This window comes from Pedobacter sp. SL55 (genome assembly GCF_026625705.1).
GTDB lineage: Bacteria > Bacteroidota > Bacteroidia > Sphingobacteriales > Sphingobacteriaceae > Pedobacter.
The window spans coordinates 3,112,151-4,034,896 of sequence record NZ_CP113059.1 but is presented as its reverse complement, the minus strand read 5'-3'; the positions used below and the strand labels follow the sequence as shown (position 1 = coordinate 4,034,896).

798 protein-coding genes, 8 tRNA genes, 2 other RNA genes, 16 pseudogenes and 1 riboswitch (1 of these 825 running past the window's edge) are annotated in these 922,746 nt (G+C 37.0%); of the genes and pseudogenes, 439 read left to right on the top strand and 385 right to left on the bottom strand.

Annotated elements, in window-relative coordinates:
• On the bottom strand, positions 1 to 344 hold the 5' portion of the coding sequence (gene mnmD / locus OVA16_RS17980; protein ID WP_267762262.1) for a tRNA (5-methylaminomethyl-2-thiouridine)(34)-methyltransferase MnmD. 328 nt of this gene lie to the left of the window's left edge; the window shows 344 of its 672 coding nt (coding positions 1–344); the start codon lies at positions 342 to 344; its stop codon lies off the left edge, out of view.
• 351 nt (positions 345 to 695) lie between these two features.
• On the opposite strand from mnmD, the gene OVA16_RS17975 reads away from it, so the two are divergent.
• Complete coding sequence (locus OVA16_RS17975; protein WP_267762260.1) at positions 696 to 1,034, top strand: MmcQ/YjbR family DNA-binding protein; 339 nt, start codon at positions 696 to 698, stop codon at positions 1,032 to 1,034.
• Positions 1,035 to 1,141: 107 nt separating this feature from the next.
• Here OVA16_RS17975 and OVA16_RS17970 read toward each other — a convergent pair whose 3' ends face one another.
• Positions 1,142 to 3,178: a M13 family metallopeptidase gene (locus tag OVA16_RS17970; RefSeq protein WP_267762259.1), complete on the bottom strand. Its 2,037-nt coding sequence runs from the start codon at positions 3,176 to 3,178 to the stop codon at positions 1,142 to 1,144.
• A 279-nt stretch (positions 3,179 to 3,457) separates the two neighbouring features.
• Here OVA16_RS17970 and OVA16_RS17965 point away from each other — a divergent pair, with 279 nt between their 5' ends.
• The 3 genes and pseudogenes from OVA16_RS17965 to OVA16_RS17955 all read left to right on the top strand — a co-directional run bounded on the left by OVA16_RS17965 (position 3,458) and on the right by OVA16_RS17955 (position 7,803).
• Entirely contained in the window at positions 3,458 to 4,081 is a 624-nt protein-coding gene (locus tag OVA16_RS17965; RefSeq protein WP_267762255.1) for a Uma2 family endonuclease, read from the top strand.
• A 651-nt stretch (positions 4,082 to 4,732) separates the two neighbouring features.
• Positions 4,733 to 7,268, top strand: a pseudogene (locus tag OVA16_RS17960) (ATP-dependent Clp protease ATP-binding subunit).
• Between the two features lie 148 nt (positions 7,269 to 7,416).
• Positions 7,417 to 7,803 carry a septal ring lytic transglycosylase RlpA family protein gene (locus tag OVA16_RS17955; protein WP_267762254.1) on the top strand — a complete coding sequence of 129 codons (387 nt, stop codon included), beginning with the start codon at positions 7,417 to 7,419 and terminating at the stop codon, positions 7,801 to 7,803.
• Positions 7,804 to 8,267: 464 nt separating this feature from the next.
• Here the strand turns inward: OVA16_RS17955 and OVA16_RS17950 are convergent, their stop codons facing one another.
• The 3 genes from OVA16_RS17950 to recN form a co-directional block, all read right to left on the bottom strand.
• The gene (locus OVA16_RS17950) at positions 8,268 to 9,338 is read right to left on the bottom strand and encodes a PA0069 family radical SAM protein (protein WP_267762253.1); all 1,071 of its coding nucleotides are present in this window, start codon (positions 9,336 to 9,338) and stop codon (positions 8,268 to 8,270) included.
• A gap of 53 nt (positions 9,339 to 9,391) precedes the next feature.
• Positions 9,392 to 10,621 (bottom strand): carboxypeptidase-like regulatory domain-containing protein, encoded by a 1,230-nt coding sequence (locus tag OVA16_RS17945; protein WP_267762252.1) that lies wholly within the window; start codon positions 10,619 to 10,621, stop codon positions 9,392 to 9,394.
• Positions 10,622 to 10,689: 68 nt separating this feature from the next.
• Complete coding sequence (gene recN, locus OVA16_RS17940) at positions 10,690 to 12,342, bottom strand: DNA repair protein RecN (protein WP_267762251.1); 1,653 nt, start codon at positions 12,340 to 12,342, stop codon at positions 10,690 to 10,692.
• Positions 12,343 to 12,518: 176 nt separating this feature from the next.
• On the opposite strand from recN, the gene OVA16_RS17935 reads away from it, so the two are divergent.
• Both OVA16_RS17935 and OVA16_RS17930 read left to right on the top strand, forming a co-directional pair.
• A complete protein-coding gene (locus tag OVA16_RS17935; RefSeq protein WP_267762250.1) occupies positions 12,519 to 12,974 on the top strand; it encodes a carboxypeptidase-like regulatory domain-containing protein in 456 nt (151 codons plus the stop codon).
• Positions 12,953 to 14,941: an outer membrane beta-barrel protein gene (locus OVA16_RS17930; protein WP_267762249.1), complete on the top strand. Its 1,989-nt coding sequence runs from the start codon at positions 12,953 to 12,955 to the stop codon at positions 14,939 to 14,941. The genes OVA16_RS17935 and OVA16_RS17930 overlap by 22 nt, the downstream gene beginning before the upstream one ends.
• 769 nt (positions 14,942 to 15,710) lie before the next feature.
• Here OVA16_RS17930 and OVA16_RS17925 read toward each other — a convergent pair.
• The 12 genes from OVA16_RS17925 to OVA16_RS17870 form a co-directional block, all read right to left on the bottom strand.
• Positions 15,711 to 17,588, bottom strand: a complete 1,878-nt coding sequence (locus tag OVA16_RS17925; RefSeq protein WP_267762248.1) for a M56 family metallopeptidase — start codon at positions 17,586 to 17,588, stop codon at positions 15,711 to 15,713.
• Positions 17,589 to 17,590: 2 nt separating this feature from the next.
• Positions 17,591 to 17,968 (bottom strand): BlaI/MecI/CopY family transcriptional regulator, encoded by a 378-nt coding sequence (locus OVA16_RS17920; RefSeq protein WP_267762246.1) that lies wholly within the window; start codon positions 17,966 to 17,968, stop codon positions 17,591 to 17,593.
• Between the two features lie 112 nt (positions 17,969 to 18,080).
• Complete coding sequence (locus OVA16_RS17915) at positions 18,081 to 18,977, bottom strand: DUF4835 family protein (protein ID WP_267762245.1); 897 nt, start codon at positions 18,975 to 18,977, stop codon at positions 18,081 to 18,083.
• A gap of 14 nt (positions 18,978 to 18,991) precedes the next feature.
• Positions 18,992 to 20,194 carry a bifunctional phosphopantothenoylcysteine decarboxylase/phosphopantothenate--cysteine ligase CoaBC gene (gene coaBC / locus OVA16_RS17910; RefSeq protein WP_267762244.1) on the bottom strand — a complete coding sequence of 401 codons (1,203 nt, stop codon included), beginning with the start codon at positions 20,192 to 20,194 and terminating at the stop codon, positions 18,992 to 18,994.
• A 177-nt stretch (positions 20,195 to 20,371) separates the two neighbouring features.
• Positions 20,372 to 20,701 (bottom strand): DNA-directed RNA polymerase subunit omega, encoded by a 330-nt coding sequence (locus tag OVA16_RS17905; protein WP_138730860.1) that lies wholly within the window; start codon positions 20,699 to 20,701, stop codon positions 20,372 to 20,374.
• Between the two features lie 207 nt (positions 20,702 to 20,908).
• Positions 20,909 to 21,649 (bottom strand): outer membrane protein assembly factor BamD, encoded by a 741-nt coding sequence (locus OVA16_RS17900; RefSeq protein WP_324288447.1) that lies wholly within the window; start codon positions 21,647 to 21,649, stop codon positions 20,909 to 20,911.
• A 234-nt stretch (positions 21,650 to 21,883) separates the two neighbouring features.
• Positions 21,884 to 23,320, bottom strand: a complete 1,437-nt coding sequence (locus OVA16_RS17895) for a TolC family protein (RefSeq protein ID WP_267762241.1) — start codon at positions 23,318 to 23,320, stop codon at positions 21,884 to 21,886.
• On the bottom strand, positions 23,313 to 26,486 hold the full coding sequence (locus OVA16_RS17890) for an efflux RND transporter permease subunit (protein ID WP_267762240.1): 3,174 nt from the start codon (positions 26,484 to 26,486) through the stop codon (positions 23,313 to 23,315). Before OVA16_RS17890 ends, OVA16_RS17895 begins: the two co-directional genes overlap by 8 nt.
• 19 nt (positions 26,487 to 26,505) lie before the next feature.
• On the bottom strand, positions 26,506 to 27,582 hold the full coding sequence (locus OVA16_RS17885; protein ID WP_267762239.1) for an efflux RND transporter periplasmic adaptor subunit: 1,077 nt from the start codon (positions 27,580 to 27,582) through the stop codon (positions 26,506 to 26,508).
• Between the two features lie 230 nt (positions 27,583 to 27,812).
• Positions 27,813 to 28,166, bottom strand: a complete 354-nt coding sequence (locus OVA16_RS17880) for a hypothetical protein (protein ID WP_267762237.1) — start codon at positions 28,164 to 28,166, stop codon at positions 27,813 to 27,815.
• Between the two features lie 187 nt (positions 28,167 to 28,353).
• Positions 28,354 to 29,061 (bottom strand): TIGR00730 family Rossman fold protein, encoded by a 708-nt coding sequence (locus tag OVA16_RS17875; RefSeq protein ID WP_138730854.1) that lies wholly within the window; start codon positions 29,059 to 29,061, stop codon positions 28,354 to 28,356.
• A 15-nt stretch (positions 29,062 to 29,076) separates the two neighbouring features.
• Positions 29,077 to 30,585 (bottom strand): sodium:solute symporter, encoded by a 1,509-nt coding sequence (locus OVA16_RS17870; RefSeq protein ID WP_267762234.1) that lies wholly within the window; start codon positions 30,583 to 30,585, stop codon positions 29,077 to 29,079.
• A gap of 291 nt (positions 30,586 to 30,876) precedes the next feature.
• Between OVA16_RS17870 and recR the strand changes: the two genes are divergently transcribed.
• The 7 genes from recR to trpA all read left to right on the top strand — a co-directional run bounded on the left by recR (position 30,877) and on the right by trpA (position 38,413).
• Positions 30,877 to 31,494 carry a recombination mediator RecR gene (gene recR / locus OVA16_RS17865; RefSeq protein ID WP_267762232.1) on the top strand — a complete coding sequence of 206 codons (618 nt, stop codon included), beginning with the start codon at positions 30,877 to 30,879 and terminating at the stop codon, positions 31,492 to 31,494.
• A gap of 80 nt (positions 31,495 to 31,574) precedes the next feature.
• Entirely contained in the window at positions 31,575 to 32,390 is an 816-nt protein-coding gene (locus tag OVA16_RS17860) for an SDR family oxidoreductase (protein ID WP_267762231.1), read from the top strand.
• Positions 32,390 to 34,366 carry a tetratricopeptide repeat-containing sensor histidine kinase gene (locus OVA16_RS17855; RefSeq protein ID WP_267762229.1) on the top strand — a complete coding sequence of 659 codons (1,977 nt, stop codon included), beginning with the start codon at positions 32,390 to 32,392 and terminating at the stop codon, positions 34,364 to 34,366. Before OVA16_RS17860 ends, OVA16_RS17855 begins: the two co-directional genes overlap by 1 nt.
• A 284-nt stretch (positions 34,367 to 34,650) precedes the next feature.
• Entirely contained in the window at positions 34,651 to 35,640 is a 990-nt protein-coding gene (gene trpD, locus OVA16_RS17850) for an anthranilate phosphoribosyltransferase (protein ID WP_267762227.1), read from the top strand.
• An 81-nt stretch (positions 35,641 to 35,721) separates the two neighbouring features.
• A complete protein-coding gene (locus OVA16_RS17845) occupies positions 35,722 to 36,360 on the top strand; it encodes a phosphoribosylanthranilate isomerase (protein ID WP_267762225.1) in 639 nt (212 codons plus the stop codon).
• A gap of 28 nt (positions 36,361 to 36,388) precedes the next feature.
• Entirely contained in the window at positions 36,389 to 37,570 is a 1,182-nt protein-coding gene (gene trpB, locus OVA16_RS17840) for a tryptophan synthase subunit beta (protein ID WP_267762223.1), read from the top strand.
• 75 nt (positions 37,571 to 37,645) lie between these two features.
• Entirely contained in the window at positions 37,646 to 38,413 is a 768-nt protein-coding gene (gene trpA, locus OVA16_RS17835; RefSeq protein ID WP_267762221.1) for a tryptophan synthase subunit alpha, read from the top strand.
• A 100-nt stretch (positions 38,414 to 38,513) separates the two neighbouring features.
• On the opposite strand, the gene OVA16_RS17830 is transcribed toward trpA, so the two are convergent.
• The 3 genes from OVA16_RS17830 to OVA16_RS17820 all read right to left on the bottom strand — a co-directional run bounded on the left by OVA16_RS17830 (position 38,514) and on the right by OVA16_RS17820 (position 40,925).
• Positions 38,514 to 39,056, bottom strand: a complete 543-nt coding sequence (locus OVA16_RS17830; protein ID WP_267762220.1) for a GNAT family N-acetyltransferase — start codon at positions 39,054 to 39,056, stop codon at positions 38,514 to 38,516.
• The gene (gene nhaA, locus OVA16_RS17825) at positions 39,053 to 40,225 is read right to left on the bottom strand and encodes a Na+/H+ antiporter NhaA (RefSeq protein ID WP_267762219.1); all 1,173 of its coding nucleotides are present in this window, start codon (positions 40,223 to 40,225) and stop codon (positions 39,053 to 39,055) included. The genes OVA16_RS17830 and nhaA overlap by 4 nt, the downstream gene beginning before the upstream one ends.
• Before the next feature lie 79 nt (positions 40,226 to 40,304).
• Entirely contained in the window at positions 40,305 to 40,925 is a 621-nt protein-coding gene (locus OVA16_RS17820) for an L-threonylcarbamoyladenylate synthase (protein ID WP_267762218.1), read from the bottom strand.
• A gap of 153 nt (positions 40,926 to 41,078) precedes the next feature.
• On the opposite strand from OVA16_RS17820, the gene OVA16_RS20175 reads away from it, so the two are divergent.
• From OVA16_RS20175 to OVA16_RS17805, 4 genes are all read left to right on the top strand, one after another.
• Positions 41,079 to 41,942 (top strand): FMN-binding glutamate synthase family protein, encoded by an 864-nt coding sequence (locus OVA16_RS20175; RefSeq protein WP_324288445.1) that lies wholly within the window; start codon positions 41,079 to 41,081, stop codon positions 41,940 to 41,942.
• Positions 41,943 to 41,946: 4 nt separating this feature from the next.
• Positions 41,947 to 42,720: an FMN-binding glutamate synthase family protein gene (locus OVA16_RS20170; RefSeq protein ID WP_324288444.1), complete on the top strand. Its 774-nt coding sequence runs from the start codon at positions 41,947 to 41,949 to the stop codon at positions 42,718 to 42,720.
• A gap of 129 nt (positions 42,721 to 42,849) precedes the next feature.
• The gene (locus OVA16_RS17810; protein WP_267762217.1) at positions 42,850 to 43,152 is read left to right on the top strand and encodes an ArsR/SmtB family transcription factor; all 303 of its coding nucleotides are present in this window, start codon (positions 42,850 to 42,852) and stop codon (positions 43,150 to 43,152) included.
• A gap of 10 nt (positions 43,153 to 43,162) precedes the next feature.
• Positions 43,163 to 44,170, top strand: a complete 1,008-nt coding sequence (locus OVA16_RS17805; RefSeq protein ID WP_267762215.1) for an LLM class flavin-dependent oxidoreductase — start codon at positions 43,163 to 43,165, stop codon at positions 44,168 to 44,170.
• A gap of 175 nt (positions 44,171 to 44,345) precedes the next feature.
• On the opposite strand, the gene OVA16_RS17800 is transcribed toward OVA16_RS17805, so the two are convergent.
• The gene (locus OVA16_RS17800; RefSeq protein ID WP_267762214.1) at positions 44,346 to 45,173 is read right to left on the bottom strand and encodes a DUF3667 domain-containing protein; all 828 of its coding nucleotides are present in this window, start codon (positions 45,171 to 45,173) and stop codon (positions 44,346 to 44,348) included.
• Positions 45,170 to 45,421, bottom strand: a complete 252-nt coding sequence (locus tag OVA16_RS17795) for a hypothetical protein (RefSeq protein WP_267762212.1) — start codon at positions 45,419 to 45,421, stop codon at positions 45,170 to 45,172. Before OVA16_RS17795 ends, OVA16_RS17800 begins: the two co-directional genes overlap by 4 nt.
• Before the next feature lie 181 nt (positions 45,422 to 45,602).
• Between OVA16_RS17795 and OVA16_RS17790 the strand changes: the two genes are divergently transcribed.
• Together OVA16_RS17790 and OVA16_RS17785 are read left to right on the top strand one after the other, a co-directional pair.
• Entirely contained in the window at positions 45,603 to 46,238 is a 636-nt protein-coding gene (locus tag OVA16_RS17790; RefSeq protein ID WP_267762210.1) for an N-acetylmuramoyl-L-alanine amidase, read from the top strand.
• Positions 46,239 to 46,656: 418 nt separating this feature from the next.
• The gene (locus OVA16_RS17785; RefSeq protein WP_267762208.1) at positions 46,657 to 47,325 is read left to right on the top strand and encodes a YceI family protein; all 669 of its coding nucleotides are present in this window, start codon (positions 46,657 to 46,659) and stop codon (positions 47,323 to 47,325) included.
• Between the two features lie 559 nt (positions 47,326 to 47,884).
• Here OVA16_RS17785 and OVA16_RS17780 read toward each other — a convergent pair.
• The 15 genes from OVA16_RS17780 to OVA16_RS17710 all read right to left on the bottom strand — a co-directional run bounded on the left by OVA16_RS17780 (position 47,885) and on the right by OVA16_RS17710 (position 65,120).
• Entirely contained in the window at positions 47,885 to 49,495 is a 1,611-nt protein-coding gene (locus OVA16_RS17780; protein WP_267762206.1) for a serine hydrolase domain-containing protein, read from the bottom strand.
• Positions 49,496 to 49,506: 11 nt separating this feature from the next.
• Positions 49,507 to 50,949, bottom strand: a complete 1,443-nt coding sequence (locus OVA16_RS17775) for a RagB/SusD family nutrient uptake outer membrane protein (protein WP_267762204.1) — start codon at positions 50,947 to 50,949, stop codon at positions 49,507 to 49,509.
• A gap of 23 nt (positions 50,950 to 50,972) precedes the next feature.
• Positions 50,973 to 51,518, bottom strand: a complete 546-nt coding sequence (locus OVA16_RS17770; RefSeq protein ID WP_267762202.1) for a hypothetical protein — start codon at positions 51,516 to 51,518, stop codon at positions 50,973 to 50,975.
• 6 nt (positions 51,519 to 51,524) lie between these two features.
• Entirely contained in the window at positions 51,525 to 52,094 is a 570-nt protein-coding gene (locus OVA16_RS17765) for a hypothetical protein (protein ID WP_267762200.1), read from the bottom strand.
• Positions 52,095 to 52,097: 3 nt separating this feature from the next.
• Positions 52,098 to 52,244, bottom strand: a complete 147-nt coding sequence (locus OVA16_RS17760; RefSeq protein WP_267762199.1) for a hypothetical protein — start codon at positions 52,242 to 52,244, stop codon at positions 52,098 to 52,100.
• The gene (locus OVA16_RS17755) at positions 52,229 to 53,638 is read right to left on the bottom strand and encodes a hypothetical protein (RefSeq protein WP_267762198.1); all 1,410 of its coding nucleotides are present in this window, start codon (positions 53,636 to 53,638) and stop codon (positions 52,229 to 52,231) included. Before OVA16_RS17755 ends, OVA16_RS17760 begins: the two co-directional genes overlap by 16 nt.
• Positions 53,639 to 53,640: 2 nt before the next feature.
• A complete protein-coding gene (locus tag OVA16_RS17750; RefSeq protein WP_267762197.1) occupies positions 53,641 to 54,210 on the bottom strand; it encodes a hypothetical protein in 570 nt (189 codons plus the stop codon).
• 9 nt (positions 54,211 to 54,219) lie between these two features.
• Positions 54,220 to 57,234: a SusC/RagA family TonB-linked outer membrane protein gene (locus tag OVA16_RS17745; protein WP_267762195.1), complete on the bottom strand. Its 3,015-nt coding sequence runs from the start codon at positions 57,232 to 57,234 to the stop codon at positions 54,220 to 54,222.
• 359 nt (positions 57,235 to 57,593) lie between these two features.
• Complete coding sequence (locus OVA16_RS17740; protein ID WP_267762194.1) at positions 57,594 to 58,634, bottom strand: FecR family protein; 1,041 nt, start codon at positions 58,632 to 58,634, stop codon at positions 57,594 to 57,596.
• 226 nt (positions 58,635 to 58,860) lie between these two features.
• On the bottom strand, positions 58,861 to 59,877 hold the full coding sequence (locus OVA16_RS17735; protein ID WP_267762193.1) for a serine hydrolase domain-containing protein: 1,017 nt from the start codon (positions 59,875 to 59,877) through the stop codon (positions 58,861 to 58,863).
• A 5-nt stretch (positions 59,878 to 59,882) separates the two neighbouring features.
• Complete coding sequence (locus OVA16_RS17730) at positions 59,883 to 61,127, bottom strand: DUF819 domain-containing protein (RefSeq protein ID WP_267762191.1); 1,245 nt, start codon at positions 61,125 to 61,127, stop codon at positions 59,883 to 59,885.
• Between the two features lie 10 nt (positions 61,128 to 61,137).
• On the bottom strand, positions 61,138 to 62,151 hold the full coding sequence (locus tag OVA16_RS17725) for a dipeptide epimerase (protein ID WP_267762190.1): 1,014 nt from the start codon (positions 62,149 to 62,151) through the stop codon (positions 61,138 to 61,140).
• A 103-nt stretch (positions 62,152 to 62,254) separates the two neighbouring features.
• The gene (locus tag OVA16_RS17720) at positions 62,255 to 62,485 is read right to left on the bottom strand and encodes an RNA polymerase sigma factor (RefSeq protein ID WP_267762189.1); all 231 of its coding nucleotides are present in this window, start codon (positions 62,483 to 62,485) and stop codon (positions 62,255 to 62,257) included.
• Complete coding sequence (locus tag OVA16_RS17715) at positions 62,479 to 62,850, bottom strand: RNA polymerase sigma factor (protein WP_267762188.1); 372 nt, start codon at positions 62,848 to 62,850, stop codon at positions 62,479 to 62,481. The genes OVA16_RS17720 and OVA16_RS17715 overlap by 7 nt, the downstream gene beginning before the upstream one ends.
• 107 nt (positions 62,851 to 62,957) lie before the next feature.
• Positions 62,958 to 65,120, bottom strand: a complete 2,163-nt coding sequence (locus tag OVA16_RS17710) for a right-handed parallel beta-helix repeat-containing protein (RefSeq protein ID WP_267762187.1) — start codon at positions 65,118 to 65,120, stop codon at positions 62,958 to 62,960.
• A 580-nt stretch (positions 65,121 to 65,700) separates the two neighbouring features.
• Between OVA16_RS17710 and OVA16_RS17705 the strand changes: the two genes are divergently transcribed.
• Positions 65,701 to 65,774: transfer RNA gene (locus OVA16_RS17705), tRNA-His, on the top strand.
• 742 nt (positions 65,775 to 66,516) lie between these two features.
• On the opposite strand, the pseudogene OVA16_RS17700 reads toward OVA16_RS17705, so the two are convergent.
• Both OVA16_RS17700 and OVA16_RS17695 read right to left on the bottom strand, forming a co-directional pair.
• A pseudogene (locus OVA16_RS17700) lies at positions 66,517 to 67,296 on the bottom strand (recombinase family protein); the annotation flags it as partial.
• The gene (locus tag OVA16_RS17695) at positions 67,293 to 67,454 is read right to left on the bottom strand and encodes a hypothetical protein (RefSeq protein ID WP_267762185.1); all 162 of its coding nucleotides are present in this window, start codon (positions 67,452 to 67,454) and stop codon (positions 67,293 to 67,295) included. The pseudogene OVA16_RS17700 and the gene OVA16_RS17695, both read right to left, overlap by 4 nt.
• Before the next feature lie 277 nt (positions 67,455 to 67,731).
• On the opposite strand from OVA16_RS17695, the gene OVA16_RS17690 reads away from it, so the two are divergent.
• On the top strand, positions 67,732 to 68,523 hold the full coding sequence (locus tag OVA16_RS17690; protein WP_267762183.1) for a hypothetical protein: 792 nt from the start codon (positions 67,732 to 67,734) through the stop codon (positions 68,521 to 68,523).
• Between the two features lie 297 nt (positions 68,524 to 68,820).
• On the opposite strand, the gene OVA16_RS17685 is transcribed toward OVA16_RS17690, so the two are convergent.
• The 3 genes from OVA16_RS17685 to OVA16_RS17675 form a co-directional block, all read right to left on the bottom strand.
• On the bottom strand, positions 68,821 to 71,421 hold the full coding sequence (locus OVA16_RS17685; RefSeq protein WP_267762181.1) for an AAA-like domain-containing protein: 2,601 nt from the start codon (positions 71,419 to 71,421) through the stop codon (positions 68,821 to 68,823).
• 3 nt (positions 71,422 to 71,424) lie between these two features.
• Positions 71,425 to 71,670: a hypothetical protein gene (locus tag OVA16_RS17680; RefSeq protein ID WP_267762179.1), complete on the bottom strand. Its 246-nt coding sequence runs from the start codon at positions 71,668 to 71,670 to the stop codon at positions 71,425 to 71,427.
• A gap of 176 nt (positions 71,671 to 71,846) precedes the next feature.
• Positions 71,847 to 73,067: a hypothetical protein gene (locus OVA16_RS17675; protein ID WP_267762178.1), complete on the bottom strand. Its 1,221-nt coding sequence runs from the start codon at positions 73,065 to 73,067 to the stop codon at positions 71,847 to 71,849.
• A 497-nt stretch (positions 73,068 to 73,564) separates the two neighbouring features.
• Here OVA16_RS17675 and OVA16_RS17670 point away from each other — a divergent pair, with 497 nt between their 5' ends.
• The 3 genes and pseudogenes from OVA16_RS17670 to OVA16_RS17660 form a co-directional block, all read left to right on the top strand.
• A complete protein-coding gene (locus OVA16_RS17670) occupies positions 73,565 to 74,083 on the top strand; it encodes a BfmA/BtgA family mobilization protein (protein WP_267762176.1) in 519 nt (172 codons plus the stop codon).
• Between the two features lie 59 nt (positions 74,084 to 74,142).
• Positions 74,143 to 75,009, top strand: a complete 867-nt coding sequence (locus OVA16_RS17665; RefSeq protein ID WP_267765428.1) for a DUF5712 family protein — start codon at positions 74,143 to 74,145, stop codon at positions 75,007 to 75,009.
• 12 nt (positions 75,010 to 75,021) lie between these two features.
• A pseudogene (locus OVA16_RS17660) lies at positions 75,022 to 76,491 on the top strand (YWFCY domain-containing protein); the annotation flags it as partial.
• Between the two features lie 46 nt (positions 76,492 to 76,537).
• On the opposite strand, the gene OVA16_RS17655 reads toward OVA16_RS17660, so the two are convergent.
• A protein-coding gene (locus OVA16_RS17655; RefSeq protein ID WP_267759787.1) for an IS3 family transposase occupies positions 76,538 to 77,616 on the bottom strand; the annotation gives its coding sequence in 2 pieces (ribosomal slippage) (positions 76,538 to 77,355 and positions 77,355 to 77,616; 1,080 coding nt in all).
• Positions 77,561 to 78,172 carry a DUF5677 domain-containing protein gene (locus OVA16_RS17650; protein WP_267762174.1) on the bottom strand — a complete coding sequence of 204 codons (612 nt, stop codon included), beginning with the start codon at positions 78,170 to 78,172 and terminating at the stop codon, positions 77,561 to 77,563. The genes OVA16_RS17655 and OVA16_RS17650 overlap by 56 nt, the downstream gene beginning before the upstream one ends.
• Positions 78,173 to 78,254: 82 nt before the next feature.
• Between OVA16_RS17650 and OVA16_RS17645 the strand changes: the two genes are divergently transcribed.
• Together OVA16_RS17645 and OVA16_RS17640 are read left to right on the top strand one after the other, a co-directional pair.
• Positions 78,255 to 78,479 (top strand): hypothetical protein, encoded by a 225-nt coding sequence (locus tag OVA16_RS17645; protein ID WP_267762173.1) that lies wholly within the window; start codon positions 78,255 to 78,257, stop codon positions 78,477 to 78,479.
• Between the two features lie 2 nt (positions 78,480 to 78,481).
• Positions 78,482 to 79,441 (top strand): hypothetical protein, encoded by a 960-nt coding sequence (locus OVA16_RS17640; RefSeq protein WP_267762172.1) that lies wholly within the window; start codon positions 78,482 to 78,484, stop codon positions 79,439 to 79,441.
• 527 nt (positions 79,442 to 79,968) lie between these two features.
• On the opposite strand, the gene OVA16_RS17635 is transcribed toward OVA16_RS17640, so the two are convergent.
• Positions 79,969 to 80,151 carry a hypothetical protein gene (locus OVA16_RS17635; RefSeq protein ID WP_267762170.1) on the bottom strand — a complete coding sequence of 61 codons (183 nt, stop codon included), beginning with the start codon at positions 80,149 to 80,151 and terminating at the stop codon, positions 79,969 to 79,971.
• A gap of 360 nt (positions 80,152 to 80,511) precedes the next feature.
• Between OVA16_RS17635 and OVA16_RS17630 the strand changes: the two genes are divergently transcribed.
• From OVA16_RS17630 to OVA16_RS17615, 4 genes are all read left to right on the top strand, one after another.
• Positions 80,512 to 82,014: an ankyrin repeat domain-containing protein gene (locus OVA16_RS17630; protein WP_267762169.1), complete on the top strand. Its 1,503-nt coding sequence runs from the start codon at positions 80,512 to 80,514 to the stop codon at positions 82,012 to 82,014.
• A 1-nt stretch (position 82,015) separates the two neighbouring features.
• Complete coding sequence (locus tag OVA16_RS17625) at positions 82,016 to 82,498, top strand: DUF2271 domain-containing protein (RefSeq protein ID WP_267762168.1); 483 nt, start codon at positions 82,016 to 82,018, stop codon at positions 82,496 to 82,498.
• Between the two features lie 126 nt (positions 82,499 to 82,624).
• Positions 82,625 to 84,703 carry a PepSY domain-containing protein gene (locus OVA16_RS17620; RefSeq protein WP_267762167.1) on the top strand — a complete coding sequence of 693 codons (2,079 nt, stop codon included), beginning with the start codon at positions 82,625 to 82,627 and terminating at the stop codon, positions 84,701 to 84,703.
• Between the two features lie 56 nt (positions 84,704 to 84,759).
• A complete protein-coding gene (locus OVA16_RS17615) occupies positions 84,760 to 85,791 on the top strand; it encodes an FAD:protein FMN transferase (protein WP_267762166.1) in 1,032 nt (343 codons plus the stop codon).
• Between the two features lies 1 nt (position 85,792).
• Here OVA16_RS17615 and OVA16_RS17610 read toward each other — a convergent pair whose 3' ends face one another.
• Positions 85,793 to 86,671 (bottom strand): LysE family translocator, encoded by an 879-nt coding sequence (locus OVA16_RS17610; protein ID WP_267762164.1) that lies wholly within the window; start codon positions 86,669 to 86,671, stop codon positions 85,793 to 85,795.
• Positions 86,672 to 86,880: 209 nt separating this feature from the next.
• Here OVA16_RS17610 and OVA16_RS17605 point away from each other — a divergent pair, with 209 nt between their 5' ends.
• The 4 genes from OVA16_RS17605 (at position 86,881) to OVA16_RS17590 (ending at position 92,411) form a co-directional block, all read left to right on the top strand.
• On the top strand, positions 86,881 to 88,311 hold the full coding sequence (locus OVA16_RS17605; RefSeq protein ID WP_267762162.1) for a sugar MFS transporter: 1,431 nt from the start codon (positions 86,881 to 86,883) through the stop codon (positions 88,309 to 88,311).
• A 155-nt stretch (positions 88,312 to 88,466) separates the two neighbouring features.
• The gene (locus OVA16_RS17600) at positions 88,467 to 89,768 is read left to right on the top strand and encodes a sugar MFS transporter (RefSeq protein WP_267762161.1); all 1,302 of its coding nucleotides are present in this window, start codon (positions 88,467 to 88,469) and stop codon (positions 89,766 to 89,768) included.
• Positions 89,769 to 89,861: 93 nt separating this feature from the next.
• Positions 89,862 to 90,320 (top strand): deoxycytidylate deaminase, encoded by a 459-nt coding sequence (locus tag OVA16_RS17595; RefSeq protein WP_138728305.1) that lies wholly within the window; start codon positions 89,862 to 89,864, stop codon positions 90,318 to 90,320.
• Between the two features lie 69 nt (positions 90,321 to 90,389).
• Positions 90,390 to 92,411 carry a tetratricopeptide repeat-containing sensor histidine kinase gene (locus OVA16_RS17590; protein WP_267762157.1) on the top strand — a complete coding sequence of 674 codons (2,022 nt, stop codon included), beginning with the start codon at positions 90,390 to 90,392 and terminating at the stop codon, positions 92,409 to 92,411.
• Positions 92,412 to 92,442: 31 nt separating this feature from the next.
• Here OVA16_RS17590 and OVA16_RS17585 read toward each other — a convergent pair whose 3' ends face one another.
• Positions 92,443 to 92,712: a hypothetical protein gene (locus OVA16_RS17585; protein WP_267762156.1), complete on the bottom strand. Its 270-nt coding sequence runs from the start codon at positions 92,710 to 92,712 to the stop codon at positions 92,443 to 92,445.
• Here OVA16_RS17585 and guaA point away from each other — a divergent pair.
• The 3 genes from guaA to OVA16_RS17570 all read left to right on the top strand — a co-directional run bounded on the left by guaA (position 92,696) and on the right by OVA16_RS17570 (position 96,673).
• On the top strand, positions 92,696 to 94,222 hold the full coding sequence (gene guaA, locus OVA16_RS17580; RefSeq protein ID WP_267762155.1) for a glutamine-hydrolyzing GMP synthase: 1,527 nt from the start codon (positions 92,696 to 92,698) through the stop codon (positions 94,220 to 94,222). The two genes, OVA16_RS17585 and guaA, sit on opposite strands and share 17 nt — an antisense overlap.
• Positions 94,179 to 95,399 carry an ABC transporter substrate-binding protein gene (locus OVA16_RS17575; RefSeq protein ID WP_267762153.1) on the top strand — a complete coding sequence of 407 codons (1,221 nt, stop codon included), beginning with the start codon at positions 94,179 to 94,181 and terminating at the stop codon, positions 95,397 to 95,399. Before guaA ends, OVA16_RS17575 begins: the two co-directional genes overlap by 44 nt.
• Positions 95,400 to 95,509: 110 nt before the next feature.
• Complete coding sequence (locus OVA16_RS17570) at positions 95,510 to 96,673, top strand: RsmB/NOP family class I SAM-dependent RNA methyltransferase (protein WP_267762152.1); 1,164 nt, start codon at positions 95,510 to 95,512, stop codon at positions 96,671 to 96,673.
• 17 nt (positions 96,674 to 96,690) lie between these two features.
• Here OVA16_RS17570 and OVA16_RS17565 read toward each other — a convergent pair whose 3' ends face one another.
• Both OVA16_RS17565 and OVA16_RS17560 read right to left on the bottom strand, forming a co-directional pair.
• Positions 96,691 to 97,923, bottom strand: a complete 1,233-nt coding sequence (locus OVA16_RS17565) for a DUF3999 family protein (RefSeq protein WP_267762150.1) — start codon at positions 97,921 to 97,923, stop codon at positions 96,691 to 96,693.
• On the bottom strand, positions 97,901 to 100,255 hold the full coding sequence (locus OVA16_RS17560) for a DUF2339 domain-containing protein (RefSeq protein WP_267762149.1): 2,355 nt from the start codon (positions 100,253 to 100,255) through the stop codon (positions 97,901 to 97,903). The genes OVA16_RS17565 and OVA16_RS17560 overlap by 23 nt, the downstream gene beginning before the upstream one ends.
• Positions 100,256 to 100,504: 249 nt before the next feature.
• Here OVA16_RS17560 and OVA16_RS17555 point away from each other — a divergent pair, with 249 nt between their 5' ends.
• The 3 genes from OVA16_RS17555 to OVA16_RS17545 all read left to right on the top strand — a co-directional run bounded on the left by OVA16_RS17555 (position 100,505) and on the right by OVA16_RS17545 (position 101,884).
• Entirely contained in the window at positions 100,505 to 100,903 is a 399-nt protein-coding gene (locus OVA16_RS17555) for a hypothetical protein (protein ID WP_267762148.1), read from the top strand.
• Between the two features lie 49 nt (positions 100,904 to 100,952).
• Positions 100,953 to 101,522, top strand: coding sequence for a hypothetical protein (locus OVA16_RS17550; protein WP_267762147.1), 570 nt, complete (start codon positions 100,953 to 100,955; stop codon positions 101,520 to 101,522).
• Between the two features lie 128 nt (positions 101,523 to 101,650).
• Complete coding sequence (locus OVA16_RS17545) at positions 101,651 to 101,884, top strand: CPCC family cysteine-rich protein (protein ID WP_267762145.1); 234 nt, start codon at positions 101,651 to 101,653, stop codon at positions 101,882 to 101,884.
• Positions 101,885 to 102,026: 142 nt separating this feature from the next.
• On the opposite strand, the gene OVA16_RS17540 is transcribed toward OVA16_RS17545, so the two are convergent.
• The 5 genes from OVA16_RS17540 to OVA16_RS17520 are packed head-to-tail and all read right to left on the bottom strand — an operon-like array spanning position 102,027 to position 108,682.
• Positions 102,027 to 102,446 carry a response regulator gene (locus OVA16_RS17540; protein WP_267762144.1) on the bottom strand — a complete coding sequence of 140 codons (420 nt, stop codon included), beginning with the start codon at positions 102,444 to 102,446 and terminating at the stop codon, positions 102,027 to 102,029.
• A complete protein-coding gene (locus OVA16_RS17535; protein ID WP_267762143.1) occupies positions 102,436 to 103,515 on the bottom strand; it encodes a hybrid sensor histidine kinase/response regulator in 1,080 nt (359 codons plus the stop codon). Before OVA16_RS17535 ends, OVA16_RS17540 begins: the two co-directional genes overlap by 11 nt.
• Before the next feature lie 13 nt (positions 103,516 to 103,528).
• Positions 103,529 to 105,655: a 7TM diverse intracellular signaling domain-containing protein gene (locus OVA16_RS17530; RefSeq protein WP_267762142.1), complete on the bottom strand. Its 2,127-nt coding sequence runs from the start codon at positions 105,653 to 105,655 to the stop codon at positions 103,529 to 103,531.
• Positions 105,652 to 106,368, bottom strand: coding sequence for a hypothetical protein (locus OVA16_RS17525; protein ID WP_267762140.1), 717 nt, complete (start codon positions 106,366 to 106,368; stop codon positions 105,652 to 105,654). Before OVA16_RS17525 ends, OVA16_RS17530 begins: the two co-directional genes overlap by 4 nt.
• Complete coding sequence (locus OVA16_RS17520) at positions 106,355 to 108,682, bottom strand: Rv1355c family protein (RefSeq protein WP_267762139.1); 2,328 nt, start codon at positions 108,680 to 108,682, stop codon at positions 106,355 to 106,357. Before OVA16_RS17520 ends, OVA16_RS17525 begins: the two co-directional genes overlap by 14 nt.
• A gap of 118 nt (positions 108,683 to 108,800) precedes the next feature.
• Between OVA16_RS17520 and OVA16_RS17515 the strand changes: the two genes are divergently transcribed.
• From OVA16_RS17515 to OVA16_RS17490, 7 genes are all read left to right on the top strand, one after another.
• Positions 108,801 to 109,256, top strand: a complete 456-nt coding sequence (locus OVA16_RS17515; protein ID WP_267762138.1) for a response regulator — start codon at positions 108,801 to 108,803, stop codon at positions 109,254 to 109,256.
• Between the two features lie 132 nt (positions 109,257 to 109,388).
• Positions 109,389 to 111,062, top strand: coding sequence for an IgGFc-binding protein (locus OVA16_RS17510; RefSeq protein WP_267762136.1), 1,674 nt, complete (start codon positions 109,389 to 109,391; stop codon positions 111,060 to 111,062).
• Entirely contained in the window at positions 111,059 to 111,457 is a 399-nt protein-coding gene (locus tag OVA16_RS20300; RefSeq protein ID WP_420712352.1) for a PKD domain-containing protein, read from the top strand. Before OVA16_RS17510 ends, OVA16_RS20300 begins: the two co-directional genes overlap by 4 nt.
• Positions 111,429 to 112,913, top strand: coding sequence for a gliding motility-associated C-terminal domain-containing protein (locus tag OVA16_RS17505; protein WP_420712351.1), 1,485 nt, complete (start codon positions 111,429 to 111,431; stop codon positions 112,911 to 112,913). The genes OVA16_RS20300 and OVA16_RS17505 overlap by 29 nt, the downstream gene beginning before the upstream one ends.
• Positions 112,910 to 113,878 carry a type IX secretion system membrane protein PorP/SprF gene (locus OVA16_RS17500; protein WP_267762133.1) on the top strand — a complete coding sequence of 323 codons (969 nt, stop codon included), beginning with the start codon at positions 112,910 to 112,912 and terminating at the stop codon, positions 113,876 to 113,878. The genes OVA16_RS17505 and OVA16_RS17500 overlap by 4 nt, the downstream gene beginning before the upstream one ends.
• Positions 113,879 to 113,898: 20 nt before the next feature.
• Positions 113,899 to 117,489: a PKD domain-containing protein gene (locus tag OVA16_RS17495; protein ID WP_267762132.1), complete on the top strand. Its 3,591-nt coding sequence runs from the start codon at positions 113,899 to 113,901 to the stop codon at positions 117,487 to 117,489.
• Positions 117,489 to 118,505: a type IX secretion system membrane protein PorP/SprF gene (locus tag OVA16_RS17490; protein WP_267762131.1), complete on the top strand. Its 1,017-nt coding sequence runs from the start codon at positions 117,489 to 117,491 to the stop codon at positions 118,503 to 118,505. The genes OVA16_RS17495 and OVA16_RS17490 overlap by 1 nt, the downstream gene beginning before the upstream one ends.
• Here the strand turns inward: OVA16_RS17490 and rpoN are convergent, their stop codons facing one another.
• Complete coding sequence (rpoN, locus tag OVA16_RS17485) at positions 118,506 to 119,981, bottom strand: RNA polymerase factor sigma-54 (RefSeq protein ID WP_267762130.1); 1,476 nt, start codon at positions 119,979 to 119,981, stop codon at positions 118,506 to 118,508.
• A gap of 131 nt (positions 119,982 to 120,112) precedes the next feature.
• Here rpoN and mscL point away from each other — a divergent pair.
• Positions 120,113 to 120,507: pseudogene (mscL, locus tag OVA16_RS17480) on the top strand (large-conductance mechanosensitive channel protein MscL).
• Between the two features lie 64 nt (positions 120,508 to 120,571).
• Positions 120,572 to 121,000 carry a nuclear transport factor 2 family protein gene (locus OVA16_RS17475; RefSeq protein WP_267762128.1) on the top strand — a complete coding sequence of 143 codons (429 nt, stop codon included), beginning with the start codon at positions 120,572 to 120,574 and terminating at the stop codon, positions 120,998 to 121,000.
• On the opposite strand, the gene OVA16_RS17470 is transcribed toward OVA16_RS17475, so the two are convergent.
• Positions 121,001 to 122,011, bottom strand: coding sequence for a LacI family DNA-binding transcriptional regulator (locus tag OVA16_RS17470; RefSeq protein ID WP_267762127.1), 1,011 nt, complete (start codon positions 122,009 to 122,011; stop codon positions 121,001 to 121,003).
• 232 nt (positions 122,012 to 122,243) lie between these two features.
• Here OVA16_RS17470 and OVA16_RS17465 point away from each other — a divergent pair, with 232 nt between their 5' ends.
• The 9 genes from OVA16_RS17465 (at position 122,244) to OVA16_RS17425 (ending at position 135,435) form a co-directional block, all read left to right on the top strand.
• On the top strand, positions 122,244 to 125,480 hold the full coding sequence (locus OVA16_RS17465; protein ID WP_267762125.1) for a SusC/RagA family TonB-linked outer membrane protein: 3,237 nt from the start codon (positions 122,244 to 122,246) through the stop codon (positions 125,478 to 125,480).
• A gap of 31 nt (positions 125,481 to 125,511) precedes the next feature.
• A complete protein-coding gene (locus tag OVA16_RS17460) occupies positions 125,512 to 127,305 on the top strand; it encodes a RagB/SusD family nutrient uptake outer membrane protein (RefSeq protein ID WP_324288618.1) in 1,794 nt (597 codons plus the stop codon).
• A gap of 57 nt (positions 127,306 to 127,362) precedes the next feature.
• Positions 127,363 to 128,973, top strand: coding sequence for a DUF5123 domain-containing protein (locus tag OVA16_RS17455; protein ID WP_267762123.1), 1,611 nt, complete (start codon positions 127,363 to 127,365; stop codon positions 128,971 to 128,973).
• A gap of 234 nt (positions 128,974 to 129,207) precedes the next feature.
• The gene (locus OVA16_RS17450) at positions 129,208 to 129,900 is read left to right on the top strand and encodes a rhamnogalacturonan acetylesterase (RefSeq protein ID WP_267762121.1); all 693 of its coding nucleotides are present in this window, start codon (positions 129,208 to 129,210) and stop codon (positions 129,898 to 129,900) included.
• A 1-nt stretch (position 129,901) separates the two neighbouring features.
• Positions 129,902 to 130,276 carry a hypothetical protein gene (locus tag OVA16_RS17445; protein ID WP_267762120.1) on the top strand — a complete coding sequence of 125 codons (375 nt, stop codon included), beginning with the start codon at positions 129,902 to 129,904 and terminating at the stop codon, positions 130,274 to 130,276.
• Positions 130,201 to 130,677, top strand: a complete 477-nt coding sequence (locus OVA16_RS17440; protein WP_267762118.1) for an SGNH/GDSL hydrolase family protein — start codon at positions 130,201 to 130,203, stop codon at positions 130,675 to 130,677. The genes OVA16_RS17445 and OVA16_RS17440 overlap by 76 nt, the downstream gene beginning before the upstream one ends.
• 1 nt (position 130,678) lies before the next feature.
• On the top strand, positions 130,679 to 131,671 hold the full coding sequence (locus OVA16_RS17435) for a pectinesterase family protein (RefSeq protein ID WP_267762117.1): 993 nt from the start codon (positions 130,679 to 130,681) through the stop codon (positions 131,669 to 131,671).
• A 317-nt stretch (positions 131,672 to 131,988) separates the two neighbouring features.
• On the top strand, positions 131,989 to 133,500 hold the full coding sequence (locus OVA16_RS17430; protein WP_267762115.1) for a pectate lyase: 1,512 nt from the start codon (positions 131,989 to 131,991) through the stop codon (positions 133,498 to 133,500).
• Positions 133,501 to 133,812: 312 nt separating this feature from the next.
• Positions 133,813 to 135,435, top strand: a complete 1,623-nt coding sequence (locus tag OVA16_RS17425) for a glycoside hydrolase 43 family protein (protein WP_267762113.1) — start codon at positions 133,813 to 133,815, stop codon at positions 135,433 to 135,435.
• Between the two features lie 92 nt (positions 135,436 to 135,527).
• Here OVA16_RS17425 and OVA16_RS17420 read toward each other — a convergent pair whose 3' ends face one another.
• Together OVA16_RS17420 and OVA16_RS17415 are read right to left on the bottom strand one after the other, a co-directional pair.
• Complete coding sequence (locus OVA16_RS17420; RefSeq protein ID WP_267762111.1) at positions 135,528 to 136,709, bottom strand: AIR synthase related protein; 1,182 nt, start codon at positions 136,707 to 136,709, stop codon at positions 135,528 to 135,530.
• A 602-nt stretch (positions 136,710 to 137,311) separates the two neighbouring features.
• Positions 137,312 to 139,495 carry a glutamine synthetase III gene (locus OVA16_RS17415; RefSeq protein WP_267762108.1) on the bottom strand — a complete coding sequence of 728 codons (2,184 nt, stop codon included), beginning with the start codon at positions 139,493 to 139,495 and terminating at the stop codon, positions 137,312 to 137,314.
• A 204-nt stretch (positions 139,496 to 139,699) separates the two neighbouring features.
• On the opposite strand from OVA16_RS17415, the gene OVA16_RS17410 reads away from it, so the two are divergent.
• The 6 genes from OVA16_RS17410 (at position 139,700) to OVA16_RS17385 (ending at position 145,814) form a co-directional block, all read left to right on the top strand.
• The gene (locus OVA16_RS17410) at positions 139,700 to 140,755 is read left to right on the top strand and encodes an acyltransferase family protein (protein ID WP_267762105.1); all 1,056 of its coding nucleotides are present in this window, start codon (positions 139,700 to 139,702) and stop codon (positions 140,753 to 140,755) included.
• A 77-nt stretch (positions 140,756 to 140,832) separates the two neighbouring features.
• The gene (locus OVA16_RS17405; protein ID WP_267762103.1) at positions 140,833 to 141,702 is read left to right on the top strand and encodes an energy transducer TonB; all 870 of its coding nucleotides are present in this window, start codon (positions 140,833 to 140,835) and stop codon (positions 141,700 to 141,702) included.
• Positions 141,703 to 141,785: 83 nt separating this feature from the next.
• Positions 141,786 to 142,391: a hypothetical protein gene (locus OVA16_RS17400; RefSeq protein ID WP_267762100.1), complete on the top strand. Its 606-nt coding sequence runs from the start codon at positions 141,786 to 141,788 to the stop codon at positions 142,389 to 142,391.
• Between the two features lie 315 nt (positions 142,392 to 142,706).
• Positions 142,707 to 143,615 (top strand): hypothetical protein, encoded by a 909-nt coding sequence (locus tag OVA16_RS17395; protein WP_267762097.1) that lies wholly within the window; start codon positions 142,707 to 142,709, stop codon positions 143,613 to 143,615.
• 98 nt (positions 143,616 to 143,713) lie between these two features.
• Positions 143,714 to 144,649 (top strand): hypothetical protein, encoded by a 936-nt coding sequence (locus tag OVA16_RS17390; RefSeq protein WP_267762094.1) that lies wholly within the window; start codon positions 143,714 to 143,716, stop codon positions 144,647 to 144,649.
• 76 nt (positions 144,650 to 144,725) lie between these two features.
• Positions 144,726 to 145,814 (top strand): glycosyltransferase, encoded by a 1,089-nt coding sequence (locus OVA16_RS17385; protein ID WP_267762092.1) that lies wholly within the window; start codon positions 144,726 to 144,728, stop codon positions 145,812 to 145,814.
• A 66-nt stretch (positions 145,815 to 145,880) separates the two neighbouring features.
• Here OVA16_RS17385 and OVA16_RS17380 read toward each other — a convergent pair whose 3' ends face one another.
• From OVA16_RS17380 to purL, 5 genes are all read right to left on the bottom strand, one after another.
• Positions 145,881 to 150,782 carry a C25 family cysteine peptidase gene (locus OVA16_RS17380; protein ID WP_267762090.1) on the bottom strand — a complete coding sequence of 1,634 codons (4,902 nt, stop codon included), beginning with the start codon at positions 150,780 to 150,782 and terminating at the stop codon, positions 145,881 to 145,883.
• 196 nt (positions 150,783 to 150,978) lie between these two features.
• On the bottom strand, positions 150,979 to 151,884 hold the full coding sequence (locus OVA16_RS17375; protein WP_267762087.1) for a glycosyltransferase family 2 protein: 906 nt from the start codon (positions 151,882 to 151,884) through the stop codon (positions 150,979 to 150,981).
• Positions 151,885 to 151,986: 102 nt separating this feature from the next.
• Entirely contained in the window at positions 151,987 to 153,054 is a 1,068-nt protein-coding gene (locus OVA16_RS17370; protein WP_267762085.1) for a lipopolysaccharide biosynthesis protein, read from the bottom strand.
• 474 nt (positions 153,055 to 153,528) lie between these two features.
• Complete coding sequence (locus OVA16_RS17365) at positions 153,529 to 154,389, bottom strand: alpha-1,2-fucosyltransferase (protein ID WP_267762082.1); 861 nt, start codon at positions 154,387 to 154,389, stop codon at positions 153,529 to 153,531.
• Between the two features lie 74 nt (positions 154,390 to 154,463).
• On the bottom strand, positions 154,464 to 158,129 hold the full coding sequence (gene purL, locus OVA16_RS17360; protein WP_267762079.1) for a phosphoribosylformylglycinamidine synthase: 3,666 nt from the start codon (positions 158,127 to 158,129) through the stop codon (positions 154,464 to 154,466).
• Between the two features lie 152 nt (positions 158,130 to 158,281).
• Between purL and OVA16_RS17355 the strand changes: the two genes are divergently transcribed.
• The 6 genes from OVA16_RS17355 (at position 158,282) to OVA16_RS17330 (ending at position 162,004) form a co-directional block, all read left to right on the top strand.
• Positions 158,282 to 158,665, top strand: a complete 384-nt coding sequence (locus OVA16_RS17355; RefSeq protein ID WP_267762076.1) for a VOC family protein — start codon at positions 158,282 to 158,284, stop codon at positions 158,663 to 158,665.
• Between the two features lie 35 nt (positions 158,666 to 158,700).
• Entirely contained in the window at positions 158,701 to 159,147 is a 447-nt protein-coding gene (locus tag OVA16_RS17350) for a tRNA1(Val) (adenine(37)-N6)-methyltransferase (protein ID WP_267762073.1), read from the top strand.
• Positions 159,120 to 159,407, top strand: a complete 288-nt coding sequence (locus tag OVA16_RS17345; RefSeq protein ID WP_267762071.1) for a hypothetical protein — start codon at positions 159,120 to 159,122, stop codon at positions 159,405 to 159,407. Before OVA16_RS17350 ends, OVA16_RS17345 begins: the two co-directional genes overlap by 28 nt.
• Positions 159,408 to 159,775: 368 nt before the next feature.
• The gene (locus OVA16_RS17340) at positions 159,776 to 160,267 is read left to right on the top strand and encodes a metallophosphoesterase family protein (protein ID WP_267762069.1); all 492 of its coding nucleotides are present in this window, start codon (positions 159,776 to 159,778) and stop codon (positions 160,265 to 160,267) included.
• A 25-nt stretch (positions 160,268 to 160,292) separates the two neighbouring features.
• Positions 160,293 to 161,342: a class 1 fructose-bisphosphatase gene (gene fbp, locus OVA16_RS17335; protein WP_267762067.1), complete on the top strand. Its 1,050-nt coding sequence runs from the start codon at positions 160,293 to 160,295 to the stop codon at positions 161,340 to 161,342.
• A gap of 143 nt (positions 161,343 to 161,485) precedes the next feature.
• Positions 161,486 to 162,004, top strand: a complete 519-nt coding sequence (locus OVA16_RS17330) for a DUF2911 domain-containing protein (RefSeq protein WP_267762064.1) — start codon at positions 161,486 to 161,488, stop codon at positions 162,002 to 162,004.
• Between the two features lie 110 nt (positions 162,005 to 162,114).
• Here OVA16_RS17330 and rnhA read toward each other — a convergent pair whose 3' ends face one another.
• A complete protein-coding gene (rnhA, locus tag OVA16_RS17325; protein WP_267762061.1) occupies positions 162,115 to 162,594 on the bottom strand; it encodes a ribonuclease HI in 480 nt (159 codons plus the stop codon).
• Between the two features lie 176 nt (positions 162,595 to 162,770).
• Between rnhA and OVA16_RS17320 the strand changes: the two genes are divergently transcribed.
• The 5 genes and pseudogenes from OVA16_RS17320 (at position 162,771) to OVA16_RS17300 (ending at position 168,670) form a co-directional block, all read left to right on the top strand.
• Complete coding sequence (locus OVA16_RS17320) at positions 162,771 to 162,950, top strand: hypothetical protein (RefSeq protein WP_267762058.1); 180 nt, start codon at positions 162,771 to 162,773, stop codon at positions 162,948 to 162,950.
• 94 nt (positions 162,951 to 163,044) lie between these two features.
• A pseudogene (gene rpe / locus OVA16_RS17315) lies at positions 163,045 to 163,716 on the top strand (ribulose-phosphate 3-epimerase).
• Between the two features lie 5 nt (positions 163,717 to 163,721).
• Complete coding sequence (locus tag OVA16_RS17310; RefSeq protein WP_267762055.1) at positions 163,722 to 166,160, top strand: TonB-dependent receptor; 2,439 nt, start codon at positions 163,722 to 163,724, stop codon at positions 166,158 to 166,160.
• A 488-nt stretch (positions 166,161 to 166,648) separates the two neighbouring features.
• Entirely contained in the window at positions 166,649 to 167,716 is a 1,068-nt protein-coding gene (gene serC / locus OVA16_RS17305; protein WP_267762052.1) for a 3-phosphoserine/phosphohydroxythreonine transaminase, read from the top strand.
• A gap of 3 nt (positions 167,717 to 167,719) precedes the next feature.
• Positions 167,720 to 168,670, top strand: coding sequence for a D-2-hydroxyacid dehydrogenase (locus OVA16_RS17300; RefSeq protein ID WP_267762049.1), 951 nt, complete (start codon positions 167,720 to 167,722; stop codon positions 168,668 to 168,670).
• A 265-nt stretch (positions 168,671 to 168,935) separates the two neighbouring features.
• Here OVA16_RS17300 and OVA16_RS17295 read toward each other — a convergent pair whose 3' ends face one another.
• The 5 genes from OVA16_RS17295 to OVA16_RS17275 form a co-directional block, all read right to left on the bottom strand.
• The gene (locus OVA16_RS17295) at positions 168,936 to 170,477 is read right to left on the bottom strand and encodes a DUF4173 domain-containing protein (RefSeq protein WP_267762046.1); all 1,542 of its coding nucleotides are present in this window, start codon (positions 170,475 to 170,477) and stop codon (positions 168,936 to 168,938) included.
• Entirely contained in the window at positions 170,474 to 170,800 is a 327-nt protein-coding gene (locus tag OVA16_RS17290) for a hypothetical protein (RefSeq protein ID WP_267762043.1), read from the bottom strand. The genes OVA16_RS17295 and OVA16_RS17290 overlap by 4 nt, the downstream gene beginning before the upstream one ends.
• 56 nt (positions 170,801 to 170,856) lie before the next feature.
• Positions 170,857 to 171,168 (bottom strand): hypothetical protein, encoded by a 312-nt coding sequence (locus OVA16_RS17285; protein ID WP_267762041.1) that lies wholly within the window; start codon positions 171,166 to 171,168, stop codon positions 170,857 to 170,859.
• Positions 171,169 to 171,229: 61 nt separating this feature from the next.
• The gene (locus tag OVA16_RS17280; protein WP_267762039.1) at positions 171,230 to 171,526 is read right to left on the bottom strand and encodes a winged helix-turn-helix domain-containing protein; all 297 of its coding nucleotides are present in this window, start codon (positions 171,524 to 171,526) and stop codon (positions 171,230 to 171,232) included.
• 78 nt (positions 171,527 to 171,604) lie between these two features.
• Positions 171,605 to 172,231, bottom strand: coding sequence for a hypothetical protein (locus OVA16_RS17275; protein ID WP_267762037.1), 627 nt, complete (start codon positions 172,229 to 172,231; stop codon positions 171,605 to 171,607).
• Between the two features lie 207 nt (positions 172,232 to 172,438).
• Here OVA16_RS17275 and OVA16_RS17270 point away from each other — a divergent pair, with 207 nt between their 5' ends.
• The 5 genes from OVA16_RS17270 to OVA16_RS17250 all read left to right on the top strand — a co-directional run bounded on the left by OVA16_RS17270 (position 172,439) and on the right by OVA16_RS17250 (position 176,384).
• On the top strand, positions 172,439 to 173,089 hold the full coding sequence (locus tag OVA16_RS17270) for an ABC transporter ATP-binding protein (protein ID WP_267762035.1): 651 nt from the start codon (positions 172,439 to 172,441) through the stop codon (positions 173,087 to 173,089).
• A gap of 100 nt (positions 173,090 to 173,189) precedes the next feature.
• Positions 173,190 to 173,660 carry a hypothetical protein gene (locus tag OVA16_RS17265; RefSeq protein ID WP_267762033.1) on the top strand — a complete coding sequence of 157 codons (471 nt, stop codon included), beginning with the start codon at positions 173,190 to 173,192 and terminating at the stop codon, positions 173,658 to 173,660.
• Between the two features lie 54 nt (positions 173,661 to 173,714).
• On the top strand, positions 173,715 to 174,320 hold the full coding sequence (locus OVA16_RS17260; protein ID WP_267762030.1) for a haloacid dehalogenase: 606 nt from the start codon (positions 173,715 to 173,717) through the stop codon (positions 174,318 to 174,320).
• Between the two features lie 39 nt (positions 174,321 to 174,359).
• Positions 174,360 to 175,973: a S41 family peptidase gene (locus OVA16_RS17255; RefSeq protein WP_267762027.1), complete on the top strand. Its 1,614-nt coding sequence runs from the start codon at positions 174,360 to 174,362 to the stop codon at positions 175,971 to 175,973.
• A gap of 144 nt (positions 175,974 to 176,117) precedes the next feature.
• Positions 176,118 to 176,384, top strand: a complete 267-nt coding sequence (locus OVA16_RS17250) for a hypothetical protein (protein ID WP_138727603.1) — start codon at positions 176,118 to 176,120, stop codon at positions 176,382 to 176,384.
• Positions 176,385 to 176,422: 38 nt separating this feature from the next.
• Here OVA16_RS17250 and OVA16_RS17245 read toward each other — a convergent pair whose 3' ends face one another.
• Both OVA16_RS17245 and OVA16_RS17240 read right to left on the bottom strand, forming a co-directional pair.
• Positions 176,423 to 176,722 carry a M28 family peptidase gene (locus OVA16_RS17245; RefSeq protein WP_267762023.1) on the bottom strand — a complete coding sequence of 100 codons (300 nt, stop codon included), beginning with the start codon at positions 176,720 to 176,722 and terminating at the stop codon, positions 176,423 to 176,425.
• Positions 176,709 to 177,356, bottom strand: coding sequence for a M20/M25/M40 family metallo-hydrolase (locus OVA16_RS17240; protein ID WP_267762020.1), 648 nt, complete (start codon positions 177,354 to 177,356; stop codon positions 176,709 to 176,711). The genes OVA16_RS17245 and OVA16_RS17240 overlap by 14 nt, the downstream gene beginning before the upstream one ends.
• A gap of 124 nt (positions 177,357 to 177,480) precedes the next feature.
• Between OVA16_RS17240 and OVA16_RS17235 the strand changes: the two genes are divergently transcribed.
• Positions 177,481 to 178,464, top strand: coding sequence for a potassium channel beta subunit family protein (locus OVA16_RS17235; protein ID WP_267762016.1), 984 nt, complete (start codon positions 177,481 to 177,483; stop codon positions 178,462 to 178,464).
• 82 nt (positions 178,465 to 178,546) lie between these two features.
• Here the strand turns inward: OVA16_RS17235 and OVA16_RS17230 are convergent, their stop codons facing one another.
• Complete coding sequence (locus OVA16_RS17230) at positions 178,547 to 181,240, bottom strand: LamG-like jellyroll fold domain-containing protein (protein WP_267762013.1); 2,694 nt, start codon at positions 181,238 to 181,240, stop codon at positions 178,547 to 178,549.
• Between the two features lie 311 nt (positions 181,241 to 181,551).
• Between OVA16_RS17230 and OVA16_RS17225 the strand changes: the two genes are divergently transcribed.
• The 3 genes from OVA16_RS17225 to OVA16_RS17215 all read left to right on the top strand — a co-directional run bounded on the left by OVA16_RS17225 (position 181,552) and on the right by OVA16_RS17215 (position 186,053).
• Positions 181,552 to 184,383, top strand: a complete 2,832-nt coding sequence (locus OVA16_RS17225) for a sensor histidine kinase (protein WP_267762010.1) — start codon at positions 181,552 to 181,554, stop codon at positions 184,381 to 184,383.
• A gap of 3 nt (positions 184,384 to 184,386) precedes the next feature.
• Positions 184,387 to 185,133, top strand: coding sequence for a LytR/AlgR family response regulator transcription factor (locus tag OVA16_RS17220; RefSeq protein WP_267762007.1), 747 nt, complete (start codon positions 184,387 to 184,389; stop codon positions 185,131 to 185,133).
• A 158-nt stretch (positions 185,134 to 185,291) separates the two neighbouring features.
• Positions 185,292 to 186,053: a glucosamine-6-phosphate deaminase gene (locus tag OVA16_RS17215; protein ID WP_267762005.1), complete on the top strand. Its 762-nt coding sequence runs from the start codon at positions 185,292 to 185,294 to the stop codon at positions 186,051 to 186,053.
• 224 nt (positions 186,054 to 186,277) lie between these two features.
• On the opposite strand, the gene OVA16_RS17210 is transcribed toward OVA16_RS17215, so the two are convergent.
• The 5 genes from OVA16_RS17210 to OVA16_RS17190 form a co-directional block, all read right to left on the bottom strand.
• On the bottom strand, positions 186,278 to 186,754 hold the full coding sequence (locus OVA16_RS17210) for a DUF4625 domain-containing protein (RefSeq protein ID WP_267762003.1): 477 nt from the start codon (positions 186,752 to 186,754) through the stop codon (positions 186,278 to 186,280).
• A 127-nt stretch (positions 186,755 to 186,881) separates the two neighbouring features.
• Entirely contained in the window at positions 186,882 to 187,568 is a 687-nt protein-coding gene (locus OVA16_RS17205) for a hypothetical protein (protein ID WP_267762001.1), read from the bottom strand.
• A 45-nt stretch (positions 187,569 to 187,613) separates the two neighbouring features.
• Positions 187,614 to 190,007 (bottom strand): TonB-dependent receptor, encoded by a 2,394-nt coding sequence (locus OVA16_RS17200; protein WP_267761999.1) that lies wholly within the window; start codon positions 190,005 to 190,007, stop codon positions 187,614 to 187,616.
• Positions 190,008 to 190,185: 178 nt separating this feature from the next.
• Positions 190,186 to 190,536: a hypothetical protein gene (locus tag OVA16_RS17195; RefSeq protein ID WP_267761996.1), complete on the bottom strand. Its 351-nt coding sequence runs from the start codon at positions 190,534 to 190,536 to the stop codon at positions 190,186 to 190,188.
• A gap of 139 nt (positions 190,537 to 190,675) precedes the next feature.
• Positions 190,676 to 190,975: a hypothetical protein gene (locus tag OVA16_RS17190; RefSeq protein ID WP_267761994.1), complete on the bottom strand. Its 300-nt coding sequence runs from the start codon at positions 190,973 to 190,975 to the stop codon at positions 190,676 to 190,678.
• Between the two features lie 734 nt (positions 190,976 to 191,709).
• Here OVA16_RS17190 and OVA16_RS17185 point away from each other — a divergent pair.
• The 3 genes from OVA16_RS17185 (at position 191,710) to OVA16_RS17175 (ending at position 195,819) form a co-directional block, all read left to right on the top strand.
• Positions 191,710 to 193,473 (top strand): hypothetical protein, encoded by a 1,764-nt coding sequence (locus OVA16_RS17185; protein ID WP_267761992.1) that lies wholly within the window; start codon positions 191,710 to 191,712, stop codon positions 193,471 to 193,473.
• Positions 193,474 to 193,584: 111 nt separating this feature from the next.
• Complete coding sequence (locus tag OVA16_RS17180) at positions 193,585 to 194,778, top strand: PAS domain-containing sensor histidine kinase (RefSeq protein ID WP_267761989.1); 1,194 nt, start codon at positions 193,585 to 193,587, stop codon at positions 194,776 to 194,778.
• Between the two features lie 12 nt (positions 194,779 to 194,790).
• The gene (locus OVA16_RS17175; protein WP_267761986.1) at positions 194,791 to 195,819 is read left to right on the top strand and encodes a response regulator; all 1,029 of its coding nucleotides are present in this window, start codon (positions 194,791 to 194,793) and stop codon (positions 195,817 to 195,819) included.
• A 71-nt stretch (positions 195,820 to 195,890) separates the two neighbouring features.
• Here the strand turns inward: OVA16_RS17175 and OVA16_RS17170 are convergent, their stop codons facing one another.
• Positions 195,891 to 196,082: a hypothetical protein gene (locus OVA16_RS17170; protein WP_267761983.1), complete on the bottom strand. Its 192-nt coding sequence runs from the start codon at positions 196,080 to 196,082 to the stop codon at positions 195,891 to 195,893.
• Positions 196,083 to 196,505: 423 nt separating this feature from the next.
• On the opposite strand from OVA16_RS17170, the gene OVA16_RS17165 reads away from it, so the two are divergent.
• From OVA16_RS17165 to OVA16_RS17145, 5 genes are all read left to right on the top strand, one after another.
• Positions 196,506 to 197,072: an RNA polymerase sigma factor gene (locus OVA16_RS17165; RefSeq protein WP_267761980.1), complete on the top strand. Its 567-nt coding sequence runs from the start codon at positions 196,506 to 196,508 to the stop codon at positions 197,070 to 197,072.
• A 3-nt stretch (positions 197,073 to 197,075) separates the two neighbouring features.
• Positions 197,076 to 198,170, top strand: a complete 1,095-nt coding sequence (locus tag OVA16_RS17160; protein ID WP_267761978.1) for a S1 family peptidase — start codon at positions 197,076 to 197,078, stop codon at positions 198,168 to 198,170.
• 314 nt (positions 198,171 to 198,484) lie between these two features.
• Entirely contained in the window at positions 198,485 to 199,408 is a 924-nt protein-coding gene (locus tag OVA16_RS17155; RefSeq protein ID WP_267761975.1) for a DUF72 domain-containing protein, read from the top strand.
• An 86-nt stretch (positions 199,409 to 199,494) separates the two neighbouring features.
• Positions 199,495 to 200,130: a peroxiredoxin gene (locus OVA16_RS17150; protein WP_267761971.1), complete on the top strand. Its 636-nt coding sequence runs from the start codon at positions 199,495 to 199,497 to the stop codon at positions 200,128 to 200,130.
• A gap of 79 nt (positions 200,131 to 200,209) precedes the next feature.
• Positions 200,210 to 200,407: a cold-shock protein gene (locus OVA16_RS17145; RefSeq protein ID WP_267761969.1), complete on the top strand. Its 198-nt coding sequence runs from the start codon at positions 200,210 to 200,212 to the stop codon at positions 200,405 to 200,407.
• Positions 200,408 to 200,823: 416 nt separating this feature from the next.
• On the opposite strand, the gene OVA16_RS17140 is transcribed toward OVA16_RS17145, so the two are convergent.
• The 5 genes from OVA16_RS17140 to OVA16_RS17120 all read right to left on the bottom strand — a co-directional run bounded on the left by OVA16_RS17140 (position 200,824) and on the right by OVA16_RS17120 (position 206,934).
• Entirely contained in the window at positions 200,824 to 201,684 is an 861-nt protein-coding gene (locus tag OVA16_RS17140; RefSeq protein ID WP_267761966.1) for an HAD-IIA family hydrolase, read from the bottom strand.
• A 109-nt stretch (positions 201,685 to 201,793) separates the two neighbouring features.
• Positions 201,794 to 203,311 (bottom strand): MFS transporter, encoded by a 1,518-nt coding sequence (locus OVA16_RS17135; RefSeq protein WP_267761963.1) that lies wholly within the window; start codon positions 203,309 to 203,311, stop codon positions 201,794 to 201,796.
• Positions 203,311 to 204,648, bottom strand: coding sequence for a sn-glycerol-1-phosphate dehydrogenase (locus OVA16_RS17130; RefSeq protein ID WP_267761961.1), 1,338 nt, complete (start codon positions 204,646 to 204,648; stop codon positions 203,311 to 203,313). The genes OVA16_RS17135 and OVA16_RS17130 overlap by 1 nt, the downstream gene beginning before the upstream one ends.
• 182 nt (positions 204,649 to 204,830) lie before the next feature.
• Entirely contained in the window at positions 204,831 to 205,472 is a 642-nt protein-coding gene (locus OVA16_RS17125) for a uridine kinase family protein (protein ID WP_267761959.1), read from the bottom strand.
• Positions 205,462 to 206,934 carry a LysM peptidoglycan-binding domain-containing protein gene (locus OVA16_RS17120; protein WP_267761956.1) on the bottom strand — a complete coding sequence of 491 codons (1,473 nt, stop codon included), beginning with the start codon at positions 206,932 to 206,934 and terminating at the stop codon, positions 205,462 to 205,464. Before OVA16_RS17120 ends, OVA16_RS17125 begins: the two co-directional genes overlap by 11 nt.
• 165 nt (positions 206,935 to 207,099) lie before the next feature.
• Between OVA16_RS17120 and OVA16_RS17115 the strand changes: the two genes are divergently transcribed.
• Complete coding sequence (locus OVA16_RS17115) at positions 207,100 to 207,579, top strand: Dps family protein (RefSeq protein ID WP_267761953.1); 480 nt, start codon at positions 207,100 to 207,102, stop codon at positions 207,577 to 207,579.
• A gap of 135 nt (positions 207,580 to 207,714) precedes the next feature.
• A complete protein-coding gene (locus tag OVA16_RS17110) occupies positions 207,715 to 209,541 on the top strand; it encodes a UbiD family decarboxylase (protein ID WP_267761950.1) in 1,827 nt (608 codons plus the stop codon).
• 67 nt (positions 209,542 to 209,608) lie between these two features.
• Here OVA16_RS17110 and OVA16_RS17105 read toward each other — a convergent pair whose 3' ends face one another.
• Together OVA16_RS17105 and OVA16_RS17100 are read right to left on the bottom strand one after the other, a co-directional pair.
• Positions 209,609 to 211,135: an OmpP1/FadL family transporter gene (locus OVA16_RS17105; protein ID WP_267761947.1), complete on the bottom strand. Its 1,527-nt coding sequence runs from the start codon at positions 211,133 to 211,135 to the stop codon at positions 209,609 to 209,611.
• Positions 211,136 to 211,161: 26 nt separating this feature from the next.
• Positions 211,162 to 212,082 carry a hypothetical protein gene (locus OVA16_RS17100; protein WP_267761944.1) on the bottom strand — a complete coding sequence of 307 codons (921 nt, stop codon included), beginning with the start codon at positions 212,080 to 212,082 and terminating at the stop codon, positions 211,162 to 211,164.
• Positions 212,083 to 212,188: 106 nt separating this feature from the next.
• On the opposite strand from OVA16_RS17100, the gene proS reads away from it, so the two are divergent.
• From proS to OVA16_RS17065, 7 genes are all read left to right on the top strand, one after another.
• Positions 212,189 to 213,661, top strand: coding sequence for a proline--tRNA ligase (gene proS, locus OVA16_RS17095; protein ID WP_267761941.1), 1,473 nt, complete (start codon positions 212,189 to 212,191; stop codon positions 213,659 to 213,661).
• A 92-nt stretch (positions 213,662 to 213,753) separates the two neighbouring features.
• Positions 213,754 to 214,455: a hypothetical protein gene (locus OVA16_RS17090; protein ID WP_267761939.1), complete on the top strand. Its 702-nt coding sequence runs from the start codon at positions 213,754 to 213,756 to the stop codon at positions 214,453 to 214,455.
• Positions 214,456 to 214,550: 95 nt separating this feature from the next.
• Positions 214,551 to 215,693 (top strand): cystathionine gamma-synthase, encoded by a 1,143-nt coding sequence (locus OVA16_RS17085; protein ID WP_267761935.1) that lies wholly within the window; start codon positions 214,551 to 214,553, stop codon positions 215,691 to 215,693.
• A gap of 24 nt (positions 215,694 to 215,717) precedes the next feature.
• Positions 215,718 to 216,581, top strand: a complete 864-nt coding sequence (locus tag OVA16_RS17080; protein WP_420712329.1) for a TIGR02757 family protein — start codon at positions 215,718 to 215,720, stop codon at positions 216,579 to 216,581.
• 36 nt (positions 216,582 to 216,617) lie between these two features.
• Positions 216,618 to 217,634 (top strand): helix-turn-helix transcriptional regulator, encoded by a 1,017-nt coding sequence (locus tag OVA16_RS17075; RefSeq protein WP_267761933.1) that lies wholly within the window; start codon positions 216,618 to 216,620, stop codon positions 217,632 to 217,634.
• Positions 217,635 to 217,836: 202 nt separating this feature from the next.
• On the top strand, positions 217,837 to 221,673 hold the full coding sequence (locus OVA16_RS17070) for a T9SS type A sorting domain-containing protein (protein ID WP_267761931.1): 3,837 nt from the start codon (positions 217,837 to 217,839) through the stop codon (positions 221,671 to 221,673).
• A gap of 326 nt (positions 221,674 to 221,999) precedes the next feature.
• Entirely contained in the window at positions 222,000 to 222,509 is a 510-nt protein-coding gene (locus tag OVA16_RS17065) for a YdeI/OmpD-associated family protein (RefSeq protein ID WP_267761929.1), read from the top strand.
• A gap of 82 nt (positions 222,510 to 222,591) precedes the next feature.
• Here OVA16_RS17065 and OVA16_RS17060 read toward each other — a convergent pair whose 3' ends face one another.
• The 11 genes from OVA16_RS17060 to OVA16_RS17010 all read right to left on the bottom strand — a co-directional run bounded on the left by OVA16_RS17060 (position 222,592) and on the right by OVA16_RS17010 (position 236,745).
• The gene (locus tag OVA16_RS17060; protein WP_267761926.1) at positions 222,592 to 225,240 is read right to left on the bottom strand and encodes a zinc-dependent metalloprotease; all 2,649 of its coding nucleotides are present in this window, start codon (positions 225,238 to 225,240) and stop codon (positions 222,592 to 222,594) included.
• A gap of 245 nt (positions 225,241 to 225,485) precedes the next feature.
• Entirely contained in the window at positions 225,486 to 227,657 is a 2,172-nt protein-coding gene (locus tag OVA16_RS17055) for a S9 family peptidase (protein WP_267761924.1), read from the bottom strand.
• 118 nt (positions 227,658 to 227,775) lie between these two features.
• A complete protein-coding gene (locus tag OVA16_RS17050) occupies positions 227,776 to 229,560 on the bottom strand; it encodes an LTA synthase family protein (RefSeq protein WP_267761922.1) in 1,785 nt (594 codons plus the stop codon).
• A gap of 161 nt (positions 229,561 to 229,721) precedes the next feature.
• Complete coding sequence (locus OVA16_RS17045) at positions 229,722 to 230,402, bottom strand: DUF4412 domain-containing protein (protein ID WP_267761920.1); 681 nt, start codon at positions 230,400 to 230,402, stop codon at positions 229,722 to 229,724.
• A gap of 16 nt (positions 230,403 to 230,418) precedes the next feature.
• On the bottom strand, positions 230,419 to 231,159 hold the full coding sequence (locus tag OVA16_RS17040) for an enoyl-CoA hydratase/isomerase family protein (protein ID WP_267765424.1): 741 nt from the start codon (positions 231,157 to 231,159) through the stop codon (positions 230,419 to 230,421).
• 40 nt (positions 231,160 to 231,199) lie between these two features.
• On the bottom strand, positions 231,200 to 231,832 hold the full coding sequence (locus OVA16_RS17035; protein WP_267761917.1) for a hypothetical protein: 633 nt from the start codon (positions 231,830 to 231,832) through the stop codon (positions 231,200 to 231,202).
• The gene (locus OVA16_RS17030) at positions 231,802 to 232,236 is read right to left on the bottom strand and encodes a ComEC/Rec2 family competence protein (RefSeq protein ID WP_267765422.1); all 435 of its coding nucleotides are present in this window, start codon (positions 232,234 to 232,236) and stop codon (positions 231,802 to 231,804) included. The genes OVA16_RS17035 and OVA16_RS17030 overlap by 31 nt, the downstream gene beginning before the upstream one ends.
• 28 nt (positions 232,237 to 232,264) lie before the next feature.
• Positions 232,265 to 233,254 carry a ComEC/Rec2 family competence protein gene (locus OVA16_RS17025; RefSeq protein WP_267761915.1) on the bottom strand — a complete coding sequence of 330 codons (990 nt, stop codon included), beginning with the start codon at positions 233,252 to 233,254 and terminating at the stop codon, positions 232,265 to 232,267.
• Between the two features lie 147 nt (positions 233,255 to 233,401).
• Positions 233,402 to 235,465 (bottom strand): helix-hairpin-helix domain-containing protein, encoded by a 2,064-nt coding sequence (locus OVA16_RS17020; protein WP_267761912.1) that lies wholly within the window; start codon positions 235,463 to 235,465, stop codon positions 233,402 to 233,404.
• Entirely contained in the window at positions 235,455 to 236,258 is an 804-nt protein-coding gene (locus OVA16_RS17015; RefSeq protein ID WP_267761910.1) for a hypothetical protein, read from the bottom strand. Before OVA16_RS17015 ends, OVA16_RS17020 begins: the two co-directional genes overlap by 11 nt.
• 151 nt (positions 236,259 to 236,409) lie before the next feature.
• Positions 236,410 to 236,745 carry a MerR family transcriptional regulator gene (locus tag OVA16_RS17010; protein WP_267761908.1) on the bottom strand — a complete coding sequence of 112 codons (336 nt, stop codon included), beginning with the start codon at positions 236,743 to 236,745 and terminating at the stop codon, positions 236,410 to 236,412.
• A 209-nt stretch (positions 236,746 to 236,954) separates the two neighbouring features.
• Between OVA16_RS17010 and alaS the strand changes: the two genes are divergently transcribed.
• Both alaS and OVA16_RS17000 read left to right on the top strand, forming a co-directional pair.
• Positions 236,955 to 239,588: an alanine--tRNA ligase gene (gene alaS, locus OVA16_RS17005; protein WP_267761906.1), complete on the top strand. Its 2,634-nt coding sequence runs from the start codon at positions 236,955 to 236,957 to the stop codon at positions 239,586 to 239,588.
• A gap of 113 nt (positions 239,589 to 239,701) precedes the next feature.
• Complete coding sequence (locus OVA16_RS17000) at positions 239,702 to 240,277, top strand: hypothetical protein (protein WP_267761904.1); 576 nt, start codon at positions 239,702 to 239,704, stop codon at positions 240,275 to 240,277.
• Between the two features lie 36 nt (positions 240,278 to 240,313).
• Here the strand turns inward: OVA16_RS17000 and OVA16_RS16995 are convergent, their stop codons facing one another.
• Positions 240,314 to 240,664, bottom strand: coding sequence for a hypothetical protein (locus tag OVA16_RS16995; RefSeq protein WP_267761901.1), 351 nt, complete (start codon positions 240,662 to 240,664; stop codon positions 240,314 to 240,316).
• Between the two features lie 234 nt (positions 240,665 to 240,898).
• Here OVA16_RS16995 and gatB point away from each other — a divergent pair, with 234 nt between their 5' ends.
• From gatB to OVA16_RS16975, 4 genes are all read left to right on the top strand, one after another.
• Positions 240,899 to 242,368 (top strand): Asp-tRNA(Asn)/Glu-tRNA(Gln) amidotransferase subunit GatB, encoded by a 1,470-nt coding sequence (gene gatB / locus OVA16_RS16990; RefSeq protein WP_267761898.1) that lies wholly within the window; start codon positions 240,899 to 240,901, stop codon positions 242,366 to 242,368.
• Positions 242,369 to 242,433: 65 nt separating this feature from the next.
• On the top strand, positions 242,434 to 243,273 hold the full coding sequence (locus OVA16_RS16985; protein WP_267761896.1) for a DUF4369 domain-containing protein: 840 nt from the start codon (positions 242,434 to 242,436) through the stop codon (positions 243,271 to 243,273).
• Positions 243,267 to 243,548, top strand: a complete 282-nt coding sequence (locus OVA16_RS16980; RefSeq protein ID WP_267761894.1) for a peroxiredoxin family protein — start codon at positions 243,267 to 243,269, stop codon at positions 243,546 to 243,548. The genes OVA16_RS16985 and OVA16_RS16980 overlap by 7 nt, the downstream gene beginning before the upstream one ends.
• 99 nt (positions 243,549 to 243,647) lie before the next feature.
• Positions 243,648 to 244,337, top strand: coding sequence for a response regulator transcription factor (locus tag OVA16_RS16975; RefSeq protein WP_267761891.1), 690 nt, complete (start codon positions 243,648 to 243,650; stop codon positions 244,335 to 244,337).
• A 164-nt stretch (positions 244,338 to 244,501) separates the two neighbouring features.
• Here OVA16_RS16975 and OVA16_RS16970 read toward each other — a convergent pair whose 3' ends face one another.
• A complete protein-coding gene (locus tag OVA16_RS16970) occupies positions 244,502 to 246,286 on the bottom strand; it encodes an aminopeptidase P family protein (protein WP_267761888.1) in 1,785 nt (594 codons plus the stop codon).
• A 200-nt stretch (positions 246,287 to 246,486) separates the two neighbouring features.
• Between OVA16_RS16970 and OVA16_RS16965 the strand changes: the two genes are divergently transcribed.
• Both OVA16_RS16965 and OVA16_RS16960 read left to right on the top strand, forming a co-directional pair.
• Positions 246,487 to 247,974: an aldehyde dehydrogenase (NADP(+)) gene (locus OVA16_RS16965; protein ID WP_267761886.1), complete on the top strand. Its 1,488-nt coding sequence runs from the start codon at positions 246,487 to 246,489 to the stop codon at positions 247,972 to 247,974.
• Between the two features lie 141 nt (positions 247,975 to 248,115).
• Entirely contained in the window at positions 248,116 to 248,715 is a 600-nt protein-coding gene (locus OVA16_RS16960; protein WP_267761884.1) for an RNA polymerase sigma factor, read from the top strand.
• Between the two features lie 168 nt (positions 248,716 to 248,883).
• On the opposite strand, the gene OVA16_RS16955 is transcribed toward OVA16_RS16960, so the two are convergent.
• The 3 genes from OVA16_RS16955 to OVA16_RS16945 all read right to left on the bottom strand — a co-directional run bounded on the left by OVA16_RS16955 (position 248,884) and on the right by OVA16_RS16945 (position 252,005).
• Positions 248,884 to 250,110: an MFS transporter gene (locus OVA16_RS16955; protein WP_267761882.1), complete on the bottom strand. Its 1,227-nt coding sequence runs from the start codon at positions 250,108 to 250,110 to the stop codon at positions 248,884 to 248,886.
• 94 nt (positions 250,111 to 250,204) lie between these two features.
• Entirely contained in the window at positions 250,205 to 251,323 is a 1,119-nt protein-coding gene (gene corA, locus OVA16_RS16950; RefSeq protein WP_267761880.1) for a magnesium/cobalt transporter CorA, read from the bottom strand.
• Positions 251,324 to 251,402: 79 nt separating this feature from the next.
• Positions 251,403 to 252,005, bottom strand: coding sequence for a WbqC family protein (locus OVA16_RS16945; protein ID WP_267761877.1), 603 nt, complete (start codon positions 252,003 to 252,005; stop codon positions 251,403 to 251,405).
• Positions 252,006 to 252,041: 36 nt separating this feature from the next.
• Between OVA16_RS16945 and OVA16_RS16940 the strand changes: the two genes are divergently transcribed.
• Both OVA16_RS16940 and OVA16_RS16935 read left to right on the top strand, forming a co-directional pair.
• Entirely contained in the window at positions 252,042 to 252,911 is an 870-nt protein-coding gene (locus tag OVA16_RS16940; RefSeq protein ID WP_267761874.1) for a lysophospholipid acyltransferase family protein, read from the top strand.
• A gap of 37 nt (positions 252,912 to 252,948) precedes the next feature.
• Positions 252,949 to 253,959, top strand: coding sequence for a glycosyltransferase family 2 protein (locus OVA16_RS16935; protein ID WP_267761871.1), 1,011 nt, complete (start codon positions 252,949 to 252,951; stop codon positions 253,957 to 253,959).
• Here the strand turns inward: OVA16_RS16935 and OVA16_RS16930 are convergent.
• Positions 253,954 to 254,685, bottom strand: a complete 732-nt coding sequence (locus OVA16_RS16930) for a TlpA family protein disulfide reductase (protein ID WP_267761869.1) — start codon at positions 254,683 to 254,685, stop codon at positions 253,954 to 253,956. The genes OVA16_RS16935 and OVA16_RS16930 overlap by 6 nt on opposite strands.
• 8 nt (positions 254,686 to 254,693) lie before the next feature.
• Positions 254,694 to 255,110: a type II 3-dehydroquinate dehydratase gene (gene aroQ / locus OVA16_RS16925; protein WP_267761866.1), complete on the bottom strand. Its 417-nt coding sequence runs from the start codon at positions 255,108 to 255,110 to the stop codon at positions 254,694 to 254,696.
• Between the two features lie 156 nt (positions 255,111 to 255,266).
• Here aroQ and OVA16_RS20165 point away from each other — a divergent pair, with 156 nt between their 5' ends.
• Complete coding sequence (locus tag OVA16_RS20165) at positions 255,267 to 255,380, top strand: site-specific integrase (RefSeq protein ID WP_324288437.1); 114 nt, start codon at positions 255,267 to 255,269, stop codon at positions 255,378 to 255,380.
• A 65-nt stretch (positions 255,381 to 255,445) separates the two neighbouring features.
• A complete protein-coding gene (locus tag OVA16_RS16920; RefSeq protein ID WP_324288436.1) occupies positions 255,446 to 256,168 on the top strand; it encodes a site-specific tyrosine recombinase in 723 nt (240 codons plus the stop codon).
• 50 nt (positions 256,169 to 256,218) lie between these two features.
• On the opposite strand, the gene OVA16_RS16915 is transcribed toward OVA16_RS16920, so the two are convergent.
• Together OVA16_RS16915 and prmC are read right to left on the bottom strand one after the other, a co-directional pair.
• Positions 256,219 to 257,082 carry an OmpA family protein gene (locus OVA16_RS16915; RefSeq protein WP_267761863.1) on the bottom strand — a complete coding sequence of 288 codons (864 nt, stop codon included), beginning with the start codon at positions 257,080 to 257,082 and terminating at the stop codon, positions 256,219 to 256,221.
• An 86-nt stretch (positions 257,083 to 257,168) separates the two neighbouring features.
• Complete coding sequence (gene prmC, locus OVA16_RS16910) at positions 257,169 to 258,071, bottom strand: peptide chain release factor N(5)-glutamine methyltransferase (protein WP_267761861.1); 903 nt, start codon at positions 258,069 to 258,071, stop codon at positions 257,169 to 257,171.
• A gap of 104 nt (positions 258,072 to 258,175) precedes the next feature.
• On the opposite strand from prmC, the gene ribD reads away from it, so the two are divergent.
• The 4 genes from ribD (at position 258,176) to OVA16_RS16890 (ending at position 261,733) form a co-directional block, all read left to right on the top strand.
• Positions 258,176 to 259,219 (top strand): bifunctional diaminohydroxyphosphoribosylaminopyrimidine deaminase/5-amino-6-(5-phosphoribosylamino)uracil reductase RibD, encoded by a 1,044-nt coding sequence (gene ribD / locus OVA16_RS16905; RefSeq protein ID WP_267761858.1) that lies wholly within the window; start codon positions 258,176 to 258,178, stop codon positions 259,217 to 259,219.
• A gap of 28 nt (positions 259,220 to 259,247) precedes the next feature.
• Entirely contained in the window at positions 259,248 to 260,114 is an 867-nt protein-coding gene (locus tag OVA16_RS16900) for an EamA/RhaT family transporter (protein ID WP_267761856.1), read from the top strand.
• Positions 260,104 to 260,718: an IMPACT family protein gene (locus tag OVA16_RS16895; protein ID WP_267761855.1), complete on the top strand. Its 615-nt coding sequence runs from the start codon at positions 260,104 to 260,106 to the stop codon at positions 260,716 to 260,718. Before OVA16_RS16900 ends, OVA16_RS16895 begins: the two co-directional genes overlap by 11 nt.
• A 154-nt stretch (positions 260,719 to 260,872) precedes the next feature.
• Positions 260,873 to 261,733, top strand: coding sequence for a nucleoside phosphorylase (locus tag OVA16_RS16890; protein WP_267761851.1), 861 nt, complete (start codon positions 260,873 to 260,875; stop codon positions 261,731 to 261,733).
• Between the two features lie 27 nt (positions 261,734 to 261,760).
• Here the strand turns inward: OVA16_RS16890 and OVA16_RS16885 are convergent, their stop codons facing one another.
• Positions 261,761 to 262,807, bottom strand: a complete 1,047-nt coding sequence (locus tag OVA16_RS16885; RefSeq protein WP_267761848.1) for an aldose epimerase family protein — start codon at positions 262,805 to 262,807, stop codon at positions 261,761 to 261,763.
• Between the two features lie 65 nt (positions 262,808 to 262,872).
• On the opposite strand from OVA16_RS16885, the gene OVA16_RS16880 reads away from it, so the two are divergent.
• The 5 genes from OVA16_RS16880 (at position 262,873) to hemF (ending at position 267,077) form a co-directional block, all read left to right on the top strand.
• Positions 262,873 to 264,030: a galactokinase gene (locus OVA16_RS16880; protein ID WP_267761845.1), complete on the top strand. Its 1,158-nt coding sequence runs from the start codon at positions 262,873 to 262,875 to the stop codon at positions 264,028 to 264,030.
• Positions 264,031 to 264,113: 83 nt separating this feature from the next.
• On the top strand, positions 264,114 to 264,644 hold the full coding sequence (locus OVA16_RS16875) for an RNA methyltransferase (RefSeq protein WP_267761843.1): 531 nt from the start codon (positions 264,114 to 264,116) through the stop codon (positions 264,642 to 264,644).
• A gap of 67 nt (positions 264,645 to 264,711) precedes the next feature.
• Positions 264,712 to 265,374: a YdeI/OmpD-associated family protein gene (locus OVA16_RS16870; RefSeq protein ID WP_267761841.1), complete on the top strand. Its 663-nt coding sequence runs from the start codon at positions 264,712 to 264,714 to the stop codon at positions 265,372 to 265,374.
• A gap of 57 nt (positions 265,375 to 265,431) precedes the next feature.
• The gene (locus OVA16_RS16865) at positions 265,432 to 266,049 is read left to right on the top strand and encodes an autotransporter outer membrane beta-barrel domain-containing protein (RefSeq protein WP_267761839.1); all 618 of its coding nucleotides are present in this window, start codon (positions 265,432 to 265,434) and stop codon (positions 266,047 to 266,049) included.
• A gap of 131 nt (positions 266,050 to 266,180) precedes the next feature.
• Positions 266,181 to 267,077 carry an oxygen-dependent coproporphyrinogen oxidase gene (gene hemF, locus OVA16_RS16860; RefSeq protein ID WP_267765420.1) on the top strand — a complete coding sequence of 299 codons (897 nt, stop codon included), beginning with the start codon at positions 266,181 to 266,183 and terminating at the stop codon, positions 267,075 to 267,077.
• 47 nt (positions 267,078 to 267,124) lie between these two features.
• Here the strand turns inward: hemF and OVA16_RS16855 are convergent, their stop codons facing one another.
• A complete protein-coding gene (locus tag OVA16_RS16855; protein WP_267761837.1) occupies positions 267,125 to 268,519 on the bottom strand; it encodes a sigma-54-dependent transcriptional regulator in 1,395 nt (464 codons plus the stop codon).
• 188 nt (positions 268,520 to 268,707) lie between these two features.
• On the opposite strand from OVA16_RS16855, the gene OVA16_RS16850 reads away from it, so the two are divergent.
• On the top strand, positions 268,708 to 268,914 hold the full coding sequence (locus OVA16_RS16850; RefSeq protein ID WP_138727828.1) for a hypothetical protein: 207 nt from the start codon (positions 268,708 to 268,710) through the stop codon (positions 268,912 to 268,914).
• 2 nt (positions 268,915 to 268,916) lie between these two features.
• Complete coding sequence (locus tag OVA16_RS16845; protein ID WP_267761834.1) at positions 268,917 to 269,393, top strand: hypothetical protein; 477 nt, start codon at positions 268,917 to 268,919, stop codon at positions 269,391 to 269,393.
• 49 nt (positions 269,394 to 269,442) lie between these two features.
• Here OVA16_RS16845 and OVA16_RS16840 read toward each other — a convergent pair whose 3' ends face one another.
• Positions 269,443 to 269,919: a hypothetical protein gene (locus tag OVA16_RS16840; protein ID WP_267761831.1), complete on the bottom strand. Its 477-nt coding sequence runs from the start codon at positions 269,917 to 269,919 to the stop codon at positions 269,443 to 269,445.
• A gap of 465 nt (positions 269,920 to 270,384) precedes the next feature.
• On the opposite strand from OVA16_RS16840, the gene rpsO reads away from it, so the two are divergent.
• The gene (rpsO, locus tag OVA16_RS16835; RefSeq protein ID WP_138727826.1) at positions 270,385 to 270,669 is read left to right on the top strand and encodes a 30S ribosomal protein S15; all 285 of its coding nucleotides are present in this window, start codon (positions 270,385 to 270,387) and stop codon (positions 270,667 to 270,669) included.
• Between the two features lie 111 nt (positions 270,670 to 270,780).
• Complete coding sequence (gene pnp, locus OVA16_RS16830; RefSeq protein ID WP_267761824.1) at positions 270,781 to 272,916, top strand: polyribonucleotide nucleotidyltransferase; 2,136 nt, start codon at positions 270,781 to 270,783, stop codon at positions 272,914 to 272,916.
• A 96-nt stretch (positions 272,917 to 273,012) separates the two neighbouring features.
• On the opposite strand, the gene OVA16_RS16825 is transcribed toward pnp, so the two are convergent.
• The 3 genes from OVA16_RS16825 to OVA16_RS16815 all read right to left on the bottom strand — a co-directional run bounded on the left by OVA16_RS16825 (position 273,013) and on the right by OVA16_RS16815 (position 276,632).
• Positions 273,013 to 273,714 (bottom strand): tyrosine-protein phosphatase, encoded by a 702-nt coding sequence (locus tag OVA16_RS16825; protein ID WP_267765418.1) that lies wholly within the window; start codon positions 273,712 to 273,714, stop codon positions 273,013 to 273,015.
• A 103-nt stretch (positions 273,715 to 273,817) separates the two neighbouring features.
• Entirely contained in the window at positions 273,818 to 275,113 is a 1,296-nt protein-coding gene (locus tag OVA16_RS16820) for a nucleotide sugar dehydrogenase (RefSeq protein ID WP_267761821.1), read from the bottom strand.
• 19 nt (positions 275,114 to 275,132) lie between these two features.
• The gene (locus OVA16_RS16815; protein WP_267761817.1) at positions 275,133 to 276,632 is read right to left on the bottom strand and encodes a PAS domain-containing protein; all 1,500 of its coding nucleotides are present in this window, start codon (positions 276,630 to 276,632) and stop codon (positions 275,133 to 275,135) included.
• Positions 276,633 to 277,134: 502 nt separating this feature from the next.
• Here OVA16_RS16815 and OVA16_RS16810 point away from each other — a divergent pair.
• From OVA16_RS16810 to OVA16_RS16670, 29 genes are all read left to right on the top strand, one after another.
• Positions 277,135 to 277,977: a polysaccharide biosynthesis/export family protein gene (locus OVA16_RS16810; protein WP_267761814.1), complete on the top strand. Its 843-nt coding sequence runs from the start codon at positions 277,135 to 277,137 to the stop codon at positions 277,975 to 277,977.
• Between the two features lies 1 nt (position 277,978).
• Positions 277,979 to 280,384: a GumC family protein gene (locus OVA16_RS16805; protein ID WP_267761811.1), complete on the top strand. Its 2,406-nt coding sequence runs from the start codon at positions 277,979 to 277,981 to the stop codon at positions 280,382 to 280,384.
• A 5-nt stretch (positions 280,385 to 280,389) separates the two neighbouring features.
• On the top strand, positions 280,390 to 282,180 hold the full coding sequence (locus tag OVA16_RS16800; protein ID WP_267761808.1) for an ABC transporter ATP-binding protein: 1,791 nt from the start codon (positions 280,390 to 280,392) through the stop codon (positions 282,178 to 282,180).
• 12 nt (positions 282,181 to 282,192) lie between these two features.
• Entirely contained in the window at positions 282,193 to 282,588 is a 396-nt protein-coding gene (locus tag OVA16_RS16795) for a sugar 3,4-ketoisomerase (RefSeq protein WP_267761806.1), read from the top strand.
• Positions 282,585 to 283,001, top strand: coding sequence for a sugar 3,4-ketoisomerase (locus tag OVA16_RS16790; RefSeq protein ID WP_267761804.1), 417 nt, complete (start codon positions 282,585 to 282,587; stop codon positions 282,999 to 283,001). Before OVA16_RS16795 ends, OVA16_RS16790 begins: the two co-directional genes overlap by 4 nt.
• Positions 282,998 to 283,549, top strand: coding sequence for an acyltransferase (locus OVA16_RS16785; protein ID WP_267761802.1), 552 nt, complete (start codon positions 282,998 to 283,000; stop codon positions 283,547 to 283,549). Before OVA16_RS16790 ends, OVA16_RS16785 begins: the two co-directional genes overlap by 4 nt.
• Positions 283,513 to 284,655, top strand: a complete 1,143-nt coding sequence (locus OVA16_RS16780) for a DegT/DnrJ/EryC1/StrS family aminotransferase (protein WP_267761799.1) — start codon at positions 283,513 to 283,515, stop codon at positions 284,653 to 284,655. Before OVA16_RS16785 ends, OVA16_RS16780 begins: the two co-directional genes overlap by 37 nt.
• A complete protein-coding gene (locus OVA16_RS16775; RefSeq protein WP_267761796.1) occupies positions 284,645 to 286,129 on the top strand; it encodes an O-antigen translocase in 1,485 nt (494 codons plus the stop codon). Before OVA16_RS16780 ends, OVA16_RS16775 begins: the two co-directional genes overlap by 11 nt.
• A 19-nt stretch (positions 286,130 to 286,148) precedes the next feature.
• Positions 286,149 to 287,072 (top strand): glycosyltransferase family 2 protein, encoded by a 924-nt coding sequence (locus tag OVA16_RS16770; RefSeq protein WP_267761794.1) that lies wholly within the window; start codon positions 286,149 to 286,151, stop codon positions 287,070 to 287,072.
• A 6-nt stretch (positions 287,073 to 287,078) separates the two neighbouring features.
• Entirely contained in the window at positions 287,079 to 288,173 is a 1,095-nt protein-coding gene (gene wecB, locus OVA16_RS16765; protein WP_267761792.1) for a non-hydrolyzing UDP-N-acetylglucosamine 2-epimerase, read from the top strand.
• Complete coding sequence (locus tag OVA16_RS16760) at positions 288,173 to 289,285, top strand: glycosyltransferase (protein ID WP_267761790.1); 1,113 nt, start codon at positions 288,173 to 288,175, stop codon at positions 289,283 to 289,285. The genes wecB and OVA16_RS16760 overlap by 1 nt, the downstream gene beginning before the upstream one ends.
• A gap of 1 nt (position 289,286) precedes the next feature.
• The gene (locus tag OVA16_RS16755) at positions 289,287 to 290,534 is read left to right on the top strand and encodes an EpsG family protein (RefSeq protein ID WP_267761788.1); all 1,248 of its coding nucleotides are present in this window, start codon (positions 289,287 to 289,289) and stop codon (positions 290,532 to 290,534) included.
• A 3-nt stretch (positions 290,535 to 290,537) separates the two neighbouring features.
• Positions 290,538 to 291,677, top strand: a complete 1,140-nt coding sequence (locus OVA16_RS16750) for a hypothetical protein (protein ID WP_267761786.1) — start codon at positions 290,538 to 290,540, stop codon at positions 291,675 to 291,677.
• Positions 291,661 to 292,728: a glycosyltransferase gene (locus OVA16_RS16745; protein WP_267761783.1), complete on the top strand. Its 1,068-nt coding sequence runs from the start codon at positions 291,661 to 291,663 to the stop codon at positions 292,726 to 292,728. The genes OVA16_RS16750 and OVA16_RS16745 overlap by 17 nt, the downstream gene beginning before the upstream one ends.
• Complete coding sequence (locus tag OVA16_RS16740; protein WP_267761781.1) at positions 292,725 to 293,597, top strand: glycosyltransferase family 2 protein; 873 nt, start codon at positions 292,725 to 292,727, stop codon at positions 293,595 to 293,597. The genes OVA16_RS16745 and OVA16_RS16740 overlap by 4 nt, the downstream gene beginning before the upstream one ends.
• Positions 293,590 to 294,726 (top strand): glycosyltransferase family 4 protein, encoded by a 1,137-nt coding sequence (locus OVA16_RS16735; RefSeq protein WP_267761778.1) that lies wholly within the window; start codon positions 293,590 to 293,592, stop codon positions 294,724 to 294,726. Before OVA16_RS16740 ends, OVA16_RS16735 begins: the two co-directional genes overlap by 8 nt.
• The gene (locus OVA16_RS16730; RefSeq protein ID WP_267761776.1) at positions 294,726 to 295,835 is read left to right on the top strand and encodes a hypothetical protein; all 1,110 of its coding nucleotides are present in this window, start codon (positions 294,726 to 294,728) and stop codon (positions 295,833 to 295,835) included. The genes OVA16_RS16735 and OVA16_RS16730 overlap by 1 nt, the downstream gene beginning before the upstream one ends.
• Positions 295,832 to 296,143: a hypothetical protein gene (locus OVA16_RS16725; RefSeq protein ID WP_267761774.1), complete on the top strand. Its 312-nt coding sequence runs from the start codon at positions 295,832 to 295,834 to the stop codon at positions 296,141 to 296,143. Before OVA16_RS16730 ends, OVA16_RS16725 begins: the two co-directional genes overlap by 4 nt.
• Before the next feature lie 62 nt (positions 296,144 to 296,205).
• On the top strand, positions 296,206 to 297,084 hold the full coding sequence (locus OVA16_RS16720) for a hypothetical protein (RefSeq protein ID WP_267761771.1): 879 nt from the start codon (positions 296,206 to 296,208) through the stop codon (positions 297,082 to 297,084).
• Entirely contained in the window at positions 297,066 to 297,671 is a 606-nt protein-coding gene (locus OVA16_RS16715) for a sugar transferase (protein WP_267761769.1), read from the top strand. The genes OVA16_RS16720 and OVA16_RS16715 overlap by 19 nt, the downstream gene beginning before the upstream one ends.
• A gap of 94 nt (positions 297,672 to 297,765) precedes the next feature.
• Positions 297,766 to 298,401: a NeuD/PglB/VioB family sugar acetyltransferase gene (locus OVA16_RS16710; RefSeq protein ID WP_267761765.1), complete on the top strand. Its 636-nt coding sequence runs from the start codon at positions 297,766 to 297,768 to the stop codon at positions 298,399 to 298,401.
• A gap of 183 nt (positions 298,402 to 298,584) precedes the next feature.
• The gene (locus OVA16_RS16705; RefSeq protein WP_267761761.1) at positions 298,585 to 299,493 is read left to right on the top strand and encodes a hypothetical protein; all 909 of its coding nucleotides are present in this window, start codon (positions 298,585 to 298,587) and stop codon (positions 299,491 to 299,493) included.
• On the top strand, positions 299,448 to 299,678 hold the full coding sequence (locus OVA16_RS16700) for a hypothetical protein (protein WP_267761758.1): 231 nt from the start codon (positions 299,448 to 299,450) through the stop codon (positions 299,676 to 299,678). Before OVA16_RS16705 ends, OVA16_RS16700 begins: the two co-directional genes overlap by 46 nt.
• The gene (locus OVA16_RS16695; RefSeq protein ID WP_267761756.1) at positions 299,668 to 300,684 is read left to right on the top strand and encodes an LruC domain-containing protein; all 1,017 of its coding nucleotides are present in this window, start codon (positions 299,668 to 299,670) and stop codon (positions 300,682 to 300,684) included. Before OVA16_RS16700 ends, OVA16_RS16695 begins: the two co-directional genes overlap by 11 nt.
• A 75-nt stretch (positions 300,685 to 300,759) precedes the next feature.
• Positions 300,760 to 301,617, top strand: coding sequence for a hypothetical protein (locus OVA16_RS16690; protein ID WP_267761753.1), 858 nt, complete (start codon positions 300,760 to 300,762; stop codon positions 301,615 to 301,617).
• An 8-nt stretch (positions 301,618 to 301,625) separates the two neighbouring features.
• Positions 301,626 to 302,396 (top strand): hypothetical protein, encoded by a 771-nt coding sequence (locus OVA16_RS16685; protein ID WP_267761751.1) that lies wholly within the window; start codon positions 301,626 to 301,628, stop codon positions 302,394 to 302,396.
• 2 nt (positions 302,397 to 302,398) lie between these two features.
• The gene (locus OVA16_RS16680) at positions 302,399 to 304,324 is read left to right on the top strand and encodes an OmpA family protein (protein ID WP_267761748.1); all 1,926 of its coding nucleotides are present in this window, start codon (positions 302,399 to 302,401) and stop codon (positions 304,322 to 304,324) included.
• 25 nt (positions 304,325 to 304,349) lie between these two features.
• Entirely contained in the window at positions 304,350 to 305,564 is a 1,215-nt protein-coding gene (locus OVA16_RS16675) for an aminotransferase class I/II-fold pyridoxal phosphate-dependent enzyme (protein WP_267761745.1), read from the top strand.
• 97 nt (positions 305,565 to 305,661) lie between these two features.
• Positions 305,662 to 306,024, top strand: a complete 363-nt coding sequence (locus OVA16_RS16670) for a response regulator (protein ID WP_267761741.1) — start codon at positions 305,662 to 305,664, stop codon at positions 306,022 to 306,024.
• Positions 306,025 to 306,632: 608 nt separating this feature from the next.
• Here OVA16_RS16670 and OVA16_RS16665 read toward each other — a convergent pair.
• The 3 genes from OVA16_RS16665 to OVA16_RS16655 form a co-directional block, all read right to left on the bottom strand.
• Positions 306,633 to 307,673: a PAS domain-containing sensor histidine kinase gene (locus OVA16_RS16665; RefSeq protein ID WP_267765416.1), complete on the bottom strand. Its 1,041-nt coding sequence runs from the start codon at positions 307,671 to 307,673 to the stop codon at positions 306,633 to 306,635.
• Positions 307,674 to 307,701: 28 nt separating this feature from the next.
• Complete coding sequence (locus tag OVA16_RS16660; protein WP_267761738.1) at positions 307,702 to 308,397, bottom strand: LytR/AlgR family response regulator transcription factor; 696 nt, start codon at positions 308,395 to 308,397, stop codon at positions 307,702 to 307,704.
• 836 nt (positions 308,398 to 309,233) lie between these two features.
• Positions 309,234 to 309,494 carry a hypothetical protein gene (locus OVA16_RS16655; RefSeq protein ID WP_267761736.1) on the bottom strand — a complete coding sequence of 87 codons (261 nt, stop codon included), beginning with the start codon at positions 309,492 to 309,494 and terminating at the stop codon, positions 309,234 to 309,236.
• A gap of 76 nt (positions 309,495 to 309,570) precedes the next feature.
• On the opposite strand from OVA16_RS16655, the gene OVA16_RS16650 reads away from it, so the two are divergent.
• Both OVA16_RS16650 and OVA16_RS16645 read left to right on the top strand, forming a co-directional pair.
• Positions 309,571 to 310,977 (top strand): exonuclease domain-containing protein, encoded by a 1,407-nt coding sequence (locus OVA16_RS16650; RefSeq protein WP_267761733.1) that lies wholly within the window; start codon positions 309,571 to 309,573, stop codon positions 310,975 to 310,977.
• An 81-nt stretch (positions 310,978 to 311,058) separates the two neighbouring features.
• The gene (locus OVA16_RS16645) at positions 311,059 to 311,289 is read left to right on the top strand and encodes a hypothetical protein (protein WP_267761731.1); all 231 of its coding nucleotides are present in this window, start codon (positions 311,059 to 311,061) and stop codon (positions 311,287 to 311,289) included.
• 30 nt (positions 311,290 to 311,319) lie between these two features.
• Here OVA16_RS16645 and OVA16_RS16640 read toward each other — a convergent pair whose 3' ends face one another.
• The 4 genes and pseudogenes from OVA16_RS16640 to OVA16_RS16625 form a co-directional block, all read right to left on the bottom strand.
• A complete protein-coding gene (locus tag OVA16_RS16640) occupies positions 311,320 to 312,153 on the bottom strand; it encodes an ATP-binding protein (RefSeq protein ID WP_267761729.1) in 834 nt (277 codons plus the stop codon).
• Positions 312,154 to 312,296: 143 nt separating this feature from the next.
• Entirely contained in the window at positions 312,297 to 313,250 is a 954-nt protein-coding gene (locus tag OVA16_RS16635; RefSeq protein ID WP_267761726.1) for an MlaD family protein, read from the bottom strand.
• A gap of 68 nt (positions 313,251 to 313,318) precedes the next feature.
• A complete protein-coding gene (locus tag OVA16_RS16630; RefSeq protein ID WP_267761723.1) occupies positions 313,319 to 314,089 on the bottom strand; it encodes an N-acetylmuramoyl-L-alanine amidase family protein in 771 nt (256 codons plus the stop codon).
• A gap of 32 nt (positions 314,090 to 314,121) precedes the next feature.
• Positions 314,122 to 315,026, bottom strand: a pseudogene (locus tag OVA16_RS16625) (N-acetylmuramoyl-L-alanine amidase family protein).
• Positions 315,027 to 315,208: 182 nt separating this feature from the next.
• Between OVA16_RS16625 and OVA16_RS20295 the strand changes: the two are divergent.
• The 3 genes and pseudogenes from OVA16_RS20295 to OVA16_RS16605 all read left to right on the top strand — a co-directional run bounded on the left by OVA16_RS20295 (position 315,209) and on the right by OVA16_RS16605 (position 320,584).
• Positions 315,209 to 317,766 (top strand): annotated as a pseudogene (locus OVA16_RS20295) (putative LPS assembly protein LptD).
• 80 nt (positions 317,767 to 317,846) lie between these two features.
• A complete protein-coding gene (locus tag OVA16_RS16610; RefSeq protein ID WP_267761717.1) occupies positions 317,847 to 319,100 on the top strand; it encodes a competence/damage-inducible protein A in 1,254 nt (417 codons plus the stop codon).
• Positions 319,101 to 319,231: 131 nt separating this feature from the next.
• On the top strand, positions 319,232 to 320,584 hold the full coding sequence (locus OVA16_RS16605; protein WP_267761714.1) for a dihydrolipoamide acetyltransferase family protein: 1,353 nt from the start codon (positions 319,232 to 319,234) through the stop codon (positions 320,582 to 320,584).
• A gap of 588 nt (positions 320,585 to 321,172) precedes the next feature.
• On the opposite strand, the gene OVA16_RS16600 is transcribed toward OVA16_RS16605, so the two are convergent.
• The 3 genes and pseudogenes from OVA16_RS16600 to OVA16_RS16590 form a co-directional block, all read right to left on the bottom strand.
• Entirely contained in the window at positions 321,173 to 322,414 is a 1,242-nt protein-coding gene (locus tag OVA16_RS16600; RefSeq protein WP_267761712.1) for a homoserine dehydrogenase, read from the bottom strand.
• A gap of 80 nt (positions 322,415 to 322,494) precedes the next feature.
• Positions 322,495 to 323,553, bottom strand: coding sequence for a homoserine O-acetyltransferase family protein (locus OVA16_RS16595; RefSeq protein WP_267761710.1), 1,059 nt, complete (start codon positions 323,551 to 323,553; stop codon positions 322,495 to 322,497).
• A 56-nt stretch (positions 323,554 to 323,609) separates the two neighbouring features.
• Positions 323,610 to 324,907: pseudogene (locus OVA16_RS16590) on the bottom strand (O-acetylhomoserine aminocarboxypropyltransferase/cysteine synthase family protein).
• A gap of 257 nt (positions 324,908 to 325,164) precedes the next feature.
• A riboswitch (SAM riboswitch) is annotated at positions 325,165 to 325,275 on the bottom strand.
• A gap of 289 nt (positions 325,276 to 325,564) precedes the next feature.
• On the opposite strand from OVA16_RS16590, the gene OVA16_RS16585 reads away from it, so the two are divergent.
• Positions 325,565 to 326,371, top strand: coding sequence for a serine O-acetyltransferase (locus OVA16_RS16585; protein ID WP_267761707.1), 807 nt, complete (start codon positions 325,565 to 325,567; stop codon positions 326,369 to 326,371).
• Between the two features lie 65 nt (positions 326,372 to 326,436).
• Complete coding sequence (cysM, locus tag OVA16_RS16580; protein WP_267761704.1) at positions 326,437 to 327,309, top strand: cysteine synthase CysM; 873 nt, start codon at positions 326,437 to 326,439, stop codon at positions 327,307 to 327,309.
• A gap of 140 nt (positions 327,310 to 327,449) precedes the next feature.
• Here the strand turns inward: cysM and OVA16_RS16575 are convergent, their stop codons facing one another.
• Positions 327,450 to 328,568 (bottom strand): trans-sulfuration enzyme family protein, encoded by a 1,119-nt coding sequence (locus tag OVA16_RS16575; protein ID WP_267761702.1) that lies wholly within the window; start codon positions 328,566 to 328,568, stop codon positions 327,450 to 327,452.
• 143 nt (positions 328,569 to 328,711) lie between these two features.
• Here OVA16_RS16575 and OVA16_RS16570 point away from each other — a divergent pair, with 143 nt between their 5' ends.
• The 3 genes from OVA16_RS16570 to OVA16_RS16560 all read left to right on the top strand — a co-directional run bounded on the left by OVA16_RS16570 (position 328,712) and on the right by OVA16_RS16560 (position 331,141).
• Positions 328,712 to 329,203, top strand: coding sequence for a lipocalin family protein (locus tag OVA16_RS16570; RefSeq protein ID WP_267761700.1), 492 nt, complete (start codon positions 328,712 to 328,714; stop codon positions 329,201 to 329,203).
• Between the two features lie 161 nt (positions 329,204 to 329,364).
• The gene (locus OVA16_RS16565) at positions 329,365 to 330,249 is read left to right on the top strand and encodes an SDR family oxidoreductase (RefSeq protein ID WP_267761698.1); all 885 of its coding nucleotides are present in this window, start codon (positions 329,365 to 329,367) and stop codon (positions 330,247 to 330,249) included.
• A gap of 361 nt (positions 330,250 to 330,610) precedes the next feature.
• Positions 330,611 to 331,141 (top strand): DUF892 family protein, encoded by a 531-nt coding sequence (locus OVA16_RS16560; RefSeq protein ID WP_267761696.1) that lies wholly within the window; start codon positions 330,611 to 330,613, stop codon positions 331,139 to 331,141.
• 7 nt (positions 331,142 to 331,148) lie between these two features.
• On the opposite strand, the gene OVA16_RS16555 is transcribed toward OVA16_RS16560, so the two are convergent.
• On the bottom strand, positions 331,149 to 331,394 hold the full coding sequence (locus OVA16_RS16555) for a hypothetical protein (RefSeq protein ID WP_267761694.1): 246 nt from the start codon (positions 331,392 to 331,394) through the stop codon (positions 331,149 to 331,151).
• 162 nt (positions 331,395 to 331,556) lie between these two features.
• The gene (locus tag OVA16_RS16550; protein ID WP_267761692.1) at positions 331,557 to 332,069 is read right to left on the bottom strand and encodes a ferritin-like domain-containing protein; all 513 of its coding nucleotides are present in this window, start codon (positions 332,067 to 332,069) and stop codon (positions 331,557 to 331,559) included.
• 192 nt (positions 332,070 to 332,261) lie between these two features.
• On the opposite strand from OVA16_RS16550, the gene OVA16_RS16545 reads away from it, so the two are divergent.
• Positions 332,262 to 332,438 carry a DUF6496 domain-containing protein gene (locus OVA16_RS16545; RefSeq protein WP_267761689.1) on the top strand — a complete coding sequence of 59 codons (177 nt, stop codon included), beginning with the start codon at positions 332,262 to 332,264 and terminating at the stop codon, positions 332,436 to 332,438.
• 5 nt (positions 332,439 to 332,443) lie between these two features.
• Here the strand turns inward: OVA16_RS16545 and OVA16_RS16540 are convergent, their stop codons facing one another.
• Positions 332,444 to 332,611 carry a hypothetical protein gene (locus OVA16_RS16540; RefSeq protein ID WP_267761686.1) on the bottom strand — a complete coding sequence of 56 codons (168 nt, stop codon included), beginning with the start codon at positions 332,609 to 332,611 and terminating at the stop codon, positions 332,444 to 332,446.
• Between the two features lie 340 nt (positions 332,612 to 332,951).
• Positions 332,952 to 334,802 carry a PAS domain-containing protein gene (locus tag OVA16_RS16535; RefSeq protein ID WP_267761682.1) on the bottom strand — a complete coding sequence of 617 codons (1,851 nt, stop codon included), beginning with the start codon at positions 334,800 to 334,802 and terminating at the stop codon, positions 332,952 to 332,954.
• Between the two features lie 304 nt (positions 334,803 to 335,106).
• On the opposite strand from OVA16_RS16535, the gene OVA16_RS16530 reads away from it, so the two are divergent.
• The 16 genes from OVA16_RS16530 (at position 335,107) to OVA16_RS16455 (ending at position 350,022) form a co-directional block, all read left to right on the top strand.
• On the top strand, positions 335,107 to 335,754 hold the full coding sequence (locus OVA16_RS16530; RefSeq protein ID WP_267761679.1) for a response regulator transcription factor: 648 nt from the start codon (positions 335,107 to 335,109) through the stop codon (positions 335,752 to 335,754).
• Between the two features lie 152 nt (positions 335,755 to 335,906).
• Complete coding sequence (locus OVA16_RS16525) at positions 335,907 to 337,943, top strand: BatA domain-containing protein (RefSeq protein ID WP_267761676.1); 2,037 nt, start codon at positions 335,907 to 335,909, stop codon at positions 337,941 to 337,943.
• 92 nt (positions 337,944 to 338,035) lie between these two features.
• Positions 338,036 to 339,295 carry a dihydroorotase gene (locus tag OVA16_RS16520; RefSeq protein WP_267761674.1) on the top strand — a complete coding sequence of 420 codons (1,260 nt, stop codon included), beginning with the start codon at positions 338,036 to 338,038 and terminating at the stop codon, positions 339,293 to 339,295.
• Between the two features lie 16 nt (positions 339,296 to 339,311).
• Positions 339,312 to 340,151: a DNA damage-inducible protein D gene (gene dinD, locus OVA16_RS16515; protein WP_267761671.1), complete on the top strand. Its 840-nt coding sequence runs from the start codon at positions 339,312 to 339,314 to the stop codon at positions 340,149 to 340,151.
• 30 nt (positions 340,152 to 340,181) lie between these two features.
• Positions 340,182 to 340,856, top strand: coding sequence for a hypothetical protein (locus OVA16_RS16510; protein ID WP_267761669.1), 675 nt, complete (start codon positions 340,182 to 340,184; stop codon positions 340,854 to 340,856).
• A 3-nt stretch (positions 340,857 to 340,859) separates the two neighbouring features.
• On the top strand, positions 340,860 to 341,438 hold the full coding sequence (locus OVA16_RS16505) for a DUF4199 domain-containing protein (RefSeq protein ID WP_267761667.1): 579 nt from the start codon (positions 340,860 to 340,862) through the stop codon (positions 341,436 to 341,438).
• Between the two features lie 140 nt (positions 341,439 to 341,578).
• The gene (locus tag OVA16_RS16500) at positions 341,579 to 342,526 is read left to right on the top strand and encodes a glycosyltransferase family 2 protein (protein WP_267761664.1); all 948 of its coding nucleotides are present in this window, start codon (positions 341,579 to 341,581) and stop codon (positions 342,524 to 342,526) included.
• A gap of 67 nt (positions 342,527 to 342,593) precedes the next feature.
• Positions 342,594 to 343,559 (top strand): glycosyltransferase, encoded by a 966-nt coding sequence (locus OVA16_RS16495; protein WP_267761662.1) that lies wholly within the window; start codon positions 342,594 to 342,596, stop codon positions 343,557 to 343,559.
• A gap of 132 nt (positions 343,560 to 343,691) precedes the next feature.
• On the top strand, positions 343,692 to 344,273 hold the full coding sequence (locus OVA16_RS16490) for a hypothetical protein (protein ID WP_267761659.1): 582 nt from the start codon (positions 343,692 to 343,694) through the stop codon (positions 344,271 to 344,273).
• 2 nt (positions 344,274 to 344,275) lie between these two features.
• Positions 344,276 to 344,566: a hypothetical protein gene (locus tag OVA16_RS16485; RefSeq protein WP_267761656.1), complete on the top strand. Its 291-nt coding sequence runs from the start codon at positions 344,276 to 344,278 to the stop codon at positions 344,564 to 344,566.
• Positions 344,567 to 344,666: 100 nt separating this feature from the next.
• A complete protein-coding gene (locus OVA16_RS16480) occupies positions 344,667 to 346,169 on the top strand; it encodes a GH3 auxin-responsive promoter family protein (protein WP_267761654.1) in 1,503 nt (500 codons plus the stop codon).
• 110 nt (positions 346,170 to 346,279) lie between these two features.
• Positions 346,280 to 347,446 (top strand): 1-deoxy-D-xylulose-5-phosphate reductoisomerase, encoded by a 1,167-nt coding sequence (locus tag OVA16_RS16475; RefSeq protein WP_267761652.1) that lies wholly within the window; start codon positions 346,280 to 346,282, stop codon positions 347,444 to 347,446.
• A 19-nt stretch (positions 347,447 to 347,465) separates the two neighbouring features.
• The gene (gene rseP, locus OVA16_RS16470) at positions 347,466 to 348,866 is read left to right on the top strand and encodes an RIP metalloprotease RseP (RefSeq protein WP_267761650.1); all 1,401 of its coding nucleotides are present in this window, start codon (positions 347,466 to 347,468) and stop codon (positions 348,864 to 348,866) included.
• Positions 348,867 to 348,931: 65 nt separating this feature from the next.
• A complete protein-coding gene (locus OVA16_RS16465; protein WP_267761647.1) occupies positions 348,932 to 349,453 on the top strand; it encodes an iron-sulfur cluster co-chaperone HscB C-terminal domain-containing protein in 522 nt (173 codons plus the stop codon).
• Positions 349,454 to 349,529: 76 nt separating this feature from the next.
• Positions 349,530 to 349,826: a DUF3817 domain-containing protein gene (locus OVA16_RS16460; protein WP_267761644.1), complete on the top strand. Its 297-nt coding sequence runs from the start codon at positions 349,530 to 349,532 to the stop codon at positions 349,824 to 349,826.
• Between the two features lie 116 nt (positions 349,827 to 349,942).
• Positions 349,943 to 350,022: transfer RNA gene (locus tag OVA16_RS16455), tRNA-Leu, on the top strand.
• Positions 350,023 to 350,183: 161 nt separating this feature from the next.
• On the opposite strand, the gene OVA16_RS16450 is transcribed toward OVA16_RS16455, so the two are convergent.
• A complete protein-coding gene (locus tag OVA16_RS16450) occupies positions 350,184 to 351,137 on the bottom strand; it encodes a transposase (protein ID WP_267758925.1) in 954 nt (317 codons plus the stop codon).
• Positions 351,138 to 351,159: 22 nt separating this feature from the next.
• The gene (locus OVA16_RS16445; RefSeq protein ID WP_267761642.1) at positions 351,160 to 351,507 is read right to left on the bottom strand and encodes a transposase; all 348 of its coding nucleotides are present in this window, start codon (positions 351,505 to 351,507) and stop codon (positions 351,160 to 351,162) included.
• A gap of 466 nt (positions 351,508 to 351,973) precedes the next feature.
• Here OVA16_RS16445 and OVA16_RS16440 point away from each other — a divergent pair, with 466 nt between their 5' ends.
• The 6 genes from OVA16_RS16440 (at position 351,974) to OVA16_RS16415 (ending at position 357,925) form a co-directional block, all read left to right on the top strand.
• Positions 351,974 to 352,435 carry a hypothetical protein gene (locus tag OVA16_RS16440; protein ID WP_267761640.1) on the top strand — a complete coding sequence of 154 codons (462 nt, stop codon included), beginning with the start codon at positions 351,974 to 351,976 and terminating at the stop codon, positions 352,433 to 352,435.
• A 258-nt stretch (positions 352,436 to 352,693) separates the two neighbouring features.
• Complete coding sequence (locus OVA16_RS16435) at positions 352,694 to 353,083, top strand: S41 family peptidase (RefSeq protein ID WP_267761638.1); 390 nt, start codon at positions 352,694 to 352,696, stop codon at positions 353,081 to 353,083.
• Positions 353,084 to 354,137: 1,054 nt separating this feature from the next.
• Positions 354,138 to 356,819: a PAS domain-containing protein gene (locus OVA16_RS16430; protein ID WP_267761636.1), complete on the top strand. Its 2,682-nt coding sequence runs from the start codon at positions 354,138 to 354,140 to the stop codon at positions 356,817 to 356,819.
• Between the two features lie 2 nt (positions 356,820 to 356,821).
• The gene (locus tag OVA16_RS16425) at positions 356,822 to 357,217 is read left to right on the top strand and encodes a response regulator (RefSeq protein WP_267761634.1); all 396 of its coding nucleotides are present in this window, start codon (positions 356,822 to 356,824) and stop codon (positions 357,215 to 357,217) included.
• Between the two features lie 248 nt (positions 357,218 to 357,465).
• Entirely contained in the window at positions 357,466 to 357,588 is a 123-nt protein-coding gene (locus tag OVA16_RS16420) for a hypothetical protein (RefSeq protein WP_267761632.1), read from the top strand.
• A gap of 79 nt (positions 357,589 to 357,667) precedes the next feature.
• Positions 357,668 to 357,925 carry a JAB domain-containing protein gene (locus OVA16_RS16415; protein WP_267761630.1) on the top strand — a complete coding sequence of 86 codons (258 nt, stop codon included), beginning with the start codon at positions 357,668 to 357,670 and terminating at the stop codon, positions 357,923 to 357,925.
• Positions 357,926 to 359,000: 1,075 nt separating this feature from the next.
• On the opposite strand, the gene gap is transcribed toward OVA16_RS16415, so the two are convergent.
• The 3 genes from gap to pfkA all read right to left on the bottom strand — a co-directional run bounded on the left by gap (position 359,001) and on the right by pfkA (position 361,963).
• Positions 359,001 to 359,999 carry a type I glyceraldehyde-3-phosphate dehydrogenase gene (gene gap / locus OVA16_RS16410; RefSeq protein ID WP_267761628.1) on the bottom strand — a complete coding sequence of 333 codons (999 nt, stop codon included), beginning with the start codon at positions 359,997 to 359,999 and terminating at the stop codon, positions 359,001 to 359,003.
• Positions 360,000 to 360,118: 119 nt separating this feature from the next.
• A complete protein-coding gene (locus tag OVA16_RS16405; protein ID WP_267761625.1) occupies positions 360,119 to 360,961 on the bottom strand; it encodes a hypothetical protein in 843 nt (280 codons plus the stop codon).
• 12 nt (positions 360,962 to 360,973) lie between these two features.
• A complete protein-coding gene (gene pfkA / locus OVA16_RS16400) occupies positions 360,974 to 361,963 on the bottom strand; it encodes a 6-phosphofructokinase (protein WP_267761622.1) in 990 nt (329 codons plus the stop codon).
• A gap of 122 nt (positions 361,964 to 362,085) precedes the next feature.
• Here pfkA and OVA16_RS16395 point away from each other — a divergent pair, with 122 nt between their 5' ends.
• Complete coding sequence (locus OVA16_RS16395; protein WP_420712328.1) at positions 362,086 to 362,775, top strand: NUDIX hydrolase; 690 nt, start codon at positions 362,086 to 362,088, stop codon at positions 362,773 to 362,775.
• A 289-nt stretch (positions 362,776 to 363,064) separates the two neighbouring features.
• Here the strand turns inward: OVA16_RS16395 and OVA16_RS16390 are convergent, their stop codons facing one another.
• Complete coding sequence (locus tag OVA16_RS16390) at positions 363,065 to 366,001, bottom strand: M16 family metallopeptidase (protein ID WP_267761619.1); 2,937 nt, start codon at positions 365,999 to 366,001, stop codon at positions 363,065 to 363,067.
• 192 nt (positions 366,002 to 366,193) lie between these two features.
• Between OVA16_RS16390 and surE (OVA16_RS16385) the strand changes: the two genes are divergently transcribed.
• The 4 genes from surE (OVA16_RS16385) (at position 366,194) to OVA16_RS16370 (ending at position 368,795) form a co-directional block, all read left to right on the top strand.
• Positions 366,194 to 367,015, top strand: coding sequence for a 5'/3'-nucleotidase SurE (gene surE, locus OVA16_RS16385; protein WP_267761616.1), 822 nt, complete (start codon positions 366,194 to 366,196; stop codon positions 367,013 to 367,015).
• A 1-nt stretch (position 367,016) separates the two neighbouring features.
• Positions 367,017 to 367,298, top strand: a complete 282-nt coding sequence (locus OVA16_RS16380; protein WP_267761614.1) for a stationary phase survival protein SurE — start codon at positions 367,017 to 367,019, stop codon at positions 367,296 to 367,298.
• A gap of 118 nt (positions 367,299 to 367,416) precedes the next feature.
• Positions 367,417 to 368,523 (top strand): lipid-A-disaccharide synthase, encoded by a 1,107-nt coding sequence (gene lpxB / locus OVA16_RS16375; protein WP_267761612.1) that lies wholly within the window; start codon positions 367,417 to 367,419, stop codon positions 368,521 to 368,523.
• A gap of 198 nt (positions 368,524 to 368,721) precedes the next feature.
• Positions 368,722 to 368,795 (top strand) — tRNA-Ala (locus OVA16_RS16370).
• A gap of 309 nt (positions 368,796 to 369,104) precedes the next feature.
• Here the strand turns inward: OVA16_RS16370 and ssrA are convergent.
• From ssrA to OVA16_RS16355, 3 genes are all read right to left on the bottom strand, one after another.
• Positions 369,105 to 369,474: a transfer-messenger RNA gene (gene ssrA, locus OVA16_RS16365) on the bottom strand.
• A 273-nt stretch (positions 369,475 to 369,747) separates the two neighbouring features.
• Positions 369,748 to 370,944, bottom strand: a complete 1,197-nt coding sequence (locus tag OVA16_RS16360; RefSeq protein ID WP_267761609.1) for a pyridoxal phosphate-dependent aminotransferase — start codon at positions 370,942 to 370,944, stop codon at positions 369,748 to 369,750.
• Positions 370,945 to 371,070: 126 nt separating this feature from the next.
• Entirely contained in the window at positions 371,071 to 371,448 is a 378-nt protein-coding gene (locus tag OVA16_RS16355; protein WP_324288432.1) for a DUF1573 domain-containing protein, read from the bottom strand.
• Positions 371,449 to 371,589: 141 nt separating this feature from the next.
• On the opposite strand from OVA16_RS16355, the gene OVA16_RS16350 reads away from it, so the two are divergent.
• Positions 371,590 to 374,013: an alpha-ketoacid dehydrogenase subunit alpha/beta gene (locus OVA16_RS16350; RefSeq protein ID WP_267761606.1), complete on the top strand. Its 2,424-nt coding sequence runs from the start codon at positions 371,590 to 371,592 to the stop codon at positions 374,011 to 374,013.
• 973 nt (positions 374,014 to 374,986) lie between these two features.
• Here OVA16_RS16350 and OVA16_RS16345 read toward each other — a convergent pair.
• The 13 genes from OVA16_RS16345 to OVA16_RS16285 form a co-directional block, all read right to left on the bottom strand.
• The gene (locus tag OVA16_RS16345) at positions 374,987 to 375,544 is read right to left on the bottom strand and encodes a hypothetical protein (protein WP_267761604.1); all 558 of its coding nucleotides are present in this window, start codon (positions 375,542 to 375,544) and stop codon (positions 374,987 to 374,989) included.
• Between the two features lie 307 nt (positions 375,545 to 375,851).
• On the bottom strand, positions 375,852 to 376,463 hold the full coding sequence (locus OVA16_RS16340; protein ID WP_267761601.1) for a tetratricopeptide repeat protein: 612 nt from the start codon (positions 376,461 to 376,463) through the stop codon (positions 375,852 to 375,854).
• The gene (locus OVA16_RS16335; RefSeq protein ID WP_267761599.1) at positions 376,460 to 376,825 is read right to left on the bottom strand and encodes a hypothetical protein; all 366 of its coding nucleotides are present in this window, start codon (positions 376,823 to 376,825) and stop codon (positions 376,460 to 376,462) included. The genes OVA16_RS16340 and OVA16_RS16335 overlap by 4 nt, the downstream gene beginning before the upstream one ends.
• A 31-nt stretch (positions 376,826 to 376,856) precedes the next feature.
• The gene (locus tag OVA16_RS16330; RefSeq protein ID WP_267761597.1) at positions 376,857 to 378,959 is read right to left on the bottom strand and encodes a tetratricopeptide repeat protein; all 2,103 of its coding nucleotides are present in this window, start codon (positions 378,957 to 378,959) and stop codon (positions 376,857 to 376,859) included.
• 59 nt (positions 378,960 to 379,018) lie between these two features.
• Positions 379,019 to 380,062, bottom strand: a complete 1,044-nt coding sequence (locus OVA16_RS16325; protein ID WP_267761595.1) for a hypothetical protein — start codon at positions 380,060 to 380,062, stop codon at positions 379,019 to 379,021.
• A gap of 162 nt (positions 380,063 to 380,224) precedes the next feature.
• Positions 380,225 to 381,322, bottom strand: a complete 1,098-nt coding sequence (gene aroC, locus OVA16_RS16320; RefSeq protein WP_267761593.1) for a chorismate synthase — start codon at positions 381,320 to 381,322, stop codon at positions 380,225 to 380,227.
• 129 nt (positions 381,323 to 381,451) lie between these two features.
• On the bottom strand, positions 381,452 to 382,720 hold the full coding sequence (gene aroA / locus OVA16_RS16315) for a 3-phosphoshikimate 1-carboxyvinyltransferase (RefSeq protein ID WP_267761591.1): 1,269 nt from the start codon (positions 382,718 to 382,720) through the stop codon (positions 381,452 to 381,454).
• A 186-nt stretch (positions 382,721 to 382,906) separates the two neighbouring features.
• On the bottom strand, positions 382,907 to 384,049 hold the full coding sequence (locus OVA16_RS16310; protein WP_267761589.1) for a chorismate mutase: 1,143 nt from the start codon (positions 384,047 to 384,049) through the stop codon (positions 382,907 to 382,909).
• A 124-nt stretch (positions 384,050 to 384,173) separates the two neighbouring features.
• The gene (locus OVA16_RS16305; RefSeq protein WP_267761587.1) at positions 384,174 to 385,007 is read right to left on the bottom strand and encodes a prephenate dehydratase; all 834 of its coding nucleotides are present in this window, start codon (positions 385,005 to 385,007) and stop codon (positions 384,174 to 384,176) included.
• Positions 385,008 to 385,265: 258 nt separating this feature from the next.
• The gene (locus tag OVA16_RS16300; RefSeq protein ID WP_267761585.1) at positions 385,266 to 385,589 is read right to left on the bottom strand and encodes a type II toxin-antitoxin system RelE/ParE family toxin; all 324 of its coding nucleotides are present in this window, start codon (positions 385,587 to 385,589) and stop codon (positions 385,266 to 385,268) included.
• A complete protein-coding gene (locus OVA16_RS16295) occupies positions 385,589 to 385,780 on the bottom strand; it encodes a hypothetical protein (protein ID WP_267761583.1) in 192 nt (63 codons plus the stop codon). The genes OVA16_RS16300 and OVA16_RS16295 overlap by 1 nt, the downstream gene beginning before the upstream one ends.
• 79 nt (positions 385,781 to 385,859) lie before the next feature.
• Positions 385,860 to 386,786, bottom strand: a complete 927-nt coding sequence (aroB, locus tag OVA16_RS16290; protein ID WP_420712327.1) for a 3-dehydroquinate synthase — start codon at positions 386,784 to 386,786, stop codon at positions 385,860 to 385,862.
• Positions 386,787 to 386,916: 130 nt separating this feature from the next.
• Positions 386,917 to 387,123 (bottom strand): RNA-binding S4 domain-containing protein, encoded by a 207-nt coding sequence (locus tag OVA16_RS16285; protein ID WP_267761581.1) that lies wholly within the window; start codon positions 387,121 to 387,123, stop codon positions 386,917 to 386,919.
• A 95-nt stretch (positions 387,124 to 387,218) separates the two neighbouring features.
• On the opposite strand from OVA16_RS16285, the gene OVA16_RS16280 reads away from it, so the two are divergent.
• Positions 387,219 to 388,403: a proline dehydrogenase family protein gene (locus OVA16_RS16280; protein WP_267761579.1), complete on the top strand. Its 1,185-nt coding sequence runs from the start codon at positions 387,219 to 387,221 to the stop codon at positions 388,401 to 388,403.
• A gap of 61 nt (positions 388,404 to 388,464) precedes the next feature.
• On the opposite strand, the gene OVA16_RS16275 is transcribed toward OVA16_RS16280, so the two are convergent.
• The 3 genes and pseudogenes from OVA16_RS16275 to OVA16_RS16265 form a co-directional block, all read right to left on the bottom strand.
• A complete protein-coding gene (locus tag OVA16_RS16275; RefSeq protein ID WP_267761576.1) occupies positions 388,465 to 389,112 on the bottom strand; it encodes a response regulator in 648 nt (215 codons plus the stop codon).
• Positions 389,109 to 389,549, bottom strand: a complete 441-nt coding sequence (locus tag OVA16_RS20160; protein WP_420712350.1) for a sensor histidine kinase — start codon at positions 389,547 to 389,549, stop codon at positions 389,109 to 389,111. The genes OVA16_RS16275 and OVA16_RS20160 overlap by 4 nt, the downstream gene beginning before the upstream one ends.
• Positions 389,538 to 390,972: pseudogene (locus OVA16_RS16265) on the bottom strand (7TM-DISM domain-containing protein); the annotation flags it as partial. The gene OVA16_RS20160 and the pseudogene OVA16_RS16265, both read right to left, overlap by 12 nt.
• 395 nt (positions 390,973 to 391,367) lie before the next feature.
• On the opposite strand from OVA16_RS16265, the gene OVA16_RS16260 reads away from it, so the two are divergent.
• Entirely contained in the window at positions 391,368 to 391,574 is a 207-nt protein-coding gene (locus tag OVA16_RS16260) for a hypothetical protein (RefSeq protein ID WP_267761573.1), read from the top strand.
• Positions 391,575 to 392,289: 715 nt separating this feature from the next.
• On the opposite strand, the gene OVA16_RS16255 is transcribed toward OVA16_RS16260, so the two are convergent.
• The 4 genes from OVA16_RS16255 to OVA16_RS16240 all read right to left on the bottom strand — a co-directional run bounded on the left by OVA16_RS16255 (position 392,290) and on the right by OVA16_RS16240 (position 396,583).
• Positions 392,290 to 392,682: a GreA/GreB family elongation factor gene (locus OVA16_RS16255; RefSeq protein WP_267761570.1), complete on the bottom strand. Its 393-nt coding sequence runs from the start codon at positions 392,680 to 392,682 to the stop codon at positions 392,290 to 392,292.
• 476 nt (positions 392,683 to 393,158) lie between these two features.
• Positions 393,159 to 395,432, bottom strand: coding sequence for a catalase/peroxidase HPI (katG, locus tag OVA16_RS16250; RefSeq protein ID WP_267761567.1), 2,274 nt, complete (start codon positions 395,430 to 395,432; stop codon positions 393,159 to 393,161).
• Positions 395,433 to 395,602: 170 nt separating this feature from the next.
• The gene (locus OVA16_RS16245) at positions 395,603 to 395,920 is read right to left on the bottom strand and encodes a DUF962 domain-containing protein (RefSeq protein ID WP_267761558.1); all 318 of its coding nucleotides are present in this window, start codon (positions 395,918 to 395,920) and stop codon (positions 395,603 to 395,605) included.
• Positions 395,921 to 395,947: 27 nt separating this feature from the next.
• The gene (locus tag OVA16_RS16240) at positions 395,948 to 396,583 is read right to left on the bottom strand and encodes an HAD family hydrolase (RefSeq protein ID WP_267761555.1); all 636 of its coding nucleotides are present in this window, start codon (positions 396,581 to 396,583) and stop codon (positions 395,948 to 395,950) included.
• Positions 396,584 to 396,650: 67 nt separating this feature from the next.
• Between OVA16_RS16240 and OVA16_RS16235 the strand changes: the two genes are divergently transcribed.
• The 4 genes from OVA16_RS16235 to OVA16_RS16220 all read left to right on the top strand — a co-directional run bounded on the left by OVA16_RS16235 (position 396,651) and on the right by OVA16_RS16220 (position 400,497).
• Positions 396,651 to 396,724 (top strand) — tRNA-Ile (locus OVA16_RS16235).
• A 128-nt stretch (positions 396,725 to 396,852) separates the two neighbouring features.
• Positions 396,853 to 399,291: an RHS repeat domain-containing protein gene (locus tag OVA16_RS16230; protein WP_267761552.1), complete on the top strand. Its 2,439-nt coding sequence runs from the start codon at positions 396,853 to 396,855 to the stop codon at positions 399,289 to 399,291.
• Position 399,292: 1 nt separating this feature from the next.
• On the top strand, positions 399,293 to 399,775 hold the full coding sequence (locus OVA16_RS16225; RefSeq protein ID WP_267761550.1) for a hypothetical protein: 483 nt from the start codon (positions 399,293 to 399,295) through the stop codon (positions 399,773 to 399,775).
• A 167-nt stretch (positions 399,776 to 399,942) separates the two neighbouring features.
• Entirely contained in the window at positions 399,943 to 400,497 is a 555-nt protein-coding gene (locus tag OVA16_RS16220) for an REP-associated tyrosine transposase (RefSeq protein WP_267761547.1), read from the top strand.
• A gap of 201 nt (positions 400,498 to 400,698) precedes the next feature.
• Here the strand turns inward: OVA16_RS16220 and OVA16_RS16215 are convergent, their stop codons facing one another.
• A complete protein-coding gene (locus OVA16_RS16215; protein ID WP_267761544.1) occupies positions 400,699 to 402,288 on the bottom strand; it encodes a hypothetical protein in 1,590 nt (529 codons plus the stop codon).
• Positions 402,289 to 402,834: 546 nt separating this feature from the next.
• Between OVA16_RS16215 and OVA16_RS16210 the strand changes: the two genes are divergently transcribed.
• The 14 genes and pseudogenes from OVA16_RS16210 to OVA16_RS16140 all read left to right on the top strand — a co-directional run bounded on the left by OVA16_RS16210 (position 402,835) and on the right by OVA16_RS16140 (position 422,758).
• Complete coding sequence (locus OVA16_RS16210; protein WP_267761542.1) at positions 402,835 to 403,332, top strand: hypothetical protein; 498 nt, start codon at positions 402,835 to 402,837, stop codon at positions 403,330 to 403,332.
• 175 nt (positions 403,333 to 403,507) lie between these two features.
• A complete protein-coding gene (locus OVA16_RS16205; RefSeq protein WP_267761539.1) occupies positions 403,508 to 404,089 on the top strand; it encodes an RNA polymerase sigma factor in 582 nt (193 codons plus the stop codon).
• A gap of 52 nt (positions 404,090 to 404,141) precedes the next feature.
• Entirely contained in the window at positions 404,142 to 405,263 is a 1,122-nt protein-coding gene (locus OVA16_RS16200) for a FecR family protein (protein WP_267761537.1), read from the top strand.
• A gap of 54 nt (positions 405,264 to 405,317) precedes the next feature.
• A complete protein-coding gene (locus tag OVA16_RS16195; protein WP_267761535.1) occupies positions 405,318 to 408,587 on the top strand; it encodes a TonB-dependent receptor in 3,270 nt (1,089 codons plus the stop codon).
• Positions 408,588 to 408,599: 12 nt separating this feature from the next.
• A complete protein-coding gene (locus tag OVA16_RS16190; protein WP_267761532.1) occupies positions 408,600 to 410,183 on the top strand; it encodes a RagB/SusD family nutrient uptake outer membrane protein in 1,584 nt (527 codons plus the stop codon).
• Between the two features lie 16 nt (positions 410,184 to 410,199).
• A pseudogene (locus OVA16_RS16185) lies at positions 410,200 to 411,835 on the top strand (FAD-dependent oxidoreductase).
• Between the two features lie 2 nt (positions 411,836 to 411,837).
• Positions 411,838 to 413,190, top strand: coding sequence for a glycoside hydrolase family 2 TIM barrel-domain containing protein (locus OVA16_RS16175; protein WP_267761529.1), 1,353 nt, complete (start codon positions 411,838 to 411,840; stop codon positions 413,188 to 413,190).
• A gap of 8 nt (positions 413,191 to 413,198) precedes the next feature.
• Positions 413,199 to 414,413, top strand: a complete 1,215-nt coding sequence (locus OVA16_RS16170) for a hypothetical protein (RefSeq protein ID WP_267761527.1) — start codon at positions 413,199 to 413,201, stop codon at positions 414,411 to 414,413.
• 3 nt (positions 414,414 to 414,416) lie between these two features.
• Positions 414,417 to 415,118, top strand: coding sequence for a glycoside hydrolase family 3 N-terminal domain-containing protein (locus OVA16_RS16165; RefSeq protein ID WP_267761524.1), 702 nt, complete (start codon positions 414,417 to 414,419; stop codon positions 415,116 to 415,118).
• Complete coding sequence (locus OVA16_RS16160) at positions 415,006 to 416,106, top strand: glycoside hydrolase family 3 protein (RefSeq protein ID WP_267761522.1); 1,101 nt, start codon at positions 415,006 to 415,008, stop codon at positions 416,104 to 416,106. Before OVA16_RS16165 ends, OVA16_RS16160 begins: the two co-directional genes overlap by 113 nt.
• Complete coding sequence (locus OVA16_RS16155; protein WP_267761520.1) at positions 416,045 to 416,752, top strand: glycoside hydrolase family 3 C-terminal domain-containing protein; 708 nt, start codon at positions 416,045 to 416,047, stop codon at positions 416,750 to 416,752. Before OVA16_RS16160 ends, OVA16_RS16155 begins: the two co-directional genes overlap by 62 nt.
• Before the next feature lie 190 nt (positions 416,753 to 416,942).
• Positions 416,943 to 418,928, top strand: a complete 1,986-nt coding sequence (locus OVA16_RS16150) for an FAD-dependent oxidoreductase (RefSeq protein ID WP_267761517.1) — start codon at positions 416,943 to 416,945, stop codon at positions 418,926 to 418,928.
• 12 nt (positions 418,929 to 418,940) lie between these two features.
• Complete coding sequence (locus tag OVA16_RS16145) at positions 418,941 to 420,782, top strand: carbon starvation protein A (RefSeq protein ID WP_267761515.1); 1,842 nt, start codon at positions 418,941 to 418,943, stop codon at positions 420,780 to 420,782.
• A 110-nt stretch (positions 420,783 to 420,892) separates the two neighbouring features.
• Positions 420,893 to 422,758, top strand: a complete 1,866-nt coding sequence (locus OVA16_RS16140) for a T9SS type A sorting domain-containing protein (RefSeq protein WP_267761512.1) — start codon at positions 420,893 to 420,895, stop codon at positions 422,756 to 422,758.
• Between the two features lie 720 nt (positions 422,759 to 423,478).
• Here OVA16_RS16140 and OVA16_RS16135 read toward each other — a convergent pair.
• The 3 genes from OVA16_RS16135 to OVA16_RS16125 are packed head-to-tail and all read right to left on the bottom strand — an operon-like array spanning position 423,479 to position 424,576.
• On the bottom strand, positions 423,479 to 423,964 hold the full coding sequence (locus OVA16_RS16135) for a hypothetical protein (protein WP_267761510.1): 486 nt from the start codon (positions 423,962 to 423,964) through the stop codon (positions 423,479 to 423,481).
• On the bottom strand, positions 423,961 to 424,083 hold the full coding sequence (locus OVA16_RS16130) for a hypothetical protein (protein ID WP_267761508.1): 123 nt from the start codon (positions 424,081 to 424,083) through the stop codon (positions 423,961 to 423,963). Before OVA16_RS16130 ends, OVA16_RS16135 begins: the two co-directional genes overlap by 4 nt.
• Entirely contained in the window at positions 424,073 to 424,576 is a 504-nt protein-coding gene (locus OVA16_RS16125) for an RNA polymerase sigma factor (RefSeq protein ID WP_267761506.1), read from the bottom strand. Before OVA16_RS16125 ends, OVA16_RS16130 begins: the two co-directional genes overlap by 11 nt.
• A 135-nt stretch (positions 424,577 to 424,711) precedes the next feature.
• Between OVA16_RS16125 and OVA16_RS16120 the strand changes: the two genes are divergently transcribed.
• Positions 424,712 to 425,149, top strand: coding sequence for a hypothetical protein (locus tag OVA16_RS16120; RefSeq protein WP_267761503.1), 438 nt, complete (start codon positions 424,712 to 424,714; stop codon positions 425,147 to 425,149).
• Between the two features lies 1 nt (position 425,150).
• Here OVA16_RS16120 and coaD read toward each other — a convergent pair whose 3' ends face one another.
• The 3 genes from coaD to OVA16_RS16105 all read right to left on the bottom strand — a co-directional run bounded on the left by coaD (position 425,151) and on the right by OVA16_RS16105 (position 427,030).
• Positions 425,151 to 425,612 carry a pantetheine-phosphate adenylyltransferase gene (gene coaD, locus OVA16_RS16115; RefSeq protein ID WP_267761499.1) on the bottom strand — a complete coding sequence of 154 codons (462 nt, stop codon included), beginning with the start codon at positions 425,610 to 425,612 and terminating at the stop codon, positions 425,151 to 425,153.
• Positions 425,613 to 425,681: 69 nt separating this feature from the next.
• Positions 425,682 to 426,215: an RsmD family RNA methyltransferase gene (locus OVA16_RS16110; protein WP_267761495.1), complete on the bottom strand. Its 534-nt coding sequence runs from the start codon at positions 426,213 to 426,215 to the stop codon at positions 425,682 to 425,684.
• Positions 426,206 to 427,030, bottom strand: coding sequence for a DUF3822 family protein (locus tag OVA16_RS16105; protein WP_267761492.1), 825 nt, complete (start codon positions 427,028 to 427,030; stop codon positions 426,206 to 426,208). Before OVA16_RS16105 ends, OVA16_RS16110 begins: the two co-directional genes overlap by 10 nt.
• A 165-nt stretch (positions 427,031 to 427,195) precedes the next feature.
• On the opposite strand from OVA16_RS16105, the gene OVA16_RS20150 reads away from it, so the two are divergent.
• Together OVA16_RS20150 and OVA16_RS16100 are read left to right on the top strand one after the other, a co-directional pair.
• Positions 427,196 to 427,501 (top strand): AAA family ATPase, encoded by a 306-nt coding sequence (locus tag OVA16_RS20150; protein ID WP_324288430.1) that lies wholly within the window; start codon positions 427,196 to 427,198, stop codon positions 427,499 to 427,501.
• Positions 427,502 to 427,503: 2 nt separating this feature from the next.
• Positions 427,504 to 428,643: an ATP-dependent helicase gene (locus OVA16_RS16100; protein ID WP_324288429.1), complete on the top strand. Its 1,140-nt coding sequence runs from the start codon at positions 427,504 to 427,506 to the stop codon at positions 428,641 to 428,643.
• On the opposite strand, the gene OVA16_RS16095 is transcribed toward OVA16_RS16100, so the two are convergent.
• The 3 genes from OVA16_RS16095 to OVA16_RS16085 all read right to left on the bottom strand — a co-directional run bounded on the left by OVA16_RS16095 (position 428,640) and on the right by OVA16_RS16085 (position 431,849).
• Positions 428,640 to 429,623: a sensor histidine kinase gene (locus OVA16_RS16095; RefSeq protein WP_267761490.1), complete on the bottom strand. Its 984-nt coding sequence runs from the start codon at positions 429,621 to 429,623 to the stop codon at positions 428,640 to 428,642. The genes OVA16_RS16100 and OVA16_RS16095 overlap by 4 nt on opposite strands.
• A gap of 418 nt (positions 429,624 to 430,041) precedes the next feature.
• On the bottom strand, positions 430,042 to 430,785 hold the full coding sequence (locus tag OVA16_RS16090; protein ID WP_267761488.1) for a LytR/AlgR family response regulator transcription factor: 744 nt from the start codon (positions 430,783 to 430,785) through the stop codon (positions 430,042 to 430,044).
• The gene (locus OVA16_RS16085) at positions 430,782 to 431,849 is read right to left on the bottom strand and encodes a sensor histidine kinase (protein ID WP_267761486.1); all 1,068 of its coding nucleotides are present in this window, start codon (positions 431,847 to 431,849) and stop codon (positions 430,782 to 430,784) included. The genes OVA16_RS16090 and OVA16_RS16085 overlap by 4 nt, the downstream gene beginning before the upstream one ends.
• A 175-nt stretch (positions 431,850 to 432,024) precedes the next feature.
• Between OVA16_RS16085 and OVA16_RS16080 the strand changes: the two genes are divergently transcribed.
• From OVA16_RS16080 to OVA16_RS16040, 9 genes are all read left to right on the top strand, one after another.
• Positions 432,025 to 432,534 carry a very short patch repair endonuclease gene (locus OVA16_RS16080; protein WP_267761484.1) on the top strand — a complete coding sequence of 170 codons (510 nt, stop codon included), beginning with the start codon at positions 432,025 to 432,027 and terminating at the stop codon, positions 432,532 to 432,534.
• 576 nt (positions 432,535 to 433,110) lie between these two features.
• Positions 433,111 to 433,548, top strand: a complete 438-nt coding sequence (locus tag OVA16_RS16075; RefSeq protein ID WP_097130728.1) for an RrF2 family transcriptional regulator — start codon at positions 433,111 to 433,113, stop codon at positions 433,546 to 433,548.
• Between the two features lie 332 nt (positions 433,549 to 433,880).
• Positions 433,881 to 435,971 (top strand): HEPN domain-containing protein, encoded by a 2,091-nt coding sequence (locus tag OVA16_RS16070; protein ID WP_267761478.1) that lies wholly within the window; start codon positions 433,881 to 433,883, stop codon positions 435,969 to 435,971.
• Positions 435,972 to 436,065: 94 nt separating this feature from the next.
• Positions 436,066 to 436,833, top strand: a complete 768-nt coding sequence (gene cobA / locus OVA16_RS16065) for a uroporphyrinogen-III C-methyltransferase (protein ID WP_267761476.1) — start codon at positions 436,066 to 436,068, stop codon at positions 436,831 to 436,833.
• Positions 436,817 to 438,367: a TSUP family transporter gene (locus OVA16_RS16060; protein ID WP_267761474.1), complete on the top strand. Its 1,551-nt coding sequence runs from the start codon at positions 436,817 to 436,819 to the stop codon at positions 438,365 to 438,367. Before cobA ends, OVA16_RS16060 begins: the two co-directional genes overlap by 17 nt.
• A complete protein-coding gene (locus OVA16_RS16055) occupies positions 438,352 to 439,041 on the top strand; it encodes a phosphoadenylyl-sulfate reductase (protein ID WP_267761472.1) in 690 nt (229 codons plus the stop codon). Before OVA16_RS16060 ends, OVA16_RS16055 begins: the two co-directional genes overlap by 16 nt.
• A 449-nt stretch (positions 439,042 to 439,490) precedes the next feature.
• Positions 439,491 to 440,396, top strand: coding sequence for a sulfate adenylyltransferase subunit CysD (gene cysD / locus OVA16_RS16050; protein WP_420712326.1), 906 nt, complete (start codon positions 439,491 to 439,493; stop codon positions 440,394 to 440,396).
• An 84-nt stretch (positions 440,397 to 440,480) separates the two neighbouring features.
• A complete protein-coding gene (locus tag OVA16_RS16045) occupies positions 440,481 to 441,731 on the top strand; it encodes a sulfate adenylyltransferase subunit 1 (protein ID WP_267761465.1) in 1,251 nt (416 codons plus the stop codon).
• 296 nt (positions 441,732 to 442,027) lie between these two features.
• Positions 442,028 to 442,246 (top strand): hypothetical protein, encoded by a 219-nt coding sequence (locus OVA16_RS16040; RefSeq protein ID WP_267761462.1) that lies wholly within the window; start codon positions 442,028 to 442,030, stop codon positions 442,244 to 442,246.
• A 56-nt stretch (positions 442,247 to 442,302) separates the two neighbouring features.
• Here OVA16_RS16040 and OVA16_RS16035 read toward each other — a convergent pair whose 3' ends face one another.
• The 4 genes from OVA16_RS16035 to OVA16_RS16020 all read right to left on the bottom strand — a co-directional run bounded on the left by OVA16_RS16035 (position 442,303) and on the right by OVA16_RS16020 (position 444,923).
• Positions 442,303 to 442,725: a DUF983 domain-containing protein gene (locus tag OVA16_RS16035; RefSeq protein WP_267761460.1), complete on the bottom strand. Its 423-nt coding sequence runs from the start codon at positions 442,723 to 442,725 to the stop codon at positions 442,303 to 442,305.
• The gene (locus tag OVA16_RS16030; RefSeq protein ID WP_267761458.1) at positions 442,712 to 443,602 is read right to left on the bottom strand and encodes an AraC family transcriptional regulator; all 891 of its coding nucleotides are present in this window, start codon (positions 443,600 to 443,602) and stop codon (positions 442,712 to 442,714) included. Before OVA16_RS16030 ends, OVA16_RS16035 begins: the two co-directional genes overlap by 14 nt.
• Positions 443,603 to 444,127: 525 nt before the next feature.
• Complete coding sequence (locus OVA16_RS16025) at positions 444,128 to 444,781, bottom strand: sensor histidine kinase (protein WP_267761455.1); 654 nt, start codon at positions 444,779 to 444,781, stop codon at positions 444,128 to 444,130.
• Complete coding sequence (locus OVA16_RS16020) at positions 444,759 to 444,923, bottom strand: hypothetical protein (protein ID WP_267761452.1); 165 nt, start codon at positions 444,921 to 444,923, stop codon at positions 444,759 to 444,761. Before OVA16_RS16020 ends, OVA16_RS16025 begins: the two co-directional genes overlap by 23 nt.
• Positions 444,924 to 445,140: 217 nt before the next feature.
• Between OVA16_RS16020 and OVA16_RS16015 the strand changes: the two genes are divergently transcribed.
• From OVA16_RS16015 to OVA16_RS15950, 14 genes are all read left to right on the top strand, one after another.
• Positions 445,141 to 445,713, top strand: coding sequence for an RNA polymerase sigma-70 factor (locus OVA16_RS16015; protein WP_324288613.1), 573 nt, complete (start codon positions 445,141 to 445,143; stop codon positions 445,711 to 445,713).
• A gap of 122 nt (positions 445,714 to 445,835) precedes the next feature.
• Complete coding sequence (locus OVA16_RS16010; protein ID WP_267761450.1) at positions 445,836 to 446,639, top strand: FecR family protein; 804 nt, start codon at positions 445,836 to 445,838, stop codon at positions 446,637 to 446,639.
• Between the two features lie 85 nt (positions 446,640 to 446,724).
• Positions 446,725 to 447,039 carry a FecR domain-containing protein gene (locus OVA16_RS16005; protein ID WP_267761448.1) on the top strand — a complete coding sequence of 105 codons (315 nt, stop codon included), beginning with the start codon at positions 446,725 to 446,727 and terminating at the stop codon, positions 447,037 to 447,039.
• A 194-nt stretch (positions 447,040 to 447,233) separates the two neighbouring features.
• Positions 447,234 to 450,626, top strand: a complete 3,393-nt coding sequence (locus tag OVA16_RS16000) for a SusC/RagA family TonB-linked outer membrane protein (protein WP_267761446.1) — start codon at positions 447,234 to 447,236, stop codon at positions 450,624 to 450,626.
• A gap of 12 nt (positions 450,627 to 450,638) precedes the next feature.
• Positions 450,639 to 452,072, top strand: coding sequence for a SusD/RagB family nutrient-binding outer membrane lipoprotein (locus tag OVA16_RS15995; RefSeq protein WP_267761443.1), 1,434 nt, complete (start codon positions 450,639 to 450,641; stop codon positions 452,070 to 452,072).
• A gap of 12 nt (positions 452,073 to 452,084) precedes the next feature.
• Complete coding sequence (locus OVA16_RS15990; protein ID WP_267761441.1) at positions 452,085 to 453,266, top strand: DUF5689 domain-containing protein; 1,182 nt, start codon at positions 452,085 to 452,087, stop codon at positions 453,264 to 453,266.
• Between the two features lie 138 nt (positions 453,267 to 453,404).
• On the top strand, positions 453,405 to 454,373 hold the full coding sequence (locus tag OVA16_RS15985) for an IPT/TIG domain-containing protein (RefSeq protein ID WP_267761439.1): 969 nt from the start codon (positions 453,405 to 453,407) through the stop codon (positions 454,371 to 454,373).
• Positions 454,285 to 454,773, top strand: a complete 489-nt coding sequence (locus OVA16_RS15980) for a hypothetical protein (protein ID WP_267761437.1) — start codon at positions 454,285 to 454,287, stop codon at positions 454,771 to 454,773. The genes OVA16_RS15985 and OVA16_RS15980 overlap by 89 nt, the downstream gene beginning before the upstream one ends.
• 186 nt (positions 454,774 to 454,959) lie before the next feature.
• On the top strand, positions 454,960 to 456,741 hold the full coding sequence (locus OVA16_RS15975) for a phospholipase D-like domain-containing protein (RefSeq protein WP_267761434.1): 1,782 nt from the start codon (positions 454,960 to 454,962) through the stop codon (positions 456,739 to 456,741).
• Entirely contained in the window at positions 456,716 to 457,885 is a 1,170-nt protein-coding gene (locus OVA16_RS15970; protein ID WP_267761431.1) for a hypothetical protein, read from the top strand. Before OVA16_RS15975 ends, OVA16_RS15970 begins: the two co-directional genes overlap by 26 nt.
• Positions 457,886 to 458,806 (top strand): phosphodiester glycosidase family protein, encoded by a 921-nt coding sequence (locus OVA16_RS15965; RefSeq protein ID WP_267761429.1) that lies wholly within the window; start codon positions 457,886 to 457,888, stop codon positions 458,804 to 458,806.
• 67 nt (positions 458,807 to 458,873) lie between these two features.
• Positions 458,874 to 460,271, top strand: coding sequence for a Gfo/Idh/MocA family protein (locus OVA16_RS15960; protein ID WP_267761427.1), 1,398 nt, complete (start codon positions 458,874 to 458,876; stop codon positions 460,269 to 460,271).
• Positions 460,272 to 460,276: 5 nt separating this feature from the next.
• Positions 460,277 to 461,218 carry a phosphodiester glycosidase family protein gene (locus OVA16_RS15955; protein WP_267761423.1) on the top strand — a complete coding sequence of 314 codons (942 nt, stop codon included), beginning with the start codon at positions 460,277 to 460,279 and terminating at the stop codon, positions 461,216 to 461,218.
• Positions 461,219 to 461,241: 23 nt separating this feature from the next.
• Positions 461,242 to 462,159 carry a sugar phosphate isomerase/epimerase family protein gene (locus OVA16_RS15950; RefSeq protein WP_267761421.1) on the top strand — a complete coding sequence of 306 codons (918 nt, stop codon included), beginning with the start codon at positions 461,242 to 461,244 and terminating at the stop codon, positions 462,157 to 462,159.
• 176 nt (positions 462,160 to 462,335) lie between these two features.
• Here the strand turns inward: OVA16_RS15950 and OVA16_RS15945 are convergent, their stop codons facing one another.
• A complete protein-coding gene (locus tag OVA16_RS15945; protein WP_267761419.1) occupies positions 462,336 to 462,560 on the bottom strand; it encodes a CDGSH iron-sulfur domain-containing protein in 225 nt (74 codons plus the stop codon).
• Positions 462,561 to 463,223: 663 nt separating this feature from the next.
• On the opposite strand from OVA16_RS15945, the gene OVA16_RS15940 reads away from it, so the two are divergent.
• Positions 463,224 to 464,951, top strand: coding sequence for an FAD/NAD(P)-binding protein (locus OVA16_RS15940; RefSeq protein ID WP_267761416.1), 1,728 nt, complete (start codon positions 463,224 to 463,226; stop codon positions 464,949 to 464,951).
• Positions 464,952 to 464,975: 24 nt separating this feature from the next.
• Positions 464,976 to 465,557, top strand: coding sequence for a DUF1543 domain-containing protein (locus tag OVA16_RS15935; RefSeq protein WP_267761413.1), 582 nt, complete (start codon positions 464,976 to 464,978; stop codon positions 465,555 to 465,557).
• A 116-nt stretch (positions 465,558 to 465,673) separates the two neighbouring features.
• On the opposite strand, the gene sucC is transcribed toward OVA16_RS15935, so the two are convergent.
• Entirely contained in the window at positions 465,674 to 466,867 is a 1,194-nt protein-coding gene (gene sucC, locus OVA16_RS15930; RefSeq protein WP_267761410.1) for an ADP-forming succinate--CoA ligase subunit beta, read from the bottom strand.
• 494 nt (positions 466,868 to 467,361) lie between these two features.
• Here sucC and OVA16_RS15925 point away from each other — a divergent pair, with 494 nt between their 5' ends.
• Genes OVA16_RS15925 through OVA16_RS15905 form a run of 5 tightly spaced genes read left to right on the top strand, consistent with a single transcriptional unit; the run spans position 467,362 to position 476,418 of the window.
• On the top strand, positions 467,362 to 468,381 hold the full coding sequence (locus OVA16_RS15925) for a FecR family protein (RefSeq protein WP_267761408.1): 1,020 nt from the start codon (positions 467,362 to 467,364) through the stop codon (positions 468,379 to 468,381).
• A 43-nt stretch (positions 468,382 to 468,424) separates the two neighbouring features.
• Positions 468,425 to 472,006 carry a SusC/RagA family TonB-linked outer membrane protein gene (locus tag OVA16_RS15920; protein ID WP_267761405.1) on the top strand — a complete coding sequence of 1,194 codons (3,582 nt, stop codon included), beginning with the start codon at positions 468,425 to 468,427 and terminating at the stop codon, positions 472,004 to 472,006.
• A 5-nt stretch (positions 472,007 to 472,011) separates the two neighbouring features.
• Positions 472,012 to 473,406, top strand: coding sequence for a RagB/SusD family nutrient uptake outer membrane protein (locus OVA16_RS15915; RefSeq protein ID WP_267761402.1), 1,395 nt, complete (start codon positions 472,012 to 472,014; stop codon positions 473,404 to 473,406).
• A 14-nt stretch (positions 473,407 to 473,420) separates the two neighbouring features.
• A complete protein-coding gene (locus tag OVA16_RS15910) occupies positions 473,421 to 475,349 on the top strand; it encodes a TlpA family protein disulfide reductase (RefSeq protein ID WP_267761399.1) in 1,929 nt (642 codons plus the stop codon).
• Entirely contained in the window at positions 475,342 to 476,418 is a 1,077-nt protein-coding gene (locus tag OVA16_RS15905; RefSeq protein WP_267761396.1) for an alpha/beta hydrolase family protein, read from the top strand. The genes OVA16_RS15910 and OVA16_RS15905 overlap by 8 nt, the downstream gene beginning before the upstream one ends.
• Before the next feature lie 91 nt (positions 476,419 to 476,509).
• On the opposite strand, the gene OVA16_RS15900 is transcribed toward OVA16_RS15905, so the two are convergent.
• Positions 476,510 to 476,959 (bottom strand): universal stress protein, encoded by a 450-nt coding sequence (locus OVA16_RS15900; protein ID WP_267761393.1) that lies wholly within the window; start codon positions 476,957 to 476,959, stop codon positions 476,510 to 476,512.
• Between the two features lie 123 nt (positions 476,960 to 477,082).
• Between OVA16_RS15900 and OVA16_RS15895 the strand changes: the two genes are divergently transcribed.
• Positions 477,083 to 477,862, top strand: coding sequence for a C40 family peptidase (locus tag OVA16_RS15895; protein WP_267761390.1), 780 nt, complete (start codon positions 477,083 to 477,085; stop codon positions 477,860 to 477,862).
• Positions 477,863 to 478,056: 194 nt separating this feature from the next.
• Positions 478,057 to 478,461 carry a GxxExxY protein gene (locus OVA16_RS15890; protein ID WP_267761388.1) on the top strand — a complete coding sequence of 135 codons (405 nt, stop codon included), beginning with the start codon at positions 478,057 to 478,059 and terminating at the stop codon, positions 478,459 to 478,461.
• Positions 478,462 to 478,824: 363 nt separating this feature from the next.
• Here OVA16_RS15890 and OVA16_RS15885 read toward each other — a convergent pair whose 3' ends face one another.
• The gene (locus OVA16_RS15885) at positions 478,825 to 479,478 is read right to left on the bottom strand and encodes a YceH family protein (RefSeq protein WP_267761386.1); all 654 of its coding nucleotides are present in this window, start codon (positions 479,476 to 479,478) and stop codon (positions 478,825 to 478,827) included.
• 123 nt (positions 479,479 to 479,601) lie between these two features.
• On the opposite strand from OVA16_RS15885, the gene OVA16_RS15880 reads away from it, so the two are divergent.
• From OVA16_RS15880 to OVA16_RS15820, 13 genes are all read left to right on the top strand, one after another.
• On the top strand, positions 479,602 to 481,176 hold the full coding sequence (locus OVA16_RS15880; protein ID WP_267761384.1) for an MAP7 domain-containing protein: 1,575 nt from the start codon (positions 479,602 to 479,604) through the stop codon (positions 481,174 to 481,176).
• Position 481,177: 1 nt separating this feature from the next.
• A complete protein-coding gene (locus OVA16_RS15875; RefSeq protein WP_267761381.1) occupies positions 481,178 to 481,750 on the top strand; it encodes a hypothetical protein in 573 nt (190 codons plus the stop codon).
• Complete coding sequence (locus OVA16_RS15870; RefSeq protein ID WP_267761378.1) at positions 481,743 to 482,195, top strand: hypothetical protein; 453 nt, start codon at positions 481,743 to 481,745, stop codon at positions 482,193 to 482,195. The genes OVA16_RS15875 and OVA16_RS15870 overlap by 8 nt, the downstream gene beginning before the upstream one ends.
• 5 nt (positions 482,196 to 482,200) lie before the next feature.
• Positions 482,201 to 482,911, top strand: a complete 711-nt coding sequence (locus tag OVA16_RS15865) for a formylglycine-generating enzyme family protein (protein ID WP_267761375.1) — start codon at positions 482,201 to 482,203, stop codon at positions 482,909 to 482,911.
• A gap of 223 nt (positions 482,912 to 483,134) precedes the next feature.
• On the top strand, positions 483,135 to 484,649 hold the full coding sequence (locus tag OVA16_RS15860) for a tagaturonate reductase (RefSeq protein WP_267761372.1): 1,515 nt from the start codon (positions 483,135 to 483,137) through the stop codon (positions 484,647 to 484,649).
• A gap of 65 nt (positions 484,650 to 484,714) precedes the next feature.
• A complete protein-coding gene (locus OVA16_RS15855; RefSeq protein ID WP_267761370.1) occupies positions 484,715 to 486,361 on the top strand; it encodes a UxaA family hydrolase in 1,647 nt (548 codons plus the stop codon).
• 171 nt (positions 486,362 to 486,532) lie between these two features.
• A complete protein-coding gene (gene kduI, locus OVA16_RS15850) occupies positions 486,533 to 487,363 on the top strand; it encodes a 5-dehydro-4-deoxy-D-glucuronate isomerase (RefSeq protein ID WP_267761367.1) in 831 nt (276 codons plus the stop codon).
• 167 nt (positions 487,364 to 487,530) lie between these two features.
• The gene (locus OVA16_RS15845) at positions 487,531 to 488,346 is read left to right on the top strand and encodes an SDR family oxidoreductase (protein WP_267761365.1); all 816 of its coding nucleotides are present in this window, start codon (positions 487,531 to 487,533) and stop codon (positions 488,344 to 488,346) included.
• Between the two features lie 210 nt (positions 488,347 to 488,556).
• Complete coding sequence (gene uxaC, locus OVA16_RS15840) at positions 488,557 to 489,957, top strand: glucuronate isomerase (protein WP_267761363.1); 1,401 nt, start codon at positions 488,557 to 488,559, stop codon at positions 489,955 to 489,957.
• Positions 489,958 to 490,055: 98 nt separating this feature from the next.
• Positions 490,056 to 491,075 (top strand): sugar kinase, encoded by a 1,020-nt coding sequence (locus tag OVA16_RS15835; RefSeq protein ID WP_267761361.1) that lies wholly within the window; start codon positions 490,056 to 490,058, stop codon positions 491,073 to 491,075.
• Entirely contained in the window at positions 491,068 to 491,733 is a 666-nt protein-coding gene (locus OVA16_RS15830; RefSeq protein ID WP_267761358.1) for a bifunctional 4-hydroxy-2-oxoglutarate aldolase/2-dehydro-3-deoxy-phosphogluconate aldolase, read from the top strand. Before OVA16_RS15835 ends, OVA16_RS15830 begins: the two co-directional genes overlap by 8 nt.
• 94 nt (positions 491,734 to 491,827) lie before the next feature.
• On the top strand, positions 491,828 to 493,264 hold the full coding sequence (locus OVA16_RS15825) for an MFS transporter (RefSeq protein ID WP_267761356.1): 1,437 nt from the start codon (positions 491,828 to 491,830) through the stop codon (positions 493,262 to 493,264).
• Between the two features lie 93 nt (positions 493,265 to 493,357).
• Entirely contained in the window at positions 493,358 to 494,977 is a 1,620-nt protein-coding gene (locus OVA16_RS15820) for an NADP-dependent glyceraldehyde-3-phosphate dehydrogenase (RefSeq protein WP_267761354.1), read from the top strand.
• A gap of 569 nt (positions 494,978 to 495,546) precedes the next feature.
• Here OVA16_RS15820 and pgl read toward each other — a convergent pair.
• The 4 genes from pgl to OVA16_RS15800 all read right to left on the bottom strand — a co-directional run bounded on the left by pgl (position 495,547) and on the right by OVA16_RS15800 (position 500,200).
• A complete protein-coding gene (gene pgl / locus OVA16_RS15815; RefSeq protein WP_267761352.1) occupies positions 495,547 to 496,266 on the bottom strand; it encodes a 6-phosphogluconolactonase in 720 nt (239 codons plus the stop codon).
• An 84-nt stretch (positions 496,267 to 496,350) separates the two neighbouring features.
• The gene (gene zwf, locus OVA16_RS15810; protein WP_267761349.1) at positions 496,351 to 497,859 is read right to left on the bottom strand and encodes a glucose-6-phosphate dehydrogenase; all 1,509 of its coding nucleotides are present in this window, start codon (positions 497,857 to 497,859) and stop codon (positions 496,351 to 496,353) included.
• Between the two features lie 119 nt (positions 497,860 to 497,978).
• On the bottom strand, positions 497,979 to 499,403 hold the full coding sequence (gene gndA, locus OVA16_RS15805) for an NADP-dependent phosphogluconate dehydrogenase (protein ID WP_267761346.1): 1,425 nt from the start codon (positions 499,401 to 499,403) through the stop codon (positions 497,979 to 497,981).
• A gap of 44 nt (positions 499,404 to 499,447) precedes the next feature.
• Positions 499,448 to 500,200, bottom strand: coding sequence for an ROK family protein (locus OVA16_RS15800; protein ID WP_267761343.1), 753 nt, complete (start codon positions 500,198 to 500,200; stop codon positions 499,448 to 499,450).
• Positions 500,201 to 500,529: 329 nt separating this feature from the next.
• Between OVA16_RS15800 and OVA16_RS15795 the strand changes: the two genes are divergently transcribed.
• The 3 genes from OVA16_RS15795 to mgtE are packed head-to-tail and all read left to right on the top strand — an operon-like array spanning position 500,530 to position 503,213.
• Positions 500,530 to 501,141: a hypothetical protein gene (locus tag OVA16_RS15795; RefSeq protein ID WP_267761341.1), complete on the top strand. Its 612-nt coding sequence runs from the start codon at positions 500,530 to 500,532 to the stop codon at positions 501,139 to 501,141.
• A complete protein-coding gene (locus OVA16_RS15790) occupies positions 501,141 to 501,845 on the top strand; it encodes a DUF3307 domain-containing protein (protein ID WP_267761337.1) in 705 nt (234 codons plus the stop codon). The genes OVA16_RS15795 and OVA16_RS15790 overlap by 1 nt, the downstream gene beginning before the upstream one ends.
• A gap of 18 nt (positions 501,846 to 501,863) precedes the next feature.
• Positions 501,864 to 503,213 (top strand): magnesium transporter, encoded by a 1,350-nt coding sequence (gene mgtE, locus OVA16_RS15785; RefSeq protein WP_267761334.1) that lies wholly within the window; start codon positions 501,864 to 501,866, stop codon positions 503,211 to 503,213.
• Positions 503,214 to 503,323: 110 nt separating this feature from the next.
• Here mgtE and OVA16_RS15780 read toward each other — a convergent pair whose 3' ends face one another.
• Positions 503,324 to 506,575 carry an amidohydrolase family protein gene (locus tag OVA16_RS15780; protein WP_267761331.1) on the bottom strand — a complete coding sequence of 1,084 codons (3,252 nt, stop codon included), beginning with the start codon at positions 506,573 to 506,575 and terminating at the stop codon, positions 503,324 to 503,326.
• 170 nt (positions 506,576 to 506,745) lie between these two features.
• Here OVA16_RS15780 and OVA16_RS15775 point away from each other — a divergent pair, with 170 nt between their 5' ends.
• From OVA16_RS15775 to OVA16_RS15760, 4 genes are all read left to right on the top strand, one after another.
• A complete protein-coding gene (locus OVA16_RS15775; RefSeq protein ID WP_267761328.1) occupies positions 506,746 to 508,638 on the top strand; it encodes a RecQ family ATP-dependent DNA helicase in 1,893 nt (630 codons plus the stop codon).
• Between the two features lie 133 nt (positions 508,639 to 508,771).
• The gene (locus OVA16_RS15770; protein ID WP_267761324.1) at positions 508,772 to 510,106 is read left to right on the top strand and encodes an MFS transporter; all 1,335 of its coding nucleotides are present in this window, start codon (positions 508,772 to 508,774) and stop codon (positions 510,104 to 510,106) included.
• A gap of 33 nt (positions 510,107 to 510,139) precedes the next feature.
• Positions 510,140 to 510,877 carry a (Fe-S)-binding protein gene (locus OVA16_RS15765; protein WP_267761322.1) on the top strand — a complete coding sequence of 246 codons (738 nt, stop codon included), beginning with the start codon at positions 510,140 to 510,142 and terminating at the stop codon, positions 510,875 to 510,877.
• Between the two features lie 176 nt (positions 510,878 to 511,053).
• Positions 511,054 to 511,929 (top strand): hypothetical protein, encoded by an 876-nt coding sequence (locus OVA16_RS15760; RefSeq protein ID WP_267761318.1) that lies wholly within the window; start codon positions 511,054 to 511,056, stop codon positions 511,927 to 511,929.
• A gap of 193 nt (positions 511,930 to 512,122) precedes the next feature.
• Here OVA16_RS15760 and OVA16_RS15755 read toward each other — a convergent pair whose 3' ends face one another.
• Positions 512,123 to 512,500 (bottom strand): GxxExxY protein, encoded by a 378-nt coding sequence (locus tag OVA16_RS15755; protein ID WP_267761316.1) that lies wholly within the window; start codon positions 512,498 to 512,500, stop codon positions 512,123 to 512,125.
• Between the two features lie 276 nt (positions 512,501 to 512,776).
• Between OVA16_RS15755 and thrS the strand changes: the two genes are divergently transcribed.
• From thrS to rplT, 4 genes are all read left to right on the top strand, one after another.
• Entirely contained in the window at positions 512,777 to 514,702 is a 1,926-nt protein-coding gene (thrS, locus tag OVA16_RS15750) for a threonine--tRNA ligase (protein WP_267761314.1), read from the top strand.
• 13 nt (positions 514,703 to 514,715) lie between these two features.
• The gene (gene infC, locus OVA16_RS15745) at positions 514,716 to 515,285 is read left to right on the top strand and encodes a translation initiation factor IF-3 (RefSeq protein ID WP_138727512.1); all 570 of its coding nucleotides are present in this window, start codon (positions 514,716 to 514,718) and stop codon (positions 515,283 to 515,285) included.
• A 23-nt stretch (positions 515,286 to 515,308) separates the two neighbouring features.
• A complete protein-coding gene (rpmI, locus tag OVA16_RS15740) occupies positions 515,309 to 515,509 on the top strand; it encodes a 50S ribosomal protein L35 (RefSeq protein WP_097129443.1) in 201 nt (66 codons plus the stop codon).
• 74 nt (positions 515,510 to 515,583) lie between these two features.
• Positions 515,584 to 515,928: a 50S ribosomal protein L20 gene (rplT, locus tag OVA16_RS15735; RefSeq protein WP_138727511.1), complete on the top strand. Its 345-nt coding sequence runs from the start codon at positions 515,584 to 515,586 to the stop codon at positions 515,926 to 515,928.
• A gap of 132 nt (positions 515,929 to 516,060) precedes the next feature.
• Here rplT and OVA16_RS15730 read toward each other — a convergent pair whose 3' ends face one another.
• From OVA16_RS15730 to OVA16_RS15705, 6 genes are all read right to left on the bottom strand, one after another.
• On the bottom strand, positions 516,061 to 517,239 hold the full coding sequence (locus OVA16_RS15730) for a THUMP-like domain-containing protein (protein ID WP_267761303.1): 1,179 nt from the start codon (positions 517,237 to 517,239) through the stop codon (positions 516,061 to 516,063).
• A 141-nt stretch (positions 517,240 to 517,380) separates the two neighbouring features.
• Positions 517,381 to 518,643, bottom strand: a complete 1,263-nt coding sequence (locus OVA16_RS15725) for an aspartate kinase (RefSeq protein ID WP_267761301.1) — start codon at positions 518,641 to 518,643, stop codon at positions 517,381 to 517,383.
• Entirely contained in the window at positions 518,644 to 518,859 is a 216-nt protein-coding gene (locus tag OVA16_RS15720) for an RsiV family protein (RefSeq protein ID WP_324288612.1), read from the bottom strand.
• A 35-nt stretch (positions 518,860 to 518,894) separates the two neighbouring features.
• Positions 518,895 to 519,452 carry a PdaC/SigV domain-containing protein gene (locus tag OVA16_RS15715; protein ID WP_267761298.1) on the bottom strand — a complete coding sequence of 186 codons (558 nt, stop codon included), beginning with the start codon at positions 519,450 to 519,452 and terminating at the stop codon, positions 518,895 to 518,897.
• Between the two features lie 12 nt (positions 519,453 to 519,464).
• Positions 519,465 to 519,932 carry a GNAT family N-acetyltransferase gene (locus OVA16_RS15710; RefSeq protein WP_267761294.1) on the bottom strand — a complete coding sequence of 156 codons (468 nt, stop codon included), beginning with the start codon at positions 519,930 to 519,932 and terminating at the stop codon, positions 519,465 to 519,467.
• 47 nt (positions 519,933 to 519,979) lie between these two features.
• Entirely contained in the window at positions 519,980 to 520,672 is a 693-nt protein-coding gene (locus OVA16_RS15705) for a YggS family pyridoxal phosphate-dependent enzyme (protein WP_267761292.1), read from the bottom strand.
• Between the two features lie 112 nt (positions 520,673 to 520,784).
• Here OVA16_RS15705 and OVA16_RS15700 point away from each other — a divergent pair, with 112 nt between their 5' ends.
• From OVA16_RS15700 to OVA16_RS15685, 4 genes and pseudogenes are all read left to right on the top strand, one after another.
• Positions 520,785 to 521,321 carry a DUF4296 domain-containing protein gene (locus OVA16_RS15700; RefSeq protein ID WP_267761288.1) on the top strand — a complete coding sequence of 179 codons (537 nt, stop codon included), beginning with the start codon at positions 520,785 to 520,787 and terminating at the stop codon, positions 521,319 to 521,321.
• Position 521,322: 1 nt separating this feature from the next.
• A pseudogene (locus tag OVA16_RS15695) lies at positions 521,323 to 523,702 on the top strand (endonuclease MutS2).
• 289 nt (positions 523,703 to 523,991) lie between these two features.
• Positions 523,992 to 524,699, top strand: coding sequence for a CoA transferase subunit A (locus OVA16_RS15690; protein WP_267761285.1), 708 nt, complete (start codon positions 523,992 to 523,994; stop codon positions 524,697 to 524,699).
• A gap of 76 nt (positions 524,700 to 524,775) precedes the next feature.
• The gene (locus OVA16_RS15685; RefSeq protein WP_267761283.1) at positions 524,776 to 525,432 is read left to right on the top strand and encodes a CoA transferase subunit B; all 657 of its coding nucleotides are present in this window, start codon (positions 524,776 to 524,778) and stop codon (positions 525,430 to 525,432) included.
• A gap of 103 nt (positions 525,433 to 525,535) precedes the next feature.
• Here OVA16_RS15685 and OVA16_RS15680 read toward each other — a convergent pair whose 3' ends face one another.
• Positions 525,536 to 526,378 carry an NAD(P)-dependent oxidoreductase gene (locus tag OVA16_RS15680; protein WP_267761280.1) on the bottom strand — a complete coding sequence of 281 codons (843 nt, stop codon included), beginning with the start codon at positions 526,376 to 526,378 and terminating at the stop codon, positions 525,536 to 525,538.
• 120 nt (positions 526,379 to 526,498) lie between these two features.
• A complete protein-coding gene (locus OVA16_RS15675) occupies positions 526,499 to 528,232 on the bottom strand; it encodes a phospho-sugar mutase (RefSeq protein ID WP_267761277.1) in 1,734 nt (577 codons plus the stop codon).
• Positions 528,233 to 528,451: 219 nt separating this feature from the next.
• Here OVA16_RS15675 and OVA16_RS15670 point away from each other — a divergent pair, with 219 nt between their 5' ends.
• Positions 528,452 to 529,774 (top strand): aspartate kinase, encoded by a 1,323-nt coding sequence (locus tag OVA16_RS15670; protein WP_267761275.1) that lies wholly within the window; start codon positions 528,452 to 528,454, stop codon positions 529,772 to 529,774.
• A gap of 516 nt (positions 529,775 to 530,290) precedes the next feature.
• Positions 530,291 to 531,458: pseudogene (gene lysA, locus OVA16_RS15665) on the top strand (diaminopimelate decarboxylase).
• Positions 531,459 to 531,513: 55 nt separating this feature from the next.
• Here lysA and OVA16_RS15660 read toward each other — a convergent pair.
• From OVA16_RS15660 to OVA16_RS15645, 4 genes are all read right to left on the bottom strand, one after another.
• Complete coding sequence (locus tag OVA16_RS15660) at positions 531,514 to 531,726, bottom strand: hypothetical protein (protein ID WP_267761273.1); 213 nt, start codon at positions 531,724 to 531,726, stop codon at positions 531,514 to 531,516.
• A 34-nt stretch (positions 531,727 to 531,760) separates the two neighbouring features.
• A complete protein-coding gene (locus OVA16_RS15655) occupies positions 531,761 to 532,111 on the bottom strand; it encodes a DUF1801 domain-containing protein (protein ID WP_267761271.1) in 351 nt (116 codons plus the stop codon).
• An 8-nt stretch (positions 532,112 to 532,119) separates the two neighbouring features.
• Positions 532,120 to 532,509, bottom strand: coding sequence for an SRPBCC domain-containing protein (locus tag OVA16_RS15650; protein ID WP_267761268.1), 390 nt, complete (start codon positions 532,507 to 532,509; stop codon positions 532,120 to 532,122).
• 72 nt (positions 532,510 to 532,581) lie between these two features.
• A complete protein-coding gene (locus OVA16_RS15645; protein WP_267761266.1) occupies positions 532,582 to 533,772 on the bottom strand; it encodes an acyl-CoA dehydrogenase family protein in 1,191 nt (396 codons plus the stop codon).
• Between the two features lie 106 nt (positions 533,773 to 533,878).
• On the opposite strand from OVA16_RS15645, the gene folB reads away from it, so the two are divergent.
• Positions 533,879 to 534,241 carry a dihydroneopterin aldolase gene (gene folB / locus OVA16_RS15640; RefSeq protein WP_267761262.1) on the top strand — a complete coding sequence of 121 codons (363 nt, stop codon included), beginning with the start codon at positions 533,879 to 533,881 and terminating at the stop codon, positions 534,239 to 534,241.
• Here folB and OVA16_RS15635 read toward each other — a convergent pair.
• Positions 534,238 to 534,723 (bottom strand): acyl-CoA thioesterase, encoded by a 486-nt coding sequence (locus OVA16_RS15635; protein ID WP_267761260.1) that lies wholly within the window; start codon positions 534,721 to 534,723, stop codon positions 534,238 to 534,240. The genes folB and OVA16_RS15635 overlap by 4 nt on opposite strands.
• A gap of 77 nt (positions 534,724 to 534,800) precedes the next feature.
• On the opposite strand from OVA16_RS15635, the gene OVA16_RS15630 reads away from it, so the two are divergent.
• Positions 534,801 to 535,235: an Hsp20/alpha crystallin family protein gene (locus OVA16_RS15630; protein ID WP_267761258.1), complete on the top strand. Its 435-nt coding sequence runs from the start codon at positions 534,801 to 534,803 to the stop codon at positions 535,233 to 535,235.
• A 121-nt stretch (positions 535,236 to 535,356) separates the two neighbouring features.
• Here the strand turns inward: OVA16_RS15630 and OVA16_RS15625 are convergent, their stop codons facing one another.
• From OVA16_RS15625 to OVA16_RS15550, 16 genes are all read right to left on the bottom strand, one after another.
• A complete protein-coding gene (locus OVA16_RS15625) occupies positions 535,357 to 535,737 on the bottom strand; it encodes a c-type cytochrome (RefSeq protein ID WP_267761256.1) in 381 nt (126 codons plus the stop codon).
• Positions 535,738 to 535,822: 85 nt separating this feature from the next.
• Positions 535,823 to 536,467, bottom strand: a complete 645-nt coding sequence (locus OVA16_RS15620) for an SCO family protein (protein WP_267761254.1) — start codon at positions 536,465 to 536,467, stop codon at positions 535,823 to 535,825.
• A 2-nt stretch (positions 536,468 to 536,469) separates the two neighbouring features.
• The gene (locus tag OVA16_RS15615) at positions 536,470 to 536,715 is read right to left on the bottom strand and encodes a YHS domain-containing protein (RefSeq protein ID WP_267761252.1); all 246 of its coding nucleotides are present in this window, start codon (positions 536,713 to 536,715) and stop codon (positions 536,470 to 536,472) included.
• Positions 536,716 to 536,866: 151 nt separating this feature from the next.
• Positions 536,867 to 537,268 (bottom strand): hypothetical protein, encoded by a 402-nt coding sequence (locus tag OVA16_RS15610; protein ID WP_267761250.1) that lies wholly within the window; start codon positions 537,266 to 537,268, stop codon positions 536,867 to 536,869.
• Positions 537,269 to 537,278: 10 nt separating this feature from the next.
• Positions 537,279 to 538,202, bottom strand: a complete 924-nt coding sequence (locus tag OVA16_RS15605; RefSeq protein ID WP_267761247.1) for a transporter — start codon at positions 538,200 to 538,202, stop codon at positions 537,279 to 537,281.
• Positions 538,202 to 539,245, bottom strand: a complete 1,044-nt coding sequence (locus tag OVA16_RS15600; protein ID WP_267761245.1) for a cytochrome-c peroxidase — start codon at positions 539,243 to 539,245, stop codon at positions 538,202 to 538,204. The genes OVA16_RS15605 and OVA16_RS15600 overlap by 1 nt, the downstream gene beginning before the upstream one ends.
• Before the next feature lie 3 nt (positions 539,246 to 539,248).
• Positions 539,249 to 540,094, bottom strand: a complete 846-nt coding sequence (locus tag OVA16_RS15595; protein WP_267761243.1) for an MbnP family protein — start codon at positions 540,092 to 540,094, stop codon at positions 539,249 to 539,251.
• Positions 540,094 to 541,161: a cytochrome-c peroxidase gene (locus OVA16_RS15590; protein ID WP_267761240.1), complete on the bottom strand. Its 1,068-nt coding sequence runs from the start codon at positions 541,159 to 541,161 to the stop codon at positions 540,094 to 540,096. Before OVA16_RS15590 ends, OVA16_RS15595 begins: the two co-directional genes overlap by 1 nt.
• A gap of 1 nt (position 541,162) precedes the next feature.
• Positions 541,163 to 541,945 carry an MbnP family protein gene (locus OVA16_RS15585; RefSeq protein WP_267761237.1) on the bottom strand — a complete coding sequence of 261 codons (783 nt, stop codon included), beginning with the start codon at positions 541,943 to 541,945 and terminating at the stop codon, positions 541,163 to 541,165.
• A 269-nt stretch (positions 541,946 to 542,214) separates the two neighbouring features.
• Positions 542,215 to 542,592: a hypothetical protein gene (locus OVA16_RS15580; RefSeq protein WP_267761234.1), complete on the bottom strand. Its 378-nt coding sequence runs from the start codon at positions 542,590 to 542,592 to the stop codon at positions 542,215 to 542,217.
• A gap of 178 nt (positions 542,593 to 542,770) precedes the next feature.
• Entirely contained in the window at positions 542,771 to 543,307 is a 537-nt protein-coding gene (locus OVA16_RS15575; protein WP_267761232.1) for a hypothetical protein, read from the bottom strand.
• Positions 543,308 to 543,334: 27 nt separating this feature from the next.
• Positions 543,335 to 543,934 carry a hypothetical protein gene (locus tag OVA16_RS15570; protein WP_267761230.1) on the bottom strand — a complete coding sequence of 200 codons (600 nt, stop codon included), beginning with the start codon at positions 543,932 to 543,934 and terminating at the stop codon, positions 543,335 to 543,337.
• Positions 543,935 to 543,941: 7 nt separating this feature from the next.
• On the bottom strand, positions 543,942 to 544,556 hold the full coding sequence (locus OVA16_RS15565; protein ID WP_267761228.1) for a deoxynucleoside kinase: 615 nt from the start codon (positions 544,554 to 544,556) through the stop codon (positions 543,942 to 543,944).
• A 69-nt stretch (positions 544,557 to 544,625) separates the two neighbouring features.
• Positions 544,626 to 545,624, bottom strand: coding sequence for a tryptophan--tRNA ligase (trpS, locus tag OVA16_RS15560; protein ID WP_267761226.1), 999 nt, complete (start codon positions 545,622 to 545,624; stop codon positions 544,626 to 544,628).
• Between the two features lie 257 nt (positions 545,625 to 545,881).
• Entirely contained in the window at positions 545,882 to 546,364 is a 483-nt protein-coding gene (purE, locus tag OVA16_RS15555) for a 5-(carboxyamino)imidazole ribonucleotide mutase (protein WP_267761221.1), read from the bottom strand.
• A gap of 84 nt (positions 546,365 to 546,448) precedes the next feature.
• Positions 546,449 to 547,588, bottom strand: coding sequence for a 5-(carboxyamino)imidazole ribonucleotide synthase (locus tag OVA16_RS15550; RefSeq protein WP_267761216.1), 1,140 nt, complete (start codon positions 547,586 to 547,588; stop codon positions 546,449 to 546,451).
• Positions 547,589 to 547,942: 354 nt separating this feature from the next.
• On the opposite strand from OVA16_RS15550, the gene OVA16_RS15545 reads away from it, so the two are divergent.
• From OVA16_RS15545 to OVA16_RS15530, 4 genes are all read left to right on the top strand, one after another.
• Positions 547,943 to 549,133, top strand: a complete 1,191-nt coding sequence (locus tag OVA16_RS15545) for an NAD(P)/FAD-dependent oxidoreductase (RefSeq protein ID WP_267761214.1) — start codon at positions 547,943 to 547,945, stop codon at positions 549,131 to 549,133.
• Between the two features lie 129 nt (positions 549,134 to 549,262).
• Positions 549,263 to 551,461 (top strand): B12-binding domain-containing radical SAM protein, encoded by a 2,199-nt coding sequence (locus tag OVA16_RS15540; protein ID WP_267761212.1) that lies wholly within the window; start codon positions 549,263 to 549,265, stop codon positions 551,459 to 551,461.
• A 70-nt stretch (positions 551,462 to 551,531) separates the two neighbouring features.
• Positions 551,532 to 551,840 carry a type II toxin-antitoxin system HigB family toxin gene (locus OVA16_RS15535; protein ID WP_267761209.1) on the top strand — a complete coding sequence of 103 codons (309 nt, stop codon included), beginning with the start codon at positions 551,532 to 551,534 and terminating at the stop codon, positions 551,838 to 551,840.
• Between the two features lie 3 nt (positions 551,841 to 551,843).
• Positions 551,844 to 552,200 (top strand): helix-turn-helix domain-containing protein, encoded by a 357-nt coding sequence (locus tag OVA16_RS15530; RefSeq protein WP_267761206.1) that lies wholly within the window; start codon positions 551,844 to 551,846, stop codon positions 552,198 to 552,200.
• 86 nt (positions 552,201 to 552,286) lie between these two features.
• Here the strand turns inward: OVA16_RS15530 and OVA16_RS15525 are convergent, their stop codons facing one another.
• The 5 genes from OVA16_RS15525 to OVA16_RS15505 all read right to left on the bottom strand — a co-directional run bounded on the left by OVA16_RS15525 (position 552,287) and on the right by OVA16_RS15505 (position 559,264).
• Positions 552,287 to 552,697, bottom strand: a complete 411-nt coding sequence (locus tag OVA16_RS15525) for an Ohr family peroxiredoxin (protein ID WP_267761203.1) — start codon at positions 552,695 to 552,697, stop codon at positions 552,287 to 552,289.
• A 98-nt stretch (positions 552,698 to 552,795) separates the two neighbouring features.
• Complete coding sequence (locus OVA16_RS15520; protein ID WP_267761200.1) at positions 552,796 to 554,967, bottom strand: FUSC family protein; 2,172 nt, start codon at positions 554,965 to 554,967, stop codon at positions 552,796 to 552,798.
• Positions 554,968 to 555,032: 65 nt separating this feature from the next.
• Positions 555,033 to 556,247, bottom strand: coding sequence for a TCR/Tet family MFS transporter (locus OVA16_RS15515; RefSeq protein ID WP_267761197.1), 1,215 nt, complete (start codon positions 556,245 to 556,247; stop codon positions 555,033 to 555,035).
• A gap of 334 nt (positions 556,248 to 556,581) precedes the next feature.
• On the bottom strand, positions 556,582 to 556,776 hold the full coding sequence (locus OVA16_RS15510) for a hypothetical protein (RefSeq protein ID WP_324288424.1): 195 nt from the start codon (positions 556,774 to 556,776) through the stop codon (positions 556,582 to 556,584).
• Positions 556,777 to 557,086: 310 nt separating this feature from the next.
• Positions 557,087 to 559,264 carry a S46 family peptidase gene (locus OVA16_RS15505; RefSeq protein WP_267761192.1) on the bottom strand — a complete coding sequence of 726 codons (2,178 nt, stop codon included), beginning with the start codon at positions 559,262 to 559,264 and terminating at the stop codon, positions 557,087 to 557,089.
• 164 nt (positions 559,265 to 559,428) lie between these two features.
• Between OVA16_RS15505 and OVA16_RS15500 the strand changes: the two genes are divergently transcribed.
• Positions 559,429 to 559,905 (top strand): GAF domain-containing protein, encoded by a 477-nt coding sequence (locus tag OVA16_RS15500; RefSeq protein ID WP_267761190.1) that lies wholly within the window; start codon positions 559,429 to 559,431, stop codon positions 559,903 to 559,905.
• Positions 559,898 to 560,500 (top strand): DNA-3-methyladenine glycosylase, encoded by a 603-nt coding sequence (locus tag OVA16_RS15495; protein ID WP_267761189.1) that lies wholly within the window; start codon positions 559,898 to 559,900, stop codon positions 560,498 to 560,500. The genes OVA16_RS15500 and OVA16_RS15495 overlap by 8 nt, the downstream gene beginning before the upstream one ends.
• A 22-nt stretch (positions 560,501 to 560,522) precedes the next feature.
• Here OVA16_RS15495 and OVA16_RS15490 read toward each other — a convergent pair whose 3' ends face one another.
• Both OVA16_RS15490 and queG read right to left on the bottom strand, forming a co-directional pair.
• Entirely contained in the window at positions 560,523 to 561,356 is an 834-nt protein-coding gene (locus OVA16_RS15490; protein ID WP_267761187.1) for a hypothetical protein, read from the bottom strand.
• Positions 561,353 to 562,284 (bottom strand): annotated as a pseudogene (queG, locus tag OVA16_RS15485) (tRNA epoxyqueuosine(34) reductase QueG). Before queG ends, OVA16_RS15490 begins: the two are co-directional and overlap by 4 nt.
• A 107-nt stretch (positions 562,285 to 562,391) precedes the next feature.
• Between queG and OVA16_RS15480 the strand changes: the two are divergent.
• Positions 562,392 to 562,604, top strand: coding sequence for a hypothetical protein (locus OVA16_RS15480; RefSeq protein WP_267761185.1), 213 nt, complete (start codon positions 562,392 to 562,394; stop codon positions 562,602 to 562,604).
• A 61-nt stretch (positions 562,605 to 562,665) separates the two neighbouring features.
• Here the strand turns inward: OVA16_RS15480 and OVA16_RS15475 are convergent, their stop codons facing one another.
• From OVA16_RS15475 to gyrA, 6 genes are all read right to left on the bottom strand, one after another.
• Positions 562,666 to 564,171, bottom strand: coding sequence for a carbon-nitrogen hydrolase family protein (locus tag OVA16_RS15475; RefSeq protein WP_267761182.1), 1,506 nt, complete (start codon positions 564,169 to 564,171; stop codon positions 562,666 to 562,668).
• Between the two features lie 246 nt (positions 564,172 to 564,417).
• Positions 564,418 to 565,440 carry a Holliday junction branch migration DNA helicase RuvB gene (gene ruvB, locus OVA16_RS15470; RefSeq protein WP_267761179.1) on the bottom strand — a complete coding sequence of 341 codons (1,023 nt, stop codon included), beginning with the start codon at positions 565,438 to 565,440 and terminating at the stop codon, positions 564,418 to 564,420.
• A 102-nt stretch (positions 565,441 to 565,542) separates the two neighbouring features.
• The gene (locus OVA16_RS15465; protein ID WP_267761176.1) at positions 565,543 to 566,445 is read right to left on the bottom strand and encodes a 3-hydroxyacyl-CoA dehydrogenase family protein; all 903 of its coding nucleotides are present in this window, start codon (positions 566,443 to 566,445) and stop codon (positions 565,543 to 565,545) included.
• Positions 566,446 to 566,571: 126 nt separating this feature from the next.
• Complete coding sequence (locus OVA16_RS15460) at positions 566,572 to 567,708, bottom strand: tetratricopeptide repeat protein (RefSeq protein WP_267761174.1); 1,137 nt, start codon at positions 567,706 to 567,708, stop codon at positions 566,572 to 566,574.
• Positions 567,709 to 567,786: 78 nt separating this feature from the next.
• A complete protein-coding gene (locus OVA16_RS15455; protein ID WP_267761172.1) occupies positions 567,787 to 568,875 on the bottom strand; it encodes a tetratricopeptide repeat protein in 1,089 nt (362 codons plus the stop codon).
• A 102-nt stretch (positions 568,876 to 568,977) separates the two neighbouring features.
• Entirely contained in the window at positions 568,978 to 571,521 is a 2,544-nt protein-coding gene (gene gyrA / locus OVA16_RS15450) for a DNA gyrase subunit A (RefSeq protein WP_267761169.1), read from the bottom strand.
• 344 nt (positions 571,522 to 571,865) lie between these two features.
• Between gyrA and OVA16_RS15445 the strand changes: the two genes are divergently transcribed.
• The 5 genes from OVA16_RS15445 (at position 571,866) to OVA16_RS15430 (ending at position 575,771) form a co-directional block, all read left to right on the top strand.
• Positions 571,866 to 572,351: a PaaI family thioesterase gene (locus tag OVA16_RS15445; protein ID WP_267761165.1), complete on the top strand. Its 486-nt coding sequence runs from the start codon at positions 571,866 to 571,868 to the stop codon at positions 572,349 to 572,351.
• A gap of 56 nt (positions 572,352 to 572,407) precedes the next feature.
• Positions 572,408 to 573,034, top strand: coding sequence for a helix-turn-helix domain-containing protein (locus OVA16_RS15440; RefSeq protein WP_267761163.1), 627 nt, complete (start codon positions 572,408 to 572,410; stop codon positions 573,032 to 573,034).
• A gap of 184 nt (positions 573,035 to 573,218) precedes the next feature.
• Positions 573,219 to 573,659, top strand: coding sequence for an MATE family efflux transporter (locus OVA16_RS20145; protein WP_324288423.1), 441 nt, complete (start codon positions 573,219 to 573,221; stop codon positions 573,657 to 573,659).
• Positions 573,659 to 574,597, top strand: a complete 939-nt coding sequence (locus tag OVA16_RS15435) for an MATE family efflux transporter (RefSeq protein WP_324288422.1) — start codon at positions 573,659 to 573,661, stop codon at positions 574,595 to 574,597. The genes OVA16_RS20145 and OVA16_RS15435 overlap by 1 nt, the downstream gene beginning before the upstream one ends.
• 34 nt (positions 574,598 to 574,631) lie before the next feature.
• A complete protein-coding gene (locus OVA16_RS15430; protein WP_267761161.1) occupies positions 574,632 to 575,771 on the top strand; it encodes a cytochrome-c peroxidase in 1,140 nt (379 codons plus the stop codon).
• 1 nt (position 575,772) lies between these two features.
• Here the strand turns inward: OVA16_RS15430 and OVA16_RS15425 are convergent, their stop codons facing one another.
• The 4 genes from OVA16_RS15425 to OVA16_RS15410 form a co-directional block, all read right to left on the bottom strand.
• Positions 575,773 to 575,931, bottom strand: coding sequence for a hypothetical protein (locus tag OVA16_RS15425; protein ID WP_267761159.1), 159 nt, complete (start codon positions 575,929 to 575,931; stop codon positions 575,773 to 575,775).
• Between the two features lie 120 nt (positions 575,932 to 576,051).
• Positions 576,052 to 577,002: a TIGR01212 family radical SAM protein gene (locus OVA16_RS15420; RefSeq protein ID WP_267761157.1), complete on the bottom strand. Its 951-nt coding sequence runs from the start codon at positions 577,000 to 577,002 to the stop codon at positions 576,052 to 576,054.
• Positions 577,003 to 577,112: 110 nt separating this feature from the next.
• Positions 577,113 to 577,259 (bottom strand): hypothetical protein, encoded by a 147-nt coding sequence (locus OVA16_RS15415; RefSeq protein ID WP_267761154.1) that lies wholly within the window; start codon positions 577,257 to 577,259, stop codon positions 577,113 to 577,115.
• A gap of 14 nt (positions 577,260 to 577,273) precedes the next feature.
• Entirely contained in the window at positions 577,274 to 577,891 is a 618-nt protein-coding gene (locus OVA16_RS15410) for a hypothetical protein (RefSeq protein WP_267761152.1), read from the bottom strand.
• 115 nt (positions 577,892 to 578,006) lie between these two features.
• Here OVA16_RS15410 and lepA point away from each other — a divergent pair, with 115 nt between their 5' ends.
• The 4 genes from lepA to OVA16_RS15390 all read left to right on the top strand — a co-directional run bounded on the left by lepA (position 578,007) and on the right by OVA16_RS15390 (position 581,777).
• Positions 578,007 to 579,794, top strand: coding sequence for a translation elongation factor 4 (lepA, locus tag OVA16_RS15405; protein ID WP_267761149.1), 1,788 nt, complete (start codon positions 578,007 to 578,009; stop codon positions 579,792 to 579,794).
• Between the two features lie 83 nt (positions 579,795 to 579,877).
• Complete coding sequence (locus tag OVA16_RS15400; RefSeq protein ID WP_267761147.1) at positions 579,878 to 580,756, top strand: bifunctional 5,10-methylenetetrahydrofolate dehydrogenase/5,10-methenyltetrahydrofolate cyclohydrolase; 879 nt, start codon at positions 579,878 to 579,880, stop codon at positions 580,754 to 580,756.
• A gap of 334 nt (positions 580,757 to 581,090) precedes the next feature.
• On the top strand, positions 581,091 to 581,357 hold the full coding sequence (locus OVA16_RS15395; protein WP_267761145.1) for a DUF6364 family protein: 267 nt from the start codon (positions 581,091 to 581,093) through the stop codon (positions 581,355 to 581,357).
• Complete coding sequence (locus OVA16_RS15390) at positions 581,358 to 581,777, top strand: type II toxin-antitoxin system VapC family toxin (RefSeq protein WP_267761143.1); 420 nt, start codon at positions 581,358 to 581,360, stop codon at positions 581,775 to 581,777.
• Here OVA16_RS15390 and OVA16_RS15385 read toward each other — a convergent pair.
• Positions 581,770 to 582,099 carry a Rieske (2Fe-2S) protein gene (locus tag OVA16_RS15385; protein WP_267761141.1) on the bottom strand — a complete coding sequence of 110 codons (330 nt, stop codon included), beginning with the start codon at positions 582,097 to 582,099 and terminating at the stop codon, positions 581,770 to 581,772. The two genes, OVA16_RS15390 and OVA16_RS15385, sit on opposite strands and share 8 nt — an antisense overlap.
• A 78-nt stretch (positions 582,100 to 582,177) precedes the next feature.
• Between OVA16_RS15385 and OVA16_RS15380 the strand changes: the two genes are divergently transcribed.
• Positions 582,178 to 582,801, top strand: a complete 624-nt coding sequence (locus OVA16_RS15380) for a 7-carboxy-7-deazaguanine synthase QueE (protein ID WP_267761139.1) — start codon at positions 582,178 to 582,180, stop codon at positions 582,799 to 582,801.
• 121 nt (positions 582,802 to 582,922) lie between these two features.
• The gene (locus OVA16_RS15375) at positions 582,923 to 584,803 is read left to right on the top strand and encodes an OmpA family protein (protein ID WP_267761136.1); all 1,881 of its coding nucleotides are present in this window, start codon (positions 582,923 to 582,925) and stop codon (positions 584,801 to 584,803) included.
• Between the two features lie 12 nt (positions 584,804 to 584,815).
• On the opposite strand, the gene OVA16_RS15370 is transcribed toward OVA16_RS15375, so the two are convergent.
• Both OVA16_RS15370 and recQ read right to left on the bottom strand, forming a co-directional pair.
• Positions 584,816 to 585,538, bottom strand: coding sequence for a YqjF family protein (locus OVA16_RS15370; protein ID WP_267761134.1), 723 nt, complete (start codon positions 585,536 to 585,538; stop codon positions 584,816 to 584,818).
• Between the two features lie 20 nt (positions 585,539 to 585,558).
• A complete protein-coding gene (gene recQ, locus OVA16_RS15365) occupies positions 585,559 to 587,748 on the bottom strand; it encodes a DNA helicase RecQ (RefSeq protein WP_267765408.1) in 2,190 nt (729 codons plus the stop codon).
• 342 nt (positions 587,749 to 588,090) lie between these two features.
• On the opposite strand from recQ, the gene OVA16_RS15360 reads away from it, so the two are divergent.
• Positions 588,091 to 589,182: a mannose-1-phosphate guanylyltransferase gene (locus OVA16_RS15360; RefSeq protein WP_267761132.1), complete on the top strand. Its 1,092-nt coding sequence runs from the start codon at positions 588,091 to 588,093 to the stop codon at positions 589,180 to 589,182.
• 58 nt (positions 589,183 to 589,240) lie between these two features.
• On the opposite strand, the gene rlmB is transcribed toward OVA16_RS15360, so the two are convergent.
• Positions 589,241 to 590,017 carry a 23S rRNA (guanosine(2251)-2'-O)-methyltransferase RlmB gene (gene rlmB, locus OVA16_RS15355; RefSeq protein ID WP_267761129.1) on the bottom strand — a complete coding sequence of 259 codons (777 nt, stop codon included), beginning with the start codon at positions 590,015 to 590,017 and terminating at the stop codon, positions 589,241 to 589,243.
• A 287-nt stretch (positions 590,018 to 590,304) separates the two neighbouring features.
• Between rlmB and dnaB the strand changes: the two genes are divergently transcribed.
• Entirely contained in the window at positions 590,305 to 591,864 is a 1,560-nt protein-coding gene (gene dnaB / locus OVA16_RS15350) for a replicative DNA helicase (RefSeq protein WP_267761126.1), read from the top strand.
• 392 nt (positions 591,865 to 592,256) lie between these two features.
• On the opposite strand, the gene OVA16_RS15345 is transcribed toward dnaB, so the two are convergent.
• The 4 genes from OVA16_RS15345 to OVA16_RS15330 all read right to left on the bottom strand — a co-directional run bounded on the left by OVA16_RS15345 (position 592,257) and on the right by OVA16_RS15330 (position 594,809).
• Complete coding sequence (locus OVA16_RS15345; protein WP_267761124.1) at positions 592,257 to 592,574, bottom strand: LOG family protein; 318 nt, start codon at positions 592,572 to 592,574, stop codon at positions 592,257 to 592,259.
• Positions 592,546 to 593,007 carry an LOG family protein gene (locus OVA16_RS15340; RefSeq protein WP_267761121.1) on the bottom strand — a complete coding sequence of 154 codons (462 nt, stop codon included), beginning with the start codon at positions 593,005 to 593,007 and terminating at the stop codon, positions 592,546 to 592,548. Before OVA16_RS15340 ends, OVA16_RS15345 begins: the two co-directional genes overlap by 29 nt.
• A gap of 94 nt (positions 593,008 to 593,101) precedes the next feature.
• Positions 593,102 to 594,304, bottom strand: a complete 1,203-nt coding sequence (gene chrA / locus OVA16_RS15335) for a chromate efflux transporter (RefSeq protein WP_267761118.1) — start codon at positions 594,302 to 594,304, stop codon at positions 593,102 to 593,104.
• Positions 594,305 to 594,473: 169 nt separating this feature from the next.
• Positions 594,474 to 594,809 (bottom strand): tetratricopeptide repeat protein, encoded by a 336-nt coding sequence (locus tag OVA16_RS15330; RefSeq protein ID WP_267761115.1) that lies wholly within the window; start codon positions 594,807 to 594,809, stop codon positions 594,474 to 594,476.
• A gap of 275 nt (positions 594,810 to 595,084) precedes the next feature.
• Here OVA16_RS15330 and OVA16_RS15325 point away from each other — a divergent pair, with 275 nt between their 5' ends.
• From OVA16_RS15325 to OVA16_RS15285, 9 genes are all read left to right on the top strand, one after another.
• The gene (locus OVA16_RS15325; protein WP_267761112.1) at positions 595,085 to 595,822 is read left to right on the top strand and encodes an electron transfer flavoprotein subunit beta/FixA family protein; all 738 of its coding nucleotides are present in this window, start codon (positions 595,085 to 595,087) and stop codon (positions 595,820 to 595,822) included.
• 106 nt (positions 595,823 to 595,928) lie between these two features.
• Entirely contained in the window at positions 595,929 to 596,897 is a 969-nt protein-coding gene (locus tag OVA16_RS15320; protein WP_267761110.1) for an electron transfer flavoprotein subunit alpha/FixB family protein, read from the top strand.
• Between the two features lie 54 nt (positions 596,898 to 596,951).
• On the top strand, positions 596,952 to 597,572 hold the full coding sequence (locus OVA16_RS15315) for a bifunctional nuclease family protein (protein ID WP_267761108.1): 621 nt from the start codon (positions 596,952 to 596,954) through the stop codon (positions 597,570 to 597,572).
• A gap of 186 nt (positions 597,573 to 597,758) precedes the next feature.
• Positions 597,759 to 599,144, top strand: coding sequence for a nucleoside permease (locus OVA16_RS15310; RefSeq protein ID WP_267761106.1), 1,386 nt, complete (start codon positions 597,759 to 597,761; stop codon positions 599,142 to 599,144).
• 17 nt (positions 599,145 to 599,161) lie between these two features.
• Complete coding sequence (locus tag OVA16_RS15305) at positions 599,162 to 600,235, top strand: DUF3667 domain-containing protein (RefSeq protein ID WP_267761104.1); 1,074 nt, start codon at positions 599,162 to 599,164, stop codon at positions 600,233 to 600,235.
• A gap of 173 nt (positions 600,236 to 600,408) precedes the next feature.
• On the top strand, positions 600,409 to 603,288 hold the full coding sequence (gene gcvP, locus OVA16_RS15300) for an aminomethyl-transferring glycine dehydrogenase (RefSeq protein WP_267761103.1): 2,880 nt from the start codon (positions 600,409 to 600,411) through the stop codon (positions 603,286 to 603,288).
• A 619-nt stretch (positions 603,289 to 603,907) separates the two neighbouring features.
• Complete coding sequence (locus OVA16_RS15295; RefSeq protein ID WP_267761100.1) at positions 603,908 to 604,588, top strand: ATP-binding protein; 681 nt, start codon at positions 603,908 to 603,910, stop codon at positions 604,586 to 604,588.
• 50 nt (positions 604,589 to 604,638) lie between these two features.
• On the top strand, positions 604,639 to 605,364 hold the full coding sequence (locus OVA16_RS15290; protein WP_267761098.1) for an ATP-binding protein: 726 nt from the start codon (positions 604,639 to 604,641) through the stop codon (positions 605,362 to 605,364).
• A 26-nt stretch (positions 605,365 to 605,390) separates the two neighbouring features.
• A complete protein-coding gene (locus tag OVA16_RS15285; RefSeq protein WP_267761096.1) occupies positions 605,391 to 605,717 on the top strand; it encodes a hypothetical protein in 327 nt (108 codons plus the stop codon).
• Between the two features lie 336 nt (positions 605,718 to 606,053).
• Here OVA16_RS15285 and OVA16_RS15280 read toward each other — a convergent pair whose 3' ends face one another.
• The 4 genes from OVA16_RS15280 to OVA16_RS15265 all read right to left on the bottom strand — a co-directional run bounded on the left by OVA16_RS15280 (position 606,054) and on the right by OVA16_RS15265 (position 609,596).
• A complete protein-coding gene (locus OVA16_RS15280; protein WP_267761092.1) occupies positions 606,054 to 607,208 on the bottom strand; it encodes a DUF1343 domain-containing protein in 1,155 nt (384 codons plus the stop codon).
• 172 nt (positions 607,209 to 607,380) lie between these two features.
• The gene (locus OVA16_RS15275; protein ID WP_267761090.1) at positions 607,381 to 608,241 is read right to left on the bottom strand and encodes a M23 family metallopeptidase; all 861 of its coding nucleotides are present in this window, start codon (positions 608,239 to 608,241) and stop codon (positions 607,381 to 607,383) included.
• A complete protein-coding gene (locus OVA16_RS15270) occupies positions 608,213 to 608,686 on the bottom strand; it encodes a hypothetical protein (protein ID WP_267761089.1) in 474 nt (157 codons plus the stop codon). Before OVA16_RS15270 ends, OVA16_RS15275 begins: the two co-directional genes overlap by 29 nt.
• A 7-nt stretch (positions 608,687 to 608,693) precedes the next feature.
• A complete protein-coding gene (locus OVA16_RS15265) occupies positions 608,694 to 609,596 on the bottom strand; it encodes a diacylglycerol/lipid kinase family protein (RefSeq protein WP_267761086.1) in 903 nt (300 codons plus the stop codon).
• A 79-nt stretch (positions 609,597 to 609,675) separates the two neighbouring features.
• Between OVA16_RS15265 and surE (OVA16_RS15260) the strand changes: the two genes are divergently transcribed.
• From surE (OVA16_RS15260) to OVA16_RS15225, 8 genes are all read left to right on the top strand, one after another.
• On the top strand, positions 609,676 to 610,404 hold the full coding sequence (gene surE / locus OVA16_RS15260) for a 5'/3'-nucleotidase SurE (protein WP_267761082.1): 729 nt from the start codon (positions 609,676 to 609,678) through the stop codon (positions 610,402 to 610,404).
• 99 nt (positions 610,405 to 610,503) lie between these two features.
• Entirely contained in the window at positions 610,504 to 611,205 is a 702-nt protein-coding gene (locus OVA16_RS15255) for an SDR family oxidoreductase (protein ID WP_267761079.1), read from the top strand.
• A gap of 244 nt (positions 611,206 to 611,449) precedes the next feature.
• Entirely contained in the window at positions 611,450 to 613,066 is a 1,617-nt protein-coding gene (locus OVA16_RS15250; protein WP_267761075.1) for a CTP synthase, read from the top strand.
• A 20-nt stretch (positions 613,067 to 613,086) separates the two neighbouring features.
• Entirely contained in the window at positions 613,087 to 614,880 is a 1,794-nt protein-coding gene (gene yidC, locus OVA16_RS15245) for a membrane protein insertase YidC (protein ID WP_267761072.1), read from the top strand.
• 472 nt (positions 614,881 to 615,352) lie between these two features.
• Positions 615,353 to 615,898, top strand: a complete 546-nt coding sequence (locus tag OVA16_RS15240; protein ID WP_267761069.1) for a GNAT family N-acetyltransferase — start codon at positions 615,353 to 615,355, stop codon at positions 615,896 to 615,898.
• 88 nt (positions 615,899 to 615,986) lie between these two features.
• Positions 615,987 to 618,881, top strand: a complete 2,895-nt coding sequence (locus OVA16_RS15235; RefSeq protein WP_267761067.1) for a prolyl oligopeptidase family serine peptidase — start codon at positions 615,987 to 615,989, stop codon at positions 618,879 to 618,881.
• A gap of 216 nt (positions 618,882 to 619,097) precedes the next feature.
• On the top strand, positions 619,098 to 620,255 hold the full coding sequence (locus OVA16_RS15230; protein ID WP_267761064.1) for a M14 family zinc carboxypeptidase: 1,158 nt from the start codon (positions 619,098 to 619,100) through the stop codon (positions 620,253 to 620,255).
• Positions 620,256 to 620,405: 150 nt separating this feature from the next.
• The gene (locus OVA16_RS15225; protein WP_267761062.1) at positions 620,406 to 621,809 is read left to right on the top strand and encodes a nucleoside recognition domain-containing protein; all 1,404 of its coding nucleotides are present in this window, start codon (positions 620,406 to 620,408) and stop codon (positions 621,807 to 621,809) included.
• A 68-nt stretch (positions 621,810 to 621,877) separates the two neighbouring features.
• Here the strand turns inward: OVA16_RS15225 and OVA16_RS15220 are convergent, their stop codons facing one another.
• From OVA16_RS15220 to OVA16_RS15210, 3 genes are all read right to left on the bottom strand, one after another.
• Positions 621,878 to 623,368, bottom strand: a complete 1,491-nt coding sequence (locus tag OVA16_RS15220; protein WP_267761060.1) for a RagB/SusD family nutrient uptake outer membrane protein — start codon at positions 623,366 to 623,368, stop codon at positions 621,878 to 621,880.
• Between the two features lie 16 nt (positions 623,369 to 623,384).
• Entirely contained in the window at positions 623,385 to 626,567 is a 3,183-nt protein-coding gene (locus OVA16_RS15215) for a SusC/RagA family TonB-linked outer membrane protein (RefSeq protein ID WP_267761057.1), read from the bottom strand.
• Between the two features lie 85 nt (positions 626,568 to 626,652).
• Positions 626,653 to 627,096, bottom strand: a complete 444-nt coding sequence (locus OVA16_RS15210; protein WP_267761055.1) for a PaaI family thioesterase — start codon at positions 627,094 to 627,096, stop codon at positions 626,653 to 626,655.
• Between the two features lie 29 nt (positions 627,097 to 627,125).
• Here OVA16_RS15210 and OVA16_RS15205 point away from each other — a divergent pair, with 29 nt between their 5' ends.
• The 9 genes from OVA16_RS15205 to OVA16_RS15165 all read left to right on the top strand — a co-directional run bounded on the left by OVA16_RS15205 (position 627,126) and on the right by OVA16_RS15165 (position 636,455).
• Positions 627,126 to 627,527, top strand: coding sequence for an OsmC family protein (locus OVA16_RS15205; RefSeq protein WP_267761052.1), 402 nt, complete (start codon positions 627,126 to 627,128; stop codon positions 627,525 to 627,527).
• Positions 627,528 to 627,543: 16 nt separating this feature from the next.
• Complete coding sequence (locus tag OVA16_RS15200; RefSeq protein ID WP_267761049.1) at positions 627,544 to 627,972, top strand: DUF1801 domain-containing protein; 429 nt, start codon at positions 627,544 to 627,546, stop codon at positions 627,970 to 627,972.
• A gap of 242 nt (positions 627,973 to 628,214) precedes the next feature.
• Positions 628,215 to 629,543 carry a paraquat-inducible protein A gene (locus tag OVA16_RS15195; RefSeq protein ID WP_267761047.1) on the top strand — a complete coding sequence of 443 codons (1,329 nt, stop codon included), beginning with the start codon at positions 628,215 to 628,217 and terminating at the stop codon, positions 629,541 to 629,543.
• A 52-nt stretch (positions 629,544 to 629,595) separates the two neighbouring features.
• Positions 629,596 to 630,930, top strand: a complete 1,335-nt coding sequence (locus tag OVA16_RS15190; protein WP_267761044.1) for a paraquat-inducible protein A — start codon at positions 629,596 to 629,598, stop codon at positions 630,928 to 630,930.
• Positions 630,931 to 631,449: 519 nt separating this feature from the next.
• A complete protein-coding gene (locus OVA16_RS15185) occupies positions 631,450 to 631,641 on the top strand; it encodes a hypothetical protein (protein WP_267761041.1) in 192 nt (63 codons plus the stop codon).
• 128 nt (positions 631,642 to 631,769) lie between these two features.
• On the top strand, positions 631,770 to 633,116 hold the full coding sequence (gene purB / locus OVA16_RS15180) for an adenylosuccinate lyase (protein ID WP_267761036.1): 1,347 nt from the start codon (positions 631,770 to 631,772) through the stop codon (positions 633,114 to 633,116).
• 159 nt (positions 633,117 to 633,275) lie between these two features.
• Positions 633,276 to 633,824 carry a NifU family protein gene (locus OVA16_RS15175; RefSeq protein WP_138727402.1) on the top strand — a complete coding sequence of 183 codons (549 nt, stop codon included), beginning with the start codon at positions 633,276 to 633,278 and terminating at the stop codon, positions 633,822 to 633,824.
• A 155-nt stretch (positions 633,825 to 633,979) separates the two neighbouring features.
• Positions 633,980 to 635,659, top strand: a complete 1,680-nt coding sequence (gene ettA / locus OVA16_RS15170) for an energy-dependent translational throttle protein EttA (RefSeq protein ID WP_267761032.1) — start codon at positions 633,980 to 633,982, stop codon at positions 635,657 to 635,659.
• 220 nt (positions 635,660 to 635,879) lie between these two features.
• The gene (locus OVA16_RS15165; RefSeq protein WP_267761029.1) at positions 635,880 to 636,455 is read left to right on the top strand and encodes a MarC family protein; all 576 of its coding nucleotides are present in this window, start codon (positions 635,880 to 635,882) and stop codon (positions 636,453 to 636,455) included.
• 256 nt (positions 636,456 to 636,711) lie between these two features.
• Here OVA16_RS15165 and OVA16_RS15160 read toward each other — a convergent pair whose 3' ends face one another.
• The 13 genes from OVA16_RS15160 to OVA16_RS15100 form a co-directional block, all read right to left on the bottom strand.
• A complete protein-coding gene (locus OVA16_RS15160) occupies positions 636,712 to 637,410 on the bottom strand; it encodes a sulfite exporter TauE/SafE family protein (RefSeq protein ID WP_267761026.1) in 699 nt (232 codons plus the stop codon).
• The gene (locus OVA16_RS15155) at positions 637,407 to 637,835 is read right to left on the bottom strand and encodes a FixH family protein (RefSeq protein WP_267761023.1); all 429 of its coding nucleotides are present in this window, start codon (positions 637,833 to 637,835) and stop codon (positions 637,407 to 637,409) included. The genes OVA16_RS15160 and OVA16_RS15155 overlap by 4 nt, the downstream gene beginning before the upstream one ends.
• A 99-nt stretch (positions 637,836 to 637,934) precedes the next feature.
• Positions 637,935 to 639,269 carry a cytochrome c oxidase accessory protein CcoG gene (ccoG, locus tag OVA16_RS15150; RefSeq protein ID WP_267761020.1) on the bottom strand — a complete coding sequence of 445 codons (1,335 nt, stop codon included), beginning with the start codon at positions 639,267 to 639,269 and terminating at the stop codon, positions 637,935 to 637,937.
• A gap of 212 nt (positions 639,270 to 639,481) precedes the next feature.
• On the bottom strand, positions 639,482 to 640,219 hold the full coding sequence (locus OVA16_RS15145) for a cbb3-type cytochrome c oxidase N-terminal domain-containing protein (protein WP_267761017.1): 738 nt from the start codon (positions 640,217 to 640,219) through the stop codon (positions 639,482 to 639,484).
• Positions 640,212 to 640,412, bottom strand: a complete 201-nt coding sequence (locus OVA16_RS15140) for a hypothetical protein (RefSeq protein WP_267761014.1) — start codon at positions 640,410 to 640,412, stop codon at positions 640,212 to 640,214. Before OVA16_RS15140 ends, OVA16_RS15145 begins: the two co-directional genes overlap by 8 nt.
• On the bottom strand, positions 640,399 to 640,581 hold the full coding sequence (locus OVA16_RS15135) for a hypothetical protein (protein WP_267761010.1): 183 nt from the start codon (positions 640,579 to 640,581) through the stop codon (positions 640,399 to 640,401). Before OVA16_RS15135 ends, OVA16_RS15140 begins: the two co-directional genes overlap by 14 nt.
• A 4-nt stretch (positions 640,582 to 640,585) precedes the next feature.
• Complete coding sequence (gene ccoN / locus OVA16_RS15130; protein ID WP_267761008.1) at positions 640,586 to 642,727, bottom strand: cytochrome-c oxidase, cbb3-type subunit I; 2,142 nt, start codon at positions 642,725 to 642,727, stop codon at positions 640,586 to 640,588.
• A gap of 73 nt (positions 642,728 to 642,800) precedes the next feature.
• On the bottom strand, positions 642,801 to 642,989 hold the full coding sequence (ccoS, locus tag OVA16_RS15125; protein ID WP_267761006.1) for a cbb3-type cytochrome oxidase assembly protein CcoS: 189 nt from the start codon (positions 642,987 to 642,989) through the stop codon (positions 642,801 to 642,803).
• A gap of 117 nt (positions 642,990 to 643,106) precedes the next feature.
• Entirely contained in the window at positions 643,107 to 645,023 is a 1,917-nt protein-coding gene (locus OVA16_RS15120; protein ID WP_267761004.1) for a heavy metal translocating P-type ATPase, read from the bottom strand.
• A 14-nt stretch (positions 645,024 to 645,037) separates the two neighbouring features.
• Positions 645,038 to 645,508, bottom strand: a complete 471-nt coding sequence (locus OVA16_RS15115; protein WP_267761003.1) for a heavy metal translocating P-type ATPase metal-binding domain-containing protein — start codon at positions 645,506 to 645,508, stop codon at positions 645,038 to 645,040.
• Between the two features lie 256 nt (positions 645,509 to 645,764).
• Entirely contained in the window at positions 645,765 to 647,114 is a 1,350-nt protein-coding gene (gene hemN, locus OVA16_RS15110) for an oxygen-independent coproporphyrinogen III oxidase (protein ID WP_267761001.1), read from the bottom strand.
• Entirely contained in the window at positions 647,114 to 647,548 is a 435-nt protein-coding gene (locus OVA16_RS15105) for a lactate dehydrogenase (RefSeq protein ID WP_267760999.1), read from the bottom strand. Before OVA16_RS15105 ends, hemN begins: the two co-directional genes overlap by 1 nt.
• A gap of 367 nt (positions 647,549 to 647,915) precedes the next feature.
• Positions 647,916 to 648,275, bottom strand: coding sequence for a hypothetical protein (locus OVA16_RS15100; RefSeq protein ID WP_267760997.1), 360 nt, complete (start codon positions 648,273 to 648,275; stop codon positions 647,916 to 647,918).
• Positions 648,276 to 648,546: 271 nt separating this feature from the next.
• Between OVA16_RS15100 and OVA16_RS15095 the strand changes: the two genes are divergently transcribed.
• The 6 genes from OVA16_RS15095 (at position 648,547) to OVA16_RS15070 (ending at position 658,418) form a co-directional block, all read left to right on the top strand.
• Positions 648,547 to 649,140 (top strand): RNA polymerase sigma factor, encoded by a 594-nt coding sequence (locus OVA16_RS15095; protein WP_267760995.1) that lies wholly within the window; start codon positions 648,547 to 648,549, stop codon positions 649,138 to 649,140.
• A gap of 94 nt (positions 649,141 to 649,234) precedes the next feature.
• A complete protein-coding gene (locus OVA16_RS15090) occupies positions 649,235 to 650,362 on the top strand; it encodes a FecR family protein (RefSeq protein ID WP_267760992.1) in 1,128 nt (375 codons plus the stop codon).
• Positions 650,363 to 650,408: 46 nt separating this feature from the next.
• Entirely contained in the window at positions 650,409 to 654,026 is a 3,618-nt protein-coding gene (locus OVA16_RS15085) for a SusC/RagA family TonB-linked outer membrane protein (RefSeq protein WP_267760989.1), read from the top strand.
• Between the two features lie 4 nt (positions 654,027 to 654,030).
• Complete coding sequence (locus OVA16_RS15080) at positions 654,031 to 655,458, top strand: RagB/SusD family nutrient uptake outer membrane protein (protein WP_267760986.1); 1,428 nt, start codon at positions 654,031 to 654,033, stop codon at positions 655,456 to 655,458.
• 6 nt (positions 655,459 to 655,464) lie between these two features.
• Entirely contained in the window at positions 655,465 to 657,900 is a 2,436-nt protein-coding gene (locus OVA16_RS15075) for a zinc-dependent metalloprotease (RefSeq protein WP_267760983.1), read from the top strand.
• Entirely contained in the window at positions 657,897 to 658,418 is a 522-nt protein-coding gene (locus OVA16_RS15070) for a DUF3347 domain-containing protein (RefSeq protein ID WP_267760981.1), read from the top strand. The genes OVA16_RS15075 and OVA16_RS15070 overlap by 4 nt, the downstream gene beginning before the upstream one ends.
• Positions 658,419 to 658,478: 60 nt before the next feature.
• Here the strand turns inward: OVA16_RS15070 and OVA16_RS15065 are convergent, their stop codons facing one another.
• Complete coding sequence (locus OVA16_RS15065) at positions 658,479 to 658,862, bottom strand: DUF3037 domain-containing protein (RefSeq protein WP_267760978.1); 384 nt, start codon at positions 658,860 to 658,862, stop codon at positions 658,479 to 658,481.
• Positions 658,852 to 659,643 carry a HipA family kinase gene (locus OVA16_RS15060; protein ID WP_267760976.1) on the bottom strand — a complete coding sequence of 264 codons (792 nt, stop codon included), beginning with the start codon at positions 659,641 to 659,643 and terminating at the stop codon, positions 658,852 to 658,854. Before OVA16_RS15060 ends, OVA16_RS15065 begins: the two co-directional genes overlap by 11 nt.
• 115 nt (positions 659,644 to 659,758) lie before the next feature.
• Here OVA16_RS15060 and OVA16_RS15055 point away from each other — a divergent pair, with 115 nt between their 5' ends.
• The 4 genes from OVA16_RS15055 (at position 659,759) to OVA16_RS15040 (ending at position 661,749) form a co-directional block, all read left to right on the top strand.
• Positions 659,759 to 660,379, top strand: a complete 621-nt coding sequence (locus OVA16_RS15055; RefSeq protein WP_267760973.1) for a phosphatase PAP2 family protein — start codon at positions 659,759 to 659,761, stop codon at positions 660,377 to 660,379.
• A 160-nt stretch (positions 660,380 to 660,539) separates the two neighbouring features.
• Positions 660,540 to 660,624 (top strand) — tRNA-Ser (locus OVA16_RS15050).
• A gap of 253 nt (positions 660,625 to 660,877) precedes the next feature.
• Positions 660,878 to 661,306 carry a hypothetical protein gene (locus OVA16_RS15045; RefSeq protein WP_267760971.1) on the top strand — a complete coding sequence of 143 codons (429 nt, stop codon included), beginning with the start codon at positions 660,878 to 660,880 and terminating at the stop codon, positions 661,304 to 661,306.
• Complete coding sequence (locus OVA16_RS15040) at positions 661,303 to 661,749, top strand: hypothetical protein (RefSeq protein WP_267760968.1); 447 nt, start codon at positions 661,303 to 661,305, stop codon at positions 661,747 to 661,749. The genes OVA16_RS15045 and OVA16_RS15040 overlap by 4 nt, the downstream gene beginning before the upstream one ends.
• A gap of 308 nt (positions 661,750 to 662,057) precedes the next feature.
• Here OVA16_RS15040 and OVA16_RS15035 read toward each other — a convergent pair whose 3' ends face one another.
• From OVA16_RS15035 to OVA16_RS15010, 6 genes and pseudogenes are all read right to left on the bottom strand, one after another.
• A complete protein-coding gene (locus OVA16_RS15035) occupies positions 662,058 to 662,279 on the bottom strand; it encodes a DUF2795 domain-containing protein (protein WP_097129232.1) in 222 nt (73 codons plus the stop codon).
• A gap of 195 nt (positions 662,280 to 662,474) precedes the next feature.
• Positions 662,475 to 662,911, bottom strand: a pseudogene (locus OVA16_RS15030) (cob(I)yrinic acid a,c-diamide adenosyltransferase); the annotation flags it as partial.
• 79 nt (positions 662,912 to 662,990) lie between these two features.
• A complete protein-coding gene (locus OVA16_RS15025) occupies positions 662,991 to 663,749 on the bottom strand; it encodes an ABC transporter ATP-binding protein (RefSeq protein ID WP_267760956.1) in 759 nt (252 codons plus the stop codon).
• Between the two features lie 122 nt (positions 663,750 to 663,871).
• Complete coding sequence (gene gatC, locus OVA16_RS15020) at positions 663,872 to 664,162, bottom strand: Asp-tRNA(Asn)/Glu-tRNA(Gln) amidotransferase subunit GatC (RefSeq protein WP_267760954.1); 291 nt, start codon at positions 664,160 to 664,162, stop codon at positions 663,872 to 663,874.
• 87 nt (positions 664,163 to 664,249) lie between these two features.
• The gene (locus OVA16_RS15015) at positions 664,250 to 664,972 is read right to left on the bottom strand and encodes a lysophospholipid acyltransferase family protein (RefSeq protein WP_267760952.1); all 723 of its coding nucleotides are present in this window, start codon (positions 664,970 to 664,972) and stop codon (positions 664,250 to 664,252) included.
• 51 nt (positions 664,973 to 665,023) lie between these two features.
• Positions 665,024 to 665,587 carry a YqgE/AlgH family protein gene (locus OVA16_RS15010; RefSeq protein ID WP_267760950.1) on the bottom strand — a complete coding sequence of 188 codons (564 nt, stop codon included), beginning with the start codon at positions 665,585 to 665,587 and terminating at the stop codon, positions 665,024 to 665,026.
• Positions 665,588 to 665,700: 113 nt separating this feature from the next.
• Between OVA16_RS15010 and pdxH the strand changes: the two genes are divergently transcribed.
• From pdxH to OVA16_RS14995, 3 genes are all read left to right on the top strand, one after another.
• Positions 665,701 to 666,351 carry a pyridoxamine 5'-phosphate oxidase gene (pdxH, locus tag OVA16_RS15005; protein ID WP_267760948.1) on the top strand — a complete coding sequence of 217 codons (651 nt, stop codon included), beginning with the start codon at positions 665,701 to 665,703 and terminating at the stop codon, positions 666,349 to 666,351.
• 281 nt (positions 666,352 to 666,632) lie between these two features.
• Entirely contained in the window at positions 666,633 to 668,099 is a 1,467-nt protein-coding gene (locus tag OVA16_RS15000) for a peptide MFS transporter (RefSeq protein ID WP_267760946.1), read from the top strand.
• Positions 668,100 to 668,191: 92 nt separating this feature from the next.
• The gene (locus OVA16_RS14995; RefSeq protein WP_267760943.1) at positions 668,192 to 668,917 is read left to right on the top strand and encodes a polyprenol monophosphomannose synthase; all 726 of its coding nucleotides are present in this window, start codon (positions 668,192 to 668,194) and stop codon (positions 668,915 to 668,917) included.
• 40 nt (positions 668,918 to 668,957) lie between these two features.
• On the opposite strand, the gene OVA16_RS14990 is transcribed toward OVA16_RS14995, so the two are convergent.
• Both OVA16_RS14990 and OVA16_RS14985 read right to left on the bottom strand, forming a co-directional pair.
• The gene (locus OVA16_RS14990; RefSeq protein WP_267760940.1) at positions 668,958 to 669,728 is read right to left on the bottom strand and encodes a zinc-dependent peptidase; all 771 of its coding nucleotides are present in this window, start codon (positions 669,726 to 669,728) and stop codon (positions 668,958 to 668,960) included.
• 422 nt (positions 669,729 to 670,150) lie between these two features.
• Entirely contained in the window at positions 670,151 to 670,669 is a 519-nt protein-coding gene (locus tag OVA16_RS14985; RefSeq protein WP_267760938.1) for a glutathione peroxidase, read from the bottom strand.
• A gap of 218 nt (positions 670,670 to 670,887) precedes the next feature.
• Between OVA16_RS14985 and OVA16_RS14980 the strand changes: the two genes are divergently transcribed.
• The 3 genes from OVA16_RS14980 (at position 670,888) to OVA16_RS14970 (ending at position 674,814) form a co-directional block, all read left to right on the top strand.
• On the top strand, positions 670,888 to 671,472 hold the full coding sequence (locus OVA16_RS14980) for a hypothetical protein (protein WP_267760936.1): 585 nt from the start codon (positions 670,888 to 670,890) through the stop codon (positions 671,470 to 671,472).
• A gap of 277 nt (positions 671,473 to 671,749) precedes the next feature.
• Complete coding sequence (topA, locus tag OVA16_RS14975; protein WP_267760933.1) at positions 671,750 to 674,290, top strand: type I DNA topoisomerase; 2,541 nt, start codon at positions 671,750 to 671,752, stop codon at positions 674,288 to 674,290.
• Between the two features lie 119 nt (positions 674,291 to 674,409).
• Positions 674,410 to 674,814, top strand: a complete 405-nt coding sequence (locus OVA16_RS14970; RefSeq protein ID WP_267760931.1) for a hypothetical protein — start codon at positions 674,410 to 674,412, stop codon at positions 674,812 to 674,814.
• A gap of 81 nt (positions 674,815 to 674,895) precedes the next feature.
• Here the strand turns inward: OVA16_RS14970 and OVA16_RS14965 are convergent, their stop codons facing one another.
• The 4 genes from OVA16_RS14965 to OVA16_RS14950 all read right to left on the bottom strand — a co-directional run bounded on the left by OVA16_RS14965 (position 674,896) and on the right by OVA16_RS14950 (position 678,063).
• Positions 674,896 to 675,369 carry a hypothetical protein gene (locus OVA16_RS14965; RefSeq protein ID WP_267760929.1) on the bottom strand — a complete coding sequence of 158 codons (474 nt, stop codon included), beginning with the start codon at positions 675,367 to 675,369 and terminating at the stop codon, positions 674,896 to 674,898.
• Positions 675,370 to 675,371: 2 nt separating this feature from the next.
• Positions 675,372 to 675,977, bottom strand: a complete 606-nt coding sequence (locus OVA16_RS14960; protein ID WP_267760927.1) for a Panacea domain-containing protein — start codon at positions 675,975 to 675,977, stop codon at positions 675,372 to 675,374.
• Between the two features lie 107 nt (positions 675,978 to 676,084).
• Complete coding sequence (locus OVA16_RS14955; RefSeq protein WP_267760924.1) at positions 676,085 to 677,035, bottom strand: STING domain-containing protein; 951 nt, start codon at positions 677,033 to 677,035, stop codon at positions 676,085 to 676,087.
• Positions 677,035 to 678,063 (bottom strand): hypothetical protein, encoded by a 1,029-nt coding sequence (locus OVA16_RS14950; RefSeq protein WP_267760922.1) that lies wholly within the window; start codon positions 678,061 to 678,063, stop codon positions 677,035 to 677,037. Before OVA16_RS14950 ends, OVA16_RS14955 begins: the two co-directional genes overlap by 1 nt.
• Positions 678,064 to 678,155: 92 nt before the next feature.
• Between OVA16_RS14950 and OVA16_RS14945 the strand changes: the two genes are divergently transcribed.
• A complete protein-coding gene (locus OVA16_RS14945) occupies positions 678,156 to 679,169 on the top strand; it encodes a helix-turn-helix transcriptional regulator (protein ID WP_267760919.1) in 1,014 nt (337 codons plus the stop codon).
• A 25-nt stretch (positions 679,170 to 679,194) separates the two neighbouring features.
• Here the strand turns inward: OVA16_RS14945 and OVA16_RS14940 are convergent, their stop codons facing one another.
• From OVA16_RS14940 to hsdR, 5 genes are all read right to left on the bottom strand, one after another.
• The gene (locus OVA16_RS14940; protein ID WP_267760916.1) at positions 679,195 to 679,962 is read right to left on the bottom strand and encodes a hypothetical protein; all 768 of its coding nucleotides are present in this window, start codon (positions 679,960 to 679,962) and stop codon (positions 679,195 to 679,197) included.
• Positions 679,959 to 681,503, bottom strand: coding sequence for an AAA family ATPase (locus OVA16_RS14935; protein ID WP_267760912.1), 1,545 nt, complete (start codon positions 681,501 to 681,503; stop codon positions 679,959 to 679,961). The genes OVA16_RS14940 and OVA16_RS14935 overlap by 4 nt, the downstream gene beginning before the upstream one ends.
• A gap of 15 nt (positions 681,504 to 681,518) precedes the next feature.
• Positions 681,519 to 682,961 carry a restriction endonuclease subunit S gene (locus OVA16_RS14930; protein WP_267760909.1) on the bottom strand — a complete coding sequence of 481 codons (1,443 nt, stop codon included), beginning with the start codon at positions 682,959 to 682,961 and terminating at the stop codon, positions 681,519 to 681,521.
• Positions 682,961 to 684,424, bottom strand: coding sequence for an N-6 DNA methylase (locus OVA16_RS14925; protein ID WP_267760906.1), 1,464 nt, complete (start codon positions 684,422 to 684,424; stop codon positions 682,961 to 682,963). The genes OVA16_RS14930 and OVA16_RS14925 overlap by 1 nt, the downstream gene beginning before the upstream one ends.
• 150 nt (positions 684,425 to 684,574) lie before the next feature.
• Entirely contained in the window at positions 684,575 to 687,799 is a 3,225-nt protein-coding gene (gene hsdR / locus OVA16_RS14920; RefSeq protein WP_267760903.1) for a type I restriction-modification system endonuclease, read from the bottom strand.
• 299 nt (positions 687,800 to 688,098) lie between these two features.
• On the opposite strand from hsdR, the gene OVA16_RS14915 reads away from it, so the two are divergent.
• The 5 genes from OVA16_RS14915 (at position 688,099) to OVA16_RS14895 (ending at position 696,347) form a co-directional block, all read left to right on the top strand.
• A complete protein-coding gene (locus OVA16_RS14915) occupies positions 688,099 to 688,707 on the top strand; it encodes a hypothetical protein (protein WP_267760900.1) in 609 nt (202 codons plus the stop codon).
• A gap of 187 nt (positions 688,708 to 688,894) precedes the next feature.
• A complete protein-coding gene (locus OVA16_RS14910; RefSeq protein ID WP_267760898.1) occupies positions 688,895 to 693,532 on the top strand; it encodes an alpha-2-macroglobulin family protein in 4,638 nt (1,545 codons plus the stop codon).
• Positions 693,529 to 693,693, top strand: a complete 165-nt coding sequence (locus tag OVA16_RS14905; protein WP_267760895.1) for a hypothetical protein — start codon at positions 693,529 to 693,531, stop codon at positions 693,691 to 693,693. Before OVA16_RS14910 ends, OVA16_RS14905 begins: the two co-directional genes overlap by 4 nt.
• A gap of 283 nt (positions 693,694 to 693,976) precedes the next feature.
• Positions 693,977 to 695,014 (top strand): transglycosylase domain-containing protein, encoded by a 1,038-nt coding sequence (locus OVA16_RS14900; protein ID WP_267760893.1) that lies wholly within the window; start codon positions 693,977 to 693,979, stop codon positions 695,012 to 695,014.
• Positions 695,015 to 695,033: 19 nt separating this feature from the next.
• The gene (locus OVA16_RS14895; RefSeq protein WP_267760892.1) at positions 695,034 to 696,347 is read left to right on the top strand and encodes a penicillin-binding transpeptidase domain-containing protein; all 1,314 of its coding nucleotides are present in this window, start codon (positions 695,034 to 695,036) and stop codon (positions 696,345 to 696,347) included.
• A 64-nt stretch (positions 696,348 to 696,411) separates the two neighbouring features.
• On the opposite strand, the gene OVA16_RS14890 is transcribed toward OVA16_RS14895, so the two are convergent.
• The 4 genes from OVA16_RS14890 to OVA16_RS14875 all read right to left on the bottom strand — a co-directional run bounded on the left by OVA16_RS14890 (position 696,412) and on the right by OVA16_RS14875 (position 699,881).
• On the bottom strand, positions 696,412 to 697,014 hold the full coding sequence (locus tag OVA16_RS14890) for a lysoplasmalogenase (RefSeq protein WP_267760891.1): 603 nt from the start codon (positions 697,012 to 697,014) through the stop codon (positions 696,412 to 696,414).
• A 79-nt stretch (positions 697,015 to 697,093) separates the two neighbouring features.
• Positions 697,094 to 698,311 (bottom strand): sterol desaturase family protein, encoded by a 1,218-nt coding sequence (locus OVA16_RS14885; RefSeq protein ID WP_267760890.1) that lies wholly within the window; start codon positions 698,309 to 698,311, stop codon positions 697,094 to 697,096.
• A 59-nt stretch (positions 698,312 to 698,370) separates the two neighbouring features.
• Positions 698,371 to 699,060: a DUF421 domain-containing protein gene (locus tag OVA16_RS14880; protein WP_267760888.1), complete on the bottom strand. Its 690-nt coding sequence runs from the start codon at positions 699,058 to 699,060 to the stop codon at positions 698,371 to 698,373.
• 50 nt (positions 699,061 to 699,110) lie between these two features.
• Positions 699,111 to 699,881, bottom strand: coding sequence for a queuosine precursor transporter (locus OVA16_RS14875; RefSeq protein ID WP_267760887.1), 771 nt, complete (start codon positions 699,879 to 699,881; stop codon positions 699,111 to 699,113).
• Positions 699,882 to 700,008: 127 nt separating this feature from the next.
• On the opposite strand from OVA16_RS14875, the gene OVA16_RS14870 reads away from it, so the two are divergent.
• The 7 genes from OVA16_RS14870 (at position 700,009) to OVA16_RS14840 (ending at position 706,429) form a co-directional block, all read left to right on the top strand.
• Positions 700,009 to 701,211, top strand: a complete 1,203-nt coding sequence (locus tag OVA16_RS14870) for a multidrug effflux MFS transporter (RefSeq protein ID WP_267760885.1) — start codon at positions 700,009 to 700,011, stop codon at positions 701,209 to 701,211.
• A 64-nt stretch (positions 701,212 to 701,275) separates the two neighbouring features.
• Positions 701,276 to 702,421, top strand: a complete 1,146-nt coding sequence (locus OVA16_RS14865) for a methionine aminotransferase (RefSeq protein WP_267760882.1) — start codon at positions 701,276 to 701,278, stop codon at positions 702,419 to 702,421.
• 20 nt (positions 702,422 to 702,441) lie between these two features.
• On the top strand, positions 702,442 to 703,242 hold the full coding sequence (locus tag OVA16_RS14860; protein WP_267760880.1) for a nitrilase family protein: 801 nt from the start codon (positions 702,442 to 702,444) through the stop codon (positions 703,240 to 703,242).
• Positions 703,243 to 703,248: 6 nt separating this feature from the next.
• Positions 703,249 to 704,274 (top strand): N(4)-(beta-N-acetylglucosaminyl)-L-asparaginase, encoded by a 1,026-nt coding sequence (locus OVA16_RS14855; RefSeq protein WP_267760878.1) that lies wholly within the window; start codon positions 703,249 to 703,251, stop codon positions 704,272 to 704,274.
• Positions 704,275 to 704,324: 50 nt separating this feature from the next.
• The gene (locus OVA16_RS14850) at positions 704,325 to 705,197 is read left to right on the top strand and encodes a DUF2314 domain-containing protein (protein ID WP_267760875.1); all 873 of its coding nucleotides are present in this window, start codon (positions 704,325 to 704,327) and stop codon (positions 705,195 to 705,197) included.
• A gap of 26 nt (positions 705,198 to 705,223) precedes the next feature.
• A complete protein-coding gene (locus tag OVA16_RS14845; RefSeq protein WP_267760872.1) occupies positions 705,224 to 705,994 on the top strand; it encodes a copper homeostasis protein CutC in 771 nt (256 codons plus the stop codon).
• Positions 705,995 to 706,429: a hypothetical protein gene (locus OVA16_RS14840; RefSeq protein ID WP_267760869.1), complete on the top strand. Its 435-nt coding sequence runs from the start codon at positions 705,995 to 705,997 to the stop codon at positions 706,427 to 706,429. It abuts the gene before it with no gap.
• 345 nt (positions 706,430 to 706,774) lie between these two features.
• Here OVA16_RS14840 and OVA16_RS14835 read toward each other — a convergent pair whose 3' ends face one another.
• Positions 706,775 to 708,223 (bottom strand): APC family permease, encoded by a 1,449-nt coding sequence (locus OVA16_RS14835; protein WP_267760865.1) that lies wholly within the window; start codon positions 708,221 to 708,223, stop codon positions 706,775 to 706,777.
• A gap of 271 nt (positions 708,224 to 708,494) precedes the next feature.
• Here OVA16_RS14835 and OVA16_RS14830 point away from each other — a divergent pair, with 271 nt between their 5' ends.
• From OVA16_RS14830 to OVA16_RS14795, 8 genes are all read left to right on the top strand, one after another.
• Positions 708,495 to 710,750, top strand: a complete 2,256-nt coding sequence (locus OVA16_RS14830) for a sodium-translocating pyrophosphatase (RefSeq protein ID WP_267760862.1) — start codon at positions 708,495 to 708,497, stop codon at positions 710,748 to 710,750.
• A 232-nt stretch (positions 710,751 to 710,982) separates the two neighbouring features.
• Complete coding sequence (locus tag OVA16_RS14825; RefSeq protein WP_267760860.1) at positions 710,983 to 712,410, top strand: amino acid permease; 1,428 nt, start codon at positions 710,983 to 710,985, stop codon at positions 712,408 to 712,410.
• 270 nt (positions 712,411 to 712,680) lie between these two features.
• The gene (locus OVA16_RS14820) at positions 712,681 to 712,875 is read left to right on the top strand and encodes a hypothetical protein (RefSeq protein WP_267760857.1); all 195 of its coding nucleotides are present in this window, start codon (positions 712,681 to 712,683) and stop codon (positions 712,873 to 712,875) included.
• Positions 712,875 to 713,321, top strand: a complete 447-nt coding sequence (locus tag OVA16_RS14815; protein WP_267760854.1) for a hypothetical protein — start codon at positions 712,875 to 712,877, stop codon at positions 713,319 to 713,321. Before OVA16_RS14820 ends, OVA16_RS14815 begins: the two co-directional genes overlap by 1 nt.
• A gap of 216 nt (positions 713,322 to 713,537) precedes the next feature.
• Positions 713,538 to 714,440, top strand: a complete 903-nt coding sequence (locus OVA16_RS14810; protein WP_267760852.1) for a DNA adenine methylase — start codon at positions 713,538 to 713,540, stop codon at positions 714,438 to 714,440.
• Positions 714,440 to 715,171, top strand: a complete 732-nt coding sequence (locus tag OVA16_RS14805) for an HNH endonuclease (RefSeq protein WP_267760850.1) — start codon at positions 714,440 to 714,442, stop codon at positions 715,169 to 715,171. The genes OVA16_RS14810 and OVA16_RS14805 overlap by 1 nt, the downstream gene beginning before the upstream one ends.
• Before the next feature lie 161 nt (positions 715,172 to 715,332).
• Positions 715,333 to 715,947: a hypothetical protein gene (locus tag OVA16_RS14800; protein WP_267760846.1), complete on the top strand. Its 615-nt coding sequence runs from the start codon at positions 715,333 to 715,335 to the stop codon at positions 715,945 to 715,947.
• Positions 715,948 to 716,127: 180 nt separating this feature from the next.
• Entirely contained in the window at positions 716,128 to 717,411 is a 1,284-nt protein-coding gene (locus OVA16_RS14795; protein ID WP_267760843.1) for a 2OG-Fe(II) oxygenase, read from the top strand.
• Between the two features lie 103 nt (positions 717,412 to 717,514).
• Here the strand turns inward: OVA16_RS14795 and OVA16_RS14790 are convergent.
• Positions 717,515 to 718,593 (bottom strand): IS3 family transposase gene (locus OVA16_RS14790; protein WP_267759787.1). Its coding sequence is split into 2 segments (ribosomal slippage): positions 717,515 to 718,332 and positions 718,332 to 718,593, totalling 1,080 coding nucleotides; the frame shifts between segments, so codons are not numbered across the junction.
• Positions 718,594 to 718,595: 2 nt separating this feature from the next.
• Here OVA16_RS14790 and OVA16_RS14785 point away from each other — a divergent pair.
• Positions 718,596 to 718,859, top strand: a complete 264-nt coding sequence (locus OVA16_RS14785; protein ID WP_267760840.1) for a hypothetical protein — start codon at positions 718,596 to 718,598, stop codon at positions 718,857 to 718,859.
• A gap of 133 nt (positions 718,860 to 718,992) precedes the next feature.
• Here the strand turns inward: OVA16_RS14785 and OVA16_RS14780 are convergent, their stop codons facing one another.
• From OVA16_RS14780 to OVA16_RS14770, 3 genes are all read right to left on the bottom strand, one after another.
• On the bottom strand, positions 718,993 to 719,190 hold the full coding sequence (locus OVA16_RS14780) for a hypothetical protein (RefSeq protein WP_267760831.1): 198 nt from the start codon (positions 719,188 to 719,190) through the stop codon (positions 718,993 to 718,995).
• A gap of 371 nt (positions 719,191 to 719,561) precedes the next feature.
• A complete protein-coding gene (locus OVA16_RS14775; RefSeq protein WP_267760827.1) occupies positions 719,562 to 721,247 on the bottom strand; it encodes a S9 family peptidase in 1,686 nt (561 codons plus the stop codon).
• A gap of 94 nt (positions 721,248 to 721,341) precedes the next feature.
• Entirely contained in the window at positions 721,342 to 722,064 is a 723-nt protein-coding gene (locus OVA16_RS14770) for a hypothetical protein (protein ID WP_267760825.1), read from the bottom strand.
• Between the two features lie 250 nt (positions 722,065 to 722,314).
• On the opposite strand from OVA16_RS14770, the gene OVA16_RS14765 reads away from it, so the two are divergent.
• Entirely contained in the window at positions 722,315 to 723,202 is an 888-nt protein-coding gene (locus OVA16_RS14765; protein ID WP_267760823.1) for a polysaccharide deacetylase family protein, read from the top strand.
• A 14-nt stretch (positions 723,203 to 723,216) separates the two neighbouring features.
• Positions 723,217 to 724,077, top strand: coding sequence for a polysaccharide deacetylase family protein (locus tag OVA16_RS14760; protein WP_267760820.1), 861 nt, complete (start codon positions 723,217 to 723,219; stop codon positions 724,075 to 724,077).
• Here OVA16_RS14760 and OVA16_RS14755 read toward each other — a convergent pair.
• Together OVA16_RS14755 and OVA16_RS14750 are read right to left on the bottom strand one after the other, a co-directional pair.
• Complete coding sequence (locus OVA16_RS14755) at positions 724,070 to 724,513, bottom strand: 3-oxoacyl-ACP synthase (protein ID WP_267760817.1); 444 nt, start codon at positions 724,511 to 724,513, stop codon at positions 724,070 to 724,072. The genes OVA16_RS14760 and OVA16_RS14755 overlap by 8 nt on opposite strands.
• A gap of 245 nt (positions 724,514 to 724,758) precedes the next feature.
• The gene (locus OVA16_RS14750) at positions 724,759 to 725,337 is read right to left on the bottom strand and encodes a nitroreductase family protein (protein WP_267760814.1); all 579 of its coding nucleotides are present in this window, start codon (positions 725,335 to 725,337) and stop codon (positions 724,759 to 724,761) included.
• A 32-nt stretch (positions 725,338 to 725,369) separates the two neighbouring features.
• Here OVA16_RS14750 and OVA16_RS14745 point away from each other — a divergent pair, with 32 nt between their 5' ends.
• Entirely contained in the window at positions 725,370 to 726,020 is a 651-nt protein-coding gene (locus OVA16_RS14745; RefSeq protein WP_267760812.1) for a DUF2975 domain-containing protein, read from the top strand.
• A 2-nt stretch (positions 726,021 to 726,022) separates the two neighbouring features.
• On the top strand, positions 726,023 to 726,229 hold the full coding sequence (locus OVA16_RS14740) for a helix-turn-helix domain-containing protein (RefSeq protein WP_267760809.1): 207 nt from the start codon (positions 726,023 to 726,025) through the stop codon (positions 726,227 to 726,229).
• A gap of 159 nt (positions 726,230 to 726,388) precedes the next feature.
• On the opposite strand, the gene OVA16_RS14735 is transcribed toward OVA16_RS14740, so the two are convergent.
• Positions 726,389 to 726,943: a hypothetical protein gene (locus OVA16_RS14735; protein ID WP_267760807.1), complete on the bottom strand. Its 555-nt coding sequence runs from the start codon at positions 726,941 to 726,943 to the stop codon at positions 726,389 to 726,391.
• A 132-nt stretch (positions 726,944 to 727,075) separates the two neighbouring features.
• Here OVA16_RS14735 and OVA16_RS14730 point away from each other — a divergent pair, with 132 nt between their 5' ends.
• From OVA16_RS14730 to OVA16_RS14720, 3 genes are all read left to right on the top strand, one after another.
• Positions 727,076 to 727,918 (top strand): bifunctional helix-turn-helix domain-containing protein/methylated-DNA--[protein]-cysteine S-methyltransferase, encoded by an 843-nt coding sequence (locus OVA16_RS14730; RefSeq protein WP_267760803.1) that lies wholly within the window; start codon positions 727,076 to 727,078, stop codon positions 727,916 to 727,918.
• A gap of 74 nt (positions 727,919 to 727,992) precedes the next feature.
• Positions 727,993 to 728,349, top strand: coding sequence for a four helix bundle protein (locus tag OVA16_RS14725; RefSeq protein WP_267760801.1), 357 nt, complete (start codon positions 727,993 to 727,995; stop codon positions 728,347 to 728,349).
• Positions 728,350 to 728,364: 15 nt separating this feature from the next.
• The gene (locus OVA16_RS14720; RefSeq protein WP_267760798.1) at positions 728,365 to 728,973 is read left to right on the top strand and encodes an alpha-ketoglutarate-dependent dioxygenase AlkB family protein; all 609 of its coding nucleotides are present in this window, start codon (positions 728,365 to 728,367) and stop codon (positions 728,971 to 728,973) included.
• Positions 728,974 to 729,077: 104 nt separating this feature from the next.
• Here OVA16_RS14720 and OVA16_RS14715 read toward each other — a convergent pair whose 3' ends face one another.
• A complete protein-coding gene (locus OVA16_RS14715; protein ID WP_267760794.1) occupies positions 729,078 to 730,388 on the bottom strand; it encodes a DEAD/DEAH box helicase in 1,311 nt (436 codons plus the stop codon).
• 110 nt (positions 730,389 to 730,498) lie between these two features.
• Here OVA16_RS14715 and OVA16_RS14710 point away from each other — a divergent pair, with 110 nt between their 5' ends.
• From OVA16_RS14710 to OVA16_RS14675, 8 genes are all read left to right on the top strand, one after another.
• Positions 730,499 to 730,915 (top strand): hypothetical protein, encoded by a 417-nt coding sequence (locus OVA16_RS14710; protein ID WP_267760791.1) that lies wholly within the window; start codon positions 730,499 to 730,501, stop codon positions 730,913 to 730,915.
• Positions 730,916 to 730,918: 3 nt separating this feature from the next.
• Complete coding sequence (locus OVA16_RS14705; RefSeq protein ID WP_267760788.1) at positions 730,919 to 731,467, top strand: RNA polymerase sigma factor; 549 nt, start codon at positions 730,919 to 730,921, stop codon at positions 731,465 to 731,467.
• Between the two features lie 10 nt (positions 731,468 to 731,477).
• The gene (locus OVA16_RS14700) at positions 731,478 to 732,830 is read left to right on the top strand and encodes a hypothetical protein (protein ID WP_267760786.1); all 1,353 of its coding nucleotides are present in this window, start codon (positions 731,478 to 731,480) and stop codon (positions 732,828 to 732,830) included.
• A 5-nt stretch (positions 732,831 to 732,835) separates the two neighbouring features.
• A complete protein-coding gene (locus OVA16_RS14695) occupies positions 732,836 to 733,246 on the top strand; it encodes a hypothetical protein (protein WP_267760783.1) in 411 nt (136 codons plus the stop codon).
• A gap of 396 nt (positions 733,247 to 733,642) precedes the next feature.
• Entirely contained in the window at positions 733,643 to 736,066 is a 2,424-nt protein-coding gene (locus OVA16_RS14690; RefSeq protein WP_267760781.1) for a prolyl oligopeptidase family serine peptidase, read from the top strand.
• Positions 736,067 to 736,716: 650 nt separating this feature from the next.
• Positions 736,717 to 737,178, top strand: a complete 462-nt coding sequence (locus OVA16_RS14685; RefSeq protein ID WP_267760779.1) for a DinB family protein — start codon at positions 736,717 to 736,719, stop codon at positions 737,176 to 737,178.
• A 6-nt stretch (positions 737,179 to 737,184) separates the two neighbouring features.
• Positions 737,185 to 737,982, top strand: coding sequence for a tRNA pseudouridine(38-40) synthase TruA (gene truA / locus OVA16_RS14680; protein ID WP_267760775.1), 798 nt, complete (start codon positions 737,185 to 737,187; stop codon positions 737,980 to 737,982).
• Between the two features lie 158 nt (positions 737,983 to 738,140).
• Complete coding sequence (locus tag OVA16_RS14675) at positions 738,141 to 738,332, top strand: hypothetical protein (RefSeq protein WP_267760773.1); 192 nt, start codon at positions 738,141 to 738,143, stop codon at positions 738,330 to 738,332.
• Between the two features lie 95 nt (positions 738,333 to 738,427).
• On the opposite strand, the gene OVA16_RS14670 is transcribed toward OVA16_RS14675, so the two are convergent.
• The 3 genes from OVA16_RS14670 to OVA16_RS14660 form a co-directional block, all read right to left on the bottom strand.
• Complete coding sequence (locus OVA16_RS14670) at positions 738,428 to 740,059, bottom strand: protein-disulfide reductase DsbD family protein (protein ID WP_267760770.1); 1,632 nt, start codon at positions 740,057 to 740,059, stop codon at positions 738,428 to 738,430.
• The gene (locus OVA16_RS14665) at positions 740,056 to 740,421 is read right to left on the bottom strand and encodes a protein-disulfide reductase DsbD N-terminal domain-containing protein (RefSeq protein ID WP_324288417.1); all 366 of its coding nucleotides are present in this window, start codon (positions 740,419 to 740,421) and stop codon (positions 740,056 to 740,058) included. The genes OVA16_RS14670 and OVA16_RS14665 overlap by 4 nt, the downstream gene beginning before the upstream one ends.
• 112 nt (positions 740,422 to 740,533) lie before the next feature.
• Entirely contained in the window at positions 740,534 to 741,595 is a 1,062-nt protein-coding gene (locus OVA16_RS14660; protein WP_267760767.1) for a PLP-dependent cysteine synthase family protein, read from the bottom strand.
• Positions 741,596 to 741,724: 129 nt separating this feature from the next.
• Here OVA16_RS14660 and OVA16_RS14655 point away from each other — a divergent pair, with 129 nt between their 5' ends.
• Positions 741,725 to 742,222: an Lrp/AsnC family transcriptional regulator gene (locus OVA16_RS14655; RefSeq protein ID WP_267760764.1), complete on the top strand. Its 498-nt coding sequence runs from the start codon at positions 741,725 to 741,727 to the stop codon at positions 742,220 to 742,222.
• A 236-nt stretch (positions 742,223 to 742,458) separates the two neighbouring features.
• Here the strand turns inward: OVA16_RS14655 and OVA16_RS14650 are convergent, their stop codons facing one another.
• Complete coding sequence (locus OVA16_RS14650) at positions 742,459 to 743,370, bottom strand: dienelactone hydrolase family protein (RefSeq protein WP_420712325.1); 912 nt, start codon at positions 743,368 to 743,370, stop codon at positions 742,459 to 742,461.
• A 35-nt stretch (positions 743,371 to 743,405) separates the two neighbouring features.
• The gene (locus tag OVA16_RS14645) at positions 743,406 to 746,786 is read right to left on the bottom strand and encodes a TonB-dependent receptor (protein ID WP_267760760.1); all 3,381 of its coding nucleotides are present in this window, start codon (positions 746,784 to 746,786) and stop codon (positions 743,406 to 743,408) included.
• Positions 746,787 to 747,263: 477 nt separating this feature from the next.
• On the opposite strand from OVA16_RS14645, the gene lpdA reads away from it, so the two are divergent.
• From lpdA to OVA16_RS14630, 3 genes are all read left to right on the top strand, one after another.
• Positions 747,264 to 748,652: a dihydrolipoyl dehydrogenase gene (gene lpdA, locus OVA16_RS14640; protein WP_267760758.1), complete on the top strand. Its 1,389-nt coding sequence runs from the start codon at positions 747,264 to 747,266 to the stop codon at positions 748,650 to 748,652.
• Between the two features lie 166 nt (positions 748,653 to 748,818).
• Positions 748,819 to 749,667: an MBL fold metallo-hydrolase gene (locus tag OVA16_RS14635; RefSeq protein WP_267760755.1), complete on the top strand. Its 849-nt coding sequence runs from the start codon at positions 748,819 to 748,821 to the stop codon at positions 749,665 to 749,667.
• 2 nt (positions 749,668 to 749,669) lie between these two features.
• The gene (locus OVA16_RS14630) at positions 749,670 to 750,125 is read left to right on the top strand and encodes a GNAT family N-acetyltransferase (RefSeq protein ID WP_267760752.1); all 456 of its coding nucleotides are present in this window, start codon (positions 749,670 to 749,672) and stop codon (positions 750,123 to 750,125) included.
• Positions 750,126 to 750,418: 293 nt separating this feature from the next.
• Here OVA16_RS14630 and OVA16_RS14625 read toward each other — a convergent pair whose 3' ends face one another.
• From OVA16_RS14625 to galT (OVA16_RS14605), 5 genes are read right to left on the bottom strand one after another with little or no spacing between them, the layout of a single operon-like run.
• Positions 750,419 to 752,095: a sodium:solute symporter family transporter gene (locus tag OVA16_RS14625; protein WP_267760749.1), complete on the bottom strand. Its 1,677-nt coding sequence runs from the start codon at positions 752,093 to 752,095 to the stop codon at positions 750,419 to 750,421.
• 19 nt (positions 752,096 to 752,114) lie between these two features.
• Entirely contained in the window at positions 752,115 to 753,140 is a 1,026-nt protein-coding gene (gene galE / locus OVA16_RS14620; protein WP_267760747.1) for a UDP-glucose 4-epimerase GalE, read from the bottom strand.
• 5 nt (positions 753,141 to 753,145) lie between these two features.
• Positions 753,146 to 754,294, bottom strand: coding sequence for a galactokinase (locus tag OVA16_RS14615; RefSeq protein WP_267760745.1), 1,149 nt, complete (start codon positions 754,292 to 754,294; stop codon positions 753,146 to 753,148).
• Positions 754,294 to 754,644: a galactose-1-phosphate uridylyltransferase gene (gene galT, locus OVA16_RS14610; protein ID WP_267760743.1), complete on the bottom strand. Its 351-nt coding sequence runs from the start codon at positions 754,642 to 754,644 to the stop codon at positions 754,294 to 754,296. Before galT (OVA16_RS14610) ends, OVA16_RS14615 begins: the two co-directional genes overlap by 1 nt.
• A 4-nt stretch (positions 754,645 to 754,648) precedes the next feature.
• The gene (gene galT, locus OVA16_RS14605) at positions 754,649 to 755,284 is read right to left on the bottom strand and encodes a galactose-1-phosphate uridylyltransferase (RefSeq protein WP_267760740.1); all 636 of its coding nucleotides are present in this window, start codon (positions 755,282 to 755,284) and stop codon (positions 754,649 to 754,651) included.
• A 148-nt stretch (positions 755,285 to 755,432) separates the two neighbouring features.
• Here galT (OVA16_RS14605) and OVA16_RS14600 point away from each other — a divergent pair, with 148 nt between their 5' ends.
• On the top strand, positions 755,433 to 756,179 hold the full coding sequence (locus OVA16_RS14600; RefSeq protein WP_324288415.1) for an NUDIX hydrolase: 747 nt from the start codon (positions 755,433 to 755,435) through the stop codon (positions 756,177 to 756,179).
• A gap of 351 nt (positions 756,180 to 756,530) precedes the next feature.
• On the opposite strand, the gene OVA16_RS14595 is transcribed toward OVA16_RS14600, so the two are convergent.
• From OVA16_RS14595 to OVA16_RS14530, 14 genes are all read right to left on the bottom strand, one after another.
• Positions 756,531 to 758,135 carry a solute:sodium symporter family transporter gene (locus OVA16_RS14595; protein ID WP_267760738.1) on the bottom strand — a complete coding sequence of 535 codons (1,605 nt, stop codon included), beginning with the start codon at positions 758,133 to 758,135 and terminating at the stop codon, positions 756,531 to 756,533.
• 12 nt (positions 758,136 to 758,147) lie between these two features.
• The gene (locus OVA16_RS14590; protein ID WP_267760736.1) at positions 758,148 to 759,167 is read right to left on the bottom strand and encodes a GntR family transcriptional regulator; all 1,020 of its coding nucleotides are present in this window, start codon (positions 759,165 to 759,167) and stop codon (positions 758,148 to 758,150) included.
• Positions 759,168 to 759,191: 24 nt separating this feature from the next.
• A complete protein-coding gene (locus tag OVA16_RS14585; protein ID WP_267760733.1) occupies positions 759,192 to 761,228 on the bottom strand; it encodes an alpha-galactosidase in 2,037 nt (678 codons plus the stop codon).
• A gap of 2 nt (positions 761,229 to 761,230) precedes the next feature.
• A complete protein-coding gene (locus tag OVA16_RS14580; protein ID WP_267760731.1) occupies positions 761,231 to 763,429 on the bottom strand; it encodes an alpha-galactosidase in 2,199 nt (732 codons plus the stop codon).
• A 335-nt stretch (positions 763,430 to 763,764) separates the two neighbouring features.
• A complete protein-coding gene (locus tag OVA16_RS14575; protein ID WP_267760729.1) occupies positions 763,765 to 764,412 on the bottom strand; it encodes a hypothetical protein in 648 nt (215 codons plus the stop codon).
• Between the two features lie 30 nt (positions 764,413 to 764,442).
• Positions 764,443 to 768,102: a T9SS type A sorting domain-containing protein gene (locus OVA16_RS14570; RefSeq protein ID WP_267760726.1), complete on the bottom strand. Its 3,660-nt coding sequence runs from the start codon at positions 768,100 to 768,102 to the stop codon at positions 764,443 to 764,445.
• A gap of 31 nt (positions 768,103 to 768,133) precedes the next feature.
• Entirely contained in the window at positions 768,134 to 772,363 is a 4,230-nt protein-coding gene (locus tag OVA16_RS14565) for a glycosyl hydrolase family 95 catalytic domain-containing protein (RefSeq protein ID WP_267760723.1), read from the bottom strand.
• A gap of 34 nt (positions 772,364 to 772,397) precedes the next feature.
• A complete protein-coding gene (locus tag OVA16_RS14560) occupies positions 772,398 to 774,737 on the bottom strand; it encodes a glycoside hydrolase family 95 protein (protein WP_267760720.1) in 2,340 nt (779 codons plus the stop codon).
• A 172-nt stretch (positions 774,738 to 774,909) separates the two neighbouring features.
• Positions 774,910 to 776,094: a DUF4998 domain-containing protein gene (locus tag OVA16_RS14555; protein WP_267760717.1), complete on the bottom strand. Its 1,185-nt coding sequence runs from the start codon at positions 776,092 to 776,094 to the stop codon at positions 774,910 to 774,912.
• Between the two features lie 50 nt (positions 776,095 to 776,144).
• Positions 776,145 to 777,368 carry a DUF5000 domain-containing lipoprotein gene (locus OVA16_RS14550; protein WP_267760715.1) on the bottom strand — a complete coding sequence of 408 codons (1,224 nt, stop codon included), beginning with the start codon at positions 777,366 to 777,368 and terminating at the stop codon, positions 776,145 to 776,147.
• Between the two features lie 20 nt (positions 777,369 to 777,388).
• Positions 777,389 to 779,314 carry a RagB/SusD family nutrient uptake outer membrane protein gene (locus OVA16_RS14545; RefSeq protein WP_267760714.1) on the bottom strand — a complete coding sequence of 642 codons (1,926 nt, stop codon included), beginning with the start codon at positions 779,312 to 779,314 and terminating at the stop codon, positions 777,389 to 777,391.
• Between the two features lie 19 nt (positions 779,315 to 779,333).
• Positions 779,334 to 782,609, bottom strand: a complete 3,276-nt coding sequence (locus tag OVA16_RS14540) for a SusC/RagA family TonB-linked outer membrane protein (RefSeq protein ID WP_267760712.1) — start codon at positions 782,607 to 782,609, stop codon at positions 779,334 to 779,336.
• A 474-nt stretch (positions 782,610 to 783,083) separates the two neighbouring features.
• Complete coding sequence (locus OVA16_RS14535; RefSeq protein WP_267760710.1) at positions 783,084 to 784,541, bottom strand: T9SS type A sorting domain-containing protein; 1,458 nt, start codon at positions 784,539 to 784,541, stop codon at positions 783,084 to 783,086.
• A gap of 363 nt (positions 784,542 to 784,904) precedes the next feature.
• Positions 784,905 to 785,807, bottom strand: a complete 903-nt coding sequence (locus tag OVA16_RS14530; RefSeq protein ID WP_267760707.1) for an AraC family transcriptional regulator — start codon at positions 785,805 to 785,807, stop codon at positions 784,905 to 784,907.
• A 264-nt stretch (positions 785,808 to 786,071) separates the two neighbouring features.
• Between OVA16_RS14530 and OVA16_RS14525 the strand changes: the two genes are divergently transcribed.
• The 5 genes and pseudogenes from OVA16_RS14525 to OVA16_RS14500 all read left to right on the top strand — a co-directional run bounded on the left by OVA16_RS14525 (position 786,072) and on the right by OVA16_RS14500 (position 791,376).
• Entirely contained in the window at positions 786,072 to 786,845 is a 774-nt protein-coding gene (locus tag OVA16_RS14525; RefSeq protein ID WP_267760704.1) for an SDR family NAD(P)-dependent oxidoreductase, read from the top strand.
• Between the two features lie 11 nt (positions 786,846 to 786,856).
• Positions 786,857 to 788,079 (top strand): annotated as a pseudogene (locus tag OVA16_RS14520) (enolase C-terminal domain-like protein).
• Positions 788,080 to 788,107: 28 nt separating this feature from the next.
• On the top strand, positions 788,108 to 789,760 hold the full coding sequence (locus OVA16_RS14510) for a sodium:solute symporter (protein ID WP_267760695.1): 1,653 nt from the start codon (positions 788,108 to 788,110) through the stop codon (positions 789,758 to 789,760).
• Between the two features lie 117 nt (positions 789,761 to 789,877).
• A complete protein-coding gene (locus OVA16_RS14505) occupies positions 789,878 to 790,504 on the top strand; it encodes an alpha-L-fucosidase (protein WP_267760692.1) in 627 nt (208 codons plus the stop codon).
• 59 nt (positions 790,505 to 790,563) lie between these two features.
• Complete coding sequence (locus tag OVA16_RS14500) at positions 790,564 to 791,376, top strand: hypothetical protein (protein WP_267760690.1); 813 nt, start codon at positions 790,564 to 790,566, stop codon at positions 791,374 to 791,376.
• 10 nt (positions 791,377 to 791,386) lie between these two features.
• On the opposite strand, the gene OVA16_RS14495 is transcribed toward OVA16_RS14500, so the two are convergent.
• The 8 genes from OVA16_RS14495 to fucP are packed head-to-tail and all read right to left on the bottom strand — an operon-like array spanning position 791,387 to position 799,097.
• A complete protein-coding gene (locus tag OVA16_RS14495) occupies positions 791,387 to 792,532 on the bottom strand; it encodes an alpha-hydroxy acid oxidase (RefSeq protein WP_267760689.1) in 1,146 nt (381 codons plus the stop codon).
• Positions 792,533 to 792,542: 10 nt separating this feature from the next.
• The gene (locus OVA16_RS14490) at positions 792,543 to 793,331 is read right to left on the bottom strand and encodes an SDR family oxidoreductase (RefSeq protein ID WP_267760687.1); all 789 of its coding nucleotides are present in this window, start codon (positions 793,329 to 793,331) and stop codon (positions 792,543 to 792,545) included.
• A 9-nt stretch (positions 793,332 to 793,340) separates the two neighbouring features.
• Positions 793,341 to 794,165: an amidohydrolase family protein gene (locus tag OVA16_RS14485; protein ID WP_267760685.1), complete on the bottom strand. Its 825-nt coding sequence runs from the start codon at positions 794,163 to 794,165 to the stop codon at positions 793,341 to 793,343.
• Between the two features lies 1 nt (position 794,166).
• Positions 794,167 to 794,496, bottom strand: coding sequence for an L-rhamnose mutarotase (locus OVA16_RS14480; RefSeq protein WP_267760683.1), 330 nt, complete (start codon positions 794,494 to 794,496; stop codon positions 794,167 to 794,169).
• Position 794,497: 1 nt separating this feature from the next.
• On the bottom strand, positions 794,498 to 795,349 hold the full coding sequence (locus OVA16_RS14475; protein WP_267760682.1) for a fumarylacetoacetate hydrolase family protein: 852 nt from the start codon (positions 795,347 to 795,349) through the stop codon (positions 794,498 to 794,500).
• 9 nt (positions 795,350 to 795,358) lie between these two features.
• Positions 795,359 to 796,123: an SDR family NAD(P)-dependent oxidoreductase gene (locus OVA16_RS14470; RefSeq protein WP_267760681.1), complete on the bottom strand. Its 765-nt coding sequence runs from the start codon at positions 796,121 to 796,123 to the stop codon at positions 795,359 to 795,361.
• Positions 796,104 to 797,816, bottom strand: a complete 1,713-nt coding sequence (locus OVA16_RS14465; RefSeq protein WP_267760680.1) for a UxaA family hydrolase — start codon at positions 797,814 to 797,816, stop codon at positions 796,104 to 796,106. Before OVA16_RS14465 ends, OVA16_RS14470 begins: the two co-directional genes overlap by 20 nt.
• Complete coding sequence (fucP, locus tag OVA16_RS14460) at positions 797,817 to 799,097, bottom strand: L-fucose:H+ symporter permease (protein ID WP_267760678.1); 1,281 nt, start codon at positions 799,095 to 799,097, stop codon at positions 797,817 to 797,819.
• Positions 799,098 to 799,249: 152 nt separating this feature from the next.
• Between fucP and OVA16_RS14455 the strand changes: the two genes are divergently transcribed.
• Positions 799,250 to 800,119, top strand: a complete 870-nt coding sequence (locus OVA16_RS14455) for an AraC family transcriptional regulator (RefSeq protein ID WP_267760677.1) — start codon at positions 799,250 to 799,252, stop codon at positions 800,117 to 800,119.
• A gap of 336 nt (positions 800,120 to 800,455) precedes the next feature.
• On the opposite strand, the gene OVA16_RS14450 is transcribed toward OVA16_RS14455, so the two are convergent.
• The 5 genes from OVA16_RS14450 to OVA16_RS14430 form a co-directional block, all read right to left on the bottom strand.
• Positions 800,456 to 800,527 (bottom strand) — tRNA-Arg (locus tag OVA16_RS14450).
• Between the two features lie 104 nt (positions 800,528 to 800,631).
• Complete coding sequence (dinB, locus tag OVA16_RS14445; protein WP_267760675.1) at positions 800,632 to 801,726, bottom strand: DNA polymerase IV; 1,095 nt, start codon at positions 801,724 to 801,726, stop codon at positions 800,632 to 800,634.
• 63 nt (positions 801,727 to 801,789) lie between these two features.
• Positions 801,790 to 802,536, bottom strand: coding sequence for a hypothetical protein (locus tag OVA16_RS14440; protein WP_267760674.1), 747 nt, complete (start codon positions 802,534 to 802,536; stop codon positions 801,790 to 801,792).
• 37 nt (positions 802,537 to 802,573) lie between these two features.
• Positions 802,574 to 803,257 (bottom strand): pseudouridine synthase, encoded by a 684-nt coding sequence (locus tag OVA16_RS14435; protein WP_267760673.1) that lies wholly within the window; start codon positions 803,255 to 803,257, stop codon positions 802,574 to 802,576.
• A 56-nt stretch (positions 803,258 to 803,313) separates the two neighbouring features.
• A complete protein-coding gene (locus tag OVA16_RS14430; protein WP_267760672.1) occupies positions 803,314 to 804,195 on the bottom strand; it encodes a hypothetical protein in 882 nt (293 codons plus the stop codon).
• 133 nt (positions 804,196 to 804,328) lie between these two features.
• Here OVA16_RS14430 and OVA16_RS14425 point away from each other — a divergent pair, with 133 nt between their 5' ends.
• A complete protein-coding gene (locus OVA16_RS14425; RefSeq protein WP_267760670.1) occupies positions 804,329 to 805,939 on the top strand; it encodes a Na+/H+ antiporter in 1,611 nt (536 codons plus the stop codon).
• Positions 805,940 to 805,948: 9 nt separating this feature from the next.
• Positions 805,949 to 806,956 carry a bestrophin family protein gene (locus OVA16_RS14420; protein ID WP_267760669.1) on the top strand — a complete coding sequence of 336 codons (1,008 nt, stop codon included), beginning with the start codon at positions 805,949 to 805,951 and terminating at the stop codon, positions 806,954 to 806,956.
• Positions 806,957 to 807,064: 108 nt separating this feature from the next.
• On the opposite strand, the gene OVA16_RS14415 is transcribed toward OVA16_RS14420, so the two are convergent.
• The 4 genes from OVA16_RS14415 to OVA16_RS14400 all read right to left on the bottom strand — a co-directional run bounded on the left by OVA16_RS14415 (position 807,065) and on the right by OVA16_RS14400 (position 811,245).
• A complete protein-coding gene (locus OVA16_RS14415; protein WP_267760668.1) occupies positions 807,065 to 807,967 on the bottom strand; it encodes a histone deacetylase in 903 nt (300 codons plus the stop codon).
• Positions 807,968 to 808,062: 95 nt separating this feature from the next.
• Positions 808,063 to 808,923 (bottom strand): bestrophin family protein, encoded by an 861-nt coding sequence (locus OVA16_RS14410; RefSeq protein WP_267760666.1) that lies wholly within the window; start codon positions 808,921 to 808,923, stop codon positions 808,063 to 808,065.
• A gap of 3 nt (positions 808,924 to 808,926) precedes the next feature.
• On the bottom strand, positions 808,927 to 810,210 hold the full coding sequence (gene kynU, locus OVA16_RS14405) for a kynureninase (protein ID WP_267760664.1): 1,284 nt from the start codon (positions 810,208 to 810,210) through the stop codon (positions 808,927 to 808,929).
• Positions 810,211 to 810,324: 114 nt separating this feature from the next.
• Complete coding sequence (locus OVA16_RS14400) at positions 810,325 to 811,245, bottom strand: 3'-5' exonuclease (RefSeq protein WP_267760663.1); 921 nt, start codon at positions 811,243 to 811,245, stop codon at positions 810,325 to 810,327.
• Between the two features lie 129 nt (positions 811,246 to 811,374).
• On the opposite strand from OVA16_RS14400, the gene OVA16_RS14395 reads away from it, so the two are divergent.
• The 3 genes from OVA16_RS14395 (at position 811,375) to OVA16_RS14385 (ending at position 815,254) form a co-directional block, all read left to right on the top strand.
• Positions 811,375 to 813,351: a DUF3857 domain-containing protein gene (locus OVA16_RS14395; RefSeq protein ID WP_267760660.1), complete on the top strand. Its 1,977-nt coding sequence runs from the start codon at positions 811,375 to 811,377 to the stop codon at positions 813,349 to 813,351.
• Positions 813,351 to 813,743, top strand: coding sequence for a DUF3857 domain-containing protein (locus tag OVA16_RS14390; protein WP_267760657.1), 393 nt, complete (start codon positions 813,351 to 813,353; stop codon positions 813,741 to 813,743). Before OVA16_RS14395 ends, OVA16_RS14390 begins: the two co-directional genes overlap by 1 nt.
• Positions 813,744 to 814,123: 380 nt before the next feature.
• The gene (locus OVA16_RS14385; RefSeq protein WP_267760655.1) at positions 814,124 to 815,254 is read left to right on the top strand and encodes a transglutaminase domain-containing protein; all 1,131 of its coding nucleotides are present in this window, start codon (positions 814,124 to 814,126) and stop codon (positions 815,252 to 815,254) included.
• Positions 815,255 to 815,307: 53 nt separating this feature from the next.
• On the opposite strand, the gene OVA16_RS14380 is transcribed toward OVA16_RS14385, so the two are convergent.
• The 7 genes from OVA16_RS14380 to OVA16_RS14350 all read right to left on the bottom strand — a co-directional run bounded on the left by OVA16_RS14380 (position 815,308) and on the right by OVA16_RS14350 (position 821,396).
• Positions 815,308 to 815,922 (bottom strand): thioredoxin family protein, encoded by a 615-nt coding sequence (locus OVA16_RS14380; protein ID WP_267760651.1) that lies wholly within the window; start codon positions 815,920 to 815,922, stop codon positions 815,308 to 815,310.
• Positions 815,923 to 815,942: 20 nt separating this feature from the next.
• On the bottom strand, positions 815,943 to 816,425 hold the full coding sequence (locus OVA16_RS14375) for a TlpA family protein disulfide reductase (protein ID WP_267760649.1): 483 nt from the start codon (positions 816,423 to 816,425) through the stop codon (positions 815,943 to 815,945).
• A 20-nt stretch (positions 816,426 to 816,445) separates the two neighbouring features.
• Positions 816,446 to 817,006, bottom strand: a complete 561-nt coding sequence (locus tag OVA16_RS14370) for a redoxin domain-containing protein (protein WP_267760646.1) — start codon at positions 817,004 to 817,006, stop codon at positions 816,446 to 816,448.
• Complete coding sequence (locus tag OVA16_RS14365) at positions 817,006 to 817,503, bottom strand: C40 family peptidase (protein WP_267760644.1); 498 nt, start codon at positions 817,501 to 817,503, stop codon at positions 817,006 to 817,008. Before OVA16_RS14365 ends, OVA16_RS14370 begins: the two co-directional genes overlap by 1 nt.
• 2 nt (positions 817,504 to 817,505) lie before the next feature.
• Entirely contained in the window at positions 817,506 to 817,790 is a 285-nt protein-coding gene (locus OVA16_RS14360; protein WP_267760640.1) for an RNA polymerase alpha subunit C-terminal domain-containing protein, read from the bottom strand.
• A 113-nt stretch (positions 817,791 to 817,903) separates the two neighbouring features.
• Positions 817,904 to 820,513 carry a DNA mismatch repair protein MutS gene (gene mutS / locus OVA16_RS14355; protein ID WP_267760638.1) on the bottom strand — a complete coding sequence of 870 codons (2,610 nt, stop codon included), beginning with the start codon at positions 820,511 to 820,513 and terminating at the stop codon, positions 817,904 to 817,906.
• A 307-nt stretch (positions 820,514 to 820,820) separates the two neighbouring features.
• Positions 820,821 to 821,396: a 2'-5' RNA ligase family protein gene (locus OVA16_RS14350; RefSeq protein WP_267760636.1), complete on the bottom strand. Its 576-nt coding sequence runs from the start codon at positions 821,394 to 821,396 to the stop codon at positions 820,821 to 820,823.
• A gap of 115 nt (positions 821,397 to 821,511) precedes the next feature.
• Between OVA16_RS14350 and OVA16_RS14345 the strand changes: the two genes are divergently transcribed.
• Together OVA16_RS14345 and OVA16_RS14340 are read left to right on the top strand one after the other, a co-directional pair.
• Positions 821,512 to 822,024, top strand: coding sequence for a hypothetical protein (locus tag OVA16_RS14345; protein ID WP_267760633.1), 513 nt, complete (start codon positions 821,512 to 821,514; stop codon positions 822,022 to 822,024).
• 229 nt (positions 822,025 to 822,253) lie between these two features.
• Positions 822,254 to 822,634, top strand: coding sequence for a response regulator (locus tag OVA16_RS14340; RefSeq protein WP_267760630.1), 381 nt, complete (start codon positions 822,254 to 822,256; stop codon positions 822,632 to 822,634).
• A gap of 241 nt (positions 822,635 to 822,875) precedes the next feature.
• Here OVA16_RS14340 and OVA16_RS14335 read toward each other — a convergent pair whose 3' ends face one another.
• From OVA16_RS14335 to mqnE, 3 genes are all read right to left on the bottom strand, one after another.
• Positions 822,876 to 823,601: a menaquinone biosynthetic enzyme MqnA/MqnD family protein gene (locus OVA16_RS14335; RefSeq protein ID WP_267760628.1), complete on the bottom strand. Its 726-nt coding sequence runs from the start codon at positions 823,599 to 823,601 to the stop codon at positions 822,876 to 822,878.
• A gap of 6 nt (positions 823,602 to 823,607) precedes the next feature.
• The gene (locus tag OVA16_RS14330) at positions 823,608 to 824,222 is read right to left on the bottom strand and encodes a histidine phosphatase family protein (protein ID WP_267760624.1); all 615 of its coding nucleotides are present in this window, start codon (positions 824,220 to 824,222) and stop codon (positions 823,608 to 823,610) included.
• An 82-nt stretch (positions 824,223 to 824,304) separates the two neighbouring features.
• Positions 824,305 to 825,489: an aminofutalosine synthase MqnE gene (gene mqnE / locus OVA16_RS14325; protein ID WP_267760622.1), complete on the bottom strand. Its 1,185-nt coding sequence runs from the start codon at positions 825,487 to 825,489 to the stop codon at positions 824,305 to 824,307.
• A gap of 140 nt (positions 825,490 to 825,629) precedes the next feature.
• Between mqnE and OVA16_RS14320 the strand changes: the two genes are divergently transcribed.
• A complete protein-coding gene (locus tag OVA16_RS14320) occupies positions 825,630 to 826,049 on the top strand; it encodes an acyl-CoA thioesterase (RefSeq protein ID WP_267760620.1) in 420 nt (139 codons plus the stop codon).
• A gap of 45 nt (positions 826,050 to 826,094) precedes the next feature.
• Here OVA16_RS14320 and OVA16_RS14315 read toward each other — a convergent pair whose 3' ends face one another.
• The 3 genes from OVA16_RS14315 to OVA16_RS14305 form a co-directional block, all read right to left on the bottom strand.
• The gene (locus OVA16_RS14315) at positions 826,095 to 826,637 is read right to left on the bottom strand and encodes a hypothetical protein (RefSeq protein WP_267760617.1); all 543 of its coding nucleotides are present in this window, start codon (positions 826,635 to 826,637) and stop codon (positions 826,095 to 826,097) included.
• Positions 826,638 to 826,863: 226 nt separating this feature from the next.
• Positions 826,864 to 828,174, bottom strand: coding sequence for an IS4 family transposase (locus OVA16_RS14310; protein ID WP_267760614.1), 1,311 nt, complete (start codon positions 828,172 to 828,174; stop codon positions 826,864 to 826,866).
• Between the two features lie 122 nt (positions 828,175 to 828,296).
• On the bottom strand, positions 828,297 to 828,842 hold the full coding sequence (locus tag OVA16_RS14305; RefSeq protein WP_267760612.1) for an REP-associated tyrosine transposase: 546 nt from the start codon (positions 828,840 to 828,842) through the stop codon (positions 828,297 to 828,299).
• A 499-nt stretch (positions 828,843 to 829,341) separates the two neighbouring features.
• On the opposite strand from OVA16_RS14305, the gene OVA16_RS14300 reads away from it, so the two are divergent.
• On the top strand, positions 829,342 to 830,766 hold the full coding sequence (locus OVA16_RS14300) for an MATE family efflux transporter (protein WP_267760610.1): 1,425 nt from the start codon (positions 829,342 to 829,344) through the stop codon (positions 830,764 to 830,766).
• Positions 830,767 to 830,936: 170 nt separating this feature from the next.
• Here the strand turns inward: OVA16_RS14300 and OVA16_RS14295 are convergent, their stop codons facing one another.
• Positions 830,937 to 831,917, bottom strand: coding sequence for a D-alanine--D-alanine ligase (locus OVA16_RS14295; protein ID WP_267765405.1), 981 nt, complete (start codon positions 831,915 to 831,917; stop codon positions 830,937 to 830,939).
• A 130-nt stretch (positions 831,918 to 832,047) separates the two neighbouring features.
• Between OVA16_RS14295 and OVA16_RS14290 the strand changes: the two genes are divergently transcribed.
• The 5 genes and pseudogenes from OVA16_RS14290 (at position 832,048) to OVA16_RS14270 (ending at position 835,671) form a co-directional block, all read left to right on the top strand.
• The gene (locus OVA16_RS14290) at positions 832,048 to 832,815 is read left to right on the top strand and encodes a PASTA domain-containing protein (RefSeq protein WP_267760607.1); all 768 of its coding nucleotides are present in this window, start codon (positions 832,048 to 832,050) and stop codon (positions 832,813 to 832,815) included.
• Positions 832,816 to 832,823: 8 nt separating this feature from the next.
• The gene (gene mltG, locus OVA16_RS14285) at positions 832,824 to 833,873 is read left to right on the top strand and encodes an endolytic transglycosylase MltG (protein ID WP_267760604.1); all 1,050 of its coding nucleotides are present in this window, start codon (positions 832,824 to 832,826) and stop codon (positions 833,871 to 833,873) included.
• Positions 833,873 to 834,280, top strand: a complete 408-nt coding sequence (locus OVA16_RS14280) for an acyl-CoA thioesterase (RefSeq protein ID WP_267760602.1) — start codon at positions 833,873 to 833,875, stop codon at positions 834,278 to 834,280. Before mltG ends, OVA16_RS14280 begins: the two co-directional genes overlap by 1 nt.
• 117 nt (positions 834,281 to 834,397) lie before the next feature.
• A pseudogene (locus OVA16_RS14275) lies at positions 834,398 to 835,380 on the top strand (YihY/virulence factor BrkB family protein).
• Between the two features lie 203 nt (positions 835,381 to 835,583).
• A tRNA-Ser gene (locus OVA16_RS14270) sits at positions 835,584 to 835,671 on the top strand.
• A gap of 49 nt (positions 835,672 to 835,720) precedes the next feature.
• Here OVA16_RS14270 and OVA16_RS14265 read toward each other — a convergent pair.
• The 3 genes from OVA16_RS14265 to OVA16_RS14255 form a co-directional block, all read right to left on the bottom strand.
• The gene (locus tag OVA16_RS14265; RefSeq protein ID WP_267760600.1) at positions 835,721 to 836,938 is read right to left on the bottom strand and encodes a sensor histidine kinase; all 1,218 of its coding nucleotides are present in this window, start codon (positions 836,936 to 836,938) and stop codon (positions 835,721 to 835,723) included.
• A gap of 892 nt (positions 836,939 to 837,830) precedes the next feature.
• Positions 837,831 to 839,153: a tRNA (N(6)-L-threonylcarbamoyladenosine(37)-C(2))-methylthiotransferase MtaB gene (gene mtaB, locus OVA16_RS14260; protein ID WP_267760598.1), complete on the bottom strand. Its 1,323-nt coding sequence runs from the start codon at positions 839,151 to 839,153 to the stop codon at positions 837,831 to 837,833.
• A gap of 139 nt (positions 839,154 to 839,292) precedes the next feature.
• The gene (locus OVA16_RS14255; RefSeq protein WP_267760596.1) at positions 839,293 to 839,859 is read right to left on the bottom strand and encodes a UbiX family flavin prenyltransferase; all 567 of its coding nucleotides are present in this window, start codon (positions 839,857 to 839,859) and stop codon (positions 839,293 to 839,295) included.
• A gap of 223 nt (positions 839,860 to 840,082) precedes the next feature.
• Here OVA16_RS14255 and OVA16_RS14250 point away from each other — a divergent pair.
• Positions 840,083 to 840,155: transfer RNA gene (locus OVA16_RS14250), tRNA-Lys, on the top strand.
• 524 nt (positions 840,156 to 840,679) lie between these two features.
• Here OVA16_RS14250 and OVA16_RS14245 read toward each other — a convergent pair.
• The 3 genes from OVA16_RS14245 to OVA16_RS14235 form a co-directional block, all read right to left on the bottom strand.
• Positions 840,680 to 840,934: a hypothetical protein gene (locus tag OVA16_RS14245; protein WP_267760594.1), complete on the bottom strand. Its 255-nt coding sequence runs from the start codon at positions 840,932 to 840,934 to the stop codon at positions 840,680 to 840,682.
• Positions 840,935 to 840,961: 27 nt separating this feature from the next.
• Positions 840,962 to 841,522: a restriction endonuclease gene (locus OVA16_RS14240; protein ID WP_267760592.1), complete on the bottom strand. Its 561-nt coding sequence runs from the start codon at positions 841,520 to 841,522 to the stop codon at positions 840,962 to 840,964.
• A 396-nt stretch (positions 841,523 to 841,918) separates the two neighbouring features.
• The gene (locus OVA16_RS14235) at positions 841,919 to 842,530 is read right to left on the bottom strand and encodes an NUDIX hydrolase (protein WP_267760590.1); all 612 of its coding nucleotides are present in this window, start codon (positions 842,528 to 842,530) and stop codon (positions 841,919 to 841,921) included.
• On the opposite strand from OVA16_RS14235, the gene pyrE reads away from it, so the two are divergent.
• A complete protein-coding gene (pyrE, locus tag OVA16_RS14230; RefSeq protein WP_267760588.1) occupies positions 842,529 to 843,182 on the top strand; it encodes an orotate phosphoribosyltransferase in 654 nt (217 codons plus the stop codon). The two genes, OVA16_RS14235 and pyrE, sit on opposite strands and share 2 nt — an antisense overlap.
• Positions 843,183 to 843,212: 30 nt before the next feature.
• The gene (locus OVA16_RS14225; RefSeq protein ID WP_267760586.1) at positions 843,213 to 843,611 is read left to right on the top strand and encodes an SRPBCC family protein; all 399 of its coding nucleotides are present in this window, start codon (positions 843,213 to 843,215) and stop codon (positions 843,609 to 843,611) included.
• Between the two features lie 561 nt (positions 843,612 to 844,172).
• On the opposite strand, the gene OVA16_RS14220 is transcribed toward OVA16_RS14225, so the two are convergent.
• Positions 844,173 to 845,387: an MFS transporter gene (locus OVA16_RS14220; protein WP_267760584.1), complete on the bottom strand. Its 1,215-nt coding sequence runs from the start codon at positions 845,385 to 845,387 to the stop codon at positions 844,173 to 844,175.
• 484 nt (positions 845,388 to 845,871) lie between these two features.
• On the opposite strand from OVA16_RS14220, the gene clpB reads away from it, so the two are divergent.
• The 14 genes from clpB (at position 845,872) to OVA16_RS14150 (ending at position 860,320) form a co-directional block, all read left to right on the top strand.
• Entirely contained in the window at positions 845,872 to 848,469 is a 2,598-nt protein-coding gene (gene clpB, locus OVA16_RS14215) for an ATP-dependent chaperone ClpB (RefSeq protein ID WP_267760582.1), read from the top strand.
• Between the two features lie 395 nt (positions 848,470 to 848,864).
• Complete coding sequence (locus tag OVA16_RS14210) at positions 848,865 to 849,467, top strand: outer membrane beta-barrel protein (RefSeq protein WP_267760578.1); 603 nt, start codon at positions 848,865 to 848,867, stop codon at positions 849,465 to 849,467.
• 459 nt (positions 849,468 to 849,926) lie between these two features.
• On the top strand, positions 849,927 to 850,256 hold the full coding sequence (locus OVA16_RS14205; RefSeq protein WP_267760571.1) for an ArsR/SmtB family transcription factor: 330 nt from the start codon (positions 849,927 to 849,929) through the stop codon (positions 850,254 to 850,256).
• Positions 850,257 to 850,314: 58 nt separating this feature from the next.
• Positions 850,315 to 850,782 carry a DUF6428 family protein gene (locus OVA16_RS14200; RefSeq protein ID WP_267760567.1) on the top strand — a complete coding sequence of 156 codons (468 nt, stop codon included), beginning with the start codon at positions 850,315 to 850,317 and terminating at the stop codon, positions 850,780 to 850,782.
• An 18-nt stretch (positions 850,783 to 850,800) separates the two neighbouring features.
• Positions 850,801 to 851,406, top strand: coding sequence for a low molecular weight phosphatase family protein (locus OVA16_RS14195; RefSeq protein ID WP_267760565.1), 606 nt, complete (start codon positions 850,801 to 850,803; stop codon positions 851,404 to 851,406).
• Positions 851,407 to 851,409: 3 nt separating this feature from the next.
• Complete coding sequence (arsB, locus tag OVA16_RS14190) at positions 851,410 to 852,459, top strand: ACR3 family arsenite efflux transporter (protein WP_267760563.1); 1,050 nt, start codon at positions 851,410 to 851,412, stop codon at positions 852,457 to 852,459.
• An 816-nt stretch (positions 852,460 to 853,275) separates the two neighbouring features.
• Positions 853,276 to 854,031 carry an SDR family oxidoreductase gene (locus tag OVA16_RS14185; protein WP_267760560.1) on the top strand — a complete coding sequence of 252 codons (756 nt, stop codon included), beginning with the start codon at positions 853,276 to 853,278 and terminating at the stop codon, positions 854,029 to 854,031.
• Positions 854,032 to 854,190: 159 nt separating this feature from the next.
• Positions 854,191 to 854,802 carry a class I SAM-dependent methyltransferase gene (locus OVA16_RS14180; RefSeq protein WP_267760558.1) on the top strand — a complete coding sequence of 204 codons (612 nt, stop codon included), beginning with the start codon at positions 854,191 to 854,193 and terminating at the stop codon, positions 854,800 to 854,802.
• A gap of 263 nt (positions 854,803 to 855,065) precedes the next feature.
• Entirely contained in the window at positions 855,066 to 855,683 is a 618-nt protein-coding gene (locus tag OVA16_RS14175; protein ID WP_267760555.1) for a TMEM175 family protein, read from the top strand.
• Positions 855,684 to 855,738: 55 nt separating this feature from the next.
• Complete coding sequence (locus OVA16_RS14170) at positions 855,739 to 857,115, top strand: aldehyde dehydrogenase family protein (RefSeq protein ID WP_267760552.1); 1,377 nt, start codon at positions 855,739 to 855,741, stop codon at positions 857,113 to 857,115.
• A gap of 25 nt (positions 857,116 to 857,140) precedes the next feature.
• Positions 857,141 to 857,677, top strand: coding sequence for an antibiotic biosynthesis monooxygenase (locus tag OVA16_RS14165; RefSeq protein WP_267760549.1), 537 nt, complete (start codon positions 857,141 to 857,143; stop codon positions 857,675 to 857,677).
• 36 nt (positions 857,678 to 857,713) lie between these two features.
• Positions 857,714 to 858,391 carry a hypothetical protein gene (locus OVA16_RS14160; protein ID WP_267760546.1) on the top strand — a complete coding sequence of 226 codons (678 nt, stop codon included), beginning with the start codon at positions 857,714 to 857,716 and terminating at the stop codon, positions 858,389 to 858,391.
• 141 nt (positions 858,392 to 858,532) lie between these two features.
• Complete coding sequence (locus OVA16_RS14155; RefSeq protein WP_267760543.1) at positions 858,533 to 859,624, top strand: porin; 1,092 nt, start codon at positions 858,533 to 858,535, stop codon at positions 859,622 to 859,624.
• A gap of 27 nt (positions 859,625 to 859,651) precedes the next feature.
• On the top strand, positions 859,652 to 860,320 hold the full coding sequence (locus tag OVA16_RS14150) for a potassium channel family protein (protein ID WP_267760540.1): 669 nt from the start codon (positions 859,652 to 859,654) through the stop codon (positions 860,318 to 860,320).
• Positions 860,321 to 860,388: 68 nt separating this feature from the next.
• Here OVA16_RS14150 and OVA16_RS14145 read toward each other — a convergent pair whose 3' ends face one another.
• The 4 genes from OVA16_RS14145 to OVA16_RS14130 all read right to left on the bottom strand — a co-directional run bounded on the left by OVA16_RS14145 (position 860,389) and on the right by OVA16_RS14130 (position 862,915).
• Positions 860,389 to 861,366, bottom strand: a complete 978-nt coding sequence (locus OVA16_RS14145) for a hypothetical protein (protein WP_267760537.1) — start codon at positions 861,364 to 861,366, stop codon at positions 860,389 to 860,391.
• 220 nt (positions 861,367 to 861,586) lie between these two features.
• On the bottom strand, positions 861,587 to 861,985 hold the full coding sequence (locus OVA16_RS14140; RefSeq protein ID WP_267760535.1) for a hypothetical protein: 399 nt from the start codon (positions 861,983 to 861,985) through the stop codon (positions 861,587 to 861,589).
• An 11-nt stretch (positions 861,986 to 861,996) separates the two neighbouring features.
• Entirely contained in the window at positions 861,997 to 862,353 is a 357-nt protein-coding gene (locus OVA16_RS14135; protein WP_267760532.1) for a hypothetical protein, read from the bottom strand.
• Positions 862,354 to 862,411: 58 nt separating this feature from the next.
• Positions 862,412 to 862,915, bottom strand: coding sequence for a GbsR/MarR family transcriptional regulator (locus OVA16_RS14130; RefSeq protein ID WP_267760529.1), 504 nt, complete (start codon positions 862,913 to 862,915; stop codon positions 862,412 to 862,414).
• Positions 862,916 to 863,114: 199 nt separating this feature from the next.
• Here OVA16_RS14130 and OVA16_RS14125 point away from each other — a divergent pair, with 199 nt between their 5' ends.
• Complete coding sequence (locus OVA16_RS14125; protein WP_267760525.1) at positions 863,115 to 863,501, top strand: response regulator transcription factor; 387 nt, start codon at positions 863,115 to 863,117, stop codon at positions 863,499 to 863,501.
• Here OVA16_RS14125 and OVA16_RS14120 read toward each other — a convergent pair.
• Together OVA16_RS14120 and OVA16_RS14115 are read right to left on the bottom strand one after the other, a co-directional pair.
• Positions 863,498 to 863,728 (bottom strand): DUF1456 family protein, encoded by a 231-nt coding sequence (locus tag OVA16_RS14120; RefSeq protein ID WP_267760523.1) that lies wholly within the window; start codon positions 863,726 to 863,728, stop codon positions 863,498 to 863,500. The genes OVA16_RS14125 and OVA16_RS14120 overlap by 4 nt on opposite strands.
• Positions 863,729 to 863,866: 138 nt before the next feature.
• Positions 863,867 to 865,174, bottom strand: a complete 1,308-nt coding sequence (locus tag OVA16_RS14115) for a DEAD/DEAH box helicase (RefSeq protein WP_267760520.1) — start codon at positions 865,172 to 865,174, stop codon at positions 863,867 to 863,869.
• A 288-nt stretch (positions 865,175 to 865,462) separates the two neighbouring features.
• Between OVA16_RS14115 and OVA16_RS14110 the strand changes: the two genes are divergently transcribed.
• Entirely contained in the window at positions 865,463 to 865,936 is a 474-nt protein-coding gene (locus OVA16_RS14110) for a ribonuclease H-like YkuK family protein (RefSeq protein ID WP_138721200.1), read from the top strand.
• A gap of 118 nt (positions 865,937 to 866,054) precedes the next feature.
• Here OVA16_RS14110 and OVA16_RS14105 read toward each other — a convergent pair whose 3' ends face one another.
• The 8 genes from OVA16_RS14105 to OVA16_RS14070 form a co-directional block, all read right to left on the bottom strand.
• Positions 866,055 to 866,636, bottom strand: a complete 582-nt coding sequence (locus OVA16_RS14105; RefSeq protein ID WP_267760516.1) for a hypothetical protein — start codon at positions 866,634 to 866,636, stop codon at positions 866,055 to 866,057.
• A 75-nt stretch (positions 866,637 to 866,711) separates the two neighbouring features.
• The gene (locus OVA16_RS14100; protein ID WP_267760514.1) at positions 866,712 to 867,755 is read right to left on the bottom strand and encodes a porin; all 1,044 of its coding nucleotides are present in this window, start codon (positions 867,753 to 867,755) and stop codon (positions 866,712 to 866,714) included.
• Between the two features lie 284 nt (positions 867,756 to 868,039).
• Entirely contained in the window at positions 868,040 to 869,398 is a 1,359-nt protein-coding gene (locus OVA16_RS14095) for an ammonium transporter (RefSeq protein ID WP_267760512.1), read from the bottom strand.
• 436 nt (positions 869,399 to 869,834) lie between these two features.
• On the bottom strand, positions 869,835 to 870,143 hold the full coding sequence (locus OVA16_RS14090) for a hypothetical protein (protein ID WP_267760509.1): 309 nt from the start codon (positions 870,141 to 870,143) through the stop codon (positions 869,835 to 869,837).
• 13 nt (positions 870,144 to 870,156) lie between these two features.
• Positions 870,157 to 870,621: a ferritin-like domain-containing protein gene (locus OVA16_RS14085; RefSeq protein ID WP_267760506.1), complete on the bottom strand. Its 465-nt coding sequence runs from the start codon at positions 870,619 to 870,621 to the stop codon at positions 870,157 to 870,159.
• A 443-nt stretch (positions 870,622 to 871,064) separates the two neighbouring features.
• The gene (locus OVA16_RS14080) at positions 871,065 to 871,943 is read right to left on the bottom strand and encodes an exopolyphosphatase (RefSeq protein WP_267760503.1); all 879 of its coding nucleotides are present in this window, start codon (positions 871,941 to 871,943) and stop codon (positions 871,065 to 871,067) included.
• 1 nt (position 871,944) lies between these two features.
• A complete protein-coding gene (ppk1, locus tag OVA16_RS14075) occupies positions 871,945 to 873,999 on the bottom strand; it encodes a polyphosphate kinase 1 (RefSeq protein WP_267760500.1) in 2,055 nt (684 codons plus the stop codon).
• A 208-nt stretch (positions 874,000 to 874,207) separates the two neighbouring features.
• Positions 874,208 to 874,879 (bottom strand): hypothetical protein, encoded by a 672-nt coding sequence (locus OVA16_RS14070; RefSeq protein WP_267760497.1) that lies wholly within the window; start codon positions 874,877 to 874,879, stop codon positions 874,208 to 874,210.
• Between the two features lie 209 nt (positions 874,880 to 875,088).
• On the opposite strand from OVA16_RS14070, the gene OVA16_RS14065 reads away from it, so the two are divergent.
• Positions 875,089 to 875,580: a YajQ family cyclic di-GMP-binding protein gene (locus tag OVA16_RS14065; protein WP_267760494.1), complete on the top strand. Its 492-nt coding sequence runs from the start codon at positions 875,089 to 875,091 to the stop codon at positions 875,578 to 875,580.
• Between the two features lie 220 nt (positions 875,581 to 875,800).
• Positions 875,801 to 876,244, top strand: a complete 444-nt coding sequence (locus tag OVA16_RS14060; RefSeq protein ID WP_267760492.1) for a GNAT family N-acetyltransferase — start codon at positions 875,801 to 875,803, stop codon at positions 876,242 to 876,244.
• A 5-nt stretch (positions 876,245 to 876,249) separates the two neighbouring features.
• Here the strand turns inward: OVA16_RS14060 and rlmF are convergent, their stop codons facing one another.
• Complete coding sequence (rlmF, locus tag OVA16_RS14055) at positions 876,250 to 877,203, bottom strand: 23S rRNA (adenine(1618)-N(6))-methyltransferase RlmF (protein WP_267760490.1); 954 nt, start codon at positions 877,201 to 877,203, stop codon at positions 876,250 to 876,252.
• 15 nt (positions 877,204 to 877,218) lie between these two features.
• Positions 877,219 to 878,517: a nicotinamide mononucleotide adenylyltransferase gene (locus OVA16_RS14050; protein ID WP_267760488.1), complete on the bottom strand. Its 1,299-nt coding sequence runs from the start codon at positions 878,515 to 878,517 to the stop codon at positions 877,219 to 877,221.
• A 433-nt stretch (positions 878,518 to 878,950) separates the two neighbouring features.
• On the opposite strand from OVA16_RS14050, the gene rnpB reads away from it, so the two are divergent.
• Positions 878,951 to 879,318: RNase P RNA component class A (rnpB, locus tag OVA16_RS14045), an RNA gene on the top strand.
• Positions 879,319 to 879,421: 103 nt separating this feature from the next.
• On the opposite strand, the gene OVA16_RS14040 is transcribed toward rnpB, so the two are convergent.
• The 3 genes from OVA16_RS14040 to OVA16_RS14030 form a co-directional block, all read right to left on the bottom strand.
• Complete coding sequence (locus tag OVA16_RS14040; protein WP_267760485.1) at positions 879,422 to 880,216, bottom strand: inositol monophosphatase family protein; 795 nt, start codon at positions 880,214 to 880,216, stop codon at positions 879,422 to 879,424.
• Between the two features lie 3 nt (positions 880,217 to 880,219).
• Positions 880,220 to 881,374 (bottom strand): prolipoprotein diacylglyceryl transferase, encoded by a 1,155-nt coding sequence (locus OVA16_RS14035; protein WP_267760482.1) that lies wholly within the window; start codon positions 881,372 to 881,374, stop codon positions 880,220 to 880,222.
• 374 nt (positions 881,375 to 881,748) lie between these two features.
• A complete protein-coding gene (locus OVA16_RS14030) occupies positions 881,749 to 883,350 on the bottom strand; it encodes a L,D-transpeptidase family protein (RefSeq protein ID WP_267760480.1) in 1,602 nt (533 codons plus the stop codon).
• Between the two features lie 248 nt (positions 883,351 to 883,598).
• Between OVA16_RS14030 and hisG the strand changes: the two genes are divergently transcribed.
• The 9 genes from hisG (at position 883,599) to hisIE (ending at position 891,857) form a co-directional block, all read left to right on the top strand.
• Positions 883,599 to 884,450, top strand: coding sequence for an ATP phosphoribosyltransferase (gene hisG / locus OVA16_RS14025; protein WP_267760477.1), 852 nt, complete (start codon positions 883,599 to 883,601; stop codon positions 884,448 to 884,450).
• Between the two features lie 193 nt (positions 884,451 to 884,643).
• Entirely contained in the window at positions 884,644 to 885,924 is a 1,281-nt protein-coding gene (hisD, locus tag OVA16_RS14020) for a histidinol dehydrogenase (protein WP_267760474.1), read from the top strand.
• Between the two features lie 115 nt (positions 885,925 to 886,039).
• Entirely contained in the window at positions 886,040 to 887,080 is a 1,041-nt protein-coding gene (gene hisC / locus OVA16_RS14015) for a histidinol-phosphate transaminase (RefSeq protein WP_267760470.1), read from the top strand.
• Positions 887,080 to 888,213, top strand: a complete 1,134-nt coding sequence (gene hisB / locus OVA16_RS14010; protein ID WP_267760468.1) for a bifunctional histidinol-phosphatase/imidazoleglycerol-phosphate dehydratase HisB — start codon at positions 887,080 to 887,082, stop codon at positions 888,211 to 888,213. The genes hisC and hisB overlap by 1 nt, the downstream gene beginning before the upstream one ends.
• Positions 888,214 to 888,432: 219 nt before the next feature.
• Positions 888,433 to 889,041 carry an imidazole glycerol phosphate synthase subunit HisH gene (gene hisH / locus OVA16_RS14005; protein ID WP_267760465.1) on the top strand — a complete coding sequence of 203 codons (609 nt, stop codon included), beginning with the start codon at positions 888,433 to 888,435 and terminating at the stop codon, positions 889,039 to 889,041.
• A 101-nt stretch (positions 889,042 to 889,142) separates the two neighbouring features.
• Positions 889,143 to 889,892 carry a 1-(5-phosphoribosyl)-5-[(5-phosphoribosylamino)methylideneamino]imidazole-4-carboxamide isomerase gene (gene hisA, locus OVA16_RS14000; protein ID WP_267760462.1) on the top strand — a complete coding sequence of 250 codons (750 nt, stop codon included), beginning with the start codon at positions 889,143 to 889,145 and terminating at the stop codon, positions 889,890 to 889,892.
• An 86-nt stretch (positions 889,893 to 889,978) separates the two neighbouring features.
• A complete protein-coding gene (locus OVA16_RS13995) occupies positions 889,979 to 890,479 on the top strand; it encodes an endonuclease domain-containing protein (protein WP_267760459.1) in 501 nt (166 codons plus the stop codon).
• Positions 890,480 to 890,483: 4 nt separating this feature from the next.
• Positions 890,484 to 891,182 carry an imidazole glycerol phosphate synthase subunit HisF gene (gene hisF / locus OVA16_RS13990; protein ID WP_324288408.1) on the top strand — a complete coding sequence of 233 codons (699 nt, stop codon included), beginning with the start codon at positions 890,484 to 890,486 and terminating at the stop codon, positions 891,180 to 891,182.
• 51 nt (positions 891,183 to 891,233) lie between these two features.
• Complete coding sequence (gene hisIE, locus OVA16_RS13985; protein WP_267760456.1) at positions 891,234 to 891,857, top strand: bifunctional phosphoribosyl-AMP cyclohydrolase/phosphoribosyl-ATP diphosphatase HisIE; 624 nt, start codon at positions 891,234 to 891,236, stop codon at positions 891,855 to 891,857.
• A 23-nt stretch (positions 891,858 to 891,880) separates the two neighbouring features.
• Here the strand turns inward: hisIE and OVA16_RS13980 are convergent, their stop codons facing one another.
• The 13 genes from OVA16_RS13980 to OVA16_RS13925 all read right to left on the bottom strand — a co-directional run bounded on the left by OVA16_RS13980 (position 891,881) and on the right by OVA16_RS13925 (position 910,919).
• Complete coding sequence (locus OVA16_RS13980; protein ID WP_267760453.1) at positions 891,881 to 892,522, bottom strand: carbohydrate-binding family 9-like protein; 642 nt, start codon at positions 892,520 to 892,522, stop codon at positions 891,881 to 891,883.
• Positions 892,523 to 892,625: 103 nt separating this feature from the next.
• The gene (nagA, locus tag OVA16_RS13975; protein ID WP_267760451.1) at positions 892,626 to 893,825 is read right to left on the bottom strand and encodes an N-acetylglucosamine-6-phosphate deacetylase; all 1,200 of its coding nucleotides are present in this window, start codon (positions 893,823 to 893,825) and stop codon (positions 892,626 to 892,628) included.
• 5 nt (positions 893,826 to 893,830) lie between these two features.
• On the bottom strand, positions 893,831 to 895,156 hold the full coding sequence (locus OVA16_RS13970) for a sugar MFS transporter (RefSeq protein ID WP_267760449.1): 1,326 nt from the start codon (positions 895,154 to 895,156) through the stop codon (positions 893,831 to 893,833).
• A gap of 6 nt (positions 895,157 to 895,162) precedes the next feature.
• On the bottom strand, positions 895,163 to 897,709 hold the full coding sequence (locus tag OVA16_RS13965) for a family 20 glycosylhydrolase (RefSeq protein WP_267760444.1): 2,547 nt from the start codon (positions 897,707 to 897,709) through the stop codon (positions 895,163 to 895,165).
• Position 897,710: 1 nt separating this feature from the next.
• The gene (locus tag OVA16_RS13960) at positions 897,711 to 899,258 is read right to left on the bottom strand and encodes a family 20 glycosylhydrolase (protein ID WP_267760442.1); all 1,548 of its coding nucleotides are present in this window, start codon (positions 899,256 to 899,258) and stop codon (positions 897,711 to 897,713) included.
• 6 nt (positions 899,259 to 899,264) lie between these two features.
• Positions 899,265 to 899,426 carry a T9SS type A sorting domain-containing protein gene (locus OVA16_RS20290; protein ID WP_420712324.1) on the bottom strand — a complete coding sequence of 54 codons (162 nt, stop codon included), beginning with the start codon at positions 899,424 to 899,426 and terminating at the stop codon, positions 899,265 to 899,267.
• 16 nt (positions 899,427 to 899,442) lie between these two features.
• The gene (locus tag OVA16_RS13955) at positions 899,443 to 900,693 is read right to left on the bottom strand and encodes a hypothetical protein (RefSeq protein WP_267760439.1); all 1,251 of its coding nucleotides are present in this window, start codon (positions 900,691 to 900,693) and stop codon (positions 899,443 to 899,445) included.
• A gap of 10 nt (positions 900,694 to 900,703) precedes the next feature.
• Positions 900,704 to 901,621 carry a hypothetical protein gene (locus OVA16_RS13950; RefSeq protein WP_267760436.1) on the bottom strand — a complete coding sequence of 306 codons (918 nt, stop codon included), beginning with the start codon at positions 901,619 to 901,621 and terminating at the stop codon, positions 900,704 to 900,706.
• 24 nt (positions 901,622 to 901,645) lie between these two features.
• Positions 901,646 to 903,166: a right-handed parallel beta-helix repeat-containing protein gene (locus OVA16_RS13945; protein WP_267760433.1), complete on the bottom strand. Its 1,521-nt coding sequence runs from the start codon at positions 903,164 to 903,166 to the stop codon at positions 901,646 to 901,648.
• Between the two features lie 35 nt (positions 903,167 to 903,201).
• Positions 903,202 to 904,695, bottom strand: a complete 1,494-nt coding sequence (locus tag OVA16_RS13940; RefSeq protein ID WP_267760429.1) for a DUF7594 domain-containing protein — start codon at positions 904,693 to 904,695, stop codon at positions 903,202 to 903,204.
• A gap of 15 nt (positions 904,696 to 904,710) precedes the next feature.
• A complete protein-coding gene (locus OVA16_RS13935; RefSeq protein ID WP_267760426.1) occupies positions 904,711 to 906,135 on the bottom strand; it encodes a RagB/SusD family nutrient uptake outer membrane protein in 1,425 nt (474 codons plus the stop codon).
• A gap of 4 nt (positions 906,136 to 906,139) precedes the next feature.
• On the bottom strand, positions 906,140 to 909,241 hold the full coding sequence (locus OVA16_RS13930; protein WP_267760423.1) for a SusC/RagA family TonB-linked outer membrane protein: 3,102 nt from the start codon (positions 909,239 to 909,241) through the stop codon (positions 906,140 to 906,142).
• 538 nt (positions 909,242 to 909,779) lie between these two features.
• Entirely contained in the window at positions 909,780 to 910,919 is a 1,140-nt protein-coding gene (locus tag OVA16_RS13925) for a LacI family DNA-binding transcriptional regulator (RefSeq protein ID WP_267760421.1), read from the bottom strand.
• Between the two features lie 84 nt (positions 910,920 to 911,003).
• On the opposite strand from OVA16_RS13925, the gene OVA16_RS13920 reads away from it, so the two are divergent.
• From OVA16_RS13920 to OVA16_RS13910, 3 genes are all read left to right on the top strand, one after another.
• Positions 911,004 to 913,082 (top strand): HRDC domain-containing protein, encoded by a 2,079-nt coding sequence (locus tag OVA16_RS13920; RefSeq protein WP_267760419.1) that lies wholly within the window; start codon positions 911,004 to 911,006, stop codon positions 913,080 to 913,082.
• A gap of 223 nt (positions 913,083 to 913,305) precedes the next feature.
• On the top strand, positions 913,306 to 913,551 hold the full coding sequence (locus OVA16_RS13915; RefSeq protein WP_267765403.1) for a type II toxin-antitoxin system RelE/ParE family toxin: 246 nt from the start codon (positions 913,306 to 913,308) through the stop codon (positions 913,549 to 913,551).
• Complete coding sequence (locus OVA16_RS13910; protein ID WP_267760416.1) at positions 913,529 to 913,840, top strand: helix-turn-helix domain-containing protein; 312 nt, start codon at positions 913,529 to 913,531, stop codon at positions 913,838 to 913,840. The genes OVA16_RS13915 and OVA16_RS13910 overlap by 23 nt, the downstream gene beginning before the upstream one ends.
• Before the next feature lie 170 nt (positions 913,841 to 914,010).
• On the opposite strand, the gene OVA16_RS13905 is transcribed toward OVA16_RS13910, so the two are convergent.
• The 6 genes from OVA16_RS13905 to OVA16_RS13880 form a co-directional block, all read right to left on the bottom strand.
• The gene (locus tag OVA16_RS13905) at positions 914,011 to 915,297 is read right to left on the bottom strand and encodes a purple acid phosphatase family protein (RefSeq protein ID WP_267760414.1); all 1,287 of its coding nucleotides are present in this window, start codon (positions 915,295 to 915,297) and stop codon (positions 914,011 to 914,013) included.
• A 2-nt stretch (positions 915,298 to 915,299) separates the two neighbouring features.
• Positions 915,300 to 918,365 (bottom strand): TonB-dependent receptor, encoded by a 3,066-nt coding sequence (locus tag OVA16_RS13900; RefSeq protein WP_267760411.1) that lies wholly within the window; start codon positions 918,363 to 918,365, stop codon positions 915,300 to 915,302.
• Positions 918,366 to 918,480: 115 nt separating this feature from the next.
• Entirely contained in the window at positions 918,481 to 919,476 is a 996-nt protein-coding gene (locus OVA16_RS13895; RefSeq protein ID WP_267760408.1) for a FecR family protein, read from the bottom strand.
• A 58-nt stretch (positions 919,477 to 919,534) separates the two neighbouring features.
• Positions 919,535 to 920,098 (bottom strand): sigma-70 family RNA polymerase sigma factor, encoded by a 564-nt coding sequence (locus OVA16_RS13890; protein ID WP_267760406.1) that lies wholly within the window; start codon positions 920,096 to 920,098, stop codon positions 919,535 to 919,537.
• Between the two features lie 301 nt (positions 920,099 to 920,399).
• Complete coding sequence (locus tag OVA16_RS13885) at positions 920,400 to 921,452, bottom strand: endonuclease/exonuclease/phosphatase family protein (RefSeq protein WP_267760403.1); 1,053 nt, start codon at positions 921,450 to 921,452, stop codon at positions 920,400 to 920,402.
• A gap of 9 nt (positions 921,453 to 921,461) precedes the next feature.
• A complete protein-coding gene (locus OVA16_RS13880; RefSeq protein WP_267760400.1) occupies positions 921,462 to 922,331 on the bottom strand; it encodes a DUF808 domain-containing protein in 870 nt (289 codons plus the stop codon).
• Positions 922,332 to 922,746: the final 415 nt, after the last annotated feature.

The window sequence follows — 922,746 nt, the reverse complement described above, 5'->3', positions numbered from 1 at the left end:
TTGATAAAGCTATCCCAGTTTTTTTCTGGCACGTATTGATTGTAGCCAGTAGAAATAAGTGTTTCTACGGATAACGGAAAAGCTTCAATAGAATGATAGTTCAGTTTTTTATCTACTTCCGTGCAATGTTTATAACTCAACAGAAAATTCAATCCTGTACCAAAACCTACTTCTAAAACATCAATTTCGGATGTTTTCAATTTTTCCAAGCCATGTTTTAACCCAGCTTCTATAAAAACGTGTTTACTTTCTTGTAAAGCACCATGTGCCGAATGGTAATGTTCTCCAATTTCTTCGTTGAATAAGGTATTAGAGCCGTCGGCAGTGGGAGTGAGGATGTTCATGCAGCAAAATTAGATTAAATTGCTGTATAGTTAAATTGTTTTATTGTTGGTTGAGGTCAAATTAATGATTTAAATTGACTGTGATTAGGCTTGGAAATTGGCGGTTTTATTTTCGAGGCAATTGTAGTCCCGATTTTTTATTGCGAATTGCCGTTGCAATTGGTTTAGTGGACTTAATGCTGTGCAGAACACTTGCATTTTAAACCCGATTGAAGTGAAAATATCCCGATTTTCATCGGGAATTGCGACGTAAAGCGGGAGTAACAATGATAGAAACACTGAATTTGCTTTTCAAATAATTGATAACTTGAAGTCTTTGTTCTTTTATGCTTGTTCCTTTATCTTTACCGTATGGATATCGAAAGTTTCAGAGAATATTGTTTAAGCCTACCTGGCACTACCGAAGGCATGAAATGGGATCATCTTTGTTTTATGATTGAAGAGAAAATCTTCGTGATTTTAGCCATTGATGACGGAAACAGATTTTCTACCAAATGCACGCCAGAAGAATTTGATGAGTTGATTGCTAGAGATGGTATCAAACAAGCTTACCATTTGGCCAAAAGGCAATGGGTGCAGATAGAAAATCTAGATGTTTTAAATGATAAAGAGCTTAAACAGCGAGTAGAACGTTCTAGAGAGTTGGTCTTGGTAAAGTTGCCAAAAAAGATACAGGCGAAGTATGCTTAATGTGATAATTAGCTGATGTGATAATTAGCTGATGCCATTAAAATGAAAAGACAATTAGCCAATTCAAGAATTATCGAATTAGCTAATTGTCAAATCATCACATTAACTTACCAAAGTTTAATTCTATCCTCTGGTTTTTTGTAAAGTTTGTCGCCAGGTTTTACATCAAAAGCATTGTACCATGCATCCATGTTTACAGGTGCTCCAATAGTTCTGTACGGACCTGGAGAGTGGGTGTCGGTTTTAATTAACTGTGCTGCGGTTTCTGGTAAAACGTTACCTCTCCACACTTGTGCCCACGCTAAGAAAAAACGTTGATCTGGCGTGAACCCATCAATTTTCTCGTTGCTTTGACCTTGTTTAGTCATTTTAAAAGCCGTGTAAGCCGCATTTAAACCACCTAAGTCGCCAATGTTTTCGCCCATAGTGAATTTACCGTTCACATGCAAAGTATCTAACACAGTGTACTTGTCAAATTGTTCGCCTAACAGTTTTGTTCTAGCGTTAAATTTCGCTCTGTCTTCATCTGTCCACCAGTTTTTTAAGTTACCGTCTTTGTCGTACTGGCTACCAGTATCGTCAAAACCGTGGCTCATTTCGTGGCCAATTACTGCACCAATACCACCATAGTTAATGGCATCATCAGCATCTGGGTGGAAGAATGGGAACTGCAAAATACCAGCAGGGAAAACGATTTCGTTTAACGTAGGGCTGTAATAAGCATTTACCGTTGGAGGTGTCATGCCAAAACGTTCTCTATCTATAGGTTTGCCTAATTGGTTGATGTTTTCGTTATAAGCCCATTTACTAGCATTACGCAAGTTTTGGAAGTAAGTAGCTCTGTTGATTACCAAACCATCATAATTTCTCCATTTAGTGGTATAACCTACCTTTGGTCTAAAAGCATGTAATTTTGCTAAAGCTTTTTGTTTAGTTTCAGCACTCATCCACTCTAAACCGTTGATACGGATTTCGAACGCTTTACGCAAGTTGGCAATTAATTCGTCCATACGAGCTTTAGCTGCCGGTTTGAAATATTTAGCGACATATAATTGACCTAATAAATCACCTAAAACGCCATCAGTTAAAGAGGACATGCGTTGCCAACGTGGGGTTTGAACTTTTTGCCCGGTTTGCGCTTGTGTAAATGCAAAATTAGCTTTCACAAATGGCGAACTTAAACTACCAGCAGAACCTTTCAAGATGTTCCACTCTAAATAAGTTTTCCAATCTGCAACAGAGGTTGAAGTTAATAAGCCGTTCAAGCTTTTAAAGAAAGCTGTAGAGTTTACTAAAACCGTATCTTGCCCGTTAACTTTTAATTGAGTTAAAGTGTTTTTCCAGTTAATGTTAGGCGTAATTTTGTTAAAATCTGCAACTGTTAATTTGTTGTAGGTTTTGTACGGGTCACGCATTTCTAAACGGCTCATCTGTGCCTCGGCTAAAGCTTTTTCTATAGTGAAAACCGTTTTTGCTTTTTGTTGAGCAACAGTTTCGGTATAACCAATTAATTTGAAAAGTGTGGTCATGTAGGTATCGTACGCTTCTCTAATTTTCACGCTGCGGCTGTCGTCTTTCAAATAATAATCTCTATCGCCAAGGGTGGTACCACCTTGAGAGATGTTTACCATGTACTTATTTACATTTTTTCTATCCTGGCCAACACCAAAGCCGTATAAAGGGCCACCTAAGCCGTTTACACGCATGTAAGTAATGTGATCTAATACGGCTTGCAAGCTGTTTAGCTGTTTGATTTTTTCTAAATCTGCTTTAATTGGTGTATAGCCCAGTTTTTCAATGGTTACACTATCCATGGCAGCGGCATAAAAATCGCCAACACGCTTAGTTACCGAACCTGCGGGAGCAGTTTTGTTGGCAGCAGCAGCTTCTACCAAGCCACGTACAGCATTTACGTTAAAATCACGAAGCTCATTAAAAGATCCCCAACGTGTCTCTTTAGCTGGCACAGGATTGTTTTTTACCCAAACACCACTTGCATAAGCATAGAAATCATCTCCTGGCTTAACGGAAAGATCCATATTTGCAGGGTCGATAAACTTTTTAGGAGCTTGTTGGGCGCTCGCAACACTTACCGAAACTACGCCAAGTGCAGCAAAAAAGGTTTTAAACTGATTGATATTCATCTTTTATAATAAATTAGAAAGATGAAGTTATAGAAAAAGTAAGCTTTATTACTATTTCTAATAGAAATTTTACTTATTAAACCAATCGTAAAGTTTAATTAATCCTATTTTACGGAGAACTTCATTAGTGAAAGAAGACAATCTGAAAGCTTTCATGCTGATTTTGTTTTATAATGTATTTAACATTCTTTAACACTTTTTATTGTGCAATGTTGTAAATAATCTAATTTTTGAAGGAGTTAGTATATTTTAAATGTTTGTGTTTTTTTATATTTGGATATGCCTACAACAAAAACATATCCTTTGCCTGATGAAAAAGTTTATTCGTTTGACGAATTAGATGAGTCGCTAACGTACAGTTATGCCAATTATTTGAACTGGCTTTTCGATGAAAGGCTAGAGCTAATTAAAGGGAAAATCTATAAGATGAGCCCTGGGCCAGCAAGATTGCACCAACAAGTGTTAACCAATCTATTTAAGCCAATTGCTAATTTTCTGGATGGAATGCCTTGTAAGGTTTATGTTGCTCCGTTTGATGTCCGTTTTCCGAAAGGTAGCAAAGCTGATAAAGATATTTACACTGTTTTGCAGCCCGACCTTTGCGTAATTTGCGATAAAAGTAAGTTAGATGATAAAGGTTGTTTAGGGGCTCCAGATTTGGTGGTAGAAATTCTATCGCCCGGAAATAATAAGAAAGAACTCCTAAATAAGTATAATGTTTACGAGGAGTTTGGCGTAAAAGAATATTGGGTGGTTAGTCCAACTGAGCAGACCTTGATGATTTACACCTTAGATGATACGGGAAAATTCCAGCCTTCTAAATTATTTACGTTGAGCGAAGAAGTTGGCTCTACTGTATTGCCAGGTTTTGTATTAAAGATTGATGACGTATTTGCTGATTAGATGTTAATGAGATTTGTCTTTGCGCAACTTTGCGATTTTCTTCGTTTACTTTGCGGTTAATTAAACGCAAAGAACGCAAAGTGCCTTAAACTTTGTCAATCTTAATGCGTAATAGTATAGGAAGATTGACAAAGTTAGTTGCAAAGGCTTTTGTTAATCAAACCCGATTGTAGTGGTAATACTTTTTGCGGGTGTCATCCTGAGCTTGTCGAAGGATTGTGACGTAATAGATGCTTCGATAAACTTAGCATGACCATTATTTAAGGGCAGTGCCAGCAAAAAGATGATAACGAAAAGCGGGACTAATGGAACCGAAGAACCACTGGTTTAGCTTTTCAAAAAAAATAACTGCCAAAACTTCTACTTTGCAGCTAGACTTTACATTTTTTGTCAGTAAATGAAACGATGTAAAAGCTTACAAAAAACCGACAATAGGCGTTTTGCGTATATTTAATTGTAAAAATTTTATTCAAATAGGGTAACAAAAGCATCATTAAAAACATATTTACAATAAAAGGTTGTTATAAATATGTTGCGTTATGTAGCTTATTCCACCAATATGGCGTAATTGTTGATAAAATATAAAAATCGAGACGCCGTATTTATAAAACAAATTTATAGTTTAGTGTCGTCCCCGATAACATACAGATTATGGAAGCTAAATTTTACCACAAGTTAAAGATGTGATTTCTTTCAGCAGGGAAGAAGCCCTGAGGTTAGGACACGATTATATAGGAGCTGAGCACTTGTTGTTGGGCCTTATTCGCGAAGGAGATGGTATGGCAATTAAGATTTTAAAATCATTAAGTGTTGATACATTGAAACTTCGCCGCTCTATTGAGGAGGCTGTAAGAGGCACTTCGAGCGTTACGGTTAATTTGGGCAACATCCCTTTAACCAAACAAGCCGAAAAAGTTTTAAAGATTACTTATTTAGAGGCAAAAATATTTAAAAGCGATTTAATTGGCACAGAGCATTTATTATTGTCTATTTTAAGAGACGATGATAACATTGCATCACAAATTTTATTGCAATATGGTATTAACTACGAGATTTTTAAACAAGAAGTAGAAGTTAATAAGAACGGATTTAGAGACGAAGCACAAGGTGGCGGCACTGCAGGTGGCGATGACGATTATCAAGAAGAAGAAAGCTTCACTGCTCCTAAAAAAGTTTCGGATATTAAATCGAAAACTCCTGTTCTAGATAATTTCGGTAGAGATTTAACACGCGCTGCAGAGGAGGGAAGGTTAGACCCAATTGTTGGTCGTGAGAAAGAGATTGAGCGTGTGTCGCAAATTTTATCGCGTAGAAAGAAAAACAACCCAATTTTAATTGGCGAGCCTGGTGTGGGTAAAAGTGCCATTGCCGAAGGGTTAGCTTTACGAATTGTACAACGCAAGGTATCAAGGGTGTTGTTTGGCAAGCGTGTAGTTACGTTAGATTTAGCTTCGCTGGTGGCTGGTACCAAATACCGTGGCCAGTTCGAAGAACGTATGAAAGCGGTAATGAACGAGTTGGAGAAATCTACCGACGTGATTTTATTTATCGATGAAATTCATACCATTGTAGGTGCGGGTGGTGCTTCGGGCTCGTTAGATGCTTCGAATATGTTTAAGCCAGCGTTGGCTAGAGGCGAAATACAATGTATTGGTGCTACTACTTTAGACGAATATCGTCAGTACATTGAGAAAGATGGTGCTTTGGATCGTCGTTTCCAAAAAGTGATGATTGAGCCGGCAACTCCAGATGAAACTATCGAAATCTTAAATCGTATCAAAGAAAAATATGAAGACCACCACGGTGTAACCTACACCGAAGCTGCAATTAATGCTTGTGTGGCTTTAACATCGAGATACATTACCGATAGGTTTTTACCTGATAAGGCGATTGATGCTTTGGACGAAGCTGGTTCTAGAGTTCACTTAACCAACATTCACGTTCCTGATAACATTATCGCTATCGAAAGTAAAATCGAAGATATCAAGTTAGAGAAAAACCGTGTAGTGAAAAGCCAAAAGTATGAAGAGGCCGCTAAACTACGTGATACGGAGAAAAACTTGCTTGAAGAATTAGATAAAGCTAAAGCTGAGTGGGAAGCAGATACTAAAACTAAGCGTTACGAAGTTTCTGAAGACAGTGTAGCAGAAGTAGTATCTATGATGACTGGTATACCGTTGCAACGTGTTGGACAAACAGATAGTACCAAGCTGTTAAATATGTACGATACCGTGGCCGATAAAATTATTGGTCAGGATGATGCCATTAAGAAATTAACCAAAGCAATACAACGTACCAGAGCTGGATTAAAAGATCCTAAAAAGCCAATTGGTTCATTTATTTTCTTAGGTCCAACGGGTGTTGGTAAAACCGAGTTAGCTAAAGAATTGGCTCGTTTCATGTTCGATGCTGAAGACTCGTTGATCCAAATTGACATGAGCGAATACATGGAGAAGTTTGCTGTTTCTCGTTTAGTAGGAGCGCCTCCGGGATATGTTGGTTACGAAGAAGGTGGTCAGTTAACGGAGAAAGTTCGTCGCAAACCTTACTCGGTAGTATTGTTAGACGAGATTGAAAAAGCACATCCTGATGTATTTAATATCTTGTTACAAGTATTGGATGAAGGACAATTGACTGACAGTTTGGGTAGAAAAGTTGATTTTAGAAATACGATTATCATCATGACGTCTAACATTGGCGCCCGCCAATTGAAAGATTTTGGTGCTGGTGTTGGTTTCTCTACTACTGCAAAAACTAGTCAAACAGAAGCACACAGCAGAGGTGTAATTGAGAGTGCTTTGAAACGTGCTTTTGCACCAGAGTTCTTAAATAGAATTGATGATGTTGTGGTATTTAACTCTCTTGGTAAAGAAGAAATCTTCAAAATTATCGATATCGAATTAAGAGGTTTGTTTGGAAGAGTAAGCTTTCTCTAGGTTACGAAATTAAGTTGACTGACGAAGCGAAGAACTTCATTGCAGAGAAAGGTTACGATAGTGCTTTTGGTGCCCGTCCGTTAAAACGTGCTATTCAGAAATACTTGGAAGATCCTATTGCCGAGGAAATTTTAAAAGGAGAAATTGCCGAGGGCGATACGCTTGAAATAAATTACGATAAGGAAAAAGAGGAAATCGTAATTGCTCCGAAAGGAAGTAGCAAGAAGAAAAAGAAAGAAGAAGGAGCATAATCCTGATATAGTCCCGAATTAATTTCGGGACTTTTTATTTTACAAGGCTGCATCATTCGAAGAAGGCACGCCTGAGAAATCTAACATTAGACATGTTCAGTTTTGTAAAATCAATCGTAGATTTCTTCTCGGTTAAAACTTTTTAAAAATGGATATTCAAAAAACTTACAATTTATATTTAATGAGAAACACTTTATTACTTGTTGCCATAGCCTTGTTGTTTGCTTGCAGTCCTAAAACTAGCCAAACCGGAAAAGCATCTTATTATGCCGATAAATTTAATGGCAGAAAAACGGCCAGTGGTGTTACTTTTAGAAATTCTAAGAAAATTGCAGCGCATAAAACTTTGCCCTTTGGCACTAAAGTTAAGGTAACCAATTTATCTAACGGAAAAAGCACCAAAGTGGTAATTCAAGATAGGGGGCCTTTTGTGGCGGGTAGGATTATAGATTTGTCTAAAAAATCTGCTAAAAAAATCGGATTAGTAAATCAAGGGGTAGGGAATGTGAAAATTGAATATAAGAAAAATAGATAGATTAAAATAAGGTAAGTTAGGGTCTTAATTAGTCTAACTGACCCTGAGATAAATTCGCTTCGCAGCTACTGTGTGGTCAGGGTAACGGTATGGGCAGTTCGTCATGCTGAATTTATTTCAGCATCGGCTGGTAAGAGCCTTTTTTAAATTCTTATTTTTAACTTAGGCCTTGAAACAATCAAAAACATACAAAAATCATGTTAAAATAACGTGAGTTCGGGTTAAGTATTTTTACAATTCTTTAGAAATTCGCATTGAACGTATTTTTTTTAGCTCGCCGCCGCTGGGCTCTTACTTTTTGACCGCAAAAAGTAACAAAAACTCTCGGTTGCTTATTTTTCTTTCAAAGAATGTGCCTTGGCTTATTGGTGCGGCCCGAAAAATAAGAGACCGAAAATTAGCTGAACGAAGATTTGAAGCGCTATCGCTAGCAAATAGCATAATTTTCTTATCCCGAACTCGCATTAAAATAAGTTTAATTGAGCTTGCGGCACTTTAAAAGCAGAACTATTCAATTCAATTTTTTTAACGTTCAAGCCATTTAACTTGCAGTGTAGTTTAAAAGTGCTGCTCATTAGTTGGGCAAAATTTCCTTCGCCACGCATTCTAGCTCCAAATCTGCTGTCATTAACGTTTCCATTGTGGCAATCTTGTATCTGGTGCCACACCTTGTCAAATCTATCAGGAAAGTTTTTAGCCAGCCAGTCTTCAAATATTTTGCTGATGGCACCGTTAAGCCTAACCACGGTATAACCAGCTCCTATAGCTCCCGCTTCGGCACTTGCCTTTAAAATAGCTGGAATTTCGTGGTTATTTAACCCGGGTATCATTGGTGCAGCCATAACACCCATAGGTACATCAGCTTTGCTTAACTGCTCTATTACTTTTAAGCGTTGTTTGGCTGTGGTAGTTCTTGGCTCTAGTTTTTGTCTTAACTCTTCATTTAAAGAAGTAATAGAAACATAAACACTAATTAACTTATGCTTGGCCATCTCTTTTATGATATCCAAATCTCTAATAATGAGCGAGTTTTTTGTAATCATGGAGATGGGCTGCTTGTATGTTAACGCAATTTTTAAAATTTGTCGCGTAAGTTGAAACTTCCTTTCGCAAGGCTGATAACAATCGGTGTTGCCAGAAATAGAAATGGGCAGGGCGTTCCATCCTTTTTTCTCTATAAATTTCTTGAAAAGCTCTGGAGCATCTTTTTTTACGATGATTTTACGCTCGAAATCTAGCCCAGCACTGTAGCCCCAATACTCGTGAGAGTTGCGGGCGTAGCAATAAATGCAGCCATGTTCGCAACCTTGATACGGATTAAGCGAATAAACCATATTTACATCGGGACTTTCTACTTTGTTTACAATAGATTTTGCATTGCTGAATACGAAGGATGTCTTTTCGTTCGCAATTTCCCAATCGTCAATAGCTTCTACATGTTCTTTGCTGAAACTATTTTTTAAAAACCTGTTCTCTGTGTTTAACTGTGCGCCTCTGCCATTTAGGTATTCACTTTTCTTTTCATCCAAATCCATTGGATAAAATTACTAATTTTTTTAGTAAAAAGATAAAGATTTAATGTCTTTGTTTATTTAATACTAACAGGTTTAAACTCTATGGGAACAGCATCGGCCATTTTTTCGTAAGCCCAAAAACCTTTGTTTAGATAGCTTCTGGGGTTGGCAATACTTCCATTTTTGTAAAATAAGATTGGAGGTTCTAATAAGTTAATGAGCGAAACCTGAAAATTTCCCATATCTGGCGCTCTACTCACCTGAAATCCTAAATTGCTGTACTCTTCGGTTTCCCTCTCCTTAGTGTACATTACAAAAAGCTCGTCGGTAAAGTTGATAGATTTAACATCCTGGTTATATGTTTTCACCAAAGTATCTGTAAGTACCTGAGCTTTATTTAAAACTGCCATGGCTTTAGGTTTACTACGTTCTTTTAACCAAAAGTTAAGCGAATCATCTTTAGTGAATGTAAGCATGTTTATAGCCCTAGAACCACTAGAAAGCCTCTTGATATTTGCATTAATTACGCTATCTGGCTGTCTGTTTTTGTTGCCAATAGTAGCCAATTTATGTAACACAAAACCTTCTTGTTCTACTTTCCCTTCGTAAAGGGATTGAAAAAAATGTTGCGATGAGCCATAGTAAGCCGTGTTACGCTTTTTGTTCCATCTGTTAATTTTAGATTTAGAACCCTTCATCTCTTCAAAAAATGGAAAGCCTGCGAAATAGACAATACGACTTCGGTAGTCATATTCGAAGTTTTGCAGTAGATATTTAATTCTATAACCCAAGGCCTTGTTTTCTATAATTAAAAACTCTCTGCTGTTTACCGATAATACTCTAGCTTGTTTGTCGTAATCAATGTTTAGCACCTCACTATTTAAAATCTTGCATTCTTTGGCGTTTGGAGTTCTGCCAATAAAGTATTCTTTAAATAGATTTAAATACGCCAATCTGTTAGGGTCGGGTTTAATCACAACTTCTTGCAAGGTCACTGTGTTGGCTTTTATAGTCGCATCAATATAAATGTTTTTATCTGAAATGGTAACACTTTTAGAATAGGGTAGGTAGCCAACTACCTGTATCAAAACATCATAATTTCCTGCCGGAAGTTTGCCAATACTAAATTTGCCTTCGTTATTGGTAATGGTAGATATTTTAGTGCCACTTAAATAAATAGCCGCACCTGGAATGGTTTCTTTGTCGTCTCTAACTGTACCACTAATCACGAAATTACCTTGCGCAAAAACGGCAAGCTTAAAAAGTAGTAATAGGAAAACAAGGGCTACAGATTTTAATCTCATGCCCTAAGTTAACTAATATATTAGTTTGTAGAAGAATTTTTTACGAAAATTTCGTAGATTGTTATTGGTTAGCCCAACAACTCCTTCGCATTTTGCAATGCCGATGCCCCAGGATTTTTTCCGCTTAACATTTCTGCAATGGCGCTAACACGTTCATCTTTCGCTAATTTTTTAATTCCAGTGGTGGTTTTATCATCTTTTTCGTGCTTGTAAACAAAATAGTGCGAGTTGCCTTTAGCCGCAATTTGAGGCAAGTGCGTAATAGCCATAATTTGCATATTCTTAGCCAAATCATCAATCACTTCGCCTACACGTAATGCCGTTTCGCCAGAAATGCCCGTATCAATTTCATCGAAAATTAAGGTAGGTAAGGAGGTATGTTTTGCCAGCAATGCTTTTACTGCTAACATTAACCTGCTTAGCTCGCCACCAGAAGCTACTTTGCCAACTGGCGCCGCCTGCTGGCCAGCATTTGCAGTAAACAGTAATTGTACTTCGTTAAACCCGTTGCTATTTAATTGGGTTTGTTTAGCCAAGTTAAAACTAATGGCAGCATTTGGCATACTCATTTGTTTTAGCGCAGTACCTACTTCTTTTTCTACGGTAGCCATAGCTTTTCTTCTGTTAGCGTCTAATTCTGAAGCTTGTTTAAACAAGTTTGCCTTTAGTATATCAATCTCTTTTTGCAGTTTTTCTAATTGCTCATCGCTATTTAAAATGGCATTTAAGTTTTCCGAAAGCTGCTCTTGTATAGCCAATAATTCTGCATTACTGCTTACACGGTGTTTCTGTTGCAAGTTGTAAAACAAATCCAAACGTTCTTGAATAGTTTCTAAACGCTGTGCATTATGTTCCGTATTTTCTTCAATCGCAGTAATTTCGGCTGCAATATCTTTCAATTCAATTAAAGCCGATTTTAACCTTTCGTTCAACTCTGCAATGGCAGGATCAAATTTTTCAACCGTATTTAATTGCGAACTGGCTTCTTTTAACAAATTAATGGCTGCGGTTTCACTTTCGCTAATTAAACTTACACCCGCCAATAAAGATCGTTTGATGCTTTCGGCATGGGTTAATTTTTCCAATTCTTGCTCTAGTTCTTCCTGCTCGCCATCTTTTAATGCCGCTTGTTCTAGTTCATTAAACAAAAATTGCTCGTAATCTTGCTTATTCTTCGCTTCGTCAGTTTTTTGCTGCAAATCTTTAAGCTGCTGCTCAACTTGTTTTAGTTGCTTAAACTCTTGCTTGTAATTTTTTAGCAAAAGCTGATGATTTGCCAGGGCGTCTAAAATAAGTAATTGAAAATCGGTATTGCTAATTTCTTGGGTGGCGTGTTGCGAGTGGATAGCGATCAGGTTTTCGCCAATCAATTTTAAAGTGCCCAAATTTACAGGCGTGTCGTTTATAAATGCCCTCGATTTCCCGTCAATCGCAATTTCTCTACGTAGTAATGTTTCCGCTTGAAAATCTAAATCACTGCCATCAAATAATGGTTTCAACAGTTCATCCGCCAGTAGAAAACTGCCCTCTATTACGCACTTTTTTTCTTGGTTAAAAAAGTATTTGCTTTCTGCTCGCTGGCCTAAAATTAGCGATAGTGCACCCAAAATGATTGATTTACCAGCACCGGTTTCTCCGGTAATGATGTTCAGTCCTTTGTTGAAATCGATCTCTAAAGTATCAATTAAAGCGTAGTTGCGTATAGAAAGTTTTTGTAGCATATCTACCGCTAAATTAAGAAAACCGATAGCTTTAAAAAACTAAAGGCAAAAGATAAAATATACTGCTGGTTGCTAGGTACTTCCGAATTTATTTTTAACTCGGTGCAACGTTACTACATCTTCTGCGTCTGTTAGAGTGAAATGCAAAATTAATTTGCATACCAAACAAATTTATAATGAGCAGATACTTTTTAACTCTTTCAATTTTCGTTTTGTGTGTTTTTACGTCTTTAAGTTCTAGGGCACAAGATAAATCCTTCCAAATTAAAGGTGTAATTATCGATAGTCTAACACAAAAGCCCGGAGAATATTTTACCATAGCCTTAAAGAAGGATTCAACAGTAATAAAAACTGTAGTTTCTGATGAACAGGGTAAGTTTACACTTTCGGCGATTAAAGAAGGTCAATACAATTTAATTATAGGTTCTATTGGATATCAATCTAAACAAATTCCTGTTAAAATAACCAAGGATAATGATTTAGGTAAAATTGCAATGAAACCTCAAGGCAACGACTTAAATGAAGTAGCTATTGTAGCCAGTAAGCCCATTATTAAGCAAGAACCAGATAGAATAGTTTATGATACGCAGGCTGATCCTGAGAGTAAAGTATGCTATCGGTGCTTGATATGATGCGTAAAGTGCCTTTATTGTCTGTAGATGCAGATGATAACGTAAAGTTGAAAGGTACAGGTAATTATCGTATCCTCATCAACGGCAAACCATCTGGCGTTTTAACCAGAGATCCCAAAGAGTATTTAAGAAGTATGCCCGCAAATGGTGTACAAAAAATTGAGGTAATTACCACACCGCCATCAAAATATGAGAGCGAAGGTTTATCGGGTATCATCAATATCATTACCTCTAAAAAGGTAGCAAATGGTTACAATGGTAATGTAAATGCTCGTATGCAACAACCTTTCAGTCCGGGTTTAAATGCTAATTTAACCATTAAGCAAGGCGATTTTGGTGCAAATTTATACGGTGGTACTGGTGTGTGGAGGGTAGATGGAGTAAGAGTTACCGATATTAGAAATAGTAAACCTGGGTATCCGCTATCAAGCCTTTATAATATAGGTCATCAAAAAACAGATAATTTTTGGGCTTGGGGTGGTGGCGAGTTAAGTTACGAGATTGATTCGCTAAACTTAATAACCGCAGAAATCAATCCTTATGGCGGCTATAATCAGCAAGATTTGGGTCAGCGTTATGATATCACAAATGGTGCGGATGTAATTGCTTATAACATGAACAGTAGTACACGTTACGAATGGCGTGGAACAGATTACACGGTAAATTATCAAAAAGGCTTCAAGGATAAGAAGGAACATTTAGTGACTTTTTCTTACAAGTTTTTCGATAACGAAGAACCTCAGCTGAATAACGTCAATTTCTTTAATCGCTCGAGTAATTTTACCGATCCAAACTATAGACAAAATAACATTAGCAAATCTCAAGAGCAAACCGCACAGTTGGATTATATCAATCCTTTCAATAAAATTACGGTTGAGGCGGGTGTGAAAGCAATTTTTAGGAGCGGAGAGAGCAATTTTCAATCATTTTTATTTGACGATGCCGCTAATGCTTATGTGTTAGATCCGCAGCAAAGTAATGTGTACAGTAATAACCAAAATATTTATGGTGTTTACAATACTTATACGCTTAAAATGAAAGATTGGACTTTTAAAGCTGGCGCTCGGTTAGAAGGAACCTATGTTACTGGCGTATTTGAAAGTACAAATTCGAAAGTGAAGACCGATTATTTCAATTTAATTCCGTCTGTTTCTTTTAACAGAACTTTAAAGAATAGCCAAAGTGTAAGTTTGGGTTTTACGCAGCGTATCCAACGTCCAGGTATCTGGGATTTAAACCCTTTCGTAGATAGCTCTAGACCTGGTTTTGAATATGTGGGTAACCCAGATTTAGAAGCGGTTTTAAGCAACAACTTTGAGTTAACTTATAGCAATTTTAAGAAAGGTTCGCTGAACGTAAGCTTAACTTACAACTTTGCAAATAATACGCAGCAACGTGTTTTTCAGTTTATCGAAGCAGAAAATTTAACCAGAATTACCTCACTAAATATTGGTAAGGATAAATTGTTGGGTACTAATGTTAACTTCAATTATCCCATTACTCCAAAATGGAATTTGAGCTTAAGCGGCAATTTAAATTATATCTGGTTAGAAGGAATGATTAATGGTGTGCTAACTAAAAACAGTGGCGTAACTGGTTATGCAAGTTTTAACAGTAGCTACAAATTCGAAAAAACTTGGAAAGCTACCATCTCGGGAAATTATGGTGCGCCAGATGTGATGTTGCAAGGTCAATCGAATAATTATTACTATCTAGGTTTTGGTGGCAGTAAAGATATCATTAAAGATAAATTGACTTTCTCTGCTTCGGTAGCTAATCCGTTCCAAAAGTTTAGGGCGTTTAGAAGCTATACCGAAGGGCCAAACTTTACGCAAGAGCGTATTAGAGAGAACTATTTCAGACGTATTTTCTGCAGCTTAAACTGGAAATTCGGTAAGCTAGAAGGTTCTATCAAAAAGAGCGAGCGTAGTATCAACAACGACGATACCAAAAAATCGAGTAATTAATTGTTTTGTATATACTCAAAGCCGAACTGCTAATATTAGTAGTTCGGCTTTTTAGTTTAGAGCTATTAGCGTGTGGTTGATGTTATCACGAAGCCACCTTAACTTATAGATAAACTGGTCAGTGATAACACCAACCAGCGGCAAAAAGATTGTTACGCCTTATCTATTGTTCTACCCATTTTACAACTCCGAAAGATATCTTACTACGGAAATTTTATCCGAACTATTTTTCTATGTTGTAAAAATGGAAATAAAAATCACTCCATAGTTAGTTTGATATTGCAAATGTAAAACAGCTGTTCATGCCAAACAGCTATTGTTGCTAATATTTTATTGCCGTCTGCTTTAGCATACGAATCGTAGGTGTATTTAAAGAGGCTTTAGCCGCATCTGCCGCAGTAGTTGTGGCTAAAGCCAATATCATGTTTTTTAGTCCGTAGGCTAAAGCCTAACGGGAGTGAAAGCTAAACGCCTTAGGCCTTTGTTTGGTGTTATCTCCACAAATGTTCTGAAGATAACGTAGTTAATTAATCACAAAGACACAGAGCTTTAGGTTTTGTTTATTCATCAAGAGATGGTCGTTATTAATTAATACCCTAAATCAATAGATATAAATTGTTTCGAACACTTGTGGTGTTATTACCAATCCACCTTAGCTTATATGCAAAATAATATTAGCCAGAGGTAAATGTCTTTTAAACACCAACCATAGGCAAACAAAAAAGGGCAGGAATAAATTCCCGCCCTTACGCTTTATCTGTGTGGTTTATTAGTTTAATGCAAAATTTTCTTTTGTGTTTTTATCTACAGGCTCTGTATAACGCTCTACTTTAACTTTTGGTGCATTTACAAATACTTTGGCAATGGCATCAACAGCAGTAAGCGGTAAGTTGGCTATTTGCATTGGATTGGAACCATCAAAAATTAAGAAAGCCTTATCGCTAGAAATTCCTTTTTTCTTTTTTAATTCTTCTATATCTTTTTCATATTTCTCACGCAGTTCTTTGTATTCTGGCGATTTTTGCAACTCTTCGAACTCTTTCATTTTTTTCTTCCATTCTGGCGAGTTGAATTTTTTTGCTAACTCTTTTCCACTAAGCTCAATTTTGGCTATGTTATCTTTCCACTCTTTCGACTCAAACATCTTTGCCATTTTTTCGCCATTCAATTCTATCTTTGCTATTTTTTCTTTCCATTCTGGAGAATTAAATTTTTTCTCCAATTCTTTCGAATGGAGTTCTATTTTAGCCATTTGTTCTTTCCACTCTGGAGAGTTAAACTTTTTATCTAAATCTTTTGAATGAAATTCTATTTTAGCCATCTTGTCTTTCCATTCTGGAGAGTTAAATATCTTTGCCATTTTTTCGCCGTTAAATTCGATTTTAGCTAATTTATCTTGCCATTCTGGAGAATTAATCATGTTCTCTAAATCAGCTAATTTAACTTTTAAGCTATCTGGCATTTCATCAATCGAATTGTAAACAGTTTTCTTACCATCTTTATTTCTAATGATAATTTCTCTTTTAGTTTTTCGTTTAACGGTATCGCTATCTGCAGGTAGGTTAAACTTTTCTTTTCGCTGCGTAGCACTCTCAATAATAGATGCTATCGTAGTTGATTTCTTTTGTTTGGCTTTGGTAGCTTCTGTTTTTGTGGGATTAATCCATGCTAAAGAAACTACGGTGGCTAAGGTTAAGCAAAGCGCTAATATTTTTTGATTAGCGTTCATATAATTTGTTTTCATGTCTGTAATTCTTTTAATACGTTGATACAAATGTTGGTTTTTGCCCGTAGCGGCCAAACTAAAGGCTGGTTGTGTTTTGTCTTTAATGAGTTCTAACTTCAACAAAGCATGAGCATAAGTAATGGGCGAATTAGTAAATTTTACCACTAAATCATCACAAGCATGTTCTCTTTCGATATGAATAAACCTGGTAGTTAACCAAACAAAAGGATTAAAGAACAATAATGTTTCTATACCCGTTTTGATCAAGTTTAAGATGTAATCATTTCTGCGAATGTGAGATAGTTCGTGAATTAATATGGCCTCTACCTGTTTCATATCTAGCTGCGCAACTAGAGCTACAGGAAAAAGTACCACAGGTTTTAAAAAACCTACAGCTAAGGGAACGTTAACCTTTTCTGATAGAAAAAACTGTACTTTTTTAGTGATACCAAGTTTTTGCAAAGTTTTTTCTGCAACACCTAACCACTCATTAGGTAACGCAGAAATATGTAGTTGCTTTAACTTTTTAAGCTTAATATAACCAGAAATTAGTACCACCAACTGAAAGCCGATACCTAACACATAAAAGGCAACAATAAAAGGAAAATAGCTTTCTGTTTTAAAGCTCCAACTTTGGGTAAAACTATATAATTGCTGTAAAGCAGCGTCGTTTAATGCTACGCTTGCCGTACTAGCTGCAGCTTTGCTAGGCAAATTAAACAACGATGCAAAAGTTAGGCAGAAACTAACAAATATCAATACCAAAGCACTCATAGATAGGTTGTGCTTTAGTTTGGCACTCATTTTAGGTTTTACAGCTAAGGCAATAAACAATAGGGCAAAAATGATAGCTCCTTGCCATAAAGAATGTAAAATGCTCCACCCAATGGCTTTAATAAGATTGTTGATGATGGCTTCCATAATTATTTGTTTTCAAGTTTGTCTAGATAATCTTTAATTAAATCTATCTCCTCCTTGCTGGCACTTTTGTTGCCTAATGCTTGCATTACTAACCTTGCTGCCGATCCGTTAAATACATTGTCGATCATTTTTTTAACCAAATGTTGTTGAGTGGTTTCTTGGTTAATCAGTGCGCTGTAGATGTGAGTTTTCGAACTCGTATCTCTATCTACCAAGCCTTTTTCATGCATAATTTGCATGAGTTTAAGTGTAGTGGTATAGCCCGAATCTTTCTTGTCTAAAGCTTCGTGAACTTCTCTAACGGTACAATTGCCTTTGGCCCAAAGCACTTGTAATATCTCCATTTCTCCCTCAGTAGGTTTGATGTTGTTGTTGCTCATTTGTTAAATGTACGAATTTTTTCGTATTCAAATGTACGAACATATTCGTATAAACAAAATATTTTAACAAATTTTTAACGAATTTGGTGTTAAGTATAAAGAAGTGAGGTGATTATCTTTTCTTTAAGCCATCGTACTTGGCCGTGTTTGCAGCATCAATGTCTACCAATAGGTTGTAGGCTTTGGCTTTGTCTTGTGGCTCGGCTAGAGAGAGCACATTGGTAATTTCATCAGCTTTTGCTGCAAAATAAACATTTGGAAAAATAGAACCCAGTTTCTGCTTATCGAATTGTTTAAGGTCTGATAGGGAAGATAAGATGTTTTTTGTTCCGCTATTGGCGTTCTCCTGCAATTTGTCTAGGCCGTTTAAGTGGTACTCGTAAATGAAAGTACGCAATGCTTTAAAGGAGTTGTTTAATAGATTTTCGTTTAACCAATACCGGTTTCTTAATCCATCTACCGGTCGCCAACCTCTGCCGCCTCCAGTTTGTGCAAGATTAATAAGGTTTAAGGCTTTTTGGTAATAGGGTGTGCCACCTAATTTACCGAAACTATCCTTATCTAACCCGATAATGGTGTAAGCATAAAATCCTAATAGTGAATTGAGGTTGCCAATAAAATTTTGATCTGAGAAATCTAGCGCCTGTCCTTCGTTAAAAGAAAAGCTGAAATCTTTATCGCTCATGTTTAACAGGGTGGTAGAGTAGGAGCTGCCATACACTGGTCTGCTAGATTGTATCTGCGCTTCTGCGGTGTAACTTGCATTTCCATCCCAAGCAGTAATATTAATAACCAAGTTACAATCTATCCGTTCTTGTGGCAAATAGGTTTCGTTAGTCCATTTATTGTTATTCAGAAAATCTCTGATGGTATTTTGTAGAACCTCTAGGCTTCTTTTGTTGGCATTATTAATTGTAGGTGCTAAAATTTGAACACGAGTATTCAGTTCTTGAGCATTTGTAATTAAACTAACAAGGCATAAAAGCAGTAATCCAAAAGTTCTTTTCATCAGGTTTATAGGTATTAACTAACTTTCATTAGTTTTAGTATTTCAGTACAAATGTCTTTAGCTACTTCGGTTTTCGATTTCATTTCAAAAGCTGTTTTAGCCAGATCTTTGTTAAATATAGTGATTTTGTTGGTTTCGGTTTTAAAACCCGCACCTTTATCATTTAAAGAATTAAGAACGATGAGATCTAGATTCTTCTTTTTTAATTTTTCTTTAGCGTAATTTTCTTCATCGGCAGTTTCTAGTGCGAAACCTACTAAGATTTGTTCATCGGTTTTTTGCGCACCTAACGTAGCTAAAATATCAGTAGTTTTTTTTAGCTCAATGTTAAAGTGGTCTTCTTTTTTCTTGATTTTTTGGTCTGCTACTACTACCGGCGTATAATCGGCAACCGCTGCACTCATTACTGTAATGTCATTATTGTTAAAGTGAGTGAGACAGGCATCCAGCATTTGTTGGGCACTAACCACATCAATACGATTGATATTGGTGTCGCTTTTCAAAGCCGTTGGACCAGCAATCAATGTAACTTCGGCACCTAGCTTGTACATTTCTTCGGCAATGGCAAAACCCATTTTACCCGAAGAGTGGTTGCCAATAAAACGAACTGGGTCAATCGCTTCATACGTTGGGCCAGCAGTAACCATTACTTTTTTACCTAAAAAGGGAAGTCCACTACGGATTTGTGTTTCTAGGAAAGCTACAATTTCTTCTGGTTCGGCCATTCTGCCTTCGCCGTGTAGGCCACTTGCGAGTTCGCCACTACCGGGAGCAATCATTACGTTGCCAAAATTTTGCAGTTTAGCGATATTGTTTTGGGTGCTTTCGTGTTTCCACATATCCAAATCCATAGCGGGAGCAAAAAATACTGGACATTTAGCAGATAGGTAAACGGCACTCAATAAATTATCGCAAAGTCCGTTAGCCATTTTGCCTAATGTGTTAGCGCTAACTGGGGCTATAATCATATAATCGGCCCACAAACCAAGCTCTACGTGGTTGCTCCAAACGCCAGTTTCGGCTTCGAAATATTGGGTGTAAACAGGATTTTTAGAAAGTGTAGCTAGGGTAAGTGGTGTGATAAAGTTACTTGCATCAGCAGTAAGAATAACTTTAACATTTGCACCAGCTTTTACCAGTAACCTAACCACTAAAGCAGATTTATAGGCTGCAATACTACCGCAAACCCCCAGTATAATGTTTTTGTTATTTAGCATCTATAGACAAATATAACCAAGAACATCATCATTTTTATGAATTGCTATGGATAATTTAATGATAGATTCGCTGTAAAGAAAAGCTTATTGCTTAAAAAGCATTTAAGCCACAGGTGCAAAGATTAAATCAATGTACCTGTGGCTAATTATAAGTTAAATTGCTTAGTGTTAAAGCAATTATTGTTGCTCTTTACTAGGGTTTCTGCTGTAAACTTTATCGTTTAAAAACTCATCCATAGCAATTAAAGTTGGCTTAGGCAAACGCTCATAGTGTTTGCTAATTTCAATTTGCTCCCTGTTTTCAAAAACCTCTTCTAAGTTGTCGTTAGACGAAGCAAACTCTGCTAACTTGCCATGTAGTTCTTCTTTCATATTGTTAGAGATTTGATTAGCTCTCTTGGCAATAATTACTAAAGACTCATAAATGTTATCAGTAGATCTATCCAAATCATGAACATTTCTAGTAACCGTAGTATTTGGAATAGCTGGTTTTGGAGTAGTACTCATTTTATTTTTGTGTTTTATTATCTGAATTGTTGTTAGTCGTATCTTTTTGCTTTTTGCTGCCTGCTTTGTCACTTTCTTCAAGTGCTTTGTATTTAGCAATCATTGCTTGCTCTTCAGCAATTATTTTTTTAGCATTTGCAATTCCAGCTTCGCTGTCGTCTTTTAGCTGTTTAGCTTCTTTTGCAAATTTACTATTTGGATAAGCCTCTATAAATTCGTTATAGTATCGATAGCCTCGTTAAAACGGTCTTCCTGTCTATGAGGATAACTGTTTTTTGCATACATGAACTGAGATTTAACAATCAATAAGTTCATTTCTTCAGCATACTTAATATCTGGAAATTCTGTTTGTGCATTTTTTAATGCCACTACTGCCGATTTATAGTTGGTTACATCATATCCTCCCAAATTATAATAAAGCTTAGCATTATCAAAAGCCTTTGTTTCTAGCTTATCTCTCAAGTTAGCGATGTATTGAGCAGCTTGCGTAGCTCTATCACTTTTTGGGTAAAGGTTAATGAATAACTGCAAAGCATCAATTGCTTTATAAGTGTTCTCCTGATCTAAAGACGATTTTGGAGAATCTAAATAGTAGCAATAAGCCCCCATGTATCTACACTCTTCGGCATTTTTACTGGCCGGGTAAGTGTCGGCAAATTCTTTGAACTTATAACGTGCCGTAGTGTAATCTTTTAAGCGATATAAGGTGTATGCGTAGTAGTAGTTCAAATCTTCTGCTTCGGCAGTACCTCTATATTTCTGCACCAAACCTTCAAATAAGATCAAAGCTTTAGAGTAATCTTTTTTATTGTATAGTCTAATTCCTTCTTGATATTTTTTAGCTACATCATTACTTAAACGAAGTTTTTCGAAACGACTTTTACACGCACCGAAGCTTAAAAGTGCAATGGCGAAGCAAGAAATAATAAGGTGTTTAATTTTAAACATTTTACAAAGATAAGGTAATAATACGACAACGTCAATTAAATAATAAAGGCTAAACTAGCTAAACGCCGTTGCGCTTTAAAATACTTAACAAATTTTAACAAAAGAGGTAACAAGCATGAGCTTAACTAACATAAATAGTTGTTAAATGGTGTAAGCTAAAGTATTAAAAAAAGTCCCAGATTAACTGGGACTTTGCAACTAGTAAACATTAATTAGCCAAAACCTATAAACTAACTAATTCCATCCGCCACCTAATGCCTGATAAACTTTTACCATGGCATTCAGTTGCTGCTTCTTTGTTTCTATTAACTCTAATTTTGCTTCCAAAGCATCACGTTGTGTCATTAACACTTCCAAGTAATCTGCTCTGGTAGATTTAAACAAATCGTTAGAAATTTCGATAGATTGTGTTAGCGCCTGTACCTGTTTAGCCTTTAACTCGTAGCTTTTGCTTAGGTTATTGATACTCGCTAACTGATTGGCTACTTCTATATATCCATTTAAAATGCTTCTCTCGTACTGATAAACTGCCTGAATTTGTTTTGCATTTGCGGTAAAGTAAGTGGCTTTAATTGCATTTCTGTTGATTAAAGGTGCAGCTATGTCTCCAACAATAGAATATAACATAGACTCTGGCATTTTTACCAAATAAGAAGGATTAAAGGCCTGAAAACCTACACCTGCAGAAATACCTAGCGATGGATAAAACTGTGCTTTTGCCACTTTAACATCCAGCTTTGCTGTAATTAAATCTAGCTCGGCTTGTTTAACATCTGGTCTATTGGCCAATAACTGAGAAGGAATGCCTGTGCTCAGATGATTTGCCAAGCCAGTTTCGAAACTATTTTTATCTCTAGCAATGTGTTGTGGGTATCTACCTAATAAGAAATTGATTTTATTTTCGGTTTCGGTGATACTTTGTAGTATTTCGTACTCCAAACTTCTAGAGCTTAATACTTCTGCTTCGAATTTACGAACAGCCAGTTCGGTAACTCTAGTCGCTTCTTTTTGGATTTTTACCACAGCAAGGGCGTTAGTTTGTAATTCGATATTTTTTCGAACCATGTCCAACTGATTATCCAAAGCCAATAATTCGTAGTAAGAGTTCGCAACTTCTGCCACCAAACTGGTAACCACAAAGTTTTTGCCTTCTACAGATGACAGGTATTTAGTGTAAGCCGATTTTTTCGAATTACGCAATTTGTGCCAAACATCTACTTCCCAATTGGCGTACAAACCAACCATATAATCGGGTAGGGGTTCTGGCATTTCCTTGCCCGGTTTAATTTCTGTACTGGCATCGCCGGCGCCTTGACTGGTGTATCTACCAACTTTCTCTAAACCTGCGCCAGCTTTTAAACCAACGCTCGGTAGTAATTCGCCTTTTCTTGCTCTTACTTCGTTTCTGGCAATTTCAATTTCCTGTAAAGTGATGTTTAACTCCTGATTGTTGTACAAAGCAGTATCAATTAGGTTGGTTAAATATTGGTCTTTAAAGTAGTCTTTCCATTTGATGTTGGCTACATTGGTTGTATCTCCATTACCGTTGGCGTAGGTATCTGGAGTGCTTTTGTTTTCAGTTTTTTGAACAAGAGCAGGGATTTTACAGCTTGCATAAGCTAAGCTTAACAATGCTAATCCCCATATTTTGTGATGATTTTTATTAAACATTGCCTTCAATTTCTTCGGTTAATGGATGTTCGTCTTCAATTTTAATGAGTTTACGTTTGCTGGCAATGGTGCCAAAAACATAGTATAAGCCCGGGATAATTATCACGCCGAACACCGTTCCGAGTAACATGCCGCCGGCCGCCGCCGAACCAATAGTACGGTTACCAATAGCACCTGGGCCACTTGCAAATACTAAAGGAAGTAGGCCTGCAATAAAGGCAAATGAGGTCATTAAAATAGGGCGAAACCTTACTACGGCACCTTCCATAGCAGCGGCTAAAATGGTTTTGCCTTCGGCATGTTTTTGTGCAGCAAATTCTACAATTAACACGGCATTTTTACCCAGCAAGCCTATTAACATGACCATAGAAACTTGGGCATAAATGTTGTTTTCTAGGCCAAATAATTTCAAAAATAGAAAAGCACCAAGTATCCCGGCAGGTAAGGAAACGATAACTGCTAGCGGTAAAATGAAACTTTCGTATTGTGCGGCAAGCACCAAATACACAAAGCCTAAACAAATAAGGAAGATATAAATCGCTTCGTTACCTCTACTGCTTTCGTCTTTAGAAATACCAGCCCAATCTATTCCGTAACCTCTTGGTAATGTTTTTTTAGCTACTTCTTCTACCACTTTTAAGGCTACACCAGAACTGTAACCAGCAGCAGGCGAACCATTAATTTCGGCAGAGTTGTAGAGGTTATGGCGTGTAATTTCCGAAAGTCCGTACACTTTTTGCATGGTCATAAATGCGGAGAAAGGAACCATTTCTTCTCTGTTATTTTTCACATACAGCTTCATCACATCGGCGGGTAAAGCTCGGTATTGTGGTAATGATTGAACAATTACCTTATACTGGCGACCAAATTTGATGAAATTGGTTTCGTAATTACTACCAATCAAATCCGACAGCGTTTCCAAAGCTTTTTCTGGGGTAACACCCTTTTGCTGTGCTTTATCGTTATCGATATTGAGCATGTATTGAGGGAAACTGGCGCTGTAGAAAGTAAATACAGACTGCAATTCGGGACGTTTATTCAACTCTTTCACGAAATCTTTACTCACTTTTTCCATCTCTACATAATTGTTTCTACCAGCTTTATCTAACAAACGCAACTCGAAACCACCAGCAGCGCCGTAACCTGGTACCGCAGGCGGCTGGAAAAATTCTACCATCGCCCCTGGCATATCTTTAGATTTTTCTTCTAACTCTTTGATGATATCTTGAGCAGTGTTTTTACGATCTTTCCAATCTTTTAAGTTGATTAAACAAGTACCCGAGTTGGCGCCAGTACCTTCGGTTAAGACCTCGTATCCTGCTAATGCAGAAACCGAACTTACACCCTCAATTTCCTCACAAATTTTCTCTAGTTTTTCAGAAATCTGATTAGTTCTTTCTAAAGTGGAACCCGGAGGTGTTTGGATGATGGCGTAAATCATCCCTTGGTCTTCGTTAGGTATAAATCCCGATGGTACAGAATTGCTTAGGAAATAGGTAGCCACGCAAAATAGACCAAGAGTACCAAAAATGGCTAATTTGCGTGTAACCACCTTGTTCATTACTTTTTGATAACGACCAGTTAATTTGAAAAACCAGTTGTTAAAAGCATCTAATCCTTTATCAATAATTGATTTTTTCTTCTCGTGATTTGCGCTGTGTTTCTTTAACATGATAGCACATAGCGCAGGTGTTAAGGTTAACGCCACCACACCAGAAAGGATGATGGAAGTAGCCATTGTGATGGAGAACTGGCGATAAAATACACCTACCGGCCCAGACATAAATGCCACCGGAATAAACACCGAAGCCATTAAAAATGTGATGGCTATAATGGCACCGCCAATGTCGGTAAGGGCTAATTGCGTTGCTTTTAATACCGATAAACGTTTGTCTGCTTCCATTTTGGCATGTACGGCTTCTATTACAACAATGGCATCATCCACTACAATACCAATGGCCAATACCAAGGCAAAAAGCGTGATGAGATTTAAGGTAATGCCAAAAAACTGCATGAAAATAAAGGAGCCTATCAGCGAAACTGGTACTGCAATGGCGGGAATTAAAGTAGAACGCCAATCGCCCAAGAAAATGAATACAACTAAACCTACAAGAATGAAAGCTTCAATTAAAGTGTGAACTACTTTTTCAATCGAGGCATCTAAAAATTTAGAAACGTCATAACTAATTTCGTAATCCATCCCCTTGGGGAAGTTTTCTGCCTTAATTTCTTCTAGGCGTTTCTTTACATTTTCAATTACCTCTTGTGCGTTACTGCCGTAAGACTGCTTTAATACAATTGCTGCCGAAGGTTTGCCATTAATGTGCGAATATAAATCGTACATGGCGCTACCAAATTCAACATCGGCAACATCTTTTAGCCTTAACAATTCGCCATTGGCACTTGCTCGTAAAACGATGTTTTTATAGTCGGCCTCTTTGGTAAAACGTCCAGGATATTTCAATACATACTCAAACGACTCGGAGCGCTTACCTGATGCTTCCCCAGTTTTGCCGGGCGATGCTTCGAAACTTTGATTATTTAATGCTTCCAAAACTTCTTCTGACGAGATTTTGTAGGCCAACATTTTATCTGGCTTTAACCAAATACGCATGGCATATTCTCGGTTACCTAAAATATCGGCAAAACCTACACCATCTACACGTTTCAGCTCTGGAATTACATTGATATCTGCATAGTTGAACAAAAAGTTTTCGTTCATGTGCGGATCTTTACTGAACACGTTCACGTACATCAGCATATTTGGCTGTTGCCTGCTAATTTTGATACCTTCGCGAATAACCAAAGGAGGTAGCTTGTTGGTTACAGCAGCCACTCGGTTTTGTACGTTTAAGGTGGCTTGGTCTGCGTCGGTACCTAAATTAAACACCAGTTGTATCGAACATTCACCATCGTTACCCGCATACGAGGTCATGTATTTCATTCCTGGAATACCATTTAAAGCTCTTTCCAGCGGAATAACTACGGCTTTAATTAATAACTCGTTGTTTGCTCCTGGGTATTCTGCCACAATGTTTACCATAGGTGGCGATATATTTGGTAATTGTGTTACGGGTAGGCCAATCAAAGCCAGCACGCCCATAAATACAATAACTAGCGATATCACAATGGATAGCACTGGTCTTTTTATGAATTTACTAAACATAATTTTACGGGATAATAACCTATTCTGCTTTTAATTGTAATTGGCTCAACACTTGTTTGGGTTCCATGAAAGTGAACTTGATTTTTTCGTCATCTTTCACTTTTTGCACCCCATCTAGCACAATTTTATCGCCCTGTTGTAAACCGCTTGCTAGCACATAAATGTCTGGTAGTTCGCCTGCAATCTTAATTTCTTTAGATTTTACGGTGCCATTTTTCTCAATTACAAACACGTAATTTTTGTCTTGCAATTCGTAAGTAGCTTTTTGAGGGATGATCAAAGCATTTTTCAAAGGAATTACCATTTGTACTTTTCCAGTTTCGCCATTTCTTAATAACTGATTTGGATTTGGGAATTTTGCCCTAAAAGCGATGTTGCCCGTTTCTGAATCAAACTCGCCTTCTATGGTTTCTACTTTACCTTTGCCATTTAAAGTTTCGCCATTGGCTAACATTAAGCTTACCGATTTATTATGCTCAGATTTTGCCTGTTGGAAGTTTAAATATTCAGGTTCCGATACATTAAAATATGCAAACATCTCGCTGTTATCAGATAAGGTGGTCAATAATTCGCCTTCGTCAATTAAACTTCCTAGTTTTTTAGGTAGGCGGTCGATAGTGCCGCTAAACGGTGCTCTAATTTCGGTAAATGATAAATGTAGTTTTGCCAAGGATGAGCTTGCTTTAGCTTGTGCTAGTTTTGCTTTTGCCATAGCCAGTTCGTTTTGCGCAACTACGTTTTTATCAGCCAGTAATTTGGTGTTAGCTAACTCTATTTCAGCAGCTTTAACTTCTGCTTCGGCCTTTAAAACTTCTGCTTCGTACATTTTAGGCATAATTTTAAAAAGCAATTGTCCGGCTTTTACCGTTTGGCCTTCATCTACATAAATACGCTCTAAAAAGCCTTTTTCTTGCGCTCTAATTTCTATGTTACGCACCGATCGAATTTGCGATACATATTCTTTGGTAAAAGAAGTATCGATAGTTACTGGACTAGTTGCCGTGTAGTTGGTTTCTTCTTCTTTTTCTTCGTTTTTGGTTGCGCAGCTAGCAAATAGCACAGCACATACACTTGCGAGCATTATAATATTTCTCATCTGTATATAAAAAATGTGTTTTAAAGATGATGAAGCTATCCCGATATAACTAGGATGGTTTCATTGTTGGTTTTTAATTGTTTAGAATGAGAATGCGTAATGATCTATATAGAGATCGTAACAATTCTCTGTTTTGCTTACTAGAAATGAAATGAATACGCACAACAATGCCGTTTAATAAAGTGCCGACAAATTGTTTAAATGAGTATTCTATTAATTAAAGAAGGGTATCAAATTCTAAAAACTCTTAGCAGAAGATATCTGAAACTTGCAGTATAAGAAAGGTGCTCGCAATAAGGCAAGGCAAGTTTTCTAATGGTTTGCAGGTTTCCAACTAATAAAGCATAGCAGAAATAAGCTGCTTGTTTTAGCGCTATAATTCCTTTTCTAGTAATGCTTTCCTCATCATCTTGAGTTTCTTCAATGTAGTTTATTTCTCTAGCAGAAGAACTTTTTTGGATGTGAACGTTAGCGTTTTTATGAAAAGGTGTGTGTTGTTGTTTGGTATGAGGGTTCTCTGTAAAAAACTCATAACCTTGCGATATACGTGGAGCTACAGCATGCGCACCTTCATTTCCCTTCAATAGAAGAAAAAATAAGGATAAACAAAATATGATTGCGGCTCTCATTATGGCGTCAAAAGTAAAATAAGGTTTTAATTTTTTTTATAGTTGATGAAAATTCTTTGTCTACCTTTTGTCAGATTTTTTTGGCGCATAAAAAAGGAGTGCAAGAATAACTTACACTCCTTAATAAGTAAGACTAACATTGTTAGAAGTTCGGTTTCAATACATATTTGTCGTAGAACCTAAAGATATGTTCTGCGGCTTCTTCTGCCGTATCAACCAATCTAAATAAATTCAAATCTTCTGCGTGGATGTTGTGTTCTTTCTCCAGCATCGTGTTTTTGATCCAATCAACCAATCCGCCCCAGTAATCGGTACCTACCAACACAATGGGGAAACGAGCAATTTTACCAGTTTGAATTAAAGTTAGGGCTTCAAAAAGCTCATCCATAGTACCCATGCCGCCCGGTAATACAATAAAACCTTGCGAATACTTCATGAACATTACCTTGCGTACAAAGAAATAATCGAAAGTTAACAAGCGACTAGGTTCAATGTATTTGTTGTGGAACTGTTCGAAAGGTAGGTCGATATTTAAACCTACAGATTTACCACCATTCATGTGGGCACCTTTGTTACCAGCTTCCATGATACCTGGGCCGCCGCCAGTAATTACACCATAACCACGTTCGGTTAGTAATTGCCCGCATTGCACAGCTAATTGGTAGTACGGGTTGGTTTCTGCCGTTCTGGCCGAACCAAAAATACTTACGCAGGGTCCAATTTTAGATAGTTTTTCAAATCCATCCACAAACTCGGCCATGATTTTAAAAATCTGCCAGCTATCGGTTACTTTAATTTCTTGCCAATCTTTATTGGCAAATGCACTTCTTATCTTTTCTTCACTATTCATAGATTAATATTAGGATTAAAATCTAGTTTGCTGATCTGTTTTCTTTGAAATCAGCAATAATCCCATAAAAGTAATGAATCCGTTTATTAAAATCAGTTCTACACTAAAAACATATCCTCCTAAAAGCTTTTCCGCATTGCTGGCAACTAAATAACAAATAACAGGAGCCACAATACAAACAATTGGAACCAACTTATCGTGTAGGCCACGCGATTTTACAAATAAGCCAAACGAATACAGCCCCAACAATGGTCCGTAGGTATAAGAAGCAATTAAGAAAATTAAACTCACTACCGATGAGCTGTTTAGTGCATTGATCATTAAAATTACCAAAAACATTAATATGGAGAAAGCAATGTGCACGGTATGTCTTTTCTTAACGGCATCTGGTTTCTCTGCATTTTCTTTCTTATTCATGCCTAAAAAATCTACACAGAAAGAAGTTGTTAAGGCAGTTAAGGCACTGTCTGTTGTGGCAAATGTTGCCGCTGTTAGACCCAGCATAAATACAATTGCCGGTATGGTGGTTAAGTGGTTTAATGCAATTTCAGGGAACAAAAGGTCGGTTCTAGGATTGCCTGTAACATGATCTAAAGGAATTGCGATGCCGTTTTTAGTAGCAAAAATGTAAAGTAAAGCACCTACGCTTAAAAAGAAAATATTTAGCACCACAAATATACCAGTAAAGGTAAACATGTTCTTTTGTGCTTCGCCAATGGTTTTCATGCTCAGGTTTTTCTGCATCAAATCTTGATCTAGCCCGGTCATGGCAATGGTTACAAAAACACCTCCAATAAATTGTTTACTGAAATAGAACTTGCTCGACAAGAAATCTTCGAAGAAAAAGATTTTAGAATAACTGCTGTTTTTGATGGTTTCGAATGCTTGCCCGATACTCAAATTTAGGCTATCAGTTACAAAATATAGTGTTAAGAATACCGAAAGCACTAAGAAAAACGTTTGCAGCGTATCGGTAATGATGATGGTTTTTAATCCTCCTTTAAAAGTGTACGACCAAATTAAGCCCAAAGAGATCAATACTGTTGCCCAAAAGGGTACACCATAATTATCGAAAATAAAACGTTGCAATACAATAACTACCAGATATAATCTTGTGGCAGAGCCCAAGGTTCTGCTAACTAGAAATATAAATGCCGATGTTTTGTAGCTGTAATAGCCTAATCGCTGCTCTATGTAGCTATAAATGGATGTTAAATTCATTCTATAATACAGCGGTAACAGTACCGTTGCAATAATGATAAAACCAACAGCATTTCCTAAAACAAACTGAAAATACTGAAATTGGTTGCCTGCGGGGGCACCAACTTCGCCAGGAACGGAGATAAAAGTTACTCCAGACAAAGCTGTACCAATCATACCAAAAGCTACCAAATACCATTTAGAGTTTTTGTTAGCTAAAAAGAAAGTGGAATTATCTGATGACTTTCTTGAAGTTGCAAATGCAATGATGATGAGGACGGCAAAATAACCTATTAAAAAACACAATAGAATGGATGGACTCATAGTAGTTTGATTTGATTTGTTGCTAAAAGTAGCAAAAACTTGCTAAAACTTGCAAATTGCTTGCTAAAAAGAATAAAATTTAATGAAAATAAGTAAAAGTGTTTGAGTTGCAACTGTAATTGAGTGCAATTTTTTAAGGCTACACGTTCGGTTTTGTTCAAAGCTCACTTAATTAAGGTGGTTAGTTATAGTGTTTAATTAATTTGTTGTTGATTTTTAGATAGTTAAGTTCTATGGTAAGAGATTTAAATAATCCGTGCATCTGTGGCAAATAACTAATAAATTTGTACCATGAATTTTTCTTCCAAGCTGCTCGAAGATGCAGTTAACGAATTTGGTAAACTGCCGGGTATTGGCCAAAAAACTGCTTTACGACTGGTTCTGTATCTCTTAAACAAAGAGCAAAGCGAAGTAGCGCAATTTGGAAACACCTTGATAAAGCTAAAAAGCGAAATCAAAAACTGCGTAGTTTGCCATAACATATCAGATTTTGATACCTGTAGTATTTGCGCAGCCATAAAAAGGGAGAAAGAAGTGATTTGTGTGGTAGAAGATACCCGCGATGTAATGGCTATTGAAAACACCAATCAATATTTTGGGGTTTACCACGTTTTGGGTGGGCTAATTTCGCCAATGGATGGTATAGGCCCGTCAGATTTGCATATAGGAACTCTTGTAGAGCGAGTAAAAGAAGGCGAGGTTAAAGAAATAATCTTAGCTTTGAGCGCTAATATGGAAGGCGATACTACCTTATTCTATCTCCATAAAAAACTAAAAGATTTTAACATTCCTATTACCACTATTGCCAGAGGCATTGCCTTTGGTGGAGAACTGGAATATGCCGATGAGGTAACTTTAGGAAGATCTATTATTACTCGTGTACCCTATGAACCGTCTATGATTAAATGACCAAATTTAATTATATTAAGCTCCATTTGCCCACTAAAAACATAACAAACACAAATGAAAACACTTTAATAAAGTAAATTATGAGTTTGAAAGATAAAGTTGTTGTAATTACGGGTGCATCGTCTGGTATTGGTAAGGCGCTTGCCGAAGAAATGGCAAAAAGGGGAGCCAATGTGGTTTTGGGGGCAAGGCAATACGTAACCCTATGCGAAATTACAGCCGAACTGCAACAAAAATACAATATTAGTGCTTTAGCAGTACAAGCAGATGTTAGCAGCGAGGCAGATTGTAAAGCGCTGATTGACCAAGCTACTTTAACTTTTGGCAAAATAGACATATTAATAAACAACGCAGGTTTATCTATGCGGGCTTTATTTAAGGATGTAGAGCTTTCGGTGCTTAAAAACCTAATGGATGTGAATTTTTGGGGAACCGTGTACTGTACCAAGTACGCCTTGCCCGAAATTTTAAAAACTACTGGAAGCATCGTTTCTGTTTCTTCTATAGCGGGTTATCGAGGTTTGCCAGGTCGTACAGGTTATTCTTCTTCTAAATTTGCGATGAACGGTTTTATGGAATGCCTACGTACCGAATTGCTAAAAACAGGTGTTCATGTAATGGTGGCCTGCCCTGGGTTTACTACTTCCAACATCCGCGTTGCGGCCCTTTCTAAAGATGGGCAAGCGCATGGCGAAACCAGTATGGAGGAAGGAAAAATGATGAGCGCCGAAGAAGTGGCAGCAAGAATTTGCGACGGTATAACACAGCGAAAAAGAACATTAATTATGACCCGTCAAGGTAAGCTTGCCGTTTGGGTAAATAAATTATTTCCGGCATTTGCCGACAAAAAGGTTTTTGACTTGTTTACAAAAGAAAAGAACCCATTAATTAGGTAATGAGAAAATATAGGCACAACACGCTTTTCGTTTTGCTTACTATTTGGTCAATAAATCTGCTTTTCTCATTTAGCGTTTTTGGCCAAAGGCCATCAAAAGCATTAAATACTAGCGAAGATTACATCCGCGTTATAAAATACTATAGGTATCTTAATCCAGATTCTGCACTTTTTTATGTAAAGCAAGGTTTAAAAAAAGCCGATGCACAAAAAGACGAATTGGGAAAGGCAGCTTTGCTGAACCAATACGGAATGATAGATGATAATGCCACCCGATATCGAGAATCTAGAGAGAAATACCTGCAAGCAGAAGCAATTTACCGGGATAATAACGATGACATAGGGCTTGCCGCTACGTTGGTTAGGCTGGGTGTGGTAGAAAAACGCAAAGGCAATTACGACAAGGCACTGGCTTACTTTATGGACGCTCTTAACATCAGCGAAAAAAATAACCATAAACCGGGGATGTTAGAAGGTAGGGTGGTATTTGCCGAAACCTATTACAATTTAGGCGAATATGAGAATGCCCTGAGTAACCTCCGTATGGCAGAGGCTATAGATAAGCAAATTCCTTTATCTAATTTATCCTTAAATATGTATATCAATTATGGCCAAGTTTATACTAAAAAAGGAGATTACAATAAAGCCATAAATTATATCAACAAGGGGCTTTCTAAGAGTAACAGGGTAGAGTTTAATGGCTTAAAAATAAGTTTGTTGGTGCAATTGGCGGCAACCTATTTTAAAAGCGGTAGAACTAAAGATGCCATTAGCGTTTATCATAAGGCATTGGAGTTTACCAAACAAATTAAAAACGTACTTAGGGAGCAATTTACGTTAATAGAGCTTTCGGAGGTGTATGTTAAAACCAAACCAGATAGTGCAATAATTTTGCTGCAAAAAGCTTTGGCAATTGCCGAAAAACATAAAATGTATCGCCAGCAAATTACTGCTTTAGATAAACTCGGAGATTTATACAAAAGTAAAGGAAATTTATCACAAGCCCTTGCTTACAGAGAGCAGCGTAACGAACTTGCCGATAAGGTGTTTTATACCGATATGATGAAGCAGGTTGCTAGTTTAGAATTTGCTTTTGAGCTCGAAAAGTCTAAAGCCCAGTTAAATGAACTTACCATAAAAGATAAAGAACAACGTCTCCTTAGAAATATCCTAGTTTTAGTGGCTATCGTTATTTTTTTGGTACTCGTTGTTACGCTAGTTTTTTATTTACGTTCTAAGCATCTCAATAAGCTGTTAACCAAGGCAAATAGCGGGCTGGCAGAAAGCAACGAATTAAAAGATAAGTTTTTTTCTATCGTAGCACATGATATTCGTTCGCCATTGGTATCTACCATCAGTATTTTAAAGCTAATTGGAGACAATGAGTTAGATGATAAAACGCAATACCAAATGGTAAGCAGGTTGTTAGCGCATTGCGGAAGCAGTTTAGAAGTTTTAGACAAGCTTTTGAAGTGGGGACAGATGCAAATTAAAGGCGTTCGATTAAATATTTCAGAATTTCATCCCATCACCAACATTCATAAAAATATAGCGTTGCTAAAGGGGGCGGCAGAACAGAAACACATACAGGTAGCAGTTGAAGTACCACCAAATTTGATACTTAAAGCAGATTCTGATCATTTTGATTTTATCATTAGAAACTTGGTGGCCAATGCCATTAAATTTACCGAGAACGAAGGAACAGTAGTGCTAAAAGCTAAAATGCTTAATGATGGCATGGTTAAATTTAGTGTAAAAGATAATGGAGTTGGAATTAGCGAAGAGCGAATTAAAGAACTCTTTAAATTGTCTGCTACTGGTACCAAAGGTACTTCTTCGGAGGAAGGGACAAGCTTGGGGTTAATTATTTGTAGAGAATTTATTTTAGCTAATGGTGGCGAATTAACTATAGATAGTACAGTGGGCAATGGTACCACATTTTCTTTTACTATGAAGGGATTTATAGAAAAGATTTAATTTTTGCGCATTTTTTCTGCTCGAAAATTATTTTTTTGAGAAAAAGATTACATAAAAAATAAAATCAGTGTTGCATTTAAAAAAAAACAATTACATATTTGCTAACGGAATGAGAACATTAAACGTAAATACAATTTGGTGGTGGCATAACGCAATAGCGTGATGTAACCTTTTGTACGTTTATTTTTTTAAAAATATTTGAAGAGGTTGCTGATGAGGCAACCTTTTTTGTTATACATTATAGCCAACTTACCTAGAAAAAACCTTTAAGAATAATTAAATAAATGAAGAAGATACTTAACCATTTATTCGAAAATAAAACTTTTAGCAGAGCCGAAGCTCAAAAAATACTCACTTCTATAGCTTTGGGAGGATTTAACCCCACGCAAATTGCAGCCTTTATTACTGCTTATGGTATGCGAAATATTACTGTAGAAGAGTTGCAGGGTTTTCGCGATGCGATGTTGGAATTGGCCTTAAAAGTAGATTTTTCTGATTTTGAACTGATAGACCTCTGCGGTACAGGTGGCGATGGAAAGGATACTTTCAATATTTCTACGCTAGCCTCTTTTGTGGTGGCCGGGGCGGGTTATCAAGTGGCAAAACATGGTAACTATGGGGTGTCTTCGGGTTGTGGTTCTAGTAATGTGATGGAGTATTTGGGTTATACTTTTACCAATGATGAGACAGCATTGAAACGAAGCTTAGATAAAGCAGGCATTTGTTTCTTGCACGCCCCTCTGTTTAACCCAGCAATGAAAACCGTTGCGCCTATACGTAAAGCATTAGGAGTAAAAACGTTTTTTAATATGTTGGGGCCAATGTGTAATCCGGCGAAGCCGAAAAACCAAATGGTGGGTGTATTTAGTTTAGAACTGGCTCGTATTTATGCTTATTTGTATCAACAAACCGATAAAAATTATAGCATTGTGCATGCTGTGGATGGTTTTGACGAAGTTTCTTTAACCTGTGATTTTAAAACTTTTACTAAGAAAGGCGAAGCGTTGCTAAAAGTCGCTGATTTAGGTTTTGAGCAATTGCAAGAGAGCGAAATACAGGGTGGAGATACGATAGAGTCATCAGCAAAAATATTTATGGATGTACTGCAAGGCAAGGCAACCGATGCGCAAAACAATGTAGTGTTGTGTAATGCTGCTCTGGCCATACAAACTATTAAACAAGAAGCAAGTTTTGCAGACTGTTATTACGAAGCAGAAGAATCATTGACGAGCAAAAGAGCATTGGGAAGTTTTAAGAATTTGGTAAGTGTTTAACTCGTCATTGCGAGGTACGAAGCAATCTTAAAGCTAAAAGGAGATTGCTTCGTACCTCACAATGACGGCAAGAAAAATAAAATGAAATTAAAAATCAAAGTTTGTGGAATGAAACAGGCGGCTAACATTGCTGCGGTAGCCGATCTACATCCCAACTATTTGGGCTTCATCTTCTACGAAAATTCGCCGAGATACATTAGCGAAGTTTCTGCCGAACTGATTAAATACGTACCGCAACAAATTAAAACAGTTGGTGTTTTTGTAGATGAAGATTTGGAAACCGTGAAAGCTTTAGCGGCTAAACATCATTTAAAAGCAGTGCAGTTGCACGGAAACGAAACCGTTGATTTTTGTAAGCAAGTAAAACAAACAGGGGTTGAGGTTATTAAAGCCTTTGGAGTTCATACTGGCTTTGATTTTAGCATTTTACAAGCTTATGAACCTGTGGTAAATTATTTCTTGTTCGATACGCAAACGCCTGCACACGGTGGTTCGGGCAAAGTTTTCGATTGGACATTATTGAAAAATTACACATTAGTTAAGCCTTACTTTTTAAGTGGAGGGATAGATTTGCAACATGCCGAACAAATCAAAGATATTAATGATGAGCGTTTGTATGCTGTTGACATCAATAGTAAGTTTGAAATAGAACCAGGCTTGAAAGATGTAGATAAATTGAAAGCGTTTTTTAAAGAATTGAATTCATTATCGTTGGCTTAAGCCAAAGGCGATGAGAAATAAATAAAACATGAATTATTTTGTAGACGAAAGAGGTTATTACGGAGATTTTGGTGGTGCTTACATTCCCGAAATGCTATATCCAAATGTAGAAGAACTGCGCCAAAAATATCAGGCAGTAATTGATGATGATGCTTTTCAGCAAGAGTTTAAAGCACTGTTAAAAGATTATGTTGGTCGTCCATCGCCGCTGTATTTGGCTAAGCGGTTATCAGAAAAATATGGAGCTAATATTTTCCTAAAAAGGGAAGATCTTAATCATACCGGTGCGCATAAAATCAACAATACCATCGGACAAATTTTACTGGCAGAGAAATTAGGTAAAAAGCGCATCATTGCCGAAACTGGTGCTGGTCAGCATGGTGTGGCAACCGCTACAGTTTGTGCCTTACGTGGCTTAGAATGCGTAGTTTACATGGGCGAAGTAGATATTAAACGACAAGCGCCAAACGTTGCCCGTATGAAAATGCTAGGCGCAAAGGTGGTTCCTGCAACATCGGGTAGTAAAACCTTAAAAGATGCTACTAACGAGGCCATGAGAGATTGGATCGCTAATCCAGTAGATACGCATTATATCATTGGTTCGGTGGTTGGACCGCATCCTTATCCAGATATGGTGGCGCAATTTCAATCCATCATCTCGTTCGAAACTAAAAAACAACTGAAAGAACAAACGGGCAACGAACTGGCGGATTATATATTGGCTTGTGTGGGCGGAGGTAGCAATGCCATGGGCATGTTCTATCATTTTATAAACGATGAAAGCGTAAAGCTAATCGCTATCGAAGCTGCGGGTAAGGGAGTAAGCAGTGGGTTTTCGGCAGCAACCACTACTTTGGGCAAAGAAGGCGTGTTGCACGGTAGCCGTAGCATTTTAATGCAAACCTTAGACGGACAAGTGGTAGAACCTCATTCGGTTTCTGCTGGGCTAGATTACCCGGGTATTGGTCCGCAACATGCACATTTGTTTAAAACAGGTAGAGGTTTGTATGCTTCCATAACAGATGATGAAGCTTTGCAAGCAGGTTTGCTTTTAACGCAGTACGAAGGCATTATTCCGGCTATAGAAAGTGCCCACGCTTTGGCTTATCTAGAAAAAATGGAATTTAAAGGTGGCGAAAATGTGGTGGTTTGTCTTTCGGGTAGGGGTGATAAAGACATGGAAACTTATATGAAATATTTTAATTTATAGTGGAGAGAAAAGCGTACAGCGTTTGGCGACCAGAAAAAACGCTCAACGCAATACGCTTAACGCAATACGCACAAAATGAACAGACTTCAACAATTATTTGAAAAACAAAAGAAAGGTTTACTTTCAATATATTATACAGCCGGTTATCCTAATTTGGGAGATACCTTAAAAATAGCTGAAACTTTACAGCAATGCGGAGCTGATTTTTTGGAAATTGGTTTTCCATACTCAGATCCAGTAGCCGATGGGCCAGTAATACAAGCAAGCAGCAAGGAAGCATTAGATAATGGCATGACTTTGCCAGTTTTATTTGAACAATTAAAAGAACTGCGCCAAAAAGTAACTATTCCAATTTTGTTGATGGGCTACGTAAATGTGGTGCTGCAATATGGTGTAGAAGAGTTTTGTAAAAAGTGCCAAGAAGTAGGGATAGATGGTTGTATTATTCCAGATTTACCGATGTATGAATACGAAGAAATGTATCAGCCTACTTTCGAAAAATACGGATTGAGCAATATCTTTTTGGTAACACCGCAAACTTCGGAAGAACGCATTCGTAAAATTGATGGATTGAGCAATTCCTTCATTTACTTGGTATCTTCTGCGGCAACAACTGGCGGTAATTTGTCAGTTTCAGAGCGTTCGGCAGCTTATTTTAAACGCGTAGTGGATATGCAGTTAAAAAATCCTTTTGTAATAGGTTTTGGAATTTCTGATAAAAAAACTTTCGATGCGGCTACCCAGTACGCAAGTGGTGCCATTATAGGCAGTGCTTTTGTGAAAAACATGGATGCAGCTAACTTAGAAGAAAGTATTAAAAGTTTTATGAAGCAATTTAGGTAGGTTTTTATTTAGTTGCCCCCGTGTCATTCTGAGGCTAACGAAGAATCAATAAATATTATAATAGATTCCCCGTGTCTCGGAATGACAAGTTGATTTTGTCTTATTTCAGATTTTTCCAGTCCTCTAACTTAATTTTCATCCAATAGTGCGAAACTCCATCATAATCAAAAGTTTCAATCAATTGCAACCCACATTTTTGTAAAACATTTTTAGAACTAGTGTTCTCTACATCGCAAATGCCGTAAACTTCATTAAATTTTAATACCTCGAAACCATATCTTAAGCAAGCTTTGGCTGTTTCGGTAGCAATTCCTTTGTCCCAATAGCCTTCTATTAAGCGGTAGCCCAAATCGTAGTAATTTACATGATTGTTAATGGGTTCTATAATGTATTTAAAGCCAGTCCAACCTACAAAGTTGCCAGTGCTTTTTTCTATAATTGCCCATCGGCCAATGCCTAAATCTTTGTATTGCTGTGTAATTAGTCCAATTACATTTTCAGCTTCTGTTAAAGTTTTAATAGGTGTATTACCCAAATATTTGTGCACGTTCGGGTTGCTATCTAGCTCAAATATACCTGCTGCATCACTGGCATTTAAGGGTCTAATGTAGCAGCGTTCGGTTTCAATCATAAAACCCATCATTCGGCTTTCTTTTTACTTAACGATTTTAAAAAAATAAATCCAACTGTGCCAGAAAAAACTGAGGCACACAAGATTGAAAACTTTGCTTCGATGATATGTAAGGCATCACTAAAAGATAGCATGGAGATAAATATCGACATGGTAAAACCAATACCAGCCAGCATACCCATACCTACAATATGCTTCCAATTGGCCGCAGTAGGTAGTTTGGCCCATTTCATTTTTACAGCAATAAAAGAGAGTAGCGTAATGCCTATTGTTTTTCCTATAAATAAGCCAAATATGATACCTAGACCCAAAGGCGAAATTAAGCCTTCAACCATTCCCTCAACAAAAGTAATATTGGTATTGGCTAGTGCAAAAATTGGCATAATTAGCAAAGCTACCGGCTTGGTAAGAAAATGTTCTAACTTTTCTAATGGCGAAAGTTCATCGGTTTCATTGGTTGGGATAGTAAAGGCCAACAAAACCCCCGCTATAGTGGCATGTATACCCGAGTGGTGTACAAAATACCACAAAAAAATACCTGGAATTAAATAAAACCAAAGCGATTTAACCTTAAAGTAGTTAAGCGCTAATAAGAATGCGAATATCCCGCAGGCAATTAACATTTCTTGCCAATGAATTTGATCGGTGTAAAATATAGCGATGACCAAAATGGCACCTAGGTCGTCTACAATGGCTAAAGCAGCTAAGAATATTTTTAACGAGCTAGGTACATTTTTGCCCAGTAAAGCTAAAATTGCCAAGGCAAAGGCAATGTCAGTTGCCATAGGTATGCCCCAGCCACTAGCTGTAGGCTCGTTTTTGTTAAAGATAAAGTAGATAAATGCGGGTATCATCATACCGCCAATTGCCGCCATTACAGGCAGTGTTGCTTTTTTGGCAGAAGATAGTTCTCCTTCTATCAGTTCTCGTTTAATTTCTAAGCCAACTAAGAGGAAAAATATTGCCATTAAACCATCGTTAATCCAAACAGAAATGGTATAATTTAAATGAAAAGGCCCGACGTTAAAACCTTTGGTTGTAGCCAAAAAATTCGAAAAACTTTCTCCGTAACCAGAGTTGGCGATGAACAAAGATAAGACTACGCAAATCAACAATAAAATTCCGCCAAGCTTTTTTGAGTTAAAAAACTGCTTGAAAACACTTGTGTTTATTCTTTTCATTGTTGCGAAAATACCATTTTTAGGACGTTATGGGAAGCGAAAACGCCAAAATTTAGGTTTTTATGCTAAAATTAAAAGCCTACAAATAGGCTTCAATATCGCCTTTACCTTCCCGTATCACTTCAAAATCTCCATTGGTACAATCAATAACTGTAGAAGCTTCGTTGTCGCCATAACCGCCATCAATCACTAGATCTACTAAGTCCTCATACTTTTCGTGTATCAATTCTGGGTCGGTAGAGTATTCAATCACTTCGTCATCATCTTTAATAGAGGTAGAAATAATAGGATTACCTAGCGCCGCTACAATTTCTCTAGCAATATTATTATCTGGCACACGTATACCAACGGTTTTTTTATTAGAACTAAGTAATTTGGGTACGTTGTTGTTTGCGTTAAAAATGAAAGTAAATGGCCCTGGTAAAGCCTTTTTTAAAACTCTAAAAACAGTGGTGTCTATCGGTTTAATATAATCCGAAATGTGCCTCAAATCAGAGCAGATGAAGGAAAAATTAGCTTTTTCGGGTTTAATGCCGCGTATTTTGCAAATCTTTTCTATAGCTCTGTGGTTGGTAATGTCACAGCCTAATCCATAGACGGTGTCGGTGGGATAAATGATAATTCCACCTTTTTTAAGCACTTCTGCGGCCTGCTCAATGGCTTTTGGGTTTGGGTTTTCTGGGTATATTTTAATAAGCATTTGTAAAAATAACAAAATCATGCCGTACTTGTTTCAGTATCGACCTTTATATTGCTACATTAGCAGTAATTGAGTTTACAGTTTTTAGTTGGCAGTTTACAGCTAAAAGATTAATCGTCTTCATAGCTTACGCCTTAAACCTTAATTTAGAATATGAGAAAAGCATTTGTAGCAATTGCGCTTTTTTTGGTTGCATTTACGGTAATGTTGGGGTTTTATCATCCCTTTTTATGGTGGACTTTTATTTTTACAGGGCCAATAGTTTTGTTGGGTATTTACGATATGATCCAGCCGAAACATAGTATTGTTAGAAACTTTCCGGTTGTAGGGAGGTTGAGGTATTTTATGGAGGATATGCGTCCGAAAGTGTATCAATACTTTGTAGAAAGTGATACCAACGGTACGCCATATAATCGTTTAAATCGTTCGTTAATTTACCAAAGGGCTAAAAAAGAGTTAGATACGATACCTTTTGGTACGCAGTTAAATGTGTACGAAAACGGGTACGAATGGTTAAGTCATAGCATTATGGCTATTGGACATGATGATTTAAACTTGAAACCTAGAATTTTAGTAGGTGGCCCAGATTGTAAGCAGCCCTATTCTGCCAGTATTTATAATATATCTGCCATGAGTTTTGGCTCTTTAAGTCAAAACGCAGTATTAGCGCTTAACGGCGGCGCTAAATTAGGCGAGTTTGCACACAATACGGGAGAGGGTGGAATTAGCGATTACCACCGCGAAATGGGCGGCGATTTAATCTGGCAAATTGGTACAGGATATTTCGGCTGTAGAAATATGGACGGGACCTTTAACGGCGAAGCCTTTGGCGAAAGGGCAAGAACCGATCAAGTTAAGATGATTGAAATCAAACTTTCGCAAGGAGCAAAACCAGGTCACGGTGGTATGTTGCCAGGCAAAAAGGTAACTCCAGAAGTTGCTCGTATACGCTTGGTGCCCGAAGGTAAAGACGTATTATCGCCCCTAAGCACATTCTGCTTTTTCTACACCTGTTGAGTTAATGCATTTTGTAAAAAAATTAAGAGACCTCTCTGATGGAAAGCCGGTGGGTTTTAAGCTTTGTATTGGCAGAAAAAGTGAATTTTTTGCCATCTGCAAAGCGATGATAGCAACCAATATTTACCCAGATTTTATTACTATTGATGGAGGAGAGGGTGGTACAGGAGCTGCTCCGCAAGAATTTTCTAACTCGGTAGGTATGCCATTAAGAGATGGAGTAGCCTTTGTTTACGATGTTTTGCTAGGTTTTGATTTGAAAAAGCACATCAAAATTATCGCCTCTGGAAAAGTTTCTACCGGTTTTGATATTGTTAAAAACATTGCCTTAGGTGCTGATATGTGTAGTGCCGCCAGAGGAATGATGTTTGCCTTAGGTTGCATACAGGCTTTAGAATGTAACAGTAACACCTGTCCAACTGGCGTGGCTACGCAAGACCCAAGTTTAATGAAAGGCTTGGTGGTCGAAGACAAAAAAGTAAGAGTAAAAAACTTTCATAACCAAACTGTAGCAAGTGCGGTAGAACTGCTGGGGGCCGCCGGACTGAAAGAGTTTAGTCAGCTTACTAGAGCTTATATCAATAGAAGGGTAAGCGCAAATGTGATACAGAACTATCGAGAAACTTATCCTTATGTGCCCGCAGGAGCCTTATTGAAAACCCCTTATCCTTCTCGTTTCGAGCTGGGCATGGCGTTAAGCACACCAGATAGCTTTTTGCCTACAGATTACATGGTAACCGAAGTAGATTACCAAAATGCCAATCCTTATCACGAATAAATAATTCTTTCAAGGCTGTTTTCTTAAAGACAGCCTTTTTTATTGATTATTTCTAGTCAATTTTTCACATTCATGTCATCTCTACCTTAAATATTGATATATCGGAAAATTCCGATATATCTTTGCGCTATGGATCAAGTAGAGGTTTTTAAAGCCTTAGGGAATAAGAATAGGTTGCAGATATTAATCTGGCTTAAATCGCCAGAAGAGCACTTTGTAGATTATGTGCCAGCCTGTGGCGATGCCGATGTAGGCGTTTGTGTAGGCCATATTCAAAAAAAATCGGGCTTAACGCAATCTACCATTTCCGAGTATTTGGCGGTACTGCATCGGGTAGGCCTAGTATCTGCCACTCGCGTAGGGCAGTGGACTTACTACAAGCGCAAGGAAGAAACTATTGCCGCATTGGGAAACTTGATCTTTACTTTATAATTAGAAGACTATGAGTGAAAATAAATCATCAAGCGTACCTTATTCGGTACTAGATTTGGCGGGCGTTAGACACGGATACGATATTGCTGATGCTTTTAAAAACAGCGTTTCCTTAGCGCAACACGCAGAAAAATTAGGTTACAATCGTTATTGGTTGGCTGAGCACCATAATATGATTAGCGTGGCTAGTTCGGCTACTTCAGCACTAATTGGTCACATTGCGGGGCATACCAATGCTATTCGTGTAGGTTCTGGAGGTATTATGTTGCCAAACCATACCCCGTTAATTATTGCCGAGCAGTTTGGTACGTTAGCTACTTTATATCCTAATAGAATTGATTTAGGCTTGGGTAGAGCGCCTGGTACCGACCAACTGACTGCCTACGAAATTAGGGGAGAGCGTTTCCACTCGCCACAGCATTTTCCGCAAGATGTACGCAAACTACAACAATATCTTGGCGATGATAACTATGATAACAAAGTAAGAGCGATACCGGGCGAAGGAACCAATGTGCCCATTTGGATTTTGGGATCGAGTACCGAAAGTGCACATTTAGCAGCATCTTATGGCTTGCCTTATGCTTTTGCCAGTCATTTTGCACCTAATTATTTCTTTGAGGCTATTGAGATTTACAGAAAAAACTTCCGCCCGTCTAACGTGTTAAAAGAACCCTATGTGCTTTCTTGTGTAAATGTGGTAGCGGCAGATACAGATGCAGAAGCAGAGCGATTATCAACCTCGTTAAAAATCTTGTTTTCGGGTATTGTAACCAATCAGCGTAGATTGTTGCAGCCGCCAATAGATAGTATGGAAGGCGTATGGTCTGATATGGAAGAGGCCGCTGTAGAGCAAATGTTAGATTTTACTTTTATTGCTGGCCCAGATAAGCTAAAGGAACAACTTCAATCTTTCTTAAACCACACTAAAGTAGATGAGTTAATGGTAACCTCACATATCTACGATCATCAGGCTAGATTAAGGTCTTATGAATTGGTGGCGGAGGCTTTGAAAGGATAAAATATCCAATGCCATAGAAGTATGGTCTTTTTTTAGATAACATCGAATTGGCTACAGTTGACGGATTTTCTGGATATTTCATAGGGTTAGGCTCATTGAATCTTCAACCAACCCAACCCTAATGAAGCGAACTTTAAACTATTTGCCTCAGATCAAAGAGGCCATTCTAAATAAGTTAAATTTTATTTGGCGGCAAGAAATATTTTAATTGCTCAGGTCCTTTAATCATAGCATAAACCACACCAGCAATAGTAATTAAAATCATAAGAATAATGTAAATAGCGACAACTAGCGCTAAAGTACCTAGCACTCTTAATAACACAGATTTAAATGGTTTATTAGGGTAAAAATCTTTGAAAAACCAAATAAGTATAATTGAAGTAATAAGCGGAGAAAAGCTTAATGCAACTACAAAATCATCAGGATGATGCCTAAATGCGAAGAGTATTGGTGATACAACAATGATGGCAATAATATTTTGTAGCGATAGAACATAGGAGTTCATAACCACATGTTCATAATAGTTATTGCCCCATTTCTTGAAAGATAGCCAAGAGCAGAAAGCAAAAATAGGCACTAATAACAACATCAATAATGAATTATAGCTTGCAGTAAATGAACTTACATCGTTCATAAACTGAGAATTTACCTCTTGTTTGGTGTAAAACTCTTCAGCTATTTTATTTAAACCAACAATCTTGTATGAAACAAATGCAGAAATACCACTTAATACAAACATTAATAAAAGTGGCTTATAGTGATTTACCCTGTTGCCATCAATAAACTCTCTAGCGGTCTTTCCTGGGTTTTTAACCAATTTCTTAATGGTGTAAAGAAACCCTTTATTGGTATGGATAAGTAAGTATTGTATCTCGTCTATAACGTACTTCTTATCTATACGTTTAAATCTTTTCTGACCGCAATGACGGCAAAAATTCTCATCAATGGTATAATCGCAGTTTAGACACGGCTGCTCTATTTTACTGTTCGTCAATTCGCTCATTTCTGTTCGCGGTTTTTCAATTCTGTGTTTAAAGGCTTCAGTTGTAAAAACAAAGGCAATAACGTAATAGGGAATGCTGCCAAAGGCATGAATAATTTTGCTGTAGATTTAGTAACTAATAAGTAGGTAGCTAAGCATAGTAATAAAAGCCACATTATGCTAAAAGAAATCAATACGCTTTTAATTAAATCTCTTCTTTTGGTAAGTTTTTCTGTACTTAGTGCTGCTAAACTGTTATTGTTGGCCATTTAGGTTTAAAGTGCGAAAATTATAAATGAATGTTAGTTTGTACAAATATAAACTAATTAGAATTGCTACAAAAGATCAAAGCCAAGATGTTAAGAATTATAGTGCGGATCGAAATTTTTATGATATACAACATTACATCGATAAAATATCAGTTAAATTAGTCATTATTTATTTTGAGTTATGCTAAAATCTAAAATCCAATTTACTTTATTGTTGCTTTTTATAGGTCTCTTTATAGTGTTTATTCCTAAACAGAGTATAGCTCAATCTAACAATAGAAAAAATATTGATACCGTTAAGATTTTGCCCAAAAGCGAGTGGAAAGGTGTGCTGGGAAGGCCTTACAAACAACATGTACCTGTTAAAATTACGGTGCATCATGAGGGTGGTAAGTTGTTGACTAAAAATGATGATGCCCGCCAACGATTAAAGAATATCCAAACTTGGGGAATGGGGCCCGATCGTAAATGGGCCGATGTGCCTTATCATTTATTGATAGCGCCAGATGGAACAGTTTTAGAAGGTAGAAACCCGCTAACTGTTGGCGAAACCAATACCGAGTACGACCCTACAGGACACTTGCTAGTTTGTTTCTTAGGTAACTATAACCAACAAAAGCTAGATGATCATTTGTTAGAGGTGTTGGTGCGTTTATTCGCAGATCAATGCATTAAATACAATATATCTCCGAAAGAAATTTCTACCCACCGCGACCATAGCACCCAAACTACTTGTCCCGGTGATGATATTTACAGCTATTTTACAAACGGATATATTGTAAAAAAGGTAAGTAAACTGGTTAAAAAGAGAAGCTAGTTGTTAGATTTACAAAACCACATAAAAATGATGTCGTAATCAATTTGTAAGTTGTGGCTAGTAGGTTTGTTGAAATATGCAAAACCAGCAAATCGCATTTAAAAACGATGATGATGGATTTGCAAATAAGAAAAGATGCAATTTAACTGGTATAAAAAAGAAATGGAGATAGTCCCGAAGTCCTATCCCCATCATCTAAATTAACGCTCTCGAGACAAATGTATAAATTAAATTTGATTTTGAGTGTTGTCTAGTTATTTTTTTTTAGTATTAATTTTAACTCGTTGGTAGCCAGTTTAAATAAAATTTTATGTTTTTTAAAATTATTAACATAGATCAAGAGTGTATGGTTAAAATAGATTTAGCTTTGCGTCATTAATTAATAAATTGAATTAACTTAATCATTAAAAAAATAAACATGAGAAAACTACTTTTTGCGCTTCCGGCGCTTGTTTTACTGGCCTCTTGCGGTGGCTCTAGCAATACAGCAGCAACAACAACAGAACAAACTGCTGCCGAGCAAACAGGGCAAACTTATTTGATTGACACGTTGACGACTACAGTAGACTGGAAGGGCGCACATAAAGGCGGTTTGGCACCGCGTTGGGGTAAAATTGGTGTAAACTTAGGCTCTATATCAGTGCAAAACGATTCGATAAGCGGTGGCGAGTTTATTGTAAATATGGCTTCACTTAAGGTAGATCCAGCATCGGTAACAGAAGAAGGTAAAAAAGCAACCGATTTGGAAGGCCATTTAAAAAGTGCAGATTTCTTTGATGTAGCTAAAGCGCCAACCGCAAAATTTGTAATTACCAAAGTAGAACCTTATACCGCAACAGCGGAAGCTAGCTTAATTGCTGATCCAAATTACCTGATCAGTGGAAATTTAACACTTAAAGATAAAACCTTAAATGTAACTTTTCCTGCTAAAGTTCAGGTTACTTCAGACGTGGTTACTGCATCGGCAAAATTTGTAATAGACAGAAGCGCTTGGGGCATTAATTATAAAACAGAAGGTAGTGCCGAAAACTGGATGATTTCTAAAGATGTAGAGATTGGCCTAAACCTTAACGCAAAAAAGAATTAATCATAGTGATGATAACGAAACAGCCCGGTAAAACATTACCGGGCTGTTTGTATTTTGTGCTAATAAGCGGTTAAGTTGCAAGCCATTATTATGGCTAAAAATGGAGTTGCTACCTTTGTAGATGGATTAACATAGGCATATATGACAAGCAACATTATGCTATTGTATATTTGCAATCTGGAATTTGTATTTAAGGATTTGGAATTAGAGATATTCGGAATCTTATTTACTTTACGATCGAAATGAAATAATGTTAACGCTTTGCGATTTAATAATTATCTCCATCCATATTTCTATCATAGTACCAGTCTCCGATAATTGGAGTAGACTCTTCGGACTTTAACTTATTTTGATTTGTAATTTTATTGGCAATGGGCTGCTGACTTGGATTGGCATGAGTGATTGTTTTTTGATTAAATATTGTGCCAATTACATAGTGTTTAAACTATTAATAGTTGTATGCCAAAAGTTAGATCATTTACAATTATTAGCAACCAAGGGCTTTTTCCAGCTTCCGCAGAAGCTGGAAAAAAAATGACCATTTAAAACACGTAACTTCTTAAGGTTTGGTTTTATCAAAAATAACCTGTTGCGCCCGATCTACATTAGCACTAAAACCGCTGTTATTTGTTGGGGAATTGAAGTCGAGTAATATGCCCGCCATATTGAAAACGCCATTGTATACTGGCTGAAGTTTAATTGGAGGTTCCGCATTACGCAGGGCAAAAAGCTGTTGGCCTTTTAGAACCCCTTCTATTTTGGTGTCACATTCGCGGCTGTAGTAATTACCGATGTATTTGTTTAGTTCTGCAGCGTTAAGATCTTTCCGCTCTATCTTAACAAAGCTTAGTGTATCGGTACCAATGATAGAAAGAAACTTTCTGGCATCTCTTTCAGGATATATTTTCCTTGATCCGGTAGTAAGGGTATCGCCGTTTAGCGCAAGTACCTCTGCGCCAGTTTTCATAAAGATCCTGTTTTCTTTTTTTACTATTTCTAAGGTGCTGTAGCCCCTAACACTCTTGTAAAGACCGGGTAGTTGGTCTATTAAGTTTTGTGGTAGCGCTGAGCCTCTCTTTCCTGTTTTGCTAGCCTCTTTTCCCAAAAAAACATCTTTGATTTGGCTAGATGGTAGTGTGGCGCCATTGCTTAAGCAGGTAACGGTAATGCCTTTTTCCGGATACCAAGCCATCCATCCCCTGTAACCGGCAGTAAGGCCACTATGTGATATTTCTGTGAGGCCATTAAATTTTTTTACAAAAACACCACCTAGGGCATATTCAATCTGTTGTCCATTGTTAAGGATACCTTGGGTATTGCGCAGTTCAGTCAGTTTCTTGCCGAACTTGTTTTCGTTCCAGTAGTTTAACCACTTCTGCATATCTGTGGTTGTAGTGATTAATCCGCCATGGCCATGTGTATTTTCGAAGGGCATATCCTGTAGATAATCTTTGCCGCTGGCTTGGTAACCTATGGCTCTATTTTTAACGATTGCCCTAAAGTTATCACGCCACTGGGTATCATTCATCCCGATAGGAATAAAGATGTTTTGCTTGGTAAATTCGTTGAATGACATGCCACTCACTTTTTCTACCAACGTTGCCAATAAGGTAAAGTTAGAATTGCTGTAGGAATAGGCTTCCCCTGGCAAAAAATTCAAGGTCTTTTGTTTAAAGATCATTGCCCTTGCATCGTCTTGTGTATATGCTTTGGTGCCTCTTGGCCATCCTGTGATGGCGTAAATAGAGCCCCAATCTTTTAAACCGCTGGTGTGGAGCAAGAGGTGTTTAACCAAAAGTGGCTTACCGTAGTCTGGTAACTCTGGAATGTATTTTCTTACCTCATCTTCTAAACCTACCTTGTTAGATTCAATGAGCAATAATACCGCAGTAGATGTAAATTGCTTAGAAACAGATCCAGCCTCGAACCTGGTTTCGGGTGTATTAGCAATTTCGTGTTCTAAATCAGCAGATCCAGCAGCTTTGTTAAAAAAGACATTGCCATTTTTGCCAACGGTAATTACTCCACCAGGGGCACGCGAACCGCTATTGAAATTTTGAAAAATGTTATCCAGTTCTTTTAGCTCGGTAGCCGTTTGTGCCGAAGCTGCAATGGGTAAATAGACAATAAATAATGCAGCAATGAAATATGATTTTAAAGTGTTTGGCATGGTTTATTGATTTAGTATCCAGTATTTTGTCTGATGTTTGGGTTAAGACTGGTCTCGCGTCTTGGAATAGGGAAAATTGTTCTGTTAGAGCGGGCTGTATATGCTGTGGTGCCATCATTAGAACGGAATTTGGTCCAGTTGGTACGTGTTCTGTTCAGGTCAAAAAGCTGATGACCTTCGAAAGCTAATTCCTTTCTTCTTTCTTTCAAAATTTCGTTGATCAATAAGGTGCCTGACGAAGTAGACCTAATGGCATTTATATCGCCCCTAGAAGCAACCAAAAATAGATCGTCTTGCGCTAAGCTCTCTTTTCCAATTTGCCTAGCTCTTGCTTCGGCTCTAATGAGGTAAACTTCCGCTAACCTAATTACTTTGATATTTTCTTCGTAGGTGCTAATTTCGGTGTATTTACTAATCACGTAAGCTGGGTTCTCGCCACCTACGCGATCTCTTTTTGCTTTGGTTACAAAAGCTCTTCTTACATCAGTTGCGCTGTAGTTGTTATACAAATCTTCGGTACCAATCATATCGCCGTAACCAGCTTGCATACAGAAATAGGCTAAAGACCCTGTTCCGGCGTTATCTGCAGTATTGTTGGCTACTTCAAAAATCACTTCTGGGTTGGCTTTTACTTTAAAGTTGCTCAATAAGCTGGTGTTGCTCAGTAATTGATACTTTCCACTGCCAATCACTTCAGTAGCCAATCGCTCTGCATTAGGCCAGTCGCCTTGGTAAAGATATACTCTTGATAGTAAGGCCTTGGCGCCATTTAAACCCAAATATGACGGACTTTGCGGACTTTGAGACGCAAATAGCATAATTGCCTTTTCTAAATCATCGATGATACTTTTGTATACTTCGGCCACGGTGTTTCGGGCTGGTTTGGCAATGTCTTCTTTTGAAATGCCACTTTCTAATACTAACGGAACGCCTAAATGCGATGCATCTGCAGTTTGATCATAAGGTTGCGCAAAAGCCCTAACCAAATCAAAATAGGCCAAGGCCCTTAAAGCATAAGCCTCGCCCAAATACTGGCGGCTTGTTGTGAGGTTTGCCCCAGAGAAGCTAAGCTGCTCTCCATTCGAAATCAAAAGGTTTGCGTTAATGGCCGTACAGTAAAGTACGTTCCAAAGCCCGGTAATATGCGTATCGGTAGAAACCACAGTATTTAGGTTAATGTTGGTATAGCGTGCCGAGTTGATCACGCTAAGCATGCCATTATTGGAAAGCAATTCTGGAGCCACAATAAATGTTCTTCCGTAGTAATCTTCGCTTTGCAGTTGGCTGTAGATCCCGTTAAGGGCGGCCTTCATGGTAGGAAGATCTACTACAGCTATGTTGGCATTGGTGTCTTGTTTTGGGTCGATTTCTAAAAAGTTTTTAGAACAGGAAGCCAAAAAGATAGTGGCTACTAATGCGAATTTAAGTCTAGCTATGTTGAATGAAGTTTTCATGTACAATAGGTTAAATTTAGCTGTTAATTGATTTTACCATAGACATACGAAGTCGGATTTTCGGCATTAAACAAACCTGCTAAAGTTCCGTACGAGCCAGGTACAATCTTGGTAGCCCAATCAAGTTTAAATTTATATTTCTCAAAATAATCTACCGTTAGGCCGCTAACAGCTGCAGAGAGCAATTTGGCATTGGCATTTTTATTGGCCAAGCTTAAACTGATATTTCCTTTCTCGTCTTTGGTAAAGGTATAGGTAAAAGTGGCCGTTGCGTTTCCACCCGTTGGTGGCGAGTAAATGAAAATGAGATCCAATTCGTCTGGTTTGGTAAATTTTATAACCAGTCTGTTCAATTTTCGGCTGCCGGTTTTAAAAACTTCTTTTTCTGCGGCCACCCATTTGGGCGCAACGTCGGTAGAAAAACCATTAAGCTCGCTTCCCTCTAAAGTAATAGAAGAGTAACTCTTGTTCGGTCCAAATTGATCTACCATACTTGTTTTAACACTCGAACAAGAATTGAAGCCAATGATGAATGCTGATAAAATGATATAAAAATAGTTGATCTTCATGCTTGTTTAATTAATAGTACCATAGAAATAAGAATCCACATTGTCGGTGCGGTAAAATGCCGCAATGAGGGGCTTTGAATTGGGGAGTTTGTCTGTTATCCAATCTATCTTAAACTTGTATTTAGAAAGATAGTCTGTGGTTAACGTTGTGAGGTAAGGTGCCAAGGTATCGGCATTGGTATTGGTTGCCGATAAAGACATTGTGATGTTGCCATCGGCATCTCTCACATAATCATAAGTGAATAATGCCGTTGCTATACCTGTATCAAAACGGTAAGATAAAGTCATTGTAAGCTGGTTTTCGCTAATGAAACGAATTACAAAGCTATCTATTTGCCTACCTGCTGCATTGGTATAAGTGTTACTTCTTGCTGTATACCAACGATTGAGGAAATCTTGTGAAGCTGACTCGGTTGCACTTAGCGGCGTTACCGTTAAGCTTGTATACTTTTTGTTAAATCCCATTTGTTGTGCAACTGGGGAGTTGTCTTCTGGCTCAGTTTCTTGTTTTTTCTTACAAGCTGTAAATAACCAACAACAAGTAACTAGGAGAAGGATGTTTAATTTAATTTTCATCGTTTAATTACTTAAAGTGCCATAAAAATAAGAAGTTGGGTCATTTGCAACGGTATAAGCTGCCTGTGTAGAAGATCCCCTAAACCAATCTACACTAAACTGGTAATTGTTCAAGTAATCGGTGGTAATGCTGCCTATATGAGGAGCCAAAGCACCACCATTGGCGTTAGTATCACAAAGGTTAATTTAAGTAACCCCTGATTACTTATCGTATAGGTATAATTGAACACACCCGTAGTATTGGAACCCGTAGAAGTAAGATAGGTAAAGGTTAAGGTAAGTTGGCTTGCGCTGGTAAATCTCATGGCAAAGCTTCTTAATTGCCTACTTCCACCGTTGTTGTAAAGTGTATTTTTTGCCAAATTCCAACGGGTAAGAAAATCTGAAGAAAGGGCGGCATTATCGGTTTCAGGGAGTACGGTTAACGTAGTATACTTTTTGCCAAAACCTATTTCTGTATATAAAGGTATGGCAATTAGGTTTCCGTAGAAATAAGAAGTTGGATCGTTGTTATTGTAAAGTACCGCGATGTTGCCTTTAGAGCCTGGTATCACATTATCAAACCAATCTATCCTAAAAGGATGTGCATGGATATATTCATCTAAAACGCTTACTAAAGAAGGTTCGATAGCATTGGCATTGGCATTTTTGGAAAACAGGCTCAAGGTAAGGTAGCCTCTATCGGAGAACTGGTAATTGTAGGTAAACGTACCCGAAACGGTAGCCCCGGCGCTGGTAAGGTAAGTGACTACAATAGTAAGCTGGGTGCCCGAAATGATATTGATGGCATAGCTTTTAAGTTGTCTGCCGCCGTTAAGTAATAGTCTTTCTTTCGCTAATAGCCATCTCGCTTTAAAATCCGAAGATTGAAGATCTAAGGTAGTTTCTGGGGTGATCTCTATGCTCTGAAATTTCTTTGATACACCGATCTGGGTATATAGCGGAGCATCGTCACTGGTATCGTTTGCTTGGTCTAATACCCCCACTAAGCCGTAGAAATACGATGCAGTATCGTCTGTACGATAGAAAGCTCCTAATAGTTCGTAAGAGCCTTTGATTTTATCTTCTATCCAAGTAGGTTTAAATTCATACTTTTCTAGATAGTCGGTAGTTAAAGAGGACAACGAATTTTTAATGGTCTTGGCATTTTCATCGCTACCAATAAGCGCAAGTTTAAATGCCCTTTCTGCATTAAGGGTATAGTTGTATTTGAAGGTAGCTGCGGTAAGGTCGCCTCCGGTAGTGAGGTAATAAAAAGTGATGGATAGCGTAGTTTCGTCTACATATTTGATGAAAAAACGCTCCAAAGAGCGACCACCTATTTTGGATAGCTCGGATTTTGCAGTATTCCAGCGTTGTTGGAAATCGGCAGATGCCGCCTTTGTAGCCTTGGCGGGCGTTACATTAATCGACGTATATTTAAAGGGTAATGCACCCATTTGTGGTGCCAAGGGTACCATTTCTAATTCGGTCTTCACTTCCTTTTTACAACTAGTACCTAATAGTAGTAGCAATATAATGATGTTGGTTAAAATCTTTTTCATGTTTAATTTATTATTGAACCGTAGAAATAAGATGTTGCATCGCCGTCTTTATAATATGCAGCGGTTTTGCCTGTAGAACCAGGTATTTTATCTTCAATCCAATCTATTCGGAATTTGTACCTTTCTAGATAATCTTCTTGAATAGGGAAGATGCCGGGTGCAATTACCCTTCCGTTTGCATCTCTGCTGGCATAAGAAATTTGAAGATAACCTCTATTATCTACCACGTAATTATAATAAACCACGGCTCTTGCAAGTCCACCAGTAGTAAGGGTATAGCTGTAGGTAATGGTAAGTTGGTTGTCGCTAATAAAATTAAGGTCAAAACTTCTTAATCTTCTCCCACCTATCAATTCTAGATCAGCCACTGCTTTGTCCCATTTTGTTTTAAATTCTGTAGACATGGCTTGCTGTGTTTCTGGGGTAACGGCCATTTTGTTGTACATTTTAGGTACAGCACCCATTTGGTAATATAGTGGGATGTCTTCGCAACACGGCTTGTTTTCGTTCTTAGTGCAGCCAAATGAAAGCAATGTAACTAAGATCATGATATAATTAAAAGCTCTTTTCATCTCAAAAATTTAAGGTTGTATGGTAATGCCTAAAGTTAAGGTTCTGAATACCGGTGGCTTAAAATCCAACTGTCCCGAAGTAGAAACCTGTGGGTCAAACTGTAGGCGCTTATCTTCTTTCCAGGTAAGCAGATTGTTGGCTTTAATAAAGGTGCTAATTCTTGATACTTTCAGTTTTTTGCTAAGGTCGGTTGGAAAGAGATAACTGAACTGCACGTCCCTTAGCCTCACAAATCCACCATTGTATAGAAAACGTGTGGAGGTTTGGTTCGAGAGACCACTTTGGCTACCTAAGAACACTATTTTAGGTACATCGGTAACATCGCCGGGTTTTTGCCAGCGGTTGTTGTAGGTATAACGGGTCATTGCGCCTACATCGCCAAAACCTACAGAGCCATCTGTATTGATGGTTGGTCCGTAGGTTTCTAGTACTTTATTGCCAAAATTGTAATAAATTAAGAAACTAAAAGTAAAACGCTTAAGAGAAAATGTATTGGTAAGGCCACCATAAAATTTTGGAAGTGCTGTGCCTTGTACAGATCTACCTGCCCTAGACCAATCGTTAGTGGTAGCGGTTCTGCTCGAATTGGTGTACCATAAAGATTCTCCATTTAGTGGATCTACACCTGCATAGGTTGCCAATGTAAAAGAATTTAGAGCCAGTTCCTGATCTTCGAAAGAGGTTTCTAACCTTAAAATCCTATTTTTAAAGGTGGTAAAATTGACATTGGTACGCCAAGAAAGTCCATTAGCATTAGCTGGTTTGATGTTCAAGAAGTTCAAGTCCACTTCAAAACCCGAGTTTTTAATTTCGCCAAGGTTATCCGTAAACGTGGTGGTGCCATTGGTAGAAGAAATCGGAAGATTATACAAAAGACCATCAGTTCGCCTTACAAAATAATCTATGGTACCCGAGATTCTGCTTTTTAAGATCTTAAACTCCATTCCCACATCAAATTGTTTGGCCGATTCCCAAGTAAGCATTGGGTTTTCATATTGCGAAAATGCGTAGCCTGGCTGGCCGTTGTAATCATTGCCTGAGGTGTATAGGGGTAGGGCTACAAAATCGCCAATTTCTTGGTTCCCGCTAGTGCCGTAGCTGCTACGTATTTTTAACTGGTTAAATAGTCTAGAATTACGCAGAAATTTTTCTTGTAAAATGTTCCAGGCTAAACCTGCAGACCAGAAATTAGAGAATCTGTTTTGCCTGCCAAATCTAGAAGAACCATCCCTTCTTACCGATGCATCGATATAATATTTGTTATCGAAAGAATAGCTGGAGTTTAGAAAAACTGAGTTTAAAGCATTTTCAGCTTCGCCAGAAGTGATAGAAGTTAATACCGAAGCGTTGGCCAGTGTATTGGTGTTCGGTAAAAAATTAGTGGCAGTTGCGTCTCCAAATGTTCTCGATACTTTCTGCGCCTCGTAACCTACATAAGCATTAAGGTCATGTTTTTGATTAAACCTCTTTGTATACCTTAAAATATTAGTAGCCGACCAATTGATATGTTTGGTTGTGCCAAAAACGCCTCGTCCGTTTACATTTAATCCATCGCCGAAACCAGGAGCATAAAAAAGCTTCCGGTCCGAGTAGATAAATTCGGCAGATGCCTTGCTTTCGAAGGTAAGCTCGGGGATAATCTTATAAGTTGCGCCAACACTTCCTAGCGCAGAAAGTGTGTTGGCCCTGTAAATGTTGTTTTCGATAATGGCCACAGGATTGAAACCAGAGATATAATAGCTAAGATCGTAGGAGTCATCATCATTCCTTACTTTTAACCAAGGTTGCAACCTAAACGAAGAACGGGTAGGGTTGGCGGCCAAACCACTTCTCAATGTAGAGTTAGTTACTTGATAAGCGCCAGAAATACTGCCTGTAAAGGTTAATTTATCGGTTGCCTTGTTTTCAATATTTAAACGGCCGTTAAAACGATTATAGTCTACACCTTTCTGCGCACCTTCAGAATTGTATAGACCAAAGGAGGAAAAAAACTTGGTTCGGTCGTTACCGCCATTTACCGAAATGTTATAGCGTTGGAAATTTCCAATTTGCATGACCTGTTTTAACCAATCGGTGCTAACAGTGTAATCTATTCCAGCATCGGCTACTGCTTGGGCAAATCCGCCCGGATTACGTCCGCTATTGTTCCATCCTTCCCTTAATAGCTGCAACATTTCGGTGGTATTTAGCGGTCTAGAACTTTCAGGGATAGTATATTGGTTTACCCCACCCTGTGCTGTTGCTGTAAATGTAGTTTTGCCAGGTCTGCCTTGTTTAGTGGTAATAATGATAACACCGTTGGCACCCCTTGATCCATAGATAGAAGTAGCAGAGGCATCTTTTAATATGGTTATAGATTCGATATCTTCACTGTTTACCGCAGATAAAGTGCTGGTATTATAGCCAGACACATCAGCGTTGATAATAGGTACACCATCTATCACATACAAAGGGGCATTGCTTGCAGAATATGAGCCCAAACCTCTAATCGTTACGTCTGATGCGCTCCCCAAGACACCGTCGCCGCTCACGCTCATTACGCCAGGTACATTACCCTGAAAGCTTTCTGCGAAACTTGCCCTTGGCGAGTTAGACAGCACATTGGTATCTAAGGTTGTGGCCGCTCCAGTAAAAGCAGCTTTCTTTTTAGTGCCATAGCCTACCACCATCACTTCATCAAGCACTTTGCTATCGGCAAGCATTTTAATGTCAAGAAATTTGCCTTCTACAACCTTTATTCTTTGTGTTACATAGCCAATAAAAGTAAATACTAGCGTAGCGTTAGGTCTAGTTTTTATGCTAAACCCACCTTCGGCATTTGTGGCAACTGCATTGGAAAGGCCCTCTTCTTTTACCATTACACTTTGCATTGGACCTGCTCTGTCAGAAACTTTTCCATTTACCACTATCTGGTCTTGGGTGTTGGGTAACAAAGAAACCGTTTTGTTGCCTTTTTTAAAGATCACAATAGAGCTTTTGGTTTGCTGATGGATCAGATCGGTATTAGCTAACAATTGGTTCAAGATCTGATTAAGGGTTTGATTGGCGTACGTTTTTGCTACCGTATTGTATTTGTTCAAATCGGTAGAATTGTACGAAAACTTTACGCCGGCAGTTTGCGCTATACTAGCGAGTGCTTCTTTCAGCTAACTTTTCTTTATGGTAATATTTAATCTGGTTTCTAGCCCCTGAGCTTTGGCTAAATTGGCCAGTAACATATTACTAAGAACAAGTATGGCAAAAAAAAGGACAATAAATGAGCTGGTAAAGTAGTTTTCTTTACCTGTTTTACGAATAAACATGTTTAGGCTTGCTTGGTGGTTAATGTAAGTTGGAAATTGTTTCTGCTTATTTGTGCTAGTAATTTTTCATCGTTTATAATTTAAGGTAAAGGAGATGGTTGTTGTTTTGGTTTAAATACCGATAGGGTAATATGGTTTGGTTTATTGATTTTGTAATCGAGATTGTGGATGAGGCAGATGATGCCCAGCGCATTTTCAATCTTGTCGGTTTTTTTGAAGTGGATTGTTGTATGGTCTGCTGCATCCAAAATACTTTGCGGACAATCGATTTTTACGTTATATAAATTTTCCAAGGTAAAAATCATTTCAGAGAAAGGCACATCAAAGAGGTTAATTTCGTTGCTGCTCCAGTTGGCTACTTTTTGGGCATCTACCAGTCTTGTTAAATGTTTGTCTGTTTTCTTCTGATAGATATTCTCTTTATTAGGAGTAATCAGGTCAAATTTTCCATTCATATCGCCAACTTCCACCTTTCCACTAATTACTGTCACACGAGCTTCGCTCAAATCGTTATATGCTTTAATATTGAAAGAAGTACCCAAAACCTTTGCGTATAGCTTGCCATAATGTACTGTAAAAACCGAGTGGTCATCGTGTTTAACCTTAAAAAATGCTTCGCCGTTCAATTCTGTGTTTCTTTTGCTGCTCCACCAATTTCTTTGGTACGATAAACTAGTATTCGCATTCATTACCACGCTAGAACCATCTGGAAGTACAATTTCTTTAGTTTGGTTTTTTCCAGTTTTAAAGGTTGCCTGTTCAGAAAATACTGGAATACTTATCAAAAAACAAGCGGCTACAGCTGTACAAGCAGAAGCAACGATAGCTACTCTTCTTAAAATGGTTCGTTTTAAAGAAAAATTGCTCCGGTTAGTCTGCGCATTCACATTGGCCATTACCCTTTTTTTAAGCATGGCCTGTCTGTTCAGGTCCCAGGTAATAGGCTTGGTGTTCATTGCTAAGATAAGGCGCTTGGCTTGTTTCACTTCTGCGGCTTTATGTTCGTTTTCCTTTAAAAAGCTGTTCCAGAAATCATTATTCTGTTCATCTGGGGTTTTAACCCAGGTAATGAAATAATCATCTGTTGCAAAATCTAAAGTTTTATAATCTCTGTAATCCATGTTGATGGCGTTTTAAATATTAAAAGGCAGCCGGTTGTTAAATTACTACCCAATTTCTCATTTTATTTATCTGATCAGTCTCAGTGCTAAAAATTCTGTTCTTCGGTAAATGTCTTCGTCTGTATTGTTCATCAGCGTAATAATGGCAATTCCTTTGGCCTTGCTAATTACTAAGTAAGCTCCGTAGCCGCTGGTTGCACCATTGTGATAAAGACAGGGGATATTGTTATAGTTTTTTTAGGTTCCATGCCAGGCCTACACGTGTGTTGCCAGATATGAAAGTCTGTTGCTCGCATTGTGTAAATAATGGCGTAATGTTACTGTTGGTTGGTGCTATATATTCTTTAGCGTATCTAATTAAATCATAAGCAGTTGAGTAGATAGATCCGGCACCTTTAAATGCACCTTTATCATTTCCGTCCCAATAGGGAGTTTGGTAGCCCCTGTCGTCATAGCCGTAAGAGAGGTTACTGCTGTATTCTGTTATTTTAGATCTGGTTCTCGATAAAGCTAAGGGTTCGCTCAGGTCGGTAATCAATTTTTCTGCGAATGATATCTGCGTGTTTCTCTCCAAAATGGTACTGAGTATGCCAAATCCCAAATTAGAGTATAGATAGGTTCGTCCTGGTGTGCTTAATGGTATGGCTGTTTTTAAGTAACTGTAAAGCCTTAAGGTATCATAAATAGCGTATGGATCCACTGCGTTGGTGCCAACACCAATATCGTCAGGTAGGCGTGGTATCCCAGAAGTGTGGTTGAGCAAATGCTTAAACTTTATTTCTTCGCCATTTAATTGAAGCACTGGTATATCTTTTGGTAAAAACCTGCCAATGGGTGCTTCTATCGTCAATCCTTTTTCTTGAAGAAATTTAACAATCATGGCTGCCGTAAAAGTTTTAGAGATAGATCCAATTTCGAATGCGGTGTTTTCGTTTGGCAATTGTTTGCTGTTTTTTGCGATGGTGCCGTAGCCATAAAAAGAAGCTGTACCATTTTTTAAAATTCCGATACTTAAACCTACGCTGCTACTTTTGAGCATCAGCGGCCTAAAAATAGAATCAATTAGCCTATCTAAATCAGACGCTAAGGCATTGTTCGAAAACTGAGTGCTTGGCACAGGCTCAATCACTACTGTTTCTTTGATAGCAGTGTTTTTTTTGCTGCAAGACGTAAAAACTGCCATAGCCATCGTAATAGCGAATAGCAGTTTTAAGTTCAGAAATCTTCCAATGCTATACATCATATTTGTTAATGAGGAATCATTTGCATCAATAGCCCACATAGGTAGGCACCGTAAGTGCCAGTGGCATAGCCTAAAATCGCCATTAATACACCTACAGGAGCTAATGATGGGTAAAATGCGCTAGCAACAATAGGGGCAGAGGCAGCCCCGCCAATTACAGCCTGACTATTCACGGCTACAAAGAAAAATGGGGTTTTGGTTAACTTGGCGATAACCAATAAGCATATTCCATGAATAATGATCCAGATGAAGCATAAAAACAATAGCCCCGGACTGTCGAATATGGAGAAAACATCCATACGCATACCAATGCTGGCAATTAAAATGTAAAGGAAAACCGTTGCGATGCGAGATGCTCCAGCTCCCTCCAGGTTTCTTAATTTGGTAAACGATAATAAAATACCCATCATGGTGGCCAAGGCAACCATCCAAAAGAAATCTGAGGTTAAACTGAATTTTTCTAAATAAGGCGCATTTAGTTTTACCCACGGTACAATTAGCTCTGACAGAAAATGAGCAAAACCCGTTACACCTAGGCCTACGGCTAAAATAAGCACGATATCGGTTGTGCTTGGTATACGCATGTTATCTAGCTGGTACCGCTCTATCTTTAGTTTCAGTTCGTCTATTGCCGAGTTGTCGGACTTTAAAAACCGATCTATCTTTTTGGTTATTGTGGCTCCATATAATAATACTGCCATCCAAATGTTCGCAATGATCACGTCGATGGTAATCATCGAAGAATAAAGTTTGGCACTAGGTTTAAAGGTTTCGTACATGGCAGCCTGGTTAGCTCCGCCGCCAATCCAAGAGCCGGCAATGGTAGACAATCCTCGCCAAACCTCATCACTGCCTTCGCCTTTTAAGGTGTCTGGAGAGATCAACGAAAAAATCCACATAGAGATGGGGCCGCCAATAATAACGCTGATACATGCCGTGAGGAATATCACTCCAGCTTTGTTTCTCAGTTTCCAAATTTCCTTAAAATCAAGGCTAATGGTAAATAACACCAAACTGGCTGGCAGTAAATAACGCGACATTACGCTATATAGCTTAGATTGTTCGCCAGAAATCACACCGAAAGTGTTCAGTAATCCTGGTATAAAATAACAAAGTAAAACTGAAGGAATAACGGTGTAGAATTTTTTAAAAAAGCTGCTGTTTCCAGAAGAAGTGGTAAATACAAAGGCAATAATTACCACTAAAATTCCTAAAACTACTGCGTCATTGGTTATCATTGGTTCAGACATAAATAAAGGTTTATAGGAGTGTAAGGCCTAAGCCAGCTTGATTTTTAAGTTGTATTTTGCCGTCTACCAGCATTGGTTTTTCAAATGGATTATTGGTAATTAACCACGGGCCGTCTAGGTCTGCCCAGTCGCAAAGTGGCGCAATTGCCGCTCCAGCCATAATACCACAGGAAGTTTCTGACATACAGCCCACCATGATTTTGAGGTCTAGGGCTCTAGCGCTGCTGATGATTTTTGAGGCTTCCAATAAACCTGTACATTTCATTAGCTTAATGTTGATGCCATGGTACAGGCCTTTGAGATTTTCAAGATCGGATAAACGTTGCATTGCTTCATCGGCAATGATGGGGATGGGGCTATGAGCTGTAATCCAGGCATTGTCGTCACGATTATTCCTATCCATTGGCTGTTCTATAAATTCAGTGCCTTTCTCTGCCAACCAGTGGATCATTTCTAAAGCCTCATGTTTGTCTGTCCAGCCTTGGTTTGCATCTATGTACAAGGGTACCTCTGTTTCTTCTCTTACCGTATTGATGATTTCTTTATCCTGATGGCTGCCCAATTTGATTTTTAGCGCCTTGAAACCTGCTGCGCCCCTTACCTTTTTTCTAATCATATCTAGGTTATCAATACCAATGGTTAGCGAGGTAACAGGCATGTTTTTGGGGTCGGCTTGGACGAACTGGTAGCATGGTACACCCAGAAGTTTTCCTCTTAGGTCGTGAAGTGCAATATCTATTGCGGTTTTAGCCGCAGTATTATTGGGCGCAAGTTCTTCTACATAAGTCATTATCGATTCTATCGAGTTTTGAGCGCAGAAATTTGAAAGATCTACTTTTTTAAGGAAGTTGCCCACGCTTTCCTGCGTTTCGCCAAGGTACTTGGCCATTGATGCCTCTCCGTAGCCAACCATTCCGTTTTGTGTGATGCTTATGCTCACTATGGGGTGCGAAGTACGGGTGTAACTCGCTATTCCGAAAGGATATTCGAGCGACAGTTCTAAGTTCTTAAAACTAAGTTTCATTGAAGTGTGTATATTGTAAATTGTTTTAGCGTCTAGCAAAGTTGAATGAGCTGGTACGTTTTAATAGTTTGTGGGTTTGTTTAGCAGATTAAAATATCAACCGTTAATTTGTGTGGTTTAGTAATAGGGTAGCCAAAAGCGAGAGCAGTTTTGCAGAAGAAAGGTTCAGTTTTTTCTTTAGCACATCTAAAGCAATAAATACAATATTATAGGCTGTTTTCTTTGGAATTTCCATGATTTGTGAAATCTCATCGAAAGACATGTCTTGATAGTAGCGTAGGTACATTACTTCACGTTGCCTAAAAGAAAGACTATTTAGGGCCGTTATCAGCAAATATTGCAGATTCCGTCTTCCTCTTCGAGTATAAAAATACTTTCTGGAGATGACTGATGCTGAAAAGCGTCGTAAAATTCGATTTCGTTGAGTGCTCTCTTTTTGCTTTGAGATGTTTTTCTTACCAACATTCTACGCAGGCTGCCAAGCAAATAGAATTTGATAGAAGTAGTTGGGCCTAAACCCTTTCTCTTTTGCCATAAGCTGGTAAAAAGCTCTTGAATGCAGTCTTCTACCAGATCCTGATCGAACGAAAAACCACAACCGTATTTAAACAACTCTTTAGAATAACGATCGTAAATCCATTCAAAAGAACTGGTATGCCCCGATTTAAACTTTTCCCATATTTCTGATTCTTGTATCATGTGGCTCATTTCAAATTTTTTGGGAAGAATGTATTGTGAAAATAAGATAAAATATGCCTTAAAATATTATTTAAGGGCATATTTATCATGTCATTTTTTTGTTATGCTTATAGTTTTTGAAATTTTACCGTTTCTTTTTGGCTGTTTCCTAGCAACTGCAAGAAATAAATGTTTGGCGAAAGACCCGTAATATCCAGCGCCACGCTGCTGTTGTTTTGGGTATTGATGGTAAACTCTTTCACAACCTGCCCATATAGGTTTACAATTTTAGCATTTGTGAAAGATTTGTTGGCGGTAGCGAAGTTAAGTTGGTTGGCTGTAACCGGATTTGGATAAACATTCACTTTGTTACTTGTCAATATCGGTGTTTTCACACGTAGCACATCATAATTTTTCGTAGTGCCGTCTAAATCTACCTGTTTAAGTTGGTAATAGGTATAAGGGCTATAAGGTTTCGTGTCTTGTGCGGTGTATAGTTGTGTACTTGCGCCGTTGCCTTTTGCAGGTATTTTTTGTAGGGTCTCAAATGTTTTTCCATCGGCACTTTTTTCGATCAAAAAATAATCGTTATGTCGTTCAGAAAGGGTAGTCCAGGTAAGTTTCACTACGCCATCCAGTAGCTTTGCTTCGTATCTGTCTAGGGTAACTGGCAAAACCACAGGGTTGCTTTCGTAAGCGCCCATGTCTATAGTGCCTCCATAGATACGGTCGTAACCAGCTCTATCTTTACTGGTTAGCGCATCGGTAAAGTGTGCATTTAAACCAGTATTTACAGCTGGACTTGTTGTATAATCCAGCTGAAGAAAAAACGGATGATTTTCATCTAGGTTAAAAAAGTTGGGGTTTGCGCCAACTACATTGCCGTTAAGGGCATTTGTTCCGGCCACTTGTGTAAGCGAGTTTTTAAGGTCTATGTTGGTCAATGTGCCAGCTGCAATTGTATTGTAGATGTCAACTCCGGTATCATCAGCTACATTAGCGAACAGGATAGAATTATAAATTGCTACCGAGGCACCGCTGTATACGTTAATTGCTCCTCCTCTAAATTTGGCATAATTTTCATAAAAAGTACAATTCACTAAATTGGTGTTAGCACCGCTGATTGCTGCCGCACCGCCGCCGTTAGCAGTGTTCTGTGCTTTATTTCCGTAAAAAATGGTGTTCCGTATCAAAGGATTTGTTAAAGCAGCATCTGTGGCTCCTTTTAAAAGAAATAGGGCGCCAGCCGACAGTCTAGCTTCGTTCTTGATAAAACTGGCATCGTTGAATACATAGTTTGAGTTGGCACCCATATATATTGCTCCTCCAGATCCTGCTGTGGCAGTATTGCCTTTGAAAACCACTTTGCTAAAATCTACGTTATTGATGGCCGTTGCTAGACCTGTAATGTAGATTGCACCACCAAGTCCGGCTGTGGTGGTGTTGTTCTCAAAAATCACGTTGTTGAAGGTAATGTTACTGTAGGTGTTGATGTAGATTGCACCGCCGTTGTTCTTTGCAGTATTGTTACTTATGGTGACATCAGTTAAGGTCATTTTGTTGATCGAGCCTGAAGCTCCAGAAATCCAGATAGCGCCCGATGTGCCGTTGCCACCTGTGGCAACACTAGATTCATTCTGAAGGATTTTTGTGTTGGCTATCGTGAGATTTCCTGGTGAAGAATAGACGCCCCCACCATTGCCACCATAGCAGAAGTTTTTCTGGATAATCAGGTTTGCAAATTTTGCATCGCTTGATCTGGACATGATACCACCACCGGAGTTTCTTGGTACAACTGTACTAGAAACAGTTATATTACCCGTTGTACCATTGGCATGGCCTTTTTCAATAGTAAATCCATCTAAAATGGTGTCGCTGTTATTAGCCACAGAGATTACAACATGGTAGGCGTCATCTGTATTGTCTGTTGGCGTATTGTTGATATCGCCATTAAGGGTGGTTAAGTAAAGCGTAGGGTTTCTTGCTGCCCTAGTTGCTTCATTTCCAAAAAAACCACCGTAAATAGCCACGCCACTTTTCAAAACAAAAGAAACATCTCTGTCTTCAGTTCCGTTTCCAGCCTTTATTGTCGGTATATAAGTGCCTTGTGCTACCCATATCTCGTCGCCACTTTGAGCTGCATCGATTACGTTTTGAAGGTTTCCTGAGGCATTTGCCCAGCTGGTTTTCCCGTTACCCGAGCCACCTGGGCTAACATACCAGATTTCGGCTTTAATTTGGCCGGAAATTAATAAGAGACAAGTAATAAAAAAAGGTAAAATTTTTCTCATCGTGTTTGGTTGGTTTAGGTTTTAATGTTAATAATGCATTGCGGCACTTTAAAGTGATAAAGACAACCAAACATTTTATTACTACCTTTTGCTACTTTTTTTTCTGTATGCCAAAATTGCCGACAACAAGAAGCTCGAAGTCTAAATGAGAAATGGTAAGTTCTTTGATGCTGCGTTCAATATACGTGGTGCTCTTTTGGTTGAGAAAGGTTCATAGATTGTAGTTTATCATGCGGAGCTGTTTGTCATGTAATAAGGAGATAATTTGGTTATGGTTCTATCACGTCATAGGTATGGCAGTGTCAAAATCCTCTTTCAACTTCCCTAATTTTAAAATGCTATAGAAAATAGGAATAAAAAAGCCGTCTTGTTCTGAAATAACTTGTCATTAATGCAAGCTAAAAATGAAAGCAAAAACAGAAATGAAGTGTTTAACAATAATTGTCGATAAACTTCAGAGCATATTTTTTTAAAATTAAATATTTGAAAAATAACGAATTGCATATTTTTTATTAGAGCAATCTCAAAAATATTTGATTTGAATATATAAAGTTGTACTTTTGTGACACTAAAAAACACGGTGGCTGTAGCTCAGTTGGTTAGAGTATTGGTTTGTGGTGCCGAGGGTCGTGGGTTCGAGCCCCATCAGCCACCCGTAACGGGGCAAAAGATTTTTAACAGTCTTTTGCCCTTTTTTATTGCCTTCTAATTTCTTGTTTATCAAGTAGATACGTTGAAATGTTTCACTCACTAAAGCGGTTCGATGTTGTAGGCTTTCAAAATCGAATTTTTCGGGGAACATCGAACCAATCAGCCTTCTCTTATCATTAATGGCCGATTTGGTGAAAATTGGAAATAACCGAGTTAACGTGAAAATCGCGTCATTTAGGATTGGCTCTAACTGTGCTATTGTATATTTCATTTTCGTGATTTCTTCTAATTTTGCCTCCGTTCTTACGATATTCTCCTCACATTCCAGTTTTAAGGTTTTGTAATCGTTTCCATCAATATCACCTAATAACAATAGTTCTCTTGCCCTTGTAAGCTTATTGTTGTTTTCTGTAAGCTGTTTGGCCAGATAGGTTTTATATTCTTTGTTTTCCAAGGTATCACTTGCGTATTCATCCAAAATAACCATTTTGAATAACTCGGCAGTTTTTGCATTTAAGCTATAGTCATCCAAAAATTGAACAAACTGTTTATTGACTAATTCTGCTTTGTACCTGCATCCACATTTAGATGAGCAGTGGTAATAATAATAGTAATTGTTCCTTCCTTTGGAAGCACTTCCACAGAGTGTTCGATCACAACGGGAACATGCGAGAAAACCTTTTAATGGAAGATTATCATCAGAAAGAATCTTCGTCTTGATGGTTCTTTTTTTACCATCTAGTATATCTTGTACATCAAAGAATAACGAAGCCGAAATTATAGGTTGATGTAGCCCTCTTACCAATCGGACTTCTTCATCTTTATATTTGGGGACAAGAATCTCTCCGCAATAGATTGGGTTTCGAATACAACGAAGAAAATTATTCTTACTACAAATCAAGCCATTTTCAACTGCTTTATTGAATATCTGTTCGCTAGAATATTTTTCCTTGGCAATTTCCTTGAACGCCCACTCCATCAATTTTGCCTGTTCGCCATCTGGAGCGATATATTTTCTTCCGTTTTCCGATGTCAGGTTAACGTAGCCAACAGGAGCAAGACCAGGCCATCTGCCTTCTTTTCTTGCTCTTCTCATGCCATAAAAGGTATTTAGCCCTCTTCTATCATTCTCAATTTCTGGAGCCGTGAGATAGATTGCAAGCATCATTTTGTTCTCAGGAACCGACATATCTAGTGGCTGTTCTATTGCCTGTGGTTCGACACCGTATGATTTGAGTTTACTGATCATATTATACGCATCAGGAGCATTACGGCTGAACCGGTCCCATTTAGTGAATAGTACCAAGTCGGATTTGTTCTTTTGTTTACGCAATAAGGTTAATAACTTTTCCCAAGCTGGCCGATGGAAAGTTTTTGCAGAATGGTCTTCATAGATTACCTTTCTTACGGTAATGTGCCCAGTTTGGCAATACTTCCTTAGTCTTTCTTCTTGGTCACGTTGAGAATATCCCTTGTCGGCCTGTTCGTCAGTGCTTACTCTTATGTATAAATCGGCAATTTTCATTTCTTAAAGTTTTGATCGACAATCAATTTAGCAATAAAATACATCAGTTCGAGCATCTCTTCGGCATCTTTTTTATCTATACTTATACCATTCTTTAATAAGATTTCCATTGCTTTTTCTGGTGTGATATTTCTCTCTCGATTTAATGTGTTCCTCATCTGAATATGGAGTTAAAGGAACAATTATGAAAATTGAGGGTTGGTTATAATGAGTAATTTTGGTATATCCCTAATGACGGAAGATGCTCTTTAACTATTGACAATGAAAAATTTAATTTTTATTATTGCATAAGCTTTTGGCAAGCTAGCCCGTTCGTGCAAAGAAATATTCAGCCAATTAATTGTTTAATAATGCAAACCTGCCTGCTTATTATCCAACCAAGATTACGAACGCAAATACATAGGATAATAAAGTGGGTCTAAACAGGAATGTGTTATGACACCTATTGAGTACTTAAAACTCCAAGCAAAAAATCTTTACAAAGATTTCAAAACCCAAACTTCTTCATTTGATCCCAAACTGCAGCGTAAAGTTTACCAGTATGATCCAAAGTTTTTCAAGATTGAACTGCTCGTAGATGACTTCGAGATTAATGAAGAAAAGTTCAAGTTGGGAAATGCCCAGCATGTGATTGCGAAATTATGCGGACTGGAAAAATGGACTGACTTATTAAAGGCATCACCAGCCAAAGTTGAATTATCAGTGCTATTGTACACTAACATGGACAAGTGTGAAGTGCGTGACTGGGATCAATATATCACAAATATCGAAACAGAGAATGACGTAAGGCTTGATGATGATTTTAAAGTACAAATCTTTAATGAAGGATTTTTAAAATGGCAAGAAGACGTTCATTACGAAGATTATCGACTGACAAGAGACGATGAAGATGAAATTGAATGGGAAAATGATGAACCAATGTCGAGCGACCCTGACGAATGTACCGAACAAATCATTTCGCTCCCTATATGTGAAGAGTACAGGGAAGAATTTATCAAAGAAGCTCAGTGGTCATTCGAGCGTATTTTTAATCGTATTGAACCCGAACATCCTGAGCAAACACGCAAATTATGGGATGCTGGGAAATACATTGACGAACAACTTTTAAGACCGGATATGTTACCAATTAGCAAGGACTATGCCTTATCGTTAATTGATGCTTTTTTGGTTGGTTACGTTATCCAGTTGGCAGCTCAAGCTGATGATGAAGCGGAAAATGCCAATTGAATGGTTAACAATTAAGTCAAACACGGTTAGCAACTCGATGCTACCGTGTCTTTTAATAGCAAAAAGCTAGAAAGATTATTAGGAATTTTTTTAAGAATCTCTTTTATAATTTCTGGTAACTCTCCAAGTAGGTAAAATTACAGTAACTAGTCCCCCTTGCTTTCGATATCAGCTTAGTAAGCTCTTAGATTATCTTTCCAAAATTTTTAGTTATGTAAATAGAGAGCCTAGCACAAAGATTTCATTCAGAAATATCACTGGCAATGCTATCATTTTCATGATAAAATCTTATTGAATTTAATTGATTACAACACATTTTCCTGAATTAATATCTTTTTCCAATCGTTTAAACTTCTCAGTGACCATTCTTCCATTGGTATAACGAACTTTAACTAATCCGTTTTTCGAATAGGACGGAGTTTTTACTTTTGATAGTTCCGGAATTGACGGGAAAACAATTGTTGTTGCATCATGAATAATTTTATCTAGCATAAATTTCGGTAGAAAGTTGCTCTGCTGATTTATAACGCCACTGTCCTCGGAAAGTGCCAAGATTTCCTTGGCTCGTCTAAACACATTTGGCCTATCGTTTTTGTAAGCATAAATAATTAGCTCCAGATGATAAATTGGAAAATAGTTTATCCAAACTTCCTTAGCGACATAAGTTTTTAACGCGTTGACGAGTTGTGCATAATAGAGAGCCTCATCGTAACGATTCTGCTTATGAAGTCCTTGAATAGCATTGACAAATATTTCCATATCTAAAAAGTCCAGTTGATGGAATCTTTCCACTACAATTAAATTAAGGTATTCAATATGATTATTCAAATTAGATTCATCATCCTCAGAATAGGCTAGAGCTTTCAATATTGCAGATTGAGTAACGGATAGAGTTTTAAATATTGGGTCTCGTTTGGTCAATTTATAAAGTTTATCAAAGAAAGAATGTGCTAAGGGCAGGCTTTCTTTCGAATTTGTTAACGATAAACCAAAATCATATAACATCAATGAGGCATCTGTTGCTCCAACTAGTTTAATTTTAGGTAATAATTTTCTAAAAAGATTATCATGGTTTATAAAAGTAAACAAAGCTAAATCTCTGAAATCATTTATGCTAAAACGAGTTGGGTCTTCGGGGTCGAACTCAAATATTGGCTTGTCTTCTTCAAGGACGTATGAAATCACGTCATTTATTAATTCTAAAGCCAATACTTCCTTTTCAACTATTTTTGATAGTTTTAACTTTATTACAGGTTTTGCACTTTCACTTGAATTCTCAATGGCCCTTTCATAATTTTCAATTGCTAACGACAATTTGCCAGTTTTAAACTGTATTTGTGCAAGGTTAAAATATGCAATTGAAAAGATCTCGGCTTTAGATTTTTCACTTAGTTTGGATGAAGATATTTTGTTTCCGCTCAATATGTCCTCATAAATTTCGTATGCTTGCTGTTCTTTTAAACTATCTCCAGTGTCTAATGAAAAAGTACAGTAGTTTAATAAGGATCTAATATAAATTTCATCGGTACGACCACTATCAATGATTATTTTTAGATTGGTTAAGCAAGAATCTAAATCGCCTAGATAATGTTGAAGGATCGACTTAAGATGCAAAACCGTATAGAACATCTTTGCATTATCTACAATTTCAAAGTTAGTCTCAGATAAATACTTGAGCGCTTCACCAAACTCTGCCAGACGGTAAGCTGAATACCCCATTTGATAATAATAAACATTCTTTATCTCATCATCAAATTCATTTTCTTCAAGATATAGTTTAAAATAATTTAGTGTTTCTTGGAAATTCTGCTTATTATAAAACTCCTGAGCCTGTACAATAAGATCGTTCTCTTCATTTTGCAATGATTTAATCCAGTCTAAACTTACACTTTCCTGAATAATCTTATTCTTAATAACAATTTTTGACTCTTCATAGTTAATAATACCAGAGAGATATAATTTGCTTTTCGTTTTATCTGAAATAGTTTGCGCCTTATTAAAAAAAAGTTCAATAAGAGCATTCCTTATTTCCCGGTCGTTCTTGGCTAATTCTCGAATGTTGTCGATAGGTGGCTGTTCATATGTCGTTAAGTATAAGTTTCTAACTATTTTATCTACACCATCTATACTGGTACCAACACTATTTAATTGATCTTCAATTTCACTACAAAGGTCCCAAGTTATACGTGGGTTACCACTAGTCCAATAAAAAATTCTTTGTATTATTTCTTCATCTAAATTTAGTTTTGCTTGTTTTAAAAACAATCGAAATTCTTCAAACGAAAAATCATTAAGATAAATTTTTTGGCCAATATTAAACGGTGAAATTTTAGGATCTTTAATGATTTCCTTGGGTTCAACAACCCCAGAAAGTATATAAGATAAGCGAGCTAATTCAGGATAATTTACTCGAGAGAAATAAATACTTCTGATTTGCGCGAAAATCTGATCTGAATAATTGGTTTTCGTAAGTGCATCGATTTCATCCAAAATAATTATTAATTTTCCAGGGATTGAATCAAGTACCATTCTAAGTTCATTTAAATGGCGTTTATGAGCTGGAATATGTTTTGAATTGCCTCTTTGCTCCAATACCTTTTCATGGAGAGAACTAAATCTGGAGCTATTAATTTCTAAAGCAGTATCTATTATGTTTTCAAAACAATCAGAAAGGCTCTCGAAAGGATTAGATAAGTCTATATAAATAAAAACATCCGCATTAGTTTCTAAATTTCGTTTAGCATTTAATAAAAGATTAGTCTTGCCCATTTGCCTCGAGACGAGTACATAACCAGGCCTTCCCATATCTTCAATTATGCTTTCTACTTGTCTATCTGCATCCCTTTTTACATAAAGTTCAGAGGGGATTATAGTGAAGGGTTTTAATACCTTGCTCATATCTTAATTGAGAAATAATTCTGTTTTTGTATCTATAATTGTTGCCATGATTTTACTTTCGGAAAAGTTATTTTGGAAAATTAGATTTCTAAAAAACTTTTTAATGAATCTTGGAGAACCTTCAGACGTTCTTAGTAAATCAAGTTTTGCTTGTGGTGAAAGAGAAATTCCACAATGTGTCTCTATTAATTGAATGAGTTTAGAACAATCTTCATCTAACCAATTTTCCAGCTTTACAAATTTCATCAATGTGTATACTTTTTGATTAAATGGCTGGATACTCGATGTTGGATCATCGATCGATGATAAAACAAACCGGATACCTTCCAGGCCGGTGTGAGATGTATTCGCAATTAATAAAGAATATATAGCTTTGGCGAATTCCTTGTGTCCTTGATCATCAAGAGGGATCTCTTCAATAAATACTACATATTTCTTGTTGGAAAAGTTCTTTTTAAAACACTTGATATCCGCTTAAGTGTCAAAATTAAAGTCTCAAATTTTTCTACAGTTGAAGAGTTTTCCAGCTTTGTTACAAGTTCGACATAGATTTCGTAAAACATAGCCTCAACATCCTGCCCGAAACATAATGCTAAATTTATCTGAATATAATCAATGCCAATTGTCGACAAGTTTCGAGAAATCAATGTAGACTTTCCTGACCCTGAAATTCCATAAACCCAAGCTCCCAAATGAAGAATGTTATTTTGAAATTCTTTATCAATATAGCGTTCAATGTAATAATCCTCCTTTGAATTATCATAAACATCAAACAAAACTTCCTTAAATGATGATGTAGGAAGTAAATTTTTATTTTTAGCGTCTGAACCAATAGGCTTGACACCAAATTCCGAAAAAGCACTATCCGAATTAAATAATTGCGAGATAAGACCTATTGCTGCTTGGACAGCAATAGTTTGACGTGCTTCCTTGTCTTCACCCTTATTACCATCTGCGAAATCACAAATACCTTTAACTAAAATGCACGGTGACCTGCCATCACAGGCAGCATAAACCCCAGCTCCTTCCATTTCTCCACCTAATGCAGTATTATATTTAGAAACTAGCTCATCTCTATATTGCTTATTATCTATTAGTTCTTCTCCAGATAGCACAAGACAATAACTCACTTCGGAAATGGAATTATCGCTTACCGAAAATTTCCAATTTTTTATGTTTTTTAAACGATTTAGTAGTGTTTTGTTAGATGGCATAGCATAGGCTCTTTGCACTTCGGAATCACTACTAACTCGTTTGTTGTTATATGGCTGAATAGCTTCAGCTACTAAAACGTCACCAATCTTTTGTTTTTTATCATTAATGCCAAAAGCTATACCTGGCATTATTACAGCACCAGCTTTAATAATATGGAGTATTCCAGAAACAGTAATTATAGAACTCTCTCTAGAAATGGAACCCATTCCACATTGAATATGAGCAATTTTATATTTTCCGAAATTCCCTAAATAAAATGTTAAACTTTCATTGTAAACCTGTAGAATTTTGTCAAAACCATTTAGCGGTGTAATCTGCTTGTGTAGTTCCCTAGTTTCTAAATCGGTAGCAGTGACTAGTAAAATAATGTCAGAAGCGATTAGGTTTTCAATAGAGTTAAAATGTATTTCTTGATATTCTATATTGGACATTGGCTTATTCTCATTGGATTTGAAAGCATTATTAGTTTTTTGGTTAGCTTCAAATTTATCATAATAAATTTAAATACTGTCATAAGAGTTTCCCACAATAGTTTTGTTTTCAATCTGATAGTTCAACTTGCTATTATTTTAAATAATTCAAATTTTAGTTAATGTAGTTTCTTGCTAAAAGCGTTGGTATATTCCATTCCGACCCAACTGACCCCATTACTTTTTTCCAAATTTGCTGTTATTCAATTTCAAATATGAAAAGTACAGCACAACCACCCACAATTCCATTGTTTATCCGCACTGCTTCGGCCTTCTTGCAGTGTCCTTTTTCCTTAGAAAAAAAGGAGCAAGCGGAAGTTAGGCAGAGCCTTACTTTCTGTCCCCACGCTACTGCTACGTGGTTTCAAGAATTCTCCGGGAATTCTTTGGCCTTTAGCAAAGGCATCAAACCACAAAAACAGAATTCCCTTCTGAATTCCGAAAGCAAATAACCACACATGGAACAGGAAAATGTAAACACGGTAAAATACCCCGCACAGCTCGATCTCAAGTTCGCAAAAGTGGCCTTGTCCCTAGGACTGACCAAACGTGAGCTGTTCGTCAAGATGGTGGAATATTTCTACCGTACCAAAAAAGACCCTTCGGATATCAACGATGAACTGATGAAAAACACCTTGGCCAAAAACCATAAAGCCTACACCAGTTTCATTAAGGCACAGGAAAACCTATTGCTCATCCCCATGAAGGAAAGCATGGACAGGATGATCACAAACCAAAAGGAAATCGTCAAATACTTTAACGAGCAGGTCATCAACGCCAACAAAACTATCATCAAAAACCTGAACACTACCGAAAACCTAATAACCAAATCCTTACAGGACAAAGACAAACTTAAGGCCTTGTTCCTGCAGATCCTAAACTACTATATCAAAAGCCGTGAGGAACTGGGCACTTTCAAAACAAGGGAAAAAGAGGAATTGGTAGATACCGTTCGCAACCAGATCAAAAACCTGTAAGCCATGTACATCAACATCACAGATAGCGAAATGGGAAACAATAGGGGAAGCAGGGTACGCTGGTACATTACCTTGATAAGGAGAACAGGCTTTTCAAATCCGAAGAACCCACACTTTGGTTCAATGGGAACAGTAAAACTGTCCAGTCCTATGAGGTCAAGAACAAGATCGATCATAACATAGCCAAATTGTGCAGAGATGATGCCAAATTCTTTCTGGTCAACATCAGCCCCAGCCAAAAGGAGATTGCCCACTTAAAGGAACTTTATGGAGAAGATGGGGCTAGGGAAAAGTTAAGCGAATATGCCGTAAAGATCATGGATGAATATGCCAGGAATTTCAAAAAAGATGCTATCCAATCCAATGCTGATCTGTTGTGGTTCGGCAAACTGGAAAACCACCGCTATTACTCCCATAAGGACAAAGAAGTGAAAAGTGGGCAGGTCATGCGTGGAACGGTAAAACCTGGCGAGCAGATGCACGTTCAGGTGATCGTGAGCCGAAAGGACATCGCCAATAAAATCAGGCTAAGTCCAATGAACAAATCTAGGGGCAAGAATGCGGAACACTCCAAGAAACTGGGCCAGTTTGACAGGGTGGCTTTTAAGAATTCTGGTGAAAGGGTGTTCGATCAGCAATTTGATTTCCAGCGGCCGATCAGCGAAACCTTCAATCACGCCAATGCGAGCGCAAAGGGGCTAAGGGAAAGGCTGGACTTGCGGGCATCTGCCATTAAATCTACTCCAAAGCAAAAGCTTGAAGAACCAAAACAGGAAAGCCAGCACAGCTACCTTCCACCACCTGAACCCACCAATTACCTCGGATTGTTACTGGAAAAACAGGATGCCGAGCCATTGGGCACCGGACTGAAAAAAAGGAAAAAGCGCAGGAAAAACAGGGAGAACGAACAGGGATTAAGTATGTAAAAAAATATTAATATGAACACCGGAGAGGATATTCAGGGACTTAGAAAGATAACCGATTTTACGAGGCTGATCAGTATATTCTTACTGGCCATCCATTTTTACCTATGCTGCTACCAGGCTTTCAAGGCTTGGGGATGGACAGCGGAAATCACCGACAGGCTGATTGCCAATATTGCAAGAACGGGATTGTTCCGAGGGATAATGATACCCAAACTATCGGCCCTGCTCATGCTCATTATCTCCCTTGTTGCCGTAAAGGGCAGAAAGGATGAAAAAATACAAAAGAATGCCATTGTTGCCTACCTGCTGACGGGACTGCTATTGTATTTCATTAGTACATTGTGTTTTTATCTATACGCACCTGCACAGATTGTAGCTGTATTATATATGGCAATAACCTCTATTGGATACCTGCTCATCCTCACGGGTGGTGCGATGTTGTCTAGGTTGATCAATAACGGTCTGAGCAAGGATGTATTCAATTCGGAGAACGAAACCTTTCCGCAAGAGGAGCGGTTGTTGGAGAATGAATACTCCATCAACTTGCCTGCTAAATATCGATTGAGGAACAAGGTCAGGAACAGTTGGATAAATGTGATCAATCCCTTTAGGGGAATTCTGGTGGCAGGAACGCCGGGCGCAGGTAAGACCTATTTTGTGATCCGGCACATCATCGACCAGCATATCAAAAAAGGTTTTTCAATGTTCATCTATGATTTCAAGTTCGATGACCTGTCCAAGATCGCCTATAACAAGCTATTGAAATATCACAGGAACTATAAGGTAAGGCCAAAGTTCTATGCCATCGACCTTGAAAATCCAAAGCACCGTTGTAACCCCTTATCGCCAGAGGGCATGGAAGATATTACCGATGCGGCGGAAGCCTCGAGAACGATCATGCTCGGACTGAACAGGGACTGGATCAAAAAACAGGGCGATTTCTTTGTAGAGAGTGCGGTCAACTTTGTGACGGCCGTCATCTGGTACCTGAGAAAATATAAGGAAGGAAAATACTGTACGCTGCCACACCTGATCGAGCTGATCCAGTTTGATTATGACCCTTTGTTCGCCATACTGAAGGAAGAGGAAGAGATCATTCCGCTCATCAATCCCTTTATATCCGCCTTGCAGCGGAAGGCGATGCCACAATTGGAGGGACAGATTGCCTCGGCCAAGATCGGACTGGCAAGGTTGTCTTCGCCACAATTGTATTATGTACTCAGCGGTAATGATTTTACCCTTGACCTGAGCAATCCAAAGGAGCCCAAGATCATTTGCGTGGGCAATAACCCGCAGAAGTTGCAGGTCTATGGAGCGGTATTGTCGCTTTACATTTCTAGGGTGATCAAGCTAGTGAATAGGAAAGGCCAGTTAAAAAGTAGCCTGATCTTCGATGAATTTCCGACTATATTCTTTAACAATATGGACAGTCTGATCGCTACGGCAAGGAGTAATAAGGTTTCTACGACCATTGCGGTGCAGTCTACCTGTGTGCTTCCCTAAATTTCGTACCAATCAAAAATAGAATTTATTGGCATAATTTGTATTCTATTGGTGTTTTATTTTTGAGTGCTCTATGTGGCCTACTATAGTTATAGTCATTCATCCATTCTTCACTTATTGTTCTTACTTCCTGAATTGATTTAAATACGTAGGCATTTAATATATCCCTTCTGAAAGTTCCGTTTAACCTTTCGATATAAGCATTTTGCGTGGGCTCACCAGGCTGAATGAACACAAGTTGGATCTTATTTTCCTTGCTCCAAATATCCAGTTTTGCACTAATAAATTCTGGCCCGTTGTCAACCCTTATCATTTTGGGATAACCCCTTTGCTGGGCGATTTCTTCCAAACTCCTTATTACCCGTAATGTTGGCAGCGATGTGTCTGTTTCTATCGTTAAAACTTCCCTGTTAAAATCATCAATCACGTTCAATAACCTTATTTTTCTGCCATCCCATAAGCTGTCACTCATAAAATCTATGCTCCAGACCTCGTTGATTTTGCCGGGCTGGAACAAAGCCTGTTTTACCCTTGCTGGCAATCTTTTTTTAGCCCTTCTTCTTATGTTCAGTTTTAGTGCGGTGTAAATCCTGTAGAGTTTTTTATGGTTGATCATTTCCCCTGACTTTCTTATCCGATGGTAGCATTGCCAAAAACCTATGCTTACGTGCTTTTCTGTCAAACCATTTAATAGTTCAATGTACTTGTCATCCTGCTTTATGCGGGCCAAGTAACTGAAGCTGCTTCTTGAGATTTTAATGCTATCACAAGCCTTGCGCTTACTGATCTGATGTTCGACAAGCAGAAAAGTAACAGCTTCTTTTTTATCGCAAGGCGCTAAAGCTTTTTTTCAATCAGATCCTTTAGCGCATCGTTCAAAAGTGCCAGATCGGTATACATCCGTTTCAGCTTGGAGTTTTCTGCCTCAAGTTCCTTTAGGCGTTTGAGATCGTTAATTTCCATCCCGCCATATTTGCTTCGCCATCGATAGAAGGTCTTCTCTGATATGCCGTTTGCTCTGGCAATATCTGTTACCTTAACGCCTTTTTCATGCTGTCTCAATATTGAAACAATCTGTGCCTCTGTAAATTGTGTTGTTTTCATAATTGTTAATTAAAAATAGTGTCTTTTTTCTATTTTTAATCGGACCAATTTCGGGGAAGCATACAACACTATGCTCATAGAAAGTCCTCCAAAGTGTCAATGCTGCTGAAGTATATCCATGGGATAGCAGAATTCCAATTTCATCTGCCATCCTGCACAAGTTACCGTACAGGCAAAGGTGCAGGGTTGTCTTTTTGTCCATGACCTGGCCGTCAAGTGCCAGTCTGATGCGATCATAGATTTGAAAGCAGATATGAATGTAGGCAAAGAAATACAAAAATGGCTTTTTGTGCGCAGAAATGATTTTGGCCTGGGTGCTCCGTGTCATTTGTCTCCACTGCTGTAAATATTGGTTTTTAAAGTCTCGGTCAATCAGGTGTTCTGCTACAGCATCGTAAAGGGTGTCAAAAGCCTTCCCATCTTCGAGATCCAGAAACTCCTGAAATTTTTTTTTCGGAATTTTCATGTCTACCCTGACACTTTCCAGAGATTCATGTATGATCCGATCAAGCCCTTCTATGATTAAGTCACTTACTTTCATATTAATGTTTTCCATAAAGCTATGAAGAACAAAGGTAAATAGCTTGAATGTGGAAAATTTGAATACACTTCAGTTAATTTAGTTTATAAATTGCAACATGATAAACTTGCTAAATAGCTGGATGCCTATAAATTGCCCAGCTTGCAATTTCAGTTTCGAAGTAATGTTGCGAGATATCAGGTTGGAAGAAATCTGCTATTGTCACAACTGTAAAAAATCGATTAAACTGATTGACAACAACGCAAGTTTCCATACAGAAATCAATCAGGCCAACGAAGCCCTAAAAAGCTTGGAAATAGCCATTAAAAAAATGTTTAAATAACTATGTATTACAATCATAATCTGCGTGTTAATCTAAAAGAATGGAGAAATCGTCTCATTAAATCTAGTTTTGACCAATTTGGTAATTCCAATAAATATTTTTTTGATAAGATTAAAGATAATTTGGCGCTGAGTACATTACTGACTACAAGCCGCTTCGTACCTAATCAGGAAACCCTCAATGAGGTCGATGGAGATAATTTCGAAAGATGGTCTTTTGACTGTGAAGAAGAAGAAGCTGTATTCAAATACCATCTTATCATATTTCAAACTGCCAAACCTAAATATAACGCTAACGCACTTCTTTGGGAATTCAGTGACGGACCTAAAAATATGGAGCGCGTCCAACAGTTTGTGGAGGCAATTGTTGATCCAATAGTTAATTATCTTGGAGATAAATTAGATGAAACGAGTTCAGTTTTATATCTGCTGGAACGTTACAAATTACGTTCGGAATGGTTCTTTAAACAAAAGCTGAATGATATATTTCGTTCAAACTCATCGAATGGCGAAAACAAATTAGAGGAAGATCTGCGGTTATTTCTTTTTGACCAAGGAATCGAATATCCATTCTCAACTCCGCTATCGGCATCTGGAAGAGCTGACGTAGTCAGCATGTTGCATACAGAAGATCCTTTAGTATTGGAAATAAAGATCATCGATAAAGAAAAAAATTATGGAGCAGCAAGGATAAAAGGCGGTTTTGCACAAGTTGTTAAATATGCAGATGATTATCACAAAAATCTTGGTTATTTGGTAATCTTCAACTTTGACCATGCCAAAATCGAATTTACTGGAACTGAAAAGGATAATACTTGGCCACAGCGGATAAAGTTCAGGGACAAGATTTTTTATCTCATCACTATTGATCTAAATCTAGCTTTATCAGCGAGTAAAACTGGCACCATAAAAAAGCTGACTATAAGCAGTGAGGAACTCACTTCAACTGTCGCTGAGGTTTGATTTTTAACTTCATAGATTAGTATAATGTCGGGGCGCTGCCAAATGCAATCTTTCCATAGCAGAAAATAAGGGCTAAATAGTGGTGGAAAAATAAAACTTTAAAATTCTTCCCTAATAAAATGGATCAAAGGTTACTGTTAGTGGATTGTTAATCTAGGATTTTAGAAAATCCGCCTATTTCAATCAATTCGTCCACAAAATGGTTCGAATTACGCACCGCCACTGACCCGTAACGGGGGATAAGTCTTAAAATTAAGATTTCCCCCTTTTTTTATGCCATTGTAATTCTTTGTTTTTCAGATAGGTTATGGCTGCGATGCTGTTGAGTTCTATGTTTCGATACCCATCTTTGTCATAAATTATTTTTCCGAAAAAAAATGTCTCTACTAGGTATCTTTTGTCCTCAATTGTGGCTGTTTGATAAAGCTTCGGAAGACTACATAGTGTTTTAATCACATTAATAGCCATAGCTTGAATATTAATTTTAACACTAAATTTCTCTTTAATTGCCGTTAATCGAAGATTTATTACCTGTACCTTATTATCGGAATCTGTTTTAAGGTTTTATAATCGTTTCCGTCAATATCCCCTAACAATAGTTCTGTTGCCCGTGTAAGCTTATTGTTGTTTTCCGTAAGCTGTTTGGCCAGATAAGTTTTATATTCCTTGTTCTCCAAGGTATCGTTCACGTATTCGTCCAAAATAACCATTTTGAAAAGTTTTACTGTCTTTATATTCAATCTGTATTCCTTAAGAAAACATTAAACTCCGTGTTGTTGATTTAGGCCTATAACCGCATTTTGAAGAGCAATGATAATAGAAATAGTAGTAGCTATTTCTCCCCTTCGAAGCTTTTATATGATTAAAAGGCATTGGTAATAGTGAGAGCAGCAGATTAAAAAAGCAAAGAAAAACCCCAAACTTTCTAAGTTAAACAGAAAACTTAATTAGCGCTAGCATGATTTTTTAGGAAGAGAAAATGACGTAAAAAGAAAAAATAACTATTTCGCTATGTAGATTTAGTCTAAATAAGTAATTTTGCTGCATACTCATTAACGTATATTATTGAAATGAAGAAAGTAGTACTCGTTGCCTCTTTATTTTTTGCACTAGCTGCAAAGGCACAAAATAAAAACACATTATTACAAGCAGATTTTTGGAAGCGAAGTCCAAGCATAGAAGCGGTAAAAACAGAAATAGCAAATGGCAACAATGCTTCGCAGTTAGATACAAGAGCGTTTGATGCCACCACATTAGCAATTAACAATAATGCGCCAACAGAAACTATTAAGTTTTTAGTAGCGCAAGCTGGAAATGGAGTAGGTAAAATTACCCACGATAGTCGCATCTATTTACATTGGGCAGCATTAAGGGGTAATGCAGAATTGGTACAGTACCTGATCTCAAAAGGTGCAGATATGCAAGCTCAAGATAGTCACGGGAGTGAACCAATTGTTTTTGCGGTATCGGGCGGACAAAAAAATGTAGCTGTGTACGATGCTTTTGTAAAGGGCGGTATCGATCTTAAAAAGATGTATAAAAATGGCGCAAACTTGCTATTGTTGGGAATAGCAAATGATACCGACTTAACCATTGCCAATTACCTTGTTGCTAAGGGGCTTTCGTTAAAAGATGTAGATAATGATGGCAATACCGCATTTGATTATGCTGCAAAAGGAGGTAATGTGCAGGTACTTAAAAGTTTATTAGCAAAAGGTGTAAAACCAACTAATGGCGCCTTAATTTTTATGTCGCAGGGCGGAAGAGGAACTGCAGCATCTTTAGAAGCTTACCAATATTTGGTAGAAGAACTTAAACTCGATCCAAAATTTGCTAGCAAAAGCGGTAATGTATTGCATAGCATTGTGCGCAAGCCAAATCAGGAAGAAATCATCAAATATTTTTTGGAAAAAGGGGTAGATGTGAACCAAGCCGATGCGGATGGTGTTACTCCTTTAATGAACGCTGCTTCGGGTAAAAACTTAGCGGTAGTACAATGGTTGTGTGCCAAGGTAAAAAATATCAATACAGTAAACGAAGCTGGAGAAACCGCATTAATGCAAGCTGTAGCATCTGGCTCGCCAGAAATAGTTGCGTTTTTGATAGATAAAGGAGCAAATGTAAAAGTCGAAGACCAAGCTGGGCATAATTTAGCCTATCACTTAGTGCAAAATTACCGACCAATGGGTGGCCCCTACGGTGCGAGAGTTCAAGGAGACAAAGACGAATTTATCGAGAAATTGAATATCCTGAAGGCGAGTGGCTTAAATGTAGAGGCGCCTCAAAAAGATGGTAGCACTTTATACCATGCAGCCTTAACCAAAGGCGATTTAGCTTTGCTACAAAAACTGGGCGGACTTAAAATTGACGTCAACGCTAAAAACAAGGAAGGTTTGACGGCACTACATAAAGCGGCTTTAATTTCAAAAGATGATGAAATTTTGAAGTATTTACTTAGTTTAGGTGCCGATAAAACAATGAAAACAGAATTCGATGAAACTGCTTACGACTTGGCTGCCGAAAACGAATTTTTATCGAAAAAGAATATTTCCGTAAACTTCCTTAAAAACTAAAATGAAATCTTTCCTTAAAATATTTGCCTTAGGCTTACTAATTAGTGTTTCGTCGCAAGTTTTGGCACAAACATCAAAATACAAATGTATGTTGCAAATGAATGCCTATAATGGCGAAGAAGCCTATATTGTAGTTTCCTTGATTAATCCGAAAGGTAATTACGAAAAGACGTTGTACATGATGGGTAAAGACAAAAAATGGTACAATGGCTTTAAAGAGTGGTTTAAAATCTTTGGTAAAAATCAAAAATTAGACGCCAAAACAGGTGCATCTATTGGCGGTGGCGATAGAACAATGATTAACCTAGATATTGATGATGTTTTGGTAAACAAGGGCTACAAATTACGTTTCGAATCTTCGGTAGAAGATCAAAAATATTACTTAGATGATGTAGAAATTCCGTTAACCAGCAGCACGCTTGCAGGAAAAACCGATGGCAAAGGCTATATCAAATACATTAGATTTAGCAAAGTACAACCCTAACCTACAAAATGACTTTATCCATTTGGCGTTATGCCCATTTGGCATTGGCATTAATTTCATCGGTTTTTCTAGTAATGGCATCGGTTACTAGGTGCCATACTTGCTATAGATGCCGTGCAAGAGAAAATGCCCCCTTATCGTGTCGCTAATTTCGATCAGCTTACACTTGCCCAAACTGTTCCTGTTTTAAAAGAGAAATTTTCTGAAATTAGTGAGGTTGAGGTAGATCACAATGGTTTTGTTCGCCTAAACGGATTTGATAGTGAGGGCAACGAAGTTGATGCTTACATAGATCCGAATACGGCAAAAATTTTAGGTAAACCCGAAGAAAAAAGTGCTTTTGTACAGTGGAATATCGCTTTGCATCGGTCTTTATTTTTGAAAGAAACTGGGCGTGCAGTTATTGGGGTAATTTCGTTCCTATTGTTGTTAATCGCTATTTCTGGTTTGGCTTTGGTTATCCAACGCCAACGCGGAATGAGAGGGTTTTTTACCAAGTTAATTAAAGAATACTTCGCTCAATACTATCACGTAATTACAGGCAGGCTGATATTAATTCCGGTTCTAATTATTGCCCTAACCGGAACTTATCTTTCTATGGCAAGGTTTCAGCTCTTTGCAGAACATAAAGCCGAACATAAGGAAATTGTGGCCTCAAATGAAGACCTTGTTCAAAAGAAAATCGCTGATTTTACATTGTTTAAAAACACAAAGCTGGCCGATGTTAAAAAGATAGCGTTTCCTTTTGCCGAAGATCCCGAAGAATATTATAACCTTAAACTGAAAGACCGCGAGTTAATTGTTAATCAGTTTAACGGAGAAGTATTAAGTGAAGTAAAATATCCGAGCACTTTATTGTTAGAAAACCTGAGTTTAGATTTACATACCGGGCGAACCAACATTATTTGGGCAATTATTTTAGGTATTGCTTGTTTAAACATTCTATTCTTTATCTATTCTGGTTTTGCAATTACCCTTAAAAGAAGAGCAACTAAAATTAAGAATAAACACAAAACTACCGATGCCGAATATATTTTGTTGGTGGGTACAGAAAATGGAAGTACGCTACGTTTTGCCAATGCCATTCACGAGCAATTAAATGCTCAGGGAAAAGTTTCTTTCCTTACTCAGCTTAATCAATACCATGTTTTTCCAAAGGCTAAACAGTTTATTGTTTTTACATCTACCTACGGTTTGGGAGATCCGCCAGCTAATGGCAATAAATTTTTACAGCTTATTGATAGGTATCCCCAAAAACATCAAATCCACTTTTCTGTGGTTGGTTTTGGCTCGCATGCCTATCCAGATTTTTGCGAATTTGCCAAGCAGGTAAATCAAACGTTAATTGCACAAACTTGGGCTAAGCCATTAATAGATTTGCACACAGTGAATGATAAATCTGCTACAGAATTTGTTGCTTGGGTAAAAAATTGGAGCCAAAATGCAGGAGTTGAATTGGCTACTACACCTGCTTTGTATGCTAAAAAACCAAAAGGTTTACAAAAAATGATGGTGCTAGATAGGACCGAGGTTAACCAAGAAGAACAAACATTTCTGCTCACTATCCGTACGCCGGCCAGAACCAAATTCACTTCGGGAGATTTGTTGGCCATTTACCCGGCAAATGATAACCGCGAACGCCTGTACTCTGTGGCTAAATGCAATGGAAATGTACAATTGGTGGTTAAGCTACATGAGCAAGGCTTGGGTTCCGAGTATTTGAATAAACTACAAGTTGGCGATGTGTTTAAAGCCCGTATGGTAGCTAACACCTCTTTTCATCTGCCTAAAAATAAAGCGGTTGCAATGATTGGCAATGGAACCGGTATTGCACCTTTTTTAGGGATGATTTCGCAAAATGCTAAGCATGCAGATCATCATCTGTATATCGGTTTTCGTAAAGAAACCTCATTAATTAAGCAGCATAAAGCGTTTTTAGACCAACAGCTACAAAATCAAAAATTAAAGAGTTATCAAATTGCTTTTTCACGTGAGCAGAACCATTGTTACGTAATGGATTTGATTCGTAAAGATGGCGAGCAACTGGCCAAATTATTAAGTAATGGGGGAGTAGTTATGATTTGCGGCTCTTTGCTAATGCAGCAAGATGTAGAAAAAGTACTAGACGAAATTTGTTTGGAAATAAATGGCAACGCACTCTCGTTTTATAAAGAAAAAAATCAGTTGCTAACAGATTGTTATTGAAGAAGTTGAAGATTTCCGAAATATATAGCGTTGCAAGATTGCTTCGTAAACTCGCAATGACGTTCCTAAGTGCGTCATTGCGAGAAGGAACGACGAAGCAATCTCTTTCTTTTATTCTTTTTATTGCATTTTCCTTCCAATCATTCGCCCAAATCCAGCGCCAACGTCCAATTACTTTAATGGGCAGTCGTTTTGATATTACTGTTGTGGCAACAGATTCGTTGCAGGCCGAAATACATATTGATGAAGTAATAGCCGAAATGAACCGAATAGAAGAGCTAATTTCAGATTGGAAAGTAAATTCTCAAATTTCGGAAGTGAACCGTAACGCAGGTATTAAACCCGTAAAAGTTGATAGAGAGGTGTTTGAACTTACCCAACGCTCGCTTTATTTTTCAAAAATAACAAATGGTGCTTTCGATATCAGCTATGCTGCTATGGATAAAATCTGGAAATTCGACGGCTCGATGAAGCAAATGCCTACGCCAGAAGAAATTAAAAAATCTGTTGCTAAAGTAGGTTATCAAAATATCATACTAGACAGTTTGAATTCTACAATTTTCCTCAAATTATTAGGTATGAAAATAGGTTTCGGCGCAACGGGCAAAGGCTATGCGGCAGATAAAGGTAGAGAGTTAATGGAAGCCAAAGGCATTAAAGGGGGTATTGTAAATGCTTCTGGAGATTTAACCACTTGGGGCAAACCCGCAAAAGGGAAGGCCTGGAATGTGGGCATTACCAATCCTTTTGATCAAGAAAAATACCTGGCCGTAATTTCTTTAAATAGAGAGGCGGTTACAACATCTGGTAGTTACGAGAAATATGTAGAATTTGATGGAAAGCGGTATGCTCATATCATTAATCCTGTTACTGGTTATCCCGCTACGGGCTTAATTAGTGCTACCGTAATTGGTCCCAGCGCCGAAATAGCCAATGGTTTAAGTACGTCGATAATGGTACTTGGACAAGAAAAAGGATTGGAGTTGCTAGGTAAGTTTCCAGAATATAGCTGCGTAATGGTAACGGACGATGGAGAAGTTGTGAAATCGGCGAACTTTAAGGGTAAACTAAAGAGAAAACTGAAGTAAATTAAAGCTGATGTTCGTCTATCAATTCGCCTATTTGTTTAGCGTAATCTGTAGATAACTCTTCTGAAGTCCAGCTGGTTTGGCCATTTTCGGAAACAGCAGAGGTTGTGCCTACCTTTTCGCTGCCTTCAAAAACGTCATAAGCACCATCTAAACGTGGTTGTATTGTTAACACTTGTCCTGCTAAATTGATTTCAAAAGGTTCCATAAGTTTATCGTCTTGATAAAGAATAACAAAAGCATGGAGCACTTGTTTTATTGATAAGTACTGAAAGTAAGTTTTTATAATAAGCCAAACAGCGAAACCTATAATGACAAGTCCAGCAATCTTATTGAGTTTTTTTAAAGTGTTTTCTTTGATACGGTAGCGCAGCTTACTGGCATAATAGGTTTTTAAGGCATCTATAGCTAATTGAGTAGCCATGGCAATTAAAAAGCAAAGAATTTTTTCTGGTAAAGTAGCCAGTTTAACCGAAATAATGCCACTTACTACAACCCAAAACATTAAGGTAGAAGGGGTAAGAATACACATTAAAAAGCCTTTGAGCACGTAACCCCGTTTACTTATTTTAATGTGATCGCCTTCAGTATAATTAATTTTTACGTTAGAAAAAAGGTAATATAACCCCACGCCAACAATAAAAATTCCACCTATAATCCCCACATATTTATCGAAATCTCGCTTATATTCAAAAAAATGCGAACCAAATAGTACAATGGTAATTAAAATCAAATCGCTTACAATTACACCAGCAGCTAAAGAAAATCCAGCTTTAAAGCCCCTTTCTATACTGGTTTTAATCATGGCAAAAAAAACAGGGCCTGTCAAAAATGATGAAATCAATCCCGCTCCAATACCCAAAATGATAGCTTCAAACATGTGTTGCCTTTGTAATTTCTGCTAATATGCGATTTTCAGCTTTAAAACCTCAATTTTTGTTCAGTTTTTACAATTGGCTACTTGGCTAATGAAACGTAAAAAGCTGGCAATAGGTATTGTAACGTCAAAGTGTAAAAAGTACACTATAGGTTTCGTAAAAATTAACTATGTTTATTGCAAATTTTCAAACCTTAAATATTTAACCAAATATGGAACAAAATTCAAAGACCAACTGGGCACAGTTTATCCCTTTGGCAACTGTGTTTTTCTTTTGGGGCTTCGTAGCAGCAAGTAACGATATCCTTATTCCAGTTTTCAAAGAAGCATTTACGCTTTCGCAATTTGAAAGTCAACTAGTTTCTTTTGCCTTTTACATCGCTTATACAGTAGGCTCATTAATTTATATTGGAATTTCTGCGGCAATGAAAACAGATTTAATCAATAAAATTGGCTACAAAAATAGTTTAGCATTAGGTCTAGGTATTTCAGCCGTTGGTACGCTGTTATTTTATCCAGCAGCCAATCTAGGCTCGTTTCCATTAATGCTTTCTGGGCTTTTTATAGTCGCTTTAGGTTTCTCTCTACAGCAAACCGTTGCAAATCCTTTGGCAATTGCTTTAGGCCCAATAAAGACAGGTTCTCAGCGATTAACATTGGCTGGTGGTATTAATAACTTAGGTACTACAATTGGCCCGTTGATTGTAAATTTAGCTATTTTCGGATCAGCAGTCCACGCTACAAATACCTTAGATATACAGAGTGTGAAAGTACCCTATTTGGTTTTAGGAGCCGCCTTTCTTATTGTTGCTATATTCCTTAAATTTTCGCCATTGCCAGATAAGCCTGCAATAGCAGAAGAGGAGAAAGATAGTGTTGGAAGTAGATCTTCTGCACTCAAATATCCTCAGCTTGTACTAGGTATGATAGCCATCTTTGTCTATGTAGGCGTAGAGGTATCTACGGCAAGTAATTTGCCAGAGTATATGATTAAAAATTTAGGTTTTACTACTAGTCAAGTTGCTCCGTATATCTCTTTATATTGGGCGAGTATGATGATTGGCCGATGGACTGGCGCAGTTGAAGCTTTTACGGATAACGTAAAATCACAAAAAGTATTAAGGTTCGTAGCTCCGTATTTGGCATTTGGCATTTTCTTAGCTGTTAATGCATTTTTTGGTCATGATTTAGCTCCTTTTTACGTTTATGGTTTAATCATTTTAGTTTTAATTTTAGCAGATATGATGAGCAAAGGTAATCCGGCTAACATGCTACTCATATTTTCTTTAATTGGTATTTTGGCTATATTAATAGGTATGTTTACGTCTGGTATGGTAAGTGTTTATGCTCTTACCAGCGTAGGATTATTCTGTAGCACGTTATGGCCTTGTATCTTTACATTGGCAGTTAGCGGTTTAGGTAAAAATACCAGTCAAGGTAGTAGCTATTTGATTATGATGATTATGGGTGGTGCTATTATTAGTCCGTTGCAAGGTTTGCTAGCCGAAGCAATTGGAATACAGTATAGCTATATTATTGGTATTTTATGTTTTGGTTACCTAGTATTTTACGCATTAAAAGCAAGTTCTGTACTAAAAGCTCAAGGCATCAGTTTCGATAAAAAGTTATCAGGCGGACATTAATATTTATTATTATAGCAAAAAGCGCCCCGATTTTTAATCGGGGCGCTTTTTTTTGTGCCGTAAATCAGGTTTTACACCGTTTAAGTTTTTAAAATAATTTAAAATATGCTGCTTTTTACTTATGTTAGCCAGATATTTAAAAACCAAAAACAAACATGACCTCAACACAACCTCAAAACAGAACTGCCTTATTGCCTATGGTAATTTGCTGCGCTTTGTTTTTTATTTTCGGCTTTGTAACCTGGGCCAACGGTACTTTAATTCCATTTTTAAAACTGGCACTTAATCTAGAAACAGATTTACAGGCATTTTTCGTAACCTTTGCCTCTTATATTGCTTATTTTTTCTTAGCCTTACCCAGTTCGTGGATTTTAAACAAAATTGGCTTTAAAAATGGTTTGGTATTAGGCATGGTGGTGTTGGGTGTAGGTTCTTTGGTCTTTATTCCGGCGGCAGATAACAGAAGTTTCGAATTGTTTTTAACCGGTATTTTTATCCAAGGTTCGGCAATGGCTTTATTGCAAACGGCGGTAAACCCATATCTAAGTATTATTGGCCCTATAGATAGTGCGGCGGCACGTATTTCTATTGCTGGGTTGTGTAATAAAGGTGCTGGTGTGTTGGTGCCTATCATCTTCGGGATTTTATTCTTGAAAAACGCAGAAGAAACCACCGCTAAAATTAATGCCACTACCGATATCAATGCTAAAAATGCAATTTTAGACGAGCTTTTACAGCGAGTACATACACCGTACATTGCCTTAGCGGTAATTTTCGTGTTGTTTGCCATATTTATCAAATTCATCAATTTGCCCGAAGTTAAGGAAGAAGAAGATGCAGTTGAAGATACAGGTGCGTTAACAGAGGTTAAAACGGCGACAAAAACCAGCGTTTTTCAATATCCACACTTATTTTTGGGTGCCTTTGCCATTTTCTGCTGTGTTGCTGCCGAAGTAATGGCTGGAGATGGTATCGCCACCTATGGACGTGAACTAAATATCGCCCCTAATCTGGTTCGTTTTTCAACTTCGTTTACCCTCATTTGTATGCTGGTAGGCTATGTGGTTGGCATTGTAGCCATTCCTAAATTTGTATCGCAACAAATGGCATTACGTATTTGTGCCCTAAGTGGTGTAACGCTTACCATTGTTTCGGCGTTTACTTCTGGCTACGTTTCTTATTATTCGGTTGCTTTATTAGGTTTAGCGAACTCGCTGATGTGGCCTGCCATTTTCCCTTTGGGCATTAAAGGTTTAGGTAAGTTTACCAAAACAGGTTCGGCAATTATGATTATGGGTATTGCTGGTGGTGCTTTAGTTTTACCAATTTACGGTTTTTTAAAAGATAGCTTGCAAATCGATTTTCAGCACGCATTTTTATACACCATGCTACCAGCGTATTTGTACATTATTTTCTTCGCCATAAAAGGCCATAAGGCGGGTACTGGTGTAAACTAAATTTCCAAAAGAAATTTGATAGCTTACCGTAAAAAGTATTAGCTTTGAAAGCTCTTCGGTTGTTAATCGGAGAGCTTTTTTTATTTCATATCGATGGCAAAAAAGACGTTTAACGAGATTTATATGAACCTGGCATCAGATTTGGCTAGCCGTTCGCACTGTGTGAGGGCTCATGTAGGTGCTGTGCTAACTAAAGATACCCGTATCATTTCTATAGGTTATAACGGGCCGCCTCCAGGTACGCACAATTGCGACGAAGAATGGCCAGAAACAGGTTGCGCTAGAGATAGTAAAGGAAGTTGTTCGCTGGCTTTACATGCCGAAGAAAATGCCATTCTCTACGCTGTAAAAAATGGATCGAAAATAGAAGGCGCTACCTTATATACCACTTTATCTCCATGTATAGCCTGTGCTAGGTTAATCCTATCTTCGGGAATAAGAGAGGTTTTTTACCGCGATTCGTACGCTGCTTATAAAGGTTTAGCCAGCGATGAAGGGGTAGATTTCTTGAATAGGTTTGGGGTAAAAACTACACTTTTAAATGGTAATTAAAATTGCTATTTTAGGGGCTGTAAAATGCCGCTTAAAAAGAAGATAATTTACGTAAGTTTCTCATTTTTTATGTGTTGTACTGTTTTGTTGTCTTGCACTACAGACACACCTAAAAATTCTGTTAGTTTAATAGATTCGGTAATCGATAAAACCTCTTGGGTTTATAACGATACGGTAAATAAAGAACAGGCCGTACAAAAGCTACAATATTTGCTAAACCACGATAAGAGCTTGCCGCCCCAATCTAAATACAAAATTTACCACAGCTTATACTTTTATTATTTCTACAAGAACAATTACCAACAATCGTTGCTTTATGCCGATAGCATGATTTATACTGTAGAACGTACAAAAAGTGCAAAAAACTACATAGATGAACTAGCTAGTGCCTACTATTTTAAGGGCGATGCTTTATTTAGGCTAAAAGCTTACGAAGAGGCCTACCGAAATTATTTTCTAGGCAAGAAACTGATGCCAGTTATTGATGATAAGTGTAAGAGTAGTAATTACAATTATCGCATTGCCATGATTTTGTACAAGCAAGGTAAGTATAATGATGCCAACAGTTACTTTAAAATTACACTAGATGAAGTGAAACAATGCAGCACCAGTTTTTCTGAAGTTTTTAGACAACAGGAGCTGCTTAACAACATCGCGTTATGTTATTCGCGAACCAATAAAATTGATAGTGCCATCATTTATTATCAGAAGGCGTTAAAATATATTGTAGCTAACGATACATTGCCAGAGAGGAAAAAATACTATTTATCGGCCAGAGGAGTAGTGTATGGTAATATTGGAGGGGAGATGTTGCGTAAAAAGCAATTTGACAAGGCCGAAACTTTCCTTAAAAAAAGTATAGCCATTAACGATCTTCCCGGTTATGATAGTGTAGATGTGGTTACCGCAAAAATAAAACTAATTAAAGTTTATTTGGAAACAGAGCAGCTTGCCAAAGCCGGAAATTATTTGCAAATTTTAAAAAAAGATAGTGAAAAGCTTAATGTGTTAGATTTTAAACGCACTTACCATCTGCTCAGTTCGAAGCATTTAGACGCAGTTGGCGAGCCTAGATTAGCGCTACATCATTTAGAACGCTACGCCTCACTTTCTGATTCTTTACAAAAGGAAACCGATAAGCTAAAATCTACCAGTGTAGACGAGCGTTTTAGAAATTTAAGCAACGAGAGCGAAATTAACTCCTTAAAAAGAGAGGCCGAAATTCAGCAGCGCTACCTTTACATCACTATGGTTTTTATCGCAATGGCTATTTCTATCGTGGTGCTTATCTATATCTATTTGCGAAAATCAAAAAAGAATATTAGGGAGTTAACGAACCTTAATAATGAAATTTTGCTGCAAAAGAACAAACTGGAAGAAGCATTAAACAAGTTAAGTGTTAGCGATAAAGAAAAAGATACCATTTTGAGAGCTGTAGCCCACGATTTAAGAAACCCCATAGTTGGTATTTCTAGTTTAACAAAGTTGATGATCTTGGATGATGAACAAGGGTTGATTAAGGATAAACTTACGTTGATTGATGGCGCTTGCAACAATGCCTTAACCTTAATAGACGATATAATTGAAGCCGCAGAAAATAAGCAGGGTGTAGATTTTGAGGTTAAGGTAACTAAAGCTGATGTGATTGAAATTGTGAAAAATGCGATTGCTTTATTAAGCTACAGGGCTGAGGAAAAACAACAAAACATAAAATTTGAAACAGCTGTAGCCAAGTTAGAGGCTGATATTTATGCGCAAAAAATATCAAGAGTAATTAGTAATTTGATTAACAATGCCATTAAGTTTAGCCAAGCTGGGCAAGAAATAAAAGTTGTAATAGAGAAGCAACCTGAAAATGTGTTGTTTAAAATAATTGATAACGGTATTGGCATCCCTAAGGAATATGGGAACGATATTTTCCAGCTGTTTACCTCATCTAAACGTTTTGGTACCAAGGGCGAAAAATCTTATGGGCTTGGGCTGTCTATCTGTAAGCAAATTGTTGATGCTCATGGCGGTAAAATTTGGTACGAAGGCAATCTGGGCGGCGGTACCATTTTTTGTTTTACTTTGCCTTTATATAGCGTTTAATCTTATATGAACTTATACGTTTTTTGCTCTATTAAGGTAAAACTATCGCATTAAAATTGCTTCGTTTCTTGCAACGGCGATACGACTTGCACTTACTACGCTTAATATCGGTAATGTTTTCTGTTGAATAGACCTGATAGAAGCGAGCACGTAATGGCAAACCTGTGTGTTTGCCATGTAGTAAAGCGAAAAGCAGGGCTTTCGAGAGTGATAAGCACTGAATTTGCTCTTCAAAATAATCTAAAATCGTACTTCTAAAATCGTAAATTTCATTACCTTTGCGGATGCTAGAAAAAATCATTATCCTCGATTTTGGTTCGCAATTTACACAGCTTATTGCACGTCGTGTTCGCGAATTAAATGTGTACTGCGAAATTCATCCATTTAACAACATTCCAGCCCTAGATTCTACGGTGAAAGGGGTAATCCTTTCGGGAAGTCCGTCTTCTGTGCGTCAAGAAAATGCGCCATTTGTAGACTTGAATTTGTTTAAAGCTTATCCTTTATTGGCGGTTTGCTACGGAGCGCAGTTTATTGCACAGCAAAGTGGAGGAAATGTAGAAGCATCGGCAACGAGAGAATATGGTAGAGCTAATTTAAGCTTTGTGAACAACGAAAATCCTTTGTTTAAAGGCATCTTGGTTGATTCGCAAGTATGGATGAGCCACGGGGATTCGATTACGCAAGTGCCAGAAAATTTCGAAATTATTGCAAGTACTGCCGAAGTTAGGGTGGCTGGCTACCAAGTAAAAGGAGAGCAAACTTATGCTATTCAGTTCCATCCAGAAGTTACGCACAGTACAGATGGCAAAACTTTGTTGAGCAACTTTTTGGTTGGTATTTGCGGCTGTAGCCAAGATTGGACATCAGACGCTTTTGCAGAAACTACCATTGCCGATTTGAAAGCTCAACTAGGAGATGATAAAGTGGTTTTAGCACTTTCTGGAGGTGTAGATAGTAGCGTAGCGGCGGTTTTATTGCACAAAGCTATTGGCAAAAACTTACACTGTATTTTCGTAGATAACGGTTTGTTACGTAAGAACGAATATGAAAGCGTATTAGAACAATACAAAGATTTTGGTCTAAATATTAAAGGAGTTGATGCGAAGGATAGATTTTTAGGCGAGTTGGCTGGTGTTGAAGATCCGGAGAAGAAACGTAAAATTATTGGACGTGTATTTATCGAAGTATTTGATGATGAAGCACACCAAATTCAGGATGTGAAGTGGTTAGCGCAGGGAACAATTTATCCAGATGTAATCGAATCTGTTTCGGTTAACGGCCCGTCGGCAACTATAAAATCACACCATAACGTAGGTGGTTTGCCAGATTTCATGAAATTGAAAGTGGTAGAGCCATTAAAAACTTTATTTAAGGATGAAGTGCGTAGAGTTGGAAACACTTTAGGCTTAGAATCGTTTATTTTAGGTAGACATCCTTTCCCTGGTCCTGGTTTAGGGATTAGAATTATTGGAGAGGTAACTGCAGAAAAGATTGCGATATTACAGGAAGCAGATCATATTTACATCCAAAACTTGAAAGATGCTGGTTTATACGACCAAATTTGGCAAGCTGGAGCGATATTTTTACCAGTGCGTTCGGTAGGGGTAATGGGCGATGAGCGTACTTACGAAAACGTAATTGCGTTGAGGGCGGTAGAATCGTTAGATGGGATGACTGCAGATTGGTGCCATTTGCCTTATCCGGTGCTCGCAAAAATATCCAATGAAATTATTAATAAAGTAAGAGGGATTAACCGAGTTGTGTATGATATTAGTTCGAAACCGCCAGCAACTATTGAGTGGGAATAAGCTTTTAGCTGTACTTACTTTTATTGCGGTGTTGGCGAGTTGCTCGCCCAAAATAACAAAGCCGGTGGTGAAAACCCCGGCTAAACCTGTTGAACAGAAAACGGCTGCCAAGTTTACGCAAGGTAACATTAGCGTTTTCGTTCCTTTTCAGCTGAATAAATTTAACCTGAAAACAGTTACCAAAGCGCAAATTGGCAAAGCCGATATGGCTTTAGATTTTTATCAGGGTTTAATGTTGGGCATTGACTCTGCTGCCAATACAGGTTTAAATTTCAAGGTAAATGTTTTTGATACAAGAGATGATAATAGTCAGCTGGCTACACTAATTAAGAAAGAGGCTGTAAAAAGTAGCAATTTAATTATTGGGCCGGTTTTTCCTGATGGGGTAAAGTACATGACAGGCTTTTCGGAAGTGAATAAATTACCATTAATTTCTCCGCTGGCAGCCTCTAAACCAAGTGAATTTAACAACCCATACTTAATTTCTATTGTAAACGATATTGAAACGCATGGAAAGAGGGTGGCTGATTATATTGCCAAAGAAAACAAGGCCGAGCAAACGATTGTAGTGTTGATCAATACTAAAAAATCATCTGATGAAGCTTTTGCTCGTCCAGTTAAAAGTCAGTTTGCTAGTAAATATCCTAGTTTTGTAGTGCAAGAGTTTACTTCTACCTACGTGTTTGAAACTAAAATGGTAAAAGGTAAAAAGTATGCGGTGGTGGTTTGCTCAGATGATGCGCCTTTTGTAGCCCCAAGTTTAACCAAATTACATCGCTTAAAAAATGTGGCTGGGTATCCTATCCAAGTTTTTGGTCATCCAAACTGGGCAAAGCAAACTTACAATATCGATCAGTTGCAAAGTTTAGAAACTGTTTTAAGTTCTTCCTATCATATCGATTACAAAAGCAAAAATGCGGTTGATTTTGTAAAGGTTTATAGAGATAAATATGAATTTGAACCTACAGAATATGCTTTTAAAGGTTTTGATATTGGATTTTACTTCGGTAAACTAATGGCCAAGTATGGTATTAGTTACACCGATTATCTGATTAAAGAAAAATATAAAGGCTTAACTAACGATTTTGATTTTGGTTACGATGCAGAATATGGATATTATAACAAGCATTTAAAGATTTTGCAGTACAAAGATACGGCTTTAGTGCAGGTGGATTGATAGAATAAAGAGCAAGGAATATGGAGCAAGGAACAAAGATTAACGAGCGAAAACTAAACGAATAACCAATTCAGCAATTAACCTATTTTTCACTTTCTACTTTTAACTTCATGAAGGTACACCATCATATCAGGGCATTTGAGCAGGTTTTAGCAAGTTACGATGGTAAATTGCCGCTTCACAGATATTTGGTTGTATATTTTAAGCAGCACAAACAAATGGGTTCGTCAGATAGGAGATGGGCAAGCAGATACATTTACAGTTACTTTAGGCTAGGTAAAGCATTGGCTACTTTGCCGGCAACAGAGCGTTTGGCTGTGGCAGATTTTCTTTGCAATGTCGATTTAAGTTTGGTTACCGAACATGCTTTTCCTCAAGCGGCAGCACATATTACAAAGCCAATTAAAGAGAAAGTAGCTTTTGTAGAATCGCAATATCCAGCTTTTAAATTGGAAGATGTTTTTCCTTTTAAAGCCAGCCTCTCTGATGGCATTAATGAGCAAGACTTTTTATATTCTTTGTTTGTACAGCCAGATTTGTTTATCCGAGTTCGCGAAACACACTTGCCTACAGTTAAAGCTAAAATAGAGGCTGCTGGTGTTGTGGTAAACGAACTTTCGGATACTACGTTGGCTTTACCTAACGGAACAAAATTAGAGCAAATTATAGACGATGCACGTTTATATCAAGTGCAAGATTTTTCTTCGCAAAAAACGGGAGCTTATTTCAAACCGCAACCTTACGATTATTGGTGGGATTGCTGCGCCGCATCTGGCGGAAAATCTCTGTTAATACACAGCTTAGAGCCTAAAGTTAAATTGCTAGCCAGCGATGTAAGGGAAACTAGCTTAGGGAACTTGCAAGAGCGTTTTATAGCAGCTGGTATCAAAGATTTTCAGAAAAAAACCATCGATCTTTTGCAAAATAACGATCAAATATTACATCACTATGAGTTTGATGGGATTTTGCTAGATGCGCCTTGCTCGGGTGCTGGTACTTGGGGCCGAACTCCAGAAATGCTGTATTTCTTTGAAGAGTACAAAGTAGCTAATTATGTGAAGCTACAAAAGGCAATTGCCGAAAATGTGATTAAATACCTTAAACCGGGTAAGCCATTAATTTACATGACTTGTTCTGTTTTTAAGCAAGAAAACGAAGAAGTGGTAAACTATCTACTCGAAAAATTCCCTCTAAAATTAGAGACAATGGAATTGATTAAGGGGTACCATGATAAGGCAGACAGCATGTTTGTAGCGAGGTTAATCAAACAATAAGCTATTTGCTTTCTTCACTAATTCTTCAACATTTTAAACGAAAAGAACCCTAATAAAGCTATAATAATTGCCATGATACCCCAAAGCCAAATCTTATTTTCGAACAGTGGTTTTTCTGTTTTAACTGTGTAAGAAGGATTCTTTTGCTCTTGGCTTACTGTTACGCTGGTTAAGTTGGTAGGGATCTTACTTTCAAATTTTTCAATTTCGTAATTTGGCGACTGAACAGCTTCATTGCCGTAATACAGCGCATAACTGGCTTTTAAGTCATCAAATCGGGCAATCAAATCGTAACTATTTCCCTTAATTGCCAAACCACTTAAACGTAATGGTCTGTTATCGTGGTTACTGACGGTAATCTTTAGTTTGCTGGTAATGGTATTTGTGAAATTAAATTCTGGCGCCTCTAACGAACTGATGGTTCCCTCATAAAGTGTCGCAAAATGATATTCAATGCCTCTTTCTGTCTTGATACTATCCGTAGCGTATTCGATTTTAATTGGTCTATAGAAATCAAAATCGCTTTGCGCATCTAGTTTTAAATAAGATACCGGAACAGCATTTTTTAAACCTACTTCAATAACCGTTTTTTTATTCTCTGTATCGTTTTTTAACAAATAAGTTTGATACTTTACCTCTTCGTAAATGCCTTTAATAGTGTCTACTTTAGTGGTTTTTGTTGCTGTTAATGTAGGTTGCGTATTGCTTTTAATAGCAATTCTATAAAACTGATATTTAGAATTGGGAAAACTTAGCTTGGTAAATTGATAATCGGTTTCGTTATTTTTAATAGATAAAATGCGGTAATCTTTTAAAATACCGAACCAGTTTTGGTTGTCGTTACTTCCTTCTAAATTAACTTTCCAATCGAAATTTTCTTGCCTAAAATCTAAGCTAATTTGGTTGATGGCGTTGGCTTCGGTTAATTGGAAAGTATAATAATAGATATCTCCAATAGCACTTTGGTTAAGTTGTTTAAAAGGAATTTCTACCAAACTAGCCTGGTTTGCTCGTTGCTTTAATAGGTAAGGCACTTCTATGGTATCTTTTCCATTTATCCCAAATATCCTTAGGTCTTCAAACCCTAAATTAATTTTTTGGTACATATCATCGGGAAGCTTAACACTATGCCAAGTAGTGCTAACTTCTGTAATTTGTCTTTTAAATTGATAGGTATTGGTTTGCGCCTTTGCTAGCAAAACACAAGCTAACAAAGGTAACAACAGCTTAATTTTTAACTTCAGTTTCATCAATAATTAAATGTTTGTACTTATTATAAAGGAAAGAAATAATTAGCAATAATATCCCTAAGGATAAGAAAACAACAGTTTTAGAAATGGTACTGAGATAAGCAATATCATAAAAGAATAGTTTAATCAATGTAATGCCAAACAATGCCATTGCACCAATACGAAGGTGTTTTTTGTTTTTCGCTAAACCAAGTCCAATTAAGAACAATGAATAAGCTCCCCACAAAATACTTAGGCCCAATTTATAGCTTCCATCGGCTCTCATTAGCTCAAGTATGTTAATTAACTCGCTACTAATGATCCATAAAATGGAAATGTATAAGACGTAATCGAGGATGGTTTTTAAGTTTGTTTTTAGCAATGCAGAGCGTTGCAGTTGATAGATTGATGCAATTAAAATTGCAAAAAATACCAATGCTACATACCTTAAAACAATGTTAGATGAACCTATAACGAAATATTTTTCGGGATTAAGATAAGTTTCTCTAAGCTCGCTCAATAGGTATAACCCACTTACTAAAAAAGACAATACCATTAATAAGTTAATAATCAAATTTGCTACTGCGAAACTGCTGTTCCGTATTTTTTTTACATTTAAGTAAGTTAAAGCAGCGGCAAAGAACATGGTGTAAATAAATACCCAAACATTTTTTAGTGTATAATAATTGCTATCGTAAATGTATTGTGTATTAATTGGTTTCTTGCTTGGGTTAATACTTATTTTAGTGCTTTCAAAAAGGTAATTGAAATAGGTAGTAAGTTCTCTCTCAAAGCAAGTGTATACCACTATAATGAGCATAGCGGGCAGTGCATAATTAAGAATTTGTCGCATCCAAGGCCAATCTGTTACTGCTGTTGTGTGCTTTGCGTTAATGTTTGTCATCCAAGCAAAGCCAGCAATAAAGATAATACCGGTTAAGAAACCTACATTTAAAAAAGGTGTGATGGCCGAAGATCCTAGATATATACCATAAATGGTTGTCCAATCTTGTAAAAGGCTAAAGAAAGCAATAAAAATTAAGGGAAAAGATAGTTTTTCGTAAATCGCTATTTGTTTAACTCGTGCCAAATAGAATAATACCGCGGCTTCTACCGTCCAGAAAACAGTTACCCACCCTCCATTTAACTGTACTGGAGCAGCCATGGTTATAAAGGTAATTACTAAAGCCAAAACAAGATAGAAGAGATTTTTATCAGCCAGTTGTTTCTTATAAATAATTAAACCAACTACAAAATGTATGATTGCGTTTGCTAGTGTAAATAAGCCCAGCAGCTCAATACCATTTTTGTTTTCTGATAAAATGTAATAACCTATTCCATAATAAATAAAGCTATTTAAAAGTATTAAAGTGATATCGCTAATGCCAAAAACCTCTTTTTTACTTACTTTATAAGCTAAATTGGTAACATAAAAAATGAAGAAAAATATAGTAGAGAACGCTAGTGATAATGTAAAATGATTTCTATCTGAATAAGAGCCGAGTAGCCAACTTAAAAAGATGATCCATGTTAGGGCAAAAGAGGGATGAAACAAAGGTTTCCAGTGTTTTTTGAAACTAATTGCCAGTATACCGATGTTGATGATTGCCATATAGGTAAACAGAACGCCTACTTTTTCAGAACCATCACTTAATAAAAATGGCACGGCATAAGCACCAACTAAACCAATATGGGCAATGACCTGTTGGTTGTATTTTATTGCAGCAACAATGGTAAACGAGGTAAAGGCTACCATCAGTAAAAAAGCTAATGGCTGAGGTATCAGGGCATAAAAATCGTAAGCGGCATAAGTGATAAAGTACATTATGGTTATGGCACCACTTACTAAAACTGCCGAGAATTTTTCGTATTTGGCTTTAAGTTTAATAGCGAACGCAAGTAGGCCTGCGCCTACTAAGTAGCCCAGTATAATTCGGGTAAGCGGACTAATAAGTTGATTGTCTATTGCATATTTAGCACCAATTCCTACGCCAATAATTAAAATAAGGATACCAATTTTGCTAATTAAGTTTTCGCCAATAAATTTTTCAAAATCAGATTTAGCTATGTTTTTACTGCTAAATCTATCGCTAAAGCTTGGCTGTTGGTTAGTTGGTACTATAATTGGTTTTGGTGTTGCATTTTGCTGTGTTATAGCAACCGGTGGCGTGTTTTTGGGAGGCGGAAAAAATGGTTTACTTTGAATAGGCTGCTCTTCGGTTACTATTGCCGGCGACTGTAAAGCATTAACCTCTTGTCTGAGGGCGGCTATTTCACTTTCAAAGCTTTGCTGCCTTAAAGATAGATTTTCAATTTTTGCTAAAAGCAAGTTTATCTTTTGAGAATTGTCCATTAATTTGGGTTTTATGCTAGGTAAAGTAGCCTATATTAACACAAGGTTAACGAAATTATTTTAAAATTAATCTCGTGTTGTTACTCGTTACAGGAGTGTTGCTTTTAGTTCACTCATTTTTAATACTTGTAATAGGAAGGTTTAAATCATGAAATGGATATCTTTTAAACTACTATTTTTAAAAATACCTGTTTTCGAGTATTTTTTTTAGGTTAAATAATCTTCATATTTGTAATAGAATAAATCATTATGAATAAAAAAATTAACGTATTTCTCTCATTAGCTTTTCTGTTTATCCCTTTTCTTTTCTCATGTGATAAGGAGGAGAACCTTGGTGCCGAATTTGGACAATATGCAGTAGCTATAAACTACAACGGTGAAGATTTTTTAGAATTACATTTTTCGATTGATGAAGAAGACTGTGGTATGTTGGCTCCAGTTCCTAACCTAAACCCAACGTATCTGCAAAATTGCGATGAGCTTAAAAAAACCGAACAGCTAATTAATGTATTTGTGTTGCCAGAAGTAGCTATTGGTAAGCATACATTAAAAGTTAAAACGGCAAATGGCAGCGTTTTAAAGGAATTGGCATTTGAAATAGGAGCTAAGCAGTGCGTTTTTCAGCAGATTGATTTGTCTTTTAATTAGCACTATACTTAGTTAGCTGCCATTTTAGGGCGACCCTACACAAAAGAAAATGACGACAGAAAAACGATACGAAATATTAAACTCTTTGCCGACTTATGGGCCAATGTATGTTCCCGTAACAGACAAAGGAGAAGTATTTTATTCAGAAGGGTTTCCTGTTCGATTTTATAAAACTGACGGAACTGAATGGGTTGCTAATTTTCAACCTGGTTGGACAGACTTAAAACAAATTATAGAATTTGAAAACACTCCAAACTTGTTAGTAGTTGCTTGCGGAACGTGTTACTTAATGCACCCGAACGACACAAAACCTATTGAAGTTTTTGGAGTTGGCTATTCAGACATTTTTAAGGCAAGCAAAGGCAGAATTGTTTTGCAAGACCAAATCGACCTGACAATTATTGAGCCTGACGGAAAACATTGGAACACAGAAAGAATTTCTTGGGACGGATTGGCTGATATTAAAGTTGAAAATAATTTGGTGTCAGGACTTGCATATAACCCTACGCACAATGCAGACGAATGGGTTATGTTTAAATATGACCTTGACACAAAAACTTTGACAGGTGGAAGTTACTATTCATTTGAGGATAAAAAACCTTGGTGGAAAATATGGTAACAGAAAAGTTTGCTTGCCCTTGTTGTGGCTATAAGACATTTGTGTGCTTCCCTAATTTTCGTACCAATCAAAAATAGAATTTATTGGCATAATTTGTATTCTATAGGTGTTTTATTTTTTAGTGCTCTGTGTGTAGAGAACAACCTAATGGCTCATATGACATTTGCCAAGTTTGCTTTTGGGAAGACGACCCAGATCAACTTGACAACCCGAATTATGAAGGTGGTGCAAACCGAGTTTCACTAAGACAAGGACAAAGGAATTTTATTGAATTTGGTGCTTGCGAACTAGAGATGTTTAGAAATGTGAGACAACCAACAAAGGAAGAGCAACGAGACGAAAATTGGAACCCATTAAAATAAAAACTGTACATAACAGCAGTTTGGCAAAATGGCGGGTTCAGTTCTAAATTCAACAACAGTTCTTCGATCTAACTTTTGTACAAAACTGAACATTTGTGCTTCGATTTTCACCACTTCGCAAAGCCGCCAAACGTTATGCTTTTTAACTGCCCAATAAGGTAGAGTTTCTGTCTAATAGTTCTCTTAGCTCGCTAGGATATAATGGTTTTTTTAATAGTTTAATTACCAGTGGGTTTGCTTCGGCTTTTTTAATGTCGCCAAAATCTAAAGTAGAAGAGAGTATGGCTAGCTTGCAATGATCTAGAAAAGTTTGTGGAAAGTGTTTATAGATTTCTAAGAATTCGAAGCCGTCCATTTCTGGCATTTGTATATCTAGCAAAATAAAATCGGGCCATAGGCCTGGGTTTTCTAGGTTTGTGTTAATATACTTCAGGCCTTCATCTCCGGATTGGCACAAAATAATTTCATCAAAAAAATCTGATAGCTTAATTATCTTTGAATTGATTTTTAGGTCAATATCATTGTCATCAATCAACAATACTTTTCCGGTTTTATTTGGCATTTGGTATAGTTATTTTAAAGGTTGTACCATCTTCGGTATTTGAACTAACGTTAATAGTACCATTCATTTTGTTTAAGGCCTCTTTTACAATAAAAAGACCTAAGCCGGTACCGTGATGTGTTTTGCTTTTAAAGAATTGGGTAAATATCTTTTCTAGGTGCTCTTTCAGTATGCCTAGTCCATTATCGTTAATATTTACTTTCGCTTCAAATTCATCTACATTTATTTGGATATTTACCGTTTTGTGAGGCTCATCGGAATTTTGATACTTAATTGCATTAGATATGAGGTTACTTAAAATTACTTCTATTCTAAAAGCATCGCCTACAAACCTTGCGTTTTGTTTAATATCAACATTAAATTTGGTTTCTTTATCAGAATAAGTGTGTAATTCTATTAAGTCATTTACGAGTTTGTAAAAGTCCACCTCGCTATGGTCGGGAATATCTTTTGTATTTTTATAGTATTGCAGCGTTTTTTGGATATAATAATCCAGCTTGTTAGAGCAGGTTTCGATTAAGCTCCAATACTCGCCGCTAGAATTATACAGTCCCTCCATTTTAACCAAGTTGATGATACCCATTACCGATACTAATGGAGCCCTTAATTCGTGAGAAATGCTGTAAATAAATCGGTTAAGCTCATCGTTGGTTTTCTCAAGCTCTGTTATTTTATTATTTAGGTTGGCTCTTGCTACATAAGAGTCGTAAGCATTCTTTATTGAGTTGTGCAGCTCTAAGTCGTTCCAAGGTTTGGCAATGTACCTGTAAATATCGCCATGGTTAATGGCATCAGCTAGTGCTTCTATGTCTGTGTAGCCTGTAAGTAAAATACGAATAGGATCTGGATGTGTTTTTACAATACTCTTAAAAAACTCTACACCCGTAGTATTTGGCATTTTTTGATCGGCCAACACTACGTGGATGTCTATATGCTGCATAATTCTCAAACCTTCGGCAGCAGAGGGAGCGGTATAAATCTCGTACTGTCTCCTAAACGCGGCTCTAAATGCTTGAAGATTATTTTCTTCATCATCAATATATAAGACGCGTACGGTAGGGCTGGTCATTTTGAATTAATTTTTATAGTGTATTTACCTGCAATATAATAATAAATTCAGTTCCTTTTCCTAGCTCAGAAATAACTTCTACGTGTCCTTTATGTTTCTCGATGATGCTAAATACAATAGATAACCCTAAACCAGTACCTTCGCCAATATCTTTAGTGGTAAAGAAAGGTTCAAAAATACGATGTTTAACTTCTTCGGTCATTCCGGTGCCAGTATCTTTAACACTAATGTAAACCTGTTGGTTATGGTACCAGCTTTTAATGGTTAAAAATTCTTCTTCTGCCTGTGTTTCTTTACTTTTAATGGCTTGTACGGCATTGGCAACCAAGTTCATAAAAACCTGGTTGATTTTTCCTGGCATACATTCTACCTTAGGTAAATTACCTAGTTCTTTAATTACGGTTAGGTTGTCTGGTAGCGTATTTCTTATCAATACCAAAGTAGATAAAAGGCCTTCGTTTAAGTCAATGGCTTTCATATCGGTCTCATCAACGCGGCTAAAATTTCTTAAACTTCTAATAATTTCTGCCGTTCGTTTGGCGCCTTCGCTAATGCCCGATAGCAGCGAGACAATTTCATCATTGATAAAGCCTAAATCAATCTGTTTTTTAAAGGCTTCAATCTCATCGATTTGAGGTTTAATCTCTTTTTCTAGGTCAATTTGCTCGTATTTTCTAATCACTTCCTTCAAATCATCAATGTCTAATTTTAAAGGTTTTACATTAGAGGTTACAAAATTTATTGGATTGTTAATTTCGTGTGCAATACCAGCGGTTAACTGACCTAAAGCAGCCATTTTTTCGGCATCAACTAATTGAGATTGAGTAGCTTTTAAGTTGGTTAAAGTGGTGTTTAGCGTTTGGTTTGCATTTTCTAATTCTTCGGTACGTTCTTTAACCTTTTTCTCTAACAGCACATTTTGTTCTTTTATGAGTTTTTGGTTTTCTAAAGAAGCATTTAGTGCCTGTGCTTGTGCACTTTCGTTTTCTTTTTTAAAATAATTGATTTTATCTGCCAGCGCAAAAGACAATAGGGTTACTTCTATAGCTGATGAGATTTGTAGCAAATAGGTGGTAAAGGTATTATAGGGTAGTATATTATAATCTTTCATGATGAATAATACCGCTCCAACCAATAAAATAGACCAAGCAATTAGATAAAATCCGGCAGGTTTAAAATGCTTTTTAAAATAAACAAAGTAAGAAGCACTTAAAGCAATTACAACGCCAAATACGGTAATTATTTGCATAGCCACAAAACCTATATAAGCATTGGTTACAAATAGCAGAGCCGTGGTTACGAGTATAATGGTTATAAAAATTTTGATTAGTAAATGAATTTTTGGTGCAAATAACTTGGTGTTTAGAAAGGATGTGGTAAATAAACTAGCAAAAACTAAGCCTAATAGAGAATACAGTACAACAGAATAATTGTTAATGAAAGAATTTGCATCCCATAGGTATATTAATCCATATCCTTGTATAGAAATTTGTGTTAACCAAGTAAATAAGATATAAAAAACATAAAAAATATAGCTTTTATCTTTAACTATGATAAATAGGAAAAGGTTATACACGAACATAATTAACATTATGCCGGTGTATATGCCAAATATGATGTCTTTTAGGGCGTACTTGGCGTGTAGTTTACTTTCCGTAATTACAGAAATTCTGGTTATAAATGCCTCTTGAGATTTAAGTTTGAGTAAGAAGATTTCGCCTTTGCTAATCGTGTCGGGCAATGCAAAAGTAATTCCTTGTGCATTTTTTACGAGGTTGTTTTTAAATAGACTAAACAGATTAGCTGCTAAAGGTTTACCATTTGGTTTCTGGTGGTACATTTCGCTTATCGAAAATCTGGATTGTTCGATAAACAAAAAGTTATTGTTTAAAATGAGGTTTTTTTCTGCGGTAAGCTTTATCCAAAAAACGGCATCAGAAACCCCGAAATTGAATATTTCTGTATCAACAGTGGTAAAATTTTTATTAAGAATATCTTCTACCTTATCGTTGTTGCTTTTGTCTTTATAAACTGATGCGTGGAAAGGGAGTGATTGCAAATCGTTTACCTCTGCATAGCTTAATTGGCTAATTAACAGAAAAAACGAGCAAAAAAATAATCTCAATGCACCCTGTGTCATGTTCTGGATAAATCAAAAGTTAAATTTACCAAATCGCCAGATTTGGAAGGGATTTCGGTTTTATAGATTACTTCTCTCCTCATGTCAAAGGCAATGGTTCTTTGTGGTTCTAGTGTTAAGGGAAGATCGATAATATCATGGTTAAACATTACTGTGGCAGTTAATTGATCTTTTGGGTAATAGAATTTGCCGTTATAGCCCAAAGAAGTTACCACCTGAAAACCACCTCTTAATACGTTCCTGTAAGTTGCTGGCGCTGCTAAACCAAATAAGGTAGTTAAATTAATAAATTTTGAATAAGCTACACAAGCTGTACTTAAATGTAAGCTTCCTATGCCTAAGCCTGCAATTTCAAACGAGTTCCAAACTCCTGCTACTTCTCCAGTGCCGGCATCGGTGTGGTCTTCAACCATTTGGTATATTTTTTCGTCCATATAGCCTACAGCTTCTTCAATAGGGAGTGGGTTTATTCTGTTAGCTCTATGTACCCTGCCGCCTCCCAAGGCTTTTCCGGTATCGGCATCGGTTACCAACATTACATATACATCCGGATTTAAAATCCAATCTGCTTTTGCAGAAGTAATTTGGGTAATGCCAAATATTTCCAACACACGTCTATGCCCATCAATAAATTGCATACACGCATCTCTATCATCAATAGCTCTAAATGCAGTGAAATTAATGTTCTTTATTTCCGGGTTATGCTCTTCCAATGGAGAAAATTTTATTGTTGGACTTTCTGATGGTTCTTTCTGGAGATGCGCTGGCTTTGAAAACTCTGAACATAAACATTGCTGTTTGGTTTTCGGGTTTATTAAAAATGGTATTTAATTCTACTTCGGCTTTTGTTAAATAATGTTTTTGATTTTCTGTTAAAGTTAAACTTTTCTCTATAGAGTTTTTGTAGAAAAATAATAAAGGCACATTAACTGGGTGTATTTGCAGGCCTAGTGCTGTAGCGCCTAGCCACATTTTTTGAGCGGCTATTCCGCCTTGTATCCACGATGAAACTTGGTTGCCGGGCAAAGAAATTAAACCAATGGCAGAAGAGCTCATAAATTGTTGGGTAAGTAACCTGGCAAAAGCGCCGCCACCATTAATCTTTTCCAAAAAATCTATCATTCTTCTGTCTCTCAAGAGCTGTATGCCTAATTGGTCGTTATTGTTGAGGTCTAAAGTATGTATGCCTATGCCATCTTGGGTTTGGTTGGTTTGCTCAATGGTCCAACGCATTTCTTTGGTAATAAAATCTTCATGCGCCTCGGGTACAAATATTCTAAATAAATCTGTAGCTGTGGCTATTTGGGCAAGGTTTTTTAGTTGTGCTAAATCTCTAACGAAAGTTAAATTAGCGCCCTCAGTATCGGCTACCAATTTTTTTAGGTAGGTAATTTCATTGTCTTCAATTGCTGCTCTCTGTGGGCTTTTCCTGTTGGTATGCCTTAGCGAAATTTGCTGCGCTAAGAGAAGTTCTTCCTCGCTAGCTTCAACTCCATCGAAAAACTGAAAAACAGCTAGATGTTTAGGTGCCAGCTCTGGCGTAAGTAACCATTGTACCTTTAGTTTTTTAACAGCAGCTGCCAATAGTAAGTTTTCTATAGCGCAGCCTATAGACGTGTAAGAAGATACAAATTGAGGATCTAAATAAGCCTGAGCTGCGCTTTCATCTAAAAATAGGTGTAGTTTTTTATTTTGATAGTGAAGCCTCCAAGGTTGGTTATTGCCACCCGAAGGTGCTTTTTTTACAGCGTCTACTAAATCGTTTAATTCTGTTTCGGTAAGGTCTTTAGCTAGCTCGCTGCTTTCAGAGATATTGTTTTCTCTAATAAATACTTCAATGTCTTCGCTTGTTAACGCTTGCTTTGCAGGTGTTATTTCTTTTACAGCAGGTAGGGGAGCTTCGTCGCAAATTAACTCGTCTAGGTCTAAAAAGAACCTGCCAGATATTTTTAAGCTGTTAAGTAATATTTTTCGAGACAGGTCTGCGCTTACGCCACCACCAAAAGTTACGGCACTCGCCAATTGTGGCCAGGTAGAAATAGAGCTCATTAGTTCAACTGCCGAGGCTTTCATTCTTGGCGAGAGTGTTTCAAAACCAGTTACTGCTGTGATGTAAGGTACTTTTTCATCAAATGTTTTCAAGTCTTTAAACTTGTCCATATCTAGATGTTCAACCATTCCATGCAAAATAGGTCTTTGTGGTTCTAAATCGAACCTTTCAATATCTATCGTGCCTCTGTCGCTTCCCTCCATTAGTACCGGAATTTGAAGGCTTTTAGCAATTTTTCTGGCGTTTATCTTAATGTCAAAGCTATCGCATTCGTCTATTAATAGATCTAATTTTCCATTGTCGGTTAAAAAATTAACGATATTATCTTCGGTAATACCCTCGTCATAACAAACTACTTTTAAAAATGGATCTATTTCTGCTATTTCTCTGGCAACTATTACTGTTTTCTTTAAGCCAATGTTACAGGCTCCGGTTCTAATTCTGTTGATATTGCTTAAATCTAACTCATCAAAATCAGCAATGCGAAGCTCACCAAAACCACGCTCCATGGCTAAAGTTAATGATACGGATTGGCCTACCGATAAGCCCATTACCCCGATTTTTTTGGTAGCGAGTATTTGCTGTTCTTCGGCTGTAATTTTATGTTTGTTTCTGTTTGTTCTTACAATGGTAAATTCATCTTCGTCTAAAAGATGTACCAATTTATTACTCCAAGGATAATAAACCCAAACGCCATATTCTTCGCTTTTACCTAGCCGCTCTGTTACCAAATTTTCTAATTCGGCTTTGGGCATAAAAGCTATAAGTGGTTTTAAACATTTTAAGAGTTCAAATACTTGCTCTTTTATGGTGTCAAAAACTTGTAATGGTTTGGTTTCTAAAAGTAGCTGGTTTAGCTTGGCCTTATCATTATCATTAGATAGTCTGAATAGCAGAGGCTGATATAAATCTTTGCTTTTTTTTGTCTGTGCTGTAAGCGCATTTAATAGGGGGGTATCGGCTTCAATGTTATGCATTATATTTAGCTAAAAGATGAATTTTTACACAGAAAAAAGCGGTTTTTGTAGTTAAAAGACTAAATTAGTTTTTTAGAATTATAATAAAAAAGTATTTTTAACTTTTATTAGCAGAAAAATGACAGCGAATATCCTTTACGTTGATGATGAGCCACATAATTTAAGTGCTTTTGCAGCAACTTACCGTAGATTATACAAGATTTTTACAGCAGAGTCTGCAGACGAAGGCCGAAAAATACTAGACACAGAAGATATACAGGTAATTATTACCGATCAGCGTATGCCTAAAACTACAGGTGTTGAGTTTTTGGCTTCTATTTTAGAGGTTTATCCAGACCCTATACGAATGATTTTGACGGGATATACTGATATTGATGCTGTAATTGACGCCATTAATGAGGGACAAGTATATAGATATGTACAAAAGCCATGGATGGAGGAGGATTTGAGGATTAACATAGACAAAGCCATCGAAATTTATACCCTTAGAAAGGAAAATAGAGAACTTACCGAAAAGTTATTGGTAGCCAATAAGCAATTAGAGTTTATTGCTCGCCAAAACCTGCTGTCTTAATCTGCTGCTGTTAGTTATTTTACCGATACATCTTTTTGTTTTGCCGATACTTGAATACAGTTAATGAAATTTACAATTAGTTTTAGAGATTGGTTGTAGATTAAACCTGCCTAAATACTTTTACTATTGTAAATGAAAGTCAAATTTTTGCTCCTCTTGCTAAGCTCGCTGTTTTGTAGCGGTTTAGCTGCAAAAGCACAAGTTACTTCTAATAAAGGAACAGATTTTTGGTTGCCTTATGCAGGTCATATAGATGGGTTGTTTTCTAGAATGACTTTGTTTCTCTCGTCTGATGTAAATACTAGCTATAGGATAATTTCGGAAGGTAAAACCATTGCAAGTGGTAGTATTATTGCAAATGTAGTAACTCCTGTATTCATAGATCCCACCGAGCATGAGGTTTATATTGCAACTTCTAACGTTAAAGAAATAAATAAAGGAATTAATGTAAGTGCTACGGCACCAATTTCGGTTTACTGTGTAATCTCAAATAATGCCCGCACAGGTTCTACTTTAGTGTTGCCCACTGCCAGTTTAGAGCAAGAGTATTATGTGTTTTCGCAGCAAAATAAAGGAAACACGAATAATGCAGTTTACTCACAATTTACCGTGGTAGCATTAAAAGATGGCACTAATGTAGAAATTACGCCTACCCAAGTAGATAGGGATGGAGCCAGAGCTGCCAACACTGCCTTTCAAATTACCTTAAACAAAGGCGATGTATATCAGTATCAAGCTACAGATGATTTAACTGGTACTTTGGTAAGATCTACTACAGGCTGCGCACCAATTGCCGTGTTTTCTGGAAATACGTGGGCCGCTTATTGCGAACCCAATAATGCAAGGACGCCGAGCGGGGGAGATAATCTTTTTCAGCAATTATTTCCGCTTACAGCCTGGGGGCGTAATTTTGTTTCGGCACCGTTTTACAACACTTTAAATGGTAATACCGATATCATTAAAATCATAATTTCTACAGACAACACCACACTTACCGTAAATGGAAGCACAACAAATGCCAATGGTACGGCCTTGTCAAATCCATACAGAAAAGGTAGCGTAGTTACATTTTATAGTAGTTCTCCAAATTTAATTAAAGCAACTTCGCCAATTGCGGTGGCACAATATCAAACTTCTCAAACCTGCAATTTGGCAAATGCCGCCAATATAACACAAGGTGGGCCTTTTTTGGGAGATCCCGAAATGACCATCTTAAACCCCATTGAGCAAACGCTTAAAGATATTGCGGTTTATTCTAAGTTAAATAGCGTAACAGGCGTAAATACAAATATCTCTAAGTATTTTTTAAATATCATTATTAAAACAGCCGATATTTCTGGCTTTACCTTAGATGGAATTGCTATTGCAAACCAATTTAATCCTATTGCCGATGGCGAATATAGTTATGCCGTGGTAGATGTAACCAATTCTACAGACCAGCACCGGTTAATTGCTAGCGGCGGCTTTGTTGCAATTGCTTATGGTTATGGACAGGTAGAGTCTTATGCCTATTTGGCTGGCACCGACCTGAAAAATCTGAAAAGTAATATCCAGATTTTTCCTAGTGGTGGAACAATTGCTTCTACGAATTTTTGTTTGGGAACAAACTTTGATTTTGTTTTAAAACTGCCATATATTACCAATAAGCTAACATGGAACTTAAACAATGGTGCCAAAATACAGGTTGTCAATACGCCAGTTTATACTACTGTAGTAGAAGGTGGGCAAACCTATTATTTGTATAAGTATGTGTTGCCCCCTTCAAATTTTGTAACCCCGGTAATTATGCACTACGTGTCGTTATAGAAAAACCACTGGGTGCAACTTGTGCTACAGATGAAGAGATTTTAACCAATTTCGATATCTTTTCTCCAGATTTTACGCTACCTACCGAAGCCTGTATAAATACCGATGTTCAATTTACAGACTCTTCGCCAAGAAACGGAGGCAGTATAAAAACATGGAACTGGAATTTTGGAGATGGTTTTACTTCTACCCAACAAAACCCTAAGCATAAGTTTACTACGCCGGGTGTAAAAACGATCATTTTAAATGTAACTACTGCTATAGGCTGTAATCTTTCGGTAACTAAAACCATTAACGTTTTGGCCGCTCCAAAATCTCAATTTACCGCTATAGGGCCTTTTTGCATCAACTCAACCATCCAGTTCAATAACCAAAAATGCTTTTGTAAACAGTAACATTGCAAGCCAAAAATGGGATTTCGGAAACGGACAGCCCATTTCTGCTGCGACATCGCCAACTACAACTTATAGCGCTGCGGGTAATTACCAAGTAAAACTGATTTCTGTTTCTTCTAGTGGCTGCGCAGATACACTTATCAAAACCATTACCATTTACGAAACACCAGAAGTTACTTTTAAAGATCCTGGTTCTTGTGTAAATGATGTGGTACAATATGAAGCAACAGCGTTGAAAGGCAATATTGTAGCTTGGTTATGGGATTTTGGAGATGGCTCAAACGATGCGGCTCAGCAAACCCTCCAAAATCCAACGCATAGGTACGTTGCAACAGGTACTTATACAGTTAAGTTAATGGCTACATCGGAGCAAGGATGCACGGTTGCCTTTAGCCGACAGGTAACTATTAGCGGCAGTAACCCCAATGCGGTTTTTGAAGTAAAAAATGCGGCGAACCTATGTGCCAATGTAGCAGTGGCGTTTGAAAACAAGAGCACTATTGCTTTTGGAAATATGACCAAAATAGAATGGATATTTGATTACAAGGTAGGTGGAGCAAATGCTGTAACTGTGGATAACAATCCCGTACTGGGTAAAATTTATACACATCAATATCCAAATGTATCGGTTAAAACAGACTATGCTGTGGTAATGCGTGCCTATTCTGGGCAAGTATGTTTTACAGAAACAGCACCAGTTGTAGTTAGCATTTATCCTGCCGCCAATTTAACCGTTGCAGCTGTAGAGCCACTTTGCGAAACAGATAGCCCCATCCAGCTAATGGTCAAAGACGAAAACAATCTTTCGGGAACATATACCTATGCTGGAACGGGCGTATCCGCAACCGGACTTTTTAATCCCAAAATTAGTGGTCCGGGTAATTTCAATATCAAATACACGTATGTTACCAATAAAGGTTGTGTCGAAGAAAAAAATATCAATGTTGCTGTAGGTAAGTTGCCTTTGGTTACTATGCCGGCAAACATCGATATTTTAAAAGGCGGACAAAAGCAGATTGATGTAATTTCCACAGGAACCAATCTTACTTATAAGTGGGTTCCGGCAGAGGGTTTAAGTGCCGATAATGTGCCAAACCCCATAGCTAAACCAGAAAAAACTACTCGCTATACCTTAACGGTAACTTCTAGCAGTTGCAAATTGGTATTTGATTATACCGTTACTGTACATGAAGAACCCTTAATTCCTAATGTTTTTAGCCCCAATGGCGATGGTAAAAATGATACTTGGCACATTAAATACCTAGAAACACTTACCGAAGGCAAGATTGCTATATTTAATCGGTATGGGCAGCAAGTGTTTAACGCTTCGCCCTATAACACGCCTTGGGACGGTAAATTAAATGGAACAGATTTGCCTGTTGGGGTTTACTATTATATTATAGAGCCAAATAATGGCAAGAAAAAGTACAGCGGGTCTGTTACAATATTAAGATGAAAGGGTGGATTGCTTTTATATGGTTAATGTTGGCTTTTAGTGGTGCTTTTGCGCAACAGCGGCCGCATTATTCCCAATATTTGCAAAATATGTCGGTTTTAAACCCTGCGGTAACAGGTTTAAACAGCGGTGCCGATTTTAGGCTAGGCTTGCGAAGCCAATGGCAGGGCTTAAAAGATGCGCCTAAAACGGGTTATGTAACTTTTAGTATGCCAATTTCGTTTGGTGGCGATATGGCCAGTTATCGTTCTAGCGATTTGGGCGTTACCGAACCCGAAACCAAAGATGAGATGGTAGATTATACTGCTTCGAGGCCACATCATAGTTTGGGAGTTGTTTTTTTGAACGATAGAACCGGTCCTTTGAACAGAGTAACGGCTAATTTAACCTATGCTTATCATTTAGCCATAGGCGATGTAACTAATCTCTCTTTTGGCATTGGTGTGGGGGTAAATAGGTTGGGGATAAACGCACAATCTTTAGTGTTTGATGAAGCCGATGATCCTGTAGTGGGCACATCGGCAGAGATTAATAAATTTACACCAGATCTAAATGCTGGCATATATTTTTACGGATCTAGCTTTTATATCGGTGCTTCAATGCAGCAAATCATCAGCAATAAAATTTCTTTTGATGGAGAGTTTAGCATTGGAAAAGAAGTGGCTCATTATTTTGCAACAGCAGGTTATAAGTTTTGGATTAATAACGATTTCTCATTTACACCTTCGTTTATGTTAAAAATAGTTGCTCCTTTGCCAAAAACATTCGATCTTAATGTTAAGTTTGCTTATCAGGATACTTTTTGGGTTGGCGGTGGCTACCGTAAGAGCGATGCTTTTTTTGGTAATATTGGCTTTAATATAGCAAGAGTGGTGGGTATAGGTTACGCTTTCGATTATACAACTTCAGAACTTAGTACAGTTTCTTCGGGCTCGCACGAACTAACTTTGAGGGTTTTGTTTTAGTACATTTGTTAGTTATACTTATGAAAAACTACCTATTTTATTTCTTTTTAACACTTTTGTGTTTTGGTTCTGTGTGCCAAACTAAAGCGCAGGGTACATCAAACAAGGGTACCGATTTTTGGCTCTTGTATGCAAATCACGTATCCGGGTATAGGCCTAACCAGAACAACTGGCAGCAAATGGCCATGTACATTACTTCTGATGTAAGTACTACGGGTACCATAGAAATTCCGGGCATAAATTACACCCTCAATTTTTCTGTTATTGCAAATCAGGTTACTGTTGTGCAAATACCCCGCGATGCTTATATTGGCGGTACCGAAGGTAAATTTAATAAAGGCATTCATCTAAAGTCGGCAAGGCCAATAGTAGCCTATGCACATATTTACGATAATTCAGTTTCTGGGGCCACACTAGTTTTACCAACAAACACCCTGGGCAAAGAATATTATTCGTTAAATTTTACCCAAAAAGCCAATTCACTTGATTCTTATTCTTTTTGTGCCATTGTAGCGGTAGAAGATAATACGCATGTTATTGTTACGCCATCGGTGCCTACACAGGGCGGTTGGGCGGCTGGCGTTGCGCAAACTATTAATCTTAATAAAGGAGAGGTTTATCAGATATTAGGATTAGAAAACAGTCAGGTTGATCTTACACCAAATGCCCAAACAAGAAGTTATTATACCACAGGTGGCGATTTAACAGGAACAACCATCAAATCTGTAGCGGCGGCGGGCCAATCTTGTAAAAGAATTGCAGTTTTTTCGGGAAGTGGTAAAATGTCTATCGGTTGTTTATCTAGCGGCGGGGCACCAGGAGCAGCAGATAATCTTTTTCAGCAGGTATATCCCACTTCAACCTGGGGCAAATCATTTGTAACGGTACCTTCAAAAAATCGTAATTACGATATTTATCGGATATTTAAAAGTAGCCCAACGGCTGTGGTAAAACTTAATGGTGTAGTTATTCCAGATGCAAGCTTTGTTAATGATTTTTATTACGAATTTAACAGTCAGCAAACCAATTATATTGAGAGTGATAACGCGATACAGGTAGTGCAGTATCAAGTAACGCAAGGCAAAACCATCAATTGTACCTCATCTACTGGCGATGTGGGTGATCCAGAGATGATTTATCTTAATCCGTTAGAGCAAACTTTGGATAAGATTACTATGTACTCTACCTCATTGTATAACATTTTGGCCCACTATATTAACGTGGTAATTAGAACCGACGATGTGGCTAGTTTTACCTTAGATGGTGTAGCGCAGGCCAGTAATTTTTTGCCCGTTACCGCTAAACCGGGCTACTCTTATGCACAATTGGAAGTAAATGCAGGCACGCACACTTTACAGGCAGGTGGTGGGTTTAATGCCATAGCCTATGGTTTTGGTATTAACGAGTCTTATGGTTATGCTGCTGGCGCCAGCCTCATCTCTCCGGGTGTAGAAGTGTATGACAATGCTACCACTGTAACTAAACGAGAAGCGGGCTGTTTAAACGAAAAATATGATGTTTATGTATCCTTGCCTTACCAACCATTGTCTATCTCGGTAGATTTTGACAACGGACAAGCGCCTGCCAACGTACCATTGCAACTTGACGAAACCTACGTAAGCAATAACATCACTTATTATAAATACAAAATTGCTACGGCGCTGTTATTTGATGCGGTAAAAAAGTACCAGCTAAAAGTAACTGCCGAAAAGCCAATTTCTGATGGTTGTGGTGCGGTAGACGAGTTGCAATTGGAGTATGAAGTGGTAAACAAACCTATTTCTTCGTTTGAGGTACTTGCTGATGCTGTTTGCGAAGGCTCGGTAACTACCTTTACCGACAGAAGCCAAAAAAATGGTGCCGATGTAGTGAAGTGGCATTGGGATTTTGGCGATGGCCATACCGAGGTTAAAACCACAGCAGCACCATTTACGTATACTTACAGCCCCGGAAACTACGTGGCCAAATTATTTGTAGAGAACCAAGCTGGATGTATTTCCGAAGTTTTTTCGAAAAATATCAATGTTTATCGGCTTCCTACGCCTAGGTTTGCTGCCGTTTTGCCTTTGTGCGAAAATCAGGCTATTAGGTTCCAAGACCAGTCTGTTAGTACAGATGGTAGTATTAACGCTTGGTTATGGGATTTCGGAGATGGCAATACGTCTTCCGAACCCAACCCCGAACATATCTATGCTACTGCCGGAACGTACAATGTAAAGTTAAAGGTAACTACGCAACATGGCTGCGAAAACAGCATTACACAGGCCATTAATGTAAATACGTTGCCTAACGTAGATTTTGAACTTCCAGATTTTTGTTTGGCCGATGCTAATGCCGTATTCGTAAATAAAAGCCAAATATCAACCAATGAGCAGCTAACTTACTTGTGGGATTTTGGAGATCCTAACGCAAATGCACAAAGGCCTAATACCGCTACCACACGTAATGCTACACACACTTACACCAGTACAGGTATTTACGAAGTAACCTTAACCGTAAGGTCTGTTTCTGGTTGTGCAGTAGTGGTTAAAAAACAATTTACGGTAAACGGGAGTATTCCTGTGGCAGCTTTCGAGGTGCAAAATGAAAACAGTTTGTGTAGTAATGCCCCAGTGGTTTTTAAGGATAAATCTACCGTAGATTTTGGCGAAATTACCAAGGTGGTTTGGTATTTCGATTATGCCAACAAAACCACTCCAGACTGGACAGACGACCAACCCAACCTACGTGCCGATTTACCCAAAGAGTACGCGTTCAAGTATCCGACATTTAACAACTTAGCTAGTAAAAGTTACGTGGTAAAAATGAGCGTTTATTCTGGCGGTTCTTGCGTTAACGAACAAATTAAAACCATTACACTTTATCCAGAGCCAGTAATAGATTTTGCTGCAACCAGAGAGGTTTGTTTAGAAATACCTAGCGTACAATTGGTGGCTAACGAAGTAAATGAAAGATCTGGAGTTGGGAGTTTTAGCGGTGCTGGTATAAGCGCTGGCGGTGTTTTTTACCCACAACGAGCGGGTTTGGGTACTCATGCTATTAAATACACTTTTACTACTACTTACGGGTGTACAATAGAAAAAACTCAGCTCATTACCGTACACGAAACCCCAACGGTTGATGCTGGCGAAGATAAAGTGATTTTAGAAGGAGAAAAAGGTATTTTATCTGCCATCGCCTATGGCCAAAATTTAAGTTACAAGTGGTCGCCAGCTAATGGGTTAGATAGGGATGATGTGCTAAACCCTACCGTTACGCCAACGGAAGAGCTGGTGGTTTACACCCTTACCGTTACTAGCAACAAGGGTTGTACGCAAACCGACCAAGTTAGGGTTAAAATGCTTAGGCACTTAGAAATACCAAACACCATTACACCTAACGGAGATGGCGTTAACGACGATTGGAAAATTAAACACATTGAAGATTATGCCAATGCAACAGTAGAAATTTATGATAGGGCTGGGCAAAACGTGTTCAAGAGTAAAGGCTACGCCATACCATTTAATGGCACTTTTAATCAAAATCAGTTACCCGTTGCAACTTATTATTATATTATTAATTTAGCCATCGGTAAAAAGCCAATTACTGGTACCCTAACTATTATTAGATAATGTTGAAAAGATACGTCTTATACTTAATTTTGTGTTGTTGTACTACTTCGGTTTTAGCACAGCAGAGGCCTCAGTATACCCAATATATTTTCAATAATTATCTGTTAAATCCGGCATTAAGTGGGATAGAAAATTATACCGATATCAAGATTGGGCACAGGTCGCAGTGGTCTGGTTTCGAAAACGCCCCCAAAACATCATTTTTATCTGCACATTGGAATTTAAATGGCGATTACCTTTGGCGCAACCCTTTATCGTTGCCCGAAAAAGGCGACGATCCGATGAGCAGAAGCTATACGCAAAATTATACCTCTTCGCCTGCGCACCACGGCATAGGCATTATAGCTGTTACCGATAAAACTGGTCCTATTTCTAGATTTGATGGTGGTTTTACTTATGCTTACCACCTGCAATTAAGCGGTACCAAAAATTTATCGGTAGGGGTGTATGCAGGTCTTAGTCGCATTGCATTAGATTATAGTGCCATTAGTTTAGAAAACCAAGTAGATCCCGCTTTGGCAAATGCGGTGGTAAGCCAGTTTAAGCCCGATGTTGCCCTTGGCGTTTGGTACTACGGCGCTAGGTTTTTTGCGGGTGCTTCTGTACAGCAGGTTTTACCACAAAAATTAGCTTTTACCTCCAGTGCAAATTACAACACAGGCAAATCTGTTCCGCATTTCTTCCTTACTTCTGGCTATAAATTGTTTATTGATGACGAGATTTCTGCTATTCCATCAGTAATGTTACGGAAAGTGGAAGCACTGCCAATGTCTGTAGATGCCAACCTAAAGCTAGATTATAAGGATAAATTTTGGATAGGAGGGAGCTACCGAAGTGCAGACTCTTTTTCGGCAATGGCCGGATTTAACTTTAAAAATTTGCTGAACTTAACTTATGCTTACGACTTTACCACCTCTGGCTTAAATACAGTTTCTAACGGTAGTCACGAAATTGTATTGGGCTTTCAGTTAAATAATGCTTACCAAGTGTTTAGTGGTGGCCGTTCGTGGCGTTAATTAAAGCTCTTTTCTTAATCTAGCAACCGGAATATTCATTTGTTCGCGGTATTTGGCTACCGTTCTTCTGGCAATGTTATAGCCGTGTTCCTTTAAAATTTCGGTCAAACGTTCGTCGGCAAGAGGCTTGCGTTTGTCTTCTTTGCCAATACAGTCTTCCAAAATTTTCTTTACCTCTTTATTAGAAACTTCTTCGCCACTTTCGGTTTGTATCGCTTCAGAGAAGAAAGATTTTAGCAAGAAAGTTCCAAATTCTGTTTGTACATATTTAGAGTTGGCCACCCTCGAAACGGTAGAAATGTCCATTCCAATTTTATCCGCAATGTCTTTCAAAATCATTGGGCGCAATTTACGCTCATCTCCAGTTAAGAAATACTCATACTGGTATTGCATAATGGCATTCATGGTTTTTAACAACGTTTGTTGCCTTTGTTTAATGGCATCAATAAACCATTTGGCCGAGTCGAGCTTTTGTTTAACAAATTGCACCGCTTCCTTCATTTTTTTATCCTTCTGCGATGCTTTGTCGTAGTGGTCAAACATATCCATGTACGAGCGGCTAACGCGAAGTTCGGGTGCATTGCGGGCGTTTAGCGTAAGTACCAATACACTGTCATTATTACTGATGTGGAAATCAGGGATAATTTGCATTTGTTTAGTAGTTACCTGATTAGAATCGCCTGGTTTAGGGTTCAACCTAAGTATTTCGGCAACCACATCTTTTAATTCTTCGCTATTTAAACCAACTGCTCTTTCTAGTTTATCGTAGTGTTTACGTGTAAATTCGTCTAAGTGGTTTTCTACAATTTCAATTGCTTTTTTAATTAGTGGATTAGCAGCATCTTTTCTCTTCAATTGTAGTGATAAGCATTCTTGCAAATCTCTAGCGGCAATGCCCGGAGGGTCAAAACTTTGGATCAGTTTAAGCATTTCCAGCACATCTTCCTCTTCCACCATCACGTTTTGTGAAAAGGCCAAATCATCAATCATAGAGGTTATTGGTCTACGCAAATAACCATCATCATCTAGACTTCCAATAATTTGTCGGCCAACAATAAAATCTTCGTCAGATAAAGGCAGTAAGTCTAATTGTTGCTGTAGGCTTTCAAAAAAAGTAGTTTCAATGGCTATCGGAGTTTCTTTTTTCTCTTCATCATCATCGCCATTGCTGTATGAGGTGCTGTAATCGTTGCTGCTGTCGTCTTGTAGGTAATCATCTACATTAAACTCATCCATTCCGGTGTCTTCGCCACGTTCGCTATCAAAGTCATCTCTGTCGTCTTGCAAATCATCATATTCGCCTTTTGGCTCTTCTAGCGAGATTAAGCTCGAGTCTTCTAACGCAGGGTTATCTTCTAATTCTTCTTTTATGCGTGTATCTAAGGCCACGGTAGGTACCTGCAACAATTTAATAAACTGAATTTGTTGCGGAGATAGTTTTTGTAGTAGCTTTTGTTGTAGATGTTGTTTTAGCATAAATTGGAGTAAAGAGTTTTCAAAAATAAACAAATGCTTTATAATTTTGTTGGTTTAATTTGATTAATTAATCTTCTTTTAGCTAAGTTTGTTTAACTAAAAATTAATTACCTAATTTAAAACACATTTATATGGGATTTGTTAAAGAATTCAAAGATTTCGCTGTAAAAGGCAATGTAATAGATTTAGCAGTTGGTGTAATTATCGGAGCTGCATTCGGTAAAATTGTTTCGTCGTTAGTAGAGGATGTAATTACCCCAGCAGTTTTGGCACCTGCATTAAAAGCTGCAAAGCTAGATAACCTAAGTGCATTAACAATTCCGGGAACCGCTATTAAATATGGTAATTTTTTATCTCAAGTTATCTCATTTATAATCGTTGCTTTAGTATTGTTTATGATCATAAGATTTGTAAACAAGATGAAAAAAAGGAAGAAACTGCACCTGCGGCGCCGGCAGCGCCACCTGCTCCAACAAAAGAAGAAGTTTTGCTAACTGAAATTAGAGATCTATTAAAAAATAAATAATTTAATTTAATTTAAGAGGGATATAGATGGTTTAGATCTGTATCCCTTTTTTTATCTGTTCTTGATGAAAAAAATAATTTTAGCCTTATTGCTAATGTCATCTTCAATTGTGTATGCCCAAACAAAAGACGAGCAAAATTTAGTAGCAGCCGTAGATAAACTAAAAAATGCAATGATTAGTGGAGAGAGAACCGCCTTAGAAGAGGTAGCGGCTACTAATTTAAGCTATGGGCACTCTGGTGGTAAAGTTGAAGACAAAGCTGCTTTTGTAGAAAGTATTGCCAGCGGAAAATCAGATTTCGTAACTATCGATTTGAAAAACCAAACCATTAAGGTTACTGGGAAAACGGCAATTGTGCGCCACGAGTTGCACGCCACAACTAACGATGGTGGCAAAGCAGGAGAGGTGCACCTTGGCATTATGTTGGTTTGGCAAAAAGAAGGTAAGGATTGGAAACTGTTGGCTAGACAAGCCTATAAATTGCCTTACTAATTATCTGATAAATAAGCTGGTATCCAATACTTTTTTCTCAAATTCTTCTACAGGATATTTCGCCTCTATTAATTTTAATAACATTTCGGTTGCCTGTTGGCCAATTTCGTAAGCGGGCTGCCTAACCGAAGTTAACGATGGGTTAAATAAATCCAATACATCAGAATTGCTGAAACCTGCAATAGCCATATCTTTAGGTACAGATACGTTTAAGTTTTTAAATACGCTTAAACAACCTGTACTTAGCCTATCGCCAGCCACAAAAATAGCATCTGGTTTATCTGCCAAGGCAAGTAACTCTTTAATAGCTGTTTCTGTTTCTTCGTAAATCATGCCGCCATGTGGGCAATATTTAATGTATTCTTCTTTAAGCTCAATACCATGATCTGCCAATGCTTTTTTATAGCCCCACAAGCGCTCTATGCTAATAGAAAGATGGCTCGAACTTGTTAAGTGTGCTATTTTTTTGTAGCCGGAGGCGATGAGATGGCTGGTAGCATTGTAAGCGCCTTTTTCGTTATCGGCAATTACTTTATCCGTAACAATTTCATCTGCTACGCGATCAAAAAATACAATAGGCAGGCCTTTTTCGTGTAACGATTTTAAATGAGAAATATCTTCTGTTTGCGAAGATAATGAAACCAGTAATCCATCTACGCCTCTCGAAGCCAGGTGGCTAACGTTAATCACTTCTCGCTCATAAGATTCGTGCGTTTGTGAAATGATAACATGGTAGCCTTTATCGTAAGCAATAGATTCGATGCCATCTATAGCTTGCGAAAAATAGCTGTTTGCCACTTCGCTAACCACTACGCCAATAGACTTGCTTCTGCGTTCTTTTAAGCTCAGTGCAATAGGGTTGGGTTTATAGCCAATTTGTTTAGCATAATCAGTAACCAGTTTTTTGGTAGCCGAACTAATTTCGTAAGTATCTCTTAATGCTCTAGATACGGTAGAAGTAGAAAGGCCAAGGGCTTTGGCTATATCTTTTATGGTAACAGGCTCAAACATGCTTAGTTTATAAAATTACGTGGGTTACTAGCTAAAAAATGTACTTCAAAAATAACACTATTTATCTATTGTACTAAAGATATAATTTTAGATTGATTTTGGCAACGTTGTCGGGAACGATTGCACAAATTTATACTTGTTTAATGGCGCTATATCTTAAAAAAACATTGTAGAATTGTTAAAGGATGGCTCTAAAGCTGTTTTACATATAACCAAATTTTAACCATATTGTATGAAAAAAATCTTGCTGTTTTTTTGTGTGCTTGCTATTGGTATCCAACTAGCTAAGGCGCAAACAAGGTCAGTAACTGGAAAGGTAACCGAAAAAGCTACCGGATCTCCAGTTCCTGGTGTAGCCGTAACCATTAAAGGAACTAAAGTTGCCGTATCTACAGACGGAAACGGAACTTTTAAAATAGGTGTTCCATCTACTGGAAATACTGTTTTGGTTTTCAAATCTATTGGCTTTAACGAAATAGAAGTGGAAGTTGGGACCAAAAGCCAAGTAAATGCAGCATTGGAAGAGAGTTCTACCTCTCTTAATGAAGTGAAAATTGTAAACATTGGTTACGGTACGGTAAGGAAAGAAGCCTTAACAGGTTCTGTATCTTCAATTTCTGCTAAAGATTTACAAGATTTTCCGGTAGGTACGGTAGCAGAGGCCTTGGCCGGTAAGCTAGCTGGTGTTAATGTAACTACCACAGAAGGTGCTCCAGGTGCCGAAATCCAAATTAGGGTACGTGGCGGAAGCTCTCTTACTGGAGATAACTCGCCGTTGTATATTGTAGATGGGGTACAGGTAGAAAATGCACTATCGGTTTTGTCTCCTAACGAAATTCAAAGTATTGATGTACTGAAAGATGTGGCTTCTACCGCTATTTATGGTAGTAGAGGTGCCAACGGGGTAGTAGTAATTACTACCAAAAGCGGTAAAGATGGCCGTACCAACGTCTCTTTTGATACTTATGCGGGTGTTCGTCAAATTGTGAACAAGTTGGATGTAATGAACCCTTACGAGTATGTAATGTACCAATACGAGTTGTACAACAACAATACTGCACAAGATGTAAAAGATAGCTTTACCAAGCGCTACGGTACTTACGAAGATTTAGATATTTATAAAAATATTCCAAATATTGATTGGCAGGATAGGGTTTTTGGCCGCCAAGCGTTTTCTAACACACAGATTTTAAATCTTTCTGGAGGTAATAAAACTACCACTTATAATTTTACCTTAAATAACATTAACGAAGACGGAATTATGTTGGAGTCTGGTTTCAGACGTACCTTCGCTTCTTTCCGTTTCGATCATCGTATTTCTAACAAAGTTCGTACAGGTGTTAATGTACGTTATAGCCGCCAACGTGTAGATGGTGCGGGTACTACAAGCACTGGCTCACAAGGCAATAACCGTTTAAGAAACTCAGTACGTTACCAACCGTTTTCTGGCGGCGGCGAAACTGGAGATTTCTTTGACGCAGACTTTTTAACCACTGGTTTAACCAACCCTGTATCTCTTGCACATCAAGAATTAAAGTACGATTATAAAAACGATTTAATTAGCAGTGCCTACATCAGTTACGATATCCTTAAAAACCTTACAGTTAGAAGTCAGGTTAGTTTAAACTTTACTGATAGGGAGATTAATGCATTTAGTGGCGTGCTATCTAATGTGGCTAGGCAAAATTCAAATATGCCAGTAGTGGTTTTAAGTGGTTCTACCTTAAATACTTTTCTGAATACCAACACCTTAAATTATAAACCTAATTTAGGTAACGATCATAGTTTAGAACTTTTGCTTGGCCAAGAAACCAACATTAGAAACAGTACGGGTAACTCAAGTACCATTAAGTGGTTTCCAGCAGATATTTCTGCTTCTGAGGCATTTGCAAGTATCCAAAAGGCAGAGCCTCCAGTAGCGGGTTTGGTGCAAGATAAACCAACATCATCCGTAAACGGCGACAGACAAATGTCTTTCTTTGCTAGAGCTTCTTATGGCTATAAAGGCAGATATTTGGCTACATTAAACTATAGAAGAGATGGGTCTTCATTTTTTGCAGATGATAGACGTTGGGGAGATTTCCCGTCAGCGCAGGTTGCTTGGAGATTATCTGAAGAAAGTTTCATCAAAGACCTAAATTTAAAATGGTTAGGTAATGTGAAGGTAAGGGCAAGTTATGGTATTGCCGGAAACAATAGAATTGGAACAGATTTGTTCCGAACAATTTATCAAGCTAGTTCTACTGCTGGGGGCTATGCTGCTGCCGATGCCTCTGTACTTACGGGCCTAATTACTGGCGACTTTTTAGCTAACCCACTAGTAACTTGGGAAAAAAATATATCAGCTAACTTAGGTTTAGATATTGATTTGTTTAAAAACAGATTGTCTGCAAGTATCGATGTATATGATAATCGTACTAAAGATTTACTGTTAAGAGCTGACATTCCTGCTGTAAATGGTTACAGATACCAACAACAAAATGTGGGTGAAACCAGTAACAAGGGTTTAGAAGTGCAGTTAAACGGCTTAGTGGCAAAAACCAAAAACTTTAGCTATAATGCTGGGGTAAACTTTGCTTTCAATAAAAATACTATTGTGGCCTTACAGAATGGTTTACAATCTTATGTAACCGAATCAGGGTGGGTAAATAACTTAGCAGATTTCTTGGTTCAAGTTGGTCAACCTGTTGGTCAGTTTTATGGTTTTGTATCTGATGGTCGTTACACCGTAAATGATTTTAATTACACACAAAATACCACCACAGGAGTTTATACTTATACTTTAAAGCCAGATGTGCCTAATGCCAGTGCACTTTTAGGTAATAGAGCACCACAACCTGGCGATATGAAAGTTAAAAAATTATCAAGCGGCAGTAGCATGTTAATTGGTGCAGACGATAGAACGGTATTGGGCAACTCACAACCCAAAGTAATTGGTGGTTTTACCAATCAGTTTACCTACAAGAATTTTGACATGAATATTTTCATGAACTTTTCTATCGGTAATAAAGTTTACAACGCAAATAAATTAGAGTTCACTTCGCAGTTTAATGTGAAAGATAATAACCTTTTGTCCGTGATGAACGACAGATGGAAGAACTTTGATGCCAATGGTGTTAAAGTTACCGATCCAACGATGTTAACAGAAATGAATGCCAATACCACCATGTGGACACCTACTTTAGGAAACTACACCTTAACTTCTTACGCAATTGAAGATGGCTCTTTCTTACGTATTACTAACGTTACTTTAGGATACACTTTGCCAACTACTTTGGTAAAACGTACAGGCTTTATCTCTAAGTTAAGAGTATATGCAACAGTAAATAACTTGCATACCTTTACCAAGTACACAGGTTACGATCCAGAGGCCAATACCCGCCGTAGCAATCCGTTAACACCTGGTATAGATTATGCAGCTTACCCTCGTAGCAGATTTATGTTAGCTGGTATTAACATGGTATTTTAATCACTAAACTTTAAAAGACAATGAAAATTAAATCAATAAAAACTGCTTTTTTAGTTTTAGCTATGGGAGCAGCATTCTACCTTCTTGTAAGAAAGTATTAGATTACGATTCTGAATCGAATTCATCTACTACAGTTGTATTTAACAGTATAAACTCTACCAATACGGCCGTGGTAGCTATATATAATCGTTTAATTGGTGATAACGGCTACGGTAGTCGTATTTCTACACTTTTTGGTGTTTCGGCAGATGATTTTAGAACATCGGGAAGTTACGGTGCAGACGATAGAAGAGGCTTGAGTATGTATGGCGCAAGTCCAAACAATACCGATTTGTTCAATCCTTTTGCACAGTTGTACTCGGGTATAGAACGTGCCAATTTATGTATCAAATTTATTCCAGAGTCTCAGCTTTATACTAATGGTACAGCTGCAGAGCAGACCATCATGAGGCGCTATTTAGGCGAAGCACTTGCTTTGAGGGCCCAATTTTATTATGAGTTGATCCGTAACTGGGGCGATGTGCCACAACGTTTCAAATCGGCTGCTTACGAAGACAGTCTTTATCCACCTAACGCCAATAGAGATGAAACTTATGATGTGATTATTGAAGATTTGAAAACAGCCGCGGAATTAGTGCCTTGGAGAACCGAAATTCCAGAATACGGAAGTTATCGTTTTACCAAAGGAGCTATTAAAGCATTAAGAGCTAGAATTGCTTTGGCTAGAGGTGGTTATTCGTTACGTACTGAAACCAAATTAATGGAAAGAAGATCGGATTATTTGAAGTATTATCAAATTGCTTTCGATGAATGCCAGGAAATCATAGCTAATCCGACACAACATGATATTAACCCAGTATTCGAAAATGTTTTTAAAACCCTTCATGGTACACGTATGGATAGCCAACATGAATTGATGTTTGAGGTGGCTGCTTTTGGTGGTAACTCTAATACAGATAGCAAGTTGGGGTATTACAATGGTTTGCGTTTCAACTCTTCGTCAGATTATGGGCAAGGTGGGGGAGGTATGGTAGCTGTTCCTACTTATTTTTATGAGTTTGACAAAAGAGATTTGAGAAGAGACGTAACCATTGGAGTTTTTGAGATCAATGCAAATTCTAAAAAAATCATCAATACCTTAAATAACATGTCGGATGCCAAGTTTAGAAAATCTTGGACTGCCTTTAATAAAAATTCTACTTCACAAACTTTTGCCGTTAACTGGCCAATGATCAGATTTTCTGATGTACTGTTAATGTTTGCAGAGGCAGATAATGAAATCAATCCTCAACCATCTGCTGCTGCTATTGCTGCATTGAAAAAAGTTCAGGATAGAGCTTATGGCGGTACTACGCCAGCAGGTTTGTCTATACCTACTACCAAAGGACCATTTTTTGATGCCATTGTAAAGGAAAGACTATTAGAGTTTGGCGGCGAAGGTGTAAGAAAGTATGATTTAATTAGATGGAATTTAATTAATAGCAAGTTCCAGGAAACTAGAACCAAGTTAGCAGATTTAATTGCTGGTACAGGTGCTTATACCAATGTTCCAGAAGTTGTATACACTAAAGAGTCTAACTATAACCTTTCTCCTAGCAGTGATGAGGTAGCAAGTATGGATTTGTTTGGTGGAACTGCCAATGTTGTATTGTATCAACCGGCACCTTCTACACCCCCAGCTGGTTATACTTCGTCAAGTAATATAAAAAATTGGAGAAAATCGTTAACTACCGAAAACCAATTGACAAGTAAATTTCTACTGGTTTTGCTTTCTATTTCGAGCCGAACAAGAAAGAACTTTTCCCTTATCCAAATACGGTGTTAAACCAGAATACCAACATGAAACAAAACTTTGGTTACGTAGGCCTTTAATCTTAACGAAATGAAAAATATTAAAGAATATACAATAGTTAAAATCATGATGCTTGCTATGTTGGTGGGCTTAATGGTTACGGGATGTAAGAAAAACGAAAATGAGAACTTAGAAACTCCACGTATATTTAAACCAGGAGAAGTTTCTATCTCAGCAGGGCAAACTTCGGCTAAATTGAAGTGGGTAGAACCTATTTTCAGCGATGGAAAACCATTAACTTATACAGTTGATTTTTCTACAGACCAAACATTTGCAACCATTGCTTATACTAAGGTGGTAGATACTGCAGGTATTACCGTTACCGACGAAAACTTGCAGACGAGAACACCGTACTACGCTAGAATTAAGGCCAATGCTTATCAAGGTCAGCCAGAATCGAAGTACATGATTAGTGAACCGTTTCAAATTACAGGTTTGCAATTGTTTAAAGCCGTTCAAGAAAACGACCTCACACGTACAGGCGCTACTTTAAGATTTACAGCTACAACTGGTTTAACCAGTATTGTATTAAAACCAACTACAGGTGCAACTGTTACTGTGCCATTAACAGCTGGCGATGCCGCTGCTGGCTTTAAAGCTGTAACAGGTTTAACCGCACAAACCGCATACACCGCTACTTTAATGTTGGGCACAAGGACTGTGGGTGTTGTAGAGTTTACTACACTTGCTCCATTGCCAACAGGGGCAGACGTAGTTACACTAACGGCAACTGATGATTTAGCAGCAAAAATACAAGCTGCTACAGCAAGCACTAGATTTGTGTTGTTGCAGGGCACTCAATACAATTCGGATGCAACAGTAGTGTTACCTGCTGGAATAGATATCAGTATCATTGGCGAAGCAGGCCCAGTAAAACCTATCGTCTCATTATCGTTAATTACTTTGCCAACTACGGGAGGTAAACTACATTTTGAGAACGTTGATGTAACAGGTTATGCTAATGGTAATGCTGCAACTACCAAACGCCAGTATTTAATTAACCAAGGTACAGCTTCTGTAATGGAACAGATTTCTTTCGAAAACTGTAACCTTAGGAATTTCGTTAATACGCCATTCCGCTTGCAAGGTTCTAATAACATTACCATCAATAAATTAATTGTGAATAGATGTGTTGTTAGTGATATTGGTGTTAATGGTAGCACTGGTACATATGCGTTTATTACCGCTACTACAGCAACTTGTAAGTTTAATAATATTACACTTACCAATAGCACATTTAAAGAGATAGGTTACGGATTAATTGTACATAGTGCTGCTCCATCTGTTGCGGTTGCTATAGAAAATAATACTTTTTACAATGTTATAGGAAATGGCAGGTACCTTATCGACTACAGTACGCAGGTGGTGTCTTCATCTTATACCTTTAAAAGTAATATCATTGGTAAAACCTATGCGCCGGCTAATACAGGTAGAGGTATGAGAGGTGGTACAACGCCTGTTGCAGAAAGTAATTATCTTACTACTGATGCTGTTATTTCAGCAAACCCAATTCCGCAAATTACCAACTACAGTGGTACCAGCTTGGATTTATTTACCGATCCAGCTGCTGGCGATTTCAAAATCAAGGATAATACGTTTGCAGGAAGATCTTCGGTAGGCGATCCGAGAGGAAGATTATAGTTTTTTGAAAAATTTAAGAGGCTGTATCAAAAGTGAAATAATGCCGTCATTTCGACGATCGAAGAGCTTGCCCCGAAATTTTCGGGGAGGAGAAATCTTTTCCAGAAATAGCTTCTGGAGGGGATCTCTCTCTAGCGTTCGAGATGACTAGTGACTTTTGAGACAGCCTCTTCTTTAACAGTTTCGTCAAATATGTTCCGTCAAATACTGTTTGCATCTTGCCTCTTATTATTTATGCTTTCAGAGCCCGCCCAAAAGAAAATCACACTTTTTATTATAGGCGATTCTACAGCCGCTAACAAAGCCGAAAAAGCTTTTCCCGAAACTGGCTGGGGAATGAAAATTGGCGAATTGTTTAGTGATAAAATAACGATTGCTAATAAGGCTGCTAATGGAAGAAGTACCAAATCTTTCATTGCAGAAAAAAGATGGCAAGAAGTTTTTAATGAACTTAAGCCTGGCGATTTCGTCTTCATCCAATTCGGTCATAACGATGAGAAAATAGATAAACCAGCAGTGGGTACTTCGTTAGAAGAATACAAAGCGAACTTAGTGCTTTACGTAAATCAAACTAGAGAAAAGAAAGCAAATCCAGTTTTGCTAACGCCAATCATGAGGCGAAGTTTTACAAATGGCGTATTTGTTGATACCCACAAAGGATACCCAGACGTAGTGAGAAAAGTAGCCGATTCGTTAAATGTACCGTTGATAGATATGCACAAAAAAACGGAAAAGCTATTGATTGGTTTAGGAGAGCAAGGCGCTATCAAGTTATTTAATCATTTAGATAGCGGTCACGTAAATTACCCTAAAGGTGTAAAAGATAATACACATTTAAGTGTAGAAGGAGCAAAGCAAGTAGCTGCTTTGGTAGCTCAAGGTATCGAGGAGCAAAAATTAGGTTTGGCTAAATATCTCAAGAAGTAATATGAACGGAAAGATTAAAATTGCAGCATTGTTGCTTGTATTTGCGTTTTGCGCATTTAAACCATTTAAAAAAGTAACCACTATCTACCTAATTGGAGATTCCACAGTAGCGAACTATCAGTTAGAACCCGATTATATGGAAAAAAGACATCCACTATATGGGTGGGGACAAGCTTTTCAGCCATTTTTTAATAAGGCAAGTATCAACGATGTTAAAAATCTCATTAAAACAGATAGCGTAATTGTAGATGATAGAGCAAAAGGTGGTCGCAGTACCAGAACCTTTTTTCAGGAAGGAAGATGGCGGGAAGTATATACACGTTTGAAAAAGGGAGATCTGGTAATGATCAATTTGGCCATAACGATGCTGCGGTAGATAAAACCGAACGTTATGTAAATATTGAAGGTTACAAAGAATTTTTGCGTTTGTACGTTAATCAAACCAGAGAAAAAGGAGCAACGCCAATTTTGCTAACTCCGGTAAATAGAAATTATCCTTGGAAAGATGGCAAACTAAGCAATGTGCATGGCGAATATCCAAATGCGGTAAAGGAAATTGCAAAGGAATTGAACGTAAAACTGATTGATTTAACGCAACTTTCTATCGATGCTTTTACTGCTAAAGGGCAAGAATATGTGACCAACAATTACTTCATGAATTTTGATAAAGGTTTGTACCAAGCTTACCCAGACGGACAAAAAGACAATACTCATTTTCAGAAAGCGGGTGCACAAGCGGTAGCTCAACTGGTGTTTAATGCAATGAAAGGTTTATAGGATGAAGAGGATATTATCGACTGGTTTCATTGTTCTATTGTTGAATTGTTTTTTCGCTCAAGCTGCGATCTTCAATACTCAATACCCAATACTCAATACTCAATACGACTTCGTAGTTGCGCAAGATGGCTCGGGTAATTTCAAAACCGTTCAAGAAGCTTTAAACGCTGTCCCTGATTTTAGAAAAGTAACAACAACCATCTTTATTAAAAACGGTACTTACAAAGAAAAACTCAATCTTTCTGCATCTAAACAGATGGTTACATTGATTGGCGAGAGTGTAGAAAAAACTATTCTTACTTACGATGATTGGGCACAAAAGAAAAACATTTTCGGCGAAGAAAAAGGAACTTCGGGTTCTGCAAGCTGCTACATTTATGGTACCCAGTTTACTGCAAAAAACATTACGTTTCAAAACTCTGCCGGGCCGGTTGGGCAAGCAGTAGCGCTATTTGTGGCTGGCGATAAAGCTCGTTTTTTTAATTGCAGAATGCTCGGGTTTCAGGATACCTTGTATACTTATGGTCAGGGTAGCCGCCAATATTATTACCAATGTTATATCGAAGGCACAGTAGATTTCATTTTTGGTTCTTCTACCGCAGTGTTTGATGAATGTGAAATTTTTGGCAAAAAAGCTGGTTATTATACTGCGGCATCAACTCCAGATAGCACTAAATATGGTTATGTGTTTATCAACAGTACAATACATGGCGATGCGCCAGAAAACTCGTTCTATTTGGGAAGACCGTGGCGACCTTATGCTAAAACGGTATTTATTAGTTGCGATTTAGGTAAACAGATTAAACCAGAAGGCTGGCATAATTGGAATAAGCCAAATGCAGAAAAAACGACCATTTATGCCGAGTACATAAGCAAAGGCTTTGGAGCTAATGATAAAGGCCGTGTAAAATGGGCACACCAATTAACCGAAAAGCAAGTGAAAGAAAACTACACTTTAGATAAAATTTTTAACGGCTGGAAACCGATGGAGTAGTCTGTCGATCCGAGATCTAAGGAGACTATCCTAAGCTTTAAATAAGCTTGTTTATTTACTCGGTCATCAAGATAATAGTTTTAACGCTATAAAAGACATTTGCTATTGCTAGGTAAATAACGTGAGTTGCGGTTTTTGTGTTTGATTATCATATAGTTAGTTCAATAGTAATTAAATAGGGTAATCATTGCGAGGAACGAAGCAATCTTAAAGTGGTAGTTTAATAGTATAGGATTGCTTCGTGCCTCGCAATTACGGATTAGGACACATATTCACGTTAAATAATTTTAGCAGTAGCATTAACCAAATTAAATCCAATGAATAGAAAAGCTTTATATTTTTTAGCAGGTGCATTTATATTGCTAAGCTGCTCTAAAAAAACAGAAACACCAGCAACTAATAACGGCGGTAACGGTACCAATACAGGTACAGACAAGCCTACGCAGGTTCAAGAAACGGCTTACAGTTTTCCAGGTGCCGAAGGTTTTGGCAGAAACACCACCGGTGGTAGAGAGGGGAGAGTAATTAAGGTAACCAACTTAAATGATGCCGGCGCCGGAAGTTTAAGAGAAGCCATTGCCGCAAGCGGTAAACGTATCATTGTTTTTGAGGTATCTGGAAATATCGAATTAAAAAGTAGGTTGCAAATTACCAATGGCGATGTGACTATTGCTGGTCAAACTGCTCCTGGCGATGGTATTTGCATTCAAAATTACGAGCTAAATATTGCAGCTAACAACGTGGTGGTTCGTTATATGCGTTTTAGATTGGGCGATGTAAATGTAGCAACCATAGAAAGCGATACTTTTTGGGGAAGAAATTTGGAAAACATCATGATTGATCATTGCTCAATGAGTTGGTCTATTGATGAAACGGCATCATTCTATCATAATAAGAACTTTACCATGCAATGGTGTATGATTACCGAAAGCATGAATAACTCTGGGCATTCTAAAGGTGCGCATGGTTACGGCGGTATATGGGGAGGTTCGCCAGCTACTTTCCACCATAATTTGCTGGCACATCACACCAGTCGCAATCCAAGGTTTGATGGCGGATTAAGGTACAGTAATGGTAGTGGTACTGGTGTAGGCCCTTTTGGCCCCGATAAAGTAGATTATAGAAATAATGTAATTTACAATTGGAGCGGAAACAGTGCTTATGGAGGAGAAAATGGAGAATATAATATTGTAAACAACTATTATAAAGCTGGTCCATCAACTCCAGCAAGCCGCAATAAAAGGATTATGCAGGTTACCAAAGATGTGGCTACAAGTGCGCCTAATCCAGCAACGTATGGCCTTGGTTATGGTACATTTTATATTGATGGAAATTATGTAAATGGTAATACTACGGTAACAGCTAACAATTGGAGTGGCGGTGTAGATTATGATGCAGGCATTACAGAAACGATGGTGCGCAAAGCCACTCCTTTTACTTTCTCTGGTGTAGCTATTACGGCACATACTGCCCAACAAGCTTATGAAGCAGTTTTAAACTACGCAGGAGCAGCTTACAAAAGAGATGCTGTAGATATTAGAATAGCCAACGAGGTTAGAAATGGTACGGCAACTTACAAAGGCGCTATTTCTGGTCTGTGGGGTATTATTGATACGCAAAAAGACGTAGGAGGCTGGCCAAAATTAAATCAAACAGCTGTTTTAAAAGATACAGATGGAGATGGAATGCCAGATGATTGGGAGATAGCCAATAAACTAGACCCTAATAAAGCAAATGCAAATGGGCGTGATTTAAGCTCTGGCTACGATAACATAGAAGTTTATATCAACAGTTTGGTAAAAACAATAACCGAAGCACAGTACAAATAACTAAGGCTGCCTCAAATAATTTAAGTAGATGAATGAGCAAAAAATTCTATTTGCCATCTAATAGCTTTCGTGTCTTTTGTGGTTCAAAATCTACCTCAAAAGGCAGGAAAGAAACTAGACATTTGCAAAAGAAGTTTCGTTTTAATTGTACTTAAATAAAATTTCTGCTGTTTTACTTGTATTTAATTTTTGATACAAGTTATTTTTTGATAGTTTTATGCAACCGTTTGCATTGTGTTGATGCACAAAAAATTTTATATTTCGACATAGCGCAAATATAAGCCAGCCCCATAGGGGCCAATAAAATAAATAATGATGAAAAAAACACTAATTGCTTTATTGGCAGCAGTATCTTTTAGTGCTGTTGCGCAAAAAAATGATGTCTCTAAGGTTTGGGTAGCCGATTTAGGTAATGGAACGTATAAAAATCCAGTGCTAGATGCAGATTATTCTGACCCAGATGCCGTAAGGGTAGGCGATAAATTTTACATGATAGCTTCTAGTTTTGATGCCGTTCCTGGTTTACCAATCTTAGAATCTATAGATTTAGTGAATTGGAAACTCATTGGCCATGCCTTGAAAAGACAACCACCTTTTGAGCATTTCTCGAAGACACAACACGGCAATGGCGTTTGGGCACCAGCTATCCGTTACCATAATAACGAGTTTTACATTTATTATCCAGATCCAGATTTTGGTATTTACTTAACTAAAGCAAAAAACATTTTAGGTCCTTGGACAGCCCCAGTTTTGGTAGAAGGTGGAAAAGGTTTAATAGACCCGTGCCCACTTTGGGATGAGGATGGAAATGTGTACTTAACCCATGGTTATGCAGGTAGTAGAGCTGGTATAAAAAGTGTTTTGGTAGTAAAACGAATGAATGCTGCTGGAGACAAAACAGTAGAAGAAGGTAAAATTGTTTTTGATGGGCATGAGCAAGACCCCACCTTAGAAGGACCTAAATTTTACAAAAGAAATGGTTATTACTACATTTTTGCACCTGCAGGAGGAGTTGCTACTGGTTGGCAATTGGTATTGCGCTCTAAAAATGTGTACGGACCTTATGAACGCAAAGTAGTGATGGATCAGGGCAAATCGCCGATTAACGGCCCGCACCAAGGCGCTTGGGTAAATACGCCAAATGGCGAGGATTGGTTCTTGCATTTTCAAGATAAAGATGCTTATGGCAGGGTTGTGCATTTACAACCTATGAAATGGATAAATAACTGGCCAGTAATTGGTATAGATAAAGATGGCGATGGTATTGGAGAGCCAGTATTGACTTATAAAAAGCCTACGGTAGCTAAGCCAAGTACAATTTATACGCCTGCAGAAAGCGATGAATTTAATGGAACTGATTTAGGCTTGCAATGGCAATGGCAGGCCAACCCAGTAGCTACTTGGTCGTTTTTAAATCCAAGCAAAGGCAGTTTGAGGTTATATACCGCTAAAATTCCAGATAGTGCTAAAAACCTTTGGGATGTGCCAAATATCTTGATGCAGAAATTTCCTACAGAAGAGTTTACCGCAACTACGAAAGTAAGTTTCACGCCAAATCCAAAATTAGAGAACGAAAAAGTGGGTTTAACCGTTTATGGTTTAAGCTATGCTTATTTAGCGGTAAAATCTAAAAAAGACGGATTGTACTTAGTTCATTCAGTGTGCAAAAGTGCAGATAAAGGCAAAGCCGAACTAGAGAAACAAGTGCTTAAACTAGATGGCAAAGAAGTGTATTTACGAATGAAAGTGAGTAAGGGAGCAAAGTGCGAGTTTAGCTACAGCAAAGATGGTACTACTTTTACTACTATAGATGATGTTTTTGAAGCAACGCCCGGAAAATGGATTGGCGCTAAAATAGGTCTATTTGCAGTAAGAGATCAACAAACTAACGATAGTGGTTATGCAGATTTTGACTGGTTTAGAGTAGATAAGTAATTCTAGGGAACGCTATGCTTTTTGTTAAATTGAAAAGAAGTGATGCTGATATTTACAACGAATAATTGCGTAAATATCAGCATCGATATTAATTAGTTGTAAACAAATTCCCCGAATTCACTTTTAATAGTTACTTGTTTTTGTTCGCTCGCTTCTACTCTGCCAATAATTTGAGCATCAATGTTGAAGCTTTTCGAAATAGCAATAATATCTTCAGCAATTTCGGCAGGTACGTACAATTCCATTCTATGTCCCATATTAAAAACTTTGTACATTTCTTTCCAGTCGGTACCAGATTGCTCTTGTATCAATTTGAATAGGGGAGGAATTGGGAACAGATTGTCTTTAACAACATGTACATCATCATTAACAAAGTGTAATACTTTGGTTTGTGCACCGCCACTGCAATGTACAATGCCATCTATTTGACTGCGATATTTATCTAGAATTTGTTTGATTACTGGAGCATAGGTACGTGTTGGCGATAATACCAATTTACCAGCAGTTACACTTTCCGTATCATTAATCTGAACCAAATCGGTTAATTGTTTACCACCAGAAAATACCAAATCAAAAGGCACACCTGGATCAAAACTTTCTGGATATTTGTTGGCCACAGCTTTTTCAAAAACATCGTGACGGGCAGAAGTTAAGCCATTAGAGCCCATACCGCCGTTATATTCGGTTTCGTAGGTTGCTTTACCGTAAGATGCTAAACCAACCACTACATTACCAGCTTTAATATTATCATTACTAATCACTTCGTCGCGTTTCATGCGGCAGGTAACTGTCGAATCTACGATGATGGTACGCACCAAATCGCCAACATCGGCAGTTTCGCCACCGGTAGAGTAAATGGAAATACCTAGTTCTCTTAGTTCAGCTAAAATTTCTTCGGTACCGTTAATGATGGCTGCAATTACTTCGCCCGGAATTAGGTTTTTATTGCGACCAATGGTAGACGATAGCAAGATTTGATCGGTAGCACCAACGCAAATCAAATCATCAATGTTCATGATGATGGCATCTTGCGCAATGCCTTTCCAAACAGAAATATCCCCGGTTTCTTTCCAGTAAGTATAAGCTAAGGATGATTTGGTACCAGCGCCATCGGCATGCATGATATTGCAAAAATCAGGGTCGTTACCTAAAATGTCTGGAATGATTTTGCAGAATGCTTTTGGGAAAATTCCTTTGTCGATGTTTTTGATGGCTGCGTGTACATCTTCTTTAGATGCAGACACGCCACGCTGGTTGTACCTATTGTCGCTCATAATTGCTGCAAAGATAGTTGATTAAGGCAAAAGGTGGAAGGTAAAAGGTAAAAGGTTTTGAACACTTGAGTGATTGTTTTTGTTGTTGTAAAGTTGTAAGGTTGAAATGTTGTAAAGTTGGCGAGAGTTTAAATCAATTTATGATAAGCGAAGGTGGCTTGTAAGCTTTAACTTCGGACGGTTACAAAGAGTACGAATGAAAGTTTTGTGTACCCTATTTTAATAATGAAATATTTGGGCGTGTTAGAAACAACCCCGTAGGGGCGAGATCATTTTAGAAATTATACGTGCCATAATTAATCCCAAAGGGGTGAAATTATTTTATGCGGTTTGTTTTTTTGGTAAATAGCAGCAAAAACTTTTGTGTGATAAACCTTATTGTAGCGGTATACTTTTGTGAGCGCATAGCGAAACAAAAGATTTAGCGAAAAGAAGGACTAACTTTTATTGAAAGGATGATTTTGCTTTTCTAATTAATTTGCTTTCGTGTTTTACTTCATTGCCATCTGCTTTAGCTTCATTGCTGTCTGCTTTAGCTGATGGAAACAAAAAAGGTGCAACGTAAATGCTGCACCTTAATTATTATAAAGAAAATTTGCTGCTTATTTTAAGAATAACAATTCACGGAACTTAGGCAATGGCCATACGCTATCGTCAACAATTTGTTCTAATTTGTCGGCGTGGTAACGAATGGTATCAAAGTGAGCTTTCACTTTCTCGTCGTAAGCAATTGCTTTTTCACGGGTATCTTCGATTTTGTTTACCTCTTTACGGTCTTCTAGCATTTTATCTACGCTGTTTTTAACAATGGCCAAGTGGTTCGAAAGCTTATCGATGATAGCCAATGGCGTTGCAATAGCCTCTTTGCTTAAGCCAAGTTCTTTTAATCCTTTAGCATTTTCGATCAATGAATTTTGGTAAGCAATAACCGCAGGGATAATTTGGCTGTTGGTTACATCGCCAAATACACGAGCCTCGATTTGAAGTTTTTTGTAGAAGTTTTCTAACAAAATTTCGTGACGGGCATGTAATTCGCGTTTGCTGAATACGTTAGTTTTAGTGAAAAGCTCGGTGGTTTTCTCACTTATGTAAGCATCAAGTGCTTTAGGTGTAGTTTTGATGTTCGATAAACCACGTTTTTCTGCTTCTGCGGCCCACTCATCGCTATAGCCATTACCTTCGAAACGAATAGCTTTAGATTCTTTGATGTAACGTTTGATTACGGTCATTAAAGCAACGTCTTTTTTGTCGCCTTTTTTAATCAATTTATCTACGTCTACTTTAAATTTAGTTAACTGATCTGCAACGATAGCATTTAAAACTGTCATTGGAGCAGAAGAGTTAGCTGTAGAACCTACTGCTCTTAGCTCAAATTTGTTACCAGTAAAGGCGAAAGGAGAGGTACGGTTACGATCAGTATTATCTAATAAAATTTGAGGAATTTTAGGGATACCTAACCATAAAGAGTTATCTTCTTTCAGTTTTTTGCTTAAGCGAGAATGCTCAATTTCTTCCAAAATCTCGTCTAATTGTTGCCCTAAGAAGATAGAGATGATTGCTGGCGGAGCTTCGTTAGCGCCTAAGCGGTGATCGTTACTTACTGATGCAATACTTGCCCTTAATAAATCTGCATGCTCATGAACCGCTTTAATCGTGTTAACGAAGAAAGTTAAGAACATTAGGTTGTTTTTAGGTGTTTTGCCCGGTGCTAACAAATTTTTACCAGTATCTGTAATTAACGACCAGTTATTGTGTTTGCCAGAACCGTTGATACCTGCGTAAGGTTTTTCGTGTAATAACACTTTAAAGTTGTGACGACGAGCAACTTTCTCCATCAAATCCATCAACAATTGGTTGTGGTCAATCGCTAAGTTGATTTCTTCGTAAATAGGAGCACACTCAAATTGAGAAGGAGCTACCTCGTTGTGACGAGTTTTTAAAGGAATACCTAATTTGATTGCTTCGTTTTCGAAATCTACCATGTAGGCAAATACACGCTCTGGAATAGAACCAAAATAGTGGTCTTCTAATTGTTGTCCTTTGGCAGACATGTGGCCAAATAAAGCACGGCCAGTTAATACTAAATCTGGACGGGCGTTAAATAAAGCTAAGTCTACTAAGAAATATTCTTGCTCGATACCTAAAGATGCATTTACTTTAGATACGCTTTTATCAAAATATTGGCAAACTTCTACAGCGGCTTTATCGATAGCAGAAAGTGCTTTTAATAAAGGAGCTTTGTAGTCAAGCGCCTCGCCTGTGTAGGCAACAAATACAGTTGGAATACAAAGTGTTTTACCAGCAGAGTTTTCCATAATGAAAGCTGGAGAAGAAGGATCCCAAGCGGTGTAACCACGAGCTTCGAAAGTGTTACGGATACCACCATTAGGAAAGCTAGAAGCATCTGGCTCTTGTTGTACCAAAGCACTACCAGCAAATTTTTCGATAGCGCCATCGCCACTTGGTTCAAAGAAAGAGTCATGTTTTTCTGCAGTAGATCCAGTTAGCGGTTGAAACCAGTGGGTGTAGTGGGTAACACCTTTGCTCATTGCCCAAGATTTCATTGCTGCCGCAATTTGATTTGCATCATCTTGGTTAATTAATTCGCCTTGGTTAATAGAAGAAATTAGTTTTTCAAAAACATCTTTAGAAAGATATTCTTTCATCTTCTTTTTGTCGAAAACATTTGAGCCGTAGAAATCTGAAAGTTTAGTAGATGGTGCTGATATTTCAGGAATTTCTCTGTTTTGTGCTTCTTTTAGTGCTATGGTTCTTAAGCTTTTCATTGATTTGTTTAAATTTTTATCCAAAAATATGAAATTTTGTGATTTTTACTCTGAAAATTATTAAAAAATTGAAAAAAAATATTTTTTGATACGAATTTTTGATTTTTTAGGGTGTTTTATGTGTTTTTTGTAAGGGTTGCGAAGTTAAGTAGTGTTTACAAGTTTTTGTTTTGTACTACAAAATTCATAGCTATCTTCATCCTTATGAAAGCGAATGAAAATCTTCACGACAACAATTTTGATTTATTGAGATTGTTGGCTGCCATACAGGTATTGGTTTTACATCATTTAGCTTTTTTTACTCATAGTACCTACAGTTATAAGACGATAGAAAGTATAATATGGAATTTTCCTGGGGTTAATGTGTTTTTCTTGATTTCTGGCTACTTAATTTTCCAATCAATAGAAAGAAATAGTATTGCCACTTTTGCCATTAAAAGAATTAAAAGGATATATCCGGCGTTGGCCGTATGTTTTATTTTAACATTGGTATTACTGGTTTCTTTCAACAGCCTAAATTTAAAAGAGATATTTAGTTTAAATTTTCTGGGTTGGATCTTTGCTCAACTCACAATTTTTCAGTTCTATAATCCTGATTTGGTAAGGGATTTTGGTTTTGGTCCACCAAATGGTGCTTTGTGGACCATTTCTATAGAAATTCAGTTTTACATCTTCATTGCGGGCTTGTGGTATTGGCTGTTGAAAAACAAAGGCAAAAGACAACAAAATATTATTCTTGTTGTTCTTTTTATTATTTCTGCTACATACAACTGTTTATTTCATACTTATTTATTACCAGATAGTTTGGCTTATAAGTTGTCTTTTAACTTTATTTTATCTTACCTCTATTTTTTTATTACTGGAATATTAGTCTACATCAATAAAGATTGGTTTATTTCTAAAGTTAAAGGAAAGGCCTTCTGGTGGCTTATAAGCTTTATTGCTGTATGTTTTTTACTAGCTCATTTTCAAATCAGGTATCAACGTTATGTATTTAATAGTATAAGTTTTTTAATGTTGATATTATTAACAGGCTTAGTTTTCTCTATTGCTTACACAAAATCAAGTATATCAAGAAAAATTTTAGTTGGAAATGATATTTCCTATGGCATTTACATATACCAAATGCCCATAATCAATTTATTTTTTCATTTAAAATACAATACTAGTCTTTATAGCTTGCTCTTGTCTATTGCTATTTGCATAATTATGGGTATTTTATCTTGGGTTTTAATAGAAAAACCGATGCTAAAAAGATAAGCATAGCAGTTGATAGAGCTTTTATTGTTTATGGATTTTTATGAAAGTATGCATCATAGCTAAAAATCCTTATAGCTATGTTTAATAAATCATCAAATTTATACGATAGCGAGTGGCTCGCTCTCGTATTTGCTAACAGAAACCAAAACTATGGTGCTTACGAATTGAGAAGCCATTCTGCTAACAGGATGTTGAAAGCTTTCTTTATAGCGGCGCCGTTGTTTGTAGGTGCTTTTGTAGCTCCATCCATTATTTCTGCACTTAAAGATGCTCCAGAAGTTGTAGATCAGACAAAAATAGTTGGTGTAGAGCTTGATAACATCATTCGAGAGTTACCACCTAAAGAGCTACCAAAGGCAGAGGAAGTAGCTGCACCTAAAGAGGCTGTGCAAAAGAAATCAGTTGCTCCAAAGGTAAAATCAGTGGGTATGACAGACAATATCAAAGTTGTTAAAGATGATTTAGTTACCGCCCAGCCGCCAACTACTGATGATTTAAAAGGTGCTTTAATTGCCAATGCTACGCAAGATGGCATTGCTAGTAAAGGAAATGCTGGTTTAGAAACGGGTACAGGTGGTACTGGAGAAGGAATTGGAATTGGCGGCAACGGCACTGGAGGCAATGATATTCACAATGTTGCTACCGTAGATGTTTATCCAGAATTTCCAGGTGGGATGGATGCCTGGGCAAAATATATCCAAAGAAATTTGCGCTATCCTAGTATGGCATCAGAAAATGGTATACAGGGTAAAGTGTTTTTAAGCTTTGTAGTAGAGAAAGATGGCACCATTACCGACGTAAAAGTAACCCGAGGCATTGGCTATGGTTGTGATGACGAAGCTATGAGGGTCATTAAAAAATCGCCACGCTGGAAAGCTGGAATGCAAAATAACTTACCAGTAAGGGTGAGATACAACATGCCTATTAGTTATATGATGCAGAATTAGTTTTTGAGTTGATATTGATTTTGTATTTTGCAAAGCGATTGAAGTAATTCGGTCGCTTTTTTTTATAAACTATATTTTCTGTAATGCTTTTAGAAGTAGATGATTTAAAATGGACTGAATTTATTTCAATATATGTCGAAAAATCTCTATTTGTTAACCCGGCTTGGTTGGCTATTAGCGCATCTAGTTTCAAATTTGGCTTAAAATACTATATCTGGAAACAGGATGGTACGGAAATAATTGGCTTTCCGATTTTTTATAGAGGTAGTACAATAAAAGCCCCAACTAATTTTCATACTTTTTCTTTAGTAAGGGCTCAAGGTACCCAAGAGCAGCAAAAAACAGCTTTCGTTAATGCGTTGCAACAGTTAAAACATCAGTTTAAAGTGGTTAAATTAAAAACTGAAATAGATTTTCCGTATTTAAAAGAATTTGAAAGCGTGGGATTTAGCATTACGGAGAAATTTACTTATTTAAAAAAGCTAGATGAGCTAAATTATGCTAGAAATATTTCTAGAATGTTAAAAAGATCTTCACAAAAAAAATACACCATATCCTTGTCGGGCTCTTTCTCAAATGCCTTTTCAAAAATTTGGTCGTCTAACAAAAGGTATCTGTTTGGCAATCAAAAAAGCTTCTTTAATTTTTTTCTCAGCTTTAGTAGAAGGTGCTTTCTCGCAAGTTTTTGATCTTCATCAAGATGGCATTCACATTGCTTCGCTATTGGTAATCCAAAATCAAAAGCAACAAATTGTTTACACGTATTTGATCAGCATACCTGATAAAAAAAGACATCCTGAAGCTCAAGTATTGCTTTATGATTACTGCATGGCGCATTATAAAAATAAGGGTTATTTGTTTTGCGATTTATGTGGAGCAAACTTGCCTAGCGTAGCTAAATTTAAAGCTAAATTTAATGCCGATCTAAAATCATACAGCTATATAGTATACAATTCGGGGTATTTTAGTAAAATTGGTGAATATTTCAAAAAACTAATCTTAAAGTGGTAAAAACTGAACACCGGGATAAGGCGCTTAACTTTTATAAAGCTGATGATTGGGTAGCGAAATATGGAGGCGAAGAATGGTTTTCATCATTTCATCATCCACAATTTTTAAATGTTCATGCCTTGGTTTACAAAGTGAAACCTGTGTATTTTACCTATGTAATTAAAGGAAAAATTGTATTTGCGATAAGTTCTTTTGAAAAAGGCAATAAATTAATTGTACCCGATCATTTTTTGCGCACTGGTTTTTGGATTAATTTGGCGTTTAATGAAATTCAAATCTTAACATTTCTTCAAGAAATGCTTAAAGAATTAAAAGCTATTTATAAAAACATTAGATTTAATTTACCCGTTGAAATAACAGATGTTAGACCATTTGTATGGAGTGGTTTTAAATTCAAATTAATGCACACCTACGAGAAAAAGTTAAACACTCGTAATTACCATACAAATATTGCTAGGATGCTTAAAAAGAAGGATCCTGGTTTTACTTTTACTTGTTTAGATAGAGATTTTACCCATATTTTAGACATACACCGACGAGATTTTTATAGGTTTGGTGTGCGCAGAAAACATGTGGCGCTTTACTTACCCTTGTTGCAGAAACTGCGTAACGAAGGTTTCTTGATAGATTTAAACCTTAAATTCGAAAATGAAATAGTGGCGAGTAACTTGGTATTACTTAACAAAATGCAAAAGAAAGCCTATATTGTACTTATAGCAAGGTCGCAACAATGGTACGAATTTGGTGCACATGCCAAAATTTACGATAAATCATTCGAATATCTTAAAAATGAAGGCTATGAAGTGGCCGATTTATTTGGCGCCGATGTACCGGGCTTTGCTTTGTTTAAGCTTAAATTCGACGTAGAACTAAAACTACTATCAAGTATATTACAATGCTAAATCAAATTTAAGTGATAAAATCATAGCCAAAATAAAATACTTTTTAAAAAAAGTAATACCTTAATCTCATCTTAACTAACAAACTTTAGTTGTTGTAAATGACTTTAAAAAAGGTAAATGAAACAGATTGGGCTTTAGCTTTTCAAAAAGGCTTTCACAGTATATTTTTTGACCCAAAATATCTAAATGTGGTTAAAGATGCTTTTGGGTACGAATTAAATTATTACACCTTTGTTAAAGGAAATAAATTGTTGTTTGCTGCAGCGATGTTCTCTAAAAACGGAAATATAGTGGTGCCATACGCATTTACATACAATTCTATTTATTTTGATCAAGCCGTAGGTGATATTGTATATATCCAAATATTTGAAGATTTTATTGAACTGTTAAAAAAGGATTTTAAAAATCTTTCGTTAAGATTACCACCAAACATTACGGATATAAGACCCTTTAAGTGGAGTGGATTTGAAATCACAAATAGTTATACCTATATTAAAGATCCCACAGCTAAGATTAAGCATAAGTTGCTGAAGAAAGTTAGTATTACCGATAAAAATTTAACCTTTGTAGAAGAAGAGATTAGTGAAGCAAATCTAACGCAGCATTTACATGCTTGCTTTAGGTACGGGCTGTCTAAAAACTATTATGAAGACTATAAAGAGCTTTTCTTAGGCTTAGCCAATAAAAAATATTTGAAGCTACTCTCTTTGTATAAAAGTGATTCTTTGGTAACAGCGCAGATCGCACTGGTTGATAGTAGTATTAAAACTTTATACACGCTTTTTTTTAACGATTTTGGAAATAATACCTATGTAGGCTCGCTAAATTTAGCCACATTTAATTGGTGTGTAGAAAATGGAATAACTCAAGTAGATATGGTAGGTGCTAATGATAAAGGTATTGCCAATTTTAAATATTCTTTTAATGCGCAGTTAACGCCTTATTTTTCGGTTAGCTATAATCGTAACAAATTTTTATTAAAAACGGCATTGCAAAAAGCCAAAGGCTATCTTAAGAAAATATTGAAACGATGAACGAAGAACAAAAGCTCAACGTTATTTTTTTCCAGCCTGGTTCCCTAATAAAAAAAATCCATTAGGTGGAAAATTTTTGCTGGAGCAAGCAAAAGCGTTACAAGATCGAGTTAACATTACTATTATTCATATTGATGCCGACCCCGATCTAAAGACTTGGTTTCTTTTTTCTCGTGAAATAATTGAGGGCTTTGAAGTAAGTAAAATTTCTTTTAGAAAATTAACGAAAAAAAATGTTTTTCGGCTTAATGCTATTTTTTACGGACTATGTGTAGTTTATCTATTGCTTAAAGAGCGTAAAAAGTATAGAAAAGCAGACATAAACCATGTGCATGTGCTCACAAGAACAGCAGTATTGCCGTATTTTATTAAATTTTTTTACAATGTACCGTACGTAATAACTGAGCATTGGAGTAGATATTTTCCTGAAAATAACGGATATCATGGATTTTTTAAAAAAATAGCTACAAAATTTTTGGTTAGTAAGAGTAATGGGTTAGCTACGGTATCTAAGGCGCTAAAGCAAAGTATGGATAAATTTGATTTGTTTCATCAAAATGCCTTGGTAATTTCTAATGCAATAGATACAGAAAAGTACAATATTGTTATGGCTCCGCCCAATGAAAAGTTTTTGATTTTGCACGTTTCGGGGTTAAATGATGGCGTTAAAAATGTAACTGGAATACTAAGAGCTGTTAAAATTCTTTCGGAAAACGGAAAGAATAATTTTGAGATGGTAATTGTTGGCGACGATGAAATAGAAGGGCCTGTAATTAGAAAGTACGCTGCAGATTTAGGTCTTAGCAATGTAGAATTTACGGGGAAACTATATGGTAATGCATTGTTGTCTTATTATCAAAAAGCAAATGTTTTTGTGCTAAATAGCAATTTCGAAACACAATCTTGCGTAGTTTTGGAGGCTATGAGCTGCGGATTGCCCGTTATTGCCACCAAAGTAGGCGGCGTTCCAGAAATAATGACTAGCGAAACTGGTATCTTGATTAACCCTAAAGACGATTCGATGTTGGTTTTAGCTATCTCAAAAATGATAGACAATGAGGTATCTTTTCACAGAAGTAAAATTAGAAAACACGCTGTTGATAATTTTGGCTACACTAAAGTGGCCGAAATGATAATGTCTTTTTATAAAAAAGCGATTGAATAGTTTACTTTCTCGCTAAAGTTGTACATTTTGGTAAAGCCAAATTTTCGCATATTTTACCCTGTAAAATCAACGCATTAAATAAATTTTTCCAAAGTTTTTCTTGAAAAAATTATCGGTAGTATTGCTTCTATGTTTAATTTCCGATTTGTCGTTGTTTTCTACTATGACGTTATAAAAGTAAACGCCATTAGCTAATCGATCTCCAAATTGGTCTGTACCATCCCAAGTAAAATCTGAGATATTGTTACCAATATTAATATTTCCTAATTCATTCTTAAACACTTCTCTTACTATTTTACCCGTTACCGTCATGATCTGTATTTTTATTTGGTCTGGTACTTTTCCGGTCACCTGAAATACGAACTTCATCGATGTGGTAAAAGGATTTGGGTATGGTAAAAAATTAGTGATGGTTTGTTCATTTATTACTTCAAAGTTTACTAGGTAATCGTTGGTGGTGTTATAATTGCCGCTAGCGTCTTTCCCTCTTAATTTTAAGGTGTACCTGCCATCTGCTAATGTATTTGGGGTATATAGAAAATCTATCTTGTTTTGATTAGCTGTGCCTATATTTTGTATGTTAATCTTGTTATCGCTAAATGCAATTCTTTTAAAATTTTGTTCATTTTCAGTTTTTATATAGAGCTCAATGCTATTGGTATCGGCAAGTAATAAATGTTTGTTTTCATCGGCAATACTGATTGAAATTTTAGGACTTGGAGAAACTAGCTCTCCATTTATGATGCGCTTATTGTCAAAAAAAACATCGATAATAGGCTCTTTGTTGTCTGATACTACATTGAAATTATAGCTCACGTAGTTGTTAAGCTCATTTTTATCTTTTCCATTTTTTGGTTGTAGTGATAGTTGAATTGCGTTTTCGCCAACTAACTGATTGGTGGGGTATGAAAATTTAACCGTTTCTATAGCACCATAGCTTAGTGGATTAAGCGTTTTTATTAATCCATTTACCACAGTTCTATCTGCTTTGGTAAGCTTGTAATTTACTAATACCTCATCAGAAATTGTCTTTTCTAAGTTGCTAACTCCGATAGAAAGCTTTATAGAATCGCCTTCGTTTAGGCTATTACTATAAAAGCTGTTGGCAATATCAGTATTAAAGGTAACATCTGGGTAGGGGTTATAAATTACTCTCCAGCCTTTAAAATTAGCAAGGGTATTGTTTTGATTGTCTGTTGCTTTAATTCCTAGCTTAATAAAAGGGTAATTGTCTGCTGGTATATCGGTAAGAGCTGTAGTATGGTTGGTTAGGTTGGTCTTCAAAAGAGTTTGCGTACCATTTTTATCAACACCTATAATATCGTAAGTTAAAATGTCTGATGCCTCTTGGTCTAAATTAAATACAGCCTTTGTCCAATTGTTAGCAGGCCCAATTAATTCTGAAGTCATTGTTCCATTGTTCCATGGGTACAAGAAATCGTAAGAAAAATCTATAATTTGTGCTGTAGCCGGAGTAGTAGAGGTATAATCGGCCGTTAGCTCTAAAGGTTTTATTTTTTTGTTTACTTTTTTCTGTGTCCAAAAGGCGTAAGGTTCGCCATTGTTTATACTAGTAATTTTTGTAAGTCCCAAGCTTGTAAGTAGGTCTTGTGTAGCTTGTGGTAAACCTTTAGGGTTAAAATTCTTTCCGTTAAAACCCGCTACATAAAAACCCTCTGGAATGTTTCTTAGGTAATTTGTTAAAGAGTCTACATCAGTAGCATTATTTGTATTAAAGAAGAACTGTCCTGTGCCATAGGCATCGGCAGAGCCTCCTGATGGAAAGTTATAAGCACTGCTGTAACTGTACATTTTATAGGTAACATTTGGGTTAAAAGCCGCAATTGCAAAGCCCTCAAAGTCTGCTGATGAAAAAGATAGTGCACCTACAGTAACACCAACCCTAATTCGTCTATCTGCTGCCGCGGCACCATCGTTACCCTTGGTTTTAATTTGTATAGGAAAAGCCGTTGATGTAAATTCAAATTTTTTATCTTCATTGTTAAACACGATATTGTTTCCTATAATATTGTTGTATTGCTGATAGTGGGATTGGTTCCAGCCGTAAGTAACATTATCCATATAGGTAAATGAGCTAGTTTGCCATTCGCTACTTTGGCCATTTTCGTTAATTTGTTTTGCTCTCCAATAATAAACTTTGCCATTTTCTGCATTAAATGTAGGTTTCCATGATGCAAATGCTTTACTACTTATGTTTGGAGAGCTTTTTTTCCAATTACTATCAAACGTAATAACGCTATCTATTTCGAAAACATAATTTTTATTGGCACTAAACAGGTCATTAGCCTGCACTTTTAGTTCTACGTTGGCATCATTGGTTATCGCAAAATTAGATGGAGAAATAATGGTAATGCCTGTTGATTGTAAAATGTGGTTAAAAACTCCGGTGTTGTTGGTTTTGCTTATTTCGGAAATACTATTTGTTGGGTCAATTACAAACGTAAATTTGTTATTTCCGGCAATATTAGGCAGCGTGTTATCAAGCTCTACCAATATGGTATCTGTATTTAATATTTTGTTATAGTTAACAACAGGATAGTTAATTGTAGTGTTGTTTGGTAACGTTCTGCTTACTTGTATAGGTACACTATTTGAATTTGCTTTGCCAATATTTTTTACAATAGCGAATAACTTAACAACAGGAGAATTAACCGTTAAATTTTTATCTTGTAGTCCAATATCTTGATCTTTTATTTCATAATCGGGCATGGTTGGCGAATAGAAATTAATGGTAGGATCTCCTAAAAAGATATACTGACGTAAATGTGCTTTGTTTAAATTATCGTTTGCAGACTGATAAGCCCTTGCAGTACGAGACATGTTCTGAGCAATAGAACTACCGTAGTTGCTATTAAATGAATTTTGAAAAAGAAGGTTGGTGTAGTTAAACAAATAAGAGGCCACGCCTTCGCTGCTTGTACCTATCCAGGCAATAGCGCCTTTATTGTTTTGAAAGATATAATCTTCTCCTAACGAACCATTTACAAAAGCATTTCCTGTACTGCAACCATTAATAATATATACTAGTAGTTTGCTGGCATTGTTAAGATACGATGGATTGCCTATGGAAACGGCTGTACTGGTGGTGCTTCCGTGGCCCAAAAAGTTTAATAGCCCCACGCCACCATTAATATTTTCACTTATTTTAGACATTAAATTGTCCGTTATGGGGTCGGTTACCGATTTATAGTAATTAATGGTTTTTGCACCAAAATATTCCTTCTCGGCTACAGAAGAGAGGCTTTTAAGATATTGAGAGAAAGAAGCATCTTCCGAGCTATTTGCTCCTCCGGTAATGTTGATGATGTTTTTTCTCCAAGTTTCATTACCCTGTTGATCGTACTGTTTTAATTTGTTCAAGTAAGTTAATACTTCGGTATTTGTTTTCGCTGGAATTCTACCTGTAGCGAGCGCTGGAGCCATGTTCTGGTCTATGATTTCTGAAGTAAGGTAACTATCAGAAGATGGATAGCCCATGGTTGGAACTAAATCTTCATTTAACCTGAATTTTGGAGTTTCATAACCTTTTCCCAGCAGTAAAAGATATTCGGGCTTTGTAGTGATGGTGCCGTTAAGCAATAAGTACCTCACAAAATTTTTAATTGCTAGCGGATGGTGCTGGCCATAAAAAAACTGGTTGTAAAGCTCATCGGTAGTAATTACTAAAGTGTTATAGCCTTTAGATGTTTTATAAGATGCATATTCATTTGCAGATGCCAACAAACTCTGATGAGTCACAATCAATAATTTAGCGTTAAAATTGTTGGCTTTTATTAAATTAAAAGTAATGGGCTCAACGCTTGGAGTTTTATATGCATTTGAGGCATAAACGTGCAATAAATTATCTTCAAAGTTTCTTACAATAAAACTTGTTGTAGTTCCCGATTTCGAACCACTGTATCTAAGTGCGTTTGTTTCGTCTATAACGTATGCTTCACTCCAATTGTTATTGGTAAAATTCAGCAAAGCTTCAGTTGCATTACCATATATTTTAAAGGGCAGATAATTAAAATTTGCAGCATCTAAACTTCTAGCATAGGTTATTCGGGCATAGGCAGCGGCCTGAAAATCGGTTACGGCACCCAAATCATTAATAGACGAGAAGTTTACTGTAGTTGTGGCATTAGTTATTAAGCTATAAGAAAGATCTATCGTGGCTTTTGATATTTCGTATCCTTTAAATGAAGCATCTGTAAGCGTATTGTTGTTAATGCTTATTCTAAGGTGGTGGTTGTAGCCGTTTGCATTTGTTGTGTTTGCATTTGATCTACCGGCTACGTAATAAGATAGCTTAGGCGTGTAGCTGCCTGCATTTACGGCATTTGCGGTAGGCAACGTACGGCTCTGTGTGGCACCAATGCCATATAAACTACCTAAATAACCTTCGCCTTCCTGATATTCGGAAAGCGACATTACGTCTATAAGATAACTGCCGGGATAATAAGATTCAGCAAAATTTGCTGATGAAGTGTATATGATAAACGGCTCTGGGGTTAAATTACTGTTGTTAAGGCTTGTATTTACATATCTTTTTCCGGCACTACTACCTACGGTTAAAAAATAATAGGACTCTTCTGCGTACAGGCTTACCTCAGTATTGGGTTGTAAATTGGAAGGATAAAGAGATTCGTCTAATTTTCCGTCATTTTTTTTACCATAAAACTCAATAAATTCTCCGTTTTCGAAAGTTGGGTTATTATTCCCTTCCAAATAAATTGGAATTTCTATGCCTCTGTAAAAAACTTGAAAATTCTGCACATTCGGATTTTCTGCTAAGAAACCAGCAGCAGCTAATTGGCTATAAGAAATACGATGAATACCATTTTCAGAAACCTTAATCTTTACATACTTCTGGTTTTCTTTTATCCATTCGTTGCCATACGGATTTTGAGCAATAAGGCTAAAGGTTGTAGCAAATAAAATTAGTGTAAATAGGTATTTATACATTTTTCAAAAAATAGCCAAATGGAATCAATTCACTAAAATAACATTTTGTATGATTAATGCTCCTATCTAATTCTTAAAATAAACTAACATTGTGTATCTAGTCTGTAATCTAAGTTGTTGAAATATATTTTGTAAACTGATTTTTACTCCTTGCTTTTAAGTTTTGTAAAGCTTTTAATCTTCATTAGATATGCTTTTAGAACTTGCTAAGTATAGATTTTAACGAAATTACTGTTAGTATTGCTAATTGTTTAAATGCCGAAAAATTAATAGGATTTATAGACAGGCTTCTAAAAATGTTTGTTAGTGCCAATTTTCTGTTTAAGTTTTTTGTTAAATAAATATTTGCCAAGCGTGAGTAATAAAGGCTTTCTTTTTTGTTTTTGGATAGCTTGTTTTTATCAATTAGGCTAGAAATATCTTTTGTAGAAAAGGCTTGGTTTTTAGCTATTTTGTTTAACAATTTCTTTTGCATCTTAAAAGCGGCAGCAGTTTTATTTGTTAAAGAATTTACGGTTAATCTATATTTTATTAATATTTCTTTCAAGTTGGTTATTTTACCTATTTCCGAAAACTTCATCCATAGTATCGCATCTTCTATGTGGTTAATAATGGTTTCATTATAACCTCCAACATTTATAAAGGCGTCTTTTTTAAAAATAGCAGCGCTGTTAAAAAAGTTACTAGTAGGTAATTGAGCTTTAATTAAATTAGTATCGGTTAATAATGCAGAGTGATATAGAGCGTTGCCTTCTTCATCGATGATAATGGCATTTGCACCCACCATAACATAATCTTGATTTTCTTCTAAAAAAGCTAGCTGTACTTCAAATCTAGTTGGTAGCGCTATATCATCCGAATCTAAAATAGCGATATATTTGCCTTTAGCTACATCGCGAATTGCTTTGTTTCTTGATTTTGCGACACCTAAATTCTCTTGCTGAATGACGATGAATCTAGGGTCGTTATAACTCGATAAGATATTGGCAGTATTGTCTGTAGAGCCATCATTTATAATGATTAATTCAAATTCAGAAAAACTTTGGTTCAGCACACTTTCAATAGCTTCTCTAATATGTTTCTCGCCGTTGTAAACAGCCATTATCACACTTAGTAGCATCGGGTTATTTAACTATTTTTTGTTTAAGAAACATTTAATTGTTTTTTTAAAATGATAGGTTATTCTAGTGATATCTTCTGTTTTTTAAGCAGACTTTATTAAAGCATTAAATCTTTTTACGAGTGGTTTGCTTTCATTTGCAAACAAAATAAACAAAAGACTATACAATGTAGCAAACAACATTGAATAAGCACAAAGACTTATCGCAAATTGAATATATTTATTAATGGAGTGTATGTGTTGGAGTATATTTGGTGTACTGTAAAATGCCGTTATAGCCGCAAAAAAATAAAATAGCAAATACTTTAAAGTTTTTTTAAAGTAAAAAAGTACCGGTAAATTAAATCCTTTACTAAATAATAGGTAGGGTTTCCATATACATACAATTAACAATGTACTTATAAATGAACCCAAGAGAATACCGAAAATGCCATAAAAATAACCCAGTATTACAGACGACACTAGATTTAACCCCGCTTCGGTAAATGGTGCCCAAGTGTCATGAAATATTCCAAAAGCTTGCAAAAAGATATCTAAAGGTTTTCTTACTATGTTAATAAAGAAATTTAGCAATAAAATTATGATAATGTTATGGTCTAATATATAGCTTTTGTCTAACCATAATGCTATAAACGGATTTAACGTTGCATAAAGAACGAATATGACATTGCCTGCAAGCCAATATTTTAGGAGCAAAAGCTCTTGAAAAACACGGTATGATTTTTCTCTACTATTGGTAACAACAAGGTTGCCGATAGCACTATGTAGTGATAAGAATGGTTGATTGGTTAAAGTAACGGCAAATTGTACAATCATAAGGTAATTGTTGTAAAATGTAACCATTTTTAATGAAGTGTAGGCGTAAATGAGCAACTGATCTGTTTGTGTTAATATAAAGCTGCCTAATCTGTGCGAAAATATTTGTTTCGCATTTTTTAAAAGTTCCTTTTTGTATTTGAAATCATTTTCTTTTAATATTTCCAGCCACGGGTAGGTTTTTTTTATCAGATGGTTTAAGGCGATGGAGGTTACAATGGCAAAAATTACTTCTAATGCAAGGAAAAGGTATAGATTGGCTCCAAAAGTAAATACTGATAAAATCTGTAGTATAACTTTTAAGATATTACATATTCCTAATGTTTTCTTTATCAAGAAAGCTTTTTGATCTGCGTATACTAAAATTTGTTTGAAATTGAATAGGTAATTTATTACGGCTATGAGAAGATAGCTGTAAAAAGCGGTATAGATGATACTAAATGGGAGATCATTATTGTCGAATACGAATATCAAGAAGATACTGAAAATTAAGCCTAGAGCTGTAATAACTAAGCCTAAACGTTTATAATAGTAGTTGAGAAGATGAATTATTTTATTTACCTCGCTAAAGTTTTTCTGAGCCAAAGGCTTGTACAAAAGATAGGTAATGGCACTTCCCAAACCTAATTCTGTTAGAAGTAAAAAGCCTAATATGCTAGAAATTGTGGTGTTTAAACCTAAAAAATCGGCGCCTAAATTATCTATAAAAAATTTCCTAGAGAAGAACGTAATAAAAACGTTGACTAGAAAAAAGGCAACATTGATTTTAGCATTCTTAATAAGATATTTCGTCCTATACATTCGGTCAGCCTAAATAGTCATCCAATTTTCGGGGAGTAGGTCTTTGGTGTTATATCTGTCTTTATCAATGTTTTCTACAAACCATTTTTTAGGCGAAATTACAATTTTATCATGATTTTGCCCCAAATATGCTCCCCACCAGCTGAAAGAGCTGTTTGCAATTATATTATGTCTGCATTGGGTCATTAGTTTAAAATCTCTGTAAGTGTCGCCTGTATACACGAAAGTATGTTGATAATTGATCGTTAAATTTTCTTTGCACCAGTTAATATCATCAGAAAATATGTAAAAAGAGGGGTTTTGTACCTTGTTACATATTGCTTCAATGGCTTTTTTATAGTAAGACAATTCGCAAACTGCTAACCGCGAATGCCCTAAATAATCGCCTCTTCTTACATGAATGCAAACCGATTGTTGTTCTTGGATTTTTTGAAATAGTTGCTGGTCTATAACCGATGGCTCATCTTTAAAAATAAGTTCCTTTTTTATTGTATTCTTTACTCCGTCAAAATATTTTTCACTTTGCCAATAACCCCAATAATAAGCATTTCGTCTTTTTTGTAGGAAATATGGATTAAAATGAAATTGATTTTGCGTAAAAATAGGACGCGTATAAAATAACTTGTTAAGTGTTCTAGCGAGTAAATTGAATTTCTTGAAATTTTTTCGGTAAATGAAAGGTATTTTGTTTTGTGCGGCCTTTTTAAGATTGATGTTAAAATGATTTAACGCAAAATCTCTCTGGTTTGAGCCATCAAAAGCAGAAAGATCAAAAAAAACATCTTCTTGGTTGATATGCTCTAAATGTTTTCCAAATGCGTATTGAAAAAGCTGATTGCCTAAACCCCCATTGATACTTACAATTATCATTTAAACTACAAGATTTTCGCTTGTTTGCTAAGATAATAAAAAAAGCCACAATCTAAATTGTGGCTTTTCTAATATTATTTCTGGTGTTTCTCCACCCATTTTCTTGCATTTACAAAAGCTTCCATCCAAGGCGAAACTTCGTCTTTTCTACCTGCCGGATAATTTGCCCAATGCCACTGAAACAATGAGCGCTCGATATGAGGCATCATTACCAAGTGTCTGCCAGTTTCATCACACATCATAGCGGTGTTATAATCAGAACCATTAGGGTTGGCCGGATATTGTTCGTATCCATATTTAGAAACGATTTGATATTTAGTTTCTTCGTACGGTAATTGGAATTTACCTTCGCCGTGTGATACCCAAACACCTAAAGTGCTACCAGCTAAGGTAGATAACATTACCGATTTGTTCTCTTGAATAGTTAGTGATGTGAATATACTTTCGTGTTTATGGCTATCGTTGTGCAACATTTTAGGTTTTACTTCGTGGTTTTTGTTAATTAAACCTAATTCCACAAATAACTGACAACCATTACAAATACCTACAGATAAAGTATCTTCTCTGTTGAAAAAGTTTTCTAATGCTACACGAGCTTTCTCGTTGTATAAAAATGCACCAGCCCAACCTTTTGCAGAGCCTAAAACATCAGAGTTAGAGAAACCACCAACAGCACCGATAAATTGAATATCTTCTAAAGTTTCTCTGCCCGAAATTAGATCCGTCATGTGAACATCTTTCACATCGAAACCTGCCAAATACATTGCGTTAGCTACTTCACGCTCAGAGTTACTACCTTTTTCACGTAAAATTGCTGCTTTCGGACGAGGCTTACTTGCATCAATTACTGGCTTTTTGCCATCAAATTGTGCAGGGAAGTTGAATTTTAAAGGCTGATTTTTATAATTGTCGAAACGCTCTTTCGCTTTTACCTCTCCACTTTGTTTGCGGTCTAACAAATAAGAAGTTTTAAACCAAACATCACGTAAGTGGTTAATATCGAAAGTGTAGTTGGTTGCGTTGTTAGCTACACTTAAAGTAGCGGTATTACTTACCAAACCAATTTTGTGAAAAACAACGGCTTTATCATTTAAGATAGCTTCAACGCTTTCATCAGCTTGGAAAACCAAAGCAATGTTTTCAGCAAATAATACTTTCAAAGCATCAACTTCGCCTAAGCTAGATAAATCAATATTTGCACCTAAGTTTTGATCTGCAAAACACATTTCTAAAAGCGTAGTGATTAAACCACCGCTACCAATATCGTGACCAGCTTTAATTTTGCCAGCTTTAATTAACTCTTGGATAGCGTTAAAAGCAGTGTTGAATTTAGCCGCATCCTTTACATCAGGAGTTTCGTTACCAACTTTATTTAAAACTTGCGCAAACGAAGAACCTCCTAATTTATAAGTATCATTACTTAAGTTGATGTAGTAAATATTACCACCATCTTTCTGTAAAACAGGCTCAACTACTTGAGTTATATCGTTACAGTTACCAGCAGCAGAAATAATTACAGTTCCAGGCGCAATTACATCGCCATCTTTGTATTTCTGTTTCATCGAAAGTGAATCTTTACCCGTTGGGATATTGATACCCAACTCGATAGCAAAATCTGAACAAGCCTCTACAGCTTCGTACAAACGGGCATCTTCGCCTTCATTTTTACAAGCCCACATCCAGTTTGCCGAAAGGGAAACACTTTTCAAGCCATCTTTTAATGGTGCCCAAACAATATTTGATAATGATTCTGCAATGGCAATTCTACTTCCAGCACCAGCATCAATTAATGCAGAAACTGGTGCGTGACCCACCGAAGTCGCAATACCTTCTTTTCCTTGGAAATCTAAAGCCATTACACCTACGTTGTTCAATGGCAATTGTAACGGACCAGCGCATTGTTGTTTTGCTACGCGACCGCCAACACATCTATCAACTTTGTTAGTTAACCAGTCTTTACAAGCAACGGCTTCTAATTGGAGCACTTGCTCTAAATATTCGTTGATTTTACCTTGATCGTAAGCAACAGCTTCATAATTACGGTCAACAGTTTTGTCATCCATAATCATTTTTGGTGAGCTGCCAAACATATCGCTCAATGCCAAATCCATTGGTTTTGCACCAGTAGTTGCAGATTCAAAAGTAAAACGATGATCGCCAGTTACTTTACCAACAGTATACATTGGAGAACGCTCACGATCAGCAATTTTCTTTAAAGTAGCTGTATGTTCTTCGCTAATCGCCAAGCCCATACGTTCTTGCGACTCGTTACCGATGATCTCTTTTGCAGAAAGGGTAGGGTCGCCAACTGGCAATTTATCTAAATCGATTTTACCTCCAGTGGCTTCAACTAATTCAGAAAGACAGTTTAAGTGACCACCAGCACCGTGATCGTGAATGGATACGATGGTGTTATTGTCGCTCTCTACCATTGCACGAACCGCATTAGCCGCACGTTTTTGCATTTCTGGGTTAGAACGTTGTATCGCATTTAATTCAATTCCAGAACCATGTTGACCAGTATCTGCAGAAGAAACAGCAGCGCCACCCATACCAATACGGTAATTCTCACCACCTAAAACCACGATGTTATCGCCAGTTTTTGGTTCTTGTTTTTTGGCTTGTGCTAGTTTTCCGTAACCTACACCACCAGCCAACATAATCACTTTATCGAAACCTAATTTACGGTCGTGCTCTTCGTGTTCGAAAGTAAGTACAGAACCAGTAATTAACGGCTGACCGAATTTATTTCCAAAATCAGAAGCTCCGTTTGAAGCTTTGATTAAGATATCCATTGGTGTTTGGTACAACCACTGGCGCTCTTCCATACCTTTTTCCCAAGGACGATTCTCCTCCAAACGAGAAAGGGCAGTCATGTAAACCGCTGTTCCTGCTAAAGGCAAAGAGCCTTGTCCGCCAGCTAAACGATCTCTAATTTCGCCACCCGAACCTGTAGCAGCACCATTAAAAGGCTCTACCGTAGTTGGAAAGTTGTGGGTTTCGGCCTTGATTGAAATTACCGAATCAAAATCTTTGGTTTCGTAAAACGATGGCTCATCTGGTTTAGAAGGTGCAAATTGTTGCACTTTCGGGCCTTTTACAAAAGCCACATTATCTTTATATGCAGAAACGATATCGTTTGGATGAGTTTCCGATGTTTTCTTAATCAGTTTAAAAAGCGACGTTGGTTTTGCCTCGCCATCAATTACGAAAGTACCATTGAAAATTTTATGGCGGCAGTGCTCTGAATTTACTTGCGAGAAGCCAAATACTTCCGAATCTGTTAACGGTCTTCCTAGTTTATCAGCTAATCCTTCTAGGTAATCTACTTCTTCATCACTTAAAGATAAGCCCTCTTGCTTGTTGTAAGCCGCAATATCTGTAATTTCTAATATCGCCTCTGGCTTAATGTTAATATTAAATACTTCTTGGTTTAAACCACTGTATTTTTGAGAAAGCATGGGGTCAAATGCCGTAAACCCTTCGTCCACTTTTTTAAATTCTTCAATCCTGATGATGCCATCAAGTGTCATGTTTTGAGTGATTTCTACCGCGTTGGTACTCCAAGGAGTAATCATTGCTGCACGTGGACCAACAAAAAAACCTGTTAAAGAACTTTCGGTGCTCAATTTAGCTCCGCCGAAAAGCCATTCTAATTTTTCTGTATCAGTTGGGGATAAAGTTTTGCTTGTTTGTAAAACAAAAACCTCGTCAGATTGACCTAAAAAGAAATGAATCATGCTTATTTTTTGAAGATGCAAATTTAGGTTTTTTATCTCTAATGATAGAATGATTGAGTGAATAAATAATTGAATTTTGAAGGATATAATTTTGAATGATTTGATTGGTGTTATATCTTCGGACATCCGACCTCGGACTTAAAAACTCAAAAATGTTCAACCGCATTCACCATATCGCTATTATCTGTTCTAATTATGAACGTTCAAAAGATTTTTATGTAAACAAACTAGGTTTTACGGTTTTAGCAGAGGTTTTTAGGGAAGAAAGAAAATCTTGGAAGTTGGATTTAGCTGTGGATGGCGTTTATCAAATTGAATTGTTCTCTTTTGAAAATCCGCCAGAAAGGCCATCTAGACCAGAAGCGCAAGGTTTGCGTCATTTAGCTTTTGCGGTTGATGATGTTGAAAAAGTGGCAGGGGTTTTAAATGAAAGAGGTGTTGTAACCGAACCGATTAGGATTGACGAGTTTACAGGGAAAAAGTTCACTTTTTTTGCAGATCCTGATGGATTGCCGTTGGAGATTTATGAAAGCTAATATCTTTGTGTCCTTAGTGTCTTTGTGGTAAAAAAATGAAAAATATCTTCCGTTTTAAGCAATTTGAGGTAGACCAAAGCGATTGCGCTATGAAAATCAATACCGATGGCGTGTTGTTGGGAGCTATGGTGCAACATGAAAATGCAGAGCGGATCTTAGATGTAGGTACAGGAACAGGTGTAATTGCTTTAATGTTGGCGCAGCGTTTTCCAAAAGCTCAAGTTCATGCGGTAGAAATTGATGAACAAGCATCAGCAACTGCTAGTAGAAATTTTGAGAATTCAGTTTTTAGTGAACGATTAACAAACAACAATATATCAATCGAACAATTCAACAGTCCAGAAAAATTCGATCTTATTGTGACCAATCCTCCGTTTTTTGTAAACGATTATAAAAATGCCGAACCTAAAAAGGAAATAGCTAGACACGCCAGTAGTAAGCTTTCTTTGCCGAGTTGGTTAAGAAAGTTGAAGAGTTATTGAGTGACGTAGGTTCTTTTTGGTTTGTATTACCCATTAAACAAGCTGAATTTTTGGTAGCCAAGGGCGAAGATTATGGTTTGTTTTTGCAGAAAGTAATTAAACTTCGCTCTGATGTTACTAAGCCAGAATTTAGACGAATTGTTTGCTTAGGAAGAAATAAATCAGCTTTGCTAGAAGAAGATTTTATAATTTACGAGAGCGAAAAGAAATATACAATAGCTTACGAAGCGTTGCTTAAGGATTTCTTTTTGGCTTATTGATTTTGCTCTTTTCGTCATTGCGAGGAGGTACGACGAAGCAATCTTACAACGCCTGCAAACCATTAATGCGCTTTAAGATTGCTTCGTTCCTCGCAATGACGATCTATGACTGACAGTTTTTTTGCATTGCCTTTTCTAAAATAAACGGGATTGCAGCGGCATCCTCTTCGCTTAATGTTTTTCTGTTTCGTTTAGCAGTCGGTAAATAGATTGTTTCTAACTTGGAATGACAGGATGGCTAGCGAAGAGATACAGCGTAAAGCCCGACCCATTTTGCCTAGTAGCATTTAAATTGCTTTTCAAAAAACAATCATTTAGGTTTGCAGTTGTACTCAATACTCAATACTCAATACCCACATCTCAAATAAATGAAAAAAATAGGTTTAATATCTGATACACATGGCTACTTAGACGATGCGGTGTTTAAATACTTTGATGATAGGGATGAGATTTGGCATATTGGCGATTTTGGGCCGAACGTAGCTGAACCTTTAGCCGCATTTAAACCTTTGCGTGGAGTTTATGGAAATATTGATGATGCAGCTATTAGGGCGGTCTTTCCAGAGCATAATCGTTTTAGTTGTGAAGCGGTTGATGTTTGGATGACACACATAGGTGGGTATCCCGATCGTTATGCGCTTAATGTGAAGAAAGAAATTTACACTAAGCCTCCGCAGCTTTTTATTTCTGGGCATTCACACATTTTAAAAGTAATGTTCGATAAAAAAATACAATGCTTGCATATTAACCCCGGTGCGGCAGGAAAACACGGCTGGCACAAAAAAAGAACTTTGATTCGCTTTTGCATTTCCGACGAAAAAATACATACCTTAGAGGCCATAGAATTAGGAGATAGATAACGTAAAAAGTACACTAAGTAAAATCATGTCGGGTATAAAAACATTAGGACAGTTTATTATTGAAAAGCAAGCGGACTTTCCGTATGCAAAAGGAGAGCTTTCTCGCTTGTTGCGGGATATTGGTATTGCCGCAAAAATTGTAAACCGCGAAGTAAATAAAGCTGGGTTAGTAGATATTTTAGGCGATGCGGATACTGTTAATATACAGGGAGAGGATCAAAAAAAACTAGATGTTTATGCTAACGAACAGTTTATTTCTGCTTTAACTAGTGGTGGCGAGTGTTGTATTGTAGCTTCTGAAGAAGAAGATGATTTCGTACGTATTGAATCGCCAGTTTCTAAAAATGCCCGTTACATTGTTTGTATAGATCCATTAGACGGCTCTTCGAATATCGATATTAACGTAACCGTAGGCACCATTTTTTCTATTTACAGGAGAAAATCTACAGATGGACCAGCAACTTTAGCTGATGTTTTGCAAAAAGGTACCGAACAGGTTGCGGCTGGTTATGTAATTTATGGTTCATCTACCATGATGGTGTATACTACTGGTAAAGGAGTTAACGGGTTTACTTTAGACCCATCTATAGGAGAGTTTTGTCTTTCGCATCCTAACATGAAAATACCTGATGATGGTGTAATCTATTCTATTAACGAAGGTAACTATGTGCATTTTCCAGAAGGAGTAAAAAAATATATTAAATACGCCCAAACAGAAGATGCAGCTACTCGTAGGCCTTACACTTCAAGATACATTGGCGCTATGGCGGCCGATATTCACAGAAGTTTAATTAAGGGCGGAATTTATATGTATCCAACTACGGCAGCTTCGCCAAAAGGCAAGTTGCGCTTATTGTACGAATGTAACCCAATGGCGTTTATTATTGAACAGGCCGGTGGTATTGCTTCTGATGGCTTAAATAGGATTTTGGATATAGAACCTACAGAACTACACCAACGCGTGGCTATTTTTGTGGGCTCTCCTAAAATGGTAAAAAAGGCAGAGGAATTTATGGCAGAGTTTTCTCCAGTTGAAAAATTAACGGTTGACACTCTTGATACCAAATCTGCCTAAAGATTTTTCGGTTAAATAATTTTGATTTTTTGAGAAAGCGAATGGAAACGTTCGCTTTTTTGTTGCGTAATTTTATTGTTGATTTAGCTTTTTTGGAATTTTTACAATTAACTTAGTAGCAAAGAATATTAAAATTAAAGATCATGAAATCAACATTTAAAGTAATGGCAAGCGCAGCACTTGCTCTTTTTGTATCGGTAGGTGCAATGGCGCAAGATGCCAAGCCGAAGCCTAGTCCGGCGGCAACTGCAACAGGTAAAATTGGTGGCGCAAACATTACCATTAATTACAGTAGCCCGGCGGTTAAAGGCCGTAAAATTTGGGGCGGTTTAGAGGCTTACGATAAAGTTTGGCGTGCTGGTGCAAATGACGCCACTACTTTTGAAACAGACAAAGACATTAAGGTAGAAGGTAAAGCTTTGCCAGCTGGAAAATATAGTTTTTTCTTAATTCCTAGAGAAAGCGGCACTTGGACAGCCATTTTTAACAAAGAACCTAAGCAATGGGGCGCTTACAAATACCAAGAAGCTAAAGATGCTTTAAGGGTAGATGTAAAAGTGAAACCTTTAAAAGAAACGCAAGAAAGATTGGTTTATAAAGTAACTAAAAAAGGTTTTGCTTTAGATTGGGATAAGGTTTCTGTACCAGTTAGCGTGAAGTAAACAAGTCGTCATTTGCGAAAAGGAACGAAGAGAGATCTAGCGAATAGTTTAGTAGTTGGATTTCTCTCTGCGTTCGAAATGACGATCGCAGTTCAAAAGAAATTTTCTAATTATAGTAACTTACTAGCGCTATTATTTCTTTCTGCTTCAAATGCTGCATCAATAGCCCAATTGGCTTTATCTTGCGATGCCGCTACCGCCAAACGATCGCAACGTTCGTTTTCTGGATGTTCATTGTGGCCTTTAATCCACTTAAATTTCACTTTGTGCAGCTTGTGTTGTTGAAGGTATTGCAACCATAAGTCTTTGTTTTTCTTATCTTTAAAGCCTTTTTGTACCCAGCCAAAAACCCAACCTTTTTCTACAGAATCTACTACGTATTTACTGTCGGAGAATACAACAACTTCTTGCCCTGGCGTTTTTAGCGCCTTTAAAGCAACTACTACGGCCAAAAGTTCCATGCGGTTATTGGTAGTCATTCTAAAACCACCGCTTATTTCTTTGTAATGTTTGCCCGAGCGTAAGATTACACCATAACCGCCAGGACCTGGATTTCCGCTTGCTGCTCCGTCTGTGTAAATTTCTATCATATTGTATCAACAAAGCTAAGTTTTATGCACGAAACTTGGTTATGGATGTGGAAAAAGATACCGTTTGCCATTTGTTGCCGATACAGAAAATGCTTTTTGCCTGTTTTTTTTCCATAAATGAACTTTCAGTCAATTAAGCTAATCAACTCTTTAAATTTCTTTTGTACCTTGCAGTAATGAAATTAGACAATCGTAAAAATATGCTAGAAGAACCTAAAGCCGACTATAAAAAGGCAGAAGAGGATTTGCTACGTAAGGCTTTGTCTAGTTCTTACACTGAACGTTTTCATGCAATGACTAGGTTGATGAAATTGAATATGGTGTTAAAATCAGCTAAAATCATTCATAAGAAATAAACAAAAATCCGTCATTGCGACGTATGAAGCAATCCTAAAACAAAATAATTAAAAAGATTGCGTCGTACCTCGCAATTACGACAAATCAAAATCAATGAAACACCTAATTGCCCCATCCATATTATCGGCAGATTTTGCCAACTTACAACGCGATATAGAAATGATTAACCAGAGTGAAGCAGATTGGTTTCACGTAGATGTAATGGATGGTGTTTTTGTGCCGAACATTTCATTTGGTTTTCCAGTAATTAATACAGCTAAAAAACATGCAAAAAAACCGTTCGATGTACATTTAATGATTGTAGATCCAGATAGGTATATTGCTGAGTTTGCAAAGGCAGGAGCCGATGTAATTACGGTTCATTATGAAGCTTGTACACATTTGCACCGTACCATTCAATTGATCAAATCTGTGGGATGTAAAGCAGGTGTGGCTTTAAACCCACATACATAGGTTGCTTTGTTAAAAGATGTGTTGCAAGATATCGACTTGGCTTTGGTCATGTCGGTAAACCCAGGCTTTGGGGGCCAGCAGTTTATTCCACAAACCTTAACTAAAGTAAGAGAACTAAAGCAAATGGCTTTGCAGGTTAATCCAAATTTGTGGATAGAGGTAGATGGTGGCGTAGGTATTCATAACATAGGTTCGTTAATTGAGGCGGGTGCTAATGTTTTTGTAGCGGGTAATGCGGTTTTTGCAGCCCCAAGCCCTACGCAAATGATCGCAGAATTAAAGCAAGTTCAAACTAATTTACAACACAGCTAAACCTAATGACAAAAAAAGCGCTTTTTTTGCTGCTGTTATTATTTTCATCGTTCGCTGTAATTGCCCAACAATCGGTAGTGAAAATTACTGGTGTGGTTAAAGATGAGAAAAATCAACCTCTACCAAAAGTTACCGTTTCTTTAGTAGGTTTGGCCGCTACAGCAGTTACTGATGAGCAAGGAAAGTACAGCATCCAATCTCGTTTGTCAAATTTTAGCTTACGTTTCAAACTGGTTGGATTTCGTATAGAAACCATCAAATTTAGCGAAAGCAAAGGTGTTGAGGTTCAAAAAGATGTGGTTTTAAAGCCCGATGTTAAGGAGCTTAAAACAGTAAAAGTAACCAATAAACAAACGCAGTTAAATAATGCGCAAAGCGTTGGTATTATTGATGTACCCAGTTTACCTACGGTTTCTATGAATTTCGAAGCCGTTTTAAAAACCTTACCCGGCGTTTCTACCAATAACGAGCTGAGTTCGCAATACAGTGTTCGCGGAGGTAGTTTTGATGAAAACCTGATTTATGTGAACGATATCGAAATTAACCGACCAATTTTAATTAGAAATGGTCAGCAAGAGGGTTTAAGTTTCATCAATCCAGATTTTGTAAGTAGCGCCCGTTTTTCTGCTGGTGGCTTTAATGCCCGATATAACGATAAGCTTTCTTCTGTTTTGGATGTGAAGTATAATCAACCAGATAGTAGCGAATATATCCTAACAGCTGGCTTAATGGGCATATCCGCCACGGCTAAAAAGTCATTTAAAAACAGCCACCTGTTGCTTGGCTTTAGAAGAAAAGACAATAGAAATATTTTAAGCACACAAGATACTAGAGGAAGTTACCGTCCAAGTTTTAACGATTTTCAGGCGCTTTATCAACATAATTTCAACGCTAAATTCAGTATCAATACCTTGTTGAATTTTAATTCTGGAAGTTTTAGGTTGGTGCCGGAGAGTAGAGAAACCCAGTTTGGAACCATCAATAACCCAATACGTTTAAAAGTAGACTACGAAGGACAGGAAATAGACGATTACTATACTTACGGAGGCGCTGTTACAGGCTTGTTTAACCCAAACAAAAACGTATCTATAAAATGGATCAATAGTTATTTCGAAATTGTAGAACGCGAAAAGTTTGATATTGATGGCAATTATGTTTTCGAGGAAATAGATAACAATTACAGCGATGGCGGTTTTGGCCCGGTTAGAAAAAACAGAGGATTGGGCAGCTATTACAGTTATGCCCGTAACAGCCTAAATTCTACCATTGCAAGCACCGAACTTAAAGTAGAACATCAAACAGGGAAGCACAGTTTTACTTATGGCGCTAGATTTGAACAGGCAAAGTACGTAGATCAAATGAACGAATATAGTTACATCGACTCTGCGGGTTATATTTTGCCATCAAACACCAATTCCTTTACTTTCGAAAATGCCATTTTATCTAACAATCAACTCAAAATCAATTCTATTTCTGCGTATTTACAAGATAGCTATGCAATTTCTGGTAAAACCGATGTACAATTGGGCGCTCGTGTTAGCTATAACAATTTAAGTGGAGAGGTTTTGGTAAGCCCGAGGTTGTTGATGCTGTACCGACCAGAAGAATATAAACTTTGGCGGTTTACCGCAGGTATTTACCGCCAGGCGCCAAGTTACAGAAGCATTAGAGGTTTAGATGGCTCTTTGTTTTTAAATCAAAAGTCGCAACGTTCTTACAATGTTTCTGCGGGGTATGATGTAGCATTTACTGGATTGGGAACTAGGTTAAAGTTTACTTCAGAAGTATATTATAAATATGCAGACCAAATGATTCCTTACACCATTGATAACGTAAGGGTAAAATATTTGGCAAATCAAGTAGCTAAAGGCCATACCTATGGAGCAGATTTTTCGCTAGGCGGTGAGTTAGTTAAAGACTTGATGTCGTTTTTTAGGCTTTCATTTTTAAGTGCCAATCAGGATGTAATAGGAGATAGCTATGTAAAACGAAACGCAAATGGTCAAAACGAAACCATTTACCCTGGCTATTTAAAAAGACCAACCGACCAACGCGTAAATTTTTCCATGTTTTTTCAGGATCGATTGTTTAATAGTCCAACTTACAAAGTACACTTAAATTTGTTGTACGGTTCGAGGTTGCCCATAGGTTCTCCACAAATCGCTGCCTATACAGACGATTTTAGTATCCCCGCTTACCGCAGGGTAGATATTGGTTTTTCTAACGATTTTTTAGATGCACAGGCCATAAAGAAACCCCAGTTTTTAAGCAAATATTTTAGTAGCGTAATTGCCTATGCGGAGGTGTTTAACTTGTTGAATATCAATAATACCGTATCGTACCTTTGGCTTAAAGATGTGAATAATGTTAATTACGCTATTCCTAATTATTTAACTGGTAGGCAACTGAATTTTAAGTTGGTTTTTAAGTTGAAAGGCAACTAAGTTTTTATTCTTTCTTGAAAATCAGTGTTCTTCACATTTTTTAATGGCAGTCCCGCTATTCGCTTTACTTCGTCGGCAAACACACAGGTTTGCCAAACGTGTTCGCTACTATCGGGTTTGGCAAGCAAGTGTTGTGCACAGTTGTTAGTTAACTAAACCCGGTTGCAGCGAACACGATCCCGATTTAACCTTCAGTATTTTGTTGTTTTATTGTATGCTTGTCTTTTTCACAGGTTTTATCGGGAGAAGTAAAGCGTAAAACGGGGCTACATTAGCCTAAGAACTATTACCACTGCTTTTCGAAAAAAATCCTTAATTTGATAATATTGCTTGTTAGTTAAAGGTAATTTTGTATAGTTAGTTGTTAATATGCTACAATTCGGTTTTTCCTTTTTCTTAAACTATTGTCATGTTGATTATTTAGTTGATAAAAAAGCCGAATAATTAATATCAAAGTGTTAATTTTACACCAATCAAAAACAATAAAAATGAGACATAATTTTGGAGCTGGTCCATGTATTTTACCGCAAGAAGTTTTTAAACAGGCTTCTGCTGCAGTACTAGATTTTAAAGACGGATTATCAATTTTAGAAATCTCCCATCGCTCACCCGAATTTGATGGTGTGGTAGAGGAAACCGTAAAATTGGTAAAAGAACTTTTAAATGTACCTTCCGGATATTCCGTACTGTTATTACAAGGTGGTGCAAGCCTGCAGTTTTCTATGGTGCCGATGAACTTATTGCCAGAAGGTGGAACTGCTGCGTATTTAGATACAGGCGTTTGGGCTACCAAAGCACTTAAAGAAGTTAAGTTTTTCGGTAAAGCCAATGTGGTAGCTTCTTCAAAAGATGCTAACTACACTTTCATTCCTAAAGATTACGTAATTCCAGAAGATAGTGCTTATTTCCACTATACTTCTAACAATACCATTTACGGTACCGAGTTATTCGAATTGCCGGTAACTAAAGTTCCTGTGGTTTGCGATATGTCATCAGACATTATGAGCCGCGAAATTGACGTTGCCAAATACGATTTGATTTATGCTGGTGCACAGAAAAACATTGGCCCTGCTGGTTTAACCATCGTAATTATCAAAGATGAAATTTTAGGTAAAACAGGAAGAGCTATTCCTTCGATGTTAGACTATAAATCGCACATTGATGGTGGTTCTATGTACAACACGCCGCCAGTATTTTCTATTTACACAGCCATGTTAAACCTAAGATGGTTAAAATCTAAGGGTGGCGTTGCCGAAATGGAGAAAGAAAATATTGCTAAAGCAAATGCACTTTACAAAGAAATTGATAGAAACACTTTGTTTAAAGGAACCTGTGCCGTAGAAGATCGTTCTCGTATGAATGTTTGTTTCGTAATGGAAGATCCAGAATTGGAAAAACCTTTTGCAAAATATGCTGATGAAAATGGTTTTGAAGGCTTAAAAGGACACAGAAGTGTTGGAGGTTTCAGAGCATCGATGTATAATGCACTTCCAATTACCAGCGTACATGCGCTCATAGATTTAATGCAAAGTTTCGAAGAAAAACATAAAAAATAAAAAATGGCTAAAATACTTGCCAATGATGGCATAGATCCAATAGGAAAAAAATTATTAGAAGATGCTGGGCATACGGTAGAAACACAAACAGTGCCTCAAGATCAATTAGTAGCAGCATTACAAAACTACGATGGTTTAACTGTAAGAAGTGCTACCAAAGTTAGAAAAGAATTAATAGATGCTTGCCCTAACCTTAGTTTAATAGGTAGAGGCGGTGTGGGTATGGATAATATCGATGTTGATTACGCAAGATCTAAAGGTATTGCGGTGGTAAATACGCCTGCGGCTTCATCTTTATCTGTTGCAGAATTGGTGTTTGCTCACTTGTTTACTGGCGTACGTTTCTTGCAAGATGCTAACCGCAAAATGCCTGTAGAAGGTGGTGCTAAATTCAACGATCTTAAAAAAGCTTACGCAAAAGGTGTCGAGCTAAGAGGTAAAACTATCGGTATCATTGGTTTCGGTAGAATTGGTAGAGAAACTGCTGCGGTAGCTTTAGGATTGGGAATGAACGTATTAGCTTACGATTTATTTCCTTTTAGTGGCAACATTACTTTGAATTTAACTTTAGGTATTAAGGTTGATATTCCGGTAAATACCGTTTCTTTAGAAGAGGTAATTGCAAACAGTGATTTTATCTCGTTACATACACCATTTGCCGATAAACCTATTTTAGGCGCTGCTGAATTTGCAGCGATGAAGCAAGGTGTGGGTGTGGTAAACTGCTCACGTGGTGGCACTATTGACGAGCCTGCTTTAATTGAAGCTTTGAACTCGGGTAAAGTTGCCTTTGCTGGTTTAGATGTGTTTGACAATGAGCCAACTCCGGCTGCTGAATTATTGGCGCATCCAAAAATTTCGTTAACACCGCATATTGGCGCTTCTACCAACGAGGCCCAAGAGCGTATCGGTACAGAATTAGCTAATTTGATTATAGATCATTTTAAAGGTTAATTGGTATTTACCAATAAGCACAAAAGCCTACGATTTTTTTAATCGTGGGCTTTTGCGTTTTATACAAATTGTTTATTAGGGGTGGAAAGCCTTGTATAGATAGAAAATACCAGAAAAGTTGTTTAAGGCAGGCGCTTGAGGCTTTTTTCTACCTCCCAATTCAAATAACTAAACGAACGCCACGAACCTTTTTGCTGATCTTGTAAAAAGTACGCTATCTTATCGTTTAGCCTTTGGTTAAAGGCATCTTTTGCATTTTTAATTGTTATCGCTTTTTTTTAACTTTGCTTAGTGGCGCTTTTGCGTTTGTGCCTTCTGCTGCAACTATTGCAACGCCTGTAGCTACCGAGTCTACTGCTGCGGTTATTTCATCATGACTAGCCTGTTCTTTTTCGGCATCTATTAGCGCTTGTTTAAGTAATATTTCTCTGTTTTTCTGTAGTAGGGGTAGGGTTTTGTGAGAAAAGCTCATCAAATGGTTTACATCTATTCCAATTTGATTGGCGTTTTGTAGGTTGTAGTTCAGAATTAAAACATCCCAGTTTACAAAGCTGAGTATTACTAATAACACGTACCATATTTTTGAATTAATGCGGTATAGAAAGAAAATTGTTTTCTGCTTGGCTATTTTGATATAAACCGAGGCCAGCCCAATAAAGCTTAAAGTTGCAAATACGGCTACGCCAATTCGTTTATATGTTAAGCCATGATAGAAGATGTAATCATAGTCTCTATGTAGAACAGAAAGTACTAGGAAGGCATTTTGGGCAATCCATAAATAGGCCAATGTTTTGATAAACTTATTTTTGCTATAAAAATTAAGGTTTCCAGTAAAGAAGTAAACAATAATAAGCATAGCAATTACAATGCTGAAAATCAAAGTATTGGTGCCATCATGTAGTTCGGCAGAAAAGTTTTTACCCACAGCAGATGCGTTGTTAAGCCAAAGCGTTGAAATATCAATTGCATTTAGAAAAAGAAGCAACAAATTGAGTGCAACAAATGAGATGATACCAACAATGTTTTCGGTTTTAAGCGCCAACTTTTTCTTGATCTGATTTCCCGCCAACAACATCCTAAAATCTTGAAATAGCGATGGTTTGTTCTGTTCTCTGCGTTCCCTAATTAATTCATCACGTTTTCCAAGTTCTACTTCATCAAGTAACTTACTATCAACACTAACTATTATGCCTGCCGTAATACCAATGCCCAGCACTATAAATAAGCATTTAGGCAAGCTAATATCTATAAACAAAAAGTTGAAGATGGTATGGAATAAATAGCTAATGTTGTCTGTGATTAAACGTATGTATTTTTCGAAAATAGGATTGGCTATGCTATACAGAGAACAGAAAATTACCACCATTACCAAAGGCAATACCACATATTTAATTGGCTTTAAAATAGGTTTAAAATTTACCTTGCCTAACTTGGTTTTGCGTAATTTGCTAACTATACCCGAGGGGCCACTTATTACTTGTAAAATACCCCAAAACAATGCGGTTACGCTAGATTTTAGCAACACAAAATGTGCAGTGCCTAAATAAACCAGCAAAGTAATAAACCAAGTAATTATAGCAAGGGTAGAGTTGTTGTAAACTATGTAAAGTGTAATAGCTAAATGCGGCAGGGCAGTATGCAGTTTGTTTTTGTGAAACGGAATATCCTTATCTGTAAAGGTAATGGCCAATATAAATAAGGTATAGATGAGTAAATTTAGCCCTAAAAACTCGTCCCAAAACAAAAGCTGGAACAGTAGGCCGCCAAATAGCATCAGCGGCAGTCGGTAATCAATTTTTTGTGTCATAAGTTGATATGATTTAATTCAGCTATTTGGATAGAGAGCCAAGCGAATAACATGGCAATGGGTATATTGCTGAGTACGATAATTATTGCGTTAAAAATTTGTTGCCAATAAGACCTATTACCTGTTAAATGAAGCAGTAGCACCAGCAAAGCAATGCCGTTTGCCGCACACGCAATAAACGTAAAAAAGAAACCTACAATAATTATGGCTTCGGCTTTACTGATTGCAAATGCTAAGAAAATCAGGGTACCTGTTGCTAATGATATTCTAGCACATCGCTTTGCGATAGCTATAATTGGTAGTGTAGTTGGTGTTTGCTTCATTTTAAAGTGCTTTGTATTTCAAAGTAATAATTCAAAAAAAATACTTTCCTGCGGCCTTAGCTCCCAGCGAAAGTGGTTCCGAAAATACCAACGGCAAGCTCAATCCAGGTAAGGAGCAACAAAATAAGGAGGACTACAGAAATTCCAATTTTCCATGCCGCAGTTTTTACATTTCTGGTTACCACTTCTATTGCTAATCCGGTAAGCGTTAAAAGGGTACCCATAATGATAAAATCAAAGAGTTTCCAATCTACTTCTTTCGTAAATTGCATAGCTACCAAGGGTACAGCTAATATAAAAGCTATAATGCCGAAAGTAATCGTTAATCTTTGTTTTGTTGTTGTTTTAGGTGTTGTCATTGTTTCCATGATTTGATTATTTAAAGTTAATATAAAGTGCTTTGTTTTTCAAAGTTAAAATTCAAAAAAATTAAATTCCTTTGATCATCTTTTCAAGTGCATCTAAATGGCCTTTAAAAGATTGCTTGCCAAGTTCTGTAATAGTGTAAGTGGTATTTGTTTTACGCCCCACAAAGGCTTTGTGCATTTTAATATATTCGGCCTGTTCCAAAGTATTCAAATGGGAGGCAAGGTTGCCGTCAGTAAGTTCTAAAAGTTGTTTCAGATCATTAAAACTTACAGAATCGTTTACCACCAACACCGACATAACACCCAGTCTAATCCGGCTGTCGAAAATCTTATTCAGTGCTTGTATCGGGTTCTTCATTTTAATTAAGCTGAGTATTTTAGAAATGTGGTGTAACTGCAATTAATGTGTTGAGCTGCACACTAAACCTTATACCTTCTATTTTTTCTCGTATTTAAAGTACATAATGGTGCCATATAAAATATGTAGTATGCCAAAGCCCAAGGCCCAAAAATATAGGCCCAGCCCAATATTAAACATCGCTATAATGCCCAAAATAATTTCGCAGATACCTAGAAACCTGATATCCGAATAAGTGTATTTACTTGCATTGATAAGTGCTAGACCGTAAAAAACCAAAGTGCTAGGCGCTATTATCACCACTGCATGGCTATGGTTAAGCAATAAAGCCAAAATAAAGAAACCTCCAGCGGCTAAAGGAATGCACAAGTTGATGAGCATTTTTTTGGTGGTGCTGTCCCAAATTGGCAAATTCTTCTTTCTGCTTTGTCTGTAGGTAAAAAATATACCTCCCAACAGGGCAATAAGTAATACGATAATGCCAATTTTAATTAGTTCTATTTCTATGCTGAAATCCGCATCAATGCCATATCCATAACCGCCAGCAATATATTTCTCTATAGCTTTATGAGCAAAATAAGCGCCTGCCAATGCCGTAATTCCAGCAAAAATACCTGATAATCCGCTTAAAGAGATAAATTTTGACGAACGGTTCATGATATTCCGGATATCATTTAGCGTATCTAATTGCTCTTGTTGGTTCATTTTTTAAAGTGCTTTGTGTTTCAAAGTTAAGAATGGATTTTTGATTTGCAAATTTTTTTAAATTTTTATTGGGTTTATGATGTGTAATGTAATGTGTGGTTTTTTGCTAGAGACACAAAATATTGTGTCTCCACCATTTTGTGCCTGCACCCTAAATGGTTAAAATCCCATTTAGGGTATTCATCCACAATTCTGTACATTTGCATCATGTTACAAGCCAAAGGGATAAAAAAAGCATACGGAAATCTGGAGATTTTAAAAGGAGTTGATTTTGATGTTGCCGAAGGAGAAATTGTAAGTATTATTGGAGCCTCTGGCGCAGGTAAAAGTACACTGTTACATATTTTGGGAACTTTAGATCAGCCAGATGCTGGTTCGGTAACCTTAAAAGGCAGAGAAGTAAGCAAGCTTTTTGGCGAAAATTTAAGTGTTTTTAGAAACCAGCATATTGGCTTCGTATTCCAGTTTCATCATTTACTGCCAGAATTTAGTGCTTTAGAAAATATCTGCATTCCTGCGTTTATTGCTAAAAAAAGCAAGAGAGAGGCCGAAAAAAGAGCGTTCGAACTGTTAGATCTTTTTGGTTTAAAAGAACGTGCCCATCACAAACCTAGCGAACTATCGGGTGGCGAGCAACAGCGTGTTTCGGTAGCCCGAGCGTTAGTTAATCGGCCTTCTATCATATTGGCTGATGAGCCTTCTGGTAATTTAGATTCTACCAATGCCGATGCCCTGCACCAGCTTTTTATCAGCCTGCGAGATAACTTTAAACAAACTTTTGTAATAGTAACCCACAATGCCGATTTAGCTGAAATTAGCGATAGGGTAGTAACCATGAAAGATGGAAACATTGTTTAATTGTTGAAATTGATGGCTTGTTTAACTGCATGCCTTAGCGGCCGTTAGCAATCACAGTTAACCAATTGAAAAAATCATCAATTAACCAAATTTTATAAAATTGAAAATTCTAATTACTGGCGGTAAAACGGCCACTGCTTTAAAATTGATCAAAGCTTTTAGTAATGCCGAAATCCTTTTAGGAGATTATGGAGATATGCCGAAAATTAGCACAAGTTCTTATGCTTTTGCAGCATTGGGCCCATGGAATGCGGATGTTCTGGCACATAACTTACTTACCAAATGTTTAGATAACGATGTAGATATGCTTCTTCCGCTTTACGAGGCAGAAATAATGGCTTTATCAAAATCATTGGTTTTATTTAACGAATTTGGATTGAAGGTACTATTGCCAGAAAACCCGCAGCCTAGCCAAAATAAATTTAAAGATTATTGTATTTTTAATGAAGGTAAACTGATTTATTCTTCTATTGAAATGCAATTGAATAGCCACACAAATTTGAACGGATTTTATTCATTTGTTAATGATAATAAAGATTTAGCGTTAATCTCTATCTCTAATCCGTCTTGAAAAAAGTTAATTTAGCTATACGTTTCTTTTTGTTTTTGACTTTTAACTTCATTCATGTCATTCGAAAAATATCTTTCCAATAAAAAAGCTTTAATCATCACTTTAGATGATGCTTTGTATCCAAAAAAGGATTATTTACTGCAGGTTTATTATTTGTTCTCTGAGTTTATGGCTTATACAGAGCAAATAGATGCAAAAGCCATAGTTAATTTTATGAGTAAGGAATTTACGGAAAATGGAGAGCTAGGCCTTTTTAAGAAAACAGCTGCTAAGTTTGATATTCCAGAAAAATACGAGCAAAACTTTAATTTGCTATTTGAAACTGCCCGTTTGCCATTGAAATTATTATTGTTTAAAAACGTACTCAATCTTTTGCAAGAGGTAGTGGTAGATAGGAGAACAATTTCTATTCTAGTAGAAGGAAATCCGGCGGAAGCGATCAATAAGATGAAGCAAATTGAGTGGAATGGATTGGAGCCATACCTTAAAGTATACTTTACTGTAGAATATAGCGGTTCGGCTAGCGAAACCATAAAACACATATTAACAGAGCAAGGTTTTGAAAAAGAAGATGTTGTGCTTTTTGTCTCAGAAAACCAAGCCGCGAGTAATTTCGTAGATTTAGCAATAGATAATTTTTCCGTAACAGAAATTTTGTAAAAAATAATTCGTTAATTAGTACTACTTATTAACTATAAAATGAATAAAAGATATTTATTGGTCCTAACTGCGGTATCAATGTTGGCCTTGGGTGCCTGTAAAAAGAGTAAAACAGAGCCTACAGTAACACCGCCAGTGGTGACGCCGCCTACAACAACACCTACCGCAACTAGGCAACAATTAAGTTTAGATTCGATTTTTTTGTATGCTAAAGAAGTTTACTTGTGGAATGACAAACTACCAACTTATGAGGTTTTTAATCCACGGCAGTATACTACTCAAACAACAGACGCTAAGAATTATGCTCAAGCGCTTTTCGAAATAACCAAATATTCCAATCCCTTTGAATGGACTACGGGAGCAACTAGATCTAAGTTTTCTTACGTTTTCGATAAGGCAAATAAAAACCCTGTAGCCGTAATCAATCCCGAAGCTTCTGTAGATTTAGAAGGTAACGGTAATGACGTTGGTTTAGATGTTGGTTTTTACGGTACTACAGCAAACTATAATGTGTATGTAAGAGCGGTAGAACCAAATTCGCCGGCAGATAAAGCTGGCTTTGTTAGAGGGGATAAACTAACAAAAATTAATGGAATTGAGTACGGTACTAATTACACCGAGGAAAAAGGGATTGCTATACTTAACGCTGTTGAGAACTCTGTTAGCGTTGAGGCCGTTAGAGGTGTTGATGGCACTACCTTTTCAGCTAATTTAACTAAGGTGTCTTATGCGAGTAGTCCAATTTATAAATCGCGTATTATTAATGCCGACGGGAAGAAAATTGGTTATATTTCTTACGCCAGGTTTGCAAAGTTAACTAATCCGGCTACACGTAACACGCCAGCTTCTGATACTAGGTTTGACCCCATATTTCAAAATTTTGCAACCGAGGGAGTAACTGATTTGATAATTGATTTGAGATATAATGGCGGCGGTTACGTTTCTACCGCAGAATATCTAACTAATTTAATTGCACCTTCTGGCGTTAGCGGGGTAATGTTTAGCGAGCACTTCAATAGCGTTATGCAATCTGGTAATGCTAAAATTTTAGCTAACCAGCCTTTGTTAGATGTAAATAATAAAGTGCAAGATCAAAATAATGATGGCAAGATAGATACCTATGCTGATGTAAATTATTCTGTTAGTGCCAATACAATTAGTTTTTCGAAAACTGGACCGTTAACTGGTGTAAGAAATATTGTATTTATTGTTGCTGCAGGTACGGCTTCGGCAAGTGAGTTATTGATCAATAATTTAAAACCTCATGTTAACGTAACACTTGTGGGCAGAAAAACTTACGGAAAGCCAGTTGGTTTTTTCCCTATAACAATAGAGAATAAATACGATATTTATTATTCTTTATTTGAAAGCAAAAATTCTCTGGGCCAAGGTGGTTATTATAGTGGTATGGTTCCAGATTATGATTTAGCTGAAGTGCCAACAGGTACCGCAATGTTTGATTTTGGAAATCCGAATGATGTTTATATAGCTAAGGCTGTTAGTGTGTTAGCTCCAAATGCCAAATCGGTTAACAATACAACCATGTCTAGTGTTAAAATGTTTAACACAGTATCTTCTTCCAACGTTATTGGTGCAGAGTTAAGCAACAAGTTTAATGGCATGATAGAAAACAGGTTTAAATTAAAAAATTAAAACTACATTAAAACATATTAAGACCGCATTAGCGGTCTTTTTTTTGCTATTAAATTTTTACAAAACACTGTCTAAAAATTAAGATACGATATTGTTATTGTTTTAAAAAATTGTTAAGCTTGTTTAACTAAAAATGTAATACTTATGATTGGTGAATTAATAGAAAAAGAAGAAATAAACGTAACCGAGTTTTTGCCCGCAGATGTGCCATTGTCTGAGGAGATGTTGGCCAAGCTTTCGTATGCGCAAAGATTAGGAAATGAGTTTAAATCAAAGGCTTATATTGCCTTTAATACGAAACAAGGGGTCAGAAAAGTAAGTACAACCGTTTGGTCTGTTACCGAAAAATACCTCCAATTGAAAAATAATGTACACGTACCCATTAACTCTATTGTAGATATAGATTTCTAACAAAAAATCCCAACTGGTTAAAAGTTGGGATTTTTTTTCTACTGCTTTTTCATTTGTAGGTTTTCTCTAAAAATGCGCTGTATATCTTGTTGCTTATCTATATTGATAATCACTTCCTTTATTACGCCTACCGCATTGATATAAAACTCTTGGTTAATGTTCTTAAACTCATCTGTAGCTTTGTGGTAATCTTTATGGTCTTCTACTCCAAAATAAATAAAAGGAATGTTTTTGGCATTAAAAGCACCCTGGTCACTTTGGTTGGTCCAATCATCATGACCTAGCTTTGGGTCGTCATGCCCCAACAATAATTTAATGTTAGGATTAGTGGTAATCAATTTCTTTTAATTCTGGATATTTAAATGTACCAACCGCATAAAGTTCGCCTTTATCGTTATGGCTAATCATATCCATATTAATGTTAAGTTTAATTTTGTTTAGTGCAACTGGCGGATTAGCCACAAAAGCTTTTGCGCCCTGTAGCCCCATTTCTTCGGCATCAAACAGCGCAAAAATGATGGTGTTATTGGGTTGGTTTTCCTTAAAATATTTTGCGAAGCTTAGCAGAGCTGCCACACCAGAGGCATTATCATCAGCTCCATTATAAATTTCATTATTGATGATACCAATATGATCATAGTGTGCAGATACTACAATCACATCATCGGTTTTACCTTTTACATACGAAATCAAATTAACACCTTTGGTAATGCTATTGCGTCCTTTAATATCAAAGTTTTGTTCATATTTCCCCAACTCGGGATGTGCTTCTAAACCAATTTGCTTTAGTCTTTTTACCAAATATACCCTAGAAAGCTCGCTGCCCTTGGTGCCAGATTTACGACCTTCATATTCATCTGAAGACAAGATTTCAACATCCTTTAGCAATTGAGTATTTGCTGTTTTAACTTCTTTAACAGATCCGCAACCTAGTTGCAGTGCTAATGGCAAAATTAAAAGTATTCGTTTCATCAATTTTATTTAGTTTTTAAAGTTAGGAATATCTAGCAATAAAGTTTTGTTTTTGTAAAATCTTAATGATTGGTTTTTGGTCTGCCGATAACTTGCTAAATTGTTGCCATCAAATTTTCATGAAATGGAATATAGAAGATTAGGAAAATCGGGGTTGCAGGTAAGCGCCCTTTCGTTTGGTAGCTGGTTAACTTTTGGCAACCAAATTACAGATAAAGTAGCTGATGAATTAATGGGTGTAGCTTACGATGCTGGCGTTAATTTTTTCGACAATGCCGAAGGGTATGCCGAAGGTAAATCAGAGATTGTGATGGGCAACATCATTAAAAACCAAAAATGGGAGCGAGACACTTTTGTGGTATCTAGCAAAGTGTTTTTTGGTGCCGAAAGAAAAGGGCCTAACCAAATGGGGCTATCTCGCAAGCATATTATTGAAGCTTGTAATGCTGCTTTACAACGTTTGCAGGTAGATTATCTTGACTTATACTTTTGCCATCGCCCAGATAAAAACACGCCGATTGAGGAAACTGTTTTTGCTATGAATACGCTGCTACAGCAAGGCAAGATTTTATATTGGGGAACTTCGGAGTGGAGCGCTGTAGAAATTATGGAAGCCATTGCGGTTGCTAAGCAATATAATTTGATTGGGCCAACCATGGAACAACCACAATACAATCTATTTGAGCGTGAGAAATTAGAAAACGAGCATTTGCACTTATTTAAAAACCACGGCTTGGGCACTACCATTTGGTCGCCATTGGCATCGGGTATTTTATCTGGCAAATATACCAACAGTGGGGTAGAAGGTACCAGATTAGGAATGCAGGGTTTAGAGTGGTTAAAAGACAGAACATTGGCTGCCGATAGAATGGAGAAAGCTACAGTTTTACAAGAATTAGCAAATAGCTTGAATGTTTCTTTAGCTAAACTATCTATTGCTTGGTGCTTAAAAAATCCAAATGTGAGTACGGTAATTTTAGGTGCATCTAAAGTGCCGCAATTGCAAGAAAATTTACAAGTTTTAGACGTGTTGCCTTTGCTAAGCGATGAGGTAATAGCTCAAATAGAAGAAATAGTAAAAACTAAGCCAGAAGTGCCACAGTTTTAAAAATGAAAAAAGGGAAGTCATGTAAAATGAGCTTCCCTTTTGCTTTTTTATAGGTTTCTGTTTTTTTAGCGTAAACGATTTACTATAGCTTAACTATTCTTTGGGTCGATTTTTCTTGACCGCCACTTAATTGAAGTAGGTACAAGCCTTTAGCATAATTGCCTATGCTTAGTGTAATGCTTTGTTGTAATTTGCTAATGCTAATCTGCTGCAAAACTCTACCATTTATGTCTGTTAATTTTGCAGCGTTGTAAATGCCAGCGCTAAATGTAACGTCTACTTTATCTATGGCAGGATTTGGAAAAGCTTTAACAATATTTTTGATAGAGAAGCTAACCGTTTTTACGCCTAGATCTGTAGTTTTTCCATCTAAATCAACCTGTAACAATTGATAATAGTTGGTGCCGTTTGCTGGGTTATTATCAATAAATTGATATTTAGCGCCATTTGCAAATTTTGCAGTTACGGTAGTTATAGGGGTAAAATTTTCGCCATCAACACTTTTTTTGATGATAAAGTGACTGTTGTTGGTTTCTGTAGCTGTTTCCCAGTTAAGTATAGCAGAGTTGTTTTGTGCTTTGGCGGTAAAAGATTTTAAGTTAACTGGTAGTACAGCATTGTTTGCGAACAAACTGTTAACTTCGGTATCAGACAATACATAGTTGTAAATATGCAAATCATCTAAACTACCTATAAAATTTCCTATCGAAAAAGCGCTGTTTGTTGTACCTAAAGGTTTTACAAAAGTATGTTTTAAGTCTCCGTTAATATAGGCTCGTACATTTGTACCATCGTAAGAAAGTGCAAAGTGGAACCATTGGTTTTGAACAATTGTTGAATTGGTAATGGCTTGGTCATTGTTACCTTGAAAAGTTATACCGCCACTAGTATTAAAATATGCGCCAAATAGTGCACCAGTGGCACCAGCGCCATATAAGAAAATTCCTCTAGATGAGCTATTGTTTGCAGCGTCTGTGCTTTTTACCCAAAGAGAAATTGTTCTTCTTGTGGTAGAAATTGGCAAGTTTAATATACTGGCACTATTTGTATTTACCGCAGAACTTCTTATTAAAGCGCTATTTGGATTGTTATTTCTATCTGGGCCGAAACTGGTATTGGTACTTGAAAAAGGTATGGTACCATTTACATTGTTGTACGTGTTATTAAATTCGTATTTGGCAATTTGGCCAAATGTAATAAAATCGCCTGTAGTTGTGGTAGAGCCTTCGCTATTAGTTGCTTCTATTTGGAAAAAGTATTGAGTATTGCCTTGTAAGCCAGAAAGTACCACGTTTGCTGGTGTAACTGTGTTTCCAGAGGCCGTAATACCGGTAACTTGTTCTGTTAAACTATTAGCAGCTAAGCCGTACCTAATTACCGAGGTAGTTGGTAAATTATTTGCCCTTAGGCTATAGTTGATAGTAGCTGAACTGGTGGTGTTAGCCACTGATGAAACTGCAGAAATTACTGGTTTAGCTGGACAGCTTAAAACGCTGTTGTTATAAAGGTGTTCAATTTCTCCGAATGATAATGCCCGGCTATAAATAGCCAAATCATCTACTGCGCCGTTAAACGCTCCGATTTTAAAGGTTGAGTTTCCAGTGTTTAACGTGTTGGTAGGGGTAAAACTATGTCTTAATATGCCATTTGTGTAAATTTTAACCATGTTAGAGTTATGTACTACGGCAACTTGAACCCATGTGTTTTGTGCAATAGTTGCAGTTGTGGTAACATCATTTCCTGCTCCAAATCCTTGAAAAACAAGATTACCTGATGCATTATTGTACAAGCCAAAAGTTTGGGCACTGGCGTTATTGCCATAAGTAAAATAGGTTTGTGAGGTAGAAAAGGCTGTAGTTGTTCTTAACCAAAATACAATAGTTCTTGCACTGTTTCCAGTAGGCAAGCCTGGAATGGTAGCTGTTCTTGGTTGCGTAGCTGCTTGAAAAGTTTGTATGGCATAATCAGCGCCACCTGATCTGCTTAGTGTTGTAGTAACTGGATAAATAGGGTCTGTGGTGGTAAATGGAACCGTTCCTGTTTGGTCAGATGTACCACTATTAAAGCTAAAATAAGTGAGTAAGTTGGTGCAAACGTCAATGTTTCCTTTGTAAAGTAACTCGGCTTCTGCATCAGTTATTGCTCTGTCAAATATTTTTAAATCATCAATTGCGCCATTAAACCATTGCTCTCCACCAACACCAACACCAAGTTTAAAAATGTCATTGTTGTTAATGGTGTTCCAGTTTTTTGCTAAACTTCCCAACAGCATGCCATTACGGTATATTTTAGCTGTAGTACCATCGTAGCTCATGGTAAAATGATACCAAGTGCCTGCAGTGTTTTGATTTCCAAACCCCAAAATAAAAGTGGCATTATCGGTATGTGCGTTAATAGCTACTCTATCCAAACTAAAACTTCCGCTAAAAGCATTGCTATTGGTACCTGTGCCATAGGTAAAAACCGGATCGTAATTTAAGCCAGAATATCCGTTAGATTTTGCCCAAAAGGAAATTGTTCTTGCTGCATTTCCATAGGGAAGTCCCGTAATCACGGCCTGCGATTGTAATGCGTTTGTGATTAATATCGCCGAATTAGGCACACCCTCTCTATCTGTAGTAAAAGACGCCGCAGAGAATGCAATATTTCCCGCTTCGTTGGTGTAAGAATTGTCAAACTTGAAATGTTGTATCAAGCCGTTGGTAACCTGAGCTTTAACCTGAGTTATCCAAAGTAAGAGTGAAAATATAACTGTAAGAGTAAAAATTTTTTTCATAATCGTTATTTTAAATTGATGGATTTTGATAATATGAATTTTATAAAACCGAAGACAAACTTTAGCAATTGCATGGTACAAATATGTTTTCCTTTTTTAGAGAAATTAAGAGTGGGTTTACCAAAAGCTGATATGGGTTAACGAAAGTTGATAATTGCAAATAGTTACATAAAAGTTTAATTATTAGTAGTTTGTTAATGGAAATTCAGGTTTTGTAAACTGGCTTACTTGCTTATCATGGTATGTTGTGTACATTTGGTTTAAAGATGTGTATCCGCTTAAAAATTGTTTCGTTACTGTTGCTTTTTGCAATGCCATTATTGTACGCTCAAGATCCGTATCACTATTTTGTTGATAGATCTAGCGGCCTACCATCCAATAGTGTGTACGATATTTTTCAAGACAAAGTGGGTTTCATGTGGTTTGCAACAGATGAGGGTTTGTGCAGTTACGATGGTGCAAAATTTACAACCTACTATTCCGATCAACAAACCTCTCGCTCGGGTTCCTGCATTAGTCAAGATCAATACGGACGTATTTGGTATAGCAATTTTGATGGTTATCTCTATTACCTAAGCAATGGAAAATTAAAAGCATTAGGCAACCCAAAACCAAGAGGCTATTTTAAATATGGCATTGCCGATAATTTTCTTTACCTAATTGCAGAGAAAGGGGTAATGGTTTATGACCTCAAGAGCCTTAATTTTGTTAAGCTTATTTCTCTTACAGATACAGAACTCTCTGCTGCTAATACTATTGATAACAAATTCTATGTAGTAGGTACTTTTTTGTACGAAATTGGCAATGGAAAGCTTTTGCGAAAAATGCCTTTTCCAAAAAGCGTTGACAATACAAGTTTACATCCGGTAATTATTCAGCAGTCTGCTAAAGGTGTTGCTTTTGTCTCTAAAAACTCAAATTATCTTCATTACTTAACACCTCAAAATACCTTTATTAAAAGTACAAGGACAAAAAATCTAAGTTTTGTGCAAAATGCATCACGTACTATAGACGGATTGTGGTTTTGTAGCCCTAAAGGCGCTCAGCTTAGTACGCTAGATGGCAATCAAGAAAAATACTTTGAAAGCTATAATGTTTCTTATGTATTTAAAGATAACCGAAATAATTATTGGTTTTCTACTGTAAACAAAGGGATTATTCTAGTGCCCGATTTTAAGAATAAATTGATAGAAATGCCATCTAGGCCGATAAGAATAGAGAGGTATAATGGCAAGCTTCTTATTTCTACAGAAGACGATGCCCTGCATCAACTAGATCTAAACACTAACCTAAAAACAGAGTTTTATAAAGGAAACAGCAATCATGCAATCAACCAACTTTATGCAGATACCCTAACTGGATATGTTATTTTTTCGTCGAATACATTTAACGTATTAACAAAAAATCGTCGAAAAATAGTGAATGCCCGTGTTGCCATTAAAGAGGTAGATAAGATTGATGATAAATACTACAGCTTTGCTGCCAGCGGTTCTTTTGGCTTATTCAAATTAAATAAAGTAGATATAAAAAGCGAATGGGATAAGCTCTATTCTAATGGGGCAAGCAACCTGTACGATTTTGAGCAGACTACTTTACGCTCTCAATTAAATGCAAAATCTACCGCTTATAATTCAGTTAGTAAAACCATTTATTACGCAACAAATTTAGGATTGTATTGCGTAAACCTGCAAGGTCAGCAAGAGATTAAGCTCGATGGAAAATCTCTATTTATTCGAAAACTTGTAGTTTACCACAATAGAACATTTGCGCTTTCTAACCATGGTAAGCTCTACGAAATAGTAGTAGGCAATAAAATAACTTTGTTGCAGGCAACATCTCATATCAAATCCGCCTATCGTGTAAGTTTATCTGGTGCTTCACTGTTTGTTTACACAAATTCAGGTATATATCGCTATTACTTTCCAAAAGAGAAACTAAAAAAAATGCCCAATTCTTATCAGGATTTTGAAATAACTGATATTGTAGAAGCAGATGGTAAACTTGTGATGGCTACTGCAAAAGGAATATTAATTGAAAGTTTAAGTAACTTAGAGCAGCCAATAAAGAAGACCTTTATAGTGGGAAACGTTTTGGTAAATAATCAAATATTTACCGATAAGCAACTCTTAAAACTTACCTATAACCAAAATAACTTAGAAATTAAATATGCTTTATTGGCTTTTACGCCAAAAGAAAAAGCAAATATGTATTACAAACTTAATAACGATACTTGGCAACGGCTTACAGAACAGAGTGGTAGTATAAAACTTAGTTCTCTGTCTTCGGGTAATTATAATGTGTTTTTTAAGGTAGGTAAAAATCAACATCCCGTAAAAGTAACCTTTACCATAGGCCAACCTTTTTGGTGGTCTTATTGGTTTGTTTGCTTGCTTGTACTCTTAGCTATTACAATTGCCTATATTTTGTATCGATATCAAATTAAAAAGAATAACCTAGTTAATCAACAAAAGTTAGATCGTATTAGTTTAGAGAATAACCTCAATCAATCTAAATTAAAGGCAATAAAATCTCAAATGAACCCGCATTTTTTTTATAATGCGTTAAATACTATTCAGTCTTATATTTTAGCAAATGATAAAAGGCAAGCGGTAAGTTACCTCTCAAAGTTTGCAAATCTTACCAGAACCATTTTAGAAATGTCTGAAAAAGATGAAGTTTCTTTAGCCGAAGAAATAAAGACCATAGGTTTTTATTTAGATATAGAGAAAGCCCGTTTTGATGCCGATTTTGATTACCAAATTACAGAAGTTGGGATAACAAGCAGAGAAGATATTAAACTACCTTCAATGCTATTGCAACCTTACTTAGAAAATGCCATTAAGCATGGTTTATTGCATAAAGAAGGCCACAAGTACTTGAATATAACGTTTACAAAAACAAGCGAAAGGTTAGTGGTTGCTATAGAAGATAACGGGATAGGAAGAAAAAAAAGCATGGCACTTAACCAAATCAAGCAATCTAAATATAAATCGTTTGCTACGGCTGCCCTTCAAAGCAGAATTGAGTTGCTTAACAAAAACAAAACTGAAAAAATTTTAATACAGTATTTTGATAAAGTGGGCGAGAACCAACAAAGTACCGGAACCGTGGTGGTTATTGAGCTGCCATTAAATGAAAATTAAGATATGGATGCAATTATTATAGACGACGAAAAGAGAGCAAGGGTAAATTTAGCACTTATCTTAAAGGAATATTGCCCAGAGGTAAATATCGTTGCCGAATGCGAAAACTTATCGCAGGGTGTAAAGGCAATTCGTAAGCTGCAGCCACTCGTAGTATTACTTGATATAGAAATGCCCGGACATAGCGGATTGGAATTACTCGATTTTTTTGACGAGAGCGAAGTAAATTTTAGCATTATTTTTACCACTGCCTATAATGAGTATGCAGTTAAAGCCTTCAAGTTCTCTGCGGTAGACTACCTACTCAAACCAATTGTGCCCGAAGAGCTAGCTGATGCCATAAACAGAGTTAAAAAGCAACAGCTTAAAATACAAAATTATGGTGTTTTAAAAGAAAACATCAACAATGCGCATTTAGGAAAAATAGCTGTGCCTTCTGGTAGTTCGCTTATTTTTATAGAAATTGAGAAAATCCTTTTCATAAAGGGAGAGGGGGCATACTCGGAAATAAATATGGAAGATGGCACCAAGTATATGGTTAGCAGAAACCTTAAAAACTTTGAAGATATATTCTTAGAAAACTTGTTTTTCTTCCGTCCGCATAAGTCTTATATCGTTAATTTGTCTCATGTAACTTCTTACAACAAGAGCGAAGGTGGAAGTCTTTTCATTAAAAATGGCCAATCTGTACCTATTTCTCCAGAAAAATCTTCGGTTATATTAGATAAAATTAAGTTGGTTAAGAGATAAAGCTGCGCTACGTAATTAAGTTGTTTGGAGGTAAGTTTATCTACTAAAAATAAAAATTAAATATTTGCGTTAACGTACACGAAAAAATAATTACCTTAGTTGAAATTTATTTTTTGCAAACCAATTTCAACTACTAAACTTACCTAAGTGCCAATAAAATGAAAACAACCACAGAACCTAAACTTGAAGTACGCATCTACCAAACAAGAAAAGAAATGGGAGGGGCTGCTTCCGCAAAATTTGCCAAAGAAGTTAACGAGCTATTTAAAACCAACACAGAAATTAATGTGGTTTTTGCCGCTGCACCTTCACAAAATGAGTTTTTAGAAGCACTTCGTGATGAAAATTTGGATTGGAGCCGCATTAATGCTTTTCACATGGACGAATACATTGCATTAGCCGCAGATGCACCACAAGGCTTCGGTAACTTTTTGAAGCAACGCCTGTTCGGTAAGTTTAATTTTAAGTCGGTAAATTATTTGAATGGCAATGCCTATGATATCACAGCAGAATGTGAAAGGTACACTGCCTTATTACAGCAGCATCCAGTTGATGTCGTTTGTATGGGCATTGGAGAGAATGGGCATTTGGCATTTAATGATCCGCCAGTGGCCAATTTTGAAGATAAACAAACAGTTAAAGTGGTAGAGCTCGACGAAGTTTGTAGGCAGCAGCAAGTAAACGATGGGTGTTTCAATACTTTAGTAGAAGTGCCAACACACGCTTTAACACTTACTATTCCGGCATTACTTAGTGCAACTTACATCAACTGTGTTGTACCTGGGCCAACTAAAGCCGAGGCGGTAAAACATACGTTAAATAGTGAAATTAGCACAGAAAATCCGGCCACGATATTAAGAACACATCCTAAAGTAGCTTTGTTTTTAGATCAGGATAGTAGTAAATTGATAAATTCATAATCAAATGAGCAAGCCTCCCGATATCCATCGAGAGGCCATTGCTACTAACCTAAACAAACTATTTATCTTTAATGACGATTTTTTTCGTCTTCTTTTTCATTGCCATGAGTATGGTTTGATTGCGTTGTTTTGGATGATTTTTTTCCACGGCTATGGTCATGTCTACATCCTGTACTCATAAAAGTAAAACTGATGAGTATAAATAATGTTTTAATCAATTTCATTTATTGAATTTTAATGCTTAAACCTTTAATGGTTTGCCAGCCTTCTTTATCAGTTAGGCGTATCATAAAATGATAATCTCCTGTATCTGCATCGGCTGGGATAGTAATTTGTGCGGTTGCCTCATATCTTTTAGATCCGGCTGGTATGCTGTAATCTTGTATAAATACGAAAGGCTTAACAGGTGTTTTTTTCGCTTCGAAGGTACAATTGTTAACTTCGGTACTATGGTTATGCTGGTCAAAGTTGTGATGGATATCTAAACTATATGCACCGAGCTCTCTGTTATCGCTAAAGGTTGTTTTAATAGTAACGGTTTGTCCACGCATTAACACGCCACATTGTTGTGGAAACGAATTTGCTGTACTTATAATTTCTGGATATTCGGTATCTATTTCTTCGTTATCGTCTTTTTTACAACCTGCTATGCCAATTGTTAACAAAACAACAATACTTAATAAGCTAAATTTCATTCTCATCTCTCTTTTTTTATAAAAGACTTACGAAGTTTAAATTTTGCCCTTCATTCCCTAATGGTAAAGTTGAGGGTTGTTTTGTTTTAAAGCTTCGTAAGTTCTAAAAATAAGGTTACTTGTTTCTGTGTTTCTAGTGTAAGTGTCCTTCTTCGGCGTGTACTTCAAAGTTTAATTTCAACACATCTTGTCCGCCAAAAACATTGGCATAATCTACACGGTTCCAATCGTTTCTGGTAATGGTTGCTTTAACGCCGGCATTTACTTTTCTAAGAATAAAGCTTAGTTCTTTGGTAGCACCTTCATTGCTGTGGCCAACAGTAAAGTAACTTAAAACGCCAGTAGTTCCTATACCTCCGGTTCCAGATACGGCCGTTCCATCGCCATAAGTGGTTTCTCTTGGTTGAAAAATAGCACCGCTTTCATCAGTAGTATTTGCGTTTAAGATAAAATTACCACCCACCAAAAAGGCTTTGTAATTATCGGCTGTAGCTTGGTTGGCAATAAAGTCATTTTGAACCTCTTTACCTGTGTAATCCCAAGCTTTCAGTTGTATTTTGTAAACGGCTTCGGCTTCTATGTGCATGTGCCCGCCAGAAATAGCTGCCCCTTTATTATTAAATTTCACTACAATTGGGGCAACGCCAGCCTTATCAGCAAGGTCGTGAAAGTGATCTCCGTGAGCATGGCCGTCTACCTCAGTAAAAATCAGCTCGGCTCTTTCAATCCCTTCTTGTATAGGATCTTCATTGTCTTTTTTACAGGCACTTAATACAGATACGAAAAGGATTGCGGCAAGTAGAATTTTCTTTGTTTTCATTTTCTTAATTTGATTATTGATTATTGATTATTGATTATTTTTTCCCTATTTGATTTTAAAAGGCATTTTTAGAGATAGCACGATATTTCTTCCAGCTTCGGGTAATGCTATAAGGCGGTAAAAACTAGTGTGGTTTAAATATTTTGTATCCATCAAATTTTGTATTTGTAAACTCAAGTCGATACTTTGTTTGTTAAACTTAAAACTGCCGCCCGTTTGTAAATTGATGATTTGGTAGCCTGCTGTTTTCTTCTCTGGCGGAACAATGTTGTTTTGTGCTGCGGTTAAACGGTAGTCTACAGAGAAGTAAGTATTACTGATGCTGTTTGAGATTTTCGGCGACCAAGTTAGGTTGATCAATCCAGACGGAGCTGGCGAAAATGGTAGCGTAAAACCCTTTTTACTGCCCGAAAGCTGTTCACTGTAAACGTATTCGCCCAAAAACTCAGCGCTTAATGTGGGTAGCCATTGGTAGGTTGCCCTAAATTCGGCTCCGTAGCGCATTACACTACTTTGTTCATATTCAAAAACTTGGTTTCCAGCGCCATAAAACCGATCGTGGTAGGCGGTAGGGTTTAAATAAATGTAATTAGGGAAGTAGTTGTAAAACGGATTAAGCGCTACCGACCACTTTTGCTCTGTCCAATTTACGCCCAAATCTATTTGGTAGGCAACTTCGGGATCTAAATTCTCATTGCCTCTCTCGTAACTGAAATAGTGGTAATTAACGCCATTTGCCGCTAACTCTTTGGCAATTGGCATTCTAAAACTTTTGCCAATATTAGCTTTAATGCTCAACTTGCCAGGATTGTAATTGGCACCAACCGACCAAACAAAGCTGTTGAAGTTTCTCGAAAAATCTCTGGCTCTTGTTAAATTTTCAGTTACTGTTGTGCCGCCCACTTGGCTTTCAGATGCAAACCAATCGTCATATCTTTCGAATTGATAAGTGCCGTAATCATAGCGTAATGCACCATGTAACACCAGCTCGTTATTGATGATGTATTTATCGTAAGCAAATAAGCCTGCATTAAATTGCTGAAAAGCGGGGATCAAAAAACTCCATCCGCTAATGTTATTATCTTGATAATCTCCATTAAAACCAACTTGCAACTGATGCTTGTTAACGCTAAAGCTATGTTTCGCATTTGCAGAATAGATGTACTTATCATAAACCCTTTCCAAATTAATTGGAATGGTCATATAACTTGGGTAAACCGCGGGCATAAAGCCATGGTTGGTGTAACGATTAAATTCTTGCCTATAATTGTGTTGAAAACCTAACTCTACTTCTGTTTTACTATTCGAATGGGTAAATTCGGTACGGTTAATCAATTTGAAATGGTTAACTGTCTGATACGGCAATTGAATATCCCGATCAGAAGCATCGTGTAAAACTTCATCTACATTACGTGGCTCTAAGCCATGCGCATTGGCAAAAAAGCCTGTTTTTGCGTAGCTATTGCTTGCATAAAATGATGTTTTGAAAGCTTTACCCACATAGCCTGTACTAAAGTGTAGCCCAGTTTCTCTACCAGCAGTGTTGCGTAATTGATTGTGATGCAGATTAACATCATAATCGTAAACATACACTCTATCGGTTGGTACGCGGTAGTCTGCATAGTTTTGATAAGTAACTCTACTGTCGAAAAACCATTTCTCATTGCTTCCGAAAAGATTTACAGAGCCGCCATAGTGTTTATTGTTGGTTTTGCCTATAAGGTTTACGCTCCCACCCAAGCCTTGTTTCAGCGGTACATTAACTGGTTTCAGATTAATAGCACCACCAATGGCATCAGAACCATAAACAAAGGAAGAAGGACCTTTGATAATTTCTATTTCTCCTGTAGCAAACTGGTCAATTTCCAATCCGTGGTCGGCACCCCATTGTTGGCCTTCGTGTTTAATGCCTTTATCAATTACTACTACCCGGTTAAATCCTAAACCACGGATCAGTGGTTTCGATTGCCCAGAACCTATTCCAATGCTACTAATTCCTGGCAACCTATCGAGTGTTTTCATTAAACTTCCATTGAGGTTGCGCTGTACAAAATTTTGGTCTACAATTTCTATATTTCTAGCTTCCGTATTTTTTCTAATGTTTTGTGCATTGCTATTGATTTCTACTGTTTTTAACTCCGTAACTTCGGGTTTCAGTTTTACGTGTATATGCCTGTTATTGGCGTTAATTTGCACTCGCCTCTCGTAAGCTGCATATCCTTTCGCTTGCACAACAAGTACGTAACTTCCCGAAATGATGTTTTTTAAAACTGCGGTTCCAGCGGCATCGGTAAGTACAGAAGAGGTACTCAGGCTTACTTTTGCACCCACAATTGCCAATTGCTGATTGCTGCTTACATAGACCGATAATCCAGTGTTTTGCGCCCAAACGTAGCTGGCCAAAAAGCAGCTAAAAAATAATGCATACCATTTCTTCATCAGAAAATAGAGAATTGTTGCATTGATGAATAGCAATGGAAACTCTAGCTTCAACAGCCTAGAAAAACTCCACACTTCATCAAAAACAATAAATAAATTTGAAAACCTAATTTGGCCTTCGGATTAGAAAATAATTGTATTTACGGAAGCCAAGCAAAGGCAGCCATTTAACTAGAAATTAGCTTAAAAGGCTAGGAGGGCCTTTGTTGCTGAAGTTTTGGAGTGTGAATTTGTAAATCCTCGTATAAACGAAAGTGTTTAGTGTAGCACAAACATTGGTTGGAATGCTGATAACTGGCAAATGAGCCATTAAGATTTGCTTGCCTTTAATTTCGGCAGTATAATCGCAAATCAAACATTTTTCTGCTGCACTAGAAATAGATTTCTCGGTAGTTGTGTGTATCAATTCTTCGCTAGCATGGTGCGAGTGAAGCGTTTGAACAAAAGGAATAGCTAAAAATAAAATCGCCAATAAAGCACTGGCAAAAACCTTTGCTTTGTTGTTTTGATATGTTCTTTTGCCATTCATTAATGATACAAAGTTGCAATAATTTATTTTGAAATGAAAAAGAATTTCAACTATTTGGTAGCAGGCTTTCAAAAAACAATAGCTGTAGTAGTTTAAAATGCATAACTACAGCTATTTATATCGTCTAAAAATTGTGCAATTATTTTGTTGCTTCTTTATCTACTTTTTTTACTGCACGTGGTTTAGTAATTTTTTTCTCTTTTGTAATTGCTGTAGCTTCTTCTTTTATTTGCTCTACTTCAATAATAGGTTTTGCGGTTTTATCAATCTCTTTAGAAAAGGCAGTTGCAGCTTTATCTATTAATTTTTTGAGCTTCTTGTTAGGTATAGCAAAGCTGCTAATTAGCGTAGTTAATTCATTAATTAGCGCAGCTTTAACTGCTTTTTCGGCTTTTTTACGGTTGGCTTTTTGTTGTGCTTTCTGTTTTTCTTTCTTCATGAGTTTAAGCTTTTTGCAAAGCTAGGCTATTGCTGTATTAAGCGTATATTATCATTTTGTTAATGTTAAGTCTGGTTGTTAACATAGAATTGATTTTGTAATTAGTGGTTAGGAGTTAGGTATTTGGTGTCAGTAGTCAGGTATCAGTAGTCAGGTGTCAGTACACATTTTCCGTTCATTGCCAAAAAATCTTCTTCAATCTGCGTAAAAGATCAGCGAAAATCTGCGGGGTTATTTTAAGGTGTCAGTGGTCAGGTATCAGTAGTCAGGTGTCAGTGTTTAGGTATTAGTATACAGTTTACGTTCATTGCTAAAAAATATTCTTCAATCTGCGTAAAAGATCAGCGAAAATCTGCGTGGTTATTTTGAGGTATCAGTAGTCAGGTTTCAGTACACATTTTCCGTTCATTGCCAAAAAATCATCTTCAATCTGCGTAAAATATCAGCGAAAATCTGCGGGGTAGTTTAAGGTGTCAGCAGTCAGGTATCAGTGGTCAGTATCAAACCGCAAATAGGTAAAATGATTTTATTGAGCGTATGCGGTAAGCTAGTCCTCAACATTAAAATTTAATCTCAATGAACAAATTGAACCAACAAGCAAATGAACTTTTAAACGAACTGATACCTGACCACTAAATATGACTTAAATCACTTTTTAACTTGACTAACTCAGCATTAATAAGTGTGCTTTACAGATAATTTTGGCAAAAAAAATACATTTCTCGTAAAAATATATGGTTCATCAATTTCATATTCCAGTTTTAGGTTTGGGTTTTTCTGTAGATACACCTTTAAAAGTAGCACGTTATGGTATCTCCTCTGTGGTTTCAATTGTAGATGACGAATTAGTGGAGCGTATGAGGAAATATCATTCACAGTTAAATCACTTGCCATATCATCCAATTGATAAAAAGGAAATAGATTACCGTACTAAACGCATTACAGCCTATCTTAATTTGCTACATGATTTGGTGGATATGCAGTTTGAAGCATTAAAGAAACAAGGGTTTACAGCTGGGAGCGATATTTGTAGGTATTTTGAACTATTACCCGAAGGCTCTGTAATTAAACACGGTTATGAGCTAATGATGGAGTATCCCGAAGGAGAAAGAAAGAGAATTTTCCAAGACCTGTTACGCCAAAGAATGAAAAAAGGCAGCATAGACGTTAACATTATGGCAAAGGTAGATAAGCTGAACTTTGCAAAAGATGGCGAATATTTAGGCGATGAAAATACCGACGCGTTGGCTGCATTGAGGGGTTTCGCCAATAGCAAGGTAAATGGATCTGTGGTATTATCTGCCGGTATGAACCCTAGATTATACAGTTATATCGAAAAATTTGAAGGTTTTTACCCTAATCAAGATGGAGCCTTTAATAAGCGTATCATTTTAAAAGTAAGCGACTTTAGATCGGCGCTAATACAGGCTAAGTTTCTAGCCAAAAAGGGGCTTTGGGTTTCAGAATTTAGAATAGAATCTGGTTTAAACTGTGGTGGCCATGCTTTTGCCACAGATGGTTTTTTACTAGGGCCAATTTTAGAAGATTTTAAGCAAAACCGAATTGCCATGCGTAACGAATTGGAGGAACTCTACAAAAAAACATTAGCTCAAAAAGAAGTTTTAGTTAGTGAATTACCACACGCAAAAGTTACCGTACAGGGTGGTATAGGTACGGCACAGGAAAATGAATTTTTATTGAAATATTACAATTTAGATGCTACTGGCTGGGGAAGTCCGTTTTTATTAGTGCCAGAGGTAACCAATGTAGATGAACAAACACTACAGCAACTAACAGTAGCTAAGCAAGAAGATTACTACCTCAGTAATTCGTCTCCTTTGGGTGTATTGTTTAATAATTTTAAATACAGCAGTGCAGAGCAGCAACGTTTAGACCGCATAGCTGCCGGCAAACCTGGCAGTCCTTGTACTAAGAAATATTTGTGCAGCAATACCGAGTTTACCAAAGAACCTATTTGTACCGCTTCCAGTAAATATCAGAAATTAAAAATAAATCAGTTAAATGCGCAGCAGCTAAGCACAGCAGCTTATCAAGATGCTTTTCGGCGTATTACAGAAAAGCTGTGTTTATGCGAAGGTTTATGTACATCAACCTATATCAAAACCAATATGTTAAAACCTAAAGAGAGTAAGGCTGTGGTCATTTGTCCGGGTCCAAACTTGGCGTTTTTTAACAAAGTTTATTCTTTAGATGAAATGGTAAAGCATATCTACGGAAATATCAATTTGCTAGATAAGGTTCAGCGGCCACACGTTTTTGTAAACGAATTGAATTTGTACATCGATTATTTGCAAACAGAAGTACAGCTTTATTTCAAAAATATTAATGATAAGAAAAAAAGGCACTTAGATGGTTTCAAAAACCAGCTACAGAAAGGTATTGCTTATTATAAAGATTTGTTTAGCGAATTATCTAATACAAGTATTTTAACTGAATTGTCTTCGTCTGAAAATAGACTGTTAAATACCCATATTTAGCATTTGTTTTAATTAAAGTATTCCTAAAATAACTAACTTGCTAACGTGAAAGGAGCAGCTAAAAGTTAAGATTTTTAACTTTTTAATTTTAACTTTTTACTTACAAGAAAAATGGAAAGAGCGAAATTGTTAAACGCAATTATAGAAAACGCAATCGATGGAATTATTACCATCGACGAATTTGGGATAATTGAACATATTAACCCCTCAGCACTTACTTTGTTCGGATATGATCGCGAAGAGCTTACTGGTAAAAATGTATCGGTTTTAATGCCGCAGCCAGATAAAGCAAGGCACGACAGTTACATTGCTAATTACCGACATAGCGGAGACCCGCACATTATTGGTATTGGTAGAGAAGTATTGGGGCAGCGTAAAGATGGTTCTACTTTTCCGTTTAGATTGGGCGTAAGCGAAGTGAAGTTTTCTGATAGAAGAATTTTTACTGGTTTTATTCATGATTTGAGTAGGCAGAAAGAAGATGAGCTGAAAATTAAAAGCTATACCGAAGAGTTAGAATATAAAATTAAAGAGCGTACACAAGACCTTATCAAATCTATAAACGAGCTAGAAACGGCAAAAGAGCATGTAAGCGCTTTGTTTGAGAAAGAGAAAGAACTTAACCAGTTAAAAACCAATTTTGTGTCTATGGCTTCTCATGAGTTTAGAACACCATTAAGCTCTATTCAGTTGTCTGCGTCGTTAATAGATAAATACAGTTCTAAAAGTGATGTTGCCAATGTAGAAAAGCATACCATGAAAATCAAAAATGCTATCAATAACTTGACGACCATTTTAAATGATTTTCTATCGCTAGAAAAACTGGAAGCTGGTAAGGTAGAACCTAATGCAGGCTGGTTTAACGTAATTGCTTTTGCAGAAGAAATTGTAGAAGAGCTGCAGTTAATTAGCAAGCAAAATCAGTTAATTGTTTACGAGCATACCGGAACCAGTGCGCAAGTTTTTCTAGACCATAATTTATTGAAAAATTGTATCATCAACCTCATTTCTAATGCCATTAAGTATTCTGGAGAAAATACGATGATCCAGTTTAATACTAAGCTTAAAGAAAACGAATTACTGGTAGAAGTAAAAGATAATGGCATTGGCATTCCAGAATTAGATAAAGTAAACTTATTTGAGCCTTTTTTTAGGGCACATAACACTGGCGATATACCCGGTACAGGTTTAGGTTTAAACATTGTAAAACGATATGTAGGTTTAATGAATGGCACAGTAAGTTGCCAAACTGAACTAAATAAAGGCACCACATTTACCTTGCATTTTAATTTTAACCAACAGTAATTAGCAGCACACATGAAAAAAGTTCTAGTAATTGAAGATAACGATGATATTAGAGAAGCTACGGTTGAAGTATTAACATTGGCAGGTTATAACGCAATTTCGGCAAAAAATGGAAAGCTAGGTGTAGAATTGGCATTAAGTTCATCGCCAGATATTATTTTATGTGATATTATGATGCCCGAACTAGACGGCTATGGCGTACTTTATTTATTGAGTAAGAACCCCAAACTCGCTAATATTCCTTTTATTTTTATGACGGCAAAGGCAGAAAGAGCAGATATGCGCAAAGGGATGGAAATGGGTGCCGATGATTACTTAACCAAACCTTTTGATGACCTGGAGCTTTTTAACGCCATTGAAAGTAGGTTGAAAAAGAAAAGTCAGACGGTGGGTTTTAAAGCAGCTCACAAAGACTTACAAACCATATTTGCAGAGCTAAAGCAAAAAGGAAAAGGAAGAACTTATACCAATAAGCAGGTAATTTACCTAGAAAATGACGAGCCTAATTACTTGTACTACATAAAAAGTGGACAGGTTAAAACTTATAAACGCTTTAAAGATGGAAGAGAACTTTCATCGAATATTTATAAGGATGGAGATTTTTTTGGCTACGAAAGTTTATGCTGCGGTATAAGCTATGCGGATAATGCCGCTACATTAACAGACACAGAGTTATTGCTTATACCTAAAGCCGATTTTATGGACGCTCTGCTTAACCAACAAGAAATGGCTACAGCGTTTATAGAGTTGCTATCGGGAAATATACGTTTTAAAGAAGATCAAATGTTAAAGTTGGCGTACTTTTCTGTACGTAAACGAGTGGCCGAAGCTTTGGTTCAATTAGCAAGAAAATTTGCCAAACCAGAAGAAGACACTTGCACCTTAAAGATTTCTAGAGATGATTTGGCCGCTTTTGTAGGTACAGCCAGCGAAACCGTAAGTAGAATGTTAGCAGACTTTAAAGAGGAGAAACTAATAGAAAAGCATGGGAATGCCATTTACGTAGTTTCTATAGATAAACTAAGTCAGATTAAGCAATAGCTTAAAAAAATGTTCATATACAAAAAAAGTCTTGAGAAATTCTCAAGACTTTTTTATACTTTACTATTTGACTAGTGTTTTACAGTTGAATCAACAACAGTAGTATCAGTTTTAACAACTGTATCAGTTACAGTAGTATCAGCAGTGATAGTAGTGTCAGTACCTACAGTGTCAGTACCTTCAGCAGCTTTTTCAGAAGAACAAGCAACTACAGTTAAAGATAAAGCTAAAGCTAAAAAGCCAAATTTGAATAAGTTTTTCATTTCAATTTTCTGATTAAATAATTAATTAATTTTACTCTTAATGCCGCAAAGGTAAAAAGGTAACCCTAAGTTTTAAAAAAAAAATAAAATATTTTTTTTGGGTTATTGCCAAGGTTACTATTTTGTGATTTGGGTATTAAAAGTGAGTTTTGTGTAGCGTGCCTTGTTTACAAACCCGATTGTAGCGATATACTTTTTGTTTCTTAACAGAAATGTCTTTTAGTTATAGGTAGGTAGCAATAGATTTCCATTGCTGTGGGAATAAAGGAAAACTTAAACAAAAAGATTAAGCGTAAAGCGGGACTATACTTAAATAGTAGTAGTACATTTGCTTTTCGAAAACATAGCTATATCGCCCTAATGCAGGTAGGTTATTTTTTTGATTATTATTGGGTTACCATTTTAATTTAATTGTATTAATAAGTGAGTATAAAGTTTAGCAGTTCGTTACCAACAGATAGAGAGGTTGTTTTAGGGATACTCAATAACTCGGTAGATGCTTTAAATAAGTTGTATGTGGCCTATTTTCCGATGGTGTTACAATTTATTTTAAACAACAATGGCGATGAGGATGATGCCAAAGATGTTTATCAGGAAGCTATTATTGTGCTCTATAACAAAGTTAAAAGCGGAAGCTTTGAATTGAGTAGTAAGCTAAAAACTTACATTTATTCGGTAAGTAGAAGGATTTGGTTAAAGAAACTGGCTCAACATAGTAAAAAAACCAGCAATATATCAGATTTTGAAGATGTACTTGTTGTAGAAGAAGATATGGAACAGCATGAGCAAAAAGACATGCAGTTTGATAAAATGAAGTTGGCTTTGGAAAGTTTGGGCGAACCTTGCAAAACGATTATTGAAGATTTTTACATCAACAACCAATCGATGCAGGAGATTTGCGAAAAGTTTGGTTATACCAATGCCGATAATGCAAAGACACAGAAGTACAAGTGTTTGCAAAGATTAAAGAAATTATTTTTTCAATCATAGAAGATGAGACAAGATTTAGAACTAGAGGCTATAATTGAAGATTACCTTAACGGTAAGCTAACACCAGAAGAGCGTGCTGCTTTTGAGCAATTGCGTAGCAACGATCAAATGGTAGATCATAAAGTGGTTGCCCACAAGGTTTTTTTAGAGTCTATGGCGCAATATGCCAACATTGTGAAGCTAAAAGAACAGATGGATGTTGCCCATGCTCAAATTGATGTAGCTTCGTTAACGGAAGAATTGAAACCTCATCCTTCGAAGCTAGTTAGGTTGTGGCGTAACAACAGATCTGCGGTAGCTGTGGCTGCTTCGTTTATTTTGTTGAGTTTAATTGCACTAAATTCTTACAACGAAAGTAGAAAACAAGAGGGTAATTTTGCTGCGATGAGTAAAGATGTAGCTCAAATTAAAACCACTACTAACACCTTAATTAGAGATATAAAATCGCGTAAATCTGATAAAACCGAAGCTAAGCCCGCCAATTTTGGAGGTACTGGTTTTGCTATTTCTGGCAACGGCTACATCTTAACCAACTATCATGTTATTCGCAGTGCAGATTCTATTTATGTACAAAATAACACCGGTTCTTATAAAGTAAAATCTATCTACACAGATCCTGTAAACGATATTGCTATTCTTAAAATTAACGACAATAGTTTTGGTCATCTCCCATCTTTACCTTACACAATAAAGAAAGGTAGCTCTGGCGTTGGCGAACCTGTATTTACCTTAGGTTTCCCTAAAGATGACATTGTTTTAGGCGATGGATATGTAAGCTCTAAAAATGGGATCAATGGCGATACTTTGGCTTATCAGGTTGCTATTCCAGTTAATCCAGGTAATAGTGGCGGACCATTGTTAGATAATAATGGTAATATTGTAGGTATCATTAATGGTAAAGAGAATAAAACAGATGGTGCCACTTTCGCGGTAAAATCTAAATACATTATGGAAGCTTTAAATGCTATTCCGCAAGACTCGCTTAGCAAGAGAGTTGGCTATGGCAAAAAGAGTTTGCTTAAAGGATTAAAACGTGAGAAGCAGGTAGAAAAAATGCAAGATTATGTTTTTATGATTAAAGTGTATAACAATAACTAATTTTTTAAACAATATAAAGTAGAACCCCGAAAACATTTAATTGTATTCGGGGTTTTTCTTTTTTGAGCTTTTTGCTACAGATACACAGATAATTTTTAAAAAAGGTACATTTTACATAGAGAGGTACCGATTGGTTTTTGAATACTAAGATTAAATTAGCTTTAGCTTAATTTCGTTGTTTTAGCCTGTAAAACTGATGCTGAAATAAATTCAGCATAACGTATAAATATCTATAATTTAATGCTATAATTCTCAAATATTAATTTGTATTAAAAATTATCTGTGCATCTGTGGCTAACTAATTATATTTAACCATGGAATTTGGAAGAGTTGAAACTAACGAGATAAACGAAGTAGATTTTACCTTGCCGCCCGACGGCACGCAAACTCTGCTTACTTTAACTGGCAACAGGATTGAAGAACCTAAATTCTTCGTAGGCTGTGCTAAATGGGGCAGAAAAGAATGGCTCAACCTAATTTATCCGCCTAAAACTAAGGAAAAGGATTTTTTAGGCGAATATGTAAGGCATTTTAATTCTATCGAGTTAAATGCAGTTTTTTATGGCATCCCTAAAGAAGAGCAGATTTTGAAGTGGAAAGAGATGGCCGACAAGCGAGAGGATTTTTTATTTTGTCCGAAATTTTCGAGAGCCATTACACACATTAAAAGGTTAAACAACGCACAGGCAGAAACCGATTTGTATTTAAAAGCTATTAGCGCCTTTGGAGATAAGTTAGGGCCATGTTTTTTGCAATTGGGCGATAATTTTGGCCCTAAAAATTTGCCTGTTTTACAACAGTATTTAGAGGCTTTACCTCGCGATTTTAATTTGTTTTTAGAGGTTAGGCATGCAGATTGGTTTGCAAATCCTAAAGATAGAAAGTCACTGTTTTCTTTATTAGCAGATTTAAAAATTGGTGCAGCCATTACAGATGCGAGCGGAAGAAGAGATTGCGTACACATGGAACTCCCAACGCCGAAAGCTTTTATTCGTTTTGTGGGTAACGGCGGTAAATTTTTAGATAATTCTGATAAGAAAAGAGTAGACGATTGGATTGAAAGGTTAGACGTATGGCTAGATAAGGGTTTAGAAGAAATTTACTTCTTTCTGCACCAGCATGATGAAAGCGACACGCCAATTATTGCAGACTATACCATCGAGAAATTTAAAGAAAAACTAGGAAGTAAATTGCCTCGCATTCATTTTTTAGAACAACAAGGTGGTTTGTTTGGATAACTCGGTAATTAGCTCATTGCTAAAACCACATTGATTTCGTAACTTGAAATTATAACTAATCGATTTTTAAATTAAAAAATAAGGCCATGAGTTTAAGACTAGGGGATATTGCTCCCAATTTTAAAGCTATAACATCTATAGGGGAGATAGACTTTTATGAATTTTTGGGCGATAGCTGGGGAGTTTTGTTTTCGCATCCGGCAGATTATACGCCTGTTTGCACCACAGAATTGGGTAGAACTGCCGCTTTAAAATCAGAATTTGATCAAAGGAATGTAAAAGTTTTGGCATTAAGCGTAGATGCTGTAGAGTCGCATCTAGGTTGGATCAAAGACATTAACGAAACGCAAAACACAACTGTTGACTTTCCAATTATAGCAGACTCGGATAAGAAAGTAGCGAATTTGTATGACATGATTCATCCCAATGCTTCTGAAACCTTAACCGTTCGTTCTTTATTTGTGATTGGTCCAGATAAGAAAGTGAAGTTAATGATTACTTATCCTGCTTCTACTGGTAGAAATTTTAATGAGGTATTGCGTGTAATGAACTCTTTACAACTTACCGCTAATTATAGTGTGGCAACACCTGCAGATTGGAAAGATGGCGAAGATGTAATTGTAGTAAACAGCATTAAAACTGAAGATATTCCGGCTAAATTTCCTAAAGGTCACAAAGTAATTAAGCCTTATTTAAGAACTACACCTCAGCCAAATAAATAATTTTATAAGAAGTTGATAGTTAATAATAAATCGTTAGATTTACTTTAATTATCAATTTTAAATAGTAGAACTAAAACTAATGAGTACCGGAAAAGTAAAATGGTTTAATACCGAAAAAGGTTATGGGTTCATCTCTCATGACGGTGGCAAAGAAATTTTTGTACATTTTAAAGATGTAGAAGGCGGCATCAATGGAATTAAAGAAAATGATGAAGTAGAATTTGAAATAGCTGATGGCAAAAAAGGACCACAGGCTGTAAACGTAAGAAAAGCTTAATTTTATTTAACCATACGTCTAAACAAATAGGCCTGTATTTTTTAATACAGGCCTATTTGTTTGTTGGATACTTAACATAACGTGAGCTCGGGTTAAGTGTATTTACAATTCTTGATAAATTCGCATTGAACGTATTTTTTTAGCTCGCCGCTGCTGGGCTCTTACTTTTTGACCGCAAAAAGTAACAAAAACTCTCGGTTGCTTATTTTTCTTTCAAAGAAAGTGCTTTGGCTCATTGGTACGCCCCGAAAAATAAGAGACCGAAAACTAGCTGAACGAAGATTTGAAGCGCTATCGCTAGCAAATAGCATAATTTTCTTATCCCAAACTCACGTTAACATAAATCGAATACTTACGAAGTTTTTAAAACTTCGTAAGTATTTTATAAACCTCAAATTAAATTCTGTAGTTGGTAATCAACTTATCAGCTTTGCGTGTTCAATAAATTGTTGTAGCTGGGCTAGGTTTTGGGCTACAATATCTGGTTTTACGGTAGAATTTGCTACGTCGTTTGTGGTAGCTTCGCCAGACAAAACCAGTACGCCTAGTGCTCCGGCATTTTTTGCCATCTGTACATCGGTGTAAATTCTATCGCCAACCATGGCAATCTCATTCGGTTGTAATTCGTATTTCTGGATAATTCCATCTAACATTCCTGGGTCTGGTTTGCCTATAACCACATCTGGTTTTCTTTTAGTAGCCCCTTCTATGCAGGCACAAATAGCACCACAATCTACCAAAATATTAGGTTGGTCTGTAGGGCAAACCCAGTCTGGGTTGGTAGCAAAATAAGGGAGTTTTTCGCTTGCCCAATATGCTGCTCTGCACAGCCTAGAGTAAACTAGTGAAGTATCAAAGCCTACAACCAGTGCGTCAGGTTTATCTTCTGCATTATCTGCAGTAGAAATAAAACCAGCATCTTCAAACTCTTTAACCATGCTTGGTGTACCCAGAATAAACAATTTTTTGATAGCTGGATGATGGTTTTTGATATAATTGATGGTTGCTACGGCAGAAGTATACATCTCTTCTTTAGTTGCGGGAATACCCATTTTTTCTAAGTGTTTGAGGTAATCGGCTGTGCTTTTAGACGGATTATTTGTTAAAAAGGAATAGCCAATGCCGTTAGCTTTTAGGTAATTTAGGAAATCATTAGTAAATGGAAATAAAGTGCTGCCATTGTAAATGGTGCCATCCATATCTAATGCAAAATGTTTAATGGCTCTCAAACCCTCAAAGGTAGCTTTTTCTATTGTCGAGTTGTTAAATTGTTTCATTGTTAAATTGTTTTATTGTCCCCTCAATCCACTATTTCAATAGCTATCTGGGGAGACTTGAATGCCAAATGCATTATATAAGCATTTTGTGAAATTTCCCCTCTGGGTGTTAGGAAGCTTCATCGTAGCCGTGTGCTTTGGCCTTCCACATTAGCGCAAATACAAATACACAAAGTATGGCTATGCCTATCATCATCATAAATACGTAATCCCACGCTTTTTCAGGCTGATTTTTGCTCAGCAAATCTACCATAGCACCTACGCCCACTCCCGAAACCAAACCACTTGCGTAGCCAAACAGTCCGGTTAGGCCGTTGGCTGTAGCCGCGGCTCTATTGGTAGCTTGGTTTGCTGCTGCAATTCCTATCAAAGCTTGTGGCCCGTAGATGAAAAAACCGCACATAGCCAGTACAAAAATGATCATCCACTGCGGACTGTCATTTGGTAGGTACAAGAAAATGGTCATGAATATTGCTACACCCACCATACAGTAAAGCGATGTACGATGTGCTTTTCCGGCTAAATATTTATCGGTTATCCAACCGGCTGCAAGCATTCCCAAAATGCCGAAAATTTCGAATACTGCTACTGTCCAGCCGGCGTTGCTCAATGTCATTCCGTGGGATTCCTTTAAAAAAGTAGGTCCCCAATCTAATACCGCAAAGCGAACTATATAAACAAAGAAATTGGCTATACCCAAAATCCATATCCATTTGTTACGGTACACGTGCTTGCTTACAAATGCTTTAAATTCTGCAGAAGAGTCTTTGCCTTTTTTATGTGTTTTGTGTAGCTCTGGCAGGCCAACTGAAGATGGCGTGTCTCGTAAGCCAACAAATAAACCGATAGCACCTACAAGCGCAATGGCTGCCGGTATCCAAAAACACCATTTCCAAGCTCCGTAATGAGATGCAGATTCAATTACGATTTTCATCTTTTCTGCATCAGATGGGTCTACTTTTAAGTTAGCCGCAATAGAGGCAACTATTTCTGGGTTGTTGCTCATGTTGGTTCCCAACGAGCCCATAATGTAACCTGCTAAAATGGCTACCAAAGCCGCACCAATAGAGTGCGAGGTATTCCAAACTGACATTTTTGTGGCCAATTCGTTTTGCGGAATCCAGTGGGTTAACAAGCGGGCTACCGGCGGGAAACCGCTGCCTTGAATGAGGTTGTTCACGATCAAGATGATCCCAAAAATGAGTACCATGGTGTTGGTAAACATTGGACCGCTCGTTTCTCCGGTAAATATGGAACTTAGATCGGTGCCCCAACCAAATGCAAAGTTGGCTATTGCGCATAAAAATAACCCGATAGACATGTGGTAACGTGCATTTACCCTATCTGCCAATACACCATTAAGAAACCTAGAAAGTCCATAAACGATGGTAATCAGGGTCATGATGATACCAAAACTAGTTTTCGTGATACCGTACTCTGCTGTTAGGCCGGGTATGGCAAACGAGAAGTTTTTACGTACAAAATAGAACAGCGCATAACCAATCATGGTAACTACAATAGTTCGTGTTTGCCAGTATTTGAATAGCTTTTTTGAAGCTTTCTCGTTGTTGTTTGTTTCTTCTACGTTCATATATTTTAGTTCATTGGTGGTTTGTTCTTTGTCCATTAATTTATAGGCCAAATTCCATCTTTGCTAAATAATTGATCTAGCCATTGGTCGAGATAGCCGGTTCTTACAGCTAAATCGAGTACGGTAAATCTTCTTCTAATGTATTGTGCTCTTACAAATGTCTCTTTTAGCGTTGCTTTTGTAAGTCCAATGTGTTCAGGTTCGGTAGGAGCACCTACCATTGCCAATTGCAATTTAGCTTTTTCAAAAGGCACAATTTGTTTAGCTAATTTTTCCTTTATGTTGTGCCAGTTATTTTTTAATGTTTGTAATTGTTTTTCTAATTCTTGATGAGTGATGTACTTTGCACTAGTTTCTTGCCAACCAATTTCGGGGAAATTCGTGTTTTTAAAAATTGCTAAAGATTGCTCCGTTAATTCATCTAAAGTTGGCCATTGTTTTAATGCTTTTTGGATATCAAGCTTATCGAAATCAGTTTTTAGCACCAAATCGTACAAGGCTGTGATGGCTAAAGTACCAATACTTACCTGAAAACCATGTGAAACATGCTCGCCATTGTTTAGGTGGTGTTCCATATTCCATAAATGACTAAACTGATGTTCGGCTCCTGAAGCTGGCCTGCTAGATTTAGACCATTGCATGGCAAAACCACCTAACATTAAGCCCTCGGTAAGTTTTGTAATAGCCTCGTTATCCCCATTTTTTGTTCCTTTTGGGTCCGAAAGTGCTTCATGTAAGTCGTCTTGCACAATAGACCAAGCGGTTTGGTCAATAGGCTCTACACCTAAAGCATCTGCCAAAATCCAATCGGCACCTGCGGTAATTTTGGCAAATAAATCTGCGTAGCCAGAGGCGGTCATTGCCATTGGAGCAGCACTTAAAATATCAATATCTGCTAAACAGGCCTGTGGTGCCGGACAATTGAAAGTCTGTTTGGCTCCGTCGGCGGTAATAGATGCACCAAAGGCGGTATAACCGTCCATAGAAGCTGCTGTTGCCACACACATGTATGGTCTACCAGTTAAATGTGCTGCTAGTTTCGTTAAATCGTTGATGGTGCCAGAGCCAACTGCAACGGGAATAGCCTCGTTTTGTTTCAAAGCAGCAACCAGCTCTTCTACATATTTGTATTCGGCATAAATTTCTGGATCAGTATAAATGAAAGTAGATTCTTGCGCTATGTTGTTGCTTTCAAATTGTTTCACTATGCTTTCGCCAGCTATCTGGTAAGTAAAAGTATCGGTAATAACTATTGCCTTTTTGCCAGGAAATTGTTCTTTAAATAGTTCCGAAGCTTTTTTTAAAACATCTTGGCCAATAATTAGGCTTTTTGTTTCACTAGCTGACTTTAATGCGGTAGCAACTTTAGACATGTAAAATTTCGTTTTTTGGTTAGGCTAACTAAAAAATAAATTCATTTTTAGTTTCTCAAATAAACGATTTTTAAAAAAATAAAACAAATCAAAAGTTTAAAAATAACATTATGAAAGTTTGTGACGTATGAAACAAAAAAAGCGCCTTTTAAAGTGCGCTTCAAATTCATGTTTATTAAAATTTAGCTTTTACAATAATCTTTTTTAAACTCGGCAGACATCTCTTCGGTAATACGAATAATATCGTCTGCCTCGTTAGAGTTGTTATATATCAGTTGGTTACAAGTGTTTTTAAAGGGTAGTAAGTATTCTTTATAAGCTGGCACTACATGGTTGTGCCACTTGTATAGAACATCTTCTTCGGGATAGCCTCTTTCAATGCCGTCTCTTTGTATTCTTCTTTCTAAAGCAATTTGCTCATCTGCCTCTATAAAGATTTTATAATCAATTAATTTATTGATTTCGGTAAAGTGCAGAATGAACAGTCCCTCGACAATAATAATGGGGGCAGGGTGTATTTCCAAGATTTTGGTTACCGCTAAGGGATTGTTGAAATTGTATTCCTTTTTGTAAACGGTTTCTCCGCTAATCAACTTCTTGATGTCCAATAAAAATTGTTGGTCATCAATAGTGCTCGGTAAATCGAAATTGTAAAGTTTGTTTTCTTCCTGGGTCATTTCTCCGGCAGGAATATAATAGTCATCTTGCGATACTAAAGTAACTTCATCTGTTTTAAAATGATGTAGAAAGCTGTGCAAGAAAAAGGTTTTGCCAGAGCCACTGCCTCCTGCAATACCGATAATTACGGGTTTATTATTTTTCATTTTCTTTTGGTCCGTAGATTAGATTACAAAAAAAGCGCTTATCTAGTGCACCAACGGCATCGGCAACGGCTTTAGTCATTACAATAATTACGTCTTTGGTAGTTTCGTTTTCGGTAAATTTGCCAACCACCTTTGCAAAGGTAGAACGGTTTGTCATTGGGTTGGTAATTTGTATAATAGTTCCTACTGGGGCTGTACGATGCAAAATTAGCATTTTGTTTTGATCCAAATCAGGGTCGCTAATCCATACACCAGTACCTTTTTCTTCGATTTTGTTTAGGCCATAAACTGCCGCAGGTCTTTTTAAATTCGGATTTTTCAAAGTTTCGGTGCTGTCTGTAGGTTCATCATCGGCATTTTGGCTAGCGGTTGAAACCATATTAGGTTTTTCTCCTTTAATGATGAGTTTTTGACCAACTTTTAACTCTGTTGAGGCTAAGTTGTTATAGGTTTTTAACTGATAGGTGGTAAGTTGATATTTCTGTGCAATAGAATAAATGGTTTCTCCGTTTGTTACCACATGCTCAAAAGAAGGTTCTGCTGCAGGTGGTGCAGTTATAGGAGTTGCTTTTGTACTAGCTATCTTCTCTGTTTTTGGAACAAGAATGCTTTGTCCAACTTTTAGCGTATTGGTGCTTAAGTTGTTAAGTTGCCTTAAATAATCAGCAGTAGTGTCGTATTTTTTAGCAATGGTAAAAATGGTTTCTTGAGGTTTTACCTCGTGGTTAGTTACCGGTGGTGGTGGCGTCATAACTACCTCCGTAATTTTTTCTGGCTGGCCGGTTGTTTTGGTAGGTATTTTTAAAACTTGCCCAATGCTTAAATTATTGGTGCTTAAGCTATTTGCCTCTTTTAAATCCTCTACGCTAATGCCGTATTGTTTAGCAATTACCCCTAGGTACTCTTTAGGTTTTACGATATGTTCGGTAACTAAGTTTTCCGCAGCCGTTGGGTTGGTAGTTTCTATAGTTTTATTCGAAATTACATTGGCGTTTGTAGGCACATTGGTTGCGCTCTTAGTAAAAGGAACTTTTAGTACCTGCCCAACTTGAAGATTAATGCTATTCAAATTGTTAAGCTTTTTTATCTCTGGCACTGTTGTGGCAAATCTTTCGGCAATTAAATTTAAGTTGTCTTTAGCAGCAACGGTATATTCAAAAAAAGTAGTAGCATTAATATTTGGCGAATTGCCAACAACAGGTTTTTGGTTAAAAGGAATTTCGGTTGGAATTTTGATTACACTGCCTATTTGCAAGCCAATATTGTTATTATAAGCTTGAATATCCTTAACATTTACATTGTATTTTCTTGAGATAGAATAGTAGCTTTCTTTAGGATCTACTTTATGTAGGATAAGCTTTTTTCCATTGTTGTTTTCAACTCCTATAGAATCTAATGGAGTATTGGCATAGCTTGTTGCCGAACCAAACAGAGCGGTGATCAAAATATATCTTTTTAACATCTATATTCTTAAATTTTTGGAGGTACAATTATACGAATAATATATAGTATCACTAACTATGTAACTAAACGGTAACATTTCATGTTCTATTGTACTAAATTTCAATTAGCTTCAAACTTATTGCTTTAAGTTTTGTTAGCTTTATACTATTAAAACATACATATTATGTCGGCAAAAGAAATAAATTTAAGCGAAAAACAAGTGAAACCAGTGGTAGATATGCTAAACGAGTATCTAGCAAATTATCATATTCATTATCAAAAATTAAGAGGCTGTCATTGGAATATTAAAGGACAAAATTTTTTTACGCTTCATTTAAAGTTTGAAGAATTGTATACCAACGCTCAGTTAACCATTGATGAAATTGCAGAGCGTGTACTTACTTTAGGTAAACCGCCTCATAGTCGTTTTGCTGATTACATTAAGGAATCTGCTATTAAAGAAATTGATACTATTGGTTTGGCAGATACCGCAATGGTTGAAGCTGTTTTGGATGATATGACTAAACTAATTGAGTTGGAACGTGATTTATTAGAAGCTACGGATAAAGCTGGAGATGATGGTTCTAATGATATGGTTAATCGGTTCATGCAATTTAAAGAAAAAACCATTTGGATGTTGAAATCATTCTTAGGAAAAAAATAGATTAGCTAATTGGCTGATGTGATGATTAGCTGATTATTAGTAAGCCACAGATGCACAGATTTAGAAATGATTTGTGCATCTGTGGCTTTTTAAATTTTAAATCATCACATCATCAAATTCTCCTATCTTTGCCCTATGGGATACAAAAGTTTAGCCGAATGCGTAGCGGACCTTGAAAAACATGGTCATCTGGTTAGAATTAAGGAAGAAGTAGATCCTTATTTAGAGATGGCCGCCATTCATCTTCGTGTATACGAAAAACAGGGGCCGGCTTTATTATTCGAAAAAGTTAAGGGAAGTCCATTCAAAGCAGTTTCAAATCTTTTTGGTACCATAGAACGCTCTAAGTTTATGTTTAGAGATAGCTTGCCAAAAGTTCAAGAATTGGTTGAGCTTCGTTCTGATCCAATGAAAGCTTTAAAAAAGCCGTTCAAATATATAGGAACAGGGCTAACGGCATTATCTGCCTTGCCTTTAAAGCAATCGTTATTTAAGCAAGCTTTTCAGAAAACTACCATTTCTGCAATTCCACAAATTGTAAATTGGCCTATGGATGGCGGTCCTTTTATTACCATGCCACAGGTTTTTACTGAGGATGTTGATAAACCAGGGGTAATGAACAGTAATTTAGGCATGTATCGTATTCAACTGGCAGGTAATGATTATATTCAGGACAAAGAAATTGGGCTTCATTACCAAATACATAGAGGTATTGGTGTTCATCAAACCAAAGCAAATAAAAAAGGACAGCCACTAAAGGTAAGTATTTTTGTTGGTGGCCCACCTTCACATCCATTAGCGGCAGTAATGCCGTTGCCAGAAGGCTTATCAGAGCTTACTTTTGCCGGTGCTTTAGGTAACAGAAGATTCAGGTATTTTAGAGACGAGGAAGGATTTGTGATTTCGGCTGATGCGGATTTTGTAATTACAGGTACGGTAGAGCCACATGAAAATAAGCCAGAAGGACCTTTCGGCGATCATTTGGGATATTACAGCTTGGTACATCCATTTCCGTTAATGAAAGTTCATAACGTTTATCATAAAAAAGATGCATTGTGGTCGTTTACCGTAGTAGGTAGGCCACCTCAAGAAGATACCAGTTTTGGCGCTTTAATTCACGAAATTTCTGGTTCTGCAATTCCACAAGAGATACACGGACTAAAAGAAGTAAACGCTGTAGATGCAGCAGGTGTACACCCTCTGTTATTTGCCATCGGTAGCGAACGTTATACCCCTTATTTAAAAGAACGGAAACCTCAGGAGATTTTAACCATAAGCAATCATATTTTGGGTAAAAATCAACTGAGTTTAGCTAAATATTTATTCATTGCGGCTAGGGAAGACGAAGAAGCTTTAAACACTCATGATATCAAGCGTTTTTTAAGTCATGTTTTAGAGCGATTAGACTTGCGAAGGGATATACATTTCCATACCAACACCACTATTGATACTTTAGATTACTCTGGCGATGGATTAAACTCGGGGTCTAAAGTTGTTTTTGCAGCTGCTGGCGAAAAAAAGCGTGAATTGTTAAAAGCCTTAACCAGCAAATTCAAATTGAATACAAAATATGCTTTAGCCAGCGATGGTATTTTAGCAGTTCAATTAGATAAATATCAAAATAAAGAACAAGGTAAAGCTGCTATTGCTTTGCTTAAAGAACAATTAAAAGGAAACGACTTAACTCAAATTCCTTTAATAGTGGTTTGCGATGATGCTGAATTTACAGCAGCAAATATCAATAACTTGGTTTGGGTAGCTTTCACTAGAAGTAATCCAGCTATGGATATAGATGGGGTAGATGATTTTATGGAGAATAAACACTGGGGTTGCAATGGTTCATTAATTATTGATGCCCGCAAGAAGCCTCATCATGCACCAGAATTGATCAAAGATCCTGAAGTAGAAAAGAAAGTGGATAGAATGGGAGAGCAGGGTGGTTGTTTATACGGAATAATATAGCAATGTATATCTTTAAACAAAAAATCCCACGAGTAAATCGTGGGATTTTTTGTTAGGCTATAATTTACTAAAACCTTATTCCAAAAGTTAAAAAGAAATTATTATTAGTGAACTTTGAATTCGCCATTGGTTCAGATCCGTTATTCAAAGTATATGGTAAATTAGTTCCACTGGTTTCTACTCTTTGGTAAGCAACATCAAAATAATAGTTATTTACCCTATATCCTAAACCACCACTATACATCTTAGTATCAAATAGCTTGTCACTATCATTTTTATACGGACTACCATTTAAACCATATCCAGCTCTTAAGCTTAAGTTTTCAATTTTATATTCGCCACCTAATCTGTAGTTTATAGCGCTTTTATAATTATTTCTAACAGAGGCATTGCTATTATTTATAGCATCTGTTCCACCATTTGATCCATTTGTCGAAAATCTTATACTTGAATAGTCAACGAAATCAACATCAGCAGAGATAATACCTTGTCCTCCCACCACATAACTTGCACCTAAAGACCCCTTCAAGGGTGTACGTAAGTTATAAGTGAATTCGTAAACCATAGCTTGGTTAGTAAATACATCATTTGACAACTTATTATTTAATACTTCTGAATAAGTGTCATCAATTGTAAACCAAGTTGGAGTTTGTAGGGTAGCGCCAATTCTAAATGCACTTACAGGGCGGAAAATGACCCCAATTCTACCATTCACACCAGAACCTCTTGTTTCCTGATTTTGTATATAAGAAAGGCTATAATTTTCAACACCAGTAAATCCGTCAACTTGATCATAAGGGTTTAAGCTTCCGCTTTCTGTAAATTGAGCATCGTTAGTATAACGTAAGCTTACTAGCCCGATATTGGCTCCTATGTATACTTGATTAGAAATGTTTAAAGCCCCAGCAAAATTGAATTCAGAAACAGATCCAGAGCGGATTTCATTCTTAGACTGCGTATTTGCTGTAAAAGGGTTGCCAATACTATTTGCTGTATATAGGTTTGTACTACCAGGTGCGTTAAAGTTGATTAGATAGCTATCGTACGCCATTCCCTCTAAAGAATTAGTTGCAATCGAGTTATCAGATGGATCTTTATATCGGTTGGCTAGTTCTGCAAAATAATTTCTAATTGAATTTGCGCTGTTAACTCCTCCAAAATTACTTTCCAAGACATAATCATTATTACGGGTATATCCTAAACCGAAAACAGAGCTGACTATACCTTTTTGTGTGTCTTGACCTTTCATTCGGGTGCTCGGGCTATAAAAAACAGCTCCCAATTGATTAATATTTAAGCCATTTTTATTAGATTTAGTATTAGTGCCTAAATAACTTCCGTTGACACTTGCTGAGTTAAACTCAGGAGTGAATGCAAATTCTGAACGTGTAAATAAACCTAATCCGGCAGGATTTCCCCCCAATGAACTCATGTCTCCACCTACACCAACTTGAGCATTGCCCATTCCTTTAAAACGAGCAGTACTTCCATAATTGCTTTGAGAAAATCTGAGTCCATCGGTACCGTATTGAGCATATGTGGTGCCTACGGCTGCTACCATAGCAACCGTAAGCAATGTTGTAATTTTTTTCATTGTGTTTGCCGCTAATTTAAAATATGTTATCTACCGCCTCCGCGTGTTGGTCTGCTTCCACCTCCGCCACCAGAGCTCCCACTGCCGCCACCAGTTCTACCGCTACTACCATTGGAAGAACTAGGCGGTGGAGAATAAGTTGGCCTACTTTCAGTTGTACGCGTTGGTCTAGAGTCATTGTTAGATGAGCCAGATCTGCTTGGTCTTGAGTCTCTAACAACTGATCCGCTTCTGCCGCTTCCATCAGTTGTTGTTGCAGGGTTATATGCTCCCGGCCTAGTAGAACCAGTTCTTCCAATCGTTCCTACATTTCCGCCAGTTCTAGCGCCTCTATCGATGATAGATCCATTAGGTCTAACACCAATGCCATTTTCAGCACCGCGGTTTGGCCTAGCTCTGAAATTATCGTTTCTCACGATGACATTATTGCCACCCCAGCCGCCGCCCCAGCCCCAACCAAGGCCACCGCCAAAGCCGCCTCCCCAACCGAAGCCACCGCCCCAGTAAGAGTAAGGTCCCCAAGTGTTCCAATAATAAGGACTACCATAAAATGCCCAAGAAGAAAATGGGTTCATCCAGCGGTTAAATCCCCATCCATAGTTGAAGCCCAAAGACCAATCGTATGGGTTGTACCAAGAATTATAGCCGTAAAAGTTGTAATAATCATCAAAATAAACTCTGTTCGGACTGCCATAGTAAAATCTATCTATCCTAGAAGCATAGTCCATATCGTATTCTTGGTCGCTAGGTCTGTAGTTAGCATCGTAGCGACTGGTATCTATCTGCGCTGTTTGAGCCGGAGGTGCATATTTGTAAACCCTAGCCTGTGCAGTAGTATTGTACACATCATCGGCACTGTTGTTTTGCGCCATTTTTTGTGTAGAGCATGAAGCAACCAACAAGGCGGCTGCCACAAGTGTACTGGTTAAAAAATGATTGACTCTCATTGTATTTAGGTTTTAATTGGTGTGCTAATTAAATTGTGACTATAAATTTATAGCTTTGTAGCCATCAATACAAGAAATTTAACACAAAAAACGTTCCAAATAAGTTATGAGCAAAGGTATTACGAGTAAAAGTGAAGATTATTCGCAATGGTATAACGAAATTGTTATAAAAGCCGATTTGGCAGAGCATTCGTCAGTAAAAGGTTGTATGGTAATTAAGCCGTACGGATACTCTATCTGGGAAAAAATGCAGGCGGTTTTAGACCATAAATTTAAAGAAACAGGTCATAGCAATGCGTACTTCCCTTTGTTTATTCCTAAGTCTTATTTTTCTAAAGAAGCTGCTCACGTAGATGGCTTTGCAACGGAATGTGCTGTGGTTACACATTATCGTTTAAAAAATGACGGAAATGGTAACATCATCGTTGATGAAGAAGCAAAATTAGAAGAAGAACTGATTGTTCGTCCAACGTCAGAAACTATCATTTGGAATACCTACAAAGGATGGATCCAATCTTACCGAGATCTACCTTTGTTAATTAACCAATGGGCAAATGTGGTACGTTGGGAAATGAGAACTCGTTTGTTTTTACGTACTACCGAGTTTTTGTGGCAAGAAGGTCATACCGCACACGCTACTGCCGAAGAAGCAATTGAAGAAACTGAAAAAATGCTGGATGTTTATGCAGATTTCGCAGAAAATTGGATGGGCGTGCCTGTAGTGAAGGGAAAAAAGACTGAAACAGAGCGTTTTGCTGGTGCTTTAGATACTTATTGTATCGAAGCTTTAATGCAAGATGGCAAGGCTTTACAAGCAGGAACTTCTCACTTTTTGGGGCAAAATTTTGCTAAAGCTTTCGATGTTAAATTTACCAGTAAAGAAGGTAAGCAAGAGCACGTTTGGGCAAGTTCTTGGGGTGTATCTACCCGTTTAATGGGTGCGTTAATTATGTCGCATAGCGATGATAGTGGCTTGGTACTTCCTCCAAAATTAGCACCAATTCAAGTGGTCATTGTGCCAATACATAAAGGCGATGAAGAATTGCAAAAAATCTCTTCTTTTGTAGATGAATTGATTCCAAGGTTGAAAGGTTTTGGTATCTCTGTAAAATACGATGATAGAGATAGCCAGCGTCCAGGATTTAAGTTTGCAGAATATGAGTTAAAAGGGGTGCCTATTCGTTTAGCTATTGGCGCTAGAGATATGGAAAACGGTACAGTAGAGTTGGCTCGTAGAGATACTAAAGAGAAATTTACGGTTCCTCAAGAAGGTTTGGCAGAATACATTTTCCAAATGTTGGCCCAAATCCAACAAAACATCTATGATAAAGCTTTGAAATTTAGAGATGAGCATATCACAGAAGCTAATTCTTACGAAGAATTTAAAGATTTGCTCGAAACCAAAACAGGTTTTATTGCTGCACACTGGGATGGTACTGCCGAAACAGAAAAACGTATCAAAGAGGAAACAAAAGCAACAATTAGATGTATTCCTTTAGATAACAAATTAGAAGATGGTGTTTGTATCTTAACTGGAAAACCATCTAAACAAAGAGTGTTATTTGCAAGGGCTTATTAAATGATAGATTTGAGTATTGAGATGTGAGATTTGAGACCATTTAGGTATTACCAGAACTCACATCTACTATCTCATGTCTCATATTTAAAAACATGAAAGAAGAATTAAGCAACTATCAACTCATTTTGAGTAAGTTGGAAAGCAAAGCTTCGATAAAACAAGAGATTTACAGAAATACGGTTGATGTTTTTGCTGTAGCGAATAAGGCATTGTCTAAACTTGCCTCTCGTTTGCACCAAGATTACACGCAAAAAGATCCATCGGTTGAGGTGGCTTACAAAGATACGCATCAGTTTGAAGCAGAACTTAAGTTCTCTGGCGATATGTTGCTGTTATCCATGCATAGTAATGTTTTTAATTTCGAACAAGGGCATCGGGTTTATTCGTCTAGCTACGTCAGATCCAATCCTAATTTAAGCTATTGTGGAGTAATTTATATCCACAATTTTTTGGCAGATTCTATCAAGTATAATCGGTTGGCAGATGAAGGATCTTTAGTTGCTCGCATATTAATCAACAAAGAAAAACGTTTTATTGTAGAAGGCGATGGCCAGTTAGGGTTTTTGTATGAAGCTTTTAGCGAGCAAGAAATTAACGAAGAAGTATTGACGCACATTTTTGAATTGGCAATACTAGACTGCATAGACACTGATTTGCAACTGCCGCCTTATGCTTCGGTTAAGGATATCAGCTTGCATCAGAAACAAACAACCTTGGCGGCAAGTGGTTATCCAACAGGAAAAAGATTAGGCTATTTGTTTAAATCGGAAGTACAACAGAATAATAATTTATAATTTAAAATTATCACATAGGCACATAAGATGTTCTAAAAATATCTCATACTTATAATAAACCTATGTTTCTATGTGGTTTTCATAACAATATTGAAATGAAATTTGCAACTAAAGCTATACACGCAGGTCAAGAGCCAGATCCAACAACTGGTGCCATCATGACCCCAATCTATCAAACTTCAACTTATTGGCAAGCTTCTCCAGGCGACCACAAGGGTTACGAATATTCTAGGGGTACCAACCCAACTCGTAAAGCTTTAGAAGATTGCTTAGCAGCGTTAGAAAACTGCAAGTACGGTTTGGCTTTTAGCAGTGGAATGGGTGCAACTGATTGTTTGCTTAGATTGTTAAAGCCTGGCGATGAGGTAATCACAGGTAACGATTTATATGGTGGTTCTTACCGCATTTTTACCAAGATTTATCAAAATTATGGTATCAAATTCCATTTCTTGGATTTATCAAATCCAGAGAATATTACGCCATATATCAATGAAAAAACTAAATTGGTTTGGATAGAAACACCAACTAATCCAACCATGCGTATCATTGATATTGAGGGTGTGGCTAACATTACAAAAGCCAACAATATTCTTTTAACAGTTGATAATACTTTTGCATCTCCATATTTACAAAACCCAATTGATTTAGGTGCTGATGTAGTAATGCATTCGGTTACTAAATACATTGGCGGTCACTCTGATGTAGTAATGGGCGCTTTATTAACCAACGATGAAAAGTTATACAAAGATTTGTTCTTCGTGTACAACGCTTGCGGTGCAACTCCAGGTCCGCAAGATGCTTTCTTGGTATTGAGAGGAATTAAAACTTTGCATTTACGTATGAAAGCGCATTGTGAAAACGGAGAAAAAGTAGCTCATTTCTTAAGAAATCACTCGAAAATTGATAAAATTTACTGGCCAGGTTTTGAAGATCATCCTAATCATGATATTGCAAAGAAACAAATGCGTGGTTTTGGTGGTATGGTATCCGTAACTTTAAAAGATGCAGATTTGCAAGAAACGTTCCGTATTGCTTCTCGCTTTAAAGTGTTCTCTCTGGCAGAATCTTTAGGAGGTGTAGAGAGTTTAGTAAATCATCCGGTAAGTATGACACATGGCTCCATTCCAAAAGAAGAACGTGAGAAAGTTGGCGTAACCGATAACTTACTGCGTTTTAGCGTGGGAGTAGAGGATATTGACGATTTACTAGCGGATTTGGAACAAGCGTTATCAAATTAGCTAATGTGCTAATCAGCTAATTCGATGATGAAAATTAATAATATTAAAGATTTTCTCGATTCAAAGGTGGCGCAATACAATCAGCCCAATTTCATTACAAATGATCCGATAAGTATTCCGCATCAGTACAGTTTAAAACAAGATATTGAAATTGCCGCTTTTTTTGCGGCAATTTTAGCTTGGGGACAACGTAAAACAATCATCAATAAATGCAACGAGTTACTGGCGAGGATGGATAACCAACCTTATCAGTTTATGCTGCACCATTCTGACCATGATTTGAAAGGATTGCTTGGATTTAAACATCGAACTTTTAACGACACCGATTTACTTTATTTTGTAGCATTCTTTCAGCAGCATTATCAGCAGTCTAATTCTTTAGAAACGGCATTTATACCTCCAGCTTTAATTTACAGGTCAGATTACTTAAGTGTAGAAGAAATTAATGCGGGTTACGAACTTACCTCGTCCACTTGTTACACCTCAGATTTAACACTTAATAATTTTACTATCGAAAAAGCCCTAAATCATTTTCGTGCGTACTTTTTTAGTCTACCAGATTTCCCTAGACGAACGATTAAGCATGTTTCGTCGCCCTTACAAAAATCTACTTGCAAACGGTTAAATATGTTTTTACGTTGGATGGTTCGAAAAGACGATTACGGCGTTGATTTCGGTATTTGGAACACCATTCGCCCAGCAGATTTAATTTGTCCTTGTGATGTGCACGTAGATAGAGTGGCTAGACATTTTGGTTTAATTGAACGCAAGCAAACAGATTGGTTAACAGCCTTAGAATTGACTGAAAACCTTAAAAAATTTGACGACACCGACCCAGTAAAGTATGATTTTGCTTTATTCGGATTAGGAGTAGAAGGTGAATTATAATATATTTGTTTAGTGTCTAAAGCCTAAACTTCGAATATGACAGACCAACTTTCTACCTGGCAAATGACTTACCCAGAAAAATTTATTGCGAAAGCAGTAACTATTCCTGCTGTTGTACACCATGAAAATAAACACCAGCTTATTGCCAATAGCGAAAATCTTCAAACCACGTTTCAATATGAAAAAGTAGAAGAAGGTTGTTATTTGTTTGTGGTGGATATGACGGCGGTGAGCGATACCAAGATCGCTTTATTTGGGGATAGAGATGTTGAATATTATTGCTTGTCGTATCAATTGATTAAGGGCGATGTGAACAAAGTTCCGATGAAAGATAATGATCCGATGCAATCTAGGACGATGTCTTTGCCCCGTATTTGTAGCTTCTATAATAATGAGTTTGATTACGAAACTTTGTTTGAAAAAGGAGCGGGTGTGAGGGCATTTATATTTTGTTTTACCAAAGAATGGTTGGATAAAGGAATAGATTTCTCTGCGGTAGATCAGGAGGCAACCTTTATGAAAGTGATACGAAAGGAAATGGAAGGGATGGCTTATTTCAGCGATAATTTCTATAAAGACACATTTGACGAACTGGATCAGTTACTTACCAAATCTCAACGTTCGCCAGTGTATCCGCTAGTAGTTAGAAAGCTATCTTTAACTTTAATTTCAGATTTTTTCAGTATTGTAGCAGATCCTGATTCGGTGTTAAACCAGCCACCAGTGGCCGATGAATTTGATGGCATTGAGAAAATAAAAGCGCATCTCGATAAATATTTTAAGCAAGGCTTTCCGGGCTTAGAAAATTTGGCCGATATTGGCAATATGACTGTATCTACTATGCGCAGGCAGTTTTTAAGACAGATGGGCCACTCTGCTTTCGATTATTTTAGAGATATACAAATGCGGTATGCCTTTGTACAACTGCAAAATGGAACTCAAGTAAAACAGGTAGCGCAAGAATTAAGTTTTGGTAGCTCGGCTAATTTTAGTCGCATTTTTAAAAAAACATATAAGATTTTGCCAGCAGAGGTAAAATCATTAAAAAGTTAATCCCTTTTAGCTAAAGGCAGTCGCTAGGTTTTTATTCAACCAATCATTATCAATGCCAAGTTTTAGCAGCTTTAAGCAAAGGTTACATGCTATTCTTCAATTATCACTCCATGTCTATAGTTCATGAGCATATATGAGTGCTTTTTGACCATATCTAACTTATAAAACAAGGTAGTTTTGTCATAAACAAATGTTATCGTTTATGAGACAGAAACTTTTACTGCTTTTCTTAAGTTTGCTTGGTGTAAACCAACTCCAGGCACAAGTTGTTAATATTCCTGATGCCAACTTCAAAGCCGCCTTACTAGCCCATTCGCCGAAGATTGACCTTAATAATGACGGGCAAATCCAAGTTTCGGAGGCAGAAGCAGTTAACGGGCGTATCAGTATATTCGACAAAAATATTGCAGACCTTACTGGTATCGAAGCTTTTGTAAATGTTACCGAATTGTTCTGTAACCGCAATAAACTTACCTCAATAGATATCAGTAAAAATACCGCAATTATAAATCTCATTTGCGACAACAATCAACTGTCCGCTTTGGATATAAGTAAGAATACCGCTTTGAAGGCGCTGAATTGTACTCGTAACCAGTTGAGCACCTTGGATGTAAGTCAAAATACGGCTCTTACCTCATTGCTCTGTTCTAGTAACATAGGGATTAGGGCCTTAGATATAAATAAAAACATTTTATTGGAGGGCTTGGCTTGTAGTTCTACCTCACTCGAAGTTTTGGATGTAAGTAATTGTACGAAATTAACAAGTCTCCAATGTTTTGGAACCAAAATTAAAACGCTGGATGTGAGCCAATGCCCAAATTTGGTAGTTTTAAGTTGTAACACCAATTTAGAACTCGAAAAGCTAAATATCAAAAACGGAAATAATACATCTTTTATTAGAATGCTGGCTTACGACAATCCGAAACTAACCTGTATACAGGTAGATGATGTAGCATATTCCAATGCTCAATCGGATATGTCAAGTTGGGCAAAAGATGTAACCGCAACTTACAATACCGATTGCCGTCCGGTGGTTAACATTCCAGACCCTAATTTTAAGGCCGCTTTACTGGCTCATAATCCAAAGATTGATGCAGATGATGATGGGAAGATACAGGTTTCAGAAGCTGAAGCGTTTACGGGAACTATCAATGTCATTAGAAAAAACATTACCAGTCTTGCAGGTATCGAAGCTTTTGTAAATATTACTAGGTTACTTTGCAGCAACAATAACTTAACCTCACTAGACGTTAGCAAAAATACGGCAATTGCTGCATTGGGTTGCGACAACAACCAACTGACTGCTTTAGATTTGAGCAAGAACACTGCTCTTACGTCTATTGGTTGTATAAATAATCGGCTAACCTCTCTAGATATTACTAAAAACATAGCACTTACCTCGTTGAGTTGTTATAATAACCAGCTTGCTACCTTAGATGTGAGTCAAAATGCTTTATTGACAGGTTTTAATTTTTCATCAAATCCGATCCAAGTTATAGACATGGATAATTGCAAACAATTAACAAATTTAAGATGTTCAGCTACAAAGATTAAAACGCTTGATGTAAGCCAATTCCCAAATTTGCTTGCTTTAGAATGCTACTCCAATTCTGAACTTGAAAATCTGAATATCAAAAATGGAAACAATACCGCTTTTAGTAGAATGCTAGCTCATGAAAACCCAAAGCTGACCTGTATACAGGTGGATGATGTAGCATATTCAAATGCTCAAACTATTGATATGTTTAGCAGATGGACAAAAGATGCAACTGCAACTTACAACACCGACTGCCGCCCGGTAGTTAACATTCCAGATGCTAACTTTAAGGCTTATTTGCTTGGTAATGCTACAATTAATACAGACGGAGATACGGAAATTCAAGTAGAAGAAGCTGAGGCTTTTACGGGTACAATTAACTGTAATCATAGAAATATAACAGACCTTACAGGTATCGAAGCTTTCGTAAACATCACAGCTTTATTGGCTAACAACAACCAGCTTACCGAACTAAATGTGACCAAGAATACAGCACTAAAGTTTTTGTTTTGCGAAAATAATCAACTTAAAAGCTTAGACGTCACTCAGAACATTGCGTTGGAGATGATGTATTGCAACAGCAATAAGATTACAAGTTTAGATCTTAAAAATAATACAGTACTCAATGCCTTGCTATGTGATGACAACTTGCTTACGGACTTGGATGTAAGTAAAAACACAGCACTTATGCGGCTCATCTGCGGTAAAAACCCCATTTCTAGCTTGGATATTAGCAATAATATTGCATTAACACAACTGTTTTGCGAAAACAGCGCAAAACTTTCTAGTCTTAACCTCAAAAATGGTAAAAATGACATACTCTATCTCGTTATCGCTAACCAAAACCCGAAGTTATTTTGCATTGAGGTAGATGATGTAGATCAGGCAAATACTTATACTACCAATGGAGGTTGGAAAAAAGACGCTTCAGCAAATTACAAAACCAATTGTAACGAGCCTGTTGTCTACATCCCTGATGCTAATTTTAAAGCCTATCTTTTAGCAAGAGCCGATATCAATACCAACGGCGATGCCGAAATACAATTTGCAGAGGCAGAAGCATTTGACCGTAACTTTGATATGTACGACCTAGGCATTAATGATCTTACCGGCATAGAAGCGTTTATTAACCTGAAAGGACTTAATTGTAAAAAGAACAATCTCACTAGCCTTGATTTGACTAAAAATACAAAACTAGCTAATTTAGACTGTGAAGAAAATCAACTCACTACACTTGATTTAAGCCAAAATACTGAGTTAATATTTGTGTATTGTTCGGCTAATAAGCTTACCGACATAGATGTTTCTCAAAGTCCGGCGCTGATTTCTCTTGGTGTAAACGACAACCAGCTTACCAATTTGGATGTGAGCGGTAACCCTGCTTTGGTTGGCCTTAGCTGTGGAGAAAATTTGATTACTTCATTGGATTTGAGTAATAACCCAGCGCTTTCTAGTTTAGATTGTAATGATAATAAGCTTACTTCTTTAGATTTGAGCAGTAACACCAATTTAGGTGTCGTTAGTTGTAATAATAATGAGCTAACTAGCATTAACCTCACGCAAAATCAAAATTTGACCATATTAAAGTGCTACGGAAATGAACTCGCTGTTTTAGATCTTAGTAATAATAATGCATTGCTAACGCTTGATTGTCATGATAACCTTTTAACTGCTTTGGATTTGGTGGCTAACACGCGTTTGATGTGGCTAAATTGTAGTTTTAACCAAATTTTGAAGTTGGATTTAACTAAAAACAGCATGTTAAATGCTTTGTATTGTGAGCATAATTCCCTTCTGGTGCTTGATCTAAAAAACGAAAACAATTATGAATTAGCGGAATTAAATGCTACCGTCAATCCTAATTTAAGCTGTATACAGGTAGATGATGTATCTGCAGCTATTGAGAATACCAATTGGCAAAAAGACAATAGTGCAAATTATAACGAAAACTGCAATTACACTTTGCCAGTAACTTTGGTGGAATTTAAAGCTAGTGCTACAGGCAATTCTGCAAAATTGGAATGGTCTACGGCATCAGAGCAGCGCAACCGTGGTTTTGTAATTTATCGTAGTGGCGATGATGGTAAAAGCGTAAAAATTGCGGAAATACCTCCTGCAGTTCAGCGCCAAGGCGCTAATTACAACTATAGTTATATAGATAGAATGCCATTAAATGGAAACAATTATTACGAGTTACAACAATTAGATGATGATGGAAAAATCAATAACTTAGGTGTAAGAAATGTTAGTTTTAATTTAACGGATCAGCGGGTTACCTTTTATCCTAATCCTACAAGCGATTGGGTAGACATTAACTTTAAGGGCAAAAATTTTAACAGCTTGTGGGTATTTGATATGAGTGGTAAGTTATTGTTTAGTAAAGCTATTGGTACTACAGAATCATCAGCTCGAATTTCCTTAAATAATGTTGCTGCAGGAACCTATGTACTTAGACTTCGTGGAGAACTTCATCAAGAAACGATCAAAGTCGTGAAGAAATAAGTCTTAACCTGAGTTCGATTATTAACCCATTGATAATTAACTTTTAAAACTGATGCTGAACTAAATTTACTGCGTAGCTTTCCGCTTCGCTACAGGTCAGCATGACGAACCGCCAATTTTCCGTCACCCTGAATTTATTTCAGGGTCGGCGAACTCAATAAGTTTAAATAATGCTGTAAAATAAACAAATAATAACCGAACTCAGGTTCTTAGGTATTTTAAAAAGGATGTCATGACTGTAAGCAATCTAAAGCTTGCATTTCATGACATCTTTTTTTGGTTTAAAGAGTTGAGCTTTTTTGTGGTTATTCTTTTATCTTTAAACCATGGTACAGTTCAATGCTGAAATAGAAAAATTCGAGAGTAATGGCGAAAAAACCGGCTGGAGCTATATTTTTATTCCAGAAACTGTTGCGCAGCAAATTAAATCTGGTGACAATAGATCGTTTCGTGTTCGTGGACAAATAGATAATCTACAAATTAGCGGAAAAAGTTTATTGCCAATGGGCGATGGAGATTTTATCTTGCCTTTAGATGGAAAAATGCGTAAGCAACTAAAAAAAGAAGCGGGCCAGCCAGTTTCACTTTCTTTGGAGCACGATATAGATTATAAAGTAGAAATGCCCGAAGATCTGGAAATTTGCTTGGCTCAAGAAGATGGGGTGTTGGAGCAATTTTTATCGTATACCAAATCACACCAAAATTATTTTATCAATTGGTTAAATACAGCAAAAACAGAAGTTACCCGAACCAAACGTTTAGTGATGATTGTTAACGCCATGGCATTGAAACAAGATTTTGGTTTGATGTTGCGGAGTAACAAGAGAGATAGATGATATTTTCAGATAATTTTAAAAAGCAAAAAAACTCCCCGTAAGAATTTACCTACGGGGAGTTTCTGTTTAAAGCTAAACTTTTTTATTTGCTTACCGCAGTAGCCTTGTCTATTAAGAAAGTTAATGCAGTTCTGTGTGCTTTGGTTTGCTCATCTGAGCTTGAAGCCGTAGCTAACTGACCTTTAATTTTCACTAAAGTAGCCAAAGCGGCAGCTTTACTTGCATTATCGTAACCACCTGGAGCGGCAACAATAGCCGCAGCAGCTTTAACATATTCTGTCTGTAAGTTTTGACGGAACAGGTTTACGTTGCTTTTTAAATCAGCAGCAAAGATATCGTCAGTTAAATCGTTCATCACGCTGGCTACAGAATAAGTATTGCCGTATAAGCCACTGTTGTTAATTCTGCTCAATGTAGTTGGGTGCAACAACTGTGCTAAAGTTCCTAACTGTAAAGAAAGGAAAGTGCTTTGCGGCTTCACATCTTCTGTACTGCCAAAGAAACCAAAACCTCTACGTTGTATTTGTAGGTAAGGGAATAAGGCTTTGTCGGCATCGAATGCATTAGGTGCAAAAACGTAAGTGCTTAGCAAGGCCAAAGCTTTCTTTTGATATTCAGCTGGTACTGGTGTAAATGGAGCTGTGGTAGTTTGTTGCCCTACAAAGCTACGATCTACATAAACCCCACCAATGTAACGACTTAAAGCTGCTGCCATGCTAGCACGTTGGCCATTAAGTTGGTAATATTTGCTACGTAAATCTTGGTAGCTTTGGTTAGGTTTAGCAAATCTCTCTTTCAATTTAGGGATCATGCTGTTGATCAATTTAAAACGATCTTCGCCATAAGTTACCATATCGTTAGTGTGGTCGTTCACATTAACTCTTGGGTCTATACCGCCACCTGGGCTACGCATATCATCAGCATCGTTACCAAAAGCCAATTGCGGATCGGTACTTCTGCTCAAGATTTTATTTAAGCCGGCTTCTTCTTCTTTCTCGCTGAAAGGAGTGTAGCCGTATTCAATTGCCCATAAATCATAAGGTCCAGCTTTGGTTGTATAGTAATCGCCTTGTTTGCTACGATCGCTGCTTACGTTGATTGCCGGGTAATCCATTACCGAACCTTGCAAACCAATTTTACGGGTTAAGCTCTTATCGTTCATTTGAGCTGGGCTTAACATCTGACTAGCTTTCATGTTGTGATTTAAGCCTAAAGTATGGCCCATTTCATGCATAATTAGATAGTACAAGAACTGTTTGTGCATTTCTTTAACGGTTGCTGCTCTCGCTGCTTCAGAAACATCAGCATCTAAAACTTCAATAGCTGCTAAACCAGTTTGATATTGCATGCTTAACTCATGAGCTAATGAACAAAAAGCCATGTGGTTTTTATCGCCGTGGTTGTGTGCGCCTTGTTGTGTTGCAGCTACAGCTTCAATAGGATTTTCCCAAGGTAAGTTCATCGCCATTGATGGCCCACCATTGTATAATTGGTCTTGTACAGCAGTACCAGCACCCGATTTCCATTCTACAGTAATATCTGCACCTAAAATTTGTCCTGTTAACGGGTTGTAGAAGCTTGGACCAATGGCGCCGTAAGAAGGGTAGGCCGAAGATACCCAGCGGATTACATTATAAGCAATGTCTGATGGATCCCAAGTAGCATCATCTGGCATTTGCTTCATCACTACTGCGTTTTTGAAACCAGCTTTTTCAAAAGCCTCATTCCATTTTTCGCCCGCTTCTTTAATAATAGAACGATATTCTACAGGTGTAGTGTTCTCAATCCAGAAAACAATTGGTTCTACTGGCTCACTTAATTTGGCGTTCGGGTTTTTCTTTTTCAAGTTCCAACGGCTAATGAAATCTTTATAAGGTGTAGCATCTACAGACGTTAAATTATCTACTTCAGCTCCGAAATAACCTACTCTGGGGTCGTCTCTACGAGGTCTGAAATCGTTTTGAGGAACTTCCAAGAAAGAGTGTTGCATTTTAACACGAACATACCTAGCATCGGTAATGTCTTTACCACCGCCGTTTAATGGGTTAGGGTTGTCGTAAGCTAAATCAACTACTACATCGGTATTACCATTAAAAGATTTTACCGTTTGATATTTTGATTTAGCCGTATTTAAGCTACCTAAGTTAAACATTGCACCTGGAGGCAATCCTGGAGGCGTGGTAGGTTTTACCGGATCAAGTTTATCGCTTAAAAACAAGCCATCTACAGATATTAAATAGCCATTATCGTCTTTAGCACTAAATTTATCTGCAAAGAAAACCGCATCAGAAACGTCTACGTTGGCTGCTTTACTTACCGGATTAGCTGGGTCGTAATAAAAAGCAGTGTTTTTTTCTAAGAACTCAACCTTATCATCAACTTGTTTAATTTGAAACAATTTGGTGTTTCTGATCATGTTTTGGTTAAGGAACAATCTAGTTGGGCCACCCATAGAAAAACTTTGGTAAATGTAATCTTTACCTAATTGATCTTTTTTGATATACAACTGTAAGCTGCCTGTAACCGTATCTTTGTAAAGCGTAAATAAGCCATCAATTTTTTTGCTCGATTTGGTTTTATCAGCAACGGTTGGTTTTGGCGGGGTTGGTGGCGTTGTTGGTGCAACCTTTTTTGTGGTGTCGGCAGGTTTGTCTGCTTTTTTTGTTTCCTGAGCGTTAGCACTTAAAGCAAATAGTGCAGCAGCAGGAATTAACCATAAATGTTTCTTCATTTTTAAGTTAGTTAGTGTTTACTGAGTTGATTGGAGTGGGTTGGAATGCTTTTATTTCTTCCCGTTAATTTTTAGCAAGTTAATTAATTAAGGTCGAATATTAAATATCCGATTGTGAATTAGACGACGACAAATTGAAAATGTTGCAACAATTTAAAAAATGTTGAGAACTCACAAAAATGTTGAAAACACAAAGGCGGAACTTGTAATTGCTCCGCCTTTGTGAAATTAATAGATGGCTAATTTTATCTTCCTCCTGGAGGACAGTTTTCTTTTAAAAATTTAGTAAAAATTAAAGCTAAGTGTTCTCTAGTTCCTTCGCCTTCGCCAATACTGTGTGTGCGGTTTGGATAGCTCATTAATTGGAAAACTTTTTTATGTTTCACTAATTCGTTAATCAACATTTCTGCATTTTGATAATGTACGTTATCATCGCCAGTGCCATGTATGTATAACAAGTTTCCTTTTAGGTTTTTTGCATGAGTAATTGGCGAACCTTTTACATAAGCATCTGTGGTAGGAAAAGGCGTACCCATGTAACGCTCTTGATAAATGTTGTCGTAAGTTAACTGATTGGCTACGGCTGCTACCGCAATGCCTGTTTTGTAGATTTCTGGATATTGGAACAATAAATTTAAGGTTGATGAACCTCCACCGCTCCAACCATGTACAGCTACACGATCTTTATCCATAAACGGATAAGTTGCCAATAATTTTTTGGTAGCCATGGCTTGGTCGCGGATATTGATTACACCAATATTCTTGTAAATTGCTTTTCTCCAAGCAGTACCTTTTGGCACTGGCGCCCCACGGTTATCCATAGAAATGTAGATGTAGCCATCTTTAGCCATGTCGCCAGCGTATAGGCCATTTCTTCCAGCACCCCAAACATCAGCTGCAGTTTGTGTAGCGGGCTCGCCGTACACATAAAATACTACCGGATATTTCTTTGTCGCATCAAAATTGTCTGGTTTTTTCATCCAACCGTCCATTTCAACGCCATCTTCGGTAGTTACCTTAAAAAATTCTACTTTGTTTTTAATGGCTTGCTGTTTGCCTAACTGGCTCGTAATGCTGCCTTCCATACTTAATGGATTGTTGGTGGCAAAGTTCATCCATTCGGTAACTGGTGCAACGGTAGAACTATTATAGCTATGGCGAGCAAAAAGCCCGTTCGGAGAAATAGAATAACTATGTGTACCAGGTAAAACAGATGGCGTAACCATTTCTAATTTGCCTTTGCCGTCTAATTTTGTTTTGTAAAGATATTTTTGGGTAGCATTGTTAGGCGAAGCCATAAAATAGATGGTATTGTTTTTCTCGTCAACCAAGCTTAAATCAATCACATCGTAATTGCCTTTGGTAATTAAAGTTTCCTTTTTACCATCTTTGCTTATGCGATAAAAGTGGTTGTAGCCATCTTTTTCAGTTTGATAGATAAATTCTTTGTTTCCGTTTAACCAAATGAATTGATCTTGGGCATCTATCCACGATGTATTGGTTTCTTTATAAATTTCGTTAACGGCACCGCTGGTGGCATTAGCTACAAATAATTTGCTTTGGTTTTGCTCACGGTTTAATTGTTGCAAGATAATTTCGTTAGTGTTTGGTATCCAATCCATACGAGGGATGTAGTTTTGAACAGCACTACTCGGAACAGCCAACCAATTGGTTTTAGCAGTAGCGATATCTACCACACCAATTTTACAAGAGGATGGATCTTGACCAACTTTTGGATATTCTACAGGAACATTAAACGAGTAGATCGAGTCAGTGTTGTTGATCATCAAAAAATTTCTGATTTTGGTAGCATCAATTTGCCAATAAGCTATCGATTTGCTATCTGGAGCCCATCTAAAACCATCTAAACAACCAAATTCTTCTTCGTAAACCCAATCAAAAGTTCCGTTAATCATTCTGCTTGTTCCATCGGTAGTAAGCGCTTTGATATTACCGCTGGCTAAATCTTCTACATACACATTGTGCTCACTAACATAAGCCACTTTAGAGCCATCTGGAGAAAACTTAGCAAACATTAAAGACGATACAGGTTTGCCTTTTCCAATTTGCTTTAGCGTATTGTTGGCAATATCAGCAACCCAATAATCGCCTCGGCTATCTTGACGCCAAACTCTTTTGGTGTTGGTGTAAATCAATGCTTTGCTTCCATCATCAGTTAATTGAAAACTTCTTACTCTAAGCGGGCTTGTTGCATTTTGTGGCGTTAACAATGCACTGCTTACAATGGTTTTTCTTTCGTTTTTTGGCAGCGTAATGGTTATTATTTCTCCGCCGGTATTTTGGTAATAACTGCTACCATCTTTGGTCCAGTTTATACCGCCTCTTTGTGCTTTTGCAAAGCTTATCCCTAAAAGTGAGGCTAAGGTAAAAGCAATAAATAATTTGGTAATTTTCATCTTTATAAATTGTTTTTAAAGGTAATGAAGCCACCAGATTTATTCATCCCGTTGTGTGGTTCGAAAAATCATGATGGTTTCATTTGTATAAGTTGTTAAGGTTTATTTTTACTGTTGGTTAAAGGTCGATAAAATGTTGATAAGCAGATTGGATGTACGCTTTTCCGGTATTTAAAATTTGGTTAGTCTGTTTAGTGTCTTTTGGCTTATTGTTATAAAGTACGCTTTTCCCCAAATTATCAAAAGTTACGGCATGGCCATTATTTATAAAGCCAAAACCATTGTCCCAGCTAAAATAAGCAAAATTTTTGCTGTATGGGTTAAGTAGGTTTTTGCTCCATTTAAAATCTTTACTGTTGATATTGAGTTGCGAAAGCAAAGTGGCTGAGAGGTCTTGTTGGCTGCCTGTGTGGTCAAATATTTTACCTCTAAAATTATTCTTAATTACATCTCCATAAAATATCAATGGAATGTGATACCGTTGAGGTTCGTAAATTTCGTGGTTATTTTTAGGTAGCGTATGGCCATGGTCGGCAACAAAAACAAATAACGTATTTTTATACCAAGGCTGTTTTTTTGCTTCGCTCAAATAGCTTCCAATGCAGGAGTCGGTGTAAAAAGCAGTGCTTTTAAAGCGCTGTACATTACTAGCGCTGCCAAATTTGTAATTTACGGGCAACTCAAAAGGTTCGTGGTTGGTTAACGATAAAATGGTTGAAAAAAAAGGTTGCTGAGTTTGGTTGGCATCGGCTAACTGTCTGTTAAAAACCAAGCCATCATAAGCGCCCCAATTAGAACTCATGTCTTTCTTCTCGAAATTGTTTCGATCTGTTAGCTTTTTATATTGATGACCTAAGATAAATGCTTTATAGTTGTCGAACTTTGATTCGCCGCCATAATAAAACGAAGTTTGATATCCGTTTTGATATAATTTTTGACTGATTGCCGGAATTTTCTGCATTTTTTCTGGCCAACTTACAATGTTGGCTACAGCTAGGGTAGGGAAACCAGTAAGCGATCCTATTAATCCTTTATCTGTACGGTTGCCCGTTGCATAAATTTGGCTAAATAAAACCCCATTTTTAGCTAAACTGTCTAAATTAGGCGTAATGCCATTTTCGTTGCCTAGGGTTTTGGTTAAATCGGCTGTAAAACTTTCTAAAATGAAAATTACAACGTTAGGTTTCGAGGTATTAAGAATAGAAATGGTAGTGTCTTTTTCTACGTGATATAAATTTTTAACTTCTAAATCAGCGAGTTTTTGATATTGATAGACATATCGGTTTTTTTTGATTTTACCATTGGCCAATATACTCGATACCAAGTTCCACTCTGTGTTTAGCGAAGCATGGTTTAAGATTTGATGTGTGGAGAAAAAAGCCATACTTTGAGAGTTTGGCGCATTGCCAACTCCACGAATAAGCAGAAAATTTAAGCTTAGTGTTAGTATGGTAATCGAAAACTTTGCCCATAAAGGTGTTTTATAAAATTGCACATCACGCTTAACGAGCACAAAATTAAGGTAGAAACCAACTGCCAGTAAAACAATTAGCACTAACAGCGTTTGCAAAATAGGAGATGAAGCACCCGAGGCTAGCGACTCATTAGGTGTGCGGATAGCAAATTCTATAGCACGAGAGTTGATTTTGCTTCCCCACTCGCGATAGATATTGAAATTGATAACCGAAATAAGGCTAAACAACACAATAAACACCGCATTGTACTTTTTTACCCAATTGAAGTTTATTTTTTCTCTATCGGTAAAGTACCAAAAGGTGTAAATTAACAATGGAATAACAGACAGGTAGGCGGTAGTTGAGAAGTCTAATCTTAGTGCATGATAGTATGCTGCAAATTTTTCAGAAAGTGGGATATTTCGTAGTTTGGTATGAAAAACAAACATAAAGATGAACCTATCTACAGCGAAATAGAGTAGCCAGAACAGAAAGTACCTGACAAAGAAAATAAGACTTTTAAACATGGGCCGCTAAATTACTAAAAAAGAGCATGCAAAATAGCCCACGATTTTGGTCGTGGGCTAGTGAATGTTGAAATAATTTGGTCTTACTCTCCGCCACCTTGCATAGCCATAATTTCTTGCATGGTTTTAAGTTCGTAACCGCTAGGTACTTCTAAAGAAAATGGTCCAACTTTGTCTTCTGAGATACTTTTTACAGTTAAAGTTACTTTCATTCCGTTTTGAAAAGTAGTGTACTTAACTAAAGAACCTTTGATATCTTTAAACTGAGAACCAGCAAATCCATTAGGCAGTTCGATATCGTTTGTAGCCCATAATTCGTAAGTTCCACCTTTATCGTCTTTATAGCTATACTTCTCTGCGTTGTAGTCGCCTACTTTTTGTTTCTCGCCAGTAGCTTTAAAGTCGATTAATTTTGGGGCAGAAGCTTCGGCTTGCTCAATTTCTTCTTTACTCATTTTAACGGCATACTGCATTTGTGCAATTGGCACATCAATTAGCATTAAGCCAGTTTTTTGTACAAAATCTTGCAAAATACCAATAGATGCTGGGCCTTGTTGCATATCCATACGCATTACATTACCACTAAATTTTACTTTTTGCTCTTTAGGTAATTGCGAAGCCATGGAAGCTTGTTCTGCTGGTAAAGAGTACTCTACACCGTAAGTTACTGTACCCTGAGAGATTTTCTTTTGGGCGTTTGCCATTACTGCTGTAGCTACTAAAATAGTGGCTAAAAATCCCGTTTTTACTGATTTAAACATCATATTTTTTAAAGTTTAGTTACCAATTAATTTTTTCTTTTGCTAAGAAAGAAGCAATTCCTTTTTTGAAATCGGTGCTTTCTCTGGTTTTAGCATTTACTTTTATCGCATTGTCTAAACAACTATCGAGCCAAGTGTTGGTGGTTTGGTTAATGAGTTGTTTAGTTAATGTAAGCGAATTGCCCGAGGCATTGTTCGCCAAATTTAATGCAAATTCACGTACAATTTGATTGATTTCGCTGGCTTTTGTTACGTTAGTGATGAGATTATATGTAAGTGCCTCATCTGCACTGAATAGTTCTCCGCTGAGCAATAGTTTTTTAGCTAATGTTTCGCCTACTTTTTGTACCAAATAACAACTTACAATAGCAGGCACAAAACCTAATTTTACTTCGGTGTAGCCAAATTTAGCTTCTGGTACGGCATAAATAATATCGCAGATGGTAGCCAAGCCACATCCGCCTGCAATTGCATGCCCTTCAACTTGCGCAATTACTACTTTAGGTAAGGTGCGAATGGTTTCGAAAAGATTTTTTAAAGCGGCAGAATCTTGTACATTTTCATCGTAAGAGAAGTGCTGAAGCTGTTGCATGTACGCTAAATCTGCACCGGCACTAAAAACATCGCCGCTGGCTTTTAAAACCACCACTTTTACATTTGCATCACTTTGTGCTTTTAAAAATGCAGCCGTTAGTTGTGCAACTAGTGTTGGATTTAGGGCATTTCTTTTGTCGGGTCTGTTGATGGTAATTTCGGCAATGCGATTTTCAACGCTGTAAAAATGCTAAGGTTTCCATGTTTTATTTTAAGTTCAGTATTACCGCTTTTTGCTTTTTGAGGATATAAGCAGTTACTTTTAAACTATCTGCTTGTTGTCCAAATTTCTTAATTAAATAATCTTTGTTGCTCGCATCAATAATTAAAGTCGAAAAATCAATTTCTTCTCTTAACGTTGCAAGTTGTTGCTTCGGACTGTTGTGGATCCAAACAAAATCAAATCTATGATTTTGACTGAGTTTTTTATAGTTAAATTTTTCATCCATCAATAAAAAGCGCTTTCCTCTGTAATTAATTTGATATTCCTTTTTAAGCACGAGTTCAGATTCAAAGTCATCATTCCAATTTACAAATTGAATATTTTTAACTTTCTTCTGATCTAGTGCAGGTTTAACGAAAAACTCAAAATTTCTATCATCAGTATCAAGATCGGTTAGCAAAATGACTTTATTTCCTTTAATAAATGCCGCTGCAAGGTTTTTTCTCAAGCTAAACAAAACCAATTCTTCTTGCTGGGCGGCTGTTATTTTTTGGTAGGCAAATGTTAGTTGAATAATCAATAAAGATAGAAAACCTGCAAGTATATACTTCTTTTTGTAGTGAGCAAAACCTACTGTTAGTAAAATTACAAGCGTGAAAAAAGAAACAACTGCCATTTGTTGAGCCAAATTTCGGTAATGCCAGCGTAAGGTAGATTGGAAATCCATTTTAAACCTTGGTTGGTAAAAGTAATGATCCACTCGAATATTGGTGCCAAAAAATAAACCCTTACAAGTAAAATTGCAATGCCAAGGTACATTAAAATGGTAATAGGGATGAGTATGAAGAGGTTGCTAATGATAAAATATACCGGGAACTGATGGAAATAGTAAATGCTGAGCGGTAGCGTAGCTAATTGCGCTGCCAAGCTCATAGCAACGGCAGCCCATAATTTATCAGCCCATTTATTTTTGAAATACAACCAATTATAGATTTTTGGTTGATAATAAACTAAACCAAATACGGCTAAAAATGATAGTTGAAAACCTACATCCCAAATTAAAAAAGGATCATATACCAGTAACCCAGATGCAGTAAAAGCTAAGATGTTATAGCTGTTGGTGCTTCTTTTTTAGTTGTTTTGCCAAAATAAAAACAGTAAGCATTACTGCAGATCTTAACACCGATGGAGAAAAACCAGTAAGTAAAGAATAATACCAAATTAGGGCACAAATGAGCGTTACCTTAAATATTCTACCTGCATTTTTTCTGTCTAAAAAAGAAAGTAACCAGTTGAGCATAATGTAGATGATACCCACATGCATACCAGAAACCGATAAGGCATGAATGGTTCCAGTTTTGCTATAAGCGGCTAGGGTTTCTTTGCTTAAATCGGCACGGTAACCTAAAATTAAGGTAGATGCTACTGCAAATGCTTCATTATCTTTAATCAGTTTTCTGTAAGTAGCTATTTGCTTTTGTCTAACTTCTAAAGCATATTTTATAATTGGGTTTCCCTGATTTTCTCGCAGTTTAACTAATTCATCTTGTCTGATAAAACTTTGGTGGTAAATGTTTTTGCTAGCTAACCATTGTTTAAAATTAAATTCAGCCGGATTGTATGGCGGCTCAACTGGAAGATAGTTAGCTAATATCATTAGTTCGTCCCCATAATTAAGATGAATAGGAGACAGGCTATCTATTTTTAATGCAATTAACAGATTTCCTGTACATTTTTCTTCAGAATTGTTGAGGTATCCATTGGTAACAACCACTTCAAACCTAACAATATCGTTTGTTTGCTCGGGTTCGCTATTAACCCATACTTTTAATTGCTGGTATTGTTTTTTGGCAAAGTAATCTTTATTTAAAAAATGGGTATGAAATAAGGTTAAAAAAATTCCCAGGATAAAAAATATCAGATAGTAAAAGCTAGCAATTGTTTTTTTGTATTGCCAGCCTTTAAATTTTTTGTAGAAAATATTGATTAAAGACGCAATTAGTAGGAGGCATGGCAGCACTTTTGTTGTTACTCCTAATAGTTGTTTGTTTTGAAAATAGTATCCTAAGGTAATGCCGAAGATTAACGGCAAAAGCATTTTAACGAATACTATTTCCGCCCTGAATATCACATTTTTAGTTACTTGTTCAAACTGTATACTTGGTTAATTGTTGTCCCTAATCCCTAATCCCTAATCCCTAATCCCTAATCCCTAATCCCTAATCCCTAATCCCTAATCCCTCAATTAAAACTGATACCTCAATTGTACTCTCATTTCCGATTTCATTTTACCTTCTATTTGATCTAGGCCAGAGCCAACGGTTTCTACGTTATCGTAATTGTAAAGTGCGTATCTGCCCCAAACATCCAACCTTTTCGCTAACCTGTATTTTAAATTGGCATAGCCTCGTACCCCTTTTCCGTTATACAAGCCAAAAGTAAAGTTGTACAATACATCATCTTCGTAAGCGTAAATTCTACTGTCGTAAGATGCCGTGTTAAAATAAGCTACCCTTATATTTCCAGAAAGCCTAGATGAAAGTGGACTGTAGCTCACATCTTGGTAAGCCAAATAGCCAAACTCGGCATTGGCATCGCCTTTTTTAAACTGTACTACTTCTACTCTGTTTTGAAAACCAAAGGATTTACCAATGGCCCATTTCACTTCTGCACGATAGTTTTCTCGTTTTACATTGTCGAGATAGTTGTAAGGTACTGTTAAGTTGGTGTTTTGCTGCTTAACCTCAGATTTAAACCTTAAAATAGCTCTGAAAGTTTTGGTAGGACTATAGGTTACCTGACTTAAAAGTTCATAACCATCAGATGGTGCATCTACACGGAAACGCAACCAAGGATATTTGAAATAATCGCCATATAATTGAATGCTCCAAACTTTAGATGGGTTGATGTTTAAGCCAGCATAAAGCCCTTTCTCATTGAAAGCTTCGCTGGCTTCGGCAGTTGCCTGATTAAAAAAGTTGTGATAATTTTTTTGGTAATTTCTGTGCAAAACCACGGCAGATACAGTAGATGATAAACTTACCAAGGCACCATTTACATAGGCTAAACCTGCATCCAATGATTTTCCAAATTCGCCAAAGAAGTAGAAATTTTTATAGGTGTAGCTGTAATGGGCACCTACGTTGGTTAATTCTTTTCCGGCAAAATTAAAACTTTGATAAACACTAGAGCCCGGTACGAACAATCTGTTAAACGAGGTATGGTAGGCTACTGCGCCAATGCTTAGGCCGGTAACGCGGTATTGTAAAACGCCACCGTAAACAATTTGTTCGGTGCTGTTTTTATTGTTCATCTCGTTTTGTGTTCTGTGTAAGCCGGTTTCGTTAATTGAGGATACCGTTGTTTCGCCGTTAGCATTTGTGCTTAAACTGGCATCGAGTTTACGATGCGAAAAGAAAGGAGAGAAGTCTATGTTTTTTGCTACGGTTACGGTAGCCGCTGCCCCACGCAAAAAAGCAAATTCGTTGGCCGAAGTGTACGGGCGTAAACCTACATCGCGTTTTACTACGCCAGTTACATCTGGAGATTTCCCGAACGCAAAGCCCGACCAAAGCGTTAGTGCTTGGCCAAACTGCATGGTGTAATCGCCCAAAACAATTTTTTTAAACCTGCCCGTATTTAAAATTGCTACGTGACCAGACATGAAATCGGTGTAGTTAGATGGGAAAAAATAAGAAGCTGGTTTAGGGTTCTTAAAAAGGTATTCTCCAGCATCTTTCTCCATTACCAAAGATGCCGAAACACGGTTAGAATAGGTGTAACGGTATCTTAATAAATACCTGTCTGGTGTGCCTAAATACCTGCTTCCGGGCAAATCGGTATAGCCTCTCGTTTTTTCTATTACTCTGCCGTAACGTAAAATTAAATCGTTGTTGCCATACTTGGCTAAATTGGCAGCGGTAATTTTATCTACAGTAGAGCTTTGGCTTAGGGTTACAAAAGGCATTAACCTTTGTATGGTTTGCAAATCAAATTCGGCTATGCTTTGCAGTTCTAATAAGTCGATTAGCTTTCCATTTTTTCTGATGTGCTCAAATAAATTGCTAATTTGAAGCGGCGATAGGAACACCAAGGTCTTTAATTCTTCGGCATTGGTATTGTTTAGGTTAATGGGATGTTTCCTGAAATACGTTAAACGATCCTGTAGTTCAGAAAGATCATAGTCTTCCGGTAAATTTTCGGCGATGCTTTCTATCAAGTCTTTAATGAGTTGGTCTTCTTGTGTTTGTGCCTTTGCGACAAAACCAATCAGCAAAAAAGCAGCCAATATAAATAGTTTAAAACGCATACGACAAACCAATTTGAGGGGTATAACCAATTTGCGGATGACTTTCTACCGCGATATCCATAATCAATTTTTGATAATTTAGGCCGATGCCGAAATACTGTTTAAAAGGCTTGGCGCTTAAGCCGCCTCGTAAGCTCAACAGCTCATAAAATTTATAATCTACACCTACACCAACATCAAATTTTCGCTCAAAATCTTTAGAAATGGTTGCCGCTAAAATTAATTTATTAGAAGGAGTGTAAGTGGCTCCAAGATGTACGGCAGTTGGTATGTAGGTTTCGGCGTTGGTAGCTTTATAGGCTTGCGAAGACGGATTGTTAACGTACAAGCCTAAGCCAATTTGTTGGCTCAATGCATAGTTTACTCCTGCATCAACAGAAAAAGTAGTGGCATTACCATAATTGGTTATTTTTATTTGATGAACGTTGGCTTTAACTCCAATAGATAAATCTTCGCCAAAGCTTTTGGCCAAACCAAAGCCAGCTTTAATTTCGTTAAATTCGCTAATGCCGTACCTGTTAATGCTAACTCCTGCAAAATTGTTGTTAAAAGGCAATACAAAGGCAAAACTTTGTTCGCTAAGCTCATCGCCAAATAAATAACGTGCGTAGTTTAATGCTGCTACTGGCGATTTTTGTGAGGTTATTCCGGCAGGGTTTGCATTTAAACTCCAAATGTCTTTTACAGCGGCACTGGCATTACCCATGGCTGTTAATCTTGCTCCTTGGTTGTATTGGCCAAAGGCACTATTAATAAATAAAGACAGAATAAAAACTAGTAAAATTTTATGCATAGGCTGTTTGGTAAGAGCAATTTAGGAAATAATGTTTAAAGTAAATAATCAAATCGAACAATTAAATAATAACCAATAAACAATGAACCAATAATCAATGAACCAATGAGCCATGACAAATGAACTAGTGAACCAATGAACCAATGAACTATCAAATCTCATCATTTAGTTTCAAGAGAAAATCTTTTAAGCGCTCTAACGAATCGATAATCTTTTGGTTTTCTTTAACTTCGCCACTGTTACTTTTCATGTGTTCTTTAGCTCCTTTTAGAGTAAAACCTTTATCATCTACCAGATGGAAAATAATTTTAAGGTTTTCTATATCTTCTGGTGTAAAAAGACGATTTCCTTTTTTGTTTTTTTTGGGTTTAAGTATTTCAAATTCCTTCTCGTAAAACCTAATCTGCGAAGCATTTACATCAAACATTTCGGTTACTTCGCCCATGGTATAATACATTTTATTGATTTCTCTTTCTTTGTAAGGCATGTTTGGTGTTGATTATTAAACGATTATAGATTTTACTTAAAGTGCTCAAATGTAAACCGATTTTAGCAGAAAACCACAATAAAATTATAATTTTGTTGCTCATTAATTATTACCACTAAGACACAAAGAACACAAAGGGATTTTGGTTAAGATGATGGGGTTATTAATTCCCTAATACCTTGTCCCTAATACCTAAAAAACATATAAAAATGACAGCGAAAGAAATAAGACAGACCTTTTTAGAGTTTTTCAAAAGCAAGCAACATCATATTGTGGCATCGGCACCTATTGTGGTTAAAAACGACCCAACTTTGATGTTTACCAATTCTGGAATGAACCAATTTAAAGATTTGTTTTTGGGAGAAGCCGCTGTAAAATATCCTCGTGTGGTTGATACACAACGTTGCTTACGTGTTTCGGGCAAGCATAACGATTTGGAAGAGGTTGGTATCGATACTTACCACCATACCATGTTCGAAATGTTGGGCAACTGGAGTTTTGGCGATTATTTCAAAAAAGAAGCCATTGCTTGGAGCTGGGAATTGTTAACAGAAGTGTATAAAATTCCGAAAGAGCAATTGTATGTTTCTGTATTTGAGGGCGATGAAAAAGAAGGTTTACCGATGGACACCGAAGCATTTGAACTTTGGAAACAATTTGTTCCCGAAGATCGTATTGTTTTAGGGAATAAGAAAGATAATTTTTGGGAAATGGGCGATACCGGTCCATGTGGGCCTTGTTCTGAAATTCACGTAGATTGCCGTACTGCCGAAGAGCGTGCCGATGGCCGCGGAAAATCTTTGGTTAATGCAGACCATCCTCAGGTAATTGAGATTTGGAACAATGTATTTATGCAGTTTAACCGCTTAAAAGACGGTTCTTTGCAACCACTTCCGGCTCAGCACGTAGATACAGGAATGGGCTTTGAACGTTTGGTGCGTGTGTTGCAAGGTAAAACATCTAACTACGATACCGATGTTTTTACTCCTTTAATCAACTTTATTGCAGAAAAATCTGGATTTGAATACATAGGCAGTGCCGAGCCGGGAGAAAAAGGCTGGAATGAAGCGGTGGCGATGCGTGTAATGGCAGATCATATTCGTGCCATCTCTTTCGTAATTGCCGATGGACAGTTACCTTCTAACAACAAAGCTGGCTATGTAATTCGCCGTATTTTACGTAGAGCAGTGCGTTATGCTTACACTTTCCTAAACTTAAAAGAACCGTTTTTAAATCAGTTGGTGCCTGTTTTGGCAGAGCAGTTTAAAGGTGTTTTTGATGAGCTGTATTTGCAAAAAGACTTTGTACAAAAGGTAGTTTTAGAAGAGGAAGTTTCTTTCTTAAGGACTTTAGCTACAGGTATTCAGCGCTTCGAAAAATACGATGGTGGTAAAGTTATCGATGGTAATTTCGCTTTCGAATTATATGATACTTTTGGTTTTCCGATAGATTTAACGGATTTAATGGCTCGCGAAAAAGGTCTTTCGGTAGATATGGAAGGCTTTAATAAAGCATTAGAAGAACAAAAAAATCGTTCTCGTGCGGCAACCGCTATTGATACTGGAGATTGGGTAATTGTAAACGAAGACAGAGAAACTGAGTTTGTAGGTTACGATTTAACAGAAATAGAAACCGAAATTGTTAAATACAGAAAAGTAAAGACAAAAGGGAAAGAGCAATATCAAATTGTGTTGGCTCAAACACCTTTTTATGCTGAAAGTGGTGGTCAGGTGGGAGATACCGGGCGTTTAGAAGACCATAGCAGACAGTTTTGGGTAGAAATTACCGATACCAAAAAAGAAAACGGTGTAATTGTACACTTTACAGATACTTTACCAGTAGATTTAGAGGGCAAGTTTTGGGCAGTAATTGATGAAGATAAACGTAAAGCTTCGGAAAATAACCACTCGGCTACGCATTTATTGCATGCCGCTATGAAACAGGTTTTAGGTAGCCATGTAAACCAGAAAGGTAGTTTAGTGAATGCAGATTACCTGCGTTTTGATTTTTCGCACTTTGCTAAGGTAACTGATGAGGAATTGAACCAGATTGAAGATATCGTAAACGCGAAAATTCGTGAAAATATTCCTTTAAAAGAACAAAGAAACGTTCCTTATCAGGAAGCAATTGATAGCGGTGTAACGGCTTTGTTTGGCGAGAAATATGGAGATTTTGTGCGTGTAATTACTTTTGATGACCATTTCTCGAAAGAACTTTGTGGTGGTACACACGTAAAAGCTACCGGCCAAATTGGTTTCTTTAAGTTAACAGCAGAAAGTGCAGTTGCAGCAGGTGTACGTAGGATAGAAGCCATTACCGGCCAACGTTCTGCAGCTGTTATTCGCGAACATTTCGACTTGGTAAAGAACTTGAATGCTTTAATGAACAACCCGAAAGACTTTGTTTCTGCCTTGGGTAAAATCATAGAAGACAATACTGCACTTAAAAAGGAGATTGAAAAAAGCATTACCGAGCGTGCGGTGGCATTAAGAACTGATTTAGAAAAACAAATGCAAACTATTGATGGCGTGAACTTTATTGCAACTACAGTAGACTTGCCAAACGCCGATGCAGTGAAAACTTTAGCTTATGCCATTAAAGGCGCAGTGCAAAATCTGTTCTTAGTTTTAGGTGTGGTAATAGATGGTAAACCTCAATTAACCGTAGCTATTGACGATGAATTGGTTAAAGCAAAGGGATACAATGCAGGGCAGATTGTAAGAGAACTAGCTAAAGAAATTCAAGGTGGTGGCGGTGGCCAACCATTTTATGCCACGGCTGGTGGTAAAGATGCTGCTGGTATGGACAGGGCAATTGAAAAAGCTAAATCATTTTTAAAATAAAAAGCACGAAAATGTAGCGTTATATTTTATTGTAACGTAATATAAATTCAAAAGAGCAGAAGTCATTGATATAATTTATGGCTCCTGCTTTTTAATTAATTAAACTCGAAACAATGAAGAAAAATTTACTAGCCGCATTACTATTATTAATGACTACATGTGTTTTTGCACAAAAGAACGTGCAAAATAGTGACATACAAAAAAGAGCCGACTCTGTTGGTCAGGGTGGTAATAATGAGATTAAGTTAAATCTTTTAAATACTGTTCTTGGCTTGGCCGAAGTAAATTACGAAAGAATAATTGCAGATAATCAAGGATTTGGATTGGCAGCAGCAGTAAGTTTAACAGATAAGGCAGTATACGACGAACGTTATAACTTCGCACTTACTCCGTATTACAGGGTTTATTTTGGGAAACAAAAAGCTAATGGTTTTTTTATAGAAGCCAATGCGTCTGTTATTTCTGTAGATATACCGCAATATTATTTCGACTCAAATAATTATACGATAAACGAGTCAGAAAATAAAACATATACCAATTTTGGTTTAGGGGTGGCAGCTGGATTTAAGTTTTTAACACGCAATGGCATCATCGGTGAGTTGTTTTTGGGCGGAGGCAGGTTGCTAGGTAATGATACTTTTTCTGGTGGATATCCTAGACTTGGAATTTCTTTAGGCAAAAGATTTTAAAAATGATAAAGCCCCGAAATAATCGGGGCTTTATCATTAATGTCTACCTCTTCCGTTACCTCTATGGTGTTTGGCAGGCTTATTATAATGTTTGTAATGCGCTTTCTTAACGTAATGTTTAGCAGCTGGCCTAACGTAATTACGACTAACCACTCTTTTTCCTGGCTTGTAATACCTGCGGCTCGAAAAATTGTTTTGTTTAACATAAACAACTCTAGGAGCAGGAGCATAATAAGTACGATGAACTACTGGTCTAACGTAATAATCGTTAAAGTAGCCATACCTAGGCTGTGTACCAATATTGATATTTAAACTAACTTGAGCGTTGGCGCTTTGTAATGTGGCTGCTACCATAGCAACCGTAAACATTAAGATTAATCGTTTCATAACATTTAGTTTTATGTGTGTTTTAAAACCTTTACGAATACCGTGCCAACCAAATCAAAGATTAATTTTTGCAATAGCTTTGATACAAAACATTCGCCACAGATACACAGATATTCAATTATTTGTTAATTTATTTTTATATCTGTGCATCTGTGGCCAATAAACGATATTCATAAACAGATAATCCCTATATTTGGCCAGTTAAAAGAGCGTTCGGGATAGTAAATTCTATTAATGAGTACAACTATAATTACAAAAGATGCAGATCATTTCGAACTTGTTTCGGGATTGGAAATACATGTTCAGTTAAATACACAATCTAAAATATTTTGTTCAGATAGTGCTTCGTTTGGTGCTGGGCCTAACGAACATATTTCTACAGTTTCCTTAGGTTTGCCTGGCGCACTTCCCAAATTAAATAAAGAAGTGATAGAAAAAGCCATGCGAATTGGTTTGGCACTCAACTGCGAAATTAATCAGTATAACTTTTTTGATCGAAAAAATTATTTCTATGCAGATTTGCCAAAGGGATATCAGATTACGCAGGATAACAGCCCAATTTGCAAGAATGGCTACATTAATGTGCGTTTAGCCGATGGTTCTGAGAAAAGAATAGGCATCAATCGTATTCACCTAGAAGAAGATGCAGGTAAAAGCTTGCACGACCAAGATGAAAATTTCTCTTTTGTAGATTTGAATAGAGCTGGTGTACCTTTAATTGAGATTGTAACCGAACCAGACATTAGAAGCTCGGAAGAAGCGGCGGCTTTGTTGACCGAAATTAGGCAATTAGTGCGTTTTCTGAACGTAAGCGATGGCAATATGGAAGAGGGTTCTTTACGTTGTGATGCCAATATCTCTATCCGCGAAAAGGGAACTAACGCTTTTGGTACCCGTTGCGAGGTAAAAAATGTAAATTCTATTCGTAACGTACGCAGGGCGATGGATTTTGAATTTGGTAGACAGGTAGAAGTGGTAACTAACGGCGGACAAATTATCCAAAGTACACTAAATTTCGATGCTGATAAAGGCACTACTTCGCCAATGCGTAGCAAAGAAGAAGCTAATGATTACCGTTATTTTCCAGATCCAGATTTGCCACCCGTAGTAATTTCTGATGAGTGGTTGGCAAATGTTAAATCGGCCATGCCTATGCTGCCAAAAGAAATTGTAGCTAATTTAATTAAAGACTTGGGCATTAGTTATGCGGAAGCGGCTGTGTTGGCCGATGACAAAGAACTGTACCAATATTATGCACAAGCTTTACCGCACGTTGGCCACCCTAAAAACCTGATAAATTGGTTATTGGGTAACATTAGAGCTATGTTAAATGAAAAGCAGATAGAAATTTCGGCTTATTTGGTTAATCCATTGCAACTGGCGCAAACCATTAATTTGGTTGATGAAAAGAAAATTTCGCAGCAAAATGCCATACAGACTTTGTTGCCAGCATTAGAAAATAACACCAATGCCAATGCCGAAGATTTAGCTAAGCAACTTAATTTGATTATTGTAGAAGATGTAGATGCCATTGCAGGATTAATTGAAAAAGTATTAGCAAAGTACGCACCACAAGTAGAGGCATACAAAAAAGGTAAGAAAGGCGTTTTAGGTTTGTTTGTTGGCGAGGTGATGAAACTTGCCAAAGGCAAAGCAGATGCAAAAAAATTAAACGAATTGATTTTAAAAAGGTTGGAAGCGTAGGTAGAAGATTTAAGGTGTGCTTTTAAGTCTCAATACGCAATACTCACTACTCAGTACTAATAAAAATGAAAAAACTAGCGATAATACTATTAGCAACCATAAGCATATTAACGGCTTGTAAGGATAAATCAAGATTTACCATAAGTGGAAAATTGACCAATGCCGAGGTTAAAAATAAGGTGTTTCTGTATGGTATGGCAAGCAATAACATGGTACTGCTAGACTCTACCAACCTATCTGCAAATGGCGAGTTTAAGTTTACCAATACCAAGCCAGAAGCAGATTTCTTTAGGGTAAATTATGGAACTAACGAGTATATTGTAATTGCCAAAAATGGCGATGAAGTAGAAATTACGGCGGATGTGAACGACAAAAATCAACATTATACAATTGACGGGGCAGAAGATGCATCAAAATTGGCTGAGTTTAACGATATGAAAATCAAATTTCAGCAGAAGATTTTTGAAGTAAGCAAGCAATTTGAAGAAAAGGTAGCTGCCCAACCAGATAAAAGGGACGAATTGTTGCAGCAGTTATCGCCAGTTTACAACAATGCTTTAAACGAGCTGAACCAAGCCATCATTAAATTTGCGATGGATAACAACAAATCTTTGGTAAGTTTTTATGCCATTAGCTTGGTTAATCCGCAAGGTAACGAAAAAGCTATGGTAGATTATGCTGAGAAAGTTGATGCTTCTTTGAGACAACATTCGGCAGTAAAGAACTTTGTAGAAAAGGTATCGAGATTAAAAGCAGTACAGGTAGGGCAAATTGCTCCAAATTTCACTATTCCTAGTATAGATGGCAAAGAAGTAAAATTAACTGACTATAGAGGTAAATATGTACTGTTAGATTTTGGGCGTCGTGGTGTGGGCCTTGCCGACAAGAAAATCCAAATGTGGTAAAGGCTTATCAAACGTTTAAGAACAGAAATTTTACAGTGTTGGGCATTTCGTTAGATAAAGATAAAAATGCTTGGGCGCAGGCCATTAAACAGGACAATTTGATGTGGGACCAAGTTGGCGAACTTAATGATTTTGAAGGGGCTACTGTAAAATTATATCAAGTAGAAGCCATACCTAGTTCATTTTTGATTGACCCACAAGGTAAAATCATTGCCAGAGACCTAAGGGGAGAAGAGTTGGAGGTTTTTTTAAACAAAACCTTAGCTAAACTCTAAATCTATGTTAACAAAGCGTATAGTCTTAACAATTTGTTAACTTAGTTTTAACTAAATGTTGCAACTGTATACTTACTTTCGTAACAAATTAAAACTATAATGAGTACAGCTAAGCAAAAGATTTTAATTGTTGATGACGAACCCGATATCCTTGAATTGATTGAATACAATTTAAAAAAAGAGGGTTATCAAGTTTATTTGGCAAGTAACGGACAGGATGGGATTAATGTGGCTAAGAAAGTTCAACCAGATTTGATTATCTTGGATATCATGATGCCTAAGATGGATGGGATTGAAGCTTGTCGCTTAATGAGAGCCATTCCAGAGTTTAAAAATACTTTTATGGTGTTTTTAACTGCCAGAAGCGAAGAGTATTCTGAAATTGCTGGTTTTAATGTAGGTGCCGATGATTATATTGCTAAACCAATCAAGCCTAGAGCTTTAGTAAGTCGTATCAATGCTATTTTACGCCGCAATGCAAGTAGCGAAGACGTTTCTGACAATAAATTAGAAATTGGCGATTTAGTGATCGACCGAGAGTCTTACTTGGTTTATCAAGCGGGAGAGAAAGTGGTTTTAGCTAAAAAGGAATTTGAATTGCTTTATCTGTTGGCCGCTAAACCCGGTAAAGTTTACACACGAGAAGCCATCTTAAAAAATATTTGGGAAGACTCGGTAGTAGTTACCAACAGAACGATAGATGTACACATTAGAAAATTAAGAGAGAAATTGGGCGAGAATTATGTGTCTACAGTTAAAGGCGTAGGATATAAGTTTGAACTATCATAAACTACAAAGCCCCAATTTAAATTGGGGCTTTTTTGTGGGAGAATGCCGATCAATTATGTTCGGCATTTTTTATTTATTATCGTCATTCCCGCGTAGGCGGGAATCGTAAAGCTATGGCACATTAAGATTCCGGAATAAATCCGGAATGACGCATGGAGCTGAATTTAAATCGCCCTGGTCATTTCTTTCAAAAAGTTTTGTTCATCCTCATTTAATAATGGGCTAACCTTTTCATAAACCTTTTTATGGTATTGGTTTAACCAATTGATATGAGAAGTTTCCAACAGTTCTTTCTTTACCAAGGTAGTATCAATAGGAGCAAGGGTTAAACTTTCAAAAGCATAGAACTCATTAAATTCGTTAGTTTTAACGCTCTCATCTTTAACGGTTAAAACCAAGTTCTCTATACGTATGCCATGCTTTCCTATACGGTAAATGCCAGGTTCTATAGAGGTAATAGTACCTAATTCGATAGCAATTGGCGTTGCCGAAGCGTTAAACACATGCGGACCTTCGTGTACATTCAAATAATAGCCCACACCGTGGCCAGTACCGTGACCATAATTCAAAGCATAATCCCACATTGGTCGGCGGGTAATGGCATCAATTTGATAGCCGCAAGTTCCTTTCGGGAAACGGGTTTTACAGCCTTCAATCATCGCTTTTAGCACCAAAGTGTAATCGGTACTTTCTTCATCGGTATTGTTTCCCATAGGGATTACACGGGTAATATCTGTGGTGCCGTATAAGTATTGGCCACCAGAATCTACCAAAAACAGACCATCTGCTTTTACTTCAACATCGCTTTCTGGCGTAGCTGCGTAATGAGGCAAGGCACCGTGAGCCTTGTAACCCGCAATGGTATTGAAACTCTCGCCTACAAAGCCTTCTTGCTCTGCTCTAAAGTTTTTCAAAACTTCGGCAGCAGATAGCTCCGTAATTTCAACTTTGCCAACATTTTCTTTTATCCACTTAAAGAACTTGGTCATTGCAGCACCGTCTTTAGCCATCGCTTTGCGGGTATTGGCAATTTCAACTTCGTTTTTTATGGCTTTTAAATAAGTAGATGGATTGGTTTCTAAAACCTTTTGTACACCCTTAGCCACTTGCTTATACATAAAATAGCAGTTGCGTTTAGGGTCTATTAGGATGTTGCTATTTACCGGAAGTTGTTGTAAAACAGCAGCCAAATCATCGTAAGCAGCAATTGAAATGTCTTGTTTGGCCAGCTTTGCCAAATCATTAGCAGTTAATTTATCTTTATCGATGTAGATAGTAGCTTTATTTTCCGAAATTAGGGCAAAACTTAATACCACTGGGTTGTAGCCTACATCTTGTCCTCTTAGGTTAAAAATCCAAGCCATGTCATCTAATGAAGATACCAAATGATAAGCTACACGCTGTTTCTTTAACGAAGCTCTAATTGCGGCTAGCTTACTCTGTACCGATTGTCCTACCACTTCATCAGCTAATAAAAAAGCTGGTTTCGCAGGTAATTGCGGTCGGTCGTTCCAAATTTGACCAACATAGTCTTTGTTTTCAAAACGGATGTTCTTAAATGCTAATTGTTGCTCTAATTGTAAGCCAAGTAGTACAGAAACTGTCTTTTCATCAAACGCAATTTTACTTCCTTCAGGTAACGTTTCATCTAACCAGTCTATATATTCTGCTACACCTTGTGCTTTTAATTTAACTAATTCAAAGCCGCTGTTTTGTAATTGCTCCTCGGCCTGTACAAAATACCTCGAATCTGCCCATAGGCCAGCAAAATCTTGGGTAATGACTACCGTGCTCACCGAGCCTGTAAAACCGCTTACAAAACGTATGCTTTTATAAAAACTTGGTAAATACTCGCTAATATGTGGGTCTGCCGATGGGATGATATATGCTGCAACGCCATCTTGTTTCATTAAATTACGTATGGCGGTCAACTTTTCTAGGTGTGTCATTTTTTTTAAATATGTTAGTATTTCAAAGTAATGGATAATTTGGCAGTTAAGCAATAACCAAATAATCAAATAACCAATTGAACAAATAACAAATAACCAATAAACAAATAACCAACATCCAATTAAACAAATCCCTAATGAACCAATGAACCAATGAACCAAATATCTCAACAATCCCTAACTTTAGCTGTTTATAATTTATGATGTATCCAGATCACACCATCCCAGAAATTGACCAAGTTTTAGCTAAATCTCAGCAGGCTTTTTATCAATATAAAAACTCATCTTTAAAAGAGCGGGCTAATTTTATGCGTGCCATTGCTTTAGAAATTGAAGCTCTGGGAGAAGAATTGATTAAAACTGCAGTTAAGGAAACGCATTTATCAGAAAACAGGTTATATGCAGAGCGAAAGCGGACTATTTTTCAATTGAATAGCTATGCCGAAGCCGCCGAACGTGGAGATTGGCTAGAAGCTCGTATTGATGTAGGCAATGCGGAGGCAACACCTCCAAAGCCAGATTTACGCAAAATGTTGGTGCCATTGGGGCCTGTGGTGGTTTTTGGAGCCAGTAATTTTCCATTTGCTTATTCTACGGCTGGTGGAGATACGGCCTGTGCATTTGCAGCAGGCTGTCCGGTAATTGTAAAGGCACATCCGGCTCATGCCCAAACATCTACCTTAGTAGCTAAGGCAATTTTGGCTGCGGCAAAAAAATGCCAGCTGCCCGATGGTATTTTTGCACACATTTATGCTGCGGATACAGAAAAATCAGCCTATTTGATAAAACATGAAGCGGTAAAAGCAGTTGGTTTTACTGGTTCGTACACGGGCGGTAGGGCTTTGTTCGATTTAGCGGCTCTACGTAAACAACCTATCCCAGTTTTTGCCGAAATGGGCAGTACCAATCCCGTATTTTTATTGCCTGATAAGCTCCAAAAAGACCATTTGTGGTTAGCCGAACAGTTGTGTAGTTCTATTACACAAGATATGGGGCAGTTTTGTACCAATCCAGGATTGATGATCGGCATCAATAGTGAAGCGTTAGACTTATACGTAAAACAATTAACAGATAAGATAAAGGAAGTAGTGCCCCAAAAAATGCTTCACAAAGGCATTGCCAGAAACTACGTTAACAATATGCAAAATGCCATTAGCCAACGTAGGGTAGAAGTAATTTATCAAAGCGATTATAAAATGGGCGAAGAAGATGGTGTGATTACTTTGGCAAAGGTTTCAGCTAAATATTTTTTAGCTAACCCGCAGCTGCATGAAGAGGTATTTGGTCCATATTCTTTGCTGGTGGTTTGTAGCGATGCTGAAGAAATGCTCGGAGTGGCCAAGCAATTGCAGGGGCAGTTAACGGTTACTTTAATGGCTACTCATACAGATTTAGCAACCAATGTGGAGCTCGCAAACACACTACAAGAAAAATGTGGTCGTTTTGTACTAAATAATGTGCCTACTGGTGTCGCCGTAGCTTTGGCTATGCACCATGGTGGTCCTTTTCCGGCTACAACAGATGCGAGATTTACCGCAGTAGGCGCTGATGGAATTAAACGTTTTGCCAGGCCTGTAAGTTTTCAAAATTGGGACAATGCGTTTTTACCCGAAGCGCTTAAAAACGAAAATTCTTTAAATATTTGGCGTACCGTAAATAACGAGTTAACTAAAAGTGCTTTAGGTTAACTAAACAGTATATTTATTGATGATACTTGAATTTAAAGCGGTAAAATATAATTTAGAGAAAGTACCCATTCTATTAATTTCTAATCTGTTTCTAAAAGCGCTATTTATTTTTCTACATTTGTTTGTAACGCAAAAAATACGTTGAGTAAAGTACCCGAAGCTAATCAAACTTGGGCAGATTTGTTAAAAGGAAACCAATCTGCGTTGAAGCAAATCTATATGGACTACCATAAGAGCTTGTTTCAATACGGGATTCGTATTTTACTAGATGAAGAAGCTACTAAAGATTGCCTACACAACCTCTTCGTTAAAATATGGACCAACCACAAGAAACTGAGCCAAACCAATAATATCAAGTATTATTTAATGTCGGCATTGCGTAATGAGATTATCAATTACAAGACCAGAGAAAGCCGTTACGACCATAATCAAACAGAATTAGAGGTTTTTAAACTCGATTTTAGTGTAGAGACTGAGTACATCCGTAAGGAAGAAATTAACGAACAAACACACCAGCTTACCGAAGCCATGGATAGGTTAACACCTAGGCAAAAGGAAATAATTTACCTGCGTTATTTCGAAGAGTTAGATTATCCACAAATAGCAGAAATGATGGATGTAACGGTAAAAGGCGCTTATAAACTTAGTGCCAGGGCTTTAGAAGCACTAAAAGAAATAATGCAAGTAGATAAAGTTGTGCTTATTGGTATGTTAATTTCGGCCAAGCAAAATTATTGGTAAAAACATCACAGGTTTTCAGAAGATTAGATTGAAGCAAAAAGCAATACAAATATTTTGTTGTAGCTTTTTCAATTTCAAACCCTTGTTGAAGATATTGATATGTGCATCTTTTAATTCTTCTGAAAACTAATAGTGATAATGCCAATAGGCACGGTTAAATGCGATTTGCTAATGTTCTACATAATCTAAATCTTTACTAAAAGTTTCTTTTAACTGACTTAGGGCAATTAAAGAAATTACAATACAAGTTGCCCCAACCACCATAGCGCCTTCTAAAATCCCCAATTTATCTTTAAAAAACTGAAAACCTGTGGTAATGGCAATTAAAGAGCCACGCACAAAATTTGGAACGGTAGTAGTAACCGTAGCTCTTAAGTTGGTACCAAATTGCTCGGCGGCAATGGTCACAAAAGTAGCCCAATAACCCGATGCAAAGCCTAATAATAAACTCAATAAAATAAAACCCTCTGGTGTTAAGCCAAAAGAGTAAAGATAAATTCCTACAGCAGCAGCTGTTAATATCAAGAAAATGAGCATTACTTGTCTTCTAGATTTGAGCAGTTGAGAAAGTAAACCGGCTACTACATCGCCAATAGAAATACCAATATAGCAGTACATAATACCCTTGCCTGCATCTAAAACGCCGGTAGCATTTAGGGCTTTACCAAACTCTGGAGAGAAGGTAATTAATACACCAACCACGTACCAAAGCGGTAAGCCAATTAAAATACAGCACAAATATTTTTTAAACCTAGACCAATTGTTAAACAACATGAAAAAGTTGCCTCGCTGTACATTTTCGTTCTCGGTAGTTTCTTTAAACATACCCGATTCTACCAAACCAATACGCAACGACAGTAGCAGCAAGCCCATGCCACCACCAATAAAGTAACTGGTTTGCCAAGTATAACGAGCACTAATTAATGCGGCCATTACTGCACCTAATAAACCCACACAAGCTACAATCATGGTGCCGTAGCCTCTGTTTTTTTTGCTCATGGTTTCGGCTACTAGGGTAATACCTGCACCAAGCTCGCCAGCTAAACCTACGCCAGCAATAAAGCGTATAATGGTATATTGATCTACCGTGGTTGCAAAACCGTTGGCAATGTTGGCTAACGAATAAGTGATAATTGAACCGAATAAAACACTTAACCTCCCTTTTTTATCGCCAAGTATGCCCCAAAGTATGCCGCCTATTAGCATCCCAAACATTTGGCTGTTAATAATGGTTGCCCCAACACTGAGCATATCTTCATCGGGTACACCTAAATCTTTGAGGCTTTTTACACGTACTACAGAAAATAAAATTAAATCGTAGATATCTACAAAATAGCCAAGCGAGGCCACTAGAATAATTAGAAAAATGTTTTTCTTTTTAGTTTGTTCGTTCATTTATGGTTTAGTTTGATAAAGTGAAACTACAAAAAAAATAGATAAACAAAACTATTATTAAAAAAATTAAAAATTATGAGTTTGTTTTTAATTTTTATTTGAACCAACCTTTGCGCCAAAAGAAAATAATCTGCACTAGGGCTATCAATACCATTACCAACATTGTATATTCGTAACCATGCGGTTGGTAAAGCTCGGGCATATTGCTGGGCATAAATTTTCCAGTTATGGGATCTTGCTTGGCAAAATTCATTCCGTAAATACCTGCAATAAAAGTTAGCGGAATAAATATAGAGGAGATGATGGTCAGCACTTTCATGATCTCATTCATGCGGTTACTGATGATGGAGAGGTACATATCAATGTTGCTTGAAGCAATTTCTTTCATGCTTTCTACCATATCCATCAACTGTATGGTATGGTCATAGGCATCTTTAATGAACATTTTGGTTTGTTCCGATATTAAATTGCTGTCTGTACGTAAAATGTCGTTCATTTTATCTCGCTCTGGCCAAACCACTCTTCTCATGGCAATAAGGTTTCTTTTTACTAACTGGGTTTCGTACATTACAGACTTATCGGGACGAGAGAGTAAACGATCTTCAATCTCATCCATATCTTCGTTCCAATTGCTCAAAATAGCAAAGTACGAATCTACAATCATATCCATTAGTGCATACATTAGGTAGCCTGTACCGCCAATCCTGATATTGCCTTTGCCCTCTTTTAAACGGTTGCGAACGGCATCTAAACAGTCTTCGTAACTTTCTTGAAAAGTATAGAGCACATTTTTGGTTTGTATAAAAGAAACCTGTTCGTTTTCTAAACTCGCATCTTCCTTAATGCTTAACATCCTGCTTACCGCAAAATTATAATCTTCGTAGTCTTCAAACTTAGGCCTATGGTAAGTCCTAGTTATATCTTCCAAAACTAGCTTATGTATCTTCAGTTCCTCGCTAAAAACATTAAAGAGTTCTGCCGAGTTTAAACCTTTGATATCAACCCAGTAAAAAGTATCTCTATTTTTGGTTTGCTCGGTAATATTGCTTAGGCTGGTCAGTTTTTCAACTTTAAACTCCACAGCATTGTAGCTGTAAAGGTTAATTTTTGGTTTTAAAGAATTACTGTCTATATAAACAAAACCTGGCGTAGTGCCTGGCGGTGGCAAGGCATATTTTTTCTTTTTTTGTTTAAAACTTATCGGCTTCGCCATGTTTCGGTTTTTGGTTAGCAGTTTCTAAATACAGCGTTCAGGTTAAAGTTTGAGTTCTCAAAATTTGGATTATACCTCTCTAAAAATAATTTTTGGCTTGCGGACCTTGATTAAAAATCAAATCTACAATACTCAAGTTAGCAATAAATTCATTCCTGTCGCTAAACACCTGAAAATACGGCTTTGTTTGTATCGTAGGGATTTCCTTTTTAGTCATCACATTTCTGTAATCTATTGCGATATCAGTTTCATAGCTTGCTGTAGTGTTAAGCGGACTAGTTATTTTTAGCTGTTTAAATAGCCATGTTAGGATATCGCAATTGTAATCAAAAAGAAAATCGTACTTCTTTTCGTAAAATGGCGCTAAGCCGTCTTCGTAAAATTCAAAATACGCCGAACTACGGTAACAGGTTTGCAAACTTAACCAATGTAAACGTTGCCAGCGATCTTGGTAGCTAATTTTAACATCCTTGTATGGTGTATGCTGTTTAGCGCCTTTTACTATTGGCACAACCATATCTAAGCTTCCGTTTGGCGAGGCAATAGTTGCCCTATTTCTGTAGGTTTGTTTTGGGAAATGCTCAAATTTTTCTAGATCGAATTCGAAATTATGCTCTTTTAAAAGCGTAAAGTAACTAACTGGCGGAAGATAAAATAGTGGAAATATAGCTGGATTTTGCATCTGATATTTTAAGTTTGCAATTCAGTTGCCAAATTAATGATTAAAAAAGGTTTTTTACACATAGGGATATTTTTTTTGCACCTCGTTTCATTTTTCCCAATGTGGTTTTTGTTTGGTATTGCTAATATTTTGTACTATTTGCTTTACTATGTTGTTGGTTATAGAAGAGCGGTAGTACGTAAAAATCTACTACTATCTTTTCCAGAAAAAAGCACAGCCGAAATCATTAAAATAGAAAAACGTTTTTATAGCAATTTAACCGATATCATGGTTGAGATTGTTAAAATGAGTTCTATAAGCAAAGCAGAAGTTTTGAAAAGAGTAAAAATGAAAAACTTTGAAGTGGCAGAAGCATATTTTAAACGAGGAGAAAGTGCTTTAGCTTGTACAGGCCATTATGGCAATTGGGAACTAGGTATGATGGCTGCTGGATTGAAGTTTTCGGCCAAATCGAATGTGATCTACAAACCAATTAATAACAAGGTTTTTGAAAATTGGTTCAACACGCTGAGAACAAAATTTGGAAATATCTTTGTGCCGATGAAACAAACGTTGAGAGATGTTGTGGCTACTAAGCATGATACAACTTTGTTTTGTTTTGCTAGCGATCAAAGTCCGAGGGGGAGAGATGCACACCATTTGCTAACCTTTTTAAACCAACGTACCGCTGTACTTTTAGGATTAGAAAAAATTGCCAAACAAACTAACAGACCAATTTTTTATTTTGATATAAGAAGAGTAAAACGCGGATATTACGAGGTTGAATGTATACCGATGTGCTTAAACCCAAAGGAAACAGCGCCTTTTGAAATTACAGAATTGTTTTTTGAACACTTAACCAAAACCATACACAGAGAACCTGGAGATTGGCTTTGGAGCCATAAACGCTGGAAAATTAACGACTAAGCAGAGAAACTGCCAACTGAAAATTGATAACTGATAAATGGAACCTAGCGTAGCTGTAGTAATTTTAAACTGGAACGGACAAAGTTTTTTGGAACGCTTTTTACCAAGTGTAGTAAAAACCAAATACAGTAATTTGCAAATTGTGGTGGCAGATAATGCTTCTACAGACAATTCGGTTGCTTTTTTGGCCCAGCATTATCCCAATGTTGAAGTTATTATAAACGATAGAAACTACGGCTTTGCTGAAGGCTACAATCAGGCTTTGGCAAAAGTAAATGCAGATTATTTTGTGCTGCTCAACTCTGATGTAGAAGTTCCAGAAAATTGGATTAAACCTGTAATTGATGTGATGCAGAGCAATGATAGCATTGCTGCCGCTCAACCTAAAATTAAATGGCAGCAAAACAAAGCCATGTTTGAGTATGCTGGCGCTGCCGGTGGTTTGATAGATAGCTTTGGTTTTACTTTTTGTCGTGGTAGAATTTTCGATCATCTGGAAGAAGACCTCAATCAATACAATACCGATATTCCCGTTTTTTGGGCCAGTGGTGCAGCATTTTTTATCAAAAGTAAGGTTTGGAAAGAAGTAGGCGGTTTAGACGCAGATTTATTTGCCCACATGGAAGAAATAGACCTATGCTGGCGATTAAAAAACAAGGGTTACAAAGTGGTTTGCTGTCCCGAAGCAGAGGTTTATCACGTTGGTGGTGGTACTTTAAATGCAAGCAGCCCGTTTAAAAGTTACCTCAACTTTAGAAACAACCTCATTATCATGCAAAAAAACCTCCCGTTTGGAGAGGCTATTTACAAAGTTTTTATTCGTTTATGGTTAGATTTGGCAGCTTGGTTCCAATTTGCATTTAAAGGGCAATTTGGTTTCGCTTTCTCTATCAATAAAGCACATTATCATTTTTTTAAAGCTTTTTTTAAAACTGCCGCAAAGCGAAGCAGTCATCAAATTGCCTTATCAAAACATGACGGTACTTTAAATGGCAGTATTGTTTGGAAGTATTTTATTGGCAAAAAGAAGAAGTTTAGCGAGTTATAACAGCTGTTCTTTAATCGTTTTATCTACCCAATAAACGGTATTTCTGGCCAAGCCAATCGTGCTAAATTTTATCAAGCCATCTTTTCCAACAATTACATGAGTAGGATAAGATTTAACACCATATTTCTCAGAATAGAATCTGCCGTCTGGAATTACATTATAGTTAAAAGGAGTATACTTTAAGAAGTCTTTTAGTGCATAGGCATCATCTAAAGCAATAGCGATAAAAATTACCTCTTTATTCTCTTTATATTTCTCAACCAACTCGTTTAGCTCTGGAATTTCTTGCTTACAGGGCGGGCAGTTGATAAACCAGAAATTAAAAACCACCACTTTTCCAGTATCTTTTTTGAAATCGTACTTAACGCCCGCCAAATCTTTCATTTTATCGAAACGGAACTTATCGCCTTCTTTAAAGGCGTCGCTTGTTCTTGGTTTGGGAAGCTTTGCCGAAAGTTCGGCATTTTTCTTTTTTGCAGCAGCTTTCTCTTCTTCTGTTAATCTATAGAGTAGAAACTCTGTTGTGGTTTCGTTTGCTGCACTATTTCGTTTGATAGAATATTCGCCAGTTTGTAGTAGTTTCTGCCAAATAGCATAAGGATAAATGCTCCCAGTTTCGTCTTTTACAATAGAATTTGCATCTAATTTTGTTGTTTTGGTAATAGTTTGCGCATAAGCAGTAGTTAAACCTAGCCAAAGCATTAATAAAAGCGTTATTTTTTTCATTGTATGATTTATTTTAAAAAACTTTCTAATGCTAAACGATAACCATCTAAACCAAAACCAGTAAGTACGCCCTTACAGTTTTTGCCGGTTAAAGAAACATGGCGATATTCTTCACGGGCATAAATATTCGAAATGTGCACTTCTACCACAGGTGTTTTAATTGCGGCAATGGCATCTGCAATAGCTACCGAAGTATGTGTGTAGCCACCCGCATTAATGATAATGCCATCATAAGAAAAACCAACCTCATGCAGCTTATTAATTAATTCGCCTTCTACATTGCTTTGATAGTAGTCAATTTCAATGATACTATATTGTGCTCTAAGTTGTTCGATATAGCCTTCAATAGGTTCAGCACCGTAAATAGATGGTTCGCGTAAGCCTAAAAGGTTTAAGTTTGGTCCGTTAATAATCTGTATCTTCATTTATACCTGTATTTTATTTTGCACGTTTCAAATTTTAATTCTAAAATCAGCCTAATTTATAAATAAAATCTGTGCATCTGTGGTTAAACAGCAGTTAGCAATTGTATTTTTGTAGCTAAATTGCCTTACGCAATGTTATAAAAAAGAACTCAAATAATGAACAATCAATCGTATCTAAAAGGATTTGCGGCTTATCTAAAGCTAGAGCGTTCATTAGCCGAAAACAGTATCAACGCCTATGTAAACGATGTAGAAAAGCTGTTTCAGTAAGCTTCGGTGCCAATCATAAAAACATCACACTAAGTGCCATAAAGTTAAAAGACTTACGAGAATTTTTGATTTGGCTAAATGAGTTAGGAGCAGAAGCAAGTACACAGGCCAGGGTAATATCGGGCATTAAATCTTTTTTTACTTACTTATTGCAAGAAGAAATCATTGCCGATGATCCATCTAGTTTACTGGAAACGCCGAAGATTGCCCGTAAACTACCAGATACCTTGAGTACTCAGGAAATTGATTTACTGATTGCTGCAATAGATGCCTCTAAACCCGATGGTATGCGCAACAAAGCAATGATGGAGGTTTTATATGGCTGTGGTTTAAGGGTTAGCGAATTAACCGACTTGAAAATCTCAAATATATTTGAAGAATCTGAATTTATTAAAGTAATAGGGAAGGGCAATAAAGAACGCATAGTGCCCATTGGTGCTACAGCCTTAAAGTTCATTAAAATTTATATCGAAGAAGTAAGGGTGCATGCTAAAATTAAAAAAGGAAACGAAGATTATATTTTCTTGAACCGCTTTGGTACTAAACTTTCTAGAATATCCATTTTTAACTTAATTAAATCTTTAGCTGTAGCGGCTGGTATCAAAAAGTCGATTAGTCCGCATACGTTGAGGCACTCTTTTGCTACCCATTTAATAGAAGGCGGCGCCGATTTGAGGGCTATACAAGAAATGTTGGGTCATGCTAGTATAACCACCACAGAAATTTATACACACCTCGATAGAGATTACCTTAAAACAGTGATTACCCAGTTTCATCCAAGAGCATAAAAAAGCCACTCGAATTTAATCAAGTGGCTTTTTTTTGGCTGCTAACAAAATTAATTAGTTGGCTTTTCTGCCGATTTGCCTATCAAATCCATAAACTGATCTAGCTTAGGCGTAATGATAATTTGTGTACGCCTGTTTTTCATTTTTCCGGCTGGCGTATCGTTTCCAGCAATTGGATTGTACTCGCCTCGGCCGCCGGCAGTTAATCGTTTAGGATCTACACCATAGTTGTTTTGTAGGCTTTGTACCACAGATGAAGCCCTTAACGCACTTAAATCCCAGTTGTTTCTAATGTTGGCCATCTTAATCGGCACATTATCGGTGTTACCTTCTACCAACACCTCGTAATCTTTATAATCGGTAATAATTTTTGCAATCTTACCTAAGGTAGCACTCGCTTTATCAGATATTTCGTAGCTGCCAGATTTGTATAACATGTTATCCGATAGTGAAATATATACCACGCCTTTTAAAACTTGCACATCTACATCGCTCATTTCTTCTCTACTTAACGAGCGAGTTAGGTTGTTGGTTAGCACCATATTAAGCGAGTCACTTTTGTTTTTGGCAGCAATCAGCTCTTTAATGTATTTGTTCGAGGTATTGATTTCATCCACCAACTTAGAAATATTTACATTACCTTGGTTGCTCGCATTCAAACATTTGTTTAATGCTTCTTGCAAGTCTTTGGCATTAGCTCGCTCTCTAGCAATGGCATCGTCTAAGCTTGTAATTCTGGTTTTGGCATTAGATAATTCTGATTCTGTTTTAACCAGTTTGCCATTAAGGTCGTTGTATTGTTGTTGTACTTGGTTAAAATTACCTTGCAGTTCGGCGTATTTCTTTTTGCTAACGCCACAGCTTGCTAATAACACCACCGCAGTTAGGGCAGCTATTGATTTTAGTTGATTCATAACATTGCTTTAATTGATGTAAAACAATCTATCAACAATTTACATTCTTAAAAGTTTTAAAGTTGGGTTTCAGGTGTTCCCATTCGTTAAGGTTGAGCTGGTTTTTGAGCACTTACCAGGCGTTCTTTACCTTGCATATCAAGCCTCAACCTAATATCGGTAAAACCTTTATTTCCTAACATTTGGATGGTTTCTTTGCCCAGATTAGCATTGATTTCGAAAAACAATAGACCGTCTTTTTTTAGGTGCTTCAAAGCAAAATCAGCAATGGCTTCATAAAAAATCAACGGTTTTTCATTACTCACAAACAGTGCGGTGTGAGGCTCGTTAGCCAGTACATTTTCGTGCATTTCGGGTTTTTCATCTTCCTTAATGTAAGGAGGGTTGCTAACAATGATATCGAAATTCGGAAGATAAGTTTCAGTATAATTAAGGATGTCATCTTCTATGAAAGTAACACCAACATCATTTAGTATCGCATTTTCTTTAGCAGTAGCCAAGGCGGCAGAAGAAATATCTACAGCAGAAACATAAGCTTTTGGCAAGTGCTTTTTTAGAGCAATGGCAATACAACCACTTCCTGTACCAATATCAATTAGATTTACGATTTTAGATTTTAGATTTACGATTTGTCCGTCACTACTTTGAGTATTTAAAGACTGAATCCTTTCCAATATCCACTCCACTAGTTCTTCGGTTTCTGGTCTTGGAATTAAAACCGATGGATTTACTTTAAATTTCAGTCCATAAAATTCAGTATGACCAATGATATACTGGATGGGTGTGCCTTTGGTTAGCCCAAGTAAGATATTATTTAAACGCAATAAAGCGGTATCAGGAACCATTTCCTGCTTATTTAAAATGTAGGCTGTTTTGGTATATCCTAGAACTTCTTCTATCGCAATTAAAAAAAGTGATTGTATCTCCTCTTCATCGTACAATACGTTTAATTTATCTTGATATAAAGCTGCTAGCTCAATTAATGTCATGGTGTGTTACCTTAGAAAAATCTAAAGTTTAAAAGTACAAAAATGTGCTAAGAGGTTAAAATTTCACACTCTCAAATGCCAAAATAAAATCTATTTTTGCAAAGATGGAACACGAGTTTTACATGCAACGCTGTTTAGAATTAGCAGTGAAAGGTTCGGGAAATGTAAGTCCAAACCCAATGGTGGGCTGTGTAATTGTATGTGAAGATCGTATTATTGGCGAAGGTTACCATCAAAAAATTGGCGAGGCACACGCAGAAGTGAATGCGGTTAAGGATGTATTTGAAAAATATGGCGATAAAGCAGCAGAATTACTTAAAAATGCTACCGCTTATGTTAGCCTAGAACCTTGTGCTCACTTTGGTAAAACGCCTCCTTGTGCCGATCTGCTTATCAAGCATCAAATTAAAAAGGTGGTTATTGGCAATGCCGATCCTTTCGAAAGTGTAAATGGAAAAGGTATTGAAAAACTGAAAAATGCGGGTATAGAAGTGGTTTCGGGTATTTTAGATGATAAATGTAAGTTGGTAAACAGACGGTTCTTTACCCGTATTAAAGCGCATAGACCTTATTTTATCTTGAAGTGGGCGCAAACTGCTGATGGCTTTTTTGCTCCGACAGACCAAGCGCAACAATGGATTTCTGGAGTAGAAGCGAAAGTGCTAACCCACCAATGGCGTAGTGAAGAAGATGCAATTTTAGTAGGTAAAAATACCGTATTGGCCGATAATCCTCAGCTGAATACCAGAGAAGTGATGGGCAAAAGCCCTATCCGATTGATTATTGATAAGAATTTAGCTATTCCATCAAATTATCACATTTTTAATGATGCCGCCAAAACCATTGTTTTTAATGAAGTAAAAACAGAGGTAGTTAATAACATCCACTATGTGCAAATGGAAGATATGCACTTTTATTTGCCGCAAAAAATAGCTTATCAGCTTTATTTAATGGATATCCAATCGGTAATTATAGAAGGTGGTGCTAATATCTTAACTCAGTTTATAGCTGCTAATTTATGGGACGAAGCCCGTATATTTACCAGCAAAGCAATTTGGGGAGAAGACGTTAAGGCCCCTATAATTAACGGCAGAATTACGGAAGAAATTTCTGTTGGATGTGACAAATTGCAGGTTTTAATGCATTAATTTTTAAAGAAATTTTATAAATAGCAGAATGGTTTATTTGGTATTTAGTGTCATTTGTAGTGTAACTGTTGGCGTTTTGTTTAAGCTGGCTAGGCGTTACCAAATTAACCTTGTACAGGCTATCACGTGGAATTATCTTTTTGCTATTGTATTAAGTTTAATCTGTTTTAAGCCAGATTTTTCTAGTCTTAGCGCAACTAACATTTCTCCAATTTATTTGGCGTTGGGCATTTTAATGCCATGCATTTTTATCATTTTGGGCAGGTCGGTACGCAATGCTGGCTTAGCTAGAACAGATATTGCACAGCGTTTATCTCTTTTTATTTCCCTAAGTGCGGCTTACTTTTTATTCAAAGAAAATTTCGATAGATATAAAGAAGTAGGAATTGTTTTCGGTTTTGCTGCCATCATTTTTACCATGTACAGAAAAAGCGATAGGGTATCTAGCAAAAGAAGTTGGTTATATCTATTGTTGGTTTTTATTGGTTTCGGAGCGGTAGATGTAATGTTTAAAATGGTAAGCCAAATTACTGTAATTCCTTACACTACTTCTTTGTTTATCATCTACTGTATTGCTTTTGTACTGTCTATACTTTACCTGCTTTATTTGGTGTGGCGCAAAAAGACCAAACTGCAATTGGTTAATTTTTTCTGCGGTTGTATCTTGGGCATTTTCAATTTTGGTAATATTCTTTTTTATCTCAGGGCGCATAAAGAAATGGCCGATAACCCGTCAACGGTATTTGCGGCAATGAATATGGGCGTAATTATTAGCGGAACATTGATCGGTATTTTTATTTTTAGAGAGCGTTTAAGCCGTTGGAACTACATTGGTTTAGCATTGGCGCTCGTTTCGATTATACTCATCACACTATCAAAAATTTATGCTGTTTAGCGATACGTACCAAACAATAACACAAGCAAGTGAAGGGGTTTTTAGGGATAAAGGCAGTAAGTTTATCGCTTACGCTTATCCAATAAAAAGTGAAACAGAAGTGAAGGAGTTAACGGCCAAACTAAGAGCAGAACATAGCAAAGCCAGACATTTTTGTTGGGCCTTGCGTTTAACCCCAGATAGGGCGGTGCATAAATTTAATGATGATGGCGAACCTTCTGGAACCGCAGGTAGACCCATTTTAAATGCATTATTATCAGCCGATGTAACCAATATCTTAGTAGTGGTAGTACGGTATTTTGGTGGCACATTGTTGGGTGTGCCTGGATTAATTAATGCGTACAAAACAGCTACTGTAGAAGCACTAAGTGCAGCAGAAATTGTAACCAAAACGGTAAATGATGTTTACGAATTGGAGTTCGATTATTTATTGATGAACGATGTGATGCGTGTGGTAAAAGAAGAACAACTGAACATCTTAAATCAGAATTTTGATACCCATTGTAAACTAACTTTCGAAGTAAGAAAAGCAAACCTTAATAGCATTTTAAGTAAGTTAGATAAAATTGAAGGCTTGAAAAATGTATATTTAGGAACAGTTTAGGGATTAGGGATTAGGGATCAGGTGTTAGGGATTAGGGGTTAGGAGTCAGGGATCAGCGATTAGTTGATATGAATAATCAATAACCATAACTAATGAACCAATAACCCAGTGAACAAATGAACCAATGAACTAATGAACCAATAACCCAATTGAAATGAAATTATCAGAAGCTGATTTAATTATTAATCCAGACGGAAGTATTTACCATTTGAATTTACTGCCAGAAGATATTGCAGATACGGTGATTACCGTTGGCGATTTGGACCGTGTGCCAGAAGTAAGCAAACATTTTGATCGCATTGAGCTTAAAAAAGGTAAACGAGAGTTTATTACGCATACGGGATATATTGGTAGTAAACGAGTTACCGTAATCTCTACCGGCATTGGTACAGATAATATCGATATCGTTTTTAACGAGTTAGATGCGCTGGTAAATATCGATTTTGAAACTAGAACCGTTAAAAAACATCTAAAATCGCTCAATGTCATTAGAATTGGTACTTCTGGTGCTGTGCAGCCAGATATTACAATGGGAACTGTGCTGGCATCGTCTTATGGTTTAGGTTTTGATGCCTTGATGCATTATTATGAACAAGAACTGAGCTCAGAAGAGCAAGCGTTGCTGGTTGATATCAATTCTCATTTTACAGGTTTAGAAGGTATTAAGCCTTATTTAACTAAGGCAGACGAAAGTTTAATGCATCAATTTGCCTTTGATATGCCGACCGGAATTACTGCTACCGCACCAGGTTTTTATGCGCCGCAAGGTAGGCAAGTAAGAGCAAAAAATGCAGTAGCGAATTTTATTGGTCAATTGAATAGCTTTAAAAGTGCTAACAACCGTATTACCAATTTAGAAATGGAAACGGCAGGCATTTATGCCTTAGCAAAAACGCTTGGTCATAAAGCGTTATCAATTAATGCAATTTTGGCCAGTAGGGTAAAATTTGAGTTTAGCAGTAACCCAAATGCCATTGTAGAAAAAGCGATTAAAACCATATTGGAGCGAATTTAAGTGTAAGTCCGCTCCAGTAATTTCAAATTATTTAACCTCTACTTTATATATCGTAGTTTGATGATAAATTTCTTCGGGCTCTAAAACTGTTGTAGGAAATTCTTCGATGTTGATCGAATTTGGCGCATGTTGTGTTTCTACACAAAAAGCACTAAACTCTCCATAATTTTTGCCGTTTTTTCCACCTTTAACATTCAGGTGCTTTGCGGTGTACAAATGTGCCACTGGTTCGGTAGTGTAAACCGTTAGGGTCAAGCCACTTTCACGATCTGAAGTTTTGCTAGCTAAGGTTAAATCTCCATAAGTTTTGTCTAAAACATAGGTCTGGTCGTAACCATTTTCTTCGTCCCAACCTTCGGCAAAAGTTTTACCCTTTCTAAAATCATGATGCGAACCATCTACAGGAATTAATTTTCCAGTAACTACAAAATTGTCGTCTTGTTCTAGCCAATTCGAGGCATTCATCTGGTGGTGGTGCGCACCAATATGGCCACCATTTGCCGACAAATTGAAATAGCTGTGGTGGGTGAGGTTTATAGGTGTAGCTTCATCAGTATCTGCTTGGTAGGTCAAAATTAATTCGTTGGTTTCGGTAAGTGTAAACCGTAGCTGCACTGCCAAATCTCCTGGAAATCCTTCTTCGCCATCCTCACTATAGTAATGGAAAGTAACCGACGGATTTGGTTCTTGCGTTAGCTCAATAATGTCCCAAACTTTCTTGTCGAAGCCTGTGTTGCCACCATGCAAACAATCGTTTCCATTGTTTTGCGGTACTTGGTAGGTAATTCCATCAACTTCAAACTCGCCATTTTTAATTCTGTTGGCATACCTGCCCACAACGGCACCAAAATAAGGGTAATTTGCTAGGTAATCTTCACTGATATAGCCCTCAAAATCATCAAAACCTAAAACAATATCTTGGGCTTCGCCCTTGGCATTTTTAACTATAAATTTATTGATGATGGTGCCGTAATTGAACAGCTTTACGTAAGTGCCTTTATTGTTGCTAAGTTCTACAGCAATTACTTCTTTTTCATCTACTAATATGCCTGTATTTATTTGGTTTGCTTTCATTATTCTTATCTTAGGCCTTCTTTTTAAGGAATACAATAATAATTAAATATCATCATTTAAGCTACATGAAAGACCAAATCAACGAACTATTTCAACAAAAATATGGTAAGCCACACGAGGCCAGTTATTTTGCACCCGGCCGTGTAAATTTAATTGGCGAGCATATTGATTATAACGGAGGTTTGGTAATGCCTTGTGCTATTACTGCTGGTACTTGGTTGTTTTTAGCACCTAATAATGATGCGGTAATTAGATTGGCGAGCGCAAATTTTGAGGCTTATACCGAAATGCCCTTGCAAAAAAGTTATTCAAAAGTTGGTTCCGAATGGTATAATTATCCGTTAGGTGTAATTAACGAGCTACAAAATGAAGATTGGCAGTGCAGCGGATTAGATTTGCTTTTCTACGGAAACATTCCAATTGGCGCTGGCTTGTCATCGTCTGCATCTATTGAGGTGTTAACGGCCTATGCACTAAACGATTTTTTTAAGCTAGGTATAGATTTATTGTCTATGGTTAAACTTTCAAAAAAAGTGGAAAACGATTTTATCGGCTTAAATTCTGGTATCATGGATCAGTTTGCCGTGGCTTTTGGAGAACCTAATAAAGCGATTTTATTAAATTGCGATACACTGAAACATAAGCTGGTAGATTGTGATTTGGGCGATTATTCGCTAGCCATTATCAATACCAATAAACATAGAGAGCTAGCAGATTCTAAATACAATGAAAGGGTAGAAGAGTGCCAGCAAGCACTAGAAGAATTGCGTAAAGAAATAAACATCAATTATTTATGTGAGTTAAATGCAGAGAAATTTGCGCTCCATAGTTATCTCATTAAAAACGATACTGTGCTAAAAAGAGCCACACACGTAGTTAAAGAGAACGATAGGGTACAGGCGGCATCAAAAGCGCTAAACGAAGGCAACTTAACAGAGTTTGGTAGGTTAATGTACGCTTCGCATCAATCTTTAAAAGAATTATACGAAGTTAGTGGTAAAGAATTGGATACTATTGTAGATTTTTGTGCAGATTATGCTGATGTAATTGGTGCCCGTATGACGGGTGCTGGTTTTGGTGGTTGTGCCATCGCTTTGCTTAAAAAAGGTAGCGAGGTAGATTTTGCCAAGCAACTTTCGGCAGTATATTTCAATGAAATTGGATACCATGCCACCATTTATGTAGAAGATATTGGCGGCGGGCCAAAAGGGTTTGATGATTAGCTGATGTGATGATTAGCTAATTAGATGATGATTTAGATAGCTTAACAACAAACTATTGAGCTATTGAACGAATAAACAAACGGATGAAAAAACTAAAATTAGACGAGCTTAACAGAGTTGATATAGAGGGGTTTAAAGCACAGGAGAAATTGCCAGTGGTTATTATGCTCGATAATGTGAGAAGTATGCATAATGTAGGTTCTGTTTTTAGAACTGCAGATGGGTTTTCTGTTGAAAAAGTGGTGCTATGCGGCATCACGGCGCAGCCTCCGCATCGTGAGATTGAGAAAACTGCATTAGGCGCAACCCAATCTGTAGCCTGGGAACATATAGACGATACATTAGTTGCGATAAATAAGTATAGGCAATTGGGCTATCAAATTATTGCCATAGAGCAGGCCCAAAACAGTGTAATGCTGAACAAAAATAAGCCTACATTAAGCGAAAAGTATGTATTGATATTTGGTAACGAAGTAAATGGCGTAAGCGACGAAGCGATGCAGCAAATAGATAAATGTATCGAAATTCCACAATTTGGTACCAAGCATTCTTTCAATATTGTGATATCTGCAGGTATTGTGCTTTGGGATTTTTTCGCTAAAATGAAATTATAAACTACGCCACAGATACGCATATCAAGATTGATAAGATAGCTTTGCAGCCCTATCATAAAATGAAGAAATGGAAAATAAATTGCTGAAAAAGCTGCAAATTAAGTCTGGTTTTAAGGTAAGCGTAATAAATGCTCCAGAAAAAGCAGCCGTTATTTTTGGCGATATTCCTAATGCAGTTGAGCTTACTTACCAAATGCAGCCCAATTACGATGCTTATTTGGTTTTTGCCATTACCAAAGCAAATTTGTTTGAGGCTTTAGATCTCATTAAGCCATTTATAAAGGATAAAACCGTTGCTTGGATTTTCTATCCAAAAGCTAAAACTTCGCTGGCTGCAGATTTGAATTTAATGCAGTCGTGGGATGATTTAGTTCGGTACCAACTTGCACCATCTGGTGCTGCGGCAATTAACGAAATATGGACGGGCATCCGTGTCAAATTAGCCTCAAGCCAGAAAAAATCGGGTGTAGGAAATGCGGAAATTAGAAATAACGAATACGGTAAATACATTGACGTGGCTAACAAAGTAGTGATACTTCCAGATGATCTGAAAACAGCGTTAACTGTGCATCCTACTGCTTTGGCTTACTATGAGCAGCTTGCCTATTCGCACAGAAAAGAATACATTTTGTGGATTATTAGCGCAAAACAAGAAAAAACCAGAATAGATAGGATGACGAAGATGATAGAGAAGTTGTTGGCTAAGAGAAAAAATCCTTCAGAAAAGTAATACAATTTGTGGAGCAAACAAAAGTGTATTACTCCTGTTAGTTAAGAAAAATATTTTATGCGCATATTTACCATTGTTTTGGCGGTTACCACGTTACTCCCTATAGTTTTAAAAGCACAAACTCGTACGGATAAATTGTATACGATTAGTGGCATTGGCACTTCGGTTCCCGTTGGAAAAACTGCGGATGTTTTTGGGCGAAAGATATCTACCACACTAGGCCTAAATTATGGTTTGAGCAATGGTGGTTTGTTTCTTTATCCGAAAGTAAGTTTGCATGCGCTTTCTTATCGAGCTAAAACTCCCGATGCCGGATTTGCTTATACCGCACAGGTGGGAAGAGCAACCACTTATTTACTAAATGTAGGTTTGGGTTACCGTAAAATGGTTGGTAAATTCGCATTTTATGGGTTTGCTGGCGCAGGTGGCGGCTACATTTTAACGCCTAGAGTTAGGGTAGATAATGCGGCTTTACAAGTAGAAATGAGTAATCAAAGTCATTTTATGCCCATTGCAGAAGGTGGCGCAGGTGTTGAATTTAGCTTAGGTGGATTGGCGATATTTACAGAAGCTAGTTACATGAACGGTTTTGAGCAAATACAGGCCAGAAATTTTACTACAGTACCGCTAACCATCGGCATTAAGCCCAACCTAAGTAAGTTGTTTAACAAGTAACATTACCTAAATTCGGGAATAGCTTTTAAACACAGGATTTAAACTCCCCAAGTGTCAATCTAATGTACTATCTAACATTCGTTTTCGCTTAGCGTAGTATTAAACTTAAATTTGAAGTTACAATGGAGGAAATCATGTTTAAGGATAAAGTTGCTGAGGCGTATAAGCAGATACAGGATCGTATTTGCAATGGCTTGGAGTTTGCAGATGGAAAAGCTGTTTTTGAAGAGGAGTTATGGGAACGTGAAGGTGGTGGAGGTGGAAGAACAAGAGTGCTACAGCATGGTAATGTAATAGAAAAAGGCGGCGTAAATTTTTCTGCGGTGTATGGTAAGCTACCAGAAGCCGTAAAAAAATCTTTTAAAGTAGAGAACGATGAGTTTTTCGCAACTGGCGTATCTATCGTTTTACACCCAGAAAATCCGTTTGTGCCAATTATCCACATGAATATCCGTTATTTCGAGATGGATGAACAAACCCGTTGGTTTGGTGGCGGTATAGATTTAACACCACATTATGTAATTCCAACTGATGTTAGGTTTTTTCATTATCATTTAAAGCAGGCTTGCGATGAGTTTAAAGCAGAGTTTTATCCTCGTTTTAAAGCTTTGGCTGATGATTATTTTTTCATCAAACACCGTAACGAAACTAGGGGAGTGGGTGGTATTTTCTACGACCGCTTAAAACCTGAAAACACAGCATTAAGTTACGAGCAAATATTAGATTTTTCACTAGCGGTAGGTAATACCTTTTTACCTGTTTACACCGAATTGATTGACAGAAATAAAGATAAGGAATATACCGATTTGCATAAGGAATGGCAATATTTACGCAGAAGTAGATATGCCGAATTCAATTTAGTTTACGACTCGGGTACAAAGTTCGGCTTAGAAACTAACGGACGTATTGAAAGTATTTTGATGAGCCTACCGCCAACCACCAAATGGAACTACAATGCGCAGGCTAAGCCGGGCACCGAAGAAGAAATTACCACCAATTTTTTGAAAAAAGGCATAGATTGGGTTTAAGGAAATATTTAGTAAACAAAAAAGGAGCTTACTCAGCTCCTTTTTTGTTATTCAGCTCTTTTTAAACCAAATTTTTCAATTTTACTGTACAAATGACTTCGTTGAATATCGATATCGTCTGCAGTTTTAGAAACGTTCCAGTTGTTCTTTTCTAGCTTAAACTTGATATATTCTTTTTCTGCAAAATCTTTGTACTCTTGGAAATTGCTAAAACCATCATAATTGAAACTGCCGCCACCTTGGCTGTTGTTGCCTTGAGTAACTGCGCCAACGTTGGTTCCTCCACCCGGATTTGCAAAAGCTACCACGTCTTGCTCGGTAATGGTTTTATCGCTCAATATAATTAAACGCTCAATCATGTTGCGTAATTCACGAACGTTACCAGTCCAAGGCAATCTTTTCAAAGCCTCCATTGCACCATCGGTAATTTTCTTTGCAGGCATTCCGTATTCGCCACAAATTTCTTCTAAAAAGCTTTGTGCAATTACTGGGATATCATCCGTACGTTCGGTTAAATGCGGCACATGAATGTTGATCACGTTTAAACGGTGGTACAAGTCCATCCTAAAGTTTCCTTCTTCAATTTCTTTCAAAAGATCTTTATTGGTTGCCGCTACAATTCTAACGTTTACATCAATTTCTTTTTCGCCACCAACACGGGTAATTTTATGCTCTTGTAAGGCACGTAACACTTTTGCTTGTGCCGACATGCTCATATCGCCAATTTCATCTAAGAACAAAGTGCCACCATTAGCTAACTCGAATTTACCAATACGTTGTTTTACAGCCGAAGTAAATGAACCTTTTTCGTGGCCAAATAATTCGCTTTCTATCAGTTCTGATGGAATGGCAGCACAATTTACTTCTATCAGTTGGTTATCTGCACGGTTAGATTTTTCGTGCAACCAACGAGCTACCAGCTCTTTACCGCTACCGTTTGCCCCCGTAATTAAAACTCTTGCTTCGGTAGGGGCCACTCTATCAATGGTTTCCTTAATTTTTCCAATGGTTTCAGAATTACCTAAGATGTCACGAGTTTTTGAGACTTTTCGTTTTAATACCTTGGTTTCGGTAACTAACGAGCCACGGTCTAAACCGTTACGTACGGTAATTAATAGGCGGTTTAAATCAGGTGGTTTAGAGATAAAGTCAAATGCACCTTTTTTACTGGCTTCAACAGCTGTTTCTACGGTGCCATGACCAGAAATCATGATAAATGGAAGGTCTGGCTTAATGCCAAGTGCCGTTTCCAACACTTCCATGCCATCCATCTTATTCATTTTAATGTCGCAAAGAACCAAATTGTAATCATTCTTTTTGATCATTTCCAGTCCGTCGATGCCGTTATCTACATCATCAACTTCATAGTTTTCGTATTCAAGTATTTCTCTAAGCGTACTTCGTATCGCTCTTTCATCATCAATGATTAGCAGTTTTGCCATTTCGTAGGTATTAAGCTATTTACAATGCGAATATATTGTTTTTTCTGAAATGTATAGTTTTTTGTACAATCCGTTTTTATAACGATGATAGTGGAAAGTTGTTTGAATTTTTTAGCCAAAGTGCCTGTCCCGAATATTGGGAGTGCACAACTGTTTTTAATTCACTTAATATTTTGTATTTTTGATTGATGGGCAGATTAAAAATATACGATACCGATATACCCCGTGAAAGCATAATAGCAGAACGGGAAGCTGTATATTTGAACAAATCTGCGGAGCAAAAAATCCATGCCTTATTGCAGCTTAATTATGTTGCTGTACAATTAAATGGAGGCAAGCCTTTGAAACAGCCTCAGGGTAGGGGCATTATTATTCGTAAAGCAAATCATATTTAGTCATGTCTTTCGATAAGGAAAGTGCTGAAATGTTGCAGCTACTGAGTGTTTTCCAAAAGCACAAAGTGGACTATTTAATTGTTGGTGGTTTTGCAGTTAACAGATATGGTTACAATAGAGCTACAGGTGATTTAGATATTTACCTCAGAGATACTAAAGAAAACCGTAAAAATTTAATTGAAGCCATTGATGAAATGGGGTATGGCAGATATGAAGTATTAATAGATACGCCAATTATTGCAGGTTATTGTGAGATTATGATGGACGATGGTATGTATGCAGATTTAATGACCGATATACCAGGATTGGAGAATATAAAATTTAACGAGTATCTAGCTATGGCAACTGTTGATGTGGTTCAAGGATTTGAAATTAAGTTTTTACATTACAATCATCTATTGGAAAATAAAAAAGCAACAAACAGGATAAAGGATAGGTTGGATGTAGAAGAGTTGGAACGGATAAATAGAAGGGACTAAGTTTTGCTTGTCTTTAATTGAGTGTCAACTTTATTTTCTTTTTTGCAAGTTAAGACCCCAGAGTTTCTTTGTAAATTTGAGCTTTAAAATTATCTTCAAACATTACGTGAAAAATTTTTCCGTACATATCATAAACAACATACCTATCTGGTAAAACTGACAATAAATTATACCAGATAGTGCTTGCTGAATAATGTATTTCGTATTCGAAATACGTTGAGATAGTATATTTAAATTCTTCGAATAGATGCTGCGTTGGGTTTTTGTAAATTAAATTTTCAATGTTGAAATGAATTAAGTCTAAATTTTCAATAAATACATTTTGTAAATCTTTTCGTTTTATTACGTCTTCAGTAAGAGATTTAACAAGTGGGTTGTGGAAATAGCCATCCGCTAATTTGCTATGAATTTTCCTAGTTAAAGGATTTGTTTCTTTAGAATTTGATTTGTAAATATCGGTCTTATGGAAGCAAATTTTTCTGACAAATGTTTCTCTGAAAGCTTCTGTGATGTCGTGTAATTCCATTTGTTTTAATGTAGATTTCTCAAATATAGATTATTTGAGAGTAACTTTCGTAAGTTTTTAAAACTTACGATTTAGTGCTGTAAGAAATTTTATTTTAAGGCTTTTGTTAAACAAACCTGATAGCAGTGGAAATACTTTTGATGCATCACAGTTTTAGACTTCGTAAGTTTTCAAACGGCGAAGCCATCAATTTTACCATTGAAAAACAATGACCAACAAAATTAAACTTACGAAGTCTGTTCAAGCTACTGCCTTTCGCAAAAGATTGAAACGAATAGCAGGGCTACGGTACCCAAGAACCAATGCCTTTGGTTTTCCAAAAAGAACGATTAAACAATTCAGCGGTTCAAACAGTTAACCGATAAAAACAATTTGACAATTAATCAATTCAATCATTTTACTAATCAGAAAATTAGCGTATCTTTGCAGCCAATTAATTAATTTTAACTTTAATATTATTCAAGAATGTATTTAAGTACAGAAAAGAAAGCCGAAATTTTTAAACAACACGGCGAAGTTGCAACCAACACTGGTTCTGCAGAAGGTCAAGTAGCATTGTTTACTTACCGTATTGCTCACTTAACAGAGCACTTGAAAAAAAATCGTAAAGATTTTTCTACTCAGTTAGCGCTACAAAAATTAGTGGGTAAACGTCGTGGAATTTTAGCTTATCTTTACAAAAAAGATATTAACCGTTACCGTGCTATCATCAAAGCTTTATCGCTTAGAGATATCATCAAATCGGTGTAATGTTAATAAAAGCCATTCTTTTAGAGTGGCTTTTTTTGGTTTAATACAAGAAGAAATTATAAATAAACTCGGTCTGTTCGAAAGAGGAAAAGCAGATCACAACATTAGAATATGAATGTAATAAAAAAATCGTTCGATTTGGGCGATGGAAGAATTGTAGAAATTGAAACAGGTAAATTAGCGAAACAAGCTGATGGTTCTGTAGTAGTTAAAATGGGCGATACGATGTTGTTAGCAACGGTAGTATCAACTGTAGGTGCCAAACCAGGTACCGATTTTTTACCTTTATCGGTAGATTATCAAGAAAAATATGCGGCTACTGGTCGTATTCCAGGAGGTTTCTTACGTCGTGAGGCAAGATTATCAGATTACGAGGTTTTAATCTCTCGTTTGGTAGATAGAGCTTTGCGTCCGTTGTTCCCTTCAGATTATCACTCGGATACGCAAGTGATGATTTCGTTAATTTCTGCTGATAAAAATATCATGCCTGACTGTTTAGCTGGTTTAGCGGCATCGGCAGCATTGGCAGTTTCGGATATTCCTTTTAACGGGCCAATATCTGAAGTGCGTGTAGCAAAAATTGATGGTAATTTAGTAATTAACCCTTATGCTAGCGATTTAGAGCGTGCAACTTTAGAATTTATGGTTGCTGGTTCTGCTAACGATATCGTAATGGTAGAAGGCGAGTGCGACGAGATCCAAGAAGAAGAAATGGTTGAGGCATTGAAATTTGCTCACGAGGCAATTAAAGTTCAATGTGCTGTGCAGGTAGAATTAACCGAAGCAACAGGTAAAACCGTTAAACGTGAATATAACCACGAAGATCATGATGATGAGTTGAAAGCTAAAGTTTATGCTGATACTTATGATAAAGTTTATGCGATTGCAAAATCGGGTTCTACTAAAGATGAGCGTTCTGCTGCCTTTACAGCATTGATTACCGACTTTTTAGCGGCTATGCCAGAAGATACCGAGGATTTAACAAAAGCCTTAGCTAAACACTATTACCATGATGTACAGTATGATGCTGTACGTGCTTTATTGTTAGATGAAGGTATCCGTTTAGATGGTAGAGCGACTACACAAATTCGTCCAATCTGGAGCGAAGTAGGTTATTTGCCAGCTGCTCACGGTTCGGCGGTATTTACACGTGGCGAAACTCAATCTTTAACATCGGTTACTTTAGGTAGCAAAGATGATGAGCAAATGATTGATGGTGCTTTCTTTAATGGTTACAATAAATTCTTATTGCACTATAATTTCCCTGGTTTCTCTACTGGCGAGGTTAGGCCAAACAGAGGTGCTGGACGTAGAGAGATTGGTCACGGTGCTTTAGCGCAACGTTCGTTGAAAAAAGTATTGCCAGAAGGAGCTGAAAATCCTTACACTATCCGTATCGTATCTGATATTTTAGAATCTAACGGTTCTTCATCAATGGCTACAGTTTGTGCTGGTACGTTGGCATTAATGGATGCAGGTATTAAAATCAAAGCGCCAGTTTCTGGTATTGCAATGGGTTTAATTACTGATGAAAAAACTGGTAAATATCAAATTCTTTCGGATATTTTAGGTGATGAAGATCACTTGGGAGATATGGACTTTAAAGTAACTGGTACTGAAAAAGGTATTGTTGCTTGCCAGATGGACTTAAAAATTAATGGTTTGTCTTACGAAGTTTTAACTAAAGCTTTGTTGCAAGCTAAAGAAGGTCGTTTACACATCTTAAACGAGATGAAGAAAACGATTGCTGCGCCAGCTGAAGATTACAAACCACATGCTCCACGTATCGTTTCATTATCTATCGATAAAGAATTTATTGGAGCTGTAATTGGCCCAGGTGGTAAAATTATCCAAGAAATGCAACGCGAAACTGGCGCTTCAATCTCTATCGAAGAGGTGGGTAACAAAGGTATCGTAGAAATTTTTGCTGATAATAAAGCTGCAATTGATGCTGCGGTTGCACGTATTAACGCTATTGCCGCTAAGCCAGAAATTGGTGCCATTTACCAAGGTAAAGTAAAATCTATTATGCCATTTGGTGCATTTGTAGAGGTAATGCCGGGTAAAGATGGTTTATTGCACATTTCAGAAATTTCATGGGCTCGTTTAGAAACTATGGATGGTGTGTTGAAAGAAGGCGATAAAATTGAGGTTAAATTGTTGGATATAGACAAACAAGGTAAAATGAAACTTTCTCGTAAAGTTTTGTTGCCAAGACCAGAGAAGCCAGCTGCGCCACAAGCGTAACCCCTAAATCCCCTAAAGGGGACTTTGGAAATATAGAAACCCTTTCAGCATTTGCTGGAAGGGTTTTTTTGTTAATGAAAATTGATTTTTATTGAATTAAAGCTGATACGATAGAATAAGTTCTTTGTTTTTAAACGGATAATGACCTATAGCTTTATAAAGTGCACCACTTGTTACCATGTTTTTAATTTGCTCTAGGTGCTTTGTATGATGTAGGTCTGTTCCTGCAAAATCATACCAACCTTTTTTTAAGATATGCGTTGCAAATGCCTTAATTTCTTTGCCGTAATAGCCAGCTATAGAGAGTAGGTTCAGTTGAAAAAAAACGCCCCTTTCTTTCAATCTGGCAAATTTATCTACTTGGTTATAGTAGAACAAATATCTTTCTGGATGGGCTAAAATAACCTTTAAACCAGCAATTTGAAGATCGAAAATGATTTGTTCTAAATTTCGTACTTCGGTAGAGTAGGGTACTTCTACCAAAAGGTAACCATTAGCTAAAGGCACTAAATTTGGAGTGATTTTAAAAGCATCATCTACCATGTGCTCTGCAGCGGCGGTGATGTTTACATTCATCGAAGATATTTCTTCTGAATTTTTTAATAATTGTAAAGCCGTAGATATGGTTTGCGGTGTATTTGGATATAGCCCTTCGTAAATGTGGGGCGTACAAATGAAATGGTCTAAACCTAAATTGTTCAACGTTTTAATAAAATAAACTGCTTCCTGTACATCTTGTACACCGTCGTCTATTCCGGGTAAAATATGGTTGTGCATATCTAGCCCCAACCATGCCATGTTATCCACAATGTGTTTTTTGTGAAAAAAGGAGATCATTTTAAAAACTAATTACTGTTTAGCCATTATTTACAGTACATATCTACGGCATTTTATTGGTATTTTAAAGTCGGGCGTCAACTAAATTTCTGTCTAAACAAGCTTTGGTATCAAAAATAACTCCTTGTTCACTAACTATTTCATTAAAATTAAAACCAAGAAACTCGTTGTGTGCTACCGCTACAATTACGGCATCGTATACCAAATTTTGTTTTCTGGTACTCAATATTTTAATGCCGTATTCTTTTTCTACCTCTATAGGGTCTGCCAAAGGGTCGTAAACGTCTACCTCAAGACCAAACTGTTTTAATTCGTGGTAAATGTCTACAATGCGGGTGTTTCTTACATCAGGGCAATCTTCTTTAAAAGTGATACCCATAATTAATGCCTTTGCACCTTTTATTTTCAAGTCTTTTTGGATCATTAATTTTACCACTTTATCGGCTACAAAATTGCCCATATTGTCGTTCACTCTTCTGCCAGAGAGTATAACCTGAGGGTGGTAGCCTAATGCTTGTGCTTTGTGCGCCAAATAATACGGATCTACACCTATGCAGTGCCCACCAACTAGGCCTGGCTTGTACTTTAGAAAATTCCACTTTGTACCGGCAGCTTCAATCACATCATTGGTATCTATGCCCATTCTGTCGAAAATTAAGGCCAGCTCGTTAACGAACGAAATGTTCACATCTCTTTGAGCATTCTCAATAGCTTTAGAGGCTTCGGCAACTTTTATACTTGGAGCTTTGTGCGTACCAGCGGTAATGATAGAAGCATACAAATCGTCTACAAATTGTGCAATTTCTGGTGTAGAGCCCGAGGTTACTTTTTTTATTTTCGTTAGTGTATTTATTTTGTCGCCGGGGTTAATACGTTCTGGAGAGTAGCCACAATAAAAATCGGTGTTAAATTTTAGGCCCGATATTTTTTCTAGTACGGGCACACAATCTTCTTCGGTACAGCCCGGATATACAGTAGATTCGTAAATTACCACATCATCAGGCTTCAAAACGTTCCCCAACATTTTAGAGGCACTAAGCAAAGGACTAAGATCTGGGGCTTTAAATTCGTCTATTGGGGTAGGTACGGTAACAATAAAAACATTGTAATCTTTTAGCTCTTGTTGGTTACAAGAAAAAGATAAGCCTTTAGCACCTGTTTTTTTCGAAAGAATAACCTCGTTAAGTACCGCTAGGTTAGCTTCTTGGGTTCTATCTTTGCCTTGGGTAAGTTCATCTACACGTTCTTCATCAATATCAAAACCTAGTACGTTGTATTTTTGGGCGAATGCAATGGCTAGTGGAAGCCCAACATAACCAAGGCCTATAATGGCAATTTTAGGATTTTTGCTCGTTAACATATATTTATTTAGTGTTTCTTTAATCTTGTTTGTAAATCCACTTAGTGGCCAAGTGGTTTTTGTGGAACATGCTGATGATTTGATGTTTTTTTAATGTTTTTGCTATTTGGGAAGCACTAAGTAGCGCAAACTCGTTTTTCGAAACAATCCAGGCGTAATGCTTTAATCCAAATTTTACTAACAAAGGAAAACCGTAGTTAGCCATCCAATTTACAGCAGCCGTGTTTCCACCTATTACAGCTGTTTCATCGCTAATTATTTTTGAAAAGGAGTTGTTCTTTAGGATTTCTATAAGTCTGTAAAAGTTCTTCTTTCTACTATTTTCATCAAAATGTCCTATCCATTTTAGTTTGATACAGCGATTGCTAAAATCAAATTGTACCAGCATTTCGTTTATTGCGGGTAAATTTGCTTGAGGTGGTTTAGCAATTTTAAAAGATGAAAAACTATTGATTGGGATGGCGATGGTATGGGTGGTGCCTTTGGCAATGTTTGAACTGAGCCAAATACTTCCGTGATGTTTTTGGCAGAGTAGGGCTACTTTTTGTAACGGATGCCTTCTATTTGTTTTGCTGATAATTGCTCCATGTAACTGCGTAAGCTCTTCGGCTGAGATAATGTTTTCGACGTTGTTTATAGAAATATAGAAAATACCATCTTTTAAGAATGTACTTAATTGAATAGGTTGTTTATCAGAGGCTTTGGCGCAGGCATGTTGTAGCGTTAGTCTAATGCAGGTTGCTATGTTTTGCCTATCGGCGTATATTTTTCCAGATGTACATCTAAAATGAAATTGGTGTGCTGTTTTTTTTGCAAACTCGTCTTTAATTTCGTGCAATAATGATTTGATATCGAAAATCTCTAACTTAGGCAATAAGGCTTCGCTATTGTCTTTAACTAAAAAATCTCTATTGGTAATGATGTGCTCTAGGTCTTTGGCCGAACGATTAATGTATCCTACAAATTCCCGTAATTCCTCTTTGGTAATATCATCCCTTAGCATATCCGAAAGGCCTATCAAATTGGCCAATGATTTTCTGATTTCATGAGAGTTAAATACGGAAATCTCTCTGAACTGGCCAATTTTTAAAGCTAATTTTTTTCTAAGTGCAATTTTTTTGCCGATATCCTTAAAGTAAATCAAGATATGGTCTTCGGCAGGGTAGGCGTAGAACTGAAACCAACTTTGTGCTGCCCAGTAATATTCCCGAAACTGTAACTCACGCTTTTCGTAAGTGAGTTGGTGCCACATCTTATGGAATTTTACCAAGTCTATTTCTGGTATAGAACCAAAAATATTTTTGTTTAATATTTCTTCTGCTGTGTAACCGGTAAGCTTTTCTGCCGCAGGACTCCAATAACGTACCTTACCATCAAAATTTAATTTTAAAAAGCCAAATGAAAACGCATCGATGGCGTTTAGTATCGTATTCTCATTTGGTATCGAGGGAAGCGCATGATCTAACTCCTTACCGTAAACCCGTTGAGAGAGAAACATAGATTTGTAATGTAAGTTCACGTTATTTATTTAGATTGTTTGAGCTGTTGTAGCTAGTTAGCAGCTAATTTATTGATTTGAAATTGGGGTTAGGTTTTAGAACGTTCTACTGTTTTATAATGTAAATGAAATGGTGCTTACTGGTAGGTGTGCGTTTCATTTACAAATAGTGTCATTGCATATCTTAAAATGCCAATCTGCTTTACCAAAGCAATACATTTGGCTTATGCTCGACAAGTTTAAGTTCGGTGTATTAAGGCTTTGTTTGCAACCTTTATTTGCTACTATTAGTGTTAATACATTTTTATCTTTTTTTCTCTTTTTTCTTGGCTTTTTTTTGGTCGGGAAACAGAGTTCTATCCCTTTTAGCAGCCTATGTAAATATGGTAGAATTTGTAGCGATTGGTGCATTGGTGTTGTTATTAATTAAGCCTTGTATGCCGGTTTTAAGCTACGTTAACAGGATAATTTCCTAACGATAGTTAAATAATGCAACTGCTTTTATCTGTATTTTTTTCCTTTTATGATCTATAGAAATAAACTTAAATTTTCATACACCATTTTATGCCTTGTTGGTTTTTTAATGATGTCTTCTTGTATTTCTAATAAACGTATTGTTTACCTACAAAAAAACAAGAATGATAATGCGCTAAACGAGGATGTTTTAATTAAATACAACATTCCCGTATATCGTTTGCAGTATAATGATATTGTAGACGTACAGATTAAAACTTCTATACCAGAAATGAACGCTGTTTTTGGATTAAGAAACCCCGATGAAACTGTAAATATGAGCAACCAAGCAGGGGTAATGCAATCTGGTGGTGATGCTTATTATATGACCGGTTATACCCTTAACCAGCAGGGCGAAATTAAATTGCCGTTTATAGGTAAGCTGGCTATTGGTGGCCTAACGTTAGAAGAAACTGAATCTAAAATTACGGAAAGATTAGGCGCTTATTTTAAAAAGGCTACCGAAGAAACCTTATACGTAAAGGTAAAATTAGGAGGGATTAGGTTTAGTACTTTTGGCGAATTTAACAAGCCTGGCAGGTATGTGATACTGCAAGAAAGATTAACCATTTTTGAAGCCATTGCCAACTCTGGCGATATGACTTTACTGGCTAAAAGAAGCAAAGTGCTGTTGCTAAGACAATATCCAGAGGGTACAAAAATACACGTGCTTAACCTTAACGAGAGGGATATCATTAAATCTCCCTATTATTTTATACAGCCTAACGATCAGTTATATGCCGAGCCTATGAAGGTTAGACAATATGGCGCAGGTGCAAATACCGGGCAGACGATACAGATTTTAGTGACCATTTTAAGTGCCGCCGCATTAATCGTCGGGTTAACCAAGTAATATGAAGCCAGAGAATATACACACCATATCTAAACCCAAAGAGCGTGTTGACGAAAATAGTGACATTAGGAAGCTGTTTGTAGATGTAGTAAAAATTTGGCCATATATATTGGTTTTTGTTCTTGTAAACCTTTGCATAGCTTATATTTTGCTTAAAACGGCCAATCCAACTTATCAGGTTAAGGCTACGCTAGAAATTAAGCAAGATAAAAATGCAGAGTCGATAGATTTATTCCAAAATATTGGTATAAAAATGCCAAATAGTATAGATAATGAAATCGCTATTTTAAATTCTTTTACTTTAGCCCTTAATGCGGTTAAGCAGTTAGATTTTAATGTAGAGTATTTTCAAGAAAATTTTTGGAGGCATTACGAAGTTTACCATACACTGCCTTATACTATAGAGGTAGATTGGGAACACCGCCAAGTGTTGGGCGGAGAATTGGAAGTGCTTTTTACTGGAAACGATACATTTTCTTTAAGTATTGCCGATAAATCTTTAGCGCTTTACGATCCGAAAGCTAAAGATAGAAAGAGCGTACTAGACCTAGACAAATTAGGCATAGCTGGCTCATATCGCCTAAATCAATGGATTGTAGCTAAAAACTACAAGTTTAGAATAGTACGGAACGATATCGTTAATAAAGCAAAAGATTTTTCTTTTAGACTTAGATCTGACTTTGACCTTGCCGAGGCTTACAGCAAGAAGATGAAGGTAGAACTGCTTAAAAAAGAGTCTTCAATTTTATCGCTAGGCCTAGAAAGCCAAATGGTGGATAAAGACAAAGCATATATCAATAAGCTTATTCAGGTTTACCAAGAGCGAGAGTTAAAAGTTAAAAATCAGACCTCAATTAATACTGCCGCATTTATTAAAGAGCAGCTAAAGAACATTACCGATTCGATGGTCTTTTTTGAAGATAAATTGCAGTCGTATAGAACTAAAAGCGAGAGTTTTAACTTAAAAGAACAAGGTAATGTTGTTTATGCTCGTTTAGGCACTTTGCAAGACAATAGTGCAGCCATTAGTTTAAAAATAAAGTATTACCAAAGTACGCTTGCTTACCTAGAGCAAGATAAGGTAAGCCAGCTGGTTGTACCTTCATCTATCGGTATAGAAGAAAGTATTTTGGAAAGGCTTATTCCAGAACTGTTAGAAAACCAAAGTAAGCGAGAAAGGCTTAGACAGGTCTTATCGCCAGAAAACCAAGCTTTAAAAGATCTTGAGTTTAAGTATGCTAGTTTGTTGGCCTCAGTTCGCGAAAATTTAAAGCGCTCGTTAAATGCGGCCAATTTATCTTTAAAAGATGTAAACGCTAGAATAGCCGAATTAAGTGGCGAACTAGATCAGTTACCTCAGGTAGAGCGAAATTTGCTAAGTATCCAACGGCAGTTTACTATTAGCGAAAACATTTACACTTACTTACTGCAAAAACGTTCAGAAGCCGAGATAACCAGTGCAAGTAATGTGCCTTCTAGCCAAATTTTAGATTTATCTAGGCAAGTTGGTGGTGTGTTGTCGCCTATTTCTAGCAGAAATTATATTATAGCGTTTTGCTTAGGTATTTTAATTCCGGTACTAATTATTTTTGTACGCAATTCTTTTGATAATAAAATCTACGATGTTAAACTACTAGAAAAAAGGGTGTTGGCTCCCTTGGTAGGTATTGTCTTCAGAAACTTTGGTAAAGAGGGTAGTGCTATTGTACTTCAATCTCCAAGATCTTTTATTAGTGAGAATTTTAGGAGTATACGTGCCAGTACACAATTTTTGCACGAACAAGAAGATAGCCTGGTTATTTCTTTTACTAGTGGTAAAGCTGGTGAAGGGAAAACGTTTTGTTCTATCAACACCGCCTCTATTTACTCGTTAAGTGGTAAAAAAACCATTTTGGTAGGTATGGATTTACGGATGCCTAAACTTGCCGAAAATTTTAACTTGCCCAAAGACGTAGGAGTAAGTAATTATTTAATTGGCAATGGTGTTTTAGATGATTTAATCCAGCCATCGGGCTCGCAAAATTTAGATATTCTACTTTCTGGCCCACTACCTCCAAACCCTGCTGAGTTAATAGTGCGACCAACTTTTGTACAGATGATTAAGGAACTGAGAGAGAAGTATGACGTGGTTATTCTTGATTGTCCGCCTGCAGGTTTCGTATCAGAAACGATAGATATTTTTAAGGTAGCTGATATCAATTTTTACATTTTTAGACACCTTAACTCTGAGTGGAGCTCTATAGATTACTTAAACAGCCTAATTGAAAAAGGACTGATGAAGAAAGCTTACGTAATTTATAATGATATGGAGGTAGTTTTTAACAAGCAATATGGTTATGGCTATCATGCCGCAGTAGAGAAAAATCCTGTTTCTAAGAAAATGTCAAATTGGTTTTCTAAAAAGTAAGCATTATGCAAGAAACACTTAAAAAGCGAATTCATTATTTTAATTTCTTTAGGAGCTATCTTAAAGAGCGAGTGTTTTTTGTAGTGATACTTAATATTGTGGTAGGCTTATTAGATGGTTTGGGGCTAAGCATGTTTCTTCCCTTACTTTATATAGCTGCTGGCCAAAACTTGGCTCAAACTAAAGACGATAACACCATTGCGATAACCCAATGGATCGAAGATTTTGGATTTGCCTTAAATCTGCAAACAGTTTTGGTAATGCTACTTGTTTTCTTTGTATTAAAAGGCATTGCTTATTATTTTAAAGGTGCTTATCAGGTAGCTACGCAGCAATATTTCATAAAGCAAATTAGGTTAAACAGCATAAAATCCCTAAACGAAGTTAGCTATCATTATTTCGCTTCTTGCAACCAAGGTAAAATACAAAATATGCTAACTACAGAAATAGAACGGGTAGCTAGAGCTTGCCAGTCTTATTTTTTAGCTTTTCAGCAATTGATATTGGTGCTTGTATACATCGCTTTTGCATTTACGCTAAACTGGAAATTTGCTTGTATGGTTTGTGTTGGCGGTTTATTGGTAGATTTTATTTATGGAAGAGTATATAGAAAAACAAAGTCTATATCACGCCAATTAACTGATGGTAGCGGTAAATTTCAGGGTTTAATTGCTGATTATCTTTCATCTTACAAATATCTTAAAGCCACTGGAGTTGCGGCAAAGTACCGTAATAAGCTAGCGACACAGGTAGAAGATATAGAGCAGAAAAACACCAAAATTGGCGTGATGTCTGTTTTTTTAAGCGCCGCTAGAGAGCCTTTAAGCATCGTGGTTTTATGTGCCGTAATTATGGTACAGGCCATAGTTTTAAGAGAGCCACTAGCTGCCGTGCTGGTTAGCCTCCTTTTTTTCTACAGGGCGTTATCGTGTTTAATGCAATACCAAACCGCTTGGAGTTCATTTTTGGGAGTTGCTGGTGCTTTAGAAAGTACCGAGCAATTGATAAGCGTTTTAGAAACTAACAAAGAAGAAACGAAAGGCATTAGGTTTACCGGACTTCGGGATAGCTTAATTTTAGATAGGGTAGGCTATAAATACGGTAAACGTACCGTATTGCACGATATCTCTTTTACCATACAAAAAAACGAAACCATAGCTATAGTTGGCCCCAGCGGTAGCGGAAAATCTACGTTGGTAAGCCTAATTACAGGTTTGTTAAAGCCAAGTACAGGTAAAATAATGGCCGATGCTATGGGGCTACAAGATTGGGATTTAATAAGTTTTCAGACTAGAATTGGTTACATCACACAAGACACTGTGATCTTTAACGATACCATTTATAACAACGTTACCATTTGGGCAGAGCCAACTCCAGAGAATTTATTAAGGTTCGAAAGCGCTTGCAAATCTGCCGCTATTTGGGATTTTGTACAGGCCAAAGAAAACGGTATGCATGAAATTTTAGGTACAGACGGTATCAATTTAAGTGGTGGCCAAAAACAGCGTATTGCCATGGCTAGAGAGCTTTTTAAAAATGTTGATTTTTTGATAATGGATGAAGCTACCTCGTCAATGGACTCTTTTACCGAAAAGGAAATACAACAGAGCATACAGCAGCTTAAAGGCAAGGTTACGATGATCTGTATTGCCCATCGATTATCTACCGTAAAAAATGCCGATAAAATTATCTACTTACATGAAGGTGCTATAGCCCAAATGGGAACTTTTGAAACCCTGCTTAGTGGAAATAATGATTTCAAAAAGATGATAGAATTACAATCTGTTAACGCATAACAATAAAAGAAAGTGGTTAAAATAATTGAATTTCCAAAAATACTCGATCCAAGAGGAAATCTTACTTTTCTTCAGTACCAAGATCAGGTTCCCTTTAAAATTAAAAGAACGTTTTGGACTTATGATGTACCAGGTGGCGAGAGCCGAGGCGGTCATGCTTACCATCAGCAAGAAGAAGTTATTATTGCCTTGAGTGGAAGTTTTGATGTGGTAATTACCAATCCCGATGGTTCAACAAAAACTTACCAATTAAATAGATCTTATTACGGGCTTTACATACCGGCACTTACTTGGAGACACATGGAAAACTTCTCTACCAATTCTCTAAGTCTGCATTTATCTAGTATGAAATTCGACGAACAGGATTACGAACGCAATTTTGAAAAATTTAAAACGCAATTGGTATGAAATCTACCACAGTATATGATTGCAACTTAATCAGTTTGCCAAAAAATCACTACACCAAAGGCAATATTACCGCTATTAACGAAGGCGACGAAATACCTTTTTCTATAGAAAGGGTGTATTATTTATATGATGTGCCTGCTGGAGAATCGAGAGGTGGACACGGCCATAAAGAGCTGCAACAACTCATAGTGGCAGCAAGTGGCAGTTTTGATTTAATCGTAAACGATGGTCGCATTAAACGAACCATCCATCTGGCTCGCCCAAATATGGGCGTTTATATGCCTGCAGGAATTTGGAGAGAGATCGATAATTTTTCTAGTGGCTCTATTTGTTTAGTGCTGGCTTCTAAAACTTATGGCGAGGATGATTATTTCAGGGATTACAACGAATATTTAAAATATAAAGGTTTATGATGATACATCCCTTGGCCGATGTTAAAAGTATCCGAATAGGACAGGACACCAGAGTGTGGCAATATGCTATTGTGATGGAAGACGTTACCATCGGCGAAAATTGCAACATTAACTGCCATACGTTTATAGAAAATGGGGTAAGCTTAGGCAATAATGTAACCATTAAATCTGGAGTTTATTTGTGGACGGGAATAGCAATAGAAGATGATGTTTTTATTGGCCCAAACGTAACTTTTACTAACGATAAATACCCGAGGTCTAAGCAATATTCCGAAAAATACCAGCAAACTTACATCCATAAAAAGGCTTCAATTGGTGCTGCTGCAGTGGTATTGGGTGGTTTGGTTATTGGAGCGTACGCCATGGTTGCAGCTGGTGCATTGGTTACTAAAAATGTGCCAAGTAGGGCATTGGTTATAGGCTCTCCGGCAAAGGTGGTGGCTTGGCTTAATGAAGATGGCACCAAAATGATTGCACAAGGCAACATTTACCTCGACAATAAAAATAACTCTTGGAAAGTAGAAAACAACGAATTGATATTGATATGAACATCCCTGTTTTAGATTTTAAATTTCAGCACGATTTGCTCAAAGATGAAATGCTTAGTGCTTTTACCAGTGTTTACGAGAGCAACTGGTTTATTTTGGGTAAGCACTTAGCAAATTTTGAAACAGAGTATGCCACTTTTAACCAAGTAGCGCACACCGTAGGCGTTAGCAATGGCTTAGATGCCTTGTACCTTGCTTTAAAGGCACTAGAAATTGGTGTAGGAGACGAAGTTATCGTTCCTTCAAATACTTACATTGCTACAGTTTTAGCGGTTTCATATACGGGTGCAACGCCAATTTTGGTAGAACCAGATCCTAAAACCTACAACATCAATCCAGAAAATATAACCAAAGCAATAACGCCGCAAACCAAAGCCATTATGCCTGTGCATTTATATGGTCAGGCTTGTCAAATGGACGAGATAATGGCTATTGCAAAGGAACATCAATTGTATGTGATAGAAGATAATGCCCAGGCACATGGAGCCACATTTAACGGCAAAATTACAGGTAGCTTTGGTCATATCAATGGGGTAAGTTTTTATCCAGGTAAAAATTTGGGCGCACTTGGCGATGCTGGTGCAATTACAACCAACGATTTAGCCTTAGCCGAAAAAGTAAAGGCATTAAGAAACTACGGCTCTAAAGTAAAATACAATAACGAACTTATTGGGCATAACATGAGGTTGGATGAAATGCAGGCTGCTTTTCTGTCTGTAAAATTGAAACACTTAATGTCTTTTACGGCCCAGCGTGTGCAAATAGCCGAGTGGTATAACAAAGAGTTACAAGACCTAGGCGATTTGATACTGCCGTATGTTCATCCGCAGGCTAGTCATGCTTATCACTTATTTGTGGTGCGTACGCAATACAGAGATCAATTACAAAAATATTTGAATGATAACGGTATAGGTACCCTAATTCACTACCCAATACCGCCACATTTGCAACAAGCATATACTCATTTAGGTTACGCAAAAGGAGATTTTCCAATAGCAGAAGAATTGGCCGATACCAGTTTAAGTATTCCTATGTGGCCTGGCATGACACAGGCAGAAGTAAAAGCAATAGCGATGGCCATTAGAAGTTTCTTTAATGAAAAGTGAGGGTTACAAAAGCATTTTTAAAACCACTGCTATTTTTGGCGGTACACAGGTGTTTAAAATTTTGATCAACATTGTGAGGTCTAAATTTATCGCCGTGCTACTTGGGCCAGCAGGTATGGGTATCAATGCTTTGTTAACGGGTACTTTGGGTATGGTAGGTGCGCTAACCAATTTTGGTTTAGCTACCAGTGCCGTTAAAAATGTAGCGCAAGCACATGGCAGCGGTAGCGACGAAAAAGTTTCTCTGGTAGTTACTGTTTTTAGAAAATGGGTTTGGATTACGGGAATGCTGGGTTTCATTGTAGCTTTAATTCTTTCTCCTTGGCTAAGTCAGCTTACGTTTGGTAATAAAGATTACGCCTTAGGTTTTGCTTTATTGTCGGTTACTTTACTTTTTACACAAATTAGTGCAGGTCAGTCTGTGGTGCTTCGCGGTATGCGCAAAGTTAAATATATGGCCAAATCAGATATGGCTGGTGCTGTATTGGGGCTATTTGTTTCTATACCCCTGTACTATTTGTTTGCGAAAGACGGCATTGTGCCTGCCATTATTATTAGTGCTATCACTACCTTGTTACTAACTTGGTATTTTGCCAGTAAAGTGCCAGTTAAAAAGGCCGCAGTAAGCTGGCAAACCATTTGGTTAGAAGGTAAAGATATGTTAACCATGGGTTTTATGCTTAGCCTTAGCGGTTTAATCACTATGGGCACGGCTTATGTTTTGCGTCTTTTTATTACTAAAACTGGCTCTATTGAAGATGTAGGTTTTTACAACGCTGGCTTTGCCATCATCAACTCTTACGTGGGCTTAATTTTTACCGCTTTATCTGCAGATTATTACCCTCGCTTAGCCGCCGTAGCTCAAGATAAAGTAAAGGCCACAAAAGAAATTAACCAACAGGCAGAAACTGCGCTACTAATTATTGCGCCAATCATCTGCTTTTTTCTTGTATCTATAAAGTGGTTAGTGGTATTGCTTTACTCTCACAAATTTGCACCAATTAACCACATGGTGCTTTGGTTAGCCTTGGGAATGTTTTTTAAAGTTAGTTCTTGGGCGGTGGCTTTCTTAATACTGGCAAAAGGTGCTTCTAAGGTTTTCTTTTGGAACGAACTTGTTGCAAATGCTTATTTATTGGGTTTAAATATGGTAGGCTATTATTATTGGGGGCTTAACGGCTTAGGTGCCTCATTTTTAGTGGGCTATTTGCTTTATCTCATTCAGGTATTGGTGCTTACCCATAAACTATATCAGTTCTCGTTTAGCAAAGTTTTTATTAAAATTTTCTTTTATCAAGGTTTATTAGTGTTGCTATGCTTCTTGGTAGCAATTTATTTAAATGGTTGGCAGGCTTACACCGCAGGTACAATACTCTTGTTAGGTGCTGTTACTTACGCATTTGTAGAGGTAGATAAAAGGATAGGTTTAAAACGGTTTTTTGAAAAAATTAAAGGTAAATCAAAGGCATCATAGAATTTAACAAGATTACAGCGTGAAAACAAATCCAACACCTTTAGTATCCGTAGTCGTAATAACTTATTACTCGGCAGCGTATGTGCTAGAAACGCTGGATAGTATTTATGCCCAAACTTATCCGCATATAGAGCTAATTATTTCTGACGATGCTTCGCAAGACCAAACCACTTCTTTATGTCAAAAATGGATTGACGAGCACCAAAGTAGGTTTATAAATGTAAGGCTGGTAACTACGCAGAAAAATACAGGTACTGCAGGTAATTGTAACAGAGGCATAGCTCAATCAACAGGAGAGTGGATTAAAATTATAGCTGGCGACGATTGCTTAGAACCAAACGTGATCGAAACCTATATCGCTTTCATCAATGAAAATCCAAACGTAAAATGTGTTTACGCTAATGTAAATATTTACGATAATATTTTCGAAGAACGTTACCTGTTGCCTCAAAAGCAATTGAACAATTTACGTATCAACCAAACAGATTGTAGCGCTAACGAACAGTTCGAGTTATTATTAAGATCTAACCCGGTGTGGGCATCAACCATCATGACAAGAAAAGATGTGTTGCTGCAAATAGGTCTTTTTAACGAGAAATATGCCATTTTCGAAGACAGACCGATGTTGCTAGAACTTACCAGAAATGGACATCAAATCCACTATTTAGACATAGTGGGTGCCAAGTACCGTAGGCATACAGAGTCTGTACAAACCGTTAAAAAATCTGTTTTTATCAGTAGATTAAAACAAAACCAAGAAGATTTCTTTAGGTTCGAATACCTACAATATTACTTGCCTAGCGAACAGTGGGCAATTAAGTACCGATATCAGAAAAATGCCTTAATCAAAAAGGCTTTTAATAACAAGAGCAATTTATTTATCCGCGGAATGTCTCATCTGTTAGACCTCATTCCTAAAATTTATTTGAGATTTAAACAATAAGTATCAATGAAAATTACCCTCATTGCCGGTGCACGGCCCAATTTCATGAAAATAGCACCCATTATTCATGCCATTCAAAAAGCGGCAAATAATGGTGCAAATATTAGCTACCGATTGGTGCACACAGGGCAGCATTACGATGAAAAAATGAGCGATACGTTTTTTCAGGAATTGGCTATACCAGCACCTGATGCTCATTTGGGGGGCGGTGGCGGTACCCAAGCAGAGCAAACGGCAGCAATTATGGTTGCTTTCGAAAAAGAACTGATGGCAAACCCTACAGACCTTGTTTTGGTAGTAGGCGATGTTACTTCTACCATGGCCTGTGCCATAGTAGCCAAAAAACTGAATACAAAGGTGGCCCACGTAGAAGCTGGTATCCGTTCTTTTGATTTAACCATGCCCGAAGAAATTAACCGGATGGTAACCGATAGCATTACCGATTATTTCTTTACTACTTCGGTTTGGGCTGGCAATAACTTAAAAAATAGTGGCATAGCCGATGATAAAATATTTTTCGTAGGTAATGTAATGATTGATACGCTGCTGAAGAATGAGAGCCGATTTTTAAAACCATCCCTTTGGGAAGAATTGGCATTAAGCAAAGGCGACTATTTTGTAATGACCTTACACCGCCCAGCCAATGTAGACGAAGAACAGAAGTTTAAAGCACTACTTCATGCAATTATTACAGGCTCAAATGGTAAGTCTTTGGTATTCCCGGTACATCCGCGTACTAAAAATATTATCGAAAATGTTGGAATAAACCTGGATGAAATTCCAAACCTGCATTTAACCACGCCAATGGGCTATTTAGAATTTAATTATCTAGTAAAAAATGCTATGGCTGTAATTACAGATTCGGGAGGTATTACCGAAGAAACTACCGTTATGGGCGTGCCATGTATGACTTTAAGAGATAATACAGAAAGACCAGAAACTTGCGAAGTGGGAACAAATGAACTGGTGGGTACCAATCCAGATAAAGTTGCACCTGCCATGAAAAAACTGTTTGATGGCCAGTGGAAAGTTGGCGCCATACCCGAAAAGTGGGATGGAAAAGCTGCCGAACGCATTGTGGAAGAACTATTGAAATTGTAATGGAATCGAAAAAGATACTCATCGTTAGCAGAACCTTCTATCCTGAAAACAAGCCAAGAGCTTTTAGAACCACAGAATTGGCTAAAGAATTGGCAATAAATGGACATCAGGTTACGGTTATTACGCCAAGAAATAATGAAGTACACAACCAGTTCGAAAAAGAACACGGCATTGTGATTAAAGATTTGGGTAAACCTACTTGGCAACAAATAAAGGTTACTGGTGGCGGCATTAAAAGGCTTGTTAAAAGGATACAAGCAAGGTTGTTTAACCTATTGTTTATGTATCCCGATATACAAACCATGTTTTTGGTAAAAAATGCGCTCAAGAAAGAAAAATCAAAGTATGATTTACTGATTTCTATTGCCGCCCCACATCCCGTACATTGGGGTACCGCTTGGGCTAACAAAACCAGTAATCCTATAGCCAAAAAATGGATAGCAGATTGCGGAGATCCATTTATGGGTGGCGAAAATGACACTTTCAAAAGGATTTTCTATTTCAAGTATTTTGAGCAATGGTTTTGCCGCAAAGCTGATTTTATTACCGTGCCTATTGAAGATTCTATAACGGCTTACTATCCTCCATACAGAAGCAAAATAAGGGTAATTCCGCAGGGTTTTAGGTTCGAGGATGTGAAGTTGAGAGAAGATATTATTGCCAATAAAATACCAACCTTTGCTTATGCTGGTACTTTAATCCCCAAAATTCGCGATCCAAAAGAGTTTTTCGAATTTATCTGCGAATTGGATATCGATTATCGCTTTATTGTTTACACCAATAATCCAGATCATGTAAGTAAATATCAGCAACGCTCAAATGGGAAAATAGAAGTGCGTTCTTTTTTACCAAGGTTAGCTCTTTTGGCAGAGCTACAGCAAATGGATTTTGTAGTCAATTTCGAAAACATTGGGCCAAAACAATCTCCAAGTAAATTAATTGACTATGCCATTATCAAAAAGCCTATTCTTTCGGTAAAAACTTTTGGTTTCGAGAGCCAGCCGCTGCTAGATTTTTTAAAAGGTAATTACCAAAGCCAATTGCAAATTCCAGATCCAGAGCAATATAAAATTCAGAATGTATGCAACAAGTTTATAGCGCTAGCTAATTAAAATGTACAAGCAGTTTAGAGAACATATCTTTATTTGGGCAGTATTTATATTATCGCCAATAGCCTCGTTGTTAATTTCTTTAAGAAATTACAGGGCTTCGTGGGTGAAAAATATTTTATGGGCCTTTATTGTTTTTTACGGCGTCAACTTTTTCATCTACGATGATATGATGGATGCCAATAGGTATGCCGATAAGCTAAAAACCTTGCATCATACAGAAATTACTACCGATAATTTTTTAGATCTGTTCTTTTCTGACGAAGAGAGTAGTTATTTAGATTTTGCCGCTCCGGTAGTTACGTTTATTATTGCAAGGTTTACCGAAAATTACGCAGTTTTATTTGGCGTTTATGCTTTTATTTTTGGTTTTTTCTATTCCAGAAATCTCTGGTTTTTATTAGAAGGATTAAAAGATGGCTTAAAACCTGCCACGTTTATTCTGTTCATCCTCATTGGTTTGCTGGTGCCTTTTTGGGCAGTTAACGGGTTTAGGTTTTGGACCGCCACACAGGTTTTTCTATATGGTATGTTACCTTACGTTTTTGTGGCCAAAGAGAAAAAATACTTGCTTATCGCAGCGCTATCTATCTTTTTTCATTTCTCTTACATTGTACCCATGCTAATTATAGGTTTTTCTTATGCTTATACCAAAAACCTTACTGTACTGTTTTATGCTTTCTTATGTTCGTTTCTATTCAGTTTTGTAAAATTGCAAAGCCTACAAGATTTTTTAATTGGTAATGCGCCAGATTTTCTGCACAAAAAACTTTCTACCTACGTTAATCAAGATTATGCAGATAATTTAAAAGAGGCAGAATCTGCAACCAAATGGTTTGTGATTTTAAAAGCCCAGATTATTGCTTGGTTTAGCCTATTTATTATTTGTTTCTCTTTCATTTTACATCGAAACTTCATTACCTCAAAGCCAATTCTGTTTAACAGTTTTTGCATGATATTGTACTTTCTTATAGGTTTCAATATCCTCTCTGCCATTCCATCATTTGGTAGGTTTTTACTGCCTAGCTACTACTTAACTTTTTGCTTTGCTTTTATACTGATACAGAATTACTCGGCTCATTTTATATGGTTAAGGCGCTCGGTATATGTAGCACTTCCGCTACTAGCCATATATATCGTTTTTACGTTACGTATTGGTTTGCAAACCATAAATGTATTGGTGGTAACTAGTAATCCGGTGTTGTGTATAGGTGAGCAAGGACAATCTATGTTAGACTGGTTTAAGAAATAAAAGATGCTAAAGAAACTAAAAAAAGAGCTTTCGTTAAACATACAGGCTGCTTTAGGTCAAAAAGTTAATCAAAAAATTGTGGTTTTCGAGTCTGATGATTGGGGAGGCATACGTATGCCATCACAAGAAGTTTATCAAGCACTCTCTAAAAAAATTCCGTTAATGCAAACCGATAGGTTTAGCAAATTTGATGCACTTGCATCGGCAGATGATTTAACAGCACTATTTGAAGTTTTACTGAAACATAAAGATCGTAATGGCAAACATCCTGCTTTTACTTTTAATGTAACTACGGGCAATCCAGATTTTAAGCAAATTTTATATCATAATTTCGAGCGTTTTGTGGTAGAGCCCTTTTACCAAACCATTGGCAGCGCACAACCCGCTGCTTTGCCTTTATGGCATCAAGGCTTGGCTCAGGGTTTGTACCAGCCGCAATATCACGGCCGCGAGCACGTAAACCAAAAACGTTGGTTAGCTAGTTTAGCTAAGGGCGATGTTTGCGTTCGTGAAGCTTTTAACCACGGCACTTACGGTTTCGAAACCACGTTTGATGGTGCCGAATATTTGCTTGCCGCTTATGATTATACTGCGCCCGAAGATGAACACTACTGGAAACGTAGTATAGACCAAGGGATCAATATTTTTAAGGATTTCTTTGGCTTTGCGCCAGAAACTTTTATCCCGCCCTGCTACATCGCTCCGCAAACTTTAATAGATTATTTAAACCACAAAGGAGTATATGGTTTGCAAGGTAAACTTTATTCTTTTTTCCCTAATGGAATTGAAAATGGTAAAAGAAAATATGTGAAGAAGTTGCGTACTGCAGGATCAGACAGCAAAACTGGTAAAGTAAACTTAGTAAGAAACTGCTTTTTCGAACCTTCTAATGGTAAAGGAAATTGGTGGGTTGCCGATTGCTTAAAGCGCATGGAAACCGCCTTTAAATGGGGCAAGCCAGCCGTAATAGACACCCATAGGGTAAATTATATAGGCAATGTGGTAGAAAGCAATAGAACAGAAAGCCTACAACTGCTAAATACTTTACTTACACAAATACTCAAAAAATGGCCTGATGTGGTATTTATGACCTCAGACCAATTGGCAAGACTTTACAAATTTAGTGATGAACAGCGAGCGTAAAATTGTTTTTGTACTGAACACCATTGGTGCCGGTGGTATTGCACGTGTGGTAACCACCTTTGCCAACCAAATAGCGGCACTGGGTAAATACGAAGTTTTTTTAGTGGTAATGCACAAAAAGCAATCTTTATACGAACTGCATCCCAAAATACAAGTAATACAAAACCAAGCCCAACGCAAGCCCGGAGGCAAGCTAGGCTATATTTTAAATGCGGCAATTTTCATTAGAAAAACCATTAAACAGATAGGAAAGTGTACCGTAATAGTAAATGGCGAGTGGCTCAATTCTTTTGTTTACCTATGCTTAAAAGGTTTGGTAAATGATGTTTACTTAGCAGATCATTCTAATCCGCAGCGCTCTAGGCAATCGCCTTTTCCGCGAATTGATAACTGGGTTTACCCACGTGTAAAGGGCGTATTGGTTTTATCAGAAGCTGCAAAACAAAAGGTAGCACAACAGTATGGTCAAAAAAACATATTGGTATTAGATAATCCGGTATTGTTTCCAGAAAAATTAGAGTTGCCTCGCAAGCAAGCTATTGTTTGTATGGGCAGGCTATCTCCAGAAAAAGGGCAAGATGTGTTGTTGAAAGCCTTTGCCAAAACTAACAATAATTGGGAGCTGTGGTTCTTGGGCGATGGACCAATTAAAGGCGAACTAGAGACGTTAGCAGTAGCCGAAGGCGTAGCAGATCGTGTTGTTTTTCTTGGAATGCAGCAAAATACAGCACTTTACCTCAATCAGGCTAGTATTTATGTGATGCCATCGTTAACAGAAAATTTCCCTATGGCTTTAATAGAAGCCATGTCGCTCGGTTTGCCATGTATTGCCACCAACTGTATGCCTTGGCGTAACAATGATGATTTTATAAAAGATGGAATAAACGGAATTAAAGTGCCAGTTGGCAACCTTGAAATACTAGCAACAGCTATAGATACTTTGGTTTACGACCAAGAGTTACGCAACAAGCTTGGCAAAAATGCAGCAGACATTAAACAACAGTTTGATATAGACCAAACCGTTAAAAAATTTATAGCATACGTAATATGAGCACATCCCAACCCTTAATTAGTATCATGATGCCGGTTTACAACGGCATAAATACCTTAGCCCTAGCCACCAACTCGTTAGTTAATCAAACTTACCCTAATTGGAAATGTGTAATTGTAAACGATGGCTCTAGTGATGGCACAAGAGCATTTTTGGATAGCCTAAGCGATCCTCGCTTTGTGATCATCCATTTTGAGAAAAATCTAGGTAGGCCTATAGCCAGGCAAGCCGCACTAGATGCCGCAGAAGGAGCGTACCTTGCTTTTTTAGATGCCGATGATTTTTATCATCCCCAAAAACTTGCCGAGCAGGTTCAAATTTTAGAACAAAACAAAGATGTAGACTTGGTAAGTTGCGGAAATGCTTGTTATAACGCAGCTTTTAATTTAGAAACTGTAAGAGGCTGTGGCAATGGCATTGCCAAGGTGTATGAGTATGGTTACAGGTTAAATTGTGCGCTCAGAACATCGTTGGTTAGGCTAGATTTAGCCAGAAAAGTGCCATTTAACACCAAACTGAAACATGCACAGGATACCGATTTTATGCAACGTTACCTCGTGGGCAGAAAATACATTAGTATGCCTGCTGTACGCTACTATTATTCCGAATTTGTATCCGTAACCGGAAAAAAGATATTAAAAACCTATTACTATTCGCTCATTCATCATACCAGTTTATTAAAGTATGCTTTTTGGCCCAACTTTAAAGCCATGTTGGTTACCGTAGGCAAAGCAAGTTTTACAGCGGTAGTGCTACCATTTACCAATGTAAATTACTTCCTTAAAAAGCGAGGCCGTATACCTACAACACAAGAAACAGAAGATTTTAACCAAGTAACTAAGCAATTAAATATCCATGGAAATGCCTAAACGTATATTGGTGGTGGCTACCTCAGATATTCATTTGCAGGTATTTCATCTTCCTTATTTTGAGATGCTGAAATCACAAGGACATCATTTAGATGCTGCGGTAGAGGTAAGGGGAAATGGCCAAGTTGCCGGAATAGAAAAACTTTACAACCTACCGTTTAAGCGCACCTTGTTTACCACAAAACTGCTAGTTGCGTACAAGCAGCTTAAACAAATTATTAACGAAGGAAATTACGATATTATCCACTGCCACACGCCCATACCTGCGGCACTAACTCGTTTGGCTGCTAAGCAGGCCCGTGCAAAAGGAACTGTAGTAATGTACACTGCGCATGGTTTTCATTTTTATAAAGGCGCACCTGTAAGTTATTGGCTTACTTATTATTTAGCAGAAAAATACCTGTCTCGTTTTACCGATGCCATTGTAACCATCAACCAAGAAGATTATCAACTGGCCAAAACTAAATTTAAAGCAAACCACACCTTTTATATTCCGGGTATAGGGGTAGATACCAATCGATTTAAGCCAGTAGATAATGCCGATAAACAGCTGTTAAGGCAACAACTGGGTCTTCCAGAAGATGCATTTACCTTGTTTTATGCGGCAAACTTTATCCATCGTAAAAACCACAGATTTGTTATAGAAAGTTTGGTGGCACTAAAAGAGCGCATTCCAAACCTAAAACTATTACTCGCAGGGTCAGGCAAGCTTTTAATAGAGATGCAAGAATTGGCTACAGTGCTGTGTTTGCAAGATACGGTGCATTTTTTAGGTTTCCGCAGTGATATCAACGAACTGCTCGCTATAGCCGATGTGAGTATTTCTGCCAGTAGGCAAGAAGGCCTTGGTTTGGCCTTGGCCGAAGCTATGATTAATGGCGTGCCTGTAGTAGCTACGGTAGATAGAGGTCATAAAGAACTTATTGTACATGGCGAAAATGGCTTTTTGTATGGGCAAGGCAACCAGCAAGAATTTATCGCCGCTATAATGAAATTGTACCAAAGCGATGAGCTTTCCAAAACTTTTGCCAATCGTGCTTTAGTACATATCCAAAAGTTTTTCATCGAAAATTCACTTCGAGAAATGAATAAAATCTACAGTAAATTTTTAAACAGCAACGTGGCCTAATGATAAAGACAATTAAACGTTCCCTAATCTCTACTTTTAGAAACTTGCCTGGAAAAAGCGTGGGCAAAAAAATCGTAGTCATTGAGTGCGACGATTGGGGCAGTAGAGGAGTACCATCAATAGAGGCTTATCAAAAGCTAAAAGCTGCGGGTTTGCCTATGGATAGCAGTAGATATGCTCGTTTTGATACCTTGGCATCTGCACAAGATTTGGAAGCCCTGTTTGAGGTACTAAGTAAACACAAAGATGTGAATGGCAACCCGGCAGTGGTAAGCCCATTTTTTAATACTGCCAATCCAGATTTTGAAGTAATTAAAACAAACGGATTTACAAAGTATGTAGCCGAGCCAGTAATGGATACCATTAAAAAGTATGCGCAGGGCGATGTTTTAACTCAATGGAAACAGGGAAGCGAAGCTAAAATTTGGTCGCCAGAATATCATGGCAGAGAACATTTGGCTACGGCAATGTGGTTAAAGGCACTGCAAAGTGGCGATGAAAAAGTTCGTACGGCTTTCGATTACCATTTTGCCTCTTATTCTCCGCCAGGTACACCAAAAGCAGCACTTAATTTCCGTCCAAATTTTTACGTAACAAGTGGCAACGATATTCCTTCGCTAAAAGCCGATATGGAGAACGGTATTGAGCTTTTTTATGAGGCGTTTGGTTTTTATCCAACGGTTTTTAATGCACCAAATGGAGTTTTTATAGACGGATTTGACCAATATCTGCTCGAGAAAGGAATACAGTTTAATGCAGTACCAAGGCAACGTTTAGATAGGGCAGCAGATGGCCAGTATCGCTACCGTACCTTTCGTACCGGAGAAAAATCTGCCAATGGTATGACCTGTTATGTACGCAACTGCAACTTTGAACCTACCGAGCGTTCGTACGCGGGCATAAACCATATACTAAGCCAAATACAGGGCGCATTTATATGTGGTAAAGCGGCCATAATTGGTACGCACAGAGTGAATTTTGTAGGTGGTATGGACGAGAAAAATAGAAGCCAAGGTTTAAAGGAGCTAAACCAACTATTGCTCCAGATTTTAAAGCGTTGGCCCGATACTTTATTTATGAGTTCTAAAGATTTTACCAAATTATTATGATAAAGAAATTAATAGCCAAAAGTGTTTTTTCTCTTTATGATAAACTTGGCGGCGGAAAAATACAGGCCAATTACGTGGTAATTAAAGCCAAACACGAGGCGAATAAAAAAATAGATGCAGATAACATCAATAAATATTTGCTGGAAAACGGGTTTAAGGGTAAGTTGGAAGATCAGCCCTTAATGAGCAAGGCCGATATTTCTAAAAGAATGGCTACTGCAAATATGGATAAGCTGCATTCTTTTGCCTATACTGGAGGTTCTTACGGCGAGCCTTTTAAAATTCCCTACTCAAAAAAAGAGCAATAGTTAGAACTGCATCTTTCAAATATTTTAACGAAGCTGCTGGCTATCAACTTGGCGATCCGTTTATGTTAATTGCTGCCAAGCAAAAACCTAAGTGGTGGCAGTTTTTACGAAACGAATATCGCTTTGTGCCCACCAATTTAACGCAAAGTAATATCGAGAAAGCAGTAAATCTTTTGGTTAAAAAGAAAATTCAAGTACTTATAGGTTTTCCGTCGGTAGTTTTTGAGCTGGCTAGTTATATCAAAAACCACAAGGTAAAACACCAAATAAAAACGGTGGTATTTACTTCAGAGCCTATAGAAGAAATAAAGAAAAACTATATTAAAAATGCTTTAAATGCCAATGTAATAGATAGGTATAGTAACGAAGAAGTAGGGTTAATTGCACAACAGAAAGCGTTTGGTGGTGTATATTTTACCAATAGGCATAACGTAGTGGTAGAAATTCTTGACGATAACCTACAACCCGTGCAACAAGGCCAAGTGGGCAAAGTGGTAGTTACAGATTTAGCTGCAGATATAGTACCCATAGTGAGATATGATACTGGAGATTTGGCCATTGCTCATGAGTATAAAGATGGCCAACTTATTGCCATAAGCAGTATTTCTGGCAGGGTAACCGAACAATTGTTTACCGCAGAAGGGTCGCCAATTGCACCGTTGGCGTTGGGGCCGCTTATTCACATGCCATTAAGCAAGGCAGGGTATTATCCCCAGTTTCAGTTTGCTCAAATAGCTCCAGCTAAATATCAGTTAAGAATTAGAAAAGGTACAACATTACCAAAGAACGTGCTGGTAGAAATTGAGTTGAACCTAAAAACGGCTCTAGGTAACCAGGCAAATATTGAGGTAATGTTTGTAGATGATATTAAGCCACAACCATCGGGAAAGCGTCCAATTTATAAAAACGAAATGCAAAACAGATGTACAGATACGCTTTAAAACGCCTACTAGATTTTATTGTTGCCCTGTTGGCCTTAGTTGTATTTTCTCCGCTCATTGTCATCACTTATGTGTTGCTAAAATTTGCCAATGGTGGTAAGGCATTTTTTTTCCAAGAAAGACCTGGCTATAAAGAAAAGGCTTTCTACATCATCAAGTTTAAAACCATGAGAGATGATAGAGATGCGCAGGGCAACCTTCTGCCAGATGTTGAGCGTACCACTAAAATAGGAAAGCGCATTAGGTCTTTGTCTATAGATGAACTGCCACAACTTATCAACGTACTTAAAGGCGACATGAGTTTGGTTGGGCCTCGGCCTTTGCTGTTCAAATACATTCCTCTTTACTCGGCAGAACAACGAAAACGGCACTTGGTAAAACCTGGAATTACGGGTTTGGCACAAGTGAGCGGACGTAACTCCATTTCTTGGACTAAAAAATTTGAACTGGATACGCTTTATGCCGATCAGTTGAGTTTTGCACTAGATATTAAAATATTGTGGCTCACTGCAATTAAGGTAGTTAAAAGAGAAGGCATTAACCAAACTGCCGAAAGGCCAATGCAACCATTTAATGGTTCAAATTAATAGAAATGAACAAGCTAACTTCTTCAAAATATAAAGGGAAGTAGTTGATGCAATTGTAGTAGATAACTGTAACTCAAAAAAATAAGTAAAACGGATGAGAAAATTAGTAATTATAGGCGCTGGAAGCGTAGGAGGGCACATTGCTAGTAATTTAGAACTTTACGGAATAGAGGGGCAATTACTCGGTTTTTTAGATGATGATGTAAACAAACAAGGCAAAAATTTTTGTGGTTATCCGGTTATAGCAGATGTTTCCTGGATTTTTGATAAGAGCGATTTAGATGTGATTATTGGAATTGCATTTCCGAAAGTTAAAGAAAAAATCATCAAAAAATTAGCTGTTAACGGAAGTTTAAAATACCCTAGTTTGGTGGCAGAAAACGCCTGGCTTTCTAGGGCTACCATGCTTGGCAAAGGTTCTATTATTTACCCAGGTACCTGTATCAATTATGGCTCTGTTATAGGCGATTTTGTAGTAATGAACATGAACTGCTCCATAGGTCATGATTGTAATGTATCTTCTTTTAGTTCTTTTGCGCCAGGTGTAAATTTGGGTGGCCATACGCAGGTTGGTTTGGCCGTTGAGCTAGGTATTGGCGCTGCTACACTACAAGGAATTAGTATAGGTAACTACAGTATTGTTGGGGGGCAATCTATCGTGAATAAAGCACTTCCTGAAAATGTGGTTGCTATGGGTATACCGGCCAGAATTAAATCTCAGATTGGTTAATAATTTAGTGTTGTTCATTAGCGCTTTTTTGTTGCTTGTAAAATACACTTTATTTACATAAAAAGTCATAATAATACCATTCCTATCCCTATACAGAATACTTGCCTTAGTTTTATTCAATAACAAATTATTCAAACACAATTATTGTCCTCATTTAAAATCGTTAACGCTGTTAAAAAGAAAATGAAACTTAGAATACTTTCACCAGTTTTAATCTCCGCTGTACTCTTATCAGTAGGATGTAAAAAGCAAGATCACGAAGACGTAGAAACTAACAACGAAGTAAATTTCAGAGAAATGAAAGTTGCTGAGGGATTTGACTACTCAACTACATCACTACAAAATCTTAATGTTCATGTAGAACTGTTGGGTAAAATACCTTATCAAGGTGCCGAGTTTGATGTTTATTTAGACAATCCTGATAGCTACCTAGACCAGCCGTCAGAATTGAGTAAGTTGCGTAACATCAGATCTATTCGTTTAAACGAAAAAGGAGAGTATAGCACCGAACTTAGAATTCCTGGAGATATCAATAAGATTTATCTATTGTCAAAATCAATAGGTATACCAGAATATTTCGAGTTGGTTAAATCGGCTCAAGGTTTCGATTTGGTATATAGTCCATCTCAAAGTGCTAAAACAACAGCATCTACAGGCTTTAAGTTTGGTACAAACGCTGTTCAGGCTAGTTTAACAGGTTCGCAAACTTTGGCAACTAGGTCATGGAGCAATGTGGGTTATCCAGACTATTTAACAAACCCTGTGTATGTAAACCCAAGTTTCTTACAACGTTTTAAGGCTGCTCTTCCAAAAGGTGTGCCAGTGCAAGAATCATCTGGTTATTTGAACTCTGCTATTCCTAGAGATATTGTGTTAGATTTAAAAGCAGGGCAAACGGCTAACGTAAGTATTACATTTATGTTTGCCAATTCATCTAATAAAAATACATTGGGTTATTACTGGTATCCAAGTAATAACAAGCCTGCTACGCCTTCGGCTATACCAGCAGGTAACAGAGGTTATATTTTTCCGAGTAAGCTTCTAGAATGGCTACTACCAATTACAGTGGTTTGGTGGCTGGTAATACAGTAGAGTTGGTTGGTCCTAATGCCGATGGTTCTTTCCCTCCAAATACCTCTATAGGTTTTTACTTAATAGCCAATAGTTTTACCCCAACAGCAGTAGGTACACCTGGTACAATTAATACCACTAGAACTACTTACTATGGAAATTATAACCTAAATACGGCAGGTTCTACTAGGTTACATGGCGGGTAAAAAAGAACGTATGGTAACGCTTTATGACGAAGCTACCAATAAAATTGTTTGGTCTATCGAAGATGGTACCGATGGCGATTATTCTGATATCGCATTTTTCGCATCATGGAATCCTAACGAGGCTGTACCTACAGACGAATACCCTAAATTGCCTACCGTACCTAGAACCGATAGCGATTATGTTTTCTATCCGGCAAAAAACTTAAAAGGTACTTTGTTATTTGAAGATTGTTGGCCTCGTCTTGCAGATTTTGATATGAACGATATGGTGGTAAACCATCATTACGCAGGTTTAATTGACCAAGTAGAGGCAAATAAAATTAGTGAGGTTAACTTTACTTTTGATTTAGTTTCTATTTCTGCACAACAAAACAACGGTTTTGCGGTAATGGTGCCTAATGCCACTCCGGGGCAGGTTGCTATTGTTACCAACGTAAATTTTGATGGCGAGAATGTTAACTCAAATAAGGCTACTACCTACAGCGTAGAAACTGGCCATACCAACGATGTGGTAATTAAAGTATTTGACGGTGCAACTACTGTATTGGGCGGAAATAACGTAAATAATGTTGGAAACGGAAGCACCACAAGAGCAGCAGAAACCTTCTCGTTTACGGTTAAATTTAACCCTGCAATTCCACTTGCCGATTTTAACAAAATATCTCCATTTTTAATTGCTAGAGGTAATAGAAATGTAGAAATACACTTGTCAAACAGGCGTCCTTCAGTAAGGGCAAATAAAGCTTTGTTTGGTACCGAAGACGATAATTCATCGGTGGCTGCATCGCGTTACTACTTAAGTAATACCAGAAACAGTGCCGGTAACATTACTTGGGCTATTGATGTGCCAGAGAAAATACCTTATCCAAAAAGTGGCCAGTCTATGACAGCAGCTTATCCAAACTTTGTGAATTGGGCAACTTCTGGAGCAACCAGTAATTTGGGTTGGTATACAAACGGAGCAGGTAACCGCCTAACGGATAAATTGGTAAATCCGCCAAACTAAACAAACTATAAATAGAGAGGTTTCGCATGCTGCAAAATGTAGCATGTGAAAGCCTTCTACGTCTAAACCTAACGCATGATATTGAGAGTAAAGAATTTAGTTTATAGTTTAAAATATTTTTTTTCGTCTCTTTTTACCAATCGTTTTCGAATTGAATTAGATACAGATTTGAATAGGAATGATAAGTTTATTGTTTCTATGACCTCAAAGCCAGATCGGATACATAAAGTTTGGCTAGTGGTAGAATCCATACTTAGACAAAAAGAAATGCCCAATGCAGTTATTTTATACTTGGCATTAGATGAGTTTAAGGATGAAAATACATTGCCACAACGATTGCTGAAACTGAAAAAAAGAGGTCTGCAAATAGTTTTTGTAACAGATAATTTAAAGCCACATAACAAATATTTCTACGCCATGTCTTCTTTTCCAGAGGCAAATATTATAACGGTAGATGATGATAAGATTTATCCACCAAATTTAGTAGGCGTTTTGAAACAATATGCTGGCTTATACCCAGATAAAATTTGTTCGGTATTAACCAGGCAAATTAAAACTAAAAATGGCCAAGTAGAATCTTATGTGAATTGGGAAGTAATTAGAAGAAACAGAGAGCCCTCTCATACGCTACTTAATTTGGGTGTAGGCGGGGTAATTTACCCACCGGGAGCTTTGCATAAAGATTTGTTTGATAAAGAGCAGCTTAAAAATAGAACACTATTAACCGATGACATTTGGCTTAAAGTAATGGCAATTAGAAATAATACCAAAATAGTATCGTTAGCTGGCCTGTTCCGCAAACCTTTCGTATCTATAACCGGATTAGGAAAAGAGCAATTGATGTTGAAAAACATATATGGCGGAGGAAATGATTTGGTTTTTAAAGACTTGTTGTCTTGGTATAATATTGATGTAAACAAATTTCAAGATTAAACTTAGCTATGAAATCTATAGAACTTTTAGGGGCATCTGGAGTTGGAAAAACATACTTATACCAAAAGTTATTTGAGGTTTGTAACGAAAGAAAATATTTGAACGTAAAAGAAGCCTGTATTAAGGCCGCCAGTGGTGTGCCAACAAGCTTTGGTTTTAACAAACAATGGGTTTATAAACTGCTGTTAAGCTCAAATATGGTAGCAAAAAAGAAATACGGTCTTTCCAGAAAAATTTTGCTCCATCAGCATTTAGATTGTACCAGCAGTGCAAACTACTTACTTTCTTCGGCTTTGCTTAATGATTTTTTGGCTACAGAGTTAAACATAGAAGTTGTAAAAAAACGAAAAGAGAATTTTAAAAGATGTGTGAATTTGCAGGCTGCATTAAAACCAATACTAACTGATAAGGTATTGTTTGATGAAGGTGCTCTTCATCATCATCATGGTTTAACGCCTAGTATTTTGTCTAGCCATACGCCTAAAGAGATAAAGAAAGATGTGGTTTTAAACCCAAATGCAGTTGTTTTTTTAGAGCTGCCATTTGAAAAACACCTATCTAGAATTATAGAAAGAAAAGAAAAAGGCATTAAAACCTTTAGCCATGCAAAGCTCTCTGGAGTAGCGCTAGAAAAATACGCTAAAAAAAACATTGCAGAGTATCAAGAAAAAATACAAACACTAAAAATGCTAGGGGTGCCAGTATTGCATGTAAATGCAGAGAAAGAAGTAACAGAAAACCTCAAGCATATTAACGCCTTTATTAACAACTTAAATTAACCATGCTTAATATTAATTTTTCAAAAGCTTTAGCCGCCACCTTTCTTGCCTTTTTTAGTGTGTTTAATCTGTATGCACAAGATGCAAGAGTTTCGCAGTATAATGCAATACCCTTGGTTGTAAATCCGGCTCAAACCGGAGACTTTGAAGGTAAATTAAGGGTACTGGGCTTAGGCGCAAGGGTTAATAATGTAACGGCACATAATTACATTTATAACCTATCTGCCGATTTAAACTTAGGAAACAGCGAAAACTGGGCAGTGGGCCTAAATTACATGAGATCTGGAGCGAGTTCGTTTCCTGTTCATGGTAATTATTTTGGCGCTTCTGTGGCAAGAAGGTTTTTTCTTGATAAAGCAGGATTACAGCAGTTGCGTTTAGGTGCACAGGCCAGTTACCTTACAGGCGGTGTAGATATGACTAAATCTGGCTACGATCGTTTGCTCGATGTAAGTGCATTTCGATATTTAAACCGTGCCATAAACTCTGGTAATACCGCTACTACATCTTACCTAAACTACAGCGTAGGTGCTAAATATAAAATTGAGATAGGTAGGTTGAAAATAGAAACTGGTTTTTCTGCCTATAACATCACTAATCCTAACCATAATTTAAACTATCAGGGTGTAAATACACTTTTAAAACGCTACAGAGTGGCTGCGCTAAGTGGGCTACATTACCAGTTTAGCGATAAAGATGCAGTAAGGGTAGAACACTATTCTTGGAAAGAAGGTATTTTCTTAAGGGATTATAAACCACAACGTGATACCGTAGAAATACATGAAACCACCTACAGTTTAACCTGGTTGCACAAGGTAAAAAACAACACACTTTCGTTGGGAGTTTATAGTAGGTCTTGGCAATCGGTATATGGGGTAGCGGCTATTAACCTATCAGATAGGTTGGGTATTAGTGCAAGTTACGAGGTGCCAATGCTAAAGACTTATTATGATGTGGCCCACGTAGAGCTAGGTTTAAGTTTTTATCCATTTAGGAAAAAAACAGCGCTAGATAAAAAAACAGCACAATTTAGAAAGCAGGTTACTGCTATTACACCAATTGGTGTGAGTTTGTGTCCGCCTTGCGATTCTATTAAAGTTAGCAACCAAGCTATTGCCACTGCTAAGCAAAATGTAGATACTGTTAAAACGGAGGTGAAAACGCCAATGCCATTGGTACCATTAAACACCAATAGCGGCAATGCCATTTTGTTTGTAGATACGGTTTATTATCACTTAGATAAGTACAACATTAGGCCAGATGCACAGCTTAAATTAAACCAAATTAGCCGGTTGATGAAACGCTTAGACCTAACCTTAGACGTAAGATCGCATACCGATTTGAGGGCAAGTGTTGCTTACAACAAGAAACTAAGCGAACGCAGAGCGGATGCTGTTAAAACGTACTTATCAGCCTTGGGTGTTAATCCAGCTAAAATAGAGGTGTCTTGGTTCGGTAAAAAAGAGCCTATCAACAACTGTATTTCTTGTATTGATAGTTTGCAGGAGAAAAATCGCCGAAGCGAATTGGTACTTAAAGGTTTTAACGAACAAAATCTACAAAAAATTATAGACGAACGTTTGTTTGGCCCAGAAGTAACCAACAAACAAGAATTAGAACTTAAACTAAAGCAATTACTCAGTTTAGAAGATAAACTAGAAGCCGGTTTAACTACAGCTACCTCAGCTATGGTTGCCGATAATAAATATTACACCATACAGGTTACCAAACTACCAGCACAAAACGAAACTTCTGCTCTTGATCTTAGATGGCTTAACATGTTCAGCGAAAAAAATCAAGAGGGTTACAGGAAATACTTCTACGGGGTTTTCTTAAACAAAGATCAAGCCCTAAAAGCCTTAGAAAAACTACAACAGATTGGATTTAAAGATGCTTCTATTAAAGAAGTGGGATTATTCTTGAATTAAATTTTTAGCCTAAATCAGAATTGATATGGAACAATCGTTAAAAAGTAAGATTTGGTTAAGCTCTCCACACATGTCTGGAAACGAGTTAACCTACATTGAAGAAGCTTTTCGCTGTAATTGGGTAGCGCCCGTTGGGCCACACATTGATGTTTTTGAGAAAGATCTGTGTGATTATACCGGCGCAGCACACTCGGCAGTTTTAAGCTCAGGTACGGCGGCCATACATTTGGGGCTATCGCTACTTGGTGTACAAGCAGAAGATTATGTGCTCACGCAAAGCCTAACTTTTGTGGCATCTGCAAATCCAATCAAATATTTGGGTGCAACCCCAGTATTTATCGATTCTGAAACCGATACCTGGAACATGTGTCCGGTGCAATTAGAGCGTGCCATATTGGCTTGCTTAAAAGGCGAAATTCGTGGCCCAAAAGGAAAAGGCGAACCTAAATTGCCAAAAGCAATTATTCCTGTGCATCTTTATGGCATGCCTGCAAATATGGAAGCCATTATGGAAGTGGCCAATAGATACGGCATACCAGTATTAGAAGATGCTGCCGAAGCCTTAGGTAGTACCTTTGCAAACCAGTATTGCGGAGCTATAGGCAAGTGCGGTGTAATTAGCTTTAACGGAAACAAAATTATAACAACTAGTTCGGGCGGTGCTTTAATTAGCAATAGCGAAGAACTAATTAAAAATGCAAAATTCTTAGCAACACAAGCTAAAGACGTAGCACAGCATTACGAGCATTCGCAAGTTGGCTACAATTACAGGTTAAGTAATGTGCTTGCCGGCGTAGGTATTGGCCAACTCGAAGTAATTGATGATAGGGTAGCAGCCAGAAGAAGTAATTTTGAGTTTTATAAAGCTTATTTTAGTGATATTGATGGCGTAGAAGTGCTAGAAGAACCTAATTCTAATTACTTTTCTAACAGATGGTTAACTACCATTAAAATTTCTTCTGAAAGAGCAATGGGAATTACTAGAGACGATGTAATGGCTGCACTAGCTTTCGATAACATAGAATCTAGACCTATTTGGAAACCAATGCACATGCAGCCGCTTTACAGCCAATATCCATATTTTGGCAGCGGTGTTTCAGAAGATATTTTTGAAACTGGTTTGTGTTTGCCTAGCGGGAGCAACCTTTCTGCGGCAGATTTGTTAAGGATCTCTAACGTGTTCGACGAATTGTTCCAAAACTGCAGGTACGACCAAAGAAAAATTGCAGTAAATTTTTAGAAATATCAAGTATTTTGCCTCCTCAAAAAAATATATCTTTGCATCTGTTTGGGTGTTTTTGATTATTTTTTTGAGGAGAGATAAGGAGTTTAAAGAAATGAATAATATTAAGGTTCTACTTGTAGAAGATGATATGGCAGTGCGACTACATATCAATAGCGTACTTTCTAAAAATTTTTGTGAAGTTACCATGGCTAGCGATGGGGAAGAGGCAATTGAAAAGCACCTAAGCCAGAAAGCGCAATTTGATGTGATTATTACCGACATCATGATGCCCAAATTAAACGGTTTGGAACTGCTACAGTATGCCAGAAAAGAAGGTTACGAAAATACTAAAATGATAGGCATGACCTCTGGTTTTTCTAGTTACTTAGGCTCGCTTACTACAGAAAAGTTTGATTTATTGCTAACCAAACCTGTAGATTTCGAACACTTGCTAAAAGAAATTCAGGCAGTTTAGATTTTTGTGAAATTTTTGCTCGCTCGGCATTATGCACAATCAAAATGAAATAAAGTTACCGCTTCACGGTTTAATACTTATTTCCATTCCTATTGTTATCCTAATATCTTCTCCGATAGTAGGGAAAGCTCTTTGTATTTTTTAGAACACTCTGTCCCAGTACACCTAATTTGCAATCTCGAAGTCCTATCACAGGGTTGTTAATTAGGAGTGTTCGAAGCAAGAAATGTCTTTTAAGTTAGCACGATCTTTCGGCGGGGACGCCAACAAATAATAGGTTTCGAACACTACTAGTTGTTAATTCGAAACTTGAACTAAAAACCTCAGTTCGGTTATTGTTTTTGAGTTTTTAAAACTAATACTACACCCCGCATTCCTGTCTTTTAGAGGGTTGCTCGAAGGCCGGGCTATTTTATAGACAGGAAAAGCTGATGTTATTGATATTAATTTTACCGAACCCAGGTTAAAAAGTATTGTAGAGCTAAAATAGCAACATTACGGCGTATTAAAAAGTGCAAGTTAATCCCCAAAACTAGCATTATCTTAATTATAGCGCTAGCTTTGGGTAACCTGTCTCATCCCAATAAAAGCTTCTTATTTTGGTAAACTTACTTTAAAAAGCTGCCCTTATCTATTGTACTCTTTAAGGTAACCTTAGCATCAAGCATAGAGGCACATTCTTTCACTATAGAAAGCCCAAGGCCAAAACCTGTAAGTTCAGAAGTTCTACTAGATCGGTAAAACTGGTCAAAAACTTTATCTTTTTCTAATGGATTTACCCCAACACCATTATCTTTTACAGAAACATCAACCTGTAATTTCCCCACCTCTATTAATACCTGTATTTTGGTTTTATCTGGCTTAGAATATTTAATGGCATTTTCAATTAAGTTTTTAAAAATGTGGTGCAATAAAATCTTATTAGAGTTAATGTATAAGATATCTTCTTTACACTTTATTTTAATTTTTGCCTGGTCTGCATCAGAAAAACTATCATTGATCAAAGTGCTTATAAAAGTAATTAAATCGAAGCTAGACAAGGTTACATCTTGGTTTTGTGCCTTGGTTTTCTCCATGGTAAGGAGCTCGTTAACGATCTCATTTAACCGATTTAATTGTGTATGTATTTTTTCTATATGTCTTTCAACATTTGGTTTTACAATATGCGGATCATCTTGTATATAAAAACTTAGCAGCTCTAAGCTACTCGAAATTGTAGCAAGTGGATTTTTAAGCTCATGCGACGCCATTGAAATTAACTTAGACTTGTTTTCGTTAATCTCTTTTTCCTTTTTTAAGGCTGCCTCTAGTTCTTTTTTAAGATTTTCTCTAATATCTACATCTCTTAAAATGCCAAGATATCGATCTACCTTGTCATTTAACAATATAGGTTTAATTAAAGATTCTAATAATATCTTTTCAGTTTTGTTTTTTGGCCTAAAGGCCAAAATTTGTGGTTCGCTTACTCTTAATGGTTCTTCTACTGCAAAAATATCCTCCATTTTTTTTCCAACTATTTCGAAAAGTTCGTAGCCCAACAATCTTTTAACCGATGGGGAAATGTACAGGATAGAAAAATCGCAATTAAAAAGAACGATAAGATCTTTTGTATTGTTCGTGATCAGCTCAAATAATTTGGCCGACTCAATAATGTTAGAGTTGATAAGACGTATTTTTTTAGTTGCTGAACAATTCTTTAAGTGACTTAAAGTAGCCTCTTCTCACTGGTACTATACTATCGTTGATTTTTACTCCTTTACTGTTAAAAGAAGAAATATGATCAAGATTAACCAAGTAAGATTTGTGTACTCTTAAAAATTTATTAGAAGGTAACTGTTCTTCGATATTTTTAAGTATGGCCCTAATTAGGTAGTTCTTTTTGGCAGTAACAATCTTTGTGTAAAGCCCGTCTGCCTCGGCAATTAAAATGTTTTTAAATTCTATAGGTATTAAATAACCTTTATCTCTTACATGCAGTGTATCTTTTCCGCTGGTAGGTGGGGTTACAAATTTATCGTTAAGCGCCAAGAAAATAGTGGTCTTTAAGATCTGACGATTAAATGGTTTTACAATGTAACCGCTATGCTTTATAGATTTTACCTGTTGTAGCAACTGCTCGTCTGTGTAGGCAGAACAAAATATGATTGGAATATCATAAGTGCTAGAAATTGTTCTTCCAAGTTCTATCCCTGTTTCTTCGCCTTTCAGCAAAATATCTAATATTACTAAATCAACAGGGTTTTCATTTAAGAACAGCAAACAACTCTTAAAATTATTAAAGATACCAGCAACCTGATATCCTAAGAGTGAAACCAATTCGGCTATGTTGTTAGCCAATTCTGGTTCGTCTTCTACTATTACAATCTTTCGCATAAATCTATCTTTGTCTGGTGTAATAAAAAATAATTTGTAGGCATAGATAGATGATGTGAAATTAGGTTATTTATTGTAACTGGCTAATCATACTTTAATGATAAGCTATGAAATGAATAAAATTGATAATTAAGTGTAGTTTTTTGGTGCTTTGTTTTCTCGTATATAAACTCTTAACTGTACTTTGTTTACTTTTTGTGATTTTATTCTCTCATTTCTCTTGTTTTTTTTGGTTTATGCAAAAATATTTTTCTTAACTCAAAAACCACTACTTTAATTGTGATTAGTATTCCTAAAAGTTGTGATTTTAGTCACTTTTATATTGCGTGATTTTTACTATAGTTTATTTTAATGGACGTTAATTCTTGAGAGTTAATTTTTTACTTATGCAACCTTAGCCGCAAAAGTTATGTCTTACAGAAAATTAGTATAGATAGCCCTTTATGAAGTGGGGTTAATTAATAATAATTGCTGTAAAGTAAATAGAGAAGGTTTATTAAGAGAGGGCTAAGGTACGAAAACGAAAAACATTAGTGTTAATGTTTTGCAGAATATTTTGTGGTAACTTTGTATTCTAAAAAGAAGTGCGTAAAAACAGCGTTAAAACTCTATTGTTTGTTTATGGTGTTCTTTTTGTGTTTTTATGCTAATTTATTTAAAGAGAATTTGTAGATATTGAAATATTATCAATTACAAAAAGATATATAGGCTGATGTAATTGGTAAGTAATGAATAAAGAAAATTTCATCACTTGGTTACATTTAAATGTTAATTGAGCAGCTGCAATAATTTTATAAGAACTGAAAAGCTAAAAGGGTTTTTATTTTCAGCCTTCACTAAGGCATACTTACATCAGATAGTTGTACAATATTCTCAAAACTACACAGCGCCACTCGCGGAAAATCCATGAACTTTTTAGTAATTAGTTTTGTGCTAGTTTGATAAATAGCGAGGCCGTTTTCAAACAGTTTGTTTAACGCTTGATTATCTGGTTCGCCTTGCGACAAATTTTGCAAAAGCATTTTTTCAGAATTGTCTTCGGGTATCAGCTCAATACGTACAGTAGTAGGCGAGATGCGCATGTAATGGTACTTCATAATAATCAGGCTAAAATAGTAAAAAATAACAAACTAAAAACTTGTTTTTGCTAATTTTTTTAGTAATATTTGCGTAATGGGTTTAGCTACAAAAAAGAACATTTCTAATTCAACTGAAACAAAGTATGCAATTGTTGATATTGAAACTACCGGTGGTAGTGTTTCTGGTAGTAGAATTACCGAAGTAGCTATTTTGTTACATGATGGTAATAAGGTGGTTAGCCGTTGGTCTAGCTTGATCAACCCTGAAATGGAAATCCCGCTTCATATTACAGCATTAACAGGTATTGATGATGAAATGGTTGCGAAAGCTCCTATTTTTGCCGAGGTAGCTGAAAAAATTTATTCGTTATTAAAGGACAAAATTTTTGTAGCCCACAATGTAAATTTTGATTATTCTTTTTTAAGGGCACAGCTGGCCGCTTGTGGTCAACCTTGGGATGCGACTAAGCTATGTACCGTAAGACTGTCTCGCAAATTGCTGCCTGGCCTCAATTCTTATAGTCTTGGCAAATTATGTAGCCAAGTTGGGATAAATTTGAAAGATCGGCACCGTGCCATGGGCGATGCTTTGGCTACGGCAGAACTTTTTTCGATACTTATAGAAAAGGATACTGAAGGCCTGATTGCCGGAATGGTGCGTAAAGTTTCTCCAGAACAAAGACTACCTTCTAATGTGCCCACCACCGATTTTGCGGCTTTACCCGAATGCCCTGGCGTTTATTACTTTCACGATCAAAAGGGAAAGGTAATTTACGTGGGTAAGGCCATAAACTTGAAGAAAAGGGTAGCTTCTCATTTTACGGGTAACAATACCACTCTACGTAGGCAAAATTTCCTTAATGATATTTATCATATCTCTTTTGAGCGCTGCGGTTCAGAACTGATGGCTTTGCTGTTAGAATGTACCGAAATCCAGAAACATTGGCCCATACACAATCGTGCGCTCAAACGTTTTGAGGCTAAATTTGGTTTGTATCACTATGTGGCTGTTAGTGGCTATAGCTACTTAGCAGTTGGCAAATTACCCAAACAACAACATTGTTTAAAAGCGTTTGATAACGAAGCCGAAGCGGTTAGCTTTTTAGCTGATAAAAGCCGTTATTTTGAAATAGATAATCGGTTTTGCAGGTATGGCAATGCTAGTGTGTTCTATACAGATCTTCCTTTACCAAACATTGAACAGCATAATTTAAACGTAGAGAAATTCTTGAGCGAACTAGATGAAAGCGTACAGCAATTTGCGTTGATGTTGGATGGAAGAGACCAAAATGAGAAAGGAATTGTTTGGGTAGAAAATGGAAAGGTTTACGGTATGGGATATTTGGATGAAAGTATGGGGCAAGATATGGAACAAATTAAAGAAAGTTTAACGAGGTGTAAGAGTAATTACTATATGCTCAAGTTAGTTATTGGATTTGCTGACAGATATCCTCATCGAGTTTTATATCCAGCAATTAATGATCACAGACAGCTAGCCTAATTAGCTACATTTAGAGGGTAGGTAACCTTTTGTTTATTTATACTTAACATTAAGTTAACATTGCTGCGCTACCTTTAACTTATGAATTATCCAGTATTTATTTTCCATGAGTTAGTGCTCCGCTTCTCTTACATTAATCGTCAGGTTGGTAGGTATATTTCTAGCACTATTGAAGGTGGTAATATTCTGATAAAAACCACCAGCGGTAAAATTGCCATAGCGCAAGAATTGTTAGAAAAGCAATACCGTAATCCAAGTGAGATTTCTGTAGATCAGCTAAGAGAACTGGCATCAGGTTTTCAGGCCGAGTAATTTTAAACTGTAGCTACAGTAGTTATTTGTTTATTTTAATTGATAAGCAATAACACTATTTTGGTTGAAAGTAGGGATGTAGATGATCCTGTCTTTAGGATTATAACCTAAATCTGCGGTATTCATTTTTCCTTGCACATCTTGTAATTTATAGATGGTGCCATCTGCTTTAACGTGATAAATAATTCCAGCCCAACAAGTGGCAATAAATTCGCCGTTTCCAATAGGCTCTAGCCCATCGCCAACTTTTTCAAATCCTTTAGCTACAACGGTTATTTTCTTTTTAGCATTTATTTTCCAGAGTTCTGTTCCTGCTAAAACAAATAGGTGTTTATTTATACATTTTAATCCATTGGCACTGCTTACGTTTTCTAAGTAAAGTGAATAACTATTGTTCTTAACCTGGTATATTTTATTTGTTCGGGTATCAGAAATATATAAAGTTCCTTTATCGTCCACGGTAACATCGTTTAAAAATACGGCACCATCTATTTCTAGTTTACTGATTATTTTCCCAGTGCGAATATCCACACTTATTACTGCAGTAATATCTGCAATGTATAAGGTGTTTTTGTAGATGGCCAATCCCTTTGGGGCATTTAATCCGGTAACCCATTCGGGGTTTTTCATTGAGCCATCTAAATTTAAAATAGCTACACCGCCTTTACTATCCTTTACATTTCCGGCACCATCTATTAAACTAACGTACAATTCTTTGGTATCGCCTCTGTATAATACAGATTCTGGGATAGGCAAGCTTTGGTTAGCTTCCCAAATTGGAGCTGATAATTTAATTTGTGATTTAACCCTTGTAAATGCTATTGTACTTATTGTAAATGCTGCTAAAAATATACTGGTTCTCATTAACGTAAAGATAGGAAATGGATTAGAAGGTAACAGTAAAAATGACGTTAGGTTTGTGTTTAAAAACGGTTTAAAGAAATCACTCAACAAAAAAGCGAAGAACTAATTCGTCCTTCGCTTCCTGCTATCTTAAAATATTTTAATTATTTATCTTTCTTATTACCGCCACCAAATACAGAGAAATGTACGTAACGTTTAGGATTTGCTTTTAGATCAATCATTAAAGCATCTAAATTTTTAGAAGCATTATTCAAATTGTCGTACATCTGTCTGTCGTTAAGTAAAGCCCCCAAAGTTCCTTTGCCATTTTTTACATCGCTTAGCATCCCCTGCAAGTCTGCCATTGCTTTATTGGCATTGTTAACTGTTTCTTCAAAATTAAGTGCCGCCACCTTATCGGTAACTTTGTTTAAGTTGTTCATTACGGCATCTATTTTAGCACTGTTGTTTTTAAAGTTAGCCGTAATTGCTTCTACGTTGCTTAAAATAGCCGAAAGTTTTGAACTTTCAGAGCCAACTAAGGCATCCACTTTTTTTGAAGTAGACTCTAAAGAACTTAAAGTACCTGCAATACTGGTAAAACTTTTATCTATATTTTTCTGTAGGTTGGGATTTAATATCGTGTTAACGCTAGATAGTATAGAGTCCATTTTGGTAATAATCAGCTCCGCTTTCTTTTGCACGGGCTGAAATGTTTCCATTAAACCTTTCTGTACATTGGTTTCCAGAAAATCTCCATCTTGGGCAAAATTTTTATCATTACCTAAGGTTAAAATAATGGCCTTACTACCTAATAAATCTGTTCCCTCTAAACGAGCAATGGTGTTTCTAGGAATTTCATACTTGCCATTAATTTTTAGCGTAGCTTTAATGGTTGCATCTGGTTGCAACTCTAGCGCAGCAACCCTACCAATTTGGTAACCGTTAATTAAAATTGGCTTAGAAACAGTTAAGCCATCTACTTGCGAGTATTTAGCATACAAAACTGTTTCGTTTGTGAAAATACTATTACCCTTTAAGAAATTATATCCAATAATGAGCAGGGCTATGGCAACAGCGGCTAATACACCTACTTTGGTTTCGTTTTTGATTTTCATTTATGTTGTAGCGATGTTTTAATAGTAAAGAATATGGGTAACGTAAATTTTTGGAGCAGTTTTAAAATTTAATTTTCTACTTCTTTTTTATATTGTTTTACAGCATTTACTATCGCCATCACTATTTCTTCTTGGCCTTCGTCAGAGTTAATGTATTTCTCTTCTTCTTTGTTAGATATAAAACCAATTTCTGTAAGTACCGATGGCATGGCTGCACGCTGTAATATTAGCAATCCTTGCTCTTTAACACCTCTGTTTACTCTTTTGTTTACTTCTGTGTAATTTTTTTGGATATAGCTAGCCAAAGCTAAGCTTTTTGAACGGTAAAGAGATTTATAGAGTGATAATAAAATAGCTTCTTCTGGATCTGTTGGGTCGTTTTGTTTTTTATAGTTTTTATCTTTGATGATTTCTTCGTTTTCCTTTAATCCGGCGTCCATCTCGTTAATACGTCTGTAAGCGCCTACAAAAGTTTCGGTACCACGTACATGTGCATTTCCAGGAGGCATAGAGTTACAGTGTATCGAGATAAAAAGGTCAGCCTTTGCATCGTTAGCTATTTCTGCTCTGCGGTACCAATCTACATCAACATCTGTTTTACGGGTTTGTATAATCTTTATGCCAGGCAGTTCTTCTTGCAGTTTGTTGCCCAATTTTAATGCCACTTTCAAAGCCACGTCTTTTTCCCAAGAGTAGGCACCTTTGGCTCCGGGTTTCCCGCCTCCGTGGCCAGCATCAACTACTATGGTTTTAATTTTATAGCCTTGTGCATTAGCGTTAAATGAAAATAGTATCGTAGATAAAAAAATAAGGTATATAAAAGTGTTTTTTAATCGCATTGATGTGTGTTTTCTGCAAAAATACAAAATATTTAAAGTTCTATACTCATTTTATATGCCTGAATAGCTTTTAGTAAGCAATTTGTTATTTCAATTTGGCCAGCTTCAGAGTTCATGTAGTCTTCTTCGCTCGGGTTAGAGATAAAGCCAATTTCGGTAAGTACCGCCGGCATACCCGCTCTGGCCAATACGGCTAAACTTTTTTCTTGCACGCCTCTGTTAATCCTACCAACGGCTACATATTGGTCTTGAATGTATTTTGCAAATTTTAAGCTTTGTGTTCTAAAGCTGTTTTTCATTAAGGATAAAATGATGGCGCTTTCGGGATCGTTGTTGTCAAATCCTTCGTAGTTTTCTTTGTAATTTTCCTCTAAAAATATCGATGCGTTTTCTCTTTTAATCGCTTCGTCTTGTTCGTCTAACCTACCGCTACCCGAAACAAAGGTCTCTGTGCCTTTGGTAGAAATACTTTTGCATGCCTAGTTTTATAGATAGGAACTTTTTTGCCTTTTTTATTTCTAGTATAGCCACTAATGTAACGTTGTGTAAACACCGGCATATCATTACAATGTATTGATATAAATAAGTCTGCACCAACTTGGTTGGCAAGCCCAATTCTTTCATAAAGAGGCACAAAAACATCTTCGGTACGGGTATAAACAACCTTTACGTCTTTCATATTTTCTTCAATGAGCTTACCTAAACGTAGCGCAGTTTTTAGTGCAACGTCTTTTTCTGTAGAGTAAGCGCCTCTGGTTGTACCATCTTTACCTCCGTGGCCAGCATCTAACACAATTGTTTTTATTTTATATTCTTGTGCAATTGCTTGATTATCAATAGGTAAAAGTAGAGTTAAAGAAATTAATAGTATCAATATTCGTTTTGCTCTAGTCAATGGTATATTTTTCATTAATTTTGAACGTTTTGTGGTAAACATTATTGCAAAATAAACATTCACACACAAATTTGAAACTTTTAAATACACTCATTTTTTCAACGTTTTTTGTGTTGTTGGCCTTATCGGCTGATAATAAAGTTTTTGCATCCAGTAACGCTAGCTTTTTTCAAACGCTGCCTCGGCAAACAGATAGTGTTAAAAGAGACACTACCAAAAAGGTAATGAAAAAAAGTAGCCTAGATTCTAAGCTAGAATACTATGCAAAAGACTCGGTAGTATTAGACCGCAAAAACGAAGTGCAGTATTTATACGGCGGAGCGAGGGTTAAATACGAAGGTTTAGAGTTAGATGCAGAATTTATCACGTTCGATAACAAGAACAAAGTGATATTTGCCAGCGGAACCAAAGACGAAAAAGGGAAATATTACGGTAGGCCAATCTTTAAAACAGAAGGACAAGGCTCGTCAATGGCTGATTCGTTAAGGTACAATACCGAAACTGGAAAAGGTTTAGTTAGTGGCGTTTTTACCGAACAAGAAGGCGGTTTCTTCTCTGGCGGTAAAACTAAGATGCAACCAGATAACGAATTTCACGTTCACGGTACCACTTTTAGTACCTGTAATTTGCCACATCCGCATTTTGGGATACAAATTTCTAAGGGTATAGCTACAGAAAACCATATCATTGCTGGACCAGTGTTTATGAAGTTTGAAGATATTCCGATGCCGCTAGGTTTACCTTTCTTATTTTTTCCAAAACCTAATAAAAAGGCATCGGGTTTTATTTTACCTACCCCACAAGAAGACGCCACCAAAGGTTTTGCTTTAATGGGTGGGGGCTATTACATGGCTTTTAACGATTATTTAGATGCTCGTTTAATTGGTAATATTTACACCAATGGCTCTTACGATTTGAACTTGGTTTCTAACTACACAAAAAGATATAAATATAACGGCAATCTTAACTTTACCTATTCTAGTACACGTAATGGTTTAGAGGGCACACCAGAATTCGAGCCGCAAAAAACTTTTATGTTAGGTTGGTCGCATAGCCAGGGTGCCAATGCCAGGCCAGGAACTACCTTTAGTGCTTCTGTAAATGCGGGCTCTAGTGCACACAACCAAGTTACTGCTGGTAACGGTACCTATGATCCTACTAGGATATTGCAAAACACCATGAGCTCTAGTATTGCCTATGGTAAAGTATTTGGCGATGGACTGTTTAACTTTACTTCGGCCTTAACGCACTCGCAAGAAACGCAGAACAAAACCATCAGCTTAACTTTACCAGATGTGGCTTTGAATATGTCTACCATAAGCCCATTCGATTCTAAAAAAGAGTTGGCGAAGCAAAATGGTACCAAAAATTAACGGTTGGCTACAGCATGAACGCCTATAACCGAGTAAATACAACAGAAGATGTGCTGTTTTCTAAAAGTGGTTTAAACGCATTTACCAATAGTTTTGATCATAATGTGCCTATCAGTTTGCCGTTTACCTTATTTCAGTACCTAAATTTTTCTTCTAGTGTAAACTATAGCGAAAAATGGGATTTTAAAACCGTTAGAAATAGATACATTAGAAGTTCAGCAGGAACTGGTTACGAGATAAGGCAAGATACCGTAAATGGTTTTAAACGTGGCGGGCAATACAGTTTAAGTACCTCTATGTCTACCAAAATTTACGGTACCAAGCAGTTTAAAGGCAATGGAAGTATCAGGGCAATGCGACACGTAATGACACCGAGTTTGAGCTTTAGCTACCGTCCAGATTTTGCTAAAGAGAGCTACGGCTATTACTTGCCAGCGCAATACTATACCGACGATTTGAGGCCTGGAATGAGCCAGCCAACAGGCGAGTTTGTTACCGACCAATTTGGCAAGCCAGTGCTTTATTCGGTGTTTATGAATGGCGGCCCATCGCAAGGTCGTAGCGGAAGTATTGGCTTTTCTATGGATAACAACGTAGAACTGAAAGTTAGAAACCGCAAAGATACCACCGGAACTGGAGAAAGAAAATTGGCCATTTTGCAAGGTTTAACCTTTAATACCAATTACGATTTATTTAGGTTGAATAAAAAACTTGCCCCAATTAACTTTAGTGGCCGTTCGCAGTTTACCGAAAAATTGGGTATCAACTTTAATGGCGTGTTTAGCCCATATTCGGTGGGTTTGGTAGATTATACCACAGGTTCTGGTGCAAATACGGTAACCACTTCTTCTTATCAAGAATTAGATAGATACGTTTGGAAAGATGGAAAACTACCAAGGTTAACCAATTTTGGTTTCTCTTTTGATTACAGTTTAAATCCAGAAGCTTTTAAAAAACGTAATGAAAACATCGATAACCTGAATAACCAAAATGCTCCAGCAACCAGAACGCAAGAGCAGATAGACCAATTAAATGCCATAAGTAGAGATCCAAATGCTTTCGTAGATTTTAATATTCCTTGGAATTTCTCTTTCAATTACAGATTTGATTATTCTAACACTTTAGGAAGGCCTGAAACCAGAAATGTTACCAATACACTAAATTTTAGTGGCGATTTTAATCTTACCCCAAAGTGGAAAATTCAATACACTTCAGGCTACGATTTTAAGGCTAAAAACTTATCGCAAACCAACTTTGCTATTTACAGAGATCTACATTGTTGGGATTTGAGCGCAACTTGGGTACCTTTTGGCGCCTATCAAAGTTATTCGATAGATATCAGAGTAAAAGCATCAGTTTTACAAGATTTAAAATTAAGCAAGCGTAAAGGTTTTTATACGAGGTATTAACAGTCGGTAAGTTTGACGTCCGAAGTCCGATGATTAAGAGCTCAATCGTAATTCGTAAATCTAAAATCTAAAATTAAAATATGTTAGCAGAAATTATAACCATTGGCGATGAAATTCTGATTGGTCAAATTGTGGATACCAACTCTGCCTGGATGGGAGTAGAGCTGAATAAAATTGGTGTTAAGGTTAAACAAATTACCTCTATTTCTGACGATGCCAATCATATCATTAGCGCATTAAACGAAGCACAGCAACGTGCAGATATCATTTTAATTACCGGCGGTTTAGGCCCTACTAAAGACGATATTACCAAGCACACTTTAGCGAAGTATTTTAATATGCCTTTAAGGCTAGACGAACCCACTTTAGCGCATGTAAAAGCATTTTTCGAAAAGCTTAACCGACCAATGATTGATGTAAACATTAAACAAGCCGAAGTGCCCGACGGTTGTACCGTAATTAAAAATGAAAATGGTACGGCGCCTTGTATGTGGTTTGAGCACAATGGAAAAATCATTGTTTCTATGCCTGGAGTACCGTTTGAGATGAAGTATTTGATGACGGAAGAAGTTATTCCTCGTATTCAGCAGCGTTTCGAAATGCCTTTTATCGTTCATCAAAGTATACTAACCGCGGGTTTAGGAGAATCTTTCTTGGCGGCACAAATAGCAGATATAGAAGAAGCTTTACCATTGTACATTAAATTGGCTTATTTGCCAAAATTAGGACAGGTAAGATTAAGATTAAGTGCTACTGGTACTGATAAGGCTGTTTTATTGGCCGAAGTAGCTTTGTTTACGCAAAAAATTGTAAATCGTATAAAAAAATACGTGGTGCTTACCGAAGATTTGCCTTTCGAAAAAGCAATTTTAAATTTAATGGGTAAACACAATTTGACTTTGTCGTTAGCCGAAAGTTGTACTGGTGGATACCTGTCGCACTTATTTACACAACATCCAGGTTCTTCTAAGGTATTTCAAGGTAGTGCCGTTACTTACGCTAATGCTGTAAAGCAAACTATACTTGGTGTTAAAGAAACAACACTGATGGAATTTGGAGCGGTAAGCGAGCAAACAGCAATAGAAATGGCAAATGGAGCAGCGGCCAACTTTAAAACCGATTACGCCATTGCTATTACGGGCATAGCAGGCCCAGATGGTGGCACCGAAGATAAACCTGTTGGAACGGTATGGATAGCAGTAGCAGACCATAAAGGTGCTAAGGCTAAAATGTATAAGTTCGCTAACCAACGTTTTCAAAATATAGAACGCTCGGCAATGGCAGCAATGATGATGTTGTTTATGCAGTTAAAGCAAGATTTAGAGGTTGCCTAATTGTTTAAATTGTTTAATTGTTTAACTGCGAAAGCCGAAAACTGAGAATTGAATACGGCGAACTGCTTTTAATAAAGTATTAAAAAGCGTACTTTTGCCCACATAACCAAATTACATTAATAAAAAAAGATATGGCTCAATACGAATTGTTATTGCCTAAAATGGGGGAGAGTGTTGCCGAAGCGACCATTATTAAATGGACTAAACAGCCTGGAGACCACATTAATTTGGATGATACTATCTTGGAGATTGCTACCGACAAGGTAGATTCGGAAGTGCCGTCGCCAGTAGAAGGTAAATTGGTAAAGCAATTGTTTGCAGCTGATGATGTGGTACAAGTAGGTGCCGTTATTGCAATTATTGAGCTAGCCGATGGCGTTGAAGTAGAAATAAATGCGTCTGTTCCTGAACAAGCTCAAGAACTAAAACCTGAGCCAGTTGCCGAAACCATTCCTGGAATTGCTCAGTTGCCAACTACAGATAGAGCACCTCAAGCAAATGTAGATTTTAAATCTTCGGACAGGTTTTATTCGCCTTTGGTAAAAAATATTGCCAAAGAAGAAGGTTTGTCTATCGAAGAACTAGATAGTATTAAAGGTTCTGGAGCCGATGGCCGTTTAACCAAAGAAGACTTACTGAACCATATACAAGCTAAAAAGGGAGGCTCTACTTCTAGAATTGGCGATACTTTAGCGCAGGCAAGATCTGTTGTAGAGACACCTGTGCAAGAGAAAGCTGCTCAACCCGCTCCAATAGCTGCTAGTGTAAGCGGTGGCGATGAAATTATGGAGATGGACAGAATGCGTAAACTGATTGCCGATCACATGGTAATGAGTAAGCAAACTTCTCCACACGTAACTTCGTTTGTAGAGGCAGATGTAACTAATTTGGTGCTTTGGCGGAATAAGGTGAAAAAGACTTTTGAGCAACGTGAAAATGAGAAGATTACCTTCACGCCAATCTTTGTTGAAGCAGTAGCTAAAGCAATTAAAGACTTTCCTATGATTAACGTTTCTGTGAACGGAACGCAAATCATCAAAAAGAAAGATATCAATATCGGTATGGCGGCGGCATTGCCTTCCGGTAATTTAATTGTGCCGGTAATTAAAAATGCTGATCAATTGAATATCGTAGGTTTAACCAAAGCGGTAAATGATTTGGCTAACAGAGCTCGTATTTCTAAACTTAAGCCAGACGAAACCCAAAATGGAACTTTTACCTTAACTAATGTGGGTTCTTTTGGTAATGTAATGGGTACGCCAATTATTAACCAGCCACAAGTAGCTATTTTAGCAGTTGGTGCCATTAAAAAGAAACCAGCAGTTTTAGAAACCGAACACGGCGATGTAATTGCCATTAGACACATGATGTTCCTTTCGCTTTCTTATGACCATAGAGTGGTTGATGGTTCGTTAGGTGGTTCTTTTGTACGCCGAGTGGCAGATTATTTAGAAAATTGGGACATCAACAGAGAAATTTCTTAACTAGACTTCTATTTGAATGATATAAATCTATCCCGATGAATTTTTTTGTCGGGATTTTTTGTTTTTAGAAAATGAATGTCGGTATTCTATCGGAAGTTGTAGTCCTATTCGCTTTACTTCTCCCGATAAAATCGGGATACGTGCTCGCTACTATCAGGTTTAATTAAGTAAACACTGTGCACTAAAGTCAAGTCAAAAAAACACCCCGCCCGTTGGGCACCCCTCTAAAAGAGGGGAATTTTCATCACGCCAATCCCCTCTTTCAGAGGGGTGGTCGAAGACCGGGGTGTTTTCAACGTATTACAATCTAACTTAAATTGGAACAAAAAATTAGGTTAAATAGACTGGATAGTAGTGGAAACCCCACATCCCGATTTTATATCGGGAGAGGAGTTGTAACGAACAGCCAGACTTTCGGTAAATAGTAGCAATGCTAGTGCTCTTCAAAAAAACTATAGACAAAATGATGCAGGATAGAATGAAAATAAAAATATCTGTGCATCTGTGGCTCAATAAAAAAGGCCTTAAAAGTAAATGCCCAGACATCCATCTGGGCATTTTACCATCAAAACAAAACAATATAAAAATTTAATTTACTAATTCTCCTTCTTCGGCTATAGCTTTAATATCTTGTTCGCTATAGCTAATTCGGCCAGTTTGGGCAATAAAAACATCTTTGTTTACCAAAATATCTTTGTTTTCTAAAAGACTTTTCAGGCTTACGCTGCCAATTACATATTTGTAGTCGTTACGTGAAAAACGCTCCGAAATATTTTCGATTTGTAGTTTCTCTACCGTGTATTCGTGTTGGTAACGTAAGTAAACTTCCAAGCTAACTTTATCTGTATGGATTAAGCCATTTTGTTGTTTGTATTTTTTGTATTCGTAACGATAATCGTAACGCAATGCAGCAATATCCGAAAGTACAGCAGCACCAGTAGGGTGGCCTCCAGCTCCTTTACCAAAGAAGAATTGTTTATCGGCAAAAGCAGCTTGCACCGTTACCCCATTGTATTCGTTTTCTACGTTGTACAAGAAATCGTCGCTTTTTACAAACTTTGGTAATACAAACGTAATTACCTGTTTGGTGCTGATTTTTCTAGTAGTTGGCACCAATTTAATTTTGTAGTTTTTTTCTTTTGCGTATTGGATATCAGCATCGCTTAAATTTTGGATACCAATGTTCAAAATCTTATCTGGATTTAAGAATAGGCCATAAGCGTGTGCTGTAGCAATGGTTAATTTGAACTTAGGATCGTAACCACCCACATCTAAAATAGGGTTAGTTTCTGCAAAACCTAAATCCTGTGCTTCTTTTAAAGCAGCTTCGTAACTAGCGCCTTCGTTAAATATCTTCGATAAAATGTAGTTAGAAGAACCGTTAAAGATGCCGCTGATGCCGTGTAGCAATTCATTGTCGTAATATTCTTCTAAGTTTCTGATGATTGGGATACTGCCGCAAACAGCGCCTTCATATAGCAGCGAAGTGCCGTGTTCTTCTTGCAGCTTTACCAACTCTTCTAAATGGGTAGCAATCATTTTTTTATTGGCCGATACTACGTTTTTTCCATTGCTCAATGCTTTTTTGGTGATTGTATAAGCCGCATCGGCATCGTCAATTAACTCTACAATGGTGTTGATTTCGGGATTGTCTAAAATTTCATCATGTGAGGTTGTGAAAAGATGCGCATCTAAGGTTCTGCGTTTTTCAGGGTTTTTGATGGCTATTTTAACAATTTCTAGATTTAGGTTTTGTGCCTTTATGATATCGTGTAGCCCTTGGCCAACTACGCCAAATCCAAATAATCCTATTTTAAGTTTCTTGCTCATGTTTTATGGTATTGAGTTTGGCGTTTTGCGTTTTGCGACATTTTGGCAAACGCTTAACCCCAAACGCTCAGCATTCTTCGCTATGCTGTTCTATTTAACTTTATTACTTTCTTGTTTTTTGCGGCATTTTCTTTCAAGAACGTGCCAATGATGTTCGTTAACTTATCTGTTTCTATTAAAAATCCGTCGTGGCCGTAAGCGCATTTAATGCTGGCAAATTGTGCATCGGTAATGTTGTTGGCTAAAAACTGTTGTTCGGTAATAGGGAAGAGCACATCGTTCTCAATACCTACAACAAGTGTATTCGCTTTTACCAATTTCAAGGCATCAGCTATGCTTTTTCTACCGCGGCCAACGTTATGGCTATCCATCGCTTTGCTTAAATACCAATAGCTGTAGGCATTAAAGCGTTTACACAATTTTTCGCCCTGATAGTTTTGGTAAGATGAGGCTCTGAAATCGGTCACTTTATCGTTTACGCTTTCTAGCTGCGTTTCGTTGTAAGCTTCGTAGGTTCGGTACGAAAGCAAAGCGATGCTTCTTGCAGTTTTAAGTCCCTTTAAACCACCATCAGGTTTGTTAGCGAAGAAAGTTCTGTCGGTAGCAATGGCCAAACGCTGACTTTCGTTAAAGGCAATTCCCCAAGGCGAGTGAGCTGCGTTGGTAGCTACTAAAATCAAGTTCTCGATTTCAGTTTTACCTGTAATAGACCATTCCAAAGCCTGCTGGCCACCCAACGAACCACCAATTAAAGTCTTTACCGTTTTAATACCTAAATGATCTGCTAATATTTGATGGATTGCCGCCAAATCTCTAATGGTAAACTCAGGAAAAGCCAAATAATAAGGCTGGCCAGTTACTGGGTTTACGCTTAATGGGTTGGTTGTACCATAGTTAGAACCCAAAACATTTGCACACACAATAAAATGCTCTTCTGGATTGAACAAATCTTTGGTGCCGAACAATCCTTTCCACCAATCTAATACATCGGCATTTGCCGTTAGCGCATGGCAAGCCCAAATTACATTGTCTTTCTTTGCATTTAAGGTGCCGTAAGTGTGATATGCAATTTCCAGATTGCGAAGTTTTTTTCCGCTTTCTAGCTTGAATATTTTTGGATATTTATAGGTGTTAGACATGTTTAAAAGTTGGTTCCGATAGCTATCGGAAGTGTAAGGTTGCTGACTGAAAACTGTTAACTGATAACTGAAAGTGCTTGTTCAAAATCTGCTTTAATATCATCGATATGTTCAATACCAACCGATACTCTGAGTAGGTTTGGCGTAACACCAGCGGCTAATTGTTCTGCTTCAGATAATTGCTGATGTGTAGTTGCCGCAGGCTGAATAATTAGCGTTTTGGCATCACCTACATTAGCTAAATGACTTACCAGTTTTAGGCTATCCACTAATTTTATTGCATTTTCTTTACTTCCTTTTAGCTCGAAACTTAATACCGCACCAAAGCCGTTAGATAAATATTTCTTCGCATTGGCGTGATATGGACTGCTTTCTAAGCCGGGGTAGTTTACTTTGGCAACTGCCGGATGGTTTTCTAACCATTTAGCCAAAGCTAATGCGTTTTCTACGTGGCGCTGCACTCTTAACGAAAGTGTTTCTAAACCTTGCAATAACAAGAAAGAATTGAAAGGTGATTGTGAAGCTCCAAAATCTCTTAAACCTTCTACACGAGCTCTAATGATGAATTGAATATTGCCGAAAGGACCATTTTGACCAAACACATCGTTAAAAACTAAGCCGTGGTAACCCTCAGCAGGTTCTGTAAAAGCAGCGAATTTGCCATTGCCCCAGTTGTAATTGCCACCATCAACAATTACTCCACCAATGCTTGTACCGTGGCCGCCAATCCATTTGGTAGCAGATTGTACCACTACGTTAGCGCCGTGCTCAATAGGACGGAATAAATAACCGCGGCGCCAAATGTATTGTCTACAATTAAAGGTAAATCGTGCTTTTTAGCAATAGCGGCAATCTGTTCAAAATCAATAATGCTGAAAGATGGATTACCGATAGTTTCTAAATAAATAGCCTTCGTATTTTCGTCAATTTTAGCTTCAAAATCAGATGGGTTATCGCCATCAGCAAATTTTACGCCGATGCCCAAACGTTTAAAAGCAACTTTGAATTGGTTGTAAGAACCGCCGTATAAGTGACTAGAAGAAACGAAATTATCGCCGGCTTGTAGGATGTTGTTTAAAGAGATGAACTGTGCCGCTTGGCCAGAAGCAACTGCTAAAGCTGCTACACCGCCTTCTAAAGCTGCAATACGTTTTTCAAATACATCGGTAGTAGGGTTCATGATACGGGTGTAGATGTTCCCAAATTCTTTTAGAGCGAATAGGTTAGCGCCATGTTCAGAATTTTTAAAACCGTATGAGGTAGTTTGGTAAATAGGCACTGCTCTCGAGCCAGTTGTTGGGTCTACTTCTTGTCCAGCGTGTATTTGTAGTGTTTCGAATTTATGTTGAGACATGGTTTTTAAGTTTTAAAGTTAAGGTTGAAATGTTTAAATGTTGAACCTGTTAAGGTACGTCAGTGGGGCGTATCCCGTTTCAGCGGGACCTTCCTAATTGCGAGAAAATTACAAGTGGAAGATTTTTGATTTTAGTACATGCGAATGCACATACACATCATCAATTGCATACTGCAGCAATTGCCAATAATAGAAGTTTTGCCGACCTGCTCGGGAAACGTGTTTCTTGAAATAGAATTAATTAGTTTCATCTTATTAATTTATATCTCCAAAATGCACCATGCAATTTGGTCAGGAATTGGCACCTTCTCTTTTTGAGGGTTGCCAGTGGGTCTGTGAGCCTGTCTCTCGCCACTTCTTTATAAATCAACACCGTTAGGTAATTGACTTTTACTTGGTGTTCCAAATAATGTTTCAAATATAGGGTGTTTTTTATTTTAATACAAAATAAAATTCTGAAAAATAATTAAATGCTTGATTTTCAATTAATTTTTTGTTTGGTTAACCACAGATACACAGATAATCGGTTTACATTAAATACCTGTAAATAGAAGTTATCTGTGCATCTGTGACTAAAAAGATACTTGAATGATATATCGGAGTATTCTTGAATGAATAAAATACTAACTTTGTAGACTTACTATATATTTTTAGATTTTGAATACAGCATTCCTAAATAGCATTATCCAACGCCAAAACCAGCAACAGGTTGTGCCTTCCAATCAGACTATTGCAAATTGGGCTCAATCGTTATTAAATTTGATTTTTCCTGAAAGAGGAGCATCCTCCAATTATAATCAAGAGGTATTAAAAGGTATTTTTTTCGAATTGAAAGAAGAGCTCCAGTTGATATTGAAATCTACAAAATCGCCTGATAAAACGTTTAGCAAAGGAACTGCGGATACTTTCTTTAAAAATTTGCCAGAGATTTACCGAAAATTAAATACAGATTTAATGGCGTTGGTAGATGGAGATCCGGCGGCACAAAGTGAGTTCGAGATCATTCGCTGCTATCCTGGTTTTTTTGCGGTGGCGATGTATCGCTTTGCGCATGAATTGCACTTGTTAGAGGTGCCACATATTCCGCGTATCATTACCGAATATGCACATACCACAACTGGAATTGATATTCATCCGGCAGCAGAAATTGGCGAATATTTATATATTGACCACGGTACGGGATTGGTAATTGGAGAAAGTACGGTAATTGGCAACCACGTTAAATTGTATCAAGGCGTTACTTTGGGAGCGTTAAGTGTAGATAAAGAACAACGAAACATCAAAAGACACCCAACTATTGGCAACCATGTAATTATTTACTCTGGTGCAACCATTTTGGGTGGCGAAACCTTTATTGGAGACCATAGTGTAATTGGTGGGAATGTTTGGTTAACGAAGAGTGTTCCAGAAGGTTCTACAGTTTACCATCAGGCAGAGGTTAAAATTAAGGAGAAGAGCAGTTGATGGTTAGACTGTAATAAATGATAATCACATCTGTGAAATCTCTTAATCTGTGAAATTATAAAAATATGAAAACCATTATAGATTGCATCGGCAATACGCCACTGGCGGAAATTAGATATCTGAATACCAATCCCAACGTCAAAATTTACGCTAAGCTTGAAGGAAATAATCCAGGTGGAAGTGTGAAAGACAGGGCTGCATTGAACATGATCCGTAGTGCGATGGAAAGAGGCGATGTAGATAAAAACACCAAGCTGATTGAAGCAACCAGTGGAAACACAGGGATTGCCTTAGCCATGATTGCATCCATTTACGGAATTGAGATTGAGTTGGTAATGCCAGCAAGTTCTACCAGAGAACGCACCTTAACCATGGAAGCTTTTGGCGCTAAAGTTACTTTGTTAGAAAATATTGAAGTTTGTAGAGATTATGCAGAAGAAAAGGGAACACAGCCTGGTTATTTTTTGCTGAACCAATTTGCCAATCCTGATAATTACTTGGCGCATTATAAAACTACAGGTCCAGAAATTTGGGAAGAAACCCAAGGTAAGATTACTCATTTTGTGAGTAGCATGGGTACTACAGGTAGTATCATGGGAAATTCAAGATATTTGAAAGAGCAAAATACGGATATTCAGATTGTAGGTTGCCAACCGACAGAAGAATCATCCATTCCAGGTATTCGTAGATGGCCAATTGAATATTTACCAAAGATTTATGAGCCTGAAAGAGTAGACAGAATTATGGATGTTTCTCAGCAAGATGCAACCTTAGCTGCTAGGACTTTAGCTAGGAAAGAAGGTATTTTTGCTGGTATGAGCAGTGGCGGTGCATTGCATTGTGCCTTGCAACTAGCCGAAGAATTGGAAAGCGGCTTGATTGTTTTTATTGCTTGCGATAGGGGAGATCGGTATTTGAGTAGCGATTTGTTTGGGTAAAAGGCATTACGATGTCCAATCAAGTTGGCATCACGATATGTTTAGGATGTTCGTATATCTTAGTAAGATTGCTTCGTGCCTCGCAATTTACGGGATTCCTTTTATGCACAATACTGCTTTTAACTTTTGACTTTCAACTTTTAACTCCCTAACGCTTGCTCCAAATCTGCAATTAAGTCATCAATATGCTCTAAACCTACCGAAATACGAATTAAATTTTGTGGGGTTTTGCTAGTCGGTCCTTCTACAGAAGCACGGTGCTCAATTAAGCTTTCTACACCGCCTAAGCTCGTTGCCTGACTAAAAACTTTAACACTATTCACTACTTTTCTGGCAAAATCGGCATCGCCTTTGGTTAAAATAGAAAGCATACCGCCAAAACCACGCATTTGTTTCTTTACAATTTCATGCTGCGGATGAGAAGCTAAGCCAGGATAAAAAACCGCTTCTACTTTAGGATGATGATTTAAGTAACTGGCCAATTTCTCTGCATTTTCGCAGTGCCCTTTAATACGGTAAGCTAAAGTTTTAATACTTCGTAGCAATAAGAAGCAATCGAATGGCGAAGGCACAGCGCCTCCAGTTTCTTGAATGTTTTTAATCTTCTCAAAAAACTCATTTTTAACCGCAAAAGTTAAAGAACCACCTAAAACATCACTGTGTCCGCCAATGTATTTGGTAGTAGAATGCATCACAATATCAGCGCCTAAGGCAATAGGGTTTTGCAAAATTGGCGAGGCAAAAGTACTATCCACGGCAAATATCAGTTGATGTTTTTTCGCAATTTTCCCCAATGCTTCGATGTCGCAAATCTTTAAAAGTGGATTGGAAGGGGTTTCTACCCAAAGCAATGCTGTATTTGCTTTTACATAGTTTTCAACTTCTTCAACTACTGTTAAATCAACAAAATCGAAAGTTAAGGTATCTGCAAAAATGGTCAGCAATTGCTTTTTAAAGCCCCAATACATGTCGTCTGGTGCAATAATATGACTACCAGGTTTTAGGGCTTGGAAAATGGCCATGCCGGCAGTATTGCCCGACGAAAACGCACAAGTATCGGCACCGCCCTCTAAAACAGTAATTATTTTTTCTAAGGCAGAACGATTTGGATTGCTTACTCTACTATACATGTGACCACCCGGATAGCCACCATCTTCGCCTCTAAAATAAGTGGTAGACAAATGAATGGGAGAAGTAACGTCTCCTGTACTGGCTTTAACTAGGTTAGAGGCATGTATAGCATTAGTTTCAGGCTTCATAAGATTTAATTTAATTGGTAATTAAACAAATGTAAATGAAATAGCCGAAATACTCTATTTTTGGCAAGATTTATGTGAAGAGTTCACAAAAATTATATTCAATGTAGAGGTTTAACCTACTTCAATAAAAAAATCAAAAACAGATGAAAAAATTAATTTTAGCTATTGCTTTATTCTCTGCATCGTTAATGGTGTTAGAAAGTTGTTCTCCAAAAACTACAACAGGGGCGCCTGCCGTTAGGAGAGGTAATGTTACAGGTAACTGGATGTTGAACAACATTACTTTCGAAGGTATTCCTGATGTGGCAGTAAGATCATTTTTAGGAGAAAGCTCTTATAAATGTTTTGTTGGTAGTATTTGGAGGTTAACCAACAGCGGAAATGGTAGCTATAGCTTACCTGCTAGCGCAAGTTGTTCTGCTAAAACACAAAATATTTTTTGGTCGGTAAGCACAGCTGATGAAACTTTCCAATTTAAAAAATTATACGAAGGTGAAAAGGCTAGAAATATAATCGAAGGTTATCGTTTAGTATTGGCTGGTGCTGATGAAAGTACAATGATGATCAAATCTCCGATAGAATACAGTGGTAAAACCGCTTACGTTGTAATGAACTTCGTAAAAGCAGTAAACTAAAATCTTATTAAATTTCAATGTAAGCCGTAAGCAGTTTTGTTTACGGCTTTTTTATTGCTGGATAAATACGTATGGATAATCAGTATTAATGCCAAAAAGCTAAATCTACTGAACTTTTATTCTTTTCAATCGTTTCATTATATGATTAAGTAAAAGATATTATGGAGCAAAATATAGATCCAAAAAAGATGTTTTCTGCACCGCCATTTGATACACCATACCAGGATTATCCGGGCACTGAAAATAAAATGGAGCCAAAGGCCGATCATGGAGAGGAAAGTTATGTAGGCTATGGTAGATTTAAGGATAGAAAAGTTATTGTTACTGGCGGAGATTCTGGTATAGGAAAGGCAGTAGCCATTGCGTTTGCTAGAGAAGGTGCCGATGTATTGATCAGCTATCTTTCGGATGAAGAAGATGAAGATGCCGAAGATACGGCTTCGTTTGTTAGAAAAGCAGGAAGAAAAGCAATGCTGATGAAAGGCGACATTACAAGTGAAAAGCACTGTAAGGCAATTGTAGATAATGCTGTGGCAGAGTTCGGGCATATAGATGTACTTATCAATAATGCTGCTTTTCATATCAGTAGAAAATCGATAGAGGATATTCCCACTTACGAATGGAATTTGACGTTTGATACCAACGTAAATGCCCTATTTTATTTATGTAAGGCAGCAGTTCCTCACATGCCAAAAGGAAGTAGCATCATTAATACTACTTCTGTTGTCGCTTTTGATCCCTCAGAAGATTTATTACCATACTCTGCCACTAAAAGTGCAGTAGTTAACTTAACCGCAAACTTAAGTCAGATACTTTTAAAGCAAGATAAAGGAATTAGGGTAAATGCTGTTGCACCAGGCCCTGTATGGACACCATTAATTCCAGCTACAAAATTCAACGTTGAAAATTTTGGTAAAAACACGGCAATGGAGCGTCCAGGGCAACCAGTTGAAATAGCGCCAGCGTTTTTGTTTCTAGCATCCGCTGATGCAAGTTTTATCTCGGGTGCGGTATTACCAGTAACTGGCGGTAGAATTACGATTTAGTGAATTAAGTAAGGTAGGGTTTGGGGTGTTACCTGCTGAACGTAATTTTTACTTCGGTAGCAACAATCTCTAACGTAGTTAATTTGTTGTTTTGTAATTCTTCATGACCAGAAAAAGGGTTAATATAGGTATGTATCTTTGATATACACTTTTGATGTAAGTTCAGCAATATTCACATCTCAAAAACACTATTGAAAATAAATTGTTTATTTCGCTACATACTTTAGATTATAAATAATAAAAGGTGTGTTTATGCGTAAAATATAAGTTGCAAGTGTACTGCTGTAAATTAATCTTCAATAGGGTATTAGTTGTATTACATTATCTATAGGTGTTTATTTTTAGAATTTAATTTGTTTTTATGGTTAATGTAACTCACATTGATACTTCTAGCGATGAAAAAGATTTTAAAATTAAATCTATGATAAACAATTTGCAGCAGGCATATAATGCCGAAAAACAATGGCTTGCACTATTGCCAATTCTGCGTTTGGCGATAGGTTGTGAAGATCTGTTAGCAATGTTAAATAAATTTGAAAAAGAAGGAAAAGCACACGTTCAGCGCCTAGAAATTATTTTTAGTATACTAGGTGCTTCAAAAGTAGAGCAGAGCAATAAAGATATAGAGGTTTTAGTTGAAGAGTGTTACGATATCATAGATGTTACTCCTAGAAATAGTTTTATACGAGATGCGGGTTTAATTGTAGGCCTGCAACAATTACAGCAATACCAAATTACAACATATACTTCTTTATTGGCACAAGCTTTACTCTATGATAAACAGAAAATAGTAAACCTGCTGAGGGTTATTATTTATAATAAACACCAAGAAGAAGAGCAACTGGCCATGGCAGGTGCCAGTCAAATGCTCGATAAGATAGTGGGTAATTAATTTTAGCCTAAGGTGGCATAATTTTTTCTTCTATTTTAGAACCTAAATCTTGTATTGTTTTGTCATCTAAATTGCCCCAAAGTTGTTCCCATTTGCCATAGGTTTCGTTTCGTAGCTGTGTAATTTCGATTTCCTTGTGTTTGCACGAGTAATAAGGAACGCCATCTGTGGTTTCTAATTGTACAACTTTAAGTTGGCTTTCTCTACCATCAATTTCCACTATTATATAAAAGTTTATTGCTGTTGTCGACATAATTTAATGATTTTAACTTTACAACGTACGGTAACAGGCTTATTTTTAGCATATTTTCATTTTAGAAAAACTTCTTTTTTTAAAATTTGACACTCAATAATGAAAAAAAATCGACGTTAAACTTATTTGTTAACGCCGACCTAAGAGTTTACAAGGCCTAATTTAGGCAGCAACATTAGATTCAGACATTGCAATTTCCGTTAATTTACTATCTGTCTCCTTTTCTTGATCTAAGGTAGTCTGCAAAAGCCCTCTCGCTTCTTCGTGCTCCATTAAGGTGGCATAAGTTACTAGGCAACCGTATGTTGCAATTTCATAATGCTCTACTTTTTGCGCAGCGGCAATTAGAGCTGCATCTAAGGCTTCATCTCCTTCAAATTCTTCCATAATTTCTTCGGCCTCGTTTAAAAGGCCTTCCATAGCCTTACATTTTTTCCCTCTTGCGGTTAGGTCAATAGAAGCAAAAACTTGTTTTAGCCTATCAATTTGTTCTTCTGTTTCAGTGTAGTGAGAAGCAAACGCATCTTTTAAGCTCTGCCCAACAGCTTTATCCGCCATTTTTTTTAAGCCTTTTAGAAGTTGTTTTTCTGCACCAAGTACGTCTCTCAACTCGTCAACAAATAGTTCGTGTAAATGTGCGTTGGGCATACTGCCATTATCTTTTCTACTTTTCATAATACTAATAATTAAATGTGATAGGATATGTTTTGATTTTCGTATTGATATAAGCGTGCTAACTCCATTTTTGTTTGAGGGCGGCTTAAAACGAGTATTTTGTGAAGATTGCTAGGTACTAATACCTGTTTAAAAGAATTTTTAAACAAAGAAGGGTTAAAATTTGGTTAGTAAGTAACTTAAAATAAACGTATGGCTAAATATGCTAAAAAAGCTGGCGAAAAAGTTGGCGAGGCTATCCACGAGATGAAAGAAGGACAACTGAAAACTGGTACAGGTAGGAAGGTAACGTCAAAAAAACAGGCTATTGCTATCGGTTTATCTCAAGCAAAGAAAGCAGGGGCAAAGGTGCCAAAGAAGAAAAGCTAATGGTACTAGTTGTCAGTTTTCGAATGGCTCTGATCAGAATGGATAAATTTATCAACCTTAGACTTAAGTTCGTTGAATTTATTTTCAGTTTCTTTGGATTTTTCTCTTAAAGCCCGCGATTTTTCCAATAAGCTTTTAGTAGCTTGTTGGTTTTTGCTTAATTTCTCTCTCATGTTAACTGTGTTTATCCCAAATATACCTAATAAATGCTCTTTAAATTTTTCTATTGCAAAAACGAGTATAAGTCGGGTTAAATACTTGTTTGGTCTTATTGATTAAACTAGCAAGTGTATTTTAATTGTGATTTTAAATACCTCTACTTAAAGTAAAAATACTCTTCTTATAGATAATTAGCACTTTTTTAAGGGTTTGGGCCTATCCATGCAAAATAATGAGTATAAGAAATGCGAACACCAAGGTGGGCAAGAGAACCAAAATCGAAGATTAGTAAAAGAAAATGAATTAAATAATAGGGGCAACTGACCTTTTTAGAACTATTGCCCCAGCGTAGCATCATAAAGGAAATTGGATGCGCACAATGGTTTCATTTGATTTGGAAGCGAAGGTAATTTTACCATTAAGCAGCTTTACTTTTGATTCGATTGTTTTCAATCCAATTCCGTTTTTTTTACTTTTTTTGCTGTCAAATCCCTTACCGTTATCTTTTGCCATAATGTAAATTTGGTCATCAAGTACCGAAACATCTATATGGGCATTTTTAGCATCGGCATGTTTCATGATATTTAGCGATAGCTCTTGTACAATTCTGTAAACAGCCAGTTGTATGTACTTGTCTAAATGCACGTCTAGATTAGAAAAAGTACAATTGAAATGTGTTTTACCCCTCAATTGGCTACACACATCTTTTATGCTTGCTTTTAGTCCAAAGTCTTCGAGAATTGATGGCATCAATTCGTGAGAAATTTTTCTGCTTTCCTGTATGCATAAGCTTAATAATTCCTTTGATCTGTTAAGGATGTCTATATTCTCTTCAATTGCATTTGCACTACCTAGATTTAAACGTTCTAAACTGGTTTTTACACCATATAAAACTTGGCCTAAGCCATTGTGCAAGCTTTCGGCAATCCTTTGCCTTTCTTCTTCCTGAGCGTTTAACGTTGCTTTTAAAATTTCTTTCTGCTGTTGTTTTTCTAACTCATTTCTTTCTAGGGTAAGCTGCTTATTTCTTTCTTCTAGTTCTCTCTGCTTGGTAATATCTTGCGAAATGCCAACAATATGAGTAGAAAATCCACTTTCATCTCTTACATAGGCGGCACTTTTTGTTTTAATCCAATGGATATGACCTTTGGCGTCTATCAGTCGGTACACTAATTCTTTTGTTTCCCTTTTAGAAAGCCTGCCTTTAAGTTCGTTGTAAAAGTTTACCTTATCATCAGGATGGATAAACTGCTCAAAGAAATCTTTACCCATTTTTTTTATTTCATCTTGAGATTTTTCTACCAATTGCTCAATCCTATGGTTAGAATAAAATTGCTCTAAGCTAATTAAATTGATGGCATAAAGCATATCTGGTGCAGAATTAGCTATTCCTTGTATCATTGCCGAATTTTCTAGAGATAACTGCTCGGCAATTTTTCGCTCGCTAATATCCAAATTGGTAGCCAGCAAGCTATCGCCCATTTTTACGAACATGCAAGAATACCATTTGTTAAAGCCTTCGTAGGGATAAAAATATTCTGTGGTCTGCGGTAGGCCGGTTTCCATTACTTTTAACATCAGATCAAACAAGCCGCTTTTTTTAATTCCTGGAAATTCCTGTGCGTAATGTTTGCCTATTAAGTCGTCTCTACCGGTTTCTTTTTCTAAAGCTTTATTAACCAAGGCAATTTGAAAATCTGTAATTTTTCCATTTTCATCGTTTATCGCACTTAAAACCGACATAGACATTAATGTACTGTTATAGATTGTTTCTAGTTCATCTCTACTATTTTGAAGTTCCTTGGTTCTTATATCTATATCTTTCTCCAAATTTATCAAGTACCTTTGCTCAGCTTCGCGGATTACATTTTCCATGTTTTTTTGCGTAGTAGAAAAAGTTACCAAAATGCCTTTTGGTAAAGGAGTTACGGTTAGTTTTATCCAGCTTTCTGTAAATACCGAAAGGTATTCGAAGCTAGTTTCCTTTTTGTTCTTAAATGCTTGGTTTATTTCGTGGTAGTATGTTGTATTAATAGAGTGTTTAAATATTGCCCAAACATTTTTACCCAACATATCTGCGCTAGGTTTTTTAAAATAAGCTAAAGCCTTTTTGTTAATGAAAATAAAGTTTGCCTCATTATCTAACACGTAACAAGGGATAGGCAATGCATCTAAAACTGCGGCTGCGTGTATAAAATCTGACATAATTGTTGAGTTCCTTTAGTAAACAAGCGATTTAATATAAAGTTCTAAATTGAGCCCAATTACTTTTGTAGAAAAAGGTAAAACAAAATACACGTTCTTTCTATTATTAAAATGAACTAAACTACCATTAGAAAAATCAGTTTTTAAGGCGTATTAGTACCTAATTAAGTTTAAATAATATCTGTTTTTTGCATTGCAAGGGTCATTGTTTAACGTACACCATTTGTCTACCATATTTAAGTACTTGTTTATGCTAATTTCGGGCTTTTGAAAAAAAGTAAACATCATAAAATAAAGGGTAAGGATGATAAAAATCATATTAGCAGAAGATCATAACATTGTAAGAAATGGTATTAAACTACTTTTAGAAGCCGACGAACAAATTAAGGTTTTAGGCGAGGCAATTAATGGCTTAGGTGTAATGAAATTACTTGCCTCTAATGAGGTAGACATCATTATAGCAGATATTAATATGCCAGAAATGGATGGGATGCAGCTGCTTAGAGAGGTAAAAGCCAAATATCCAAAAATAAAAGTGGTAATGCTCTCCATGCATGATCACGAAAAATATGTAATGGAAGCTTTTAAAAATGGTGGAGATGGTTATTTGCTCAAAAACATTTCTGCCGAAGAACTTATTTTCGCCATTAAATTTGTATGTAGAGGATACAGGTATCTTTGTGCGGAGTTGACCATGTCTTTGATGGATACAATGTTGCAAAGCAAAAAGTATTTAATGACCATGTCTGACAATGAAATTGATTTTTCGCTGCGAGAACTAGAAATTTTACAATTGATAGCCGAAGGTTTGACGAATTTAGAAATGTCGGAGAAGTTGTTTTTAAGTAAAAGAACTATTGAAGGACACAGACAAAGTTTGCTAGATAAAACTGGCTCTAAAAATTCTGCCGCACTAATACGTTACGGTGTTTTGCATGGCTTAATTAGGTAAAGCTATTTATTTATTGGCTAATAAAGTAAACGGTAATTATGTTCTTAATAAAATTGATGGCCATGCTTTTTAATTTGGCATGGTTGGTAGCAACTATAAAATCATAAATCCCAATCTGTAAAATTGTAAATCTTTTGTACCTTTGGTTTTTAATGAATTTCCTCTATCCGGGCTTTCTTTTTGTACTATTGGCGGTCTTAATTCCGGTAATAATTCATTTATTCAATTTCCGCAAGTTCAAAAAAGTTTATTTCAGTAACGTTTCGTTCTTAAAAGAAGTTAAAGAACAAAATTCATCAAGAGAAAAACTCAAAAATCTATTGATTTTAGCTGCTCGTATTTTAGCAATTGTGTTTCTGGTTTTGGCATTTGCCAGACCTTTTATCAATTCTAACGAGGATACCAACAGATCAAACGGCAATATCGTAAGTATCTATCTGGATAATTCGTATAGCATGGATGCGGTAAATAAGGAGGGAAGTTTGCTAGATGAAGCCAAGCGCCGAGCAAAGGAGATTGTAAAAAGCTATCAACTCAATGATCGTTTCCAGTTGCTAACTAACGATTTTGAAGGGAAACATCAGCGTTTGCTCAATCCAGAAGAGTTTGTACAAGCCGTAGATGAAGTAAAAATATCTGCTGCCAATAGAAATTTACAACAAGTAATTAATCGTCAGCAGGGTGTGTTTACTGGTGCTGCCAACAGATATGCTTATGTGATTTCTGATTTTCAGCAAAACTTTGCAGGTAAAGAGGCTATTAAAAAAGACCAAGCTACGCAATTGGCACTGGTTAAAATTAGTGCCAACGAATTGCCGAATATTTCGGTAGATAGCGTTTGGTTCTTATCGCCAGTGCACCAGCCCAATATTTCAGAAAAAATTATTGTTCGTTTAAAAAACTTTGGTAATGAAGAAGCCAAGAATGTGCCGCTTAAATTAACCATCAATAATCAGCAAAAGGCTATTGGAAGCATCACTGTAGCTACTGGAGCCACGGCAATTGATACCCTTTCTTACAGCGGCTTAGGTTTGGGCTGGCAAAAAGGCGTGTTAAGCATTAAAGATTATCCTTTAACATTTGATGATGAACTGGATTTCAGTTTTAATGTAAGTGCTAATCAGCAAATATTGAGTATCAATGGCAACAAAACAGCTAAATATATCGAAGCACTTTACAACGCCGATCCTTATTTCAAGTTGACTTCGGTTTCCGAAAATAACATTAACTACTCGGCTTTTTCAAATTACAGTTTAATTGTTTTGAATGGTATCAATCAGCCTTCTAGTGGCTTAGCTCAAGGATTAAAAAACTATGTAAATAACGGCGGTACGGTAGTAGTTTTTCCATCCACAACAGTTGATCCAACTATTTATACCTCATTTCTAACTACACTAAATTTGCCTGCGGTAGCTAGTTTAGTTACAGCGCCTGTTAAGGTTGCTCAAATAGAATTGAAACACAGTTTGTTTAAGGATGTGTTCGAAACTTTGCCCAGAAACATGGATTTGCCTTTAGCCAATAGATACTTCACTTATGCTAATAATAGCAGGATAGCAAAAGAGCCATTGCTGCAATTGCCTGCTGGGAAAACTTTTTTAGCACGTTATCCAATAGCTTCTGGACAAGTTTTCTTAGCCGCTACTGGACTAGAAGAAGCCGATGGGAACCTTTCTAAACATCCACTTTTTGTGCCGCTGATGTATAAAATTGCCTTTGAGAGTGCAAAAGACCAACCATTGTTTTACACCATTGCCAAAGACAACGTAATTACTTTACCTTCAGTTAAGTTGGGAGCTAATCAATCCCTAAAGCTAATTGGAGATGGATTTGAGGTCATTCCAGATGTCAGTCATCAAAATGGAAAAACCTTACTTTATATAGCAGATCAAATTCAAAAATCTGGATTTTATAAGGTGCAAAAAGCGGATTCTACTTTAGCTGTGGTTGCCTTTAATGATAACAGAGCAGAATCGAATATGAAATACGATACTCAAGGTGAGTTGGAAGAACATTTTGGTACGCAGAAAGTTCATTTCATTGATGCTAAGAAAGAGAATATATCATCGGCCATTGCCGAAAAAAATAATGGAACTGAGTTATGGAAACTTTGCCTAATTTTGAGCTTAATTTTCATAGCCGCCGAAATATTATTAGTTAGATTTTTTTTGCCACAGATGCACAAATAAATTGATTTTAATTTGGAAGATAGATATAAGATGAAAAATCTGTGGATCTGTGGCTAATAGACAAAAGAAAATTAAAAATAAATATAGAATTCATGAGCCTCTTAATTAAGGGAATTACCATTGCCGATGCCAGCAGCGAGTTTAACGGAAAAACTTGCGATGTGAGAGTTGATCAAGGAACAATTGCAGAAATAAGTGCAAACCTATCGCCGCAAAAGTCTGAGACTGTTTTTGAAGGGAATGGAACTGTTTTATCGCCAGGATTTTTCGATTTGAATTGTGTTTTTGGAGATCCTGGTTTCGAAACCAAAGAAGATATAAGAACAGGTACGGCTGCAGCCGCTGCGGGTGGGTTTACAGGTGTAGCAATTATGCCCAATACCAAACCTGTGGTACATAGCAAAGGCGAGGTAGAATATATCTTGAATAAAGCTAAAGGCAATTTGGTAGATGTGCATCCTATAGGTGCGATTAGCCAAAATTTGGAAGGAAAAGAACTGGCCGAAATGTTTGATATGAAACAAGCTGGTGCTGTTGCCTTTGCCGAAGTTGGAAAAGCCATTGCCGATGATGGGTTTATGAGTAGAGCTTTGCAGTACGCTTTAGGTTTCGATGGTTTGTTATTTACGCATCCAGAAAATAAAGCGTTAGTTGGCAAAGCTCAGGTAAATGAAAGCGCTACTACCATTTTGTTGGGCATGAAAGGTATTCCGGCATTGGCCGAAGAAATGCAGGTTGCTAGAGATTTGTTTTTAGCACAATACCATAATGCACCAATCCACATCAGTAATATTTCTACCGCAGGTGCTGTAGCGTTAATTAAAAAAGCAAAAAAAGATGGCGTAAAAGTAACTTGCGATGTAGCAGCTCATCAGTTGGTATTTACAGAAGAGTTGTTGAACGACTTCGATAGCAATTACAAAGTAAAACCGCCTTTACGTAGCAAAGCCGATAACAAAGCGCTAATTGCAGGTTTGAAAGATAGTACTATCGATGCAATTTCGTCACAACATCGCCCTTACGAAATAGAGTTTAAAAACGTAGAGTTCGAAATTGCTAACTACGGAATTATTGCTTTACAAACGGTATTGCCTTTGTTGTTGCAAGCAGGTTTAGATACGACATTAATTGTAGAGAAATTGGCAGTTGCTCCTAGAAAATTATTGAAGCTAGAAATTCCTCAGATTAAAAAAGGAGCGGTTGCAAACTTTACGGTTTTTAATTCAACCAAAGAATGGGTTTTCAATAGCGAAACAAATCGATCAAAATCAGCTAATTCGCCTTTGTTTAATAAAACTTTGAAGGGAAAAGTAGAGCTGGTTTATAATAACGGACAGTATTTGGGATACTAGAAAAACATCAATGCCTATGAAAACAGAATTAGTTGCCGAGTTATTGCAAAAGTTTGAACAGGCCGCATATACTTATCAGGGTGTTGAATGTTGGAGTGCAAGAGAGCTGCAAAAAGTATTTAATTACGCAGAGTGGCGCAATTTTTTAAAAGCTATAGATAAAGCCAAAAAATCTTGTGAAAATGCAGGAGAAGTGGTTTTTGATCATTTTGTTGGGTTCAACAAAATGATAAGTCTGGCAAAGGGAGCACAAAGAGAAATAGACGATATTGCTCTTACCAGATATGCTTGTTACTTAATAGCCCAAAATGGAGATGCCACTAAGAGCGAAATTGCATTTGCACAAACTTACTTTGCCGTACAAACACGTAAACAAGAAATAATTGAGCAGCGACTACTGGAGGTTGCAAGGGTAATCGCAAGAGAGAAGCTAAGCAGATCGGAAAAGAAACTTTCAGGCATCATTTACGAACGTGGAGTAGATAATAAAGGTTTTGCAATAATTAGAAGCATGGGAGATCAAGCACTTTTTGGTGGTTTTTCTACCAATGATATGAAACGTAAACTGCAAATTCCAGATAGCAAGCCGCTAGCTGATTTTTTGCCAACACTTACTATAAAAGCTAAAGACTTTGCCGCCGAATTAACTAGTCACAATGTAATTGAAAAAGACTTAAAAGGACAGCAACAGATAGGTAAAGAGCATGTGGATAATAGCACAGCGGTTCGTAAGATGTTAAAAGAAAGAGGTGTGCAGCCAGAAAATTTACCTGCATTAGAAGACGTAAAGAAGGTTAGCCGTAGGTTGCAGAGCGAAGAAAAGAAAGTGAGTAAAACAAGTAAGAAATTAAAATAATTCCCTTTTTTAGAGGGACAAAAGAGTAAGATGAACAACACAGTAAAAAAGACAATAACGGCTTCATTAGCTAAGTTTGGCGAAGTGAACAAGGTGGCAAGTGTAGAATTAACGCACAAATTAGTAGCGGTTTTTGAAGCTGATGCTGATTTTATGGATAAAGTAGCACAGTTCGACGGTGTTTTCGATGAATATCCAAAATTTGAAGAGCTGAGAGAAATTTTCTTCGATTTATTGATGATTAACTTTTTTACCAGCGACGTAAATAAGTTGGAAGAAGACTATCTTGAATCTAAAGAATGGGAAGCTATTGAAGATGAAACCATTGATAGAGGCACAGAATTGTTAAACTTGTTACTGTATATTAACGAGTGCCACGATGAACAGATTAAACCGGAATTAGAAGACTTCTTGAAAGAATTTTTATTGGTAGAAGAAGATGAGTTTCAAGATGAATTTCATATCTACGAAGATTTGATTGAAAACCAGCAATTGGCCGAAACCAGCATTCAAGAAATTTGCGAAAATGCAAAGATTTTGGATTTGGCAGAAGAGATGCAAGAGTTGTTTGTGCCGTTTATGGCTTTCTTCTTACAGCCAGTAGCATCAGAGCAAGCGTATAAAGATTTAGAAAAATACAGTAACAATAAGGCGTTTGATGCGTCTGTTTATAGTTTAATTACTAATTTTAACCAAAGTAGATAACGTATGGAACAACAGCTTGCACAAGAACAAAAAAAGCCGAACCTATTGGCTTTTCAAATAGCACTATTATATGCAATTTATAATTTGGCGTTGATTTATCTTTCGGAAGCGATGGGTATGGGCGGAGCGAATTACGAGAATGTATCAATTGGTTTAAAGATTTTGTCAACCGCCTTAACGTATGTTCCTTTTATTGCAGCCATTATTTATGTGCAAACTAAACATAGGAGCGAATTGGGTGGTTTTATCACTTTTGGTAGAGCTTTCTCTGCTGGATTTAAGGTGGCGGCTTACGCTGGGCTTTTTATCGCATTATTAACCGTTCTGTACTATAAAATACTAAGTCCTGGTTCAATGGAAGCTATTATTGATGCTGCAAGAGCAAAAGCAGGCAGTGACGAACAACAGCTAAAAGGTATAGAAATGATGAGCAAATACATGATTTTGTTCATGGTTTTTGGATTGGCAGTTACGTTTACTATATCTGGGTTGATCATTAGTTTAATTAGTGCCGCTATCGTTAAAAAAGAAAACCCAAATCCGTTTGCTCGCCAAGCAGACGAGCAATTTGGAGCCAATTAATACTTTTTAATTTATATTTTAAACGTGCAAATTATCTCAATTTATTTGATGAAATTTGCACGTTATTTTTTGATGGGTAAATGTATTCGACAGTAGGTCTCAATACTCAATACTCAATACTCAATACTCAATACTAAAGAATGGACATATCAATTGTAGTACCGCTATATAACGAAGACGAGTCGCTGCCCGAGTTAATTTCTTGGATAGACGATGTGATGCAGAAGCATAACTTTTCTTACGAAGCCATTTTTATTGACGACGGAAGTACCGACCGCTCTTGGCAGGTAATTACAGAATTGAATTTGAGGTTTGCAAGTATCAGAGCCATCAAATTTAGACGTAACTACGGTAAATCAGCCGCATTAAATGTGGGCTTTGCTGCGGCGCAGGGCGATGTGGTTATCACTATGGATGCCGATTTGCAAGACAGTCCAGACGAAATACCCGCACTTTACAGCCGCATTAAAGACGAAGGTTACGATGTAATTTCGGGCTGGAAGAAAAAACGCTACGACCCTATTACCAAAACCATTCCCACTAAATTATTCAATGCCGCTACCCGTAAAATGAGTGGCATTCAATTGAACGATTTCAACTGCGGCCTTAAAGCATATCGTCACGATGTCATTAAAACCATAGAAGTTTATGGCGAAATGCACCGTTATATTCCTGTGCTGGCAAAATGGGCTGGTTTCTCTAAAATAGGAGAACAGGTGGTAGAGCATCGTGCCCGTAAATACGGGGTAACCAAATTTGGTTTAAGTAGGTTTATCAATGGTTTTTTAGACTTAATGTCTATTTTCTTTGTAGGTAAATTCGGTAAACGACCAATGCACTTTTTTGGTTCTTTGGGCGTATTAAGCTTTTTCTTGGGTATCATCATGGCTATTTACATCATGGTAGAAAAGCAAATCCATATCTGGAATAATTTGCCTTATCGTAATGCTACAGATCAACCGTTATTTTATTTAGCGCTGGTAGCCATTGTTGTAGGTTCTCAAATGTTTTTGGCAGGTTTTGTAGCAGAATTGGTTGGTCGTAACGCCCCAGAAAGAAATCAGTATTTAATAGAAAAAGAGCTTTAAGGGATGAGGTTTAGGGCGTAGTGTTAATACGCCTTAAACCCTAGACCTTTAACCTTACACCATAAGAATGTTTTTCTCAATAATCATCCCTTTATACAACCGTCCGCAGGAAATTAAAGAACTGCTATCTACTTTGTGCAAGCAAACTTATATGCAGTTTGAGGTACTGGTAATAGAAGATGGATCGGTAAATGATGCCAAAGCTATGGTGGCTAGTTTTGAGAATAAGCTCGATGTGAAGTATTTCTACAAAGAAAATTCTGGTCAGGGCTTTTCAAGAAATTTTGGTTTCGAACGTGCCAAAGGCGATTACTTCATCATCTTCGATTCGGATATTTTAGTGCCATCCGATTACTTGGAAATTGTAAAAGATTACCTGTTTGAACATCAATTGGATGCTTTTGGTGGTCCAGATGCTGCTCATGAAAGTTTCACGCCAGTACAAAAAGCCATCAGTTACGCCATGACTTCCCCTTTTACAACTGGAGGTATTCGTGGCAACAAAAAGCATATTGGGCAGTTTCATCCGCGTAGCTTTAACATGGGGCTTTCCAGAGAAGTTTATGAAAAGGTGGGAGGTTTTATCCTTACCCGTTTGGGCGAAGATATCGAGTACAGTATCCGTATACACGAAAATGGTTTTAAAATTGGCTTAATTCCAGCCGCAAAAGTTTACCATAAACGTAGAACAAGTTTCAAACAGTTTTACAAGCAATTGCATTTTTTTGGGAGGGCACGCATCAATATTTACAAACATTTTCCATCAGAGTTAAAGGCGGTACATTTTTTTCCGGCAATTTTTACCCTCGGGTTAGGTTTTACCATTCTCTGTAACCTCTTTTTTAGTCCTTTAGCTTACGTTTGTAATTTCTTTTTACTCTTATACTTTTTGTTGATATTTTTTCACGCTTGGCAGGTCAACAAATCAATAAAAATTGCATTTTTGAGTATAATAGCATCTTTTATACAACTTACCGCTTATGGTTTGGGTTTTATACAAGATTTTGTGAAACGAGTTTTGCTTAATAAGTGAAAAGTTAAAAGGCAAAAGTTTAGGATGCCAAACAACTAACTTACAAATTACGAGTGAACTAATAATGAAAAACTGATAGGTGTAGTGGGGTTAAGTCTTAAATCTCAATACTCAAATCTCATATCTAAAACAATGATTAACTACTTAAAAGAAAGTACTTTTGCAGTAAAAGATGTAATTATGCAAGCTTGGAAAGTAACCAAAGAAAATTACTTTTCTATTGCTACGCTTTGCTTTTTAATTTTCCTTACCGCATCTACATCAACCTTTATGGCTTTTTTTATGGAAGAGCTAAACTTGGGAATTAGAACGGTAATGTTGTTGATTTTTTTGTTAAGCTACTGCGTAGTAGAGCTGTGTATGATTAAGTACATTTTTAAGCTTTTAGATACTGAAAATGCCGATATTCAGATTATTGAAACGCTCCCAACAAGAGCAGAAATCATTAAATTTTTAATTGCCGCCGTATATTTTGGTTTAAGTATATTTTTTGTAGGTATTTTATTGATGCCAATCTTATATGTACTAGATTTGCTGCTAAAGCTATTGGTAAATCAAGGCGTAATTTCTGGCTATGCACAAACTGGTGCTATTATTGTAAATATAGCGGTTGGTATTGCGGTGCTAAGTATCTTCCTTACTTTCGTAAGGATCATTTTTTTCCATTCTTTATTATTGATAAGCATAGTTCGCCTTTCGAATCTATCAAGCTAAGTTTGGCCACTACCAAAGGAAATTTCATTAAATTATTGATGATTTTATTGGGTTTGGTAATTGTACAGGCTATAGTTTTCGGCTTTTTCTATATCGTAATTTTAATGGGTTTCAGGTTGGTAAATCTCTTTATAGATTACGATATCAGTCAGTACAGTTCATTAATTGTCGTAATTTTTAGTTCGTTTGTAATTGTACCATTCTCCACAGCTTTTTTTGCTGTAGCTTACCGCAAGATTATGAGCGAGTACAAAGGCGATGAACATCCAGATATTATTCATAATATTATGTAACCCCTAAATCCCCTAAAGGGGACTTATTTTATGGTCAGAATAATTTTTTCAGATATTAACGAGAGAAAGGAAAGGCCCCTTTAGGGGTTTGGGGTGTATTATGGGATTAAAATCAGCACTAAGTAAGGTATTTGCATCTTTTGTAGTTAAGGGTATTGATAAATGGAAATACGATGCTGTTTCTGCGCAAGAACTAACGTTGAAGCGACTAATCAGTGAAGCAAAAAATACAGCTTTTGGTAAAGATCATCGTTTTGAAGATATTAAGAACTACAATGATTTTAAAGCAAACGTACCAGTTAGGGATTACGAAGATTTAAAGCCCTACATAGAAAGAGTAGTTGCAGGAGAACCCAATATTTTGTGGAGAGATAAGCCCGAATATTTGGCGAAAACGTCGGGTACTACTTCTGGCGTAAAATATATTCCTATTTCTAAACAGTCTATGCCCGAGCATATCAAAGCTGCCAGAAATGCGTTGTTAACTTATATCCATGAAACTGGAAATGCTAGTTTTGTAGATGGTAAAGTGATTTTTTTGCAAGGAAGCCCCGTTTTAAGCGAAAAAAAGGGTATTAAGGTTGGCCGTCTTTCGGGCATTGTTGCACATTTGGTACCTGCATATTTGCAGAAGAATAGGATGCCGAGCTATGAAACTAATTGTATCGAAGATTGGGAACAAAAGGTAGATGCCATTGTGGATGAAACCATAAATGCAGATATGAGATTGATTTCTGGTATTCCGCCTTGGGTACAAATGTATTTCGATAAACTGACTGAAAAATCAGGTGGTAAGCAAATCAAGGATATCTTCAAGAATTTTCAATTGTTTGTATACGGAGGTGTAAATTTTGAGCCTTATCGAGCTAAAATTGAAGCCAGCATTGGCAAAAAAATAGCTGCTATAGAAACCTATCCTGCATCAGAAGGTTTTATTGCTTACCAAGATAGCCAGACGGAGAAAGGATTGCTATTATTGGCAAATGCAGGTATGTTCTACGAATTTATTCCTTCGGATGAATATTATAACGAAAAACCAACTAGGTTGAGTTTAGCAGAAGTTGAGCTCGACAAAAACTACGCTTTGATTTTGAACACTAACGCTGGTTTATGGGGCTACAGCATTGGCGATACGGTTAAATTCGTTTCCCTAAATCCATACAAAATTGTGGTTACTGGAAGAATAAAGCATTTTATTTCGGCATTTGGCGAACACGTGATAGGAGAGGAAGTGGAACATGCTTTGTTATCGGTTGCTAACCAAGAAGGCGTTGAAATTACAGAGTTTACAGTAGCCCCGCAGGTAAATCCGCAGGGTGGCGAGCTGCCTTACCACGAATGGTTTATAGAATTTGCAAAAGCACCTGCTGATTTGGCCGAATTTGCTTTAAAAGTAGATAAAGCCTTGCAGCAAAAAAATATTTACTATTTTGATTTAATTGAGGGTAATATTTTGCAGCCTTTGAAAATTACAACATTACAAAAAGAAGCGTTTGTAAATTACATGAAAGCTGAGGGTAAATTAGGCGGACAGAACAAAGTGCCGAGATTAAGTAACGATAGGAAAATAGCGGAAGGGTTGGAGAGGTATATTGATAATTAACTATCTCGTCATTTCGACGAGGAACGAGGAGAAATCTAACTGAAAGTAATTTCCTCTGCGAGATTTCTCCCTACGGTCGAAATGACGATGATAAGACTAATAAAATAAATTTGAAACACATATCCATATTAGGTTCAACAGGTTCTATAGGAACGCAGGCATTAGATGTAGTGCGGGCAAATCCTAGTTTGTACAAGGTTGACGCCTTAACTGCACAGCATAATGCAGATTTACTTATTGCGCAAGCGTTGGAATTTAAACCAGAGTTGGTAGTAATTGGCAACGAAAATTTGTACCAGCAGGTAAAATCGGCTTTGCCAAATGCTAAAGTTATTGCTGGCGAAGAAGGCTTAATAGCTGCAGTACAACTACCAAAAACTCAATTGGTTTTAACTGCCGTAATGGGCTCGGTAGGCTTAAAACCTACTATTGCCGCTATCGAGGCTAAGAAAGACATCGGCCTTGCCAACAAAGAAACTTTGGTAGTTGCCGGTGAGCTGGTAATGGATTTAGCCAAACAAAACGGTGTAAAAATTATCCCCGTAGACTCAGAGCATTCCGCTATTTTCCAATGCTTGGTTGGCGAAGAGCAGAACGAAATTGAGAAAATTTTGTTGACCGCTTCTGGAGGACCTTTTCGTGGAAAAGACCGAGAGTTTTTAGCTAAAGTAACTAAAAATGAAGCCTTGAAACACCCTAACTGGGTAATGGGTGCTAAAATTACCATCGATTCTGCTTCGCTAATGAACAAGGGTTTGGAGGCCATTGAAGCAAAGTGGTTATTTGATTTAAAGCCAGAACAGGTAGAGGTAGTCGTACATCCACAGTCAATTATCCACTCTATGGTGCAATTTACCGACGGTTCTATTAAGGCGCAAATGGGAGTGCCAGATATGAAACTGCCTATTCATTACGCCTTTGCTTATCCAAATAGATTAAAAACAGATTTTGAACGTTTTAGCTTTTTGAAATATCCAGAGTTGACATTTTCTGAGGCAGATACAAAAAGTTTTCGTAACCTTGACCTCGCTTACAAAGCCATGGAAAAAGCAGGGAACATGCCTTGTATCTTAAATGCAGCCAATGAAATTGTGGTAGACGCATTTTTGAAAGATAAAATAGGTTTTCTAGAAATGAGCAATGTAATTGAGCAATGTATGGAAGAGGTGGCATTTGTGCCTCATCCAACATTAAATGATTATTTAAAAGCAGATGAACTAACTAGGGCATTAGCAAACGAATTAGTAACAAAACAGAGTTTAACACATCTAAAATAGAAACACACATAAATAAAATATGGACGGATTGATTATGGCGGGCCAGCTTTTGCTGGGATTATCGATACTAGTAATTTTACACGAATTAGGACATTTTTTAGCAGCTAGAGCTTTCGGAATTAAAGTAGAAAAATTTTACCTTTTTTTTGATGCTTGGGGATTTAAACTCTTTAGTTTTAAAGTTGGGGATACAGAATACGGCGTAGGATGGTTGCCTTTGGGCGGATATGTGAAGATCTCTGGAATGATAGACGAAAGCATGGATACCGAGCAAATGGCGGCGCCGGCACAACCTTGGGAATTTCGCTCTAAGCCAGCTTGGCAACGTTTAATTGTAATGTTGGGCGGTATCATTGTGAATGTAATTGTTGGTATTTTTATTTTTTGGATGGTTGCCTTTAAATATGGAAATACGTTTATACCGAATGATAAGCTCGCAAATGGCATTAGTCCTGGTATTGTGGGCAAACAGATGGGCTTGCAACCAGGCGATAAAATTTTGGCAGTAAACGGACAAAAGCTGATTTATTTGGATGAAATTTTAAGTTCTAAAGTTTTATTGAACAATACCAAGTTAACTATTTCTCGCGATGGTAAAGCTATAGATTTAAGGGTGCCAGAATCTGTTTTAGATAGCATTAGTAAATATAAAATTAGAGAATTTGTAGGACCTAGGGTAATTGCAAAGAAGGTAGATTCGGTGGTTACGCCTCAAGATTTACAACCTAAAGTGAGTTTATTGGGTAAAATAAAAGCTTTGTTTTTTAAGCCAGTAGCGGTAAAAGTAGAGGCTCCAGCTTTTGAAGCCGGAATGAAGAAAGGCGATAGCATTTTAGCTGTAAATGGCAAAAGCGTTAAGTTTTATGGAGATATTACTGCCGAAGTAGCAAAAAATAAAGGCAAAAAAATTGCAATAGAAGTACTAAGAGGAAGCGAAATATTGACTTTAATACCTAAAGTTTCACAAAATGGAACTTTGTCTATCATTATACCAACAATTCCGCCACCGGTGGTAAACATAGAATATGGCTTTTTCGAATCGTTTTCGGTTGGTGTTGATAAAGGCTGGAGCTCGTTTACTGATAACGCCAAAGGTATTTGGAAAATGGTTACAGGAAAATTGAGTGCAAGAAATATCAGCAGTCCAATAGGTATTGCACAGGTTTATGGTAGCGATTTCGATTGGGAGAAATTTTGGAGCTTAACTGGATTAATATCAATGGCATTAGCATTTATGAACTTGTTGCCAATACCCGCTTTAGATGGTGGACACGTGGTATTTTTAATTATCGAAATGATAAAAGGAAAGCCTTTGAGCGATAAATTTATGGAACGTGCACAGGTGGCAGGTTTTGTAATTCTGCTAAGTTTAATGGTTTTTGCTTTTGGTAATGATATCCTTAAAGGGTTTGGAATATAAATTTAGGTATTAGGTGTTAGGAATAAGATTTTAGGCCTAATACCTTGTACCTAAAACCTGTTAAAATGAATTACTTCGAATTATACGATTTACCAGTTTCTTTTCATCCAGACCAAAATGTGGTGAAACGACAGTTTTATGCGCTGAGTAAGAAATATCATCCAGATTTCTATATCAATGAGGATACAGAAAAACAAGATGAGGTGTTAGAACTGTCTACACTAAATAACAAAGCTTTTCAAGTGCTTAAAAACCCTCAGAAAGTGCTTCACTATGTACTGGAGTTAAAGGGGATGATTACCGAAGGAGAAAGCTATGCACTTCCGCAATCATTTTTAATGGAGATGATGGAGGTAAACGAAACCATTATGGATTTGCAGTTTGATCCAGATGTTGACAAAGCGGCTCAAGTGAAAGCTGAAATTGCAAGTATTGAACAATCCTTAAATGATAAGTTACTTTCTCATACTAGCGGATTTCAAGCTCTTAGTGTAGATGAGCAAGAACAGAAGCTGGTTAAAATCAAAGATATCTATTACCGTAATAAATATATTCTTCGATTAAAAGAAAGTTTAGCTAAACTTTAGTTAGGTTTTTGTCATAAAGGATATTGGGTTAAAATGCTGCGATAAAATGGATTATTTTAGTCCAAATTTTAAACGTATGTCTTCATTACATCTTTTCAGAAAAGTAGCCTTAGCCGAGGGTATTTCTTACATTGTTTTGCTTTTTATTGCTATGCCGCTTAAATATTGGGCTGGTTTACCATTGGCAGTAAAATATGTAGGTTGGTTGCACGGTCTATTGTTTGTACTTTATATTGCTTGTTTAGTTATGGCTTGGCAAGAAAGAAAATGGAGTTTTGCTAAAGTTGTGGTATTGTTTATAGCTTCATTATTGCCATTTGTTCCGTTCTATGTAGAAAAAAAGCTGAAAGAAGAGGAAGTTGTTGAAAATTAATTCGCTGTGTATCTGTGTGAAAGGACACTTGCTTAAAAATAATTGCGAATACTTTAAATAATACTTGCGTAATAGCGTGTCTTTTTATAGATTTGCGCTCCCGCTTACGGGGAAATGCCCAGGTGGCGGAATTGGTAGACGCGTTGGTCTCAAACACCAATGGGAAACCGTGCCGGTTCGATCCCGGCCCTGGGTACGAAAAAAAGAGCCCGATGAAGGCTATATCCAGACTTTGAACCGTCAAAGTCTGGATTTTTTGTTTAAAATCAGTTTTTTTAATACCTAGCGTAGGTTCAAGCAATTTCCGGATCAAGCAAATAATGGATCAAGCAAATAATCTGGGGGGGGCTAGAAAGATTACGCATATATTTTGGCTAATCTGTACATAAAGAATTCAACATTTCTGACTCCTCTGAATTGAGTTCTTAGTGCTTTGATTTTAGCATTGAACGATTCTGCAGAAGCATTTGTATGCCTGTTGTCAAAGTAGTTCAGGATGGTGTGGTAGTGGTTCTGTATGGTTCTTGCCACGGTTGAAAATGCTTTTATGGCTGATTTTTCAACCTCATCATACCATTTGGCGAGCCTGGTAAAACCGATGCCCTTCTCCTTTGTGTTTGAAAAGATATGAGACAGTTTCCTGCTCAGCCGATAGGCTTTCTCTAATAAGGGATACCTGGCAAACAGCAGCTCTGACCTGTGCTGTTGGGAAGCTGTCCAGTTTGTTTCATCTTTAAATAACAGGTGCCTGCTACGGGCCAGTAATTGCTTTAAACTATCTCCGTTTTCTAATATATCAGGCACATGGGGATGGTTTAGCTGTTTTGCCAGCTCCATTTCACTGTTTTCCTGATCGATAGCTTCCCATCGGTATTGAATGCGGATTTGTTGAACAGCATCTGCTGCAAGCTGCTGCACGTGAAAGCGGTCAGATACCAGTCTTGCCTTGGGGAAGGCACGCCTGGCAATACGCTCCATCGTTGGAGCCAGATCCAAAGTAACCTCCTTTACTTCTTTACGAAGACGATAGGGAATGCGTTCAAGTATAGCAATCACCTGATCGCTGATGGTTCCTTTTACCATAGCCAGTAAAGCACCCTTTTTCCCCTTTGCATCCTTATTGGTGAGTACCGTATAGAGTTCTCCCCGGGACAGGCATACTTCATCCAGGCTTAGGTATTCTCCAATATTTTGTTCGAATAGAACCCAGTGGCCTGCATGAGAACGTTGGTCCCAGTCCATGAAATCACTTAGGTAACGAATATATTGTTCCTGCAACCGCCTGCCATCAAGCCCATACAGCTGACCCAATAGTTTGCAGCTGATAGGATGGTTATCGATCAAATTCTTTTAAAAAAGCAGCGAACTCTGCGGTTAAACGCGTGCCCTCTGCCACCGTATTCCATGAACTGTAAACGGATTCGCCGGTATCATGGTCATGCCATTTGCGACGGCGAAGATGAAGGAAACAGGCTTTGCCACGCAAGGGAAAATCACGGATAATTGCCTGATCTAAAAATCCTTTGGATTCCAACTTGTGGCTGGCAAATTCCGCAGGTGGAATATTATGCTGGTCAAGAAATAAATGATAACCATCTTCCATCGGTTCGATGCGGATAAGGTCAAAATGTTCGATAAGTTCTGTCGGTAGAAGTAGTTTGAGTAGTTCCTGCTGTTCCAAAAAAATAAATCAAGAGTGAACAACAAAAATAAAAATCTAAATGAATCCCCCCAGATTATTTGCTTGATCCCAATTTCCATTTAAGCATTTCGTTACAAGGGTAGGTTGAGAGAGGTGCTTTGAACAGCAATTCATTAATAAAAACATAAAGATTATTTGAATTAAACGCATAACATTAAAGTTTTGTATGATTAGCTAATAAAGTACCATTTACTAGTAATTCAATCTAGAATCATCTAAAAGACATTAATTCATCTCTCGCTCAGAATTCCATTTCAAATTTCAAAAATTGAGGGAATGATGATAAAGTAATAAGACTTGAAAATTAGGAGCAATATTTTTAGATCTTTTGTGTATAATGATTTAAATAATTCCGCATGAAAAAATACAATTACCTATCATTTTCGTTTTTGCGAATACTTTTTGCTTTAGTAAACAACCATCTACTGCGGATTTTATTTCAGATTTGGAATATTTTAAGAATACTCTTCCACAAAAACATACTAATCTATTTAAAAAAATTAGTAAGACTGAATTGGAAAATAGTGTAGACAAAATTGCATTTAAAGCAGAAAAACTCAATTATGAAACATTTACTGCAGAATTATTTAAACTAGTCGTTTCCATAGAAGATGAGCACACCAAAATCGAGCGTACTTATATCAAGATATTGCCCATCAAATTTGAAATTTATAAAGAAGGGATTTTTACAATTGGTATTGACTCAAATGCGCTGCGATTATTGCCAGCGAAACTCATCGCTATAAATAATCATCCTATTGAAGAAATAATCCGTCGTAGCAGAACGGTCATACAAAATGAAAATAATTCTTATTTCGAAGTGTATCTCCTTCATTTTTTGAATAACCCTTCGTTTTTAAAAGGAATAAATGTTATTGAAAATGTTGATTCGGCTTCTTTTACTTAATTATCAAAAGATAATTAAGTGACCACTATAAATTTGAGGTCAGTTTCAAAGGGTTCTATACAAAGTACACCACTATAGTCTCCACTTAAAAATGCTTTTGCCAATAAGCACGAAGACTTTTATTGGTATGAATATAATGCAGAAACTAAGGCAATCTATTTTAAATATAATACTTACAGAATACAGGAAAATCTACCATTCGATAAATTTAACCAAACACTATTTGCTACAATCGACAAGTATAAGCCAGAGCGAATTATGGTTGATTTAAGAGAAAATAATGGTGGAAATTCTGGTGTTTTACGACCATTTATAGATAGTATTAAAAATAGCTATTTAAACAAAAATGGAAAGCTATTTGTGCTAATTGGTAAAAAGACATTTTCTTATGCATTAATGAATGCTGTTACATTAAAAAGAAATACTAGTGCAATTTTAGTTGGAGAGCCTACAAGCGGAAACATTAACCATTTTGGAGAGGTTCGGGGTTTCTCATTGCCAAGAACAGGGATAGTGATAGGCTACTCAACAAAATACTGGGAGAATTGGAAAGGTAAAATTGGACCTCTGATTCCATACAAAAAAGTAATTTATTCCATTAATGACTTTAAAAAAAAATATCGATCCAGCTATATCTATTCTTTATAAGAATAAATAAACGCTGGCCATCATTTCACTCCGTCATTCGCTTTGCAGAGCTCAACTAATAGGCTCCGTGAAAGCTTTCCACTTTTCAGCTCACCTGCGCAATCGTCCATGCTGCGCTGCGCTTGTGTAAAACATAGTCAAAGTCGTGCTACGCACTTTTTCTTTGACACATGGACTCCGTTCGCAGGCGGTGAGCAAAGTGACAGTTACATACGCCAAAGTCGAAGTAAAATACTTTAAAAGCTAGTTTTATAAATTTAGATAATTGCTATATTCTTTTTAAAATGGTGTAAAAAACATAGACAAATACAGCTATATTTGGATAGATTGGTCTGATAACTTCAGACATATATGTTAGTTATATGCCATAAAATCAACGTTCGTGCTGAAAACAAACCAGCCGACAAAACGCATAATTAAGACTTGACGAATTGCCCACGGAAATTTGTGGCAAATTTTGGCTGAACTGGTTCTTTAAGAATTTGTGCTTTTAAAAAAACAGCATCTTCGGTGGACAATTGGTAAAGTCTTTAAAAAATAAAGTGGTTTAACGGACAAATTGAAATCGACAAAAAACGCTGACCTTACGACACATAACCTACTGGAAAAATAGCTTTAAAAACTACTGAATGAACTTAAAAAAATTGACCTGAAACGAAATTTAAACCTAAAAAACAGCTCATAAATGTTAAATTGAGAATTAAAAAAAAGCTGACCGAAATTTTCAGCAAAAAAATTAAAAACTAGATAATTACTGACAAAAGCTTTTACACAAAATATTTAATCTGACTTCAAGTTTAATTTACGACAAGGAAAAACCTAAAAAACTTCCTGATCATAAAAAAAGAGCTTTTAAGGTCAAAGTAACCAGCCTTTACGGCATATAACATGGGTTTTGCGTAATGGCGGGCGAAGTGTTTCGCTTGAAACTTTTACTAAATTTGAAGTGACGGCTTACTATCAACTTTTGTGCTGAAAATCCGCCACCACGCAAAGCCCAAAACCGTTAGCAAGCATTTTAGAACTCATCGATAAAACAGAAAACTAGACACCAATGATGAATGACAATTACCTAAAATCTGAGCTCTATGGTTCCATTAAAAACAATGAACAAATTTTTGATTTTATTCAAGATAATTGTTTGGATGGACTCTGGTATTGGGATTTGGAAAAACCCGAGAACGAGTGGATGAACCCTCGATTCTGGCACACCTTAGGTTATAACCCGAATGAAATGCCTCATTCGCCAAGTGCGTGGCAACACATTATTAATCAAAAAGATTTACAAGTTGCCATAGATAATTTTCAAAAACATTTGGCAGACGAAAATCATCCCTACGACCAAATTGTTAGATACCGGCACAAAGATGGACACACCGTTTGGATTAGATGCAAAGGAAAAGCCATGCGAGACCAACAAGGCAAACCAACTCGTATGTTAGGTGTACATAACGACATAACAGATTTTAAGAATAATGAAATACGATACAAATCTTTAATAGAAGGAACCAATGTTGGTACTTGGGAATGGAATGTGCAAACCGGGCAAACGGTATTTAACGAGCGTTGGGCGAATATAGTAGGATATACCCTTGCCGAATTGGCACCAATAAGTATAGAAACCTGGATGAAATTGGCTCACCCAGATGATTTAGAGGAATCGGGCAGGCGATTAAATGCGTGCTTCGAAAAAAAGGCTGATTATTACGATTTTGAAGCTCGCATGAGACACAAAGACGGGCAATGGGTTTGGGTATTTGATCGTGGTAAAGTATTAGAATGGACAGAAGATGGCAAACCATTGATGATGTATGGAACCCATCAAGATATTACTCAAAGGAAACTAAAAGAAGAAGAACTACGCTTAAGCGAGGAGTCTTTTAGAGGGAATTTCGAAAACGCTGCTGTAGGTATGGCTATTGTTAGCCCAAACGGTAAATGGCTCAAAGTGAACTACAAAGTTTGTGAAATTGTAGGATACCCCGAAAAGGAATTATTGAATCTAACTTTTCAGGATATTACCCATCCTGATGATTTACATACTGACGAAGCCTTACTCAACGAAGTGATTGAGGGCAAAAGAAGCCATTACCAAATGGAAAAGCGATATTTTCATAAGCAAGGGCATATTGTCTATATCATACTAGCAGTATCGTCTGTAAAAGATGCTGAGGGTAAAATTCTCTATTTTATTTCCCAAATCATTGACATTTCTATAAGAAAAAAACAGGAAGAGGAATTAATCTACCAAAAGAATTTACTTTCATCGTTTTACAATCTTTCGCCTATTGGCATAGCATTAAATGACTACGATACCGGAAAATTTATCGATGCAAATGACAAACTTACTGAGCCAACGGGATATACAAAAGAGGAGTTTCTAGCGCTTAGCCATAGGGATGTAACCCCAAAAGAGTACGAACCCTTTGAAATTGTCGCTCTTCAACAAATGGAAGATAAAGGCAGATACGAAGCGTTTAAAAAAGAGTATATCCGAAAAGACGGTTCAAGATATCCGGTATCGGTGCAAGGTATAGTGGTAAAAGATGCAGAAGGTAAAAAACTAATATGGTCATTGGTAAGAGATATTAGTCAGGAAAAAGAAGCTGAGAGAAAACTGAATGAAGCTATTTCAAACTTACAGGCTGTATTAGATGCCAGTAAGCAGGTTTCTATTGTTGCTACGGATACCGAAGGAAAAATTGTACTTTTCAATTCAGGAGCAGAACAATTGCTTGGTTACAAAGCAGAAGAATTAGTGGGAAAACATACACCTGATATTATTCATTTGCCTGAAGAAATAGAAAAAGAAAGCAAAGTTCTTTCCGAAAAGTACGATAAGAAAATAAGTGGTTTTGAAACCTTTGTTTATGAAGCTGAAATTGGTCAGCCGAAAACAAAAGAATGGAGCTATAAAGGCAAAGATGGGCACATAATTCCTGTTTTGCTTTCAATAAATAAAATTGTAGATGAAAATACTATTTCAGGCTATTTGGGAGTAGCTACTGATATTACAGAACTTAAAAAAGTAGAAAAAGAGATTAGATCGCTCTTAAGCATAACCGAAAAGCAAAATGACCGATTAAAGAACTTTGCCTATATAGTTTCTCATAATTTAAGGTCGCATAGCGGTGGTATTTCTGGTTTAATTGAATTGTTACAGTTGGAAAATGCCGACCTTGCACATACCGAGCTAGTAACATTGTTAAACAGCAGTGCAGAAAACCTAAAACAAACGGTGGAAGACCTTACAGAAATTGTAAAAGTAAATCTTACTATTGAAGAACTACAGCACATTCAACTATCTGGCGTTATTGAGAAAAACATCAAAAGCTTATCTAGTGAGATTAATAGAACAGGAATTAAAATAATTAATGATATTCCCGATGCAATTCAAATACAAGGGATATCCGCTTATATTGATAGCATTGTTTTAAATATGATAACTAATGCCATTAAGTACAAAAGTGAGGTTAGAGAGTCGTTTTTGAGAATTTATTATGAAGAAGATAAGTCAACCATAACTTTGTTTTTTCAAGATAATGGACTTGGCATTGACTTAAACAAGCATGGAGATAAACTCTTTGGCATGTATAAGACTTTTCATCGCCATGATGATTCCAGAGGAATAGGATTATTCATTACCAAGAACCAAGTAGAAAGCATGGGTGGTAAGATAACAGTAGAAAGTGAGGTAAACATTGGTACAACATTCAAAATAATTTTTAAAAAATAATTATGAAAAAAATAGACCTTGTATGCATAGTAGACGATGACCCAACTCATGTATTTATTACAAAAAAATATATTGAGCTATCAGGTCATGTTGAAAAGATTATCGTTTGCAATAACGGAAAAGATGCGTTTGACACGCTGCAAAAATTAGTTACGGATAAAGAAAAACTACCAAAAATAATTTTCTTGGATTTAAATATGCCCGTTTGGGATGGATGGCAGTTTTTAGATGAGTTTACAAAAATACCAATTGAAAAACCTATAACAATATACATTCTGACTAGTTCAAATAATGAAGCTGATATTGAAAAAGCAAAAAAATATAGCTTGACAAGTAATTACTTAATAAAACCTATTAGCCAAAGCCAGATAAAAGATATTTTAGCAGAAAACATATAGATGAAAACGTTTGCTAACACACACTTTGCGTTCTGGTTGACAGTTTTGTGCTCCAAAACCTACCCCAACGCAAAGCCCGAAACGTTATTTATCAATTACTCCTCAAATTTAACCTTTCTCCCCAACACGCTTAAAGGAACTACGGCATAAACGCTCCCGTGGCATTTGCGCACAACCTATTTATTCCGTTCCTCCTTTGCTTAGTTGTTGAGAAAGGTTGCTGCTGTTCCATAATTAATTAAAATCATATGGAGCAAACAGAATTCTTTAACGTTGCAGAAGTGCAACTAAGCTACAAACCACATTTTAAATCGCAAGAGCGACCTCAAATTAGTAGTTCTAAGCAAGCGTATGACTTGCTAATTAGTTAATTGGGATAAGAACTTGATTAACTTCTTAGAACAAGCTAAAATGATATTACTAAATCGAAACAATCGGGTGTTAGGAATAGTGGACTTATCGAAAGGCGGAGGAAGTTCAACGGTAATGGATACTAGGGTAGTATTTGCAATTGCTTTGAAGTCGACAGCAACAAGTATCATTTTAGCACATAATCATCCTAGTGGCAATTTAAGACCATCTAGTGATGATATACGAATAACTAAGAAATTGAAAGATGCGGCTAAGCTATTGGATATTGAACTACATGACCATTTGATAATTTCAGAGAATAACTACTTTAGTATGGCTGAGGAGGCCTATATTTGAAGCGGAATTATTCCAACAAATGTTCCAACAAATTCCAACAAAATAGATAACAAATAGATTAATAACAGGAAGCGTTGTAGGAATTAAACTTTTAGCAGGAAATAGCTGTATATAGCTTTAAAGTGGTTTAAGGGGCCAAAAACCTCTATAAAAAAGAAAAGAGACAACTCATCCAAGCTTGTCTCTCTTTCTAACCAAATATAAACCTGTATGAACGGGTTGCTCTTTATTCCCTTACGGGACTTTTATCTTTTCTTGTGGTTGATCTTAATCAACACTACAAATGTAGGTATTATTTTTCTTAGTGTAAATATTACACTAAGAAAATTTTATTTTGTCAGCTGTTATGACATTTTTATGACTTTTGTATGCTTGTTTATGCAAAAAAAGACATTTTCAATAATGAAATTCTTTACTATGTGCAGCTATGCTCCGCAAAAACTGATATAACAACGCAAAAATGCGAAACAGATTATAAAATTTTTTAAAAAATAGATTTGATAATAGTGTATTAAACTTTTGTTAACATTGATGTGGGCGGTTTGCCACAGATGCACAAATATCGAAAAGATATTAATTTAATGAAGTCGATTTATATCCCAATTTCACGCTAACTCCATAGAAACCTTAGTGTTCTTCGTGTCTTTGTGGTTAATCCAAAATACATAGCAACAAAAAAAGCAGTATGCTTTGCAATATTGGTTTCTATTTTTTGGTTTGCCACAGATGCAAAAATATCAAAAAGATATTAATCTTATGAGTTCGATTTATATCGCAATTTAACTCCAATTCAATAAAATCCTTTGCGTTCTTCGTGTCTTTGTGGTTAATCCAAAATGCATAGCAACAAAAAAAACAATGCTTTTGCAATATTGGTTTCTATTTTTTGGTTTGCCACAGATGCACAAATAAAAAAAGATATTAATCTTATGAAGTCGATTTATATCGCAATTTCACGCTAACTCCATAAAAATCCTTTGCGTTCTTCGTGTCTTTGTGGTTAATCCAAAATGCATAGCAACAAAAAAAAGCAGTACCTCTCAGTACCGCCTTCTATTTTTGGGTTTGGATAAGCTTAGATATGCTTAGCTACTTCTTGAGCTAGATCGATGATCTTGTTAGAATAACCCCACTCGTTATCGTACCAAGAAACAACTTTTACGAAGTTATCGCTCAATGAGATGCCAGCTTTAGCATCAAATATTGAAGTACGAGCATCGCCTAAGAAATCTGAAGAAACAACTTCATCTTCAGTGTAACCTAAGATACCTTTTAATTCGCCTTCAGAAGCTGCTTTCATAGTAGCTTTGATATCTTCATAAGAAGCACCTTTTTCTAAGCGTACAGTTAAATCTACTACAGAAACGTCAGCCACAGGTACACGGAACGACATACCGGTTAATTTTCCTTTTAACTCAGGTAATACCAAACCTACTGCTTTAGCAGCACCAGTAGAAGAAGGGATGATGTTAGAGAAACCACCACGGCCACCTCTCCAGTCTTTAGCCGAAGGGCCATCAACTGTTTTTTGAGTAGCAGTTACCGCGTGAACTGTAGTCATTAAACCTTCTAAAATACCATATTTATCGTTTAATACCTTAGCAATTGGTGCTAAACAGTTGGTAGTACATGATGCGTTAGAAACGATGTTCTGATCTGCTTTTAATGTTGTGTGGTTTACACCCATTACAAAAGTAGGGGTGTCATCCTTAGCAGGAGCAGACATAATTACTTTCTTAGCACCAGCATCGATGTGTTTTTGAGCTGTTTCTTGTGTTAAGAATAAACCTGTAGACTCGATGATTACCTCAGCACCAATTGCATCCCATTTCAAGTTTGCTGGATCTTTCTCTGCAGTTACGCGGATTGTTTTTCCATTTACTACTAAGTTGCCATCTTTTACTTCTACTGTGCCATCAAACTGGCCGTGTGTAGAATCATATTTCAGCATATAAGCCATGTAATCTGGCTCTACCAAGTCGTTGATACCAACAACTTCGATATCATTGCGTTTTACAGCGGCTCTAAAGGCTAAACGGCCAATACGGCCAAACCCGTTAATTCCTATTTTCATCTTTTTATTAATTATGATTTTTAATGGTAATGAAGCTTTCCGAAATGGACGGTTTCATCTTTTTATTGTTTTATTATTTATTGGTAATGAAGCTGTTTTAAGCAAACGGTTTCATTTATTTAATTCTTGTAATAATTTAATATGTTATGTATTGGCTCTTTCGTAACCGACATAATTTGGATGTTATATTTTTTAGCTATTTCTCTAAGTTGATCTTGAAAAGCACCAGCTACCGAGCCTACAAAGTGAATTTCTTCATCAGGGTGTTTTTCTAAAGTAGGGATAATATAGGTGCTGAAATATTTCTCGAAACCTTGTAATACCAGTGTTTCAATAAATTTATGCTCCCTGTTTTCGATATAAAATTCTAAAAATGAGGCAAGGTAAGTTTGTACTTGTGGTTTCCTGTATACTCTTTCTAAAATAGTTGGCCTATCTAGACTGTATTGGTTGGCCATTTTCGTTTTTAAATCTGCCGGAATTTTATCTTCCAGAAAATTCTTCAATAGCATTTTCCCAAAATAATTGGCCGAGCCTTCATCTGCCAGTATATAGCCTAAGCCATAGTTATTGTTTTCTGGTTTCTTACCATTATAATAGGCGCAGTTGGCTCCGCTGCCTAAAATACCCACAATACCTGTTTTATCGTGGCAGGCTGCAATGGCGGCGCCATACACATCATCTCTTACCTTTATTTTGCTGTTTACAAAAAAAGCCTCCAATGTACTGGCTAATTCGTCTTGTTTATCTTTGGCCGAAGCCCCAGCAGCAAAAACATAGATTTTCTTAATGTTTTCTGCGTTGTGTATCAAGGTAATGTTTTTGCTTAATAACTGGCGTATTTGCTTCGGGTCATTAAAACACGGGTTTACACTCGCCGTATGTGTTTCAATCATGGTGGTGCCATCTTGCCATATTTTCCAGCAAGCATTTTTCGATCCGCTATATACTACTGCAATCATCTCTGCTCTCCACTATATAGATAATACATGTGTCATTTCCAGTAAGTCGTCTTCTAACTTGTAGTTGCTTTTGCCACTCAGCGCTTCGTTTAATGAGGTTAGACCAATTTCGTTGCCTTTTAAACCTACCATTTTCATAGATTCGCCATTGATAAGTGCATTGGTAGCGGCAAAACCTAAACGACTGCCCAAAATCCTGTCGAAACCGCTAGGGCTACCACCACGTTGCAGGTGCCCTAAAATGGTTACTTTGGTATCGTAATGGGTAAACTTGCGTTTTACAGCTTTGGCAATATCGTAAGCACCGCCGTATTTATTTCCCTCAGAAACAATTACAATGCTCGATGATTTTTTAGTAGAAGCACCTGCTTTCAGTTTGGTAATTAACTCTTTTAATGAGGTTTCTCTTTCAGGTAAAAGTACAGCTTCAGCACCGCTGGCAATGGCACTTCGCAGAGCGATGCAGCCCGAATCGCGGCCCATTACTTCAATAAAGAATAGCCTGTCGTGCAGATCGGCCGTGTCTCTAATCTTATCTATAGCTTCTATTACCGTATTAATAGCGGTATCATAACCTAAAGTAAAATCTGAGCCATAAAGATCGTTATCTATGGTGCCTGGTACGCCAATTACGTTGATGCCAAACTTTTCGCCGAATCTTTTTGCTCCGGTAAAAGTACCATCGCCGCCAATGACTACTAATCCATCAATCTCTTTTTCCTTTAAGTGCTTAAAAGCGATTTCCATTCCAGCATCTTCTTTAAACTCCAGACATCTGGCTGTTTTAAGGATGGTGCCGCCCATGTGTAAAATATTGCTTACAGAACGGGCGTTCATTGAAATAATGTTGTTATTAATTAAACCTTGGTAGCCTTGTACTACACCGAACATGTTTCTGCCATGATAAATTCCAGTGCGCACAACAGCTCTAATGCAGGCATTCATGCCTGGCGCATCGCCTCCAGAGGTCAATACTGCTATGTTCTTGATATTTGGTTTCATTCTGATTACACGAATATAACGTGTATTTTTTACACTAAGTAATTTTTTTTCAAAAAATTTATGAATTAACGAAATAAGTGTCTTTATTTTGTTTCAAATTTTAAACTTTTAAAACCTCAGTTTTGATAGAAAATACCCCCGGTTTCGATTTTGCAGTCTCTATAGATTGTGTGCTTTTCGGTTTTGATGGTACAGAATTAAAAATCTTGCTCATTGAGCGTAACGAAGATCCATTTAAAGATTGGTGGGCTTTGCCTGGTAATTTGGTTGGCAAAGACGAAAGTGTAGACCAATCGGCGCAACGTATCTTAAAAGAGCTTACGGGCTTGGGCGATATCTACATGGAGCAATATTATGCTTTTGGCGATGTAGATAGGCATCCCCAAGGTAGGGTAATCTCGGTAGCCTACTATGCCATGTTAAGGTTAGGAGGAGATAAACCTTTGAAGCCTTTAAGTAGCTACGCTAAAAAAGCACAATGGGTAAATGTGGCTACACTGCCAAAATTGGCTTTTGATCATCAGCATATTTTAAACAAAGGTTTAGAAAAAATTAAGCGCAGAATTAAACACCTGCCTTTAGCTTTCGAGTTGTTGCCGGAGAAATTTACGCTTACCCAAGTGCAAAGTGTTTATGAGTTAATTTTGGGCAAAAAGCTAGATAAACGTAATTTCAGGAAAAAGATTTTAAGCTTTAAGGTACTGAAAGAGCTGGAAGAAAAACAGCGAGGCGTTTCTTTTAGGGCAGCTACTTTGTATAAGTTCGATAAACGTAAGTACAACAAGCTTTTTGGTAAAGAGATTTCTTTTTAAGAGTCTTCAGGTATCAGGCGTAAAGTGGCTTTGATGCTTTAATTTTAATCAACTTTATTATAGGCTGGGTTTAATATCCAGCCTATTTTTTTATTTAGCTGATAAATTAAAGGTATTCGAAACCTATTATTTGTTAGCGGGAACGCCGACAAAGTCAGTTTAAACATTTTCGTCCTCGCCAATGTGGCATAAGCCAGAACATCAATTTAGAAAATTAAAAACCCCCAATAGCATTTAAACTTTTGGGGGTTTGGAGCTCTTTACAGCACCTAAGTAATTAGTGATATGCTTAGTAACCGAAAATCTCTTCTAAAGTTAAGGTTTTAACGGCACCAAATTTAGCCATATCTTCTTGTTTCACTCTTTTATCTGAAGCCACAATTAAATAAGTATAAGGCTTGTTAGCTATTTTTTGTTGATGAAAAGTGTTGATGTTATCAAAAGTGATTGGCTTAATTTCTTTGTATCTATCTATTCTAGAATCGTAATTATAACTTAACTTTTTATCGGCAAAATAGTAACCAAAAATAGCATCTTTCAACACCCTGTCTGATTCGTAATTGGCCAATAAATTAGTTTTAGCGCCTTCAAATGTTTTCTCGCTTTTAGGCAATACATTTAAAAGTTCGTTCATGCCGGCAACTGCATCGTTCATTTTATCTGCTTGGCTACCCACGTAAGCTACCATGCTGTATTGCTTATCTGCTCTATCTGGCGATGCATAGGTAGCGAAAGTAGAATAAGCCAATGCTTTAGACTCTCTAATGGTTTGGAAAACTACCGAACCCATGCCACCGCCAAAGTAGTTGTTAAATACTTCTATATTTGCACCATCTGCTTTGTTGTATAAACCTGTATTTCTTAACCAACGTATTTCTGATTGTACCATATCGTAATTGGCAAAGTAAACTTTGTTAGAGTCTTGCACGGTATAGGTGTAGGTTTTAGCTGGTGCAGCTGGCGTAAATTCTTTAGGCAAAGCATGCGCCTTTTGGATGTTCGCTGTAAACGCCGCTAAATCTTTAGGTCCATAGTAGGTAATTACATGCTCGTAGTTGTTTAAGTTTTTAAGGGTGTAAATTAAATCTTCTGCTTTAATGTTCTTTACATCTTCGTTACTTAAAACATTGTTAAAAGGATTTAAACTGCCGTATTGTGCATAGGAAGTTAAGCCATTCATAATGGCACCTTTGTTTAGTTTGGCATTCTCTCTAGATTTTAAGATGCTGCTTTTCAGCTCTGCCAATGCTTTTTCGTTTGCTTTTACATTGGCAAAAATGTGCTCAACCAAAGCTACTGCTTTATCAAAGTTCTCTTGCAAACCACTAACGTTAATGGTGGTAGTTTCTGTACCAACATTTAAACTGTAAGTACAAGCAATGTTGTAAAACTGCTTGCTTAGTTCTTCGGCAGTATATTTATCAGTACTTAAGAAAGGCAAATACGAGGCTGCATATTGCAACAGCTTGTAGTTGTTAGTACCCATATTAAAACGGTAACTCATTCTAAAGATAGCGTTTTCTGTATTTTTAATAGTCATTACTTCTGCAATGCCCGATTTGCCAAAAGTGATGTCTTTTTGGTAGTCTAAAAACTTAGGCGCAATTGGCTTAATTGGGGCTTCTAAAATATTTTTTACAAACGGAGAAGTAAGGCCAGCGTTAGCATTGATAGGTGTGATAGCTGGTTTTTCTACCTTAATGGTATTTTTGTCTTCGCCTTTGTGTTTGTAACCAATTACGTAGTTGTCTTTAAAGAAAGTTTTAGCAAAAGCTACTACCTGTGCTTTGGTAATTTTAGCAGTTTCATCTAATTCTGCTAATGATTTATCCCAGCCAGTACCTCTGTTTAAGATAAATTCATTAGAGAGGTTATCTGTTCTTCTTCCGTTGTTGTCAAAAGCCTGTAAGAAACTGAGTTTTCCATTTGCAACAATAGCCTTTAACAATTCGTCATCAAACTTGCCATCTTTTAAAGCTTGTATTTGCTCCAATAAAAGTTTGGTTACCTCATCTAAACTTTGTCCTTGTTTTGGCTGTGCCGATAAGTTGAACACACCATAATCTTTCATTTGTTGGTAAGAAGCATTTGCTTTCAAAACCTTTTGTTGTTTGTTTAAGTTAATGTCAAACAAACCGGCTTTTCCATTAGTTAAAATACTTCTAATTAGCGAAAGCATTAAACTTTCTTTGGTATTTTGGGCGTATCCGCGATAGTAGATTTCTACAGCTTCGGCACTTGGACCATAAACATCAACTTTTTGGATTTGCGTTAATGGTTTTTCTGGTGCTGGGTTATAAAGGCTAACTGGTTTAGCAATCATATAACTAAAAGCCTTGTCTACTTTCTTGATCATTTCATCTGGGTTTAAATCGCCAGCTAAAATGAGTGCCATGTTGTTAGGTACGTAGTATTTATTATAGTAGTTTCTAATTTCTACCAACGATGGATTTTTTAAATGCTCAATAGTACCAATGGTAGTTTGTTGCCCGTAGTTATGTGTAGGAAACAATTTCGCCATCATTTCTTCATCCAATTTCCAGCTGTCGTTGTCTAAGCCTCTGTTTTTCTCTTCGTAAACAGCCTCTAGCTCGGTGTGGAAAATACGGAAGATCGGGTTGCGGAAACGCTCTGCTTGAATAGCTAAAAACTTATCAGTGGCGTTAGAAGGGAAATCTTCGTTGTAAACGGTCTCTTCGTACCAAGTGTGTGCATTGGTAGAGTTGCCGCCAATGCCTTGCATCATTTTATCATACTCGTTTGCAATAGAGAAGTTAGATGCCTCGCCAGAAACTTTATCTATTTCTTTGTAAATCTCTTTACGTTGCGCTGGGTCGGTGGTTTTGTTATACTTTTCGTACAGCGCATCTATTTTAGCCAATAAAGGTTTCTCTTTTGCCCAATCGGCAGTACCAAATTTATCGGTTCCTTTAAACAAAAGGTGCTCTAAATAATGTGCTAAACCAGTGGCATTTTTAGGGTCGGTATTGCTACCAGCTCTAATGCTCATGCGATACTCAATTTTTGGTTCTTTGTAGTTTGGCGATAAAATTACCGTCAAGCCATTTTTGAGTGTATAGAAACGTGTTTTAGAAGGGTCGTTGGTTACATACTTGTAAGTGTAACCGCCCGCGGTAGCCGTTTTCCACTGGTAAGTGGCCGTTTGGGCTACTAAATTTGAACCTACAAAAAGCAGGCACGCAAATAGTATTAGTTTTATTTTCATGTTGAAATAAGTTATCATTCAAATATACAAAGACAATTATATTTAAGTGATGTTGCACAGAATTAAAAAGTTTGAGTTGGGGCTATTCGCATAAAATCTTGTATTTTTGAGGGTGCGAACTGTAGTGGCTTTTCCAATATGATCTATGTAAATAGACAACAGTCATTCATCCACAAATAAAAAATCATAAAAATGAAAACTAAACCTTCTATATTAGTAGTTAACGATGATGGAATTACCGCAACGGGCATTAAAGCGCTAATTGAGGTAATGAGCGAGATAGGAAATGTGACTGTAGTAGCGCCAGACGGGCCACAATCTGGAATGGGGCACGCCATCGCCATTGGTAAACCTTTGCGGTTTGATAAGGTAAATCTTTATCCGCCAATTGAAATGTACAAATGCTCTGGTACGCCTGTAGATTGTGTTAAATTAGCAGTAAATAAAGTTTTTAAAGGTAAAAAGCCAGATTTATGTGTTTCGGGTATCAACCACGGATTGAATAACTCTATCAATGTAATTTACTCAGGCACCATGTCTGCAGCGGTAGAAGGAGCGATAGAAAAAATTCCATCTATTGGCTTTTCTATGGATGATTTTGCGCAAGATGCCGATTTTTCGCACTGCAAGAAATACATCAAGCAAATTACGGAGCAAGTGTTGGCTAACGGATTACCAGAAGGCACTTTGCTAAATGTAAACTTCCCTAAAGGAGATCAAATTAAAGGAATAAAAATCTGTAGGCAGGCCAATGCCAAATGGGCAGAAGATTTTGACGAGCGCCAAGACCCTTATCGCCGACCATATTATTGGTTAACTGGAGTTTTTGAAAATTATGACAAGGGCGAAGATACTGATGTTTGGGCTTTAGATCATGGTTACGCCTCGGTAGTGCCTGTACAGTTTGATTTAACGGCGCACCATGCCATCCAAATTTTAAATACTTGGGATTTTACCGGGGATGTTGATCAACCTAAAAAAACAGCCGGTGCCGACGGTGCTAATTTAGGATAGGATGGCAAAGCTATTTTATTCCATAAAAAACCATGTGTTGGTTGGCCTGGCCATTGGCTTGGGCAGTCCGTTAATTTTAGGTTCTATTGCTTGGTACCTAATGCACCACACTACTGTGTTTAAAAAAGCAGATTTATTGCTTATTGGTTGCGTAGCGGTTAATTTGGTTTGGGTAAATTACTTCAACAAAATCAATAAAGAAAATATTGGACGAGGAATTGTAAGCGCCACTTTTTTATGTGCCTTTGTTTTCTTTTTCTATAAAATAATGCAGGAAGTTTAGCGTGTTTACTGGTTAATTGTTGATTTGGTTAATCGGTTAGCCGAGAACTTTTTTTCTAAATACTAATCCATTAAGAAGTAATGTCTCGTATCTCACATCTCAATACTCATATCTAGCAATGAAATACTACTTAATAGCAGGCGAGGCTTCTGGCGATTTGCACGGCGCCAATTTAATGAAAGCACTAAAAATAGAGGATTTAGATGCCGAATTTAGGTACTTTGGTGGCGATAAAATGCAGGCCGAAGGAGGAGAGTTGGTAAAGCACTATGCAGATATGGCCTTTATGGGCTTTACCGAGGTATTGTTTAACCTGCGTACCATTTTTAAAAATCTAAAAGCCTGCAAAGCAGATTTATTAGCCTACCAGCCTGATGTATTGGTTTTGATAGATTTTCCAGGTTTTAACTTGAAAATTGCTGAGTTTGCCAAAGAACATGGCATTAAAGTTTGTTATTATATTTCTCCAAAGGTTTGGGCTTGGAACCAAAAGCGGGTACTCAAAATCAAAAGAATTGTTGATCACATGTTCTGTATTTTGCCATTTGAAGTTGCTTTCTACAAAGATTGGGGTATGGAGGTAGATTATGTAGGCAACCCTTTGTTAGATGAGATTTCTGACTTTTCTGCGAATGAAGATTTTAGAGAACAAAATAAACTAACAGCACAACCAATTATTGCGCTTTTGCCTGGAAGTAGAAAACAGGAAATAGAAAGGTTATTGCCTGTGATGTTGAGTGTGATGAACAAATTTGACGATTATCAATTTGTTATAGCCGCTGCTCCAACTTTTACTGCCGAGTATTACCAACAATTTATAGGCGAAAACAACGCCTTATTGGTATTTAACCAAACTTATGATTTACTACACCATGCACATGCTGCCATTGTAGCATCTGGAACTGCAACTTTAGAAACCGCTTTGTTTAATGTGCCGCAAGTGGTGGTTTACAAAGGTGGCACTGTTTCTATTGCTATTGCTAGGTTACTGGTTAAAATTAAGTTTATTTCTTTGGTTAATTTAATTGTAGATAGAAAAATAGTTACCGAGTTAATTCAAGAAGATTGCTCAAAAGAAAAAATAACCACAGAATTAGTTGCCATTATTACTGGAAGTGGAAGAACAAAAATGCTGGTAGGTTATGAAAATTTACACCAATTGATGGGAGAGGCTGGAGCGTCAGAAAAAACGGCAAAATTAATTCTAGGCTACACTAAAAATTAAATAAAATACCCATTTTTAGGTATTGTATGAAGCTATTTCATGTAATAAATTTGAAGAAATTTAGGTTAAGTCGGTAGGGTAATGTTTGTCTATTCTCTACTTAACTATGTTATTGTGTTTGGGAGGACTGGATAGTCTTCCCTTTTTTTATTTTAAATTTGCGTTATTAAGTAAAATATTTACATTTGCCAGCGCAATGGGGGATTAGCTCATTTGGCTAGAGCGCTTGCCTGGCAGGCAAGAGGTGGCCGGTTCGAATCCGGCATTCTCCACATTTAAAAAGCATCTGTTTTAGGTGCTTTTTTTGCGTTTAAAGGAAATTCCTTTTCATTGAATCAGTTTGCCACTAAAGCAAGCAAAATAGAAGTGAAAATAAAAAACTATAAGACCAACAATTATTTGCTTAGTCCACAGGTTTTGTTCTGATCCGACTACAAAGGCCAAGATTGTTGATAAGGTCGACAGCGGCCTGCTTAGCGAAAGTGCAAACTGCTAAAAGTATCATAATTACAATATTTAGTTTTGTATGAAAAAAAAGAAATCCGCGATATTTTTGAAATTTCGCGGATTTTTAATGGATTTTGTGGAGCTGAAGGGAGTCGAACCCTTGTCCAGTTGTGTGATAAATTATGCTTTCTACGTGCTTATTTTCCAATTAATTTTAGAGATGTGCCCAGCTGGAAACCGACCTTGACAACATCCTTAGATACTTTGTTTCGCAATTGTATCGTACCTCTACAAAAGCTAGCGTAGTTATTTCGATGCCTCTAATGCTAACCTAACTATGCGGCAGTTAGCGAGACAAAAGCTTTCTTAATTCTAAATTAAGCAGCTAAGGCGTAGTTATTTTCGCCAATTATTGTTTTGAACGTTCTCTTTAAAGTGCTCTCCGTACAACGCACTGCATGCTTACATATTCAGCGCCACCCTGTCAAATCCAAGAACAGCCCCTTTTTTTAGTAGTCAGTTGTTAGTAATCAGGTATCAGTAAATTCTACCCAACTCCAACCGAACTACAAAAGTACAAATAAAATGCCAATAATTAGTTGTCAGGTATTAGGAGCTAGTAATTAGTTTTTAAAACGATTAATTGTTAAGCATAAAGGGTTAATGGATAGCACAGTACTAAGCAACTATCTAATAATTATATCACATGATTACTGATACCTGATCCCTTGCGCTTAATGACTACTATTACCTAACCACTAATTCCTAGCCACTATGTTAAACTCTTCCCGGATATTGTTGTAAAGCCAGTTCCAAACAATCCATTGCAGCATTTAAGTCATCAACGTTAAGTACATAGGCCATACGCACTTCATTTTTTCCAGAACCTGCCGATGAATAGAAACCTGTAGCTGGTGCCATCATTACCGTAGCGTTGTTGTGCGCAAAACTTTCTAAAATCCACTGGCAAAATTTATCTGCATCATCAATAGGGAATTTAGCTACCACATAAAAAGCACCACCTGGGTTAGGGCAAAAAACGCCATCAATATTGTTTAGTCTGCTTACCAAGGTATCTCTACGCAAAGTATATTCTTTATTTACTGCCTCAAAATAACTGTCTGGTGTATCTACAGCAGCGGCACCAGCAATTTGCTCTACCATACCCGGACTTAAACGAGCTTGTGCAAATTTTAATCCAGAGGCAATTACTTGCTTGTTTTTTGTGATTAGACAGCCTAAACGAGCACCACAAGCACTGTAACGCTTAGAAACCGTATCCATAATCACTACGTTTTCGTCTAAACCATCTAAGTGCATAGGCGAGATAAACTCACGGCCATCATAACAAAACTCACGGTAAGCTTCATCAGAAAATAAGAACAAATCGTATTTTAAGCAAAGTGCTTTTAAAGCTTCTAATTCTTCTTTACTATATAAATATCCTGTTGGGTTATTTGGGTTACAGATAATTATTGCTTTGGTTTTTTCAGTAATTAATTTCTCAAATTCGGCGATAGGAGGCAGGGCGAAACCGTTTTCTATGTAAGATAAAATAGGCTTAACCACTACATTGCTCATGCAAGCAAAACCATTGTAGTTGGCGTAAAATGGTTCTGGAATAATAATTTCATCGCCTTCGTTTACACAAGTTTGCATGGCAATGGTAATAGCTTCCGAGCCACCAACAGTTACCAAAATGTTTTCTGGCGTAATGTTGTAGCCTAATTTGTTATAATATTCGGTAAGTTTCTTTCTATAAGCCAATGTGCCTTCAGATGGCGTGTATGCCCAAACATTAAAATCAATGTTTTTAATGGCATTTAACATTCCTTCTGGGGTTTCAATATCTGGCTGACCGATATTTAAGTGATAAACTTTTTTGCCATCAGCTTTAGCTTTATCGGCAAATGGAGTTAATTTTCTGATTGGCGAAGCGGGCATTTGAACCCCTTTTTCTGATATTTTTGGCATGGCACAAAAATAGAAAAACCCCGTTGCAATAACGAGGTTTTCATTTATTTAATTTTTTTGTTTTGATGGCTGATAAGGATGACTTGCCGCCAAAAAATATTAAAACGTACTATTTAGTGGCATTTGCTACCGTTTCTCCTTTAAGGTAAAGTAAGCTTTGGTAGTGGTTCTGGCGTTTGAAGTTACGGTTACCGCCATATTAAAAGGAAGTGGCGAACCTGATTTTTTTACTGTAACTTTTATGTAACCTTTTTCTCCTTTTTTAACAGGTGTTTGCGTGTACTCGCCAACAGTACAACCACAAGTTGGCTCTACTTTAGAAATGATTAAAGGAGCATCTCCCTCGTTAACAAAATTGAAGGTGTAGCTAACAGCTTGGTCTAGTTTAATCTTTCCAAAGTCGTGAGTTTCAGCCTCAAACTTAAATTCTGCTGGTTTAGTTTGTGCATTTGCGGTAAGGCCTAATCCAACTAGGGCAACAAATAAAAAAAGTAGCTTTTTCATGTGTGTTTATTTTAATTTAGTATCTAACAAATTTAGTGTTTAATAATTCAAAACAAAAAGTATTCCAAATATTATTTGCCTGCATTGATAAGTCAAGTATGGAAAGAATTGTATCTTTGCGACTTAACCAACTTGTAGCTTATGAGATCAGTCGGGAAAGTTATTACCAATGAAATTGATGCATCTGAACTAAGTTTTGATGCTTTTAAAGCCATAGTAATAGATGATTACAGAATTGCCGTAGAAAGTAGGCAGGCGAGCTTATTAGGCCGTAAAGAGGTGCTTACTGGTAAAGCCAAGTTTGGTATTTTTGGCGACGGAAAAGAAGTGCCACAATTGGCTATGGCCAAGGTTTTTAAAAAAGGCGATTGGCGTGCTGGCTACTATAGAGATCAAACTTTTGCCTTTGCTACAGGCATATCTACTATTAAGGAATTTTTTGCCCAATTATACGCAAATCCAGATGTGAATGCAGACCCTGCTTCGGCAGGCCGGCAGATGAATTGCCATTTCGCTACCAGATCATTAAATGATGATGGTACTTGGCGTGATTTAACAGCGGTTAAAAACAGTTCGGCAGATATTTCTACTACAGGCGGACAAATGGCTCGTTTAGTGGGTTTAGCCTATGCTTCTAAACTTTATAAACAAAATAAGGAATTAGATTACCTGAAGAATTTTTCTGTAAACGGAAGCGAAGTTGCTTTTGGTACCATTGGCAACGCTTCTACTTCTGAAGGCGTATTTTTTGAAGCTTTTAATGCTGCTGGCGTATTGCAAATACCAATGGCCATTTCTGTTTGGGACGATGGCTTTGGCATTTCTGTACCTGCAAAATATCAAACCACCAAAGAAAGTATCTCCGAAATTTTAAAAGGTTTTCAACGCCACGAGGGTAGCAAAGGCTATGAGATTTTCAAGGTTAGAGGCTGGGATTATCCCGCTTTATGCGAAACTTATTTGAAAGCTATCGAAATTTGCAGAAATGAACATGTACCTGTTTTAATACACGTTACCGAAGTTACCCAACCGCAAGGCCACTCTACCTCTGGCTCTCACGAACGTTATAAAAGTAAAGAACGCTTGGCTTGGGAAAAAGAACATGATTGCATCACAAAAATGCGAGAATGGATGATCGAATCTGCCATTGCTACTAAAGAAGAACTAGACGAATTAGAGGAAACAGCTAAAAAATATGTTAAAGAAATACAGAAGGAAGCTTGGAATGAGTTTTTGGATGTAATTAAGCAAGAGCAGGCAGATGTGGTACGGATGATCAATAACATGGCTAACGGCAATGCAGGCTTAAGTAAAATTGCTGCTCAGCTAGCTTCAACTCACGATGCCTTACGCAAAGAAGTGGTTTCTGCTGCTAGAAAAGCAATTAGGCAGAGCGTAAACTCGCCATCGGCAGATAGAGATACGCTGATTAAATGGTATGAAAGCAAGATTGAGGTTTATAGCGAGTTGTATAATTCAAAGCTATTTACCGATGGAATTGAAAGCCCTCTTAAAGCTATAGCTATTGCCGCAGAATATGACGAGCAAACCAAGATGTTGGATGGACGAGAAATTTTGAACGCTTGCTTTGATGCTAATTTTGAAAGAGATGCCAGATTAGTGGCTTTTGGGGAAGATTTAGGCGCCATAGGCGATGTTAACCAAGGTTTTGCTGGTTTGCAGGCTAAATATGGCGAAGCTAGGATAAATGATACAGGTATAAGGGAGGCTACTATTGTAGGGCAAGGTATTGGTTTGGCTATGAGAGGGTTAAGGCCAATAGCCGAAATTCAATATTTAGATTACTTATTGTATGCCATTACCGTTCTTAGCGATGATTTAGCCACACTTTCTTACCGTACCAAAGGTGGGCAAAAGGCGCCGCTAATTATCAGAAGTCGTGGCCATAGGTTAGAAGGGATTTGGCATTCGGGTTCGCCAATGGGCATGATTTTAGGTTCGTTGCGTGGAATGCACATTTGTGTACCTCGTAACATGACCCAGGCAGCCGGAATGTATAATACGTTATTTAGGGCTGATGAGCCAGCCTTGGTTATCGAATGTCTAAATGGCTATCGACTTAAAGAAAAGCTCCCTAACAACGTAGGCGAATTTACCGTGCCATTGGGTAAAGCCGAAATGATTAAAGAAGGTAAAGACATCACAGTAGTGAGCTACGGCTCTACCTTGCGCTTGGTAGAAGAAGCTGCAGAAGAATTAGAAAGTTTTGGCATTGCCATAGAAGTAATAGATGTGCAAACGTTGCTTCCTTTTGATTTAGATCAACTTTGTGCTCAATCGCTACAGAAAACTAGCAAACTTTTGGTTGTAGATGAAGATGTGCCAGGAGGAGCCAGTGCATTTATCTTACAGCAAATTTTAGAAGTACAAAAAGGTTATTATTTGTTAGATAGCAAACCTCAAACCTTAACGGCAAAGGCACACCGCCCCCCTTATGGTTCTGATGGCGATTATTTCTCAAAACCTTCTGTAGATGATGTGGTAGAGGCAGCTTATCAAATGATGAACGAAACTAATCCAGACCGATATCCGAAACTCTACTAAAATTATACTGGTAATTAATTAGTAATATCATGAGCTCGATTTTTATCGGGCTCATTTTTTGTTGATATTTTTTTAGCTATTAAAGCTTAGTTTTAATAACATTATTTTGGGTTAAAGCGAGTTTTTAATATCAACTTTGTATTTATATAAATGTTCTTAAGTTGTTTAATTGTATTGTTTTATATGATAAATTTACTAAAATTTCATCTGTTTAGTTTTTAATGAGATTATTTTTAAGTTGATGTATGTACTTATCTAAAATTCATTTCAAATAAGTGAATATTTTACACTTCATATACTGAATAAGTATTTTGGTTTATTAAAATGGTGTTCTCGTACATTGTGTAACAAAAATGTGCTTTAATGGCTTATCTTTGAGAAAAGAATATTAAAAAACTTTTAGCCTCTCATCATGAAGTATTTAAAAAATATTACGTTTTTGAAGTTCTTAGCAGATTTTTCTAACTACGTTTATCAAGATATTGTAAAGCGTAACAGGTTAGTTAAGAGAATGAAAAAGGTATAACACCATTTCTTTAAAAAAATGGTTACTATTTAGCGTGAGTTCGAGTTAAGTGTCTTTACAATTCTTGAGAAATTCGCATTGAACGTATTTTTTTAGCTCGCCGCCGCTGGGCTCTTACTTTTTTTCAGAATTTCTTTATGTTTTTAATTGCCTTCAAGCTTGCTTCGCAGGTTGACCGCAAAAAGTAACAAAACCGGAGTTTACGGAGCTCATCAGCTTTGCTGATAAACTCTCGGTTGCTTATTTATTCAGTGTAGTTTTTTGTTTTTATTGTCTTCATGCTTGCTCCGCAGGTTTCTTTCAAAGAAAGTGCTTTGGCTTATTGCTGCGACCCGAAAAACAAGAGACCGAAAATGAGCTGAACGAAGATTTTAAGCGCTATCGCTAGCAATTAGCATAATTTTCTTATCCCGAACTTACGTTATTTAAGTTTTTATCGACTTTGTTTTATGATTTAAAAATAGCAAGAAATGTTTGCATACCTTGCGGAAATTCGCCTTGTAAATCTACTATAAACACTTTTCCTTGCAGCGTTTTTATTTTAACAAAAGGAGCATTAACCGATGGTATATTGTAAAAATTGCTTTTACCATCATAACTCTTAACATGGCCACAGAAATTAGCTTTGGTATAGGTTTTTGTTTGGTGCTTGCCCCAAATGCTCCAGCTGGTAACTGCTATCATTTGGTTAGGTAAAATAGATAGCATTATAAGGTACTTTCCATGCATCCACAATAAAACTATCATTAGCAAATTGCCGGCAATTATAAAGGCTATCATCCAAAAAATATAAGATAGTTGCGAAGAAAAGTCGGTATTACTTATTTTTCCAGTACAAACCAGATAGTTAATAATGCAGGAGGTTACTAAACTAATGACACTTACAAACCATAGCGCATTTTCACGTTTGCTCTGGTAAACTAAAACTGTGTTTTTTTGATGCCAAATTTCTTTGGCTAATTTATTTTGCTCGTAGGCTAGTTGATGTGGGTTTTGACTTTTCATCTATAAGCTAGGTTTGGCAAGGGTTGGGTTTGTATAGTTTTTTTTGAGGCGGTTTTGATATAATTGTACTAGTCGGTATTTAATGTTTTACTTTAGTTAATCATTGAAAAACAAATAAGCTAAACAATTTACGAAAAACGTTAAGAAGTAAAATCTTTGGGTCATCTCGCAGAAATAAGATTTCTTTAGTTTTTACTTGATAAGCCTCTGTTTCTGTACTTGCTACCAAATTTGCACATAAGCTAAGCTAATATAAATGCCAAATAAAGTAATTCTGTAATTAGTTGCTAGATTGCTTTAGATAGGTTTATTGTATTGTTTTAAGTTTTGATATTGCATTTTCTTCTCCCATTTCTGCTGCTTTTTCGAAATAAAGTTTAGCCTTTTTTTGATCTTGTTGTAATTCGTAACCATTGTAGTACATCTCGGCAAGGTAGTATAAAGACATAGGTTTATTTTTGATAGCGGCTTTGTTTAACCAAACCAATGCTTCTTTATAGCGTTCTTTGATAAAGTAAAAATAGCCCAACAAATCTTCGGCATCGGTATTGCCCTTATCTGCTGCGAGTTTAAAGCAGTTTTCGGCTTCGGTATAGCTATCGTGGTTTTGGTAAATAATACCCAATGCTACCATGGCGTTGGTTTGTCCTTTTGCAATTGCTTTTCTATACCACTTCATTGCTTCTGGGTAATTTTGGTCTATGCCCTGGCCACTTTCGTACATATAGCCTAAATTGTACATGGCATCGGCATTGCCTTTTTGGGCAGCAAGTTTGTACCATTTTAGCGCTTCGTTCCAATTTTGTATTGCACTAGCCTTGTTGGCTTTTGTGTAGGCTGCTTTGGCTGTAATGGGTTTTTGTGCACAAATTTGTAAAGGCAAAAGCAATAGATAAAAAGTAATGATTTTTAAGCTCACTGTTTTTTACGTATTAAAACACCAATAGTTGCATTGATACTGGGTTGCGAAATATGTAAGGTGTCGGTATCAATGTGTATGAGTGTAAATAAAATAGGACTTGTACTATAGGTTGGCTGCCACGCAAGTTGGCCAGTTTGTTCATTTAGTTGGTACGTACCTTTTAATTGTCGCTGTACACTGCTGTATATTAGTGTATCAGCAATAAACACATAACTTTTTTTCTGTTCATTTTCACTTATTTGTTTATTTATAAAATGGCTGAGTTGCCAGTGGGCAAGCAATTGTACTTTTTTTATTTGTGCATTTAACGCAATGCTATATATCGTAAATAATGCCAAAAGCAGTGTTTTTTTTAACATAGTAGATGATTTTAGTTTGTTTTTATTAAAGTTAGTTTGCTACGAGTCCGTTTCCATTACATACCAAGCATTTCTCGTCTACAGACTTGTAAGTGTTATGTGTAGTTGTGGTGGTTATCTTTTTATCGCCACTAATGGTACTTCCGGTTTTATAGGTTACATCTTTTGTGGTGTAAGAGCCAGAAACTACTTGTTTTTGTTGCTTACCCGTACCATTGCAACTTGCACATTTTTTGGTGCCAGTTATTCCTTTAATAATGTTATAATTTTTAAAATCGGTATAGTTAGATAGGGCAGAGGCGTAATAGGTATTATCATTGGTTCTAAAACCAAACGTGTCTCTAAAAACAATGGCTTTTCGCTGGTTATTAATCTCTATTATTGTACCAACGGCTAAAGGTTCGTTCTTTCTGTTTTCCAGAATACCTATTTCGGCTTCTCTTTTTTCAGAAATTGAGGCTTTTCTACTATTTATGGCTAGGTTAAAATAGGCGTTAGATTTGTTTCGATCTATCCTGGTTGGGTTGCTCGCATAAATGCTATAGTAATTTCCTAACATGGTCATACTCTTAACTTGTCCCTTTTGGCAGTTCTTTTCCATTATTTTTATTCCTTTTGCTATTTTATTGGCATCGGTACTGCTAATTAGTCTTACACCGTAGTCGTAAGCCGCATCTAAATTGCCTAAAGCAATTGCTTTGCTGTAGTAGCTTTCTAGTTTCTGCTCGTCTTTGCCACTAAATCTTGCCAAAGTATGATATAGGCCTCCTGGAACATAAAGTTGCTCAAGTTGAAAATTTTTAGGGCCTTTGTAGTTGCTTAATGCTTCTTGGGCTTTAACCTCGTCGAGGTTTCTGATGTAGTGGTAAACCAAATCGTAGAGGGCCTTTTGGTGGTTTTTATTGCTAGCCTGCTGAAGCCACTGTATCCCTTTTTCTGTATTTTTTGGATAATGTTTAGAGCCTTTTAAATAGGCAAGCCCTAAATGATGCATACTGTTTACATTTCCCAAATTAGCCTCTTTTTCTAACGATTTTTCGTGTTCGTCTTTGATTTCTGGGTTGTGAGCTAAAAATGTGGGTTCGTTTTTTAGGCTGTCGTATAATTTTATTGCTTTATTATTGTTTTTTTTAATCCCGAGTTGTAAGTTTTTTATGGTGGTTTGCCAATGGTTGATATTGTAACCAGGTATAGATGCTTTAGCAATTTGAAATTCTAGCTCTCCATCGTTTGGGGTAAATGTACCATTGGTTAAAATTACATAATCTTTGTTGCCGAACTTCATTTTTGCGGTGCCATCGTCGGCAAATTCGCTCATGCTTCTTGGTAAAACTTCGTCAGAAATGATTTTATTTTCTATAGTTAGCAGGCCCGAAAGCGGAACCTCGGAATAGGCATAATCTAATTTGCTGTACATGAATAGTCCTTTACCTTTGTATGTCAGGTAAGTATAATCGAAAGGTATAATGATCTTTTGATTAATGTCTATCAATCCAACTTTTGATTTGAAATTTTGGCGTTTTGATGCCCAAATCAAATTTTTATCGGTATAATTTAGTATCAGTTTATCGTATATATTTGAAGGTATAACTTGATTTAGGTTTTTATCCATCACACCTCTCGAATTGCTAAATAAAGCTAAACCGTTTTCAAAGGCAGAAGGTTCGCCATATATAAAATCGGTTAGTTGTTTGCCTTGTTTATCAAAATAAGCCCATTTTTTTCCATAAATTTCTACTGCAAACATGTTTTCGCCAACGTGGGCCACATTTTGCACCATTTTTTTATCAAGCTTAATCGTGTGTATGTTTTTTCCGTTTTCATCTATAATTTCAACCTTATTTAGTGTAGCTGTAAGCATAAAACCTTGATGAAAGGGCTCTACATCTATGTAGCTAAAGTCTTTTAACTTTTTAACTAATTTTCCCTCTTTATCTACAATTGCATATTCTTTGTTGTAAATATTAATGATGGTTACCGAGCGGTTGTTGTCTTTGATAGGTATTTGCGGATGTAAATGTGGTACAAGTTTTAAGCCTTTAACCGTATCTGTAAGGTTGTTTGGCCGGTTATCATTGGCATGCACTTTATATGCAGTAAGGGCAATTAATAATATCGTTAATAAATTTTTCATACTGGCAGGTTTTACTATGTAGCTAATTATTTCAATATATTAAAAATTTTGGCCACTTCTTATTTGTCGAATACAGTTTTAGGTAAATCGGGTATTTTTTTAGTGGCTTTGTAGAGGCCGTTACTGGTGCCTACCCATAAATAACCGTTATTGTCTATTGATGCGCATTGTAGTTCGCCAAGTAGGTTTTTATGAGTAATCAAGTATTTTCCATCGTAAAACAAACGGTTGGCTTGCGATACGTATACAGCGTGTTTTCCGCTTTGGTCTTGTCCAATATGGTAAACAAAGTCGGCTTTCCAGTACAACGAGAGGTTGAGCCAACTGTTTCCAAAACCTTTATTGCCAGATTGATACGGAGTAAGTACATTGGTCATACCAGAGGGTATATATTCGTAGGTACACAGCGTAGTTATTTCGCTGTTGTTTTTGATGTAAAAACCAGCACAGTGTGATGGCGCCTGTGTAGGTGTATTGTCATTGATACGCGAAAACGAAGGCGTACGACGGATGAAAATTTTACGTCCATCAGGAGTGATGTTGCCAAAAAAACCATTGGTTTTGCTACTGCGGCCAAAGCTGGCATAAACAGAACCATCGCCATTCCAAACCGCACGTTGAAAATCGTGGTTAATGGGGTCGTTTAATTGTGAAAGTGAGGCTTCGGCTGTATAATCTAAGTTTGCTGTGCCATTTTTAGGAGAATTGTAAACCCAAAATTTTGCCCCAAAAGTATAGGGGCCCAAACTAACGCCACCAACAAAGATTTTTTCGCCATCTGGTTTTAAAGCAACGCACTGTACTGTATTTGAAGTTATTTTTATACGTTCTGTCCAAGTAAGGCCATTATCATAAGAAAAAAAAATGCGGTTATCGTTATCTAAAAGGGCAGCATTGCCATCGTTAAAAATAATATCCTTATAACTCCAAGTGCCAGGACTTACAGTAATTTTAGAGAAATCAACTTCTTGCGCCCAAGCTACCATAATTTCTTCGGCGGTAGCTTGCTTTTCTGGTGCTGGATCTGTTTTTTTACTCGGACAACCAATTAATAGTGGGTAAATGAATAATAAGTAATACCATCTTCTCAAAATTTTATTCATATTGTTTTCGATTGTATTTTACAATATAAATTTATGCAATGGTAAAATAATTAAGAATACCCAAAACTACGGATATTGATAAATCGTTTAAAATGCAATAAAACCAAAACCGGTAGAGCGCCAAAATACGATTGATAGCGCTAAGTAAGCTTTTACATTTACTTAAAGTTGAGAAGATTTATTTCTTAAAAAGTGATCTGCCAAAACCAAAGCTGCCATTGCTTCTACAATTACTACAGCCCTTGGCACTACGCATGGGTCATGCCTGCCTTTGCCTTTAATTTCTGATGCTTCGCCAGCTGCATTAATGGTTTGTTGGTTGTGCATAATGGTAGCTACCGGTTTAAAGCCAACTTTAAAAGTAATGTCCATGCCGTTAGAAATGCCACCTAAAATGCCACCAGCATGATTGGTGATGGTTTTAAAACGGTTTTGATCCTGAGTTTTTGGCAATGGCACATCATTATGTTCCGAGCCTCTCAATTCTGTACCCTCAAAGCCAGAACCATATTCAAAACCGTGTACAGCATTGATGCTCAGCATTGCTTTACCTAAATCAGCATGTAGCTTATCGAAAACGGGTTCTCCCAAGCCAGCAGGGCAGCCTTTTATAACACAAGAAACTTTACCACCAATGGTATCGCCATCTTTACGAATGCTATCAATAAACGCTATCATTTCATTTGCCGTAGCTGGGTCTGCACAGCGCACAATGTTGGCTTCTCTTAGTTCTAAAAGTTTAGCAATGTGATCACTTTCTAAATTAGGTGCGTTAATTTTACCTACGGCCGTAACATGAGCAAAAATATCGATGCCATGATGTTTCAATAATAATTTTGCGATTGCACCTGCAGCTACTCTGGCAGCAGTTTCTCTAGCCGAAGAACGGCCTCCGCCACGATGGTCGCGAATGCCATACTTAGCGTCGTAAACGTAATCTGCGTGGCTCGGACGGTAAACATCCACATTGTGGCCATAATCTTTACTGCGTTGATCTTCGTTAGGGATTAGCATGGCAATGGGGGTGCCCGTGCTTTTTCCTTCAAAAGTTCCTGATAAGATTTGTACAGTATCGCTTTCTTTGCGTTGGGTAGTAATTTTAGATTGACCAGGTTTCCTTTTATCTAGTTCCGATTGGATAAAATCTAAATCTATTGTTAAGCCTGCCGGACATCCGTCTAAAATAACACCAATTGCTGTACCGTGAGATTCGCCAAAAGTTGTAATGCGAAAGATTTGTCCGAATGAGTTGCCTGCCATATTTTATTGTTGAATTGCTTTATTGTTAAATTGTTCTAAGGTTGAAAAGTTGTAATGTTTAGACTTCGACATGCTTAGTCTGACAAACTGCTAATTGAAAACTGACAACTTTCTTTTTTCTTTATTCCTTTATCCTTGCTCTTCTACAGAGAAGCCCACTTTCTTCAAGTCTTCCCAAAAATAAGGATAAGATTTTTCAACTACGTTATAGTCTTCAATTTCTAGCTCTTCAATTAGTAAAGCTAGAGGAGCAAAAGCCATGGCCATACGGTGGTCTTCGTAGGTAGCAATGCTCACTTTTTTAGGGAAATGCAGTCCAGAACAATCTAAAGTGTAAACCAAGTTATCTTCATTTAGCTTTACACCAATTTTAGCCAACTCGTTTTGTAATGCAGCAACTCGGTCGGTTTCTTTTATTTTTAAGGTTTCTAAACCTGTAAATGCCATATTTAAGCCTAAAGCGGCTGCCACAACCACAATGGTTTGCGCTAAGTCTGGGCATGTTTTTAAGTCTAAAACTTTGTCGGTGTCTTTTATTGCGCTATCTTTCTTAAAAGCAATTCCGTTATCAGTTTTAGTAGTGCTTAAGCCAAAAATCTCCATAATCTGTTGGATTTGGCTATCGCCTTGTAAACTTTTCTCACGCAAATGCGGAAGACTGATTTGGGCTTCTTTTGCCAAGGCCACAATGCTGTACCAATAAGAGGCAGCACTCCAATCTGGCTCTACAATTAAAGTTGAAGGCTGGAAGGCTTGATGGCTGATAGTGATTAAATTCCCATTCCACTCGTGTGAAATTCCACATTCGGCCAACATGGCCAAAGTCATTTCTACATAAGGTTTAGAAGTTAATTCGCCCACAATTTCTAAAGTTAAACCTTGTGGTAGGGTTGGGGCTAACATCAGCAAAGCCGAAATGTATTGGCTGCTAATATCGCCTTTGATTTTAATACGCGAACTTGCTTGGTTTAACGGGCCATTAATGTTTAAAGGCGGAAATCCTTCTTTTTCTGCATAGCTGATATTTGCGCCAATTTCCTTTAAGGCATCCGCTAAAATCCCGATGGGACGTTGCTTCATGCGTTCGGTTCCTGTTAACAGAAAATTGCCGTTTTTGGCAGAAAGATAGGCTGATAAAAAGCGCATTGCAGTGCCAGCAGGACCAACATCTACTGTTTTAGCACTTTGTCGGTCACTATCGTGTGTATCTAAATCAGACAAGATAGCATTTAAAGTAACGGTGTCGGCAGCGTTGGATAAGTTTTCTACTTTTACCAAATTTTTGCTCAACGATTTAATGATCAGTGCTCTGTTACATTCGCTTTTTGAGCCTGTCAATTGTATTTCCGCTTGTATATTTTGTGTTCCTTTAAAAGAAACAATCGCATTTTTATGCATGGTTTGGTTGGTATTAGGTGGATATAGGATTAAAGTTGTTTTGGTTTGCCGTCATTTCGACGAGGAACGAGGAGAAATCTCCAGCAGAAGTGCTTCGGTTAGAGATTTCTCACTGCACTTTGTTTCGTTCGAAATGACGGTTGGCCAAAATTAATATCCTAAAAAATAAGTAGTCTACTTAAAAAATTAAGCTTTTACTTCTGTGTGTTGCTCGGCGGCAATGCCTTCTTGTACTGCTTTGCCAGCATTCATGATTTCTGTTTGCTTGCGGATAGACTCGCCGTGTACCAATTCTAAAAATTTCTCGGTAAAAGGAACATCTAACTTCAGCGCTTTAGCGAAAGCTGTTCCTTTTTTAAGGATCTCGTCCCAACGGTTCACTTGTAAAATAGTTACTTGATTATCACGTTTGAACTCGCCAATTTTTTCTACTATGGCCATACGTTCGCCTAGTTTTTGTAACAATAAATCATCAATTTTATCGATTGATTTACGTAAATCAGCTAATTTATCTACAAATGCCTCGTTTGCAGATTCTGGTTCGCGTACCGTTAAACGATCCATTAATTCGCTTACAGCAGCAGGAGTTAATTGTTGTTTAGCATCTGTCCAGGCTACCGATGGGTCTAAGTGCGACTCGATCATTAAGCCTTGCATATCTAAGTCTAATGCTTTTTGAGAGATGTAAGGAATCAATTCACGGTTACCGCAAATATGACTTGGATCGTTGATGATTGGCAATTCAGGGCAAAGCGTTTTCAGCTGAATAGCCATCTCCCACATCGGTTCGTTACGGAAAGATGATTTTTCGAACGAAGAGAAACCACGGTGTATGGCACCAATTTTAGTGATACCCGCTTTGTTGATACGCTCGATAGCACCAATCCATAGTTGTAAATCTGGGTTTACTGGATTTTTAATCAATACAGGGATATCGTGTCCTTGCAATGCATCAGCAATTTCTTGAACTGTAAAAGGGTTCACTGTCGAACGAGCACCAATCCAAAGAATATCAACACCAGCAGCTAGCGCTTCTTCAACGTGTTTTGCATTAGCTACCTCAACCGCTGTAGGTAAACCAGTTTCTGCTTTAGCACGTTTTAACCACTCTAAACCAATGCTGCCAATACCTTCAAATTCTCCTGGACGAGTACGGGGTTTCCAGATACCAGCTCTTAAAACACTCACTTTACCTGTTGCGGCTAGCAAATGTGCTGTGGTTAATAACTGATCCTCAGTCTCTGCACTACAAGGCCCAGAGATTAATAAAGGTTGGTTGTTTGCCGTTAGCCAGTTTTCTAAAGGCTCAATGTTTAAATTTAGTTTCATTTTTTTGGATAATTTGTATTGTTGTTATTGTTAAATTGCTTTGTTGTTGTGAGGCTGGTCAACTGTTTAAATCGGTTAGTCGGTTAACTGTCGATTAACCTAATCTACAGTTTCAACAGTTAATCTATACCTTGTCGTTCTTCACATACTCGCCCATGATATTGAAGTTTACGGTGTATTTAAGAGCTCTTCTAATAGCGGTGTCGTAGTTCTCCATATTTTTCCATTCAATATCTACATAGAAATAGTATTCGTTTCGGCGACCCAAAACTGGCATAGATTGTATTTTTGTTAAGTTAACGTTTAGCTCTGCAAAAATTTGTAATACTTGACTTAGTGCGCCAACATGGTGCCCCACTTGGAAACAGATAGATGCTTTATTTATTCCTTTTTCAGTAACCATTTTTCTTTTTTGTAGGATTAAGAAACGGGTAAAGTTCTTTTTATTAGATTCTATTCTTCTTTCGATAATGTTTAAGCCATAGGTTTCGGCAGCTAAAGCATTGGCTATGGCTACCGTATCTTTCAGTTGCCCATCTTTGATTTTTTTGGCACAAGCAGCGGTATCATTACCCTCAATTACTTGAATTTGAGGAAACTCTTCGAAAAAATCTACACACTGTCTAATAGCAATTGGGTGCGAGGTAGCAATTTTAATGTCTTCAAACTTCACTCCTGGTAAAGCAAGCAAGTGCAACTGAATTGGCAGGTATACTTCGCCCACAACGGCAAAGTTAAATTCGCGAATTAGTGTGTAGTTAGGTAATAGACCACCTGCAATAGAGTTTTCTATGGCCATTACTACATAGTCTGCTTTGTCATCGTCCAACACATCGCAGGTTTGTTTAAAGGAGTTGCATTCAACGGTTTCGATATCTCTACCAAAAAATTTAAATGCCGCTTCTTCGTGGAATGATGCTTTGATGCCTTGTATCGCTACCTTTGTTTTTGTTTTCATAATTGCGTTAAACAAAAAAAGGTCCTGACTTTTTAGCCAGGACCTTTTTGTATGTTTTAAAATATCTTTGTTATACTTTAAGCATATTAGTCCTGGCTCTTACTAAAGTAGTAAAAGTAACCAAACCAATATGTAGTGTTGAAATTCATTTTTGCTTTCTGGTGTCAAATGTACACCAACAAATTTAATTTGTCAATAGTTAAATGAAAATAATTTTATTTTGCCGTTTTTGAACCAAATAACGAAACGGTATTTTGGTTAGCTTTCTTTAATTATTTTTATGATGTCTTGCTTGGAAATAGTAGTTTCCTCAGATTTATCATAAATATAAATCATATTGATTTGGTTTTCAATACAATGATAAGTGATTACTCTATATCCACCGCTTTTACCTTTCCCTTTGCTTTTTATTGCTAATCTAATTTTGAAAACTCCATTACCTAAATCTGTGCCTAACTTTGGATTTAAACTTAAATCTTTCTCCAAGTTTTGTAGATCGTTAACTAATGAGGCATGCTTTTTCTTTAATTGTTTTGCTTTTTTAATGAAAATCGATGAATAAACAAATTCAATTAAAGCCATCAGATATCATTTAAAGAGAAACCTTTTAATTTGCCTTCCTTAATTAATTTAGCTTCTTGTAACCCTGTTTTAATGTTATTCAATAATTCGTCTTTTTTTGATGACTTTATAACTTTTCCGTTAATCCTTTTTATTACCTGTAAAAGGAAATCGGTATCTTTTTCGTCTACTTGTATAGTCAGTGTTGTCATTTATTTTAACTCCTTATTTAATCAAAGATAATAAAACAAATAGCGTAATACAATCTCCAAAACAATATTTAGGATAGTATTACAAACTATTATAATAAGTTAAACTACTAAAGATGTCCTCTTTAGTTACTTTACAATTGAAAACGCACTTGCCAATTTGGTCTAATAAGGAGAACATAATGAAACCATCTTCGTTCTTTTTATCACTTTGCATTAATGCCATTAAATCATCAAAACTTTCTGGTTTAATGTGGTATTTTGGATAAAGTGATAAGATGTAGCCCGCTATTTCTGTTAGCTCTTCTTGCGATAGGTTGCAATATTTAACTGATAAGTATGCTTCGCAAACCATACCAATAGCAATTGCTTCGCCATGGGTAAGTGGTTTTTTATCATTTACTAATGCATAACCTTCTACGGCATGACCGATGGTGTGGCCGTAGTTTAAAATTTTCCGCAAACCTCTTTCAAACGGATCTGCCAATACCACATCGTTTTTAATTTTTACAGAGTGATAAATGGCTGCTGCGCTGATGTTGGTATAATCGCTGTCTTTAAGCTCTTGGTAATAAGTGGCATCGGCAATTAAGCCGTGTTTAATCATTTCTGCAAAGCCAGACAATAACTCACGTTGTGGCAAAGTTTGCAAAAATGTATTTTCTATAAATACCGCTTGTGGTAAGCTAAAAGTGCCCACCATATTTTTCACATTATCAATATCGATACCCGTTTTACCACCTACAGAAGCATCAACCTGCGAAAGTAGGGTAGTGGGAATATTAATAAAATCAATGCCTCTTTTGTAGGTAGATGCTATAAAACCGCCCATATCGGTAATTACACCGCCACCCAAATTAATCATCAAACATTTGCGATCTGCTTCAAAATCCAATAAAGTTTTCCAAATGCCAATGCAAAAATCAATGTTCTTGTTTTCTTCTCCCGGATCAGTTTCTATAATGTCGAAGTTGTCGAGTTCTGGCAAAAAATCCCTAAAAACAGGCAAACAAATTTCTGCGGTATTAGAGTCGGCAAATACAAATACCTTGCTGTATTTTTTTCTGCCAAAATATCGTTTAAAGGAGCTAATCCACTTTCGAAGTGGATGAAATGATCATTATTTTTTAAGGCTTGCATTAAATTACTTCTATTGTTTTGCTCAGAAATTCAACTTTGTCGCCAACACGTACTTTTAAGCGCTTGCGGTCTTCGGTAACACCGTTTACTTTAACAAGTCCTTCTTCTACAATGGTTTGTGCTTCGCCACCACTTTGAACCAATGATGTAGCTTTTAACAAGGCAATTAATGGGATAAATTCCCCTTCTAGTTTAAATTGTATCATGACGTTGCGAATTTACGATTATTTGAAAGTCTTTCGTGTTAAGATGCCCAGTTATTTATATTTTTGCAGCGTTCTGACTAAAATTGTTTATAAAAATGGATGCTTTTTCCAAGCAAAAAATAGACTTCAATAATACTGAGGTCGCATTCGCTCATAAATCTAATGCCGAATTGAAGCAAGCGTATTGGCTTTTCAAAATAATTGGAAGCAACTTTTTAACCAAAGTGGGGCCGCCTGTAGCTAATTTTATGCTTAACATTGGTTTGCCAATTAAAGGGGCCATTAAAGCCACCATATTTAAACAGTTTTGCGGTGGCGAAACCATTGCAGAATGTGAGCACACTATTGAGCAACTGCACCAAGGCAAAGTGGGTACAATTTTGGACTATTCGGTAGAAGGCGAGGATGAAGAGGCAGTTTTTGATTTTACTTGCGAAGAAATTATTAGAACTATTGAGCGTGCAGATGGCGACCCGAGAATTCCGATTACAGTTTTTAAAGTAACTGGAATAGGACGATTTGCTTTGCTAGAAAAGCTCGATGCTAAACAACAGCTTACTGACACAGAAACTGCCGAGTTTGAAAGAGTGAAAAATCGTTGCGAGAAAATTTGTAGTACTGCGTTTGAAAGAAAAGTACCTGTGATGATTGATGCTGAGGAAACTTGGATACAAGATACGATTGACCTGCTAGCTATAGAAATGATGATGAAGTTCAACAAAGAGCAGCTCATCGTTTTCAATACTTATCAAATTTACCGTCACGATAAGTTAGCTGGTTTAGAGGCCGACTATTTAATTGCCAAAGAAGCAGGTTTTATTTTAGGTGCTAAGTTGGTTCGTGGCGCTTATATGGAAAAGGAACGCAAACGTGCCGAAGAGAAAGGATATCTATCGCCGATACAACCAGATAAAGCTGCAACAGACAAAGATTATAACCTTGCATTACGTTTCTGTGTAGAACATATTGATAGGATTGGTTTTGTTTGTGGTACACACAATGAAGAAAGTAGCCGTTTGCTAACCGAACTGATTGACAAGAAGGGAATTGCGCACCATCATCCTCATGTTTATTTTGCACAATTGTTGGGGATGAGCGATAATTTAAGTTTTAATTTATCTAGTGCTGGTTATAATGTAACCAAATATGTGCCTTATGGGCCTATTAAAGCCGTAATGCCGTACCTATTTAGAAGAGCACAAGAAAACACTTCGGTAGCAGGGCAAACGGGTAGGGAATTATCTTTAATTAGCAGAGAAAAGGCTAGGAGGGGGATTTAGGTTTAGGTAAAGTAACAAGGAGCAAGGAATAAAAACTGCAGGTATCATCTTTGTTCTTTGTTCATTGGTCTTTTAGCCATCCCTTGGAAACTGCCAAATTCATAATTTCAGAGGTTCTTTTTAGCCCTAATTTTTTAAGGATGTTTCTGCGGTGGGTACTTACGGTTGCAGCGCTTATAAAAAGTTTATCTCCAATTTCGTTGCTAGATTTACCTATAGCCATAAGCAGTAGAATATCATATTCACGTTTGGTAAGTAAGTATTCTTTCATAAAATCATCCATAAAATAAGCCGTTTCTTTTTTTTGAATGGCTGAGGTAATGTTTTCGAATAATAGATTACCATTAGCTACCTGACGTATGGCAGCAACCAAATCGTTAATAGAGCCATTTTTTAATAGGTAACCATCTGCTCCTTTTTGCTGCACTTCTTTAATAATGTGGTTGGCACTGTAGTTAGAAAGTACTAAAATTTTAACATTGTTTGCTGTTGCTTTTACTTTCTCTATTACCTGCAAGCCATCTACTTGCGGCATGTTTAAATCAAGTAAAAGCACATCTGGCTTGTTCAAAAAAATATCATTTAAAACCTTTTTTCCGTTGTTAGCAGTGCCAATAATCTCTATATAAGCGTAATCGCTTAAAGCAGAAATAAGACCGTCTATCAAAAGCTGGTGGTCATCGGCTATATAGATTTTTATATTGTTCATTTGTTTATGTTTTGGTTAGGGAGCTCAATGTTAATTAGTGTACCGTTGCCTGGTGTTTCAATCTCAATTGTTCCTTTTAAATAACTTACTTTCGAAAATATACTGTTCATTTCAGAACCTTTTGGGTTTTTCAACCGTTCTGGTGTTAGTCCAAGTCCGTTATCTTCGGCCATAATTACTATTATATCTTCATGCTCTATCAGCTGAATAATTGCATTGGTAGCTTCTGCATGTTTAATTATATTTTGCAGTAATTCTTGTATAATGCGATAAATGCTGTTTAGGTAATTTGTAGGATAGTTTTCGGTTTGCTCAAACCCCATGCAAACCAATTCTATATATATCTTATCTGTTTGGTTAATGCTGGCTACCAAACTTTCTAATGCTTTTACGAAACCAATTTTATCTATCGTAACCGGACTAATTTGGTGGCTCATGGTACGTACCGTATCTGCTACCTGTGTTAGCATCTGATCTGCCTGTAACAGTTTGTCTTCGCTTTTTTCGGTAGTAGCGATACTGCTTTTCTTTAAACTGTTAAGATGCAAGGCAACTACAGATAGCATAGCGCCAATCTCGTCATGTAGCCTATCTGCGAATATTTTTCGTTCCTTTTCTTGTACGTTTACAATAGTTTCGGTTAGTGTTTTTTGCTGTTCACTTTTTTCGAATAATAAAACTTCACGCTCTTTTCTATACCTGTTAAATTTTTGTGCCAAACCATAAATAAGAATAGATGCTTCTATTACCAAACCACCTAAAAGTGCAAATTGGGCTACATAGTAGTTTAACATTACTGTGCCATACATATATAGCTGTTCTGCAAACCCGCAAAATGCCAACACCAAATAAGCAATTAAATAGAACTTTGCTTCTTTAACGCCCTTGCGTATTTTACCAATAACACTTGCAAAAAGTAGCAGTATTTGAATACTGGAAACCACGGTTAGCATGCTTTGAACATATTTTGCCGTGATTATAGAATTTTCGTAAGGTGTTGGATAAAGTATAAATAATAAAAAGATGATAGCTATAACCTGTAATGCTTTGTTTGGATAAAATAAGAGGTTATTTTTTGTTTGCCCTATAAAAAGCTGCATAAACTGTATGCTAAATACAATGTTTAGCAAAAGAGAGATTGGCCTTGCCCTACTTGGAAAAAAGCTGCTGTTATACCAAAAGTTACTCAAAGCCCAAGCCTTTGTTGCTCCATATCCATAACAGTAAAGATCCAATGTATAAAGCGTAAAAGAGGTATATTTTTTTATAAGTGCTTATCCAGAGTGTTAAACTAAAAAAAATCATCATAACAATGGTTCCTGACAATATTCCGTTGATCAGGTTTCCTTTGATGTATCTGTCTGCCAGTTCTTCATATTTCACAATGTTGATGGGAGCTTGTAGGCTTTCTTTCCTTTTATCTACGCGTAAAAGATAAATGCCATCAATTTGCTTCATAGGGAAAGCGAAATTAGTAAACTCGGGATATGGACGTTGTTTGAATGGGTAAAAATCGCCAGTTTGGTACAATAATTTTTCTTTTTCTAATTCATTAAGCTGATACCACGATAACCTATTGATGTGTGGGTTATCTATAGTTAATAGCCATTGCGACTGGTTTGGTAAAAACTGTGGTTTAACAGCCAGCCAAAAAACCGACTCGGTATAGCCAGGATTAAAAGACGGTAGTAAAAGGGTTTTAAATTTTTTTTGATGATATTGGAGTACTACCTCCGATAAATTTAGGCTGGCAGTGGTATCTTCAAATAAGCTAAATGCTATTTTGGGAGAGGTTTGGGTTTTTCCAATCAAAGAGACCAAACAGCATGTCCACAACAAAAAAGCAAATTTAATTTTCATCTTTAGCGTAAAAAAAAACTGCCTAAATATAAGGATTTGTAGTTATTCTTAAAGGTTGTGGTGTATCTAGTGCTTTCACTATCTTAAAGCAGTTGGTTTTGTATTGTCTAAATGGTGGGCAATGTTTTAGATGAAAGTGAATAGAGGAAAGAGTAAAAGTCAAATAATAAAGACTTTGAGGTAAGTTTTGCTGCCTTGCTTTAACTTTACAGGGTTATTTTACAATAAAATAACCTACAGCCAACCAAACCAAGCCTTTAACTAAGAAGAATAAAAATCCCCAAAAACCTAGTTTTGTTACATTTACCATAGAGAAAGGGTTTGTTTTTTTGTACCTCAAATGTAACGATGAGTTAAAACTTTTCTTTCTCCTTTTTTAAACGTTCAGGACGCTATTGAATTGTTACCTAAAAAAAGAATCATTTAACTTGCACTCTGAGTTTGATTTAAACTATATGTTTTTTAAGGAGCTAGAATGGACTGAACTTATTATGGCTTTGGAAAACGAATTTGATATTGAAATAAATGATGCAGATGCAGAGAGGTTAACTATTGGTAGTTATGGTAATTTAGTTGATTATGCTTCAAGAAAAGCTTGTTAGTAATACTTTTTTGCGATGTATGATTTTATCTCTAGTTAACAAAGAGACAATATTGCTTTAGCCGTACATCCAAATGGAACACTTTACTTTGCGCATGGCGATGCTAATGGCTTAAAAGTTCAAACATTTAATAATGACACTCAAAACTGGAACCCAGCAAAAACAATTCAAACAGGTGTGCCTGATAAAATTACAATGCGTATATCGGAAGAGGGTATTCCGTACATTGCTACAGTAACCGATACAAAAATAAAAGTGTTTAAATACGACATCCCTTAATTAATATGAATTGGAATAGAAAATAGCAAGTAGAACCAAATACTTGATTATTTGACTAAAGAGCAAGGAGTAAAGAGCAACGATTAGGTGTGAAATCTTTATTCCTTGCTCTTTGCTCTTTTATCTAACTACTTGACAATAAAATAACCTACAGCTAACCAAACCAAGCCTTTCACTAAGAAAAACATAAAGCCCCAAAAGCCAAGTTTTTTAATCCACTTTTTTAGTTTTTCTGCTCGTTCCGTTTTCATCACTTGAAGGTTAATTATTTGAAATCATAATTGCACGTTGGCGATAACGCCAACGCTAGAAAGTCAAAATTCATAATTACACATTGGCGAATATGCCAATGCTAAAAAGTGAACCGTCCATGCCGTCACCCTGAATTTATTTCAAGGTCGGTTAGCCAAGATTAAGCCCATAACTCACTTTAAATCTAATGCTCGTTTTCGGCAAGTTTCCTTACCGAGATAATTTTAAATTCTTTAATTCCATCAGGCATTTCCCAGTTAATTAGGTCGCCGGTTTGGTAACCCCATAATGCAATGCTAATTGGCGCAAAGATAGATACTTTTTGTTGTTTGATGTTCGCATCTTTAGGTAGAACTAATTTAAAAACAAAAGTTTGACTGTTATCTGTGCTTTCTATTTTGGCTTCGGTGTAAAGCGAAACCACATCTGTAGGCAGCTTGTCGTCATCGAATATTTTAGCATTTTTAACTTCTTCTCTTAAACGAGATTTGTTATAATCGCTCATAACGGCTTTTTCTAAGTGCTCGTTTAAAAATTTGTAATCGCTTTTAGACAATAAAATTGACTTTGTTTCCATTGAAATGAAAATTAAATGAATAAATAACCCAACGCATACACGTTTAAGGCATTAAATTAAATTCGTAGGTGGTTATTCCCCGAGATCTTTAAAAAGAAAAATGCTGAAATCGGGGTTTAGCTAATAAAATCCTTGCTTTGGTTTAAAGCAATCGGATTAATAATGATGCTAAACAATACTGTTGATAGAAGAGCAAAAGATAATACAATATCCTTCTCCTTTTTTAAGAAGCCGATGAGTAATTGATATGTCGATTTTTTGCACATTAAGCAAATATGCTTTTGTTGGAGGAGAAAAGCAAAAAGAAAAGATTTTGTTACAATTTGAAGACTATATGTTAGACTGATGCTGAAATAAATTCAGCATGACGAAACGTTAATTAATCGCCACCCTAAATTTATTTCAGGGTCAGTTTTATGAAGCAAAAAAGGTTACGACAAACGTAACCTTTAATTAAATATTATAACAATGATCTCTTACACCAAATCAAATCTATCCAAGTTCATCACTTTGTTCCAAGCAGCTACAAAATCATTTACGAATTTTTGTTTGGCATCTGCGCTGGCATATACTTCTGCAATAGCCCTTAGCTCTGCATTAGAGCCAAAAACCAAATCGGCACGGGTGGCGGTCCATTTGGTTGCTCCTGTAGTTCGATCTTGTCCCTCATAAAGCTCTCTATCATTGTCAGTAGCTTTCCAAGCGGTATTCATATCTAATAAATTCACAAAGAAATCGTTGGTAAGTTTGCTCGGTGTTTGCGTTAAAATACCGTGGCTAGAGCCATCGAAATTTGCATTTAAGGCCCTCAAACCTCCAACTAGCGCTGTCATTTCGGGAGCAGTTAATGTTAATAATTGTGCCTTATCAACCAATAATTCTTCTGTAGAAGAGGCTGTGCGCCCTTTTTTATAATTGCGGAAACCATCAGCAATAGGTTCCATAAAAGCGAACGAAGCTACTTCTGTTTGGTCTTGCGAGGCATCTGTACGGCCGGGGATGAATGGAACTTTGGTATTTAGTCCTGCATCAGTAGTTGCTTTTTCTACAGCTGCAACGCCACCTAAAACAATTAAATCGGCTAAAGAAACTTTTTTGCCATCTGTTTGGCTTTCATTAAACTGCTTTTGTATGCGCTCTAGCGCACTTAATACTTTGTCTAGCTGCGCTGGATTATTTGCCTGCCAATATCTCTGCGGAGTTAAGCGGATACGTGCACCGTTTGCTCCGCCACGTTTATCGCCACCGCGGAAAGTAGATGCCGAAGCCCAAGCTGTAGAAACCAACTCGCCAATAGAGAGGCCGGTTGCCAAAATTTTTCCCTTTAAGGTTTCAGTATCATTTTCATCAATTAATGGATGATTAACCGCTGGAACAGGATCTTGCCAAATTAGTTCTTCTGCAGGTACTTCCGGGCCAAGATAACGGAATTTTGGCCCCATATCACGATGGGTTAATTTAAACCAAGCACGGGCAAAGGCATCTGCAAAAGCATCAGGGTTTGCTAAAAAGCGTCTAGATATTTTCTCATAAGCCGGGTCGAACCTTAAAGAAAGATCGGTAGTTAGCATGGTAGGTTTATGCTTTTTAGCGGTGTCAAAAGCATCAGGAATAATTTCTTGATCAGTTTTTGCTACCCATTGGTGTGCACCTCCAGGGCTTTTAGTTAACTCCCATTCGAAACCAAATAAATTTTCGAAGAAGTTATTGCTCCATTGTGTAGGCGTGGTTGTCCATGTTACTTCTAAACCGCTGGTAATGGTATCGGCGCCCTTGCCTGTGCCAAAAGTATTGTTCCAGCCAAAGCCTTGTTCTGCTAAATCGGCAGCTTCTGGTTCTTTACCTACATGATCAGAAGTAGCGGCACCATGCGTTTTACCAAAGGTGTGTCCGCCAGCAATTAGCGCTACGGTTTCTTCATCATCCATCGCCATACGGGCAAAGGTTTCTCTAATATCTCTGGCCGCCGCAATAGGATCGGGGTTGCCATTTGGTCCTTCTGGGTTTACATAAATTAAGCCCATGTGAGCCGCTGCCAGTGGTTTTTCTAAATCTTGGGAGTGTTTTTGTCCGTTCGCATCATCATCAGAAACTACTACGCCAGATCCCGTTACGCCTTCTGCTCCGCTAGAATAACGTTCTTCGTTACCCAGCCAAGTGGTTTCAGAACCCCAATACACGTCTTCGCTAGCTTCCCAAACATCTTCGCGTCCACCTGCAAATCCAAAGGTTTTAAAACCCATCGATTCTAAAGCTACATTTCCGGTTAAGATCATTAAATCTGCCCAAGAAATTTTGTTGCCATATTTTTGTTTGATAGGCCATAATAGGCGGCGAGCTTTATCTAAACTTACGTTATCTGGCCAGCTATTTAACGGAGCAAAACGCTGCTGACCTTGCCCTGCGCCTCCACGACCATCGCCTACACGGTAGGTGCCAGCGCTGTGCCAAGCCATACGGATAAACAACCCTCCATAATGACCAAAATCTGCTGGCCACCAATCTTGCGAGTCGGTCATCAGTGCATGCAGATCTTTCTTTAAACTTTCGTAATCTAAGCTATTAAAAGCCGCTGCGTAATCAAAATCTTTACCCATTGGGTTAGATAAAGAAGAGTGTTGGCGTAAGATATTTAGCTTGAGCTGTTTTGGCCACCAATCTCTATTTCTGGTACCGCTGCCGCCGGCATTACTTTTCATACTACCATTGTGAAATGGGCATTTGCTGATGTCTTGAGAGTTATTTTCCATGCTTAATTAATTTTAGTGATCGAAGTACAATAAATCTTTTGGTCTAACACCTATATAAAACATTTTAAGCTGTCTTTGTTTGTGGTGTTTTTACCTTATGGTTTGTCTAAAGGTACGAGGGTTTTAGCAGGATACCAAAGTGCTTTTATCTATAGGTTGATAGGTAAAAGCTATTTCGCTCTAAAAGATTGCTTGCCATTTAGTAAATCCCAAAATAATAGGAAATCGCTAGCCAAGCTGTAAGCAGGATATTGAAAGGTGGCAGGTTTGTTTTTTTCGAAAAAGAAATGCCCTACCCAGGCAAAGCCATATCCTAAAAAAGGAACAGCTATCAAAAAACGCCAGTCATGAAATAAAATTCCACCAATTAAGCAAACTACTACCAACGCGGTACCTACAAAATGAAGAATACGGCTAGTGGTATTTTGATGTTCGCTTAAATAAAAAGGATAAAACTCTTGTAGCGATTTGTATTTTTTGACACTCATTGTTTTAATGTTTTACCCTTAAATATACTATAATAATTTGTGATGGATTAAAAAATCACGCAGTTTCTCGGGGTGTACGTCCATTAATAAAGTATTTAAACCAGCCTTTTTTGCGCCTTCTATATGCTGTGGACTATCATCAATAAATACGGTTTCTTTTGGATTGAGGCTGTTTTCTTTAAGTACCATCTCAAAAATTTCTACATTGGGCTTTCGCATTGAAGTATCTTGAGAAAAGTAAGCTTTTTCGAAAAAATCATCGTAATTATTAGATCCAAAATCTTTTTGCAGATAGGCAATGATCCAATCGTAATGAATTTTATTGTTATTGCTTAACAGGAATGTACGATATTTTTGTTTTACTTCTAACAGCACATCATGATTGTTACCTGATACGCCAAGCAAAAGGCTGTTCCATGCATCATCTATCTGTTGGTCTGTAAGGTCCAATTTATTGGCTGCTTTTCTAATTCCATCCCTAAACTGGGCAGGAGAGAGGCTACCTGTTTCAAAATCATCAAATAATTGATTATGCCCTTTGTGGGCAAAGAATTGTGTAACGTTAGGGATACCTAATTGTGACAGAGCGTTTTGCGTTTTCAAGAAATCGATAGCGAATATTACATTGCCGTAATCGAAGATAATATTTTTAATTTTTTCCATTTTTGTGTTCCAAAATTCGTTGCAAATATGTAACATTGCACTCGCAAAAACAAAATACGTTTTTGATGGGCCATTAGCTCAGTTGGTTAGAGTAGAAGACTCATAATCTTTTGGTCGATGGTTCGAGCCCATCATGGCCCACAAAGCTTCTCATGAAAATGGGGAGCTTTTTTTATGTGAAATAGCCTGGTACTGCCGCCATTAATGCTTCTTATTATAGCTATGATATTGCGGGAAACGTAAAAACACTCTATCAGCAGATAGCTGGTTTGGGTACTAAGAAGCTAGATTATGAATACGATCTGGTAAGTGGCAAAGTAAATTTCTTGGCCTATCAGCACGGAAATAATGATGCCTTTTACTATAAATACAATTACGACGCAGAAAACCGATTGACCGAAGCCTGGTCGGCGCTTTCTGCCAATATAGATGCCAGAGGTTTTGGTAGTAGTTTGGGTGCAAACAAACGTTTAGATGCTACCTATCGTTATTACCTGCATGGCCCATTGGCCCGTATGGAACTTGGGAACGAAGAAAACAAGGTACAGGGCATTGACTATGCCTATACCCTACAAGGATGGCTAAAAGGAGTAAACAGTACCAACCTTAACCCTAACATAGATATGGGCCGTGATGGCTCTGCTACAAGTACCATTGGTAAAGATGCCTATAGCTACACACTGCACTATTACGGGCAAAATGATTATGTGCCTATTGGTACATTTTATAACAGTACACGCCCGTTTTTTGGTGGTTATACAGCCAACGAATTTAAACCACTTTATAACGGCAACATAGCTATGATGGGCGTTAACATCCCTAAAGTAGGCCCAGCATTACAGTACGCCTACAGGTACGACCAGCTTAACCGGATTACCCAAACTACCACTTATGAGGGGCTTAACTCCACTTCCAATATTTGGACACCCAATAAGCTAGAAGATTTTAGAGAGAATTTTGCCTACGATGCCAATGGTAATATTTTAACCTTACAGCGAAAGGGCAACAATACTTTTGCCGGTATGCCATTAAATATGGATAACCTGAAGTATTCGTACTACTACATAAAAGCGGATGGAACCAAGGGCACCTATCGTCCATCAGAAGATGCGGTTCCAAGTGATGCCGTTGCCTTTACCAACCAGCTTTCTGGTGTAGCTGATACACAAGATAATACCAATAACTATCCAAATGATATAGACCACCAAACCCCAACGAACTATGTTTACGACCGTATCGGTAACTTGATTAAAGATCGGAAAGAGGGACTGGTAAGCATTGACTGGAACGTATATGGCAAAATCAAAAGCATTGGCAAAGATTTAAATGGCGACCAAACCATAGATAAGACCATTGCTTACCAATATGATGCCTCGGGCAACCGTGTTGGCAAAACCTACGATGGTACTTCTACCTATTATGTACGCGATGCCCAGGGCAATACTCTGGCAGTATACGATAAACAAGATAGCAACCCTTTGTATTGGCGTGAGCAACAACTTTATGGCAGTAGCCGTTTGGGTATGTGGAAACCAAATGTTATTTTAGCTACGGGAAATGCCCAACAGGTCTGGAATGACGTGGGCAATAAGTTCTTTGAACTCAGTAACCATTTGGGTAACGTACTGGCCGTAATAAGTGACAAGCGTGTACCTCTTACAGGTGGTGGTTACGAAGCTGAAGTAGTAAGTGCCAATGATTATTATGCCTTTGGTGGCCAAATGCCAGGAAGAAATTTTAACTTAGGGGGCAGTTACCGTTATGGATTTAACGGCAAGGAGAATGATAATGAGGTTGGTAAGGGAGAGGGAGGCCAGCAGGACTATGGAATGAGGATCTACAATCCGAGGATTGGTAAGTTCTTGAGTGTGAATCCTCTAACTAGAGAATACGCTGCCTTGACACCATATCAATTTTCTAGTAACAATCCTATCGCTATGATAGATGTTGATGGCTTAGAGGGGACTCCTTTTCAGATAGCCCAAGCCGTATCCTCTAATAGGGCTTATGAAGCGGACCTGCATAAAAAAGATCCTAAAAATGCAGATGCGATAATAAGACAGCATAATATTGATGCATTTTTGTTTGTTGGTGGTGCTTTAACAGGCGGAGCAGGAAGATTGGCAACTATATTTTGGGATGGTGTAATGCTTTTTGGCGGCTACAAAATAGCTAAAGGGGCAATAAAGAAAGATTCAGATCAAACTATGGAGGGGGTTCGTATAGTTGCAGGTGCTGCCATGGGGGAAATTCTTTCAGCTACTATTGGACTGGTAATTAAATCTGGCAAGCCTGTTATTCTCGATTTTTTTGGCGGCCAAAAATCTAATATCAAAGGAGCCTTAAATGTGGATCCTGTGGCAGAGGCTGGATTTAAAGGTACTATTGAAGAGTTTGTGCAAGTGGCCAAAAAAAACAATATAACAGGCAAAGTTGATAAAATTGTTGCTAATAATCCGTTTGGTTATTCAGATTATATTGCTGATGCCTCTCAATTGCTAAAAAAAGGAGGGACAATTACAGTTCGAGGAACAGAATCCAATAAGTATTTTAATCAGATACTAAAAGGAACGGCGGAGGGGCTCGAAAATTTTGAAGTTTTAAAATCGAAAGCATTAATTAGTGAAGCTGAAAAGAAACTTATGAAAACAACAACTGGAAAGCCTATAACAGGAGATGTTTACGAGGTAATTTTAAAAAAGAAATAATATGAAATTTAGTTTTAACGAATCTTTTGATTTTATAAATACATCCGAATCTTTTTTTAAGGACTATTTGCTGAACGATGATAAGATGTTAATGCCTTATGTTAATTTGACTATAATGGATGGGCATCCATTAAATAAAACTGGCATAGATGTTCAATTAAATTATGGATATATGGTTTTTACCGGAGTGGTCTTAGTAAAAAGAAACAAATCATGGATATATGATAAATCACAGTTTAGATATGGTAAATATAAATTTTTTGATGTAGGCGGGACAAATATTGACTCTGGAGAAAATGAAGATTTAAAAATACTGTGTGAAACAGGTTACTTACAAGTAGGTCATGATGCAGTGATAGAAAGCAAATTTTGGATACCTATTGAAACACCTAATTATTGTGTAAATCTTAATGCCACTTATCTAAAGTATTTTTTTGGCTTCAAGATGTTACCAATTGAGCTGGAGAAGATATTTTTAAAGTAATAGTTTATTTTCCCTCCTTGACGTAAGGTTTGTGTTTCGGCGTGAGCGCTTAGATTAGTTGTACCCTAATGGCGCAAGTCTTGTGAATAGGTTTGAGGGTTGGCTGACTTGTGCTAGGTTAGCAATAGCTTGGTTTAATCTATGTTAAGTCTTATCTTTAAGACTAGATGAGCATCAAGTATAAGTTTAGCAATCCAGAAGGACTTTATTTTGTAACCTTTGCGGTGGTAGGTTGGATAGATGTATTTACAAGGGTTGTCTATAAGGATATACTGATAGAAATATTTGCTTATTGTATAAAAGAGAAGGGTTTAAGGATACATAGCTATGTCATCATGAGCAATCATGTACATATGATTATCAGTGCCAATGTAGGTAGCCGTTTAGCGCATATCATGAGAGATATGAAAAAATATGCTGCTTATCGGATATTAAAAGAAATAAGGGCGAACATTGTAGAGAGCAGGAGAGATTGGATGTTATTTCTATTTGCAAAGGCAGGAAAAGGCAATAGTAACAATACCCATTATCAGTTTTGGCAACACGATAACCATCCAATAGAATTAGATCTCCATAATACTCGTGTTTTACAACAGAAGTTAGCTTATATCCATCAAAACCCAGTAAAGGCGGGCTTGGTAAGCATGGCATCATCATACATCTATAGTAGTGCCATAGATTATGAAGGTGGCAGGGGAGTTTTAAAGATAATGTTATTGTAGATCATAGAAGCACAAGTCGGGCTCTGACTCGACCTTAGGCGCTAAGACTTGCGCTAAAGTGGGTTTATAGTAGTGCAAGAGATTATGCAGGAGAGAAAGGCCTGTTGGAAATAAAGTTTTTGGAATAGGCCTAAGCGTCCGCTTAGGCCAGAGGAGAGAAGTTCCTAAAAACTGTATCTCCCAACGATTCTACAATCAAATCTATTTCACTTCAAGTAATCCGATTAATTCTTTGCGTCCGTTTATGGCATAAAATGCCAATTGGTTAGCAGACATTTTGATCGAAGCATTTACGGCCGGAATAAGCGGTGTCTGTTTTCTGTCGATGATGATTTTCCTAGATACGTTGCCTTGGGCATCTATAATAGCCATGGCCAAGTTTGCATCAACTGATCCTAAAAGTTTTCTGCCACCTATTCCAAAATTTGTCTTTTTGGGTTTAGAAGCGATATCCTGTTTTAAATTGTCACTGGCATCGTTATAAAAAACCAATAGCTTGTCTTTGTACACCAAAGTGTTAAAGCTAGATACATGATCGAGATCTGCCACATCCTGGGATTTTGGAATTCTCGTAATCAACTTTTCTCCGTTAGCTTTAATGTTGATATCGATGATATTGCCGTGTACAAATATCAATGCGCTCGGTCTTGAGCTTGCCCTTGGGTCTGACCCAACTGTAAAACCGGTAGGGGTAAGTCTGCCTTTGGTAAACTCAAGCAAGAAATCGCGGTCGCCATTTTCTCGGGTTTCCATCTTCACAAACTTAAAGTAGGGGCTTAATCCGCCATCTTTTTTGTTGTTGCTACCCTGTTCATCTTTTTCCATGCTTTGGAGCAGCGTAGCCGCAAACTCGCCAGTATTTGTGGTTTCGGCCTTATTATCAGTTACCTTAAAAACAGCGTAGCCATTGATATTCCCTTCGGGTTTTTGTTGGTATAATCCAAATAAGGTCAATTCGTTTTTTTCCTCTTTAGCTAGGGCTATAGAGTGGATAAATCTATCGCCAGTATTCAATGGTAGTTCTTTTTGGGTCGTTTCCCCTTTATCAAACCATAATAGCTTGGTGCTATAAGCGGGTAATTTCTTTCCACCTTGTGTAATATGCTCATTTGGTGTTCCCTTATCAAAATGCTTCACTAAAAGTACTACCCTGCCATCGTTGGTTATGCTTTCGTTAAGCACTACCATATCTTTGCCTTTATTGGGTAAGTCTATAGTTTTATCCCATAGTTTTTTCATTGCTTCATTATAAACGCCTAGGTAATATTTTCCAGTTCCAGAGCGATCATTTGGAGCGCCTGTTACCAGCAACTTGGTAGAGTCCGCAGAAAGTTGATATTTGAAAATGGGCTGTTGAGCCTCCTTATCGGCAGCTAGGCTAATGAGGTTGGTGTTTTCTCCCTTGTTTTTAAAAGAATTGATGTCTAAGGCCTGGCAATAGAAGCCTGTACTTTTAAGTTTTTTGTCATACATATTGGTAAAAAAGTAGAGGTGGTCCTTAGTGGTAAGTATACCGCTAGATTTTGTTTCTTTATCGGCTATAGAGATGGACTGCTGGTTAGTCTCTTTCAATTCTTTATTGTGCACCGTAATTTTTGGTATTAGGGATATGCCCCCGCTAAATGTGGGTACAAGGCTTAGCTTAAAGATTTGACCTTCGCTGCCGCGGGCAAGCGAGTTAGAGGTAGAACCCATTCCGCTGTCGGTACTCCATAATAAATTTACCTGTTGTGCTTGGGTAAATGAAACTGAGGCAAGCGCCACAGCCGAGAGGATTAATTTTTTGAGCATGATGATGTTTTTGTTACTAAGATAATACTTTAGCGATGAATCTGGCTTTTGTGATCAGAAAAATTTTGGAGTTGCTGTGACCGATAGCAATATTAATGTTTTGATAGATGCGGCGTTTATTCAGTTATTCTTTTAAGTTGTTAATTTAGATTAAATTTTCTAAATTAGATCAACCATTTAAACTATCTCTCATTCATGAAAAAAATTATCGTTCTCCTGCTTTGCCTTTTGGTAGGGCTTGTTTCGCAGGTAAGCCATGCCCAAATCACGCCTACAGTAAATAACCGCTCGGGCTTAATTTTTAGCGTGTAATTAGTTATTTTCTTTGCTATTTGAATAGCCGTTTACACTCATCGTTCTCTCGGTTAAAAATAAAAGTCTTAATAATAAAACAAACTAAACATGACGCTCATAAAAACTAAGCTATTCTTATCTTTTTTACTACTATGCAGCACAATCAAGGTCTTTTAACAAGACATAGTCATCAATAAAATTTATAACTCTGGGATCACCAGTCCGCAGGGCCAAAACGATGTAATAGAACTATTGGTTACCAAAGATTTTACAGATGCAAGAGGTTTGATCATTAAGGATTTTACAGGCTGTACCGCTAGTGCTACTGAGCTCACAGCCAGTGGTGGAAAGTTCCAATTTAATAATATTGCATTTTGGCGTACACTAAAGGCCAGTACTTTGATTGTAATTAGAGTACAATATACCATGTCGGGGTATGTGGAAGATACAGATGCTACAGATAAAATACTTGACTTAAGATTAGAAAATTCTAATTACTTTACTAATGTTGGTGGACAGCCTTTTAATGTACAGAATTTTGATATGGTTTTGTTGAAACAAGGCGGGGCTGCCGGAGTAGCTAATGGTATTCATGCAGCCGCTTTTGGTATTCCTTTGACTAATAATACTTTCTCAGCGGTCAACTGCCCAAAAATGTGCACCGATAAGATATCTCCCACAGGTGGTATGCTGTTCGCAAAAAATAGTACAGAAACCATTGCAGATTTCAATGGAGAGGATGTTGAATAGAAAAGTTTTGCGTCAATCAAATCCCGTAGTTGGATATAAAAATTGCAATTACTGTGAGATACAGTCGTTTTCCTGTTAGTCCGAAAACCTTTCTTATCTATTGCGGATTAAGCTTGTAATTTTAAACAATCTTTTATAATATTGTCGGCAACCAACTCTCCCCCAAATTTAAGCTATGAACATCGGTTATTCTTCATACACACTTGAAGAACTTCTTTTGCGTATAAAAGAAGATGACCAACGTGCGTTCGATGAACTCTATTCTAGGACCTGGAAACAGCTTTACATCAAAACCTACAGCAAATTAAAAATCGAAGATCTTTCAAAAGATATCGTTCAAGAGGTTTTTGTAGACTTTTGGAACAAACGTCATGCAAGGGATATCCAAAATGTGCAGGCTTATTTAATGCAAGCCGTAAAATTTAAGGTGCTGGACGAGTTTCGTAAATCCCGCTACGAATTTGTAGAGCTGGATAATTTTATCGAGCAGATCAGAGATAGCAACGATGCCGATTCGCAATTGATCTCAAAAGAATTTTTTACAGCGCTCAAAGCTTGGACAGAAACACTTCCTGCAAAACGAAGAGAAATCTTTAAGTTGAAATATGAAGAAGGTCTAAGCAATAAGGAAATTGCCGAGCGGTTAGATGTTTCTGTTAAAACTGTTCAGAACCAATTGCTTAACTCCTCGGCTGAGCTGAAGCTTTTACTGCGTACTGCACTATTTACACATTTTTTACTTTTTTTTGGGAGTTAAGTAAGCTTTCTACGACTACTAGTTAAAGGGAACCAAATAAACCTAAACTTGTATGTCCAAAAAATCTATTAGAAATAGGTTTTTATCAACCATAGATAAATACTTAAGAGGGAAATCTACTCCTGAACAAAATACGCTCGTCGATTATTTTTACGACTCCATTCCCGATGAGAACATTTCGGAAGAGAAGCTTGCCATGATCGGCGCAGATATCAAAAGTAATATTGATCAAGATATTTCGACCAATGTAGTGAAACTACAACCTCGTCGTTATACTTTCCTAAAAATTGCTTCTTGCTTTGTGTTGTTGGGCATAGCCTCAACTTATGTTGTACAAAAATATTTTATTACTAAGGAAAGCAATTATGCTTTGGCAAAAAATGAAAAAAACTCTCCAATAATTGTGCTTAGAGATGGAGAAAGTTACGATCTGCAAGACACGATGTTCAGCAGGCTCACACAGCGAGTGACAGACAAAGGCGAGAAGGTTTTTCTACTGCCAGCAGATTTTGGAAGCGATCGCACGAGCATCAACCAGATTAAAAATCCCAGTGACCGAATTTTTGCTTTCCAACTGCACGATGGAACCAAAGCATGGTTAAATCCTCATTCGACCTTGGAAATTTTACCAGTTACGGCCGGTAAGCGTATGGTCAAAATCGAGGGAACGGTGTTATTTGATGTTCAAAAAGTGAAAACTGCGGATAGCTATATGCCTTTTGTAGTGAAAACTGCACTCCAAACTATAGAAGTATTGGGTACCAAATTCATCGTCAATTCTTTTGATAAAGTGAACGAAGATGTACTCCTGTTAGAGGGCAAAGTGAAATTGACACACAATAATTTCCAGACAGCGGTCATCCTCAAGCCAGATCAAAAGGCTTCATTGCGCAGTACAGATCCTAAAATCCTCATTACCAAAGCTACCGATGGCTACAAGGTAGAAGCTTGGCATAAAGGCCTGTTCTATTTTGAAAATGAGAAAATGGAAGAGGTGATGGAGGAAATGGCCCAATGGTACGGCGAAGAGATTGTAGTTAGCAAAAACATCAGGCATATTCCAATTACTGGTATGATCAGTAGGTACGATAGTGTAGACCAAGCACTGAAGATGATTGAGCTAACCAATAATGTAAAATATACCAGGAGCGGTAGTAAAATTTATGTGAAGTAAGTTTTGTGCTCGGTTCCAAACGAATAATCAAGAATAAACTAAATATAGCTTTGTATGCAAGAACAATTATTGCGGTGTAAAAACGCTGCACAGAACTCGCTACGACATCTTTTAAAACCTTTATGTTTGATGTTGTTGCTGAGTTTTGTAAATGCAAATGTGTTGTGGGCCAGTCAAAAAGCGATTACCATATCGTTTAATAACACTACAATTAAAGAGGTTTTTAAAGAGTTGAACCAGCAAATGGGTTTAAAATTCATCTATTCTCCCTTAGATATTAACGAAGCCAAACGTATTACAGGAACTTTTAATAATGCCACTGTAGATAAAATAGTTGGCGAAGTGCTAAGCGGTTTGGGTGTAACCTATGTGATCCAAGATCATACGGTAGTGATTAAGAAAGCCGTAAAAGCAACTACAGGGGTGCAGGAGAGGATCATCAGAGGTAAAGTGTTGGACGAAGAAGCTAAACCTATGCCTGGTGTGACCATTAGAGCAAACGCTTCTAACTCAGCTGCCCTAAGTGACCCAGATGGGAATTTTACAATTAAAGTAACTGCCGCTGATACCGATTTAACTTTCAATATGCTGGGCTTTTCTCCATTTACCTTAAAGCTCGAAGATAAGTTGGAATATGAAGTGAAAATGGTTGCTACAGACCAGCGCTTAAATGAAGTGGTTGTGGTGGGTTATGGGGTACAGAAACGTAAAGATTTGACTGGTTCTGTATCATCGGTAACTACAGAGCAGATCAATAAAATGCCAACCACTAGCGTAAGCGAAATGTTAAGGGGCGCTGCACCGGGTGTGCAGGTAACTGCTGGTAATAATTCTCCAGGCGGAAGTTCAAGTATTCTCATAAGGGGAAGAAGGTCTTTGTCTGCCGGGAATGACCCTTTATATATCGTGGATGGCGTGCCTACAGCAAGTATAGATGATATTAACGCCAACGAAATTGCCAATATAGAGATTTTGAAAGATGCTTCTGCTCAGTCAATTTATGGTGCCAGGGCAGCAAATGGGGTAATTTTGGTTACTACCAAACGTGGTATACCTTCAAAAACCAAGGTTAATGTAAACTCTTACGTAGGTGCGCAAAGCTTGTTCCGCAACTTCGAATTTTATGACGGCGAACAATGGGCTGCGTATAGAAAGGAAGCTTTTTATAACGCTTATGGTTATTACGATGAGCAGGAAGCGTTCAGGGGTGTGATGGGCGAGGTTTACCGATCTAAAGAATATGTAGATTGGGAAGACGTAATGATAGGTACCGCTTACCAGAACAAAAATGACGTTTTGATACAGTCGGGTAGTGAAAAAACTAAATATGCACTTTCCTTGGGGCATTTCTATCAAGATGGTTTGGTGCCAGAATCAGATTTTAAGAGATTTACGGGCAGGTTGAATATCGACCAAACTTTATCTAAAACCATTTCATTGGGTGCAAATATCGCCTTCACTAAATCTTATCGCAATATAGCCGATGGTAGTTTTAATTCTTTCATTACCATGCCGCCTTTGGCTAAAGTTTACAATGCAGATGGTTCTTTGAGAGAAGATGTTACCGAAGTGGGCGAGTCGCATTTCAATCCGCTTTGGAACATCAACAATTCTGATAATTTGAGTATTACCGATAGGCTGAACATGAACTTGTTTGCCGATTGGAAAATCAATAAAGATTTCTCTTTCAGGTTAAATAGCAGCTTGAACAATCGTAGGGTGCAAGATAATACCTATCTGGGGATCAGGCATACTACTGGTCGTAACAATGGTGGGCAGGCCACGGTTTCGGAAAGTACCTATAACGATTACATTGTGGAGGCCATCTTAAACTACAACAAAGATATCAACAAGCATCATTTTGACGCAACGGCAATGGCCAGTATCAACGGTATTCAATGGAAACGAATTGGCAATACTGGTTTGGGCTTTCCCAACGATGATTTGTCTTACAATGCCATCAGCTCTGCTACCACTTTTTCGCCAATGGCCTATGAACTGTCGGATAGAAAGTTGCTTTCTTACATGGTAAGAGCGAGATATAATTTCGATAGTAAATATTTATTAACCCTTTCGGTACGGGTAGATGGTTCATCTGTTTTTGGCGCCAACAACAAGTATGGCTATTTTCCGGCTGCCGCAGTAGCTTGGAGGTTAAAACAAGAGAACTTTTTAAAGGATGTTAGGTTTTTGACCGATTTGAAACTGAGGGTAAGTTACGGTGCAGTGGGTAACCAGGGTATCAGCCCTTACACCACTTTAGGACTGGCAGACCGTTATCTGATAGAGTTTGGAAACACCACGCAGGTAGGTTACTTGCCCAACTCGCAATTGGTTAACCCCAACCTAAAATGGGAAACTTCTACTTCTACCAATATTGGTTTAGATTACGGTTTTTTTGGAGGAAGATTGAATGGTACCATCGAATATTACGATACCCAAACCACCGATCTGTTGGTAGAACGTTCTTTAGCTACCACTACGGGATACAGCAGTCAGTTGGTAAACTTGGGACACGTACAAAACCGTGGTTTCGAACTTGCGGTAAACGGAACACTGATGGAGAAAAAAGATTTTAAATGGAATGTGAATGTGAACTTTACGTTGAACAGGAATAAAATCAAAAAAATCGATGGCTCGTTGGATGCCAATGGAAACCCTAAAAATGATCTGAACAACAATTGGTTTATCGGTCAGTCGATGAACGTTTCTTACGACTACCGTTTTGATGGTATCTGGCAGTTAACGGATAATATTGCTGGTTCGCACATGCCAGCTGCCAAACCTGGCAGTATAAGGGTGGGGGATGTAAATGGCGATGGTGTGGTGTCGGTAGACGACAGGGTAATTATCCAGCGAGACCCCAAATGGCTAACCTCATTGATCACTAGTTTCGATTATAAAAATTTCAATCTATCCTTAGATTTTTACTACTTATATGGCGGTTACCGCTACAATTCTTACCTGGCCACTTTCGAAACGGGAGGAGATTTAACGGGCAAAAGAAATGGTATCCGTAGAAACTATTGGACCATCCATAATCCATCTCAAACGGCTCCTGCACCAAACTTTGTACAAACGCCTGCTTTTCTGGCCTCTTCTGCTTATGAGAAGGCAGATTATATCAAGTTAAGGAACATATCGCTTTCTTACAGAATGCCTAAAAGTGTGGTGCAAAAAGTGAAACTAGATGATTTGAAGCTGTTTTGCACCATGAGCAATGTTTTTACCATTACCGATGTACAAGCCTATGGACCCGAACAAAATGCGGGGGCTTACCCAGAACCTAGAACGCTTTTGTTCGGCATTAATTTTTCATTCTAAAAGAACAGAAATATGAAACGAAATATAATTTATGCTTTGTTGTTGAGTGCCGGACTGGTTTCTTGTTCTAAAGTATTAGAAGAAGAAAATCTGACTAAATACTCTGCAGATTACATTTACAGCACCGAAGGTGGTTTAAAGTTAGCTACCAGTGCAGTTTATTCCTTATTGCGTGCCTATGCCAATGATACCGAAAACGCCACCATTTTTGCTTTGGAACGTGGAACGGATTTGGCAGTTACCAATGGTGGTACTGGTAACTATTTTGGTATTTACGATCCCAACAACTTAAGACCATCTTCATCGCAGGCAGCGCACATGTGGCGCACTATGTACCAAATTATAGGTAAGGCCAACGAAATTATTGCTGCAGGAGCAAAATTGCCGGAAACAGCAGGCTTGAAGGCCACTGTAGCCGAGGCGAAGTGCTTTAGGGCACAAGCTTATTTTTTGCTGTACCGCACTTACGATAGAATTTGGCTAAATACTGAACCTACTACTTGGGAAAATGTAGATGCTCCTAAAAACTACAAAGCCGCTACCAATGCGGAGGTTTTTGGCTTGCTTTACAACGATTTGGATTATGCTATAGCTAATCTATCTTGGAAATCAACAGAGCCCGGCAGGTTTAACCAAGCAGCTGCCCGTCACATGAAGGCAAAGGTAGCTTTATGGGCCAAAGATTGGGATACCGCTTTAGATCAGGTAGCTCAAATTGACCAATCTAAACAATATCGTTTGGTGGCTTTAGATAGCGTTTTTAATGCTGGAGATTTGAACCATAGCGAAGCTTTAATGGTACAGCAATGGAGTAAAAATCCGGGAGGAAACCTTTCTAATAACACCCCATTGGGCAATTATTTTGCAGCGTATTTTATTGCCCAATACCGAACAGAAATTGGTGGCACGGCAGAATATGCCTGTAGCTACGAAAATTGGGGCTATACTTATGGAAGATGCCTGCCGAGCCCTTATTTGTTCTCTCTTTACAATCAGTTGAAAGATAAAAGGTACAATTCATTCTATATCCACAGGTACAAAAACACTACCTCTTCGCCAATTGCTTATGGCAATGTTACGGTAAATCCTGGAGATTACTTCCCGTTGTACAAAAGTGGCAACAAAAATAGGTTTGTGTATCCTGGTTGTACCAAATACGGTGATATTTGGACCCGTACACCTGCCGAAACACGCAGCTACAAAGACCTGATCGTGTATCGTCTGGCCGAAACCTACATCATCGGTGCCGAAGCCGCTTTGATGAAAGGTAACCAAACGTTAGCGAAACAATATTATAACAAGGTTTGGCAAAGAGCTGGTAATGATGAGTTTACAGGTGCGCTGACCATTAAAGACATTATTGACGAACAAGCTAGGGAGTTGGCTTTTGAAGGCGATAGATGGTATTTCTTGAAAAGGTTGGGTATACTGATTTCGCAAGTGCGCAATTATGCTGGCGATCCAGAAATTACAGCCTCTATTGGCGGTAGAACCAATTTGCCAAACAATCCGCATTTTGTGAGATGGCCAATTCCAGAAACTGAAGTTATTAACATGGGAGCTGATAATTTCCCTCAAAATCCAGGTTACAATTAAAATCAAATAAAAAGACATGAAGAAGATCATTTATATACTGCTATTACTTACGTCGTTTAACACTTATGCCATCAACAACCCATCATCTTACGATATCTGTGTGTACGGAGAATCTGCTGCAGGGGTAATTACTGCCATACAAAGTGGCCGTATGGGGAAAAAAGTGGTGCTAATTTCTAAAAATAAGCATGTGGGTGGTTTGGTAACTTCTGGTTTAACAGCTACAGATATGAACAGAAATGATGTGGTTGGTGGTTTAACTAGAGAGTTTTACCAACGTTTGTACACTTATTACCTTAAACCAGAAGTTTGGGTAAACCAAAACCGCGATGAGTTTTTTGTAAAATCCTTAAAGAGAACTTACAAAGGCAGAAACGAAGAGCGTAAAATGCAATGGGTCTATGAATCTAAAGTAGCCGAAAAAATTATGTTCGAAATGCTAAAGGAAGCCAATGTAGAGGTTTGGTTTGATGAGCGTTTAAAACTAAAAGGCGGTGTAAAAAAGAGCGGTAAACAGCTTACGGGTATCGAAATGGAAAGCGGTAAAGTGATCCAGGCAAAGGTATTTGTTGACGCTACTTATGAGGGAGATTTGATGGCGAAATCGGGGGTGTCTTATGTAGTTGGTAGAGAAGCCAATGACCAATACGGAGAAACTTTGAACGGGTATCATATCAACTATGAAAAAGGTGCAGACCTAACCCAAATTGACCCTTACATCATAGAAGGTAATAAAAAGTCTGGCTTGTTGCCTTATATCGATAAGAAAGCACCGAGCAAACAAGGGGCAAAAGACAAAAAGGTACAGGCTTACACTTATCGTATGACCTTGACCAATGATCCGGCCAACAGAATTAAGATTGGAAAGCCAGCGAACTACAATGCACTTTGGTATGAAGTCTTATTACGACAAATCAAATTAAACCCAAGTATTGAGCTACAGAAAATTATTACCCTAACGCCAATGCCAAATCGTAAAACAGATACCAACCACTTAGATTTCTTTGGTGCAAGTTATGATTATGCGGAAGCGAACTATGAACAGCGTAAACAAATTGAGCAATTGCACAAAGATTATGCACTGGGCATGCTTTGGTTTTTAGAGAACGATCCTCGTGTTCCAGAACATATTAGGAAAGAACTGAGCGATTGGGGTTTGCCTAAAGATGAATTTGTAGATACAGATAACTTCCCTAACCATATTTATGTAAGAGAAGCGAGAAGAATGCAGGGCGAATATGTGATGATCGAAAAAAATGTCACTAAAGAAGACAGGGCAGCAGCAGAAAATAGCATCGGTCTAGGTTCTTATGCTTTAGACTGTCACTATGTTTCTAAAGTAATTGACGGCGAAGGCAAGTTACGTTTCGAGGGAACCATTTTTAAACCAACTACCCCTTATCCAATCAGTTATTATGCCATTACACCTAAAAAAGAAGGAAGTGAGCAACTTATTGGTGCCAATTTGTTTGTCGTCTTCTCACGTAGCCTACAGTTCTATCAGAATGGAGCCTGTGTACATGGTGTTGGGACAATCGGCGGCAGTGGCTGCGGTAATGGCTATCGATAATAATGTGGCTGTTCAAGATATCAACTATAACGATTTGGCTACTAAATTAGAAGAGCTGAACCAAATCATCAAAACCAAATAATTATGATGAAGTATAAAATGTTATTGCTTTACACCTTCCTTATTTTAGGTTTGGGCGCTTGTAAAGACCGGTACGATTATCCGATACCGCGAAACTCTTTCGAGGAAACGACTACGCCGCCCCCGGCAAAGGTAACGGTGGTAAAGGTCAATAACCAATGGCAAATGCAGGTAAACGGAAAGGAGTTTTATATTAAAGGGGTTGCCTCTAACAACTACCATGATCTTGCAATCAAATATGGGGCTAATACAGCCAGAACTTATGGCGTGGCCACCAATACCAGAGAGATTTTAGATAAGGCACATGCCGCGGGAGTTTATGTGAACTTCGGTTTGTACATCGGTAGGGAAACAGATGGCTTCGATTATAATAATGCAACGGCAGTAAGCCAGCAGTTAGAAAAAATGAAGCAAGATATTCTCCGTTTTAAAGATCATCCGGCACTTTTATGTTGGTCTATTGGTAACGAGGCCGAGGCTAGCTACACCAATACCAAATTGTGGACTGCCATAGAGGATATTGCAAAGTTTATCCATGCCAACGATCCAAACCATCCTACTACAACCACATTGGCAAGTTCGAATGTTGATCATATCAAGAACATCATGAACTTGGCGCCTAGTATCGATATCCTGTCGGTAAATACCTATGCGCCAAATTTACCTGGTGTGTTGGGCAATGTAATCACGGCAGGCTGGCAAAAACCTTACATGATTACCGAATTCGGTCCTCGTGGTACTTGGCAAATGGCACCAGAGCCAACAAGGGTTTTAACTTGGGGCGGGTTGGTAGAGCAAACCAGCACAGAAAAAGCCGATATTTATTTGCAGGCTTATCAGGATAATATTATCGCCAACAAAGCAAATGGCTGTATTGGTTCCTTTGTTTTCCTATGGGGATACCAAACCCATGGCGAAGTATTGACCTGGTTCGGTATGTTTGACAAAAAGGGCTATACTTTCCCAGCTGTGGATGCCATGCAGTTTGCTTGGACGGGAAGCTATCCGGCAAATAGGGCACCGGTAATTTTAAACCGTAACCAGATGCTAATGGATGGCAAGAAAGCTGAAGACAATATCATGGTGGCCAAGGCTTCGGCACATACCGCTTCGGTAGTGGCAACAGATCCAGAAAACGACCCACTAACTTACGCTTGGAGAATTGTAAAAGAGAAAGCTGCAGCTGCCGATGGCAGTTTGGCAGATGGCATCGCTGGACTGATTACCACCAATACCACTGCGAACATCACTTTTACAGCACCAAACGAAACAGGTGCCTACCGTCTAATTGTTTTCGTTTCTGATGATACCAACAAAAAAGTAGCAAGTGCGGTCATTCCGTTTTACGTTAATTAATGAGGGTTATGAAGAATAAAATATCAAAAATTTTAATTGGTTTTTTGGCAATCGCTGCGGTAGCTTGTAAAAAAGACAAAACTGATCAGCAAGCTATTGCATTTTCGGTTAAGGTAACCCAAAAAACAGCATTACCAGCAGTAGTTACACCTGCCGATGAAATCACGTTTGACCTGAACGTAGCGGCCAATGGCGAAACAAAACTGACCAGTGTTGAATTAAGCCTAGACGGTACTGGTCTGACCACCGTGAGTGCAAATGGTGCCGCCCAGGTAGATTTACAACATACCTATAAACCTACAACAATACAGGTAGGCCGAAGTCTGATCTTTAGGTTGACGGCAACAAATTCGGAAGGCAAGACTGTAGAAAGAGACTTGGTGGTCTACGTGCAATCTGCGCCAGCTAACATTTCGGTAGTATTGCCAGCTACGGCACCAACAGAGATTAAAGATAATGAAGTAGCTGATTTTAACATTGCAGTGAAATCTGAGAATGACATTAGGTACATTAAAACCTTTTTGAACCAAACTGAAATAACGGCACTGACTAAAAATACCTTTACCAATCCGAAGGAAGATAGTTACCATTTTGCCTATCAGCCTGTAGTAACTGATATTGATAAAACCTTAGAGTTTTATGTGGAGGTAATGGATGTGTTGGGGAATTTGGTAAGACACCCTTTTACGATTACAGTTAAACGCTCTGCAGTGGTAGATTTTAATGTTTATTCGAATGTTGTATTGGGCGCACAACGCAGCACCGGTCCGGGTCCGTTTTTTAATGCGGCAACTGGAGAAGTGTACGTAACAACAGGTGCAGCACAAAAATCGGCAAATATAGACCTAGTGACTTTCTATAGTGGTTCAACCAATAGTTATAATATTACTTCGCCAACATTGGCTACGGTTTCGGCCAACATTTACACGGTTGCACTTTATGGTGCAGATGCTTTAGATAACTGGCCAACCAAAAACAGAACCTTGATCAAAAAAATAACCTTATCTCAAAACGATTTTGATTTGATCAGCTCGGCCGCAGATATCCAAAACCTGTACACGAGCTCTAGTGTAGTAGCTGGTAAAACTTCTGCTGGTATGGCCAATGGCAATGTCATTGTATTTTTAACGGCCAGCAATAAACACGGAATTCTCTTATTAAAAACCAGATCAGCAAATGCCAATACAGGAAATGTAACGGTAGATGTAAAAGTCCAAAAATAAGTAATGACAAATACAGAAAAACGAGGAGCGAGCCTAAGAAAATTAGGCTTGCTAGCCCTCTTATTATGCTTTTTTTTCGCTGCAAATGCGCAGAAGAAGCCACTATATCTTGATCCTAAACAGCCTATCAAATCGAGGGTAAAAGACTTGATGGATAGGATGACCTTAGATGTGAAAATAGCACAGATGTGCCAATACGTAGGTTTGGAGCACATGCGTGAAGCTGAAAAGAACATTTCGGAACAGGAACTATTAAACGGCCATGCCCGAGGATTTTACAAAGGTCTGCACTCTGAAGGTGTGGAGCGTATGGTAAAGCAGGGAGTGATAGGTTCGTTCTTACATGTATTGGATGTGAAAGAAGCCAATCATCTACAAAGACTGGCAGAGCAAAGCCCACTAAAAATTCCTTTGTTGTTAGGTATCGATGCCATTCATGGGAATGGCCTGATGTCAGGGTCTACCATTTATCCATCGCCAATTACCATGGCCTCTACATTTGCACCTTCACTGATCGAGCAGTCTTTTAGGCAAACTGCTTTAGAGATGCGTGCTGTTGGTATGCACTGGGCTTTTTTCACCAAATATAGAAGTGGCAAGAGATCCAAGATGGGGCAGGGTGGGCGAAAGTTTTGGCGAAGATCCGTATTTGGTTACCCGAATGGGTATCGCTTCGGTTCGAGGTTTACAAATGAACAAATTTGATCGAGATAAAAGTGTGCTGGCTTGTATCAAACACTTAACCGGTGGTGGTATTGGTAATAATGGTACCAATGCTGCTCCTGTAGAAATTGGAGAAGGCGAATTGCGAAATGTATTCTTAGCACCATTTAAGGCTACTATCGAAAAGACAAAGCCTTACTCGCTCATGCCTGCGCATAATGAAATCAATGGGGTTCCCTGTCATGCCAATAAATGGTTGATGACAGATATTGTGAGAAACGAATATGGTTTTGAGGGTTTCATTGTGAGCGATTGGATGGATATGGAATCATTGAGCAACAAGCATAAAATGACCCCAACGGTTAAAGATGCTTTTCAGGTTTCGGTTGATGCAGGAGTAGACATGCACATGCACGGGCCTGTTTTTTTGGATGACATTCAAGAGCTAGTTGCCGAAGGCCGTTTAACCGAAGCCAGAATTGATGCCGCCTGTGAGAAGATATTGGAGGCTAAATTTAGTTTGGGTTTGTTCGAAAATAGATATGTAGATATCAAAAACGCAAACAAAACCGTATTCATTAAAGAACACCAACAAACAGCTTTAGAAATTGCCAGAAGAGGCGTGGTGTTGCTGAAAAATAAAAACCAGCTTTTGCCTATCGCTAACCAACAGTACAAAAATATCATGGTAGTGGGTCCAAACATGGATAATCAATCCATCATGGGCGATTGGGTTTTTGAACAGCCGCGAGCAAATTACAAAACCGTGTTGGATGGCATTAAAGCCGAAGCACAAGGATCAAAAGTCCACAGTGTGGATGTGGGTTGGAATTTGCGTAAAATGAATACAGATTCCATTGCCAAAGCTGTAAATATGGCTACAAAAATGGATTTGATTTTGGTAGCCATTGGCGAAGATTCGTTTAGACAGCATTGGACAGATAAAACCGCAGGTGAACCGCGACAGAATGGATCTGAACCTGTGGGGCAAACAACAACAGCTGATAGAAGAACTGAAGAAAAGCGGTAAACCAATGGTGGTTGTATTGATAAATGGCCGCCCCTTAACTACGCCTTGGCTGGAAGAAAACGCAGATGCCGTTTTGGAAGCTTGGGAGCCGGGATCTTTTGGTGGACAGGCTATAGCCGAGATTATTTTTGGTAAGGTAAACCCCAGCGGGAAACTACCAATAACCATCCCCCGTCACGTAGGCCAGGTGCCCATTTATTATTATCAAAAGCCTTCGCAATATTCGCATCCCTTTATCGATGGAAATAAGGATCCATTATACGCCTTTGGTTACGGCTTAAGCTATACCAATTTTAAATACAGCGGCTTAACTACAGCAAAAAATATCAAGTATGGTGATTCTTTAAAAGTAACTGTACAAGTTCAAAATACTGGTGATTTAGATGGCGAAGAAGTAGTGCAGTTGTACCTACGTGATGATTTTAGTTTGGTAACCAGACCAGTGAAATTATTGGTGGGCTTTGAACGTGTATTCCTTAAAAAGGGTGAGCAAAAGACCATCAGTTTTACTTTGGGCAAAGATGTTTTTGGCTTTTACGATAATAAGGGTAAATACATTTTCGAGCCGGGCAGCTTTACCGTAATGGCTGGGGGAAGTTCGGTAAATAAAGATCAGATTTTTCAGAAAGTGGAGGTAAGGGAATAATTCCCTGGCAGGTGTAAAATCTCATAATTAAAATATGGAAATGCATATTGAGGTATGTAGGCTAATTAATCAACCAGTTATAAATCTAAAATGTATGTGTTATGAGAAAATTAAAAGATAATCATAATAAGGTAGCCAGTGCGGTAATCCCTTTCTATGTCCAATAAACATTTCCTATAGCTAAATAATGATGAAAAAAACACTTGTTCTTTTATTGTGCCTGCCAGTTTTCTTATTTGCAAAACAAAAAGAGATTTCGGTAGATGTATGTATTTATGGCGGTACTTCTGCTGGGGTAATTGCAGCTTATACTGCAGCCAAATCGGGTAAGAACGTAATTGTAGTAGAGCCGGGCAGTAGACTGGGTGGCTTAAGTGCTGGCGGTTTAGGTATGACAGATATTGGAAACAAATACGTGGTGTCTGGCTTGGCTTTAGATTTTTACCGAAAGTTGGGAACGCACTATGGTAGTTTTGAAAGTTGGATTTTTGAGCCTAAAGTGGCCTTGCAAATCTTTAACGACTACATCAAACAAGCTAAGGTAGAAGTGCTTTACAACAAACAGTTGGTCAGCGCTGTTAAAAGCGGGAAAACAATTACTGAAATCGCTGTAGCAAATACAGCAACTAAGACAGCACGACTGTTGAAGATCAAAGCAAAAGTTTTCTTGGATTGTACCTATGAAGGCGATTTGATGGCCAAAGCAGGTGTAAGCTATTTTGTGGGCAGGGAAGATAATAGCACGTATGGAGAAACCCTTAGTGGTGTACAGTTATTAAAGCAACATCAACTGCCTGATGGGGTAGATCCTTACGTAGAGAAGGGAAATCCGTCGAGTGGTTTATTGTGGGGCATTAACAACGAAGCTTTAAAACCCAATGGCACTGGCGATAAGAAAGTGCAGGCTTATAATTTTCGTATTACCCTAACCAATGATCCTAAAAATCTGGTGGAGATTACGAAGCCCGATAATTACGATCCGAAAAGGTACGAATTGTTGATCAGACAAAAGGAAATCCAACCCTGGAAAGGATTGAACGATGTATTTATCTGGAGTTTAATGCCTAATCAGAAAACAGATATCAATAACCGCAATGGGATGTCTACAGATATGATTGGTGCCAATTGGGATTATCCCGAAGCAGATTACGCCAAGCGGAAACAGTTCATCAAGGCACATGAGGATTATACCAAGGGGCTGCTATATTTCGTAGGAAATGATCCAAGAATACCTGATTTTATTAGAAAGGAAATGAAGACTTGGGGCTATCCGAAGGATGAATACGAAGACAATGGAAATTGGTCGCCGCAATTGTACATCAGAGAAGCTAGGCGCATGGTAAGCGATGTGGTGATGAACCAAAACCATTGCCAAGGTAGGGAAGTGGTAAGTGATGAGATTGCCTTTGCGGCCTACACTATGGATTCGCACAACTGCGATAGGTTGGTGGTTAACGGTATGGCGAAGAATGAAGGCAATGTAGAAGTGGGAGGTTTCCCACCTTTTCCAATCTCCTATCGTGCTATTGTGCCCAAACGTAATGAGGTAGATAACTTGTTGGTGCCGGTTTGTATGTCTGCTTCGCATATTGCCTTCGGTTCTATCAGGATGGAGCCAGTGTTTATGGTATTGGCACAATCTGCCGCAGTGGCCGCTGTTATTGCCATAGATCAGAAAATAGCCATACAAGATGTGGATGTAAATGCAATCAAAGCAATACTGAAAAGTAATCCGAAAGCCGATGGTAGAAAACCAGATGTAATCAGTAGTGTTGCTGATGAAAAACATATTGCAATAACTGGAAATTGGGAAAAAATAGCCACCAAAGGTTATGGCAAGTACTATCTGGTACGTTCTTCAGCGAGCACTGAAGCAAGTGTAAAGTTCGGGTTTGACCACAAGGCCCAACCAGGGAAATATAAAGCTTACTACTATTACCCAAAAGGCGAAAAAGATGCAGCGGAAATAGATTTAGAACTATATAATGGAAAAGAAAAGAAATCCATCTCCCTAAACTTAAAAGAGGTTAAAATACAAGGACAAACCACCAGTATTTGGGTAGAGATAGGAGAATTTGACTTCGATTTTTCAGCAAACGCTTATTTGAAATTGACCAATAATTATGCTAAGGGAGACATTGCTGCAAATGCTGTATTACTTGTTCCCAATAAATAATAACCAAAAACTATGGAATTTTTAAACGGGGTAAACGCCCTCACACTTGTATTTGTTTCACTATTGGTATTTGCTATCGCCTATAGGTTTTACGGTATATTCATGGCCAATAAAGTGTTGAAACTAAATGCAAAGAACGTAACACCGGCCATCGAATTTGCCGATGGCAAGGATTATGTAGCTACCAACAAAAACGTACTTTTTGGACATCATTTTGCTGCCATCGCTGCCGCGGGGCCTTTGGTAGGGCCGGTGTTGGCAGCCCAGTTTGGTTATTTGCCGGGCACCCTTTGGATTTTAATTGGCTGTGTGTTGGGTGGTGGCGTTCATGATATGATTGTACTTTTTGCATCGGTACGCCACAAGGGACAAAGTTTGGCCACCATTGCCAGTAAAGAGATTGGCAAGGGAACCGGTACCATTGCAGGTTTCGCCATTCTTTTTATCCTTATTTTAACCTTGGCGGGCCTTTCTTTGGCTTGTATCAGCGCCATGCATGAAGCCTCGTGGTCGTTGTTTACCGTAATTGCCACTATGCCAATTGCCGTTTTGATGGGGCTGATCATGCGATACAGAAAAAACAGTGTTACACTGGCCAGCATCATTGGTGGTGTACTGCTTATTGCTAGTATTATTGGTGGTCATAATTTAATGCAGATCAAGGAAGTTAGCGACCTTTTCCATTGGAATATCAAGACCATTTCAATTTCTATCACCATTTATGGTTTTTTGGCCTCAGTTTTACCTGTGTGGTTGCTTTTGGTACCAAGAGATTATTTATCAACTTATTTAAAGATTGGTACAATTTTGATGTTGGCCGTTGGGGTCATTTTTGTGCATCCTACCTTGCAGATGCCAGCCATTACAGAATTTATTAGTGGCGGCGGACCAGTAATAGGCGGTCCAGTGTTACCGTTTATCTTCATCGTTATCGCCTGTGGTGCCATTTCAGGTTTCCACGCGGTAATTGCTACTGGTACCACACCAAAAATGCTGAACAGCGAAAAGGAAATCCTTTTTGTGGGTTATGGAGCCATGTTGGTAGAAGGTTTCGTGGCGCTGATGGCCTTGATTGCAGCATGTACATTGGTGCCGGGAGATTATTTCGCCATCAATACACCAAAAGAAATTTACGATACCTTTTTGGCACAAAACCCGAGTTTACATGCCGTAGACCTAGCCCACTTTAGTGAAAAAATTGGCGTTGATTTACATGGTAGAACTGGTGGAGCGGTTTCCTTAGCGGTGGGCATGGCACATATCTTCAATAAAATTCCTTTTATGGATGATGTAATGGCCTATTGGTACAACTTCGCCATCATGTTCGAAGCCGTGTTCATCCTTACTGCTATTGATGCTGGTACGAGAGTCGGACGTTTCTTTCTACAAGAAATGATTGGTGGTGTAATTCCAAAATTCAACGATAAAAACTGGATGCCGGGCATTTTGATTAGTAGTGCCATTTTTACCTTTTCGTGGGGCTATTTGGTATACACGGGCAATGTGAGTAGTATTTGGCCGCTGTTTGGTATCAGTAACCAGTTATTAGCAGCCTGCGGTCTAATTGTCTGTACCACTATGCTCATCCGTATGAATAGGAAGAAATATGCTTTGTGTTCCGCTATTCCTGGGGTATTTATGGCCATCATTACGTTTTGGGCGGGCTACGAACAGGTGGTAAATGTCTATCTGCCCAAACAACAATATTTGCTGGCTTCCTTGGCCATCTTAGCGATGGTGCTAATGCTCATCGTATTTATCAACACCTTTAACAGGTGGAGCAAGCTGTTGAAAATGGAGGCAAAACATATCGACTATTATGGAGACACCGTGAAGGAACTGGTAGAAAGATAGGAGTTCGATTTGCCTGAATTGCACGGTGTCAACATTTAAAACCCGTTCCAAATGCCTAGCCACTAAAAAACTAAGAACAGATAACCATTATAAACCTAAAGCAATTGAACATGAGAAAACTCTACTTATCGGCAGCATTTTTATTATTGCTGGGAATTGGTGCAAATGCACAAACCAAACGTTATGTAAAACCTGGCGGAACTGGCGACGGAAGCACTTGGGCTGCTGCTTCTGGCAATTTACAAGCGATGATCAATGCTTCGGCAGTAAATGATGAGGTGTGGGTGGCAGAAGGAACCTATGTGCCTACCGAAAAGATAGATGCCAGTGGTGGCGTACGTGATGTCTCGTTTATCCTTAAAGCCGATGTAAAGATTTATGGCGGTTTAGCTGAGGGTGCCATAGATTTGCTCGGCAGGAACTTTGTGGCCAATGCCAGTATTTTAAGTGGCGACTTGGGCGCTTCGGGAAAAGCCTACCACGTGGTGGTTTCTAAAGGAAGTTCTAATAATGCAGTGGTGGATGGTTTTACAATTCAAGATGGTTTGGGTGATGTAAATGCCAGTTTGGCCGGTATTGTCAAAAACCAAGGGGCGGCCATTAATATCTCAAACGAGGAAACTTCGGTATTGTTCAAGAACCTCGTGATCAAAAATAATGTGACTTCAGCAACCAATAATGGTGGCGCTGGAGTTTATCTTAAACTGAACAATGCTTCAAATTGTACCTTCGAAAATGTAGTGTTTGATACCAACGAATCAGTTTCAGCTAGCGGAGGTGGTATTTATTTTACCAATACAACTGGAAATCCCACACTGACGATATTGAACTCCAAAATGTTTACCAACAAAGGAACCGGTGGAGCAGCTGTATATATTTTGGGTAATGTCGGTAATGTTCCGCAGTTACGTATATTCAATTCTATTTTTGCTGAGAATTACGCAACTAATACCAGTACAACGGCTGGTGCGGTTTATTGTGGGACGAATACAAATACGGTAATTGTGAATGCAACCTTTTATAAAAATTACAGTGTAAATGGAGGAGTTTCATTTAATAATTCAAGCGGTGTAAGCTTAGGTGTTTACAATACGCTGTTTAATGCCAATAGAAAAGGTATTAGCGAAACCACAGCCCCAGTAGATATTAGGTATATTGCCGGAGCGATGCTAGATTTAAGGTCTAATTTATTTCAGGTAACCCCAATAGAGGGGACCAGTCCTGCATTTAAGAATACCGTTGATCCCAATCCGGCTAATCTATTCTTGAGCACCACCGCCAATGATGTGAACTTCCTAAAATTGGTAGAAGGTGCAGCCACCGAAAAAGGAGATAACCAATATATCACAAACTATTTTATAACCAAAGATTTGGCTGGTGATACCCGAATTAAACATACTAACGTAGATTTGGGGGCTTATGAATACCAAGGTACACTACCTGTAGCATTAACAAGTTTTACAGCGAAAAAGTCAAATACCAATGTGCAGTTGCAATGGAAAGTAGCTACAGAATTTAATAACGAAAAATTTGTTGTAGAACATAGTTCAGACTTAGTAAGTTTTAAAAAATTGACTGAGGTTTTATCTAAAGGCGATACGCAAAATGCCCTAGTTTATAATTTTACCGACCATAATCCAATATCGGGAAATAATTACTACAGACTATCTCAGGTTGATAAAGATGGATCTGAAAAAGTTTTGGGAGTTGAAGTTGTAAAATTTGATTTTTCAAAATTAGAGGTTACCAGTTATCCAAATCCAGCAAAAGATTTTATAAAACTAAACATAGGTGTCGAAGAAGATTATGCAAAGGTAAAATTAATCTCTTTATCAGGACAGACCTTGTTGTCTAAAAAAATAGCAACAACAGGTACTATCTATTTAGATATTAGAAATGTAAAATCGGGTAATTACATTCTTCAAGTAGAAAGTGGACAGCGAATTTCGGTACATAAAATGATTGTTCTTAAATGATTTAATTCCAAATTTTCGGTTCAAAATTGGTGGGCAAACGTGTCAGCCTACTAATTTAATAGATGATAATTATTGATATATTTCAGCTATTTTAAACTACTGAGAGTCATTTATTTTAGGCTTAATAAGCCTAAAAAAGTGATCTAAGTGTTATAGGTATTTCTATTAAATGGTACTTAGCGTAAATTCACAAAGGTGCCAATTTTTAGAATATGGAGATATAGAATTGTAACTAATCAAATAGATTCTTAAAATTTTACATAATATTCTTTGTCAAATCGGCGATTAAACCTAAATCAGAGAGGAAATACTTCGAGAAATGCCCATTATGGCCCAAAAAGCTTCTTATGAAAATGGGAGCTTTTTTTATGCTTAAACCAGTTTAAAAGCTATTTACTTTGTTTAAGGGCTGACTTTTCTTCCTTCAGCTTTTTGTCCCATCTCTGAAAAGTATCGGTTTCTATTTCATCGTTTATTGTGTTGTTAAGAAATAACTTTTCACTTTTAGGATATCCTAAAAACAATGAGTTCCCTTATTCATTAATTTCTAAAAAGTTCATTTTTTTTAAATGGAGTAATTAAAGTGTTCTACTACAGATTTTTATATTTTTACATATTCGGCTAATATGTTGTTTTTTGATTAGTTAGAATTTGCATAATTGGATGAATTGTTTAAATCGGTTAAGTGCATCAACTGTGAACTATCAATTGAAAACTGAATTACTCCTCATCCATACTATCTACTATTTTCTTAATTTGTTTTAGGTATTTACCGTAGTAAAATCTCGCCCAAAGCTCTGTTATTACGCCAACCAATAAAATGGTTACAATAATATTAATGGCAATGTATGTGAGCGATACTTTTGCGAAAATTCTGTTTAACAGCTCGCCATTAATGGTAAACAAAGCAATGGCACAAAAGGCAAGCAGAATAAAACCAACGATATAAGTTAGTGCTTTGTATAATTCTAAATTCAACTTCATTTCATAATAAAACCATAATAAGTTTTTCCTGCTATCTAAACTTAAATCATAAGAGTGCTTATAAAACAAATAAAACTTAAAAAAGTAATAGGCCATAAAGCCACAAATTATACCGTAAAATAAAATGTAAATGGTAGTAAGTTCTGTAGTAAAATGAAAAATCTTTGGAGCAAAAGCCAAAATTAATAAAGAGATGAGCTGCCCAAAAAACTCATTTTTCATTTTTTTCTTATTTGGTCTATCGGCGTACGGGCTTCCGTAACTTTTAGCATATTTTCAGAAACGTCATTAGAACTAGCCTCGCTTTCGTTCCATTGGTTTTTTAATTGGTCAAAATTCATAGCCGTTATTTTTAATGATTTGTTGTAATTTTTCTTTGGTTCTATTTAATTTAACTCTGGCATTTACTTCGCTAATACCTAAGTTTTGTGCAATTTCTTTGTGCGATTGGTTTTCCAGAAACAGAAATATCAACGCTTTTTCAATTTGGTTTAGTTCTTGCACCGCTTTGTACAGGTAAGCCAGCTTTTCTTCTTTATCAGCGCTATCATTAATGTCTGCAATATCTATTTGTTCTTGTAAAGGTGTTTTGTCTATCTTTCTATTTTCTTTTTTAAAAAAAACTATAGCTGTATTTAAGGCTACTCTGTACATCCAAGTAGAAAATTTACTTTTTCCTTTAAAAGAAGGATAGGCCTTCCAAAGCTGCATTACAATCTCTTGAAATAAATCTTCTTGATCTAAAGCATTATCCATATACATTTTACTTATCTTATGGATAATTCCTTTGTTGTGGTTGATTTGTTTTAAGAATGCCTTTTGGGTTTCGAGCATCAGAATATGGCTTTACTATCGTTTAAATTTATTGTATTAGTAGAGGATTTTTGTGAACGTTACATTCTAAATTAAAAAAGATTTGCTGCTAGAAAATATTTTGAATAAAATGTAATTTAGAGCGTTTTTATAGATATGAAAAAGATAGGTCAAATTTTTGTAGTTGCTACACTAATCATAGTTGCCAGTTTTATAGGTTGCAAAAAAGATGAAAACGAAGAAATTATCGATGTGATTACGTCTAAAACCTGGAAATTTGGTTTAACTGATTTAAATACGCATACCAACCCTAGTGGTAGCAACACCTATTATGCGGTTTTAGAATGCGAGCAAGACGATACGTTTACGTTTAAAGCAGATGGAACCCTGGTTAGAAATTTTAGCACAAAAAAATGTGAAGGAGATGTAGGAGCCAGCAAGACAGTTAACTACAGCTACAATAAAGAAATCAAAGAGTTAACTATTGATGGTGTGAAATACTCGGTGGTAGAAGAAAATAGAAGCCAGTTGAAATACATTTTAACTACTCCTGCAACATCTGGTGTAAGCAATAAAATTTATTTATTACATTAAACTAAAGAAAAGTCAAAGCTTCTTTAGGTACAAACTGACTTACATCGCCATTATTTCTCAAAATATCTCTCACAATTGTAGAACTTATGGCGGTATATTCTGGCCTGCTCAATAAAATGATGGTTTCTACGTCGGGCATCATTGTTTTGTTAATTTGGGCAATGGCTCTTTCGTACTCAAAATCTGATGCCGATCTAATACCTCTTACCATATAAGTAGCTCCAATTTTTTTTGCAAAATCAATGGTTAGGCCCTGATAAGTCTGTATTTCTACGTTAGCATCGTTAACAAAAATGCTTTTCACAATTTCCTCTCTTTTCTCGGCAGATAAAAAATTTTGCTTAGAACTGTTTAAGCCAATACCAATCACAATTTTATCGAACAAAGGCAATGATCTTTCTACGATATCTACGTGGGCAATGGTAATTGGATCAAATGAACCTGGAAATAAAGCGATTTTCATGATTAGAGTTGGTTAACTGTTTAATTGGTTATTTGTTTAACTGATACCTAGCTGCTAACGACCGACTACTTAAGAAGTAAAAAAGCTAAACGATGAATAACCGTATTTTCTTGTTTCGGTATATCCTGGTTGTTGCTCTAGTTTTAACATTGATGGGTGCTCTACCACTAAAACTCCATTTTGGTTAAGTAATTGATGTTGATGTACTAATTGTGGCAATAAAGGGATGTTGGGTAAATCGTAAGGCGGATCGGCAAAAATAATATCGTATTTTTCGGTGCTTTGCGTCAAGAATTTAAAAACATCAGCTTTGCGAATATCTATTGAAACTAGTTGATGTTTTTCTTTCACAGATTTTAACCAAGCCACACAAGCCGGATGTTTATCAACCGAAGTAATGCTTTGTGCATTGCGAGAGGCAAATTCTATGCTGATGTTTCCCGTACCGGTAAATAGATCTAGTATTTTGCATTCTTCAAAATCGTAACTATTTAACAAGATGTTGAATAGGGCCTCTTTTGCCATATCTGTAGTAGGCCTCACAGGAAGTTTTGCTGGCGCCTGAAATTGTATGCCCTTTAATCTTCCGCCAACTATCCGCATGTTTGTAGTGCAAGTAAACTGGTGTAATAATGGGCAGGCATATCATCTAAAATAGTGGTGTCTAAATCAGAAACAAGGGTCAATATTTCAACTTTGTCAAAGTATTGTGTCAACAAGCTCCATTTGTTATCGCCATCATTAATAATTCCACAAACGTTTACCGCAACTTGCTTCATATTGATATTTAATTGGTTAACGATAAGCAAAATAAAATAGGTAAGTTCTTCTGTATCTTCAAATTGATAGTTTTGGTTAAAAGCTATGTTATTATTTTTGATGTAAACGAATTGAAAAGAACCTACAGTAAAGTCAATAATAAGGGTTTCTTTATCAAATTGTACAGCCAATTCAAGTAAACCAGCATTTTGTTCTAGTTTAATACTTTGCTGCCAATTGTGGTTAACTATTTTTTCTATAGAATAGGGCAGCGAAAATACCGTATAAATATTTTGTTGCAGGCTTGGTTGTACATATATGTTTTGAGAGTCTGCATCGGCAAAAAACTTAGTGTAAAGTGCTATTTCATTTTCGTTGAAGAGCTCTTGAGGTACATAAACTACATTTTGCGTATGTGTGGCAATTTTTACGGTTTCGTACTTCAGATTAAGATAAGTATCATTTTTTAAACGTTCTTTCAGTTTTTCGTAACCATCCTCACATTCCTGTTCGTCGTAAACTGCATGAACAAATTTACGCTCCTGGTCAATAATAACGTAAGAAAACGTATCGGCTCCAATTTTAACTAACAAGCTTAAATTAGCACTGTTGGCTGGGTCAAAGTTAGGGTCAATTAATAAAATGCTGTTGTTACTCATCTATCCACAAAAATAGTTTTTTTATTTTAAAATGAATTTTTATTGCTACCGATGCACAGATGTTTTTTATCAGATATATGATTTCCTTATTATATTTAGTATGCTATCTTGAGATGAGGTAAATAATATCTGTGCATCTGCGGCTATATTTTGCATCTTTGTAAAATGGACAGAGCCAGCCTAATTGCCCAATCGTATCCTTTCGCACCCACCAAAGAACAGCTAAAGTTTTGTGAGCAGGCTGCTGCTTTTTTAAGCAGGCCAAATGAGGATGCTTGCTTTGTGCTAAAGGGCTATGCCGGAACTGGAAAAACCACATCGGTAGCGGCATTAGTAAAGGCTTTACCAAAATTTGGTTTAAAATCTGCCTTGCTAGCGCCAACTGGTAGAGCAGCCAAAGTAATGAGTAACTATACGCAACAAAAAGCTTTAACCATCCATAAAAAAATCTACAGAAAAAAAGTGCTGTAAGTATGGATATGGTTTTTCAACTGGCACCAAACTTAGCAACCAATACGGTTTTTATTGTAGATGAAGCTTCGATGATTGCCGACGAATGGAATACGCAAAGTGGTTCTTCTTTTTTGGCAGATTTACTAGAATTTGTATTTCAGCCGGCACCAGATGGAGCACCTAAAAATTGTTACTTGCTTTTTGTTGGCGATACAGCTCAGCTTCCGCCAGTTGGTAGTGTAGATAGTCCGGCCTTAAATCCAGCATATCTAAACAGTAATTTTCATTTAGATGTAACCTGTATAGAACTTACAGAGGTGGTTAGGCAAGAGAAAAAATCAGGCATTTTAGCGAATGCTACTATGTTGCGAGATTTGGTAAATAGCTATGATGAAGAGCCCCAATTTCCTAAATTTATTACCAAGGGTTTTAAAGATATCTTTAGAATGACAGGTATAAAGTTTGTAGAAGGTTTGGAGTATGCTTACAGTAAGTATGGTTTAGAAAACTGTTTGGTGGTGTGTAGGTCTAATAAATCTGCCAATATTTACAATAACCAAATTAGAGCTAGACTATTGTATAGAGATGAAGAATTAAGTGGTGGAGATTATATTATGGTAGTACGCAACAACTATTTTTGGTTGCCAGATGATAATGAAACTGCATTTATTGCCAATGGCGATATGGCCAAAATCATTAGGGTTAGGAGAGAAGAAGAACGTTACGGCTTTAGATTTGCCGAGGTTCAGTTAGAGTTGGTAGATTTTCCTGATGTGGGTGCCATTACCTGTAAAGTTTTGTTAGATACCCTGCAAATAGAAAGCCCAAATTTACCCTACGAAGCGAGTAAGAAGCTATACGAAAGCTTGTTGTTAGATTACGAGCACATTGCAAACAGAAAAGAACGCTTATTGGCTATAAAGCAAGACCCTTATTACAACGCCTTGCAAATTAAATTTGCTTATGCAGTTACTTGCCATAAAGCACAAGGTGGCCAATGGGATGCTGTTTTTGTAGACCAAGGTTTTTTAACTGAAGATATGATTGATTTGGATTTTATGCGCTGGCTATATACTGCCGTAACGAGGGCTAAAAAAGAGCTTTTTTTGGTGAATTTTGGGAAAGACTTATTTGCCGAAAAGATAGAAGAGGAGTATTAGGCGCTAGCGGGAAGTTTAATGGTAAACGTAGTTCCTTCGTTTTCTTTACTGTTCACAAACAGTTCTCCTTTGTGTTGTTCTATAATTTTGTGAGATATATGAAGTCCTAAGCCTAAAGAGTTCTCGCCTTGCAGGCCTTTTCTGCCCGCTTTAGAAAACTGATCAAAAACGTAAGGCTGCAACTCTGCCGGAATACCAATTCCAAAATCTATCACATTGATTTCTATAGTATCTTTAGCAATTCCTACCTCAATATTTATAGGTTTATCTGGGTTAGAAAATTTAAGCGCATTGCTAATCAAATTATCAATTACACGTTCTAATTTTGAGGCATTTGCCGATAAGCTTAAATCATTTTCTCGTTGAATAAATTCAATTTTTCTAGTGGTATTGCTCGTCCAACGATCGATAATTTTGTTGAGATAAGGTTCTAGAAGTATATTTTCTTTCGAAATATCCGCCTTTTCTGTTTTTACTACCTCAATTAAATCGTTAATGATATTTTTAGCTTGCAGTGCCGAACTAGAAATCATATTAATTTCGGTGTTTTGGCTATCTTCTAGCAATAAAAACTGACTTAGCGCATCAATATTGTTTAGTGGTGCTCTTAAATCATGTGCTACAAAAGATAGAATTTCACTTTTTTGGTTATTAAGTATTAAAATTTTCTTATTCTTTTCTTCTAAATCTTTAATCTGTATAAAATGACTTGATTTGTAATAGTAACTATATCTAGAAAAACTAAGTAATATGATGCCTAGAATGATACCCGCAATAAAATTAACAAACTTTTCTTGTATGGGTATTTGCGAAATAAAAGTGGCCATGAAATAAACTGCAACAATATAAATCACAATAAATTTCATGTATTTAAATTCTATGGTAAAAAACAAACTGGCAACAATAATGCCCACCAAAAACATAAACAGCGTATTCTTAGTGTTGTATAAAGAAATAATGTAACTAATATTGAATGCCATAGTTAGCATATACGTTACAAAAACAAAGGCAATTATTTTTTTCTTTCTAAGAGATAGGTTTTTCTTTATCGCATAATTACTAATTGCCAAGAACATTATCGAACCAATAATTTGAAGCCAATTGTTGAGTGAAAGTTGGTCTGCGCCTTTAATGAGTGATACTTCTACTGGAAAAAGTATTCGAAGCAACCTAACAATACAACTTATTACGAGAAGAAAATAGCTGACAATTTTTATCGACCGTAAGTTTAAATTGCTCGAGTGTTCTTCAAATTCGTGAAGAAATTTTGAGGGGGTTTGATAGGTTAGAAAATGTAGCAATTTAGGTGTATGTACACAAAAATAGCAAAAGCTTTAGTCTATTTTAACAAAATCATCAATTTTAACGTAAAAACAACAGGTTTTTAGTAGTTTTTTATTAGATATCAAACCGTGCACGTAAACTTTCGCTGTTAGCTCTGCTAGAGTTTACTTTAGATCCATTGCTCATTACAAAAATGAGTGCTCCATTAAAGCCCCTTCTAATTTCAGTAATATGATTGGTATTGATGATATCGCTACGGTGTATGCGCAAAAAATCTTCAGGAAGCTTTTCTTCTAAATTCGAAAGCGTGTAGTCTGTTAAGTGCTTTTTACCATCGGCGGTATGTAAAAATACATATTTGTCTTCTGCTTGTGCATGAATGATATCTTCCAGTTTAATTAGTAAAATTCTATCTCCAAGCTTTACTGTAAGTGTTTTTAAACTAGTTTTTCCTTTGATTTTGCTAAGTAAATCATCAATGGCAATTGCTGGTTTAGCTAAATTAGTTTGTTTCAGTTTGGTTATGGTTTTTCCTAATCTTTCTAGTTCTATCGGTTTCAGCAAATAATCTATAGAGCCTTCTTCAAAAGCCTTGATGGCATATTGGTCGTAAGCGGTGGTAAACACTACTTTCGGCACGTTTTTATTAAGCTTAGCTAACATTTCAAAGCCGTTTAGTAATGGCATTTCAATATCCAAAAATACCAAATCTGGTTCATGCCTATCAATAAGTTCAAGGCCATGTTGGCCATTTTCGGCTTCTGCTACTATATCCACTTCTGGGTAGTTAGCCAAAAGCCTCTTTAATCTTTGTCTTGCCAGTTGTTCGTCTTCAATAATAATAGTTTTCCAGGTCATAAAGTTAAAGGAATAGTTATTTTAATGTGCTTCTCAGGTTGGTTAATCATCTCTATTTCGTGCTTTTCGGGGTACAACAATTTCAACTTATCGAAAGTGCTCTGCAGGCCATATCCGGCAATTAACTCTTCGGGGAATGGAATGCCATTATCGGCAACCCAAACTGTAATTTCATTGTGGGTTTTATAGATTTTTACGGCTAATATTCCATTTTCGTAAGTATTTTTTAATCCGTGTTTTAGGGCATTTTCAACTAAAGGCTGTAACAAAAAACGAGGAAATTGGACATTTCCCAAGTTTTCGTCAATCTGTAGGTTAAAATGAATGCGGTCTCCGAAACGCACTTTTTCAATAGCCAAATAAGTATTTAAAATTTCAATTTCTTCTTGTAGTGAGCAAAAGTTTTCATGTTGCGAATTGATACTATAACGGAAAAGCTTTGAAAGCTTGATGGTCATGTCTTCGGCCTTATCTGGATCTTCGTGTATAAGGCTAGTAATGGCGTTTAGGGCGTTGTATAAAAAGTGAGGGTTGATTTTTGATTGCAGCGCTTGCAGTTCAGCCTGTGTTTTCAGTTGATTGAGCCGAATTAGGTCGGCTTCTTTAGCTTTTAGTACATTTTCTGCATTGCGTTTCTGCAAATGATACAGCAGCATTATGGTGCCCACAATAAGCACAATCACCGAAATTGAACGATAGTCTTGTGCGTGGTTAAAGGGTTGGTAGCTAACATCGTAAAAAAATGAGATAATCAAATAGCAAATTTCTATGCCAATAATCATTCCGAGGATATTACAAACATAGTAAAGCAGTATAAACTGCCAAAAGTGGCGAGTAAATTTGCCGCTGTATCTTTGTAAAAGCGAAAAAGTGTTTGATATACCGAGGCTAATGAATACGCTGAATAGAATGTTAAAAAAAGTCTGTCGTGCCGATATACCTTTACTGTTTAGGCCAGCAATCAAAAGACTTATACTTATTCCCACTAAAATTCCAATACCAATGTATTTGATATTATGTTTAACAATTCGGTGTTGTATAATTTTCTTTAAGGTAAGTGCCATTTCAATGCAAGTAAAAATACAATATCAAAACAATAACTGCTAGTAGGTTTGTTGTAAAGATGTGAATTGGAATTACGTTTTTCTTCAATTAACAGACGAAAGGCATCATCCAAGAATTTAACTGTAGTTTTAAAGCGACGAGCGGCGTGGGATTTACAGGTAATTTAGCGTAACAATGAAAAAACAGCCCAAGTATTATTTGCCTTTGGAACAAAATGCCATTAAAGTACCCCGCTTTGAAGAAAGTGCAGGTTTTTATACCACCAAAGAACGAAGCAAAACTATGGCTAAAATTAAAGGTAGCAATAGCAAACCCGAGATATTGCTTCGTAAAGCGCTGTGGAAAGAGAACATCAGATTTAGAATTCATCATAAACGTTTGCCTGGCAGACCAGATTTAGTGATAGCAAAATATCGTTTAGTAATTTTTGTGGATGGCGATTTTTGGCATGGCTACGAGTGGAAAAAGCGTAAGCCAAAAACTAATCAAGCTTTTTGGATACCCAAAATAGAGCGAAACATGCAGCGTGACCAATTTGTAAATCATAGCCTACAAGCCATGGGTTATGTGGTTATGCGTTTTTGGGAGCACGAAGTGAAGAAAAGTCTTGTATCTTGTGTAAACCAGATTAAGCTGTACATTGAAACAGCAAAGCAGGGAAGAATACCGGAGAGATATTATTGATAGTGATCAGGGGATAGTGGTCAGGTATCAGTTAGGGGAATAACCAATTATCAATACCCAATCATCAAATAATAAAAATCAATCTTCAAAAATCTGCGGTTTAAATCTGCGATATCTGCGGGGTAAATAAATAATCAATATCCAAGCACCAATAACCAATAACCAATCATCAATAGGGATTAGTGGTCAGGTGCCAGTTAAGGGAATAACCAATTATCAATTAATAAAAATCAATCTTCAAAAATCTGCGTTTTAAATCCGCGATATCTGCGGGGTAAATAAATAATCAATATCCAAGCACCAATAACCAATAACCAATCATCAATAGGGATTAGTGGTCAGGTGCCAGTTAAGGGAATAACCAATTATCAATTAATAAAAATCAATCTTCAAAAATCTGCGTTTTAAATCTGCGATATCTGCGGGGGGAAATAAATAATCAATATCCAAGCACCAATAACCAAAGCAATCAATAACTTGCATCTACGCTTCAATCCTTCAGTTAACCAATTAACCGATTTCAACAATTAACCACTAATCTAACAATCCAACAATATTTTATACCTTTGTAAAAGTATGCTTTCTAAAAAGACCAAATACGCCATTAAAGCGCTAGTTGCGCTGGGTAAAAACCTAGATATGCCACCTATGCAAATTTCAAAAATTGCAGAGGAAGAGCGTATTCCGAAAAAATTTTTAGAGCAAATTCTTTTAGATCTAAGAAATGCCGGGTTTCTTTACAGTAAAAAAGGTGCAGGAGGCGGCTACAGCCTTAACAAAAAGCCAGAAGATATTTACCTAGTACAAATTTTACGGTTAACGGATGGTCCAGTGGCTATGCTTCCGTGTGCTAGTTTAAACTTTTACCACAAGTGTGATGAATGTAAAGATGAGGTAACCTGCGGTATAAGAAGTGCATTTATTGATGTGCGTGATGCCACCCTTAAAATTTTGGGAGAAACCAGCATTGCCGATGTGATTGCTAGGGAAGATAACCTGAAAATCGAAATTTAAATCCATTCTAAACGATTAGTTTCTGCTGGTTGTCGTTTGCTCTTTTTCAGTAAGTTAGTTGAGTTTAAGGTTTGTTAATCTTTAGTGGTTAGGCTTTGTTATGTCTGTTTTATTTCACTTTTTTTAAAATTAATTACTACTATTCCTATATACTTTATATATTTGGCAGATGAAATCGATAATTATTTATTTTCTGATGCCACAATCAACCATGAACCACTGTTGTAAAACAAGGTAGAAGAAGTACATATATCATTTTTTAAAAGAAATTGAATAAGAATGCTTCTCCAACAAGAGAGGCATTTTTTGAATAAAAGCACAACAAACAACCAATGCAAAGTTTTAGAACAGAACTTGAAAACCCAATTGTAGAGCAAGATATCATCGACTTAGAGCGTAAGATAAAGGCTTTTCGTGATGGCACCATACACGAAGAAAAATTTAGAAGCCTGCGTTTAGCTCGTGGCGTTTACGGGCAGCGCCAACCTGGCGTGCAAATGGTACGCATTAAGTTACCTTTTGGTAAAGTAACTTTTAAGCAATTGTTACGCATTGCCGATGTGGCAGATGAATACGGCAGTGGGAATCTGCACTTAACTACTCGGCAAGATATCCAAATCCACTATGTGAGTTTAGATAGAACGCCGCAACTTTGGGCCGAGTTAGAAAGAGACGACATTACTTTGCGTGAGGCTTGCGGTAATACGGTGCGTAACGTAACTGCTTCGCCAAATTCGGGGATAGATCCAAACGAACCATTTGACGTTTCTCCTTACGCACAGGCGGTTTTTGCTTATTTTCTGCGTAATCCAATCTGTCAGGAAATGGGAAGAAAAATCAAAATTTCTTTCTCATCGAGTGATAAAGATACAGCCTACAGTTATATTCATGATTTGGGTTTTATCCCTAAAATTAATGAAAAAGGAGAGCGTGGATTTAAAGTAATGTTTGCAGGCGGATTGGGTGCACAACCTTTTTTAGCCAATGCGGTTCAAGAATTTTTACCAGAAGATCAACTCATTCCTTTTACAGAAGCCGTCTTAAGGGTTTTTGATAGATATGGCGAACGTAACAATAGAAACAAAGCTAGGCTAAAGTACTTGGTGCAAAAACTGGGCTTAGAAGAGGTGTTACGTTTGGTACAGGAAGAACGTACTGCAATTAAAGTGAAAACTTTTAAAATCGATTTAAATACAGTTCCTCAGCCAGAACCGCAACCCATAAAAGAATATCCAGCGATTGAGATTGCGAATGAAACGCATTATCAGCATTGGTTAGCCACTAATGTTGTAGCACAAAAACAAGAAGGTTTTTTTGGCATTTACGTAAAAGTGACCGTTGGCGATATCAAAACTGATTTAGCTAGAGCGTTTGTGGAGGCGGTTAGACCTTACATTGCTGATGAAATTAGAATTACACAGAACCAAGGTTTGTTGTTGAAATTCGTTAGAAAAGAAGCACTTCCATCACTGTATGTAGCTTTAAACAAGTTGGGTTTTACGGCTTTGGGCTTCGATAGTTTGGCAGATATTACCACTTGCCCAGGTACAGATACTTGTAATTTGGGTATTTCTAACAGCATGACTTTAGCCGAAGTTTTGGAAGATGTAGTTTATCATGATTTTCCGGAATTTATCTACGAGAAAAACCTAAATATCAAAATTAGCGGCTGTATGAACTCTTGCGGTCAGCATGGTTTGGCCGAAATTGGTTTTCACGGAAGTTCGGTAAAAGCTGATGGAAAAGTAGTACCAGCTGTACAAGTAATGTTGGGTGGCGGAACGGTAGGTAACGGAGAAGGTAGGGTGGCAGAACGTGTAATTAAAGTGCCTTCAAAACGTGCTACAGGTGTTTTACATTATTTGCTAAACGATTTCAAAGAAAATAATCTAGCGAAAGAAACTTTCCATCAATATTACGATAGAAAAGGCAAAGATCACTTCTATCAATTATTAAAACCATTAGCCGATTTAACCAATTTAAAAGCCGAAGAATTTGTTGACTGGGGACACGAAGAAACTTTCGTAACCGCTATTGGTGTGGGAGAATGTGCTGGTGTTGTAATTGATTTGGTAGCTACCCTGTTGTTAGAATCTGATGAGAAATTTGCTTGGGCGACGGCATCCTTGAATAACGGAGCTTATGCAGATGCCATCTACCATACTTACGCATCGATGGTAAATGCAGCGAAATCTCTTTTATTAGACAAAGGTGTAAACGCAAGTACACAAGCTGGCGTAATTAAAGAGTTTGATAATCACTATGTGGCAACTGGAGAATTTAATTTAAACCAAAGCTTCGCCGATTTAGTATTGCAGATTAATAAAAACGAACCATCGGCAGAGTTTGCAAAAGCTTATTACGCAGAGGCTGAGGGATTTTTAAATAGCATTAAAGCAAAGCGAACTGTATTAGCGAACTAGTAATGAATAAATGATAAAATGAGTAGATGAGTAAATAGTTCTGAGCACCGAGATTTAATCATTTAGTCATTCAATCATTCAAAATTGTAAAAACATGAACAAACATATAGAACCCAAAATAACTTTATTAGGCGCTGGCCCTGGCGATCCTGAGTTATTAACCTTAAAAGGGGTAAAAGCTTTACAAACTGCCGATGTGGTATTGTATGATGCTTTAACCAACGAAGCTTTGCTTGACCACGCACCTGCACAAGCCATCAAAGTTTATGTAGGTAAACGTTCGGGAGAACATTCACATTCGCAAGATGCCATTAACCAATTGATGATTGATTACGCATTAAACTACGGTCACGTGGTAAGGTTAAAAGGTGGCGATCCCTTTGTGTTTGGTCGCGGCTATGAAGAATTATATTGCGCCGCTTCCTACAATGTTCCGGTAGCAGTTATTCCAGGTATTTCTAGTTCTATAGGCGTGCCAGGCTTACAGCAAATTCCGGTAACGCACCGTGGCTTAAGCGAAAGTTTTTGGGTAATTACTGGTACCACCACCAACGGCGAAATTTCTGAAGATATCTACCAAGCCGCAAATTCTAAGGCTACTGTAGTAATTTTAATGGGACTAAAGCAGCTTTCTAAAATTGTAGAAGTGTTTAAAACTGCTGGAAAACAACAATTGCCGGCAGCGGTAGTACAAAATGGATCTACAGCAACCGAAAAATTAGTAATTTCAACCGTGGAAAATATTGTATCGAAAGTTGAAGAAGAGCAAATTAAAGCTCCGGCCTTATTGATTTTTGGAGAAGTGGTGTCTTTGCATCCATCATTTAAAAATGTAATTGCACAGTATGCAGCCATCGCCTAATTCAAATACAGTAGCAGTTTCGCCAAAAGCTAATAAGAGCGTTGAGAGCGTTGAAAGCGTTGGCGGTAACCAGCTTTTTCCAGCTTTTATTAAGTTGAATGAACTGCGTACCCTGTTAATTGGTGCAGGCGAGGTTGGTTTGGAGAAGTTGAATGCAATCGTTAAAAATAGCACCGCGGCACAAGTTACTGTGGTTGCGAAAGAAGTAGATGCTGCTGTTAGTGATATTGCAGCATCAAATGCAAACGTAACTATTAAGCAAAAGGCTTTTTCTTTGGATGATTTAGAAAATGTGGATATTATTTTTGCGGCAACTAACGATAATGATTTCAACACAGAATTAAGAACATTGGCTCATCAAAGAGGTTTGCTCATTAATGTTGCCGATAAGCCAGAACTCTGCGATTTTTACTTAGGTTCAATTGTTCAAAAAGGTGATTTAAAGATTGCGATTTCTACCAATGGCAAATCGCCAACTATGGCAAAGCGGTTAAAAGAAATTCTAGACCAAGCTATTCCGCAAGAAATAGATCATTCTATTGGCCAGTTAAACCAAATTAGGAATAATCTCAATGGCAATATCAAACATAAAGTAAAAGTATTGAATGGTATTACAGCAACTTTTCTTGAAAAAGAGAATAAGGTTAATACCAAGAAAATTGTAATTTGGGTGCTCTCGGTATTGGCTACGATGGTGGTGGGCCATATCTTTCTGTCGTTTATTCCATTTGCCCAACTGGGCGATGTTGCAGTAGGTTTGGCCAACGAAGTAGATAGCACTATTCTTTATTTCATTTTAGGCGGGCTTTTGGCACAGTTAGTTGATGGCGCTTTGGGAATGGCTTACGGTGTAAGTGCCACTACCTTCTTGTTGTCTTTCGGTGTTAGCCCAGCTGCGGCAAGCGCTAGTGTGCATGCTTCAGAGATTTTTACCAGTGGTGTTTCTGGCCTAATGCACTTGCGTTTTGGTAATGTCCGTACCAAGCTTTTTAAAAAATTGTTACTTCCTGGCATTATTGGGGCAATTGCAGGTGCTTACATTTTGTCGTCCTTAGAAAACTACGGACATATTATTAAACCTGTAGTTTCAGCATACACCTTGTTTTTAGGTGTAAAGATTTTATTGAAGGCGCTTTCAAAACCTAAAAAAACAAAACCTTTAAAAAGAATTGGTCCATTAGCATTTATTGGTGCCTTTTTAGATTCTATAGGCGGTGGTGGTTGGGGGCCAATTGTAACTTCAACTTTAATTGCAAGAGGCGGAAATCCACGTTATACCATTGGTTCGGTAAACCTAACTGAGTTTTTTGTAACCTTGTCTAGCTCATTAACTTTTATCATGATGATAGGCTTAACGCACTGGCAAATTATTTTAGGTTTAATTTTGGGTGGATGTATTGCGGCGCCATTTGGAGCATTATTAACTAAAAGGCTAAATGCTAAAACCATAATGATTATGGTGGGAATTATTGTAATTATTGTGAGTTTAAGAACTATTTACATTTTATTAAGTAAATCATGGTTGCAACTATAAAACAAGAGTTAGATGGGTTAGATGTGGTTGCAAAGCTTAAATATCTAGCCGAAAAACATGAGGGTAAAATTGTTTTTTCTACCAGTTTTGGGTGGGAAGATCAAGTAGTAACGCATCTGATATTTTCTAACAACATTCCAATTAAGGTTTTTACTTTAGAGACGGGAAGATTGTTTCCAGAGACCTATTATGTTTGGAATAGAACTTTAGAGATTTACCAGCAGCCTATTCACGCTTACTTTCCGCAGAGCGATTTGTTGCAAAATATGGTTGATGTGAAAGGTCCAAGTAGTTTTTATGAAAGTGTTGAGAATAGAAAAGAGTGTTGCTACATTAGAAAAATTGAGCCTTTAAAAAGAGCTTTGGCAGGTAACGAAATCTGGATTACAGGCATTAGAGCAGATCAGAGTGCCAACAGAGAGGGGATGGAAGATGTAGAGTGGGATGAAGGAAATGGGCTATTTAAGTTCCACCCAATTTTTGATTGGACTTTAGCTGATGTAAAACAATACGTGAAAGACAACAATATTGTGTACAACACCTTGCATGATAAAGGTTTCCCGAGCATTGGCTGTGCACCTTGCACCAGAGCAGTTGCCCAAGACGAAGATTTTAGGGCTGGCCGTTGGTGGTGGGAAGATCAAAGCAAGAAGGAGTGTGGGTTGCATACGTAGAGACGCAAAATATTGCGTCTGTACATTTGGCAGAATATTGCATTTGTAGGCGTAGCAAAATTTTGAATATGTAGGTAGAGACGCAAAATGTTGCGTCTGTATATGTGTCAAAATATTGCATTTGTAGGCGTATTGAAATTTTAAATATGTAGGTAGAGACGCAAAATGTTGCGTCTGTACATTTCGCAAAATATTGCGCCTGTAAGGCATATAATGAAATAGTAGTGATAGGCGGCAATTGATGAAGCTTTGAGGTAAGTTTCCTTTTGTAGAGCCTGTTCCTATTTGGCGGAAGGTTAGGGGAAGGATTTCCGTTGTTAAATAAACCCGATTGGCAGCGATAGGCTTTGAAGCTGAAAGCGAAAAGGCTAAAGCAGAAAGCGGGGCTGATGAAATCGAAGAGCAATAAACCTTGCTTTTCAAATTTTAAAAAAAGACACAACCAAAAAATGAGTAAATATAATTTTGATTATTTAGATGAGCTTGAAGCCGAGGCAATCCACATTTTAAGGGAAGTGGCGGGGCAGTTCGAAAAACCTGCTTTGCTGTTTTCTGGTGGAAAAGATTCGATTACTTTAGTTCGTTTGGCAGAGAAGGCGTTTAGACCAGGGAAATTCCCATTTCCATTGGTGCATATTGATACCGGCCATAATTTTGAAGAAACAATAGACTACCGCGACAGAATGGTGGCTCGTTTGGGCGAACGTTTAATTGTGGGCTCGGTACAACAATCTATTGACGAAGGTAAAGTGGTAGAGCAAAAAGGCAAAAATGCCAGTAGAAACGCTTTGCAAACGGTTACTTTGCTAGAAACCATTGAGAAACATCAGTTTGATGCTTGTATTGGCGGCGCCCGTAGAGATGAAGAAAAAGCCCGTGCCAAAGAACGTATTTTTTCGGTAAGAGATGAGTTTGGCCAGTGGGACCCTAAACGCCAACGGCCAGAGTTGTGGAACATTTACAACGGTAAAATACACAAGGGTGAGAATGTGCGTGTGTTCCCAATTAGCAACTGGACCGAGCTAGATGTTTGGAACTACATTCGCAGGGAAGGTATTGAGTTGCCAAGCATTTATTTTGCTCACAATCGTGATGTAATTACCCGTAATGGGCAGCTAATGGCAGCCTCGCCTTATGTAAATATGGATGAAGAAGATGTGGTAGAACGCAAAAAAGTGCGTTTCCGTACCGTGGGAGATATTTCTTGTACGGCAGCTATAGAATCAGACGCTTTTTTGATTGATGATATCATTTCGGAAATCAGTCAGTCGAAAATATCGGAACGTGGCGCCCGTATGGACGATAAGGTTTCTGAAGCCGCAATGGAAGACAGGAAAAAGGGAGGATATTTTTAATCAGATTTGAGTATTGAGATGTGAGATTTGAGAACCTCGCATCTGTCTAATATCTCATATCTAACATCTCATATCTAAAAGAAAATGAACATACTTAAATTTTTTACGGCAGGCAGTGTAGATGATGGCAAAAGCACATTGATTGGCCGTTTATTATACGATACAGATTCTATTTTGGCAGATCAGCTGGAAGCAATACAGAATGCAAATAGAAAAAACGACGATGGAACGGTAGATTTGGCCATTTTAACAGATGGTTTAAGAGCCGAACGTGAGCAGGGCATTACCATTGATGTAGCCTATAAATATTTCCAAACGGACAAGCGAAAATTCATTATTGCCGATACGCCTGGACATATCCAATACACTAGAAACATGGTTACAGGTGCTTCTACGGCAAATCTGGCCATTATTTTAGTAGATGCTAGAAACGGCGTGGTAGAGCAAACCATTCGCCATTCTTATTTGGTTTCTCTGTTGGGAATTAAACACGTGGTGGTGGCCGTAAACAAAATGGATATGGTAGATTATAGCGAAACGGTGTTTGATGCCATTACCCAAAAATATAAAACTCTCGCGGAGGAATTGAAGCTGCAAGATGTAACCTACATTCCGGTAAGTGCTTTGAAAGGCGATAACATTGTGCACCAGTCTGAACGAATGAGTTGGTACCATGGCGAGAGCTTGCTGCATTTCTTGGAGCAGGTAGACACCGATGTACAAACGCAATCTGACAAAGCCAGAATGCCTGTGCAATGGGTTATTAGGCCACAAACTGATGAACTGCACGATTACAGAGGTTACGCTGGTAGGATAGTAAGCGGCACTTTTAAAGTGAACGATAAAATTACGGTGTTGCCATCGGGTGCTAGTTCTACCATCAGTAAAATAGAGTTTTTTGATAAGGAACTGGGGGAAGCTTCTTCTGGACAATCTGTAACTATACATTTAGCTACCGATGTAGATATTAGCCGTGGCGATACCATTGTAAACTCATCGGCTTTGCCGCAAGAAAGCAAATTGGTAGAGGCAGATTTATGTTGGATGGATAGCAAAGCTTTGGATACTTCGATTACTTATTTATTGCAGCACAACAGTAAGGTAACTAAATGCAAAATTGCAGAAGTAGTTTACAAAGTAGATATCAACACTTTAGAAAAACATTCGGCAGAAGAATTTAAACTGAACGACATTGGTAGGGTAGTGCTTAAAACTGCAGATCATTTGCCGTTCGATTTTTATGACGATAGCAAAGCCAATGGCTCGGCAATATTAATTGATAGCAGAACAAATTTAACGGTTGGTGCTACTATGTTTAGGGCTTTGGCCGATTAATTTTTTGATACTAAATAGTAGGTGGAAATAAGGTTGTTAGTTTATACTGGCAACCTTTTTTAATTTGTTGCTTACTTCAATTAGGTATTAAGCAGCGAAGCATAATTTCAACTCATAGGCAGATAATTTATTTCAAGATATGCTATATAAATTGGACGATAAATAACAGAATTACATGAAGTTAATTTTAACTTTTAAATAACATTTTGTTTAATGGTGTGTTTTATTTTAGTATTGTAAAAACAATTTTAATAAATAGATGTTTTACGCATATACTTCATTAAAAACTTACTAAGATGGGCGAAAAATTTCTTTTACACGAGGTTGCTAACGATCATAATAGTTCAAACGAAACGTCTAAAAATTATGCTACAGATATAGCGCAGCGCTATGTTAACGAGCGTAAAGAAAAAGCTGAAAAGCAAAAGCAGGATGAAAAAAATGGAATTTCCAAAGTAAAGCTTTCTGAGCAGAAGTGGGACGAAATGAAAAGTTACAGGTACGCTATCTTTTAATTTTGGTAAATAGCAAAGGTAAAGGTGTTTAAGTAAATCAAAACACCTTTTTTTGTCTATTTTTTTGGCGCACTTCTTAAAGGCTCGTAATTTAGATTTGGAGAAAGCCAATACAGCAAAATCATTCTCGAATAACGGTAATTAAATGGCGCAAATATTAATGTGGTAAAAAATAACACCGCAATAAAATACCAAAGATTATCGTACTCTAACGTTAAGCCAAAAATATAAGCAGCTACGCCGGCAGTAACCATTTCGGCAACGTTCATCGCGTAGCTCACAAACATGGCTACATAAAAATAGCCTGGCTCACGTTCAAACTTCAATCCACAATGTGGACAAAATTCGTTCATTTTCTGCATTTTTAAACTATAGGTATTGCCTATAAAAGCATTTCCTACTCTACATCTAGGGCATTTAGCATTAGAAAAGCCTTTCCATTGCGATACGTAGTATTGTGTTTCTTTATTTGGTTCCATTTGCTGTGGTTATATATTGTTTTCTAAACTTATCGGGCGTAGTTCCCTCGTATTTTTTAAAGAATTTAACAAAGTAAGATTGGTCGTCGAAATTGAGTTGGTCAGCAATTTCTACCACCCTTAAATCGAGATTGATTAATAAACGTTTGGCTTCAAGTATAACCCGATCTCTAATTAACTTGCCTGCTGAAACTCCCAAAAAATCATTACAAAGGGCGTTTAAGTGATTTGGCGTAATGTATAGCAGGGCTGCATATTGTTTGGGCAGCCTTAGGTTGGTATAGTTTTGCTCAACCAATTGTTGGAAATTTCGTAAAATGGTGTGGTTGTACGGGTTGTTGTCTTGCTTGCTAGATGAGTTAGAAGTTCTTGCAACTTCTATCAGTAAACGTAATAATTGCACCCTAACCAAATCGTCATTTATAGGTTTATCGGTGTTTCCCTCGTTTAAAATTTCCTCAAAAATAGAAATTAGCTTATCGCTTGTATCATGGTTTAAAACTAAAACCTGTTCTTCTGGCTTACCACTAAAAAAATTAAATTTGTCTAAATAATCTTGTTTTAATAAAAGCGAACTAAAGTAGGCAGCAGAAAAATTAATCAAATAGCCGTCTGGCTCACTTTCGAAATCCCAACTGTGTACTTGGCCAGGTACCATAAAGTAGATAAGGTTGGGTTTTACATCAAATGTTCTAAAATCTATTTGTTGTTTGCCAGTGCCTTTGGTAAAAAATACAAGGTGGTAAAAACTATGACGATGCGCACTATGTAGATGCTGGTGTTGTTTTGCGTAGTAGCCAAATCTGCTTACCAAAATCCCATCGTTTTTGTACGCTGAAAAGTTTTGAATATCATAAACAGGTATGCGATTTCTCATCTATTCTTACGCTTGCGCTATACTATTGCTTTCAAATAAATAGCTGCATCTAAAAACAACTAATTTTTGTCTAACATTTTCTGTCACAAATTTATCAAATATATTAAGATTTTTGATGGTGTTTTATGATTTTAAAATGGTATTATTTACTTATAAAACCGGTTTATTTTGTGATTTTAATCACTTTTTTATGGTTTTATATACTTTTTTAGATCAGTTGTTAGAATAGATAATTCTTAAAAGTGCTAAGGTTTTTTTAAAAAAATAGAGATATAATTTGAATTATCAAAAACTGCCGTATATTTGTCCTCGAGAGCGTTAATTTAGATGATGGGGGTAGGACTTCGGTTCTATCTCCATTTCTTTTTTCAGGACAAATCTAACCATCAATAAAGCCCATTAATTAGTTAAGCTATATTTTTTTGAAAAATAGTTAGGGATGAAAATTCTTACTATCAGGTAAAGGGTTTGAGGCGCTCATTTCCAATGCTGTAACTAAAAATCAATACAATTTACCTGTTTTTATTACTTGGCTATAGGCAACGAGAAGCTAAAACAATTGCCTTCTCCCAACTCACTTTCTACCCAAATTTTACCTTGCTGAGCTTCAATAAAATCTTTGGATATACTTAAACTCAAGCCAGAACCAGATTTATGCTGCCCATCAGTAGGGACTTGGAAATAACGTTTAAATAAGTCGTTCTTATATTGTTCGGCTATGCCTTTACCATAATCTTTTACCTTAAAAGTAATCCATTGCTCATTCAGTATCACACCAATATCTATCTTAGAGTGAGCGCCGCTATACCTAATGGCATTGTTTAAAAAGTTGATCAATACCCATGCTGTTTTCTCTTGATCTGCCCATAACATTGGTAACTGCTGTGGTACGTCTATATTAAATGTAATCTCTTTTTGTTGGGCTTGTAGTTTTACTGCATTTAATGCATAGTCTAAAATCTCCAAAGCATCGCTCTGTATCACATTCAGCTTAATGATATGTGCCAGTTGCGCACTGTTCCTAGTTGCTAAAAAGAGCTCTAGGGGGTTAAAAAGTTGTAACACGGCTTCTTTTTCGCCAGGCTCAGTAATATTCTGCTTTTCTTTCTCTAGCAGTTCTTTAAATGCAATTATCGATTTGTTTTGTTGCAGGCTATCACGATCTATTAACAGCCGCATCTCTTTGGCATACTGTAACGAGTGGTTGTTGTCTTTTAGAATAAGGGCAAGTACTCTCAGAAATACGGTTAATTTGGTGCAGAGAAATAGCGCCAAAAGAGTTTAAGCTGATGATGAGGTAAGTGCTTTTTGCTAACGCCATCTTAATAATTGCTTAACATTAAGATGGTTATTTTTACAGCGTGATCTACCTATTTCATAAAACAAAAGATTTTAAGTTAAATAGTTTTTGTTGTGTGTTGGTTTTCTTTTTATTACTTTTATAAAGTGTTTTGTCTTGAAAAGAAAGTAAACGTAACAATTAAACATCAATTGCAATCAATAGTTTTAAAGCTATGACCCTTTTCGGACTTTAAAGCATTGAACAAATCAAAGGTTTTCGAGAAGGAAATGAACTTGCTTTTCGATGCATTTACTCACATTTTAGCCCAAATGTTTATGCTTTCGCTTTTAGTTTTTTAAAAGAAAAACAGCAAAGCGAAGAAATTGTGCAAGAAACATTTCTTGCCTTGTGGGAAAACCGTCAAAAATTTGATGAAAATAGAGCTTTAGAGCCTTACTTGTTTACCATTGCAAAGCGTTTAGTGCTCGATCAACTAAGGAAAGTAGTAAGTGCTAGTGCGATGAGAGCTAAATTGTTAGCCATGGTTAACGAGCAGCACAACGAAACAGAAGAACAAGTAATTTTTTCGGATATGCTTGTTTTTGCCGAAAAGGCAATTAACGAATTGCCAAAGCAACAGCAAACGGTTTTTAGACTGAGTAGAGTGGAAGGGCTTAGTTACGAAGAAATTGCAGAGCAACTTAGTTTGTCTAAAAATACAGTAAAGAACCATCTCATGGTAGCTGTTAAAAAGCTAAAAACACATTTCGATAATCAAGAAATGCTTTACTTATTCTGTATAATAAGTTTTTTTGTTAAAATTAATTAACTGTTTATTAGTGTTTTAATAATTTTTAGTCGGATATTTTTTATCAGACTAGTCTTATTTGCCCATATAAACGTATTCCTTACATAGCACCGTAATTTGCGAGGCTAAAAGCCAAATCAAACTTGAAAAATAACAGACTGCAATTTCTTTTAAAATTGTTGGTTGATAACGAAATTAATAAGCAAGAACTCGAAGAACTGGCTGAATTACTTTCGGAAACTAATGATGAACAGGCAATTGATACCCAATTTAAGAACACTTGGAACAATGTTGACGCCCCAACCGAAATGGATAGTGGGGTGTACCAGCAAATTATTGCGCATCCTCGTTTTTCTTCAGCCAATGATACAACTAAATCCATTTCAGTTAAGCAAAACCGTTTAAAAGCGTGGTATTATTATGCTGCTGCTGTTTTGTTAATTTGTTGCGGCATAGGACTAAGTATATACCTAGCTAAATTTAATAATGGGAGTGTTAAAGACGTTTCTGTTCATAACTATGCCCAGAAATCGGTAAAAACAAGCGTAAACCAAACGCATGTTACTTTAAAACTTTCTAATGGGAAAGAACTCATTTTAGATGAGGCAAAATTCGGCAAAATTGTTACCGAAGATCAAGTATCTATCATTAAAAATAAAGACGGACAACTGGTTTATGACCTAAGTAAGGTTGTAGATAATGGCGAATTAGCCTACAATACCATAACCACACCTGTGGGAAGTAATTATCAAGTAGTACTATCAGACGGTACTAAAGTTTGGCTAAATGCAAAATCATCATTAAAATTTCCTGCGGTATTTAAAGGTACCGAAAGAAAAGTAGAGCTATCTGGAGAAGCCTATTTTGAAGTAGCACATAACAAAAAACAACCCTTCGTATTAAGTGCAAAACAAATGACTGTACAAGCTACTAGGTACACATTTTAACGTATCGGCTTATGAAGATGACCAAGCTGTAGAGGCAAGCTTATTAGAAGGTGCAATTAAAGCCAGTTACCAAAATTCATCGCTATTGCTTAAACCTGGACAACAAGCTTCACTTGCCAACAAAGCGGCGGTATTAACTCAACGAAACTTCGATGCTGATGAAGTAATGGATTGGAAAAATGGGTATTTCATCTTCAGAAATGAACCTATTGATGAGATCATGAAGAAAATTAGCAGATGGTATCATATAGATGTGACCTACCAAGGGCAGGTAACTAAAGAGGCATTTGGTGGGAAATATGTAAAAACCAGTTCGCTTGCAGAGTTGCTGAGCAGCTTAGAGTTAACTGGAACTGTGAAATTTAAGATAGAAGGAAGGAGGGTAACTGTAATGCAGTAATATTTCTATCTATAACGGTTGCAAAAAATCAGGAGAGCTTGGACCCTCTCCCGATTGTAAAGCAAAAATGCTTTGCAGGTAACTAAACTGAAACGAGAAGAGACAGATCAATTAAACCCGTATTTCAAATGTATAAAAATTATACTTCTTTATTGCGTAGAGTTTTCTGCGTGCCAAAAAAAATATTACTTGTAATGAAACTCATATTTGTTTTATTGACCGCTATAGGTTTACAGGTGGCAAGTGCCAGCACTTTTGCCCAAGTAAGCTTATCTAAAACCAACGCCAAGTTACAAACCGTACTTACCGAGTTGGAAAAGCAAACGGGTTATAATTTCATTTACAATTCTGGTATGATTGCAAAAATCAACAATGTAAATGTATCGGTTAAAAATGTAAGCTTAACCGAAGCGCTAAACAAAGCCTTAGAAAATCAACCACTAAGCTTTACCCTAAACGGAAACACGGTAGTAATTGTAGAACGCAAACAAAACCAAAAACAATTGCGTGTTAGTGGTACTGTGGTGGATAAAGATAACCTAGCTATTCCAAATGTGTCGGTAAGTATAAAAGGCACTAAAGTGGTAGAGATGACTAATGTAGATGGTAAGTTTACAATTAACGTTCCAGACGCTAACACCGTGTTGGTGTTTAACTTTTTGGGCTTTCAGCCTACCGAGGTTAAAGTAGGTAACCAAACCAACTTAAAAATAGTGCTTAAAGAAAGCGTTGAAGCGCTAAACGAAGTTGTAGTAACTGCATTAGGTATCAAAAGAGAAGAAAAATCTTTAGGTTACTCGGTTACGCAAGTAAAAGGCGAAGAGCTTACCGATGCTTTGTCTAATAACTGGACCGATGCGCTGACTGGAAAAGTAGCAGGTTTAAACATGATTAAATCTGGTGGTGGCCCAGCTGGTTCTAACAAAATTATTCTAAGAGGAGAGAGTTCTTTAAGTGGCGATAACTCTGCATTAATTGTAGTTGATGGCGTTGTGGTAAGCTCAAAAATTTCGGAAGGCAATGGTTCTTACTTAGGAACAGAAAATCCGATAGACCATGGTAACGGTATCAGCGATTTAAACCCCGAAGATATCGAAAGTGTATCGGTACTTAAAGGGCCAGGAGCAGCAGCATTATACGGTTCAAGAGGTTCTAATGGCGCTATTATCATTACCACCAAATCTGGTAAAGAAAATCAAAAAGGTTTAGGTATCACTTTTAATTCTAATGCGGTGTTCGGCACGATCAATCGTTGGCCAGATTTCCAGTACGAGTATGGGCAAGGTGCTATTGGTAGCGATGAATATTATTCTTGGGGCGCTACAGAGGATGGGCCTAACACCAAAAACACAGGTGGTGCTTGGGGACCAAAATTTGATGGGCAAGAATACTACCAATGGGATCCTAATTTGTTAACTAGGGGTAATGAGAGAACACCTTGGAGACCTTACAAAAACAATAGAAAGGATTATTTCGAAGTTTCACAAACTTATACCAACAGCTTATCTGTAAGTGGTGGTAATGCCAAAACAACTGCTCGTTTAAGCTTTACTAATTTAGATAACAAATGGATTGTACCCAACACAGGTTACGCCAGAAATACCATTGCTTTAAACGTGACACAAAAAGTTAACGATAAGTTAATGATATCAACAAAGTTAAGTTACAACAACAAATACAGTGACAATTTACCATTCATCTATTACAACAACCAAACCGTAATGTACAGCATGATTGGCTTGGTACCCAATGCCGATATCAATTGGTACAAACAATATTGGATACCAGGTAGTGAAGGCCTAAAACAGATCAGGCCATTTGCCAACGGATTGGATAACGTTTATTTGGCGGTTTACGAAATGCTAAACAAAAGCAACAGAAACCAATTGATTGGTACCATAAGTGCAAATTATGAGTTTACAAAAAACCTTAACCTTATGGTAAGGAGCTCTATAGATTGGGCCGCAGAATCTAGATCGCAACAAAAGCCTAAAGATGCTGCAAGGTTTCCAGAGGGAATGTTCCGTACGCAAGACATCGATCAACAAGAAACCAATACTGATTTCTTGTTAAACTACAAACATAAAATTGGTAAAGATATCGAAGCTTCTTATTCGGCGGGTGGTTCTTTAATGATGAATAGATACAAAATCGTATCGTTAAGTGCCGATAGGTTAAGATATCCAGGTATTTATACTTTTGCCAATGTGCAAGATAGGGTAGAAGCCAATTCTAGAACTATCGAATATGCCGTAAACAGTTTATATGGTTTGGCGCAGTTTGCCTATAAAAACTATCTTTTTTTAGACTTCACAGGTCGTAACGACTGGGCTTCTGTATTGGCATCAGAATTTTCTACAGAAAATGTATCCTTTTTCTATCCGTCTGTAAATTTAAGTGGTTTGGTATCTGAAATGTTCAGTTTGCCAAAGGCGATCTCGTTTTTTAAGTTAAGGGCTTCTTGGTCGCAGGTTGGCGGTGGCGGGGTTACGCCTTACTTAACTGGATACAATTATATTTCAAAAGCAGTTTACTCATCAGGTATGGCCAATCCAACTTTTATTGCTAATGAAGACCTAAAAAATGAGTTGTCTACTACCTTAGAATTTGGTGCTGATATCCGTTTATTTAAAAGTAGATTAGGTTTAGATGCTACGTATTACAGAAGTAATATCAAAAATCAAATCTTAAATGTGCCTTTAGATAGGGCTACAGGCTATAACTACAGCGTAATGAACTCTGGTTTAGTGCAAAACAAAGGGATAGAATTGGCTTTAAATGGCGTGCCGCTTAAATCTGCAAAAGGGTTAAATTGGGACATGTCGGTAACTTTTGCCGCCAACAGAAACAAAATTGTATCGTTAGCAGACAGCGTTGCTAATTACGTGATGCAAACTGGGCCACGAGGCTCAATGGAAGCAAGGGTAGGTGGACGTATGGGCGATTTGTATGGTACCTATTATTTGCGTAGTCCAGATGGGCAAATCATCTATAACTCACAAGGTTATCCAGAATTAACTACAGAAGCTTTTTACTTAGGTAGAGCAACACCAGATTTTAACTGGGGCGTGGTAAATAACTTCCGCTACAAGCAATGGCGTTTAAAAGTATTGGTAGATGGCCAATACGGTGCAGTAGCTTATTCTCATACCCACGCAGCAGCATCGATTGCAGGTAAATTAACCAACAGCTTGCCAGGAAGATATACTGGTATTATCGGTAAAGGGGTACAACAAAATCCGGATGGAACATTTAGGCCTAACGATGTGGTAGCCGAAGAAATAGGAACATATTACAACGAGCATTTTAATTCGGATAACGTAGAAGCCAATACCTTCAGTACCGATTTTATTAAATTGAGAGAACTGAGGTTAGATTATACCCTAAGTGCTAAGTTTTTGAAGAAAATTAAATTCCAAAAGGCTGTAGTTGGCGTGTACGGCAGAGATTTATTTGTGTGGAGCGATTGGCCAGCATACGACCCAGAGTTTGGAACCTTGGGCAATAGTGACATTCAACGAGGGTTTGAGGTAGGACAGTTTCCTTCTACCAGAAATTTTGGCGTAAACCTCTCATTTACCTTTTAACGAGCAACAGTGATGAAAAAAATTATAGCAGCATTAGCCATTACCGCAAGCTTAGTTTCTTGTACCAAAGATTTTAGTGAACTAAATACAAGCAAAGATGGCGCAAAATTTACTACACCAGAAACTTTATTAGGGCCAGCAGTACACGACGTACTAAAGAGAAACCTAAACAGGTGTTTAAGATTAACACACGAATTGATGCAGGTGCACGTAACCTTAAATGATGGCGACGAGATACACCGTTATGTAATAAGACCACAAGAATCTGATTATATGTGGAACAACTGGTACCTACAGTTAACCAATATTAGAGATATTTATAAAGGAGGCGACGGTATTAATAGCAATGCTTTTATGGGCATTTCTTTAGTGTTAGATGCTTGGGTATCTTCTTTAATTACAGATGTTTATGGAGATGTTCCTTATTTTGATGCCAACAAGGGCAGGGAGGGATTTTTACAGCCCCGTTTCGATAAGCAAAAAGATATTTATGAAGATTTATTCAAAAAGTTGGAGCAAGCTAACGAATTGTTTAAAACAGCTTCGTTAACAGAAACCGAAGCAAAATTAGATCCTATTTATGCCGGAGATTTGGCTAAGTGGAGGAAATTTGGTAACAGTCTTTACTTAAGATTGTTGTTGAGGGCTTCGGGAACGGGAGAGCTTGATATAGCAAACAAAATTACGGAGGTAGTAGATACCAAGAAAACCAACTACCCAATTTTTACCAGCAATAACGATTCTGCCATTTTAAAATTCCAAACTACGGCACCATATCTATCAGAATTTGCCGAATACCGCGATTTAGATTTTTGGGTTAACAACAGCTTGGGCGAATTTTTCATTGATAACCTTAACGAGTGGAACGATCCTCGTCGTGATAAATGGGCTACTAAAAAAGACAATGCTTTTGTGGGCATACAAAGTGGTTATCCGATAGGGCAAGTTCCTGCACCACAATCGCAGTATCACAAGAATTTAATGACAGAGCCATTGCTAGGTAACATCATCAATTATCCAGAGTTGCAATTTATTTTGGCCGAGTGTGCTTTAAAAGGTTACATTCCAGGTGGCGATCCTAAAGCCTATTACGAAGCAGGGGTAACGGCTGCCATTACCATGTGGGGTGTTAGCGTACCAACTGGCTATTTAACAGACTCTAGTGCTCAATGGTATAGCGACGATGATAATGATTTGAAGTTGCAAAAAATAATGCTACAGAAGTATTATACGCTGTTTTTTACCGACTTCCAATCATGGATAGAGCATCGCAGAACTGGCTTTCCGAAGCTGCCGCAAGGTTTCGGTTTGCAAAACGATCGCATTATGCCTACTCGCCTAAAATATCCAGTAAACGTACAAAGGGTAAACCAACAAAACTATTTAGCCGCAGTAGCTAATATGGGTGGCGATGATATGAAAACTAAAGTGTGGTGGAACAAATAGGTTAAATTGAAAATGAAAAATAACATAAAAACATATTTAGCAATAGCTTTTGCAATGCTGTTTGTGGCCTCATGTAAAAAGAACGAAAACGAGGCTATTGGAACAGTAAGTCCGGTGGTAAGTATTCGTTTCGTGAAAGCTTTACACAATGGCGACGACATCAACCTTGTTAAAGAAAAACTAATGGATGCTACCCAAATAGCAGGGTTAGTGATCTCTGATAAAAACAGCGGTAATTTTGATCCCAATGAGTTTGTTTTACAGAATACCAATAAGGGTATTACGGCTGGTTTGGTAATTAAGCTTACTGATGCAAACACCACAATTAATTACGGCGACTCGGTTAAAGTGGAAATAGAAAACTGCGTGTTAACAAGAGAAAGCGGCGTGATGAAGATTAAAGGAGACAACTTAAATCTATCAAAAGTAACAAAGGTGTCTTCAAATAATACACTTAAACCTATTGTGTTAAGTCCAACACAATTATTCTCGCAGTTTTATACCAGAGAAAGTACGTTGATACAGTTAGATAATGTAACCATTCCAGATTTAACTGGAGGCGAAGTTTTTGGAGGCGAGTACAGATTAAGCGAAAATTTAAGTATCTCTTTGTTTTTAAATACAAATAGCAATGCCAATTTCGCTCAAAATTTTGTGCCAATGGTGGCTTCTTTTATCGGTATTCCTACGTATTACAACGCAAGTTCTAATTATTACAACACCGCAAAATTGCTTTTTAAAATGCCTAACGAAGATGCAGTTTTTAACCAAACTGGATCGGTGTATGCGAATTTTCCTGAAGATTTTGAACTGGCACCTGCAAGTACAAAATCACAGTTCTTGATGCCGGCAATAAATAATAAAGTAACTTTTAAAACCGGTACTTGGAAGCTCTATCAAGCGGTAATTGGCGATAGGGTTAACCTTGATAAATTTAATCCTTTAGGTAAACAGGCCATTAGGCTACAAGAGCAACTAACTGAAGCTGCGTATTTAGAAATGGATTTTGATTTACCTAACGGCGCTTCACAATTGACATTTTCTTATGCCGCCGCTACACCACAATCTGGAACAGCAGTAGCTAGTAGTTTTAAACTAGAGTATTCTCAAGATGGTGGCATCACTTGGTTGCAAGTGGGTGCGAAACCCTTACCAGCGACGCTGTGCTTGCAAAAGAGGCATCGTTTGCGCTAAATATTAGCGGTGCTGTTAGGTTTAGAATTAACAAACTAGGCTTAGGACCTAATGGCGCAGTGGTTAAAAATGGTTTACTAAACATAGATGATTTTAAAGTTTTTCAAAATGTCGATTAACACAATTAATTATTTACAGATGAAAAAGATATTATATATTTTGCTGGCCTTTGCACTGGTAATTACTGCCTGCAAAAAAAGCGATTCGGATAGTGCACCTACCAATCCATCTATTTCAAGTATTGTGCCTGCGGTAGCTATGGCCAATCAAAACGTAACTATTAAGGGCAAACGCTTTTCAGCAACGCCAACAGAAAATATCATTAAATTTTCTGGCGTTACCGCCGAGATCGTATCGGCAAGCGAAAGCGAACTAGTGGTTGTGGTACCTGTAAATGGCAGTACCGGCAACGTAACTATTACGGTAAATGGCAAAACCTCTAAAGGCCCAATATTTACCTATGGGGCGTCAGATGCTGCTGCAGAGTTTGAGTACATTACCTCAACGTATGCAGGTTCTGGTGTTGCCGGCAATACTTTGGGTCCGTTACTAGAGGCCCAGTTTTCTACCTTAGAAGGCGTAGCACTTGATGAAAGTACCGGCGATTTAATCTTGGCAGATCGAGGAAATCAAATCATCAAAAGGATTAAGAAAAATGGTACAGAAGTAGAATTGGTTTCGGGTATTAAAGGATCGGGTACTGTAAATGGTACTTTAGATGTAGCTAAGTTTAATAACCCGTACAAAGTGGCTGTGGATAAATTTGGTATCATTTACACAGTAGATAATGGCGGCGCAAGAATTAGAAAAATTGACATAGCAGCAAACTTAGTTTCAACATTTGCTGGGCCTACTGGCGCCACTGTAACTACTGGTTTTCTTGATGGAGCTAGTACTGCTGCCAGATTTAACGTACCAATTGATGCTGTAGTAGACAACAATGGCAACGTGTACGTAGCAGATGCCAACAACAGCGCCATCAGAAAAATTAAACCCGACGGTACGGTAAAGTACTTTGGTGGGTGCTGGCCCATCGCAAAATGCTTTGATAGATGGCTTTTGGCCAAATGTAAGGTTAAACAGGCCATCGGGCATTTGTATAGATAGAGATGGGATGTTGTTAGTTGCCGATAGGTATAACAATGCTATCAGAAAAATTAATCCAAATACTGGAAAAACCACAACTATTGCGGGTACTGGTACTGCTGGTTTTAAAGATGACGAAGCCTTGAAAGCAACGTTTAATCAGCCATTTGGTATACATGCCGATAAGCATAACAACATTTACGTTACCGAGTTAAGCAACAGTGCAGTAAGAATGATTACGCCACAAGGAAGTGTAATTACCATTGCCGGCAACGGTTCTGTTGGCTTTGCCGAGGGTAAACCCGGAGTGTCGCAATTTAATAACCCTACAGATGTTACGGTAGATGATGATGGAAACATCTTTATTGCCGATATGAGCAATAACCGCATTAGAAAAATTGTAAGGGTACCAAAACCTTAAGAAATCAAAAATCACTAGTGGCTAAATTTATTTTAGCCGCTAGTAATTAAAATTGTCAACAAATACTTTCATCCTTAATTTAAGGCAAAGCCATCGCTTTGTCAAAAAAAACAAAATTAAATCTTTAAGCACCACCCAATTGGTGTTGTAAAAAACTAATAGTCTTAAACCAAAAAATAAACATATATGAAAAAACTTTTACTGAAATTAAACAGGTTGTTCCTGTTTACTCTGCTCATACTCTTTGGTATGAAAAGCGCTGCACAAGTAAATATTTCCTTCCCAGAAGTGTTGTTTACCGATATGCAGACCATTGCTAAGGGTGGTTCGTCTAACACCATCATGAACAGGTTAGTTGCCTTGGTAGATAACACGCCTGCTGGTCAAAGTATTCATATCTCTATCTATATGATTAATTACCAACCTTTAATGGATGCGTTGAAAAATGCGGAGGCTAGAGGGGTAAACCTACATATTATTGTAGATATGAGCCGTTCAGATCCGCAAATAACCAATGCCAGCTCTCTGCCTTGGTTACAAACAAATTTGCCAAACTCAGAAATTGTAGTTACAACCAACGACGTTAGTCCAAACGCCATTAACCACCATAAGCAAGCCTTGTTTTCGGGGGTAACTACCACCTCAGGCTTAGTTAGCAATGTTACTTTCCAAACCTCGCATAACTTTACCAATTCTGATATGGGTAAAATTCAGGATGCGCTGGTTTTTAATGAAGCGGATATTTATCAGGCTTTTTTAGCGAATTGGAATGTAATGAAACAAAATGCAGCTTCAGGAATGCGTGTTAATTTTGTATACACCGCACATGATTTTGCTGCAATCAATACTAAATTGGCTTTTTTTCCTCGCATTGTAGCAGGCACACACGATGGGGTTGATAATATTCTTGAAAGCTTAAATGCCATTACTGATGTGGCCAATGCAAAAGTTAGGATAGCTATGTCAGATTGGACAGACTCACGTCCAGCTATTGTAGATAAATTAATTGCTCTACGTAACCAAGGTGCTACTATTGAGGTTTACGCCAAAGATGCTGCCGGTACACAAACCAAAGCTAAACTTAACCAGTTGAAAACTTTAGGTGCCACTGTACGTATCTTTAATCTATCTACAGATGGGCAGGCGGTATTTAATATTCATGCCAAAATGATGCTCATTGAAGGTACTTGGAACGGACAAGCGAATGCCAAAGTTATCCTTACCGGATCGCATAATTATACGGATGCCGCATTAAAAACCAACAACGAAGTTTTAGTTACCTTACTCAATTCTCCGTTATTTAATGCTTACGATACTTACTTCAATTCATTCAATTCCATTACACCAACGTTACAACTGCTCGCTTGGAATTTCAACACTTTAAATACATCAGGTTCTGAGGCAAGTTTCTTATCTACGCATACCACAGGTGGTTTATTTAATGCCACTTTACTTAGAGGAACAGGTTTTAGAGCTAATGGTTTATCAAAAGGCTTGGGTGCTGTGAAAGATGTGGCTAAAAATGCCACCATGAGTACCACTAAAGCTATGGCTATGGCAAACGAAGACTATTTTGAATTTGACCTAAGCACCAAGCCAGGTAAGAAAGTTTCTTTAAATAGCTTAGATTACGTAGTAAGAAGATCATCTACTGCGGCACCAAAAACTGGCGCTTGGATGTACGTAGTAGAAGAAAATGGCGTTAAAGGCGAACCTCAGGCAATCACTACTACCGATATTACTTTTACCAACGGACCTACGCTAAATGCAGGTTTTCAACAAGCTCCTGTTGATTTGTCGCAGGTTGCAGCCTTACAAAATATCCCCTTTGGTAAAAAAGTGTATTTACGCCTGTACTTTTGGGGAGCCACTACGTCAACATCTACTTTTGGTTTAGGGCCTTATGGGGTAAATAACAGCAATAGCGTTGTGTTAAACGGCGATGTTGCCGAAGACGAAACCAGCTGAGAAAGTAATGTTAGCTTGGCAATTTGCTACTTCTAACAGCGGCAGCAATTCGGCGGGTAACGAGCTTTCTTATGCGGCTAATACTACGGTTGGCGTAGAAAATACTGCCATTGCCCGCGGTGCAGGTTTAAAGAAATACGATTTGGTAAGAGGTTTTTCATCGGTACCAGAAGTGTTAACGCCAGATAAACAAGCGGCAATTGATGGCAATAGTTACCTAGAATTTAAGTTAAAACCGAAAGCCAATTACAAACTAGATTTAACTAAACTGTATGCCCGAATGAGAAGAAGTGCCAATGGGGGGACAAAATCTGCTTTTAGGTGGATGTACAGTTTAGATGGTACCAACTTTACCGCATTAGGCACTACTGATGATGAATTTGTAAATAACTATACCGAAGGAATAGACCAACCAACGATAGATTTAGCAACCGTAACCGAATTGCAGCAGCTACAAAGCAATCAAGAAGTTACTTTTAGATTATACGTTTGGGGTTTTACCGCTGGTGTGGGTAGTGGTACTTTCGCTATAGGTAGGTCTAGAAATGGTTTCGATGATGCTTTGTTCATCACTGGCACGGCTACTTATATTGATCCTTTACCAGTAGAACTTACCAAGTTTGAAGCAAAAAAAACAAATAATACGGTAGTTCTATGGTGGGCAACGGCTTCAGAGCAAAACAATAGCCACTTCGAAGTGCTAAAATCTATTGACGGCAGCAACTGGAACAATTTAGCTCGTGTAAATGGGGTAGGCAATAGCAATGTTATTCGTAATTATATAACAACAGATGGTAAGCCAAACCTAGGCAGTAACTATTATCAACTAAAGCAAGTAGATTTCGATGGTAAAACAACCTTATCTAAGGTAATTGCTGTAGATTTTACCTTAACCGAAACAACAAAAGTTTGGGCCAACTACAAATCGCAGTTGCTTACCATTAACGTAAATGGTTTTGCCAAAGGCGATGCAAAAATAACTGTTTATGACATTACTGGTAAATTATTGGCCAGTGCCAACACATTTTTCGAAGCAGGTAGTAACCAAGTTGTACTTCCAGCAAATTTGCAAAACGGAGTACATGTGTTGCTAGTGGCTACGCACAAAGAAAAAGAAGCCGTCAAAATTTTTATCCAAAATTAAATGAGGCAAATTAAACAGCAGCATTGGCTACTGGCTACTTTATTTTTACTGTTTGCTTGCAAGCACGATGTTGTAAACCAACCCAGCCAGCAAAATCCAGTAATCAATCCGGTTGTTACCGAAGAAAACACAATTAAATCCGTTCTCATTAAAAAGACTACCCTTATCGGGAGGGTAGTTCTTTTTCAAGAAAATGAGTTGGTAAAAGGAGTTACGGCAATAAAGTTGGCTTATGTAGATCAAAAAGATTTGCCAATGGTGCTGTTTTTCTTCAAGGTTGATTTAAACCAAAAACAACTGGTTTTAAAACCCTTAACCCCTAACGGAAGCACCAAATACGCCATGCAAAGTGTGCCAGATATGATAAATACCAACACATTTGCAGGACTAAAAATAGTAGGTGCCGTAAACTCCGATTTTTTTAACACCACTACCGGCGAGCCTCGAAGCATTGTTTACCTCAACGGAAATGCGGTAAGAACCATCTTGCCCGAAATTAGAAGTTACTTTGGGCTAACGCAAAGCGGAAAACCACTAATTGGCGATTATTCGATATTTGCCCAACAAAAAACTACCATTTTCGATGCACTTGGAGGCTACCACCGATTAGTTAAGCAAGGTTTGCCCATCAAACAAACAGATGTTAGCATACATCCACGTACGGCAGTAGGCTTTACGGCAACTAATTTAGTTTATTTTTTAGTAGCCGATGGACGCAGCCCAAATTATGCTAATGGATTAACATTGGCACAATTAACCGAAATAATGACGGCATTAGAGGTAAAAGAAGCCATTAATTTAGATGGGGGCGGTTCTTCTACTTTTGTAGTTAACCTCCCAAAAACCGAAGTGCAAAATAAACCTTCTGATGGCAGCCCTAGAAAGGTGGCCAATGGCTGGGCAATTTGCGTTAAAAACTAATTTTCTAAGGATTAAAATTGGCTGTTGAAGTAAAAAATAATCGCCAAGCATTGATAAATATTAAAGCATGAACAGAAGAAATTTATTAAAGACTTTAAGCATCACTTTAGGGTCTAGCATGATTACTGCCAAGGTAATAGGTCAATTAGCAGACGACAAATTTGTGTTTGATATTGGCACTGCCAAGAAATACGAGCCTATTGAGAAAGCCATAACGGTGGTTACTATTGGTGGCGGAAACCGCGGTACTGTATATGGTACTTACGCTGCAAATAATCCCGATGAAATGAAAATTATTGGTGTAGCAGAGCCAGATCAGTACCGAAATGAAAAGTACGCAACCCAACATAAAATAGAACCTCAAAATAGATTTAATACTTGGGAAGAGGTTTTTGAGCGACCAAAATTTGCCGATGCAGTAATTATATCAACACCAGACAATCTGCATTTTGCTCCCTGCATGAAAGCCCTAGAAATGGGCTACGATGTGCTGCTAGAAAAACCAATAGCACCAACCGAAAAAGAATGTAGGGCAATTTTGGCAATGGCTAAAAAGACTGGTCGTATTGTGGCGGTTTGTCATGTACTAAGATATGCGCCATATTTTGTTAAAATGAGAGAATTAATTACCAAAGGTGCCATAGGCGAAGTGGTAAGTGTACAACACCTAGAGCCTATTGAGCATTTGCACATGGCGCATTCTTACGTGCGTGGAAATTGGCATAACTCTAAAACCACTACACCTATTATTTTAGCAAAATCTTGCCACGATTTGGATATTGTAAGATGGGTAATTGATAAGCCTAGCCAGCGCATTGTGGCTATGGGTAACCTAAAGTGGTTCTGTAGCGAAAATGCACCAAAAGGTAGTACGGCAAGATGTACTGACGGCTGTGCAGTTGAAAAAGAGTGCCCATACTCGGCAATAAGGCATTATCATGACGAGCGAAAAAGACTAAGCTACTTGGATATTCCACTTAAAAACATCAGTAAAGAGGAGCAAGGTAAGTTGATTTTAGATAAGCTGAAAACCAGTAATTATGGCCGTTGTGTCTATAAAATGGATAATGACCAACCAGATCACTACGTAACGAGTATTCAATTTGCTGATGGAGTTACTGCAAGCTTGTCAATGGAGGCATTTACTTCTTATGCTGGGCGTAGAACCCGTGTAATGGGCGCCATGGGCGATTTGGTAGGAGATATGGACGAACTGGTTTACACCGACTTTAAAACGGGGAAGAAAACTACTTTTGTACCTAAGGCAGTAGATGTAGAGGGTTATAAAAATGCAGGCCATGGCGGTGGCGATATGCTGATGGTAAAAGACTTTGTACAAGCGGTGGCTACACAAAATCCTAGCTTACTTTCTTCGGATATTAGCGTTTCTATTGAAAGCCACGTAATGGGCTTTATGGCCGAAAAGAGTAGAAAAAGTAATAAAGTGGTTGATATTAAACTTTAATAAAAATGCAAAAATTAAAAATTGGCTTAGCCGCTGCGCTAATGGCTTTTGCGCTAGGTTCATGTAAAACTTATCAGCAAGGTTATGGTAAAAATAATTCTGAAGTAGATTTGTTAGAAAAAGCAGATTGGAAGATAGATACATTGAGAAAAGACGTAATTTGGTACCAGTATTCTTCTACAACTAATCCAGAATTTGCCTACCAAAATGTGAATGTGGTTAGTTTTAATCCAAAAGCCAAACTTGGTAATGCAGTGTTAGCTTACGAAAAAGAGAAAGATTCGCTTTCGGTTTTTGCTAGTAAAATTCCTGGTGCACTTGCTGGCATAAACGCCACTTATTTTATAGAGAAGAAAGACTCGGCAGATTATATGCACTTGCGTTTAAAAGGAAAAGATTTACAGCAGGTTAAAGTGCCAAAATCTAGTATCTATTGGTGGAAACATCAAGGCATGATGACTTTTAACAACGAAGGAACGCAATTTGATATCCAATTCTCTCCAGAAAATTTTGCTTCGGTAAAGTCAGAAAACATTATTACCGGTGCACCAATGCTAATTGCTGATTACAAACCCGTAGGTTTAAGCTTTGCCGATACCAGCGGCTTAAAATTAGATCTTAAAAAACTGCATTACGAGCATTACTTGAAGCACCAAGGCGTTCGCCATCCGCGTACAGCTGTTGCGGTTACCAAAACAGGGAAGTTGCTCTTAATTACCGTTGATGGTAGAAATGCAGCAGCCAAAGGGATGTCGGCCAAAGAGCTAACGCAGTTCTTGGTGCGCTATTTCAATCCAAAATCGGCCATGAACATTGATGGCGGCGGCTCTACCATGATGTGGATTAAAGGACAAGTGCCCAACGGGATTGTAAACTATCCAACAGATAACAAAAAGTTTGATCACTACGGACAGCGCCAAGTAGAAACAGCCTTGTTTATTAAGTAGTAAACCTTTATAATCTTTAACCAATGTGTAATTTTAAAAAATATAAGCTTCAAATCTTTACCCTTATTGGAGTATTGTTGTTTTCGTTTTCGGCTTTTGCGCAAAACAAGCATAAAATTGGGTTTTCTATCGGCGCAAACGCACTCACTAAAAAGAAACTGCAACAAATTAGCGATGCCGGCATTGATTGTATAGAAACGGGGCTTACCGCCTACATCAACAAAGATTCGCTAACGTTTACTTTGCCCGAGGCCGATATGATGAAGAAAATGCGGGAGATTAAACAGGCCGCTAATGAAACGGGTGTAGAAATTTGGTCAATCCACATGCCTTATGGCAAAGAAATTGATATTTCCTTTTTAGAGGGAGCTCGTCGACAAAAAGTAATTGCATTTCATCAACAAGTGTTAAAGTATGTGGCCATTTTAAAGCCTAAGGTAATTTTATTTCATCCTAGCTATTATTTGGCGCTAAACCAAAGGGAAATGCGTATCCAGCAATTGGTAAAATCAGTACAAGAACTAAATAAAGCTGTAAAGGCAATTAAAGCTGTAATGGTGGTAGAAAATATGCTGGGGCCTGCATTATTGGTAAGCAAAGGAAACCAAGAAAGGCCATTGTTAAGAACAGTAGAGGAGTGCCTTTCGATATTTAAGCTGTTGCCCGATGATGTTTATGCGGCGGTAGACCTCAATCACATTGCTAAACCAGAGCAACTATTATTAGCTTTAGGTAGTAGGGTAAAAACACTACACGTAGCCGATGGCGATGGTAAGGCAGAAAGACATTACTTCCCATGCGATGGTAAAGGAGAAAATGATTGGAAAGCCATTTTTAAAGCTTTGCAAACTATCAATTACAAAGGCCCTTTTATGTACGAGAGCAATACCAAAGAGCTTGTTGGTTATCGAGCGTGTTATAACGAGCTATCTGCTTTGTAGCGCTGTGTGAATATAGCTTTCGAGCAATTAAAGCAGCAATCAGATTATTGTCGAGATATCAGGCTTTAGAATTTAGCCTAATGAAATAGATTAAACTTAAGAAGCCTTTCTGTTAATCGCAGAAAGGCTTTTTGAATTAAAAAGCCCTGCGCTGTGGCAAGGCTGCTGTTACTTTATTAAACTTTTTTAGGAGGCAAATCAAAGGCAATTGCCTCATGTTCAAAATGGCCATTGTGCGAGCCATCGCAAAAAGGTTTGTTTTTAGAAAGGCCACAGCGGCAAATCGAAAGAACTTCTCTTCCTTGTAAACCATAAACGTTCCCGTTTCTATCTACAATTTCGAAATCTCCCTCTATTTTAACCGAACCGTTATTGTTAATGGTAAGTTTTGTTTTAGACATGATATTTTGTTTGTGTGCGGCAAAACTAAGTCAACAGAATTGATTTACCTAAACAGATTACAGTTTAGAAACGTTCCGATTAAATTTGAATGAACTGCTAAAAACGTCAAATCCTAAAAATAATAGAGGTTTTTTTATCTTACTTGCATAAGAGCCTGCTATTTTTCGTGCTATTAATTACTATTTATCTGAGTTCGATTAATATTTGTTGCCCAACAACACCCCGGTCTTCGACCACCCCTCTAAAAGAGGGAAATTGCAATCTACATTCCCCTCCCTTGGAGGGGTACCTGAAAGGCGGGGTGGTTAAAAATCGTAATAGACTATTTAAATACAACCAATCACACTTTAACTATCTAACTATCAGGTTGTTTTTGAAGGTTTTGATTGCTGCCTTACCGAGTGCTGCTAATCAGTTTGTCGCTATTATCCAAACAAAATTAAGAGCGATGTTGTTGTAATCCCAGAGCGAACCTCAAGATTTTTTGTTCTAAATTAAAATCAATTACAAAAATTAATAAAATGAATGCAGATAACACATTACCTCTAATGAGTTGATTGTGTATTGCGGGTGGCTGTGGCTACTGTTAAAATCAAAATAAATGGCATAAGACGTTCTAATAAAGGAAATAGTAAAAATGTCTGTTCTTTAACGCAATCTAAATGAAAAAAAATAATAACCTAACCGAAAAGCAAATTGCCATTGTTGGTGGTGGCCCTAGTGGTCTTTTTATGCTAAAAAAGATAATAGATGCAGGTTTAAATGGTGTAAGTGTAACGGTTTTTGAAAAAGGTAAGCAACTCGGTGCAGGAATGCCCTATAGTGCAAGTGGTGCCAACGATGAGCACGTTACCAATGTTTCGGCTAATGAAATTCCAGAATTAGCGCAATCTATTGGCGAGTGGATACAGCAAGTACATCCGCATACATTAGCACGTTTTAAAATTGATTTATCGCATTTTCACAATTATAAGGTATTGCCGCGGCTACTCTTTGGAGAATACCTTACAGATCAATTTGCTTTAATTGCTAAAAAAGCGATAAGTAACGGTATAGATTTACAAATTTCTTATAACAGCAAAGTGGTAGATATTTTAGACCAACCTGCTGCCAAAAACGTAACTGTAGTGCTAGCCGATAAATCTAGTTTTACTTTCGATCATGTGGTGCTTTGCAGTGGACATTTGTGGCCTAAACACCACGAAGGCAAGGTTAAAGGTTATTACGATTCGCCTTATCCTCCGGCTAAAATAAAACAAACTTTAAACCATCCTGTGGCTATACGTGGTGCCTCGTTAACGGCAATAGATGCCATACGTACACTTGCACGAGCGCATGGCAATTACCAAATTTCGGAACAAGGCATGTTACAGTACGAACTTAAAGATCAAAAATCGAAGTTTAAGATAGTGTTACATTCTAGAGAAGGTCTACTGCCAGGAGTACGCTTTCATTTAGAAGAATCTATTTTAGGTAAAGAAAGCCTTTTCACTCCAGATGAGATTAACATCATTAGAAAAGCAAATGAGGGTTTTGTTCTTTTAGATTTGGCCTTCGAAGAAAAATTCCTGAAACCTTTGTCGCAGCAAGATCCCGCTTTCTATGAGAAAATAAAGGATTTGTCTATGGAAGATTTTGTAGATGAGGTAATGGAACTTAGGGAGCGTCTGGATGCTTTTCAGTTATTTAGGGCAGAGTATAGAGAGGCAGCCCAATCTATTCGCCGTAGGCAAAGCGTTTATTGGAAGGAATTGTTGTGTGCATTGAGCTACACACTTAATTATCCGGCAAAATATTTTTCTGCTGAAGATATGTTAAGGCTAAAGAAAAAGTTAATGCCACTTATTTCTCTGCTTATTGCTTTTGTGCCACAAAGCTCGGCAGAAGAGCTATTGGCTTTGCATAGCGCAGGGGTATTAGATTTGATTGCTGTGGGTGCAGAAAGTAAGGTGGTGCCAAAATTAGAAGGAGGGATTACCTATCATTATACCAACGAGCAGGGAGAAGAAAAAATGGTAGAATATGATACGTTTGTAGATTGTATCGGTCAGCCACATCTTTCTTTTGATGATATACCATTTCCAGGGCTTAAGGAAAGAGGAACTATTGCCCCGGCAAAGTTACAATTTAGGGTGCAAGCATTATCGAATAACTTAATGGAAGAAAACCGAGATATTGAAATGGGTGTAGATGGTAAATATTATCTTAAAGTACCAGGATTGGCCATTAATGACCATTTCCAAGTGGTAGATCAGTATTTAGCATTAAATCCCCGAATTTACGTAATGGCAGTTCCATTTATTGGTGGTTATAATCCCGATTATTCTGGTTTAGATTTTTGCGAAACAGCGGCTACGCAAATCGCCAAGAGTTTAACAATGTTGGCTTAAAGAGTAGTTTTAATTATTTATAAGATGACAGAAGTGCAGCTTAAACCGAAACTATATATGGTGCTTTTAGGTTCTAAAGCCGAAAGCCGTAATGTAGAGCAACATGATTTTTTCTTTGGTGTGGCTCATTCTTTGGCTGATCTGGTTCCAGATTTGCGGGCATTTTGGCCAGAAGCAGGCAAAAGTTTACATATAGACGGATGGCGTGAAGTGAATGTTGTAGATAAATTTAGGGTAGAAATAGTTCCAAAAACGGAACAAAGATTACCCAAGGAGCATCATTTGTTTTTTATTAACTTAGGTGGATACACTGCGGGTAGGTTAGAAGAACAGCACTATACACAACTATCTGTGTGTAGAGATAAGGCAGAAGCCACCCATCTAGCCAAAAAAGCTGCGTTCTTTAAATCGGCCAGCATAAACGGGGTTAAAGGAGCCAATGCACACATTGATGAGAAATATGGAATAGATGTAGATGACATCCATAGGATAGAGGATATTTGGAGGCAAAATGCCCACCAAGGTTACGCCATTAAAATAACACCAGCCGCCAATTTAATTCAAGACGATATACATTTAGGATATTTCCGTTTAGATAAGTTGTAGCAATGTAGAGGATTGGTTTGTTCTTTTCTGATTTAAAACAAAAAAGCCAGTTGATGATGATCAACTGGCTTTTGTAATATAGGTCTTTCGAACTTTTATGTCTAAAAGCTTTTAAGCTACTTAGCTAGCACTTCTTCTACTAAATCTGCAGCTTCTTTTAATAAAATTGCTGAGTAAACTTTTAGGCCAGATTCGTCAATTAGTTTTTTAGCTTCTTCAGCGTTAGTTCCTTGTAAACGAACAATGATTGGCACTCTAATGTCGCCAATTTCTTGGTAAGCATCAATTACACCTTGTGCAACTCTGTCGCAGCGTACAATACCACCAAAAATGTTAATCAAAATTGCCTTAACATTAGGGTCTTTCAAGATGATATTGAAACCAGCTTTCACTGTAGTAGCGTTAGCAGTTCCGCCTACGTCTAAGAAGTTAGCAGGCTCGCCACCAGCAAGCTTAATAATATCCATTGTAGCCATTGCCAAACCAGCACCGTTAACCATACAACCAACGTTACCATCTAATTTAACATAGTTAAGGTTGCTTTCGCTAGCTTCAACATCTGTTGGGTCTTCTTCTAATTTATCACGCATTGCTGCATAATCTGGATGACGATACAATGCGTTTTCATCTAAATCAACCTTAGCATCAACCGCAATAATTTTATCATCGCTAGTTTTTAATACTGGGTTAATTTCAAACATTGACGAGTCTGTAGAGTCGTAAGCTTTATACAAAGCAGAAACAAACTTTACCATTTCTTTGTGTGCAGCACCACTTAAACCTAAGTTAAAAGCAATTTTACGGGCTTGGAAACCTTGTAAACCTACTTTAGGATCAATGGTTTCTTTAAAAATCAGGTGTGGTGTGTGTTCTGCAACTTCTTCAATATCCATACCGCCTTCGGTACTGTACATGATAATGTTTTTGCCAGCAGCACGGTCTAAAAGTACACTCACGTAAAACTCTTTAGTTTCTGTTGGGCCTGGATAGTAAACATCCTGAGCAACCAAGATTTTGTTTACTTTTTTGCCCTCAGCACCAGTTTGTGGCGTAACCAACTGCATTCCCAAAATATCGGTAGCTCTTTGCTTTACCTCATCCAAATTTTTGGCCAACTTAACGCCGCCACCTTTACCTCTACCTCCAGCGTGGATTTGCGCTTTAATCACAACCCAGTCAGAGTTAAAGTCAGTTTTCATTTGTTTAGCGGCCTCAACAGCTTGGTCAACTGTATCTGCAACAATGCCTTCTTGTATAGCAACGCCAAAACTCTTTAGAATTTGTTTACCTTGATATTCGTGGATATTCATTTGATTATGATTTTTTTCTTTTATCGGCCAAATAGTTCATTCTGGGTTATAGAATGAGCTTATGGTTTATTTGATTAAAAATTTGCCCAAATCTACAATTTCAAAACCTTTATGCCAATAGTAAAATGATTTTAAATGTAAAGAAATCAATAGTGCGCTAAAGGTTTAAAAAAAGAATGTAACGTTTTAACTCGTTGTTACCTTTAAAGTGTACAAAAATGAAGCCTTGTGTTTAATAGAAATGTAGCATCATTTTATGAAGTTATTTCAAAAGCCTAGTTTTAACGTGTTAAATATGTTAGGAGAAGTTTTTAAAATCTCAATTTGTTATCTTTAATGGTCGCCTAATAAATGCTATTAAAGTATTCTTAAATATTTACTACAAGCCAAAACTCCCATCAATTTTAATGGGCTTTTAATTTTCTTTAAAAAAAATCTAATCTCATGGGGTAATTTTTTAGCGTCGGTTGTTTTGTATAATAAATAGCCTAAGCATGCAAGTGAAAAATTACCTTAATTATGCCATCGAAGATTTTCTTGAGGATAACGATTTTATTCGTTATGTGAAATATCAGCGAGATGCCGATGTACAATTTTGGAATGGTGTGCTAGCGCAACATAGCGAAAAACAGAGAGAATTTGACGAAGCAAAAATACAACTTGGCGTTATTTTAAGTGCGGTTCCTGTAGCCATTCCGATAGATTTAACCGATAGTTTATGGAACACTATCGAAACAAGTATTACACAAAATAAACGCAAAACAAGAATGGTTAAGTTGCGTAACTTTTGGTTGGGTGGGGTGGCCGCTTGCTTGGCTTTCTTTGCCTATGGTGGTTGGTATTTCTCTTCAAATGTTACCATTACTACCAAATATGGCGAGCAAAAAATGGTAGCCCTGCCCGATGGTTCAAAAGTTCGCTTAAATGCCAATTCATCTATCAGCTATGCTAGGGCATTTAATTGGAATACAAATCGTTATGTAAGTGTTGATGGCGAGGCCTACTTTGAAGTAAAACACCTTAATCAAAATACAGCAAATGTTAAAAGAGGCGAGCGTTTTATTGCCGAGAGTAATAAATTAAGGGTTGAGGTTTTAGGAACCATCTTTAACCTAAAAGCAAGGCCAAATATGCATCAGGTAACCTTGGTTAACGGTAAGGTAAGTGTAAAAGCAATTGGCAGCGGCCAAGAAAAAATATTGAAACCTGGTGATTTGGCCAGGCTAGGCACTAATGATAGGTTCGTGGTAAACCAACCAAAAAGTTTTGCGCCACAGCTATCGTGGACCAGCCATAAGATCTTGATGACACAAACCCGCATAGCCGATGTGATTGCCGAATTTGAGAATTTGTATGGCTATAAGGTAATACTTCCAGATACGGCTATGGCAAATAAACGAATAGACGGAACTATTGCTACCGATAGTAAAGAAACGATGCTCTTTGTACTTAAAAATATTTTAAACGTAAACGTAAAACAAGAAGGAAAAAATATTTACCTCGAAAAACGATGAGCAACCAATAATTAACTAACCCCAAACTAACCTAAACAACTTCATGAAACAACTATCACGTACCCTTAAAAAAGGGGCTGTGCTTTTGCTGATGTGTGTTTCTATTTTTGTGAGTGCCTTGGCACAACAAACTAGAATACCAGTAGCTGATGCATTAGAACAAATTGCCAAAAAGTATAATGCTAAATTTGCTTACGAACATAGCATTGTACAAGGTAAAACTGTACTAAAAAGTGATTTTACTAATGCCCGAAATCTAGAAGAGGCGTTAAAAAATGCACTTTATCAAAATAACTTACTGTTTTTATATGTTAGCGAAGGCAATTACACCATCGTAACTAGAGATACCAACAAAACCAATGTTTCTATTACCATTGAACCAGGTGCCAGCAAAACCAACGAGACTTACATTACCGGTAAAGTGGTAGATGAAAGTGGTAACCCAATGCCTGGCGCAACGGTAAAAACCAATTCGTCTAACCAAACCTACATTACCAATTCAACCGGCGATTTCTCGATGTTTGTAACACCAAGTGCTACCGAAGCAAGCGTGTTTTACATTGGCTACGAACCAGCATCTCAAAAAATAAATGCCAATACCAAGAGTTTAAGGTTTGTGTTAAAACCAGCTTTAAACCAATTAGAGGAAGTAAATGTGGTGGCTACAGGTTACCAAAAAATATCGAAAGAAAGAGCTACCGGAGCGGCAACAGTGGTTACCGCAAAAGAGATAGAAAAAGTGCCAGTTCCTAATTTGCTTTACCGTTTGGAAACTATGATACCAGGGGTTAAGATAACCTTAAATTCTGGCGATAACAGTTTTGTTTATGGCAACACGATGACGAGCATCAATAGCGGTACACGAAGCAGAGGATCAAGTGATTATAATATGGCTATCCGTGGTAGAAGCTCTTTACGAGGAGAAAGCTTCCCGTTGGTGGTTATTGATGGAGCTATTTCCGAAAACGATATATCTACCATCAACCCAGACGATGTTGAAAATGTGACTTTCTTGAAAGACGCTGCGGCAGCTTCTATATGGGGTGTAAGAGCTGCCAATGGTGTAATGGTAATTACCACTAAAAGAGGTAAAAACAATCAGGCTCCATCAATTAATTTTTCTATAAATGCAGGGGTTTCAAATCATCCAAATTTAAGCGAATTGCCTATCATGAGCGCTGCACAAACCATCGCATTTGAGCAAGAATTAGTGAATAAAAATTTGGTTATTGCACCAAGCAATACTACCGCTTTAGGGCAGCCCGTTGCCGCGGTAACAGATTTAACGTTTAAGCTAAGGGCAGGCACTATTACACAAAGCGATTATGATGCGGCCATTGCACGTTATGCAGCCATAGATAGCCGAGGACAGGTAGAAGATTACTTGTTACGTCCATCTAACAACCAGACTTATAATTTTTCGGTAAGTGGTGGTAACAATTATTCAAATTATTTTTATTCGGCTTCTTACGCAGAAGAGAACCCTTACGCTATAGGCAACAATGGTAAAAGGCTAACCGTTACGCTAAACAATACTTTCAAGTTATTCAAAGTAGCAACGCTATCCACAAATGTTAAAGGAGCTTTTTTGAAATATCAAAATAATGGTACCAGTTTAAATAGTTTGTATAGTCCTGCTGCAACTACATTTATGCCTTATAACCAACTGGTTGATGATAATGGGAATAGGGTTTCTTATTCTAGAAAATATTACGAAGGTTGGGTAAACACATTATATCCGAAAGGATTTTTAAACTGGGGCTATAATGCTATAGATGAGATTGAAAATGCAGATAATACACAAAAGGATAACAATTATAGTGTTAACGTTAATTTAAGTGTACCTGTTTTTAAAGGCTTAACCGCTAATGCCTATTACGCCAACGAATTTGGTTTTAGCAATGCCCGCAGGTTTTACAACGAAAAAAGCTTTTACTATCGTGATTTTGTAAACGGTTATACGCCAGTTCCTACAACTGGTAATGCAACAAATAGCTTAGGCTTGCCAAAGGGTGCAGGTATATTAAATTCACAAAACACTACGGCCAACAATTATACCGTTAGAGGGCAATTAAATTACGATCGTACGTTTGGTAAAGACCATCAGCTAACGGCTATTGCGGGTAGCGAAATTAGGGAAACCAATGCAGGCCAAACCACAGGAACGCTATACGGCTACAACATGGGTACAGGCCTTTCTAGACCAGTAGATTTTAATACTCCTTATGCTACAATTGCAGGATATAGCTCTTCTTTAAGTGGTTCTTACCCAACATTGCAAGACAAAAAACGTAGGTTTTTATCTTATTACAGCAATGCCGCCTATACTTACAAAACAAAATATACTTTATCTGCAAGTGTAAGATACGATGATTATAACAACTTTGGTTTAGACCGTAGTTACCGAGCAACGCCTTTATACTCGTTTGGTGCTAAATGGGATGCACATAAAGAAACCTTCCTTAAAAATGTAAGTTGGGTATCAAACTTAAGTTTACGTGCTACTTATGGTGTTAATGGGAATATTTCTACCACCATGTATCCATTTACATGGATTTCGGTAAGTCCTGCTGATTTGGTTACTGGTTTGCCAAGTGCAAGTATTATTGCACCGGCAAATCCAGAATTAAGATGGGAGAAAACCTATGTAAGCAACCTAGCTTTAGATTTCGGTTTTTTAAATAACAGGTTATCTGGTTCGGTAGATGTGTATCGTAAAAATGGGAAAGATTTGGTATACGAATTTCCTATCAACGGAACTTATGGTGTAACTAACCTTAGCAGAAACTCAACCACAATGACAGGCAAAGGGGTTGATGCCGCTTTAAATGCAGTATTGCTAACCAATAAAGATTGGGAGGTTACCTCGAGAGTAAACTACGCTTATAATACCAATAACATTGATGATACACGGTTTATTCCTTCATCAAGTTTCTATGCTAATCCGGTTTACGGCTCTTTGTTAGCTGGATATCCTAGTGATAAGGTTTTTGTGTATCGTAACGCAGGCTTAGATGCGGCGGGTTTAACTTTGGTTTACGATGAGAAAGGGAATAAACTGAGTGCTAACCAAAATGTAACCAACGTAGCAGCACTAAAATATGTAGGCAGAAGTACACCTAGCCATTTCGGAAGTTTTGTACAAAGTCTAAGGTACAAAGATTTTACGCTAATGGCGGTGGCAAGCTATCAATTTGGTAGTGTATTCTTAAAACCAACAGTAAGTAGCTATTCTAGCTCTAGGTTAGGTGTACGTTACGATTTGCATGAAGATGTTGCTAAAAGATGGCAAAAAGCGGGAGACGAGGCTACCACCAATGTACCAGGAATGGCCGGAACTTTTGCCGCTACAAGTTTATTGCGCTACCAACAATCAGATGTTAACGTGCTAAAAGGAGATTATGTGCGCCTAAGAGAACTTTCTTTAAGTTACAAAATTCCTACAGAGAAAATAACTAGCAAAATTAAGGGCGCAACTTTTGCATTTAATGTGCGTAACCTAGGCCTAATTTGGACAGCGAACAAAGAAGGCTTAGATCCAGATGTGTTGCCAAATCTTTCGAGCACTACACTTGGTTTGCCAGCAACTGTTTCGTATAATTTTTCTCTTAACCTAAATTTTTAAAGATCATGAAAATCAATTATAAAGCTATCGTTTTTACAGCAGCTGCATTGGTCTTTGCAGGTTGCCAAAAATTTGTAGATATCAAAACACAGGGTAATTTGGTGCCTAATCAAACCATTAATTACCGTTATTTACTTAACAATACGTCTGGTTTCGAAACCAACCCAAATTTATTCGATTTCGCTTCAGATGATATCAACATTACCGATGCCACACAAGTAGCATCTTTATCTGGGAGCTCGTTTTACTACTATTATGTAGCCAGTTACACTTGGCAGCCCGTATTTTATGTGGCTGGTGGTACTAATGAGAACGATTTGAATTGGAACGCTTCTTATGCGGTAATATTAAACTGCAACACCATTATTAACGAACTGCCAGCCAGCGATGGTACAGCACAAGAAAAAGAAGCTTTAATAGCCGAAGCAAAAGTGCACCGTGCAGATGCTTACTTAACTTTGGTAAATGCTTATGCTAAACCTTACAATGCAACAACAGCAAGTACAGATTTAGGCTTGCCTTTACTTACCACCCAAACTGTAAGTCAAAGTTTAAAACGTGCATCTGTACAACAAATTTATAATCAGGTTATTGATGATTTAACTTCGGCTATTCCTGCGCTGCCTAATACACAAGCGTACAATACATTGCCAAGTAAGGCATCGGCTTATTCCGAGGTGGCTCGTTGCTACTTGTACATGAATAACTATGCCGAGGCAAATAGATATGCAGATTTAGCACTTTCGTTAAGAAGTACATTGAATGATTTGGCCGTTTACACACCAACTTCTACCAACTACCCACGCCGCATTGCCGACCCAGAGGTTATTTTATCTAAAATTACCAACGGTGGTACTATGGCTTATCAGGGTACAGCGTTTAAGTTAAGTGATGAGCTGTTGACTTTGTTGGGCACCACAGATCAACGTTATCAATTATTTACTGTGCCAGGCACAACCATTGCAACTAGCTATACGGGTAGGTTTTTCTACAAAGAGCGCTTTGTTGGCGAAACCAGAAATGTTGGCCCATCTGTACCAGAAATGATGCTGATTAAAGCAGAGTATTATGCTAGAAACAATGATGCTACCAATGCCATGTTATGGGTAAATCGCCTGCGTGAAAAACGTTTCAAGGCGGCAGACTATGTGCCTATGACGGCCTCTTCGCCAGCAGATGCACTTGCTAAGGTAATTGAAGAAAGACGTAGAGAGTTTTTTGGTAGAATGTTGCGTTGGTGGGATATGCGCCGCTTAAAAAATGAACCTGCTTTTCAAAAAACATATACCAGAGTTTTTAATGGTACTACTTATACTTTAGCACCAAATAGCAATCGTTATGTGTTTCCTATTGCGCAATCGTTAATTAACCTTAACCCAGAGTTAGAACCAAATCCTTAAAATAACACACACAAATGAAAATAAGTATCCTTATTGCAAGTGCCATTTCGGTACTTGCAATACATACCAGCCGAGCGCAAGAAGTTTTTTCTTTAACACCAAAGGCCGCTGTGCCCGGAACTACCGTAAAAGTTGCCTACAACCCAGCAAAAACTTTGTTAAAGAATGAGAAAAACGTGAGTGCAGAAGTTTATCAGTTTCGTAATTACCAATGGAAAAAAGACGAAATTAAGTTGATAAAACAAGATAGTTTATGGACTGCCGATTACCTATTACCAGCTGATGCTGCTTTAGTGGCTTTTAAATTTAAAAGTGGTAAAAAAACCGATATTGGTAATGCTTACGGTTGGATACTTACAGACGAAAATGGTAAAAATGTGGCTGGCGGATATGCAGGGTGGGCGTTTTTAAGAAATGGTACCGTACCAGAGTTTTCCACAGACTATACTACTAATAAACAAATGATTGGCGACGATGTGGTGGTATACTGGATGCAACAAGAAGTGAGGCAACATCCTTCGTCTAAAAGAAATATTGTTTACCCATGGTTAAGGGTACTTAAAAATGTAGATGCAGATAAAGCAAAAAAACAAGCAGAAAAAGATATTTTCTACTTAAAAAACCTGGAAGACCCTAAAGAAAGCGATCTGGTAAACATCAAGAAAATATATGCGGAGGTGTTAAACAACAAAGCTGCTGCCGATTCTGTAGCTAAAGTAATTGCCAATATCGATTCGCCAGCTATCAAAAAGAAAAATCCCGAAAAGTTAGCTGCATTTAAAGCCATGAGCGCAGAACGTGACTATAAAAAAGTGATGCCATTAAACATCGATTTTTTTGAACGCTTTCCGGCAGAAAAAGCAGATAGGGCATTTGATGAAAAGAACAGGATAGATTATGCCAGACTGTATAGCAGTATTATAATTGTGGCTTCGGTAGAAAAAGATACTGCAACTTTTAAAAAGTATGTAGCAAAAGCTCCGTTTAAAAGCCTTTCTACTATATTTTATAAATGTGTACAAGTGCCTTACGTGTCTTTAAAAACACTTAATGCTACAGAGGCATACACTTATGCTCGTCCAATTGCCGATCGATTTTTTCAGTTTAACGACGAAAAGCCCGAGGGTTTCATGAACGTTTACTTCGATAATATGCCTACCTATGCAGATATTTTAATGCATTTAGGTAAAAGCGAAACGGCATTGAATTTAGCCACTTCGTGTCAACAGAAATATCAGTTTGAAAAAGCAACACTTAATGAGCTACAAGCTGTTTTATTAGACAAACTAGGTAAAACCGATGAGTTGCAAAAGGTACTGGAAAGTAGTATGCGAAAAAACCAGGTAAGTCCGGTAATGTTAGATCTATTGAAGAAAAGCTATGTAGCCCGCAACAAATCAGAACAAGGCTATCAAGCTTATTTGGCTACTTTAAAAGATGTAAAACTTGATGCAGAACTTGCAGCAAAAGTTAAAAAATCAATGATTAAGCAGACGGTTCCAGACTTTAAAGTAAAGAGCAACCGAAACGGAAAAATGATATCCCTAAACGATTTAAAAGGTAAAGTAGTTGTTTTTGATTTTTGGGCATCGTGGTGTGCTCCTTGTAAAGCAGCTTTCCCAGGTATGAACATGGCTGTTCAGAAGTATAAAGATGATAAAGATGTGGTTTTCTATTTTGTAGATACGCAAGAAAAAATGAAGGACTACGAAGCCTATGTCACTAATTATTTAAAAGAGCATAATTTCGATTTTAATGTGCTTTTTGATGCTGATGCTAAATTTTCTAAGAGCTATGGCGTAAGTGCAATTCCTCATAAAATGGTACTAGATAAAAATGGCTTATTACGCTTTTCTGAAGTAGGTTACATGGGCAGCCCATCAGAATTGGTTGATGAAATTAGCATGATGATAGAATTGGCGAAGGAGGGAAGCAATGAATAAGCTTTTATCTTTGGTTTTAGGTTTAATTTTTACAAGTGTTTATGCTTTTGCGCAGGCACCTTTTAAAGTAGATAGCACCATCGTGATCAAGAACGATAGTTTACACATAGGAGCTTCATTGTATCTGCCAAATCAAAAGAGTAAAGTGCCGGCCATGGTTATGGTATCGGGTACTAATCCGCAAGATAGAAACGGAACAATGGCTGGCTATCCATTTTTTAAACAGATAGCCACTTTTTTAGCCAGTAAAGGTTATGCCGTTTTATTGGTGGATGATAGGGGTGTGGGTAAATCTACAGGTAAATATCAGTACGCAACAACCGAAGATTTCGCTAATGATGCTTTGGCTGCCGTTAGATTTTTAAAAGCACAAGCCAACATTGATAAAAATAAAATAGGTTTAATTGGCCACAGCGAAGGTGGTGCTGCAAGTGCAATTGCGGCGGCTAAGTCTGTAGACGTTAAGTTTATCATCAGTTTAGCAGGCTTGGCTAGTAACGGTTTTGCTTCTTTAATTAAACAAAACGAAGACCTGGTAAATCATTCGCAGCTTTCGCAAACAGATAAAAATAGATCTAACCAAATTAATAGGTTAATGTTCGAAACTGCATTAAAATATGCAGATTCTGCTAATATGCGTCAGCAATTAGACCAAACCTATAACCAATGGAAAAAGGTAGACGACTCGTTGTTTAAGCTTTCTGGCGTAAAATGGGATCATTTTCGTTTTCCAATCTACAGCTATGTTAACCATGCGGTTGGCAAATGGTATAGGTATTTTATCAAATACAATGCACAAGAGGTAATGAAGCAAATTAAAGTACCTGTTTTGGCCATTAACGGCGATAAAGATTTGATGGTAGCTGGCCAGGAAAATTTAGCTAATTGGCGTAATTACATTGCTGCGGGTGGTAACAAAAAAGTGGTTACTAAATTATTACCAAACGTAAATCATTTGCTACAAAAATGCGAGACCTGTAAGACCGATGAATACGCCAAGCTAAAAACTGGAGTAAGCCCAGAGGTGCTAAACACGATTGAGTGGTGGCTAAACTCGGTTATTAAATAGTTTAATTTTTAGGTAAAGTTAATATTAAAAGTGGATACGATGGATTTCGCCCACTTTTTTTACTGATTAGCCTAATATGTGCCTCAATTATTTACACTTCTGCTTTGTTGGGTACAATTAAAACCGGACAAGCAGATTTTCTGGCCACGTGTTCGGCTACGCTACCCATTAAAAAATGGTTCAAACCCGTTCTGCCATGTGTACCAAGCACAATTAAATCGGCCTGCCATTCTTCAGATTGTTGCAAAATGCCATTGGTTGCCGTATCCATTACCGAGAGGTACGTGGTTTGGGTGTTATTGCCAAACTTATTTTCTATCTCCTTTAATAAAATGTGGCTGTTTTCTACGCTATTATCGTAAAGATCTATAATGGCTGGCGTAAAGCCAAAATCTGGGTTGGCAATAGGAGGGGCAGGTTCTACAATGTTAAGCAATGCAACCTCGGCACCATAAAGCGTAGCCATTTCATAACCAACTTTCGCTGCTTTTTCTGCCGAAACGCTATTGTCTACAGCTATTAAAATTCTTTTATAATTCATGGCCTTAATTGTTTTGTTTCTACTAATTTAACAAAAAATGAGTGTTAAAGTTTATAATCATAGACATAAAATTTGCTGATGTTTATCATAAAATTAACTTATTTTTACCTTTGATAAATCAATATGGAAGGATATCACGTTTGCCGAATTTCGGTTGCCCCACTTAGAAAAGAACCTACTGATAGTAGTGAAATTGTTTCGCAGTTATTGTTTGGTGATAGAGTTGTTGTATTAGAAAAAGCAGAAAAATGGTGCTTCGTAAGAACTAAACATGATCATTACGAAGGTTGGATGGACCACAAACAGTTGCAAGCACTAACGGCTTTGCAATATAATGATGAGGCTAGCTATAAATACCTCACTGCATTAACTTTCGATAACCGTTTGGTTGACGACGCTGGCACAGTTTACTATTTAAGTCCGGGAAGTACTTTGCCATTTTACGAAAACGGTTACTGCTACTTAGGAGATCATAGGTTTGAAGTAAAAACTGAACCTTTTATACCTAATCCATCAACGTTTGAAGCAAAAGTAGAAGCAACAGCCAAGTTCTTTTTAAACTCTCCTTACCTGTGGGGCGGCCGCACTTTTTTTGGCATAGATTGCTCTGGATTTGTACAAACCGTTTACAAACTGTTGGGTTTAAGTTTACGCAGAGATGCCTCGCAGCAAGTAGAACAAGGACAGCTGGTAGATTTTTTATCCTCAGCAAAGATGGGAGATTTGGCCTTTTTTGATAACGAAGAAGGTAAAATTACCCACGTAGGCATGATGTTAAGTAACGATCAAATTATACATTCGGCAGGTAAAGTGCGCATAGACCCTATAGATAATCAAGGGATTTACAATAAGGAACTAGAAAAGTATACACATAAGCTGAGGGTAATTAAGCGATTTGTTTAGGCTGTAACGATATAAAATATTTAAGGAAATATAAAGACTAGCAGTTGATTATTTTGCTTAGATTATAATTATTGAATCATTCTTTTTCAATGCATAATAATTTAATTTACTGATTGTTAGTTTTTTATATTTGTTTTAACTAGTTCTTAAATCTGGTTTTATCTCTTTATATTGCTTAGTAAAAATTTAAAGAGATGACAAGAGCCTACCTAACAGATTTAATTTATAAAGTTAATGGCGCCGCAATCGAGGTTCACATAGCTTTAGGCCCAGGTTTATTAGAAAGTGTGTACCATAAATGTATGGTGCATGAGCTAATACTACGAAATATCAATTTTAAATCCGAATTAACAATTCCTGTAAACTATAAAGGTTTGTACATGGATGTAGATTTAAGATGTGATTTACTAGTTGAAGATGCATTGATTGTGGAATTTAAGTCCGTTGATGCGGTGCAGCCAATTCATATTGCTAAACTAATGACTTACATGAAGTTATTGAAATTGCCGATAGGGTTGATGATCAACTTTAATTGTTCTCATATCTTTAAAGAAGGCCAAAAAACTTATGTTAATGAATTATATGAAGAACTTTATTGAAGTGTTTATAAGGTTTAAATAATTAGTTAGCTATATCAAGCATTTAAGTGAGCAATAGTAATTTTGAGCTAAATATGAACCAACTATTTTTACTCGGTAAAAAAGATGTGAACTATATAAGGCATTTAAGGAAATATAAGTAAATGTATTTTAGGCTGAATTACGCTACCTTATATGTAGCTTATATTTCTTATATGGTAAAAAAGATGTGAACCATATAGGGCATTTAAGGAAATATAAGTAAATGTATTTTAGGCTGAATTATGCTATCTTATATTTCTTATATGGTAAAAAACTGTTAGGCACATTTGTAAAATATACGTATGGAGTCTAAAAAGCCTTTTAAATGGTAAGCCACAACAACTATTCCACGCCAAGTTCGGCCATTAGTTTAGCTAGACTCTCTTTCAGTTCCGCCAGTTCAGTTTCTAATTTTACCACTCTTTCTTCCAAGGCAGAATTTGATTTGCCAGTCATTTCATCTTTAACAAAATCATCTTCAATAAACGCTACATCGCCAGCAAAAAGATGCGCATAACGTTGTTCTTTTTGTCCGGGACGTTTGGGTAATTGTTTAAGATAACCTTCGCCAGCTAATTTGTCTAGCGTTTGGTTCACTTCTTCCAATGTTTCAAACTCATACAATCTGCCAGAGTTGGTGTTGATTTCTCCAGGAGTTTGTGGCCCACGTAAAAACAGTAAACACATTACTGCTACTTCCGAAGGTAAAATAGGATAAACGATGGCAAAATTGTGCTTGTATTTAGTAGCTCTGCTCGAACCTCCGGTAGACGTAGAAATCAGTCCGCCTATTTTTAAGGAGTTTAGAGCAGCACCGATAGTTTCTTCATCGTAATTAACCACAGGTTTTCTCGATGTTTTCTGGTTACAAGCACTTACCAAACCATTCATCGTCATCGGGTAATAATCTGGCGTGGTTTTGGCTTTCTCCATTAAAGCGCCTAAAACCCTAATTTGTTCGGCACTCAGTACAGGTATTTTGATTTCGTTTTCCATTTTGATTCTACTTATATGCGGTTTTCAAATATATAAACTGATCGGTAAAAATCATTATTTTTAGGTATTTTTAGCTTTTCTCGTTGTGCGTAATTTCGGTAGAAATCTTTAATCTAAACGTACGTGAAAAAAATTATTTATCTCTGCTTAATTTTATTTATAAGCTATAATGTAAATGCTCAGCAAACTTATCTTTTAAATAGTACTTATAGCGGTGTTTCTGCTAAAATGCTAGTTAACGATGCAGATCCAGCAAGTTATCAGAAGTATAATCTGGTGGTTAAAAACCATACACAGTCTAAGCTTAAAATTACAATAACCTATAGGGTAGTAGATAAATGTAGCGGTTACAAATCTGGCACCAAAAGTTTCACTTTATCAGCGGGGCAAGAAACTGCTGATGGTGGTTTTACAGGCAGTATCTATACAAAGGATTGCGTTAAGTCGGGTAATTCGGTTAGTAATGCCTACCTAGTAGAGATGAAAGTTGAAAACATTTCAGAAAAAGAAAGAGAAGAAAGAGAAAAAATTGAACGAGAAAGGTTAGAAAAAGAACGTTTAGCGAAAGAAAAAATACAGCAAGAGAAAGAAAGAATTGAGAAACAAAGGCTCGAAAAAGAAAATCTAGAGAAAGAACGCCAGGAACAAGAGAGATTAGATGCAGAACGTTTAGAGAAAGAGCGCATCGAAAGTGAAAAAAAAGCACTTGATGAGAAATTAAAAAACGAACAGGATGCACAAAAGAGACAAGCATTAGAAGAAGAGAAAAAACTAGCTGAGGTAGAAAAAAACTTGTTAGAGAAACCTGTAGAAGTTAAGAAAGAAGTAAAAAAAGTAAAAACTAAAGAAGAGGAAGATAGAGAATACAAGGCTTATCTTTATTGTGTGGGGCAATATAATATTGTTGAACAGCTAGTGGTTAAGGCTAGAAGTAAACGAACCAACCAAGGCTGGGAGGATGCAAAAAGGGCTTACGAAAATTATACTTGCTACAATAAAGTTCCGCTAAACTATGCTTGGAAAACCGAAATTGATAATGGCTTGGCAGCTACAGCTATATCTGAGGCTGTAGTTAGTACAATTTCTACCCTTACTTCTACGCCTTGGACCTACGGCTATGGTCAGTTTATCGACGCTAAAAACAGCACTTATTATCATCGGTTTCAATTAGGAACTTCCGATTCTTACGATGAAAAGGCTTTTAGCTTAGATTTATCCATAATGAGTAACATAATGAGACTGCCCACACGTACATTAAATTATAGTTTCGAAGCAGATAATGGAAGTAAATGGGACGTAACTAAATCAGCAAACTTTGATAATATTAATGTTTTCTCCATTTCGGTAGGTCCGTCTTTAACTTTATGGCCGCAAAAAAATATTTATCTGCAACTTACGCCTGAGGCCAATATGGGCTTTAATTTTTCTGATACTGCACCAGTTATGCCATTCACAGCATTTCCTTCTGTACAAGGTAAAGTAGGTTTTAGGTTCGGTATAGTTTATTTAAGTGGCAGCGTGGGGGCGTTGTTTAAATCTTTTAAGGTAGACAAACAGGCTAACGCAGCTTCAGAAAAAGGCGCTATTCAAGGTTATAATGTAGGGACTGTAGAAGGCAAATGGATTGCGCAAGATTTTGATAGCAGCAAGATGGTGCAGCATAGATATTGGATGTTATCTTTAGGGTTAGATTTATAAAATGACGAGCTCTTTCTTAAAAATTTGTATAACTGTTTTTATATTAATTAATTGTGCCTCATCTGTTAAACTTTTTTCACAAGATAAACAGCTTTTCAATCTGTTAAACAAACAATTACAGCGTGAGCTAGTAGCACAGAAAGATACCATAAACTACAGAGGCGAAAAGTTTGAAATGGTTAATGGTTACAGTATTAAAGATAGCATTTTAACCATGCCAGTTACTAACGAAAAAGGGGAGGTAATTCAAATTGTGCAAACTAATCTTAAAATTTTAACCTTAGAATTTAGAAAGAAGCAAAGCAGCAATGATAGTACCTATGTCGAAAAACAAGAAATTGAACTAAACAAAATCATCGCTGTAGCAAAAGATATCAATATTGTTTTTGAAACCACGCCTAGTGCCGTAAAAATTTCTCGTAAAAGTGAAAACGGTACAACAGACGTAAATTATAGCGACTTGTTTTTTCTGCATTTATCTTACGAAAAGCAAAATGAATATTTGGCAGATGATATCATTAAAGCTTTTGATAAATTAGGCGTTTCAATTAAAAAGGCAAGGTGGTGTGATTAAAAAATCAATTTTTGCTTTGGTTTTGTTGTTCGCAGCGCTTGGTGCTAAATCGCAAACAATAAAAAATGTAGACAGTTTAATGGCTATAAAAAACTATTTGTTAACTATAAAAGAGGTTATCAATGCCAAAGAGTTCGCAATAAAACATAAAATTGAAAAGCTAGATAGCCTCATTAAAATTGGTGTCTTGCAAGAAAGCAGGTTTAAAAAATATTTGAGCAAAGAGGCAAACAAAAATGAAACTGAAAATCTAATTAGGCAATTTCATTTTATTGTTCAATCGGCTGCAATTTATAAGATGGATGTAAAGCAGGCTGGCTTTGTGATTAATGCTAGCAGTTTGGGCGAAATAAAATATATGAATCAGCACATACCACCATTAGTCGATAAAATAAACTACTACGCAAAGTGGAGCAAACAAAAATTCGAAAAAAGCTTAAATTAAGCTTTGTGAAGCTATTTTCAATGATCTCCCTGCTTTGGTCACTTTTAGCGATATCAACAGCGGTAGCACAAGAGTATCCTAAAATGGTAAAAGTAAAAGGCGGTACATTTATGATGGGTAATTTAGCAGTAGATAGCGCCACTCACTTAAATGCACCTAGGCAGGTAAGTATCATGGGGTTTGTAATATCCAAAACTCCGGTAACAGTTAAGCAGTATCAAAAATATTGTTACAACATCGGGGTAAAAATGCCAAGCTTACCTAATAATCACACCGCAAAAGATCTTATGGTAAATGTTTCCTGGGAAGATGCGCAAAATTATTGCAAGTGGCTAAGTAAGGAAACGGGTAAGAAATATCGCTTGCCAACCGAAGCCGAATGGGAATATGCAGCAAAAGGTGGCCATTTAAACGTACAAAAAAAGAATAATCTATTTAACTATACACAAACGTGGAATAACGATGCCATACTAAAGGCTAATGGTAAAATTTGGGAATGGTTGGCCGATGTGTATCAGGAAAGCACGAATGCAAATACTAATGCTGCTATGCTACAACGCGTTGCAAGAAAAGGTACTAATGGTAAGAAAACAAAGTACGAACAGCCATATCACAGAATGGGCGTAGCACAAAGCAAAAACCTAGATAGTTTGGGCTTTAGTGTGGTCGAGAGTTTGCCCTATGTACCAAATAGCCTAAAATATAAAAGAAATTGATTAATAAATTTCAACTGTAGTTACGGTTGTAAGTGCATTTAAAAATCTAATCTAGCCCCGCTTCAATTTGCCCCTCGTTCTCGGGAACGATTGCGCAAATATTTGCACTAAAATCAAGGTTTTACTAGCATAAATTATGTAGAATTGTTTCAACCAAATGCCAGTAAGGGTACTTCACAATTCTTTACCGGCAAAAAAAATAATTTGAAAAGCTTGTAAAGAAATGATTTTATCAAAAGATAATCTAAGTTTAATTAACACCGAAAACGTTTTTGCGCCAAATGTCAAAATCTTCGAATTACCAGAAAAAGTTTTGCAGTTTGGAACGGGCGTATTATTACGTGGTTTGCCAGATTATTTTATTGATAAAGCTAATCGTGAGGGAGTTTTTAACGGTCGCGTTGCGGTAGTAAAATCTACGGGTAACAATACTTCCGAGTTCGATCAGCAAGATGCATTGTATACGCTTTGTGTTCGTGGTATCGAAAACGGACAGCCAGTTTCAGAAAACATCATTTCATCGGCCATTAGTAGGGTAATTGCAGCCGAAAAAGATTGGCAAGCGATTTTAGAGATTGCTAAATCAGAACAACTGCAAATTGTGGTTTCTAACACAACAGAAGTAGGTATTCAGTACGTAGAAGAAAGTATTGACAGTAATCCGCCAACTTCATTTCCAGCAAAATTATTAGCTGTTTTATACGAACGTTTCAAAGCTTTTAATGGCGATAATAGTAAAGGTTTAGTAATTATTGCTACCGAACTCATTCCAGATAATGGAACTAAATTGGGCGAAATCGTTTTTAAATTGGCACATCACAATCAATTAGAAGCAAACTTTATCGCTTGGTTGGCGCAAGCAAATACTTTTTGCAATTCCTTGGTAGATAGAATTGTGCCGGGTAAGCCAGATGTAGCAACTTTTGCAGCCTTACAAGAAGAATTAGGTTACGAAGATAATTTGTTGTCGATGACCGAACCTTATCGCCTGTGGGCTATTGAAGGTGGCAAACACGTAGCTGATATGCTTTCTTTTGCAACAGTTGACGAAGGTGTGATTATTGCCGAAGACATCGAAATTTACAGAGAATTAAAAGTACGCTTGTTGAATGGTACGCATACTTTAAGTTCGGGTATTGCTTTTTTATTAGGCATTGATACCGTAAAAAATGCGATGAGCAATGAGCTGATGAGCAACTACATCGAAACGTTAATGGCTACAGAAATTGGCCCAGCAATTCCTTACGAGGTAGATAAGAAACAGAACGATGCTTTCGCAAATGCAGTGAAAGATCGTTTTGCTAATCCATCTATCGAGCATTTTTGGTCTAGCATTGCATTTCAGTACACAATGAAGATGAAAATCCGTATTCTTCCATTGTTGCTAAATTATTATAAAATATTTAACCAAGTTCCAGCGCATATTGCTTTAGGTTTTGCTGCTTACTTGGCCTTCTCTCGCCCGCAGAGAGAAGAGAACGGTCTATATTTTGGTTTGGATAATGGTGCGAGTTATCGGTTAAACGATGACTCTGCACCTTATTTATTTGAAAAATATAGCCAAAATCCAAATGATTTTGTGGAACAAGTTTTAACAGATGAAAACATTTGGAATGTAAATTTAAACCAGTTGATGGGATTTATACCCGAGGTTACGGTCTTATATACAGAAATCGTTAATAATGGCATATCATCAGCTTTGGCTAAGCTTAATGTAAGCCAATTAAAAGAAGCTTAATTAGAGGTTTAAACTTTACCGATACATTGCGAAACAGCACCTATTGCTGATGAAATAAAATATAAATGAAACAACAAGTTTTAAAAGTACATCCAAAGGATAACGTTTTGGTAGCCTTAACCGACCTTAAAGCTGGTCAATTGGTGGCTTACCAAGGTTCAAATTATCAATTGGTTGATGATGTGGATGCCAAGCATAAATTCTATACGCAAGATATGCAGGCAGGTGATGAAGTTTATATGTATGGCACTTTGGTGGGCAAAATCCAGTTTCCAGTTAAATTAGGTACTAGAATGACCACCGATAACCTTAAACATGCGGCGGCTCCTTACGAGTATCGTCCATATCATTACGAGTGGCAAGCGCCAGATGTTTCCAAATTCGAAGGAAGAACTTTTAATGGCTACCACCGTGCAGATGGTAAGGTAGGCACAGCCAATTATTGGTTGTTTATCCCAACGGTTTTCTGTGAAAATAGAAACTTAGACGTCATCCGAGAAGCCTTACATAATGAATTAGGTTACGCGGTAACAGCAAAATATAAAGATTACACTAGGCATTTAGTAGATGCTTACAAAAATGGAACAGACCTTTCATCGTTGGAAGCTCCCCTTTCTTTTGGAGAGGGGTTGGGGGAGAGGCGTCTTTTCAAAAATATAGATGGTATCAAGTTTTTAAACCATCAAGGTGGATGTGGCGGTATCAGACAAGATGCGGCAGTTTTAAGTAAGTTGTTAGCAGCTTATGCTGATCATCCCAACGTTGCAGGAGTGACGATATTGAGCTTAGGATGTCAGAACTTACAGGTTCAGGATTTTACTGCCGACTTAAAAGAACGTAACCCAAATTTCAATAAACCAATTTATATTTTTGAACAACAACAATCGCAAAGCGAAGAAAATATGATTGCTTTGGCCATTAAAAAAACCTTCGAAGGTTTGGTAGAAGCCAATAAAATTGAAAGAGCACCAGCGCCATTAAGTAAAATGAACTTAGGCGTGAAATGTGGTGGTAGCGATGGTTTTAGTGGTATTTCCGCAAATCCGGCGGTAGGTTATTGCTCAGATTTGTTGGTGGCTTTAGGTGGCACGGTTTTATTAGCGGAGTTTCCTGAGCTGTGCGGTGCAGAGCAAAACATGATCGATAGAACCATTGAAGAGAAATCTGCAAAGAAATTTATGGCTTTAATGGGAGCTTACAGTCAGGCGGCAGAAAATGCAGGTTCTGGTTTCCACATGAACCCATCTCCAGGAAACATTAAAGACGGCCTGATTACCGATGCCATTAAAAGCAACGGTGCTGCCAAGAAAGGCGGTACTTCGCCAATTGTTGATGTGCTGGATTATACAGAACCATCAACTAAACCTGGTTTAAACTTGGTATGTACACCAGGTAACGATGTGGAGGCTACTACTGGTAAAGCTGCAAGTGGTGCTACACTAATTTTATTCACTACCGGATTGGGTACACCAACAGGAAATCCCGTTTGTCCGGTAATTAAAGTAGCTACCAATAATGCCTTAACCAAGCGAATGGGCGATATCATTGATATCAACACAGGACCAGTAATAGAAGGAGAAAAGACCATTGAAGAAATGGGCGAGGATATTTTAGAATATTGCATCAAAGCAGCAAGCGGCGAGGTAATTCCAAAAGCGGTGTTATTAAACCAAGATGATTTTATTCCGTGGAAACGCGGCGTATCATTGTAGAGACACAATATTTTGTGTCTCTTGAGGCGCAAGATATTGCGCCTGTACAGTAAAGTTTGGACAAATCATCATTTGTCTAACGCAATGTTAACAAGTATATTAGCCAAAATCGTCTGTCATTAAAAAGAGAACCAAACCAAAACCTCTACTGACGGACCCAAAATATAGAAAATGAAACAAATACAAGCAGTACACTCAGAAGATTTCAAGAGTTACGACACCGAAAAAATCCGCGAAAGATTTTTGTTGGACGACTTGAAAGCGACAGACAAAGCAAATTTTGTCTATTCGCACTACGACAGAATGATTACCGGTTTAATCACACCAGTAAACACCGTAGTAGATTTAGGTAATTACGATATTTTACGTGCCGATTATTTCTTAGAAAGAAGAGAATTAGGTATTATTAACGTTGGCGGTGCAGGAACCATTGTTGCCGATGGAACTAGCTACGAATTGAACAAAAAAGATTGCTTATACTTAGGTAAAGGTGTTAAGGATGTGAAGTTTAGCAGTAAAGATGGCACTAATCCTGCTGTTTTTTACGCACTTTCGGCTCCTGCACATACGAGCTATCCAACAGCGTTTGCCAGTCATGCAGATGTTTTCTCTGCCGATTTAGGTGCTTTAGAAACAGCAAATCAACGTACTATTTCTCGTTACATCCACAAAGATGGTATTCAAAGCTGTCAGTTGGTAATGGGCTTAACTTCTTTGGCTACAGGTTCTATTTGGAACACTATCCCGCCTCATACACACGACAGAAGAATGGAAGTTTACTTCTATTTCGATGTAGAAGCAGACCAAAGAGTAATCCATTTTATGGGACAACCGCAACAAACTCGTCACATTGTAATGGCCAATCACGAAGCAGTTTTATCGCCATCTTGGAGTATCCACTCTGGTGCTGGTACTAAAAACTACAGCTTTATTTGGGGCATGGCAGGCGAGAATTTAGATTATGCAGACATGGATACGTTTGCAGTAGGAGAACTTAGATAAGTAGAAAGTTAAAAGTAGAAAGTAAAAAGTTTCGTCATTGCGAGCTTTGCGAAGCAATCTTAAAGCGATTAGGATAATTAATTAACCACAAAGACACAAAGGACACCAAGAAACTGTATAAATCTTTGTGTACTTCGTGTCTTGGTGGTAAAAATGAACAACATAAAATGGAACAATCATTTTCATTAAAAGATAAAGTTATCGTTGTAACAGGCGGTACAGGAATATTAGGTAAAGCCTTTATTGATGCAATTGTTGAAGCTGGCGGTACCGTTGGTATTTTAGGTAGAAACGAAAAAGTAGCTAACGAGCGTGCCGATGAAATCAACAAAAATGGCGGTAAAGCTATTTCTTTAATCGCTGATGCGATGAACGAAGAACAGTTAATTGCTGCTCGTGATAAAGTTTTAGCTGCCTACGGAAAAATCGATGGATTAGTAAACGCAGCTGGCGGTAACATGCCAGATGGTGTTTTATTACCAGAGCAAGACATCTTTGATATGAAGATGGACGGAATGAAAACCGTACTAGACTTAAACCTTTGGGGAACTTTAATTCCTACACAGGTTTTTGGTAAAGCAATTGCCGAGACTGGTAGAGGTAGTATCATTAACATATCATCGATGAACTCTAAAAGAGCAATTACCAGAGTATTAGGTTACAACATGGGTAAAGCTGCTGTAGATTGCTATACACAATGGTTTGCAGTTGAATTAGCTAACCGTTATGGCGATAAAATTAGAATGAACGCACTAGCACCAGGTTTCTTCTTAACAGAGCAAAATCGTAATTTATTAACTACGCCAGATGGTGGTTACACGGCTAGAGGTGGTGCAGTGATCCAACAAACTCCTTTTAAACGTTTTGGTAACCCAGATGAATTGAAAGGCGCTTTAGTTTGGTTGTTAAGCGATGCTTCTCAATTTGTAACAGGAGCAATGATTTGTGTAGACGGCGGCTTCTCTATTTTTGGGGGAGTATAAATAGTTGGTTTGTGATTAGTTGTTTGATTTTTTAGTTAAAAAACTAGTATGCCAATAACAATCGAATTTTAATTATTATTAAAGTATTTCCGTTTTAAAATGAAAATGCTTTAAGGTATATGAGTATAAAGTTTTAATAGTGAGTTGTAGGTTTGATTTGCATGTATGCTAACCAACTAAAAACCAAACAACCAAACAACCAAAAAGTAAATGAAAAAGTTTTTAGACGAGAATTTCTTATTGCAAACGGAAACAGCACGTATTTTGTATCACGATTTTGCAAAGCACATGCCTATTATTGATTACCATAATCACTTAATTCCGGAGCAAATAGCGGAAGATAAACAGTTCGAGAATATTACCCAAGTTTGGCTATATGGCGATCATTATAAATGGCGTGCCATGCGTACTTTCGGTATCGATGAGTATTACATTACTGGTGGTGCATCAGATTGGGAAAAGTTCGAGAAATGGGCTGAAACTGTTCCTTATACTTTAAGAAATCCATTATACCACTGGACACACTTGGAGCTACAACGTTATTTCAATATCCACGAATTACTTTCGCCAGCAACGGCAAAGCAAATTTGGTACGAATGTAATGCAAAGCTTCAAACTAAAGAATACAGCGTTTTAGGTTTGTTGAAAAAGATGAACGTGAAAACGCTGTGTACTACAGACGATCCTTTAGATAATTTGGAATTTCATCAGCAAATTAAAGCTAGCGGTATTGATTTAGTGGTTTTACCTGCGTTTAGACCAGATAAAGCAATGAACGCTGATGATGTGGCTGGTTTAAATCAATATGTAGATAAATTAGCTACCATTGTAGAAAAGCCAATTACTAACTATCAAGAATATTTAGTGGCTTTAAAATCTCGTCACGATTTCTTTGTAGAAAACGGTGCTTCAGTTTCTGACCACGGTTTAGAGCAAATTTATGCCGAAGATTATACCGAAGAAGAAGTAGCTCAAATCTTCCTTAAAATAAGAAAAGGAAAGGCGATTACACAAGAAGAAAACTTGAAATTCAAATCGGCTATGCTTTTTCAATTTGCCCTTTGGGATCACGAAAGAGGATGGGTACAGCAATATCATTTAGGTGCTATTCGTAATAACAACGATCGTTTGTTAGCCTCATTAGGTCCAGATACAGGTTTCGATTCTATTGGAGATTTTTCTCAAGGCAGAGCTTTAGCTAAATTCCTGAATAAATTAGATGCTGGTAACAAATTGGCTAAGACTATTTTATACAACTTAAATCCGGCAGATAATGAGCTAATGGCCACCATGATTGGTAATTATCAAGACGGTACCGTAGCTGGAAAAGTGCAATGGGGTTCTGGCTGGTGGTTTTTAGATCAAAAACAAGGAATGATCAATCAAATCAACGCCTTATCTAACTTAGGTTTGTTAAGTCAGTTCGTTGGTATGTTAACCGACTCTAGAAGTTTCCTTTCATTCCCTCGTCACGAGTATTTCCGCCGTATTTTATGCGATCTGTTTGGTACCGATATAGAAAATGGAGAAATCCCTAACGATATAAAATTGGTTAGCCAATTAGTGGAAAATATTTGTTATCACAATGCAAAAGCCTATTTTAGCTTTTAAATAACAAATTTATAATCACATTGTAGGAGAAAGGGATAAGATTGAATGGCAATATAAATGCCTTTTACCTTATACCTTTCGCCTTTTACCTTTAATAGATGAAAGTTTTAAGTTTTGGGGAATTATTGTTGCGCATTTGTCCGGATACCGATGGACAATGGTTGGCAGATAATCAATTACCATTTTATGTTGGAGGCGCAGAATTGAACGTGGCTACAGCACTGGCGCTTTGGGATGTCCCATCGGCCTATTTTTCGGCATTGCCTGATAATTTCATGTCACAGCAAATTCTCAACTACGTTCACAAATGTAATATCGATTCGTCGAGAATGCAGTTAAGTGGCGACAGATTGGGTTTGTATTATCTGCCGAAAGGTAAAGACCTCAAAAATGCAGGAGTGATCTATGATAGAGCAAATTCGTCTTTCGCAAGTATCAAACCTGGAACTTTAAACTGGGATGAGATTTTTAAGGATATTTCTTGGTTTCATTTCAGTACCATTTGCCCAGCTTTAAACCAAGATGCTGCTGATGTTTGTTTAGAAGCAGTAAAAGCGGCAGATGAACGTGGAATTACAGTTTCCATCGACTTAAATTTTAGAGCAAAACTTTGGAAATTCGGTAAGCAACCTATAGATATTGTACCAGAATTAGCGAAATACGCTGATTTAATTATGGGTAACATTTGGGCTGCCGAACAAATGCTTGGCATCTCTTTGCAAAGCGATGTAGTGGCGATTGATACCAAGGAAAACTATTTGAAGCAGGCAGAAATTACATCTAAAGAAATCATCAATAAGTTTCCAAAATGTAAGCATGTAGCCAATACATTTAGGTTCGATTATAAAGTAGGGATCAGATATTACACTACGTTATTTACCGAAAATCAACTGTTTGTTTCTAAAGAATATCTTTCGGAGCAAATTTTAGATCGCGTTGGAAGTGGCGATTGCTATATGGGAGGCTTAATTTATGGCTTCTACAATGAGCACGAGCCTCAGCAAATTTTAGATTTCGCCACTGGCGCTGCCTACAACAAATTGTACATTCCAAGCGATTGTACCACTGCAACTGTTCAAGACGTTCACCAAACCATTGCCCAAAATCAAAATGACTAAAAATAAAGAAACAGCTATACAAGCCATACAAAAACAAGGTTTATTGCCACTATTTTATTATGAAGATGCTCAAGTGAGTTTAGAAATAATTAGAGCATTATACAAAGGTGGCGTTCGTGTTTTCGAATACACCAACAGAGGTGCAGCAGCATTAGAGAACTTCAAAATTTTTAAAGAAGCACTTAAAACCGAAATGCAAGATTTGTTCCTAGGTATTGGTACTATCAAAACTGAGGAACAAGCTAAAGCATTTTTAGATGCTGGCGCTGATTTTATCGTTTGCCCAATTGTAAATCCAGATGTAGCAAAGGTCACTCACGAAGCAGGTTTGCTGTGGATACCAGGATGTATGACCCCAACCGAGATTGATTTGGCACAGCAACACAACGCAGGCATCATCAAATTGTTTCCTGCAAATATTTTAGGTCCAGATTTCCTTTCGTCAATCAGAGAATTATTCCAAGGTCAACTATTTGTGCCAACTGGCGGAGTAGAAATTGAAGAACACAACATTGCTAGCTGGTTTAAAGCTGGTGTGTGTGCGGTAGGTATGGGCAGCAAGTTGGTAAGTAAGCCAATCATCGAACAAAAAGATTACGAGAAAATCGAATCATTAACTAAACAGACTTTTGAAATTATTAATAAGGTAAGAGGTTAATTTACAGTTAACGGTTTTCAGTTAGCATCATGACTATCAACCATTAACCAATTAACCAAATCACACAATTAACCAAATTAAATAAACCAAAAATATGAACCAAACCAAGCAAAGCAAGTACAGATGGACCATTTGTTCGCTTCTGTTTTTTGCTACAACAATTAATTACCTAGATAGACAAGTACTTTCTTTAACCTGGAAAGATTTTATCAGTCCAGAATTTCATTGGACAAACAACGATTATGGTAATATTACCGCCTTGTTTTCTATTTTTTATGCAGTAAGTATGCTGTTGGCTGGTCGGTTTGTAGATTGGATGGATACCAAGAAAGGTTTCCTTTGGGCTATTGGTATTTGGTCTGTAGGTGCCGTCTTACATGCGTTTTGTGGTATTGCAACCTCAGGTATTATTACTGGAAATTGGTTTGTAGGTTTTGAAGGTGCTAAACATGCTATTGAGCAGGTAAATGATGTTGCTTTAATCATCAACGTTAGTGTAACCTTATTCATCTTCGCTCGATTTGTGCTTGCAGTAGGAGAGGCTGGTAACTTTCCAGCAGCCATTAAGGCTACTGCAGAATATTTTCCTAAGAAAGATAGAGCCTTAGCAACCAGTATTTTCAACGCTGGCGCAACCATTGGTGCATTAGCAGCACCGATAACTATTCCGGTAATTGCAAAATATTATGGATGGGAAATGTCTTTCATTATCATTGGTGCTTTAGGTTTTGTTTGGATGGGCTTTTGGGTATTTTACTATAAAAAGCCAGAACATAATCCTAAAGTTAACGCCCAAGAACTGGCTTATATCAATCAAGATGATAAAATAGAAGAAGTTGTGGGCGAGCCATTAGTGCAAGAAAAAATGTCTTTTGCAAAAGCTTTTAGCTACAAACAAACGTGGGCTTTTGTTTTTGGTAAATTCATGACCGATGGTGTTTGGTGGTTTTACCTATTCTGGATGCCAGCTTACCTATCAGAAGTTTATAACATCAAATCATCTGATACAGAAGGACAGCTGGCTATTTTCATTTTATATGCGATTACTTTGTTATCTATTTTCGGTGGATGGTTACCAACTTTCTTTGTAGACAAGAAAAAAATGAACCCGTATGAAGGCCGTATGAGAGCCATGTTAATTTTTGCATTTTTTCCATTATTAGCCTTATTAACTCAACCATTAGGACATATTTCATATTGGATCCCAGTAATTATTATCGGTATTGCGGGTGCCGCACACCAATCTTGGTCGGCTAATATTTTCTCCACCATTGGCGATAGTTTCCCTAAATCAGCCATTGCAACCATTACGGGTATTGGAGGCTTAGCAGGTGGTATTGGCGCAACAATTATCAATAAATCATCAGGTTTGTTGTTCGATTATTCTGCGCAAACGCAAATGAAATTTATGGGCTTTCAAGGGATTGAAGCAGGTTATTTTATCATCTTCTCATTTTGTGCCATAGCTTATTTAATTGCTTGGGCAGTGATGAAAGCCTTAGTGCCAAAAATGGCTGTGATAAAGCTTTAACAATAAATATATCCTCTCTTTAAACTAGAGGGGATATATTATTAAATATAAAATCTACTAAATCTATAAACTAAGTAAATAAATTAAACAAAAATGTCCCTAAACCTAGAAAATCTGTTTCCTAAAGAAGCAGACATCCCTGCAGCGTATGCACTGGATGAGCCATTAGATCAGCGTAGTTACCTATCTAATGGCGACATGTTAACTTGGTCTGGCGAGGTGCACACCGTGCTATCTCCAGTTTGTATTAAAACCACCAACGGCTTAGAACGAAAGCTAATAGGCACTTATCCACTTTGTGGCGAAAAGGAAGCTCAAATTGCATTAGATGCTGCTGTTTCTGCTTATAATAATGGAAGAGGAGAGTGGCCAACCATGAGCGTAGCACAACGTATTGAGTGTGTAGAAAAGTTTACTCGAGATATTATCGAGAAGAAGCAAGAAGTAGTAAAACTGATCATGTGGGAGATAGGGAAGACTTACGGAGATTCAGTAAAAGAATTCGACAGAACCATCGAATACATTAATGCTACTATCGATGCCTTGAAAGATATAGATAGGCAATCTGCAGGTTTCACTATTGAACAAGGTATTGTAGCGCAAATTCGTCGTTCGCCGCTGGGTGTTGTACTTTGTATGGGGCCATTTAATTACCCATTAAACGAAACCTTTACCACGCTAATCCCTGCATTAATTATGGGAAATACCATTTTGTTTAAACCACCTAAACATGGTACGCTATTGTTTTATCCGTTATTAAAAGCATTTAGAGATAACTTTCCTAAAGGTGTGGTAAATACCATTTATGGGCGTGGTAATAAAATCATACCAGGCTTAATGGAATCTGGAAAAATCAACGTGTTAACTTTAATTGGTTCTAGTAAAGTAGCCGATCAGTTAAAGAAAATGCATCCTAAGGTAAACCGCTTGCGTGCCATTTTAGGTTTAGATGCCAAGAATGCCGCTATTATTACAGCAAATGCCGATTTAAAGCTTGCAGTTAAAGAAACGGTTTTAGGATCACTTTCTTTCAATGGACAACGTTGTACTGCTTTAAAAATCATTTTTGTTCATAAAAAACATGTAGATACTTTTGTTAAAGAGCTTTCTGAAGAAGTAGCAAAGCTGAAATTTGGTATGCCTTGGGAAGACGGTGTTTCGTTGACACCGCTGCCAGAACCACAAAAACCAGCTTACTTAAAAGAAGTGATTGATGATGCCATAGCCAAAGGTGCACAGGTGGTCAACAAAAATGGTGGACAAACAAAGGAATCATTCGTGTTCCCTGCAATTGTTTATCCCGTGACTAAAGAAATGAAGCTGTACACCGAAGAACAGTTTGGCCCAGTTATTCCAGTTGTTACTTTTGATGATATTGAAGAACCTATCAACTACTTAATAGAATCTACCCACGGGCAACAAGTGAGTATCTTTAGTGAGGATCATGAGGAAGTTGCTGCGTTGATTGATCCAATTGTAAATCAGGTTAGTCGTGTAAACATCAACTGCCAATGCCAACGCGGGCCAGATGTTTTTCCTTTTACTGGTAGAAAAGATAGTGCAGAAGGAACTCTGTCTGTGGTAGATGCTTTACGTTCTTTTTCTATAAGATCTCTAGTGGCAACTAAATTAAATGATAGTAACAAGCGTTTGCTTAACGAAATTATTGATGGGCACAACTCAAATTTCCTCAGCACTAAATATTTATTTTAATGCTAAAAACGTATTTAACCTGATAATCAATGAGGTTTGTACGTAAAACAAAAATATTTAGAATATTTTCTTGTAAAAGTTCGGAATATTGAAAAATTGTTTTTACATTTGGGCTTACCCTTTCGGGGGTATGTTTTTCATAGGTAGATGTAGGGTCAGGAACTAGTTTCTTGGCCCTTTTTTATTTTTGGTGTTTTCAGGTTTTAAAAAGCATGGGCATCATTTATATTTTCTTCACATTTAGCTTTACTAAAAAATATAAGGATACTTTTGGCAAACCAATACCATACCATCAAAATTTTCATAATTGTTGTAGAAAGGAAATTAGATCTACCTCTTAAAAAATGAATGTGATTGGTATGAAAACCACAGCGGCTATCAAATCCAGATCAAAAGATAAAGCGGTTTGTTAAAAACAGGGAATAAAATGATATGCATTTATTCTTGTGCATAAGAATAAAGTTCTGAAAAGAATATATTTCGTGGAAGCGAAATGAACTTTATGAAGCAATGATCTTTCGAGGTAAGAAACTTTACAAATCTTACCTCGAAAGTGTAATTAAGCTGTTTTACTTTAACAAGCTTGTAGCCGCTTCATCAACAAACCATTGTAAATCGCCGTTTACTGGTTTAATTAGTTGAGATGGATAATTTGCGAAATCTTGCGTATCGCCTAATACATTATGTAATGCTGTAGCTTTGTTTGCTCCAAACGTGATAAATACCACGTGCTTAGCTTGGTTAATTAATGGAGCAGTTAAACTTACTCTATTGGTGTGTAATTTCTCTACCCAAACACTGGCTACTGTGGCTTCTTGATTATTTACCAATGTAGTGTGCGGAAAAATAGAAGCAGTATGTGCGTCATCGCCCATACCCAATAATATCAAATCGAAAATGATAGGAGCGCCAGCAAAATGTTCATCTAATTTCTGCTTGTAATTGGCAGCAGCTTCTTCTGGAGATAAATTGGTATCTACATAAAAGATATGTCCGTCTTGCAGCTCTAAATTATCGAAAAAGCTTTCTTTAGCCATTAAACCGTTATAATCTTTCTCAAAAGGAAATACTGTTCTTTCATCGCCGAAAAAGAAATAGGTTTTATTCCAATCTATTTGATCTTTATAAGTGGTTGATAAAAGTTGGTATAATCCTTTTGGCGAGCTTCCGCCAGTTAATACAAAATCAAAACGTTTTTTTTCTGCAATAGCTTTTTTAGCAACCGTAATTACGTATTGTGCTAATTGCTCGTTTAATTCTGTCTGATTACTGAATATGTTTAGTTTCATTTATTCTTAGATATGAGTATTGAGATATGAGTATCGAGCCTGAATTACAGACTTTCAACTCATAACTCTTAACCTTTAACTTCTTTAATCTTTAATAGGCAAAGTAAACCAATGGAAACCATCTCTGGCAATCAAAGCTTCGGCTTCTTCTGGGCCCCAGCTATCTGCTGCGTAGTTAGGGAAACTTAACGATTTTTTATTTTCCCAACTATGGATAATTGGCATTACCAGTTCCCAAGCAGCTTCTACTTGATCTCCACGCATAAACAAGGTTTGGTCGCCTGTCATGGCATCTAGCAATAAAGTTTCGTAAGCCTCTGGCGAGTCGTTCTCGTAAGTGCCTTTGTAGTTAAACACCATATCTACCGGGTTAAGCACCATGTCTAATCCAGGGCGTTTAGATTGTACTTGCAACCTTATACTTGCCTCTGGCTGTATGCTGATGATTAACCTGTTTTGCTGCCAAGTTTCGGCTACGTTGTTAGAGAAAATATGATGCGGAACATCTTTAAACTGTATGGTAATAATAGATGAAGTTTGGTTCATTCTTTTACCAGTACGTAAGTAGAAAGGTATGCCTTGCCAGCGCCAGTTATCGATAAAGAATTTCATGGCGGCAAAAGTTTCTGTGTTAGAATGTGCATCTACACCTTTTTCGGTTCGGTAACCTGGTACTTCTTTACCTTCAACCCAGCCTTTACTATATTGGCCACGAACGGCATGCCCGCTAATTTCTTCTGGTTTAAACGGACGAACAGCCCTCAGTACCTCCACTTTTCTATCTCTAATTTCATCGGCATTGAAAGAAATAGGAGCTTCCATTGCCACAATAGATAATAATTGTAACAAGTGATTTTGAATCATATCACGCAAGGCACCTGCACCTTCATAATAACCACCTCTATCGCCAACGCCTAATTGTTCCGTTACCGAAATCTGAATATGTTCAATGTAGTTTCTGTTCCACAATGGCTCAAATAATGAGTTGGCAAAGCGGAAGGCCATCATATTTTGAACGGTTTCTTTACCTAAATAGTGGTCAATACGGTAAATTTGCTTTTCGGTAAAAATGCCGCTAAGCAATAAGTTTAACTCTTTAGCGCTATCTAAATCATGACCAAAAGGTTTTTCTATTACAATTCGGCAATTGTCTTCGTTACCGGTAAGTTTGTATTTGTGTAAGCACTGCGCAATTAAAGGAAATAGGTTAGGGGCTACTGCTAAGTAGAAGATTACTTGGGTGTTTTCTCCAAAATCTGCTTGGTATTTTTCAATTTCTGCCTTCAGATTTTCAAAAGTTTCTTGTGATTTTACATCTATAGAGCTGTAGTGAATATTTTGACTGAACACCTCCCATTTATCTTTTTTAACTTTTCCATTTCTAGAAAACTCATTAACGCTATTTAACAGCTCTTTTTGATATTTTTCATCGGTAAAGGCAGTACGGCCAGTTCCAATAATGGCAAATTTAGAAGGCATATAGCCCTCGGTGTATAAATTGTATAAGGCTGGCGCCAATTTGCGTTTGTTCAAATCGCCTGTGCCGCCAAATATTACAAATATGGTTGGATTAAGTTTACTTGACTTTTTCATCTTTTTAAAGCTCGCTTTTATGCTTTATTTTTTGCCACAGATGCACAGATTATCAAATTTTTAAAGAAATCATTTGTGCATCTGTGGCTAGTTCGTTTTTAACTTTTGAATTTTTACTTTTAACTTAATTTATTCCATTCTGCGTGAAACACACCTTCGCTATCAATACGCTCAAAAGTATGTGCTCCAAAATAATCACGTTGTGCTTGGATTAAATTTGATGGCATTCTACCTGTTTTTAAGGTGTCGAAATAAGTGATTGCAGCCGCATAGCAAGGCACGGCTATACCAGCACTAATAGCCGAAGCAATTACCTTTCTGGTATCTTTTAGCCCAGCTTTTAGCTTTTGTTGGATAGCAGCATCTTGGTACAAGTGCTGTAAATCAGTATTCTTTTGGTAAGCCTCATAGATATCTTGTAAAAACTCTGCACGAATAATACAGCCACCTCTCCAAATTTTGGCGATTTCTGCCATATTCAATTCATAACCATATTCTGCAGAAGCTTTCCATAGCATGTGCATTCCTTGTGCATAAGCAGAAACCATGGCGAAGTAAAATGCTTCTTCTAACTGCGCTTCAAAACCTGCTGCGTTTTCAATTGGAGCAGCTTTACCAAACGAACCCTCCAATTCCACTCGTAAATCTTTCAATTTAGAAAGATTTCTTCCAGCTACAGAGGCATCAATGGTGTTTAAAGGAACTTCTAAATCCATCGCAATTTGCGAAGTCCATTTTCCAGTACCTTTAGATTTAGCCTGATCTTTAATTTCATCTACTAGCAAGTTGCCAGTTTTTTCATCCTTAAATAAAAATACATCTTTCGTAATTTCCATTAAAAATGATTTCAAACGACCGTTGTTCCATCTTTCGAATACCTGTTGTATTTGAGCATTATCATAACCTAAACCATTTTTAAGGATATCATAGGTCTCAGCCAACAGCTGCATAATGGCATACTCAATTCCATTGTGTGTCATTTTAACAAAGTGACCAGCAGCGCCAGGGCCAATATAAGCTACACAAGGCTCACCGTTTACTTTTGCAGCAACGGCCTCTAATAAATCTTTAACTACGCTATAAGCAGCTTTATCGCCGCCTGGCATTAAGCTAGGTCCAAAACGAGCACCTTCTTCGCCACCAGAAATTCCCATCCCGAAGAAGTGCAAACCTTTTGCTTTCAATTCCTGAGATCTTCTGGTTGTATCAGTATAATAAGAGTTTCCACTGTCAATAATGATATCGCCTTCGCTTAACAACGGCGTAATTTCGGTAATCACATCATCTACAATTTTGCCAGCTGGTACTAATAAAATGATGGTTTTTGGAGAGGTTAAGCTGTCAATAAAATCTTCTACTTTAGCAAATCCTTTTAGGTGGTGTGCCTTACCTTCTTCTTCTAATAAAGCAAGCATTTTCTCGCTCTTGTCGTGTCCGGTTACAGAAAAACCGTGATCGGCCATATTTAATAGAAGGTTTCTGCCCATGGTTCCTAAACCAATCATGCCGAAACTGTAGCTTTTTTCAGTGTTGTTGATACTCATTTTTATCGTGATTTAACAAAATAATTTATAGGTTGTGATAGATTTTATTCGTATAAGTTGGTGCAAACCAAAAACTTCTCTTTAACTTTCCAAAGTTTGGAACCACCCTTAATGCCGTCTTGGTTCGATACAATTTTGATATTATGGTCTAGTTTAAAATTAATATTGGCAGAGTTTCCGCCGCCAATGTAAAGTACATCGTAGTTAAAAACAGTTTTATAGATCTCTATGATATATTTCAGTCTTTTGTTCCATTTTTCTTTACCTACTTTTTCGAAACCAACTTTACCGATGTATTCATCGTAACTTTCTCCTTTGGTAATAGGCAAGTGTGCTAGCTCAAAGTGGGGTAGTAAATCTCCATCAAAAAGCAGTGCAGTGCCAAAACCAGTGCCTAAAGTGAAAACAATTTCTAAGCCCTTACCTTTTACAATGCCTAAACCTTGTAAGTCCGCATCATTAACAAGTCTAACAGGTTTGCTAAATAAAGCACTAATTTGATCTGCCAAGTCTACGTTAGACCATTGGTTTTCGCCCAAATTGGGTGCCGTTTGTACTACGCCATCTCTAACATACCCCGGAAAACCCACAGAAACTTTTTCAAAGTCTTTTAAATCAGTAGTTAGCTTTTTAATTGTTGCAATTACATCATCAGGACCAGCGTTTTTTGGTGTAGATTCTGAAACGTAATCGGTAATGATTTTGCCATTGTCATTTAATATGCAGGCCTTAATGTTTGTTCCACCAATATCTATAGTGAGAACATTTCCTTTTTTTGAGATTTTTTTTACCGACATGCTAGCTCTTTATTTGATGATAATCAAAGATAGGTACATTATTAATAAAGGAAGTTTATTTGAACATCATTTTATGAGCAGAAAATGGAATTTTACAAACAAATGTGATGGCCTTTAATTGTGATTAACATGCCGCTAATTTACTAACAATTACCATGTATTTCTCTAGAAAATGATTTTTAATATAGCCTTTAAAGCTGTTTTCTATCGAAAGTAAACACTGTGTGAAGTGAAGCTATCATAATTATCGGGTGTTTAGCCGATATTTATGATTATCGGGTATTTAGCCGATAATTTGATTTATCGGCTTTTTTGCCGATATTAGTTTTATGATTGCAGTAATTACAGGAGACATTGTTAATTCGAGAGAGTTGCCATCCCTTTGGATAGATACTTTAAAAGAAGCTTTATCGGCTTTGCCTCAAAAAAATACCAAGTGGGAAATTTTTAGGGGAGATAGCTTTCAAATCGAATTGCCATCGCAACAAGCTTTACTCATATCTGTGTATCTTAAAGCTTGTATGAGAACTATTAAAGGTGCTGATGTTAGGTTAAGTATTGGTTTAGGTAAAAAATCTAAAGTAACTACAAATAAGGTAACTGAAGCTAATGGAGAGGCTTACGTTAACTCGGGAGAGGGCTTTGATGGTTTAAAGAGCAGTAAAGTAAATCTAGCCATAAAAAGCCCATCGGTTAAGTTTGATGAAGACATGAACCTGTACTTTAAACTGGCGTTAATTGCAATGGATAATTGGAGCCCAATAGCTTCTGAAGTAGTGAAACAAACTATCGAAAACCAGAACGAAAACCAAGACAAGATTGCAAAAATTTCGGGTAGAAGCCAATCTTCTATCAGCGAAGCGCTTAAAAGAGCACATTTCTCTGAAATAATGGAGTTAGAGAAAAAATACAGATTGTTGGTTACCAAAACCTTTAAATAATGGAAATAGCATTAATTAAGTTTCTTTTGGCTCATCTACTTGGCGATTTTTTTCTTCAGCCAGATAAATGGGTTGCAGAAAAAGAACAGATTAAATTAAAGTCTGGTAAACTTTACCTACACATAGCTTTACATATAGTGTTGGTATTCATTGTCTTTTTCTCATTTGATGTTTGGAAACAGGCTTTGATTATTGGTGTTACGCACTATCTGATAGATGCTGCCAAGTTATTGTTCCAAAAAGCGAAAACCAAAAGGATATGGTTTTTTACCGACCAAGCATTACATATTGCCGTAATTGTAGTTTGCTGGTTGGTTTTTTACGATGGTGCAAGTATTGATTTCAGCTTTGCTGAAAATACCAAATTTTGGTTGTATGTTTTAGGTGGGCTGCTGCTTACATCGCCTACGGCCATTATAATTAAAGTGTTAATTAATAGGTTTATTCCTAGTAAAGGCTCTATTTCGCTGCAAAATGCTGGAAAATTTATTGGTATTTTAGAAAGATTGCTGATTTACATTTTTGTGCTTACTAATCATTTAGAAGCCGTGGGTTTTCTTTTGGCGGCAAAATCTATTTTTAGGTTTGGCGATTTAAAAGAAGGAAACGAACTGAAGCTTACCGAATACGTTTTAATAGGTACTTTATTGAGTTTTGGTATTGCTGTAGCAGTATCTTTGAGCATCACTTATATCAACATCTAATCCTTAACAAACATCTACATGCAATCATTTGAATTAGATAAAACAGACCTTTCTAAACTAAGGAAAGCAATAGAAGGCGATGACCAGCTACTAGCTGAGACTTTAGCTGGGTATCATGCTTCGGAAATTGCTATCCTGTTCGAGAATATCAATGCTGAAGATAGGCAACGGATCATCAATTTATTGGAAGTAGAAAAAGCTTCGGAAGTTATTGCCGAGATGAGCGAAGAAGCACATCCCGAAGAGCTTTTGATACAATTGCACCCGGATAAACGTACGGAAATTGTAGAAGAACTGGATTATGATGATGCTACGGATATTATTTCGCTACTAGATGAAGATGAGCAGCAAGAGATTTTAGAGGATTTAAGTGCCCATGATGCCGAAAGTATCAGGAATTTATTAAGCTACCACGAAGAAACGGCCGGTGGTTTAATGAATACGCAGATGATTAAGGTTAATATTGATTTGACCAAGAAAGATGCGATTGACGAAATTATTAGGCAGAGCGAAGAAATTGAAGAGTTTTATACCGTTTTTGTAGTGGATGAAGAAGATGTTTTTAGAGGCATCTTATCATTAAAAGATATCATCAAGGCAAAAGGAAATGTAAAGATTACCGATATGGTAAACCCAGATGCCGTGTATGTTACAGTAGATACCGACCAAGAAGAGGTAGCAAAATTGCTTTCTCAGTATAATTTAACCAGTATTCCCGTTGTTGATGACCAAATGAAATTATTGGGCCGAGTAACTTTTGATGACGTAATTGATGTTTTGGAAGATGAGAACACCGAGGATATCTTGAAAATATCGGGGGTTTCGGAAGATGAGGAATTGGCTGGTAATTGGATTGATGCCGTGAAATCTCGTCTGCCTTGGTTAATTATTAATTTGGGGACGGCATTTTTAGCTTCTTCTGTAATACGGTATTTTAATGAAACGTTAGATAAATTAGACGTTTTGTCCGCGTACATGACCATTATTGCAGGAATGGGCGGAAATGCTGCCACACAATCATTAGCGGTAACTGTTCGACGCATTTCCTTATTTGATTTAACAGATCGACAAGCTTATAGAACAGTTTTAAAGGAATTTACTGTTGGTATGATTAATGGAGCCGTTACTGGCGTAATTGTGCTGGTAGTAGCCTACTTTTTTGATGCTAATTTGATGCTCGGTGTAGTTATATTTTTAGCGATGACAGGAAACTTAATTGTTGCTGGAATTACTGGTTCGGCCATTCCATTGATGCTTAAACGCATTGGTATCGACCCAGCCATTGCGTCTTCGATCATCATTACTACCTTTACCGACGTTTTTGGATTTTTCTTATTGCTGGGTTTGGCAAGTAAATTATTGCTGTAAGATACAAACTAAAACAACGAGAATGCCAAGGAGCATGGCCGCTTAAAAACAAAAGCTCCAGTAAATTAATGCTGGAGCTTTTGTTTGTCATTCGATTAAGAATGTGATGTTTAATCGCAGTTTGGAACAGTAAACGTCCAGGTTTCTGCTGTTTTGTATGGTAAAGAAAACGCCACACCTTTATCCATTTCGAACCATAATTTTGGTCTCATTTTCTCTCTGCTGTAGGTTTCGTTCATGGTCATGCTGTCATAAATTCTACCGTTAATCATTACATATTTAATTTTTTCAGAATTTCTGATGTCCTCTAAAGGATTATCTTCCATAATAATTAAATCGGCTAGTTTGCCCACTTCTAAAGAGCCTAATTCTTTGCCCATTCCTAAATACTCCGCACCATTTAAAGTAGCAGCTTTAATGGCTTGTAACGGCGACATGCCGCCTTGTACAAACATCCACAACTCCCAATGTGCGCCCAAACCTTGTATTTGGCCGTGAGCACCTAAGTTCACTTTTGTACCGCCATCGGCAATGGTTTTAGTCGCTTTGGCTACTTCTATGTGTCCGTAATCTCCGTATTCCGAAGTTGTTCGGCGTCTAGCTCTCGAGTCGATAATTGCTCTTGGTGTAAAATTCAGCAAGCGTTCGTTTTCCCAAACGTTGGTTCTATCGTACCAATAATTTTCGCCCCATTGGCCACCATAAGCTACAATTAAAGTAGGAGTGTAGGCCACCTTGGTGTTGTTCCAAAAACTCACTACATCTTTGTAAGCTGGTGCTACTGGAATGCTGTGCTCAATGCCTGTATGTCCATCAGCAACCTGTGTCATGTTATGAAAAAATGTTGAACCACCTTCTGGAACTACTTCCATTTTTAACTGACGGGCAGCCTCTAAAATCTGTTGGCGTTGGTCTCTACGTGGTTGGTTGTACGATTTTACCGAAAATGCACCTACTGCTTTTAAACGACGTAAATGCGAAAGTGCATCATCTAAACTATTAATTGTTACTTTAAAATCGCCATCGGCACCGTATAAAATAGAACCGGTAGAGTACAAACGTGGGCCAACCATTCTTCCGGCTTTTAGCATTTCTGCCTGACTAAATACCATTTCTGTGTTGCTAGACGGATCGTGCGATGTAGTTACCCCAAAACTTAAATTAGCCAAATACGACCAATCTTGTTGCGGGCTAATTCCATCGGGGCTGGTTCTTAAATGCGCATGCACATCAACTATACCTGGCATAATGGTTTTTCCAGTAACATCAACCACTTTAATATCTGCCGGAATTGGTACTTCATCAATCTTTCCAATAGCTTTAATTTTATTGTTTTCTACTAAAATGGTTCCTTCCTCTATCACTTGCTCGCCATTCATCGTGATAATTCTAGCACCTTTTAAAGCAATCAATCCTGATGGTGCATCAGCTTTTAATTTCAAGCCTATGGCAATACCAGTAGTATCAGGTTCTGGCAATACTTGTGGTGCTCCTTCAACAAAAGTAAAAGTGTTTTTAATTTCTCTGTTGTAGTATTTTTCGCCTAAAGTCCACAGTAGTTTTTTACTGTCGGCGCTCCAGTGCAGGTAAGTTCCGGCATCTTTAGTTACCCTAGTTAATGGAATTGCTTTGTTACCAGCAGATAAATCTAAAGCAGTTCCGGCGGTAACCATTGGCGTAATGTAAGCGTTAAAAAGCTCGGTAAATGCCATCCACTTACCATCTGGACTTGGGCAAAACTGTGTTGCATATTGCGATGTATAGTGTGTGCGTTCGTTACCGCCGTTTAAATTTACGCTTTTGAAAGCTTTCTTGCCGTTTTCATAACCCTGATAGAAAATGCGTGTATCATCGCTATTAAATTGTGGTCTAATACCGTTATCCAATACCAACGTTTTTGTGCCACCGTTAGCCGACATTACGAAAATGCCTGTGTTTTTTCCATAAGTTAAACCTAAAACTTCGTTTCCAACCCCTTTTCTAAATACAATTTTATCGCCTTTGTTCGAATAGCTAGGAGAGTAGTAATAGCCTTTTTCATCAGTTAAACTAACCGTTTTTCCGGTTTTTACATCGGTGCGTTTAATTGCACCTTTAAACTCATCGCTCCAAGTGGTATAAACTACAAATTTCCCATCTGGACTAAACTTAGGTTCAAATTCGAAATCTAAACCGTTGGTTAACCTTTCTGGCGTGCCGTTTGGCATTTCTTTTTTGTATAAATATCCAGCCGCATTAAAAACTACCATTTTACCATCTGGCGACGTAACCAATTGCCTCAACATTTTTGCCGTAAATTCGGGTGTGTAAACCTGCTGGTCAAAATGTAATGCTTCTTGTACAGTTTGGTTACTGGTTACTTCAAAAAGAATATCGCTTACATACAAATTGCTGAGTTCTATCTGTTTAATTTTTCCTTTAGCATAAAAAATGATTTTTTTGCTGTCGGGTGTCCAAGCAAAGTTGGGATAAACGCCAAAAATAGCCCAGGTTTCTTGTTGGTCTTTGGTTAAATCATCATATAATTGGTATTCTTCGCCAGTTTTTAAGTTATGTATATACAATGCAGATTTTAATCTTACCCTTTTAACATAGGCCATAAAATTGCCATCAGGAGATACTTGCGGACGTACAGAACCACCATCTTCAGCAATTAGATTTGTCAATTTTCCAGTATTTAGATCTAACTGGCGGATGGCATAAATCAGTCCGTTTGGATCTTTGCTGTACTGAAATGTAGGGCCTGGAGAAACATCTTCACTAAAATAAACGTATTTCCCATCTGGCGATACATTTGGTTCGCCAGCATCTTGTTGGTCGTTCTTACGTTTAGTTAACTGTACGCCATCGCCACCATAAATGCTGTACATCCACATTTCGCCAGCACCTAAAGAACGAGAAGCTGTAAAATGTTTTCTAGCGATTAAATAGTCACTGTTTGGCATCCAAGTAGCATTGTTTAGCAACCTGAAAGTTTCCTTCGTGATTTGCTTTTTGTTGCCGCCTTGTCTATCCATAATCCAGATGTTATCGGCGCCACTTCTATCACTCGTAAAAGAAATGTATTTCCCGTTAGGACTAAAACGAGGTTGAACTTCGTAGGCAATACCGCCACTTAGCAGCTTTGCAGTTCCACCTGTAATTGGCATCACGTAAATATCGCCCAATAGATCAAAAACAATCTCTTTACCATCTGGACTAACATCTAGGTTCATCCAAGTGCCTTCGTTGGTAGTGATGCTGAAATTTTTAGTAGTTCCTTTAAATTTTTCGACATCCCATTTTGGGGTTTCTTGTTTGTCTTGTGCTGAAACGGAATTTAAGGTAAATAACAGTGCTGAGGCAAATATGTACTTCTTCATTCTAATTTTATCTTAACAACTAAAGGTTGCAATTTAGCTATTTCTTGCCACAGATGCACAGATAACATTTAATTTGATACTGATGATAAAAAAGAGAAATCTGTGCATCTGTGGCTAAAACTCTTTTTGAAAAGCGGTGTTCGTTTCATAGTTTTGAACCTAGCTTTTATATGACTGCAACAGAGGTTTTAAAGAAATATTGGGGATTTGATGTCTTTCGTCCGTTGCAGGAAGAGATTGTGCATTCGGTTATCAATAAGAAAGATACTTTAGCTTTATTGCCAACTGGCGGAGGAAAATCGGTATGTTTCCAAGTGCCCGCCATGATGCAAGAAGGCATTTGCATTGTGGTTTCGCCTTTGGTGGCCTTAATGAAAGACCAGGTAGAAAACCTAAAAGCTAAGGGAATTGAAGCTATAGCCATTTATGCGGGCATGGGCAAACGAGAAATCGATATCCTGTTGGATAACTGCATTTACGGAAAAATCAAGTTTCTCTATTTATCTCCCGAACGTTTATTATCAGAATTGGTTCGTGTACGTATTTCGTATATGAACGTAAATTTAATTGCCATCGACGAAGCACATTGTATCTCGCAATGGGGTTACGATTTTCGACCTCCTTATTTAAAAATTGCAGAATTAAGAGAAATCCTTCCCGATGTTCCAGTATTAGCCTTAACGGCAACTGCCACACCAGAAGTTAGAACAGACATCATCGAAAAACTTAAACTGAAAAATGCGCAGGTTTTCGTAAAGAGTTTTGCGAGAAAGAACCTCAGTTACGTAGTTTTTAACCTTGATGATAAGCACAAAAAACTAATTGACATCTGCAAAAATGTAAAAGGCTGTGGTTTGGTATACGTTAGAAATAGACGTGAAACTGCCGAAGTAGCTATGTTCTTGCAGCGCAATCAAATTTCAGCAGATTTTTACCACGCAGGTCTAGAGAAAGATATTCGTTTCCAAAAACAAGAAGATTGGAAGAAAGATAAAATCCGAGTGATGGTGGCAACCAACGCATTCGGGATGGGAATTGATAAGCCCGATGTTCGTTTTGTGGTGCATTTAGATTTGCCCGAAAGCTTAGAAGCTTACTATCAAGAAGCAGGTAGGGCAGGCCGTGATGAAAAAAGAGCTTTCGGCGTTTTATTGACCAACCGAGCCGACCAGTTGATATTGCAGGCAAAATACACTGATAGTTTTCCATCGGTTGAAGAAATCAAAAAAGTTTACCACTATTTAGGCAACTACTACCAATTGGCTTATGGTGCAGGCGAGGGCTTAAGCTTTGAATTTGACTTGGCCGATTTTTGTAGGCGTTTCAATATCGGGGTAATTAAAACTATGGCGGCATTAAAGTTTTTAGAACGCGATGGTTATCTGGTGCTTTCAGAAAATATCTTTATGCCATCAAGGCTGATGTTTAGTGTAGGCCACGAAGACGTTTACCGTTTTCAGATTGAAAATGCAGCTTTTGATCCTGTGATAAAAACCATTCAGCGTTCTTATGGAGGTGCTTTTGACGGTTACGTAAATATAAAAGAAAGCGATTTATCTAACCGGTTGAAAGTTTCTTACAATGATATAATTGCCTATTTGAAGAAGCTGCAAGAGTACAACATCATCTCTTATTTGCCCCAAACAGACAAGCCGCAGTTGCAGTTTATTACCTCTCGAATGGATATGCTACATTTAGATGTAGATGCTAAATTTATCCAGTTGCGCAAGGAAATTCAAAGCACCCAAATTAAAGCTGTATTGGCTTACGCTGCTAATGAAATTTGCAGAAGTATTCAACTATTAACCTATTTTGGAGAAAGCAAAGCTGACAAATGTGGTGTTTGCGATGTTTGCTTAGCCGAAAAGAAACACGAAGAACTAGCTGAGTATACGGATAAAATCGATTTTGAAATTAGCATGGTTTTGCAAGGCGGTCATTTCGATTTAGATGATTTGGTAAAGAGTATACAAACAGGAACTGATAATGATAAGATTGATAGAATTAGAGAATTACTTGACGCTGGCAAAATTAAAACTGATGGGAAGAAATATTATTTGTAATGATTTACGATTTACGATTTACGATTTACGATTTACGATTTACGATTTTTCAGATCTAAACAACCGAACAACTAAAAAACTAAACAACCAACACACCAATTTTCCTATCTTAGCCGCTACCATTTAAAATCAAATGCAAACTAAAAACAATAAAAAGACAATCCGCTCTTGGGCCTTTTTCGATTGGGCTAATTCAGCATATAATTTAGTTATTACGTCCACTATATTTCCAGCGTATTATACAGCAATTACTGGCGATAAAGATGATAACACCATCGACTACGTTTATTTCTTCGGTTATAAAATAGTTAACTCTGCATTGTATAGTTATGCCATGGCTTTTGCTTTTTTAGTGATTGCTTTTTTATCTCCAGTTTTATCCTCTATAGCTGATACAAGAGGTAATAAAAAAATCTTCATGAAGATGTTTACCTATATTGGTGCAATTGCTTGTAGCGCACTTTTCTTCTTTGAGATTAATGCAGATAAAGGCGTGAATACTTTGAATTTTAGCGTAATTATGCTTGTTGTAGCTGCCATAGGTTTTTGGGGAAGTTTGGTATTTTACAATTCTTACCTGCCAGAAATTGCTACGGTAGAGGAACAAGATAATGTGAGTGCAAAAGGTTTTACATACGGCTACGTAGGTAGCATCATTTTGCAAATTATCTGTTTCGTTTTTGTTTTTAAGCCAGAATGGTTTGGTATAGTAGATGCTTCAATTCCAGCTCGTTTGTCGTTTCTTTTAGTAGGTGTGTGGTGGATTGGCTTTGCTCAAATTCCGTTCAAAAATTTACCAAAAGGAAGCCCTAATTTTAAAACAGAAAAGAAAAACATCATGAGTAGTGGTTTCCAGGAACTCAACAAAGTTTGGAAGCAGGTAAAGCAAATGAAGTATCTAAAAAGGTTTCTTTTCGCTTTCTTTTTCTACTCTATGGGTGTACAAACGGTAATGTTGGTTGCCACGATTTTCGGAGAGAAAATATTACATCTTCCAACCACAAAACTTATTGCAACTATCTTAATTTTACAGTTGGTAGCTATTCCAGGTGCGATGCTGATGTCGTATTTATCCTCTAAAAAATTCGGTAATGTAAACGTATTGATAGGTGTGGTAATCATTTGGATTGGTAGTTGTATCGCCGCTTATTTCATCCATACCGAAATGCAATTTTATGCCCTAGCAGCAGTTATTGGTTTAATTATGGGCGGAATACAATCCTTATCGCGTTCTACGTATTCAAAATTTTTACCTCAATCTAGCCCAGATCATACTTCATTTTTTAGCTTTTACGATGTAACTGAGAAAGTTGCATTGGTTTTTGGTATGTTCAGCTTCGGCTATATCGAAGTGCTTAGCGGAAGTATGCGTAATTCGGTAATTGCATTAGCGCTGTTTTTTGTTTTTGGTTTAGTATTTTTGCTGCTTCTAAAAAAGGTAGCGCCCAAAGCCGTGGTGGTAGATTAAGAGAATTTAAGAGCAGGTACCTAAAAAAATACAATGAAAGTAGAACTATTTATTCCTTGTTTTATAGATCAGTTATATCCAGAAACTGCATTTAACACCATTAAAGTGCTGGAGAAAGCAGGTTGCGGAATTGTCTATAACTCAAAGCAAACCTGTTGTGGTCAGCCGGCTTACAATGCAGGTTATTGGGAGCAAGCAAAAGAAATAGGTACTAAGTTTTTATCAGATTTTTCAGAAACTGAATATATCGTTGCGCCGTCGGCATCTTGTGTAGGTATGGTAAAAGGTGGTTTCAACGATTTGTTCACTAATACCATCGTACATAATAAATGTAGAAATGTACAGTCAAATATTTTTGAACTTTCGGATTTTCTCATCAACGTGTTAAAGAAAGACTATTTCGGTGCAGAGTTAGAAGGTAAAGCCGTTTACCACGATTCGTGTAGTGGTTTAAGAGAATGCAAAATCAAAGCAGAACCTCGTCAGCTTCTTTCTAGGGTAATAGGTTTAGAGATGCTCGAAATGAAAGATACCGATATGTGTTGTGGTTTTGGTGGTACTTTTGCCGTTAAATTCGATGCAATTTCATCGGCAATGGCAGAGCAAAAAATTAATAATGCATTAGCAATGGATGCGGATTATATCATTTCAACTGATCTTTCTTGTTTGCTTCATTTGGATGGTTACATCAAGAAAAACAACATTTCAATTAAGACAATGCACCTAGCGGATGTGCTGGCAAACGGTTGGTTAGAGAGCACCGAATATTAATTTTTTCCAACAATTAAACCTATTGCAAAAATAGCAATCAAAGCAGCTGCGAATTAGCCTATTGTTACATTGTAAAACTACAGTTATAAATCAAAAATATAACTTTCGTTAACATAAATATTGTAGCAATAGAATTAGTTTTGATTTATAGTCTACAACAAAACAACCTTATAAAAATGAAAAAAATATTTATCGCTTTTTTAAGCTTATTGGCTTTTACCGTTAGCGCCCAAGCACAAAAAAAATCAGGAGCTATTCAGTTTGAAACTATTATTGACCCAGTCGCCGTTGCCGAAGCGAGTGGAAGACAAATACCTGAGCAAATGAAAGCTCGTATGCCTAAATCTGTTAAATCTAATTACGAATTACTTTATAATGCCACCAATGCAAGTTATATGCCTGTTACGGAGACGGAAGATAGCAACAGCGGCGGTGGTCAAGGTGGTGGTATGAGATTTGGTTTTGGCGGAATGGGCGGAGGTAATAAAGAATATTACTACACGTTCGCAGATCAAAAAGTAGTAGAAGTTTTCGACATGATGGACACTATCTATGTAATGCCAACCAAGCTGGCTTTAGCTTCTAATAACCTTTTCGGTGGTGGTAATAACCGCAATAACCAAAACAATAATGCAGTACAATTTTTAGATGTACCACCTGTAGTAGATATTATTAAATCTGATGAAACCAAGAAGATTGTAGGTCTAGATTGTAAAAAAGTAACCATCAAAACAACTCGTAAAGCGAAAGTTTTAGATATGGATAAAGATGTAGTTGACGAAACTGTGCTTTGGTATACGAATGATCTAGGTTTCAACTTTTCGCCAATGCCAAATTTATGGACAGAAGGTGCCGTTTTGGCGATTGAGATAAAAGGTGGCGGTACAACTGCAAAAAGTATCGAGTATAGAAACGTGGGAAATAAAGACGTAACTGCACCTAAAAAAGCTACAGCAATTACTCCAGAGCAATATCAAGCTAAACAGGCTGCAATGATGGCTAGATTTAGAAATGGCGGAAATCGTCAAGGAGCTACTGGAAGAGTAAATTAAGAAATTCCATTTGATAATTTTGGCAATGTCTCGGCTGTGGTCGGGACATTTTCTCTCATACACATAGCTCAATTTCCCGCAGATTTACGCTGATTGAACCGCAGATTTAAGAAGATTTTTTACTTTCTAAAATATCAGCGAAAATCTGCGGCTGTAGGTTTTGGAAAAGTCTGCGAAAATCAGCGGGAAAAAATCAAAAACCATTCACTTTCCTGAAAACAGACTTAGCAATTTCATCAGTATTAAAATTAACCAATATGCCAAGTTTCAATCCAGATAGCTTCAAATAGGTAATTAATTGCTTATGATGGACATTAAGCAAGCTATCAACAGATTTTATCTCGATGATAACTTTATCCTCAACTAGAAAATCTAACCGATAACATACATCCAATTGAATACTTTCATACTGCATAGATAACGGAACTTGTTTGGCATATAAAAGTCTTCGTCTTCCTAATTCAAATCCTAAAGCAGCCTCATAAGCCGACTCCAAAAGGCCAGGTCCAAGATTATTGTATACGTCGAAAATAGCTCCACGTATCTCATAAGAGATTTCATTTTCAGTCATATTTCATAGATAGGTTAATTGAAGATAACGTTTTTTTAAAATAATTTCCGCAGATTTTTACTAATCTGTTTCGCTGATTTAAGATGATTTTTTACTTTCTAAAATATCAGCGAAAATCTGCGGCTCGGGTTTTAGAAAAGTCTGCGAAAATCTGCGGGATATATTTTAAAAGGTTACCAAAAGTATTATCGAAAACCCTATCTTTGCACCGAAATAAAATCACACACGTAAGTGATTTTGCCTAACAATTTTATAAACTCTAAATCATAGTTGTAGATGATTAACATTACCTTACCTGACGGCTCGGTACGTCAGTACGAACAGGGCGTAAGTGCCCATCAAATTGCCTTATCAATTTCAGAAGGCTTAGCAAGAAACGTTTTAGCGGCAGAAGTAAATGGAGAAGTTTGGGACAGTTCTCGTTCAATAGAAGCTGATTCTGCGGTTAAACTACTAACTTGGAACGACACACAAGGTAAATCAACTTTTTGGCATTCATCAGCCCACTTAATGGCCGAGGCTTTAGAAGCGCTTTATCCAGGTACTAAATTTGGTATTGGTCCGGCTATCGAAACTGGTTTTTACTACGATGTAGATTTCGGCGACAGAGAGTTTTCATCTGATGATTTCAAGAAAATCGAGGATAAAATGTTGGAATTGGCTAAGCAAAAAGAAGTTTTCGAGCGTAAAAGCGTAAGCAAAGCTGATGCTATCCAATATTTCACAGAAAAAGGCGACGAGTATAAATTAGATTTATTGGAAGGATTGGAAGATGGAAAAATTACTTTCTATACTCAAGGTCAATTCACTGATTTATGCCGTGGCCCGCACATTCCAAATACTGGAGTTATCAAAGCTATTAAGTTGATGAACGTTGCTGGTGCTTACTGGCGTGGCGACGAAACTAAAAAGCAGCTAACTCGTATTTACGGTGTTACTTTTCCTAAAGCAAGTGAGTTAACAGAGTATCTTCACATGATTGAAGAGGCTAAAAAACGTGACCACCGTAAGCTAGGTAAAGAATTAGAACTCTTTACTTTTTCAGAGAAAGTAGGAATGGGCTTGCCAATGTGGTTGCCAAAAGGTACTGCATTGCGTGAGCGTTTAGTTCAGTTCTTAACTAAAGCGCAGCAAAAGGCAGGTTACGAGCAGGTAATTACCCCGCATATAGGTCATAAGAATTTATATATCACTTCTGGTCACTATGAGAAATATGGTAAAGACAGTTTCCAGCCCATAAAAACTCCGCAAGAAGGAGAGGAGTTCTTCTTAAAACCGATGAACTGCCCTCACCACTGTGAGTTGTATAAATTCAAGCCTCGTTCTTACAAAGATTTGCCAGTTCGTTTTGCAGAATTTGGTACAGTTTATCGTTACGAGCAAAGTGGCGAATTACACGGTTTAACTCGTGTACGTGGCTTTACTCAAGATGATGCGCACTTGTTCTGTCGCCCAGATCAGGTTAAAGAAGAATTTAAAAAGGTAATCGATTTAGTGCTTCACGTATTCAAATCCTTAGGTTTTGATAACTACGTGGCGCAGGTTTCACTGCGTGATCCAGAAAATAAAGCGAAATATATCGGTTCTGATGAGAATTGGAAACTAGCCGAAGCTGCAATTATCGAAGCTGCCGAAGAAAAAGGTTTGCCAACTGTAGTAGAATATGGCGAAGCTGCTTTTTACGGGCCAAAATTAGACTTTATGGTACGTGATGCATTGGGTAGAAAATGGCAATTGGGTACTATTCAGGTAGATTACAACTTGCCAGAGCGTTTCGAATTAGAATACACTGGTAGCGATAATCAAAAACATCGTCCGGTAATGATACACCGTGCACCATTTGGTTCTATGGAACGTTTTGTGGCGGTATTGATTGAGCACTGCGGTGGAAATTTCCCATTATGGCTTTCTCCTGAGCAGTACATCATTCTTCCTATTTCAGAAAAATATGAAGAATATGCTAAAAAAGTTTCAGAAGAACTAAATAATTCCGATATTCGCGGTCTAATTGACTTTCGTGATGAGAAAATCGGAAGAAAAATTAGGGATGCTGAAGTTAAAAAGTTGCCTTACATGCTGATAATCGGCGAAAAGGAGATGGAAGAAGGAAAAGTTTCTGTTCGTAAACATGGCGAAGGAGATTTGGGAAGTATGACTTTAGCAGAATTTAGCGAATTAATTAACAAAGAAATAACAGTTTAAACAAGGAAAGCATTTGGCATTAGGAAGACCAGGATTTAACAGGGGACCACGTCCACCTTTTAAGAAAAAAGAAGCAGAACACAATATTAACGAGCACATTCGTGCACAAGAAGTTAGGCTATCTGGGGATAATGTAGAGCAAGGTATTTATCCATTGTCTAAGGCATTGGCAATTGCAGATGAGCTAGAACTTGATTTAGTAGAGATTTCTCCAAATGCTAATCCGCCAGTTTGTCGTATTATGGACTATAGCAAGTTCATGTACGAGCAAAAGAAGAAGCAGAAGGAAATTAAAGCTAATGCTAAACAAACGGTTATTAAAGAAATCCGTTTCGGACCTAACACCAACGACCACGATTTTCAATTCAAATTGAAACACGCTATCGGTTTCTTGGAAGCAGGCGAGAAAGTAAGAGCTTACGTACACTTTAAAGGTAGAGCTATTGTTTACAAAGAACAAGGCGAAATCTTATTGTTGAAATTTGCTCAGGCATTGGAAGAAATAGGTAAAGTAGAACTTTTACCTAAATTAGAAGGCAAGCGTATGTTTTTAACATTAGCACCTAAAGCAGCAAAAAAATAATAAATTATATAAATTAACAGGTTATGCCAAAAATGAAAACCAATTCCAGTGCTAAAAAGCGTTTTTCGCTTACTGGAACAGGTAAAATTGCAAGAAAGAACGCCTACAAAAGTCACATCTTAACAAAGAAAAGCACTAAACGTAAGCGTAACTTAACCACCACTAGCATGGTAAATGATGCTGACATGGGCAACGTTAAACGTATGCTTTGCATTGGTAAGTAATTAATTTTTAACCCGATACTCGGTTTCAAGATTGCGATAAAAAGCAACACCGCTTATCAAAACAACAACACATTATGCCTCGTTCGGTAAACGTAGTAGCTGCTAGACGCAGAAGGAAAAAAGTCCTAAATATGGCCAAAGGCTATTGGGGATCAAGAAGCAAGGTTTTTACCATTGCTAAAAACACAGTTGAAAAAGGTTTGCAATATGCATACCGTGACCGTAAAGCTAAGAAAAGAGAATTTCGTGCTTTATGGATCCAACGTATCAACGCTGGTGCTCGTGAGTACGGCGTATCTTACTCTCAACTAATTGGTAAATTAGCTGCAAAAAACATCGGGTTAAACCGTAAAGTTTTAGCTGATTTAGCAATGAACAATAAAGAAGCTTTTAAAGCTGTTATTGATGCAGTAAAATAAGATACTGAAATACTAAGAAAAAGGGAGCAATTTGCATTGCTCCCTTTTTGTTTGATATGTTTTTTGCTCGAAAAACAAAGGTGTCATTTGTTTTAAGATTTATTTTAAAGTTTTTGAAGAGGGATGTGTAGGCTAATAATGCTGTATGATTTTTGTGTAAAAGACAATATATCCTTGCTGTATTTGCGTGAAAATATAAAACGTTTCCTTGTTGGGCTTTATTTTTAGCTTTTTTACCAAGTTTTCTGCTTTTTCTGGAAAGTTTCTTACGATCACATTACCGTATAATTTCTTTTCTTTTTTAAGTTCATTTGGAGCAAAAATTAACGTAATCTCAAAAATTCGACCAATAAATGAACCATTAAATTCTTCAGAAAAATATAAATGGCTTTGCTTTGCTAATTTCTTTAAAGCAAGTTGATTTGCAATAGCATTAAAAGCACCACTTTTCATTAAAGCCACGTCGGGTTCGTATAAATATCCTTCAGTTGGCAAAACTGTTAAGTAACTAGCATTGCTATCATCTTGTAAAGGCAATTCTATTTGTTTAATGTTTGTGTTTAATGTTACGCATACAATCTTCGGTTCGCCAATAAAACCTTTATCAATTACCCACAACAGTTCTTTACATTCGTTCTTTACGCTTATAATGTGAATTGCAGAAACATTTGTTAATTCTGTTAAGCCGGCTTTCAAATCTAAAAGAGGGGAGGTTTTAATCATTACTCTCCCTGCTTTGCTCAACAATAAATCTAAATGCTCAACCACGTTAGGCATACAATCTGCTAGTTTAAATACTTTGCCACTTGTATTTCTACGAGCGGGGTCTACGTAAATGGTGCCGAAATGTTTTTCCGAATTACTCAGATATTCCAATCCATCGCTAGCTAAACAGCTGATGTTACAAGCTCCTAAAATTTGTGCATTATGGGCAGAAATAGCAGATAACTCGGGATTGATTTCGCAGCTGTAAACTTCATTCACTTTGTGCGAAAAGTAAAAACTATCTATACCAAAACCCGCAGTAATATCAATTAACGAACTGCCTTTAACCAATTGTTTTTTATAGGCTGCTGTATCTTCTGATGATGTTTGTTCCACAGACAAACTGCTTGGGTAAATAATGTTTTCTTGTTTAAACCAAGTAGGTAGTTTCTTCTCCGATTTCTTTTTAGCCGTTATTTGATTGGCCAGCTCAGCCGAACTTACCTCTGCAAAAGGAGATTTTGACAACGCAATCTTATTTACATCAGCATTTAAATTGCTATTGATGTAGGCTTGCACTTCCTTTTGTAAGAGGTTTTTGTTCATTTTAATCAGGGCTCAGTCGTTAGGAGTTAGTGGTCAGTTAACCGCATAACCAATTTCTACAATTAAACAAAGGCAATTAACCAGTTAACCGATTTAAACGATTAACCAAAATCGTAATTTGTAAGTCTAAAATCGTAAATGTTAAAGGTTTTTCATTACCATTTGGCAAGTGTTTCTACTCTTTACTTCTAGCCAAACTTTCTTGTTTTCGGTTACTCTATCTATAGTTTGCTGATTATAGTAGCGTATGGTCACCAGCTCCATGTCTTTATTGTATTTCACTTTAAAATCGGCAGAAAGGTCGTTAATTAAGCTTTCAATTTTTTGCTCATCGTTATCTATACTTACCGAAAAACTGATGGCAGAGTTCAACATTGTATTTACCTTCACTTTGTTTTGATGGAAAATGGCGAAGATATGACTTAAATTCTCTTCAATAATAAAAGAAAAATCTTTTGGAGAAATAGATAATAAAACTTGATTTACCTTGAAGATAAACGAAGGTACTGGAAGGGTAGTGGCCTCGCTACTAATTTCGGTTCCTAATTGTTCTGGATGTATAAACGACCTTACATACAACGGAATACCTTTATTTTGTATTGGTTTAATGGTTTTGGGATGGATAACTGTAGCGCCATAATAAGTCAACTCAATGGCATCACGATAAGATAACTGCGGAATTTTCTCGGTTTCATCAAACCATTTCGGATCTGCATTTAACACACCGGGAACATCTTTCCAAATTGTCATTTTCTCTGCATCTAAAGCAGCGCTAAAAATGGCAGCAGAATAATCAGAGCCTTCACGACCTAAGGTAGAAGTGAAATTTTCGCTCGTATTGCCAATAAATCCTTGAGTAAGTACAATTCCTTTATCTAAATAACTTGGCAAGTGCTTTTGTATCTCGTTAGTAGTTTTGTCCCATTGTACGTTAGCTTCACGATAGTTATTATCTGTTTGGATATAATTACGGGCATCTTGCCAAACACATAAAGTGCCTTGTTGGTTTAAATAAGCAGCTATAATTTTAGATGAAACCAATTCGCCAATAGATACAATTTGATCGTACAAGTAATCTGCACTGTCTTCTGCATCTTCTTCTAACAACCATTCTATCTCTACAAAAGTGTTAGCTACATCATTATAGATTGGATTTTTAGTGTCTGCAAACAACTTGCCAATGATCTCAAAATGAAAATCTTTAATACTTTCTAATATTTGGTGCTTCTTTTCGTCTCCATTGATATGAGCAAAAGCCAGTTCTTGTAGTTTGTCGGTAGTTTTATTCATAGCCGACACCACTACCAAAAGGTTTTTAGCGCCAAAAGATTGTATAATTTGAGTAACGTTTTTTATTCCTTCTATGTTTTTGATGGAAGCACCACCAAATTTATATACTTGCATTTATTGTGTTGGAGTTAAGATGGTTTGGGGTTTAGCGATGCCGCTAAGTTCGGAAAAAGGAATTACTAATTCTGTAACACCTTCTGCATAAGCTTTAATTTCGTATGGATTATATAAAAATACCAAACCTTTATCACTTACATAAAAACTTTTAGGTAAGGCGAATTTTCCGTTAGTAAAGAAATACTTCTGTTCTAAAGGTTCTGTAGCACTAATTTTTTCATTTTTTCTAAAAATACGTTCGCCAATTTTTAGTAATTCAGCTTTTTTTCTGGCAAAATTAGAGAATCTAGCGTTACAGCTTTGTTGGTTTTTGGGTTAAAGTTGATATAAGAGATGGAAGTATTGCCATGTGCGCCACCTGCGTAATCTGAATGGACGTACTTTAAAGCTACATAATTATGTAATTGCCTAATTACCTTAATATCTATAAGCAAATACCATGATTGAACCGTACCTGGGTTTTCTAAATAAAATTCATTGTATCCTCTAATAAAGCTACTGGCAATATCGTCAAAAGCGGTAGGTACTTCATCTTCTCCAAAATAATGAAACACTTGGCTTTTGATATAGTTGTTTAAGCTGTCGTTTTCAAATACTGGATATCTAACTACTGCATTGGCGGTATCTGCTTGCCTATTCGCCTCTGGTTTTACAACATTATTACTTACCACTTTGATAGAATCATAGCGATAAGTGAGGGTGTCGTTTTCGGCAGTAATAACATGAGCTACCTTTTTTTCTTTGTTCTCGCTGGTACAAGCCCATAAAAGACTAATCGCAAATAGAGGTAAGATGATTTTTTTCATAACCATGGGGTTTTAAAGTTTGCTTAACTGCTCTTTGGTAAAGGATGCATTTAGCCATTCGTTTTCGTAACCTGCACCATATTTATCGTAAAAATTGATAGCTGGTTTATTCCAATCTAGTACCTGCCAGTTCATTCCGTTAAAGTTTCTTTCTTTGGCTTCCTGTACTACACGGTCAAACAATAGTTTCCCAATTCCTTTTCCTCTGTAGCTTTCGGTTACCAAAAAATCTTCTAAATATAAACGACAACCTTTCCAAGTTGAGTATCTAATGTAAAACAAAGCTAGGCCTACAATGGTTTGTTCATCTACCGCCACAAAACATTTCCAAACCGGATTTTCGCCGAAACCAGCGGCCACAAACTCGTCTAAAGTTACCGTAACTTCATCTGGAGCGTTTTCATAAATCGCTAATTCTGTAATTAATTCTAGTAAACGAGGGCAATCTTCGGCAGTTGCTGTTCTTAGTTCGATATTCATTTTTTAGATATGAGTATTGAGATGTGAGATTTGAGACTTGAAACTGCTTAATCTTTGTTTTTCCAGTGCTTGATAATTCTTTTTCCAAAAATATTGCTTCCAATTCTAACCATGGTACTTCCTTCTTCTATAGCTAGTTTATAATCGGCAGACATACCCATTGAAATCTCTTTAAAGAAATCGTCTTTCCTGAAATAGCTTACTTTAATGCCATCAAATAGCACTTTCAACTCATTAAATTCTGTACTAGTTTGTTTTTCGTTTGCTGTGTTGGTTGCAATACCCATTAAACCAATAATTCTTACATTTTTCATAGCTGCAAATTCCTCAGAACGCAGCAATTCAACAGCTTCATCGAACGCTAAGCCAAACTTTGTCTCTTCATCTGCAATATAAATTTGCAGCAAGCAATCAATCACACGGTTATGCTTTGCCGCTTGCTTATCAATCTCTTTCAAAAGTTTAATACTGTCAACAGATTCTATCAGTTTTACAAAGGGAGCAATGTATTTTACCTTGTTGGTTTGTAAATGACCAATCAAATGCCATTCAATATCGGTTGGTAATTGCGATTGTTTTTCTACCATCTCCTGCACCAAATTTTCTCCAAAAACCCTTTGGCCAGCATCATAAGCTTCTTTTACAGCCTCTACCGGATGATTTTTAGAAACAGCTACAAGTTTAACTCCGTCGCTTTCAATTTCGTTTTTATATTTTAATAAGTTATCAGCAATGCTCATTTATCAGTATTTTTGCAGGTAAAATTAATTATTACCAACGAAACCACATAGGCACATAGCATTTTATGTTAGCTATCTCAACGCTAAGCTGTAATTAAGTTTAAGTAAAGCTATGTTTACTATGTGTTTAAAACATTTTGATGAGATAGAAATGATAAGATTTTTCTTAGTAGTTTTTTGCATTACGCTGTTAATGGCTTGTAAACCTGGTATACCCAAGGATATTGTACAACCAGATGAAATGGAAAAAATATTGTTTGATATACATGTAGTAGATGGGTATGTATCTTTAATATCGGTGCCAGATAGTGCTAAAAAAGTAACTGCACCACTATACAAAGGAATTTTTAAGAAATACGGTATAGACTCTGCCACCCATGCAAGAAGTATGGCGTACTATTATCAACATCCAGATTTGCTATCGAAAATGTATGATAAAATTAGTAGCAAAGTGGGTAAGGCTAGAGATGTAGAAATTAAAAAGCGAGAGAAAGAAGAGAAAGTACGAGCACAAAAGGCAGCCAAATTACTTAAAGCGGCAGAAGCCAAAAAAATAGATTCGATTAAAAAATCTATCAAGAAAAAACAAATAGATACTGCCAAAAAGAAGCCGAAGCCATTAACAAGTTTATCAAAATCTACCAAATAATATGCTGTACCCCGAAAATTGTGAAGAGAGATTAGGATTTAACGAAGTTAGGCAATTGGTACGCAAACATTGCCTAAGTACGATGGGGCAAAACCTGGTAGATAAGATGCAGGTAATGTCTAAGTTTGATCAAATAGATAAGTTTCTTCGTCAAACAAAAGAGTTTAAAAGCATTCTCGAAAATCAAGAGCCGTTACAAATTAATGCTTTTTTTGACATTAAAACATTGGCCGATAAGATTAGGGTAGAAGGTAGCTATTTGATGGAGGAAGAGCTTTTCAAGATATACACTTCGCTACAGACCGTATTTTCTGTAATTAGATTTTTTGACGAACGTAAAGAGCTTTATCCAAGTTTAGAAGCACTGTTTGAACATCTTCCGATAGAAAGAGACATCCTTAAAAAGATAGAAACTGTATTGGATGCCAAAGGAAAAATTAAACCCAACGCATCTAAGGAACTATTTGAAATTATCACTGCTATTGCAAAAGGCGAGCAAGAAGTACGTAGAAAAATGGATGCCATCTATAAAAATGCAGTGGCAAGCAATTGGGTAGCCGATGGTAGTTTAACCGTACGTGATGGTAGAATTTGTATTCCTATTTTAGCCGAAAACAAACGTAAACTGAAAGGTTTTATCCACGACGAGATCTGCCAGTGGACAAACCGTATATTTAGAGCCTGAAGAAGTTTTTACGCTAAACAACAAACTCCGCGATTTAGAATTTGATAAACGAAGAGAGATCATTCGCATTTTAATTGCTACAACTGATGAGTTAAGGCCGTACACTCCAATTTTATTATCTTATCATAGCTTTTTAACAAAGTTGGATTTTGTAAGAGCAAAAGCTTTGTTCGCTATCCAAGTAGGTGGGCAAATGCCGATGTTGCAAAAAGATTCCAAAACAAAGCTGATCAATGCTCGCCATCCATTGTTGCTGCTTTCGTTTGCGAACGAGCAAAGTGGTAAAAGTGTGGTGCCGCTAAATATTCATATTAACGATGGAATGCGCATAGTACTGGTTTCGGGACCAAATGCGGGTGGTAAGTCTGTTTGTATGAAAACTGTTGGCTTGTTACAGATGATGTTGCAAACGGGCTTGCTGGTTCCGGTAGATGAACACAGTGAAATGGGTGTTTTTAATCAGATTTTTGCAGATATTGGCGACGATCAATCTATCGAATCAGATTTGAGTACTTACAGTGCGCACCTCAATAAAATGCGCTATTTTGTCGCTCATGCTAATCCAAAAACTTTAGTATTAATTGATGAGTTTGGCACAGGAACCGATCCGCAATTTGGCGGGCCAATGGCCGAAGCAGTGCTGGAAGTACTGAACAAAAGAAAGGTAAGAGGAGTAATTACCACACACTATTCTAATTTAAAACTTTTTGCTGGCGATACCGAAGGATTGGAAAACGCATCGATGTTGTTTGATAACAGCAAAATGAAGCCGCTTTACATTCTAGATATCGGTAAACCAGGCAGTTCTTATGCTTTCGAAATTGCGCAAAATATTGGTTTGCAAAAAGAAGTTTTGGAGCTAGCCAAAAACAAAATTGGCACTAACCAGAATAGTATCGATAAGTTGTTGGTAAATTTAGAGAAAGAAAAACGACAAGTTCATGAAACCAAAGTGAAGTTGGGCAATCAGCAAAATAGATTGAACCAACTGCTTGCCGAAAACGAAAAGCAAAAGGCATATTTAGAAGAGAATAAAAGAACTTTGGTAAAAGAAGCCAAGTTAGAAGCACAAAACATCATTAAAGACGCCAATAAATTAGTTGAAAATACCATTGCGCAAATAAAGCAGCAACAAGCAGACAAAGAAGCCACTCGCCAAATTAGACAAAACCTACAAAAAGGTTTGGCTAAAAACCAAGTTAAGATTGAAGAGCCAAAACCTGTAATTGAGTTTGATGATAGTGAACTAGAGGTAGGAGATTGGATACAGCTTGTTGGTACAGAAAACACAGGTCAAGTTTTAGAAATCAATAAGAACAACTTAGTAGTTGCTTTGGGCGATTTGCGTTCTGTAGTAAAGCGTAACCGGGTACAGAAAATTAGTAACAGACAAGTTAAAAAACTGGTGCAACGCAGTTCTTACACCAGCAGTTTAAATGATGCCGTTAGTAGCTTTAGGGCCGAGTTAGATTTGCGTGGAATGCGTGGCGAAGTTGCCTTGCAAGAATTGGAAAACTACATGGATAAAGCCATTATGTTGGGTTTTCCGTCTATCAAAATCATTCATGGCAAAGGCGATGGTATTTTGCGTAAACTAATTAGAACTCATTTGAAAGGCTACAAGCAGGTAGATAGAATGGAAGATGAGCATTTAGATAGAGGCGGAGATGGAATTACCTACGTTTACATGAAGTAACTTGGTAGGCACAGATGCAGAGTTAAATATATAAGAAAATCAGTATGCCAATGGTATAAATTAATAGTCAATTATGCCAATCTAATAACTACCTGATTTAATGTGATTTGCGATTTTTTTCGCTAAAGATAAATTTGCATAGGTTTGGTATAAGCTCTTAAGTAATGCCAAAATTCACATTTTTAGGCTTTAGAGTAGTTTCTTAGTGTATTTTTTACAACCCTGCTAACTACATTTTACTTTTGTAAAGCAGTAAAGAAATCCTAATTTAGCCGCAAACACACCAAATATGATTAATAAAGTTGTAGCAAATGCTGATGAAGCAATTGCTGATATTAACGACGGGAAAACTTTGATGCTAGGCGGATTTGGCCTTTGCGGTATTCCTGAAAACTGTATTTCGGCCTTGGTAAAAAAAGGCGTTAAAAATTTAACCTGCATTTCTAATAATGCCGGCGTTGATGATTTTGGCATAGGTTTGATGTTGCAGCAACATCAGGTAAAGAAAATGATTTCTTCTTATGTTGGAGAAAATGCTGAATTCGAGCGTCAACTATTAAGTGGCGAGTTAGAAGTAGAATTGATCCCTCAAGGAACTTTGGCTACTCGTTGTTTGGCTGCTGGCTACGGCATGCCTGCAATTTTTACGCCTGCTGGTGTAGGAACCGAAGTGGCCGAAGGCAAAGAAATCAGAAACTTTGATGGTAAAGATTACTTGATGGAATACGCTTTCGATGCTGATTTCGCTATCGTAAAAGCTTGGAAAGGCGATACCGCTGGTAATTTGATTTTCCGATCTACCAGTAGAAACTTTAACCCAGTAATGGCAATGGCGGGCAAAACAACCATTGCAGAAGTAGAAGAGCTGGTAGAAGTTGGCCAGCTAGATCCAGATCACGTTCATACACCAGGAGTTTATGTGCACCGAATTTTTCAAGGTAAAGATTACGAGAAGAGGATAGAGCAGAGAACTGTGAGGACAAAGGAACAAGGATAAATGAGCAAGGAAAAACAAAGACAAAATCTAATTCCACTTTGTGCTGTTCGTGCCTTTGTGGTTAAAAAACAAAAAAATGCTTGACAAAAACGGTATCGCGAAACGTATCGCTAAAGAAATAAAAGACGGTTACTATGTTAACCTTGGCATTGGTATTCCAACCTTGGTAGCCAATTACATTCCGGAGGGAGTTAACGTAGTACTGCAATCTGAAAATGGTTTATTGGGAATGGGGCCTTTTCCTTTTGAGGGCGAAGAAGATCCAGATTTAATTAATGCAGGTAAACAAACCATTACTACCTTACCAGGTTCATCTATTTTTGATTCGGCCATGAGCTTTGGCATGATCAGGGCTCAAAAAATTGATTTAACCATTTTAGGAGCGATGGAAGTTTCTGAAAATGGAGACATTGCTAACTGGAAAATTCCAGGGAAAATGGTAAAAGGAATGGGTGGCGCAATGGACTTGGTAGCCTCTGCAAAGAACATTATTGTAGCCATGCAGCACGTAAACAAAGCAGGAGAGAGCAAGCTGTTGCCGTCTTGTACTTTACCTTTAACAGGAGTGAAGTGCATCAAGAAAATTGTAACCGAATTAGGTGTATTTGATGTTTTACCAGAAGGTGGATTTAAACTGTTGGAAAGAGCGCCTGGTGTAAGTGTAGAGGAAATTAGAAAAGCTACGGCTGGTAAGTTGTATGCCGATGACGACGTGCCAGAGATGGTGGTTTAGCCTTAATTTATAGTGCTGTCGTCATTTCGAACGCAGAGAGAAATCTAGATAATTGCGCTAAGCATATCGCTAGATTTCTCCTCATTCTTCGTCGAAATGACGTTTACTTTAACGCTTCAATAATTCCAATCACATCGTTCTTTCCAAAACCCTTGTCTTGTGCACCTTGATAAGTATCAATCATCGCTTGCGATAAGGGGAAATCTGCACCAGCTTTTTGCGCTAATAAAATATCCTTCAACATTAAATCTAAAGCAAAAGCGGCAGGATAACTATCATTAATTAGCAATGGTGTTTTTACTTTGGTAGCTCCGTTACCACAAGCACTTTCGTTGATGATTTCTAGCATATCCTTGCGCTCTAAACCTAACTTTTCAGAAAACAAAACCGTTTCTGCCAATCCTTGATAAATAAGGGATAAGAAATAATTGATAGAAAGTTTAGCAGCAATGCCACTTCCGTTGGCACCCAAATGCTTGGTTAGTTTTCCTAATTTTTCAAAGTACGGTTGAGCTCTTTCTACGTCTTTTTCATCGCCACCAGCCATTATAATTAAAGTTCCTTCTTTAGCTGGCCGGGTGCTACCTGCAACTGGTGCATCTATAAATCCAGCATTTTTAGCTTTAACTAGTTGGGCATTTGCCAAAGAACATTCCTGAGAAATGGTACTACAATCTATGAAAAGCTTTCCATCTAGTTCTTCCTTTAAAACTTCTTGATAAACTTGATTTACAGCATCGTCATTGGTTAACATCGTGAAGATGATGTCGCAATTATTCACAAGTTCCGAAATACTTTGGCAAACTGTAGCTATTGCTTTAAAATCTTCTGTTTTATCTATAGATCGATTATAAACTGATAAATTATATCCTGCTTTTAACAAGTTTTTGGCCATCGGATTGCCCATGTTGCCTAAACCTATCCAACCTAATTTTGTATTGTTCATTGTTATTTTATTAAAAAAATATGTCCGTCATTTTTACGAAGTGAAATCTAACGATATGTTTAGCATAACCTTTTAGATTTCTCTCTACGTTCGAAATGACGGACAGAATATGAGCAATTTCTAAGCTTGCAAATCGCTCATAATAGTTTTGATCTTTTCGTTCAGTTTTTGCTCTGTAGATTTAAAATCATTAGCACTTGCTAAAGGCTCGTTTACACTGCAATAAAATTTAATCTTTGGCTCAGTACCACTTGGTCGAGCAGAAATGATGCTGCCATCTTCGGTAATAAACTGTAGTACATCAGATTTAGGGAAACCTAGTTCTTGGCTACTACCTGCTTTAATATCAGTTACTTTATTTAACTCATAGTCTTTTAACGTAACTACAGGCGAACCACCCAAAGTAGCAGGAGGGTTGTTTCTAAACTGCTCCATCATCGCTTTAATTTCTTCAGCGCCTGTTTTTCCTTTTTTGGTTATCGAAACTAGATCTTCTTTGTACATGCCATATTTCACATACATTTCAATCATTGCTTCATATAAGCTACTGCCTTTATCTTTGTAAAAAGCAGTCATTTCGGCAATAAAAGCACAAGAAATTACGGCATCTTTATCACGCACCAAATCGCCAACTAAGTAACCATAACTTTCTTCGCCGCCCACAATAAATTGCTTTTTGCCTGAAAGTTCGGTCATAATTTTGCCAATCCATTTAAAACCAGTAAGCGTGTCAAAGTACTCAACTCCTTTTTCTTTACAAATAGCTTTAATTAAACTAGTGGTTACAATAGTGCTTACTACGTATTCATTTCCAGTTAGTTTTCCTTTTTCTTGCCAAGCGGTTAACATGTAATTTACTAACAAGCTTCCAGTTTGGTTACCATTTAACAATACAAACTTTCCATCAGTATTTTTTACGGCAATACCTACACGGTCGGCATCCGGATCGGTTGCCAAAACTAAATCAGCGTCAATTTCTTCTGCTTTTTTCAAGGCCAAAGTCAAAGCTTCTTTTTCTTCCGGATTTGGATAAACCACTGTAGGGAAATTTCCATCTGGCTTGCTTTGTTCTTCAACAATGGTTACGTTAGTGAAACCAAATTGAGCCAAAGCAGGTGGTACTAGCGTAATGCCCGTACCATGAATAGGAGAGAACACAATCTTTAAATTCTTTTGACGCTCAATCGCATCTGGAGAAACAGAAAGTGCGGTAATTGCATTCAAGTATTTTTGGTCAATTTCTTCTCCAATTAGCTCAATATTGGCATCAACTCTATCAAATTTAACTTCATCAATGCTTTTGATCGCAGCCACCTCGTCCATTACCATTTTATCGTCTGGAGAAGTAAACTGACCGCCATCTGCACCGTAGGCTTTGTAACCGTTGTATTCTTTTGGGTTATGCGATGCCGTTAACATTACGCCACTTTTACAACCTAATTCGCGAATGGCGAAAGAAAGTTCTGGTGTTGGGCGTAAAGCTGAAAAGAAATATACCTTAATTCCATTTGCAGAGAATACATCGGCAGTAATTTTAGCAAACACGTCAGAATTGTTTCTGCTGTCATGTGCTATAGCCACACAAATTTTCTCGCCTGGATATTTTTTTAATAGGTAATTGGCTAAACCTTGCGTAGCGGTGCCAATAGTATATTTATTTACACGATTAGATCCTGCGCCCATAATACCACGTAAACCACCCGTACCAAACTCTAAATTCCTATAAAAAGCATCCGTTAGCTCAGTATAAGCTTCTTGGTCTATTAATTTTTGTATATCTGATTTGGTAATTTCATCATAGTTACCGTTAAGCCATTGTTGTACGGTTGCGTGGGTAGTTTGATCTAGTTGCATATTTTTTAATAGAGTTAATATCGGTGTAAAGACAAATAATATTTGGTTGGGTTTTGTAAAATTAAATAAATCGACATTTTATTTTGCTTATTTAGCTGAAATTAACAGTCTTTTATTTATTTTCACGACCCGTTACAATAATAATAAAAATCTATATCCTATAACCTAAAAAATGAAATCATTCTGTTAAAATTGGAATAGTTTCACTAAAAATTAAAAATGAAAATTTTAAAATTCGGTGGCACCTCTGTGGGTAGCCCAGAACGTATGAAAAAATTGTTGGATATTGTTAATCCGGCAGAAAGACAAATCGTAGTATTATCGGCCATGTCTGGTACTACAAATAGCTTGGTAGAAATTTCAAACGCGTTACTGAAGGAAGACAAGAAGAAGGGCATCGAATTAATCAATACATTAAAGGATAAGTACGATGCTGTTGTTGCTGAGTTGTTGCCAGAGAGCGTAGAAGGCGATTTTAGAGCGCAAGGTCAGGAAGTAGTAGATTATCATTTCAATTTCTTACTAACATTAGCAAATGATATTTTTACTGCTATTGAAGATAAGGTAGTTTTGGCGCAAGGCGAATTATTATCTACCACTTTATATCACGTTTATTTGAAATCTATTGGCATACCATCGGTATTGTTACCAGCCTTAGATTTCATGAAGATAGATGAAGATAATGAACCGGTTATTCCGTACACTACAGAAAATTTAACACCAATTTTAGAAGCAAACCCTGACACCAACTTGTTTATTACGCAAGGTTTTATTTGCAGAAACAGCTTTGGCGAGGTAGATAATTTACGTCGTGGTGGTAGTGATTATACTGCCTCTTTATTAGGTGCGGCAATTTTAGCAGAAGAAGTTCAAATTTGGACGGACATTGATGGAATGCACAACAACGATCCTCGTATTGTGAAAGGAACTAAACCAATTGCTAATTTGTCTTTTGATGAGGCTGCTGAGTTAGCTTATTTTGGTGCCAAGATTTTACACCCGCAGTCGGTTTTTCCTGCTCAGCGATATAAAATTCCTGTTCGTTTGTTGAATACGATGGAACCGCAAGCTTTTGGTACGGTAATTAGCACGGAAAGTGAGAAAGGAAAAATCAAATCTATTGCTGCAAAAGACGGAATTACTGCAATTAAAATACAAAGTAGCCGAATGTTGTTGGCTTATGGTTTCTTACGTAAAGTTTTTGAAGTTTTTGAGCGTTATAAAACGCCAATTGATATGATTACCACTTCGGAGGTTGCCGTGTCTTTAACAGTAGATTTTACCGATAATTTAGATAAAATTGTAGAAGAACTAAATTCTTTTGGAAGCGTAGAGTTAGATAGAAACCAGACTATTGTATGTGTAGTGGGGGATTTTGGAGCAGAAAAGCATGGTTTTGCTTCAAAAGTGTTAGATGCAATTAAACACTTACCTGTAAGGATGATTTCTTATGGTGGTAGTGCATATAACATCTCGCTTTTAATTAATACTGATGATAAAGTAGAAGCCCTGAGAAGCTTGCACAACAGAATTTTTGAGTAACTTATTATAAGTATTCATTTCGACGAAGGATGAGGAGAACCGAAAGCCTGCGAAGTAAAATTTAGCAAATAGATTATCAATTGTTAGATTTCTCTCCCGAAGAAAAATCGGGATCGAAATGACGAACATTAGTACGGTTTTGAAAAACTGAATGAAGTTAGTTAAACCCGATTGAAACGAAAATAATTTTTGTAAGTGTCATCCTGAGCTTGTCGAAGGATTTAAGTAAATAGATGCTTCGATAAACTCAGCATGACAAGATGCAGAAAGCATTGCCAACAAAAAGATTGAAGTGAAAAGCGGGACTGATTTAAGATAGATGTACTGTCATTGCTTTTCACAAGTTAACGATAGTAGAAATAAATAAAAACAAAAATTAATATCAATACAATTGAGATACGAATTCTTCTTTCGAACTCTCTGCGACTGATGTTTCCACGACGGTAATCGATATAATTGCCAACGTAGATAGCGGTTAACAAGAGTAGTAAGAGGATGAGTATAAATTTCAAGATTATGTTTTCGGATAAAGATATAGCACATTTTTCGAATTTAGAAACGCCATTTTACTATTACGACCTGAATTTGCTGAGAGAGACATTGAAAGTTTGTAGTGAGGCGGCTAAAGCCTATAATTTTCATGTGCATTACGCCATGAAAGCTAACTTTAATGATAAAGTTTTAGCGCAAATTAAACTAGTTGGTTTTGGCGCTGACGCAGTAAGTGGCGGCGAAGTAAAAAAGGCGATTGAAAGTGGTTTTGCAAATAGTAAGGTGGTTTTTGCGGGTGTTGGAAAATCCGATAAAGAAATTAATTATGCGTTAGACCAAGATATTTTCTGCTTCAACGTAGAGTCGTTGCAAGAGTTGCAAGTAATCAATCAATTGGCGGAGAAAAAAGGTAAAGTTGCCAAAGTAGCTATCCGTATTAATCCTAACGTAGATGCGCATACCCATGCTAACATCACTACGGGTTTAGATGAAAACAAGTTTGGGATTAACTCTTGGGATATGCCGGCTTGTGCTGATATTTTAAATGTTTCGGCTAATCTATCATTTGTCGGTATCCATTTTCACATCGGCTCGCAAATTACCAATTTGGATGTTTACAAAAACCTGTGTGTTCGTGTAAATGAGTTTGCAGCTTGGTTCGAAGATAGGGGGTTAAGCGTTAAAGTTACTAAATGTCGGTGGCGGCTTAGGTATTGATTATCACAACCCAAATGCTCAAATTCCAAATTTTGAGGCTTATTTTAAAATATTTGCAGATTTCTTGGAGATCAAACCTCATCAAGAAGTTCATTTTGAATTGGGTAGGGCATTGGTTGGTCAGTCTTCATCTTTAATTAGTCGTGTGCTTTATGTAAAAAATGGCAAGAAAAAGAACTTCATTGTTTTAGATGCCGGTATGACGGAATTAATGCGTCCAGCTTTATATCAGGCCTACCATCAAATTGAGAATTTGTCTCAAATCTCAAATCTCAAATCTCAAATCTCAGTTAAATACGATGTAGTAGGGCCAATTTGCGAGAGCACCGATTGCTTTGGTAAAGAAGTCGCTTTGCAGGAAACCTTTAGAAATGATTTGATTGCCATTAGAAGTACAGGCGCTTACGGCGAAGTAATGGCGTCTAATTATAACCTGCGTGATGCCATTGTAACAGTAACCAGCGAAGATTACTAAATCAGTATGAAACATATTCAAAAGCCAGCAGATTTCATAATGCTGGCTTTTGCGTTTATTTCCTTTTGCTGGATACGAAAACCACCACACCTGCAATTAGCGCAATACCACCAGCATAAGGTGGCCAATTCACAGATTTTTCTTTGTCTGCGCTAATTTGGATAGGACCAGCGTCAACTATTTTTTCTTTTTTGGTGTAGGTAAAGCCACTCCAAACCAACATGATTAGTCCGATGACAATTAATACTATTCCTAATGATTTTCCCATAATAATGAATTTATTAAGGAACAGCTATGTAATGCTAATTGTTTCGGGCTTTGATAGCAGTTGCTAATAGCGATTTAATTTTTTCATAGGGTAAATCTTCTTGAGGGTCGATCAATAGAATTTTCATCTTTGCTCGCTTTTCAACCAACAAATCTTCATCATTCAATAAATTCCCGTCTACAAAACCAATATAAGGCTGCTTGTGCTTTTTGTGTATCCATAAATAACAAAGCATTTTTCCTCTATAATAAAAGAATGGCAGTTTATATTTCCATTCTGGCGTTATCTCATCATTTGTAGATAAAATGATATCCCTTAAACCTAGTAAACAACTTTGAAGAGGTTCTTCTTGCTTTAAATAAAATTGATCAAGCTCGCTTAACATCCTTAAAATTAAAAATCTACCTCTTCAAAAAAATCGATTAAACCGCCTAAATAATATTCTTTAATACCTTCTGTAAATTCCTCAAAGTCTTCATCAGGAATATTGGTTTGTACAAATTCTAATGAAGTTCCCTTGTTGTCTGGATGCAATTTAATGGTAACAATAGATGGTTCATTTTCTTCGCCGAAATACCACTGTTGCACTATTTTTTTGTTAGGCTCAAATTCTAAGTTTTTACCAACAATATCGCCATCCCAAAAAGAAAACTCTGTGCCGGCTTCTTCTTCAAATTCTACCTCGGCGCCAGTCCATAACTGAATACTTTGCGCTTTGGTTAATGCTAAATAAACTTCTTCGGGCGGAGCGGGTAGTGGCGTATATTTTTTAAATGTTTTCATTGTTTTTTGTTTAGCGATTAGCGCTTGGCGAAGTTACATTATTAACGCTATACGCTAATCGCTTATCTAGAATTACTTAAACGCATTGATCCCAGTAACGTCCATACCGGTAATTAGTAAATGAACATCATGCGTACCTTCGTAAGTTACTACAGACTCTAAATTCATCATGTGGCGCATAATAGAATACTCGCCAGTAATGCCCATGCCACCCAACATTTGACGGGCATTGCGGGCAATATCTAAAGCAATTTCAACACTATTACGTTTGGCCATTGAAATTTGTTCAGCAGATGCTCTATTTTCACTTTTCAACTTGCCTAAGCGCCAAACCAATAATTGTCCTTTCGTAATTTCAGTAATCATTTCCGCTAACTTCTTCTGTTGTAGTTGGAAACCACCAATGGGCTTACCAAATTGTTCACGTTCTTTGGAGTAGCGCAAAGCAGTGTCGTAACAATCCATAGCGGCACCCAGAGCGCCCCAAGCAATGCCATAACGAGCCTGGTTTAAACATCCTAATGGGCCTTTTAAACCTTTGATGTCTGGAAATACGTTTTCTTTAGGAACTTTCACATTGTCAAACACCAATTCGCCAGTGGCCGATGCTCGCAAGCTCCATTTGTTGTGTGTTTCTGGCGTACTAAAACCTTCCATGCCACGTTCCAAAATCATACCTCTAATTTTACCTTCTTCATCTTTAGCCCAAACCACAGCAATATCAGCAAAAGGAGCATTAGAAATCCACATTTTAGCGCCATTTAAAAGGTAATGATCGCCTTTATCTTTAATGTTACTTACCATACCGCCCGGATTAGAGCCATGATCTGGTTCGGTTAAGCCAAAACAGCCCATTAATTCGCCCGTAGCTAATTTAGGTAGGTATTTCTTGCGTTGCTCTTCGGTTCCGTAGGCGTAAATGGGGTACATTACCAAAGAGCCTTGTACTGAAGCTGTAGAACGGATACCCGAATCGCCACGTTCAATTTCTTGCATAATGATACCATAAGCCGTATAGTCTAAGCCAGCACCGCCATATTCTACTGGGATGGTTGGGCCAAAAGCACCAATTTCTCCCAAACCTTTAATTAAGTGCTTCGGAAACTCCGCTCGTTGCGCATAATCCTCAATAATTGGACTTACTTCTTTCTTAACCCATTCTCTAACAGAAGCACGTATCAATAAGTGCTCTTCAGATAAAAGTTCATCAACCAAATAATAATCAGGGGCTTCGTAAAGGTCTTTTCTTACTGATTTGCTCATTTCAAAAGGGTTTTATTTTGTTAATTGGTTAACATCAAAGTTAGTAAAATACCTTAATCCCTAAACAAAATTTAGGTATAATTGCGTTCACAAAACTTAAAAGATAATGTATACGCAAACCGTTGCCTTAAAAGATGTAAGGTGCCACGCCCTTCATGGGTTTTACCCAGAAGAGCAGTTAATTGGCTGTATATTTATGGTTGATGCAGAAGTGACTTTTACTACTGATAACAATGATAGTGAAAATTTGGACAAAACAGTTAACTACGAGGTACTGAACAATATTATCACTATAGAGATGGCTAATACACAAAAACTGCTAGAAACCGTAGTTAAAAATATATTGGAGAAAATTAAAACTAAATACCCTTTTATAGAAACGGTAAAGGTGGGTATTAGAAAAATGAACCCACCTATGCCAGGCCAAATAGGCCAGTCTTTTGTACAATTAACTTACACAAGAAGTTAAGCTAACTGCTCAAAAGCTATCATTTTACTTCTTTCTTTCTCTGGTATTGCTACTGGGCTTTTGCTCTCGTAATCATAAACTACACAAACTGTTTTGCCTTTGCTGCAAAGAATTTCTTCGTTATTTTTGAGTTTTACAATCGCATATTCTAAATCAAAACTGGTATTGCCAATGCGTGAAGTACGTACATAAATACTGATTTTATCGCCTGGATGAATTGGTTTGATGTAGGAATTTTCTGCTTTTCCTATTACTACCCCAGTTTTTTTCCAATCCCATTGAATAGCCTGTTTCCAATATTTCGTTCTTCCTATTTCCATATAGGTAAAATAAACGGCATTGTTCACGTGGCCCATCATATCAAGATCGGTAAACCGCATTTCTAAATCGGTTCTGTACTTGAAATGATCGGTTTTAATTTCTAGTTCTGACTTTGTGTCTGTTTTGTTTTCTTTTTTACGCCAAAATGTCTTGAATATCATATTTTTTTGAATTGGAATACAGTTTGAATAGAGCTTAACAATTAAAAACTTAAATAAAATAATAAGGAGATATAAAAATGAGCTTAGTAAAATTTAACAACAGAACTAGACACACAGCACCATACTTTAACAACGTATTTGATTCATTGTTTAGCGATGCATTAAATAAAAATTATGGAGTAAGTAAAATGCCAAATGTTAATATTTTAGAAACACCTAATAATTATAAAATTGAATTGGCAGCACCGGGGTTAAATAAGGACGATTTTAAGATAGAATTGAAAAAAGACAATCTTTCTGTTTGGGCCGAAAGAAAATCTGAGCAGACAGAAGAGCAAAAAGATTATACTCGTAAAGAATTCGAATATACCTCATTTGCAAGATCATTTGTTTTGCCAGAAGTTGTTGATACAGAAAAGATTAATGCGGAGTATGTAAATGGAATATTAAATATTACCATTGGTAAAAAAGAACAAGCTAAAGACGAGCACAAAGAAATTGTAGTTTCATAATACAATGTTGATAGCCCATTGTGGGTTTGGTTTAAGGTAACAAGGGCACATTGAAAAATGTAGCCCTTGTTTTTTTGATGCTACTGCTAAAATAAAGTGAAATTTTACTCGATTTAAAAGCTTACCTATCGCAGTTTTTCAAGTCGTTGGCTACCTGTTCGTAAGTATACATTCCCTGCTTATTTCCAAACGAATTGGTAATGTACACCGTTACTTGCGCAATATCTATGTCATGTAAATCCTTAAAACCTGGCATTTTCTCATGATAACTTTTACCATTGATTTGCATAGGTTCGTTAACTCCATTTTTAATATAACAAGCCAATTTCTGCTTATTAATTTTTAAAAATATAGTATCGGTTAAAGGAGGCGCTAGTTCTCCCAAGCCTTCGCCATTTTCTCCGTGGCAATTTTGACATCTGGCCTGGTAAATATCCTTTCCATTAGACATGTATTTAGACATTTCTATTTCGCTAGCACTTTGGCAAGCATTAATAGCCATTGTAATAGATCCAAAAAATAAGCAGTAAACGGCTACTTTTCGCAGTGTAACACTTTTAACTTTTAACTTTTGACTTTTCACTTAGTTAGTCTTTTTCAGCTAATAAAACATCCATATCATTTTTCAGTTTCTCAACTTCTTCGGGTTTAGTACCATCATAAGCGCCTCTAATACGTTTGTGCTTATCAATTAAAACCAACCAACCTTGGTGTATGTAACCGTCTGTTGCACTGCTATCTTCTTGTACCGCTACTAGATAATCTTTTTCGGCAATGCTGTAAACTTCCTTTTTATCGCCCCAAACAAATTGCCATTGCGGTACATCTACACCTAGTTTTTGTGCATATTTTTTCAATACAGAAGGTTTATCGTATTTAAAATCGATGGTGTGTGATAAAAACATTACATCTTTGTTGTCTTTGTATTTATCAAAAATTGTTTTCATGTTGCGATGCATTACCGGGCAAATGGTACTGCATGATGTAAAAAAGAAATCGGCTACGTAAACCTTGTTCTTAAATACATCTTGAGTAAGCTCTACACTATCTTGGTTTAAGAACTTAAAATCGGGGATAGTTTTGTAGATGGTATCTATTTTCTCGTTGCCATTAGCATCTTTGATGATTTTCGCTTCTCTATCTCCGTAAATAGGCAATTTTCTTTCTTGCGTACAAGCTGCACCAAACGTAATTAAGCAAGCTAGGGCCGCATATCCTAATATCTTCTTCATCTCTATTTTTTTAAATATTGTTCTGGGTTTTTATCAAATTTCAATTTACATCCTTTACCGCAAAACACATACTCTTGCTTTTGGTAAGTGCTTTTAAGGTTAGTAGATGTTTTTACTTTCATTTTGCAGACAGGGTCTATTTTTACACTATCGGCTACTTTGGCTTTACTGTTTTGCTCTGTTGAGCTGTTTGCGTATAATGCTCCAAAGCTTAGGGCAAAAATACAGATTATTAAAGTTGTTTTCATGTTGTTAAAAGTGTTGATGCCACAGATGCACAGATTTTCTTCTCGATGTACATGTAGATTTTCAATACAAAACTGATAATGAAATCAATTCGATAGCTATTGTACCTACTTAAGAAAAGCAAAATATCTGTGCATCTGTGGCTAAAATTAATTATTGTTTTATAAATGGTTTTGCTTGCTCTATTGCTTTTTCTAATTGGATTTGCACTTGCTTAACGCTATCCAATTGGCCTTCAAAATATTTCAGCGCTTCCGTTTTAGTGCCTTTAAAATCGAGCTGGAAATTGTGCATCCAATCCATCATTTTATCATCGGCCAAGTTAAGCTGATGTATCGATTTTTTTAATTCGATGGTATCAGCATTGTTTTGCTCGCGTTTATCTTTCAATAGACTATCTAGCTTAAATGTAGTTTTAACAGCTTTTTCGTTAACCACCATGGCTTCGTTGTGCAAATCATCAATAGTTTTTTTGATGGCCAGTTCGTTATCAGCCTGTTGGCAAGCATTAAATGTGATTATAATTACTAAGGTTAAATATTTTATTTTTTTCATTGTATTAAATTTAAAAAGGCACAGAAAAATGAACCATTAATCGGTTGCCCGCTTTGGCTCGTTTGCCTGCTAATTCTTGTGAAACAATTGTTTGATAATTAGCCCCTAACGAAAATTTACTCATTGCTAACTCAAAACCAGTGACCAATGAGGCCGAATGTCCACCAGATACAGCTACCTCATATTTGTTATTTTCGATGTCTTTATCAGCGGTTTCGTACAAAATACCTACGTTAGGAGCAAAGGTTAATTGATGGAACAACCTAAATTTATAGTACATTAACGCATTGGTAGTTAGCTTATTTCCATAACGATATTCATATTGGTTAGCGGTATTGATTTTGTAATTGGCATTAAGATTTACGCCCAAATCGTTCAAGCGAACATCGTAAGCGGCGTTTACCGTAAAGTCTGTACTGGCTGTTCCTAGTTGGAAATTATTTGGAGTTTCTGTTACTGCCAAACGTTCGCTAGGCTCGTATTTACCGGTCGGAGCTTTTACACCAGCCCCTAACCAAAGCGAATGCACCAGCAACTTACTGTCAAAACTTTTACTTTTAGTAAAGAGGTTGTAGTAGCCCATCAATGCAATATCTCCCAAACCACTTTTTGAGCCAGAGCTAGCTTGCGAAGTACGTTCATTGAAATTGTAAGGTACAAAGGCCAATACTCTAAACTTCTTTCCTAAATTCCAGCCGCCCCAAAGTTCAGCGCTTTGGTAAGTTTCATCAGTAGTTAGTGGTGTAACGTTTCCCTGCGGACCTAAATGTGTTTGCAATAGCTTGTGTTGGTACCTTAAGCCGATGAAACGTTTGTTGTATTCTGGCAAAATGCCGATGTAGTAACTACCCACACCACAGCCGCAAATATCGCAAGCAAACAAACTGAGTGGAGAGACTATTAAGGCCGTAATGATTATTTTCTTAAAATTCATTATTGTTCTGCTAAAAGTTTATCGTTGATGAAGTCTTCATCGTTAAGCGTGTTTAAGAATGCTGTAATTTTTGTTTTATCATTTACAGATAATGCAATGCCCAATCTGCCATTATTTAACAGCGGGTCTACATTTTGCGTAGCCCGTACTTCGGAGTTGTAATGCTCTAAGACGCCGTTCAAAGTCAAAAACCTGCCATCGTGCATATAAGGAGAAGTATATTTCAAGTTTCTGAGTGATGGCACCTTAAACTTATACTTGTCGGTTTCAATTAAAGTAGCAGTATACAGCCCTTTATCATTTACCGGACTAATGCCCAAGCCATTGTTCCTAAACGAAGCATCGGTAAATAGCGGTTCGGTATGGCAAGTGCCACATTTATCCTTAAAAATATTGTAGCCTTCCAATTCCTCGGCTGTAAAAGATGCGCCCGCTTCCTTTCTCATTACCTTATCATATTTAGAATTGCTACTGATACACATGAGCATAAACTGCGATAACGCTTTCATGAAATTTGCAGTGTTGATTTCTTCGGTACCAAAAGCTGCTTTAAACTTGCTGGTGTACTTTGGCATGGCTCTCAACTTGTTGTAAACATTTTCTAAATTCTCGTCCATTTCTTCGTGGGTGGTAATTGGAATAATGGGTTGCGTATCTAAATCGTACACGCCGCCGCCCCAGTTAAAAGCTTTGTTCCAAGCTAAATTCATGATGGGAGGAGAGTTTCTCGTGCCTAAACGATCATCAATGCCATGGCTAACATCGTGTCCGTGTTGGGTAAATGCCGAAGATTGGATGTGGCAAGAGCCGCAAGTGATGGTATTATTCCTCGAAAGTCTGGGCTCATAAAAAAGCATCCTTCCCAGCTCAAAACCATCTTTTGTAATTGGATTATTATCGAAGTTATATACTGTAGCTGGAAAATTAGTTGGTTTTTGAAACCCTAGAAATGTTTCTATTTGCTCAATTACGGCCGAATTTTTTTTACAAGCCGCAATAAATAAACCTAAAATGAGCAAAACAATAAAATGCTTCCTATTCATAACTTAATTTTCGGTATGATCGTGAGTGAAAAGTTGGGGAAAGTTTTTAGCGATATTCACACTATAATCGCTAAACATTACGTTTGGATGTGCGGCAATACTAAAAGAATTTGTTCCATTAAAAACCTTCATTACATCTACAAATAGATGTACATTACTTTGTCTATCTTTTCTAACTTTGGCTATCCCGGCAGCATTCAAATCAACAGTAATTACCTTAATGTTGTTAATTGTAGGAGCACTGTACCCCCCAAAGCCTCCAATATGATATTTAAACTGTTTTTTACCTGTTGGGTCTCCATTCGCATCATCAGAAATTACGCTAGAATTGCCTTCAAGTTTGAAAAATATGTAGCCAGCATTCCAGCCCCAGTACATGCCGCCGGTATCATGCCCGCCCCCAGCCGCTGGATCTAAAACTCCAGTCCGCTTAGACAAATCCATCGTACTGCGTAAGCTATCAACGCCCAAAGTAAAGGTCACTTTGGTGTAATCGCCTTCTGGTACCTGCACCTTAGTAAATCTAGTATTTCGGTCGGCGCCATTAATTAGAAAATAGCTTTTATCTTGCGGAACAGTATATGTTTTACCATTGGCGGTGGTAACTTTAATGTTGCTGATAAAATATTGTAGCATCGAAATGGAGAACTTTTCTCCAGCGGCATTAGTATACAAACTGCCTGTGTTGTTGATCGAGAAAGTCCTGTCGCCAACAATATTGTCAAACTCAATAGAGAAGGGGGCAAGGTTTTCTTCATCAAAATCGGGAGTGGGATCATCGTTTTTGCTACATGAACTTAAAATTATCGTTAAGATGGTGGCGAGGTATAAAATTTTCTTTTTCATCATTATTGATGTGGATTACTAAAATCTTTATTGTTTGTAAAATCTTGATCGGTGAGTGCGTTTAAAAATGCTTTGATGGCAGCCTTTTGGCTTTCGGCAAGTGGGATGCCTAATTGCCCACTATTTTGAAAAAGCTTTTGATCTATACTTGCGGATGATTTCAGTCCGCTATTGTAATGCTCCAATACTTGGTCAATGTTGGCAAACCTGCCATCGTGCATGTAAGGGGCGGTTAACATTACGTTGCGTAACGAAGGTGTTTTAAATGCACTCAAATCTGCAGCTTGGTAGCTTACCCTAAATCTTCCTTGATGAATACCTTCATGGTCATCACTAAAATTGGCATCTAAACCATTGTTATGGTAGTTATTATCGGTAAATAATTCTCCTGCGTGGCAACCTTTGCATTTTTGCTCTACCAAAGTCATACCTTCTAATTCTTGCGCAGATAATTGAACGCCTTCATTGCGTCTGTATTTATCGTACTTAGAATTTGCTGAGATTAGCGTTCGTTGAAACTGAGCCAAAGCCTTTACCACATTTGCCGAAGTAATACCATTTTTAAATGCTTGCTCAAAAAGCGTCCTATATTCAGGTATCGCTTTCAGTTCTACTTCCAATGCGTTCAAATCTTGCCCCATTTCATCAAAAGCGGTTAATGGGCCAAAAGCTTGAGACTCTAAATTGGTAGAGCCACCGTCCCAAAATAAACCGTTGTTGGCCCAAATTAGGTTAAACAATGCCGGTGCATGCCTGTGCAAGGGCTGTTTAGAAACGCCAATGTTATTTAAGGCTACTCCATCACTAAATGCCAAATCTTGTTGGTGGCAAGAAGCGCAAGAAATTTTGTTATTGCCCGATAGCCGTTTATCGTAAAAAAGCAGCCTGCCTAATTTCACACCGGTGGTAGTCAATGGGTTTTCTATATCATCAACCCAAGCCGGCATATTATTCGGTACATTTAAACGGAAATTCTCATTGGTAGCTACTAGAGCAGTTTCTTCTTTTTTACAAGAAGAAACTGCTAGTGCCAAAGCCAGCCATAAAATCGGTGCCTTTGCCTTACTCATTTTAGTTTACTGAAGCTACGCTAAAAACTTTGGTGCTGTAATTGTTGGCCAAAGTGGTCATGGTAGTAGCCTGCGCTGCACCCACAATAGGGGTGGCAGTTACGTCAATGCCATCTAATGCTTTGGCTACATCGGCCTTAAGGTTAATGCTAGAAGCCTCGGTACCGCCTACTTTTAAATTTTGCGGAAAGTTTAAACTAACACTTTTGTAATTTGCATTTAAACCAGTTTCTACCTGTATATTTTTAGTTACAGCACTCTCAGTAACTTTACCGGCAACGGCAGTGAAGATGTAACTGGTGTGCCACATCCAAGATACATTGGTCATGCCGTTCAGTTGAGAAAGCTCTCCAATTGTTAAACTTAGGTTATCATTGTATTTAGATTCTACACCTACACCGAATTTGATGCCTTTGTACTCGCCAGCAGGAATATCGCTTAGTTCTACCAATTCTCTTTTATTTGCTGGGTAGGTATAAGCCCCGTCTTGTACAGTTACCGCAGCTGTTTCTTCCAATAAGAAATACGATTTTGGTACACTGTATTCTTCGCCGTTGGCTTTTACCAATACTACATTACTTACCCAATACCTAAACTTATTAAAGTTGTAGGTTTTTGTACCAGCGGTAAAATTGGTGTTCAATGCAAAATCAGCATTCCCAAAAACAGCATCGAAATTAACGGCAACTTTGCCAGAACTATCTAAAATTGGTGATGTATCGTCTTTATCGCACGAACTGAATAAAACGGTAATGATGGTAAGAATAGATAAAATCTTTTTCATTTGATTTTTGAATATAGTAAGGTCATACTATTGCTAAAGTTCTCGTGAAAAGGATAAAAAGCATGAAATTTAGGCGAAAACACAATAATATGCTACAACCTAAAGCTCGGTACAGTTTAACAGCTTAACAGACAACCGTTGCAATGGATGACTTGATTTTTAAATAATAATTTGAATTTGCTGTAAAAGCTAACTTACAGCACAATGTTAGTGTAACTTATCGTGACCAATCGTAGTTGATGATCAGTTACGCCACAAAAATGAACTTACTATACTAATTTTGGAGGATGGTAGATGGTGTTGGCAATGCCAATGGGTCTTTGTTGCAGATAGAAAGGAATAGGCATTTCCAAAATATGTTCAAAAGTATGGAAAGCTAGCTCATATTCGCCGGGAGCCACCGTTTCAATTAAACGTTTGGTATGTTCCTGTTCCTGTTTGTTTTTTTGCTCGAGCTCTTTCAGTTTAATATCCAAGAAACATTTACCCTCGCAATGAAGCGCTGGTTTATCTTTGTTGGTACACAAAACCGACGAAATATATGATTTATTGAAATGGTAGGAGGTAGAAACAATCCAATAGTTAAAGCAATTGGCTAAAATGCCAACTAACAATAACCCTGCGACTAATTTTCTACAGATTTTCATCGGCAGCAAAGTTAGGGAATGATGGTGGTTTTTCCTAATGTAAAGCGAGTTTTTGAAAAACTAAACCTGCTGATTTTCGCAGATTGAACCGCAGATTTAAGAAGATTTGATGCCTGCGGAAATTAGCGGAAAAATCACTGAAATCTATGTTAGAGGCAATTAAACAGTTAGCCAAAGCCTAACAGCACTTATAATAAACCTTCACTTTCTGCTCCTTTGCCGACCAAGCAATATACACGTTGTGGTCTTTACCTAAACGATAATCGAAGCCGTTAAGATTACTGTTTTTTAGCTCGTTATAAAACGCTTTGTCTGGAACGTTGTTGTCTGGTTGTTCATCTGCTGTAACTGCAGGCTCTAAAAAATGATGTTCTTCGAAAAAGTAGGCAATTTCTTCTTTTAAGAATTTCATCTTGTCACTTTCCTTTTTCAGGTCCGCAGTAGCGATATAGTTATTTAGTAGTTCCGCTGTTTTGATTTCTTGTCTATAAATTTCTTTTCCAGCAGCAGTGGTAATGGTAAAAAGCAGCTGCATGTCTTTTGTATCGTTACCCATTAAAGCAACTTTGAAAGTATCTAACTTGATGCTGTCAGAGAAAGCAAATGTGGTTGTTTTCTGTAGATCATCAGCATTGCCAGCACTTTTATTCGTAGATGAGTTACAGGCGTAGATTAAGCCAACAATTAATAATGCAGGAATAATAACTTTCTTCATTATATAGGTTTTATGGCATTAATATAATCAAATGTTAGTATTCTGTTTGTTTTTTGAGCGAAACTTTTTCAATTGTTCAGTTATAATGTAAAATACTACAACAACAATTAAATAAAACAAAAGCTTTGTTGGGAAATAAATCATCATATCTGGTAAAGAAAAACTTATACCCCAACTACTTGGCAAATAATCCCTATGTATGGATGTGGTTAAAATAGTTAAGATTTCATAAGTTAAAATAAAAAATGGCACTAATAATAATCTAGCTATTTTCGAATTTTTCACTTTCTTAAATCTCAATAGTTGCGTAATTATAAGGTAGGTAATGGGTTGTAAGAAAAACAAAAACCAATAAGGACCAAACATTCTATTGATAAGAGAAAATTTTTCCTCTTCTCCCTTATGTAAAATAAAGACAATTGATAGCAAAAAGCAGCTAAAGTAAACTAAGCCACTAAAACTGATTAACTGACATGATATATTGTCAAATTCGTATGCTTTGCTGCTTTTTTTAAGGAAAAATGAGAATACTATATAAAGAAATGAATAAAATCCAAAAGTTATAAAAATATCTTTACTGATAAAATTAATGGTAAAAGTTAATATTTTTATCAGTAAGTCCACCATTAATCATTTAAAACAAACCGTTAATTTCTGCTTCTATAGATTGAATTACAGCCCCTAAGTCTTCTGGATTGTTAGTGAAATCTAACTTGTCTTTATCTAAAATTAGTAGTTTTCCTAGGTTGTAATTTTTTATCCAAGCTTCGTATTTCTCATTTAGTTTAGAAAGATAATCAATACGTATACTAGCTTCGTATTCTCTGCCACGGCGTTGTATATTGTTTACTAAAGTAGGTACAGATGCTCTTAGGTAAACCAACAAATCTGGCGGTTTGATAAAAGACGTAATGTTGTCAAAAATAGCTCTGTAGTTATCGTGATCACGAGTGGTCATTAAGCCCATTTCGTGCAAGTTATCAGCAAAAATGTGTGCATCTTCGTAAATGGTACGATCTTGTATCACGTTACGTTTATTGTTGTCTATTTCTACAATCTGCTGAAAACGGCTATTCAAGAAATAAATTTGTAGGTTAAAACTCCAACGCTTCATATCGCTATAAAAATCCTCTAAGTAGGGATTGTTATCTACAGCCTCATAAAGTGCTTCCCATCCATAATTTTTTGCTAACAAACCTGTTAACGTTGTTTTTCCAGCACCTATGTTGCCAACTATTGCTATATGCATAAAATAATTTACGATTTTAGATTTACGATTTACGAAAGGAATAGTGTTAATCGCTTAACACAATGTTAATTAAAAACTTTTAAAACCTATTAATTCGCGTACTTCTTTAATGGTCTTTTGAGCACTTTCTCTTGCTTTTTCGGCACCTAAGCGAGCAACTTTTTGCAAATATGCGTTATCATTGGCAATATCGTTAATTTTCTCCCTAACTGGGTCAGTAGCGATAATCATGTCTTCGGCCAATTGTTTTTTAAAATCGCCATAACGGATAGCCATTTTGTTGTACAAATCATCGAAATGGTTTAAAGTATCTGCCGGCGAAACAATTTTCATCAAATCAAATAAGTTTTGTATCGCTTCTGGCTTCTCTTGGTTTTCTTCGGTGGGTCCGCTGTCAGTAACTGCTCTACTTACTTTCTTGCGAATAGCCTCAGGTGTATCAGAAAGGTAAACGCAGTTGGCATCGCCCTCAGATTTACCCATTTTTCCTTTGCCATCTAAACCAGGTACTTTTACCAGCTTTTCGGTATAACTAAAAGCATAAGGCTCTGGGAAATATTCTTGGTTGTACAAACGGTTAAAACGATTGCCAAAGGTACGAGCCATTTCCAAATGCTGTTCTTGATCTTTCCCTACCGGAACTTTAGTAGCTCTATGTATCAAAATATCTGCTGCCATTAAAACGGGGTAGGTCAATAAACCTGCATTTACGTTATCTGGACTAGCACGAACCTTATCTTTAAATGAGGTAGCTCTTTCTAGCTCGCCCAAATAGGCATTCATGTTCAAGTACAAGTATAACTCTATGATTTCGGGCACATCAGATTGTACGTAAATGGTGCTTTCTTCTGGGTTTAAACCGCAAGCTAAGTAATCTACCAATACATTTTTGATGTTTCCGTGCAAATTTTCTGGAGTAGGGTGTGTTGTTAAAGAATGCCAATCGGCAATGAAGAAATAGCAATTATACTCTTCCTGCATCTTGATGAAGTTTTTTACCGCACCGTAATAGTTACCTAAATGTAGCTTTCCTGTGGATCTAATGCCACTAACAACTGTCTCTTTCATCTGTGTGTTTTTATTTTTATCATCTGATAAGATCGAGCCTTGGGTTCTCAAAATATTATTTTGGGAACCAATGGTTCATAAAGGCCGAAATTAACTAAAAAACTGAAAACTGTGAAGAATGTTGAAAGTTGTAGTTTTAAATTGTAGCGATTTGATAAATGCTTTTTCACAATGTGCAGTAAAATAATAGCCGAAGGTTGTTCAACTCTTCGGCTACAATAAATCTTCCGGTATAAAGTGTTTTGCCAACTTACCGGCTATCCTTCCATTTCGGCAGCAGTTTGCTCAACTTTTGCTCTTAAATCGTCTTTGTAAGTTTGCATTTTTTCTGCTAGTTCTGGCTTTGCAGTAGATAGAATTTGAACCGCCAATAATCCCGCGTTTTTAGCCGCATTTAAAGCAACCGTAGCCACCGGAATACCGTTTGGCATTTGCAATATGGATAAAATGCTATCCCAACCATCAATAGAATTTGATGATTTTACTGGAACGCCGATTACTGGAACGGTAGTAATAGATGCTACCATGCCTGGTAAGTGTGCAGCACCACCAGCACCAGCAATAATTACTTTTATACCACGACCAGCAGCTTCTTTTGCGTATTGAACCATTCTATCGGGAGTGCGATGTGCTGACACCACCGTAATTTCGAAATCAACACCAAATTCTTTGCAAATATCTGCCGCATCTTGCATTACAGGCAAGTCAGATTTGCTGCCCATGATAATACCAACTTTCATATTTATGGTTGTTTTGTTTTTTAGTTGTTTGGATGGTTAGTTTTTAGGCCATTACCAAATTCTTTATTCTTTTATCCTTGTTCTCTACGAGATCACTTTCAACGTTTGCTGCACAAACCTAGCTTTTTCAATCGCTTGTTCACGATTTTGATCTACAATGGTTAAGTGGCCCATTTTACGAAATGGCTTGGTGTATTTCTTGCCATAAAGATGTACGTAAACACCTTCAATCGACATGATTTTTTCCAATCCACTGTATTTAGCAACACCGTCATGACCTTTTTCGCCTAAAACATTTACCATAATGGCGTTAGAAATAGAGCGTGTATCGCCCAATGGCAAGTTAAAAATAGCACGTAAATGTTGTGCAAATTGCGAAACGTAATTACCCTCAATAGTTTGGTGGCCGCTATTATGTGGGCGAGGAGCTAGTTCATTTACTAAAATATCGCCATGCTTGGTTACAAACATCTCTACTGCCAAAATACCAGTAATATTTAACGCCGCAGCAATATCTTTAGCAATTTTCTCGGCTCTTTCCTGTATGCTTTCGGGATAGGTAGAAGGCGAAATCAAGAACTCTACCAAGTTAGCTTCGGGGTTAAACTCCATTTCTACCATTGGAAACGTTTTTACATCGCCATTGGCATTTCTAGCCACAATTACTGCAATTTCTTTTTCAAAATCTACCAACTCTTCTATTAAAGTAGGTGCATCAAAAGCATTTTCAACGTCATTAGCATCATTAATTTTCATTACACCTTTGCCATCGTAACCATCTCTACGCAACTTTAAAATATATGGAAAAGGGAATTTGCCACTACTTAAATCTTCTTGCGAATTAACCAACATAAAAGGAGCGGTAGGAATGTCGTTTTCCTTAAAAAATTGCTTTTGCACGCCCTTATCCTGTATCAATCTAATCACTCTAGGCTGTGGATAAACCTGCTTGCCTTCTCGCTCTAATTGCTCAAGCGCTTCAACGTTTACCTTTTCAATTTCAATCGTAATAATATCGGCTTTTTTTCCAAAATTATATACCGTATCGTAATCGGTGATAGAGCCATTTTCGAAATAATTGGCAAGGTGTTTACAAGGAGCATCCGCATCTGGATCTAGCACTAAAGTGGTTAAATTGTAGTTAATCGCTTCCTGAATTAACATTCTGCCTAATTGTCCGCCGCCTAAAATACCTAGTTTTAACTCGCTAATCTGTTTTGCCATTATCGCTTAAATTTGGCGTAAAAATAGGAAAAATTAGGACACCTTTGGAGTAAAATATTCATTAGATTATTATTAGAAGCGGCTTTGCAATGCTACTATTATCCGTTAGTCCCGCCATTCGCTTTACTTCGTAGGCAAACACATAGGTTTGCCACTACATGCTCGCTACTGTCGGGGCTATTTAACTCAAACCAATGCAAAACTTGGCGTTACCTTGCGCAAGCTTCTAAAACGTTTGTGGTAAAAACTTAACGCAAAGAAAAAATATGAGCTCCGCAAAGAACGCGAAGACACGCTGCATCGTACCAACAATAAAATCATAAAGCAATCCAACAATTACTTTAACTTTGCAAAATGGATTACGATGCAATAATTATTGGCGCCGGCGCTTGCGGATTAATGTGTGCTGTGCAGGCTGGTTTCTTAGGGAAAAAAGTTGTTGTGCTCGAAAAAAAAGAAAAACCTGGTGCTAAAATCCTAATTTCTGGCGGTGGAAGATGTAATTATACCAATATTGGTGCTACACACGAACAGTTTATTTCTGCCAATCAACATTTTGTAAAATCTGCATTTAAACAATGGACAGTGGAAGACACCATCAGCTTTTTTGAAACCTATGGCATCTACGGAACTGAGAAAACTTTAGGTCAGCTGTTTCCCGATGGCAAAAATGCAAAAGATGTGGTAGAGGTTTTTACATCACTTTGTGCCGAAATGGAGCAGCAAATTATTTGCAACGCAGAAGTTATTTCCATTGACAATGATAAAGAAGAGTATAAAGTTAATTATCAACTCAATGGCAAAACAAAAACTTTAACCGCTCCTAAATTGGTAATCGCAACGGGAGGCTTACCTATCCCTAAAATGGGAGCTACCGATTTTGCTTTGAAATTTGCTCGAAAACACCAGTTGAATATTGTAGAAACTGCACCTGCGTTAGTTCCATTGACCATTACCGGTAAAGACGAAGCTTGGTTTGCTCAACTCTCGGGAAATTCAGTTTTTTGTAGGGTAAGTAACCATGAGATGAGTTTCGAAGAAAACATTTTATTTACACACTGGGGTTTAAGCGGCCCAGCGATTTTACAGATTTCTAGCTATTGGCGCAGAGGGCAAGAAATTGAAATTGACCTGCTACCAAATCAAGATATAGCTGAACTATTAAGTGTTGAACGTCAGAAAAATGGGCGTATTCAGTTATCAACTTTGTTGAATAGATTTTACACCAAAAAATTTACGGATGCGCTGGGCAAGTTTTTGCCATTAACTAAACCTGTAGCAGATTTAACAAAAGCAGAGATGGAGGTGCTAGAACAAACTGTTCATCACTTCAAAGTAAAACCAGCAGGAGATAAGGGCTATGATAAAGCCGAGGTAATGCGTGGCGGAATTGACACCAACGAGATTTCTTCTAAAACTTTAGAATGCAAAAAAATACCTGGGTTATATTTTGGTGGCGAGTGCGTAGATGTAACAGGATGGTTGGGTGGATATAATTTTCAATGGGCTTGGGCAAGCGGTTTTGTGATAGCGCAGAATTTGTAATAATTAATCGACACGTCATTGCGAGGCACGAAGCAATCCTAAAGCGCATTGTATTCTTAGTTGTAAGATTGCTTCACAAGCTCACAATGACGAGAATAATTTCCGTACTTTTGCAGAAAATAATACCCCTTGCAAAGCGAAATACTTGTAATTACACCGCCATTTACCCAACTGAATACACCGTATCCAGCAACAGCTTATATCAAAGGTTTTTTAAATACAAAAGGTATTTCGTCAACCCAAGCAGATTTAGGGATTGAGGTTATCTTAGCACTGTTTTCTAAAAATGGGTTGTCAGATTTATTCGGTCAAGCAGAGCAAAGTTCAGAAATAAATTTTTCACATAATATTCAACGCATTATAGCGCTTAAGGAAGAGTATTTAAAAACAATTGATGCGGTAATTGCTTTCTTGCAGGGCAAAAATCCAACTTTAGCTTTGCAAATTTGTCAAGAAGATTTTTTGCCAGAAGCTTCTCGTTTTGCTCAGTTAGAAGAATTAGATTGGGCTTTTGGTGCAATGGGAACGCAGGATAAAGCCAAACATTTAGCTACACTTTATTTAGAAGATATTTCTGATTTTATTGTAGAGTGCATAGACCCAAATTTTGGTTTTAGCCGTTATGCAGAGCGATTAGGGAGAAGCGCCAATTCGTTTGATGAATTGTACGAAGCCTTAAATCAAGAGCCAACTTACATAGATCACATTCTAATCGACATCCTGAAAGATAGGATAGAGAAAGTGCAACCTAAATTGTTTCTGATTTCTGTTCCATTTCCGGGGAATTTGTATGCCGCTTTTCGTTGCGCACAGTTTGTAAAGCAAAACTATTCAGAGATTAAAATCTCAATGGGCGGTGGTTTCCCTAATACCGAATTACGCTCACTTTCTGATCGAAGAGTTTTCGAATTTTTCGATTACATTACTTTAGATGACGGCGAATTACCGATTGAATTGCTGTATAATGCGATTATTAAAGGCGGAGAATTTAATCTGTATAAAAGAACGTTCTTGCTAGAAAACGGCGAGGTTACTTATCGTAATGATGCACTAAAAAACGATTACAAACAAGCTGATGTAGGTACGCCAGACTATTCTGATTTGTTGTTGGATAGTTACATTTCTGTAATTGAAATTGTAAACCCCATGCACCGTATGTGGAGCGATGGCCGTTGGAATAAATTGACCATGGCGCATGGTTGTTACTGGGGCAAATGTACTTTTTGCGATATTTCCTTAGATTATATTAAAGTTTACGAGCCTGTAGCTGCAAAACAAATTGTAGATAGGATAGAAGAGCTGGTAGCTAAAACTGGCCAAAATGGTTTTCACTTTGTGGATGAAGCCGCACCACCAGCTTTGATGCGAGAAGTTGCCTTGGAAATCCTTCGGAGAAAAATCTCAGTAACATGGTGGACCAATATCCGCTTCGAAAAGAGCTTTACCAGAGATTTATGTTTGCTGCTAAAGGCATCGGGCTGTATTGCCGTTTCTGGCGGTTTAGAAGTCGCTTCGGATCGTTTATTAAAACTGATTGATAAAGGTGTAACTGTAGAGCAAGTGGCTAAGGTAACGAGAAATTTTACTGAAGCCGGTATCATGGTGCATGCTTATTTAATGTATGGCTATCCCACTCAAACAGTGCAAGAAACGGTAGATAGTTTGGAAATGGTGCGTCAATTGTTTGAAGCAGGAGTTTTACAATCTGGCTTTTGGCATCAATTTGCCATGACAGCACATAGTCCTGTTGGTTTATACCCCGAAAAATTTGGTGTAGTAAAAGAAACTGAAGAAATTGGGACATTCGCCAATAACGATATCAACTATACGGATAAAACCGGGATAGATCACAACAAATTCAGCTATGGATTAAAGAAATCGCTTTTCAATTTTATGCATGGCATTTGCTTCGATTATAAGTTGCAAGATTGGTTCGATTTTAAAATTCCAAGGACCACCATTCCATCCAATTTTATTGATAGAGCAATAAACATTGAAGAAAATTTTATGGTTAAGCCAACGGCTAAAGTTATTTGGTTAGGAGGTAAGCCCACAGTTGAAGTGTTTACCAAATCTAAAAAAGGCAATACTTGGGAAATGTTGAACTTGCATTTCCATAGCAAGCGGGAAACTTTCAGTATTCAAACTAATAAAACCGAAGGAGAGTGGTTGGTTAGTCTCTTAGACAAGATTTCTGCAACTAACCGGAGTATTTTAACCTTTCAAGATATCAAAGCTGATTTTGAAACCAATATGGAACATTTCGAATTGTTCTGGTATTCAAAACCAATCCATACGTTAAGAGAGTTTGGTTTGCTGATATTGTAAGCATTTAATGATACGGTTTGTTTTCTAATAGAAAACTTTGTAGATTTGTTTTCTATTAGAAAAATATCACATGTTTAATATCATTAACAGAAAAACGCTTTTAGCTTACGGAGAAGCCTACCCAAACGCTAAGAATGCACTGTTCGAATGGTATTATGAATTTTTACATGCTGATTTTAATAATTTTCAGGAACTTAAGAGCATTTACGGTAATGCCAGTTTAGTGGGCGATGATAGGGTGGTTATCAATATTATGGGTAATAAATATAGACTGGTTATACGCATTATTTTTTTATACAAAACTATACAAATAAAGTGGTTTGGTACTCATAAAGAATATGATGAAATTGACGTGTCTACCATTAAATTTAAACTATAAAAAATGGATTTGCAAATAATTAATTCAGAAAAGGAATATCATAACTTATTAAACTGGGTTGATGAACAATTTGATTTAGCGGTAGATACTGATAGCAAGGAAGGGCAAAAGCTACAAATTGCATTATTACTAATCAAGCAATACGAAGATTTGCATTATACTATTCCCTTTCCTAATCCATTAGAGGTTGTAAAATTAAAGATGGAAGAGAAAGGTTTATTGAATAAAGATTTGGTTGATTTAATAGGCAGTAAAGGTTACGTGTCTGCTTTGTTAAGTGGTAAAAAACCACTTACGCTACGTATTGCAAAGTTATTTCATCAAAAACTGGGTATTCCAGCAGAGGTATTGTTAGCTTAAATTTTAGTGTTTTAGCAATCAAACTATAATAAACGAGAGACCTAACCAAAACTAGATCTCTCGCTTGCATTGTCTCAAAGCATAAATTACACCGCAGTAACTCTAGCCTCGATATTTCCTTTTGTAGCATTAGAGTACGGACAAACCGCATTTGCTTTATCCGCTAAAGATTGTGCTTCTTCAATACTGATATCAGGGATGTGAACATCTAAATCTGCAGAAAGCGCAAAGCGTTTTCCATCTTTATTAAATGATACGTGTACATTTACATTGGCATTTGTAGCATCAACGCCATCATGGTTGGCTACAGATTGTAGTGCGCCTAAATAGCAAGATCCCCAAGCGGTGGCAAACAATTGCTCAGGGTTAGGTGCACCTCCTTGCCCGCCCATTTCCTTTGGTTTTCTTAAATCTGTTTCAAAAATTCCATCGCTAGATTTTGCGTGTCCATCTCTACCGCCTATTACGGTAACAGAGGCCTTATATACTTTTTCCATATCGTTCTTGTTTTGTAGTGCAACAATTGAACATGGTTTTTAGTTTTAGAATAACCTACTGTACAGTTATTTTCAACTTTTTAAGATTATTCAATCAACTAAATCTTAATTTTCTCCGTTAACTTAAAAATATCATAAGATACTTTTTGTATCAAGTCAAACTGTTCTTCGATAACAATATCGGTATCAGATAGTGGAATACCGGCGGCATTTTTTCTTCTAATTAGAGGTACATTACTTGGCTCAGAAACTTGTTTAAGCAAATTATCTTCGGAATTTTCTAACAAGTAAATGGTATTATCTGCTATGGGTTTAATATCCTGATAATTGATACAAACAAAGTGATGCTCTTTAATGTATAGCGATAGGCTTGCAATGTAGGAGGAAAGCAAATGATTTAATACCGTAAACTGATGCATTTCTTTCATGTAAACCTGCTTGCTTTTGGGCTCAGAAAACATTCTTTGAAACATAGAAGCCAAGTTGGAGGTTTTTACATAAACTTCCTTTCTAGCTAACTTATAATTGGTTAAATCAAATCCTTTTTCGAAATACAGTTTGGTTACCTCCCTAAAATACCATTGATTAGATTTAATCATTTCTGTCATTGCCTCTTTTAGCTTTTCGTGTTCCCAATTTGGAAATAACCAATAGCTGGCTAAAAAAGCAATACCAGAACCAATTAAGGTATCGTAAATTCGCTCCCTAGCCAAAGACATGGTTCCCATGCCCAAAAAATCAAAAATGATTAGGATGTAAGGCGTCATGAAAAGTACGCTTACCACATAGTTTTTACGCTGAAAGCTATAGCCCGCAATCATAAACACTATGAGTATGGTAAACAAAGTGTTTTTATCGTGAACGAAATGCAAAACACCCATGCCAATAAATGCACCTACAACCGTTCCTATAATACGATGGTAGTTTCGCTCTTTGGTTAAGCTAAATCCGGGTTTAGAAATTACCAAAATGGTCAGTAAAATCCAATAACTGTGATCAAAATCTAAGCTTCTCGCAACCACAAATCCTACAAACATTACAATAGCTACCCTAATCGAATGTCTAAAAGTAGAAGAACTAAATGTGAGATTGTTGATGAGTAATTTGATATTGATTTCTTGTGAAGTCACAAATTTGCCCACATCCACATCTCCCTTTTTAATTTTTCGTTGTTCTTTTTTATTGAAGTATTTATTGATGGTTTTTATCCTATTTACAATATTTTCGATATTAACTTCAATATTTCGCAGAGCGATAATGCCCAAGGTATTATACTGTTCGCTTTTATGCTGCTCTAAATCGCTAATCTCTTGCCTAAGTTTTGCTAAGTCATTCTCTAGGTTATCAGAAAGCGTGGGTATGCCACCACTTTTTAAGGCGAAGGCAATATCATCTAAAGAGTCAGCAATTTTATTGATGGCCTCTTCATAATGAGATAAAATACCTACCTCATCAAATTGTTGATGAAGTTGCTTGTAGTTGTAATAAGTAGACATTACCTGCTCAAACAGATCAACGGTATCTGTAAAAACAATCAATAAAAATCTACCTTGTGGTGTAGATTCTCTTACAATTTCGCGGGTTTTAAAGAGTACCTCACGCACTTCATCTTGCTTTTGGTGTACATCAACCTGTAACTGTAATAATTCTGCGTAATTCTTGTCGTAGTTGGTATTTTGCGAATAAAATTTAGCCTTGGCTCTTAAAAAATCGGCAATCTCATGTATCGAATCGCTTAGCGTTTGTTGAGCCAAACGGTAAGGGCGTAACCTATAAATAATATAACTTAACGAGGTGTACCAAATACTGCCAATAAACACCAACATGCTGTAAAAAATCACTTCTTGCCATGGCCTAACGTCATCAATACTTAAAATCATGATGAGTAGCACCGAAGTGCCTATGGCAGCAGCCCTAGCTCCATACAAAAACAGCATAGAAAATATAAAGCTGAAAGCAACCAGTAAAATACCGATAAAGATGTCGCTTTTATTTGTTAAGCCTACAATGATGCTCACTAAGAATAGCAAAGCAGTAGTTACAAACATGGCATTTCTACGATGCTGAATTGGGCCCGGAGAATCTACAATGCTTACACAAAGTGCACCTAATGATAAGGTCATGCCGTATTGTAACATCCCGTAATGCGCCATTATTAGCGAGGGGCAAAGCACGCCAAAAGTAATACGCAGGCCTTCTGCAAAATAATTGCTGAGTAAAAAATCTTGTGTATCTCTAATTGGCCTGTTGAGCATGTACAAAGCTAACACTATTTGCTTTGATTTTGATTTGAAAATTAGCAGTAATAGTGCTTTGTTGAAATAACAGCAAACAACTAATGATGCTTTCTCAATGTCTGATAACAAATTACAATAGAAACGCAGGTCAATATTGCACCCATCATAAATGGCGCTCCCGGAAAATAGATACTATCGTTCTTATGGCTGGTGAAATGAGCAAAGAGCGAAGACATCAATAATGGGCCAATGATACTCGCTAAACTCATAAAACTGGTCATAATACCTTGCAGTTCGCCTTGCTCGTCTGGTTTTACTTGGGTAGAAATAATTCCTTGTATGGCTGGACCAGTAATTCCCGCTAGGGCATAAGGAACCATAAAGGCAAACATCATCCAACCTTTAGAAGCAAAAGCAAACAAGGTAAAGCCCAGTACATATAAACTTAAACCTAACATAATGGATTTCTTTTGACCAAGCTTGGGAATAATAATTCGAATTAAACCACCTTGCACTATAGCTACCGTAACACCTACAAAACCCAAAGAGTAACCTATCCAAGTTTCGTTCCAATTAAATTTTTCTTGTGTATAAAACGACCATACTGTCTGCGTAGATTGAGCAGCAATATAAAGAATAAGCAGTGAAGCCAACAGACCTAAAAGCGAGGGATATCGCTTAATTTGCATTAAAGCACCTACAGGATTTGCTCGTTTCCAATCAAATTCTCTCCGGTTTTCTTTCTTTAATGATTCTGGAAGAATGAAATAGCCATAAAGCCAATTGATAAGCGACAAACCACCTGCAATCATAAAAGGCACTCGGGTGCCAAACTGACTAAAAACACCACCTATTACTGGTCCTATAATAAATCCTAAGCCAAAAGCGGCGCCAATTAAACCAAAGTTTTGGGCTCTTTTATCAGGTGTACTTACATCGGCAATATAGGCAGATGCCGTAGTGATACTTGCCCCGCATAGGCCTGCCACAATACGGCCAACAAATAACAAAGTGATTGTGTGTGCAAACGATAAAAAGAAGTAATCAACAGCCATGCCGAACAGAGAAATAAGCAGTACTGGGCGACGTCCCATTTTATCACTTAAGGCACCTAATATTGGCGAGCAAACAAACATCATTAACGAATAGGCGGTAAGCAAAAAGCCACCGTACTTCGAAGCCTCACTAAGTGTAGCGCCAGTAAGTTCTTTAATTAATGCTGGCATAATTGGAATAATAATTCCAAAGCCAATACAATCAAATAGGATAGTAACTAAGATAAAAAATACACCAGCGTTTCTGTTGTTAGCCATGTTGGTTTTGTTGGGCGGTAAAGGTAACAAAAAGCAAAATGATTGCAGCGCCTGTTAGTTATTTATTTGGTATTTTGAAGATTTTATAAAAAAAGCCAAAAATGATGTTTTAAAACAAAACCTCCCATTAATTTGGTTAAATTAATACTCAGAATATTATTTTGTTTAACTTCTTAATTAATTGTAATTCAATGTAATTTACAACTACATTTAAACTTTTTGTTTTTAATTAATGTATTTACAAGGTGTAAAATAGCTTAAAAAACGGAATTAAATTTTGTATTGATATTTAATATACTGTATTTCAATATTTTACTTGGTGTTATTTATACCGTTATTGCTGTCGCTGATAGGCCGCAATAAAATCTGTTCTCATTAGCTTGAAACGTTCAATTACGGTTTCAATAAACTCTTCATCTATGATTTGGAATACTTCGTTAACCCCACCTCCGGTAAGGTCTAATTCCGAAATCTTATAGCTTTGCTCGTATGGCCCCTGTTCAAATTTTACAATGAATTTTTGGTTCATACTAAATATGCTAATCTTGCATTGAGGGTGTGGTAATTCAGCTATTATTCTCATTTTTCTTTTAAGGGATAAGGAATTAGGTTTTAGGTATTAGTCCAGTTAATGGCTCTAGTCACAATTTTGTGGAAAATCAATAATGATTAGTGTGTTTTGCTATTAAAGGTTGTTTAAAGTTTTATCAAACTTTTGCTTGTCACTTTGAGCTTGTCGAAGCTTAATCTAAAAGAGGTTTCAACAAGCTCATCATGACATCTGCATATTTTTTAAATGAAATTTAAACAGATTATTGGCGCTAATAAACGTTTTGTACTTAAAGTTTTACGCCCATTTCTTTAAGTAAAAAATCGGCTTTATCTATTTTTGAAGCAGCCCAAAGCACATACCTAATATCTACTCCAATTGAGCGGCTGTAGCTTTCGTTCCAAGCATAATCGTTAATGGTAGCGCCATAAGCACGGTCAAAATTTACTCCTATTAATTCGCCGTTAGCATTCATAATTGGAGAGCCTGAATTACCGCCGGTGGTATCCATATTGTAAAGGAAAGCTACTGGAACATCGTTTAAGTCTTTTTTTGCAAACGGGCCAAAATCCTTCTTATTCCAAAGTTCTTTGATGATGTTTGGGTAATAAAAGTCAGGGTTTCCGGTAGCTCCTTTTTCTAAAATGCCTTTAATGGTGGTATATGGCGACATATAGGTGGCATCGGCAGGAGAATAGCCACGTACGTATCCGTAAGTTAATCTCAAAGTGCTATTGGCATCTGGTATAAAGCCTTTATTTAAAAACTTTTCCTTAACGTTTACATAGTCGCCCATTAATTTATTCAATACGCCATCTCTTCGGTCTTTTTCTGGCTTTAGTTCTGCAATTTGGCGAGCAATGTCTGTTTCTAATAGTAGTAATCCATCATTATAATCACTAATCGACTTCATAGACCTCAATAAAGTATTGAAAACATAGCTTTGATCTTTCAATTTAGTCAATCCAAAAGTATCATTAATGTAGCTGTCAATCATAGCTTCGTTATTACTACCTCTGTTAACAATTTTATCTACCGCAGTAACACGCTGGTTAGGGGTAAACGAAACGGCGTCCATCAGCATTCTTTTAAAAATACGTCTATCAACGTCTATATGATAAGCATTGTAGATGTTATCTAGTGTTTGCTTTAGCTTTGCAATGTTGTTATCAAAAAACGATTGTTTTTGAGCTACAGGTTGTTGATTAAGGGCGTTTTTAAAGATGTTGATGTTTCTAGCTACATTAACTAAGCTTGTAGAATTATAAATTTGGCTAAACCATAAATCTCTATTGGCATCACTATTAATTAAATTATACAGTTGATCGATATCTGCCATCAGGCTACCGTATTGTGCTTTAACTTCTACATTTCCATTAATAAATTCTGCTAGTGCAGCATCTTCTTGTTGTTTTTGAGCAACCAAATCAATGCCTTTAATGCCTGCCAACTTACCTCTGTAGTTTTTCATTACATTGGCATTGCGTTTAATGCGTGTAGCTAGTTTAATCTCCGTAGCCTTGTCTTTTTTACCTACAGCTTCCATTGTTGCGTTTTGAAAGTCGAACAAATCAGAAGTGTACGGTAAAACGTATTTTGCTTGGTAGTCTATAAATTGCGCAGGACGATGACGGAATGTTCTTCCTGGATAACCTAGTATAAACACAAAATCTTCTTCATTTGTACCGTTAGCATTAACCTGCAATGATTTTTTTGGTTTAAATGGAACGTTGTCTTTGCTGTATTTGGCAGGCTTACCATCTTTTCCTACATAAGCCCTCATGAAAGAATAATCGCCCGTATGGCGTGGCCATACCCAATTATCAGTTTCGCCGCCAAACTCGCCAATTTGGCGGTTGGGTACGTAGACTAATCGCACATCTTCTATGGTTTTATATCTAAAAAGCACATAGGTTTTTCCGATAAACATTTCTGAAACTTCGGCCTTTATACTTGGGTCTTTTTGCTCGGCTTCTTTGGCAATATTTTTCATCATATTGTTGATCATTTGTAAGCGTGTAGCCGGATTGTCGATGTTAGCTACTGAGCCAAGTATTTTATCAGATACATCTTCATAGCTTTCTGTAATACGGCAAGTTAAACCCTTTGCTTCAATTTCTTGTTCACGTGATTTAGCTACAAAACCGTTATTTAAATAATCGTTTTCTGGTGTACTTGCCAATTGTACAGCGCTAAAAGCACAATGATGATTGGTAATAATCAACCCCTCATCAGAAACAAAAGAACCCGTACAACCGCCCACGTTAACTAGCGCATCTACCAAGCTAATGCCGTTTGGATTATATACTTCGTTGGGTTCAATTTTTAAACCCGCTTTCTTTAAATCTATTTTATGGATTTCGCTTAGCGGAAACATTCCTTCTTCACGAAATTTATATCCTAAAAGGACTAAACCACCTGTTATGAGCGCTAAGAGTAAAGTAATTGATGAGATTTTCTTGTTCATTGTGTTGTTAGTTAAGTTCTAATCGTTCAAAACTAAGCAAATTGTTTTAACTAGCTACCGATTGTGGAATAGTTCTAAAATGTGGAATTGTTTAATTGTGGTAATATTGTCACTTGGCGACATGCTACTTTTAACTTTCTACAGATAACTTTTAACTTTGTAACATGGCAGAAGATTTATCGATTTTAAAAGAAGCTTCGAAAGAAGAAAAGTATATTTCCATTATCCCTCAAATTAAAGCTTTGCTCCAAGGGGAAAGTGACCTCATTGCCAACTTGGCCAACATCAGTGCAGCATTAAAAGAGCAATTCAATTGGTTTTGGGTGGGTTTTTATTTAATCAAAGATGATGAATTGGTTTTAGGTCCGTTTCAAGGTCCAGTTGCTTGCACCAGAATTAAGAAGGGAAAGGGGGTTTGTGGTTCTTCATGGCAACAAGAGAAAACTTTGGTGGTACCAAATGTAGATGAATTTCCAGGTCATATCGCTTGTGCTTCGGCTTCAAAATCTGAAATTGTTTTGCCGATTTACATGAATGGAAAAATTATTGGCGTGTTAGATGTAGATAGCGAATATCTATCTCATTTTAATGAAGTTGATGATAAGTATCTAAATGAAATTGTGAAGTTGATTGATGCCTAAGCTGCCACTATCATTTTACCAACAAGAGGATGTAGTGAGTGTGGCTAAACAGTTGCTAGGAAAATCGCTATTCACTAATATCAATGGTCAACTTAAGGGCGGTATCATTACCGAAACCGAAGCTTATGACGGCGTGATAGATAAAGCTTGCCATGCTTATGGCGGACGAAATACCAATAGAACAGCCACGATGTTTTTAAATGGTGGCGTCACTTATGTGTATTTATGCTATGGCATTCATCATTTGCTAAATGTGGTTAGTGGTAAACAGGGAAACCCTCAAGCAGTTTTAATTAGAGCTATCGAGCCGACTGTTGGCGTAGAAATCATGCTGCAAAGAAGAAAAATGGAAAAGCTAGCGCCACGTATTACTGCTGGTCCGGGTGCGCTATCTCAGGCTTTGGGAATTGACAAACAACTGAACGGAAAAGATTTATCTGCTACTGAGATCTGGATTGAAGATGCCGAAACTTTCAACGATGAAGAAATTGTAGCAACCACTCGCATTGGGGTAGCATACGCTAAAGAGCATGCTTTGTGGCCATTTCGGTTTTACATTAAGGGCAATAAATATGTAAGCAAACCAAATAGTTGATATTTAGAAAAAAGTAATGCGATTAATTTGTAGGGTACTTTGCTATCGGTATTACTCCTTCATCACTAAGTAGCTCATGAAGTACTGGATCTTTCAATAGATCGGATAATTTTACCCGCTTACCATTCAAATAGCCAATATTACTAACCAGCCTTACTCCATGGCTATAATCTGCCCAAGTGTTGGTATGTTTGTTATAAACCGGCTGTATAGGTTTTCCATCCAATTTATGCCAGCCGTAAATTACCACTCTTGGGCTTGGCTGTCCGTAGATTTTATTAGAAATAATGATGTCTTTCTTGTTGCCAGCAGTCAACTCAGGTTGTATATGTTCTTGTTTAAGTGCTTCCAGCTGACTTAATACCATTTGGTTATGAGCAATAAACACTGGCACAGTAGTCATCGCTTTGCTTGGCGTAATTGGTTGTGGCGCTAGTTTAATCTTAGCGTTTGCAAAAATCTCGTCTACCATTGTTTTTGTAGGTAGAATTGAGTTCGTTAAATCTGCAATTTGCTGTGCTAGCATTGGGGTAGTTGGGATATAGAAAAAGTTGCTATCTGTTCCAATAGCTAAATAATCGGTAAGTGTATAAATATTTAATATATAGATTTTTGTGTTGATTACCTTTTTAATTTGTATAGATTTTAAATTCCGTAAAAATGAGGGGATGTTTCCACTTCTTACTTCTTCAAAAATCTTTTTCTCGCGATCTACTAAACTTAAACTTGTATCAGCAATTGAGTTTGCAAATTCGGTTCCGCTTAAAGCATTTTTGCTACGTTTCTTTAGTTTTAGTTCTTGCGCAAACAAACTAACACTCCAAAAACAAGTAATCATTATAATGAGCTTTCTCATGGTTGTAAAAAATCGATGTTTCGTTTTAAACCGTTGTATTTGGTACGCTTTACCGGAGAGTTCTTAAATACTCGCTTAAAAACCTCATCGGTCATGTCTATCAATTCAGCTTTGCTTAAACCCAATAATTCTTCTTTGGCTGTAAAATCTTCTTGTTGGTGTGTAGTAGCAAACCTATTCCAAGGGCAAACATCTTGACAAACATCGCAACCAAACATCCAATTATCCATTTTGCCCTTAAATTCAGTTGGGATTTCGTTTTTGAGTTCTATTGTAAGATAGGAAATACATTTGCTACCATCTACCGTATAAGGTGCTATAATGGCATCAGTAGGGCAGGCATCAATGCAGCGGGTACAAGAACCACAATGATCTGTAGTAAAAGGATTGTCGTACTCCAAGTCTAAATCGATAATCAACTCTGCTAAAAAAAGAAAGAACCGGCTTTTTTGCTGATTAAGTTTGAATTTTTGCCACGCCAGCCTAATCCGGCTTTTTGCGCCCAAGCTTTATCCATTACTGGTGCAGAATCCACAAAACAACGGCCATCAACTTCGCCAATATGGTCACGGATAAAAGCCATCAGTTCTTGTAACTTATCTTTAATTACCGAATGATAATCTGTACCATAAGCATACTTTGATATCTTAGGTGCACTGGCATCAGTTTGCTTTTCATCGGTATAGTAATTTAGTGTTAACGAAACTACAGATTTGGCGCCATCTACCAAAAGTCTCGGATCTAGTCTTTTATCGAAATGGTTGGCCATGTAGCCCATTTCGCCATGATGGTTAGCTTTTAACCAATTTTCTAACCTCGGTGCTTCTTCCTCTAAGAAATCTGCCTTGGCAATACCACAGCTCATGAAACCTAAACGCATGGCTTCTTGCTTAATCATGTGACTGTATTTGGAGGCTTGGGTAAACATTATTTGGCAAAGATAAACTTTTACTAAAAAACCTTTTGTCAACTTTAGTTGTTTAAGAACTAATAGCAAAGGCTGCTATGGTTACTACTAAATTTAAACCTCACGTTATGGAAAATCAATTAGGAAACAATATACAAGATCAAAATAAACATACTACTTCAAACGTAGAAAATGATTACGAGGCACATCAATCTAATCCGGCGCCAGCACCAACGGTAAATGAGCCAGACAACAAAGGGGCAGGGCAAGCCATGAAATGGATTATACCTATTGTAATTGTCGTTTTGTTGATTTTATGGTTTGTTCTTTTTCGAAAATAATGTAACAAAATAAAATATTAGCCACTGCAACCAACAGGCTATATTTTGATTGTAAAGCTGCTTATTTAAGCAGCTTTACTTCGTATAAATCCTTTCTGCGATCTTTCAAAATCTTTACCGTACCAAAATGATGAAGTTCATCTAACAAATGTAAGTCAACATCAACTACCAACATCATTTCTGTATTGGGCGTAGTTTCTGCCTTAATTGCATTGGTAGGGAAAGCGAAATCTGACGGTGTAAATACCGCCGATTGTGCAAATTGGATATCCATATTGTTAACCTTTGGCAAATTACCAACACAGCCCGCAATAGCTACATAACATTCGTTTTCTATAGCCCTTGCTTGTGCACAATGCCTAACTCTAGTGTAACCATTTTGAGTATCCGTTAAAAATGGTACAAATAAAATCTGCATTCCTTGGTCGGCGTAAATTCTACTCAACTCAGGAAACTCTACATCATAACAAATCAAAATACCAATTTTCCCGCAATCGGTATCAAATACGCCAATTTTATCGCCACCACTCATACCATAGTATTTTTGCTCGTTAGGCGTAATGTGTATTTTTCGGTAATCTTCTGTAAGTCCGTTTCTGTGACAAAGATAAGTAGCATTGTAAAGTTTGCCATTTTCTTTAACAGGCATACTACCGGCAATAATGTTTACATTATAGGAAACTGCGTATTCTTGTAATTTCTGCACAATTTCTTCGGTTTTATCAGCCAGTTTTTTCATCGCCTCTTTTTCTGGTAAATGATTATAAGGCTCTAGCAGAGGCGTATTAAAAAACTCTGGAAACATAATAAAGTCTGATTTATAGCCGCTTACTGCATCTATAAAAAACTTTACTTGCTCGTAAAACGAATCTATGTTTGGGAACAAACGCATTTGCCATTGCACCAATCCAAGTCTAATGGTTTGAGCCGAACGCGGCGATACATTATCGTGATAATAGATGTTGTTCCACTCAATTAGTGTTGCATATTCCTTAGATTCTAAATCGCCTGGCAAGTAGTTTTTCAAAATCTTACGCACGTGAAAATCATTGGCGATTTGAAAACTCAACGTTGGGTCGTAAATTTCTTTTGCCTTAACCTTATCAATGTATTGGCGTGGACTTAATTTTTCTGCATGTTCATGATAACCCGGAATTCTTCCTCCAGCAATAATGCTCTCTAAGTTTAACAGTTCGCAAAGTTCTTTTCTAGCTTCGTACAAACGTCTAGCTAACCTTAAACCACGGTATTCTGGATGCACAAAAACTTCGATACCGTAAAGTACATTGCCCAAAGCCGTATGTGTAGAGAAAGTATATTTTCCGGTAATTTTCTCGTAGGTATGGTTATCTCCAAATATATCGTAGTCTACAATAATAGAAAGCGAACAAGCAACCACTTTATCATCTACCGAGATACACAGCTGTCCCTCGGGGAAAATATTTAAAAGGTTCTGTATTTTTGCTTTACTCCAAACGCCGTTGCCACTATCTAAATAGGCTTGCTGCATCGACTCTCGCAGATCATTGTAATCTTCGATAGTGAGTTTACGTAATTCTATATTCATATATAATAGACGTTTTAATAATAAAATTGTTCTGTTGATAAACGTATTATTGTTTCTGCTAAAGTATAGACTTCGTAAGTTTTGAAAACTTACGAAGTCTTAGGGTAATGCAAATGCTTTTAATTAGATTTATGAAAGCATTAGAGAGTAATTTCCTTTGCGTTCTTTGCGTAATTCTTATTTGTCTTTGCGATAAAATAAACAAGTAATCTGAGTTTTCGCAAAGTATTTGTTGCAGAAGAGTTACTAAAACAACTTTCCAGTCTGCCCTAATTTTACTCTGTTTAAATGCTTGTAGGCAGCTTCGGTAACCTCACGGCCACGGGCGGTACGCATCAAATATCCTTCTTGTATTAAAAATGGCTCGTAAACTTCTTCAATGGTGCCATCATCTTCGCCAACAGCAGTTGCAATGGTTTTTAAACCAACTGGGCCGCCCTTAAATTTATCGATAATAGCCAATAAAATTTTGTTATCCATTTCATCTAAGCCATGTTCGTCTACATTTAAAGCAGACAGCGCATAACGGGCAATTTCGGTATCAATGGTGCCATTACCTTTTATTTGAGCAAAATCTCTAGTTCGGCGCAGCAAAGCATTGGCAATACGAGGCGTACCACGACTACGGCGGGCAATTTCGTAAGCGCCTTCGTCACTAATTGGTGTATTTAAAATTGCTGATGAACGTAAGACTATGGTGGTAAGTAATTTGGCATCATAGTATTGCAAACGCGAATTGATACCGAAACGGGCCCTTAACGGTGCTGTTAGTAAACCAGATCGGGTAGTGGCACCAACTAAAGTAAAAGGGTTTAAGCCAATTTGTACCGAACGAGCATTTGGACCACTTTCTAGCATGATATCGATCTTGAAATCTTCCATGGCAGAATACAAATATTCTTCTACCAAAGGCGATAAACGATGAATTTCATCAATAAAAAGAATATCGCCGCTATCTAAGTTGGTTAAAAGTCCGGCTAAATCACCAGGTTTGTCTAGTACCGGGCCAGAGGTAACCTTAATGTTTACGCCCATTTCGTTGGCAATAATGTGCGATAGGGTAGTTTTTCCTAATCCTGGAGGGCCGTGTAAAAGCACATGATCTAAAGCCTCGCCACGTAATCGAGCAGCTTTAACAAAAATCCTTAAATTCTCTAAGATTTTATCCTGCCCAGCAAAGTCCTCAAACTCTTGTGGGCGTAATACTTTTTCAATATCACGCTCTATTGGACTAAGGTTTTCAGAAGAAGGATCAAGATTTTCGTTCATGTAGCAAAGATAACAAAAAGTAGGTCTCTTACGTCATTGCGAGGTACGAAGCAATCTCTCGTACTTTAAGATTACTTCGTACCTCGCAATTGACGATTTTGTTTAGTTCTGCGCTAGTTTGACAAACTTCTCAGCAACCTTCGCTTCTTTCAGTCCGTTACTATAATCGTAAAAACCTTCACCAGATTTAACACCTTTCTTACCAGCCGTTACCATGTTTACCAAAAGAGGGCAGGGGGCATATTTTGGATTTCCAAAACCTTGGTGCAGCACGTTCAAAATAGCCAAACAAACATCTAAACCAATAAAATCAGCCAATTGTAGCGGCCCCATAGGGTGTGCCATACCCAATTTCATTACCGTATCAATCTCATAAACGCCAGCAACACCTTCATAAAGCGAATAAATAGCCTCATTAATCATCGGCATTAAAATACGGTTAGCCACAAAACCTGGATAATCATTCACTTCTACAGGAACTTTATCTAATTTCTTTGACAACTCCATAACTAAATCCGTAGTTATATCACTAGTTGCATATCCACGAATAACTTCAACCAATTTCATTATCGGCACTGGGTTCATAAAGTGCATGCCAATTACTTTATCGCCACGGTTGGTAGCTGCTGCAATTTTAGTGATAGAAATAGAAGATGTGTTGCTAGCTAAAATGGTTTCTGGTTTAGTGCAGCTATCTAAATCCTTAAAAATCTGCAATTTTAAATCAATATTTTCTGTTGCAGCCTCAACAACTAAATCTACGTTGGATACGGCAGATTTAAAATCTGTATGTGTAGTTAAATTTTTCAGTGTATTTTTTTTGTCGCTTGCTGTAATTGTACCTTTAGCTACTTGACGATCTAAATTTTTACTGATGGTATCAACAGCTTTTTGTAAAGCATCCGCATTGATATCTATCAAATTTACTTGGTAACCAAACTGAGCAAAAGTGTGCGCAATGCCATTGCCCATAGTTCCAGAACCTATAACAGCTATATTTTTCATTTTATATATTAAGTTAGAAATTACGCTAATTTATGAAATTCAATGATAATATTAAATGTTATATAATTTACATTATGTTAAGTTATGTTTTTAAAATAGACTGATATAAATGTTATACTAAAAAAATTAAAATTCGTTGAGTTTACGTTTTAGCTCCTGAACTTTGTCTAACCTATTCTTTCTGGTATAGATATCAATTAAAAGCCTAACGGTATTTTTGTGGTTAATATTAATATCATGAGCTCTTAGTAAAGAATACTCGGCACGATTAATATTCGCAGTAAATTTTTTGGTATCTTTTTGTTTCAAGGCTTCGTTTGCTGTTTGTATGTACGCAACAGCCAACTGATAAAGCGCATCAAAATAATTGTAATCTACTTCTAATGCTTTTTGATAAGAAAGCTCTGCGGTAGCAATATTCTTTTCCTGATTTTGTTGCAAATAGCCATACAAAAAGTAAAGCAATTTGCTCCGTTTATCTGTTTTTAGTGAGCTTTCTACAGCTTTATTGGCTTTTTCATATTGCTCGTTATCCAAAAGGATATTGATATAATCATTAGTGAGTAAAGGATGATAAGCATTTAACTTTAAGCCATCTTCTAACGTTTTTATTGCCAATTCAGTTTCAAACTTAGAGGCATAGATGTTTGCGATACTTTGAAATAGCGTAGGATTTTTTGCACCGTTATCTTTAGCTCTTAGAAAATAGTCAAGTGCATCGTTATACTGCTGTAAACTTTGGGCACAAATAGCAACATTAGTAGCTAGTAAAGTATCCGTAGGCTTAAAATCACTTACCCTTTTAAGTAAGTCGTAAGCGGTTATAAAATCATTTTGCTGAAATGCCTCTACTCCTTTAGATTGTTTTTTTATATGGATATTATGGTTTGAAGCATTAATCAGTTCAGTGTTGGATTGAAACTTATCTAACTTTTTAGCTTGTGCTAATGCATCTTGTGCAAATTGAAAATACTTATCGGCATTGGCTTCATTCTCGTCAATTAAAGCAATATAAGAAGACAAGTAAGCTTTTATAGACCAGGTTTCTGGCCAATTCTTGGTTTTCTTATCTTTTTCTGCAAGTTCTATAGCCTTTATCCCCTCTCCTATAATGGTAAGTTGCTTTTTTGCATCAGCTTTTTCGGCAATACTATTTTGCAATTTAGCTAAACTGTTATTGGCTATTTTAATTTGCGAACCTTGTGAAAAAGCTAGGTTGCTTACAATTAATAGTAATGAAGTATTAAATAATATCTTACGCATCGTCAAAAAAACTTTATACAAAGTAATGAAAAAGGGAGATAATTGCCTAATTATCTCCCTTTAAAACTTATTATTTGATCAATTATTATTTTTTTGAATTGCATCTAAAAGCTTTTTAGTTTCTTCATAGTTTTTGGTATCGTTCTTAAAACCATAAACTTGCTTTAAAGCTTCTAAGGTGTGCACCGCTTTAGGATCTAATTCTTGTGCTTTTTTGTAGTAAGGCAAAGCTTTATCAATTAAAGCAGTCATTTTAGCGGTTACTGCATTATACTCTTTAACTTTTTTGCTATCTATTTTTTGTCTTTCTGCCTGTACCGCAAGTGCTTGCTTGTAATAGGTTTCGCCTAATAGGAAATGATAAATAGCTTTACTTGGATCTTTTGCAATAAGCTTATTTAATGATGCTTGAGATTTTTCAATTTCTCCTCTAACAATGTAGATATCAGTTTGGGTACCCACAAAATCAGGATCATCTGGGAATTTAGTTAAGGCCTGGTCAATAGATGCCATTGCTGCTGTGGTATCTTTTAAGTTTACCAATTCGATATTCACTGCTTCTAATAATAGGTTTTTCGCTTCTGGCACATTAAAACTAGCTACTTTTTTGAAGTTTTTAACAGCACCAGCGTAATTTCCAGCTTGTTTTGCAGCCACACCAGCATTTAGATACATCGATGTATCCGCAGGGTTTTTCTCTGTAATTTCAGTGAAAATTTTAAAAGCTGTGGCAAAATCTTTTTTGTTATATGCTCTAATAGCTCTAGACTGGATGGAATTTGCAATGTTAATTTTAGCATTTGCAATGTTGTCTTTTTGCTCGCCTTTTTTATCTAACTCTGTTGCCTTTACAATTGCTTCTTCTGCAATTTTTTGCTTAGCTGTAGCATTTGCTTCATTTAGGGTATCTAGCAAAGCCACGGCAGAAGCTAGTGATGCTCTTAAAGCCCAAGGCTCTACTGTGTTTTTCGTTTTCTCGTGAGCAATAGCCAAATCTGTATGACCTAAACCTTTGTTTAAGTTTTCAAGGTTTTTTTTAAGATTTTGTGCTTGGTTCATTGCCTGAAACAAATCCCAAGATTTTTTAGCTTCTGCAACTTCTGATTTTTGGGCGTAAGCAGCTACTGATAAACTCAAGATACCTACGCTTAAAATTAACTTTTTCATTTAATTATAAATTTTGCTGTTTAAACGTTAAAATCCATCATGATATTGCTTTTACGGTTATAAACACTATTCATGATGGATTAATTTTTAAATTTTTATTTGTTATTCTTCTGTAGTAGTTTCATTACCTGTCTCATCGTTTGGAGCTTCTTCTCCTCCTAACTGCCCTTCTACTTCCTCCTCCTCTTCTTCTTCGTGGTCAATTCTGGCAACAGAAGCAATTTCGTCATTACCTTTTAAGCTAATCAACCTTACTCCTTGCGTAGCTCTTCCCATTACCCTCAACTCGCTTACTGCAATTCTAATTACAATGCCAGATTTATTGATGATCATTAAATCGTCTGCATCGGTTACGTTTTTAATGGCAACTAAATCTCCAGTTTTATCTGTAATGTTAATGGTTTTAACACCTTTTCCACCACGGTTGGTTACACGGTAGTCTTCAATATCGGTACGTTTACCATAACCTTTTTCAGAAACTACTAAAATCGTTGCATCGCTACTATCCACAGCAATCATGCCAACAACTTCGTCTTTATCATGACCTAAAGTAACACCACGCACACCGGTCGCAGTTCTACCCATTGGTCTAACTGTACTTTCGTTGAAACGAATTGCCCTGCCAGAACGCAATGCCATTACAATTTCGCTACTTCCAGTGGTTAAACTAGCTTCTAATAATTGATCGCCATCGTTGATGTTAATTGCATTGATACCATTTACACGAGGACGAGAATAAGCCTCTAGAGAAGTTTTCTTAATGGTACCTTTTTTAGTACACATGATGATGAAATTGTTCTCTAAATATTCTTGGTCTTTTAAGTTTTTAACCTTGATATAGGCTTTAACTTTTTCTTCTTTCGGGATATTGATGATGTTCTGTAAAGCACGCCCTTTACTTTGGCGTGTACCTTCCGGAATTTCGTATACCCTTAACCAGAAACATCTACCAGCTTCGGTAAAAAATAACATGTAATTGTGGTTGGTAGCCACTAATAAGTGTTCTATAAAGTCTTCATTTCTAGAATTGCTACCTTTAGAACCTTTGCCACCTCTGCCTTGTATACGATATTCTGATGCTGGTGTACGTTTAATATAACCTTCGTGAGAAATGGTAATTACAACTTCCTCGTCTTCGATGAAGTCTTCCATACTCATATCGTCTGCTGAGTGGATAATGGTAGTTCTACGTTCATCACCATACTTATCCATAATTTCGGTAAGCTCATCTTTAATGATTTTCATACGAAGACCTTCATCTGCTAATACAGATTTCAGCCATTCGATGGTTTTCATTAATTCAGCGTACTCTTCTTTAATTTTATCACGCTCTAGGCCTGTTAACCTACGTAGGGTCATATCTAAAATAGCACGAGCCTGGATGTCGGACAAACCGAATTTTTCCATCAATCCGGTTCTAGCCTCGTCTGGAGTACTAGATGCACGAATCAACTTAATTACTTCTTCGATATGATCTAAAGCAATTAATAAACCTTCTAAAATATGGGCACGTTTTTCGGCCTCTGCCAATTCGAAACGAGTACGACGGATCACTACATCATGTCTATGCTCAACAAAGTGATGGATTAGATCTTTAAGGTTCAACAACTGCGGACGACCGTTTACCAAAGCAATGTTATTTACACTAAATGAGGTTTGTAGTGCTGTTTGCTTAAATAAATTATTTAAAACGATGTTTGCATTTGCATCACGTTTAATTTCGTACACAATACGGATACCATCTTTATTAGACTCATCCTTAATGTTCGAAATTCCTTCAATTTTTTTCTCGCCAACTAATTCAGCTGTACGCTCAATCATCATGGCTTTGTTAACTTGATAAGGAATTTCGGTAACAATAATTACTTCACGATCGTTGATATTTTCGATTTCGGCTTTGGCACGCATTACGATACGGCCTCTACCAGTTTCGAAAGCTTCCTGAACACCAGAATAACCATAGATAATGGCTCCTGTAGGGAAATCTGGCGCTTTAATAAACTTCATCAACTCTGCAATAGTAATTTCTCTATTGTCGATGTAATTGATAGTTGCATTAATTACCTCGGTTAAGTTGTGTGGCGCCATATTGGTGGCCATACCTACCGCAATACCAGAAGAACCGTTAACCAAAAGATTAGGGACTTTTGCTGGCAATACCGTTGGCTCTTGCAACGAGTCGTCAAAGTTATTTTGAAAGTCTACGGTATCTTTATTGATATCGGCCAACATTTCTTCGGCCATTTTTTGGAAACGAGCCTCGGTATAACGCATCGCTGCTGGCGAGTCACCATCGATAGAACCGTAGTTACCCTGTCCATCAACCATCATGTAACGCAAGCTCCAAGGTTGGGCCATACGTACCATGGTCATATATACAGATGAATCTCCATGTGGGTGGTACTTACCTAAAACCTCACCCACAATACGTGCCGATTTTTTGTACGGTTTACCAGCGCCTACACCTAGGTCTTGCATACCATAAAGTACCCTGCGGTGCACTGGTTTTAAACCGTCACGCACATCGGGTAATGCCCTACTCACAATTACCGACATCGAATAATCGATGTAAGCAGTACGCATCTGCTCATCAATATTAATGGGGATAATCTTATCGTTCTCTTGATTTTCTAAATCTTCTGCCATAAATTTTTATGTTTTGCGTAATGCACTAAGCGTTAAGCGTTTTATTCGCTAGTCGCCAACTACCAACCGCAAGATTATTATAGTTTTATTATAACCTTGCGAATTTAGTAAAATAAGCTACACTTTACAGCCTAGTGTGGAAAAGTTTTAGAGATACGACAATTGTTACAAAGTATAGATGGTAGAACGAAAAAAGACACACATACACAGATTTTATTTATACGATAACTTATCAAAATTTTTGATTTTACTATATCTGTGCATCTGTGGCTAAAAGTTACGCTTACGTTAAATTTTTAAACAAAACTTTCATACTTCAATACAAAATGTGATATTTAAAAATAATGATAGTTTCTGAGCGAACCCTAAAATTGGCATTGAATTTATATCCACCTTTATTATTTCAGCGCATTTGGGTAAAAAAATTCCATGATGGATTTAAAGGTGTGGATGTTAAAATCAGTAACAGTGTATTAAATAGAAATTATAACGGCTCTATTTTTGGAGGGACTATTTATGCCGCTACCGATCCTTTTTATGCCATTTTGTTTGATCAATTAATGCAACGCAAAGGCTATAAATGCCGTGTTTGGTTAAAAAGTGCCAGCATCCAATATTTAAAACCTGGACTTACTGCCCTGTATTTTACTTTGAAAATTACTGACGAAATGATTGCCGAAGCCGAACAAGCGCTTAACGAGCATGGTAAATTTGTAAAAGCCTATCCTATGGAATTGTACAATAAGCAGGGCGAACTTTGTGCAACGGTAAGTAATGAAGTGTATTTGAGGCTTAAGTTTCCGGGAGAAAAGCAACGCGTAGCTATTTAAATTGAAAGTATAAAGTAAAAAGTATCTGTCGTTTACCATAAATTAACAGGCTAAAAATGAACATTAAAAGAGTGATACTTGACGGCGAGAACGTAAATATTGATTTTAAGAAGACGATTAGCAATTGTGAAAAAATTGCTAAAACCTTGGTTGCATTTGCTAATAATAAAGGTGGTAAGCTTTTAATTGGCGTAGCCGATGATGGTACCATTAAAGGTGTAAAGGCCGAAGATGAAGAAAAATACATGATCTACAAAGCTGCGCACCAATTTTGTAAACCTGCCATAGAACCTATTTTTGAAGAATATATTATTGATGACAAACTAGTTTTGGTTGCCGAAATACCAAGAAGTGATACCAAGCCACACTATGCTTTAGATGAACAAGGCAAATGGTGGGTATATTTCAGAATACAGGACAAGAGTGTTTTAGCCAGTAAAATATTAATTGAGGTTTTAAAAAAGGATGGAGATAATGAAGGAACTTTAATTGCTTATTCGGAGCAGGAAAAGATTTTGCTAGCTTATCTTGGCGAACATGGTCGTATTACATTAAAAGAGTTTAGCAAACTTAGCAGAAGTGCTTATAAGAAAGCGCAAAAAATTATCGTAAACCTAATTTTATCTGGTATCATCTTACCTCATATTACCGAAAAAGAAGAATATTACGTTTTGGCAGATTAAAAGCCTCCCCTAACCTTTCCGAATGAGGAACTGATTGCAAAATTAACGGTCGTCTATCAGCTTTTTAGGTTTATTGCTCTTTCGAGCGTTTTAAAATGTTTAACACACAAGGTTTGAATAAGCCTGTTGGTTTGAAAACTGAAAACTGAAAATTGCCAACTGAAAACTGTAATTTTGCAGGTGTATGTTCACTTATTCATTTGCCAAGTACAAATCGTACTATAAAGACAACCTTATTTTAGCTTTACCTATTGTGCTTTCGCAATTGGGCCACACGCTGGTTCACATGGCCGACGGGATGATTGTTGGACATTTTGCTGGTACCGTTCAATTGGCTGCTGTTTCGTTAGTTAATAGTTTATTCATGCTGATTTTGGTACTTGGCTTAGGTATTTCTTACGGCTTAACGCCGCTAATTGCACAAGCCAACGGAAGCAAAAATAAGGAAGAGTGTGGTCGCCTGCTTTCTAACAGTATCTTGATAAACTTTGTAGCAAGCATAGTGCTTTATGCTTTGGTATTATTGGTTTATTATAAGGTAATCGATCATTTGGGGCAATCTCCAGATGTAGTTGTACATGCCAAACCATATCTTCAATTCATGGGATTTCTATATTTCCATTGATGATTTTTCAAGCCTTTAAGCAATTTACCGAAGGCTTGGGCTTTACCAAGCAAGCTATGATGATTTCTGTTTGGGGAAATTTAATCAACGTGATTTTGGGAATTATTTTTGTAAAAGGAATGTTTGGCCTTACGCCAATGGGGGTAAGCGGTGTAGGTTTAAGTATTTTGATAGATCGTATTTTAATGGCTATTGCGATGGGCGCTTATGTATTCAATTCAAAGAATTTCAAGGTATATCTTTCGCAGTTCAAGTTTTTTTCGTTTGATTTATCAAGGATTAAAAAAATAGCAAAATTAGGTGCGCCGGTAGCAATGCAGTATTCATTCGAGATTAGTGCGTTTAGCGGTGCTGGTATCTTAATTGGAACCATCGGTAAGGTTGAGCAAGCGGCGCATTTTACGGCATTATCGTTGGCGGCATTTACCTATATGTTGGCTACGGGCATTGCCAATGCGGCCACTATCAAAACTGGCAATAACTTTGGCAGCAAAAATTTCAAAGGTTTACGTTTATCGGCAATTGCCAGTTATCACATTGTCATTGTGTTTATGTCTGCTACTGCCCTACTTTTTATGCTCGCCAATAACTTGCTGCCCTATGTCTATACTAGTGATACAACCGTGATAGGCATTGCAGCTCAATTGCTAATCATAGCAGGTTTTTTTCAATTGTTTGATGGTACTCAGGTGGTTGGCTTAGGTGTTTTAAGAGGTTTAGGCGACGTAAATATGCCAACTTTCATCACTTTTCTATCGTATTGGGTAATTGGTATTCCGGTGGGATATTTACTTTGTTTTAAGTACGGATTTGGTGTAAATGGAATTTGGTATGGCTTAACCTTTGGTTTATTAACAGCTTCTATCCTACTCTTTATCAGGTTTCAAAATAGAACCAAAAAACTTGCTGCTCAAAAAACTGAACTTCATCAAGCTTAGCATTAAGTATTGATCAATTTTTTACTTTTGTGCCATGAATAAGGCATTACTAATTTTGGCTTTTCTTTTAGGTGGATTGTTGTTCATTTCTTTCAAATCAAATGATTGGGGAATAGGTGGCGATTTAACTATAGATTCGTTAAGAAAAGTATACGCTAAACCTAGTAAATATTGGCCAAAACCCAATGTAGATAAAGAGGTAGCATTTGAGGAATTATTAGCTTTAAAATCTCCTACTATAGATTTAAACAATGATTCTATTAAAAAGGTAGTTGAACTCGGCAAGCTCTTATTCTTCGATAATAGACTTTCTGGTTCTAACCAAATCTCCTGCGCTACTTGCCATTCTCCAGAGCTAAACTGGGCCGATGGAAAAGAGGTGTCTTTAGGACATGAGCAATTACCAAATATCCGCAATGCGCCATCCTTAGAAAACGTATGGATTTACAACAACTTTTTTTGGGATGGCAGAGCAAAAACCTTGGTTGAGCAAGCCGAAGGCCCAATTGCTGCGCATAACGAAATGAACCAAGATTTAAAGCTACTGGCTAAAAAACTCTCTAAAATTAAAGGTTACCAACCTTATTTTAAGGCTGCGTTTGGTTCGTCAAAAGTTACCAATCAACGTATTTTCGAGAGTCTGGCAACTTTTCAGCAAACTATTGTGAGCGGCGAAACGAAATTCGATCAGTTTTTAAAGGGCAATCAAAATGTTTTAAACGATCAAGAGCTTTTAGGTTTACACTTGTTTAGAACAAAAGCACGGTGTATGAATTGTCACAATGGTGCCTATTTTACTGATAAACAATTTCATAATATTGGCTTAACCGAATATGGTACTAAAAACGAAGACTTAGGCTTGTACAATGTAACCAAAAAGCCAGAAGATGTAGGTAAGTTTAAAACGCCAGGTTTGCGCAACGTAATGCAAACTGGGCCGTGGTTTCATCAAGGATCGGTAAAAAGTATGGATAGTTTGATGGTTTTGTATAACATGGGAATGCCAGAGCACGTGATTAAACCTGGGCAAGAAAATGACCCACTGCTTCCTAAAAACGATAAATTGGTAAGAGGAATTATGCTGACAATTAGAGAAAGAAAAGCCCTTATTGCTTTTTTAGAAGCTTTGTCGTCTCCACCAATTATAGTAAAAGTAGAGCAGTTACCTCGGTAGGTTATATACGATCGCCGCTGTGTTTTTCTGGCTTTAGTTCATTTTGATTTAGCTCTTTTTCTAAATCTTTTTGGTCTTTACGGTTTCTTTTTACCACAAAGTAGATGAAACCTAAAATTGCTACCACAACTACAGCGATAAGAATAAAGTTGATTTTCATTATCTCAAATATTTGATAACAAATTTAACTTCAACAAATTAAATGGCTGTTAAGCAGATGTTAAGGTTTTAGTTAGCGATTATTGCAATCGTACTAGCGCCAAATTATTTTTATCGTTAGCTATATTTTCTGGTAGGCAGAACCTTGCACTACACCACGACGCTCAATTTCCTTATCAATATAGCTTTGGATTGCAGATTTTTTTAATCCCCAGTTGGGCGCTATCAATAAATCCCAATCAGAAATACCAAACAAACGCTGAATTACAATATCTGGACGTAGCAAAGGAATTAGCTCACAAAGTAAATCGGTATACTCTTCTAAACTAAATAATTTAAAAGGTTCACGCTTGTATTTAACGCCCATAATTGAGCCTTCTACAATGTGCAAATGATGAAACTTAACGAATTTGATTTGAGGGAAGCGGTTAATCTCATGGATGTAACCGTGCATCATTTCACGAGTTTCCCAAGGGAAGCCAAAAATAGTATGTACACAAAGATTAAGCTTGGTGTTTTCTAATAATTTTACGGCTTCAACAAACTCTCCATGACTACAACCACGATTAATTTGTTCTAGAGTTTCATCGTAAATCGACTCCATCCCCATTTCTAAGTCAACATCGTATCTATCTGCGTAACTTTCTAACAGCGCCACTTTCTCAGCATCAATACAATCTGGACGGGTACCCACAGCAAAACCAACCACATCTTCTTTATTTACTGATAACGCATCATCGTACATCATCTTTAAATAATGCGTTGGCGCATAAGTGTTAGTGTTGGGTTGAAAATAAACGATAAACTTTTCGGCTCGATAAGAGTTTCGAGCACGTTGCATACCTTCAACTAATTGCTCATTAATGGTGGGCAATTTTCTAGAAAGCTCTGGTGTAAACGAGTTCACATTACAATAAGTACAACCACCGTAGCCTTTGCTACCATCACGATTTGGGCAGGTAAAACCACCATCTACAATTACCTTAAATACACGTTGGCCATTGTAATGCTCACGCAAATAAGTTCCGTAATTGTTATAACCTTTTATACCCCAATCTAGTGCTGTTCCCATTTGGGTGCAAAAATACACAAATTGAGTTGAAATTCGATAATCGTCAAATTAGTAATTAAAACAGTCCTCGTTTTGCAAACGGTATTGTCATACCTCAACAAAAAATTACATCATACTCCATTTGGTTGATGCATGAGTTTAAGTACCTTGTATTCGTTGTAAGCCATAACAACGTTATAGGCCAGTAAGGCAATAATTAATGGATTTACCTCGTCTACAAACTTAAACCCAATAATGGCAGAAGGTATAAAAAGCAATACTACCGTACCTATTAGAATAAAAAAGAAGACTTTATAGACTTAAATAAAATATTAAGCCTCAGTATATTGTTCCTTCTAAACTGGCTCGGATGACGAACTAATTGTACAATGCTGTTTAGCAAGTAAAAGAAGATAAGAAACACCGCAATACTAGAAGTTAAACTGCCATTTAATGCCGGAAACGTTAAAGATCCGGAAAATATAAAATAACAGGTTATAGCAAGGCTTACTGCCACTTTCATCAATTGGAAGTTTCGGCCTTGTGTTAGCCAATGGGCAAACGGATTGTTGTGCTTGCTGTTAAGCTCAGTTAATTTTTGTGCCGTTTCCGGCCTTAGCGTGGTAAAAGGACTAATTAGGCCGATGATTACTAACAATAGTGTAGAAAAAAATTGAAATGATATGTCCCCAATCAGTATGCTAACTCTTTCTTCGCTAATCACTTCAACAGCAAATAAGGTAACCAAAATGAGTACACAAATTACAACGTGAAAAACCAAAGGAAGGTAGTTTGCTAGTGTACTGCCAGTTAGATTGGCCGGCAAAGCCGATGTTTGATTGTTTTCCTCAACAAAGTTGTTTGCCGAACGGATAATAGCAATGATGAAGAAAATAAAGAATAAGCCCATAATAGTTTTAGATAAGTAGATGCTGGCAAAGATAGCGTTTACTGTAAATACAAAGAAAATATGGCACTATATTCAATCGAATTATTTCGGGTAAAAAATATATCTTTGCACAAAGATGAAGAATATACGTAATTTCTGCATAATTGCACATATTGACCACGGTAAGAGCACTTTGGCCGACCGTTTATTAGAATATACCAACACTATTTCGCAACGCGAAGCACAAGCGCAGTTGTTAGATAATATGGATTTGGAGCGTGAGCGTGGCATTACCATTAAAAGCCATGCCATACAAATGAACTATAAATTAGATGGACAAGAATATGTGTTCAACCTAATTGATACTCCCGGACACGTAGATTTTTCTTATGAAGTTTCTCGTTCTATTGCTGCTTGCGAAGGCGCTTTGTTAATTGTAGATGCTTCGCAAGGTATACAGGCACAAACTATTTCTAACCTTTATTTGGCTTTAGAGCACGATTTGGAAATTATTCCAATCTTAAATAAAATGGATTTACCCGGTGCAATGCCAGAGGAAGTAAAAGATCAGATAATTGATTTAATTGGTTGTAAGAGAGAGGATATTATTCCAGCTTCTGGTAAAACAGGTATGGGTATTCCTGATATTTTACAAGCCATTGTAGATCGTGTTCCAGCACCAGTTGGAGATCCAGAGGCACCATTGCAAGCTTTAATTTTTGATAGTGTTTTTAACTCTTTCAGAGGTATTATTGCCTACTATAAAGTAGTGCATGGCGAAATAAAAAAAGGCGACAAAGTAAAATTCATCAATACAGGTAAAGAATATCTGGCTGATGAAGTTGGTATCTTAAAGTTAGATATGTCTCCTCGCCCATCGGTAAAAACCGGCGATGTAGGATATATCATTTCTGGTATTAAGGAAGCACGTGAAGTAAAAGTTGGCGATACAATTACCACCGTTGCCAGACCAGCTACAGATGCGATACAAGGTTTTGAAGAAGTAAAGCCAATGGTATTTGCGGGCATTTATCCAGTAGATACCGATGAATATGAAGAATTAAGAGAGGCAATGCACAAGTTGCAACTGAATGATGCTTCAATTGTTTTTGAGCCCGAAAGTTCTGCTGCTTTAGGTTTTGGTTTCCGTTGTGGTTTCTTAGGGATGCTACACATGGAAATTATCCAAGAACGTTTAGAGCGTGAGTTTGATATGACGGTAATTACCACGGTTCCCAACGTATCTTACAAAGCTTACACCACTAAAAGTGACGAGATTATCGTAAACAACCCTTCAGATTTACCAGATCCAAGTAAATTAGACAGAGTTGAAGAACCCTTCATTAAAGCAAATATCATTACCAAGGCTGAATTTGTTGGCCCTGTAATGTCGCTTTGTATCCAAAAAAGAGGTATCATCGTTAATCAATCTTATTTAACTTCTGATAGAGTTGAGCTCATTTTTGAAATGCCAATGGGCGAAATTGTATTTGATTTCTACGATAAGTTGAAAACCATTTCTAAAGGCTACGCCTCTTTTGATTATCATCAAACTGGCTATCGTAAATCTGATTTGGTACGTTTAGATATGTTGTTGAACGAAGAACCGGTAGATGCTTTATCATCATTAATTCATCGTAGCAATGCGTATGATTTCGGTAAGAAAATCTGCGAAAAACTGAGAGAACTAATCCCTCGTCAACAATTCGAAATTAAAATACAAGCTTCTATTGGCGCCAAAGTTATTGCCAGAGAAACTTTAAGCGCTTTACGTAAAGATGTAACTGCCAAATGTTATGGCGGCGATATTTCTCGTAAACGTAAATTATTAGAGAAACAGAAAAAAGGTAAAAAACGTATGCGCCAAGTGGGTAACGTAGAAATTCCACAGACGGCGTTTATGGCTGTTTTAAAATTAGATTAAACCAGTATTGCGTATTGAGATTTGCGTATTGCGATTTGCAGAGCGCTTAGCCTCAATACTCAGTACGCTATACTCAATACTAAATGCAATTATTAGACGGAAAATACGTATCAGAAAAAGTTAAGGTAGAAATAGCTGAAGAAGCGGCTCAATTTTTAGCAGAAACGGGTAGACAACCTCATTTGGTTGCCATTTTAGTTGGTAACGATGGTGGTAGCGAAACTTATGTTGCTAGCAAGATGAAAAACTGCGAAAAAGTGGGTTTTAAATCTTCTTTGTACCGTTATGATAATTCGGTTACCGAAGCTGAACTTTTAGAAAAGGTTAGAGAAATTAACGCTGATGCTGATGTAGACGGTCTAATTGTTCAATTGCCTTTACCAAAGCATATTGACCCGGAGAAAGTTACCGAAGCGATTGACCCTAAGAAAGATGTAGATGGCTTCCATCCTATTAACTTGGGTAGAATGATGCGTAATTTACCTTGCTACATTCCTGCTACACCTTATGGTATTTTACTAATGTTGCAGGCTTATAACATTGATACTACTGGTATGCACTGTGTGGTAGTAGGCAGAAGCAACATTGTGGGTAGCCCAATGAGCGTTTTAATGGCACGTAACGCCAACCCTGGCAACTGTACGGTTACCTTAACGCACAGCAGAACCAAAGATTTAAAAGAGCAAGTTTTGCAGGCAGATATCATTATTGCAGCTATTGGTAAGAAGAACTTCATCACTGCAGATATGGTTAAAACTGGTGCTATTGTAATTGATGTAGGTATCAACAGAGAAACTTCTACAGCAACTAAATCTGGTTTTAAACTTTACGGCGATGTAGATTTTGAAAATGTAGCGCCTAAATCTTCATTTATTACTCCTGTACCAGGTGGCGTAGGTTTAATGACTATTGTTGGTTTGTTGAAGAATACTTTAGCATCAGCTAGAAAAGAGATTTATTAACCCCCAACCCCTAAAGGGGAGGCTTTCCATATTGCCGTCATTTCTACGTTAGGAGAAATCTAACAACATTACTTTTAACGACCTTTTAATTAAAAGTTGATGTTGATTGGCTTTCTTTTTTTTCGATGATTTGATTTATATAGAAACTGCCGAAGATTTTAAGACACCTTTGTACATTTTAGGTTCTAATTATGCATTAGGTCAACTCAGGTGTCTTTGGCGGTTATTCACTCGATAAACTCTTTATTCGATTAAAGAATAAAACACGTATAACTATTTTTGTTTATACGTATATTTATTATCTTTGTTTTATAATTTAAAAACGGAGGTAAAAATGGATACCAAATTAACTTTAAGTTTTAATCAAGATGTTGTAGAAAAAGCAAAGCGATATGCAGCTGCAAATAACATCAGTTTATCTCGTTTAATAGAACATTTACTTACACAAGTAACTTCTAAAGAATACAAATCGTTAGAAGATTTTCCAATAAGTGATTGGGTAAGTATGGTTGCCGAGGGCGAAGTTACCTACAAACGCACTCCAAAAACTTCTAGAAAAGATTTAAAAGACGAGTTTTTCAGTGCTAAAAAGTCTAAGTAAATGATCCGTATTTTCTTAGATGCCAATGTGTTGGTTTCGGTGCTGAATAAAGAATATCCGTTGTTTACTTACTCATCAAGAATTTTGAGTTTAGCTAGCCACCCAAAATTTGAAATTTACACCTCTCCTATGTGCTTGGCTATTGCTTTTTATTTTGCTGAAAAGAAAAATAAAGCTACAGCAAAACAAAAAATATCCATTTTATGCCAACATATTAAAATTGCAGAAAACCTAAGCGATGGTGTTGTTTCAACATTGTTGAATAAAAAAATCAATGATTTTGAAGATGGTTTAGAATACTATGCAGCAGCAAATGTTAAGTGCCATTGTATAGTAACAGAAGATATTGAAGATTTTTATTTTTCGGAAATAGAAGCACTTTCTTGCAAAAGTTTCTTTGATAAGCATTTACTTAACTAAACAAACGCTTCCAAAACCCTTCTTGTAAACCTACGTAAAAGCCATCTTCCCTCTGTTCTATAGGGTATATATCAATATAATCATTTTGGCCAAGCAAACCTTTGCCTGTTTCTAAGTTGTACTCGTACCTATGTAATGGGCAAACAATGTTTCCATTTTTACACCAACCACCACTTAAAATTCCACCAGCATGCGGACAGTTATTTGCTAAAGCGTGGAGTTTGTTCTGATGTTTAACTATGCATATTTTTTTCCCACCTACCTTAATCATTTTTATAAAATCTTCTCGAGGAAGCTCTACATCTACTTTAATCCATTTCATTTAAAACAATATTACTTTAACAAGATACAGATATTAGCAGATTGTAGCATAATTAATTACCTTTGCAACCTTAAATTTATGGCACATCAAATTCCAGAAGACGGCACACTACTTCCTTTAATGGAAGATTTTTACACCATACAAGGCGAAGGTTTTAATACAGGTAAAGCTGCTTATTTTATTCGTTTGGGCGGTTGCGATGTTGGCTGCCACTGGTGTGATGTGAAAGAAAGTTGGAATGCAGAACTACACCCGTTAACGTTAAGTGATGATATTGCCGCCAAAGCAGATACTTTTCCGGGTAAGGCTGTGGTTGTTACAGGTGGCGAACCATTAATTTACAACTTAGATTACCTCACGAAAAAACTTCAGGATAAGGGTATTTTAACATTTATCGAAACCTCTGGTGCATATCCTCTTTCGGGCTCTTGGGATTGGATATGTTTATCGCCAAAGAAATTTAAAGCTCCGCGACTAGACATTGCTCCTTTCGCTAACGAGTTAAAAGTTATCGTTTTTAATAAAAGTGATTTTGAATGGGCAGAGAAATATGCTGAAATGGTAGGCCCAAACTGCAAGCTCTATTTACAACCCGAGTGGTCTAAGGCTAGTACTGTTACGCCGTTAATTATTGAATATGTAATGGCTAACCCCAAGTGGGAAATTTCGTTGCAAACGCATAAATTTTTGAATATACCATAGTTTTTGGTTAATCGGTTAATTGGTTAATTGGTTAATTGTTTGCAACTTGCTCTTTAAAATTTGTTTGGACTTTCGGACTTTCGGACTTTCGGACTTTCGGACTTTTAACTTTTAGCGTTTTATGCGTAGGTATCTTTTTCTAATATTTTTCTGTTTCAGTATTTCGGTTTTTGGCCAGTCTACAATTAAAAAAGCACAAAATAGCTATGAAGATGCGCAGCAATTTGTAAGACAAAACATATTTGATGAAGCAATTAAGCATTTGAATGATGCCATCAAAGCGGACCCAAAATTTCAAAATGCTTATTTACAATTAGGAGATATTTATAAAAGGCTCAGAAACGTTCAAAAAGCCAAAGAAAATTACAGATTGGCAGTAGCTGCTGCGCCTATCGAAAATCCGAACACCTATTTTATACTTGGCGAAACTGAGTTACAAACTGGCGATTATACCCAAGCTAAAACGAACTTAGAAAATTTCTTAGCTAAAGCTCTTAATGTTGATGAAAAATATAAAGACAAAGCCAAGAAATACATTGCTGATTGTAATTTTGCCTTAACAGCGCTTAAAAATCCGGTTCGCTACGAACCCTTTAATATGGGATTTTATGTGAATAGCGAAGATCGAGATTATTTCCCTGCATTAACTGCCGATGGCCAAACGATTATTTTTACCAGAAACGTAAAGGGAAACGAAGATTTTTACACTTCGGTAAAGAAAAATGGCGAATGGCAAAAAGCACAATCGTTGAGCGAAAATATCAATACCCCAAGTTTTAATGAAGGGGCACAATCTATATCGCCCGATGGCAGGTACTTATTTTTTACTGGCTGCAACAGGCCTGATGGTTTAGGTCGCTGCGATATTTACGTTTGCCGCAGAGAAGGTAATGATTGGAGCAAACCAATTAATTTGGGACAAACCATTAATACTGGAGAATGGGAATCTCAACCGTCTATAAGTGCCGATGGTAGTACGCTTTATTTTTTAAGCAACCGACCTGGTGGTTTTGGTGGTTACGATATTTGGAAATCGGTAATGGATGATGAAGGATATTGGACCACGCCCATAAATTTAGGTCCAAATGTAAATACTCCCTATGATGAAGCAACGCCTTTTATCCACCCAGATGGTAAAACATTGTACTTTTCTTCTGATGGCTGGCCTGGTTTAGGACAAAAAGACATTTTTTATAGTAAAGTACAAGTTGATGGAACTTTCTCTAAAGCTGTAAACTTAGGTTATCCAATTAATACTTTTAACGATGAGTTTGGTTTTATAGTGAGTGCAAATGGTACAGAAGGGCTTTTTTCTTCAAATTTAGATGGTGGCTTTGGCGATGTAGACATTTATCGCTTTAAACTTCCAGAAAATCTAAAACCAGAACCTGTAACCTATGTTAAAGGTGTTGTTAAAGATGCAGAAACCAAAGAAACTTTAGCCGCATCTGTTTTGGTAATTAACCTAAATACCAAAGCTGCTGCTTATAATGAAATAACGGATAAAGTTACTGGAGATTTTATGGCGGTAATGCCTGCTAACCAAAGCTACGCTTTCAGTGCTTTTTCTGATGGTTACCTACTCTATTCTAAACATTTCGACATTAAACCTGCAGATGCAAATAAACCTTTTGAATTAGAAATTTTATTAGAAAAAATAAAAGTAGGCAGTAAAGTGTTGCTTAACAATATCTTTTTTGACACCAATAAATTTGATTTACTGTCTATATCTATGGTAGAATTAAATATACTTACCGATCTTTTGAAAAACAATGCGGGTATGGTAATTGAAATTCAAGGACATACTGATGACGTAGGCGACATTAAAGCCAACCAAAAGTTGTCTGAAAATAGAGCTAGAGCCGTTTACGATTATCTAATAAGCAACGGTATCGATAAAAAACAGCTTAACTACAAAGGTTATGGCGAAACCCAGCCAGCTTTTGACAATAAAGTATTGAGGAAGGCAAGCAGAAAAACAGAAGAACCGAGTTTTTGGTAGTGAAGTTTTAACTTAGCTTCGTAGCTTTTTGCCTTTTAGTACATTAATTTCAGAACCTTCTGCCAGCATTACAGAGTTAGGTTTGGTATGGGCTAAAAAGGCAAAGTCTTTTCCGTAGTTAGCGCCAAAATCTACGTCAATTTCATATTCCTTAACAGGATAAACTTGCCAACGCGGATGTTCTACTTGATATTCTGAGGTAAGGTTGGCCGCTAGTTTTGTATAGCCCCAAAAATGTTCGGTAATAAATTCTTCCTCACTACCAACGGCCATTTCAATACTATTTAGGTCTGTTTTAACAGCAAACTTATTCCAAATTTTAGTCTTCCAAAGGTAACTTACGTTTAAAGCATCTTCGTTTATTTCCCATTTATGTTTCATGGGTAAAGTTTGGTAGTTTTCTTTATAAACGGTGTTTGCTACAAAAGTAATGGCTGGTTTCGGTACAATTTCCTTTATAAAAACCACTCCCCTTTTCCAGTTTCCAGCTTCGTTGTACTTTACATAAAACCTTAAATTAACCTCTTCAAAGTTGATATGAAAAGGAATGCCAAAGCCTTTAAGTTTAGTGTCCATAAACATAAAGCCAACTAGGCTTACGTAATACTTTCCTTGCCAATCGTCTAATTGGGTAAACGGAGGTAAATATTTCGCTAAAACCTCTTTGTCAACTTCGTAATTGGCTAGAGCTAATTTTCGCCACTCGGCAGATAAGAATACGCTGTTTTTAGTCATTGGTAGTATAACAAAAACACTTAGTTGCCTAGCTCGCTCATAAATTTGATACGCATCAGCTGAATTTCTTCCCTAGTATAATCAGCTTCGCCTAAATCTTTAAGTGCTAAATCTATCGAGTCGGTGTCAGCAGATTGGAAATAATCAAACACTTCGTCTTGCCTATCCTCATCTATCATTTCATCTATATAATAAGTTAGGTTAAGTTTGGTGCCAGAATTTACAATAGCTTCTACTTCTTTTAAAACATCGTTGTAAGTAATGCCCTTAGAACGGGCAATATCTTCTAAACCAATCTGCCTATCTATATTTTGAATGATAGAAACCTTTAATGCAGATTTGTTTGCCTGAGTTTTGATGACCATATCAACAGGTCTATCAATATTATTTTCTTCTACGTAATTCTTTATTAATTCAAGAAAAGCAGAACCAAATTTTAAAGCCTTACCGTTACCAACACCAGAAATTTGCTTCAATTCATCGCTGGTAATTGGGTAGTGCGTACACATTTCTTCTAGCGAAGGATCTTGAAAAACAACAAACGGAGGTACATTTTTTTGTTTGGCTATTTTCTTTCTTAGGTCTTTTAATAACTGTAGCAACTGTGTATCTAAAGCTGCTGTACTTTGTTTTGGCTCATCATCATCGTCATCTCCTACTACTTCCATCACTTCGTTTAAAACAAATTTTAAACTGTAAGGGCTTTCAATGTAATCTCTACCAATTTTTGTAAGCTTTAGCAGCCCATAATTATCAATGTCTTTAGCTAAAAAATTATTAAGTACAGCCTGTCTCAATAACGATTTCCATAGATTTTCTCCATCATCTTTACCTGCTCCAAATTCTGGAAGTTTACTATGTTCATACGCGATGGTTTGCGCAGTTTCGTAACCCATAAATACGTTAAGTAAGTGGGCATCATCAAACTTTTCTCCAGCGCTGCTTACTAACTTTAATAAGGTTAACAATTGCGTTTCTGCTTCAAACTGTTGTTTGGGCTTCTTGCAATTATCGCACATACAATTACAACCTGTTTCGTTAAAATTTTCGCCAAAGTAATGTAAAATCTGTTTTCTTCTGCATACCGAAGATTCGGCATAATCAATTACTTCTTTTAATATCTGCGTACCAATTTCGCGTTCAGAAACTGGTTTGTCTTTCATAAACTTCGCAAGCTTTTCTACATCTTTTTGCGAATAGAAAGCCACACAAACACCTTCTCCGCCATCGCGTCCGGCCCTACCAGTTTCTTGGTAGTAACCTTCCATACTTTTTGGAATATCATGGTGTATTACAAACCTAACGTCTGGCTTATCAATACCCATTCCGAATGCAATGGTGGCTACAATCACTTCCACATCTTCCATTAAGAACTTATCTTGCGTTTCGGCTCTTATTTTTGGTTCTAAACCAGCATGATAAGGTAATGCTTTAATACCATTGATATTTAAAGTTTCGGCAATTTCTTCTACCTTTTTTCTGCTTAAACAATAAATAATGCCAGATTTGCCAGGGTTGTATTTTACATATTTGATAATTTCTTTGGCAATATTTTTCTTAGGGCGTATTTCGTAAAAAAGATTTGGCCTGTTAAACGACGATTTGAACAAAGTGGCATCTGTCATGCCTAAATTCTTTACAATATCTTGCTGAACTTTTGGTGTTGCGGTGGCAGTTAAAGCAATAATTGGAATATTTTCGCCTAAGGCAGCTATTACCTGTCTTATTTTTCTATATTCAGGTCTAAAGTCATGTCCCCACTCAGAAATACAATGAGCTTCGTCTACGGCTACGAAAGAAATTTTCAGTAAACGCAGAAACTCCATGTTTTCTGCCTTTGCTAAAGATTCTGGCGCAACATAAAGTAATTTGGTATGCCCATTTAATAAATCAGATTTTACTTGTGTAATTTCCGATTTGTTTAAAGAAGAGTTTAAGAAATGTGCCACACTATCGCTACCACCAAATGCCCTAATTTGGTCTACCTGGTTTTTCATGAGTGCAATAAGCGGCGAAATTACAATGGCTGTGCCTTCGCTCATTAAAGCTGGTAATTGATAACAGATAGATTTTCCTCCACCTGTAGGCATAATCACAAAAGTGTTTTTCCCCTCTAATATGTTGGTAATAATCGATTCTTGATCACCTTTAAAATTATCGAATCCGAAGAATATTTGAAGGTTATCAAATAAAGATTTCTTGACGTCCATTTCCTGTACTAAATATTGTGTGCTATTATTCTTCAAAATAACATAATTTTGCATTAATTAAAGTATTAATTTACTAATAAATTCTCTTTAAAAAGTAAAAAATCTGTAATAGATTTTCTAAATGTCTGTTTGTAGCTTTTAATTGCTATTCTTCTCGACATAAATACGCTTTAATTTAATTTAGATATCTACAAAAAAAAATGCGGTTTCAAAGCGAAAAAATCGTTTGTTTTTTCTTTAATAGATTGCTTTTAAAACAGAATAATTAAAATAAATGTTGTGGTGTTAGTAAAACAACTTTTACCATTAGATATCATTTAAAAGTATATATTTGTTGCTGAAATGAATAAAAACAGATATGCATTAATTATGGCTGGCGGCGTTGGAAGCCGTTTTTGGCCAGTTAGCCGCACCGAATTTCCCAAACAATTTATAGATTTTTTTGGGGTTGGAAAAACGCTTATTCAAAGTACCTATGATAGATTTCTGAATATTTGTTTACCCGAAAATATTTTTATCGTTACCAACGAAATTTATACTGATTTAATTAAAGAACAACTACCGCTTTTAAACGACAATCAGATACTTGCCGAGCCGATGATGCGAAATACTGCGCCTTGTATTGCTTATGGCGCAATGAAGATTGAAGAGCTTAATCCCGAAGCGGTAATTGTGGTGGCTCCTTCTGACCATACTATCGCCAATCAAAGTGCTTTTTTTAAGGCCATAGAGAAATCAATGGATATTGCTACACAACAAAACTGCCTAATTACACTCGGTATAAAACCTAACCGACCAGATACTGGATATGGTTATATCCAATATATTGATGAAGTTTTAGACGGCGATAGCGAAGTACATAAAGTAAAAACATTTACCGAAAAACCTAATTTGGAACTTGCAAAGTCATTTCTACAGAGTGGAGACTTTTTGTGGAATGCTGGCATATTTATCTGGTCGGCAAAAGCAATTAACAAAGCGCTAGAAAAACATTTGCCAGATATGCATGAAATTTTTAGTGGTGGTAAAACGGCTTACAATACTGTAAATGAAAAAACATTTATAGGCAACGCTTATCAGTTATGCACCAATATTTCTATTGATTTTGGTATCATGGAAAAGGCAGATAATGTATACGTACTTCCTTCTGATTTTGGTTGGTCTGACTTAGGCACTTGGGCTTCAATTTACGAAATGGCCGAGAAAGATTACGTTGGAAACGCGGTTATTCCTTCTGAACAAGTAATGATGTACGATTCTTCTAATTGTATGGTAAATGTTCCAAAAGATAAATTGGTAATTCTACAGGGAATGCATGATTATATTGTGGTTGAAGAAAATAATACCTTATTGATTTGTAAACGTGCCGAAGAGCAAAATGTAAAGAATATTGTAGCAGATGTAAAGGCAAAATTTGGAGGCAAGTTTATTTAAGGCTATCTTATTATAGTAGTAAAAGAGCTTCTTAAAATTAACAAGCTCTTTTAATCATTTATACTGTTCTTTGCCTAACTGCTTCGTAAAGAATAACTCCGGCAGCTACAGAAACGTTTAGCGATTCTATTTTACCCGCCATCGGTATTTTGGCCAAATGGTCTGCCACTCTTAACAAATCGTTAGAAATGCCCTCGTCTTCAGAACCCATTACAATTGCTGTAGGCATTGTATAATCTGGAGCGTAAATGAAATCGTTTGTTTTTTCGGTACAGGCCACAATTTGTAAGCCACTATCTTGCAAAAACAAACATGTTTTATGTAAGTTGGCGTGCCTGCAAACAGGAATAGAAAACAATGCTCCAGCAGAAGTCTTAATGGCATCGGCATTAATTTGAGCTGCATTTTTTAAGGGCACCACAATGGCATGAACACCAACACAAGCCGCAGTGCGGGCAATGGCGCCCATGTTACGAACATCAGTTACACTATCCAACACCAAAATTAGTGGCGTTTCCCCTTTTTCGTAAATGGCCGGAATGAGATCTTCTATATTTTGATAAGTAATAGGCGAAATAACAGCAATCACACCCTGATGGTTTTTCTGCGTCATTCTGTTCAACTTCTCAATTGGAACCACACTCATTGATATCAAAGATCCCGTTAACAAAGCCTTTAGCTCCAGAAAAAGCTCTCCGGATAAACCTCTTTGCACGTAAATGGTCTCAATATCTCTCGCCGCTTTAATTGCTTCTATAACTGCCCTTATACCGAAAACAAATTCGTTGTTCTCTTTTACACGCTCGCTTCGTTGGGGTCTTCTAAAATTATCCATGTACAAAAGTAAGAAAATGATTGGATGAGGGAGGAACGAGTGAATGATAAAATGACTAAATGAGAAGGTAAGTAATGAATGTTAGAATGAAAAATTATCAGTAGTCGGTAATCGAACAATTTAACAATCTAGCCATATAACAATCCTTATGACCTTATCCACATCCAATTGTGCAGAACAAAACTCTGCTATAATATATCAAAAAAATCATCATTTTAGAATCAACTTGTTGACAAACGCCTAACAACTTAATCAAACAAAAGCATCCTTTTTTTTACTTTTGCTTTATGAGTACCGATAACGAACAAAAAGGGCAAGGCAAATTTTCAGTATCTGCCCGAAAGAATAGATTAGCCAATACCATTAGCACCGTAGATAAAATACAGCCGCAGGCCACCGATTTGGAGGAAGCTGTTTTGGGCGCCTTGATGTTGGAAAAAGATGCATTATCGGCAGTTATTGACGTACTTAAACCCGAACTTTTTTACGACGAAAGACACAAACGTATTTTTGAAGCAATTCAGGCCTTATTTCAAAAATCTAAGCCTGTAGATATTTTAACGGTAACTTCTGAGCTACGTACCAACGGTAATTTAGAAATGATTGGTGGTGCTTATTTTGTTACTTACCTAACTAATAGGGTTTCTTCGGCTGCAAATATCGAGTACCACGCTCGTATCATCTCTCAAAAATATATTCAGCGTGAGCTTATCAGGATATCTACGGATATCATCAAAAATGCTTACGAAGATACTACAGATATTTTCGACCTTTTAGATATGGCCGAGAAGAACTTGTTTGATATTGCCCAAAACAATTTACGTAGAGATACGCAAAAGATGGACGATATCATCAAGCAATCTTTGGCATCGTTAGAAGAACTAAGAACAAAAACCGATGGTTTAACTGGTGTGCCTTCTGGCTTTACCGATTTAGATAGAATTACCTATGGATGGCAAAAATCCGATTTGGTAATTATTGCTGCTCGTCCGGCCATGGGTAAAACAGCCTTTGTACTAACAGCAGCACGTAATGCAGCGGTAGATTTCAACAAACCCACGGTAGTATTCTCGCTAGAGATGTCGTCGGTTCAGTTGGTCAATCGTTTAATTTCTGGAGAGGCCGAAATTGAGCAAGAAAAAATTAGAAAAGGTAATTTGGCAGAGTGGGAATGGCAACAATTACATAGTAAAATCGGTAGACTTTCGGAAGCTACTTTGTTGATTGATGATACCCCTGCCCTTAATATTTTCGAGTTCAGAGCTAAGTGCCGTCGTTTAAAATCGCAGTACGATATTCAAATGATCATTATCGATTACTTGCAATTAATGCATGGTAAAGGCGAAGGTGGTGGTAACCGTGAGCAGGAAATTGGTAGTATCTCAAGGGCCCTAAAATCTGTAGCTAAAGAATTAGAGGTGCCAGTTTTAGCACTTTCGCAGTTAAGTCGTGCGGTAGAAAGTAGACCCGGGCAGAATGGTAAAAGGCCAATGCTATCCGATTTACGTGAATCCGGATCTATTGAGCAGGATGCAGATATGGTACTTTTCTTATATCGCCCAGAGTATTATGGTATTATGGAAGACGAAAGTGGCCGTTCAAACGCAGGTGTTGGCGAGGTAATTATCGGTAAAAATCGTCACGGCGAAACCGGAATTGTACCACTAAGGTTTATTGGTAAGTATGTGAAATTTGGCGATTTAGAAGATAGTTTCATGCCGCCTTCTAGTTTTTCGGCAGGTAGTGATAGTGCAATGATGCCTTCAGAAAACTTCGGTAACCCTGGAAATATCATCATTAGACCTTCGAGCATGAATGATATGATGGATGATGACCCACCGTTTTAGACATTAATTTTCGTCATTGCGAGGCACGAAGCAATGTTAAAGCGATAAGCCAACTATAGTTGTAGGATTGCTTCGTGCGATATGACGGTATTTATCTATGGTCGATGTTAACAACGTAATGTTCTTGGTAAGTGATGTATAGTAGGCATAGTGATAACTCAAACCACTACTAAATTTCAGCCAATAAAATTATCTAGTATTTACAGGTTTGCCAGGATACCAATCATTTCCATTTTCCCTAGTTTTAAATAAGTAATATATACATACTGCTATAAATAACAATATTAATAATCTCTATATTAAAGACAGCTGTTGCGGCGGAACATCACTTTCTTCTTCTTTACCTCGTTTTCTATTCTTTTTCATTAAACTTGCCATAATTAATTAAAGAACTAAATAGCCTTTGCACCTGGCTTTTCCTCTCCAAAAATCCACCACGCTTTTTTAGGAGATTTTAATTTGAATATTGGGGCTGTTTCTTTGTACTTTCTGATATGAGCCACCACTTCTTCAACATCGTCGGTAAATAATAGCAGATCCATATCTTCTGGACTAATTGTTTTCTGTTCCATCATTAATTGTACATGTTCGTAAATATGTTGATGAAATTCTTTACCCATAATCACAATTGGGAATTTTTCTACCTTGCCAGTTTGAATTAGCGTTAGTGTTTCGAAGAACTCATCCAATGTTCCAAATCCTCCAGGCAAAACCACAAAGGCATAAGAGTAACTTTCTCAGTAACTCTTTTCTAACAAAGAAATATTCTATATTCACAAAAGTATCCAGATAAGGGTTTTCGTGTTGTTCGTGAGGTAAAACGATATTGCAACCCACAGATAAACCTCCAGCATCTTTAGCTCCCCTATTTCCTGCTTCCATAATTCCTGGGCCGCCGCCAGTCATAATGGCAAAACCCAGCTTTGATATTTCTGCCGAAACTTTACGAGCCATTTCATAATAAGGATGATCTTCCTTAAACCTAGCCGAGCCAAAAACGGTTACGCAAGGACCAACAAAATGTAGCTTTCTAAACCCTTTATAAAATTGATATACTACCCCCAAAACATATTTTAACTCTTGCAGACGTGTTCTTGCGCCTTTAAAAAAACTTACTTCTTCTCTAACAAACTTATTCATCATATAAAATCATTTTTTACACATAGAAACATAGGTAATTTATAAATAAACCTAGATACTATAAATAGTAGATAGTCTATGTTTCTATGTGGTTTATTTATACACTACATACCCCCAAAACAACTCCCGCAATAATAATTAAAGCGGGGCTGATTTTTGTAAAATTCAATATCAAAAAGGTAGCTAATACAATTCCCAAAAACAGCCAATTTAAGCCAATTGGTGTTATTAACATACAAAATGCAGCGATAATGAAACCTACACTTACGGCATTAATTCCAGATAGAGAATGTTTTATTCTCGATATTTTCTTTAAATCGTTCCAAAAAGGGACAATGAAAAGCACTAAAATCAAGCCAGGAAGGTTGATCCCTAAAACTGCTAAAAAACCACCTATGGCCTGTCCAAAAATGCTATAATTACCTTGTTTCATTCCCAAAGCACCTATATAGCTAGTAAACGAAAATGTGGGACCAGGTAGAATTTGTTGTAGCGCAAAACCCGAAAGAAAATCAGTTTGACTAAGGTAATGTTTCATTTGCACAAACTCAGTAAACATCATTGGTACCAAAACCTGCCCGCCGCCAAAGATAAAAATACCATTGCGATAAAAATTCTCGAACAGCCTAATGGGCAAGCTGAATGGCGAAGTTCTGTTGATTAAGGCACCAAGCATAGCCATAAATAACAACACACCTACAAAATATCCCAACTTTTTTGGGTTTACGTTAGCAAATAACCTCACCCTCAATTCGGTTTCTTCGGTAGGTGTACTAATAGCAGAAGAAACCATTCCACCGATTAAAATAGCTAAGGGAAAAACATAGGCTTCTTTTAAAACTAAGGTGCCAACTAAAGCACCAACTGCCAAGAAAATCGAAACCTGATTGGTTAAAATTCTTTTCCCTAGTTTAAATGCTCCATAAGCTACAATTCCTAATGCTATGGGATGGATGTACTTAAATCCATCAACAAATTTATCTTTTTGGTCTAGTAAGGCATAACAAATCGCAGCCACTGTCATTATTGCTGCCGATGGTAAAATCCAGATTAAAAAGGTAATGATGGCCAGTTTTAAACCACCAACTTTATAAGCAATACCTACTAAAGTCTGTGTAGATGCTGGGCCTGGTAAAACCTGTGCTAAAGCATTTAGTTCCAATAGTTCTTCTTCGGTAACAAAATTGATATTCGTAACAAAATACCGCAACAATAACGACAAATGCGCCTGTGCCCCACCAAATGCAGTGAAGGTAAAATAAAGCACATTTCTAATAAAAAAGAGTTGTCGTTTAGCCAATTGGATTTACGATTTTAGATTTACGAATTACGATTAGCATTGTTCATTAGCTCATTTGTTCACTAGTTCATTGAGCATTAGTTACTGAAGCTAGCCTATTTGGTAATTGTTATTTGATTATTGGTCATTAATTTAGACTGATCCCTAACTCCTGATACCTGACCAGTCCTTAATCATCTTCATAATCTAAACCTGCTGCACTATTGTACGCACCTTGCAGTTCAGATAAAGCGTGCATATCTCTTTTTTGCCTTGCTGCTTGCATCCCGGTTTGATAGACTTTAATACCCTCTTCTTTCTGTCCTATTTTCTCATATAATTTACCTAAATGATAATAGGTGCCCACATAATCTGGGTGTTTTTCTGTTAACTGAAGGTAATATTTTAAAGCGTTTTCTACATCGTTTTGAACATTGTACTCCGTTGCAATTGCATACAATATAAAACTATCGTTTGGATCGCTTTCTAAAAATTCAAACAATTTGGCTAATCGCTGGTTTTGCATTTTTAATCCCTGCTTTTTTAATTAAGTTTGTGTAATTTATTTAATGCATTTATAATGTAAAGTGATCATTTTTAAATGATATAAAACACTTATTTATATAAATTCTAAATTATTCTATGAAAATAGAATAAGAATATATATAATTGCAATTATATTATGCAAGCATAACAATTTTAACCTAAAAATCATTATGAAACCTCATGATTTTCAAAAGCTAAAATAAAGATGAACAAATCATGAAGCGTTATCACAAATGAACAACAAAATTTAAACAGATGAAAATATTAGTTTGTATCAGTAACGTTCCCGACACGACGACAAAAATAACTTTTACGGGCGATAATACCGAATTCAATACCGCCGGTGTGCAGTATATCTTAAATCCTTACGATGAGATTGCACTTTCTAGAGCTATAGAACTTTGTGAAGGTGGTAAAGGAACTGTAACTGTAATTAACGTTGGCGAAGTTGCCACAGAACCAACCATTAGAAAAGCTTTAGCTATTGGCGCTGATGATGCGGTAAGAGTTAACGCAGCTCCAAGAGATGCTTATTTTGTAGCTACACAAATTGCTGAATATGCTAAAGCTAATGAGATTGATATCATTTTATGTGGTAGAGAATCTATTGATTACAATGGCTCTCAAATTGCCGCAATGATTGGCGAATTGTTGGATATTCCTTCTATTTCTATTATTAAAAAATTAGATTACGATGGTGCTACTGCAACAATTGAGCGTGAAATTGAAGGTGGTAAAGAAGTAGTTAGTGTTAGCGGAAAATTTGTGGCTAGTTGTGCTGAAGGTACTGCAGAGGCCAAAATTCCTAATATGAGAGGCATTATGTCGGCTAGAACTAAGCCCCTGCAAGTAGTAGAAGCAGTTGCTGTAGAAGAAGTTAGCAAAATCAGTAAGTTTGAAACCCCTGCCCCACGTGGTTCGGTTAAGTTAATTGCAGCAGAAAGTGCAGAAGAATTGATTGGTTTACTGCATAGTGAAGCAAAAGTAATATAGTTATCAGTTGGCAGTGTGGAGTTAACAGTTGCAAATGCCTAACAAATCAATAATTAATTAGATTATCATCAAATATTCTCCTGTTGGAGATTTCAAATAGATTAATATGTCAGTATTAGTATATGTAGAGCAAGTTGAAGGAAAGTTCAAAAAATCTGTTTTTGAAGCTGTTTCTTACGCAAAAGCAATCGCAGATCAACAAGGAACTAGCCTAAGTGCAATTTCAATTGGCAATGTTGCCGACAGCGAATTGAACGAGCTAGGGAAATATGGCGCAAGCAAGGTGTTAAAAGTAGAAGCAGATCAGCTTAAAAACTTCGTTAACCAAGCTTATGCTTCTGTAATTGCAGAGGCTGCTCAAAAGGAAGGCGCAAACATTGTAGTACTTTCTAACTCATTCTCAGGAAAAGGTTTAGCGCCTCGTATTGCAGTAAAACTTAAAGGTGGTTTGGTAGATGGAGCCGTAGAGTTACCAACTACAGACGATGGTTTTTCAGTTAAGAAAACTGCTTTCTCAGGTAAAGCTTTTGCTATTACTACTTTAACTTCTGAAAATAAAGTAATTGCGCTAAACCCAAATGCTTTTGGGGTAAAAGAAAATGCAGTTAGTCTTGCAATTGAAGCATTTAATCCAGAAGTAAAATCAAGTGATTTAACTGCTATAGTTAAGGAAATTGTTCGGGCTACTAACAAAGTATCTTTACCTGATGCCGAAATTGTAGTTTCGGGTGGTCGAGGCTTAAAAGGACCAGAAAACTGGGGAATGGTTGAAGAACTGGCAGATTTGCTAGGCGCTGCTACTGCTTGCTCGAAACCGGTTTCAGATGCCGATTGGAGACCACATTCGGAGCACGTTGGCCAAACAGGCATTGCCATCAGTCCAAATTTATATATTGCTATTGGTATTTCGGGTGCTATTCAGCATTTGGCTGGGGTTAGTTCTTCAAAAGTTATCGTAGTAATTAATAAAGATCCAGAGGCTCCGTTCTTTAAAGTTGCCGATTATGGTATTGTTGGCGATGCTTTTGAAGTAGTTCCGAAAATAATTGCTGCATTAAAGGCACATAAATCTTAACTTTGTACAATAGACCCTTATCGCCCACCTAAACGATAAGGGTTAATTTTGTATATGAAGAAAGTAAAACTCGATATAGTAGGGCTATCTTATAGCCAAACCCAATCTGGAGCTTATGCACTGGTGCTTGGCGAAATTAATGGAAGACGAAGATTGCCAATTATTATAGGAGCATTCGAAGCCCAAGCCATCGCCATCGAAATAGAAAAGATGTCGCCTACCCGCCCACTAACGCACGATTTGTTCAAATCTTTTGCGCAGGCCTATCAGGTAGAAATTACAGAAGTGTTGATATATAACTTGGTTGAAGGTGTTTTCTTCGCTAAGCTAATGTGCAACAAAGATGGAGAGCAGATAGAAATAGATGCCCGTACCTCTGACGCCATCGCCATTGCGGTAAGGTTTAATGCCGTAATTTATACTTACGAATTTATACTTGCCTCTGCAGGTATTGTAATTGAAGGAAATGATTTCCTTTTTCTTGAAAATATGGAGAGCATTACCAATAATGCGTCCAATTCCGAAGAGATTAAGTCTGAACCGGGATCCATCTCTGGTTTTCAGAGCTTATCCATTGAAGATCTACAGCAAAAATTAGAAAAAGCTTTGGCCGAAGAAGCTTATGAAAAAGCGGCTCGCATTAGAGATGAGATTAACAGGCGAAACGCTAGTTAAAAGCTTTTTCGTATATAATTATTGCCATAAACAAACAAGATAAGTTAAGTGAAATTTCATGAAATCATGACAAAATCATTTTAAATTTATTTATATAATAATTATTATTTGTGCATCTGTGGCCAATATTCAAAAAAACACTATCTTCAATCTATTCAAAAACAAACTAAACAAAAGTTATTATTTATGAATATTAAGCTACGCTTAACCATCATGAGTTTCATGCAATTTTTTGTGTGGGGCGCATGGCTTATCACTATTGCCAATTATTGGTTTGGTACAAAACAATGGGACGGAACTCAATTTGGAGCTATATTCGCTACCATGGGTTTCGCTTCGTTATTTATGCCTACCCTAACCGGAATTATAGCAGATAAATGGATCAACGCAGAAAAATTGTATGCCTTAATGCATATTTTATACGCAGCAGTTCTTTTTTATATCCCGCAAGTAGAAACACCTAACGCATTTTTTTGGACCATGTTATTAGCAATGTGCTTTTACATGCCAACCATTTCGTTAAGCAATTCGATTTCTTACACTACCTTAAAATCTAATAGTTTAGATGTAATTAAAGACTTTCCCCCTATTCGTGTATGGGGAACAGTTGGTTTTATAGCGGCTATGTGGGTAACCAACTTAACAGGAAGTAAAGCTTCGGCTTATCAGTTTTATATTGCTGGCACTGGGGCGCTTGCATTAGGTTTATACTCGTTTACTTTGCCAGCTTGTAAGCCGTCCAAACTAATTTCTGAAAAAGCTAGCGTAGTAGATACCTTTGGTTTAAGTGCATTTAAGTTGTTTGCTACCTACAAAATGGCTTTGTTCTTTATCTTCTCTATGTTTTTAGGTGGAGCTTTACAATTAACCAATGCCTACGGAGATGTATTTTTAGACGAGTTTAAGCATTTTCCTAAATATGCAGATTCGTTTGTGGTCAAATATTCTACCATCATCATGTCTATTTCGCAAGTATCAGAAACGCTGTTTATACTGGCTATTCCTTTTTTCTTAAAACAATTTGGAATTAAAAAAGTGATGATTATTGCAATGCTGGCTTGGGTATTTAGATTTGGTTTGTTTGCGTATGGAGATCCTTCTGGTAATTTATGGATGATTGTGATGTCTTGCATTGTTTACGGCATGGCTTTCGATTTCTTTAACATATCAGGTTCTTTGTTCGTTGAAACGTCTACTACTCCAAAAACACGTTCGTCTGCTCAGGGTCTTTTCATGATGATGACTAATGGTTTTGGTGCAGTATTTGGCAGTTTGGTATCGGGATGGATGATTGACAAGTATTTTACCAGTTCGTTTACCAATATTTCTTCGGTTGCTAGCCATGTAGATTCTACAGCAGATAATAGCCATTTATTAACGTTTGTGAAAAGTCAAGGTATCAATATTTTGAGTGATGGCAACTTTGATAAAGCACTATTTATGAAAGATTGGCAAGATATCTGGTTATCTTTTACCATCTACGCCTTAATTATTACCGTGCTTTTTGCCGTAATGTTTAAACACAAACATACTCGTGCAGAAGTAGAAGCTATCAATAAAATCAATCACTAATCTTATTTAGTATCCCGATGTCGTCCGTTAAACTTAGAAAAGAAAAGAACTGCTTAAACTGTGGCCACCATGTAGAGGAAACTTATTGCCCGCATTGTGGGCAAGAGAACATTGAATTAAAGGAAGATGCCTTACACATGATTACCCATGCCATTGCAGATTACTTCCACTTTGAACATAAGTTTTTTGGCACCATAAAACCTTTACTTTTTAAGCCTGGTAAATTAACAGTAGATTACGTAGCAGGTAAGAGAGCTTCATTCCTCCATCCTATTAAGCTTTATATTTTCATTAGCATCGTATTTTTTATTGTTATTTTTAGTAGTAATAAAAAAGAAAAAGATGCAGAACCAACGGCTGAAATAACAGAAAAGCTAAAAAATGACACGCTAACTTCTAATTCTTTAAAAGAAGCTAAGCAAATATTAGACTATATACCGCTTAGCAAAAGCAAAAAAGATAGTATTTTAAAGGAAGTAGAAAAGGATATCAAAGAAAATGGTACTGCAACGGTTAATATCGGCACTTCCAGAAAAAATAAGAAAAGATACAATAAGTTTGTATCAGATGAAAAATCAATAGAAGAATACGAAAAAAAGCAGCGTGCACTGCCAAAAGAAGAGCGTGACAATTTTATAGTCAACTACTTTACAAAGAAAGGTATTGAATTTAATAAATATCCAGACCCTAGTAAAAAGATTGGTGAGGATATGATTAAATACGTGCCTAAAATGATGTTTTTGTTATTGCCGCTCTTTGCAATGATCTTGAAACTCGTATACATCAGAAAAGATAGGTTCTACTACGAGCATCTCATCTATTCGTTCCATACCCATTCTGCTATTTTCTTGTGTTTTATACTCATAAAAGCTTTAAGTTGGTTAACAGGCTTTGTGATAGATATTAGCGGTTGGATACAATTTATTGGGCTGACCTACATCATTTGGTATATTTACAGATCGCTCAGAACTTTCTATAACAGTAGCAGATGGATAACCTTATTGAAATTTTTCTTCTTGTTTTTCTGTTACAATATACTACTAGCACTATGTTTTCTAGGAATTATTGCCATTAGTTTTATTGGAGGGTAATCTTCCATTATTCTTATCAGAAAATTTTAATATCTTTCTGTAGAGAAATCTATCATTTTAACTACAAAAGCGATAGACTTTATCAGCTCAAAAATGACTTTTATTAAGGATTTGTTACGATAATATCTCCTTTTTAATACTTACCTTTGCGGCATTAAAAATGCTAGCATTCAATGAGCTTAAACATCCATTACCAAGAGAACTTTAAAGACCGTCATATTGCGCCAAACCAGGCCGATACTAAGGCGATGTTAGAAACTGTAGGCGTTAATTCTATAGATGAATTGATTGAGCAAACGGTTCCGGCGAGTATCAGATTAAAACAAGGCTTAAATTTGCCAGAGGCAAAGTCTGAGGTTGATTACTTAAAGGCTTTGAAACAAACTGCGTCTCTAAACAAGGTTTTCAAATCTTACATCGGCCAAGGATATTATAACAACATCACCCCCGGTGTAATTTTACGTAACGTATTAGAAAACCCAGGATGGTACACGCAGTACACCCCTTACCAAGCAGAAATTGCACAAGGCCGTTTACAGGCTTTGTTAAATTTCCAAACTATGGTAATAGACCTAACGGGAATGGAAATTGCAAATGCTTCTCTTTTAGACGAAGGTACAGCAGCTGCCGAAGCGATGTTTATGCAATACAGCTTGCGCAAAAAAGAGCAAGGAAATAAGTACTTCGTTTCTGAAGCCATCTTTGCCCAAACTATCGATATTTTAAAAACTAGAGCTAACCCGTTCGGTATCGAATTGGTAATTGGCAACCACGAAAACTTTGAGCCTACAGCTGAATTTTTCGGTGCCATTGTACAATATCCGGCAGGTAATGGTGAAGTTTATGATTATAAAAATTTAGCTACTGCATTACACGCACAGAATGTAAAATTAACTGTAATTGCAGATTTGTTAAGCTTAACCTTATTAACTCCTCCAGGAGAATGGGGTGCAGATGTAGTTGTTGGTACTACCCAACGTTTCGGTATTCCGATGGGATTTGGTGGTCCACACGCTGCTTTCTTCGCCACTAAAGATGAGTACAAACGTTCAATTCCGGGTCGTATCATTGGTGTAACTATCGATAGCAACGATAACTATGCGCTACGCATGGCTTTACAAACTCGTGAGCAACACATCCGTAGAGATAAAGCAACTTCAAACATTTGTACTGCACAAGCTTTATTAGCTATTATGGCAGGTTTTTACGCTGCTTATCACGGTCCAAAAGGTTTAAAATTAATTGCCGAACGTACCCATGGTTTAACGGTTTCTTTAGCAAATTCGCTAAAAGCAATTGGCTACCAAGTGAATAATAACGCTTATTTTGATACTATTGAAGTAGAACTGAGCGATTTAAAAGGTGCTATTCACAAAGATTGTTTAGACAACAACATCAACTTAAACTACCAAGGCACCAAAGCTACGATTTCATTAGACGAAACTACCAATTTTGAAGATGTTAGCTTATTGGTTCGTATCTTTTCTAAAGTTAAAGCCATTGCTACAGATAGCGTGGTAGTAGTAGACGAAGTAAGTACTACAATTCCAGCAGAATTACAACGTACTTCAACGTATTTAACGCACCCAGTTTTCAATTCTCATCACTCTGAGCATGAAATGTTGCGTTATATCAAATCATTAGAAACTAAAGATTTATCGCTCTGCCACTCAATGATTGCTTTAGGTTCGTGTACCATGAAACTTAACGCAACTACAGAGATGATCCCAGTAACTTGGCCAGAGTTTGGAAATATACATCCATTTGCTCCAGCAGATCAAGTTTTGGGTTATTACACTGTATTTGATGAGCTGGATAAATGGTTAAGTGAAATTACTGGTTTTGCGGCCATGAGCCTACAGCCAAACGCAGGTGCACAAGGCGAATATGCAGGATTAATGGTTATCCGTGCTTATCATCAAGACAGAGGCGATCATCACCGTAATATTGCTTTAATTCCTGCTTCGGCACACGGTACCAACCCTGCTTCGGCAGCAATGGCCGGAATGAAAATCGTTGTCGTTAAATCTTTAGCCAATGGCAACATCGATGTTGATGATTTAAAAGCTAAAGCGCAAGAGCATTCGGCAAACCTTTCTTGCTTAATGGTTACTTATCCATCAACACATGGTGTTTTCGAAGAAAGTATCATCGAAATCTGCGAAACTATCCACCAACACGGCGGACAAGTTTACATGGATGGTGCTAACATGAACGCACAAGTTGGTTTAACTAGTCCGGCTAATATCGGTGCCGATGTTTGCCACTTGAACTTACATAAAACCTTCTGTATTCCACACGGTGGCGGTGGTCCTGGTATGGGCCCAATTGGTGTAGCAGCACACTTAGTGCCTTACTTACCTGGCCATGCGGTGGTAAATATCGAAAAAGGAAAATCTATCCCAGCGGTATCTTCTGCACCTTGGGGTTCGGCAAGTATCTTGTTAATTTCTCACGCTTACATTGCTATGATGGGTGCCGAGGGTTTAACCAATGCTACCAAATATGCCATTTTAAACGCTAACTATATGAAAGCTCGTTTAGAGCAACATTTTCCAGTGTTGTATGCTGGTGCAAATGGTCGTTGCGCACACGAAATGATTTTAGATTGCCGTGGCTTCAAAAACTTCGGTATCGAGGTGGTTGATATTGCCAAACGTTTAATGGATTATGGTTTCCACGCCCCTACCGTTTCTTTCCCAGTAGCTGGAACCTTAATGGTTGAGCCTACTGAAAGTGAGCCTAAGCACGAGTTAGACCGTTTCTGCGATGCTTTAATTGCCATCAGAAATGAAATTAGCGAAGTAGAAGCAGGCAGCTTAGATAAAGCAGACAACCCATTAAAAAATGCACCACATACGGCTGCTGTAGTAACTGGAAACGACTGGAACCACGGTTACAGCCGTCAAACTGCGGCTTTTCCATTACCTTACGTAGCTGCTTATAAATTCTGGCCTTCGGTGGGCAGAGTAAATGATAGTCATGGCGACCGCTCTTTGATTTGTGCTTGCCCTCCGTTGGAAAGCTATATAGAAGAAGAAGCCTTAGTTTGATTTTAGATTTTAGAATTACGATTGACAATTTTCCCTCATAGTTAACAACTTTGAAAGAATGTCATCTTAGCCTGTTCCGATTTATCGGAAAGCTTTTCGAAGGATCATTCAAAACACCAATAACCCGAGCAAAAGTTCGGGTTATTTTTTTGTGTTCAGATTTGTCATTCCCAAGGTTTGTCATCTAGAGCTTATCGAAGGATCACTTCCAGTACCTTAACTCTTTTAGAAAAGTTTACCTTGACAGAAGAATTTTAGTAGATAAAGAATATGGGTATTTTAAAAATTTGGTAAATAAAGTATGAGAACAAGACAGCAGTACAATTTTTATCAAAAATAGCAGAGAAATACAACTTTCCCGATTTAAATATTTATTTTCCGTGTAATCAGCGGGAGCATAAACCAAAGCTAATTTTATGTTTCGTGTATACCCAAATTATTGCTTAGCGCATTATGATTATCAGTCGAGCTGGCAAATACGAAGGAGGCGAATTTCTAAATAGTTATTGTCAAATTAACTTAAAATAAATCTTAAATTTAACTTATTATTACGTTTTTTGTAAAAATAAGCTTATTTTTATCTTCTTATTTTTACATTTAGGTAAAATTAAATGTTTTTATGGATTTCAATACATCTATTCCGACAGCAAAAAGATTAGAGCGTTTGCAATATGAAAACCCATGGTGGCTAACGGGGCAAGTACAGCAAGCGTACACCGAAATGTCTAAAAGGCTATATTTTAAGTTATTTTATCCTTTTGTAAAAGAAACGGAGATTAAACGAGCTGTAGTTTTAATGGGTCCACGCCGTGTGGGCAAAACTGTAATGATGTTTCATGCCATTCAAGAATTATTGGCCGAAAATATTGCTCCTAAAAAAATCTTTTTCATCGGTATAGATAATCCTATTTATATGCAGTTAGGTTTAGAAGAAATACTCTTGTTAGCCAAAGATGCTGTAGCCCTAAATAACTTAGAAGACTGTTTCGTGTTTTTTGACGAAATTCAGTATTTAAAAGATTGGGAAAGACACCTTAAAGTACTGGTAGATTTTTATCCCAAAACCAAATTTATAGTTTCTGGATCTGCTGCTGCTGCCTTACGTCTGCAAAGTTCTGAAAGTGGAGCTGGCAGATTTACTGATTTTATGTTACCTCCACTCACTTTTCACGAGTATATACACTTAAAAGATTTAGGGCATTTAATGCAGGCTAAATCTATTAAGTATGATGACAAGGAAATCCCTTTTTTACTACTCACGACAATAAAGCACTTAATAAAGAGTTTTTCCATTACTTAAATTTTGGTGGCTACCCCGAGGTTGTTTTATCTGAAAAGATACAGAGCGACATGGGCAGGTATGTTAAAAATGACATTGTAGATAAAGTATTATTGAGAGATTTACCAAGTTTGTATGGCATTAAAGATGTTCAAGAATTGAATAGCTTTTTTAGCTACCTGGCCTATAACACGGGTAATGAATTTTCTTTTGAGCGTTTAGCAAAAGATAGCGGCATTCAAAAAGAAATCATCAAAAAGTATCTGGAATATCTGGAAGCCGCATTTTTAATTAAGGTAATTCATAAAATAGATGTAAACGCTAAAAAATTTAAACGGATTACCAATTTTAAAGTTTACTTAACCAATCCATCATTAAGAACAGCCTTGTTCTCTCCTATTCAAGAAACAGACAGCGAAACAGGGAACATGGTTGAGACTGCCATATTTTCGCAATGGATGCATAGGGAAAACCTTGACTTAAAATATGCCAGATGGAAAATGGGTCGTACAGAAGGAGAAGTTGATATTGTATTGATAGATCACAAATTATTTAAACCCCAATGGTGTGTAGAAGTTAAATGGAGTAACCGGTATTTCGAAAAACCGCAAGCGTTAAATAGCTTGCTAAATTTTTGCAACCAAAATAAATTTAAGGCAACTTTAGTTACTACTATTGATTTAGCTGGCAATAAAACCATAGACGATGTAAACATTACTTTTGTACCTGCAGCTATTTATGCCTACAATATTGGCGTAGTAACACTCGTTAAAAAATCAATGTGGCTAAACGATTAGCCTATTTGTTATTATAAAATACCAAAATGACAGCGCCAACACTTTCACAAATCAAAGAAATAGCAGAACAATTAGATTATGGCTTTTGCTGCTACTACAATATTAAAACTGGCGAGCTGGTTTATATTCCAGACTTTGAAGAAACAGTGGATGACCTAGAAGAATTTTATGGTAAGGATTTGGCAAAAATCAAAAAAGACAAAAGGAATTTCATTCTCATCAACAAACCAAGTTCACGCGAGAGTTTTGAAATAATGGATGAGTTTGCCCAACAGCTCAGCAACAAAAATTTAAGCAATCAATTGTTAAATGCTTTGGCTAAAAACGTCCCTTTGCACATTTTAAAACTATAATAGATGGCGCTGGCGAGTACCGCCAACATTGGTTTTAAGCAAATGCAATTGCAAGATTACGTTCTGGATCAAATAAGAATAGTAAAATAGAGTTTTGGAATTTTTAATGTAAAAACAAGCTATTTTTTACATGCTTATTTTTACATTTTGGTACAAATAAGGATATTTTTATATTTTTTTGAATTTAATTTTACATTTAAGAATTGTCAATCGTCATGCTCAGCCTAATTAGGTATGGTTATGAGAATTGTGTAATAAATAGCTAATGCATTAGGATTCCCACATGCGTGAGAATGACGCGACTCTCATAAGCAAATGCGCAATAGTGTATAATATTTATGGATACAGCAAATACTTCTTCCTCATCTCCTTGTAAGCTTTCAATCCCGGCTCCCAGCCCGCTCTAATGGTTTCGATAGGTACATCATCAATAATTTGTTGCCTAAAGTCGCCTCTACCAATCTGAATTTCGATGTTGTTCATTTGGTTGCTAAACTTCGATTCGAAAAACTGCTCTTTTTTAGGATGATTTTTGTACAATTCTTTAATCCACTCGAAATTAATCTTTTTGCTTTTCCTTAACTGCTCCGTATCGTAATTGCGTAAATCGATACCATAGCAAACCTCATCCATAAAAATCGGACTTTCGGCCATGCCTTTAATGCTTTTCGGTGTAAAGCTAAAGCTATAAATACCTTTATAAGCTGGGCTTCCCAAAATCGTAAAAGGATCGTAAGTGCCGCGGCCGTGGTTTACATATACACCCTCAAACATACATACACTTGGGTAAAGCAAAATAGATTGTTGTGTGTTCAAATTTGGTGATGGCGGCACGGGCAAAGTGTATGGCATATCGTGGTTATAATTGGCCACCTTAATGATTTTTAAATCGGCCTTTACTTTGTTGGTTAACCAACCTTCGCCATTGGCCATTTGTGCAAATTCGGCCACCGTTAAACCGTGCGACATTGGGATAGGAAACATGCCAATGCCCGATTTATATTTCATATCTAACACTGGTCCATCAATTAAATACGCATTTGGATTTGGACGATCTAAAATCAATAAAGTTTTTTTACTCGCCTCGCAAGCTTCCATTAAACGAGATAAAGCATTAATGTTGGTATAAAAACGTACACCCACATCTTGTAAATCATAGATTAAAATATCCACATCGGCCAAATCTGCTGTGCTTGGCTTGTTCTTTTTGCCGTACAACGAGATAATTGGAATACCTGTTTGCTGATCTATTTCATCGGCTACTTTGGCACCCGCACTTGCATTGCCTCTAAAACCATGCTCTGGCCCAAATACCTTTACAATGTTTACCCCTAGTTTCTGTAAACTATCTACCAAATGGGTTTTACCAATAATAGAAGTTTGGTTAGCTAATACAGCAACTCTTTTGCCTTTTAGCAAGGGTAAATACAATTCCGTTTGTTCTGCGCCAGTTTTAATGCCCGAATTATTGGCGTCGGTTTTAGTTGCCATAATTTTTGGCGAACAGGAAAGTAAAAGCGTAGCAATAGCTAAAAAGAAAACAATTTCATGGTTATCTATTTGATTGAATGATAAAGATAATCAACAAAATTTAAAAGCATAACAGATTTTACTTGTTTTTGCGGTTTTTTGCAACTTTAATAGCTAACATCAAGTTTAGTTATCATAAACTAATCCATCCTATCTTTCCATCACTTGTGCTTACCAATTGAAAATTTTCAAAATTGCCCAATACATTTACGGTTTGCCCAGCAGTCAAGGTTGTCTTAATCCCCGCTACTAGATTTGGATAGTCTAATAACGAGCGATGATCCGCAATTGTAAGTGCGTTGAGTTTTGTAGTTTCTACCAAAGATTTATTGGCAACGTAACCTGTTTTACCATTGGGCAGTTCAATTTTATAATGATTTCCAACAGCGGCTAATACCCGTACCACTGTATTTTGTTTCAAAATTTCAGGCTTAGCTAATTCCTGATTATCAGCAATTTCAATAGGTTTATTTAAAGTGCGTAAGGTGGTATTTAGTTTGTCAATATCACTATTGATTTTTGGTGCTGGCAGAATCAATGGATCAACAAATGGCAGCGGATCTACTGCTCCTTGGCTGGTGTAAATCCCGAAATGCAAATGCGGAGGTGTAGTTTTGGCATTACCTGTGTTCCCCATCAATCCTAAAGTGTCGCCAACTAAAACTTGCTGACCAGTGGTCGCAATTTGTTCATCTAAATGTGCGTAATATAAACTATAGTCCTTCCCTTTTGGACTAAACCAAACCACTTTGCCACCTAAGTTGTTTTCGTTTACGCGAGTAACCGTTCCTTCGGCAATAGCCAATACTGGCGTTCTAAAAGCCGAAAAAATATCAATTCCTTCATGTTTACGTGTATTATTGTCTCTACCTACACCAAAAAAACTTTGAATTTGCTTTCTATTTACTGCCTTTAAGGGATAAGCCAAGGACGGACCGACAACCAACTCCAAGCTATAAGAGCCACTACTTAATAACTCTGGCTGTAAGCGCAAAAAAGTACTCGCCGCTTCTTTTGGCCTCCCATTGTAATTCCGCCCCTAAACTGTCGGCAAAAGCTAGCACTTTAAACTCTCCATTTTCACTACGTTCCCAAAAATCCATATAGATCAAAAACTGATTAACAGATTGCTTAGTTAATCTTGCGGTAAGCATTTGTCCTCGCTGCAAGCTAAACTTAAAGCCAGCACCATCAACTTTATCAGCAGCAAAATAACCGCTTTCTTTATAAGGAAGTTTGATGCCGACCGCATTTGTCAATAAATTATTTGCCTTAACTATCCAAGCTTTACCCATTGTATTGCGCTCTAAACCCGCACTAACTAACTTTCTTTCATACTCTTTATGTGGAGATGCAGGTTTCAATAAATTGAATGGGCCACTTTTACAAGCAAAAATAACAGCAATGAGAATCAAGAAATAGTGTGGTCTGAACTTCATTTTAAATCTATTTTGTTAAGATTACATCCATCATATTTGGCAAAACACTGATGTTCCAATTAGGGGATTTCACTTCTTTTAATTCGTCATCTACATGAATATCTTTAGTATCTACCGAAATTTTAATCTGGTTCACTTTTGCAGACTTAATTGGAAATACTGGCTTGTTGCCGGCAACTATTTCTTCAAAATATTTAATCAAAATTGGACGTTGACTGGCTTTAACTGCTATTAATTCTAGTAAGCCATCGCCTGGATCAGCTTTTGCTAATTGCAGTTTAGGACCTAATCGAGAAATATTCAACAATTCAATCATCAGAAATTCATTGCTTACTTCTTTTCCATCGTAAACCATCGATGCCCTTATAGGTTCGTAGTGATTGGCTAAATGCAATAAGGCATTGTGAGCTTGTTTTACTTCATCATCTGGTTCTTCAGCTGGTGTTCTAGGTTGCTCGTCCATCCATTTAATTAACGCCGGAAACAAACCAAAACCAAAGGATTCTATAAAATGTTCTTCATCTTTACGGGTCTTGGCAACCCCAATATCCAATTTTTGAAATTTCTCATTTCTCCAGGTATCTGCATTTAAACGTAGATTTTCTTCAATAGCTAAAGAACTAGCAATATTATTCGCAGTACCTAAAGGCAAAATAGCTACTGGCCTCTTGTACTTCAGCTTTTTATCAAGCATAGCTAAAATCGTTTTTCGAACGGTGCCATCGCCACCCGCAACTGCAATATATTTCACATCAGCAGCTACTTTTTTAAGGATTTTCTTTTTAGAAGATGAGTAATTACCCTTATAACCCGCCGCTTGTAATAACTCCATCAAATGCTCAGCTTCGTGCTCTTCTGCGCCTGCTGTTGGGTTGTGTACCAATTGAATTTTAGTCTCTTGTATCTTCATGGCGAATATCTATTTTCATTTGTTGTCAACAATAACAGCCTTATAATAGTTTTTAATACATCACTAAAATTTGATGAATATGAATATCTTAATCACAAACGATGATGGCATATATAGTCCAGGTATAGCAGCATTAGCACAAACGGCTTTAAAATTTGGGACGGTTAGAGCTGTAGCGCCAGATGTGGAACAATCTTCTATGGGGCATGCCATTACCCATTCACGGCCATTAACCTATAAAAAATCACCTATCACTTTTGAAGGTATAGAGGCTTTTCGTGTAAATGGCACGCCAGCCGACTGTGTGGCTTTAGGTTTACACATGTATCCAGACACGGATGTGGTTTTATCAGGTATCAACATGGGGCCAAACTTAGGTAATTCGATGTGGCATTCGGGTACATTAGCTGCTGCAAAACAAGCAGTACTATTGGGAGTTAAGGGCATTGCATTAAGTACACCTGTAGGTAAAACAGAACCTGATTTTAATCGGCTAACTCCCTTTGTAGAACGAAGTTTAAATCTGCTTTTTGAAACTAAGGAAGTGGCACTTTACAATGTGAATTTCCCAAAAGAGCCAATTGATATGATGTGGACTAGGCAATCGGTAAGTTTGTATGACGGTACGGTAATTCCAGGAGAAGATCCAATGGGAAGAAAGAATTTTTGGATTTCTGTCAGGTCGCTAGATCAAGCAGAGAAACATAGTGATCGTTGGGCAATGGAGCGCAATTACGTATCTATTACCCCATTACGGTTAGACTTAACTGATGAACGGAGGTTGAAGGAAAAATTGAGTGATCAGTAGTTAAGGTATCAGTAAGCAACTGACCACTTATTTTACATCTAAAAAACATTGAATATATATTGATTTCGCACTTTTGAATTTAATTTTAAGTATAATTATATGAGTTTAGAAAATAAAGTAGCCTACATTACGGGCGGCACAAAAGGAATAGGTTTCGGTATAGCTAAAGCATTGATTAATGCAGGTTTAAAGGTGGCTATCTCTGGTAGAAAATTAACTGATGTAGAAAAAGCAAAAGCTGAATTAGGTAGTGAGAATGTACTAGCCATTGCTTCTAACGTAGCTAACTATGGGGATGAAGAAGCTGCTGTTTCGGAAATCGTAAATAAGTTTGGTAAACTAGATATTGTTATTGCTAATGCGGGTGTAGGTAAGTTTGCCCCTATCGATCAGTTAAGTTTAGAAGATTGGAATGCAATGATTGACACCAACCTAACTGGTGTTTTTCATACCTTAAAAGCAAGCGTTGAGCAGTTAAAGACCAACAAAGGTTACTATATTTCTATAGCCAGTTTAGCAGGAACCAATTTCTTTGCAAATGGCGCTGGCTACAATGCCTCTAAGTTTGGCGTTGTTGGTTTTACGCAAGCGGCTATGCTAGATTTGAGAGAATATGATGTAAAGACAACGACTATTATGCCTGGTTCGGTAACTTCTCACTTTAATGATCACCAACCAAATGATGCCGATGGATGGAAAATACAACCAGAAGATTTAGGTCAGATGGTAGTAGATTTATTGAATTTGAATCCTAATGTATTGCCTTCAAAAATTGAAGTAAGACCGACTAAGACAAAGTAGTTTATTAGCCACAGATGCACAGATATTTTTAAAGTTTATAATAAATATCTGTGCATCTGTGGCTTTTCTAAGTCTGTTGAGAAATTATAAACAAGCCTTGTTTGTACATTATCATTTGTAGGTCAACCTATTGCCGCTGCTAAAAATATATTATCAACAGCGCAAAAACACAAGCAATATTTTCGTACCTTTGTATCCCGTACAAAAAGCAACAAAATGTATTTGTTGCACCAAAAATTCATTCATGACTAAGTATATTTTTGTTACGGGCGGTGTTACTTCCTCACTTGGTAAGGGCATCATTTCCGCATCTTTAGCTAAACTTTTACAAGCCAGAGGTTACCGAGTAACCATTCAAAAGTTCGACCCTTATATCAACATTGACCCAGGAACGTTAAATCCTTATGAGCATGGCGAATGTTTTGTAACTGAAGATGGTGCCGAAACCGATTTAGATTTAGGCCATTATGAGCGTTTCTTAAATGTGCCTACTTCACAAGCCAATAACATTACTACTGGCCGTATCTACCAAAATGTAATTAATAAAGAGCGCCAAGGAGAATTTCTAGGTAAAACTGTACAAGTGGTACCGCACATTACCGATGAGATTAAACGTAACATGCGTATTTTGGGCGAAAGCGGCGAATACGATATTGTAATTACCGAAATTGGTGGTACCGTTGGCGATATCGAATCGTTACCGTTTGTAGAAGCTGTACGTCAATTTAAGTGGGAAGAAGGCAATAACAATGCTTTGGTTATTCATTTAACCCTAGTACCTTATTTAGCTGCCGCTGGCGAGTTAAAGACCAAACCTACGCAACACTCTGTTAAAGCATTGTTAGAGTATGGCATACAGCCAGATATTTTAGTTTGTAGAACAGAACACCATATCAGTCAAGATATTAGAAGAAAAATTGCTTTATTTTGCAACGTAAATATCAATGCGGTAATCGAATCTCTGGATGCATCTACCATTTACGATGTACCATTATTAATGTACAAAGAGCAGTTAGATAAAACAGTATTAAGTAAGCTAAAGTTACCTGCAAAAGCAGAGCCAAGCATGGAAAGCTGGAAAGACTTTTTAGGTCGTTTAAAAAACCCCACCTCCGAAGTTAATATTGGTTTAGTAGGTAAATATGTAGAATTGCCAGACGCTTACAAGTCTATTACAGAGGCATTTATTCACGCTGGCGCTAAAAATGAGTGCAAAGTTCGTGTAGAATACATTCCGTCAGAAAGTATCTACTCAGATAACGTAAAAGAGAAATTAGGTCATTTAGATGGCGTATTAGTAGCACCAGGTTTTGGTAGCCGCGGTATAGAAGGAAAAATTGAAGCCATTAAATACGTAAGAGAAAATAACGTTCCTTTCTTCGGTATTTGTTTAGGTATGCAATGCTGCGTAATCGAATTTGGTAGAAATGTGTTGGGATTGAAAGATGCTAATACTACTGAAATCGATGAAAATGCACCTCATCCAGTGATAAATATGATGGAAGAGCAAAAAAATATTACTTCTAAAGGTGGTACCATGCGTTTAGGTGCTTATCCATGCGATATCAAAAAAGGAACTAAAGCTTTTGCCGCTTATGGCAAACAACATATTTCTGAAAGACACCGTCATCGTTACGAGTTCAACAACAAATACTTAGCGCAATACGAAGAGGCAGGAATGATTGCTTCGGGTATTAATCCAGAAAGTAAGTTAGTAGAGATTGTGGAACTTAAAAACCATCCATTCTTTATTGGCGGACAGTTTCACCCAGAATTAAAATCAACAGTTGCTAATCCTCACCCACTTTTTATTAAATTTGTGGCCGCTGCAATGGAGCAGGTAAAAAAGAAGGCAATTTAATAGCAGTATAAAACAGTATAATGGATAGAAATACATTCACGGGTCTGTTCTTGATCATGATAATTTTAGCGGGTGGCGTTTTCTTCATGAGACCATCAGAAGCTGAAATTAAGAGAGAAAAACAAGTACAAGACTCTATTAAAAACGCAGGTTTAAAAAAACCAGTTACAACACCTCAACCGGCAGTAGAAACTGTAAAAACGGTTGATACAGCAGCACTTAAAGGTCCTTTTGGGGCAAACATTACCGGAACCGAGCAAACTACAGTTTTAGAAAACGAAGATCTAAAAATTACATTTAGCAATTTAGGTGGTAAAATTCAAGCAGTTGAAGTTAAAAACCAAAAAACTTATGGCAATAAGCCTGTAGTTTTGTTTGATGGTAATCAAAATAAATTTGGCTTAAACCTAAATATTGGTGGTAAAAACATCAATACTAATGATTTGTATTTTACTGCAACCAAAACAGGTAATGGTGTTACCATGCGTGCCAATTACAGTGCAGATAAAACAATTGATTTCATTTACACAGTTCCTGCAAATAGCTATAATGTAGATTTTAACATTAATCTTAATGGCTTAAACCAAGTTATACAAGGCAACAACGTAAGCCTAAATTGGGAAACTACTTTATTGCAGCAAGAAAAAGATGCCAAAAAAGAACAAGAGCATTCTGGCCCTTACTTTAAATATACAGAAGAAACTCCAGATCATCTAGATTTACATAAAGACGAGAAAAAAGAACTTACAGAAGGTAAAATCGAATGGTTTTCTTTCAAACAGCACTTTTTCTCGGCAGTTTTAATTCCATCTGTTCCGTTTGAAAAAGGAAATTTAGAGGTGAAAATATTAACACAACCTGGCCAAATTAAATGGTATGGCGCTAATATGCAATTGCCATTTAACCAGTTAGCTGCCCAAAACTATAACTTCAAATTTTATTTTGGCACTAACAAATTCAGTGTGTTAAAAGACCAAGGTCACGAAATAGAAAAACAAGTAGATTTAGGTTACTGGCCATTAAAATACATCAACCGTTTTGTGGTATTACCTGTATTTAACTTCTTGGAAGGCTTTAATTGGGGCTACGGCTTAATCATCTTGGTGTTAACCATTTTGTTGAAACTTGCCATGTCGCCATTAACTTACAAATCGTACGTTTCTATGGCTAAAATGAGAGTTTTAAAACCAGAGATGGATGAAATTAAAGCTAAAGTAGGCGAAGACAACCCTACCCTTTTACAACAAGAATACTTGAAATTGTATAAACAGGTTGGCGTTAACCCAATAGGTGGTTGTTTACCTATGTTATTGCAACTACCTTTTGTAATGGCTTTCTTCTTCTTCTTCCCTAACTTGTTTGAATTAAGAGGCGAAAGTTTCCTTTGGATGAAAGATTTATCTACTTATGATAACTTTATCAACTTTGGTTTCAATGTTCCTTTTATTGGCGACCACTTGAGTTTAATGTGTATTTTAATGACGATTTCAACATTAATTTACACCTACTTTAACAATCAAATTTCTGGTGCTACTGGCCAAATGAAGTACATTGGTTACATTATGCCAATTATTTTCTTAGGGGTATTAAATAGCTATCCATCAGGATTAAACTATTACTATTTCTTGGCTAACATGCTTACTTTCTTGCAGCAGTTTATTATTAGAAAAATGGTAAATGATGATAAAATCCATGCGATTTTACAAGAAAACAAAGCAAAACCTAAAGTAGAAAAAAAGAAAACTGGTTTCCAAGCTCGTTTAGAAGAATACATGCGTCAGCAACAACAACAAGCTAACCAGAAGAAAAAATAGCAACAAATCACAATAAAACAATAATAGAGAAAGCACCAGCAATGGTGCTTTTTTTATACAATTAACTCGTCATTGCGAGGTACGAAGCAATCTATATTACAGTTATCCAAAATGGATTGAAAAAATACCACACACAAATAGCTGAATAATAAAATACTTAAAGATTGCTTCGTACCTCGCAATGACGTATTGATTAGACTAATTCATCCTATTGTTGGTGTTGTTACCAACAATAAATTAGTTTCAGTTGATGATAGCATCAACCAAAAGAAAAGATGTACATTTCGTCGTCATTTCGACGAGGCACGAGGAGAAATCTAGCATAATCTATTTTATTGTTAGATTTCTCCTATCGCCGAAAGGACGGATGATATTACTATAACCAAAAAAAGTATATCATCAAGAAAATAGCTGCGCACACGTGGCTAACAACTAAAAATCTTTATTTTCATCTCAATTATTTAGTACTCAAATGAACGATATCCGACTAGAAACAAAACGCCTTTACCTAAAAGCCGTTACACCAAAATATATTAATCATCTCTTTGAAAGCCACACAAAAGCAGAAATCAGAAGCATATTAGAAATTGATGAAACTGGCTTTGATAGATATCGAAATATGTTCGAAAACGGCATGGAAACCTACCAAATATCTTTCCTATATTTCTTTTTGATAGAAAAAGAAAGTAAGCAAATTATTGGCGAATGCGGTTTCCATACTTGGAACAAGAAACATAGCAGAGCAGAATTATTCTATTCTTTAAAAGCCGACAACTTTAAAAAAAGGGGTTTTATGACAGAGGCTATTCCGCTGATTTTAAAATATGGTTTCGAGCAAATGGCTTTGCACAGAATGGAAGCCCTAATAGCCGCCTGGAATGAGCCATCATTAAAACTGATCCATAAAAATGGATTTGTAAAAGAAGGAATAATGAGAGAAGATTATTTTGAAAACGGCCAACATGAAGATTCCATTTGTTTTTCATTATTAGCTAACGAATACCAATCTACTTTGTAAAATTTCACTTAACATTTGCTTTAAGATACTATTATTGCGATTTTTAGAACAGTTTAACCAACAATCTAACCGTATTTATAAAAACAACATGCAAAAGAAACTCTTTTTATTTTTTGTGCTCATCAGCAGTGCTGTTTTTGCTCAAAAAAAACCTTTAGACCACAGTGTTTACGATGGCTGGCAATCTGTAGGAAGCAAGCAATTAACCAACAACGGACTTTGGGCAAGCTTTGTAATAAGTCCACAAGAAGGAGATGGAAACCTATATTTTCAGGAAACTCTTACACCTAGTGGCCGCAAGCTTACGGTGCCTAGAGGTACAAACTTATCTTTCAGCAACGATTCTAAGTTTGCTGCCTTAGCTGTAAAACCTTTATTTAAGGATGTAAGACAAGCGAAAATTAAAAAGAAGAAACCAGATGAAATGACAAAAGATACTTTAGCGATAGTGAATTTAACTACGTTAAGCATAAACAAAATACCTCGTGTAAAATCGTTTTCATTTCCAGACAAAGGTGCGGCAATTATTGCTTACAACTTAGAAAAACCGTTAGATACGGCTAAAAAGACAAGACCGTCATCGGCTGCGCCAGAAAAAAATGACAGCGATTTATTTGCCGACGAACCTGCTACTGGTGCTGCTGCAAGTAAAGAAGGTACCGATTTGATTGTGAAAAATTTAACTACAGGTATAGAAAAAACCTACAAATATGTAACTGAATATGCTTTTAGTAATGATGGAAAACAATTAGTTTTCACATCATCGGGTTCTAAAAAAGACAAAGATGCTAAGCCTGGTGTATTTTTATTAAATACAGAAAAGTGGACCTTAAAAACCCTAGTTAAAGACAAAGGCAATTTTAAAGGTTTTACTTTTGATGAAGAAAGCGAGCATTTAGCTTTTTTGGGCGAAACAGATCCTGAGAAGAAGGAAATTAAAGATTACAACATCTATTACAATTCGTTAAGCTTAGATACAGCACAGGTGTTAGTAGATAACGAAATACCGGGCTTACCTACAAAATACGTTGTAAGTGCAGATGGAAGATTGAATTTTAGCAAAGATGGCACTAGACTATTCTTTGGCATTGCACCAGAAAAAAAACCAAAAGACACTACTTTGGTTGATTTTGAAAACGCCAAACTAGATATATGGGGCTATAAGGATGATTATTTGCAAACCATGCAGTTAAAAAATGCCGACAGAGAATCTAAAAGAAGTTATTTGAGCGTAATTGACGTTTATAGTTCTGATCCAAAAATTGTTCCCCTAACAGACACCAAAATGCCCGACGCTTCTTTAGTGAACGAAGGAGATGCAAGTTATGTGTTGGCTTCAACAGATTTTGGTAACCGTATTGCTACGCAATGGACCGGCGGAAGCAAAAGAGATTATTACTTGGTTGACATTAAAAACGGTAGCCGCAAAAAAATTATCGAAGGTTTAAATGGCCAAGCAATGGCATCGCCTGGCGGGCAATATATACTTTATTTCAATAACGAAAATGGCAATTGGTACACTTACCAAACTGCTACTGGCAAGGTAACGCAACTGAATAGTAATATGTCGGTAAAATTTGCCGATGAAGAAAATGATGTGCCAGATTATGCTAGAAGCTATGGTATTGCAGGTTGGACTGAGGAAGATAAATTAGTGTTAATTAACGATCGTTATGATGTTTGGGCCTTCTCTCCAGATGGGAAATCTGCTCCTAGAAATGTAACCATCGGTTTTGGTCGTTCTAACAATATTACTTTACGAGTAGAAAGAATAAGTGTAGGTTCAGAGCAATCGAGAGGTTTTAGAAACACCGGTGGTAATAGTGACGATCGTTTCTTTAAAAAGAATGAAGTACTGTATTTTGATGCTTTCAATAATGCTACGAAAGAAAACGGCATTTTCCGCAAGGCGATAAACGATAATAAATTGCCGGAACAATTGACAATGGAAAAAGCTAAATTTTCTTCTTTAGTAAAAGCAAAAGATGCAGATTTGTTTATATACGACAAAGGAAGCTACATCAATTCTCCAGATGTTTATATTTCTAAAGATTTTAAAACAGCTACGAAACTTAGTAGCACTAACCCACAGCAAGCAAATTACAATTGGGGTACTACCGAATTGGTAAAATGGACAACGCCAAAAGGCTATAAATCTGAAGGTATTTTGTACAAACCAGAAAACTTCGATCCAAATAAAAAGTACCCAATGATTGTTTATTTCTACGAAAAACTTTCTGATGGGCTATACACTTATCAAGCACCTGCTCCTACGCCATCGCGTTTAAACATTCCATTTTTTGTAAGCAATGGATATTTGGTTTTTGCTCCAGATATCAGCTACGAAATTGGTTATCCAGGCAAATCTGCCGAAGAATTTATCAATTCTGGTGTAGAACATTTAAAGAAAAACGCTTGGGTAGATGGTACTAAAATAGGTATACAAGGACAAAGCTGGGGCGGTTACCAAGTGGCCCACCTCATTACAGTAACCGATATGTACGCGGCTGCTTGGGCTGGTGCTCCTGTGGTTAACATGACATCTGCCTACGGTGGTATCCGTTGGGAAAGCGGTATGAACCGTCAGTTCCAATACGAAAAAACACAGAGTAGAATTGGAGCAACTTTATGGGAAAAGCCAGAGTTATACATCCAAAACTCTCCTTTATTTAACTTTCCAAAAGTTAAAACTCCAGTGGTAGTAATGGCCAACGATGCTGATGGAGCTGTGCCTTGGTACCAAGGTATCGAAATGTTTACTGGTTTACGCCGTTTAGGCAAACCTGTTTGGATGTTGAATTACAACAATGAAGCTCATAATTTGGTACAACGTCAAAACAGAAAAGATATTCAAATTCGTGAACAGCAATTTTTTGATTACTATTTGAAAGGTGCTAAAGCGCCGGTTTGGATGGTGAGTGGTGTACCTGCAACCGAAAAAGGAAAAACTTGGGGCTTTGAACTAACAGACGAGAAACCTTAGTCAGTTCACAGTTAGCAGTAACCATACATTAGCCGTCATTTCGACGAGGAACGAGGAGAAATCTAGCAAATTGCTATCAAATGTTAGATTTCTCCTAAAGTCGAAATGACTAAAGCCGATTTAAATAGTTGTTATTACAATCGCCTTTGCCAGTAAGGAAGTAAAATTTACTTCTTCTGCTAGCAATGGCGATTTTTTATTTAATTTCGATTTCAAATGAACATTCAAACCATCCTAACTCATTACTCAACTTTCGAAGAAAAAACACTTACTAATCGTTTTTTCAAGCACGAAGATATCCTTCCGTTAATTCATCAATTACCTTCAGAATTTAAAGTTGAGCAACTTGGCAACTCCGTAAACGGCAAAAGCATCAACGCTGTTAAATGGGGACAGGGCAAAACAAAAATAATGCTTTGGAGCCAAATGCACGGCGACGAAGCTACCGGAACCATGGCGCTTTTCGATTTGTTTAATTTCTTGCAGAAAGAAAATGAAATGGTAAAACTGTTAACTGAAAATTGCCAACTATTAATTATCCCAATGGTTAATCCTGATGGAGCAGCAGTTTTTACACGCAGAAATGCACAACAGATTGATATCAATAGAGATTTCTTGCAAACTGCCTCTCCAGAAGGTAAGATACTGAAACAGGCTAGGGATGATTTCGAGCCAAACTTCGGTTTCAATTTACATGACCAAACCACATTGTGGAGTGTGGACGGAACTTTAAAACCTGCTACACTTTCCTATTTGGCTCCAACATTTGACAAAGCACTTTCTTTAAATTCAATTCGGAAAGATGCAATGTTGGTTATTGCAGATATGTTTGCAGAACTAGATCAAATCTTACCACATCATATCGGTTTATTTGATGATGAATATGAGCCAAGAGCCTTTGGCGATAATTTTCAAGCAGCTGGCACTTCTACTATTTTAATTGAAGCTGGCGGCTATCCCAATGATCCAGAAAAACAGCAGATCAGAAAATATTTTTTTGCTTCTATCCTATCGGGATTAATATCTATTGCTAGTAAAAGTTACGAAAAACAAACTACGACGAATTATTTTTCAATTCCTAAAAACACAAAACAGATTTTCCATATCTTAATTAATAACCTAGTTTTACCAGGTGTAACTGTTAGCGTTGGTATTAATTACGATGAATGCCCTAATGCAGATGGAAAGAGCACCTACAAAAACTACACTATCCAAGATATCGGCGATTTAAGCTTCTGCGATGCTTATGAAGTTTACGATGTAAACGGCTGCCAATTAAATGGTAATATTGTTTTTAATAAAGCTGCTGATTTCGAATTATCTAATGAAAAGCAAACAATTTTAGTCTTTAAAGATGGTTATTTATTGCTGTAGCTTTTTTTACTACAGTGCCGTTACCAATTTTCGGCATTATTATATAAATCTGTGCATCTGTGGCGAGCTAAATTCAAAAAAACCTACGTGTCCATGTGGTAAAATACCGCAAAAACACTAAATTCAACGCATAAAACTAAACAAACACAAATGGCATTAAGTAGAATTTGGTCGGCATTTATCATTGTGGCGATCATAGTAGCTTCAATCAAGCTAATGAGTTCGCATAGTGAAGCCACTATTTTCAGTAAAATGGTAATTGGAAAACAGGGTGATACTTCTAATACTAAAGTTTTAGATAGCATGGCACTTTCCCCTGTTATTATCAAAACAATCGCTGAGAAAAAAGAATACAAAGAAGGCGATGTTAAATTCAAAAAAGAAAAAAACAATTATATCTCATTTAGAGAGCAGTCAGCTGATGGTGTAATACAAACCTGTTGGAACGCAGTAGAAATGTGCCTGAAACTAATCGGTATTTTAGCCTTTTTTATGGGCTTAATGAGCATTGCAGAAAAAGCTGGGGGTATCCGTTTGCTATCCAAAATTGTTGGTCCTTTTTTCTCTAAATTGTTTCCAGAAGTTCCGAAAGGGCACCCAGCTACTGGCCACATGGTGATGAATTTTTCTGCCAACTTATTAGGCTTAGACAATGCTGCCACGCCTTTTGGTTTAAAAGCAATGGAAAGTTTGCAAGAACTAAACCCGAATAAATCGGTAGCCAGTAATTCGCAAATAATGTTCTTGTGTTTACACGCTGCAGGTTTAAGTTTAATTCCGGTAAGTGTAATTGCCTTAAGAGCGTCTTCAAACGCTTCAGACCCTACAGATATTTTTATTCCTTGCTTAATTGTAACCTTTGTAGGCACCATGACAGCCATGCTCATTGTTTCTTTCAAGCAAAAAATCAATATTTTTCAGCCCGTAATTTTAGGGTGGATATTAAGTATCAGCGCAGTAATTGCGTTGTTGGTATGGTATATTACTACCTTAAATTCTCAGTCCATTGCTGCTTTTTCTGGCACATTAAGTAGTGGTGTTATTCTATTTATTGTGTTGGCTATTTTATTGGGTGGCGTTTATAAGAAAATCGATGTTTTTGATGCCTTTGTAGATGGTGCCAAGGGCGGTTTCGAAACTGCGGTAAAGATTATTCCCTATTTGGTGGGCATGTTGGTAGCCATTAGCATGTTGCGCACCAGTGGTACTTTCGATGTGGTTATTCTCGGAATTAAAAACTTTTTTGCTTTTTTAGGTGCCGACACTCGTTTTGTAGAGGCCTTACCTACCGCATTGATACGCCCTTTGAGTGGTGGTGGCGCTAGAGGCATGATGGTAGATACCATGACGGCTTATGGCCCTGATTCATTTGCCAGCCGACTTTCTGGCGTATTTCAAGGTGCTGCCGATACTACATTCTATGTAATTGCAGTTTACTTTGGTTCGGTATCTGTTAAAAATACTCGTTACGCCATTGGCACCATGCTAATTGCGGATTTGGCTGGGGTTTGTACGGCTATTGGCTTGGCTTATTTGTTTTTTGGGAATAGTTAGTTGTTACGTTTGCTGTAAAAAGAAAGCCGCATTAAACAATGCGGCTTTCTTTTTGTGTCATTATTTTATTAATAACTTGGATTTTGCTGTGCCTTAATTTGCGGATTTGCATTAATCTCAGATTGAGGAATTGGCAAAATAGTTTTATAGAAATTTCTATCAATTGTCTTTGGTCGCAACGTTGGAAGAATGGTTAAGTTTCCAAATTCATCATTATAGGTTATCGACCTATTCGACCTAATCATATCAAAGAACCTATGGCCTTCGCCATAAAGCTCTTTTCTACGCTCTTCTAAAATCATATCTAAGCTGATGTTACCAATGGTTGCCGCTGATAATCCTGGATTTCGTTGCCTTATGGCATTCAGATAGTTTACAGCCTTGGTCGGATTACTAATTAGTGCAGCTTCAGCAGCAATCAAGTACATTTCAGAAAGACGAATAACCTTAATGTTAACAGCAGTATTATTTCCTGTGCTTTTGTCACCAGGCATCGTAGAGGTAGAAGCGTTTCCATTAGGAAGCCCCCCTGAATACTTATAAAGTGCTCCCAACCGTGTTGCAGAACTTTCGTCACGAGCCATTACTCCTCTTCTAATATCTGCATTGCTTCCTGCATTTAGTGATGAAAGAAAATCAGTACTTGCGTAAAAGAATCCTAAAGCAGATGTAGTACCAACGTTTCTATTTCTTTGATAAACGCCTAATGAGGCTGTACCTAAATCGTTCTCTAGCGGATTGATGTTTAATTCAAATATAGACTCCGTACCATATTGGCTTTTCCAAGAATCGACCCAATTAGCATTTGTATAAAGCGTATATAAAGATGTTGCCCCCATTACTTCTTCTGCAGCTAAAAGCGCTTCGGTTTTCATATCCATGTTAAGATAAACTCTGGCTAGTATCGCTTTATTAGCGTAATAGTTAATGTAACCGTTGGTCTTGGTTTTTGGTAATAAAGGTGCTGCATCCGTTAAATCTTTAACGATTTGCGTATAAACTTGTTCAACACTTGCTCTTAATGGCTTGGCATCAAAACCTAATTTGGTAAGTACAATCGGTACGCCAAAAGAAGCTTTATCTTGTGTATATGCCTTTCCATAAAGGCGTACCAAATCAAAATACATTAAAGCTCTAGCCGTTAATGCTTGGCCTTTTGCTGTATTGAAACCAGTAACTCCATCCGTTTCTCGCTTTGCAATTTCCTCTAACATGTAATTAGACTGCAGTATACAATAGTAAATCTGCGACCAAAAACTAGAATAACTATTCGTATTTGGATTATGGTTAAAGGTGTATAAAGCATCCAATCCCCTGCCCTGCGAGTATACCGCTACGTCGCCACCTTTGGCCTCAGCATACATAATAAAATTTCGGCCGTAGTAAGAAGAACTGGTCATCTGATTCATTAGACCGTTCATTACTATCTGCGCATCCCTAGGTGTTTGAATAGCTTTTGCTGCATCTGCAGAATTGCTTGGCGTAACATCTAAGAACTTCTTACATGAGGATAAACTTATCAAAAGCAATCCCCAAACTAATATTTTACTTCTCTTCATTTTCAATTTCTTAACATTAAAAACTAAATTCTAAACCAAATGTATAGGTTTTACCAAATGGTGTTTCCCAACCCCTTGTGCTATAATTACCAACTTCTGGATCTGCCTCTTTGTATTTAGAAAAAGTCAACAGATTTGTTCCATTAAAGTAAACTCTGGCATTTGATGCACCTACTTTTGAAACAACATTTTTTGGTAAGCGGTATGCAAGTAATACATTCTTTAATCTTAAAAATGTTGCACTTTGAAGTTGGCGAGTACTGTATTGCATAGGATCGGTCAAATCTGTTCCTTTTAATCGTGGTAAAGAGCCCGATGTTCTTTCAGGGGTCCACATATTATCGTAGTAACTTTGTGATCTAATTCTTTCCCAATAATATCCATCATCCGCTACATCTTTGTAAGCTCCGTCGTAAATCTGTCCACCAATTTTGTAGTTAAATACTAACCCCAAGGTAAAACCTTTGTACTCTACATCAGTATTAAAACCACCTAATACATCAGGTGTACCATCGCCAATAATTTTTCTGTTAGCTTTATTAAAATCGTACGTTATTCCTCTGCCATTAAGCAACTCTTCACCAGCAGCTGGATTACTTGGATCGTTTACATACCACCTGTTTCTACCATCGGCAGGATTAACACCAGCCCATTCAAAACCGTAGAAGCTCAACATAGATTGCCCCTCGGTATATAAAAATTGAGCCCTAGCATCTCCACCAGTTGGATCATTCCAAATGATGTTGTTGCCAACGGCACTACCATTAGGGCGATACAGCTTTTTAACTGTAGAATTGATAAACGAAGCGTTTATTCCTGCGTTCCACTTGAAGTCACTGTTATCTAAAATTTTCGCATTTAACTCTAGTTCAATACCATTGTTTCTCACCTCTCCTATATTCCTTAGGGTTTCCGAAAAACCTGTGGTCATAGAAACTGGCACGCCCAATAAAAGGCTCTTCGTATCTTTATTAAAATATTCGATAGTACCGGTAAAACGTTTAAATATACCAAACTCGAGTGCTACATTAGAAGATTGGCTTTTCTCCCAAGTCAACTCTGGATTGTAAAGCGATGCATACAAACCTGCAGGCTGTCCCAAATACTTACTAGAGTAAGAAGTTAATTCTCTCCATTCGAAATTATTACTTGGCAAAGTTCCATTAGTACCGTAAGATGCACGAATTCTAAGATTATCTACAAATGAAATATTTTTAATGAATTGTTCAGAATCTAGTTTCCAAGATCCTCCGATAGACCAGAAGTTAGACCAACGATTTTCAGGACCAAGCCTAGATGATCCATCTCTCCTATAAGAACCAGATAAGAAGTATTTTTGATTATAATTATATTCTAAACGAGATAAACCTGATACAATGGTATTACCCCAGTTGTAAGCCGTAGACGACACTGTACCAGCAGTAGATACGCTTTGTAATTCGCTGTTACCAAGATCAACACCAGTTGCTCTTTGATAGTCGGTTACATTTCTTTCAGCTTCAAAACCCGCTAACAAACTGATGCCATGTAAACCCAATTGTTTAGTGTAGTTAGCCGTCGATGATGACACCCATTTGTTATAGTTAGTAGTCATTTCGTTTACGCTACCATTATTCGCTTGGCCGTTGTAATGAACTGCGCTATAGTAGATATGATCGCTAACCTGAGAATTATCATAAGAAAACGTAGTCTTAAGCGTCAACTCAGGAAGTACGGTCGCCTGTAAATACTGGTTGGCAATAATTCTTTTGGTAACCGATTCATTGTCCCACTGATTGTCGTAAAAGATATTGTTTTGTGCTAAACTACCAAACCTTGCAGTAAAGGGTTGACCTGTTTTATAATCAGTTGGCCAATACAAAGGCCACAACAGATTTCTAGTTTGCATATAACTGTTTGAACCAGTGTTCCTAGTATCGTTATAGCCACTCTGAGAAGATCTTGCGAACGTTACATTCGAACCTACCTCAACTATTTTTCCAATCTTTTGACTTAAATTTATCCTCCCTGAAAATCTATCAAAATCATTCACCTTTACCCTACTTTGATCTCTAGTGTATGAGAAAGAAGAATAGTATTTGGTATTTTCATCTCCTCCACTAACTGATAAATCATTAGTTTGATATTTAGCAGTTCTAAACAATGCATCTTCCCAATCAAAATATCTACCTTCACGATTCTCCAGACCATCAGTCATGCCTAAGATGTTGACCTTTGCATCAAGGCCTATACCATCAGTAGTAAATCTATATCCGTGTCTATTAAATCTATTATTTAGCTGAGTTAATGCGTTGGTATTACCGGCAGCATCATTTTGACCCGCTGAGGTACGTACATCATGAAATATTCTATATAGCATCTGTACTTGTTCTTGCACACCAGCAGTCTCGTAATTATCTGTTGCCCAAGTTGGAGTCAAACCAAGAGAAGTTCTAAATTCAATTTTTGGTTTGCCACTTTTCCCTCTTTTAGTATTGATAATGATCACGCCGTTTGCTGCCCTAGAACCATAAAGAGATGATGCGGCAGCATCTTTCAAAATAGTTATACTCTCGATATCAGCTGGGTTAATCGTATTCATAAGATTGTTAGTGGCATAGGTGTAGTCGCTCAGCTGACCAGCGCCACCCGAATTCATTGGTACACCATCAATTACATATAATGGTTCATTGGAGGCATTGATAGAACCCGTTCCTCTGATACGTATGCTTGGCGTAGATCCAGCTTGTCCAGAAGTTTGCGTAACCTGCACGCCTGGCAGCCTACCTACCAAACCATTTTGAAAGGAAGTATTTGGCATTTCCTTATTTTTCTCAGGATTAAAAGTATTTGCTGATCCCGTAAACGTGCTTCGTTTAGCCGTTCCATAAGCCACCACCATTACTTCATCAAGTTCCTGATTACTTGCCGAAATAGCAATAGAAAGACTAGTTTGTTTTCCCACAACTACCTCTTTACTAGCATATCCAACGTAGGTAAATACTAAAGAAGTATTGTTTGATGGAACATTAATGGTAAATGCACCATCGTTGTTTGTGACTACTGTGTTGCCGGCTTGTCCCTTTACCGAAACACTCACTCCAGGAATGGGTTGCCCGTCGCTTGCATCTGTTACTTTGCCTTTTACGGTTTTTTGGGCATAAGTAAACAAAGCCGATAGCAATAACCCCAATAAGGTTAGTGTAAATTTTCTGCTCATAGTTTGTGAATTATTAGTTGATTGTTAACTGAATATACGCACAATTACGCAAACATCATCACAAACCTTAAATTTTTGTTAAAACCTAACCAATATTTATCATATTCGAATATCCCTTGGCAATTAACCTGTTTTTAGAAGGTAAAAATACTTCACATTGCAGGTTAATTATCGTTTTACCTTGTTTGACTATGCTAGTTTTTGCAGTTATAACATCTCCCTCCTTGGCTGGAGCAAAATAATCGATATTATTGTTAACCGTAGTATAGGCATTATTTAATCCCAAGGTAAATACAGTAGCGCCAATCAAATCATCTATAATGCCAGCAGTAATGCCGCCATGCAAAATACCATACGGATTGGTCATTTCGTTTCTCACTACGTAACTGCAATGCAAACTGCCTTTTTCGGCACTAATTACAATAGGTTTTAACCAATTCATAAAATTAGAGGGAGAGCTACTAACTTTTTTGCCAATAAATGATTGAAAAACTTTTAATCGTTCGTTAATGTTGTTTTGTTGTTCCATTTTATAAATTTATAGAAAAAACAAAGGAAATGAATAAGAAGCAAATTACAGCCGTAGTAGAATTAGACCAATCTAGGTACAAAACCAAAATATTTGCCGATGGACATTTTATATATGCAGATGAACCCGAGTACCTAGGTGGCACTAACGAGGGAATGGCGCCCGGAGCATTATTATTAGCTAGTTTAGGCAGTTGTACCGCTATTACGGTAAGAATGTATGCAGATAGAAAACAAATTCCATTAACTGGACTAACTATACACCTTGCCATTTGCGCAGAAGATGAAATGAATGATGGGACCGTTATTGAACGAAAAATTGAGCTACACGGAGATTTAGACGAAGAGCAGAGAAAACGATTAATGATCATTGCTGATAAATGCCCTATTCACAAGATATTAACTCATCCAATTAAAATTATAAGTAACTAACCTATAATAACAACCTATGTCTACAATCAAAACCAAGCAAACCGAAGATAGTGTTATAGATTTCATTAATTCTTTTGCAGATACCGAACAAAAACGCAAAGACAGTTTTGAGCTTTTAAAAATCATGAGCGATTTTACCGGTTACGAACCCAAGATGTGGGGACCTAGTATCATTGGATTTGGTTGCTATCACTATAAATCTGATCGAAGTAAGCAAGAAGGAGATTGGCCACTGGTTGGCTTTTCTCCTCGCAAAGCGGCTATTTCTTTGTATATATACGTAGGTACAAAAACGCAAGAAAGTATACTTAAAGATCTGGGCAAGTTTAAGATGGGAAAAGCCTGCATATACATCAAAAAATTAGGAGATATTGATATTGATGTATTAAAACAAATGATGGCAGAGACTATTAAATTTTTAGACGACAAGTACGGAATTAATTAATCTTTTTATTCTCTTGTAAAAAATACGGTGGCTATTGCTGGTATTACCTACATTTTGCCATTAAATGCTAAGCCTATTGGCCAACGCCCCTATTTTATCTAATACGAATTACAAGCTTGCCGAAAATTACTTGTTTAGGAAAGTTTGGACAAACCCAGTATCACACCTCATAATTAAATTTTATTTGGCGCAAACAATATGCTACTCCATATCGTTATAAGCGATGATACTAGCAAACGTCTATGTCTACAACGCCTAATAAAACTACCTATAAGCCATTTGGCCTTTCAAAAATTATTTTGATCCTAGTGCTATTTGCAGTATTGGTTGCACAAGCGTTTTTTGGCTATCGCCTGCACCAACTTTCTGAACAACAAGAACAGCTTAAAACAGATTTTGCCGAAATCAATAGCATATCTTTAGGGCTATTCTCTATTAGCCAATGGCAAACCAAAATAGAGCGAATTGTTATTAGCCAAACTAGGAGCATAGATTTAAGCCAAAAACAAAAGAAAGAACTACAGAGAGAAATTGAGGCGGTTATTGTTGCTTTGATTGATAAGGCAGAAAATTTAGTAACAGGTACCAAGAAAAAATCTTTACGTGGAAAGATTGCAAAATTTGCAGTAAAGAATTTTATTGATGTAGATACGATCAAGAAGAAAGTACCTGGCATTGCTCATACCATCATTACCAAAATAGATAATCCAAGAGCAAAAAGACAATTAGGTAAAATGGCACTCCAAAAACTGGAGCAAATAGATGAAATAAAATCAATAGACAGTACATTAACGGCTAATGCGCTGTTAATTAACAAAATTTATAAGCGTTATAACGTTACAAGTACACCGCATTTTAATGCCAAAGTAGAAACGGAACTGCGTAAAACTAACCAAATGATGTACAATTACTGCATAGGTATGTTGGCAGGCATTTTATTGTTTCTAGTGGCTTGGGGTATTTTTCGCAAGCGTAAAGAGCTGTATGCAAGTTTGTTTGTGCTATCTCTTGTAATGGCATTTATTTTATTGGCTGTGGGCTTAACGGCTTCTATGATAGAGGTTGATGCCCGTATAGGCGCTATAGATTTTGTACTGCTTGGCCAGCACATTACTTTTCATGATCAGGTACTATTTTTTCAATCAAAAAGTATTTTAGATGTAGTAATGATACTTATTGGTGGTTCTGCAATAGATTCTATGCTAGTTGGCATACTAATTTTAGCTTTCAGCATTCTTTTTCCCGTAATGAAACTCAGTTCTACAGGTATTCATTTGTTAGGGAAAAAAAGCTTAGCCGAGAACAAAGTTATCAAGTATTTCGCTTTTCAATCTGGTAAATGGAGCATGGCCGATGTAATTGTGATCGCTATATTAATGGCTTATATTGGCTTAAACGGATTACTAGAAACCCAGCTGGCTAAAGCAGCAATTAAACCAGAGTCGTTAACGCTTATTTCTACACACAATACGGCCTTGCAACCCGGATATATCATATTCATTGCCTTTGTACTTTTTGGTTTGGTGCTCTCTACAATATTAAAAACAATCAGTCCGCACAATTGCGAGTAACCTTAACCAAAATATTAAATAGTATAACCTTTGTCTAAATATTTATAGAATTTTGAAAACAGCAAGCCGATTAGAAAGAAAGATGTTACCCCATATCGCTTTGATAATGGTACTGGCATCGCTGTTGTTTGCTACGTCCTATTTTGGACATCGACTTTACTCGCTCTCCGCAGAGCAAGAACAGCTAAAGGAAGATTATGCTACCATCAACAACATCACGTTTGGTGTATTCTCGCTAGATTTATGGACAGACAAACTTTCTGCCATTGTTAATGAAAAAATAAAAGGTTTTAAAATTTCTAAAGAACAACGGAAAGAAATGAAAGAAGAAGTTGAAAAACAACTTCATGGTATGATTAACGAAGTAGTAAGCGAGTTTGAAAAACCTCAAAAAGGTTTAGGTAATAAACTCAAGAAATTTGCTTTTAAACAATTGGTAGATCCAAAAGAGCTTCATGATCAAGTTCCTTCTTTTGCACAAACTATAATTAATAGAATAAATTCGCCTAGATCAATTAATAAACTAAAGGGAATTGCATCTACCGAATTTAACGAATTAGCCGAACAAACCTATGATAGTACAGCTACAGCACAAGCTAAAATAACTAAACATCTTTACCAAAAATACCGCGTAGCAAATCTTAAATCATTTAATAACCACCTCGAAAGCCGTTTCAACAGTATACGCAAAGTAACTTACTATTATGCCTATGCAATGCTAACCTGTGCATTAGTTGTAATTTGTTTATGGCTTCCGTTACGAAAAAAAACGCACTTGCATAATACGCTATTTACCTTTACTTTATTAATTGGCTTGGCTTTACTTATTGTGGGCGTAACCGTATCTATTATAGAAGTAGATGCTAGAATTAGCGTTTTGGAATTACATCTGCTAGGCGAAAAATTGGTATTTAATAATCAGGTCTTGTTTTTTCAGTCTAAAAGTATTTTGGGCATTGCAAAGGTGTTGATACAACAGCCCAAACCAGATTCGGTTACAGTTGGTATATTGATTATTCTGTTTGTTATTATTTTACCATTATTAAGAATGGTAGCTAGAGGTATACATACGCTTTGCAAGCCTGTAGTTGCAGAAAATAAAATTACCCAATATTTAGCTTTCGAATCTGATAAATGGGATATGGCAGATGTAATGGTAATAGGTATATTAATGACTTATATAGGTTTAAATGGCATTTTAAAAAGCCAACTTACAGACCTTAATATTAAAAGCGATGTATTAGCTACTACTACCGTTAATTACACATCATTACAACCTGGTTACCTTATTTTTGTAGGCTATGTTATACTCACTTTTTTAGTATCATATATTTTAAGAACAATTACTTGTCCACCTGATAAGAATATGCTCTCTAGTAAAGATTAACTCAAATTTTACAGTTAACCTTCTTTGTTTTACTGCTAAATAACGTGAGTTCGGGATAAGAAAAATATGCTATTTGCTAGCGATAGCGCTTCAAATCTTCGTTCAGCTAATTTTCGGTCTCTTATTTTTCGGGTCGCAGCAATAGCCAAAGCACTTTCTTTGAAAGAAAAATAAGCAACCGAGAGTTTTTAGTTACTTTTTGCGGTCAAAAAGTAAGAGCCCAGCGGCGGCGAGCTAAAAAAATACGTTCAATGCGAATTTCTCAAGAATTATAAAGACACTTAACCCGAACTCACGTTAAATAATACAATTGTTTGCTAACGAATTTTTAATTGCGATTTTCAGTATTTAGCAAAAAAACACACCTTAAAACTGTCTGTTAATTACAAATTAAATTACTTAAAATCAATTTATTAAAATAAATTTAAAATTATTTATTTTTTTATGGGTTACCTTTTAAAATTAAGCGTATTAACCAGTAATTAATTAATTTACACAAACGTTTAAACGAAAATTAAAATGAAAAACTTATTCAAATTTGGCTTTTTAGCTTTAGCATTATCTTTAACTGTAGTTGCTTGTTCTTCAGAGAAAAAAGCAGAAGGTACTGATACTGTAGGTTCTGATACTACTATCACTGCTGATACTACTGTTGTTGATACAGTTGTTAAAACTGATACTACTGTTGTTGATTCAACTGTAAAACACTAGTCAAATAGTAAAGTATAAAAGGCCTCGAGAATTTCTCGGGGCTTTTTTCGTTTATACCTATTTGCATTTTAACTATGTTAATAGCCAACAAATGTTAACTTTGCAAATCTTTAAAAAATCAATAAATTATGACTTTATCTCCACTACAAGCTATCTCTCCTATTGATGGCCGTTACAGAAAAACTACAGCTAAGCTTGCCGACTATTTTTCTGAATATGCCCTAATTAAATACAGAGTGCTGGTAGAAATTGAATATTTTATTGCTTTAGTAGAAGCTAACGTTCCAGGTACAGAAAACTTTGATAAAAACTTATTCCCCCAATTAAGGAATATTTATCTAGCATTTAATGAGGCCGATGCGCAAAGCGTAAAAGACACCGAAAGCGTGACTAACCATGATGTAAAAGCAGTGGAATATTTCATCAAAGCAAAGTTTGATGGTTTAGGTTTACAAGCTTACAAAGAGTTTATCCACTTTGGACTTACCTCACAAGACATCAACAATACCGCTATTCCTTATACTTTTAAATTAGCATTAACAGAAAGTTATTACCCAGCTTTACAGCAATTAATTGAAAAACTGACGGAGCTTGCCAACGAATGGCAAAATGTGCCTTTGTTAGCGCATACTCACGGCCAACCTGCCTCGCCTACTAAGTTAGGTAAAGAGTTTATGGTTTTTGTAGAACGATTAAAAGTTCAACTGGCCAATTTAGAGCAGGTTCCTAATGGTGCGAAATTTGGCGGTGCAACTGGAAATTTTAATGCACACCACATTGCTTACCCACAAATTAACTGGGTAGAATTTTCTAACAAATTCGTAAACGAAACGTTGGGCCTTTCCAGAGCACAACATACTACTCAAATAGAGCATTACGACCAGTTTGCAGCACAGTGCGATGCTTTAAAACGTATCAATAACATCATTATCGATTTAGATCGTGATATCTGGACTTATATTTCTAAAAACTATTTCAAGCAAAAAATCAAGGAAGGCGAAGTGGGCTCATCGGCTATGCCACACAAGGTAAACCCTATTGATTTTGAAAATGCCGAAGGAAATGCCGGATTGGCCAATGCTTTATTTGAATTTTTGGCGGCTAAATTACCTATTTCTCGTTTGCAAAGAGATTTAACAGATTCTACAGTACTGAGAAATATAGGTGTACCAATGGCACATACGTTAATTGCTATCAATTCTACGTTGAGAGGCTTAGGCAAAATCATCCTTAACCAACAAGCAATTGATGCCGATTTAGAAGACAACTGGGCTGTGGTTGCCGAGGCTATACAAACGGTTTTACGTAGAGAAGCCTATCCAAATCCATACGAAGCATTAAAAGCGTTAACTAGAACAAACCAGAAAATTACGGCTACTACCATTGCTACGTTTATTGATGAATTAGATGTTAACGATAACATTAAGGCTGAATTGAAAAAAATTACACCTTTTACTTATACGGGAATATTTTAGGAATTTTAAATGAGTAAATTTTAAATGAGTAAATAGCGCAGACTACATTATTTCATCATTTACTCATTTTATAATTCAAAACTCTATCTTATTTGACCTAAAATAGACAAGTATTGGTTTTGCAATTACCTATTTTTGTACTATCAAATTCTATTAGACATGACTATTAACGTATATACAGAACAAACACCTAATCCAGCTACAATGAAGTTTATGGTAAATAAGCTTTTAATTAACGGTAGCGAAGATTTTGCGACTAAAGAAAGTGCTGAAAAATCTCCTTTCGCTAAAGAGTTGTTCAAATTCAATTTTGTAAACGGAGTGTTTTTTGCAAGCAATTTTGTAACTATCACTAAAACTGAAGATGCAGAATGGGCGGATATTGAAGCTATTTTAAAGGAGTTTGTAAAAGGTGCTGTAGAGGCCGAACTTAAAATTAAAGATGCTGCTGAAGAAGCTCCGAATTTTGAAGGTACAGAGACTGAAATTAAGATACAGCAGATTTTACACGATTACGTTCGCCCAGCAGTTGAGCAAGATGGTGGCGCTATCACTTACAAATCTTTTGACGAAGGTGTGGTAACGGTTGAACTGAGAGGTTCTTGCAGTGGTTGTCCATCAAGTACCATCACTTTAAAATCTGGTATACAAAACCTATTGCAACGCATGGTGCCAGAAGTGAAAGATGTAGTTTCTGAAGCATTATAAACCTTATTGGTTAAATAATTTAAAAAACCGTAGTAACCCTGCGGTTTTTTTGTTTGATACGTGTTTTTACCTGCCTCCCTAATTCTTAAAACAAGTGCATCGTATCTTCGGCAATTCCAAAATAAATGGCATCTTTGCAGAAATAAAATTTTAACATGTCAGACGAAAAAATAATCTTTTCAATGGCCGGAGTGAGTAAAATCTATCCGCCACAAAAACAGGTTTTAAAAAATATCTACTTATCTTTTTTCTACGGAGCTAAAATCGGCGTTGTTGGTTTAAACGGTTCTGGTAAATCATCATTATTAAAAATTATTGCTGGTTTAGATAAGTCTATCCAAGGCGAAGTCGTATTTTCTCCAGGTTACTCGGTAGGTTATTTAGCGCAAGAGCCAGAGTTAGACCCAGAAAAAACTGTACGTGAAGTAGTTGAAGAAGGCGTTGCCGAAATTACTGCGGTACTGAAAGAATACGAAGCAATTAACGAAGCATTTGGCTTAGAAGAGAACTACTCTGATGCCGATAAAATGGATAAATTGATGCAGCGCCAAGGCGAATTGCAAGATAAAATTGATGCCAGCAATGCTTGGGAATTGGATAACAAATTAGAGCGTGCAATGGATGCTTTGCGTTGCCCAGATCCAGACACTAAAATTGCAGTTTTATCTGGAGGAGAGCGCCGTCGTGTGGCCATGTGCCGTTTATTGCTGCAATCGCCAGATGTATTATTGCTAGATGAGCCTACCAACCACTTGGATGCCGAAAGTATCGATTGGTTAGAGCAATTCTTACAGAACTACGAGGGAACTGTAATTGCAGTAACCCACGATAGGTATTTCCTCGATAACGTAGCCGGATGGATTTTAGAACTAGACCGTGGCGAAGGTATTCCGTGGAAAGGCAACTACTCGTCTTGGTTAGATCAAAAGGCGAAACGTTTAGCTCAAGAAGATAAAACAGAAAGTAAACGCCAAAAAGCATTAGAGCGTGAGTTAGAATGGGTACGTATGGCGCCAAAAGCTCGTCATGCGAAATCTAAAGCTCGTTTAAGCAACTACGATAAACTAGCCAGCGAAGACGGCAAAGAACGCGAAGAAAAATTAGAATTGTTTATTCCTGCAGGCCCTCGTTTGGGTAACGTGGTAATTGAAGCCAATAATATCTCCAAAGCTTACGATGGTAAGTTGTTATTCGAAGATCTAAGTTTCTCTTTACCGCCTGCAGGTATTGTGGGTATTATTGGTCCAAACGGTGCAGGTAAAACTACCCTATTCCGTTTAATTACTGGGCAAGAACAACCAGATGCTGGCGATTTTAAAGTTGGCGAGACAGTAAAATTGGGTTACGTAGATCAAATGCACAACGATTTAAACCCTGATAAAACGGTTTACGAGAACATTACCGATGGTTTAGATAATATGTTGTTAGGTAACAAGCAAGTTAATTCTAGAGCTTACGTTTCTAAATTCAACTTCAATGGTGCCGATCAGCAGAAGAAAGTTGGCGTTTTATCTGGTGGAGAGCGTAACCGTGTACACTTGGCAATTACGCTAAAAGAAGGCGCTAATGTTTTATTACTGGATGAGCCTACCAACGATATCGATGTAAACACGCTACGTGCTTTAGAAGAAGCTTTAGAAAACTTTGGTGGTTGTGCGGTAGTAATTAGTCACGATAGATGGTTTTTAGACCGTATTTGTACGCATATTTTAGCTTTCGAAGGCGATTCGCAAGTTTATTTCTTTGAAGGAAATTACAGTGATTATGAAGAAAACCGTAAGAAGCGCTTAGGCGATGTTGCACCTAAAAGGATTAGGTATAAAAAACTAGGATAGAGAGATTTACGAATTTAGAATTACGATTTTAGATTTCTTCACCACCTTAGACAGCTTAGCACAATTAAGACGAAGCTTCTCTTAGGTGTTTAAGGTGGTAAAATATTTAAGTTAAAGCGATTAGCATCATGCAGTCGCTTTTTTTTATGGATTGAAAATGAAAATAGTTAATTCACAACTTTTACATTTAAACCCGTACTTTTACATCAAATTTTAACGTATGGAACCGCTACACTTCGATTTTAATCAAATCTTATCAACTTCGATGATTTTATTTGCGATTATTGATATTCTCGGCTCCATCCCTATTATCATTTCGTTGCGCAAAAAGGCTGGGCATATCCAATCAGAAAAAGCAACTTTGGTAGCTACGGCAATAATGATTTTGTTTTTATTTGGCGGAAAAGCTGTTTTAAGTGTGATCGGTGTTGATGTGCAGTCGTTTGCTATTGCAGGTTCGTTGGTAATTTTTATTATAGCAATGGAAATGGTTTTAGGTATCCATTTTTTTAGAGATGAAGAGCCAGAAACAGTTTCTATTGTACCTCTTGCTTTTCCTCTAATTGCTGGTGCCGGCACTTTAACTACATTGTTATCCTTAAAAACAGAATATAGAACCGAAAACATACTGATAGGTATTTTATTGAATATGGTGTTTGTGTATTTCGTTTTAAAAAATACTGCCCGACTAGAAAAGCTATTAGGTAAAACCGGATTAAATGTTTTAAGGAAAAGTTTTGGCGTAATTCTTTTAGCTATCGCAATTAAATTATTTAGAACCAATACCGGATTGTAACATTAATTGCTTAAATTCATCTAACATTTAAACACAGCCAAAGATGAACTTATTTGAGCAATTTACGGTATATATCGGTGCGCTGGCCATCTTACTAGAAGCAATTAGCTATTTGCGTGGAAAGTTAAAAAGTAAGAGCTAATTATTTACTATAGCTATTTTAATGTTTTAAAAGCTTCCTTAGCATATCAATAAAACTTTTAGTTTAGATATCTATATATGTAAAACTGATAATAATACAGTTATATCTATTTAGCTATTCGCAATTTACAGCACTTCCATAGGTAGAATATGTATGCGGCGAAAGAAAAGGAATATTCAGGTTGGCAGATCGTAAGATAAATAGTGCGCCAATAAATAATGCAAACCAAGGGACAAACCTTTGTGAATTAAACTTTAAATATTTCTTTAGGTAAATACCTCCCAAAGAAATAAAAATCATCAAAGGGCTTGTACCCAATCCAAAAAGAAGCATAAACATTGCGCCAGATTGCGAACTAGCCGAATTTAACGCAGTCGCTAAGGCTAAATAGACCATTCCGCAGGGAATTAAGCCATTTAACATACCTGCAAAAAAGCCCCAAAAAGGAAGTTTAAATACTTTTCCCATCAACTTACTAATTGGAACCACCATGTTGTTCTGCAGTTTTTGGAAAGTAGGTAAATATCTTCCACTCAACTGTGCGAAAGTAAAAAGTATCAACACAATTCCAATAATCAAACTCAGCGTTTCTTGCTTAGCGAAAACAGCAAAGGTATTGCCCACCAAACCAACTAACAAGCCTAATAAAGCATAAATTGATATTCTGCCCAATTGATACAATAATACTTGCAAAACGTTACGCCAACTTCCTTTTTTATTTAAGGGTAAGCCAAGCACAATTGGTCCGCACATTACGGCACAATGTACACTTCCCAAAAAACCCATCAAAAAAGCAAGTGGCATTAAGTTCATATCTTAATATCTTTTGTAAATAGATAATCTTTACCATTGAATTGCCATTGTAACTTTAACAACCACAATCCTTTATCCAAATTACCAGTTTCAATTATAATCAGGTTTTCGTCGCTGATAGTTTTGCCATTACTTTTCACATCTTTTTCTTTGGCAGATGGACGCATTAAGGTCAGTTGGTAATCTGCAGCGTCTTTTAACTGTATAATCAACTGGTTTTCGCTCTGCTTAATTTCTGGTGTTGCCCCATCATTTAAGGTATTGCTTTTAGCATCGTATTCCTTATTGTAGTTAATGCCTTTTTCGTAGTAATTATCTTCTACTAAAGCATCGTTGCCATGCTGCTTGAACATATAAACCACCATGCCTATAATGAAAGACATGAAAACTGCCATTCCTAAAACTAGTTTCGTTCCCCAATTCATGTTTGCAATTGTTTGATTGTTAAATTGTTTGATTGTTGGTTAATTGTTTAATTGGTTATTCGGTTAACTGAAAACTGCCAATTGCGAACTGCAAACTGCCTAAGGTTGCGAAAAGAAAGTAGTGCTTGCGTTGCTAATTACCTTCCCTTCTACTTCCACTTCAAACTTTACCTTGCTTTTAAATTCTTCAATGTTTTTGTGCTGTTTAATGAGAAAGAAAGTTAGATGTGCTGCCCCTTCTTTTGGTAAAATGGTGTCGGCTTGTATCAATTCTATTTTATCTTTCGCATCGGTGGATTTAAAGACAAACTTCATATCCTTGTTGGTCTTGTTGATCAGCTCTGCGTTGTATAAATTGGCAATAGTTCCATCGGGGCGTTTTTGATACAAAGTTCCGCTGGCCCTCAACACGGTAGTTTGTACATCTTCTCGTTTGTAAATTAAAGAAGAAAAAATAATCATTACTAAAAACAAAACTGCCGCATAACCGTAGGCTCTTGCTCCTAACTTAAATTTGTTTCTGTTCTGTATGTAATCATGGTTATAAAAACCGATCAATTTTTTGGGCTTTTTAATTTTTAGCATTACTTCATCGCAAGCATCTATACAAGCCGTACAGTTAACACATTCTAGCTGAGTTCCTTTCCTAATATCAATCCCAGTTGGACAAACCTGCACGCATAAACCGCAATCTATACAATCGCCTTTTAGGGTTTGATCTAAGTTTTTTTGGATATAACCACGAGGTTCGCCACGAGTTTCATCATAAGCTACAATTAAGCTTTTATTATCTAATAAAACACCTTGCAATCTGCCGTAAGGACAAATTACTGTACAAACTACTTCCCTAACGTAAGAGAAAACCCCGTAAAAAATGAGTGTAAAAATCCAAATAGAAGTGAAGCCTACTGTATGCTCACTAATCGGTTCGGTAATGATTTCATAAAGTTGAGCTGAACCGATAATGTAAGCCAAAAACACATTGGCAATAAAGAAGGAAATCACTAAGAACAAAAAATGTTTAAATCCTTTTTTGAAAACCTTTTCTGTGTTCCATTCTTGAGCATCTAGTTTCTTTTGTTGGTTGGCATCGCCTTCTATCCAATATTCAATTCTACGGAAAACCATTTCCATAAAAATAGTTTGCGGACAGGCCCAACCGCACCACAACCTGCCCAAAACTACTGTAAAGCAAACAATGAACAAGATAAAAATCAGCATTGCTAAAGCAAAGAGATAAAAATCTTGTGGTGTGAAAATAAGCCCAATAAATACAAACTTTCGCTCCAAGAAATTAAGCAGCACTAGCTGTTCGCCGTTAAACTTAATGAAAGGGCTAGCGAATAAAAGCAGCAGCAAAACATAACTAACCCATTTCCTTTGGTTGTATAATTTACCTGATGGTTTTTTAGGATAAAGGAACGTTCTGGCCATACTTTTTATGTTTTGAGGTTTTGTCATCTCTATATCTTTCTGCACTTGTTCTTAAAAGATTGCTTCGTCGTTCCTCCTCGCAATTACGACAAAGGTTCCGTCATTTCGACGAGGTACGAGGAGAAATCTTTGGACTATTCCGAGAGAAGATGTTAAAAGATTTCTCCATTTCGTTGCACTCCAGTCGAAATGACGGACTATTGATGTTAATTTCAATTTGCTACTGCAGCTTCTGCCACAGCGGCATCATATTTTTCGCCCTGTGGTGCTTTAGGGTTAGCTGGTTTAGAACCTTGCAACGATAAAATGTAATTGGTTACTGCACTAATGTTAGCCGAACTCATGTTTTTCTCCCAGCTTACCATTCCCTTTTCAGGCACACCATATTTCACTACTTTGAAAATATCTTTCACGCTGCCACCATGTAGCCAAAACTCGTCGGTTAGGTTAGGTCCAACTAAACCTTCGCCATTTTGACCGTGACAAGCAACACAATTTGCATCGAATACGCCTTTACCCACGGCAATTTGCGATGGATCAACTTTCACGCTGTTTTCATCAACTGATGAAGCATTTTTTGCCAAAAATTTCTGCTTAGCCAGATCGGCCTTTGCCATTTCGGTTTTGTACTCATCATCTTGACGCTCGCCATGTTCGCCAATATGATAGTAATAAAGATATCCGGCAGCAAAAATTAATGTACCATAGAAAAGCACGTTAAACCAAGCGGGTACCGGGTTATTTAACTCCTTAATACCATCATAAGCATGTGGAATTTCTAAATCTTTCTCTGCTGAAAGAGGTTTTAAACTCAATAGTTTAGTCCAAATGTTAGGTTTTTCTCCGTTTAGTTTTACCCATTCCTCATATTCTAATTTTCTATCTTCTTTAGTTTTATAAGGCGTTGGATTTTTACTTTCTTGGTAAATTACTTTAAAACTTTTATACAAAGTGATGGCCACAAACAACAGAATAATCGAAAATATCAAAAGCGTGATAATCAACAATTCGGTAAAGCTTGACCCCCAAAGATGGCTCTGGAATTACAGCTTTAGCTTCTTCTGCGGCAGTTGTAGCAACATCTTGTGCAAAAGAACCTAAGCTAGCAGCTAATATCATCATCAACAAATTAAACTTCTTCATAACCATTAGATTGAGGTTCGCTAATAGGTAGATTACTCATTTCTGCAATATGGGTTTTGTTCATTTTAAGAAGATACACACCCACTAAGAGGAAGAAAACCATAAATATGAGCAGTGATGCGATGAGATAAAACTCGCCTCCTGCTAGGTCTTTTATTTGCTTAAACATAATTTTACTGATTAGATGGAATAGTAGTTTTGTTTGCTTTAATATCTGTGCCCATGCGTTGTAAATAAGCGATTAAGGCAATAATTTCTCTGTCGCTTTTTACATCAATGTTGTTTTGCTTCAAATCAGCGGCAATTGCTTCTGCTTGCTCTTGTAATTTAGCTTTTGCAACAGCATCAAAATTTTCTCTATATGGCACGCCTAAACTTTGCATTGCTCTAATTTTAGCCTCGGTCATGCTGGTATCCAATTTTTGGGTAATTAACCATGGATAAGGCGGCATGATACTGCCCGGCGACATTGAGGTAGGATCTAACATGTGGTTGTAGTGCCAAGCATTAGAATATTTACCGCCAATGCGATGCAAATCTGGTCCTGTACGTTTACTTCCCCATAAAAACGGATGGTCGTATACAAACTCGCCTGCTTTACTGTACTCGCCGTAACGCTCGGTTTCTGACCTAAACGGACGGATAGTTTGAGAGTGGCAGTTCACACACCCTTCTTTGATATACAAATCTCTACCTTCTAACTCTAACGGTGTATAAGGTTTCACACTTGCAATGGTTGGCACATTACTTTCGATGGTAAACGTTGGCATCATTTCTACCATACCACCAATTAAAATCACAATCATAGAAAGCACCATGAATTTCATTGGTTTGCGCTCCAATACACGGTGCCATTTTTTATCTGTTGGATCTTCGTGAGTAATTACTTTCTCTAAAGCCATCGCTTCTGCCGCTTCATTTGCTACCAATTTGCCTCTCAACATGGTTTTAGCCAAATTGTAAGTCATCGCGATAGCTCCGATTAAGTATAATGCACCGCCAATAGAACGTAAAATATGCATCGGGATAATTTGTAGCGTAGTGGTTAAGAAGTTGGCATATTTCAACAACCCTTCATCTGTGAATTCTTTCCACATTAAACCTTGCGTAAAACCAGCCCAATACATTGGGATAGCGTAAAACAAGATGCCCAAAGTGCCTATCCAGAAATGGAAAGAAGCCAATTTTTTAGAAAACAATTCTGTTTTATAAATGCGTGGGATTAACCAATACAGTATACCGAAGGTTAAAAAACCATTCCATCCTAAAGCACCTACGTGTACGTGAGCTACAATCCAATCGGTAAAGTGCGCAACGCCGTTAATTTGTTTTAAGGATAACATTGGCCCTTCGAAAGTTGCCATACCATAAGCGGTAAGTGCAACTACCATAAATTTCAAGGTTACATCTTCACGAACTTTATCCCAAGCGCCACGCAAGGTTAACAAACCGTTGATCATACCACCCCAACTTGGTGCAATTAGCATGATGGAGAAAGCTACACCTAAAGATTGTGCCCATCCTGGCAAGGAAGTGTACAATAAATGGTGTGGACCAGCCCAAATGTAAATGAATATTAACGACCAAAAGTGAAGAATACTCAATTTATAAGAATATACCGGGCGATTAGCCATTTTAGGCAAAAAGTAGTACATCATGCCCAAATACGGCGTAGTTAAGAAAAATGCTACCGCATTATGCCCGTACCACCATTGTACCAAGGCATCTTGCACACCAGCAAAAACGTAGTAACTTTTTAAGAATGAAATTGGCAGCTGAAACGAATTAACAATATGCAACACCGCAATGGTTACAAACGTAGCAATATAGAACCAAATGGCTACGTAAAGATGTCTTTCTCTACGTTTGATAATGGTACCGAACATGTTGATACCAAAAACCACCCAAATTAAGGTAATGGCGATATCAATTGGCCATTCTAACTCCGCATATTCGTGTGATGAAGTAAAGCCTAAAGGCAACGTAATTACCGCCGAAACAATGATTAATTGCCAACCCCAAAAATGAATTTTACTTAATACATTGCTAAACATCCGGGCTTTAAGTAAACGCTGTAAGGAGTAATAAACTCCCATAAAAATGGCGTTACCCACAAAAGCGAAAATTACTGCATTAGTATGGAGTGGTCTGATACGACCAAACGTAGTGTACTGATTACCGAGGTTCATGCTTGGCGAAATCAGCTGCGTAGCGACAATTAGTCCTACTAGCATACCGATAATGCCCCATACGATGGTTGCAATACCGAAATCTCGTACAATCTTGTTGTCGTAAGTAAATTTTTCTAGCTGCATAATTGAATAGAAATAGATTTGTAATGTTTATGACAAATTTATTGCAGTGCCATAGCACGGCCGATGATGAGTGTTAGTCGGAAATATGATTATGGTCACTTTCCTTCGGTTCGGTGTTTTTTACTTCATCATCAAAAAGAATTCTTACGCTTGGTGTGTACACATCATCGTGCTGTCCGTTTTTTAGCGCCCAAAAAAAAGCTCCCAGAAAAACCAATGCAACTAGCACGCTGCAACCGATTAAGAAATAGAGTATGTTCATGATTTATTGTTCGATTGTTAAATTGTTGTATTGTTGGTCAACGGTTGTATTGTTACCCCTAAATCCCCTAAAGGGGACTTTGTATAGCACCCTGTATTCAGTTCCCCTTTTAGGGGGCTAGGGGGTTAAGTTGTTTTTCCTTGCAAAATACCTGGTTGCCAAACTGGTAAAACTGATGATGGTAATGGTACTTATTGGCATTAGAATAGCAGCAACCAATGGATAAAGCGTACCTTGAACGGCGTAGTAAACTCCTATCAAATTATAAGATGTAGCTATCGCAAAGCTGATCTTTATCGTCTTTAATCCATCTTTACTTAACTGGATAAAATTTGGCAGCAAGCTTAACGAACTGCCACTTAAAATGGCATCGCAGCCTGGCGTAAAGTTGTTGATGTTATCTGTTATGGCAATGCCAAAATTGGCTTGTTTTAAAGCGCCAGCATCATTTAAACCATCGCCTAACATCATTACTTTTTTCTTATTGATTTGCAATGCTTTAATGGTTTCTAATTTTTGATGTGGACTTTGATTAAAGCACATGACCGTTGATGGTTTAAAAATAGATTTCAACAAGGTTTCATCTTTATTGGTATCCCCAGAAAGCACTTTCAAATCATAATCTTTATTTAAGGAGTTGATTAAAGGAGTAATGCCATCTCGCCATTGTTGGTCTACCGAAAAGCAGCCTTTATACATTCCATCAATCATGATGTGTACGCCGCCGTTTTCTTTGCTGATAATGCTCTCTACCTCAAAAGGTAAACCTCGTTTACTACCAGCATACACCATACAACCGTTTACCATGCCCATAATCCCCTTTCCTACTACTTCGTTGTACTTGGCAATGGCATAAATTTTATCCGGATTTAAAACCTTTAGCACTTGTCTACTCAGCGGATGTGAGGAATTATAGAGTAATGAGGCCACCATTAATTTCTCTCCAGCCGTTAAACTTCCTTCGAAACAAATTTCAGAATTTTGCGTACTGGTTAACGTTCCTGTTTTATCAAAAACTATGGTATCTAAATCGGCCAATTGCTCTACAGCATCGGTATTTTTTACGTAAAAACCTTTTTTATCAAATACAGAAAGTATAGCCGAAAGCGTAAATGGCGTACTTAAAGCGAGCACACAAGGGCAGGCCACAATAACCACCGCCGTAAATGCCGACCATGCTTTGCTACTATCTCCCATCCACAACCAATAGCCAGTAGCTGCAAAAGCAATTACAAAAACGCCAATACTGAAATACTTGGCAATGCTATCGTTAAAATTCTTTCTCTTAAAATCGGTTTTGTAAAATTCTTTGTTCCATAAACCTGTTAAGTAACTTTGCGAAGCTGGTTTAATTACTTCGAGCTCAATAGCCTCTCCCATTTGTCTTCCGCCAGCATACACAATCTCACCCAAAACCTTCTGCTGTGGCTCGGCTTCGCCAGTTACAAAGCTCATGTCCAACCAAGCATCTCCCTTCATTAGGATGGCATCGGCTGGCACTAATTCGCCATTGCGTATCAATAGTCTATCTCCAACTACTATTTCGCTAATAGCTACTGGTTTTTCACGGTTATCTTTAAGGGTGGTAATCGCAATTGGAAAATAAGAACGGTAATCCCTATCGAACGAAATATGGTGGTAAGTACGTTGTTTTACCCATTTACCCATCAGCAATAGAAAAACCAATCCCGTTAGGGTATCTCCGAAACCTGGCCCTGTATTAAATATGGTTGAAATAGCGGTGCGTACAAATAGCACTGCTATAATGAGTGCGAGCGGTGTATCTAGATTAATATGTTTTTGTTTTAAACTGGCAATGGCCGATATGAAATATTCTTTCGCACAATAAAATGTTACAGGAATACAAAATGCCAAATTTAACCAAGCAAACAAGTATTGAAATTCATTCTCCAAGGCTGATAAACCGAAATACTCTGGAAAACTGAACAGCATTACATTGCCCATACAGAAACCGGCGATGGCAATTTTCCAAATCAGTTGTTTATTTACCGAATTACCTTTCTCCTTTACCACGTCCTGCAAACTTATTAAAGGCTCGTAACCAATTTGGTTAAGTAAACTTCTACCACTTGGCGAAGCGATACTTTTTCATGTTTGTAGCTAATAGTTACTTCCTTTTTCAGAAAATCGATACGTGAACTAAATATGGCTGGGTTGATTTTGTACAAATGCTCTAACAACCAAATACAAGAACTACAATGGATAGCCGGAACGTAAAATGTAACCATCGAGTTATCTTTATCTTTATAGTTGATGAGCTGTGTGATGATGGTTGGTTCATCTAAGTATTCGAAATGACCCTTATCTTTAATGCGCTGCCCAGGAGTATCATTGTACGCATAGTAGTTGCACATGTTGTTTTCTGATAAAATCTGATATACGCTTTGACAACCTATGCAGCAGAAATCTTTATCGTTGAAGCTTAATTTAACAGCAGGTAATTGATCGCCGCAATGGTAACATAATGAACTTTGGTGGGTGATGGTTGAATTGCTCATAACTTTGTATATTTTATCTCGTCAGTCTAAATTTTTCGAAGCCTAATTTTAAATATGCTCCGACAAGCTCAGCATGACAATTCTGCACTTAATTTTGTCGTCATTCCCTCAGATTTACATCGGAGTAAGCTGTAAAAACGGGAACCGCGAGTGCTCAGCTTAGCTAATCTTAAAGTGATATGATGTATATTTTCTATCGCATTAAGATTCCAGAATAAATCTGGAATGACGCACTTATTTAGGATTGTACGCGACCTTAAATCGATGCGCTAAACAACTGTTTTTGTGGTTGTTTCTGCCATAATCTTTCGTCAAAAGCCATACAAACGTTGCGTAAAAACGATTTGCCTGCAGGAAGGATTTTTACGCCCTCTTTATTTATAATCTCAACCAAACTGTCACTAATCATAGGCTGCAAACGTTCAATAACTTCTTGCGAAATGCCTTCAGTAAAGCAAGTGCTGTTTTGGCACATTAAATTGAGTATGTGCTTTCTGATATACAGATCTTCTTTGGTTAATAAATGACCTTTTTGTACAGCTAAATCTTCTGAAAGGATAAAACTTTTATACTCTTCTACCGTCTTCGCATTTTGCGCAAAAGCAGTACCGCAATCGCTAATAGCAGATACACCTAAGCCTAGCAGGATAGGCGTATGGTGGTCGGTGTACCCCATAAAATTGCGATGTAATTTTCTTTGTTCACTAGCGATGTACAAACTATCTGTTTTCAAAGCGAAATGGTCCATCCCTATTTCTTCATAACCTGCAGCCACTAACATGGCTCTACCTTTTTGGTACAAGGCAAATTTTTCGTCGCCTTGCGGGATATCACTCTCCGTAAAATGACGCTGACCAGCTTTGATCCAAGGCACATGGGCGTAACTATAAAATGCAATACGATCTGGCTTAATGGCAATGGTTTCTTCAATGGTTTCGGTTAAACCTGTAATATTTTGCCCAGGCAAACCATAAATTAAATCGAAGTTGATGGATTGATACCCTAATTCACGAGCTAACTTACTGATGTTGTTAACCTGCTCTGGCGTTTGGTAGCGGTTAATCATAAATTGCACCTTCGGGTCAAAATCTTGAATTCCCAAGCTCAATCTTCTAAAACCTAACTCACGCAAAGTTTTTAGATGCTCTGCTGTAGTATTATCTGGATGCCCTTCGAAAGAGCAAGCTGCATCTTCATCAAATTGCGAACCACCAGCAATAGTTTCTAGTAAAGCTTTTAAGTTGGCTGCACTAAAAAAAGTGGGTGTACCGCCGCCTAAATGAATTTCTTTGATTTTTGGTTGCTCGCCCAATAATGCGCAGTACATTTCCCATTCCTTTAATAAAGCATCAATATATGGCAACTCTACACCATGATTTTTAGTGATACGAGTATTGCAACCGCAGTAAGTGCATAAGCTTTCGCAAAACGGTAAATGAATGTATAGGCTAATTCCTTCGTTATGGTGTTCTTTATAGGCTGCAACCAATTTGTTTTTCCAATGCGCAGCAGCAAAATTTTCGTTATCCCAGTAAGGCACCGTTGGATAACTGGTGTATCTAGGTGCAGCAATGTTGTATTTACGTAACAGTTTGGTGGCTTCCATTACTGTCCCTCCTGTTTCATTGCTTTTGCACAATCGTTTGGGCAACAACAAGCCTTACCAACACATTTACCAGCGGCCCAGTTATCTAAGTTTTTTATTACTTGTTGCATACGTGGCATTACTACATCGTTACCTTGTGTAAAAGGAACATTGGCAATTTTAAAACCGGCAATTCCAGCTGCATTTAAGTCAATGTGGTTGGTTTCGAAAGATGAAGTAGCAATGTATTTAATACCTAAGGCCTTTAAGCCTACCATCAGTTCTGCATTTAATGGATCTTCGTTAAACACAATCAAAACCTCTTTGCCTTGTGCAAATGGCAGTGTTTCTTTACTTAAACTATTGGCTATAATGGTAATATCATGTTTCTTGTGGTTAGCCAACACCAAGCACTCTTTTTCTTCAGGTTTAATATTATAAGCAATAGCCTTCATGAAATCATTTTATGTTTCACAAAACTAGCTAGTAGTAGGTTGCGGCAATTTGAGCGCAGTTAACCTAAAAAATGATATTAATCACAAACTGCTGCCGGGTAATTAATGTGAGTATAAATTTTAACTAGCCTTTTAGAACACGGCATAACCTGCAACTATTTATTAATAACGAGCTGAGAACTAAAAGACAGCTAAGCGTAAGCTGTTTTTGACGAAAGCTTGAAAAAATTTGCGCTTTAAAAAAGAGTATTGCGAAGAGCGCAAAATAATTTATCGTAATCTCCCAAAAAGAGATTTATTTTAAATAAAAAAAAGCGGATAATTTTAAAATTATCCGCTTCTGGCTATAGATTATTAATTAAAGCTTTTAGTTTCCGGCTGCTGTTTTAGCTTCTTCCTTTAATTTAACATTAATTTCTTCTACTTTTTTGCGTTGCTCTTCGGTTAAAAGTGCACTCATTGCTTCATTTCTATCTTTAACAATTACTTTAATTGCTGCTTTTTTTGCTTTTTCATCTAACGAAGCATCTTCTTCAATCTTTTTTCTCTTTTCTGAAGCATCTTTTTTAACTACAGCAATCTTTTTGATCTGGTCTGTATCGCAACCAATTTCTGTTAGCGAAGCCTTATCCCATCCAAAAGAGGTTCTCTTTTTTGGTGCATCTTGTGCATGAGCAAACACCATTGTAAAACACGCAATAAATAGCGTAAATAATAACTTTTTCATTTCTGTTTATATTTAGAATAATAAAACTAATACATTTCTAATGATATTTCCTATCAAGCGTAAAATTATTTTTAAATAAAAACTACTAAATTAGTAGACTTTATTATATTTGCATCAATGTTCATAAAATTTATATTTGGTTTAAAAAACGGCAGCTTGGATGAGCTGCCGTTTTTATTTGATGATTTATTGTTAAAACCCACTCTAAATTGCCTTAGACTTTGATAGCAAAAAAATTATTATCATCTTAGTAAAAAATTAATCGTTTAAGTTGTCAACTTACCACCTGTCAGAAGAAGTTTATTTAACTCGGCTTATTAATGCAGATAGGGATGCTTTTGCTTATTTTTACGAAAAATATAGTTCTGCACTACACCAAAAACTTAATAAAATGGTGAAAATATCTGAAGTTGCAGACGAGCTTTTACAAGACGTTTTCTTAAAATTATGGATTAAAAAAGATACCATAGATACCTCTAAACCCTTTAAAGCATGGCTGTATACGATAGCCCAAAACACAGTTTACGATTATTACAGAAAACTTGCGCAAGACAAGAAGATGCAAGACCACTTAATTCATACTTTTGCAACGTTTTACAATCAAACAGAAGATTATATCTACAATAAAGAGCGTGCTGCTGTATTAAATGAAGCCATTGAACAGCTACCTCCGCAACGAAGAGAAATTTTCAGGCTCTGTAAATTAGAAGAGAAATCTTATAAAGAAGTGGCAGAACAATTAAATATTAGTGTTTCTACGGTCAGCAACCAATTGGTGCACGCCACCAAAGCCGTAAAAGATCATGTGTTCTTCCACTCTAAAGATTTCCTTGTATTTGTTATTGCATTATATCTAAAGAACTAGTTCTCCTCAACCTCTTAAACTAAATCTAAAAAAAACACTTTTTTTTAGCATACGATAGTGTGTTTTTAAAACTCGTGCGTATAGGTTTATAAATATGGAGCAAAAAACAAAGTTCGAAAAACTATTTAACAGGTATCTTAATAGCGAAGTTACCGCAAATGATCTTAATGCTTTGTTTAAAGACATGGCAGAGGTTAATGAGATGGACTTACGCAATCATATTAACCAAGAGCTGCTTTTGGACGATGAATTGGCACCCGCCGATACAGTGCATCTTCAATCAATTTTTGCAAAAATTGAAGAAAAAATAGAAAAACAACCAAAAACTAAAGTAATTAAAATAACTACTTGGTACAAAGCCGCTGCAGTAGCTGCAGTAGTTTTTGGAATAAGCTATTTAGCGCTTTACAGTGGTTCTTCAACTAAAAATGAGATTATTCCTGGTAGCAATAAAGCTGTTTTAGTAATCAATAACGAAGAAACTCTACTAAACAGCGAAAGCCAATCGAGCTTCTCTCCTGCCGCCGCCATTTCGGTTACTACCGCTGCCAACGGCAACATTATTTACAAACAAAAATCAAACGATACTACGGGCCTATCTGCCCTGCACGCCATTAGCACACCAGCTGGTGGTTTCTACAAAATTACACTTGGAGATGGTACGCAAGTTTATCTCAATTCAAAATCTACCTTAGAATTTCCCGTTGGTTTTTATGGCCCCGAAAGACACGTAAAATTAAGCGGCGAAGCTTACTTTAAAGTGGCAAAAAACAAAAAAATGCCATTTATTGTATCTGTTGGGCAAACCAATGTCAAAGTTTTAGGTACAGCATTTACTATCAATAGCTTTGGCAAGCAAACAAAAACTACGCTTTACGAAGGTAGCGTACAACTCAACTATCTATCTAACCGAAAAATTCTCGCTCCCGGACAGGAAGGATTATCTGACCGAAATGGCATTCTCGTAAACCAAGCCGACACCGCTGCTGCAAAAGCGTGGACCAATGGCTTGTTCGTATTTAACGACCAAGCATTAGCCGATGTACTCCATGAGCTTTCCCGTTGGTACGATTTCTCTTTCGACGAGAACAGCATCCCCAATAAACGCTTATATATAAGACTGAATAGAAACACTGCCTTTAAAGATGTACTAGAAATGTTGTACACCACTACGGGGCTAAAATTTAAAGTAGAAGAAAGGAGGCTAAGCATAGATAATTAAAATACGCTCAATCAAACAAATTTTATAATCAACTAACTAACCTTTAATGAATAAACTTTACCTAGCAGGTAGCAAAAAGCCTGTGCTGATATCGTATTTGAGATTGCTTTTATTAATCTCTATTTTTACCACGCTAACTGCTCAATCTTCTTTTGGGCAAGTTATATATACATTTAGCTTTAAACAAGCTACACTAAATACTGTAATTTCTGAAATTGCTACAAAAACCAATTACCAATTTGTTTACGATGCTTCGTTTAACCAAAAAGCAAAGCCAATTAACGCAGAAATTAAATCTTCAGATATTAATGAAATACTAACACAGGTTTTTAAAGATCAAGATTTTACCTACCGTGTAAATGGAAAAACCATTGTGATTAAGTCTAAAGCTGCAGGAGAAAATACCTATACCCTGCACGGTATGGTTAACGATAATGATGGTGCGTTAATGCCAGGCGTTACCGTTACTCAAAAAGGTACTTCAAACACGGTTAGTACCGATAAAAATGGACACTTCGGCATTGATGTAAGCGATAGTAACAATACCTTGGTTTTCTCTTACCTAGGTTACGAACAAAAAGAAATTAAATATGCTAAAAATGCTACCGGATCGGTAATTATTGTCACTTTAGCACCGTCTAACGCTGTGCTACAAGAGGTTGTGGTAACTGGTTACCAATCGCTTAAACGTTTCGAATCGCCGGCTGCAATTGCCGAAGTAAATAACAAAACCTTAAACGAAAACGTAAACGTAAACTTAACAAGTGCCTTAGAAGGTCGTTTTGCTGGATTAATGTTTCAAAAAAATGTGAATGGAGCGGCAGCAGATAAACCAATATTGAGAGGTATCGGAACTTTATCTGCACAGGTTGGTTCTGCTCCTCTTTTGGTAATTGATGGATTGCCTACTGAGCTTACTTTAGAAGACATCAATCCTTACGATGTAGAAAGTGTAAACTTGTTAAAAGATGCTTCGGCAGCATCAATTTACGGTTCTAGGGCTGCAAATGGTATCATCGTTATCAATACTAAAAAAGGAAGTGGAAACTTGAAGGTTTCTTTAAACTCGGACTTTTTTATTGCTACAAAGCCTAACCTAAACGACATGCACTACGCAAGTACCAGTGATTTAATTGATTTTGAGCAAGCTGTGTACAACCGAGAGAGAGCTAGATACGCCAACGTAACTTCGCTATTTAATTATTATGGCGATGCTGGCAATAGTAGTTTAAGGTATTACAGCCCGCTTTACCAGTTAAACAGAAATTTAGAAGAAGGAAAAATTAACGACAGTGATTTTAATGCCACCATCAACCAATGGAGACAAAATGATTTCATTGACGATTATACCAAAAATGTTTGGCAAAATGAATTTAGACAACGCTATAATTTGTCTTTCTCGGGTGGTACAGCAAAGCAAAACACCTACATATCATTTAATTTTGACGATGCCAGAGGAAGGATAAAATATAACGATAACCAAAACTACAACCTTTATGCAAAAAGCAGTTTTCAAGTTAAAAGTTGGTTAAATGCTACTTTCGGCATCAACGCATCCTATTCTGTCGCAGATATTACCGATAGTGATTTTGGTAGTTTCGACATTCAAAAAAGATACGAAAGAATAACCGACGGAAATGGCAACTTAGTAATTGCTCCTTTTGCAAACATTGATGATGGCTTTACTTCTAGCGGTGCCATGAACCCAGCGGTAGCTGATAGGATCAATAGTCTTTCTGGTTTCAAATCTTTAAACTTTAACGTACTAAACCAATTGCAAGAAGGTATTACGCAACAAAACTCGTTAAGTCTAAGAGCATTTACCAATATCGAAGCTAAAATTTGGAACGGCTTAAGCTTTAACACACAGTTTCAGTACGAAAATAGAAGAACAAATGCCGAAGTTTACCACGATGTAAACTCGTACAAAATGCGCTATGCTATTAATGGCCTAACCGGATACACCCCTGCTACCAACACTTATACCTATGTTGATGGCTTTTCTACTGGCGGCCGTTATCAGCAAATAGATAGACAAACTAGTAATTACACCTTTAGAAACCAATTAAATTTTGATCGCTATTTTGACCAGAACAAACACAAAGTTACTGCAATTGCAGGTTTCGAAATGCGTGAAAGTTTTATACCTAGAACGGTTGAGCAGTTGAGATACGGCTACGATCCAGTAACTTTAACCTCAACCATTATCAATACTTTTGCGCTTAGCCAAACTGGTGCACCAAGTTACATTTATGGCAATAACCGAACACTAAGTGCACTTTCGCGTACACAAACCGAAACCAAGCACCGTAATTTTTCTGTTTACAGCAATTTTGGCTATACCTATTTAGGCAAATACAACCTAATGGGTAGTTTACGGGTAGATAGAGCCGATTTTTTTGGTGCAGAGCCGAAATACAGAAATCGTCCGCTTTGGTCGGTTGGTTTAGGTTGGAATGCCAGCGAAGAAGATTTTCTTAAAAACGTAAAATGGGTTGATTTCTTAAAGTTAAGAGCTACCTATGGGGTTAACGGAAATGTTGACCAAAGCACTACGCCATACACCGTAGCAACCAGAAGAAACGACAACCTTTTTCAGTCGTTACAATACATAAATATTACCCAACAGCCAAACCCTATGCTGCGTTGGGAAAAAACAGCTACTACAAACATTGGTTTAGATTATAGCCTTTTCAACAATAAGTTGCGAGGCAGTATTGATGTTTACGATCGTTTAAGTAGCGATTTATTAGTTTCAACAGATTTAGACCCTACCGTGGGTGCACTTACACGCAGAATAAATGCTGGCGAGCTAAGAAACAGAGGTATTGAATTTAGTGCTGGCTCTGAGTGGTTTAAACGAGGCGATTTCCGTATCAACTCTAATTTAATTATTGCGTTTAACAAAACTAAGGTCGAGAAAGTGACTAGAGCTAAAGGAACTGCTAGTAACTATGTAGGTTTCCCAGGTGATTACTTTTTTGAAGGCGAATATTACAATAGTTTTTATGCGTACAAATACGGCGGCATGACTAACGGTTATCCTTATGTATTAGACGAAAACGGCAACCCAACGATAACTTTTGATGCCAACGGCAATCCAAATCCTACCAGTGTAAAATCAATTAACAACCCAGATGCGTTGGTAAACATGGGAAGCTTAATGCCAACTTACACTGGCTCACTATCTCAACGGTTTTCGTATAAACAATTTGATTTAAATATGCTATTGGTTTTCTCTGGTGGTAATAAAATGCGTAAAGAAACCTTAGATTTAGGTTCTGATGCACTTACAAACATCGGCATAACTCAAAGATATACTGATGCTAACCCAACTGCTAACCCTCGTTTGTTGGTAGACTATGCAGAAAATATGCGAAACTATGCTTCTTCTATAAGCTCGCAATGGAGAAACTCAGACATTAACGTGGTTAACGGAGATTACATTAAACTAAGAAACGTATCGTTAAGCTACCATTTACCAAAATCATTTGCAGATAAAATCAAAATTTCATCTGCTAGATTAACATTCCAAATGAATAACATTTGGTATTGGAGCGCAGCCGGAAACGATATCGATCCTGAGGTGTATACTGCTAACTCTGGCACAAGAAATATGCCTTTGCCAAAAACTTATTTATTTGGTCTTAACCTAACATTGTAACATCATGAAGCACATCAAAATATTATTATTTTCTATTGCGGCTATGAGTTTTGCTGCTTGCAAAAAATATACCGACCTTACCCCAAAAGGATCGTTAATTGTAGAAAACGCATCACAATTTCACGAAATGGTTTCGCTACCAAATCGTGGTTATCCGGTAAATAACTTTCAATATTTATCAGACGATCAATGGATGCGTGAGGCAAACGTAATTGGCAGAACGCCAAATATCGATATCATCAATTTTACTTTTAACGAAACTGTAGATCGGGTTTCTTTGTATGGCTCGTCAAGCTTTTACAATCAAGCTTACAGCTACATTAACCGTTGGAATACCATTATCTCGTTAGTAGATGATAGCAAAGGCGATGCAGGTATTAAACAGCTGGCAAAAGCCGAAGCTAAAATTTATAGAGCGCATGACCATTTCCTTTTGGTAAACCACTATGCCAAGGCCTATGATCCGCAAACTGCAGCAACCGATGGTGGTATTTGCATCATGGATAAATTTGATTTGGAAGCGCAGCCGAAAAAATCTACAGTAGCCCAAGTTTATGATTTTATACAAAAAGACATTGACGAGGCCTTACCTTATCTACAAGAAAAACCTTTAGATGTTTACCATCCATCTCTGGCTTTTGCTTATGCTTTAAAAGCCAAAGTACATTTGTTTAAACGCGAAATTGCGCAAGCCAAAGCAGCGGCAGAAAAATCTTTGAGCTACAATAGCGAAATTTTCGACATGGTAAAATATGCTGCAGAAGGTGGCCCAACGGTTAAGCCAATTACCGCAGGCAACAACCCAGAAGTGTTAAGCTATATGTACATGACTGGTAATACAGAACTTAACTTTTCGTACATCAACATCATTAGCCCAGAGTTGAGAACGCTATTCGGTAACAATGATGCCCGTTTTAATCTCTTTTACAACTCTACCCACGCATCTAATCTCGATCAAGGTTCTAATACAGCCTATTGGGGCGTAGCATTTACGCGTTTCTTTATGCCTACCGTGGGCATGAAAACCACCGAGGTACATTTAATGTTAGCAGAATGCTATGCTAGAGATAACAAATTTGCCGAAGCTGTAGATATCCTTAACAAGCTAAGAGCAAAACGTATTTTAGCTGGCGGTACCGTAAACTTGGCCGTACCTACTACTAGAAAAGAAACCATGGAGTTAGTGGTAAACGAACGCAGAAGAGAATTGGTACTTGGTTTCCATCGCTTTTTTGATTTGAAAAGGTTAAACACAGAAACCGAATTTGCTAAAACATTGGTACGCAAATTCCCAATTGTAAATCAAACTGTGCCGCAACAAACCTACACTTTGCAGCCCAACTCAAGGTTATATATCATTCCATTTCCCTTAAATGTATTGAGATTAAATCCTTCTCTTACCCTAAATACAGACGAAAAAATTCCTTTTTAATTTTAGATGAAGAAACTACTCGTAATATTAAGCATACTCGCTGCCTCGCAGCAGTATGCTTATTCGCAAACGCCACCCGATAAAAAAGCTGATAGCACGCAAAAAAGCAGTTTACAGCCTTATAATAAAGTAATTACTGCCAATGCCAAAAGCAAAGTAGGATTGTTTACTGTATCTCAGGTAGACACTAAATTTTATTTCGAAATTCCTGATAGTTTGTTTAATAGATATTTGTTAACAGTAACACGTTATTTAGCTACACCGCAAGGCATGGGAAGTTTTGGTGGCGAAAAAGCTAACGAACAAACTATTTATTTTGAAAAAGGGCCCAACAATACCGTATTTTTAAGATCATTACAATACAAACAAGATATTCGTAATGCAGATGCAATGTTGGCCAAAGCCATAGCAGGCAGTAACGAAAATCCAATTGTTGCCGCATTCCCTATTAAAACTACCAATCCTACTACTGGAAATGTGGTAATTGAAGTGACAGATGCTTTCAAAAAAGACAATCCAATGTTTTCATTGGCCAATAGTGAAAAATCAGAAAAGAAACTCACTTCTTTGGCAGACGATAAGTCTTTTATCGAAGCTATCAACACCTACCCTATCAATATTGAAGTTAAAACAACCAAAACTTACAGCAATGCTACCGCAAGCGCTGGAAGCATTACGCTTAGGCTTAATACCTCTATTGTACTTTTGCCAAAAGTGCCAATGCGCAAACGCTTTTTCGATGAAAGAGTAGGTTTTTTTGCTAATAAATATGTTTTGTTTGATGATGATCAGCAACGTGCACAAACCAAATACATTGTACAGCGTTACCGTTTAGAGCCTAAAGATGCCGACATAAAGAAATACCAAGCTGGACAATTGGTAGAACCAAAAAAGCAAATTGTGTACTACATAGATCCGGCTACGCCAAAAAAATGGCGCAAGTATTTAATTGCAGGTATTAACGATTGGCAAAAAGCTTTTGAAGCGGCTGGTTTTAAAAATGCAATTGTAGGTAAAGAATGGCCAGAAAACGATACCACCATGAGCTTAGAAGATGCTCGTTATTCTGTGGTAAGATATTACGCTTCTGAAACACCAAATGCTTACGGCCCACGTATTAGTGACCCTCGTAGTGGCGAAATCATAGAAAGCCATGTAGGTTGGTTTCACAATGTGATGAAATTAGTGCAAAACTGGTACATGATCCAAGCAGGCCCATTAGATCCAAGAGCCAGAAAAATGCATTTGGACGATGAGTTGATGGGACAATTGATCCGCTTTGTTTCTTCTCACGAAATTGGCCACACCATCGGCTTACGCCATAACATGGGCGCTAGCAGCGCTACTCCGGTAGAAAAATTGAGAGATAAGAAATGGGTGGAAGCTAACGGCCACACCGTGTCTATCATGGACTATGCCCGTTTCAATTACGTGGCACAACCAGAAGACAATATCAGTCCGAAAGGAATTTATCCACGTATTGGTATTTATGATGAATGGGCAATTAAATGGGGATATACATTTTTCCCGAAGTTAAAAGACGAATTTGAAGAAGAAAGCACTTTAGCTAAATTAACTACAGAAAGTTTAGCCGCAAATCCGAAACTTTGGTTTGGTGGCGAAGGCAAAGATGAAGACCCACGTAGCCAATCGGAAGATTTAGGCGACGATGCCATGGTAGCTAGCGACTATGGTATTAAAAACCTGAAACGTGTAGTGCCTAATTTAATTGCTTGGACTTACGAACCTAACGATGCTTATGATAATTTGTCAGACATGCACAAAGCCGTAGTAAGGCAATATGGAAGGTACCTATATCATGTATTAAAAAACATTGGCAATAACTACGTAACTAAAAGAACAGCAGATGAAAAGGCAGTGGTTTATAGGCCTATCCCAAAAGCAAAAGTTAAATCGGCTATCGATTATGTAGGTAGACATGTATTTGTTGCTCCACTTTGGATGTATCCACAAGAAATTGCGCAGCTTATTCCAATGAAAGCGGCAGACGAGATTTCGGACCAACAAAACCAAGTGCTTAATATGCTGCTAAGTTCGGGTATGCTTTATAATATTAGTCAAAAAGCATTACAGTTTGAGGGGGCTTATACCGTTCCTGAGTTTTTAAATGACCTACAACAAACCGTTTGGATTAAATTTTCGGGCGATGAAAAACTAGATGTTTACAGAAGAAGTTTACAGCGTGGTTACATCGAGAAAATGGGTATGTTGTTACTACCCAAAGAAGTAGAACCTGGCAAGGCTTTAAATACAGCACAACGCAGCGATGTTAGACTTTATGGTCAGCAACATTTAATACAGCTAAGAGCTGATATTGTAAAACTAATGGCCACAACCAATGGATTTAACAAACAGCATTTAGAGAGCATTTTACTAGATATCGACAAAATTATTTCGAAACTTAATAAAACAGAAGTATGAAAAAATTAATAATAGCCACACTAATTGGCATTAGCAGCATAGCGCAGGCACAAACCATGTCTGAGAAAGAGGTTACACCAGAATTAGTAGCGCAACGCGAAACACAAAAAAAAGAGTTAGTTAACAGCTACTTAGCTTTAAGTAATAATTTTATTGCCTCTGATAGTGTTGCAGCAGTAAACAATGCAAAAGCTTTGATCACATCATTTAGTAAATTCAAGTTTAAAAAACTGACTTTAGAAAAAATGAATGAAGCTACAACTACGAGAAAGGAAATTGTAGCGCTTGCTACAGCAATTGCAGCAACTAAAAATATTAATAAACAACGCAAAGCTTTTAGTACGCTTTCTACTAAGTTTTGGGCTATTGCAGATAAGTTGAAACCAGCCGATATGCCATTATACCAACAAGTTTGCCCAATGACTGGCGATATTTGGTTAAGTGAAAGTAAGGATATTAAAAACCCTTACTATCCAAAAAATATGTTGACTTGCGGAGAAGTTAAAGCAAGTTTATAAAGAGTAAATTTAGGTTTAGTTTGATAAAATGCGGCTGTCTGGATAGAAGCCGCATTTGTCTTATAAAACCAATTCTTGCATCAGTTTATTTAAAGTTTCTTCGGCATCTATACAAAACCCTGGGTGCACTTTTGAGCATTGTACCACCGTACTTCTGGTTGCTGTTAACCATCTAAACCTACTGGCTAAATCCAATTGGCCAATTGGCCCAGCTAACTTCCCTCCTTTGCAAATATTTACAATGGCGTTCAAGTTTTCTTCAATAATCTCTGTTTCTAACTCGCAATTTAAAGCCTTTAACCTTTCTGCCGAAACTTGAAATGCGGCTTTCAGATACTTTAGTTTATTACAATACATAATGATGCCCACGTTAATAAATTCTTCTCGTTCTACCCTAGGCATTACCCGAATTACGGCATACTCAAATAAGTGTCTATCTTGCATTTTCGGCTTCGTTAACAAAAACTGAAGAGTTTTCAATTCGAGTATTTAAAAAATAGGCATAAGCTTTCCGCTGGTCTTTGGCGGTTTCAAAACTACGTTCATCCAACCATTCATCAGGTATTAAAGCTAAAATATCATTAATCAACTGCGGCGTTAAAATTGCTTTTAACTCGGCATCAACTTTGGTAATTTCGCTTGCTTGAGGTAAGAGCACGTGGTCTTTTACCAATACAAATGGGCGCTTGGCTTGTTCTTGCCAATTCTGCCAAGAGTGATGAAAATAAAGGGAAGCTCCATGATCAATTAACCACAATTCTTTATGCCAGTACAACATATTTGTGTTTCTTGGCGTTCTGTCCATATTGGTTAGCAAACAATCCATCCATACAATTTTAGACGCCAAATTAGCATCCACTTTGTTAATGGTTGGATCGTAAGTGATAGCTCCCGATAAGTAGTGTAATGCCAAATTTAAGCCTACGCTGGCCTTCAACAAATCTTGAATTTCTTCGTCGGGTTCTGTTCTGCCAAATGCCTCATCTAAATTAGCAAAAACCAATTCGGGCATTCGTAAGCCTAAAGCACGAGCAATCTCGCCACCAATAATTTCAGAAATGAGGGCTTTATGCCCCTGCCCTGCACCTCTAAACTTTAGCACATATAAAAATCCATCATCTGCCTCGGCAATTGCGGGCATAGAACCACCTTCTCGCAAAGGCGTTACATAACGTGTAACATTAACGGTTCGTAGTTCTAATTTATTCGCTGTTGTATTTACCATACGCTTCAAAGGTAATCTAAAGATCAGTAACCAAAAAATTTGCCCAGACTAATTGGTATAAGCTAACAAAAAACTGATATTTGGTAAATAACTATCCCAAACTTGTTTCGTAAATATGTTCAAATCTCGAAGTACAATTTTAGCCATTTTAATACTGCTATCATTTATACTATTAGCCATCTTTGTTAGCAACAACCCAATAAACGAATTTGATATCAGTATTTCTAGATTTGTACAGCAATACCGCAACACCAATCTAGATCAGCTAATGATTTGGATTAGCGCATTTGGTAATGTTGCAGTAGCCTTTGTTGCAATAGTTATAACGTCTTTATTGTTTTATATTTTCAAGTATAAGCGAGAAGCATTGTTTATAGTGGCCATTTCTTTTACTGGCTTAATAACCCTTTCTTTAAAATTTTTATTTAGTCGCCCCAGACCAACAAACCAACACGTTACCTTAATAGAAAGTTATCAGAACCATAGTTTCCCAAGTGGCCATACACTTTCTTACGTGGTTTTTTTTGGTTTTCTAATAGTATTGATGCAGCAGTTAAAATCTATCCCTACTTATTTAAGGAATATAATCAGTTTGTTTGCTTATTTTATGTTTATAGTGGGCCCACTATCCAGAATTTATTTAGGTGCACATTGGTTTACCGATATTATAGGCGGTTTATTAATTGGCTTGTTGTATTTGATATTTCTAATTTATTGCTACCGAAAATCTAAATAACATTCGCATCCACTTTTTTGGGAGTATAAAGAGATTATCAACTTCATCTTTTTTATGTTTGCAACCCCCTTTAATATCGTTTAAACAGCTTTTTAAAAAATTATTTAACATTTTTTTAATCAAAGTTTGCAGAATTGATTAGAGTTTGTACTTTTGCGGCGGAGAGCTGGCAGAGTGGTCGAATGCGGCAGTCTTGAAAACTGTTGACTGTAACAGGTCCGGGGGTTCGAATCCCTCGCTCTCCGCTGGTAAAAACAAACAAAAACAAGCCCTTATTTAGTTAATGGGCTTTTTTTGTGGATTTTGATTTAGGTAGTCTTTGTTTAGTTTAAGACTTAACTTTTGACAGCAACATTACACCCAAATAATGGCAAAAAAAAGATCAGAACCTTCGTTATTATTCTTACACTAATTATCCAATTGTTGTTTCTTTGTGCCATTTTCGTTGAAAAACTTCAAAACAAATATGTTCCCTTCGTGATTATATTCTTGTGCTTGTTGTTACTAATTTCCTACATAAAGGCGCCAATACATCACAGAACCAACTTATACGAACACATATTAATTGTAATTTGGATACCAGCTGGAGCATTAACTTGCTATCTTTTAAACAATCATTATCATCTTGGCCCAGTAATTTCTGCTGGTATTGTAGGCACTACTGCCTCTTTTATTCCTACTATCAATAGAAAATCTACTTATTTAAAGCAGTTGCCCGCTACATTTTATTGTGGGGCATTTATCGGCATGACAAGCTTAACCATCGCCTCAACCATTTACTTTATACTTGCGGCATCTTTCTTCGCTGGCGTACTGTTATTGGTTTCTAAAAGCTTATTCAATGGTTTAGGAGGCAAGCTTGGTACGGTTGCTTTTACGGCGGTTACCATTACCTCGTTCATTTTCTTTTTAATTTTCAAAAAATGAATATATTTATCATTACTATAACCGCCGTTATTGCTGCAATACTTACATTTTTTACTAACCACAAGCTAAAGCAAGGGCCAGTTAGGTCATCAGCTTTGTTATCTCTCTTAGTTGCTTTGTTTATTTATTTTTTCCCTAATGTGTTAACGCCATACTTAACCAAAAATATACCTGTAGTTTTTATTGGTGGATCATTTATTGGTATGGTTTCTAAAAAAATAGTAGATAGCTACATTAAATTAGCTATAGCAGGCTTAGTATTTGCTATGATCTATTTAAACACAAGTACTTTTTTTGCTGGTTATGGCGGTGCCTTAGGAGCTTCGGCTGGTATTTCTCTGCTATCGGTGTTAAGTCTACCATTTTTTACCCCAAAGAAACATCATCTTACCAATGGCATTCTACAACTCAGAAAGATTATCCTTAAAAAAAACAGTAATTAACCGCCAATTTACAATCTATAAAGCTTCTATTTAGTTAAGAAAAGTAGATTTTATAATTTTGCGCTGTAAAAACTGAAATTAGGGAAAGTTAGTTTGGTCAAAAAAGAAACATTTATTTTATAAGCACCTCTGGGGCTGTTTTAGGTTATTTATTTGTTACCACAAAAGCTATCAACAATTAACATCTACATAGCGTACTTATTTATATAAAGCGGTTTTGCATACTTCACACATAGTGATTTAAAAAATTGATGCCCTAGTGAATTTTAAAAAAACAAAGCCCCAATTTTCATTGAGGCTTTATATTTCTAATATTCATCTTCGTTAAAGAAGAAATCATCCTTGGTAGGATAATCTGGCCAAATCTCTTCTATAGTTTCATAAGGCTCGCCATCATCTTCTAAAGCTTGTAGGTTTTCAATCACTTCTACAGGCGCTCCGGAACGGATAGCATAGTCAATTAATTCATCTTTAGTTGCAGGCCATGGTGCGTCTTCCAAATGCGATGCTAATTCTAAGGTCCAATACATATCTTAAATAATTATTAATTCTTTAAATGTTCTATTTGCGCAAAGCAGGCAAAAAAATGAGCAAAACAAATATTTTTTTCAACTATTTTTTCGGGGTATCCAAATATGCTCATCTGCATTGGCATCTTGTCCTAATTTTCGGCCTAAAACGAACAAATAGTCGCTTAATCTATTTAAGTAAACTGTAACTTTATTGTCTACAAAACTGCCTTCGGCCAAGGCTACGCTTAATCTTTCGGCTCTTCTACAAACACATCTAGCAATGTGGCAATAAGATACCACGGTATTTCCCCTGGTAAAATAAAATGCGTTAATGCAGGTAAAGCATCATTCATTTTATCTATCTCAGTTTCTAATAGCGTAATATCGCTTTCCAACAAATCTGGAATTTTCATCTTCGATTTTTCTGGATCTGCAGCCAAAGAAGCTCCAATGGTAAAAAGTCTATCCTGTATCTCTTTTAAAATAGTTTGATGCTGTGTGTCAATATCCTGACAAGCTACCAAACCAATGTAAGAATTAAGTTCGTCTACTGTGCCGTAACTCTCTATACGAATATGATGTTTGGCTACTCGGGTACCTCCTATTAATGAGGTTAAGCCTTTATCGCCGGTTTTGGTGTAAATTTTCATATTGCTAAGGTAATAGGTTTAAGCTTTAAGGTATAGGGATGACCTGACCTTATGCCCTACGCCTTTTTCACCTTCAACCTTAATTTATATTCTCAAAATCGTTACCGCTTTCTTGTATGGCTTTTAAGCGTGGCGAAACAGATTTGATGTCGTCATTAATGTAGTCATTTTCTATCAGTCCATCACGCATACGTACAATTCTGTGTGCATGTTGGGCAATATCCTCTTCGTGGGTTACCAAGATAATGGTGTTGCCTTTACTGTGTATTTCTTCCAAAAGCCCCATAATTTCAATAGATGTTTTAGTATCTAAATTACCTGTGGGCTCATCGGCCAATATAATTGAAGGATTATTGATCAAGGCTCTTGCTACGGCTACACGCTGGCGTTGTCCGCCCGATAATTCGTTAGGTTTGTGCGTTACCCTATTTCCCAAACCTACGTTTTCTAACGCCTTTTGGGCACGTGCATCACGCTCTTTTTTGCCGGCTCCGGCATAAATTAAGGGCAATGCCACATTATCTAAAGAAGTTGATCTGGGTAAAAGATTAAAGGTTTGAAAAACGAAACCAATTTCCTTATTACGAACTTCTGCCAGTTCGTTATCAGACATGTGACTTACGTTAGTGCCGTTTAAGATGTAATCTCCCTTGGTTGGTGTATCTAAACAGCCCAAAATGTTCATTAATGTAGATTTACCCGAACCAGAAGGCCCCATTAAAGCCACAAACTCGCCTTGTTTAATCGTTAAACTTACAGATTTTAGCGCATGAATAACCTCGGTACCAATAACGTACCTACGGCCAATATCTTTAATGGTTATGAGTTCTTTCTGCATTGCTATTTTTTTGGTTTTTAGACGATAGCTTTCATTGCAATGTTACAAAGTATTTTGAAAATTATTGGTTAATCGATTAAACGCAAACTATTAACTAATTACCGTACACTGAAAACTACCTTCTATTTCTCGATAATTTTTGGCACCAAGAAGAAGTTTTCGTTATGCACTGCCGAATTTTTTAAACCATCAACTGTAGTAATTTCGTTTTTTGCCACATCTTCTCGCCAAACATTAGCTTGGTTGTTCATATAAACTAAAGGCACTACGCCTTCTGTATCTAATTCGTTCAGCTTTTCCATAAAAGTAAGGATCTTGTTCATTTCTTTAGTCAAATGATCAACTTCGTTGTCCTTAATTTCAATTCTAGCTAAATCAGCTACTTTATATACTGTATTTTTATCTATTATCATTTGCTTTTTTTTACCACAAAGACACTAAGACCACAAAGAAAAAATTCAGCTAATTTTCATTCTTAGTGTCTTTGTGGTTTATTTCTTTTACAACTTGCTATAAATCTTCTTGTAAACATCTTCTTTCAGCACTTCGTCGTTTTCTACGGCTAATGTACTAGTTAAAATTGGTTCGTGCACATAAATGTCTACAATACCCGGTCTGGTGCCGTGTTTAAAACCGTCATCCCACATCATTTTCCAAAGGTTGGCAATGCTTACGGGTACAATAGGTATATTTTTTTCAATAGCCAACCTAAATGGGCCACTTTTAAAATCTTGTAAAACTGGCGGGTAAACATCGTCTATTTTTCCCTCTGGAAAAATAATTAAACTCATACCTTTTTCTAAATTATCAGCCGCCTTTTTAAAGGCCCTAAAAGAAGATATTTTACTCGATCTTGATACTGCAATATCAATGGTTTTAAAGAAGATACCTAAAATTGGGTTCTTCATCAGTTCTTCTTTGCCCATAAAATGATACCTGCCACGTGCCAATGCACACATGATAATGATATCTAAATTTGACGTATGGTTAGCGCAAAAAATATAGGTTTGGTTGGGATCAAGCTTTTTTTCGAACTTAAATCTTAGAAAAAAACCAGCTAAAGTAGAAGAAATCCAAGCATGTGCCGTACGAAATTTATTGAGTATACCGTAATACTTCGGATGTCTAGTGAAGCAATAATAAAAGGGTAAAAAAAGTATAAAAAAGAGCAGAATACAAACCAAACTATAAATTAGGTGTATTCTTCGGAGCAGTTTAATCATCTATCAAAGATACAATTTTATAAAATTGATGTAGAAGTGTAAATGTTAGCCTTAGTTTAAATTAGGATCAACTGGGAAATTACTTACATGTGCGTACTTAGGCCCCAAGTTAATAATTACCTCTTTCCAAAGCTCCTCTTCGTTATTAGAAAATACGATATCCTGATGATATTGATCTGAAACAATCCAAGTATTGGTTACCAATTCATCTTCTAATTGGTTAAAGCCCCAGCCAGAATAGCCTAAAAAGAACTTCACTTCATCTTCTTGCACACTATTGTTGTTGATTAGTAATTTTAGTGTCTCAAAATCTCCACCCCAATAAACGCCTTCCGCAATTTCTTCTCCACTATTTAATTTATCATAGCAGCGATGCACAAAATGAATGGTTTCTATTTCTACCGGTCCACCAATAAAAACAGGAAAATCTGCCATCCATAAATCTGGAATAAGATCTTTAACTACCAAATTGCTTGGTTGATTTAAAATGAACCCCATAGCGCTTTCATGGCTATATTCGGCAAGTAATACTACAGAACGTTTAAAATTCGGATCGGCCAAAAATGGCTCCGAGATGAGTAACTTACCAGTAGATGGATTTAATAAGCTTAACATAAAGTAAATTAACAAAATATTATTCAAATATGCCAAAAATGATTGTGCTCATCCAATCAAATAAAAATGAAATGATATAGCAATTTGTGTGGTAACAACGCTATTTTTGCTACATGAAGCTTACTAAAGAAATGTTACAAAACTTGCGCCAAGACTACAAAGCGGCCGAGTTAAGTGAAAGTGATATAGTTAAAAATCCAATGGCACAGTTCGAAAAATGGTTTTCTGATGCCGTAAACGCAGAGATTTTTGAACCCAACGTAATGACACTGGCAACCGCAGATAAAACTGGACGGCCAAACGCTAGGATTGTGTTGTTAAAAGGCTTTGATGAAAATGGTTTCAGTTTTTACACCAATTATCTTAGTCAAAAAGGTAAAGAAATTAAAAAAAATCCTTTGGCTTGCTTAGTCTTTTTTTGGGCAGAATTAGAACGTCAGGTAAGAATTGAAGGTAAAATAGAAAAATTAGACAAAGAAACTTCAGAACAATATTTTAACTCACGCCCGGTAGGTAGTCAAATTGGTGCCATTGCTTCGCCACAAAGCCAAGTAATTGCAAGCCGCAAAATTTTAGAAAACAAAGTAGAAGAATTGACCAAGCAATACGAAGGCAAAACAATACCAAAGCCTGCACATTGGGGCGGTTATATTGTAAAACCTACTGTAATTGAATTTTGGCAAGGCCGGTCTAGCAGGTTACACGACAGAATAAAATACACCTTTGTAAACGGGAGCTGGAGAATTGAACGCCTAGCGCCTTAATAAGTAGAAAGTTTTCTTAATTTGATAATTAGATAATTAGCTGATGTGATAATGAATTGCTAGCCGCTCAGTTAAAACTAATTCCTAAAAGACTTAGAAGCTTTATTAATTTGACAACCAATGTGAATTATGGATATTTCAACTTTATTTCTGGATCGGTTAGCCGAGATTAAGCCTAATAACTCACGTTAGTTGGATAATAAGTTGATGTGATAATGAATTACTAACTGCTCATTTAAAACTAATATCTAGCACCTATAACCTAATTCCTATTAGAACTAATGAACCAAACAACAAAACACCCTAAACAGCTCTATCTCCTATTTTTTACTGAAATGTGGGAACGGTTTTCGTTTTATGGAATGAAAGCCTTATTGTTAGCCTACATGGTTACTCAACTGAAATTTGATGAGCCTAAGGGTTATGCTATTTTAGGTGCTTACTCTGCCTTGGTTTATACCATGCCCATGTTTGGCGGCATGCTGGCCGATAAATTTCTGGGATACCGTAGGGCCATTATTTTTGGTGGCGTAATGATGGCAATTGGGCACATTGTACTGGCCGTACCACAAGATTGGAGTTTCTTTTATGGCATGGCCTTCATTATTTGTGGAAACGGTTTCTTTAAGCCTAACGTATCTAGTTTGGTGGGTACGCTTTATGACAATAACGATCCTAAAAAAGACAGTGCATTTTCGCTGTTTTATATGGGAATTAATATTGGAGCAGCTTTGGGCGGCCTGCTTTGTGGCTACGTTGGTCAACAAATTAATTGGCACTACGGCTTCGGTTTGGCGGGTATTTTCATGGTATTGGGTTTGGTAGTTTTTATCATTGGTAAAGCTTCCCTAAAAGAAAAAGGCTTGCCATTAACGCAAGATTTACACCGAAAAATTGCAGGTTTTTTAACCGTAGAATACACCATTTACTTACTCACTTTTGTAACCTTACCTTTAATTGTAACCTTATTTAATTATTACGAGGCTTTAGACAGTATCATGCTTGGGCTTGCTGTAATTTCTGTTATTTATATTCTTTATTTATCATCGAAACTAGAAAAGGAAGCCAAGTTCAAATTACTTTCTGCTTTAACTTTGGTAGTAGTTTCTACATTTTTCTGGGCATTTTATGAGCAAAATGCGGGTTCGCTAAACCTTTTTGCCATGAGAAATGTAGATATGCACGTTTTTGGAACGGCGCTGCCTGCCCTATCAGTAAACAATTTTTTACCACCAGCTTGGGTAATTATACTCAGTTTGGTGTTTGCCTCATTGTGGCCATGGCTAAATAAACGCGGTTTAGAGCCCTCTACTCCTGCCAAATTTGCCATGTCATTTATTTTCGTAGCGGCTGGTTTTTTCACTTTTTATTTAGCCTGCCAAGCTAGTTTAAGTCATGGTCTTATCCCTTTGGTTGCATTTGCTGGCGGATATTTCTTTATCATTTGCGGCGAGATGTGCATTTCGCCAGTAGGTTTATCTATGATTACCAAACTATCGCCAGTAAATATTGTAGGCTTAATGATGGGGATTTTCTTCTTCTTTACTGCAATTGGAGAATTTCTAGCTGGCAAAATAGGTGCATTAATGAGCATTCCTAAAGCTATTGTAGAAGCAAATAACCCCGTTTTATCTCTGCCTTATTATGCCAATGTGTTACTTCAAATCTCTATCTATTCGGCTGGTATTGGTATATTTATTTTCTTTCTGGTTCCAGTACTAAAGAAATGGATGGGCAACATTAGGTAGTTTAACACATTTTAACGAAACAGCAAAGCATAAACATCAGGTTAAATTACTTACTTTCGCAAAGCGAATTGCATCTAAAATTTAAAATTACTTTGTCAGACAGTTTAGTCATTATACCTACTTACAACGAGAAAGAGAATATCGAAAAGATTATTCGAAAGGTGTTCTCGTTACCTTATCATTTCGAAATTTTGATTATCGACGATGGATCTCCAGATGGTACGGCACAAATTGTAAAAAATTTGCAGGATGAATTTCCAATGCTACATATCGAAGAGCGAAAAGGTAAATTGGGTTTAGGTACAGCTTACATACATGGTTTTAAGTGGGCTTTAGCGAGAGAATATCAATATATTTTTGAGATGGATGCCGATTTTTCTCACAATCCAGACGATTTAATTAAGCTGAGAGATGCCTGTGTAAACGGTGCTGATGTGGCCATTGGCTCTCGGTATGTAAAAGGTGTAAATGTAGTTAATTGGCCAATGGGACGTGTTTTGATGTCTTATTTTGCGTCAATGTACGTTCGTTTAATTACAAGGATCAATATACAAGATGCTACCGCTGGTTTTAAGTGCTATACTCGAAAAGTGCTTGAAACTATCCCTATGGAAAAAATCAAATTTGTGGGCTATGCTTTTCAAATTGAAATGAAGTTTACTGCAATTAAATACGGCTTTAACGTGGTTGAAGTACCCATTATTTTTACAGATAGAACCGAGGGAACATCAAAAATGAGTACCCGCATTTTTAGGGAAGCTTTTTTAGGTGTAATACAAATGAAAGTGAATAGCTGGTTCAGAAATTACAAGAGATAACAACAAGTTGTTTGGTTATTCGTTTTTTAGTTGTTTGGTATTAGGCCAGCTGCTGACCAAAAATCTTGCTCAAACTGTCGTATAAAGCAGGATGTTTATCTTTCATCCGTTCTGGGTTTTCAAAGAAATATTCTGAAGTAACGGCAAAAAACTCTGCTTCGTTGGTAATAGCATAAGGGTTGATATCTGATTTGTTATCTTCAATCTTTGCAATTTCTTGATGCATCATTTTTACCCAAGGTATGGTGTAATTGTGTTGTATAAAATACTGAGGCACACCATCTGTAGCGCCATCAGACTTATCAATTAAATGAACAAACTCGTGAATACCTGTATTTTCATTACCAGCGCTTTTAGAAAAACCATGCCGTAAAGCAGATTGAGATAAAATCATCTGGCCGTTCATGTAGCCATCGCCAACCATGCCTAAAATATTTCTATCGCCCTCGCCAAACTGAAAATCTTTGTTAAATGTATCTGGATAAAGCAACACCGTTCCTAAATTACGGTATTCCCAATCGTTAAAGCCCAATATAGGAATAACAGCACTTGCTCCTACCAAAATCCTATCCAATGCGCTAACCTCTGTACCAATGCCTTCAATCTTTACACTGCCTAAAAAGCGAGTTAATTTCTCCTCAAAAAGGTTTTTCTTTTCCTTATCCAATTCAGCATAAAACGTTACGTGGTTTTCTAAAAGCTTTTTATCATCTACAGATAGCGGCGTAATGATCACTTTCTTTTTGCGAAAAATAAAGTAAAGTGCCACGGCAAAAAATACAAAAAGAATAAAGTATGGATAGTAGTTCATAGGTATAGTATTGGTTAACGTGAGTTCGGATTAAGTGTATTTACCATTCTTGAGAAATTCGCATTGGAAGTATTTTTTTAGCTCGCCGCCGCTGGGCTCTTACTTTTTGACCGCAAAAAGTAACAAAACCGGAGTTTACGGAGCTCATCAGCTTTGCTGATAAACTCTCGGTTGCTTATTTATTCAGTGTAGCTTTTGTTTTTAATTGTCTTCATGCTTGCTCCGCAGGTTTCTTTCAAAGAAAGTGCTTTGGCTCATAGGTGCGGCCCGAAAAATAAAAGACCGAAAATTAGCTGAACGAAGATTTGAAGTGCTATCGCTAGCAAATAGCAGAATTATCTTATCCCGAAATCACGTTAGTTAATAAAAAAACGAGGAACCTATTTCATAACAGATTCCTCGTTCTTCGGAATGAAAAGAAATTACAAATTCTTAACAATTTGCTCGTCTAAAGGTTTTACAGCAGAGCGATAACGGTGTACCAGTTGGCCCTTTTCATTGATCAAAAACTTCTCGAAATTCCACTTGATATCTCCAGTGAAATCAGGGTTGGCTTGCGAGGTTAAATATTGAAACAATGGAGAAATATCCTTTCCTTTCACATCACTTTTTTCGGCTATTAAAAAGGTAGTAGCAAATTTGCTTGAGCAAAATTCTTTAATTTCTGCATTGGTACCAAGCTCCTGTCCACCAAAATTTGCCGATGGAAAACCAATTAAAACTACATTCTTGCCATATTGCTTGTGTAGTTTTTCTAGATCCTCGTACTGTTTGGTGTAACCACATTTAGAAGCGGTATTCACAATTAAAATCTTTTTGCCTTTAAACTTAGAGAGTTTTACTTCCTTACCATCTAGTGTTTTAAAAGAAAAACCATAAATGTCTTTCGGCGGGTTTGGGGCCATAAACAAGCCAAAAAATATCAACAATGTGTTTATCATAATTTTTATAATTTTTTATAAAACGAATATAGATAGAAAATGGTTTATCTACATCATTAATATTTTATCGCAATGGGTAAAGTAAGAAATATCAAAGGTGTTTTTATATATTTGATTCGATGAAATCAACTCGAATATTATACAGTCTTAGTTTCATGCTTGTAGCATCGTTTAGTTTGTTTTCGTGCAATAAATCAAAAAACCAACCTAAACCAGAGATGAACTATAACTATTTCCCGCTAAATGTTGGCGCCGAAGTAATATATAATGTAGACTCTACGGTGTACAACAACTTTAATAACTCTACTACCAATTACATTTTCCAATTAAAAGATATCACTATCAATAAGTTGATAGACGCCCAAGGTAACGAAGCGTTTAGAATAGAACGATTTAAGAAAATTGGTACCGACGACTGGACTTTTCAAAAAGTTATTGTTAGAAAAATCATTAGTAACCGGGCCGAAGAAGTAATTGACAATAAAAGATATGTAAGATTGGTATTTCCGCCTACTTTACAATCTACCTGGAACGGCAACCTTTATAACGATTTAGGTGCTTGGCCACACGAGGTAAAAGATTTAAACGTTCCTTTAACTATTGGAACCAATAAATTAGATTCTACCATTTCTATTCAGCAGTACAATGAAGTTAATTTAATTAGGGAAGATATTTACGACGAAACTTATGCTAAAAACATTGGCCTAGTAGTTAAGGAAGTAAAAGCTGTTGATAAAAACATAAGTACAGGGGTTATTACCAGAGGTTTTAAATATAAAATGGAATTGGTTAGTTGGAAGTAGTGGACGAAAAATTTTTCGCCCGTACTAAGAAAGTTTTTTTGCCCATGCAACGAAAGATTTTTCGCTTGTGCATCAACATTTTTCAATTAGCAGATGTATAATTAACCGAGTTTACGGATAATCCACATCATCACAATTTGACAATCGAACAATAGTTATTAATTAACCAATTACACAGTTAACCGATTAACACTACAATCATTTTTCTTTAAAAAAAACGCCATCAATTTTGATATTCGGGGATATTATAGTTTTATTTGCACAAAATCCCTAATTAATGGCAAAAAATTTATTGATAGTAGAGTCTCCCGCAAAAGCGAAAACCATAGAAGGATATCTTGGAAAAGATTTTTTAGTGAAATCTAGCTACGGCCATATTCGTGATTTGGTTAAGGGCGACATGGGAATTGATGTGGACAATGATTTTTCGCAAACTTATGAGGTACCAGCAGATAAAAAACAGGTGGTAGCCGAATTAAAAAAATTAGCTAAGGGAGCCGAAACGGTATGGCTAGCATCCGATGAGGACCGCGAAGGAGAAGCCATTTCTTGGCACTTATTTGAAACACTTGGATTAAAAAAAGAAAACACCAAACGTATTGTATTTCACGAAATTACCAAGCCAGCCATATTAAAAGCCATTGATACGCCTAGAGGTATAGACTATAATTTGGTTTATGCGCAACAGGCACGCAGGGTTTTAGATCGTTTGGTAGGTTTTGAGCTTTCTCCTGTACTTTGGAAAAAAGTTAAACCTTCTTTATCTGCCGGCCGTGTGCAATCTGTTGCAGTACGTTTAATTGTAGATAGAGAACGCGAAGTAAATAGTTTTAATAGTACCGCTGCCTTTAAAATTACCGCACAATTTACTACTGGCAATGGCAAAGAAATTGTAAAAGCAGAACTGCCGCAACGTTTTGAAAAAGCAGAAGAAGCCGAAAAATTTCTTCAAGATTGTGTAAACGCTAATTTTAAGGTAAACAATTTAGAGGTTAAGCCTGCCAAGAGAAATCCGGCGGCGCCATTTACCACTTCTACCCTGCAACAAGAAGCTTCTAGAAAATTAGGCTATTCGGTGGCCAGAACCATGCAAATTGCGCAAAGGCTTTACGAAAACGGTAAGATCACTTATATGCGTACCGATTCGGTAAACTTATCGGAAACTGCTGTGGCCGCTGCTGCTGCCGAAATTAAATCGGCCTATGGTAGCCAATACCACCAACCAAGAGTTTACAAAACCAAATCTGCAGGTGCACAAGAAGCTCACGAAGCCATACGCCCTACTTATTTTGACAGACATACTACCGATGGCGATAATGCTGAAAAACGCTTATACGAGTTAATCTGGAAACGTGCCATTGCCTCTCAAATGAGCGAAGCCGTTTTCGAAAAAACTACTGTAGATATTGGCGTAAGTAGCAGAAAAGAAATTTTTGGTGCACAAGGCGAAGTGTTAAAGTTTGATGGTTTCTTGAAGGTATATTTAGAATCTACCGACGATGAAGACGAGGAAAACGAAAACAATTTATTGCCACCATTAACTGTTGGCCAATCGCTAGCACTAAAAGAAATGCTGGCAACAGAGCGTTTCTCTAGGCCGCCAGCACGTTATACAGAGGCTAGTTTGGTAAAAAAACTAGAAGAATTAGGCATTGGCCGACCTTCTACTTACGCTCCAACCATTTCTACTATACAAAATAGAGGTTACGTAGTTAAAGAAGATAGAGACGGTAAAAAAAGAGATTTCTTGGCTTTTTCATTAACTGATGGAAAAATTAACAAACAAAAGAAATCAGAAATTACTGGCGCCGAAAAAGCGAAGCTCTTCCCTACTGATATTGGCGAAGTAGTGAATGATTTCTTGGTAGAACACTTTAAAGGTATTGTAGATTTTAATTTCACTGCCAAGGTAGAAAAACAGTTTGACGAGATTGCACAAGGTTTGCAAGAATGGACAGATATGCTACATTCGTTCTACAAACCATTCCATAACGAGGTAGAAACTACCATAGAAAATGCCGACAGAGCTACTGGAGAACGTTTGCTAGGTACAGACCCTACAACTGGTAAAAATGTGTATACCAAGGTTGGACGTTTTGGTCCGTTGGTTCAAATTGGCGAACTAAGCGACAATGAAGACGAAAAACCTCGTTACGCAAGTTTAACCAAAACACAATCGGTAGGTACCATTACCTTAGAAGAAGCTTTAGATTTGTTCAAATTGCCTTTCCAATTAGAAGATTATGAGGGCAAGGAGGTTTCGGTAGGTCTTGGTCGTTTTGGCCCTTATGTAAAATGGGGTGATACATTTATTTCTATTCCTAAAAATGAAGATCCGCTAAGTGTAGATCAAGCTAGGGCTATTGAAATTATTGGCGAAAAAATTACTGCTGATGCTCCTGTAGCCTCTTACGAAGGTTTGCCGGTAACCAAAGGAACTGGGCGTTTTGGTCCTTTTATTAAATGGAACAATTTATTCATCAATGTTCCTAAAGCTTACAATTTCGATTCACTTTCGGCAAACGACATTAAGGAACTGATTGAGAAAAAGATAGAGAAAGAGAACAACCGCTACATACAACAGTGGGAAAGTGAAAAAATTGCTATCGAAAATGGCCGTTGGGGACCGTTTATCCGTTTCGGAAAAGAAATGCTTAAATTAAAGAATAACCCTAAAACTAAAGGAAAATATACCGCAGAAGAATTGGCAGAAATTTCTTTAGAAGAGGTTAAGAAGTTAATTGTAGAACAATCGCCCAAAGCTTTTGATACAAAGAAAGCACCAGCTAAAAAGAAAGCAGTAGCGAAGAAAAAGTAACAATTAAGAACAAAGAGTAAGGAACAAGGAATAAAGACTGGTGCTATTAATCTCTTGATATTTATCCCTCTATATTTGCTCCTTTATCCTTGTTCTTTGCTCCTTTATCCTTACTCTAGATGAAGAAAGACTTACCCGAAAATATTGTAGAAGACGTAGCCATTGCAGTAGCTTTAATGAGCGAAACGCCAGAAGTAAAAAACTGGACGGTTTATCTGGTTAATTTCAAGAATGAACCTATTACTAACGTTTTAATTACCTCTAAAGGTTACGGAGAAAAAGACGGTAAGCAGGTAAAAACATCATTGCTAAGGCATTTTATTGGCGATGTTGCAGCCCAAAGCTCGGCAGGTGTAGAAGCCATTGACCCAGCTGTTTTTGGCTTAACCAACGAATATTGGCTAAGTTATTATATTGGTAGCACCATTTACGATAAGAAATTCATTTTCTTGCCAGAAAGCATCGTTGATGAAAACTTGATGAGAATTCCGGTGCTGAATAAGCCTGGAGTGATGATCAAATAGTTATTGATTAATTTTTAACTGTACTTTTGCAACACACCCTCTCAAAGAAATACCGATATTATTTTTTAAGTAATTGAATTGCTATGCTACATTAAAAATATCAGGAAAATTTCTCTTAGCGGATCTATCTGCCATACGCCCATTTTGCCTAATACATTTTTTAAGCCTTAAGAACTCGTCTTCTTGCATTTCGCAAACCAGCTCTGCCGTATGTTCGTATTTTTGGATAAAAGAAAACGTATCTACCTCTTTAATGTTATTGCGAAATAAGATGAAAGTATGTAACAGAAATGAAAAATCTTGCTTTTCTAGCGAGCCAATACATCTATCTTTTTCAAACATGAAATAATGTAGACCATTATTAGGTTCATTTCGGCAACCATGCATGATTTTATCTTCGGGCACTTTTACTTTGGAGGTGGTAAGCACCCGTAAAAAGAGCGCTTTTTCTTCATTGGTATCTATTACAATGAGATACTTATCTCTAGTTTCGGCACCATTCTCGAAGTCGAAATCTGGTATGCGTAAAACATGACCGGTAGAGAGCGCCTTCATGACTATAACAATTCGTTTTGCATGAGGTAAGATTGGTAAGCAACCTCAAAGGCAGATTTTTTAAAATCGGTATCTAATAATTCAGTAAGTTCTATGACAAAGTCAGAGCGATTGCTCTTTAACGCAAACTGCTCTTCAAGATTATTAGCGGTTACTTTTTTGTGCCAAAGTGTACCTTCAGCATGTAGAATATCAATTAATTGATCAGAATTTAATTTACCATATTGTTTAATTACTGTATCCAAGATTTCAATATCGTAGTCTGAAAATTGTGAATCATCAAATGCTTTTGCTGGTTCTAATAGAATTCCATCTCCCAAAGCTCCAGACCTAGAAGATACCGTTAAATGTGAAATGGAATGAGAGCCATCGCCTTTTTGATGCCCTAAATGAGCTGATTTAACTTTTTGATAAACATCTTCTGCCACCGGCCCCAATTTCCATACTTTGTAATTTAGCCAAGTAACAGGTACACCAGATTGCTTCATAGCCATCTCATCGGCGATGTATAATAGCTTTATAGCCTTAGTGAGATATAATGGCTTTATATTTTCCGCAAAGTAAATCAGCGCATTAAAGGCCTTGTCTTGTGCTAATGTAATTTCCATATATCTTTTATTATCAATGATGAACAAATATAACTGCTGTAGTTTAATATACAACAATTGTTGTATCTACAGCGTCAACATTTGTTAATGTTAATCGTATTAAGTGATCAAAAGAACTCTTGATTTTCATCCACAAATCTAACTAAATGCTTACAATAGGCATCATTGTCAATTAATAGTTGAATTACATTTTTAAAGTTTCTTAATTCACGTTCTTCTAATAATTTTTGCTCCGTGGTTTTCCCTATATGCCCTTTTTTCATATACATTTCAATAGCCTTATCTATTCCATTAATTGTAGGTGGCATATCGTAAATCTTTAGGACGTCATCACCCTCCTTGTAGGTTACCCAAATTGGATAGCCCCTGCCCGAGGTTTCAATCTTAGCCTCCTTAAGTCCCAGTTTCGTGCAGAAAATTTTTGCTTTCTTTTTAACATCACCATCTAAATCATTTGGAATAACTATATTAAATTCAAATTTCTTGAAAACTTTGCCACCAACTTGCAATTCACCTTTGGCAATCAAAGCCTCGCAACTTAGGGCCACAAAATTTTCGTAATAGCCAATCGCTAAAGCAGTAGAAGGTAACAAGCCCAACTCCCCTATTTTCATTTTCTCCTTCATCGAATTACCGATTTTCCTAAGCTCATCATTTAACTTTTCAGCTTGCAGTAAGTTATCAGCCAACACAAAACGCGGGGTAGTAATTCCAAAAAGATCTGTAGGTAATTTAGTTCCTTCTTCCTGTAGTACAAAAGCTTTCCCTGCACCTACTCTACCTAAAAAAAGACCATATTCAAAAACAATGTTATCACGAGGGGTGTCAAAATTGGTGTTCCTCGAGACCGTAAAATCGTCCTTTGTAGCCACCATTATCCCAAAGTCAAACAGGCTGGCACTTTTCAAAAGTGTATCAAATACGCTTTCATTGTATTTAAATATATCATCTGTCCACAAAAAACACTCGAAGTCGTTAGCAAAATAAGATTTCACATACTTTGCAACTTTAAGTCCTTCGCTAGAAGAACCTATAAATATTCTTGGCTTAACATTCATTAGCTATATCTTAAAAGAGCACTGTTAGTTAGATAATTATTTACTTCTCCGCCGCAATCTTCAATCAGCCTATCCAAATCCCTTTTAAGCAAGTTTAATGCACCCACACATTTATCCTCAAAGAAAGGAGTTTCCATACCGTTTGGACTTTTTATATATCGACGATAGTTAGGATAAGTAATCATCTTTGCCATTTGCTTAGACATATTTATAGCAATTTTAAGCTCGTTACCCCTGCTATAGTATAAGTCAACATTATCCATTTCATAGACCAGTGTAGTAAGTTGAAAACTTGAAAGTTCGATATCTTTCTCCGCGTCTACTTTTAAGGTTTTTAATAACCTGATACCTTTACAACTCCCATCGTTAGTGGAAGAAGATTTTTGGTTCACATTATGAATATGTGCAAATGGATAATCTAATTGCTTTTGCTTTTTCTCGAAATCATAAAGATGAATACCACGATAGAATTCATCATTATTCGATAAATAATTTGGGGTATCATACCAATAACTAAAAACAATATCTACTTTTCTACGTAAATTTTTATTATAGATATTAATTGACTTATTGCCAGATGTATCTACTTCATCATATTTCAATTGCATAATGCTGGTCGCTTGCCTACGAAGTTGTACGATATCGAGATCGGTATCGCCTAAATAAGGAGATTTTGGTGGCAATAACGCTGGAGCCAAGAAGACATAGCTATCGATAATCGTTAAAAGATCAATATCGCTGTATAATTTAATGTTGGTATTCGTCATTACAGAACCTTGCTTACGGTAAGCTCTAGTAAATGGCAAATTAAAACCTGCTTCTAAATGACTTTGAACATTGCTTGCAGCGTTGAGGGTTACATCATTATACTTCTTACCTATGGGACGCATAGCCTCCACCAAATACTCTAATGTATTTGATACAACAGCTCTACCAAATGATTCAGACACATCTGCTTTAAGCAGTATCTCATCAAACCTACGGGCCTTCAGGTTGGCCAACCTTCTTTCGTAATTCAAATTTGCCATCTTGTTTTATTTTATGATACAAATATTTCCGTCATCTATGCAGTCTATCTGCACAGATAAGTTTATCTTTAAACTTCTGTAAAATAACGCCGATGGCTACCAATAAAAACGCAAACCTTCGTTACCATGTGCTGGATAAATGCTTGAGCAATCCGGTTAAAAAGTATTTCATTCAAGATTTAATTGATGCCTGCACCGCTAAGCTTTTAGAAATTAATCCTGATAGTAAAGGCATTAGCAGAAGGCAGGTGTTGGATGACCTTAAATACATGGCCAGCGAAGAAGGCTACCGTGCTCCTATTGCGCATCTTAAAGACGGGAAAAGAACTTATTACCGCTACGGCGAAACAGATTTCTCTATAGATAAGCAACCCCTAAACCAAGCAGATATAGAGCAAATACGCTCTGCCATGGATATTTTAAGCCGCTTTGAGGGAATGCCGCAGTTTGCCTGGGTAAACGAACTGAGCCCCAAATTGGAACAGGCTTTTATGATGGAGCAAAACGTTTCTCCCATTATCGGTTTCGACAATAATGCGTATTTAGAAGGCATAGCCTACTTGGGCAAACTGTTTCAGCATATTTTATACCAGCAAACGCTATGCATTACTTATCAATCATACAGAAGCGATCACGCTCAAAAATTTATTATCCACCCATACTATTTAAAGCAGTACAATAACCGATGGTTTCTATTAGGTTGGAACGCCGCATTAGATAGGATCAGCAATTTGGCCTTGGATAGGATAAAGCAAATTGAACAGGAAACTCAACCTTATAGAGAAAACACTATAGATTTTGAAGAATACTTTGACGATATCATTGGGGTAACTTTAACCGAAGGATTAGAAAAGCAAAAAATTATTTTGAAATTTTTTCCATCGGCTGCACCTTATGTGTTATCTAAACCACTACACCACTCGCAAAAGAAAGTAAGCTATATTGATGGAGAATTGACTATCTCTATTGAGGTGGTCCCAAATTATGAGCTGGAAAGTTTGATATTAAGTTTTGGAGAACGAGTGGAGGTGTTGGTTCCAAGCTATTTGAGAGATAATATTGTTAAACGTTTAGAAGTTAGTTCACACAATTATCAGCACCTGTAACTAATGTTATTTTCTGAAAGCATGGTTAATCTAAATATTCTTGAAAGTTACATTTCACCATCGACACATATTGCAAATTTTCGCTAACTATCTCAGATATCCTTCTTCTAAGAATATCCTCCGCTCTCTCCCTATCTGCTTCATTTTGTAACACGTCTATTGCGTCTTTCAATGCAAACAAATCTTTCAGTTTTTCTCTTCTGGCATCGTTTAAAGAAAATCTATCTAGCTCTAAATACTCTATAGTTTTTCTTCCCCTATAATTATTTCCTTTCGGGATTTCTTCAAAAAAAGAAATCGATATCTCTGGGTCTTCATTAGAAGGATTTATAAATATTGCATTTTCTAAAGAGCAATCATAAGTTGAAGTAATTGTGGTTCTGATATTCGAATTTAAAATAGGAAACTGATTCCCTTTCGCTCGTTGATTACAAGCTTGGCAACTTAATAAAAGATTACTCCATTCATACGCAAGAAAAAAGTAGCCAGGTTTTTTTAAACCATCTGTATCATGCAACCAAGCTGCTTTTGGTCGGAAATGTTCTACATCGCCATCAGATATATGAGTAACACGAGATTCACAAAAACAACATTTATGGTTTTGAATACCTATAAGACTATTTTTAACTTCTGAGTTGCCATAAATACTTGATTTAAAAACCTCATAACTTCGTTTGTTATCAAAATATGTATTATCATCGTCATAAGCATCTCTAAGATTTTGTGTTTCTGTAGCTCCGTCCGTTAGCAGTATAGCGGGAACCTGAGCATGTCTTTTATCAATGTAAATCATCTATTTTTACTTATTGAATTTAAGAAGGCTAAACTTTCTATTTCTGTGATAGTTTCTCCAAATGGCAAATACCCCAATTCATCTTTTAGAGAATTGAGTAATTCAATATCATCTTCGTTGAGCTCACCTTTTCTGATAATTTCTTGTTTTAATGTCAAGTAAGGATCTGTATTAACTGGTCTAGTATTTTCAATTCCAAAGTATTTACTTGTTAAAACTTGATCTATTCTCCAATTTTCAATTATATCTGGTCTATTCTCAATCTCAATACTTCCGTCCTTGTCTTTACAGTAGAGTATAATATCGAATTTATGATTATCCTTATCTTGAACACTTTGCACCAATAAAGGACTATGGGTGGCCACAAATATGTGTGAATTACGGTCTTCTAAGTTAAATTCATTGAGCAGTTGAATATAATCCCTTTGCCAATTTGGATTTAGATGTGTATCGGGTTCATCTAATAGCATGAGGCAATCTTTATCGCCAAAAAATAAGACAAGACTAAGCACAGTCAGTAATTGCTGTTCACCTTCACTTAACTCTTCAAACGCAATATCTATTGATAAGTCATTTTTCTTTAACTTAATACTACAACTTTCAAATATATCGACTACCATTGTAGCTTCTAAAGCAGAGAAAAATACTAGCGGATTTTCGAAATACCCGTATAAATCTTTTTGAAATTTAGCAAGATCAATATCTCCAAATGTCAAAGTTTCATAACCAAGACTATCATCTGCAAATGGTAAAACACCTAAATCTTGTTGGTAATTATAAAATCTAGTTAATAATAGATCTAGCTTACCTTTAACATTCCAAAAAGGAAATTCTACCTGATCATTGATATTTGCTATTAAGTTTTCGGCACTTTTATTTACGCCTCCTATATTTTTAAAATTCCAATCAGGACTTCTAAAAGTTATATCAAAGGATTTGACTAATTCTATATTTAGATATTTTTCAAATAGGCTATTAATATAAGTGCTATAAGTTGGATGATCTTTATACAAAACAAGCGTTATCAATAAAAGCTGACTATGCTTGTTTTCAGCAAAGAAAAATGGTCTTAAGATGCTATCATTATCACCACGATTTCGTTTCAAACTATCGACTAATATACCCTCATAATCACTAGTTATTTTTCTTAAACGTTTATTCTCGCCAGAATAGTAACCAAGTATATAAGTTGGAAGATATTTTTTAGAATTCTTTACAAAATCCTTAAATGAAATTTCTGCAAGGACTTCATCCAAAACTTCATAAACTAAAAATTCACCTGCTAAAATGCTTATTTGATAGCAACTATTATCTCGTTGATACGTGATTATAAAATCAAAATTTCTTTGAGAAAACAAAAAAGCATCACCTTGAGAAATGAAACCTCTTAAACTATTAAATATTAAAGCTATAGCTTCTAACAAGTTCGATTTACCTAGACCATTTTGTCCAACTAAGAGTGTGGTTAATTCAGTGTTGAATTCTAACTCGATATCCTTGACATTTTTATAATCAGATATCCAAAGTTTTTTTATTTTCATTAGAGAGCAATTTTGTTATTTCTTCTTTTTTACCTCATTTTTTAAAGCCATAATCTCGGCCAACAAATCTTTGGCGTGGCCATCTGTAGGTAATTGCGGTACCAACTCGCCTTCAAATGCCTTATGCAAAATGGCTTGTGGCAAAGTAGCTACTTTAGCTTTTAAGGCTTTGTATTTTGCTTCTATTTTGTCTGCTTTGGCAAATAGGCTTTCTACTCGGTTAACGATTTCTTGTTGTTCTTTTAAAGGTGGAAGTGGAAAAGCTATATAAATCATTCTTGTCAGACCTAGGTCTTGGTTTCCAACTCCGTGGGTAAAAGCCTGAGATTGTTTATAACACATAGGGCTATTTAGTGCATTTCTTAGAAAGATTGAATTAACTGATTTTTTTACGACTTTAAGCAAAGCAAGATGAACCCAGTATGAAAAATCTACATCTGTATCCAAAACGCACGCAATTCCTGTACTACCGCCCTTTGTGTACAATAAATCTCCAATTTCTGGTTTGCCTCTTTTAACGAATTGATTGTGATCTTCAACTGAAACATATTTGCAATCTGAAAAGTCGACACCATTTACATTTACGTTTCTCATAGAAATAAATCTCTTTCCTTCATTTTCAGCAACGTACTTCGGCGAAAAATGAGGTCCGTCACTTATATTCCATGTAACCTGATCCAGATTTGTCCATAGCCAAGAATCAGGAATTTTATACAAATATTCAATCCCTTTTGTATTCTCGCCTAACTTGACTTCACTAGACTTTTTATATACTACCTTACTTTTACCATTTTTGCTTGCGTAAATTTTTTTAACTTCTTCTCGATACTTATTTAGTTCTTCAAAAGAATAAGTATTTGGTTTGTTTGTTTTTCTCCATTCTTCTGTTAATTTACCTGTAACCGCTTGCGTTAATACTTGCTGCCTAAAATCTTTTAACAATTGTGGTATGCGGTCTAAAGCTTTTTTAATGGTTTCATGTTGCGCAAATAATTTATCTAACTTGGCTACTATACGTTCTTGTTCTGCTAATGGAGGGAGATTAATCAAACATTCTTTAAAGAAGTTCTTATTAATATGCTGTAGACCAACACCAGTTGAGGTCTCCTTTATATAATTCTGTTTTGAAATTATAATATACTCTAAAAATTTTGTTGGAATACCCCCTAATGGATTCATTGCTACAAAGGTAGAACCTAATGCTCCGCAAAATCCAGAGCCACACTTTCCAATACTACCATCCCAAACTAAAATAACCTCGTTTTTATCAATCCTAACTACTTTTTCATCATTTGTAAATAATCGATAAGGCTTACCTTCTAATTGTTCAATAAGAATATAAGGCAAATAACCTTCAATAATTTCTTCAACTAACGCTAATGGTTTTTTACCTTTTCTTGCAGATAAGATATTCCCCAATTCCGTTTCCACCCAATTCTTTGGTAACACCTCTTCCATCAACTCAACTCCTTAATTAAATCTTCCAACTCTTTTTGTATCAAGTTTAATTCTGCTAATGCTTCTTGGGCTATGGCAATTGGTTCGCCTAAATCTTCGGCTTTGGTAAGCGAGCTATCGGCTATGAGGCCTAGGTCTAAAGAATAGTTTTTGGCTTTAATGGTATCTAGTGTAATACATTGCCAACGTTCGTCTTTAATTTCGGCTCGTTTGGCATCGTTAACCACACCATCAAAACCATGCATTACGTTTTCAAAGTTTACCCCACCCGTATAGGCAATGATAAAATCGGCAAATGCTTTTTCGGTAAAGGGGGTACGTACGCCATAACTTGGCATATTGGTACGCATATCGTAAAACCATACGTTTTTGGTATTGCCTTCTTCGGCTTTGCCGCGGGTAAAAAACAGCACATTGGTTTTTACACCCGCCGCATAAAATATACCTGTTGGCAAACGTAAAATGGTATGCAGGTTGCATTTTTCCATTAAATCTTTCCGAATGCGCTGTCCGTCGCCATCTTCAAACAGCACATTATCTGGCAATACTACCGCAGCACGGGCTTTACCATCTTTTTTAAGCGAGCGGTAAATGTGTTGCAAAAAGTTAAGCTGTTTGTTGCTGCTGAGATAGGTTAAATCGTCGCGAGTGGGTTTCTCTCCACCTTTTTTGGTACCAAAAGGTGGGTTGGCCAATACGCCATCATACCCGTTGAGGCTTTTGCCCAAATCGGTAAGGGTATCGCCTAGGTCAATTTTACTTTCTAAGCCATGTAATTGAGCGTTCATTACCGCCAAACGTTGCGCATCGCCAACTAACTCCACGCCTGAAAAAGCTTCTTTAATTTGAAAACTTCTTTCTTTTTCGTTTAATTCATAATAGTCAAAATGTTTTTCTTTGAGGTAATGGTCTGCTGCTATCATGAAACCAAAGGTACCGCAAGCGGGGTCGTTCCATTTTTCGCCCAATTTAGGCACCATCAAATCTACCATTACGTTAATTAATGGTCTTGGTGTAAAATATTGGCCAGCACCAGATTTCTTTTCGCCTGCGTTTTTTTCTAGCAAGGTTTCGTAAATGTCGCCCATTACATCACGATCGTTCTCTTCGTACCAATCTAGCTTATCAATGGCTTTTACCAAGGTGTTAAAGTTAACTGGTTTGGTTAAGGTGGTAGATGCATTGGTGTAAATTTGTTTAATCTTTTCACTTGCATCAGCTCTGCTACTTACTGTAGCCAAAAACTCACGGTAGCGATTAAAGTTTTTTAAATTATCGGTTTCAGCTACAAATACCTTCCATTGGTACTCTTCAGGAATTTGGTCATCAAACTTTTTAACTTCAGATAGTTTAAGGAATAAGATATAGGTAAGTTCGTTGAGGTATTGATGATAGGTAACGCCGTCATCGCGGAGTACGTTACAAAGGTTCCAAAGTTTATTAGCTATTTCTTGTGCGCTCATGTGTGTTTTTGATGGTTAATTAATATTTTCAGTCTGAGCTTGTCGAAGACTTTTCAAATGTTGCATAAAATCAGCTATCCTTCGACAAGCTCAGGACGACAGACCGTGGGCTCAGAATGAACAAATACAAAAATGCAGTTTTATTTAAGATTAAGCCGTAAAAAGATGCTCATTTAATTGCTTAAGTAAGTTTTCTAAGTCATCTTCAAAAATGGTATTTAATCTTTTGAAGCCGCCGTCATTCACAAAAGGCTGTAGGTCAAGATCCTGTTTGGTAATAATGGTTTCGGCGAGCAGTTGCTTTTCAAATTTTTGTATCCAAGTTAATTGGGTCTTATTCCAAGTTCTGCTGGTTTTTATCTTATTTATCGCATTTTTTACCCGTTGTTGCGGGGTCACTAAATCGGTACCTAAAGCTAAAGTTCTAATGTAGGCAATGATATCTGCTGAGGTATCTACCATGTTTTTAGCTTGCCAAGCGGTATTTAAAGCAGTTTCGGTAAAGCCTTGGCTATCTAGCAAAAGTCTTAGTTCTTTTAACGATTTACGGTCTAGATCAGCAGGTTTGGTACAGATGATGTTCAATGCAGCAATTTTATTTCTATTGGCTTCAATGTATTCTTTAAAGTTTAAAATATAATCTTCTGGTTTGGCACCTTTGCCGTAGCCACGCTCCATTACCAAAAATTCATCTTTATGCTGCGAGAGGTATATCTTTTTGCCACTTGCTTTTTGTTCATCTAAAAATGGCCATAAATCGGCAGTATCTAGCAGCAGTGATTTTACTTCGTTCATCGACAAGTTTTTAATACTATTGATGAACTCATCGGGGCTTTGTTGCGCTGCTAAGAAACCAAAACGCTCTTCATCATCGCCTTTAATCTGGTTCTTTTTACCCTGCAATTTTGCGATAAGTTGCTCCTTAAAACGTTCAAATTGTGCTTGATTGTCCATTTGTTGTAGGTCTCTGCTCAGTTGCTGAAAACTTACACTTGGGTTAGCTACCGCAATCATTTGCGTTTTATCTTTCATTTTTTCGTACAAACGCACGGCATCGTAAATTTTAAAGCTTTCTTTACCAATTTCGTCGCACAAACGGGTAGCCCTTCCTATCATCTGCTCATACAAAATTCTAGATTTTACGGCTCTTAAAAACACCAGGTTACAAATGGCTGGTACATCTATACCAGTAGTTAACAAATCAACCGTTACCACGATATTGGGATATTTTTCGTTTTTAAAATTCTTGGTCTCCCGAGCGGGGTCTTTAATACTGCCCGTTATTTTCTTAATGGCATCTTGGTGCACAGGCACTCCTATTTTTTCAAACTCTTCGTACAAAATCCGCACAATTTCATCGGCGTGGCTATCTCTCGCTGCAAAAATGAGTGTTTTCTGTTCGCCATCGGGGTCCAGCTCTTTTACCAATTCGGCCAGTACCGTTTGGTTAAAAGAAGGTGTCAATACATTTTTATTGAACTGATCTACATCCAAATCAATATCATCTTCCAAATTGGCCAATTCTTCAATGGTATTCGTTTCTGGGTCGTAAACCGATACGCTCTCTCCTCGCTGCCAATGTATGCCTTCTTCGTTAAGCAAAGTTTTAATGGTATAAGGCGGCTCATGATCTTTTAAGAAGCCATCAATCACCGCTTCTCGGTAAGAATAAGCATGCACTGGTTTACCAAATATCTCTGAGGTATGTAGCGCAGGCGTTGCGGTTAAACCTATTTTCCAAGCATCGAAGTAAAACAACAGCTTTTTATACTGGCCGATGTAGTCTTCTTGGTCTCTAAAAGCCAGGTCATCTTCCACAAAATCGCGATCTAAAATGTAGCCGCGGTGTGCTTCGTCTACAACAATACAATCAAAGGCATCTACAGGCAAAGGTTCCTCGCTGTAAAAAACCCGCTTTACCATACTTTGCACGGTAGCAAATTGCAAACGAGTTTCGTAGTCAGGCCGTTTTAAATCTAAATCGGCTATTTTATAAATAGAAGCGAAAGTTTGCAGGCTTTCTACTTTGTTATCTGATATGGCATCTCTAGCTTGTGTAGCCAAAAGCGTTCTATCGGTTAAAAACAATACCCTTCTAAATCTATTAGCTTTAATGATGCGGTAAATTAAACCGCCAATGGTACGCGTTTTACCCGTGCCAGTAGCCATCACCAGCAAAGCACGTTTATCATCCGGGTTTTCGTGTTGCAACTTTTGTTCTACCGCCTTAATGGCATCAATTTGATAATACCTTAAAGATAAACCGCTGCTAGAACTTAGATAGCCATAATCATCTTCCTTTAGCTTTTGGTTAGCGGCATTGATATCTCTTTGTAGCAACTCTTTTAAACCTGCTGGCGAGTAAAAAGAATTTAAGGCATGTGCCTTATTGTACGCATTGCGTATATCTAAAAACCAAACGCCCGATTTAGTCTTGTACTGTTCTATATAAGACCTGCCATTACTGGCGAAAAGAAAAGGCACTTTATAATTTTCCCACTGCCCCAACAATTGGTAATCTTCTGAACCTACAATACACTCAGCATATATTTTAGATTGATCTAGGTTACTCGAAATATCTTGCGCATATTTTTTAGCTTCAACAATGGCATACAGTTCTTCTCCAATAAACAAGGCGTAATCGGCCCATTTGCCGCCACAAGGCCATTCGGCAATGGCTCTATTTTTGCCCTTTTGTGGCAGTGTTTTATGTGTTTTGTAATTGAGGCCAATGGTATCACACTCCCAGCCCGCCATAACCAATTGTTGATCTATGATAGAGCGAGTTTCGGCTTCACTCATTTCCAGATTTGAAGCAGAGCGCTTAGCCCTTTCTGTGAAAGCAGCCTGTTGCGCAGCAGATACTTCTTTTGTTTGGCTTAGTAATGCTTCATATTGCGTTTTGATGGACGCTAACTCGGTTTCCAGCGTATGTAAGGCATGCCTGCTATCTAAATTGGTAGGTTGCTCGAAAGTTAAACCCTGTATATTTATATTTTTTACAGAATAGGCCGCATAAAACCATTTGGCTAACTTAAACGCAGCTGATAGGGTTAAAGCAGCACCTTCGGTAGTAGCGCTATATTGGTGTACAGCAACATTACCCTTACGCCTAATGATATTAAAGTAATCTTCTATACTTAATGGCAAAAACCCTTGATTTTTAAGCGTATAAATTCTAGCTTGAAAAGTATCTTTTTCTGGCAAATCTATACCATAGGTATCAAAAATTTGAGCGGTCATATACTCTCCAAACTGCCGCAGTTTATACAACGATGTGCTTGGGTCTTGGTACAAATTGTATTCGGCTGCCTGCGCTAGATTGTGTAGCAGAGGGTACTCTTCGCTAAGGAAATCAAAGTTTGAATATTGCATTTAATTTATAGACGTTAATGGCACAAGATAATAATAATTGAACAATATCTAATTGGTTCTTGCACTTATTCAAACTAGCAATTATTACCAATTTGATCCTTACAAACACAACTATTAACTTTAAAACACTGTTTTTTAAGATGTTTCGTAGCACAAAAAAAATGAGGAAAACAAGGTTAGCTAAAATCTGAAAAAAGCGCCATCAACCAAGATGACAACCCAACTTTAAACAATATTTCTCTACCTCCAACAAATCTATTCTTTTTTCGTTATCTTCATATCTAAAGTCTATTTAGTGTATGAACCAACAAAACTCAACAGTTATCGCTCCCAAACGACCTAATTTTAAGGTAATCGTTATTGGTGTTCTTGTTTTATCTGCCATTGTTGCGGGTTACTTTTTGTTAAAAAAAGATAAGCAACAGGATCGCTCGCAGTTTGCCAAATATATTGATGCCTATACTTCTGGAATAATATCCAAGAAAAGTTACATCAGGGTACATTTGGCCAATTCGGTAAGCAATACCACCGATTTAGGAGAAACCGACAAAAAATTGTTCGACTTCTCTCCGTCTATCAAAGGAAAAACCTATTGGATTGATGCACAAACTTTAGAGTTTCGCCCAGATGAGAACTTAGAGCCAGATCAGAATTATGAAGCCACGCTAAATTTGGCCAAAATATTTCCTGTTGAAGAAAAATTGGAAGAATTTGAATTTGACTTTAAGGTAATTAAACCCGGATTAGCGTTCACAGAAAACGGTTTAGTTTCACAAAATAACACTTCGCTACATTTAATGAAGTTAACCAAACGAGGTAAGCACTGCCGATGTAGAAGATACCGAAAATATAGAAAAAACATTATCGCTCAATTCTCCGCAAAAGCTAAAAATAAAGTGGAACCATAACCCACAAAAGCAAACTTCTACTTTTACCATTGATAGTATCCAGAAAACAAATGCCAGTTTAAGCCTTAATTGGAACGGCGATGCCATTAACGCTGATGATGATAAGGGCGAAACCACATTAGAAATTCCTGCTAAAAATGTATTTAAAGTATTAGCCATTAAAGCCGTACAAAAAGAAGAAGATTATGTGTTAATTCAGTGTGCCGAGCCTGTGAGCGTTACCCAAGATTTAGCAGGCTTAATTACTGTGGGCAGTTTAAGTGATTTACGCTTTACTATAGATGGTAGCCAAATTAAAGTGTATGCACCTGATGCCTTAGAGGGCAATTACAATGTTACGGTAAGTAATGCCATCACTAACATTAATGGAAAAAACCTTGAAGCTTCAAAAAGTGCGAACCTGATTTTCGAGAACAAAAAGCCTGCGGTAACCATTGTCGGTACAGGCACCATCCTACCTAATTCGGGCAAGTTGGTGTTACCGTTCGAAGCGGTAAATTTAAAAGCGGTTGAAGTTACCATTATCAAGATTTTCCAAGATAACATTCCGCAATTTTTTCAAGTGAACAACTACAAAGAAGGTAACGAGTTACGTCGTGTAGCGAAACCTATATTACAAAAAACCATCCATTTAAGCGAAGATAAATCATTAGATCTTAGAAAAAAGAACCGATTTACACTTGATTTAGACAAGCTGATTAAAACCGAGCCTGGCGCCATGTACCGCGTTAGTATCATGTTTAAGCAATCTTACGCCTTGTACAATTGTACGCAAACAAGTGCCAATGAAAACACTGAAAGCGACGAAGAAAGTGAGTACGGCGGCTACGATTATGGAGAGAAAATAGATGAAGACGACGATTTTTGGAACAACTACCAGAATTACTATCCTCGTGGCTACCGTTGGAGCGATCGCGAAGATCCTTGTACACCATCTTATTACACCAGCGAAAGATGGGCACATCGCAACTTACTTTCCTCAAATATTGGCTTAATTGCCAAACGAGGTAACGATGAAAGTATGTTGGTAGTAGCTACCGATTTATTATCAGCTAAGCCTTTAAGTGGCGTAAGTATTGAGCTGCTCGATTACCAAAAGCAAGTGTTAACCACCGTTAAAACCGATGGCGATGGCATGGCTAATTTCTCTTTAAAAAGAAAACCGTTTTTGCTAGTGGCTAAAAATGGTGCCGAACGTGGTTATTTAAAACTAGATGATGGTAATTCGCTGCCTTTATCTAGGTTTGATGTTGGCGGCGAGGTGGTGCAAAATGGCATCAAAGGCTTCATTTACGGCGAACGTGGTGTATGGCGACCAGGCGACAGCATTTATTTATCATTTATTTTAGAAGATAAATTAGGTAAACTCCCAGCCAATTATCCAGTTATTTTTGAGCTTTATAACCCTAAAGGACAATTAGTTAAAAAGCAAAGCAACACTAAACCTTTAAACGGCTTTTATACCTTTAAAACCGCTACAGAGAATACGGCGCCAACTGGCGGATGGCAAGCTAAATTTAAAGCTGGCGGCGCTACTTTCAGCAAAAACCTTAAAATAGAAACAGTTACGCCAAATCGTATTAAAATCAATTTCGATTTGGGCGGTAAAAAATATTTAGGCAACGGACGAGTATCTGCCGCTACCTTATCCGCTAAATGGTTGTTTGGCACACCTGCACAAAACCTAAAGGCCAAGGTCGATATCAATTTAAGCAAAGGCGAAACTTCTTTCCCTAATTTTAAAGATTATGCTTTTGATAACCCAATTGTACAGTTTGACACGCAATTAAAAACGGTATTTGAAGGCACTTTGAACGAAGCTGGTGTTGCTACGGTAAACACCAACTTAAATGATCAAATGGCTGCTCCTGGCATACTTAGGGCAAATATCACTACTAAAGTTTTCGAGCCTGGAGGTAATTTCAGTATCGATAATTTCAGTATACCCTACCATGTTTACGATAATTATTTCGGCATCAAATCTCCGCAAGGCGATAAAATGACGGGGATGTTGGTAACAGGAAAAGACCATGAGGTAGATATTGTAAATGTAAATAGAGATGGTGCGCTGTTAAATACCAATAAAACAGTTACCGTAGCTTTGTATAAAGTACAATGGCGCTGGTGGTGGGAACAAAACAACCAAGACAACTATGCCAACTTTACCCAGAACGAGTACAATAAACTCATCAGGTCTGAGCAGGTAGAGATGCAAAACGGTAAAGCAAAATGGAATTTAAGAATTGACGAGCCTGAATGGGGACGTTATTTAATTGTAGTGGGTAGTGCTTACGGCGGTGGCCACTTTGCAGCTAAAGAAGTTTACATAGATTGGCCAGGATGGGCACAACGTGAGCAAGGTAGCAACCCAACCGAGGCGGCTATGTTGTCTTTTACTGCAAACAAAGCTAAATACAATGTTGGCGAAGAAATTACCTTAACCGTTCCATCGCCAGAAAACGGCAGGGCTTTAGTATCTATAGAAAATGGTAGCAGAGTGGTAAAAACTTTTTGGGCTGACACCAAAAAAGGCCAAACACAAATTACCTTTAAGGCCGATAAAAACATGACACCTAATGTTTTTGCCAACGTAACCTTGCTGCAACCGCACAGCCAAACGGTAAATGATATGCCTATTAGGATGTACGGAGCTATTCCGTTGAGTATCGAAAATCCAGAAACCATTTTAAAACCTCAAATTGCAATAGCTAAAGAACTACGACCAGAAACCGAAAGTAGCTTAGCTATTAGCGAGGCCAATGGCAAAGCGATGACCTATACCGTGGCCATTGTAGATGAAGGCTTGTTAGATCTTACCCGTTTCCAAACTCCAAACCCTCATACTTCTTTTTATGCTAGAGAAGGCTTGGGCGTTAAAACTTGGGATCTATTTGATCAAGTATTAGGTGCTTGGGGTGGTAATTTAGAAAGGATTTTAAGTATTGGTGGCGATGGAGCTATTAACAAAAACATTAACCCTGCCAAAGCCAACCGATTTAAACCCGTAGTTAAATTTATGGGCCCTTTTCAATTGGGAAAAGGCGAAAAGAAAACCCACAAGTTTAAGTTGCCGCAGTACATTGGTTCGGTAAAAGTGATGGTAGTTGCAGCTAATGACGGCGCTTACGGAAATGCCGAAAAAGCGGTAGAAGTGAAAAAACCGATCATGCTACTGGCTTCGGTACCGAGGTTAATTGGCCCTGGAGAAAGTTTTACATTACCAGTTAACGTTTTTGCCAACAACAATAACATTAAAAACGTTTCGGTAAGTCTGCAAACCAGCAACCTGCAAATTAACGTTACCAATAAACAAATGTTAAAATTTGCCAAAGCTGGCGATCAACTGACTTATTTTAACGTTACCGCACCAAATAATACGGGTATTGCTAAAATCAAAATCATTGCGCAAAGCGGATCAGAAAAAACGGTTACCAATGTAGAACTGGACATTAGAAACCCGAACCCAATGGTTACCAATGTGATTTCTGCAGTAATACAGCCCAACCAAAGTTGGAGCGCTGATTATGCTGCTATTGGCACTAATGGCACAAATAGTGGAAGTTTGGAAGTATCGTCCATACCTCCTATCAATTTAGAAAAAAGATTGAGCTATTTGATCCAATATCCACACGGTTGTGTAGAACAAACTACTTCTGGTGTGTTTCCTCAGTTGTATTTAGATCGATTATCAGCATTAAGCGAACAGAAAAAAACACAAATTGAGCGTAACGTTAAAGCAGGAATTAACAAACTCAAAGGTTTTCAAACTACCGATGGTGGTTTAGCGTATTGGCCAGGCAACCCAACTGCTGATGAATGGGGAACCAACTATGCTGGACACTTTTTAATTGAAGCGCAAGAAAGCGGTTATGCCCTACCTGTAGGTTTATATGATGGCTTAGTACGCTATTTGAAAGGCAAAGCCAACAATTGGACACCAAATACCAATAATTTCTACGGCGGAGATTTAAGCCAAGCTTACAGATTGTACGTGTTGGCATTAGCTAAAAAACCAGAAATGGCAGCCATGAATAGATTGCGGGCTTTCGAATACTTAAGCGATGCAGCAAAATGGAGGTTGGCCGCCGCTTATCAACTGGCTGGGCAAACCGGTGCAGCTAGCAGTTTAACCAGAGGGTTGGCAACCGAAGTTGGCGCTTACCAACAATTGGGCGGCACTTATGGTTCAGATTTGAGAGACCAAGCCATGATTATGGAAACGCTTACTTTGATCGGGCAAAAAAATAGAGCTTTACAATTACTAAATAAAGTTGCAGCTAAACTAGGCGAAGACCAATGGTACAGTACCCAAACTACCGCTTACAGTTTATTGGCTATAGCGAAATTCTGTGGAGAGCAAAAATCGTCGCGACAATTGAATTTCCAATATGTATTGGATGGAGCTAAAGGTTCGGTAAATAGTAAACAATATTACAGTAGCGTTCCAATCAGTTTCAAAGGCAACAAAGCAAGTATTAGCAACAAAACCAATGGTGTACTTTTTGCGAGGTTAATTGTTCAGGGTCGCCCAGCAACAGGACAAAATGATTTCTTGCCAAATAATCCAGATTTGTTGGTAATGGATGTAAGTTACAAAAACATGAAAGGGCAAGAACTAAATCCAGCGCAATTGAAACAAGGCCAAGATTTTTATGCTGAGGTAAACGTAAAAAATACAGGAAGACAAGGTTTGTATGAGCAAATGGCTTTAACACAAATTTTCCCTTCGGGCTGGGAAATTATCAATACCAAACTGCATGACAACGAGGGTGCTTTTACTACCTCGGCTTACGATTACCAAGATATTAGAGATGATAGAGTATGACCTATTTTAACCTGAGAGAGGGAGAAACCAAGACGTTTAGGGTATTGCTTAACGCCTCTTATTTAGGTAGGTTCTATTTGTCTAATGTACAATGCGAAGCCATGTACGACAATAAAATTGCAGCAGCAAAAGCTGGTTTTTGGGTTGAAGTTGGTAAGTAGCGTTATGGGTTGCGAGTTGCCAGTTATGAGATTAATCTCGTAACCCAAAACTCATAACCTGTAACTCATATTCTAGGCCAAACATTGGTAAAGATAAAGCGTATAAAACCTGCCGAAAACTTGATTAAAGTAATTATTTTTTCCATGTTAGCATCTCCTTTGATGTATATCAATAGCGGAAGGAAATTGTTACCACAAATAATAAATATATAACCACGAAGACGCCAAGGTCACGAAGATTAAATACTTTGTGTTCTTAGTGTCTTTGTGGTTCAAACAAGAGATGAAAAAAGAAATCAAGGCAATTATTTACGTAGATATTCTATTTGCAGTATTGCTTTTGTTCTTCTGGTTTTCATTACCAAGCCCCCTTTTCATCACTCCTACCTCTTACGTAATTGAGGCTAGCAATGGCGAATTACTAAGTGCATCTATAGCTAAAGATGGCCAGTGGCGTTTTCCAGTTGCCGATAGTGTGCCTGATAAGTTTGCCAAATGTATCATCACGTTTGAAGATAAGCGTTTTTACCATCATCTCGGAGTTGATTTTGTTGCCATTGGTAGAGCCATCAGGCAAAATATAAAGGCTAAATCTGTAGCTAGTGGCGCAAGCACGCTGAGTATGCAGGTCATTCGTTTATCTAGAAAAAAGCAACGCACCGTTTGGCAAAAACTGGCAGAAATGTGGCTAGCGGTAAGATTAGAAGTTAGCTATTCTAAAGACGAAATTCTGGCATTATATGCGGAAAACGCCCCATTTGGAAGTAATGTGGTAGGTTTAGAAGCAGCCAGTTGGCGCTATTATGGTAGAGCTGCAGAACAGTTATCTTGGGGAGAAATGGCAACTTTAGCCGTGCTGCCTAACAGTCCATCATTGGTGCGCCCTGGTAAAAATGCAACTAAATTAATTATCAAAAGAAATAACCTACTGGATAAGCTGGTAGAGGAGAAAATCATAGATCGGTCTACGGCACAACTTTCCAAAGCTGAACCAATTCCTACCGCTCCGCTCCCGCTGCCACAGCACGCACCGCATTTATTAAACAGATTTAAAGATGAAATGAGAACCTTAGGCGTTGCAGGTACCAGAATAACTTCTACCCTTGATATCCACTTACAACAAGAATTAAATCAAGTTACTGCACAATACCATCAAAAATTTGCAGCAAATGGTATCAACAATTTAGCCGCTTTAGTTATCAATGTAAAAAATGGCAATGTAGTTGCTTATGTGGGTAATTGTTATTTGCCCAAGCAAAAAGAAATGGAAAGCCATGTAGATATGATTAGAGCTAGGCGAAGCCCGGGAAATTACTCTTAAACCTCTTTTGTACGCCAGTATGCTGAACGATGGTTTTATATTACCCCAAACTTTAATTGCCGATGTGCCCACCCAAATTGGTGGTTATTCGCCGCAAAATTTCGATTTAGGTTATGATGGTGCCATTCCAGCTGATAAGGCTTTAAGCCGATCGTTAAATATCCCAGCGGTAAAAATGCTACAGCAATATAAATACGAACGTTTTTACGATAAGCTCAAGAAATTCAATTTCAGCACCTTAAACCAACCTGCCGACCATTATGGCTTATCTTTAATTTTAGGCGGCAGCGAAGTTACCATGTGGGATTTGAGTAATGCCTACTTGGGTATGGCAAGAACGTTAAATCATTACAACAGCTATCAAGGTAAATACAACAAGGCCGATTATTCGTCGGCTTATTACGTAAAAGATCAGGAAAAAATTGAAGAAATGATTGAGCCTAACTCGCTCCTAGACCACGGTACCATTTGGTCTACATTTAATGCCATGGAAGAAGTAATGCGTCCTGGAGACGAAGGTTTGTGGCAGCAATTTTCTTCATCGCAACGCATTGCATGGAAAACCGGTACCAGCTTTGGTTTTAGAGATGCTTGGGCCGTAGGCCTTACACCAAATTACGTAGTTTGTGTTTGGGTTGGCAATGCCGATGGCGAAGGAAGGCCAGGCCTAACAGGCATTGAAGCCGCCGCACCGTTGATGTTTGATATTTTTAGGATGTTACCATCTGCTAAATGGTTCGAAATGCCAAAAACCAAACTAAAAAGAATGGCGGTTTGTAAGCAAAGTGGCTACAAAGCTTCTCCTATTTGCGAAACCAAAATAGTACAATGGGTTCCACCAGTTGGCGAAAAAACAGCGTTATGCCCCTACCACAAACTGCTACATTTAGATGCGACCGAAAACTATCAGGTTACCAACCAATGTTATAGCGTTAGCCAAATGAAGCATAAAAGTTGGTTTATTTTGCCCCCAACAATGGAGTATTACTACCAAACCAAAAATGCTGAATATAAGTTATTACCTCCGTTTATGAACGGCTGCCAAAACGAAAGTACTTCGGTTATGGAAATGGTATACCCTAAGCCCAATGCTTCGGTTTATATTCCGTTAGAAATTGATGGTAACAGAGGAAAAGTGGTTTTTAATGCAGCACACAGAGATCGTAATGCAACCATTTATTGGCATATTGATGAAGAATATGTTGGGACTACAAAAAGTTACCATCAACTTGCGGTAAGCCCAAAACCTGGTAAACACGTACTTACCTTAACCGATCAAAATGGCGAAAGATTGGTGCAAGTTTTTACTGTACTAGATAAGGAAGAAAAGTAGGAAGTTGGCAGTTTCGTAGCCTTACAGTTAACCGAATAACCAATTACACAATTAACCCAACATTTCAATTCTTTTTCACAAACTTTCTTTCTACTGTACCCATTGTAATTAAAAATTGCGCTAACATGTAAGTAGACATTATCAGCAAATCTCCAATTTCTATGCGTTCAACAAATTTGTTGTAGCCTAAAATTGAATCGGATATAATAAAGAAAATTGCCCCAGTCAATATCCAACTAAAGCTTTTAAAATTGGTTTTTCCAAATCGCAAAGCTGCCATAATGCCCATAATGGTAATAGTAAATGAATATACCAATACCGGAACATTCATGGGGCCAAGATGAGAACGCAATATATAATAGTACGATAAGCAGAAAAAACCAAAAACCATAAAAATTGGGAGGACGTATCTGCGCTGAACTTCAATTTTATTGGTACTATCTAAATAGAAAGCAGCTATATAGAAAAAATGTGCAATTAAAAATGCGCCTAAACCCAGCATAAAATAAAGTTGATTGACGTTCACAAACATTAAAAACACATCTCCTACCAGCGAGAAAAATAAGCCTGTTACTATATTGCTCGTAAATATACTTCTACGCTTAATGGTAAAATAAAGAAACAACATTAGAGAAACGGTAATTAGCGGCTTTGTAACGAATCTCATTTCGCTTATATCACTTGTAATAGCAATAATGTCCGCAAAAAAGACAATTGCAAATGCAAAAGTAAATTGAGGGTATTTTTTAAACATTTCTGTACTTAGATTTGATGAAGAAAAAATAAAAAGCAGACGCAATGTGAAAGCCCAACAATCCTAAAAGCCAATCTCCTTTAAAATTTAGATGATATAAGAAATATAAAATAAGTAGTCCTAACAAATACCTAGAATATTCTGCTGCTACAAACCAACGTTTTTTCTCTAACAACGCACCACAATTTAACATACTTAAAATGGTAAAAGAAGCAATTAAAATGTTGGTTATTAAACTGAGCTTATCGAAATAAAATAATTGATAAGAACCTAAAGCCAGTGCAGTTAAAAATAGCAAAACAGCATAAACCATCACTTTAAGAGCTGTTTCGGTTTCAAACTTGCGATAGTTAAGTGCATCTATTTCTGGCGCCTTTTGAAAGCCACCTAATTTTTCTGGAAACCATCCGGGTGGTTTTAAAAACACCCTAATTTTATCACTGATATTATCTGATTTTTTTGCTGTTTCTATTAAATCTTTCCAGTAATGTAAGTTAGCCCAAACTGGGTTCCAACTTGCCAATGGCTTGGTAATACCGTAATAAACCTCTTCTTCTTCTTTTTGAAAAGTACCAAATAGCCTGTCCCAAATAATTAGTGTACCAGCATGGTTTTTATCAATGTATTTTGGGTTAGAGCCATGGTGCACCCTATGATGTGATGGCGTATTGAGTATATACTCTAGCACACCCATACTTTTAATGGTACGGGTATGTATCCAAAATTGGTAAAGTGTATTAAAGGAACTGAGTGTCAGAAAAATAATAGGATCGAAACCAATTAAGGCCAGAGGTAAATAGAAAATCCAAGAGAACCAACCTTGAAACCATGATTGCCGTAACGCAACGGTTAAGTTATATTCTTCAGATTGATGATGCACGATGTGCGCTGCCCACAACGCATTAATTTGGTGGCTCATTCGATGAAACCAGTAGTAGAAGAAATCAACTCCTATAAAAAGAATAATCCAAGTCCAAACGGTATTAGAAATTTCGAACAAGCGCCAATGCTCGAAAATATACATATAGCCCACAAAAAGTACAGATTTCATAAACAATCCTACCAATTGCGAGCCAATACCCTGACTTAAATTGGCAATAGAATCGTTTAATCTATAATATTGAAGCTTCTTATAAAAAGTATAAGCTAGTTCAATCCCTATAAGAATAAAAAAAATCGGTACAGACAGGGCTATATAATTGGTTTTCATTCATCTAATTTAAAGAAATATATGAAAAAATCAGAGACCCGAAAATCAATTTAAAGCGATCAGCTTATTCTTACGGTATTGATAGATTTAACCCATTTATCTTTCTTGCAACATTTACAAATCGCCTTTACCGTTGGTTCTAGCAATTCGGTTATACCGCAAAAAGCACATGAGTAGTAGTCTTTATATTTAATTTCTTGTTTTTGATCGGCAAACAAAGCTGGTAAAATAGGTAACCCATTTTTTACATGTGCATCTGGATAGAAAAACAAACTAATACTGCCACTAGTTTCTAAAATAGCGAGTTTAACTTGCCCTAAATGCGAAATGCTTTTTAATCTTAATTCTGCAAAAAATTCATCTTGTGCAAGTCCTTCTTTCTTAAAATTTTCGATTGCAAAACGACCGTTTTCAATTACGCAGGTACAGCTTCCTTCTAAAAGAGTTTCTACTTTTTTACTTTTACTTACAAAATAAGACGTAATCTTATAAGCAAGAATAACCACCGAGAAAACAGCAATAGCCGATACGATACCTACTTCTCTATAAAACATGGGATCTCCAGCTGCCGAGCCCAAACTGATAATTACTACCAATTCGAAAATGGAGAGTTGCTTAATGCCCCGTTTACCCAGTATCCGTAAACCAATTAGTACCACCAAATACATCAACAGCGTACGCAACATAATTTCGGGAATGAAGTTCCAATCTTCATCGCCAATTAGTATTTTTTCGAAGTAGTTTGCCATCTGTTGATTTTTGCTATAAAAACGCAAAAACCAACTGTTTTGTTTAGCTACTATCCCCTTGCGGCCATCTTGATCATTCTGTGCGCTAGATCTTTTCCTAGATATTTATCGATAACAGCATGTACCACGTAAAGAATAGGTGTCATCAGTAAGGCAACTACAAACTTATAAGTGTAGCCAACCAAACCAATAGCGGCCACCATTTGCCAGCTCCAGTGATAAGCAGGATTTAGATAGAAGGCAATAAAAATAACTACAAAGCTATCAATCAATTGCGACACCAACGTTGAACCTGTAGCTCTTAACCAAAGTGCTTTTTCGCCAGTAAACTTTTTAATTCTATGGAAGATCAATACATCTACCATTTGCCCTAATAAAAAGGCTGTGATAGAACCTACAATAATCCACATACCTTGGCCAAATATAGCATCGAAAGCCCTAGGCATACTTAATTGCTGTCCGTTTACTTCTTGGGTCAACCAAAAATCGGCAGGTTCAAGTTTAATGGCCATCCACACCACAAAAAAAGCAAAGCCAATTAAAATAGAAGTTAAGATAGAAAGAAAGCGCACTTGTTTTACCCCAAAATACTCGTTAATGATATCTGTCATGATAAAAACAATAGGCCACGTTAAAACTCCGGCAGACATATTATAAGACAAATTAGGAACTCCAAACAAATTGATGTCGAACTTTTTAATACCCAACACCCCTTCTACCGAAAAAATCTTTACACCAATAAACTCAGACATTAAGGTATTTGCAACGAAAAATGCACCTAAAATTAATAGCAACCTGCTTTCTTTGGTTTTAAAAGTCATAGCAACTAAAGTACAAAATTTTGGCATAAAGTAAATACCTATTATAGCCAGCCCTACTTAGATTTTACAAAATGCAGACGACTTGCTAAATGATAATTACCCATCTTTGCGCCTTTTAAAAAATATCATGGCAAATTCTAAATCTTTTCGTTTAATACTAATTCTAGGGTGCTTAGCGGCTTTGGCTCCTTTTTCTATAGATATGTATTTGCCAGGATTTAAAGCTATAGCTAAAGATTTAGGCACAGATGTACCAAACGTTTCACTTTCGTTGGCTACCTTTTTTATCGGTATTTCTGCTGGTCAATTACTTTACGGACCATTACTAGATAAATTCGGGAGGAAAAAGCCACTATACTTCGGTCTATCATTATTTATTTTATCATCGGTAAGCTGTTTATTTGTTACTTCCATAGATCAATTAATTGTTTTAAGATTTGTACAGGCTATAGGCTGCTGTTCGGCTTCGGTTGCGGCCATTGCTATGGTTAGAGATTTATTTACCCTTGAAGAAAGCCCGAAAGTTTTTGCCTCGCTAATGTTGGTTATTGCCGTTTCTCCAATGTTAGCACCTACCGCTGGCGGCTATTTAATTACCGCATTGGGCTGGCAATCGGTGTTTGTATTTTTAGGCTTAATGGCAGTTTTAATGTTATTAGCCAGTATGTGGGGATTACCAGAGAGCTACAAGCCAGATCCAAGTTACTCTTTAAAGCCGAAGCCTATTTTAGGCAACTTTATAACTGTTTTAAAAGAACCAAGTTTCTACACTTACGCTTTGGTAAGCGCTATTACTTTTAGTGGTTTGTTTGCCTATGTATCCTCATCGCCAGTAGTATTTATGGATTTATATGAAGTAAGCGAAACAGGTTATGGGTGGATATTCGCTTTACTATCTGTATTTTTTATAGGATTTAGTCAGGTAAATAGTTTTATTTTGAGGTGGTTCAGTAGTAATAAAATAGTTTTCTGGGCATTATTGGCACAAGCTATATTTAGTGTTTTATTTTTATTGGCCGCTAGCTACAATCTGTTAAATCTGTACAGCACCATCGCTTTTATCGCACTGTTTTTAGGTTGTCTAGGTTTCATCAACCCAAATGCTTCGGCACTTTCCTTAGCTCCCTTTAAAAAGAACGCTGGTAGCGCATCGGCCTTAATGGGAGCTTTGCAAATGGGATTAGGTGCCCTTGCTTCTGCTGCCATTAGTATGTTTGCTTCAGACGTGGTTTGGCCAATGCCAGCTGTAATGACTACCGCTGCCTTAACTGCGTTGGTTTGTTTGCTTTTGGGAAGCAGAAAAATTAAAGCACTTAACGATAATCAGTAAATTTATACTTCACACCGATACGGTACGTTAAAAATCATGTAGATTATTACTATTTTCGTACCAGATGATAAACATAAACTCTAAACTACCTACTGTAGGCACTACCATTTTTACGGTAATGTCTAAACTCGCCGCAGATCATCAAGCTATTAATTTATCGCAGGGCTTTCCAGACTACGGAACGGACGAAAAGCTAGTAGCCGCAATTAACCAAGCCATGAAAGATGGGTTTAACCAATATGCGCCAATGGCTGGTTACCTACCTTTGAGGGAACATATTGCCGAAAAAACTGAGCAGTTCTATAATGCTAAATACAACCCGGAAACAGAAATTACCATCACAGCTGGCGGTACACAGGCAATTTTTACAGCCATCAATACTTTTATTACCGCTGGCGATGAAGTTATTATTTTCGAACCAGCTTATGATTGCTATGCACCTGCCATTAAGTTATTAGGCGGATTGGTAAAGCCTTTCGAATTACAAGCCCCAAATTATAAAATTGATTGGGAAATGGTAAAAAAGCTGTTTACCGCTAATACCAAAATGATCATCATCAACTCTCCGCATAACCCAACGGGTAGTATTTTGAGAAAAGAAGACATTGATGCGCTGATTAAATTAACCAAAGACACTGATATTATTATTTTAAGCGATGAAGTTTACGAGCATATCATTTTTGATGGCGAGCAACATCAAAGTTTGGCCTTATATCCAGAATTGGCACAAAGAAGTTTTATTGTAGCCTCGTTTGGTAAGCTTTTACATACTACCGGATGGAAAATAGGTTATCGCCTTGCTCCTGCTAAATTAATGGCAGAATTTAGGAAGGTACACCAATTTAATGTTTTTAGCGTTAATACTCCTATGCAAGTAGGCATCGCTAATTATTTAAAATCGAGTAACATCTATCAAGAAATACCTGTCTTTTTTCAGCAGAAGAGAGACTTTTTTCAGCAACTGCTAAAAGAAACCAAGTTTGAACTACTACCTTGTAAGGGAGCTTACTTTCAGTGCGTAAGCTATAGGCATATCAGCGATGAAAAAGACACTGATTTTGCTCAAAAGCTGGTTACAGATTTTGGCGTAGCCACTATTCCCTTATCGGCATTTTACACTAAAAATGTAGATCATAAAGTACTACGTTTCTGCTTTGCCAAAGAAAACAGTACACTGGAAAAAGCAGTAGAAAAATTAAAAAAATTATAGATAGATATAATCATTCGCTCATGGAACCACATTACCTCAACATCCAAAACCTAAAAGTTACTATTTTTCAGGCCTATCTATTTTGGGAAAACATAGAGAAGAATTTACAAAATATAGGATTACGACTGCAAGGTGGTGTTCGTGAAAAAACTGATTTAATTGTATTGCCAGAAATGTTTAACACTGGTTTTACTATGAAATCAGCGGAATTGGCCGAAGAAATGGACGGTAAGACCATGCAATGGATCAAAAAAACTGCTGCTAGCTACGATTGTGTAGTTACTGGCAGCCTAATGATTAAAGAAAACGGCAATTATTACAACCGTATGGTTTGGGTAAAACCAGATGGCGAGTATCAATATTACGATAAACATCATTTGTTTGGTTTAGGCGACGAAGACAAGCACTTCTCTCCAGGAAAAGAGCCAGTTATTGTAGAACTAAAAGGATGGAAAATTAGATTAGCCATTTGCTACGACCTGCGTTTTCCAGTATGGTTGCGTAATAAAAATGCAGCGTATGATATTTTGTTGTTGGTGGCAAGCTGGCCCGATAAACGTTCTTCGCATTGGCGAACATTAATTCATGCCAGAGCCATAGAAAACCAAAGCTATGTAATTGGCGTAAACCGCGTTGGGCACGATGGCAACCAAATTTACCACAGCGGGCATTCGATGTGTATTGATCCTTTAGGCAATACTGTTTATTATAAACCAGAAGACGAAGACCTATACACTTTCAGCATCAACTATACCGAGTTAGAAAAAATTAGAAGACAATTTCCTTTTTTGAAAGATTCTGACGATTTTGAGATCAACTAACTCGTTATGTATAATCGGAGAAAATTTATCCAAACCACAGCACTATCTGCGGCTGTTGTGGCATTAAACAAATCTTGTATCGCAAAAAACAGCAAGATTAATAAGCCCATAGTAATTTCTACTTGGGATTTTGGCGTAGCAGCAAATGCCGATGCTTGGAAAATTTTAAATAGCAATGGTAAGGCTTTAGATGCTGTTGAAAATGGCGTTAAAGTTGCCGAGGCTGATGTTAAAAATCAATCGGTAGGCTACGGTGGTTTACCAGATAGAGATGGTATTGTTACGCTAGATGCCTGCATTATGGATCATTTGAGCAACTGCGGTGCTGTTCTGGCTTTAGAAAAAATCAAACATCCAATTGCTGTAGCTCGTTTAGTGATGGAAAAAACACCACACGTAATGCTTGCTGGAGATGGCGCCCTCCAATTCGCTTTAGAACAAGGCTTTAAAGCAGAAAATCTACTCACAGAGAAAAGCAAAAAAGACTGGCAGAAATGGGCTAAAAAAGCAAAATACGAACCTGTAAGTAATATCGAAAATAAGTTATATGACAACGCTCTTAATGCAGCGCCAGAGAAACTACCAGGAAACCAGTACAACCATGATACCATTGGAATGCTGGCTTTAGATGCTTACGGAAATTTAGCAGGTGCTTGCACTACAAGCGGTATGGCCTACAAATTACATGGTCGTATTGGCGATAGCCCAATTATTGGCGCTGGCTTGTACATTGATAATGAAATTGGTGGGGCAACCGCTACGGGTGTTGGCGAAGAAGTGGTACGTAATGTAGGCTCTTTTTTGGTGGTTGAACTGATGCGACAAGGATATTCGCCAGAAGATGCTTGTAAAGAAGCAGTAATGCGCATCATTAAAAAGAAAAAAGATAGCACCAAAGATTTGCAAGTTGGTTTCTTAGCATTAAACAAAAACGGAGAATATGGTGCTTACGCCATACAAAAAGGATTTACATTTGCGGTTTGCGATAACCAAAAACAAGATTTAATCATCAAAGGAAAAAGCTATTACTAAATCATTTCAGTAACAAAATAAAATCTATCATCTACTAAAAAAAGAAAAACATGGGACTATTATCAAAAATTTTCGGAAAGAAAAAAGTTGTAGATCGCGAAGGCGAACCAAGTATGGTTTACATACCCAACGAAGACGAGCGAATGAACTGGGCTATAGAAAAAGCCAATTTAACCTTATGGTATTTCGAAGAAAGCCTTAAAAATCCACAACAGTACCAAAATTATTTCTCTGTAAAAGTTTGCATTATGGATGGCGAAATTGGAGAACACATTTGGCTGATAGAGCCTCATTTTGATGAAGAAGGTAATCTATTTGGCACAGTTGGAAACGAACCAGTTGACGTTAAAACCGTTAAATTGGACCAGAAAATAGGAGTTGATAGAGATTTCATATCCGATTGGATGATCATTGAAGGTGGCAGATTAGTTGGCGGTTATACGCTTAGGGCCATTAGAGACGGCATACCAGATGATAAAAAACCAGAATTTGATCAAAGTGTAGGAATGTATATTGATGAAGGCATCGATTATTTAAAAGCTAACTTTGATACTCCAGAGGGCGCCATATTATCGTTAGAAAATGCCTATGACGAACAAAACATAGCTAAAGCTGTTGCAGCTAAAGATTTTGAAACAGAAGCCAAGTTGATGTTGAGCCGAATGGGTAATGTTGTAGATGATGAAATGATTAAACAAACCGCCGAAGTTTTAGAATTAAGTTTTGTTAAACATACTACTGAAAATGAATGGCCAAACTTTAGCGATTTAAAAAGGGCTTTCCCTCATAGAGAAAAAGTAAACGATAACTACTGGATCATTACCGAGATTTGTTGGTATCCTGATGGAAGCAGATCTTTCCAAAAACTAGGCACTTCTAAAACCGCAAACGGCTGGCGAGTTGTGGGCCTTGTTGGCGACTAAAAGTAGAATTTTGCTAGCAACTAAATATGGAACTTAACAATAAAAGCCCCTTTAGGGGTTTGGGGTTAGAAATCTGTGCCAATTCTGTTGAATCTGCTATTGCCGCTCAGCAAGGCGGTGCAGATCGTATTGAGCTTTGCACCAATTTGGCCGAAGGTGGTACTACGCCAAGTTACGGGCAAATTAAATGGTGTGTAGAAAATTTGAATACTGAGGTTTGGCCACTTATTCGTCCGAGGGGTGGAGATTTTTTATACAGTGACGCTGAATTTGAAAACATATTAGAAGATATATCTTATTGCAAACAAATTGGTTGTAAAGGCTTAGTTACAGGATTACTTAATAAAAATGGAGATATAGATGAACAGCGATGTGCTAAAATTATATCGGTAGCCTCTCCTATGCCCGTTGCTTTTCATCGTGCTTTTGATATGAGTGCTGATTTATCAAAATCACTAGAAAAAATTATCAAATTGGGGTTCGTAAGAATATTAACTTCTGGCGGAAAAGAGAATGCTTTTGTAGGTGCAAAAAAACTTAAAGAACTGGTAATACAGGCAGATAATCGAATAGAAATTATGCCCGGAGCTGGTATTAATGCTGATAATCTTTTAGAAATTGCTCAAACTACTGGTGCTAGAAACTTTCATACTACTGCAAAATCTATAGTAGCGAGTAAAATGCAATTTAGAAATGAGGCAAGTAAAATGGCTGGAGAAAATACAGATGAGTTTAGCCATGAACAAACAGATTTAATTAAAGTAAAAGTTTTAAAAGAAATACTTAATCATCTATAGATGAAAATTTTAAAATCAATACTCTTCACTGTTTTATTTGTGAGTGGTATGTATGCCGCAAATGCACAAACTAAAGCGCCTAGTTTTGCTAAGGGCAATTTTACTGATGATTATGGAATTAAATACTCTATCAGTGATACCTTGTGGACACAACATCCTGACATCAAATACCATATCATCAAGTGGAATGCGAAAGAGCAATACCTAATCGCTAAAAATGGCTCTGGGCATAAAGCGGATGAAAACAAATATACTCGTATCGATTTCATGACTTTTGATGGAATGGCACCTTGGAATTGGGGTTTCTGTTTAACTGCTTACAAAGCTAAAACTGATATAGAAGCAGAACAAACTGCCGCCGCTGATAGAAAAAATCCTCAGAAAGGCTGTAATGGTTATCCATTCTCTAGGATGAAAGTTATGGGTGAGCAATGAAATGTCGTAGTATAAATATCAGCCACAAAAAAGAGGTGATTGGGAAGCTTTCCAATCATCTTTTTTTATTTTAACGTGTGTTCGGGTTAAGTATTTTTACAATTCTTGAGAAATTCGCATTGAACGTTTTTTTAGCTCGCCGCCGCTGGGCTCTTACTTTTTGACCGCAAAAAGTAACAAAAACTCTCGGTTGCTTATTTTTCTTTCTAAGAAAATGCTTTGGCTTACTGGTGCGACCCGAAAAATAAGAGACCGAAAATTAGCTGAACGAAGATTTGGAGCGCTATCGCTAGCAAATAGCATATTTTTCTTATCCCGAACTAACGTTATTTTAATTCAAAATCGCTAATTACTCTCGCTCGTTTCTTTCTTATTAATCAAGAAATAAATGGGAAGCCCAATCAATACAATGATCAAACCTGGCCAAGTATATTGTTGCTTATAAATCAATAGCAAACCACAAAAAGCTGCCCCAATTAACAAATACACAATTGGAGTAATTGGATATAACCATGTCCTGTAAGGTCTTTCTAAATCAGGTTTTTTAAATCTTAAATAGATTACGCCAAATACGGTAATCATATAAAACAGTACAATTACAAAAGAAATCATATCTAATAAATTGCCATACTGACCGCTTAAACACAAAACAGAAGCCCAAATCCCCTGCATCCACAATGATTTTTCTGGAACTCCATTTTTATTATTTTCTATAGCGGCTTTAAAGAACATTCCGTCTTTAGCCATGGTCTGGAATACCCTAGAACCTGCCAATACTATTCCGTTAACGCAACCAAAAGTAGAGATCATCACTAAAATAGCAATGATGTAGGTACCCACTGTACCGCCAAAAATTTGCTCTGACGCTGTTACAGCTACCCTATCATTTGGCGCAAATGCAATAGCATCTCTGCCTAAAGCGTTTAGGTATACAAAGTTAACCAATAAATAAAGTACCATTACAGCAGTTGTACCCAAAACCATAGAACGCACCACATTTTTCTTCGGATTTTCGATTTCTCCAGAAACAAAGGTTACGTTTTCCCAAGCTACACTAGAAAATACCGAACCTACCATGGCAGCCGCAATTCCTCCCATGATGGCCATTCCGGAAATAGATTCCCATCCAGTTTTTAAAAAGCTTCCACTATTGTCTGTATTGAGATTATTGAAAGCGTCCCAACCAAAACTCATATTTTCAGACCAAAAGCTATCTTTAATTAAAAAGAAACCAAGCACAATAAGGCCAATTAACGCCACAATCTTAGATCCAGTAAACAAATTTTGTAATAATTTTCCTCCTTCAACCCCTTTTGTATTGATATAAGTGAGGAGCAAGATTACTCCAATAGCCAAAATCTGTATCCAAGTAATTTTGTAGCTACCGCTTTGAAAAATTGGTGCGGCATCATTTAATGCAGGTATCAAATAAGCGGTAAATTTACCAAAAGCAACAGCTACAGCGGCAATGGTACCAGTTTGTATTACGGCAAATAGACCCCACCCGTAAAGAAAACCCATCATTTTGCCAAAAGTCTCTTTCAAGTAGGTGTACTGTCCACCCGCTTTAGGGAACATGGCAGATAGCTCTCCGTAAGAAATTGCAGCGGCAACAGTCATTACCCCTGTAATGAGCCAAACAACAACTAACCAATAACCCGAACCTAGGTTACGCATGATATCGGCACTTACAATAAAAATACCGCTGCCAATCATTGAGCCCATTACCAGCATTACGCCATCAAAAAGACCTAATTTTCGTTTAGAAGAAACTTCTTCTTGTTGATTTTCCATTTGTTTAGTTTAGTTGTTTTGGTTGTGAAAAGCTAAGATAAAAAAAGAGATCAATAAATTGAGTTCTCTGCCACAGATAGGATATTTAATTTTTGAAATTAGGCCACAGATGCACAGATTAACTTTTCTATTAGATTTCTACAGAAATATCTGTGCATCTGTGGCTTATTTTTTTTCTAAGGCAACATAAAAATATTTTGACAATGAAATATCTTTTTTACTACCTTGTATTTCGATTAATCAACTAAACCACTAAATATAAATTTGAACTATGGAGTTTTTACAAAACAATCTTATTTATGCAATTCCCCTACTCGGTCTGGTGGGCATCTTGGTAATGGCTGTAAAAAGCGCTTGGGTTAACAAACAAGATGCCGGCGACGCCAACATGCAAGAACTTGCCGGCTACATTGCCGATGGCGCTATGGCCTTCTTAAAGGCAGAATGGAAAGTACTGAGTATTTTTGCCGTGTTTGCTGCCGCCCTCTTAGCTTATTCTGGAACAGTATCAGAAATTAACGGCCAACCTATTCATTCTAGCTGGGTTATCTCTATTGCCTTTATTATTGGCGCAGTATTTTCTGCATTGGCAGGATATATTGGAATGAAATCGGCCACTAAAGCCAACGTAAGAACCACACAAGCAGCCAGAACCAGTTTAAAACAAGCATTAAAAGTAAGTTTTACAGGCGGCACGGTAATGGGCTTAGGCGTTGCTGGCTTGGCGGTATTAGGTTTAGGCGGCTTATTTGTTATTTTCTTAAAATATTTTAACGTAATAGGCGCCAATAGCAGCGAAATGAAAACTGCCATTGAAGTATTAACTGGATTTTCTTTAGGAGCAGAATCTATTGCCTTGTTTGCTCGTGTAGGTGGAGGCATTTACACCAAAGCTGCCGATGTTGGTGCCGATTTAGTGGGCAAAGTAGAAGCAGGTATTCCAGAAGATGACGTGCGTAACCCAGCAACTATTGCCGATAACGTAGGCGATAACGTGGGCGATGTTGCTGGAATGGGTGCCGATTTATTTGGTTCTTATGTAGCTACAATTCTCGCAACCATGGTATTAGGGCAAGAAATTACAGTAAATGATAATTTTGGAGGCATGTCCCCTATCCTTTTACCAATGGTAATTTGCGGTCTTGGAATTATCTTCTCTATTATTGGTACTTGGTTTGTAACCATTAAAGACGAAAAATCTAACGTACAAAATGCACTCAACTTAGGCAACTGGTCTTCAATTATCATTACCGGTGTTGCTTCTTTCTTTATTGTAAAGTGGATGTTGCCCGAAACTTTGAGCTTACGTGGTTACGAATTTTCGAGCATGAATGTTTTTTACGCCATTATGGTGGGTTTGGTAGTAGGTACCATTATGAGTATCGTTACCGAGTACTATACTGCAATGGGTAAAGCACCTGTTAACTCCATTATCCAACAATCTTCTACGGGCCACGCCACCAATATCATTGCTGGTCTTTCTGTAGGGATGAAATCTACCGTTATTCCAATTTTGGTTTTAGCTGGCGGAATTATGGCTTCTTATTATTTCGCAGGTTTATATGGTGTGGCTATTGCTGCCGCAGGTATGATGGCTACCACCGCTATGCAATTAGCTATCGATGCCTTTGGCCCAATTGCAGATAACGCTGGTGGTATTGCCGAAATGAGCCAATTGCCACCAGAAGTACGTGAACGTACCGATAATTTAGATGCCGTAGGCAACACTACAGCTGCAACAGGTAAAGGATTTGCCATTGCTTCGGCGGCTTTAACCTCATTAGCTTTATTTGCAGCCTTCGTAGGTATTGCTGGTATTTCTGCCATCGATATTTATAAAGCACCTGTTTTAGCGGGCTTATTCGTTGGTGGAATGATTCCTTTTGTATTCTCAGCACTTTGTATACAAGCAGTTGGTAAAGCCGCTATGGATATGGTACAAGAGGTTCGTAGGCAGTTTAGGGAAATTCCAGGTATAATGGAATACAAAGCCAAACCAGAGTACGAAAAATGCGTGGCCATCTCAACACAAGCTTCTATTAGAGAAATGTTGATGCCTGGAGCCATTGCTTTAATTACACCTGTAATTGTAGGTTTTTTGTTTGGTCCAGAAGTATTAGGCGGGCTGTTAGCAGGTGTAACGGTATCTGGTGTATTGATGGGAATTTTCCAATCTAACGCTGGTGGTGCTTGGGATAATGCAAAAAAATCTTTCGAAAAAGGGGTAGAAATTAACGGAGAAATGTACTATAAAAAATCTGAACCACATAAGTCATCAGTTACTGGAGATACTGTTGGAGATCCGTTTAAAGACACTTCTGGTCCGTCAATGAACATTCTAATTAAGTTGATGTCTATAGTTTCTTTAGTAATTGCACCCTACATTGCCATTAGCGCAACAGAGGTAAATACCAATAGCGGTGTGGAAATAAAAAAAGAAATCCGCATACAAAAAAGTGTTGATTCATTGGGCAATGAAACGGTGGATACATTGGTAAACGAAACAGATACACTTATTAAGCATTAAAATTGTTACTAGATAAAGGGATTTTTCACAAAATCCCTTTTTTCATTCTTAAGTACATGTTTTTTAAAGGTTAATGAGAGCTCGATGTAAATAATGACCGCATAATGGCGCTCAGGCAAAACTAATGCACTAATATTATTTACATCTCGGTTTCAATTGTAGATATTTTTTTTTAGGTTTGGTGCGTCATAAAAATCAACAAACAGACTAACTCAACTAATTTTATTAATTTATGAATTTAAAGAAGCCTATTGATTTACTTGTTGCCGAATCGGCAGAAAGTGGTGAGGGCACTCTCAAACGTACCTTGAGCAATAGAAGTCTTGTAGCATTAGGTATTGGAGCTATTATTGGTGCAGGTTTATTCTCCTTAACGGGTATCGCTGCTGCAGAGCACGCTGGTCCTGCTGTAACCCTATCATTTGTATTAGCCGCTGTTGGCTGTGCTTTTGCTGGATTATGTTATGCAGAATTTGCCTCTATGATACCTGTAGCGGGTAGTGCATATACCTACTCTTATGCAACTATGGGCGAATTTATGGCCTGGATCATAGGATGGGATTTAGTATTGGAATATGCTCTCGGTGCTGCCACAGTTGGCGTATCATGGTCGGGATATTTTAATAAGCTACTGCATGAATTTGGAGTAGAAATGCCACTTTATCTCAGCAAATCATTTGCAGAAGTAGATGGTGGAGGAATAAACCTACCAGCCATAGTAATTGTGTCATTACTTTCGTTGTTATTAATGCGTGGCACAAAAGAATCTGCAAGCTTAAATAATTTCTTGGTAATTGTTAAAGTTGCCGTAGTATTATTGTTTATAGGCTTAGGTTGGAAATTCATCAATCCTGCATACCATACCCCTTACATTCCAGAAAACACTGGTGTTTATGGCGAATTTGGTATTTCTGGTATCGCATCTGGTGCAGCATTAGTTTTCTTTGCTTTCATTGGTTTCGATGCCGTTTCTACTGCAGCTCAAGAAGCTAAAAATCCTCAAAAAGGGATGCCAATTGGTATCTTAGGTTCGTTAGCAGTTTGTACCGTTTTATACGTTCTATTTGCTCACGTAATGACAGGTTTAGTTCCTTTCGAAATCTTTAAAGGTGATGCATCTCCTGCGGCTACAGCATTTAAAGTAACAGGTTACAGCTGGTTACAAATGGGGTTAATCATTGCTATTTTAGCGGGTTACACATCAGTAATTCTAGTAATGCTAATGGGACAATCTAGGGTATTCTACACCATGTCTAAAGATGGTTTATTGCCAAAATTCTTTAGTAGCATCCATGCAAAATACAGTACTCCATGGAAAACCAATATCTTTTTCATGGTATTTGTAAGTTTATTTGCAGGCTTTGTTCCAGTAACAGATTTAGGTCACATGGTATCAATTGGTACATTATTGGCTTTCTCATTAGTATGTATTGGTGTAATGATCTTACGTAAAACGGATCCTAATAGAGAGCGTCCTTTTAGAACTCCATTAGTACCATTAGTACCAATTTTAGGTATTGTAGTGTGCGTTTACTTAATGTATTCGTTACCTATCGAAGCTTGGGTTAGGTTAGCTATTTGGATGGGCTTAGGGGTAGCGATTTATTTCTTGTATGGCAAGAAAAACTCGGTTCTTGGTAAAAAGAATAATCAAGGATAAGATTTCAAAATTATAGCAAAAGCCTCGATGAAAATCGGGGCTTTTTTTGTGCAGCTTATAATTTTCTTTATCCCTTTCCATTAATAAGATACTTGTATTGTGGCGCTCATAAAAATGGTCATGTGCCTATCAATTTTAAACGAATAAACATATATTTGATTTAGCAAAACCCTGTACTTATAGCGCAAAGCCAACAATATTTGGTTGACTTGACGCCATTTTATGAGGGGTATAAGTAAGTTAGCACCAATTTTAGGACGACAGACAACAATGACAGAACAGGAAATAATTAAGGCAATTAGTAAAGTTGAAGGACTTGGCGGAATGACCGTTAACGAACGACTTTATGTCTGCGGACTTATGGACGAATTTGACAAAGTTCTCATCCTTGACAAAGAAAAAGCGAAGAAAATATTAGAACTTTTGCTTGTTGACAAACCTTCAATTGAAAAAATAGTAAAATAATGGACCTTTCAAATAATAACGCAAAGACTTTATTGCTTGACACACATCAAGACATAGAAGAATATGCAGACACTTTGGTGACTAACATTCTTGACAAAAAAGATTTTAATTTTTTGACATACCCGCCTAATTGTGGCTTAACAGAATTAGAGATTAACGAACTCAAAAAACTTGACAATAATGAACATTTAAGAAATGCTTTAAGAAAGGTAATTGCGGACAATTCAGCAGGTATTGTTTTCAATATGCTAAACTTATTTGACGGAACTGGTTTCCCAAAAAATGACAATGACGATTGGACTGGATTAAAAGTTATAGATGAAGAACCTAATGAAAATTCTGAACCTGTGGACGATTGGTTACACGACAAATTTTACGAAACATATTGGGACTGGAAAAAAATTAGGGGTGATAAAAAATGGAAATTAGACACACACGAAGAATAAAAACTGGTGCTAACAGGCGTTTGGCAAAAGTGGCGGTTCAGTGCTCCGCAGACACATCTGTGGTTAATCAAAGTTTGGTTCTCCGCATCAACATTTGTGGTAAAAATCGCCACCTTCGCCAAGCGCCAGGACGTTGGGCGTAATTGTACACGACCATCGTGCAGACATCAACAGACCGACAAAATGTTTATATTTGACAATTAATTTGACATAACAATGAAATTACCACATCCTATACCTTATCAAGGAAGCAAAAGAAATTTGGCTGACCAAATTTTACGGATGTTTCCTGACAATTTTGACAACCTTATTGAACCATTTGCAGGTTCGGCAGCTATAACTATTGCTTCCGCTTACTTTTTTAAAGCTAATAGTTTTGTCATCAACGACATTAATCAGCCATTAATTAATCTTTGGGACACTATTATCAATAACCCAAAATCAATGGTAAAATCCTACCACGACATTTGGCACGGACAATTAGGCAACGAAGAAGCATATTATTACGAAATACGAGACAAGTTTAACGATACAAAACAACCCGAATATTTGTTATTTCTTTTAGCGAAATGTGTAAAAGCAGCAGTTCGCTACAATGCACAAGGCGGTTTTAACCAAAGCCCCGACAAAAGACGTTTAGGAAGAAACCCTTCTTTAATGCGTGATGACATTTTAAGAGTTTCGCAATTATTGAAAGGCAAAATTCAACTTCATTCAACAGACTATCAAAATGTGCTTGACCTTGCAACCGCAGACGATTTAGTTTACATGGACCCGCCCTACCAAGGCACGGGTGTAAATGGTGGTTTTAATTACGCAGGCAACATTGAATTTGACAACTTCGTTGTTTCGCTTTTTGAATTGAACAATAACAATGTACCATACATTTTAAGCTATGACGGACGGACAGGCGACAAAACTTATGGTAGCCCTTTGCCTGACAATCTCAATTTGACAAAAATTGAAATCAATGCAGGGCGTTCATCACAAGCTACACTTTTAAAGAGAAGTGAAATAACATACGAAGCTGTTTTTTTATCGCCAGCTTTGGTTTCAAAAATTGACTTGCAGAAAGTTACAGGAAAACAAAATTATCAAACAGAACTTTTTGCAAACTAATGTCAGAACAAAAACGAGTTTACCCCAAAGAATTTTTGGAATACGTTCAATCCATCACCAACAAAAGAGCAAAAGTTGTTATTGACCATATTTTGGCTCACGGCTTCATTACAACTGAAGACCTTGAAAAAACTTATGGCTATAATCATCCACCAAGAGCGGCAAGAGATGTTCGTGAGGCAGGAATACCGCTTGAAACTTTCAAGATAAAATCAAGAGACGACAAATCAATTGCGGCTTATAAGTTTGGCGACCTTGCATCTTTACAAACCAACCGAGTTGCAGGACGTATTTTGTTTTCAAAAGACTTCAAACACTCGTTATTTATAGCTTGTGGCGGACGTTGCCAAGTTTGTAACGGACAATTTGAAGAACGTTATTTACAAGTTGACCACAGAGTTCCGTATGAAGTTGGTGGCGACACAACAGACCGAGAGCCTGAACATTTTATGTTGTTGTGTGGTTCTTGCAACCGAGCAAAATCATGGAGTTGTGAACATTGCGACAATTGGAAAACGGAGAAGAAACCACCAGTTTGTATGCAATGCTATTGGGGCAGCCCAGCAAACTACAACCATATTGCAATGGAACAAGTTAGACGACTTGACCTTCAATGGAACGGTGACGAAATCAAATATTATGATGCTTTGAAAGTGATAGCTGACCATAACAAAATTGAACTTCCTGAATTTATAAAACAGCTAATTGCAGACAGAGCGAAACGAAAATAACAACTACGCCCAACAAGGTATTGGCGTTATAGGGGCTGACAGTCAAAGGCTCAACATTTGTATTTCAATTTAGCATTGGTACTGGGTTGGGCTGACGTTCCCTGATTTCCCCTACAACGCCAATACCCGAACCGTTAGCTGTGATTTTAAAAAAGACGACCGTGCTAAAAGAAACATTCATAGAACTTTTGACAAACTACACAGACAGCGACAGTCTGACAAACGAACTATGGACTGAAATCGAGAAAAACTATTCAAGCAAAAAAAGACATTATCATACTTTACATCACCTTGACAACCTACTAACGCAACTGACAGAAGTGAAAAACGAAATACAAAATTGGAACACCATTTTGTTTACTCTTTATTACCACGACATAGTTTCCAATTCTCTGAAATCAGACAATGAAGAAAAAAGTGCTGAACTTGCTGAAAAACGGCTGAAGCAAATTTCGGTTTCTCTTGATACAATAGAACTTTGCAAAAACCAAATTTTAGCAACAAAATCACATATAAAATCAACTGATAGCGACACAAATTATTTTACTGATGCCGACCTTTCTATTTTAGGACAGAATTGGGAAATATATTCATTGTATTATAAAAACGTAAGAAAGGAATATTCGATTTATTCTGATTTCGTTTATAATCCAGGACGAAAGAAAGTTTTAAATCATTTTTTGTCAATGGACAAAATATTTAAAACGGACTTTTTTTACAAGAAATTTGAAAGGCAAGCCAAACAGAACATACAAAAGGAAATAGAATTACTTTGATAACATCTAAAATTGAAATACAGAATATTCTACTAGGATACAAACTTTACTTGTTTTGTAATTCCATCTCTTTTTTCAAAAACTGAATGCGAAAAATTATTGAATACGAACATTATAAACTCATTTCAAAAAGCTATTTTAAATTATCCAACCTATTACAGGAACAACGATAGATTTGTAATGGACAATGATGCTTTAGCTAACCAACTCTTTGAAAAAGTAAAACCTTATCTGCCTGAGACAATCGAAATAAACTCAGTTATTCAAGCCGAAAATGGAGTTTGGCATTTAAAAGAATTGAATAACAGACTTAGATTTTGCAAATATTCAGCTAACCAATATTTCCACAGACATCTTGATGGTGTTCACTATCGAAACGACACAACCCAATCAAAGTTGACGTTTATGATTTATTTGAACAGTGCAACTGAATTTGAAGGTGGACGAACTTTATTTTTCAAAACAAAGGAAACGAATGAAATTTGGGCTTCATACATTCCCAAACAAGGCGACCTAATTGTTTTTGACCACAATGTTTGGCACGAAGGAGAAGTTTTAACGAAAGGCGAAAAATTTGTTTTAAGAAGCGATATTCTATATTCAAAAAAAGAAACCGAAATTAGCAAAGAACCTTTTACTGGTCATTTGGGCTACATATGGTCACTACTCAAAATTGACGACAACACAATTCTAAGTGGTGGCAGGGACAAAGAAATAAAGGCTTGGACTGTTTCAGGAGAACAAAAGCAATCTCTGCAAGGACATCAAAATTCGATTTTGTGTATTGAGAAAATGAATGACGACATTTTTATTTCGGGTTCAAGAGACCGACAAGTAATCGTTTGGAAAGACTACAAAATATTAAATAAAATAAAAGCTCATTCGGCAATTGTGCTTTCGTTGTGCCGTTTAGACAACAACACTTTCGCTTCAAGTAGTGGAGACAATTCCATCAAAATATTTGAACTTGACGGAACTGTTTTAAGAACTTTTAAAGAACACACAAATTGGGTTTGGCAAGTCATAAAACTTGGCGAAAACATTATTGCTTCAAGTTCGGAAGACAACTCAATAAAAATATGGAATTGCGAAATAGAAAAATCAATCAATACTTTTCAAGAAAGCGACCCAATTATTAGTCTTGCTTACAATAAGCAAACAAGACAACTCATCAGCGGAAGTTTGAATGGTGAAATTTCTATCCGAACTTTGACCGACAATTACCAAGAACAAGAAATAATGACATTCAAGGCACATATTGGAATTATTAGAACAATTAAATTTATTGACGACAAACGGTTTGCAACAGGTGGAGAAGATAATAAAGTTAGAATTTGGAGTTTAGACGGACAACTAATTTCAGAACTTGAACATCAAAATTTTGTGCAATCAATCGAACTTTTAGACAACAAGACAATATTAAGTGCATCGTATGACGGGACAATTAAAACTTGGAAACTATGACAACAGAAGAAAAAACCACAGCTAACAGGCGCTTGGCTCAATGGCGGGTGACGTGGTTAATTGTGTGTGCTTCCCTAAATTTCGTACCAATCAAAAATAGAATTTATTGGCATAATTTGTATTCTATTGGTGTTTTATTTTTGAGTGCTCTATGTGGCCTACTATAGTTATAGTCATTCATCCATTCTTCACTTATTGTTCTTACTTCCTGAATTGATTTAAATACGTAGGCATTTAATATATCCCTTCTGAAAGTTCCGTTTAACCTTTCGATATAAGCATTTTGCGTGGGCTCACCAGGCTGAATGAACACAAGTTGGATCTTATTTTCCTTGCTCCAAATATCCAGTTTTGCACTAATAAATTCTGGCCCGTTGTCAACCCTTATCATTTTGGGATAACCCCTTTGCTGGGCGATTTCTTCCAAACTCCTTATTACCCGTAATGTTGGCAGCGATGTGTCTGTTTCTATCGTTAAAACTTCCCTGTTAAAATCATCAATCACGTTCAATAACCTTATTTTTCTGCCATCCCATAAGCTGTCACTCATAAAATCTATGCTCCAGACCTCGTTGATTTTGCCGGGCTGGAACAAAGCCTGTTTTACCCTTGCTGGCAATCTTTTTTTAGCCCTTCTTCTTATGTTCAGTTTTAGTGCGGTGTAAATCCTGTAGAGTTTTTTATGGTTGATCATTTCCCCTGACTTTCTTATCCGATGGTAGCATTGCCAAAAACCTATGCTTACGTGCTTTTCTGTCAAACCATTTAATAGTTCAATGTACTTGTCATCCTGCTTTATGCGGGCCAAGTAACTGAAGCTGCTTCTTGAGATTTTAATGCTATCACAAGCCTTGCGCTTACTGATCTGATGTTCGACAAGCAGAAAAGTAACAGCTTCTTTTTTATCGCAAGGCGCTAAAGCTTTTTTTCAATCAGATCCTTTAGCGCATCGTTCAAAAGTGCCAGATCGGTATACATCCGTTTCAGCTTGGAGTTTTCTGCCTCAAGTTCCTTTAGGCGTTTGAGATCGTTAATTTCCATCCCGCCATATTTGCTTCGCCATCGATAGAAGGTCTTCTCTGATATGCCGTTTGCTCTGGCAATATCTGTTACCTTAACGCCTTTTTCATGCTGTCTCAATATTGAAACAATCTGTGCCTCTGTAAATTGTGTTGTTTTCATAATTGTTAATTAAAAATAGTGTCTTTTTTCTATTTTTAATCGGACCAATTTCGGGGAAGCATACAATAGGTATTGACAAAACGAAAGAATGGGAAGCGGAAAAAGTTGGCTCGACAGTAGAATGGTTTGACAAGTTTGGAGAATTCAATTTTTCTAAGTCAGACTATTTGAAGATGCTTGGAACATTTGAGCAAAGACTACCAATTGACAAATTGCGAATTGAAGAACATATAAAAGAGTGGAATGACAAAAAAACGAACCGCTAACAAGGGTAACTGTTGCACAACCCTGCATTTTCGATAACAATCCAAAAATCAGCACAAAAAGCAACCTATTTTGGAGCGATTTAAGCGTGTTTGTTTTTTTGATGGTAGAAAATAATTCGATTTTTTGAAGGGCTCAATTCGAAGATATGTAGGCCCAGTTAATGCTGTTTTCGAAAAACCAGCACTCTCCCTTTGGCAGGTTTAGTATTTGCGCATTGCGGTAAACTTTTTTGCTGATAAACTTCAGGTATTTCTTCAGATTGTACGTAAGGGCCGCCATTAGAACGTGTTTGTTCGCATTTGCTATACCCCTTGTGTTTACCCTTTTCATGTTGTGGTAATTAAGCAATGTACCCAGAACAGGCTCACACGGAAACTGCGCCGCTTGTCCAGAAAACGGATGTAGTTTGGGCTATGATTCAATTTTTCGTGCATCTCATCGTACAAAGCCTTGTGGACACTATCGTCCAGTTTCTTAAACTTGGTTGCCCTGCCACAACATTCGGCTTGCAACTCCACAAACACAAGGTATTGCCAAAAGCGGGGCTGAAGTTCTTCGATTGAACTTTTGTGCTAAAAATCCGCCACTACGCCAATACCCAAACCGTTAACTGTCAAGCTAAAACGAAACAACGCATAATTTCGAAAACAAAAAATCCTCGATAAACGAGTTACCGAGGATCAATAGCTAAATTGGGTTAATTAATTCTTTCGTTCTACTTCCCTGTCCATTTCGGTCATATTTACGTTGGTAGATTGCGTAAAATCGCCCAACAAGTGGTTATTGAAATAATCTGCCAAACGCCAGAACATGTATTCTGTCATGTCGCCAAAACCGTGGCGCTGGCCAGGAACCAAAATAAAATCGAAACGTTTACCCGCTTTAATTAAAGCATTGGCAACGCGAATACTTCCCGCCGGATGTACATTGTTATCTACGTCGCCATGCATCAATAACAAATGTCCTTTTAGGTTTTTTGCCAAATCTGGGTTTTTATCTATCGAATACTTGAAAGAAGTATCGCCTTTTAACGAAACAATTTCTTTTACGCCATGGTGTTTTTCGCTCCACCAACGGTTATAAATACTGTTATCGTGGTTACCAGCATTAGAAACTGCAACTTTAAAGAAATCTGGATAAACCAACATGGCAGCGGTAGACATAAAACCACCACCAGAGTGGCCAGTAATACCAACTTTATTGGCATCGATATACGAATATTTATCTGCCAGTTGCTCGATGGTTGCTTTTTTATCTGCCAAACCATAATCACGCAAGTTGCCATAACCGTAAGTATGGTACCATTTAGATCGGGCCGGATGCCCGCCCCTATTGCCCACGGTAACCACAACGTAACCTAATTGCGCCAAGCGATCTGTTCTATCCATACTTTTACCGAAAGATTTGTTTACCGCTTCTGTTTGTGGACCCGGATACACATATTCGATTACAGGATATTTTTTAGTTGCATCAAAGTTGAAAGGCTTGTACATTACGCCATATAAATCGGTAATGCCATCGTCTGCTTTAACTTTAAATGGCTCGGGAAATTTGTATCCGGCGGCCATCAATAACGATAAATCAGCGGTTTCCAGTTCCATTACTTTCATGCCATTGTTATCGTACAAGGTAGATTTTGGAACCGTATTCACTCTCGAATAGTTGTTAACGAAGAAGCGCCCAGCATCATTCATACTTGCCGCATGATCAAAATCTCCAGCATTTAACAGTTTCAAACCAGAACCATCAAAATTTACACGATATAAGTGATAGTAATATGGATCTTCCTTAGCTTCTCTACCGTTGGCAGTAAAATAAAGCACTCTTGCTTTCTCATCGATATTTACAATGTCTTCGCAATGGAAAGAACCTTTGGTAATTTGATTTTTTAGCTTGCCGTTTTCATCAAACAGGTAAAAGTGGCCCCAACCATCACGTTCGCTCCAGTGAATTAGTTCTTTACCACCGTTTACCAAACCGGGGCGCTGCACTTCTACATAAGTATTAAATCGTTCTTCTATTACAGGTTTAACCGTTCCACTTTTTACATCAACTACACAAATATCAATACGTTTTAAGTCGCGGCTGGTGCGGCCCATGTAAAACTTATTGTTGTCTCCTAGCCATAACGCAGGGCGAAATTCATTGTCCCTATCCGAATTAAGTGCAGGCTTGCTGTAAGTATTTAAGCTTTGATCTTTAAACGCAGCCACATTTAACTTTCTCCCAGTTTTAGCAGCAAAATCAAACAACCACACTTCATCTTTTGGCGCTTCGGCCTCGCCTGGCATTTGATATTTGTAAGTTTCTAGCGTTGGCCTGCCAGCCGAAACACTATTAATTACCCAAAGGTCCTTAACTTTGCGGCTATCAGAACGCTGGATCACAAAATATTTAGAATCTGGCGACCACAAAACGAAAGCTCTTCTACGTTTCTTATCGTTTTTAATTACTTCCTCGTTATTTTCTCCGCTTCCATCACTACCAAAAGAGTAATACTTTACCCCTTCTTTGGTTAGTTGATGCTCTACAATAATTATCTTCTTCGTTTTTCAACGCTTTTTGATAATTGGCTTTATCCATCCAAAACAAATTGTAATTACGGGTAAACACAATTGCAGACGAGTCTGGCGCTACAGCTCCCCAACTTGGTTTTGGCTTAGCTTTTTTGTAGTTTTTAATTTCAGTTAATTTTTGTCCAGCTAATTCATACTGAAACTTGAAGATCTTTTTCTGCATCGAATCTGCAGCTTTTTTGTCTTTCCTATCAGGTTTTACTTCTTCAATGGTACTTTTAATTTCAAATGTGATACTTTTTTCATCATCACTAAATTTCAGGTTCTCAATGGGCAAATGTTGTCCATCAAAGGGATCACGTATAATTAAGGTAATTTCTGCAGCTAGTTTTTCAGCATCAAAAAGTGCTTTTTTGCTTTTAGAAGATGGGTCTACGATGTACCAGCTTTTTCCGCTAGGCGTTTCATATTCGTACCAAAAACGGTTGCCCTGTTTTAACCAATGCGGATCTACAGCAGTAGAGTAAATCATTTTCTTGATTTTGCTTGGCGAAAACCTTGCCGCTTGTTGGTAATTGGCTTTTTGCGGTGCTTCAACAGTTTCTGTAGTGGTAATGGTTTTGGTTTGCGCTAAAACATTACTTGCAGAAAGTAAGCCCAACAAAGAAAAAAAGTAAATTTTCTTCATTCTTATAAATTAGTTAAGTGTGGTTTTTAAAAATGCTAATTTAATTCAAAAATGAAATCTTGCTGTTGTTTCTTATGTAATAATTAAGTGAGTTTGGGTTTAAATTAAACAAGTTGACATTTTTATCAACTTCTCTATTTTTTAACTGATTATTTTTTAAAACCGAATAAAAAATAGCTACAATTATTTTATCAACACCGCTATCAATTATAAGGTTATTGCTTAGTTTTGCTTACTTATAATGTACTTAATGAAGAAATTTTTCTTACCTCTAATTGCAATGGCGCTATTTTACGGTGTCGGATGCCAATCTAAATCGCAGTCTAGTAAAACAAGCGATGTTAAAGATAGTGTTGAAACTTCTGCAGAAGCCGCAACAAATGAAAATAACGCTACGCATATTGATACCAAAAATATTAAAGTAGCTGATGCCAAAACCATTTTAGCTAGACCGCAAGTACCTATTTTGTGTTACCACCAAGTACGTAACTGGAGAGCTACCGATGGTGCAATGGGTAAAGATTATACGGTAGAAATACAGAACTTCAAAGATCAAATGAAGATGTTGTCTGATAGTGGCTACCACACCATTTTACCAGATCAGCTTTATGCGTATTTAAACGAAGGCAAACCGTTACCTAAAAAACCGATCATGTTGACCTTTGATGATACCGTTTTAGATCAATTTACGGTAGTAAACCCAACCTTAAAAAAATACGGTTACAAGGCTGCTTATTTTATCATGACGGTTTCTATTGGTAAAAAAGGAAAATTTGTAAACTACATGAGCGCCGATCAGATTAAGCAGCTTGCAGACGAAGGCAATACCATTGGTAGCCATACTTACGACCATAAAAACTTTAAAAAATACACAGGTAAAGATTGGGAAGAACAATTAGATAAGCCTACAAAGAAATTGGAAGAGATTACTGGTAAAAAGATCGAATACTTTGCTTATCCGTTTGGCTTATGGAACAAGGAAGGTTTTCCAGAGTTAAAGAAAAGGGGCTTTAAAATGGCATTTGCTTTAGCTGATAAGCGTGATGAAAACGATCCGTTAATGTGTGTGAGAAGAATTATCGCTAGCGGACATTGGAGCCCAAAAACTTTGCACAACAATATTGTAAAGAGTTTTTAAATACGCTTTAAACCATGAAAAGATTTTTACTTGGGGCATTTTTATGCCCCTTTGTATTTTCGGCTTGTCAGTCAACTTCTGCTGAAACAGATTCTACTACTTTGGTCACTAATGATACAGCTGTAAAAAAGCAGGTTAAAGCAGAACTAAGCATCCAACCTGCCGACGCTGCCACAATTTTAGCAAAAAAAGAAGTGCCAGTTTTGTGCTACCATCAAATTAGAGAATGGACTGCTAGCGATGGCAAACGAGCGAAAGACGACATCATTTCTCCAACTAAATTTAAGGAACATGTAAAAATGTTGGCAGATAGCGGTTACCATTCCATCTTGCCAGATCAGTTATACGATTATTTGGCTTATGGAAAACCCTTGCCAGAAAAACCCATCATGTTTACTTTCGATGATACAGATTTGGATCAATTTACTGTGGCCTATCCAACCTTAAAACAATATGGCTTTAAAGGCCTGTATTTTATTATGACGGTTGCCATAGGTAAAAAAGGTAGAATTGCTTACATGAACGCCCAGCAAATTAAAGAACTTGCTGATCAAGGAAATGTGATTGCCAGCCACACTTACGATCATAAAAATTTTGCAAAATTTACAGACGAAGATTGGAAAACGCAGATTGACGAACCTACCCAAAAATTGGAAAGAATTACTGGGAAAAAGGTAGAATACTTCGCTTACCCTTATGGTGTTTACAAAGCAAGTTTACTACCCAAACTGAAAGAACATGGTTTTAAGGCAGCTTTTATTCTATCTACCAAAAGGGATGAAAACTATCCGTTATACACCATCAGAAGAATTATTGATCCGGGAAATTATACTGCTAAAAACTTAATGCACAGCATTAAAAAGAGTTTTAAGTAATGTCTTTAATTAGATAAGTTTTACCATTAAAATCAAACTGTTCTCCAGTTGCTTTACCAATTAGCATTTTACCAATGGGCGAAGCCGCAGAAATAGCAAAATAAGTTTGGCCCGCTAGCTGTAGTTGGCCTGCGCTAATACTAATATAGAAGTTGCCGTTATTGGTAATTACCAAATTTCCGCTTCTTGCTTTCGTTGTTTCTGCTACATCAGCGAGTGTTAACAAAACAGATTTTTGTTGCTGTGCATCGGCTAGTAATTGCTTGTTACGGTTAATATCTTGCTGTGCCATCTCCCGACCAGTTTCAAACTTATCGCCAGCGCTGCTCTTAGTATCGTCGTTACTGGCCTCTTGTGCTTGCTGCAATGCCTCGGTTGCTGTAGCTATTCGTTTTTCAATAAATGCTAAGCAAAGCTGATATAGTTGATCTTTCAAATTTTGGTTAACTGGTTAATTGCTGATTTGGTTAATTGTTGAATTGTTGAGACGCTAACTGCCAACTGCTCATTGAAAATTGGTTTTTATTTCCCCGCAGATGTTCGCAGATTTTAGCCCGCTGATGGTTGGAGATTTTCTAGCTCTTTGATAATTGGTTATTGATAATTGGTTATTGATTATTGAAATTTGAATACACTATTTCTACTCCTAGCTCCTAATCCCTGACCACTGATCCCTGTCCCCTATACTTCCATCCACTTCACTTTCTCGCTCATTGGTGTACGTTTGGCTTCTCTAGGCTCTGCATTATGATAGCCCATATAGAACAAACCGTAACATTTTTCATTTTCGCTTAAACCCAGGAAATCGCCTAAATGGTCAATCAAAGGTGGCGAACTCCAATAGGCACCAACATTTAGAACTTCGGCTGTTAATGCCATATTTTGTACTGCGCAAGCTACTGCTGCAATCTCTTCCCAATTGGGCACTTTATCTTCATGAAACTGAACGCAGATCGCAATAATTACATTAGCTTGTGATGTTTTTTGAGCAAAACTATCGTACTTTTTCTGTAAGAACTTCTCTTTAGGGATAACTCTCTGATAAATAGCTCCCAATTCGGCACCTAACTTTGCTTTGGCATCTTTTGTAATTACAGTAAAACGCCAAGGCTGTGTTAATTTATGTGTAGGTGCATAGTTGGCACTTTCTAAAATCTGTTCAATAATAGCTGTAGGTATTTCTTCATGCGTGTAGCTTTCTGGAAAAACACTTCTTCTATTTTTTATAATTTCCGATAAGATTGCTGCTTTAGTACTCATAGCCCAAAAGTAAGGTTTTAAGTATGATTTAAATGTTTACAACTTGTAAAATTGAAATTTCGAGAATACTTACTTTAAATTTATTGTTTTTCAATAAATATTTATTTATAATTGCATATAATTTTAAATTTATGACTAAACAAGAAGCCACTACTTCTAGTAGAATTATAACCATTATGAACGTGTTATTCTGGATTGTATTTATTGGTTTATGCATTAAAACCGGTACCATACTTTTTTCTTTTATAGTTGGCTTGCTTGGAAACTCAATACCTACAGAAAAACTTTATTTAGAGCTAAATATCTCAGAATTGTACAATTTGGGGATATTTCACTATCTTAATATTGGATTAATTTTATTAATTGTACCTGCCTTGAAAACTTATATGGCCTACTTAGCAGTTAAAATTTCAATGAAAATTAATTTAAAAGAGCCTTTTAGCAAAGCGATTTGTAAAGGGGTAGCGCAAATAAGCTATCTAGCATTAACTGTTGGGATATTGCAACTTTGTGGACAATCTTATTGCAAAGAGCTCCTAAAGCGAGGTTTTTCTTTACCAAATATTTCCGGATATTTTGGTTATGGTGGCGAGTTTCTATTTTTAGCGGGAATTATCTTTATTATTGCACAAGTTTTTAAAAGAGGGCTGGAAATTCAGTCGGAAAATGAACTAACGATATAATTATGCCTATTGTAGTAAATTTAGATGTGATGATGGCGAAGCGTAAAATGTCGTTGAATGAACTTTCGCAAAAGGTAGATTTAACGCTATCTAACCTTTCTATCTTAAAAACCGGAAAGGCTAAGGCAATACGTTTTAGCACTTTAGAGGCTATTTGTAAAGTTTTAAATTGCCAACCAGGGGATATTTTAGAGTATGTAGAAGAGTGAGTTTGCCATAGATGCACAGATCAAATCTGTGAAAATTGATCATCACAACATCTCTATTTAAGCTAATACACTTTAAACTATATCATATAATTATTTACGGTTTTATACGCTAAAAAGTTACACTTAGCAAATAAAAAATCTGTGTATCTGTGGCTAAAACTATCTACCTGTTAACTGTTTTCTTATTTGCTTTACTTTTGCAAAAAAGGCAATACTTTCTCTATCTACTAAGTAATCCATTGTTTCGATGAGTTCATTTTTAATCCATGGGTGCTTTATAGATAAATTAGCCAAAATATTTAAGCAGTGCGATTTAATCGCCACAGGCACGTTTTCATCAATTAACCAAGCAAAAGCAGTTTCTACAAGTTCTTCTGTTTGATAATTACCGATGACCTCTTTGATTTCGGGCAGCGCATTCTTTTTGGTTAGCAAAGCTAATATTTTACTGAAATGCCTACGGGCAGATAGGTTATCTTGACGAGAAAAATTAGCGAAAAAATGAGTTACATAAGGCAGAAATCCCCTAGGATTATTTGCATAAATGTTCTCCAAAATCCATGCGGCTCTAAAGCCAATTTGCTCTTCTTCATGAAAAGTTAAATCGATAATCTCTTTTACGGCATTGGCTTGTTTACCAGCATTCTGTGCCAATTGGTCTACCTTAGCTTTTGATAATGTAGTTTTGATATCTGCGATTAACTGATCTTTCATATTACCTTCTAAATTAAAAATAAACCACATAGAAACATAATTATTGCGATGTACCTATGTGGTTTTAAAAAAAGCAAGTTTCGGATTTTAAAACACATCTACTCTCGCCATATTTGTATAATTTTAAAGCTGATGAACACGCAAGAAGAAGTAAATTACCAGAGGATTGCCAAGGCCATTGATTATATCAAAACGCATTTCAAAAACCAACCTAATTTAGATGAGGTAGCCGAAAAAGTGAATTTGAGCCCGTTTCATTTTCAAAGGTTGTTTACCGAATGGGCTGGTGTAAGTCCGAAAAAGTTTTTGCAATATGTGAGTGTAAACCACGCCAAAAGTTTACTACAAACTGAGCAAGCTAATTTATTCGATGTGGCTTTTGAAACCGGACTTTCGGGAACTAGCCGTTTACACGATTTGTTTGTGAACATAGAAGGGATGACACCCGCAGAGTATAAAAATGGGGGTATAGAATTAACGATTAACTACAGCTTTTCTGCCACGCACTTTGGAAATTTACTTACAGCATCTACCGCCAAAGGCATTTGCTATATGGCTTTTTATGAAGATAAACCAAGCGCTTTCACTTTACTTAAAGCAAAATTCCCTAATGCAAAATATGTAGAAAAACTAGATGGGTTACAGCAAAATGCTTCGTTTATCTTTCAAAAAGATTGGTCTAAACTTAACGAGGTAAAACTGCATTTAAAAGGTACTGATTTTCAGTTGAAAGTATGGGAAACACTACTAAAAATCCCAATGGGAAAACTTTCTACTTATGGAAAATTAGCCAATGAAATTGGAAATCCAAATGCTTCTAGAGCTGTTGGCACCGCCATTGGCAGCAACCCAATTGCCTTTTTAATTCCTTGCCACAGAGTGATACAAAGCAGCGGAACTTTTGGCGGCTACATGTGGGGAAATACACGTAAAACTGCGATTATTGGTTGGGAGCAGGCTTTTGTTAGTGGTTAGGTACTAGGGATTAGGTGTTAGGTATTAGTGAAGACTTTTTTTAGTAAATTTATTCTTACATCAAACTACTACCTATGTCTATTAAATGTTTTGAAGATGTTATTGCTTGGCAAAAAGCACAAGACATCGCAGTTATTGTATATAAAGAATTTAAAAATAATAACGATTGGGATTTTCGCAGTCAGATATGTCGTGCTTCGGTTTCAATCTCGAACAATATTGCGGAGGGCTTTGATCGAGCTACCAAGCCTGAATTTAAAAGGTTCCTTTATATCGCCTTAGCATCAAATAGCGAAGTTAGATCTATGTTGCATTTAGGCCTACGACTGGGTTATATTAATGAAAAAACTTTCAAAACACTTTTATCACAATCTGAAGAAGTTGCAAAGATTATCAGCGGACTAATCAAATCTCTAATACCTAAACCCTAATACCTAGCCACTAGAATGAACTTATTCTCAAACCAACACTCGCCATTAACCAACCTCCTCCCAAAAGAAGGAACCGTAAATTACTATGGTACCATTTTCAGCAAAGCTGATGCTGATTTTTACTATGAACGCTTATTAAATTATATCGCTTGGGAAAACGATCAAGCCATAATTTTTGGCAAGCTGATCACAACTAAACGAAAAGTTGCTTGGTACGGCGAAAAACCATTTGAATATACTTACTCCAACATTAAAAAAACTGCCCTTCCTTGGATTAACGAACTTTTAACTTTAAAGCAGAAAGCTGAAGAACTCTGTGGAGAAACCTTTAATTCTTGCTTGTTAAACTTATACCATAACGGCAATGAGGGCATGGCTTGGCACAGCGATGGCGAAAAAGATTTAAAGAAAAACGGAGCCATTGCCTCTTTAAGTTTTGGCGCAGAACGTAAATTTGCGTTTAAACACAAAGTGGATAAAACTACGGTTTCACTACAGTTAGCTCACGGTAGTTTATTGATCATGAAGGATGAAACACAAACACACTGGTTGCATCGCTTACCTCCTACTAAAATGATCAGTAAACCTAGAATAAACTTAACCTTTAGAACTATAGTTGGATGAGAAAGTTAATAAGCACGTCATTGCGAGGCACGAAGCAATCTTAAAGCAATAAGTAGCGACCGTTGTAAGATTGCTTCGTGCGCCTCGCAATAACGACCTGAGAACTACCCGTGCTTTTTGGCCTTATTCATCTTCGCTTTTTCGCCACTGCTATAATTGGTAGTTTTGGCATTACTTTCTTTTTTAGGTTGAAAAGCAGCATTTCTAAAAGCCTCTTCTTCAGCTTTGGCACGTTCTAACTCTTTAGCGTGCTTGCTTTTTTGTTTATTGGCCTTGCTCACATCTTCTATCAGTAAATCTTCGGGCAATTCTGCTTCCTCAATTCTCTGCCCTAAAGCTTGCTCTATTTTTCTTAACTCCGGCAATTCTAAATCGGTAATAAAATTTAGAGAAACCAAATCAACCTCTTCCGTTTTAATTACCCTATTGATGTAATGCATTCTATCTTCAGGCAGCTCAAAATGAAAAATAAATGGAATGCCACTCAAAGTTACTTCTTCAAAATTTTCGTTAGCTACAATCAACACCCTAGCTTTGTCATTGATTTTAAAAGCTTCTAAACTTTCGAACCCAGCTTCATCAAAAAACAGTGGTTTATAAACAAAAACATCATCAGCTTTGCCATCAAAAAGATCTTTTGATAAAGTTTGGGCAGTTAAACGAGTATTGACAAACACCACTACCTTATCAAAAACCTCAGTATCTTTTAAAAGCAGGTTTAACAAATTGAGCTTAGTACGAAAATTTGGCACATGATAAACCATTTGCGGATAAGTTTCTACTTCCGCTTCTAACAATTCGTCTACTTCAATGGTAGCTGGCATTAGCATGAAATCTTCGATCATATACTCCAACTTCTCATGCATCACTTCGGTAAAAACCAAATGCTGACACTTTTGGATGCTTCTTGCCAATTCATTAACTGGCAACTGCAAGCCTTGTTTTACCAAATCTGAAGCATCATCTAAAACCATCATCTGGATTTTATTGGTATTTAATCCCAATTTCAAATAAATTGCCCTAGCTCTAGATGGAATGGCGACAACAATATCAACGCCATCGGTTAAGTCTTCTACCTGAGTATCAATAGGATCATCTGCATGAATACCAATTATTCTAAAGGTATTGTTTCTATTCAGTTTACTAAAGTAATCCAATACCTCTAACACCTTCTCTTTAGTAGGCACTAAAATTAAAGCCCTAGGTGCATCGCCACCGCCAGTTTTCAAACGCATTAAAGTAGCCAACACATAAGTGGTTGTTTTACCACTTCCCTCTGGGGCAATGGCAATTACATCCTGTCCGCCCAAAATTCTAGACATGGTTTTTAACTGTACCTCTTTTGGCGACAAACATCCCAATGCACTCATGGCCGAAACCAATGGCTTACTTAATTTTAACTGTTCTAATGACACGCTTCGATTTTTATTGAAGCCACAAATTTAAGGAAATAAAAAAGAATAGCTTAATTTTAAAATCTTTGTAGCGTTTTATGGAAGTAAGCCGTATAGATTAGAAAATTAGGATGATGAAGCAAACCTATCTACTTTTAGTTTTTTATCTTCTTCTTACAGCTTGCGAAAAAGATCAGTCGCTAAGAAATTTTGAAGGCAACTATAATGGAATTTTTAATGCCTCATCTTATGGCTTAAAAATTAATGCGCCGACAGAAATAGCATTTGCTAACGGAAGATTTACTGTTAATGAAGGGTATAAACTGGGTAGTGGCACGTATAAAATAATAAGTAATAACGTAGTTGAATTTAAGGATGAAAACTATTGGACGGCAGAATTTGACTGGGCGCTGTTGTTATCTGGCGAATATGATTATAAGATTAATGGCAATAATTTAGTTTTAACCAAACGCATCACAAAAAGTTCTTGCTTTTTGTGTAAAGAGACAAATAACAACAGCTACCAATACAAGTTAAAGAAAAAATAACGAATGCCAGACAACCAGAGCTTAGTTGAGCTCATTGCTTCTTGTAAAAAAGGTAATTTACGCCAACAAGAATTGCTATACAAACAGTTCTATGGCTACGCTTTGGGTATTTGCATTCGTTATTTAGGCAATAGAGACGATGCCTTGGAAGCTGCAAACGATAGTTTTATCAAGGTTTTCAAATCTATCAACAGCTTTAACGAAGCAAACGATTTTAAGCCTTGGTTTAGGAAAATTTTAGTAAACACTTCGCTAGATTATAAAAGAAAATCGATGCGATTTAGTGAAGCCATAGAACTAACTGAAACCATTCCGCAACAGATACACACCTCTGCCATAGATAAAATGAGCGCTCAAGATATTTTGGCACTAATGAAAAATTTAAACGAAATGCAACGAACGGTCTTCAACTTATATGAAATTGACGGCTACGCTCACAAAGAAATAGCAAGTATGCTAAATATCCCCGAAAGTTCTTCTAGAACTTATTTAACTAGGGCTAAGCAGGCTTTGCAACAATTGTTAATTACCCACTCCATCTACACTAAATAAAAGTATGAAAATGAGTGACGAAGAATTAGTACATCAGATTAAATCTGTTTTTGAAGACTACAATGATGGTCTGGAAGAACAAGGTTGGGCTGAGTTACGCAAAAAATATCCTGAGAAAGAAAATAAAAAACTGCCGATTTGGTGGTTAACTGGTATTGCCGCTACCTTATTGGTAGTTGTTGGCTTGTATTTTAGTAATGCGTTTGATACCGAAAAAGTAATTTTAAGAGCCGGAACTATACCAAAAGAAAACCAATTACCAGAAAGCATTAAGCCGAACAGCGCAGATAATATTTCAGCAATAAAATTAGACACCATTAAAACAAATACCTATACACTGCCTAAAAATTCAGGAAATGAAAATGACGAGCTAGAAAAAGTTGTAAATACAGCTCAACAATATATCGCTCAGCATAATACCATTGGCGATGCAAATGCTACAAAAGAAATGAATGTAGTGGTTTCAAATTCAGACGGAGCGCAAACAAAGCAGCCAACTGTAGTAGATAAAAATACCGCAATAGTAGCAGTAACTAAAACAGACGACAAGGTCACAGCAAATGCTATACTAAATGAAGAAGAGCAACCAACGGAGAAACCTTTAAAGCCAAAGCTATCTACCGAAGAGTTTTTAAAGGAAGAAAGTAAATTATTGGCAAACAGCGCAAATAAAGAAACTAAGAAAAGTGGAGCCTCTAAAACAACATTTGATGTATTTACAGGAACTTTCTTCAATTACCATGATGATAATGAGGCAAAATTAAGTGCTGGAGTAGGTTTAAATGCTAACGTAAAAGTGACTAAAAATTTGGTTTTAAGCTTTGGTGCTGGCATTAGTCAGAATAAGGTAAGTTACGACAACAAAGTACCTGCAGAAATTTCGCAAGCTATGTTTGCTTCTAAAAGTAACACAAACGACATGAATGCACCTGTAGCTGGTTTGGCATATTCTGCCACTGCTACTAACGATTTAAGTTTCAACGGCAGACTTTTGAGTATCGATTTACCAATGGTGTTAAAATTTTTTCCAAGTAAAAAACAAGATTTTTACATTTCAACGGGCATCAACTCTAGTTCTTACCTTAGCCAAAAATATACTTACAATTACAGTTTAAGTAATTTCGGATATAGAAATGGAGAAGCGCAAACCCAAACCCAAACCGAAGAGAGTAACTTAAAAGGATTTGATTTTGCTAATAGTGCCATCATAGCAATTGGTATTAACCAAAGCATAGGCAACAACGTTTTAATTTTCGAACCTTATTATAAACCTGCACTTAACACCATGGGCGATAAGAACCTGAGAATTAGCTCGGCAGGACTTAACCTTAAATTCAATTTTAACAGAAATAATAAAAAATAATGATCATGAAGTTCTTTGTCAAAGCTTTATTTCTGATGATCATGACTGCTACACTTTCGTGCAAAAAAGGAAAATCGGATATTTCTGGAACTTATCAATTGATTGAAAACACAGCTGTTTCTTTTGCTAACGGAACCCAAACTTTAACAGTTACCGCTTCTAACCTTATCGACAGTCGCTGCCCGGTTAATGTAACCTGTGTTTGGGAAGGATATGCAGCTGCAGACTTATTAATAAAAACTAACGAAACTGAGAACAAGATAAAACTTTGTACTGGCGGATGTAACCTTGTTAAATTGCCAACGCAAGAGACAATAACTTTAAACGGTGTAGACTATCAAATTCAATTGAAAAACGTTGTGATAGCTACAACTTCAAACCAAAAAACTGCTGTAGTTACACTTGTAAAAATCTAACGCTTATGAAGCCTTTATACATTTTTTTTTGTAATGGTTTTCTGCTCCGTAGTTAGCTGCAAAAAAGAAAGTTATGCTAATGCAACAGTTATCAAAAATTGTACGGGAACTTATCTGCAAGTATTGGACAAAATTTACAAGGTTTGTAATGTAAATAAAACTACATCATCTGAAAACGGACAAAAAGTTTTAGCAAGCTTTAACCTTACTAAAGAGTGTAAGAATGATATGCCTATACCAGCAACTTGCTACATGTTATATCAAAACGATGGACTAATAAACGTCATCGATATCAAGAAACTTTAATCAGACTTATCCAAAATTTTTGATACAAAAAGCTAAAGTCATTTTCAATATGTAAGTTTATATCATCAATTAAACTTTTATATATTGAAAATGAAAAAAGTTATACTTAACCTGTTATTGGTAGGTTTAGGCGGTACCGCATTTGCCCAAGATGCAGTAACCTATCAAACTCCACCAAAAATTATGGCCGATTTGCTATTGGCCAAACCTACGCCAGGGGTTAGCATAGATGGCAAGGCAGAATGGATTTTATTTAGCGATCGCAATCCTTACCCTTCAATTGAGGAATTAGCGATGCCTGAGTACAAAATCGCTGGAATGCGTATCAACCCTAACAATTACTCTCCTAGTAGACAAACCTACGTTAACAGCTTTAGCTTAAAAAACATCAAAACTGGTAAAACCAGTACAGTTACCGGTTTGCCAGCCACATTATTTGCGGGCAACGTGCGCTGGAGTCCTAGCGAAACCAAAATTGCATTCACGCAGACTTCACAAGATAGAATTGATTTGTATGTAATTGACGTAGCTACTGCAAAGGCAACCAAAATTAATAAACAACCACTAAATGCAATTTTAGGTTCCAGTATAGTTTGGGTAGACGATAACACATTGCTTTACCAAGTGGCTACCAAGCCAGCAAGCGCAGCACCTAAGCGCCCATTAGCGCCAAAAGGTCCAACTGTACAAGAAAACTTAGGTAAAGTTGCTCCAAGTGCAACTATCCAAGATTTAATTAAATCGCCTTATGATGAGCAATTGTTCGAGTTCTTCGCCACTTCACAATTGGTACAAAACAAAGGTGGTGTAGAAACGCCAATTGGTGCTCCAGCAATTTACAGTACGGTAAGTTTATCTCCAGATAAAAACTATTTAATGGTACGTACCATTAAAAAACCTTTTTCGTACTTAGTGGCCGCTTACGGCTTCCCATCTACGGTAAAAGTGATAGACAGAACTGGAAAAACAGTTAAAGTATTAGCTGAATTACCTTCAACAGAAGTTCGCCCATCTGGATACGACAACGTACAAAACGTAGCTCGTGGTTTCGATTGGAGAGATGATGAAGCTGCTACAATAGTTTGGGCAAAGCCATTAGATAGCGGTTTAATCAAAAAAAATGTAGAATTTCATGACGCTGTTTATGAATTGAAAGCACCTTTTAATGGCGCTGAAAAAGAGCTTTTCAAAACTAAAACTCGGTTTGCAGGTGTAAGCTGGGGAAATGCCAACTTAGCATTGGTAAGAGAAATGTCTAGAACCAAACAAAGCAGTAGAGTAAGCAGATTTAATCCTTCAACTGGTGCTTTAGAAACACTTTACGAGTTAAATACCACCGATGCTTACAATAACCCTGGTTCTCCAGTAACAGAGAAAAACAAGTTTGGCCGTCAGGTAATTTTAACTACAGATAATGGCACTAAATTGTTATTAAATAATACCACTGGTGCTTCTCCAAAAGGCGATTTACCTTTCATCGCTAAGTTCGATTTAAATACTAAAAAATCTGAAATTTTATGGCGTTGCCAAGAAGGTACTTTCGAAGTAGTTACCGATGTTTTAGATCCTCAAAAGTTGGTACTGCTAACTCGTAGAGAAAGTAAAACTGATGTCCCTAATTACTTCGTTAAAAACTTAGTGCTTCGCGTTGCAGATAGACAAATTACGAACTTCACTAATCCGTACACGGCCTTGGATGGGGTTACTAAGCAAAAAATCACTTATAAACGTGCCGATGGTGTAGATTTAACTGGCGATTTATATCTGCCAAAAGGCTACAACAAAGACAAAGACGGACCACTACCTACTTTAATTTGGGCCTACCCTCGTGAGTTTAACTCGGCAAGCGATGCTGCTCAAATTAGAGGTTCAGAGAACAAGTTTATTACCATTAGCTCTGGCGGACCTATTTTTTACGTAACACAAGGTTATGCCGTTTTAGACAATGCCGAAATGCCAATTGTTGCTGCAGCAGGTAAACGCCCTAACGATTCGTTTGTAGAGCAATTGAAATTAAATGCCGATGCAGCTATTAATAAATTAAGTGAAATGGGTGTTGGCGATAGAAATCGTATGGCAGTTGGCGGACATAGCTACGGTGCTTTCATGACTGCAAATTTATTAGCACACACTAATTTGTTTAAAGCCGGAATTGCCCGTAGTGGTGCTTACAACCGAACTTTAACACCCTTCGGTTTCCAAAACGAAGACCGTACTTATTGGCAAGCACCTCAATTGTATTACGAAATGAGCCCGTTCAGCTATGCCGATAAAATTAAAACTCCTCTCCTGCTAATTCACGGCGAAATGGACGATAACCAAGGTACTTTCCCTATCAATAGCGAGCGTTTGTTTAATGCGGTTAAAGGCCATGGCGGCACCACACGTTTTGTTTATTTGCCTTACGAAGCGCATGGTTACAGAGCTAAAGAAAATATTTTGCACATGCTTTGGGAAACCAATAAATGGTTAGACACTTATGTAAAAAATGCCAAGCCAACAACGGCTAAATAATATAAGTTTTTGAGATGTGATACGTTTCGCATCAAAAACATCCGATGGTTTTAATTATTCATCGGATGTTTTTTTTGACTTGAAAAGCAAGGGCAGTACAAATCACAAAAATGTAGTCCTGCCATTCATTACAATCTTTTTGCGAACGCTTGGCTAACCATTTACGCCACCAACACAAAAAGTATTTTCATTACTGTCAGGTTTAAAATGCAAAAATATTGCTTTTCTAAGTTCCATTTATATTGGCTAAGCAATAGCAACCTTCGATTATTAAAGTGTAATTGGTTTGTACTTAAGCAGTCCATTAGGATTTTTAACCACCCAGCCTTTCAGGCACCCCTCCAAAGGAGGGAAATTGCGACCTACATTCCCCTCTTTCAGCTATCGTGTGGACACATCTTTTGCTCTTTCTTATGAATAATGCGTCATTCCCGTGAAAACGGGAATCCTAATGCAAGGGACATAACCTTTAGTCGCTTTAAGATTCCCGCCTACGCGGGAATGACGACAAACCCTCGGACTTGTGTACACACGATAGCTCTTTCAGAGGGGTGGTCGAAGACCGGGGTGTTTTAAAAACGAAAAATGTTAATCGAACTCAAATTTTCAATTTACGCAATGCTAACGTAAAGAAACTTATCTTTGCCAAGATGAACAAGATATTTGAAGTAATTAGAGCTAGCCGTAAGGCCTTGTTAAGTTTAACAGAAGGTTTAAGTACCGAGCAAATGAACAAAATTCCAGTGGGTTTTAGCAACAATCTAGCTTGGCAAATTGGACATTTAGTCGTTAGTCAGCAAGTTTTATGTTATAAGTTATCAAATAACGAATTGGTAATTAATACTTCTTTGGTAGACAAATACAGAAATGGCTCTAAGCCCGAAAGTTTTATTTCAACAGAGGAAATTGCCCAGTTAAAAGCTTATTTGTTAGATACTATTGATCAGCTAGAAACAGATTTAGCTGCAGATAAGTTTGCCAATTACACCGCATACACACTTAGCACTTACAAAAACCTAAGGTTAGAAAAAATCGAAGATGCCATTAAATTCATTGCATCTCATGATGGTTTGCATTATGGTTGCAGCTTAATGATGAAAAAATTCGTTTAATTTTTGATGCGGTATTTTTTTCACATCGGCTATAATGGCCATACCTACAATGGTTGGCAAAGGCACCCAAAAGCACACAGCGTACAAGAAGCCATTGAAGCTAAGCTGAGCAATATTTTTAAAACGCCCATAGCTATCAATGGTTGCGGACGTACAGATACCAGCGTACACGCCAGTCAATATTTTTTTCATGTTGATATTGAGCGAGATATAGACTTCGACCTCTTCTTTATCATTAATAGAATTTTGCCTCATAACATTGCCGTGTTCGATATCATCCCTATGGATGGGAAACAACATGCCCGTTTTGATGCCGTTCAGCGCAAATACGATTATTATTTACATACCTATAAAAACCCATTTTTAGGTCAGCTGAGCTCTTACTACGATGTAAAAAACCTGAACGTACAAGAGATGAAAAAGGCAGTAGCGCTATTGCCAAAGTATAAAGATTACCGAGCTTTCTGTACCGCACCAGATAAAAACGAACATACCATTTGCAATGTAATGGATGCCAAATTGTATTGCTCGGCAGATGAACAACACTTTAGGTTTCATATTTCATCCAATCGGTTTTTAAGTAAAATGATTAGGATTTTAACAGGCAACCTATTAAAAATTGGCAAAAACGAATTAAGTGTAGATCAGTTTGAGCATCATCTTTCTACTAAAGAAATTCCCGAAAAATTTGATATTGCCTTACCTACCGGATTATACCTTTCTAAAGTAACTTATCCCTACCTTAACCTGCCAACCAGAACAGAATTTAATAATTTTGCTAAAAGTGATTGGATAGAACTTTAGGGATTAGGGGCAAGTGATCAGTAGTCAGTAATAAATCGAATGATAATACTTGACAAACCTGAATTAAAAAATCTTTACTCATTCCCAAAAACGTTGCTCATCATCAAACATTCTCCGTTTTAATTTTGTTATTCCATAGAATATTAAACGTATACGCGATGAATATCACAGGAAATACAAAAGGTGGAAAAGACCCACAAAAAACAGATAAAAATATCAAACCTCTAAACTCAGTTAAGGAAGATATTGAAGACGGAAACATTAAACCTGTAAAGAATACCCAACCTGCTAAACAAAGAGAACAAAGTGAACAGCCAGTTCACTCGGTAAAAAAAGCACCTAAGGAATAATATACAAATAAAAACAGGGTACTACTTGCCGAAATACCCTGTATAATTAATTATTAACCACCTAAAAGAACGATTGCAAGTCTGGCTGTTATCTGTTATAAACCGCTCTTTAAGTAAGAGAGATAGCTATTTATATCATAATCTGCGCCTCTAGGGGCAACAATAGGCTGTTCAGTATTCTGATCTAAGAGTACGTAATAAGGTTGCGAATTTGCCTTAAACCTACTGGTTTGCAGATAACTCCATTTCTTACCAATTGTACTTATTTCTTTTCCTTTTGGCGTAGTAAACACCTCTTCTGGCGCCAAGTCAGTTTTGTCATCAACGTATAACTGTATCAGCACATAATCTTCATTAATTACTTTAGCCACTTCCTTATCAACCCATACGCTAGCCTCCATTTTTCTACAGTTTACACAGGCGTGTCCAGTAAAATCAATCATTACGGGTTTGTTAACTTTTTTGGCATAGGCCATACCTTCATCATAATCAAAAAATGGATTAAAACCTTTCGGCTTTTCAAAAAGTTCTCCATACTTGCGAGGAGCAGTATCTGTATGAGCGGCGCTCGGTGCTTCTATCGAACTCAAATCAAAGTCTTGCGTAGCCATAGGCGGCAGAAAAGCAGACACAGCTTTTAAAGGTGCACCCCATAAGCCAGGTATAAGATAACAGGTAAAGGCAATAGTTAAAATTGCGATGAATGTTCTCGGCACCGAAAGATGGGAAACCTTGCTATCGTGACTAAACCGAACCTTTCCTAATAAATACAAGGCCATTAAACCAAAAATAGCAATCCAAAGCACTAGAAACACTTCCCTATCGAAAAGCCCCCAATGATAGGCTAAATCTACATTGCTCAAAAATTTCAATGCGAAAGCAAGCTCTAGCAAGCCCAAAACTACTTTCACGCTATTTAACCAGCCCCCAGACTTAGGCAATGCCGACATCCATTTTGGAAACATAGCAAACAATGCAAAAGGAATGGCCAAAGCAAACGAGAAACCAAACATACCTACCGCTGGGCCAAGCAAAGCTCCTTTAGTTGCCGCTTCTACTAGCAAAGTACCAATAATGGGGCCAGTACAACTAAATGATACCAAGGCCAATGTAGCAGCCATAAAGAAGATGCCTAACATACCACCTTTATCCGACTTTTGATCCATCTTATTTACCCAAGAAGATGGTAATGTAAGTTCAAATGCTCCGAGAAAAGAAGCGGCAAATACCACCAACAAAAGAAAAAACAGGAAGTTAAAAATACCATTTGTTGAAAGATCATTAAGCGCATCTGCCCCGAAAAGTACAGTAACCAAAAGGCCTAATACTACATAAATCACAATAATACTTGCGCCATAAAAGAGCGCCTTAGCTACACCATTTCCATCTTTAGAACCTTTGGTAAAGAAACTTACCGTCATAGGTAGCATCGGAAAAATACAAGGCATAAGCAAAGCGGCAAGTCCACCGAAGAAACCTAATAAAAAAATAGAGAAAAGTGGTTTGGCAGCTTCGTTTTCGGTCAAAACATTGGTTTCCTTGCCCGCTGTTAATACCTCCTTTTTCTTGTCTTGAGAAATGGTATCTGTTACCGCTGTATCTACAACATCTTCTTCTATAGTTGTAAACACTAGTCCACTGGTATCTGGCTGCTGTGCGTAAACCATTTGTTGCCCAACGGTTAGCACCAACAAGAACACGAGTGTATAAAGAAGGTATTTTTTCATTTTACAGGAATATTAAATTCAACTTCTGTTGGAGGCAGGCATTGTTTATCGTTACATACCATATATTCTACCTTGCCTTTTACCGTAAAAGGAGTTTTACCTACAAGCTTAATTTTTTGTTGAAAAATTGCACTGTTTTCAAAATAGCCAACAGTCATGTTAAAAACCTTTTCTTCTTTTTCGATAGCTTTAGGTTCCATCACTACTCCATTTTTAGTGTATGTTTTTGATGGAGTAAAAGTAAAAGTGGTTGCTACCGGACCTCCTGCTTTAATTTTCTGCGAATACAGGTGCCATCCAGGTTCAATACTGGCTTTGAGATAAAGTATGGCTTCTTTTTTGGTTAATTTTTTTGGCAGCATAGCTCCAAGTAACAGGCTGCTCTAGTTGTGCATTGGCAACAAAGCTAGATACTAGCAACATCACTGTGGTTAAAAATAGTTTCATAAAATGTGTTTGGTTTATGTGTATTGATTAAAGGTTCAATAGATTAAATGGGTTATCTGACAATCTAGAAATAGGTTCATATCCTAAAAATTCTAGGTCGCAAGCAACATAACCATCTTTTAGGGGTTCTTCTTTTACCAGGTCGGTACTAAGGTATTTCTTGTTACTATCAGACAATAGCGTTACAACAATGGCATTTCCGCCCATTTGCTCATTTAGTTTTATGGCGCCAATTACATTAGCTCCAGAAGAAATGCCTACCGCTAATCCGAGTTGGCTTGCCAATTTCTGTGCAACAATAATTGCGTCGCCATCATTAGCTTGTACGGTTTCATCAAGTTCATCCAACTTAACAATATTTGGTATAAATTCATCTGAAATACCTTGTATGCGATGGCTTCCAACTTTATACCCAGTAGACAAGGTTGGCGACTCTGCAGGCTCTAAAGGATGGATTTTAACGTTGGCATTTTGCGACCTAAGGTAATTTCCAACTCCCATTACTGTACCACCAGTGCCTACACCAGCAACAAAAGCATCCACTTCTAAATTTACAGAAGCTAACTGTTTATGTATTTCTACTCCTGTGGTTCTTTCATGAGCCTCGGCATTATAGCAATTTTCGAATTGTTTGGGAAGAAAAACCCCACCTTTAGCCGCTAAAGCTTCACTTTTGGCAATACTTCCTAAAAAACCTCCTTCTTCTTTAGAAACCAATATAATTTCGGCACCAAGACTAGAGATAATATCTTTACGCTCTTTGCTTAACCAGTTAGGCATGATGATTTTAACGGGGTGCCCCAGTGCCCTACCTATCGAGGCGAAAGCAATTCCGGTGTTGCCACTGGTAGCTTCAACAATTACATCTTCTTGATTAATTTGACCTTGATGGTAAGCTTGTGTAAGGATGTACAGTGCCATCCTATCTTTTACGCTTCCTGTTAAATTGTAATGTTCGCACTTCACAAAAATTCTACCAGGTTTACCCTTGTATTTATAAAGAAGTGATAGCATTGGCGTATTGCCAACCAAATGCCAAAGATCACTCAATTTAGAATGAACAGCTGAAGAAATCATCTCAATCATCATTAATTATTTGAATGGTAAAACTCAACCAATTCGATTTAACAAACAATACTTGATAAAAAAACCGATTATTTTTCGGAAATATTAGTAAAAAACCTAATTTTAACCAGTCGTTACAATCATAAATAACAGATGTATGACAACATTTTTCGGCACAACATTATGATAGGCAAAGAACTTGATCAAACAGATATCGCAATACTTAGGCTATTACAGCAAAATGCAGAACTAAGCCATCGAGAGCTTGCGTTAAAAGTTCATAAAGCGGTAACTACCATACATGAGCGTGTAAAAAAGCTAAAAGAGCTAGGCTACATCAAACGAACCGTAGCCATATTAGACCGCAAAAAAATAAATAGAAATTTAATAGCCTTTAGCCAGGTACTACTTAACGACCATACCCACGAAACGCTTGGCACCTTTGAGCGAGAAGTCTCAAAATTTCCAGAGGTAATGGAATGTTTCCAAATGACAGGCACTTTCGATTTCATCCTCAGAATTGCGACCAGTGATATGGATGCATATCATGATTTTTATCGCAATAAACTCTCTCTATTGCCAAATATTACTACTGTTCAGAGCTTTTTTGTACTTTCTGAGACCAAAAGCGATACCGCCTATCCACTTTAACATTTGTAGTGTACTAGTTTTGCACCAAGCAACAGTTTACTATTGTCAAAAAATAGATTTGAACTAAAATACACAAACCTAAAGAGGAAGTTTAAAAAAATTAGGTCTGTATAGTGCTTTCAAACACCTGCTTGGGAGTTTGGTTGCCCTACCCCAAACTATTCTAACGGATGTCAAAAACCATGATTACCAGTTTCTAGAGAAATGCTTAGCCGATGACATAGGTAACCCAGTTACTATTTCAACTTCTTTTTAAACAGATCTAACGTACGCTGCCAAGCCAATTTCGCGGCTGCTTCGTTATATCTAGTTGGTGCGGTATCGTTATTAAAAGCATGGTTTACCCCTTCGTAAACATACAGTTGATAATCAATTTTATTTGCTTTTAACGCTTCTTCATAAGCGGGAATACCAGCATTAATGCGTTCGTCTAAACCTCCGTAATGCAACAGCAGGCTCGCCTTAATTTGAGGTACATCTGCTGCTTTTGCTTGCGAACCGTAATAAGCCACAGCCGCATTTAAAAGTGGATCGGCAACGGCTAATTTATTGGCCATGGCGCCACCCCAACAAAAACCAACTACCCCAGTTTTACCGTTACCCATTGGGTGCGCTCTTAAAAAATCTAATGCTTTTAAATAGTTTTGCAGGTTTTTCTCAGCATCTAGTTTGCCTATCATTTCCCTGCCTTTGTTTTCGTCTTCCGGTGTGCCACCAAGCGGAGAAAGTGCATCTAAACCCAAAGCTAAAAAACCAGCTAAGGCAACACGCTTAGTTACATCTTTAATGTGTGGCGTTAAACCTCTATTCTCGTGAATAACCACTACCGTTCCCAATTTCTTTTTGTTATTTTTAGGCATGGCAAACAAGCCTTTCATATTCCCCTCTCCTCCTGGAAAAGTAATTTCTTCACTAAATACTTCGTCATCTTTTACTGTTGCTGCCGAAGCGTAATTGCTTTCTAAGCTTGGCAAAATAGTTAAAGCCAATGCGGTGCTGCCTGCTAAAATAGCCAACTTTTTCATAAAGTCTTTACGGCTAATTTGGCTGTGGGTATATGAGTCGTACAGGTTAATAATTTTCTGATCCATGGTTTTGGTATTGAGGTTTGCTCTAAGGTAGGCATAAACAAAAAAATCCCCAAGCAAAAACTTGGGGATTTTAAATATATAAATATTAGAAACTATTGAAAATTATAGCGTATACCGAATTGCATATAATAAGTAGAACCTATTGATTGATTAGGTCTATATGTAGACACCGGCAATTTTCCTTCTGCCAAAGCCATTCTAAATACTGGTTTTACAGTGTTAGACACTAAATTTTGATTTTGCGGTTGCAAAATAGCAGAAGAATTTATTTGGTCGAAACCACCCCAATTTTTATTCAACAAGTTACCGAAATTAAATATGTCTGCTGTAAACTGTACCGAATTTTTAGTTTTACCAACATTTCTAAATACTTCTTGTACAATCCTCAAATCAAATTGATTTCTCCAAGGCATAACTACACCATTACGCTCAGCATATTTACCTTTACGCTCACTTAAATATTTGTCTTGATTAATAAATTTCAAGAAAGCCTCTTCTTGTTGAGCTGCTGTAAAAGTAACACCGCCAGAAGTATATTGTTGGAACATACCAGCAATTTCATTATCTCTGGGTATATAAATCAAATCATTTGACTGACCGTCTCTATTAAAATCACTAGAATAAGTGTAAGAGAAACGACCTTGTTGTGAACCTTCGTAGAAAACTGAAATAGATGTTGCTAAGTTTTTAAAGTATTCCTTTTTGTATGACAATGATGCGATAAAACGATCTGGATTTAAGTTGCCCGAATAACTTAAGCTTGGCACATTAGCTGAAAATGATGTTTGAGGAAGTGACCATAGATTTTGAATTTGGTCACCAGCTTGATCACCATAATTCCGTTGATCAGTTTTAGTGTAGGCAATCATTGCCGATAGTCCGTTAGAAAATTGTTTAGACAATTGTGCTGTCACCATCCAATTATAACCTCCTTTAACGTTCTCTATCTTAATCACATTAAAACCCGCATTATTTGTAGCATTAGGAGTTGTTGTAACTTGTCCTGCTTGTGTTAATGACACAATTTGGCGAGCATAAACGTGAGTTGCTGAAGAGTTTGAAGTTGATGAAGCATCATTAGGAAACATTGGTCTATTATCTCCATAGCCTGAAATATTTAGTGCATTTGGATTTTTAAGATTTAGGTTTCGTCCAAATGCAACTCTTAAATCTTTGGTGTAAATACCTTCTAAACTTGCAACAATACCTCCAGGCAATTTGGCATCAATCGCTAAACTTGATTTCCAAGACTGAGGCATTTTCAAATTTTTATCCATGATACTTATACCTCCTGGAATTGAAGTACCTGCAGCACCTTTTGGAGTAGTTAAATTTGGCGCAATACTAGGATTGAAAAAAGGAGTATTATTACCCGAATAGGTCTGTGTAAATTGAAGCATACCTGCATCACCAGATTGCGAAACTAACCAAACATAAGGAATACGTCCAGTAAAGATACCTGTTCCACCTCTTAGCTGTAAGGTCCTATCACCATTCATGTTCCAGTTAAAACCTAATCTTGGCGAGAATGAAATATTTGCTCCAGGCAATACACCTGTATCAACTTTTTCACCGTTTGCAAATGATAATGCTGCAACCATTGGGTGCGTTTTAATCTCATCTACCATTGGGAAATTGGCATGTTCTAAACGAATGCCTGCGGTTAATTTAAATCTGTCAGAAACAGAAAACTCATCTTGTAAATAAGCTGAATATTGTCTAAAACTGAAGCTAGGATAAGCTTGAGAGCCATCAGCATTTAAAGAATAGGTAACGGAATACTGGGCAGGCCTTTGGTTAGTGATAAAATCATTCCAAGATCTAAAAGAATAAAATCCAGTTCCGAAACGTTGAAAGCCATTTTTGGTGGTGCTAAATTCAGCTTGTACACCTAGCAACAAATTATGCTTACCAAAGTTTGCACTTAACTCATCGCTATAAGTATAAGTTTTTACGTCACGCAAATTCCCATAAGTAAACGGCTCATAACCGAAAGTAGTAAGAATCATACCAATATTAGATCCTGTAACGTTGCCATCAGAAATATCAACTAACGGAAAAGGAGCACTATCTGAACTTCTTGGATCATTTTGATTTGCGTACGCAAATCTCAAAGTATTTGAAAACTTACTTCCAAACAATGAATTTAACTCAGCAGTACCTGCATATAGGTTTGCATCTTGATAATAATTAGCACTAGAGAAATTTAATGCGGTAATTGCTGTTCTGCCCGCTGCGTAAGAGTATGGACTAGCTACACCTGATCCAGTAGTAGATGAACTACCAAATAGAGGCGTTTTGCTTTTTACCTGACTATATCTAACGTTAAATTTATGATTGTTGTTAATATTCCAATCTAAACGTGCAAATAGCTTATCATTGTTACTTTTAAATTTATAGCCTTGGTATGTACCCGGATCGTAATTATAAGTGCTTAATAAATAGTTTTTAACCTCATCTAAGAATTGTGCGGTTGGTCTTGCTACTGTACTTGGTGTACCTGGCGCACCAAACACTTGACTTGGTGTTGAAGCGGTTCTTGTTGTTCCTGGCGCATCGGTCTTTTTGATTTCAGCATTCACAAAAAAGAACAATTTATCCTTAACTATCGGACCACCCAAACTAAATCCATAATTTTTCTCATCTAATGCTTGCACACTTGTTGAAGGAATGGTATAGTCACCAATTTTTCTTCCCTGATGATCTTGAGTACGCATTGTAAAAAATCCACTGCCAAAAAACTTATTACTTCCTGATTTTGTAACAGCGTTAACCGAACCACCTGTAAAACCTGTTTGACGAACATCAAATGGAGTTACGTTAATTGAAATTTGTTCTAATGCATCAATCGAAATCGGTGAACCATTCGCAGGGATGTTTTGACCTATACCAAATTGGTTATTAAAATTCGCACCATCTACCGAGAAGTTATTTGAACGATAGTTACCCCCACCAATACTTGAACCATTTGATTGTGGAGTTAATCTAGTAATATCGTTAACACTTCGGCTTATTGTAGGCAAAACTTGAATTTGTTGTGCAGAAACTACAGTATTTGCACCACTTTTTCTAGAGTTCATAATTGGATCTGCTCCAGCACCTACAATCGTCACTGTGTTTAGAGTTGAACTATTGTCCTCTAAAGTGATGTTTAGTACAAATGCTTCGCCAAGCTTTACATAAACATCTTCAAGCTTTTTTGTTTTAAAACCCACAAAGCTAACTTCTACCGTGTAAGGACCACCAACACGCATGTTACCTATGCTAAAACGACCAGCACTGTTCGTAACAACTGTGTAAACCGATCCCGTTGGAGTGTGGGTAGCCTTGATACTAGCTCCAGGCAAAGTTTCTTTCAGATCTTTTACAGTACCAACCATCGATGAAGTAGTTACCTGTGCGTTCGCCGAACCCACCAGACCAACTACCACAAAAATAACCGATACAATTTTTAATAGTAAAGATTTTTTCATGCTCTTTAAATAAATGTTTAATTGTTTTGTTAAAATATGTTAAAATAACGCCACAAAGCTAGATAATAATTTCATGCTTCCTCCTATTCCAATGTTAAATAATTATTAATTATCTTAAAACTTTTCAACACTTAACACTACCCAAAAAGCGTGTAACATACATAAACACAATACATTAAATTACACTTTAATAAAAATTTAACCTTTATTTTATCAATCTTTCATTTAGCAATTCATTTTATTACAATTACCTAATACTAACACCACGTGATTTAATCAACATTTTTCTTAATTTTGGCAGCAGGTTATTACGTTAAATTTCTTTATAGAAAAGATATTGAACCCTAAATGATTGAAATCATTAGTACCTTTTTACTTAATGAAGATTTCAATGATCAAAGGCTCTTCCAATAATCCGATAGCTATCGGATCGGAATAAAACTATCTGACCATAAAAACAAAAATAAAATTAAACAGATGAACTACGATTTAGTTGTATTAGGTAGCGGTCCAGGCGGATATGTTACTGCCATTAGAGCTTCTCAATTAGGAATGAAAGTTGCTATTGTGGAACGCGAATCATTAGGTGGAATATGCCTTAACTGGGGCTGTATCCCTACTAAAGCCTTATTAAAAAGCGCACAGGTTTTCGAATATATCAATCACGCTGCAGATTACGGCATTACTACCTCAGAAGCTAAAGCAGATTTCGAAGCGGTAGTTAAACGTAGTCGCGGTGTTGCCGATGGTATGAGCAAAGGCGTGCAGTTCTTAATGAAGAAGAACAAAATTGACGTGGTAATGGGCACTGGTAAAGTAAAAGCAGGCAACAAAGTTGAAGTTAAAGGCGCCGACGGTTCTCAAAAAGAACTTTCTGCTAAGCACGTTATAATTGCTACAGGTGCCCGTTCTAGAGAATTGCCTAACTTAAAGCAAGATGGCAAGAAAGTAATTGGCTACCGCCAAGCAATGGTATTGCCACAACAACCAAAATCTATGGTAGTGGTAGGTTCTGGCGCTATCGGTGTTGAGTTTGCTTACTTCTACGCTACTATGGGTACAAAAGTAACTATTGTAGAATTTATGGAAAATGTAGTTCCAGTAGAAGACGAAGACGTTTCAAAACAATTGTTACGCAGCCTAAAGAAAACCGGCATAGAAATCATGACTTCGGCATCTGTAGAGTCTGTAGATACCAGCGGTACTGGCTGCAAAGTTCAGGTTAAAACTGCAAGTGGCATGCAAACTATCGAGTGCGACATCGTACTCTCTGCCGCTGGTGTGGTAGCTAATATCGAAAATATTGGCTTAGAAGATGTAGGTATTAAAACTGATAAAGGCAAAATCGTAGTTGACGAATTTTATAATACTTCGGTAAAAGGATATTATGCCATTGGCGATGTGGTTCCGGGACAAGCTTTAGCGCACGTAGCTTCTGCCGAAGGGATCATTTGTGTAGAGAAAATTGCTGGTCAGCATGTAGAGCCGTTAGATTACAACAACATTCCGGGATGTACTTATTGCTCGCCAGAAATTGCTTCGGTAGGTTACACAGAAAAAGCTGCCAAAGCTGCTGGTTACGAATTGAAAATTGGAAAATTCCCATTCTCTGCCTCGGGTAAAGCAAGTGCTGCAGGTGCTAAAGATGGCTTTGTTAAATTAATTTTCGACGCTAAATACGGAGAATTGTTAGGTGCGCACATGATTGGCGCTAACGTAACCGAAATGATTGCAGAAATTGTAGTGGCTCGTAAATTAGAAACTACTGGTCATGAAATGATTAAATCTGTACACCCTCACCCTACCATGAGCGAAGCCATTATGGAAGCTGCTGCTGATGCTTACGGAGAAGTAATACATTTATAGCTTAGTTTAATTGTTAACCTTTTTTGGTTAATCGTTTAAACTGTTTGAATTGGTTAGTTGCTATATGCAATTAACCAATTTTTGTTTATAGCTTTGATAGCATTTCTTGCGATTAACCAAATAAACAGTTAACCAATTTAAACAATTAACCAGTTAACCAACAAAAATGAAACTCTACACCATAAACACTGGAAACTTTAAATTAGATGGCGGCGCCATGTTTGGCGTTGTTCCTAAATCTATTTGGCAAAAAACTAATCCGGCAGACGAGAATAACTTATGCTCCTGGGCTATGCGATGCTTGTTAATTGAAGATGGAGGCAGGTTGATTTTGGTGGATAATGGCTTGGGCAACAAACAAGATGAAAAATTCTTCGGGCATTACTATTTGCACGGCGACGATACCTTAGATAAATCGCTTGCTGCCCATGGTTTTCATAGAGATGACATTACAGATGTTTTTTTAACGCACTTACACTTTGATCATTGTGGTGGTTCTATCGAAAGACAAGGCGATCAACTTCGCCCTGCGTTTAAAAATGCGGTATATTGGAGCAATCAGCAACATTGGGATTGGGCAGTAACTCCGAACGCTCGGGAGAAAGCTTCTTTTCTCAAAGAAAACATTCTTCCTATTCAAGAAAGTGGACAACTAAAGTTTATCCCTACACAACAAAACGTACATTTTCATGAGGGTATCAACATCCGCTTTGCGTATGGCCATACCGATGCCATGATGTTGCCGCAACTACAATACAAAGACAAAACCATTGTGTACATGGCTGATTTGTTGCCTTCTACCGGGCACATTCCGCTACCCTATGTAATGTCTTATGATATGTTCCCCTTACAGACCTTGAAAGAGAAAAAAGATTTCTTAGCCGAAGCTGCTACCAACGAATATATACTTTATTTAGAGCACGATCCTGTGAACGAATGCTGCACTTTGCAGCATACCGAAAAGGGAGTTCGTTTAAAAGATACCTTTTCTCTTAATGAGATACTTTATTCCTAGAGATGCCCAGTAGTTCTTTCGAAATCAAAAAATATAGCAGTAAGTACAAAGATCAAATCGTATCGGTTTGGGAAAAATCTGTTTTAGCTACACATCATTTTCTAAGTAGCGCAGATTTTATAGAGATAAAAGCATTGCTTGTAGACTACGATTTTGAAATCTTAGCGATGTTTTGTTTAGTAGTTGATGAAAAAGTAATTGGTTTTATTGGTATCTATCAACATAAAATTGAAATGTTGTTTCTAGATCCAGAATATACTGGAAAAGGTTTAGGCCGCCAGCTTATAGAATTTGCTATTACCAAACAAGGTGCAACACTTGTTGATGTGAATGAACAAAACGCCGATGCTAAAATATTTTATGAGAAAGTGGGATTTGAAGTTTATGAAAGAACCGAAAAGGATGATTTTGGCAAGAACTATCCTTTATTGAGAATGAAGTTAAAGGTGTATAAATAAAGAGTAACGGGTATTTTTAACTGTTTATCAACAAGTTAAATATTTATTCTAAAAATGTGATTTTAAAAAATAAACCTAAAAGCTAGTCCCGAATTAATTTCGGGAGACGAACTGCCCATACCGTTACCCTGACCACGCAGTAGCTGCGAAGCAAATTTATTTTACTGCGTAGCTTTCCGCTTTGCTACAGGTCAGGGTCGATTAGCCAAGATTAAGCCCCATAACCCGAGTTAAACTAGTATATCCGTGCACCTATTTTTCGATGGGTAGGCGCACGGAGTAAACTTATAGCACTACCAGTAAATACTATAAAGCGCAACTAGTAGACCAACTATGATAATTGTACCAATAGCAAAGCCTTTGGTAGTTCTGAACATACTTACATCAATATCAAGTCCTTTAGAAACATCATCTCCTTTTTTCCTAAACGTACTGATGATTACCATCCCGATTACGCAGAAAATAAATACAAAGCCCATTCTATCTATAAACGGAATTTCATAAACACCATCAGCGTTTTTAACCGAAAAGCCCAATGGAGAAAGCCAAGAAAGATCTGCTAATTTAGGCAGCACCTTCAAGAAAATAGAAATCAGGAAACCGCCAATTGTAGCAAATAATGCCGCGTTGGATGTTGTTCTCTTCCAAAAGAAACCTAAAATGAACATGGCAAAAATGCCCGGAGACACAAATCCAGTATATTCTTGGATATATTGGAAACCTCCTTTTTTATCAATCCCTAAATGCGGCGCAATCAGCACGGCTAATACCATTGCAACTACAATCGTAATCTTTCCAGTGGTTACCAGATTTTTCTCCGTAGCATTGCTATTGAAAACCTTTTTGTAAACATCGAGCGTAAAAATTGTAGCAATACTGTTGGCCTTACCCGCCAATGAAGCTACCACAGCAGCAGTCAAGGCCGCGAAAGAAAGCCCCTTTAAGCCCGCAGGAAGAAGGTTTAACAATACTGGATAGGCTCTATCAGGATTTAGTGATCCGTCATGCATCATCTCTGTTTGGAATTTTCCATCTTTATAAAGCACATAGGCGGCTATACCTGGCAACACCACTATAATCGGCATCAACAATTTTAGGAATGCAGCAAATAACAGTCCACCCCTTGCCGTATTTAGGTCGGCACCCAAAGCACGTTGGGTAATGTATTGGTTGCAGCCCCAATAGTTAAGGTTTACAATCCACATACCGCCAATCAATACAGAAAGTCCGGGAAGATCTATGTAATTTTCATTATCTGGCTTAAGTACCATGTGGAAGTGTTCTGAAGCCTTCTCGGTCATCAAACTATAACCTTCCAATATTCCGTTTGTTCCATAATGTTCCGAAACTAGGTTAAGTGCAAGATAAGTGGTAGCCAATCCTCCCAAAATTAAAAAGAACACCTGTATTACATCGGTATAGCCTATTACCTTCATCCCACCAAGAGTAATAATAATAGCAAATGCAGCAATAGCGTACATACAAGCCTCAATGCTAAATCCAGAAATACTACTCACGGCCAGCGCACCAAGATAAAGGATCGAAGTTAGGTTAACCACTACATATAATAAAAGCCAAAATACTGCCATAATCATGGCTACGGTACCATTATAGCGTTGATGCAAAAATTGTGGCATGGTAGCAATCTTATTTTTCAGATAAACTGGAATAAAGAAAATAGCCACGATGATTAGGGTTGCCGCTGCCATCCATTCGTAGGTAGCTATGGCCAATCCCATCTTAAAACCAGAGCCGCTCATCCCGATAAATTGCTCGGCAGAAATATTAGAAGCAATCAAAGATGCACCAATGGCCCACCAAGTAAGGGAACCCTCGGCTAAAAAGTAATCTTTGGAATCTGCCTTTGCCGACTTCTTTTTTCGGTAGATATAAAAACCGTACGCAGCTACAATGACGAAATATACCGCAAATACGATATAATCTTTAAAGTCTAAAATATTATTTTTCATGTTTATATTTGGTTACTACTTATTCAAAAGGATTGGCCTTAACGTATTTTTCCCATTTCCAAGCGCTTGCCATCATCTCCTCTATTCCAAGCTTCGCTTTCCATCCCAGCACCTGCTCAGCTTTCGTTACATCTCCATATATCTTTGCGATATCTCCCGCTCTTCTCGGACCAATTTTGTAATCGAGTTTTTGTTGTGTTGTCTTTTTAAATGCCGCAATTACCTCTAACACAGAATAGCCTTTCCCTGTACCGATGTTAAAAATCTCGTAACGTTCTTTGGCCGCCTTCTTTTCTAATCTTTTAATAGCTGATACGTGTGCCTTTGCTAAATCTACCACATGGATATAGTCTCGTACTGCAGAACCATCAGCTGTATCATAATCATTCCCATGAACTACTATTGGTCCACGCTTGCCAATTGCCGACTGTGTGATGTAAGGCACCAGATTGGCTGGCACACCTAGCGGAAGCTCCCCAATCAGCGCAGAATCAATAGCTCCTACTGGGTTGAAATATCGAAGGCAAACCACATTTAGATTGACATTTGCCTGAGCTGCATCCCTCAATATCTCTTCGGCAATCTGCTTGGTATTTCCATAGGGAGATTCTGCACTTTTTACTGGATCTTTTTCGGTTACGGGCAACCTATCAGGCTGACCATAAACTGTACATGAAGAAGAAAAGACAAAGTTGATTTCCTTGTCAAACACGGTAAGTAGATTGAGCAGGCCGCCTAAATTATTATGATAGTATTTCAAAGGTTCTTGAACAGACTCGCCTACTGCTTTAGAAGCAGCAAAATGGATTATTCCCGTAATATTATGATGTAACTTAGCTAACTGCCTAACAGCCTTTATGTCCTGGAGATCCATTTGTACGAAATCGAAACGTTTTCCCGTAATGAGTTGTAACTGATCGAGTATTTTGATGTTTGAATTCGAAAGGTTATCGACAATCAGCACTTCGTAACCTTCACGGTGCAATTCTACTACCGTATGCGCACCTATATAGCCCGTTCCTCCTGTTACTAATATTTTTCCCATTTTATTTAAATTATTTGTGAGCCATTACCCGTTTCTACGATATAGGCATCCAACTTCAACCCAAATTTTTCTAGATATTTAACAGACACGTTATCTATTAGTCTATCTATTTCTTCATCTCTTACAATGTTGAGGGTACAGCCTCCAAACCCTCCTCCCATCATCCTTGCGCCGAGAACATAGTCTAAACCCTTAACTTGATCTACCAGAAAATCAAGTTCTTTACAGCTTACCTCGTAGTCCTCGCTAAGTCCTTTATGTGTTTCAAACATCAGTTTCCCTAAAGTGCTCAAATCGCCATTTTTAAGTGCAGCAGCTGCCTTTTTAACTCGTTCGATTTCAGCAACTACATAACTACATTTGCGATAAACATTTTCATCTTTAGCTTTTACATGTGCCAACAGCATCTCTTGGGTTACATCCCGCAAATATTCAACACTAGCATGATGGTCCTTTATCCAATTCACTCCTTTGTCACATTGCTCACGTCTTTCATTATAGGCAGAATCACTTAGCGAATGTTTTACATTAGTATTCAAAAGCACCAGCTTGTAACCATCTAATTTCAAAGGAATGTACTCGTACTCCATCGATCTACAATCAAGCATCATCGCTTGGTCTTTCTTTCCAAACACAGAAGCAAACTGGTCCATGATCCCACAATTTACACCAGCAAAAGTGTGCTCTGCTTTTTGTGATATCAGTGCCAATTCCATTTGTGGTATAGAGAGCTGATTGATATAATTAAGTGCAAAAGCTGTTGCACATTCTACAGCAGCAGAAGATGAAAGTCCAGCACCTAGTGGCACATCCCCATAGATAAAAAGGTTAAAACCACCTAATTGATGTCCTCTTTGTACCATTTCATTAGCTACACCCAAGATGTAGTTTACCCAATTATGTTCGGTTTTTTGAATAGCTGCTACAGAAGAAACATACTTAGATTGGTAACTTTCTGAATAAAGATGAATTTCGTGGTCATCTCGTTTGGAAACAGCAACGTACACCGCTTTATCGATAGCTGCAGGCATTACCAAACCGCCATTGTAATCGGTATGTTCTCCAATAATATTGATACGCCCAGGCGATTTAAACAAAACTGCCTCTGCTTGGAAAATATCCCTAAAAGTTTTTTTAAAATATTCGGTATTCATTAAAGGGCTTTTTTGCTTTTATAGTGTTCGATTGATAATTCTCTTAAACGAGCTGCTGCATATTCTGGAGTAATATCACGCTGAGGATTAGCCAACATTTCATATCCCACCATGAATTTCTTAACTGTGGCCGAACGTAATAAAGGTGGGTAAAAATGCATGTGCCAGTGCCATTCTGGATAATTACCATTATTTACAGGTGCCTGATGCATTCCGGCCGAGTATGGGAAAGATGTCTCGAAAAGATTATCATACTTGGCAGTCAATACTTTTATCGCTTCGGCCAAGTTCCTTTTCTCTTCATTATCAAAATAAGCAATGCTTCTTACATGTCTTCTGCTGATGATCATCGTTTCATACGGCCAAACCGCCCAGAAAGGAACAAGCTACTACAAAATCCTTATTTTCGTATACAATGCGTTCTCCTTTTTGCAGTTCAAGGTTCAAATAAGACTGTAAAAGACTGTGTTTGCGAATAGCGTAGTATTTCTTTTGTTGGTTACTTTCCTTCACAATCTCTACCGGAAGATCACTTTGTGCCCAAATTTGCCCATGCGGATGAGGATTACTACACCCCATAATTTCTCCCTTGTTCTCAAAAATCTGTATGTACTTTATCCAATCTATAGCCGATAGCTCATTGTATTCTTTCTGCCAAAGATCAACCACTTTTGTAATTTCTTCAATGCTTAATTCCGGTAGTGTTAAGTTATGTTTCGGACTAAAACTGATTACCTTACAAATTCCCCTTTCTGCCTTTGCCACCAATAAGTCGTTATCATTCAATGTAGCAGAAGATGTATCTTCCAATAGTGCAGAAAAATCATTTTTGAACGCAAAGCTTTCCTTATAGTTGGGATTGACATCGCCGTCGGCCCTATCGTTTGTAGGACATAGGTAACATTTAGGATCATATTCAGGTCGGTTGTCTTGTGGCAGTTCCTCTACCTTTCCCTGCCAGGGACGTTTGGTACGATGGGGTGGAAACAAGTACCCACTCGCCGGTAAGCAGATTCAATCTTCTATGTGGATCCGATGCAAAATCTAGTGTTTCGTTCATAATTATAAATTTGGCTTGGTGTAATAGATTGCTAATCTACAAAACAAATTATTAATTGTCAATAAGACAATTAATAATTTGTATAAAGTTTGTTATTTTAGCATTTTCAAGAATGATAATGATATGATAGAGTACGCTAGTCAGCCACATTACTTGGCAGCTGTTGATTGCATAGTATTTGGATTTGATGGACAACACGTTAAACTGTTATTAGTCAAAAGGGGGCTCGAGCCAGAAATCAACAAATGGAGCTTGATTGGCGGATTTATTATGCAAGATGAAAGTCCAGAAGATGCCGCTGTGAGGGTATTGAAGAAAAACACAGGCCTAGAGGGCGTATATCTAGAACAATTTCAGGTTTATGGCAAGCCAGATCGCGACCCTATAGAGCGTACACTATCTATTGCTTATTTTGCACTTATTGATATTAGCAAATACCAGAGCCAATTGAATAATGATTTTCAAGCGGAATGGTTCTTGATTAGCGAAATACCTAAACTCATTTTTGATCACAATACAATGGTGGCAGATGCCCGGAAGAAACTCAGGTACAAGGCTGCACTACATCCTATCTTATTTGAACTATTGCCTAAAAAATTCACGCTACCTCAACTGCAGAATTTGTTCGAAGAAGTGAATGACACCAAGATAGACACTAGAAACTTCAACAGAAAAATAAATTCTATAGGGCTGTTAATAAGATTGGATGAAAAGGATAAATCTGGCTCTAAAAAGGGCGCACATTATTTTAAGCTAGACAAGAAAAAATATCATTCGAATTTCCAAAGGTTTCTAAATTTAATACCTAATCTGAAGCTAGATTAAATTAAAATGAGTTTTTGGTCTTTTTCCTTCATTGCGAGGTACGAAGCAATCCTGCAACTATTATCAGGCTACAAAGCTACCGCTTTAAGATTTTTCATTAATTTATTTACTACTTTTCGTCGGTATTCAAGCTTGCTACGCAGGTGCTTCGTACCTCGCAATGACGGCCATTTTCAACCTACACAGTTTTAAAAAACTGATAATCAACTAAAAATAACCAAAACTCATGTTAAATTTAGTTATAATACAGATAGCTAAGTCATTAATTTGAATAGCGAATCGAGATACAACATTGAGCTGGCTACTACCCACAAAGCTGTTTTCCTGATAAATTAGTGTCTTATATAAAAACTAATCTAGTTTAGCGACCCCTAAAGGAGAAAAGAAGAGGTATAATAATATCATACAAATGATTAAAGAGAGGGCGGCTACATGTCTCATTTTCCATGGAACAGCATTTACGTCTGAAGCTAAGGGAGGATTAAAAACAACGTTCTTTTGCATAGGAAAAAACCATCCATAGAGCATCATCAATGCGGAAATGATTAAGAACAGGATAGCTAAGACATGCAAAAAATGTAAATCGACATCAAATATATACTCACAGCAAAAGTACGAAACCATAAACATTATCAGGCCTGCTTTCGCTGCTGTTGGTGGAACTTTTTTGTTAATGAACCCGACAACCACAATTGTTAGAATAGGCATACTAAACAACCCCGAAACTTGCTGTAAATAAGCGTAAAAACCACTATTTGCAAATAAAATAAAAGGTGCGGCAAACATTGCGCATAGCGACAGAATAATCTCAAACCGCTTACTTACCTTAATCAAGTTTTTATCTTCAATTTCTATTCCTCTTTTCTGGCAATAAGGCTTATAGATATTGAGAACGAACAGCGTGCTACTACCGTGCAAGCCTGCATTATAAGTTGTCATTGCTGCGCCAAATATCAATGCAGCGGTAAAGCCTAACAAAATTGTTGGTAATACATCTGCAACCACCATAGGAAAAACAGTTGCTGTATTAGTAACATTCGTATATAAATGCACTGCAACTAAACCCGGTAAATTAATTAAAAGTGGAGATATCAACTTTGCTAGTGCGGCAAAAGCCATTCCCTTTTGTGCATCCTTTAAACTTTTAGCAGCTAAAGATTGTTGAACTATATATTGCTCCATGCCCCAATAGTAAATGTTCACTAACACCATTCCAGTAAATATAGTACCGAAAGGAATAGCATCATGTTTGCCTCCTATTGCATTCAAATGAGAGGTATGTTTTGTAAGCAGCAGATTTAAACCATTAAAAAAGTCTCCTCCACCTAAATGATTGAGAGCATAAAATGGTAAGCAAATCCCAATAAATAGAAATCCAGCGCCAAGCATACTATCAGATATTGTAATTGCCTTTAAGCCGCCTATGATAGTATATGCGCTCCCGGTAATGCCCAATATCCATACCATGATCCAAATACACTGCCAATAGGATATGTTTAAAAGAGCATCTATATTAAACATAGATGTTAATGCAACTGCACCTCCATATAAAACAGGAGGCAAAAGGTTAACTGCGTAACTTAGCAGAAAAACTATGGAGACCAGTTTTTTTGTACTTTCGTCATACCTCAAAGCAAGAAAATCTGGCGTGGTTACCATTCCGTACTTAAAATATACAGGCAACAAAAATTGCGAAACCAGAAGAATAGCCAAAACAGATGTTACGCCCCACGCCATTACAGACATGTTATTTATAAAAACAGATTCGTTTTCTCCAACAAATTGATTTGCACTTAAATTTGTAAGAATTAGGGATCCCGCAACTACTAAATATCCATTGTTTTTTCCGCCAAAGAAGAGCCCCGAAACTGTGTTTAAATTAGTAGACCTTGTTTTATACCATGATATAAAAGCTACTGTTAACGTACAAATTAGAAAGCTCAGGATAATTGTCATGGCTTTTAGTAACTACAAGGACTGCCTAAGAAAAAGTTCGGTAGGAAGTACTTGCTGAACTTTATTTCTTTCAATAGCATAATTTGCGGCTATCTCGCCCATTCGTACAAAATCTGTAGAAAAAGTTGTTATGCCTCCAGAAATGATTTCTTTAACAATATCATCATTATGTGATAAAACAGCCAAGTCTTTACCTAACTCCCAATCATTCTTCATTACATCCTTTAAAATGGAATAAAGTTCGGGATTGTGGATAGTGAAATAAACTTTATTTTTTTCTATTGAGCCCACCTTATAACTACTTTCTATTCTACCTTTTAAGCCGCTATCTTTTAAAAACCTATTAAATGCATTAACTATCTCGTTTGGTTCTGCAGTATTTTCCCTAAAGAAGAATACAATCTCCTCATACTTAGAAAATTTGTCCTTTAATTTTTGGAATATCTCATAAGCGGGCTTTTCAAACTCCTGAACTACGTATGAATGATCGTCAGATAAATGTATATATCTATCTATGATCAAAAGTTTGAAAACAGGAATGTTTAATAAAAGCTTCTCTATCCTATCATTTGCAATAGGTGCTACAATGTATAAGCTGTAATTACCAGCTATTTGATTGAATATTGCTTCAAAAACATCAGAATTATTATGATGAAAGAAAAGATCTATCTGTACTTCTTCGCCAACCACGGCTTTAAAACTTTTAAAAAGTGCTTCTTGGAAAGTATCAAAAGCGTACAAGACCATAGCTATTTTTTGCTGCTGTCTAATATTTCCATTAATAACAAAATAACCTTTCCTATTTTTAGAAGCTATAATACCACGCTCTATTAAATCTTTATACGCCCTAACAATAGTTTCTCTAGCAAAGCCCAAACCACCAATCATCTTGTTTACGGATGGCAAAGGATCATTCAACTGAAGTTCATCGTTATTAATTGCATCTAAAATGCCCTGAACAATCTTTTCATGCTTAGATAAACTCTGAAGCTTGTCCAAAGAATTTATTTTTTCAAAAACAGCTAATTCCATTTTCAAATGTTTATCATCCATATATTACTCGGTCTCAAGCCGGTAAATATACGCACTTTCTGAATTAATTTTTTTAGAGAAAATATGCTCGAAATGAATAGTTTCATTACCTAACAACTCAATTGCTTTATACTTTTTATTAGGACTTAGACCTAGTTGTTCAACTTTAATCGCAAGTTCTTTATCTTTCTTATCATAGTTAAAAACAGCAATGTAAGTAGTCTCATTTTCTTTGCGCACAAAAAACCGTGAAGCAGCGTTTCCCACATTTCCTTCTACGGGCGTAAAGACTTTTCCACTTTTTACAACCTCCTTTAAATTATCATTTTGTAACCACTCATTAACTTGTTTTTGCCAATCTGCCTTTACAGAAAAATCATCTCCAAGTATTACTGGCCCAGTTACCAATCCTGAGATTAGCCTTGCTCTATTTGCTCCAACAGGTTCATTTCGAAACACAAGATGATCAGCATCTAAATAATCATATAAGTTTTTCTGCCACCAGCCATAGGTCACGCTATTCAGCGTATACTCCGTATTTTCTATAGAACTCCAAGCATCACAAGCTATTCTTCTGATATGGGCATATCTTCCGGTAGCTATGTTCGGCGAAATTGCAGCATATATTAGCATCTTATTGTCTAAAGCATTCGTAAGGTCTTCCATTCCTACTCTGTAAGCCTGCATGCCTGTAGTTATGGTCGGGTTATAAAACTGTACAGACTCTGCGACAGCATGACCAAGAAAGTCTATTTTAATCATTTTAAAACCACACTCTTTCAATTTATTTATCACATAGTTTACTCTTGCCTTTGTACCTGGGTGTGTTGGATCCAGCGCTCTTCCTCCATCTAAGTCATGGTAGCCTTTCCCAGTTTTTGTCCACATTTCATCGAAAGTATAATCACTACCCTCGGCCTTACGATTTTTACGTCCTTTAAATCCCCAATCGGTAAAAGGAGCCCAATAAACGCCTGGCTCTAAGTTTCTTGCTTTGCAATGAGCTACAAATTCTTTCAATTTAGAGAAATCTCCGGAAAATCCACCAGAAACCATATTATCCCAAAAAGAATCTAAATCTATGAATGCCGTATGATCTTCATTTCTAAATTTTGGTATCTCCTTATCAAAATAATTCGCTACACCCACCGCTTTTTCGTAAGTTAATCTCTCTTGAATTACCCCCCAACTGTTCCATCCAATTGGCGTTGCCTTGTCCCATTTTTTAGCATACTGTCCATCTGCAATTTTGCAGGCGCTCGCAAACTGTTCCATGCCTTCACGCCAATCGGAAAAATAACCGATGTACATTTTTGGCGATTCGATTTTATTTCCTGTTAAATACCCATGAGGTATAGAATCTCTTGTGATATTTACGTCGCTATGGCCTGCCCATAATTCGAGCTTAGAAATATGATTTACCGCACCAGCAGAACGAACTGCACTTTTCCAAACAGTATGATTTAATGCACCTAAAACCCATCCGTTTCTATTTTCGCCATCATAAATTGCTCCTACACCTGAACTTGTCATTTCCTTTGAAGATAGTGCTGGAGCATCATATCTGATAAATGTGTCGTTATCAAATGGAACAAAAAGTGTCTTTGTACTTTTAGCATCTTTTACTTTAGCATTATTTGTTATCAATGGAGCTAAATAATTCGATTTTAGTGCTTTTCCTCTAACAATTAATTGAAAAACCAAGTAAGATTTTCCTTTATAGAAAGTAAAATGCTGTTGCATTTCTGGTAAACCTTTGCCCTTGGACGTTAGTATATAACTCTGGCCTTCTCCAAAATTATCATTAACGCTAAACTGCGCAATCTTTCTTTCCTGGTAATCTTTAGACTCGTAAGTTTTATGATTTAGAATATAAGCACCCTTAGCTTGATTAAGAATTACTTCTCCCTTGTTCTTAATAGAAAACAGACCTGTTTTTGTATAAATAACTAATTCATTTCCGTTTCCAAATGGGATGATTTTATTGGCAATAGGTTGGCTGGCAAAAACCGGCAGCCCCACTATTAGTAAAAGAAATAATACGGTATAATTTTTATTCATTACTATTGAGCTTCTATTTTTAATATAACGCTTGCTCTATCTTTATTTACTTGAGGATTGAAGCCAACCTTCATTAAAAAATCGCCTGAATACACTTTGCTTTCATCAGTTGCACTTTTTGTTTCAGGATATAGATTTGTTTCAGTCAATTTATATTTTTTATTAGGATCTAATCCTTCTAATTTAACAGGAAATTTGCTTCCGGCACCATACCTGTTATTTACCAAGTAATTACATAAAAGTGCCGAGGCTTTATCTTTCGATACAAATAACATAGCTGCAACATCGTCTTTTTTAGGATGCGACAATCTGTACTGATCACCTTTCCAGATGATATGTTTTACAGCATCATAATTTTTAACGGATTGTTGCGCAAATTTCAAATCGTTCTCTTTCAAATGATCAATAACAATATCGAAGCCTAACTTGCCCATCATGGCAACATCTGTACGGAATTTAATGGGTTGTTTGCCCCAATCTGTAACGTGGTTTGCGCTACTAATTGCAGGATAAAAATATGAATTTTCCCATTGGATAAATATTCTTTCTAAAGGATCTGTGTTATCGCTTGGCCAAAACTCTGTAAAGTACTGTAAGGCCGCATAATCTACTCTTCCACCGCCTCCAGAACATAGCATTATTGGTACTTTAGGATATTTTGTTCTAATTTTTTCTAACACCTTATATAGGCCCCTAACATATTCTATATATAAGTGCGATTGATTTTTAAGGTATGCAGAGTGCGCATTATAAATAACAGCGTTACAATCCCATTTGATGTATGCCAATTCTGGGTTCTTAGTAAACAAACCGTCTACAACTCCAAATACAAAATCCTGCACTTTTGGGTTACTTAAGTCTAACACTAACTGATTTCTAAAATAGTGCTCTTCTCTTTGAGGCTGTTTAATTACCCAATCAGGATTTTTTTCGTATAACTCACTTTTTGGATTAACCATTTCAGGTTCTATCCAAATACCAAATTTTACGCCATTTGCTGTAGCCTCTGTTACTAAAGAAGAAATACCATTAGGCAATTTTTTCTTGTTCTCTTGCCAATCTCCCAAACCTGCTACATCACCATTTCGAGGGTATTTGTTTGCAAACCATCCATCATCCAATAAGAATAAATCAACACCTAGTTTTTTAGTGCTTTTTAGAAGATCTTTTAAAATTTTCTCATCAAAATCGAAATAGGTGGCTTCCCAATTGTTTAATAAGGTTAAACGCTCTCCATTTCCATCTAGCAATTTATATTCTCTAGCCCAATTATGCAAGTTTCTGCTTGCCAAACCCTTACCTTCTGCAGAGAAAGTATACATAAAAACTGGAGTTGTAAATACTTCATTCGCTTTTAAAGCATAAGGAGATGCAAAATTATTTATTCCAGAAATAATCCTAAGGTTATCTTGATGATCTAATTCTAAATCTGTTCTAAAATTACCGCTCCATTGTAAAGATCCAAACAACACTTCGCCCTCTGTTTCTGTCGCAGGCTTGTTAAAAGATACCATAAAAACTGGAGGCTGAAAAAGGTTTGCTCTGGTACCTAATTTAGAATCTAGTGTTTTAATGCCATGTGTAATTTTGCTTTCTTCTGCTTGCATTTCTTTAGCCCAGTCTCCATAAAATTGACGTAACCAGAAATCGTTTCTCTTAATATGCAAATTTGCCGAAGCGTACTTATGTAATGTTACTAGCCCTTTTTCTTTGTGGCTTATTTCTGTCCATTGCTCTACCACATCTTCATTAAAATATGTTTTGTAGAATAATGAAACTTCAAAAGGATAAACAGGATCTTTCAAATAAATTTTTGTGAGAGACACACCGGGTTTTAAAGTTTTTATTTCGTGTTTAATGTATCTTAAATCTAACGAATTGTTGCCGTCGGCATGGGTTGCCGTAATTGCGGGCTCTACCAAGTTTCTGGATCCAGAAGGCGTATAAGCAGAATTTAGAATTTCAGTATAATCTTCTGTTTGCTTATATGCTGATGAAATTGCTGCATACTCTTCTTTGTTAGCCAGCTTTTTACCTAAGTAGATAGTATTCAAATCTTTTTTCCCTGTCACATTTAATACTAAAGCATGATTTTTAGTTTCGATTGAAATTATTTCGCCTTGCGCAAATACATATTTTGGAAGTAAAGCAGTTAACAAGAAAAAATTCAATACGAATGAGATGGAGAATTTACATTTCATAATATTATTACATAAAGTTTAAGCTAATAGTGCGAGGAATTGTTCAACGCTATCAAGCATTATTTTAATTTGGTTACAGTGAAAGCCTTATCTATTCTATACTGTTCTACAAAAATAGAAATTTATATGATATTTAAAACTTGTTTAAACTTGATTTTCAGTCTGAAGGCTTCTCTCCGAAAACAAAAGACTGGAAAACAACAAACAAACGTTGTTTAAATAGCTATCAATCAGCTGAATTATCTTTTTAATTTGGTTGATATCTTATTGCGTCAGTAAAAAAAGAAAGGATGTAAAAGATCAATTACATCTAACAAACACTAATTAAGTTTTTTTTATAACACAGTGAACTGATATAAGCCAGAATCTGACTTATTTCCGTTTTTATCTTTAGTAATTACTTTCCAAAAGTAAGTTTTGTTAGCAGCTACATCTATTGTTAAAGGACTTGAAACCTGATTTTCTTTTATCAATATAAGGTTACTCATATTTTCGCTCAAGTAGATATCATAACCTAGAATATTGTTATCTACATGCGAACCTACCCAACTTAAGGTAACTTTTCCATTTACTGCGGTTACATCTTGTTTTAATGTTGGCACCAACTTATCTGCCGGAAACGGTGCAAAAGATGCTATTCCTGGGCCCGAAGTATAGAATTTCCATATCGTACTTTGAGCACTAGCGCTATTTTTTAAAGACTTGGAACGCACATACCAAGAAAATGGAGTGTTTACAGAAAGGCTAATATCCAACTTTGTATCTGTAGTTTCATGAGTACTTGAATTTCCTGTTTTAAGATCCCTTACAATAACTTCATATCTGTCAGAATTTTCATCTCTACTCCAGCTAAAGCTAATTTTACTTTTATCTGCAGTTATTGGTCCAAGTGCACAAACCTCATCTGATTTAGGTAATAAAAGCGTAACAGATTTTGGCGGTTGCCCTACTTGCTCCGAGCCTTTGTTTTTCTTACATCCCACCAGGATTAAAAAAAAGAAAGTAACATGATGCTATTTTTCATTTTTAACAATTTTTGAAGTAGTAACACCTAGTTTGGTCCTTATCCTCAAGGTGTAGACGCTACTAGGTAAATGACTAAGGTTAACAGCAATCTGGTTACCTACAACTTGATGTTGATGGCTATAGACTAGTTTTCCACTTTCAGAGAAAACAGTAATTTCTGCCGTTGGAGATGAATCATTTGCAATGACGATGAAAAGACTGGACTGGAAAGGATTAGGATAAACTGTTTTTCCTTTTTCAAGAAAAACTTTTTGCTCATAAATACCCTGACAAGCTTTATCTGTAGTAACCGATAGTATATTTTGCCCTTCCTGAATAGCTAAGGAGATATAATTTGAAACTGACTGGTAAACTTTTCCATTTAATTCGATATTATACTTAGCAGCACCAGAAAAACTTAATTCTAATGTGTTAGTTGCCTTGTTTACAAAAGAATAAACAGACAAAGGCTGTGGAGCGCCTACTTTTAGGTCATAACAGCTGCTATATTCTGCAATGCCATTTACGGTTATACATACTTTGTAAGTGCCACTTGCCAGATCTGGAATATTTAAACTACCATCAAATGCAAAGGTTTTGCTGAAATTATTACCCGTAACATTGGCCGTATAGTTTAATAATTGAGTAGCGTTAATTTTGATACTACCGTTCTTACTATCGATACAAGATTCATCGCTAACGGAAATTTTAAAATTATTAGCAGGGAGTTCAAAAGCTGGAGTTATAGTTAAGGTCTGGTTAACTGAAGTGGCAGGTAACCAGTTATTATCTCCAGCTTGCAATGCCGTTATAGTTGTAGTTCCTTGTTTTAGGATATGAATTTTATTATCTACTATTCTTGCAACTTCTAGGTTACTGCTCGAAAAGCTAACAGCTAGACCCGAACTTGCTACTGCTTCTGGCGAATAATCAATTGCATTAGATGGTTTAGAAAAGCTCTCTGCAAACTGTATCGTTTGTGTTCCTTTGGTAATTGTTAGTATTTGTGTAACATCGGTTGCAGCTAAATAAGTTGCGTCTCCGGGCTGTGAAGCCGTGATAACGGTTGAACCAACACCTTTAAAGATTATTTTATTTCCTTCTACAACAGCAACATTAGCATTACTGCTTTTATAAGTAACTTGCAAACCCGATGTAGCAGTGGCAGGATTTTCTAAAGCTAGTTTGTCGAAAGTTTTAGTTTCGATTGGTGCAAAATTTATAGTCTGCTGCTGATCTCCACCTAATTGTAGCCTAAATATGGACGCTCCAGCACCAGAAATGGTAAAATTGAGCGACCCGTTAACAACAGTTACAGCTCCACCAAAAAGTTCTTTTGATCTGTAATTCTGTCCATCTGTTAAGCCTAATCTTTTTAAATCTATACTGTAATTTTTAGAGCCAGCACCATATTTAAAAGCCGCAACGTATGTATAATTGCCAATTTCGCGAACAAATATCTCATTCGCATTTGTTCCGGTATTACCATCTAAGGGTTTAAAAGCAATTCCGTTTCTACTGATATCCAAAAGATCCTGATTTTGGAAATAATCTTTGGCCCTGGCTGTCCATTGATCTGTTACAGAAAAATCATCGCCAGTAATAAAAGTACCATTAATTAAGCCCGAGGCAACCCTGGCCCTGTTTACACCTTCACTTTCTTTTGCTAAAACGATATGATCTGCATCGATATAATCGTACACAAAAGTTTGCCACCAACCATAATTGGTACTGTTTAAGGTGTATTGCGTTTGATCTATTGTAGCCCAAGCATCGCAAGCAATTCGTCGAGAGTGAATGTATCTTCCAGACGCCATACTCGGAGAAATTGCGGCATAAACGAATATCTTTTTGCTGTTTAATTTATTAATGATGTATTCCATGCCCTGACGATAGGCCTGCATTCCGGTGGTAACGTTTGGATCATAAAATTTATCAGCTTCTATAGCCCCGTGACCTAGGAAATCTAGTTTTACCATTCCAATACCTAATTCCGAGAATTTGTTTACCATCCAATCTATTCTACTTTTTACTGCGGGATGTGTTGGATCCATTGCCCTACCACCATCCATATCGTTGTACTTTCCATTTGCCTTAGTCCAAACTTCGCTGTAAGGAGTAGCGGTGGTTTCCACATTACGTGGCCCGTCTTTCCATGAAAAATCTACAAATGGTCCAAAATATAACCCTGGAACAAACCCGTTTGCTCTACAACGATCAGCAAATGCCTTTAAATCTGCATCAGACAAGAAATCCCACCAGGCATCAAGATCAATAAAAAGTGTATTACCATTTCTAAAGGTTTTTAAATCGTTAGCGAAAAAATCTACTACAGATTTTGTATGTTGAAATGTAAGCTTATCTTGAATTACACCCCAGCTATTCCATCCAAAGGGTGTTGGCTTATCCCATTTAAAAACAAACTGAGGCTGAGCTATTTTATTCAATTTCCCATACTCTTCCATCCCAGTTCGCCAATCGTCAAAATAACCAATCATCATTTTAGCAGATTTTACCGTATTTGTATTTCCGCCAACCATGCCGTGTGCAGTACCGTCATCTCTGGTAATGGCTTTGTTAGATAGCCCGGCAAAGACGCTGAAATTTGTCAGCTTATTGGTTCTTCCTGCAATGTTAACTCCTGTTTTCCAATCGGTTTGCTCTAAAGACCCCATAATAATACCCTTGCGGCTTGTGTTATCATAAATGGCACTCACCTCTGATGTGGTAAAGTTTTGATTAGATGAAAGTGATTTTGCATCGTACCTTACAAAAGCATCGTTATCAAAAGGCACAAATAATGCTGTATTAACGCCATTAAATGGCAAAGTAACATTAGAAGTAACTAAAGGAGCCATGTAATTACTCTTTACTTGGTTACCGTTTAAAATGATTTCGGTAAAAAAATAAGGTTTGTTATTATACACATAAAATATGTGCTCCATTGGTACTAAACCATTTCCAGAGATAGAAATGATATGCTTGGTACCACTTCCAAAATTATCTGATATAGAAGAAGAACTATACAATCTGGAAGAATAGTTTACACTATTAATAGTGGCAGAAGGTGTTTTAGCTTCTGCATAAGCATCGGAGATTACTCTGATGTTATCAAAATAAACATTGTATTTACCAGTTTGTAGTGAGTATTCTATAAAACTTCCCGAAGCAATATCAATTCTCTTCGTATCTGCATTAATTGCGGAGAGATTAAACCAATCGATATTTGGCGCCCATTCATTAGGGCTATCGAATTTTATGGTGTTACTTCCAGCTTTAAGACTAATGTTAGTAGTAAGGCTTACTACAGTTGTCCATCCTCCTGTAGCCATACAATTAAATCTGGCAGGAGTATTATCGTTTACCGTAATGTTAATAGGACGAGCATTCTCTGTTGCGTAATAAATTGTTAATGCATATACTCCTGCCGTAGAAACGTTAACTGTATGAGTTAAGGTTCCATTGGTTGGGCCACCTAAATTGCCTACTAAATTAGCACCCGCACATGAAGTACAATTCTGGATATTTGCTCCGTTAGAAATGACACCACTTTCTGCCTGCCAATCTTGAGCAAATACAGCAAAATGTAAAAGTGAAAAAATTATGCTGGGCGCAACAAACTTTAAAAAGACATTGGTCTTCTTCAATATTGGTAAACTTATTTTCATTTGAAGTTCGTTTATACTTTATAACTATGTCTTACCAAGTATCTGTCCTAAAAGGCGAGGCTGGCAAATTAGAGTTATTAGTTAAGTTAGTTGATGGATTATTACCCCAGCCATATCTTACTGCAACTGGATTAGGAACTTTTTCTGAACTTAAAATCACTTTCCCATTTTCTATTTTCGCATCTGCCCAATAGAATTTCTTATCCTCGCCGGCAATAGCAAAACCCTCTAACTTTTCTCCCTTAGTTTTTAAGCCAGTATCATGATTAAAGGATAAGATTACCTTATTAGCTTTTATTTGCTTACCTTTTAAAACAGGACCACTAAACTCCGTTTTGGATTTATAATTTTTATTTAAGGCGATTAGAGCAAGTCTTTTTCCTACATCCTGTTTGTTTTTCGGATGAATATCTTGCGCATCGCCAATATCTATGGTTACCGCCATTCCTGTATTTGGCAAAGCAAGTGCTTGAGATTGTGCTTCTCTAAGAAGTGCCCAATCAGATTGTTGAGGGGGATTTTCATCTTTCTTCATGAAGTTTGCTAGTTGTACAAAATAGAAAGGAAAATCTCCGTTATTCCATTTAGCTCTCCAATCTTTTATCAATAAAGGAAATAATGTTTTATACTGCTCTGCCCGTTCTGCGTTACTTTCTCCTTGGTACCAAATTGCTCCTTTAATATTGAAATTAATGAAAGGATTAATCATAGCATTGTATAATACAGTAGACCTATTTGGGCCATCTATTGGTCTTGGATATGGCGGCAATTCATTCAAATGTAAGCCTATACTATACTTCCACTCTCCTACTAAAGAAATTTCTTGCGAACCTAAGGAAAGTGCTATTTTACTGTTCTTATCATAAATTCCGCCGCCACCACCAGTATCAAACACACGAACGGCAATGGTATTTTTGCCTGCTTTAACTAAACCTGCGGGAATGGTATATTTTCTTGGAGTGCTGTAACCAGCACCTTCCGCAATTTTTTGTCCGTTAAAATAAGTGATATCAAAATCGTCTATTGGGCCTAAGTTTAACACTAAATCTTTACCGGACATTGAGGCCGGAACATCTACCGTTTTTCTATACCAAACCACACCATCAAAATTTCCCAAAGAAGTATTTTCAAAAGATTCAGGCAGGTTCATGGTTGCCCATTTCGAGTCATCAAAATCAGTAGAAACCCATCTTTCTTGCCCGTTTAAAAAACCTCTATCTTTATCAAAAGCTTTTTTTGTCCAAGTTTTAATGTTTAAGTCTAATCTGGCAGCTAGCTTACTGTGACTAAATTTTGTCAACTCTTTTACTTCTTCTTTAAAATCATTGATGGTGGATAAAGATTCGCCACTTGTCCAGGCTTCTATAATTGTACCTCCCCATGAAGTATGTAGTAAGCCAATTGGCACATTTGTTTTTTTATTGATTTCTCTAGCGAAAAAATAAGCAACAGAAGAAAATTCAGCTATATTCTCAGGGTTGCATACCTGCCAACCTTTATCGTTCACAATTTTCGCATTATCGAGAGGCGTGTTACTCGTTACATGTTCTACCTGTAACAGCCTAATATTTGGATAGTTTGAATTAGCTATCTCTTGCTGAAAATTATTGATTTTCCCCCATCCGGCTAATGGCATTTCCATATTAGATTGCCCAGAACAGATCCAAACATCGCCAATCATAACGTTTTCGAATTTTATCGCCATTCCATCTCCCGATAGCACCATCAAATAAGGGCCGCCGTAAGAACGAGTTTTTATTTTGATCTTGAAATCCCCAGCCTGATCTGTCCATGTTGTGTATTTTTTTTGATCCCATGAGGTAACTAACATGATTTGATTACGTGGACTTGCTTTGCCTTCCATCGTAATTTCCGCATTTTGCTGCAGCACCATGTTTGAGCTAAAATAAGTAGGCAATGTAATTTTTGACCACAACGTAGACGAGGTTACGAATACCAATATAACAGCTACGCCTAAATTTCTTAATATTTTCAATTTATTATGAATTAGTTTTACTTTTTTAAACTCGTAAGATTTACCTGCAACGCTATTAAATACAACGTTATACTTGTTTCCCTTTTGCTTACTTTCAAAAGGTCCTTTCAATGCGTTTGGCAATAAAATTTTGCATTTACCTCCCGATAAAGACTTGATAAGTAAACGGGTTACTTCTCCATTTTCCCATTCTAAAGAAGCTATTTCGAAATTACCTCTTGCTTTTAATCCTGTAACGTTACCCTTGATCCAAGCTTTTGGTATTGCTGGTAAAAATTGTATTTCATCTGTCTGGCTTTGTAATAGCATTTCGGCAATACCAGCAGTATATCCAAAATTACCGTCTATTTGAAATGGTGGATGTGCGCAGAGTAAATTCGCATAAATACCGCCACCATTATTATAATCTATTCCTTCGCCGCCAACTAGACTGATAAAATTGTTTAATATCTTATAAGCATGTTCTCCATCGTGTAAACGAGCCCAAAAATTCATTTTCCAAGCCATAGACCAACCTGTAGACTCGTCTCCTCTTGCTGTTAAACTAACTTTCGCTGCTTGTGCAAGTTCAGGTGTTTGCGTAACACTAAACTGTCTACCCGGGTGCAATCCAAATAAATGAGAAGCATGACGGTGCTTGTTTTCAGGATCATCTCTATCCGTTTCCCATTCCTGTAATTGCCCCCATTTGCCAATTTTAGGTTTCAGTAAGTTATTCCTTAATGAGAGAATATGGTCTCTATATGCTTTATCAATTTTTAAAGAATCGGACGCTTCAACATAATTGGTAAACAAATCATATACAATCTGCTGATCGTAACTTACTCCGTCTTCTTTTGGACCATGCTCTGGAGACCATCCCAAAGGTGCTACCACAGTTCCATCAGGCCTTCTTTTCAAATGATCATCCCAAAATTCTGAGATTTCTTTAAGGATAGGATAGGCAAAAGTTTTCAAATAGTTTTTATCCTGTGTAAAGGCATAATGTTCCCAAATAGCCTGTGCATACCAAGCGCTTCCGGGAGTGTTCCAACTAAAACTTTCGCCACCAAAAATATTGTTTTCTGTTCTAACTGTCCATCCTCTAACTCCCGGATATTCCTTTTGCGTATTTATTTTTTTTACTTCCCGCATACTGTTGATATAATCTAAATACGGGATATGACATTCAGAAAGATTAGTAGGTTCTGCAGGCCAATAGTTCATTTGAACATTAATATTCGAATGATAATCTGATCTCCACGGCGGATTATTGCTATTATTCCAAAGCCCCTGAAGATTGGCTGGCAACCCTCCTTTTCTGGAAGAACTTATGAGTAAATACCTCCCGTACTGAAACAATAGAGCTTCAAGATTTGGGTTTCTGGTTTTCTTATAATCAATAATTCTTTCTTTGGTAGTTAATTTGGTGTTTAATACATCTGTTCCTAAATTTAAAGTTGTTTTGCCAAACAATTGTTGGTAATCTTTAATATGTTTCTCTTTTAACTGCGCTAAACTTTGTGAACCAGCAGCTTTTAGATAGTGCTGAACAACAATATTTGGATCTTCCCCTTTCCAATTACTTGATTTTTTATTGACATAATCTGTTGCCGCAGCAAGAATAATATTGAAGTTGCTTACCCTATTTAGTTGAATTTGATGATTACCGCCTTCATCTTTCTTAATTGTTAATGTCCCCCCACTATGCCTTATTAAAATTGCGGCACTATATTTTTGTCCGTTTTCTAGCGCACCAGTAATTTTAAGTTGATTTCCGTTTGCTGTAACTTTTGCTCCGTGCGCATCTTTAAAGCTAATAATTGCAGAATAAGCTTCTTTTTTATCAGAAGTATAGCTTAAAACCATTACCTTATCAGGATGACTTGCGAAATACGCTCGTGAAAATTTAATCCCATTATTTTGATAATTGATGGCATGAATGGCATTATTCAAATTTAACTCTCTATTATAACCAGTTACCGAAGACGGATTTGAATTCAAAAAATCTATAAAAATATCTCCAAAAGCCTGATAAGCTCCAGTTTCGCTTTCATCACCAGTCCACAAACTATTCTCATTAAATTGGATGTGCTCTTTTCTTATCCCGCCAAATATCATCCCGCCAATTTTACCGTTACCAATGGGATAAGCTTCTGTCATCCAATCTAATGCGGGTGCTTTATCCCATAACTTCAAATTATCATCATGCTTACCTTTTTGCGCAAAAAGTGATAATTGAAAAACTAAAAATAACGGAAGGAATAAAATGCTTGTTTTTAACATGATGATTGCTGTTAAATAATCTGTATTGCTACACTTAACTACTCTTTTTGGTCTTTACTTCCTTCAGTTCTTTATTTACTCTTACTTTAACCGAACTGCCATCAGGAGAAGAAATAGTATACTTTGTTATTTTACCATCTTTCCATGTAAAGTTTACCGTATAATTACCTCTCGCCTTTAAGCCTTTCACTTCTCCAAATTTTTTCCATGTGTCTGGTAAAGATGGTAAAAGATCTATTTCTCCTTCGTGACTTTGGATAAGCATTTCTGCAATTCCAGCGGTTGCACCAAAATTTCCGTCTATTTGAAATGGAGGACCTGCACAAAATAAATTTGCATACACTCCGCCGCCAGATCCATAATTGATATCGGTTCTTTCGGTAGGTTTTAAAACTTCTTTCAATAATTTAAACGCTCTATTTCCATCATTTAAACGAGCCCAAAAAAGCATTTTATAAGCAATTGCCCAACCCGGACCATCATCGCCTTTTACTTCTAACGTTTTTGCTGCAGCTTTTGCTAAATCTGGAGTTGCTTTCGGTGTAATTAACGATGCTGGATATAATCCATATAAATGAGAGATATGCCTATGCAGAGGATCTACTTCCTTATATTCTTCTAGCCATTCCAAAATTCTTCCATCTTTTCCAATTACACCTGCAGGAGGGATAGATTTTAATTTTTCTTCCAATTTTTTTCTGAAATCTTCATCAATATTCAAGACTTTGGATGCTACTATCATATTCCCAAACAACTCTCTCACAATCTGATTGTCAATTGTTGGTCCCATAGAAATACTTGCATGTTTGCCATTAGGAAGATAAAATGCATTTTCTGGAGAAACTGATGGAGATGTAACCAACCAGCCTGTTTTAGGGTCTTTGATTAACACGCTGTTATAAAATTGAGCTGAGCCTTTTAAAACGGGATAAATTTCTTTTAAGTAATTAACATCTTTGGTAAAAGCATAGTGATCCCACAAATTATTGCACAACCAACCTGACCCTGCATTAGAAGCACCCCAAGATGCACTTTCTCCAGGTTCAGTATATCCCCAAACATTGGTAATTACATGGGCAATCCAACCTTCTGCATTATAATAAGCTTTTGCCGTTTTTTCTCCAGGTTTTACAAGCCCTTTTACCAAATCGGCCAAAGGCAAATTAAGTTCCGATAGATTGGTTACTTCTACTGGCCAATGGTTCATTTGCACATTAACATCCAAATGATAATCTCCATTCCACGGAGTATGTATTTGGTTTGCCCACAGTCCCTGTAAATTAGGAGGCAAAAGTCCAACTCTTGTACTGCTAATTGTAAGATATCTACCAAACTGGAAAAACAATGCCGCTAAAGCTGGATCATCTTCAGGGTGATGGTAAAACAACTTCAATCTTTCATTCGTTGGCAAGCTGCTTGACTTACCTTCTCCAAGATTTAAATCTGTACGATTAAAAAATTTCTGAAAATTCTTAATGTGATTTTTCTTTTGATCTTTATAACTTTTTAGCTTTGCTCTTTCTATAATTTCATTGATAGAGGTCTTGAAATTAGGATCCTTAAAGTCTGTAGCTGCAGAAACAAAAAGAATAACTTCTGTAGCACCTTTGATAATTAAAGCGTTAGGGGTTGTTGATAGATTTCCGCCTTTTAGGCTTGCGCTAACTTTAGAAGAATACTGCATTCCTTTACCATCAATGCCGTTTTCCAATTGTCCATACATATACAAATCGTTATCTTTTGTATAGGTTTTAAATTTTTCTGGCCTGTCTAAAGTAATTTTCAGGTTTAAATTCCCTGGTTTATTAGCGGTTAACTTGATGACATTCACATCATCATCAAAACTTGTAAAATACTCTCTTTTGTATGTTACACCATTTACAACGTATGTTGTTGTGGCTAAAGCATTGTTTAACGAAAGGCCTCTGTAATAACTAGCGTATTTTTTATTTGCGTTATCTACATTATTGTATTCAAAATCTAGATTAAGCGTTCCTAAAACCTGAAATTTGCCAAATTTTTCTCCCCCAGAGCCTGGCCCAACGCAAACAAATTCTTTATCTACCAAGGCCTGTGCTTCATCATTTCTACCCGCAATTATCAATTCTCTAATTTTAGGCAAGCTTTTATGAGCATTGTAATTATTTGCATCTTGCTTACTCCCAGACCACAAAGTGATGTCGTTTAAAACAATTTTCTCCTTTTCAACTCCACCATCAGGAGTCATACCTAGCCTTCCATTTCCTAAAGGAACGGCTTCTTCCCACATTTTAGCTGGCTGTGTATACCAAAGTTTTAAATTTTTATTTTGAGCAACAGCATAATGACTACTTACAGCGGCTAAAAAAAATACAAGTTTCTTCTTGAATAACATGGTTTAAAAATTTAGTTTTCAGCGCTTAAAATTCTTAATTGTAAATCAGAATTTTAAAGCGTTTATACTTAAAATGCGAGCTAATAAAATGATGGATTATTTTTCCAGATTTATAGATACGTGTAAGTTTTAAACACACCTACACGTATCTTTTTAAGATTTATCGAATTATTTATTGATAATTCCAGAATGTTAACTGTGTCATGTTACTGCTGTCGTTACTTCCACTAGCAACTTTCTTAATTCTTACTCTTATGTATCTTACTTTTGGAGGATTTGCTACAAATGCGAATTTCATAGGATTTACCCCATTATCTGTTCTTTTTGCATCTACTAAAAGTTTCCATCCTTTACTTACAGCTTCGGCTGGCCACGTAGCATTGCTAGGATCTACAGATAATTCTACTGGTGTAGTTTCTATTCCCCATATTTCAAACTCGGTTGGGTTATGGTTGCCATCTCTACCTATAATTTCAACTCTGCGTAAATCATTATATACTTTACCCATATCAAAAGTTATAGCATGAGGTAGAGTTTTAGAAGAACTATGGAAAATATTAGGATAAGACTGAGGTGTTGTAGCGCCGTTCCAAAGCTTGTTTATCCCTGTACCCGGTTCGTAAACACCTACATCTCTAGCCAAAGAGATTGCACTGAATAAATTTTTAGCACACATGATTTCTTTAAACTCATAAGCTGGATATGTACTAAAATTGCTTACATAGAATGTATCTATTGCTCCTCTTGCTGGTATATAGGCTGATTTATATAGAATTGGTGTGTTTAATTTATGATCTGTTAATGTGATTACATTTGCATTACCCTTAAATACCTTTTCTGTTTCTATCCCAAATTTATTTTGATACTTTATCGTTGTGCTCACATGTATGGTATCTGGAGTAATAAATTTTAGCTCTACCTTTTCATCTGTATATGTTAAGTAAGGTTGTTCTGCATCATACCCTCTGTTAAGAAGTGAACTACTATAAACATCGCCGTAAATTTTAACATTATTAACTTCTTGGGGAATAGACCTGTTTCCTTTAGCATCAGCAGAAAATATGGTAAAGGCATATACGTATTCTTGAAGTCCAGAAATAATTGTGCTGATACTATCTGTTTTTTGCGTAATATTTACTATTTGAGAATCCAATTTATTATTCCAATAAACAATATATTTTGTAATTGTAGGATCAGAACTTAATTTCCATTTGAGTTGTACCCTATTTTTTCCAGGGTAATTAGAAACATTACCGACAGCACCAGTATAAATTACTTCTTTGCCTTTTAAAAAATTTCGAAAATCTGTGTCCTGTTTACTACAGCCATATATCACAACTGTAACTAGAAGAAGCATTTTTATAATTATATTTTTCATGTTTTCTCTATTAAAAACTAACCTATTAATTATATGGGTCTTCCATAAAAAGACATCTCAATAACGTGTGCAGTTGCTCCACCAGACCATGTATTTCCTACAGCCAATCGAATAAACTTAACATCGGGGGCATTAAACGGAACGTTAAAACTAACGCCTGCTTTTACGAACGCCTCATCTCCAGGCGTATAAGCACTTGGAGGATTTCCAGAAGGAGGATTTGGAAAATTATAATTACCTAAATTAGTCCAATCGCCTAGTACGGTACCAACTGGCGCTAAAATTGGCAATACCTGATCTCTAGGTTGCGCAACGTTAGATCCCCATATTGAAAACTCTTTAGGATTACCATGGCCGTAAGTAAATGTTCCTGTTCTCTCCCACATTACAAAGCGGCTTAGCTTATATGTTTTACCAATACTAAAAGTGGCCACATAAGGTCTTGGATTACCCTCTAGCGTATGCCATCCATCTCCATCAGTATTTCCATTCCATAAGTTTGGTAATTGCCAGTTGTAGCCAATAGGTGTATCTGAAGATAAATTGTAAACACTAAATTTCGATTTATCTACCAATTCCTCATATAACGGAGTCAAATTAGCTTTTAAAGTATCAGAGATATTTCCCCATTTATCGGTTACATAAACTCCAAAATCTTTAGCTGTGCTAGCATAACCTCTTATAGAATAATCTATGTTTTCTGCCTTTGTAAAAAACTGATCTTCTACTTCCATCTGGCGAGTTTGTGCATTATAGGCAACAAAAATAATCCCAACTTCTTTTTTTAGGGTGTTTTGCGCTTTAATATTTATCCCTCCAAAATCTGACACTAGTTGTAAAGTTGGGCTAACTACTTTATAAACGGGAGTTTTTGGATTTACTTTCACGTAAATAGGATCCGATTTTACATTTGCTCTTGAAACAGTATGTAGTTCAACTTCGTACTCTTTTTCTTTGGCAAATCCTTCTACTATAACGGTATCAGAATAATATGACGATTTCGTTTCTCTAATCGTTTTATCATTGATCCTGTATTTAGCAAGTACGTATAATACATTTGGGCTGTTAGGCAAGTCGTAAGTAATATACGATCCACCATTAAAATTATCTACCTTAATATTGGTTACTACATCTGGTTTGGTCATATCTTTCGATACGATTTCATTAAAACCATTATTCTTTTTACAAGAAGTTACACCAATTACCAGTGATAGAATAAGGAGTGCAAAGGATTGATTATTAAATTTCATCATAACTTTAGAATTACAATATGCTACCATAGTGGATTTTGAACCAGGTTATCATTAATAGTTAGATTGATAGACCTAATTGGCCATAAGTAATTTCTAACATTAAAAATTGGCGTTAATAAATTACGCGGACGATAATAATTCAAAGCCTGTCCTTCGTATATATTCCAACCCTGCATTGGTCTACTCATTACATTTGCCATTTCTTTCCATCTGCGTAAATCCCAACCTGCTTGGCCTTCAAATGCCAATTCAATACGTCTTTCTTGATGGATAATTTCTCTTAAACCTTGTTGATTATCATACTTTCCCGGTCTTGTAGAATTAGCCGCCGACCATGAAGTTTCAACGCTAGGAAGCCCCGCCCTAGTTCTAACCTTGTCTATGTATGGCAGTATCTCTGTATAATTTTTTCCTTGTTCGTTTAAGGCTTCTGCGTATAGTAAATACAAACCAGCCAACCTCATCAATGGAAAATGATAGGGTTCCCAAGTCATTCGCTCATCATATACCGTTAAATAATTAACCAGTTTTTTAGGCCAATATCCAGAAACATTAAGATAAATTAAATCTTTCGGCCCTGCATAAGACTCTACTCCCCTTGCTTGTACATAAAGTGCATTTTCTGGTATTAAAACTCCGTTTCCGTACCATACGCCACCATCAAATGCGATAGAAGAATAAAATCTTGGCTCTCTATTAAAGTGAGCGTTCACTGTTTCGTAGCCTTTATGCACGTAGAAGCGATCTTTATCTGCGGCTGTTTTCAATTCGTAACGTTTGGCATAGTCCCAATTTTTATCTTCGTTAATCGGGAGTCCCTTATCAGTATAGAACAATTCTTGTTGAGCAATTGGTACGGCCAAAGTTCCTTGCGCAATTAAATTTGTTGAAGATTTAACTGTTAATCTAGGCATTCCGTATTCTTGCTGCCCAAATCCAAATACCGGATTTAACGCCCATATCAACTCTGTATTTAACTCCCACTTTTCGGTTATTGCAGTTTGTAAGGTTAGTACCTTTTTTAAAGAATCTGTTAATGTTGCAGGAATGTTTGCAGGTGGCACAAAATCATGAAGTTTCAGGCCCCTTTCCTCTGCTAAATCAATTGCTTCCTTACAGGCAACAGCCGCCCTATCCCATTTAGTTAAATCAACTTGAGAACTAAATAAATTTACCCCGTCTTTATCTTTAAAAGTTGCATAATCGGGGTTACCGTTAAATAATGGACTTGCCGCTGTAGCCAGTAAAGCTTCCGCTTTTACCGATAATGCAATTACTTGTGTTATTCTGCCCAACTCTAAAGTTTGGTTACTAATTACAGGAGGTAAAGAAGGCCTGGCCTCATCTAACAACTTAACAATATAGTTTACAACCTCATCTACTGGCGCCCTCTTCACTTTAACTGTTTCTATGGAACTGTTAATCGGTAAATTAACATCGGTAATTGGAATTGGACCATACATCCTCATTAAATAATAATGATAGTAAGCTTTTAGGAATTTTACCTCTGCAATCCATCTTGCTTTTTCACCCGCGGTAAGATCAATAGGTTTGTCTATGTTTTCTAACATCGTGTTACAATGCCTAATGGCCACAAACAAACTTTGCCCACCTTCTGCTCCGTCCCAGTAATTTAAAGCAGGATTACCAGCATTCTGTGTTCCTCTTATTAAATTAAATCCTAATGGATTTATACCCATATTATTGATTAAATTATTAGGAAATATAATCTCTCCAGAGGTTGTAAAAGCTGGATTAAACCATGTGTTATTAAATTTTTGCAGTGTAGAATAGCAGGTAAATAAATATTTTTCTGCTTCGTTTCTATTTCTAAATGCATAATCAATTGTGCCTACGTTATCAGGAATAACATCTAGGTATTTTTTACAGGATATGGTAGATGATACCATTACTATCATGTATAAATATTTTAAATATGATTTCATATCTCTCTTATTATAAATCCTATAAACTAATATTTAAGCCTACATTATAAACTTTCTGAATTGGATAGTTAAAACCACTTCCTCTCAACTCAGGATCCCACATATCAAAAGGGCTCCAGGTTATCAGATTTAATCCATTGAAGTATATTCTCATTTTTTTAATCTTAATTCTACTCAATAATTTTTCTGGCAGGCTGTAACCAAATTCTAATGATTTAAGACGCAAGAAACTTCCATCTCTTAACCACCAGGTACTATTCTGTCTGTTGTTTTCAATTTGAGCGCCATTAATACCAAGCCTAGGATATAGTGCGTATAAATCCTGATTATCTTCAGACCAATGGTTATCTGCATAAGCCTTAATTAACTGTGTATTTCCGGTGTAGTAAGCATCAGGACTTTGAATGAAGGGGCTTGTTCTTGCCGGATCAATCATAAATGATACTCTTGCCTGCCCTTGGAAGAAAACCGAAAAATCGAACCCTTTATAACCCGAAGAAAGCCCAAAACCATACACTAATTGTGGCACTGTTGGATAGCCAATAAAAGCCTGATCTTCAAAATTAATTACACCATCGCCATTTAAATCACGGTATTTAATATCTCCACCCATTGGAGCAAATCCGCCAGTACTAAATATTTGCGAAGGAGAATTTCTTGCTTCATTATCATCAACAAATAAACGCTCTGCAATAAAGCCACGCATTCTATCTAATGGCTGGCCAGTAGTGTAACGGTAGGCTTCCTTATATGCTGGTTCTTCGTATTGTAAGAATTTGTTTTTTGCTAGGGTTATATTTCCCATCGTAGAAATCCATAGGTTTTTGTTAATGGTGCGTCTTCCATCTATCGATAATTCAAATCCTTTAGACTCTACCTTTCCTATATTAGCATCTATACCAGCTTCCAAACCCATTGTAGTTGGTATATCAGAACGAGTTTGTAGAATATCTGATTTGATATTTCTAAAAACTTCTCCTATAATCCTAAAATCTTTAAGAAATGTTAATTCGGCTCCCAAATTTAACTGTTTAGAAACTTCCCAGCTCACATCGCGATTTTCGTACCTACTGATACTTACACCGTCGCGAGTATACTGGTTATTGGTACCAAATGTTGCGCCATTACCGCCATTATTAAGATTTACCTCAGATAGGTAAAAAAACCTTCTATTGCTAATGGCATCATTACCCACTAATCCGTAACTAGCTCTTAATTTTAAGCGATCAATAACGTTAACCAAATTACCATAAAACTTTTCGCTAGATACTATCCATGATGCTCCAATGGTAGGGAAAAAGCCATATCGGTTATTGTCAGCAAAACGCTCTGAACCATTTTGTCCGAAGTTAAACTCAAGGTAATATTTACTTTTATAAGAATAAGTGGTACGCCCAGCTAATGTCATGTTGCGAAACGGAAGCGAGTTAAACAAAATAGAGTTATGCTCACTGTTTGGCGTTCCATCTAAAAGCTGCTGCATAGTTCCTACTAATGCTGCACTAATATTATGACCTTTTCCAAAGCTTTTATTATAATCTAGTGAACCTTGCATGTACAAGAAAGTATTAAGCTTATTTACGTTGTTACCATCGTTACCGTAGTACTGTAAATATTCTCTTGCCTGATCTGGATCAGAGTTGATCCAATTTAGTGTATACTCATTGGTAAGCCTATCATAAGAGCTTATGTTGTAATAAAATGGCGCATAAGCTAAAGTAGATTCGAATCTAGCATACCTATTTGTACTGAAAATACTTCTAAAATTTAAGCCCTCGGTAACAAAACCTAAACCTTGATTCAACTCAAGCTGCGCAAGCATTCTTGATTCAGAAAAATTCTTATTCCCTCTTAATAATTGCGCATAAGGGTTAACAAATCTTAAATTTCTAGTTACTCCTTGAGGTTCGTTACCAAATAAAATATGTTTGGTATTGATATTAGCAGCATCTGGCAAATAATATGCGGGAAAATCTACAGGACTAGTGTGTGTTGCTAAATTGAAAAGGTCTGTAGAAAATGAAGCATCACTTGTCATAGGCCCCTTATATTCGTTAAAGTTCCCAGACAAACGCACTACCAACTCGGTGCTCTCTGTAAGATTAATGTTTATATTAGATCTAAGCTGATAGTTTTTAAAATTAACGTTGCTATTGTTATTATTTCTAGAATCTTGTTTTAAAATCCCATTATCGTTTGCAAATGATCCTGCAATGTAATATCTGGCTACACCACCGCCACCAGAAACATTAACATTTGTTCTTTCTGTATTTGTTCTTTTTTTGAAAAGCATATCCAGCCAATCTACCGCTGGGTACATATATGGATTGCTTCCTGGAAGCCCCTTTAAAGTTGCTTCTGTATTTAAAATTTTGTTTGCACTATAAGGCCTAGGCATTAACGGATCACGAGTTATGGTTGCCTCGTTAAATAGGTTCATGTAAGTAATAGGATCTGCAAGTTCTAAAGTGTTGGCAGATTGCGAAACAGAATTTTCGAATCTCACATTAATTTGAGCCTTACCAACTTTACCTTCTTTGGTTTTAACTAGAATTACTCCGTTTCCGCCCCTTGCTCCATACAAAGCAGTAGCACTGGCATCTTTTAATACAGAAAAGCTTTCGATATCATCAACTTGAAGTCTTGCCAAGTCACTTGGTGTCATCTCCACATTATCTATTAATATCAATGGTTCTTTTCTATAACCAAATGTGGTAACACCTCTGATAAAAAAGTTAGAGTTATCTTGGCCCGGCTGTCCGCTTGGTTGAAAACCAATAATACCTGAAACTTTACCTGCTAAAGCGTTGGTCAGGTTACTTGCAGGAATTTTTAAGTCTCCCGCCCTCACGGTAGTCACGGCTCCAACAATTGCTTCCTTTTTTTGACTCTGGCCCAATGCAGTAATAACTACCTCGTTTAAGCCTGTCTTATCGTCTTCTAAAATAATGCTAATTGTTTTGGTTGTTGCTGTTACCAGTACCGTTTTTTCTATAAAACCAATACTTCTGATTTTTATAACAGCACCTACTTGAACTTCTAAGATAAATTTGCCGTTAACATCAGTCTGGGTGCCAACTTTGCCTTTATTCTCCGAAGTGACAGATGCCGCCGGAATACCTTCTCCTGCACTATCCACCACCGTCCCGATAACAGTTAATTTTTCAGCTTGCCGGGCATTAGCCGAAATAGCAATTAACATGAGAGGAAATAGTAAACAGTAGTGTTTAGATAACAAAACACCACGGTCACCAAATTTCAAAAGCCGTACTACTTTTTGTAAAAAAAAATTCATATAGATAATATTTGGTTTGGTTGCATTCATTTGAGACTTCAAGTTTTAAACTAGAAGCCATTCTAATCCTGCGATTTTCTTTTAGTAAGGATATATTGAATTTCTAAATCAAACAAGTAAACTCCTTTCGCCTAATTTTTTTAGGGTTGAAGTAAGTAAATTCTTGTGGGTAAATATTCAACTCTACATATACTATACTATACTGTTCTACAATAATATGATTTTATTTTTAAAGTAAGAAAATAAAATACATTATTTTCCATGAAAATTCCTTTACTAGTTCACCTTAATAAGGTTACAATTTCAGAATAGCTTCTGATTATGCAAACCTATTCTCGATTACCTAAAATCAGAAGATAAGATCTTTAAAAGATAATGAGTCTGGTAAGCTACCAGACTCATTTATAATAATTTCAAATTTAAGTCGAGAACCGATAAAATAAAGCCCACTTACTTAAATCCAAACCAATATTATTATGGCTTAAGGAACTTTTCTCTAATGGTTTTTTCTTCAGTATTTACTATGGCAATATAAATACCTTTTCCACCTTTAACTGGTAGAGATACTCTTGCTCTTCCACTATCTAAAACAAAATTTGCATTAGCTATTCTCTGTCCGTTAATATTTGCAATAACCACATTTCCTTTTTTAGCAGTTGGAATATATATATCAATTGCAACATTATCATGATCTAAATTGATAACTCTAACGTGATTTTGGTTCGCATCTAAATTAAATGAAACAGTTTTTATATCTGATTTATCCAAGGTTGCATCGTTATCATATTGATATAACCTATAATAGTTAGTTCCATTTAATGGATAAGCGTCTTTAAATTGATATTCTTTCAGTTCGCTTGAGTTTCCAGCCGCCTTAACTTCTCCAATTTTCGAGAAATTTACACCATCACCAGAGCGCATAACCGCAAAATAATCGCTGTTCTTTTCTGAAGCCGTAGCCCAATTTAAAACAGCTGCAGTATTTGTAGCTTTAGCGGTAAATTTTGTTAGAATTACTGGAAGCACATTCGCTCCATATAAGACTATTTTGTCCAATCTGGGAGCGTACCAATCAGAATAGAATGTAATTTTATTTTCACCAGCAACCAAGGTTATGTTTTGCGTCTGTATTCCTACTCCATCATTACCACCAGAACCTTTTTTTATCCCGAACTGAGTTCCTGTATCATCAATTTTTCCGGCCGTTGTTGTGATAGGCTGGTTTACGATAATTTTAAAATATCTATCACCGTCACCATCATTACCGCCTCCAGCTCCATTGTAAACTGCTGCAAGTGCGTACTGCCCTGCAGTAGCCACATTAAAAGTAAATGTTACCCAGCCTGCCAATCCGTGTACATTTCCTTCCACACCTTTTCCGCCAGAAAGCAAACTACCGTTCTCAACTGATGCACCGCCTCCTAGTGCAGCGTTCTCTGCCTCTAAATATATGGCATTGGGAACCATGGTTACAACTAGCCTATCTAGATTTGGTGCATACCAATAGCTATTGGAAAATTTGACAGTATGACTTCCAGCAGTTAGATTGATATAAAATGAAGTTATTCCAACATCATTCCAATTTCCAACACCTCTAATATTAGGTCTACGTGAGATTGTATTATCAATTAAAATATCAAAAAACCTGTCATTATTATCTACTAAATGATACAAATCAAGTTTGTAAACTCCTGTGGTAGGCGCATTAATCGTAAGTGTTAAGGAACCTTTATTGGCATCTAGGTTACCTACCTTCTTGCCACCAGAACACGATGTGCAGTTCTGTACACTTACCGGATCCGAAACCGCAGGAGGAACATCTAGCACTCCATCTTCGGCTTCATAAGTTGTTTGCGCTAAAGCCGAGTTAGCAATTAGCACCATAGCGAACATCAATGGAACGCTAATTTTTCTAAAGTAATTTTTCATCATACTCATACAGTTTTAAGTTTATAATTGGTTTGATAGTTATTAGCAGAATCTTGTTTTCTTCTTAAAGCATAAGCTGCATTTTGCCATATTTTTTAAAAAAATCAGCAAACGAATTAAAAAACAATAATTCTATACTATACTATACTACAATCTAAGTTGAGTAAAAAATTTGAAGTATGCAAAAAATGATATAAAAATTTTTACAAATAAAATTCTGGGATTTAAACAGATATCAAATCTTTAGATCAAAAGAAGAATTATCGACTTTTCTTTTGTAGCCAACAGTAAATACCTCCAACAAAATGGAGAGCTACAAATTTTACGTTAAGGATGAAATGGATTGAGGATTTCAGATACCAGCAATTATGTCATTTTCTTTGTAGTGACGCGGTATTGCTCCGGGGAAATCCCCATTTGTTTCTTAAAAGTCCTTGAAAAATAATATTGATCGTCGTAACCCAATTGCAGCGCAACTATTTTAATTTTATCATCACTGGCATACAGTAATTGACAAGCCTTCTGCATCTTTAAATGAATGAAATAATCTATTGGAGACATTCCTGTATTTTTTCTAAATAAACTGGAGAAATGGGAACCGGAAAGGTTGTATTTTCCAGAAATATCTTCTACACTTAATTTTTTATTTATTTCCGATTTCATATACAGAATAGCATCCGCAACAATATCACTACTACCCTTTTCTTCTATTAAAATATGTTTATCTATAAAAACAAAGGTTGCCAGAAAATGGTACAAACAAAAGGTCGCATTGCAGAGATTCTCTATACTATAGCCCATTTCTAAACTTTGATAAATCGTGCTCCATATATCTAAAGCTTTCTGATTAAAAGGAATTTGTATTGGTCCGTTATGTAAGCGAATTTTAAGCGAATTGTTAAATTCATCCAAATCACTGCCTCTGTAATGTAACCAATAAATTGTCCATGGATCATCCGAATCTGCCCAGTATCTTAAATACTTATCTGTTGCGGGAACTAATAAAAACTGATTAGCCGTTATTTCAAACTTCTTATCATCGATGATAAAGTGTCCTTTACCTTGTGTACAATAGATAAATATATTATCGTCACAACCTTTCTTTCTTTCTCTAAAATGCGACAACGCCTTAGGAAAATAGCCTATATGTGTAATAAAAAGGGCAAATAGCGCAGGGTGTTTAGCTACAGCTTGCTTTAATAACTTTTGAGGAACATTGATTATTTTCTCTCCTTCAAATCCATCTCTTCTTTTCAAATAATTACTCATAAACACAAATTTTCTAAGATGTTATCGTTGACTAATATCTAAAATTTAAAACAATTATCATTATATCATATCAAAATACAATATGGCACGCGAGATATTAACCAACAATCAAATTATCCATCAAAATAATCACATATACCATTCTAAGCAGAAATTTTATAATCTACTTTTGAAATAACAACCAAATATTTCTTGCCACATAACTGCAACTAAAAAACTTCATATAATAAATAAGTGCTGTTAAAATGCAGCAACATTATCAATATGCTTAAAAACAAAAATATTTTTTTAACTGGTGGAACCGAAGGCATTGGGCTGGAATGTGCAAAGTCTTATCTGGCCGCTGGTGCAAAGCTGAGCATTATTTCCAATAATGCCGAAAGCATAAAAGAAGCAGAAAGAATTCTAGCAAATGAAGACGTCGTATTTATAAAAGCGGATGTTGCTGTATTTAGTGAGGTAGAATTTGCAGTTGGTGAAACGATAGGTAAATTTGGAAAAATAGATGTTATTCACAATAATGCTGGGATTTCAAATCCATCAAAAGCTCTTCACGATACCAACGATGAAGAATGGAACCAACTATTCAACGTAAATGTCAAGGGGATTTACCATACTACGAAAGCAGGGCTCTCTGCATTAAAAAAGACAAGAGGAAATATCTTAAATACTGGAAGCCTTGTTGGCGAAATTGGCCAAGAAATTCATGCTGCCTACAGTGCAACTAAAGGAGCTGTAAATGCACTAACAAAGTCTATGGCTTTAGATTACGCACCATTTGGAATAAGGGTAAACACTATTGCTCCAGCCGGAGTTTGGACACCAATGCTTAGAAGATGGAGTGCAGAACAACCAAACAGCAATTCCATCAACAGTTACTTAGATAACATACACGCATTAGGCTATTGCCCAGAAGGTGATGTGGTTGCAGATGCGTGCGTCTTTTTAGTATCAGAACAGGCCAGATTTATTACTGGCTGCATTATGCCAGTAAGTGGCGGTGCAGAATTGGGCTACAGAAGACTTTCTAATATTTAACAAAAGACATTATGATAAAAAATATAACAATTAAGGATAACAGGTATAAATTGGATGGAAATGCAGGTAGCGATGCCATACACAGAGATCCAATATATTCTTACGCTGTAACAGAACTTTTGGATAGTAGTGGCTTAAAAGGAATTGGAATAGCATTTACTTTAGGAGAAGGCAATGACCTAGTTTGTAAAGCGGCACAGTATTATGCAGAAAAATTAAAGGGGAAAGATATTGAAGAAGTGATGGCTAATTTTGGCCTGCTTTTTCAGCAACTCTCTAATGATCAGCAATTCCGTTGGTTAGGGCCTCACAAAGGTGTAGTACACTTGGCTTTAGCTTCCGTAACCAACGCCTGTTATGATCTCTGGGCAAAAAAAAGAGGTGTTCCGTTGTGGAAATTATTAATTGATCTTTCTGCAGAAGAGATAGTAAATACACTCGACCTTTCTTATTTAGAAGATGAACTCACCAGAGCGCAGGCTTTGGAATTATTAAACAACCAGATAATAGGCAAGACAGAAAGAAGCTTAATTCTTGAGAAAGGTTATCCTGGATATGACACGTCCATCGGCTGGTTCAATTACTCTGATGAAAAAGTGAGAGAAAATTGCCACAAAGCTGTTGCTGAAGGATTTACTGCTATGAAATTAAAAGTGGGGTCTACTGATCCGGAACGAGATATACGAAGAGCAAACATTGTGCGTGAAGTAGCGGGTAACCATATCAAAGTAATGCTTGATGCTAACCAGCAATGGAACCTTCCGCAGGCAATTGCTATTTGTGATGAGTTCAAAAAAATGAACCCTTATTGGATTGAAGAACCAACACATCCCGATGATATATTAGCACATCAAAAATTAGCAAAAGAATTGCGCCAATAAAATTAGCGCTAGGTGAACATGTTCCTAACAAAGTGATTTTTAAAAACTACCTACAGGCTGGGGCTGCCGCATTTATACAAGTAGATGCTGTACGTGTTGGCGGCGTTAGCGAATTTATTACAGTAAGTTTAATGGCTAAAAAATACGGCATTCCGGTTGTGCCACATGTTGGAGATATGGGACAATTACATCAACATTTAGTGTTATTTAACCACATATCTGTAGGTCATGAAGCACTGTTTTTAGAACACATACCACATTTACAAAAACACTTCTTACACCCTGCCCAAATAGTTAATGGAACTTATATCACTCCACAAGAACCAGGAAGCAGTTGCGATTTTAAACAATAGTATTTCCTCACAATTTTAGCATTAAATAATGATAGGTTCAGTAGATTTAACCATAAGCATAGTTTACATTCTGGGCATTGTAACCATAGGTTTATGGGCAGGAATTAAGCACAATAAAAAAAAAGCCGATGCAAATGTTGCAGGCGAATACTTTCTAGCTGGAAAAACCTTACGCTGGCCTGTAATTGGGTTAGCTCTTTTTGCGACTAATATTTCTTGTGTTCATTTGGTAAGCCTTGCCCAAAGCGGTTTCGATACGGGCCTACTCAATGGGAACTTTGAATGGATGGCAATTTTCACGCTAGTGCTGCTCGCTGTATTCTTCGCTCCCTTTTACATAAAATCTGGAGTGAGTACGCTTCCTGATTTTTTGGAAAAACGTTATGATCGTTCAAGCAGAGATTGGCTGGCTATTGTTTCGGTGGTATCAGCCGTTATCATCCATATATCTTTTTCTCTTTTAGCAGGTGGAATTGTGCTAAAAACCTTATTTGGTGTTGATATGTACACCAGTATTATCGTAATTTCTATACTAACGGCAATTTATACCGTTATTGGTGGATTAAGGGCGGTAGTTGTTACAGAATCTATACAAACTATTGTTCTTTTAGCAGGCGCTGTGATCATGAGTGTTGCCGCTTACCTAAAAATGGGCGGATGGGAGCCTATGGTACAGGTACTCCAGAACAACAACCAAATGGACAAATTATCTATGATGCGACCTCATGGAGATAGTAGTGGAATGCCATGGTATGCTGTATTTTTAGGTTATCCGATTATAGGAATTTGGTATTGGTGCGCAGATCAGACTATTGTTCAACGTGTATTGGGAGCAAAAGACGAAAATCACGCAAGACTTGGTCCACTTTTTTGCGGGTTTATAAAAATTCTTCCAGTATTCATATTTGTTATTCCTGGTTTGTTTGCCTACACCCTTTCTCAAACCGGACAATTGGACATTAGCTCTCTCACAAGTATAGCTGCAGGAAAAGAAACTACTGATACCAAAGGAATTTATACCTTAATGATTACCCAACTTTTGCCAAACGGATTGATGGGCATAGTAGTTGCTGCTCTATTATCAGGATTAATGAGCCAAATTTCTGGCGCCCTTAATTCTATCTCTACCATGGTAAGTTATGACATCTATCAACGATATAAACCAGAAACAAACGACAAAAAATTGGTTAAAGTTGGCAAAATATCTGCGGGAATTTCTTTGATAGTTTCACTGGCATTATTGCCTTTGCTTAACAATTATGAAAGTATTTTCAATGGCCTTAACGATATTATTGCACATATTGCCCCTCCCATAACCTGCGTTTTTTTATTGGGCATTTTTTGGAAAAAAGCATCAGCAGTTTCTGCTAAATATACCTTATGGATAGGCTCGGCAATTGGTGTATTTGTTTTCGCCATCAATAAGCTCTTCCCAGAATCTTTCATCGGTCAAATTCCTTTTATGATGATGGCCTTTTACCTTTTCTGTGTTTGTTTAGTCATTCAGGTGTGTCTTTCTTATGTATTTCCAGTGAACCATACAGCAGAAAGTAAAAAGCTTTATTGGGAATCTCCATTTGATCCGCTAAGAATTAAAGGTGCAAAAGGTTTCGCCAATTATAAAACACTTTCCATCTTGTTACTTGTGCTAATGGCTTTTTTGTTTTATACATTTCGGTAAAAAACAATAAGTTTAATTCGTAAAAAAAATACTAGTGAAAATGACATTGGCCGTTGCTCTGTAAAAATTAGCAAATTTATTCAACCGAACTCATAGCACATCACAATCAATACAATCATGAACAAACACAACATTGTAATTATATTGTTGGCTTTAGCTTTTAACTATTGTGTTGCACAACCAATAGCACCAGCAAAAAAACCTAATCTTGCCCAGCAAGCCATGATAAAACGAGGTTATGGTATGTTCATTCATTTTGGTATAAATACATTTAATGATATTGAATGGTCTGATGGAACATTGCCAGTGCAAAGCTACAACCCTACCAATCTTGATCCCGACCAATGGGTACGTACAGCAAAAGATGCTGGTTTTCGCTATGTATTACTTGTTACCAAACATCACGATGGCTTTTGCTTATGGGATAGTAAATTCACTACATACGATGTTGCGTCCTCTCCAGTAAAGACTGATGTAGTGAAAGCTGTATCTGATGCCTGTAAGAAATATGGTTTACAATTCGCTATTTACTACTCACTATGGGACAGAAAAGAACCGTCTTATAAAGACCCAAACCCTCAAGTATACATTAACTATATGCTTAATCAACTCACAGAATTGTATACAAATTATGGATCTATTGCTGAGCTTTGGCTTGATGGTGGTTGGGACAAAAAACCATCGGACTGGGGCATTGAACAAATATACTCTTTGGTAAAAAAATTAATCCCAACTGTACAGTAAGTGTTAACCATACCATTGTAAACGAGGAAGGCAAACGCGATTACACTTTACCTTCTAATATGACTGTAGATGATAAATATTTCTTCCAGTATTTCCCCTCTGATTTTCGATTATGGGATCCTAAGATGATTTCAAAGTTTGATAAAAAACAATATTTACATAGAGGAAAATCATACTACCTCCCTTTTGAAAATACCATCTGTATCAGTAAAAACTGGAACTGGTTTGAAAAAAGCCAACCCTTGCCAACGCGAGATCTTGATGAATTAGAGGAACTGTTTTACTGGTCTACCGAAAACGACAATTGCATGGTTATGAATGTTTCTCCAGATTACACCGGAAGAATTAGGGAATACGTTGCCAATACCGCCATTGCATTAGGGAAAAGGCTTAAACTATCCCTAAATAGTCCGCTACCTAAAAATGGGAATTTTATTTCCTTAAATAAACCTACAACCGCCAGCAGCGTATGGCCAGACAACAACAATAATTACGCTGCAAGCTCGATTAACGATGGTAAATTGGATAGCCGCTGGGCCGCTAAAGACTTAACTGCCAATTTAGAGATTACATTGAATCCCAAAGAGGCATTTAATAAGATCACCATATTTGAATATCAGGAGACCAAGAACCTTTCTGATGGCTTTTCCCAAATTAGGGTTCCGCGAATTAAGAAATACAGCATTGATATTTGGCAAACGAATGGATGGCAAACTATTTATTTAAGTGATGAGCCTATTGGAGATTGTAAAGTAATCAAATTTCCTTCGAGCTATAAAACCGAAAAATTAAGATTTAACGTTCACGAAGCAACTGCACCACCTTCTATTTATGAGTTAAGTATCATCAATATGCCTAAATCTATTAAATAAACAACTTAACTTAACGAATAAGATGTTTGGGAAAGTCATCTACTTTTGAGCAGCAAACCTGCTCCATTACCTGCATCAACTGGCGTTTTAACATTGCCATGGCGTGTTGCCCACCTTCGTTCCCTAATGCTGCAGCACTGTACATAAAAGTTCTTCCCAAAAATGTAAAATCTGCCCCTGCGGCAAGTGCTCTGGCAATATCCGAACCCGATCTAATTCCACTGTCCATCATTACCGTCAGTTTTTCTTTAAATGCTAATAGATCTGAAAGTGATTTAACTGCAGATTCTCCCGAATCCAATTGCCTGCCTCCATGGTTGGAGACAATCATTCCATCCAAACCCAATTCTACTGCCAGTTGGGCATCTTCGGCACTGGCCACTCCTTTAATTACCAGTTTACCTTTCCACTGATCCCTAATTACAGAAATCCTCTCTTTATTTAATCTTCCAGAGAAGGTTTTATTCATAAAAGCACCCAATTGTTTCATGTCCAATCCTTTTGGCAGATAAGGTTTTAAGGTTGCAAAATTTGGAGTACCATGAATTAAAGTCTGCATCGCCCAGTTGGGCCTACCCATAATCTGGAGGATATTTCTCAAGCTCATACTTGGTGGCATCGCCAGTCCGTTTCTGATATCTCGTGGCCTAAAACCAAAACTCGGTACATCGGCCAAAATCACTAACACATCACACTCCACTTCTTGCAATCTACGAATGATATCATCACGCAAAGCTTCTTCTGCCGGATGATAAAGTTGATACCAGAAATCTCCATCGGTAATTTTCGCAATATCTTCTATGCCACTTGTAGTTACTGTGCTCAAAATAAATGGTACATTATGCTCTTTGGCGGCTTTAGCTAAAATATTTGGAGAATTTGGCCAAATCAATCCCTGTAAACCAACAGGCGCAACGCCAAAAGGAGCCGAATAAGTCTTGCCAAACAAAGAAGTGGCCATGTCTATTCCCTGATAATCACTTAAATAAAAAGGCTTTAACTGCACTTCTCTCAATTCGGCAGTGTTACGATGCAAATTTACATCTTCATTACATCCGCCATCTAAGTATTCGAAAGCAAAACGCGGTATTCTACTTTTAGCTTTATTGCGCAGGTCGTCTATTCCGGGGTATGCTGTATTATAATTTAAGTTCATGCTTGTAATGTTATTGACGTAGTAAAGATCTATCTAAATGAACATAGCCACCATCTACATATAATAGCTGCCCTGTGGTATGACTTGATTTTTCGGATAATAAAAAAGCTACTGTGTCTGCTATTTCGCTGGCTTTGGTCATTCTGTTTGCTAAAGGAATTCTGTTAGTAATTTCTGCTAACGTTTCTTCTGCATTTGGTAAAGTTTTTATCCAGCGTTCGTATTGCGGCGTCCAACATTCTGAAACTACCACCGCGTTTACCCTAATTTGGTATGGCAATAATTCTACTGCCCATTCGCGGGTAAGTGCGTTTCTACCTCCGTTAGATGCAGCGTAACCAGAAGTTTCTCCTTGGCCGGTTATGCCTGTTTTTGAGCTTATGTTAACTATACTCCCTTTATTTATTTTAAGATAAGGCAAAGCATAATGCGCCAATAAATAGTAGTGTACCAGGTTACTATGGATCGATTTCATAAAAGCTTCGTAGTTTCCATTTTCTAAACCTACCCCATCGTTTAAACCGGCATTGTTTACCAAACCATCAATTCTACCGTATAAGTTTACGGTTGCTGTAATGGCTTTCTCACATTCTAGAGGATTGGAAAGCTCGGCAATTACGCTTGCGCATCTCCTACCAGCATTTATAATTTCTTGCTCCAGTTTCTGATTATCTTCTTTGCTTCGACCAATAATTACAGGAATGGCATCTTCCGCAGCCAACGATCTCACTATCGCTTCACCAATTCCTTTAGCGCCACCACTCACTAAAATTACCTTATCTTTTAATTGTAAATCCATTTTTATAAATTATAATTGATAGCATTCTTTAGCATTTAATTCGAAAATTGCCTTACGCTGTACATTTGTTAGTTTGCAGACATAGCTTTCTAAAACTTGTTTTGTTTCTTCGTAACTAGCGGCAAGCGTACATACCGGCCAATCTGAGCCAAACATTAGCCTATCTGTACCAAAGCTTTCGAATACCACATCTAAGTAAAACTTCAAATCATCATGTTCCCAATGCTGCCAATCAGCTTCTGTTACCATCCCAGAAACCTTGCAATACACGTTTTTGTGCGTTGCCATTACCTTTATACTCTCTTTCCATTCTAAATCACCACTATTTCCCTTAATATCTGGCTTTGCGAAGTGATCTAGAACAAACCGCTGCGCTGGAAATTTTTCTACCATAGCAATGGCTTCTTTAAGCTGATTTTTACCTATAAGAATATCATAAGTATAATTGTAATTTTTTAGCGCCGCTATTCCTCTTAAAAATGAAGGAGATAAAAGAAAACCATTTGGTTCTGCTTGGGCGATGTGACGCCAACCTTTCAGTTTCTCATATTTAGAAAATGTGGCAAGTTTCTCTGGAAGGTTCTCGTCCCTTAAATCAATCCACCCAACTACACCTTTTATAAAGTTATGTTGTTCGGCAAGCGACAATAGAAATTCTGTTTCTTGTTCACTTTGATCCGCCTGTACGGCAATACAGCCTTCTATATTATTTTTAAGATAGATATCATGCAATTCATCGGGCAAAAAATCTGCTTGAATAACTTTCATATCCTCATTTATCCAAGCATCCTTTACGGGATGGTATTTCCAAAAATGTACGTGACTATCAATCATTTTACAGAGAGAATATCTTATCCATTAGTAACCATTTTTCTCCTGGTTTTGTGGTTGGTAGGGCTTGCTGATATTTCCACATCAAAGTTTCCCACTCTTGCACTTTCGAATTTGCTGCATCTGCTTCAGCTTTGGCTTCAAAACTAAAGCCATCCCCTACTTCCATCATCATAAATAAGCGGTTAGCAACTCTATAGATTTCCATACTTACAATACCAGCATCCTTAATACTCTTTGTAATTTCTGGCCAAATTGCTTTATGATAAGCTTCATATTCGGCAATCAGCTTTTCATCATTTATTAAATCTAGTGCTAACGCAAATCTTTTCATATTACTTTTGGTAAGATTTTACATGTTGTTTGCTGCTGCCCAATCCGTCGATACCTAATTCTACCACATCGCCTTCTTTCAAATACCAAGGTTCTGGTTTTTGTCCCAACCCTACACCTGCGGGCGTTCCGGTAGTAATTACATCTCCCGGCAACAAAGTCATAAATTGGCTAATGTAACTTACCACAAAAGGAATGTTGAAAATTAAGTTGGAAGTATTACCATCTTGCAAGGTTTCGCCATTTACTTTAAGCCAAAGGCGAAGATTGTGGACATCAGCAATTTCATCTTGAGTAGCAATGAAAGGACCTATTGGTGCAAAGGTATCGCAGCTTTTTCCTTTAACCCATTGGCCATTACGCTCTAACTGAAATTCTCTCTCGCTGTAATCGTTATGCAAAACGTAACCAGCTACATGATTTAAAGCATCTTGTTCGTCTATATAACTTGTTTTTTTACCAATTACCACAGCCAATTCTACTTCCCAATCTGTTTTTTTACTGTTTTTGGGGATAATTAAATCATCATTAGGGCCTACAATTGCGGAAGTAGCTTTGAAAAACAAAATTGGCTCTGCTGGTATAGGCGCATTTGTTTCTGCAGCATGGTCTTTGTAGTTTAAGCCTACGCAAATAATTTTAGAAGGACGAGCCAAAGGCGCACCCAACCTCACAGGTTGCGCTACTCTTTTCAATGATCCGCCATCTACTTTCTTCTTCAACTCTTCCAATGCAGCCGAACCAAAAAAATCTTCATTGTAATCGCTAACATGAGCAGATACATCAAAAATATCTTCTCCTATAAGGATACCTGGTTTTTCGTTTCCAGGCTCTCCGTATCTAACTAATTTCATATCGTAATTTTAGTTGTTTAAAGTTGTAAATCCACCATCTATTGGATAATCGCAGCCAGTAATAAAAGCAGCCTCATCACTACATAAGTATAGTGCTAATGTAGCAACTTCGGAAGGCAATCCCATACGTCCAATAGGTTGCGTTTTTGAAAGCTTATCGAACATTTCTTCCATATTTTCTGGATAGTTTTTCTGTAGAAACCCGTCTACAAAAGGGGTGTGTACACGAGCTGGCGATACGGAATTACACCTGATGTTGTCAGTCAGGTAATCTTTAGCTACGCTCATAGTCATTGCTTTTACCGCACCTTTTGTGGTACTATAGGCGAACCGATCTGGGATGCCCACCAAAGCTGCAATAGATGCCATATTTAAAATTGCACCACCACCAGCGGCTTTCATTTTCGGAATTGCAGCAAACAAACAATTGTAAACCCCTTTAACGTTTACATTTATCACTCTGTCAAAATCTTCTTCGGCGGTAGTATCAGCTTTGCCAACGTGTGCAATACCCGCATTGTTTACCAATATATGAACGTTTCCAATTTTATCGAAAACATTTAGTACTTGCTGATGATTTGCAACGTTACAAGCATGAACAGTAGCATTTCCACCCAGTGCGTTGATTTCGTCAGCAGCTTGTTGCCCCGCTTCCGTAGTAAGCTCAACAATATGTACTACAGCACCTTGTTTGGCAAACAACTGCGATATCGCTTTGCCAATTCCGCTGCCACCGCCTGTAATTACCGCTGTTTTATTTTTTAATGATAACATATTTTTCGTTTTTGATGTATTTGCCTGTTGCTAGAGGCACAAAATTTTGTTCCTCTACAACGACACCCCCTCTTTTCCAAGGTATAAAATCGTCTTGATTTAATTGTACAGCTTTTGGCACCTCCCTACCACTGGCAACTTCAATACAATAGGTCAATATATCTTCGCCCATTTCTGCAATTGTCTTGCGTCCTTCAATAATGGGTCCGGTATCGATGTCGATAATATCAGCCATTTTTATAGCCAATTTACTATTGGTGGCCACTTTAATAGTAGGGCAAACAGGATTTCCTGTAGGCGTGCCCAAGCCAGTAGTAAACAGAATTAAGGTTGCTCCTGCCGCTGCTTTTCCGGTGGTAGCTTCTACATCGTTACCAGGTGTACAAACCAAACTTAAGCCCGGCTTTGTAGCTGGTTCGGTATAATCTAATACATCTACTACAGGCGAAGTACCAGCTTTTTTTGCAGCACCTGCAGATTTAATGGCATCGGTAATTAATCCGTCTTTAATATTTCCTGGCGATGGGTTCATGTAAAAACCAGAGCCTACTTTGTGCGCCAAATCATCATATTCACTCATCAGTTTGATGAACTTTCTAGCAGTTTTTTCTTCTGGCATTCTGTCAATTAATTCTTGCTCTACGCCACATAGTTCAGGAAACTCAGCAGAAAGTACTTTTGCACCTAAAGCTACCAACAAATCGGCACAATGCCCTACCGCAGGATTAGCCGAAATACCGCTAAAACCGTCGCTACCGCCACACTTTACACCAACACACAATTTATTTAAAGGTGCAGGTTTTCTTTCTATTTTATTAATTTCAACCAAGCCTTTAAAAGTTTCTTTAAGCGTTTCTTTCAACAACTCTTCTTCGCTCAAACTCTGTTGTTGCCCTAAAAGGATAATTGGTTTGTTGAAGTCCGGATTTATCGCCAGCAAATCATCTTTAAATTGTTTAGCCTGCAAATGCTCGCAACCCAAGCTTAAAACAGTTACACCTGCTACATTTGGATGGTTAGCATAGGCCGCCAACAATTTACTTAAGGTATTTGCATCTTGCCTGGTACCTCCACAGCCGCCACTATGGTTCAGAAACTTGATACCATCAACATTTTTAAAAGGTCTAGCGCTATGATTTGCGCTGGGCTGTAAATCAATCTCTTCGATATTACCACCTTGCTGATAAGCCTCTAAAAGTGCATGGGTATAGTTCTTGTATTTATCGTCTACCGCATAACCAAGCTCTTTGTACAAGGCTTCTTTAATGATATCCAAATTGCGATTTTCGCAGAAAACTGTTGGGATAAACAACCAATAATTTGCTGTTCCAACTTCACCGTTTTCACGATGATAACCTAAAAAAGTTTTGTTTTCAAATTTACTAATATCTGGCGCTTGCCATTGGTAATTCGATTTACGATATTGATAGGGATCTGCAGCATGTTTGGTATTTTCTACCGTCATTCTACTGCCCGTTTTTACAGGAAACTGAACCTTACCAACCAATACACCATACATAAAAATTTCTTCTCCTGCCGACATATCATTCATAAAGAATTTATGTTTTGCTGGAATATCTTCTAACAACGCATATTGCTTGCCTTCGAACGCTATACTTGAACCTTGCAACAAATCTGATAGCGCCACAAGCACATTATCTCTACTATCTATTTTTAATACTTTCGAACTCATTTATAATGGAGCTTTAACATTTTTAGCAAACAAAAACACAACGGCAAAACATATTAATGGCACAATGTAGCCATACTGAATGTTCTGCGTGACATCAGAAATATAGCCTAAGAACAGCGGTAAAATTGCACCACCAACTATTGCCATCACAATAAGCGACGAGCCGGTTTTGGTATGTTCGCCCAAACCGCCAATGCCTAGTGAGAATATGGTTGGAAACATAATTGACATGAAAAAAGATACTCCAATTAATGCGTAGATCGTAATTGAACCACTTGCAAATATGGCAACTAACGTTAACAACATGCAGATAACGGAGTAGATAAGCAGTAGCTTTTTCGAGGGAAGATACTTCATGAATAGTGTACCTACGAAACGTCCGAGCATGAAAGCAAGGCCAGCAAAACCAGCGTAAATGGCGGCAGCTTTTTCATCAATGCCTGCCGATACTACCACAAAACGTACAAAAAAACTTAATACACAAACTTGTGCACCTACATAAAAAAACTGCGCAACAATGCCCCAACGTAGGTTCATAAACTTTAAAGCATCGCTTATTTTAGATTTTCCCTCTTTAGGGTCTGATTTGATATCTGGTAATTTGGTAAAAATAAAAAGTACCAACACCAAAATAATAATTACCCCAAGTACAGTATAAGGACCTTTTACACTGGCAGCCTCTGCAGCCACGTAGGCATCATAAGCTTGTGGGCTCATTGCAGCAACCTGAGCTTCGGTATATCCTGCATCAGTAAAAATGTACTTAGCACCGATAATTGGTGCCAAAAATGCAGCCAAACCGTTAAAAGATTGCGAGAAATTAAGGCGAAGATCTGCAGTTTTAGCTGGACCTAATATCGTAACATACGGATTTGCCGCCGTTTCTAGAACCGCTAAACCACAAGCAATTACAAATAGTGCTCCCAAAAAGAAAACGTACATTTTTGTATCTGCCGCCGGAATAAACAGAAAAGAGCCAATCCCAAAAAGCAAAAGCCCCACTATAATTCCAGTTTTGTAGCCCCATTTACGCATCAAATAACCTGCAGGTATGGCCATTACAAAATAGGCGATGAACACAGAAAAATCTACCAGTGATGACTCTAAATCTGTTAACTTAAATGCTTTACGCAAATGCGGAATTAGAATTGGATCTAGGTTGTGCACAAAGCCCCAAAAAAAGAACAAACTTGTAATTAATATTAACGGAAAAAGATATTGCTTTGGCGATGGTGGTGCCTGCTCATCTTGCGCTGCAAATGTTTGGTTAGGGAGATTCATTGTTTGGTTTTATATTTGGTTGTATTACAAATTAACTATAAAAAAATAATTAAAAAATATCTGAAATTGCCAATTTATTAAGCTATTTTGTCTTAAAATGAATTACAAACTTAACAATACTATCAAAATCGCTAATTTTTTATTGATTATAAATGAAGCCTAAATTATTAAAAATACAATCTCCAGAAATTGAAAGCTTCAGTGCTCGTAGAGATTTAACTCCAACGGTTAATAGTATTTGGCATTATCATGAAGAATTAGAACTAGTTTATTTTGCAGCAGGAGAAGGCACACAATTTATCGGCGATAATATTAGTAGGTTTAAAAGTGGAGACGTGGTTTTGGTAGGCTCTAACCTACCACACTATTGGCGTTTCGATCAAGATTACTTTTTGGCTAACGGCAAGTCTGCAGATATTTACGTAATTCATTTCCACCCGCATTTTTTAGGTCAGCAGTTCTTAGAAGTTCCCGAAAATAGAGAGTTAAAAAAGCTGATTTCTAATTCATCCCGAGGACTGCAAATTACGCTACCAAACATCCATAACGTTATCAATCTTATTGAAAAAACCGTAGAAACAGAACATAGTAGGCGGTTACTATATTTGTTAGAAGCTTTATTTGAAATTAGTAGCCGTAATAGTGAACTTTCTGCCATTGCATCAATGGGTTTCAAATACACCTACCTGAGTGAAGAGCAAGACCAAATCCAAAACATCTATAATTACACTTTAAATCATTACAAAAGAAAAATAACCTTGGCCGAAATTGCCGAGGTAGCTAAAGTTAGCCCGAATACGTTTTGCAAGTTTTTTAAATCAAGAAGTAGAAAGAACTATACCGATTTTGTGAACGAAATCCGTGTTGGCCAGGCCTGCAAATTGCTAATCGAAAACAAATTCAGAATTAACGAAGTTTGTTTCGAAAGTGGCTTCAACAATTTTGCAAGTTTTCACAAATGTTTTAAGAAAGTTACTGGCAAAAGTCCTTTGCAATACCAAAGAAATTTTATAAGCCCTTAACCTCTCAAAATTATCAGACAATATACGGCTAAAACCCACTATAATCAATAAATGGCTCATCTCAAAATGCTGATCAATTGCCAGAGTGTAAAACCTGCTTTTGCCATATCGAGGTATATACATAGGCAATTTGTTCCTTTATTGCCACCCATCAGGTTACCCATAATAATTGCAGAATTCTTTTTTCCCCTCCATGTTATTGAAAAAAAGATGCCACAAAATATGGTATATAAGGCTTAAAAAACAAAAAGATGTGATTATCCTTCACATCTTTTAAATAAAGTTATTGGCTACTAAAACAAACAACGTCCTTAGTTGTGCTAAGGACGTTTTGGGTGCTCCCGACGAGATTCGAACTCATATCGATGGTACCGGAAACCATAATTCTATCCATTGAACTACGGGAGCAAGGCTGCAAATATAGTTAACTGAACTTTTGTTTCCTAAACTCAAATTGCAGAACAATTAATTTTTAGTGGAATAAATGTTTATTTAATTTTTAACGAATGAATTTAGAATAACAATCGTTGTTCTTCTATCCTATTACGCGTTTTAGGTTCGCTAAAATTAGAAAAGCTAACTCCGAGTAAACGAACACTTTTACCATCAAAATCGGCATTTTCTACCAATACTCTTGCTGCTAAAATGGCTTCGTCTTCATTAACTATGGCCTGCTCAAATGAGTTACTCTTGGTAATTTGCTTAAAATCTGCAAACTTTACTTTCACGGTAATAGTTCTTCCGTATAATTGGTATTGGCTTACACGTTTAAAGGCAGATTGGGTAATTTGCATTAAACGCTCGTAAAGTTCACTTCCTTTATCCAAATCGTAACCAAAGGTATCTTCAGAGCTAATGGATTTAATTTCCCGATCGGGCTTTACTGCTCTATTGTCAATTCCTCTAACAATGTTGTAAAAAAACTTACCCGATTTGCCGAAAAGCAAAGTCAATCGTTCTTCGGTAAGTTTCTTTAAATCGCTGCCCTTTCTAATGCCCTGCATTTTCATCCGCTCTGCGGTAACTTTACCCACACCATGAAATTTTTCTACCGGCAGTTTCTCCATAAATTTTTCAATTTTTGAAGGGCCAATAAAAGTTAAACCATCGGGCTTATTCATATCTGAAGCAATTTTTGCCACGAATTTATTAATGGAAATGCCCGCAGATGCGGTTAAATTGAGTTCATCTTTAATGGCTTTCTTAATCTCTTCGGCAATGGTTATGGCAGAGCCAATGTTCAATTTATCTTCGGTAACATCCAAATAAGCCTCGTCTAAAGAAAGTGGTTCTATTAAATCGGTATATCTACTGAAAATTTCCCTAATTTGTCTAGAAACCTCTTTATAAGCCGCAAACCTGGGATATACGAAGATGGCATACGGACAAAGTTGCTGTGCTTTTTTAGATGACATGGCAGATCTAATGCCGAAAGCTCTGGCCTCGTAGCTGCAAGTAGCAACCACACCACCCCTACCTTCTGGCGAGCCACCAACCACCAAGGGCTTGCCTCGCAGTTCTGGAAAATCTCGCTGTTCTACCGAAGCATAAAAAGCATCCATATCGATATGAATGATTTTTCTAATTTTTTTAGCTTCTTTTTCCATTACCAGAATATAACCTTTTGTAAGTTAGACTGGCTCAAATTTAAGAAAGATTAGCTAATATATTTAGTTTTTCTGCTTACCACCTACATTAATAACGGCACCAATGGTAAATACAGAATGACCAGCATTTAAAAACTTGCGACTTCGCAAACCAATGTTACTTCCGCTAGTATATTGTAGTTGAAATTGATCGCTTAAAACCATTCTAGTAAAGAAAACGGGTTCAATAAATATATTATCCTCGTTAATTTGTGGCACACCGTTTAATTTAAAATCTTTGGTAGAAGCAAAACTTAAACGCCAAGCGGTTCCGTAGTTAAGACCAAAATCTACGCCTAACAACCTCACTTTACTTGTTTTTTTAGAACTGTAGTTGGCTTGTACAAACATTTTGGTATAATCGGCATCGTAAATATCTGTGTTAATTAAAATCCCGTCATCAAAGTTTCTAACCACACGTTTACTGCTTGCCGTGCCCATGCCGGCATAAAACTCTAAAATCCTATTGTCTTCGGGTCCAAAAGTCTTGAAATACCCTCCGCCAAATTCGAAATAATTGTGTTTAACATCTCGTTTTCTACGTTCGCTGTTCATAGCTCCGAAATTGACCATGGCCGCAAGGTTGTCGCTAAACGCATAAGCTGTATTGATATTTACATTTCCTCTTAGCGAAACATGCGCACCAGCAGCCACTTCGCCTTTGGTGGTTAACATAGGCGTATTTGGCACGCCAGGCATATAAATAGATGAGCAACCGCTAGCTAACAAAATAACAGCGAGAAGCGTAAGTAGCTTGTATTTTAATGGCATAATTCTACTAATAACACAAATAATGGCATAAAATTGTTTAAAGCGTAAAATTCATTAGCTCCATCATCCGTTTAAATTCGTCTTGTACATTGGCCTTAATGGTAATTTTTTCTTTAGTAACAGGATGAATAAATGTTAAATCCAAAGCGTGCAACAGCATGGTGTTCATTTGTAAATGTTCTTTAAAATAACGATTTTGCTTGTTGCAACCATGTGGCCTATCGCCAATAATGGGATGAAAAATATGTGCAAAGTGTTTGCGTAATTGGTGCATTCTACCAGTTTTTGGATTGGCTTTTACCAAGCTATATCTCGATGTTGGATGTTTGCCTATTTCTAAAGGAATTTCTGACTGTTGTAAGGTAACAAAACTGGTTTGTGCTTCTTGCAGCGTTCCATTTTCCTTGGCTAAAGGATAATCAATTTCCATTTCTAAAGGCGCATAACCTCTTACAATGGCTAAATAGTTCTTATCTACCAAACTTTCCTGAAACTGTTTTTGCATAGCAATTTCTGTTTCTTTATCGAAAGCAAAGAGCAATACTCCGCCCGTTTTTCTATCCAATCTATGGGTTGGGTTTACATGTCTACCTACTTGATCCCTTAATAGCTGTAAGGCAAACTCTTTGGCATCATCAGCTATCTTAGAGCGGTGCACCAACAAGCCGTGGGGTTTATTGATGGCGATAAGGTATTCGTCTTGATATACTATTTCTAACACAAGGCGAAGATAGAGAATATTGTTATTTACAGATTAATCAATTTTTACAGGCTGAATTATTTCTTAATTCTTCCTTTAGAGAAGTTGATTTTATTGGCGTATTCTTCTTTTAGATTGACGATAATTACCCCGTTCTTGGCTTTTGAGCCATACGTAGCCGTTGCTTTAGCATCTTTCAATACCTCTACATTTTCTATCCAATTTGGATCAATCTTTGGAAAGTCGTCATTTTTTAAAGTGCATGTCTGTTTACCTACAGCTACCACATACAATGGAAGTGTTGTAGTATCTACAACGTGCAGGCCTCCAAGCATTATTGCAGGTGCTTCGCGTAATTTAACTAGCATACTTGTACTGATAACTTGTTCCATAATATCGTATCCTCCTAGTTCAAAAACTAACGGATGAATTCGTTCTTCAACTTTTAATTTGATTTTAAAAAGCCCTAAGCTATCCGTATGTGCAATTACATTTAGAAATCCTTTTCTACTGATTTTCACATTAGCCAATGGATTTCCATTCATATCCGTAACCTTTCCTTTGATATCAGTAGCTGCTAATTGCGAAGATTTCGCGACTAAGATTTTTGGATTTGAAAAAGTTGTTTGATTATCAGTAACGCTAGTGCTCTTTTGAGCTTTTAAACTTGTTGTTGGAATAACGGCGCTTGCTGTCAGGGCAAATCCTAATAACCAATGTAAACTATTATTCTTTTGCTGAGGAATAGTTAGCTCTCTATTTAATTGAGATGATGATAATCTTCCACAAACGTTTGACCTCTTTTTGCTAAAAAACTCAATGATCTCCGCATCTGATTTTGTAGTTAAATCGACAACATGTTTTGTACAACTATCACAATAACGACCTAGTTTTGAGGGTATCATCTCCAGCCAGTTCTCCGTACAAGGGTTGGTTAGCAAAATTTGTAGTTTTTTCATATCTAATTGATGCCTAGATTTAGATCATTCCATAAATATTAATTAAAGAATATTTAGACTTTTCTAATAATCTTAAAGCCTCACCTTTTTTCATAACTATCTAAATATTATTTTCGTACACAAAACCTATGATATGCATCACGATTTACTTTTAGTTTTAGCGTTACTTTTTGTTGTTTTTCTTTTGGTCATGTTGGCTCAAAGAATTAAAGTAGCCTACCCTATTTTCTTAGTTATAGCTGGTTTGGGCATTAGTTTTATTCCCGGTATGCCTGTGGTAGAGCTAGATCCAGACCTAATTTTCTTGATATTTTTACCGCCTTTATTGTATGAAGCTGCTTGGTACACCTCTTGGAACGATTTCTGGAAGTGGAAGCGACCAATAGCCTTGTTGGCTTTTTGGCTGGTGTTTTTTACGTCTACCGTTATTGCGTATACTTCAGCGTCGCTAATTCCAGGTTTTACACTAGCGTTGGGCTTTTTACTGGGTGGTATTGTTTCTCCGCCAGATGCGGTAGCCGCTGCCACGGTGTTAAAAGGAATGGGCGTTCCCAAGCGTATCATGACGATATTAGAAGGCGAAAGTTTAGTAAATGATGCTTCCTCACTAATTGTTTTCAAATTTGCTTTGGCTGCCGTTTTAACTGGCGCATTTTCTATGCAGCAAGCTACTGGGCAGTTTTTTTTAGTGGCTGGAATGGGTATTGTAATTGGTTTAGTCGGTGCCAATATCATGTACGTAATTCATCGCTTTTTGCCCACTACCCCAGCAATTGATGCTGCTTTAACCGTAATGACGCCTTATATTTTATTTTTAGGGGCAGAACAATTTCACTTCTCTGGCGTAATGGCGGTGGTTAGCGGCGGTTTGTTTATTTCTTGGCGCTCGCACGAAATATTTAGAACCGGCAGCACCCGTTTAAATATGCTTGGCGTTTGGACTACCCTTATTTTTGTAATGAATGCCTTAGTGTTTGTACTTATCGGATTAGAACTTCCAGAAATAATTAATGGTTTAGGAGAATATTCTATTTGGGATGGCATTAAATACGGACTGATTATTAGCGCCATTACCATTGCACTACGCTTTTTATGGATCTACCCAGCGGCATTTATACCGAGGTGGTTAAGCGCCAAAGTTAGAAAAGACCCTTCGCCAGGCTGGAAAGGTCCGTTGGTTATTGGTTGGGCAGGTATGCGAGGTGTAGTTTCGTTGGCCACTGCCCTATCTATCCCACTTTTAATGGATGACAAGATTACGGCTTTCCCTCATCGTAACCTCATTATTTTCATCACGTTTGTGGTTATTTTTATCACGCTGGTTATACAGGGATTAACGCTACCATTTGTCATCAAGTTAATTAAACTAAAAGAAATTGACAACATTGCACGTAGCGAAGAACAACAAACAGGCATACAATTAAAGTTAGATGAACTTGCATTGGCTATTATTAACCAACATCACTTAGAAAAAATCAAAGAAAACGAATTGATTGGATTTTATAAAGACGGTTTAGAAGCTAGTATCGACGAAGGTAAAAAACAGCTCGCATCTTTAGCGTGTGATGAAACCGAAATTGAGGAAATCCATGTGTATCAGCATGTGCTGCTTGAAGTTTATGCCGAACAAAGAAAGGAATTATTCGCTCTGCGTAAAGGAAAATTGTATACTGACGAGGAAATTAGAAAAGCAGAATTACAACTAGACTTAAATGAATTAAAAATTACAGGCTTAGGCCACTAACATTAACCTATGAACAGCGGAAGATTATACAAATTACAACATTTTATCCCGTGGACGCGGAAGAAAATTTATTACCTAATTGTAATTAGCGCCATACCTACTGCCCTATATTACTTTTTTGAATTGAAATGGTTGGCCATACCTTGGGTACCAGTTGCGCTAGTGGGTACAGCTACAGCTTTTATTGCTGGCTTTAGAAATACCCAAACCTATAACCGTTTATGGGAAGCCAGGCAGATTTGGGGAGCCATTGTAAATAACAGTCGCACTTGGGGCATCTTGGTAAAAGATATGGTTAGAGATACAGATGCTGGTACAGAAAAATCTTTACATCAAGATTTGATATATCGCCATTTTGCTTGGTTAACCGCTTTGAGATTTCAATTGAGAGAAAGCAGAGGTTGGGAAAACGTAAAAACCAAAAGCTATAACAGAGAATATTTGGCCTATTACAAAGTACCAGAATGGGATGGAAATTTAGCTGATGAACTTCAAAAATATGTAACAGCAGATGAGCTTGAGTATATTTTGAAAAAGAAAAATAAGGCGGCCCAAATTTTAGCATTACAATCATCACGTTTACGCTGTTTAAATGAGCAGGGCAAACTAAACGACTTAAACTATGTAGAAATGCAGGCTTTGCTTAAAGAATTGTACGACCAGCAAGGCAAAAATGAGCGCATTAAGAATTTCCCCTACCCAAGGCAGTTCGCCAGTATTAATGTAATGTTTGTTTACCTGCTTTCTATCGTTTTGCCCTTAGGTTTTTTAAGCGAATTTGCTAAAATTGGAACCAATTGCGTATGGTTAACTATTCCGGTTAGTGTGGTGGTTGGCTGGGTATTTTTTACCTTAGAACAGGTTGGGGAAAGTACAGAAAACCCATTTGAAGGAAGTGCCAATGATGTGCCAATTAGTTCTATGAGCAGAGCTATTGAGATAGATTTACGTGATATGCTTGGGGAAGATGACTTGCCAGAACCTTTGGTTGCAAATAGCTACAATATTTTAATGTAGGTTGTTGTATTTAAAAATACCGTCATTGCGAGGTACGAAGCGATCTTAAAGCGTTAGAGATTGCTTCATACCTCGCAATGACGCATATCGAGCAAATCTATTTTTTTCTCAACTAAACAAATCAAAAGCGGTTCTGAAGGTATTACAATGCGCATCCACAATGATTTTAATATCTTCAGAATAGCCTCCACCCATACTCACTTGTACGGGTAGGCTGTGTTTTATGCAATGTTCGAAAACAATTTGATCACGTTGCTTGCAAGCGGCTTTACTCAACGCTAATTTGCCTAGCTTATCGCTTTCTAGCACATCAACTCCAGCAAGGTAAAATACAAAATCTGGCTGGTGCTTTTTGATAATTGATGGGAGTTTTTCGTTTAAAACATGCAGAAAATCTTGGTCATTGGTTCCATCTGGCAATGGAATATCTAAGTCCGATTTTTCTTTACGAAAGGGAAAATTTTTATCGCCATGCATAGAAAATGTGAAAACCCGATCTTCTTTTTCGAATATTTGGGCAGTGCCATTACCTTGATGTACATCTAAATCTACAATGAGAATACGCTTTGCTAAATCATTATTAAGCAAATAATTTGCAGCGATGGCTTGGTCGTTCAATAAACAAAAACCTTCGCCCCAATTACTACCTGCATGGTGTGTACCACCGGCTACGTTAAAAGCAACACCATTTTGTTGTGCATAAATAGCACCATCAATCGTGCCCTGCGCAATCCTAATTTCTCGTTCTACCAATTGTGCATCCAAGGGAAATCCAATTCTGCGTTGCTCTTGATAAGGTAAAGTAAGTTCCTTTAATTGCTGCCAGTAGTTTGCATCGTGAGTACTCACAATATGGGCTTCTTCAATCAACTCTGGCGCAAATAAATTGCTATTTTCTATCGTTCCTTCGTGTAGTAGCTGCGCAGGTATCAACTCATATTTCAGCATCGGGAAACGGTGTCCGGCTGGTAATGGATGTGCGTATACGGGGTGGTAGGCTATTTTAATCATAATTTGGAGCAAGGATAAAAGAGCAAAGAATAAGAATTTGATAGCTATTAAAAAATCATGTCTTTACTCTTTGTTCATTTTATCAACAGTTAACCCTAACTTAAAATCTCCCCTACATGCTTTTCAATATTGTTTGCTATTTCATCTACAGGTAAATCGTTGGCGTCGGTACCAAATGGATTTTCAATTTCTTCGGCAATTAACTCTAAACTGGCCAATACATATAGGATAAACGGCACAATGGCTACCACAAAATAACCTAAGCTAAACACCCATCCAAATGGTAAAGTAATTACATAGACAAAGATAAACTTCTTAATAAATGCACTGTAAGAATATGGGATTGGTGTGTTTTTAATTCGCTCGCAAGCACCGCAAATATCTGTAAACTGCGTGCTATCTGTACTTAAAGTAATCAGCTGTTCTCCAGTAATTTTACCCTCTCTACTTAAATAAAAAAGTTTATTGGTAATACTTACTGCAACTTGGTTCGGAATGTGCTTTCCGCCATCAATTTCTATTAAAATGTTGTCTTTGCCAAAATATTGTTTTTCACGTAAATGTTCTTTCAAAGCAAAGGCATATTTTGGGATAGCGTATTTGAAAAAAGCCTTATCGTCTGCATTAAGGTTAAGTGCATTTAACCTAATGGCAAAGTTTCTACTTACATTTACCAAACCGCCCAATAACCTTCTACCTTCCCACCATCTATCGTAAGAGGTATTGGTTCTAAACACCAAGAGCATAGAAATTACAAAACCTAAAAGATTATGCATCATTCCCACATTCTTGATGTAGGTAGTTTCTGCCAGTTTAATGTGATTAAGCTCTAAATAGGCAATTATTCCAGAAAACACCGAAACACTTAGCATGAGCTTCCAAAGCTTGTGAAAAGTATCAGCCTTGTGAAACTTAAAAATAAAACTAAGCCATTCTTTTGGGTTGTAATTAATCATTGTTTATATCGATTTGCTAACGGCTAACAATAATTCGCCCGTTTTAAAAACATCCTCAAAACTGTTGTACATAGGTACGGCGCTTAACCTAATCACATTTGGCTCTCTCCAATCGCCAAGTACATTATTTTTAACCAAATGATCGAAGATTTTTTTGCCGTCACTTTTAGCGATAATGGACACCTGTGCACCTCTTTCATCTGCATTTTGTGGTGTAATGATTTTGAATTGTTCACATCCTAGTGCATGGTTTACTTCGCCAATAATATAAAAAAGATAAGCGCTTAATACTTTACTTTTCTCTCGTAATGGTTGCATAAAACCCACCTTTTCGAACAGCTGTAAAGAAGCATGGTATAAAGCCATTGGCATTACTTGCGTGCAACTTACCTGCCAACCATCTGCACCTACTTCGGGTACAAAGCCTTTTTCCATTAAAAAGCGATTTTTTTCTTGGTAGCCCCACCATCCCGCAAAGCGATGTAAAGATTGATCTGAGAAATGTTTTTCGTGTACAAAAATACCGCTAATACCACCCGGACCAGCATTTTGATATTTGTAAGAGCACCAACAAGCAAAATCAACATCCCAGTTATGTAGTTGTAAAGGAACATTTCCAGCTGCGTGTGCTAAATCGAAACCTACTTTTGCGCCAACCGCATGTCCTGCTTTTGTAATGGCTTCCATATCAAAAAGCTGCCCAGTAAAGTAGTTAATACCGCCAAAAAGCACTAAAGCAATTTCATCGCCATTTGCTTCGATAGCTGCAATAATATCCGCGGTTTTTAAAGTGTACTCGCCTTCTTTTGGCGCTACTTCAATAATGGCATCTTTTGGATCGAAACCGTGAAAACGCACCTGACTTTCTATGGCATATTGGTCTGAAGGGAAAGCCCCAGCTTCCATGATTATCTTAAAACGTGCTTTTGTTGGGCGATAAAAACTGACCATTAACAAATGCAGGTTAACGGTCAAAGTGTTCATTGGGCAAACCTCGTCTTCAGCAGCACCAACAATTGGCGCCATCAGTCTTTTCAGTTCTTTATGATAGAACATCCACGGCTCGTTACCTTCAAACCAACCTTCTACAGCAAGGTTTTGCCAATTATCTAATTGTTTACCTAAAACCTCTTTTGCTACTTTAGGTTGTAAACCTAAAGAATTGCCACACAAATAAATAAAAGGTTTTCCATTTTGCTGTGGAAACAGGTATTCATTTCGCATATCTCTCAACGGATCTTGCTGGTCCATCGATTGAGCAAAAGCTAAATTATTTTCGAAAGTCATTTTTATATAGGAGTTAGTTGTTAGGGATTAGGTATTAGTTGGGCAAAGTTTGAAAAACACTAGTTCCTAATTTCTAGCCCCTAATACCTAAAAACTATTTTCCAAATTTCATTTTCAGTTGATCCAGCATATCATTGGTAACAGGTTTAGCTGGTTCTGATTTTCTTGGTTGAGGGTTATGCTTTGGTGTAGCAGTTTGCTGTTGACTACGGACTTGTTTTTGTTCTTCTTTTTCTTCGACCAACGCTTCCAAATTTCTTCCAATTTCTTTTTGGTAAACAAAGGAAAATCTCCCTGCATCATCCATGCGTAGTAGCTTGGCTCGGTATCAAAAATACTTTCTACCGTTTTGCCTTTATGCTTACCAAAATTGATACATTCCTCGCCTTTATCATTGTAAACCATACGGCCAGCATAATCTACCGATTTGTTCATGTTGGTAAACGCATGCAGCGCTTCCACATCATTTTTTACAGGGATAGAAACATTTCCTTGTTTGTCCTCAAACTCTGTGTGTTCATATTTATCTAATTGCGCCAATAGCACTTCGTAGGTAGCCCTAATGTCAGCTTCTGCAGCGTGTGCATTTACCAAATCTTTGTCGCAATAGAACTTGTAGGCTGCTTTTAAAGTACGTTGCTCCATTTGGTGGAATATATTTTGCACATCCACAAATTTTCTATCGCTCATATCTAAATCTACACCAACACGTAAAAACTCTTCCAATAACATCGGAATATCAAACTTATTAGAATTGTAACCAGCTAAATCCGCATCGCCAATAAAATCTGCTATTTCTTGGGCTACATCTCCAAACTTAGGCGCATCTTTAATATCTTCATCATAAATACCATGAATTAAAGAAGTTACCAATGGAATAGGGATTTCTGGGTTAATACGTTTGGTTAAGATTTGCTCTGTACCATCTGGCATTGCTTTTAATATGGCAATTTCCACAATTCTGTCTACCCCTACATTTATGCCTGTAGCTTCGAGGTCAAAAAATGCTAAGGGGCGTTTTAAATTTAATTTCATACCGATTTATATCTTCCAAATTTGCTAAAAACATAGCGTAATTTTATTTTTTAATGAAAAAAGCTTTAAATATTAGATTATTAGGATAGTTACATTAAATTGCGGTACCGTTCTTAAAAATTACATTTTATGCGCAAGTATCTAATTATAGTCCTATTATTTTTTTCATATCCTACCATTGCTCAAGACTTTATTTATGGAAAACTAACTGATGAAGACAGGATGTTTAACAATAAACAAATAGATAGTAATGCCAACACAGTTTATTTGAATGAGTTTGGCAACACACGCTTTTCTTACGATTCTGAAACAGGTAGTATGAAACTTGTTTATGAGTATCATGCCCGCATCAAAATTTTCAACAAAGAAGGATTTAACGCCGCTAATATTGTTATTCCAACCTATAAAAGCGGAACTGGCGACAACCAACAAGAAGTTATTTCAGGTATCAAAGCGTCTACGTTTAACTATCAAAACGGAAAATTTGTAGAAACGGAAATGACAACAAAGTCGATATTTAACGAAGAAAAATCGAAATACCTTTCTCTTACGAAGTTTACCCTACCAAATATCACTAAAAATTCGATCATCGAGTATCAATATACCATAGAAACGCCGTATCTCTTCAACTTCAGATCGTGGATTTTTCAGTCAGATTTACCCAAAGTTAACAGCACCTATATTGCCTATATACCGGCAAACTATAAGTACAATATATCGTTGAGAGGATTTTACAAGCTTACAGAAAATAAAGCAGAGCTAAGTCGTGAATGCTTGCGTGTGGTTGGTAAAGAGATGGATTGTTCTAAGCTAACTTTTACGATGAAAGACATGCCAGCTTTTATTGAAGAAGATTACATGACCTCGCCTACCAACTACAAATCTGCTATTTACTTTGAATTGGAAGAGGTACACTACCTCAATGGTTCTTCGCAAAAGTATACCAAATCATGGAAAGACATTGACTATGAACTAACCTCTAACAAAGATTTTGGCGGCCAAATGAAAAAGAAAGATGTTTTTAAAAACATTTTGCCAAGTGTGATAGGCAATGCAGCTACAGATCTAGACAAAGCAAAAGCCATCTTTGAGTATATCAAAAAACAGATACGTTGGAATAATTATTACGGAAAGTATAGCGAAACCAGTGTTAAAGAAGTGATAGACAAACGTTCTGGAAATGTGGCAGATATTAACTTTGCGCTGATATCGGCATTATCTGCAGCAGAGTTAGATGCAGAGGCTGTAATTTTATCTACCCGCGAAAATGGAACAGTAAACAAGCTCTTTCCAATTATGAGCGAATTTAACTACGTAGTGGCTAAAGTTAACATTGACGACAAAAGCTATTTGCTTGATGCATCTGAACCTTTGGCACCATTTGGATTACTACCCTTGAGATGTATTAACGATCAAGGCAGGGTAATTCATCTAAAGAAACCATCGTATTGGATTGATCTTAAAGCTTCGCAAAAAAGCTCTACCGTTCATAATTTAACTGGTGTAATGAGCGAAGACGGTAAAATTAATGGCAAAATAACTTCTTATTCGTCAGGTTTTGATGCACTTAATCTTCGTAAATCAATTAAAAAATATTCGTCTGTAGATGAATATGTAGAAAAATTAGATGAGCGTTTATCAAACATCAAAATCAAAAATTTTAAAATTACCAACTTAGACACGGTAGAAAATTCGATTACAGAAGAATACGAAGTTGAGTTTAGCATTGGAACCGAAGAGCAGTCGGTCAGTTATTTTAATCCATTTTTTATTAATCCGATTAGAAAAAATCCTTTCAAATTAAATGAAAGAAATTATCCCGTTGATTTGGGAGCTGCAAGCGACGAACGCATCTCAATTAACATAACACTGCCAGAAAATTATATGGTTAAAGAAAAACCTAGCGATATTTCTATGGCATTGCCAAACCAAGGTGGCAAATATTTGGTAAGAACAGAGGTAAGCGACAATAATTTAACCATCAATCAGCAATTGCAGTTTAACAAAGCAATCTACACTTCAGAAGAATATCACTATCTTAAAGAGTTTTACAATAGAATTATTCAAGCACAAAAATCAGAAGTAGTGTTATCGAAAGCCAACTAATGAATAAGATTTTAACATTAGCTTTATTGTTGGTTTGTTTAGCAGCCAAGGCACAAAACTATGCTGTTGATGTTATTCCAGCTGCTTTAAAAAATAGAGCGCACGCCATTATAAGAGATAGCAAAACCGTAGTAGATATGCGATCTCCGGATCAGGTGTTGCTAACTGTTTATACGAGTATTACTGTACTCAACAAAAATGGAGATAGACAAGCTCAGCTTGCTTTACTTTATGATAAAAACACGGTAATCAAATCGGCCAAAGGCGAAATTTATGACGAATTTGGAAAGCAAACTGGCAAATTTTCACTGAGCAATTTTAAGGATGAAAGCGCAGTTAGCGCTATTTCTTTATTTGAAGATGATCGGGTAAATGCTATATCCCACAAGTAAATAATTACCCTTACACCATTGTTTATCAGTACGAAATTAGAAACAAACAAAACCTAATTATACCAGAATGGAGACCAATCTCTAGTTTTGATGTAGCTGTAGAAAAAAGCAGCTATGAGTTCATTTACAACCTAACTGATGAGGTTAGGGTTTACACAAACAATTACAAAGGCCAAACAGAAGAGAAAACGCTAGAAAAACAAAAAAGTTTAACATGGAAAGTTGAGGGAATAAACGCCATTAAACACGAGCCTTATTCTCCTAACCCAGAAAGCTTTTTTACTGCTGTAAAAGTAGCGCCTAAAAACTTCAGCTATTATAATTTTAAAGGCAGTTACACCAATTGGGAGGGCTTAGGTAAGCTTAGCTACGATTATTTATTGAAAGATAAACGTGTTTTACCCATAGAAACCGTTCAATTTATTAAAGATTTAGTTAAAAACGAGACCAACGATAAAGCCAAAGCAAAGAAAATTTACGAACATTTTCAGAAGAAGACACGTTACATTAGTGTACAAATTGGCATTGGTGGTTTTATGCCTATTAAAGCTGCCGAAGTGGATAGATTAGGTTATGGCGATTGCAAAGCGCTGGTAAATTACATGCAAAGTTTGTTGGAGGCTGCAGGTATCGAATCTTATTATTGCGTGGTTAATGCAGGCGAAGAAAAAACAGACCTATTGCCCTCTTTTGCCAGTATGGAGCAAGGCAACCATGTTATTTTATGTTTGCCCTTAAACGGCGATACTACTTGGTTGGAGTGTACCAGTCAAGATGCGCCATTTGGTTATTTAGGTTCATTTACTGATGATAGATGGGTTTTAGCCTGCACTAAAGATGGCGGTAAACTTTTAAAAACACCAAAGTTTGAAGCTGCCAAAAGCCAACAAATCCGTATGGCAGAGCTATCTTTATCAAAAGATGGAAAAATTTCTGGCCATTTAACCACTACATTTACCGGTTCTCAGTTCGATAGCCATTATTTCTTAATTAAAAAATCTCCAACAGAACAGCAAAAACAGTTAAAATATCTATACGACATTAACAATATTGAATTTACATCCATCAACTTAACGGCAAATAACGAAGTTCCTATTTTTACAGAAAAATTAGCAGTGAGTATAAATAATTACGGAAGTACCAATAACGAAAAGTTAAGTTTTACCCCAAACCTATTTAACCTTAAACGGCTAGTTCCGTCTGTACGTAACAGAACCTTAGCTTTAGATTTAAAACGTGGATACACCGATATAGATAGCTTATTTTTCCAGTTAGACGATAGTATTTTACCAGTTATGCTGCCAAAAAAAATGGAAGTAGCTAGTAAATTCGGAACTTATTTAGCCGAAATAAAAATAAAAGACGGCAAGTTATTTTACTACAGAAAACTGATGATGAAAGATGGCTTATTTGAACCTAATGATTATGAAGCTTTCGAAAACTTTGTAAATGAGGTGGCCAGTTACGATAGAGTTAGAGTTACGCTGGCATTGAAAAAGAGCAAAGATTAAAGACATAAAGTACCCTTAACCCTTGCTCTTTCATCTTTGTTCTCTACAAGAAACTACCTACTTACTTCTTTCTTCCATTTAATGGTACAGCCAATGGCTTTTGTATTGGTTACAGTAGGCTTCTCTCCTTTTAACAGTTGATTTACCGCATTTTGCACATAATTTTCTCTTTCTGGATTTGCTTCTTGCTGATCGTTATCTATGGCGCCAATATAAGCTACCTCGTTACCTTTAGCTGTCTTTTGCAAAACGAATACGTGAGGTGTACGCATTGCACCATATTTTTTGGTGTAAACATGATCCGGATCTTCTAAATAAGCAAAGCTGAATTTCTTCTCTTTGGCTCTTTCTTGCATTTTAGCATAGTTATCACCTGGAGAAGCCACCGGGTCATTGGTATTTAAAGCTACCACTGGATACCCCTTTGTAGCGTACAATTTATTCAAATTTTCTACACGAGCCTCGTAAGCTTTAGAAACAGGGCAAGTATTGCAAGTAAATACCACAATATACCCTTTCGCATTTTGATAACTAGCCAAAGAAATTTGCTTACCGTCTACATTTTTTAAATTAAAATCTGAAGCTACATCGCCTACTTTATAACCAGTTTGGGCATTTGCCGCAGTAACCATAAATAAGGTTAAACTTGCCAATATTAACTTTTTCATATTCAATTATATTTAAATGATTAAGGTTTAATTGCTGTCGATATGGTTTTAGTAAGTTGCTCGTAGGTAAATGCTCTTTCGTGAAATGATCTTACTTTTTTGTTTGTATTTAAGATTAATGTTGCAGGTAAAGCGCCCGACCAATTTTGATCTACCCGATCGATAAATTTTTGTTGGTCTGTTTCATTAACTACATACACTTCAGATTTGATTTGATGCTTAGCTACAAAAGGTATCACATCAGTTTTTAATTTCGATTTAAAATCTAAACTCATCAGTATTACCTTCAATGGTTTTTTTGCATTTTCATTGTTCAATTTTTCAAAATACGGCAATTCTTCTACGCATGGCCCGCACCAAGTAGCCCAAAAATTAACCACATAAGTAGTATCTTTCCCGTTGGCTACTCTTTGTTCTAATTCATTTAAAGTTAACAATTTAACTTGTGCACTGGCAATGCACCCTACAAAAACCAACAACATTGTTACGATAATTTTAAACATAAACATCTGTTATTTAGCAGTTAACGAATATCCTCCAACAGTAATTTGTTTACCGCCATCTCAACATATTTCTTTTTAGGTGTTTTCTTTTCGTTAGGCTCGTCATCAATATTACCGATATAGGTTACTAAAAATCCGTTTTTAACTTTTTTTAGTACAACGGATTTGGGTGTTTGTTTGATATCAAAAAGCCAAGTGTATTTGAATTTCTCATCGGCCAGATATGGAAAAGTAAATGCTTTTTCTTCAGCTAGTTTTTTCATCGCTGGCATGGCATCATAAGGATAGTCTTTATCATTATCTCCGTAAGGGCCAATAGCAATAACTGGAAAACCTTTGGCTTGGTACTTTGCATTAAGCGCCAATACTCTACCAACATACGCAAGACAGTGATCGCAACTTGGCGTCATAAAGACGATAATGCAACCCTTTGTTTTATTGTTATTAAGATTGTAAACAACCCCCTTTGTACTTTTAAGGCGGATATTAGTTAACGTATCGCCTACTTTTTTAACTTCTTGTGCATTAACAAATAATGCAGTAGCAAAGAGCATAAAGAGTGTGCCTATCAACTTTTTCATCAGTTCAATGTTCCAGTTTTCACAATCGCTTTTTGGTACACAGGCAAAGTCAAATCATCAACAATTACCCCTCTTGATGTTGAGGCATGCACAAAAAAGTCATTATTTAAGTAGATACCGACATGATCTACTTCTCTACCACCAAAAGAGAAGAAAATCAAATCTCCTTCCTTTAAATTACCTAAGCTTTTCTTTCTTACGGCTTCCGCCTGGTCTCTTGATCTACGGGGAAGTGATTTACCATAGATGTCTCTTTGCAGTAATAGCGCAAAACCAGAGCAATCAATTCCACTTTTATCTAAACCGCCTAATTTATACCTAACGCCAGTCCAGTTGTTAATGAAGCGATAAAGCGGCTTACTTTTTAAATTGGCCATGGCATCGGCAGCTCGGGCGGCTTTGGTAGTAGCGGTTGGTTTTCTGCTACCGCAGGATGCTAATAGCGCAACAAAAATTACCACTAAACATAATAAGTAACTTCGTTTTAATATTAACATAATTATCGTTTAAAATCTAATTGCTCATTAGCTAATAGTGCTTTTAACTTTTGCAAACTGGCTTTACCCATGCCATGTAGTTTCAGAATTTCTTCTTCGGTATAGGCAGCTAATTCTTTTAAAGAGTGAATACCATTATTTGTTAAAGCTCTTCTTGCAGGTGCAGAAAGTGCAGCTAAAAATCCGTCTTTCGGCTTCTGTCCATTTTCACATATCGGACAAGTTGGGCAGTTACTACTTTTGTAATATTCATGCCCTTTCTCACATTTTCGTAGTGTTTTCCCCATCTCTCTATGTCTATAACGTCATTGCAAAGCACGAAGCAAAACTAAAGCACTTTATTCAAGGCATTCCTTGGTAAAATTGCTTCTTGCCTAGCAATAACAAGAAGGCTGAAACCTTAATTCTTTATCAACCTTTGTATCTCATCAAGTTTTAATAACGCCTCTACTGGAGTTAACGTATTTACATCCAAGTTATTTAGCGAGTCGCGGATTTTTACTAGCACAGGGTCATCTATAGCAAACATCTGCAACTGATAGGCTTGATTTTGAACTTTTTTAATACTGTCTTTAATACTTTGCCCCTCGGTTCTATCTATTTCTAAACGCTTTAAAATTTCGTTAGCCCTAGCAATTAGCTTTGCAGGCATACCGGCCATTTTCGCTACTTGGATACCAAAACTATGCTCACTACCGCCTGGAACTAATTTACGCAAGAAAATGATTTTATTCTGTAGTTCCTTGCTGGTAACATTGTAATTCTTAATGCGGCTCATGGTATTTTCCAAATCATTAAGCTCATGGTAATGCGTTGCAAACAAGGTTTTTGGCCTTGCCGTTGGGTGTTCGTGCAGGTATTCTGCAATGGCCCAAGCAATAGAGATCCCATCGTAAGTACTGGTACCACGCCCAATTTCATCTAACAAAATCAAACTTCTGTCAGAAATATTATTCAAAATACTGGCCGTTTCGTTCATTTCTACCATAAACGTACTTTCGCCACTCGAAAGGTTATCTGAAGCACCTACCCTAGTGAAAATCTTATCTACAATACCAATAGTTGCCGATTTAGCCGGAACAAAACAACCCATTTGCGCCATCAAAACAATTAACGCACTTTGCCGTAAAATGGCCGACTTACCCGACATGTTAGGCCCAGTAATCATCATAATTTGTTGTGTATCATTATCCAAATACACGTCGTTTGTAATGTACTCTTCGCCTACTGGCAAACGTTTCTCGATAACCGGATGGCGACCACCTTTAATATCAAGCTCTTTTTTGTTGTTGAGCTCTGGCTTGGTGTAATAATTTTTAACGGCTAATTGAGCAAAACACAAAAGCACATCTAATTGCGCAACCAAGTAGGCATTTAATTGTATCGGCTTAATAAAATGCGCAACCTGATACATCAATTCGTTATATAAACGAACCTCAATAGCTTGAATTTTTTCTTCGGCACCTAAAATTTGTTCTTCGTATTCCTTTAGTTCGGGTGTAATGTATCGCTCTGCGTTAACCAAAGTTTGTTTACGTATCCAACTTTCAGGAACTTTGTCTTTATGGGTATGGGTAACCTCTAAATAATAGCCAAAAACATTATTAAATGATATTTTTAAGGAAGGAATACCTGTTGCTTCTATCTCACGACGTTGAATTTCTACCAAAAACTCCTTACCACCAAAAGCAATCTTACGTAGTCTATCTAGTTCGTCATCAACCCCATCGGCAATTACATTTCCTTTAATTAACAAGGCAGGTGGGTCGGCCTGTAATTCTCTTTCTAACTTATCTTTTATGGTGGTACAAGGATTTAACTGCGAAGCTAAAACCTCTAAATAGGGGTTTTTACTTTCTTCGGCTAAACGCTTAATCTCTTCTGTATGAGCCAATGCACGTTTCAATTGCAGCAACTCCCTCGGACCAGCTTTCTGCAAACCCACCTTAGAAATCAAACGCTCTAAATCTCCTATAGGTTTAATATGCTGTAAAAGCTCATCGGCAAGCATTTCATTTTTAACCAAATAATCTACCATGCCTAAACGTTCCTGAATTGGCTTCAATTCTTTCAACGGCATAATGATCCATTTGTGCAATAACCTTGCACCCATTGGCGTACAAGTATCATCTAAAACTTCAAATAAGGTTACTGCATTGTCGTTAGCAGAGCTTACCAACTCCAAATTGCGGATGGTAAAGCGGTCTAGCCACATATATTTCTCTTCCTCAACACGAGAAATAGAAGTAATGTGCTGCAAGTTTCTATGTTCGGTTTCGCCAAGGTAGTACAACACCACTCCTGCAGCTACAATTCCAGCCGTCAGCTTATCAACACCAAAACCTTTAAGCGAATTAACTTCAAAATGTTTGGTTAAAACTTCGGTAGCATAATCTTCGGTAAAAGCCCAATCATCAATATGAAAAGTATAAAATTTATCGCCAAACAATGTCGCAAAATCACTTCTTTTACTCTTTTGAAACACTACTTCTGTAGGTTTAAAGCTCTGTAAAAGCTTATCTACATACTCGGCACTGCCTTGGGCTACTAAAAACTCTCCAGTAGAAATATCGCAAAAAGCAACACCCATAGCTGTTTTTTCAAAGTATACAGCAGCAAGGTAATTGTTAGATTTTTGGTTTAAGATATTGTCGCTGTAAGCAACGCCAGGCGTAACCAACTCTGTAACACCACGTTTTACAATGGTTTTGGTCATCTTGGGGTCTTCCAACTGATCGCAAATGGCCACCCTTTGCCCTGCCCTAACCAATTTAGAAAGGTAATTTTCTAGCGAATGATGCGGAAAACCTGCTAGCTCTAATGCGCCATTAGGTCCTGTACCACGTTTGGTTAAAACAATTCCTAAAATATTGGCAGTTTTAATGGCATCTTCGCCAAAAGTTTCGTAAAAATCTCCTACTCTAAATAACAATAACGCACCAGGATATTTTGCCTTAATGGTATTGTATTGCTGCATTAACGGGGTAACGGTTTCTTTTGCTTTGGCCAAAATCTTAAAAATTTACTAAAGCGTAAAGATAGCATCTTGCTTGGTAGCCTTAGTGCTTTTGTGGAGAAAATATTATATTGTGGAGAGGAAAAAAGTATTATTATTTAGAAAAGCGAGTTCTATCGATTTTATTAAAGTCAGCTCTGCTGTTCATTATAGCCCTCATGCTTCGGGGCTGTCATTTCCATCAGGTTTAGTTAACTTGGGTTAGTGCAATAAATTGTCAATCTTATAAGCAAAACGAAAATCAAGATTGACAAAGCTCAATTTGGCTATTTCGGTAAAAAATGGTTCTCTTCAATAAGCTTTAAAATAGACTTTGCTGCGCCTCTTCTTTACGTGTTAATCCTAAAAACGGAAAATCTTCCGAAAAAACCACATACTGTTTGATCTTGTGATTAAATTTTCTCAATACCAGATTAGCACAGTTAAATTCTAATTTAGCGCCAGCAAACATAGACAATGCCAGTGCTACATTTTCCTCGCTCAGCTTTCTACCTATAGACATGTGCGGCGATTTGCTTTTATATTGATTTGTAACACCGAGATTTTTCTGAACCCTACCCATCAACGCCGTTAAGGGAGCCTTCGTTTCGGCATTAGGTTTTAAAAATACGGCTCCATTAGCATAACTATCTACACCATCAAAAACCAAATGATGCGGAATTTCATAACTTGCAATCTCTTTCAAATCGTTAATAATTCTATCCAATTCATCCAAATCGGCAGTAAATTCGCATACCGTAACGTGTGCTTTGGCATTTCTACTGTTGTACCACCCAATTTTAGAATTTAATTGATTTTTTAAGTTAGCAACATAGTCAATTCCTTCTTGAGGAGGAAGCAGTACGATAGAATATTGTGGTTTTGCAGACAGAATCATTCGTCTAAAATAATAAAAACTATCAGGCACATCATAATAAATCAATATTATACTTCGTTTTAATACAATTTTATGAGCCTTTTACTGCTATATTTGTCAAATATTTACAAACGATATGGCAATTTTACATCGCAAAGAGGAAAAAATACAAGTAGTGCTAGGTAGGTTGCCTAAGCAATATACCCACGAACAGTTCTTAGAAATGTTCATCAAACTTTATTCTAAAGATTGGGGAAAAATTAAATCGGCTTACATCAAACAATCACAAGATAAAGAACCTGGTACGGTAGTTAATATGCCTAAGCCAGATCTATATTTGAAGCAAATTTTAGATACTTATTTAGCAAATAAACCTGAAGCAACTGTTAAAGAAGCCCCTGCAAAAACTACCAAAACTGTTTCAGAGAAAAAGGCAGAGCAAGTAACGGATGATGAACCGGTTAAAAAGGCAAAAGCTAACGTAGTTGAAACAGAATTAAAAAAAGCTTCAAAACGTGTTTCGTCTAAAACGAAGGTAGCTGCAGCAGAGGAAACAGCGCCTGTAAAAGAGTTGAAAAAGAAGGCTCCCGCAAAAAAGAAAACCGAAACAGACGATACTCCCAAAGTGAAAGCAAAAAACAAAGTATAAGATATTTTTAGCGCCAACACAATAAAACAGTTACTTAACCTGTTTATATAACTGAGAGCGTTAATTTAGATGGCGGGGATCAAATCGATAGTGATTGATCCCCGTTTCTTTTTGACAAAACATCTATACACGATCTATTAGAAAGGTTGATAACTATAAGATTGTGAATAAATAGCATAAACCACTGATTTACAACTTTCGTTTATATACTAAACTAAAGTTGATAGTTATGGAAACAGCAGATAAAAAATGTGTTTATGTGTTGGAAGACAATGCCAACATAGCAGATATTATTGAGTTTTTGTTAGTGGAAGAACTTTACGAGGTTAAGGTTTGCAAAAATGCAAAATCTTTTTGGGAGCAGATGCGTTTACATATACCTGATATGATTGTTTTGGATGTAATTTTGCCAGATGCAAATGGTATCGATATCTGTACTATATTGAAAAAAGATGTTAGAACACATCATATTCCTGTAATGATGATGTCTGGTAATAACCACTTAAACAAAGTAAAATCTAAATGCGACGCCGATAGTTACATCAATAAACCCTTTGATTTAAATGATTTTATAGGCAGAGTTGATTACTATAGTAGATTAATAAACTGATAATTACAGTAAGAAAAGCTATACGTATCAGCTTATTTTATTTTTTACCCGCTTACTGGCCTCAGTTCTGTTAAAACCTTTTTTCATCTCGCTTTTAAGCGCTTTTTCGTAGATAATTATATTACCAACAATTAATATAAAAAGCAAAAGCCCTACTACAATCTTAAAATCTACCTTGGTAAAAAATAAAAATAGGCAGCAGACGAATAAACAAAAGACAATAACTCTCATCAATTTAAAATTAAAGTTGTGCTATCAAACTTAAAAACAAATCTTTCGCTTTTAGTTTATCTTCATTAAGCTCAAAGTTTAATTTATGCAATAGATAATCTGCAATGTCTATACCTTTAATAGCCGGCAATTGATTTATTACCGTTGGAATATTAGAAATACCTTTAGCTAATGCGATATCAAATTCTTTTAAAAACTCTTCTGATATAGGTTTATTCGCCACCCAAGCAGCAAACATAAAAGGCAGACCAGTAAATTTCATCCACTCCTCTCCCAAATCGTAAGCATAGTTAAAATCTGTTTTACGGCCAAAAGTTCTATCTCCAATTAATACAATAGCATCTGTAGTTGCATTTTGGTCGGTAGTAAATGTTACTTCAACGTTAAAGTGGTTCTTTAATAAAACCTTAGCTAAATTATTAGATGTACGAGATTGTGGATCTAGCTTAACCGTCTTAATTTCTTGTATAGGTACATCCGAAAAGATAAATACAGAATTTACTGCACCAACCGAGCCAATGCAAAAAGAACTGATAATTTGTGCATTTGGTACAAAAGGAATAGCCGCAACAGGAATTAAACCTATGTCAACTTGATTTTCGATCAATTTTTTGGCGCAATCCGCAGGAATATCTAAACTTAAGTCGATTTTTTCTAAGATAGTTGAGTTTTGTATACCGTAAATAAACGGCTTGGTGTTGGTATAAGAAACGGCAGAAATTTTAATCTTCTCCAAAATGATCTATAATTGTGCTAAGTGTGAAGTGTTGTTTGCATCCAGCAGCGTAAATTTGTTATCATCGTATTGCAAACGATAAAGCGTGGTATTAGAATGCGGAAATTCTTCCATATCGCTCATGGGTCTATCTAATAAAAGACATAACAATAAACGCATTGCTCTACCATGCATACAAATCAAAACCAATTTTTCATCTGCTTGTTTTTTGATATGATCCATTGCTTTTGCCATACGGGCGGCCACTTCGTTTGGGCTTTCGCCTCCGCCAAATTTAGCATCATAGTTTCCCAACTGCCATTCTTTAACCACCGCTCTAAATGCTTCTCTAGCTTCTGGCGTATTGGGTTTTCCTTCCCATTCGCCCCAAGCCAATTCGTCTAGGCCATCTAACTGTTCCCAAGGCAAACCTAAATCTATAAAGCCTTTAACTGTTTGATGTGTTCTAACTAAAGATGAGGTATATATCTTATCAAATTTAACAACACTATACTTATTAAAGAAGGCGGTAGCTTGTGCAATTCCTGTATCATTCAAGTCGGCATTTACGCCTCTTCCTTGTACAATTCCTAATCTATTTAATTCTGTTTCGCCGTGGCGGATGATGTAAAGTTCTTTCATACCCCAACCCCTAAAGGGGCTTTTTATATCTAATTGAATAATTTAATCGCTTTAACAAAGTCCCCTGTAGGAGAATTAGGGGTTAATTAACCACTGGCAATTTATAATAAGATGGTTTAACCTCTTCCTCAAAAACATGATTGGTATAATCTGTTACTACATTATAAAGTGTGTCTCTTTCTATGGGTTGGCGTTTCACGTTTTTGATTAATTCTACCAATTCTTTAGTGCTCATAGCAGGTGTTTGCTCTTCGGCACCTGCCATTGAATAAATTTTTGTGGTATCATCTAAAGTACCATCAATATCGTCTACTCCGAAATTTAAACTCAATTGAGCAGTTTCTCTACTGATCATTGCCCAATATGCTTTAATATGCTCAAAGTTATCTAGATAGATACGTGCAATCGCATAGTTACGCAAATCCTCTACTACAGAAACCTCCGCTACATCGCTCATCTGGTTATTTTGGTTTCTAAACTTCAATGGGATGAAAGCTTGAAAACCACCAGTTTTATCCTGTAATTGACGCAAACGCTCCATGTGGTCTACCCTGTGCCAAAACTGCTCAATATGACCGTAAAGCATAGTTGCATTAGAGCGCATACCTAACTTGTGCGCCTGCTCATGAATATCTAACCACTGCTCGGCATTACATTTATCATGGGCAATTTTTTCTCTTACTTCTGGATGAAAGATCTCAGCACCGCCGCCTGGCATCGAATCGAGCCCAGCTTCTTTTAAGTATTTCATGCCATCATAGTGGCTTAACTTTGCCTTTTTGAAGATGTAGTAATACTCTACTGGCGTAAGTGCTTTAATATGTAAATCAGGACGATGTGCTTTTGCTTTGCGGAAAAAATCAGCATAAAAATCTAAGTTTTGCTTAGGCACCACGCCACCAGTAATATGTACTTCGGTTACTGGCTCATCATCATATTTTTTAAGGATATCGATCATGCCATCTACCTCCATCTCCCAACCTTCTTCGCGTTGTTTAATCATACGGCTGTAAGAGCAAAACTTACAATCGTACACACAGATATTTGTTGGCTCAATATGGAAATTCCTGTTGAAATAGGTTTGATCTCCATGCTTTTGCTCACGAATATAATTGGCTAAAACACCTAGATAGCTAAGCTCGGCGTTTTCGTACAAATAAACACCTTCATCGAAACTGATACGAACACCATCTTTTACTTTAATGGCGATATCTTTTAATGGTTGAGCTAAATTTGGATTTTGTATCAAAATATCTAACGACTGCACTGCTTTTCTCCTTAAATTTTACGCAAAAGTACGTTTAATTGTTTAATAGTGGGAGGTCATAAGTCCGAAAGTCGGATGATATTGACGGACAATTGACGAAGCCCAAGCAACAAACCAACTAAACAACTTACCTTTGCACCATGATACAGAACCAATACAGCATTTTTGAAAGTGAGTTAACTGTTCGTCCAGATGATATTGATATGTTTAACCACGTACATAACAGCAAATATTTAGATTATGTATTGGCCGCCCGTTACGAGCAAATGGAGAAATTTTATGGTATGAGCTGGGAAAAATTCGAGGAAATGGGCTTTGGTTGGGTGGTATCTAAAGTGACCATCGCTTTTAAACGCCCCTTAAAAATGGGCGACCAAATGCTGATTAGAACTGGTATTTTGGAAATGAATGAAAAAGGTAGCAATGTTCAATTCGAAATCATTAACAAAAAAACTGGCAAAGTGGCTTCGGATGGTGTCTTTGAATATGTAATGATTGATTTGAAAACGCAGCGTTCTTGTAAGGTAACGCAAGAAATGATTGAAGCTTATAGTATTTAAAAGATGGTAAGCACACGCCAAAGGCGTGCGCTAGCAGAGGACTTTTTAATTTTTCAGCGTCGGCGTATGTATAATAGGCTCAGCAGACGCATCGTAGAGATCAAAACACACAAATTGCTCATAATCTTCATCTAGCAGGTTTTTAGTGCAAAAATAAAACTCCAATGACATAGGACCTTCTATAGTTTCTTTAAACGAGCAAATTTCCAACGAAATAAAATCTCCTATTTTGATAAATGAGATATTAACATTTTCCATAATTTCCACGCTACCTCCTGTATTATGTTCGGACATTCTAATTTTAAGCTCTCTAGCTTCTGCATTTTTTAGTTCGAAAACCATCGTAAATTTACGTGGAAAAGTAATTAAAGCATTCCATCCAAAAGGATTTTCAATTTTCTTTATATACGCTAACCATGGAGTGTACTGAAGACTTAATTTGCGTATTTCATTCTTGGTCAATTTCTGTTGTTCCAGAAATGTTGATGCCTGCAATTTAAATGTTTGAAAAATCATGAAGAAACCGATGGTGCCGACCAACAAAGAGCCTACGGCGGCATAAGCTTGAATGTAATCTGTTAAGTGCATTTTTTAAATGTGAGCGTTAAATATACGTTTTTTCAGTTTCCATTGCTAGATCAAACGCAATGTCGTTAAGTCAAGGAAGGAATATCCGTAGGATTTTAACCCTATGCTGGCGCACGCCTGTGGCGTGTGCAAAACCACTCTCCTTCATATTTTTCTATCCTAATACTTCTATATTCTCATAAATACCATTTGCTGGCGCACGCCCAATGTCATTAAGTTAAGGGTTTCACAGGTTAATTCTTCGATTTTTGAACTGCTTTGGCTTTGTTCTCTGCCTGTATTTATCGGTTTTTCTGTCAAAATTCCTGTTAGGCCTAAGTGGTACAACGTTTTTGACAAAGAGCTGTTCCAGTTCGTCCATAGCTTCTTTGCCCGTTTTGCTGCTAAAGAGTTCTATCAGCCTGTTGCGGATGAAACAAAGCGACAAAGATGCATTTATCCTGTATTCATAGGTACGGTGTTCGTATTTTTTCCGAGCCTGTTGTTGTGCATCCATGGTCAATATGGCCTGCATATTGCTCATGTACAGCGCACAATAAAATTCCTGTAGTATAAACTGACAGCTTGTCCCAGAAAAATGTTCTACGCCTATAATATTCTTAAACCTGTTATAATAGGTTTCTATCGCCCATCTTTTGAAGTAGAGCTCCTTAAAATCTGCGTAGGGATAAGCCCTAGCGTCCAATAGCGAGGTAATCAGGATTTCATACTCTCCAGTGCTCAACGGTACCCGAAGCATCCTGACTGTAAGAGATGCGTTTTTATCATATTGCAGACCATTAAACGACCTGTTCTGCTTGGGGGACAAGACCAGAATATCGTCATCCTTCCCCGAAAGCGCAAAATCCCTGGTTGCATTGGAATAGGCTATCTTACACCTGCATATAAAATGGATCCCATCTCCGTCCATCTGGTGCATCGCACCAAAACTGGTGTATGCCCTGTCCATGATGACAATATCGCCGCTTTGTGCAAGCAGAAGCTGTTGGCGGGCAAGGGCGACCTCGCCTACACTAAAACGTGAAAGGCGGCCATCGATAGCAATTTCGTTGAGCACGTCATAGAGGATGGAAACCCTGGCCATAACCACATCATCGGTCTTTTTCTGATTATTGCAGAAGCCGTATTCCGCTATCGTACTTGGGCTTATTGGAAGGTTGATGGTTGAACCGTCTATAGCTAGCAGCCTGTGTCCCTTGTAAAGCTGTACCGAATCGTCATTGTCCCGATAAAAATCAGAGGCGATGGCAGCGTTGAGATCAAGGAACATATCGGGCTTTATCTTTTTACGCCCCTGTACAAAAGCACTGGTGGTAAAGCTGTAAACACAGCTCTTAATATCATCAAGAAACTTTTGCAATTCGACCTGTATGTTTTGTTTCAATGTCCTCAACATGAATAAAGATAACTCTCTAAAGCCAAATTTTCGGTTTCTGGTAAAATCTTTTCGACAGGTTCTGTATTTTTCAATATTGATCTGCGAAGATATAAATTGGTGGCTAAGCTCAACAAAATGAAACGGTGGTTTTCTTGTCATGTCTTTTTTCGCAAACCGAATAAAACATGTTCTAAATTGCTAAAATAAGTTGTTAACCAGTGTTAATTTCCTTAACTTAATGACATTGGGCGCACGCCTGTGGCGTGTGCAAACAAATATCGTTACAAATGAGTAACTTCTATTAAACCTTTTCCACCACTATAATCAATAGCACTACTGTAACGCCACTCGTGCGGCTCGTTCACAAAACCCGCTACCACTGGATTATAGTGTATGTAGTTAGCTTTTTGCTCAATTACTTCAGCACTCCATAGCTCAATTGGATGATTATCGTGTTGCCAAAATTGATACTCTTTTACATTACTACTTTTAGCACCTGCTCGTTTGAACATCCACAGCATCCACTCTCGCCTACTTTCTTTTGTATTTTCTTGAATAGTTTTCACTATTTGTTTTGAAGTATATTCTTTAAATCTGCCCAAAACCATTTGCTGGCTTTTATCATTAGCTCTAAATATTAAATGTAAGTGGCTAGGCATAATACACCAACAAAACACCTCCATCCCTAAGTTTTTTCTGCAATAATTAAAACTCTCCACTAAAATCTCGCTGTAAATAGGCCTAACGAATACATCAATCCAATTTACTACTGCAAAGCTTACGAAATATAAGCCTTCTTTGTTATGAAATTTATATTTGCTACTCATATTTAGATAAATGAATTTACGAATTTCTTTAATTAAAAGCACACGCCAAAGGGGTGCGCTAGCGCTGAGATGATTGATTTGAAAACGCAGCGTTCGTGTACGGTGACGCAAGAAATGATTGACGCTTATTAAAAAATAGCAGGTATGCTTTAGTAAAGGATTTAGTCGCACGACCTAAAAAACTTGCATTTACTATAAATATTTGATCCCCTTGAGGACTGCTAAACCCGTAATTTAATGACACTGTGCGTGCACCATTAATGCGGCTTGAAATAGAAAAATTGCTTAATTAAAGAAATTGAGCCGTCGGCAGCGATAAAAAGTTGCTTCAATAAATAAAAATTCTCTACTTTTGCATCATTAAAATCTCAACAACCATGAAGTTTTCTGCAGTCCGTATCAGAATAGCTTAACAAAGCAAGGGCTCCTACATCTCAAAAACAATTAACGATGCTAGCTTTTAGCATCTCATGGTATTTCTTTTTTATTATTTTTATATATGACACAACCAGTTGAGGCAAAATCACGTTTGTCTAATTTTTTCAATGTACTTGTTCAGGCCTTTAAAGGTGCCGAAATCGATTATACTTCCATCAGTATCAGAAAAGCTATTGTACTTTTGGCTATTCCAATGATGCTGGAAATGATCATGGAATCGGTATTTGTATTGGTAGATCTTTACTTTGTGGGGCATTTACCGAACAGTGCTGAAGCCATTCAAATTGTAGGCTTAACCGAATCTGTTTTAACCATTATTTACTCATTAGCCATGGGTTTGGGCATGGCGGCTACAGCAGTGGTTGCCCGCCGAATTGGCGAAAAAAACACCGAAGCTGCATCAAGAGCGGGCATGCAAACCATTGCAATTGCCACTACAATATCTATCCTAATTAGTATGGCAGGATTAATATTTGCAAAGGATATTTTACTGCTAATGGGTGCTACAGAAAGTACAGCTACAGAAGGAATTACTTTTGTACGGATAATGATGGGCACCAGCATAGCCATTATGTTGCTGTTTCTCATCAACGGTATTTTTAGAGGTGCAGGTAACGCCGCTATCGCTATGCAAAGTTTGTTTATAGCCAATATCATTAACATTACCTTATGCCCTATTTTAATACGCGGCTTAGGCCCAATACCTGCTTTAGGATTAACTGGTGCAGCTTTGGCAACCGCAATTGGCCGTAGCACAGGTGTGCTGTATCAAATTTACCATTTAGCAAAAGGCAGCAACAATTTAAAAATGAAACTGGCTTACTTAAAGCCTCAAGCAGCTCAAATAAAAGCCATTGTTAAAATTGCAGCGCCGGCAGTTTTCCAATTTAGTATTGCTTCTTGTAGTTATATCTTTCTGCAAGAATTGGTTGCAACTACAGCGGGAGAAATTGGTTCTGCGGGCTTTTTAACGGGTTTAAGATTAATGATGTTTTTCATTTTACCAGCTTGGGGACTGAGCAATGCGGCCGCTACCTTAGTTGGTCAAAATATGGGTGCTGGCAGAATAGACAGAGCAGAACAATCTGTATTGGTAACGGTAAAGTATGCTGCAATTTTTATGGCAGTAGTTACCATATTGTTTTTAACCTGTGGCCATTTATTTGCTTCGTTTTTTACAGAAGACCAAGAAGTTAGAAAGGTAGCAGTTGAAGCTTTAAGGATAATGAGCTACGGTTTTGTACTTTATGGTGTTGGAATGGTATTAATAAGTGCATTTAATGGCGCTGGCGATACTTGGACACCCACTAAAATTAACGTGGTTGTATTTTGGTTGTTTCAAATACCTTTGGCTTACTTCCTCGCTAAATATTTAACAATGGGACCAACAGGTGTGTTTATAGCCATCCCAGTAGCCGAAATTGGAATTACCATTGCTGCTTATATTATTTTTAAAAGAGGTAATTGGAAGAAAACAGCGGTTTAAGTATTCTCATTAGAAACTTAAGCACATTTTAGTTTTCCCACAGATATTCGCTGATAAAAAAACCGCAGATGTTCGCAGATCAAATCAGTGTGTAGCTGAAAAATCTTTGAATATCTGCAGGAAATTAACTTAGTGATATTTACTGAAACCTGACCCCTGATTCCTGACCCCTAAATAGTCTCCTCCAACACCTGTGTATAAAAATCTTGCAATTTCATACCCATTGCTGCTACCTGTTGAGGAATAAAACTTGTAGCTGTTTGTCCAGGAATAGTATTGATTTCGATAAAGTAGAATTTACCTGTACCGTGTTCCAAGAAATAATCGATACGAACCACGCCACGGCAGTTCAATTTCACATAAACATCGGCCACAACTTGCTCTACCCTAGCCTTCTCTTCTTCATTCATATCTCCAGGGGTAATTTCTTCGGTTACACCTAGGGTATATTTGGCATCAAAATCGAAGAACTCATTTTTGGTTTTTACTTCGGTAGTTGGCAAAACCACAATCTTTCCTTTAGTTTTAAAAACACCGATAGAGAACTCTCTACCTTCTACAAACTCCTCAACCAGCACTTGGGTATCTTCATTAAAAGCTTTATCTAGGGCAGTTTGTAAGTCATCAAAGTTTTTAACCTTGCTCATACCAATACTGCTACCTCCATTATTAGGTTTTACAAACAAAGGTAATTTCAACTGCGATTTTACCTCTTCTACACTATAATCTTCCTTAAACAGCTGTAAAGATTTAGCAACGTTTAAATTCTTTATTCCATTTACAATCGCTTTTGTATAACCTTTATTCATAGTAATTGAACTGGTTAAGGCATTGCACGTGGTGTAAGGAATCCCCAACATATCGAAATAACCTTGCAACTTGCCGTCTTCGCCTGGCGAGCCATGAATAGCAATAAATACGCCATCAAAAACAATTTTTTTTCCTTTAATAGTTAAAGAGAAATCATTTTTATCTATTTCTATTTTTACCGAATCTGCAGGTTCATAAAACCATCCATTTTCGGTAAGCATAATTTTATATACTTCGTATTTTGTTGTATCTATGTTCTGGGCAATAGTTGCAGCACTTTTAACGGACACAACCCATTCTCCCGTTGTTCCTCCTGTTAGTAACGCAATGGTTTTTTTCATCATAATTTAAGGTTGGTTAACTGGCTAATCGCCTCTTTTCAAATCCAAAAATAGATAGATTTGTTTTTAATTCACGATAAATATTTTTTTAAGCTAAATTTGGGCTTAAATTATAAAACATATACTGCTAATGGGCAACCTTACCGAGTACCTTAAAACCAAATCGTTCAGAAGAAACTTAATTGCTGCGATTTGTACATTTTTTGGCCTACTATTAATTGCGTTCTTTAGTCTTCGTTATTACACCAAACACGGCGATGGCTTAAATGTACCGAACCTAAAAGGACTTAAAATTGAAGATGCTATTAGTAAACTAGAAGGATTAGGCTTACGTTACGAAATTGATTCGGTATATATCCAAGACCAGCCACCAGGAATAGTAACCGACCAAGACCCTGACCCAGAAACGTTTGTAAAAGACAATAGAACCATTTATTTAACGGTTAATACCAATCAAGCTCCTAATGTGAGGTTTCCAGATATAGAAATGAAATCACTCCGTGAGGCTAAATCTATTATAGAAAGCTATGGTTTAAAATTGGGAGATACTACCTACAAACCAGACGTAGCTAGAGATGTAGTTTTAGAAGTATTATTTGGCGGACAGCAAATTAGACCTGGAGAAAGCTTGCCAAAAGGATCAAGAATTAGCCTTGTATTAGGCGATGGACGTGGAAGCGAAGAAGTAGAATTGCCAAACTTAACTGGTTTAACTATAGACGAGGCTAAATTTTCTTTGAAAGGTGCCATGCTAACCATTGGCAGCATTACGTACGAAGGCACTATTACAGATACCGCTAACGCAGTAATTATTTCTCAATTTCCTTTAGTAGCCGATAGCGTAACCAAAGTTCGTATTGGCACACCAATTAACTTAACGCTAGCAAACAAACCGTAAACACTACAATGAAAACAAATCAGAACAATAAAAAAACACTTAAAGTTGCTGCTGTTATTTTAGCAATAGTATTGGCAGTTGGCGGATATTTCAGCTTCAAATTTTACAGCATTTATTTTGCGCCCAACGTTACCGCAAACCAAAAATATCTTTATGTAAAAACGGGCTTCGTATTTGAAGATTTGGTAACAGACCTTCGCAACAAAGAAGTATTAAATGACATAGGCAAATTTTGGGAGGCAGCAGAAAAAATGAACCTGCAAGGTGTACTAAAACCCGGGAAATATCGCCTAAAAGAAGGTATGAATAACCGTACCTTAATTAATATGCTTAAAGCTGGCAATCAGGAAGCGGTAAAACTGAAATTTCAGAACATTAGAAAAATTGATGGTTTAGCGAGTTTACTGGCCAAAAATTTAGAGCCCGACTCTGTAGCTTTTATGCGCTTATTAGACTCTGCCGCTTATGTAGAAAAATTTGGTTTCAACACCGAAACGGTGTATACCATGTTCATTCCAAATACTTACGAAATGTGGTGGAACACTTCTCCAGAGCAATTCTTTAAGAAAATGAATGATGAATACTTAAAATTCTGGAACGACGAACGTAGAAAAAAAGCAGCAGCTGTAGGTTTAGACCCTATTAAAGCGACTATTTTGGCCTCTATTGTAGATGCCGAAGCGTTATACGATAAAGAAATGCCTACCATTGCTGGTTTGTACCTAAACAGGTTAGAAAGAGGTATTTTATTGCAGGCAGACCCAACCGTAATTTTTGCCAATAATGATTTTACTGTAAAACGTGTTACTGGAGAGTTATTGAGGGCAGACTCGCGATACAACACTTACAAATATGCTGGCTTGCCTCCAGGCCCAATTAATATGCCAAGTATTAAAGCTATAGATGCAGTATTGAATAAGGAAGACAATAACTACCTATATATGTGCGCTAAAGAAGATTTTTCTGGCTACCATAACTTTGCGGCAACCGTACAAGAGCATAACATTAACGCCAAAAAATATAGAGAAGCCTTAAATAAAAGAAATATATTTAGATAATGTTTACCTACGAAACACAAGTAAAAGTTAGATACGCCGAAACCGATCAGATGGGTGTAGTTTACCACGGTAATTATGCCCAATATTACGAAATAGCAAGAACTGAGTGTTTTGAAGCCTGCTCTGGTATGACCTACGCCTCTATGGAAGCCGATGGTGTAATGTTGCCGATATTAGAGCTGCAATCTAAGTATTTAAAGCCTGCCTTGTACAATCAAGTATTAACGATAAAATCTATTGTAAAAGAACTTCCTACAGTTCGTTTACATGTAGAATATGAGATTTATAACGAAGCAAAAGAACTGATCAATATTGGCAAGACTACTTTGGTTTTCGTTGATAAAGTAACTCGTAGGCCTTGTCAGCCGCCAGAGAATTTCATGAAAAACGTAAGGCAATATTTTTGATTTGAGATGTTAGAATGACGATGTTAGATTGAATTGCAAATGGCAAGCTTTTAAAATTTTTTAAACTGAATAGTAAAACAGTCGTAATTCGTAAATCTAAAACCGTAATTACAGTTAATGAAGTGGCTACACAAACATCTTTTAAAACTTAGACTCTATTCAATGTTTATTGAGTGGACTAAGGCTTGTGTATTGCCAGGTTTTAGTCCGCTGCCGTTATATACCGTTGCTACCTTTTTTTTAGGGAAATTGGTAAAGAAACCCTAGTTAACAAAGCTTCTTCCCTAGCCTACAATTTTATGTTGGCTATTTTCCCTGGTATTATCTTCTTGTTTACCTTAATTCCTTATATTCCCAAACGTATTGGTTTTCAAGAAGGCTTAATGTCTTTATTAGCACTGGTGCTGCCAACAAACGCCTTTGATGCTTTCCAAGACACGATTAATGATATTGTGAACAACCAAAATGGAAGCTTGCTTTCCATCGGTTTCTTCCTTTCGTTATTTTTTGCTACCAATGGCGTACACAACTTAATGATTGCTTTCAATAAGTCATCACTTATAGTAGAAACAAGATCATTACTAAAAAGAAGATTAGTAGCCTTAATTTTAACCATTGTATTAGTGCTATCCATGATTGTGTGTATTACCGCAATGACACTTGGTATCGTTTCTATCAATTATTTAAAAAAAGAAATGAACTACGATGGCAATCTGACTATTTATGCTATCCAGTTAACACAATGGGCGCTTTTGGGTGTGCTATATTTCATCAATGTATCTATATTGTATCGCTATGGTCCGGCACATGCCAAAAAATGGAAGTTTTTTAGCGCAGGCTCTTGGCTGGCCACCATTTTAGCCTTTTTAACCATCTGGGGATTTTCTTTCTATATTAATAACTTTAGCGCTTACAACAAACTTTACGGTTCTATAGGCACCTTAATGGTTGTTATGATTTGGCTTTACCTTAACTCGCTCATTTTGTTGATTGGTTTTGAGCTTAACGCAAGCGTAGATTTATCAAAAAGAAGCGTTAAAATCATTAGGCCTAATTTTAACCTATTCAAAAGCAATACCAATACTACAAAAAACAAATAAACTAACGCAACCATTTTTTACGCTATATTTTGTCTTGTCTTGCTTTATAATTTTTCATTTCACAAGACCTTGCGGCTATTATTTTACTGTAAATCTCCTATCATATATATTTTTTCAGACTGATAACTAAGCTCTTAAAGCAAAGTTCAGAAAATACCAATTCTTTAGTTTGTAGAATTGCTTAGAGTTTGTACTTTTGCAGCGGAGAGCTGGCAGAGTGGTCGAATGCGGCAGTCTTGAAAACTGTTGACTGTAACAGGTCCGGGGGTTCGAATCCCTCGCTCTCCGCCAGAGAAATACAAATGGGATGTCTTTAAAAAGATGTCCCATTTTTTGTTTCTTAACCATTTAAAGTTAACGGAATGGAAACAATTATTTCGGTACCTTTATCATTTGAGTTGATTTGTGCTTGACCATTGAGAAGTTTGGCACGACGAAAAATAGACTGCAAACCAATGTTTGATTTCAGGCCAGCTGATCTATCCTTGCCCAATCCAATTCCATCGTCGCTAATGTTTAACAGCAAAGTGTTTTCTTCTTCGTAAATCAAGATATTTACACATTTTGCCTTAGCATGCTTAATGATATTGGTTACCGCACCTTGTATGATACGAAGTAGCGAAATTCTGGTATCCATGTCCACACCCGCTAGCGAATTATCGTCTATTAAAATATGCTTGGTATAACGATTATCTGGTAGGGAGATTTCGGTAAGTAACTTAATCTGCTTTTCAAAAGACTGCTCGTGCTGCCCATCAGCCTGTACAAACCACTCGTGGCTTTTGTTACGAGCTGCCGTGTAAGCTCTTTCTGTTTCAATCCGTAACTTAGTTAACTTAGATTTTAATTCATTACTTTCGGCATCCATTATCAATACCTCTAACTGATACTTTATAGCTGCAATTGACGAAGACAAGCCATCATGTAGGTCCTGTCCCAATCTTTGTTGCTCTTCTCTTACTGCCTGATATTTCGCCTCCTCCATTGCCATAACCTGCATCTTAGTAGCTTCGTCTAAGGCGGCCAATTGCTCAGTTACCTTCTTTTTTTGGCGTAGCATTACCAAATAAATGCTGAGTACAATAACTATTGATAAAAACGAGATAATGATTAACCAAAGAGTAATTTGTGTGGCTTTTTTACTTAAAACAAGATTGTCAGTCTGTATAGCATTGTATTTCACGTAATCGCCCATAAACTTCCGAGATTTTTCCCAATCTTGAGACATGGATTTATCCAACTTCTCATACACTTTAATCATCTCGTCCTTATCATTAATTCTTTTGGCTATAGCTAAGGCATTATTTAAAATATAAATCTCTAAGTAACTATAGCCACTTCTATTTGCGGCATCATAAGCACTATAGCAGTGTTCTAATGCCATCCTAGGGTTAATATTTTCATAACCAACCATTAGAAATCTGGCGTTAATTTCCGTATCTGTATTTCCATTAAGTTGCGCATCCGCAATCAACTGTTTTACTAAAGGAAAAGCTTTTTGTAATTGTCCATCTAAAATCAATAAGCGTGCTTGCCATATCCTATTAAACATCATCATGTGTTCGTCCTTGTAACGTTGCGCTACCTCTCTTGATTTGTTTAAATAGTAAAGATACTATCACTCGAAAGACTTGGATTTCGATTGCAATAACTTAGATAAACTTGAGACATTATACTGTCTTTTTCTAGGCTTTTCCCTAAACGAATTGCTTTTTGCATTAGCGATACAATTTTTGGTCGTTCAGAGATACCCTTATTAAGTACCTCTACCATATCGAGGTATATCTTTATGATATTTTCTGTATCATTATTTTGCTGGTAAAAAGGTAAGGTTTTACCAAGCAACTCTAGCGACTCTGCATATATCCCCATCTTAAAAAAAGAGAAGGCAATTACCAAATCTGCATCAGCTTGTCCTTTTTTATAACCTATATTAACGGCCAGCTTTTTAGCTTTTAAACCATAGTAAAAGCAACTATCGGCATTTCTAGTTCTATAAAGATTGCCTATTCTGTTAAAAACATTTACTAAGCGAGTATTATCTTTTGTTACGGCAACTAGTTCTAATTCTTTTCTAATTTGTTTAATTTGTGCATCGGCAGTATTGATAAAAAAGAAAAGAAAAAAATTAAGCGAAAAATATTTTTGAGGAGCTTCATTATTAACTTTTATCTAATTGCTAAGATAGTTCATTTTGAGATGTAATTTCAAAGCTCTCTTTCTTTCAATTTTAGAATTAGATGTCAAAGTTTTGCAGAAGATATAGAAACTTGAACGTTATCAATTTCTATTTTGGATACTTTTAAGGAAAGCTTTATTGAAAGCAAGTTGCCAAAAAGATGATGATTAATGTAGCTATGCCAAAACAATTACCGAAATTATAGGCACAACAAGAGAAACAACTTACCATTGGCCAAACTTTTGAACAATAATGTTTAGTGTAATGTTGTTTAATGATGGGCGTAAACGGTTTGTAGTTCTTCTACTTCAACTTCGCCTTCTGGAGTAAGCTCAACCAACTTCACATTTTTAAGTTCGTTAACCATTACCGGATCGTATTTGGCCTTTACTTTCACATAGTTTTTGGTAAAGCCGTGCATAAAGCCATTTTTCTGATCATCCTCAAAAAGCACTTGAGCTTCTGTACCTATTTGCGATTGATAAAATGCTCTTCTCTTTTTATCAGACAAGATATGAAGCATTTTATTGCGCTCAAAACGTGTACTTCCGGCTACTTTACCTTTCATAGTTGCAGCTTCGGTTTGCTCACGCTCCGAGTAAGTAAATACGTGCAAATAAGAAATATTTAAGCCGTTTAAAAACTCATAAGTATCCAAGAAATCTTCTTGTGTTTCGCCCGGAAAACCCACAATTACGTCTACACCGATACAACAGTTAGGCATTAACTCTTTAATTTTAGCTACCCTATCTACATAAAGTTCTCGCTGATAGCGGCGTTTCATTAAACCCAAAATCTTGTTAGAGCCAGATTGCAACGGAATATGAAAGTGAGGTACAAAACGTTTAGAAGTGGCCACAAACTCGATGATATCATTGCTCAGCAAATTAGGTTCTATAGATGAAATACGAATTCTTTCGATACCTTCTACCTCATCCAGTGCTTTTACCAAATCAAAGAAACGATCTTCACGCTGACCTTCTCTAATCCCAAAATCTCCAAGATTAACGCCAGTAAGTACAATCTCCTTAACCCCACTTGCAGCAATTTGTTGCGCCTTTTGCAATACGTTTTCAATGGTATCGCTTCGGCTACCGCCACGAGCTAAAGGAATGGTGCAATAGGTACAAGGATAATCACAACCGTCTTGAACTTTCAAAAAAGTGCGGGTTCTATCGCCAATAGAATAAGCTGCAATAAAATTATGATTTACTTTCTCAATATCTTGCTGATGCACAACCGCTTTAGGCTGCTTAGTTAAATCGGTAATAAATTCAACTATACGGAATTTTTCTGCCGCACCTAGCACCATATCTACACCTTCTATTTCGGCAATTTCTTGAGGTTTTAGCTGTGCATAACAGCCTACAATGGTTATGTAGGCATTTGGAGAGTATTTAAGTGCTTCTTTTACTACTTTTCGGCATTTCTTATCTGCGTGATCTGTTACAGAACAGGTATTGATCACATACACATCAGCAGCATCTGTAAACTCTACCACACGATAGCCTGCATCAACAAATAACCTACCAATGGTCGAAGTTTCAGAGAAATTCAACTTACAGCCAAGTGTATAGAAAGCAACTTTTTTCATAATAAGGTTGCAAAGATAAGGATTAGACGTGAGTATTGAGATATGAGATTTGAGACAATGAGCAATCATTACAAATAGCTTACAGTTAGCTCATGAAACTATTGGAAATTGCAACTGTTTATTGATAACTGAAAACCGGTTAATCGTTCCAACGATAACTGGCTTTCTCTAAACCAGCCAAATCAATTACTCTATCTACCACAGTTTGCGCTACCTCTTCAATTGTTTTAGGTAAGCTGTAAAAAGAGGGGTTTGCCGGACAAATTATTCCTCCCGCTTTGGTTACCATTTTCATGTTATTTAGGTGGATTAGACTAAACGGGGTATCTCTAACTACAGCAATAAGTTTTCTACGTTCCTTTAAAATTACGTCGGCAGCACGAGAAATTAGATCGTTCGAAATGCCATGGGCAATGCGTCCTAAGGCTCCCATTGAGCAAGGCACAATAATCATCGTATCGTATTTAGCAGAACCCGATGCAAAAGGTGCATTGAAATCCATTTTTGCATAAAAATCAAAATCGTACTTATTGTAATCATCATTACCTAATTCGTAACGCCATACTTCTTTCGCATTATCAGACATTACCACACCAACTTTATCTATCTGCTCTTTCAATAACCTTAAGTTATCTAGCAATAGTTTAGCATATATGGCGCCACTGGCACCAGTAATGGCTACAACAATTTTCTTCTTTTTTTGCATAAACAAATATACAATCTATATGCACTTGCTGGTGCCAAAAACCATTTATGTTACATTAGGGTTTCTTTTTCTTATAAATCATAATTAGCCCTATGCTATCTTTGAAATAATTAAACTCTAAATCAACGTACTACAACTTATCTGTATTTTTTATTTGGAGGTAATTAAACCTATTTCTATATTCGCACCTCCTTAAAACGAAGAAGTTCTTCTAAGCAAGAAAGATTCCGTAGCTCAGCTGGTAGAGCATTACACTTTTAATGTAGTGGTCCTGGGTTCGAATCCCAGCGGGATCACAACCAAAATTGACAATGCCCTGTAACTTAAACCGTTGCAGGGCATTGTTGCTTTCAGGTGGAGAATATCCTAAAAGTGGCCACTTTTTTCGCTCCAAAGTGTCCAGTCTATTTCGCTTGAAAGTGTCCAGTCGACTGATTTTAAGCTTGTTTTATCGTGTATCCCTGTGGTTTGAGATGATGTGACAGTTAATATATTTTAACGACTCTGATCGCTTTATAATCGGTTTTTTCGCAAAGTTTCGATGTGGCTTGTTGACCTAAATTTAAATAGGGTTATTTAGCAGTATCTGAGGGGCATTCCTGTGCTTTTGCTACGCAAAAGGCTGGTGAAGATGCTTGATCGCCGATGGTGTTGGGATGGAGAAATGTAAGTGGTGGGTGAGAAACGCAGTCGGGATGAAAAACAAAAATGATCAGTTGGAGTGGACAGTTTGGAACGGAATGGACTGGCTACTATCACCGAAATCTACAACTTAAGGGATTAGACAGTTTTCTTGGATATTAGTCTTTTCTCATTTATATTAAATTCTATCTATAGCACCATGTTGCGTTATGGCAAATGTCTCTTCCTCAAAGATATTCTTCATGATCAACGATATCTTATCTACAAATGTTATTTCATGGGTGTGCACATCACTATTTGATGTAAGTTTCCCTGTTAAGGATAATTTAGTTACGACTTCACCATTCAGCTCTTGGTTTCCGTTAAACATTGAACCTTCGGGGAAGTTAACATCTTTAGATTTCACTTCGCCAATTAGATCTAATCTGCCCAACTCTCGTCTAAAGTCATCGATATAGGCTTACAATCCAACAGGAGGTTTGCTATTAGTTTGTATATTACCATACCAGATTGGCCCTAGAATAGTAGAAGTAGATTTAAGCTCTACATCATCTACTTTTACGCTCAATATTTCGGGTCTAGTCAAAGTAAAATTTAAGTTCAATGTTATATTTGCAATATTGATAGCATCCTTTCCTACTTCGTATTTCTTATAATCATATAGCTCCGCCAATCGAATGCTCTTATGTTCAGCGTATTTCAGCGCCTCTTTAGTAAAACCATTCTTTGAGACGATAATGCCTTTTTCAATACCTGTATCTTCAAGCAAAGCACTCAATTTCAATACTACATCTCTGCCGACTTTCTTATTAAGGTATTTACATTCTATTGCTGTACGAGAGGAATTATCCTTGATAGTTGTCTGAGTTAAAACATCTATTTGATAACTAGAGTCTGATTTGCCCTTGATCCTACAGGAATTACCATAGCCGAGTATTTTAACACCATTTAAGCGTCCAAGGGCTTGATAGAAGTACTTTACGATGTGCTCGTAACCTTGCCAGTCTTTGTTAGGTTTCAATTGAGTTAGCTTTGATAAGATGAAAGGTATAAATTTAACGTTCCTAACCCAAAATTTTGTCATATACCTCTTATTTAAGGGGGCTGTACATATTTTCGTATTAAATGGATAGATAGACTGTTAGATTTTTAGTGGTGTTGGAGTATGGTTTGAAGGACATTGCAAGGGTTGTTGATGGTATGTTGATGTTTCAACCTTATTCTTTACAAGCGTAGCAAGTGTAAGTTAATGTGCAATAGTTTGGCTTTTAAGAAGTCAGTATAAAAAAGAAGTATATCAATCTTTCATAATTACTCAAAACCTAGCTAGAATAGTTTCTTTGAAATATCAAGCCAAGTAACGAGCGGCTAAACTTTCAGACTTTTCAATTAATAATCAAGCAACAACAAACCAAAATCAAACTAACTTCTCTTTCTTTAAAACATCTGTGATTAAGGCATAGGTATTTTTTATTTTAGCTTTAATTTCATGCGGAGCTATCCAAACTGCTTCGGTAATCCCTTCTTCAACCTGTGGCACTAACTTGGGGCTACCCTTCACTGTCATGTGGTACCAACTAGTTCTTTTCAAAATCAATTCGCCACCCATTTCGTAAACATGGTAGGTTTTACAAATCCTATCGTTACGTTTTTCTATTTTAACGCCACACTCTTCTTCTACTTCACGTACTGCGGCATCTTTCACTTTTTCGCCTTTATCTACCTTTCCCTTAGGTAAATCCCACTTTTTATTCCTAAAAATGAAAAGAAACTCTCCTTTTGCGTTGGTTACCAAACCTCCAGCAGCTTTAATTACCGTCAAATCATTTCTTATCTTTTTAAATACCGCTGTTGGATTTTTTGTTAACAACAAATAATTCTTTTTCTTACTTATTTTTAGTTTTTCGTAAAACAAAACAAAATCAAAACCCTCTACTTCAATCTGTTGTATCTTATCTACCTGAACAGGGAGTTCATGAGTTATAAACAAAGTATTATCGTTAATATAAATTCTGTATTTTTGCGCCATGTATAATAAAAGTGATATTGAATTAAAGGTAGCTGAATTTTTATTACAAATTAAAGCAATTAAATTACAACCTGCTAATCCATTTACTTGGGCATCGGGCTGGAAATCGCCTATCTATTGCGATAATCGCATAACCCTGTCTCATCCATCGGTAAGAACTTACATCCGTCAAAAACTGGCACAATTGATCCAAGAAGAATACGGAGCTGTAGATGTAATTGCTGGTGTAGCAACCGCAGGAATACCTCAAGGCGTATTGGTGGCGCAGGAATTGGGTTTACCTTTTATTTACGTAAGAGCTAAAGCAAAAGAACACGGAACCGGAAGCTTAATTGAAGGAGAAGTTGTAGAAGGCCAACGTGTTGTGGTAATCGAGGATTTAATTTCTACTGGAAAAAGCAGCTTACAAGCGGTAGATGCATTACGTAATGCTGGCCTTTCTGTAGCTGGTTTGGTTGCTATTTTTACCTATGGATTTCAACAAGCAGATGATAATTTTGCAGCTGCTAAATGCAGATATTCTACACTTTCTAATTACAAGGCGCTTATTGATTATGCTGCAGAGCATGCTATCATTGCAAAATCTGATATGGAATTTTTGAACAAGTGGCGTGAAAATCCATCTCAATGGGGACAAAACGAAACAGTTTAAATTGCTATAGCACAATATAACCACACATAAATGACAATCATTGAAAGTAACGCCGAAATTAATTTGCCAGTAGAAAAAGTTTATCAGTTTCTAGCAGATTTAAACAACCATCAGCAATTGATGCCCGATAATATCTACAATTGGGTATCAACCGCAGATACAGCTAGCTTTACCATCCAAAATATGGCTAAATTAGCAATTCACATCTCCGAAAGAGTAGAAAACGAAAAGCTAATTGCCTTACCTACAGAAAAATCACCGTTCGACTTGTCTCTACAGTGGACAGTTAAAGACAACGGAAATGGCACAACAATTGCCACGCATACCATATCAGCAGATTTAAATATGATGATGAAAATGTTAGCCGCAGGCCCATTGCAAAAACTTGCCGATCATCAGACAACAAAACTGAAAAAAATTTTAGGTTAAAAACCAAAGGAAGTTCGAAAGACTTCCTTTTTTTATGTAACTATTTTTTTGAAAAACAATGCTCAATATTGCCCGCTGATGAGCGCAGATAAGGACAGTAGGTTTTAGCAGATATAAATTAGCGAAATCTGCGAGGGTATCTGTGAAAATATGCGGGTGTTTTTTTAAATGCAGTTGCTCAGTATTACCCACTGATAAGCGCAGATTAAAGCCGCAGATTTAGTAGATACAAATTAGCGTAAGTATCGGCGAAAATATGTGGGATAATTATTTTGAAAAGCAATTGTAGTGATACTATGTTCCGAAAGTCTGGATCATATCTTTACTACGGGGCAAACACACAAGTCCGCCCCTACGCGTTCGCTCCTATGGGGTTTAAATTACCAAAACCTGTTTTTCATAGTGGCTAAATGCCTTTCAATATCTCTAATCCCTCGGCTAAAGCCGACGGCAATTAAACGCTAAAGCCGACGGCAATGAATTGCATTAAAACTCACGACGAATAAATATCATTCAAAAAATATCGAAATTATCATCAAAAAAACTTTGTGTCTTCGTGGTTTAACTATCCCTTTTCAGCCTCATTCGCTTCATCAAAAAATAAAAGCCAACACCAGTAAGCAACATTAAAAGCCCAGTTCCGGTCCAAAGTACATTAAAACCGTAATTGGCAGCAATTTTAGTTCCTAAATAAGGTGCAAAAATTAACCCAGCAGATAACGACAAAGAATTTAACCCCATATAAGCACCCCTATTTTTAGCATTAGAACGCTGCAAGGTAACCGTAGCCATAAAAGGCATCGCCAACATTTCTGATACGCAAAGTATAAACATAGAAACATACAGCAACCAAATTCCATGGGTAATTAACAAAGAAGCGAAAGCCAAGCCACAGCAAACCACTCCAACAATAATGGCATTTGCAGCGGTAGTTCTTCGCTCGGCAATATGCACAATCAGCATTTCTAAACTAAAAACCACTACCCCACTGTAAGCCAAAATTACACCTATATTTTTCTCAGAAAGATGGTATACCTCCCTATAATAAAGTGGCAAGGTGCTCAACAATTGAAAAAAACAAATCGCAAATAAAATGCTGAGAAAAGTAAAAACCAAAAATGGCATATCTTTATACGGAGACTTGTAAGCAATTGCCATCTCTTCTGTACTCGTTTTTTCTTTTGTGTTTCCTTCTCTATTTCTAAAGTAAACGAAAAAAATAATAGCTGCTAAAGTTGCCGCAAAGGCATTTCCATAAAAAAGTAAATCGTAAGAAATAGCAGCTAAAAAGCCACCCAAAGCCGGCCCTATAGAAAACCCAAGATTTAAAGCCATCCTGTTAAGCGTAAAACTTCTCACTACATTTTCTGGTTTAGAATAATAGGCCAAAGACACAGAATTGGCCGGTCTTAAAATATCACTAACCATACTCAAAGCCAAAATGCCTGCAGCTAATGTGGGCATTGTTGTTAATTTGGGTAACAATAAAAACAGTGGCACTATTCCAGTTAGACTAAACATTTGAACTTTAAAATGTCCAAACTTATCGGTAAGCCAACCACCCAACGAAGAGCCAACTACCGACCCTATACCGAAACAGCTTAACAAAACTCCGGCATTTTCTAAAGTAAAGCCCAAATGCTTAACCATATAAACCCCTAAAAAGGGAACTACCATTGCTCCGCTTCTATTTACCAGCATTACCAAAGCCAACATCCAAGCTGGTGTAGATAGCCCCTCGTAAACTTTAAAGTAATTTTTGATGTAGGTTTTCATTTAATTTAGAGAAGTTGCAAAGATAGACGATTGAATGGTTAATGGTTAATTCTTGATGGTTAATTATTAATTGTTTAACTGGTTATTTGTTTAACTGATGAAACGGACAGTGCTAGGTATTGATTGGATTTTTAGCTCTTTGATTATTCTTTATTGTTGAGCAAAGCGAAATCCCGATTTTCTGGGAATTATTGGTTAAGTTTCCTTAAATACTCGCAGATTTTTGATGATTGGATTATCAACTCCTTGATTATTGGTGCTTGTTTATTGGTCACTTCCCTCTCCTCTGCCATTTTTTCATCATAAAACACTAATTACCAGACAATTATTCAGTAATAATATTTTATCTACGACAAAATTTCCGATTTAGAAAATCATTTGTTCGATGGCATTTGTTTTGACCTTAGCGTAATAACCATAATTAAACACAATTGCCTTGGTGCGCTTTGTGTTTTTGTGGTTAATTAAAAAAGAAAACAATATTATGAATTTCAACAATTTTACAATAAAGGCCCAAGAGGCTGTACAAAAAGCCTCTGAAATTGCACAAGGCAACCAGCAACAGGCCGTAGAAACAGCGCATCTGCTCAAAGGCTTGCTAACTGTTGATGAAAATGTGATTTCCTACGTTTTAAAGAAACTAAACGTACATCTAAATACACTTAACCAAAAACTAGATGATGATATTGCTAAATTCCCAAAAGTAAGTGGCAGCAATATTTATTTATCATCTAACGCCAATACGGCACTTCAAAAAGCACAATCTTTTTTAAAAGAATTTAAAGATGAGTTTGTATCCGTAGAGCATATCTTATTGGGAATTTTAGCAACAAACGACGCTACAGCTAAACTGTTAAAAGATCAAGGTGTAAACGAAAAAGACCTCAAAAAAGCAATCACTGAATTGCGTGGAGATAACCGAGTAACCGATCAAAATGCAGAAGCTACCTACCAAGCGCTGGGTAAATATGCCCGTAATTTAAATGAATACGCCGAGAGTGGTAAGCTAGATCCGGTAATTGGCCGCGACGAAGAGATTAGACGTGTGATACAAATCTTATCTCGTAGAACAAAGAACAACCCTATCTTAATTGGTGAACCTGGTGTAGGTAAAACGGCCATAGCCGAAGGCATTGCCTTTAGAATTATCAAGGGCGATGTTCCAGAAAATCTAAAATCAAAAGTGGTGTACTCTTTAGATATGGGCGCCCTCATCGCGGGAGCAAAATATAAAGGAGAGTTCGAAGAACGTTTAAAAGCCGTTGTAAAAGAAGTAACGCAAAGCGATGGCGAGATCATCCTTTTTATTGACGAAATACACACTTTGGTTGGCGCTGGCGGTGGCGAAGGTGCTATGGATGCCGCAAACATCTTAAAGCCTGCCCTAGCCCGTGGCGAGCTAAGGGCTATTGGCGCCACTACTTTAGATGAGTATCAGAAATATTTGGAGAAGGATAAAGCTTTGGAACGTCGTTTCCAGAAAGTAATGGTTGATGAACCCGATACGCAAGATGCCATTTCGATTTTACGTGGCTTGAAAGAACGCTACGAAACGCACCATAAAGTACGTATCAAAGACGAAGCAATTATTGCTGCCGTAGAAATGAGCCAACGCTACATTGCTGATCGCTTTTTACCAGATAAAGCCATCGATTTAATGGACGAGGCGGCATCGAAACTACGTATGGAAATGGACAGTGTGCCAGAAAATGTAGATGCACTAGAGCGTGAGATAATGCGTTTGGAAATTGAACGTGAAGCCATCAAACGTGAAAAAGACGAAAGCAAGGTAAAAGAATTGAGCGAACAAATTGCCAATTTAGCTGCAGAGCGTGATGAGTTTAAAGCAAAATGGCAAGGCGAAAAAGATTTGGTTGATGCCGTAAATACTGAAATTGAGCAAATTGAAGCTTATAAATTGGAAGCCGAACAAGCAGAGCGTGCAGGCGATTATGGAAAGGTAGCAGAACTACGTTACGGAAAAATTAAAGAAGCGCAAGATAAAGTTGAAAAACTGAAAGCTGATTTGGCAAGTAGACAAGACGAAAGCCGAATGCTGAAGGAAGAAGTAACTGCTGATGATATTGCTGGTGTGGTTGGCCGTTGGACTGGCATTCCGGTAACAAAGTTAGTTTCTAGCGAACGCGAAAAATTGCTTAATCTAGAGGAAGAATTGCACAAACGTGTAGCAGGACAAGATGAAGCGATCGAAGCCATTTCCGATGCGATCCGTCGCTCACGTGCCGGTTTGCAAGATAAACGTAAGCCTATTGGCTCTTTCATTTTCTTGGGTACAACTGGTGTAGGTAAAACAGAATTAGCAAAAGCATTGGCCGAGTTCTTATTTAATGATGAAAACGCCATGACCAGAATTGACATGAGCGAGTATCAAGAACGTCATGCGGTAAGCCGTTTAATTGGTGCGCCTCCAGGATACGTGGGTTACGATGAAGGTGGACAATTGACGGAAGCAGTTCGTAGAAAACCATATTCGGTGGTCTTATTGGATGAAATTGAAAAAGCACATCCAGATGTATTCAATATCTTGCTGCAAATGCTAGATGATGGAAGGTTGACCGATAACAAAGGTCGTGTGGTAAACTTTAAAAACACCATCATCATCATGACTTCTAACATTGGTTCGCATTTAATTCAAGATAATTTTAAAGATTTTGATGAAGAACAAAGGGATAGCATTGTAGCTAAAACTAAAAACGAGTTGTTTGAGTTACTGAAACAAACCATTCGCCCTGAGTTTTTAAACAGAATTGATGAACTGATTATGTTTACTCCACTACAAAGAAGCGAGATTAGAAACATTGTTGATTTACAATTTAAACACGTTCAAGATACTTTAGCCGAAATGGGAATTACTATGGAAGCCAGCACCGAAGCTTTAGATTGGTTGGCAGAATTAGGCTATGATCCTCAGTTTGGTGCCCGTCCGTTAAAAAGGGTAATACAAAAACGCATTTTAAACGAGTTATCAAAAGAAATATTAGCTGGTAAGGTTGATAAGGACAGTAAAATCAAGTTAGATATGTTCGATCATCAATTTGTGTTTCTTAATGAGGCTAAGTAAAGCGGAGTTTTGTAAAAGCAACTTCTCACAAGCTATCATATACCGAGAAAAGGCAGGCGACAACCTGCCTTTTTTCATGTCAAAAACTGACATAAAATGCCAAATAGGCAATCAAAAAAAATGCTGTAAAATCATTCAATTGTCACTAAAGATTAGTTTTGTCAAACCAATATAATTTACAATTTGTACACTTTAATTTAACAATTTATTAATCAATCGATTAATAAAAAATCTTCGTTTTTGGCACGTATGACAATTTTTCAGCAGGCACAGTAATTGAAAAACACTCAACAAATGATCAAAAAAAGATCATTAAAAATAACACATAAATATTAAAAAATGAAACCATTTGACTTATCGAATAGCTTCATTAGAATTAAAAACAATTTTAACAAATGAAAAAAATTTTATTATCGTTAGTAGCTGTAGCAGCTTTAACTTTCGGCGCAAATGCACAAACAGAAAAAGGAAAAATTATTTTAGGTGGTAACGTAGGTTTTAACAGCACAAAAGTAGATGGTGCCCAAAAAGCAGATGTTAATTTTAGCGTAGTTCCAAGTGTTGGCTACTTTGTAGGCAACAATTTTGCAATTGGTACTGGCGTAGGTTATGATTATGATAAGTCTGTAAGCACAAACAGACAGAATGAAGCTTTTAAAGTAGCTCCTTTCGGTCGTTACTATGTGAACTTAACAGATCAATTCAAATTCTTCGGTCAATTATCTGTGCCTTTGGCTTTTGGTTCTCTTAAAGCTGTAGATGCAAACGGAGATACTGGTTCAAAATTCGCTAGCACTACTTCTATTGGTGTTAATGTTGCTCCAGGTTTTGCTTTCTTCCCTAACAAAAAAGTGGGTATCGAATTTTCAGTTAATGGTTTAGGTTATGAGAACTTCTCTACTAAATTAGAAGCCACTGGTACTAAAGTAAAAAGCAACAGCTTCGGATTTGAAGCAGATACTTTTGCACCTAAATTAGGCGTACAGTTTTATTTCTAATCTTTAAGTAGATTAATTGTTGATGAAGGCCATCCATATTTGGGTGGCCTTTTTTAGTAAAAAATATTTCTACCATGTTTTATTTTAAGCAGTTAATAACTAATTACCCCCAACTTAAATTCTAAAGTCAAATTAAAATAATGTGAGTTCGGGATAAGAAAATTATGCTATTTGCTAGCGATAGCGCTTCAAATCTTCGTTCAGCTAATTTTCGGTCTCTTATTTTTCGGACCGCACCAATAAGCCAAAGCACTTTCTTTGAAAGAAAAATAAGCAACCGAGAGTTTTTGTTACTTTTTGTGGTCAAAAAGTAAGAGCCCAGCGGCGGCGGGCTAAAAAATACGTTCACTGCGAATTTCTCAAAAATTGTAAATATACTTAACCCGAACTCACGTTAAAACAAATATCAACTTGCATGTTATTTCTATTAATCGTAATATTGCAATATAATATTACATTATGGGAGTTACCAAAACAGAGATTTTTAACGAACAGCAGAACCGACTAGCAATTTTATTTAAAGCATTAGCTCATCCAGCTCGCATAGCTATTTTACAGTATATTATTAAACAAAATGCCTGTATATGTAACGATTTGGTAGAAGAATTGGGCTTGGCACAAGCTACCATTTCTCAGCACTTACGCGAACTTAAAAATATTGGTATCATTAAAGGAAATATAGAAGGAACCAGCATTTGCTACTGTATCAATGAGGTAGCTTGGCAAGAAACCAAAGCCGAACTTAATGCTTTTTTAGTTGATGTAACAACTATAAATAATTGCTGCTAAAGCATTTATTTACGCTCAAAAACATCGCAATATTGCAATATACGACAACATAGTTATCATGAATTTATCAGACATTAAAGAAATTTTACCAACCTTAGAAAATGTTGAATTTCAACTAGAAAACGGCACATTGGTGCCCGAACATTTTCATGTTACCGAAGTAGGGCAAATTACCAAGAACTTTATTGATTGCGGCGGAGTTATTCGCACGGAAAAGACAGTCAATTTTCAGTTGTGGAATGCCGACGACTACGAGCATAGACTGAAACCTGGCAAACTTTTACACATTATAGAGCTATCTGAAACCAAGTTAGGCATTGAAAATGCTGAAATTGAAGTAGAGTACCAAAATGAAACCATTGGTAAATACGATTTAGAATTTAATGGTAAAAACTTTGTACTTAAAAACAAAACCACAGCTTGCTTGGCTCAAGATGCTTGTGGTATCCCTGCAGAAAAACAAAAAATCAAATTATCAAATCTTGCTGTAGCTAATAACTGTACTCCTGGAGGCGGCTGTTGTTAATTTTAAATAGATAAAATCATGTATAAAAAATTAATTGAAACCATAGCCCAATTACCAAAAGTTAACGAAGAACGCAAGGAAATTTTAAAACCCTTGGCAGATTTTATACAACAAAAATTAGCAAACAATAAACCAATAAATATCAACTTTATTTGTACACATAACTCTCGCCGAAGTCATTTATCGCAGGTTTGGGCACAAATTGCAGCTGACTATTATGGTATTGGTAATGTGCATTGTTACTCTGGTGGCACAGAAGAAACGGCATTGTTTCCAAAAGTAGCAGAAACACTAATTCAACAAGGACTAAATATTTTCAAAATTTCGGAGGGTATAAATCAAATTTACGCCATAAAATACGACGAAAATACGCAGCCTATTATTGGTTTTTCTAAAAAATACAACAGTCCTTTTAATCCGATAGCTGAATTTGCAGCCATCATGACTTGCTCGCAGGCCGATGGCGGATGCCCTTTTATTGCAGGTGCTGAGAAAAGAATACCGATCACTTTTGAAGATCCCAAAATTTCGGATAATACTGAAGCGCAGAGCCAGGTATACGCAGAAAGAAGTTTACAAATTGCAGCAGAGATGTTTTACGTTTTCTCAGTTATAAATAAATAAACCATGCAGCCAAAATTAAAATTTCTAGATCGTTACCTTACCTTATGGATATTTCTTGCCATGGCTTTAGGCGTAGGGCTAGGATATTTTTTTCCGAGTATTCCCAACTTTACCAACACATTAACTGTAGGCACTACCAATATTCCTTTAGCAATTGGATTGATCTTAATGATGTATCCACCTTTAGCAAAAGTTGATTATTCTCTGTTACCACAAGCATTTAAAGACAAGAAAATCATTGGTATTTCCTTATTACTTAATTGGATTATTGGCACTCTTTTAATGTTTGGATTGGCCGTTTTGTTTTTAAGAAACGAACCAGACTACATGACCGGTTTAATACTGATAGGTTTGGCCAGGTGTATTGCAATGGTAATAGTTTGGAATGATTTGGCAAAGGGAAACAGAGAATATGCCGCATTATTGGTAGCATTGAACAGTATTTTCCAAGTGCTAACCTACAGCTTTTTAGTATGGTTGTTTATCAATGTATTGCCCGCTAAGTTAGGGCTCGCCAATTTTAATGTAAGTGTATCAATAATTGAGGTTACCAAAAGCGTACTGGTCTATTTAGGTATCCCCTTTTTGGCAGGATTTTTAAGCCGCTACTTTTTAGTTAAGCAGAAAGGCATAACATGGTATAACCAAAAATTTGCAACTAAAATATCTCCTATTACCTTATATGCTTTGCTTTTCACTATTGTAGTAATGTTTAGTCTTAAAGGCGATAAAATAGTTGAGCTACCCATGGATGTGATAAAGGTAGCCATCCCGCTAGTGATTTATTTTGTACTCATGTTTTTCGTAAGCTTTTTCATCAATAAGTTGTTAAAGGTTCCTTACGATAAAAATGCGGCTATTTCCTTTACAGCTACTGGGAATAACTTTGAACTAGCCATAGCAGTTGCCATAGCTGTGTTTGGCATTCATTCTCCACAGGCGTTTGTAGGCGTTATCGGTCCGCTAGTAGAGGTTCCAGTATTGATACTGTTGGTAAGAGCTAGCTTGTGGCTAAAGAAAATGTATTACCCATTAACCAAACCGTTTTCTTAAAAAACCTAATACATACACAACTAAATTTAGTTCGATAAAAACATTACGTGATGCTCATAAGCCTTAAATCTCGACGAAATTTAAGGCTTATGGTGTAAGTAAGCCAGTGTGTTTTAATGTTCGGAGTTTGCTGTGCGTTTGTTCTTATGCCAACTAGAAACTAAACTAGACGCTTTTTTAAAAAATAGCGTTTAAATTATACTCCTTCCTTTTAATCACGAAGTACTACCTTAAAGCAATAGGTATTTAACTTTAATTCTGTATTTAGTATTCCTTCTCTTCAAAACAAATTGCTACCAATTACAATGCTTTTAAAAAAACCTTACAACCTGTAAGATTAAAAACAACAACCTAATCAAATAGCTTTTAATTTAGTAATAAGAAGATTTTAAACAGCTACCAAATTGTTTGCAATTTAAAGACCAACCAAACAGGAGTAACATAGCTTTAATAAAAAATCATTTAAAAGTTTAGGCTTTTGCAGGCAAACATTTAGCCAACGCTTTTATGGTAGTGTTTTGGTATTTATACAAATTAACCAAATTGTAGATGAGCTTTTTTACATCCTATCAATTTCTAATAGAGGCCAAGCAGAATGAAACAAACTATTACCATTATGCTGATAAAAAAATAGTAGGGACGGTTATTATTTCTTCCAAACGCCATAAGTTATTTAAAAATTATACGAGCAATAACGCATTAAAATTTTAATGCCGAAATTAATTTTCCGAAAAGTACACCACGATTTTATTGTGTTTACTTGCCAACTTTGCAACTTAAAATAATCAATTATAATCTAACTAAAAAACAAAAAACATGAACAGAAATGACGTAAATGGAAAAGTGGTGCTTATTGCTGGTGGCGGTAAAAACCTTGGCGGATTATTAAGTAGAGACTTTGCGGCTAAAGGTGCAAAACTGGCCATACATTACAATAGCGAAAGCTCTAGAACAGAAAGTGAGCAAACACTTGCAGATGTACAGGCAGCTGGTGCCGAGGCTTTCTTATTTCAAGGAGATTTGACCAAGGTGGCCAACGTAACTAAGTTTTTTGACGAGACCATTGCAAAATTTGGAGGCATTGATGTCGCCATTAATACTGTTGGTATGGTACTAAAAAAACCATTTTTAGAAACTACAGAACAAGAGTTCGATACAATGTCGGATGTGAATGCTAAAGCTGCTTACTTCTTCTTGCAAGAAGCTGGTAAAAAAGTAAATGATAACGGAAAAATATGTACCATCGTAACTTCTTTATTAGCTGCCTACACTGGTTTATACTCTACCTATGCCGGAATGAAAGCCCCTGTAGAACATTTCACTAGAGCAGCGTCTAAAGAATTTGGCGCTAGAGGAATTTCGGTTACAGCGGTAGCTCCTGGCCCTATGGATACACCTTTCTTTTATGGTCAAGAGGCAGATGATGCCGTAGCCTATCATAAATCTGCAGCGGCACTTGGCGGATTAACGGACATTAAAGACATTGCTCCATTGGTAGAGTTTTTAGTAACCGAAGGCTGGTGGATTACTGGACAGACTATTTTTGCCAACGGTGGATATACCACTAGATAAGATAGAAATATCCAATTCATATTAAGAGGCTGTATCAAAAAAATGAGCAATTCATAATTGTTAAGAAATTAAATTGGCGGTATCGTTACGGCAGGCTTTTCCAACTTTTTCGGAAAAGGCTGAAACCTTAAAACGTTTTAAAGTAAACCGTGTTTGGCTATGCCAAGTAGAAATTGCGGTTACTACACTGCAAAATATGATTTCGCCAACAAAACTCATAACATCTTTTTGGTACAGCACCTTAATCTGTTAAAGAATATGACCGTAGCCGAAGCAAAGTCTCTATTAGCAACATGTTCGTTTACTGAGCAAGAAACATGGACAGATTTAGGTTGTGGCAATGGCATATTCGCCTACGCACTAGCCGAATTATTGGCAAAAGGAAGCAGTATATACGCCATAGACAAACAAAAACAACATCTTTCGCAAACACACAACCAAATATCCATACTTTTTAACCAAGCAAACTTCTCAGATGAAACACTTAACATTAAGCCCTTAAACGGAATTTTAATGGCTAATTCGCTTCATTTCATAGCTAATCCAGAAAAATTGATTAACAGGTTAGAAAACTACTTTGCAAGCGATAACAAGAAATGGATCATTATAGAATACGATCATTTTTTGGCAAGCCAGTGGGAACCTTACCCAATGCCGTTTGATAAACTTAAAACCTTATTTAAACAACTTGGATACACTACAACACGTAAAATTGCCGAAAGAAAATCTGTTTTTGGAGGAAAAATGTATGCGGCTTTTTTCTGCAAATAAACTAAAATAGACGCTTATCGAAAAGAAATATTACAATAACAAAGCGTAGTAACTTCATATAAAATAAATTTATTGAAGTAAAAAAAGGTAAAAACTAATATTTCCGTAATTATTGGTTTATCATCAGAAAAATTTTAAATGATTTACATCTCCAATCTTTTGCAAACTTTAAAACTAAAAATGAGCCGTTACTACAGTTAAATCAAAAGCTTAATTACCTACTTCAAAGCAGTTAAAAGTTTGTGAACTATTTATCCAAACCTATGAAAAACAGTTACAACAAAATTGCAGGTCATGATCTAGGCCGCATCGTAGCCATCAGCGATGCTGTTTTTGGCGTTGCAATGACACTTTTAGTACTGGAAATAAAAATACCAGAGGTAAATGGCAAAGAGATTGACCTCATAAACGCATTCTTAAAACTACTGCCCAAGTTCTTAGTCTACTTCCTTAGTTTTCTTACTGCTGGCATTTTCTGGATGGGACAAGCGGCACAATTTGAATTCATTAAAAAAAGTGATAGAAATTTGAACTGGATAAATTTGATTTTTCTTTTGTTTGTTTCCGTTTTGCCCTTTAGCACGGCATTCTTGGGAGATTATATCCACTATCATTTTGGGGTAGGCATTTATTGGCTCAATTTATTTCTAATGGGGCTAATGCTGTACGTAAATTGGCATTACGCCATAAAAAATGGTTTAGTAAGCACAGCTGATGCAGAAGAGGCGTCAGATGGTATCAAAACACGAATTATAGAGTCGCAAACTTTATATTTTATCGGTGCATTGCTCAGTTTCTTCAACACTTATTTAGCCATAAGTATCATCATTATCATTCAACTTAACTATGCTTTTGCCTTTTTCAAATCCAAAAATCGCTAATTGATATATAAATGCCAGAAAATAAAACTTTTGTTAATCATTAATAAACCAAAGTATGAATAAATATCAATCTATATTAGACCGCCAGAGAGATTTTTTCTATACAGATGCCACCAAAACCTACGAGTGGAGGATGGATCAGCTTAATCGTATGGAAAAATTTTTAACAGACAACAAAGATGCCTTTTGCGCTGCATTATACAAGGATTTCGGTAAGCCACCTTTTGAACAGTTGTTTGAAATTACAGTACCACTTGGCGTAATTAAATATTATAAAGAGAACTTAAAAGCCTTGATGCAACCGCAAGAGGTAGAAATACCTAAAGGATTAGAAGCATCTGGAAATAAAGGTATTGTTTATAAAGAACCATTTGGAGTTACGCTAGTCATTGGGCCATTTAATGCACCAGTGCTACTGCTTTTAGATCCGGCAATTGCCGCTTTGGCCGCCGGAAACACTGTTATACTAAAACCAGCAAATACTACACCTGCTGTGGCCGAACTTTTTAGAAACCTTATACCAAAATATTTTACGCCAGAAGCTGTAGATATTGTTACCGGCGGGCGAGAAGAAATTACCGAACTGTTAAAACTGCCTTTTGATTTTATCTTTTTTACTGGCAGTTCTAGTGTTGGAAAAGTGGTAATGAGGGCTGCTGCAGAAAATTTAACTCCGGTTATCCTCGAACTTGGCGGCCAAAATCCAACGATTGTTGATGAAACAGCGAATATAGATATTGCAGTAGATAGAATTGCCTGGGGACATAACGCCATTTCTGGGCAGTGGTGCATTGCTCCTGGTTATGTGTATGTACACGAAAGCATGGCCGATGATTTTATAGCAAAGCTTACAGCTGCAATAAAAAAAATGTACGGCGAAAACCCACAAGAAAGTCCAGATTTGGCAAGAATGATCAGCGAACACGATGCCGAGCGGGTTGCCTCTTACATTGTACCAGATAAAGTAGTAATTGGCGGAAGGTTTGATGTTAAAGCCAAATATGTAGAACCCACCGTATTGTATCCTAGTAGTTGGGACGACCCAGCCTTGCAGCAAGAAATTTTTGGACCGGTTTTACCTGTAATGGTCTATACCGATCTGAAAGAAATATGCCACATTATAAAAAGAAAGCCTAAATCTTTAGCGGCTTACATTTTTAGCAAGAACCAACAAAACATCGATTATTTCCTCAATTCGGTATCATTTGGTGGCGGCTGTGTTAATCAAACCAATTTACACTGTTGGATAGATAGTTTGCCTTTTGGTGGTGTTGGATACGCAGGAATGGGCAAATATTACGGAAAAGCAGGTTTCGATGCTTTGAGCAATACCAAAGCAATGCTTATTGGCAATCCAGATTTAGAACTAGACGTGTTTCCACCTTACCAAGGTAAAGACATTAGCGCATCATTAAGTTTATTCAACTCGTAAAACATAAAACTAGCAACTAAAAATTATGATCACAACTGTAATTAGAATTAAGCCATTTAAAGAAAAAGAAGAGCAAACATTAACTTGGATGCAAGAAATGGCCGCAAAAGCAGCAGAAATGAAAGGTTACCTGAAAACAGAAATTCTAGAAACCAACCGCCGAATTGACGAAAAAGAATTTTTAACGATTTTGCAATTCGACAACAAAGAGAACCTTGCTGTGTGGGAAAACACCCCCTTCAGAAAACAACAAATGGATTGGGCGGTTGAAAATCTGGCCAACATCAACAATGTTGATTTTTTTGAAAATATGGGTATTTGGCAAGAAAACAAGGCAGAAACGCAGGCTCATCCAAATAGGTTTAAAGTGTATTTATTAGCAGTTACCGTAATTTTTACACTAATAAGTACATTGGCGCAACACGTATTAATGCCTTTAGGCAAGTTTTTAGGCACTCCACCACTGCTTATCGTATTTTTAAATGTTGCCACGTTGGTAGCCATCGTAAGCTTTGTGGTAATGCCTTTCTTGGTTAAAAAATTATTTAAAATTTTGGTTTAAAATCTCTAAAAATTAAACACTATTAACAGAAAACCTATGAAAAAAAGCATACTTTTATTGATGATGGTTCTTTCTACTTTCGTATCTCGTAGCCAAGAACAAAAAAGCCAAGCAGCACCTACACCACCGCCTGCAATACCTATCGAATTTTTGCCAGGGTCTGATAGGTTTTATTATCAAGCTATTATCTCAAGAGATATTCCGCTCACAAATGGTAAACTTAGGTTTATTTCAATTACCAATTATGCTACAGAGTATAAGAATGAAAATGCAAAAGACAATGATTTTACTTCTGTTAACATTCTTAGCTACAAGTTAGGCAAACACGTTGGCCTTGGCCCATCGGCCGCAAACGTAGCTGGTTTAGGTTGGATACCTAGCCTCGGTTTTCAATTTGGTTGGCGTAAACCCTCGTGGTCGTTGATATTTAATCCAGCAATAAGTATCAATAAAAACACCAACACTAATAATGTTTTGGTGGCAGAGTACTTTCCAGAAATTTCAAAAGATCATCACTGGCGTTTGTACACTCGCTTACAAGCACTTTACATTCACGATCTTAAAAATAATGCGCACTCTCGCAGCCAGTATTTTGGCAGACTGGGCGTTTCTTATAAGCAATTTACCATTGGTGCGGCGGCCAACATAGATTATTACGGAGCAATTAAAAGAAAAAAACAAAACTTTGGCCCTTTTTTAAGAGCTACACTATAAAACAACAAAACACCCAAATATTTTTAGCGGCAAGTAGAAACTTTTTTTACAAGCAGCACTGCATGATTACCGATAGCTAAATAAAAGTATATCGGTAATCTCTTCTTATCTCAAAAAAGGTTAAAACTAATTATCGAATAAATGAAAGTCTATAAAATAGGTTGTTTTGTACTGTATTTACACCTTTATTGTACGGTATTATTGTGTGCACAAGAAACTAAAAAAGCAGAAATACAACTAGGCGGTTTTGCTGAGGTTTACTACCAATATGATTTCAACAACCCCATCAATAACTCACGACCAGCTTTTATATATAGCCACAACAGAAACAACGAGTTTAATATTAACCTTGCATTTGTTAAAGCAAGCTATAAAAATGATTTACTAAGAAGCAATATTGCATTGGCTACCGGCACCTATATGAATGCAAATTATGCCGACGAACCTGATTTGCTAAAAAATATTTACGAAGCTAACCTTGGTTTTAAAATTTCTAAAAGCAAAAACCTTTGGGTAGACATTGGCGTATTTCCGTCGCATATAGGTTTTGAAAGCGCTATGGTTAGCGAAAACTGGACACTTACCAGAAGTTTAGCTGCCGAAAACTCGCCATATTTCGAAACTGGAGCAAAAATATCTTACACCAGCACCAATGGAAAATGGTTGCTCAGTGGCTTGATACTAAACGGCTGGCAAAGAATTCAACGTGTTAATGGAAACAGCACACCTGCAATTGGCCACCAACTTAGTTTTACTCCTCACGAAAAATTAACAATTAACAGCAGTTCTTTTATTGGTAATGATAAACCAGACAGTTTACGTTGCTTGCGATACTTTCATAACTTATATGCCATTTACAAAATTAATGAGCAAACTGCAATTAGAGCCGGATTTGACATTGGTGCAGAGCAGAAAAACAAAGGGAGTAGGCAACATTTTTTTTGGTATACGCCAGTACTTATTGCTAAACATAACATTTCTAATAGATGGAGCATAGCGGCACGTACAGAGTTTTACCGCGATAAATACAATGTTAAAATTGCTACAGGGTTAAGCAATGGGTTAAGTACCTTCGGATATTCCATAAATTCTGACTTAAAAATACTTGACAACCTACTTTGGCGAACAGAAATACGACAGCTTAACAACAAAAACGAGCTATTTGCCAGCCGAGAAAAAACCCTTAACCGAAATAACCTTACCGCCGTTACTTCTTTCTCCATCAGCTTTTAATACCTAGCCTAATTTAAACTATTAGCCATGAAAAAAATATACGAAATTTTGAAGAAAAACAAATATGAAATACTACTTGCCGCACTTGTGCTGCATCTTTTTATAGGTATTGTAATAAGAGATATTTCATTTTATATGGAAGTATTGTGGCCCGTTAATATGGCCATATTAGGCTTATGTAGCATAGGTGTTTTTATGGAGAAAGGAAGAATTAAAAACCTTGTAAAAAATTTACTTACCATTGTAGTAATTGCATTACCCCTTTTATTGCCATTTTTTAAAAAAAGCGCCGATTTTATGCTGATTTTAAACTTTAGCTACGTGGTATTTTTTTGTTTTATTTTTCTAGAAGTGTTCAAGTTTCTTATCAAACCTAGCTATATCAATACCGATGTAATATCTGCATCTGCATGTGGTTTATTTTTATTGATAGAAATATGCGTTTTCTTGTTTCAAATAGCGGTATATAAAAATCCGCTCTCATTTAAAGGAATTGATTACACCACCCCCGCCCATACTTTTATAGATTTGGTTTACTATTGTTCTATTACCTTAACCACCATTGGTTACGGAGACATTACACCCAACACCTACTACACCAAACTTATTACATCGCTAATTGGTATTGCCGGGCAGTTTTATTCTGTAGTTATTGTAGGCGTATTGTTAAGTAAATTTACCAGCAACTCGCAATAATAAGCTAAGTCCTTTTGTTTATCAATATGCCAATTACTTTTTTATCGTTATAAACTAGCTAACACTAATCACTTTATATTACATATAAGCTTATCTTTCTCAGCATTTTTCTTAATGTGTTTCAATACGCGTAAATGTATTTGATGAATGATATATTCACTCCAACCTTTCCAGTAAAAAGCTGGTTTAATGTGATGATAATACCAGGTTGTGCCCTCTAACAAGGTGTTTCCATTTGGCAATTTCGTTAGCTTAAACTGTCCCTTTTTAGATACGAAATAATCATGCAAATGTGGCGCATCAATATCCCAAAAGCTAATTTCTTTCATAGGGGCAGGCTGTTCTAGCACATCAAATTTTAATAGAGAAGGCTCATTCCAAACTGTAATGGGTTCTACAAAGCTACCAGTAGTGAAGTTACAATATCTGATAGCCCCTACTCCGGCACCATCTATTTTCGCGTTAATGGGATATGCAATGCCGGTTCTAAAAATAAATTCTTGTGGCGTTTCTAATTCCGGAAACTCAACTACGTTTTCCCAAACGGTAGACAAGTCGGCTTTAATTTCAATAGAGGTAACTACTGAATTCAATTCATGTTCAACATCCTTTTCGATAAAAGCAGTAGTAGGGATAAAACCGAGAAAAATCAACACTATTACCGAAGAACGTTTCGTGCCTTTTTGAACTATGGCAAAACCAATCAAGCCTCCCAGCCAGGTAAATAAAATAGCTAATGGAGCAGCCATGGCAATACATATTAAACCCTCAATAGCAAAAAACAACAAAAAACTGGTAAATATTAGCAGTGTTAACAAGCCCATTTGCCAAGCATCTTTTTTGGTAATATGATGTTTTAAACCATACAAAATAGTTGGACATAAGCCCATGAAAAAGGGCGTTAAGACAAACAGCGCAATCCCGTATTCGCCAATAAGGTAAATACCTACAAGTGTTAAAAGAATCGAAATCACTACCGTAATAGCTATGGCCATCCATTTGCGTTGCCTATCATTAGCTGGCAATTTTTCAATTAATATGTTCATGGTTGTAAATTTTAGATCTTATTCCTATTTCAAATAGTTGCAATTTTAGCAAGCTAATCTTTTAGCCTTTATCACATTAGCATTATCAATAACATTAGAACATGAAAAGTTAAAAACATTGCCCAGCTCTTCTCTACCTTGTAAAAATAAAACGTTATTTAACAAATCTTCTAAATAGATCTAACTTAACTTTCGCTTTACTTTTTGATATCTTTTACAATTATTGTCCTGTAAATCTCGCTGGCTCTGGCATAAAAGGTTTCATTCCCTCTTTTGCTTTTCTTTTACCTCTAAAAAAGAAATAGAGATTAATGAATAGCATTAATCCAAGATAGATAGAGAAACTGCCAATTTTATAGCTCAAGGCTTCTACCAGTTCTTGATAATTGTTATTGTAGATATTTATCTTCAAAATCATTAAAGCAAAGCCGATGTTAAGTAAATAAAAACCTGTCTCAAAAAGCTTATTGGTAGCAAAGGCAATCTCTTCTCTACCTTTAAAAATATCTAACATATAGATTTTACTGTTCCTAAAAAGTGTTTTAGAAACATACAGGGTAAGCAATAAAGCAATTGGCAAATAAACTGCATAGCCGATCAAAATTTTTGTAGTGTCCATGATGTTAAAATTTATGGTTGTTTAATTAATTTGTGAATTTGTGTTACTAAAACATAGATATTGAGGTAATGTAAGCCCGATAGGATGATAATGATGCCTGCCATTTTGATTGCTATTACCTCTACCAACATGGGCATAGCAGTAATATTTTGCCAAAACGACAAATTAACTGCACAATAACCAAGATTAACCAAATAATATCCAATGAGTAATGCTTTATTAATCTGTTGGCAAAGTTCAATATGTCCTGGTATCAGCTGTGCAACAAAAACGTTTCCATTTCTATAGCAGATTTTGCCTACCACTAAGATGATGAAAACCATTAATGCTATAAAAATACCGTAGCCAATTAAGTTTAAGTTTAGCATAAAATTTATTTATTTTTAAAATTTCAAAAAACATTGAAACTTTTATTTAAAAAATATATCATTTCAATATTTTCATCATTAGCTTACCTAACCAGTTATCTTTATATTCTGTTACTTTTTCAAAAATTTCATCTGCTTTTGCAACAAAATCATATAATTTCTTAGTTTGCGATACAAAATGTACGGCGTCTTCAGAAGTATCGCCTTGTATGGCACTTACCTCTTTTAAAACCTTTAGTGCAGGTTTTATCTCTCTCTTGCTCCTCTCCTTTGCAATTTTTGTTGCCAGTTCGTCTAAATCTTTTTCAGCAATAAAAAATTCCCTACGTTCGCCAGGTTTGTTGGCTTTGTAAACAATTCCCCAATCCATTAAACCGCGTAAATTCATGCTGGCATTTCCCCTAGAAATTTGCAATTCTTGCATAATATCTTCCATAGAAACGGGTTCTTTAGAAACCATTAACAAAGCGTGTATTTGTGCCATCGTTTTATTGATGCCCCATTGAGAACCTAAAGCTCCCCAAGTTTGTACAAATTTGTTTTTCGCTTCGTTAAATTGCATGATCAAATGTATGAATGTTTTTTAAAGTTTCAAAAATAATTGAAAGTATTTTTTAAGGGGGATTACTTCTTATTTTTTTTAAAAAGATTTAGTAAATAAATCAGAAAGTGAGAAAACTTTAGTTAAATATGATTTTAAGAGAAACTGTATCGTAAAATCGTTGTTATGTAAATGATTTAACAATGTTATATTTGCGATTATGAAAAGAATTATTGTAGTAGACGACGACGACGAGGTATTAGATACAATTGAGCTTGTACTGGAAATTGGCGGTTATGAAGTAGAGCCACTTAACAATGCAGAGGGCATACATGAAACCATTAATAATTTTCATCCAGATTTGATTATATTAGACATTGTTTTAGGTAAAATTGATGGACGTACCATTTGCAATCAAATCAAAACCAATCCAAAAACCAAACACATACCTATTTTAATGATGTCTGGTTTGTATAAGGCAGATGAAATTAACACATTAGAAACACCACCAGATGATTTTATGCCGAAGCCTTTTAAAATGGATATTTTGTTAGAAAAGATTGAAAGCTTAATTAACAAAAAAGCGGCTAGGCATAATATCAATTAGTTTTTTTCTTCTCTCGGACCACGTTTGTAAATAACCAAACCGTTAAGGAAATTTCTCAAAATTTGGTCGCCGCATTTCTTAAAATTTGGGTGGTCTTCTTTTCTAAAGATATCGCCCAACTCACTTTTAGTTACCGTAAAATTTACCAATTTACAGATTTCTATAATTTGATCTGTATTTAAGGATAGTGCTACCCTTAGTTTTTTCATTATTTCGTTATTACTCATATTTTAGTTTATTTGTTTAATCGTTTAACTGGTTAGTCGTTTGCAGCAAATAAATAATAGCAAGTTATTAATTCTTGATCGTAAATGGTTCATAGCCACAAATATTTAAACTGACTCCTAACCACTGATACCTGTCCCCTAATTTGCTATTTCTACTTTTATTTTTCTACCTTTCATCTTCTCTCCAGATAGTTTTTTAATTAATTGCGGTGCTAATTTACGCTTTACCGCGGCATAAGCGCTAGAATCTTTAACCTCTATTAAGCCTAAATCTTCTTTTGCCAAGCCACCAACTTTCAAAAGAAAACCTACAATATCAATTTTATTAATTTTATCTTTCTTACCTGCAGCCAAATAAATGGTTTGCCACTCGCTATCAGCAGGAATTTTATAGTTTCCTTCTAATTTCTCTACCTCAATAGTTTTATCTAGGTAAGGAAATTCTTCTCCTTCAGCAAAAATTAAATAGGCAGTACCTTTGGCATTCATTCTGGCTGTACGCCCGTTACGATGTATAAATGCATCTTTGGTGTAAGGTAGCTGATAATGAATGATAAATTCGACCTCTGGAATATCTAATCCTCTGGCGGCCAAATCTGTAGTAATTAAAATCTTTACACTTCCATTTCTAAATTTCAGCAGAGCACGTTCTCTATCGTCTTGCTCCATCCCACCGTGAAAAATATCATGCACTAAATCTTCGTCTATCAGCAAATCGCTGATTCTGTCTACCGTTTCTCTATGGTTACAAAAAATCAGCATCGAATGGTTACCTATCTTACAGATCAGCTTAAATAGTGCAGCTAATTTTTCTTCGGCAGATGTATTAATTCGTTTCAATTTTAAATCTGGTACAATTTCTTGCTTTGCCAAAAAGTTAACCGTTTCGTGCTTATCAATTCCGGTAAACTCAGGCAGTTCTGGCATGTCCGTAGCCGAAGTAAGCATACGTTGCTTTAATGAGCGCAGACTTTTAATGATGTAAGACATATCTTGCGTAAAGCCAAATTCGAGTGATTTATCAAATTCATCTAACACTAAGGTGGTAATGGTGCTTTCGTCAAAATTTTGCTCACGCAGATGGAACGCAATACGACCTGGCGTACCTATTAATACCGCCGGTGCTTCTGTTAATGTATTGCGCTCTACTTTAACCGAATGCCCACCGTAGCAGCAAGTTACTTTGTAGCCTGTAGCCATTTGCTTAAAAACCTGCTCAATTTGTAATCCTAATTCTCTAGAAGGCACTAAAATTAGGCATTGTACTCCTTTTTTGTCTTTATCTAAATTACGTAGCACAGGAATAAGAAAAGCAATTGTTTTGCCAGAACCTGTTGGAGCAAGCACCACCAAATCGGCACCAGATTTAGCTTTGGCAGTTACCTCTTCCTGTAAAGGATTAAGTTGTTTGATATTTAGGTTTGAGAGCAGTTTTTGCAGTTCCATGGTACAAAGTTAACAGTTTTCGGTTGGCAGTTGTCTGTTAAAACCACAAAGTGGCAAAGAACACAAAGAAATTATCAAATTCCAATAATCAATAGCCAACAATCGAATTCTAATAAACAATTAGCCAGTTACTCAAAACGCATCACACACAACTCAAAAAAACAAGTTAACTTGTTGATAAACAAATAAATGTTAGCAAATAAACAACATTAAGATAAAGAAAGGTTAACAATAAATTTTTAATTTTAGGAAACCTGATGAAAGGTTTGCTTTACATATTTATAACTTATGACCTGGAAGAAATTTAGTGGCGAAGTTATTCATTCGTCAATCTTAGAAGAAGTAGAAAAGGCAATTCTCCGAGAAACCGAAAACGGTTACAAATTAAAAGTTTGCATTGGAACCGATTCTCAAGTAAAAAGCAGTCACACCGATTTTGCTACCGTGATTGTGCTATTAAGAGAGCACCATGGTGGTTTTATGTACATTGCACAAGAAAAATCTACCTTAAAAATGGGTATTAAAGAGAGAATGTTGCTAGAAGTTCAAAAATCTATAGAAACTGCCTACTCTATCTGCGATTTATTAGACATTTACGATGTGGATTTAGAAGTACATGCTGATATCAACACCAACCCATCATTCAAATCAAACAAAGCATTAAATGAAGCTATGGGCTATATTTTAAGTATGGGATTTATCTTTAAGGCTAAACCCGAAGCTTTTGCTAGCTCTACTTGTGCAGATAAGATGGTGCATTAAAGTGATTAGTTTTCAGGGATTAGGAACTAGGAGTTAGGGATCAGGTTGGGGATTTAAAGATAATTTGAATATCAATTTAATGATACTAATTCCTAACTACTAAAACCTAGCCACTAATTTACCAAGTTTTAGAAATCACTTTCTTCTCTGGGCTTGGTTTGGTGGCTACCAATTTACTAACCAAATGGTCTTTAAATCGCTTTGCAAAGTTAGCAGCATATTTAGACGCCTGTAAGCGGTAGTCTTCCCATTGGTCTGCATTAGACTTTTTGGCTTCAGTTTCTAAGGCTACACCTACAGTAGTGCTAGGTACAAAATTACCGTACCTATCTTTTTGATAAGGGATAAACTCAAAATCTGTTAACCAAAAACGATATTTTTGTGCATTTACCTCGAAATTAAATGTAAAAGTAATTTCGCCAGTTGGACGAGACAACATTGCCAAACTTTTGTTGATCACAATTTTTCCAGTGCCTTTTAGTTGGACAGGTGCTTCGCTCGACTTTAGTTTAATTTCCTTTTTGTTTTTCGCTATAAAGTCTATTGCTCTTATTTTTAAGCTATCCTCGGCAAGGTTGGTGCTCACTACTTCGTAATAAGTGTATTTGCCTGTTTCGTCTTTTGGTAATACATTAATGTCTTGGGCAAACAATAGCACCTTAGCAAAGAGCAGAACTGTTAATAGTGAAAGAAATTTCATAAAAAAGATTTAAAATAAAACGTCCCGATTTTCGGGACGTTTTTTGGTTGTAATTAGCCGATGTGAAGTTATAAATTAAAAGCTATAAACTGCAGCTAAAGAAAATTGGGCTGCTGTTTTTGATGGTGCTAAATTAGATTTAACGAAACCAATGTAAGCATCGGCATCATTATCAAAACGCACCTCTGGAATAAAAGTTAAGCCACCAGATTTAATGTTACCAGATAAAGTGAATGAAGTAATACTTGCGTTGGCAGCACCACCAGCACCTTTAAAAGTAAAATATTCTGCTCTTGCCCCTAACGCTACAGAAGGTGTAAATGCATACTGCGGATAAAGTGCTGCGCCAGAATAACCACCGCCATCTTCAGAAACACCATAGTCTGCAGCATTTAAGCCTAGCTTAAATTTATCTGTAATTTGATAAGAGGTAGTTAGGTCTATGATAGTTCCATTGGCACCTGCACCAGCAGAACGTCCGGTAAGGAAATTAACATAGGCAGACCAACCCTCAACAGGTGCTACCATTAATTGTGCACCAAAATGAGATACCCCATTAAAGTCTTGATACACATTCCAATCGTTAAATATTCCGGCCATTAAGCTTACTTTATCAGAAAACGAATAAGTACCTTTTAACCCTGCATTTTGGAAAGGACCGCTACCAAATAAGTAAGAAGTAGAATAATTAAAGTTGGCCACGGGCGAAATTACCTCGTAACCCACAAATGTACCCATATATCCGGCGGTCATGCTAAACTTATCAGTAAAAGCATAGTTAATATATAAGTTTTGGATATTGAAGCTGTTGGTAGCAGCATCGTAACCGCCCAATACATCTGGTATAGATTGGTACTGGCCTCTAGGGCCAAAAGAAAGCTCGCCCACAAAAGAAGCCTTACCTGTTGTTTTTTTTAATGCCAAGTCTATCATACCTAACGAAACCGAGTTTTGCTCATCAGCAAAATAGGTTGGTATGTTAGCAACCTTGCTAAAATCGTACTTAAAATATGTATCTACCGATCCCGATATTTCTAAAGGAGAAGCTTTTTCTTGTGCAACTGCTACGCTAGCAGTGCTTAATAATAAAAGAGATAGTGCAGCTATATGATTTTTCATCTTGTTTAAGTTTATTGTTAAATAGTTGATTTTGACTGCCCAAAGGCAGCATTTTGTATATAGCATAGCGCAAAATTTAATCAAAGCAATCCCACCCGACCTTAAAAATGCGGTCGTATTCATTAAAATTGTTTATCGATCCAGAATAGTTATCCAACTATTTCCTTTTCTCTTTAGCTCCCTAATCTGGTGGTCAATACAGATTAGGGAGAAAGATGATTAAATCAAAAACAATTTTCCATCATGATTTTAACTTAGCCTAAGCGGAGTATAATTTTTGTGGACTAGATATTTGGAACTTCTTGTCCGGCTACGATTAACGTACCTTGTGTATATTTCTCGTTGTGTTGCGAAGCATCTAATCCCTCTTCTTCTTCGTCGGCGGTTACACGAATTGGCAATATCAAGTTAATCAATTTGAAGATCACAAATGAAACCACGAAACTGAAAACGATTACCAAAACCATTCCTTTTAGTTGAGTAAAGAAAAACTCTGGGTTGCCATACAGTAAACCATCGGCACCTGCCGCATTAACAGTTTTAGTAGCAAATACACCTGTTAAAAGCATACCTACCATACCACCAACACCGTGACAAGGGAAAACATCCAGCGTGTCATCTAAAGCAGTTTTTTGTTTCCAAGAAACTACCAAGTTAGAAACAATAGCAGCAAATACACCAATAAATATACTAGAAGGGATACTTACAAAACCAGCTCCAGGAGTAATAGCTACCAAGCCTACCACCGCACCAATACAGAAACCTAGTACAGAAGGTTTTTTACCTCTGGCAGCATCAAAGAACATCCAAGATAAACCTGCCGCACCGGCAGCAACATTGGTGGTAATAAAAGCAGAAACAGCCAAAACATTTGCGCCTAAAGCAGAACCTGCATTAAAGCCAAACCAGCCAAACCAAAGTAAACCTGTACCTATTAATACGTAAGGAATATTTGCTGGCGGCACTTCTTTATGCTCTAAGTGAGATCTTCTACGCTTTAACACCAAAGCCCCTGCCAACGCAGCCATACCTGCAGAAATATGTACTACTGTACCGCCTGCAAAATCTAATACGCCCATTTTAAACAGAATACCATCTGCGTGCCAAGTCCAGTGTGCCAAGGGCGAATACACAAAGATGGCAAACAAGACAATAAATAAGATATACGCAGTAAAACGGATACGCTCTGCCACTGCACCAACCACCAATCCAGGGGTAATAATGGCAAACATTAATTGAAATACAGCGAATAACGAAAGAGGAATAGTGCCCCAAGCTGGTCCAGAGTTTACGCCTTGAAAAAAGAAGAAGGTTTGAGGATTACCAATAAACCCGCCAATACTATCTCCAAAAGCCAAACTGAAACCTACGATTACCCATAGTACAGAAATTACCCCAGCTGCAACCACGCTTTTAATCATGGTTGACAGTACATTTTTACGGTGCACCATACCACCATAGAAAAATGCTAAACCTGGTGTCATTAAAAATACCAGTGCTGCACATACCAAAATAAATGCTACATCAGGGCCACTGTATTTACCCTCGTCAAAATTTGGCAATAAAGGAACAAATAATGCGGCTATTGCTGCAATTATTAAAATTGCAAACGGCGCCCACTGTTTAAATAAAATTTTACTCATAATTTGAATTTTAGTGTTTGATTTTAAAACTAAATTAGAAATAAAATTCTAATATTCATTATATTTTTTACATTTTTTTAATAAATTATCAATAATAACACAAAATAAACAACAAAAAAGCAATTAAATACAATATAAAATCAAAAAATAAACAATTAGAAACACAAATAATTTAAAAAATACATTTAAAACATAAAAAATAAACACAAAAACAGAAGAAACGAAATAAATAAACGACAAAACACAAAAAAAACAAATGAAAAACCATTAAAAGACAAGAAAAATATCCATACAGCACGAAAAAACATAAAAAGATAAGTCAATACAAAATTTGCACATAAAATGATTTACTCCCATAAGTGTAGGTTTAGGTATAGCCTAGAATCAACAAAGCCCCGAATTTTCATTCGAGGCTTGTTTAGTTTTACTTAAAATCTTACTCTTCTTTCCAAGCAGTAGATGCTACAGAAGGCGCCTTAATCACCGGTGTTTTACGCTTATTAATATCACCCTTCAATTTCTCAGCACTTGTCAAATCCTTTTCCCAATCCCTACTTTCCTCATGTCTAAGATTTGAAATCTTATTTTTAACCCTGTTAAACACGCCGCTCAACAAATCAGTGCAATTTTTTCTCATTCTTGGACTTGCTACCACCAAGGCTAAACCCGTAAAAGCAGCTACGCCAATAATCGTAAAAACACCAATGTTATCCGCCTTTTTATTTAACATACCTATATTCATCATAGCGAAAATCTCCTTAACTATTTAATTCTTTAGACATATCCCTAAGTGCCTTAATGGTATCATGAGATTTCTGCATATATTTAGCTTGGTCGCTTACTCTGTCTAATACGGGGCCTGTTAAACCACCTTCTGTTAACGCCAATTTATAAGCCTTTTTGATAGCATCCTCACCTCTTTCGACCTCTGATAAAATACTACTCCTATCATTAGCGCCAAACAATGCCTTTACATCTATCCAAGCTCTGTGTAAGGTCCCAGCTATAGTATTACCTGTATCTGGTTCTACAGCCCGCTCGGCCACCAACGCAGTTAATTCTTGTCCAAACCTCCGGCTTTGAGCTGCATACTCTTGAAATAGTTCTTTTAAATCCGAGTTGCTGTCATCTATATCTGCTAAAGCTTTTTCAAAACCTGCTACCCTATCGTTATTTAGCTCAATCAATTCGTTAAGCACATTACCTGTTGAAGTTGTTTCCATATCTATCTTATTATTGTATAATTAGAGGAAATGAAGAAGAGTAAGTATTCCCATCATCCTTATCTCATCCATTTCCTAAAATCAGAACAATAGATATGCTTTAAGGTTTAGGCATTAAAAAAAACAGGTATCTAGCGCATAAAATACGGTTAAAACAACGCTACATTTTGACGTCAATCCTTTTAAGCAGCCCGGCAACCAAAGCTTTCCACTATGGCGGGGGTATATGAAATCATTTAGCACCCACTTTTTTTCGATCTAAAAACATATTTCCAAATCTATACGGGCTGGCATACTAACGCTTGATAAACAACCTTATAATAAAGTTGTTGCCGAGATAAATACTTAATTGACGGTTGCAAATTACCAGATTGCCCTACGATAGACTTGAATAATGGAATACATAAAAAGGCTACCAGAGGTTTAAAAAAAAGTATTTTTGATTACAAATTTTCTTCCATCAAGAGATTAATAATGCCGTCTACCATACCAACTTTAGGCACAAAAATTTGCTTAATGCCAGCCCATTTCATTACCGTTAAATAAATTTCGCAAGCCGGAATAATCACATCTGCCCTATCTTGGTTCAGTTTCAATATAGAAATACGCTCTTTCAGCGAATAAGCATTCAATTCGTTATACATATTTCTTAATTTCAAGAAAGACAAAGGCATATCTTCCTTTTCTCCACTCATTCTAAACAATTTATTAATATTTCCGCCAGTACCAATACCTACAACTTGCTTTAGTTCTTTTGTGTGCTCCTTAATCCAATCTTTCATTTCGTGCCAAGTCTCTTCTTTGTCCTGATTATCTAAAATACGTATGGTACCCAAATTAAATGACTTAGAAGCTACAGGTTGTTTATTTACAAAAACAGATAGCTCGGTGCTACCACCACCAACATCAATATATAGGTAACTTTTTTTAATATCTAAGTTCTCTTCTATATGGTTAGAATAAATGATACTGGCTTCTCGTTGGCCTTCAATAATTTCGATATCGATATTGGCCAATTCCTTTATTTTATCTATTACCAGTTTACCATTTTTAGCTTCACGCATAGCCGATGTTGCACAGGCAAGGTAATCTGTAACGTGATAAACGTCCATTAAATTCCTAAAGGCAATCATCGTTTTTACCAGATCATCAATTTTTTTGTCAGATAACTCCTGATCCAAAAATGCATCATCTCCTAAACGTAGCGGCACACGTACCAACGTATTTTTCTTGAAACTACTACCTCTATCATTCTGGTTGATATCGGCAATTAATAATCGTACTGCATTAGAACCAATATCTATGGCGGCGTATCTGAGCATGTTATTGATGTTTGTTTTTTAGGTAACTATAAGTTTGGTACTGAGCCCTTATCTTAGTAGCCAATCTGTTTTTATGGTATCTGTTATCGTTTGTTTTGGTAATATTTCTTGCTTTTACATTATCCTGCAATTGCAAATCAATGATATCTTTAATTTCTTGCTTTACTTCATCATCTAAAATTGGGAAACCAACTTCTACACGGTGTTCAAAATTACGAGACATTAAATCTGCAGAAGACAGAAACATTTCCTCCTTACCTCCATTTCCAAAAATAAAAACCCGGGCATGTTCTAAAAACCTATCTATTATACTTATTACCGTAATATTTTCACTGTAATTTTTAACCCCAGGCACTAAACAGCAAATACCCCGTACAATTAACTTAATTTGTACACCGGCATTGCTGGCTTCATAAAGTTTTTCCACCATACCTTCATCGGCCAAACTATTTACTTTCAAAACCATGTAAGCAATTTTGCCAGCTTTGGCATTCTTAATTTCTCTATCTATTAAACTGTAAAATCTATTTCTAGAATCAATTGGAGATACGATTAAATATTTGAAACCTTTAGCTACCGTACGTTTATTTAGAGCGGCAAATAGTTTTACTAGTTCAGACGTAATTTCGGTTTTTGAGGTAAAGATACTATGATCGCAATAGATACGGGCAGTTTTTTCGTTAAAGTTGCCAGTAGCTAAATTGGCGTAATAAGTTGTTTTTCGTTTATCAATACGTTTAACCAAACAAATTTTGGAATGCACCTTAAAGTCGGTTAGGCCATAGTTTACATTCACACCTTCTTCCATTAAACGGTTGGTCCAAAATATATTGGCACTTTCATCGAAACGAGCTTTTAACTCTACCAAGCAATTTACCGCCTTACCATTTTTAGCGGCATTAATTAAGGCATTAACCACCTTAGAGTTTTCGGCCAAACGGTACAAAGTGATGTTAATTTCTGTAACTTTTGGATCAATAGCTGCTTCTCTTAAAAATAAAATGATATAATCATAAGATTGATAAGGCAAATGCACCACAAAATCCTTTTCGGCAATTTTTTTGAAGAAACTTTCTGTTCTATGCAGGTTTTTTACTTTTAAGGGCACCATAGCTGGATATTCCAACTCCTTTGCTCCTACATTAGGAAAGGCAATAAAATCGCCAAAACGATGGTATTTATTACCCGGAATTAAGCCATCGGCACCTACTTTTAATTTGCTTACCAAAAAGCTTAACATATCAAAAGGCATATCACTATCGTAAAGCAAACGCATAGGCTTGCCTCGTTTCCTTTTATCAATGCTTTTGCGAAGCTCATCTATAAATTTATCGCTTACATTCTTATCAATATCTAATTCGGCATCTCTTGTTAGCTGAATAGAGTAAGCCTGAATTTCCTTGTAGTTAAACACGTAGAAAATATCATCTAAACAGTATTTAATGATATCTTCTAAAAGGATGATGAACTTTAAATCGTTGGTTTCTGGTAAAACTAAAAACCTAGAAATACTATCTGGAAGCTCCAAAATTGCATATTTCTCGTTTTTTCCAGAGTTATTAGAAAGCTGTACAAAGAAATACAAAGCCCTATCTTTTAATTCTGGAAACGGCTTGTTCACATCAATCATAATAGGTACCAGATTGGAAAGAATTTTGTCCCTAAAATGCTGCCTAACAAACTCGCCACGAGAAACGTTAAGCTGTGTATGGTTTAAGATAAATATCCGCTTTTGAGCCAATTCGGTAATTAGGATATCCTGAAAAAGCGTTTCGAAACGCCGCTCTAGCTTTACTACGATATTTTTGATCTCGTCAAGCACCTTTTTGGGATTAAAACCCAACAAAGCTTTTGCTTTTTCATTCAAATTAACCAACCTGTTTAAAGAGGCCACCCTAACCCGATAAAACTCATCAAGATTTGAAGAAAAGATAGAAAGAAATTTGATGCGCTCTATTAATGGCACGGTTTCGTCTGCCGCTTCTTGCAGCACACGTTCGTTAAAATACAACCAACTTATTTCTCTATTTAAAAAAGGAAGCTTCTTTTTGGCCATTGGGTAAATCTACAAAATCCTTTAAGGCAGTTTTACTATAACCACATAGACAGATAGGTTTTAAACAAGAAATATATAACATTTCTAATTAGATCTATTTTGATCTAAACATTTCTACGTATCTATGTGGTTAAGTTTGCTTTTAAGGGTTTTCAAATTTTAAAAATTCGTGTTAAATTAAGATTAAGTGTAGATTAACAAAAATCAATTATTTAACATTGGTTTTTTTGGCGGCACTAGGTGCTTTTACAGCAGGTGTATTTACCGGCGCTTTTTTAGTTGCGGCAGTTGGTTTGGTTACAGTTTTAGCTTGCGGAGTTTTTTCAGCAACCGTATCAATCGCTTTTTTAGCACTAGCAGTAGTTTTTTTAATGGCAGGTTTAACGGTCGTAGCCACAGCTTTATCTGCTGTCTTTTTTACTGTTGACGTGGCTTTTTTTACTGGCGCTTTAACTGCTTTCGCCACCTTTTCTTCGGTTTCTAAAGCAGCAACTTTTACACTACTTACCACTGGCTTTGCTTTTTTAACCGCTTTCTTCACAATTTTATCTGCAGATTTATCCACTTTTTTAACCAGCTTAGGCACATCTTTTTTCACTGCTTTTATTTTTTTAGCTACTACTTGCTTTTTTGATGAGCCAATATCCTCAATCTTATGATCTACTGCCTCTTTCACTTCGGTAAGTTTTTTGGCAAGTTTTTTAGCAACGGCTTTACTAGCTTTCGCTACATCGGCACCAATAGATTCTGCATTATGCCCCAAACCCTTAACGGCCTCTATAAACTTTTCAGTTAAACTTTTCTCTAACTGCTTTTTAGCGGCTTTTTTTGTAGATTTTTTTGTAGATTTTTTTGATGTTTTTGCTTTATTAGATTTCATTTTTTGATTGTTTTAAGATTGATGAACTATCAAGACCATCCTGTTATCAATTGTTATAAGCAGTTAAAAAGACAGTTCATACATTTAAGATTAAGAATAAGAATAAAAAACTAAGGTATATTTCTAAAAGGATGATATTTTCATCTATTTTTTGCGTTTTTTTGTAACCAAATAAATTTATCAATTCTTTTCAATTAAAGCACCATTTCATGCCAAGTTTCGATATAGTAAGTAAAATAGATGCACAAACGCTAGATAATGCAATAAACAATGCTAAAAAAGAGATTTTAAACAGGTACGACTTTAACACTTCTAAAAGCAGCATAGAGCTAGATAAGAAAACAAATATCATTACTATTATTACCGAAGACGATATGCGCTTAAAAGCGATTGTAGATTCTATTATCTCTAGAATGATGAAACAACATTTAGACCCAAATAGTTTGGATTTCGGCAAGGAAACTATCGCTTCTGGCAACATGATTAGAAAAGAAGTAACTGTAAAAGAGGGAATTGATAGGGAAACCGCTAAAAAGATTGTCGCTAAAATTAAAGATAGCAAGCTTAAATTGCAACCATCAATGATGGAAGACCAAGTGCGTGTGCAAAGCAAAAACATTGATGATCTGCAGAAAGTTATTCAACTATGTAGAGGCGAAGATTTTGGGCAGCCTTTGCAGTTTATTAATATGAGGAATTAAGAAATGATTGAATTTCGAATGAGTAAATGAGTAAAGTAAATATTTGCGAATGCTCATAAACCTCATCCCATTATTAATCATCCAAAACCATTAAATGATTGAATTTCGAATGAGTAAACCTTTGCATCAAGTTTAATCCATTCCGTTATTCAAAAATTCCTAAAAACTATATCGGCTTATTCAATCATTCGCTCACTTACTCATTCAAAATTCAAGAAACTTGGAAATCAAAGAAAACGGTTTTATATTTTCAGACGATCGCAATTTAGTAGACGTTAAAGCAGTACATCACTATTTAAGTACACAATCTTATTGGGCAAAAGATATTTCTTACGAATTGGTAGAGAAATCTATAAGCAACTCGCTCTGCTTTGGTATTTACAAAGATCAGCAACAAGTTGGTTTTGCGAGATGGATAACCGATAAAGCTACTTTTGCCTATTTATGTGATGTGTATGTAGCAGAAGAATTTCGTGGCTTAGGCCTTTCTAAAAAGCTGATGGCATTAATGCTATTCCACCCAGATTTACAAGGTTTACGCCGCTACCAATTAGCCACGTTAGATGCACACGGCTTGTATGAGCAATTTGGTTTTAAAGCTATCGAAAACCCAGAAAACCAAATGGGTATTGTTTTTAAGGACTTGTATAGTAAAGGTAGTTAAACGCATTACCAAGCCTTAACCCAAGCATTTTGTTGTGCTGTATCCATAAAAGTCCAGCCTACAATTCTGGTTATTTTATTACCTGTGGTCATTTCGCTAGTTCTCACTTCTGCTGCTTCTGCCCTTTTAAGCATGGCATAAATTGCACCTAAATTTTCGCTTTTAGACACCAAACTTGTAAACCACAAACACTGATTTTTGAAAAGCTGACTCTCTTCAATCATTTTGCCTACAAATGCTACTTCGCCGCCTTTAGTCCACAGTTCGGTATTTTTACCACCAAAGTTAAGTACAGGATTTGAGTAATTCTTGTTGCCCAAGTTTCTATTTTTACGTTGCGAGCCTGCATTTGCTTCTTCTGCCGAGGCATGAAATGGAGGATTACAAATTGTGAGATCAAATTTTTCATCCTTTCGGATAATGTTTTTAAAGATTTCAGTTTTTACGGTTTGCAGCCTAATTTCTACATTTTTTACCAAGTTAGTGTTAGTAGCAACTATACTTTTTGCGCATTTGACAGCCAAATCATCAATATCAGAGCCCACAAACTGCCAACCATACTCTTGGCTACCAATAATTGGGTACACGCAATTTGCCCCCACGCCAACATCCAGCACTTTTATTTTCTTTGCGGTTGGAATTTTCTGCTCATTACAAGAAGCCAGCAAATCAGCGGCGTAATGGATATAATCTGCCCTTCCTGGTATAGGCGGGCACAAATAGCCTTCTGGAATATCCCAAAAATCTATTTGATAAAAATACTTTAACAATGCCTTGTTTAAGGTTTTAACCGCTTTTGGATTAGCAAAATCTATCGACTCATCGCCATATTTGTTAATGGCCACAAGTTCTGAAAGTTCGGGTAAAGCAACTTTTAAAGCTTCGAAATTGTAACGAGATTGATGTTTGTTTCTAACATGCAGACTACTTTTTTCGGCAGGCTTGTGTTTCTTTTCCATTAAACTGTTTTTACTTCACCCCTCATTATAATGCTCAATATCAGTAATATAGCCGTTCAATATTAAGAAATCGAACAGTGGTTTAGCTTCTGGCGATACCGGCATATTTTTGGTATTAATAACCGTATTAGATTTTTTATCTAAGAAAGGATAAGCAAACAATCTTACATTCCTGCTAAACATGTCGTTAACATAACTTAATAAATGCCCAGTATAGTTTTCGCCGAAATTTGAAGAGTTAAATACAAATTTTAAGTTGTTGATATTGGTAGACATACCCACACTTTTAGGCCTGCACCTATCCAAGTACTTAGCTAGCCTATTTTTACGGGTAAAGTTAGAAACAATAACAAAGTTGCCCGTTTTACACATTTCCTCTGCCCTTTTTGCCACCACTTCTAAATCTATATCATCTGGTGTTTCTTGCGCTGCCGTTAACACGTTGGTAATCAAAACCTCAATCATTACAATCAAGTTGCTGTTTTCAACTTTGTTTACCAGCTTAAATTGATCTGCTGCCTTATTAAACAAACTAAAATTAGGATTAGATTTTTGTCCGTATTTGGTACGTAAAATCATCACATCCTTTTTGTAAAGCAAATCTTTAGCTTGGCGAGGGTGCGAATCAGAATCGAAAATAGCGGCTGTAGAGAAATCTTTAATAATTAAGTACAAATTTAATAACAAGTTGTTGATATCCTTAAAATCAGGACCTTGAACAGAAATCAAATCTATCTCCACCGAACCCACATTTAAGTTATCTACCAAAGATTCGATCATCTTTTTAGGATCGTTGGCGTAGTAAAAGGCTGCATAAACTAGGTTCACTCCAATCATGCCCAACACCCGTTGTTGCATCTGTACATCGGTATCTAACAAGCGCACGTGAAAATAAATTTCGTTGGGCAAACCGCCCGGCTCGCTTTGAAAACGCAAACCCACCCAACCATGAGGATCATTGGTACGGGTATAATTTAAAGTAGTCACGGTGTTTGCAAAGGCAAAAAACGTTTTATCTTCGTGTTTATCTCCTTTTAAACGCTCAATTAGCAACGAATACTCGTGGTCAAGCATCTTTAACAAACGGTTCTGACTTACGTAACGCCCCGATTCTTCGGCACCGTAAATTTCATCACTAAAAGTCATATCGTATGCCGATATGGTTTTTGCAACCGTTCCAGATGCAGCACCTACGTTAAAAAACGCTCTCGAAACTTCTTGTCCGGCGCCAATTTCTGCAAATGTGCCATAGATTTTAGGATTCAAGTTTATTTTGAGCGCCTTCCGCTTAATATCGATGATTTCTTGTTGCATGCTGCAAAATTACTAAAATAGGTTAAATCGCCGAATGTGTATTTAATTTGGTTTGTTTCTAAACTAGCTGAAAGCGTAAAGTTGAAAGTCTAAAGTTGAAAGTTTTGGCTATACAAAATATTGGCTATTTGAAAAGCAATGCCATTACTACTATTATCCGTACGTCGGGCTATTCGCTGTAGTCCCGCTTTCGCTACGCTCAATCGGAGCTGCCGCTGCTATCCCGTTTAAAACGCAAGGCCTTTGCTAAGCACACTGGGCAATGTTGCCAAGCGTACAGGTTTTGCATACTAAACCCGGTAGCAGCGAACACGTAGGGGCAAACCTTTGTGTTTGCCCCGTAGTAAAGCGGATAACGGGACTATCGTTAAAAAATAGCTCAGGAAATTGCTTTTCTAAAAGCTACACAGAATTAAAATGCTACCTTTGTGCCCATGCAAGCTGTTCTATCGCTCCGATTTTACATCGGAGAGGAAAGTCCGGGCAACGTAGAGCATCTCGCTTCCTAACGGGAAGGGGTTTAGGATTGAAAACCTGAGCCACGGAAAGTGCCACAGAGAATATACCGCCACATTTATTGGGGTAAGGGTGAAAACGTGAGGTAAGAGCTCACGAGCTTTGTTAGTGATAGCAAGGTTGGTAAACCCCGGGAGTTGAAAGACCAAATAGGCTAACGCATGTAGGGCTGCTCGTCCGATGTTAGTGGGTAGGTCGTTAGAGGTAAGTGGCGACGCTTACAGTAGATTAATGATAGAAGCCGATTTATCGGAACAGAACCCGGCTTATAGGTTTGCATTTTTTAAAAACATTAAAGCTCCGTTTTATACGCGGAGCTTTAATGTTTAATGGATATCACACTTTTAGCTAAATCTTTTTAAACAAGATTTAGCAAGTTTCATCTTATTTATTCAAAATGCTTCTTAATGGTATCTAAAATTTCTTGCGTAATTAAACCGTTAGTGGCCACAATTTCCCTAGTTTCGAGGTATTCGTTACCACCAGAAAAATTAAGCAACGTACCACCTGCTTGTTTTACCAAAAAAGCACCAGCAGCCATATCGTAAGAATTAAGGTTGTATTCAAAATAGGCATCGAACCTACCACAAGCTACATAAGCCAAATCTACCGCCGCAGAACCAATTCTACGTAGGCCATGGCATTTCTGCATCATTTCGGTAAATAGTTTAATGTACTGTGGCTGCTTATCAAATTGATAATATGGAAAACCAGTAGCCAATAAGCATTGCGATAAATCGGTTGCTTTAGAAACCCTGATCTCTTTATTGTTTAAATAAGCGGGAGCACCTTTGTAAGAATAGAACATCTCTCCCCTATTAATTTCGTAAACTACGCCCAGAATAGGTTCTTTTCCTTCATACAAGGCTATGCTGATAGAAAAAGTTGGAATGCCGTGGATGAAATTTGTGGTACCATCTAGGGGATCGATAATCCAAGTAAACGGTTTATCGTAAGTATTTTCTGTTTCGTCTTCTTCGGTAATGAAACCCGCTTCTGGCAATACTTTTTTCAAGTTTTTTACCAATTGTCTTTCGGCGGTTTTATCTACATAAGAAACCAAGTCGTTTAAGCCTTTATACTCTATCGAACTAATTTCGAAAGCTAAGGATTCTTTTCTAATAAAATTACCTGTAAGCCTAGCTATAGCCACTACTTTATTGCATAATAACTCTAAATCCATGGCTTAATAGCTTGCAAGTTTATCTTTGTTTTTTAACGCGTTTGAAACCAGTAAGGCTCCAGCAATAAACAATATCAACGAAATTAGCTCTGCTTGGGTAAAGGGAATGCCTGCTACTGTGTATTTGGAGTTTACCCTAATTAATTCTACCAAGAAACGTTCTACTGCACTAAACATTAAGTAAATGCCAAACATCATACCCGGAATATTGATTTTAGTTCTAATTTTCCACAGAAACCAAAAAATTAAAAGAGCCGCAATAACTTCATAAATTGGCGTTGGGTAAACGGGGTTTGGTAATTCGTTACAAAACCTACCTACACAGCCCGGTATTGGATTGCCCTCGCCCGCAACGTTATTTGGATAAGTATAAGCCCACAGCCAATCTGGCAGCCAGTTAAATGGCTTAGGATTTAAGTTGTCTATTCCCCAATCGCCATCTCCAGATAAATGACAACCAATACGGCCAACGCCGTAAGCCAACATCATACCTGGCCCACCCACATCTAACATGTGTAGCGGCTTAATTCCGTTTTTGTGTGCGATGTATAGCACCGCTGCACCACCACAAATTAAACCACCGTAAAAAGTTAAACCACTAAATGAGAGCAAACCTCCAATTGGGTCTTGAATAAAGGTATCCCAATGCTCAAGGTTATCGAATATCTTAGCACCTAAAAAGCCCCACACAGCCGCCCAAACAATCATGCTGCTCATCAGTTCGTGCGGGCGAACGGTAACTTCTACTTTTTTAGGCGTAGGTAATTTTGTTTTTTGCTTTTCTTTATAAGACCAATACACAAATAATACTGCCAAGCCTAAGCCACCTAACAAGTTGCCTTTGGTAGATAGCAATACGGTTTGCGAATCGGCAACAAACATCTTGTAGTTTGCCAATGCATAAATTAGCTTATAGCCAATTAAAAACCCGAACAAGCCATTAGAGATCAATTCCCAGGTAGAAGCAGGTTCGCCAATAGTAGTTACGTGTTTTACAGGCTTTAAAATACCAAGTGCCTCTTTACGTTTTAACTCTTCGGTAAAAGCCCAATAACCTGCCACAAATGCCAAAGCCACAAATACGCCAAAGGTATTAAATGGCAAAGGCACCTCAATGCCAAACAAATAAGAAATAAAATGGGATACGGTTGGAAACATACATTAAAAAGTTTAGGCGAATATATAAAAATCGCCTATTCTTTCGGTCTTTTTTGGTAGCTTTTTAAAGCTTCACTGGCTTATTTACAAATTGTAGACCGAGTACAAAAGGTACTTCACAGAACAAAACTATAATTACATGTAGCGTTTAATCGCCTGCCACAAAATTGGGTCGTATTCATACACATCGGCTCTAAACTGAACTTTACCCTTATCCCCCCACGCTGGTGAACGCCTGTGGCGTGTGCAAAACCATTTTCCTTTCTACATTTTGCTAAATATGCACACGCGGCACGCGTGCGACAGCATGGAAAGAAAAATGATTTACAAATTGTAGAACGAGTACAAAAGCTACTTCACAGCACAAACAATAATTACATGTAGCGTTTAATCGCCTGCCACAAAATGGGATCATATTCATACACATCGGGTCTAAATTGCACTTTACCCTTATCCGCCCATGCGGTATAATAAGCAATAAACACACCTATGCTTTTACGTGGCGCATACCAAGTAGGTTTTAATTGAAAAATGTTAAGGGTATCTGCTTTTTTAGCTAGTTTCTTTTTAAAAACCTCATTTTTAGTAGTGTCTATTGGTGGCAAATCCACATCCATACGCAATTTATCATATTGGTATTTGTCTTTTACCATGAGCTCTGCAAACTTTAAAGGCTGCTCTATGCGCACACAACCATGGCTAATAGCCCTATTAGCTAGTTTAAAACCGTACTTATTGTTGGTATCATGCAGGTAAATACTAGAACTATTATCAAATACAAATTTGAACTTACCTAAGGCGTTACCTTCTCCAGAACCTTGTTTAAAGTTAAAAGGTAGTTTCTCCCTAGGATATTTATTCCAGTTAATGGTATCTGGATCGGCCACTAATTTTCCTTTGTAATAAACCTTAATGTTGTTGTTAGACAAGTAGTAAGGATCTTTTCTGGCCATCCAATAAATTTCGCTTTTAGCAATACTTACCGGAATATTCCAGATTGGGTTTACCTGTATGGCATTAAAGACACTAAATAACTGTGGAGTTTCGTGGTTTTTAGGCTTATCGTCTAACTTCCCTGTTTTAAGGAAAGTTTTTATTTTTTGAGTATATGCTGCCTCTCTCTTACCTCCCACACATACATTCATGTGTGCAAGTGTATCGTTTTGTTTAAACCAGGTTAACGTAAAATCGGGAATGTTAACCACTACCAGTTCTTCGGTTTGTAGTGGCAAACGCCAACGCATGCGTTCCAAATTCATCTTAATAGATTTAATTTCTACCGCTTCTTCATTACCTATGCTATCGCGATAACTTTTTAAAGCTTCTTTTAAATCAACATAAGATTTAGCATTAGGCTGTACTTTCTTTAATTCTGCTACCAAATTCTCGGTGTTAAGCACAGAGTCCATTTTCAAACTATCCGGACGAAGTACCTTAATGTAAAACCGATTAAAAAAATTACGGGGATTGATACTGCCATAGCCCATAAAATTGGTGTACTTATTCAGGATGTAGGCGGTGTTCAATTCTAGATCTGCAACAGCTTCGTAAACTTCGTCAATAGTTTTAAATTTGTTTCGATTGAGGGATTGTAATTGCTTCTCGTAAGCAGCAGCATTAAAAATCTCTGGATTAAAACCATCGGCTTTGCTTTGTAAAACAAAACTTTTTAAAGTATCTAATTGTCCCGTTACGTAGAATTTAGTAACCAATTTGGGTAGATATTGGTTCTTCTCGTAAAAAGCAGCAATTACTTTCGGGTTCAGAAAATCCTTGCTTTGGGTTTCTAATTTAGCCTTAAAAATAGGGAGATAAACTGCGGTATCAAATTTATTATATATCTTGTTATCAAAATGTTTAGCCAATACGGCGGCAATTTCTGGCTTTTCTCTAAACCAATCGCAGCCTGTTATAAACATACATAAAACAACAAAAAGTAGCGCTTTTCTCAAATTCAAGAAGGTTATTTTTAACATCAATTTTAATTAAACAAGCACTTTATGCAAATTAAATGCCATTTTTTTTGGATTGTATACCAAACTAGTATATATTTGCTGCATATCCTGCAAAATTAAGGAAAAGAAACAAGTATAATGAACCTATCTTTAAACCATCATTTTCATCTACACCATCGCCATTGTGGCGATATGTAATTTGATATTCTGTACTTCAGAATGGTTTTAAAAAATAGATTTTATATTTCTTATCCTATAATTTAATAAAAGTGAAAACACTTAAAATTGCTATCCAGAAATCGGGTAGATTAAACGAAAAATCAGTAGAAATTCTTAAAAATTGTGGTTTATCTTTCGAAAACTACAAAAGCTCCCTTATCTCAACTGTTACCAACTTCCCTTTAGAAATTCTTTTTCTTAGAGATGATGATATTCCAGAATACGTACAAGACGGCATTGCCGATTTAGGCATAGTTGGCGAAAATGTAATTGTAGAAACAGGTGCCAACGTATCTTATCTCCAAAAATTGGGCTTTGGCAAATGTTCTTTAAAAATTGCAGTTAAGAACGATAGTGATATTGATACCGTTGCCAAGCTAGATGGAAAAGTAATTGCGACATCTTACCCTGTAATTCTAGGAAAATACCTGAAAGCAAACCAAGTGAATGCGCAGATTAGAAACATTTCTGGTTCGGTAGAAATTGGCCCAGGCTTAGGGTTAAGTGATGCGATATTCGATATTGTATCTACAGGCGGAACTTTAAAAAACAACGGCCTAAAACCTTTCACTAGCGTAATGAATTCTGAAGCCGTTCTAGTATCTACCCCTGGTTTAGAATTTAATACCGAAGTGGTAGAAATTGTTCAAAGAATACAATCGGTACTTAGAGCTAGAACCACCAAATATGTGGTGCTTAATGTGGCAAAAGAAAACTTAAAAGCAGTGGTAGATTTATTACCTGGAGTAAAAAGTCCAACAGTGGTTCCATTGTTCGAGGAAGATTGGGTTGCCGTACATTCGGTAATTGACGAGCAAGATTTCTGGGTAAAAATCAATAGCCTAAAAGCTGCCGGCGCACAAGGAATTGTAGTGATGCCAATTGAGAAAATCATTGCTTAAATAAGTGGTTGGATCCACATGGATACATAGCAAATCATACTGTAAAAATGGGGTGTTACCATCTTATACTCATCCTAATTAAAACAAATGATTTTTAATAAACCTATGTTACTGTGTGTTAAAAAAATAAAATAAATCATCAAATACTTTAATTTTTACTATTAACTATTAGTTAATTTAAAATTTTAAAACATTGAAAATCTACAACTTTAAAGATTTAAGTAAACAAGAACTAAAAGAGCTATGTTCACGCAGCATTGCTGACGACAATTTAGTTAAATCTAGAACCGAAGAGATCATTAACAACGTAAAAAGTAACGGCGACAACGCCCTACTTAGTTACGCACAACAGTTCGACAACATAGCGCTTTCTTCTCTTTTTATTGGCAAGGAAGAACTGGCCGAACTGGCTAAACAAATTCCAGCGGAAGTGAAAGCTGCAATTGATACAGCTTATCAGAACATCCATACTTTCCATACTTCGCAACTAAAAACTGAAGACAAAATAGAAACCATGCCCGGCGTTACTTGCTGGCGTGAAGCTAGAGCTATTGAGCGTGTTGGTTTATACATTCCTGGAGGCACCGCTGTGCTGCCTAGCACTTTCTTGATGTTAGGTATTCCGGCAAAAATTGCAGGTTGTAAGGAAATTGTAGTTTGCTCACCGCCACAAAGTGATGGCAAAGTGAATTGCTATATTGCTTATGTTGCAACTTTACTTAATATCGAAAGAGTGTACTTAGTTGGCGGCGCACAAGCCGTAGCTGCAATGGCTTACGGTACCGAAACCGTTCCGCAGGTGTATAAGATTTTCGGTCCGGGCAACCGTTACGTAACCGAAGCAAAAAAGCAAGTTCAAAATAGCGTAGCTATTGATATGCCAGCTGGCCCGTCGGAGGTTCTAGTGCTCGCAGATGAGACTGCCAATCCGTCATACGTAGCTGCAGACCTACTTGCACAAGCAGAACATGGAACTGATAGTCAGTCTATTTTAGTAGTTACCTCAAATAAAACTGCAACAGAAGTAATTAGCGAAGTTGAAAAGCAGTTGACTGAACTACCTAGAAGAGATATTGCAGCAGCAGCCATTGCAAATTCGTACGTAATGGTGGTTGATGATGTTCATCAAGGCATGGAGTTTAGCAATCTATATGCTCCAGAGCATTTAATTTTAGCCACTGAAAAGTACGAAGAGCTTATTCCCTTGATTACCAATGCAGGTTCGGTGTTTTTAGGCAATTTAACGCCAGAAAGCGCTGGCGATTATGCATCGGGAACAAACCATACGCTACCTACAAGTGCCTTTGCAAAAGCTTATTCAGGCGTTTCAGTTGATACCTTTATTAAGAAAATCACTTTCCAACACTTATCATCCAATGGCTTAAAAAACATAGGTAAAACGGTAGAAGTGTTAGCAGAGGCAGAAGGCTTGCAGGCGCATAAGAATGCAGTAACGATTAGATTACAGGATTAGGAGTTAGGGATTAGGTATTAGTCGAAAGACAAGAAACCAAACAACTAACATCCAAAAAACAAACCAATTAAATCTGTGAAATCGAAAAATCTGTGAAATCACAACAAAAGAAAAAATGGACGTAAGAGAATTACAACGAGAAAATATAAAAAACCTAAGCCCCTACTCAACCGCTAGGGACGAATTTAAAGGACAAGCGAGTGTTTATTTAGACGCAAACGAAAATAGCTTTGGCTCGCCACTACCTGCCAATTACAACCGCTATCCAGACCCATTGCAACTAGATGTAAAAGATGCCATCAGCAAAATTAAGGGTGTACCTATCGAAAATACGTTTTTAGGCAATGGCAGCGACGAAGCCATTGACCTACTTTTTAGAGCCTTCTGCAATCCTGGGAAAGACAATGTGATTATTTTGCCACCAACTTATGGCATGTATGAGGTTTCTGCAAACATCAACGATGTGGAAGTGCGTAAAGTGAACTTAACAACAGATTTTCAGTTAGATCTGGAGAAGATTGCCGAAACGATTGATGCCAACACCAAAATGATTTTCATTTGCTCTCCTAACAACCCTACCGGAAATTCTTTAAATAGAACGGACATAGAGACGATTTTAGCCAACTTCAAAGGATTGGTAGTGATTGATGAAGCTTACATCAATTTCGCAAAGCAGAAGACATTTATTCAAGAATTAACAGAATACGCCAATTTGGTAGTGCTGCAAACTTTTTCTAAAGCTTGGGGATTGGCAGCATTGCGCTTAGGCATGGCCTTTTCATCAACCCATGTAATTGACATTCTGAACAAGGTTAAACCGCCTTACAACATCAATCAGGCAACGCAAGATTTGGCTTTAGTGGCTTTACAGAATATCCAACAGGTAAATGATTGGATAAAATTAACTGTAAGCGAGAGAGATAGATTAGGCAATGCTTTGAGCAGGTTGGAAAAAGTAGAAAAGGTTTACCCTTCTGATGCCAACTTTATTTTAGCAAAAATTGAAGGCGCACACAATATCTACAACCAATTGGTAGAACAAGGAATTATTGTAAGAGACCGCTCTAAAGTGGTACTTTGCGACGATTGCCTGCGCATTACCGTAGGAACTGTAGAAGAAAACAACCAACTTTTAACCGCATTAGAACAACTATAATGACCAAGATTTTATTCATCGATAGAGATGGGACGTTAAACATTGAACCAGAGGACGAGCAGGTAGACAGTTTTGCAAAGCTGAAATTTTACCCTAGAGCTTTGTATTACCTTTCGAAGATTGCACAGGAACTGGACTATAAATTAGTGATGGTTACTAACCAGGATGGTTTGGGTACAGCTTCGCATCCAGAAGAAAATTTTTGGCCTATACAAAACTTTATTGTAGATACTTATGCGGCAGAAGGTGTAGTGTTTGATGAGATCATTATCGATAAAACTTTCGCTAAAGACAATGCGCCAACACGTAAACCTGGCACTGCCCTACTTACTAAATACTTTGACGAAGCGTATGATTTAAAAAATTCTTTTGTAATTGGCGACAGGCTAAATGATATTGTATTGGCGAAGAATTTAGGAGCTAAAGGAATTTACATCCGCAACAACGACAGCTTAGGTTCGTTAGAGAATTTAGATAAGTACGAAACGCTGAGCAACATTATAGCTTTGGAAACCAAAAATTGGGAAGATATTTATACTTTTTTACGTGGTGGTGCCCGAATTGTAAAGCACGAACGCAATACTAACGAAACTAAAATTAGCATCAAACTGGATTTAGACGGTACTGGAAAAGCGAAAATTGAAACTGGCTTAAACTTTTTCGACCACATGCTAGACCAAATTGCCCGTCACGGTGGTATGGATTTGGATATTTTAACCAAAGGCGATTTACATATTGATGAGCACCACACCATTGAAGATACCGGTTTAGCACTTGGAGAAGCTTTTGCAAAGGCCATAGGCAATAAACTGGGCATAGAACGCTATGGTTTCTGCTTACCAATGGACGATTGCCTAGCGCAAGTAGCTATTGATTTTGGTGGCAGAAACTGGATTGTTTGGGATGCAGAATTTAAACGTGAACGTGTGGGCGATGTACCAACAGAGATGTTTTTTCACTTCTTTAAATCGTTTAGTGACGCGGCTAAGTGCAATTTGAATATTAAGGCAGAAGGCGAAAACGAACACCATAAAATTGAAGCTATCTTTAAAGCTTTTGCAAAAGCGATAAAAATGGCGGTAAAGCGTGATGCAGAGAAAATGGTTTTACCGAGCACTAAGGGGGTTCTTTAATTTACGATTTTAGAGTTACGAATTACGATTGATCAGCCTCAACGTCATTGACAGACTATGAAGGAAATTTCGAAGTAAAAGACGATTAAATTAAACCCGATAGTCGCTTTACTTCGGGGTAAACCTATGTGTTTACCCCGAAGTAAAGCGAACAGCACCGAAGTAAATTCGGGACAGCAGAACCTATAACACACCAACATTCATTTTCAAACGAAAAAAATGAACGACAACACAAAAAACAGCATCGGCATTATAAACTACGGAGCTGGCAATATCTTCTCATTAACCGCTGCGCTGGATAGGCAAAACATCCCCTACGCAATGGTTAATACTGAAACAGATTTGGAAAAACATAGCCATATCATCATTCCTGGCGTAGGCCATGCTGGTGCAGCGATGCAAAAACTACAACAGACGGGTTTGGTAGCCGCCATTAAAGCATTGAAAAAACCTGTGTTAGGAATTTGCGTGGGTATGCAGCTGTTAACCGCTCACTCTGAAGAAGGTAATGCCGATTTACTGAACATTACACCTGTTAAAACGAAGCTTTTCGATAAAACATTAGGCATTAAAGTTCCGCACATGGGCTGGAACAATGTGAGTTTCGCAAACAATCCGTTGTTTAACAATGTTAAAGATAACGCACAATTTTATTTTGTTCATTCTTATTTTATTGAATATAACCCTATTTTTGACATTGCATCGGTAACTTATGGCAACAAGTTTTCGGCGGCTATACAGAAAGATAATTTCTACGGCGTACAATTCCACCCAGAGAAATCTGGAGAAGCCGGAGAGCGGTTGCTGAAGAATTTTTCGATGCTTTAATTGATGTGATGATTAGCTGATGTGATAATTAGGTAACAACTGCAAAGTACTTACCGACAGCAACTTTTAACTTTTGAATTTAAACTTTTAACTTTTACAAAATGTACATTATCCCTGCAATAGATATTTTAGACGGCAAAGTAGTTCGTTTACGTGAAGGCGATTACAATCAGAAAACCGAATACAATGTTTCTATCGATGATATGATAGAACAATACCGTTCTAATGGTACAGACTTTATCCATATTATTGATTTGAATGGTGCCAAAGGCGATTTTAGTAATCAAAAAGCACTTTTCGATATCATTAAAAAAACGGATATGAAAGTGCAATATGGTGGCGGTATCCGTACCATTGAACAGGTAACCAATTTGCTAGACGCAGGTATCCACCGTGTAATTGTGGGTACACAAGCCATCAGCAACCCCGATTTCTTGCCTCAACTGAGCGAGGCTTTTGCGAAGAAAGATGATTATGCTAACCGTATCGTTATTGCTATTGATGTGTTGGATGAGGTAATCAAATACTCTGGATGGATGGAAAGCTCCCCAATAAAATTGATGGACTACGTGGATAAATGCCTGGCGCTGGGTTTCTTCCGCTTCTTATGTACAGATATTAATAAGGATGGTAAACTAGGCGGTGCAGCGGTAGATCTTTACAAAAAACTGTTAGACCACTCTCCTATGATTAAACTAATTGCATCTGGCGGTGTGAGCGCTATGGCTGATATTGAGGAATTAGCGCAATTACCAATTAGAAGTGTGGTGGTGGGTAAAGCAATTTACGAAAACCGTATTTCTATTGAAGAGGTTAAAAATTGGAATTTACAACAGTTGAGTTCGATTTAACCCCCTAGCCCCCTAAAGGGGGAATTTAAAAGCATAAAACAACCCCTAAATCCCCTAAAGGGGACTTTTATAGATAGTTCCCTAGGATGACTTATAAAGAATTAGATGATGAAGACTACGATATGCTTTGGCTAAAAGAGCCCAGTATGTTTTATGGTGCTTCAAATTTGATTTTTGATAACGCAAAGAGATTAAGGAATACACTTACTGACAGTGAAGCGCTACTTTGGAACCATTTAAAAGGAAAACAACTTGGTTTTAAATTTAGGAGACAACATCCTATTGCATATTATATAGCCGATTTTTATTGTCATGAAGCGAAGCTAGTAATTGAATTAGACGGCAGCATACATAATCAGCCTGATATACTGCAAAATGATATTGAACGTCAAAAATATCTTGAAAGATTAGGGTTAACAGTTTTAAGATTTACAAACGATGAACTGTACAACAACACAAATAAAGTTTTGGAAGAAATTAATAAAATCATACAAGCTCAACGCCTTACAGCCTCCCCTTTAGGGGGCGGGGGGATTATCAAAACGTATTATCCCCTGCTTAGATGTAAAAGACGGTCGCACGGTTAAAGGTGTGAACTTTGTTGATTTACGCGATGCAGGCGACCCGGTAGAATTAGCGGCTCAATATGCGCAACAAGGCGCTGATGAGCTGGTGTTTTTAGATATTACCGCTACACACGAACATCGTAAAACGATGATTGAAATGGTAAAATCGGTAGCGAGACAATTGAATATTCCGTTTACCATTGGCGGCGGCATTACAGAAATTGCAGATGCGGAAGCTTTGCTAAACGCCGGTGCCGATAAAATCAGTATCAACTCTGCTGCTGTACGAAATCCAAAACTGATTGAAGAATTGGCAAAAAACTTTGGGGTACAGTTTGTAGTGGTTGCAGTAGATACTAAGTATGTAGATGGCAGAAATATGGTTCACTTAAATGGTGGTCGCTTAATTACGGAATTGGAGACCGAAAGCTGGATTAAACAAGCGGAAGATTTAGGTGCAGGGGAAATCTTGCTAACTTCGATGGACCACGATGGCACTAAAGCTGGTTTTGATTGTGGTTTATTGAAGAAAATTAACGATAGTATCAACATTCCGATTATTGCTTCTGGTGGCGCTGGTAGCATGGAGCATTTTACGGAGGTTTTCCAAAAAGCAAATGTAGATGCGGCTTTAGCGGCTTCTGTATTTCACTACGGAGAGATTTTAATACCAGATTTGAAACAGGAATTGAATAGGAATAATATTCCGGTAAGAAACCCCTAAATCCCCTGAAGGGGACTTTAATACCTAAACATTACATAGAGCAAGTTAAAAATGAATTTCGATAAAATAGACATTAACCAAATAGACTTTGGAAAAACTCCCCCTTCAGGGGGCTGGGGGGTTCCCGTGGTAGTTCAAGACAACCAAACTTTAGAAGTGTTGATGTTGGGCTATATGAATACAGCAGCCTTTGAGAAGACACAACAAGAAGGCAAAGTAACTTTCTTTTCTCGCTCTAAAAACCGTTTATGGACCAAAGGCGAAGAAAGTGGCAATTTTCTACACGTACACTCTATCGCTATCGATTGTGATAACGATACAATTTTAATTAAAGCAAATCCGGTTGGACCGACTTGCCATACGGGCTCACGTAGCTGCTTTAAAACAGATTACAACCAGAATTTTATCTTCGAGTTAGAGAACATCATTAACGATAGGTATGAAAACCCAGTAGAAGGTTCGTACATTAATAAGATGCGTAGCAAAGGTTTAAACAAGATTGCCCAAAAAGTTGGCGAAGAAGGCGTTGAAACCGTAATTGCAGCATTAGCTGAAACTAAAGAAGATTTGATTAATGAAGCTTCCGACTTGTTATTTCACTTGATGTTTTTATTGAAAGAAAAAGAGTTGAGCTTAAAAGACATTGCAGAAAACTTAGAGAAGAGGCATAAGTAATAGCCTCTTCTTTATGTTTAAAACTAACTAAAAGCCAATTCTCCAAAAAATTCTTTTCTATGAAAATCGGGGTGCTCGGCTTCTATCATACTCCAAGTAAGGAAGTGAGGCTGTGGTAAACCATCACCACATTTATAAAAATTACCTTTTGCTTTAAGGTGATGAAAAGAACTAATTTGATGTTTGATGAAAATTTCTTTAGGTATTACTAGCATAATTTCCCAATCGAAACCTGTGTTGGTATTAATGATACTGTTCGAATTAATTTTAGAGGAGAAACTCAACCGTTTAATCACATCAATGGGTAACAATCTACGCCCGTGCCTACCATTTCCGTAACCTATTTTTGTAAAGCCTAAACAATTAAATTCTAGATTGTAATATCCGTTACTATCGAAAGCAATAAAAAGCTCTACACAACTATCATTATGGATATTTCCGTTGGTTACTTCATTAGCTAAAAGGTATTTTTCTGCAATAACATATTTCAATAAAATCGATTGACCATTGTGCGCCATTGAAAACTTAGCATATGCATTAGCCTGATATGCAGGCCAAGGATTACAATCGATTGGCGTTGTTTTCAAACCTCCCATCAGCTGGCTGATTTGTTCAACTTCCTGCAATCCATTTGTATCTATAAAAGGTATCTCTAATCTTCTCACGCTCGTTATAATTAACTACCAAGACCCAAGTCCACAAAGATTTATTTCGCAACTATAGAAAATAAGCTTTTCTTAGTGTTCTTCGTGTGTTAGTGGTTTTCTTTTAAATTTTTATCTTATCCTTACTATACACCACGTTGCCGTTAACAATCGTGGTTTCTATGTTAATCTCTTCATCAAAAATCACAATATCGGCCTCTTTACCTTTTAGTAACTCCCCTTTTCCGTCCTCAATATTTAATATTTTAGCTGGGGTAGTACTTGCCATTTTAACGGCATCAAGTAAAGAAACATCAGCTAGTGTAATCATATTTCTTACTAGCCTATCGGCAGTGGCTACACTTCCAGCAAATGCACTACGGTCTGGTAATTTGGCTACACCATCTTCAATAATTACATCTAAACCATCTTTGTAGCTTCCCAATTTGCTTGGGCCTTCTGGCATTCCGGCACCTCGCATGGCATCGGTAATTAAAGCAGTATGCTCCGCTCCTTTTATTTTGTAAATCAACTTTAGCAGTGCTGCTGGTAAATGCACACCATCAGCAATAATTTCTACCGTCATATTGTCTAGCAAATAAGCACTTTCTATTACGCCCGCATAGCGGAAAGCATTGCGCCTAGAAACCCCGGACATGCACGAATAAAAATGCGTAGCATGGGTAAAACCAACTTCATAGGCTTTTATCACTTCTTCGTAAATGGCATCGGTATGGGCAATAGCCGCCAATACATTATTCTGTTTAAGGAAGTTGCCAAATTCTATTGTACCTGGTAACTCTGGTGCTGCACTCCATCTTTTGATATGTTTAGATGCAGCTAATACTTCTTCATATTCTGCTGGATCGGGATTACGAATGTACCGTGGGTCTTGCGCACCTTTCTGCGACATGGCAAAATATGGCCCTTCGATATGGATGCCTACAAAATTGGCTCCTTCGGTATTAATAGCATTAGCTTTTTCGTAGATGTTTAAGGTGGTTAGCAAATCTTCTTTCTCGCAACTTAGTGTAGTAGGCATTAGGGCCGTGGTGCCATATTTAGCGTGTGTTTTTGCCACAGCAAGAAACGCTTCTATGGTGTTATCCATAAAGTCGTGACCACCGCCACCATGCACATGCATATCTATAAAACCTGGCGAAACATACATTCCTTGCGCATCTATCTCATTTGCATTAGCTATTGCAATATTTTTAGTTCCTAGTTCTGCTATTTTTCCATCGGCAATAATTAAAGTGCCATCTTTTACAAAACCAGCAGGCGTTATGATATTTGCGTTATATATTTTGGTATAATTAGTCATGGTGGTTATTTTTTAGAAGTCCAACTTTTTAAAGTATGGCCATAGAAAGCGTAAAAAATGAGGTAAGTATAACATGGAATTAATACCCAATAAGCAGCTCTTAAACTCTGATGATCTGCAAAAAAACCATATAGTAATGGCATAATGGCGTTGCCGCAAAGTCCCATAATTAATAACGATGAACCAGTTTTGATGAACCTGCCGAGATTATCTAAAGCCAAAGGCCATACGCCAGCCCAAATCATGGAATTGGCAAAGCCAAGTAGAACGATAAACCAAACAGAAATATCAGTCTGATGACCAAAGAGTGCAATTTGTCCAGAGAAAAGAAGAATGCAGCAACTTAGCGTTAAGCCCAGCAACGTACAAGTTTTGAGTGCTGTTTTTTGGGAAATCAACTTTGGAATAAAGCTGATCCCCAGAAAATAACCTACGATAGTTGCCGTTAAAGTATACGATGGAAAGGCTTTGGCTTCCATAAAATCCATACCGTGGTGTGTAGCATAATTTACAATACTATCTACGGCAATTACTTGCGAACCAACGTGAAAGAATATAGCTACAGCGCCCAAAACCAAATGAGGGAAATCGAGAATACTATTTTTACCTGCGTTTGCTGTAGAAACTTCTTCCGTCTCAGTGTCGGTATCTATTTCTGGTAGTGGGGAATATCTTACGAGAAAGCCAAGTATTAAAAGCAGAACCGCAACAACTCCGTAGGGCATTACCACACGTTTGATTAGCTCGTCTAAAGCCGCAGCCTTCTCCAAGCCTTGCATCAATTCTATTTGCTTAAACAAAGCGCTGTCTGTTGGTTTTAATACCACTGCAGAGAAAAGCAATGGCGCTAAAATACCCGCCATTTTATTGCAAATGCCCATTACACTAAAGCGTTGCGCAGCCCTTTCTTTTGGCCCCAAAATAGTGATGTACGGGTTTGCCGCCGTTTGTAAAATCGCAAGACCGATACCCAAAGTAAACAATCCAGTTAAGAAAATACCGTAAGTTCTAGTTAATCCGGCAGGTACAAATAACAAAGCACCAATACACATGATCCAAAAACCTATCATCATTCCTTTTTTAAAACCTACTTTTTTAAGGAGATAACCTGCTGGCAACGACATAACCAAATAAGCGATGTAAAAAGCAAAAGCGACCAGATAAGACTGGAAATGGTTGAGTTCGCAAGCGATTTTGAAGAACGGAATTAGAATGGCATTGATCCAGGTGACAAAGCCGAAGATGAAAAACAAAACCCCGATAATGGAAATAGAAACAATGCTATCTCTTTTTGATAAATTACTTAACTGTACTGCTTTTTGCTGTTCCATCTTTATTTATTTGGTAGGTGTTGAAACACTACTTGCGTTGCCTTTGTGATCAAAAGTTCTAAATACAATTTGATCACTGAAGCTCACTGGATGCGAATAAACTGGACTTTTTAGAGTCGGCGTTGAGCCATCTGTAGCATATCTAATCGTAAAACCAGGCAATTGTACATTGGCCTCAATCTTACCATTTTTTACTTTTAAACCTGGCGTAGGGATGCGATAATTGAAGCCACCTGCATAGTAATTCAATCGTTTCAATTCTCTTTTACCTAAGCTATTGTAAAAATTGGAAAGTGAATTTTCATACAATTGTCTAGCTTTAGCTTCATTCCCTTCTTCCGCCCAATCTGGACTTGCAGACCAAGCTCTTTCTGCTAGGGCCAGTAATCTTGGCAACAATAAATACTCCAAATTATCCGCATTTTTGATCGTCTCCGACCACAACTGACCTTGCAAACCGACAATGTTATTTTTGCCCGGTGCAGTGAGCTTCTCCGCTTCATTCAGTACCTTTTCACTCAATTGTCTACCTAAGTAATTCTTCTGCTGATTTTTTAAATAATCGTAAGGGATAAAACTGAATGGCTTATCTAACTCTGTAAAACCGCCCCAGTAAAAGCCAGGTTCTTCAAATTTCTTGAAATAAGCCATGTCAAAATAGAAAGTACTTACAAAAGAAATGATGACTTTGTAGTTTCCGTTAGCTAAACGATAAGCTAAATCTTCGTTACCTAACAAGTTGTTCCAAACGTTTACGTGTACATTTTGGTTAGCAAATTTGCCGTTTACCAACCATTTCGACTTGCCATTTTCTATCGCTTTAGTTAAGCCTACTTCTTCCCATCCAGATAGATAAAGGCCTTTTTTCTTTAGCATCGTGCTAACTTTGCCGAAATAAAAATCCCAAAGATCTGTAGTGGTTTTAATGTTGTTATCTCTTTGTTTTAAAGCGTTAAATGCCGGCGATTGCTCCCAAACGCCTTTAGGTACTTCGTCGCCACCAAAATGAATAGTTTCTAACGGAGCTCCAGCTTCTTTATACATCGCAATGATATCATCAGTCACTGTTTCTAAGAAACTGTAAACTGATGGCATAGCTACATCCACTACGTTATCATTCCATTTTTGCACAGAACGGTAAACAGATTTATCTTCCAAATGGCGAAGTAAATATTTTTCCGCCGCAGCTTTATCGCCCTTAGCCAAATAAGTCTGATAACGCTTGTCCATGGCTTTGATAGCAGCCCTTGCATGACCTGGTGTTTCTATTTCGGGGATTACACGAATATGCCTTGCCGTAGCGTAACGAAGTATTTCCTTAAAATCTTCTTTGCTATAGTAACCGCTTCCCGGCAACTGATCGGCATATGGTCCAGATCCATAAGCAGGCTGTAGCGTATTACCGCTGCCATTAAGATTTGCACGTTTGGCGCCAACATTTGTCAATTCTGGTAAGGTGGGAATTTCTAAACGCCAACCTTCATCGTCATTTAAATGAAAGTGTAAGGTATTGATTTTGTACAGAGCGAATACATCCAACAATTTTAATATTTGCGCTTTAGGCTGGAAATTTCTAGCCACATCGAGCATAAAGCCACGATAGCCAAAACGAGGCGCATCAGTTACATCAACTCCTGTTAAAACGAGACTTTTATTTTTATTTGAAGCAAATGCGGCGGGATTAATCAAAGTTTTTAAGGATTGGATACCATAAAAAGCACCAGCGCTGCTTCCTGCCTTAATCACAACACCTTTTTCAGTGATGTTTAAAGTGTAAGCTTCGTGAGTAGCGCCATCTTTCAACAGGCTGATCGTAGGCTTTACATTACTTAATTTATTAACATTGATTTTCTTACCGAATAGTTTAGAAAGCTCTTGCGCCAATAAATTGGCTTCATTTTCAAAACCAGCTTCGTAACCAATAGTTAGATTTGATGTTAAGGTTAGGGTTTTACCATTCTCTGCATAACTAACTGGTGTTGGAAAAACTTTGGTCAATTTGCTTTCACTTACATCAGCGATGTTTTGGTTGACACTATAAATCATTTCGGAAGTAGTTTCCACATCTCCGCCTACCCTAAAAAACTTTTTCTGATCTGGAGGCGCTACAAAAGCTACTGCTTTAAACGGCAAAATTTCTTTAGTTTTATCCCAAACTAAATAGAAACCTTGTGGTGCATCTGAAGTATTTACCATCCACGAATTAGATAGCATTTCAAAAGTTAAACTTTCTCCTGGTTTTAGTCCTTCAAAATTTTTAGCAGGCGTAAAACAAGACAAATCTCCATTGAGATGTGCTACCTCAAAAGGTTGATTAGCTGTTTTAGGAGTAATTACCCTAATGAAGTTAAAGAATAGCTTCCAGCCTGTTTTAGGTAAAGTGGCATTACCTACATTTTTAATAGTAAGTTTAGACAAGCCCTGTTCATCTTTCAAATAATTGTTTTCTAAAGGCTGCCAAGTAATAGCCAAATCCAAATTGGCGTTTTGCTGTTGTTGCGCAAAGGCCGCAGAACTTAACACGCTAATTAATACGATACAAAGGAACTTCATCTTATTTATTGGTTTTACTTCTAGATAATCGTTGAATTAGGAGCTTAATTTTTGAATTTCTCAGTTCATTTTCCTGATCAAGCTCGGCGTCATATAAAGCATATTTATTTAGCTCTATAAATCGCTTGTCGAGTTTTTGAGTGTCTAACTTTTTCAATTCGTTGATAATTGCTGGTATTCTTTCAGGATTGAAATTCGGACTGTTCAATTCTATTTCTAAGGCAGCATAAGTAAGATATTGAACTCTGATATCTGCCATTAAGCGATAGTGCTCAAACTCTTCTTTGCCTTTCAATGGCTTTAATTCATACAACTGTTTTGAAGCTAGTTTTGCACTATCCAACAGCTGGTTTACAGTTACATTTTTATTACTTACTGCACCTTGAGTAATTTCGTAAGGAGCATTAGTCAAAGCACTCCAAAAAGTTTTGCTTTCTGCTTCATTAAATCCGTAGTTTTTAACACTATAGTTTCTAGCAAATTGATCGATATTTAACGGTTGGTCGGTTTTCAAAGCTTCGAAATAAGCGTCGATCAGCATATTAAAACCCGTAATCGGATACACACGTCTGATAGCGTATAAATCTACAATATCTCTAGTGGTTTCAAAAACTGGCGAATAAAGTCCCGATGTTGACCATGAAGTCATTACCATTCCTTTGTAGCCGAATTTTCTTGCAGTTGGAATAAAATCTTTGATATTTTTGAAGTGCTTTTCCCATTGGGTAAGGAAGTAATTATCTGGATGACTCCTGATAGATGGGGATCCCCATATTTCGAAACCACTTTCTAGTAATTTGCTATGATCTCCAAACATATTGATGTCCCAGCCATAATTCCAATCGATGAAAATAGTTTGTTTTGGCAACAACTTTAATGCATCTGGGTATTTGATAGCGATATCTGCCCAAAGCACAGGAGTTTTTCCTAAGCTTACCACTAAATCGCAAAGCAGTTTGATGTAATCGCCATAAAGCCGGCCTTTTCCTAGTTCTTGTGCTTTCTTTTTAGATTTTTCTGAATGGCCAAGCAAATAAGTCTCATCTCCGCCAATGTGGATGTATTTTGAACTATGCGTAGCAATTAAATCGGTATAAAGATCTTTAAACAACGCTCTATTCAAATCTTCTTTTAATGGGTCTACCTGTGAATAATCTTTCTGATCCTCCCTTTGGTCTTTGTATCTGTAGTTACGCAAGATGTATTCTACGTGACCAAAACTCTGCTGCAATGGGATCACATCGATATTAATACTTTTACAGTAATTGATGAAATCAACGACTTCTTCTCTAGTATAAGCTAACCTATTAGCAATCATTACGTGATTTTTAAATGGGTAAGTTGCTTCCCATTCCATCACTAAAGTGTTGACACCATTTTCACTCAGCTTCTTAGCAAAAGCTTTTAAAGCAGGCATCTTCATTACTTGTATGCGAAGGTCTAAATGAAAACCCTTAACGGTAAAATCACTATTTATCGCATTAGATTGAGCAAAAGCTAAATTTACAATGAGTACGAAAATTATACTAAGAATATGTCCCTTTTTCACTTGATCCTATTTTATAAATTTAAAACTTCTACTTTTATTGTCCATTATTATACGAGTTACGTAGGCTCCTGCTGGTAGCATTGCTAAATTGTATTGGTATTGGTTAAGTTGTTTATTGTAACGAATTTTTCGTGTTAAAACTTTATTTCCCGAAAGGTCTGTAATCATTACATTTCCGTTTCCCTCAGCATTCTGAATTAGCAACAATACGAAGAACTTCTCCCGTTTTTGAGAAGTTAATTTTAGCTCCCAATTCGAAATTAAGCGCAACTGTTTTATCAAAAGTCGAAGTCTTTCCGTCCTTATCTACCTGTTTAATTTGATAATAGTTATTTCCTACCGCTGGATTAAAATCTGTGTAAGCATAGTTGTTTATCGAGTTGATATTTGATTTTGCAGCGATTTTAGCAATCGGCTCGAAAACTTTAGAAGTTTCGGTTTTCCTTAATAACTGAAAATAGTCGTTGTCTATTTCTGATGATGTTCGCCATTTTAGCAGCGCACTATTAGTATTTTTAGTTGCCGAAAAATCTACAAAAGTTACTGGTAATGTTCCACCAACGGTGTGCTTCACGCTCAAATCACTGATGTTGATCGGTGCAAGCGTACCCGAAATACTTCTAATTCCTTGTAACAACAAACTGTTTAAAGCTAAACCTCTTGCAACTTCTGTAGTAGCATCGAAATCTGCCCCTATTCTAGCATTGTTTACCCAGATATGAAATTTTCCACTAGCAACGGTGTACTGTGTTGAATTATGCGTGTATTCTCCAGTAGCCGAAGCATGATTGTTGGCATAAATTTCTACGTTGTAAGGACCACCAGTTTTGGTAAATGTTGCTGAATTAATGGTCTGTGCAGAATAGTCACTCCCTTTTCGATATGAAAAAGCAATAGTGGTTGGCGACATATCCCATCTCAAATAAGTGAATACGCCTGTTGCGGCAGCCCCTTGCAAATTATTACCATCATTAAATATATTATTGTTTTCTGTTGAGTTGGCACTATTTCCTATCGCAAATGTGATTGCCCCAGTGGATGCATCTGTGTTATTAAAGGAAATGGTAAAGAAATAACTTACTATTGCTTCTGCATTGCTTAGGTTATAAACCGACATTTTATTAGTAGCAGTAACAGCTGTCCCATTACTAGCTGTAAGTGTAAGACTTGACAACCCCGTTAGTGCAAAGCCACCATTATTACTATTGCCTGTATAAACTCTGGCAAAGCCAGATGCCGGCGATGGCAAAAAATTAGCTACAATGCTAGTAGAAACTGAAGATTTAGCGGTAGTTGTGGCATTGTAAGTTCCTGCCACAGCACCGAAATTACAGGTAAAAGCGGTAGCGTTTTCGTTTGTCCAAGCTCCTTGCGCATCAGCTTTATAAAACTGAATAGACAATAATAAAACAATAAGTAAAGATATCTTTTTCATCGCTTAGTCTTTATTTAGTTGCGTTTAACTGAATGTTGCTTAAACTCAAGGTTAGCGCATTAGGTACTGACCCTTTACTGTGATAACCTTGAAACAAGAAGCTATTTAATGGGGCTTCTGGCGCCAGTTCGCCACTTGCCGAAAAAGCAGATCCACTTTCTGTAGCAATCAATTTCCCATCTACCCAAATGTTAAAAGTAGCCGGAGCTAAGTCATAAGCTTTACCTGCTTTAGTGTATTTCTGAGCAACTGTAGCATTATTAAAATACAGCTCTACTTGGTGTTCGGCTGTTTTAGTAAAACTGTTACCATTAATTAATTTATAACCATACGAACCATTATTTAAGGAACGATAAGAAAAGAAAACTGATTTATTGGTGCTAAACTCCCAACGTAAGCCTGCGAAAACACCTGCAGCATCTGCGCCTGTTAAAGCCGTTGTATTTTTAAAGATGTTGTTTCCTCTGGCATTGCCTAAACCAAAAACTACAGCACCATTAGTTGGCTCATTTTCACTTTTAAAGGAAACATTAAAAAATAAACTGGTTACTGCGCTTGCTTTTGAAATGTCATAAACTGCAAACTTATTTGCACTACTGCTATTTGATGCTTCTAAAACTAACTTGGATGTTGCATCTTTTCCTTCTACTTTAAAGCCGCCACCACCATTAGCACCTGTAGTAACTGCAGCAAAGCCAGAAGAAGGATATGATAAAAAACCTGGCGTTGATGTAGAAGATACCGAAGTTTTAATTGCTTCGCCACCAACGAATTTATCGCCAGCGTTACCTGTACCCTTTCCTAAATTATAGTTCCAAACAGTTCCCTTTGTTTCAAAAGTTCCGGCATCACTCCAAGCTTTGTTTTGCGCCTGTGCTATTCCAAAAAGCATGGTTAGTGCTGCTATGATATGTAATCTTTTTTTCATGAATAATTTGTTTTAGTTGTCAGTTTATTTTGCTTGATAGGCGCCTGGTGTAAATTTGGCGAGGTTTAAGGTGGTTCCAAAAAAATCTTTGGCTCCTATATCTGGTAACCAGTAATTGCCTTCCATTTCGCTTTTAGCTATCGCCTTATTTAAAATTGGACTAGTTGATTTAAGCTTAAAACCAGTGGCGGTAGCGAAACCTTTACTATAGTTTAGTGGGTTTACCAACTGAGGGTCTGCAAAAATCCCCTTATCATCTTTTACGTAGAATTTTTCGTAACCGAAGTACACATTCCCTTTAAACACTGCGGTTTGTCCCGCTGATTTTACCACTAACTCTCCCTGCCCTTCGTGATAGAAAATGTTGTTGTAAAACTTTGAAGTTATCAAGGCTTCATCAGCAATGACTACAGCTTCATGTGCTTTATTTAACACCACTGTATTGTTATGAGCAATTGCTGTGCCTCTCACATGATTTGCCCAAACTGGAAAATCGAATATATGTAAGCCTTTAATACCGTCATTTACACTTATATTATGCCTAATAATTGCATCTTCGGATGTACTGGTAATCAACACAAAACCGCCTTCATTGTCGTGCGAATAATTATACTGAATTACAGTGCGATACGCATCTTCATCGGCGTCAAAAGCTTGCCCATCTTTACCACCTCTGGTATTGTAAACCTCATTGTACTGAAAAATGGTTTCATCCGTACTACGGCACCATAATGCCACTCCGTACTTCACTAACTCCTCATCCGCATTATGCGTTTCCCAAACTTCGTTGTGCTCTACCAGTGCGCCGTAGCTATACCTTACAATTACACCATCACCTGCACAATGGTGTATTTTGTTTCTTCTAATAACCAAATTAGTAATAGGTCTATTGCCTTTTACTGCCTTTTTACCGTCGGTTAAATTGGTAAAAATTCCTAAGCGTACTACGTTGGCAATCTCACAGTCTTCGATTAAAATATCATCGAATTTACTTTCGGCGGTACCAATAATGCCAATACCACCGGTATTTTTCCCCTTCATCTCAAAGGAATAATCGCCCATTATGTCGTGGATGTAAAGGTTTTTAAGGTGGATATGCTTTCTCGAAGCACCATTATCTTTTACCAATACACCTAGTCGGTTTCCGATAGTAGTAGCCTTATTGGTAATTTCTAAGTGGTTAACTTCCCAATAATCTACATCCTCTAGCTTCAATACTTCCGATACTTTTCCCTCCCCTTCTAACAAGGCTTTTTTAGTACCGCTATAAATTGAAACTACTATCGAATTCTTCGCATCGCCCGAGCCTTTAGGCAACAACTGACCTTTCCAGCTATCGCCTGCTTTGAAAAGTAGCGAATCGCCAGCCATAAACTGGTAACCATTTACTTTCTGAAGCGATTTCCATGCTTTAGCAGGGGTCTTGCCATTATTACTATCATCGCCATTTTTGGCATCGACATAAAAAGTAAACTTCCTCTTCTGTTTTCCTTTATTTCGGAAGTAGGTGCTTTTTTGCAGGCCATTACAGAAAACTGAATGCAAAGCATTAAGAGCGTAAAAGTTTTAATCTTCATTTGTTATTGGATGTTTACAGTGATTTTAATAGGCGTGTTATAGAAACCTCCATTATTATCTTTGGCTTCTAGGATGATTTCATCAGCATTGCCAGTTCCCGAGTACAAATACTTGATAGCACCAGCCGTTAAATCTGCCTGCGAAAAACTTCCATTAACTGGCAATGGAATACCGTACTTCACGAAATAACCATTGGTAGGCAACTTATTTACGATGTAGCTGATGTTCTTATCATCGGCACCGTTCATTTTTAACTGTGTAGTAGTAAGTTTGGCAAAACCATCTTTCGCAATTACATTAAGTGGTGTCGCATTTCCAAATGTTAAAATGGTTGCCGGTGGGCTCGAAATACTTAAATATGCTTTAAAACTACCAGCAGAAAATTCTCGTGGATATATCCTTACAAAATTATCATTGTTGTGGTTCATCAAAATATTTAAGAAAGTCTTATTACTTCCATAAAGTTGATTTACCAACGAGGTTACATCCATGGTTATCCACCCTGTTTGACCAGCTGCCAAAGAAATATTAGCTAAGCTTACACGATCGTAAGTTGGTGCAGTAGTCCAAGTCACGGTTGTCTCATCAAAATCCGTATCAGCACCAGCATAAGCCGTTAATGAAGAAGGTAAACCAGTGAAAAACACATAAAAATTGATCTTTGCCAAACCTATTTTGTTCCCAAAACTTGGTGTAGTTAAAGGAAATTGGAATAAACCCATTCTATCTACCGAAACATCCTTACCATTAGAGTTCTTCATTTCGATAGCTGTGGCATTATTAAAGTTTTTGTTCCTATTAGCTGTACCATTTTGGATATACACATCCTTTGCCACGTTAATCACATCGGTTTGCGCACCAACCGAACCAGATGGTGCATCAGGCACTGCATCTTTTAACTTATAAAAGGTAAACTGATCGGTTACGTGAGCAACGCCATTTTTAAATTCTAAATTTTGACTTCTAATTCTAGCCGAAGGCGATGTGAGATCTGTAGAATTATTTGCAGTTAAGACATATTCGTCTGAACTTGTATTGCTTCTTGTATAGTAAATAAAACTACCGTTAATGGTTTCAAACTTCTTAGTTTCTCCTATTGCCAAATCAAACGAACGTAAACGTCCCTTAAAAATCTGGTCAGAAACAATGTTTCGCAGTACAATAGCCGGCACATCATTAAGGTTGGTATAACCTAAACTGCCCACCATATTAGTTACCGCCTGATTAGTTAGAAGCAATACCGTGTAGTCTTCTGGTTGGTTTAAAAAGTCTTCTAAACCAGCTTTTTTAATCACTTCTCCATACAGATTTAGGTTGGTAAGATCGGTACTGTGATCCATTTTTATAAAATCAGCAATGGTCATTCCTCTCAAGTTAGCACCCGCATCTATTGCTTCTGGCTGTTCGTTTTTTAACAAATCTAACTTGCCACAACTTAAGCTGGTACACATCAGTGCAATAGCTAAAGATTTAATAATGATTAATTTTTTATTCATAACAAGCTTATTTAATTATTGATAGTATGAATTTTGTTTCAATAGCGGATTTAACCTTATTTCGTTTAAGAAAATTGGCCAAACGTAATTGCCTTCATTGTTTAAACCATTGATAGGTTGCATTACGCTAATTGCCTTTTTGGTTCTTACCAAATCGAACCAGCGTTTACCTTCAAAACAAAGCTCTTTTGAGCGTTCGTTTAAAATGATGTCTTCAATTTGGCTCTTGCTCAATGAATTATAATCCGAAGGTTGTAAAGCTGTCTCTCCCGCCCTCACCTTCATTTGGTTTACAATAGCAATAGCATCCGCAGGTCTGTCTAACTGATTTAACGCCTCGGCACGCAATAATAAAATATCAGAAAGCCTATATAAGATGATGTTCTTATCATCCATGGTACTTCTCACAAAATTTGTTTTGTCAAAAAACTTAATGATATCCCTCCTTTCATTATAACTGATAGTAGCCCTTTTGTCGTTTGGCTGGAACTTAGTCATTAATGCTTCGCTTACCATAAATGCGGGCTGGAAACCTATATCGCCATAAACTTGGATATAGAAAGACCTAGCTCCACGTTCTGCAAAATTGAAGTCGATCTCGAAAATACTTTCTGTAGAAAAACCATGTGTAAACTGTCTGGCGTAAGAAGTATTTTCTAAAGCCGTAGCATCTGTCAAAGAAGTTAGCGAGTAATTAGCTGTGTTAGTAAGAATTTTTTGGGAAGCCGTTAAAGCTTTATCGTACTGATGACGCCACATATATAAATCTGTGTATATAGCGTTTACTGCACCTGCAGTTAGTAAAGCTTTGGTGGTTTGCGATGGCGAATAACTGGTAGGCAAGAGCAAGGTCGCACTATCTAAATCTAATTCAATTTGCGTATAAACTTTTTCGGTATCGGCCCTTTCCACTAAATAATTCTCAGTAGCATCTTTTAAAGGTTGAGTAACCAAAGGTAGTGCGCCCCAAATCCTAGTCATATTGAAATAGCAAAGCGCTCTTAGTGCATAAGCTTGACCCAAAGTTTGGTTAAATTCAGTAGTTTTGTTAGCATACAAACCATTTTGGCTCATTATTCTTACATTTTTAATAATCAAATTAGCTTGATTAACCACCGCATACAATTGGCTCCAACTGGTAATCCTTAAACTTGGATTTACATTATTGGTTAACAAGTTAAGCGACTCTGTATTTAATGAAGTTAGATTTTGTGCAACATTATCTGCTCTAGCTTCTCCGTAAAAAACACCTTCTGGACCCATTGCTGCTTGCAAAAGCGTATACGCACCATTTAATGCTGCAGTTGCCTGCGAGGTTTCTTTCCAAAAGTTTGCATCGGCGTATTCGGTAATCGGGTTAAGCTCTAACGCTTTTTTACATGCTGTGAGCCCACAAAACAGCAGTAGCATATATTTAATTATGGATTTTTGATTTTTCATAGCACTACAAATTAATGTTTAGAGAAAAATTGTAAGATCTTGTTCTAGGGAAAGCACCTCTGTCTACACCACCAGCAAGCGAGTTTGTTGATGAACTTACTTCTGGATCATATCCTGTGTACGAGCCAAACGTGAATAGATTGGAGACGCTTATACCTAAGCTTGCTCCTGAGATTTTAACTTTCGAGAGTATACTTTTCGGCAGTCTATAGCTCAAAGCAATGTTTTGCAATCTTACAAAAGAAGCATCCTCTACAAAATGATTTGAAACTGCATAATTCAGCATCGGATCGGTTTTTACCAATCGTGGAATATCAGTCACATCGCCCTGCACTTTCCATCTCCTTAATTGATCAGTCGAAAAATTCTGATCTATTGGAGATGAATCTAAACTTCTTTTCAGCTCATTGAAAACATCAGCACCAAAACTGTAAGTAAACAAGAAACTAAAAGTGAAGTTTTTGTAGCTCAACTCGTTGGCGAAACCACCTGTAAAATCTGGATTAGGATCCCCAATAATTTGCAAATCGTCATCGTTGATGATACCATCGCCGTTTAAATCCTCCCAAATCATATCTCCACCTTTGTAAATCTTACCATTGGCAGAACCTTGTTTGTAAGGGATAATTACACCTGTATTTTCATCTCTCTTGTAAACATTATCTTCATCTCTAGCATAAACACCTTTCTTTTTTAAACCGTAAAAAACGCCTACTGGTTCTCCCACCCTAGCCATGTTAAATAGGTTTGGTCGGTAGTCTTGACCGTTAGGTAATGATAAAATTTTGTTACGATTGTAGGCGAAAGTTAGCGTTGACGACCATTTGAAAGGCGCAACAGTATTGACGGTAGTTAAAGTAGCTTCTATACCTTTATTTTGTAACGAGCCGAAGTTTCCTGGTACAGTACTTACTCCTGTTGTACCCGGCACAGTTACATCAAATAACAAATCTCTGGTCTTTTTCAGATAAGCATCTCCTGTAAAAGTTATTCTGTTTTTAAGAAATGACAATTCTAAACCGATATTACTATGCTCAGTAGATTCCCATTTTAATGATGGATTTGGAATACCAGATAAAATCACTGCATTTTGCCCTAAATAAGAGCCGTTGTTGATGTAACCACCCTGACCAGCATAATCTCCAATCGACTGATTTCCGGTAACACCAAAGCTTGCTCTCAACTTACCTTCATCTAAAAATTGAAATTTCTTAAAAAATGTTTCTTCGCTAAATCTCCACCCTGCAGAAACTGCTGGGAAGTAACCAAATCTATTATCGGCACCAAAACGTGATGAACCATCCCTCCTAATCAACGCAGAAAACAAGTACTTACCTTTGTAGTCATAATTGGCTCTGGCAAAGAAGGACAGCAGCGAATTTTGTGAAATGTTTTGTACATAGGTTGATAAAACTGAAGCAGCCCCAACATTAGTTAACTGTGCATCAGGCAAGCCTCTGCCTACTAAATCTAAGTTATCTCTATTAAATTTTTGGTACGATTGCCCTAACAAGAAATTGAACGTATGGTCTGTTTTTAAGTTTAATTTATACGTTAACGTGTTTTCATTAATGAATGATGATGCTTTAGTAGTTTGTAGGTAAGAACTACTCAGCTGACCTTGCGGCAATAAGCTTGTTGGCGTAAAGTTAGACAAATCACTGTTTTCGTAGTCGAAACCCAAATTGGTAGTAAACCTTAAGTTCTTTGCTATCCAAATTTTAAAATCTTGATTTCCGAACATCCTAAAACGCTTAATTCTATTGGCTGCAAGCTGCGCAATTGCCAAGGGGTTAGGTTTACTTCCTTCAAATAATGGAATAAGTTGCCCAGAAAGCGGATCGTATGGATTGTAAACTGGCATGGTACTTAAAGCTTGGAAAACTACACTTTGTCCACTCAAGCCTGTCAAAATCCTAGTATAATCTGTATTAGAAAGGTTAAATGACGAACTTCCAGAAATTGATTTATTAAACGTATAATAAACTTTTGCCGTTGCCGTAGCCTGCCCGTAATCTGTTTCTCTTACTATCGGATTTAGATCCTTATAACCCGCACTCAAATAGTAGTTAATGGAATTATCAGATGATCCACCACTGATACTTAAATCAGTTTTTTGTTGTATTGCCTGCCTGTACATAATTTCATGCCAGTCAATCGACTTTGAATAATAAGGATGCAGCGAATCTATCACCGACACTTTGGTGGTCATTTGACCCGTACTATTATAGATTGCATCACTGTAAGCACTACGCCATTGTGGTGCATTCAATACGCCAACAGTTCTGCTTAACTCGGCCAAACTGGTGTTTGAAGAAAATCTAAGTGTAGGTTTTTTTGAATTTCTGCCAGATTTTGTAGTAATCAAAATTACCCCATTAGATGCTCTAGAACCATAAATAGAAGCAGTACCATCTTTCAGGAAATCAATAGACTCAATATCGGCGGGGTTAATATCTGCTAATGGACTGAAAGTAGAACCATCATCATTTAAACCACCGGCAAAAGTTTCGGTATTAATGGGTACACCATCAACGATATATAAAGGCTGACTACTGCCATTAACAGAAGAAGCTCCTCTAATTCTTACTGTAGCTCCAGCGCCCGGCTCTCCAGAGTTTGAAGTGATTTGCAAACCAGCAATTTTACCTTGCAAACTAGTGTTGATATCGCCCATCGGATGAGTTTCCAACTGACCTCCAGATACCGAGCCTACCGCACCAGTAACTTCCTTTTTCTTCTGTGTACCATAACCCACAGTAACGCTTACCTCATTTAAACTAACCAACTGTTGTTTTAACTTAATATCTAAGTTATTACGTCCTTTAACTGGCACAGATTGCGAGGTAAACCCAATGGATTTAAAAACCAGTATCGGATTTTCTCCACTTACATCAATCTTAAACTTGCCATCTTTATCGGTAATTACTGTTTTACTGGTTGCCATCACCGAAACTGAAATCCCTGGCAAAGTTTCATTCGTTACCTCATCCCTAACTACGCCAGCTATTGTTCTTGGCTTTGCCTCTTGCGCAGAAGCTTCAAGAAATCCAGCAGATAATGCGATGATTACAAAAAGGATTTTGAATATGCTTACTTTCATCATACAGCTATATTAATTACATGGTTTAACGTCGTACAACTATTCCATAAAGCTCTCAAGTTACAAAAGCTTAAAGATGTTGTCATACTAGATTTTTCTTCTAAATAGTTGAACCTTCTGATCAACCCGTAAGTGTTCGTTTCTTTCATATCATTTTGTTTAGTTATCGTGTACGTACACGATATTGTTCAAATCTATTACACAACAGAGTAATAATTTGATAATAAATTTAATTTAAGCTTAAAAAATACCACAATGTAAACACCTCTCGGCTGATTTCATTGCACATACAAAATATAGAGTACAGTTATATTTGGTTAACGGTAACGTACACGAAATTAGTAATTATTATTTTACTTCCAAATTTTATTATGAATATTTTTTGATTTCAACAACTTATAGCGCTAATGGGGGGGGGGGGGGTTAATTCTAGAACGCAGATAAAACGAGATAGATTTTTTATCTGGAGTAAACTTATGTTGCAAAAAACATCAGAGTATTAATCAATGTAGCCGTTCATCTGTGGCTAAACCAAAAAGGCCTAATTACTATAATACTGATAATTTTCTCTGGTAATGATATCAATAGGCATAAATTGCTCTTTATCTATTGTTACATTAAGCACCAAATGGTTATAAAGGCTCATTAAACCTCGGTAGCCTTGCTCTTGTGGCTTTTGGCAAATTAGAAAATCTATGGTTTTATTTTTGAGGTAATTGATATTATCTTCCAAGAAATCATAGCCAATTAATTTAATATCTTTAATTTGATGTTCTTCAAAATATTTAGCTACGGTAGCCACCCTAGAATTGGTTACAAATACTACATCGTAATGATCTTTAGCTAATTGTTCTGCTAATTTTTCTTTGATATGGGCATATCCGGTTTGCTGAACATCAATTTTAGTTAATGCGTTATTACCTCCGTTTTGCTCAAAATAATTCCTAAAACCTTCTTCTTTACGTAATAAGTGGTGGTGTAAATCAATTTCTTTAGCAATATTAACTATTAATGTTTTTTTATTGGCTGGCGAAATATAATTGACAATATGTGCAGCTAAATAGCCACTTTGGTACAGATTGGGGCCAATATAACACAAGTTATGATGACCAGGAACATCCGAATTGATGAATACCAACGGAATTTTCTTCTCTTTACACTCTTCAATAAAAGTTAAACTTTCGTCTTCGAACATAGGTGCTATGAGCACACCATCAAACTCTTGGGCATTAATTTTTGCAGCACCTTCTTTAAAGGTGGCTTTATCATTTTGATCGAAAAAGAAATTTATTACTTCAATACCAAAATCTTTAATCTCACTGGCAGCTTGCAAAATGCCATTTAACGGAGCTTCCCAATATTTGGTTTCGTTAGATACTTGTGGGATTAAAGTAGCAAAGCGAAGTTTTTTCTTTGAAGCTAATCTTCTTGCAAAAATATTAGGTTGATAGTTTAACTCTTCTATAATCTTCAGGATTTTAGCTTTGGTTTTTTCAGATACGCCTACCCTATTGTTCAACACCCGATCTACCGTTCCGATAGATACATTGGCCAAACGAGCAATTTCTTTAACACCAGTAGCTCCTGAATTTTTCTTTTCCATTTTAACAAAACTACAAAAAGTTGGTGGATGTGCATCATCAATAAAAAACTGTAAACCACCAGTAACTTGAAAAATCATCTAAAAAGTTATCCCCAAACAGCATATTGTTAACAAGCATTTTATAGTATTACCTAACTTTGAAGCAAAAAACGGAGCAAAAAAATGAAGCTAAATTCCCTGCAACAACTCATCATGGATTTTATTGAGAAGACCAACAGGCCTATCTTTATGACGGGAAAAGCAGGAACGGGCAAAACTACTTTTTTACGCCACATTAAAGCTAACACCACTAAAAATCTTGCTGTGGTTGCTCCCACTGCCGTTGCGGCAATTAACGCAGGGGGTGTTACCATCAATTCGTTTTTCCAAGTTCCGTTTGGACCTTTGGTACCTAGTGCGCAAGCTGCTTCTTTAACCGAGCTTTTTGATAAAAAAGTAGGCTACGAAAAAACCAAACTACTCAAGTGCCTTGATTTGTTGATTATTGATGAGATCAGTATGGTGCGTGCGGATATGATGGATTATATCGATAACGTTTTACGAGCGGTTAAAGGTATTTCGAAACCATTCGGTGGCGTGCAGTTACTGATGATTGGCGATTTGTATCAACTTTCTCCTGTTTTTCAGAAAGATTGGCACGTGCTGCGCAACTATTATACTGGCCCTTATTTCTTCGATAGTTTGGCGCTTCGTACAACCAACCTACTTACTTTTGAGCTTCAAGAAGTCTATCGCCAATCAGATCCGGTATTTGTAGAGATATTGAACAGCGTACGCGATGGCGCTGGAGAAGAGACTTTACTTGCCAAATTAAACCAACGCCACTTGGTAAATGCCACCACCGATGATTTGAGGGATTATGTAACACTTACCACCCACAACCCTTTGGTAAAGCAAATTAACGAGCAGAAATTAGCAGCTATCGAAACCGCAGCATATACTTACAAAGCAACCGTAACCGATGATTTCCCTAAAGAAGCTTATCCAGCAGAAGAAGAATTGATACTTAAAGTTGGTGCCCTTGTGATGTTCATCAAAAATGATGCTTCGGGTAAAAAACGTTACCACAATGGTAAAACAGCAAAAATAAAAGCACTTACAGAAAATTCCATTATCCTTAATTTTTTGGATGATGGTACCGAGATAGAAGCCGAACGTGAGATTTGGCAGAATGTGAAATATGCGCTTTCTGAAACAGACAATAAAGTAACCGAAACCAATGCGGGCTCATTTAGTCAGTTTCCATTAAGGTTAGCTTGGGCAATTACCATTCATAAAAGCCAAGGTTTAACTTTTGACAATGCCCTAATTGATGTAAGTGCGGCTTTTACCCACGGCCAAACCTACGTTGCGCTAAGTAGATGTAGAAGTTTAGAAGGCATGGTATTGCTAGAAAAAGTGAAACCAGAAAATATCATTACCGATAAATCTGTGGTTGGATTTATGCAAAAGGCAAAAGAAAATACACCTGTTACAGCAGATTTAGCACCATCTATCATCCAATCTGAATTAGGTATGCTTTCTAACCTGTACGATTTTTCTATCATCACATTAGCTTGGAATGCTTATAAAGCTATTTTATCGGAGCGTATCTCTACAGATTTGTCAGCTACAGAAAAACTACTCAAAACCGATATTGGCAATGTAGGTCATTGTTTTCTTCAAAGGGAATTACATTCTCAAACGGTATCGCCATGGCAATCTGAAAGCATAAAAGAACGTTTACAAAAATCAGCTGCGTATTTTTTAAGCAAACTAGAACTTTTGGAAGAAGAGATCATAGATCTGCACGAAAGTTACCCGTCAACAATAATGGATGATGATTATTTCTTACCGTTAAATTTGATTTTGGAACAAATTAAAGGTAAAAAAGCCATGTTTCGCAGTTTGCCATCTGCAAATGATACGGCTACATTAATGGAAAGGTGGAAAACTGCAACCATGGAATATCAGCCTATTGACAGATGGACAACCACGGCTGTTAAAGAAACCGAGATACCTAATAAGGCACTTTACGAACAGCTTTACGCTTGGCGCTTACAAAAAGGAAAAGAAAGAAATACGCTAGATTACAACATTTTATCAGAACAGGTATTAAAAGATATCTCCGCTAAATTACCCAAAACACTCAAACAACTTTCACAAATTAAAGGTTTTGGCGAAGGAAAAGCATTTGACTTTGGGGATGAAATTCTTAAATTGATTAGACAATACTTAGGAGAAGGAGATTTGCTGTTTTAGCGTTGGCGGCGATACTATCCAGACTGTTCCCTAAACTAAAAGTCGTCGAAAATTTGGAAAATATTACCTAATTAGATAACTTTATGATCGAAAATAAAAATTGTAAATAGCTAATGTATGAAAACTTTCTAAGAGAAATTTTTTACTACGAAAATCATTACTTAGATTTTTTGAAAAGCTACGTCCAGAAGTTAAGAAAAAATTTAACTGGACATTACAACTAATTGCAACGATTGAAAAAGTCCCAAAAAAATATTTTGAGCATATGACCAATTCGACCGGGATTTTTGAAATTCGTGTAGAAGTTGGTTCGGACATTTTCAGAGTTTTTAGCTTTTTTGATAAAGGAAATTTAATAGTATTAGTAAACGGTTTTCAAAAAAAGACACCAAAAACACCTAAAAAAGAATTGGAGTTAGCAGAAAAACTTAAAAAACAATATTTCGATGAGCAACAAAACATTAAATAAAAAACTGACTTCTTTTTCCGCACATTTGGACGAACAATATGGAAAAAAAGGAACGTCTGAAAGAGAACAATACGAAGAAGAATTTGAAGCTTTTAAATTAGGAGCTATGATTCAAGAACTTCGTAAAGAGCAAGGTTTGACACAAGAACAACTTGCAGAAAAATGTGGCACAACAAAAACATATATTTCAAGAATTGAAAATAATGCAAGCGACATAAGACTTTCGACTTTAATGAGAATTATTAGAGAAGGACTTGGCGGAAACTTGAAACTAAATGTAACGCACTAAAATTACTAAGAATACTGTTACCCAAGTGGTTTTCGATAGTGGAATAAAACTCTAAAATTGAAGTTTTCTGCTTTTTTTGCCCCACAATCGTAAAGGCAATAATTGATACAACCTAAAAACGCAAAAGCCGCTCAACTTACGTTGAACGGCCTAACATTAGAAAAAGAGCATTATTTTTTGTTCTTGTTTAAATCTGTAAATACCGCAGCTTTGTCTTTACTGGCTTTCTTCAGTTTAAAGCTATCGAAAACTTCTCCTGATGCCTTGTAAGCGGTATAAGTTAAGTTTTCGCCATCTATATTAATGATTTGGAACAATTGCGTGTTTTCGGCAAAAACATCCATCCATTTAGGATTTACATCTACTTTGTACATTTTTGGTCCGGCTACAGAAACCACATACATTGGCCCGCCAACTTTGCCAGAAACTCCAGTAGGTAAATTCTGCCCACGGCTGTAAGTATGATCGTGCCCTTGCATTAATAAGTCTACGTGATATTTATCGAAAAGCGGTTTAAACAACTCTCTAAACTCTTTATTATCTCTTCCTTTTGCAGTAGAATAAATTGGGTGGTGGTAGGTAATCATTGTCCAACGTTTTGGATTGTTCTTCAATACCTCCTCTAACCAAACTGCCTGTGCTTTTAAAGAAGTAGAATCCAGCACAATCATTTGCGAGTTCAAAGAAATGATACGAGCATTGGCATAATCTACATAGTAAACCGATTCTTCCAAACCTTTAGGTCCGTTTTCTGGCAAGGTATATTGCGCTCTCCAATGTGGATCTAAGGTTAAAGTTTTTTGCTCATCGCGAAAATATTCGTGGTTGCCAGAAGAAGGAATACTTGGAATCATTCCGTTGATGAAACCACCGCCAAAATGCCACTCGCCCCATTCGTTGTCATTGTTAGAACGGTTAATCAAATCACCAGCGTGAACGATGAAACGGGCATCGCCATGTGCAGCAAAAGCTTTTCTAATTACCCTCGACCACTTTGAACGGATATCATTCTGTGCATCGCCAAGATAAATAAAAGAAAAAGGCTGATCTTTCTCTGGCGCAGTTTTAAACTGAAACCATTCGCTCCAATTGGTACCATCTCCTACCCGGTAAGTGTACAATTTATTAGGAGTTAAGCCTTCGAAATTTACGCTGTGGTAGTTTGCTGTTTCGTAACCTTTTCCTTTTAGCACTTCTGTTTTAGCCTGATATTCTTTTGCTTCTGGTTTATCCAGTTTCGGAGAACTATCTTCTACCAAAATTTGTGCAAAGCTTTTGTTAACCGTACTGTCTGTACGCCAAGTAACCGCCTGTGTAGTTTTCGGATCTGCAGACCAGGTCAAGATAATTCTATCTGGAAACTTGCCTGCTTTAAATTCTTGCGCTTTTGCCAAAGTTGGCAGCACTAAAACTAGCGCCGCCAAAAAGGTCATCTTTTTCTTAAAAGTTGTAATCATGTTTATTTATAAAATGGATTGTATTTGAAACCTAGATTTGCCCATCTAGAGTAATATTTGTGGTCGTTAGGTCTGCCATCGCCAAAATCAAGTATGGTTTGCGCATTGTTGATGTTGCTAATGCCCATGAAAATGGTAAACTTTTTATTGATTTTTTGAGAAGCAGAGAAATCCAATTGCACTCTTCCCTTTTCCATCAAATCGTTCGCTTGTACATCAGCTAATTCATCAATAAACGTATCGTAGAAGTTTAACGATAAACGACCAGAGAAACCATATTTTTCATAAGACAATGAGGCATTTCCTACTTTTGGACGCATAGATGGCAAACGAACGGTACGCTCGCTTACGATGCCCGGAACCTTAAATTTAGATTGAATTTTCGTGTAGTTGGCATAAATACCAAAACCATTTAAGAAGCCTGGTAAAAAGGTTAACTGTTGTTGCCAAGCCAATTCGTAACCCCAAACATGTGCATTGGCACCGTTTACAGTTTGCGTAACTTGGTACTGATCGAATTGACCGCCTTGCTGTAAGTACACACTTTCGTAAATGTAATTATCTACGTTTTTGTAGAACACACCACCAGAGATTAAACCCAAAGATTTCAAATAATGTTCGAACAATAGATCGTAGTTAATTGAAGTAGCCTGATCTAAATCTGGATTTCCTTTTTTCATCCGTTTTCTACGAGGTTCGATCTCTTCCCAAGGTACTAAATCGTAATAACCTGGGCGAGATAATGATTTGGTAACCGCAGCCCTGAAATTGGTACGTGGCGAAACCGCATATTTTAAGTTTAAGCTTGGAAAAAATCCGTTGAAGTTAGATTTTACCGCAACTTTATTGGTAGATACGTAAGCACCTGTATTGCTAAAGTTTACGATATTACCATTGTACTCGAAAGCAGTGTTTTCGTATCTCACACCCGTGATGATATCTAACTTGTTTAAAGTTAATTTACCCATCACATAACCTGCCTGCATGTTTTCTTTACCATTGTAAGAGTCAGGGTCGGTATTTTGTCTGATGTAGTTTTCGTCGTTACTGAATAAATTTAAGTTGTTTTGATAGTATTCTTCCATCAAATAACCGTTTGCAATAGCTCCCGAAAGGTTATAATTGCCATCGAAATATTTCTCTCTAGAATAATCTGAAAGGAAGTTAGACATGGTCAAAGTACCCGTTTTCAATTTATACTGATAGTAGCTTCTGGTATGGTCATCTTCTTTGTATTTCATTCTTCCACCAAACTTAAATTTGAACTTATTTTTATCGCTCAAATCGAAAGTACGTTCAATATTTAATGAACCTTGAATATCCTTATCATTAGCAATTTGATGTCTGTTTACGTAATTCGAAGTCAAGTATTTGCTTGCATCGTTAGGGTCGCCATTGGTAAAAGCAAATTGTGGCGCTCTTGGGTTAGACATATCCATATTGGCGGTTAAACCACTGTAATTGAAGAAACCATCATAATACGTTGGCTGGTCGTACAAACCGCTTGCGTAGGTTACGTCGATGTTACCAATCCAATTGTTAACTGTGGTTTTAGCTCCGGCAGATACGCTGAACAAATCTCTGTTGTAATCTCTTGGTGTACCACTAGAACCGATATTTACCCCAGTTACGGCAGTTTCGCTGGTGTAATTACCAATACTAAAGCTTTTGGTTCCTCTAGTTTGTAGCTCGTAGAATTTATTGTAATTTCCTCTTACATAAACTTGGCTTTTCTCTGTAGGGAAGAAACTCAATTCGCCCTGCAAACCAATATTTTCCCTATTCAAATCAGACCCTTCCAATTCTAAATTCGAAAGTTTTAATTTCTCAACACCGTTAATTTCGTAAGTATCGTAATCTTTCTGCACCCTATCTTCGCCCCTATTGGTATTGCTATAGTTTACACCTATTAAATAGCCTAGCTTATTTTTTCGTTCGCCATAATTAAAAGCCCCATCAAAATTTTGCTTACCTAAAAGGAAATTGTTACCAAACGAGCCTTTAACTTGAAATTGCTTCATGCCAATTTTTGGCGTTTTGGAAATGATATTTACCGAACCCGAAGTACCATCGGCCTCCATATCTGGTGTTAAAGTTTTGTTTACCTCAATGGCTTCTACTGTTGAAGACAGAATACCATTTAAATCGATATCGCGAGAGTTGGTCTGCGTTGATGGTAATCTGTTTCCGTTTAAAGTAACCGAACCCATGCTTTGGTCCAACCCTCTAATGATGATATTTCTAGGTAAACCGTAACTATAATCCATAGCAATACCCGGCACACGTTGCATGGCCTCGCCTACGGTGGCATCAGGAAAACGTTCAATCTGCTCTTCAGAAAGCACATATTTTACATTATCGGCATTTCGCATGTTATTTAGTGCCACACTCTCTCCTCTACGAATACCCGTAATGGTAATACCTTTCATATCATTACTTGCGCTGGTCAATTTCAAATCGGCATTGTTGGTTTTGCCACTTACCACATTTACTGTAGTTTCGAAGGCTTTAAAACCGAGGTAAGTTACCCGCAATACCGCTTTTCCAGCATTTATGTTATTCAATACAAAGTAACCGTTCATATCAGAAATTGCTCTTTGGTTGGTTCCTTTAACCATTACAGTTGCATAAGGCAGGATTTGATTGTTGGCTTCGTCTTTTACATAACCCACAATGCTGCCCGGCTTTTCTTGGGCCAAAACCTTAGCTTCTACTTTACGTAATACCACCAATAACCCGTTCTCTACAGCTTGTAAATCATGTTGTTTCAATAAAGGAGTAAGTATAGCTCTGGCTGTTTTAGATTGGTCATTTACCGATACTTTAGTAGTAACCGTTTCTTTATTTGTGTAAACAAAACTTACACCCGTTTTGCGTTCTATCTCTTTAAGTAATTCTGGAAATGAAGTGTTTTTCAAGTTAATGTCGATCTTTTTATCCAGACCGTATTGTGCTTTAACTACCGCTGCGCTACTTAATGTTAAGCACAAGGTAGAAAGCACGCAGAAGATTAAGCTAATTCGCATAAAAATTCCTTTTGGGTTAAATAACCCATTGTTTTTTTTCATAAATTTGTTTGTTAATAATTATTATCGTGATAGTTTTTAATGATGGTTAAGGGTTTGCAGACCGTTAACCAAAGACTTTGAGCCATTTCTGTTAGCGCAGAAGTGGCTTTGTTTTTTACTTACATGATTGCCCTCCTATGATTTCAATGTTTTTACCACGTTCTTTAAATTTGACATGAAGTGAGGCGCTTAATGCTGTCTGTATTGCTTTCAACGACTGATTTGGAAACTTTGCAGTGAGCTTACAACCCTCAAAATCTTTGTTGTTGAAGCTAAATTCTACGGCAAATTTTCTTTCCAATGCAGCGAATACTTCTTTAGGCGTAGCCTGTTCAAATATTAAATCTCCACTGATCCACGTGGCAACTTCGTCTACATATATGTTTCCTTTTTCTAGCTTTCCGTTGTCACGATGATAGACCAATCTATTTCCTGGCAATAGCATGGTAGGTTTGTTTAAACTATCGTCACGTAGCAATACACCTACTTTTCCTGTTTTAACCGTTACCGAACTTTTTCTACTGTTTTTATAAGAACTAATGTTGAAACTGGTACCATAAACAATGGTTTTGAGTTGGCCGCTTTCTACCACAAACGGTTGTTTTTGGTTGTGGGTTACTTCAAAAAAAGCTTCGCCAATTAAATGTATAGCTCTGGTTTTCTGTTTATGAAAATCTTTAGGATAACTTACCTCGCTGCCTGCGTTAAGCCAAATGGTAGAGCTGTCTGGCAAAGTAACTTTCATCACTTTTCCGTTAGTGGCTTTATGAACCGTGTATACCTTTTCCGCTACTTCGGGTTTTAATTTTGATAAAGAATAAACCGAAAGCGAAGAAATAACCGCAAGCGAAGCGGCAATACTATATCTAAATATACTTTTAAAAGATTTACGTTTAGTTTGCTCGGCAGCTGGATGAATTAAAGCGTTTGTTTCTGCTTGCTTTTTTGCAGCAGGTAATAAGCCAGCAAATTGCCACAGTTGTTCGGCTTCTTCATAAAGCTGTGTATTTTTTTCGTTGGCGTTTAGCCACTGGTCTAAAAACAGTTTAATTTCTTCTGTTTCTACACCAGTTAGCCTTTTTACAATGTTATTCCAAATTTGATCTTCCATGAGCAGATTTCTTACTATCAAAGACAAGAAACCAGCAGGAAATACGGGTCGGTGAAAGTTAAGTGTTCGTTAACTTTCTATCAACTAAATGTTTTGCCTGTGCATGAATAAACTGCATACTTTTAGCCAAATGATCTTCTACCGTTCTCACAGAGATATTTAGCAATTCGGCAATTTCTGCATAGCTCAATTCATCAAAACGGAACATTTTAAATACGAGCTGTCTTTTTGCAGGCAAGTTTGAAATTACCTTTTCTAAAAAAATTAACTTATCAGTAGTTTCATCGTTATGATCAAAATTGATGGCACCATCAGATAGCATTTCCAGTTCAGCAAACTCTTTAAGCACTACCTTATTTTTATGTTGCGATAAGTAATTTAAGCAAGCATTTTTAACCGAACGATATAAATATGGTTTTACATAAAGTGGCCGATGTTTTCCGTTCCAAAGCCGCAAAAAGGTATCGTTAACTACAGTTTTTGCCGCTTCCATGTCGTGCAAGTAATAATTAGCATAGTTATAAAGCACCTCGCTGAAGTTTTTAAACAGCGTTTCGAATTCTAAAGGATCGCTTTCCCTTACTTCATCAATATAACTATCTGATGTTTGCCGAATTTCCATGTGAATGTTGACACAAACTTCAACATATCGTGTAAACAAAAGATTAAAATGAAGTTAATCTTAGTAACAACCTGTAGAAATAACAACTAGTCAAACTCCAAATTGAATTAAATGAAGGCATCTTGCCTAAAAAACAAACGTCATCATTTTTGATAGAAATTTAACAGCCAGTTAACAACACAATTTTAGTTTTGCATTGTTAAATATTTGGTTAGTATTTATCATACAGTTTAGGTTAGTTGATACAAGAAGCTCTGGTGGATGCCATAGCTTTTTGTTTTTTATAGAAGAAAGCAGTTTATTAACTTTCTGTTTCGGCCTCAATTTTTTCTTCTGCCAATTCCAAATCTGCCTCATCTGCTACAGGCTGCTCGTTAAGCGCTTCAACTTTTGGATTGTACTGCAAGCTTACGCACATTGGAAAATGATCAGAACCGCAACTTTCCATTCTTTTAATACTAGAAAGTGTAAAATCTGCAGAGCAAAAAATATGATCTAACGGAAAACGTAGAAAAAAATATTTGGCGTGAAAACTATTGAAAAAACCCCTGCCTCTCCTAGGGTCAAGCAATCCACTTATTTTACCAAACAGTTCTGTGGTGTAGCTCCAAGCCACATCATTCAAATCGCCCATTACAATTACAGGCAATTTACAATCTTTGGCTTTTTTGCCTACCATCAAAATCTCTTTATCTCGTTCTGTAGATCTAGGGTTTTCTTGCGGAACCGGCGGCTCCGGATGCAAACAATAAAGTTTAACCCATTGTCCATTTTTCAATTGCACTTCAGCTTCAATAGAAGGAATATCTTCTTTAACCAAATAATTGATGGTACCATTGCGTAGTGGTAATCGTGAATAAAATATCATCCCGTAGGTGTTTTCTAAAGGGATTTTTAATTGATAAGGATATTTTTCGCTAATTACATCCATCTGTTTCTGCCACCAACTATCGGTTTCTACCATTAACACCACATCTGAATTGCACTTTTTGATGAGTTTTAGGTAGCTATCGCTATTGCGGTTATATTGGTAAACATTTGCAATCAGTAAGTTGATGTTTCTATCATTGGCAGCCGATTTCGAAGAGATAATCTGCTTTCTCCCAAATTTTGTGAAAGGAAAAACCTGATAAACAATGTAAATAAGATTAAGTAACAATAACACAGCCACTACTTTTTGAGGCGTAGTTGCGGGCATATAAACAGCATGGCCTACCAAAAGTGTAACATTAAGTACCAATTTTTGCAAACGAGGATATTCGAATACCCTAAAAATCCAAAAATCGTGGCGCACTAAAGGTATTAACGTAAACAATATTACTGTAATGGATATACAAAAAAGTGCTTGCTGCATCTTTATCTGTTACTTACGAAATAGTGAAATGAACTTTTTTACAAGTGTTACCAAGGCCACTACAACTAAACCTGCAACTATACCAATAGCAAACTCGGTAATAATAGCAGGCACCGCCGGAAACAGCCCATGCATAAAAGGAACGTTATGGGTAAAAATACCACCAGCAACCAAAATTAAAGCAATGGTACCTACCACGCTTAAACCTTTAATAATTACCGGCAAAGCTTTTACTAAAAAAGTTCCTAATGCAAATAAAAATCCTTTCTTTTCTCCCGACTGTTTAATTAATCGATAACCCGCATCGTCCATACGAACAATTAATGCTACAATACCGTAAACGCCTACGGTTGCTATTATGGCCACTACAGCCACCGTTAATATTTGGATGGTCAATGATTTCTCTAGCACCGACCCCAAAGCAATGATTACAATTTCTACAGACAGAATAAAATCAGTAGTTATTGCCGATTTTACCTTTGCTTTTTCTGCTGTAGCTGCATCTTGTACCACTTCTACAGCGGCTTCGTGAGTTTCCTCTGGTTTATGAAAAAAGTATTCAACTACTTTTTCTACGCCCTCGTAAGCCAAAAATGCACCACCAAGTACCAATATAACTATAATAGCCACAGGAAAATAAGCGTTGAGCAACAAGGCTAAGGGCACAATGATTAGCTTATTTAAAAACGAGCCTTTGGTAATGGCCCATAATACAGGTATTTCCCTAGACGAGAGAAATCCAGTAGCCTTTTCTGCATTTACCGCTAGGTCATCGCCTAAAATACCAGCAGTTTTTTTAGTTGCTACCTTGGCCGCCATCGCCACATCATCCATTAACACTGCTATGTCATCTAAAACTGCAAAAATACCTGAAGCCATTACTTTTATTTTTTTTGTGTGCAAAATAGAAATTTGCACCTTGTGGTGCAACTAAGATAAAATATATTTAATCAATTTGGCGGTTTAACCTTAAAAACACTCGCTGGCAAAGAAAAAATTCCAATGTTATTTAATTATAGTAGAGGCTGTCTCAAAAGTCAAACCACCTGCCAGAGAGCAAAGTTAAATTTGTTGCGTTTGGCCTGTCCCTATGAAAGCTCGTAATTTTGCTTCTGCTTGTACATCCCTCTCCGGCTGGAGAGGGAAACAAAGGGTATTGCGTTTAATCTGAACGTCCATAGGCAGAGGCAAAAAAATTCCAATGTTATTTAATTACCGTGAATTATGTTTTTTTTAACTGTTTATCAATAAGTTAAATGTTTATTCTAAAAATGTGATTTTAAAAAATAGACCT

Coding starts and splice junctions, on each gene's coding strand:
- OVA16_RS16745 (WP_267761783.1), top strand. CDS start 291,661: ATGAACAGCGAGCGTAAAATTGTTTTTGTACTGAACACCATTGGTGCC.
- OVA16_RS17210 (WP_267762003.1), bottom strand. CDS start 186,754: ATGAGAATGAAATTTAGCTTATTAAGTATTGTTGTTTTGTTAACAATT.
- OVA16_RS14425 (WP_267760670.1), top strand. CDS start 804,329: ATGCATCACGATTTACTTTTAGTTTTAGCGTTACTTTTTGTTGTTTTT.
- OVA16_RS16790 (WP_267761804.1), top strand. CDS start 282,585: ATGAAATCTACCACAGTATATGATTGCAACTTAATCAGTTTGCCAAAA.
- OVA16_RS14130 (WP_267760529.1), bottom strand. CDS start 862,915: ATGCAATTTAACGAAGCGAAAAACAAATTTGTACAAACTTGGGGAGCT.
- OVA16_RS17190 (WP_267761994.1), bottom strand. CDS start 190,975: ATGAAGAAAGAAAAACAGAAAGCACAACAAAAAGCCAACCGTAAAAAA.
- rlmF (WP_267760490.1), bottom strand. CDS start 877,203: ATGGAAAAGAAACACAAGCCTGCCGAAAAAAGTAGTCTGCATGTTAGA.
- OVA16_RS17920 (WP_267762246.1), bottom strand. CDS start 17,968: ATGAGCAACAACAACATCAAACCTACTGAGGGAGAAATGGAGATATTA.
- OVA16_RS15645 (WP_267761266.1), bottom strand. CDS start 533,772: ATGAGCAAATCAGTAAGAAAAGACCTTTACGAAGCCCCTGATTATTAT.
- OVA16_RS15675 (WP_267761277.1), bottom strand. CDS start 528,232: ATGCAACTAGATCAAACTACCCACGCAACCGTACAACAATGGCTTAAC.
- OVA16_RS17730 (WP_267762191.1), bottom strand. CDS start 61,127: ATGTCTGAACCAATGATAACCAATGACGCAGTAGTTTTAGGAATTTTA.
- OVA16_RS17670 (WP_267762176.1), top strand. CDS start 73,565: ATGGAACAGGAAAATGTAAACACGGTAAAATACCCCGCACAGCTCGAT.
- OVA16_RS14615 (WP_267760745.1), bottom strand. CDS start 754,294: ATGAATACCGAATATTTTAAAAAAACTTTTAGGGATATTTTCCAAGCA.
- OVA16_RS14720 (WP_267760798.1), top strand. CDS start 728,365: ATGAACTTATTCTCAAACCAACACTCGCCATTAACCAACCTCCTCCCA.
- OVA16_RS17215 (WP_267762005.1), top strand. CDS start 185,292: ATGAAAACAACCACAGAACCTAAACTTGAAGTACGCATCTACCAAACA.
- OVA16_RS16520 (WP_267761674.1), top strand. CDS start 338,036: ATGAGCCTCTTAATTAAGGGAATTACCATTGCCGATGCCAGCAGCGAG.
- OVA16_RS14500 (WP_267760690.1), top strand. CDS start 790,564: ATGACTGTAGATGATAAATATTTCTTCCAGTATTTCCCCTCTGATTTT.
- OVA16_RS15950 (WP_267761421.1), top strand. CDS start 461,242: ATGTGTAATTTTAAAAAATATAAGCTTCAAATCTTTACCCTTATTGGA.
- OVA16_RS14545 (WP_267760714.1), bottom strand. CDS start 779,314: ATGAAATCATATTTAAAATATTTATACATGATAGTAATGGTATCATCT.
- OVA16_RS14280 (WP_267760602.1), top strand. CDS start 833,873: ATGTTTACCTACGAAACACAAGTAAAAGTTAGATACGCCGAAACCGAT.
- OVA16_RS14305 (WP_267760612.1), bottom strand. CDS start 828,842: ATGAGTAGCAAATATAAATTTCATAACAAAGAAGGCTTATATTTCGTA.
- nagA (WP_267760451.1), bottom strand. CDS start 893,825: ATGACTAATTATACCAAAATATATAACGCAAATATCATAACGCCTGCT.
- OVA16_RS17755 (WP_267762198.1), bottom strand. CDS start 53,638: ATGAAAAAGATTTTAACCAACATCATTATATTGCTACTACTATTAGGT.
- OVA16_RS14930 (WP_267760909.1), bottom strand. CDS start 682,961: ATGGAAGAGGTGTTACCAAAGAATTGGGTGGAAACGGAATTGGGGAAT.
- OVA16_RS17150 (WP_267761971.1), top strand. CDS start 199,495: ATGAGTTTAAGACTAGGGGATATTGCTCCCAATTTTAAAGCTATAACA.
- OVA16_RS17270 (WP_267762035.1), top strand. CDS start 172,439: ATGTTACAAGCCAAAGGGATAAAAAAAGCATACGGAAATCTGGAGATT.
- OVA16_RS14865 (WP_267760882.1), top strand. CDS start 701,276: ATGATAAACATAAACTCTAAACTACCTACTGTAGGCACTACCATTTTT.
- OVA16_RS15780 (WP_267761331.1), bottom strand. CDS start 506,575: ATGAAGAAGTACATATTTGCCTCAGCACTGTTATTTACCTTAAATTCC.
- OVA16_RS16430 (WP_267761636.1), top strand. CDS start 354,138: ATGATGAATGACAATTACCTAAAATCTGAGCTCTATGGTTCCATTAAA.
- OVA16_RS16725 (WP_267761774.1), top strand. CDS start 295,832: ATGATAAAGAAATTAATAGCCAAAAGTGTTTTTTCTCTTTATGATAAA.
- OVA16_RS14065 (WP_267760494.1), top strand. CDS start 875,089: ATGCCAAGTTTCGATATAGTAAGTAAAATAGATGCACAAACGCTAGAT.
- OVA16_RS14070 (WP_267760497.1), bottom strand. CDS start 874,879: ATGAAATCTAATAAAGCAAAAACATCAAAAAAATCTACAAAAAAATCT.
- OVA16_RS15370 (WP_267761134.1), bottom strand. CDS start 585,538: ATGACTAAAAACAGCGTATTCTTATCTGCCGAGTGGCGAAAATTAGCT.
- OVA16_RS17200 (WP_267761999.1), bottom strand. CDS start 190,007: ATGAAGAAATGGTATGCATTATTTTTTAGCTGCTTTTTGGCCAGCTAC.
- OVA16_RS17175 (WP_267761986.1), top strand. CDS start 194,791: ATGAAAAAAGTTCTAGTAATTGAAGATAACGATGATATTAGAGAAGCT.
- corA (WP_267761880.1), bottom strand. CDS start 251,323: ATGGCGAAGCCGATAAGTTTTAAACAAAAAAAGAAAAAATATGCCTTG.
- OVA16_RS15175 (WP_138727402.1), top strand. CDS start 633,276: ATGACTATTAACGTATATACAGAACAAACACCTAATCCAGCTACAATG.
- OVA16_RS17380 (WP_267762090.1), bottom strand. CDS start 150,782: ATGTATAAATACCTATTTACACTAATTTTATTTGCTACAACCTTTAGC.
- OVA16_RS14170 (WP_267760552.1), top strand. CDS start 855,739: ATGAATAAATATCAATCTATATTAGACCGCCAGAGAGATTTTTTCTAT.
- OVA16_RS14410 (WP_267760666.1), bottom strand. CDS start 808,923: ATGATTAATTACAACCCAAAAGAATGGCTTAGTTTTATTTTTAAGTTT.
- OVA16_RS17615 (WP_267762166.1), top strand. CDS start 84,760: ATGACGTTCCTAAGTGCGTCATTGCGAGAAGGAACGACGAAGCAATCT.
- OVA16_RS16955 (WP_267761882.1), bottom strand. CDS start 250,110: ATGAACGAACAAACTAAAAAGAAAAACATTTTTCTAATTATTCTAGTG.
- OVA16_RS17470 (WP_267762127.1), bottom strand. CDS start 122,011: ATGTTTGAGCCTGTTACCATAAAAGATATAGCCAAAGCCCTTGGCCTT.
- OVA16_RS16530 (WP_267761679.1), top strand. CDS start 335,107: ATGATAAAAATCATATTAGCAGAAGATCATAACATTGTAAGAAATGGT.
- OVA16_RS17120 (WP_267761956.1), bottom strand. CDS start 206,934: ATGTTAAAAAGATATATTTTGATCACCGCTCTGTTTGGTTCGGCAACA.
- OVA16_RS20160 (WP_420712350.1), bottom strand. CDS start 389,549: ATGAGCCACCAAATTAGTCCGGTTACGATAGATAAAATTGGTTTCGTA.
- OVA16_RS14655 (WP_267760764.1), top strand. CDS start 741,725: ATGTATGACAACATTTTTCGGCACAACATTATGATAGGCAAAGAACTT.
- OVA16_RS17740 (WP_267762194.1), bottom strand. CDS start 58,634: ATGGATTACAGAGATTATAAAACTTTAGATTTTGCAACAGATGATTAT.
- OVA16_RS15055 (WP_267760973.1), top strand. CDS start 659,759: ATGTTCAAATCTCGAAGTACAATTTTAGCCATTTTAATACTGCTATCA.
- OVA16_RS16425 (WP_267761634.1), top strand. CDS start 356,822: ATGAAAAAAATAGACCTTGTATGCATAGTAGACGATGACCCAACTCAT.
- OVA16_RS15385 (WP_267761141.1), bottom strand. CDS start 582,099: ATGAAATGGATTAAAGTAGATGTAGAGCTTCCTCGAGAAGATTTTATA.
- OVA16_RS17185 (WP_267761992.1), top strand. CDS start 191,710: ATGGTTCATCAATTTCATATTCCAGTTTTAGGTTTGGGTTTTTCTGTA.
- OVA16_RS16850 (WP_138727828.1), top strand. CDS start 268,708: ATGGGCAGATTAAAAATATACGATACCGATATACCCCGTGAAAGCATA.
- OVA16_RS14495 (WP_267760689.1), bottom strand. CDS start 792,532: ATGAACTTAAATTATAATACAGCATACCCCGGAATAGACGACCTGCGC.
- OVA16_RS14310 (WP_267760614.1), bottom strand. CDS start 828,174: ATGACAAGAAAACCACCGTTTCATTTTGTTGAGCTTAGCCACCAATTT.
- OVA16_RS15715 (WP_267761298.1), bottom strand. CDS start 519,452: ATGAAAAAAATCATCTTACCTCTATTTGCGATTAGTCTTTTATGGGCT.
- OVA16_RS14360 (WP_267760640.1), bottom strand. CDS start 817,790: ATGGGGAAAACACTACGAAAATGTGAGAAAGGGCATGAATATTACAAA.
- OVA16_RS15220 (WP_267761060.1), bottom strand. CDS start 623,368: ATGAAGAGAAGTAAAATATTAGTTTGGGGATTGCTTTTGATAAGTTTA.
- OVA16_RS20290 (WP_420712324.1), bottom strand. CDS start 899,426: ATGATTACAGACCTTTCGGGAAATAAAGTTTTAACACGAAAAATTCGT.
- OVA16_RS15080 (WP_267760986.1), top strand. CDS start 654,031: ATGAAGCACATCAAAATATTATTATTTTCTATTGCGGCTATGAGTTTT.
- OVA16_RS16215 (WP_267761544.1), bottom strand. CDS start 402,288: ATGCTCAAAAAATTAATCCTCTCGGCTGTGGCGCTTGCCTCAGTTTCA.
- OVA16_RS16255 (WP_267761570.1), bottom strand. CDS start 392,682: ATGGAAACAAAGTCAATTTTATTGTCTAAAAGCGATTACAAATTTTTA.
- OVA16_RS15015 (WP_267760952.1), bottom strand. CDS start 664,972: ATGATTAAACTGCTCCGAAGAATACACCTAATTTATAGTTTGGTTTGT.
- OVA16_RS16145 (WP_267761515.1), top strand. CDS start 418,941: ATGGAATTTTTAAACGGGGTAAACGCCCTCACACTTGTATTTGTTTCA.
- OVA16_RS15585 (WP_267761237.1), bottom strand. CDS start 541,945: ATGAAAAAGATTTTATCTATTCTTACCATCATTACCGTTTTATTCAGT.
- OVA16_RS15995 (WP_267761443.1), top strand. CDS start 450,639: ATGAAAAAAATTATAGCAGCATTAGCCATTACCGCAAGCTTAGTTTCT.
- OVA16_RS15460 (WP_267761174.1), bottom strand. CDS start 567,708: ATGCGTAAGATATTATTTAATACTTCATTACTATTAATTGTAAGCAAC.
- OVA16_RS15210 (WP_267761055.1), bottom strand. CDS start 627,096: ATGGAACAACAAAACAACATTAACGAACGATTAAAAGTTTTTCAATCA.
- OVA16_RS14590 (WP_267760736.1), bottom strand. CDS start 759,167: ATGGAATTAGCTGTTTTTGAAAAAATAAATTCTTTGGACAAGCTTCAG.
- OVA16_RS17445 (WP_267762120.1), top strand. CDS start 129,902: ATGAACGGAAAGATTAAAATTGCAGCATTGTTGCTTGTATTTGCGTTT.
- OVA16_RS15085 (WP_267760989.1), top strand. CDS start 650,409: ATGAATAAACTTTACCTAGCAGGTAGCAAAAAGCCTGTGCTGATATCG.
- OVA16_RS15525 (WP_267761203.1), bottom strand. CDS start 552,697: ATGGAAAAAGTATATAAGGCCTCTGTTACCGTAATAGGCGGTAGAGAT.
- OVA16_RS17435 (WP_267762117.1), top strand. CDS start 130,679: ATGAAGAGGATATTATCGACTGGTTTCATTGTTCTATTGTTGAATTGT.
- OVA16_RS15060 (WP_267760976.1), bottom strand. CDS start 659,643: ATGGTAAATACAACAGCGAATAAATTAGAACTACGAACCGTTAATGTT.
- OVA16_RS14255 (WP_267760596.1), bottom strand. CDS start 839,859: ATGCAAAAAAAGAAGAAAATTGTTGTAGCCATTACTGGTGCCAGTGGC.
- OVA16_RS17250 (WP_138727603.1), top strand. CDS start 176,118: ATGATTGGTGAATTAATAGAAAAAGAAGAAATAAACGTAACCGAGTTT.
- kduI (WP_267761367.1), top strand. CDS start 486,533: ATGAAACAAATACAAGCAGTACACTCAGAAGATTTCAAGAGTTACGAC.
- OVA16_RS16435 (WP_267761638.1), top strand. CDS start 352,694: ATGGTTGATTTAAGAGAAAATAATGGTGGAAATTCTGGTGTTTTACGA.
- OVA16_RS15305 (WP_267761104.1), top strand. CDS start 599,162: ATGTCGTCCGTTAAACTTAGAAAAGAAAAGAACTGCTTAAACTGTGGC.
- OVA16_RS16930 (WP_267761869.1), bottom strand. CDS start 254,685: ATGAAAAAAATAACGCTTTTATTAATGCTTTGGCTAGGTTTAACTACT.
- gyrA (WP_267761169.1), bottom strand. CDS start 571,521: ATGGCAGAAGATTTAGAAAATCAAGAGAACGATAAGATTATCCCCATT.
- ccoG (WP_267761020.1), bottom strand. CDS start 639,269: ATGGCCAGAACGTTCCTTTATCCTAAAAAACCATCAGGTAAATTATAC.
- OVA16_RS17515 (WP_267762138.1), top strand. CDS start 108,801: ATGACAGCGAATATCCTTTACGTTGATGATGAGCCACATAATTTAAGT.
- OVA16_RS15330 (WP_267761115.1), bottom strand. CDS start 594,809: ATGCAAAACCAGCGATTAGCCAAATTGTTTGAATTTTTAGAAAGCGAT.
- uxaC (WP_267761363.1), top strand. CDS start 488,557: ATGAAAAAGTTTTTAGACGAGAATTTCTTATTGCAAACGGAAACAGCA.
- OVA16_RS14175 (WP_267760555.1), top strand. CDS start 855,066: ATGAAAAACAGTTACAACAAAATTGCAGGTCATGATCTAGGCCGCATC.
- serC (WP_267762052.1), top strand. CDS start 166,649: ATGAGACATAATTTTGGAGCTGGTCCATGTATTTTACCGCAAGAAGTT.
- OVA16_RS17715 (WP_267762188.1), bottom strand. CDS start 62,850: ATGATACAAGAATCAGAAATATGGGAAAAGTTTAAATCGGGGCATACC.
- OVA16_RS17320 (WP_267762058.1), top strand. CDS start 162,771: ATGAAATTAGACAATCGTAAAAATATGCTAGAAGAACCTAAAGCCGAC.
- OVA16_RS15445 (WP_267761165.1), top strand. CDS start 571,866: ATGATAGTTTCTGAGCGAACCCTAAAATTGGCATTGAATTTATATCCA.
- OVA16_RS15660 (WP_267761273.1), bottom strand. CDS start 531,726: ATGGGAAAATCATTAGGAATAGTATTAATTGTCATCGGACTAATCATG.
- OVA16_RS15765 (WP_267761322.1), top strand. CDS start 510,140: ATGAAAGTAGAACTATTTATTCCTTGTTTTATAGATCAGTTATATCCA.
- OVA16_RS17045 (WP_267761920.1), bottom strand. CDS start 230,402: ATGATGTTTAAATCAGTAAAAACGGGATTTTTAGCCACTATTTTAGTA.
- OVA16_RS14645 (WP_267760760.1), bottom strand. CDS start 746,786: ATGAAAAAATCTTTACTATTAAAAATTGTATCGGTTATTTTTGTGGTA.
- OVA16_RS13995 (WP_267760459.1), top strand. CDS start 889,979: ATGACTTATAAAGAATTAGATGATGAAGACTACGATATGCTTTGGCTA.
- OVA16_RS16305 (WP_267761587.1), bottom strand. CDS start 385,007: ATGAAAACAAAAACAAAGGTAGCGATACAAGGCATCAAAGCATCATTC.
- OVA16_RS16700 (WP_267761758.1), top strand. CDS start 299,448: ATGGCTACTACCAATTACAGTGGTTTGGTGGCTGGTAATACAGTAGAG.
- OVA16_RS15475 (WP_267761182.1), bottom strand. CDS start 564,171: ATGAATATAGAATTACGTAAACTCACTATCGAAGATTACAATGATCTG.
- OVA16_RS15915 (WP_267761402.1), top strand. CDS start 472,012: ATGAAAATCAATTATAAAGCTATCGTTTTTACAGCAGCTGCATTGGTC.
- OVA16_RS17195 (WP_267761996.1), bottom strand. CDS start 190,536: ATGAATGGCAAAAGAACATATCAAAACAACAAAGCAAAGGTTTTTGCC.
- OVA16_RS15200 (WP_267761049.1), top strand. CDS start 627,544: ATGTCTACAATCAAAACCAAGCAAACCGAAGATAGTGTTATAGATTTC.
- OVA16_RS16490 (WP_267761659.1), top strand. CDS start 343,692: ATGATTAACTACTTAAAAGAAAGTACTTTTGCAGTAAAAGATGTAATT.
- lpdA (WP_267760758.1), top strand. CDS start 747,264: ATGAACTACGATTTAGTTGTATTAGGTAGCGGTCCAGGCGGATATGTT.
- OVA16_RS13885 (WP_267760403.1), bottom strand. CDS start 921,452: ATGCAGCAAGCACTTTTTTGTATATCCATTACAGTAATATTGTTTACG.
- OVA16_RS16805 (WP_267761811.1), top strand. CDS start 277,979: ATGAAGCCAGAGAATATACACACCATATCTAAACCCAAAGAGCGTGTT.
- OVA16_RS17410 (WP_267762105.1), top strand. CDS start 139,700: ATGAAAGCGAATGAAAATCTTCACGACAACAATTTTGATTTATTGAGA.
- ppk1 (WP_267760500.1), bottom strand. CDS start 873,999: ATGGCCAAAAAGAAGCTTCCTTTTTTAAATAGAGAAATAAGTTGGTTG.
- OVA16_RS17575 (WP_267762153.1), top strand. CDS start 94,179: ATGATATTAGTTCGAAACCGCCAGCAACTATTGAGTGGGAATAAGCTT.
- OVA16_RS15455 (WP_267761172.1), bottom strand. CDS start 568,875: ATGAAAAAGTTAATTTTAAGCGTAGGTATCTTGAGTTTATCAGTAGCT.
- OVA16_RS17900 (WP_324288447.1), bottom strand. CDS start 21,649: ATGTTTAAAATTAAACACCTTATTATTTCTTGCTTCGCCATTGCACTT.
- OVA16_RS14165 (WP_267760549.1), top strand. CDS start 857,141: ATGATCACAACTGTAATTAGAATTAAGCCATTTAAAGAAAAAGAAGAG.
- OVA16_RS15975 (WP_267761434.1), top strand. CDS start 454,960: ATGAAAAAACTTTTACTGAAATTAAACAGGTTGTTCCTGTTTACTCTG.
- OVA16_RS16750 (WP_267761786.1), top strand. CDS start 290,538: ATGCTAAAGAAACTAAAAAAAGAGCTTTCGTTAAACATACAGGCTGCT.
- OVA16_RS14950 (WP_267760922.1), bottom strand. CDS start 678,063: ATGGCAAATTTGAATTACGAAAGAAGGTTGGCCAACCTGAAGGCCCGT.
- OVA16_RS16595 (WP_267761710.1), bottom strand. CDS start 323,553: ATGTCTAACACCTATAAATATCCAAAAATATTCAAGCTAGAAAGCGGA.
- OVA16_RS17295 (WP_267762046.1), bottom strand. CDS start 170,477: ATGACACAAAAAATTGATTACCGACTGCCGCTGATGCTATTTGGCGGC.
- coaD (WP_267761499.1), bottom strand. CDS start 425,612: ATGAAAATCGCTTTATTTCCAGGTTCATTTGATCCAATTACCATTGCC.
- OVA16_RS16540 (WP_267761686.1), bottom strand. CDS start 332,611: ATGAGAGAGAAATTAAGCAAAAACCAACAAGCTACTAAAAGCTTATTG.
- OVA16_RS17725 (WP_267762190.1), bottom strand. CDS start 62,151: ATGAAACTTAGTTTTAAGAACTTAGAACTGTCGCTCGAATATCCTTTC.
- OVA16_RS16510 (WP_267761669.1), top strand. CDS start 340,182: ATGAACAACACAGTAAAAAAGACAATAACGGCTTCATTAGCTAAGTTT.
- OVA16_RS15250 (WP_267761075.1), top strand. CDS start 611,450: ATGACTAAGTATATTTTTGTTACGGGCGGTGTTACTTCCTCACTTGGT.
- OVA16_RS15730 (WP_267761303.1), bottom strand. CDS start 517,239: ATGAACAAAAACCTCTTACAAAAGGAAGTGCAAGCCTACATCAATAGC.
- OVA16_RS17935 (WP_267762250.1), top strand. CDS start 12,519: ATGAGCAGATACTTTTTAACTCTTTCAATTTTCGTTTTGTGTGTTTTT.
- OVA16_RS14180 (WP_267760558.1), top strand. CDS start 854,191: ATGCCAAGTAGAAATTGCGGTTACTACACTGCAAAATATGATTTCGCC.
- OVA16_RS14440 (WP_267760674.1), bottom strand. CDS start 802,536: ATGCCATTAAAATACAAGCTACTTACGCTTCTCGCTGTTATTTTGTTA.
- OVA16_RS14725 (WP_267760801.1), top strand. CDS start 727,993: ATGTCTATTAAATGTTTTGAAGATGTTATTGCTTGGCAAAAAGCACAA.
- OVA16_RS14540 (WP_267760712.1), bottom strand. CDS start 782,609: ATGAATTTTTTTTTACAAAAAGTAGTACGGCTTTTGAAATTTGGTGAC.
- OVA16_RS14810 (WP_267760852.1), top strand. CDS start 713,538: ATGAAATTACCACATCCTATACCTTATCAAGGAAGCAAAAGAAATTTG.
- sucC (WP_267761410.1), bottom strand. CDS start 466,867: ATGAATATCCACGAATATCAAGGTAAACAAATTCTAAAGAGTTTTGGC.
- OVA16_RS14830 (WP_267760862.1), top strand. CDS start 708,495: ATGGAGTTTTTACAAAACAATCTTATTTATGCAATTCCCCTACTCGGT.
- OVA16_RS17830 (WP_267762220.1), bottom strand. CDS start 39,056: ATGATGGGTTTTATGATTGAAACCGAACGCTGCTACATTAGACCCTTA.
- OVA16_RS14990 (WP_267760940.1), bottom strand. CDS start 669,728: ATGAACTACTATCCATACTTTATTCTTTTTGTATTTTTTGCCGTGGCA.
- OVA16_RS15225 (WP_267761062.1), top strand. CDS start 620,406: ATGGCATTAAGTAGAATTTGGTCGGCATTTATCATTGTGGCGATCATA.
- OVA16_RS17905 (WP_138730860.1), bottom strand. CDS start 20,701: ATGAGTACTACTCCAAAACCAGCTATTCCAAATACTACGGTTACTAGA.
- OVA16_RS17100 (WP_267761944.1), bottom strand. CDS start 212,082: ATGAGAGTCAATCATTTTTTAACCAGTACACTTGTGGCAGCCGCCTTG.
- OVA16_RS15550 (WP_267761216.1), bottom strand. CDS start 547,588: ATGGCAAAACAGATTAGCGAGTTAAAACTAGGTATTTTAGGCGGCGGA.
- OVA16_RS14085 (WP_267760506.1), bottom strand. CDS start 870,621: ATGGAAACAACTTCAACAGGTAATGTGCTTAACGAATTGATTGAGCTA.
- OVA16_RS17060 (WP_267761926.1), bottom strand. CDS start 225,240: ATGAAGAAACATTTATGGTTAATTCCTGCTGCTGCACTATTTGCTTTA.
- OVA16_RS17000 (WP_267761904.1), top strand. CDS start 239,702: ATGAAGAAAAATTTACTAGCCGCATTACTATTATTAATGACTACATGT.
- OVA16_RS17895 (WP_267762241.1), bottom strand. CDS start 23,320: ATGTTTAATAAAAATCATCACAAAATATGGGGATTAGCATTGTTAAGC.
- OVA16_RS14985 (WP_267760938.1), bottom strand. CDS start 670,669: ATGATAAACACATTGTTGATATTTTTTGGCTTGTTTATGGCCCCAAAC.
- rpoN (WP_267762130.1), bottom strand. CDS start 119,981: ATGCTAAAACAACATCTACAACAAAAGCTACTACAAAAACTATCTCCG.
- OVA16_RS16345 (WP_267761604.1), bottom strand. CDS start 375,544: ATGAAAAGTCAAAACCCACATCAACTAGCCTACGAGCAAAATAAATTA.
- OVA16_RS13890 (WP_267760406.1), bottom strand. CDS start 920,098: ATGGAAATTCGGCAAACATCAGATAGTTATATTGATGAAGTAAGGGAA.
- OVA16_RS16100 (WP_324288429.1), top strand. CDS start 427,504: ATGGATATGGTTTTTCAACTGGCACCAAACTTAGCAACCAATACGGTT.
- OVA16_RS16525 (WP_267761676.1), top strand. CDS start 335,907: ATGAATTTCCTCTATCCGGGCTTTCTTTTTGTACTATTGGCGGTCTTA.
- OVA16_RS14625 (WP_267760749.1), bottom strand. CDS start 752,095: ATGAAAAATAATATTTTAGACTTTAAAGATTATATCGTATTTGCGGTA.
- OVA16_RS14940 (WP_267760916.1), bottom strand. CDS start 679,962: ATGATTTACATTGATAAAAGACATGCTCAGGTTCCCGCTATACTGCTA.
- OVA16_RS17235 (WP_267762016.1), top strand. CDS start 177,481: ATGGAATATAGAAGATTAGGAAAATCGGGGTTGCAGGTAAGCGCCCTT.
- OVA16_RS13955 (WP_267760439.1), bottom strand. CDS start 900,693: ATGAAAAAGATATCTTTACTTATTGTTTTATTATTGTCTATTCAGTTT.
- OVA16_RS14340 (WP_267760630.1), top strand. CDS start 822,254: ATGGAAACAGCAGATAAAAAATGTGTTTATGTGTTGGAAGACAATGCC.
- OVA16_RS17620 (WP_267762167.1), top strand. CDS start 82,625: ATGCCCCCTTATCGTGTCGCTAATTTCGATCAGCTTACACTTGCCCAA.
- OVA16_RS13895 (WP_267760408.1), bottom strand. CDS start 919,476: ATGGAAGATCAAATTTGGAATAACATTGTAAAAAGGCTAACTGGTGTA.
- OVA16_RS16680 (WP_267761748.1), top strand. CDS start 302,399: ATGCTTAATATTAATTTTTCAAAAGCTTTAGCCGCCACCTTTCTTGCC.
- OVA16_RS14210 (WP_267760578.1), top strand. CDS start 848,865: ATGAAAAAAATTTTATTATCGTTAGTAGCTGTAGCAGCTTTAACTTTC.
- OVA16_RS16915 (WP_267761863.1), bottom strand. CDS start 257,082: ATGAATCAACTAAAATCAATAGCTGCCCTAACTGCGGTGGTGTTATTA.
- OVA16_RS14295 (WP_267765405.1), bottom strand. CDS start 831,917: ATGAAAAAAACCATTGCGTTACTAACAGGAGGAACAACGGGAGAATGG.
- OVA16_RS13910 (WP_267760416.1), top strand. CDS start 913,529: ATGAGCAACAAAACATTAAATAAAAAACTGACTTCTTTTTCCGCACAT.
- OVA16_RS17310 (WP_267762055.1), top strand. CDS start 163,722: ATGACAAAAAAAGCGCTTTTTTTGCTGCTGTTATTATTTTCATCGTTC.
- OVA16_RS15535 (WP_267761209.1), top strand. CDS start 551,532: ATGTTTAATATCATTAACAGAAAAACGCTTTTAGCTTACGGAGAAGCC.
- OVA16_RS14350 (WP_267760636.1), bottom strand. CDS start 821,396: ATGATTCTGTCTGCAAAACCACAATATTCTATCGTACTGCTTCCTCCT.
- OVA16_RS16555 (WP_267761694.1), bottom strand. CDS start 331,394: ATGTCGACAACAGCAATAAACTTTTATATAATAGTGGAAATTGATGGT.
- OVA16_RS15025 (WP_267760956.1), bottom strand. CDS start 663,749: ATGCAGAAAGAACTCATAACCATTAAAGATATTGGCCGTAGGTACGTT.
- yidC (WP_267761072.1), top strand. CDS start 613,087: ATGGATAGAAATACATTCACGGGTCTGTTCTTGATCATGATAATTTTA.
- OVA16_RS17975 (WP_267762260.1), top strand. CDS start 696: ATGGATATCGAAAGTTTCAGAGAATATTGTTTAAGCCTACCTGGCACT.
- OVA16_RS16325 (WP_267761595.1), bottom strand. CDS start 380,062: ATGAATAAAATTTTGAGAAGATGGTATTACTTATTATTCATTTACCCA.
- OVA16_RS16150 (WP_267761517.1), top strand. CDS start 416,943: ATGAAAAAAACACTTGTTCTTTTATTGTGCCTGCCAGTTTTCTTATTT.
- OVA16_RS13880 (WP_267760400.1), bottom strand. CDS start 922,331: ATGGCTTCAGGTATTTTTGCAGTTTTAGATGACATAGCAGTGTTAATG.
- OVA16_RS16420 (WP_267761632.1), top strand. CDS start 357,466: ATGGAGCAAACAGAATTCTTTAACGTTGCAGAAGTGCAACTAAGCTAC.
- OVA16_RS14535 (WP_267760710.1), bottom strand. CDS start 784,541: ATGATGAAAAATTACTTTAGAAAAATTAGCGTTCCATTGATGTTCGCT.
- OVA16_RS20145 (WP_324288423.1), top strand. CDS start 573,219: ATGTTCACTTATTCATTTGCCAAGTACAAATCGTACTATAAAGACAAC.
- OVA16_RS17425 (WP_267762113.1), top strand. CDS start 133,813: ATGATGAAAAAAACACTAATTGCTTTATTGGCAGCAGTATCTTTTAGT.
- OVA16_RS17430 (WP_267762115.1), top strand. CDS start 131,989: ATGAATAGAAAAGCTTTATATTTTTTAGCAGGTGCATTTATATTGCTA.
- OVA16_RS14090 (WP_267760509.1), bottom strand. CDS start 870,143: ATGATGAATATAGGTATGTTAAATAAAAAGGCGGATAACATTGGTGTT.
- OVA16_RS14485 (WP_267760685.1), bottom strand. CDS start 794,165: ATGATTGATAGTCACGTACATTTTTGGAAATACCATCCCGTAAAGGAT.
- OVA16_RS17955 (WP_267762254.1), top strand. CDS start 7,417: ATGGATATTCAAAAAACTTACAATTTATATTTAATGAGAAACACTTTA.
- rpmI (WP_097129443.1), top strand. CDS start 515,309: ATGCCAAAAATGAAAACCAATTCCAGTGCTAAAAAGCGTTTTTCGCTT.
- OVA16_RS16630 (WP_267761723.1), bottom strand. CDS start 314,089: ATGCGATTAAAAAACACTTTTATATACCTTATTTTTTTATCTACGATA.
- OVA16_RS16330 (WP_267761597.1), bottom strand. CDS start 378,959: ATGAAAAATTTATTAACGATATTATTAATTGCCCTTACTGCATATAAA.
- OVA16_RS14965 (WP_267760929.1), bottom strand. CDS start 675,369: ATGAAGGCGCTCTCTACCGGTCATGTTTTACGCATACCAGATTTCGAC.
- OVA16_RS16090 (WP_267761488.1), bottom strand. CDS start 430,785: ATGACCTGGAAAACTATTATTATTGAAGACGAACAACTGGCAAGACAA.
- OVA16_RS17255 (WP_267762027.1), top strand. CDS start 174,360: ATGAATAAAAGATATTTATTGGTCCTAACTGCGGTATCAATGTTGGCC.
- hisH (WP_267760465.1), top strand. CDS start 888,433: ATGAACGACAACACAAAAAACAGCATCGGCATTATAAACTACGGAGCT.
- OVA16_RS15605 (WP_267761247.1), bottom strand. CDS start 538,202: ATGAATTTTAAGAAAATAATCATTACGGCCTTAATAGTCTCTCCACTC.
- OVA16_RS14430 (WP_267760672.1), bottom strand. CDS start 804,195: ATGAAAAAACTACAAATTTTGCTAACCAACCCTTGTACGGAGAACTGG.
- OVA16_RS14735 (WP_267760807.1), bottom strand. CDS start 726,943: ATGAAAGATCAGTTAATCGCAGATATCAAAACTACATTATCAAAAGCT.
- OVA16_RS17765 (WP_267762200.1), bottom strand. CDS start 52,094: ATGAAAATTAAATTAAACATCCTTCTCCTAGTTACTTGTTGTTGGTTA.
- OVA16_RS17465 (WP_267762125.1), top strand. CDS start 122,244: ATGAAAAAAATCTTGCTGTTTTTTTGTGTGCTTGCTATTGGTATCCAA.
- OVA16_RS17390 (WP_267762094.1), top strand. CDS start 143,714: ATGACTTTAAAAAAGGTAAATGAAACAGATTGGGCTTTAGCTTTTCAA.
- katG (WP_267761567.1), bottom strand. CDS start 395,432: ATGGAAAATAACTCTCAAGACATCAGCAAATGCCCATTTCACAATGGT.
- OVA16_RS17520 (WP_267762139.1), bottom strand. CDS start 108,682: ATGCATAACATTGAAGCCGATACCCCCCTATTAAATGCGCTTACAGCA.
- OVA16_RS14825 (WP_267760860.1), top strand. CDS start 710,983: ATGAATTTAAAGAAGCCTATTGATTTACTTGTTGCCGAATCGGCAGAA.
- OVA16_RS15825 (WP_267761356.1), top strand. CDS start 491,828: ATGAACCAAACCAAGCAAAGCAAGTACAGATGGACCATTTGTTCGCTT.
- OVA16_RS14915 (WP_267760900.1), top strand. CDS start 688,099: ATGAACCAACAAAACTCAACAGTTATCGCTCCCAAACGACCTAATTTT.
- OVA16_RS16575 (WP_267761702.1), bottom strand. CDS start 328,568: ATGAAGCCTGAAACTAATGCTATACATGCCTCTAACCTAGTTAAAGCC.
- OVA16_RS17415 (WP_267762108.1), bottom strand. CDS start 139,495: ATGAAAAGCTTAAGAACCATAGCACTAAAAGAAGCACAAAACAGAGAA.
- OVA16_RS13905 (WP_267760414.1), bottom strand. CDS start 915,297: ATGATTACAACTTTTAAGAAAAAGATGACCTTTTTGGCGGCGCTAGTT.
- topA (WP_267760933.1), top strand. CDS start 671,750: ATGGCAAAAAATTTATTGATAGTAGAGTCTCCCGCAAAAGCGAAAACC.
- OVA16_RS14035 (WP_267760482.1), bottom strand. CDS start 881,374: ATGTTTCCAACCGTATCCCATTTTATTTCTTATTTGTTTGGCATTGAG.
- OVA16_RS15035 (WP_097129232.1), bottom strand. CDS start 662,279: ATGTATTGGACCTTAGAATTAGCATCGCATTTGGAAGACGCACCATGG.
- OVA16_RS17570 (WP_267762152.1), top strand. CDS start 95,510: ATGAAGGTACACCATCATATCAGGGCATTTGAGCAGGTTTTAGCAAGT.
- hsdR (WP_267760903.1), bottom strand. CDS start 687,799: ATGCAATATTCAAACTTTGATTTCCTTAGCGAAGAGTACCCTCTGCTA.
- OVA16_RS13900 (WP_267760411.1), bottom strand. CDS start 918,365: ATGAAAAAAAACAATGGGTTATTTAACCCAAAAGGAATTTTTATGCGA.
- trpA (WP_267762221.1), top strand. CDS start 37,646: ATGAACAGACTTCAACAATTATTTGAAAAACAAAAGAAAGGTTTACTT.
- OVA16_RS16020 (WP_267761452.1), bottom strand. CDS start 444,923: ATGGCGTTAGCAAAAAGCACTTACCTCATCATCAGCTTAAACTCTTTT.
- OVA16_RS17950 (WP_267762253.1), bottom strand. CDS start 9,338: ATGGATTTGGATGAAAAGAAAAGTGAATACCTAAATGGCAGAGGCGCA.
- ccoN (WP_267761008.1), bottom strand. CDS start 642,727: ATGCAGCTAGAAAAATTTACTTACGACAACAAGATTGTACGAGATTTC.
- OVA16_RS15400 (WP_267761147.1), top strand. CDS start 579,878: ATGCAATTATTAGACGGAAAATACGTATCAGAAAAAGTTAAGGTAGAA.
- OVA16_RS14185 (WP_267760560.1), top strand. CDS start 853,276: ATGAACAGAAATGACGTAAATGGAAAAGTGGTGCTTATTGCTGGTGGC.
- OVA16_RS17885 (WP_267762239.1), bottom strand. CDS start 27,582: ATGAGAAATATTATAATGCTCGCAAGTGTATGTGCTGTGCTATTTGCT.
- nhaA (WP_267762219.1), bottom strand. CDS start 40,225: ATGAAAAGAATAAACACAAGTGTTTTCAAGCAGTTTTTTAACTCAAAA.
- OVA16_RS16895 (WP_267761855.1), top strand. CDS start 260,104: ATGCTGTTTAGCGATACGTACCAAACAATAACACAAGCAAGTGAAGGG.
- OVA16_RS17845 (WP_267762225.1), top strand. CDS start 35,722: ATGAAATTAAAAATCAAAGTTTGTGGAATGAAACAGGCGGCTAACATT.
- OVA16_RS14730 (WP_267760803.1), top strand. CDS start 727,076: ATGAACACGCAAGAAGAAGTAAATTACCAGAGGATTGCCAAGGCCATT.
- OVA16_RS15990 (WP_267761441.1), top strand. CDS start 452,085: ATGAAAAATAACATAAAAACATATTTAGCAATAGCTTTTGCAATGCTG.
- OVA16_RS17285 (WP_267762041.1), bottom strand. CDS start 171,168: ATGGAAACAATGACAACACCTAAAACAACAACAAAACAAAGATTAACG.
- OVA16_RS15845 (WP_267761365.1), top strand. CDS start 487,531: ATGGAACAATCATTTTCATTAAAAGATAAAGTTATCGTTGTAACAGGC.
- OVA16_RS16380 (WP_267761614.1), top strand. CDS start 367,017: ATGGCAAAGCTATTTTATTCCATAAAAAACCATGTGTTGGTTGGCCTG.
- OVA16_RS14870 (WP_267760885.1), top strand. CDS start 700,009: ATGGCAAATTCTAAATCTTTTCGTTTAATACTAATTCTAGGGTGCTTA.
- OVA16_RS14125 (WP_267760525.1), top strand. CDS start 863,115: ATGAAAAGAATTATTGTAGTAGACGACGACGACGAGGTATTAGATACA.
- OVA16_RS15985 (WP_267761439.1), top strand. CDS start 453,405: ATGAAAAAGATATTATATATTTTGCTGGCCTTTGCACTGGTAATTACT.
- OVA16_RS15625 (WP_267761256.1), bottom strand. CDS start 535,737: ATGGCTATTAATGCTTGCCAAAGTGCTAGCGAAATAGAAATGTCTAAA.
- OVA16_RS15775 (WP_267761328.1), top strand. CDS start 506,746: ATGACTGCAACAGAGGTTTTAAAGAAATATTGGGGATTTGATGTCTTT.
- OVA16_RS17810 (WP_267762217.1), top strand. CDS start 42,850: ATGGATCAAGTAGAGGTTTTTAAAGCCTTAGGGAATAAGAATAGGTTG.
- OVA16_RS17170 (WP_267761983.1), bottom strand. CDS start 196,082: ATGAAAAACTTATTCAAATTTGGCTTTTTAGCTTTAGCTTTATCTTTA.
- OVA16_RS16885 (WP_267761848.1), bottom strand. CDS start 262,807: ATGAAAGCAAACCAAATAAATACAGGCATATTAGTAGATGAAAAAGAA.
- ccoS (WP_267761006.1), bottom strand. CDS start 642,989: ATGAACATACTCTATTTCTTAATCGGTTGCAGCGTGCTAGTTGCATTG.
- OVA16_RS14845 (WP_267760872.1), top strand. CDS start 705,224: ATGGAACTTAACAATAAAAGCCCCTTTAGGGGTTTGGGGTTAGAAATC.
- OVA16_RS16085 (WP_267761486.1), bottom strand. CDS start 431,849: ATGGCACTTACCTTAAAGAAAATTATACAACACCGAATTGTTAAACAT.
- kynU (WP_267760664.1), bottom strand. CDS start 810,210: ATGACTTTCGAAAATAATTTAGCTTTTGCTCAATCGATGGACCAGCAA.
- OVA16_RS15830 (WP_267761358.1), top strand. CDS start 491,068: ATGACTAAAAATAAAGAAACAGCTATACAAGCCATACAAAAACAAGGT.
- OVA16_RS15435 (WP_324288422.1), top strand. CDS start 573,659: ATGATTTTTCAAGCCTTTAAGCAATTTACCGAAGGCTTGGGCTTTACC.
- OVA16_RS14475 (WP_267760682.1), bottom strand. CDS start 795,349: ATGAAATTAGTTAGATACGGAGAGCCTGGAAACGAAAAACCAGGTATC.
- OVA16_RS15655 (WP_267761271.1), bottom strand. CDS start 532,111: ATGTTAAGCGAGCTTGATCAATTTTATTTAAAGCAAGAAGAACCTCTT.
- OVA16_RS17805 (WP_267762215.1), top strand. CDS start 43,163: ATGAGTGAAAATAAATCATCAAGCGTACCTTATTCGGTACTAGATTTG.
- wecB (WP_267761792.1), top strand. CDS start 287,079: ATGAAAATTACCCTCATTGCCGGTGCACGGCCCAATTTCATGAAAATA.
- OVA16_RS16890 (WP_267761851.1), top strand. CDS start 260,873: ATGAAATTATCAGAAGCTGATTTAATTATTAATCCAGACGGAAGTATT.
- OVA16_RS15685 (WP_267761283.1), top strand. CDS start 524,776: ATGCTTGACAAAAACGGTATCGCGAAACGTATCGCTAAAGAAATAAAA.
- OVA16_RS17275 (WP_267762037.1), bottom strand. CDS start 172,231: ATGAACCAACAAGAGCAATTAGATACGCTAAATGATATCCGGAATATC.
- pyrE (WP_267760588.1), top strand. CDS start 842,529: ATGTATAATAAAAGTGATATTGAATTAAAGGTAGCTGAATTTTTATTA.
- aroA (WP_267761591.1), bottom strand. CDS start 382,720: ATGCATAAAAATGCGATTGTTTCTTTTAAAGGAACACAAAATATACAA.
- OVA16_RS15500 (WP_267761190.1), top strand. CDS start 559,429: ATGGCAGAAGATTTATCGATTTTAAAAGAAGCTTCGAAAGAAGAAAAG.
- OVA16_RS15075 (WP_267760983.1), top strand. CDS start 655,465: ATGAAGAAACTACTCGTAATATTAAGCATACTCGCTGCCTCGCAGCAG.
- OVA16_RS17890 (WP_267762240.1), bottom strand. CDS start 26,486: ATGTTTAGTAAATTCATAAAAAGACCAGTGCTATCCATTGTGATATCG.
- OVA16_RS15375 (WP_267761136.1), top strand. CDS start 582,923: ATGCGTAGGTATCTTTTTCTAATATTTTTCTGTTTCAGTATTTCGGTT.
- OVA16_RS17550 (WP_267762147.1), top strand. CDS start 100,953: ATGACGACAGAAAAACGATACGAAATATTAAACTCTTTGCCGACTTAT.
- OVA16_RS16095 (WP_267761490.1), bottom strand. CDS start 429,623: ATGGCATTCAATATTAGTTACATTATTTCTTTATACAACACTAAGAAT.
- OVA16_RS16855 (WP_267761837.1), bottom strand. CDS start 268,519: ATGGCAAAACTGCTAATCATTGATGATGAAAGAGCGATACGAAGTACG.
- trpD (WP_267762227.1), top strand. CDS start 34,651: ATGAAGAAGATACTTAACCATTTATTCGAAAATAAAACTTTTAGCAGA.
- OVA16_RS13930 (WP_267760423.1), bottom strand. CDS start 909,241: ATGATGAAAGTAAGCATATTCAAAATCCTTTTTGTAATCATCGCATTA.
- OVA16_RS15285 (WP_267761096.1), top strand. CDS start 605,391: ATGACAGCGCCAACACTTTCACAAATCAAAGAAATAGCAGAACAATTA.
- OVA16_RS16460 (WP_267761644.1), top strand. CDS start 349,530: ATGTCTTCATTACATCTTTTCAGAAAAGTAGCCTTAGCCGAGGGTATT.
- OVA16_RS16610 (WP_267761717.1), top strand. CDS start 317,847: ATGTTAGCAGAAATTATAACCATTGGCGATGAAATTCTGATTGGTCAA.
- OVA16_RS17490 (WP_267762131.1), top strand. CDS start 117,489: ATGTTGAAAAGATACGTCTTATACTTAATTTTGTGTTGTTGTACTACT.
- OVA16_RS14555 (WP_267760717.1), bottom strand. CDS start 776,094: ATGCTTCTTCTAGTTACAGTTGTGATATATGGCTGTAGTAAACAGGAC.
- rseP (WP_267761650.1), top strand. CDS start 347,466: ATGGACGGATTGATTATGGCGGGCCAGCTTTTGCTGGGATTATCGATA.
- dinD (WP_267761671.1), top strand. CDS start 339,312: ATGAAAACAGAATTAGTTGCCGAGTTATTGCAAAAGTTTGAACAGGCC.
- OVA16_RS15755 (WP_267761316.1), bottom strand. CDS start 512,500: ATGACTGAAAATGAAATCTCTTATGAGATACGTGGAGCTATTTTCGAC.
- OVA16_RS15070 (WP_267760981.1), top strand. CDS start 657,897: ATGAAAAAATTAATAATAGCCACACTAATTGGCATTAGCAGCATAGCG.
- OVA16_RS17280 (WP_267762039.1), bottom strand. CDS start 171,526: ATGAAGAACCCGATACAAGCACTGAATAAGATTTTCGACAGCCGGATT.
- OVA16_RS15860 (WP_267761372.1), top strand. CDS start 483,135: ATGATTTTATCAAAAGATAATCTAAGTTTAATTAACACCGAAAACGTT.
- OVA16_RS15725 (WP_267761301.1), bottom strand. CDS start 518,643: ATGCAAGTATATAAATTTGGTGGTGCTTCCATCAAAAACATAGAAGGA.
- alaS (WP_267761906.1), top strand. CDS start 236,955: ATGACAGCGAAAGAAATAAGACAGACCTTTTTAGAGTTTTTCAAAAGC.
- purB (WP_267761036.1), top strand. CDS start 631,770: ATGACTTTATCTCCACTACAAGCTATCTCTCCTATTGATGGCCGTTAC.
- OVA16_RS16825 (WP_267765418.1), bottom strand. CDS start 273,714: ATGGCATGGTTGGGGCTAGATATGCACAACCATATTTTACCCGGAATA.
- OVA16_RS14710 (WP_267760791.1), top strand. CDS start 730,499: ATGATGAAGCAAACCTATCTACTTTTAGTTTTTTATCTTCTTCTTACA.
- OVA16_RS14770 (WP_267760825.1), bottom strand. CDS start 722,064: ATGAAGAAAATTTACTTTTTTTCTTTGTTGGGCTTACTTTCTGCAAGT.
- OVA16_RS15790 (WP_267761337.1), top strand. CDS start 501,141: ATGGAAATAGCATTAATTAAGTTTCTTTTGGCTCATCTACTTGGCGAT.
- OVA16_RS14550 (WP_267760715.1), bottom strand. CDS start 777,368: ATGATGAAATTTAATAATCAATCCTTTGCACTCCTTATTCTATCACTG.
- OVA16_RS17820 (WP_267762218.1), bottom strand. CDS start 40,925: ATGCTTATTAAAATATACCCAGAAAACCCAAACCCAAAAGCCATTGAG.
- OVA16_RS16945 (WP_267761877.1), bottom strand. CDS start 252,005: ATGCAAAATCCAGCTATATTTCCACTATTTTATCTTCCGCCAGTTAGT.
- OVA16_RS16740 (WP_267761781.1), top strand. CDS start 292,725: ATGAGCACATCCCAACCCTTAATTAGTATCATGATGCCGGTTTACAAC.
- OVA16_RS17540 (WP_267762144.1), bottom strand. CDS start 102,446: ATGCCAAATAAAACCGGAAAAGTATTGTTGATTGATGACAATGATATT.
- OVA16_RS17510 (WP_267762136.1), top strand. CDS start 109,389: ATGAAAGTCAAATTTTTGCTCCTCTTGCTAAGCTCGCTGTTTTGTAGC.
- OVA16_RS15240 (WP_267761069.1), top strand. CDS start 615,353: ATGAACGATATCCGACTAGAAACAAAACGCCTTTACCTAAAAGCCGTT.
- OVA16_RS15440 (WP_267761163.1), top strand. CDS start 572,408: ATGAACATTAAAAGAGTGATACTTGACGGCGAGAACGTAAATATTGAT.
- OVA16_RS15705 (WP_267761292.1), bottom strand. CDS start 520,672: ATGAGCATTGCTGATAACTTATTAAAATATAAAAACGAAATTGAAAGC.
- OVA16_RS17870 (WP_267762234.1), bottom strand. CDS start 30,585: ATGAGTCCATCCATTCTATTGTGTTTTTTAATAGGTTATTTTGCCGTC.
- OVA16_RS14665 (WP_324288417.1), bottom strand. CDS start 740,421: ATGCTGCCAAAAAAATTAACCAAAAAAGAAGCCATACTTTATCTCAAA.
- OVA16_RS14140 (WP_267760535.1), bottom strand. CDS start 861,985: ATGGACACTACAAAAATTTTGATCGGCTATGCAGTTTATTTGCCAATT.
- OVA16_RS17160 (WP_267761978.1), top strand. CDS start 197,076: ATGAGACAAGATTTAGAACTAGAGGCTATAATTGAAGATTACCTTAAC.
- OVA16_RS14490 (WP_267760687.1), bottom strand. CDS start 793,331: ATGGATTTACAATTAAAAGATAAGGTAATTTTAGTGAGTGGTGGCGCT.
- OVA16_RS15760 (WP_267761318.1), top strand. CDS start 511,054: ATGAAAAAAATATTTATCGCTTTTTTAAGCTTATTGGCTTTTACCGTT.
- OVA16_RS14135 (WP_267760532.1), bottom strand. CDS start 862,353: ATGCTAAACTTAAACTTAATTGGCTACGGTATTTTTATAGCATTAATG.
- OVA16_RS17260 (WP_267762030.1), top strand. CDS start 173,715: ATGTCATTCGAAAAATATCTTTCCAATAAAAAAGCTTTAATCATCACT.
- OVA16_RS14970 (WP_267760931.1), top strand. CDS start 674,410: ATGAAGAAAGACTTACCCGAAAATATTGTAGAAGACGTAGCCATTGCA.
- OVA16_RS16675 (WP_267761745.1), top strand. CDS start 304,350: ATGGAACAATCGTTAAAAAGTAAGATTTGGTTAAGCTCTCCACACATG.
- OVA16_RS14895 (WP_267760892.1), top strand. CDS start 695,034: ATGCTGAACGATGGTTTTATATTACCCCAAACTTTAATTGCCGATGTG.
- OVA16_RS17080 (WP_420712329.1), top strand. CDS start 215,718: ATGATGAAAATTAATAATATTAAAGATTTTCTCGATTCAAAGGTGGCG.
- OVA16_RS16695 (WP_267761756.1), top strand. CDS start 299,668: ATGGCGGGTAAAAAAGAACGTATGGTAACGCTTTATGACGAAGCTACC.
- OVA16_RS14110 (WP_138721200.1), top strand. CDS start 865,463: ATGACCTGGAAGAAATTTAGTGGCGAAGTTATTCATTCGTCAATCTTA.
- OVA16_RS14200 (WP_267760567.1), top strand. CDS start 850,315: ATGAATTTATCAGACATTAAAGAAATTTTACCAACCTTAGAAAATGTT.
- OVA16_RS17155 (WP_267761975.1), top strand. CDS start 198,485: ATGGAATTTGGAAGAGTTGAAACTAACGAGATAAACGAAGTAGATTTT.
- OVA16_RS14080 (WP_267760503.1), bottom strand. CDS start 871,943: ATGCTCAGATACGCCGCCATAGATATTGGTTCTAATGCAGTACGATTA.
- OVA16_RS14480 (WP_267760683.1), bottom strand. CDS start 794,496: ATGAAAAGATTTGCGTTAGCACTAGATTTAATAAATGATGAAAAGCTG.
- hisA (WP_267760462.1), top strand. CDS start 889,143: ATGTACATTATCCCTGCAATAGATATTTTAGACGGCAAAGTAGTTCGT.
- OVA16_RS17965 (WP_267762255.1), top strand. CDS start 3,458: ATGCCTACAACAAAAACATATCCTTTGCCTGATGAAAAAGTTTATTCG.
- OVA16_RS16640 (WP_267761729.1), bottom strand. CDS start 312,153: ATGAGAACCAGTATATTTTTAGCAGCATTTACAATAAGTACAATAGCA.
- OVA16_RS16820 (WP_267761821.1), bottom strand. CDS start 275,113: ATGTTAACGAGCAAAAATCCTAAAATTGCCATTATAGGCCTTGGTTAT.
- OVA16_RS14095 (WP_267760512.1), bottom strand. CDS start 869,398: ATGAGTAAAATTTTATTTAAACAGTGGGCGCCGTTTGCAATTTTAATA.
- OVA16_RS15795 (WP_267761341.1), top strand. CDS start 500,530: ATGATTGCAGTAATTACAGGAGACATTGTTAATTCGAGAGAGTTGCCA.
- pgl (WP_267761352.1), bottom strand. CDS start 496,266: ATGAAACTAAACATATTCAGTAATCAGACAGAATTAAACGAGCAATTA.
- pfkA (WP_267761622.1), bottom strand. CDS start 361,963: ATGAAACCAAATATCAAGAACATAGCAGTATTGACCTCTGGAGGCGAT.
- rplT (WP_138727511.1), top strand. CDS start 515,584: ATGCCTCGTTCGGTAAACGTAGTAGCTGCTAGACGCAGAAGGAAAAAA.
- OVA16_RS17925 (WP_267762248.1), bottom strand. CDS start 17,588: ATGGAAGCCATCATCAACAATCTTATTAAAGCCATTGGGTGGAGCATT.
- OVA16_RS14115 (WP_267760520.1), bottom strand. CDS start 865,174: ATGGAACTGCAAAAACTGCTCTCAAACCTAAATATCAAACAACTTAAT.
- OVA16_RS15215 (WP_267761057.1), bottom strand. CDS start 626,567: ATGAGCAGAAAATTTACACTAACCTTATTGGGGTTATTGCTATCGGCT.
- OVA16_RS16570 (WP_267761700.1), top strand. CDS start 328,712: ATGAAAAAATTAATTTTAGCTATTGCTTTATTCTCTGCATCGTTAATG.
- OVA16_RS16900 (WP_267761856.1), top strand. CDS start 259,248: ATGGTTTATTTGGTATTTAGTGTCATTTGTAGTGTAACTGTTGGCGTT.
- mtaB (WP_267760598.1), bottom strand. CDS start 839,153: ATGAAAAAAGTTGCTTTCTATACACTTGGCTGTAAGTTGAATTTCTCT.
- folB (WP_267761262.1), top strand. CDS start 533,879: ATGTATACGCAAACCGTTGCCTTAAAAGATGTAAGGTGCCACGCCCTT.
- trpS (WP_267761226.1), bottom strand. CDS start 545,624: ATGAAAGAGACAGTTGTTAGTGGCATTAGATCCACAGGAAAGCTACAT.
- OVA16_RS14935 (WP_267760912.1), bottom strand. CDS start 681,503: ATGAAAATAAAAAAACTTTGGATATCTGATTATAAAAATGTCAAGGAT.
- OVA16_RS14765 (WP_267760823.1), top strand. CDS start 722,315: ATGAAGAAATTTTTCTTACCTCTAATTGCAATGGCGCTATTTTACGGT.
- hisIE (WP_267760456.1), top strand. CDS start 891,234: ATGAATTTCGATAAAATAGACATTAACCAAATAGACTTTGGAAAAACT.
- OVA16_RS16350 (WP_267761606.1), top strand. CDS start 371,590: ATGAGATCAGTCGGGAAAGTTATTACCAATGAAATTGATGCATCTGAA.
- OVA16_RS14315 (WP_267760617.1), bottom strand. CDS start 826,637: ATGCACTTAACAGATTACATTCAAGCTTATGCCGCCGTAGGCTCTTTG.
- OVA16_RS15970 (WP_267761431.1), top strand. CDS start 456,716: ATGTTGCCGAAGACGAAACCAGCTGAGAAAGTAATGTTAGCTTGGCAA.
- OVA16_RS14860 (WP_267760880.1), top strand. CDS start 702,442: ATGGAACCACATTACCTCAACATCCAAAACCTAAAAGTTACTATTTTT.
- lpxB (WP_267761612.1), top strand. CDS start 367,417: ATGAAATACTACTTAATAGCAGGCGAGGCTTCTGGCGATTTGCACGGC.
- OVA16_RS14380 (WP_267760651.1), bottom strand. CDS start 815,922: ATGAAAAAGTTAATATTGGCAAGTTTAACCTTATTTATGGTTACTGCG.
- OVA16_RS17400 (WP_267762100.1), top strand. CDS start 141,786: ATGCTTTTAGAAGTAGATGATTTAAAATGGACTGAATTTATTTCAATA.
- OVA16_RS16985 (WP_267761896.1), top strand. CDS start 242,434: ATGAAAAAACTAGCGATAATACTATTAGCAACCATAAGCATATTAACG.
- OVA16_RS17555 (WP_267762148.1), top strand. CDS start 100,505: ATGAATAAAAAAATTAACGTATTTCTCTCATTAGCTTTTCTGTTTATC.
- OVA16_RS15205 (WP_267761052.1), top strand. CDS start 627,126: ATGAATAAGAAGCAAATTACAGCCGTAGTAGAATTAGACCAATCTAGG.
- OVA16_RS15115 (WP_267761003.1), bottom strand. CDS start 645,508: ATGAGCAATTCAACCATCACCCACCAAAGTTCATTATGTTACCATTGC.
- gndA (WP_267761346.1), bottom strand. CDS start 499,403: ATGAGTATCAACAACACTGAAAAAAGCTACAGTTTCGGCATGATTGGT.
- OVA16_RS16605 (WP_267761714.1), top strand. CDS start 319,232: ATGGCTCAATACGAATTGTTATTGCCTAAAATGGGGGAGAGTGTTGCC.
- OVA16_RS17795 (WP_267762212.1), bottom strand. CDS start 45,421: ATGGCCAACAATAACAGTTTAGCAGCACTAAGTACAGAAAAACTTACC.
- OVA16_RS16935 (WP_267761871.1), top strand. CDS start 252,949: ATGGAACCTAGCGTAGCTGTAGTAATTTTAAACTGGAACGGACAAAGT.
- OVA16_RS16295 (WP_267761583.1), bottom strand. CDS start 385,780: ATGACAACACTGACTATACAAGTAGACGAAAAAGATACCGATTTCCTT.
- OVA16_RS17220 (WP_267762007.1), top strand. CDS start 184,387: ATGGATGCAATTATTATAGACGACGAAAAGAGAGCAAGGGTAAATTTA.
- OVA16_RS17365 (WP_267762082.1), bottom strand. CDS start 154,389: ATGATAATTGTAAGTATCAATGGGGGTTTAGGCAATCAGCTTTTTCAA.
- OVA16_RS16070 (WP_267761478.1), top strand. CDS start 433,881: ATGCAAAGTTTTAGAACAGAACTTGAAAACCCAATTGTAGAGCAAGAT.
- rpsO (WP_138727826.1), top strand. CDS start 270,385: ATGTATTTAAGTACAGAAAAGAAAGCCGAAATTTTTAAACAACACGGC.
- OVA16_RS16040 (WP_267761462.1), top strand. CDS start 442,028: ATGGGCGAAAAATTTCTTTTACACGAGGTTGCTAACGATCATAATAGT.
- OVA16_RS17420 (WP_267762111.1), bottom strand. CDS start 136,709: ATGAGCGACAATAGGTACAACCAGCGTGGCGTGTCTGCATCTAAAGAA.
- OVA16_RS14805 (WP_267760850.1), top strand. CDS start 714,440: ATGTCAGAACAAAAACGAGTTTACCCCAAAGAATTTTTGGAATACGTT.
- OVA16_RS17110 (WP_267761950.1), top strand. CDS start 207,715: ATGGGATACAAAAGTTTAGCCGAATGCGTAGCGGACCTTGAAAAACAT.
- recQ (WP_267765408.1), bottom strand. CDS start 587,748: ATGGACGTCAAGAAATCTTTATTTGATAACCTTCAAATATTCTTCGGA.
- OVA16_RS13935 (WP_267760426.1), bottom strand. CDS start 906,135: ATGAAAAATCAAAAATCCATAATTAAATATATGCTACTGCTGTTTTGT.
- OVA16_RS16810 (WP_267761814.1), top strand. CDS start 277,135: ATGATCTATAGAAATAAACTTAAATTTTCATACACCATTTTATGCCTT.
- OVA16_RS15630 (WP_267761258.1), top strand. CDS start 534,801: ATGAGCTTAGTAAAATTTAACAACAGAACTAGACACACAGCACCATAC.
- fucP (WP_267760678.1), bottom strand. CDS start 799,097: ATGAATCTCCCTAACCAAACATTTGCAGCGCAAGATGAGCAGGCACCA.
- OVA16_RS15875 (WP_267761381.1), top strand. CDS start 481,178: ATGACGAGCTCTTTCTTAAAAATTTGTATAACTGTTTTTATATTAATT.
- OVA16_RS14225 (WP_267760586.1), top strand. CDS start 843,213: ATGACAATCATTGAAAGTAACGCCGAAATTAATTTGCCAGTAGAAAAA.
- OVA16_RS17875 (WP_138730854.1), bottom strand. CDS start 29,061: ATGAATAGTGAAGAAAAGATAAGAAGTGCATTTGCCAATAAAGATTGG.
- OVA16_RS16655 (WP_267761736.1), bottom strand. CDS start 309,494: ATGAAGTACCATTACATGCGCATCTCGCCTACTACTGTACGTATTGAG.
- OVA16_RS15495 (WP_267761189.1), top strand. CDS start 559,898: ATGCCTAAGCTGCCACTATCATTTTACCAACAAGAGGATGTAGTGAGT.
- OVA16_RS17025 (WP_267761915.1), bottom strand. CDS start 233,254: ATGCTTTTGCCGTTAATCTTCGGCATTACCTTAGGATACTATTTTCAA.
- OVA16_RS17560 (WP_267762149.1), bottom strand. CDS start 100,255: ATGGACAATTCTCAAAAGATAAACTTGCTTTTAGCAAAAATTGAAAAT.
- OVA16_RS17635 (WP_267762170.1), bottom strand. CDS start 80,151: ATGGTTATTTTGGACGAATACGTGAACGATACCTTGGAGAACAAGGAA.
- OVA16_RS17015 (WP_267761910.1), bottom strand. CDS start 236,258: ATGCATAAAATTTTACTAGTTTTTATTCTGTCTTTATTTATTAATAGT.
- OVA16_RS14390 (WP_267760657.1), top strand. CDS start 813,351: ATGAATAAGATTTTAACATTAGCTTTATTGTTGGTTTGTTTAGCAGCC.
- OVA16_RS16975 (WP_267761891.1), top strand. CDS start 243,648: ATGAGTACAGCTAAGCAAAAGATTTTAATTGTTGATGACGAACCCGAT.
- OVA16_RS15890 (WP_267761388.1), top strand. CDS start 478,057: ATGACAAGAGCCTACCTAACAGATTTAATTTATAAAGTTAATGGCGCC.
- OVA16_RS17685 (WP_267762181.1), bottom strand. CDS start 71,421: ATGAGCAAGGTATTAAAACCCTTCACTATAATCCCCTCTGAACTTTAT.
- OVA16_RS14510 (WP_267760695.1), top strand. CDS start 788,108: ATGATAGGTTCAGTAGATTTAACCATAAGCATAGTTTACATTCTGGGC.
- OVA16_RS15670 (WP_267761275.1), top strand. CDS start 528,452: ATGAAAATTTTAAAATTCGGTGGCACCTCTGTGGGTAGCCCAGAACGT.
- OVA16_RS17290 (WP_267762043.1), bottom strand. CDS start 170,800: ATGAAGCAAACACCAACTACACTACCAATTATAGCTATCGCAAAGCGA.
- OVA16_RS15135 (WP_267761010.1), bottom strand. CDS start 640,581: ATGTTTAAGCAAATAAAAGACCTAGCAGGAGGCGAGTTTTATCTCATC.
- OVA16_RS14855 (WP_267760878.1), top strand. CDS start 703,249: ATGTATAATCGGAGAAAATTTATCCAAACCACAGCACTATCTGCGGCT.
- OVA16_RS15155 (WP_267761023.1), bottom strand. CDS start 637,835: ATGAATTGGGGAACGAAACTAGTTTTAGGAATGGCAGTTTTCATGTCT.
- OVA16_RS14375 (WP_267760649.1), bottom strand. CDS start 816,425: ATGTTTAAAATTATCGTAACAATGTTGTTGGTTTTTGTAGGGTGCATT.
- OVA16_RS17500 (WP_267762133.1), top strand. CDS start 112,910: ATGAAAGGGTGGATTGCTTTTATATGGTTAATGTTGGCTTTTAGTGGT.
- thrS (WP_267761314.1), top strand. CDS start 512,777: ATGATTAACATTACCTTACCTGACGGCTCGGTACGTCAGTACGAACAG.
- OVA16_RS14195 (WP_267760565.1), top strand. CDS start 850,801: ATGTATAAAAAATTAATTGAAACCATAGCCCAATTACCAAAAGTTAAC.
- OVA16_RS17785 (WP_267762208.1), top strand. CDS start 46,657: ATGAGAAAACTACTTTTTGCGCTTCCGGCGCTTGTTTTACTGGCCTCT.
- OVA16_RS17340 (WP_267762069.1), top strand. CDS start 159,776: ATGAAAAAAATAGGTTTAATATCTGATACACATGGCTACTTAGACGAT.
- lepA (WP_267761149.1), top strand. CDS start 578,007: ATGAAGAATATACGTAATTTCTGCATAATTGCACATATTGACCACGGT.
- OVA16_RS17035 (WP_267761917.1), bottom strand. CDS start 231,832: ATGGCAGTTGTTTCTTTTTTCACGCTTGTAATTTTACTAACAGTAGGT.
- OVA16_RS16660 (WP_267761738.1), bottom strand. CDS start 308,397: ATGCGAAAGATTGTAATAGTAGAAGACGAACCAGAATTGGCTAACAAC.
- hisB (WP_267760468.1), top strand. CDS start 887,080: ATGACCAAGATTTTATTCATCGATAGAGATGGGACGTTAAACATTGAA.
- OVA16_RS14630 (WP_267760752.1), top strand. CDS start 749,670: ATGCCCAGTAGTTCTTTCGAAATCAAAAAATATAGCAGTAAGTACAAA.
- OVA16_RS17350 (WP_267762073.1), top strand. CDS start 158,701: ATGAAAAATATCTTCCGTTTTAAGCAATTTGAGGTAGACCAAAGCGAT.
- OVA16_RS16875 (WP_267761843.1), top strand. CDS start 264,114: ATGAAAAAACTAAAATTAGACGAGCTTAACAGAGTTGATATAGAGGGG.
- OVA16_RS15595 (WP_267761243.1), bottom strand. CDS start 540,094: ATGATGAAAAAGAAAATTTTATACCTCGCCACCATCTTAACGATAATT.
- OVA16_RS17775 (WP_267762204.1), bottom strand. CDS start 50,949: ATGAAAACTTCATTCAACATAGCTAGACTTAAATTCGCATTAGTAGCC.
- OVA16_RS16710 (WP_267761765.1), top strand. CDS start 297,766: ATGAGAAAATTAGTAATTATAGGCGCTGGAAGCGTAGGAGGGCACATT.
- OVA16_RS16030 (WP_267761458.1), bottom strand. CDS start 443,602: ATGAGAAATCGCATACCTGTTTATGATATTCAAAACTTTTCAGCGTAC.
- OVA16_RS14105 (WP_267760516.1), bottom strand. CDS start 866,636: ATGAAATTTCTTTCACTATTAACAGTTCTGCTCTTTGCTAAGGTGCTA.
- OVA16_RS14220 (WP_267760584.1), bottom strand. CDS start 845,387: ATGAAAACCTACATCAAAAATTACTTTAAAGTTTACGAGGGGCTATCT.
- OVA16_RS16170 (WP_267761527.1), top strand. CDS start 413,199: ATGAAGAATAAAATATCAAAAATTTTAATTGGTTTTTTGGCAATCGCT.
- OVA16_RS17600 (WP_267762161.1), top strand. CDS start 88,467: ATGACCTCAACACAACCTCAAAACAGAACTGCCTTATTGCCTATGGTA.
- OVA16_RS16685 (WP_267761751.1), top strand. CDS start 301,626: ATGAAATCTATAGAACTTTTAGGGGCATCTGGAGTTGGAAAAACATAC.
- recR (WP_267762232.1), top strand. CDS start 30,877: ATGAATTTTTCTTCCAAGCTGCTCGAAGATGCAGTTAACGAATTTGGT.
- OVA16_RS17690 (WP_267762183.1), top strand. CDS start 67,732: ATGACACCTATTGAGTACTTAAAACTCCAAGCAAAAAATCTTTACAAA.
- pdxH (WP_267760948.1), top strand. CDS start 665,701: ATGAAGCTTACTAAAGAAATGTTACAAAACTTGCGCCAAGACTACAAA.
- OVA16_RS15945 (WP_267761419.1), bottom strand. CDS start 462,560: ATGTCTAAAACAAAACTTACCATTAACAATAACGGTTCGGTTAAAATA.
- OVA16_RS17650 (WP_267762174.1), bottom strand. CDS start 78,172: ATGGAAAACATTAATATGAAAGTAAGTGACTTAATCATAGAAGGGCTT.
- cysD (WP_420712326.1), top strand. CDS start 439,491: ATGAGTAAATATAATTTTGATTATTTAGATGAGCTTGAAGCCGAGGCA.
- OVA16_RS14155 (WP_267760543.1), top strand. CDS start 858,533: ATGAAAGTCTATAAAATAGGTTGTTTTGTACTGTATTTACACCTTTAT.
- OVA16_RS14290 (WP_267760607.1), top strand. CDS start 832,048: ATGGGCAACCTTACCGAGTACCTTAAAACCAAATCGTTCAGAAGAAAC.
- OVA16_RS15835 (WP_267761361.1), top strand. CDS start 490,056: ATGAAAGTTTTAAGTTTTGGGGAATTATTGTTGCGCATTTGTCCGGAT.
- OVA16_RS17050 (WP_267761922.1), bottom strand. CDS start 229,560: ATGTTTGTTTTTCATACCAAACTACGAAATATCCCACTTTCTGAAAAA.
- OVA16_RS17535 (WP_267762143.1), bottom strand. CDS start 103,515: ATGACCAGCCCTACCGTACGCGTCTTATATATTGATGATGAAGAAAAT.
- OVA16_RS15575 (WP_267761232.1), bottom strand. CDS start 543,307: ATGAAGAAAGTTATTATTCCTGCATTATTAATTGTTGGCTTAATCTAC.
- OVA16_RS17455 (WP_267762123.1), top strand. CDS start 127,363: ATGAAAAATATTAAAGAATATACAATAGTTAAAATCATGATGCTTGCT.
- OVA16_RS14780 (WP_267760831.1), bottom strand. CDS start 719,190: ATGAAAAGGGTAAACACAAGGGGTATAGCAAATGCGAACAAACACGTT.
- OVA16_RS17860 (WP_267762231.1), top strand. CDS start 31,575: ATGAGTTTGAAAGATAAAGTTGTTGTAATTACGGGTGCATCGTCTGGT.
- OVA16_RS15600 (WP_267761245.1), bottom strand. CDS start 539,245: ATGAATAGGAAGCATTTTATTGTTTTGCTCATTTTAGGTTTATTTATT.
- OVA16_RS14675 (WP_267760773.1), top strand. CDS start 738,141: ATGAATATCACAGGAAATACAAAAGGTGGAAAAGACCCACAAAAAACA.
- OVA16_RS14955 (WP_267760924.1), bottom strand. CDS start 677,035: ATGAATGTTAAGCCAAGAATATTTATAGGTTCTTCTAGCGAAGGACTT.
- OVA16_RS15040 (WP_267760968.1), top strand. CDS start 661,303: ATGAATATATTTATCATTACTATAACCGCCGTTATTGCTGCAATACTT.
- OVA16_RS15615 (WP_267761252.1), bottom strand. CDS start 536,715: ATGAAAACAACTTTAATAATCTGTATTTTTGCCCTAAGCTTTGGAGCA.
- OVA16_RS17240 (WP_267762020.1), bottom strand. CDS start 177,356: ATGAAACGAATACTTTTAATTTTGCCATTAGCACTGCAACTAGGTTGC.
- OVA16_RS15650 (WP_267761268.1), bottom strand. CDS start 532,509: ATGAAAACATTTAAAAAATATACGCCACTACCCGCTCCGCCCGAAGAA.
- OVA16_RS17930 (WP_267762249.1), top strand. CDS start 12,953: ATGCTATCGGTGCTTGATATGATGCGTAAAGTGCCTTTATTGTCTGTA.
- OVA16_RS15935 (WP_267761413.1), top strand. CDS start 464,976: ATGACAGAAGTGCAGCTTAAACCGAAACTATATATGGTGCTTTTAGGT.
- OVA16_RS14750 (WP_267760814.1), bottom strand. CDS start 725,337: ATGAGTACTAAAGCAGCAATCTTATCGGAAATTATAAAAAATAGAAGA.
- OVA16_RS20150 (WP_324288430.1), top strand. CDS start 427,196: ATGGACAGAGCCAGCCTAATTGCCCAATCGTATCCTTTCGCACCCACC.
- OVA16_RS14400 (WP_267760663.1), bottom strand. CDS start 811,245: ATGAAATTAAATTTAAAACGCCCCTTAGCATTTTTTGACCTCGAAGCT.
- OVA16_RS16165 (WP_267761524.1), top strand. CDS start 414,417: ATGACAAATACAGAAAAACGAGGAGCGAGCCTAAGAAAATTAGGCTTG.
- OVA16_RS17780 (WP_267762206.1), bottom strand. CDS start 49,495: ATGCCAAACACTTTAAAATCATATTTCATTGCTGCATTATTTATTGTC.
- OVA16_RS17135 (WP_267761963.1), bottom strand. CDS start 203,311: ATGGACAAAGAACAAACCACCAATGAACTAAAATATATGAACGTAGAA.
- OVA16_RS17625 (WP_267762168.1), top strand. CDS start 82,016: ATGAAATCTTTCCTTAAAATATTTGCCTTAGGCTTACTAATTAGTGTT.
- OVA16_RS16135 (WP_267761510.1), bottom strand. CDS start 423,964: ATGAAAAATGAGTTTTTTGGGCAGCTCATCTCTTTATTAATTTTGGCT.
- OVA16_RS15270 (WP_267761089.1), bottom strand. CDS start 608,686: ATGAAGTTCAGACCACACTATTTCTTGATTCTCATTGCTGTTATTTTT.
- OVA16_RS15895 (WP_267761390.1), top strand. CDS start 477,083: ATGGAAGGATATCACGTTTGCCGAATTTCGGTTGCCCCACTTAGAAAA.
- OVA16_RS16715 (WP_267761769.1), top strand. CDS start 297,066: ATGTACAGATACGCTTTAAAACGCCTACTAGATTTTATTGTTGCCCTG.
- OVA16_RS16785 (WP_267761802.1), top strand. CDS start 282,998: ATGATGATACATCCCTTGGCCGATGTTAAAAGTATCCGAATAGGACAG.
- OVA16_RS14455 (WP_267760677.1), top strand. CDS start 799,250: ATGAAGCCTAAATTATTAAAAATACAATCTCCAGAAATTGAAAGCTTC.
- OVA16_RS15905 (WP_267761396.1), top strand. CDS start 475,342: ATGAATAAGCTTTTATCTTTGGTTTTAGGTTTAATTTTTACAAGTGTT.
- OVA16_RS15410 (WP_267761152.1), bottom strand. CDS start 577,891: ATGGGCTTATTCTTTATTTTCTTCATCATTGCTATTATCCGTTCGGCA.
- OVA16_RS17130 (WP_267761961.1), bottom strand. CDS start 204,648: ATGTCTAAAGTTGCTACCGCATTAAAGTCAGCTAGTGAAACAAAAAGC.
- OVA16_RS17630 (WP_267762169.1), top strand. CDS start 80,512: ATGAAGAAAGTAGTACTCGTTGCCTCTTTATTTTTTGCACTAGCTGCA.
- OVA16_RS14695 (WP_267760783.1), top strand. CDS start 732,836: ATGAAGTTCTTTGTCAAAGCTTTATTTCTGATGATCATGACTGCTACA.
- OVA16_RS15570 (WP_267761230.1), bottom strand. CDS start 543,934: ATGGTGGACTTACTGATAAAAATATTAACTTTTACCATTAATTTTATC.
- OVA16_RS14100 (WP_267760514.1), bottom strand. CDS start 867,755: ATGAAAAATCATATAGCTGCACTATCTCTTTTATTATTAAGCACTGCT.
- OVA16_RS17530 (WP_267762142.1), bottom strand. CDS start 105,655: ATGACACAGGGTGCATTGAGATTATTTTTTTGCTCGTTTTTTCTGTTA.
- cysM (WP_267761704.1), top strand. CDS start 326,437: ATGAAAACCATTATAGATTGCATCGGCAATACGCCACTGGCGGAAATT.
- OVA16_RS15800 (WP_267761343.1), bottom strand. CDS start 500,200: ATGTCGGTAAAAAAAATCTCAAAAAAAGGAAATGTTCTCACTATAGAT.
- OVA16_RS17205 (WP_267762001.1), bottom strand. CDS start 187,568: ATGAAAACAAAGAAAATTCTACTTGCCGCAATCCTTTTCGTATCTGTA.
- OVA16_RS15505 (WP_267761192.1), bottom strand. CDS start 559,264: ATGAACAAGAAAATCTCATCAATTACTTTACTCTTAGCGCTCATAACA.
- OVA16_RS17440 (WP_267762118.1), top strand. CDS start 130,201: ATGGCGGGAAGTATATACACGTTTGAAAAAGGGAGATCTGGTAATGAT.
- OVA16_RS14150 (WP_267760540.1), top strand. CDS start 859,652: ATGAAAAAAATATACGAAATTTTGAAGAAAAACAAATATGAAATACTA.
- OVA16_RS16635 (WP_267761726.1), bottom strand. CDS start 313,250: ATGAAAATCAAAAACGAAACCAAAGTAGGTGTATTAGCCGCTGTTGCC.
- OVA16_RS14160 (WP_267760546.1), top strand. CDS start 857,714: ATGAAAAAAAGCATACTTTTATTGATGATGGTTCTTTCTACTTTCGTA.
- OVA16_RS14740 (WP_267760809.1), top strand. CDS start 726,023: ATGCCTATTGTAGTAAATTTAGATGTGATGATGGCGAAGCGTAAAATG.
- OVA16_RS16505 (WP_267761667.1), top strand. CDS start 340,860: ATGGAACAACAGCTTGCACAAGAACAAAAAAAGCCGAACCTATTGGCT.
- OVA16_RS14330 (WP_267760624.1), bottom strand. CDS start 824,222: ATGAAAGAACTTTACATCATCCGCCACGGCGAAACAGAATTAAATAGA.
- OVA16_RS17945 (WP_267762252.1), bottom strand. CDS start 10,621: ATGAGATTAAAATCTGTAGCCCTTGTTTTCCTATTACTACTTTTTAAG.
- OVA16_RS16190 (WP_267761532.1), top strand. CDS start 408,600: ATGAAACGAAATATAATTTATGCTTTGTTGTTGAGTGCCGGACTGGTT.
- OVA16_RS15955 (WP_267761423.1), top strand. CDS start 460,277: ATGCAAAAATTAAAAATTGGCTTAGCCGCTGCGCTAATGGCTTTTGCG.
- OVA16_RS15360 (WP_267761132.1), top strand. CDS start 588,091: ATGAATAAAAACAGATATGCATTAATTATGGCTGGCGGCGTTGGAAGC.
- OVA16_RS17605 (WP_267762162.1), top strand. CDS start 86,881: ATGGAACAAAATTCAAAGACCAACTGGGCACAGTTTATCCCTTTGGCA.
- OVA16_RS14850 (WP_267760875.1), top strand. CDS start 704,325: ATGGGACTATTATCAAAAATTTTCGGAAAGAAAAAAGTTGTAGATCGC.
- OVA16_RS15480 (WP_267761185.1), top strand. CDS start 562,392: ATGGAAAATCAATTAGGAAACAATATACAAGATCAAAATAAACATACT.
- OVA16_RS14530 (WP_267760707.1), bottom strand. CDS start 785,807: ATGAGTAATTATTTGAAAAGAAGAGATGGATTTGAAGGAGAGAAAATA.
- rnhA (WP_267762061.1), bottom strand. CDS start 162,594: ATGATAGAAATTTACACAGACGGAGCAGCAAGCGGAAATCCAGGTCCT.
- galE (WP_267760747.1), bottom strand. CDS start 753,140: ATGGGAAAAATATTAGTAACAGGAGGAACGGGCTATATAGGTGCGCAT.
- OVA16_RS16755 (WP_267761788.1), top strand. CDS start 289,287: ATGTACAAGCAGTTTAGAGAACATATCTTTATTTGGGCAGTATTTATA.
- OVA16_RS14560 (WP_267760720.1), bottom strand. CDS start 774,737: ATGTTATTCAAGAAGAAACTTGTATTTTTTTTAGCCGCTGTAAGTAGT.
- OVA16_RS15965 (WP_267761429.1), top strand. CDS start 457,886: ATGAGGCAAATTAAACAGCAGCATTGGCTACTGGCTACTTTATTTTTA.
- OVA16_RS17330 (WP_267762064.1), top strand. CDS start 161,486: ATGAAATCAACATTTAAAGTAATGGCAAGCGCAGCACTTGCTCTTTTT.
- OVA16_RS14835 (WP_267760865.1), bottom strand. CDS start 708,223: ATGGAAAATCAACAAGAAGAAGTTTCTTCTAAACGAAAATTAGGTCTT.
- gatC (WP_267760954.1), bottom strand. CDS start 664,162: ATGATAATAGATAAAAATACAGTATATAAAGTAGCTGATTTAGCTAGA.
- OVA16_RS16940 (WP_267761874.1), top strand. CDS start 252,042: ATGATTAAAAAAGGTTTTTTACACATAGGGATATTTTTTTTGCACCTC.
- OVA16_RS15165 (WP_267761029.1), top strand. CDS start 635,880: ATGGAACCGCTACACTTCGATTTTAATCAAATCTTATCAACTTCGATG.
- zwf (WP_267761349.1), bottom strand. CDS start 497,859: ATGAAAAAGTCAAGTAAACTTAATCCAACCATATTTGTAATATTTGGC.
- OVA16_RS15635 (WP_267761260.1), bottom strand. CDS start 534,723: ATGATATTCAAGACATTTTGGCGTAAAAAAGAAAACAAAACAGACACA.
- OVA16_RS15885 (WP_267761386.1), bottom strand. CDS start 479,478: ATGGAAAACGAAATCAAAATACCTGTACTGAGTGCCGAACAAATTAGG.
- OVA16_RS15590 (WP_267761240.1), bottom strand. CDS start 541,161: ATGAGTAAGGCAAAGGCACCGATTTTATGGCTGGCTTTGGCACTAGCA.
- OVA16_RS14585 (WP_267760733.1), bottom strand. CDS start 761,228: ATGAATAAAAATTATACCGTATTATTTCTTTTACTAATAGTGGGGCTG.
- OVA16_RS16060 (WP_267761474.1), top strand. CDS start 436,817: ATGCAGCCATCGCCTAATTCAAATACAGTAGCAGTTTCGCCAAAAGCT.
- OVA16_RS17915 (WP_267762245.1), bottom strand. CDS start 18,977: ATGAAAAGAACTTTTGGATTACTGCTTTTATGCCTTGTTAGTTTAATT.
- OVA16_RS16965 (WP_267761886.1), top strand. CDS start 246,487: ATGATGTATCCAGATCACACCATCCCAGAAATTGACCAAGTTTTAGCT.
- OVA16_RS16465 (WP_267761647.1), top strand. CDS start 348,932: ATGAATTACTTCGAATTATACGATTTACCAGTTTCTTTTCATCCAGAC.
- OVA16_RS16880 (WP_267761845.1), top strand. CDS start 262,873: ATGAAAGACCAAATCAACGAACTATTTCAACAAAAATATGGTAAGCCA.
- OVA16_RS17075 (WP_267761933.1), top strand. CDS start 216,618: ATGACAGACCAACTTTCTACCTGGCAAATGACTTACCCAGAAAAATTT.
- truA (WP_267760775.1), top strand. CDS start 737,185: ATGCGGTATTTTTTTCACATCGGCTATAATGGCCATACCTACAATGGT.
- purL (WP_267762079.1), bottom strand. CDS start 158,129: ATGATTCATTTCTTTTTAGGTCAATCTGACGAGGTTTTTGTTTTACAA.
- OVA16_RS14030 (WP_267760480.1), bottom strand. CDS start 883,350: ATGTTAAAAATAACCTTCTTGAATTTGAGAAAAGCGCTACTTTTTGTT.
- ruvB (WP_267761179.1), bottom strand. CDS start 565,440: ATGAACGAAAATCTTGATCCTTCTTCTGAAAACCTTAGTCCAATAGAG.
- OVA16_RS16300 (WP_267761585.1), bottom strand. CDS start 385,589: ATGGCTTTAATTGAATTTGTTTATTCATCGATTTTCATTAAAAAAGCA.
- OVA16_RS14745 (WP_267760812.1), top strand. CDS start 725,370: ATGTTTACAACTTGTAAAATTGAAATTTCGAGAATACTTACTTTAAAT.
- OVA16_RS16500 (WP_267761664.1), top strand. CDS start 341,579: ATGGACATATCAATTGTAGTACCGCTATATAACGAAGACGAGTCGCTG.
- OVA16_RS15960 (WP_267761427.1), top strand. CDS start 458,874: ATGAACAGAAGAAATTTATTAAAGACTTTAAGCATCACTTTAGGGTCT.
- OVA16_RS15340 (WP_267761121.1), bottom strand. CDS start 593,007: ATGATGAATAAGTTTGTTAGAGAAGAAGTAAGTTTTTTTAAAGGCGCA.
- OVA16_RS16025 (WP_267761455.1), bottom strand. CDS start 444,781: ATGCGGCTGTTAATAGATCGTGATAGCCTGCAACAAAACAAATCGATA.
- OVA16_RS14660 (WP_267760767.1), bottom strand. CDS start 741,595: ATGATGATTGAGATGATTTCTTCAGCTGTTCATTCTAAATTGAGTGAT.
- OVA16_RS14415 (WP_267760668.1), bottom strand. CDS start 807,967: ATGATTAAAATAGCCTACCACCCCGTATACGCACATCCATTACCAGCC.
- OVA16_RS15925 (WP_267761408.1), top strand. CDS start 467,362: ATGCAAGTGAAAAATTACCTTAATTATGCCATCGAAGATTTTCTTGAG.
- OVA16_RS17065 (WP_267761929.1), top strand. CDS start 222,000: ATGGTACAGTTCAATGCTGAAATAGAAAAATTCGAGAGTAATGGCGAA.
- OVA16_RS16335 (WP_267761599.1), bottom strand. CDS start 376,825: ATGTTAAAAAAAACACTGCTTTTGGCATTATTTACGATATATAGCATT.
- OVA16_RS16055 (WP_267761472.1), top strand. CDS start 438,352: ATGGTTGCAACTATAAAACAAGAGTTAGATGGGTTAGATGTGGTTGCA.
- OVA16_RS15195 (WP_267761047.1), top strand. CDS start 628,215: ATGTCTACAACGCCTAATAAAACTACCTATAAGCCATTTGGCCTTTCA.
- OVA16_RS15280 (WP_267761092.1), bottom strand. CDS start 607,208: ATGGCAACTAAAACCGACGCCAATAATTCGGGCATTAAAACTGGCGCA.
- cobA (WP_267761476.1), top strand. CDS start 436,066: ATGAACAAACATATAGAACCCAAAATAACTTTATTAGGCGCTGGCCCT.
- OVA16_RS14300 (WP_267760610.1), top strand. CDS start 829,342: ATGACACAACCAGTTGAGGCAAAATCACGTTTGTCTAATTTTTTCAAT.
- OVA16_RS15255 (WP_267761079.1), top strand. CDS start 610,504: ATGAGTTTAGAAAATAAAGTAGCCTACATTACGGGCGGCACAAAAGGA.
- OVA16_RS17770 (WP_267762202.1), bottom strand. CDS start 51,518: ATGAAGATCAACTATTTTTATATCATTTTATCAGCATTCATCATTGGC.
- OVA16_RS17070 (WP_267761931.1), top strand. CDS start 217,837: ATGAGACAGAAACTTTTACTGCTTTTCTTAAGTTTGCTTGGTGTAAAC.
- OVA16_RS16140 (WP_267761512.1), top strand. CDS start 420,893: ATGAGAAAACTCTACTTATCGGCAGCATTTTTATTATTGCTGGGAATT.
- OVA16_RS17140 (WP_267761966.1), bottom strand. CDS start 201,684: ATGAAACAATTTAACAACTCGACAATAGAAAAAGCTACCTTTGAGGGT.
- OVA16_RS17800 (WP_267762214.1), bottom strand. CDS start 45,173: ATGAGCGAATTGACGAACAGTAAAATAGAGCAGCCGTGTCTAAACTGC.
- mgtE (WP_267761334.1), top strand. CDS start 501,864: ATGCAATCATTTGAATTAGATAAAACAGACCTTTCTAAACTAAGGAAA.
- OVA16_RS16225 (WP_267761550.1), top strand. CDS start 399,293: ATGAAATTTAGTTTTAACGAATCTTTTGATTTTATAAATACATCCGAA.
- prmC (WP_267761861.1), bottom strand. CDS start 258,071: ATGACATTAATTGAGCTAGCAGCTTTATATCAAGATAAATTAAACGTA.
- OVA16_RS15545 (WP_267761214.1), top strand. CDS start 547,943: ATGGATTACGATGCAATAATTATTGGCGCCGGCGCTTGCGGATTAATG.
- OVA16_RS16865 (WP_267761839.1), top strand. CDS start 265,432: ATGCGCATATTTACCATTGTTTTGGCGGTTACCACGTTACTCCCTATA.
- purE (WP_267761221.1), bottom strand. CDS start 546,364: ATGAAAGTTGGTATTATCATGGGCAGCAAATCTGACTTGCCTGTAATG.
- OVA16_RS14670 (WP_267760770.1), bottom strand. CDS start 740,059: ATGAAAAAATACCTTCTTTATACACTCGTGTTCTTGTTGGTGCTAACC.
- OVA16_RS17115 (WP_267761953.1), top strand. CDS start 207,100: ATGTCGGCAAAAGAAATAAATTTAAGCGAAAAACAAGTGAAACCAGTG.
- OVA16_RS17125 (WP_267761959.1), bottom strand. CDS start 205,472: ATGAAAAATAATAAACCCGTAATTATCGGTATTGCAGGAGGCAGTGGC.
- OVA16_RS17565 (WP_267762150.1), bottom strand. CDS start 97,923: ATGAAACTGAAGTTAAAAATTAAGCTGTTGTTACCTTTGTTAGCTTGT.
- rlmB (WP_267761129.1), bottom strand. CDS start 590,017: ATGGATAATTTTAGAAGACCCCAACGAAGCGAGCGTGTAAAAGAGAAC.
- OVA16_RS17375 (WP_267762087.1), bottom strand. CDS start 151,884: ATGGCTGTTTACAACGGCGAGAAACATATTAGAGAAGCTATTGAAAGT.
- OVA16_RS17475 (WP_267762128.1), top strand. CDS start 120,572: ATGAAAAAAATAATTTTAGCCTTATTGCTAATGTCATCTTCAATTGTG.
- OVA16_RS13970 (WP_267760449.1), bottom strand. CDS start 895,156: ATGGAACAGCAAAAAGCAGTACAGTTAAGTAATTTATCAAAAAGAGAT.
- OVA16_RS16405 (WP_267761625.1), bottom strand. CDS start 360,961: ATGATTGCAGTAGTATATAGCGGATCGAAAAATGCTTGCTGGAAAATA.
- OVA16_RS17970 (WP_267762259.1), bottom strand. CDS start 3,178: ATGAATATCAATCAGTTTAAAACCTTTTTTGCTGCACTTGGCGTAGTT.
- OVA16_RS17355 (WP_267762076.1), top strand. CDS start 158,282: ATGTTCAACCGCATTCACCATATCGCTATTATCTGTTCTAATTATGAA.
- OVA16_RS16355 (WP_324288432.1), bottom strand. CDS start 371,448: ATGAAAAAGCTACTTTTTTTATTTGTTGCCCTAGTTGGATTAGGCCTT.
- OVA16_RS14635 (WP_267760755.1), top strand. CDS start 748,819: ATGAAACTCTACACCATAAACACTGGAAACTTTAAATTAGATGGCGGC.
- OVA16_RS15265 (WP_267761086.1), bottom strand. CDS start 609,596: ATGAAGATACAAGAGACTAAAATTCAATTGGTACACAACCCAACAGCA.
- OVA16_RS14885 (WP_267760890.1), bottom strand. CDS start 698,311: ATGAAAACCAATTATATAGCCCTGTCTGTACCGATTTTTTTTATTCTT.
- OVA16_RS15515 (WP_267761197.1), bottom strand. CDS start 556,247: ATGGCTAACAACAGAAACGCTGGTGTATTTTTTATCTTAGTTACTATC.
- OVA16_RS16200 (WP_267761537.1), top strand. CDS start 404,142: ATGTCCAAAAAATCTATTAGAAATAGGTTTTTATCAACCATAGATAAA.
- OVA16_RS14925 (WP_267760906.1), bottom strand. CDS start 684,424: ATGAGCGCACAAGAAATAGCTAATAAACTTTGGAACCTTTGTAACGTA.
- OVA16_RS16495 (WP_267761662.1), top strand. CDS start 342,594: ATGTTTTTCTCAATAATCATCCCTTTATACAACCGTCCGCAGGAAATT.
- OVA16_RS16720 (WP_267761771.1), top strand. CDS start 296,206: ATGTTAATTGCTGCCAAGCAAAAACCTAAGTGGTGGCAGTTTTTACGA.
- OVA16_RS15565 (WP_267761228.1), bottom strand. CDS start 544,556: ATGCATATAGCAATAGTTGGCAACATAGGTGCTGGAAAAACAACGTTA.
- ettA (WP_267761032.1), top strand. CDS start 633,980: ATGTCAGACGAAAAAATAATCTTTTCAATGGCCGGAGTGAGTAAAATC.
- OVA16_RS16735 (WP_267761778.1), top strand. CDS start 293,590: ATGCCTAAACGTATATTGGTGGTGGCTACCTCAGATATTCATTTGCAG.
- coaBC (WP_267762244.1), bottom strand. CDS start 20,194: ATGCTAAATAACAAAAACATTATACTGGGGGTTTGCGGTAGTATTGCA.
- guaA (WP_267762155.1), top strand. CDS start 92,696: ATGCTAGAAAAAATCATTATCCTCGATTTTGGTTCGCAATTTACACAG.
- dinB (WP_267760675.1), bottom strand. CDS start 801,726: ATGGAAAAAGAAGCTAAAAAAATTAGAAAAATCATTCATATCGATATG.
- OVA16_RS16565 (WP_267761698.1), top strand. CDS start 329,365: ATGGAGCAAAATATAGATCCAAAAAAGATGTTTTCTGCACCGCCATTT.
- OVA16_RS15900 (WP_267761393.1), bottom strand. CDS start 476,959: ATGAATTATAAAAGAATTTTAATAGCTGTAGACAATAGCGTTTCGGCA.
- OVA16_RS14345 (WP_267760633.1), top strand. CDS start 821,512: ATGGCAATTTTACATCGCAAAGAGGAAAAAATACAAGTAGTGCTAGGT.
- OVA16_RS15910 (WP_267761399.1), top strand. CDS start 473,421: ATGAAAATAAGTATCCTTATTGCAAGTGCCATTTCGGTACTTGCAATA.
- OVA16_RS16240 (WP_267761555.1), bottom strand. CDS start 396,583: ATGGAAAAAATTAAAAATATTATCTTCGATTACGGCAATGTAATATTC.
- OVA16_RS14840 (WP_267760869.1), top strand. CDS start 705,995: ATGAAAATTTTAAAATCAATACTCTTCACTGTTTTATTTGTGAGTGGT.
- OVA16_RS15855 (WP_267761370.1), top strand. CDS start 484,715: ATGAAACAACAAGTTTTAAAAGTACATCCAAAGGATAACGTTTTGGTA.
- OVA16_RS16045 (WP_267761465.1), top strand. CDS start 440,481: ATGAACATACTTAAATTTTTTACGGCAGGCAGTGTAGATGATGGCAAA.
- OVA16_RS16645 (WP_267761731.1), top strand. CDS start 311,059: ATGAATTATCCAGTATTTATTTTCCATGAGTTAGTGCTCCGCTTCTCT.
- OVA16_RS17180 (WP_267761989.1), top strand. CDS start 193,585: ATGGAAAGAGCGAAATTGTTAAACGCAATTATAGAAAACGCAATCGAT.
- OVA16_RS15185 (WP_267761041.1), top strand. CDS start 631,450: ATGAAAAACTTATTCAAATTTGGCTTTTTAGCTTTAGCATTATCTTTA.
- OVA16_RS14760 (WP_267760820.1), top strand. CDS start 723,217: ATGAAAAGATTTTTACTTGGGGCATTTTTATGCCCCTTTGTATTTTCG.
- OVA16_RS15325 (WP_267761112.1), top strand. CDS start 595,085: ATGAAAATATTAGTTTGTATCAGTAACGTTCCCGACACGACGACAAAA.
- OVA16_RS17695 (WP_267762185.1), bottom strand. CDS start 67,454: ATGAGGAACACATTAAATCGAGAGAGAAATATCACACCAGAAAAAGCA.
- OVA16_RS14565 (WP_267760723.1), bottom strand. CDS start 772,363: ATGTTAAAAACAAGCATTTTATTCCTTCCGTTATTTTTAGTTTTTCAA.
- OVA16_RS16390 (WP_267761619.1), bottom strand. CDS start 366,001: ATGAAAATAAAACTAATACTATTTGCGTGCCTGCTTTTTGTAGGTTCA.
- OVA16_RS16480 (WP_267761654.1), top strand. CDS start 344,667: ATGGGATTAAAATCAGCACTAAGTAAGGTATTTGCATCTTTTGTAGTT.
- galT (WP_267760743.1), bottom strand. CDS start 754,644: ATGATCATCAGCAGAAGACATGTAAGAAGCATTGCTTATTTTGATAAT.
- gatB (WP_267761898.1), top strand. CDS start 240,899: ATGAGTACAACTATAATTACAAAAGATGCAGATCATTTCGAACTTGTT.
- OVA16_RS14265 (WP_267760600.1), bottom strand. CDS start 836,938: ATGATGATGTTTAATAGGATATGGCAAGCACGCTTATTGATTTTAGAT.
- OVA16_RS15680 (WP_267761280.1), bottom strand. CDS start 526,378: ATGAACAATACAAAATTAGGTTGGATAGGTTTAGGCAACATGGGCAAT.
- OVA16_RS14395 (WP_267760660.1), top strand. CDS start 811,375: ATGCGCAAGTATCTAATTATAGTCCTATTATTTTTTTCATATCCTACC.
- OVA16_RS16800 (WP_267761808.1), top strand. CDS start 280,390: ATGCAAGAAACACTTAAAAAGCGAATTCATTATTTTAATTTCTTTAGG.
- OVA16_RS15770 (WP_267761324.1), top strand. CDS start 508,772: ATGCAAACTAAAAACAATAAAAAGACAATCCGCTCTTGGGCCTTTTTC.
- OVA16_RS17230 (WP_267762013.1), bottom strand. CDS start 181,240: ATGAAAAAAATTTTTACTCTTACAGTTATATTTTCACTCTTACTTTGG.
- OVA16_RS17585 (WP_267762156.1), bottom strand. CDS start 92,712: ATGATTTTTTCTAGCATCCGCAAAGGTAATGAAATTTACGATTTTAGA.
- OVA16_RS14685 (WP_267760779.1), top strand. CDS start 736,717: ATGAACAAGATATTTGAAGTAATTAGAGCTAGCCGTAAGGCCTTGTTA.
- OVA16_RS14700 (WP_267760786.1), top strand. CDS start 731,478: ATGAGTGACGAAGAATTAGTACATCAGATTAAATCTGTTTTTGAAGAC.
- OVA16_RS14980 (WP_267760936.1), top strand. CDS start 670,888: ATGAACTATAACTATTTCCCGCTAAATGTTGGCGCCGAAGTAATATAT.
- OVA16_RS16035 (WP_267761460.1), bottom strand. CDS start 442,725: ATGGAACCAAATAAAGAAACACAATACTACGTATCGCAATGGAAAGGC.
- OVA16_RS13940 (WP_267760429.1), bottom strand. CDS start 904,695: ATGAATAAAAAATTAATCATTATTAAATCTTTAGCTATTGCACTGATG.
- OVA16_RS16075 (WP_097130728.1), top strand. CDS start 433,111: ATGCTTTCTAAAAAGACCAAATACGCCATTAAAGCGCTAGTTGCGCTG.
- OVA16_RS16195 (WP_267761535.1), top strand. CDS start 405,318: ATGCAAGAACAATTATTGCGGTGTAAAAACGCTGCACAGAACTCGCTA.
- trpB (WP_267762223.1), top strand. CDS start 36,389: ATGAATTATTTTGTAGACGAAAGAGGTTATTACGGAGATTTTGGTGGT.
- OVA16_RS16730 (WP_267761776.1), top strand. CDS start 294,726: ATGATAAAGACAATTAAACGTTCCCTAATCTCTACTTTTAGAAACTTG.
- OVA16_RS15820 (WP_267761354.1), top strand. CDS start 493,358: ATGTCCCTAAACCTAGAAAATCTGTTTCCTAAAGAAGCAGACATCCCT.
- OVA16_RS20170 (WP_324288444.1), top strand. CDS start 41,947: ATGCATTTTGTAAAAAAATTAAGAGACCTCTCTGATGGAAAGCCGGTG.
- OVA16_RS15530 (WP_267761206.1), top strand. CDS start 551,844: ATGGATTTGCAAATAATTAATTCAGAAAAGGAATATCATAACTTATTA.
- aroC (WP_267761593.1), bottom strand. CDS start 381,322: ATGGCAGGCAACTCATTCGGACAAATCTTTCGCATTACAACTTTTGGC.
- OVA16_RS14815 (WP_267760854.1), top strand. CDS start 712,875: ATGGACCTTTCAAATAATAACGCAAAGACTTTATTGCTTGACACACAT.
- clpB (WP_267760582.1), top strand. CDS start 845,872: ATGAATTTCAACAATTTTACAATAAAGGCCCAAGAGGCTGTACAAAAA.
- OVA16_RS17640 (WP_267762172.1), top strand. CDS start 78,482: ATGTATTACAATCATAATCTGCGTGTTAATCTAAAAGAATGGAGAAAT.
- OVA16_RS16690 (WP_267761753.1), top strand. CDS start 300,760: ATGATATTGAGAGTAAAGAATTTAGTTTATAGTTTAAAATATTTTTTT.
- OVA16_RS16285 (WP_267761581.1), bottom strand. CDS start 387,123: ATGATACAATTTAAACTAGAAGGGGAATTTATCCCATTAATTGCCTTG.
- OVA16_RS16080 (WP_267761484.1), top strand. CDS start 432,025: ATGAAAAAACAGCCCAAGTATTATTTGCCTTTGGAACAAAATGCCATT.
- OVA16_RS15010 (WP_267760950.1), bottom strand. CDS start 665,587: ATGTTAAGCTTATTAAATCCATCTACTGGTAAGTTACTCATCTCGGAG.
- OVA16_RS17750 (WP_267762197.1), bottom strand. CDS start 54,210: ATGAAAAGAGCTTTTAATTATATCATGATCTTAGTTACATTGCTTTCA.
- mltG (WP_267760604.1), top strand. CDS start 832,824: ATGAAAACAAATCAGAACAATAAAAAAACACTTAAAGTTGCTGCTGTT.
- OVA16_RS16120 (WP_267761503.1), top strand. CDS start 424,712: ATGAAAAAGATAGGTCAAATTTTTGTAGTTGCTACACTAATCATAGTT.
- OVA16_RS15140 (WP_267761014.1), bottom strand. CDS start 640,412: ATGAAGAAGTTTAATTTGTTGATGATGATATTAGCTGCTAGCTTAGGT.
- OVA16_RS13925 (WP_267760421.1), bottom strand. CDS start 910,919: ATGATTTTTCAAGTTACTGGTGGTTTACAGTTTTTTATTGATGATGCA.
- OVA16_RS16995 (WP_267761901.1), bottom strand. CDS start 240,664: ATGAAACGATTAATCTTAATGTTTACGGTTGCTATGGTAGCAGCCACA.
- OVA16_RS15235 (WP_267761067.1), top strand. CDS start 615,987: ATGCAAAAGAAACTCTTTTTATTTTTTGTGCTCATCAGCAGTGCTGTT.
- OVA16_RS15465 (WP_267761176.1), bottom strand. CDS start 566,445: ATGAAAAATATAGCTGTTATAGGTTCTGGAACTATGGGCAATGGCATT.
- OVA16_RS14465 (WP_267760680.1), bottom strand. CDS start 797,816: ATGAGTTCGAAAGTATTAAAAATAGATAGTAGAGATAATGTGCTTGTG.
- OVA16_RS14880 (WP_267760888.1), bottom strand. CDS start 699,060: ATGGCAAACTACTTCGAAAAAATACTAATTGGCGATGAAGATTGGAAC.
- dnaB (WP_267761126.1), top strand. CDS start 590,305: ATGAGTACCGATAACGAACAAAAAGGGCAAGGCAAATTTTCAGTATCT.
- surE (WP_267761616.1), top strand. CDS start 366,194: ATGAAAACTAAACCTTCTATATTAGTAGTTAACGATGATGGAATTACC.
- OVA16_RS14320 (WP_267760620.1), top strand. CDS start 825,630: ATGATACAGAACCAATACAGCATTTTTGAAAGTGAGTTAACTGTTCGT.
- OVA16_RS17105 (WP_267761947.1), bottom strand. CDS start 211,135: ATGAAAAAAATTACAACATTGCTTACGGTTGCTATGGTAGCAGCCGTA.
- OVA16_RS16970 (WP_267761888.1), bottom strand. CDS start 246,286: ATGACACACCTAGAAAAGTTGACCGCCATACGTAATTTAATGAAACAA.
- OVA16_RS17405 (WP_267762103.1), top strand. CDS start 140,833: ATGTTTAATAAATCATCAAATTTATACGATAGCGAGTGGCTCGCTCTC.
- OVA16_RS14205 (WP_267760571.1), top strand. CDS start 849,927: ATGGGAGTTACCAAAACAGAGATTTTTAACGAACAGCAGAACCGACTA.
- OVA16_RS15425 (WP_267761159.1), bottom strand. CDS start 575,931: ATGAAAATCAACTTTATTCTTATCGCTGTAGTTGTGGTAGCAATTTTA.
- OVA16_RS14050 (WP_267760488.1), bottom strand. CDS start 878,517: ATGCAACAAGAAATCATCGATATTAAGCGGAAGGCGCTCAAAATAAAC.
- OVA16_RS15920 (WP_267761405.1), top strand. CDS start 468,425: ATGAAACAACTATCACGTACCCTTAAAAAAGGGGCTGTGCTTTTGCTG.
- OVA16_RS17010 (WP_267761908.1), bottom strand. CDS start 236,745: ATGCCTTACAAAGAAAGAGAAATCAATAAAATGTATTATACCATGGGC.
- OVA16_RS15610 (WP_267761250.1), bottom strand. CDS start 537,268: ATGAAAAAAATAAAATATTTAACCTTAGTAATTATAATCACATTTAAT.
- OVA16_RS14420 (WP_267760669.1), top strand. CDS start 805,949: ATGAACAGCGGAAGATTATACAAATTACAACATTTTATCCCGTGGACG.
- OVA16_RS15230 (WP_267761064.1), top strand. CDS start 619,098: ATGAACATTCAAACCATCCTAACTCATTACTCAACTTTCGAAGAAAAA.
- gcvP (WP_267761103.1), top strand. CDS start 600,409: ATGAGCTTAAACATCCATTACCAAGAGAACTTTAAAGACCGTCATATT.
- OVA16_RS14580 (WP_267760731.1), bottom strand. CDS start 763,429: ATGAAATGTAAATTCTCCATCTCATTCGTATTGAATTTTTTCTTGTTA.
- OVA16_RS14595 (WP_267760738.1), bottom strand. CDS start 758,135: ATGACAATTATCCTGAGCTTTCTAATTTGTACGTTAACAGTAGCTTTT.
- OVA16_RS16175 (WP_267761529.1), top strand. CDS start 411,838: ATGATGAAGTATAAAATGTTATTGCTTTACACCTTCCTTATTTTAGGT.
- OVA16_RS20165 (WP_324288437.1), top strand. CDS start 255,267: ATGAACAATCAATCGTATCTAAAAGGATTTGCGGCTTATCTAAAGCTA.
- OVA16_RS17610 (WP_267762164.1), bottom strand. CDS start 86,671: ATGTTTGAAGCTATCATTTTGGGTATTGGAGCGGGATTGATTTCATCA.
- OVA16_RS15105 (WP_267760999.1), bottom strand. CDS start 647,548: ATGAAGGCTATTGCTTATAATATTAAACCTGAAGAAAAAGAGTGCTTG.
- arsB (WP_267760563.1), top strand. CDS start 851,410: ATGCAGCCAAAATTAAAATTTCTAGATCGTTACCTTACCTTATGGATA.
- OVA16_RS20175 (WP_324288445.1), top strand. CDS start 41,079: ATGAGAAAAGCATTTGTAGCAATTGCGCTTTTTTTGGTTGCATTTACG.
- pnp (WP_267761824.1), top strand. CDS start 270,781: ATGAATGTAATAAAAAAATCGTTCGATTTGGGCGATGGAAGAATTGTA.
- OVA16_RS16845 (WP_267761834.1), top strand. CDS start 268,917: ATGTCTTTCGATAAGGAAAGTGCTGAAATGTTGCAGCTACTGAGTGTT.
- OVA16_RS15000 (WP_267760946.1), top strand. CDS start 666,633: ATGAACCAAACAACAAAACACCCTAAACAGCTCTATCTCCTATTTTTT.
- OVA16_RS15710 (WP_267761294.1), bottom strand. CDS start 519,932: ATGAATATCGAACTAAGAACAGCAACTGCCGAAGATTGCCCTCGTTTA.
- OVA16_RS16760 (WP_267761790.1), top strand. CDS start 288,173: ATGGAATCGAAAAAGATACTCATCGTTAGCAGAACCTTCTATCCTGAA.
- OVA16_RS16000 (WP_267761446.1), top strand. CDS start 447,234: ATGAAACTCATATTTGTTTTATTGACCGCTATAGGTTTACAGGTGGCA.
- OVA16_RS17590 (WP_267762157.1), top strand. CDS start 90,390: ATGTGTTGTACTGTTTTGTTGTCTTGCACTACAGACACACCTAAAAAT.
- OVA16_RS14905 (WP_267760895.1), top strand. CDS start 693,529: ATGACCTATTTTAACCTGAGAGAGGGAGAAACCAAGACGTTTAGGGTA.
- OVA16_RS16280 (WP_267761579.1), top strand. CDS start 387,219: ATGGATGCTTTTTCCAAGCAAAAAATAGACTTCAATAATACTGAGGTC.
- OVA16_RS15390 (WP_267761143.1), top strand. CDS start 581,358: ATGATCCGTATTTTCTTAGATGCCAATGTGTTGGTTTCGGTGCTGAAT.
- OVA16_RS14945 (WP_267760919.1), top strand. CDS start 678,156: ATGGCTACCAATAAAAACGCAAACCTTCGTTACCATGTGCTGGATAAA.
- OVA16_RS16310 (WP_267761589.1), bottom strand. CDS start 384,049: ATGAAACTAAATTTAAACATTGAGCCTTTAGAAAACTGGCTAACGGCA.
- OVA16_RS16705 (WP_267761761.1), top strand. CDS start 298,585: ATGAAACTTAGAATACTTTCACCAGTTTTAATCTCCGCTGTACTCTTA.
- OVA16_RS16670 (WP_267761741.1), top strand. CDS start 305,662: ATGAATAATATTAAGGTTCTACTTGTAGAAGATGATATGGCAGTGCGA.
- OVA16_RS14370 (WP_267760646.1), bottom strand. CDS start 817,006: ATGAAAAAGTTGATAGGCACACTCTTTATGCTCTTTGCTACTGCATTA.
- OVA16_RS16130 (WP_267761508.1), bottom strand. CDS start 424,083: ATGAATTTTGACCAATTAAAAAACCAATGGAACGAAAGCGAGGCTAGT.
- OVA16_RS15065 (WP_267760978.1), bottom strand. CDS start 658,862: ATGCAAGATAGACACTTATTTGAGTATGCCGTAATTCGGGTAATGCCT.
- OVA16_RS16545 (WP_267761689.1), top strand. CDS start 332,262: ATGGCTAAATATGCTAAAAAAGCTGGCGAAAAAGTTGGCGAGGCTATC.
- hisC (WP_267760470.1), top strand. CDS start 886,040: ATGGACGTAAGAGAATTACAACGAGAAAATATAAAAAACCTAAGCCCC.
- OVA16_RS14795 (WP_267760843.1), top strand. CDS start 716,128: ATGGACAATGATGCTTTAGCTAACCAACTCTTTGAAAAAGTAAAACCT.
- OVA16_RS17855 (WP_267762229.1), top strand. CDS start 32,390: ATGAGAAAATATAGGCACAACACGCTTTTCGTTTTGCTTACTATTTGG.
- OVA16_RS15290 (WP_267761098.1), top strand. CDS start 604,639: ATGGGCAGGTATGTTAAAAATGACATTGTAGATAAAGTATTATTGAGA.
- OVA16_RS13965 (WP_267760444.1), bottom strand. CDS start 897,709: ATGAAGTTCCTTTGTATCGTATTAATTAGCGTGTTAAGTTCTGCGGCC.
- OVA16_RS15690 (WP_267761285.1), top strand. CDS start 523,992: ATGATTAATAAAGTTGTAGCAAATGCTGATGAAGCAATTGCTGATATT.
- OVA16_RS16125 (WP_267761506.1), bottom strand. CDS start 424,576: ATGCTCGAAACCCAAAAGGCATTCTTAAAACAAATCAACCACAACAAA.
- OVA16_RS16535 (WP_267761682.1), bottom strand. CDS start 334,802: ATGTCAGATTTTATACACGCAGCCGCAGTTTTAGATGCATTGCCTATC.
- OVA16_RS17145 (WP_267761969.1), top strand. CDS start 200,210: ATGAGTACCGGAAAAGTAAAATGGTTTAATACCGAAAAAGGTTATGGG.
- OVA16_RS15320 (WP_267761110.1), top strand. CDS start 595,929: ATGTCAGTATTAGTATATGTAGAGCAAGTTGAAGGAAAGTTCAAAAAA.
- OVA16_RS16870 (WP_267761841.1), top strand. CDS start 264,712: ATGGAAAATAAATTGCTGAAAAAGCTGCAAATTAAGTCTGGTTTTAAG.
- hemN (WP_267761001.1), bottom strand. CDS start 647,114: ATGGAAGCCACCAAACTGTTACGTAAATACAACATTGCTGCACCTAGA.
- OVA16_RS17735 (WP_267762193.1), bottom strand. CDS start 59,877: ATGATGTATAGCATTGGAAGATTTCTGAACTTAAAACTGCTATTCGCT.
- OVA16_RS17085 (WP_267761935.1), top strand. CDS start 214,551: ATGAAATTTGCAACTAAAGCTATACACGCAGGTCAAGAGCCAGATCCA.
- OVA16_RS16600 (WP_267761712.1), bottom strand. CDS start 322,414: ATGAGCAAGAAACTTAAAATAGGATTATTTGGATTTGGCGTAGTTGGC.
- OVA16_RS17055 (WP_267761924.1), bottom strand. CDS start 227,657: ATGAAAATTACCAAATTATTTATTGCTTTTACCTTAGCCTCACTTTTA.
- OVA16_RS15700 (WP_267761288.1), top strand. CDS start 520,785: ATGTTTACTATGTGTTTAAAACATTTTGATGAGATAGAAATGATAAGA.
- OVA16_RS14960 (WP_267760927.1), bottom strand. CDS start 675,977: ATGGAAATTACATTAGCACAAGACAAGGCCTTTAATGCGCTGATTTAC.
- OVA16_RS16560 (WP_267761696.1), top strand. CDS start 330,611: ATGGTTAATGTAACTCACATTGATACTTCTAGCGATGAAAAAGATTTT.
- OVA16_RS14875 (WP_267760887.1), bottom strand. CDS start 699,881: ATGACTTTTAAAACCAAAGAAAGCAGGTTGCTATTAATTTTAGGTGCA.
- OVA16_RS17450 (WP_267762121.1), top strand. CDS start 129,208: ATGCTTTCAGAGCCCGCCCAAAAGAAAATCACACTTTTTATTATAGGC.
- OVA16_RS15310 (WP_267761106.1), top strand. CDS start 597,759: ATGAATATTAAGCTACGCTTAACCATCATGAGTTTCATGCAATTTTTT.
- OVA16_RS14365 (WP_267760644.1), bottom strand. CDS start 817,503: ATGTTAATATTAAAACGAAGTTACTTATTATGTTTAGTGGTAATTTTT.
- OVA16_RS15090 (WP_267760992.1), top strand. CDS start 649,235: ATGGAGCAAAAAACAAAGTTCGAAAAACTATTTAACAGGTATCTTAAT.
- OVA16_RS14690 (WP_267760781.1), top strand. CDS start 733,643: ATGAAAAAAGTTATACTTAACCTGTTATTGGTAGGTTTAGGCGGTACC.
- OVA16_RS14120 (WP_267760523.1), bottom strand. CDS start 863,728: ATGAGTAATAACGAAATAATGAAAAAACTAAGGGTAGCACTATCCTTA.
- OVA16_RS16650 (WP_267761733.1), top strand. CDS start 309,571: ATGGGTTTAGCTACAAAAAAGAACATTTCTAATTCAACTGAAACAAAG.
- OVA16_RS14040 (WP_267760485.1), bottom strand. CDS start 880,216: ATGGATTTAGAGTTATTATGCAATAAAGTAGTGGCTATAGCTAGGCTT.
- proS (WP_267761941.1), top strand. CDS start 212,189: ATGAGCAAAGGTATTACGAGTAAAAGTGAAGATTATTCGCAATGGTAT.
- OVA16_RS16550 (WP_267761692.1), bottom strand. CDS start 332,069: ATGAAAAGTAGAAAAGATAATGGCAGTATGCCCAACGCACATTTACAC.
- surE (WP_267761082.1), top strand. CDS start 609,676: ATGAATATCTTAATCACAAACGATGATGGCATATATAGTCCAGGTATA.
- OVA16_RS15620 (WP_267761254.1), bottom strand. CDS start 536,467: ATGAAGAAGATATTAGGATATGCGGCCCTAGCTTGCTTAATTACGTTT.
- OVA16_RS15580 (WP_267761234.1), bottom strand. CDS start 542,592: ATGAAAATCTGTAGAAAATTAGTCGCAGGGTTATTGTTAGTTGGCATT.
- OVA16_RS17495 (WP_267762132.1), top strand. CDS start 113,899: ATGAAAAACTACCTATTTTATTTCTTTTTAACACTTTTGTGTTTTGGT.
- OVA16_RS15430 (WP_267761161.1), top strand. CDS start 574,632: ATGAATAAGGCATTACTAATTTTGGCTTTTCTTTTAGGTGGATTGTTG.
- OVA16_RS15295 (WP_267761100.1), top strand. CDS start 603,908: ATGGATTTCAATACATCTATTCCGACAGCAAAAAGATTAGAGCGTTTG.
- OVA16_RS17300 (WP_267762049.1), top strand. CDS start 167,720: ATGGCTAAAATACTTGCCAATGATGGCATAGATCCAATAGGAAAAAAA.
- OVA16_RS17710 (WP_267762187.1), bottom strand. CDS start 65,120: ATGAGAAAAATTTTACCTTTTTTTATTACTTGTCTCTTATTAATTTCC.
- OVA16_RS15420 (WP_267761157.1), bottom strand. CDS start 577,002: ATGGGAACAGCACTAGATTGGGGTATAAAAGGTTATAACAATTACGGA.
- OVA16_RS15100 (WP_267760997.1), bottom strand. CDS start 648,275: ATGAAAAAGTTATTATTTACGCTATTTATTGCGTGTTTTACAATGGTG.
- OVA16_RS14705 (WP_267760788.1), top strand. CDS start 730,919: ATGCCAGACAACCAGAGCTTAGTTGAGCTCATTGCTTCTTGTAAAAAA.
- OVA16_RS16205 (WP_267761539.1), top strand. CDS start 403,508: ATGAACATCGGTTATTCTTCATACACACTTGAAGAACTTCTTTTGCGT.
- OVA16_RS16775 (WP_267761796.1), top strand. CDS start 284,645: ATGAAAAGTGAGGGTTACAAAAGCATTTTTAAAACCACTGCTATTTTT.
- OVA16_RS14235 (WP_267760590.1), bottom strand. CDS start 842,530: ATGGCGCAAAAATACAGAATTTATATTAACGATAATACTTTGTTTATA.
- OVA16_RS16840 (WP_267761831.1), bottom strand. CDS start 269,919: ATGGAATTACACGACATCACAGAAGCTTTCAGAGAAACATTTGTCAGA.
- OVA16_RS17020 (WP_267761912.1), bottom strand. CDS start 235,465: ATGCGTTTTAAACTATTTATATTGGCTGCTTTTTTGCTGATTGGTTTT.
- recN (WP_267762251.1), bottom strand. CDS start 12,342: ATGCTACAAAAACTTTCTATACGCAACTACGCTTTAATTGATACTTTA.
- OVA16_RS16105 (WP_267761492.1), bottom strand. CDS start 427,030: ATGAGTAACAACAGCATTTTATTAATTGACCCTAACTTTGACCCAGCC.
- OVA16_RS17225 (WP_267762010.1), top strand. CDS start 181,552: ATGCCATTATTGTACGCTCAAGATCCGTATCACTATTTTGTTGATAGA.
- OVA16_RS15510 (WP_324288424.1), bottom strand. CDS start 556,776: ATGAACCAAAAATTCATTGTAAAATTTGAACAGGGGCCATACGAGCAA.
- OVA16_RS14525 (WP_267760704.1), top strand. CDS start 786,072: ATGCTTAAAAACAAAAATATTTTTTTAACTGGTGGAACCGAAGGCATT.
- OVA16_RS16360 (WP_267761609.1), bottom strand. CDS start 370,944: ATGCCAAAAATATCAGAAAAAGGGGTTCAAATGCCCGCTTCGCCAATC.
- OVA16_RS15160 (WP_267761026.1), bottom strand. CDS start 637,410: ATGAACTTAATGCCACTTGCTTTTTTGATGGGTTTTTTGGGAAGTGTA.
- OVA16_RS15940 (WP_267761416.1), top strand. CDS start 463,224: ATGAAAAAAAATAATAACCTAACCGAAAAGCAAATTGCCATTGTTGGT.
- OVA16_RS17595 (WP_138728305.1), top strand. CDS start 89,862: ATGGCAAAAAAGACGTTTAACGAGATTTATATGAACCTGGCATCAGAT.
- OVA16_RS16245 (WP_267761558.1), bottom strand. CDS start 395,920: ATGAGTGTCAAAAAATACAAATCGCTACAAGAGTTTTATCCTTTTTAT.
- ribD (WP_267761858.1), top strand. CDS start 258,176: ATGGAACACGAGTTTTACATGCAACGCTGTTTAGAATTAGCAGTGAAA.
- OVA16_RS16275 (WP_267761576.1), bottom strand. CDS start 389,112: ATGAACAATATAAAAATCTATATAGCCGATGACCACCAGCTTTTGATA.
- OVA16_RS16155 (WP_267761520.1), top strand. CDS start 416,045: ATGGATCTGAACCTGTGGGGCAAACAACAACAGCTGATAGAAGAACTG.
- OVA16_RS14470 (WP_267760681.1), bottom strand. CDS start 796,123: ATGTTATCATTAAAAAATAAAACAGCGGTAATTACAGGCGGTGGCAGC.
- OVA16_RS13920 (WP_267760419.1), top strand. CDS start 911,004: ATGAAGCTAAATTCCCTGCAACAACTCATCATGGATTTTATTGAGAAG.
- OVA16_RS14900 (WP_267760893.1), top strand. CDS start 693,977: ATGAAAAAAGAAATCAAGGCAATTATTTACGTAGATATTCTATTTGCA.
- fbp (WP_267762067.1), top strand. CDS start 160,293: ATGTCGGGTATAAAAACATTAGGACAGTTTATTATTGAAAAGCAAGCG.
- aroQ (WP_267761866.1), bottom strand. CDS start 255,110: ATGAAGATACAGATTATTAACGGACCAAACTTAAACCTTTTAGGCTTA.
- OVA16_RS15395 (WP_267761145.1), top strand. CDS start 581,091: ATGGATACCAAATTAACTTTAAGTTTTAATCAAGATGTTGTAGAAAAA.
- OVA16_RS16220 (WP_267761547.1), top strand. CDS start 399,943: ATGAGCATCAAGTATAAGTTTAGCAATCCAGAAGGACTTTATTTTGTA.
- OVA16_RS16110 (WP_267761495.1), bottom strand. CDS start 426,215: ATGCGGATAGTTGGCGGAAGATTAAAGGGCATACAATTTCAGGCGCCA.
- OVA16_RS15490 (WP_267761187.1), bottom strand. CDS start 561,356: ATGAGAAAGCTCATTATAATGATTACTTGTTTTTGGAGTGTTAGTTTG.
- OVA16_RS17645 (WP_267762173.1), top strand. CDS start 78,255: ATGATAAACTTGCTAAATAGCTGGATGCCTATAAATTGCCCAGCTTGC.
- OVA16_RS17790 (WP_267762210.1), top strand. CDS start 45,603: ATGCTAAAATCTAAAATCCAATTTACTTTATTGTTGCTTTTTATAGGT.
- OVA16_RS14145 (WP_267760537.1), bottom strand. CDS start 861,366: ATGAACATATTAATTGAAAAATTGCCAGCTAATGATAGGCAACGCAAA.
- OVA16_RS13950 (WP_267760436.1), bottom strand. CDS start 901,621: ATGAAAAAAAGATTACATATCATAGCAGCACTAACCATGCTTTTTGGA.
- OVA16_RS15315 (WP_267761108.1), top strand. CDS start 596,952: ATGAAGAAAGTAAAACTCGATATAGTAGGGCTATCTTATAGCCAAACC.
- gap (WP_267761628.1), bottom strand. CDS start 359,999: ATGAAAATAGGAATTAACGGGTTTGGCCGTATTGGCCGTTTAGCCTTT.
- OVA16_RS14570 (WP_267760726.1), bottom strand. CDS start 768,102: ATGAAAATAAGTTTACCAATATTGAAGAAGACCAATGTCTTTTTAAAG.
- OVA16_RS15380 (WP_267761139.1), top strand. CDS start 582,178: ATGGCACATCAAATTCCAGAAGACGGCACACTACTTCCTTTAATGGAA.
- OVA16_RS17675 (WP_267762178.1), bottom strand. CDS start 73,067: ATGTCCAATATAGAATATCAAGAAATACATTTTAACTCTATTGAAAAC.
- OVA16_RS14820 (WP_267760857.1), top strand. CDS start 712,681: ATGACAGAACAGGAAATAATTAAGGCAATTAGTAAAGTTGAAGGACTT.
- OVA16_RS14505 (WP_267760692.1), top strand. CDS start 789,878: ATGAACAAACACAACATTGTAATTATATTGTTGGCTTTAGCTTTTAAC.
- OVA16_RS17090 (WP_267761939.1), top strand. CDS start 213,754: ATGAAAGAAGAATTAAGCAACTATCAACTCATTTTGAGTAAGTTGGAA.
- OVA16_RS14890 (WP_267760891.1), bottom strand. CDS start 697,014: ATGAGATTCGTTACAAAGCCGCTAATTACCGTTTCTCTAATGTTGTTT.